At 46.8% G+C, this 922,746-nt stretch carries 791 protein-coding genes, 9 tRNA genes and 5 pseudogenes (2 of these 805 only partly in view); 343 read left to right on the top strand and 462 right to left on the bottom strand.

The genetic code is table 11. From position 1 onward, the window contains the following. On the bottom strand, positions 1 to 527 hold the 5' end (the start) of the coding sequence (locus D0C16_RS04385; RefSeq protein ID WP_151031180.1) for an RND family transporter. 1,834 nt of this gene lie to the left of the window's left edge; 527 of the gene's 2,361 nt are visible here — the first part of the coding sequence; its start codon is at positions 525 to 527; the stop codon falls past the left edge of the window. A gap of 287 nt (positions 528 to 814) precedes the next feature. Between D0C16_RS04385 and D0C16_RS04380 the strand changes: the two genes are divergently transcribed. From D0C16_RS04380 to D0C16_RS04350, 7 genes are all read left to right on the top strand, one after another. After that, complete coding sequence (locus D0C16_RS04380) at positions 815 to 1,489, top strand: metalloregulator ArsR/SmtB family transcription factor (RefSeq protein WP_151031179.1); 675 nt, start codon at positions 815 to 817, stop codon at positions 1,487 to 1,489. 93 nt (positions 1,490 to 1,582) lie between these two features. After that, positions 1,583 to 1,936, top strand: a complete 354-nt coding sequence (locus D0C16_RS04375; RefSeq protein ID WP_151031178.1) for a DsrE/DsrF/TusD sulfur relay family protein — start codon at positions 1,583 to 1,585, stop codon at positions 1,934 to 1,936. A gap of 203 nt (positions 1,937 to 2,139) precedes the next feature. Further along, entirely contained in the window at positions 2,140 to 2,958 is an 819-nt protein-coding gene (locus D0C16_RS04370) for a phosphonate ABC transporter ATP-binding protein (protein ID WP_151031177.1), read from the top strand. Continuing rightward, positions 2,945 to 5,047, top strand: coding sequence for an ABC transporter permease (locus D0C16_RS04365; protein ID WP_191968642.1), 2,103 nt, complete (start codon positions 2,945 to 2,947; stop codon positions 5,045 to 5,047). The genes D0C16_RS04370 and D0C16_RS04365 overlap by 14 nt, the downstream gene beginning before the upstream one ends. Before the next feature lie 47 nt (positions 5,048 to 5,094). After that, complete coding sequence (locus D0C16_RS04360) at positions 5,095 to 5,982, top strand: putative selenate ABC transporter substrate-binding protein (RefSeq protein WP_191968641.1); 888 nt, start codon at positions 5,095 to 5,097, stop codon at positions 5,980 to 5,982. 81 nt (positions 5,983 to 6,063) lie between these two features. Further along, positions 6,064 to 6,984 carry a transglutaminase-like domain-containing protein gene (locus tag D0C16_RS04355; protein ID WP_151031175.1) on the top strand — a complete coding sequence of 307 codons (921 nt, stop codon included), beginning with the start codon at positions 6,064 to 6,066 and terminating at the stop codon, positions 6,982 to 6,984. A 33-nt stretch (positions 6,985 to 7,017) separates the two neighbouring features. Beyond that, positions 7,018 to 8,172: an NAD(P)/FAD-dependent oxidoreductase gene (locus D0C16_RS04350; RefSeq protein ID WP_151031174.1), complete on the top strand. Its 1,155-nt coding sequence runs from the start codon at positions 7,018 to 7,020 to the stop codon at positions 8,170 to 8,172. Positions 8,173 to 8,297: 125 nt separating this feature from the next. Here D0C16_RS04350 and D0C16_RS04345 read toward each other — a convergent pair whose 3' ends face one another. The 5 genes from D0C16_RS04345 to dauA all read right to left on the bottom strand — a co-directional run bounded on the left by D0C16_RS04345 (position 8,298) and on the right by dauA (position 12,856). Next, complete coding sequence (locus tag D0C16_RS04345) at positions 8,298 to 8,963, bottom strand: phytanoyl-CoA dioxygenase family protein (RefSeq protein ID WP_255481993.1); 666 nt, start codon at positions 8,961 to 8,963, stop codon at positions 8,298 to 8,300. A 90-nt stretch (positions 8,964 to 9,053) separates the two neighbouring features. After that, a complete protein-coding gene (locus D0C16_RS04340; protein WP_151031172.1) occupies positions 9,054 to 10,058 on the bottom strand; it encodes an isocitrate dehydrogenase in 1,005 nt (334 codons plus the stop codon). 26 nt (positions 10,059 to 10,084) lie between these two features. Continuing rightward, entirely contained in the window at positions 10,085 to 10,828 is a 744-nt protein-coding gene (locus tag D0C16_RS04335; RefSeq protein WP_191968640.1) for a methyltransferase domain-containing protein, read from the bottom strand. A gap of 46 nt (positions 10,829 to 10,874) precedes the next feature. After that, positions 10,875 to 11,105: a hypothetical protein gene (locus D0C16_RS04330; protein WP_151031170.1), complete on the bottom strand. Its 231-nt coding sequence runs from the start codon at positions 11,103 to 11,105 to the stop codon at positions 10,875 to 10,877. Positions 11,106 to 11,119: 14 nt separating this feature from the next. Next, entirely contained in the window at positions 11,120 to 12,856 is a 1,737-nt protein-coding gene (dauA, locus tag D0C16_RS04325) for a C4-dicarboxylic acid transporter DauA (protein ID WP_151031169.1), read from the bottom strand. A gap of 248 nt (positions 12,857 to 13,104) precedes the next feature. Here dauA and D0C16_RS04320 point away from each other — a divergent pair, with 248 nt between their 5' ends. The 4 genes from D0C16_RS04320 to ccoG all read left to right on the top strand — a co-directional run bounded on the left by D0C16_RS04320 (position 13,105) and on the right by ccoG (position 15,759). Further along, entirely contained in the window at positions 13,105 to 13,293 is a 189-nt protein-coding gene (locus D0C16_RS04320; RefSeq protein ID WP_151031168.1) for a ribbon-helix-helix protein, CopG family, read from the top strand. Then, on the top strand, positions 13,290 to 13,913 hold the full coding sequence (locus D0C16_RS04315; RefSeq protein WP_151031167.1) for a trimeric intracellular cation channel family protein: 624 nt from the start codon (positions 13,290 to 13,292) through the stop codon (positions 13,911 to 13,913). Before D0C16_RS04320 ends, D0C16_RS04315 begins: the two co-directional genes overlap by 4 nt. A gap of 36 nt (positions 13,914 to 13,949) precedes the next feature. After that, positions 13,950 to 14,294, top strand: a complete 345-nt coding sequence (locus D0C16_RS04310) for a zinc ribbon domain-containing protein YjdM (RefSeq protein ID WP_151031166.1) — start codon at positions 13,950 to 13,952, stop codon at positions 14,292 to 14,294. A gap of 64 nt (positions 14,295 to 14,358) precedes the next feature. Continuing rightward, positions 14,359 to 15,759, top strand: coding sequence for a cytochrome c oxidase accessory protein CcoG (ccoG, locus tag D0C16_RS04305; protein WP_151031165.1), 1,401 nt, complete (start codon positions 14,359 to 14,361; stop codon positions 15,757 to 15,759). A gap of 203 nt (positions 15,760 to 15,962) precedes the next feature. Here ccoG and D0C16_RS04300 read toward each other — a convergent pair. Continuing rightward, positions 15,963 to 17,122, bottom strand: a protein-coding gene (locus D0C16_RS04300) for an IS3 family transposase (protein WP_225318661.1) whose coding sequence is annotated in 2 segments (ribosomal slippage) — positions 15,963 to 16,867 and positions 16,867 to 17,122 — 1,161 coding nt in all. Because the reading frame shifts where the segments join, the coding sequence is not laid out codon by codon here. Positions 17,123 to 17,187: 65 nt separating this feature from the next. Here D0C16_RS04300 and D0C16_RS04295 point away from each other — a divergent pair. From D0C16_RS04295 to D0C16_RS04280, 4 genes are all read left to right on the top strand, one after another. After that, complete coding sequence (locus D0C16_RS04295) at positions 17,188 to 20,871, top strand: response regulator (RefSeq protein ID WP_225319019.1); 3,684 nt, start codon at positions 17,188 to 17,190, stop codon at positions 20,869 to 20,871. Beyond that, positions 20,871 to 21,758 (top strand): protein-glutamate O-methyltransferase CheR, encoded by an 888-nt coding sequence (locus D0C16_RS04290; RefSeq protein WP_151031163.1) that lies wholly within the window; start codon positions 20,871 to 20,873, stop codon positions 21,756 to 21,758. Before D0C16_RS04295 ends, D0C16_RS04290 begins: the two co-directional genes overlap by 1 nt. A 7-nt stretch (positions 21,759 to 21,765) precedes the next feature. Then, on the top strand, positions 21,766 to 23,901 hold the full coding sequence (locus D0C16_RS04285; RefSeq protein WP_151031162.1) for a bifunctional diguanylate cyclase/phosphodiesterase: 2,136 nt from the start codon (positions 21,766 to 21,768) through the stop codon (positions 23,899 to 23,901). 682 nt (positions 23,902 to 24,583) lie between these two features. After that, the gene (locus D0C16_RS04280) at positions 24,584 to 25,534 is read left to right on the top strand and encodes an IS5 family transposase (protein WP_151031161.1); all 951 of its coding nucleotides are present in this window, start codon (positions 24,584 to 24,586) and stop codon (positions 25,532 to 25,534) included. Positions 25,535 to 25,746: 212 nt separating this feature from the next. Here D0C16_RS04280 and D0C16_RS04275 read toward each other — a convergent pair whose 3' ends face one another. Together D0C16_RS04275 and D0C16_RS04270 are read right to left on the bottom strand one after the other, a co-directional pair. Then, on the bottom strand, positions 25,747 to 26,340 hold the full coding sequence (locus tag D0C16_RS04275; RefSeq protein ID WP_151031160.1) for an NADPH-dependent F420 reductase: 594 nt from the start codon (positions 26,338 to 26,340) through the stop codon (positions 25,747 to 25,749). A gap of 71 nt (positions 26,341 to 26,411) precedes the next feature. After that, complete coding sequence (locus D0C16_RS04270; RefSeq protein WP_151031159.1) at positions 26,412 to 27,191, bottom strand: 3-oxoacyl-ACP reductase family protein; 780 nt, start codon at positions 27,189 to 27,191, stop codon at positions 26,412 to 26,414. Positions 27,192 to 27,373: 182 nt separating this feature from the next. On the opposite strand from D0C16_RS04270, the gene D0C16_RS04265 reads away from it, so the two are divergent. Then, positions 27,374 to 28,312: a LysR family transcriptional regulator gene (locus D0C16_RS04265; RefSeq protein ID WP_151031158.1), complete on the top strand. Its 939-nt coding sequence runs from the start codon at positions 27,374 to 27,376 to the stop codon at positions 28,310 to 28,312. On the opposite strand, the gene D0C16_RS04260 is transcribed toward D0C16_RS04265, so the two are convergent. Continuing rightward, complete coding sequence (locus D0C16_RS04260) at positions 28,302 to 28,514, bottom strand: universal stress protein (protein ID WP_151031157.1); 213 nt, start codon at positions 28,512 to 28,514, stop codon at positions 28,302 to 28,304. The two genes, D0C16_RS04265 and D0C16_RS04260, sit on opposite strands and share 11 nt — an antisense overlap. A gap of 300 nt (positions 28,515 to 28,814) precedes the next feature. Between D0C16_RS04260 and D0C16_RS04255 the strand changes: the two genes are divergently transcribed. The 3 genes from D0C16_RS04255 (at position 28,815) to D0C16_RS04245 (ending at position 31,375) form a co-directional block, all read left to right on the top strand. Next, entirely contained in the window at positions 28,815 to 29,825 is a 1,011-nt protein-coding gene (locus D0C16_RS04255; protein WP_151031156.1) for a DNA-binding protein, read from the top strand. Then, a complete protein-coding gene (locus tag D0C16_RS04250; protein WP_225318901.1) occupies positions 29,791 to 30,462 on the top strand; it encodes an HAD family hydrolase in 672 nt (223 codons plus the stop codon). Before D0C16_RS04255 ends, D0C16_RS04250 begins: the two co-directional genes overlap by 35 nt. Before the next feature lie 118 nt (positions 30,463 to 30,580). Continuing rightward, the gene (locus D0C16_RS04245; RefSeq protein WP_151031155.1) at positions 30,581 to 31,375 is read left to right on the top strand and encodes a hypothetical protein; all 795 of its coding nucleotides are present in this window, start codon (positions 30,581 to 30,583) and stop codon (positions 31,373 to 31,375) included. 171 nt (positions 31,376 to 31,546) lie between these two features. Here the strand turns inward: D0C16_RS04245 and D0C16_RS04240 are convergent, their stop codons facing one another. Next, on the bottom strand, positions 31,547 to 31,729 hold the full coding sequence (locus tag D0C16_RS04240; protein ID WP_151031154.1) for a hypothetical protein: 183 nt from the start codon (positions 31,727 to 31,729) through the stop codon (positions 31,547 to 31,549). A gap of 255 nt (positions 31,730 to 31,984) precedes the next feature. On the opposite strand from D0C16_RS04240, the gene D0C16_RS04235 reads away from it, so the two are divergent. The 5 genes from D0C16_RS04235 (at position 31,985) to D0C16_RS04215 (ending at position 38,355) form a co-directional block, all read left to right on the top strand. Beyond that, positions 31,985 to 34,456, top strand: a complete 2,472-nt coding sequence (locus D0C16_RS04235) for a glycoside hydrolase family 9 protein (protein WP_151031153.1) — start codon at positions 31,985 to 31,987, stop codon at positions 34,454 to 34,456. Positions 34,457 to 34,688: 232 nt separating this feature from the next. Further along, positions 34,689 to 35,258 (top strand): cache domain-containing protein, encoded by a 570-nt coding sequence (locus tag D0C16_RS04230; RefSeq protein ID WP_151031152.1) that lies wholly within the window; start codon positions 34,689 to 34,691, stop codon positions 35,256 to 35,258. 9 nt (positions 35,259 to 35,267) lie between these two features. Then, positions 35,268 to 36,914, top strand: coding sequence for a methyl-accepting chemotaxis protein (locus tag D0C16_RS04225; protein WP_151031151.1), 1,647 nt, complete (start codon positions 35,268 to 35,270; stop codon positions 36,912 to 36,914). Between the two features lie 63 nt (positions 36,915 to 36,977). Beyond that, positions 36,978 to 37,844 carry an HDOD domain-containing protein gene (locus D0C16_RS04220; RefSeq protein ID WP_225318900.1) on the top strand — a complete coding sequence of 289 codons (867 nt, stop codon included), beginning with the start codon at positions 36,978 to 36,980 and terminating at the stop codon, positions 37,842 to 37,844. 91 nt (positions 37,845 to 37,935) lie between these two features. Next, positions 37,936 to 38,355 (top strand): hypothetical protein, encoded by a 420-nt coding sequence (locus D0C16_RS04215; RefSeq protein WP_225318899.1) that lies wholly within the window; start codon positions 37,936 to 37,938, stop codon positions 38,353 to 38,355. 86 nt (positions 38,356 to 38,441) lie between these two features. On the opposite strand, the gene D0C16_RS04210 is transcribed toward D0C16_RS04215, so the two are convergent. The 3 genes from D0C16_RS04210 to D0C16_RS04200 form a co-directional block, all read right to left on the bottom strand. After that, positions 38,442 to 40,109, bottom strand: coding sequence for a bifunctional 2-polyprenyl-6-hydroxyphenol methylase/3-demethylubiquinol 3-O-methyltransferase UbiG (locus tag D0C16_RS04210; protein ID WP_151031150.1), 1,668 nt, complete (start codon positions 40,107 to 40,109; stop codon positions 38,442 to 38,444). Positions 40,110 to 40,184: 75 nt separating this feature from the next. Continuing rightward, positions 40,185 to 40,910, bottom strand: a complete 726-nt coding sequence (locus tag D0C16_RS04205; RefSeq protein ID WP_151031149.1) for a UDP-2,3-diacylglucosamine diphosphatase — start codon at positions 40,908 to 40,910, stop codon at positions 40,185 to 40,187. Between the two features lie 17 nt (positions 40,911 to 40,927). Then, positions 40,928 to 41,419, bottom strand: a complete 492-nt coding sequence (locus tag D0C16_RS04200; RefSeq protein ID WP_151031148.1) for a peptidylprolyl isomerase — start codon at positions 41,417 to 41,419, stop codon at positions 40,928 to 40,930. A gap of 128 nt (positions 41,420 to 41,547) precedes the next feature. On the opposite strand from D0C16_RS04200, the gene tmk reads away from it, so the two are divergent. Next, positions 41,548 to 42,171, top strand: a complete 624-nt coding sequence (gene tmk / locus D0C16_RS04195) for a dTMP kinase (RefSeq protein WP_151031147.1) — start codon at positions 41,548 to 41,550, stop codon at positions 42,169 to 42,171. A 20-nt stretch (positions 42,172 to 42,191) separates the two neighbouring features. Here tmk and D0C16_RS04190 read toward each other — a convergent pair whose 3' ends face one another. Continuing rightward, positions 42,192 to 42,830: a pseudouridine synthase gene (locus tag D0C16_RS04190; RefSeq protein ID WP_151034799.1), complete on the bottom strand. Its 639-nt coding sequence runs from the start codon at positions 42,828 to 42,830 to the stop codon at positions 42,192 to 42,194. A 98-nt stretch (positions 42,831 to 42,928) separates the two neighbouring features. Between D0C16_RS04190 and D0C16_RS04185 the strand changes: the two genes are divergently transcribed. From D0C16_RS04185 to D0C16_RS04165, 5 genes are all read left to right on the top strand, one after another. Beyond that, on the top strand, positions 42,929 to 43,975 hold the full coding sequence (locus tag D0C16_RS04185; RefSeq protein ID WP_151031146.1) for a DNA polymerase III subunit delta': 1,047 nt from the start codon (positions 42,929 to 42,931) through the stop codon (positions 43,973 to 43,975). Positions 43,976 to 44,067: 92 nt separating this feature from the next. Beyond that, positions 44,068 to 44,421, top strand: a complete 354-nt coding sequence (locus D0C16_RS04180; protein ID WP_151031145.1) for a PilZ domain-containing protein — start codon at positions 44,068 to 44,070, stop codon at positions 44,419 to 44,421. A 132-nt stretch (positions 44,422 to 44,553) separates the two neighbouring features. Further along, entirely contained in the window at positions 44,554 to 45,345 is a 792-nt protein-coding gene (locus D0C16_RS04175) for a TatD family hydrolase (RefSeq protein WP_151031144.1), read from the top strand. Between the two features lie 9 nt (positions 45,346 to 45,354). Next, positions 45,355 to 45,978: a dUTP diphosphatase gene (locus tag D0C16_RS04170; RefSeq protein WP_151031143.1), complete on the top strand. Its 624-nt coding sequence runs from the start codon at positions 45,355 to 45,357 to the stop codon at positions 45,976 to 45,978. 25 nt (positions 45,979 to 46,003) lie between these two features. Continuing rightward, positions 46,004 to 47,461, top strand: a complete 1,458-nt coding sequence (locus D0C16_RS04165; protein ID WP_151031142.1) for a P-loop NTPase fold protein — start codon at positions 46,004 to 46,006, stop codon at positions 47,459 to 47,461. On the opposite strand, the gene D0C16_RS04160 is transcribed toward D0C16_RS04165, so the two are convergent. After that, positions 47,447 to 47,785 carry a YkgJ family cysteine cluster protein gene (locus tag D0C16_RS04160; protein WP_151034798.1) on the bottom strand — a complete coding sequence of 113 codons (339 nt, stop codon included), beginning with the start codon at positions 47,783 to 47,785 and terminating at the stop codon, positions 47,447 to 47,449. The genes D0C16_RS04165 and D0C16_RS04160 overlap by 15 nt on opposite strands. A gap of 287 nt (positions 47,786 to 48,072) precedes the next feature. Between D0C16_RS04160 and D0C16_RS04155 the strand changes: the two genes are divergently transcribed. Continuing rightward, positions 48,073 to 49,056: a malate dehydrogenase gene (locus tag D0C16_RS04155; protein ID WP_151031141.1), complete on the top strand. Its 984-nt coding sequence runs from the start codon at positions 48,073 to 48,075 to the stop codon at positions 49,054 to 49,056. 77 nt (positions 49,057 to 49,133) lie between these two features. Here D0C16_RS04155 and D0C16_RS04150 read toward each other — a convergent pair whose 3' ends face one another. Continuing rightward, a complete protein-coding gene (locus tag D0C16_RS04150; protein WP_225318898.1) occupies positions 49,134 to 50,063 on the bottom strand; it encodes a D-hexose-6-phosphate mutarotase in 930 nt (309 codons plus the stop codon). 164 nt (positions 50,064 to 50,227) lie between these two features. On the opposite strand from D0C16_RS04150, the gene rapA reads away from it, so the two are divergent. The 3 genes from rapA (at position 50,228) to D0C16_RS04135 (ending at position 54,571) form a co-directional block, all read left to right on the top strand. Further along, a complete protein-coding gene (rapA, locus tag D0C16_RS04145; RefSeq protein ID WP_151031140.1) occupies positions 50,228 to 53,176 on the top strand; it encodes an RNA polymerase-associated protein RapA in 2,949 nt (982 codons plus the stop codon). 239 nt (positions 53,177 to 53,415) lie between these two features. Continuing rightward, positions 53,416 to 53,697 (top strand): hypothetical protein, encoded by a 282-nt coding sequence (locus D0C16_RS04140; protein WP_151031139.1) that lies wholly within the window; start codon positions 53,416 to 53,418, stop codon positions 53,695 to 53,697. Between the two features lie 91 nt (positions 53,698 to 53,788). After that, positions 53,789 to 54,571: a hypothetical protein gene (locus tag D0C16_RS04135; protein ID WP_151031138.1), complete on the top strand. Its 783-nt coding sequence runs from the start codon at positions 53,789 to 53,791 to the stop codon at positions 54,569 to 54,571. 251 nt (positions 54,572 to 54,822) lie between these two features. Here D0C16_RS04135 and D0C16_RS04130 read toward each other — a convergent pair whose 3' ends face one another. Together D0C16_RS04130 and D0C16_RS04125 are read right to left on the bottom strand one after the other, a co-directional pair. Beyond that, a complete protein-coding gene (locus D0C16_RS04130) occupies positions 54,823 to 56,688 on the bottom strand; it encodes a DEAD/DEAH box helicase (protein WP_151031137.1) in 1,866 nt (621 codons plus the stop codon). 476 nt (positions 56,689 to 57,164) lie between these two features. Beyond that, positions 57,165 to 57,626 carry a YaiI/YqxD family protein gene (locus D0C16_RS04125; RefSeq protein WP_151031136.1) on the bottom strand — a complete coding sequence of 154 codons (462 nt, stop codon included), beginning with the start codon at positions 57,624 to 57,626 and terminating at the stop codon, positions 57,165 to 57,167. A gap of 90 nt (positions 57,627 to 57,716) precedes the next feature. Here D0C16_RS04125 and D0C16_RS04120 point away from each other — a divergent pair, with 90 nt between their 5' ends. The 9 genes from D0C16_RS04120 to D0C16_RS04080 are packed head-to-tail and all read left to right on the top strand — an operon-like array spanning position 57,717 to position 68,111. Further along, the gene (locus tag D0C16_RS04120) at positions 57,717 to 58,559 is read left to right on the top strand and encodes a 4-alpha-glucanotransferase (protein ID WP_151031135.1); all 843 of its coding nucleotides are present in this window, start codon (positions 57,717 to 57,719) and stop codon (positions 58,557 to 58,559) included. Between the two features lie 47 nt (positions 58,560 to 58,606). Then, a complete protein-coding gene (locus D0C16_RS04115) occupies positions 58,607 to 59,026 on the top strand; it encodes an HIT family protein (protein ID WP_151031134.1) in 420 nt (139 codons plus the stop codon). Between the two features lie 9 nt (positions 59,027 to 59,035). Further along, entirely contained in the window at positions 59,036 to 59,749 is a 714-nt protein-coding gene (locus tag D0C16_RS04110; RefSeq protein WP_151031133.1) for a hypothetical protein, read from the top strand. A gap of 54 nt (positions 59,750 to 59,803) precedes the next feature. Then, positions 59,804 to 60,835, top strand: coding sequence for a hypothetical protein (locus tag D0C16_RS04105; protein WP_225318897.1), 1,032 nt, complete (start codon positions 59,804 to 59,806; stop codon positions 60,833 to 60,835). Continuing rightward, positions 60,823 to 62,334 carry an SPASM domain-containing protein gene (locus D0C16_RS04100; RefSeq protein WP_151031131.1) on the top strand — a complete coding sequence of 504 codons (1,512 nt, stop codon included), beginning with the start codon at positions 60,823 to 60,825 and terminating at the stop codon, positions 62,332 to 62,334. Before D0C16_RS04105 ends, D0C16_RS04100 begins: the two co-directional genes overlap by 13 nt. Continuing rightward, the gene (locus D0C16_RS04095; RefSeq protein WP_151031130.1) at positions 62,325 to 64,484 is read left to right on the top strand and encodes a glycosyltransferase; all 2,160 of its coding nucleotides are present in this window, start codon (positions 62,325 to 62,327) and stop codon (positions 64,482 to 64,484) included. The genes D0C16_RS04100 and D0C16_RS04095 overlap by 10 nt, the downstream gene beginning before the upstream one ends. Continuing rightward, the gene (locus D0C16_RS04090) at positions 64,481 to 65,248 is read left to right on the top strand and encodes a class I SAM-dependent methyltransferase (RefSeq protein WP_151031129.1); all 768 of its coding nucleotides are present in this window, start codon (positions 64,481 to 64,483) and stop codon (positions 65,246 to 65,248) included. The genes D0C16_RS04095 and D0C16_RS04090 overlap by 4 nt, the downstream gene beginning before the upstream one ends. Positions 65,249 to 65,281: 33 nt before the next feature. After that, positions 65,282 to 66,454: a non-hydrolyzing UDP-N-acetylglucosamine 2-epimerase gene (gene wecB, locus D0C16_RS04085; protein ID WP_151031128.1), complete on the top strand. Its 1,173-nt coding sequence runs from the start codon at positions 65,282 to 65,284 to the stop codon at positions 66,452 to 66,454. A gap of 43 nt (positions 66,455 to 66,497) precedes the next feature. Then, positions 66,498 to 68,111, top strand: a complete 1,614-nt coding sequence (locus tag D0C16_RS04080) for a sulfatase-like hydrolase/transferase (protein WP_151031127.1) — start codon at positions 66,498 to 66,500, stop codon at positions 68,109 to 68,111. A gap of 5 nt (positions 68,112 to 68,116) precedes the next feature. Here the strand turns inward: D0C16_RS04080 and D0C16_RS04075 are convergent, their stop codons facing one another. Continuing rightward, positions 68,117 to 68,923, bottom strand: a complete 807-nt coding sequence (locus tag D0C16_RS04075; RefSeq protein WP_151031126.1) for a class I SAM-dependent methyltransferase — start codon at positions 68,921 to 68,923, stop codon at positions 68,117 to 68,119. Continuing rightward, a complete protein-coding gene (locus D0C16_RS04070) occupies positions 68,920 to 70,005 on the bottom strand; it encodes a glycosyltransferase family 4 protein (protein ID WP_151031125.1) in 1,086 nt (361 codons plus the stop codon). The genes D0C16_RS04075 and D0C16_RS04070 overlap by 4 nt, the downstream gene beginning before the upstream one ends. 127 nt (positions 70,006 to 70,132) lie before the next feature. Between D0C16_RS04070 and D0C16_RS04065 the strand changes: the two genes are divergently transcribed. The 6 genes from D0C16_RS04065 to D0C16_RS04040 all read left to right on the top strand — a co-directional run bounded on the left by D0C16_RS04065 (position 70,133) and on the right by D0C16_RS04040 (position 77,321). Beyond that, positions 70,133 to 70,849 carry a dihydrofolate reductase family protein gene (locus tag D0C16_RS04065; protein WP_151031124.1) on the top strand — a complete coding sequence of 239 codons (717 nt, stop codon included), beginning with the start codon at positions 70,133 to 70,135 and terminating at the stop codon, positions 70,847 to 70,849. A gap of 6 nt (positions 70,850 to 70,855) precedes the next feature. Next, positions 70,856 to 71,872: a zinc-binding alcohol dehydrogenase gene (locus D0C16_RS04060; RefSeq protein ID WP_151031123.1), complete on the top strand. Its 1,017-nt coding sequence runs from the start codon at positions 70,856 to 70,858 to the stop codon at positions 71,870 to 71,872. 83 nt (positions 71,873 to 71,955) lie between these two features. After that, entirely contained in the window at positions 71,956 to 72,333 is a 378-nt protein-coding gene (locus tag D0C16_RS04055; protein WP_151031122.1) for a 6-carboxytetrahydropterin synthase, read from the top strand. A gap of 21 nt (positions 72,334 to 72,354) precedes the next feature. Beyond that, the gene (locus D0C16_RS04050) at positions 72,355 to 72,909 is read left to right on the top strand and encodes a metal-dependent hydrolase (RefSeq protein ID WP_151031121.1); all 555 of its coding nucleotides are present in this window, start codon (positions 72,355 to 72,357) and stop codon (positions 72,907 to 72,909) included. 177 nt (positions 72,910 to 73,086) lie between these two features. Then, positions 73,087 to 76,485, top strand: a complete 3,399-nt coding sequence (locus D0C16_RS04045; protein WP_191968639.1) for a VIT domain-containing protein — start codon at positions 73,087 to 73,089, stop codon at positions 76,483 to 76,485. Between the two features lie 2 nt (positions 76,486 to 76,487). Continuing rightward, positions 76,488 to 77,321, top strand: a complete 834-nt coding sequence (locus D0C16_RS04040; RefSeq protein WP_151031119.1) for a hypothetical protein — start codon at positions 76,488 to 76,490, stop codon at positions 77,319 to 77,321. Here D0C16_RS04040 and D0C16_RS04035 read toward each other — a convergent pair. From D0C16_RS04035 to D0C16_RS04025, 3 genes are read right to left on the bottom strand one after another with little or no spacing between them, the layout of a single operon-like run. Further along, positions 77,287 to 78,297 (bottom strand): lysylphosphatidylglycerol synthase transmembrane domain-containing protein, encoded by a 1,011-nt coding sequence (locus D0C16_RS04035; protein WP_151031118.1) that lies wholly within the window; start codon positions 78,295 to 78,297, stop codon positions 77,287 to 77,289. The two genes, D0C16_RS04040 and D0C16_RS04035, sit on opposite strands and share 35 nt — an antisense overlap. Continuing rightward, complete coding sequence (locus D0C16_RS04030; RefSeq protein ID WP_151031117.1) at positions 78,294 to 79,451, bottom strand: CDP-alcohol phosphatidyltransferase family protein; 1,158 nt, start codon at positions 79,449 to 79,451, stop codon at positions 78,294 to 78,296. The genes D0C16_RS04035 and D0C16_RS04030 overlap by 4 nt, the downstream gene beginning before the upstream one ends. Positions 79,452 to 79,497: 46 nt before the next feature. Then, entirely contained in the window at positions 79,498 to 80,067 is a 570-nt protein-coding gene (locus D0C16_RS04025; RefSeq protein WP_151031116.1) for a TMEM165/GDT1 family protein, read from the bottom strand. Between the two features lie 461 nt (positions 80,068 to 80,528). On the opposite strand from D0C16_RS04025, the gene D0C16_RS04020 reads away from it, so the two are divergent. The 3 genes from D0C16_RS04020 to D0C16_RS04010 are packed head-to-tail and all read left to right on the top strand — an operon-like array spanning position 80,529 to position 84,359. Further along, complete coding sequence (locus tag D0C16_RS04020; protein ID WP_151031115.1) at positions 80,529 to 81,821, top strand: PAS domain-containing sensor histidine kinase; 1,293 nt, start codon at positions 80,529 to 80,531, stop codon at positions 81,819 to 81,821. Between the two features lie 2 nt (positions 81,822 to 81,823). Further along, positions 81,824 to 83,368 carry a sigma-54 dependent transcriptional regulator gene (locus D0C16_RS04015; RefSeq protein WP_151031114.1) on the top strand — a complete coding sequence of 515 codons (1,545 nt, stop codon included), beginning with the start codon at positions 81,824 to 81,826 and terminating at the stop codon, positions 83,366 to 83,368. Continuing rightward, positions 83,352 to 84,359, top strand: coding sequence for a hypothetical protein (locus D0C16_RS04010; protein ID WP_151031113.1), 1,008 nt, complete (start codon positions 83,352 to 83,354; stop codon positions 84,357 to 84,359). The genes D0C16_RS04015 and D0C16_RS04010 overlap by 17 nt, the downstream gene beginning before the upstream one ends. Before the next feature lie 39 nt (positions 84,360 to 84,398). On the opposite strand, the gene D0C16_RS04005 is transcribed toward D0C16_RS04010, so the two are convergent. After that, positions 84,399 to 85,070 (bottom strand): hypothetical protein, encoded by a 672-nt coding sequence (locus D0C16_RS04005; RefSeq protein WP_151031112.1) that lies wholly within the window; start codon positions 85,068 to 85,070, stop codon positions 84,399 to 84,401. Positions 85,071 to 85,186: 116 nt separating this feature from the next. Between D0C16_RS04005 and D0C16_RS04000 the strand changes: the two genes are divergently transcribed. Together D0C16_RS04000 and D0C16_RS24610 are read left to right on the top strand one after the other, a co-directional pair. Continuing rightward, positions 85,187 to 85,738 (top strand): TetR/AcrR family transcriptional regulator, encoded by a 552-nt coding sequence (locus tag D0C16_RS04000; protein ID WP_191968638.1) that lies wholly within the window; start codon positions 85,187 to 85,189, stop codon positions 85,736 to 85,738. A 28-nt stretch (positions 85,739 to 85,766) separates the two neighbouring features. After that, positions 85,767 to 86,414, top strand: coding sequence for a hypothetical protein (locus D0C16_RS24610; RefSeq protein ID WP_151031110.1), 648 nt, complete (start codon positions 85,767 to 85,769; stop codon positions 86,412 to 86,414). An 88-nt stretch (positions 86,415 to 86,502) separates the two neighbouring features. Here D0C16_RS24610 and D0C16_RS03990 read toward each other — a convergent pair whose 3' ends face one another. Continuing rightward, entirely contained in the window at positions 86,503 to 86,703 is a 201-nt protein-coding gene (locus tag D0C16_RS03990; protein WP_151031109.1) for a PA3496 family putative envelope integrity protein, read from the bottom strand. Between the two features lie 252 nt (positions 86,704 to 86,955). Here D0C16_RS03990 and fliE point away from each other — a divergent pair, with 252 nt between their 5' ends. The 28 genes from fliE (at position 86,956) to motD (ending at position 115,770) form a co-directional block, all read left to right on the top strand. Continuing rightward, positions 86,956 to 87,330 carry a flagellar hook-basal body complex protein FliE gene (gene fliE, locus D0C16_RS03985; RefSeq protein WP_151031108.1) on the top strand — a complete coding sequence of 125 codons (375 nt, stop codon included), beginning with the start codon at positions 86,956 to 86,958 and terminating at the stop codon, positions 87,328 to 87,330. Between the two features lie 66 nt (positions 87,331 to 87,396). Next, on the top strand, positions 87,397 to 89,103 hold the full coding sequence (gene fliF, locus D0C16_RS03980) for a flagellar basal-body MS-ring/collar protein FliF (protein ID WP_151031107.1): 1,707 nt from the start codon (positions 87,397 to 87,399) through the stop codon (positions 89,101 to 89,103). After that, the gene (fliG, locus tag D0C16_RS03975; protein ID WP_151031106.1) at positions 89,096 to 90,136 is read left to right on the top strand and encodes a flagellar motor switch protein FliG; all 1,041 of its coding nucleotides are present in this window, start codon (positions 89,096 to 89,098) and stop codon (positions 90,134 to 90,136) included. Before fliF ends, fliG begins: the two co-directional genes overlap by 8 nt. A gap of 96 nt (positions 90,137 to 90,232) precedes the next feature. After that, positions 90,233 to 91,093: a flagellar assembly protein FliH gene (locus D0C16_RS03970; RefSeq protein WP_151031105.1), complete on the top strand. Its 861-nt coding sequence runs from the start codon at positions 90,233 to 90,235 to the stop codon at positions 91,091 to 91,093. A gap of 6 nt (positions 91,094 to 91,099) precedes the next feature. Beyond that, entirely contained in the window at positions 91,100 to 92,485 is a 1,386-nt protein-coding gene (gene fliI, locus D0C16_RS03965; protein ID WP_151031104.1) for a flagellar protein export ATPase FliI, read from the top strand. A gap of 75 nt (positions 92,486 to 92,560) precedes the next feature. Next, entirely contained in the window at positions 92,561 to 93,013 is a 453-nt protein-coding gene (gene fliJ / locus D0C16_RS03960; protein WP_151031103.1) for a flagellar export protein FliJ, read from the top strand. 130 nt (positions 93,014 to 93,143) lie between these two features. Further along, a complete protein-coding gene (locus tag D0C16_RS03955; RefSeq protein WP_151031102.1) occupies positions 93,144 to 93,449 on the top strand; it encodes an STAS domain-containing protein in 306 nt (101 codons plus the stop codon). Positions 93,450 to 93,529: 80 nt separating this feature from the next. Next, complete coding sequence (locus tag D0C16_RS03950; protein ID WP_151031101.1) at positions 93,530 to 95,239, top strand: SpoIIE family protein phosphatase; 1,710 nt, start codon at positions 93,530 to 93,532, stop codon at positions 95,237 to 95,239. A gap of 42 nt (positions 95,240 to 95,281) precedes the next feature. Continuing rightward, on the top strand, positions 95,282 to 95,611 hold the full coding sequence (locus D0C16_RS03945) for an Hpt domain-containing protein (protein ID WP_151031100.1): 330 nt from the start codon (positions 95,282 to 95,284) through the stop codon (positions 95,609 to 95,611). Between the two features lie 141 nt (positions 95,612 to 95,752). Next, complete coding sequence (locus D0C16_RS03940) at positions 95,753 to 97,288, top strand: flagellar hook-length control protein FliK (protein ID WP_151031099.1); 1,536 nt, start codon at positions 95,753 to 95,755, stop codon at positions 97,286 to 97,288. 183 nt (positions 97,289 to 97,471) lie between these two features. Continuing rightward, complete coding sequence (gene fliL / locus D0C16_RS03935; protein WP_151031098.1) at positions 97,472 to 98,041, top strand: flagellar basal body-associated protein FliL; 570 nt, start codon at positions 97,472 to 97,474, stop codon at positions 98,039 to 98,041. 10 nt (positions 98,042 to 98,051) lie between these two features. Then, positions 98,052 to 99,083, top strand: a complete 1,032-nt coding sequence (fliM, locus tag D0C16_RS03930; protein WP_151031097.1) for a flagellar motor switch protein FliM — start codon at positions 98,052 to 98,054, stop codon at positions 99,081 to 99,083. Then, positions 99,073 to 99,477 (top strand): flagellar motor switch protein FliN, encoded by a 405-nt coding sequence (gene fliN / locus D0C16_RS03925; RefSeq protein WP_151031096.1) that lies wholly within the window; start codon positions 99,073 to 99,075, stop codon positions 99,475 to 99,477. The genes fliM and fliN overlap by 11 nt, the downstream gene beginning before the upstream one ends. Positions 99,478 to 99,522: 45 nt before the next feature. Further along, positions 99,523 to 100,161, top strand: a complete 639-nt coding sequence (fliO, locus tag D0C16_RS03920) for a flagellar biosynthetic protein FliO (protein ID WP_191968637.1) — start codon at positions 99,523 to 99,525, stop codon at positions 100,159 to 100,161. Between the two features lie 29 nt (positions 100,162 to 100,190). Next, positions 100,191 to 101,066 carry a flagellar type III secretion system pore protein FliP gene (gene fliP, locus D0C16_RS03915; RefSeq protein ID WP_370458214.1) on the top strand — a complete coding sequence of 292 codons (876 nt, stop codon included), beginning with the start codon at positions 100,191 to 100,193 and terminating at the stop codon, positions 101,064 to 101,066. A gap of 13 nt (positions 101,067 to 101,079) precedes the next feature. Further along, the gene (gene fliQ / locus D0C16_RS03910; protein WP_151031094.1) at positions 101,080 to 101,349 is read left to right on the top strand and encodes a flagellar biosynthesis protein FliQ; all 270 of its coding nucleotides are present in this window, start codon (positions 101,080 to 101,082) and stop codon (positions 101,347 to 101,349) included. Positions 101,350 to 101,392: 43 nt separating this feature from the next. Beyond that, entirely contained in the window at positions 101,393 to 102,178 is a 786-nt protein-coding gene (fliR, locus tag D0C16_RS03905) for a flagellar biosynthetic protein FliR (RefSeq protein WP_151031093.1), read from the top strand. A gap of 12 nt (positions 102,179 to 102,190) precedes the next feature. Further along, on the top strand, positions 102,191 to 103,345 hold the full coding sequence (flhB, locus tag D0C16_RS03900) for a flagellar biosynthesis protein FlhB (protein WP_151031092.1): 1,155 nt from the start codon (positions 102,191 to 102,193) through the stop codon (positions 103,343 to 103,345). A gap of 114 nt (positions 103,346 to 103,459) precedes the next feature. Beyond that, positions 103,460 to 105,688, top strand: a complete 2,229-nt coding sequence (gene flhA, locus D0C16_RS03895; protein ID WP_151031091.1) for a flagellar biosynthesis protein FlhA — start codon at positions 103,460 to 103,462, stop codon at positions 105,686 to 105,688. Positions 105,689 to 105,719: 31 nt separating this feature from the next. Then, positions 105,720 to 107,336 carry a flagellar biosynthesis protein FlhF gene (gene flhF, locus D0C16_RS03890; protein WP_151031090.1) on the top strand — a complete coding sequence of 539 codons (1,617 nt, stop codon included), beginning with the start codon at positions 105,720 to 105,722 and terminating at the stop codon, positions 107,334 to 107,336. Between the two features lie 194 nt (positions 107,337 to 107,530). Then, complete coding sequence (locus D0C16_RS03885; RefSeq protein ID WP_151031089.1) at positions 107,531 to 108,355, top strand: MinD/ParA family protein; 825 nt, start codon at positions 107,531 to 107,533, stop codon at positions 108,353 to 108,355. Positions 108,356 to 108,469: 114 nt separating this feature from the next. Next, positions 108,470 to 109,189 carry an RNA polymerase sigma factor FliA gene (locus D0C16_RS03880; protein WP_191968713.1) on the top strand — a complete coding sequence of 240 codons (720 nt, stop codon included), beginning with the start codon at positions 108,470 to 108,472 and terminating at the stop codon, positions 109,187 to 109,189. Positions 109,190 to 109,385: 196 nt separating this feature from the next. Continuing rightward, on the top strand, positions 109,386 to 109,769 hold the full coding sequence (cheY, locus tag D0C16_RS03875; RefSeq protein ID WP_039914554.1) for a chemotaxis response regulator CheY: 384 nt from the start codon (positions 109,386 to 109,388) through the stop codon (positions 109,767 to 109,769). Between the two features lie 34 nt (positions 109,770 to 109,803). Continuing rightward, positions 109,804 to 110,607 carry a protein phosphatase CheZ gene (locus tag D0C16_RS03870; protein ID WP_151031087.1) on the top strand — a complete coding sequence of 268 codons (804 nt, stop codon included), beginning with the start codon at positions 109,804 to 109,806 and terminating at the stop codon, positions 110,605 to 110,607. Positions 110,608 to 110,632: 25 nt separating this feature from the next. Next, positions 110,633 to 112,900, top strand: coding sequence for a chemotaxis protein CheA (locus D0C16_RS03865; RefSeq protein WP_151031086.1), 2,268 nt, complete (start codon positions 110,633 to 110,635; stop codon positions 112,898 to 112,900). 81 nt (positions 112,901 to 112,981) lie between these two features. After that, on the top strand, positions 112,982 to 114,136 hold the full coding sequence (locus tag D0C16_RS03860) for a chemotaxis response regulator protein-glutamate methylesterase (RefSeq protein WP_151031085.1): 1,155 nt from the start codon (positions 112,982 to 112,984) through the stop codon (positions 114,134 to 114,136). Then, positions 114,136 to 114,882 (top strand): flagellar motor protein, encoded by a 747-nt coding sequence (locus tag D0C16_RS03855; RefSeq protein ID WP_151031084.1) that lies wholly within the window; start codon positions 114,136 to 114,138, stop codon positions 114,880 to 114,882. The genes D0C16_RS03860 and D0C16_RS03855 overlap by 1 nt, the downstream gene beginning before the upstream one ends. A 15-nt stretch (positions 114,883 to 114,897) precedes the next feature. Continuing rightward, positions 114,898 to 115,770, top strand: coding sequence for a flagellar motor protein MotD (motD, locus tag D0C16_RS03850; RefSeq protein ID WP_151031083.1), 873 nt, complete (start codon positions 114,898 to 114,900; stop codon positions 115,768 to 115,770). A gap of 12 nt (positions 115,771 to 115,782) precedes the next feature. On the opposite strand, the gene D0C16_RS03845 is transcribed toward motD, so the two are convergent. Beyond that, positions 115,783 to 116,751: an amino acid ABC transporter substrate-binding protein gene (locus tag D0C16_RS03845; RefSeq protein WP_151031082.1), complete on the bottom strand. Its 969-nt coding sequence runs from the start codon at positions 116,749 to 116,751 to the stop codon at positions 115,783 to 115,785. 258 nt (positions 116,752 to 117,009) lie between these two features. Here D0C16_RS03845 and D0C16_RS03840 point away from each other — a divergent pair, with 258 nt between their 5' ends. The 4 genes from D0C16_RS03840 (at position 117,010) to D0C16_RS03825 (ending at position 119,966) form a co-directional block, all read left to right on the top strand. Further along, complete coding sequence (locus D0C16_RS03840; RefSeq protein WP_151031081.1) at positions 117,010 to 117,846, top strand: ParA family protein; 837 nt, start codon at positions 117,010 to 117,012, stop codon at positions 117,844 to 117,846. Then, complete coding sequence (locus tag D0C16_RS03835) at positions 117,843 to 118,928, top strand: chemotaxis protein CheW (RefSeq protein WP_225318896.1); 1,086 nt, start codon at positions 117,843 to 117,845, stop codon at positions 118,926 to 118,928. The genes D0C16_RS03840 and D0C16_RS03835 overlap by 4 nt, the downstream gene beginning before the upstream one ends. Before the next feature lie 124 nt (positions 118,929 to 119,052). After that, positions 119,053 to 119,538, top strand: coding sequence for a chemotaxis protein CheW (locus tag D0C16_RS03830; protein ID WP_039913855.1), 486 nt, complete (start codon positions 119,053 to 119,055; stop codon positions 119,536 to 119,538). Between the two features lie 41 nt (positions 119,539 to 119,579). Next, positions 119,580 to 119,966, top strand: a complete 387-nt coding sequence (locus tag D0C16_RS03825; RefSeq protein ID WP_151031080.1) for a DUF2802 domain-containing protein — start codon at positions 119,580 to 119,582, stop codon at positions 119,964 to 119,966. Between the two features lie 69 nt (positions 119,967 to 120,035). Here the strand turns inward: D0C16_RS03825 and D0C16_RS03820 are convergent, their stop codons facing one another. Further along, entirely contained in the window at positions 120,036 to 120,764 is a 729-nt protein-coding gene (locus D0C16_RS03820; protein ID WP_151031079.1) for a phosphoadenylyl-sulfate reductase, read from the bottom strand. Positions 120,765 to 120,989: 225 nt separating this feature from the next. Between D0C16_RS03820 and thrH the strand changes: the two genes are divergently transcribed. Beyond that, positions 120,990 to 121,607, top strand: coding sequence for a bifunctional phosphoserine phosphatase/homoserine phosphotransferase ThrH (gene thrH / locus D0C16_RS03815; protein WP_151031078.1), 618 nt, complete (start codon positions 120,990 to 120,992; stop codon positions 121,605 to 121,607). A gap of 86 nt (positions 121,608 to 121,693) precedes the next feature. Here thrH and D0C16_RS03810 read toward each other — a convergent pair whose 3' ends face one another. The 6 genes from D0C16_RS03810 to D0C16_RS03785 are packed head-to-tail and all read right to left on the bottom strand — an operon-like array spanning position 121,694 to position 125,627. Continuing rightward, positions 121,694 to 122,467, bottom strand: a complete 774-nt coding sequence (locus tag D0C16_RS03810; RefSeq protein WP_151031077.1) for an RNA methyltransferase — start codon at positions 122,465 to 122,467, stop codon at positions 121,694 to 121,696. 9 nt (positions 122,468 to 122,476) lie between these two features. Then, positions 122,477 to 123,247 carry a pyridoxine 5'-phosphate synthase gene (locus D0C16_RS03805; protein WP_151031076.1) on the bottom strand — a complete coding sequence of 257 codons (771 nt, stop codon included), beginning with the start codon at positions 123,245 to 123,247 and terminating at the stop codon, positions 122,477 to 122,479. After that, positions 123,231 to 123,875: a peptidylprolyl isomerase gene (locus tag D0C16_RS03800; protein ID WP_151031075.1), complete on the bottom strand. Its 645-nt coding sequence runs from the start codon at positions 123,873 to 123,875 to the stop codon at positions 123,231 to 123,233. The genes D0C16_RS03805 and D0C16_RS03800 overlap by 17 nt, the downstream gene beginning before the upstream one ends. A 38-nt stretch (positions 123,876 to 123,913) precedes the next feature. Beyond that, the gene (locus tag D0C16_RS03795) at positions 123,914 to 124,588 is read right to left on the bottom strand and encodes a TIGR04211 family SH3 domain-containing protein (protein WP_225318895.1); all 675 of its coding nucleotides are present in this window, start codon (positions 124,586 to 124,588) and stop codon (positions 123,914 to 123,916) included. Between the two features lie 38 nt (positions 124,589 to 124,626). Continuing rightward, positions 124,627 to 124,926, bottom strand: a complete 300-nt coding sequence (locus tag D0C16_RS03790) for a YciI family protein (protein ID WP_151031074.1) — start codon at positions 124,924 to 124,926, stop codon at positions 124,627 to 124,629. 44 nt (positions 124,927 to 124,970) lie between these two features. Further along, positions 124,971 to 125,627 carry a VC0807 family protein gene (locus D0C16_RS03785; protein WP_370458213.1) on the bottom strand — a complete coding sequence of 219 codons (657 nt, stop codon included), beginning with the start codon at positions 125,625 to 125,627 and terminating at the stop codon, positions 124,971 to 124,973. A gap of 170 nt (positions 125,628 to 125,797) precedes the next feature. Here D0C16_RS03785 and D0C16_RS03780 point away from each other — a divergent pair, with 170 nt between their 5' ends. The 5 genes from D0C16_RS03780 (at position 125,798) to rluB (ending at position 130,309) form a co-directional block, all read left to right on the top strand. After that, entirely contained in the window at positions 125,798 to 126,631 is an 834-nt protein-coding gene (locus tag D0C16_RS03780) for a PHP domain-containing protein (protein ID WP_151031072.1), read from the top strand. A 23-nt stretch (positions 126,632 to 126,654) separates the two neighbouring features. Then, positions 126,655 to 127,281 (top strand): L-threonylcarbamoyladenylate synthase, encoded by a 627-nt coding sequence (locus tag D0C16_RS03775; protein WP_151031071.1) that lies wholly within the window; start codon positions 126,655 to 126,657, stop codon positions 127,279 to 127,281. A gap of 158 nt (positions 127,282 to 127,439) precedes the next feature. Next, a complete protein-coding gene (locus D0C16_RS03770) occupies positions 127,440 to 128,276 on the top strand; it encodes a ScpA family protein (RefSeq protein ID WP_225319018.1) in 837 nt (278 codons plus the stop codon). Beyond that, a complete protein-coding gene (scpB, locus tag D0C16_RS03765) occupies positions 128,273 to 129,184 on the top strand; it encodes an SMC-Scp complex subunit ScpB (protein WP_225318894.1) in 912 nt (303 codons plus the stop codon). Before D0C16_RS03770 ends, scpB begins: the two co-directional genes overlap by 4 nt. A gap of 15 nt (positions 129,185 to 129,199) precedes the next feature. After that, the gene (rluB, locus tag D0C16_RS03760; protein ID WP_225318893.1) at positions 129,200 to 130,309 is read left to right on the top strand and encodes a 23S rRNA pseudouridine(2605) synthase RluB; all 1,110 of its coding nucleotides are present in this window, start codon (positions 129,200 to 129,202) and stop codon (positions 130,307 to 130,309) included. A 53-nt stretch (positions 130,310 to 130,362) separates the two neighbouring features. Here rluB and D0C16_RS03755 read toward each other — a convergent pair whose 3' ends face one another. From D0C16_RS03755 to D0C16_RS03745, 3 genes are all read right to left on the bottom strand, one after another. Beyond that, a complete protein-coding gene (locus D0C16_RS03755) occupies positions 130,363 to 131,295 on the bottom strand; it encodes a GGDEF domain-containing protein (protein ID WP_225318892.1) in 933 nt (310 codons plus the stop codon). Between the two features lie 276 nt (positions 131,296 to 131,571). Beyond that, on the bottom strand, positions 131,572 to 132,969 hold the full coding sequence (locus D0C16_RS03750) for an ATP-binding protein (RefSeq protein WP_151034790.1): 1,398 nt from the start codon (positions 132,967 to 132,969) through the stop codon (positions 131,572 to 131,574). Then, the gene (locus D0C16_RS03745; protein WP_151031069.1) at positions 132,969 to 133,676 is read right to left on the bottom strand and encodes a response regulator transcription factor; all 708 of its coding nucleotides are present in this window, start codon (positions 133,674 to 133,676) and stop codon (positions 132,969 to 132,971) included. Before D0C16_RS03745 ends, D0C16_RS03750 begins: the two co-directional genes overlap by 1 nt. Positions 133,677 to 133,871: 195 nt before the next feature. Between D0C16_RS03745 and D0C16_RS03740 the strand changes: the two genes are divergently transcribed. Both D0C16_RS03740 and D0C16_RS03735 read left to right on the top strand, forming a co-directional pair. Beyond that, positions 133,872 to 134,369 (top strand): Spy/CpxP family protein refolding chaperone, encoded by a 498-nt coding sequence (locus D0C16_RS03740; protein ID WP_151031068.1) that lies wholly within the window; start codon positions 133,872 to 133,874, stop codon positions 134,367 to 134,369. Between the two features lie 178 nt (positions 134,370 to 134,547). Beyond that, positions 134,548 to 135,090 (top strand): flavodoxin, encoded by a 543-nt coding sequence (locus tag D0C16_RS03735; RefSeq protein ID WP_151031067.1) that lies wholly within the window; start codon positions 134,548 to 134,550, stop codon positions 135,088 to 135,090. Positions 135,091 to 135,167: 77 nt separating this feature from the next. Here the strand turns inward: D0C16_RS03735 and D0C16_RS03730 are convergent, their stop codons facing one another. Both D0C16_RS03730 and D0C16_RS03725 read right to left on the bottom strand, forming a co-directional pair. Next, positions 135,168 to 136,133, bottom strand: a complete 966-nt coding sequence (locus D0C16_RS03730) for a GGDEF domain-containing protein (protein ID WP_151031066.1) — start codon at positions 136,131 to 136,133, stop codon at positions 135,168 to 135,170. A gap of 25 nt (positions 136,134 to 136,158) precedes the next feature. Further along, the gene (locus D0C16_RS03725; protein ID WP_151031065.1) at positions 136,159 to 136,776 is read right to left on the bottom strand and encodes a histidine kinase; all 618 of its coding nucleotides are present in this window, start codon (positions 136,774 to 136,776) and stop codon (positions 136,159 to 136,161) included. 255 nt (positions 136,777 to 137,031) lie between these two features. On the opposite strand from D0C16_RS03725, the gene D0C16_RS03720 reads away from it, so the two are divergent. From D0C16_RS03720 to D0C16_RS03700, 5 genes are read left to right on the top strand one after another with little or no spacing between them, the layout of a single operon-like run. After that, positions 137,032 to 139,113, top strand: a complete 2,082-nt coding sequence (locus D0C16_RS03720; RefSeq protein ID WP_151031064.1) for a M3 family metallopeptidase — start codon at positions 137,032 to 137,034, stop codon at positions 139,111 to 139,113. A 29-nt stretch (positions 139,114 to 139,142) separates the two neighbouring features. After that, positions 139,143 to 140,753 carry a peptide ABC transporter substrate-binding protein gene (locus D0C16_RS03715; RefSeq protein ID WP_151031063.1) on the top strand — a complete coding sequence of 537 codons (1,611 nt, stop codon included), beginning with the start codon at positions 139,143 to 139,145 and terminating at the stop codon, positions 140,751 to 140,753. A gap of 5 nt (positions 140,754 to 140,758) precedes the next feature. Beyond that, positions 140,759 to 141,694: an ABC transporter permease gene (locus tag D0C16_RS03710; RefSeq protein WP_151031062.1), complete on the top strand. Its 936-nt coding sequence runs from the start codon at positions 140,759 to 140,761 to the stop codon at positions 141,692 to 141,694. Positions 141,695 to 141,697: 3 nt separating this feature from the next. Further along, positions 141,698 to 142,588, top strand: a complete 891-nt coding sequence (locus tag D0C16_RS03705; RefSeq protein WP_151031061.1) for an ABC transporter permease — start codon at positions 141,698 to 141,700, stop codon at positions 142,586 to 142,588. A 2-nt stretch (positions 142,589 to 142,590) separates the two neighbouring features. Beyond that, entirely contained in the window at positions 142,591 to 144,207 is a 1,617-nt protein-coding gene (locus tag D0C16_RS03700; protein WP_151031060.1) for an ABC transporter ATP-binding protein, read from the top strand. A gap of 65 nt (positions 144,208 to 144,272) precedes the next feature. Here the strand turns inward: D0C16_RS03700 and glgA are convergent, their stop codons facing one another. Then, entirely contained in the window at positions 144,273 to 145,721 is a 1,449-nt protein-coding gene (gene glgA, locus D0C16_RS03695; protein WP_151031059.1) for a glycogen synthase GlgA, read from the bottom strand. Between the two features lie 25 nt (positions 145,722 to 145,746). Continuing rightward, positions 145,747 to 147,954, bottom strand: coding sequence for a 1,4-alpha-glucan branching protein GlgB (gene glgB / locus D0C16_RS03690; protein ID WP_151031058.1), 2,208 nt, complete (start codon positions 147,952 to 147,954; stop codon positions 145,747 to 145,749). A 381-nt stretch (positions 147,955 to 148,335) separates the two neighbouring features. On the opposite strand from glgB, the gene glgC reads away from it, so the two are divergent. The 4 genes from glgC to D0C16_RS03670 all read left to right on the top strand — a co-directional run bounded on the left by glgC (position 148,336) and on the right by D0C16_RS03670 (position 153,331). Next, positions 148,336 to 149,601 carry a glucose-1-phosphate adenylyltransferase gene (gene glgC, locus D0C16_RS03685; protein ID WP_151031057.1) on the top strand — a complete coding sequence of 422 codons (1,266 nt, stop codon included), beginning with the start codon at positions 148,336 to 148,338 and terminating at the stop codon, positions 149,599 to 149,601. Then, positions 149,594 to 151,321 (top strand): glycoside hydrolase family 57 protein, encoded by a 1,728-nt coding sequence (locus D0C16_RS03680; protein WP_151031056.1) that lies wholly within the window; start codon positions 149,594 to 149,596, stop codon positions 151,319 to 151,321. Before glgC ends, D0C16_RS03680 begins: the two co-directional genes overlap by 8 nt. Positions 151,322 to 151,405: 84 nt before the next feature. After that, on the top strand, positions 151,406 to 152,920 hold the full coding sequence (gene malQ, locus D0C16_RS03675; protein WP_151031055.1) for a 4-alpha-glucanotransferase: 1,515 nt from the start codon (positions 151,406 to 151,408) through the stop codon (positions 152,918 to 152,920). A 48-nt stretch (positions 152,921 to 152,968) separates the two neighbouring features. Further along, a complete protein-coding gene (locus D0C16_RS03670) occupies positions 152,969 to 153,331 on the top strand; it encodes a hypothetical protein (RefSeq protein ID WP_151031054.1) in 363 nt (120 codons plus the stop codon). A 144-nt stretch (positions 153,332 to 153,475) separates the two neighbouring features. On the opposite strand, the gene D0C16_RS03665 is transcribed toward D0C16_RS03670, so the two are convergent. The 3 genes from D0C16_RS03665 to D0C16_RS03655 form a co-directional block, all read right to left on the bottom strand. Further along, positions 153,476 to 153,982: a hypothetical protein gene (locus tag D0C16_RS03665; RefSeq protein ID WP_151031052.1), complete on the bottom strand. Its 507-nt coding sequence runs from the start codon at positions 153,980 to 153,982 to the stop codon at positions 153,476 to 153,478. 90 nt (positions 153,983 to 154,072) lie between these two features. After that, positions 154,073 to 154,321 carry a hypothetical protein gene (locus D0C16_RS03660; protein ID WP_151031051.1) on the bottom strand — a complete coding sequence of 83 codons (249 nt, stop codon included), beginning with the start codon at positions 154,319 to 154,321 and terminating at the stop codon, positions 154,073 to 154,075. Between the two features lie 10 nt (positions 154,322 to 154,331). Beyond that, the gene (locus D0C16_RS03655) at positions 154,332 to 155,426 is read right to left on the bottom strand and encodes a phage/plasmid replication protein, II/X family (RefSeq protein WP_151031050.1); all 1,095 of its coding nucleotides are present in this window, start codon (positions 155,424 to 155,426) and stop codon (positions 154,332 to 154,334) included. Between the two features lie 96 nt (positions 155,427 to 155,522). Between D0C16_RS03655 and D0C16_RS03650 the strand changes: the two genes are divergently transcribed. Further along, complete coding sequence (locus tag D0C16_RS03650) at positions 155,523 to 155,864, top strand: helix-turn-helix domain-containing protein (RefSeq protein WP_151031049.1); 342 nt, start codon at positions 155,523 to 155,525, stop codon at positions 155,862 to 155,864. 265 nt (positions 155,865 to 156,129) lie between these two features. Here the strand turns inward: D0C16_RS03650 and D0C16_RS03645 are convergent, their stop codons facing one another. The 4 genes from D0C16_RS03645 to D0C16_RS03630 form a co-directional block, all read right to left on the bottom strand. Further along, positions 156,130 to 156,387: a hypothetical protein gene (locus D0C16_RS03645; RefSeq protein ID WP_151031053.1), complete on the bottom strand. Its 258-nt coding sequence runs from the start codon at positions 156,385 to 156,387 to the stop codon at positions 156,130 to 156,132. A gap of 376 nt (positions 156,388 to 156,763) precedes the next feature. Continuing rightward, complete coding sequence (locus D0C16_RS03640) at positions 156,764 to 157,270, bottom strand: hypothetical protein (RefSeq protein WP_151031052.1); 507 nt, start codon at positions 157,268 to 157,270, stop codon at positions 156,764 to 156,766. Positions 157,271 to 157,360: 90 nt separating this feature from the next. Then, a complete protein-coding gene (locus D0C16_RS03635; RefSeq protein WP_151031051.1) occupies positions 157,361 to 157,609 on the bottom strand; it encodes a hypothetical protein in 249 nt (82 codons plus the stop codon). A 10-nt stretch (positions 157,610 to 157,619) separates the two neighbouring features. Next, positions 157,620 to 158,714 carry a phage/plasmid replication protein, II/X family gene (locus D0C16_RS03630; protein WP_151031050.1) on the bottom strand — a complete coding sequence of 365 codons (1,095 nt, stop codon included), beginning with the start codon at positions 158,712 to 158,714 and terminating at the stop codon, positions 157,620 to 157,622. Positions 158,715 to 158,810: 96 nt separating this feature from the next. On the opposite strand from D0C16_RS03630, the gene D0C16_RS03625 reads away from it, so the two are divergent. After that, the gene (locus D0C16_RS03625) at positions 158,811 to 159,152 is read left to right on the top strand and encodes a helix-turn-helix domain-containing protein (protein ID WP_151031049.1); all 342 of its coding nucleotides are present in this window, start codon (positions 158,811 to 158,813) and stop codon (positions 159,150 to 159,152) included. Between the two features lie 265 nt (positions 159,153 to 159,417). Here the strand turns inward: D0C16_RS03625 and D0C16_RS03620 are convergent, their stop codons facing one another. From D0C16_RS03620 to D0C16_RS03605, 4 genes are all read right to left on the bottom strand, one after another. Beyond that, complete coding sequence (locus D0C16_RS03620) at positions 159,418 to 159,675, bottom strand: hypothetical protein (protein WP_151031053.1); 258 nt, start codon at positions 159,673 to 159,675, stop codon at positions 159,418 to 159,420. A gap of 376 nt (positions 159,676 to 160,051) precedes the next feature. Beyond that, the gene (locus D0C16_RS03615) at positions 160,052 to 160,558 is read right to left on the bottom strand and encodes a hypothetical protein (RefSeq protein WP_151031052.1); all 507 of its coding nucleotides are present in this window, start codon (positions 160,556 to 160,558) and stop codon (positions 160,052 to 160,054) included. 90 nt (positions 160,559 to 160,648) lie between these two features. Next, a complete protein-coding gene (locus D0C16_RS03610; RefSeq protein ID WP_151031051.1) occupies positions 160,649 to 160,897 on the bottom strand; it encodes a hypothetical protein in 249 nt (82 codons plus the stop codon). Positions 160,898 to 160,907: 10 nt separating this feature from the next. Continuing rightward, positions 160,908 to 162,002 (bottom strand): phage/plasmid replication protein, II/X family, encoded by a 1,095-nt coding sequence (locus D0C16_RS03605; protein WP_151031050.1) that lies wholly within the window; start codon positions 162,000 to 162,002, stop codon positions 160,908 to 160,910. A gap of 96 nt (positions 162,003 to 162,098) precedes the next feature. Here D0C16_RS03605 and D0C16_RS03600 point away from each other — a divergent pair, with 96 nt between their 5' ends. Then, positions 162,099 to 162,440, top strand: a complete 342-nt coding sequence (locus tag D0C16_RS03600) for a helix-turn-helix domain-containing protein (RefSeq protein WP_151031049.1) — start codon at positions 162,099 to 162,101, stop codon at positions 162,438 to 162,440. 265 nt (positions 162,441 to 162,705) lie between these two features. On the opposite strand, the gene D0C16_RS03595 is transcribed toward D0C16_RS03600, so the two are convergent. The 7 genes from D0C16_RS03595 to D0C16_RS03565 all read right to left on the bottom strand — a co-directional run bounded on the left by D0C16_RS03595 (position 162,706) and on the right by D0C16_RS03565 (position 168,444). After that, positions 162,706 to 162,963: a hypothetical protein gene (locus D0C16_RS03595; protein WP_151031048.1), complete on the bottom strand. Its 258-nt coding sequence runs from the start codon at positions 162,961 to 162,963 to the stop codon at positions 162,706 to 162,708. 372 nt (positions 162,964 to 163,335) lie between these two features. Beyond that, positions 163,336 to 164,493 carry a zonular occludens toxin domain-containing protein gene (locus D0C16_RS03590; protein WP_191968636.1) on the bottom strand — a complete coding sequence of 386 codons (1,158 nt, stop codon included), beginning with the start codon at positions 164,491 to 164,493 and terminating at the stop codon, positions 163,336 to 163,338. 1 nt (position 164,494) lies between these two features. Next, the gene (locus D0C16_RS03585; RefSeq protein ID WP_151031046.1) at positions 164,495 to 164,827 is read right to left on the bottom strand and encodes a DUF5455 family protein; all 333 of its coding nucleotides are present in this window, start codon (positions 164,825 to 164,827) and stop codon (positions 164,495 to 164,497) included. An 11-nt stretch (positions 164,828 to 164,838) separates the two neighbouring features. Further along, the gene (locus D0C16_RS23965) at positions 164,839 to 166,122 is read right to left on the bottom strand and encodes a hypothetical protein (RefSeq protein WP_191968635.1); all 1,284 of its coding nucleotides are present in this window, start codon (positions 166,120 to 166,122) and stop codon (positions 164,839 to 164,841) included. 122 nt (positions 166,123 to 166,244) lie between these two features. Continuing rightward, positions 166,245 to 166,487 carry a hypothetical protein gene (locus tag D0C16_RS03575; protein ID WP_151031045.1) on the bottom strand — a complete coding sequence of 81 codons (243 nt, stop codon included), beginning with the start codon at positions 166,485 to 166,487 and terminating at the stop codon, positions 166,245 to 166,247. 310 nt (positions 166,488 to 166,797) lie between these two features. After that, positions 166,798 to 167,091, bottom strand: a complete 294-nt coding sequence (locus D0C16_RS03570; protein ID WP_151031044.1) for a single-stranded DNA-binding protein — start codon at positions 167,089 to 167,091, stop codon at positions 166,798 to 166,800. Between the two features lie 171 nt (positions 167,092 to 167,262). Then, on the bottom strand, positions 167,263 to 168,444 hold the full coding sequence (locus D0C16_RS03565) for a phage/plasmid replication protein (RefSeq protein ID WP_151031043.1): 1,182 nt from the start codon (positions 168,442 to 168,444) through the stop codon (positions 167,263 to 167,265). Between the two features lie 23 nt (positions 168,445 to 168,467). Between D0C16_RS03565 and D0C16_RS03560 the strand changes: the two genes are divergently transcribed. Further along, positions 168,468 to 168,842, top strand: a complete 375-nt coding sequence (locus D0C16_RS03560; RefSeq protein ID WP_151031042.1) for a hypothetical protein — start codon at positions 168,468 to 168,470, stop codon at positions 168,840 to 168,842. Next, a complete protein-coding gene (locus D0C16_RS03555) occupies positions 168,839 to 169,102 on the top strand; it encodes a DUF1737 domain-containing protein (RefSeq protein WP_151031041.1) in 264 nt (87 codons plus the stop codon). Before D0C16_RS03560 ends, D0C16_RS03555 begins: the two co-directional genes overlap by 4 nt. Positions 169,103 to 169,704: 602 nt before the next feature. Here the strand turns inward: D0C16_RS03555 and D0C16_RS03550 are convergent. The 6 genes from D0C16_RS03550 to D0C16_RS03525 all read right to left on the bottom strand — a co-directional run bounded on the left by D0C16_RS03550 (position 169,705) and on the right by D0C16_RS03525 (position 174,813). Then, the gene (locus D0C16_RS03550; protein ID WP_191968636.1) at positions 169,705 to 170,862 is read right to left on the bottom strand and encodes a zonular occludens toxin domain-containing protein; all 1,158 of its coding nucleotides are present in this window, start codon (positions 170,860 to 170,862) and stop codon (positions 169,705 to 169,707) included. 1 nt (position 170,863) lies between these two features. After that, a complete protein-coding gene (locus tag D0C16_RS03545; RefSeq protein WP_151031046.1) occupies positions 170,864 to 171,196 on the bottom strand; it encodes a DUF5455 family protein in 333 nt (110 codons plus the stop codon). An 11-nt stretch (positions 171,197 to 171,207) separates the two neighbouring features. Next, a complete protein-coding gene (locus tag D0C16_RS23960; protein ID WP_191968635.1) occupies positions 171,208 to 172,491 on the bottom strand; it encodes a hypothetical protein in 1,284 nt (427 codons plus the stop codon). 122 nt (positions 172,492 to 172,613) lie between these two features. After that, complete coding sequence (locus D0C16_RS03535) at positions 172,614 to 172,856, bottom strand: hypothetical protein (protein ID WP_151031045.1); 243 nt, start codon at positions 172,854 to 172,856, stop codon at positions 172,614 to 172,616. A gap of 310 nt (positions 172,857 to 173,166) precedes the next feature. Continuing rightward, complete coding sequence (locus D0C16_RS03530) at positions 173,167 to 173,460, bottom strand: single-stranded DNA-binding protein (RefSeq protein WP_151031044.1); 294 nt, start codon at positions 173,458 to 173,460, stop codon at positions 173,167 to 173,169. 171 nt (positions 173,461 to 173,631) lie between these two features. Continuing rightward, entirely contained in the window at positions 173,632 to 174,813 is a 1,182-nt protein-coding gene (locus D0C16_RS03525; RefSeq protein ID WP_151031043.1) for a phage/plasmid replication protein, read from the bottom strand. Positions 174,814 to 174,836: 23 nt separating this feature from the next. Here D0C16_RS03525 and D0C16_RS03520 point away from each other — a divergent pair, with 23 nt between their 5' ends. The 6 genes from D0C16_RS03520 to D0C16_RS03495 all read left to right on the top strand — a co-directional run bounded on the left by D0C16_RS03520 (position 174,837) and on the right by D0C16_RS03495 (position 183,140). Next, complete coding sequence (locus D0C16_RS03520) at positions 174,837 to 175,211, top strand: hypothetical protein (RefSeq protein WP_151031042.1); 375 nt, start codon at positions 174,837 to 174,839, stop codon at positions 175,209 to 175,211. Beyond that, complete coding sequence (locus D0C16_RS03515) at positions 175,208 to 175,471, top strand: DUF1737 domain-containing protein (protein ID WP_151031041.1); 264 nt, start codon at positions 175,208 to 175,210, stop codon at positions 175,469 to 175,471. The genes D0C16_RS03520 and D0C16_RS03515 overlap by 4 nt, the downstream gene beginning before the upstream one ends. Before the next feature lie 678 nt (positions 175,472 to 176,149). After that, on the top strand, positions 176,150 to 179,248 hold the full coding sequence (locus tag D0C16_RS03510; protein ID WP_151031040.1) for a glycoside hydrolase family 15 protein: 3,099 nt from the start codon (positions 176,150 to 176,152) through the stop codon (positions 179,246 to 179,248). Positions 179,249 to 179,337: 89 nt separating this feature from the next. After that, positions 179,338 to 180,828: a TrkH family potassium uptake protein gene (locus D0C16_RS03505; protein WP_225318891.1), complete on the top strand. Its 1,491-nt coding sequence runs from the start codon at positions 179,338 to 179,340 to the stop codon at positions 180,826 to 180,828. Between the two features lies 1 nt (position 180,829). Then, complete coding sequence (locus D0C16_RS03500) at positions 180,830 to 182,380, top strand: ATP-binding protein (protein WP_151031039.1); 1,551 nt, start codon at positions 180,830 to 180,832, stop codon at positions 182,378 to 182,380. Between the two features lie 70 nt (positions 182,381 to 182,450). After that, entirely contained in the window at positions 182,451 to 183,140 is a 690-nt protein-coding gene (locus D0C16_RS03495; RefSeq protein ID WP_151031038.1) for a response regulator, read from the top strand. Positions 183,141 to 183,250: 110 nt separating this feature from the next. On the opposite strand, the gene D0C16_RS03490 is transcribed toward D0C16_RS03495, so the two are convergent. The 4 genes from D0C16_RS03490 to D0C16_RS03475 all read right to left on the bottom strand — a co-directional run bounded on the left by D0C16_RS03490 (position 183,251) and on the right by D0C16_RS03475 (position 186,806). Further along, a complete protein-coding gene (locus D0C16_RS03490; protein ID WP_191968634.1) occupies positions 183,251 to 184,255 on the bottom strand; it encodes a right-handed parallel beta-helix repeat-containing protein in 1,005 nt (334 codons plus the stop codon). Positions 184,256 to 184,456: 201 nt separating this feature from the next. Further along, positions 184,457 to 184,840, bottom strand: a complete 384-nt coding sequence (locus tag D0C16_RS03485) for a hypothetical protein (protein ID WP_151031036.1) — start codon at positions 184,838 to 184,840, stop codon at positions 184,457 to 184,459. A 25-nt stretch (positions 184,841 to 184,865) separates the two neighbouring features. Further along, on the bottom strand, positions 184,866 to 185,675 hold the full coding sequence (locus D0C16_RS03480; protein ID WP_151031035.1) for a peptidylprolyl isomerase: 810 nt from the start codon (positions 185,673 to 185,675) through the stop codon (positions 184,866 to 184,868). Between the two features lie 153 nt (positions 185,676 to 185,828). Then, entirely contained in the window at positions 185,829 to 186,806 is a 978-nt protein-coding gene (locus tag D0C16_RS03475) for an HPP family protein (protein WP_151031034.1), read from the bottom strand. 173 nt (positions 186,807 to 186,979) lie between these two features. Here D0C16_RS03475 and D0C16_RS03470 point away from each other — a divergent pair, with 173 nt between their 5' ends. The 9 genes from D0C16_RS03470 (at position 186,980) to D0C16_RS03430 (ending at position 199,026) form a co-directional block, all read left to right on the top strand. After that, on the top strand, positions 186,980 to 187,183 hold the full coding sequence (locus D0C16_RS03470) for a heavy-metal-associated domain-containing protein (RefSeq protein WP_151031033.1): 204 nt from the start codon (positions 186,980 to 186,982) through the stop codon (positions 187,181 to 187,183). A 6-nt stretch (positions 187,184 to 187,189) separates the two neighbouring features. After that, a complete protein-coding gene (locus D0C16_RS03465) occupies positions 187,190 to 189,445 on the top strand; it encodes a heavy metal translocating P-type ATPase (protein ID WP_151031032.1) in 2,256 nt (751 codons plus the stop codon). Beyond that, on the top strand, positions 189,446 to 189,913 hold the full coding sequence (cueR, locus tag D0C16_RS03460; RefSeq protein ID WP_151031031.1) for a Cu(I)-responsive transcriptional regulator: 468 nt from the start codon (positions 189,446 to 189,448) through the stop codon (positions 189,911 to 189,913). A gap of 9 nt (positions 189,914 to 189,922) precedes the next feature. After that, positions 189,923 to 190,315 carry a hypothetical protein gene (locus D0C16_RS03455; RefSeq protein WP_151031030.1) on the top strand — a complete coding sequence of 131 codons (393 nt, stop codon included), beginning with the start codon at positions 189,923 to 189,925 and terminating at the stop codon, positions 190,313 to 190,315. A 107-nt stretch (positions 190,316 to 190,422) separates the two neighbouring features. Beyond that, on the top strand, positions 190,423 to 191,928 hold the full coding sequence (locus D0C16_RS03450; RefSeq protein ID WP_151031029.1) for a TolC family protein: 1,506 nt from the start codon (positions 190,423 to 190,425) through the stop codon (positions 191,926 to 191,928). Beyond that, the gene (locus D0C16_RS03445; protein ID WP_225318890.1) at positions 191,921 to 193,273 is read left to right on the top strand and encodes a multicopper oxidase family protein; all 1,353 of its coding nucleotides are present in this window, start codon (positions 191,921 to 191,923) and stop codon (positions 193,271 to 193,273) included. The genes D0C16_RS03450 and D0C16_RS03445 overlap by 8 nt, the downstream gene beginning before the upstream one ends. Positions 193,274 to 193,465: 192 nt before the next feature. Further along, complete coding sequence (locus D0C16_RS03440) at positions 193,466 to 196,969, top strand: HEAT repeat domain-containing protein (RefSeq protein ID WP_151031028.1); 3,504 nt, start codon at positions 193,466 to 193,468, stop codon at positions 196,967 to 196,969. A gap of 377 nt (positions 196,970 to 197,346) precedes the next feature. Further along, positions 197,347 to 198,132, top strand: coding sequence for a pirin family protein (locus tag D0C16_RS03435; protein ID WP_151031027.1), 786 nt, complete (start codon positions 197,347 to 197,349; stop codon positions 198,130 to 198,132). A gap of 216 nt (positions 198,133 to 198,348) precedes the next feature. Beyond that, complete coding sequence (locus D0C16_RS03430) at positions 198,349 to 199,026, top strand: MaoC family dehydratase (protein ID WP_151031026.1); 678 nt, start codon at positions 198,349 to 198,351, stop codon at positions 199,024 to 199,026. Between the two features lie 104 nt (positions 199,027 to 199,130). Here the strand turns inward: D0C16_RS03430 and D0C16_RS03425 are convergent, their stop codons facing one another. The 12 genes from D0C16_RS03425 to D0C16_RS03370 all read right to left on the bottom strand — a co-directional run bounded on the left by D0C16_RS03425 (position 199,131) and on the right by D0C16_RS03370 (position 212,892). Continuing rightward, entirely contained in the window at positions 199,131 to 199,430 is a 300-nt protein-coding gene (locus D0C16_RS03425; protein WP_151031025.1) for a cytochrome c5 family protein, read from the bottom strand. A 92-nt stretch (positions 199,431 to 199,522) separates the two neighbouring features. Continuing rightward, positions 199,523 to 200,365, bottom strand: a complete 843-nt coding sequence (locus tag D0C16_RS03420; RefSeq protein WP_151031024.1) for a DUF1080 domain-containing protein — start codon at positions 200,363 to 200,365, stop codon at positions 199,523 to 199,525. A gap of 256 nt (positions 200,366 to 200,621) precedes the next feature. Then, positions 200,622 to 202,304: a carbohydrate-binding protein gene (locus D0C16_RS03415; RefSeq protein WP_151031023.1), complete on the bottom strand. Its 1,683-nt coding sequence runs from the start codon at positions 202,302 to 202,304 to the stop codon at positions 200,622 to 200,624. 844 nt (positions 202,305 to 203,148) lie between these two features. After that, positions 203,149 to 204,033, bottom strand: coding sequence for a hypothetical protein (locus tag D0C16_RS03410; protein WP_151031022.1), 885 nt, complete (start codon positions 204,031 to 204,033; stop codon positions 203,149 to 203,151). 71 nt (positions 204,034 to 204,104) lie between these two features. Then, positions 204,105 to 205,508 carry a hypothetical protein gene (locus D0C16_RS03405; RefSeq protein ID WP_151031021.1) on the bottom strand — a complete coding sequence of 468 codons (1,404 nt, stop codon included), beginning with the start codon at positions 205,506 to 205,508 and terminating at the stop codon, positions 204,105 to 204,107. 15 nt (positions 205,509 to 205,523) lie between these two features. Further along, the gene (locus D0C16_RS03400) at positions 205,524 to 206,087 is read right to left on the bottom strand and encodes a hypothetical protein (protein ID WP_151031020.1); all 564 of its coding nucleotides are present in this window, start codon (positions 206,085 to 206,087) and stop codon (positions 205,524 to 205,526) included. 25 nt (positions 206,088 to 206,112) lie between these two features. Beyond that, entirely contained in the window at positions 206,113 to 206,865 is a 753-nt protein-coding gene (locus tag D0C16_RS03395; RefSeq protein ID WP_151031019.1) for a ribonuclease H family protein, read from the bottom strand. Between the two features lie 67 nt (positions 206,866 to 206,932). Continuing rightward, positions 206,933 to 207,193: a hypothetical protein gene (locus D0C16_RS03390; protein ID WP_151031018.1), complete on the bottom strand. Its 261-nt coding sequence runs from the start codon at positions 207,191 to 207,193 to the stop codon at positions 206,933 to 206,935. Between the two features lie 70 nt (positions 207,194 to 207,263). Further along, positions 207,264 to 207,989, bottom strand: coding sequence for a hypothetical protein (locus D0C16_RS03385; protein ID WP_151031017.1), 726 nt, complete (start codon positions 207,987 to 207,989; stop codon positions 207,264 to 207,266). A gap of 4 nt (positions 207,990 to 207,993) precedes the next feature. Then, positions 207,994 to 209,397 carry a DUF3999 family protein gene (locus tag D0C16_RS03380; protein WP_151031016.1) on the bottom strand — a complete coding sequence of 468 codons (1,404 nt, stop codon included), beginning with the start codon at positions 209,395 to 209,397 and terminating at the stop codon, positions 207,994 to 207,996. Between the two features lie 18 nt (positions 209,398 to 209,415). Continuing rightward, complete coding sequence (locus D0C16_RS03375) at positions 209,416 to 212,202, bottom strand: DUF2339 domain-containing protein (protein WP_151031015.1); 2,787 nt, start codon at positions 212,200 to 212,202, stop codon at positions 209,416 to 209,418. Between the two features lie 60 nt (positions 212,203 to 212,262). Then, positions 212,263 to 212,892 carry a DUF4230 domain-containing protein gene (locus D0C16_RS03370; protein WP_151031014.1) on the bottom strand — a complete coding sequence of 210 codons (630 nt, stop codon included), beginning with the start codon at positions 212,890 to 212,892 and terminating at the stop codon, positions 212,263 to 212,265. Between the two features lie 158 nt (positions 212,893 to 213,050). On the opposite strand from D0C16_RS03370, the gene pabB reads away from it, so the two are divergent. From pabB to D0C16_RS03355, 3 genes are all read left to right on the top strand, one after another. After that, positions 213,051 to 214,499: an aminodeoxychorismate synthase component I gene (pabB, locus tag D0C16_RS03365; protein ID WP_151031013.1), complete on the top strand. Its 1,449-nt coding sequence runs from the start codon at positions 213,051 to 213,053 to the stop codon at positions 214,497 to 214,499. Positions 214,500 to 214,516: 17 nt separating this feature from the next. Further along, on the top strand, positions 214,517 to 215,269 hold the full coding sequence (locus D0C16_RS03360; protein WP_151031012.1) for a dienelactone hydrolase family protein: 753 nt from the start codon (positions 214,517 to 214,519) through the stop codon (positions 215,267 to 215,269). 92 nt (positions 215,270 to 215,361) lie between these two features. Beyond that, positions 215,362 to 217,416: a M13 family metallopeptidase gene (locus D0C16_RS03355; protein ID WP_151031011.1), complete on the top strand. Its 2,055-nt coding sequence runs from the start codon at positions 215,362 to 215,364 to the stop codon at positions 217,414 to 217,416. A gap of 61 nt (positions 217,417 to 217,477) precedes the next feature. Here D0C16_RS03355 and D0C16_RS03350 read toward each other — a convergent pair whose 3' ends face one another. The 9 genes from D0C16_RS03350 to topA form a co-directional block, all read right to left on the bottom strand. Continuing rightward, a complete protein-coding gene (locus D0C16_RS03350) occupies positions 217,478 to 219,343 on the bottom strand; it encodes a SurA N-terminal domain-containing protein (protein ID WP_151031010.1) in 1,866 nt (621 codons plus the stop codon). A gap of 197 nt (positions 219,344 to 219,540) precedes the next feature. Continuing rightward, positions 219,541 to 219,813, bottom strand: coding sequence for an HU family DNA-binding protein (locus tag D0C16_RS03345; protein ID WP_151031009.1), 273 nt, complete (start codon positions 219,811 to 219,813; stop codon positions 219,541 to 219,543). Between the two features lie 213 nt (positions 219,814 to 220,026). Continuing rightward, entirely contained in the window at positions 220,027 to 222,447 is a 2,421-nt protein-coding gene (gene lon / locus D0C16_RS03340; protein WP_151031008.1) for an endopeptidase La, read from the bottom strand. Positions 222,448 to 222,600: 153 nt separating this feature from the next. After that, entirely contained in the window at positions 222,601 to 223,899 is a 1,299-nt protein-coding gene (gene clpX, locus D0C16_RS03335; RefSeq protein ID WP_151031007.1) for an ATP-dependent Clp protease ATP-binding subunit ClpX, read from the bottom strand. Between the two features lie 128 nt (positions 223,900 to 224,027). Further along, a complete protein-coding gene (gene clpP, locus D0C16_RS03330) occupies positions 224,028 to 224,666 on the bottom strand; it encodes an ATP-dependent Clp endopeptidase proteolytic subunit ClpP (protein ID WP_151031006.1) in 639 nt (212 codons plus the stop codon). Positions 224,667 to 224,842: 176 nt separating this feature from the next. Next, positions 224,843 to 226,156 (bottom strand): trigger factor, encoded by a 1,314-nt coding sequence (gene tig / locus D0C16_RS03325; protein ID WP_151031005.1) that lies wholly within the window; start codon positions 226,154 to 226,156, stop codon positions 224,843 to 224,845. 65 nt (positions 226,157 to 226,221) lie between these two features. Then, a tRNA-Leu gene (locus D0C16_RS03320) sits at positions 226,222 to 226,306 on the bottom strand. A gap of 164 nt (positions 226,307 to 226,470) precedes the next feature. Further along, positions 226,471 to 226,995, bottom strand: a complete 525-nt coding sequence (locus D0C16_RS03315) for a DUF6586 family protein (RefSeq protein ID WP_151031004.1) — start codon at positions 226,993 to 226,995, stop codon at positions 226,471 to 226,473. A gap of 68 nt (positions 226,996 to 227,063) precedes the next feature. Then, positions 227,064 to 229,682 carry a type I DNA topoisomerase gene (gene topA / locus D0C16_RS03310; RefSeq protein ID WP_151031003.1) on the bottom strand — a complete coding sequence of 873 codons (2,619 nt, stop codon included), beginning with the start codon at positions 229,680 to 229,682 and terminating at the stop codon, positions 227,064 to 227,066. Positions 229,683 to 230,008: 326 nt separating this feature from the next. Between topA and D0C16_RS03305 the strand changes: the two genes are divergently transcribed. After that, entirely contained in the window at positions 230,009 to 230,722 is a 714-nt protein-coding gene (locus D0C16_RS03305) for a hypothetical protein (protein ID WP_151031002.1), read from the top strand. Here the strand turns inward: D0C16_RS03305 and D0C16_RS03300 are convergent. Further along, on the bottom strand, positions 230,709 to 231,200 hold the full coding sequence (locus tag D0C16_RS03300) for a hypothetical protein (protein ID WP_151031001.1): 492 nt from the start codon (positions 231,198 to 231,200) through the stop codon (positions 230,709 to 230,711). The genes D0C16_RS03305 and D0C16_RS03300 overlap by 14 nt on opposite strands. A 152-nt stretch (positions 231,201 to 231,352) precedes the next feature. On the opposite strand from D0C16_RS03300, the gene D0C16_RS03295 reads away from it, so the two are divergent. After that, a complete protein-coding gene (locus D0C16_RS03295; RefSeq protein WP_151031000.1) occupies positions 231,353 to 231,814 on the top strand; it encodes a universal stress protein in 462 nt (153 codons plus the stop codon). A 15-nt stretch (positions 231,815 to 231,829) separates the two neighbouring features. Here D0C16_RS03295 and D0C16_RS03290 read toward each other — a convergent pair whose 3' ends face one another. Continuing rightward, on the bottom strand, positions 231,830 to 233,737 hold the full coding sequence (locus D0C16_RS03290) for an ATP-binding cassette domain-containing protein (RefSeq protein ID WP_151030999.1): 1,908 nt from the start codon (positions 233,735 to 233,737) through the stop codon (positions 231,830 to 231,832). A gap of 161 nt (positions 233,738 to 233,898) precedes the next feature. On the opposite strand from D0C16_RS03290, the gene D0C16_RS03285 reads away from it, so the two are divergent. Then, a complete protein-coding gene (locus D0C16_RS03285; protein ID WP_191968633.1) occupies positions 233,899 to 235,896 on the top strand; it encodes a transglycosylase SLT domain-containing protein in 1,998 nt (665 codons plus the stop codon). Positions 235,897 to 235,943: 47 nt separating this feature from the next. On the opposite strand, the gene D0C16_RS03280 is transcribed toward D0C16_RS03285, so the two are convergent. Further along, positions 235,944 to 236,897: a chemotaxis protein CheV gene (locus D0C16_RS03280; RefSeq protein ID WP_151030998.1), complete on the bottom strand. Its 954-nt coding sequence runs from the start codon at positions 236,895 to 236,897 to the stop codon at positions 235,944 to 235,946. 865 nt (positions 236,898 to 237,762) lie between these two features. Here D0C16_RS03280 and D0C16_RS03275 point away from each other — a divergent pair. Continuing rightward, a complete protein-coding gene (locus D0C16_RS03275; RefSeq protein ID WP_151030997.1) occupies positions 237,763 to 238,995 on the top strand; it encodes an EAL and HDOD domain-containing protein in 1,233 nt (410 codons plus the stop codon). On the opposite strand, the gene D0C16_RS03270 is transcribed toward D0C16_RS03275, so the two are convergent. From D0C16_RS03270 to D0C16_RS03245, 6 genes are all read right to left on the bottom strand, one after another. Beyond that, the gene (locus tag D0C16_RS03270) at positions 238,988 to 239,242 is read right to left on the bottom strand and encodes a glutaredoxin family protein (protein ID WP_151030996.1); all 255 of its coding nucleotides are present in this window, start codon (positions 239,240 to 239,242) and stop codon (positions 238,988 to 238,990) included. The genes D0C16_RS03275 and D0C16_RS03270 overlap by 8 nt on opposite strands. 69 nt (positions 239,243 to 239,311) lie before the next feature. Beyond that, positions 239,312 to 240,613, bottom strand: a complete 1,302-nt coding sequence (locus D0C16_RS03265; RefSeq protein WP_151030995.1) for a DUF5610 domain-containing protein — start codon at positions 240,611 to 240,613, stop codon at positions 239,312 to 239,314. A 70-nt stretch (positions 240,614 to 240,683) separates the two neighbouring features. Then, entirely contained in the window at positions 240,684 to 241,568 is an 885-nt protein-coding gene (locus tag D0C16_RS03260; protein ID WP_151030994.1) for an FHA domain-containing protein, read from the bottom strand. Between the two features lie 109 nt (positions 241,569 to 241,677). Beyond that, the gene (locus D0C16_RS03255) at positions 241,678 to 242,400 is read right to left on the bottom strand and encodes a sensor histidine kinase KdpD (protein WP_225318889.1); all 723 of its coding nucleotides are present in this window, start codon (positions 242,398 to 242,400) and stop codon (positions 241,678 to 241,680) included. Between the two features lie 11 nt (positions 242,401 to 242,411). Beyond that, a complete protein-coding gene (locus tag D0C16_RS03250; protein WP_225318888.1) occupies positions 242,412 to 244,049 on the bottom strand; it encodes a response regulator in 1,638 nt (545 codons plus the stop codon). A 110-nt stretch (positions 244,050 to 244,159) separates the two neighbouring features. Continuing rightward, positions 244,160 to 245,923, bottom strand: a complete 1,764-nt coding sequence (locus D0C16_RS03245; protein WP_151030993.1) for a bifunctional diguanylate cyclase/phosphodiesterase — start codon at positions 245,921 to 245,923, stop codon at positions 244,160 to 244,162. A 156-nt stretch (positions 245,924 to 246,079) separates the two neighbouring features. Between D0C16_RS03245 and cmoA the strand changes: the two genes are divergently transcribed. Further along, on the top strand, positions 246,080 to 246,814 hold the full coding sequence (gene cmoA, locus D0C16_RS03240; protein ID WP_151030992.1) for a carboxy-S-adenosyl-L-methionine synthase CmoA: 735 nt from the start codon (positions 246,080 to 246,082) through the stop codon (positions 246,812 to 246,814). A gap of 35 nt (positions 246,815 to 246,849) precedes the next feature. Next, positions 246,850 to 247,818 carry a tRNA 5-methoxyuridine(34)/uridine 5-oxyacetic acid(34) synthase CmoB gene (cmoB, locus tag D0C16_RS03235; RefSeq protein ID WP_191968711.1) on the top strand — a complete coding sequence of 323 codons (969 nt, stop codon included), beginning with the start codon at positions 246,850 to 246,852 and terminating at the stop codon, positions 247,816 to 247,818. Between the two features lie 54 nt (positions 247,819 to 247,872). Here the strand turns inward: cmoB and D0C16_RS03230 are convergent, their stop codons facing one another. Next, positions 247,873 to 249,141: an ammonium transporter gene (locus tag D0C16_RS03230; RefSeq protein WP_151034784.1), complete on the bottom strand. Its 1,269-nt coding sequence runs from the start codon at positions 249,139 to 249,141 to the stop codon at positions 247,873 to 247,875. A 433-nt stretch (positions 249,142 to 249,574) separates the two neighbouring features. Here D0C16_RS03230 and D0C16_RS03225 point away from each other — a divergent pair, with 433 nt between their 5' ends. Continuing rightward, entirely contained in the window at positions 249,575 to 250,570 is a 996-nt protein-coding gene (locus D0C16_RS03225) for a glycosyltransferase family 4 protein (protein WP_151030990.1), read from the top strand. On the opposite strand, the gene D0C16_RS03220 is transcribed toward D0C16_RS03225, so the two are convergent. From D0C16_RS03220 to gyrA, 15 genes are all read right to left on the bottom strand, one after another. Next, complete coding sequence (locus D0C16_RS03220) at positions 250,567 to 252,462, bottom strand: nucleoside-diphosphate sugar epimerase/dehydratase (protein ID WP_151030989.1); 1,896 nt, start codon at positions 252,460 to 252,462, stop codon at positions 250,567 to 250,569. The genes D0C16_RS03225 and D0C16_RS03220 overlap by 4 nt on opposite strands. A gap of 70 nt (positions 252,463 to 252,532) precedes the next feature. Beyond that, positions 252,533 to 252,823, bottom strand: coding sequence for an integration host factor subunit beta (gene ihfB, locus D0C16_RS03215; protein ID WP_151030988.1), 291 nt, complete (start codon positions 252,821 to 252,823; stop codon positions 252,533 to 252,535). A gap of 147 nt (positions 252,824 to 252,970) precedes the next feature. After that, a complete protein-coding gene (rpsA, locus tag D0C16_RS03210) occupies positions 252,971 to 254,650 on the bottom strand; it encodes a 30S ribosomal protein S1 (protein WP_151034783.1) in 1,680 nt (559 codons plus the stop codon). Between the two features lie 272 nt (positions 254,651 to 254,922). Continuing rightward, positions 254,923 to 256,263, bottom strand: a complete 1,341-nt coding sequence (locus tag D0C16_RS03205) for a UDP-glucose/GDP-mannose dehydrogenase family protein (protein WP_151030987.1) — start codon at positions 256,261 to 256,263, stop codon at positions 254,923 to 254,925. A 32-nt stretch (positions 256,264 to 256,295) separates the two neighbouring features. Further along, positions 256,296 to 257,714 (bottom strand): mannose-1-phosphate guanylyltransferase/mannose-6-phosphate isomerase, encoded by a 1,419-nt coding sequence (locus D0C16_RS03200; protein WP_151030986.1) that lies wholly within the window; start codon positions 257,712 to 257,714, stop codon positions 256,296 to 256,298. Between the two features lie 50 nt (positions 257,715 to 257,764). Further along, a complete protein-coding gene (gene galU, locus D0C16_RS03195) occupies positions 257,765 to 258,658 on the bottom strand; it encodes a UTP--glucose-1-phosphate uridylyltransferase GalU (protein WP_151030985.1) in 894 nt (297 codons plus the stop codon). Positions 258,659 to 258,685: 27 nt separating this feature from the next. Then, on the bottom strand, positions 258,686 to 260,038 hold the full coding sequence (locus tag D0C16_RS03190) for a phosphomannomutase CpsG (RefSeq protein ID WP_151030984.1): 1,353 nt from the start codon (positions 260,036 to 260,038) through the stop codon (positions 258,686 to 258,688). Between the two features lie 148 nt (positions 260,039 to 260,186). Beyond that, positions 260,187 to 260,867: a (d)CMP kinase gene (cmk, locus tag D0C16_RS03185; protein WP_151030983.1), complete on the bottom strand. Its 681-nt coding sequence runs from the start codon at positions 260,865 to 260,867 to the stop codon at positions 260,187 to 260,189. A 23-nt stretch (positions 260,868 to 260,890) separates the two neighbouring features. Next, positions 260,891 to 261,592, bottom strand: a complete 702-nt coding sequence (gene pyrF, locus D0C16_RS03180) for an orotidine-5'-phosphate decarboxylase (protein ID WP_151030982.1) — start codon at positions 261,590 to 261,592, stop codon at positions 260,891 to 260,893. A 108-nt stretch (positions 261,593 to 261,700) separates the two neighbouring features. Further along, positions 261,701 to 262,015, bottom strand: coding sequence for a ComEA family DNA-binding protein (locus tag D0C16_RS24345; RefSeq protein WP_151030981.1), 315 nt, complete (start codon positions 262,013 to 262,015; stop codon positions 261,701 to 261,703). A gap of 222 nt (positions 262,016 to 262,237) precedes the next feature. After that, positions 262,238 to 263,656: a sulfate adenylyltransferase subunit CysN gene (gene cysN, locus D0C16_RS03170; protein ID WP_151030980.1), complete on the bottom strand. Its 1,419-nt coding sequence runs from the start codon at positions 263,654 to 263,656 to the stop codon at positions 262,238 to 262,240. 49 nt (positions 263,657 to 263,705) lie between these two features. Beyond that, entirely contained in the window at positions 263,706 to 264,614 is a 909-nt protein-coding gene (cysD, locus tag D0C16_RS03165) for a sulfate adenylyltransferase subunit CysD (RefSeq protein WP_151030979.1), read from the bottom strand. A gap of 146 nt (positions 264,615 to 264,760) precedes the next feature. Beyond that, complete coding sequence (locus D0C16_RS03160) at positions 264,761 to 265,675, bottom strand: prephenate dehydrogenase/arogenate dehydrogenase family protein (RefSeq protein WP_151030978.1); 915 nt, start codon at positions 265,673 to 265,675, stop codon at positions 264,761 to 264,763. A gap of 5 nt (positions 265,676 to 265,680) precedes the next feature. After that, a complete protein-coding gene (pheA, locus tag D0C16_RS03155) occupies positions 265,681 to 266,790 on the bottom strand; it encodes a prephenate dehydratase (RefSeq protein ID WP_151030977.1) in 1,110 nt (369 codons plus the stop codon). Positions 266,791 to 266,809: 19 nt separating this feature from the next. Continuing rightward, positions 266,810 to 269,449, bottom strand: coding sequence for a DNA gyrase subunit A (gene gyrA / locus D0C16_RS03150; protein WP_151030976.1), 2,640 nt, complete (start codon positions 269,447 to 269,449; stop codon positions 266,810 to 266,812). Positions 269,450 to 269,829: 380 nt separating this feature from the next. On the opposite strand from gyrA, the gene D0C16_RS03145 reads away from it, so the two are divergent. The 4 genes from D0C16_RS03145 to D0C16_RS03130 are packed head-to-tail and all read left to right on the top strand — an operon-like array spanning position 269,830 to position 273,312. Then, the gene (locus D0C16_RS03145) at positions 269,830 to 271,158 is read left to right on the top strand and encodes a TRZ/ATZ family hydrolase (RefSeq protein ID WP_151030975.1); all 1,329 of its coding nucleotides are present in this window, start codon (positions 269,830 to 269,832) and stop codon (positions 271,156 to 271,158) included. Positions 271,159 to 271,178: 20 nt separating this feature from the next. Then, a complete protein-coding gene (gene ubiG / locus D0C16_RS03140) occupies positions 271,179 to 271,883 on the top strand; it encodes a bifunctional 2-polyprenyl-6-hydroxyphenol methylase/3-demethylubiquinol 3-O-methyltransferase UbiG (RefSeq protein WP_151030974.1) in 705 nt (234 codons plus the stop codon). Next, positions 271,883 to 272,551, top strand: coding sequence for an HAD-IA family hydrolase (locus tag D0C16_RS03135; RefSeq protein ID WP_151030973.1), 669 nt, complete (start codon positions 271,883 to 271,885; stop codon positions 272,549 to 272,551). The genes ubiG and D0C16_RS03135 overlap by 1 nt, the downstream gene beginning before the upstream one ends. Before the next feature lie 14 nt (positions 272,552 to 272,565). Then, on the top strand, positions 272,566 to 273,312 hold the full coding sequence (locus D0C16_RS03130; RefSeq protein WP_225318887.1) for a YciK family oxidoreductase: 747 nt from the start codon (positions 272,566 to 272,568) through the stop codon (positions 273,310 to 273,312). 99 nt (positions 273,313 to 273,411) lie between these two features. On the opposite strand, the gene D0C16_RS03125 is transcribed toward D0C16_RS03130, so the two are convergent. The 4 genes from D0C16_RS03125 to D0C16_RS03110 form a co-directional block, all read right to left on the bottom strand. After that, on the bottom strand, positions 273,412 to 273,969 hold the full coding sequence (locus D0C16_RS03125) for a hypothetical protein (RefSeq protein WP_151030972.1): 558 nt from the start codon (positions 273,967 to 273,969) through the stop codon (positions 273,412 to 273,414). A 319-nt stretch (positions 273,970 to 274,288) separates the two neighbouring features. Next, on the bottom strand, positions 274,289 to 275,065 hold the full coding sequence (locus tag D0C16_RS03120) for a ferredoxin--NADP reductase (RefSeq protein WP_151030971.1): 777 nt from the start codon (positions 275,063 to 275,065) through the stop codon (positions 274,289 to 274,291). 22 nt (positions 275,066 to 275,087) lie between these two features. Then, positions 275,088 to 276,029, bottom strand: coding sequence for an electron transfer flavoprotein subunit alpha/FixB family protein (locus D0C16_RS03115; protein ID WP_151030970.1), 942 nt, complete (start codon positions 276,027 to 276,029; stop codon positions 275,088 to 275,090). Then, positions 276,026 to 276,775: an electron transfer flavoprotein subunit beta/FixA family protein gene (locus D0C16_RS03110; protein ID WP_151030969.1), complete on the bottom strand. Its 750-nt coding sequence runs from the start codon at positions 276,773 to 276,775 to the stop codon at positions 276,026 to 276,028. The genes D0C16_RS03115 and D0C16_RS03110 overlap by 4 nt, the downstream gene beginning before the upstream one ends. Positions 276,776 to 276,872: 97 nt before the next feature. Between D0C16_RS03110 and D0C16_RS03105 the strand changes: the two genes are divergently transcribed. Both D0C16_RS03105 and D0C16_RS03100 read left to right on the top strand, forming a co-directional pair. After that, positions 276,873 to 277,778 (top strand): LysR family transcriptional regulator, encoded by a 906-nt coding sequence (locus tag D0C16_RS03105; protein WP_151030968.1) that lies wholly within the window; start codon positions 276,873 to 276,875, stop codon positions 277,776 to 277,778. Next, positions 277,775 to 279,424: an electron transfer flavoprotein-ubiquinone oxidoreductase gene (locus D0C16_RS03100; RefSeq protein ID WP_151030967.1), complete on the top strand. Its 1,650-nt coding sequence runs from the start codon at positions 277,775 to 277,777 to the stop codon at positions 279,422 to 279,424. The genes D0C16_RS03105 and D0C16_RS03100 overlap by 4 nt, the downstream gene beginning before the upstream one ends. 1 nt (position 279,425) lies before the next feature. Here the strand turns inward: D0C16_RS03100 and msrA are convergent, their stop codons facing one another. The 8 genes from msrA to D0C16_RS03060 form a co-directional block, all read right to left on the bottom strand. Further along, positions 279,426 to 280,061 (bottom strand): peptide-methionine (S)-S-oxide reductase MsrA, encoded by a 636-nt coding sequence (msrA, locus tag D0C16_RS03095; RefSeq protein ID WP_151030966.1) that lies wholly within the window; start codon positions 280,059 to 280,061, stop codon positions 279,426 to 279,428. Between the two features lie 46 nt (positions 280,062 to 280,107). Next, positions 280,108 to 281,184 (bottom strand): protease SohB, encoded by a 1,077-nt coding sequence (gene sohB / locus D0C16_RS03090; RefSeq protein WP_151030965.1) that lies wholly within the window; start codon positions 281,182 to 281,184, stop codon positions 280,108 to 280,110. 43 nt (positions 281,185 to 281,227) lie between these two features. After that, entirely contained in the window at positions 281,228 to 281,881 is a 654-nt protein-coding gene (locus D0C16_RS03085; RefSeq protein ID WP_151030964.1) for a cation/multidrug efflux pump, read from the bottom strand. Between the two features lie 27 nt (positions 281,882 to 281,908). After that, positions 281,909 to 282,778 (bottom strand): NAD(+) diphosphatase, encoded by an 870-nt coding sequence (gene nudC / locus D0C16_RS03080; protein ID WP_151030963.1) that lies wholly within the window; start codon positions 282,776 to 282,778, stop codon positions 281,909 to 281,911. Positions 282,779 to 282,780: 2 nt separating this feature from the next. Further along, a complete protein-coding gene (locus D0C16_RS03075; RefSeq protein ID WP_151030962.1) occupies positions 282,781 to 284,487 on the bottom strand; it encodes a pilus assembly protein in 1,707 nt (568 codons plus the stop codon). Between the two features lie 164 nt (positions 284,488 to 284,651). Further along, positions 284,652 to 285,368 carry a DNA polymerase III subunit epsilon gene (dnaQ, locus tag D0C16_RS03070; protein ID WP_151030961.1) on the bottom strand — a complete coding sequence of 239 codons (717 nt, stop codon included), beginning with the start codon at positions 285,366 to 285,368 and terminating at the stop codon, positions 284,652 to 284,654. Between the two features lie 20 nt (positions 285,369 to 285,388). After that, entirely contained in the window at positions 285,389 to 285,826 is a 438-nt protein-coding gene (rnhA, locus tag D0C16_RS03065) for a ribonuclease HI (protein ID WP_151030960.1), read from the bottom strand. Further along, entirely contained in the window at positions 285,823 to 286,692 is an 870-nt protein-coding gene (locus D0C16_RS03060; RefSeq protein WP_151030959.1) for a methyltransferase domain-containing protein, read from the bottom strand. The genes rnhA and D0C16_RS03060 overlap by 4 nt, the downstream gene beginning before the upstream one ends. 105 nt (positions 286,693 to 286,797) lie before the next feature. On the opposite strand from D0C16_RS03060, the gene gloB reads away from it, so the two are divergent. The 3 genes from gloB (at position 286,798) to pgm (ending at position 291,361) form a co-directional block, all read left to right on the top strand. After that, complete coding sequence (gene gloB, locus D0C16_RS03055) at positions 286,798 to 287,577, top strand: hydroxyacylglutathione hydrolase (protein WP_151030958.1); 780 nt, start codon at positions 286,798 to 286,800, stop codon at positions 287,575 to 287,577. A 365-nt stretch (positions 287,578 to 287,942) separates the two neighbouring features. After that, the gene (locus tag D0C16_RS03050; RefSeq protein WP_151030957.1) at positions 287,943 to 289,496 is read left to right on the top strand and encodes a LysM peptidoglycan-binding domain-containing protein; all 1,554 of its coding nucleotides are present in this window, start codon (positions 287,943 to 287,945) and stop codon (positions 289,494 to 289,496) included. A gap of 224 nt (positions 289,497 to 289,720) precedes the next feature. Then, positions 289,721 to 291,361 carry a phosphoglucomutase (alpha-D-glucose-1,6-bisphosphate-dependent) gene (gene pgm / locus D0C16_RS03045; RefSeq protein ID WP_151030956.1) on the top strand — a complete coding sequence of 547 codons (1,641 nt, stop codon included), beginning with the start codon at positions 289,721 to 289,723 and terminating at the stop codon, positions 291,359 to 291,361. A gap of 50 nt (positions 291,362 to 291,411) precedes the next feature. Here the strand turns inward: pgm and D0C16_RS03040 are convergent, their stop codons facing one another. The 9 genes from D0C16_RS03040 to D0C16_RS03000 all read right to left on the bottom strand — a co-directional run bounded on the left by D0C16_RS03040 (position 291,412) and on the right by D0C16_RS03000 (position 299,258). Beyond that, a complete protein-coding gene (locus tag D0C16_RS03040; RefSeq protein ID WP_151030955.1) occupies positions 291,412 to 292,266 on the bottom strand; it encodes a pirin family protein in 855 nt (284 codons plus the stop codon). A gap of 28 nt (positions 292,267 to 292,294) precedes the next feature. After that, positions 292,295 to 292,690 carry an OsmC family protein gene (locus D0C16_RS03035; protein ID WP_151030954.1) on the bottom strand — a complete coding sequence of 132 codons (396 nt, stop codon included), beginning with the start codon at positions 292,688 to 292,690 and terminating at the stop codon, positions 292,295 to 292,297. A 60-nt stretch (positions 292,691 to 292,750) separates the two neighbouring features. Continuing rightward, positions 292,751 to 293,095 (bottom strand): glutaredoxin family protein, encoded by a 345-nt coding sequence (locus D0C16_RS03030; protein ID WP_225318886.1) that lies wholly within the window; start codon positions 293,093 to 293,095, stop codon positions 292,751 to 292,753. Positions 293,096 to 293,104: 9 nt separating this feature from the next. Next, the gene (locus D0C16_RS03025) at positions 293,105 to 293,584 is read right to left on the bottom strand and encodes a prepilin-type N-terminal cleavage/methylation domain-containing protein (RefSeq protein WP_151030952.1); all 480 of its coding nucleotides are present in this window, start codon (positions 293,582 to 293,584) and stop codon (positions 293,105 to 293,107) included. Between the two features lie 76 nt (positions 293,585 to 293,660). Beyond that, a complete protein-coding gene (locus D0C16_RS03020; RefSeq protein ID WP_151030951.1) occupies positions 293,661 to 293,915 on the bottom strand; it encodes a GNAT family N-acetyltransferase in 255 nt (84 codons plus the stop codon). A gap of 92 nt (positions 293,916 to 294,007) precedes the next feature. Continuing rightward, positions 294,008 to 295,411 carry a 30S ribosomal protein S12 methylthiotransferase RimO gene (gene rimO / locus D0C16_RS03015; protein ID WP_151030950.1) on the bottom strand — a complete coding sequence of 468 codons (1,404 nt, stop codon included), beginning with the start codon at positions 295,409 to 295,411 and terminating at the stop codon, positions 294,008 to 294,010. 115 nt (positions 295,412 to 295,526) lie between these two features. Then, positions 295,527 to 297,449 (bottom strand): methyl-accepting chemotaxis protein, encoded by a 1,923-nt coding sequence (locus D0C16_RS03010; protein ID WP_151030949.1) that lies wholly within the window; start codon positions 297,447 to 297,449, stop codon positions 295,527 to 295,529. Positions 297,450 to 297,597: 148 nt separating this feature from the next. After that, positions 297,598 to 298,776, bottom strand: a complete 1,179-nt coding sequence (locus D0C16_RS03005) for a MalY/PatB family protein (protein ID WP_151030948.1) — start codon at positions 298,774 to 298,776, stop codon at positions 297,598 to 297,600. 56 nt (positions 298,777 to 298,832) lie between these two features. Next, on the bottom strand, positions 298,833 to 299,258 hold the full coding sequence (locus D0C16_RS03000; protein WP_225319017.1) for a GFA family protein: 426 nt from the start codon (positions 299,256 to 299,258) through the stop codon (positions 298,833 to 298,835). A gap of 147 nt (positions 299,259 to 299,405) precedes the next feature. On the opposite strand from D0C16_RS03000, the gene D0C16_RS02995 reads away from it, so the two are divergent. Continuing rightward, positions 299,406 to 300,413, top strand: a complete 1,008-nt coding sequence (locus D0C16_RS02995) for a lipase family protein (protein ID WP_191968632.1) — start codon at positions 299,406 to 299,408, stop codon at positions 300,411 to 300,413. A gap of 27 nt (positions 300,414 to 300,440) precedes the next feature. Here D0C16_RS02995 and D0C16_RS02990 read toward each other — a convergent pair whose 3' ends face one another. From D0C16_RS02990 to D0C16_RS02945, 10 genes are all read right to left on the bottom strand, one after another. Then, positions 300,441 to 301,079: an FMN-binding negative transcriptional regulator gene (locus D0C16_RS02990; protein WP_151030945.1), complete on the bottom strand. Its 639-nt coding sequence runs from the start codon at positions 301,077 to 301,079 to the stop codon at positions 300,441 to 300,443. 32 nt (positions 301,080 to 301,111) lie between these two features. Then, positions 301,112 to 301,678: a GNAT family N-acetyltransferase gene (locus D0C16_RS02985; protein ID WP_151030944.1), complete on the bottom strand. Its 567-nt coding sequence runs from the start codon at positions 301,676 to 301,678 to the stop codon at positions 301,112 to 301,114. Positions 301,679 to 301,715: 37 nt separating this feature from the next. Beyond that, entirely contained in the window at positions 301,716 to 302,171 is a 456-nt protein-coding gene (locus D0C16_RS02980; RefSeq protein ID WP_151030943.1) for a GNAT family N-acetyltransferase, read from the bottom strand. A gap of 197 nt (positions 302,172 to 302,368) precedes the next feature. Then, positions 302,369 to 303,676 carry a PAS domain-containing methyl-accepting chemotaxis protein gene (locus tag D0C16_RS24665; protein ID WP_304487106.1) on the bottom strand — a complete coding sequence of 436 codons (1,308 nt, stop codon included), beginning with the start codon at positions 303,674 to 303,676 and terminating at the stop codon, positions 302,369 to 302,371. A 264-nt stretch (positions 303,677 to 303,940) separates the two neighbouring features. Further along, entirely contained in the window at positions 303,941 to 304,396 is a 456-nt protein-coding gene (locus tag D0C16_RS02970; RefSeq protein WP_151030942.1) for a hypothetical protein, read from the bottom strand. Between the two features lie 6 nt (positions 304,397 to 304,402). Then, complete coding sequence (locus D0C16_RS02965; RefSeq protein WP_151030941.1) at positions 304,403 to 304,690, bottom strand: putative quinol monooxygenase; 288 nt, start codon at positions 304,688 to 304,690, stop codon at positions 304,403 to 304,405. A 78-nt stretch (positions 304,691 to 304,768) separates the two neighbouring features. Further along, a complete protein-coding gene (locus tag D0C16_RS02960) occupies positions 304,769 to 305,053 on the bottom strand; it encodes a YciI family protein (protein ID WP_151030940.1) in 285 nt (94 codons plus the stop codon). A gap of 25 nt (positions 305,054 to 305,078) precedes the next feature. Beyond that, positions 305,079 to 305,654: a TetR/AcrR family transcriptional regulator gene (locus D0C16_RS02955; protein ID WP_151030939.1), complete on the bottom strand. Its 576-nt coding sequence runs from the start codon at positions 305,652 to 305,654 to the stop codon at positions 305,079 to 305,081. Positions 305,655 to 305,793: 139 nt separating this feature from the next. After that, entirely contained in the window at positions 305,794 to 307,992 is a 2,199-nt protein-coding gene (ovoA, locus tag D0C16_RS02950) for a 5-histidylcysteine sulfoxide synthase (RefSeq protein ID WP_225318885.1), read from the bottom strand. 128 nt (positions 307,993 to 308,120) lie between these two features. After that, positions 308,121 to 308,981 carry an ATP-binding protein gene (locus tag D0C16_RS02945; RefSeq protein ID WP_151030938.1) on the bottom strand — a complete coding sequence of 287 codons (861 nt, stop codon included), beginning with the start codon at positions 308,979 to 308,981 and terminating at the stop codon, positions 308,121 to 308,123. Between the two features lie 134 nt (positions 308,982 to 309,115). Between D0C16_RS02945 and D0C16_RS02940 the strand changes: the two genes are divergently transcribed. Next, positions 309,116 to 309,775, top strand: coding sequence for a response regulator (locus D0C16_RS02940; protein WP_151030937.1), 660 nt, complete (start codon positions 309,116 to 309,118; stop codon positions 309,773 to 309,775). 21 nt (positions 309,776 to 309,796) lie between these two features. On the opposite strand, the gene D0C16_RS02935 is transcribed toward D0C16_RS02940, so the two are convergent. From D0C16_RS02935 to D0C16_RS02860, 16 genes are all read right to left on the bottom strand, one after another. Further along, positions 309,797 to 310,531 carry a hypothetical protein gene (locus tag D0C16_RS02935; protein ID WP_151030936.1) on the bottom strand — a complete coding sequence of 245 codons (735 nt, stop codon included), beginning with the start codon at positions 310,529 to 310,531 and terminating at the stop codon, positions 309,797 to 309,799. Beyond that, entirely contained in the window at positions 310,518 to 311,471 is a 954-nt protein-coding gene (locus D0C16_RS02930; RefSeq protein ID WP_151030935.1) for a diguanylate cyclase, read from the bottom strand. The genes D0C16_RS02935 and D0C16_RS02930 overlap by 14 nt, the downstream gene beginning before the upstream one ends. After that, entirely contained in the window at positions 311,458 to 315,903 is a 4,446-nt protein-coding gene (locus D0C16_RS02925; RefSeq protein ID WP_151030934.1) for a CHASE domain-containing protein, read from the bottom strand. Before D0C16_RS02925 ends, D0C16_RS02930 begins: the two co-directional genes overlap by 14 nt. Further along, positions 315,900 to 318,374 (bottom strand): EAL domain-containing protein, encoded by a 2,475-nt coding sequence (locus D0C16_RS02920; protein ID WP_151030933.1) that lies wholly within the window; start codon positions 318,372 to 318,374, stop codon positions 315,900 to 315,902. The genes D0C16_RS02925 and D0C16_RS02920 overlap by 4 nt, the downstream gene beginning before the upstream one ends. 106 nt (positions 318,375 to 318,480) lie before the next feature. Continuing rightward, positions 318,481 to 322,128, bottom strand: a complete 3,648-nt coding sequence (locus D0C16_RS02915; RefSeq protein ID WP_151030932.1) for an ATP-binding protein — start codon at positions 322,126 to 322,128, stop codon at positions 318,481 to 318,483. A 24-nt stretch (positions 322,129 to 322,152) separates the two neighbouring features. Further along, positions 322,153 to 322,917 carry a DUF4194 domain-containing protein gene (locus D0C16_RS02910; protein WP_151030931.1) on the bottom strand — a complete coding sequence of 255 codons (765 nt, stop codon included), beginning with the start codon at positions 322,915 to 322,917 and terminating at the stop codon, positions 322,153 to 322,155. After that, entirely contained in the window at positions 322,914 to 324,416 is a 1,503-nt protein-coding gene (locus tag D0C16_RS02905; RefSeq protein WP_151030930.1) for a Wadjet anti-phage system protein JetA family protein, read from the bottom strand. Before D0C16_RS02905 ends, D0C16_RS02910 begins: the two co-directional genes overlap by 4 nt. A gap of 28 nt (positions 324,417 to 324,444) precedes the next feature. Further along, entirely contained in the window at positions 324,445 to 324,816 is a 372-nt protein-coding gene (locus D0C16_RS02900) for a DUF3012 domain-containing protein (protein ID WP_191968631.1), read from the bottom strand. A 47-nt stretch (positions 324,817 to 324,863) separates the two neighbouring features. After that, positions 324,864 to 325,847 (bottom strand): porphobilinogen synthase, encoded by a 984-nt coding sequence (gene hemB / locus D0C16_RS02895; RefSeq protein ID WP_151030928.1) that lies wholly within the window; start codon positions 325,845 to 325,847, stop codon positions 324,864 to 324,866. A gap of 73 nt (positions 325,848 to 325,920) precedes the next feature. Then, complete coding sequence (locus D0C16_RS02890) at positions 325,921 to 326,346, bottom strand: hypothetical protein (RefSeq protein ID WP_151030927.1); 426 nt, start codon at positions 326,344 to 326,346, stop codon at positions 325,921 to 325,923. Positions 326,347 to 326,361: 15 nt separating this feature from the next. Further along, positions 326,362 to 326,970, bottom strand: a complete 609-nt coding sequence (locus D0C16_RS02885) for a hypothetical protein (protein WP_151030926.1) — start codon at positions 326,968 to 326,970, stop codon at positions 326,362 to 326,364. Between the two features lie 2 nt (positions 326,971 to 326,972). Further along, positions 326,973 to 329,015, bottom strand: a complete 2,043-nt coding sequence (ligA, locus tag D0C16_RS02880) for an NAD-dependent DNA ligase LigA (protein WP_151030925.1) — start codon at positions 329,013 to 329,015, stop codon at positions 326,973 to 326,975. Positions 329,016 to 329,138: 123 nt separating this feature from the next. Beyond that, positions 329,139 to 330,326, bottom strand: coding sequence for a cell division protein ZipA (gene zipA, locus D0C16_RS02875; protein ID WP_225318884.1), 1,188 nt, complete (start codon positions 330,324 to 330,326; stop codon positions 329,139 to 329,141). 28 nt (positions 330,327 to 330,354) lie between these two features. Continuing rightward, positions 330,355 to 333,864, bottom strand: a complete 3,510-nt coding sequence (smc, locus tag D0C16_RS02870) for a chromosome segregation protein SMC (protein ID WP_151030924.1) — start codon at positions 333,862 to 333,864, stop codon at positions 330,355 to 330,357. A 283-nt stretch (positions 333,865 to 334,147) separates the two neighbouring features. Further along, complete coding sequence (ccmI, locus tag D0C16_RS02865; RefSeq protein WP_151030923.1) at positions 334,148 to 335,428, bottom strand: c-type cytochrome biogenesis protein CcmI; 1,281 nt, start codon at positions 335,426 to 335,428, stop codon at positions 334,148 to 334,150. Beyond that, on the bottom strand, positions 335,425 to 335,931 hold the full coding sequence (locus D0C16_RS02860) for a cytochrome c-type biogenesis protein (RefSeq protein ID WP_151030922.1): 507 nt from the start codon (positions 335,929 to 335,931) through the stop codon (positions 335,425 to 335,427). Before D0C16_RS02860 ends, ccmI begins: the two co-directional genes overlap by 4 nt. Before the next feature lie 227 nt (positions 335,932 to 336,158). Between D0C16_RS02860 and D0C16_RS02855 the strand changes: the two genes are divergently transcribed. Both D0C16_RS02855 and D0C16_RS02850 read left to right on the top strand, forming a co-directional pair. Next, positions 336,159 to 336,234, top strand: a tRNA-Val gene (locus D0C16_RS02855). Positions 336,235 to 336,272: 38 nt separating this feature from the next. Further along, positions 336,273 to 336,349, top strand: a tRNA-Asp gene (locus tag D0C16_RS02850). Between the two features lie 71 nt (positions 336,350 to 336,420). Here D0C16_RS02850 and D0C16_RS23955 read toward each other — a convergent pair. The 8 genes from D0C16_RS23955 to ccmA all read right to left on the bottom strand — a co-directional run bounded on the left by D0C16_RS23955 (position 336,421) and on the right by ccmA (position 342,117). Then, positions 336,421 to 336,564, bottom strand: a complete 144-nt coding sequence (locus D0C16_RS23955; RefSeq protein ID WP_191968630.1) for a hypothetical protein — start codon at positions 336,562 to 336,564, stop codon at positions 336,421 to 336,423. A gap of 109 nt (positions 336,565 to 336,673) precedes the next feature. Beyond that, a complete protein-coding gene (locus tag D0C16_RS02845; protein WP_151030921.1) occupies positions 336,674 to 337,219 on the bottom strand; it encodes a DsbE family thiol:disulfide interchange protein in 546 nt (181 codons plus the stop codon). After that, on the bottom strand, positions 337,212 to 339,200 hold the full coding sequence (locus tag D0C16_RS02840) for a heme lyase CcmF/NrfE family subunit (RefSeq protein ID WP_191968710.1): 1,989 nt from the start codon (positions 339,198 to 339,200) through the stop codon (positions 337,212 to 337,214). The genes D0C16_RS02845 and D0C16_RS02840 overlap by 8 nt, the downstream gene beginning before the upstream one ends. 10 nt (positions 339,201 to 339,210) lie before the next feature. Next, on the bottom strand, positions 339,211 to 339,675 hold the full coding sequence (gene ccmE, locus D0C16_RS02835; RefSeq protein WP_151030919.1) for a cytochrome c maturation protein CcmE: 465 nt from the start codon (positions 339,673 to 339,675) through the stop codon (positions 339,211 to 339,213). A 27-nt stretch (positions 339,676 to 339,702) separates the two neighbouring features. Beyond that, positions 339,703 to 339,906: a heme exporter protein CcmD gene (gene ccmD / locus D0C16_RS02830; RefSeq protein ID WP_151030918.1), complete on the bottom strand. Its 204-nt coding sequence runs from the start codon at positions 339,904 to 339,906 to the stop codon at positions 339,703 to 339,705. A 12-nt stretch (positions 339,907 to 339,918) separates the two neighbouring features. Beyond that, positions 339,919 to 340,662 carry a heme ABC transporter permease gene (locus tag D0C16_RS02825; RefSeq protein WP_151030917.1) on the bottom strand — a complete coding sequence of 248 codons (744 nt, stop codon included), beginning with the start codon at positions 340,660 to 340,662 and terminating at the stop codon, positions 339,919 to 339,921. Between the two features lie 41 nt (positions 340,663 to 340,703). After that, on the bottom strand, positions 340,704 to 341,402 hold the full coding sequence (ccmB, locus tag D0C16_RS02820; protein ID WP_151030916.1) for a heme exporter protein CcmB: 699 nt from the start codon (positions 341,400 to 341,402) through the stop codon (positions 340,704 to 340,706). Beyond that, positions 341,395 to 342,117, bottom strand: coding sequence for a cytochrome c biogenesis heme-transporting ATPase CcmA (ccmA, locus tag D0C16_RS02815; protein WP_151030915.1), 723 nt, complete (start codon positions 342,115 to 342,117; stop codon positions 341,395 to 341,397). Before ccmA ends, ccmB begins: the two co-directional genes overlap by 8 nt. A 243-nt stretch (positions 342,118 to 342,360) precedes the next feature. Between ccmA and D0C16_RS02810 the strand changes: the two genes are divergently transcribed. The 3 genes from D0C16_RS02810 to D0C16_RS02800 all read left to right on the top strand — a co-directional run bounded on the left by D0C16_RS02810 (position 342,361) and on the right by D0C16_RS02800 (position 345,450). Next, positions 342,361 to 344,223 carry a flagellar hook-length control protein FliK gene (locus D0C16_RS02810; RefSeq protein ID WP_151030914.1) on the top strand — a complete coding sequence of 621 codons (1,863 nt, stop codon included), beginning with the start codon at positions 342,361 to 342,363 and terminating at the stop codon, positions 344,221 to 344,223. 7 nt (positions 344,224 to 344,230) lie between these two features. Then, positions 344,231 to 344,536: an EscU/YscU/HrcU family type III secretion system export apparatus switch protein gene (locus tag D0C16_RS02805; protein WP_151030913.1), complete on the top strand. Its 306-nt coding sequence runs from the start codon at positions 344,231 to 344,233 to the stop codon at positions 344,534 to 344,536. A gap of 113 nt (positions 344,537 to 344,649) precedes the next feature. Continuing rightward, complete coding sequence (locus D0C16_RS02800; RefSeq protein WP_151030912.1) at positions 344,650 to 345,450, top strand: sulfurtransferase; 801 nt, start codon at positions 344,650 to 344,652, stop codon at positions 345,448 to 345,450. Positions 345,451 to 345,506: 56 nt separating this feature from the next. Here D0C16_RS02800 and D0C16_RS02795 read toward each other — a convergent pair whose 3' ends face one another. The 16 genes from D0C16_RS02795 to prmB all read right to left on the bottom strand — a co-directional run bounded on the left by D0C16_RS02795 (position 345,507) and on the right by prmB (position 361,222). After that, positions 345,507 to 346,235 (bottom strand): hypothetical protein, encoded by a 729-nt coding sequence (locus D0C16_RS02795; protein WP_225318883.1) that lies wholly within the window; start codon positions 346,233 to 346,235, stop codon positions 345,507 to 345,509. Further along, positions 346,210 to 346,737, bottom strand: a complete 528-nt coding sequence (locus tag D0C16_RS02790) for a DUF2878 domain-containing protein (protein WP_151030911.1) — start codon at positions 346,735 to 346,737, stop codon at positions 346,210 to 346,212. Before D0C16_RS02790 ends, D0C16_RS02795 begins: the two co-directional genes overlap by 26 nt. Then, entirely contained in the window at positions 346,737 to 348,002 is a 1,266-nt protein-coding gene (locus D0C16_RS02785) for a cyclopropane-fatty-acyl-phospholipid synthase family protein (RefSeq protein WP_151030910.1), read from the bottom strand. The genes D0C16_RS02790 and D0C16_RS02785 overlap by 1 nt, the downstream gene beginning before the upstream one ends. Continuing rightward, positions 347,965 to 348,777 carry a DUF1365 domain-containing protein gene (locus D0C16_RS02780; RefSeq protein WP_151030909.1) on the bottom strand — a complete coding sequence of 271 codons (813 nt, stop codon included), beginning with the start codon at positions 348,775 to 348,777 and terminating at the stop codon, positions 347,965 to 347,967. The genes D0C16_RS02785 and D0C16_RS02780 overlap by 38 nt, the downstream gene beginning before the upstream one ends. Before the next feature lie 44 nt (positions 348,778 to 348,821). Beyond that, a complete protein-coding gene (locus tag D0C16_RS02775) occupies positions 348,822 to 350,087 on the bottom strand; it encodes an NAD(P)/FAD-dependent oxidoreductase (protein ID WP_151030908.1) in 1,266 nt (421 codons plus the stop codon). Positions 350,088 to 350,102: 15 nt separating this feature from the next. After that, complete coding sequence (locus D0C16_RS02770) at positions 350,103 to 350,882, bottom strand: SDR family oxidoreductase (RefSeq protein WP_151030907.1); 780 nt, start codon at positions 350,880 to 350,882, stop codon at positions 350,103 to 350,105. Between the two features lie 28 nt (positions 350,883 to 350,910). Next, the gene (locus D0C16_RS02765; RefSeq protein WP_151030906.1) at positions 350,911 to 352,323 is read right to left on the bottom strand and encodes a deoxyribodipyrimidine photo-lyase; all 1,413 of its coding nucleotides are present in this window, start codon (positions 352,321 to 352,323) and stop codon (positions 350,911 to 350,913) included. After that, a complete protein-coding gene (locus D0C16_RS02760) occupies positions 352,320 to 352,775 on the bottom strand; it encodes a nuclear transport factor 2 family protein (RefSeq protein ID WP_151030905.1) in 456 nt (151 codons plus the stop codon). The genes D0C16_RS02765 and D0C16_RS02760 overlap by 4 nt, the downstream gene beginning before the upstream one ends. A gap of 9 nt (positions 352,776 to 352,784) precedes the next feature. Beyond that, the gene (locus tag D0C16_RS02755; protein ID WP_151030904.1) at positions 352,785 to 353,711 is read right to left on the bottom strand and encodes a MerR family transcriptional regulator; all 927 of its coding nucleotides are present in this window, start codon (positions 353,709 to 353,711) and stop codon (positions 352,785 to 352,787) included. Beyond that, entirely contained in the window at positions 353,711 to 354,667 is a 957-nt protein-coding gene (locus tag D0C16_RS02750) for a DUF523 and DUF1722 domain-containing protein (RefSeq protein WP_151030903.1), read from the bottom strand. Before D0C16_RS02750 ends, D0C16_RS02755 begins: the two co-directional genes overlap by 1 nt. A gap of 215 nt (positions 354,668 to 354,882) precedes the next feature. Further along, the gene (gene cysB, locus D0C16_RS02745; protein WP_151030902.1) at positions 354,883 to 355,857 is read right to left on the bottom strand and encodes an HTH-type transcriptional regulator CysB; all 975 of its coding nucleotides are present in this window, start codon (positions 355,855 to 355,857) and stop codon (positions 354,883 to 354,885) included. A gap of 291 nt (positions 355,858 to 356,148) precedes the next feature. Then, complete coding sequence (locus tag D0C16_RS02740; protein ID WP_151030901.1) at positions 356,149 to 357,054, bottom strand: 5'-nucleotidase; 906 nt, start codon at positions 357,052 to 357,054, stop codon at positions 356,149 to 356,151. 39 nt (positions 357,055 to 357,093) lie between these two features. Further along, a complete protein-coding gene (locus D0C16_RS02735) occupies positions 357,094 to 357,864 on the bottom strand; it encodes an amidohydrolase (RefSeq protein ID WP_151030900.1) in 771 nt (256 codons plus the stop codon). A gap of 1 nt (position 357,865) precedes the next feature. After that, on the bottom strand, positions 357,866 to 359,041 hold the full coding sequence (locus D0C16_RS02730) for an MFS transporter (protein ID WP_151030899.1): 1,176 nt from the start codon (positions 359,039 to 359,041) through the stop codon (positions 357,866 to 357,868). A 68-nt stretch (positions 359,042 to 359,109) separates the two neighbouring features. After that, positions 359,110 to 360,210, bottom strand: coding sequence for a chorismate synthase (gene aroC / locus D0C16_RS02725; RefSeq protein WP_151030898.1), 1,101 nt, complete (start codon positions 360,208 to 360,210; stop codon positions 359,110 to 359,112). 82 nt (positions 360,211 to 360,292) lie between these two features. Next, on the bottom strand, positions 360,293 to 361,222 hold the full coding sequence (gene prmB, locus D0C16_RS02720; protein WP_151030897.1) for a 50S ribosomal protein L3 N(5)-glutamine methyltransferase: 930 nt from the start codon (positions 361,220 to 361,222) through the stop codon (positions 360,293 to 360,295). A 154-nt stretch (positions 361,223 to 361,376) separates the two neighbouring features. Here prmB and folE point away from each other — a divergent pair, with 154 nt between their 5' ends. After that, the gene (gene folE, locus D0C16_RS02715) at positions 361,377 to 361,916 is read left to right on the top strand and encodes a GTP cyclohydrolase I FolE (RefSeq protein ID WP_151030896.1); all 540 of its coding nucleotides are present in this window, start codon (positions 361,377 to 361,379) and stop codon (positions 361,914 to 361,916) included. Between the two features lie 81 nt (positions 361,917 to 361,997). Here the strand turns inward: folE and D0C16_RS02710 are convergent, their stop codons facing one another. From D0C16_RS02710 to D0C16_RS02685, 6 genes are all read right to left on the bottom strand, one after another. Next, positions 361,998 to 362,801 carry a DUF4892 domain-containing protein gene (locus D0C16_RS02710; RefSeq protein WP_151030895.1) on the bottom strand — a complete coding sequence of 268 codons (804 nt, stop codon included), beginning with the start codon at positions 362,799 to 362,801 and terminating at the stop codon, positions 361,998 to 362,000. Positions 362,802 to 362,973: 172 nt separating this feature from the next. Then, the gene (locus tag D0C16_RS02705) at positions 362,974 to 363,864 is read right to left on the bottom strand and encodes an alpha/beta hydrolase (RefSeq protein WP_225318882.1); all 891 of its coding nucleotides are present in this window, start codon (positions 363,862 to 363,864) and stop codon (positions 362,974 to 362,976) included. Between the two features lie 47 nt (positions 363,865 to 363,911). Next, on the bottom strand, positions 363,912 to 364,373 hold the full coding sequence (gene sixA, locus D0C16_RS02700; protein WP_151030894.1) for a phosphohistidine phosphatase SixA: 462 nt from the start codon (positions 364,371 to 364,373) through the stop codon (positions 363,912 to 363,914). After that, a complete protein-coding gene (locus tag D0C16_RS02695) occupies positions 364,374 to 364,733 on the bottom strand; it encodes a DUF4389 domain-containing protein (RefSeq protein WP_151030893.1) in 360 nt (119 codons plus the stop codon). Between the two features lie 2 nt (positions 364,734 to 364,735). Further along, positions 364,736 to 365,752, bottom strand: a complete 1,017-nt coding sequence (locus tag D0C16_RS02690) for an NAD(P)H-dependent glycerol-3-phosphate dehydrogenase (protein WP_151030892.1) — start codon at positions 365,750 to 365,752, stop codon at positions 364,736 to 364,738. 508 nt (positions 365,753 to 366,260) lie between these two features. Then, a complete protein-coding gene (locus tag D0C16_RS02685; RefSeq protein ID WP_151030891.1) occupies positions 366,261 to 366,761 on the bottom strand; it encodes a flavin reductase family protein in 501 nt (166 codons plus the stop codon). A gap of 386 nt (positions 366,762 to 367,147) precedes the next feature. Here D0C16_RS02685 and D0C16_RS02680 point away from each other — a divergent pair. From D0C16_RS02680 to D0C16_RS02630, 11 genes are all read left to right on the top strand, one after another. Next, positions 367,148 to 367,224: transfer RNA gene (locus D0C16_RS02680), tRNA-Pro, on the top strand. Between the two features lie 41 nt (positions 367,225 to 367,265). Then, a tRNA-Arg gene (locus D0C16_RS02675) sits at positions 367,266 to 367,342 on the top strand. Positions 367,343 to 367,430: 88 nt separating this feature from the next. Continuing rightward, positions 367,431 to 367,506 (top strand) — tRNA-His (locus tag D0C16_RS02670). A 169-nt stretch (positions 367,507 to 367,675) separates the two neighbouring features. Further along, positions 367,676 to 368,521 (top strand): bifunctional methylenetetrahydrofolate dehydrogenase/methenyltetrahydrofolate cyclohydrolase FolD, encoded by an 846-nt coding sequence (gene folD / locus D0C16_RS02665; RefSeq protein WP_151030890.1) that lies wholly within the window; start codon positions 367,676 to 367,678, stop codon positions 368,519 to 368,521. A gap of 76 nt (positions 368,522 to 368,597) precedes the next feature. Beyond that, positions 368,598 to 368,894, top strand: a complete 297-nt coding sequence (locus D0C16_RS02660) for a hypothetical protein (protein ID WP_151030889.1) — start codon at positions 368,598 to 368,600, stop codon at positions 368,892 to 368,894. A 110-nt stretch (positions 368,895 to 369,004) separates the two neighbouring features. Next, positions 369,005 to 369,760, top strand: a complete 756-nt coding sequence (truC, locus tag D0C16_RS02655) for a tRNA pseudouridine(65) synthase TruC (protein WP_151030888.1) — start codon at positions 369,005 to 369,007, stop codon at positions 369,758 to 369,760. A 2-nt stretch (positions 369,761 to 369,762) separates the two neighbouring features. Next, a complete protein-coding gene (gene rsuA, locus D0C16_RS02650) occupies positions 369,763 to 370,458 on the top strand; it encodes a 16S rRNA pseudouridine(516) synthase RsuA (RefSeq protein ID WP_151030887.1) in 696 nt (231 codons plus the stop codon). Further along, positions 370,455 to 371,513 (top strand): methyltransferase, encoded by a 1,059-nt coding sequence (locus D0C16_RS02645; protein WP_151030886.1) that lies wholly within the window; start codon positions 370,455 to 370,457, stop codon positions 371,511 to 371,513. Before rsuA ends, D0C16_RS02645 begins: the two co-directional genes overlap by 4 nt. Positions 371,514 to 371,675: 162 nt before the next feature. After that, a tRNA-Asn gene (locus tag D0C16_RS02640) sits at positions 371,676 to 371,751 on the top strand. A 119-nt stretch (positions 371,752 to 371,870) separates the two neighbouring features. Further along, a complete protein-coding gene (locus tag D0C16_RS02635) occupies positions 371,871 to 372,152 on the top strand; it encodes a pyrimidine/purine nucleoside phosphorylase (protein WP_151030885.1) in 282 nt (93 codons plus the stop codon). Between the two features lie 150 nt (positions 372,153 to 372,302). Next, a tRNA-Asn gene (locus D0C16_RS02630) sits at positions 372,303 to 372,378 on the top strand. 89 nt (positions 372,379 to 372,467) lie between these two features. On the opposite strand, the gene D0C16_RS02625 is transcribed toward D0C16_RS02630, so the two are convergent. Then, the gene (locus tag D0C16_RS02625) at positions 372,468 to 373,997 is read right to left on the bottom strand and encodes an alpha/beta hydrolase (protein ID WP_151030884.1); all 1,530 of its coding nucleotides are present in this window, start codon (positions 373,995 to 373,997) and stop codon (positions 372,468 to 372,470) included. Next, positions 373,985 to 374,728 (bottom strand): TIGR01621 family pseudouridine synthase, encoded by a 744-nt coding sequence (locus D0C16_RS02620; protein WP_225318881.1) that lies wholly within the window; start codon positions 374,726 to 374,728, stop codon positions 373,985 to 373,987. The genes D0C16_RS02625 and D0C16_RS02620 overlap by 13 nt, the downstream gene beginning before the upstream one ends. A 327-nt stretch (positions 374,729 to 375,055) precedes the next feature. On the opposite strand from D0C16_RS02620, the gene D0C16_RS02615 reads away from it, so the two are divergent. The 7 genes from D0C16_RS02615 to rhlE all read left to right on the top strand — a co-directional run bounded on the left by D0C16_RS02615 (position 375,056) and on the right by rhlE (position 383,753). Beyond that, positions 375,056 to 375,679, top strand: a complete 624-nt coding sequence (locus D0C16_RS02615; protein ID WP_151030883.1) for a DapH/DapD/GlmU-related protein — start codon at positions 375,056 to 375,058, stop codon at positions 375,677 to 375,679. Positions 375,680 to 375,793: 114 nt separating this feature from the next. After that, positions 375,794 to 376,819, top strand: a complete 1,026-nt coding sequence (locus D0C16_RS02610) for an extracellular solute-binding protein (RefSeq protein WP_151030882.1) — start codon at positions 375,794 to 375,796, stop codon at positions 376,817 to 376,819. Further along, positions 376,816 to 378,561, top strand: a complete 1,746-nt coding sequence (locus tag D0C16_RS02605; protein ID WP_191968629.1) for a diguanylate cyclase domain-containing protein — start codon at positions 376,816 to 376,818, stop codon at positions 378,559 to 378,561. Before D0C16_RS02610 ends, D0C16_RS02605 begins: the two co-directional genes overlap by 4 nt. A gap of 11 nt (positions 378,562 to 378,572) precedes the next feature. Continuing rightward, positions 378,573 to 380,114 carry an FMN-binding glutamate synthase family protein gene (locus D0C16_RS02600; RefSeq protein WP_151030880.1) on the top strand — a complete coding sequence of 514 codons (1,542 nt, stop codon included), beginning with the start codon at positions 378,573 to 378,575 and terminating at the stop codon, positions 380,112 to 380,114. Between the two features lie 21 nt (positions 380,115 to 380,135). After that, positions 380,136 to 380,720: a DUF3806 domain-containing protein gene (locus D0C16_RS02595; protein WP_151030879.1), complete on the top strand. Its 585-nt coding sequence runs from the start codon at positions 380,136 to 380,138 to the stop codon at positions 380,718 to 380,720. A gap of 215 nt (positions 380,721 to 380,935) precedes the next feature. Next, the gene (locus tag D0C16_RS02590) at positions 380,936 to 382,168 is read left to right on the top strand and encodes a multidrug effflux MFS transporter (protein ID WP_151030878.1); all 1,233 of its coding nucleotides are present in this window, start codon (positions 380,936 to 380,938) and stop codon (positions 382,166 to 382,168) included. A 187-nt stretch (positions 382,169 to 382,355) separates the two neighbouring features. Next, positions 382,356 to 383,753 (top strand): ATP-dependent RNA helicase RhlE, encoded by a 1,398-nt coding sequence (rhlE, locus tag D0C16_RS02585; RefSeq protein WP_151030877.1) that lies wholly within the window; start codon positions 382,356 to 382,358, stop codon positions 383,751 to 383,753. A gap of 99 nt (positions 383,754 to 383,852) precedes the next feature. On the opposite strand, the gene D0C16_RS02580 is transcribed toward rhlE, so the two are convergent. The 4 genes from D0C16_RS02580 to fliS (D0C16_RS02565) all read right to left on the bottom strand — a co-directional run bounded on the left by D0C16_RS02580 (position 383,853) and on the right by fliS (D0C16_RS02565) (position 386,833). Next, complete coding sequence (locus tag D0C16_RS02580) at positions 383,853 to 385,316, bottom strand: sigma-54 dependent transcriptional regulator (RefSeq protein ID WP_151034775.1); 1,464 nt, start codon at positions 385,314 to 385,316, stop codon at positions 383,853 to 383,855. Between the two features lie 295 nt (positions 385,317 to 385,611). Next, positions 385,612 to 386,019: a flagellar export chaperone FliS gene (gene fliS, locus D0C16_RS02575; protein WP_151030876.1), complete on the bottom strand. Its 408-nt coding sequence runs from the start codon at positions 386,017 to 386,019 to the stop codon at positions 385,612 to 385,614. 137 nt (positions 386,020 to 386,156) lie between these two features. Then, positions 386,157 to 386,435, bottom strand: a complete 279-nt coding sequence (locus D0C16_RS02570) for a hypothetical protein (RefSeq protein ID WP_151030875.1) — start codon at positions 386,433 to 386,435, stop codon at positions 386,157 to 386,159. An 11-nt stretch (positions 386,436 to 386,446) separates the two neighbouring features. Next, positions 386,447 to 386,833 carry a flagellar export chaperone FliS gene (fliS, locus tag D0C16_RS02565; protein WP_151030874.1) on the bottom strand — a complete coding sequence of 129 codons (387 nt, stop codon included), beginning with the start codon at positions 386,831 to 386,833 and terminating at the stop codon, positions 386,447 to 386,449. 117 nt (positions 386,834 to 386,950) lie between these two features. On the opposite strand from fliS (D0C16_RS02565), the gene D0C16_RS02560 reads away from it, so the two are divergent. The 4 genes from D0C16_RS02560 (at position 386,951) to D0C16_RS02545 (ending at position 389,286) form a co-directional block, all read left to right on the top strand. Next, complete coding sequence (locus D0C16_RS02560) at positions 386,951 to 387,781, top strand: SDR family oxidoreductase (RefSeq protein ID WP_151030873.1); 831 nt, start codon at positions 386,951 to 386,953, stop codon at positions 387,779 to 387,781. A 59-nt stretch (positions 387,782 to 387,840) separates the two neighbouring features. Further along, entirely contained in the window at positions 387,841 to 388,197 is a 357-nt protein-coding gene (locus D0C16_RS02555) for a DUF2845 domain-containing protein (RefSeq protein ID WP_151030872.1), read from the top strand. A gap of 86 nt (positions 388,198 to 388,283) precedes the next feature. Further along, positions 388,284 to 388,886, top strand: coding sequence for a transcriptional repressor LexA (gene lexA / locus D0C16_RS02550; RefSeq protein WP_151030871.1), 603 nt, complete (start codon positions 388,284 to 388,286; stop codon positions 388,884 to 388,886). Next, positions 388,879 to 389,286, top strand: a complete 408-nt coding sequence (locus D0C16_RS02545; RefSeq protein WP_151030870.1) for a cell division inhibitor SulA — start codon at positions 388,879 to 388,881, stop codon at positions 389,284 to 389,286. Before lexA ends, D0C16_RS02545 begins: the two co-directional genes overlap by 8 nt. A gap of 50 nt (positions 389,287 to 389,336) precedes the next feature. On the opposite strand, the gene D0C16_RS02540 is transcribed toward D0C16_RS02545, so the two are convergent. The 6 genes from D0C16_RS02540 to D0C16_RS02515 form a co-directional block, all read right to left on the bottom strand. After that, complete coding sequence (locus D0C16_RS02540; protein ID WP_151030869.1) at positions 389,337 to 389,603, bottom strand: hypothetical protein; 267 nt, start codon at positions 389,601 to 389,603, stop codon at positions 389,337 to 389,339. Positions 389,604 to 389,762: 159 nt separating this feature from the next. Then, positions 389,763 to 390,941, bottom strand: coding sequence for an acetyl-CoA C-acyltransferase FadA (gene fadA, locus D0C16_RS02535; protein ID WP_151030868.1), 1,179 nt, complete (start codon positions 390,939 to 390,941; stop codon positions 389,763 to 389,765). 12 nt (positions 390,942 to 390,953) lie between these two features. After that, positions 390,954 to 393,104 carry a fatty acid oxidation complex subunit alpha FadB gene (fadB, locus tag D0C16_RS02530; protein WP_151034774.1) on the bottom strand — a complete coding sequence of 717 codons (2,151 nt, stop codon included), beginning with the start codon at positions 393,102 to 393,104 and terminating at the stop codon, positions 390,954 to 390,956. Between the two features lie 119 nt (positions 393,105 to 393,223). Further along, entirely contained in the window at positions 393,224 to 393,796 is a 573-nt protein-coding gene (locus D0C16_RS02525) for a helix-turn-helix domain-containing protein (protein WP_151030867.1), read from the bottom strand. Positions 393,797 to 393,862: 66 nt separating this feature from the next. Then, positions 393,863 to 394,225 carry an MmcQ/YjbR family DNA-binding protein gene (locus tag D0C16_RS02520; RefSeq protein WP_151030866.1) on the bottom strand — a complete coding sequence of 121 codons (363 nt, stop codon included), beginning with the start codon at positions 394,223 to 394,225 and terminating at the stop codon, positions 393,863 to 393,865. A gap of 543 nt (positions 394,226 to 394,768) precedes the next feature. After that, positions 394,769 to 396,466, bottom strand: a complete 1,698-nt coding sequence (locus D0C16_RS02515) for an NAD-dependent malic enzyme (protein ID WP_151030865.1) — start codon at positions 396,464 to 396,466, stop codon at positions 394,769 to 394,771. A 165-nt stretch (positions 396,467 to 396,631) separates the two neighbouring features. On the opposite strand from D0C16_RS02515, the gene D0C16_RS02510 reads away from it, so the two are divergent. The 6 genes from D0C16_RS02510 to D0C16_RS02485 all read left to right on the top strand — a co-directional run bounded on the left by D0C16_RS02510 (position 396,632) and on the right by D0C16_RS02485 (position 402,713). Continuing rightward, complete coding sequence (locus D0C16_RS02510; protein WP_151030864.1) at positions 396,632 to 396,976, top strand: HopJ type III effector protein; 345 nt, start codon at positions 396,632 to 396,634, stop codon at positions 396,974 to 396,976. Between the two features lie 15 nt (positions 396,977 to 396,991). Beyond that, positions 396,992 to 397,360: a secondary thiamine-phosphate synthase enzyme YjbQ gene (locus tag D0C16_RS02505; RefSeq protein WP_151030863.1), complete on the top strand. Its 369-nt coding sequence runs from the start codon at positions 396,992 to 396,994 to the stop codon at positions 397,358 to 397,360. Between the two features lie 73 nt (positions 397,361 to 397,433). Continuing rightward, positions 397,434 to 398,672 (top strand): site-specific integrase, encoded by a 1,239-nt coding sequence (locus D0C16_RS02500; protein WP_007640824.1) that lies wholly within the window; start codon positions 397,434 to 397,436, stop codon positions 398,670 to 398,672. A 15-nt stretch (positions 398,673 to 398,687) separates the two neighbouring features. Continuing rightward, on the top strand, positions 398,688 to 400,349 hold the full coding sequence (locus tag D0C16_RS02495) for a hypothetical protein (protein WP_007640822.1): 1,662 nt from the start codon (positions 398,688 to 398,690) through the stop codon (positions 400,347 to 400,349). After that, the gene (locus D0C16_RS02490) at positions 400,346 to 402,349 is read left to right on the top strand and encodes a hypothetical protein (protein ID WP_151030862.1); all 2,004 of its coding nucleotides are present in this window, start codon (positions 400,346 to 400,348) and stop codon (positions 402,347 to 402,349) included. The genes D0C16_RS02495 and D0C16_RS02490 overlap by 4 nt, the downstream gene beginning before the upstream one ends. Continuing rightward, positions 402,327 to 402,713: a hypothetical protein gene (locus D0C16_RS02485; RefSeq protein ID WP_050976986.1), complete on the top strand. Its 387-nt coding sequence runs from the start codon at positions 402,327 to 402,329 to the stop codon at positions 402,711 to 402,713. Before D0C16_RS02490 ends, D0C16_RS02485 begins: the two co-directional genes overlap by 23 nt. 121 nt (positions 402,714 to 402,834) lie before the next feature. Here D0C16_RS02485 and D0C16_RS02480 read toward each other — a convergent pair whose 3' ends face one another. The 4 genes from D0C16_RS02480 to D0C16_RS02465 form a co-directional block, all read right to left on the bottom strand. Then, positions 402,835 to 403,464 carry an HAD family hydrolase gene (locus D0C16_RS02480; protein ID WP_040391654.1) on the bottom strand — a complete coding sequence of 210 codons (630 nt, stop codon included), beginning with the start codon at positions 403,462 to 403,464 and terminating at the stop codon, positions 402,835 to 402,837. 111 nt (positions 403,465 to 403,575) lie between these two features. After that, complete coding sequence (gene tcmP / locus D0C16_RS02475; protein WP_151030861.1) at positions 403,576 to 404,736, bottom strand: three-Cys-motif partner protein TcmP; 1,161 nt, start codon at positions 404,734 to 404,736, stop codon at positions 403,576 to 403,578. Positions 404,737 to 404,755: 19 nt separating this feature from the next. Continuing rightward, positions 404,756 to 406,024, bottom strand: a complete 1,269-nt coding sequence (locus D0C16_RS02470; protein WP_007640813.1) for a three-Cys-motif partner protein TcmP — start codon at positions 406,022 to 406,024, stop codon at positions 404,756 to 404,758. 24 nt (positions 406,025 to 406,048) lie between these two features. Then, entirely contained in the window at positions 406,049 to 406,792 is a 744-nt protein-coding gene (locus D0C16_RS02465; protein WP_040391652.1) for a phage Gp37/Gp68 family protein, read from the bottom strand. A 430-nt stretch (positions 406,793 to 407,222) separates the two neighbouring features. On the opposite strand from D0C16_RS02465, the gene D0C16_RS02460 reads away from it, so the two are divergent. After that, complete coding sequence (locus D0C16_RS02460) at positions 407,223 to 407,489, top strand: YafY family protein (RefSeq protein ID WP_007640809.1); 267 nt, start codon at positions 407,223 to 407,225, stop codon at positions 407,487 to 407,489. 213 nt (positions 407,490 to 407,702) lie between these two features. Here D0C16_RS02460 and D0C16_RS02455 read toward each other — a convergent pair whose 3' ends face one another. After that, entirely contained in the window at positions 407,703 to 412,217 is a 4,515-nt protein-coding gene (locus tag D0C16_RS02455) for an Ig-like domain-containing protein (RefSeq protein WP_151030860.1), read from the bottom strand. Positions 412,218 to 412,725: 508 nt separating this feature from the next. On the opposite strand from D0C16_RS02455, the gene D0C16_RS02450 reads away from it, so the two are divergent. From D0C16_RS02450 to D0C16_RS02435, 4 genes are all read left to right on the top strand, one after another. Further along, on the top strand, positions 412,726 to 415,473 hold the full coding sequence (locus tag D0C16_RS02450) for a TonB-dependent receptor (protein ID WP_151030859.1): 2,748 nt from the start codon (positions 412,726 to 412,728) through the stop codon (positions 415,471 to 415,473). A gap of 114 nt (positions 415,474 to 415,587) precedes the next feature. Next, on the top strand, positions 415,588 to 417,141 hold the full coding sequence (locus tag D0C16_RS02445; RefSeq protein WP_151030858.1) for a tryptophan halogenase family protein: 1,554 nt from the start codon (positions 415,588 to 415,590) through the stop codon (positions 417,139 to 417,141). A 37-nt stretch (positions 417,142 to 417,178) separates the two neighbouring features. Further along, complete coding sequence (locus D0C16_RS02440; protein ID WP_151030857.1) at positions 417,179 to 417,940, top strand: SapC family protein; 762 nt, start codon at positions 417,179 to 417,181, stop codon at positions 417,938 to 417,940. Next, positions 417,927 to 418,973, top strand: a complete 1,047-nt coding sequence (locus tag D0C16_RS02435; protein ID WP_225318879.1) for an SMP-30/gluconolactonase/LRE family protein — start codon at positions 417,927 to 417,929, stop codon at positions 418,971 to 418,973. Before D0C16_RS02440 ends, D0C16_RS02435 begins: the two co-directional genes overlap by 14 nt. Here D0C16_RS02435 and D0C16_RS02430 read toward each other — a convergent pair. The 5 genes from D0C16_RS02430 to D0C16_RS02410 form a co-directional block, all read right to left on the bottom strand. Then, positions 418,965 to 419,600: a bifunctional 4-hydroxy-2-oxoglutarate aldolase/2-dehydro-3-deoxy-phosphogluconate aldolase gene (locus tag D0C16_RS02430; RefSeq protein WP_151030856.1), complete on the bottom strand. Its 636-nt coding sequence runs from the start codon at positions 419,598 to 419,600 to the stop codon at positions 418,965 to 418,967. The genes D0C16_RS02435 and D0C16_RS02430 overlap by 9 nt on opposite strands. 74 nt (positions 419,601 to 419,674) lie before the next feature. After that, on the bottom strand, positions 419,675 to 420,679 hold the full coding sequence (locus D0C16_RS02425) for a sugar kinase (protein ID WP_151030855.1): 1,005 nt from the start codon (positions 420,677 to 420,679) through the stop codon (positions 419,675 to 419,677). Between the two features lies 1 nt (position 420,680). Continuing rightward, the gene (locus tag D0C16_RS02420; protein WP_255481986.1) at positions 420,681 to 421,868 is read right to left on the bottom strand and encodes an MFS transporter; all 1,188 of its coding nucleotides are present in this window, start codon (positions 421,866 to 421,868) and stop codon (positions 420,681 to 420,683) included. Between the two features lie 80 nt (positions 421,869 to 421,948). After that, entirely contained in the window at positions 421,949 to 423,103 is a 1,155-nt protein-coding gene (locus tag D0C16_RS02415) for a mandelate racemase/muconate lactonizing enzyme family protein (RefSeq protein WP_151030853.1), read from the bottom strand. Between the two features lie 13 nt (positions 423,104 to 423,116). Continuing rightward, on the bottom strand, positions 423,117 to 423,785 hold the full coding sequence (locus D0C16_RS02410; protein ID WP_151030852.1) for a GntR family transcriptional regulator: 669 nt from the start codon (positions 423,783 to 423,785) through the stop codon (positions 423,117 to 423,119). A gap of 199 nt (positions 423,786 to 423,984) precedes the next feature. On the opposite strand from D0C16_RS02410, the gene D0C16_RS02405 reads away from it, so the two are divergent. Further along, on the top strand, positions 423,985 to 426,297 hold the full coding sequence (locus tag D0C16_RS02405; protein WP_151030851.1) for a beta-galactosidase: 2,313 nt from the start codon (positions 423,985 to 423,987) through the stop codon (positions 426,295 to 426,297). 222 nt (positions 426,298 to 426,519) lie between these two features. Here D0C16_RS02405 and D0C16_RS02400 read toward each other — a convergent pair whose 3' ends face one another. The 6 genes from D0C16_RS02400 to D0C16_RS02375 all read right to left on the bottom strand — a co-directional run bounded on the left by D0C16_RS02400 (position 426,520) and on the right by D0C16_RS02375 (position 433,515). Continuing rightward, entirely contained in the window at positions 426,520 to 427,128 is a 609-nt protein-coding gene (locus D0C16_RS02400) for a GntR family transcriptional regulator (RefSeq protein ID WP_151030850.1), read from the bottom strand. Positions 427,129 to 427,299: 171 nt separating this feature from the next. Beyond that, the gene (gene aldA, locus D0C16_RS02395; protein ID WP_151030849.1) at positions 427,300 to 428,745 is read right to left on the bottom strand and encodes an aldehyde dehydrogenase; all 1,446 of its coding nucleotides are present in this window, start codon (positions 428,743 to 428,745) and stop codon (positions 427,300 to 427,302) included. 5 nt (positions 428,746 to 428,750) lie between these two features. Then, positions 428,751 to 429,515, bottom strand: coding sequence for an SDR family oxidoreductase (locus tag D0C16_RS02390; RefSeq protein WP_049629444.1), 765 nt, complete (start codon positions 429,513 to 429,515; stop codon positions 428,751 to 428,753). Between the two features lie 8 nt (positions 429,516 to 429,523). Then, positions 429,524 to 430,543, bottom strand: coding sequence for a zinc-binding dehydrogenase (locus D0C16_RS02385; RefSeq protein ID WP_151030848.1), 1,020 nt, complete (start codon positions 430,541 to 430,543; stop codon positions 429,524 to 429,526). Positions 430,544 to 430,556: 13 nt separating this feature from the next. After that, positions 430,557 to 431,696 carry a mandelate racemase/muconate lactonizing enzyme family protein gene (locus D0C16_RS02380; RefSeq protein ID WP_049629442.1) on the bottom strand — a complete coding sequence of 380 codons (1,140 nt, stop codon included), beginning with the start codon at positions 431,694 to 431,696 and terminating at the stop codon, positions 430,557 to 430,559. A gap of 241 nt (positions 431,697 to 431,937) precedes the next feature. After that, entirely contained in the window at positions 431,938 to 433,515 is a 1,578-nt protein-coding gene (locus tag D0C16_RS02375; RefSeq protein ID WP_151030847.1) for an MFS transporter, read from the bottom strand. A gap of 293 nt (positions 433,516 to 433,808) precedes the next feature. On the opposite strand from D0C16_RS02375, the gene D0C16_RS02370 reads away from it, so the two are divergent. After that, on the top strand, positions 433,809 to 435,944 hold the full coding sequence (locus D0C16_RS02370; protein ID WP_151030846.1) for a cellulase family glycosylhydrolase: 2,136 nt from the start codon (positions 433,809 to 433,811) through the stop codon (positions 435,942 to 435,944). Positions 435,945 to 435,997: 53 nt separating this feature from the next. Here D0C16_RS02370 and D0C16_RS02365 read toward each other — a convergent pair whose 3' ends face one another. Further along, positions 435,998 to 436,840 (bottom strand): amino acid ABC transporter substrate-binding protein, encoded by an 843-nt coding sequence (locus tag D0C16_RS02365; RefSeq protein ID WP_151030845.1) that lies wholly within the window; start codon positions 436,838 to 436,840, stop codon positions 435,998 to 436,000. A gap of 286 nt (positions 436,841 to 437,126) precedes the next feature. On the opposite strand from D0C16_RS02365, the gene D0C16_RS02360 reads away from it, so the two are divergent. The 14 genes from D0C16_RS02360 to D0C16_RS02295 all read left to right on the top strand — a co-directional run bounded on the left by D0C16_RS02360 (position 437,127) and on the right by D0C16_RS02295 (position 460,193). Further along, the gene (locus D0C16_RS02360) at positions 437,127 to 438,065 is read left to right on the top strand and encodes a sugar kinase (protein WP_151030844.1); all 939 of its coding nucleotides are present in this window, start codon (positions 437,127 to 437,129) and stop codon (positions 438,063 to 438,065) included. A gap of 245 nt (positions 438,066 to 438,310) precedes the next feature. Next, the gene (locus tag D0C16_RS02355) at positions 438,311 to 439,741 is read left to right on the top strand and encodes a carbohydrate-binding domain-containing protein (RefSeq protein WP_151030843.1); all 1,431 of its coding nucleotides are present in this window, start codon (positions 438,311 to 438,313) and stop codon (positions 439,739 to 439,741) included. Between the two features lie 205 nt (positions 439,742 to 439,946). Continuing rightward, positions 439,947 to 441,116 carry a cytochrome P450 gene (locus tag D0C16_RS02350; protein ID WP_151030842.1) on the top strand — a complete coding sequence of 390 codons (1,170 nt, stop codon included), beginning with the start codon at positions 439,947 to 439,949 and terminating at the stop codon, positions 441,114 to 441,116. A gap of 51 nt (positions 441,117 to 441,167) precedes the next feature. After that, the gene (locus tag D0C16_RS02345) at positions 441,168 to 441,476 is read left to right on the top strand and encodes a 2Fe-2S iron-sulfur cluster-binding protein (protein WP_151030841.1); all 309 of its coding nucleotides are present in this window, start codon (positions 441,168 to 441,170) and stop codon (positions 441,474 to 441,476) included. 62 nt (positions 441,477 to 441,538) lie between these two features. After that, positions 441,539 to 442,798 (top strand): NAD(P)/FAD-dependent oxidoreductase, encoded by a 1,260-nt coding sequence (locus D0C16_RS02340; RefSeq protein ID WP_151030840.1) that lies wholly within the window; start codon positions 441,539 to 441,541, stop codon positions 442,796 to 442,798. Between the two features lie 332 nt (positions 442,799 to 443,130). Continuing rightward, entirely contained in the window at positions 443,131 to 446,430 is a 3,300-nt protein-coding gene (locus D0C16_RS02335) for a carbohydrate-binding protein (RefSeq protein ID WP_151030839.1), read from the top strand. Between the two features lie 424 nt (positions 446,431 to 446,854). Further along, positions 446,855 to 448,303 (top strand): carbohydrate-binding protein, encoded by a 1,449-nt coding sequence (locus tag D0C16_RS02330; RefSeq protein WP_255481985.1) that lies wholly within the window; start codon positions 446,855 to 446,857, stop codon positions 448,301 to 448,303. Between the two features lie 806 nt (positions 448,304 to 449,109). Further along, positions 449,110 to 450,375, top strand: coding sequence for a family 16 glycosylhydrolase (locus D0C16_RS02325; RefSeq protein ID WP_225318342.1), 1,266 nt, complete (start codon positions 449,110 to 449,112; stop codon positions 450,373 to 450,375). Between the two features lie 64 nt (positions 450,376 to 450,439). After that, entirely contained in the window at positions 450,440 to 452,116 is a 1,677-nt protein-coding gene (locus tag D0C16_RS02320) for a sodium:solute symporter family protein (protein WP_151030837.1), read from the top strand. After that, the gene (locus tag D0C16_RS02315; protein ID WP_151030836.1) at positions 452,116 to 453,294 is read left to right on the top strand and encodes a glycoside hydrolase; all 1,179 of its coding nucleotides are present in this window, start codon (positions 452,116 to 452,118) and stop codon (positions 453,292 to 453,294) included. The genes D0C16_RS02320 and D0C16_RS02315 overlap by 1 nt, the downstream gene beginning before the upstream one ends. Before the next feature lie 37 nt (positions 453,295 to 453,331). Next, positions 453,332 to 455,614: an FAD-dependent oxidoreductase gene (locus tag D0C16_RS02310; RefSeq protein WP_151030835.1), complete on the top strand. Its 2,283-nt coding sequence runs from the start codon at positions 453,332 to 453,334 to the stop codon at positions 455,612 to 455,614. 103 nt (positions 455,615 to 455,717) lie between these two features. Next, a complete protein-coding gene (locus D0C16_RS02305; protein ID WP_049629428.1) occupies positions 455,718 to 456,293 on the top strand; it encodes an RNA polymerase sigma factor in 576 nt (191 codons plus the stop codon). Then, positions 456,290 to 457,858, top strand: coding sequence for a LamG-like jellyroll fold domain-containing protein (locus D0C16_RS02300; RefSeq protein ID WP_151030834.1), 1,569 nt, complete (start codon positions 456,290 to 456,292; stop codon positions 457,856 to 457,858). The genes D0C16_RS02305 and D0C16_RS02300 overlap by 4 nt, the downstream gene beginning before the upstream one ends. A gap of 16 nt (positions 457,859 to 457,874) precedes the next feature. After that, positions 457,875 to 460,193, top strand: coding sequence for a beta-galactosidase (locus D0C16_RS02295; protein ID WP_151030833.1), 2,319 nt, complete (start codon positions 457,875 to 457,877; stop codon positions 460,191 to 460,193). 142 nt (positions 460,194 to 460,335) lie between these two features. On the opposite strand, the gene D0C16_RS24745 is transcribed toward D0C16_RS02295, so the two are convergent. From D0C16_RS24745 to D0C16_RS02260, 7 genes are all read right to left on the bottom strand, one after another. After that, positions 460,336 to 460,524, bottom strand: a complete 189-nt coding sequence (locus tag D0C16_RS24745) for an SIP domain-containing protein (protein ID WP_151030832.1) — start codon at positions 460,522 to 460,524, stop codon at positions 460,336 to 460,338. 9 nt (positions 460,525 to 460,533) lie between these two features. After that, entirely contained in the window at positions 460,534 to 460,794 is a 261-nt protein-coding gene (locus D0C16_RS02285) for a hypothetical protein (protein ID WP_151030831.1), read from the bottom strand. A gap of 192 nt (positions 460,795 to 460,986) precedes the next feature. Beyond that, a complete protein-coding gene (locus tag D0C16_RS02280; protein WP_151030830.1) occupies positions 460,987 to 462,780 on the bottom strand; it encodes a carbohydrate-binding protein in 1,794 nt (597 codons plus the stop codon). 78 nt (positions 462,781 to 462,858) lie between these two features. Beyond that, complete coding sequence (locus D0C16_RS02275) at positions 462,859 to 464,292, bottom strand: carbohydrate-binding protein (protein ID WP_151030829.1); 1,434 nt, start codon at positions 464,290 to 464,292, stop codon at positions 462,859 to 462,861. A gap of 260 nt (positions 464,293 to 464,552) precedes the next feature. Beyond that, entirely contained in the window at positions 464,553 to 466,913 is a 2,361-nt protein-coding gene (locus D0C16_RS02270; RefSeq protein WP_151030828.1) for an alkaline phosphatase D family protein, read from the bottom strand. 132 nt (positions 466,914 to 467,045) lie between these two features. Further along, positions 467,046 to 469,442, bottom strand: coding sequence for a beta-galactosidase (locus D0C16_RS02265; protein WP_225318878.1), 2,397 nt, complete (start codon positions 469,440 to 469,442; stop codon positions 467,046 to 467,048). Positions 469,443 to 469,753: 311 nt separating this feature from the next. Further along, positions 469,754 to 470,620 (bottom strand): AraC family transcriptional regulator, encoded by an 867-nt coding sequence (locus tag D0C16_RS02260; RefSeq protein WP_151030827.1) that lies wholly within the window; start codon positions 470,618 to 470,620, stop codon positions 469,754 to 469,756. Positions 470,621 to 470,797: 177 nt separating this feature from the next. Between D0C16_RS02260 and D0C16_RS02255 the strand changes: the two genes are divergently transcribed. Both D0C16_RS02255 and D0C16_RS02250 read left to right on the top strand, forming a co-directional pair. Then, a complete protein-coding gene (locus tag D0C16_RS02255; RefSeq protein ID WP_151030826.1) occupies positions 470,798 to 471,913 on the top strand; it encodes a Zn-dependent alcohol dehydrogenase in 1,116 nt (371 codons plus the stop codon). A 5-nt stretch (positions 471,914 to 471,918) separates the two neighbouring features. Further along, positions 471,919 to 472,719: an alpha/beta hydrolase family protein gene (locus D0C16_RS02250; RefSeq protein WP_151030825.1), complete on the top strand. Its 801-nt coding sequence runs from the start codon at positions 471,919 to 471,921 to the stop codon at positions 472,717 to 472,719. A 128-nt stretch (positions 472,720 to 472,847) separates the two neighbouring features. Here the strand turns inward: D0C16_RS02250 and D0C16_RS02245 are convergent, their stop codons facing one another. After that, complete coding sequence (locus D0C16_RS02245; protein WP_151030824.1) at positions 472,848 to 473,501, bottom strand: hypothetical protein; 654 nt, start codon at positions 473,499 to 473,501, stop codon at positions 472,848 to 472,850. Between the two features lie 239 nt (positions 473,502 to 473,740). On the opposite strand from D0C16_RS02245, the gene D0C16_RS02240 reads away from it, so the two are divergent. Beyond that, a complete protein-coding gene (locus D0C16_RS02240) occupies positions 473,741 to 475,261 on the top strand; it encodes a tryptophan halogenase family protein (RefSeq protein WP_151030823.1) in 1,521 nt (506 codons plus the stop codon). A 45-nt stretch (positions 475,262 to 475,306) separates the two neighbouring features. On the opposite strand, the gene D0C16_RS02235 is transcribed toward D0C16_RS02240, so the two are convergent. From D0C16_RS02235 to D0C16_RS02180, 12 genes are all read right to left on the bottom strand, one after another. After that, positions 475,307 to 476,902, bottom strand: a complete 1,596-nt coding sequence (locus tag D0C16_RS02235) for a tryptophan halogenase family protein (protein ID WP_225318877.1) — start codon at positions 476,900 to 476,902, stop codon at positions 475,307 to 475,309. Positions 476,903 to 477,087: 185 nt separating this feature from the next. Next, entirely contained in the window at positions 477,088 to 480,924 is a 3,837-nt protein-coding gene (locus D0C16_RS02230; RefSeq protein ID WP_151030822.1) for a TonB-dependent receptor domain-containing protein, read from the bottom strand. Between the two features lie 281 nt (positions 480,925 to 481,205). Next, complete coding sequence (gene galE / locus D0C16_RS02225; RefSeq protein WP_040391646.1) at positions 481,206 to 482,240, bottom strand: UDP-glucose 4-epimerase GalE; 1,035 nt, start codon at positions 482,238 to 482,240, stop codon at positions 481,206 to 481,208. Between the two features lie 31 nt (positions 482,241 to 482,271). Further along, positions 482,272 to 482,607 carry a hypothetical protein gene (locus tag D0C16_RS02220; protein ID WP_151030821.1) on the bottom strand — a complete coding sequence of 112 codons (336 nt, stop codon included), beginning with the start codon at positions 482,605 to 482,607 and terminating at the stop codon, positions 482,272 to 482,274. 17 nt (positions 482,608 to 482,624) lie between these two features. Further along, the gene (locus D0C16_RS02215; RefSeq protein WP_151030820.1) at positions 482,625 to 483,494 is read right to left on the bottom strand and encodes a transporter substrate-binding domain-containing protein; all 870 of its coding nucleotides are present in this window, start codon (positions 483,492 to 483,494) and stop codon (positions 482,625 to 482,627) included. 209 nt (positions 483,495 to 483,703) lie between these two features. Then, positions 483,704 to 484,798, bottom strand: a complete 1,095-nt coding sequence (locus D0C16_RS02210) for a family 43 glycosylhydrolase (RefSeq protein WP_151030819.1) — start codon at positions 484,796 to 484,798, stop codon at positions 483,704 to 483,706. An 89-nt stretch (positions 484,799 to 484,887) separates the two neighbouring features. Next, positions 484,888 to 485,808, bottom strand: a complete 921-nt coding sequence (locus D0C16_RS02205; RefSeq protein WP_225319015.1) for a 2-dehydro-3-deoxygalactonokinase — start codon at positions 485,806 to 485,808, stop codon at positions 484,888 to 484,890. 50 nt (positions 485,809 to 485,858) lie between these two features. Next, on the bottom strand, positions 485,859 to 487,016 hold the full coding sequence (gene galK, locus D0C16_RS02200; protein ID WP_225318876.1) for a galactokinase: 1,158 nt from the start codon (positions 487,014 to 487,016) through the stop codon (positions 485,859 to 485,861). Between the two features lie 13 nt (positions 487,017 to 487,029). Beyond that, entirely contained in the window at positions 487,030 to 488,082 is a 1,053-nt protein-coding gene (locus D0C16_RS02195; RefSeq protein WP_151030817.1) for a UDP-glucose--hexose-1-phosphate uridylyltransferase, read from the bottom strand. Positions 488,083 to 488,368: 286 nt separating this feature from the next. Further along, a complete protein-coding gene (locus tag D0C16_RS02190; RefSeq protein WP_151030816.1) occupies positions 488,369 to 489,235 on the bottom strand; it encodes an amino acid ABC transporter substrate-binding protein in 867 nt (288 codons plus the stop codon). A gap of 174 nt (positions 489,236 to 489,409) precedes the next feature. Further along, positions 489,410 to 490,489 (bottom strand): 6-bladed beta-propeller, encoded by a 1,080-nt coding sequence (locus D0C16_RS02185; RefSeq protein WP_151030815.1) that lies wholly within the window; start codon positions 490,487 to 490,489, stop codon positions 489,410 to 489,412. Positions 490,490 to 490,576: 87 nt separating this feature from the next. Beyond that, entirely contained in the window at positions 490,577 to 491,341 is a 765-nt protein-coding gene (locus D0C16_RS02180; RefSeq protein ID WP_151030814.1) for a phytanoyl-CoA dioxygenase family protein, read from the bottom strand. A gap of 279 nt (positions 491,342 to 491,620) precedes the next feature. On the opposite strand from D0C16_RS02180, the gene D0C16_RS02175 reads away from it, so the two are divergent. Together D0C16_RS02175 and D0C16_RS02170 are read left to right on the top strand one after the other, a co-directional pair. Beyond that, positions 491,621 to 492,391 (top strand): IclR family transcriptional regulator, encoded by a 771-nt coding sequence (locus D0C16_RS02175; RefSeq protein WP_151030813.1) that lies wholly within the window; start codon positions 491,621 to 491,623, stop codon positions 492,389 to 492,391. 150 nt (positions 492,392 to 492,541) lie between these two features. Beyond that, positions 492,542 to 495,667, top strand: a complete 3,126-nt coding sequence (locus tag D0C16_RS02170; protein ID WP_225318875.1) for an FG-GAP-like repeat-containing protein — start codon at positions 492,542 to 492,544, stop codon at positions 495,665 to 495,667. A 177-nt stretch (positions 495,668 to 495,844) separates the two neighbouring features. Here D0C16_RS02170 and D0C16_RS02165 read toward each other — a convergent pair whose 3' ends face one another. Both D0C16_RS02165 and D0C16_RS24605 read right to left on the bottom strand, forming a co-directional pair. Next, on the bottom strand, positions 495,845 to 503,443 hold the full coding sequence (locus tag D0C16_RS02165) for a putative Ig domain-containing protein (RefSeq protein ID WP_191968628.1): 7,599 nt from the start codon (positions 503,441 to 503,443) through the stop codon (positions 495,845 to 495,847). Between the two features lie 742 nt (positions 503,444 to 504,185). Further along, positions 504,186 to 504,347 (bottom strand): hypothetical protein, encoded by a 162-nt coding sequence (locus D0C16_RS24605; protein ID WP_232283047.1) that lies wholly within the window; start codon positions 504,345 to 504,347, stop codon positions 504,186 to 504,188. Positions 504,348 to 504,514: 167 nt separating this feature from the next. Between D0C16_RS24605 and D0C16_RS02155 the strand changes: the two genes are divergently transcribed. Together D0C16_RS02155 and D0C16_RS02150 are read left to right on the top strand one after the other, a co-directional pair. Continuing rightward, on the top strand, positions 504,515 to 505,057 hold the full coding sequence (locus D0C16_RS02155) for a hypothetical protein (RefSeq protein ID WP_040391639.1): 543 nt from the start codon (positions 504,515 to 504,517) through the stop codon (positions 505,055 to 505,057). Further along, positions 505,054 to 506,478: a DEAD/DEAH box helicase gene (locus D0C16_RS02150; RefSeq protein ID WP_040391637.1), complete on the top strand. Its 1,425-nt coding sequence runs from the start codon at positions 505,054 to 505,056 to the stop codon at positions 506,476 to 506,478. The genes D0C16_RS02155 and D0C16_RS02150 overlap by 4 nt, the downstream gene beginning before the upstream one ends. 748 nt (positions 506,479 to 507,226) lie before the next feature. Here the strand turns inward: D0C16_RS02150 and ffh are convergent. Then, a pseudogene (gene ffh, locus D0C16_RS02145) lies at positions 507,227 to 508,614 on the bottom strand (signal recognition particle protein). Between the two features lie 248 nt (positions 508,615 to 508,862). On the opposite strand from ffh, the gene D0C16_RS02140 reads away from it, so the two are divergent. Further along, positions 508,863 to 509,663, top strand: a complete 801-nt coding sequence (locus tag D0C16_RS02140; RefSeq protein WP_151030811.1) for an inner membrane protein YpjD — start codon at positions 508,863 to 508,865, stop codon at positions 509,661 to 509,663. A 259-nt stretch (positions 509,664 to 509,922) separates the two neighbouring features. On the opposite strand, the gene D0C16_RS02135 is transcribed toward D0C16_RS02140, so the two are convergent. The 13 genes from D0C16_RS02135 to D0C16_RS02075 form a co-directional block, all read right to left on the bottom strand. Next, positions 509,923 to 510,771, bottom strand: coding sequence for an HAD family hydrolase (locus tag D0C16_RS02135; protein WP_151030810.1), 849 nt, complete (start codon positions 510,769 to 510,771; stop codon positions 509,923 to 509,925). Then, on the bottom strand, positions 510,771 to 510,971 hold the full coding sequence (locus D0C16_RS02130) for a hypothetical protein (protein ID WP_151030809.1): 201 nt from the start codon (positions 510,969 to 510,971) through the stop codon (positions 510,771 to 510,773). Before D0C16_RS02130 ends, D0C16_RS02135 begins: the two co-directional genes overlap by 1 nt. 3 nt (positions 510,972 to 510,974) lie before the next feature. Continuing rightward, positions 510,975 to 512,372: a cysteine--tRNA ligase gene (gene cysS, locus D0C16_RS02125; RefSeq protein WP_151030808.1), complete on the bottom strand. Its 1,398-nt coding sequence runs from the start codon at positions 512,370 to 512,372 to the stop codon at positions 510,975 to 510,977. A 1-nt stretch (position 512,373) separates the two neighbouring features. After that, positions 512,374 to 514,086: a glutamine--tRNA ligase/YqeY domain fusion protein gene (locus D0C16_RS02120; RefSeq protein ID WP_151030807.1), complete on the bottom strand. Its 1,713-nt coding sequence runs from the start codon at positions 514,084 to 514,086 to the stop codon at positions 512,374 to 512,376. A 159-nt stretch (positions 514,087 to 514,245) separates the two neighbouring features. Then, on the bottom strand, positions 514,246 to 515,307 hold the full coding sequence (mltG, locus tag D0C16_RS02115; protein WP_151030806.1) for an endolytic transglycosylase MltG: 1,062 nt from the start codon (positions 515,305 to 515,307) through the stop codon (positions 514,246 to 514,248). Positions 515,308 to 515,332: 25 nt separating this feature from the next. Beyond that, positions 515,333 to 516,184 (bottom strand): aminodeoxychorismate lyase, encoded by an 852-nt coding sequence (gene pabC, locus D0C16_RS02110; protein ID WP_151030805.1) that lies wholly within the window; start codon positions 516,182 to 516,184, stop codon positions 515,333 to 515,335. 73 nt (positions 516,185 to 516,257) lie between these two features. After that, positions 516,258 to 517,496 carry a beta-ketoacyl-ACP synthase II gene (gene fabF / locus D0C16_RS02105; RefSeq protein ID WP_151030804.1) on the bottom strand — a complete coding sequence of 413 codons (1,239 nt, stop codon included), beginning with the start codon at positions 517,494 to 517,496 and terminating at the stop codon, positions 516,258 to 516,260. 184 nt (positions 517,497 to 517,680) lie between these two features. Next, positions 517,681 to 517,917, bottom strand: a complete 237-nt coding sequence (acpP, locus tag D0C16_RS02100; protein WP_012487300.1) for an acyl carrier protein — start codon at positions 517,915 to 517,917, stop codon at positions 517,681 to 517,683. 191 nt (positions 517,918 to 518,108) lie between these two features. Beyond that, on the bottom strand, positions 518,109 to 518,852 hold the full coding sequence (gene fabG / locus D0C16_RS02095) for a 3-oxoacyl-ACP reductase FabG (protein ID WP_151030803.1): 744 nt from the start codon (positions 518,850 to 518,852) through the stop codon (positions 518,109 to 518,111). A gap of 25 nt (positions 518,853 to 518,877) precedes the next feature. After that, positions 518,878 to 519,816, bottom strand: a complete 939-nt coding sequence (gene fabD, locus D0C16_RS02090; protein WP_151030802.1) for an ACP S-malonyltransferase — start codon at positions 519,814 to 519,816, stop codon at positions 518,878 to 518,880. 34 nt (positions 519,817 to 519,850) lie between these two features. Beyond that, a complete protein-coding gene (gene plsX / locus D0C16_RS02085; protein ID WP_151030801.1) occupies positions 519,851 to 520,861 on the bottom strand; it encodes a phosphate acyltransferase PlsX in 1,011 nt (336 codons plus the stop codon). A 23-nt stretch (positions 520,862 to 520,884) separates the two neighbouring features. Continuing rightward, positions 520,885 to 521,067 (bottom strand): 50S ribosomal protein L32, encoded by a 183-nt coding sequence (gene rpmF / locus D0C16_RS02080; RefSeq protein WP_151030800.1) that lies wholly within the window; start codon positions 521,065 to 521,067, stop codon positions 520,885 to 520,887. 40 nt (positions 521,068 to 521,107) lie between these two features. Then, a complete protein-coding gene (locus D0C16_RS02075; protein ID WP_151030799.1) occupies positions 521,108 to 521,641 on the bottom strand; it encodes a YceD family protein in 534 nt (177 codons plus the stop codon). A gap of 130 nt (positions 521,642 to 521,771) precedes the next feature. Here D0C16_RS02075 and D0C16_RS02070 point away from each other — a divergent pair, with 130 nt between their 5' ends. Continuing rightward, positions 521,772 to 522,362 (top strand): nucleoside triphosphate pyrophosphatase, encoded by a 591-nt coding sequence (locus D0C16_RS02070; protein WP_151030798.1) that lies wholly within the window; start codon positions 521,772 to 521,774, stop codon positions 522,360 to 522,362. Here the strand turns inward: D0C16_RS02070 and D0C16_RS02065 are convergent. Beyond that, on the bottom strand, positions 522,359 to 523,009 hold the full coding sequence (locus D0C16_RS02065; RefSeq protein ID WP_151030797.1) for an HAD-IIIA family hydrolase: 651 nt from the start codon (positions 523,007 to 523,009) through the stop codon (positions 522,359 to 522,361). The genes D0C16_RS02070 and D0C16_RS02065 overlap by 4 nt on opposite strands. Positions 523,010 to 523,023: 14 nt before the next feature. Next, positions 523,024 to 524,025 (bottom strand): 23S rRNA pseudouridine(955/2504/2580) synthase RluC, encoded by a 1,002-nt coding sequence (gene rluC, locus D0C16_RS02060; RefSeq protein WP_151030796.1) that lies wholly within the window; start codon positions 524,023 to 524,025, stop codon positions 523,024 to 523,026. A 799-nt stretch (positions 524,026 to 524,824) separates the two neighbouring features. On the opposite strand from rluC, the gene rne reads away from it, so the two are divergent. The 7 genes from rne (at position 524,825) to D0C16_RS02025 (ending at position 530,275) form a co-directional block, all read left to right on the top strand. Continuing rightward, positions 524,825 to 527,668, top strand: coding sequence for a ribonuclease E (rne, locus tag D0C16_RS02055; protein WP_151030795.1), 2,844 nt, complete (start codon positions 524,825 to 524,827; stop codon positions 527,666 to 527,668). A 162-nt stretch (positions 527,669 to 527,830) separates the two neighbouring features. Further along, positions 527,831 to 527,920: transfer RNA gene (locus D0C16_RS02050), tRNA-Ser, on the top strand. A 204-nt stretch (positions 527,921 to 528,124) separates the two neighbouring features. Further along, positions 528,125 to 528,808 carry a Bax inhibitor-1/YccA family protein gene (locus D0C16_RS02045; RefSeq protein WP_151030794.1) on the top strand — a complete coding sequence of 228 codons (684 nt, stop codon included), beginning with the start codon at positions 528,125 to 528,127 and terminating at the stop codon, positions 528,806 to 528,808. A gap of 62 nt (positions 528,809 to 528,870) precedes the next feature. Further along, the gene (tusD, locus tag D0C16_RS02040) at positions 528,871 to 529,263 is read left to right on the top strand and encodes a sulfurtransferase complex subunit TusD (protein WP_151030793.1); all 393 of its coding nucleotides are present in this window, start codon (positions 528,871 to 528,873) and stop codon (positions 529,261 to 529,263) included. Position 529,264: 1 nt separating this feature from the next. Then, complete coding sequence (gene tusC / locus D0C16_RS02035; protein WP_151030792.1) at positions 529,265 to 529,627, top strand: sulfurtransferase complex subunit TusC; 363 nt, start codon at positions 529,265 to 529,267, stop codon at positions 529,625 to 529,627. 4 nt (positions 529,628 to 529,631) lie between these two features. After that, a complete protein-coding gene (tusB, locus tag D0C16_RS02030) occupies positions 529,632 to 529,940 on the top strand; it encodes a sulfurtransferase complex subunit TusB (RefSeq protein WP_151030791.1) in 309 nt (102 codons plus the stop codon). A gap of 2 nt (positions 529,941 to 529,942) precedes the next feature. Continuing rightward, positions 529,943 to 530,275: a TusE/DsrC/DsvC family sulfur relay protein gene (locus D0C16_RS02025; RefSeq protein WP_151030790.1), complete on the top strand. Its 333-nt coding sequence runs from the start codon at positions 529,943 to 529,945 to the stop codon at positions 530,273 to 530,275. Between the two features lie 3 nt (positions 530,276 to 530,278). Here D0C16_RS02025 and D0C16_RS02020 read toward each other — a convergent pair whose 3' ends face one another. The 9 genes from D0C16_RS02020 to D0C16_RS01980 all read right to left on the bottom strand — a co-directional run bounded on the left by D0C16_RS02020 (position 530,279) and on the right by D0C16_RS01980 (position 538,497). Beyond that, positions 530,279 to 531,631, bottom strand: coding sequence for a sodium:alanine symporter family protein (locus D0C16_RS02020; RefSeq protein WP_151030789.1), 1,353 nt, complete (start codon positions 531,629 to 531,631; stop codon positions 530,279 to 530,281). 102 nt (positions 531,632 to 531,733) lie between these two features. Continuing rightward, positions 531,734 to 532,078 (bottom strand): preprotein translocase subunit YajC, encoded by a 345-nt coding sequence (gene yajC, locus D0C16_RS02015; protein WP_151030788.1) that lies wholly within the window; start codon positions 532,076 to 532,078, stop codon positions 531,734 to 531,736. Positions 532,079 to 532,184: 106 nt separating this feature from the next. Continuing rightward, positions 532,185 to 532,628 carry an AraC family transcriptional regulator gene (locus tag D0C16_RS02010; protein WP_151030787.1) on the bottom strand — a complete coding sequence of 148 codons (444 nt, stop codon included), beginning with the start codon at positions 532,626 to 532,628 and terminating at the stop codon, positions 532,185 to 532,187. Between the two features lie 214 nt (positions 532,629 to 532,842). Further along, a complete protein-coding gene (bcp, locus tag D0C16_RS02005) occupies positions 532,843 to 533,316 on the bottom strand; it encodes a thioredoxin-dependent thiol peroxidase (RefSeq protein WP_151030786.1) in 474 nt (157 codons plus the stop codon). 43 nt (positions 533,317 to 533,359) lie between these two features. Then, positions 533,360 to 534,058, bottom strand: coding sequence for a GGDEF domain-containing protein (locus D0C16_RS02000; RefSeq protein WP_151030785.1), 699 nt, complete (start codon positions 534,056 to 534,058; stop codon positions 533,360 to 533,362). A 115-nt stretch (positions 534,059 to 534,173) separates the two neighbouring features. Beyond that, positions 534,174 to 535,076, bottom strand: coding sequence for a carbon-nitrogen hydrolase (locus tag D0C16_RS01995; RefSeq protein WP_370458203.1), 903 nt, complete (start codon positions 535,074 to 535,076; stop codon positions 534,174 to 534,176). Further along, the gene (locus D0C16_RS01990) at positions 535,073 to 536,116 is read right to left on the bottom strand and encodes an agmatine deiminase family protein (protein ID WP_151030784.1); all 1,044 of its coding nucleotides are present in this window, start codon (positions 536,114 to 536,116) and stop codon (positions 535,073 to 535,075) included. Before D0C16_RS01990 ends, D0C16_RS01995 begins: the two co-directional genes overlap by 4 nt. 80 nt (positions 536,117 to 536,196) lie before the next feature. After that, entirely contained in the window at positions 536,197 to 536,766 is a 570-nt protein-coding gene (locus tag D0C16_RS01985; protein ID WP_151030783.1) for a hypothetical protein, read from the bottom strand. Positions 536,767 to 536,781: 15 nt separating this feature from the next. Beyond that, positions 536,782 to 538,497 carry a hypothetical protein gene (locus tag D0C16_RS01980; protein ID WP_151030782.1) on the bottom strand — a complete coding sequence of 572 codons (1,716 nt, stop codon included), beginning with the start codon at positions 538,495 to 538,497 and terminating at the stop codon, positions 536,782 to 536,784. A gap of 225 nt (positions 538,498 to 538,722) precedes the next feature. On the opposite strand from D0C16_RS01980, the gene D0C16_RS01975 reads away from it, so the two are divergent. Next, a complete protein-coding gene (locus D0C16_RS01975; protein WP_151030781.1) occupies positions 538,723 to 539,247 on the top strand; it encodes a molecular chaperone DnaJ in 525 nt (174 codons plus the stop codon). A gap of 9 nt (positions 539,248 to 539,256) precedes the next feature. On the opposite strand, the gene D0C16_RS01970 is transcribed toward D0C16_RS01975, so the two are convergent. Beyond that, complete coding sequence (locus tag D0C16_RS01970; protein WP_151030780.1) at positions 539,257 to 540,123, bottom strand: methyltransferase domain-containing protein; 867 nt, start codon at positions 540,121 to 540,123, stop codon at positions 539,257 to 539,259. 82 nt (positions 540,124 to 540,205) lie between these two features. On the opposite strand from D0C16_RS01970, the gene D0C16_RS01965 reads away from it, so the two are divergent. The 5 genes from D0C16_RS01965 (at position 540,206) to D0C16_RS01945 (ending at position 547,591) form a co-directional block, all read left to right on the top strand. Continuing rightward, the gene (locus D0C16_RS01965; protein WP_151030779.1) at positions 540,206 to 540,505 is read left to right on the top strand and encodes a GIY-YIG nuclease family protein; all 300 of its coding nucleotides are present in this window, start codon (positions 540,206 to 540,208) and stop codon (positions 540,503 to 540,505) included. Position 540,506: 1 nt separating this feature from the next. After that, positions 540,507 to 541,154: a tRNA-uridine aminocarboxypropyltransferase gene (locus D0C16_RS01960; protein ID WP_225318871.1), complete on the top strand. Its 648-nt coding sequence runs from the start codon at positions 540,507 to 540,509 to the stop codon at positions 541,152 to 541,154. Positions 541,155 to 541,166: 12 nt separating this feature from the next. Beyond that, positions 541,167 to 544,085 (top strand): insulinase family protein, encoded by a 2,919-nt coding sequence (locus tag D0C16_RS01955; protein WP_151030778.1) that lies wholly within the window; start codon positions 541,167 to 541,169, stop codon positions 544,083 to 544,085. A 142-nt stretch (positions 544,086 to 544,227) separates the two neighbouring features. After that, positions 544,228 to 545,094: a PP2C family serine/threonine-protein phosphatase gene (locus D0C16_RS01950; RefSeq protein WP_151030777.1), complete on the top strand. Its 867-nt coding sequence runs from the start codon at positions 544,228 to 544,230 to the stop codon at positions 545,092 to 545,094. Between the two features lie 79 nt (positions 545,095 to 545,173). Continuing rightward, positions 545,174 to 547,591, top strand: coding sequence for a bifunctional serine/threonine-protein kinase/formylglycine-generating enzyme family protein (locus D0C16_RS01945; RefSeq protein ID WP_255481984.1), 2,418 nt, complete (start codon positions 545,174 to 545,176; stop codon positions 547,589 to 547,591). Between the two features lie 52 nt (positions 547,592 to 547,643). Here D0C16_RS01945 and D0C16_RS01940 read toward each other — a convergent pair whose 3' ends face one another. Continuing rightward, entirely contained in the window at positions 547,644 to 548,993 is a 1,350-nt protein-coding gene (locus D0C16_RS01940) for an RsmB/NOP family class I SAM-dependent RNA methyltransferase (protein ID WP_151030775.1), read from the bottom strand. Positions 548,994 to 549,246: 253 nt separating this feature from the next. Between D0C16_RS01940 and D0C16_RS01935 the strand changes: the two genes are divergently transcribed. The 3 genes from D0C16_RS01935 to D0C16_RS01925 all read left to right on the top strand — a co-directional run bounded on the left by D0C16_RS01935 (position 549,247) and on the right by D0C16_RS01925 (position 553,265). Next, positions 549,247 to 550,668 carry a mannan-binding lectin gene (locus D0C16_RS01935; protein ID WP_151030774.1) on the top strand — a complete coding sequence of 474 codons (1,422 nt, stop codon included), beginning with the start codon at positions 549,247 to 549,249 and terminating at the stop codon, positions 550,666 to 550,668. Between the two features lie 40 nt (positions 550,669 to 550,708). Next, entirely contained in the window at positions 550,709 to 551,977 is a 1,269-nt protein-coding gene (locus D0C16_RS01930; protein WP_151030773.1) for a hypothetical protein, read from the top strand. A gap of 202 nt (positions 551,978 to 552,179) precedes the next feature. Next, positions 552,180 to 553,265: a Gfo/Idh/MocA family protein gene (locus D0C16_RS01925; RefSeq protein WP_225318870.1), complete on the top strand. Its 1,086-nt coding sequence runs from the start codon at positions 552,180 to 552,182 to the stop codon at positions 553,263 to 553,265. A gap of 64 nt (positions 553,266 to 553,329) precedes the next feature. Here the strand turns inward: D0C16_RS01925 and D0C16_RS01920 are convergent, their stop codons facing one another. The 5 genes from D0C16_RS01920 to D0C16_RS01900 form a co-directional block, all read right to left on the bottom strand. Further along, entirely contained in the window at positions 553,330 to 555,174 is a 1,845-nt protein-coding gene (locus D0C16_RS01920; RefSeq protein ID WP_151030771.1) for an FG-GAP-like repeat-containing protein, read from the bottom strand. Positions 555,175 to 555,365: 191 nt separating this feature from the next. Then, positions 555,366 to 556,058: an HTTM domain-containing protein gene (locus D0C16_RS01915; protein WP_151030770.1), complete on the bottom strand. Its 693-nt coding sequence runs from the start codon at positions 556,056 to 556,058 to the stop codon at positions 555,366 to 555,368. Further along, positions 556,055 to 556,528 carry a hypothetical protein gene (locus tag D0C16_RS01910; RefSeq protein WP_151030769.1) on the bottom strand — a complete coding sequence of 158 codons (474 nt, stop codon included), beginning with the start codon at positions 556,526 to 556,528 and terminating at the stop codon, positions 556,055 to 556,057. Before D0C16_RS01910 ends, D0C16_RS01915 begins: the two co-directional genes overlap by 4 nt. A gap of 39 nt (positions 556,529 to 556,567) precedes the next feature. Further along, positions 556,568 to 556,948: a hypothetical protein gene (locus D0C16_RS01905; protein WP_151030768.1), complete on the bottom strand. Its 381-nt coding sequence runs from the start codon at positions 556,946 to 556,948 to the stop codon at positions 556,568 to 556,570. 45 nt (positions 556,949 to 556,993) lie between these two features. Then, positions 556,994 to 557,863 carry a LytTR family DNA-binding domain-containing protein gene (locus D0C16_RS01900; RefSeq protein ID WP_151030767.1) on the bottom strand — a complete coding sequence of 290 codons (870 nt, stop codon included), beginning with the start codon at positions 557,861 to 557,863 and terminating at the stop codon, positions 556,994 to 556,996. A gap of 168 nt (positions 557,864 to 558,031) precedes the next feature. Here D0C16_RS01900 and D0C16_RS01895 point away from each other — a divergent pair, with 168 nt between their 5' ends. Beyond that, positions 558,032 to 559,270 carry an acyltransferase gene (locus D0C16_RS01895; protein WP_151030766.1) on the top strand — a complete coding sequence of 413 codons (1,239 nt, stop codon included), beginning with the start codon at positions 558,032 to 558,034 and terminating at the stop codon, positions 559,268 to 559,270. Between the two features lie 104 nt (positions 559,271 to 559,374). Here D0C16_RS01895 and uvrB read toward each other — a convergent pair whose 3' ends face one another. Next, positions 559,375 to 561,387, bottom strand: a complete 2,013-nt coding sequence (gene uvrB / locus D0C16_RS01890) for an excinuclease ABC subunit UvrB (protein ID WP_151030765.1) — start codon at positions 561,385 to 561,387, stop codon at positions 559,375 to 559,377. 268 nt (positions 561,388 to 561,655) lie between these two features. On the opposite strand from uvrB, the gene D0C16_RS01885 reads away from it, so the two are divergent. Further along, positions 561,656 to 563,032 carry an aspartate ammonia-lyase gene (locus D0C16_RS01885; protein ID WP_151030764.1) on the top strand — a complete coding sequence of 459 codons (1,377 nt, stop codon included), beginning with the start codon at positions 561,656 to 561,658 and terminating at the stop codon, positions 563,030 to 563,032. Positions 563,033 to 563,123: 91 nt separating this feature from the next. Here D0C16_RS01885 and D0C16_RS01880 read toward each other — a convergent pair whose 3' ends face one another. The 5 genes from D0C16_RS01880 to D0C16_RS01860 all read right to left on the bottom strand — a co-directional run bounded on the left by D0C16_RS01880 (position 563,124) and on the right by D0C16_RS01860 (position 571,226). Further along, positions 563,124 to 566,678, bottom strand: a complete 3,555-nt coding sequence (locus D0C16_RS01880) for a ThuA domain-containing protein (protein WP_151030763.1) — start codon at positions 566,676 to 566,678, stop codon at positions 563,124 to 563,126. 206 nt (positions 566,679 to 566,884) lie between these two features. Next, positions 566,885 to 569,074: a response regulator gene (locus tag D0C16_RS01875; protein WP_151030762.1), complete on the bottom strand. Its 2,190-nt coding sequence runs from the start codon at positions 569,072 to 569,074 to the stop codon at positions 566,885 to 566,887. Positions 569,075 to 569,141: 67 nt separating this feature from the next. Continuing rightward, positions 569,142 to 569,339, bottom strand: a complete 198-nt coding sequence (locus tag D0C16_RS01870) for a DUF2788 domain-containing protein (protein WP_151030761.1) — start codon at positions 569,337 to 569,339, stop codon at positions 569,142 to 569,144. A gap of 142 nt (positions 569,340 to 569,481) precedes the next feature. Next, complete coding sequence (locus tag D0C16_RS01865; RefSeq protein WP_151030760.1) at positions 569,482 to 570,480, bottom strand: electron transfer flavoprotein subunit alpha/FixB family protein; 999 nt, start codon at positions 570,478 to 570,480, stop codon at positions 569,482 to 569,484. Further along, positions 570,477 to 571,226 carry an electron transfer flavoprotein subunit beta/FixA family protein gene (locus D0C16_RS01860; protein WP_151030759.1) on the bottom strand — a complete coding sequence of 250 codons (750 nt, stop codon included), beginning with the start codon at positions 571,224 to 571,226 and terminating at the stop codon, positions 570,477 to 570,479. Before D0C16_RS01860 ends, D0C16_RS01865 begins: the two co-directional genes overlap by 4 nt. A gap of 233 nt (positions 571,227 to 571,459) precedes the next feature. Between D0C16_RS01860 and D0C16_RS01855 the strand changes: the two genes are divergently transcribed. The 6 genes from D0C16_RS01855 to D0C16_RS01830 all read left to right on the top strand — a co-directional run bounded on the left by D0C16_RS01855 (position 571,460) and on the right by D0C16_RS01830 (position 575,014). Continuing rightward, positions 571,460 to 572,179 carry a hypothetical protein gene (locus D0C16_RS01855; RefSeq protein ID WP_225318869.1) on the top strand — a complete coding sequence of 240 codons (720 nt, stop codon included), beginning with the start codon at positions 571,460 to 571,462 and terminating at the stop codon, positions 572,177 to 572,179. Positions 572,180 to 572,259: 80 nt separating this feature from the next. Continuing rightward, complete coding sequence (locus tag D0C16_RS01850) at positions 572,260 to 572,880, top strand: DoxX family protein (protein WP_151030758.1); 621 nt, start codon at positions 572,260 to 572,262, stop codon at positions 572,878 to 572,880. 55 nt (positions 572,881 to 572,935) lie between these two features. Next, on the top strand, positions 572,936 to 573,544 hold the full coding sequence (locus D0C16_RS01845) for an RNA polymerase sigma factor (protein ID WP_151030757.1): 609 nt from the start codon (positions 572,936 to 572,938) through the stop codon (positions 573,542 to 573,544). Beyond that, positions 573,538 to 573,789: a zf-HC2 domain-containing protein gene (locus D0C16_RS01840; protein ID WP_151030756.1), complete on the top strand. Its 252-nt coding sequence runs from the start codon at positions 573,538 to 573,540 to the stop codon at positions 573,787 to 573,789. Before D0C16_RS01845 ends, D0C16_RS01840 begins: the two co-directional genes overlap by 7 nt. A 2-nt stretch (positions 573,790 to 573,791) precedes the next feature. Next, complete coding sequence (locus D0C16_RS01835) at positions 573,792 to 574,553, top strand: TSUP family transporter (protein WP_151030755.1); 762 nt, start codon at positions 573,792 to 573,794, stop codon at positions 574,551 to 574,553. Positions 574,554 to 574,588: 35 nt separating this feature from the next. Beyond that, positions 574,589 to 575,014 (top strand): hypothetical protein, encoded by a 426-nt coding sequence (locus D0C16_RS01830; protein WP_151030754.1) that lies wholly within the window; start codon positions 574,589 to 574,591, stop codon positions 575,012 to 575,014. Here the strand turns inward: D0C16_RS01830 and D0C16_RS01825 are convergent. The 16 genes from D0C16_RS01825 to D0C16_RS24600 form a co-directional block, all read right to left on the bottom strand. Next, a complete protein-coding gene (locus tag D0C16_RS01825; protein WP_151030753.1) occupies positions 574,998 to 575,507 on the bottom strand; it encodes an RNA methyltransferase in 510 nt (169 codons plus the stop codon). The two genes, D0C16_RS01830 and D0C16_RS01825, sit on opposite strands and share 17 nt — an antisense overlap. A 41-nt stretch (positions 575,508 to 575,548) precedes the next feature. After that, positions 575,549 to 576,736 carry a carboxynorspermidine decarboxylase gene (gene nspC / locus D0C16_RS01820; RefSeq protein WP_151030752.1) on the bottom strand — a complete coding sequence of 396 codons (1,188 nt, stop codon included), beginning with the start codon at positions 576,734 to 576,736 and terminating at the stop codon, positions 575,549 to 575,551. A 2-nt stretch (positions 576,737 to 576,738) separates the two neighbouring features. Further along, positions 576,739 to 577,938, bottom strand: coding sequence for a saccharopine dehydrogenase family protein (locus D0C16_RS01815; protein ID WP_151030751.1), 1,200 nt, complete (start codon positions 577,936 to 577,938; stop codon positions 576,739 to 576,741). A 90-nt stretch (positions 577,939 to 578,028) separates the two neighbouring features. Continuing rightward, positions 578,029 to 579,948 (bottom strand): biosynthetic arginine decarboxylase, encoded by a 1,920-nt coding sequence (gene speA / locus D0C16_RS01810; RefSeq protein ID WP_151030750.1) that lies wholly within the window; start codon positions 579,946 to 579,948, stop codon positions 578,029 to 578,031. A gap of 189 nt (positions 579,949 to 580,137) precedes the next feature. Then, on the bottom strand, positions 580,138 to 581,772 hold the full coding sequence (locus D0C16_RS01805) for a pectate lyase (RefSeq protein WP_151030749.1): 1,635 nt from the start codon (positions 581,770 to 581,772) through the stop codon (positions 580,138 to 580,140). A 177-nt stretch (positions 581,773 to 581,949) separates the two neighbouring features. Next, the gene (locus tag D0C16_RS01800) at positions 581,950 to 582,573 is read right to left on the bottom strand and encodes a MarC family protein (protein ID WP_151030748.1); all 624 of its coding nucleotides are present in this window, start codon (positions 582,571 to 582,573) and stop codon (positions 581,950 to 581,952) included. A 121-nt stretch (positions 582,574 to 582,694) separates the two neighbouring features. Further along, entirely contained in the window at positions 582,695 to 583,567 is an 873-nt protein-coding gene (sucD, locus tag D0C16_RS01795) for a succinate--CoA ligase subunit alpha (RefSeq protein WP_151030747.1), read from the bottom strand. Between the two features lie 12 nt (positions 583,568 to 583,579). Beyond that, entirely contained in the window at positions 583,580 to 584,746 is a 1,167-nt protein-coding gene (gene sucC, locus D0C16_RS01790; protein ID WP_151030746.1) for an ADP-forming succinate--CoA ligase subunit beta, read from the bottom strand. Between the two features lie 122 nt (positions 584,747 to 584,868). Further along, positions 584,869 to 586,308, bottom strand: coding sequence for a dihydrolipoyl dehydrogenase (gene lpdA / locus D0C16_RS01785; protein WP_151030745.1), 1,440 nt, complete (start codon positions 586,306 to 586,308; stop codon positions 584,869 to 584,871). A 119-nt stretch (positions 586,309 to 586,427) separates the two neighbouring features. Then, the gene (gene odhB / locus D0C16_RS01780) at positions 586,428 to 587,636 is read right to left on the bottom strand and encodes a 2-oxoglutarate dehydrogenase complex dihydrolipoyllysine-residue succinyltransferase (protein ID WP_151030744.1); all 1,209 of its coding nucleotides are present in this window, start codon (positions 587,634 to 587,636) and stop codon (positions 586,428 to 586,430) included. Positions 587,637 to 587,696: 60 nt separating this feature from the next. Next, entirely contained in the window at positions 587,697 to 590,525 is a 2,829-nt protein-coding gene (locus D0C16_RS01775; protein WP_151030743.1) for a 2-oxoglutarate dehydrogenase E1 component, read from the bottom strand. Between the two features lie 201 nt (positions 590,526 to 590,726). Next, complete coding sequence (locus D0C16_RS01770; RefSeq protein ID WP_151030742.1) at positions 590,727 to 591,431, bottom strand: succinate dehydrogenase iron-sulfur subunit; 705 nt, start codon at positions 591,429 to 591,431, stop codon at positions 590,727 to 590,729. A 17-nt stretch (positions 591,432 to 591,448) separates the two neighbouring features. Further along, a complete protein-coding gene (gene sdhA / locus D0C16_RS01765; protein ID WP_151030741.1) occupies positions 591,449 to 593,221 on the bottom strand; it encodes a succinate dehydrogenase flavoprotein subunit in 1,773 nt (590 codons plus the stop codon). Next, positions 593,221 to 593,592 (bottom strand): succinate dehydrogenase, hydrophobic membrane anchor protein, encoded by a 372-nt coding sequence (gene sdhD / locus D0C16_RS01760; RefSeq protein WP_151030740.1) that lies wholly within the window; start codon positions 593,590 to 593,592, stop codon positions 593,221 to 593,223. The genes sdhA and sdhD overlap by 1 nt, the downstream gene beginning before the upstream one ends. Continuing rightward, on the bottom strand, positions 593,586 to 593,960 hold the full coding sequence (gene sdhC / locus D0C16_RS01755; RefSeq protein ID WP_151030739.1) for a succinate dehydrogenase, cytochrome b556 subunit: 375 nt from the start codon (positions 593,958 to 593,960) through the stop codon (positions 593,586 to 593,588). The genes sdhD and sdhC overlap by 7 nt, the downstream gene beginning before the upstream one ends. A gap of 332 nt (positions 593,961 to 594,292) precedes the next feature. Beyond that, complete coding sequence (locus tag D0C16_RS24600; RefSeq protein ID WP_255481981.1) at positions 594,293 to 594,421, bottom strand: hypothetical protein; 129 nt, start codon at positions 594,419 to 594,421, stop codon at positions 594,293 to 594,295. A gap of 178 nt (positions 594,422 to 594,599) precedes the next feature. Here D0C16_RS24600 and gltA point away from each other — a divergent pair, with 178 nt between their 5' ends. Next, entirely contained in the window at positions 594,600 to 595,880 is a 1,281-nt protein-coding gene (gltA, locus tag D0C16_RS01750; protein ID WP_151030738.1) for a citrate synthase, read from the top strand. A 282-nt stretch (positions 595,881 to 596,162) separates the two neighbouring features. Here gltA and lysS read toward each other — a convergent pair whose 3' ends face one another. Continuing rightward, positions 596,163 to 597,653, bottom strand: coding sequence for a lysine--tRNA ligase (lysS, locus tag D0C16_RS01745; RefSeq protein ID WP_151030737.1), 1,491 nt, complete (start codon positions 597,651 to 597,653; stop codon positions 596,163 to 596,165). A gap of 50 nt (positions 597,654 to 597,703) precedes the next feature. Then, positions 597,704 to 598,799 (bottom strand): peptide chain release factor 2 gene (gene prfB / locus D0C16_RS01740; protein WP_151030736.1). Its coding sequence is split into 2 segments (ribosomal slippage): positions 597,704 to 598,726 and positions 598,728 to 598,799, totalling 1,095 coding nucleotides; the frame shifts between segments, so codons are not numbered across the junction. Positions 598,800 to 599,064: 265 nt separating this feature from the next. Between prfB and D0C16_RS01735 the strand changes: the two genes are divergently transcribed. Beyond that, a complete protein-coding gene (locus tag D0C16_RS01735) occupies positions 599,065 to 600,444 on the top strand; it encodes a glycosyl hydrolase (RefSeq protein ID WP_151030735.1) in 1,380 nt (459 codons plus the stop codon). A gap of 70 nt (positions 600,445 to 600,514) precedes the next feature. Here the strand turns inward: D0C16_RS01735 and D0C16_RS01730 are convergent, their stop codons facing one another. The 5 genes from D0C16_RS01730 to D0C16_RS01710 form a co-directional block, all read right to left on the bottom strand. Then, positions 600,515 to 602,107 (bottom strand): sorbosone dehydrogenase family protein, encoded by a 1,593-nt coding sequence (locus D0C16_RS01730; protein ID WP_151030734.1) that lies wholly within the window; start codon positions 602,105 to 602,107, stop codon positions 600,515 to 600,517. A 91-nt stretch (positions 602,108 to 602,198) separates the two neighbouring features. Then, positions 602,199 to 603,047 carry an iron-sulfur cluster carrier protein ApbC gene (gene apbC, locus D0C16_RS01725; protein ID WP_151030733.1) on the bottom strand — a complete coding sequence of 283 codons (849 nt, stop codon included), beginning with the start codon at positions 603,045 to 603,047 and terminating at the stop codon, positions 602,199 to 602,201. A gap of 112 nt (positions 603,048 to 603,159) precedes the next feature. After that, complete coding sequence (locus tag D0C16_RS01720) at positions 603,160 to 606,240, bottom strand: efflux RND transporter permease subunit (RefSeq protein WP_151030732.1); 3,081 nt, start codon at positions 606,238 to 606,240, stop codon at positions 603,160 to 603,162. A 98-nt stretch (positions 606,241 to 606,338) separates the two neighbouring features. Further along, the gene (locus D0C16_RS01715; RefSeq protein ID WP_151030731.1) at positions 606,339 to 607,457 is read right to left on the bottom strand and encodes an efflux RND transporter periplasmic adaptor subunit; all 1,119 of its coding nucleotides are present in this window, start codon (positions 607,455 to 607,457) and stop codon (positions 606,339 to 606,341) included. A 376-nt stretch (positions 607,458 to 607,833) separates the two neighbouring features. Further along, positions 607,834 to 608,253, bottom strand: coding sequence for a hypothetical protein (locus D0C16_RS01710; protein ID WP_151030730.1), 420 nt, complete (start codon positions 608,251 to 608,253; stop codon positions 607,834 to 607,836). Positions 608,254 to 608,435: 182 nt separating this feature from the next. Between D0C16_RS01710 and D0C16_RS01705 the strand changes: the two genes are divergently transcribed. The 8 genes from D0C16_RS01705 (at position 608,436) to D0C16_RS01670 (ending at position 615,319) form a co-directional block, all read left to right on the top strand. Continuing rightward, the gene (locus tag D0C16_RS01705) at positions 608,436 to 608,873 is read left to right on the top strand and encodes an NUDIX hydrolase (RefSeq protein WP_151030729.1); all 438 of its coding nucleotides are present in this window, start codon (positions 608,436 to 608,438) and stop codon (positions 608,871 to 608,873) included. Between the two features lie 83 nt (positions 608,874 to 608,956). Then, positions 608,957 to 610,075 carry a tRNA 2-thiouridine(34) synthase MnmA gene (gene mnmA / locus D0C16_RS01700; RefSeq protein ID WP_151030728.1) on the top strand — a complete coding sequence of 373 codons (1,119 nt, stop codon included), beginning with the start codon at positions 608,957 to 608,959 and terminating at the stop codon, positions 610,073 to 610,075. A gap of 51 nt (positions 610,076 to 610,126) precedes the next feature. Beyond that, entirely contained in the window at positions 610,127 to 610,750 is a 624-nt protein-coding gene (gene hflD / locus D0C16_RS01695; protein WP_151030727.1) for a high frequency lysogenization protein HflD, read from the top strand. 41 nt (positions 610,751 to 610,791) lie between these two features. Further along, a complete protein-coding gene (gene purB / locus D0C16_RS01690) occupies positions 610,792 to 612,171 on the top strand; it encodes an adenylosuccinate lyase (RefSeq protein WP_151030726.1) in 1,380 nt (459 codons plus the stop codon). Positions 612,172 to 612,354: 183 nt separating this feature from the next. Beyond that, on the top strand, positions 612,355 to 613,509 hold the full coding sequence (locus D0C16_RS01685; protein WP_151030725.1) for a cupin domain-containing protein: 1,155 nt from the start codon (positions 612,355 to 612,357) through the stop codon (positions 613,507 to 613,509). A gap of 60 nt (positions 613,510 to 613,569) precedes the next feature. Then, a complete protein-coding gene (locus tag D0C16_RS01680) occupies positions 613,570 to 614,013 on the top strand; it encodes a GNAT family N-acetyltransferase (RefSeq protein WP_151030724.1) in 444 nt (147 codons plus the stop codon). A 3-nt stretch (positions 614,014 to 614,016) separates the two neighbouring features. Beyond that, complete coding sequence (locus tag D0C16_RS01675) at positions 614,017 to 614,517, top strand: hypothetical protein (protein ID WP_151030723.1); 501 nt, start codon at positions 614,017 to 614,019, stop codon at positions 614,515 to 614,517. 322 nt (positions 614,518 to 614,839) lie between these two features. After that, positions 614,840 to 615,319, top strand: a complete 480-nt coding sequence (locus D0C16_RS01670) for an HU family DNA-binding protein (protein ID WP_151030722.1) — start codon at positions 614,840 to 614,842, stop codon at positions 615,317 to 615,319. Positions 615,320 to 615,385: 66 nt separating this feature from the next. On the opposite strand, the gene D0C16_RS01665 is transcribed toward D0C16_RS01670, so the two are convergent. Next, positions 615,386 to 615,808, bottom strand: coding sequence for an HIT domain-containing protein (locus tag D0C16_RS01665; RefSeq protein WP_151030721.1), 423 nt, complete (start codon positions 615,806 to 615,808; stop codon positions 615,386 to 615,388). 148 nt (positions 615,809 to 615,956) lie between these two features. Here D0C16_RS01665 and D0C16_RS01660 point away from each other — a divergent pair, with 148 nt between their 5' ends. From D0C16_RS01660 to D0C16_RS01650, 3 genes are all read left to right on the top strand, one after another. Beyond that, positions 615,957 to 617,684 carry a proline--tRNA ligase gene (locus D0C16_RS01660; RefSeq protein WP_151030720.1) on the top strand — a complete coding sequence of 576 codons (1,728 nt, stop codon included), beginning with the start codon at positions 615,957 to 615,959 and terminating at the stop codon, positions 617,682 to 617,684. A 619-nt stretch (positions 617,685 to 618,303) separates the two neighbouring features. Beyond that, positions 618,304 to 619,686 (top strand): carbohydrate-binding protein, encoded by a 1,383-nt coding sequence (locus D0C16_RS24740; RefSeq protein ID WP_151030719.1) that lies wholly within the window; start codon positions 618,304 to 618,306, stop codon positions 619,684 to 619,686. Between the two features lie 70 nt (positions 619,687 to 619,756). Then, positions 619,757 to 620,536, top strand: coding sequence for a hypothetical protein (locus D0C16_RS01650; protein WP_151030718.1), 780 nt, complete (start codon positions 619,757 to 619,759; stop codon positions 620,534 to 620,536). A gap of 65 nt (positions 620,537 to 620,601) precedes the next feature. On the opposite strand, the gene D0C16_RS01645 is transcribed toward D0C16_RS01650, so the two are convergent. The 4 genes from D0C16_RS01645 to msrB all read right to left on the bottom strand — a co-directional run bounded on the left by D0C16_RS01645 (position 620,602) and on the right by msrB (position 626,354). Beyond that, complete coding sequence (locus D0C16_RS01645; protein ID WP_151030717.1) at positions 620,602 to 621,327, bottom strand: LamG domain-containing protein; 726 nt, start codon at positions 621,325 to 621,327, stop codon at positions 620,602 to 620,604. Between the two features lie 146 nt (positions 621,328 to 621,473). After that, positions 621,474 to 624,590, bottom strand: coding sequence for an efflux RND transporter permease subunit (locus tag D0C16_RS01640; protein ID WP_151030716.1), 3,117 nt, complete (start codon positions 624,588 to 624,590; stop codon positions 621,474 to 621,476). A gap of 11 nt (positions 624,591 to 624,601) precedes the next feature. Next, positions 624,602 to 625,708, bottom strand: coding sequence for an efflux RND transporter periplasmic adaptor subunit (locus D0C16_RS01635; RefSeq protein ID WP_151030715.1), 1,107 nt, complete (start codon positions 625,706 to 625,708; stop codon positions 624,602 to 624,604). A 250-nt stretch (positions 625,709 to 625,958) separates the two neighbouring features. Further along, entirely contained in the window at positions 625,959 to 626,354 is a 396-nt protein-coding gene (gene msrB, locus D0C16_RS01630; protein WP_151030714.1) for a peptide-methionine (R)-S-oxide reductase MsrB, read from the bottom strand. Positions 626,355 to 626,450: 96 nt separating this feature from the next. Between msrB and D0C16_RS01625 the strand changes: the two genes are divergently transcribed. Then, a complete protein-coding gene (locus D0C16_RS01625) occupies positions 626,451 to 627,665 on the top strand; it encodes a pyridoxal phosphate-dependent aminotransferase (RefSeq protein ID WP_151030713.1) in 1,215 nt (404 codons plus the stop codon). A gap of 71 nt (positions 627,666 to 627,736) precedes the next feature. Here D0C16_RS01625 and D0C16_RS01620 read toward each other — a convergent pair whose 3' ends face one another. The 3 genes from D0C16_RS01620 to D0C16_RS01610 are packed head-to-tail and all read right to left on the bottom strand — an operon-like array spanning position 627,737 to position 630,931. Continuing rightward, positions 627,737 to 628,663, bottom strand: a complete 927-nt coding sequence (locus D0C16_RS01620; protein WP_151030712.1) for a class I SAM-dependent methyltransferase — start codon at positions 628,661 to 628,663, stop codon at positions 627,737 to 627,739. Beyond that, a complete protein-coding gene (locus D0C16_RS01615; protein WP_151030711.1) occupies positions 628,660 to 629,799 on the bottom strand; it encodes an ATP-NAD kinase family protein in 1,140 nt (379 codons plus the stop codon). The genes D0C16_RS01620 and D0C16_RS01615 overlap by 4 nt, the downstream gene beginning before the upstream one ends. Further along, positions 629,792 to 630,931 carry a 4-phosphoerythronate dehydrogenase gene (locus D0C16_RS01610; protein ID WP_151030710.1) on the bottom strand — a complete coding sequence of 380 codons (1,140 nt, stop codon included), beginning with the start codon at positions 630,929 to 630,931 and terminating at the stop codon, positions 629,792 to 629,794. Before D0C16_RS01610 ends, D0C16_RS01615 begins: the two co-directional genes overlap by 8 nt. A gap of 219 nt (positions 630,932 to 631,150) precedes the next feature. Between D0C16_RS01610 and D0C16_RS01605 the strand changes: the two genes are divergently transcribed. After that, positions 631,151 to 631,855 carry a hypothetical protein gene (locus tag D0C16_RS01605; RefSeq protein WP_151030709.1) on the top strand — a complete coding sequence of 235 codons (705 nt, stop codon included), beginning with the start codon at positions 631,151 to 631,153 and terminating at the stop codon, positions 631,853 to 631,855. A 118-nt stretch (positions 631,856 to 631,973) separates the two neighbouring features. Then, entirely contained in the window at positions 631,974 to 633,452 is a 1,479-nt protein-coding gene (locus D0C16_RS01600) for an IS1182 family transposase (RefSeq protein WP_225319008.1), read from the top strand. Positions 633,453 to 633,547: 95 nt separating this feature from the next. Here D0C16_RS01600 and tusA read toward each other — a convergent pair whose 3' ends face one another. Then, positions 633,548 to 633,784 (bottom strand): sulfurtransferase TusA, encoded by a 237-nt coding sequence (gene tusA / locus D0C16_RS01595; protein WP_151030708.1) that lies wholly within the window; start codon positions 633,782 to 633,784, stop codon positions 633,548 to 633,550. Positions 633,785 to 633,921: 137 nt separating this feature from the next. Here tusA and D0C16_RS01590 point away from each other — a divergent pair, with 137 nt between their 5' ends. Further along, positions 633,922 to 634,296, top strand: coding sequence for a hypothetical protein (locus tag D0C16_RS01590; RefSeq protein ID WP_151030707.1), 375 nt, complete (start codon positions 633,922 to 633,924; stop codon positions 634,294 to 634,296). A gap of 27 nt (positions 634,297 to 634,323) precedes the next feature. On the opposite strand, the gene rlmM is transcribed toward D0C16_RS01590, so the two are convergent. Beyond that, on the bottom strand, positions 634,324 to 635,376 hold the full coding sequence (rlmM, locus tag D0C16_RS01585) for a 23S rRNA (cytidine(2498)-2'-O)-methyltransferase RlmM (RefSeq protein ID WP_151030706.1): 1,053 nt from the start codon (positions 635,374 to 635,376) through the stop codon (positions 634,324 to 634,326). 42 nt (positions 635,377 to 635,418) lie between these two features. Then, positions 635,419 to 635,649 carry a YheU family protein gene (locus tag D0C16_RS01580; RefSeq protein WP_151030705.1) on the bottom strand — a complete coding sequence of 77 codons (231 nt, stop codon included), beginning with the start codon at positions 635,647 to 635,649 and terminating at the stop codon, positions 635,419 to 635,421. A 139-nt stretch (positions 635,650 to 635,788) separates the two neighbouring features. Here D0C16_RS01580 and D0C16_RS01575 point away from each other — a divergent pair, with 139 nt between their 5' ends. Continuing rightward, complete coding sequence (locus D0C16_RS01575) at positions 635,789 to 636,322, top strand: glycine cleavage system protein R (RefSeq protein WP_151030704.1); 534 nt, start codon at positions 635,789 to 635,791, stop codon at positions 636,320 to 636,322. Positions 636,323 to 636,492: 170 nt separating this feature from the next. Here the strand turns inward: D0C16_RS01575 and D0C16_RS01570 are convergent, their stop codons facing one another. The 18 genes and pseudogenes from D0C16_RS01570 to pilM form a co-directional block, all read right to left on the bottom strand. Next, entirely contained in the window at positions 636,493 to 636,903 is a 411-nt protein-coding gene (locus D0C16_RS01570; RefSeq protein ID WP_151030703.1) for a DUF2721 domain-containing protein, read from the bottom strand. Between the two features lie 22 nt (positions 636,904 to 636,925). Next, entirely contained in the window at positions 636,926 to 640,003 is a 3,078-nt protein-coding gene (locus tag D0C16_RS01565; protein ID WP_151030702.1) for a DUF6701 domain-containing protein, read from the bottom strand. A 6-nt stretch (positions 640,004 to 640,009) separates the two neighbouring features. Continuing rightward, positions 640,010 to 640,510 (bottom strand): MSHA biogenesis protein MshP, encoded by a 501-nt coding sequence (locus D0C16_RS01560; RefSeq protein ID WP_151030701.1) that lies wholly within the window; start codon positions 640,508 to 640,510, stop codon positions 640,010 to 640,012. Beyond that, positions 640,500 to 641,300, bottom strand: a complete 801-nt coding sequence (locus tag D0C16_RS01555) for a type II secretion system protein (protein ID WP_151030700.1) — start codon at positions 641,298 to 641,300, stop codon at positions 640,500 to 640,502. The genes D0C16_RS01560 and D0C16_RS01555 overlap by 11 nt, the downstream gene beginning before the upstream one ends. Further along, positions 641,300 to 641,764 (bottom strand): MSHA biogenesis protein MshD, encoded by a 465-nt coding sequence (locus tag D0C16_RS01550; RefSeq protein ID WP_151030699.1) that lies wholly within the window; start codon positions 641,762 to 641,764, stop codon positions 641,300 to 641,302. The genes D0C16_RS01555 and D0C16_RS01550 overlap by 1 nt, the downstream gene beginning before the upstream one ends. Continuing rightward, complete coding sequence (locus D0C16_RS01545) at positions 641,748 to 642,119, bottom strand: hypothetical protein (RefSeq protein WP_255481980.1); 372 nt, start codon at positions 642,117 to 642,119, stop codon at positions 641,748 to 641,750. Before D0C16_RS01545 ends, D0C16_RS01550 begins: the two co-directional genes overlap by 17 nt. 3 nt (positions 642,120 to 642,122) lie before the next feature. Next, positions 642,123 to 642,179: pseudogene (locus D0C16_RS24735) on the bottom strand (prepilin-type N-terminal cleavage/methylation domain-containing protein); the annotation flags it as partial. 34 nt (positions 642,180 to 642,213) lie between these two features. Next, entirely contained in the window at positions 642,214 to 642,603 is a 390-nt protein-coding gene (locus D0C16_RS01540) for a type II secretion system protein (RefSeq protein WP_151030697.1), read from the bottom strand. A gap of 178 nt (positions 642,604 to 642,781) precedes the next feature. After that, positions 642,782 to 643,174: a hypothetical protein gene (locus D0C16_RS01535; RefSeq protein WP_151030696.1), complete on the bottom strand. Its 393-nt coding sequence runs from the start codon at positions 643,172 to 643,174 to the stop codon at positions 642,782 to 642,784. Positions 643,175 to 643,304: 130 nt separating this feature from the next. After that, positions 643,305 to 644,525, bottom strand: coding sequence for a type II secretion system F family protein (locus D0C16_RS01530; protein WP_151030695.1), 1,221 nt, complete (start codon positions 644,523 to 644,525; stop codon positions 643,305 to 643,307). Positions 644,526 to 644,547: 22 nt separating this feature from the next. After that, positions 644,548 to 646,266 (bottom strand): GspE/PulE family protein, encoded by a 1,719-nt coding sequence (locus D0C16_RS01525; RefSeq protein ID WP_151030694.1) that lies wholly within the window; start codon positions 646,264 to 646,266, stop codon positions 644,548 to 644,550. 22 nt (positions 646,267 to 646,288) lie between these two features. Next, the gene (locus tag D0C16_RS01520) at positions 646,289 to 647,620 is read right to left on the bottom strand and encodes a hypothetical protein (RefSeq protein WP_151030693.1); all 1,332 of its coding nucleotides are present in this window, start codon (positions 647,618 to 647,620) and stop codon (positions 646,289 to 646,291) included. Beyond that, a complete protein-coding gene (locus tag D0C16_RS01515; protein WP_151030692.1) occupies positions 647,617 to 648,537 on the bottom strand; it encodes an ExeA family protein in 921 nt (306 codons plus the stop codon). Before D0C16_RS01515 ends, D0C16_RS01520 begins: the two co-directional genes overlap by 4 nt. 32 nt (positions 648,538 to 648,569) lie before the next feature. Beyond that, the gene (gene mshL / locus D0C16_RS01510) at positions 648,570 to 650,354 is read right to left on the bottom strand and encodes a pilus (MSHA type) biogenesis protein MshL (protein WP_225319012.1); all 1,785 of its coding nucleotides are present in this window, start codon (positions 650,352 to 650,354) and stop codon (positions 648,570 to 648,572) included. A gap of 96 nt (positions 650,355 to 650,450) precedes the next feature. After that, a complete protein-coding gene (locus D0C16_RS01505) occupies positions 650,451 to 650,804 on the bottom strand; it encodes a hypothetical protein (protein ID WP_151030690.1) in 354 nt (117 codons plus the stop codon). Next, a complete protein-coding gene (locus D0C16_RS01500) occupies positions 650,797 to 651,480 on the bottom strand; it encodes an MSHA biogenesis protein MshJ (RefSeq protein WP_151030689.1) in 684 nt (227 codons plus the stop codon). The genes D0C16_RS01505 and D0C16_RS01500 overlap by 8 nt, the downstream gene beginning before the upstream one ends. After that, entirely contained in the window at positions 651,480 to 652,166 is a 687-nt protein-coding gene (locus D0C16_RS01495; protein ID WP_151030688.1) for an MSHA biogenesis protein MshI, read from the bottom strand. Before D0C16_RS01495 ends, D0C16_RS01500 begins: the two co-directional genes overlap by 1 nt. 1 nt (position 652,167) lies before the next feature. Then, a complete protein-coding gene (gene pilM / locus D0C16_RS01490) occupies positions 652,168 to 653,115 on the bottom strand; it encodes a type IV pilus biogenesis protein PilM (RefSeq protein WP_151030687.1) in 948 nt (315 codons plus the stop codon). A gap of 149 nt (positions 653,116 to 653,264) precedes the next feature. Here pilM and trmL point away from each other — a divergent pair, with 149 nt between their 5' ends. Genes trmL through D0C16_RS01465 form a run of 5 tightly spaced genes read left to right on the top strand, consistent with a single transcriptional unit; the run spans position 653,265 to position 657,330 of the window. After that, the gene (trmL, locus tag D0C16_RS01485) at positions 653,265 to 653,735 is read left to right on the top strand and encodes a tRNA (uridine(34)/cytosine(34)/5-carboxymethylaminomethyluridine(34)-2'-O)-methyltransferase TrmL (protein ID WP_151030686.1); all 471 of its coding nucleotides are present in this window, start codon (positions 653,265 to 653,267) and stop codon (positions 653,733 to 653,735) included. 46 nt (positions 653,736 to 653,781) lie between these two features. Then, a complete protein-coding gene (locus D0C16_RS01480; RefSeq protein ID WP_151030685.1) occupies positions 653,782 to 654,228 on the top strand; it encodes a flavodoxin domain-containing protein in 447 nt (148 codons plus the stop codon). A 17-nt stretch (positions 654,229 to 654,245) separates the two neighbouring features. Continuing rightward, on the top strand, positions 654,246 to 654,770 hold the full coding sequence (fldB, locus tag D0C16_RS01475; protein WP_151030684.1) for a flavodoxin FldB: 525 nt from the start codon (positions 654,246 to 654,248) through the stop codon (positions 654,768 to 654,770). Next, positions 654,767 to 656,833 (top strand): bifunctional tRNA (5-methylaminomethyl-2-thiouridine)(34)-methyltransferase MnmD/FAD-dependent 5-carboxymethylaminomethyl-2-thiouridine(34) oxidoreductase MnmC, encoded by a 2,067-nt coding sequence (mnmC, locus tag D0C16_RS01470; protein ID WP_225318868.1) that lies wholly within the window; start codon positions 654,767 to 654,769, stop codon positions 656,831 to 656,833. The genes fldB and mnmC overlap by 4 nt, the downstream gene beginning before the upstream one ends. A gap of 53 nt (positions 656,834 to 656,886) precedes the next feature. Next, positions 656,887 to 657,330 (top strand): late competence development ComFB family protein, encoded by a 444-nt coding sequence (locus tag D0C16_RS01465; RefSeq protein WP_151030682.1) that lies wholly within the window; start codon positions 656,887 to 656,889, stop codon positions 657,328 to 657,330. A 50-nt stretch (positions 657,331 to 657,380) separates the two neighbouring features. On the opposite strand, the gene D0C16_RS01460 is transcribed toward D0C16_RS01465, so the two are convergent. Beyond that, a complete protein-coding gene (locus tag D0C16_RS01460; protein ID WP_151030681.1) occupies positions 657,381 to 658,037 on the bottom strand; it encodes a DUF502 domain-containing protein in 657 nt (218 codons plus the stop codon). 36 nt (positions 658,038 to 658,073) lie between these two features. Between D0C16_RS01460 and D0C16_RS01455 the strand changes: the two genes are divergently transcribed. The 5 genes from D0C16_RS01455 (at position 658,074) to D0C16_RS01435 (ending at position 665,023) form a co-directional block, all read left to right on the top strand. Next, on the top strand, positions 658,074 to 658,907 hold the full coding sequence (locus D0C16_RS01455) for a glutaminyl-peptide cyclotransferase (protein WP_151030680.1): 834 nt from the start codon (positions 658,074 to 658,076) through the stop codon (positions 658,905 to 658,907). A gap of 233 nt (positions 658,908 to 659,140) precedes the next feature. Beyond that, entirely contained in the window at positions 659,141 to 660,610 is a 1,470-nt protein-coding gene (locus D0C16_RS01450; protein ID WP_151030679.1) for a DUF5666 domain-containing protein, read from the top strand. Between the two features lie 169 nt (positions 660,611 to 660,779). Next, positions 660,780 to 661,664, top strand: a complete 885-nt coding sequence (locus tag D0C16_RS01445; RefSeq protein ID WP_151030678.1) for a DUF6502 family protein — start codon at positions 660,780 to 660,782, stop codon at positions 661,662 to 661,664. Positions 661,665 to 661,666: 2 nt separating this feature from the next. Beyond that, a complete protein-coding gene (locus D0C16_RS01440; protein ID WP_151030677.1) occupies positions 661,667 to 663,142 on the top strand; it encodes a DUF5666 domain-containing protein in 1,476 nt (491 codons plus the stop codon). A gap of 213 nt (positions 663,143 to 663,355) precedes the next feature. After that, positions 663,356 to 665,023, top strand: a complete 1,668-nt coding sequence (locus D0C16_RS01435) for a hypothetical protein (protein ID WP_151030676.1) — start codon at positions 663,356 to 663,358, stop codon at positions 665,021 to 665,023. Between the two features lie 136 nt (positions 665,024 to 665,159). Here the strand turns inward: D0C16_RS01435 and D0C16_RS01430 are convergent, their stop codons facing one another. The 6 genes from D0C16_RS01430 to D0C16_RS01405 all read right to left on the bottom strand — a co-directional run bounded on the left by D0C16_RS01430 (position 665,160) and on the right by D0C16_RS01405 (position 674,672). Beyond that, complete coding sequence (locus D0C16_RS01430) at positions 665,160 to 666,950, bottom strand: cellulose binding domain-containing protein (RefSeq protein ID WP_151030675.1); 1,791 nt, start codon at positions 666,948 to 666,950, stop codon at positions 665,160 to 665,162. 74 nt (positions 666,951 to 667,024) lie between these two features. Next, positions 667,025 to 668,881, bottom strand: a complete 1,857-nt coding sequence (locus D0C16_RS01425) for a cellulose binding domain-containing protein (RefSeq protein ID WP_151030674.1) — start codon at positions 668,879 to 668,881, stop codon at positions 667,025 to 667,027. Positions 668,882 to 668,957: 76 nt separating this feature from the next. Then, complete coding sequence (locus tag D0C16_RS24320; RefSeq protein WP_151030673.1) at positions 668,958 to 670,526, bottom strand: cellulose binding domain-containing protein; 1,569 nt, start codon at positions 670,524 to 670,526, stop codon at positions 668,958 to 668,960. Between the two features lie 74 nt (positions 670,527 to 670,600). Beyond that, entirely contained in the window at positions 670,601 to 672,418 is a 1,818-nt protein-coding gene (locus tag D0C16_RS01415) for a cellulose binding domain-containing protein (protein ID WP_151030672.1), read from the bottom strand. Positions 672,419 to 672,923: 505 nt separating this feature from the next. Next, a complete protein-coding gene (locus D0C16_RS01410; RefSeq protein WP_151030671.1) occupies positions 672,924 to 673,748 on the bottom strand; it encodes an SDR family oxidoreductase in 825 nt (274 codons plus the stop codon). A gap of 144 nt (positions 673,749 to 673,892) precedes the next feature. Then, positions 673,893 to 674,672: an enoyl-CoA hydratase gene (locus tag D0C16_RS01405; RefSeq protein WP_151030670.1), complete on the bottom strand. Its 780-nt coding sequence runs from the start codon at positions 674,670 to 674,672 to the stop codon at positions 673,893 to 673,895. Positions 674,673 to 674,861: 189 nt separating this feature from the next. Here D0C16_RS01405 and argS point away from each other — a divergent pair, with 189 nt between their 5' ends. After that, positions 674,862 to 676,601 (top strand): arginine--tRNA ligase, encoded by a 1,740-nt coding sequence (gene argS / locus D0C16_RS01400; protein ID WP_151030669.1) that lies wholly within the window; start codon positions 674,862 to 674,864, stop codon positions 676,599 to 676,601. Positions 676,602 to 676,766: 165 nt separating this feature from the next. Here argS and D0C16_RS01395 read toward each other — a convergent pair whose 3' ends face one another. Genes D0C16_RS01395 through D0C16_RS01380 form a run of 4 tightly spaced genes read right to left on the bottom strand, consistent with a single transcriptional unit; the run spans position 676,767 to position 682,159 of the window. Continuing rightward, positions 676,767 to 677,030, bottom strand: coding sequence for a hypothetical protein (locus D0C16_RS01395; protein WP_151030668.1), 264 nt, complete (start codon positions 677,028 to 677,030; stop codon positions 676,767 to 676,769). 15 nt (positions 677,031 to 677,045) lie between these two features. Continuing rightward, positions 677,046 to 679,571, bottom strand: a complete 2,526-nt coding sequence (locus D0C16_RS01390) for a hypothetical protein (RefSeq protein WP_151030667.1) — start codon at positions 679,569 to 679,571, stop codon at positions 677,046 to 677,048. Continuing rightward, entirely contained in the window at positions 679,531 to 680,262 is a 732-nt protein-coding gene (locus tag D0C16_RS01385; RefSeq protein WP_191968627.1) for a DUF3142 domain-containing protein, read from the bottom strand. Before D0C16_RS01385 ends, D0C16_RS01390 begins: the two co-directional genes overlap by 41 nt. Positions 680,263 to 680,284: 22 nt before the next feature. Next, complete coding sequence (locus D0C16_RS01380) at positions 680,285 to 682,159, bottom strand: winged helix-turn-helix domain-containing protein (RefSeq protein ID WP_151030665.1); 1,875 nt, start codon at positions 682,157 to 682,159, stop codon at positions 680,285 to 680,287. A 210-nt stretch (positions 682,160 to 682,369) separates the two neighbouring features. On the opposite strand from D0C16_RS01380, the gene D0C16_RS01375 reads away from it, so the two are divergent. The 3 genes from D0C16_RS01375 to D0C16_RS01365 all read left to right on the top strand — a co-directional run bounded on the left by D0C16_RS01375 (position 682,370) and on the right by D0C16_RS01365 (position 687,279). After that, positions 682,370 to 684,340 carry a formylglycine-generating enzyme family protein gene (locus tag D0C16_RS01375; RefSeq protein ID WP_151030664.1) on the top strand — a complete coding sequence of 657 codons (1,971 nt, stop codon included), beginning with the start codon at positions 682,370 to 682,372 and terminating at the stop codon, positions 684,338 to 684,340. 375 nt (positions 684,341 to 684,715) lie between these two features. Then, positions 684,716 to 686,347 carry a M12 family metallopeptidase gene (locus D0C16_RS01370; protein WP_151030663.1) on the top strand — a complete coding sequence of 544 codons (1,632 nt, stop codon included), beginning with the start codon at positions 684,716 to 684,718 and terminating at the stop codon, positions 686,345 to 686,347. Between the two features lie 446 nt (positions 686,348 to 686,793). Continuing rightward, complete coding sequence (locus tag D0C16_RS01365; RefSeq protein WP_151030662.1) at positions 686,794 to 687,279, top strand: hypothetical protein; 486 nt, start codon at positions 686,794 to 686,796, stop codon at positions 687,277 to 687,279. 86 nt (positions 687,280 to 687,365) lie between these two features. On the opposite strand, the pseudogene D0C16_RS24730 reads toward D0C16_RS01365, so the two are convergent. The 5 genes and pseudogenes from D0C16_RS24730 to D0C16_RS23945 all read right to left on the bottom strand — a co-directional run. Beyond that, positions 687,366 to 688,907, bottom strand: a pseudogene (locus D0C16_RS24730) (malectin domain-containing carbohydrate-binding protein); the annotation flags it as partial. 258 nt (positions 688,908 to 689,165) lie between these two features. Then, positions 689,166 to 690,080: pseudogene (locus D0C16_RS24725) on the bottom strand (endo-1,4-beta-xylanase); the annotation flags it as partial. Between the two features lie 168 nt (positions 690,081 to 690,248). Next, positions 690,249 to 690,500: pseudogene (locus tag D0C16_RS24720) on the bottom strand (cellulose binding domain-containing protein); the annotation flags it as partial. 416 nt (positions 690,501 to 690,916) lie between these two features. Next, positions 690,917 to 692,080 (bottom strand): AraC family transcriptional regulator, encoded by a 1,164-nt coding sequence (locus tag D0C16_RS01350; RefSeq protein WP_151030661.1) that lies wholly within the window; start codon positions 692,078 to 692,080, stop codon positions 690,917 to 690,919. A gap of 112 nt (positions 692,081 to 692,192) precedes the next feature. After that, positions 692,193 to 692,363, bottom strand: a complete 171-nt coding sequence (locus D0C16_RS23945) for a hypothetical protein (protein ID WP_191968626.1) — start codon at positions 692,361 to 692,363, stop codon at positions 692,193 to 692,195. Here D0C16_RS23945 and lafA point away from each other — a divergent pair. Both lafA and D0C16_RS01340 read left to right on the top strand, forming a co-directional pair. Next, positions 692,362 to 693,249, top strand: coding sequence for a lateral flagellin LafA (gene lafA, locus D0C16_RS01345; protein WP_151030660.1), 888 nt, complete (start codon positions 692,362 to 692,364; stop codon positions 693,247 to 693,249). The two genes, D0C16_RS23945 and lafA, sit on opposite strands and share 2 nt — an antisense overlap. 326 nt (positions 693,250 to 693,575) lie before the next feature. After that, positions 693,576 to 694,469 (top strand): winged helix-turn-helix domain-containing protein, encoded by an 894-nt coding sequence (locus D0C16_RS01340; protein ID WP_225318866.1) that lies wholly within the window; start codon positions 693,576 to 693,578, stop codon positions 694,467 to 694,469. Positions 694,470 to 694,541: 72 nt separating this feature from the next. Here D0C16_RS01340 and D0C16_RS01335 read toward each other — a convergent pair whose 3' ends face one another. The 20 genes from D0C16_RS01335 to D0C16_RS01240 form a co-directional block, all read right to left on the bottom strand. After that, positions 694,542 to 695,453 (bottom strand): OmpA family protein, encoded by a 912-nt coding sequence (locus tag D0C16_RS01335; protein WP_151030659.1) that lies wholly within the window; start codon positions 695,451 to 695,453, stop codon positions 694,542 to 694,544. Between the two features lie 65 nt (positions 695,454 to 695,518). Beyond that, entirely contained in the window at positions 695,519 to 696,298 is a 780-nt protein-coding gene (locus tag D0C16_RS01330; protein ID WP_151030658.1) for a motility-associated protein, read from the bottom strand. 51 nt (positions 696,299 to 696,349) lie between these two features. Continuing rightward, complete coding sequence (locus D0C16_RS01325; RefSeq protein ID WP_225318865.1) at positions 696,350 to 697,138, bottom strand: FliA/WhiG family RNA polymerase sigma factor; 789 nt, start codon at positions 697,136 to 697,138, stop codon at positions 696,350 to 696,352. 11 nt (positions 697,139 to 697,149) lie between these two features. Continuing rightward, positions 697,150 to 697,632 carry a flagellar basal body-associated FliL family protein gene (locus tag D0C16_RS01320; RefSeq protein WP_225318864.1) on the bottom strand — a complete coding sequence of 161 codons (483 nt, stop codon included), beginning with the start codon at positions 697,630 to 697,632 and terminating at the stop codon, positions 697,150 to 697,152. A 193-nt stretch (positions 697,633 to 697,825) separates the two neighbouring features. Then, the gene (locus D0C16_RS01315) at positions 697,826 to 699,181 is read right to left on the bottom strand and encodes a flagellar hook-length control protein FliK (RefSeq protein ID WP_225318863.1); all 1,356 of its coding nucleotides are present in this window, start codon (positions 699,179 to 699,181) and stop codon (positions 697,826 to 697,828) included. After that, positions 699,181 to 699,507 (bottom strand): hypothetical protein, encoded by a 327-nt coding sequence (locus tag D0C16_RS01310; RefSeq protein ID WP_151030657.1) that lies wholly within the window; start codon positions 699,505 to 699,507, stop codon positions 699,181 to 699,183. The genes D0C16_RS01315 and D0C16_RS01310 overlap by 1 nt, the downstream gene beginning before the upstream one ends. After that, positions 699,491 to 699,892, bottom strand: coding sequence for a flagellar export chaperone FliS (gene fliS, locus D0C16_RS01305; RefSeq protein WP_151030656.1), 402 nt, complete (start codon positions 699,890 to 699,892; stop codon positions 699,491 to 699,493). Before fliS (D0C16_RS01305) ends, D0C16_RS01310 begins: the two co-directional genes overlap by 17 nt. A 53-nt stretch (positions 699,893 to 699,945) precedes the next feature. Continuing rightward, on the bottom strand, positions 699,946 to 701,271 hold the full coding sequence (gene fliD, locus D0C16_RS01300) for a flagellar filament capping protein FliD (RefSeq protein WP_151030655.1): 1,326 nt from the start codon (positions 701,269 to 701,271) through the stop codon (positions 699,946 to 699,948). 419 nt (positions 701,272 to 701,690) lie between these two features. Then, entirely contained in the window at positions 701,691 to 702,065 is a 375-nt protein-coding gene (locus D0C16_RS01295) for a PaaI family thioesterase (RefSeq protein ID WP_151030654.1), read from the bottom strand. Positions 702,066 to 702,203: 138 nt separating this feature from the next. Further along, a complete protein-coding gene (locus D0C16_RS01290) occupies positions 702,204 to 702,506 on the bottom strand; it encodes a hypothetical protein (RefSeq protein WP_191968625.1) in 303 nt (100 codons plus the stop codon). Between the two features lie 36 nt (positions 702,507 to 702,542). Then, positions 702,543 to 702,968 carry a bifunctional diaminohydroxyphosphoribosylaminopyrimidine deaminase/5-amino-6-(5-phosphoribosylamino)uracil reductase RibD gene (locus D0C16_RS01285; protein ID WP_151030653.1) on the bottom strand — a complete coding sequence of 142 codons (426 nt, stop codon included), beginning with the start codon at positions 702,966 to 702,968 and terminating at the stop codon, positions 702,543 to 702,545. An 11-nt stretch (positions 702,969 to 702,979) separates the two neighbouring features. After that, the gene (locus D0C16_RS01280; protein WP_151030652.1) at positions 702,980 to 703,267 is read right to left on the bottom strand and encodes a DUF1330 domain-containing protein; all 288 of its coding nucleotides are present in this window, start codon (positions 703,265 to 703,267) and stop codon (positions 702,980 to 702,982) included. A 21-nt stretch (positions 703,268 to 703,288) separates the two neighbouring features. Then, positions 703,289 to 703,795, bottom strand: a complete 507-nt coding sequence (locus D0C16_RS01275) for a hypothetical protein (RefSeq protein ID WP_151030651.1) — start codon at positions 703,793 to 703,795, stop codon at positions 703,289 to 703,291. Positions 703,796 to 703,995: 200 nt separating this feature from the next. Next, positions 703,996 to 705,294, bottom strand: coding sequence for an MSMEG_0569 family flavin-dependent oxidoreductase (locus D0C16_RS01270; protein WP_225318862.1), 1,299 nt, complete (start codon positions 705,292 to 705,294; stop codon positions 703,996 to 703,998). 53 nt (positions 705,295 to 705,347) lie between these two features. Next, the gene (locus tag D0C16_RS01265; RefSeq protein WP_151030650.1) at positions 705,348 to 705,635 is read right to left on the bottom strand and encodes an MSMEG_0570 family nitrogen starvation response protein; all 288 of its coding nucleotides are present in this window, start codon (positions 705,633 to 705,635) and stop codon (positions 705,348 to 705,350) included. After that, positions 705,622 to 706,674: a sll0787 family AIR synthase-like protein gene (locus D0C16_RS01260; protein ID WP_225318861.1), complete on the bottom strand. Its 1,053-nt coding sequence runs from the start codon at positions 706,672 to 706,674 to the stop codon at positions 705,622 to 705,624. Before D0C16_RS01260 ends, D0C16_RS01265 begins: the two co-directional genes overlap by 14 nt. Further along, positions 706,671 to 707,213: an MSMEG_0567/Sll0786 family nitrogen starvation N-acetyltransferase gene (locus tag D0C16_RS01255; RefSeq protein WP_151030649.1), complete on the bottom strand. Its 543-nt coding sequence runs from the start codon at positions 707,211 to 707,213 to the stop codon at positions 706,671 to 706,673. The genes D0C16_RS01260 and D0C16_RS01255 overlap by 4 nt, the downstream gene beginning before the upstream one ends. Continuing rightward, complete coding sequence (locus D0C16_RS01250) at positions 707,188 to 708,312, bottom strand: MSMEG_0568 family radical SAM protein (protein ID WP_151030648.1); 1,125 nt, start codon at positions 708,310 to 708,312, stop codon at positions 707,188 to 707,190. The genes D0C16_RS01255 and D0C16_RS01250 overlap by 26 nt, the downstream gene beginning before the upstream one ends. 77 nt (positions 708,313 to 708,389) lie before the next feature. Further along, positions 708,390 to 709,430 carry a Nit6803 family nitrilase gene (locus tag D0C16_RS01245; protein WP_151030647.1) on the bottom strand — a complete coding sequence of 347 codons (1,041 nt, stop codon included), beginning with the start codon at positions 709,428 to 709,430 and terminating at the stop codon, positions 708,390 to 708,392. An 81-nt stretch (positions 709,431 to 709,511) separates the two neighbouring features. Next, positions 709,512 to 709,994, bottom strand: a complete 483-nt coding sequence (locus D0C16_RS01240; protein ID WP_151030646.1) for an MSMEG_0572/Sll0783 family nitrogen starvation response protein — start codon at positions 709,992 to 709,994, stop codon at positions 709,512 to 709,514. Positions 709,995 to 710,279: 285 nt separating this feature from the next. Here D0C16_RS01240 and D0C16_RS01235 point away from each other — a divergent pair, with 285 nt between their 5' ends. Continuing rightward, complete coding sequence (locus tag D0C16_RS01235) at positions 710,280 to 712,184, top strand: sigma 54-interacting transcriptional regulator (RefSeq protein WP_151030645.1); 1,905 nt, start codon at positions 710,280 to 710,282, stop codon at positions 712,182 to 712,184. 71 nt (positions 712,185 to 712,255) lie between these two features. On the opposite strand, the gene D0C16_RS01230 is transcribed toward D0C16_RS01235, so the two are convergent. From D0C16_RS01230 to D0C16_RS01215, 4 genes are all read right to left on the bottom strand, one after another. Further along, positions 712,256 to 712,789 (bottom strand): DUF4124 domain-containing protein, encoded by a 534-nt coding sequence (locus tag D0C16_RS01230; protein WP_191968624.1) that lies wholly within the window; start codon positions 712,787 to 712,789, stop codon positions 712,256 to 712,258. A gap of 62 nt (positions 712,790 to 712,851) precedes the next feature. Beyond that, on the bottom strand, positions 712,852 to 713,448 hold the full coding sequence (locus D0C16_RS01225) for a YdeI family protein (RefSeq protein ID WP_225318860.1): 597 nt from the start codon (positions 713,446 to 713,448) through the stop codon (positions 712,852 to 712,854). 83 nt (positions 713,449 to 713,531) lie between these two features. Continuing rightward, positions 713,532 to 713,933 (bottom strand): hypothetical protein, encoded by a 402-nt coding sequence (locus D0C16_RS01220; RefSeq protein ID WP_151030643.1) that lies wholly within the window; start codon positions 713,931 to 713,933, stop codon positions 713,532 to 713,534. Positions 713,934 to 714,600: 667 nt separating this feature from the next. Further along, complete coding sequence (locus D0C16_RS01215) at positions 714,601 to 715,005, bottom strand: hypothetical protein (protein WP_151030642.1); 405 nt, start codon at positions 715,003 to 715,005, stop codon at positions 714,601 to 714,603. On the opposite strand from D0C16_RS01215, the gene D0C16_RS01210 reads away from it, so the two are divergent. Next, positions 715,004 to 716,026 (top strand): IS110 family transposase, encoded by a 1,023-nt coding sequence (locus tag D0C16_RS01210; RefSeq protein WP_151030641.1) that lies wholly within the window; start codon positions 715,004 to 715,006, stop codon positions 716,024 to 716,026. The two genes, D0C16_RS01215 and D0C16_RS01210, sit on opposite strands and share 2 nt — an antisense overlap. A 453-nt stretch (positions 716,027 to 716,479) precedes the next feature. Here D0C16_RS01210 and D0C16_RS01205 read toward each other — a convergent pair whose 3' ends face one another. The 10 genes from D0C16_RS01205 to D0C16_RS01165 form a co-directional block, all read right to left on the bottom strand. Next, a complete protein-coding gene (locus D0C16_RS01205; protein ID WP_151030640.1) occupies positions 716,480 to 717,064 on the bottom strand; it encodes a hypothetical protein in 585 nt (194 codons plus the stop codon). A gap of 177 nt (positions 717,065 to 717,241) precedes the next feature. Continuing rightward, complete coding sequence (locus D0C16_RS01200; RefSeq protein WP_151030639.1) at positions 717,242 to 718,828, bottom strand: IS1182 family transposase; 1,587 nt, start codon at positions 718,826 to 718,828, stop codon at positions 717,242 to 717,244. Positions 718,829 to 719,036: 208 nt separating this feature from the next. Continuing rightward, a complete protein-coding gene (locus D0C16_RS01195) occupies positions 719,037 to 719,879 on the bottom strand; it encodes an IS3 family transposase (protein WP_225319011.1) in 843 nt (280 codons plus the stop codon). Continuing rightward, positions 719,876 to 720,205 carry a transposase gene (locus D0C16_RS01190; RefSeq protein WP_225318859.1) on the bottom strand — a complete coding sequence of 110 codons (330 nt, stop codon included), beginning with the start codon at positions 720,203 to 720,205 and terminating at the stop codon, positions 719,876 to 719,878. Before D0C16_RS01190 ends, D0C16_RS01195 begins: the two co-directional genes overlap by 4 nt. 93 nt (positions 720,206 to 720,298) lie before the next feature. Next, the gene (locus D0C16_RS01185; protein ID WP_151030637.1) at positions 720,299 to 720,580 is read right to left on the bottom strand and encodes a hypothetical protein; all 282 of its coding nucleotides are present in this window, start codon (positions 720,578 to 720,580) and stop codon (positions 720,299 to 720,301) included. Between the two features lie 135 nt (positions 720,581 to 720,715). Then, the gene (locus D0C16_RS01180; protein WP_151030636.1) at positions 720,716 to 721,534 is read right to left on the bottom strand and encodes a hypothetical protein; all 819 of its coding nucleotides are present in this window, start codon (positions 721,532 to 721,534) and stop codon (positions 720,716 to 720,718) included. 178 nt (positions 721,535 to 721,712) lie between these two features. Further along, the gene (locus tag D0C16_RS01175; RefSeq protein ID WP_151030635.1) at positions 721,713 to 723,299 is read right to left on the bottom strand and encodes an IS1182 family transposase; all 1,587 of its coding nucleotides are present in this window, start codon (positions 723,297 to 723,299) and stop codon (positions 721,713 to 721,715) included. 730 nt (positions 723,300 to 724,029) lie between these two features. Beyond that, positions 724,030 to 724,446, bottom strand: a complete 417-nt coding sequence (locus tag D0C16_RS24310; RefSeq protein WP_225318858.1) for a hypothetical protein — start codon at positions 724,444 to 724,446, stop codon at positions 724,030 to 724,032. A gap of 132 nt (positions 724,447 to 724,578) precedes the next feature. After that, positions 724,579 to 725,001, bottom strand: a complete 423-nt coding sequence (locus D0C16_RS01170; RefSeq protein WP_151030634.1) for a hypothetical protein — start codon at positions 724,999 to 725,001, stop codon at positions 724,579 to 724,581. Between the two features lie 563 nt (positions 725,002 to 725,564). Beyond that, positions 725,565 to 726,128 (bottom strand): histidine phosphatase family protein, encoded by a 564-nt coding sequence (locus D0C16_RS01165; protein WP_151030633.1) that lies wholly within the window; start codon positions 726,126 to 726,128, stop codon positions 725,565 to 725,567. A gap of 141 nt (positions 726,129 to 726,269) precedes the next feature. Between D0C16_RS01165 and D0C16_RS01160 the strand changes: the two genes are divergently transcribed. After that, the gene (locus tag D0C16_RS01160) at positions 726,270 to 727,289 is read left to right on the top strand and encodes an IS110 family transposase (RefSeq protein WP_151030556.1); all 1,020 of its coding nucleotides are present in this window, start codon (positions 726,270 to 726,272) and stop codon (positions 727,287 to 727,289) included. Between the two features lie 405 nt (positions 727,290 to 727,694). Here the strand turns inward: D0C16_RS01160 and D0C16_RS01155 are convergent, their stop codons facing one another. Beyond that, a complete protein-coding gene (locus tag D0C16_RS01155) occupies positions 727,695 to 728,012 on the bottom strand; it encodes a hypothetical protein (protein ID WP_151030632.1) in 318 nt (105 codons plus the stop codon). A 533-nt stretch (positions 728,013 to 728,545) separates the two neighbouring features. On the opposite strand from D0C16_RS01155, the gene D0C16_RS01150 reads away from it, so the two are divergent. Both D0C16_RS01150 and D0C16_RS01145 read left to right on the top strand, forming a co-directional pair. Beyond that, complete coding sequence (locus tag D0C16_RS01150; RefSeq protein ID WP_151030631.1) at positions 728,546 to 729,154, top strand: hypothetical protein; 609 nt, start codon at positions 728,546 to 728,548, stop codon at positions 729,152 to 729,154. Positions 729,155 to 729,396: 242 nt separating this feature from the next. Next, positions 729,397 to 730,293, top strand: a complete 897-nt coding sequence (locus D0C16_RS01145) for a hypothetical protein (protein ID WP_151030630.1) — start codon at positions 729,397 to 729,399, stop codon at positions 730,291 to 730,293. Between the two features lie 84 nt (positions 730,294 to 730,377). Here D0C16_RS01145 and D0C16_RS01140 read toward each other — a convergent pair whose 3' ends face one another. After that, positions 730,378 to 731,427, bottom strand: a complete 1,050-nt coding sequence (locus D0C16_RS01140) for a pectate lyase (protein ID WP_151030629.1) — start codon at positions 731,425 to 731,427, stop codon at positions 730,378 to 730,380. Positions 731,428 to 731,790: 363 nt separating this feature from the next. Between D0C16_RS01140 and D0C16_RS01135 the strand changes: the two genes are divergently transcribed. After that, positions 731,791 to 733,962, top strand: coding sequence for a YCF48-related protein (locus D0C16_RS01135; protein WP_151030628.1), 2,172 nt, complete (start codon positions 731,791 to 731,793; stop codon positions 733,960 to 733,962). A 20-nt stretch (positions 733,963 to 733,982) separates the two neighbouring features. Further along, the gene (locus D0C16_RS01130) at positions 733,983 to 735,569 is read left to right on the top strand and encodes a GDSL-type esterase/lipase family protein (protein ID WP_151030627.1); all 1,587 of its coding nucleotides are present in this window, start codon (positions 733,983 to 733,985) and stop codon (positions 735,567 to 735,569) included. 146 nt (positions 735,570 to 735,715) lie between these two features. Here D0C16_RS01130 and D0C16_RS01125 read toward each other — a convergent pair whose 3' ends face one another. From D0C16_RS01125 to D0C16_RS01115, 3 genes are all read right to left on the bottom strand, one after another. Continuing rightward, positions 735,716 to 736,051, bottom strand: coding sequence for a YqcC family protein (locus tag D0C16_RS01125; protein ID WP_151030626.1), 336 nt, complete (start codon positions 736,049 to 736,051; stop codon positions 735,716 to 735,718). A 114-nt stretch (positions 736,052 to 736,165) separates the two neighbouring features. Beyond that, entirely contained in the window at positions 736,166 to 738,304 is a 2,139-nt protein-coding gene (dinG, locus tag D0C16_RS01120; RefSeq protein WP_151030625.1) for an ATP-dependent DNA helicase DinG, read from the bottom strand. Further along, entirely contained in the window at positions 738,298 to 739,449 is a 1,152-nt protein-coding gene (locus D0C16_RS01115; RefSeq protein WP_151030624.1) for a 1-acyl-sn-glycerol-3-phosphate acyltransferase, read from the bottom strand. Before D0C16_RS01115 ends, dinG begins: the two co-directional genes overlap by 7 nt. 120 nt (positions 739,450 to 739,569) lie before the next feature. Here D0C16_RS01115 and D0C16_RS01110 point away from each other — a divergent pair, with 120 nt between their 5' ends. From D0C16_RS01110 to D0C16_RS01090, 5 genes are all read left to right on the top strand, one after another. Beyond that, entirely contained in the window at positions 739,570 to 739,989 is a 420-nt protein-coding gene (locus D0C16_RS01110; RefSeq protein WP_151030623.1) for a YchJ family protein, read from the top strand. A gap of 208 nt (positions 739,990 to 740,197) precedes the next feature. Beyond that, positions 740,198 to 741,481 carry a diguanylate cyclase gene (locus tag D0C16_RS01105; RefSeq protein ID WP_151030622.1) on the top strand — a complete coding sequence of 428 codons (1,284 nt, stop codon included), beginning with the start codon at positions 740,198 to 740,200 and terminating at the stop codon, positions 741,479 to 741,481. Positions 741,482 to 741,607: 126 nt separating this feature from the next. Further along, a complete protein-coding gene (gene imuA / locus D0C16_RS01100) occupies positions 741,608 to 742,333 on the top strand; it encodes a translesion DNA synthesis-associated protein ImuA (RefSeq protein WP_151030621.1) in 726 nt (241 codons plus the stop codon). Beyond that, a complete protein-coding gene (locus D0C16_RS01095; protein WP_151030620.1) occupies positions 742,333 to 743,781 on the top strand; it encodes a hypothetical protein in 1,449 nt (482 codons plus the stop codon). Before imuA ends, D0C16_RS01095 begins: the two co-directional genes overlap by 1 nt. Before the next feature lie 2 nt (positions 743,782 to 743,783). Further along, positions 743,784 to 746,951, top strand: a complete 3,168-nt coding sequence (locus tag D0C16_RS01090) for an error-prone DNA polymerase (RefSeq protein ID WP_151034755.1) — start codon at positions 743,784 to 743,786, stop codon at positions 746,949 to 746,951. 158 nt (positions 746,952 to 747,109) lie between these two features. On the opposite strand, the gene D0C16_RS24715 is transcribed toward D0C16_RS01090, so the two are convergent. From D0C16_RS24715 to D0C16_RS01065, 6 genes are all read right to left on the bottom strand, one after another. Further along, complete coding sequence (locus tag D0C16_RS24715; protein WP_370458212.1) at positions 747,110 to 747,442, bottom strand: DUF4410 domain-containing protein; 333 nt, start codon at positions 747,440 to 747,442, stop codon at positions 747,110 to 747,112. Positions 747,443 to 747,496: 54 nt separating this feature from the next. After that, positions 747,497 to 748,656, bottom strand: a protein-coding gene (locus D0C16_RS01085; RefSeq protein ID WP_370458202.1) for an IS3 family transposase whose coding sequence is annotated in 2 segments (ribosomal slippage) — positions 747,497 to 748,404 and positions 748,404 to 748,656 — 1,161 coding nt in all. Because the reading frame shifts where the segments join, the coding sequence is not laid out codon by codon here. Between the two features lie 295 nt (positions 748,657 to 748,951). After that, positions 748,952 to 749,410, bottom strand: coding sequence for a DUF6714 family protein (locus D0C16_RS01080; RefSeq protein ID WP_151030618.1), 459 nt, complete (start codon positions 749,408 to 749,410; stop codon positions 748,952 to 748,954). Between the two features lie 131 nt (positions 749,411 to 749,541). After that, positions 749,542 to 749,880, bottom strand: a complete 339-nt coding sequence (locus D0C16_RS01075; protein WP_151030617.1) for a hypothetical protein — start codon at positions 749,878 to 749,880, stop codon at positions 749,542 to 749,544. Positions 749,881 to 750,067: 187 nt separating this feature from the next. Further along, a complete protein-coding gene (locus tag D0C16_RS01070; RefSeq protein ID WP_225319010.1) occupies positions 750,068 to 750,328 on the bottom strand; it encodes a transposase in 261 nt (86 codons plus the stop codon). A gap of 16 nt (positions 750,329 to 750,344) precedes the next feature. Continuing rightward, entirely contained in the window at positions 750,345 to 751,085 is a 741-nt protein-coding gene (locus D0C16_RS01065; RefSeq protein ID WP_151030616.1) for a hypothetical protein, read from the bottom strand. 253 nt (positions 751,086 to 751,338) lie between these two features. On the opposite strand from D0C16_RS01065, the gene D0C16_RS01060 reads away from it, so the two are divergent. The 4 genes from D0C16_RS01060 to D0C16_RS01045 all read left to right on the top strand — a co-directional run bounded on the left by D0C16_RS01060 (position 751,339) and on the right by D0C16_RS01045 (position 756,092). Continuing rightward, positions 751,339 to 753,837 carry a glycoside hydrolase N-terminal domain-containing protein gene (locus D0C16_RS01060; RefSeq protein ID WP_151030615.1) on the top strand — a complete coding sequence of 833 codons (2,499 nt, stop codon included), beginning with the start codon at positions 751,339 to 751,341 and terminating at the stop codon, positions 753,835 to 753,837. Between the two features lie 142 nt (positions 753,838 to 753,979). Then, positions 753,980 to 754,726 carry a phosphatase PAP2 family protein gene (locus D0C16_RS01055; protein ID WP_225318857.1) on the top strand — a complete coding sequence of 249 codons (747 nt, stop codon included), beginning with the start codon at positions 753,980 to 753,982 and terminating at the stop codon, positions 754,724 to 754,726. Then, positions 754,713 to 755,603 (top strand): lipid kinase, encoded by an 891-nt coding sequence (locus D0C16_RS01050; protein ID WP_225318856.1) that lies wholly within the window; start codon positions 754,713 to 754,715, stop codon positions 755,601 to 755,603. The genes D0C16_RS01055 and D0C16_RS01050 overlap by 14 nt, the downstream gene beginning before the upstream one ends. A 36-nt stretch (positions 755,604 to 755,639) precedes the next feature. Further along, positions 755,640 to 756,092 (top strand): DUF2383 domain-containing protein, encoded by a 453-nt coding sequence (locus D0C16_RS01045; protein WP_151030614.1) that lies wholly within the window; start codon positions 755,640 to 755,642, stop codon positions 756,090 to 756,092. Positions 756,093 to 756,111: 19 nt separating this feature from the next. On the opposite strand, the gene D0C16_RS01040 is transcribed toward D0C16_RS01045, so the two are convergent. The 7 genes from D0C16_RS01040 to D0C16_RS01000 all read right to left on the bottom strand — a co-directional run bounded on the left by D0C16_RS01040 (position 756,112) and on the right by D0C16_RS01000 (position 772,000). Continuing rightward, positions 756,112 to 756,930, bottom strand: a complete 819-nt coding sequence (locus tag D0C16_RS01040; protein WP_151030613.1) for a MipA/OmpV family protein — start codon at positions 756,928 to 756,930, stop codon at positions 756,112 to 756,114. A 300-nt stretch (positions 756,931 to 757,230) separates the two neighbouring features. Continuing rightward, positions 757,231 to 759,957 (bottom strand): cellulose-binding domain-containing protein, encoded by a 2,727-nt coding sequence (locus tag D0C16_RS01035; protein WP_151030612.1) that lies wholly within the window; start codon positions 759,955 to 759,957, stop codon positions 757,231 to 757,233. Between the two features lie 555 nt (positions 759,958 to 760,512). After that, entirely contained in the window at positions 760,513 to 761,508 is a 996-nt protein-coding gene (locus D0C16_RS01030; protein ID WP_151030611.1) for a DUF4380 domain-containing protein, read from the bottom strand. A gap of 260 nt (positions 761,509 to 761,768) precedes the next feature. Further along, positions 761,769 to 762,014 (bottom strand): TIGR02647 family protein, encoded by a 246-nt coding sequence (locus tag D0C16_RS01025; protein ID WP_151030610.1) that lies wholly within the window; start codon positions 762,012 to 762,014, stop codon positions 761,769 to 761,771. A 189-nt stretch (positions 762,015 to 762,203) separates the two neighbouring features. Next, entirely contained in the window at positions 762,204 to 765,161 is a 2,958-nt protein-coding gene (locus D0C16_RS01020; RefSeq protein ID WP_151030609.1) for a DUF6055 domain-containing protein, read from the bottom strand. Between the two features lie 345 nt (positions 765,162 to 765,506). Beyond that, on the bottom strand, positions 765,507 to 769,436 hold the full coding sequence (locus D0C16_RS24305) for an endo-1,4-beta-xylanase (protein ID WP_370458201.1): 3,930 nt from the start codon (positions 769,434 to 769,436) through the stop codon (positions 765,507 to 765,509). Positions 769,437 to 769,819: 383 nt separating this feature from the next. Further along, positions 769,820 to 772,000 (bottom strand): glycoside hydrolase family 6 protein, encoded by a 2,181-nt coding sequence (locus D0C16_RS01000; protein WP_151030608.1) that lies wholly within the window; start codon positions 771,998 to 772,000, stop codon positions 769,820 to 769,822. A 1,586-nt stretch (positions 772,001 to 773,586) separates the two neighbouring features. Here D0C16_RS01000 and D0C16_RS00995 point away from each other — a divergent pair. The 18 genes from D0C16_RS00995 to D0C16_RS00895 all read left to right on the top strand — a co-directional run bounded on the left by D0C16_RS00995 (position 773,587) and on the right by D0C16_RS00895 (position 810,836). Further along, complete coding sequence (locus tag D0C16_RS00995) at positions 773,587 to 773,886, top strand: hypothetical protein (RefSeq protein ID WP_151030607.1); 300 nt, start codon at positions 773,587 to 773,589, stop codon at positions 773,884 to 773,886. Positions 773,887 to 775,216: 1,330 nt separating this feature from the next. Then, a complete protein-coding gene (locus D0C16_RS00990; protein WP_151030606.1) occupies positions 775,217 to 775,825 on the top strand; it encodes a DUF2214 family protein in 609 nt (202 codons plus the stop codon). Positions 775,826 to 775,989: 164 nt separating this feature from the next. After that, positions 775,990 to 778,935 carry a cellulase family glycosylhydrolase gene (locus D0C16_RS24300; protein ID WP_225318854.1) on the top strand — a complete coding sequence of 982 codons (2,946 nt, stop codon included), beginning with the start codon at positions 775,990 to 775,992 and terminating at the stop codon, positions 778,933 to 778,935. A 27-nt stretch (positions 778,936 to 778,962) separates the two neighbouring features. Next, a complete protein-coding gene (locus tag D0C16_RS00975) occupies positions 778,963 to 782,469 on the top strand; it encodes a DUF1592 domain-containing protein (RefSeq protein WP_151030605.1) in 3,507 nt (1,168 codons plus the stop codon). 79 nt (positions 782,470 to 782,548) lie between these two features. Further along, complete coding sequence (locus tag D0C16_RS00970; protein WP_151030604.1) at positions 782,549 to 783,919, top strand: DUF1552 domain-containing protein; 1,371 nt, start codon at positions 782,549 to 782,551, stop codon at positions 783,917 to 783,919. A 145-nt stretch (positions 783,920 to 784,064) separates the two neighbouring features. Next, a complete protein-coding gene (locus D0C16_RS00965) occupies positions 784,065 to 785,453 on the top strand; it encodes a hypothetical protein (protein WP_151030603.1) in 1,389 nt (462 codons plus the stop codon). Between the two features lie 610 nt (positions 785,454 to 786,063). Beyond that, positions 786,064 to 786,672 (top strand): DUF2214 family protein, encoded by a 609-nt coding sequence (locus tag D0C16_RS00960; RefSeq protein WP_151030602.1) that lies wholly within the window; start codon positions 786,064 to 786,066, stop codon positions 786,670 to 786,672. Positions 786,673 to 786,836: 164 nt separating this feature from the next. After that, on the top strand, positions 786,837 to 789,782 hold the full coding sequence (locus D0C16_RS24295; RefSeq protein WP_225318854.1) for a cellulase family glycosylhydrolase: 2,946 nt from the start codon (positions 786,837 to 786,839) through the stop codon (positions 789,780 to 789,782). Between the two features lie 27 nt (positions 789,783 to 789,809). After that, on the top strand, positions 789,810 to 793,196 hold the full coding sequence (locus D0C16_RS00945; RefSeq protein ID WP_151030601.1) for a DUF1592 domain-containing protein: 3,387 nt from the start codon (positions 789,810 to 789,812) through the stop codon (positions 793,194 to 793,196). 46 nt (positions 793,197 to 793,242) lie between these two features. Further along, a complete protein-coding gene (locus D0C16_RS00940; protein WP_151030600.1) occupies positions 793,243 to 794,454 on the top strand; it encodes a DUF1552 domain-containing protein in 1,212 nt (403 codons plus the stop codon). A 256-nt stretch (positions 794,455 to 794,710) separates the two neighbouring features. Next, positions 794,711 to 795,256: a cytochrome b gene (locus tag D0C16_RS00935; RefSeq protein ID WP_151030599.1), complete on the top strand. Its 546-nt coding sequence runs from the start codon at positions 794,711 to 794,713 to the stop codon at positions 795,254 to 795,256. A gap of 495 nt (positions 795,257 to 795,751) precedes the next feature. Beyond that, entirely contained in the window at positions 795,752 to 796,360 is a 609-nt protein-coding gene (locus tag D0C16_RS00930) for a DUF2214 family protein (protein ID WP_151030598.1), read from the top strand. A 171-nt stretch (positions 796,361 to 796,531) separates the two neighbouring features. Further along, complete coding sequence (locus D0C16_RS24290) at positions 796,532 to 798,448, top strand: cellulose binding domain-containing protein (RefSeq protein ID WP_225318853.1); 1,917 nt, start codon at positions 796,532 to 796,534, stop codon at positions 798,446 to 798,448. 27 nt (positions 798,449 to 798,475) lie between these two features. Further along, a complete protein-coding gene (locus tag D0C16_RS00915; RefSeq protein WP_151030597.1) occupies positions 798,476 to 801,943 on the top strand; it encodes a DUF1592 domain-containing protein in 3,468 nt (1,155 codons plus the stop codon). Between the two features lie 112 nt (positions 801,944 to 802,055). After that, positions 802,056 to 803,366, top strand: coding sequence for a DUF1552 domain-containing protein (locus tag D0C16_RS00910; RefSeq protein ID WP_151030596.1), 1,311 nt, complete (start codon positions 802,056 to 802,058; stop codon positions 803,364 to 803,366). Positions 803,367 to 804,096: 730 nt separating this feature from the next. Continuing rightward, on the top strand, positions 804,097 to 805,971 hold the full coding sequence (locus D0C16_RS00905; RefSeq protein ID WP_151030595.1) for a cellulose binding domain-containing protein: 1,875 nt from the start codon (positions 804,097 to 804,099) through the stop codon (positions 805,969 to 805,971). A gap of 21 nt (positions 805,972 to 805,992) precedes the next feature. Further along, positions 805,993 to 809,493 (top strand): DUF1592 domain-containing protein, encoded by a 3,501-nt coding sequence (locus tag D0C16_RS00900; RefSeq protein WP_151030594.1) that lies wholly within the window; start codon positions 805,993 to 805,995, stop codon positions 809,491 to 809,493. 8 nt (positions 809,494 to 809,501) lie between these two features. Beyond that, the gene (locus tag D0C16_RS00895) at positions 809,502 to 810,836 is read left to right on the top strand and encodes a DUF1552 domain-containing protein (RefSeq protein WP_151030593.1); all 1,335 of its coding nucleotides are present in this window, start codon (positions 809,502 to 809,504) and stop codon (positions 810,834 to 810,836) included. Between the two features lie 112 nt (positions 810,837 to 810,948). On the opposite strand, the gene D0C16_RS00890 is transcribed toward D0C16_RS00895, so the two are convergent. From D0C16_RS00890 to D0C16_RS00880, 3 genes are all read right to left on the bottom strand, one after another. Next, entirely contained in the window at positions 810,949 to 812,217 is a 1,269-nt protein-coding gene (locus D0C16_RS00890) for a valine--pyruvate transaminase (protein WP_151030592.1), read from the bottom strand. Between the two features lie 69 nt (positions 812,218 to 812,286). Next, the gene (locus D0C16_RS00885; RefSeq protein WP_151030591.1) at positions 812,287 to 812,652 is read right to left on the bottom strand and encodes a response regulator; all 366 of its coding nucleotides are present in this window, start codon (positions 812,650 to 812,652) and stop codon (positions 812,287 to 812,289) included. A 97-nt stretch (positions 812,653 to 812,749) separates the two neighbouring features. Then, complete coding sequence (locus tag D0C16_RS00880) at positions 812,750 to 814,015, bottom strand: YihY family inner membrane protein (RefSeq protein WP_151030590.1); 1,266 nt, start codon at positions 814,013 to 814,015, stop codon at positions 812,750 to 812,752. A gap of 72 nt (positions 814,016 to 814,087) precedes the next feature. Here D0C16_RS00880 and arsC point away from each other — a divergent pair, with 72 nt between their 5' ends. The 4 genes from arsC (at position 814,088) to sppA (ending at position 817,591) form a co-directional block, all read left to right on the top strand. Next, a complete protein-coding gene (gene arsC / locus D0C16_RS00875; protein ID WP_151030589.1) occupies positions 814,088 to 814,432 on the top strand; it encodes an arsenate reductase (glutaredoxin) in 345 nt (114 codons plus the stop codon). Between the two features lie 14 nt (positions 814,433 to 814,446). Further along, a complete protein-coding gene (gene wrbA / locus D0C16_RS00870; RefSeq protein ID WP_151030588.1) occupies positions 814,447 to 815,043 on the top strand; it encodes an NAD(P)H:quinone oxidoreductase in 597 nt (198 codons plus the stop codon). Positions 815,044 to 815,107: 64 nt separating this feature from the next. Continuing rightward, positions 815,108 to 815,629, top strand: a complete 522-nt coding sequence (locus D0C16_RS00865; protein ID WP_151030587.1) for a DUF2069 domain-containing protein — start codon at positions 815,108 to 815,110, stop codon at positions 815,627 to 815,629. Between the two features lie 15 nt (positions 815,630 to 815,644). After that, complete coding sequence (gene sppA / locus D0C16_RS00860) at positions 815,645 to 817,591, top strand: signal peptide peptidase SppA (RefSeq protein ID WP_225318852.1); 1,947 nt, start codon at positions 815,645 to 815,647, stop codon at positions 817,589 to 817,591. Between the two features lie 68 nt (positions 817,592 to 817,659). Here sppA and D0C16_RS00855 read toward each other — a convergent pair whose 3' ends face one another. From D0C16_RS00855 to D0C16_RS00840, 4 genes are all read right to left on the bottom strand, one after another. Continuing rightward, positions 817,660 to 819,909 carry a PQQ-dependent sugar dehydrogenase gene (locus D0C16_RS00855; RefSeq protein ID WP_151030586.1) on the bottom strand — a complete coding sequence of 750 codons (2,250 nt, stop codon included), beginning with the start codon at positions 819,907 to 819,909 and terminating at the stop codon, positions 817,660 to 817,662. A gap of 185 nt (positions 819,910 to 820,094) precedes the next feature. Then, the gene (locus tag D0C16_RS00850) at positions 820,095 to 821,876 is read right to left on the bottom strand and encodes a glycoside hydrolase family 9 protein (protein WP_191968623.1); all 1,782 of its coding nucleotides are present in this window, start codon (positions 821,874 to 821,876) and stop codon (positions 820,095 to 820,097) included. 217 nt (positions 821,877 to 822,093) lie between these two features. Then, positions 822,094 to 822,807, bottom strand: coding sequence for a DnaA regulatory inactivator Hda (gene hda, locus D0C16_RS00845; RefSeq protein ID WP_151030584.1), 714 nt, complete (start codon positions 822,805 to 822,807; stop codon positions 822,094 to 822,096). Positions 822,808 to 822,825: 18 nt separating this feature from the next. Further along, positions 822,826 to 824,241: a DUF2066 domain-containing protein gene (locus D0C16_RS00840; RefSeq protein ID WP_191968622.1), complete on the bottom strand. Its 1,416-nt coding sequence runs from the start codon at positions 824,239 to 824,241 to the stop codon at positions 822,826 to 822,828. 205 nt (positions 824,242 to 824,446) lie between these two features. On the opposite strand from D0C16_RS00840, the gene purM reads away from it, so the two are divergent. The 4 genes from purM to D0C16_RS00820 all read left to right on the top strand — a co-directional run bounded on the left by purM (position 824,447) and on the right by D0C16_RS00820 (position 827,454). After that, positions 824,447 to 825,502 (top strand): phosphoribosylformylglycinamidine cyclo-ligase, encoded by a 1,056-nt coding sequence (gene purM, locus D0C16_RS00835; protein ID WP_151030582.1) that lies wholly within the window; start codon positions 824,447 to 824,449, stop codon positions 825,500 to 825,502. Between the two features lie 3 nt (positions 825,503 to 825,505). Further along, complete coding sequence (purN, locus tag D0C16_RS00830; protein WP_151030581.1) at positions 825,506 to 826,174, top strand: phosphoribosylglycinamide formyltransferase; 669 nt, start codon at positions 825,506 to 825,508, stop codon at positions 826,172 to 826,174. Between the two features lie 11 nt (positions 826,175 to 826,185). Next, positions 826,186 to 826,899 (top strand): DUF3108 domain-containing protein, encoded by a 714-nt coding sequence (locus tag D0C16_RS00825; RefSeq protein ID WP_151030580.1) that lies wholly within the window; start codon positions 826,186 to 826,188, stop codon positions 826,897 to 826,899. A gap of 69 nt (positions 826,900 to 826,968) precedes the next feature. Continuing rightward, positions 826,969 to 827,454 (top strand): peptidylprolyl isomerase, encoded by a 486-nt coding sequence (locus D0C16_RS00820; RefSeq protein WP_151030579.1) that lies wholly within the window; start codon positions 826,969 to 826,971, stop codon positions 827,452 to 827,454. A 104-nt stretch (positions 827,455 to 827,558) separates the two neighbouring features. Here D0C16_RS00820 and D0C16_RS00815 read toward each other — a convergent pair whose 3' ends face one another. The 4 genes from D0C16_RS00815 to D0C16_RS00800 all read right to left on the bottom strand — a co-directional run bounded on the left by D0C16_RS00815 (position 827,559) and on the right by D0C16_RS00800 (position 830,501). Beyond that, complete coding sequence (locus D0C16_RS00815) at positions 827,559 to 829,037, bottom strand: IS1182 family transposase (RefSeq protein WP_225319008.1); 1,479 nt, start codon at positions 829,035 to 829,037, stop codon at positions 827,559 to 827,561. Positions 829,038 to 829,190: 153 nt separating this feature from the next. Further along, positions 829,191 to 829,376 (bottom strand): hypothetical protein, encoded by a 186-nt coding sequence (locus D0C16_RS00810; RefSeq protein ID WP_039912055.1) that lies wholly within the window; start codon positions 829,374 to 829,376, stop codon positions 829,191 to 829,193. 29 nt (positions 829,377 to 829,405) lie between these two features. After that, entirely contained in the window at positions 829,406 to 829,975 is a 570-nt protein-coding gene (gene dcd, locus D0C16_RS00805) for a dCTP deaminase (RefSeq protein ID WP_039912207.1), read from the bottom strand. Positions 829,976 to 830,054: 79 nt separating this feature from the next. Then, positions 830,055 to 830,501: a MerR family transcriptional regulator gene (locus D0C16_RS00800; RefSeq protein WP_191968621.1), complete on the bottom strand. Its 447-nt coding sequence runs from the start codon at positions 830,499 to 830,501 to the stop codon at positions 830,055 to 830,057. Between the two features lie 299 nt (positions 830,502 to 830,800). Between D0C16_RS00800 and D0C16_RS00795 the strand changes: the two genes are divergently transcribed. The 6 genes from D0C16_RS00795 (at position 830,801) to D0C16_RS00770 (ending at position 837,932) form a co-directional block, all read left to right on the top strand. Beyond that, positions 830,801 to 831,049: a 4-diphosphocytidyl-2C-methyl-D-erythritol kinase gene (locus tag D0C16_RS00795; protein WP_151030577.1), complete on the top strand. Its 249-nt coding sequence runs from the start codon at positions 830,801 to 830,803 to the stop codon at positions 831,047 to 831,049. 104 nt (positions 831,050 to 831,153) lie between these two features. After that, positions 831,154 to 831,549: a GtrA family protein gene (locus D0C16_RS00790; RefSeq protein ID WP_151030576.1), complete on the top strand. Its 396-nt coding sequence runs from the start codon at positions 831,154 to 831,156 to the stop codon at positions 831,547 to 831,549. A gap of 2 nt (positions 831,550 to 831,551) precedes the next feature. Beyond that, positions 831,552 to 832,511 carry a glycosyltransferase family 2 protein gene (locus D0C16_RS00785; RefSeq protein ID WP_225318851.1) on the top strand — a complete coding sequence of 320 codons (960 nt, stop codon included), beginning with the start codon at positions 831,552 to 831,554 and terminating at the stop codon, positions 832,509 to 832,511. 45 nt (positions 832,512 to 832,556) lie between these two features. Beyond that, complete coding sequence (locus D0C16_RS00780) at positions 832,557 to 834,473, top strand: NPCBM/NEW2 domain-containing protein (RefSeq protein WP_191968620.1); 1,917 nt, start codon at positions 832,557 to 832,559, stop codon at positions 834,471 to 834,473. A 22-nt stretch (positions 834,474 to 834,495) separates the two neighbouring features. Then, complete coding sequence (locus D0C16_RS00775; RefSeq protein WP_151030573.1) at positions 834,496 to 836,328, top strand: hypothetical protein; 1,833 nt, start codon at positions 834,496 to 834,498, stop codon at positions 836,326 to 836,328. Between the two features lie 71 nt (positions 836,329 to 836,399). Beyond that, positions 836,400 to 837,932: a glycosyltransferase family 39 protein gene (locus tag D0C16_RS00770; protein ID WP_151030572.1), complete on the top strand. Its 1,533-nt coding sequence runs from the start codon at positions 836,400 to 836,402 to the stop codon at positions 837,930 to 837,932. Positions 837,933 to 837,952: 20 nt separating this feature from the next. Here D0C16_RS00770 and D0C16_RS00765 read toward each other — a convergent pair whose 3' ends face one another. The 3 genes from D0C16_RS00765 to D0C16_RS00755 are packed head-to-tail and all read right to left on the bottom strand — an operon-like array spanning position 837,953 to position 842,553. Then, positions 837,953 to 839,335, bottom strand: a complete 1,383-nt coding sequence (locus D0C16_RS00765; RefSeq protein ID WP_225318850.1) for an MATE family efflux transporter — start codon at positions 839,333 to 839,335, stop codon at positions 837,953 to 837,955. Next, on the bottom strand, positions 839,332 to 841,827 hold the full coding sequence (locus D0C16_RS00760) for an ABC transporter permease (RefSeq protein ID WP_151030571.1): 2,496 nt from the start codon (positions 841,825 to 841,827) through the stop codon (positions 839,332 to 839,334). Before D0C16_RS00760 ends, D0C16_RS00765 begins: the two co-directional genes overlap by 4 nt. 3 nt (positions 841,828 to 841,830) lie before the next feature. Next, on the bottom strand, positions 841,831 to 842,553 hold the full coding sequence (locus tag D0C16_RS00755) for an ABC transporter ATP-binding protein (RefSeq protein WP_304487104.1): 723 nt from the start codon (positions 842,551 to 842,553) through the stop codon (positions 841,831 to 841,833). A gap of 61 nt (positions 842,554 to 842,614) precedes the next feature. Between D0C16_RS00755 and D0C16_RS00750 the strand changes: the two genes are divergently transcribed. Further along, positions 842,615 to 843,235 (top strand): arylesterase, encoded by a 621-nt coding sequence (locus D0C16_RS00750; protein WP_151030570.1) that lies wholly within the window; start codon positions 842,615 to 842,617, stop codon positions 843,233 to 843,235. Between the two features lie 26 nt (positions 843,236 to 843,261). Here D0C16_RS00750 and recJ read toward each other — a convergent pair whose 3' ends face one another. From recJ to D0C16_RS00700, 10 genes are all read right to left on the bottom strand, one after another. After that, entirely contained in the window at positions 843,262 to 844,992 is a 1,731-nt protein-coding gene (recJ, locus tag D0C16_RS00745; RefSeq protein WP_151030569.1) for a single-stranded-DNA-specific exonuclease RecJ, read from the bottom strand. Between the two features lie 103 nt (positions 844,993 to 845,095). Further along, positions 845,096 to 846,493: a threonine synthase gene (gene thrC, locus D0C16_RS00740; protein WP_151030568.1), complete on the bottom strand. Its 1,398-nt coding sequence runs from the start codon at positions 846,491 to 846,493 to the stop codon at positions 845,096 to 845,098. Between the two features lie 39 nt (positions 846,494 to 846,532). Next, entirely contained in the window at positions 846,533 to 847,837 is a 1,305-nt protein-coding gene (locus D0C16_RS00735) for a homoserine dehydrogenase (protein ID WP_151030567.1), read from the bottom strand. Between the two features lie 150 nt (positions 847,838 to 847,987). After that, positions 847,988 to 848,779 carry a DsbC family protein gene (locus tag D0C16_RS00730; RefSeq protein ID WP_151030566.1) on the bottom strand — a complete coding sequence of 264 codons (792 nt, stop codon included), beginning with the start codon at positions 848,777 to 848,779 and terminating at the stop codon, positions 847,988 to 847,990. Between the two features lie 31 nt (positions 848,780 to 848,810). Beyond that, positions 848,811 to 849,752: a site-specific tyrosine recombinase XerD gene (gene xerD, locus D0C16_RS00725; RefSeq protein WP_151030565.1), complete on the bottom strand. Its 942-nt coding sequence runs from the start codon at positions 849,750 to 849,752 to the stop codon at positions 848,811 to 848,813. Positions 849,753 to 849,937: 185 nt separating this feature from the next. Next, positions 849,938 to 850,288, bottom strand: coding sequence for a 50S ribosomal protein L19 (gene rplS / locus D0C16_RS00720; protein WP_039912035.1), 351 nt, complete (start codon positions 850,286 to 850,288; stop codon positions 849,938 to 849,940). 9 nt (positions 850,289 to 850,297) lie between these two features. After that, a complete protein-coding gene (gene trmD / locus D0C16_RS00715) occupies positions 850,298 to 851,071 on the bottom strand; it encodes a tRNA (guanosine(37)-N1)-methyltransferase TrmD (protein WP_225318849.1) in 774 nt (257 codons plus the stop codon). Positions 851,072 to 851,107: 36 nt separating this feature from the next. After that, positions 851,108 to 851,644, bottom strand: a complete 537-nt coding sequence (gene rimM, locus D0C16_RS00710; RefSeq protein WP_191968619.1) for a ribosome maturation factor RimM — start codon at positions 851,642 to 851,644, stop codon at positions 851,108 to 851,110. Positions 851,645 to 851,672: 28 nt separating this feature from the next. Further along, entirely contained in the window at positions 851,673 to 851,921 is a 249-nt protein-coding gene (gene rpsP / locus D0C16_RS00705; protein ID WP_151030563.1) for a 30S ribosomal protein S16, read from the bottom strand. A gap of 244 nt (positions 851,922 to 852,165) precedes the next feature. Further along, the gene (locus tag D0C16_RS00700; RefSeq protein WP_151030562.1) at positions 852,166 to 854,070 is read right to left on the bottom strand and encodes a beta-ketoacyl synthase; all 1,905 of its coding nucleotides are present in this window, start codon (positions 854,068 to 854,070) and stop codon (positions 852,166 to 852,168) included. Positions 854,071 to 854,241: 171 nt separating this feature from the next. Here D0C16_RS00700 and D0C16_RS00695 point away from each other — a divergent pair, with 171 nt between their 5' ends. Further along, positions 854,242 to 855,198, top strand: a complete 957-nt coding sequence (locus D0C16_RS00695; RefSeq protein ID WP_370458200.1) for a GlxA family transcriptional regulator — start codon at positions 854,242 to 854,244, stop codon at positions 855,196 to 855,198. Positions 855,199 to 855,240: 42 nt separating this feature from the next. Here D0C16_RS00695 and D0C16_RS00690 read toward each other — a convergent pair whose 3' ends face one another. Both D0C16_RS00690 and D0C16_RS00685 read right to left on the bottom strand, forming a co-directional pair. Then, positions 855,241 to 855,711, bottom strand: a complete 471-nt coding sequence (locus tag D0C16_RS00690; protein WP_151030560.1) for an Hsp20 family protein — start codon at positions 855,709 to 855,711, stop codon at positions 855,241 to 855,243. A 140-nt stretch (positions 855,712 to 855,851) separates the two neighbouring features. Then, complete coding sequence (locus D0C16_RS00685; RefSeq protein ID WP_151030559.1) at positions 855,852 to 856,754, bottom strand: TIGR01777 family oxidoreductase; 903 nt, start codon at positions 856,752 to 856,754, stop codon at positions 855,852 to 855,854. Between the two features lie 285 nt (positions 856,755 to 857,039). On the opposite strand from D0C16_RS00685, the gene D0C16_RS00680 reads away from it, so the two are divergent. After that, positions 857,040 to 857,354: an HPF/RaiA family ribosome-associated protein gene (locus D0C16_RS00680; protein ID WP_151030558.1), complete on the top strand. Its 315-nt coding sequence runs from the start codon at positions 857,040 to 857,042 to the stop codon at positions 857,352 to 857,354. Positions 857,355 to 857,462: 108 nt separating this feature from the next. Here the strand turns inward: D0C16_RS00680 and D0C16_RS00675 are convergent, their stop codons facing one another. The 7 genes from D0C16_RS00675 to D0C16_RS00645 all read right to left on the bottom strand — a co-directional run bounded on the left by D0C16_RS00675 (position 857,463) and on the right by D0C16_RS00645 (position 864,672). Then, the gene (locus tag D0C16_RS00675; RefSeq protein WP_151030557.1) at positions 857,463 to 858,212 is read right to left on the bottom strand and encodes a SapC family protein; all 750 of its coding nucleotides are present in this window, start codon (positions 858,210 to 858,212) and stop codon (positions 857,463 to 857,465) included. Positions 858,213 to 858,742: 530 nt separating this feature from the next. Beyond that, the gene (locus tag D0C16_RS00670) at positions 858,743 to 859,762 is read right to left on the bottom strand and encodes an IS110 family transposase (RefSeq protein ID WP_151030556.1); all 1,020 of its coding nucleotides are present in this window, start codon (positions 859,760 to 859,762) and stop codon (positions 858,743 to 858,745) included. Between the two features lie 199 nt (positions 859,763 to 859,961). After that, positions 859,962 to 861,728 (bottom strand): family 2A encapsulin nanocompartment cargo protein cysteine desulfurase, encoded by a 1,767-nt coding sequence (locus D0C16_RS00665; RefSeq protein WP_191968618.1) that lies wholly within the window; start codon positions 861,726 to 861,728, stop codon positions 859,962 to 859,964. A 15-nt stretch (positions 861,729 to 861,743) separates the two neighbouring features. After that, positions 861,744 to 862,679, bottom strand: coding sequence for a family 2A encapsulin nanocompartment shell protein (locus D0C16_RS00660; protein ID WP_151030555.1), 936 nt, complete (start codon positions 862,677 to 862,679; stop codon positions 861,744 to 861,746). A gap of 266 nt (positions 862,680 to 862,945) precedes the next feature. After that, a complete protein-coding gene (locus D0C16_RS00655; protein WP_151030554.1) occupies positions 862,946 to 863,206 on the bottom strand; it encodes a helix-turn-helix domain-containing protein in 261 nt (86 codons plus the stop codon). Further along, a complete protein-coding gene (gene epsC, locus D0C16_RS00650) occupies positions 863,203 to 864,219 on the bottom strand; it encodes a serine O-acetyltransferase EpsC (protein WP_225318848.1) in 1,017 nt (338 codons plus the stop codon). The genes D0C16_RS00655 and epsC overlap by 4 nt, the downstream gene beginning before the upstream one ends. 21 nt (positions 864,220 to 864,240) lie before the next feature. Then, positions 864,241 to 864,672, bottom strand: coding sequence for a rhodanese-like domain-containing protein (locus D0C16_RS00645; protein WP_225318847.1), 432 nt, complete (start codon positions 864,670 to 864,672; stop codon positions 864,241 to 864,243). Between the two features lie 364 nt (positions 864,673 to 865,036). On the opposite strand from D0C16_RS00645, the gene D0C16_RS00640 reads away from it, so the two are divergent. Both D0C16_RS00640 and D0C16_RS00635 read left to right on the top strand, forming a co-directional pair. After that, the gene (locus D0C16_RS00640) at positions 865,037 to 865,927 is read left to right on the top strand and encodes a hypothetical protein (protein WP_151030552.1); all 891 of its coding nucleotides are present in this window, start codon (positions 865,037 to 865,039) and stop codon (positions 865,925 to 865,927) included. Between the two features lie 67 nt (positions 865,928 to 865,994). Next, positions 865,995 to 866,756, top strand: a complete 762-nt coding sequence (locus D0C16_RS00635; protein WP_255481972.1) for a class II glutamine amidotransferase — start codon at positions 865,995 to 865,997, stop codon at positions 866,754 to 866,756. A 47-nt stretch (positions 866,757 to 866,803) separates the two neighbouring features. Here D0C16_RS00635 and D0C16_RS00630 read toward each other — a convergent pair whose 3' ends face one another. From D0C16_RS00630 to D0C16_RS00615, 4 genes are all read right to left on the bottom strand, one after another. Continuing rightward, the gene (locus tag D0C16_RS00630; RefSeq protein WP_151030550.1) at positions 866,804 to 868,114 is read right to left on the bottom strand and encodes a cellulose binding domain-containing protein; all 1,311 of its coding nucleotides are present in this window, start codon (positions 868,112 to 868,114) and stop codon (positions 866,804 to 866,806) included. 18 nt (positions 868,115 to 868,132) lie between these two features. After that, positions 868,133 to 868,876, bottom strand: coding sequence for a hypothetical protein (locus D0C16_RS00625; RefSeq protein WP_151030549.1), 744 nt, complete (start codon positions 868,874 to 868,876; stop codon positions 868,133 to 868,135). Positions 868,877 to 869,159: 283 nt separating this feature from the next. Beyond that, positions 869,160 to 869,912, bottom strand: coding sequence for a cytochrome b/b6 domain-containing protein (locus D0C16_RS00620; protein WP_151030548.1), 753 nt, complete (start codon positions 869,910 to 869,912; stop codon positions 869,160 to 869,162). Positions 869,913 to 869,991: 79 nt separating this feature from the next. Beyond that, positions 869,992 to 870,498, bottom strand: coding sequence for a cytochrome c (locus D0C16_RS00615; protein WP_151030547.1), 507 nt, complete (start codon positions 870,496 to 870,498; stop codon positions 869,992 to 869,994). A 589-nt stretch (positions 870,499 to 871,087) separates the two neighbouring features. On the opposite strand from D0C16_RS00615, the gene D0C16_RS00610 reads away from it, so the two are divergent. The 4 genes from D0C16_RS00610 to D0C16_RS00595 all read left to right on the top strand — a co-directional run bounded on the left by D0C16_RS00610 (position 871,088) and on the right by D0C16_RS00595 (position 874,129). Next, on the top strand, positions 871,088 to 871,492 hold the full coding sequence (locus D0C16_RS00610) for a GFA family protein (RefSeq protein WP_151030546.1): 405 nt from the start codon (positions 871,088 to 871,090) through the stop codon (positions 871,490 to 871,492). Between the two features lie 84 nt (positions 871,493 to 871,576). Beyond that, positions 871,577 to 871,972, top strand: coding sequence for a nuclear transport factor 2 family protein (locus D0C16_RS00605; protein WP_151030545.1), 396 nt, complete (start codon positions 871,577 to 871,579; stop codon positions 871,970 to 871,972). Positions 871,973 to 872,023: 51 nt separating this feature from the next. Continuing rightward, positions 872,024 to 873,052 carry an STM3941 family protein gene (locus D0C16_RS00600; RefSeq protein WP_151030544.1) on the top strand — a complete coding sequence of 343 codons (1,029 nt, stop codon included), beginning with the start codon at positions 872,024 to 872,026 and terminating at the stop codon, positions 873,050 to 873,052. Between the two features lie 57 nt (positions 873,053 to 873,109). Further along, positions 873,110 to 874,129 carry an Ldh family oxidoreductase gene (locus tag D0C16_RS00595; protein ID WP_151030543.1) on the top strand — a complete coding sequence of 340 codons (1,020 nt, stop codon included), beginning with the start codon at positions 873,110 to 873,112 and terminating at the stop codon, positions 874,127 to 874,129. Positions 874,130 to 874,241: 112 nt separating this feature from the next. On the opposite strand, the gene D0C16_RS00590 is transcribed toward D0C16_RS00595, so the two are convergent. From D0C16_RS00590 to D0C16_RS00570, 5 genes are all read right to left on the bottom strand, one after another. Further along, a complete protein-coding gene (locus D0C16_RS00590) occupies positions 874,242 to 874,841 on the bottom strand; it encodes a peroxiredoxin (protein ID WP_151030542.1) in 600 nt (199 codons plus the stop codon). A 38-nt stretch (positions 874,842 to 874,879) separates the two neighbouring features. Next, positions 874,880 to 875,551, bottom strand: coding sequence for a cytochrome c (locus tag D0C16_RS00585; protein ID WP_225319007.1), 672 nt, complete (start codon positions 875,549 to 875,551; stop codon positions 874,880 to 874,882). Between the two features lie 59 nt (positions 875,552 to 875,610). Beyond that, positions 875,611 to 876,024, bottom strand: coding sequence for a hypothetical protein (locus D0C16_RS00580; RefSeq protein ID WP_151030540.1), 414 nt, complete (start codon positions 876,022 to 876,024; stop codon positions 875,611 to 875,613). Between the two features lie 302 nt (positions 876,025 to 876,326). Beyond that, the gene (locus tag D0C16_RS00575) at positions 876,327 to 877,781 is read right to left on the bottom strand and encodes a DUF1501 domain-containing protein (protein WP_151030539.1); all 1,455 of its coding nucleotides are present in this window, start codon (positions 877,779 to 877,781) and stop codon (positions 876,327 to 876,329) included. A gap of 66 nt (positions 877,782 to 877,847) precedes the next feature. Next, a complete protein-coding gene (locus tag D0C16_RS00570) occupies positions 877,848 to 880,241 on the bottom strand; it encodes a DUF1549 and DUF1553 domain-containing protein (RefSeq protein WP_151030538.1) in 2,394 nt (797 codons plus the stop codon). Between the two features lie 578 nt (positions 880,242 to 880,819). On the opposite strand from D0C16_RS00570, the gene D0C16_RS00565 reads away from it, so the two are divergent. After that, positions 880,820 to 883,687 (top strand): TonB-dependent receptor, encoded by a 2,868-nt coding sequence (locus D0C16_RS00565; protein WP_151030537.1) that lies wholly within the window; start codon positions 880,820 to 880,822, stop codon positions 883,685 to 883,687. Between the two features lie 244 nt (positions 883,688 to 883,931). Further along, complete coding sequence (locus D0C16_RS00560; protein WP_151030536.1) at positions 883,932 to 884,558, top strand: DUF3617 domain-containing protein; 627 nt, start codon at positions 883,932 to 883,934, stop codon at positions 884,556 to 884,558. 147 nt (positions 884,559 to 884,705) lie between these two features. Here the strand turns inward: D0C16_RS00560 and D0C16_RS00555 are convergent, their stop codons facing one another. The 7 genes from D0C16_RS00555 to D0C16_RS00525 form a co-directional block, all read right to left on the bottom strand. Beyond that, complete coding sequence (locus D0C16_RS00555) at positions 884,706 to 885,749, bottom strand: hypothetical protein (RefSeq protein ID WP_225318846.1); 1,044 nt, start codon at positions 885,747 to 885,749, stop codon at positions 884,706 to 884,708. Positions 885,750 to 885,872: 123 nt separating this feature from the next. Continuing rightward, positions 885,873 to 886,580: a tetratricopeptide repeat protein gene (locus tag D0C16_RS00550; protein WP_151030534.1), complete on the bottom strand. Its 708-nt coding sequence runs from the start codon at positions 886,578 to 886,580 to the stop codon at positions 885,873 to 885,875. A 56-nt stretch (positions 886,581 to 886,636) separates the two neighbouring features. Continuing rightward, positions 886,637 to 887,476, bottom strand: a complete 840-nt coding sequence (locus D0C16_RS00545) for a class D beta-lactamase (RefSeq protein ID WP_151030533.1) — start codon at positions 887,474 to 887,476, stop codon at positions 886,637 to 886,639. Between the two features lie 88 nt (positions 887,477 to 887,564). Next, the gene (locus tag D0C16_RS00540) at positions 887,565 to 887,849 is read right to left on the bottom strand and encodes a type II toxin-antitoxin system RelE/ParE family toxin (protein WP_151030532.1); all 285 of its coding nucleotides are present in this window, start codon (positions 887,847 to 887,849) and stop codon (positions 887,565 to 887,567) included. Next, positions 887,846 to 888,118, bottom strand: coding sequence for a CopG family ribbon-helix-helix protein (locus tag D0C16_RS00535; protein ID WP_151030531.1), 273 nt, complete (start codon positions 888,116 to 888,118; stop codon positions 887,846 to 887,848). The genes D0C16_RS00540 and D0C16_RS00535 overlap by 4 nt, the downstream gene beginning before the upstream one ends. 182 nt (positions 888,119 to 888,300) lie before the next feature. Next, positions 888,301 to 888,483: a hypothetical protein gene (locus D0C16_RS00530; protein WP_151030530.1), complete on the bottom strand. Its 183-nt coding sequence runs from the start codon at positions 888,481 to 888,483 to the stop codon at positions 888,301 to 888,303. Between the two features lie 30 nt (positions 888,484 to 888,513). Next, entirely contained in the window at positions 888,514 to 888,999 is a 486-nt protein-coding gene (locus tag D0C16_RS00525; RefSeq protein ID WP_151030529.1) for a GNAT family N-acetyltransferase, read from the bottom strand. A gap of 205 nt (positions 889,000 to 889,204) precedes the next feature. On the opposite strand from D0C16_RS00525, the gene D0C16_RS00520 reads away from it, so the two are divergent. Together D0C16_RS00520 and D0C16_RS00515 are read left to right on the top strand one after the other, a co-directional pair. After that, entirely contained in the window at positions 889,205 to 892,411 is a 3,207-nt protein-coding gene (locus D0C16_RS00520; protein ID WP_151030528.1) for an efflux RND transporter permease subunit, read from the top strand. Positions 892,412 to 892,555: 144 nt separating this feature from the next. Then, entirely contained in the window at positions 892,556 to 893,824 is a 1,269-nt protein-coding gene (locus D0C16_RS00515) for an efflux RND transporter periplasmic adaptor subunit (RefSeq protein WP_151030527.1), read from the top strand. 128 nt (positions 893,825 to 893,952) lie between these two features. Here the strand turns inward: D0C16_RS00515 and D0C16_RS00510 are convergent, their stop codons facing one another. The 4 genes from D0C16_RS00510 to D0C16_RS00495 all read right to left on the bottom strand — a co-directional run bounded on the left by D0C16_RS00510 (position 893,953) and on the right by D0C16_RS00495 (position 896,620). Continuing rightward, positions 893,953 to 894,432 (bottom strand): rhodanese-like domain-containing protein, encoded by a 480-nt coding sequence (locus tag D0C16_RS00510; protein WP_151030526.1) that lies wholly within the window; start codon positions 894,430 to 894,432, stop codon positions 893,953 to 893,955. 270 nt (positions 894,433 to 894,702) lie between these two features. Then, positions 894,703 to 895,392, bottom strand: coding sequence for a hypothetical protein (locus D0C16_RS00505; protein WP_151030525.1), 690 nt, complete (start codon positions 895,390 to 895,392; stop codon positions 894,703 to 894,705). Then, a complete protein-coding gene (locus tag D0C16_RS00500) occupies positions 895,389 to 896,297 on the bottom strand; it encodes an ABC transporter ATP-binding protein (RefSeq protein WP_151030524.1) in 909 nt (302 codons plus the stop codon). The genes D0C16_RS00505 and D0C16_RS00500 overlap by 4 nt, the downstream gene beginning before the upstream one ends. A gap of 14 nt (positions 896,298 to 896,311) precedes the next feature. Then, positions 896,312 to 896,620 (bottom strand): GntR family transcriptional regulator, encoded by a 309-nt coding sequence (locus D0C16_RS00495; protein WP_225318845.1) that lies wholly within the window; start codon positions 896,618 to 896,620, stop codon positions 896,312 to 896,314. A gap of 230 nt (positions 896,621 to 896,850) precedes the next feature. On the opposite strand from D0C16_RS00495, the gene D0C16_RS00490 reads away from it, so the two are divergent. Beyond that, positions 896,851 to 897,117: a DUF1778 domain-containing protein gene (locus D0C16_RS00490; RefSeq protein WP_151030522.1), complete on the top strand. Its 267-nt coding sequence runs from the start codon at positions 896,851 to 896,853 to the stop codon at positions 897,115 to 897,117. After that, the gene (locus tag D0C16_RS00485) at positions 897,105 to 897,602 is read left to right on the top strand and encodes a GNAT family N-acetyltransferase (protein ID WP_225318844.1); all 498 of its coding nucleotides are present in this window, start codon (positions 897,105 to 897,107) and stop codon (positions 897,600 to 897,602) included. Before D0C16_RS00490 ends, D0C16_RS00485 begins: the two co-directional genes overlap by 13 nt. A gap of 199 nt (positions 897,603 to 897,801) precedes the next feature. On the opposite strand, the gene D0C16_RS00480 is transcribed toward D0C16_RS00485, so the two are convergent. Further along, positions 897,802 to 898,695: a dienelactone hydrolase family protein gene (locus tag D0C16_RS00480; RefSeq protein ID WP_151030520.1), complete on the bottom strand. Its 894-nt coding sequence runs from the start codon at positions 898,693 to 898,695 to the stop codon at positions 897,802 to 897,804. 152 nt (positions 898,696 to 898,847) lie between these two features. Further along, positions 898,848 to 899,846: an SMP-30/gluconolactonase/LRE family protein gene (locus D0C16_RS00475; RefSeq protein WP_151030519.1), complete on the bottom strand. Its 999-nt coding sequence runs from the start codon at positions 899,844 to 899,846 to the stop codon at positions 898,848 to 898,850. 712 nt (positions 899,847 to 900,558) lie between these two features. On the opposite strand from D0C16_RS00475, the gene D0C16_RS00470 reads away from it, so the two are divergent. The 11 genes from D0C16_RS00470 (at position 900,559) to chrA (ending at position 912,770) form a co-directional block, all read left to right on the top strand. After that, a complete protein-coding gene (locus tag D0C16_RS00470; RefSeq protein ID WP_151030518.1) occupies positions 900,559 to 901,581 on the top strand; it encodes a sulfate ABC transporter substrate-binding protein in 1,023 nt (340 codons plus the stop codon). 405 nt (positions 901,582 to 901,986) lie between these two features. After that, positions 901,987 to 902,163 carry a YezD family protein gene (locus tag D0C16_RS00465; protein WP_151030517.1) on the top strand — a complete coding sequence of 59 codons (177 nt, stop codon included), beginning with the start codon at positions 901,987 to 901,989 and terminating at the stop codon, positions 902,161 to 902,163. Between the two features lie 116 nt (positions 902,164 to 902,279). Next, positions 902,280 to 903,563 carry a porin gene (locus tag D0C16_RS00460; protein WP_151030516.1) on the top strand — a complete coding sequence of 428 codons (1,284 nt, stop codon included), beginning with the start codon at positions 902,280 to 902,282 and terminating at the stop codon, positions 903,561 to 903,563. 288 nt (positions 903,564 to 903,851) lie between these two features. After that, positions 903,852 to 904,058 carry a YezD family protein gene (locus tag D0C16_RS00455; RefSeq protein ID WP_151030515.1) on the top strand — a complete coding sequence of 69 codons (207 nt, stop codon included), beginning with the start codon at positions 903,852 to 903,854 and terminating at the stop codon, positions 904,056 to 904,058. Between the two features lie 170 nt (positions 904,059 to 904,228). Then, entirely contained in the window at positions 904,229 to 905,479 is a 1,251-nt protein-coding gene (locus tag D0C16_RS00450) for a porin (RefSeq protein WP_151030514.1), read from the top strand. Between the two features lie 44 nt (positions 905,480 to 905,523). Continuing rightward, the gene (locus D0C16_RS00445; RefSeq protein WP_151030513.1) at positions 905,524 to 906,534 is read left to right on the top strand and encodes a sulfate ABC transporter substrate-binding protein; all 1,011 of its coding nucleotides are present in this window, start codon (positions 905,524 to 905,526) and stop codon (positions 906,532 to 906,534) included. Positions 906,535 to 906,761: 227 nt separating this feature from the next. Beyond that, positions 906,762 to 907,646 carry a sulfate ABC transporter permease subunit CysT gene (gene cysT, locus D0C16_RS00440; protein ID WP_151030512.1) on the top strand — a complete coding sequence of 295 codons (885 nt, stop codon included), beginning with the start codon at positions 906,762 to 906,764 and terminating at the stop codon, positions 907,644 to 907,646. Between the two features lie 2 nt (positions 907,647 to 907,648). Next, positions 907,649 to 908,545 carry a sulfate ABC transporter permease subunit CysW gene (cysW, locus tag D0C16_RS00435; protein ID WP_151030511.1) on the top strand — a complete coding sequence of 299 codons (897 nt, stop codon included), beginning with the start codon at positions 907,649 to 907,651 and terminating at the stop codon, positions 908,543 to 908,545. Positions 908,546 to 908,600: 55 nt separating this feature from the next. Next, positions 908,601 to 909,659 carry a sulfate/molybdate ABC transporter ATP-binding protein gene (locus D0C16_RS00430; RefSeq protein ID WP_151030510.1) on the top strand — a complete coding sequence of 353 codons (1,059 nt, stop codon included), beginning with the start codon at positions 908,601 to 908,603 and terminating at the stop codon, positions 909,657 to 909,659. Positions 909,660 to 909,951: 292 nt separating this feature from the next. Further along, on the top strand, positions 909,952 to 911,277 hold the full coding sequence (locus D0C16_RS24660) for a sigma-54-dependent Fis family transcriptional regulator (protein ID WP_304487103.1): 1,326 nt from the start codon (positions 909,952 to 909,954) through the stop codon (positions 911,275 to 911,277). Between the two features lie 125 nt (positions 911,278 to 911,402). Next, positions 911,403 to 912,770, top strand: coding sequence for a chromate efflux transporter (gene chrA, locus D0C16_RS00420; protein ID WP_151030509.1), 1,368 nt, complete (start codon positions 911,403 to 911,405; stop codon positions 912,768 to 912,770). A gap of 163 nt (positions 912,771 to 912,933) precedes the next feature. On the opposite strand, the gene D0C16_RS00415 is transcribed toward chrA, so the two are convergent. The 3 genes from D0C16_RS00415 to D0C16_RS00405 all read right to left on the bottom strand — a co-directional run bounded on the left by D0C16_RS00415 (position 912,934) and on the right by D0C16_RS00405 (position 914,961). Then, entirely contained in the window at positions 912,934 to 913,347 is a 414-nt protein-coding gene (locus tag D0C16_RS00415; RefSeq protein ID WP_151030508.1) for a biopolymer transporter ExbD, read from the bottom strand. Next, positions 913,347 to 914,096, bottom strand: a complete 750-nt coding sequence (locus tag D0C16_RS00410) for a MotA/TolQ/ExbB proton channel family protein (protein ID WP_151030507.1) — start codon at positions 914,094 to 914,096, stop codon at positions 913,347 to 913,349. The genes D0C16_RS00415 and D0C16_RS00410 overlap by 1 nt, the downstream gene beginning before the upstream one ends. A 79-nt stretch (positions 914,097 to 914,175) precedes the next feature. Next, the gene (locus D0C16_RS00405) at positions 914,176 to 914,961 is read right to left on the bottom strand and encodes an energy transducer TonB (RefSeq protein WP_151030506.1); all 786 of its coding nucleotides are present in this window, start codon (positions 914,959 to 914,961) and stop codon (positions 914,176 to 914,178) included. A gap of 566 nt (positions 914,962 to 915,527) precedes the next feature. On the opposite strand from D0C16_RS00405, the gene D0C16_RS00400 reads away from it, so the two are divergent. Next, complete coding sequence (locus D0C16_RS00400; protein WP_151030505.1) at positions 915,528 to 916,817, top strand: O-acetylhomoserine aminocarboxypropyltransferase/cysteine synthase family protein; 1,290 nt, start codon at positions 915,528 to 915,530, stop codon at positions 916,815 to 916,817. A 166-nt stretch (positions 916,818 to 916,983) separates the two neighbouring features. Here the strand turns inward: D0C16_RS00400 and D0C16_RS00395 are convergent, their stop codons facing one another. Continuing rightward, entirely contained in the window at positions 916,984 to 917,622 is a 639-nt protein-coding gene (locus D0C16_RS00395) for a peroxiredoxin (protein ID WP_151030504.1), read from the bottom strand. Positions 917,623 to 917,932: 310 nt separating this feature from the next. On the opposite strand from D0C16_RS00395, the gene D0C16_RS00390 reads away from it, so the two are divergent. Then, positions 917,933 to 918,898 (top strand): sulfite exporter TauE/SafE family protein, encoded by a 966-nt coding sequence (locus D0C16_RS00390; protein ID WP_151030503.1) that lies wholly within the window; start codon positions 917,933 to 917,935, stop codon positions 918,896 to 918,898. Positions 918,899 to 918,993: 95 nt separating this feature from the next. On the opposite strand, the gene D0C16_RS00385 is transcribed toward D0C16_RS00390, so the two are convergent. Next, a complete protein-coding gene (locus D0C16_RS00385) occupies positions 918,994 to 919,536 on the bottom strand; it encodes a hypothetical protein (RefSeq protein ID WP_151030502.1) in 543 nt (180 codons plus the stop codon). A gap of 491 nt (positions 919,537 to 920,027) precedes the next feature. On the opposite strand from D0C16_RS00385, the gene D0C16_RS00380 reads away from it, so the two are divergent. Continuing rightward, positions 920,028 to 922,208, top strand: a complete 2,181-nt coding sequence (locus tag D0C16_RS00380) for a bifunctional diguanylate cyclase/phosphodiesterase (RefSeq protein WP_151030501.1) — start codon at positions 920,028 to 920,030, stop codon at positions 922,206 to 922,208. Between the two features lie 73 nt (positions 922,209 to 922,281). On the opposite strand, the gene D0C16_RS00375 is transcribed toward D0C16_RS00380, so the two are convergent. Then, positions 922,282 to 922,746, bottom strand: the 3' end of a protein-coding gene (locus D0C16_RS00375; RefSeq protein WP_151030500.1) for a glycoside hydrolase family 97 protein. The gene runs 1,557 nt beyond the window's last position; only the last 465 of its 2,022 coding nucleotides appear in the window; the start codon falls outside the window, past its right edge — the gene reads right to left on this strand; its stop codon occupies positions 922,282 to 922,284.

Here is a 922,746-nt window from a genome sequence, read left to right as displayed (position 1 = left end):
TTGCCATTAGCGCCATCCTCCAGCGGTATATAGAGCGCGGCCATGGTCTCGTCACTGGAAATTATCCGGTCCGCAAATAACGGGTTACCAATCAGTTTGGCCCGGAACGCAGACAACTCTTCAGGGGTGTTGGGGGCCTCGGCCATTAGCGGGGCGATATCCAAGCCTTCACCGTCCGCACTGATATGGTCGATGGTGTTAAAGCTCACCAAATCACGCGCGGCGACTCCGTCAATCGAAAGGATTTGTTCGGTAACAACATGGATTTTCTTGAGGGTGTTGGTATTGATTACCCCTTTTTCGTTATGAATCGCCACCACGATTGTGTCTTCATACAACCGGAATGTCTGTTCAATCCCGTCATTCCAGACCCGCACGGGGGAGTCATGGGGCAACATGTTTTTCGGGTTGGTATCCAGTGTGATCCTGGGAAACTGGGTACAGAAGAGCGCAGTAATCAGTAAGGTAGCGACAAAAATCCACCGGGGATGGTGGGTCGCGAATTCCACTAGGGTGTGTTTACGCATATCGACAAGGAGTCCTTTAAGCCACGCCTGCTTATTCAATATTTGGCAAGAGTAGCGTCATTATTTGATATTCAATTATTTAATTGAATGCTTGACTAGAATATCCATCTCACATAGATTGTCAAGGAACGGGCTTCGGCGTCATAAAGTTAGTGATGGCTTTAGGCGCTTTTTTATGGGTAACAACGCTATTTTTGGGTGAATTTGTGCTTGAGCGGTAGATAGCTATTTGAGGATTGTCGCCTGGAACCTATAATTCAAGCGATCAATTGATAAATGGAAAATCTATGACTTCTTCTTGCCGGCAATTTAAAGATTCGCTGTATGAGCAACTGGCTCGTATTGGAAAAGCGTTGGCTAGCCCGATCCGCCTTGAGTTGCTGGATGTGTTAAGCCAGGGGCCGCGAACCGTTGAGTCAATCGCCAAAGAAATTAACCAGAGCATTGCGAATACGTCCCAGCATTTGCAGGTATTGCGCGCGGCGCGCGTAATCGATTCGGAACGCAATGGGGTAAATATCATTTACCGGCTTGCGGATCAGGAAGTCCTAGGGCTTTGCGGCATCCTTCGGCGAGTCGGAGAAACCCGGTTGCTGGAAGTTCGCGCGGTGACAGACGCATTTTTGCGTGATCGCGGTGTGCTGGAAAAAACAGATAAAAACACGTTGCTTGAGCGCGTAAAGCGCGGCGAAGTAACGGTATTGGATGTGCGTCCAACTGAAGAATTTATGGCGGGCCATATCCCTGGTGCTCTGTCGGTTCCACTGGAAGCGCTGGAGCAGAAAATTACTGAATTGCCGCCAGGCCGTGAAATTGTTGCTTACTGTCGTGGACCACTGTGTGTCATGTCGATAGAAGCCGTGAATTTGCTGAACCAAAAAGGTTATCAGGCTACACGCTGGGAAGAAGGTGTCGCTGATTGGGTGGCCAGAGGTTTTGCTATACAAACAGGTGCTGCTTAAAAGGAAAGTCGGTAAGCGATTGCGCTAAGCGATAGCAAAGTTCCTTTTGATCGGTACCTGCAATAACCACCAGGAAATCAAGAGGAAACTGAAGTGAGCAATATTCTATTTATATTGAATGACGGACCATACGGCACCGAGCGCAGCTACAACGGTTTACGTCTGGCAGGCTCCATTGCCAAACGTGGCACTGATGAAGTACGTGTATTTTTGATGGGTGACGCGGCTGTTTGCGCAAAAGGCGGCCAGAAAGTTCCCCAAGGTTATTACAACGTTGAGTTGATGCTGAACCCGATCATTCGCCGTGAAGGTCAAATCGGTGTGTGCGGTACCTGTATGGATGCACGCGGTATGACAGCCGAGGAATTGGCTGAAGGTACGCATCGCGGCACCCTGGAAGAACTGACTGATTGGACACTCTGGGCCGATAAAGTCATGGTGTTTTAAACCTTCTGAGAAAGTGATGCGCCGATAAGGCGTTTTTTAATAATAAATATTCAAGCAATCACTTAAATAATTGATTGCTTGAAATAAACCACTCTCTTGGACGCCGTACCTGGACAAATACGCAGCCATACGCTGTGGGCATGTTTAAGGAGAACCGTCTGTAGGAGCAGCAAATCCCCAATACGGGGGAAAGGAGTCTTCGTATGAAGCCACAATTTTCAAATGGCCCGCGCTCTGCGAGTCATCAAGCTCCCGTCCTCGAACTCAAGGCCGTTTCGCGTTATTGGGGTAAGCGGGCAGCGATTAACAATCTCAATCTGACGATTCGCCCCGGCGAAACCGTCGCTCTTATCGGCCCCAGCGGTGGTGGAAAATCCACATTGATCCGATTACTGGCCGGAGTGCTTAAACCGACGCACGGGCGTGTACTCGCCGATGGCAAAGACCTCGCAAAAATGTCTGCGGCAGAATTGCGTTTTCATCGTGCTTATTCACGCATCATTGAACAAACCCATTTACTCGTGCCGCAGCTGTCGGTCCATCAAAATGTGGTGGCCGGGAAATTGCCACTCTGGCCATGGCACAAAGTGATGGCCTCTGCACTATGGCCCGTAGAAAAACAGCCAGTCCATTCATTATTGGAATCGCTTTCCATTGGCGAGCACCAATGGCGATCCGCCAGCGATTTAAGCGGTGGCCAAATGCAGCGTGTCGCCATTGCGCGTGCATTGATTTCAGATCCCACGACTTTGTTGGCTGACGAACCCACTGCATCGCTCGATCCAGCCACGGCACGCGCAGTGACTGAAATTATTCTTAACCAGGCAAAAGAGCGCGGTGTCACCCTTGTTTTTTGTACCCACTGGCTCGACGCCATCATGCACCGCTGCGACCGCATCATTGGCCTGCGTGAAGGCACCCTCGTGCTGGATGCCAAGCCCGCAGAAGTAACGCCGGATGCATTGGATTTGCTGTATCAGGGAAGCGAAGAACGCAGCGAGGCAAACTATGAACGGGTTTGATCGCACACAGGAGTTGAAACGCTACCTGATTTGGTGCGCGGTTGCTCTCACATTTATTTTGGCGATGGAAGGCACACGGGTAAATCCGGGCGCACTGTTTGATCGCGACGGCATACATAACGCCGGTGAACTACTCAGTGGCTTATTGCATCCGAATTTATCAGCCGATTTTCTCCAACGTATTTTTTTGCTTTCGTTTGAAAGTTTATTTGTCGGGATTCTCGGTACCGTATTTGCGGTCGTCATCGGCATTAGCCTCGCCGTTTTTGCGATTCGCATCCCGGAACTACCTGACCCACCTGGTCGTCAGGGAAAACGCCAGTCGGTAGTGGTCGCAACTGCTCGATCACTCTCGCGCTTTACGCTCGGATTTTTTCGTTCAATTCCGGAAATTGTCTGGGCATATCTCTTTGTGCAAATTCTGGGGCTTGGCCCCGGCGCTGCCGTACTCGCGATTGGCTTAACCGTGGGTGGCTCCATCGGCAAACTCTACGCGGAATTGGCCGAAGCGGTTGATAGTCGCATAGTAGGCGGATTACGTTCAGCCGGTGTCGGACGCTGGGGCATATTAATGCACGGCATCTTGCCGCAGGTAAAACGCCAGTGGGTTGCCTACGCGTTATTCCGAATGGAGTGCAACATCCGCACAGGCACAATTCTCGGCGTAGTCGGTGCTGGCGGTTTGGGCAGTGAAATTGCGCTGAGCATTCGCTATCTCGAATTCGATAAATTAGCGACGACACTAATCGCTGTTTTGGTATTTGTTATTGCATTGGAATGGGTGAGCGCTTTCCTGCGTCGCCATCCCGTGAAATGGGCGATGCTGTTTGCTGTTGCCGGTGCAATCGCGAGCGTTGCCTACCTCGATATTCCCTGGGCGGATTTGCTTAGTGGAAGCTGGAATAATTTGCCCCGTGCAAACGCATTTGATTTAAGTGATGAGTTTTTAGAAAAGACTGCATCCCTGGTGTGGCAAACATTATTGATGGCCTGGATCGCTACCTTGCTTGCGGCTGTCTTTGCATTTTTCCTTGCGCCACTTTCCACCAAATCCCTGATAACGAAAAGCTATCTGGAGAACACCTATGGTAAACGCGGGGTGTCTTTATGGATGTCACGCGCGCTGCAAGGTAGTTCGCAATTCTTTTTGCAGGTCACCCGCGCAATGCCTGAGCTTACACTTGCGCTGGTATTTGTGGTTTGGGTGGGCCCCGGTGCACTCGCAGGGATACTGGCCATCGCCGTTCATAACATCGGCGTACTGGGACGACTCTACACTGATGTGTATGAGGAAGTAGAACCGGGTCCTGCGAAAGCCATGCAGGCCAGCGGAGCAAGCGGTTTATCAACCTGGCTTTATGCTGTTCTTCCGCAAGTGAACCCTCGCGTACTGGCATTTACCCTCTACCGTTTTGAAGTGAATGTGCGAGCAACGGCTACCGTGGGTTTTGTGGGTGCGGGCGGTATTGGCGATTCGCTTTATACCTCGATCAGTTTATTTCACATCAGCGATCTGATTGTGTTGCTTGTAGTTATGGTTGCTGTGGTAACCGGCGTCGATTATGTCGGTGATCGTTTGCGTAAACGCATTTTGAATGGTCCTTCCTGCGAGCCAAATTTATTGCAGAGATTATCACTTTTGTTTTCAGGATCAAGTACAGCCATCGCACCTTTTCCTTGCCAGCTTCCTATCGTAGAGAAGCCGCAATTGTGTTGTCGCTGCGGTGCCGCACCGGCATTCACCGTCATTAAACCCATATCCGTATCGTCCGACGGCTTGACGATTGCCATGGATAAAACCTTGCCCACCGGGTTGATGGTTCAACTGGTCGTCGTGTACCCCGATGGAAAATTGTCCACGGTCATCGGCGCGCGCGCATGTCCAAACGAAGCCCAAAACGCTGCCCCATATTGTGAAAAAAATTATCTGGGCTTTATCGAGCCGACTCCCGAATTCTTATCCGCAATGATTGAAATCGCACAACGCGAAAACATTCGATTCGTCGAGGATAACGAATGCAGTGCCCTGAAAAAAAATAATCAAGCGGATGCGTTAATGCCTACCCAGTTGCAGACCACCATTGCTTGAAAGGATTAACCCCAACTCACAAACCTGACCTTACAAAAGGAGCTTTTATGAAACCCTTCGTTTTATTGTGCAAACCCTGGCAGCGAATGATCGCTACATTGCTCGTCGGTGCCAGTTTATTTACGTCATCTATCGCTTACTCCGCCGATGATGTTATTCGCGTGACTGGTATCCCTGATGAAAACCCCACTGAGCTGGCTCGTAAAAACCAGCCCATGGTTGAATACTTGGAAAAAAAACTGGGTAAGAAAGTTACTTATGTTCCAGTGACAGACTACGGCGCGGCGGTATCAGCGCTGTCTGCTGGGAAAATTGATTTTGCCTGGTTAGGTGGTTTTACATTTGTACAAGCTCGCCACCTCGCGGGCGCTGAGCCACTGGCCATGCGCGACATTGATAGGAAATTCAAAAGTGTTTTCATTGCCAGCACTACATCAGGCATTGAAAAGCCAGAAGACTTCAAAGGCAAATCATTCGCCTTCGGTTCCAAGAGCTCCACGTCTGGCCATTTGATGCCACGTCACTTTTTATTATCTCAATTGACCATTAATCCAGAGAAAGACTTTGCCGGTTTACCGGTGTACAGCGGCGCCCACGACGCAACCGTAAAACTGGTTGAATCCGGAAAAGTTCAAGGTGGCGCACTCAATATCGAAGTTTGGGATCGCATGCTGGCCGAAGGAAAAGTGGACACCAAGAAAGTCAAATTGGTGTGGACTTCCCCCGAGTACGTGGATTATGTGTGGGCGGCCCGCAAAGGATTAGCACCTGAATTGGTAAGTAAATTCAAAGATGCATTTTTGAACCTTGATCCGAAAGACCCACAACAAAAAGCGGTACTGGATTTACAAGGCGCAAAAGTGTTTGTCGCAGCGAGCCAAGCTGATTTCGATTCGATTGAAAAAGTGGCTCGTGATACCGGGTTATTGAAGTAAACGTAACAACGCTTAACTGCTCACAATTCGAGGCGATGCCTAACACGCTCGCCTCGGAATTTATCGACGGAGAGAGAATCCATGAGTAAGAGTCGCCGATTCCGAACAACTTATGATGTCAAAGTGCCCGATTTTCCCAAATCGGCAAAAGCAATTAATTTATGGGTTCCTTTTCCCCGTGCAACGAGCGACCAGGACATTCATGCAATTGATGTCCAAACCAATATCGATTACCGCATTGAATACGAAGCTACCTACGGTAATGCCATATTGTGCGCAAACCTCGATACCGAAAAAATCGATAATATTGATTTGGTCGTTACGACCATAGCAACTCGCCGTGAACGTACAACGGACTTCAATCAATTTACCGAAATAACGCATTCCGGTTGGCAATTACATCATCAGCCACAATTGCAACCCAACAAACTGATTCAATTTACTGCCGATATTCTCGGAATTGCCCGCAACATTAAAGAGCAACATTCCAATGCCCTCGATATCGCCAAAGCGGCGTATGACCATGTATTGGAACATATGCAATACGATAAATCCGGTGATGGCTGGGGCAACGGTGATGCTGAATTTGCCTGCTCCATTGGCAAAGGCAATTGCACAGATTTCCACTCATTATTTCTTGCCATCCTTCGTGCCTGTGGCGTACCCGGTCAGTTTGAAATCGGTATGGCATTTCCCACAGGGATGACCCAGGGCGACATCACTGCATTTAAATGTGGCTATCACTGCTGGACCAGTTTTTATGTTCACGGCATAGGCTGGATTCCCGCTGATTGTTCTGAAGCGGCACAAAAAACGGATCTTCGTGATTATTATTTTGGCTCAATAGACGAAAACCGGTTCCTGTTGAGCTATGGCCGCGACCTGATATTGCCTGGCAGAACTATTGATGATCCGCTCAACTTTTTCACAGACCCAGTAATTGAAACCGACTCTGGTCGAGCGGTGTATTTCGAAAAGAAACTGAGCTTTACCGATATCTAATTGCCCATCCCTAACATTGAAAAAGGTAAGAAAATGGCTACTGGAAAAACGATCCTGATTCTCGGTGGTGGAATTGGCGGCATTGTAACGGCAACCGAGTTACGCAAAAAATTATCCAAAGAACATCGCGTGGTGGTAATTGATAGGCTGACCGATCATATTTTTCCGCCATCGCTGCTATGGATCGCTTCTGGCGATAGGAACGCCAAACAAATATCAAAACCGATTAATAGCCTGGCCAAAAAAGGTATCGAGGTTATTCACGGGAATATTGAAAAAATCGATCCAGAGAAAAAAGCGGTCCTCGTGGATGGCAAACAATATCACGGTGATTATTTAATTATTGCCACCGGTGCAGAGCTCGCTCCAGAAACCGTACCTGGTCTAACAGCAGCAGGACATAACCTCTACACATTGGAAGGTGCCCAAGCAATAAGGGATGCGGGTCTAAAACTTACCAGCGGAAAAGTGGTTGTGCTAGTTTGCTCCATGCCGTTCAAATGTCCAGCTGCACCTTACGAGGCAGCGATGCTGCTCGAATCTGATTTCCGCAAACGTGGATTATCATCAAAAGTGAGTGTTGAAGTTTACTCACCGGAACCTGGCCCTATGCCAGTAACTGGCCCCGAAGTATCGCAACAAGTACGTCAAATGGTAGAAAGCAAAGGTGTTAAGTATTTCCCTCAACATGCAGTGAAGGAAATCGCCCCGGAAGAGCGCGCCATTATTTTCAACAACGAAACGACGACTACTTTTGATCTTCTCGTTTATATTCCTCCACACCGAGCACCAACTGTGATTCGTGAAGCGGGCCTGCTGGGTGAGAGTCCATGGATTCCGGTTGATCGTCAAACATTGGCCACCAAATTTCCCAATGTATTTGCCATTGGCGATATCACCGGTATTCCTTTATCCAATGGCAAACCATTACCTAAAGCGGGTGTGTTAGCTCACGGTCAAGCGGAAGTCGTTGCGAATAACATTGCTTCCGAAATCAAAGGATCGGGAAACAGAACTGTCTTTGCAGGTTACGGCGAATGTTTCCTTGAAATTGGTGATGGCATGGCAGGAATGGGAAAAGGTAATTTCTACGCAGAACCTAACCCTGATATCAAATTAAAGCCGCCGGGAAGGATGCTGCACCTCGGAAAAATTCTGTTTGAAAAATATTGGTTGTTTAGGCTCTAACTCCATTGTTTGATAGACACTTTACCTTCGAGATGATGGGTTACCTTTGCTCGGAACTTTTTATAAAAATGGATAAATCATATAGGTTTTTTTGAATTAATAACAAATGAGCCCATTCTTAATCGTCATATCAAAATGTCCGGTTTTTTGGTTGATTGGCTTCTGGGAATGGGCGCATTACTTTCAGCGCGATAGGTAAATGCTAGAGAACATTTTGTTTCATCCGTATTGTTTTTTCCCGCAGCGTGAAAGAGATTACTGTGAAATAACAGCAGATCGCCCTGATTTAATTCAATCGCCGTAGCGTGTGCCAATAAGTCTTTATTTTTTGCAAAATCAGTACGCAAAAATTGCTTTTCATCAAGCTGAAATGGCTCAATTTCCCAGCGGTGGGAATTGGGTAAAACCCAAAGGCATCCGTTGTCCGCATGTTCGGGCGTTAACGCAAGCCACGCAGATACCAATTCAGGTTGAGCGAAATGCCAGTAACGACTATCTCGATGCCATCCTGTTCTACTGGAATGCTCTGGGTGCTTGGTCATAATACAGTTATGGTGCGATTGTGAAAGATAGACCGATGTCCCTAACAGCTGATGCATAATCTCACGTAGAGATTCATGAGTCGCCCATGATAAAAACCGCGGATCTCGTTCAGTCGCAGCCAATAGACGTCGAGGTGTTAATCCGCCTTTAGCGCTACGTGAAGCCGGCGCACCAGGATACCCGACATCTGCCTCATACTCGATTGGGAAATCGCTTTTGCTTAAGTGTTCCTCAACGAGGTTGAGCATTGACGAGCAAAAGCCAGTATGGGTGAATCCCGGCAATACCAGAAAACCCCATTTTTTAAAATTTGCGATTTGGTCATTGCTTAGCATAAATTACAACCGACTAATTACAGCGTGAGTGAAATCTGTGGTAGAACTTGTGCCACCCAGGTCAGGTGTTGTTCGATCTCCAATACGAATGGTTTCGCGTAGCGCGTGCGTTATGCGTTCAGCAGGTTCAGTTAATTGTAAATGGTTCAGCATTTGCACCGCTGCCAATATCATTGAACTTGGATTGGCAATGTTTTTTCCCGCAATATCCGGCGCGCCGCCATGTACAGCCTCGAAGATGGCGTAGTCTTTACCAATATTGGCACCGGGTGCCATACCCAATCCACCGACCAGATCTGCGCACAAATCAGAAATAATGTCGCCAAATAAATTGGTGGTAACAATCACGTCAAACTGATGAGGATTCATCACCAGTTGCATACAGGCGTTATCAACAATCATTTCATTGGTTTCAATGGTGGGATAATTTTTGGCGATCTCACGCGCAATTTTGAGAAACAAACCAGAAGTGGATTTAAGAATATTCGCTTTGTGTACAATGGTGACCTTTTTGCGATTGTCTCGCAGTGCCATTTCAAAGGCAAAAGTCACGATTTGTTCCGACGCGCGGCGCGTAATGATGCTGGTGGCTTCGGCAATTTCGCCGTCTTTTGATACAAATTGACCCACGCTTGAATAGAGTCCTTCCGTGTTTTCCCGTACGGTGATGATGTTGATGTTCTCATAGCGGGCTTTGGCGCCTACAAATGACACCACTGGGCGCACATTGGCGTAAAGCGCAAAAATCTGACGCAGACTTACATTGACTGAGGAGAACCCTTCACCAATCGGTGTGGTGAGCGGGCCTTTCAGCACAATTTTATTGCGTGTAATCGCATCAGTAGTTGAGTGTGGTAACAGTTGTCCAGATTTCTCTAATGCTACCATCCCCGCATCGACGTATTCATAGCAAAAATCGCAGCCAGCGCTGTTGAGTATTTGAATGGCGGCATCAACAATACTTGGACCTATGCCATCTCCTTTAATAACAGTAATAATTGTAGACATTGCGAAAACCTCTTGGATTGGCTTAATTATGCAGTCAAATGCTCAAGTCGATTGAATAAAGGCATAAATGTTTCATTTAATATTTCTTCCATATTTTTCAACTTCACCGGTGCGCGCTCGTAATCAACGCTTGGGGATTTACAGGCAAAAAGAATGTGGTTGCCGTATTCGCCTGAGCACACCATGAGGGTGCTAAAGTGATCAATAAGACACTCAAAAAACGGGGTATTCGGGTCTGGCAATAGATGGTAATTAATTACTAGCCAGCCATTTTTGCTTAGTGTTCGATAGCACTCCTGTATAAATTGTTTTTGTCCTTGAATTGGACTCATGTGGTAAGCGTCATACATGTCGGCGAAAATAATATCGGTGCTGGCATCCCTGCTGGCTTTCATTTGTAACTTGGCATCTTCGATCGATACCCATACGCGTTCGTCATCGGGAATATCAAAATACTCTCTGGCAATTTCATAGACTTTAGAGCGTAACTCCACCACATGAAAATCGCAGTGCGACAAATAGTGATGCAAACTGCGCAACAAACTGCCGCCCCCCAACCCTAGCAGTGTGGTATGGCTGGGCTCCATAAAACCCAGCACCAGCATCATGATGCGTGTGTATTCATGTACCAGTGCGTAGGGTTTCTCCACATAAAAGCCACTCTGTTCATAAATGGAATCAAAACTGAGCACGCGATAACGGGGGTAATCCACAACAAGAATATTGCCGTAGGTATCGCTAGTGCTATGAATAATTTTTCCGCCTGCCATTGCCGAACTGCCTGTTAATAAAAAGGAAAATTTATTTGCCATATCGCTAAAGAATGATATTGGCCTGTTTAATGCCGATAGAGCGCAGTAGCAGCAAGGCATGATTGGCATCTGTGGTCGTTATCACAACGTCAAATTCATTCATTAATAGAAAACTTTTTCCGTCATTTTCACGAATCCAAATAACCCATTCCGACAATTCGGCGGGGTTGCGCATCATTTCGATTCCAATAGTTTCGTTAGCTAGAATTTTTTCTTTTACTTCAGATATTTTCATGGGCAATCAAGGCTCTACAAAAAGCGAGTAACAGGGGGTTCTGGGTGAAGTGCATTGTCCAGTCGGGGGTACAAACGAAGGGTCCCTTCGACAGGCTTAATGTTGGCTTTAGTGAGGGTCTTCAAAGGTTGGAATTGGATGTCGGTCAATGTAAGTTGCGCGCCCACTTTCTCACAATGCGCAATAAGTTTGGTGAGTGCAGAGAGCCCACCCGCATCCAGCATAGTGACATCATCGAGATATAAAATGACGTTGCTGCCTCGCTCACAGTAGCGTGTCAGCTCTCCAAATATTTTATCGGCTGCGGCAAAAAACAAAGGGCCAGTAATCTTAAATACCCTGCAATTTTCAGGTAGATCTGTTGGCACATATTGCTTGTTGTGTGTAATTTCAACCACACGGGTCATCTCGGCCATCTCTTTCATAAACAAAATGGCAGCCAACACAATGCCTGCTGTAATGGCGATCACCATGTCGAATAAAATGGTTAATGAGAAACAGCACAGAAAAACCAGAATATCGCTGAGCTGGGAAGTTTTGAGCAGGTGCAAGCTTTTGGGGGCTTCGCTCATATTCCACGCCACCACCATCAAAAGTGCTGCCATGGCAGGCATTGGCAGATAACCTAGCAGTGACGCAAAACTAACCAAACCAAGCATGACTACCAGAGCGTGAACCATGCCTGCAACAGGTGATTGCGCCCCGGCTTTAAAATTGGCAGCTGATCGCGCAATCGCTGCCGTCGCGGTGATGCCACCAAAAAATGGGGCGATGAGATTGCCAATGCCCTGGCCGAGTAATTCGCTGTTGGCGCTGTGACGTTTACCAGTCATGCCATCCAGCACCACCGCACACAAGAGCGATTCAATTGCACCTAACATGGCAATCGCAAAGGCAGCAGGCAGCAAGTCACTCACCAAGCTCCAGCTAATGGCCAGCGTGTTGCCATTGGCGTCGGATTGTAGCCAGGGCCACTCAAAGCTCGGCAGGATGGGCGGAATGCCCTGCGCGGTGCTACCGTCAGCCGCGATGTAGCTGAAACGTGAGTAAATGGTGTCCACGCCCAGTCCTGCGTCATTCAATACAAGCGCTATCAGGCTTCCGATAATCACCGCCGGTAGGTGCGCAGGGACAGGGGTTTTCAGGCGCGGCCAGAGCAACATAATTATTAAGGTAAACAAGGCAACTATCACGCTTGGCCAATGGGTATGCCCGATGGATTGCGCGAGGAGACTGATTTTTTCAAGGTAATGCTCCGGCATAGCAGCAATGGGGAGGCCGAGGAAGTCTTTTATCTGAAGGGTGGCAATTACGACTCCAATCCCCCCGGTAAACCCCAATGTTACCGGCTCGGGAATGTATTCAATCAGCCTCCCCAAGCGAAAAATGGCCATTAATACCAGCATCACGCCAGCCATAAGGCTGGCAAGTAGTAAGCCACTTAAGCCGTATTTTTGGGTAATAGGATAGAGAATGACAACAAAGGCGGCGGTTGGGCCAGAGATGCTGAAGCGGGAGCCGCCGGTCAGTGCAATCACAAAACCGGCTATTGCTGCGGTATACAGACCGTATTGCGGTGGTACACCGCTGGCAATTGCGAGAGCCATCGCCAATGGAATAGCAATAATCCCTACCGTCAAACCGGCCATCAAATCTTTTCGAAGTCGTATACCTGTATAAGGCTCTGCAAAACAACTTTCCCGCAGGGCGTGCCCTATGCGAAGGGAAAATAAATGGGCTCTGTGTGACATAGACCTAGCCTCCGATTGTCCTGACCGAATCAGTATAACTCCTGTTATCATTTTATACTAATAGTATTATAATGTGGTTATAATTCTAGTTCTATGGTGTATCCTTAGCAGGGGTTAACAACATGCGAGTTATGGCACTCAGGGCTGCGCGATTGCGGCACAGAAGTCGAGGTCGGTCTTTGTTTTGCAAGCAGCACTTGCCCCGAAAATCACCCTTTACTAAAACCTTCGATGATGAGAGAGAGGATATGGAACAGAAAACAGCGCGCCTTACGGTGTTGATTGACCCCACCAAGAAGGATGCCTTCGAGCAGCTTTGTGCTACTCAAGATGTGACCCCCTCACAGGTAGTGCGTCAATTGATCCGTGAATACCTCGACAAGCACGGGATCACCTATGCCAATCAACCGCAAAACTCCAACGGCCACCATGAATGAGTGAGATTAATTGGCTCTATATGAGTGATTGCTTTGGGGTGCTGGTATTCGCTGTGAGCGGTGCGCTTGCTGCCGGGCGTCGTTCGATGGATATTTTTGGGGTGTTGGTTATCGCGTTTATCACTGCATTGGGTGGTGGCACTTTACGTGATCTGGTGCTGGGGATTCACCCGGTGAGCTGGATTGGTAACCCTGCGTATTTATTGCTCGTGACCATTGCGGTAGTGCTAACCCTGATGGGGCAACGTATCACGCACCGTTTTGACCAGCGCATTATGGTGGTTTCAGATGCTTTTGGTTTGGCGGTGTTTACGGTGATTGGTGTGCAAGTCGCCCTGCACCAAACGGTATCTGCACCTGTTGCGATCATGATGGGAGTTGTTACCGGTACGGCGGGCGGCGCCATACGCGACATCATTTGCAATGATATTCCTCTCATTTTGAAGCGTGAAATTTATGCAACCGCCAGTGCGCTGGGTGGAATTGTTTACTGCATCCTCGACACGCTGCAATTCGCCATAGTTGCAAACACACTCATCAGCATGTCCTGTGTTTTGGTACTGCGGCTCTGGGCCGTAAAAGCACAATGGGCATTGCCTTCTTTTGTACTTGAAAAATGAAACATTTTATTTTTAGTTCTCGCCGGAGATTTATTCATGACACAACTTCCTCCCTGCCCGAAGTGCAACTCGCTATACACCTATCAGGATCAAAGTCTCCTGATTTGCCCCGAGTGCGCCCACGAATGGTCACCACAAGCGCAAGCCAGCGACGACACCGAAATCGCCAAACAAGTTCGTGATGCTAACGGCAACCTGCTCGCCGATGGTGACTTCGTTACTGTCATCAAAGATTTAAAAATTAAAGGTTCCTCATCGGTGGTGAAAGTAGGAACCAAGGTAAAAATATTGCGTTTGGTTGATGGCGATCATGACATTGATTGCCGGATCGAGGGCATAGGCCCGATGATGCTGAAATCGGAGTTTGTGAAAAAAGCCTAATCCAATCAGCATATCAAATGGCTACCCCAAAACTTAATGCATATATCGAACAGCGGAAAATTCTTTGAAAGATCAATCTTCACCTGAACAGCCTTCAACGGAAAGTATTCGTTATGTGAATCTCTACGAGGCTGAAGAAAAAATTTATACTCGTCGCATTACCGGTTTTTATCAGCGGTTACGTCGCTATACCGGTATTCCATTGATGCTCGCATTTTTATTAACACCCTGGCTGGTGATTGATGATCGCCCTGCGATTTTATTTGATTTAGGCGCGCGGAAATTTCACATTCTGTGGGTAACCTTTTGGCCGCAGGATGCGATGTATCTCGCCTGGCTATTAGTGATATCGGCATTTTTATTGTTCACGGTGACTGTACTGGTCGGACGAGTATGGTGCGGATTTACCTGTCCGCAGACTGTTTGGACGCAGATGTTTATCTGGGCAGAGCATATATGCGAGGGTGATCGAAATAAACGCATTAAGCTTGATGCCCAACCATGGTCAGCTGAAAAACTTTGGCGCAAAAGTGCCAAGCAGATGTTGTGGATTGGCATATCGTTGGTAACGTCGTTGACGTTTGTTGGTTACTTTATGCCGATCCGCGAACTTACCACCGGTATCTTTGCTTTGAGCCTGGAGTTGACGCCGTTTTTCTGGGTCGCATTATTTGCGGGAATGACGTATTTGAATGCGGGATTTATGCGCGAACAGTTTTGCAAATACATTTGCCCCTATGCAAGATTTCAAGCGGTGATGTATGACAAAGACACATTGTCAGTTTCATATAATCCGATTCGAGGTGAAAAGCGTGGTGCGCGCAAGCTGAATGAGGAATACAAAGCAAATGGTTTGGGCGATTGTATTGATTGTTCTTGGTGCGTACAGGTATGCCCGGTCAATATTGATATTCGCAACGGATTGCAGGCTGAGTGTATCGATTGTGGTTTATGTGTTGATGCGTGCAATCAAGTAATGGATAAAATGGGGTATGCGCGCGGCCTGATTAGTTTTACCACTGAAGATGCCATACACAATGGCAGAACCAAGGTGTTGCGGCCGCGTTTAATTGGCTACGCTGTGATGCTGACGTTAATGGTTGGGCTATTTGTTTACTCAATCGCCACACGGATTCCGGTGGAAGTGGAAGCTCAGCGTGATCGCGGTGTGCGCATGTATCGTGAAGTGGATGACCAAATACAAAATGTCTACACCGTAAAAATCAGCAATAAAGATCGTAAAGCCCATGCATATGATCTTCGTGTAGAAGGTAACGGCCACTTTATTGTTTCGGGTTACAAAGCGTTCGATGTTAGCGAGGGTGAAATTTTAACTATGCCTATTCGGGTAAGCATCGACAAAAACGAGTTGAAATCGAAGAGAAACACCATCACATTCCATGTGCAAGCAAAGGATGATACACAGCTCACTGCTAAGCACGAATCAACATTTATTGGCCCTTGAGTTTGCAAAGCGGTATACGCCTTACCGTATCGTTAAAAAGTATTTACTGTACGGTATGGCGTGGCACCATTTCGATAACATACACTTCTTACCTCAAAGCGCTCAGGGCTGATAAAGCCAATAGTGCTGTGGCGGCGTTACAGATTGTAGCCTACGTCAATACATTCAAAAACTGATCCCTACCGCCAACTTCGGACAGTTAACTAACATACATTTTTTGCCTCAAAGCGCTCGGGGCTAACAAAGCCAATAGCGCTGTGACGGCGGTAGCGATTGTAATCCACTTCGATATATTCAAAAATAGACTCGCGCGTGTGCTTTCCATCTAGCAATGGCTCGCCGTGAACCAGCTCAACCTTAAGTGAATGAAAGAAGCTTTCCGCACACGCATTGTCCCAGCAATCACCCTTGCGACTCATACTCTGTATTAGCGAATATTTTTCCAGTAAATCCCTAAACGCATGCGATACATATTGGCTGCCACGGTCACTGTGAACAATAACGCTTTTTGGGAATTTTCGTCGCCACAACGCCATCATCAATGAATCACAAACCAATTGCGCATCAATATGTTTGCTCATCGACCAACCAACAACTTTTCGAGAATATAAATCAATCATCACGGCCAGATACAACCAACCTTCTGTAGTTTGAATATAAGTAATATCGGTCACCCATTTTTCATTAGGTTGTTGCGCAGAAAAATCTCTAGCCAACAGGTTGGGCGCAACAGGTAGTGTATGATTGCTGTCCGTAGTCACCTTGAACAGCTTGGCCGCTTTTGCAATTAACCCCTGCCGTTTCAGGCTTTTCCGAATGGTTTTTATGTCGAGCGGATTATCTTGCTCCGCCAAATCATAAAAAATCCGATCCGCGCCATACCGGCCTTTTCCAGCCTCAAATGCTGCCTTTACCAACGCATCAATCGCTTCTCTTTGCTGCATGCGCCAACTAACCATTTCACGATTATCAAGCCAGCTGTAATACCCACTTCGCGAAACCAACAGAACGCGCGCCATCATCGCGATTGAATATAGCGCGCTATTTGTCAGCATAAATTCGTAGCGTTTTATTTTTGATGCTTCGCGAAGTAGGTAGCCGCCTTTTTTAGGATTTCAAGCTCCTCTGCTTGCTCGGCGAGCTGACGCTTGAGGCGTGCATTTTCAGCGGCGAGGAGCGATTCTCTTTCAACATCAGTACGGCTATTGTTGAGTGCGCTACGCCAACTGTAAATTTGACTGGCATATATGCCCAGTTTTTCGGCGGCTTCCGCTACGCTCAATCGTTCGGCCAGTTTAATGGCCTCACTTTTGAACTCGGCTGTATACTTCTTATTCTCTTTTGGGGTTGGTTTCTTGCTCATGGATCACCTCTGGAGTAAGTTTACTCAGTTTCTAAGGTGTCCGATATTCGCGGAGGGGATCAGAAATTAAACACCTCGCTAATATTCGCCAGCGTATTAACGAAAATGCTTTACTTGAAAGTCGTGAAATCCAACAATTTTATGCTGACGTCATTGATAAAATTCATGCTAGTGTGGGGCGCCTGTTAAAACTTGCTCCCGGAAGTCAGCTATTTAAATTGGCGGATGCCCTTACCGCCCTGGCTGAACTCAAAGAAGTCCAAGGACGTCAACGAGGGCTTGTACTCGCTATTCTCAATCAGGGAAAAGCTTCCGAAAGCCAAATCAGGCAATTAGTGGTTCTTACTACCAAGTATGAATTCCTTAGCCAGAAATTTCTTAAGTTGGCGCCCCTTCAATTTCAAGAAGATTTTATACGCTTGGGATTCGACAATATAGGCGATGCTGAATCACAAACACTACGCTCCATTCTTGAAAGCGACGCTGACGCGCAAATTAAAGGAAATGCTGATCAATGGTTTACGGCAGTAACTCAGCGTGTCGATGGCATGCGAGAACTGGAAAAAAGTATCAATCAGGAATTAACCCAGTATGCAGAGAGCAGTCGGAAAAAAGCGTTCAATTCATTGTTAACTACCATCGCTATCGCATTGGCGACGATTGGCACAATTGTTAGTGTTGCCTTAATTGCCACAAAAAAAATGGCAGAAGGCTTTGTCAAATTGCGCGATTCTGCTGTGGAATTTACGGAGAGTGGTGAATTCAAAACGGTTGCTATTCACAGTGAGGATGAGCTTGGTGAAGTTGCCAGTGCGTTTAACCGTTTAATTAGCCAGTTGGGACAAATCAGCCAGGCGGCGGAAGCGGTGGCCAGTGGTGATTTTACCCAGCAGATGGAAATAAAAAGTGAGCGTGATCGACTCGCGCTGTCAATGAATCACATGGTTAGGACATTGCGTGAATCTGTGGATCGTATGCAGGCAGAAAATTGGCTCAAAACTGGTCAGAGTGATTTAGCTATCCAGATGAATGCTGATCAAGGTTTGCAAGATTTAGCGCAGAGGGCAATTACTTATCTTGCTGAATACCTTAAGGCACCGGTGGCGGCTGTTTATTTGGTGGTACAGGATGAAATTGCCGAACTCTATGCAAGTTATGCTTACACGTTCAGGAAGGACGCGCGTAATCGTTTTATGCCTGGAGAGTCCCTTATCGGGCAGGCGATGCGTGAACGTAAGCCGATAGTCATAGACCAGCTTCCTCCCGACTATATTAGTATCAGCTCCGGGCTTGGTAGCACAGCGCCGCAAAATCTGGTAGTTATCCCTTTAATTTATGCCAATAAAGTATTGGGCGTATTGGAGCTGGGTTGTTTGCATACCTTGAAAGAAGTGGAAATGGATTTGTTGCGCAAGGGCGGTGAAAGTTTGGCAACGGCGCTCCATGCTGCGCTCAGCCGCGAACGATTGGCTGAATTATTGGAAGAAACCCAGGCTCAGGCGGAAGAGCTGCAAGCCCAGCAAGAAGAACTGGAGCAGGCTAACTCTGAATTGGAAGAGCAAACCCAGCAATTAGAGGAAGCCCAGCAAGAGTTACAACTCCAAAAACAACAGCTTGTTGAAACCAATGAGGAGTTGCGCCAAAGTTCTGAAGAATTGGCGAACCGTAATTCTGATATACAGGCCCGCTCTACCGAATTGGAAAAAGCCAGGAAGGCGCTGGAAATCAAGGCAGAGGAGTTGACGACGGCGAGTAAATACAAATCAGAATTTTTGGCGAATATGTCGCACGAACTTCGCTCTCCCCTCAACAGCTTGTTATTGCTGGCGCAGACATTGAAAGAAAATGATGAAAAGAACCTTACTGATGGGCAGCTTGAAGCAATTAAAATTATTTATGGTTCTGGTCGAGATCTTCTTAACCTGATCAACGATATTCTTGATCTATCCAAGGTTGAAGCGGGTAAATTGGTGATCGAAAGTGAAGCTTGTGAACTTCCAGAAATTATTGGTCTCATTTATCAACAATTCACTCCATTGGCCCTAGAGAAAAAGCTAGACTTTTCAGTGAAAATTGATCCTCAAGCACCGAAAAAAATCCATACTGACCAGCAACGCTTACAACAAATCCTGCGCAACCTGCTGAGCAATGCCATCAAATTCACTGATGCCGGAAAGGTTACCCTTTCGGTAATACCTGATGGGGAGAAAGGCGTTTTATTCCAGGTGCAGGATACCGGAATAGGTATACCAAAAAAATTGCAACATGCCATATTTGAAGTGTTCCAACAGGGCGATGGCTCCATCCGTCGCAAATATTCAGGAACCGGTTTAGGGCTCACCATTTCCCGCGAGTTGGCACATTTGCTTGGCGGCGTTATAGAGCTTCAAAGTGAAGAAAATAAGGGATCGCTGTTTACATTGCGCTTGCCATTGGAGGCGGTTGTCCATGAACCAATTATGCCTCGCTCTTCAAATGATGTGGTTTTAACTGAAGCAATTCCACTGAATGACAATTACGAATTTCCAACACCTGATACGGAAGGAGATATCGTCGAGTTCATTCCTGATGATCGTCATCAACTACAAGGCGATAAAGACTTATTGTTAATTATCGAAGATGACCTAGTGTTTGCGCGTTGTATGATGGAACTTGCTCATGGTCGTCAATTTCAATGCCTGGTGGCTGGTGATGGACAATCGGGAATACAGATGGCGAAGCGTTTCAAGCCGGATGCAATCGTGTTGGATATGATGCTGCCTGACAGTAGCGGCGACCAGATAATGCAGCAACTAAAAGCCGACAACAATACCAATGAGATTCCTGTCCATATTATTTCTTCTCTGGATAAGGAGGACGTGGAGAAAGGCGATGCTATTGGGATATTAACCAAACCCATTAGCAAGGAGTCGATTGATAATGCCTTTAATCACATACTTCAACGCCTGCATGCAGATCAAAAGCGTTGTGTATTGGTTATTGAAGATGATCGAGATACTCGCAAGGCTATTGAATCCCTGCTTAAGAAACAGGATGTGGAAATACTCCATGCCGGTACTGGCCATGAAGGGTTGATATTGCTAGAACAGGAACCTGTGGGTTGTTTAATCCTGGATCTTCACCTGCCTGATATGGACAGCATGGACATATTAAAAAAAGTGGCAGGAGAAAATGTACTCGAACCATTGCCAGTTATTATCTATACGGGCGCGGACCTTAGCCATGAGGAGTATAAGCTGCTGCGGCAATACACCAATAACATCATTATTAAAGGCAGCTGGGCACAGGAACGGTTGCTCAACGATGTCACTCTCTTTCTGCACAGTGTAGGCCCTAAAACCCGCAGGTTGCCGGTTCCAAAAGATGACAATGTCCTCAAAGATAAAAAAATCCTGATCGTAGACGACGATATGCGTAATACCTTTGCCCTTGCCAATTTGTTGCGGCGCCATGGTGTTAAGGTCGTGATGGCAGACAACGGTAGTCTTGCGCTGGAAAAACTGAATGAATCCGGCGATATAAATATTGCCATCATGGACATCATGATGCCTGTTATGGACGGCTATGAAGCCATTCGCCGTATACGTGAGCGAACCGACTACAAAAACTTACCAATTATCGCGCTAACGGCGAAAGCAATGCCTGAAGATAGAGATAAATGCCTGCAAGTGGGGGCAAATGATTATTTAGCCAAACCGGTAGATTCTGAACGGTTGATATCAGCGCTACGGTTGTGGGCGAGCGCTTGATGAAAGTGAAGCCGAATTTTGAATTGGATAATGTTGATTTTAATGAGAATCCAACATTTGATCCGATCGCACAGATTGAAATGGATTTATTGTTAGACGCTGTGGCGAGACGCTATGGTTATGATTTCAGCCAGTACTCCAACAAAATGTTGTGTCGTCGCCTCAGCATGTTTCGCAACCATTACAAAGCAAAAAATCTTTCTGAGCTTATTCCAAGACTGCTATATGACCAAGAAGTAATGGGGCAGTTATTGCGGATTATCTCGGTGACGGTTACCGAATTTTTTCGAGACCCCAAATTTTTTCTTACTTTTAAACAGCAAGTAGTACCACTGTTACATACCTATGCATTTATTTCACTGTGGTGTGCTGGCTGTGCCAGTGGAGAAGAGGCTTACAGTTGGGCGATATTGCTTGATGAGGCCGGATTATTGGATCGGTCACGGATCTATGCCACCGATATCAATAGTAATGTCCTGCAAGAGGGGCGCACGGGAATTTATAGTGAAGAAATCTACCTCAAGGCTTGTAATAACTATCAGCTCATGGGAGGGACGCGGCGTTTTGATGATTATTGCCGGCGCAGTTATGGCGCTATCAAAATGGCTGACCGGTTACAGAAATGCATTACGTTTGCTCGGCATAACCTGGTGCATGATGGCGTGTTTGGGGAGATGGTCGTTGTGTCTTGCCGTAATGTGATGATTTATTTTGGCAGCTCCCTCAAGCAGCGCAGTGTAGATTTATTTCACAAGAGCCTTTGTAGCCAAGGTTTTCTTTGCCTTGGCGACAGCGAAACAATAGAAACAACAAATTTCAGCTCTGTGTTTCAACCCAAAGATAAATGCCATCGCATCTATCAAAAGATGCCTGAGCTGAAGGAGTGAATGAATTATGTCTCAGGAAGCCACGATGATCCCAAAAATTTTGGTGGTAGATGATCGCTCTGAAAACCTTATCGCGATGCGCCACATTCTCAGCAAAATTGATGGGGAAATAGTTTGCGCGGATAGTGGCAACGAAGCACTCAGACTCTTGTTGCATTATGATTTTGCAGTGGTGCTCATGGATGTCCAGATGCCAGACATGAATGGTTTTGAAACTGCAGAGTTGATCCGTGGTAATGAAGCAACCCGGGCATTACCAATAATTTTTGTTACTGCTATCAATAAAGAAAAACAATATGTGCAGCAAGGCTATGAGCTTGGGGCAGTTGATTATTTATTCAAACCTTTCGATCCGCAGATACTACGTTATAAAGTCAGTGTTTTCGCTGAGCTTTTCCGGCAACGATACAACTCTTCATCGCTAGCACAAAAGAACCAATTGATTCTTGATTCAGTCAACGAAGGCGTGCTTGGATTAAATGTGATGGGTGAGATTATTTTTGGCAACCCGTCTGCTGCAAGGCTGTTGCAAATAGATCGAAAATCCCTTGATGGACAGAACATTGGCCGTTTTATCAAAGGGTTTGAGGATAGGACTTGGGAGAGTACAGAAATCTATCGCCTCTGTGTTGCCGGGCGCAACTACTCTCATTGTGACCATCATTTCCTTTCGCACCAAGGGGAATCTTTTCCTGTTGAACTTACCGCGACAGCGATGACTGACGCCAAAGGAAAACAGGAAGGATTTGTCCTGGTATTTAATGATATAAGCGCACGTCTTAGGGCTGAACACCAATTAGCACAGTTGGCAGAATATGATCCCCTCACCGGGCTTGCCAATCGGCGGCTTTTCTATCGCTTACTTCCCAAAATATTGGCGAAAGCCAAACGCCTCGAACATGAAGTGGGGTTGTTGTTTATTGATATCGACCATTTCAAAGCCATCAATGATACCTTGGGGCACGTCATCGGTGATTTACTCTTAAGCCAGGTTGCTGCGCGATTAAAGGCCAGTGTACGCGACAGCGATACAGTTGTTCGCCTTAGTGGTGATGAATTTACTGCAATTATTGATGGGGAATTTGTACAAAAAAATATTGAAAAATTGGCGAGTAACATTATTGAAAAATTAGCTCAACCATATGAGCTTAACAACAACCTAATACATTGCACGGTTAGTGTTGGTATTGCTATTGCCCCACAAGTTGCGATGGATGCCAATGAGTTAATTAAGGCTGCAGATATAGCCATGTATAGCGCCAAAGCCCATGGGCGCAATAATTTTCAGTTTTATGATGAAACATTAAGTAAACAGGTTTCCTATCGTGCCCAAGTGGAAACCAGGTTCCAGCGAGCCTTGGAACAAGAAGAATTTCATTTGGTGTATCAACCAAAGATTAATATGGAGTCAGGAAAGGTAAAAGGCTTTGAGACCCTTATTCGCTGGAACTCCCCCTCTTTAGGCGTGGTATCTCCGGCGGTGTTCATTCCTATCGCAGAAGACTGCGGGCGGATAAATGAAATTGGTGATTGGGTTTTTAAAAATGCCAGCTTGCAATTGGAGGAATGGTCACGGCAGGGAATGATCGATAAGGATTTTCGCCTAGCCGTCAACTTTTCAACAAAACAACTTAATAACCCTGGGTTTTTATCGCAATTGGAAAAAGTCTTCAATGAGGCCAGGATTGATCCTATGCACCTCGAAATGGAAATCACCGAAACCACATTAATGTCAAATCCAAGTAGCATTGTGCCGTTGTTACGGATATTAAGCCAAATGGGGATAACCATTTCTGTTGATGATTTTGGTACGGGATACTCTTCACTAAATTATCTTAAAATTTTACCTATCCATGTATTAAAAATTGATCAATCTTTTATAAAAGATTTATTTCGCGATACCAATAGTGAAATTATCACCAGGTCTATTATTAATTTGGCGCATAATCTGGATCTTCGTGTGGTTGCAGAAGGTGTTGAAACGCAAGAGCAAAATGAATTTCTATTGCATCATGGCTGTGATTTTGGGCAAGGGTATTTATACGGTAAACCACAGCAGGCAAAAGATGCACAAGGGATTTTGCTTAACCAGAATCCGCACATTATTTTGTTGAACCCCTCGTTGAAAAAAAACAAAGGTTAAGCCAGATATTTTACTGACAAGGGGCAGGAAGATCCTACGATATCACACATAAACTAATGGTGCCGTATGGCGATTCACCATTTCGATATAATGCCTCTCAGGCCTCAATAGCAAATTGACTTTCGGCCAAGCCTTCTACTAGCTCAGACCTGAGCTGACAGTGATTCGTATTTTTCTAAATACCTGTCAGTTTAAATTTTAGCTAAATTCTTTTCAGCCCAAACCTTCTTTCAATCGAGCAGTGCTTTCATTAGTCCGATGATGCCGACAAAGACTTGTCGAAAAAAATGGGTGGAACATGGGACTCAACCGGCGACTCGACCAGTTGTCTGATATTTGCCGTTTCCTCAGAAAAATTGTCCAGAGGAGGTTTGTTATCGCTTACCGCATCAAATCATACGTGTCGTACTCGAATATTCCAGGTGAGTGCAACTTGCTTTACACCTATTAAGGGTGCCGGGAAGATCCCGCCACATGTTACATAAACCGCTTAAAACCCTCACATATGTGACGCCTAAATTCTCTTTTTTTGTCTTTTCCTGTAACAACCTTTAGTTAATCCTTCACTTCTGCGTCAATCTGTGTCCCAGACCCAGTCCAGGGAAAAATCAAATCTAAGGAACCTCTGAAAAATTCCCAAAATTTGGCAAAATAGCGCAACCCCAACCAGCCGGTGAATACCATGAGCCAAATAACCTTTGCCGAAGCAGAATACGCCATTAAAAAACGCACTATCCGCCGGGAAAAATTCCTCGCGCGGCTGGAAGAGCTAATTCCATGGCAGACACTAAAACAGCAATTGAGCAAAGGCTATCAGAAAACCGGCCCCGGCAGACCGCCATATCCACTTGAAACCATGCTGCGCATTCACATTATGCAGTTAGTGTATAACCTCAGCGATCCAGAAATGGAAGACTATCTTTATGAAGTTGAATCCATGCGCCGTTTTGCGCACTTGAGATTGTGCGAAAGCATTCCTGACGAGACAACCATTCTCAACTTTCGTCATTACATTGAAGCGCATAAATTTGGCAAAAAGATATTCGAGACGATTAACCAGCACCTTGCCGATAAAGGATTGAAGTTGCGTGAAGGCACCATCGTTGATGCCACGATTATTGCCGCGCCGACCTCCACCAAGAATGCCGATGGTGAGCGGGATCCGGACATGCATCAGGTTAAAAAGGGCAATGAATGGCATCATGGAATGAAAATGCACATTGGTGTTGATGATGGACTTGGTTTAATCCATAGCATTGCCACGACGGCGGCCAATGAACATGACATTACTCAGGTCGATAAATTGCTGCATGGTGAAGAGCAACGGGTTTGGGGTGATGCAGGATTCCAAGGTGTCGATAAGCGCGAAGAGCACAAGGCTCGGGAAGTAGACTGGTTTATTGCCATGCGCCCCGGCAAACGCGCGAAGCTGACCAAATCAGATCCGCTGGCGCAGGCAGAAAAACTCAAAGCCAGCGTGCGCGCAAAAGTGGAACACGCCTTTTTCTACATCAAGCGCGTATTTCACTACAGCAAAGTCCGCTATCGCGGGCTGGAGAAAAACACCAATCGTTTGTATGTGCTGGCGGGTTTAACCAACCTGTTACGCATGAAATCTTGTTTGCTGCCCTAGGCGTCGTCCGCCTGTCATTTGCAAAAATGGCAAATGACAGGCGGTAAAATGAAAAACGACGGGCAATTTTGCGAAAATTTTGAAGATTCTTTTGTGTTGGTGAGGATTTTTTAAAAAAAGATAATTTTTCAGAGGTTCCCTAATTGATTTCCTTATCAAAAAATGTTTGAGCATTGTAAAGTGGAGCTCCTACCCAGTAAGGCAATGAATCCTCATAACCTTATAAAGTGCTGTGCAGTCAACGCCCCTCCGGGAAATTGTGTTAAACGACCACCTTCTGCAAGACTACCTAAATCAATACCGGTAAATCCTAAACGATCAATTAATTTATTGACTACGGATTTTGCACTTGAATTATCGCCCGCAAAAAACAGTACACGTTTTCCTTCATTTGCATCCGGTTTGCTGGTTAATAAATGCGGCGGCAAATGGTTAAACGCCTTTACCAATTCAGCGCCTTTCACAAATCCGGCCACCACTTCGCTGGAGGTTTGGCCTTTTAAATCAAAAGGCACAAATGCGGGCGATTCAATCGGGTTGTTGGTATCTATCACAATTTTTCCGTTGAAATCCAAACCAGCAGTGGCAGCTGGAATTTTTGACCAGTTTACCGCGAGAAAAATAATATCGGCCGCTGCTGCCTGTTCAATGGTTCCGGCAGTAATTTTTCCGCCAAGTTTTTGCACCAGTGGTTGCAACGATTCAACACCGCGACTGTTGGCGATAGTGGCTTCAATACTATTGTTAGCCAACAACTCAGCGATAGCTGCACCAATATTTCCTGCTCCAATAATTCCGATACGCATGATCTACACCTCTTGAAAAATAATTTGATAAGTTGAGTTTTCTGCAATGTTGAGTGAAATTTATTGCGCGATTACGCCGAGTAACCACCGTCTACCGCAATATTGGCACCGGTGATATAGCTGGCACCGGGTGATGCAAGGTAGGCAACGGTATCGGCAATTTCATCGGTGCGGGCGTAGCGTTCCAGCGCAATGTAAGAGCGCGCGTATTGGGCGAACTCGCCATTAGCCGGGTTCATATCAGTATCTGTTGGGCCGGGTTGTACATTGTTGATGGTAATCCCGCGTGGACCTAAATCGCGTGCGAGGGCTTTGGTTAATCCGGCGATTGCCGCTTTGGTCAGTACATAGAGCGCACCGCCAGCGTAGGGAACATAATCGCTATTGATGCTGCCGATATTGATAATGCGACCACCTTGCTGCAAATGTTTGCTCGCCTCCTGAATCGCGACAAACACGCCTTTTACATTCACATCCACAATGCGATCAAAATCGGCGAGGGTGAAATCAGCGAGGTTTTTTACAATCGCTGTACCTGCGTTATTGACCAGAATATCCAAGCGGCCAAATTCAGCGATGGTTTGTGCAACGGCGTTTTGCACTTCAGCGCTATTACCCGCATCGGCTTTAATCGCGACCGCTTTACCACCTGCTTGCTGGATTTGTGTAACCACTTCCTGTGCTTTTTCGGGCGACGAGCTGTAAGTCAGCGCAACGACTGCACCATCGGCAGCGAGGCGCTTGGCAATTGCGGCACCTATGCTGCGTGATCCGCCAGTGACCAGCGCGACTTTGTTGGCCAAAGTTTGTTGGATGGTTTGGGTTTGTTGAGCGTTGATTGCGTTAGTCATGATATTCACCTTAAAAATTGAGTTGAAAACGTGGGTTTAATGGAAAGCCAGGGTTTAGTTGAAAGTGCTTACTGCTGAACACGGGGTCAGTATTGGCGTTTTTAAGTTCAACGAGTAGTGGTAGAGTGTTGTAATCAGTTTCAAGTAAATATTGAAAGTTAGTAGCGAAAGTAGGATGACCTATGGAAACCCTGTCCAATCTCGAATCCTTTGTGCGCAGTGCGGAATCCGGCAGTTTTTCAGCGGCGGCGCGACGTTTGGGGATGACCCCGGCGGCGGTGAGTCGCAATGTGGCGCAGTTGGAAACCAATCTGGGAGTAAGGCTGTTTCAGCGCTCGACGCGAAATTTGATCCTGACGGAAGCTGGCGAGCGCTTTTTGCAGAATGTGCGCGCCGGGTTGGATGGTATTCAGGGAGCGATTGCCGATATCACCACCAACGGCGGGCAACCGGCGGGAACTCTGCGTATTAGCCTTAGTCCAGGTTTTGGAATGGATTATGTGTTGCCCTTAATGGGCGAATTTTTACAGATGTATCCAGCGGTTACACCGGAATTACATTTTGAAAATCGGGCAGTGGATTTAATTGCAGAAGGTTTTGACGCTGCTATCGGCGGGGGATTTGAATTAACCCCCGGGTTAGTTGCACGCGAGTTGGCGCGTGCGCAGTTAGTTGCGGTGGCATCGCCTGCCTATATGAGTGGCAGGAAAAATCCAAAACACCCGCGAGATTTAGCCGGGCTGGATCACATTACCATGCGCTCCTCACAAACTGGCCGTGTGCGTCCGCGCAGTTTTCGCAACAGTAAAGGTGAGGATTTTTCACTGGAAATTAATCAGGCGAAAATGCTAACCAATGAACCGGATGCTATGACCCGCGCCGCATTGCTCGGATACGGTGTTGCGGTTATTGCCACGCCCCATGCTATCGAACATTTCCAATCGGGTGCCTTGGTACGTTTGGTTCCCGATTGGTATTGCGATTTGGGGCTAATCTCCCTGTATTTTTCGAACCAAAAATTATTGCCACCTAAAACACGTGCTTTTGTGGATTTTGTAGTAGGGAAATTTCGGGAGCAAAAGCTTGCAGAAAAGTTTTTGGTATCGAGTTTCAATCCATAAGCCAGATACAGGAATGAAAGGTTAACGCAACAGCAGCAACGATATCGTTGCTCGTGCCCAAAATGAGTGTTGTGCTTCCCACCAAAAACTGGCTAATCCGAGAATGGCAGTAGGCACCCATCGCCAGCAAATGTATATCCTGACTGGCGCAGCAATCGAGAATGCTGTCCTCTACATCACCCGGAGTAATACTGCTAACCACCTGATAACTCGCTGAATTGAGTTGTTTCTTTGCCCAGTAAGTGCTCGATTACCGCCTCGGTTTTATGGCTGATCATTAACAAGTGCAAAATAAGAAGCCCAATCCATTTCAATGTCTCCTGCCATCTAACACAAACTGTACTAATCCGGGACGATTTTGTTTGAAATCCAGTATTAACATTAGATAATTCATGATTATCTAATGTTATACACGTTCATTTATTGATCTTTAGTCCTGTTAAAATTAGTATATAATTACATAGTATGTACCACAGTACGAAATAAACAGGACAGACGAGCAATGGCAAATAGCGGTATCAATAAACACCAGGTCAAAAAGGCACGAGACGCGCTGGTTGCCAAGGGGCAGAATCCTTCCATTGATGCAGTTCGGATTGAGCTGGGCAATACCGGCTCCAAGGCCACCATCCACCGATATTTGAAGGAACTAGCAGATGAAAGCCCACTGAATTCCGGCAAAAAGCCTGCTATCAGCGAGGCATTGAGCTCACTGGTGGAGCAACTTGCTGCCCAGCTACACCATGAGGCCCAGGAGTTGATTACCGAGCGGGAAGCCAGTCAGCAAGTAACTACAGATAGCTTGAAAAGCCAGTTGGAATCCCAGCAAAAGGCGCTGGCGAGTGCGACAGATGAAAACCAACAGCTTAAAGCCCAGTTAGCCAAGTATGAGCAAACCCATAATGCTTTGACGACTGAGGCAGAGGCTCAAAAAATTTTGCTGGGACGACTGGAGCAGCAACTGGCAGACAACGGCTTATTGATAGTGGAGAAGGATAACCACATTCGCTCTCTGGAAGAAAAACACCAGCACGCCCGAGAAGCCCTGGATCATTACCGCCAGTCAGTCAAAGACCAGCGCGACCAGGATCAGCGGCGTCACGAACATCAGGTACAACAACTACAGGCGGAAATTCGCCAGCTCAATCAGACTTTATCGATCAAACAAACTGACTTGACCCACCTCAATACCGCCAATGCTGAGTTAACCGCCGAAGTACGCCAACTTCGCAAGGCTTTCAATGATGCAGGACAGCAGCTACAGACAGCAGAGTCGAAATTGTCGGCCATTAATGAGCAATTCCAAGCCGGAACCCTCCAAATTGTTGAACTCCGGACTGCGCGTGACCAGTTGCTTGGCGAAAAATCTGATCTTGGCGAACGACTTGGGTTAATGGAAAAATCCTTTAAAGCTATTGAGCTTGAGCTTGTGTCGGTCAAAACCGAGCTTGCTGTGAAAAACCAGTTGCTGGAATCACTTGGCCACTCTCTCCAAACCAAAGCCCATGGGTGATCGAATGAATCCTCGACCGGCATTAATTGTTTTTGATCTCTATGGAACACTGATTCAGTTTGGGATCATGCACCATCCTTTCCGAAAGATTCTACTTTGGGCCAGGGAACAGGGGCGCAGCCCACAACCAGATGATGCACGAAAACTGATGACAACAGACAAGGATTGCGGTGAGCTGCTGGCAACACTTGGGATTTTCCCGCCCGCTAATATGCTCGCGCAATTACATCAGGAAATTCAGGAGGAGTTAGCCAGCCTAACGCTCTTTGATGATGTGTTACCAACACTGGATGTATTGGCCAAGCAAGGAATTCCACTGGCCATTTGCTCCAATTTGGCCAAACCCTACGGAGTAGTTATTGACCAGCTATTACCTCAATTCAACCTCGCCCGACACCTCAGCTATGAAATTGGCGCAATAAAGCCGGACAGAAAAATTTACGAATCGATTGTAGCGAGTACCGGCTTAGAACCAAGGCAAATCCTTTTTATTGGCGATACATTACTGGCCGACTATGAAGGACCTACCCAATTCGGGTTTCAAGCTAAACACTTGGTCAGAAGCCAGCGGTCAGGGGGCAATAGCATTGCTTCATTAACAGAAATTTTGCGGTTGCTGACTCACCAAACTGCCTAATGATGACATGGGCTTTACGCGGTATCTCAAAGCATCCGAAAAAATTGCATTTGAGATACCGACAAATTCAACAGGCTGATTTACGTTAACCCTGAACCCATTAACGTCAGGAGCCACAATGACAACCACCACTAAAAATATGACCGAAGAGTGCGAAGCCATTCTTATTGCCAGCCGAAATTACAATATTGAAAATAGCATCTGGCCAACCGATGTCATTACTATCAATTATTTACTTACCCAAAGCGCAGCAATGAAGACCGTCTATGACGAACTCTCAGCGCTGTCAGCCCAACAAAGAGCACAATTCCTCGACCAATTGGTAGGTACTCTTTCATTCTGGTCACCAGAAAATGCAATTGAGATGCGCGCAGCGCGAGACCGGCTAATCGATGTGAATAAAAAAATCAGCACTCTAGCGAAAGATCTTGCCGACTTATTAGAAGAGCGATCCGCTATTGAAAACCAACACCCGTTTAATTCAAATACCCATTATCACATTGTAAATGTCATCAAAGAAGCTTCTCGTGATAACTATCACTTTCGGAGTTTTTTAGCTGAGCCGCTCCAGGCGCTGGCCGGTCAATTTGATCTTAAATATTGGCCGTATCTTCCAGCAGTGATCAAGGAAATAGGCGATGACGCCGATGCTGCCGAAATCTACGCAACAGACCCAAGAACAGAGGCGGCTACATCCTCAAATCGTTCATCAAAAGCAGATTTCGTTAGGGCAGTGCTGTCGATGATAGATGAGCTCAAGGACACGCCCGGCTTAAATTTCTCTCAGGACTTCAGCGTAAGCGACTCAGCGATGGCTGATATCGTTAATACTTGCCTAAAGCTGAGTGCAGAAGAGCTGGTTGATGGTGCCCACGTTAAAAATTTAAGACATAGGGAAAAGCGATCCCTGTAGACAGAACCTACTTGCAATTGAAGGTATTTAAGGGGGCAGGATTTGGCGGATCTCGCCAAATCCCTTAATGAGAATTATTCGCTATGGATAAAATCGGGGTTTTGTTTAAAGTTAACCAAATGTAAGCATTAATTTCAATTACCCGCGACGGGGGAAATTGGATAATTTGCATTACATATCTGCCAGTCGTTTAAATGTTGCCATATGCGTTTTGAGTGCAAGCTTTGTTTCTGACTTAATAATCTGCTGACCTTCTGCACTTGCAAGGTTCAGGCTTTTACTTGCTTTTATTTGGGGTCTTGCGATGGCTTGTGGAAGGCCATACTTGTTGTTTCGGGTAATCTTGTCGCGCATAAGCCAAACCTCATTCATTGTTAGTTAGATTATGTTTTACCTGCCTAGTTTGGTCAACTCATGAGCATTTTTAGGGCTTGATGCAGCTAAGTCCCGCCCCAGGTCATTCAGCGATGAGCTTTAGGTAACGGACTCGATTTCCATCCAGAGTAAATGCGGGTTATGTAGTGTAAACCTTGTGTACCAGTATGTTATGTTTACATAGACTATAAGTCTATTTGGTAGTGCTTAAACATAATAAACCTGGAGATACACATGGCATATCAACTCGGTCGCTGGCGCGGTTTGCTCGCTGCGCTTTCTATTTGTGTCGCTTTTCCGGCTCTGGCAAAAGACGATTTAACCCTTAACGATAAAGATTATTTCGAAAAACCCGGCCTGAATCTGCTGGTGTTTAGCAACTGGTATGACGGGCTGTTTAGCGACGCGAAAATCAGTGGTGTTGAGCTGATCCATCACGGTGAGCGCACCGCAACCAATGGCGATGTTCGCTTGAATGCCACGCCCGAGCAGTGGGATATGACGCCGTTGTTTAAAGAACGCAAAGTGAATCGGGCGGAGCAGTCTATCGAAGCCTTCTTGCACTATCCGGATCATCAATTTGAATTCTCCATCAAAGTTACCAAAAACGCCGCAGGCGCGCGCTTAACGGTTAACTTGCCCAAGCCTCTGCCCAAAGCCTTGGAAGGGAAAGCAGGGTTTAACCTGGAGTTCCTGCCGTCAGCCTATTTTCACAAAGCATTTTTAATGGATAGCACGCCGGGTAGTTTTCCGGTGTACCCCACCGGCTTGAAAGAAATTAACGATAAAGCGCAACCTGAAGCCTTGGCGTTAGGTCAGCATTTGGTGCTGGCGCCGGAGGATCAATTGCGCCGCGTCAGTATTACTTCTGCCGCTAGCCCGCTGGAACTTTATGACGGTCGCGGTAAGGCGCAAAACGGTTGGTTTATTGTGCGCAGTAAAATTCCAGCCAATAAAACCGGTGTGGTGATTGAATGGCAAATTGATGCCAGCACCGAAAAGAATTGGGTGCGTGAGCCGATGATTAGCTACTCGCAAGTGGGCTATCACCCCCAGCAGAAAAAAGTCGCGGTGGTCGAATTGGATGCGCGCTATAAAAAGTCACCCAAGGCCGCGCTGATTAAAATTAACGCCGATGGTTCACGTAAAGAAATCATCAGTGCTAAACCCAAATCCTGGGGCAAGTATTTGCGTTATGAATATCGCCAGTTTGACTTTAGTCAGGTGACAGAGCCAGGGCTTTACGCGATTCGTTTTGATAATCAAGAAACCAGCAGTTTCCGTATCGCCGCCGATGTCTATGCCAATGCATGGCAGCCTTCACTGGATATGTATATTCCGGTGCAAATGGATCACATGACAATCAACGAAGGCTATCGTGTATGGCACGGCGCCTCCCATTTGGATGACGCTTTGCAAGCGCCGGTGAATCACGAGCATTTTGATTTGTACGCGCAGGGGCCAACGACAGACACCCCCTACAAACCCGGTGAACATATTCCCGGTTTAAATATCGGCGGTTGGTATGACGCAGGCGATTACGATATTCGCACTCAAACCCAATACGATGTTGTAAATACTCTCGTTACTGTGTGGGAGACTTTTGGCATTAAGCGCGATACCACCAGTGTGGATTACGCACGTAAATACGTGGATTTGCATACGGCAGATGGCAAGCCGGATGTATTGCAACAAATCGAACACGGCACTCTGGCATTGATTGCACAGCATCGCGCGGTGGGCCATGCCATTCCCGGAATTGTTGAAGCCCATATTGATCAATATACCCACTTGGGGGATGGCATCACTAAAACCGATAATTTAATTTACGATCCCAAAAAATCCGAGTTGGAAAGTGATGGCTTTAAAAGTGGCAAGTTTGATGATCGCTGGGCATTTACCAGCAAATCTTCTTCGCTAAATTATGGCTCTGCTGCTGCACTTGCCGCTGCCAGTCGTGCACTAAAAGGATTTAACGATGCGCTCGCACAAGAGTGCCTGGCCACGGCAAAAAAAGTGTGGGCGGATGAGGCGGCAAAAGCCAAACCGGATAGCTTTAAGTACGGTAATACCACTGGCGGTAAATTAGAGCATGAGCAGCTTAAGGCGGCGACTGAGTTATTAATTACCACTGGCGAAGCCAAGTATGCCCAAGCGATTGAAAAATTATTGGCGCAAGTTGAGTTTGGTTTTGGCGCTTCCTGGTATGTGCGCGCCATTCCATTTATGCCGGCGGAATTTAAAAATTCACTCAAAGCCAAAGCACTGGAGTATCAAAAAGCATTGGCTGACATCGAAAGCAAAAACCCCTTTGGTGTTCCCATTACTGAAGCGGGTTGGGCAGGCAGTGGTTGGGTGATTCGCAATGCACTTAACAACTACTATGTGCACAAAGCGTTTCCGGATTTGGTGAGCCGCGAGTCAGTGTTACAGGGTTTGAACTTTTTGTACGGAACTCACCCGGACCACAATTTGTCGCTGGTTTCCAACGTGGGGACTCGTTCGAAAGAAGTGGCTTATGGAATGAATCGCGCGGATTTCTCATTTATTTCCGGTGGAGTAGTGCCGGGTATTTTGATTCTGAAACCGGACTTTCCGGAGAACCATGAAGACTGGCCGTTCTTCTGGGGGCAAAATGAGTATGTAGTGAACTTGCCTGCAAGTTATATATTGCTGGTGAACGCGGCTCAGGAATTACTGCAGTAAATTTAGCGGGTGGTGGTGCGCTAGTGCCTCCACCCAATATGACTTTGAAACCTACAGCAAGAAAAAACTATCTCGTCATCGTTGCGCATAAAACAAAACACTCCCCCTTGCTTGACTCCCTCTGTTTATCCTCTTTACTTAATTTCACCAGCTACTTTTTATCCAGCTATATTTTTTTCACCGCATCACTTTCGGTAAGTGACGCATTATTCATTACTGCAGAGGCATCCAAATGACAATAGTTAATAAGTTGCTAAAAACTAGTGTGGTTATTCTGAGTAGTTTCATTGCGAGTATTGCCCTGGCTGAAGTTCCGGCTGCGTTGAGCAAGCATTTGCCTGATTTGCAAAAGCTGGGCGAGAACCCTGTGCTGGTGGCCGCCGTTAAAGCGCAAAATGCCAAGGGGACCAGTTTGGACGACATTAAAAAACGGGATGCAGAATGGATGGCGAAAACTGGAGTCGATGATGGCATGAAAGCGCTAATGGAAAACGAACCCGCGAAAGAATTGGCAAAAATTGAAAGTTCCAAGCCCTATTATTTCGAGTTGTTTTTAATGGATAACCAAGGCGCTAACGTGGCCATGACCAATAAAACCTCGGACTACTGGCAGGGCGATGAAGATAAATTTAAATCGGCCTATAAGGATGGCGCGGGTGCGGTGTTTGTTGCTGAGCCTGAATTTGATGACAGTGCAAAGGCCTATTTGATTCAAGTCTCGGTACCTGTTGTCGATGGCGGAAAGGCCATAGGTGCACTCACCGTTGGTGTAAATCTGGATGAGCTTGAAACTGCACAATAGGGCTTGGTTGTGAATTGGTTTTATGGATTAAACATACGCACCAAATTGCTTATCCCCATTAGCCTCATTAGTTTTCTAGTGGTGTTAATGGGGGTAATCGCGATTGAACGCTTCCGTATGGTGGATAAAAACGTTAGCGAGTTGGGTGAAATCAATTTGCTCGCGGTTGGTTATTTGCTGGAGGCCGATACCGAACTGCATAAAGCGCTGGTGGAAGAGCGCAGTATGTTGTTCCTGAATGCGGGTACACCGGATTTTATTGCGTCCATCGCGCGGCACAAACAAAGCATTACCAATGCTCGCCAAAAGTTGGGCGATTTTTATGGCTTGGTGAATGGGCCTGCGGTTGACCCGGTTTATAAAGATTATGAAAAAGCGCGCGATAAATGGGAAGCGTTAACGCTTACAGTGGCGCGTGAGCGCGAAGCAAATACGCGTATAGGTCGTACCACGGCAATGGAAGTCAGTTTCAAAGATGCAAACCTGGCCTTTGCCGATATGCGCAATATTATTTACGCACTAAAAACTCAGGTTGAACAAAAAGCAGCGCAAGCAGTTGTCGATTCGCGCACGACAGTGCGCAATAGCCGCAGTTTGTTGGTGGCGATTATCGTGGTTACCTTGTTCATCAGTTTTGCGATCTGGCTTTTTACCCCGCGTTTGATGATTGATCCCATTCGTAAAATGATTGCCTTTGTGACGTCGCTCGCGGGTGAGGGCGGTGATCTTACCCATAAAATTCCTGTTGCCTATCACGATGAGTTGGGCGAGTTAAGTCAATCTATTAATTTATTTATTGATAGTTTGCGCAAGTTGTTGGTGCGGGTTATCGACGTGGGGCAGCTATTTAATTCGCAGGCACAGATGCTGACAAATCTCGCTAATACCAATAGCGAGCTATCGCACAAGCAGGGGAGCGAGGTCAGTTTGGTCGCGAATGCAATGAACCAGTTGTCTATTGCAATTCAAGAGGTGGCGGGTCTGGCAAACAGTGCAGCGGCAAAAACCAATCAAGTGCGAGTGTACAGCAGTGACGGGTTGCAAGTGGTTGGCAAAACAGTGGACTCCATTAATCACCTGGCCGAAGAAGTAAAGCGTTCGGCGAGCGTGATAGTAGAGTTGAATCAAAACAGCGGTAACATTGCCAGCGTAGTGAATGTCATTAAAGGTATTGCCGAGCAAATTAATTTGTTAGCTCTCAACGCGGCGATAGAAGCAGCGCGCGCTGGTGAGCAGGGCAGAGGGTTTGCAGTGGTGGCGGATTCTGTGCGGGAGTTGGCTTTTAAAACGGCGGAGTCCACCAAGGAAATTCAATCCATGATCACGGCGTTGCAGCAGAGCGCAACCCAAGCCGTAACGGCTATGGATAAGAGCCAGAAAATTGCCGAGGATTCGGTCGCACAGGCAGGCCTTGCGGGGGCGGCACTGGAGAAAATTGACAGTGCTGTGGTGGAGATGTCAGACCTGAATACGCAGATAGCGCAGGCTTCCCAGCAGCAATCCCGGGTCTCTGATGAGGTTACCAATAATGCTGACAATATTACCCGCTACACACAAGATGCTACCCAATTAACGGGTCAGGTAGATCATTCATCGCAGCAGCTTGCTGAGGTGGCAAAAACACTTCAGGACGAGTTACACAAATTCAAAGTGTAAAAAATTCGCAGTGTGGCTACTTTAAATCTTGGTCACTATGAAGTCTGATATGGGGTTCTTGATGTGGGCTTCACTCATGCGAATTATGCAGTCTACCGTGAAGTTATTGCTCAGCTGATGCAGGGCAATGAGCAGTTGCCTAGTTTACCAAGCATAACCTTAGAAATACGCCGAACTCTTGCGAGGCCGGATGTTTCGTTTATAACACTCAGTAAAATCCTCGCCAAAGATCCATCATTAAGCGCGATGTTGCTTAAGTATGCGTCGAGCCCCCATTTTTCACATCCTCCGTTACATTCGTTGCTCGATGTTGTTCGGGTGCTGGGGTTAGATCAGGTGGAGCGTATTACCATGGTTCACTCGGTCACCAGTTTGTTCACCATGCATTCTGCCTATCATAAACGGCTATTCGTGGATGCGTGGCACCGCGTGGTGCTTAAAGCGAGCGTAAGTAGTTTTCTTGCACGCCATATTCCGCTAGTGCCGGAAGATCAGGTGTTGCTGGTCAGCTTGCTTAGCGAAATAGGGACGCTTGGGGTTTTGTCTGCGTTTAAGGATCGAGAACATCCTCCACCGGAGGACATGTACGTATCCCTTTGCCGTGAATACTCCAAGTCCCTCGGCGTAATCATGATGAAAAAGTGGCAGGTAAATGAGGCCTTTATCCAAGTGATTCGCCGTATAGGAAACTGGCATGAAACCCTTGATGCTGAGCTGGATTTGGCAGATCTCGTAAATCTGGGTCTTTATCATGCTTTGGTGTTGCGCAAGGCCGGGCGCGACCTGCCGCCGTTAACGGATCTTGCTGCCTATCAAAAGCTTGATGCCCCCTTTAATTTGCTTGATCAACAGGGTTATTTGAGTCTGGTAACGCAGCACATCGCGGATATTCGTGCGTTGGCTATCGCTCTGTTTAAGGTGGAAGTGTAAGTGCCGCAAAAAAGTTGCTGGTGTAATGAATCCAAATCTGTTGAGATGTTGTCATAAACAGTACCATCGTAATTTATTCAAGGAGCCTGTTATGACATCTGTCGATGAAAAAGCCAAAGAAGATAGCCCTGTTTCTCAATCAACGTCCTCACCAAATTCAATCGATCGTTCAACGACTAAAAGCGGTGCAGGTAGTTGGGCGTTGGGCTTGGCAGTTGCCGTAATTGGCGGATTGCTGTTGGCAAAAAATCTGGGAGTCGATTTATTCTTTCTGGATTTTCATAACTGGTGGGCATTTTTTATTTTGCTGGCGGCGATCGGCCCCTTGCAGTTGGCCTACCGTTGCTATCAGCGTGAAGGTTTCGGTTCGGCAACCTTGAACGCCCTGGTGACAGCAGGGTCGATAATTTTTATTGCATTGATCTTTCTGCTGGATCTATCGTTTGGAACCTGGTGGCCGGTGTTTATTATTATCGGCGGTTTGTACATGATGACGAGCCGAAATCCGTAAAAAAATTAAATTCAACACCAACAAAAAGCCTCCGTATGGAGGCTTTTTTTTCGGGTGTTATTTGTCAGTTTTTTTCGTGATTATGTTTATCGTTTCTGTAACCACAGTTGATACATGCCAGAAAAAGTATCCGGGTTCCGCGATTCATACTCATGCCATTTGGTTAAATCCAGCAATGCGTCAGGGTAGCGCTGTGCAAATTGCGCAGCTGCTTGTGGCGGAACATCAAACCCGATTAGGGCTAGACCCAAACTCGGTAGCATTGATTCAATTTGTAGGAGTGTAAATCTGTGTTCTTGCACATGGAAAAGTAAATCCCTGCAGCCGCTCGTGCTATAAAAATCGTGGCTCTGAGCAAGTTGTGATAATGGATGCGCCGGTGGCAACGAGAAAATCTGCGTGCGAAATTGTTTTATGTTTTCGTTGCTGGATGCCAGGTTTTGTTGTTGGATCATGGTTCGTGCAGCCACAATGCGTGCGCGAGCCAGTTCGCTATAAAGGCTGATTCGCATGACCCCGCCGGGTTTAGTGACAGCACAAAGTGCTTGCCACCCGGCTTCCGGGTTTTCCATATGGTGTAACACACCGGTAGAATTCACCAGGTCAAATTGCTGATTCAATTTCTCTACTCCGAGAATGTCACCCTGAAAAAATTGGATATTCTCAAGTGCTAATTCTTGCGCGATGCGATAACCGTAAGCCAAGCTTGTCCGGCTTAAATCCAGCGCGGTGATCTGCAAACTGGGATCCATGCGCGCAAGGTCAATGGGTTCATATCCGGTGCCGCATCCAGCAACCAGTAGTTTGAGTTGTGGTGATTTGAATTGACTGGAGTCGATCCCTGGTAGCTCGCGAATAATATTTACCATGGTCTGCCGTGATGGAGCAGGAGGGGTACGCCAGCGGGGGTAAGGGTTTGTCTCATACTGTTGTTTAACGTCACGCGAAATACAATTTCCGGTCTCTGCGATTGCTGGAATGCGAGCAGCGAAACTTAGTTCTTGTCGCGGGTTATGCAGGGTGGTTTGAATTAGTTCCTCCACCAAGGGCGCATTTAGCGGTGCCAGCTGTACAGGCTTGTCTGCTTGCTGCAAGGGCGCATACATACTGGCAAGCAGCTGCTGTGTACTTCCCTTGGTGTATTTGATTTTTTCCAGCACCAATCTCTCTTGTTCGCCACTTTGCCATACATATTCATTCGCAAAGGCATGCAAACCAAAACCAGCGAGTAAATTTCCGGTACCGGCATCAACGTTGGCTTCGTTAAATAATTCAATTAATAGCCCCGCGCGAATCTGGATAAGCCACTGCTCGCATGCACTGTTAATATTGATGCAACGACTGAGAAATCGCAAAAAAAGCGTATCGGTTTTTAGCAAGTTAATTTGCGCAATTAATTGTTGCGCTGATAGAGCACCATCTACCTGATATTTATTCAACAAGTGTTGCGCGGTAACTTGTGCGAGTATCTGGTGATCCAATGCTTCCTGCTGCCAGCAAATGAGCAAATCTTTTTCCAACTCTGGGTGATATTGGTGCGGGTTTAATTGCCCCAGTAACTGGGCCATTATTTGGCACGCAGGCAGATAATCTGGTGCAAAACCCAACAAGTGACTTAACACCTGCATGGCTTTTCCATCGTCGTTAATGTGCAAAAAAATCTGCATCATTTCCATTAGGGCAGGAATGTCGCGTGGGCTTTGATCTATCTGCTGTTGTAGCTGTGCAAAGCGGGTATTTAGGTCAATTGCCATGGGAAATTGCCTGTAGTTAGTTGATTATTGTAGGTCGTATTTTTTAAGTTATTTTTTGTATAAATGGTTGTATCGTTATGCAATTGCCCAGCTAATGAGTTCACATCCATCAGCAGAGGCCTTAATGCACCAACCTTGGTTGTGCCAATCACCGAGTACAATACGCTCTGATATTTTTCCATTTATCGCCAAGGTGTGGCGCGCTGGTCTGTGGGTGTGGCCGTGAATCAATCGGGTGACATTAGCATTGGTCATTTGCACAACGACTTCATCGGGCGTTACATCCATAATATCTTCCGCTTTAAGGCTATTCATGCTCTGGCTTTTATCGCGCAATTGCTTTGCCAATGCGCGACGCGCCGCTAATGGTTGAGCAAGAATTTGTTGTTGCCACTGACTGGAACGCACCATACTGCGAAATTGCTGGTAATCCTTATCAGCGGTGCAGAGCGTATCGCCGTGGAGTAACAGCGTAGCTGTGCCGTATAAATCAATAACAGTTGATTCGGGAATCAGGCTCATACCAGCTTTAGCGGCGTAGCCTTCGCCCAATAAAAAATCGCGGTTGCCATGCTGGAAATATATAGCAACCCCTTGCTGGCGTAATGCGAGAAGTTCAGCGGAAACTAGTTGGGGTAATGTCGCATCGTCATCGTCACCAATCCAGGCATCAAAAAAATCGCCCAGGATATAAAGCGCTTCAGCTTGCGTCGCTTGTGTGTGCAGGAAATGAAAAAACGCCCGCGTAATTTGCGGGCGTGATTCGTGAAGATGTAAATCAGAAATAAATAAAATCGACATCTTGGTCTGGCAAGGTCTTAGGCGATAGTTGCAGTTTGGATAATCACTGCTTCTTTTGGTACGTCCTGGTGGAAACCTTTAGTGCCGGTTTTTACACCTTTGATTTTGTTGACTACATCCATACCCGCGGTAACTTTGCCGAATACGCAGTAGCCCCAGCCAGAAGAATTTTTGCTGGTGTGGTTCAGGAAAGAGTTATCTTTTACGTTAATAAAAAATTGTGCGGTCGCGCTGTGTGGATCGTTGGTACGTGCCATCGCCAGGGTTCCGGTCAGGTTTTGCAAACCGTTGTCCGCTTCGTTTTCAATGGTGTCGCGGGTCTTTTTCTGCTCAAAGTCTTCGGTAAAACCGCCGCCCTGAATCATAAAGCCGTCGATAACGCGATGGAAAATGGTGCCGTTATAGAAACCTTCTTCAACGTATTGTTTGAAGTTGGCGGCAGTTTTGGGCGCTTTTTCGAAATCCAGTTCGATAACTATATCGCCGTAGTTGGTGTGTAATGTGATCATGATAAGTCTCCCTAAGGGGTAACACGGGTGAATAATGCGAGTGTGCGGTCAAAAAGCCGGTATGATACGCGCTCCCCGATGGGGAAGGAATCGCAAACCCGATTAAATTTTTTGATGAAGAAAGGCATATGCAAAGAGGCAAGTTTCTCACCATTGAAGGCACTGAAGGTGTTGGAAAAAGCACTAATTTGGCGTTTGTGCGCGATTGGCTTGTGGCGCGTGGTTTGGAGGTGGTTGTTACCCGCGAACCGGGCGGCACGCCGCTGGCAGAAGAAGTACGTGGGCTTTTGCTGAGCAAGCGCGATGAATCTGTTGATGAAACTGCTGAATTGCTACTGGTGTTTGCGGCGCGTGCACAGCATCTGGCGCAGGTAATCAAACCGGCGCTCGCGCGCGGGGCCTGGGTCTTGAGTGACCGTTTTACCGATGCGACTTACGCCTATCAGGGCGGCGGTCGCGGGCTAAGCAAATCTGTGATCGAACAGCTTGAGCAGCTTGTTCAAGGGAATTTGCGTCCGGATCTCACCTTGATTCTGGATATTGATGTGGAATTGGGCCTGAATCGTGCTCGCCAGCGAGGTGAGCTGGACCGATTTGAGAGTGAAACTATCGGGTTTTTTGAACGGGTCAGGGCAGAGTATCGCCAGCGTGCGCAAGTGGCGCCCGAACGTTATGCCGTGGTTGATGCGGGTAAAACCTTGCCGGAAGTGCAGGCAGAAATTGATCGCGTGTTAGCCGCGTTGCTGACGTAGGAGTTGGCAAAAAATTCCGCTTAAAAATCTGCCTTGGCTTCAATGCGGATTTCGGTCCCGGTAATCGGGTGGTTTAGCCAAAGCTCCTGGGCATGCAAGAGCAGACGCGGTGCTTTGGCGAGCACAGGTTCAGGGGCGTAGAGTCCATCGCCCAGCATCGGGTGTCCAAGGCTAAGCATGTGGACTCGCAACTGATGGGTGCGACCGCTGACGGGCTCAAGCAATACCCGGGTGGTGTTCTGTTCAAGGTTACGCTCCATCACCTGATAGCGAGTATGAGCAGATTTGCCGTGCTCAAAGCAAACTTTCTGCAACGGCCGATTCGGCCAATCACAAATTAGCGGCAGTTTCACTTCACCTTCATCGTGCTCGACTATTCCTTCCACCACGGCCACATACCGCTTGTGGATTTCCCGCGCTTCAAATTTATGGGTGAGGTTTTTCAAGGTCAGGTAATTTAGGGGAAACATCACAATGCCGGATGTTCCCTGATCCAACCGATGGGCCACGCGTGCATTGGGGTTAAATTTTACCGCACGGTTATACAGGCAATCCTGTTTGTCCGGGCCTTTACCGGGTACGCATAGCAGGCCTGCAGGTTTGTTGGCGATGAGCAGATCCTCGTCGAGGTACAAAATATCGAGTGGTAAATCGGTCATCATCAAGCCTGAGGTGGAATTTAAACGGGCGCGGATTATCGCAAATTTGCTAAGCTTGCCCAAACTTTTGTTCAGTGTTCTCCTTGGTTGATTATTCAATGAGCGATTCATCTACCTCCTCTCTTGCCTGGCCCGTCCACCCTTATCCGTGGCAGTTAAGTGATTGGCAGCATCTGGTACAGCAGATTGCAGCAAAAAAGCTTCCTCATGCGCTCATGATTGCCGGCCCTAAAGGGATCGGCAAACGCCATCTGGCCGATGCACTGGCGCAGCTGCTGTTGTGTGTATCGCCCATTGAAGGAACCCCTTGCGGGAGGTGTCGTGGTTGCGAACTGAACAAATCCCAAACCCATCCCGACTTGCTTTGGCTTGAGCCGGAGGAGGCGGGTAAGGCAATCAAGGTCGATCAGGTGCGTGACCTCACTGAATCCCTTGGCAAAACCGCGCAGCAGGGCGGTTACAAGCTAGTGATTATCGAGCCGGCCGAAGCCATGAATGGTAATGCGGCCAACGCCTTGCTTAAGTCGTTGGAAGAACCTGCTGCCAATACCTTGTTGATTCTTGTCACTCATGCACCCAGTGCGGTCCTGCCGACAATCCGCAGTCGCTGTCAGATGCGCAAATTACCAATGCCGCGCACTGAGCAAGTGTTGCATTGGTTATCTCCCTTAGTGGTTGGCAGCAACATCACGCCGGATGCGCTGCTGGTTGCGGCACGGGGCGCTCCGCTAACGGCATTATCCCTCTTGCAGGGCGATGCGCTTGAGCAACGTGAGCAAACCCTGCAGCAATTTGTGCGCTTAACGCTGGGGCAAATTTCTGCGATTGAAGTGGCTGCTAATTGGCATGGTGGTGAAGTGATTGCTCTGGTGGAGTGGTTACTTGGTTTGTTGCATAGCGTGGCGCGGTGGCGGGCAGGGGCTAATGATCCCCAAATAGCGCTGACTCCGGTTGAGTGGCGCGAGCGAATAAGTAACCTGAATTTGCCCCTGTTACATCGCTATATTGAAAAAATTCTTGTATCCAAGCGCCAATTATTAAGTGGAGCAAACCCCAATAAGCAATTGTTATTAGAGGAATTATTGCTCGATTGGGGCGCTTTATTGCGCGCTAGCACGAATCGCGCAATGGCGTCTGGACACTAGTGAGCTAATCTATTAGTGTCTCAACCTTGGCCCCTATAACTATTGGTTGGTTATGAAGTTGGCCCGATAAAACCAAAAAAGCAGGATCTGTTATGCAACCGATTGGCGGTGGTGCCCGTAACGGCATACTTTCGTTAACGATTAAAGATAAAGCGGTGCTCTACGCGGCTTACATGCCTTTTGTCAAAAATGGCGGCATGTTTATTCCAACTAACAAGAGTTACAAGTTGGGCGATGAAGTGTTTATGTTGTTGAGCCTGATGGACGAGCCCGAGAAAATTCCAGTAGCGGGTAAGGTTGTCTGGGTAACGCCGAAAGGTGCGCAGGGTAACCGCGCTGCAGGAATCGGGGTGCAATTTAGCGATCAGGACAATACCGCCATCAACAAAATTGAAACCTATCTTGCGGGTATGCTCAACTCAGATAAGCCTACCCATACCATGTAGTTCCCCGTAACACCTGTGGCCATATCATGTAATGCGGGCAGCATGTAAAATCTGTCTCCCACCGAGTTTCCCCGAAGCCAGGTTATGCCTGGCTTCGTTGTTTTTAAAATGAGCTTTTTGAGCGAACTGTTTATGTTGATTGACTCCCACTGCCATTTGGATCGCATCAAGTTGGATCCCTACAACGGCGATTTGAGTGCGGCCATTGCGGCAGCCCATGAGCGCGGTATCCAACAAATGCTGTGTATTGGTATTAGCCTGGAAAATATCCAAACCGTGATTGATATTGCCCAGACGCATCCGCGCGTAGTGGCGTCCGTTGGCGTTCATCCCTGCGATGTGAAAGAAGGTACTGCGAGCGAAGCGCAGTTAATCAATTGGGCGGCGCAACCCAAAGTGGTTGCCCTGGGTGAGACTGGCCTGGACTATCACTACGAAACCGAAAGCAAGGAATTGCAACACGAAAGTTTTGCGTTGCATTTGCGTGTTGGAAAGCAAATCGGATTGCCTGTTGTGGTTCATACACGCGAAGCCAAAGCGGATACGCTCGCTTTGATTAAAGAGCACGGCAGCCTGGAAAGTAGCGGCGTATTGCATTGTTTTACGGAAGATTGGGAAATGGCCAAATCCGCACTGGATTTGAATTACTACATTTCCATTTCCGGCATAGTCACCTTTAAAAATGCCGAACAAATTCGCGATGTGGTGCGCAATATGCCCATTGATCGCCTGCTGGTAGAAACTGATTCTCCTTACCTTGCACCCATTCCCTACCGTGGTAAACCCAATGAGCCCAAATACGTACGTGAAGTTGCGCAGTTTGTGGCGGACGTGCGTGGAATTCCGCTGGAAGAACTAGCGGAAAAAACGACTGAAAACTTTTATCGCTTATTTAATAAAGCGAAACAATATTTACCTCAATAAGGCCAAGATATGTCTGCACAACATCAACAAATCAAAATCATGCTCGAATTGCAAGATGGAATGAACACCAAAGTGACGGCCAATTGGCAGGCGCAGGGTTATGAATGGTATCGCGCTATTTGGGTGGAATGCGCTGAGCTGATGGATCACTACGGATGGAAGTGGTGGAAAAAACAATCGCCAGACACTGAACAAGTTGCATTGGAATTAATTGATATTTGGCACTTCGGTTTAAGTATCCTGTTGCAATCCGGTAGCTCACAAGACGAGATCATTGCTCTGCTGCAAAAAGAGCTGGTAATCGCCACCGACGAAAAAGATTTTCGCCTCGACCTGGAAAAATTCGCCGGCGCAACCCTCGCCGATAAACAATTCCATATTGGTTTGTTTGCGCGTTTGATGGCTGGCGTAAATATGAGTTTTGAACAACTCTATCGCGGCTATGTTGGCAAAAACGTACTTAACTTCTTCCGCCAGGATCACGGCTACAAAGATGGCACCTACCGCAAACACTGGCACGATGGCCGCGAAGACAACGAGCATTTGGTAGACGCTGTGCAATCGCTGGATGCAAGCAGGGCTGAGTTTAAAGATGAGTTGTATCAGGCGTTGGTAAAGCGTTATTCAATGTAAGTGATAAGTGACAAGGAGTTTGGCCATGAATGAAGTCGATCAAGTTGAAAAAGATATTTGGGCTGGGGATTTACTGGATCGTAAGGATGAAGGTTTACATCTTCAGCGGTTTATCGAGAATACCTTTAAGCTTGAGAATGGTTCAAATTCTCCATCGTCATTTGTTTTGAATATTAATTCAGGTTGGGGGCAGGGAAAAACATGGTTTTTGACTAGATTGGCTGATCAGCTTAGACAAAACCATGCTGTAGTGTATTTTGACGCATGGAGGAATGATTTTACCAAAGATGCACTGCTTTCATTTGTGTCAATTATTTGTGACGAATTATCCAGAAAATTTTCAACTAGAAAACGTGTTAAGAGCAAAGTTGAGAAGGTGAAAACTGTATTTTCGGTCGTAACAAAGTCTGCTATCCCTATAGCTACTGCTGTTCTTGCAAAGCAATTATTGGGGCAGCAAGTGGATGATTTGGATCTGTCAGATGCTCAAAAGGAGGCGTTTACGGATGCCGCTGATCAGCTTGCGAATGTAGTTTCTCAGTCTGCTGTTGATGCATTTGTAACTCAAAAAAATGCTCTTGAAGAGTTTTCAAGCGCAATTTCATCATTGGTGGATGAAATTGGTAAATCCCAGGATTTATATCTACCTATATGCATTATGGTTGATGAGTTAGATCGTTGTCGACCAACTTATGCAATTGAGCTGTTGGAGTCGGTCAAGCATTTGTTCGCTATTCGTGGGATTTTTTTTATAGTTGCAACAGATACCAAACAGCTGTCGCACTCAATAAAAGCCGTATATGGGGAAGGGTTTGATTCCATTTCATATTTGAAGCGATTCTTTTATGCCGAATTTAATTTGTCTCGACCTGATGGGATGAAATTGGCCGAATCTTTATTTCAGGGGGCGGTTTTCGTATCTCGGCTCTATGTGAGTAATTCGATTAGGAAAAATTACGGCTTTGATGAAATATTTACATATTTTTGTGATTTTTTTGATTTAAATGTCAGGGATAGGGAGCAGATTTTTTCAATCCTTAAGACGTTTGTGTTCTCTTGTGAAAAGCCAGTGGACTTTATTTTCATAATGCTTCTTATTTGTTTCAAAAAGTGCAATTCAGAAAAATATGAAAGATGCAAGATCTTAAGGGATGTAAATCCGTTAGATGCGTATATTGGTAGCTTGTCTGGTGAAAGGAGATCGGCAGAGCTTAAGCTTGAATATCAGCGTATTGATGATTACGGTGGGCGTTACCCATTAGAGGATACTAAAACTAAATTATCAGATGTGATATTTTTTTACCTGAGATTGTTTAGTAATAAAGGTATTTCTGGTAGTCACACTGCGTTTCTTCGAGAATCCCATTACGTATACCAAAAAGAGATTAGAGAAAGGCTCTTGTCGATCTCGACTACTTATAACGATCTTGAATCCTATTTTTTATTAATGGATCAGGCGGGTAGAGTTTCAATTAACTCCTAATGTTTCGAGCCCATAAATCGCCTGCACCCTCGAGCAAGCCTCATTCTCATTCCCGTCCTCATTAAACATATCAAACTCCCGGCAAGTGCTTGAGCGGTTTTCGTAAATGGAGCAGCTCACGCGTTCGCCGCGAGTTCCGATTAAAGCAACACAATGAACCGGACTCTTTTCGGTGCCCTTCATGCAGGCGTGGTAGGGCGTGACTTGCAGGGTTAAGTTACCGGGAATGGTTCCGCCAGCGCTTTGGTATTCACTCCAATAGAAAGAAACGCGAAAGGCCGCGCAGCAGGCGCCACGGGTTAGGAATTGGGAATCGGATTCTATGGTCTTGCAACCTCTAAATTCTGTCTCAGGGTTGAAAATGAACGTATGGCTCGTATCAATTTTGACGGCTGATTCTGCGTAAAATCCGGGAAATTTCGAGATAGGTGCCTTTTGTCAGCTGTAAATAACCAGTTAATTTCGCGAATCCCTCTCATTTAGTCTCAATCTTAGGGTGAATTTTTTGGACAAATGCCTATAATGCCCACCCGTCTTAAGTAACAAACCCTGGCACACAATGCCGAACTTTCGTTTCCTTCCAATATCACCCGAATAAATGGAGTCTCATCGTGAAAGCACCCGTAAGAGTTACCGTCACCGGCGCCGCTGGCCAAATCAGCTACTCATTGTTGTTCCGCATTGCTGCTGGCGACATGTTGGGTAAAGATCAACCAGTAATCCTGCAATTGCTGGAAATAACCCCGGCCCTGAAAGCCCTTCAAGGTGTGGCGATGGAATTGGACGATTGTGCATTCCCATTGTTGGCAGGCATTGTTACTACTGATGATCCAGCTGTTGCCTTCAAAGATACCGACTACGCATTGTTGGTTGGTGCTCGTCCACGTGGCCCAGGCATGGAGCGTAAAGACCTGTTGGCCGCTAACGCTGCAATCTTCTCTGTGCAAGGCAAGGCCATTAATGACCACGCTTCACGCAACATTAAAGTATTGGTTGTTGGTAACCCAGCTAACACCAACGCATTGATCGCACAGCGCAATGCGCCGGACATCAACCCACGTCAGTTCACTGCAATGACCCGTTTGGATCACAACCGTGCACTGTCGCAACTGGCTACCAAAACTGGTACCAGCATCAACAACATTACTAAAGCACTGATCTGGGGTAACCACTCATCCACCCAGTACCCAGACCTGCACAACACTCTGGTTGATGGCAAGCCTGCACTGAGTCTGGTTGATCAAGCCTGGTACGAAGCGGATTACATCCCAACCGTACAACAACGCGGTGCTGCGATTATCGCTGCGCGCGGTGCTTCTTCTGCTGCTTCTGCTGCTAACGCTGCAATCAACCACATCCGCGATTGGGCTCTGGGCACTCCAGCCAACGATTGGGTAAGCATGGGTGTGTACAGCGACGGTTCTTACGGCATCGAGAAAGGCCTGATCTACTCATTCCCATGTGTTTGCAAAAACGGCGATTGGGAAATCGTTCAGGGCGTAGAGATCAATGAATTCTCTCGCACTCGCATGACTGCAACTGAGAAAGAGCTGCAAGAAGAGCGCGACGCAGTTAAAGAATTGCTGCCTGCTTAATTCGCAGTAATTGGTAAATAAAAAAGCCGCTGTTCGAAAGAGCAGCGGCTTTTTTATTTTTCACGTGGCGCAAGCGCTTATATTTGCTTGAACTCCATCCACGCCGATTGGCTGGTGCCCGCCGCTAAATACCACTGCTCACCGAGAACCGCTCCGCGTTCTACACAGATATAAAACTGCTCATTCCCTGTACCTATATCTGCAATTTTGCCGGCGGCTTCGGTGCCTGGGTTCCAGGTAACTACACTTGGGCAATTGTGATGGGTAATTTCGATAGAGGGCGAGCCTTGAATGCTCACAGGATTATTGATGGCTGGATAAACCCTATCAACCGGGCCGGGAAATACCAGGTCGCCGGATTGGTGTTTTTCAGCGTAGTTTTCAAAATTATCAAAATAATTTCGCCCGGATAATCCCTGTACCCGCACATCATTTAATGAGCTGATACGGTGATAGTTGTGCATTGCCCAGCTACACGCGAAATCCTCCGTGTCGGTATTGTTGATGGTCAATTCGATTTTGGCACTGGTGCCGAGGATCATGCGAATTTCAGCAGAGAAGTCGTAACCAAATAAATTGTTCGCATCACTTTGGAACAAAAAATCCAGTTCGACGCTGCCGTCGCTCTGCAAGTGGGCCTCGCTCAATTCCCAGAACTGGTTGCGCGCGAACCCGTGTTTGGGTTTGGTTGGGTCACCTTGGTTGACTCCAAACCAGGGAAGGCACAGCGGAACACCGCCGCGCAGGGCAGTACCGGGAGAGAAATCGCAATTGGGGCTGACCCAGAGCAGGGGGTCGCCCTGAACTGTTTTGAATTCAAGCAAATGAGCGCCCTGCAAGGAAATGACGGCGGAGCAGAGTGTGGTTTCCACAACCAACAAGGGTAGCCCGCTGCCAACTGAGTCGGGGTAAATTTCCTTGTTGTTGGTCAGGCTCAAAAAAGGCGACTTGGCAACCAACTGTTGCAACTGTTGAGTGCTCGCGGCATCGGGAATGTTTATATGCATAATAACTACCATCATTGTCATCTTGGCCCGGATTCTATAGAAATCCATGCAAGCAAACAGCCAAATTTTTTGGTTTTGTGGGCGCTAAAACAGTATCATGCGCGCCTTTTCGACAATTTTGATTTTTTCTTGGTTCGCCAAGTCAGCATTGGGCAGGTATTTGAGTGAGAAAGTCGCAATTAGCAGATGGGTTTGTGATTGGTCAGCGTTGGATCAGCGAGTCTGAAGCGGATTTGGGGTTGGGGATTGTTTTGGATGTGTCTAACCGCCGTTTGACCCTGAGTTTTCCTGCAGCCGGCGAGCGCCGCACCTATGCGATGGACAATGCGCCAGTCAGCCGCGTGAAGTATGAAGTGGGTGAGAAAGTTCGCCATCAGGATGGAACCAAAATGGTAATTACCGACGTCGTGGAGCAGGCCGGTTGCTTGTTGTACATAGGTGTTACTAAAGATGAGGAAGCCTTATCTATTCCTGAATTTGAATTGGACAGTTTTGTGCAATTTAGTACCCCGCGCGACCGTTTGTTCGCGGGTCAAATCGATAAGCACGATCACTTCACGTTACGTTACCAAACACTCCATTATCAAAACCAGCATCGCCAATCGCCCATGTTTGGTTTGGCCGGGCCTCGTGTGCAGTTGTTGCCCCATCAGTTGTATATCGCAAGCGAAGTTTCCCAACGCCATGCGCCGCGTGTATTGCTGGCGGATGAGGTAGGCCTGGGTAAAACAATCGAAGCAGGTTTGGTATTGCACCAGCAGTTGATGAGCGGGCGCGTGCAGCGTGCTTTGATTGTTGTTCCCGCCAGTTTGCAACACCAGTGGTTGGTGGAAATGTTGCGCCGTTTTAACCTCGCATTTACCTTGTTGGATGAGGCGCGCTGTAATGCGTTAGTGGGATTGGATAGTGTTGAAGAGTCCGTCGATTATGTTGATGACTTTGAAGATGATATCGAAAAATCCGCTGACACGAGTAATCCCTTTGAAACTGCACAATTAATTATTTGTTCGCTCGATTTCCTCACCAAAAATAATTATCGCTACGAGCAAGCCGTGCAGGCTGAGTGGGATTTGCTGTTAGTGGACGAAGCGCACCATTTGCAATGGTCAGAGAAAAAGCCGAGCAAAGCCTACAACTGCATCGAAGGGCTGGCGAAAAAATCCAAAGGTTTGTTGCTGTTAACCGCAACGCCCGAACAATTGGGTTTGGAGAGCCACTTTGCGCGTTTACGCTTGCTTGACCCCGATCGCTATTACGATTTGGAAAAATTTATTGCAGAGCAGAAAGCCTATCAGCCGCTCAATGAGTTGGTGCAGGAATTATTGAAGCAACAACAGGATGCGGCAGGTGCAATCCCGGCAAAGTTGTTGAAAGCATTGGCCGATTATTTACCGAAAGAGACGCTTAACGAACTGCAAGAAAAAGCAGAAAGCCAAAGCCTGGCTGTCGCATTGGATACTGCGGTAGATTACTTGCTGGATCGCCATGGCACCGGCCGTGTTCTGTTCCGCAATACACGCAATTCGGTAGCGGGTTTCCCCGAGCGGAAATTACATGCGCACCAGTTGGAGTTGGATGCTGAGGATACTCAAGCGTTGCAGGCATTGTCATTGGCAGCTCAAGTTTGTGCAGAGCAATATTGGCAGCAAAAAACCGATACCGATTGGTGGCTACAAGACCCACGTGTAACCTGGCTGGCAGAATGGCTGCGTCAGCATCGGCGTAAAAAAACCGTGGTTATTTGCGCAAATGCAGATTCCGCACAGTCGATCGAAGAATTTTTGCGTTTGCGGAAAGGTTTTACTACTGCGGTATTTCACGAAGGTTTAAGTTTAATTGAGCGTGACCGTGCAGCCGCGTATTTCGCTGAAGCCGACGATGGAGCTCAGGTTCTGATTTGTTCTGAAATTGGCAGTGAAGGGCGCAATTTCCAATTCGCCCAGGACTTGGTGTTGTTTGACTTGCCCACTAACCCGGATTTGTTGGAACAGCGTATTGGCCGTTTGGACCGTATTGGTCAAACCGCTACTGTAAATATCCATGTGCCTTATTACCAACATTCGGCGCAGGAAAAATTATTGAATTGGTATCATCAGGGCTTGAATGCCTTCGAAAAAACGTGCGCCATCGGCCAAGCGGTTTATGTGCAATTTGCGGAACAGCTTTTACCGGCGTTAGTGAGTCATGATGAGCCCGCGTTTGCTCAGCTTGTGCAAGAGACACGCGCGTTCGCTACTAATCTGGTTGAGCAACTACAACAAGGGCGTGATCGGTTGCTGGAGTTGAACTCTTGCAAACCTACGCAGGCGCAGGCGTTGGTTGATGTGCTGGCAGAAAACGACGTAAATGCGGCATTGCCGAATTACATGGAGCAAGTGTTCGATAGTTTTGGTATCGACTATGAAAAGCACAGCGAAAAAAGTTTGGTGCTGCACCCGAGTGATCACATGCGTGTTGCGGAGTTTCCAGGCTTACCGGAAAGTGGTTTAACTATCACCTATGATCGCCAGCAAGCGTTATCGCGTGAGGATATGCAATTCCTTTCCTGGGAGCATCCGCTGGTTATTGGTGCACAGGATTTGATATCGCTGAGTGAGTTCGGTAATACCGCGTTGTGTACCTTGAAGCTGCCACCGTTAAAACCGGGAACACTTTTGCTGGAGGCTTTGTTTGTGTTGCATTGCCCCGCACCCACCGAGTTGCAGTTGTTCCGTTATATGCCACAATCGTTATTGCGTGTATTGCTTGACGACAAAGGCAAAGATTTGTCGGGTGTGTTGGGTATTAACCAGTTCAGCAAGTTGCTGCAAAAAGTTCCGCGTAACAATGCGCAGGATCTGGTGCGTCACGCCCGCCCGACCTTAACCACTATGGTACAAAAAGCGGAAGAAATTACTGCAGCAAAACAGAGTGAATTAATTGCAGAAGCCCAGGCGAAAGTCAGCGAACAATTAAATGGCGAGCTGGCACGGATGAAAGCACTGAAGGAGGTGAACCCAAATGTGCGCCAGCAAGAGATTGATTATTTGCAGCAGCGCTTGTCTGCGAGCCAACACTTTTTGTCGCAAGCAAAAATTCGGTTAGATGCCTTGCGTGTGGTGATGACTATTTAATGGGATGCTTTGGACGCATCCAATTCGTAGGGGCGCAATTTATTTCGCCCAAAAAAAGATACGCAATTGGGTATGCAAAATAAAAACATGCAATAAATCAGGGCGTAATAAATTGCGCCCCTACGGAGAATTATCGTGATCGTAGGGGTTCAATTTATTGAACCCAATAAATTGAACTGTATGAATTGAATCTTATGGGGTAAACCCATAAAAATACCTTTCATCATTAGGGTAAAAATATGTACATATTCTCTGCCAATGGTCGCGCCAAAAGAGCCTTCGACGATATTAAAGAAGGGCAGATGGTTCCTTTTATCGTGTATATCAATTTTAAAGATTTGTTTGGTGCCGAGCACTTGTGCAAGCTCTATTTAATGCGCGCTGGGTTTATGGATATTGATATCGAAAACCGTAAATTGGTCCCGAGTAATTTAACGAGTGATCCTCGCGTAATTGCCGCCGATAAAGCCATGGCCGAGGCAATTAAGGACGGCTATATGATTCAGATGTTTGATGAGTAAAGGCCTTTTATTGTTGCCGCTGAACTTATAGCCAGTCTGTGAGTCTAGATTCAGTCGTTGTTGATTATCCGCTGAATCCGGGCTCACAAGTATGTTGGCTGATCCTCTCTCCTCCAGGGAAGATGATTTTTCCCATTTATATCGTCGCGTTACTAACGTACATCTGCAGGATCCAGATCCTGTTGCTAGCTCATCTTTTCGCTATGTCTTAATTGGTTGTGTAGTTTCTATTCTGTTGCATGCTCTGGTATTTGCATTTTTTTGGAAACAGAATGCGCAGTTGGTTCAGCAACCAGTGTCGCCCCCATTAACCATTCAGTTAACACTAAAAGCACAGGAAGTTATTCCTGCAGAACTACCATCCGCACCTCCCGTGTCGGTAAAGCCTGCGGAAAAGGAGCCGGAAGCGAAGGGGGCTGGTTCTGTGAATAACTCCACTCCGGTGGAACACCCTGAGCCGAATAAATCACAGCCGCCACAATCAGAGCCGGATAAATCGGAGACAAGATTAATCGTCGTTCAGCCTTTAACAATGGATGAGTTGCATGAACTTAGTCAGCAAAGAATTTCCGCGGCAGGCGAGTCGGCAACCGGTATTGCCGCGAATGTCTTTCATCCTGAATTACGCAAACGGTTGCACGAAGAAGCGAATAAGCCCAAGCGGCAACGCGCTGATGCCGGACCAAAAACTTACACAGATCCTTCGGGGGCGACTGTGGTGGATTTGGGAGGTGGAAAATGTTTGCGCTCTTCTGCTCCCAAAATAGGTGAGGCGATAAACTGGTATATGACGTCCTGCGGAGGAAAATCAGAATCCGAGCAAATAATGGAAAGGGTTAATCAGGCGGTAAATGGGAAATTAAAGTTTGAGTGAATAATAAGTAATTCGTATTTGGCAGATTGGTTTTTAACAAAGAAGGCCTAAAAATTAGGGTTCAATAAATTGAACCCCTACAGAAGAATTACCCGTAGGGGCGCAATTTATTGCGCCCTAATAAATGCGCCCTAATTTGTTGTATAAAATTCACACGCTAAAAAATCGCCCTGACATTTTCATGCAGGGCGACAAGGGAGTTTAAGTTGCCTGGTTATTGGCCTGACAACTTAACAAGAAAAGATTCTTGCTTAATCAAACTTCTTTGGGCGATAGCCGGATTTTTTACTGGCATTGTCGCGATCATTAAAGCGCGGTTTGTCGCGGTTGCCATCTCTGTAGCCACCTTCACGTGGGCCACCATCTCTTGGTCCAAAGTCACGCTTTGGTTTGCCGCGACCGGGGAAGTCATCACCGCCACGTGGGCCAGTATCCAAAGATATTTCCAGTGGACGATTGCGCACGCGCACTTTTTTCAGCTTGGCGAGAATGTCTTTTGACATGCCTGCTGGCAGATCAACGGTGGAGAACTCGTCATGCAATTTAATGTGACCGATAAAACGGCTTTCTATACCTGCTTCGTTTGCGATAGCGCCAACGATATCACCAGGGCGTGCCTCGTGGTTGCGGCCCACTTCAATGCGGTAGCGATCCATGTTTTCGTCGTTGCGCTCGCGGCGCGGACGATCTTCACGTGGGCCGCGGTCGCGACCACCATCTCTGCCACCGCGATCGTCACGGTCACGTCCGCCACGGTCATCACGGTCACGACGTTCGTTGCGCTCAGGTTTTATATCCGTAAATTTAACTTGCAGCGGACGCTCACGTTGCAACAGGAAGGCAAGGGCAGAAGCAATTTCTTCGGGTGATACGTCATTTGCATGACTGTATTCAGCCAGCAAATCGTTGAAGAACGACAAATCAGCTTGTTCTTTCAAGGTATCAGTAATTTGTTGGGTGAATTGATCAATACGGTGTTTAGTAACCGTTGCACCGCTGGGCAATTCCATCAACGTAATTGGTTTTTTAGTTGCCTTCTCGATGGTGTAAAGCAAACGCTTTTCACGGGGGGCAACAAAGAGAATTGCTTTACCGCTGCGGCCAGCACGACCGGTACGGCCAATACGATGTACGTAGGCTTCGCTGTCGTAAGGTATGTCGTAGTTAACAACGTGGCTAACACGCTCTACGTCGATACCGCGCGCGGCAACGTCGGTCGCGATAACGATGTCGAGCTTGCCAGTTTTTAAACGGTCAATCGCGCGTTCGCGCAATTGCTGGTTCATGTCGCCGTTCAATGCAGATGCAGAATAACCGCGCGCTTCCAATTTTTCCGCCAATTCAACGGTGGCAGTTTTGGTGCGCACGAAAATAATCATGCCGTCGAATGGCTCAACTTCCAGGATGCGAGTTAATGCGTCCAGTTTGTTGGTGCCGCTCACCATCCAATAAACTTGTTCAATATTGTCGCCGGTAGATTGGGTGCTGGCGATTTTAATTTCTTTCGCATCGCGCAAATAGTTGTCGCACACTTTGCGGATTTCGCGCGGCATGGTGGCGGAGAAAAGTGCAGTCTGACGAGTCGTTGGAGTGTGTTCGAGAATCCACTCAACATCGTCGATAAAGCCCATGCGCAGCATTTCGTCGGCTTCATCAAGTACCAGGCTTTTCAGATTGTTCAGGTTCAAGCTGCCGCGGCGCAGGTGATCCATAACGCGGCCTGGGGTTCCTACTACCACGTGTACGCCACGCTTCAATTGGCGCAACTGGCTGGTCATGTCCTGACCGCCATAAATTGGCAGAACGTGGAAGCCGGGGATGTGTGCGGCATATTTTTGAAAGGCTTCGGCAACTTGGATCGCGAGTTCGCGGGTAGGTGCCAACACCAGGATTTGTGGATCGGCTTGTTTTACATCCAGTTTGGAGAGCAATGGCAGCGCGAAGGCTGCAGTTTTACCGGTACCAGTTTGTGCCATACCCAGAATATCGCCGCCTTCCAGTAATACTGGAATTGCCGCCGCTTGAATTGGGGATGGAACTTCGTAACCCACGGCCTGAATGGCTTTCAATACGGGTTCGGACAGGGATAAATCGGTAAACAAAATAGGTTCAGACATGTAATAACCTGTGTAACTGATGACTAAAAAAATACCAAACCCCAGCCACTACCCGAGCCATTAACGACCAAGTAAGCAATTGTGGTTTTTATTAGTATTTTGACGATGGACTAAGTCCCGCGCGGTGAGGTTCAGGTTAGTGAGTCACCAGTGTGAATCACAAAAATAGGAAGAAACCTGATTAAAAGCACACACCCGCTGCAATCAGCGAGTCCGACTCGCGTAATAGATTGCGCACTTTGGGGCGGGCCGTATTGGTGCCGCTGACCTATCTGGTATAAACCAGTCATCAGCGATGAAACGCAGGGAAACCTTTATGCAGGGAAACTGTTGCGCAAAGGATTAACGGGCAGCCCTCAGACATCCTGTCTGTTCAGCATAGCCCATGATTCGATTTTCACTATCTTGGAGGGCTTACTGAAAGTGCGCGAAGTATAGGGTTTTGTGCGCCGTTAAGCCAGTTATATTTCGGATCGTCAGGAATTGTGGTCTTTATTGCGGGCGAACCAACGGTCCAAGGCATTGGCGAAGCTCTGGCGATCCTGTTGGCTGAACGGCGGTGGGCCGTCATTCAGTACGGCTCCGCTGGCGCGCATGGTCTCCATAAAATCACGCATATTCAGGCGGGCGCCTATGTTATCGCGCGTGTATTCCTGCCCGCGAGGGTTGATTACTGAGGCGCCTTTGGCGAGCGCATCGGCGGCGAGCGGGATGTCGGCGGTAATCACTAAATCACCGGGCTGGAGTGAATCGACAATGTGATTGTCCGCCACATCAAAGCCGCTGCTGACTTGCAGACTTTTAATAAAAGGAGATGCAGGGACGGCGATAAATTGGTTGGCCACCAACGTCAGCAGGGTTTGGCGTTGGTGCGCCGCGCGAAATAAAATTTCTTTGACGGCTTTGGGGCATGCATCACCATCAACCCAAATAGGCATAAGTCTCTCTATGGCAGTAGAATGGCCCACTTCAGTGGTGCTGGCCGGTTGGTGCCAGCGCGCAAATGGCATGGCTACAGGACGCGCATAATGGCAGAAAAACACATTTCCACAACCGCGCTGGCGCGTTTGCTCGGCAAAGAGAGCAAGGAATTGTTTATTTTACTGACCTCCGGTGGCTGGATTGTCAAAGTGGATAATCACTGGCAGCTTACCGAAAAAGGTCGTTTTGAGGGTGGGACCTACGTTAACCACCCCAAGTACGGCGAATATATTGCCTGGCCTGAATCAGTTCAACATCATCCATTATTAAAACTCCTGCCCGAAGCGCCTCTGAGTGCCACTAATCTGGCCCACAAGTGGGATATTCCAGCGCGCCTGGTTAATTTAGTACTGGCTGAAAAAGGGCTGATAAAAAAACATATCCGCGGATGGGTGCTAAGTGCAAAGGGAAAATCATTGGGTGGGCAGCAGCAGGAAGCTGAATCTGGAATTCCGTTTGTAACTTGGCCAGAGACGATCCTCGATGAGCCCGCGTTAATCGCCTCTTTATTACAAGTACAAGGCGATGCCGGGTTGGATGCGCAGCCGGCATTGGATGGTCACCGCGTAAATAATGCGGTACAACGGCGGATTAATAATTGGCTGTATTTAGCGCGTGTAGTTCATGCGCGCGACTACCTATTGATGTGGGAGTCAGACTCGGCAATAGCGGATTTCTATATCCCGGACGTCGAGTTATGCATTGAGTGTTGGGCAGACCAACTTGAGCATGAGCAAAATCGCGCAGCAGTGATCAGCGGTGAGTTGGAAAAGCAGCAACTCTATAAAAAACATAAAGTCGCGTATATCGAGTTTAACAACGAAACAATTCACCAAATCGACGAGATACTTGCGCGCGAATTATTGCGACGTGGGCTCGCGGTCTATTAATTTTTTATTCCAATTACATTGTCAGCAACGACATATAAGGAGTTTTTATGGCAAGCGTATTTACCCTCATTATGGAAGGTAAAATTCCCGGTAACTTTGTGTGGAAAGATGACAAAGCGGTTGCAATTTTAACTATTCAACCTATTCGCCAGGGGCACGTATTGGTAATTCCGCGTGAAGAAATTGATCAGTGGAGCGATTTACCCTTGGAGCTGGCGGCTCACTTGATGCAAGTAAGTCACAAAATTGCCAATGCTTTAAAGGTCGCTTACCCCGCAACTCGCGTAGGTTTAATGATTGCTGGTTTGGAAGTGCCGCATACGCACCTGCATGTCGTGCCTATGGACTCCATGAAAGATTTAAGTTTTGAGTATGCCAAAAACGCCGACGGCGATACGTTAAAACAAACAGCCGAAAAAATTCGCACCACCTTACAAGCGCAAGGTCATCAGGAAGCGCAGGTTTAAACGGATTCCATGAATCTGTTGCTTGCACCCGGCGCGAGCCTGTTTTGGACAAGTAGCGCCATTGCATTCGGCGCAATACTTGCTGCATTACTCACCGCGCCGTGGAAATTATTGCTGGCGGACTCACAGCGTCAACACGTGTTTTATGGGACGATCTTGTGCTTGGCGGTGATTTGGTTATTGCAGGTATCGGTGTGGAGTGCAATTGCCATTCATCCATTAATGATGATTGTAACAACCATGGTGTTTGGTTGGAGTTTTGCGCTGCTGATTGGTGCTGCTGCGCTAGTCGTGTTGGAGGTTTATCAAATACCGATTCACGCGGCCAAGCTGGAGTGGGATATGGCGCTAGCGCAATTTGATTTGCGCACTTTCCCGGTGGATTTTGTGTTGAGCGTGTTGGTTCCCGCCAGCTGGGCCTGGTTGGTGATTTGGTTGGTAAATCGCTGGAAATTTAAAAACCCCTTCACCTATTTTTGGGGGGTAGGCTTTTTTGGCGCAATGCTCAGCTGCTCATTAATTGGTGCCTGCTCCTGGTTGTTGTTTTATGTCACGAATAGCGAAATACAGCTTGAAGCGGTAAGCGAACATTTCTGGATATTTGTGTTGCTAACCTTTCCCGAAGGATTTCTAAATGGGATTCTTGCAACAGTAATGACCGTGCTCTATCCAGAATTGGTGAAAACCTATCGCGACGATTGGTATATAGGAAAAGAAAAATAAGGCAGGAATATGTTTTGCAATACGTTAAAAAATCTGGACGATTTAACCATTTCCTTGCAAGTCACAAAACTCGACGCCTGGCTGTCACTGCCAACTATCATTGATGCTGGTGCCGTGGCGGGTTCTGTAGATCAGTTCAATCGGCCGCTTTATTCGTATCCTGAAATTGCCGGTTATTACCTATCTTACATCGCGTATCTCTTACAGTCCGGCCGGCGTGAAACATCACTCACTGAAAATGCGTTGAAGATTATACGGCATCAGCAAGTGCTTTGGTCTGGGCCTGTAGCGCCGCCGACGCGCAACTATTCTCCCTACGCATTGGAAAGAACCGATTGGCGAAATGAAGGCATGTTCATTTTTGACTTGGCAATGCTGTGGCGTGGTATCACCGATGTTGCGGCAGTGATGGACGTAAATATTTGGGATGCCGCCGAGCTGCGTGGATATATTGGTGATTTTTTTTCTTCCACCGCACTCAGGCCTGTACACTGGTTTGATCGGCGGCCTGAAAATGCTCCTGACCGCTGGTCTACTCGATCCGGCCCTTACCAACTAAAAGTTCTGGCAGCCTTGCGCAGCGCCGCTAAATTTCAGCATGATCAACGTACTCTTGATCAGATAAATGTAGTTTTGCCGGCGATTGTGAATGAGTTTAACCAAGCCAGATTTCACGATCATAATCCGCACAGCATCGCTTATGCGTTAGAAGGGGCGTTATTACTTGGTCGTGATATTGGTATTGATTTTTCGTTAGCTAGGGAGTGGGTTTCGAATGTGGCACAGGCGATATTTTCCGCAGACACATTGAACATCGACTATCGCCGTAGTGATGCGATAGCACAATTGTTAAGGTTGAACTGTTGCGAACCCTATTTCGATCCTGAAATCGCCCATGGGCTTTGTGAATTGTTAGTCTCCACGATACAGCGTGAAGGCAGCATGAGCTTTACGTTACCACCTTGTGGTGCAAATAATAAAAATACCTGGCCGGTGTTGTTTGCTCGGCAGGCATTGGATTTTTATCGGCGAGTCGTCACAGATGGCCAGTCGATTGGGGTAGGAGAGTTTACATGTCTTTATTGAGGAGACTTGTCGGCAAAATTCTTCCGAAGCCTGAAAAAATAGCGGCAGTAACGGATGTTTCTCTGTTAAAAACTCACAGTCTTCCGCAGGAGTATTGGATCGAGCTAACCTCAAAATGCCCGTTCGATTGTGTGTTTTGTTCCCGGTCGGCGTTGAGGGGAAAAGGGGAGCATATGGACTTCTCCCTCTATCAAAGTGTGGTTTCGCAAATGCAGAGCCCCAGTGTGATACGACTGAATTATTCGGGTGAATCCATTCACTACCCTCAGCTGCGAGAAGCTATTGCAACAGCTAAGGCGACCGGTGCACGGGTTGAACTTGTCACTGTATTGAGTTCTGCGAAACCAAAAATGGTTGAAGCGTTAGTGCTGGAAGGTTTGGATAGACTTACAATTTCGATTCACGCGTTAAGCGAAGTTTTGTATCAAGATATTTATGGGCACTCTTCTGTTGGTAGTCTGCGCGAGAATATTGCGCTTTTGCACTCGTTAAAGCAAAAACATGGAAATGCTTTGCCTGTAATCGATTTCGCTTTTGTTGCAATGGAGAAAAACCTGGATCAACTCCCTTCAATCGTGGAACTTGCCGATGAGCTTGGCGTTCAACAAATTGATATTCACCCGGTCATTCGACGCGACAATATTCCTGCCCAGTTCGGTCAGGAATTAATTGCAGGAAATTTGACGATTAGTTTTCGCACGCGCCTCACCCATGTGTTGCAGCGGGTTAGTGAATGTTTTCCGGCGATCGATTTAAATCTGTCCAGCAAGGAATTGCAGGCGAGTTCATGTTTAGGTGAGTTACCAATAGCGTTCACGGGGCATTTGCCTCAGGGGGCAAAGATACATTCCTGTGAACAAAACCCATGGAACACGGTGCATATACTTGCGAATGGCGATGTAGTGGTTTGTGAAGTGCGTGACCAAATTGTGATGGGTAATCTGAAAACAACTGACCTATTTTCAATTTGGCACGGTACTGCCTATCGGGCGTTTCGTATAGATTATAGTAATGGGGTTGATGAAAAATGTCGTACTTGCATTTATAAGGTTGCGTATTTGCCACAGAGTAAATCGTTTGATGTTAAAACGTATTTACATCCCCAAGAGTGCCAGCAGCAACTGTTATTAGGATGGCATCCGGTCGAATTAAATCATGTTTGGTCTTCAAGCTTTTTATCCAGCGCAGTTGTGCTAAAGGCTGAGGATGCGTCGCGTTTGCTATTGTCCGGTATATTGCCGCCTGCGCCGGTAGGGGAGGTTAACAGGCTGCGTGTGAAGGTGGGAGTTGAAGAGGTTTCTGTAGCAAATGCAGGGCGGGAAAATTATCCCTTTCAGTTAAAAATTCCGTTAGGTGGCATAGGTGGCTTAGGTGGCTTAGGTGAAGAAATAATTGTCGTTGAATTTGAAACTACACATGTATTGTCTCCCACACAGCAAGGTAGCGGAAGAGATGCGCGACGATTGGGGTTTGCTTTGACGGAAATAATATGTCGATAAAAACGCGCATTTCGTATGGAATAAGTTATTTCGTCGGATTCACTTTTTATATGCTTTGTCGTTTCACGTCTCGACTGGGGCGCATTACACATGGCGATTCAATGCATTCGCCCGCGTTTAAATGCGAGGGCATTGGGGTATCGGTGATTATTCCTGAGCGAGATAACCCAGCCCTATTAAAAACCTGTGTGGACGCAGTCTTGAACGCGTTAGCCCAAACCGGAGAGCCGTTCCAGCTCATCGTGGTTGCTAATGGGACGCCGGCATCTCAGTATCTTGCTTTGAAAACAGAATATCCCGCCATAGAGTGGGAGCATGAGATTGCGCCTCTGGGTTTTTCCAGCGCTATCAGGCGGGGTTTGAAACGGGCCCGCTATGAATGGGTGTTCTTACTCAATAACGATATGCGAGTGGATCCGGATTGTTTGCAGGCGTTATTTAAATTTCGTTCACCTGATACATTCTCTATTGCCAGCCAAATATTCTTTGAAGACTCGCATCGTCGGCGCGAAGAGACCGGTTTAACCGGCATTCGAATCGAATATGATGACGTGCATTTATTTGATCGTGAACCTGTATCCTCCCAAGTGGTTGAACATTTCTATTCCGGTGGAGGCGCTTCTCTATTCAGGAAAAGCCTGCTGCAGCAATTTATTTGTTTTTCCCATAGTTACGATCCGTTCTATTGGGAGGACGTGGATTGGGGAGTGAGAGCAAATTTAGTGGGATATAAGAATTTGTTTGTTCCATCGGCCAAAGCTTGGCACTTGCATAGAGCAACGGTGGGGCGTTTTTATACTCCTGAACAAGTCCAGCATATTTTTTCACGTAATAAATGGATTTTCTACCTTAGATTTGGGTTGCAGGGCGTCCACTTTTTTTGGTTGGGCCGCCACTTGCGCGATACAGGCTGTACACGTGTATCAGTAATTAAGGATTTGGTTTGTGATACCTTCTCGGCTGGCATTGTGTCTTCGGATTTAAAGCGTACCCGCGTGGCCGAGTGTATTGATTATAGGTTTCCGATTTCCAACCCAAGTTTGCCGTGGTTATTATTGATTGTTCCTTTTGCGGTTTACCCCGCCGCGCATGGCGCTGCAGTACGTCAGCGAAATCTATACCGGCAAATTGCCCAATATTTTAATATCTGGTTAATTTCGGATGAGGCGAGCAGCTATACCGAAGCAATTTTACCGCCTGAAAATCCATTTTCCGTAATTAGCTTATTGAAGTCTCCTCGTATTGAAGCTGGGAACGGCCGTTTGGCGCGTATGAGTAGTCACGCGCGCGGTGAACTATATCAACTGACTAAAAATATAGTTGACCGTATCCAACCTGCGGTTATTCAAGTTGAGCATGAAGAATTATGTGAGTTGGTGAGGCTCCGCCAAGAGCAATCATTTTGGGCGATTACCTTGCACGATGTGAATTTGGGGGTAGGGCCAGACGCGCAGTGCGCCGACGAAAAATTGTTGCAGTCATTGCTGTCTTACGATGCGATTTTCACTTGCAGCCTAGAGGATTCGAGGCTACTCACAGTTCCAAATTACTGCATCGAAAATGGTGTAGACCCACAAAGATTCCACTATTCAGCAGAATCAGTTGGGCAGACGCTGATATTTGTCGGCGCATTTCGCTATTTGCCTAATCGTCAAGGTATTGAAACGTTTATCGATCACCTTTGGCAAAAATTACGTAAGCGCTATCCGCATATTAAGTTGCAAATATTGGCTGGTTTGGATGATTCCGAGGCTTTCATTGCAAACAATCCGCGCTTTCAATTGTCTGGAATTGAGTTTGTTAATAAAACCGATCGAGTGCAAGATTTTCTTCACGGCGCAACTCTAATGGTGAATCCGCTGACCGGTATACGCGGTTCCTGTCTTAAAACTATAGAGGCAATAGCCTGTGGACGAGTCTGTGTGTCTACACGTGACGCCGCGCGCGGGCTAGAGGAATATCAATTCTCCGGATTGAAAGTTGTTGAAAATTGGGAGGAGTTTTTTATGGCAATTTCTTTTTATTTGGATAACGATGTTGTACGCCGTAGGGAAGAGACTCCTGACGATGAAAAGTTACAGCGATTCTTTTGGAATGGTATTGGAGCTCAGCAGTGCGCTGTCTATGACACTAAGGTTAATGCCAGATGAATTCCTCGGTTTCTAAAAACTACGATTTAATCGCCTCAATTTTTGATCACGACATGGCGTTGAATATGCGCTATGACGATATAGGTTTTTATGTAGATCGCATAAACGGAAAGGTGTCTGTACTCGAAGTGGGGTGTGGTACGGGGAGAATCAGTATACCTGTTAGCAGGGTATGTGATCATCTGGTCGGGATTGATATCTCTCTTCCCATGTTGTTTGAGTTAAAGCGAAAGCTTGAAAGCGCTGCGGAAAAAACATCGAATATTCAATTGATAGCAATGAATGCATGTTCAATCGCATTGCAGAAAAAGTTCGATTACATTTTTTTTGGATTTTCCAGCATCAATTATCTAACACAACCCGCGCAGGTCGCGAACTTTTTGTTATCACTAAAGCCTTTATTGAAGGATGGCGGCTGTGTGCTTTTGGATGCGTTTGTTCCTAAAGTTGCCAATGGTTCTACCGATGCCTGGATGGAGGACTATATCCGCGTGATCCCCGGTGGAGGAAAGCTAAAGCGACTTAAATCCATAACGGCGGAAGGGGAGATAAGTTTTGTTCGGCGTCGTTACGAGCGGTATTCGGTAGATGGAAATCTTGAGCAGGTGATTAATACCGAAAGTCGTATACGCCCTTATTCACCTGAGGATTTGTGCAGGTTCTTGCAAGAAGCTGGTTTTGAGTTGCAAGGTACTTGGTGGAACTACGAAGTGCGTGCGCGGGAAGGCGCCGATTTTTTTTCCGTTGAGGCGAGATTGGAATAGTATGGAAAGGTTTCGTTTGGAAGGAAACAGGTAATGGTACTAAAAGTATTAATTGTCTTTGGCACCAGGCCAGAAGCAATAAAGTTAGCTCCAGTAATTCATGTTTTGCAGCAGGATGGAGCGATAAACCCGAGGGTTTGTGTGACGCGGCAGCATGGCGAAATGTTGGCGCAGGCGCTTGAGCTTTTTAAGATAGATGTTGATATTGAACTCAAATTTGACGTTGCTGGTTTATCAATTTCCCAATCGCTAGCAGGAATGTTATCTGAATTGCACTCGGTGCTTGTTCAAGAGCAACCTGATGTCGTGTTGGTTCAGGGCGATACAACCAGTTGTATGGCGGGGGCTCTGTCTGCCTTTTACAATCGCATACCGCTTGTTCATATTGAGGCGGGTTTACGTACTGGGAATTTACTTGCACCCTATCCGGAGGAGGGGCATAGGCAAATGGTTAGCAGAATTGCTGATCTTCATATGGTTCCCACTGTGGGGGCTCGCGATCATTTGTTACGCGAAAATATTAGCTCGGCCCGGATTCATGTTACCGGGAATACAGTCATCGACGCGTTACGCTTAGCGCACGATATGTTTCCAGAGGATGCGGACACCGCGTTTGCGCGAAAACTATACGAGCAGTTTGGCATTCCTATGGTTAGGCTCTTAAATCGCATGGTTGTAGTGACTTTACATAGGCGTGAGTCTATAGGCGCACCTTTTTTAGAATTGTGCGGAGTACTAGCGAGATGCGCAACACAACATCCGGATTGGTCATTTGTTTACCCGGTACACCTTAATCCGCTGATTAACCGGAGTGCCCATCAGATATTTGAAGGTATTTCAAATATTTATTTGTTGCCGCCACAGGATTACCTTACCTTTGTTTGGCTGCTGTCCAAGAGTAGTTTTGTTGTTACCGATTCAGGAGGGGTGCAAGAGGAGTCTGAAGCGCTAGGAAAACCTGCGCTAATTGTCCGAAACTGCACCGATCGGCCGGAGACCTTGAGGAATAAAAAAAGCCTGGTAACGACTACCAACGCGCAGGAGTTTGAAAAATTAATTAACCTTTTTCTCTTGGAGTATGGCAGTTCTCCGATCACTACAGTCGCTAATCAGGTGTGCGACGGCATTTTTGGAGACGGTTATTCAGCGCAGAAAATTGTTAATTTCCTCAAGTTGAAATACGGTTACTCATCCAGTGCTGGATAACTACGTCCGAACCTGTTAAAAATTAATCAAAAGCGTTTTCACAATGATTGATCCGATAAAAAAAAATAACAAATTAAAAAACATCCTGAGGTTAGTTCCTGTTGCGCTAATTTTTTGTGCACTGGTTATTCCCAATCGATTGTCTGATATCTATCCCGATAGTTTTGCGCGCCTGCCTTTGGAGTTGTTGTTGCTTGGGTTTGTGCTTTTGGTTCCTGGTTTGGCTGGCAAAGTGTTACGTTGGCTCGCCGCCAGTGTGCTGGCAGCAGGCGTGATTTTTAAAATTGCCGATATGGCAACCTTCAATGTGTTTGCTCGACCATTTAATCCCATATTTGATGCCTATTTGCTCGGGAATGGAATTCATCTTTTAAAAGGAGCGCTAGGCGAAGCTGCGGCGCTGGTTGTCGGCATAGGATTGGTTGTACTAGCACTGCTAATCATTGGTTTGGCATTTTTGTTGTTAAACGCTATTCGCCAAATCCAATTGGCTTACGGAAAAACCAGCGCAGTCGGATTGGTTGGGCTGTTAGTTGTATGGTGTGGCTTGCGCGCGGCGGATTCCCGGTATGCAATTGCTGGCTTTTACGATTTGTTGGCCATGCACACGAGTTCGACAATTGCCAGTGTCACGGATACGCGTGAGTTCCGCAAAGAACTCAACGAATTAAGTCCACGAGCGTCTGCTGTTAAAAATAATCCGCAACTATTTGCTGCACTAAAAGGCAAAGATGTACTGATTATTTTTATCGAATCATACGGTCGTACCTTGTTAGATAAACCCGAGTTTGCAAAAGATTTTCGACCCTTCCTACATCGGCAGGAGCAGCAGTTACGCGATGCAGGAATTGCAATGCGGAGCGCGTATTTAACCTCGCCAACATTTGGTGGTCTGAGTTGGTTTGCCCATGGCACAGCCATGTCGGGTTTATGGATTAATACCCAAACTCGTTACGACACCTTAGTGATGAGTGATTACCCATCGATTAATCGTTTATTTAATGCCGCTGGCTGGCGTACTGTGGCAGTAATGCCAGCTATCAGCATGGCTTGGCCAGAAGGCGAGTATTTCGGTTACGACCAGATTTATCACGCCTACAATTCAGGCTATGAAGGCAAGCCGTTTAACTGGATTACCATGCCGGATCAATTTTCCTTGGCTGCTTTTCGGCGCAATGAATTAGCAGTAGCCAAACGCAAGCCAGTTATGGCTGAGATTGCATTGATTTCTTCCCATGCGCCCTGGACGCCCGTACCGGAATTGGTGGATTGGAATCAAATCGGTGATGGTCAGATTTTTAATTCTCAGGCAACCAGCGGTGATTCGCCTGAAGAAGTTTGGAAAGACGCTGAGCGTGTGCGTATGCAATTTCGGTTGACGACTCAATATTCCATCAGTGCTGTAGTGGATTATTTGGTTCACTATGCCAATGACAATACGGTTGCGTTGGTATTTGGTGATCATCAACCCGCACCTTTGGTTACGGGTAGTACTGAAAACCGCGATGTGCCAGTGCATTTTTTTGCGCGCGATCCAAAAGTCATGGATGCAATAGCCAATTGGAATTGGGCGGAGGGCCTAACTCCAGCGGATTCCGGCCCGGTATGGCGAATGGATGAAATTAAGAATAAGTGGATTGAAACATTTTCCCGGTAGACATTTTATTCACCAGGTAAGGCTAGTAAATCCCAATGCCCAATCACACAACTTCCTGTTGCCGCATGTTGTAAGCGATAGGTTTTCCACTCTCGCAGCGCGTTAGAATCAATTCCATAATTTTCTGCCACAGCCTTAGCGATTCCTTCGATCAAGTTTTCAACTAACGATTGTTGCTCTCCGGATAATTGCCAGGGGCTGGGTGCAACCTGGATTTGATAACCTGCATTTTCTAATTTCATTTTTAAATAATCGGTTGCATTAGGGCCAAGCGCAGGGCCGAAACCTTTATCGCGCAGCTGATCCATATTGAACGCTTCTAGTACAGTTTCATCCAGTGGGTGTGCTGGTGACCATTGGGTTGTTCCATCGTAATTTAGCGCCGTATAAAAAACGGTTTTACGCGTATCGATACGTGCAATTAATGCATCACAAAAGTCTGTCGATGCCAAATCAAAAAGTGCGGAAGCGGTGACGATATTGGCACCGGTTAACGGTAATTCATTCACCACGGTTAAATCGGCTTGATAGTCTTCAATTAATAATTGTTTGCCATGGCGCTTTAAGGCTTCGTCTAATAATTTTCCATCCAGATCTACCAGTCGCCAAACAAAATTGCTTGCGCCGAGCTTTGTCAACGCGCGCACTGTAGAGCCGGTACCCGAACCCAGATCTACAAGAATGCGATCCGGTGAAATCGGGTCTTTTTTTTGTCCCAAGGAATCCAATGCAATTTGCACCAGGTTTTTATCCCGTGCGGTAAAGTCGGCGGGTTCACGTAAATCCAGCCATTCAATCGAAAAACTGCTCATAGATTCCTCAAGTGGTAAATAGTATCGGCGACAATTGCAGCGCAATCCTCCCATGTGGGTAGGGTAAGTGCGGCGCGCTCTGCGCCTAGTTGCAATTGCTGACGATAATTGTGATTTGTTAATAATTCATTGATCGCAACCGCCAGCGCATTTTCATCGGCCGGAGCAACCAGTGTTCCTGCATCGGGAGGCACCAGATCGGGAACAGCGCCGGCGCGCGCGGCAATTATCGGTAGCCCAAAAGATATTGCTTCAGCGAAAGCCATGCCGTAGCCTTCGAAATGAGATGGCAAAATAAATGCATCAGCGCTTTGGTATTCTTCTGTTAAATCATCGCGATTGCCCAGTAGGGCGATGCGATTTTCCAAACCGGTGGATTGAATTAACTGCGTGAGGTTTGTAGCCCATTCTGGGTCAAACGCAGCACTACCTATCCATCGCGCGCTCCATGACAAATGCTTTATTTGCGCGAGTGCTTTGATTAACACGTCATGGCCTTTGCGCTTGGTGAGCGTGGCAACAGTTAGAAGTTGTGGTGTTTGATTGTCGCTTCGTGCGAATTCCTGCCTATGAGTGCCTGGGCGTGCGAGGACGATTTTTTCGTCGGCGACGGAAAAATATTTTACAAGTAATTGTGCGGTTGCGGCGCTGGTTACGATGATCGCATGCGCCGCATTTAGCGCATAAGATTCGGAGGCTTGCAAAAGTTTTTTCTGTGCTTCACTAATGCCTGTTTCAAAGGCCAGTGGGTGATGACAGAGCGCTATAAGGGTTAAACGCTGCGAATGCTGTTGGGCAATAGTGTCCATTACCCCGAAAGCAAGCCCATCGATAATAACCAGGGCGCCATCCGGCAAGTTAGCAAATATCCGGGCTGTTTCAGCTAGCGCGGCAGTGCCGGGGGCAGGAAATTCCGCCGAAAGTGATAATAACTCCACAGGAATGCCGAGTTGTGACAACCCTTTGATCAATTCGCGGTCATAACCATAGCCGCCGGTGAGGTTGCTAAGATCACCGGGCACGGCAAAATAAACAGGGTTATCGGTTGTAGTGGAGTCAGTCATTGCCGGTGTAGTTCGCATTAAAATCGCGTGTTGTGTTGGGGCGGTTGAGTCGGGTGCTAATTCTGCCTTAAGATCGCCCCTACTGACACAATAAAGACCACAAATATAAGGCGTTGTAGTTCAAGCCTTCTTTTCAGTGACCTGCATGAATTTGAATAACACCATCGAAGACTGGCTCACCAGAACCCAGAGAAACCGCGCACCCGCTAACCGACCTTTCGTCACCCTCAGCTATGCCCAGAGTTTGGATGGCAGCATTGCGCTGCGATCCTGTGAGCCCTTAGCGTTGAGCGGTAGTGAATCGCTTCGTTTAACCCACCAGTTGCGCAGCCTTCATGATGGTATTTTGGTGGGGATAGGCACGGTTCTGGCGGATGATCCGCAGCTGAATGTCCGTCATTGGTCTGGCCTTAGCCCGCAGCCGATTGTATTGGATAGCCAATTACGTATGCCGAGCGATGCGCGTTTGCGCCAGTGCGCCGAAAAGCCCTGTTGGATTCTGACCACCCAATCCAATCAGTGGTCAGAGCAGGAAGGCGCCGAGATCTGCTCGTTGCAACCGGGGGCCGATGGGCGTGTATGTTTGCAAAACGCGCTCGCTTTGCTTTATGAAAAAGGCATTCGTCAGCTAATGGTGGAGGGCGGCGCGAACGTGATTACCGCCTTTATCAAGGCACAATTAGTGGATGTAGTGGTTATTACGCTAGTTCCCAAATTTGTAGGTGGTTATAAGGCAGTGGGCGATTTGGAAATCGGCTCGCGCGTCGAATTGCCAGTCATCCAACCCTTTAATACTGAGCGGTTGGGAGATGATGTAATTATGTGGGGTGAGCTTGCTTATCCAACTAATTTATCCAGGTAAAAAGCGATGAAAAGAAATGCGCAACAATTATGGTTTACCGGCCCGCAACAAGTAGCCGTTCGCGCGAATGAAATAGCCTTACCTGCCGCGGGCAGCGTCGTTGTCGAGGTGATTTGCTCTGCCATTAGTGCCGGTACGGAAATGTTGGTTTATCGCGGTCAATTGCCGACTGACATTGCGCTGGATGCAACCATCGACAGTTTGCAAAATCCAACCTATCCCCTGCAATACGGATACGCCTGCGTTGGGACTGTGGTACAACTGGGTGAAGGTGTGGATGAATCCTGGTTAGGGCAAGCGGTGTTCGCCTTTCAGCCCCATGCGAGCCATTTTGTTAGTGCTGTAGAAAATTTAATTCCAGTTCCCGACGATATTGCTGCTGAAGATGCTGTGTTTCTTGCGAATATGGAAACGGCAGTTAACTTATTGCAAGACGGAAAACCCATTATCGGTGAGCGTGTGCTGGTACTGGGGCAGGGTATAGTCGGATTATTATTATCGAGTTTATTGGTTCAAATGCCGCTGGAAGAACTGCTCGCTGCTGATACCTGGAAAAATCGACGCGAGATCGCAGAGCAATTGGGCGTAGCAACGTTTAACCCGCTGAGTGCAGAAGAGCGCCACCTTCAGCAACAACGCTTAAGTGCAGTGCAGGGCGCTGATTTAATTTATGAATTAACCGGTGTGCCGGACGTGCTAAATTTGGCAGTTGATTTCAGTGGATATCACAGTCGCATCGTTATCGGCAGCTGGTACGGCACTAAATCCGCACCAGTTTTCTTAGGCGGAGCCGCCCATCGCAATCGTTTGCAAATTACCACTAGCCAAGTAAGCAGCCTTAGTCCCGAACTAAGCGGGCGCTGGACAAAAGCGCGCCGCTTTGACGTAACCTGGAATATGATTCGCCGCTTACGCCCATCGAAGTTTGTATCCCACCGCGCAGCACTGGAGGAAGCCCCTGTCGTTTACCAGCAATTGGATCAACAACCCGGATCGCTGGTTCAAGCATTGTTTGTTTATTAATTTCCCAGACAATTATTTTTTTGATAACAGTTTTCTGCTAATTGTTCTATTAATCTATTTTTTTTGTGAGTCGAGACGATTTTATGTATAGCCTTGGTGTAAGACGGGATTTTATTGCAAATCATTATTTAGTGGGTGGCGATTGGGGTGCAGAAAACTTTCCCCATGCTCATCATTATATCGCTGAAGTTATTATCGAAAGTGCGCAGCTGGATAAACACGGTTATCTGGTAGATATTGTAGAAGTTGAAGCAGCATTAAATAGCACAATCACTTATTTTCGCGACTCACTGTTAAATGACAAACCTGAATTTGCCGGCTTGAATCCCAGTATTGAACATTTCAGTCGCATCATCAGCGAAAAATTACTCGCCGCCATTAACCCACCCGGAAGCGGATCTTTCACCGTAAAACTTTGGGAAAATGATTTTTGTTGGGCGGCGTATAGGAAGGATTTCTGAACCATTTACGGGGATTAGTTTATGGCTCCAGGTGCTCATCTATTAATAAGTTGGTTGGCAACTGTTGAAGTTTTTAAAGAGCGCAGGGAGCGCGCGTTGGTCACTCTTTGTGGTGTGGCACCAGATCTGGATGGTGCAGGGTTAGTGGTTGACCTGATCACCGGAACTACAAGCTATTATGTGAAATACCATCATTATCTTGGCCACTCTATTATTTCTGCAGTATTTTTGGCTACATTCGCAACCTGTTTTGCCAAATCTCAAAAAGCCCTTGTTTGGCTTGCTTCTTTATTAGTTGTGCATTTGCATATGCTCTGTGATCTTGTTGGTTCCAGGGGGCCTGATGGCTATCAGTGGCCGATATATTATTTCTATCCCTTAAATTCCAAAGGTGTAACTTGGTATGGCCAATGGGAATTGAATGCGTGGCAAAATCAGTTGATTATGCTGTTGCTTTTTGCGCTTTGTGCCTATTATCTAGTAACTAGAAAAATCACATTCCTTGAAGTGTTCAGTAAACACCTGGATAAGGCCGCAATTGGGTTGTATGAAACTTATCTGGTGAAGAAAAAATAGCAAAACATGCTGATTATTTTCGGAATATAATCAGGTGTGTTTTTAGGAGGAAAAATACGAGCTCACTCTGCTCTAAGGGGCATTGGTAGCAAAAGTAGATTGGTTGAATTTTTCGGTAAACTATTCTTTATGTGGTCGCGTTTAATTCTGATAGCTATGTTTTTGGATGGAGCCTATATGCCTGTTGTTAAGCTGATAGTGTTATTTTTCCTGCTTGGTTTATCGCAATATTCTTTATCTGCTCCGTCTGAGGTTCAGACTGTGCCTAATGGCCAATGGGCGTCTGTGAAAATCCTGGAAAATGGTAAGAGTCGATCCTCTGTAAAGGTTAAGCTGTTTTCCTATAAAAATGACATCCTGTTATTTGAGTTTACGGAAAAATCAAAAAAATGCTTCAGTGTAAATAACCTGAGCGATTATCTATCGGTAGAAATTACTAATCTTTGCCCTGATGAAGAAATTCCTATCGACAAGTTATCTTTAAATGGCACTCAATTAGAATTGGTTAGTGGCGATACGCACTATTTTTTCGTTAAAGAGAAGGTGCGCGCTATTTCCAGTAAGGCCTTGAGTAGTGTTTGGGAATGGGGTAATTCAGAAAGTGGTGGCGAAGCCTATGGGCTTAATATCTACCCGGATAACAATGTTCAGTTGACCTCCCATAACGAGGGCGAAAGCCATATGGCGCGCTTGATTATGGCGGATGACTACATGCCTTATATTGTTATGGAAGATACATTTATCCCTGTTTTTTATAGAGGCTCACACCTGGATGTTGTTATAGATGAAAAGCGCTCTTTTCAGCGAACCCATAAGAAATTGCCTTCACAATTTATGACGGATGAAAATGGGTTGCCGGTAGAGATAGAGCATTTTTCCGTAAGTGCAAAAATCAACGGTGACCTGGCAGAAACAACTATTGATATTCGTTTTAGAACCCTGGATTCCCGTGATACTGAAGTGGCTTTCAGTTTGCCATTACCTGCATCTGCCAGTGTAAGTGGGTATAGCCTGGATGTGAATGACCGTATGGTTCCCGCCGTTGTGGTACCCAAAGAGGAGGCGAGGGATGCGTTGGAAACACTGGAGTCGCGCGGCGTAGATCCGGCCATTGCCGAACTTACGCAAAACAATAAATTTCAAACAGAAATATATCCCGTCAGCAAGGAGAATCCGCGTCGTATACAAATTCAGTACCAGGAAACCTTACAAGCAGTTGATGGGACGTATCGCTATAGTATTCCGCTGGATATTCTAGGTAAGTTCAAACAGATTGCCCTCGATATTGAGCTGGAGGGTATTGATGCTATCAGTCATTCACCTTCCTCAGTTATTCGTACCAGGCAATTTAAAACCTATACAACCAGCAAAAATAAAAAGATCCTGCGTTTCAATGCGGACAATTTCTCTGCTGATTCAGAGTTGGCGTTTAATCTAAAACCTCAGAAAGTTTCTGCCTTGCAGGTGCAATCTGGCAGCGATGAAAACATCTATTTTCGTTTGCCACTGCATCTGAACGCAGCACCATTTACACCTGAAAGTATACTGGTCTTGTGGGATACCTCATTATCCATGAAGGCTTATCATGTGCAGTATTTGGTTTGGTTAATAGCCGTCCGGCGCGAATTTCCTGCGGCAAATATCCGCGTCCAACTTTTTTCAACCGATAATCAACAACCAGTGAATTTGACAACATCTGTCGATGCGGTTAAATCCTTCGCGTCGGGTATTGTTTATGACGGCGCATCTGATCTGAATAACATTAAGGGCCTTGTTGCAAGTAAGGAGGTAGCAAATGAGCAGGTAGCAAGTGCGCAGGATTCAACGCTGTTGCTCTTTTCTGACGCTACCCATTCGGTGGGGCTGCTCGATTTGCAAGGCGTTTCCGAACCTGTCTATGCAGTTTATCCTGATGCTCGTACCAGCAATATGCCGCTGCTGGAGACTCTCGCAGCGAAAGGTAATCTGACAAGGGTAAATAATCTTTCAGTTAATGAATTCTTCTCTGTGCTGGATGATGTGGATGTAAAATCCAAAAGTAACAATATTCTTGTGAAACGACGCTTCGATACAAAAAATCCAATAGAAATTTTGGGGGCTCTTAGTAAGGATGATTTGCCTTCTAGCCTTGTCGTTAATATTGATGGGGAAACGAAAGAGCTCCTTGTAACAGATGGCAATCTTTTGGAGGGAAAGTCGATCCAATATCAGTGGGCTACCAATAAAATTCAGCCGTTATTGATTAATCCTCAGCAGCATAAACAAGCCATTATTGATGCGGGAATGAAACATTCGATTGTTACACCCTACACAAGTCTTTTGGTGTTGGAAAACCTGGATGATTACGTTGAATTTGGCGTGAAGCCGCCGGCGCTATTTGATCCGGACAATGAATACGACGAGCTAAGGGCGGAACATGTTGCGCAAGAATCTAAAGCTAAAAGGAAAACTCGAGAGGAGTTATTGGTAGCATGGAAACAACGAGTGGCCTGGTATGAAGACCCGGTAGCGTTTAATCAGCAGTTTCTGAAAGAGAAGAAAGCGCGAGAATCGTCAGCGCTCGATGAGGTCATGGTTACAGGCGCAAGAGCGAGTGCATCAACAGGCGATAGTGTTGAAGAGGTTGTTGTACAGAACCTTGGTGATTTTGATGGTGGAATTAAGGTGGTGGCCTGGAATCCGGATACCCCCTATATGAAGGCTATAAGAGCTGCGCCAATCGAGAAGGCATACATAACCTATTTGCAGCAGCGCAATGAGTATGTTGCAAATATGTCATTTTATATGGATGTTGCTAAATATTTCTTTGACAATAAACAATCAGAAATTGCTTATAAAATACTGAGTAACATTAGCGAACTTATGCCAGAAAAAATGCTGGCTCAGCGGTTGGTAGCCTACACATTGATTGAATATCAGCAATGGGAGCCTGCACTTTTATACCTGAATTTTGTTAATGAGATAGTCCCGTATGAGGCGACGAGTAAACGCGACCTGGCTGTTTTGTTAGAGCGTATGGCGACTTCCGAGACACCCGGGTTAATTGCTCAATCTGCTAATTACTATTGGCAATCCATTCTACTGGATGACAGTTTTCAACATGACCTTGCCATTACGACTATTGGGGAATTGAATAATTTAATTCAGGTTTGGAACGTTGATCCCAACAGTATTTCTGGTTTTGATCAGCGTTTTATCAGCGCCATGGAGTTTGATTTGCGTGTGGTCATTTCCTGGACTAACGACCAGGCGGATATGGATTTACATCTGCATGAACCGGATAAAACAGAAGTTTACTATGGCAATCGCTATTCCAAATCCGGTGCGTGGCTGCCATTTGATAACACCAGCGGGTTTGGCCCGGAAGAATATCTGTTGAAATCGGCCGGTAAGGGAATTTATAAAGTCGCCGCGGATTTTTACTCAAATAGTTCTGTAGAAACCTTCGGGCCGGTTACGGTACACGTGGATATTTATCGCAATTACGGTAGAAAGAATCAGGTGCATAAAGCAACTACTGTGCGTCTGGACAACGAAAAGGATGCGTCGGACTTGGCCGAAATTACAGTGCATTAATTATGAACCTGAAAAAACTCAATATCCGCCGCTCGCTATTCGATATCTCTCTAAAGGTCGCAACCCTGTTAGGGATGGTGGTTATATTGGTTGTTGGCTGGCTTTGTATACATTACCTGCCGCTATTTTTAACAATCGGCGTAATTATTTATTTAGGGTTGGGTTTGCCACGCTGGATTGGTCGGAACGAAAGATTGGTGCGGGCTATACAGGCCAAAGAAAGTGAGTTTCAGAAATGGGGGTTTCATAGTCGTGATCGGGAAGGGCCCTGGTTAAACTATATTGATAAACCTCTGGTTAAGCGGGCGGCGATAGCCGAGGGTAAATATTTTTATAGCGAATGGCTGATTATTCACAACGGGCTTATTGTGGTGAACCCCGGTGCAACCAAAGCAGCGCCCGATAAAGAATTGCGAACCGTCGAATACGATTTTACTAAGACGCGAACCTATGCTTGGGATGGTTGTACACCCAAACGGTGGTTTTTCTGGTTTGCATTATTCGGAACACCAGATTGGGATGAGAAGTTAGAGGTAATTACGACAATTGACGCGGAGCAAAATTGTCTGGTGACAAAAAATCGTTTTTGGCAGCGGGCTCATCACGCCAGCCTTGTTCACGATGCGCTTTACCAATATCTGGATTCTATTCCTTTGAGTAAAAATGACGTGGATGAGTTGTTTTACCAAATGTTGATTGATTCCGGGTTTTATCCGGTGTGCGCACGAGTGTACCGTTTGTTTACGATGTGTGGAGGCGGAGATGTGAAATCTACGCCTGACCGCCAGCCAAAACCGAATTTTAGCTTGGTGAATGTGCCGGCGTTTTTGCTGTGATGTGTCGGCAGCCAGCCATACAGCCCAGTCCAAAAATTAATACGGCGGCGTCCCGCAAACGCATTAATGCAATGACCGTTAATGCGGATTCCATCGACAAGCTCAAATAACTAAATGCCCAGAAAATTGCTGCCTCAATGGTGCCAACGCCACCCGGCAGAGGTAATAGCATCGCCAAACGCATGGCGACAAATATTAATAAAAAGCCGGTAAGGTTGGTGTTCGCGTCTGACATCCACAGAATTAATTGCAACTCGATAAACAAACCGGCCCAGCCAAGAAGCGAAATCAGCAAGGCGCTCAGCAATATTTTTCGCTCAGTGTGTAAGCAGCAGCGCAAATCATCAGTGAGCAAATTCCACTGCGTTTTAACGGAATGCAAATAGCGATGTGTTTGCCATTGATGAGCTACTGTGTTTAGACGCTGGCTTAGCCACTGTGGTTGTTTTATCAAAATAAACCCGACTAGTGATAACAGGCCAATTACGTTAAGTAACGTGATTAGAATATGTTCCCAACTGGCCGTTGTATTAGCTGTCGATACGCTGAGTAGTATGACTCCGAGTATTAGTATCGAAAAGTTCACCCAGAGTTCAAAGAATCGATCCAATCCCAAGGATAGCAAGGCTTTGTGTAAGGCGATTTTTGAGCTCTGCCACAGCCAATATATTTGCAGCGGTTCGCCACCGAATTGTGGCCCAGGTGTAATAAAGCTAATACTTTGTCCCGCTTGTTTGATAAAGAGTAGGCGCCAGAAGTTGATTGGTGCTTTTACTGCCTTACTCAACATCCACCAGCGATAGTTACTGAGTAATAAGATGGCGATATTGGCAAGTACCCAAGGTGCATAATCATTCAGCTTTACACTGCTGAGGCGGGCACCAATTTCAGCAACTGGCAATTGGGCTAGCGTCCATCCAGCAAGCAATAGCGCTGTAATCCAAAGTAATGCAATGACCATTTTTGCTTTAATCATCGCGCACCGTCCTGGCGGTTTACCCAGTTATCATCACCGCGCCATAGGCAAAATTTCCCCGGGCCAAGTAGCAGCAGCCAGCTGGTGGCAAATAAAAATGTTGTTTGATAAAAGCTATTGGTTTCCGGATTTGCCGCTGATGGTAAAACATTTATGGATCCTTGGCTCAACAGGAAACCAGCACCGAGTAACAGCACTAACGCTGTGGTGCGCGCACCGGTGCCGCTGATAACGAGTAAAGCCAGAACCCCCACTAAAATAGTGATGAGAGGGTTTTGATGGAATGTGTGGTGCGCAATACCTAGGAGTAAGATGGCAACGATCAGACGCAGGCCTGGTTGTAAAAGTGTTTGGCTGATGTGATTGATGCGGGAAAAATATTTTATGGTTTGCGGTTTGGTGCCATCAATACGACCAGACACCACCAGCCAATCGATTAAAAAACCAATAAGAATCGGCAACATAAAAGCGATACCGAGTAGTTTAGTAATTTCTGATGAAAAGGCGGGTAGTAAAATGAATGCTACAAATCCCATTTGAAAACCGGCGAACGCGCGGCGCAGTTGGCTGGGCAATAATGGAAAAACAGGGAGTGAATTTTTTTGTCGCCAATAGAGACCAAAAATGAACAGATAATATGCCGCGCTAACCGCAAAAAAACTCCACGCTAATTTGCCCAGTTGAATTGCCAAAACTGGCGCAATCAACAAACCCAAGGCATCAAACACAGTATCCAATTCGCTGCCCAGTAAACTGGTTCTTTGGGTGCGACGCGCAACGAAACCGTCTATGCGATCCAGGGTCGCGGCTATACCGTATAAAATTCCGGGCATCCAAGCAGTTAACCCGGAGGGAACAGGCTGTATAAGAAAGCCGCCCGTGAGTGCAATCAATCCACCGCGCAAAATAGTCAGTTGATTGGCCCAGCCAAGGTCATTAAATAGTGGTGCATTTTGCTGTGGGCGATTTAATTCAAGGCGTCGCCACGTTTGCCAGTAACCAAATAGCCAAAGACTGCTACAAATAAAAAAATATTGCAGTGAATGGATTGTGTTTGTGGAGTAAACGCTGAAAAGGCAACTGACTCCTGCAATGATCAGTAATCCGGCGAAACCAATTATGCGCAACTCTCGATAAGTTTGTGTGCTTTGCATATATTGGTCTCGCTAAAATTATTATTGTTTGGATGTTATCGCTGTATTAGCTAGTAATCAGTGTCACAATTCCGAGCCCAATAAAAATAACACACGCCCCCTTGTGAGCGAGACCCAAGGGCAATTTATCCATTAACCATTTGCCCGCAAAAATTACCGGGACATTGGCAATTAGCATTCCGACTGTGGTTCCTGCAATCACCGCCATAGTCATCAACAGATCCGCAGAGTACTTTGTTGCCAGTATTACTGTCGCAATTTGGGTTTTATCGCCAATCTCGGCCAGGAAGAACAATACCAGTGTGGCCAGGAATGGCCCGTAGTTGGCAAATCGACCCATCTCATCATCTTCTTTATCGGGAATTAGCAACCAAAGACCAATTGCGATAAAGCTGCTACCGACAATCCAGGGAATCCAGTGTGATGGAATAACATCTGCCAATACCGCACCCAGCCATGCGGATAAACCGTGGTTGATCAAGGTGGCGATAAGAACTCCCGAGCTGATAATCCACGGGCGGCCGTAACGTGCGGCCAGGAATAAAGCGAGCAATTGGGTTTTGTCGCCGATTTCGGCGATGGAAACCGCGAGGGTTGAGCTGAGGAATGCTTCCATTGAAAAGTACCAGGGCGGGATGAATACACGAGATACAACGCTGTCCCGCCCGGGGCCAGAGTGGTATCTCAGGTCTCATCAATCCGACGTGTGCTGGTTCAGCACGACAGAGGACGCTTTTGCCATGTCGAATGAGCGACAAGTTTGTTGACAAAAGCGCTCGGCATTAACAGCGTAAGCGCGGATAAATGCCAGAGCAGATTACTCCCCCGAGAGGGTAGCGGCATTATAGGTAGTGGCATTAAAACCGACAAGTCCAAGTCTTGTATTTCTGATGCGTTCAGCCAAATCTTTGACTGCTGATGCAGAATTCTACAGCTATCTTATTGATAAATATATAAAAGTTAGATTGGCATTGCGTTTGCAATCACCTGAATAACCAAAGAGTAAATGCTGAGAATTCGATGGATTCTTGACGTTTGCCGGTAAAACTAAATCGGTTTCCACCATTCGGGGTTTTTATGACGCAAGCTGCACCCAGTTTGATTAAGGCGGCTCCTACCAACAGCCAGCATTTGAGTTTGCTGGTGCCGGAGCAGGCCAAAGTGGCGGGAAATCTCGCTACGAAATTGGCGCTTGCCGATAAAAGCCGAGCAAGTGAAAGCTTCAACCAGATGTCGGAACAACTGGCTGATTCCTATCATTTGCTGGAAAACAGGGTTGCCGAATTAAATCAGGAATTGAATCACCTGAGTGATCGCCGATTCGCAGAATTAGCGGAAAAAGAAAAACTCGCCAATCGCCTCGAAAGTCTACTGAATTTCCTGCCTGGCGGGGTTGTGGTGCTGGATTCCTCTGGCAAGGTGGCAGAATGCAACCCTGCAGCTTTGCAATTACTGGGTGAACCCTTGCAAGGGGAATTGTGGCGGGATGTGATCAAACGCAGTTTTGCGCCGCGCAACGATGACGGTCACGAAGTGTCGCTGAAAGATGGTCGCCGGGTGAGCATTCAAACCCGCAACCTGGGTGAAGACGGCCAAATTATCTTACTGACCGATCAAACCGAAACCCGTCGATTGCAAAGCGAGTTAAGTCGCCATGAACGATTGTCTGCACTCGGAAAAATGATGGGCGCTTTGGCTCACCAAATCCGCACACCACTTTCCTCTGCAATGCTCTATGCCGGACATTTGTGCAACGGAAAGTTGGATGATGAGCGCCGTCAGCAGTTTTCAGAAAAAATCCTTGGGCGGTTGAACAATATCGAACGTCAAATTCAGGACATGCTGTTTTATGTTAAAGGTGAATTGCCATTAAACGATGTTATTTCCGTTGCACAGTTGCAAGAGGAATTAGCGGAAGCGATGGAAGTTCCTTTAATGACCAGCGAGTCAACCTGCGAATGGGTGATCCGCACGCGCGAACAATATATCCAATGCAATCGCGCGGCATTAGTCGGTGCGTTATTAAATTTGGTAAATAACGCTATTCAAGCCGCAGAGCGAAACGCCAAATTGCGTATTGAATTTAATCTCTATCCAAACGCCCTGAATGATCCAAAGCTCGCGGCGGAAGCGCCGCAATTGTGGATTCGTGTATGTGATCAGGGCCCGGGAATTCCACCAGAAATGCTGAATAACGTGGGCGATTTATTTGTAACTTCCAAAGCCCAGGGGACAGGTTTGGGGTTAAGTGTGGTGAAAGCCGTTGCACGTGCACACCACGGAAAATTTTTATTGCAATCAACGTTGGGTAAGGGCACTTGTGCCAGCGTATTGCTGCCTTTCGCTAATTTTACAGGGGTAGGGGAATAATCATGGCTTTGGCATTGCAACAAGCAGAATTTGAACATGCAATCAAGGTGTTGGTTGTTGAGGACGATAACAACTTGCGAGAAGCCCTAACCGATACCTTACAGTTGGCCGAATATTCGGTGCTTCCCGTTGGCAGTGGCGAGGAGGCATTAAAGCAATTGGCACTCTATAACGATATCCGGATGATTGTTTCCGATGTAAATATGGGTGGCATGAGTGGCCACGATTTATTGCGTGCCGTGAAGCAAGATTATCCGCAAATTCCGATGATGTTAATTACCGCTTATGCAAGCATTAGTGAATCTGTTGATGCAATGAAGCAAGGTGCGGTTGATTATTTGGTAAAACCGTTTGCACCGCAAACTCTGGTCGAAACTGTGGCTCGGCACTTAGGGGTTGCGCAGATATCGGGTGATGAACCCGTGGCTATGGCCCCATCGAGCAAGCAACTGCTGCAGTTAGCGCAACGCGTTGCACAATCTGATTCCACTGTATTAATTGTGGGTGAATCGGGTACCGGTAAAGAAGTGCTCGCGCGTTATATTCACGATCATTCACCGCGCCGCAATCAACCGTTTATCGCAATTAACTGCGCTGCTATTCCAGAAAATATGTTGGAAGCCATGTTGTTTGGTCATGAAAAGGGTGCTTATACCGGCGCGCATACCAGTAGCCCGGGAAAATTTGAACAGGCGAATGGCGGCACCTTGTTGCTCGATGAAATTTCAGAAATGGATATTGGTCTGCAAGCAAAATTGCTGCGCGTTTTACAAGAGCGTGAAGTGGAGCGTTTAGGGGGCCGCAAAACCATTAAGTTGGATGTGCGCGTAATCGCTACATCAAACCGCGATATGCGCAGCGAAGTAGTCACCGGAAAATTTCGCGAGGACTTGTATTATCGCTTGAGTGTATTGCCGTTGCAGTGGGCACCATTGCGTGATCGCCTTGAGGATATTATTCCGCTGGCGGATAAGCTCTTGCAAAAACATGCTCATAAACAAAATCGTCGCGGTGTGAATTTGTCGCCCTCAGCGCAACAGCAGCTGCTGGCCTACCCATGGCCGGGCAATGTACGTGAACTGGATAATATTATGCAGCGCGCCCTGATTTTGCAGCCCGGTAAATCAATTCAGGCGGAGGATTTGGGTTTGGGGGCAAATGGTCCATATTCACAAAGCCCAATGCACTACAGCCAAAAACCGAATTTGTTGGAGGCGGCACAAGCCATTAATCCAAATGTTGATTTCGAATCTACGGGTGAGTCATCATTCGCTACACAGGCTTACGCCCGCGCCAGCCAATTTCCGGTGGGTGGAATTGCTGAAAATATTGCGCTGGTAAGCAACCAGCCTGTGCATCATTCTTCGTTGAACAACCCTGCACTGGGTAACGACCTGAAGCAGCGCGAATATGAAATTATTATGAACACCCTCCGCAACGAACGTGGTAGTCGCAAAAACACCGCAGAGCGGTTAGGAATTAGTGCGCGTACATTGCGTTATAAAATTGCGCGCTTGCGTGAAGAGGGGTATGAGATTACGGAGTGATAAAATTCTACGTTCTAACCTTATTTGTTGCATCCTGCTCGTTTGCACACTCGTCGGATGCGGAAGGCCAGCCGGTTATCCCGATGCTTGGGCCGCACCCGATAAAGGCTGGTTTTTTAATCGACTCAATGATTGCCCGGACCTGCGTGGCCACTACGATGGTGCAAATGAAAGTTTGATCGCTTCATTGATCGGTATGGATAGCATCCGCATGCGTGAACGTTTCGTTGATCAACACGTGGAAATTCGGCAACCGGATGATGGTGTATGGATAGAGTTCGAATTTTCCATCAATGAAACCGGTGTTGAACAACTCGCCGCGGGAAGCCCGGGGCGTACTGTCGACGGTGTATACCGTAAGATCCGTTACCAACGGAACCACGATTATTACTGCAGCGATGGATTTGTGGTGCGTGACGGCGTTGAGAAAAATCACGTGTACATTGGTAAAGATAGCGATAAAGGATTAATCGTCGGAGAGGAATCTTCAGTGGATAATTCAATTCGCTGGGGCGACAGCCCATCAATTGATTTACCTGACGGGCTACGCACACGCTGGTTCCGCTATCCTCATCGCGACCCGATTCACGACACATCTTTTCTTCAGCAAGGTTCTGTTCAAATTAGCCGCGCTGACTGGTTGAATCGCGATTCAGTACCAGTTTACATCTACAGCCTCGCCGTTTCTCCAGTCTGTATTCGCTTGCAATACCAATATAGCGCCAAACATTTTACCGAGAGTTTTGTTGCATCCCCCAGCGAGCGCTGCCCAGCTCCTTGGGGCGAGCTTCAAATCGGCGACAGTAAAATAGTGCAAATGGAATTTCCCGAATATTCCGACAGCATTGATAGCTACCACTTACAAATACGGCCCGCAAATCCATCGTTCGGCAGGGAGGCGAGTCTCGTCATTACCGACGCAAGACAATTACCCACCAAAAAAAATGCGCCGGTGTTGATGGTAAGTGGACTCGATATGCGGGTGCCCTAGTAATCAAAAAAGCCGGCGCTTTAGATTTTTCTACCACTCCTATCTGCGCGAGTTCCACAACAAACAGCACGCAAGTGCACAAAACCAGAGGCTAATAATCAATACAAATAGGCTCATTCCTTTCACATTCAAAACCCAGTTACCGGTAGCCACTACACACAAGCTGGTACCGCCCATTAATAGCCCTGCGAATCCTACCCAACGAAAGAATTTATTATCGCGAACCAAATTGCTGCTCCAGCAAATCACCGCACATAACCATGCGAAGGCCGCAGCATTCGCTAGCACCTGATTCGCCTCCATCAATAAGCGGGATTGAAATTTAAAAATTGCCACTTGCTCAGCGGTGTTGATCTCTGCTCCCAGCAGCATTGCAGGCGCGAGAAAACCGCTAATCAACGCTGCGCCAGTCATCGCTAATCCGCCTGCGGCAAATACACCGCTTCCGAGCCAAACGATGGGGGTATTTTTTGCGGCAGCATAGAGCGCAAATAACCAAACGTAGACGAGCACCACCAGGCTTAATAAGCCGTGCACATGCATAGTCAGGCCGGCAATTTGAGCCATTTGTTCAATTTGGGCTTCAGGTTGCGATGCGCTGATACGCGGGTGATGCGCCATGCCCGCGTTCGCCAGAATGGATAGGGCAATTAAGGTCCAGCTAATAAAACGGTAATAGGAATTTGTTCTTTGTTCGTTTTCGTTTAACACAATGTCTCCAGAGATAGTTATTTATATGGAGTTCCAGCCTAACAAGGGCGTATGGATACTTGGCGGACAATACGATTAGAATGTCCGTCATCTACAAAAAAACGTGGGTAAATCGTGTGACTGAGGAATTTGAAGGAGACAAACGGGCCGAGCGCACGCGGTTAGCGTTGCGTAATGCTTTTTTTGAATTGGTGTTATCGCAGCCTTATGGCAGGATAAAAATTGCAGACATCATCGCCAAGGCCGATGTGGGCCGCTCGACCTTTTATGAACATTATAAAAATAAAGGCGATCTGCTCTATGCAAGTTTGCGCTGGCCGATGACTGTCTTGGCTTCTGCCATGTTACCCCCGAGCAAAGTGTTGGATGTACAGGGGATACTGGAGCATTTTTGGCAGAATAGAAGTTTTGCACGCCCTATATTGACGGGCGCTGCACGTAAGCATGTCAATAGTTGCCTTAGCCAAATACTTATGGCGCAATTGCATAACATGTCTTCACCTTTACAAAATCGCTATGTACCTGTATCCGCTATTGCACAGGCGCTAGCCGCAACTCAACTCACTTTGTTGGCTGACTGGTTGACAGGCGTTTATGCCACGACACCCGATAAACTTGCGAAACAATTAATGCTTACCAGTAGGGCGATTGCCATTCCTTCTGTGTGAAAGCAGTCCTAATTGAGTAGGAGCCGTGATGTTTTATGTTATTGTTGGAATTGTTTTGTTGATATCGGCAACCGTTTTTTATCTGGGCGCAAAGGGCCATAGGCGCACTACTTACATAACCACCTATAAGTTTCCCCGCTACATACAAGAAAAGCTTGGGCAAAAATATCCGCACCTGAATCCCACTCAATTGTCGGTCGTTCAAAAGGGAATGCGGCAATATTTTTTAATGTGTCTTCAGGCCAATAAACGCATGGTGGCTATGCCATCCCAAGCTGTTGACGACTTTTGGCACGAATTTATTTTGAACACCAAAGCCTATCGCGAATTTTGTAGTGACGCCTTTGGGCGTTATTTGGATCATGTTCCGGCAGAAGCCATGAGAGATAAAACTCATGCGCAAGAAGGAATTAAACGGGCTTGGCGATTGGCGTGTGCGCTTGAATCCATCAACCCCCAACACCCAACACGACTACCTCTAATCTTTGTGTTGGATTCCCTGTTAACTATTCCCGGAGGTTTTCGCTATTCGTTGGACTGTGAAAAAAGAAATGATGACGGCGGAGATGGTGGCGGATTTTGCGCGAGCCACATTGGTTGCGGTGGTGGCTGCAGTGGTTCAAGCGGCGGCTGCGGTAGTGATGGTGGAAGTGGGTGTGGCGGTGGAGGTGACTGATTGTAGGAGCGCCACTCACTTTGCCCGATATAACGGCTAAAAGCTGGCCGCGGCGAGCAGCGCCCCTTTGTTAAATTTCACTGGGAATTTAATGCAAATAATCAAACTCATATTCGCAAGTTTCGCGCTGTAATTTTTTTGCTTCCCATTTTTCTTCCAACTTTCTACGACACTCCATGTTTCGGCGGATTTGCTGACGTTTGCTTTTTGAGATAACCACGTCGGCAATAAAACTGGCCATGGCGCTATCCAGTAACTCCTGTTCGTTCATTACGTCGACTTGGCTCACGGTAATCTCCTTGTTAAACGCTGATATCGATATTTCAGTTCGATCCTATGCGCAGCAAGTGACAAAAAAATGAATGCTCTGCGACAAATTGATTACCGTTTTTTGGTTGCGTTTTAGCCCAATTCAGGCAACAGCTTGCCGGGCGGCAAAGGTTGGCCTGCTTTGTGCAAAATCCCTTGCAATGATGAATTTCGTCGCACAAATGCCAAATTTTTGTCGGTACAGGTTGCGATTAAAAGGGGGGATAGGATCATGACTGATCGCGTAGACATTAGCCGCTTGCTGGGTGAAATGCGCAGTTTAAAGGCGCAAACCCAGGTGTTTCAGCGCCCGCAAGGCATAGCAGATGCGCCGGGTGGCTTACGCAGCCTGGGCGCGGTGCCGGTTGAAAACCCCACCAAGGTTCCCAGCTTCGGCGATTTAATGACGCAGGCAATTAACAAAGTTAACGACGTGCAAAAGAGCTCGAGTGACATGGCGGAAGCTTATGAGCGCGGTGTTGCTGGTGTGGATATTACGGATGTGATGATTGCCTCGCAGAAATCTTCGGTTGCTTTCCAGGCTACGGTACAGGTGCGTAACAAACTGATTGAAGCCTATCGCGACGTAATGAATATGCCTATTTAGCCATTAATTAATTCTGATTAAAAAAAACAGCTAACCGCTAAACAGTAATTCCAAGGTGTAATGATTATGGCTACTCCCGCCGCTGATGCTGACAACCTTCCCGCTGAAAAAAATAAAATCGGCGGTGACTTTTTGGAAGGGTTAAGTAGCCTGAATTTGCTACGCCAAGTTGGCTTGATGGTAACTCTGGCTGCGAGTGTCGCGATCGGTTTTGCGGTGGTGATGTGGATTCAGGGCGATGACTACCGCCCACTCTATGGTCGTATGGATAACCTGGATGCTGCGAACGTAGTGGATGTTCTCGAACAGAACCAGATTAAATTTAAAGTAGATCAAAACTCCGGCGCAATTCTCGTTGCCGCCGAAGACGTGCACATGGCGCGTTTGAAATTAGCTGAATTTGGCTTGCCTTCCAGCCCTACGCAGGGCTTTGAATTAATGGATAAAGAGCAGCCATTGGGTACCAGCCAGTTTGTGGAAGGCACTCGTTACCAGCGCAGTATTGAAGGCGAGCTTGCGCGTACCATCACCAGTATTACCAGTATTCGCAGCGCGCGCGTGCATTTAGCCATTCCTAAAAAGACTGTATTTGTGCGCGATGCAACCAACCCGACTGCGTCGGTGTTCGTTGAAGTATTTGCCGGCCGGTCAGTTGATCCGGCACAGGTTAAAGCCATTATGAATTTGGTCGCCTCTTCAGTGCCGGGCATGAAAATGGCTGACGTAACAGTGGTAGATCAGCACGGAAATTTGTTGTCGACGGGGGAAGACAGTGCGGATCTATTGTTAGCTGAAAAGCAACATAAATACTCCAAAGATGTGGAATCCAGTGTTATTAAACGTATTAACAGCATTCTTGAACCCGTAGTTGGCTCCGGAAAATTCCGCGCCGAAGTCAGTGCCGACATTGATTTCACGGCGGTGGAGCAAGCTGCGGAGACTTTCAATCCGGATTTACCTGCGATTCGTTCCGAACAAACCTTAAACGAAACCCGCCGTGCAGGCGATGTGGCTGCGGGTATTCCCGGTGCGCTCACCAACCAACCACCGGGCACAACTACCCAGGTTCCCGAACAAATCGACCCGGCTACTGGCCAACCTGCAGCTGCACAGCAACCAACGAATAACCGTGAGCAAGCCACACGTAACTACGAGTTGGATCGCACGGTTAGCTACACCAAACATCAGCAAGGTTCACTCAAACGTTTGACCGTAGCAGTGGTGGTGGACGATAAGATGGTTATGAATGCTGATGGCACCCAAACTTTAGTGCCCTGGACCGAAAACGAATTGGAGCGCTTGTCTATACTGGTGAGGGATGCGGTTGGGTTCAGTGCAGTTCGTGGTGATAGCGTCAATGTTTTGAACTCGGCCTTCGCCAATCGCGTAGAAGATCCAACCGCAGGCATGGAAATCCCCTGGTGGGAGCAATGGATTATTCCCAATATTAAATACATTGCCAGCGTTCTGGTGATACTACTGATTGTGTTTGGATTGCTGCGGCCCATGTTTAAAAGCCTTTCCAAGCAAGGCGGTAAGCTTGCTGAAGAGGAAGAAGCGCGGCAGTTGGCAGCATTGGAAGCTGCTGGCGGCATGGCTGGACTGGAAAATATGTCTGATGAGACTGTCACGCTTACCGGTGGTCATGCGCTCTTGTTGCCCGGGCCTGAACAGGGTTACGAAGAACAAATTAATGCTATTAAAGGTTTGATTGCCGATGACCCGGGCCGCGTTGCCCAGGTTGTTAAAAAGTGGATAAATCGCGATGACTGATGCAAATACTAATGATAAAGCGGTCGCTACAAAACCAGCGCTGAAAATGCGCTATGTAGATCAAGCGGCGATTTTATTAATGTCACTCGGTGAAGCCGACGCGGCTGAAATTCTCAAGCACATGGGGCCGAAAGAAGTACAGCGTATTGGTGCCGCCATGACGCAATTACAAAACGTGCAGCAATCGGAAGTGCAAGCGGTACTTGCCAACTTTTTGGATGAAGTACGCACCCTAACAGGCTTGGGTGTAGGTGCTGATAATTACATCCGCAAAATGTTGGTGACGGCGTTGGGCGAAGATAAAGCCAACAGCTTGATCGACCGTATTTTAATTGGCGGCAACACTACTGGTTTGGATACGCTGAAATGGATGGAGGCGCGTTCGGTCGCCGATATTATCCGCAACGAACACCCGCAAATTCAGGCAATTGTTATCGCTTATCTGGATGCGGATCAGTCTGCAGAAATCCTCGGTTATTTCCCCGAAAAAGTTCGCCTCGATATTATGATGCGTGTAGCATCACTCGATACGGTACAGCCTAGCGCATTGCAGGAACTGAACGATATTCTGGAAAAACAATTCTCCGGTAACGCTGCGTCACAAACCAAAACGATGGGCGGCTATAAAGTCGCGGCGGAAATTATGAACAATTTGGATGGTTCTATCGAGGCAGAGTTGATGGAGGGTATCAAAGAGATCGACGAAGACATGGGCAATCAGATCCAGGATCTTATGTTCGTGTTCGAAAACCTCAAGGAGGTGGACGATCGCGGAATCCAGGCACTGTTGCGCGAAGTATCTTCCGACGTATTGGTGGTTGCGCTCAAGGGAGCCGACGACGAACTCAAAGAAAAAATCTTCAAAAATATGTCCAAGCGCGCCGCCGAATTGTTGCGCGACGATTTGGAAACCAAGCCGCCTATGCGCCTGGCCGATGTGGAAGCAGCGCAAAAAGAAATTCTTATTACTGCACGCCGCATGGCCGATGCCGGCGAAATCATGTTGGGTGGTGGTGGCGATCAGATGGTTTAATGGATCGCCCATCGTTTTGCTCACTATTTGATGTAACTCGTTATCGTTAATCAGGCTAAATGCGATTGGGATAATTGTTGTCGGGATAACCTAAGTATGTCAGATTCCAATTTACCCAACCGTATTCCTGCGGAAGCGGTTGAACAAGCTACCGCTTGGGTATTGCCGCCAGTCAGTGATAACGGGCGGGTATTGTCCTCTGCCGAAAAAGAAGCGCGTGATCGGCGTGAGCGATTGCTGCGTCGCGAGCAAGAAAAAATTGAAGTGGTTGAAATCGCGGTGGAAGAGCAGCCGGTTCAAATGGGGATGACGGCGGAAGAAATGCAAGCGATTTTTGATGCTGCGGAAAAGGATGGTTTCGAACAAGGTCATAAAGAAGGCTATACCAAAGGTAATACCGAAGGTTACGAAGCCGGACGCCAGCAAGGCTTAATGGAAATGCGCGCGCAATTAGTGGCGGAGCAACAGCGCTTTCAAAAACTGGCAAGTGCTTTATTGAATCCCATCGATGAGCAGGATGATGATCTGGAACATTTGTTGTTGGATGTAATCTGCACGCTCACTCAAAGCGTCGTTCAACGCGAAGTGCAAACTGATTCATCGCAAATTCTCGAACTGGTGCGTAGTGCAGTCGATGCATTGCCCGTCGGCAGTAGAAATATTCGTGTGTGCTTAAATCCAGACGATTTGGCAGCGATAGAAACTTATGCAGCAGAACAACAATTGGAATGGAAATTTTTGGGTGATACTGAATTGTTACCCGGTGGTTGCCGAATAGAAACGCCCGAGAGTCGTGTGGATTTCTCTGTAGGTTCACGTTTAAAAACGGTGTTGGAACAATTTATCACTAAACAATTGGCGGCGACTGATGAAGAGGATTTCGATGAGGTGACAACACCGGCAGGGCAATCCGCACCTGCTGAACGAGCAACGCAATCTGAACCAGATGAAAACTAGGTTGATATGTCTGAACGTCAATCCATAGTCTCACGTATCCGCAGCTACGCGCCGCGCAAGCCCACCTATACCGAACCCCAGGCTGAAGGGCGTATTACCCGCGCGGTGGGTTTAACGCTTGAAGCTGTCGGGTTGAATGTTTCTGTCGGGCGCCAATGTGAAATTATTAATAGTGATAACCGGCGGATTGAAGCTGAAGTGGTCGGTTTTGCCGGTGATAAAGTCTTCCTGATGCCCATTAAGCAAGTCGAAGGTTTACAGCCAGGCGCGCGCGTGGTTCCAGTGTCCAGCCAAATGGGAATGCGTATCGGGCCGCAACTATTGGGTCGGGTAGTGAACGGCATTGGCCAACCACTGGATGGTAAGGGGCCGCTAATCGGCGACGAATTTTTGGACTTTCATCCGAGCGCAATTAACCCCCTTCAGCGGCATCCAATTAGCGAGCCGTTGGATGTTGGCGTACGAGCTATTAACGCCTTAATCACCGTAGGGCGCGGGCAGCGCCTCGGTCTGATGGCTGGGTCCGGCGTTGGTAAGAGTGTGCTAATGGGGATGATGACCCGCTTTACTACTGCCGATGTGGTAGTTGTTGGGTTGGTTGGTGAACGTGGGCGCGAAGTAAAAGAGTTTATCGATCATATCCTCGGCGAAGAAGGCCTGCGCCGAGCCGTTGTGGTCGCTTCCCCGGCGGACGATGCGCCTTTGATGCGTCTGCGTGCTTCGCAATTATCCAGCCGTATTGCGGAATACTATCGTGACCAAGGCTTGAACGTACTTCTGTTAATGGATTCATTGACCCGGTTTGCCCAGGCGCAACGTGAGATTGCGTTAGCGATTGGAGAACCTCCGGCAACCAAGGGTTATCCTCCGTCGGTATTCGCAAAAATTCCCCAATTGGTGGAACGCGCTGGTAATGCCGCTGAAGGTGAAGGTTCTATTACTGCTTTTTACACCGTATTAACTGAAGGCGATGACCTCCAGGATCCGATTGCCGACTCAGCTCGGGCGATTCTGGACGGCCATGTGGTACTCTCGCGTCGCCTGGCGGAGGAGGGGATTTACCCGGCGATAGATGTGGAAGCATCTATTAGTCGTGCGATGCAAAATATTGTCGATGACGAGCATCTCAAGATGATGCAGCGATTTAAGCAGCTGCTTGCCAAATTCCAGCAAAACCGCGACCTTATTGCGATCGGCGCTTACACGCCAGGAGCAGATCCGGATACCGATATGGCTATTGAACGCTTTCCGCACCTACGCGCGTTTATCCAACAGGGCATCAAACAGGGTGTTCATTTGCCTGAATCTATCGCTAATCTCAAAGCGTTACTGAAGCCGCCAGCTAATAGCAAGGCAAATAGCCCCTTAGCTGCACAACATCGTCAACGCTAATTTATTTTTAATGATAAAAACAAAAATAAGCTATTTTTAATATTTGGTAATAATCCGCCTAACTAAAGGTTGTGCATGGTTGAATCTCGCGCAAAACGCATGAAAGTAGTGTTGATGCTGGCAGAACGTCAGGAGGATGACGCTGCCGAAAAACTGCGCCATTTTCGCGATCAATTGGCCCAAGAAGAGCGCCAACTGCAAGAGCTGCGCGATTATGCTAAACAGTATCTGGACGCACAGGGTGGCTTGCGTCAGGGAATACTTGCGCACGAGCTGATAAACTACAGTAGCTTTATCCATCGTTTGAATGAAGCTTGCAGTGAGCAGGAATCCAAAGTGGTGCGCATGCAGGGCATGTTGGCCAACTTACAAAAACAATGGCAAATCAAGCACCAGAAGCGCAAATCGATTGAGGATTTGATCAAACGTTTACAGTACGACGATGATTTACTGCTGGAGAAACGTTTGCAGAAAGAGCTGGATGAACTAAGCTCGCTGCAGTTGCAACACCGGGCCGGGCTGGAGTAGCCTTCAAGTCCATAGAAAACTGAATAAGCCCTACTGCAAGCTCGGCGTTATAGGCTATCCTTAAGGGGTGCCAGCCGATGGGCCAACCCCAGAGCCGGGAATGATCTGAAGTTTTTTTACGAGGTAAGACATGGCGATCACGTCAACTGTATCCCCTGACGGCAATCAAGTCACAATTTATATCCAAGGCCGATTCGATTTTAGTTCCCACCAGGAATTCCGTAGCGCCTACGAAAAGCTCTCACACGCGCCCACGCACTATCGGGTTGATTTGCAGGGTACTTCTTATCTGGACAGTTCTGCGCTGGGTATGTTGTTACTACTGCGTGATTACGCCGGTGGTGAACAATCCAGCATTCAGATTGTTAATTGTGCACCTGATGTGAAAAAAATCCTGCTGATTTCCAATTTTGAACAATTGTTTGATATTCAATAGTGCTAAAAATATCTCCTGCAAAGGTTTGTTTCCACCTTCGTTAAAATGATTGTGTGTGAGTGATGTATGGAAGCGATCTTATGAATGATGTGCGTCGCTTAAAAATTCTGGTCGCTGACGATACAGATACTGACAGGCTAATTTTAGAAAGCATTGTACGCAAAGAGGGGCACACTGTTGTCTCTGCCTGCAACGGCCTCGAAGCCATTAAGGTATATTCTGCGGAACGTCCAGATATAGTCTTGCTGGATGCGTTAATGCCTGAGTTGGACGGTTTTGGCGCCGCACGCAAAATCAAGGAGCTGGCTGGCGATGAGCTGGTTCCTATCATTTTCCTCACTTCATTATCGGATACTGAATCACTGGTTCAATGTCTGGATGCCGGTGGCGATGATTTCCTATCCAAACCTTACAATAGAATCATCCTGCAAGCGAAAATAAAATCGTTCAATCGCATGCGCGAATTACATAGCACCATGCTGACCCAACGCGATCAAATCGTGCAATACAACAATCGTTTGTTGCAGGAGCAAATGGTTGCCAAGCATGTGTTTGATAATGTGGCGCATAGCGGATGTTTAAATGCAAATAACGTCCGTTACTTTTTATCCTCTCTTGCAGTATTTAACGGTGATGTACTGGTCGCTGCGATGCGCCCTTCAGGCAGCATGATGGTGTTGCTCGGTGATTTCACTGGTCATGGCCTGCCTGCGGCAATCGGTGCTATGCCCTTGGCTTCTACCTTTTATGGCATGGTACCCAAAGGGTTTTCCATGACCGATATCCTGCGCGAAATAAATGGAAAGTTGAAAAATATTTTGCCGGTAGGAATTTTTTGCTGTGCCGTCATGATGGATATTAATTTTCGAAAACGCAAAATTAAAATCTGGAATGGCGGGCTTCCGGATTGTTTTGTACATCGTCACGGAGATGGCAGTATTACTCCTATTAAGTCTACGCATTTGCCATTGGGGGTATTATCCAATCGTGCCTTTAAAGACAACTGCGAATATTTTGAACTGGAACGCCATGATCGTATTTTTGTATGGTCCGACGGGATACATGAGGCGCGCAATGCATCTGGTGAGATGTTTGGTGAAGAGCGCTTAAAGCGCGTCTTTTCGGGCAATCAAAACCACAATCGTCTGTTTGATGAAATTATTGAGAGTGTGCAGCAATTTGTTGGCAGTGGCGAAAAAGATGATGATTTATCGCTGCTGGAAATTCGCATGGATGAGCCTGAGCGGGTGAATGCTTTCGCAAAAGAGGCAAGCGAGCGCTACGGAAATGCAGATATCGAATGGGCTATGCGTTTCGAAGTAAAGCCCACCAGTTTCAAGGTATTTGATCCGCTTCCCATGCTGCTCAATGTACTCATGGAAGTTCCCAGTTTGCGCGCGTTTAGTAGCACCCTCTATACAATATTGGCGGAGCTTTATACCAATGCATTAGAGCATGGTGTGTTAAAGCTGAATTCAGAACTCAAGCAAACCCCAGATGGCTTTACTGATTATTATCGCTTGCGTGAAGAACGCATTAATCAAGTTGATAGTGGTTATGTGCGAATTAATATTTCGCATAAGACAAATGAAATAGGTGGTGTATTGAAGGTGCGGATCGAAGACAGTGGCGAAGGGTTTGATTATGCCAGTCGAGCACCCAATAATTTGACCGCGTTCGGTTATAGTGGACGCGGCATTGCTTTAGTTGAGAAGCTGTGTGGTGGGGTAAGGTATTCCGGGCGCGGTAATATCGCGGAAGTAGATTTTTCCTGGGAAAATGACGACTAGCTTGCTATCAAGGACAATATTAACTTGGTGAGATGTGAATAAATGGATCATCTGGATTACGAGACACTACATACACTAAAACAAGTCATGGAGGATGACTTTGGTTTGTTAATTGAAACCTTCAGGCAAGATTCAACTGAGCGTTTAAAAAAGCTCTATGAAGTTGTTCGGGGTACTGATGCAGATGCCATCCGTCGCTCTGCGCATAGCTTTAAAGGTAGTAGTAGTAATGTTGGCGCTAAGCAACTATCTGCTTTGTGCGCAGCGCTGGAAAAAAAGGCTCTTGCAGGAGACTTGCAGGGGCTTGATGGGGATGTTCAGGCAATAGAGCAGGAATACCTGCTAGTTCAATCGCTGTTAGATTCATTCTAGTCTTTCAAATTTAAATATCTTCGTTTGAATGTTTCTCTTCACCTTGGTGTGTTGGCACCTCCCTTGCAATATCTCTGCTGAAACTGGTTATTGAATGAGTGGGCGGCAAACACTTGCCGTTACTCCTGGCTGGAGCAGCACATGAATAATGGCAACCTTCTCAGTAGTTTGCTCGGAGCAACTAGCGCTAACTCTGCCGCTGGTAAAGTAGCGTCCGCAAAAAATCGTTCTGATGCGGGTGTAAACAGCAGTGAAAAATTTCGCGACGCGTTAGATCAAGCGCGGCCAGAAATTGCCGCCGCTAAACCTGCTGCCCGCAGGCCGTCAGCGGAAACCACAGCTAAAGTTGAACCCCACCCGAGGGTCGCTGATGCTCGTGCAGAGGGGTCAAAAGATACAAATGCTGGTGGTAGTCATAAGACGGAAAAGGCACCCATCGGCAAAAAAACAGCGGAATCTCAAGGAGCCGCAAAAACATCGCAATCTAACCTGGAGGACTCAGAGGTTAATGACGTGCGGCTAGAGGATATGGCTGTAGCTGATGGTAAATCTGAATCTCAGATTGCCGAGTCTGTTGACGAGAATGTGCTTGTGGCAGATCCTGCTTCTATCGTTGCGCTGCTATCACCTGAACTTTTACCCGGGGGAGACACTGAAAATATTGTAGAAATGCCCCAGGTAGGGAAGGTTGAAGGGGACACGAATAATGATGAGGATGGTGCATCCCTCGATGAAGCCATAGCTACCGCAATAGATCCGTTACTGGTTGACTCGCTAGCGATGCCGACTTCTGAGGCGGATGAAAATCTATCCTCTACACCGGTCATTACGCCCCCTGCACCTGAAACCGGGATGGACACAGACGGCGGTGAGTCGCAAGTCGCCAACCTTTTCACCGCAGTACCAGCCACAGCGGTGCGTTCGGATAGCAGCGTAGCAACGGCGGGTGTGCCGGGCGCCCCCACTGATCCGCTCGCGTCCTCGGTTAATCAGCTCGGTCAAGACTCTGTCGCGAATGATACGGCGGATCTCATCGCCAAGGACGCTCAAGCGGAAGTTGATGCATTCGATAATCCTGATTTTTTGGTTCTGAGTGGGAAGGCGACGTTCAGTAAATTGATGGAAACCGGTGCGTCCGCTGACAAAACAACGCCAGTGATCGATCCCACCAAACCCGCCTTAACTGCAACGAGTGTGGCGGAACCGCTAGTAAGGTTAAGCGAGGCGCAATCACCCTCGACGAGAAGTTTTGTAGTTCAAACCGGGTTGCCTGTCACGGTGGGTCAGCCACAATGGAGTCAGGCTGTCGGTGAGAAAGTGCTGTGGTTAGCGGCACAAAATGTCAGCTCCGCAGAAATAAGATTGGACCCACCAGACCTTGGCACCATGCATGTCAAAGTGACTGTGAACCAGGATCAAGCCAGTGTGTCTTTTACTAGTCCGCATCCGGTAGTACGTGAAGCGCTGGATCAACAACTAAACCGACTGCGCGAGATGTTTTCCGAGCAGGGATTAAATCTGGTTAACGTCGATGTCTCTGACAAATCCTTCGCTCAACAGCAAGAGAGTGAGAAGGGGAGGTCCGGTGGATCTGCAAATGATGCGGAAGATGATGAGCTGATGCCAATTGCGGCAAGTACAATTGTTTCCACACGCTTGGTTGATCACTACGCCTAGTTTTTTGTTGAAATTTCACATCAATGTGATGAGAAGCTGAGCAATCTGCTCAGCTTCTCTACATCTTTGTTTTTTATCGTTTTTCCCCTCGCAAACTGCACAGCCACTGCTAAGCTTCAAAGGCGATACTGGCACAGGTATTGCTCGAACCCATTTATATCCTGAAAGTGACGGAGTTTTGACATGGCTGCTGCTCCACAAAAAGCACCGAATGACGCTGGCGCTGAAGCTGGTGGTAAAAAGAAAAAAAAGCTAATGCTGATGATTGGTCTAGCTGTCGCGTTGGTAGCTGTATCTATCGGTGGAACTGTCGCGGCGCTAAAGATTTTGGCGCCGGCGCCAGCAGCAACAGAAGAAGCGGCGGCAGAGGAAACCGAAAAAGAATCAACGCTAGCCCCGGCCATTTATTTCGATATGGCTCCTAATTTCACGATTAACTTTAATGTAAACGGGCGCCAACGATATTTGCAGGCTGCTATGACGTTACTTTTCCGCGACCCCGCGCTGGAGGAGTTGTTGAAGTTACACATGCCCGCTATTCGCAATGGTTTGGTGATGCTGTTAAGCAGCAAAAACTTTGAGGAATTACAAACCCCGGAAGGGAAAGAAACCTTGAAAGAAGAAGCACTTGAAATAATTAATAAGCAATTGAAAAAAGAGCAACAAGCCCTCGCTGAGAAAAGCGAGGATGAAGAAAAACCAAAGATAACCCAGGTTGAGGAAGTACTCTTTACCAATTTTGTAATGCAATAAGGAATCCGCCGTGCAAGATCTACTCTCACAAGACGAAATTGACGCGCTCTTACATGGCGTTGATGACGGCGATATCGATACCGAATCGGACGTAGAGCCGGGGACGGTTAAGAATTATGACCTAACCAGTCAGGATCGCATTGTACGTGGGCGCATGCCTACGCTGGAGATGATTAACGAGCGTTTTGCGCGCTACACCCGTATTAGTATGTTTAACCTGTTGCGCAGAACCGCAGATGTTTCTGTAGGTGGGGTGCAAATTCAAAAGTTTGGTGAATATGTCCACACCTTGTATGTCCCCACCAGTTTAAACATGGTTAAGTTTCGCCCGCTACGCGGTACCGCGTTAATTATTTTGGATGCGCGCCTGGTATTTAAGCTGGTAGACAATTTTTTTGGCGGTGATGGTCGCCATGCGAAAATTGAAGGCCGCGAATTTACGCCCACAGAATTGCGGGTGGTCCAAATGGTGTTGAATCAGGCCTTCGTAGACCTGACTGAAGCATGGAAAGCGGTTTTCCCAATTAACTTTGAATATGTCCACTCAGAAGTAAATCCGTCCTTGGCAAATATTGTTAGCCCCAGTGAAGTGGTTGTGGTTAGCACTTTTCACATTGAGTTGGATGGCGGCGGTGGTGAAATGCATATCACCGTTCCCTATTCCATGATCGAACCTATTCGCGAAGTGCTTGATGCGGGTTTACAAAGTGATAGCGATGAGCACGATGAACGTTGGGAGAAGGCGTTGCGTGAAGATATTTTGTCCGCGAAAGTCGATCTGGAATGCGACATAGTGCGTCGTGAAATTACGCTGCGCGACATAGTAGATTTAAAAGTCGGTGATGTAATTCCCGTAGAGTTTCCTGATTACCATGTGCTTACCGCGAACGGGGTCCCTATGTTTCGTACCCAGCTTGGACAATCAAACGGTTTTTTGTCGCTAAAAGTAAAAGAATTTATTGATCGTCGTAGCGCTTACAATATCACAGGCACTAAAGGCGAAAATACAAACGCGGATAAGGGTGAGAAAGATGGCAGATGATGATGTCGATCAAGATGCGATGGCTGATGACTGGGCTGCTGCAATGGCTGAACAGGCTGACGCCGACGAGGCTATGACGCATGCCGTTAGCTTTGATGAATTAAAAAGTGAAACGTTAAAGCAAGCGCCAGGCAGTCCGGATCTGGATGTTATTTTGGATATCCCCGTGTCCATTTCGATGGAGGTAGGGCGCACGTCAATTACCATTCGCAATTTATTGCAGTTGAATCAAGGGTCGGTCATTGAGTTGGATCGGCTCGCTGGCGAGCCGTTGGATGTATTGGTAAACGGTACTTTGATTGCCCATGGCGAAGTGGTTGTTGTTAATGAAAAATTTGGTATTCGCATGACGGATGTGATCAGTCCTGCTGAGCGGATTAAAAAATTGCGTTAACAGTTGAAATAAAAAGCTGCGGTAAAAATGTCAGGAATGTTAACCATGGGCCCCGCCGTAAAAAAAATAATCCTTTCAGTCGCTAGCGCGTGGCTGTTGTCTTTCGCAGTCGGTGGCTTCGCGCAGGACGGAGCCTCAGCGAGCTCGCTTGTCAGTTCAACAACTCCGGTGCAGTCACAAACTGAATCTATAACAGCTAATACTGAACCTGTTAACTCAAATACCATTGGAAACGGTAATAGCATTAGCAGCACAAGCAAACCCGCCGGCACTTATTACCCCAATACCAACACAACAAATCCCCAGATAGGTAGCGGTGCCCATTTGGTCAACGTCACTTTGGGGTTGATGTTTATACTGGCGTTAATTTTCGGAATTTCCTGGTTTGTAAAACGTTTTGGGCAAGGGACTTTCTCGGGTAATACGCACATGCGCGTGCTCGCGACTTTGCCGCTGGGAACCCGCGAGCGAATTGTATTAATTGATGCGGCAGGCCAACAATTGTTGTTGGGTATTACCCCCACACACATTAATACCTTGCACGTATTTGAAACGCCGGTAATAGCGACTGCAGCTGAGGCGAATACGTCGGAATTCAGCCGTAAATTAATGGCGATATTGCAACGCAACGGAAATGAAAGTGACGACTCCACTAACAACAAAAACCCCGGAGCGCAAAAGTGAAGATGAATTTTTACCTGCTGCGCAGCCCGATGTACCTGTTATCGAAGAACCCCACAAACTTATTGCGCTTGGCGCTTTTATTGGCGCTGACGCTGGGCCTCAATCTATTAGTAGCGGAGCCTGTAATGGCGCAAACCAATTTGCCGCCAGTTACTGATTCAGCCAATTCGTTGCCCATGAGCCAAGCGTCTGGTTCTGCGGGCCAATTAGGGAGTTTGCCCGCGATTCCCGGGCTGCCTGCATTAACAGTGAAAACCAATCCGAATGGAACGCAAGAATACACTGTGACCTTGCAAATTCTTGCCATCATGACGGCTTTGACTTTTTTGCCGGCGATTTTAATGATGATGACATCGTTCACGCGCATCATCATTGTGTTTTCCATTTTGCGTCAGGCGCTGGGTCTACAGCAGTCCCCCTCTAACCAGATTTTGATTGGCCTTGCGCTTTTTTTAACACTATTCATTATGCAGCCGGTATTGAATAAAGTGAATCAAGACGCACTGCAACCCTACATTAATCAGCAAATCGGCGCGCAGGAAGCGCTGGCGAAGACGGCAGCACCTTTCCACAGCTTTATGTTGGCCCAGACGCGAGAATCGGACATCGCATTATTTGTTGGAATTGCCAAGCATCCGCCGATTGCAGTACCTGAAGAAACGCCATTTAATATCTTGGTTCCCGCGTTTATTATCAGTGAATTAAAAACGGCGTTTCAGATTGGTTTCATTATTTTCATTCCCTTTTTAGTAATCGATATCGTGGTATCCAGCGTGTTAATGGCCATGGGTATGATGATGTTGTCACCACTCATTATTTCCCTGCCGTTTAAAATTATGTTGTTTGTACTTGTAGATGGTTGGGCCATGATTGTAGGCACATTGGCTGCCAGCTACGGTATATGACGGAGGTATACCTATGACGCCCGAAGTCGTAATGGATTTGTTCGCCAATGCATTTTTTCTCACCATTTTGATGTTGTTAGTGATTATTGGCCCGGGTCTGATTGTGGGACTGATTGTCAGTATGTTTCAGGCTGCAACCCAAATTAACGAGCAAACCCTGAGTTTTTTGCCGCGTTTAATTGTTACTCTGATTACGTTGATGATTGCGGGTCCCTGGCTGCTCACCAAGTTCATGGATTTGTTTAATCGCCTTTATTCAAGCGTGCCGAGTTTGATCGGATAGCGCGGTTTAATTTAATCGGCAGATTGATTGGGCAAAAAAAGCGATGCAAGAACTCATCATTTCAGAAGAACAGCTAAGCCAATTTATCGGCACCTATATTTGGCCGATGCTGCGGATTAGTGCGTTTTATCTGGCGATTCCTATCATTGGCGCACGGACCGTGCCGGCGCGTTTGCGGATTATTCTTACACTGTTTACCACGTTGTTAATTGCGCCGGTACTGCCGGCATCGCCGGTAACCTCTATGTTATCCGCCCAGGGTTTTATGATGGTTATCCAGGAGGTTCTGATCGGCTTGGCGCTGGGCTTTTGTATGCAAGTGGTTTTACATGTGTTCCTGCTGGCCGGCCAGTTTATGGCGATGAAAATGGGTTTGGGTTTTGCAGCAATGAATGACCCATCGAGTGGTGTTAGCGTAACAATCCTTTCGCAATTTTATTTATTGTTATCCACATTATTATTTTTGAGCACCAATGGTCATTTGGTGGTTTTGCAGTTGATGATTGACAGTTTCACAACCTTCCCGATTGGCGGTGGCGGCATGAACAGCGCGCACTTTTCCACTATTGTTGATATGGGTTCATGGATGTTTAGCGCAGCGCTGCTTATTACGTTGCCGCTCTTTACCTCGTTGATGATTGTTAATATGTCGTTCGGGGTTATGAGTCGTTCTGCTCCGCAATTGAACGTATTCACTGTTGGTTTTCCGATTACCCTGATTTTTGGTTTCATCCTGATGTGGTTTACCCTCGCTAATTTTCTGCCGGTATATTTCGAGGTTATGGAAGAGGGAATAAGCACGCTGCGTACTTTGGCATTGAGCCCCTAGGGAGCAAAAACAATGGCTGAAGAAGACGACAGCGGGCAGGAAAAATCGGAAGAGGCCAGTGCGCGAAAGATTGAGAAAGCGCGTGAAGAAGGTCAGATTCCCCGATCGCGTGATCTAACCACTACCGCTGTATTACTTTTGGCCGTGATTGGTATTTATATCTTTGCCGATTTTATGGCTAACAAGTTAATTGGCATAACCCGCGCAAATTTTGTAATTAGCCGCGAAACTATTTTTGATACCAATGCCATGATCGGTCACTTGGTAGCGGCAATTTACGATGGATTATTTAGCATTGCTCCCTTGATGGCGATTTTATTAATCGCATCGATTGTTGGTCCCATCGCATTAGGTGGTTTTATTTTTAGTAGTAAGGCTATGGAGCCAAAACTCAGCCGGATGGATCCGATCGCGGGTATCAAACGGATGTTTTCCATGCATTCTTTGATTGAATTGGGTAAAGCGCTGGCCAAAGTATTATTACTGCTGTGGGCCACGATATTGATTTTGCAATTCTATGCGCAGGATATGTTTCGCTTATCGGATGAAACCGTTGCGAATGCCATTATTCACTCGCTGGAGATTTCAATTTTCGCCACTATCGCCTTATCCGTTACGACTATTTTAATAGCTGCTATTGATGTGCCCATCCAGATTTACCAATACAACAAAAAGTTGAAAATGTCGCGCCAGGATCAAAAAGACGAGGCCAAAGACACTGATGGTAAACCGGAAGTTAAGGGGCGAATTCGTCAATTGCAACGCGAAATGGCACAGCGCCGCATGATGGGTAATGTACCGCAAGCGGACGTGGTCATTACCAACCCGGAACATTTTTCTGTGGCCTTGCGCTATGACCCGGAAAAAATGGATGTGCCGATCATGTTGGCTAAGGGGGGCGATCATGTCGCCATGAAGATTCGCGAAATTGCGAACGCCCATAAAATCGAAATTATTCAATCACCCGTGTTGGCGCGTGCGATTTTTTATACCACGGACGTGGACGAGGAAATTCCGTCTGGCTTGTATCTCGCGGTTGCCCAGGTGCTGGCATACGTATTTCAATTGCGAAATTTCCGTAAAGGCAAAGGCGATAAGCCGATGTATCCACGCAATATCAATGTTCCGCGTGATATGCGCTATGACGCGAAAGGTAAGCTTGAGTAATGCCTTGGTTTCCAAGGTTGGTCATCTTTTGCGTGATTCACTTCAATCAAATCAAGTAGGTACACTTCTTGCGATAACACGGAAAAATGACTCAACCGTCAAGAATCCGTGATTATGGCGCTACCGACTTTCAATCAATTCAATAATGTAAATGGCAGGGCGGTCCTTGGTTCCATCAAAGGCGCCGGGCGTGGCAATTTGGGTATTCCCATTTTGTTAATGATGCTGCTGGCAATGATCATATTGCCTATTCCACCGTTACTGCTGGATGTGTTTTTTACCTTCAATATTGCGCTTTCCCTCGTTGTATTACTGGTCAGTATTTACTCCTTGCGCCCGCTGGATTTCGCGGCATTTCCAACCATTTTGCTGATTGCTACTTTGCTGCGTTTAGGGTTGAACGTGGCTTCTACACGCGTAGTTTTATTAGAGGGACATCAAGGTGGTGATGCGGCAGGTAAGGTGATCGAAGCTTTCGGTCACGTAGTGATCGGCGGCAATTTGGCGGTCGGTATTGTGGTGTTTATTATTTTAATGATCATCAACTTCGTCGTGGTTACCAAGGGTGCAGGCCGTATTTCAGAAGTAAGCGCACGTTTTACCCTGGACGCGATGCCCGGCAAGCAAATGGCAATTGATGCTGATTTGAACGCTGGGCTGATCGATCAGGATCAAGCGCGTACTCGTCGTCAGGAAGTGGCGTCCGAGGCGGATTTCTACGGCGCTATGGATGGTGCGAGCAAGTTTGTACGTGGTGACGCGGTTGCGGGCATCATGATTATGTTCATTAACATTTTCGGTGGCTTTGCCATTGGAATGCTGCAGCATGATTTAGAGTTTGCCGACGCGTTTGAGAAATATACCATCCTTACTATCGGTGATGGCCTGGTCGCACAAATTCCTGGTTTGCTGCTGTCGGTCGCATCGGCAATTCTGGTAACACGCGTTAATAGCGCGCAGGACATGGGTAAACAAGTGGTTTCGCAAATGTTTACCTCGCCGAAAGCGCTCGCCGTGGCCGCGATTATGTTGGTGATTATGGGATCGATTCCCGGTATGCCACATCTGGCATTTTTGGGATTGGGGCTAATTTGTGCGGGCCTGGCGTATTTCATCCACTGGCGTAAACACCAACCCGCCGCTGTTGAAGAGAATTCCTTTATCCCCGCTGGGCAGCGTTTGGCAGGCGAGTCTCCGTCAGGGCCTACTGCAGGTGGTACGGCAAGTATCGCACCGCAGCCACGTTCCGTTCCTGCCTTGCCGCCCGGTACACCGGAATCACCCGAGTTGGGTTGGGACGATGTTCAACCCGTTGATGTCATCGGGCTGGAAGTGGGGTATCGCCTGATTCCTATGGTGGATAAAAATCAGGGCGGCGAATTGTTAGGCCGTATTAAAGGCGTTCGTAAAAAGCTTTCTCAGGAAATGGGATTTTTGATTCCATCTGTACACATTCGCGACAATCTGGATTTAAACCCCACCGGTTATCGCGTCAGCTTGATGGGCGTATCCATGGCGGAGGCTGATGTTTATCCTGATCGTGAGTTGGCGATTAACCCGGGACAGGTTTTCGGTTCGCTCGAGGGTATTAAAACCAAAGATCCTGCGTTTGGATTGGAAGCCGTTTGGATTAGCCCAGGCCAACGCGAACAGGCACAAACTCTTGGATACACGGTTGTTGATCCCAGCACGGTAGTGGCTACCCATCTCAACCAAATTCTCCAGCATCACACTTTTGAATTACTCGGCCACGAAGACGTTCAAAAACTGCTGGATATGTTGGCTAAATCATCGCCCAAGTTGGTGGAAGAATTAGTGCCCAACACCATCAGTATCAACACTTTGTTAAAGGTTCTACAAAACTTGCTACGTGAGCGGGTGCCTGTACGGGATATTCGTTCCATCGCCGAAGCATTGGCGGGTACTACGGGTAGGAGTCAAGATCCCGCCGCATTAACGGCCTTGGCAAGAGTGGCGCTGTGCCGGCAAATCGTCCAAAACATCATTGGAAACGAGCGAAACCTGCCTGTTATCACGCTTGAACCCAGCTTGGAACAGTTGTTGCTAAATACCGTGCAACAGGCACAAAAAGCTGGCGCTGATGACAGCGCGTTTATTGAGCCTGGATTAGCGGATCGTTTACAGCAATCGCTGATTGCAGCCGCACAAAAGCAGGAGATGGCTGGAAAGCCATTGGTATTACTGGTCGCAGCGCCTTTGCGCCCTATGCTCTCTCGCTTTGTTCGCCATAGCGTTCCGGAAATGCGAGTCCTGGCCTATACCGAAGTGCCGGACAATAAACAAATCAGTATCGATGCCAGCGTTGGTGCTGATAAGAAATAACCCAGGTCGCCCTTAAGGGCAGGAGTTGAATATGCAAGTCAAACGTTTCGTAGCTGCAGATATGCGCCGTGCGTTGGAATTGGTCCGCCAGGAATTGGGGCCAGATGCAATTATTCTCTCTAGCAACCGCATCGCCGAAGGCGTGGAGTTGCTGACGACTATGGGATCGGATTTCGAACTCAAGCAATTGCAAGCGCGCCCATTTTCCGAGGCGACCTTTGCTCCCACAGAGCCCTTGTTAAGCGATGGTGAAATCTCTCCACGCGTGATTGGTAAACCTGCGCGCAAACAAACACCGGTTATTACCCCGGTTGCGGATCATCCTAACGCGGGAAAAACGGGCGCGCAGCTGGCAGACGATATTGAAAAAGCCCGTCAGCGGATGATGGCCGCACGCAAGGCAGAAGAGTCGGCGAAAGAATTTTTGGTCGGCAAAAATACTGTCGTTAATGCGGGTATCCCACGTAACGCGTCAACACCGGTAACTCGGCCAAAACCCGGTATGAGCGCAGCCGACCGATATCCCCTGGTTGATGATGCGCCTGTCGTGACCCGATCAACAGCTACTACATCATCTGCCCGAAGTTCGGCGCAGAGCGCGTCGGTACTGTCACAAGAATCACTTTCGTTTCGTGAGACGCTGGTGAAAGAATCCCGCATTAAAGAATCGCGTGGGAATGTTAAAGACGCCGCTGCGTTTGCAGCGGAATTTTCATCCGCTCATCAGGCTTCCGCGCACAATGATTCGGCGGACCAAAATGCTCAGCTTTCCGAGCTGCAAGCAGAAATTGCCGATATGCGTTTTTTGTTAGAACAGCAATTGGATCGCCTTACTGGCCAGCAATCCATTCCCACCGATTCGCCGGTATTGGCTAGCGTAAGTCGTCGTCTGGAACGCTTGGGGTTACCCAAAGAAGTTGTTGCCAGCGTTATTAAAGCCTGTACCAAAAGCAAAACTCTGAGTGATGCCTGGCCTGATGCACTGGCAAACCTCGCCCATCAATTGCCGATTAACGGTCGCGATATAGTGGAGCAGGGTGGTGTGTTCGCATTTGTTGGTCCAACCGGCGTGGGTAAAACCACTACCATCGGCAAGTTGGCAGCACGCTATGTATTGCAACACGGCGCTGACAAGGTTGCGTTGATCACCACCGACACTTATCGCATCGCTGCGCACGATCAACTGCGTTCGCTAGCGCGGATTTTGCGCGTGCCGGTGCGCGTAGTGGATGAAGCCAATCCGCTTGATAACGTATTGCGCAGTTTGCGCCATTGCTCTTTGGTGTTAATTGATACCGCCGGTTTTCGCCATGGCGATCCACATTTGAAAGCGCAATTAGCAGCCTTGGCAGCGCAACAACAGGTAAAAACCTATCTGGTGATGTCGTGCAACAGCCAGGCACAAATGCTGAAAGCGTCAATTCATGCCTACGGCGCTGCACGTTTACAGGGTTGCATCCTAACCAAGCTGGATGAAACGGCGAGCATGGGCGAAGCATTGGGCGTGGTTATGCAAAGCCGACTACCAATCGCCTACACCACCGATGGCCAGGACATCCCTAAAAATATCGACGTGGCTCGCGCGCATCAGCTCGTATCAAAAGCAGTCGCATTGCTCAAAGCTAACGCCGCTACGGCGGTTTCTTAATCGGCAACGAAGCATAAGCATATGATTTTGCGGGTGAAACTGAAATTAGTCGGATGAATTGCCAATCCCTAACTATACTCAGATCACCATTAGCGGCGCCCTCGCAGGTAGATTTACTTTTCGTCCGCGTGCGCCACAAAGCAAGTTTAAGTTACCAACAGGTTTGCGTAACAAAATAGGTTTGGAGTGAGTTGATGAGCCAAATGCGACCAGTACAAGTGATCGCGGTATCCGGCGGTAAAGGCGGAGTAGGCAAGAGCAATATTTCGGTGAATTTAAGCATTGCGCTGGCTGAATTACGTCGTCGAGTGGTGTTGCTGGATGCGGATCTCGGGTTGGCCAATGTGGATGTGCTGCTAGGTGTTCGCGCTACCCACACGCTCGCCGATGTACTTGCCGGTACCCACAGCTTAAGTGAAGTGCTGGTTAACGGGCCTGGCGGTATGAAAATTGTTCCAGCGTCTTCCGGTGTACAGCGTATGGCGGAATTAAGCACGGCGGAGCACGCTGGTTTGATTAACGCTTTTAATGAATTGTCCGATCAAGTCGACATATTGGTGATAGATACCGCGGCTGGTATTTCCGATACCGTGGTCAGTTTTGTACGTGCCGCCAACGAGGTGATTATTGTTGTCTGCGACGAGCCGTCATCCATTACCGACTCCTACGCGCTGATAAAATTGCTCAACAAGGAATACGGTATGTTCCGTTTCCGCGTCGTGGCGAATATGACGCGCACACCGCAAGAGGGGCTCAACATGTTTAACAAGTTGAACACCGTATGCGAAAAATTTTTGGACGTGAGCTTGCAGTTTGTTGGTCAAATTCCCTTTGATGAAAACGTACGTAAAGCCGTGCAAAAACAAAAAGCCTTGTTGGAATTTGCGCCTTCCTCGAAAGCCTCTATGGCAATACGCGCACTGGCTCAGGCCGTTGACAAATGGCCAGTGCCCAATGCACCGACAGGGCGGCTTGAATTTTTTGTTGAGCGTTTATTACAGGCTGCCAATGCGCGCTAACCTGTATCTGAAGAGCGAAAAACTGAGTGAGTTGTTGTGTAGTCATGGAATGGATCAGTCTGCATTCTGTAACTACAAAGAAGGTGTTCGATGGCCGCAGTCAATGGTTTAGCCATGTACGATAAAAAGACCTTGCTCGATGCGCAAATCAATATCGAAGACTACGCGCCTTTGGTTAAGCGCATTGCCTATCACATGATGATGCGGATGCCTGCCAGTGTGCAGGTGGATGATCTTATTCAGGCGGGCATGATTGGCCTGATCGAAGCTTCACAGAAATATGACATGTCACGCGGTGCGAGTTTTGAAACTTATGCCGGCATTCGTATTCGCGGTGCAATCGTGGATGAGATGCGTCGTGGTGATTGGGTCCCCCGTTCAGTGCATCGCAACGCCCGTCGGGTGTCCCAGGCTATTGCCGCTGTAGAAGCTCGTACTGGTCGCGACGCGACTGACGGGGAAGTGGCCGCGGAATTAGGCGTTTCTCTGGATGAATACTTCGTCATGTTGCAAGACTCCAGCAGCGCTCGTTTGTTCAGTTATGAAGAAACTTTTGGCGAGGAAGACAGCAACATAGATGCGTCGGAACATAGCAGCGCCTTTGTTAGCCCCTTGGAAGGTATGCAGCGCGACGGTTTGAAAAAAGCGTTGTTTGATGCCATTTGCCAATTGCCTGAGCGCGAACAAATGGTGTTGTCGCTCTACTATGATCAGGAGCTAAACCTGAAAGAAATTGGTTTGGTATTGGGCGTAAGCGAATCGCGCGTTAGCCAGATTCATAGTCAGGCTGCCGCGCGCTTGCGCACCAAGTTGAGTGATTGGCATACCGGTTAGCCGGTTAAATGCTGTACGCGTTGATTAATAAATGCAGGGTGGCTCGGCAGATAGGCTTGAATAATCTATACATGTCAGAATTTGAGCTATGATTTGCATTAAAAGTTGAAGATTTGAGTGCCTTAACTGGCCGATGCTTTAACTCCTACTAGACTATGAGTAAATGAAAATCCCGTTACGGGGAGTGGAGGTTACGTTGGATAAGAACATGAAAATCCTGATTGTTGATGATTTTTCGACGATGCGACGGATCATTAAAAACCTGTTACGCGACTTGGGGTTTTCCAATACCCACGAAGCCGATGACGGTGTTACAGCACTGCCCATGCTGAAAAGTGGCGATTTTCAATTTCTGGTAACCGACTGGAACATGCCGGGTATGACTGGCATCGATTTGTTAAAAGCCGTGCGTGCCGACGAAAAGTTGCGCACTTTACCAGTACTGATGGTGACGGCAGAGGCCAAGCGCGACCAAATCATTGAAGCGGCTCAGGCTGGTGTAAATGGTTATGTGGTTAAGCCATTTACTGCGCAAGCCCTTAAAGAAAAAATCGAGAAAATTTTTGATCGCGTAGGTTAATTGCTTCCGGATCAAATAATAAAAAGGCGTTGCCATGGCATCTGACATTCAAATTTCCGTCAATAGCGAATTCGTGGTTGAGTTGAAAGAGTGCGCAAAGTTGCTCACCGAAAAACTGCAAAGCAACCAGTTCGAAGACGCATCGGTATTGATCCAAACCATCACCCAATCTCGCGATCGTCATATCTTCCAATCGGTAGGGCGGTTAACACGGGGATTGCACGATGCAATTGTGAATTTTAATGTGGATGCTGACCTTACTAAAGAGCCGCCAAAGATCGAAAACTCTGATATTCACGATGCATCCAATCGCTTGAATTACGTCATTGATCTCACCCAAAAAGCTGCTGAAAAAACGATGGATATGGTGGATGAAGCGGCGCCAATTGCAATGAATCTGGGGCAGGAAGCAACCAGCTTACGCGATGAATGGGCACGCTTGAAACGCCGCGAAATGAGCCTGGATGAATTTCGTTTGTTGTATGACCGGATGGATAGCTTTTTAGCACAAATGGTTACGGGTACTGAACAACTCAGTAAAAATTTGCAAGACATTGTATTGGAGCAAGGCTTCCAGGATCTAACCGGGCAAGTATTAAAACGGGTTATCGGTTTAATCAATGAAGTGGAAAAAGATTTAGTGAGCCTGGTGCGCATAGCCGGGCAGGTAGAAGAAATTACCGGCCTCACTGAAGATCGCGAACAGGTCGCTCACGATATGGAAATTATGCATAAGCGTAAAACTGAGGCCGAAGGGCCGCAAATTAATAAAGAGCGGGCTGATGTGGTTGCCGGGCAGGATGAAGTTGACGATTTACTATCGAGCCTTGGCTTCTAATTGCTGAATACTTGAGGAATCTTGAATGAGTTTTGGTGATGACGAAGACATTCTCCAGGATTTCCTGGTAGAGGCGGGGGAAATCCTCGAACGCCTCAGCCAGCAATTAGTGGATTTGGAACAGCGCCCGGAAGATAAAGATTTATTAAACGCAATTTTCCGTGGCTTTCATACGGTAAAAGGCGGTGCAGGCTTTTTATCCTTAACTCCCATGGTGGAATGCTGTCACGTTACTGAAAACCTGTTTGATATTTTGCGCAATGGAAAACGCACGGTTACATCGGAATTAATGGATGTAGTGCTGCAAGCGCTGGATATGGTCAACCAGCAATTTGAATTGGTTTCCCAGCGCGAAGAATTGCCGCCGGTTGAGCCAGCGTTAATTCATGCACTTGAACGTTTGGTTTCCTGCGAGGATTTGCAAGAATCTTCTGCTGAATCGGCCGTAGCTGAAGCTGTGCCAGAAATTGACAATGCAGCGGTGGCCGCCGCCGGTGATATCACCGACGCCGAGTTTGAGCAATTACTTGATGCCATTGCTGGCAAACCAGTATCAACGCCAGTTGTCGCGCCTGCGGTTGCAGCAACACCCGCGACTAGTGCGAGTGATGATATTAGTGAAGACGAATTTGAAGCTCTTTTGGATCAGTTGCACGGTAAAGGCAAAGGCCCAGGCGATGTAGCACCAAAGCCGAGTGAAGCTCCACCAGCCGCTGTTAGCAAAGCTACTTCAGATGAAATTAGTGAGGATGAATTTGAAGCCTTGCTTGACCAGTTGCACGGTAAAGGTAAGGGGCCAGGAGTTCCTGGAGTTGCTGCGCCCGCTCCAGCACCAGTTGCAACGACAGCACCAGTTTCAGCCGGTGGAGGTGAATTAATAACTGACGATGAATTTGATGCATTACTTGATCAGCTACATGGCAAGGGCAAGGGGCCGGGTACCGGAAGTGCAGGTGCTGCGCCACCGGCTAAACCTGCCCCTAAACCGGCAGCAGAAGTAAAACCGGCTGCACCTGCTGCGCCCGTTAAAAAACCTGAGCCCGCAAAGGCAGCGCCTGCTGCATCCGCGCCACCACCTGCACCCGCCACCGATAAAGATGCGCCGCAAGTAGAAACTACGGTGCGTGTAGATACCCAGCGCCTCGACGACATCATGAACATGGTTGGGGAGTTGGTGTTGGTGCGCAATCGTTTGGTTCGGTTGGGGAATAGCTCTACTAATGAAGCGCTAGTAAAAGCAGTTGCAAATCTCGATGTAGTCACCGCCGATTTGCAAACGTCCGTAATGAAAACGCGGATGCAGCCGATCAAAAAAGTATTTGGTCGTTTTCCTCGGGTGGTGCGTGATTTGGCGCGCAGCCTGCGCAAAGAAATTAATTTGGAATTGGTTGGTGAAGAAACCGATTTGGATAAAAACTTGGTAGAAGCGTTGGCCGATCCATTAGTGCATTTGGTGCGCAATTCAGTTGACCACGGAATAGAATACCCGGAAATACGCGAAGCAAATGGTAAAGCGCGTATCGGACAGGTAGTGCTCGCTGCAGAGCAAGAGGGCGATCATATTTTGTTGTCCATCAGCGATGATGGCGCCGGTATGGACCCGGCAAAATTGCGTCGCATCGCTGTAGAAAAAGGCATGTTTGATGAAGATACTGCCAATCGTTTATCAGATACTGAAGCGTACAATTTAATTTTTGCACCAGGCTTCTCTACCAAGAAAGAAATTTCTGATGTATCTGGTCGCGGTGTGGGTATGGATGTGGTGAAAACCAAAATTACCCAACTCAACGGTACGGTAGAAATTAAATCCGAATTGGGTAAAGGCACTCGTTTTATCATCAAAGTGCCATTAACGCTTGCGATTATGCCCACATTGATGTTTATGTTGGGCCAACAAACATTTGCCTTCCCGCTTGTAAGTGTGAACGAAATTTTCCATATGGATTTAACCAAGAGTCATATTGTAGACGGGCAGGATTGCGTGGCAATTCGTGATCAGGCGATTCCACTTTTCTACATGAAAGACTGGCTGGTGAAAGGTGCCTACGGTCATCGGCCTGATGCAGCCCACGTAGTTATAGTTACGGTGGGCACTCGCCGTGTTGGTTTTGTGGTGGATCAATTAATCGGCCAGGAAGAAGTGGTAATTAAACCACTTGGAAAAATGTTGCAGGGCACACCAGGTATGGCCGGTGCAACCATTACCGGAGACGGTACCATCGCATTAATTTTGGATATCCCCAGCTTATTACGTCGCTACGCAAAAGGATCGACGAGTTGGGGCCACAACTAACTTGTTCAATAAAATGCCTGCTTCGCAGGCATTTTGATTGGCGTTTTTTTCCAAAGCAGTTGCAACTGCGGAGTATGTTGAATGCCTGTCCGGGTATTAGTCGTCGATGATTCCAATTTCTTTCAGCATCGCCTGAAAGACATTATTAATGAGCACCCGGATTTAAAAGTAATTGGTATTGCAAGTAATGGTCGTGAAGCGGTAGAGAAGGCGGCTGAATTGAAGCCTGATATCATCACTATGGATTTTGAAATGCCGGTGATGGATGGAGTAACGGCAATTAAGCACATAATGGCGAATCGCAAAGTACCAATTTTGATGTTTTCTTCGCTTACCTATGAGGGGGCGAAAATTACTCTTGATGCTTTGGCGGCGGGTGCATTGGATTTTATTCCCAAAGATTTTGCCGAAGTGTCCCGCAGCTCTGAAGTGTTGAAAAAAAAATTACATGAACGCTTGATTACGCTTGCCGGTGTAAGTGCTCGCATAGCGTCACCTACGCCAATCAATGAAGCTAAAAGCCCAGTGCCAGTTCCTTCACTACAGACATCGAGTGTTAGGGTATCATCACCGACCCCTGCAGCTCCTCCAACCCCGATAAGACCGGCGGTGTCAGCGCCGCACGACGATAGCAAGTCTACAGCGCCTGATAATTATCGTCTTAAAAACAAACCTAAAATTCTTGTTATTGGTGCATCTACCGGCGGGCCAGTCGCGCTCGCGGAGGTGCTCATTACCTTGCCTGCGAATTTCCCGTTGCCAATCGTGCTTGTCCAACACATGCCAGAAAACTTTACCAAAGCGTTCGCAGAGCGTTTAAACAAACAATGCAAAATTCAGGTTCGTGAAGCGGTGGACGGCGATCAGCTACAACCCGGACTCGCGTTGTTAGCCCCGGGCGGAAAGCAGTTAATGCTGGATAAACGCAACGGCGGTTCCGTACGCGTTTTGCCAGATGATGATCGCGTTACTTACAAGCCCTCGCTGGATATCACGTTTGGTTCGGCAGCAAATACCTATGCCGATAAGGTGTTAGGTGTTGTGCTTACGGGTATGGGCTCAGATGGTTGTAAAGGTGCCGGTATTTTAAAGCAAATGGGGTCATCACTTTGGTCTCAAGATGAGGCAAGTTGCGTAATTTATGGAATGCCTATGGCGGTTGCTCGCGCAGGTTTTACCGATAAAGTGCTCAGTCTGAAAGATATTGGGCCGCGACTGGTGCGAGAGGTTATGTAATGGATGTCCTGAGTATTATCGGTGTTATTGTTGCCTTTGCCGCGATTATTGGTGGCAACTTTATGGAAGGTGGCGGGTTGGGAACCTTGGCAAACGGTCCGGCGGCATTTATTGTTATAGGCGGGACTCTGGGTGCGGCCATGTTGCAAACATCCAAAAATAGTTTGCGCCGCGCACTAAAAATTATTCGTTGGGTTGTTAAGCCGCCCTATGTACCTTTCAAGCAAGGCGTCTCCACTATTTCCCGTTGGGCGGCAGCTGCACGTAAAGATGGTCTGTTGGGGTTGGAATCTATCTCTGAGCGAGAAAAAGATCCGTTTGCAAAAAAAGGCTTGCAATTGTTGGTGGATGGAAATGAGCCTGAAGTGATCCGCCGTATTCTGGAAACGGATTTAATTGTGGATGAACAAAGAGATTTTGACGCGATAAAGTTTTACGAATGTATGGGTGGTTACGCACCCACGATCGGTATTATCGGTGCGGTGATGGGCCTTATTCACGTAATGAATAATTTAGCTGACCCCGCTACATTAGGGCCGGGAATTGCAATCGCTTTTGTGGCAACAATTTATGGTGTTGCGTTGGCCAACCTGGTATTTATTCCGGTATCCAACAAGCTACGGATGTGCGTCAATGAAAACTCACAATACCGTGAGTTGATTATTGAAGGCATTATCGCCATTGCTGACGGCGAAAATCCACGCTCAATTGAAATGAAACTCAACGGTTATTTGCATCCGCACTGAGGTTAATCTGATTTTATGGTGCGTCGCAGACGAGAAGATATCCATATAAACCATGAGCGCTGGTTAGTGTCTTATGCGGATTTTATTACACTTTTGTTTGCTTTTTTTGTTGTGATGTATTCGATTTCCCAAGTAAATGACAGCAAGTATCGTGTGTTGTCAGATACCTTTATCGAGGCATTTAACCAGCCAACTGACTCACAAACGAATGCAGAGCCTTCAGAACAGTTAAATCCTTCCAATGATGTTATTACCCCAATTGATATGGGGAAAACGGCCCAGACGACACCTGAACAGCAAGAAGCACCCAGCGTCATTAGTAATGTCGGTGAGGTTGCCAATGCGATTAGTTCCGTGGCTACTGCGGTTGACCCATCAACCAAGAGCGACGAACTATCACAAATTTCAGATTTGGTAACTGAAAAATTTTCCCAACTGATTGATGATCAAATGGTTCAGGTTTCCAGCAACGAACTGTGGCTACAAATAGAGTTAAAGGACAGTATTTTATTTAGCTCCGGCAGTGCTGAAACCAGTGAGCAGGCGCAGAAAATTTTTGATGAAATTGCCGCAATCCTGAAGGGCTATTCCAACCCTGTGCAAGTGGAAGGTTTTACCGACAATATTCCTATTAACAGCGCTAAATACCCTACGAACTGGGAGTTGTCCTCCGCACGTGCTAGTGCAATCGTTAAATATTTGACAACTAAAGGCGTTGCTCCGGAGAGATTGTCTGCGGTTGGTTATGGTGAGTATCAACCGGTGGCCTCTAACGAAACGGATGTAGGAAGGGCGCAAAATCGCCGTGTCGCGATTATGGTAGCCAAGCGCAAAATGGATCGTCCAAAAGCAAATTTAAAGCCTTCGCCCGATAATATAGTTCGATAATTTAATATTTTCTCAATCGAAAGTGGTGAGTTGTAGTGTTGTACGGCGTTTCTCTTCTAATAATTTCTCCCCCCAGCGTAAATTATCAATGCTACTGAAAAGTTCGTTGAAGCTGCCATCAGCGAGCGCGATTTTTAAACCTTGTTCAATGCGCTCCATCAGCGCTTTGTTATCCTTCCGTACGTAAAAATACACAGGGTTTTCGTAGCGAAGAAAGAGTGATGACTCAAGAGCAATTCCCTGACTTGCGTAGGTTTCAACTTCGATTCGAACCTGATAGATACCCCGCGAGAAATAATCAAATCGATGAGATTTCAGCATTTTGAACAGATTGAAATAGCTCATACTGAGCACAAGCGGCAAACCGTTCTCTTCCATGACTTGGCGATCAGGCCAGTGCGAACCAATACCTCCTTTGAGTTTGCGCAAATCAGTAAGTGATTTTACGGCTGAAAATCTTTTCTGATCCTCGGTGCGAATTAGAAATACCCGGTAATCGCTCAGGTTTTTTAACAGGCGAATAGGGATCGGAGCAATGTTGTAGCGTAGGTTTTGGGAATGGGGCATCCAGGTTACATGTATTCGTCCCCGTTCAATTTCCCGCAATAAACGATTGGTTATTGGCATTACTGGTACAAAACTGAGTTTAAAGGGGCCGTGTGTCGGAACTGTTTTGGTAAGCGCCAGTTCTAATAAGTGACTGTAGTAGTAATCATCATGATCCTGTTTGAGATTTTCCTCACAGGCAATAACAACTCTAGTAATACCGTCGTTCTGCTGTTGCTTTTCTTTGGCATGGACGGTGACAGTAAAGATAAAGGCAACAAGGCCGATAACTAGAGAAAGGCTTGAGGCGGATAAAGGGTTTCTGGACATCGTTACCACATCAGAAATTGGTTGGCATCTGGAATTGCACTTGGCTCTTTTATAGTCTAGTTCCGAAAGGGAAATCTGATTATTCAGAAGTGTTAAGAACATCACCTTGAACGTTCCTGGTTGTTTAATGCGGACTTGAACTTGGCGGCAGCTGGGCGATACTAAATATCCCTCTGAACAAAATATGACCCGCGGGCGAAATTTACTTTGCAGTTTTGTGGCGGTTATGGGGTTTGAAGATGATAATCATGCCAAGCGTAACCAGTCGCGCTATTACTTGCCGGCATAGAGATTGCTAATACAAGGTATACAAGGGTTTTACGATTAATGTGTCTGGTATTTGACGCCAGAGAGGATCGATAAGTGCGGATCTTGGCCATTGCAAATCAAAAGGGTGGGGTGGGGAAAACCACAACAACTGTCGCCTTGGGCGGGCTTATCGCCAACTCTGGCCACAGGGTATTGTTGCTCGATATTGACCCTCACGGATCTTTATCTACCTGGTTCGGGATTGATCCGGACGCACAGGCGCTAAGTAGCTATACACTGTTTCAGGAGCGCAAAGAGCTCTCCTATCAGTCGGTGAAGCGGCTGGTGTTACCGACTCAATTCGCAAATATTGAAGTTATACCCGCGACCACGGCATTGGCGACTCTTGAGCGCCAGGCAATAGGTCAAGATGGTATGGGCTTAGTGTTAAGCCGGGCGTTGTCGCTACTAGCTGACGAATACGATTATGTGCTTATAGACACTCCACCATTGTTGGGAGTGCTCATGGTAAACGCCTTGGCTGCTTGCCAATATTTAGTGGTGCCCGTGCAAACTGAATTCCTGGCATTAAAAGGGCTTGAGCGTATGGTAAATACGTTGAACATGATGTCGCGCTCGCGTAAAAAAGCGCTGGATTACACGGTGGTACCGGTCATGTTTGATCGCCGCACCCAGGCATCTGTCACCAGTTTGCGCAGTATTCGGAATACTTACCCGGAGCAATCCTGGCCGGGGCATATACCGGTAGATACGCGTTTTCGCGATGCGAGTAAGGCAGGAATCCCGCCACATTTGTTTGATCCCGCCAGTCGGGGTGTTGAGGCGTATAGTTCGCTATGGCATTGGCTGGAAAAGAAATTCAAACTACTTGATTCAACGGGGCCGCTTACAAGTCCTGTAATCGTTAGCAAGGCAGGTGCATTGTCGTGAGCTCAAAGCAATCATCGGGTGATGATGTACCTAGTCCCGATGACATTCTCAATAATTATCTGGATGACTTACTCGGCGGAGAAGACCCGCTGGGAGTTGCGCTGGGTGCAATGGACATACAGATCACGCCGCTTGCCGCCAACGCTGGTTCCGCACGAGTAGTCCCGTTACCTACAAAAAAAACTTTCGAAAAATCGAGCGAGTTTGCTGATAGTAAAATCAAAGAACGTAAGCCAGTTAAATCTCACGTGCGTGCCGAATCACGTCCTGTGTTGCCTCCCATTGCATCACCAAAAGTCAAAGCGGAAATCGCAAAGGATGCAAATTCAATATTTGTTGAACCTGAGGCCATACAAAGTCAGGAGCAAAAATTAAAACTGGAAAAATTGCTGCAATCGGCACGAACGCAATTGCTTGTGGATGCTCCTGTAGGCGTCTCGGTTCAGCTTGAGGTGCACACCAAAACAGCATTTATGGAAGATCCCGAGGAGATTCAGGAATGGGATGTTGAAGTTGGAGTAGAAGTTGCCGATCCTGAATTTGAGCTTGCGGCCGCGGTGAAGGAAGAGTCTCCAGTGGGGCATTTCCAACTTGACGGATTGGAGTGGCTAACGAACGGCCGACCTCAATGGGCGCAATCTCGCTTTGATGTACTGCTGTTCCAAGTGTCTGGATTAACCTTGGCAGTACCACTAATTTCGTTAGGGCAAATTCAACCATTGACCGATGAGCTAACTCCCTTATTTGGCCAGGCAGATTGGTTTATGGGACTGCAACCAACTCCTGCAGGTAAAATTCGCACCGTCAATACCGCCAAGTTCGTTATGCCAGAGCGCTACGATGCTTCGTTTACTGAAACGGCCAAATATGTCGTGTCAATTAATGGGGTGCCTTGGGGGTTGGCCGTTGATTCCGTTAACCAGCCAATCACGTTGGAGCCGGAGGATGTGAAGTGGCGAGGTGATCGCAGCAAGCGACCTTGGCTTGCTGGTACAGTGAAAGAACATATGTGTGCCTTGTTGGATATTCCGCGAATTGGGCAGATGTTAATCGATGCAGATAAGAATTTCGTACCGGCGTAGTTTCACATCTGGTACTTCAATTTAGTGTTTCTGCAAAAGTGGCATAGGAAAAGTCCTCGTCTATAGTTATAACGACATGTATCGATTTGCCGCCCACGGCAGGCGGCTCCAGAGGAACCTGAAGATGGCAACTGATGTAGCAAAGAATAAAAGCACTGATGATCCAGTGTTGCAGTGGGTGACTTTTCGTCTCGATGGAGAGACCTACGGCATAAATGTAATGCAGGTTCAAGAGGTCCTGCGTTATTCGGAAATTGCCCCGGTGCCGGGCGCGCCATCCTATGTATTGGGTATCATTAATCTACGCGGTAATGTCGTAACTGTTATTGATACCCGTCATCGTTTTAACTTGTCCAGCGGCGAGATTACCGACAACACCCGGATCGTAATTATCGAAACTGATCGTCATGTGATTGGTATCCTCGTGGATAGCGTTGCGGAAGTGGTTTATTTGCGTCAGTCAGAAATTGAAATGGCTCCTAATGTCGGCAACGAAGAAAGTGCGAAATTTATCCAAGGCGTTTGCCACAAAAACAACGAGTTGCTGATTTTGATCGATTTGAATAAATTGTTGACCAGTGAAGAGTGGTCAGAGCTGGAAGATGTTTAATCCCGTGGGCCACTTATGGATATGAGTGCTGGAACAAATTCATGACTCTGTTGGAAATTGGTTTATTCATATGTTTGCTAGTTAGCGCGGCGGCTTTGGCAATCGCGCTTTTTACGTTTAAGCGTTTGCGCCTTCAGGCACTGGATACAGAAAAGTTAATTCAACGTTTAACACGCGAAGTGGCAGCATCCAGTAGTGGTTCAGTGGGTATGGGTCAGCGACTGCTGGCCATGGAAAAGCGTTTGCAAGTATCCGGCGATAAAAAGCCGGAAAAAATTGATTACTACAATGACGACGAGTTTCAGCCTTATTCCCAGGCTGCACAAATGTTTAAGATGGGAATGGATGCTGAAGAAGTCGCGCGCCGCTGTGGTTTATCGCGTGCTGAGGCATCGTTATTAGAGATGATGCAAAAGTCGACACGGTAGTACGCACCGTTGCATAAAATATTCTTGTTAGCGGTAAAATTAAGGGAGCTCATGCTCCCTTAATATTTTTTATTCACTATCGATATTTCCTGCGTGTAGTCCGCATTCCTTCTTGGTTGCTTCTTCCCACCACCAGCGTCCTTCGCGCTCATGCTGTCCCGGTGCTACCGGGCGCGTGCAAGGCTCGCACCCGATCGAAACAAATCCCCGTTCATGCAATTCGTTGTAAGGTACTTCACACAGGCGGATGTAATCCCACACCTCTTTGGATGACCAGTTTGCCAAAGGGTTGAACTTAGTGAGCGTTTCACCGGGGCGTGCAAAATTTTTGTCATCTTGAATAACCGGAATTTCCGCGCGGGTGGGGCTTTGATCTTTACGCTGGCCAGTGATCCACGCATCCAAGGTCAGCAGCTTTTTACGTAGTGGTTCAATTTTGCGTATACCGCAGCATTCCTTGTGGTCATCTTCATAGAAACTGAACAAACCTTTTTCCTGGACAAGTTTCCGTACTGCCTCACCATCGGCCGAAATTACATCAATTTTTATACCGTAGTGTTTACGCACTTTTTCAATAAATCGATAGGTTTCTGAATGTAAACGCCCGGTATCGAGACAAAATACGGGAATATCCGGGCGATAGTTGCGAGCCATTTCGATAAGCGCAACATCTTCAGCGCCACTGAATGAAATGGCGATATTGTCGAATTGCTTTATCGCATATTTAATAATTTTCTGTGGGCTATCCTGTTGGAATTGGGCATCGAGATCGACTACGTTAATCAGGTTTTCGGTCATGGCGGCTACTCACGGTAATATTATTGCCTCGCAGTAACGAGGCTCCTATATAGGGTGGTTAAGGATACCAGAGGAGCTGCAGCTTCCCAATAATCCTGATGACGGGGCGATCTGGCTACGGCTTTTGGGTGGACGTCCAGGTTTGCTTTAACCGGACAAAACAGGTAGATTGCCGCCATTCTTTTGACTCAAATAGCCCTATTTTTAACCGTTTTGGAGGTTGCTGTGGAAATTGCATGCCTGGATTTGGAAGGTGTACTGGTTCCGGAAATCTGGATCGAATTCGCGAAAGTTACTGGTATTGAAGAGCTTAAAGCAACTACGCGCGATATTCCTGATTACGATGTGTTGATGAAACAACGTATCCGTATTCTTGAAGAACATAAGTTGGGCTTGAAAGAGATTCAAGACGTAATCGCCACTCTCAAGCCATTGGAAGGTGCTGTAGAGTTTGTTGACTGGTTACGTGAGCGCTTTCAAGTAATTATCCTCTCTGATACTTTCTATGAATTCTCACAACCGCTTATGCGCCAGTTGGGTTTCCCGACGCTGATGTGCCATCGTTTAAATGTTGATGAACGTGGCATGGTGGTAGGCTACACTCTTCGCCAGAAGGATCCAAAACGTCAGTCAGTATTAGCGTTGAAAACCCTCTACTACCGCATTATCGCCGCGGGTGATTCCTACAACGACACCACTATGCTTGGCGAAGCAGATCAAGGCATATTGTTCCATGCACCGCAAAATGTGATCGAGCAATTCCCGCAATTCCCTGCTGTTCACACGTATGAAGACCTGAAAAAGGAATTCATCAAGGCGAGCAATCGCCAGTTAAGCTTGTAATAAGTTTCGCTTTTACCGGGCCTCTTTTTCGGAAGGGGCTCAATGTTATCGAGAGACTCAACAGTTTTAAGCTGAATCGTACATCGTTATCGAAATGCAATCAGTGCTGCGGTAACCGCAACATTTAGCGATTCAACTCCGTTGTTCATTGGGATGCAGACTTTCGCGTTGCTCAAGCTTTCAATTTCTACTGATACGCCTTCAGATTCATTTCCCAATACATAAATACAAGCACCGCCAGGCGCAAACTTTTTAAGCTCGACTTGTGCGTGAGATGAAAGTGTGCAAATGGTAGCGCCTTGTTGCTGAAAATCTTTTAGTGCTTCTTTTAAGTCTTTGCAGCGCAACAACGGTGCTCGGAATACAGTGCCAGCACTTGCTTTAATTACCAGTGGGTCAATTTGCGCGTTACCCTTCTGAGGCAATAAAATTCCATCGATATTTCCTGCGCACGCAGAGCGGATAATCATTCCCAGATTTTGCGGGTTTTGCACTCCATCCAGTGCAAGCAATGTGTAGTTTTTTTCGCGGTTGTTAGCGATAAACTCGTCATAGAGTTGATAGCCGCGTAGTTGCAAGTCTGCTGCAACGCCTTGATCTTGTGCCGCATTTTTAGATATTCGAGACAGCGCTTGTCGCTCATGGAAAAAAATTTCTGCGCCTTTGCTTTTGGCTAGTTTGATGATTTCATCAATAATGTCAGCTGATTTATTGCTTGTTGCCAGATGCAGACGGTAAATATACGTTGCTGGGTCTTGTAGTGCTTCAAGTACGGTCTTGCGTCCATAGACTGTCATCAACGAATCAAAGAAGCGTTTTTTTTCGAGATAAGCTGGGCTATCGTCGCGCGGTTTATTCATATTCGCGCCTTATTCAATACAGAGTTTTTTGTAAGCTTGCACGGCAGGTACTAATCCCATAGCGATTGCATCGACAGTTAATGCATGGCCGATGGATACTTCCAGCAATGAGGGGACTTGGCGAAAATGGCCAAGGTTATCCAGATTTAAATCATGCCCTGCGTTTAAACCAATACCTATAGCTTGCGCGTGAGCGGCGGCTCCATGGTACCTTGCAAACAGTTTTTTAAAGAAATCGCTTTGTGATTTAAAGTGCTCAGCAAAAGGGCCGGTATAAAGCTCAATACGATCTGCACCAATCTCTTTGGCGAGACTAATTTGCTCAATATCCGGATCCATAAACAGACTGACCCGCACACCAATATCGCGCAGTTGCTGGATCAACGGGCGTAGCTTTTCGCCGGCAATTTTTAAATCAAAGCCGTGATCTGAGGTTAGTTGGTCATTTGAATCTGGAACCAGCGTGCATTGGTGGGGACGAACGTCTTGTACTAGTTTTATGAATCCCGGGAAGTCGCCCATAGATTCGGCGTAAGGATTACCTTCAATATTAAATTCTATCGCTGGGTAACTCCTTACCAGTTCACTTAACTCATAAACATCATGTGGACGAATATGTCGCTGATCCGGACGGGGGTGAACAGTTAATCCATCTGCGCCGGCTTTTATACAGGTTTCACCATGGGCAACCACATTGGGAAAGTTGCCTGGACGGGAATTGCGCAGTAAAGCAATTTTGTTGAGATTGACACTGAGCGCAGTGCTATTGTTTTGTTTCATTCACGGGTACCACAGCATCTTTAAATAATGACGGCTTTTGTTTGGCAGGGTTGTCAACAACGACCGAACTGGTTCGCGTCGCGCTAAGGATGCGTACAGCATAGTTAGGTGCTTCTGGAAATGCTTTGTACATTCCCCGCGGCTCTTCGGCAATTTTTTCAATCACTTCCATTCCTGCGACAACTTTACCAAACACGGTATACCCAGGTTTGGTACCGTTTGCATTGAGCCCGTCATTATTTTTCAGGTTGATATAAAACTGTGCGGTAGCGCTATCAGGATCAGTTTGTCTCGCCATGGCGACGGTTTTATAGTCATTACCCAATCCATTACTGGATTCGTTTTTTATCGGTGCTTCAGTTTTCTTTTCGGCAAAATCAAAAGTCATGCCGCCGCCTTGTACCACAAAGCCCGGCACGACACGGTGAAAAATAGTGCCGTCATAGAACTTGTTGTCGACGTAAAACAAAAAGTTCTTTACGGTTGCCGGCGCTTCTTTGGGGGCGAGCTCAATGACAAATGTACCCAGGTCAGTTTTGATTGCGACTAATTGCTTATCCGCAGCGTTTAACCCGCCGCTTATTAAAACGCAAAAGACGCTAAAAACGAAAAAAATATATTTACGCATAATGGCTCGAAAAAATAGAAGAAATCAAGAATAGCGTCTCAGCGCCATTCGGATCTGCGTTTGCGGCGCCCTAATCCCTGCAGGATGAACGACAAAATAATTCCACCTAATACTAAGCCGCCGCCGTAAACCCAATGATTGAAACGATCTGTATTTCTGAGCTTTTCATTTTCCGCCTTAAGAACATCGGCGTGAGTTTGCAACAGCTGATTTTCTTTAAGCAGACTTTGGTGCTCCTCCTCCAAATTGAGGGCCGTGGTAGCTGCTTGGCGCATATCCTCTGTGTCAGTCAGTAATTGTTGGTGTTCTTGTTGCACTTTTGCCAATTGTTCCTTGAGCTGTGCATTTTCAGTTTGCAAGCCAACCAGATCGCGTGAGGAATTGGATAGCGCGGCGAGCTGCATGGCAGCAGTGGGCTTATCGGTAATATTTTGGCTACGAACCCAACCTTCAGTACCATCGGCGGTGACGACCAACGACCATAAATTATTGTCTGTGCCGGTTTCTTCGCGAATGAAATTCAACTTGGCACCACTGGCAATACCTTGTTGCAAAATGCTTGCTTGTGGGTTTTTATCGCTGCGTACAGGGATGTAGATAACATCAGACACATATCTGTCGACCGCGTAGACCGAGGTGCCAACAAGAGACAATACAACGGGCAACAACACAAGGCGCGACAGTTTGGCACCGGGCAGGAGAGTATTTTTCACAGTGATTTCCAATCCTTAAGCAGGTTTAAATTGGCGATTTAAGGCAATACTTTTTTGAAAGGTTTTACAACAACCTTGGCATAAATGCCTGCAGCGCAATATGGATCTTGATCGGCCCATAATTGCGCATCGTCCAGCGATGAGAATTCGGCAATTACCAAACTGCCGGTAAAGCCAGCGTCACCAGGGTTGTCATTATCAGTCGCAGGATGTGGGCCGGCTACGAACAAGCGACCCTGATCACTCAGTTGTTGCAATCTGGCCAAATGAGCGGGGCGGGTGACTTTGCGTTTTTCAAGGCTATTAGGGTTGTCTTCGCTAATGATGGCGTAAAGCATTAAGTTATCTCGGTGAGAATTTAGTTTTCGGTCAGGTTTGCGTGCTATTCAGCGTTGCCATCATTGATAACCTCTTCCAGCGTTAGCTGGGTCAACTGGCGAATGCTGCGAAATACATAAAACAAGGTGCCCATCATAATGATCATCATCGGCAGTGCAATCACAAAATAGCTCCAAAAGGTCATTTTGCCTAATTCCACATTAAATTCAGGTGTTCCACCGGGGCTGACTAAAATTAATTTGGCGAGCACGTAATTCAGAAAGGAAGATAAGAAGAAAGAGCCCGCGATAAGTAGCGATGCGTTGTTCAATGTTCGCTCAAATTGTTTTTGCGTGTTGAAGTGGTCGAGTGCAGCATTCACTTTGTCGATCTTTAGAACTTTATCGTTGTAGATAAATACTTTTACCAACGGATAGCGGGTTTTGATTGAAATGAGTGTGATAATTCCCAGTAATCCTGGAATTGCAGCTTCTTTTATTGCGAAGTATTCTGGCGGTAATTTCAGCAGACTAAGTCCGCCCGTTAACAAAACACTCACAACACCCAGTGCGGAAAAAATATTCAACTTTTTATTAACTGCAAAATCGCGAACACCGTAACCTATCGGGAAGGCGAGCGCGACGATTAATCCCCACGTGGGCCCCAAATATTCCTCCCCGCTCAATTTGGTTAGAATTAGTGTGGGGATCACAATGTTCATTAATAGGTTGGCGAGAAAGCTTTCTTTTTTCGGGGGTTGCTTGGAATTCGTCGCCTGTTGCTGATGGGTATCAGTTACTATGCCGTTATTCTCTTCAATGTGTTTATCGGCTTCAGTATTTCTTTCAGTCATGACCAATCCTGGTGATTTCGCTAAATCGTGGAGTTTGTGTGATTTTTGATCTGCATTGCCATAGCTCTTTTTCGGATGGTGTATTAACCCCTGAAGATCTGCTCGCTCGCGCCAAAGAGCGCGGTGTTTCGGTATTGGCAATCACGGATCACGATACCATAGCCGGTGTGGATATTGCACATAAAGCCGCTGTAACTCTTGGGCTTCAGTTAATCCCCGGCATTGAGTTTTCCAGTCAGTGGGGAAAAGGCGGCGTACATATTGTTGGTTTGGGCGTGGATATTAACTCCACCGAATTGCAAGCGGCCGTAGAGTTTCAGGAGCGGGCGAGGGCAGCCCGTTCGCTCGCGATTGGCGAACGATTGAGCAAGTTGGGATTTCCCGATGCCTTGGCCGGCGCTCAGAAAATTGCCGGTAATGGTACCCTGGGGCGGCCTCATTTTGCTCAATACCTTGTAGATATTGGGGCGGTGAAAAATATAAATGCCGCATTTAAGCGCTATTTGGGAACCGGCAAGTCAGCTGATGTTAAATATCAGTGGCCACTAATGGAACAGGTTATTAACTGGATTCACTCCGCTTGCGGTGTTGCCGTCTTAGCGCATCCCGCAAAATATGACCTAACGCGCATGAAAATGTGCGCTTTGATAGATTCTTTTGTGGCAGCCGGTGGCGATGCGGTAGAGGTAATTAGCGGCCAACAACCAACAGCGATGACATTGGATTTGGCAAAAATAGTGAACGCGCGTGGCTTGTATGCATCCTGCGGTTCAGATTTTCATGCCCCGGGACAAGCCTGGCAGGAATTGGGAAGTTTTGGCGTACTGCCAGATAACCTTAAACCTGTGTGGAATCTACTTGGGTTTAAATAGTTAATGGACATAGGTTGAACGTTATGGCCCAATTTTTTCAAATACATCCGGAAAATCCGCAACACCGTTTGATTGTTCAGGCGGTAGATATAATTCGCAAGGGTGGATTGGTGGTGTATCCCACAGATTCTGCCTATGCGCTTGGGTGCCATATTGGTGATAAAGATGCGCTTGAGCGCATTCGCAGCCTGCGTAAGCTGGATAAAAACCACAACTTTACTTTGATGTGCCGCGATCTTTCGGAGTTGGCAACCTACGCGCGAGTAGACAATCAGGTTTTTCGCTTGTTAAAAAACCACACACCCGGAGCCTATACTTTTATTTTGGAGGCTACTGCTGAGGTGCCCCGTCGGTTGCTGCACCCGAAGCGCAAAACCATTGGTCTAAGGGTGCCAGATAATGCTATCGCCCTTGCACTACTGGCAGAGTTGGGTGAGCCATTGATGACGAGCAGTTTGTTACTTCCCGGCGAAGAATATCCAATGACGGATCCCTATGACATCCGCGATAGTCTCGAGCATTTTGTAGATTTGGTGATCGACGGTGGTTACTGTGGCCTTGAACCTACTACTGTTGTGGATTTGACGGGTGATAACCCTGAGCTTGTTCGACAAGGCAAAGGTGATTTCTCACCTTTTGAAGCTAGCTAATTGATAGTAAATGATATTTAAACTCTGCAGGCCGCGCTGTCCGATACGGTGTTAAATGGCTATAATGCCGCACTTATTCTTTCCCATTCCTGGCTGTGTGAGTAAGTTGCGTGAGTGAAACCCCTGACATTGAAGTTGCTGCAGAGGCTGCCGTTGAAATTGCACCCTCAAATGCTATTGCAGAAACGCCAGAGGCTACCCAGGGGCGTCCGCAACAGGGGGAAATGCCATTTGCCGTTGTTCATGGAAAGGCGTACACCCAGTTACCGCAAGATTTATATATCCCACCCGATGCACTGGAGGTTTTTCTAGATGCATTTGAAGGGCCACTGGATTTACTGCTCTATCTGATTCGCCGCCAAAATATCGATATTCTGGATATTAACGTCTCGGAAATTACTTCTCAGTACATGGCTTATGTCGATTTAATGGAATCTCACCAGTTCGAGTTAGCCGCTGAATACCTTGTGATGGCTGCGATGTTGGCGGAGATCAAATCGCGGATGTTGTTGCCGCGCTCTGCAGAAGAACAAGAAGAGGAAGAAGATCCGCGTGCGTCGTTGATTCGTCGTTTGCAGGAGTACGAACGTTTCAAGCAAGCGGCAGAAGATCTGGATAAAGTCCCACGAGTAGGGCGCAATGTATTCCCCGTTAGCGCGCCGGGGCCAGATCGAAATCTTACCCGACCAGAGCCGGATGTTGAGCTACAAGAGTTGTTGTTGGCGCTCTCCGAGGTTTTAAGGCGCGCCGATATGTTCGAAAGCCACCATGTATCCAAGGAAAAGTTATCTACGCGTGAACGCATGGCCCAGGTACTGGATACGCTGGCACATCAGCATTTTGTACCCTTCGTGAGCTTGTTCAAAGTGGAGGAGGGGCGTCTTGGTGTCGTGGTGACTTTTTTAGCTGTGATGGAATTAATAAAAGAGTCGCTGGTAGAAATTGTTCAGAGCGAAGCCTTTGCTCCCATTCATGTAAAAGCAAGAACACAATGACAAACGAAACCCATATCGATGACGAGTCGGATTCTCTGGATGCTGTAGAAAATAGCAAGCAGCTGTTTGAGGAATCTGTAATTGAAGAAGAGTCTGCCACCGTTCCTGTCACCCAGATGCCGGTGGATGCAGAGTTGTTACGCAAGATTCTCGAGGGGGCAATTTTAGCTGCAGGGCAACCCATGACGGTTGCCAGGTTGCTCGAGCTGTTCGATGAAGCCGTAGCACCGAGTAAAGAGGAAATCGCAACGGCCTTGTCGGATATCCAAGCGACCTGCGGTGAACGCGGATTTGAGCTGAAAGAAGTTGCGTCGGGTTGGCGTTTTCAGGTGCGCGATGATCTTGCGCCTTGGGTAAATCGATTGTGGGAAGAAAAGCCGCAAAAATATTCGCGCGCACTGTTGGAGACCTTGTCCTTGATTGCGTATCGTCAGCCGATTACGCGTGGAGATATCGAGGAGATCCGTGGTGTGGCTGTTAGTTCGCACATTATGAAAACCCTTTTGGAGCGTGACTGGGTTAAAGTTGTCGGCCATAGGGATGTTCCTGGCCGTCCGTCGCTTTACGCTACGACGCGTCAGTTTTTGGATTATTTTAATTTGAAAAGCTTGGAGGAGTTACCCTCCTTGAGTGAGATCCGCGATCTGGATGAGTTAAATCCGGTGTTGGATCTGGGGGAGTCGGGGCTGGGGGAAAAGGACACTGATCCACCGATTCCAGATCAAGCCCCAATCTCCAACGAAACTCCGGCAGCGGAAACCAGTGCGCCGGTTAATGAAGCAGAACTTTATGAAGAGGGCTTTGTAGATGGAGAAGAAGCCTTTGTTGATATAGAAGATGCTTCGGAAGTGGCTAATACCGAACCGGTATCTACCAAAGAAAACCAAGAGGAAACTGGCAATCTTTAAGTTGCCCACTAATGTATGGTGAAGAAAATCGACCAGGATAAACCTGAAAAATCTACCAGGGCTGTGAAGCCAGTAGTTGCCCAAAAGGGTGCGGGCAAGCGCAATCTTGAAAAAACAGTCGGCGCAGAAAAAAGTACCCCGACAAAGCGCCCTGTTGCAAAGTCTAAAAAGCAAGTGGAGCCTGAATCCTCGGGGCGCAAAACTAACAACAAAAAAGTAGATGCTGCAGCTGAAAAAGTTGACGCACCTACCGATGAAAAATTGCAAAAAGTGTTGGCGCGCGCGGGTGTTGGATCGCGTCGTGAGATGGAGCGTTTGATTGAGGCGGGCCAAGTTAAAGTTAATGATCATATTGCTAAATTAGGCGATAGGGTTACCAACAAAGATAAAGTCTTTGTTAATGGTCAACGCATTGTTCTGCGTACGGAACTCACTCGCCGTCGCGTTATTTTGTATAACAAGCCAGAAGGCGAAATTTGTTCTCGTTCAGATCCGGAAGGTCGCCCAACGGTTTATGATCGATTGCCTTCATTAAGAGGTGAGCGTTGGATTTCAGTTGGCCGGCTGGATTTCAACACCAGTGGTTTACTGTTGTTTACCAATGATGGTGAGCTTGCAAACAAGTTGATGCACCCCTCATCCGTGATTGATCGCGAATACCTTGTGCGTATTCAGGGCGATGTAACAGATGAAATGAAGGAGCAATTGCTTGACGGAGTATTATTGGATGATGGTGTAGCTCGCTTCACCGATATTGTCGATGGTGCAGGCGAAGGTAAAAACCGTTGGTTTTATTGCGTGGTAATGGAAGGCCGCAACCGCGAAGTGCGTCGTCTGTGGGAATCCCAAGGTGTTAAAGTTAGTCGTTTGAAGCGTGTACGTTATGCCAATATTTTTATCCCTTCACATGTGCGCGTTGGTCAGTGGATCGATTTAACGGAGCGAGAAATTCAGGATTTGTGTATGACTGCCGGTTTTGACAGTTCTACCTATACACAAATTATGCAACCTACTCGTGACGAATTGGCCCAGCTTCAGCGGCACGATAAAAAGTTGCGCTCTGCATCGGCCGCCCCGCGCAGGCATAAAGCGCCGCCGCGAAAGCGACCGCCTATCGTTGAATAGTAAAAACCAAAAAACCGCGCTTTTAGCGCGGTTTTTTTGCCGGGAATGAAACGCTATCGCTCAACTACCAGGTCGTCACTACTAACAACGCAGTTTCTTCCGTTGCCCTTTGCTTGGTACAGCGCTGCGTCGGCGCGATCAAATAAATCATTGATATGCTCTTTTTTTCTGGGGTGGCGTGTAGCAATGCCGATACTCACGGTTGTGCCAATCAACTTTCCATTATGATTAATATGTGTCTGCTCAATATGCTGGCGAATACGCTCAGCAATAATTTTTGCCCCCTCGAGATTGGTTTTTCCCAACACTACTACAAACTCTTCGCCGCCGTAACGAAAGATAATGTCTGAGCCACGGCACACAGATTCAATACCCTTGGCAATCGCACACAACATTAAATCACCACGGTGATGGCCGTAATCATCGTTAATCCGTTTAAAAAAATCAGCATCAATCATCAGCAGGGATAAATCACTTTGGTGGCGCTCCGCCAGCTGTAGTTCGCGACGCAACGCCGTATCCAGGGCCGCACGGTTCCCCAGCATGGTTAACGGATCTAGCAATGCCAAGCGCATGGCGGATTGATAGCGCAGCGCATTTCGCAACGGATAAATTAATGAGCTGAGCAAAAACTCCAGAGTAATTAGCTCGTTTTCAGCAAAGCGTTTACTGCGGCTGAAAATAATTTCTCCTAAATAACCTTCGTCAGTGGTCAACCGGTAGTCACAGTGATGCATACACTCACGTCCAATTTTTACATCGGCGTATTGCGTAGCTGATTTGAATAAAACACCTGACACGCTAACCGCTGTTTGAATATGCTTGTAAAACGAATTAAGCACTTCCGCAGGGTCCAGGCTCATTTGTAACGCTTGAGACAGGCGAACACGAGTCGCTAACTCTTGTTCGGGGGTTAATGGTGTTAACGTGAGATTGCCTGCGCCGTTTGCCAGATTGGCACCGATCACCATAGTCATATCCCGCATAATCTTTACCTGCTCAGTTGAAATTATTCGCTAGTGATTGCCGCTATTGCGGAAATCGGCGTCAATGTCTGACTAGAAGCGAAATCTGTGCCATGGTTCACAAGATTGAATTAACCTAACAAATTCATTAGGTTATCGATTTTTACGGGAAGGGGGGATATCTGTGAGGCGCCAAATAAAACTCTCTCTTTGCCGAGAGTGCCGGCATGAAACTGCCGCTTGTCAAATGTTTGGCATTCCTTGTTTTACGAAAAGATCAGAGTATGTGTACGTAATTTAACTTTTGATTTGGGGGAGTATGATGCAAAGGCTTAAACCACCTACAGGGCGATTTTCAGCCCAGATCCGGCCTTGATGCAAGGATACGCTACGCTGGGCAATGGCCAAACCTAATCCGTACCCACCGCTCTCCCGAGCACGAGCTTCGTCAGTGCGATAGAAGGGCTGAAAAATACTTTCGAGTGCGTCATCGGGTACACCGGGGCCCTGATCCATAATATCGATGCGGTAGTATTCGCCATCACCCGTTTCATTGATCTGAACACAAATTTCCGCATTGGCGGGAGTATAGAGCAGAGCATTGCGTAAAGTGTTTTCAAACACGCCCACCAGCATATTGCCGTGAGTAGAAACCAGCGCTTCTTCCAGTGTGCATTTGAATTGAATTTGAATATTTTTTTCCTGTGCGTCCGTCTGGTAATTCTCAATGAGTATTTGCAATAAGCTCACCAGATCCAGCACATCATCCAGAACCCAGCTATCTTGGCCTTGCACCGGGAGAGTGAGAATGTCCGTAATAATATCATTTAGATAATCGGCGGCCTGCTTAATCCGATCTAATTCCTGATCAACAATACCATTGCTACGTTGCCGGGCGAGTGCGAGCGCAATTTGCAGGCGCGCCAGTGGTGTACGCAATTCGTGGGATACATCTTTAATCAATCGCTTTTGTTCTTGCATAGCCTTTTGCAAGCGTTCAGTCATATGGTCAAAGTCGCGTCCGAGTGCGGCAACTTCATCCTTACGTCCATAAAATTGATCGCTAATTCGCACGCTTAAGTCACCGCGCGCAATTTGTTGCGTAGCTTTTTGTAAGGTATTAATGCTGCGTGTGAAATGGCGGGCGAGAAAAAAACACGCGGAGCCACTGACCAGAATAGAAACCAGTAACAGTGGCCAAATATTGTCGATAAATAATTCCCAAATAATATCGCGATCCTGGCCTTCGTCACGTCCCGATGAAATGGTGATTAGCTTCACGCTGGTGCCATCATTCAAGGTGATATAGCGGCCAAACAATTTGCGATTGCGATCCTGGACTCGGTCAAAGGGATGTTTCGCGGTCAGTCGTGGAGCAAGAAACATAACGCCCGGAGGGAGAGGACGATCCAACAGGTCTCGATTTTCTCTGTCAATTACATAGACGTAGCGTGTAGACCAAGTGGGCATTGAGCGCAAATCTTGCACAAGTTGGCGAGCATTGCGGTTTACAGCATTGCCCACCATCTGGAATAGCAGCCGTTTAGCGGGGTCATCATCGCCGGAGTCATTGTCGTGTTGCAAATTCCCTTCCGGGGTCATGTCGAACCAGTGCACAACAATATTTGTACCGACAATAATGGCGGCGGTAATTAGCCAAAACGTAAAAAAAATCTTTAAATAAAGCCGTGTCATCAACTTGCTGATTCTTCGTCATTCATGGTCAGCATGTAGCCTGCGCCGCGCACATTAATGATTAAATCTTTAGATGAGCCTGCAGCAGTAATTTTTTTCCTGATATTACTTACATGCACATCAATACTGCGATCATAGGGCGTTAACTTTCGATTCAAAGCTTGCTCAGTCATGTCATCCTTGCTGATCACCTGACCAGCACGACGCACCAAAATTTCTAAGACGCTGAATTCAGTTCCGGTGAGAGGAACTTCTTGGTTATCCCAGGTAGTGGTGCGAGTACCCAGATGCAGCGATAGCTTACCGGAGGTCAGGCGTTCTATATTGACCGGACTGGATTCTTTTTGATTGGCGCGGCGCAGAATCGCACGGATACGTGCCACCAATTCACGCGGATCGCAAGGTTTGGATAAGTAATCGTCAGCGCCTATTTCCAGCCCAATAACGCGATCAACAGTGTCGCCTTTAGCGGTCAACATAATGACCGGTGTCTGGTTGTGTTGCCGCAAATTTTTTAATACATCAAAGCCGTTGCGTACCGGCAACATTACATCAAGCACTATGACCGAATAGCTGTGTTTGAGTGCGAGATCGAGTGCAGTTTGACCATCAAAGGCGGTATCAATCGCAAAGCCTTCGGTGTGCAAATATTCGCTAAGCAGTTGACTGAGTTCTTTATCGTCATCAATGAGGAGAACTTTGAGCATAGTAGTTTTTCTACCCCTTGTGGATTGAGGCGCTGAGTGTGCACCAGGCCCCGATGAGAGTCATGATTCTTTGGATTTCATTAACCAATCTTAACATTATAGCGCCCATAATGAATTCACAGGCTTTGAAACAGAAAGCCAGAAAAAAGAATCAGGCGCTGTGCCTGAATTTAATATGCCCAGAGGATTACAGGTATGAAGAACATCAAATTGTTGGCAGTAGGTAGCTTATTGTTAGGTTCAATGGCGTTGGCGGTTCCCGGTTTTGCGGGAGATAGAGGCGAACGCGGTGGTTGGAAACACCATGGCGGTTGGGATGAGGGGCATGGCGGAAAGCGTTTGGCCCACCTGCTGGATTTAACCGATGCGCAGAAAGAAACCCTGAAAGCCCAGCGCGATGCACAAGAAGACGCTCGTGATGCTTTGAAGGATAAAATTGGTGATGCGCGCGAAGCCCTGGCAACCGCAGTAGATGCCGGCGCTAATGACGCAGAACTGGCAACCTTGACCGAAACCCTTGGCAAGTTGCACGCGGAGCAGTTGTTGGCTGGTGCTAAAGCGCACAAGGCATTTATTGCGGTGCTTACCGACGCACAAAAGCAAAAGTTGGCGGACCTCAAGACCAAGCGTGAAGCTCGTAGAAATGCACGTGACAATGAGCCTCAAAGCTCCAGCAGTACCAATGGTGTCTGATCATTAATCGGAGGTTTTGCCGATGAACACCCCCGCTCAGGCGGGGGTATTCATTTTAGGTGTTTTACTCGCTCTAAATTTACTTGCTCCAAGGCTCCAATCTTGGGAAAATCCGCGCCGATTTTAACCATCCCGGTTCTTCGATCTATTTATTAATCCCCCTGATCCCGAGGTTATTGTGGCCCAGATTGGTCTGTTTTTTGGAAGTGACGAAGGAAATACTGAGCGCGTTGCTTACCGTATTCAAAAGCGTTTTGGCGAAAATGTGGTCGATGTGCGCGATATCGCGGATGTAACCCAACTGGATTTCGCCAATTACGACAAAATTATCCTGGGGATTCCCACTTGGGATTTCGGGCAGATCCAGTCGGATTGGGAAGAGTTTTGGGATGATATTGCTGCTGTAGACTTTTCCGGCAAGCAAGTGGCTTTGTTTGGTCTAGGGGATCAATTTGGCTACGGCGATTACTTTCTGGATGCCATGGGCATGCTGCACGATGTCATTATCCAAAGTGGCCCTGAAATAGTTGGCCAATGGTCCACTGAAGGATACGAGTTTGAAGCATCTAAAGCTGAAATTCCCGGTGCCGGAATGTTTGTTGGCTTGGCGCTGGATGAAGATCAGCAGGAGAACCTGACGGCAGGTAGATTGAACCGCTGGTGTACCCAAATTCATATTGAGTTTGGTCTGGATACGCCGTTAGAAACGCTGGATGATTGATTGTAGAAAATAACCGTTACAAATAAATGGGAGCCTCGCTTGAGGTTCCTCTTTTCTTTTACTCCCTGTTTTGCCCGCTAAAGTTCCATGGTGCAGCGGTTTCTTCCACCTTCTTTGGAACGATAGAGCGCGTGGTCTGCTTTTTCAATCCAATTGCGGTGATCATGTATTTGGTCATTCAGTTCAGCAACCCCAAGGCTTATCGTAAATTTCACTTCATGCCCATCAGCATACACAGTTAAGTGTTCGACAGTTTTGCGCAAGCGTTCCGCAAACACGCAGGCTCCATCACCGTTTGTATTGGTCAGGATAATTCCAAATTCTTCACCACCATAACGGCCGGCAATATCCAGATCGCGAACTTGTTCTTTAATTGCCCGGCTAACGCCGCGAATAGCTTCATCGCCTACGGTGTGTCCATATTTGTCGTTGATTTTCTTAAAGTGATCGATATCGAGCATAATCAAGCTGGATGGTTGCTCATAACGATCAAAGCGCTTGAATTCTTGAATCAAGCGTAACTCCCAATAGCCGCGATTAAACAAACCAGTCAAGTGATCAGTACGGCTTAGGTTTTGCAACTGCTTGTTCGCTTGCTGCTGGGCCAGTTTATTTACCGCAGTATCTGTTACGTCATAAATAATGAGACAGATGTGGTCAACCACTCCCTTGGTGTCGGCGAGGGGAATAATGGTACTGTTTTGATACATGTATTCCGCTGTGCCGGTAATAGGGCGGTAGTGCGGAAAGCGAAACAGGTAAGGGCGCTGCTCCCAGGTAGTAAAGGTGGCATTTTGCAATACGAAAACTGCCTGGGCTTTGTGGCGGAACCATTGTTCAGGAAGCTCCGGGAATACTTGAAACAAATTTCTCCCGAGTACATTTTCCGGTGCTTTGCCACTGTGGTTTTGCATAAAGCTATTCCACACCTCTATCTTGTAGTCCTGATTCATCACAACCAGTCCTACATCAATATTTTGCAAAACATCCATTTGCCAATGGACGTCTTTTAATATTTTATTGAGTTCTTCACTGAGTGCCATTATTTACATCAGCTGCCCAAAAAAGTTAATCAAGTAGATAATTGAGTTTTTCAATTAATCCATGAATTGAGTGTTCGGCTACCACTAACAATAGATCACAATTAATTTTGTGATTTTCTATCGCGTAATTAATTTCAACGACCAATGCTTGCTTCCACTTCATGTTGTTGTTTTGCAATAGATCGGTAATGTTGCAATGCTGCCCTAATAACATCGGCGGGCCAAAACTGAAGTGGGTGTCCAGTTGTTCTGCTAAACCACGCAGACATGCCCCATTGAGCACGTTGGCGGTGTCCATTAATAATTCATACTGCGCCTGCTCATCGGGGACCCGGTCGTATTTCAGCAATTTGGCCAAGTCTTCAAAGTCGGTGCCATGGAATATCAACATCGCTTCGCCAGCAATCCCGCCGCCAATAAAGCCTTGGCAAACGCCGTGGACTATATCGTCTTTGCCTTCCCGGTTGAGTGACTGAAGGGCCATGGCGATGTCGGTAGGATTTAGAACACTGACATGAGGGATGGAAAGTACAACAAAGACATTGAGCAGGCGGGCGAGGTGAGACCCCGCCTGTCCCATAGCGACATTGGTGATTTCTTGCAGGCAATCGCGCTGATCTTCAGTGAGCAAATAATCTCGCATAATTCAGATCTTGTTATGGACCTATCCAAGGGAGTTATTTGAAGCTTAGCAGCAATCTATGATTTTGTAGGGAAACCTATCGTGGAAAATACTGTGACTGACGGTTAACTCGATCCCAGGACGCTGAAGGCGCGCCTAAGCTCGCATAAGTCCTTATTGTTTAAGCATTTTTCCCCCTTTGTTTGCGCTGAGATCTGTACTACCATGCCCCCAGTCAGGATTTAATTTTGGTTAAAAACGTCAGTAGGGGGTGTTATGAAATGGGGCTGCATAAGTTACCCAAGCAGTGATTCGACCGGCCGACCTTTGTGGCGGCAAAGTCTTGCACTGTGCCTGGTCTTGAGCGGACTTGTGGGTGGATGTACTTCCGGTTCGTCCAATAGTTCGTCGACTCACGCCGTAGGCGCAGAAACCCAGTCGGTGACTTGGAGTACCCCCACCGACAAACTTGCCTATCAGTACCTTGAGAATTGTCGTAAGGATTATGTGAAAGCTCAGGGTTATATGGCAGAGTTTTCGCGCAGCGACAAAACATATACAACATCCAATTTATTGGCCGCCATCAACGAACTCGATGCCGTTTTGGATAAACAAATGAACCTCGCGGGCCTCTATGCGAATGTTCACCCGAATGCGGAAATGCGCTCGGCCGCAGAGCTATGCGAACAAAATATGGTGTCGTTAATTAGCGAAATCAGTCTTTCACGTCCCTTGTATAACCGCATATCAGCACTCAACATCGCAGGGTTAGACGCCGAGGATCGCCGTTTTGTTGAGCATATGTTGCGTGATTATCGCCGCTCTGGCGTTGATAAAGACGATATATCGCGCGCACGTATCAAGGCGTTAAATGAGGAAATTAATTTAATCGGCCAACAATTTGATAAAAACATTCGTGAAGGCGGCCGTCAATTGGTGCTCGATTCAGTCACAGAGTTGAAGGGCTTACCGCAAGACTATATTGATGCGCACAAACCCAATGAACAGGGAAAAGTTATTCTCACCACCGCGTATCCCGATTACTTCCCCTTTATGCAATTTGCAGAAAATGATGCGTTGCGTCAAAAGTTCTACGTAATTTTCAGGCAACAGGCTTATCCGGAAAACAAAACCGTTTTGGCGCAGCTTCTCGCCAAGCGCTACGAATTAGCTCAACTGTTGGGTTACAAAAACTTTTCGGAATACATCACTGAAGACAAAATGATTAAGACTCCTGCCAATGCCCAATCCTTTATTGATAAGGTATCCGCAATGGCGAATCCACGCGCAGCCGTGGAATATCAAGAGTTGCTAACTCGCCTGAAGAAAATTGACCCATCCGCTACATCAGTCGCTGATTGGCAAAAGCTGTATTTGGAACATTTGGTTAAAAAAGAAAAATACGAGGTTAATTCGCAAGAGGTTCGTCAGTACTTTACGTATGACAATGTCCAAAAAGGCATTTTCGACTTAACGGAAACTATGTTTGGAGTCACTATCCGTCCGTGGACAACATCAGTGTGGCATGACTCGGTGAGTGCTTATGAAGTATTGGACAAGGGTAAAGTTATTGGTCGGTTTTATTTGGATATGCATCCTCGCGATGGAAAATATCAGCATGCCGCGCAATTTTCTATCGTGAGCGGCCTGAGTGGAGTTCAGTTACCTGAGGCAGCACTGGTGTGCAATTTTCCCGCGGGTTTGATGGAACATTCTGATGTGGAAACATTCCTGCATGAATTTGGTCACCTAATGCATGATTTATTTGCAGGTGTAGATCAGCGTTGGGTATATTTTTCTGGCGTAAAAACGGAGTTGGACTTTGTTGAAGCTCCTTCACAAATGTTAGAGGAATGGGTGTGGGACGCGGAGACACTGGCGTCATTTGCTCGTAATGCAAAGGGTGAGGTAATTCCTCCCGGTCTGGTTAAAAAAATGGTCAAAGCGCGAGATTTTGGTAAGGCGATGTGGACCAAACATCAGCTCTTTTACGCGGCCTTATCTTTAGGGTTCTACAATCAGGATCCTTCCACCCTTGATCTGGATAAAAAAATGGCTGAAATACAGGGTAGCTATTCGCCGTTCGGTTATGTTGATGACACCTATTTTTATACAAGCTTTGGTCATTTGAATGGTTATTCTTCACTGTACTACACCTATATGTGGTCGTTGGTAATTGCTGCTGATATGCACAGCGAATTTGAAAAGTATGGGTTGCGCAACAGCAAGCTCGCGCAGCACTATCGCGATACCGTATTGGCTCCCGGGGGTAAAAAAGATGCGGCGGAATTGGTAGAAGATTTCCTGGGTAGACCTTATGGGTTTGATGCGTTTTCAAAAGATTTATCTGCACCATAAATTGACTTATTCCAATAGAGCTATTTTTTATGCATAAGATTCGGTGGATAACTTATTGTATTTTTGCGTTGGGTTTATTATCCGGCTGCGGTAAATCGCAAAAGCTCGTCGATATTGGCAACGAAAAGCAAATTTTATATGTGGCTAATGGGGATGAAATTTCAGATCTTGATCCGCAAACCACTACAGGTATGCCGGAGTGGCGTATCCAGCGTGCACTTTTCGAAGGCCTTGTCTCGCGTGACCCTCAAACGCTCGAAGTGGTACCTGGCGTCGCTGAGAGATGGGAAGTGTCCGACGATGGAAAAAAGTACAAATTCTATATTCGCGCGAATGCTAAATGGTCAAATGGAGATGATTTAACCGCGGACGATTTCGTACGATCCTGGAAGAGAAGCTTTCTTCCCGGATTGGGAAATCAATATGCCTCCTCGCTGTTTGTTATCAAAAATGCCGAAGCTTTTTATGAAGGGAAAATTGGTTTTGATGAAGTGGGGGTTAAAGCGGTGGAACCCAAAATATTGGATGTGGAATTAATTGCGCCGACTCCATATTTTTTGCAGTTACTTTCTCACCATAGTGCGTTCGTTTTGCACACACCCACAATTGAACGATTTGGCGCTTTGGATGAGCGGGGAACTAAATGGACTCGCCCAGAGAATTTTGTAGGAAATGGGCCGTTTGTTCCCTATGAATGGATTCCAACAAAACACATAGCACTTAAGCGTAACCCCTATTACTGGGATGCTGCCAATATAAAACTAAATGAAATACGTTTTTTTCCGATTCAAAAATCTACAGTAGAAGAACGTATGTTTCGCGCAGGGCAATTGCATATGACATATTATCTGCCGCGCGACAAACTCGAATACTATAAAACCAAGAATAGTGATGTGCTTCGCTCATTCCCCAACTTTGCAACGTACTTTTATCGGTTTAACACGACCATCAAGCCGCTCAACGATCTGCGTGTGCGCAAAGCCCTTGCTTACAGCATTAATCGTCAACAAATTGTTGAATATGTTACCAAGTTTGGGCAAAAGCCCGCCTATGCATTAACTCCTCCGGACCCAAACTCATATGTGCCAGAAGCGAAGATGCCCTATGATCCGGAACTAGCAAGAAACCTACTTGCAGAAGCTGGCTTTCCTGAAGGCAAGGGATTTCCAAAACTGACAATTGCATTTAATACAACCGATGAACATCGAAATATTGCGGTAGCGATCCAACAGATGTGGAAAAAAGAACTAGGAATAGACATTGGCTTGGAGAATATGGAGTGGAAAGTATTTCTGGATCGTGAACGCCAAATGGCATATGAAATCGATCGGGCATCATGGGTGGGTGACTATCTCGATCCCTTTACGTTTCTGGAAATGTTCACCACCGGTAATGGGAATAACAAAACCGGATTTTCAAATCAAGATTATGATGAGCTGATGCGCGCGTCTGCGCTTGAAACTAATGTGGAGCAACGGATGGCGTTATTTCAGCGCGCGGACAAAATTCTCGTTGAAGAAGTGCCCATTATGCCGCTCTACACTTACCACTGGAATCGTTTAGTGTCCACGTCTGTAAAAAATTGGCATGACAATACTATGGATTACTATTCATATAACCGCGTATATCTGGAGAAATAAATCGAATGTTAAAGTTTATTTTTCAGCGCGTATTACAAGCTATACCGGTGCTATTTATTGTTGCTCTGGTTACTTTTATTATGATTCGCTCAGCACCTGGTGGACCGTTTGATGAAGATAGAAATGTGCCGCCTGAAGTTATTAAGGCGTTAAATGACCGCTATCATCTTGGAGATCCATTATGGAAGCAGTTTTTTGATTATGTGAGCAATGTAATTCAGGGTGATCTGGGGCCATCGTTTAAATACCCAAGCCATACAGTAAATGACCTTATTGCCGCCGGACTTCCAGCAACGCTCGAGTTGTCTTTTTATGCGTTAATTTTTGCATTAATAACTGGACTAGCTGCTGGAGTTTTCGCTTCACTAAGATCAAATACCATGCAAGATTACCTCCCTATGTCTGCAGCAATGATTGGGATATGCATGCCTACATTTGTTTTAGGCCCAATTTTGTTGCTGGTGTTTGGTATTTGGTTAGGTTGGCTGCCCGTTGCAGGGTGGGGCCAGATTCCCGGTGACAAGGTACTACCTTCCATTACTCTTGGCTCTGTGTATGCTGCGTATATTGCCCGTATTAGCCGTGGTGGAATGCTAGACATTCTCTCTCAGGATTACATTCGCACAGCACACGCTAAAGGATTATCTACAACGCGTATTGTTTTCGTTCACGCATTGCGCGGCGGCATTATCCCGGTAATTTCATTTCTTGGTCCAGCGATCGCAGGTTTGTTGGCAGGGTCATTTGTTGTTGAATCTATTTTTCAAATTCCAGGATTGGGCCGATTTTATGTGACCGCGGCATTCAATCGCGATTACACAATGATACTGGGTTGTACCATTTTCTTTGCATTTTTAATCATTCTATGCAATTTGCTCGCCGACGTTTTACTAGTTTGGTTGAACCCAAAGCTGCGCCAAGAATTGGACTCAAGGGGATAAGTTATGGCTCAAGTTATTAATACTCCTGAGGTCGTAAATCTGGAGAAGGGGACGTCCCTAACACAAGATGCGCTAGCTCGGTTACGCAACAATAAAATGGCAATGTCAGGCTTATATTTTTTGATTGGTCTAATTATCATCGCCTTACTAACCCCATGGATCGCTCCTTATTCGTACGAAGAACAAAACCTTGAATTGGGTGCGTCTTCTCCATCTGCTCAGCATTGGTTGGGAACTGATATTCTTGGGCGTGATCAACTGACACGAATTATGTACGGCAGTCGTATTTCTTTAGCTGTCGGGTTTATAGCAACGGCGGTGGCGTTAACTATTGGCGTGTTGTGGGGAGCGATTGCGGGTTTTGTTGGTGGTAGAACTGACGCAGTGATGATGCGAATCGTAGATGCTCTCTACGCATTGCCTTTTACAATTTTTATTATTCTGCTCACCGTTGTATTTGGTAGTAGTTTGTTATTGCTCTTTCTCGCAATAGGTGCAGTTGAATGGCTCACCATGGCACGCATCGTTCGTGGTCAAGTTTTAGCGATAAAAAAACAGGAATACGTTGAAGCAGCTATTTCGATGGGTTTATCTCCTTGGAGAATAATTTTTCGTCACTTGATCCCAAATGTTCTTGGTCCAGTCATCGTTTACACCACATTAACAATCCCCAGTGTTATTTTACTTGAATCATTTTTGAGTTTTCTGGGGTTGGGAATACAGCCGCCGGCCAGTTCCTGGGGCTCACTGATTTCCAGTGGTGTGGAAGTGATGGAAGAGTTTCCCTGGCTGTTATTTTTCCCAGGGTTAGTCCTTACCTTTACATTGTTTTCCCTTAACTTTTTGGGTGATGGCTTGCGTGATGCGTTAGACCCACGAGCATCCAAGGATTAATTATGTCAAACGAAGCATTATTATCCGTAGAGAATCTGCGCGTAGTATTTAACACGCGCAATGGGCAAACCGTCGCCGTAGAAGACCTGAGTTTTTCCATCAATAAAGGTGAAGTACTCGGTATTGTTGGCGAGTCAGGCTCGGGGAAGTCGGTAGCCTGTTATAGCTTGTTAGGGCTGATTCCCATGCCTCCTGGCAAAATTGAATCCGGACGTGCGATGTTTCAAGGGAAAGATTTGTTGCGTTTGTCTGAAAATGATATGCGCCAGATTCGCGCAAATAAAATCGCGATGATTTTTCAAGACCCTATGACTTGCCTAAATCCATATTTGCGGATTGTTGATCAACTCACAGAGGTGTTGTTGGTACACAAAAGAATGAATAATAAAGACGCGCGCTTAAAAGCGATTGCAGCGTTGGAAGAAGTTGGAATTCATAACGCGGCCGAGCGTATAGATCAATACCCTCACCAATTTTCCGGTGGTATGCGCCAGCGAGTGATGATTGCTATGGCGCTGCTCGCCGAGCCGGAATTGCTCATTGCCGACGAGCCAACCACCGCGTTGGATGTTACTGTACAGGCCCAAATTTTGAGCCTTATTAAGGAGCTACAACAAAGCCGCCAATTGACTGTTATTTTTATTACCCATGACTTGGGCGTTGCTGCACAGATGGCAAATCATGTTTTAGTAATGGAAAAAGGCCGGTTAGTTGAACAGGGGGAGACGCAAAGTATATTCAAAAATCCCGTGCAGCCCTACACCCAAAAATTGTTGAGTGCCGTCTTAACTACCGCAAAACCTGCGACCAATCATGCTATTGACTATTCACAGCCACCGCTGTTGGAAGTGAAAAACTTGGAGGTCGGATTTAAACAATATTCGGGAGTGTGGTTCCAAAAAATTAAAAATATCGTCAAGGGTGTGGACGAGGTTTCTATCAATTTATATAAAGGCGAAATTTTAGGTTTGGTCGGCGAGTCTGGCTCCGGGAAATCAACCTTGGGGCGTAGTATAGTCCGTTTGGTTGATGCTCAAGGTGGCGAAGTTCTGTTCAATGGAAAAGATCTGACACATATCGCGAATGATGATTTAAAAATTGCCCGTCGCGATTTTCAAATGATATTCCAAGATCCTTATGCTTCGCTGAACCCAAGAATGACAGTGTTTGATACGCTCGCTGAACCGCTGCTCGTGCATGGATTAGCAAATAAAAATACGGTGCTGGAACAAGTAAACCAATTAATGGATGACGTTGGTTTGGACAGGCGTTTTTTACGTAAGTACCCACACGAATTTTCCGGCGGCCAACGGCAACGTATTGCCATCGCAAGAGCTATTGCACTAAAACCCAAATTAATTATCGCTGATGAACCCGTATCTGCATTGGATGTAACAATACGGGCGCAAATTTTGGCGTTACTGCTTCATTTAACGGAAAAGCACCAATTAACCATGTTGTTTATTTCACACGATATGTCAGTGGTTCGTTACTTATGCGATCGTGTGGTGGTAATGCAAAAAGGAAAATTAGTGGAGGAGGGGATTACAGAAGAACTATTCGGCGCCCCTAAGCACGCCTATACGCAACAGCTATTGGCAGCTATTCCTACGCTATAGGATTTTTTAAAAAAAATGAGCCATCCGGCTCATTTTTTATGCTCTGAATCGAACATGATCTGGAATCACTTTGTTTGTAGTTCTGTGTAGATATCGCAATAAGCTTTCGCGCTGGTTTGCCACGAAAAATCCTGACTCATGGCGTTGAGCTGTAATTTCTTCCAGACATCTGGCTGGTGATAGGCGAGGGTAGCACGTTCTAATGCGGCGAATAACTCATCACCTTCCGGTTGTTGGAACACAAAGCCGTTCGCGCCATTGGCAATTTCATCAAGAGAATGTTCAACTACCGTATCGCGCAAACCACCCACTGCATGTACAACGGGAAGAGTTCCGTAGCGCAGGCTGTACATCTGATTCAAACCGCAAGGCTCAAATATGGAAGGCATCAGAAAAATGTCGCTTCCCGCTTCAATTTGATGAGCCAGGGATTCATCGTATCCCAAATGAATTGCTACCTTGTGGGGATTCTGCTCAGCTATGTTCCGCAAAGTCTGTTCATAGTGAGGAAACCCGCTACCCAAAATCACTAATTGGTAATTGGAGGTTAACAGGCGGCTCATCTGGGAGAGAATCAAGTCCACTCCTTTTTGATCTACCAAACGGCCGATAAACCCTAACAATGGAATTTCGCTATTTACAGCCAAGCCCATTTTCTCTTGGAGCGCTTGTTTGTTTTTGCGTTTGTTGCCAAGTGTTCGGCGATTATAAGTTGCGACAAGATGCGCATCAGTACCTGGGTTCCATTCGTCATTATCGATACCGTTTAGTATTCCTGCCAGCGAGTCACTGCGATAGCGGAGTAATCCGTCCAGGCCATAACCAAATTCCGGCTTTTGAATTTCCCGCGCATAACTCGGGCTGACAGTGGTTACGTAATCCGCAAACGCAATGCCGCCTTTAATAAACGACATTTGCCCGTAAAATTCCAAACGCTCGTGATGCCAAAACGCCTGCGGTAGATTTAATTCCGCAAACGCTTGATGTGAAAACAGCCCGCGATAGGCGAGATTGTGAATCGTAAAAACCGTTGCGGGATGATCGGGGTGTAACGATAGCAGTGCGGGAATTAACCCCGTTTGCCAGTCATTGCAGTGGACGATATCCGGTTGCCAATCCAGGTTGGCTTGATTAAGAGCAATTAGTTCAGCCGCTTTGGAAAAAATATAAAAGCGTTTGTGATTATCGTACCAATCGTTGCCGTCGGGTCCGCAATATGGGTTACCCGCGCGTTCGGAAAACTCGGCAATATCCACTAACCATACAGCGACTTTTGTACCGGGCAATCGGGTTTGTTTGATGATTACGGCGTTGCCATCAATTTCCAGTTGTGCGATTTGTTTCAATCCTACACTGGCCGCTTTTTCCAAAACACCGGGATAAGCAGGCAGCAGGATTTTTATATCGCAGCCGAGCTTTAATAATGCGCGCGGCAAACTGCCGCTTACATCGGCGAGTCCGCCGGTTTTTATTAACGGATAAACTTCACTGGTTGCAAATAAAATCTTCTGCATAAGTGATCCTTCTTGAGCTAATTAATCAGGACAGTTTTAAAATTAATGCACCGAGTGGTGGCAAATTTATTTCCAGTGATTGCTGATGGTTCATCCAGGGCACTGGTTGGCTGTAGAGTGGGTTGTCATTCCCCATGTTGCTACCGCCATAGAACGAAGAATCTGAATTGAGCATTTCGCGATAGCTGCCTGCAACCGGAACACCAATTCGATAAGCCGTGCGCGGTACAGGCGTAAAATTCAATATGACTATGGAAAAATCTTGGTCACTTTTACGGATGTAGCTAACAATCGATTGGGTACTGTCATGACAGTCAACCCATTCAAAACCATCACCGCGGAAACTACGTTGGTAAAGTGAAGGCATGCTGGTGTAACAATGGTTTAAATCTTTTATCAAGGTTTGTATGCCTTGATGGCGATCGTAATCCAGCAGATGCCAATCCAGCGAACGGCCATGCGCCCACTCACTCCATTGCGCGAATTCACTGCCCATAAATAAAAGCTTGCTGCCTGGGTAGGTATAGAGATAGGTGTAGAGTAAACGCAGGTTGGCGAATTTTTGCCAATCATCACCCGGCATTTTATTGATCATGCTGCCTTTGCCATGAACAACTTCATCGTGTGAATAGGGCAGTTGGAAGTTTTCGCTGAAGGCGTACATCATGCCGAAGGTTAGCTGATTGTGGTGGTACTGACGGTGCACAGGATCCTTGCTGATGTAATCCAGTGTGTCGTGCATCCAGCCCATATTCCACTTCATGGAGAAGCCCAATCCGCCGACCCAGGTCGGGCGGGTTACTTGTGGCCATGCTGTTGACTCTTCGGCTATTACTAATGTTCCAGGATGCTGCCCGTGACAAACTTCGTTGAGTTGCTGTAGGAAGGCCATAGCTTCAAGGTTTTCATTGCCCCCGTGAATATTGGGAATCCACTCACCATGTTCGCGGGAATAATCCAAATGCAGCATGGAGGCCACTGCATCTACACGCAAACCATCAATATGATATTCCTTCAGCCAAAAGAGCGCGTTGGCTAACAAGAAGTTACGGACTTCGTTGCGACCATAGTTGTATATCAGTGTTCCCCAATCGCGGTGCTCTCCCAAACGCGGATCTTCGTGCTCATAAAGTGCAGAGCCATCAAAGCGGGCGAGGGCATGGGCGTCTTTGGGGAAATGGGCCGGCACCCAATCGAGAATAATGCCGATACCCTCTTGATGCAGGTAATCCACAAAATAGCGGAAGTCATCTGGCGTACCGAATCGGCTGGTCGGTGCGTAGTAGCCAGTCGTTTGATAGCCCCATGAATCATCCAGGGGGTGCTCACTAATTGGCAGGATTTCAACATGCGTGAATCCTAACGGCTTCACATAATCCACGAGTTGGTGAGCCAGCTCGCGATAATTCATAAACTCACCGGCCCAACCGCGACGCCAGGACCCGAGGTGGACCTCATATATCGACATAGGCGCATGTTGCCAATCCCAATGCGCGCGACGGTTAAGCCATTCGTCATCGTGCCATGAATATTCTGATTGGGCTTTAATGATTGAGCTGGTTTGCGGACGCAATTCAAATGCTTGCCCGTAGGGATCTGATTTCAGGAATACAGCACCAGTTGCGCGATTGCGGACCTCAAATTTATATAACGCACCAGGTTTGACTCCAGGGATAAATACTTCCCATAAGCCACTTCCACCCCTCACTCGCATAGGGTGCTGACGACCGTCCCAATCATTAAAGTCGCCTACGACACTTATGCGTTCGGCATTAGGTGCCCAGGTTGCAAACAATACCCCTTCTACACCGTCAACCGTACGTAGGTGCGCTCCCAAATGCTGATAGATGTTCCAATGTTGCCCTTCAGCAAAAAGGTGCATATCAATGTCGCCCAATAATGGTGCAAAACAGTAAGGATCAAATTCGGTATGCATCACGTTGTGACGGTCAAACCACTGGACTTGATAATGCTTCGGAAGCTTGGCCGCCAATCCGTACCATTCAAAAAAATCTGTGCCTTCTATACGGTTTAGTCCGTGGAGTTGTTGATCTATCAGCAGCGACGCGCTGCGGGCGCCCGGTAAATAAAGTCTGACAAGTGTGTCTGCGGAGGAGGACGCGGCGCTTAAAAGTGGGTGGCGACCTAGGACTTCAAAGGGATCATGATGGGTAGCGGTAACTATGCGTAACATCTCGTGAGATAAAGGTTTGTCCTGCTTTTGATTCAACATGCACTTGATTCCTAATGTAAAAAAGATGGCGCGTTATATTACTTAAAACATTATTTGCACAGTTTTGGGCTACATAAAAACGTCACATGCGTGGGATCTACTAGCTTAGCCATTATTGACGACTTTTGTTGCACCATTTTTTTGCAAAAATTTGATCTCAGTGAAAGACATTTGCAGGTTCGGTGCCAAACTTGTGGCTACACTTAGCTTTGCATTCAAAGCGGGCAACAAAACCGCAAAAAAATGCACCAACAATTTTTGGGGTCGGGTAGAGTTTGCAGCAAATCAATTTATTGGCACTGATATTGCTCTCACTCTTGTCAACGAGGTCACAAAAATTTCATCGTTGTTACACACAATAGCCATAAGGAATACGTTGTAATGAGTACACCTACATCAGGTCGTTTTGTTAGTCGTCTTACGCGAGAAACACTGGCGGTAATTTTGGCTGGTGGTCGAGGTTCCCGGTTACATCAACTTACCGATTGGCGTGCAAAACCTGCGGTACATTTTGGCGGTAAATTTCGCATCATCGATTTTCCTCTTTCAAATTGTGTTAACTCCGGCATTCGCCGCATTAGCGTGCTTACCCAATATAAATCTCACTCACTTGATCGCCATGTACAACGAGGCTGGGGCTTTCTTGGTGGTGAGCTTGGTGAATTTGTTGAGCTACTGCCGGCGCAGCAGCGCCTGAGCGAATCCTGGTACGTGGGTACTGCGGATGCCGTATTACAAAACATCGACATCATTCGTCGTCACAACCCGGAATATGTATTAATCCTTGCGGGTGACCACGTTTATAAAATGGACTACGGTACCATGATCGCAGCGCACGTTGAGCGCGGTGCAGATATCACCGTAGGTTGTATCGAAGTTCCCTTGGACATCGCACACGCTTTTGGCGTTATGGACATGGACAAGGATTATCGCATCGTTAAGTTTACTGAGAAGCCGCCAAAACCAGAGCCCATGCCAGGCAAACCCGATAAAGCACTCGCATCGATGGGAATCTATGTATTCAGTACAAAAGTATTATTCCGCGAGCTATTAAAAGATCGTGACAATCCAAATTCGTCGCACGATTTTGGTAAAGATATCATTCCGTCCATGATTAAAACCCATCGCGTAAGCGCGTTTCCTTTCCGCGACCCCGTCTCGGGCGGTGATGCCTATTGGCGCGATGTAGGAACTGTGGATTCATTGTGGGAAGCAAACCTTGAATTAACCGGCATCACACCTGAATTGGATTTGTACGACGCCGCTTGGCCTATCTGGACCTATCAGGAACAAGTTGCGCCAGCAAAGTTTGTGTTCAATGACGATGGACGTCGTGGTTACGCTGTAGATTCGTTGATTGCGGGCGGATGTATCATCTCTGGCTCTGCGGTAAAGCATTCCTTGCTGTTCCCGCGTGTTCGCGTTCACTCTTATTGTGAAATCGAAGACTCCGTTTTATTCCCCAGTGTTGAAGTAGGGCGTCGCTGCAAAATACGCAAAGCGCTCATTGATCGCCGCTGCAAAATTCCCGAGGGCACCGTCATTGGTTATGACTTGGAAGCCGATAAAAAACGTTTCCACGTCTCACCTAAAGGCGTTGTGCTGGTCACTCCCGACATGTTAGGACAGGATGATATCAATGGCTAACAATGGCAAAACGAAGGTCGTATTTCTTTGGCATATGCACCAGCCAGACTATCGCGACATTATGACGGGTGAATACTATTTTCCCTGGACTTATCTTCACGCCATTAAAGACTATGTCGACATGGCTGCGCATATAGAAGCGCAGCCGGCGGCAAAGGCGGTCGTTAATTTTGCTCCAATTCTGTTGGAACAACTTGATGATTATGCGCAGCAAATTGCTGCGCATCTCGCCAATGGTGAAAAAATTAAAGATGCTGTTTTGGCATCACTGGTTGAGCCGAGTTTACCATTGCCTGGAACAATGGCATTCGTTGACTTGGCGCAAAAGTATCTACGTGCTAATCGCGATCGGATGATTGATCGGTTTCCCGTTTATCGCGAACTTGCTTCGTTGGTGAGTAATTTTAAAGAGCAGCCGTTTTTAAGCCGCTATCTGAATGAACAATTCTTAATTGATCTGGGCGTGTGGTATCACCTGAGCTGGTTGGCAGAGATTCCGCGCCGCAGCGATGCCCGGATTCAACGCTTGCAAGATAAAGAGCGCGATTATACGGCCGCAGATAGACGCGAGCTGCTTACGATTATCGGCGAATTGGTAGGATCAGTTGGTCCACGCTACAAAGCCTTGGCTGATAAAGGGCAAATAGAATTATGTATGAGCCCCTATGCGCACCCAATCATTCCTTTGTTAATTGATTTGAATTCCGCGAAAGAGGCAATGCCTGGTGTTTCCTTGCCCAATTCAAGCTGTTATCCCGATGGTCGTAATCGTGCCAAATGGCATTTAAATGAAGGTATAAAAACTTTCGAAAGCTATTTTGGAAAACGCCCTCGCGGATGTTGGGCGTCGGAAGGCTCCTTAAGCGACGACACTTTAAAGTTATTGCATGAAGCCAAGTTCGATTGGGCCGCCACCGGCGATTCAGTGCTGCACAATAGTTTACGTGCGCAGGAAAATCAGGCGGTCTCTGTTGAATTGCAGCAAACCGGGCAGTCACTGCATCGCCCGTATGAATTTGCCAACGTAAAAATTAATACTTTTTTTCGCGATGATGGCTTATCAGACCTAATCGGCTTTAAGTATGCCACCTGGCACTCGGATGACGCCGTTGGCGACTTATTGAATCACATGGTGAATATTGCTAATGCCGCCAACGATACAAAAAACACGGTAATCTCCGTGATTATGGACGGTGAAAATGCTTGGGAATATTTTCCGGAAAATGCGTTTCACTTTTTGCACAATCTTTATGAACGTTTGATTGCTCATCCACAGCTTGAGCTTTCCACTTATAGCGAAATTTTAGATTCGCAAAAGCCAGAACCATTACGTATCCCTCATTTGGTTGCAGGGAGCTGGGTCTACGGCACCTTCTCAACCTGGATCGGTGACAAAGACAAAAATCGCGGTTGGGATATGTTGTGCGATGCTAAGCAGCAGGTTGATCAGGCGTTGCAGAAACGTAGCTTTTCGGCGGAGCAGCTCGCGCAAATTGAAAAACAATTGGCGTTATGTGAAGGGTCTGATTGGTTTTGGTGGTTTGGCGACTACAATCCTGCGCAAAGCGTTAGCGACTTTGAATATTTGTATCGCCGCCACTTAATGAATCTCTACTCCTTAATCGAAACACCAGCTCCAGGCTATTTGAATCAGGTAATCAGTGTCGGTGGTGGCGATCCGGCAACGGGAGGTGTCATGCGTCAGGGGCACGCCAACTAATAAAGCCTCCGATTCAATTACAGTGACGGTTTAAACTTTTTGTAGCGTTTTTTTAATAGCTATAGGTGTAAAAGGGAAGGGCGAATGGCAGACAAATCACCACTTTTTAAGCGTCGCACAGCAGGTGTTTTGCTGCACCCAACATCCTTGCCTTGCTCTGAGTCTTGCTGGGGCGGAGATGTTAAAAATAGATTCGGCACTCTTGGAAAAGACGCCTATTATTTTATAGACCTGATCCACAATGCTGGCCTGAATGTTTGGCAAATGTTGCCGACTGGGCCAACGCAAGCAGATATGTCACCCTATCAATCTATTTCAGCACACGCAGGGAATGCGGAGCTTATTAGCTTGGACTGGTTGGTCGAAAAGGGGTGGGTTAGGGCAGACGACGTGCTGCTCGATGGTGAAAGAAATATTGTTCTCGCACGACAAAAGTGCGCTTTATCCTTCTTCGAATTTTTGAGCTCTGAAGGTGGCGCTCAGACCCGGCAAGAGTTTCAGACTTTTTGTTCACAACAAAAATATTGGTTAGATGATTATTCTTTGTTTTGCGCCTTGCGAAAACACTACAAAGGCGCATCATGGGTTGATTGGCCAGCGGAATTGCGTAGCCGCAACCCTAAGGCTATTGCAAAGGTTAGCCGCGAATTAAAGTCCGACATTGATGTCGTTATTTTTGAACAATTTGCATTTTTCAGTCAGTGGGCTGCACTGAAAAATTATGCAAATCAAAAGGGCATCTATTTGTTTGGCGATATGCCTATTTTTGTAGGCCATGACAGTGCAGATGTATGGGCGGAGCAACATTACTTCCAATTGGATGAGAAAGGGAATCCACTAACAGTTGCGGGTGTGCCGCCGGATTATTTTTCCGAAACTGGCCAACATTGGGGAAACCCTCACTATGCGTGGCACGTGATGGAAGCTGATGGTTTCCAGTGGTGGTTGGCAAGGTTGCGCACTCAGCTGCAAATGTTTGACCTAATTCGCATCGATCACTTCCGCGGCTTTGAAGCATATTGGGAAATTCCCGGTGACAGTCATGACGCTCGATTGGGAAAGTGGGTAAAAGCTCCGGGAGAGGCATTCTTAAAGGCGTGTTTTGCGGCCTATCCCGGTCTGCCTTTGGTGGCAGAGAATCTTGGGGTCATTACTGAAGAAGTTGAAGCACTGCGCAACTTATTTGATTTACCTGGAATGTTGGTATTGCAGTTTGGGTTTGACGGAAACACTAGTAATCCTCACTTGCCCCATAACCATACGCGCAGCGACGTCATTTACACCGGGACGCATGATAATGATACAACGTTGGGATGGTGGGACACCCTAGGGGAAGCAAACCGCCAGCAAGTAAATGCCTATTGTTTTAATTCTGAAGACCCAATGCCCTGGTTACTAATTCAGGCGGCGTTGGCATCTGTAGGGCGCATGGCAATTATTCCCATGCAAGATTTTTTGGAGCTGGATGGAGGGCACAGGATGAATATGCCCGGTACAACGGATAAAAATTGGGTGTGGACATTTTCGTGGGATCAGGTTGAACCCACACTTGCTGATCGTATTCGGCAGTTATTGGCAAGCTATCATCGTCTTGGCTAGCGTCAGTCGAGGTAGCAACTTATCACTCAACTATACAAAGGAACCGCCATGGAACACAGATGCAGCGCGCGCTATAACGCCGACATTAAAATCCTCATCTATCGCTATGAAATACCGGTCGCCATAGGCCGCATTAAAAATGGCACGCGACATGGTCTTTTTATCGAGTCGGATTTGTCGGATGTGAAGCCGTTGCAACAATTAGGGATAGAGATTGTGGTGACTCGCAGCGCACAGAAATTGCAGCGTTATCGCTTTGATTCAATTGTTATCCACGCTACAGACCATGGCTTTGGTGTGGAATTGGATACCTTAAGTGAGGAAGCTGGCAACCAATTAACTGAAATGTTGCGCGCTTCGCCAGAAACTCCCCAAGAAAGTGAATTGTTTGATATGGTGGCTAACGCCTGATGATATCTCAGGTGCCACAAGCACGAGAACCTATATTTAGACCTGATCCGAGGCTGATGAATGGAATATGCAATTTAACATAATCTACATTATGCGAAATTGCATATCCGTTTTGGCGGTCTATCTAAGGCCGCCAACCATTCGTCAAACAACCGATAATGACGGCTTAGATGAATAAGGTTTTTCATCAAGGCTTGGCAACGGCTCAAGTAAAACATCAGGTTTACAGTTGATATCTATTCCATAAGCCAGCAAAATTTTTCGATGCTTAGCTAAAGTGGATTTAGCCAGAAAAAATCTTGAATCACCAAAAAACCATCGAAGCGCAGTATTAAAAATATAACGTGGTTCATTACTCTCAATGCGCCTCAATATTGATCGAGGATGATCATCAGGAAATACAGGCATAGGCACTTCAACATGAGTCTGGAAAGGACAAACGTGAAGGCGGTAGCGATCAGCATGCTGCCAAGATGCGTAAAACTCTCTTGCCTTTTCCGGATCATCAAACTCAATTGCGCTTTTATGGGAACATAGCCGCTTATTTTTAGAAAGATATACACCTTCATCTAAATGAAAATAAGGCCATGAATCGTACGTTGATGGATCATAAACGCCGACATAAAAACGCGATTTCAAAGCAAAAGGCATATCCAAAACTCCAATAAAAAAGCCATTACCTACAAGGTTTAACCTTGACGATAACGGCGAATATTACAGGAGAAAAAAATAAAAGCGAAATCAGCCGGCAGCAGAAAGCGAAGAAGAAAAAGACAAATCCTGAATAGGGTAAAAACTTTGATAATCATCAGAAACTGGATGAAGAAGTATATCTGGCGGTGCATCCTCATGAATCACAACAGCAGTAACCCTGGCTTCACCGATAACATGCAAAGATGAATGCAAAGGGTTCCGATGTTGAAAAAAATAAGTATTGGACATCATGGCAAGCGCACAAACATCAAGAGAGGTTTTATTAACAGTAGTCATATATGAAGCCTCAAGCTAAGTTAATTTGGTCCCAACTAGAGACCGGTTGATCGAGAAAAATTTGGCGACGACGAAGCGGAACCACATTAGATGGTTGTAAATCCGCATCCGCCAAACCAATTGATCTCAAATGCTTTAAATGGTCATACCAAGTCGCCTTTCTGTAATCTTGTTTAGTAATATGAAGACCACGTGAACGAATGTCGGTATAACAACGATAAGCGGCTCGCGCCCTACCTTCAGTTGGAATTTGCCCTTCATCGGAACCAACGTTATTAAGCAACCGCTCTAGAATATTGCACATATCAACCACCTCAATAGTGGATATAAATTTAGAAAAATAATCTGAATGATGAAAAAGTAAAAAATCAGGCGTGAAGTCATACCAATTCTTACCGGTGCTTTCGCGTATCCGGCGAATCAAACCCCTACACATGGAATACTCTAATCTCAACAAACGATCCGCTTTTGCTAACTCTTCATCACTAACACGAGCATTGTTTTTAGTAACTAACTCGCGAAGCTGCGGGCCTTTTAAATAAGCCTTTCCTTTATGCAAGGTAGATCCCCTACCCCAAATAACAGATGTGTCAAAAGTGCTAGTTTTTTGTCTTCCGCACTTCAACGGTTTTAAATAATCAACGGCTTGCTGTGCTTGAGCTAATGAGCCCATATCAAAATTTTGAGTAACATCGATACGAGAACATGACCACATTTTTAAATCGGAAGGAATAATCATAGAGTGATGCTTTGCAACAAAAAGAATCATTTGTTTTGCACACTCTTGAATATCTAAAGAACCAAAAACATTGTGCGCGGAAACTACGCGCGCTGGGCTTCCCTGAATTTGCAATCGTGAACCAAAATTTACAGTTACATTGTGATCATCAGAACGGATATGCTCACGTACTGCCGACTCCCATTGAATCTCACCTGTTAAGCCATTAATACGTTGCACACGATCAGCATTCTTTAAAACGCGATGCATTGATTTACGATCAAGCAAGCTGGCATCAAGCCAAAGTGTTAACCAATCAATCATCCCTACTTGTTGCATGTAAACCACCAAAAACAAATTTGCATAGTCAGGCCAAAGTGGATTCATATGATTACTTTATGTGTGCATATATAGTTATAGTAGACATAAATGTCAACTTAAATGATAAAGTTGGTCATACATAACCACCAAAAGGCATAAAAAATGCGCTTAAGCGAAAATTTAAAACGCATACGTGCGGAAAGGGGAATAAGCCAAGATGACTTGGCAGAGCGCTCAGGGGTAAGCAAGGGGCAAATATCAAAACTGGAAATTGGGATACAGAAAAACCCTGTTTTAGAAACAGTGGTGGCACTATCAAGCGCCCTAGGTGTATCCATGGAAGAATTGGTTTTTGGAACAGAGGGGCCAAATGGGATGAAGTACATGCTAAATGCAATAGAAACACTGCCAGAAGGAAAGCAAGCCACCATCAAAGAACTAATAGCTGCATTCATAGCTCAATCAACAGCAGACCGGCTAAGAGCTGCCGAAAAGCAAAAATAATGGGTTTTTCCGATGCATCGGACTTTGTAACGGTGTCACTAGGCACCGTTCGGGCTGGCGCCCGCCTTTCGTGCTCGTACCTGCGCGCGTCAGCGGGCGCCAAAGCCCATGGATTCGTTTAAACGGTGCCAACGCAAACCGAGGGGATAAATCCCCTCGGCCGAGATAACGCCTTCCGGTGGTCGCTAGAAGCTCCCTTGAAAGGCTAACTCGGTTCGTGTGCGAATTTGCTGGAGAGAAAACCGGCGCGGAAAGACCTAGAAGGTTAATCAGTGAAAAGGTCGGCTTGGCCCGCACGCTCAACGAGCATCGCGGCAGCATCACGAGCAGAATCAATAATCTGACGATAAACCGCAATAGAATCACGCATTTGAGCCACTTTCTGGTGCAAGCGGGCATTTTCCTGCAACAAATCAAGATATTGAGTAGCGGCATAATGGCACGCCTTGCTAGCTACAGCCATGTTGGTGCTTTGTTTAAGCGCATCGATCAAATCTTCATCTGCATCAAACTTAACAAGCATAGATAATCCCAATTTTGGTACCAATAAGTAAGCCAGGTTTGGCGCACCTGGTCGAATAATGGTACCAATTTGGTTTTAGAAAATAAACGGATTTTGGTACCAAAATCAATCCAGGAATTGCATCACCTGGCCGAATATTGGTACCAAATCAGAGAGATAGTTAAATGGGCATAAACGGTGCTAGGATTAAAACAAATACTAAACCAGACCAAGATCGAAAACGGGGACAGGCAATCTCGCATAATGCAGGTTATGTATAAATTCTCGCGGTGAGTGCTTCGCAATTTTCACCGCTTCGAATTGAACATAACCTCGCTCGCCTTATGCGAAATTGCATATCCGTTTTGGCGGTCTATCTAAGGCCGCCAACCATTCGTCAAACAACCGATAATGACGGCTTAGATGAATAAGGTTTTTCATCAAGGCTTGGCAACGGCTCAAGTAAAACATCAGGTTTACAGTTGATATCTATTCCATAAGCCAGCAAAATTTTTCGATGCTTAGCTAAAGTGGATTTAGCCAGAAAAAATCTTGAATCACCAAAAAACCATCGAAGCGCAGTATTAAAAATATAACGTGGTTCATTACTCTCAATGCGCCTCAATATTGATCGAGGATGATCATCAGGAAATACAGGCATAGGCACTTCAACATGAGTCTGGAAAGGACAAACGTGAAGGCGGTAGCGATCAGCATGCTGCCAAGATGCGTAAAACTCTCTTGCCTTTTCCGGATCATCAAACTCAATTGCGCTTTTATGGGAACATAGCCGCTTATTTTTAGAAAGATATACACCTTCATCTAAATGAAAATAAGGCCATGAATCGTACGTTGATGGATCATAAACGCCGACATAAAAACGCGATTTCAAAGCAAAAGGCATATCCAAAACTCCAATAAAAAAGCCATTACCTACAAGGTTTAACCTTGACGATAACGGCGAATATTACAGGAGAAAAAAATAAAAGCGAAATCAGCCGGCAGCAGAAAGCGAAGAAGAAAAAGACAAATCCTGAATAGGGTAAAAACTTTGATAATCATCAGAAACTGGATGAAGAAGTATATCTGGCGGTGCATCCTCATGAATCACAACAGCAGTAACCCTGGCTTCACCGATAACATGCAAAGATGAATGCAAAGGGTTCCGATGTTGAAAAAAATAAGTATTGGACATCATGGCAAGCGCACAAACATCAAGAGAGGTTTTATTAACAGTAGTCATATATGAAGCCTCAAGCTAAGTTAATTTGGTCCCAACTAGAGACCGGTTGATCGAGAAAAATTTGGCGACGACGAAGCGGAACCACATTAGATGGTTGTAAATCCGCATCCGCCAAACCAATTGATCTCAAATGCTTTAAATGGTCATACCAAGTCGCCTTTCTGTAATCTTGTTTAGTAATATGAAGACCACGTGAACGAATGTCGGTATAACAACGATAAGCGGCTCGCGCCCTACCTTCAGTTGGAATTTGCCCTTCATCGGAACCAACGTTATTAAGCAACCGCTCTAGAATATTGCACATATCAACCACCTCAATAGTGGATATAAATTTAGAAAAATAATCTGAATGATGAAAAAGTAAAAAATCAGGCGTGAAGTCATACCAATTCTTACCGGTGCTTTCGCGTATCCGGCGAATCAAACCCCTACACATGGAATACTCTAATCTCAACAAACGATCCGCTTTTGCTAACTCTTCATCACTAACACGAGCATTGTTTTTAGTAACTAACTCGCGAAGCTGCGGGCCTTTTAAATAAGCCTTTCCTTTATGCAAGGTAGATCCCCTACCCCAAATAACAGATGTGTCAAAAGTGCTAGTTTTTTGTCTTCCGCACTTCAACGGTTTTAAATAATCAACGGCTTGCTGTGCTTGAGCTAATGAGCCCATATCAAAATTTTGAGTAACATCGATACGAGAACATGACCACATTTTTAAATCGGAAGGAATAATCATAGAGTGATGCTTTGCAACAAAAAGAATCATTTGTTTTGCACACTCTTGAATATCTAAAGAACCAAAAACATTGTGCGCGGAAACTACGCGCGCTGGGCTTCCCTGAATTTGCAATCGTGAACCAAAATTTACAGTTACATTGTGATCATCAGAACGGATATGCTCACGTACTGCCGACTCCCATTGAATCTCACCTGTTAAGCCATTAATACGTTGCACACGATCAGCATTCTTTAAAACGCGATGCATTGATTTACGATCAAGCAAGCTGGCATCAAGCCAAAGTGTTAACCAATCAATCATCCCTACTTGTTGCATGTAAACCACCAAAAACAAATTTGCATAGTCAGGCCAAAGTGGATTCATATGATTACTTTATGTGTGCATATATAGTTATAGTAGACATAAATGTCAACTTAAATGATAAAGTTGGTCATACATAACCACCAAAAGGCATAAAAAATGCGCTTAAGCGAAAATTTAAAACGCATACGTGCGGAAAGGGGAATAAGCCAAGATGACTTGGCAGAGCGCTCAGGGGTAAGCAAGGGGCAAATATCAAAACTGGAAATTGGGATACAGAAAAACCCTGTTTTAGAAACAGTGGTGGCACTATCAAGCGCCCTAGGTGTATCCATGGAAGAATTGGTTTTTGGAACAGAGGGGCCAAATGGGATGAAGTACATGCTAAATGCAATAGAAACACTGCCAGAAGGAAAGCAAGCCACCATCAAAGAACTAATAGCTGCATTCATAGCTCAATCAACAGCAGACCGGCTAAGAGCTGCCGAAAAGCAAAAATAATGGGTTTTTCCGATGCATCGGACTTTGTAACGGTGTCACTAGGCACCGTTCGGGCTGGCGCCCGCCTTTCGTGCTCGTACCTGCGCGCGTCAGCGGGCGCCAAAGCCCATGGATTCGTTTAAACGGTGCCAACGCAAACCGAGGGGATAAATCCCCTCGGCCGAGATAACGCCTTCCGGTGGTCGCTAGAAGCTCCCTTGAAAGGCTAACTCGGTTCGTGTGCGAATTTGCTGGAGAGAAAACCGGCGCGGAAAGACCTAGAAGGTTAATCAGTGAAAAGGTCGGCTTGGCCCGCACGCTCAACGAGCATCGCGGCAGCATCACGAGCAGAATCAATAATCTGACGATAAACCGCAATAGAATCACGCATTTGAGCCACTTTCTGGTGCAAGCGGGCATTTTCCTGCAACAAATCAAGATATTGAGTAGCGGCATAATGGCACGCCTTGCTAGCTACAGCCATGTTGGTGCTTTGTTTAAGCGCATCGATCAAATCTTCATCTGCATCAAACTTAACAAGCATAGATAATCCCAATTTTGGTACCAATAAGTAAGCCAGGTTTGGCGCACCTGGTCGAATAATGGTACCAATTTGGTTTTAGAAAATAAACGGATTTTGGTACCAAAATCAATCCAGGAATTGCATCACCTGGCCGAATATTGGTACCAAATCAGAGAGATAGTTAAATGGGCATAAACGGTGCTAGGATTAAAACAAATACTAAACCAGACCAAGATCGAAAACGGGGACAGGCAATCTCGCATAATGCAGGTTATGTATAAATTCTCGCGGTGAGTGCTTCGCAATTTTCACCGCTTCGAATTGAACATAACCTCGCTCGCCTTATGCGAAATTGCATATCCGTTTTGGCGGTCTATCTAAGGCCGCCAACCATTCGTCAAACAACCGATAATGACGGCTTAGATGAATAAGGTTTTTCATCAAGGCTTGGCAACGGCTCAAGTAAAACATCAGGTTTACAGTTGATATCTATTCCATAAGCCAGCAAAATTTTTCGATGCTTAGCTAAAGTGGATTTAGCCAGAAAAAATCTTGAATCACCAAAAAACCATCGAAGCGCAGTATTAAAAATATAACGTGGTTCATTACTCTCAATGCGCCTCAATATTGATCGAGGATGATCATCAGGAAATACAGGCATAGGCACTTCAACATGAGTCTGGAAAGGACAAACGTGAAGGCGGTAGCGATCAGCATGCTGCCAAGATGCGTAAAACTCTCTTGCCTTTTCCGGATCATCAAACTCAATTGCGCTTTTATGGGAACATAGCCGCTTATTTTTAGAAAGATATACACCTTCATCTAAATGAAAATAAGGCCATGAATCGTACGTTGATGGATCATAAACGCCGACATAAAAACGCGATTTCAAAGCAAAAGGCATATCCAAAACTCCAATAAAAAAGCCATTACCTACAAGGTTTAACCTTGACGATAACGGCGAATATTACAGGAGAAAAAAATAAAAGCGAAATCAGCCGGCAGCAGAAAGCGAAGAAGAAAAAGACAAATCCTGAATAGGGTAAAAACTTTGATAATCATCAGAAACTGGATGAAGAAGTATATCTGGCGGTGCATCCTCATGAATCACAACAGCAGTAACCCTGGCTTCACCGATAACATGCAAAGATGAATGCAAAGGGTTCCGATGTTGAAAAAAATAAGTATTGGACATCATGGCAAGCGCACAAACATCAAGAGAGGTTTTATTAACAGTAGTCATATATGAAGCCTCAAGCTAAGTTAATTTGGTCCCAACTAGAGACCGGTTGATCGAGAAAAATTTGGCGACGACGAAGCGGAACCACATTAGATGGTTGTAAATCCGCATCCGCCAAACCAATTGATCTCAAATGCTTTAAATGGTCATACCAAGTCGCCTTTCTGTAATCTTGTTTAGTAATATGAAGACCACGTGAACGAATGTCGGTATAACAACGATAAGCGGCTCGCGCCCTACCTTCAGTTGGAATTTGCCCTTCATCGGAACCAACGTTATTAAGCAACCGCTCTAGAATATTGCACATATCAACCACCTCAATAGTGGATATAAATTTAGAAAAATAATCTGAATGATGAAAAAGTAAAAAATCAGGCGTGAAGTCATACCAATTCTTACCGGTGCTTTCGCGTATCCGGCGAATCAAACCCCTACACATGGAATACTCTAATCTCAACAAACGATCCGCTTTTGCTAACTCTTCATCACTAACACGAGCATTGTTTTTAGTAACTAACTCGCGAAGCTGCGGGCCTTTTAAATAAGCCTTTCCTTTATGCAAGGTAGATCCCCTACCCCAAATAACAGATGTGTCAAAAGTGCTAGTTTTTTGTCTTCCGCACTTCAACGGTTTTAAATAATCAACGGCTTGCTGTGCTTGAGCTAATGAGCCCATATCAAAATTTTGAGTAACATCGATACGAGAACATGACCACATTTTTAAATCGGAAGGAATAATCATAGAGTGATGCTTTGCAACAAAAAGAATCATTTGTTTTGCACACTCTTGAATATCTAAAGAACCAAAAACATTGTGCGCGGAAACTACGCGCGCTGGGCTTCCCTGAATTTGCAATCGTGAACCAAAATTTACAGTTACATTGTGATCATCAGAACGGATATGCTCACGTACTGCCGACTCCCATTGAATCTCACCTGTTAAGCCATTAATACGTTGCACACGATCAGCATTCTTTAAAACGCGATGCATTGATTTACGATCAAGCAAGCTGGCATCAAGCCAAAGTGTTAACCAATCAATCATCCCTACTTGTTGCATGTAAACCACCAAAAACAAATTTGCATAGTCAGGCCAAAGTGGATTCATATGATTACTTTATGTGTGCATATATAGTTATAGTAGACATAAATGTCAACTTAAATGATAAAGTTGGTCATACATAACCACCAAAAGGCATAAAAAATGCGCTTAAGCGAAAATTTAAAACGCATACGTGCGGAAAGGGGAATAAGCCAAGATGACTTGGCAGAGCGCTCAGGGGTAAGCAAGGGGCAAATATCAAAACTGGAAATTGGGATACAGAAAAACCCTGTTTTAGAAACAGTGGTGGCACTATCAAGCGCCCTAGGTGTATCCATGGAAGAATTGGTTTTTGGAACAGAGGGGCCAAATGGGATGAAGTACATGCTAAATGCAATAGAAACACTGCCAGAAGGAAAGCAAGCCACCATCAAAGAACTAATAGCTGCATTCATAGCTCAATCAACAGCAGACCGGCTAAGAGCTGCCGAAAAGCAAAAATAATGGGTTTTTCCGATGCATCGGACTTTGTAACGGTGTCACTAGGCACCGTTCGGGCTGGCGCCCGCCTTTCGTGCTCGTACCTGCGCGCGTCAGCGGGCGCCAAAGCCCATGGATTCGTTTAAACGGTGCCAACGCAAACCGAGGGGATAAATCCCCTCGGCCGAGATAACGCCTTCCGGTGGTCGCTAGAAGCTCCCTTGAAAGGCTAACTCGGTTCGTGTGCGAATTTGCTGGAGAGAAAACCGGCGCGGAAAGACCTAGAAGGTTAATCAGTGAAAAGGTCGGCTTGGCCCGCACGCTCAACGAGCATCGCGGCAGCATCACGAGCAGAATCAATAATCTGACGATAAACCGCAATAGAATCACGCATTTGAGCAACTTTCTGGTGCAAGCGAGCATTTTCCTGTAGCAAATCAAGATAGTGAGTAGCGGCATAGTGACACGCCTTGCTAGCTACAGCCATGTTGGTGCTTTGTTTAATCGCATCGATCAAATCTTCGTCTGCATCAAACTTAACAAGCATAGATAACCCCAGTTTTGGTACCAATAAGTAAACCAGGTTTGGCACACCTGGTCGAATAATGGTACCAATTTGGTTTTAAAAAATAAACGGATTTTGGTACCAAAATCAACCCAGGAATTGCATCACCTGGTGGAATATTGGTACCAAATCAAAGCGATAGTTAAATGGGCATAAACGGTGCTAGGATTAAAACAAATACTAAACCTGACCAAGATCGAAAACGGGGATACGCAATCTCGCATAACACAAGTTATGTATAAATTCTCGCCGTGAGCTACGCGATTATCACGGCTTCGAATTCCGCTTCGCGGCCTTCGGTAACATAACTTGAGCCGCCCATTATGCGAAATTGACGATTATCCTAGGGTCAGGTCAATTATCCCCGCCAACAGCACCAGAAACCGTTACAGAGCGATCGGCGACCATGGGCGCGCTAGGTTTCGGCAACGCATAAATCAATTCAGACTCAAACGTAAGCTTAACCACGCCACGCGAAAGCTTTACAACGTCAAAACCCAAACTCACCAGTTCAGCCTCAGTGATACCGATATAACTACCGCCGGGCAAATCGACCTGAAATAACAGCTGTCCGGACAAGTCGCCAACAACATAAATTTTGGAGCCATCAAACGGGTTTTTAGCCGGTGCCGGTGACGCTGGCAAAACTGGTGCCTGTGAGGACAAATTCACCTGGTTAACGGGTTGCGGCAAAACAGTCGGTTGGGAATGCAACAGCATGGCAAACGCACCCAGCAAAAGACCAGTTGCCAAGGAAACCGGACTAGCAAAACGTTTCCAGTAAATTCTCGTAATCCTCATGATATTGCTCCAATTCATCTCAACAGCATGGCGGCCGTAAAGGTGCCATGGGGTTAATAAACTATGGGTTGCGTGCGGGTAATTCTGGATAAAGCTTTGGCGAGTGTCATAGCAGCGAAAAAGATTGTTACCGCGATAAACCCAGACATCACTAACAAGACCATCGGCATAAGTAACTTTCGCTCGATGTATACGAGGCATGGTTAAATTAATTCCGGTGAGCGTTTTAACAAGGGGCGCAATAAACGGAACACGAATTTTATCCAGTCGCTTACAGGTAACCAGCAATTCACCGATTGCATCGCGGGCCTGTGAATCAAGCATCGAAATGTCCTGAATGATAATGTAAACATGCCAGCCCAATTTGCGCGCATGTAAAAACCAGTCGTTCACATCCTTACGGGTTTTATCCTGCCAATTGCGCGAATTAAACCAAGTACCGCATTCATCCAAAACCAAAATTCCAAATTTGTTTTCATCATAGTCCCTGCCCTCATATCCTTTGCCGATCGCATTTAAATCATCAATGTTTGGCTTGTCAGGTATGCGCATCAAATTGATATTTTTTGCATGTCGACCAAACATATTTTTTAAATTGATATCAAGATTGGTAGCAACGCGGCACCCTGCCCTAATGGCATCACCAATGCGACCCACAGTGACCAAGGTTTTACCATTACCAAGTTTGCCAGTGACAATATAAACAGACACGTTAGAGCCTCCATTGCAAAACTTTGACATTCCATTCATAGGCCCAACGGGCAATGCGCGCAGTGATCTGGATAGAAACGATAGTAATAAAATTATCAGGTACAACCATGGACGCGGCGGCAGAAAAGAACGGCGGCAGTGTGGCAGATATTGAATTAACCAAGGTCAAAATCAACGCATAAAAAGCAACCACAAAAGCAGCAAGAACAGTAAGGCATGAAGCAATAATTAAAATGCGCTTAGTAAGAATCTCAAAAACAACACCAACAGAGCGCGTAAAAATATCTGCTAGAAACGTGGCTAAAAAAGTAATAGCAATAACTATGTAATGCATAAATAACCCCACTATCGATCAACAGGTCTGATAGCTAACTGCCAAATATTCCAGACAGTGAGCACCGCCAAAAACCAACCAAATGCAGATTTGAAAAGCTCGAAATATTCGCAATCAAGCTCATAGGTTGAACCCATAATTTTTAACGGTGGCGGATTGCAAGAGCGTGAAACAGGCAAAAAAGCAACCAACGCAGATCGCAAAATAGAAGGCTGATCTTTAAAAGAAAGGCCGTCGCGCTGGAAGTTAGTCAAATCATCATCAACGGCCTTTTTAAATTTCTCCATTTCCTTATCTGTAGACTCAGAAAATTTATCGGCTAACTCTGAAATCTTGCCTTGAGATTCGGAAAGCTTACCGGAGCAATCCAAATAATTAGACATGGAAGGATTGCACTCAGAAGAGTTAGAGCCGGAAGAATTATTAACACCAGATTGCGTAATACAGGCTAAATAATCCTTAGACGTAGGATCACATTCACCTTTTGCAGATGTATTAGAGCCAGTCGAGCCACTACACCACCACTGGCCCGAAGCATCTTTATATTTATTTGGGCAATTGGAGTCAGCGGATACAGGAATCCAATTGCCGTATTGGGCATAAGGAGTCCACGAAGAATTTGAGCCAGAAGGTGACGAACTATTTTGCGCACCACTACCGGAGCCACCACCGCCGCCACCACCACCGCCACCACCACCGTCAGAATCACCACCAGTTGAAGACGGCGGCGACGATGCAGAAGCTGATGAAGGCGGAGAAGAATTAGCAGCAGACGCAGGAGGCGAGCTATTTGATTCAGAGCTTGCAGTGTCAGGAACACAATCACCATTAAAATCACCGGGAACAACACAAGATTGCGATGACGCAGCAGCGCTACTACTGCCATCACCGGAACCGGGGCAAACCATCTGGCCGGTTGAAGGATCATAAACTTTTGGTTGGCCGGATTCACACTCATCACCATCACCGGGATCACCGCCGGGAATGACACATTTGGAAACCCAATTGCCCTGTTCAAGAATGGTAGTCAACTCATAAGGGGGGGAGCAAGAACACGAGTTCCAACACTTATAAACTGAGCCGGTAGGGTTAACAGTTCCAGCACCGCAAGCGCGGTCATAGACAAATAAATTATGATTATTTACGCAAACAGAGGCACCGTTAGAAATTTTGGTAGGATTGCCGCCGCGCGTTCCGCAATCGTTAGCGCCGCCAGCATCACCAACACAACTCATTTGTTGCGCAAATGAAAAAGAAGAAAAAAACAAAAGAGAAAATAAAATCAAATACCGCATAAATTAGCCCATTAAAAAACCCGCAAATTCAGCGGGTGTGAAAGTGCGGGTTTTAGGGATTGCACAACAAAAAATAACAACTTCATAACCCCACAGGCTGCGCCTGTGCGGTTATTGCGTTGTTACACTTTGTTGGTGAAACGTTTAACAAGTTTGAAAATCAAACCAGCAACCAACGCGGCGGCAAATAATGGGCCGACCATTGCGGCAGAATCGGCAATAGCACCTGATATTTTTTCGCCAATACCGCTTGCCCACTCTGGCAACTCAGCATGAGCACCAGCAGCAGAAACCAACAAGGCGACAGCAACAGCAGCTTTAACACTTGCACCGCGTGAACGTAAAACACCAAAAATTGAGTTCATTAGATTTTCTCCATAAATTGCTTGATTACAGTAAAAACAAATGCAGTACCCCAACCGAGGCACCAACAGCCAAACAACCCGCCAATAAATAATGCAACATCTGATGCAGTCATTAGCGGGTACTCCCTGCTTGCCAGCCCTTCATTGCGGCAAAGCAATGAGAGGCAACAAACAAAAGATCAAAAATTTGTTGTAACAAATCGGCGTCCATATCAATTACCTTTGTGACGCTTTGAGACGTAATTTGCTGCTATAACACCGATGACAATAAGCACCGGGTAAATTGCAAAATAAATTACGTCTTGCATGATTAACCTGCTTTAACCGAAGGCTGTTGACGTTGCTCAGCAGGACGAGGAACCAACAACGGGCGAACTGAAATACCACCAAAGCGATCAGCAGAAAATGATTGCGGATGCAAATCGTAATTGCCGGGCTGATACGGTGGCTGGCCATTCTCCAAATTGATTTTTATCTGCACCGGATACGGCTGGCCGATATGCATATAAGCGGCCTGCTCGTTGATGGTGTAAGGCTTACCCTTTTGTGATGTACCGGAACGGGTTTGCACTTGCGTTGAAGCGATTTCGATAACTACTGACATAACAAAGCCTCTTTCTTACGTTGACGATATAAACGCTGTTTGTCAGCGTTTGACTGGTGGAGACGTGGACGACCAACAGGACGTTGGCCGGTAAAAATATCTGCTGTGCTTTTGTCGCGTTTGTCTTTCACTGCCCTACCCTCAAATAATTTCGTAACGCGCGTTACGAAATTAAGCAGCCAATTGCAAATGATTGGGACGGCGATACCAGTTAGGTATCAGCAACTGACCCACGTTAATTTGCGTAGCCGATTTAACGGTTACCAAACTGAACTTGGTTAAATCGCAAGGCAACGCGATATCAATACCGATCTGGCGCAAACGTGCGCGGTGGGTTTGAACCTGAGTCTTTGTAAGATCAAACTTGTGACCATGCATCCACTGAATGGCGTACAACGTAGTTGTATTAGCGGATCTAGTATTTTCACAAATACCATTTGAAATTAATTTTTCAGTGATAGATTCCAATGACATATGCTCCACCTGCAATTTATTGTGGATGTTTAAAAAATCGTCGTGAACGGATTGCAAAAATTTATGACCTTTAACAGCATTGAATAAGCCATAAAAACGTAAATGATTGCGACGAATAAAAGCGCTTTTTAATTTCTGTTCGAAGCGTGCGACACCGTGCTGATGACAGTACTCAATAACGTTTAACAGGTACTGATACTCGGGAGATTGGTCGCCAAATTTGCGCTTGATTTTTGGGAGTGTGTGTAACTCAAGTTCGTAAGCTTTGTTGTACACGGATGGATAAATTAACGTTCCGCCAGTGCCTTTCTTGGTTAACCAATCGCAGGTTTTACCGTTAGCGTGTAAGCGCGGAATTGAATTTTTATAAGGCAGTGTTGATATCGCTCTGATGAACGTATCGACAGCAACATCGTGGTTTTTAAATAAATCGGATTGCGGGCCGGTAATATCATGAACAACTGTACCGGTTGTTAAATTGCTGGTGATGTGAATCTCTTCGAATACAGCACCATCAGTGAAGGTATTAATACGACCACCCTCCCCCACCGAATGCCAAACCTTTGTGCATGGAGTAAATGGCGGTAAGCCGTATTGAATTAAAATTTTGTTGTAAACAGCGATGCATTGATCAAGTGACGTTAAACCAAAAAGATTTTCAATGCGGTTAATGCGTGAGGGGTTGCCAGAGACAGTAACGCGGTTGCCAGAAATACGGATGTTTATCGACGTGGAATAGCTGCCTTCATGCTGCAACGTATCCTGTTTAATGCCTAAATCCTCACCGGATGCAGTATCAACAGCGATGAAATGGCGGTCAGCCAGTATCGGAAGCTGAAAATCATGATCCTGATGCACTGTTAACCAGTCAAAAAACACCGCTAATCCTCATGCCTTGAAAAATGGCAGTAAATAGCCAATTGACCAGTAAATTATCAATTTACCGTGCAAGAGGTCAAGCAGTGATTTACCATTTTGGCATGAAAACACTAGTCCCTTATATTGAAAGCGTAAAAAGTCTTTTGAATTTAAAGACTTACCCAGAAACTATGGAATATCTGGGAATGCAAAAACAAGCTTGGACTAACATACAAAAAGGATCAGGTGTAGCAGAAAAAAATGCCATCCGGATAGCTCAGATACTAAACATCGATCCTATTGAAATACTTGCCGTGAGCATGGCATTAAAAGCGAAAAACAAGGAATCAAGGGACTTATGGCTAAAACTAGCAAAAAACCTTGAAAATCAAAGAATTAAAGAAAAAAACGACAAATGAAAAAAGTGGAATACAAGGTAATAGTTAGCGACAAAGGCTTTGAAGACTTTGAGCAAAAAGTAGCAGAGAAACTAAGCCAAGGGTGGAAGCCTGTTGGAGGGGTAGCATTCAATCACAGCTATCCCCATCAAGCCCTTGTAAGGGTTGTAGAAGCTACTTCAGAGTTACAAAAAGCCCCCGAAAAAACAATTGAAAATAACAGCACCCCAAGGCCTTTAACGGCAAATGAAGCAATGAAAAGGATTGATGATTTAACATAGTTACACCGGGAAACCGGGGCAAAGTACGGGTGTAACTGACACCCGTACCCCTTCGCGGCCTGATGAAATCCTAATCCTGGGAGAGAGGGTCGAATTCTCCTTATAAATCAAAAGCTTACGAAAACCATTTTCTTTTTTTGGTTTGTAAGTCATTGATTCCATTGAAAAACAAATCCGGAGAGAACCAGATAACGATTTCCCGACGTCGGGAAATGTGCAGACGCATACCCAATGCCCTAAAGGGCAAGGGCCGACATAACGCCTATGGGCGGTCGCTGGAAGCTCCCTTCACAGGCTAAGTCGGTTTGTGTGCAAATATGCTCAGGAAGGCCCCAACAGAGTGCAAAATTGTTTTAGGGTAATCAGGAGTGGTGGCGTCAGAGTTAGGGTAGTTAAAACGGCATGATCGCTGCTAGTATTAAGTAACACTAAAATGACCCGATCAAAAAAAGGCTGAAAAATTTCGCATAACAGGGCCTATGTATAAATTCTAGCCGTGGTTGCCTTCGGCAATTATCACGGCGTCGAATTCGGGCCTAGCGGCCCTGTAACATAAGCCCAACCGCCCATTATGCGAAATTGACGATTATCCTAGGGTCAGGTCAATTATCCCCGCCAACAGCACCAGAAACCGTTACAGAGCGATCGGCGACCATGGGCGCGCTAGGTTTCGGCAACGCATAAATCAATTCAGACTCAAACGTAAGCTTAACCACGCCACGCGAAAGCTTTACAACGTCAAAACCCAAACTCACCAGTTCAGCCTCAGTGATACCGATATAACTACCGCCGGGCAAATCGACCTGAAATAACAGCTGTCCGGACAAGTCGCCAACAACATAAATTTTGGAGCCATCAAACGGGTTTTTAGCCGGTGCCGGTGACGCTGGCAAAACTGGTGCCTGTGAGGACAAATTCACCTGGTTAACGGGTTGCGGCAAAACAGTCGGTTGGGAATGCAACAGCATGGCAAACGCACCCAGCAAAAGACCAGTTGCCAAGGAAACCGGACTAGCAAAACGTTTCCAGTAAATTCTCGTAATCCTCATGATATTGCTCCAATTCATCTCAACAGCATGGCGGCCGTAAAGGTGCCATGGGGTTAATAAACTATGGGTTGCGTGCGGGTAATTCTGGATAAAGCTTTGGCGAGTGTCATAGCAGCGAAAAAGATTGTTACCGCGATAAACCCAGACATCACTAACAAGACCATCGGCATAAGTAACTTTCGCTCGATGTATACGAGGCATGGTTAAATTAATTCCGGTGAGCGTTTTAACAAGGGGCGCAATAAACGGAACACGAATTTTATCCAGTCGCTTACAGGTAACCAGCAATTCACCGATTGCATCGCGGGCCTGTGAATCAAGCATCGAAATGTCCTGAATGATAATGTAAACATGCCAGCCCAATTTGCGCGCATGTAAAAACCAGTCGTTCACATCCTTACGGGTTTTATCCTGCCAATTGCGCGAATTAAACCAAGTACCGCATTCATCCAAAACCAAAATTCCAAATTTGTTTTCATCATAGTCCCTGCCCTCATATCCTTTGCCGATCGCATTTAAATCATCAATGTTTGGCTTGTCAGGTATGCGCATCAAATTGATATTTTTTGCATGTCGACCAAACATATTTTTTAAATTGATATCAAGATTGGTAGCAACGCGGCACCCTGCCCTAATGGCATCACCAATGCGACCCACAGTGACCAAGGTTTTACCATTACCAAGTTTGCCAGTGACAATATAAACAGACACGTTAGAGCCTCCATTGCAAAACTTTGACATTCCATTCATAGGCCCAACGGGCAATGCGCGCAGTGATCTGGATAGAAACGATAGTAATAAAATTATCAGGTACAACCATGGACGCGGCGGCAGAAAAGAACGGCGGCAGTGTGGCAGATATTGAATTAACCAAGGTCAAAATCAACGCATAAAAAGCAACCACAAAAGCAGCAAGAACAGTAAGGCATGAAGCAATAATTAAAATGCGCTTAGTAAGAATCTCAAAAACAACACCAACAGAGCGCGTAAAAATATCTGCTAGAAACGTGGCTAAAAAAGTAATAGCAATAACTATGTAATGCATAAATAACCCCACTATCGATCAACAGGTCTGATAGCTAACTGCCAAATATTCCAGACAGTGAGCACCGCCAAAAACCAACCAAATGCAGATTTGAAAAGCTCGAAATATTCGCAATCAAGCTCATAGGTTGAACCCATAATTTTTAACGGTGGCGGATTGCAAGAGCGTGAAACAGGCAAAAAAGCAACCAACGCAGATCGCAAAATAGAAGGCTGATCTTTAAAAGAAAGGCCGTCGCGCTGGAAGTTAGTCAAATCATCATCAACGGCCTTTTTAAATTTCTCCATTTCCTTATCTGTAGACTCAGAAAATTTATCGGCTAACTCTGAAATCTTGCCTTGAGATTCGGAAAGCTTACCGGAGCAATCCAAATAATTAGACATGGAAGGATTGCACTCAGAAGAGTTAGAGCCGGAAGAATTATTAACACCAGATTGCGTAATACAGGCTAAATAATCCTTAGACGTAGGATCACATTCACCTTTTGCAGATGTATTAGAGCCAGTCGAGCCACTACACCACCACTGGCCCGAAGCATCTTTATATTTATTTGGGCAATTGGAGTCAGCGGATACAGGAATCCAATTGCCGTATTGGGCATAAGGAGTCCACGAAGAATTTGAGCCAGAAGGTGACGAACTATTTTGCGCACCACTACCGGAGCCACCACCGCCGCCACCACCACCGCCACCACCACCGTCAGAATCACCACCAGTTGAAGACGGCGGCGACGATGCAGAAGCTGATGAAGGCGGAGAAGAATTAGCAGCAGACGCAGGAGGCGAGCTATTTGATTCAGAGCTTGCAGTGTCAGGAACACAATCACCATTAAAATCACCGGGAACAACACAAGATTGCGATGACGCAGCAGCGCTACTACTGCCATCACCGGAACCGGGGCAAACCATCTGGCCGGTTGAAGGATCATAAACTTTTGGTTGGCCGGATTCACACTCATCACCATCACCGGGATCACCGCCGGGAATGACACATTTGGAAACCCAATTGCCCTGTTCAAGAATGGTAGTCAACTCATAAGGGGGGGAGCAAGAACACGAGTTCCAACACTTATAAACTGAGCCGGTAGGGTTAACAGTTCCAGCACCGCAAGCGCGGTCATAGACAAATAAATTATGATTATTTACGCAAACAGAGGCACCGTTAGAAATTTTGGTAGGATTGCCGCCGCGCGTTCCGCAATCGTTAGCGCCGCCAGCATCACCAACACAACTCATTTGTTGCGCAAATGAAAAAGAAGAAAAAAACAAAAGAGAAAATAAAATCAAATACCGCATAAATTAGCCCATTAAAAAACCCGCAAATTCAGCGGGTGTGAAAGTGCGGGTTTTAGGGATTGCACAACAAAAAATAACAACTTCATAACCCCACAGGCTGCGCCTGTGCGGTTATTGCGTTGTTACACTTTGTTGGTGAAACGTTTAACAAGTTTGAAAATCAAACCAGCAACCAACGCGGCGGCAAATAATGGGCCGACCATTGCGGCAGAATCGGCAATAGCACCTGATATTTTTTCGCCAATACCGCTTGCCCACTCTGGCAACTCAGCATGAGCACCAGCAGCAGAAACCAACAAGGCGACAGCAACAGCAGCTTTAACACTTGCACCGCGTGAACGTAAAACACCAAAAATTGAGTTCATTAGATTTTCTCCATAAATTGCTTGATTACAGTAAAAACAAATGCAGTACCCCAACCGAGGCACCAACAGCCAAACAACCCGCCAATAAATAATGCAACATCTGATGCAGTCATTAGCGGGTACTCCCTGCTTGCCAGCCCTTCATTGCGGCAAAGCAATGAGAGGCAACAAACAAAAGATCAAAAATTTGTTGTAACAAATCGGCGTCCATATCAATTACCTTTGTGACGCTTTGAGACGTAATTTGCTGCTATAACACCGATGACAATAAGCACCGGGTAAATTGCAAAATAAATTACGTCTTGCATGATTAACCTGCTTTAACCGAAGGCTGTTGACGTTGCTCAGCAGGACGAGGAACCAACAACGGGCGAACTGAAATACCACCAAAGCGATCAGCAGAAAATGATTGCGGATGCAAATCGTAATTGCCGGGCTGATACGGTGGCTGGCCATTCTCCAAATTGATTTTTATCTGCACCGGATACGGCTGGCCGATATGCATATAAGCGGCCTGCTCGTTGATGGTGTAAGGCTTACCCTTTTGTGATGTACCGGAACGGGTTTGCACTTGCGTTGAAGCGATTTCGATAACTACTGACATAACAAAGCCTCTTTCTTACGTTGACGATATAAACGCTGTTTGTCAGCGTTTGACTGGTGGAGACGTGGACGACCAACAGGACGTTGGCCGGTAAAAATATCTGCTGTGCTTTTGTCGCGTTTGTCTTTCACTGCCCTACCCTCAAATAATTTCGTAACGCGCGTTACGAAATTAAGCAGCCAATTGCAAATGATTGGGACGGCGATACCAGTTAGGTATCAGCAACTGACCCACGTTAATTTGCGTAGCCGATTTAACGGTTACCAAACTGAACTTGGTTAAATCGCAAGGCAACGCGATATCAATACCGATCTGGCGCAAACGTGCGCGGTGGGTTTGAACCTGAGTCTTTGTAAGATCAAACTTGTGACCATGCATCCACTGAATGGCGTACAACGTAGTTGTATTAGCGGATCTAGTATTTTCACAAATACCATTTGAAATTAATTTTTCAGTGATAGATTCCAATGACATATGCTCCACCTGCAATTTATTGTGGATGTTTAAAAAATCGTCGTGAACGGATTGCAAAAATTTATGACCTTTAACAGCATTGAATAAGCCATAAAAACGTAAATGATTGCGACGAATAAAAGCGCTTTTTAATTTCTGTTCGAAGCGTGCGACACCGTGCTGATGACAGTACTCAATAACGTTTAACAGGTACTGATACTCGGGAGATTGGTCGCCAAATTTGCGCTTGATTTTTGGGAGTGTGTGTAACTCAAGTTCGTAAGCTTTGTTGTACACGGATGGATAAATTAACGTTCCGCCAGTGCCTTTCTTGGTTAACCAATCGCAGGTTTTACCGTTAGCGTGTAAGCGCGGAATTGAATTTTTATAAGGCAGTGTTGATATCGCTCTGATGAACGTATCGACAGCAACATCGTGGTTTTTAAATAAATCGGATTGCGGGCCGGTAATATCATGAACAACTGTACCGGTTGTTAAATTGCTGGTGATGTGAATCTCTTCGAATACAGCACCATCAGTGAAGGTATTAATACGACCACCCTCCCCCACCGAATGCCAAACCTTTGTGCATGGAGTAAATGGCGGTAAGCCGTATTGAATTAAAATTTTGTTGTAAACAGCGATGCATTGATCAAGTGACGTTAAACCAAAAAGATTTTCAATGCGGTTAATGCGTGAGGGGTTGCCAGAGACAGTAACGCGGTTGCCAGAAATACGGATGTTTATCGACGTGGAATAGCTGCCTTCATGCTGCAACGTATCCTGTTTAATGCCTAAATCCTCACCGGATGCAGTATCAACAGCGATGAAATGGCGGTCAGCCAGTATCGGAAGCTGAAAATCATGATCCTGATGCACTGTTAACCAGTCAAAAAACACCGCTAATCCTCATGCCTTGAAAAATGGCAGTAAATAGCCAATTGACCAGTAAATTATCAATTTACCGTGCAAGAGGTCAAGCAGTGATTTACCATTTTGGCATGAAAACACTAGTCCCTTATATTGAAAGCGTAAAAAGTCTTTTGAATTTAAAGACTTACCCAGAAACTATGGAATATCTGGGAATGCAAAAACAAGCTTGGACTAACATACAAAAAGGATCAGGTGTAGCAGAAAAAAATGCCATCCGGATAGCTCAGATACTAAACATCGATCCTATTGAAATACTTGCCGTGAGCATGGCATTAAAAGCGAAAAACAAGGAATCAAGGGACTTATGGCTAAAACTAGCAAAAAACCTTGAAAATCAAAGAATTAAAGAAAAAAACGACAAATGAAAAAAGTGGAATACAAGGTAATAGTTAGCGACAAAGGCTTTGAAGACTTTGAGCAAAAAGTAGCAGAGAAACTAAGCCAAGGGTGGAAGCCTGTTGGAGGGGTAGCATTCAATCACAGCTATCCCCATCAAGCCCTTGTAAGGGTTGTAGAAGCTACTTCAGAGTTACAAAAAGCCCCCGAAAAAACAATTGAAAATAACAGCACCCCAAGGCCTTTAACGGCAAATGAAGCAATGAAAAGGATTGATGATTTAACATAGTTACACCGGGAAACCGGGGCAAAGTACGGGTGTAACTGACACCCGTACCCCTTCGCGGCCTGATGAAATCCTAATCCTGGGAGAGAGGGTCGAATTCTCCTTATAAATCAAAAGCTTACGAAAACCATTTTCTTTTTTTGGTTTGTAAGTCATTGATTCCATTGAAAAACAAATCCGGAGAGAACCAGATAACGATTTCCCGACGTCGGGAAATGTGCAGACGCATACCCAATGCCCTAAAGGGCAAGGGCCGACATAACGCCTATGGGCGGTCGCTGGAAGCTCCCTTCACAGGCTAAGTCGGTTTGTGTGCAAATATGCTCAGGAAGGCCCCAACAGAGTGCAAAATTGTTTTAGGGTAATCAGGAGTGGTGGCGTCAGAGTTAGGGTAGTTAAAACGGCATGATCGCTGCTAGTATTAAGTAACACTAAAATGACCCGATCAAAAAAAGGCTGAAAAATTTCGCATAACAGGGCCTATGTATAAATTCTAGCCGTGGTTGCCTTCGGCAATTATCACGGCGTCGAATTCGGGCCTAGCGGCCCTGTAACATAAGCCCAACCGCCCATTATGCGAAATTGGGTATTGGATAAATATCTCTACAACACACCATCTTCAGCCCCTGTTTTTTGCTGTACCGATCGAAGGTCGCTAACTCTCTAGATAGCGAAGGCTCTATGAAGCATACACAACTGTTGGAGCGTTTATACGCGGAAGTTCAAACAGTAATTCTAAGTAAACAGCATCCGGTAACCGGATTGCTTCCTGCCAGTACCGCAATTAATAACCATGGTGACTACACCGATGCCTGGGTGCGGGATAACGTTTATTCGATTGTCTGCGTTTGGACTCTTGGGATGGCTTTCAGGCACCAGGGGGAACCTCACAAAAGCGATGAACTGGACCAGTCAACCATCAAGCTAATGCGCGGCTTGTTACAGTCCATGATGCGTCAGGCTCATAAGGTTGAAGCGTTTAAATTGTCGCTAGATAACGGCGACGCACTTCACGCCAAATACGATACGGCCACCGGATTACCTGTAGTTGCCGATGATGCTTGGGGTCATTTGCAAATCGACGCTACTTCCGTATTTCTACTAATGCTGGCACAGATGAGCGCATCAGGATTGCGCATTGTGTGTACGCACGATGAAGTCGATTTTGTCCAGAATCTGGTTTACTACATCGCCAGTGCCTATCGCACGCCGGATTATGGAATCTGGGAGCGTGGCAATAAGGTTAACAACGGCAAGACAGAAATCAATGCCAGTTCAGTCGGTATGGCAAAAGCGGCACTACAAGCTCTAGACGGGTTTAACCTGTTTGGGAAGCATGGCGATAAAAGGGCGGTGATCCATGTTATTGCCGACGCCATCTCATTAGCGAGAACCACCCTCGCCTCACTCCTACCCCGCGAATCGCTATCCAAAGAAACAGACAGTGCACTCTTGAGTATCATCGGGTTTCCGGCCTTTGCCGTCGGCAAAGAAACGCTAGCCACTCAAACTCGCGACTCGGTGTTGACCAAGCTGGGGGGAAACTACGGGTGTAAACGCTTTTTGTGGGACGGCCATCAAACCGTTTTGGAAGAAAGCTCACGCATCTATTATGAACACGATGAGCTGGGTAATTTTGCTCACGTTGAATCGGAATGGCCACTATTTTTCACTTACCTTTATATAACGGCGTTATTTGATGGAAGTGAAGCAACGGCTAAGCACTATCGCAAAAAGCTCGAATCCTTAATGGTTTATGTAGATGGCATAGGGTTATTGCCGGAACTCTACTATTTGCCGCTGGAAAATATTGAAGCGGAAAAGAAAAGCCCGCGTTCGCAGACCCGTGTTCCCAACGAAAATATTCCGTTGGTTTGGGCACAAAGTTTATATCTTACGGGTTTAATGCTGGATGAAGGTTTGGTGAGTAGCGATGACCTCGATCCATTAAAAATGCGCAGGCGCTCTACCCGTTTTATCAAATCCAGTATCGCACTCGTTGTGCTCGCTGAAAATGAGACTGTTAAACAGCATTTGGCCAAATACGGCGTTATTGCTGAAACTATTCAAGATTTAAAACCCATGGGAGTATTGTCAGCTTCCAGCCTGATGGAAGCCTATGCCCATATTGGTGAAAATAAATCACTTGGTCTCAGCGGGCGTCCGCGGCGTCGGGTGCAAAGTTTAGCAACCTCACAAACCTATGAAATCAATAATAAAATTTATTTGAGTTTATCCTGGCTCCAAAGTGAGCGTGAAGATTATCGTCGCTACGATGCACAATGGGTCATAGAAAGTTTGATTCAGGAGATTCAGTTTATTTATAAAAACTGGATTAGTTCGGAAGTTGCGGTATTTACGCTATTAATTGATCATCGTCTTTATAAAGTTCCGAATGCGGAGCTTTTATTTGAGGTATTACGTGATTATCAATTACGCAATAAAGAAGAGTATGTAGGTTACGCATCCGCTAATCTTGCTTATCGAGCATCACGCGTAAATAGCTTAACTATCCCGAATTTTCATGTAACTTCAATGAGCAATCAGATGCAAGCGGCCAGTGTACATGATGACGCTTTGCAATCTGCTCAATTGGAGCCTGAAGCGGCGTTGTTATTGGAAAAATTCTACACCGAAAGCGATATTATAACCTATCGAAAATTTTCAATGTACATCAAAAAGCACAAGCTGACCGATAACATTGGAATTAATGGTGCAATAATTACCATTAAAGATTTAATTAGAGATGTGTATTATCGCTCGCAAAAAGTAAATTATTGGTTGTTGGCGCGTTTTTGCTTTTCACAACTAAATTACACCTTAACTGATTTGGGTGATAGCTTGACTCTACTTGCTGCGCGAAATTTAAGCATTACGGTAGGTGACAATAATTTCACCGAAATTAAGGTTGATCAGTCTTTCTCGAATGCATCTTACTTCGAAAGTGTGCGCCAATTATTTCCGGATTTATTAGAACGCACCTTGGTTCAAGAGTTAATTTCTGCCATAGGATCATTGATTCGTTCAGAACCAAAGCTTTTTGACGGGTTGCATTCTGTTCAGTTGCGTAACTTCATGTTGCTGTGTGGTATGGATAAAGGCGACGCGGAAGACGTATCCATGATTGAATGGTTAGGATTGCAATCCCCGGCCAAACTGTACAAAAAAATTCGCACCATTTTAACCTCGCGCAAAAAAGTATTTGCCCAAGGGATCAATCACGTTACGCCGTACAAAATCCACCATAACGAAAATGCGGATGATGAAAATCCTGTACTCTCAGATGCAATGGAGACTGACTGGTTGGAGTGGCGTACGGCGCGCGGTTTGATTACGCATTTTGATGAAAACTTTCTCAAGGATATTTGGCATAGTCTGATGTTTGCTGAGTATCTTGTGTTTAGCAATGCGAATGGGCAGCGTTTCACGCTCGATTGCAAAACAACCCGCCGTTCCATGACTCCTGGAGAGGAGAGCTTCGCTCATCATATAGATCAATTGACACACCAATTACATCCCGCCTACTACAAAAGTGCCATGGTTGAGGCGCTCTATGCCTATACTCAATTCTGTATTAATAATCCGCAAATGCGCTTTCAGCAGCCATTGGTTTTTCGCGAGGTGTTGGAGCGGGCCGCGGAGCGCTATGTTAATGAGCGCAAAACACAGCTGATGAGCTTGGGAATGGAGACCGATCTTACGGTATTTATGCAGCAGTCGCCCCATATAGTGAATCTGTATGTCACTCTGATCTATGCCGAGACCACTCAGCCCTACTAAGGCGTCGCCGGTGAGATCTATCCCTCACCGGCAAGTTTTACAAAATATATATCCATTCCCCATAGGCTCCCAGTCGACCAGCGTTTAGAATGCGGGCAATTTTCTGCCATATCGATAAGTCAAATACTATGAAATTACTGGGGCCTACGCTGCTGATTCTGGGCGCAATCCTGAATATTCTTGCATTGTTTATGCTAATACCGCTGGCACTGTCGATTGCTTACGATAGTGACAACCAGCTCGCCTTTTTCTCTTCCGCCACTATAACCAGTATAGCGGGAATCGTTTTTTTACTAATCGGTCGGAAACATCACTTCGATTTTATGCAACCAAGGCAGGTATTTTTGATTACCACCTGCGCGTGGACCGGAGTGTCGCTGTTCAGTGCCCTACCTTTCCTATTTATATCTAAACCGCTAGGCGTTGCTGATGCGGTGTTTGAAGCGGTATCGGGTATTACCACTACAGGTTCCTCAGTAATGGCAGGTTTGGATGCAATGCCCAAAGACATTCTTTTGTGGCGGTCATTACTTAATTGGATCGGTGGTGTTGGGATTATCGGAATGGCAATTGCGGTGCTTCCATTTCTGCGTGTGGGTGGTATGCGCCTGTTTAAAACGGAATCGTCTGATTGGTCTGATAAAGCGATGCCAAGGGCGCAAAGCCTGATGGCAATGATTATTTATTCCTACATCGCGTTGTCCATTGTCTGTTGCCTTGCTTTTTGGCTGGCCGGAATGGATTTGTTTAACGCGATAAACCACGCAATGGCTTCGGTCTCTACCGGGGGATTTTCCACCTCAGACAATTCATTTGCTCAATTTGACAGTCTGCTTATTCACTGGATTGCGATTGTCTTCATGCTTGCGGGCGCCTTTCCATTTGTCTTGTTTGTTCGACTACTGGTAAATAAAAAATTCCTATTTTTCCGTGACACACAAGTGCGTGGTTTATTGCTCCTGGTTGCCCTCACAACCGCGGTACTCGCGTTGCAACTAATACTTTCCGAGCAAATGGGGCCGTTGCGCGCCGTTACTATGGCTTGTTTTAACCTGGTTTCAGTGATCACAACTACCGGCTTCGCATCAGGTGACTATCAACTGTGGGGCCCATTGGCACTGATTGTATTTTTCTTCGTCACATTTGTGGGAGGATGCTCAGGTTCAACAACCGGTGGTATTAAAGTATTCCGTTTGCAGATTTTTGCGGGTCTTGTGAAGGAACAAATCATTACCGCTGTGCACCCTCGCGCTGTTATCAGTCGGCGCTATAACAACCGTTTGATCAGTTCCGAGATTATTGCTTCGTCAATTTCATATATGTTTTTAATGACTGCTTGTTTGGTGATAATTGCCTTTATATTGGCATTAACAGGTTTGGATTTATTGACCAGTTTTACCGGTGCAGCAACCGCGCTCATGAACGTTGGGCCTGGCCTGGGGCCAGTCATAGGTCCAGCGGGTAATTTTTCAAGCTTAAGCGATACCGCCAAATGGGCCTTGTCTGCCGGCATGCTGTTGGGACGTCTGGAGTTTCTAACGATTATCGTTCTTTTTTCTCCTGCGTTCTGGCGCGCATGACATGAAGATCGAACAGGTTTTACGCAAGTTCGCCTACCCCATCGGAATTCTATTTCCCTGGCTGTTAACGCCAATTGCATTTTTGATTACTGATTACCTACCCAAAACCAATGTGCCGCTTTTGTATATCGTAATGGTGGTTTTTATCGCCATTAACGTGACGGTTGAGTTGGCAATTATTAATGCGCTTTCCAGCTTTTTTGCCTTCAGTTTCTTTTTTGCTGAGCCTTATGGTTCGATCATGATCCATCAGGATGAAGATCTGCTGACTATTTTGTTATTTTTACTAACCTCAGTCATTGTTGGCTATATGGCAACCAAGCATAAACAAAACGTACAAAAAATCCGTGTACGCGAGTTTATGACTGATATTGAGCTCGAATTGCTGGAAAAATTACCCAAAGCCCTGGATACGGATGATGTAATTAACGCGATGCGCGATGCGCTTGAGCCATGGAAGGAGAATTGCGTACTGATTACGCGGGATGTTAACTGGGCGACCCATCCAATGATTCGGCGCATGACCCATTTGCGAAAAACCTACCTGGAAGAATTATTGGAACTGCGGATCACCCCGGAAATTAGTTTGCAAATTCCTGAATTGGAACAAGAACACGATGTATTTTTTCTGCACAACTCGCAACAAGTTATTGGTCTGCTAAAAATATCCATTGAAAATATCCAATACCTTCCAAAAGACATTTTTCTGTTGTTGTTACACCAGGTGAATATTTCACTCGAGCGTACACGCCTTTCCGCAGATTTGGAAAAAGAAAAAATTGCCAAAGAAAATGAGCTACTACGCTCCGCCCTGCTCTCTTCGGTATCTCACGATTTTCGCACGCCCTTAACGACAATGATTGGGGCTACATCAACTGTTATTGAATTTGGTGAACATCTGGATAAACAGCAAACTCGTGAATTGCTAGACACAGTATTGGAGGAAGCTCAGCGCTTAAACCGCTACACCCAAAACTTACTCGATATGACACGTTTAGGATTCGGGCAGCTGCAATTAGAGCGAGATTGGGTCGGTGTTGAAGAAATCATTAGCGTGGTTAAAAAAAGACTAAAACCGCTACTAATTCATAACGATGTGCGCGCGGATATTAACCCCCATTTGCCGTCACTCTATATTCAAGCCGCTCTTATTGAACAAGCGCTATTTAATATCATTGATAATGCGATCAAATTTTCTCCATCCGGTGCTTATATTGAAGTCACCTGCGTAAAAGAAAATGATGCAATTATTATCAGCGTCTGCGACCAGGGGCCAGGTGTACCGGAAGGCGAGCGGGAAAAGGTTTTTGAACGTTTCCATACCGCCGAGAAAGGTGATCGTCGTCGTTCTGGTAGCGGATTGGGGCTGACCATTTGCCGCGGTATGATTATGGCGCATGGGGGAAGTGTCAGTATTCATCCTAACCCCAAGCGTACCGCAGACCGAATTAACCCGGGTTGCTGTGTCCGTGTTGAAATTCCCATTGAGGCGAACCTTGGGGCAAGCGATAAAAACCCTGATAGCCCAAGCTCCCATTCAGCTGCCGAATAAAATTTAACAGTGATGTGACACGCTGTGAATAAGGTGCCGCTTATACTCTTGGCAAAGTTACGGAGTTACCATGAGCAAAATACTGATAATTGATGACGAACCTCAAATTCGCCGGTTCCTGCAAATCGGCCTGACTGCGCAAGGCTATTCAATCATGGAGGCAGATGCTGGCCGTCAGGGGCTGGTATTGGCGGCGGAGGAAAATCCGGATTTAGTCATCCTGGATATGGGATTGCCCGATCTGGATGGGCAGGTTGTTTTGAAAAAACTGCGTGATTTTTATCATCAGCCAATTATTGTACTGTCGGTCCGTAATCGCGAATCTGAAATAGTCCAAGCGCTGGATACCGGTGCTAATGACTACGTGGTTAAACCTTTTGGTATTCAGGAATTGCTGGCTCGTATTCGCGGTTTGATCAAGGCCTTTGGCCCCAGCGTGCAAAGCGTTGATAAATACCAGGATGAGCGGGTCATCATTGATCTGCAAGAACGTAAATTAACGGTAGATGGTGAAGCGGCAAAACTCTCCCGTAAAGAGTTTGAGTTGCTCAAGCGTTTAATTAACAACGCTGGCCGATTGGTAACCCAGCAGCAATTATTGCGTGAAATTTGGGGTGGAACCCATGTTGAGGATACGCACTATTTGCGAATTTTTATTGCGCGCTTACGCACAAAGTTGGGGGATGATCCGTCCAATCCTCGTTATATAGAAACTGAGCCTGGCGTGGGTTATCGCTTCCTACCTACCGTAGAAAATTAAACTGTTTTTGATTTACCGGCGAAAAAAAGCTCGCGATCAATTAGATCGCGAGCTACCTCAAAATACATCCTGGTACACACACATTTTAAAGCTGAAGTTCGGTTGTAGGTTTAACGACAAATAGCGCCCACATTTTCCACCAGGCCAGACGCCGCCTCGCTGATGCAACCATGTTTATTGTTTATAAACTGGGCGCCTACCATCATGTTATTCACGCAAGATGCGTCATTCGCTAAAACACCCATTCCCCCTGAGCGCGAAATCACTACCCCGGTGAAGGTGTTCCCTGTTGCCGCCGTGTTGGGATCTGTGTTGACTTGCGCAAGAAAAATACCGTGCTGCACGCTATCGCGAATATGCAAATTGGTGAATGAATTATCGAGTGAATCGCGCATGAAAATACCTACGGTTTTATTGTCGGCGATGGTCACATCATAAAATTTGTTATTGTTAAATTTAATGTCGGTGGAAATACCAGCCGCCTTGTTTCCGTATAAATGGATTCCGGAAAAGGTGCTGTCTTCAGTCTCATAACCGGCGAGACCATCGAATTCATTGTCATAGGACGTGTAGTCACGAATCGTTAAACGTCTGCACCCTAATTCAGTAACCAAGCCACCCGACATAGCCCCGAATACGGTGACAGATTGCACTACACAATCCACGCACCGACGAATACTAATCCCATTATTGCGTAACGGAAATTGATCGCTGCAAGGCCCACCCATGCACTCCATGGTTTGGTTTGCCCGGTTACCATCAATCATTAAATCGATAACACGGATATGGCGAGTATCGCGACCAGGAATACTGTCAGTAAGTCCCATAACGATTACGGGTGAATTGGTATGATCGGCCAGTTTTAATAGAGTACCGGGGCCAGTGCCGCGCAACGTAACGTTGTTGCGATCCAGAATAATGGGTTTGCTGCAGGTAAAGGTACCTGCGGGCAAGGTGACCTCTCCACCATCCGCTGGTAATTGATTGATGGATTTTTGAATGGCATCACAGGTCTTGTCTTTGACCTGCTGAGCAGCAAAAACTACCGACGGCATACCACTTAACACGAATGCAAGCAGCGTCCAGACTACGTATGCGCTATGAAGTTTTTTCATAGTCAGCCCTCTCTCGAACGCGGGAGATGTAACTCCCCTTACTTTCATCCTAGTTCGAAAAATAGTTGGAACAATGAAAAATGTGCCTTTAGCCTAAAAAAATCTAATCGCGCGTAAGGCGCTAATTGCTGGCGATAAATGTTGAGTATTTGAGAAACAAAAAAGGGACCAGAGGTCCCTTTTTGTAGCAACTCAGCGTTTCTATTCCGCCGATTTGACTGGCAACCCCTGAGGCATTAACGGATTGCAGTTTTTGATGGTTACCCGGCCCTCGAGCAAACTGCCTTTAGAGTATTCACTGAAAATACAGCTGTTGGTAGCGGGGTCGTAATTTTCTACCCAAAGGTTGTCGTCTTTCCACGTTGCCTGCAGGTGAACTTGTCCTTTGGGAACTTCAATAGACATTACACCGCCATAGTTTTTTACGAAGTGTTGCTCGTAATGAAAGGTGTACATCAACCAACCGATAATAAAAATGGTCAAGCCACCAATTAAGCCCGCCTTCCATTTGAGGTAGCGCCCAACGCCCCAAAAAACAAACAATGCAACGCTGATTACGGCAATCCAATACAAGTAGGTAATCACAACACTTCCCTCTTAACAGTTGAAATTACTTCCTATTCAACAGTCTTTTGCGACCCAAGGCAAGCAGGCCCAAACCGATAAGGCTAATCAAGCCAAGGCTACCACTGCCGCCATCATCATCTTTTTCGGTAATCAGCGTGTTCTTGGTTGGGTTCAGGTTTGCGGCGGTATCAGGGTCAGCATTAAGAACCACAATATTCTGGATCAACATGAAGTTGCTTCCGGTCACTTCTTTGTTTGCTGTCGCATCGGCCGCCGTGTAATTACGCAGCGGGATTTCAGTAAATGAGCTACCCATATTGAAACGACTCAACGCGGCAATCGCATCGACAATCGCCATACCATTACCGGTTACCTGGCCAAACACGGTAAAGCCACCGTTTTGCTTATCCAGATTGGAAGAGTTATTACTGAGGTTAATAAACCATTGGTTGGTAGCACTGTTAGCGTCAGAACCTAATTTCGCCATAGCAATTGTGCCGCGCAGGTTGGAATACACTGGCTCATTTTCGACCTTGGCGTTTTGCGTGATTGCAACCAAGGGCAATTTACCTTGATAGCTAAAACCACCACCCTGCACTACAAAGCTTGGTACTGAACGATGAATGATGGTGTTTACGTATGCATTTGCCTTTACATAAGCAAGGAAGTTAGCCACTGATTTTGGGGTGGTTTTGTCAAACAGGTTCACTTCAAAGTCACCCAACACAGTTTGAAATTGAACTGTAGTGGCAGAGGCAAACTGACTCAGCAAAAGACTGCCAGTGAGACTAACGGCAGTTGCGGTATGTTTTAGCCATTTGGAAGACTGTGCGAACCCGGTAGAAAAACTCATGAACGAAAACCTCGGTTTGATAAATAGTGAAGTTGTTGCTGATCCCAATTTCTTGGAATCTCCTTTTTGCGGTACTGCATATTAGCCCGACTCGCGCTCGCCAAACATCTGAAATTTGTTGGATTTTGTAATACTTAGGTGATTTTGTTGAGGTTAGTCCTCATCAGTTAGCTTTTTCCAATGGCCGTTTGCCTGAGGTTTAACCTCGTAGCGTGCCCAGCGCTGGAATTCGGAGCGCAAACAAATGCCCGTTGCGTATCCGCCATCCCCAGCTACAACTTTGTAAATAACTTGGTCTTTACTGGCGATGGCATTATCTGCGGCGTCTACGACCTGCCTGACACTCCACAAGTTCCCCAGCTTGCCATTGCTATAGAAATGCCCGGCGATAATTTGCTCAGGGTGGGTAATATTTTTTTCAGCATGCTGTTTGGCCAGTTCCAGCAACTGTGTAAGGTTTTCGCTGGTAATGTCCACGTAGGAATTGAGCTGTTCCATCGCAGCGGAGAAGTCCTCTTGGGTCAGTTCAAACTGACGTTCAGAGGCTACTGCAGGTTTACTGATTTTGCGCCGCACCAGATGGGCCGGATAGCGGCGCCACGAAAAGAAGGCGTTAAAAACAATTGCCATCACCATGATGCTGACAACATTAATTAGAATGGGGAACACTAGATACCAATATTCAAGCCGATATATTTCTGCCCCCCCGATGACGGCTGCTAGGGCGGTTGCACCACCTGGTGGGTGCATACAACGCGAATAATGCATAACGCCTACTGCCAGCCCGACCGCCAGTGCAGCAGTCCAGGTTTGATCCGGAAATAATTGATGGCAACTGACCCCGACGAAGGCCGATAACATATGCCCACCGATTACCGCCCAGGGTTGTGACAATGCGCCTTGAGGAACCGCAAACAACAATACCGCCGTCGCGCCCATGGACGTCACCATAATCAGGGTTCCGGCGGTGTGCATAAAACCGTCAGGAAAACTCCAGCGCGTCCCCCAATAGACGGCGAGTATTCCGAGGCATGCACCCAGTGCAGAAATAAATTTCTCGCCGTGATTGGTGGTATTGCGCTCTATACCAAAGAGCAACCTGAGTTCATGTAGCGCGTGCTTCACTCGCATAAATGTTTTCGCCTCGACCAAACCTGATGCACTATAAGAGTGCGAGATACTAGTGACTTCATCCGTTTACTGCAATTCAAAATCCCGTCAATTTTTTGCTTGACCTTGCCACGGTGGTAAACCTTAACCTGACTCCATCTTGATCAAACAAAACAACTCACGAGGTAGTCATAATGTACGCATTCACAGTTAAAACCATGACCTGTGGCGGCTGCGCGAACGCGATTACCCGCGCTATCTACGCAGCTGATCAGTTGGCGCTAGTTCGTGTTCAGCTCGACTCAAAACGCGTGGAGGTAGATACCAATTTTAGTCAAACCGAGTTACTGAAAGTGTTTGATGAAGCTGGCTATCCAGCGGAACCCGTTACGGAGTAACCAGCCATGAAGAACACCCCTCAGGATCTGGAATTGGCAATTGAAGGTATGACTTGCGCTTCCTGCGTTGCTCACGTTGAACGAGCCCTATCCAAGGTGGATGGTGTTGAATCGGTCAGTGTGAACTTGGCTACCGAACGTGCGCATCTAAGTGTTTCGCGCGAAGTGCTGCTCGAATCCTTAGTCCAAAAAGTCGAACAGGCGGGCTATTCCGCACATCTTGCACCATCCACGGGAGCGTCGAGTGAGGATGAAAAGCGCGAGCAAGAACGGCTTGCTCTGGCCTCACACTTTAAATGGAGTTTGTTTGCGACTTTGCCGGTATTCGTTTTGGAAATGGGTTCGCATATGGTGCCGGCATTCCACCATTGGCTAATGGCCAATCTGGGTATTTGGAATTGGATTATTCAAGCTGTACTAACCACGATCGTGATGTTTGGACCAGGACGGGTGTTTTATCAAAAGGGCCTGCCTGCCCTTGCACGTATGGCGCCCGACATGAATTCCCTTGTTGCCTTGGGCAGTGTAGCCGCTTGGGGCTACTCATTAGTAGCCACCTTCGCTCCCGCGTTATTGCCCGAGGGCACCGTGAATGTTTACTACGAAGCTGCTGCTGTCATAGTGACATTGATTTTACTGGGACGTTTGCTAGAGGCTAATGCGCGTGGCCGCACGAGCGAAGCCATTGCCCAACTCGTCAAGCTCCAACCGACCACAGCGACTCGATTAGTTGGTGGGCTGCCCGAAACGATTGAAATTGCTCAAGTCCGACTCGGCGATCTACTTCTGGTTCGCCCTGGCGAGCGTATTCCGTTGGATGGTGAGATTATTGATGGCAGCTCCTTCGTAGACGAGTCAATGATGACTGGCGAATCCATCCCGGTCAGCAAAACCATTGGGCAGGAAATTATTGGTGGGACGCTAAATGCCAATGGAGCGCTCACGTACAAAGTTACCAAAATTGGGAAAGACACTCTGCTTGCTCGTATTATTGATTTAGTGGAGACAGCTCAGGGCGCAAAATTACCGATCCAGGCGTTGGTTGATCAGATTACGCGTTGGTTTGTGCCGATGGTGATGTTAGTGGCGCTTCTAACCTTCATTGTTTGGTTGACATTGGGTCCTGAACCGGCGCTAAGTTTTGCATTAGTTAACGCTGTTGCTGTGTTAATCATCGCCTGTCCGTGCGCAATGGGATTGGCGACTCCCACATCAATTATGGTAGGCACCGGTCGTGCCGCCGCAATCGGTTTGCTATTTCGCCGTGGAAGTGCACTGCAAGGATTGGCCGAAGTGCAAACCATCGCCTTCGATAAAACCGGAACCCTCACCGAAGGCAAGCCAAGACTAACCAACTTTGAGGTCGCATCGGGTTTCGATAAAGATCATGTTCTCGTGTTAGCCGCTACTGCAGAACAACATTCAGAGCACCCAATCGCCCATGCATTAATAGAAGCGGCGAATGCTGCTCGGTTACCCCTGGGTTCGCTAGATTCCTTCGAGGCAATTCCTGGCTATGGCTTGCGAGCTCAAATTGCCGGGCAAATTGTCCATATCGGAGCGGATAGATTATTTACCAAACTTGGAATTGACCTGGCTGTGTTCAGCCACATGGCAGCGCATTTAGCGAGTGAAGGAAAGACGCCGATTTATCTTGCGGTAGATAATAAAATTGCTGCGGTAATGGCATTGGCCGACAGCATCAAGCCGGGTACACCGGCTGCATTAAAGTCCCTGCATCACTTGGGGTTTAAGATTGCCATGATCACCGGTGATAACCAGCGCACCGCTAATACCATTGCAAAAAATTTGGGAATTGATGTGGTCGTAGCAGAAGTTCTGCCAGAGCAAAAGGTGGCTGCACTCAAGCAACTGCGCGCGGAGCACGGTGCTATCGCTTATGTCGGTGATGGAATTAACGATGCACCTGCTTTGGCAGAAGCAGACTTGGGTTTAGCGATTGGTACTGGCTCTGACATCGCGATCGAAAGCGCAGACCTGATTTTAGTGAGTGGCGATCTACAAGGTGTTCCTAAAAGTATTGCACTGGCACGCGCCACTATGTGCAATATCAAACAGAATTTATTCTGGGCCTTTGCCTATAATGTTGCGTTGATTCCTCTGGCAGCTGGACTAGCATGGCCCATGTTTGGCATTTTGTTGTCGCCCATGTTAGCGGCCGGTGCCATGGCATTGTCCAGTGTTTTTGTGGTGACCAACGCGTTACGGTTGCGTCACTGGCAAGCTAAAACGGAGGCATAAATGAACAATCGCGCTCACAAACCCGCCCTGGAATTGGCGGACGCTCACGCCAAAGGATTCCATAGTATTGGTGAAGCAGCCAGGCTAACCGGCCTTAGCGCAAAAATGATTCGCCATTATGAAACGCTGGGACTGATCACACCAACAGATCGCACTTACGCAAACTATCGCGTGTACCAAACTCGCGATATTCACCTATTAAGTTTTATAAAAAGCGCGCGCGATTTGGGTTTTTCAATGAAACAGATAGCAATCCTGGCGAGTCTTTGGCAAGATTCTGAACGCTCTAGTGCTGAGGTAAAAAAACTTGCGCTGGAACATATCCAGGAAATGGATGAGCGAATACGTTCGCTTCAGCAAATGCGAAAAGCATTACATGATTTAGCGGGACGTTGTCATGGTGACGACCGCCCGGATTGCCCGATACTCGATGCAATGGCCTGCCATCATTCACATAATTCAAATTAGCTGTAGATTATGGTTACGCGCAAACCACTTTATTATTTTGTGATTGCCCTCTGCCTTTGGTTGCCGCTACAGGCAATTGCAGGGCAATGGGTGCACTGCGCGCAATTGCAATCCAGCATGATGGATAAAAATCCGTCATTGATCTCACACAGTACGGATGCCCCCTGCCATCAAGTTGATCAGAAAAAATTGCACTCAATGGATGATAACGCTCATTCCGGAAAAGATATAAAATCCTGCAAGCATTGCCAGTTTATGTGTCACTGGCACTGTGTTTTATTAGTAAATAATCTACTCGACCAGAATATTGAATTAACACCGCATTACACTGCATTTACGCTCCCCTCCCCTATGCAACCGCTATTGGCCTTGCCACAAAAACCACCGCAAACGCGCGCCTGATTCTTATCATTGTTTTCGATCTCTATTATTTTTCACTCGAATATTAGTGAGATCTATTTATTAATGCGTTGTTTGAGCTGAAAACACGCACAAAACAGGTCTTTATTATGAGCAACTTCCCAAACCGGGGGCGCCTGCTTTCCCTGCTTGCCGCAACTTTGCTGCTGAGCGCCTGCGCTACCCAACCCCCGCAATCTTCCATGAAAGCGGTGACGCAACCACTGGAAGAACAATATCCAGAGTTGGATTTCCCAAGTACTACTTCAGGAGTTAAGTCGCAGGAGTTTGATTCACCGCTGAGCTTGCAACAAACATTACAAATACTCTTATCTCGCTCGCCTCAAGTGCGTATGCAGTTGGCGGAGCTGGGCATCGCTGATGCACAAACTTTGCAAGCGGAGCTGATTGAAAACCCACACCTGAGTATCGGTGCTTTAAGACCACAGGACGGTGGACGCTGGCAGTTGGATACATCGCTTAGTCAACCTTTACTCGCACTCTTTACACGCCCGTTACGCCGTCAACTGGCCCAGGAAAATTTGCTGGAAACGCAATTGCAACTGCAGGGTGAATTGCAGCAATTAATTACAGAAACCAGTGCACTCTACTTCGCGTCAGTCGCTGCACTACAGCATTGCTACATTCAGGAGAAAATGCTTCAGGCCACAACGGCCAGGCAACAATTGGCACTGAGCGTATATCGCGCCGGCAATATGTCGGAGAACAATTTCCTCGCTTATGACAATGAATTGCGCCGTGCCCGGCAGCAATTGGAAAAGCGTCAGACGGCAGCCTTTGAGAAACGCCTGCAATTGCTGAATTTTATTGGTTTGCCATCAACCCAGGGCATTGATCTGCCGCTTGAGCTACCCTTGTTCCCCGATGAAACATTTTCACACCAGGATTTGCTATCGAGTGCGAGCGAAAATCGTGCGGATATTAAAGTTGCCCAACAGCAAAAAGCGATTGTAGACAAGCGACAACAGTTAATTCGCCAACAAAATGGTTGGCGTGATATCAGTATTGGTGTCTCCGGCGAGCGCGAATTTGATGGAGCGAAAAATATTGGACCCGAGTTGGAAATTGCCTTGCCCTTGTTTAATCGCGGGCAGGGAAAACTAGCTGCGCTAAGGGCACAAAAAGCCAAATTAGATGCGCGCCTACAACAATTAACGCTCAATGCCGATAGCGACATTGCGCAATCGCTCAACACCATGGATTCCGCGCGTGCTCAGCTAAAGCTATTGCAGCCGAGCTTGGCTGTGGCAGAAAAGCGCGTGGAGCTATCCAATCGCGAAGTCAATTTTATGCTGACCAGTCCGTTTGAATTGCTGAATATTAAACGCCAGCAAATTCAATTCGCGCATGAATTCACCGACGTTTTAAAAGAGTACTGGCAGGCACGCGCGGACTTGGAGCTCGCAATCGGTCACAGGCTTCCGTTACCCGCCGCGATTAATAATGATCATTCACAGACGGATCATTCACAGATGGATCATTCACAGATGGATCATTCACAGATGGATCATTCACAGATGGGGCATAGCGAGCACTCTTCGCAAGAAAGCTCTAACCAAGATCACAGCCAGCACCAGGAGCATCATCATGATTAATCGTCGCAATCTTTTGCTTGGCAGTGCTGTGGGTTTGGTTGCAGCGAGCTTGCCGGTACGGGCACAACACAACCACAGCATGCATGACATGCCAATGAACTCCGGTGATCACTCCGCGCATAACCCAGTGCAGCGACCCATCAAAACCACCAAAAACATTCCGGCGGTGAGTACGAAAAAGCCGGAACTTAATACCCAAAATTATCGTCCGGTAATTACACCCAATGGCCGCACACTCGGCTACCGCATGAATGAGGGTGTTAAAGAATTTCATTTAATCGCTGAAGAAATTGAGCATGAATTTGCACCGGGTACAAAAATAAAGGCCTGGGGTTACAACGGCAGCACGCCAGGCCCAACGATCGAAGTCGTTGAAGGCGATCGCGTGCGTATATACCTGACCAATAAACTACCTGAACACACCAGTATGCATTGGCATGGCATTTTATTGCCTTGGGGAATGGATGGCGTTACCGGGCTAACGCAACCGCCGATAAAACCTGGCGAAACGTTTGTCTATGAATTTACCTTGCAGCAACACGGCACCCACATGTACCACCCTCATGCCGATGAAATGGTGCAGATGGCCATGGGTATGATGGGCATGTTTATTATTCATCCCAAAGAACCGGTAACCCCGACGATTGATCGCGACTACGCCGTGCTCTTGCACAACTGGGCCGTGCATCCGGGCACTTATCGACCTGACCCTAATGTCATGACCGAATTTGATTTGTGGACGATGAACAGCAAGGTATTCCCGGCGATTGAATCGCTCGTTGCGCAAACGGGCGAGCGCGTGCGCGTGCGAATAGGCAATTTATCTATGTGGAATCACCCCATGCATATGCACGGCGTGCAATTTGAAGTTACTGGTTCAGATGGCGGGCGCTGGCCGCAAAACCAATGGCGCAAAGAAGTGACTGAAATCGTGGGCGTAGGCCAAACGCGCGATCTGGAATTTGTTGCGGTTCCCGGCGATTGGGCGTTCCATTGCCACATGAGCCACCACACCATGAATGCTATGGGGCACGACGTACCCAACATGCTTGGTGTTAAGCAGCCAGAAGCCCAGATTAATAAAGTATTGCCGGGCTATATGGCGATGGGCGAAAGCGGGATGGCCGAGCACCAGGAGCATACTGATATGGGCCATATGCCCGGCCCGGAAAATACCCTGCCGATGATGATGGGCGAAGGCAACTACGGCAAACTGGAAATGGGCGGCATGTTTTCCTTGATTCGGGTCCGCGACCAATTGGGAGTTGCCGCCGATCTATACGAAGCGCCCCCCGAAACACAAGCCAGAAAAGTGAATCAAGTACCGGATGGTATTCCAGTGTAGTAAAAGATGGACAGGGAATGTCCATTTCTAGACCCGCAGACATCGAACAAGCAGCCAACCGCTGACCTGCAAGTGTTAATTAGTGTTCAGCAGCGTCAATTCAGGCGCTGCCGCAACGCGACTCACCTATAATCCGTACCGACTATAAGCGCCGTGCGCGCCACCAATAATCATAAATGTTGTGAGTAGACCATGACTTTACGCCCTAGCCTTGCCCCTATTTCGCCCGCATCGGTTAATCGCCTGTTTGTTGTAACTCCTTTGGTCGCCGCATTTATGTTGCTTGGCGCCTGCGGAGAAAAACCAACACCGCCTACAGACCAGGCTACTGTCGCAAGTAGCAGCTCAAGTGCCAGTAGCATTGCCATTGAAACTACCCGTATTGCGCCGGATGAAGCCAACGCAGATGCGAAATCCATCGAACAACAAGTGCCCATTACTACCAGTGAAGGTTTGAAAACGGAATTGTGGGCATCGGAAAAATTATTGGGCGATACGGTTGCTATTCATGTAGATGATAAAGGCCGCGTGTGGGCTGGTATTACTCAGCGCAGCAATAATTCGGAATTTGATATTCGCAGCGTTCCCGAGTGGGAAGATGCAACCATGACCTTTTCAACCTATGAAGATAGGCGGAAATTTTTGCGCAGTGAATTAGCGCCAGAAAAAAGTGCGCAGAATGAAAAAATTCCCGATCGTAACAAAGATGGCAGTCACGACTGGCGCGATCTTGCGGTTATGACAGAAAAAGTGATTCGCCTTGAAGACACTCAGGGTTCCGGCAAAGCGGATTTTGCGCAAACCGTCGTTAATGATTTCCACACCGAAGTCACGGATGTGATCGGTGGTTTGTTTTACAACGATTTACTCGATGAATTATTTATCAATATCGCCCCCGATGTCTGGCGGGTGAAGGATACCAATGGCGATGGCTATATGGATAGCCACACTTCACTTACCAATGGTTTTGGTGTGCATGTGGGATTCAGCGGGCACGGTCTGTCCGGCGCAATCATGGGGCCGGATGGCATGCTTTACTCGAGCATGGGCGATATAGGTACCAGCATTACCGATCAATATGGCACAAAGCTTCATTACCCCAATCAGGGTGTAATTGTTCGCAGCGAAGTCGACGGCAGCAACCTTGAAGTGTTCGCGGCGGGGCTGCGCAATATTTACGAACTCTCGTTCGATAAATACGGCAACCTTATCAGCGTAGATAACGATGGCGATCATATTGGCGAATATGAGCGCGTAGTCCATTTGATTGATGGCTCTGACACCGGCTGGCGAATTAACTGGCAATTGGGTAAATACAAGGACGCGAAAAATAACAGTTACAAAATTTGGATGGATGAAGATTATTACAAGCCGCGTTTTAAAAATCAGGCTGCGCATATATTGCCACCCGTTGCGCCCTACCACGCTGGTCCAACCGGCATGACCTATTACCCTGGTACAGGGTTAACCGATGAATGGAAAGATCATTTTTTCGTTGTGGAATTTGTTGGTTCAGCTACACGTGCGGGTATTAATGCATTTACATTAAAGCCCAAAGGTGCATCGTTTGAATTGGCAAGCGATAAAAATATGATGCGTGGGGTACTCGCCACCGGTTTGGATTTCGGCCCCGATGGTGCACTTTATTTTAGTGATTGGATTGAAGGCTGGGGTTTAAAACAAAAAGGCCGCGTTTGGAAAATGGATTCAGCGGCGGGCATGACACCTGAACGTGAACAAATCAAAACATTGCTTGGTAGCAATTTCCGCGAGTTTACAACGGAGCAATTAGTTGAGCATTTAAATAACGCGGATATGCGTGTGCGCCAGAAAGCACAATTTGTACTGGCGGAACAGCATCAGGTAAAAGCCTTGCAGGAAGTGGCAGTGACGTCGCCTCATCAACTCGCGCGCATTCATGCCATCTGGGGCCTTGGTCAGCTGTTGCGCCAAAATCCCGCAGGTAACGCCATTATTATCAATCTACTCCAAGACAGTGATCCAGAGATTCGCGCGCAAGCGGCCAAAGTTTTGGGAGATGCCAAAATGAAAACGGCGAGCGAGCCGTTAATCGCATTGCTGGCAGATAAAAATCCACGCGTACAACTCTATGCGGCGCAGGCGCTGGGACGCATGGCAGAAAAAAATGCCTTACAACCACTCATCGACATGCTGGTTACCAATAATGATGACGATGTTTACTTGCGTCAGGCGGGCGCCATTGCATTGGCCCGTATTGGTGATGCGGATGCGCTGGGAAAGCTATCGACCCATTCATCCGAAGCTGTGCGCGTTGCAGCAGTCGTAGCGCTTAAACGAATGCATAGCCCGGTGGTTGCGGAATTTCTGAATGATTCCAGTGAGTATGTCGTGACCAACGCTGCGCGAGCAATTAATGATGATGAATTAATTACCGACGCCCTGCCCGCTCTGGCGGCACTTGTGGAAAAGCCCCGGTTCACTAGCGAAGCCTTGTTGCGCCGCGCCATTAATGCGAACGTTTACGCAGAGGACAGCGATGAAAATGCAGAGCGATTAATTCGTTTTGCAACGAACCCATCGATCCCAGGCCAACTTCGCGCTGAAGCGATTGCTGCGGTAACCGTCTGGGACTCAGGTTCAGTCTATGACCGTGTAAGCGGTTTCTATCGCGGCCCGATTAATCATCCTCGCGCAGAGGCAGAGGACGCATTTGCCAATACCATTGAAACCTTACTGAGCGATAAGTCCAGTGAGGTACGCCAAGCGGCGACCAACGCGCAAAGTGAATTCAACCTCCAATCCGGTGCGGCTCCACTGGTAAAAATGTTACAACAAGATACTGATCCAAACGTACGCATCAGCGCGCTACATGCGTTAAAAAAGAACGGTCATGCTGACATAGGCTCGCTGGTATTCGGTGCATTGAAAGATAAAGAGCAAAACGTGCGCATGGCGGCTTTGGCGATGGTGCCCGAGTTGCAAATGCCCGTCGCACAGGTGGTTGAAATGCATCAACTACTTATCGCCAACGGCACACCGGGCGAACAACAAGCTGCACTACTTTCACTGGCCAATGTAAAAGCGCCGGAAGCCGAAGCTGTGTTTCGAACGCAGATGCAGCAGTTAATCGAGGGAAAAATCGCGCCTGAAGTTCAGCTTGAATTAATTACCGCGGCAGAGCAAATTGGCTCACCGGAATTAAAACAACTGCTGGCCGATTACGATGCGAAAAAAGATAAAAACAACCCGTTGGAAGTTTATCGCGAAGCGATTTATGGCGGTGATGCACAAAAAGGTATGGCGCTGTTCCGCTATAGCAACTCAACCCAATGTGTACGCTGCCATATGGTTGGCCATCGCGGAAATAAAGTGGGGCCAGATCTGACAACAATCGCCACACGTATTGTCCCGGAGCAAATGGTAGAAGCATTGGTCGCGCCTGCCGCACGAATCGCTCCGGGGTTTGGCCGGGTAACCGTGGTAATGAAAAATGGCAAACGTGTCGAGGGCTCATTCGATGCTGAAACCAAAGCGGATGTACGCATAACCAGCGATAACAAACCGCAAACCATTTTGCGTAGTGATATAGAGAAACTGGAGTTTGGTGGAATCTCCCCCATGCCACCAATGGGACTGGGGTTAACCAAAGCTGAAATACGTGATCTGGTGGCTTACCTCTCTACCCTGAAAGAAGAAGTTCATGAGGGACACTAGCCAACGCTTGGATGTAACACCTGATCACCCGGGCTAAAAGGAGAACAAATGTAAAAAGACCTCTGAACGAGGTCTTTTTACATTTGCAGGTCCCTTCATTGTTTTATCAATTACAACGATGAGTTCGCCAATTTCTATGGCTTAGCAACATACTGTGAATTGATTCCCCTGCTCCTCTGCCTCATAGGCAGTGCAATAAAACCTCCCTTCTCTGAAAAAAACTTCAATTTTAATTAAAAAAAGTTCAACTATTTACCAAATGTTAGAGTTTTTGGCGTAAGGATTAAGCGCCTTGAGCGCTTTTTGGCAATATCCAACCAACAATAAACGAATTACTAACGCCCATTCCTTTATCGCAAACAATAGCCGGGAGCCCCATGAAAATCGCAAAGGACGAGTTATCAATAAACACTGACAAAACCGACAATATACAAGTCGAAAGCAACGTGTTTTTCCGAAAGCATTCGCTCGAGGTGTTGAAGCCATTTGTGTCACTCGAAATACTTTCTGCTCACGACCTGCATAACGCAGGTACTATTAGCTCCGGCACCGCTGTGATTACCTACGTTTTAGCAGGCGAAGCGCTGTTCAGCGATTCAACCGGCAATAGCGACACCCTGAAACAGGAAGACTGGAGTTGGGTAATCAGCGGCAACGGTATTCGCAATTCGATAGAACCCCTGACTCCGAATTTTAAATGCATCCAAGTGGGTATCGCGCTATCGCCCGCGCTGGAAAATTCTTCACCGCAATCGCGTTATGTGCGCATAGGTACTGCACCCTTCCATAAGCAGGTTCGAATACTTATTGGGTGGTATGAGCAAGATAGGAGTCAATTTGCGTTTCCCGCTGGAGCAAATTATTTGGCGGTACACCTAAAGTCAGGAGATTCATGGAGCTACGATTTACCGCTTAACCATAAATTTAGCTGGGCTTTTGTAGTATCAGGGCAGGTAAAAACAAATTCTCGAAAGCATAATCCTGGTGAGCTAATTTACACCGCGCGAGGCGATGACAAGCTATCCGTCCGTGCATTAGCAGATTCAGTGCTCGTGGTAGGTTCTGCTATAGAATTTGGTTACGATTTGGTGTTTCACGAAAGTTCAGTCCACACATCGCCCGAATCTTTACGCAATGCGCTGGCTGCTTATACCCGCACATAAAATAAACCCTATTGGGCTCGAGTTTACGCAATCCAGGTGGAGGTGGTACGGATAAGCGCTTTTGGCATAAGGCGCGTGGGTGGCAATTATACAGGCAGACCGAAATTTGCGGCGTTTATCGATTGCTGGTTGCAATAGTCGTGTGGGGAGCGTAAAAAGATTCGCAGTTTAGCGACTGCCAGTTTCTAATACCTTTCCAGCCACACGGGAGCGTTTATGAGTGTTGTGGAATACCTCAAAGATAAGGAGCGCTTGTTGCGTCAACAGTTAAAGAACGTGGAGTTCAAATCCCGCTTCGAGCCGCAATTGCGCGAGTTGTCAGAAAAACTCAGTCAAACCATCAACAATACCCTGAATACCCCGTGGATTGGCAGGTTTTCATTGCTTCTGGAACGGGAGCGCCAAACCCCACAGTCTATCCCGCCGGCCATTACGCCGGAGGCGCAAGCGTTTTATGAGAAATGGGATGCGTTTATTGGCCAGGAAACCCATCTTGGAGAGTGGCTGTTAATCGATCAGGATCGAATCAACCAGTTTGCGTGTGTCACCGAGGACGACCAGTGGATTCATACGGACGTAACCCGCGCTGCGGAAGAGTCGCCCTTTGGTACTACGATCGCCCATGGTTTCTTAACGCTTGCATTACTCCCAAAACTCACCGAATCCTCAAAAACCCCCTACCCTGAAGCGAGAATGTTGGTTAATTACGGCCTAAATAAAGTTCGCTTTCCTTACCCGGTAAAGGCGGGATCAGAAGTGCGCGCGCGGACCTTACTAAAAGACGTGATTCCATCCAAACGATGCGTAGACCTGGTTAGTGAAATCAGTGTGGAAATTAACGGCAGCAAAAGATTGGCATGTGTTGCAGAAACGCTGTTGCGCGTGTACCTGTAATTGGAATAAAAATCCGCCGATTAAGCGTTTCAGAAATCTCCACATAAAAATAAACCCGACGCTTAGTCGGGTTTATTTTTAACAACTGCCGCAAGGCATCATTTTTACTTCGACATTTTCTCAACCAACTTCAAAAACTCTTCGTCTGTGCAATCGGCACAAGTGCCTTTGGGCGGCATAGCGTTGAAGCCTTCTTTAATGTGTTTAAGCAATACCTCATTTCCTTTTTCGAGACGTGGTGCCCAAGCGGCTACATCACCGGTTTTTGGCGCCCCCATCAAACCGCCATCATGGCAAAGTTTGCAGGATTTTTGGTATTTAGCATCGATTGCAGCGTCATCGGCAACTGTCACGCCGGATGCAAAAACTAGGGCTAAAAGTGCAGCAGAACTTAATTTTAACATGGATCAAATTTCCTCATTGCTAGACACGGTTTCCCCCGGCTTATAAGGTCGGGGGACAATTTATTTTCGCTCAATGAGCGATTTTTTTTAGTTTAAAACTGGCAAACCTTTGAATTATTTTTTACAAAATAGCTTTTGTAATTTTTGGCCTTTTTATCCATACATCCTTCAAGATTTAACAAGCGTACTTTGCGAAAATCTGTTGGGTGACTTTCTGCCTGTAGCGCAATATAGCCGCTGCCATTGGGTGTGCGATCATCCCATTGCAACCCGGTGTACTCCAGGACTTTTTTCCCATTAATAAAATGTTCGGCTTTTTCACTACCATGCACCACCAATTCCGCCGTTACCCATTGATCGCCGTGGTAAGTATCGCTGGTTGAATTGATGATATGGTCCTCGGTAAATTTTCCATTAAACACGACATGGGTACCCGGAGTGCAGAGGTTGCCGGTAGTACGCGGGTCTTTACCATTACCACCCAGTAACTGGTATTCCATACTACCGGGAAAATCCTGCTCTACGGTCATGGTTTTGGGGTCTTGCGTGTGATACATAATGCCATTATTACGATACGCCCAGGCCGGCCCACCGTTCACCTGTTCCCCCACAAAGCGGTATTCCACCAGGATTTTATAGTGGGAAAACGGCCCACCGTTATAAAAAATATGACCGAATCGCTTATCAAACTCTGTGTATTGATCATAACGCGCCTCCATAATTCCATTTTCAACCCGGAACGTATTAAAAGGGTTTTCTCCCAGCGGGTAACCACGCACCTTGGGCGACCAATTACTTAAATCCTTACCATTAAACAGCTCGATCCACTCTTCCGTATCCGGATTATTAGCGGCCTCAGCGGCAACTAGATTGGATGTCATCATGCTGGCCAAGAGGCCAGACGCAAGGCTGAAAGCAAGTAGTTTTCTTTTCATGGTTAGGTTGTCCGTGGTTATTAGCATTTTGCGCAAGCCTAGCCGAATTATCAGATAAATGTCAGCCCTGTTTACAAATCCAAACCCAATAATCCCTTGCTATTGAGAACCATTAACGCAAAAAAAAGATCCCGACCTTTAAAAAGGCCGGGACCAATTACACTGTCTGGAAAATGGTAGGTGTCGACTTACTCTGATGGTAAGGAGAAGTTTGAATGGATACAGACTTAAACTGTGACCTTACAACACCATGGCTTTATAAAAACTTCACCTCGCAAAAAATGGGATAGTGATCTGACGGTGGCGTAGTGCCTTCGCGGTAAGTAATCAGGTTGCAGCCAGACAGAGTAAATTTACTGGCAAAAATATAATCCAATTGCACGTTAGGCGTTGGATTCCAACCATTAAAGGTATTGCCGGTAAATAGGCTGATGAGTTGTGTTTGGTTCATCAGCGTGTTGATCGGGCCACTACCCGGTGCCGCATTTAAATCGCCGAGCAATATAGTTGGCAATGCCCAATTTTGATTCAAGCTAGCAATTCGGTCGCGGATAATATTTGCGGAACCCTGCTGCGAATTTCCATCTACGCCCCAGTGATTATTAAAGAATATAAACTCGCGGCTATCCGCTTTCCTGCGCAGTTTTATCCACTCACTGGTGCGTCTGCCCCAAACATCGGCGACTAATTCGATATAGCCACTTTGCAATTCTTCAAACGCATCGTTGCGATAAATAATTTGGCGCAGCGGCGATGAAGACCAGCTACTCCCCAAGCTGCCACGAATGTAATCGTGCTGCTCGCTCGTGGCTTCCTGGAATCCGATCACCAGCGGTAATTGGGTTTTAATGGCGGTCACCAGTTCGGCTTTGCGGTTATCCCAAAAGCGTTCGCCCACATCACCAGCGGGTGTAGTGCGCACGTTATAAGTCATTACTTTTAGGGTTCCCGCGCTGCTGGAACTACTGCTTGAACTGCTGCTGGAATTATCGTTAGGGCCGAGGTATTCAAAATCCACGTAATTCAAATTGAAGTTGCCGGTTTCAAAATAGGCTTCCAATTCATGCGCGCCCGAATCGAGCGATGCTTCAATACTTACGTTCTGCCAGGTTTGCCAATTGCCAGTGTTGGGGACGTTGATGCGGGTACCAAGGTCCCGGCCATCGAGCTTTAATTTGAAAAAGGTACCGCTATTGGGCGATGCAACGCGCGCAGTAATTTTGTAACGGCCCTTGGTGCTGACGTTCACGCTGTAACGCAGATATTCACCCGTGTCGATCCAGCCAACGTTATAGCCACCACCGGAATCGTTGCTGAGTTCGATATCCACATTATCGCTACGCAACTGGCCGCCGGTATTGCCCGCTGTGGTATCCAGAAAACTGCTGTAGCGCTCCGCTTCCACGCGCCCCGGAATAGCCTGGCCGCAATCGGTTTGCTGACAAGAGACCACATCGACCCAATTCAAATTCCAACCGCCAGTTGTGGCGTAAACGCCAAGGTTATATGTACCTGCATTCAGCTTTACCACTTTGGAGAAGGTTTTCCAGCTTTGCCAACCGCCGGTGCCAGTAATGGCCCAGGGCCCGAGGGGAATGGAACCACCATTTAAATCCAGTGACAGGGTGCCACCAGTTTCACTGGCCACGCGCGCACTAATTAAATAATCGCCCGTGCTTGGAACTACCAGATTGCTAAAACTGAGCCATTCCGTCGGTTCAATCCAGCCCACATTAAACCCGCCACCGGTATCGCTGGTGGCCTGGATATCCACATCACCGATGCGATAAACGTTGCCGATATTGCCCGCAGTGGTGTCAAACGCAGCGGTGAAATCTTCCGTTTGGTAACGCGCTGCTGAGCAAAAGGTTGGAAATGCCAGCCCGCTTACTAATACTAGGGGCAGTATAAGTTGAGCGTATTTGAAGTAAGGTCGCACGTGCGTTCTCCTATTATTAGTATGGTGAAGCAGCGCTGCTGAAAAGCAGCGTGCAATGAGGGAAGAACGAGCCTAACGTCGGTACAGAATGATTTGCTAGCCAGTTTGCGCCACACGGCAAAGTGGCTGGTTGCACAAATTGTTTCACGGGCCAAAAAAGGTGGCACAACGGACCTAAGAAATTGATTTTGTTGGTATTTAATCGTGACTGGGTTTTTATTAACGCAGCTACTCGTGAAGGCGCCCAGGCATCCAGTAGGCGCAGCCCTTGAGTAATTACTATCGAGTGTAAAGATTACATTTGCCTGCCACGTTCTTGGCGCTGTCGATAGCGAGTTGGTCTTTAGGATGGGCGACAGTGTTCGAACCAGGAGGGGCCGTAACAGGACAGGAAGTTGTTGATCCGCTTGTGCGACATATCCTACAAAAAACTCCGAAAATCCCCAGTGTCTTAAACGTCATTCGTTGGCTACATTTTAACCATAACGGTTGTTGTGCAGGGATGCGGGCCAAGAGAGAGGTCGTTAGAAGGAGTTTTAGCAAAGGGAATTTTTGTTATTCGTTTTATTCCACTACGAACCATCCACTACCAAGCATGGATTGAACTTGAGAGGTATCCCCAATGGGAACAGAACTGAATGATATCGAACGTATCCGTACGGCCCGTATTCTTTGTATTCAACACCGCTTCGCAGAGGCACTTGAAATAGCCCGTAAAGTTGAAGACCCAAAGACCCGCGAAACGCTATTGTTTATTTGTAAGTCGTTCGAAACATCGCAGATACGAGTACGCGCTGCCTAGTCTTATGAATCAGCCATTGCTTCAATGGCTGATTCACCTGCTCTAAATACTCCACACGCTTGCATATAGCTCATCGTAAGAGTTCGCTTTGACTATCTCACAACCCACACTGCGTAAAAAAACCTGTTGCCCCTGGGATATTTCAGTGCCCGCGTAAACATACCAGGCATTGCGTTTACGTTTGGGAAAATGTTTGAAATATTTAGCGCGCTCTATCAGCAGCCAGCGCAAAAATACTTCTGATGAATTCAACCCCAAACCAATAAAAAGTAAGTCGCGGTGAAATATGCAATCCAACCAGGTATTACTACCATTCCAATTGTCGCGATGGCGATCCACAAATAAACGTTTATCCCCTTTATGAATTAACGCCCTCGCCCGCTCCACCGAACCCATATAATGGCTCAATCCCAAACGAATACTGCGCGAGTAGCGCATTAAGCCGTTAACGTGCCAGATCGCAAATTCCGCATCGGGATTAGCGATTGGTTGATGCGCAAAATAAGTTTGCCAAGGATAGAAATCGGTGAAGCGCGGACCATCCAAATGGTGCATCGATAATTTGGTTGAATCGGAAAGACTTTCATCAAAATTGGTGGTTAATATCGGGCAAGAAAAATGAGTGGCCCAATCCACTACCATTTGATGGTGCGCCAGCGCTTTCCATCCCGCCAGTAAGCTACAAAATTCCTTTTGCAAATTCACGCTTGCATCGGTACGGCTCAAATCCAGCGCATCATAAAACTCCGTTAACGAAATACCTTGCGGAACTATGGTTGAATCTACGTGGGTGTGCTTTTCCCATAACTCCAGCAACATTTTATCCCAGGAGTTAACTTTGCTAGCACTGTTATAGCGATTAATGCCATTACCGATGACAAGCGCTAAATGCTGTTGGTTTTCAGCTAATATTTTTTGAAGTGTCATGATCAGCCTTTTCCCGTTTCCTTTTTTGTGTGGGGGGGTTATGGCTATCCCTGGCAAATATCGACTGCAGATTAGTGTGCGCAATCGATCCATTCAAAATTGCCTGCTGAGTTTTGCTGCAGGCGGCGTTTAGTGTTTTCGCTACAATCATTTGCGAGCAAGATTTGTTCGCGTGGAATATTTAATCGCCACACCAAGCCTGGCACACCAATAGCGGCGAATTGATGCGGGTTATTAATACTAACGACCAGTGGTAATTCAATGTGCTGTTCGCTTAACCACTGCAGTTGATTTTCTGCCCAGATTGCACGGCTAATAACAGCCGGATACTCCGCGCTTCGTGTGCCTTGCACGGCGATGGTGGATGCAAGGCCCATCAATATCAAACCCATTGCTAAATGATTCGTTGCCGATAGCGCGCGCGCAACCAAAAGTAGTGGAATAACAATAGCAACTGCCGCGTAGTACTCATAAGCTTGATCAGCTAATACAAAATAAGGTCCATAGGCCAACACCATAAACGCCGCTAACGCCAACCACTGATGCCATTTTATTTCCCGCGCTAGTTTCAGGTAGCTCGCGGCATAAAGAATCGCCATAGGAATAAAACAAGCTAGTGCCCATGTCACTCCCTTAAGCGGGCTATCAGTCACAATCAACCTGAGTGCTTCGCGCGGAACGTTAAAAATCCACGCAATAAAACTGAGTGAATTCACCATCAGGTTTTTACCCAAGGTAATACCGTAGGCAGAGTCGCGGTGCGGGGTGAATTGTTTATAGAAATAAAGCCATATCAGGCAAATTAGCACACAAAGAACCCACACCAATTTATCGGTGCGGGTATAACGTTGTTTGTCGCGCAAGAATATGGCGAGCGCAACTACCAACGCCGGAATTAAAATCGCTGCCTCTTTGCTAAACAAAGCGAGCAATTGCAACAAAGGCAAACTGACAAGCGCGAGCAAACGCACGCCTCCCGTTAAACGCGGCAATGAAATCCACACGGATAAAGTAATGCACAAAAAGAACACCAGTGCGGGGCTATTCATCGCCGCCACCCAATGCAATGGCAAATAGCTCGCCACATGCACCGCGTGCATCGCAGCTGTTAGCAGACCAATTAATTTAGCCTGCGGCCACTCCATCGACCGCGCGAATAAGTACGCAAAGAGCGCAACAGCGCCAGCAGAAAGTAAACACAAGAACCAGGAATACAGGTGCGCATACAACAGATTTCCGGCCAACATCTGTTCCACAAACCGCCAGCCAGTATCCATACTTAACGGCCGCCAAAAACCGGTAGCTGATTCCGAAAAAAATGGCTGCCACCAGGAATCACCAGCCACCTGTGCTTCGCGGGCTTGGGTCAGGAAATAATAGTCATCCCCCCAGAAGGGAATAAAAAGCGATGGCAGCCAGAGTGCCAATGTAAAAAGGAGAAACAGCGATACGACAACACGATGAGAACTAAACAAGAATAAACCTTACTTCTACCGATAGGATTGATAACGTTGCACACGGGCTTGCAACATATCAACTAATTGATTAATGGTTAAACTCAAATCGACATCTGTTTTTAAGGCCTGAAAGCGCGCCAATTGTTCATTCACATCAAAACCGCCCACGCGGTTAAAGTGCTCGGCAAACAGTGGAGACAGCGCTGTGACCCATACCAATTGCTTTTTTGCCCAATCAAGCCGCTGAAACAAATCCAATACGCCCAAGCTTCCCGCTTTATACTTTTCAATCAGTGATAGTTCGTCTTTCGCTACATCAATAGCGATGTTCACCTTTCCTATATCGATGTGAAAATCCCGATATTTAAAGAACAACACAACACCAAGGGTGCCGAGCAACAGAGAAACACCCATCGCCCAATAGCTTGGCAAAAATTGGTTCGGCAAATTCAGGAATACCGGAACCAGAAAAACTGAGGACTCAAAATACGGCCAGGTATGCAACAACGGAGCACCACACGTACCGCAATCATAGGTACGCTGTGTATTTTTAATAAGGTTTTTTGAGCCGCATTTGGGGCAACAGTTTTTAGCCATTAGAAATTCCTATTTAGCCTCGCAGTTAACCCGCGCGGGTTGCCAAAATTGCGGTGACGTCCAATGGCTCGCGATAAAGCGAAAAATCGGTTTCGCGGGATTCTATAGCAAGAATGGACATGCGGTCAGCGAGTTCGTTGCCTTGCACACCAACATGCCCATTGACATGCAGAACTTGCACTTTGTCTTTCAGGGTTTGGTGCAAGAAATAGATTTCCTTAATTAATTCGAGGTTTTTAATCTCCCCGCTTTTCTTTTTCCAACCCGCTTTTTCCCAACCGATGGCCCATTGCACGACACATTGGATGGCATATTGCGAGTCAGAAAAAACCGCTGCGGTTTTGCCTTTGGCAATTTCATCTTTTGCCAATAACAAACCTTGGTGTAATGCATTCAATTCGGCGGTGTTGTTAGTACCCATGGGGTTGTACAAACCATACCAAAGCTCAACCAATTTCCCATCGCGATAAACCGCCAACCCGGAACCCGCTTCACCGGGGTTTGGCTCACAACCGCCATCGGTAAATATTTTTACATCTACCGGTAATGCATTTACTTCCGCTGCATTATAAGTTTTGATTTTCGCACCGCTCGACGCTGCAGGTCCCGTTCCAGCAGTAGGCTTTGCACCACCAAAAGCCGCTTCGGCTTCTTCACGCGTTAAAAACGATTTATAACGTGCCCCGACAAAACCATCGACGTGTTTTTTACACGTAGGCCAATCCGTAAAAATCCCAGTCTCTCGCCCTGCCCATACCACATAAAATTTTGAAGCCATTACATACTCTTTCTAATTTGTAAACGTAGGGCGTGCTTCGCGAAGCAAACCGCCGTTATGGTAAAATTTAAGACTCAAACTCTTCCTGAAAATTTTTGATCGCCTCGTCCAAGGTGGGCCACAATCCAGAACGCTCATCGGGTGACTGCTCTAAAAACAACTCAGTCTGTTGTTGATCAAAGTTCTTCATTTTTCGCTCATTCAGCCTAAAAAAATCAGCACTTTGTACACAATAACCGCCATCGGGAAGTAAGCGAAAACATCTGTAACAAACAGATTCAGAATCATCCAAGCGATGCCATACATTTATCTGCTCAAATAGTTTCATGCTTTCCTCTATGGGGATAAATCCTCTTACTGCTAGTATCTGTCAATTATTCAGTGATCAATCTGTATATCTAATAAAGCGCTTTAGCCAAGTTTCTTCCAAAATAATAATTCTTTGATCGAGTTATTGAGTTTAAATTAAAATCAGTCATCTGTGCTTTCGTGAGATTTTCATAGTTTATCTCACAGGAATAACAAATATGAGGAGTTATTGGAATAATTAGGTATTTGCTTGGCACATCTGGCACAGTGAATTCCACTTTACGACTTCGACACACATACCATCTTAAACTGGGATTTCGATCAAAAAACATATCTATTGTGCCTTTGATGACCATGCCTCGCTGAAAGCGCATAGGCAGCGTTTGATCTTCATTGACGTAAAAACCATGATTCAATTCAATTTCATTCTTCTCAAAATCCGATAGCCCCACACCTTGAACGTCAATAATTTTTACATTTGGAGCCAAAAGAAAATCTTTTTCTGTTATTACAGATCGCGAGCGCCATAGCACATAAAAGTTTGTTACCAATTGATTGGCTTCAGGTGGTAATAAATAATCTTTAGTCTGTATTACATAATCAGTTAAATTTTGAAATTTATTCTCAATGGATAGTCCAAATCCTTGCTCGGCTGATTGATCCCAAATGCGCCTTACCGTAAACAACTGATCCTTACTTGTTGTTCTAATGACTTTTGACTGGCGAAAAAGGTTAACCTCCACTGCTCCATTCGAGTCATAGAACCGTGCAATAGACTTTGCGGGAAAAACATGTTGCTTTTTAACTATCTCCACTGATCTACTCTCTTGCAGTTTTCATCTGCCCCATCAACCTAACCACAACACCAATCAAAACTCCAACCGCTAAAATCAAAATCCCCCAGAATACGATGGTTTTCCAGCTGATCTGCATTCCGTAACGGGCGAATTGGTTTAGGTCGGGGTTGAGTGGTTTAACCGTTGCTGATTGCCAAGTGATTTCTTTGCCGGCGATTAATTGCGAAAAAATTTGTGCACTGGTGTTTTGGTTTTGGAGTTTGCTGTCGGTTTCTACGGCGATTTTAAAGGGCGCGGCGGCATTGGCGATAAATTGCAGCAGTTCTGGTTGGCGCTGGAGCACCAGAATGGGTTTGGCACTGGTGCGGACCAGTTCATGAAGTTCAATTCGCCAATAACTGTGGGTATTGTTGTAGATGCTGATTTCATCGCTGTGTTGCCAGTCACTTCCCACCTGGGTGTTAAACCAAATCCCTTGATGCACCAATTGCCAGGGCTGTTTTTCGGTTGCGCGAGAATATACGCGTAAGCTGTCCCCGTAAGTGAGTTCACCCAGTTTCAGATCCAACTGTGCAACTGGCGCTATATCGTCGCGCTGGAACTCCCAGGCGGCCACCGGCATGGATGGTGCAGCCGTGCCAGCGCGTAATGCCGATTCCTGATCTTCCACGAGTTGACCGGTTATTTCCCAGCGATCATGTGGAACCGCTGTCGCGACTTTATCCGTATTTTCAACATTTACCTGCGTAAGTTGTAATTGCTCGCCACCACGAGTGAATTTCAGTTTTAAATAGGCGTATTGTTTTTCAGCAAGACTAATCGCAATTTTATTGCGCGTAAGCTGTTGGCCATCTTTATGGAGTTGCACCAAGGTGGTGTTAGCGATCGGGACCCAAGTAGACATATCATTCGTGCCGCTAACCTGCACTTCTAAATATTGGTGCGCTTCACTTTGTGGCCATGAAACTACCAAAGTGTCTGCTCGGTTTTTTAAATCACTCAAATCCACCACAAAAAAATCGGTTGGTGCGGCCTGGTTTTGCAATTCTTCTTTATCGTTTTTGACCACGCTTACCGAGATTTCATTATCGTCCAAACGAATAGAGGCGCTGCTCAATGCCAACAGCATTTCCGGCGCAGTACCTACGGCCACCGGGAAAAAACGCACGGGCGTTTGTTGTGACTGTTCACTGACCTGAGTGCTCGGCACACTGATTCGATAAGGCAATTTGTTGCCCTGGGCATCGGTCACGACTAAATCATTGAGCTGGGAGTCACCACTGTAGCGATAGATGTCATGCGTAAGTGTCGCTTGCACATAACTTCCCGTCGCTTGCTCAATCTGATACACCGGAATTACGTCTCCATGGCAGATTAAGCTAATCAGGCAACTGGTGAATAAAACTGCTTTTTTTACGAAATACATTCGAGCTTAACTCCACAATTAAACGGTTTCTTTCGGGGATGATTTCACCTTGGCGGGTATCGGCGATAAATAACCGATCAACAACATCAATCCGCCTACGACCATGAAAGAGATAATGCGTGCAAGTGTGCCTGTGCCGGTTAAATCTTTGGTGAAAAGTTTTAATAACACCAATCCCAACAGCCCAGCCCCAATGATCCATAGTTCGCGGACCTGCGTGCGGCGAGAAATATTCATTACCACCAGTGCACAAATTGCCCACAGAATTGAGAGTGACATTTGCACGACTACCGAGTCCCACAAAATATCTGCCGCATAGGTTACATCCGCATATTGATGCAGTGCGCGTAGTAATACAGTATTTAGCCAGATGAAACCCAACACGCCGAGCGAACCATAACGAAATTCTTTTGGCGCATTTGCCAAACCCATAAAGCCGCGCTTGATGGCATAGGTACAAATAATTAATACCGCGACCTGAGCGAGATCCAATGGGTTCAGGATTGGTAAATAAAATTGATCGGTAATTCCTGAGTAAGTTGAGGCAAACAAGAACCAACCAATTAATAACAATAACAGCGGAGCGGGAATCAGGTTTTTATAATCTGCAGAGTGTTGCGCAAAGGGCCAAATGGGTTTGTTGGTAACATAAAGCAAGGCCACCAAAGGAATAACCAAACAAGCAAACCATAACACCGCTGCGCTGGTACCCAACCAATTAAAATGGTTTTGCCAATGCAGCGCTTCCCAATAGCCCAATGAAAATAAAAACCAGGCGCCCAGTACATGGTAAAGACTTTGCAATCCTGATACGCCCTGCTTGCTGAGCGACCACAGGAAGCGATATTGCACGGCGACGAATAATGCGAGTGCCAATAAATTCCAGCCCTGCGACGGATAGGCCGTGTAGCCCATAAACAAACTTTCACCAAAATCACGCAGAGCCCAAAGCGCAGTGAGCGGCAGTAACCAATAACCTACCTGCCCCATAAGTTGCCACTGAACTTTAACGCCAAACCACAGGAATGCAGCAACTGACAATGAATAAAATCCGATCAAGCTAGCGAAGTAATTTTCACCGGACATATGGTGGGTAATTTCCATATAGCCCGCGGCAAACCACCATATCCAACCGATAACCCGCGCAATTGTTGAAAGGGTGCGTTCGAACTTGTACGCGTACTCCTGGTAGCGGTTGATCAAATATGCAATGCACAGTGCTGACGCCGACAAAATCACCATGCCTATAAAATCACCGGAAACAATGGGCGTAGTACCCGTATCTGGTCCATTAATAAAAAGCGAGAAGGCGCCGGCGAGATGCAGCAGATAACCTGCGATCCGTGGCAGCAAGCGCGATTGGCGTAACCCCACCCAAATCAGCCCTGTTGCTTCCAGTGCCCAGGTTGCGGAGGTCCATTGCGCATCGAGCGCGAGTGGAATACTTAAGGTGGCAAAACAAACGGCGAGCGCGATAAACGACTCAATCAATACGCGATGGGTTTGCTGGTATTTGCCCCATAAAAATTTAGCCAAGCCAACGTAAGTTGTGGCGAGAACAAGGGCGCTAATCGCCAACCCGTATTCAGTGTGCTTAAGCAGCGCGGTTTGCAAACCAAAACCAACAATCGGCAAACCAAAAACCAGGCTGCCATCGACCAGACCTTTTAAATTCGGTGGCTGCTTGAGAGAAAATAAAATCGATACCACCAAATACAGCGCAAAAAATGCCAACAAAAATGGCTGGGTAGATGCGTATAAATGGGGTTGATATTTCAGCAACCCCCATACAGACGTAATTACGAAGGTAAATACAAAACCAACCCAGTTAAGCATGCGCCAGGTTTTAAACCAGGCAATAGCGAGAATGCCGATATTGAGCAACAAATAATAACTAAACAGGCCAACGTGATTGCCTGATCCATCGGACGTTAAAATCGGGGCGAGAAAGCCGCCAGCCGTGGCGATCAACGCCAGGACTTGCGCGTTTTGTAAAACAGCAAGCGCCGCACCGAGCAATACAATAATAAACATAATGCCGAAGGCAGCACCGGTCGGCATTAAGCTGTACATTTTCGCTGCTGCAAAAACGGTAAGGTAAAGCGCGGCAATGCCGCCACCTTGCAATACCAAGCCGAAACCACCTGCTCTACTACGCGTTTTCCAACCAACAGCAATAAGCCCTATCGCAATTGCTGCAACTGCAGACATGCGCACTTCAATAGGCAACAATCCCTGGTTAGACGCGTACTTCACTAAAAAACTTAACCCAAAAAACATCACCACCATACCGATGCGCACAATAGGATTGCCTTCGGTGAAAAAGCGCTGCACATAGTGAAATGCTTTTTCAACCGCGTTGGGGGTTCGAGGGGGATATACGCGCGGCTGCTGATGCACAGGTTTGCTGGTTGGTATGGTATCCACAGGCTTATCCATTTCGGGAGGCGCAGCCGCAGCATCGTTATGAATACCACTTACCACATCGGTCGTCGACACCTCGGGCGGCAGATCGATTCCGTGGCTCTTGAGCCGCTCCGCGAGTGGAACGCGCGCTTCTTCAGCCTTGGTTTCAGGCGGAGCAGCAACCGGCACCGGCTGATTGGATTGGATTTTTGTAGATAAAGGTTGATCCTGCTTTTTCAGAAGGTCGACAACATTTTCCAGGCGCTGAATTTTGTTACTTAGTTGAAAAATTTTGGTAATGAGGAAACCCAATACGCCGCCAATTACCCAGCCATTGCCGTAAAAAATAGCCTCACCTAATGCCATGCCCACCAGAGTGAAAATTATCAGAAGCACCATGGGAATTCCTTGTTGATCGTGTTGACTTTGTTGTTATTTAATTTCTATTGTTCTGACGGTTTAGTGCTTGGGTTCCTCAGTAATTCCTTGGACAGTTTTCAGAGGCTCGAGCACTCGCTCCTGCTCAAGCTGCCAACCCGCTGACGCGCAGAGCTGTTGCATCATTAACTCGATTTGCTGCTGGGCAATTTTGGGTAAATCACTTTCGCGCGCTTTTTCCTGCATCAATTTTTTCGCCTCCACCAGAATTGCGGTGTAGTCTTCGTTATCGAATTTATTGAGTAGCCCTTGGTTAATATCGTAAAACTTATAATCAGTATCAATCGACAGAATTTCCGCCTCGGCAAACTGTTGTACTACCAACGTACGGTTATGATGGTCACGATGAAAATGCATTTTTGCAAAATCGAACCCAACGGATACCTTCGCCTTAGCCACTACTAACGCCTTGCTATTCGTTTTAAATATCCCGAGGAAATCCTTCTTTGTGTTGTGATCATAAATTTCAGTGAAGTAGCCTTCTGCGACTACCACCTTAAATACTTTTTCAATTCGCTCCAACAGAATGTGGGACTCAGTGGTCACATCCTGCACGGGGGGCTTAAGCTTTTTCAGGTAATACCAGCTGAACCCTTGCCAGGCTGCAACACCGCCAATCAACATGGCTAGAATAAAAAAAATCACATCCATTATTAGTTCCTTTCATGCAGGGTCAGAAAATACAGCGGCAACAGCGAGCCAGGCAAAAAATGCAGCTTAAACGGGCTTGTCGCTAAAGTCTATTTAGCGCTGCTAGCCCACAATGCGCTAAAATGCACAGCTCATAAGGCTGTTGGTTTTGTATTTCCATGCCCGAAGCACCCCGTTTGATTTCTCTGCCCTACCTCCGTGACTCTGCCCTCTGGTTTATGCAGGTGCGCCACTTGCCGCGCGCCGTTTGGCTGGATTCCGGCCACCCGGGCAGTCACTATGGTCGCTACGATATTATCAGCGCCGCCCCACAATGCTGGCTGGAAACTCAGGGCGAGTACACCTACATCCATTGCAATGATGGCGACCAAAAGCAGTCCCCCGAGGACCCTTTTGCACTGATCAAGCAATATTTGCCCACCTGTAGTCAGCAACAGACCAAGACTGAGCCACTGCCATTTATTGGCGGTGCCCTGGGATATTTTGGCTATGACCTGGGACGTCGCCTGGAAAAAATCCCCGCTTACGCAGAGGCAGATATCGGCCTTGCGGATATGCAAGTCGGGATTTATCCCTGGGCTCTGGTGCAGGACCACGGCAATAAACAGAGCTGGCTGGTAATAAATGAACACCTCAGCCATGCGCTTCCCGGGGCTTATAACTTTTTGGAAATCGAACAACTTCTCGCTAAAACCCCAGATCCTGACGTGTTCCACGACTTGAAGTCATTTCTGAATCACTCTGAGAAGCCCTTTAAAATCAGTAAGTTCAATAACAATCTTAAAGTAAATGAATACCACTCGGCGCTCGCCAGAATCCATGACTATATTCTGGCGGGCGACTGCTATCAGGTAAATTTTGCGCAGAGATTTGAAGCAGAATTCCAGGGTGACCCTTGGTTTGCCTACCTTGCCCTGCGTGCAATTTTGCCCTCTCCCTTTTCCGGATTTATCCAACTGACGGAACAAGCACTGCTCAGTTTGTCACCGGAACGCTTTATTGAGGTCAGAGGATCTGCTGTCGAAACCAAACCAATTAAAGGAACAATCAAGCGCGGTAAGACAGCAGACGAGGATCAAGCGAACGCAAAATGGCTGCAAACCAGCGAAAAAAATCGCGCGGAAAACGTGATGATTGTCGATTTGCTGCGCAACGACCTGAGCAAACATTGCGTCAGTGTAAGTGTTCCGGCACTGTTTGAATTGCAGTCCTTTGCCAATGTCCACCATCTGGTCAGCACGATTACCGGTCAATTAGCCCCAAGCACCTGCGCTATTGACGTATTGCGCGATGCGTTTCCCGGGGGCAGCATTACTGGTGCCCCTAAAATTCGCGCGATGGAGATTATCGAGGAGCTAGAACCGACGCGTCGCTCGGTTTACTGCGGAAGCCTTGGCTACATAAGTGTCGATGGACAATTGGATACCAGCATTGCGATACGCACCCTGGTGTGTGATCACCAGAAAGTTTATTGCTGGGGCGGCGGCGGTATAGTTGCCGACTCGGAAACCGAGCAGGAATATCGAGAGTCTATTGGAAAAGTTAAAATTCTGATGGATACATTGGAACAATATTTTGGTCAGCCAGATCTAACCCCACACGTATAAACACTGCGGAGAGAAAAATGTTAATTCAAAATCATCAAGTAGATTTGGAAACGCCAACGGGAACCATGCGGTGTTATGTCTACCACCCCAAAGACAGCGCCGAAACCGCTGGTAAAAAATTCCCCGCCATTATTCTCTACTCCGAAATTTTCCAACAAACCTCACCTATTCGCCGCAGTGCACAAATTATGGCCGGGCACGGTTTCGTAGTGATAGTGCCTGAAGTATTCCATGAGCTAAACCCGATAGGAACAGTGCTCGGCTATGATGACGCAGGCCGGGATAAAGGGAATGCCGACAAGGTTGCTAAATATCTGGAAGCGCACGACTCAGACACACAAACCATGGTGGATTATTTGCACAGGTTGGATTATTGCTCGGGAAAGATTGGTGCCATGGGTTTCTGTTTGGGTGGCGGTTTGGCCTACCGGGCAGCTATTCACCCTGAAATTTCTGCTACCAGCTGTTTTTATGCAACAGACATTCATTCAGGACTTACACCATCCCAAACCGGCAATGAAAGCCTCACCCGCACCGGTGAAATTAAAGGTGAATTGCAAATGATTTGGGGCAAACAAGACCCGCACATTCCCGCTGAGGGCCGGGCGCGCGTTTACCAAAACCTGGTCGAGAAGAAAGTGAATTTCACTTGGCATGAATTTAATGGCGTACACGCCTTTATGCGCGACGAAGGTGACCGATACGACGCGGAATTGCAGTTGCTTGGCTATCAAATGGCAATTGGTATGTTCAGACGTGTCCTGTACTAATTTTTATCGTAAGAATTTTTCATACGCAGCACCGCTATAGCATAGCGACTTCGGGCAATCTTTCATCAACAAAATGTTATCGGGAAATTTGCATGAAAAAATTTACCTATATCGCAAGTGGAATTGCATTGTCGTTGACGCTTGCGTCCTGTTCCAAAAGCGATTATTCAGACCAGAATATACCCCACACCAAAGGGGCGTTAGCATCTGGTATTGAATTGGCTAACATGGACAACACCGTCAAACCACAGCAGGATTTTTTCCGCTACGCCAATGGAACCTGGGTCAACAACACGCAAATTCCCGGTGACAAGGCTCGCTGGGGAAGCTTTGATGAACTGCGGGAGAGCGCAGAAAAGCAAGTTTTGGCATTAATGCAAGAGCTTGCGAGGACGCCATTTCCAAAAAACTCAGACGAACAAAAAATTGCAGACTTCTATAAATCTTTTCTTGATGAAAAAACCGTTGAATCATTGGGCATAAAGCCATTGTATGTCGACCTGAAACGTATTGAACAAATACACACCCAAGCGGATCTGACCAAACTTTGGGCTGAATGGCAGCAATTTGGTGTTGGTGTACCCTTTGAACTTTATATCGATCAGGATGATAAAAATTCCGAGCAATATATTACAGCCGCCTATCAGTCAGGACTGGGATTACCTGACCGCGATTACTATTTGAAAACCGATGAGAAGTCGCTTGAATTGCTCGGCAAGTATCAAACTTATATCGCCCAATTATGGAAACTGGCAGGTTTGAGTAACCCCGAAAACGCGGCCGCCAATATCGTTGCACTAGAGAAGAAAATCGCTGCACTACAATGGTCACGTGTACAGAATCGCGATCGTAACGCACTTTACAATAAACTGAATGTAGCCGAATTAAATAAGCTGACCCCTGGATTTGACTGGCAATTATTTTTGAAATCGGCAAATTTGGAAAACATCCAGGAAATAGTAATCAATCAACCCACCTACATCACCGCACTGGCTAAATTAAAAAATGAAACACCATTAGCGCACTGGAAAGAATATTTAACATTCCATCTCATTAATAATGATGCACCTAATCTGAGTAAAGCGTTTGTTGATGCGAATTTCGATTTTTATGGAAAAACACTTAGCGGACTGCAAGAACAGCGCACTCGCGAAAAAAGAGCAGCGCTACTTGCGGATGAAAATCTTGGGTTTTTAGTCGGCAAAAAATATGTAGAAGCGTATTTTAAAGCTGAAGCCAAAGCGCGCATGGATCAAATGATCGAAAATCTACGCACAGCCTACTCGCAATCTATTAATGAACTGACATGGATGAGCCCTGAAACCAAGAAACAAGCACAACAAAAGCTTGCGAAATTTAACACCAAAATTGGTTTTCCAGAAAAATGGCGAGATTATCAATGCGTTCAAATTGAGGCCAATGATTTGATTGGCAATCTGCGTCGAAATGATGCTTGTGAATATCAGCGTGCAATCGGTCGCTTAGGCAAGCCAGTAGATCGAACCGAATGGAACATGACACCTCAAACCGTGAATGCATACTACAACTCCAGCATGAACGAAATTGTATTTCCTGCTGCCATTTTGCAGCCTCCATTTTTTAATGTTAATGCCGATGATGCTGTTAACTACGGAGCTATTGGAGCTGTAATTGGCCACGAATTTACGCATGGATTTGATGACCAGGGGCGCCACTCAGATGGTGATGGAAACTTGCGTGATTGGTGGACTGAAGAAGATGCGAAGCAATTTAAAGCTCGCGCCCAATTAATGGTTGAGCAATACAACGCCTTCAATCCGATAGATGATCTTCATCTGCAAGGTGCTTTAGGTCTAGGTGAAAACATTGCAGATTTGGGAGGCGTAACCCTCTCCTATCGAGCCTATAAAAGTGGGCACACGAAATTTGCCCATGTTATTGATGGTTTTACACCCGAACAGCGCTTCTTTCTGGGTTGGGCACAAGTGTGGAGAATTAAATACCGCGATGAAGCTCTGCGCCAACAAGTTATCACTGGCCCACATTCGCCGGGCATGTATCGTGTCTTAGGTCCTTTATCGAATATGCCAGAGTTCTATCAAGCATTCGATGTTAAACCTGACGACGGAATGTATCGAAACCAAGAGGTTCGTATAAAAATTTGGTAAAAGGAGCTGAAATAAAAAAGCCAGGTTTAAAACCTGGCTTTTTTATTTGGATAAAATTCAATTACTCAATTTCTGCCGCATCTTTCAAGAATTTTTGATAGCTGGCGAAATCATTGCGCCCATAGATAGTTCCCAATTGCGAGACAATTGCGTTTTTTTGCTCAGGCGTTACCTTTTCAAAATTACCTGGGGTAACAGCTTCCAGAGCAACAATCGCGATATCCCCAGCTGCAGTCATAACACTACCATAGCTGGACGCCCCTACTTGCGGCTTGCTCATAGTGAATGCGTAACGAAGCACCTCGCCATCAACATCGGCACTACTTCTGGTTGCGGCTTTTATTTGCTTCAACTCAACCGCGTTAGCTTTACTCAAGTCTTCAAACTTTGCACCAGACTTTAAATCGGCAATCAGTTTTGCTGCCTGCTCATTCAACAATGCGCGGGCTTTTTGATCCTTAAGGGTGTTTGAGATTTGCTCGCGCACATCTGCTAACGGCTTAACCTGACTGGGTTTATGATCAGTCTTTTTCAAAACAACAACGGTACTTGCGTCGATTTCGATAGTGTCGCTGGCATTACCATCTTGCAACACCTCTGGAGAAAATGCCGCCGCGACCACCTTCGCATTCGCCATTAAATCCTTGCCTTTGTTGCGCTCAAACAGCCCGGAGTTTTGAACTTTCAGGCCTAAAGCTTGAGCCACCTCCGCCAAGTTCTCCGCGTTATAGGATTCTTCACGTAGTTTTTCCAGTTGCGCGACAAATTCAGTTTCCGCCGCTGCACGCTTTAGTTGTTCTTCGATACTGGCTTTTTGTTCTTCAAATTTAGGAGCCTCAGAACCTTTTTCTGCCAACAACTTAATAAAATGGGTTCCAGCATCAGTTTTCACCGCCGCAGAAACTTGCCCCACCTTGAGGGACGCAAGCGCTGCTTCAAATTCCCCCGGGAATGCATCACCCTTGGTAAAACCCAGGTCTCCGCCCTGCTCTTTACTACCCAAATCATCAGAAAACTCTTTTGCAAGTTTGGCGAAATCTTCTCCCGCAGCCAGCTTTTCTGAAACTGTTTTTATTTTTGCTGAGTCATTATTTTCAATCAAGATATGCGCCGCCTGACGCTCAGGTGCAGCTACAAACGAGGTAAGGTTTTGCTCATACTGTTTGTGAAGTTGTTCTTCCGTTACTGCAACGCCTTTCATTAAATCACTCACACTCAAACTAATATAATCCACTGCGATTTGCTCTTCACTCGTGAAGTTTTTTTGGTTCGCATCGTAGTAGGTTTGAATTTCTGTATCTTCGATGACTACGGACTCACGAATCTTGGTTGAAGGCAAAACAGCATAGGCAAGATCACGTGATTGAAAGCTCAGCGCTACCACATCACTGAGTTGCGCAGGGGTTGCAAATGCTGTTGAGCTCACACCTGCTTGCAACTGATTAATAACCAATTCTTCAGTGAGAAGCTTGCTATAAGTGCCATGGGTATAACCCATATTACGCAAAGCCTGTTGGTAGCGGTTATTGTCGAAAACACCTGCCTCAGTCTTAAACTGTTGGGAGCTTGCTATTTGCTCATGCAGATAAGCGGCACCGATGGTCATGCCTGCACCTTCAGCAGTCTGCGATAAGACTTTACGCTGAACCAAATTCTCAATCACGGGCTTGCGCAAATACTCATCGCTCAAGAACTCTGCGGGAATTTGATCGCCATAAGTACTGAGCATTTGTTGCTTCTGTACATTGATCGCACGAGCAACATCCATTTCAGTAACCGTTTCACCGTTCACTTTTGCAGCTTGATTGGCGGTTGAATCCCAATTAAACAACGCTTCAACACCGGTCAGGGCAAAAATGATCACCAAAAACCCGATTAGAATGAAAGAGATCACGCCTCTGGAATTGTCTCTGAGGTGTTGTAGCATTTTAAACTCCTAGCAGGGAAGCAAACATTTTGCGCGGCTGTGTGTCTACGCAAATGAAAATTTACTATTTATTTATTGGATTTTAGTTTGAGCATTAGCGCGAAAGCCATGCAATTTATCGCAAACAACCTTAAGAAAAAGGCGCACCGAAATGCGCCTTTATACTTACATCCAACTAAAAATACATTGGATGGATATTAATTAACAGCGTCTTTTAACGCTTTGCCTGGCTTAAAGCCAGGAACTTTTGCCGCAGCAATTTTGATTTCTGCGCCGGTTTGCGGGTTACGGCCGGTACGGGCAGCTCTCTCTTTCACTGCGAAGGTACCAAAGCCCACCAAAACTACAGAGTCGCCATTCTTAAGAGCACCGGTAATGCTGTCGACTACAGCATCCAAGGCACGGCCAGCAGCCGCTTTAGGAATATCCGCCGATGCGGCAATGGCTTCAATTAGCTCAGTTTTGTTCACACTTAACCCCTTTTGATTATTTGTTTCTGAAAATACAGCACTAATTAATGTCGCGAATAATTTAATTGGCTGCACAGCAAATGAATTGCGATTTATACCAACAGAGCCAAGGGGGGTCAAGGAAAGCTTACAGCTTTACACAAAACCCCAAACGATCTGATCACAAAACAATCAAAGGGGTGAAATTAACACCCCCCGCTGAATTTGTTTAAATCAGTGTGTGTTGAGGCGATTATCTGACTCAGGCGCTTTTTGGGCCGCCTTTTCCAGGGCCCGGTATTCCTCGTCGCTCAGTGGCTTCGGATGATACTGCAAGGCTATATCCAAAACCTCATCAATCCATTTAACCGGTTTAATTACCAAATCGTCTTTAATATTCACGGGAATCTCTTTCAAATCCCGCTCATTATCAGCCGGAATGATAACAGTTCGAATTCCACCTCGATGTGCGGCGAGTAGCTTTTCTTTAAGTCCACCAATACGCAGGACTTCACCACGCAACGTGATCTCTCCAGTCATGGCCACATCTGCTTTCACAGGAATGCCTGTTAACACCGAAACAAGCGCGGTACACATAGCAATACCAGCACTCGGCCCATCTTTCGGTGTAGCCCCTTCCGGCACATGAATATGGACATCTACCCTCTCATGATGATCGGGCGCTATTCCTAAAGCCTGACCTCTTGAGCGTACAACGGTAAGCGCGGCCTGAATAGATTCCTGCATCACATCACCGAGGGATCCGGTTTTGATAATTCGCCCTTTACCAGTTATCGCGGAGGATTCGATAGTCAACAACTCCCCCCCAACCTGGGTCCAAGCCAACCCTGTTACCTGGCCTATTTGGTCTTTACTTTCAGCTTTACCGAAATCAAACTTTCTTACGCCGAGCAAATCCTCTAGTAATTCTCCAGTAACAACATCAGCCTTACTTATTTTACGTTTTACGTGGCGAGTTACTACTTTGCGGCATATTTTTGCAATCTCTCGCTCCAATCCGCGCACACCGGCTTCACGAGTGTAATAACGAATCACATCACGGATGGCTTCATCGGTAACTTCAATTTCCGTTTCTTTAAGTCCATTAGCTCGCATTTGTTTTGGAATTAAATAACGCAATGCGATATTTAATTTTTCATCTTCGGTATACCCCGGAATGCGAATGACTTCCATACGATCTAGCAGTGGCCCGGGAATATTCATTGAATTTGATGTACACACAAACATCACATCCGACAAATCGTAATCAACCTCAAGGTAATGATCGTTGAAATGGCTGTTTTGCTCGGGATCCAGCACCTCGAGTAGAGCTGACGCTGGATCACCCCGATTATCCATTCCCATCTTGTCAATTTCATCGAGCAAAAAGAGCGGGTTTTTAACCCCAACTTTTGCCATCTTTTGAATAAGCTTGCCAGGAAGCGACCCTATATATGTACGGCGATGGCCGCGAATTTCAGCCTCATCGCGAACTCCGCCCAACGCCATGCGCACAAACTCCCTGTTTGTTGCGCGAGCAATAGACTCACCTAAGGACGTCTTGCCAACCCCGGGAGGCCCAACCAGACACAATATTGGGCCTTTGATTTTTTTAACACGCTGCTGTACAGCGAGATATTCGAGAATTCTTTCTTTGACTTCCTCAAGACCAAAATGATCTTTATTTAAAACTTCCTCTGCCCGCGCCAAATCATTGCGAACTTTACTACGCTTACTCCACGGTACTTTAATCATCCAGTCGATATATGCGCGCAGCACAGAAGCTTCTGCAGACATCGGAGACATCATCTTTAATTTATTCAATTCAGTGCGAGCTTTTTCTTCGGCATCCTTTGGCATAGATGCAGAAACGATTTTTTTCTCCAGCTCATCAGCCTCGCTAACCTCTTCACCAAGTTCACCGAGTTCTTTTTGAATCGCTTTAATCTGTTCGTTGAGATAATACTCACGCTGGCTCTTTTCCATTTGCTTTTTGACGCGTCCGCGGATTTTTTTCTCTACATGAAACAAATCAACTTCAGCATCCATCAAATCAAGCAAGAGCTCTATCCTGGAGTGGATATCCGCCATTTCCAATATGGATTGTTTTTTGGGGAGGTCCAGTGACATGTGAGCCGCGATCGTATCGGCAAGACGGCCTGGTTCGTCAATACCAGACAAAGAGGTGATAACCTCGACAGGAACCTTTTTACTGAGATTTACGTACTGCTCAAATTGGCCAATTGCGGACGCAACCAGTGCTCGAGCTTCAGCGCCCTCGATGCTCGCGCTAATAATTACTTCGGCGTTAGCCTTAAAGTAGCTACCTACATCTTCGATTAGTGATATTTTTGCGCGCTCGCGTCCCTCTATCAAAACCTTAACTGTTCCATCGGGAAGCTTCAGAAGCTGAAGAATTGCAGCGATTGTGCCAATCTCATACAGATCATTCCCTTGAGGATCATCCTGTTGAGGATTTTTCTGCGCGACCAAAAGTACTTGTTTGTCCGCAGCCATAGCCCGCTCTAGAGCCTCTATTGACTTGCCGCGACCTACAAAAAGCGGGGTTACCATATGCGGATAAACAACAACATCCCGCAGAGGTAATAATGGGATATCACTAATATGGGTTTCGAGTGGGGTTTCAGCGACCATTGGATCCTCTCTTTTCAAAAGACAGCTCAGACTGTCATGAAATAAGATTGGGGGCTGATCGACGTAATTACAAGTTTACACCCCACAGAAAAACAAAAAGAGCGCAAATTTGCGCTCTTTTTAATCGGCCGGAACAGAAATTAACCTTTAAAACTATTCGTCTGCAACAGCTTTAGGTTGCTTTTCTGTATTCTCATAAACCAGTAATGGCTCAGACTCACCTTTTATAACTGATTCATCAACGACAACCTTAACTACATGCTCTTCAGCAGGAATTTTGTACATTGTGTCAAGCAGTACTGATTCCATAATAGATCTCAATCCACGAGCACCAGTTTTACGCTCTAAGGCGCGCTCAGCAACTGCATCAAGTGCGTCCGTCCTGAAGTCAATTTGAACACCCTCCATTTCAAATAGGCGCGCATACTGCTTGGTGAGCGCATTGCGAGGCTCGGTTAAAATCTGGATCAACGCAGCCTTATCCAGCTCATCCAATGTAGCTATCACTGGCAATCGGCCTACAAACTCAGGTATAAGCCCATATCGAACCAAATCTTCAGGCTCAAGATCGTGCAGGGTCTCACCGAAGTTACGCTTCTCATCCTTACTCTTAACTTCTGCACTGAAACCAATACCGCCTTTTTCGGATCTATCGCGAATAACCTTGTCCAATCCAGCAAAAGCGCCACCACAAATAAACAATATGTTGGACGTGTCTACCTGAAGAAACTCTTGTTGCGGATGTTTACGCCCGCCTTGAGGAGGAACTGATGCAACTGTACCTTCAATCAATTTCAGTAGCGCTTGCTGTACACCTTCCCCGGAAACGTCACGAGTTATAGAGGGATTGTCAGATTTACGAGAAATTTTATCAATTTCATCGATATAGACTATGCCTTGCTGCGCCTTTTCAACGTCATAGTCACATTTTTGCAACAACTTCTGAATGATGTTTTCCACATCTTCACCGACATACCCTGCTTCGGTAAGCGTGGTGGCATCAGCAATAGTAAAGGGTACGTCAAGCAGTCGAGCTAATGTTTCTGCCAGTAAAGTTTTTCCGCTACCAGTGGGACCAACCAAAAGGATGTTGCTCTTGCCCAACTCTACTACTTCTTTATCTTTCCCACTTTTTTCACCAAAACGCAGGCGCTTGTAGTGGTTATATACCGCAACTGCCAGAACTTTTTTGGCGCGCTTTTGACCAATAACATACTGATCCAAAATGGCGGAGATTTCATGAGGCTTTGGCAGCTTATCTTGGCTACCCTCCGCAGCATTTTCCTGGATTTCTTCGCGAATTATGTCATTACATAAATCAACGCATTCGTCGCATATAAATACGGACGGCCCTGCAATTAGCTTGCGAACCTCGTGCTGGCTTTTGCCACAAAAGGAGCAATACAGTAGCTTTCCGCTCTTATCACCTGAGTCACTAGTGTGATCGGTCATTGGGCCCACTCCATCAAAATTTCAATACTATTGTCAGGCTTAAGCAATAAATTTCAAGCTGAGAGCCACGGTTTGGCGCCGTTTTCTTTACTTGCTTAAGCGAATTTTCACATACCTGACAACTCAAACTATTTATTCGGCTGTATGCGTTTTTCAATCACCGCATCAACCAATCCGTATTCTTTTGCCTGAATCGCGGACATAAAATTATCACGCTCCGTATCCACCTCAATTTTTTCTATTGGTTGGCCGGAATGAAATGCCATCAGCTCATTTAACCGTGCACGAATTTTTAATATTTCCTGGGCTTGGATGTGAATATCTGAAGCCTGCCCCTGAGCACCGCCGCTAGGCTGATGAATCATAACTCGAGAATTTGGAAGACAAAAACGCTTACCTTTAGCACCCGCGTTCAACAAAAATGCCCCCATGCTACAAGCCTGACCGATACACATCGTGCTCACATCTGGCTTGATGAACTGCATAGTATCGTAGATGGACATCCCCGCAGTTACCGAGCCACCAGGAGAGTTGATGTAAAGATGGATATCTTTGTCTGGATTCTCCGCTTCAAGGAACAACAACTGGGCCACTACCAGATTGGCCATGTAGTCCTCAACAGGACCAACCAGAAATATAACGCGCTCCTTTAACAGGCGAGAATATATATCAAACGAGCGTTCGCCTCTTGCTGTTTGCTCAATAACAATTGGAACCAGACCGCTATTGATATGAGATAAGTGGGATTTCATTTGTTCGTATGACATCGTGCGTTTTGTCCTTAAGCGGGCTTAGTAGCTTCGCCAAATTTGAGAACTTGAGATTTTTAACACTACAGAGCTTAACCCGTGATGGGATTATATGCCAGTCAAAAGAGGGATTTTGGGAGGTATTCAGAAAGAGAGAAGCCGCAAAACGAGCGCTTTGCGGCTTTTTTAAACGATTAGCGCTGAGCGTTAGCTTTGATGATTTCGTCGTAGTTGGTTTCTACGTCAGCGACCTTGGCTTGAGCAAGGATATGATCTACAACTTGATCTTCGAGCACAGCAGACTCAACGCCTGCCAACAGCTCTTGATTGTTGCTGTAATACTCAACAACCTCTTTGGGCTCTTGGTAAGTAGAGGCTATCTCCTCGATCATCGCTCGAACACGCTTGGCGTCGGGCTTGAGTTTATTGCTCTTAACAATTTCACCAACTATCAGTCCCAAGGTTACACGGCGATTAGCCTCCTCTTGGAACATAGTGTCAGGCAATAGCGCCTTCACATCAAAGTTTTGCTGTTGACCACCAAAACGCTGCAACATTTGATTGCGCAGCACTTGAATCTCATTAGCTACCAGTGCCTTTGGTACATCTGTTGTATGGGTAGCAATCAATGCATCCATTACCTGGACCTTAACCTTGGCCTTAAGTGCATTTGCCAATTCGCGATCCATATTAGCTTTTACTTCTTTGCGGAACTGCTTTTCACCGCCCTTCTCTACGCCAAATTTTTGGAAAAATTCTTTCTTAAGCTCTGGCAGCTGCGCCTCAGATACAGCATTAACGGTGATGGAAAACTCTGCTGCTGCACCCTTTAATTCATCCGCCTGATAATCGGCTGGAAAGGTGACCGCTACAGTTCTTTGCTCACCAGCTTTCATCCCTACAATCCCTTCTTCAAAGCCCGGAATCATAGACTTGGAACCTAATACCAATTTGTGGTTATCGGCTTTCCCGCCAGCAAACTCAACACCATCTTTGGTGCCAACAAAGTTGATGTCAACTTGATCGCCATCTGCAGCAGCGCGCTCCACTACGGACCAAGTCGCCTGATGCTTACGCAACACCTCAACCATGTTGTCTACATCAGACTCGGTAACCTCTGCTTTATAGCGGGTAACTTCATAAGTAGTCAGATCGCTTAAAGCAACACTTGGGTAAACTTCAAAAGTAGCAACATATTCCAAATCCTTTCCTTCTACCAATTGCTTTGGTTGAATGGAAGGTTGGCCGGCTGGCTTAACATTCTCTTTTTGAACCGCAGCATAGAAAGAACGGCTGATCACGTCACCAACAACTTCTTGACGAATACCTGCGCCAAAACGCTGCTTTACAACTGCGAGTGGCACCTTACCTTTACGGAAACCTTTAATGCTGACATTGCGTGCAGCTTGCTTTAAACGATTTTCAACTTCGTTCTCTACTTGTTCCGCAGGTACGCCTACAGTCAGGCGGCGTTCCAATCCAGATGTTGTTTCAAGTGAAACCTGCATATGTGCCTCGTGCAATAACTAATGTTTGGCAATCGATCGGGTATTTTATTAAAAACCCGGAAATATGGTGCGGACGGAGAGACTCGAACTCTCACACCTCACGGCGCCAGAACCTAAACCTGGTGTGTCTACCAATTTCACCACGTCCGCATTGGGTCGCCTTTTCCGTTTTGGAAAAAGGCACTGACTAAATCTTATTGCGCTTTAACTATTTGATTTTTAATGTTTTTTATAAAAATCATCGGGTCGGTCGCGCGAAGGGTGCTGATTGTGCCACAGTCATTATGCAGCTTCAACTTTTTATGTAACGTTTGTTAATACTCAGCGCCAGTTTCGCGATGCCGTAAGATAAGCGCCTTAAATTCATTCAGCCATTCAGCCAATATTTTTAGATCTAGTTCAGCATTCACTTCGATAGTGTCCTGAGAAACATCAACAAGCTCAATCATCCCCTCCTGCACAAACGCCTTCTTCTCAACGGCTTTAGGTGGGGAGATGAAAATCAACTTGTATTGATTCAATAGCTGATTCAACCAACTTCCTTTTTCAGCGCAAATAGACTGTAACTCTAAAACTTCTGATGGTTGCTTACCCAGCTGATTAAGTCCATTCACCAAGGAATCCATCGAGTCGATAAGCTCAGGCATCTTGATACCATTTAGTTCCGCCAACTCACGCTGATAGAAATGAAAAGCTGTATATAAATGGAGCAATATCGATTCCTGAATAGCTCTACAGCGCAAGCTTCCTACCGAGATTAGCTCGGAGTCAGCGGCCAGCAACAGCAGGGTAGAAGCAAAACCGAGCTTTTGGTTAACCAAGGATAAGTGTGTACGCATGAGCAAATTACGCAAACGGGAGGAAAGGGTTGGTCGACGGTTAGACAGGTACCCGTCGACCTTACAGGTTATTTTTGTACCAACCACTTACCGGAGTTATAGAAAGCCTTCCAGCCAGTTGCCTTGCCGTTCACTTCAGTCTGAACGTACTGCTCTTTAGTCTTGCGACTAAAACGAATAATGGCCTTGTTGCCCTCTGGATCTTTAGCTGGTGCGGATAATAAAAAGTGATATTTTGGATCGATCCGATCTTTGTAAGGCAACAGCTCCTCCACGAGCGGCGCACGCGTCTCCCTATTTTTAGGGAATTGACTGGCAGCCAGAAATAGACCGGCCGCTCCATCGCGCAAAACGTAGTGATCATCAACTTTTTCGCAGCGCAACTCCGGCATCGCAATCGGCTCCACCTTTGGCGGCGCAGCCTCTCCACTCTTAAGTAGCTTGCGAGTGTTTTTACACTCACTATTGGTGCAGCCAAAGTACTTACCGAAACGCCCCGTTTTAAGCTGCATTTCGCTGTTACACTTGTCGCACTCAATAGTTGGGCCTTCATACCCCTTCAGCCTGTAACTTCCCTGCTCCACTTCGTAACCAGAACAATCTGGATTGTTACCACATATATGTAATTTACGGCTCTCATCTAGCAAATATGAATCCATCGCAGAATTACAGAGCTTGCAACGATGCTTGGATCTCAGTTGGCGAGATTCAGCTTCTTCGTCCGCTTCAGCGTCAATGACCTCATCACCAGAAACAAGATTCATTGTATTTTTGCAGCGTTCTTTGGGCGGCAGCGCATAACCGGAGCAACCCAAAAACACACCCGTGCTACCGGTTCTAATCTGCATATGGCGACCACACAGATTGCAGGAGATGTCTGTATCAGTTGGATCGTTCGCGCGCATCCCCTTGGATGCACTAGAAGCGGACTCCAACTTTTTACTAAATCCAGCGTAAAATTCGTCGAGCAGATCGCGCCAGTTTTTTCCGCCTTGCGCAACCGTGTCCAACGCCTCTTCCATAGTTGCGGTGAAACTGTAATCCATTAAATCATCAAAACTTTCGACCAAACGCTCGGTAACAATATCGCCCATCTTTTCGGCATAGAAGCGACGATTATCTTGGCGGACATATCCGCGCTCCTGAATTGTAGAAATAATCGCTGCATATGTAGACGGACGACCTATTGCACGTTTCTCCAGCTCTTTTACCAAGCTGGCCTCAGTGTAGCGCGCAGCAGGCTTGGTAAAATGCTGCTGCGGATTCAATTTAATCAAGGGTAATACTTGCCCCACTTTCATCTCAGGCAAAACAACATCTTCATCTTTTTTTGCGACCTGCGGTAACACCTTGGTGAAACCATCAAAGCGAATTACTCGACCGCGAGTGCGCAACTCATATTCACCTGCATGCACTACAACGCTCGTGCTCGTGTACTCCGCTGGCGTCATTTGACAAGCGACAAATTGTTGCCAGATGAGACCGTAAAGACGCTCCGCATCACGCTCCATACCACTTAGTTGATTAGGTAATACATCAACATTAGATGGTCGAATCGCTTCGTGAGCCTCTTGCGCCCCCTCCTTACTGGAATAGGCAACCGGTGACTCTGGCAGGTAAGATTTGCCGTAATGAGTAAGAATATATTCACGACAGCTCTCGACCGCCTCTTTACTGAGGTTCGTGGAGTCAGTACGCATATAGGTGATGTAGCCAGCTTCATACAGACGCTGAGCCATCATCATGGTTTTTTTGACGCCAAAACCAAGTCGCGTACTCGCAGCTTGCTGAAGGGTCGAGGTTATAAACGGTGCGGAAGGTTTCGATTGGGTCGGCTTATCTTCCCGACTGGCAACCTTGTAACTAGCGCCCTTCAGTGCAGCGACAGCAGTCATGGTTTGTGCTTCATTGATGGGTTTAAAGGCTTCGTCACCCTTCTTTTTAACCTCAAATGCAACCGGATCCTTATCCGCTTTTAAATCCGCAAACAATGTCCAGTACTCTTCAGGTATAAAAGCACGGATTTCTCGCTCCCGTTCCACCACCAAGCGCACGGCAACTGACTGCACGCGCCCGGCAGATAATCCGCGAGCGACTTTCTCCCAAAGCAAAGGCGAAACCATATAGCCTACGACGCGATCCAAAAACCGGCGGGCTTGTTGCGCATCTACGCGATTTTGGTCAATCGGGCCAGGCGTTTTGAACGCATTTTGAATGGCCGATTTAGTAATTTCATTAAATACCACACGACGATAGCGGGACTCATCCCCACCAATGGCCTCGCGTAAGTGCCAAGCGATAGCCTCCCCTTCTCTGTCCAAGTCGGTTGCGAGATAGACTGTGTCAGCCTTTTCTGCGAGCTTGCGCAACTCTTCTACTACTTTTTCCTTGCCGGGCAAAATCTCATACTGGGCTTCCCAATTATTTTCCGGATCAATCCCCATACGATTAATAAGCTGGCTTTTGCTTTTTTGCGCTTGATAAAGCGCTTTATCTTCAGCTGACATCTTCCTGGTTGCCGCCGCTTGTTTAGCGCGCTCTTTTGCATCAACAGGTTTTGCTCCGCCACTGGTGGGTAGATCGCGGATATGACCAATACTGGACTTAACGACAAAGTCGTTACCCAGGTATTTGTTAATGGTTTTTGCCTTGGCAGGCGACTCAACGATAACTAAGGATTTACCCATGATGGTCAAAAATATCTCGAGATAAAGGAAGGCTGTGCAATGATGAAAAATATGCCAAACTAATACTGCAGAGCGTTCAAAAAAAGATAAACTAGCATTCAAAGGTGCGCATATATAAGACCTGATCCTCGAGGGGTCAAGCGATAATTTCCTCCAAGACTTATAGTCTAGCAAGACAAGTCATGCAAAATTGATCGCAAAACAGGACTTGAATCAACGTTAACTTATGTATGTAATGCACTGATTTTAAATAACTTTAATGAAATCATGAGTTTTTAACAAAAGCGTTAACCTCTATCGCTATCCACCAACCAGAAAAGCCACGCATGACCCTGATTGTTATTCTCGTTTTTTTGATGTTGATAACACTTATTGCCGTAAGTGTAATTAACCGTATGCAGGCGCAGCAGCGAGAAAGACGCCTGCAGCAACGTCGATTACGTGTACAGGCTGATGAGCTCGGCGAGGTTGTGACCTGCCTTGAGCAGACAATTCCCAATCGGGTAATCACCAAACACATAAATGACATGATTGTTGAGCTGCAACAGCACATGCTGGCACTGGAAGACAAAAACCGGGAACACCTCGAGGCGGCAATTCGCAAGACAGAGCTCCACTCCGAAGAAATGCTAAACCCGCAAACGCGCCAACCAATAAGTTACCAGCGCGATAGCGACGCGCAAATCGCTAAAACTCAGCTGCATTTGAATGAGGCTATGCATTTGATTACCCAGCTGGCCGCACGAGGTGTAATTAATGAAATAGAACTCGAAACGTATTTAGCAGAATTGCGCTGGGCATATTTGATGGTGTCGGTAATGTCCTATATCGGCCAGGGAGATAAATCCATGGCAATTAGCGATCGATTTTCCGCTCAGGCGTTTTATCGTAAGGCTCAGCAGTTGCTAATGGAGTCGATGCATCAGGATCCACGCCGATTGAAAATGATCAAAGAATTGAGCGAGATGGTAGACGGTGACCGGGTTAGCTTGAGCCGCGAACTACAGACACCTGCATCTGCGGCGCTTAAACTACACTAGCCTGCAACTCTTTTAACAACTTAATCAGTACATTGAGTAATTCTGCATCTTCCTTTTCATTCCAAAGCAGGCAGGTTCCCGCCTCCCCCTGACTTATCAAGGTTACCGATTCAGGCAAGTTAGCTAAATATTCGCGTAATAGATGACTGGCTTTCGCGCTCGGGCGATATTCCCCGTTCCAATCCCAATCGCGATAAAAGTTTCCTTCATGCTCATATCCCGTGCGCATTAGTGTCCAGGTCGACATAGCTTGCATCTTTGTTGTGGGGGCAAGGTAGTATGCCGGGGTGGGTTCTGGATCCTCCATATCTGTCTTTAGCTTTGGGGCTTTGCGCAGCCCAAAACGCACACCTTGTTGTGCTGCTTGGGCCCGTAAATTTTCTTTACGCCGTTGACCTGGTTTTGGCCTGAGCATAGAGATGGGCCCCATAATCATCCCCACGGCCAACAATATAAAAACAACAAGCCAAACACTCATAAAAAAGCCCCAAAAAAATCATTAATGCTTAAACAAATTTGGATTAATCCCGAATTGAGCTACCTTTTGATTAAGGATTATTTTGTTCACAGCTTGTCGTATTAGTAAATTTATCTTCGTTCTCAACACGGATTCACAGCGAGGTGAAAATCATGAATGAGGCCATCAGTTATCGCCACATTATTGTCGGTGTCGATTTATCCGAGGATTGCCCGAAAGTGATCGCGCGCGCGGCAGGAATTGCCAGTGTCTGCAACGCCAAATTGACTCTTGCCCATGTCCTTGAACCCATTGCTTTTGCCTATGGCGGAGATATGCCGGTAGACCTTAGCGGTGTGCAGGAACAGCAAGTTCAAAAAGCCAGCGCGGAATTGACCCAACTTGCAAAATCCGCTGACTACCCAATTCAGCAACAGCATGTTTTGGTTGGGCAGCCAGCAGCGGAACTTCACTATCTCGCCGAGCAGGAGGAGGCAGATTTGATTGTGGTTGGCAGTCATGGACGTAAAGGGTTTGCGCTTTTACTTGGCTCAACGCCAAATAGCGTTTTGCATGGCGCTACTTGTGACGTCTTGGCCGTTCTCGTCAAAAAGCAAACCGACCTCCCTGAATAATCTTACGGCCATGATTTATTCTTGCTGCATATCCTCCAATTCGGCCCAGCGCTCGAAGCAATCATCGAGTTGCTGTTGCACGCGGGCCAGATCCTGCAGTTTTTTCTCTACAACAGCGGCAGACTGCGAGTAGAAATCTCCTGCATTTGCCTCCACCTGTAATGATTCAAGCTGTTGCTCCAAGGCTTCGATTTTTTGTGGCAACTCATCAAACTCTTTCTGAAATTTGTAACTGAGCTTCTTGGATTTTACGGGTGATTTAGCAGGTGCTGTAGCAACCTGTTGTACTTGCACAGGCTCTGCAACAACAGGAAGTTCATCGGCCTGAGTCCACTTGCCCCCTTGGCGAAGCCAGTCGTCGTAACCACCGACATATTCGATCACATTACCGCGCCCCTCAAAGGCGATTACACTGGAGACAATATTATTTAAGAAGGCGCGATCATGGCTCACTAACAAAATTGTACCGGGATAATCAGTCAAAATCTCTTCCAGTAATTCCAGGGTTTCCACGTCCAGATCATTGGTCGGTTCATCTAACACCAATAGGTTTGCCGCCTTGCTAAACAATTTTGCAAGCAAAACCCGATTCCGCTCACCGCCGGACAACGCGCGCAGTGGTGTACGTGCACGCTCACCACTAAAGAGAAAGTCACTCAGGTAGGAAAATATATGCTTGGATTTTCCGTCGATATCGATAAATTCGCGCCCTTCCGCGATGTTATCAACCGCATTTTTATCCAAATCGAGTTGATCGCGAAGTTGGTCAAAGTAGGCTACTTGCAGATTGGTACCGAGTTTTACCTTACCGGACTGTGGCTCCAACTCCCCCAGAATTAATTTCAGTAAGGTGCTTTTTCCAGCCCCGTTTGCACCCACCAAACCAATACGATCACCACGCATAATGCGCGCAGAAAATTGTTTGATGATTTGCTTTTCACCCCATGCAAAAACGACATCCGTTAATTCCGCCACTAACTTACCGGAATCTCCGCTACTTGCCAGAGTGAAGTTTGCTTTACCCATTACCTCCCGACGCTGGGAACGCTCCTCTCGCAGCGCTTTCAGCGCTCGTACACGTCCTTCGTTGCGGGTACGACGCGCCTTAATCCCTTGGCGAATCCAAACTTCTTCCTGCGCGAGTTTTTTATCGAACAACTCGTTGTGACGCGCTTCATCCGCAAGCGCCTGCTCACGATAAACCAAGAAACTCGCATAATCGCCCTGCCAATAGCGAATATGGCCGCGGTCAAGCTCGACGATATGCGTTGCCAATGCTTGGAGTAAAGAACGGTCGTGAGTGATAAAAATGAGCGCGCCATTGAAGATGAGAAGCTGTTTCTCCAGCCATTCAATCGCAGCAATATCCAGGTGATTAGTTGGTTCATCCAGCAAGAGCACGTCCGGCTCAAGTACCAGCGCGCGTGCTAACGCAACGCGTCGGCGCCAGCCGCCAGAAAGTTCACGCATATAGCGCTCGGCGGGTAATTCAAGACGCGAAATAATTGACTCTACTTTTTGTTGTAACGCCCAGCCATCGCGCGCCTCAATCTGCTGCTGTAACTGACTCATGCGCGCTAATTGTTGATCTGAAATATCGGCACTGTGGGATAGCTGGCGATACTCGGCCAGCAACTGCCCAACCCCATCGCTTCCGGCCGCCACGGCATCAAACACCAGCCGATCATCCGCTTCCGGTAAATCCTGCTCCAAACGTGCGATGCGAATCCCGTTTTGGCGTATGACCTCGCCCTTGTCCAGATCGACGTCACCCGCAATCACTTTTAATAAGCTGGATTTACCCGCGCCGTTGCGCCCAATCAAACATACACGCTGACCTTTTTCGATACTCAGGTCGACCTCGTCCAACAGGATTTGCAACCCGTAGCCAAGGTAAGCTTTTTCAATTTTAATCAAAGACATAGAAAGAATAATTCAGGTAGTTTTACAACGAAAATGATACTGGCAGAAGCCCAACTTGACTGGTATTCTCAGTTAATCACCGGGCGCAAAAAAGTGCCGCATCATATCCCACCAGCCAGGCATAACCAACCCGCCGGGTTTTATAATAATTTGAGGTTCCCATGAGGTTTTCGAAAATACTTTGGCCCGTCACAATCAGCGCCAGCGTATTCGTCGGCAGTATGACCCTGATCGCCGAAGCAGCAACCAACCCTCCTCCAAAGGCTACCGCCAAAGCAGCACCTGCCAAGGTCGACCAACGTCAATTGGAAAGGCAAAAATATGCCCAAGCCCAAAAGGCGCTAAACGCAAAAAACATGGGTGAATATAAGCAGCTGGTGAAACAATTACAGAATTACCCACTGTTGCCGTATTTGGAATATCAGGAATTAAGTAATCGACTGATTGCATTACCTCAAAACGATGTGGAAAGTTTTTTTACGCGGTACCCAGACTCGTTTCTTTCTGAGCGACTCACCCATCGTTGGTTACGCACCCTGGCGCAGCGTGAGCGTTGGAATGATTATCTAAAGTTTTACGACAAGCGCCTGACAGACCCTGAGTTAGCCTGTTTGCAGGTTCGTGCGCGTTATGAAACAGGTGATAAAACTGCTCTGAATGAAGTTGCGCCACTCTGGAACATTGATAAGACCCAATCAAAAGCTTGCGACCCGCTTTTCTCGGCCTGGAAGAAGGCCGGCCTTATGACGTCCGAGTTAATTTGGGAGCGCCATCAAAAAGCGTTGAAAGCTGGCAACAAAAGCATGACAAGTTACTTGAGCAATTTACTCCCCGCAAACAGTCGCCCGACTGCATTGTTGATGCAACAAGTCGACGCCAACCCTCGATTGCTGAAACAAACTGGTAAATTTTCCAAGCAATCAGTAGAAATGAAATCCGTCATCCTGCATGGCTTGGAAAAGCTGGCGCTCACCAATGCGAAAGAAGCGCTGACGCTTTGGCATCAATACGACGCCCAACAGCTGTTTAGTGATGAAGACAGAGTTAACATCAAGTACCACATTGCCTTGCGTTTGCTTTATCAAGACCACGAAGTCGACGCTGAAAAATTAGTTGCATCTACTCCAAACCTCACGAGAACTGATTTACTTGAGTGGTTACTGCGTGAATCATTGCGCAAGCAAGATTGGGAGCGTATTAACGAATGGCTTGCGCGCCTGCCTGAAGATGCACGAAAATCCGAGCGCTGGCGCTATTGGCAAGCCAGAACCATGGAGCAGTTGGATATTAAGGAAATGAATGGCGAAACACCTATGGCCATTTATCAAAGCGTCGCACCGGCACGCAGTTTCTACGGTTTTCTCGCTGCCGATAAGACGGGCGTTACCTATCACCTACTGGATCGACCATTAACGGTTACCGAAGAACAATTCCGTGCAGTGGAAAACTCCCAGGGTATGCTGCGAGCGCGAGAGTTTTTTATGCGTGGCGAACTGGCTGCAGCTAGCCGAGAGTATTTTCACAGTGCACGTCGAATGCCCATGGAGCAGATGATTATTGCGGGTCGTCTGGCAGAAAAATGGGGTTGGTATCGCCATGGTATTCAATTAATGGCAGAGGCCCAATCCTGGGATGAGCTTCAAGTGCGCTTCCCTATTGTCTACAAAGATCATGTGAATAAAGCAGCCAAACAAACATCGGTAAACCCACTGTTTATTTTTGCAGTGACACGCCAGGAAAGTGCGTTCATGCACGACGCAAAATCACCAGCAGGGGCCGTGGGTTTAATGCAGTTACTCCCCACAACAGCGAAACATACCGCGCAGAAGAGCGGCTTGAGTTTTTCACCAAATGATTTAATTACCCCGGAAAAAAATATTGCCTTGGGTAGCCGTTATCTAAATCACTTGCTCGATGTTTTCGATGGTAACCGTATCCTGGCTGCTGCAGCCTACAATGCCGGCCCTTCGCGCGTGAAAAAATGGTTAAACAAAGAAAAGAATTCCCAGTTGCCTTACGATGTTTGGATTGAGACGATTCCTTACAAGGAGACGCGCGGTTACGTACAAAATGTGCTGTCTTTTTCGGTGATCTACGCTTATCGGCTTGGACAAGAAACCAATTTTGTTACGCCGGCGGAAGCCAATAGGCAGTTATAGTGCCCTATAACTTATGGACACAAAAATGCCGGCGCTCGCCGGCATTTTTATAAGGTTTTTTGACTACCGGTTAGAAACTGACGTAATCGCTTTTGAACGACTGTAGCCAGTTCATCCGGTTGAAACTTGGAAAGGAAGTCATTACACCCTACTTTCTCCACCATCGCCTTATTAAAACTACCGCTCAGTGAAGTGTGTAATACAACGTACAAATCGCGTAAATCCGGGTCTTTGCGTACCTCTGCTGTCAGGCGATAGCCATCCATTTCCGGCATTTCCGCATCCGTAATTAGCATCAGGATTTCATCGGTTACCTTGCGCCCGGCGGCAACCCACTGCCGCAAATGGGTTAACGCTTGTAATCCGTCCTGGGTAGATAAAACATCGATCCCGAGATTCCCAAGCGTTTCTCTAACCTGCTTGACCGCGGTTGGCGAATCCTCAGCCAACAATACTTTTAATTTGCGCCGCCGCGCTTCCGCGACCAAATCTGAATCCAACACCTCGTCAGATACCTGCGTGTTGTATGGGATTATGTCGGCCAATACACGTTCTACGTCGAGAATTTCTACCAGCTGATCATCAATGCGGGTGATTGCGGTTAAAAAATGGCTACGCCCCGTACCTTTAGGGGGGGGCAAGATTAGCTCCCAATTCAAATTCACAATTCGATCTACCGAGCCGATTAAAAATGCCTGCACCGAACGGTTATATTCGGCCACAATCAAATTTGCATTTTCAGTTTCTTTTAGTGGGCTCATTCCGATAGCCGCGCGCAAGTCGATCACGGGCACAGCCTGGTTTCGAAGGTGAGCAACTCCACAAATATGAGGGTGGCTATGAGGAACGTGGCGCAATTTGGGCATCTTTACCACTTCTTGCACTTTAAACACATTAATCGCAAATAACTGCCGTCCTCCCAAACGGAACATAAGCAGCTCAAGGCGATTTTCCCCCACCAGGCGGGTACGTTGATCAATAGAATCCAGCAACTTGGACATAGTTACACCACTATTGCAGGCCCTTTAGCCAAGACATTGAATAGACAAGAAAAAGTATAGGCAATAAGTATTAACCCTGCTGAATTTAAGTCATTCTCGCTCAGTATCGAGGATGCACAAGGTATTTTTCTGATAGGAATATTCAGCGCTGGACGTAAAAAAACTCTTGTGAGGTACCGGGATTTAGATTAGAGTCGAGCTCCATTTTTATCCAACTTGTTTACTTTTTATGATGACTTTTTGTTTCGCACGCAAACATCACGCATGGCGACCAGCATTGGCTGCGCGATTTGTATTGCTTTGGCGGACAAGTAGGTAAAAAGAATTTATTTATTTTTACATTCAGGGCCGCAGCGAAAACTGCGGCCTTTTCGTTTTATTGGTACCCATTTTTTGCTGCACGGCCCTTAACGTTAATTGCTAAGGAGCCTGTCGTGCCAGTCATACTTATTTGCTGTTATCTAATAAATCGGGGAATAAACTCGTTTCTCGAATCGGGCAGTCTGATCTTTTCTTTATTGATTATATTACCTTCATTAATGATGGGCCTGCCGCTCCTTGCATTTTGGTGCTTGAATAATCGCTGTACCCCGGCGACTGCGCAATTGGCGCAGCAATTTTTACGGGCCTCCGCCGGCCCGGAGGAACTGCTAGTCCGGGAACTGTCTAATATGAGAGGTCCGATAAATAGAGACCAAATCGAACCAACGAGCAGCAACCACTCACGTCGGTAAGACTGCGATTAAAAGTGGTAAGCCCAGCGTTAGGGGCTACACTTTCAATCATTGATCAGCTAACACCAATAGTTAGATTTTAATGGTGCTGCCGTTCCGCTGTAACTACAACTAAAAACTGACTTTGCCTTATGACCGACGCTATACCTTTATTGGCACGCCAGCCCATTTTTAACGGCAACATGCAGGTGGTTGCCTATGAGTTGTTATGCCGCAATAGCGAGCTGACTCAAATTGGTTCACGTGACGGTGACGCTGCCAGCTCTCAGGTCCTGCTCAATGCATTTACCGAATTATCAATTGAACAAGTGGTCGGCAAGCACAAAGCCTTTGTTAACTTTACTCGCACGCTGATTGACGCTCCCCCACCCTTCAATCGACAGAAGCTGGTGATCGAGGTACTTGAAGGGCAAAAAGTGGACGCCGCTATGCTGCATTCACTTATGCAATTGCGTGATCAGGGGTATACCATTGCACTGGACGACTTCGAACTTACCAAAGAAACCGAAAGCCTGGTCGCATACGCCGATATTATTAAATTGGACGTGCTCCATTTGCCGCCTGAAAAGCTCAAGCAGCACATCACCTACCTAAAACCGTTTGGAATTACATTGATTGCGGAAAAGGTAGAAACCTATGAAATGTTTGAGCACTGTAAAGCGCTGGGCTTTGATTTATTTCAAGGATATTTTCTGGCTAAGCCCAAGGTAATTACTGGCAAAAAGGTTTCAGAAAACAAACAATCAGTATTACAACTCTTGTCCGCTCTCCATGACCCTAATGTTCCAATTGAAAAAATTGAACGCATGATTGCCAGGGACACGTTATTAAGTTTCAAATTGTTGCGTTTGGTCAATTCCGCGGCTTTTGGGCTGTCACGCTCGGTGGATTCCTTACGCCAAGCAATCATGCTGCTGGGTTTAAACAAGCTCCGAAACTGGGTGAATTTGCTGGCGCTGTCAAATCTTAGTGGAAAGCCCCATGAACTTAGTATCGCAGCATTAACACGTGCGCGCATGTGTGAATTAATTGCTACGGAAATTAATCGTCACAGCCGTCCGGATTCGTTTTTTACGGTTGGCTTGCTATCTACATTGGATGCCTTTTTAGATACTCCCTTGGAAGAGCTTCTGTCCAGCCTTTCACTCAGTGATGCAATTAACAAGGCAATGCTCGATCATTCCGGGCCGGAAGGTATGGTACTGCAATTGGTACAATCTCATGAGCAAGGAGAGTGGGAAAAAATTGATTGGGACTCTTTGGGAAAACTCGGGTTGACTTCTGAACGACTGGCAGAAATCTACATTGAGTCGTTGCGTTGGGTAGCAGAAACAATGAATACCTTAAGTATAAACGCTAATTAGCCCCCGTGTATTTTTGCAAAAAAGATGAGGCCTGCACCGTATCAAATGGCCATCCTAGCTCCGCTTCTTCGTTAGCAAATTTTAGGACTGGAATCCTGACTCCATATTGTTCAATTAATTCATCGGATTCGGCAATGTCCACCTCTTCCATACACAAAGGCAAATGACTCACCAAGGGAGCAAGAATATCCCAGGCCAGATCACAAAGGTGACAGCCCGGGGTTGAGTAAAGGTAAACTGTTTTCATAAAAACTTGATGCCAATAACCGCAGCTCAATGGAATGAGGCCAGTGTACCAAGTTCATTGCAAGTCCGCTTACTTCAAATCAAGTGCGAGCAACTGATCCATAAAATCGCGGAAACGTTTGCCCTGCTGTTCTTCCACTTCTCCTTCGCCGGTGACATTTTCTGCAATTTCACCGACGAGTAATTTGGGCTCATCGAAAATAGACGCGCGGTCCAAACTATCCAGCAAGTCTCTAATAAAATTACCCAGCGGCAATAAACGATCAGTCAATAAGTTGGACTTACTATCGTCACCAGTAGCGGCGGGACCAACACGTTGGTAGGCTTGGGTAACTTGCTGGATTTCCGCTTGCGCCAGATTCAATGCGAAACTGCCGATTTGGTCTTGGTCATAACCCAAGTTCATCGCCTGCTCAAACGCAGTATCAAGGTTTCCATCAAAAAATTGCCCCGCCAAATCACTAACACGGCCCAGTAAATCATTAATTGCCCCCAGCTCCTCCTCACTCAAATCACCCTCAACGCTTAACGAAAATGATTCGCTTGAGCTGTAGCTGGCATTAAGAGCACTCACAGATTTAGTGCCTCGCTCACTTCGTCCTGCTTCAACCGCCAAGCCTTCACTGGAACTGGCTTTAATAGTTACTTTGTCGCCGTCTTTTGTGGTTAACTCGAAACTGAATTCGCGCGCCCGACCGTATTCATACGCCCCGTACCCCACGTAACTGGATTTCGCCGCGGGTAAAAAGTCGGGCACATCCAACGCAGTTGCCGGTTTGGCTTTTGCTCCAGATTTTAATTGATCAAGAGAAGCAGATTCACTGGGTGATTTTGCGGTATCTGTTTTGGCGGAATCTGCAGATTCAATGAATTTTTTGCGTAATTCATCTACGCCTTCCAACACCAAATCGTAGGTTTTACCGATGTCGGCTTTTATCTCGGGAGAGAGAAGGCTTAGCGCTTCCAGTTTTTCACTCGCTTCAGCAAAACCTTTTTTGAACCCGGAAAGCCCCGCCTCCAAACGCGCCTGCAATTCTTCTTGGCTAGCGCCATCAGCTACATCCATCTGCAAGCGACGCTCGATAAAACCGAGGATATTACCAGCCACCTTTTCTGCGGTTAACGGCTCAAAAGTTTCATATTCGGCCTTGGCAACCTGCCCGCGGGAACTGATTTTTTCGTAGGCTGCCGTAAGTGTTTTATTCACAAGCTGTAATGCCGCCTGGCGTTTGTCTTGAATAGAAGCCACTTCTCCCACCGGGTCCACCATCGGTGAACTCTTACCCTGGCCAGAGCTGTGAGTACTACCAGGTTGATTCAACAAATTATTGATAGATGAATTGGCGGGGTTGTTAAGAGAAGAGATATTCATAAAGTCACCTGTGAGCAACACGAGTCTGTGGCTCACAGGCTATCGGCTGATTCCCGTAAAGCTTAAAGACTTATTTTCGTGTTAAGACCAAAGCCGTTATAACTACAACAGCCAATACACCGATGAAGATTAGCCCAAACTTGCCTTTTCCACCCGCTTCGGTACCGGGTTGAGGGGTCGCATTTGATGGCGAGCGGCTAATAGAAGATGCGCGAGTCGCTGTAGGGCTTTTAGCTGGAGTCGGGCTAGGACGCTTCGCCTCTAACGATTCCGGCTTCGCCGGTGTCGCTTTGCGAACTGCCGTTTTAGCTAAATCGTCTGATGGCCCCATCACCCCGAAACTCAACGCATCAAAACGAAGCTCATCACCGCGTTTTACCCGGGCTTCAGCGACTCGTTTGCCATTCAGATAAGTGCCATTGGCCGAATCCAGATCCTTAACAAACAACATACCATCGATGATTTGCAATTGCGCATGGCGGCGAGAAAGATGCGCTGCTGAAAGACTGATGTCGCACTCACTCGCGCGCCCAATCACATTGATTTCTTTTAACGGAAAAACACGGTTAGCCAAGGCGGCATGGTTAGCTTTTAGCGACCAACCTGTCGCTTTGGGCGCTCGCAGTTGAGTAACATTGCCTGATTCTTCAGCAATCGCCCGGGCTTCTTTTTTAGGATCTATAACGATTAACTCAACGCTACCTAGAGTGATTTGATCATCCGGTTTTAGCTCGCACGCACCGTTCACCGGCTGGCCGTTAACCGAAACGGGTTGGGTAGGCACTAAATTCCGCAGGGTGAGATGCTCATTATCAACCAACACCTCGAGATGGATATCGCTCGCTAAGGGATCATCAATAACCAGCGCGTTGGTCGCTGACCGACCAATTGTAATCTTTGGCTCAACCAACCATACCGCGTTGTATTTATTATCTTTAAAGCGGATTTTAAGCATAAACTTTAACCTTGGCGCCAATTCAAAAACGGGTTTGAATAATGCAATAGCTATGCAGCGATTTCAACTCTTCCACTTCGCTGGCAAAATAAATGATTACCCGCTTGCACTAGGGCAAATAAAGCTTTAAAACGCCGCCCCCTAATGGACCATTGTTGGCAATGGTCATATAACCCTGCCCTTTTCGTGATTTATGTAACTCCAGAACTTTGCGCGCAAACAACAAACCAAGACGGGTATTGCCGGAACTAAAGGATACTGCGGTTTGTGGGAGTGGCCCGAGCAACATAGCTTCTGGGTACCCCTGACCATCATCCGCTACAGCAATACATAAAAAACCATTGTCCTCTGCTGCACTAACCAATAATCTGCTACGACAGTAGCGGGCGCAATTTACAAGAAGATTATTTAACACGCCGCCTATTAATTCATTATCAAAATACCAACTAAGATCCGGGTCGCACTCAATTTGAATTTGAATATTACGTGAACGAAGCAGCGTATCATTACGTGCAATTTGTTCTTCAATAATATCGACTACATGATGCTCATCAATGACCACCACCAGGGTTCTTTCATCCATTCGATAGAGCGACAGCAATTGAACCAACTCGCCATTGATACGCGCTGCCTCATATTCCAACGTGGAGAAAAATTTAGCCTGTTCCTCATCTTTCGGGGGTGAGCTTTCCACCATCGCAGCTACTGTATTGAGCAACATCCCCAAGGAGTTTTTCATGTCGTGCACACTGGACGCCAACACAAAAGAAAAATCGATGGGCATCTGATCATGATCAGGTGAAGGCGTTTTGTTCTCAGAACTTGAGTCCACTGTAAACCTCGCTATTTTTTCTCATTGGCGCGAACCAATCCGTTATAAACATCATTCAATTGCTTATAGCGCTGATACTGGGGATGTGATTGGGAAATAATACTCGTCGTTTTGGTGAAGGTTTGTTGAATTTTTTCGCTGATTGCACTATTGAAGTTGCCTTTAAGTTTATCGATCATAGCTTGTACATAGTTCAAACGAAGACCTATGTGATTTGGCAACTTTTGCAGCGCGGTTTTAAACGCATCAGCCGCAGCGGTAAAATCTTTGGCGTTGTACAGGGAAATGCCTTTCTTATTAATTTCGGCAACCATTAATTTATTTTTCTCACTGCGAGGCTCATCCAGTAACACGTCGAGTTTCTGCAATTTATCTTCACTTCCCGCATAGCGGTGCAATAAATCACCTAACTGTTGTTGCGCTTCTTCTGTTTTTCCAAGCATGCGTAACGCCCTAACCATCTCGATTTGCACATCCAAGGCGGAGTCATCTTTGGTGTTTCCCAAAGCTGATTGCGCTGAGCTCAGTGCCTCTTGTGCACGACGTTGATCTCCATTACATACCTGTAACTGGCTTTCCAGCAATAATGACTCGACTTTGCGCAAATTGGACTTGCCAAAGTTATCCTCCAGATTAATAACGCAAGAAATGGCTTCACGGACAAGTGGCTTAGCCAATTCTTTATCAATTGAATATAAATCTATGGTTGATTGCGCGAATAGCGAATGAACACTCGCCCTGTCAAAACAGGAATGCTCACCCAATTTAACAGCGCGCCTCAAGGCATTCGTCGCGGTAACCAGATCATTGTTTTGTTGCGCAATGTTTCCCAAGCTCTGCTGACGAACGATGGATAGAGGGGAGAGCTCAGTTGCCTTTTGTAAAATATTTTGCAACCCATCAAAATCATTCTGAAGCTTGTACACCTCTGCCTGCAAATCATAGGCTTTCATGCACAAGGGATTTGATTGCAATAAATTTTCCACCCACTGCTGCGCCCCTAACAAATCATTCTGGGCAAGCTTGGTTTTCACCATACCAATTTGGGCCCACTCCAACTCTCGGGCTTCCAACACATTGCGATAAATTTCTTCTGCGGCACTAACATTTTGATTGTCGAGGTACAACTGGGCAAGAATTTTTTGACAGGCATTAGTGTAGCGGCTGCCGGCTGCGATACGGTCTTTACAGGCAGCAATCGCCCCTTGAGTATCTCCCGATTTCTGTGCGGTTTGAATAGTTTTTAACTCAACGCGCTGCTCCATTAATCGTCCCAAGCGTTGATCCAGTGCTTTTGGAGTAATTGGTTTCGCCAAATATGCATCCGGCTCGTAATCATAAGCCGCCATAATGATACTTTTGCTATTTTCGGCAGATACGAGGATGAACAAACTATCCGAGCAGGGATTATCTGTTGTGCGCAATTCTTCCAGTACTTGCTGGCCACTCTTGCCCTTACCCAGATTGTTGTCGCATAAAATCAAATCATACGCGCGAGCTTTGCAGAAACGCAGAGCCTCTTCTCCGGAAGCTGCCGAGTCAACATTGCCGACCCCCAAATCCATCAGCATTTTGTAGAGTGTGCCGCGAAAATTCTCAAAATCATCAATAATGAGCGCGTGCATTTTGTAATAGCCGAGATCAGCCATTAGTCCGCCTCCTTAGGGGAAATCAGACTAAGAATAGCCCAGTATTGGCGGGTCGCTAGCTATTTAGAAATAAGAATCCCTCTAATTTGGTGGGTATTAATACCTAACCCCTAGGGTTTTCTCCGGCGGGAATAAAACAATTGGTTACCACCCAGAACCTTAGCGCTATGCTTTGCATCGGCCAGCAATTGCGATACCTGATGATGGGTTTTGCAGACACTAATATCGGGGCTGACGCAACCTATGGCCAAAGTCAATGGGCCAAATTTCTGACGCTGCCCTTGGCGGTCCAGACTCCAATAATCCAGCTGCTGGCCGGGAAGCAAATCAGCACTGGCGGCGATAAATTCACGCAAAATTGCTTCACAGCGCAATCGCCAGTCCTCGCTACGAAAAACGACGATAAAATCATCGCCACCAACATGTCCGATAAAATCGCCCTTTCCATCTATCGCATCGCACAGAATGCGGCTCAGCAACAAAATAGCTTCATCCCCTGCCCCGTAACCGAATGCGTCATTAAAGGGCTTGAAGTGATTAATATCACAGTAAGCCACTACAAACTCTTGCTGCTGTATCAACAGATGATCTACCCATTCGTACAGCGGCACATTGCCAGGCAATTGAGTTAAAGGGTTACTGTGACGCGCGAGGCGCAATTTTTCTTCCGTAATAGAACGCAATAAATTACGAACCTTACCAACGCCGAGATAACGCCCCTGATTGCAAATAACAAAATCCACGCTGAGATTTTGCTGGGGATCTTCGCTGATGAGCTGGCCAACCGCTTTTAAATCGGTGTTTACATCAACAATAATTGAGCGAGGGCTGATAAATTCCCTCACTGTTTTTTGGGCATGCAACTCATGAGCAAATCTATGGGAAAAAATATTTAATAGTTCCGCACGACTCACCATGCCTAACGCTTTATCTCCATCAACCACCGGAACACAGCTAAGGCGCACATCGGCCCGAAACATTTTGACCAAGCTCTCTGCCGAAGATTGCGGAGATACATGGACGGAATCTACAACTATCTCACCCGCTGTCCGAACAAAGTTGTCCTGATATCGACGCAACGATGAAACGGATAGTGACATAAGCCGTGCTGATAATTCTGCAGCGGGCACCGCTGCCGGGCGTGCGATAAAATAACCTTGGGCATATTCAACTCCCATGGCAACCAGCGTGGAAAATTCTGCTTCAGTTTCAATGCCTTCAGCAATTGCCTTATGGCCAATACGATGGGCAATATCAAGCATGGCACGAACGAATTCGCGCTTGACCGGATCTTTATCTATACCGGAAATAAAATGACGATCTATTTTTACATAGTCAGGACGCAGCTCACTCCATACCCGTAAACCCGCATAACCTGCCCCCAGGTCATCAAGGGCCACAGCAAAGCCTTGCCTTTGAAAGTGATCAGATGCGGCCCTCAGTAGATCCAGCTCATCTAACGGTTGGCTTTCCGTCAGTTCAAAGACCACGCGCTCCGCACTCAAACCAACCCTCTGTAAAATTTCACGCGTCACACCATCGCGATATTGGCTATCGGTAAACGCAATGGGGCTCATATTGAGAAATAGTTTGCCAGGCAAATTTAACGCAGCAAATTGCTCGCAGGACACTTCACGACACGCAAACTCAAGACTAGCTAACAAGCGCGATTCGCGCGCGACTTGAAACAGTTTATCCGGAAACTCTAGCGAGCTATCATCCGGTCCACGGATCAATGCCTCGTAACCAATAATGCGCGGATTCTCCAACGCCATAATGGGCTGGAATACCGGCTTTAGTAATTTGAAATCAATCAGTCGACGTAATTCCTTTTGCAGCGTGATTTGGGTAAACACAGTGCTCTGCAAAGACATAAAGGCAACAACTTGTTAATAAACGGAACAACTGCGAATAATCCGGCGGAAAGATGACAGTTTTATGAATTCAGGAATTTGTTGTCATTGCCGGCGAGAGGTACAATGCAAACCTCTTAATATCCTATTCATTTATGTCACAAAACAGACAAAAGCATGCAAAAACACCAACCAGATACCATCTACGCCAATCCTCTGGCAGAAGTCAACCGCTTCGCCTTCGATGAACGAGTGGTCGATGTATTTCCGGATATGATCAAACGCTCAGTTCCGGGTTATGCCACCATCATTAATATGATTGGCAATCTGGCCGAGCGCTATGTGCAAGCCAACAGTAATTGCTATGATCTCGGCTGCTCCCTAGGTGCCGCGACTCTGGCAATGCGGCACCGTATTCAGGCCGCTGATTGCAAGATTATCGGGGTCGATAATTCCGCAGCGATGATTTCTCGCTGCCAACAGGTAATTGCGGCTGATAGTGGCGAGATCCCCGTCGAGCTTCTCGAGGCGCCAATTCAAAATATCAGCATCGAAAATGGCTCTATGGTAGTGCTTAACTTTACGTTGCAATTTATCACTACTGAAGAGCGCCTTAAGGTTTTAGAAAATATTTGCTCCGGCTTGAACTCCGGCGGAGTGTTAATTCTTTCCGAAAAAGTCGTGTTTGACGATGATCCGCACCAGCAGCTCATGACTGAACTCCACCACAACTTCAAACGAGCCAATGGTTACAGTGATCTGGAAATTGCGCAAAAACGCACAGCGATTGAAGATTACTTAATTCCCGAAACACTAGACACTCATCGTCAGCGCTTACGTGCAGCGGGATTCAGCAGTGTCGATGTCTGGTTCCAATGTTTTAATTTCGCTTCGCTGATTGCGATAAAATAACCCGTTTTTTTAAAGGTTTTTACTCTGTGAATCGCATTAACTACGACTTGCTCCTAAACGCATTAAAGAAAACACCGCTAGCTGAATGGGCGGAAAAACTCCCGGAGCAAATAGCGAAAGGCCTGTGTGAGAAACGCTACGGCGATTTAGCAGGCTGGATACAGTCCCTGGAAAAATTACCTGAAGTTACACAAAGCTTTATTGAATTAGAGCACGAAGTACGTATTGGTCAGACTGCGGATTGCACTGACGAAGAGCGTGGACATATTAAATCCGTACTGCAGGAATTAATTCCCTGGCGCAAGGGCCCCTACTTTATTCACGATATCCATATAGATACCGAATGGCGCTCAGACTGGAAATGGGATCGAGTGTTGCCACACCTGGCACCGTTGAAAGACCGCTTGATTTTGGATGTAGGCTGCGGCAATGGCTATCACTGCTGGCGCATGCTGGGTGCAGGCGCACAACGCGTCATTGGAATAGATCCATCCCCCCGTTTTATCGTGCAATTTTTTATGATTAAACATTTTGCTGGAGCAAATTATCCTATTGATGTATTACCGCTCGGCATAGAGGATCTGCCAGATAAGTTACTCGCATTCGATACCGTTTTTTCTATGGGTGTTTTTTATCATCGGCGCTCCCCCATGGATCATCTGTTGGAATTAAAAAATGCACTGCGTCCCGGAGGACAATTGGTGTTGGAAACGCTGGTAATTGAGGGCGAACTAGGCGAAGTATTGGTGCCCGAAGGTCGCTACGGCATGATGAACAATGTCTGGTTTTTACCAAGCTGCGAAACCATGTTGTCCTGGTTACGCAAAATGGGATTTAGCAATCCCCGCGTCGTCGATGTATGTGCTACCACCGTCGAAGAACAACGTGCAACTGAATGGATGCGCTTTCATTCACTGCCTGAATTCTTACATCCCGATGACTCTGCATTCACTGCGGAAGGTCACCCCGCCCCAATACGTGCGGTGTTCGTTGCAGAGGCATAAAAAACAAGGGGCACTCAATGGCGCCCCTTGTTGCTCAGGTATATCACCTATTTCTTAGAGCTTGTATCCATCCTCTTCGTGCAAGCTCAAATCCAATCCAATTGTTTCTTCTTCTTTGCTAACACGGAGCCCCGCAGTCAAGACGCCCGTTAACTTAAGCAATATATAGGTAACAACGGCGGTATAGACGAACGTCACTACCACACCAAGTAATTGCACACCCAACTGCTGCCCCATTGAATTAATTCCAGCTGCAAAACCTTGTCCACTGAACGCACCCAATTCTGTCGAAGCAAAAATACCAGCGAGTATCGTACCCAGCACCCCACCAATACCATGCACAGGGAACACATCAAGGGAATCGTCGATTTTCCAAACTCGCTTCACCAAGTGCGTCATAATAAAACAAACAACACCCGCCGCCAGACCAATGATTAACGCCCCGCCAGGACCAACATAACCAGAAGCAGGCGTAATAGTACCCAGGCCGGCAACCATACCGGTCACAATGCCCAATACACTCGGCTTACGGAAACGTACCCATTCGATCGTCATCCACGCCAAAGCACCTGCTGCAGCTGAAATATGAGTGACTAACATAGCCATCGCCGCATTGCCGTTAGCAGCCAGCGCGCTACCTGCGTTGAAACCAAACCAGCCAACCCACAACATACCAGCACCGGTTACAGTCATCGTCATATTATGTGGGGGCATAGCGGTGGTAGGAAAACCGTTACGCTTTCCAATAACTACTGCCGCGACTAAAGCCGCAACCCCCGCCGTAATGTGAACAACCGTACCACCGGCAAAATCCAGCAACCCCATGGCAAATAGCCAGCCAGATCCAGCCCATACCCAATGACACACCGGAATATAAACTGCGAACAACCATAAACCAGAGAAAAGCAACATGGATGAAAATTTCATTCGCTCCGCGAAGGCGCCAACAATTAACGCAGGAGTAATAATTGCAAAAGTCATTTGGTACATAGCATGAAGGCTGAGTGGTATATCGCCGGCCAATGCATCTTCAGTAATGTTGGCCATAAACACCATACTGAAATCACCAATCCAGGAGTTGCCGGTACCAAATGCCAGGCTATACCCAGCAATCAACCAAAGCAGCGATGCGAGGCAGGCGATCGCAAAACATTGCATGAGTACCGATAATATATTTTTCACACGCACCAGGCCGCCGTAAAACAGCGCCAAACCGGGCAATGTCATAAATAGAACGAGTGCAGTAGACGTCAGTATCCACGCCGTATTCGCACCATTTAACGCAGGTTCTTGAGCCCACAGTTGCGGGCTCGTAAGTGCCATAGCGGCACCAACCGTGGCATAAATAAAACTTCTCTTCTTCATAAGTACCCCATAGTGGTTATTATGTTTACATAAACTTCAATTCAAGGAATAAATGCTTCATTTTGAGACAGTTCCTTTACATTGCGGACTATATTCAGGGCAAAAACCCTAATCATCACAAAAATTCGCACTAATTATGGGCGAAAAAATAGCAATGGACGGCCTAGAATAAAAATGAACCCGGTCTAGGCAATTTTCAATCCACATTACAATAACATCGAAATATCAATGAGATAGCCCAACCCCAATTCTTCTAATTAGCGAATTTTGCACCACACACAAACACAAACAACCCAGTGCGCACCATTAGTGACCACAAGATAAAAGCAACGGGTTTAAATATATAACGTAGAATGGCTTCTTCGTCGGCGCTTGGCATCATCAATACACTATGAATCTATGGACAACACTCGCCGCATTCACAGCGGCTTTTTCATTTATTCTGACAAAAATGGTAATTATTTGGCTGGGAAATCGATTAGTGGATACGCCTAGCGATCGAAGCTCGCATAATAAACCTACGCCCCGCGGGGGAGGATTAGCTATAGCGATGTCTTGTGCAATTACGTATTCCTTTTTATGGATCTATGCACCAGAGCAGGCTCCTGATTTTTTGCTTATTGCGCTCCCTATAGCAATGGCAATTTTGGGGTTAATAGATGATTTCATTAACCTAAAAATTCAACTCCGCTTAATCGTTCAGCTCGTTTTTGCAACAATAGGAATACAACATTATCTGCTAGAAACAAGTTGGTCATTGCTCAATATTACTTTGGTTAGCGTACCGCTAATATTGGCACTTGTCTGGTCCACAAATCTATACAACTTTATGGATGGCATTAATGGAATAGCAGCACTGCAAGCAATCAGCACTTGCGTGGCGATGGGAAGTATACTTCTCTACTGCAACGTAGATACGGAAGCAGCTACTTTATTGTTAATTGTTGGGTTTTCTTGCACCGGATTTCTGTATTGGAATTTTCCAACAGCGAAAATTTTTATGGGTGATACAGGAAGCCTGTTTTTAGGATTTTGCTTTGGTTTACTGGCCATAAAAACCAGCTTTGATTCGTTAAAAATTGCTGTGGCCTGGTTAATTGTCATGGCACTTTTTATTTGCGATGCAAGTTATACGCTCTTCATTCGCTTCATAAGTGGTCAAAAATTCTACCTACCTCATCGTACTCACAGTTACCAAAAGCTCGCGGTACAACTTGGCTCGCACGGAAAAGCCTCACTATCGGCATTAGCAATGAATATGCTATGGCTTTACCCAATTGCTTTTTTAACGGTTTCAACTGCTATCCACCCAATGCTGGCACTAATCCTTGCCTACAGCCCACTAATTATCGTTTCTATGAAATTTAAAGCAGGGATAACAAGTTAACTAACGCGGCTTAGTGCTGCTCGAGGGGGATCCTGTTCCTCCGTCAACGCCCAATTGTATTCAAGCGGCATTTCACGCAGCATATGCTTAATTTTATTCGGCTCATCCATTTCACACGCAATGTTTAATTTATTCAAAAAAATCTCCATTTCCCCCCAGGAGACTGAGCGCTCCAATGCCTTGAAAATGCGAGGGTGATCCGTTGCGAAAACATTATCGCCAATCAAAAGCTCTTCGTATAATTTTTCACCGGGGCGCAATCCGCTGTAGCGAATCTCAATATCACCCTCAGGATTAGCAGCATCGCGAACAGATAACCCCGAAAGGTGAATCATGCGTAAAGCCAAATCAACTATTTTTACTGGCTCGCCCATATCCAATACGAAAACATCACCACCCTTACCCATAGCTCCCGCCTGAATGACAAGCTGGGAAGCTTCTTTAATCGTCATAAAGTAACGAATTATTTCAGGGTGTGTAACAGTAACTGGCCCACCATCTTTAATTTGCTTACGAAACAAAGGTACAACTGATCCAGAAGACCCTAGGACGTTGCCAAAACGCACCATCACAAACCGGGTAAGCTCTTGACGCTGAGCAACGCTTTGTAAAATAAGCTCCGCCAAACGCTTCGATGCGCCCATTATATTTGTTGGACGCACAGCTTTATCCGTGGAGATCAACACAAACAAACCAACACCAGCGGCAACCGCAGCTTCAGCACAACACAAAGTTCCGATAACATTGTTTTTAATCCCTTCAACAATATTTGATTCAACCAAGGGAACATGCTTGTAGGCCGCAGCATGATAAATAGAATTGACGCGATGATTCTTGAAAACGGATTTTAAAAATGCACTATTTTGAACCGATCCTAACAATGGAACTATGGATACTAACGGCAGATTGCGAGCAGCCAGCTCCTGCTCCAAGACATACAAACTATATTCATTATGATCCAGGAGAATCAATGCCTTAGGTTTGCATTCGATAATTTGCCGACAAAGCTCACTGCCTATCGATCCCCCAGCACCGGTAACCATAACCACTTTATCTGTGATTGACTCAGCCATTAGATCCGACAAAGGCTGAACAGAGTCACGACCGAGCAAATCCTCGACATCAACATCACGTACATTTTCTATATGTGCCCGTCCAGACAGAATATCCCCCATGTCAGGAATAGTTTGCACATTAATTTGAAGCTTCTCCAGCTGCTTAATAATTTCGAGCCGAAGACTATGGGGGGTCCGCCCGAGAGCAAGCAAAACCTTAACCGCGGAAGTGGCCGTAATTAGCCTGGGCAATTCAGCAGGAGAATGGATTTTAATATTTGCGAGAAGTGTTCCGTGTAACGATGAGTTGTCATCAACAAATGCAACTACTCTGTAACCGGTATCCCGAAGTGCGAGCATTAACTGGTGGCCGGTTCTCCCTGCCCCATAAATAATAACGGGAACCATATCACCAGGAGGCAAAGCTCCCATTTTTAAAATCACATGACGAACTAAGAGTCTCGGCCCACCGATTAATATCAACATCAAACCAATGTATATAAACGGAACCGAACGGGGAATTTTGGAGTAAGTAAGAAAGCCGGAAACAGCAAGGGTTACACCCGATAAAAGCACACAGATAATTATTGTAACTATTGCCGGCTGAGTCATATATCGCAAAATGGCGCGATACATTCCAGATTTTATAAAGATTACCAAAGTGGTAAGCAACGTAATTAATAACGCAGTGAGCTCCTTACTAGTTATTAGCAGGTCAAAAGTCCCAAAACGAATACAGTTGGAAAAGTAAACGCCTAATACTATAGCGAAGGAGTCATAACAAAGGGATATTACCCGCTTAGTTGCACGCGAAGCCTCAAGCAACTTAATCAACATAGGTGGGCCTCGAAACAACAAATCGCAATCATCCCGATGGCGACTAAAGCAGAAGGAAATAAAGCAGTTGTTACTTATTGATGCTCTCGTTTACCCGATCGCGCATTTCTTTTCCGGGCTTGAAGTGAGGCACATACTTGCCCTCAAGAATAACCGCCTCACCTGTTTTGGGGTTCCGGCCTGTGCGAGGAGCACGATAATGAAGAGAAAAACTGCCGAATCCGCGAATTTCTATACGCTCTCCGGACGCCAAAATATCAGACATATAATCCAATAACAGTTTGACTGACACCTCTACGTCTTTAATGGTTAATTGATTTTGCTTTTCGGTAATGTACTCAATTAATTCTGATTTGGTCATAACCCGCTGCTCATTCAATGATAAAGATTAAACAACACAATTTTTCAGAAATATACAAGCCACGAACAACAAATATAGCCCAACCAACTAGAGATTAACCAGTAAAAATAGCTGCGGCTAGCCTTGCTAGCCGCAGCATATCAAAGATTACTCTTTGTTTTGCATCTGTGCTTTGATCAGATCACCCAAAGTTGCAGGAGCAGCCTGGTCTGACTGCTTGCTGGAAAGCTCTTTCATCGCAGCCTTCTCATCTTCTACATCTTTAGATTTCACTGACAGGTTGATGCTACGATTTTTGCGATCTACAGCAATAATCTTAGCTTCAACTTCGTCGCCAACTTTCAGTAAGTTACGAGCATCTTCTACCTTCTCACGGCTCAGCTCTGACGCTTTCAATACAGCTTCAACATCATCAGCCAAGGTGATTACAGCAGCTTTAGCTTCAACTTCTTTCACGATACCCTTAACAACAGCACCCTTGTCATTTACTGAAACGTATTCAGAGAATGGATCGGCTTCCAGTTGTTTGATACCCAAAGAAATACGTTCACGCTCTGGATCGATGGCCAATACCACAGTTTCCAGCTCATCGCCTTTCTTGTATTTGCGAACAGCTTCTTCGCCTGCTTCATGCCAGCTGATGTCTGACAAATGAACCAGACCATCAATGCCACCATCCAGGCCAATGAAGATACCGAAGTCAGTAATAGACTTGATTTTACCGCTGATCTTGTCACCTTTTGCACAGGTGCGAGCAAACGCATCCCATGGGTTCTCTTGGCATTGTTTCAGGCCAAGGGAGATACGACGACGCTCTTCATCAATATCCAGAACCATAACTTCAATTTCATCACCCAACTGAACAACTTTTGAAGGGTGGATGTTTTTGTTGGTCCAATCCATTTCAGAAACGTGGATCAGACCTTCAACACCTTCTTCCAACTCAGCGAAACAACCGTAATCAGTCAGGTTGGTTACCTTGGCTTTAACACGAGCACCCTCTGGGTAGCGCTTGGTGATAGCAACCCATGGATCTTCACCCAATTGCTTCAGACCCAGAGATACACGGTTACGCTCACGATCAAATTTCAGAACTTTAACGTCGATTTCATCACCAACGTTTACGATTTCACCTGGATGCTTGATACGCTTCCAAGCCATATCGGTAATGTGCAACAGACCATCTACACCACCCAGATCAACAAACGCACCGTAGTCGGTAAGGTTCTTAACAATACCTTTAACCGCTTGACCTTCTTGCAGGGTAGCCAACAACTCATCGCGCTCAACAGAGTTGGCTTGTTCCAACACCGCACGGCGAGAAACAACTACGTTGTTACGCTTTTGATCCAGCTTGATAACTTTGAATTCCAGCTCTTTGCCTTCGAGGTGGGTAGTTTCGCGAACAGGGCGAACATCAACCAAAGAACCAGGAAGGAAGGCACGGATACCAGCAACGTCAACGGTGAAACCACCTTTAACCTTGCCATTAATAACACCTTTGATAACTTCTTCAGCAACATGAGCAGCTTCAAGGATTTTCCAGGCTTCAGCGCGCTTGGCTTTCTCACGAGACAGCTTGGTTTCACCGAAACCATCTTCTACGCTCTCCAAGGCCACCTGAACTTCGTCACCGATCTGGAGGTTTAACTCACCCAGTTCGTTACGGAATTGTTCTGCGGGGATAACACCTTCAGATTTCAAACCAGCGTGAACGGTTACCCAATCTTTATCGATATCGATAACTACGCCAGTTACAATAGTACCTGGAACCATGTCAACGGTTTTCAGGCTCTCTTCAAATAATTCAGCAAAACTTTCGTTCATACTCATGGTATTACCTATAAATTAAAAGTAGATTCACCACAAAGGTGCCTACTTTATCCGCATGGTCTGTCAAGCGGGTCAATTAATAAGAAGGGAAAAGCTTCCTCAGACTGGGGGTAACAGCTTTTACCGCTGCCAATAATCACGCTTACCAACATCAGTCAGAAAGGGCGCAGAAATCAGCAGGTGCAGGATGCTAGCAGAAGGATCGTTATTTTTCAACAGCTTAGAAGAAAAGGTGCCGACCTTAAGGCCGACACCTAGATGCAGATTTAGCGCTTTGCAACACTGAGACCGCGCCCAACAGCGTAATACTTAATTCCCAACCCAGCCATTCGCTCTGGCTCATAGAGATTTCTACCATCAAACACAACCGGCTCTTTTAACGCTGATTTGACTAGCTCGAAGTTAGGTGCCCTGAAGTTTTTCCACTCAGTACAGATAATTAAAGCATCGGCGCGCTCAAGCGCCGCCTCTTTGGTACCGACAAGCTTCAGGTCATCACGTAACCCATATATATGTTGGGTTTCATCCATTGCAACCGGATCATAGGCTTGCACCTTGGCCCCTTGCGCCCAAAGTGCTTCCATCAGGTTACGACTGGGTGCCTCGCGCATATCGTCAGTATTTGGCTTGAATGACAAGCCCCATACCGCAAAAACCTTACCGCGCAGGTCACCACCGAAATGGCCGCTTACATACTCGAATAACTTACCCTTTTGAGCTGCGTTTACTTCATCCACAGCCTCCATGAGACCAGCGGTGTAACCGACACTCTTCGCAATATTAATAAGAGCTTTAACATCCTTTGGAAAACAGGAACCACCGTACCCACAGCCTGGGTAAATAAAGTGATAACCAATGCGAGGATCAGCACCAATGCCATTGCGAACTTTTTCAATATCTGCACCAAGGCGCTCAGCCAAGTTAGCCATTTCATTAATAAAACTAATCTTGGTTGCCAACATGGCGTTCGCCGCGTATTTGGTCAGCTCGGCCGAACGAATATCCATGAAAACCATTCGATCATGATTTCTGTTGAATGGAGCATAAAGTTCACGCATCAGCGTCTCCGCGCGCGTACTTTTACTTCCCACGACAATGCGATCGGGTTTCATAAAGTCATTAACTGCCGCCCCTTCCTTTAAAAATTCAGGATTAGAAACAACATCAAAATCAATTTGAGATCCACGTTTTTGCAGCTGCTCAGCAAGGGTAACCTCAACGATTTCTGCAGTACCCACAGGCACCGTCGACTTATTGACAACAACTTTGTAAGAATTAATTCGCTCTCCAATCGTCTTGGCAACTGCTACAACATATTGTAAATCCGCAGAGCCATCCTCTCCGGAGGGTGTACCCACAGCAATAAACTGTATTTCACCATGGTTAACCGCCTGATCCATGTCGGTTGTAAAATTCAACAAGCCATTTTGTACTGCCTGCTTGACGACAGGCTCAAGACCGGGCTCGTAAATCGGAATTATACCTTGCTTAAGGTTATCTACTTTTCGTTGATCGATATCAACACATAGAACCTCGTGACCAACATCAGCCAAACACGCGCCTGTAACCAGACCAACGTATCCGGTACCAAATACTGTTACTTTCATCAATTACTCCCTAGCAAAATTAATAAAACCTTTTAGGATCGCCCATAGCTATCTTCGTAACGGATAACATCATCTTCTTTAAGGTAAGGGCCAGACTGCACTTCAATTATCTCTAGGGGTATTTTACCCGGGTTACTCAGCCTGTGTTTTGTGCCCACAGGAATATATGTGGATTCATTTTCAGAGAGCAGCATATTTTGATCGCCCTTTTGAACCAGAGCTGTTCCCTTTACCACAATCCAGTGCTCTGCACGATGGTGATGAACCTGCAAGGATAAGCTACCCCCGGGCTTTACTCTAATCCGATTGACCTGATAGCGATCCCCCGTGTCAATCGCATCATAACAACCCCATGGGCGATATATTTCACGATGCTGCAGGTGCTCCGAGCGCTTTTGTTTTTCAATCTGCGCAATGATTGCCTTTACTTGCTGGGCTTGCGACTGATCCGCCACCAACACTGCATCCGGAGTGTTGACAATCATTAAATTGTTAACTCCCAGAGTTGCCACTAACTTATCTTGAGAAAACACCAATGTGTTTGAAGACCCTATATCGATACCATCTCCGATAATGCTATTCCCAGCAGAATCTTTATCAGAAAGATCCCAAAATGATTTCCAGTCTCCAACATCACTCCAGCCTGCGCTAAAGGGTACACAAACTACGTTGCTGCTTTTCTCCATCAGCGCGTAATCAATTGAAATGTTGGGTGCTTGTGAAAATGAATCTTTATCAACACGAATAAAATCGAGATCTTGCACTGACCACACCTTGGCCTGCTCAGCAGCGATCACTACCTCAGCACTTTGCTCCTGCAACTCCTTTAAAAAAACTTCAGTCTGAAAAACAAACATCCCGCTATTCCAATAATAACAACCCTCAGCTAAATATCTCTCAGCCGTGGGCAAGTCGGGCTTTTCCACAAACCGAGTCACCGGGTAAAAGGTTGCGTCTGCCTGCTTAGAATCGTGATGGGTTTTAATGTATCCATACCCAGTTTCCGGTCTGGTTGGATTAACGCCGAAAGTTGCCAAATGCCCTGCTAACGCAGCAACGATTGCATCATTCAGTGCAGAGTGAAAAGCACTAACGTCTTTAATCATATGATCGGCAGACAACACCAATAAAATTGGGTTGTCTGCGAGTGAGCGCGCATGAAGCGCAGCCAGCGCTAACGCGGGCGCTGTATTACGCGCAACCGGCTCTAGAATAATAGAGGCCTTTGGCTGGCCAATCTCGTGCAGTTGCTCCGCCACCATAAATCTATGCTCCTCGTTACACACCACAATTGGCGGAGCAAGATTAGGAACACCGTCAAGCCGGGCGATAGTCTGCTGGAGCATTGTTTTATCACCAAACAATTTTAGTAGTTGTTTGGGGTAATGCTGGCGAGACATCGGCCATAAACGGGTTCCAGAGCCACCTGCAAGAACGACGGGAATAATCATTTAGCACTCCTTATTCTATAGCTACATCAAACCATATTGAGTGGAATGAATTAATTCGAAAAACGTTTCTGCAAAAATGACTTGAAATTATTTCCAACATCACTATGCCGCTCACCATAAATAACATTAGCCATCAAATAGCCCAATTTAGTGCCGCAATCGTGGCTACGACCAACCAACTGGTAAGCCTCAACAGTCTCCAATCCCAATAAAGCGTCTAGAGCATCCGTTAATTGAATCTCACCACCGGCACCGGGCTGAGTCTTTGCTAGTAAATCCCATACGGTCTTGGAAAGAACGTAGCGCCCCACAATTGCCATGTTTGAAGGGGCTTCATCAACAGGAGGCTTTTCGACCATCGCCTTGATAGCAGCTGTTTTTCCCGATGGAATTTCAACACCGGAACAATCAACAACACCATACTTATCAACTTGGTCATTAGGGACCTGCTCAACAAGAATCTGACTATTGCCCGTCTCCTGAAATCGGCGAGTCATGCCGGCTAGATTATCCTGCTTCAGATTAGACTCCGCGTTGTCAACCAGTACGTCAGGCAACAGCACAGCAAAAGGTTCATCTCCAACTACAGGTTTCGCACACAAGATCGCATGCCCCAATCCCTTCGCCTCAGCCTGACGCACTGAAATTACGGTTAATCCAGGTGGGGTAATAGAACGAACTTCTGCAAGTAAAGAACGTTTTAAGCGAGCTTCTAATTGAGCCTCTAATTCAAAGCTGGTATCAAAGTGGTTTTCGATTGCATTCTTACTCGCATGAGTGACCAAAACAATCTCTTTAATACCGGCTGCTGCTGCTTCCTCGATAACATATTGAATTAATGGTTTATCAACCACCGGAAGCATTTCTTTGGGAATAGCCTTGGTTGCGGGAAGCATACGAGTTCCCAAACCTGCTACTGGAATCACCGCTTTCTTAACTTGCATAGTTGTCGCCCTTCGGGTATTTGTTTGTTAGCTATTAAGTAAATTAAGGACTTCTGCTGTTTTCTGTTCTACCAGTTTTTTATCACCCCTGCTCTCTACATTCAGGCGCACAACTGGCTCGGTATTAGACATCCTTAGGTTAAATCTCCATTCATCAAACTCCAAGCTAATTCCATCAGTTTTATCTATTAACCGGGCATCGGACTCATAATGAGCAAGCACTTTTTCAATTGCCAATTTTGCATCTGCCACATGACTATTAATTTCACCCGGTGAAGGGAACTTCGCAATCCGATCGGCTAGCATTGAAGACAATGTTTCCTGCTTGCGGGATAAGAGTTCGCACACTAGCAACCAGGGAATCATACCGCTATCGCAATAGAAGAAATCGCGAAAGTAATGGTGCGCACTCATTTCACCACCATAAACAGCATCCTCCGCGCGCATACGCTCCTTGATAAACGCATGACCTGTTTTTGATTGAATAGCTTGCCCACCATTTACAGTGGCAATATCGAGCGTGTTCCAGGTTAAACGTGGATCATGAATAATTTTTGCGCCGGGGTTTTTCAATAAAAACGCCTCCGCCAATAACCCTACTATGTAGTACCCTTCAGTGAATTCCCCCGTCTCATCGAACAAAAAGCAGCGATCAAAATCTCCATCCCACGCAATACCCATATCAGCAGCATGCTCAAGTACTGCCTCTGATGTAGAGGCACGATTTTCAAACAATAAAGGATTGGGGATCCCATTAGGAAATGTGCCATCAGGCTCATGATTAATTTTGATAAACGTGAAAGGCAAATATTTTTCAATTGCATCGATGACGTGCCCAGCAGCGCCATTGCCAGCATTTACAACAAGTCGCAAAGGTTTTAATGCAGACACATCAACATACGACAAGAGATGCTGAACATAAGCATCCAAGATGCTTACTTCAGAGAGAGAACCACGAGCAGAAAAATCTGCAACGGCAAACTGATTGGCTTCAGCGAGCCTTTTTATATCGTTTAAACCGGTATCTCCGCTAATCGGCTTTGACCCGGCTCTTACTAACTTCATGCCGTTGTAATCAATCGGGTTATGGCTGGCGGTAATTTCAATACCGCCATCAGTTTTCAGATGACTGGTGGCGAAATAAATTTCTTCGGTTCCTGCCATACCAATATCAATTACATCGACACCTTCATCGCGCAAACCGTTACTTAAAGCGGTTTTTAGTGCTTTACTGGTAAGCCGAACATCTCCCCCTACAACCACATTTTTTGGTTTAATGTATTGGGCATATGCACGACCGATTCTGTACACAATGTCTTCGTTGAGTTCTTCACCCAACTTTCCACGAATATCATAGGCTTTAAAACAAGTTAAGGTCATATATGAATCCCATCTGAAAAATAACTATATCCAAGCCCGCTGTTGTGATTTAGTTATTCACTATCTACAAAAAATTCCAGCCCTGGCTAACCAGCCTTGTGCAAACTAAAGAAGTTGTTTTACTGTTTGTTGACAAGATCTACGACCATCAAACAGCCTGCTTGATTAGCGACAGCATCCTAGCAAAAACCTGCTCTATACTCATATCCGTGCTGTCAATAATTGTGGCGTCTACCGCAGGTTTAAGTGGCGATACCGCACGTTTTGAATCACGCTCATCGCGCTCACGGATATCTGCAATCAAATTAGCTTTGTCTACAGCTTCGCCTTTGCGCTGCAACTGCTTAAAGCGACGCTCTGCGCGAGCCTCAGCACTCGCAGTCAAGAAGATTTTTACAGACGCATCAGGGAAAACCTCAGTTCCCATATCTCGTCCGTCTGCCACTAAGCCTGGAGTGGTTGCGAACACACGCTGTCGTTCGAGTAACGCAGAACGCACCGTGGGATGCGCAGCAATCTGAGAAGCACCCATGCTAACCACTTCTTGACGAATTGCATCAGTTACATCCTCACCATCAAGAATGATGCTCGTGGCATTCTCAGAAACTAGAAACTTAACGTTCAAAGCCAAAGCCACCGGTGCAACCAGTTGCTCGTCGGCTAAATTGACCCCCCTTTTCATGCTGGCTAGCGCTACTAACCGATATAAAGCGCCACTATCAAGCAAGTTATAACCCAATTGGCGAGCTAACATTTGACTGAGAGTTCCTTTGCCTGATCCACTCGGCCCATCAATTGTAATTACGGTAGGAAATCGCTGATTGGTCATATTCCACTCCTCAGAAGTGTTCATCATGCAAGCGACTGAATAATCGTTTTACAAGTTAAAATGGGATCTGGGGACTGAGTAATCGGGCGACCGATAACCAAATAGCTACTACCCGCAGCAATGGCCGCAGCGGGAGTTAGCGTGCGGCGTTGATCATCCGCGGGAGAAGATTCAAGACGTATACCGGGCGTAACCAGACAGAAATCGCGACCAAACTGATTGCGCATCATTTGAGCCTCCTGAGCAGAACACACAATTCCATCCAGCCCACAGTTATGCGTTAATCGTGCCAATCTCATTACCTGCTCTTCAGGTGTGCGATCTATACCTACACCTTGCAAATCAACCGCCTCCATACTGGTCAAAACCGTTACGGCGATCAACAAAGGTTTATACTTTCCGCTTTGCTCCAATGCGTTTCTTGCAGCATTTAGCATACGCTCACCACCAGAAGCGTGCACATTAACCATCCACACGCCCAAATCTGCGGCAGCTTTTACAGCTTTACTTGTAGTATTTGGAATGTCATGGAACTTCAAATCGAGAAATACAGAAAAACCGAGCGACATCAGTTGCTCTACAATTTTAGGGCCACATGCGGTAAACAACTCTTTGCCCACCTTCAGCCGGCAATCAGAGGGGGAGAGCCGCTTTGCCATCGCCAAGCATTGATCTGCATTGTCAAAATCCATAGCTACAACGATTCTAGGACCCATAGAGGACATTTTTTAACCTCGCAAAAATAAAAAAGCCCGGATCAAATCCGGGCCACTATTAAAGCAAATATTGCCGCAAAATTCATTCTCTAACACCGTGCGACACGGACAATCCACTTAGATACTGATGTTTTCGCGATTTGCCTCTAGTGTCGCCTCACCAATACCTTTAACCTCCAGTAAATCATCTACGGTCTTGAAGCCGCCATTCTCAGTGCGCCAGGCAATAATCGCCTCGGCTTTCTTTTCACCAACACCTTTCAGCTTGGTCAATTCCTGGGCATCAGCGGTGTTAATGTTTACAACGTTCTTGGGAACAACAACTTCAGCTTTCGCCGGTTTTGCAACGGACACACCCTCAACTGCAAGCGCTGTAGATACACCACCCAACATCAACACCACCAAAGAAACAACAGTCAACAATGCCTTCATGGCTAAACTCCTTGTTCAGAAATGTTTTAAGAGATACTTTTGCGCAAACCCACTAGGGTCAAGCACCAGCACAAGATAGGCAGAATAGAAATTTGCAAACAGCAGAGATCAACCATTTGTGCTGTACGAAATCTCTTACATTTCCTATTAAAAAAATGTGAAATAAAAAGGCCCTGACTTCTCAGCCAGGGCCTTTTTATTTCACAGCAAGTAATTAAATTATTACTTCAACAGGCTTTTTAAATCAGTGGCACCCCAATGCGGGAAATGTTTGCGAATCAGTGCATTCAACTCTAATTCAAACTCACTGAAATTAGTTTGCACTACAGATTTTGAAGCCAATTGATCAATAACCATGCCCGCACCAACTGTCAGGTTGGTTAAACGATCAATGACAATAAATGCACCCGTTGCACGATTATGTTTGTAAGCATCCGCAACAACTGGCTGGGTTAATAATAAATCCACAATCGCAATATCATTCAACTGCAGTTGATTAACACTGGTCTCCTCTTGCGTATTTACATCGATGCGGCAACTAATCGCTTCAACCTCACCTGTTACCATTTTGCTGGCGAATTTGAACCAATATTCAGCACCGGGCGTCAACGCTTTTTCAGTCATCCATACTAAATGCGCGTGCAAGTGGTTTGACTGAGGAACATTGTCCTTCGCCAAAACCAGCATATCACCGCGACTAACATCTACTTCATCAGTCAATGTCAACGTAACAGCCTGCCCACCAAACGCCTCCTCCAGATTTCCGTCGAAGGTTACAATCGATTTAACGTGACTGGTTTTACCTGAGGGCAACACGCGAACCTGATCGCCGACCTTTACGACACCAGAAGCCACATTGCCACAAAAACCACGGAAATCGAGATTTGGGCGGTTTACGTATTGAACCGGAAAGCGGAAATCCGCAAAGTTTTTATCGCCAGCGATTGGAGCAGTTTCAAGAATTTCCATCAGCGTTTGTCCTTTATACCAAGGCGCACGCTCTGAGCGATTTACCACATTATCGCCGTCCAACGCTGAAATAGGCACGAAAATTACATCTTTCATACCCAGCTTGCTGGAAAATAGTTGATAGTCTGATTTGATTTTTTCGAAGGCTGCCTCATCAAAGTTGAGCAAATCCATTTTGTTAACAGCAACAACGATATGCTTAATGCCCAACAGTGAAGCGATGTAACTGTGACGACGGGTTTGAGTAACCACACCATAACGTGCATCTATCAAAATAATCGCAAGATCGCAAGTAGATGCACCTGTTGCCATGTTGCGTGTGTACTGCTCATGACCTGGGGTATCGGCAATAATAAATTTACGTTTGGAGGTGGAGAAATATCTGTAGGCAACATCGATAGTGATGCCCTGCTCGCGCTCCGCTTGCAAACCATCCACCAACAACGCCAAATCAATTTTTTCACCGGTAGTGCCATGCTTCACGCTATCGGATTTAATCGCTTCCAACTGATCTTCGTAAATCATTTTGGAATCGTGCAACAAGCGACCTATCAGGGTGCTCTTGCCATCATCTACACTACCGCAGGTTAAAAAACGCAACAGCTCTTTTTGCTCATGCTGCGCAAGATAAGCATTAATGTCTTGCGCAATTAATTCTGACTGATGACTCATAAAATTCTCTATTCATTCGCAATGCGTATAAAAACAGGGGCACAGAAAATCAGAAATAACCTTCCTGCTTTTTCTTTTCCATGGAGCCAGAGCTGTCGTGATCGATAACCCTGCCCTGACGCTCTGATGTAGTGGTCAATAGCATTTCCTGAATGATTTCAGGCAGCGTAGTTGCCTCTGACTCCACCGCACCAGTCAACGGATAACAACCCAAGGTACGGAAACGAACCATTTTTTCTTCCACTTTTTCATCCGGGGCAATCGGCATACGATCATCATCAACCATAATCATTACACCGTCGCGCTCCACTACTGGGCGCTTGGCAGCAAAATACAGAGGAACAATGGGGATATTTTCCAAATGGATGTACTGCCATATATCCAGCTCAGTCCAGTTGGACAGAGGGAATACACGAATGCTTTCACCTTTGTCCACTTTGCCGTTATAAATGTTCCACAGCTCTGGACGTTGGTTTTTCGGATCCCAACGATGGTTTTTATCGCGGAAAGAATAGACACGCTCTTTTGCACGCGACTTTTCCTCATCGCGACGAGCACCACCAAAAGCTGCATCAAAACCGTATTTGTTAAGCGCCTGTTTTAACGACTGCGTCTTCATGATATCGGTGTGCTTGGCGCTTCCGTGAGTGAACGGACCAACGCCCATGTCAACCCCTTCCTGATTGATATGTACAATCAAATCCCAGCCGAGATCTTTCACACGTTGGTCGCGAAACTCAATCATTTCGCGAAACTTCCATGTGGTATCCACATGCATCAATGGAAAGGGCGGCTTACCGGGAAAGAATGCTTTCATGGTGAGGTGCATCATCACCGCAGAATCTTTACCAATAGAATAAAGCATTACCGGATTATCAAATTCAGCCGCAACTTCACGGATGATATGGATACTTTCAGCTTCAAGTTGCTTGAGGTGAGTCAAGTTGTAGTTTGACATTCAATAAATACCAATATGAAAACAGCGTTGGACTTACAAAAGTGTTTAAAAATCAGCAGCGATTATATAGGTCCACAACGCAAGGTTTAATGACTAATTCTTTCTAAGTTTATTCCTGAAAGTTTGGGCACCTTCATAACGCCACGCTAATCCTCTTTGGGCACGGCCTGGCGCTTAGCAAGCATCAGAGTGAACTCATCTCTAGCTTCCTTTGCACGACTAAAGACATCCAACAAATAATCGCTGTCACCCTGCTCAATTCCTTTGCGCAACCGGGATAAATTATCAATAAACAGGTCCATAGACTTCAAAATGGCAGACTTGTTGGCTTTCATAATGTCGTGCCACATCACGGGATCGCTAGATGCTATACGGGTAAAATCACGGAAACCACCGGCGGCATAGCGAAAAATATTGGGGTTATTAATATCTTGCGCCAAGGTATCTACAAGCGAATAAGCAATCACATGTGGCAAGTGACTCGTAGCTCCGAGCACTTCATCGTGCTCCTCTACCGACATTGACAACACTTCAGCACCCACCACCTGCCACATGCGACTAACAAGATCCAAATGTGCGGTACTTGTCGTCTCTAATGGAGTCAAAATTATGCGATGACGTTCGTACAAATTCGGGTTTGCGGCAGTGACACCACTCTTCTCTGATCCTGCAATAGGATGCCCTAATACCAGCTGCGGAGGAACCGATCCGAACACGCCTTCAGCAGCAACGCGAACACTGCCCTTGACGCTCGCCCCATCGGTAATTGTCACTTCGCTAGAAACGCACTGTTTAATTTCTTCAAAAACTGAGGTTACCGAAAGGGTGGGAACAGCAATAAAAATAACATCGCCCGCCGTTAGCTCATGAGCGATTTCCTGCACAGATGTGTAGGCGCGATCAACAACCCCGAAATCTACGGCTTCTTTACAAGTTTCTGCCTTCCGGGCGATACCAATAACTTCGGCACAGCCACCGCGCTGCTTCAAACCGGTTGCAAGACTGCCACCAATCAAACCAATTCCGACAACAACGAATTTATTAATTAACGGCGAAGTCATAACAGTTACAACACCGCTTTAGGATAAGAGCCCAGCAGCTTCAAATCTGCACAGCGCGATGCTACTTCTTTCATCACATCACTAATCAGCGGATCATCTACGTGCCCAACAAAATCAATAAAGAAAACATAAGTCCATACACCTGTGCGTGACGGACGAGTTTCTACCCGAGTCAAATCAATATTGTGGCGATGAAACGGTTCAAGCAGATTATGGAGGGCGCCAGGCTCATTACGCATGGCGACAACAATAGAGGTCTTATCAACACCGCTCTGCGGAACCGCTTGTTGACCAATAATTAAAAAGCGCGTGGAATTATCTGGCTGATCTTCAATTTTTTCGGCAATCATTTTCAGGCCGTATAACTCTGCTGCCATAGAGCCCGCAATCGCCGCCGCATTCCATTCACCTTTTAAACGCTTGGCTGCTTCAGCGTTGCTGCTTACTGCAATACGTTCAGCTTTTGGATAGTGTGCATCAAGCCATTTGCGACACTGCGCCAGTGATTGGGAGTGAGAATAAATGCGGCTAATGCTATTTACATTAGTGACATCAGACACCATCAAGTTGTGATGAATACGCAATTCCACTTCACCACAAATTTTGAGGTTTGAACCCATAAAATTATCGAGCGTGTGATTAACCACACCTTCTGTAGAATTCTCTACAGGAACCACCCCATAATTCACCGCACCCGCTTCCACTTCGCGAAATACTTCATCGATCGCCGCAAGTGGCGTTACCACAGCAGAATGACCAAAATGCTTTAACGATGCTTGCTGAGTAAAGGTACCCTCTGGACCAAGGTAAGCAACCTTGATTGGATTTTCCAAGGCCAAACAAGCAGACATAATTTCACGAAACAAGCGGGCCATTTCTTCATTACTTAATGGCCCGTTGTTGCGCTCCATCGCCTTGCGCAACACCTGAGCTTCTCGTTCCGGACGATAAAACAGAATGCTTGTATCTTCTGGTAAATTTGCTTTTTTAACTTCTGCAACTTCTTGTGCGCAGGTTGCTCGCGCAGAAATCAAACGACCAATTTTTTCATCGATCGCATCGATTTTATTGCGCAGCTCCAGTAACTTTGCCGCTTCAGTTTGTTCGGATGACATGAACAATCGCCTCGCCTGATTACTCGTCTACAGAATCATCGCCTGCAGAATCCTCTGCGGCTATATCATCTGGCAACTCTTCGTTTTCACCACCTTCAGCGTTGGCCAGTTCGCGCTTGGCATTTTCATCCGCACTTTCTTCGATACGCTCGAGACCTTGCATGCGCTCGCCGTCTTTCAGCTTAATCAAGCGCACCCCCTGGGTGTTACGACTGAGAACAGACACTTCATCTACTCGAGTGCGAACCATGGTCCCTTGATCAGAAATCAGCATAATTTCTTCGCCGTCAAACACTTGCACCGCGCCAACCAACTGACCGTTTCGCTCGGTAGTTTGCATACCGATAACACCTTGTGAGCCGCGACCTTTGGCCGGAAATTCACCCACTTCCGTGCGCTTACCATAACCATTTTCACTTACAGTCAACACCTGACCGCCAGCTAACGGAATTACCATACTTACAACACGCTGACCCTCTGCCAAGCGAATACCGCGTACGCCACGTGAGGTGCGACCCATTGCGCGCACTTGTGCTTCACGGAAACGCGCAGCTTTACCCGAACTGGAGAAAAGAATTACGTCAGATGCACCATTGGTGATTGCAGTGCCCACCAATGTATCGCCCTCATCCAATTCGATCGCACGCAAACCAACACTGCGCGGACGAGAGAATTGAGTCAGCGCAGTTTTCTTGACAGTACCGTTTGCGGTCGCCATGAAAATAAAATGATCATCGTCGTATGATTTCACAGGAAGAATCGACGTGATGTGCTCGCCCTCTTCCAGCGGCAACAAATTCACCACGGGGCGACCACGTGCCTGACGACCCGCGACGGGAATCATATATACCTTCAACCAATAGACTTTACCGGCGTTAGTGAATAACAACACAGTATCGTGGGTGCTAGCGATCAATAGATGCTGAACATAGTCTTCATCTTTCACTGCGGTAGCAGATTTACCCATGCCGCCGCGACGCTGCGCCTGATAATCCGCCAGCGGTTGACTCTTCGCATAACCACCATGGGAAATTGTCACCACGCGATCTTCTTCGTTGATCAAATCTTCCGTGGTCAAATCCAACGTAGAAGCGATAATCTCAGTGCGACGCGCATCGCCGTAATCGGCAATCACTTGCGTTAATTCTTCGCGGATTACTTCCATCAAACGCACAGCATTACCAAGAATCTCCAGGAACTCAGCGATTTGCGCCAACTTCTCTTCGTACTCAGCAAGAATTTTGTCGTGCTCCATTCCGGTAAGGCGATGCAAGCGCAAATCCAAAATTGCTTGAGCTTGTTCCGCCGACAAATAATATTTGCCATCGCGAATACCAAATTCAGGACCTAAATCTTCAGGGCGACAAGCATCTTTACCAGCGCGCTCCACAAACGGCGTCATGGCACTCGCATCCCAACCGCGCGAAATCAAACCTTCTTTTGCTTCGGCAGGTGATGCGGAGCGTTTGATCAAATCAATCACTTCATCAATGCTGGAAATAGCAACTGCCCAACCTTCCAGAATATGCCCACGCTCGCGCGCTTTGCGGAGCAAATACACCGTACGACGAGTAACCACTTCGCGACGATGCTTGATAAAAGCTTCCAGCAATTCTTTTAAGTTCAGAATTTTTGGTTGACCATCATCTAACGCAACAATGTTTACACCGAACGTGGTTTGTAATTGTGTTTGAGCGAACAAATTATTCAGCAACACATCGCCGGATTCAGTTTTCTTAACTTCGATAACAATGCGCATACCGTCCTTATCAGACTCGTCGCGCAATTCGCTAATGCCTTCGATTTTCTTTTCTTTAACCAGCTCAGCAATGCGCTCAATTAATTTGGCTTTGTTAACCTGATATGGAATTTCAGTAACGATAATGGTTTCGCGTCCCGACTTGTCATCGCGCTCGATGTCAGCTTTTGCACGCATCACCACACGGCCACGACCGGTACGATAAGCCTCAACAATACCAGCGCGGCCATTGATAATGGCGCCGGTGGGGAAATCCGGACCAGGAATAAATTCCATTAACTCATCAATAGTGACATCCGGATTATCAACAACTGCCAAACAGCCCTGCACCACTTCCTTTAGGTTGTGCGGCGGGATGTTGGTAGCCATGCCTACCGCGATACCTGAAGAGCCGTTGATTAACAGGTTGGGGATACGAGTTGGCAATACTGCCGGAATTTGCTCGGTGCCATCATAGTTGGGCACAAAATCGACGGTCTCTTTATCCAAATCAGCCAGCAAATCATGGGCGATTTTGGCCATACGAATTTCGGTGTAACGCATCGCTGCCGCATTATCACCGTCAATCGAACCGAAATTACCCTGACCATCCACCAACATATAGCGCAGCGAGAAAGGCTGGGCCATACGGACGATAGTGTCGTACACTGCAGAATCACCGTGCGGATGGTATTTACCAATTACGTCACCCACCACACGGGCAGATTTCTTGTAAGGCTTATTCCAGTCGTTGTTCAGTTCGCTCATCGCAAACAACACGCGACGGTGTACAGGTTTCAATCCGTCACGCACATCTGGTAGCGCGCGACCAACAATAACGCTCATGGCGTAATCGAGGTAGGATTGCTTAAGTTCGTCTTCAATACTGACCGGTGATATTTCTTTGGCGAATTCGACCATGGGAATACAGCTTTCCTTTTTTATTAAGGCTTCGGCTAGTTTTAATTCGGTTATTTAAATTGGCGGTGCGACTCGCCATTGTTTCGCTAAGCGCTTTAACAAGGCGTAAATCGATTTAGAAGCAAAAACAGCTACCCCGGTAGCGGGTTGGCTAAAAATGCGTCTAAGGCACAATTCAGGGGCGCGATGGTACCACAAAATCCATGGGTTATGCAGATCAGGAATCAAATCTCTACCAACAGTATCAGGATCAGGAAATCCAGTAATTTGAAGACCTTATATTTAAAAAACCCCACTCACAGAATGGCGAAATCAGGCGTGGCCGAACCCGACCATTCCAGTATACTGGCAAGCCCTGCTTTCCAAACTGACAGCTAATTATGTCTACTAATCCACTTGGCATCGACCTACTCATCAAAGCGCGCTGGATAATACCGGTAGTTCCCGAAAATCGCATTCTGGAGAACTGCGCCTTAGCTATTCACGCAGGAAAGATCCTGGCCATTATTCCTTCCGAGGGCGCGGAGCAGCGCTATAGTGCTCGCGAAGTTATCAACCTTGGCAGCCACGCGGTTCTACCGGGACTTGTGAACGCTCACGGCCACGCCGCGATGAGCTTGCTGCGCGGCTATGCCGACGACCAGCCACTGCACGCCTGGCTGAACGATCACATTTGGCCCGCTGAAGGCAGGTGGGTAAGCGAGGAGTTTGTGCGCGACGGTACCGATTTAGCCATCGCTGAGATGATTAAAACGGGAACCACTTGTTTCGCAGATATGTATTTTTATCCCGAGCAGGCCGCACAGGCTTGCCTCGATGCGCGCATCCGCTGCCAATTGGCCTTCCCTATTCTGGATTTCCCCACCGCCTGGGGACTGGGCCCGGACGAATACATGAACAAAGGCTTAAGCTTGCACGATACCTTCCGCAGCAACCAGCTGATTAATGTTGCGTTTGGCCCTCATGCACCTTACACGGTATCGAATGCGCCGCTGCAGAAGATCGCAATGCTGGCCCACGAAATGGATATGCCAATCCACATTCACCTGCATGAAACTGCCCAGGAAGTGAGCGACTCAATCAAGCAATATGGTTGTAGGCCCACTCAGCGCCTGATGGATTTAGGCCTGCTTTCACCACTGACGCAAACCGTGCACATGACCCAAATCGATGACAGCGACATTAGTTTGCTGCAAGCCAGCGGCGCCCACGTTGTTCACTGCCCTGAATCCAATTTAAAGCTGGCTAGCGGCTTCTGCCCGGTAGATCGTTTATTAAAAGCAGGAATCAATGTCGCCATAGGTACCGATGGCGCAGCGAGCAATAATGACCTGGATTTATTCAGCGAAGTAAAAACCGCCGCCCTACTCGCCAAAGCCGTAGCTGGCGATGCTACTGCACTGAGCGCTCACGCGGCGTTGCGCATGGCAACCCTGAACGGCGCAAAGGCGCTTGGGCTGGATGAACAGATTGGCAGTTTGGAAATTGGTAAGTCCGCCGACATCACCGCAATTGACCTGGGTGAACTCGCCATGCAACCGGTTTACAACCCGGCATCGCAACTTGTGTACACTCACTCCGGACAAGCCGTTACCCACGTTTGGGTGGAAGGGAAATGCTTACTTAAAAATCGCGAATTACAAACGCTCAATGAGCGCGAAATTCTAGGCAAAGCCAACTGGTGGCGAAAGCAAATCGCCACTCATTAATTTAAAAAGAGATAACTATCATGGCCAATGTCGATACCGCAGAAATCGCAAAATTCGAAGCTCTCGCCAGCCGCTGGTGGGATAAAAACAGTGAATTCAAACCGCTGCACGATATTAATCCACTGCGCGCCAATTTTATTGACCAACGCTCCCCAGTTGCGAAAAAAAAATTGATAGATGTGGGCTGTGGTGGAGGCATTCTTGCCGAGTCACTCGCGCTACGCGGTGCCGAGGTTACCGGCATTGATATGGGCGAAGCACCTTTATCCGTTGCACGCCTGCATGCATTGGAAACCGGTGTTAGCTTGAACTACGAGCAAATCACTGCAGAAGATAAAGCAGCGCAAATGCCAGGCGAATTCGATGTTGTTACCTGCATGGAAATGCTGGAACATGTGCCGGACCCTTCATCCGTAGTAGCAGCCTGTGCGCACATGGTAAAAGATGGTGGCGATGTGTATTTCTCCACCATTAACCGCAACCCGAAATCCTACGCATTTGCGATTCTGGGTGCAGAATACATTTTGAAACTTTTACCCAAAGGTACACACGAATACAGCAAATTTATTCGTCCATCCGAGTTAGCACAATGGTTGCGCGCCGCTGGATTGGAACTGCAAGAAATCACTGGCATGACCTACAATCCGCTCACCAAACATTACAAGCTCGATGCCAGCGACGTTAGTGTTAACTATTTGATTCACGCTAAAAAGGTTACGCAATAATGGCAAAGCCAATACGTGCCGTAATGTTTGACCTGGACGGTACCCTGCTGGATACAGCACCGGATTTCGTCGTTGTCGTCAATCAATTACTGTCCGAAGAAAACAAACCCGCATTAGCGGAAGACACCATTCGCACCGGCGTATCTAATGGCTCCAAAGCCTTAATCAAACTGGCGTTCGGCTTAGAAGAACGCCACGAACAATTTGAACGCTTGCGTCAGCGTTTACTGGAATTGTATTTAGCCCATGTCGCGGTATACACCAAACCGTTTCCCGGTATTTCTGCGTTGCTGGACAAACTTGCTGACAACAATATTGCCTGGGGCATAGCAACCAACAAACCAGCAACCTACACATTGCCATTAATGGCGGCGCTAAACATTCAACCTCCACCGGTCAGCGTAATTTGCCCTGACCACGTTTCGCGCAGCAAGCCAGATCCGGAATCGCTTTTTTTAGCAGGTAAGCAATTGAATTGCTTACCTGAAGAAATCATTTATATCGGCGACCACAAGCGCGATATTGACTGCGGGAAAGGTGCGGGAAGCATCACTATTGCAGCGGCCTATGGCTACGTTGATGAAGGCGATGACCCCGCCAATTGGAATGCAGACTACTGCGTAAATCACGCCAATGAAATCTGGCCTATTGTTGAAAAATATTTGTGATGGGAAAAAATACTATGCAAATCCCACAAGATTATGCAATTCACCCCAACTCTCTCGCGGATAAAATTATTTTGGTTACCGGTGCCGGCGATGGCATTGGCAAAATCGCGGCTAAAACGTTTGCCGCTTGCGGCGCAACGGTAATCTTGTCAGGCCGCACCATGAGCAAGTTGGAGCAGGTTTACGACGAAATTGAAGCAGAAGGCTATCCGCAACCAGCCATCTATCCGATCAACTTTGAAAGCGCGGTAGAAAAAGATTACGACGATATGTGCAACGCGCTTGAAGACACCTTTGGGCACCTTGATGGCATTTTATTTAATGCAGCCGACCTGGGTGAGCGCACGCCGATATCCAATTATTCGGTTAGCGCCTGGCAGCGTTGCATGCAGGTTAACGTGAATGCTCCATTTATGCTAACTCAAGCGGTTCTACCTCTGCTGGAGCGCGCAAAAGATGCCAGCATTCTTTTCACCAGTTCCAGTGTTGCCTTTAAAGGCCGCGCATTTTGGGGCGCTTATGCTGCTTCAAAAGCTGCAGCAGAAAATTTTATGCAAACCTTGCACGACGAACTGGAAGGCGCAACCCGGATTCGCGCCAACAGCATTAACCCGGGCGCCACTCGGACTGCAATGCGTGCGGCCGCTTATCCGGCAGAAGATCCTGCAACAGTGAAAGCTCCTGAAAGTTTGATGCCTGCTTATGTTTACTTACTGAGCGATGATTCAATCGGCGTAAGTGGACAATCCTTACAGTATTAATAAAGCATCAGCAGAAAAATCTAATAAAAATGTTAGCAATCAAGAGGGAGATCGTTCGATCTCCCTCAGCCAGATCAGAGCAAATATCCGCACGAATTTTTAGCGCGCATCGTTATCCGCACATATCTGCGTACGTAAATAACGCTGAAAATGTTCCGGGCTCTGCACTCGTTCAAAACTAAGAAATAATTTTTGATGAAACGCCTGCAGGTAGGCCACCGTTGCGTTTAGACACAAAACAAAACTTTCCAGTTCTGCCAAATGAATAATCTCCAACGCCAATTCAGCGTCACTACTGACTACCTGCACACTTAAACGACGAACCATCCCTGCATCTGCTTCCAGCTCCGGTATCCAATAAGAGCGAACCCATTCATTGCGTTGACGCTCGCAGTAAGCGCAACGATCAATGAATTCCTGCAAGGTAATTGATAGTTTTCCCAGTTCATCATCGGCGTGCAACTCTCGCAACAAAGACTCCATAGTCGCCACCCTGGTAGCAAACGACATGGAATTCATCAATATTCGAACCTGCGTCGGGGAAATCTCCATGCAACAATAAATGATTGCCTCTAGAGCCTGTTCGAGCGCTTTAAATGAAACGACAATTTGACCTAACGCTTCATATAAACGGGTTTTATTGGTTTGACGGCTCATAGACATCCCGGAAACTGACTAACACCCGGGCGTTTCGACAGAAAGCGACGCCAGAGCAATTTTCACCTTGGCATCTAAACACACGCACGACAACTAATGAAATAACATGATATTACGGCACCCTCCGATGCGCTGAAATCGACTAACCCCTCTGGGTAAAAAAAGTATCAGGAAATCAGGGAGTACTCGATTTTCTCCTATACATGCGCATGGCTTTAAGTATCAAAATAGTTGTTCGTGTGTCGTTTCGATAAAACCGAAAGAAAAATAGTTTCAAAATCACAGACCGCTGAACACATTCCTAAAAATAATAAAGCGATTATTTTTCAACAAACGCGCGTTCAATAACATAGTCACCCGCAATACCAATGCGCGGTGATACCACCAAGCCTGCGTTATCCAGGATTGCACAGGTATCATCAAGCATACCTGGGCTACCACAGAGCATGGCTCTATCTGTTTCCGGATTTAATGGTGGAAGGCCAATATCCTTCAGCAACTTTCCACTCGCCAGCAAATCCGTTAAACGCCCCTGACAGGTAAACTCTTCACGGGTAACCGTTGGATAATAAATCAGCTTGTTATGTATCTCCTCCCCGAGGAATTCGTGGTTTGGCAGATCCCGGGTAATGAACTCACGGTAGGCCAAATCATTTACCTTGCGCACACCGTGGACCAGAATCACCTTGTCGAATTTCTCATAGGTTTCCGGGTCTTGAATCAAGCTAATAAATGGAGCCAACCCGGTGCCTGTCGAGAATAGAAACAGGTTACGCCCTGGCTTCAAATCTGCCAGCAACAGGGTTCCCGTTGGTTTTTTGCCCACCAAAATAGGGTCCCCTACTTTGATATGCTGTAATAACGAGGTAAGCGGACCATTCGGCACCTTGATACTAAAAAATTCCAGGTGCTCATCATAGTTAGGACTGGCGATACTGTATGCACGCAGCAATGGCTTTTCATTTTGCTCTAAACCAATCATTACAAATTGGCCATTTTCAAAGCGAAAGGATTCATCACGTGTCGTGGTAAAACTAAACAGGCTATCGTTCCAATGGGTAACGGACAGTACTTTTTGGGTATTAAAAGCGCTCATAAGGTTTCCCTGATCAAATAAATTATTGCTGCAGTGCGTGCTGCAATTCTGGCAAGGCAGTAAATAAATCGGCAATTACGCCATAATCGGCATATTTAAAAATGGGGGCGTCCGGGTCATTGTTAATGGCAACAATAACCTTGCTGTCCTTAATGCCCGCAATATGTTGCATAGCACCGGAAATCCCCACAGCGATGTAAAGGTCTGGCGCGATCACTGTACCCGTCTGCCCCACTTGCAAATCATTCGGTGCAAATCCCGCATCTACACAGGCACGAGTTGCACCTATGGCGGCATCCAAGCGTTCGGCAACGGGATTTAATAAGCTATCGAAATTTTCACCCAGACTACGACCACCGGCAATCACGACACGTGCGGACGACAAATCCGGGCGTTCCGATACATTAATATCTTCACTTAACCACTGACTAATATTGCGCGATTGAGGAACAGCAACAGTGAGAATTTCAGCCACCCCACCATTACTAACGGGGCGAAAAGCCGTAGCCCGGACACTAATTATTTGTTGCGCCTGCGGGTTTTGAATATGCGTAAAAATATTTCCGGCGTATTCAGGGCGCACATAAACTGGCGCAACACCGGGTTCCAACTGGATGTCAATGACATCGGTAATGGGTGCTGCGTCCAATCGCGCAGCAACGCCGGGAATAACACTTTTCCCTAATACACTGTGGGCACTCACAATCACTTTATATTCGCGTGCAATGCTAACAATTAAATCTTGCACATCTTCCACTAGCGGAAATTGCAGATGATCCGCCTGGGCAACTAACACTCGTCCTACTCCTGACAATTGCGCCGCACCACGCGCGATTTGCTCCACTTGATTGCCATACACCAGTAGATCGATTGGTTGTTGCCATAGAGCAGCGGCAGCAACGGCTTGTGCAGTCGATATTTTTAATTGCTTGCCGTCATGTTCGGCCAATACCAGAATACTCATTGCAGTACCTCCGCTTTACGTAATTCTTTCACCAACTCTTGTACATTTGCCAACTGCAAAGCACCCCGTTTTTGGGGAGGCTCTGCCGCTTTTAGTTGGATAAAGCGCGGCGAAAGATCAACTCCCAATTCATCCGCGCTAAGTGTTTCTATGGCTTTTTTCTTGGCCATCATCAAACTGGGCAGCTTGATAAAACGAGGCTCATTTAACCGCAAGTCGGCGGTTACTACGGCCGGTAGTTGCAAACGAATGGTTTGGGTTCCCTTTTCAATTTCACGTTTTACTTTCACATACCCACCACTTAATTCGATTGCTGATGCAAAAGTCCCCAGCCCTACTCCCAACAATGCTGCAAGCATTTGTCCGGTTTGGCCATAGTCCTCACCCACTGCTTGTTTACCCAGAAATATCAATGCTGGCTGCTCACGTTCAACAATGGCTTTTAATAATTTTGCAACGCCCAATGGCTGCAAAGGCGCATCAGTTTCAATTAACAGCGCGCGATCTACCCCCATCGCATAGGCATGACGCAGGCTGTCTTTTGCCGCTGGGTTTCCAATTGCGACAGCTATAATTTCACTCACTTGACCACGTTCTTTTAGCCGCAAAGCTTCCTCAATGGAAATTTCATCAAAGGGGTTCATTGTCCTCCGCGCTTGGGATAGATCTACCTGCCCGGTAGCGGAATCAACAAAGGGTTTCAGGTTGTGATCCACCGTATGCTTCACTGCAATTAGAACTTTCATGGCTCAAGCCTCAAAAATGAACTTGTGGATCATTCTATTTAGCGCTAGCATATTTGTTAAATTGATAATTTATATTTTATATATTTGAAATACAGATATGAGATACACACTACGCCAATTAGAAATATTTGTTGCGATAGCGCGTACGGGCAGCGTTTCCAAGGCTGCCGAGCAGGTTGCCCTATCGCAATCTGCTGCCAGTACTGCCCTCGCAGAGCTGGAGCGGCAGTTTGATTGCCAGCTGTTTGATCGCCACGGCAAGCTGCTGATCCTTAATGCCTTGGGCAAAAGCCTTTTGCCGGCAGCAAGTAGCCTGTTAACCCAGGCCGAGGAAATAGAACAGCTGCTTGAAGGTAAAGCCGCCTTGGGCAATCTGAAACTGGGGGCGACCCTGACGATCGGCAACTATCTAGCGATATTGATTGTCAGCGAGTTTATGCAACACCACACAGAGTGCCATATCGACCTGCAAGTCAAGAACACCCAAAGCATCCTGCAGCAAATTGCCGGTTATGAATTGGATTTGGGATTGATTGAAGGCAGTTGCCATCACCCTGAGCTCATTGCAGAGCCGTGGATGGACGATGATCTTGCGGTGTTCTGCGCACCTGAGCATGAGTTGGCACACAAGCAAAACATCGTGATAGAGGACTTGGTTAATGCGACCTGGATTCTGCGCGAACAGGGTTCAGGCACACGAGAAACTTTCGATCACGCAATGCGTCACTATGCTTCGGCGTTGAAGGTGCGTTTGGAACTGGAACATACAGAAGCAATCAAGCGCGCTGTCGAATCAGGATTGGGGATTGGGTGCATATCTCGCCTTGCGTTGCGCGATGCATTTCGGCGCGGCAGTTTGATAGAAATAAAAACTCCCATGCTGGATTTACGCAGGCAGTTTTTATTGGTTTGGCATAAAAACCGCTACCAAACTCCCGCTATCACCAGCTTTTTAGATTATTGCCGCTCGTTGACGACTACCAAAGAAGCGAGGCATGTATGACGCAACGCGATCAAATGGAATATGACGTAGTTATTGTTGGCGGCGGACCAGCCGGCCTCTCTGCGGCCATTCGGTTAAAACAATTAGCAGCGCAACAACAACGCGACATTAGTGTGTGCCTGCTGGAAAAAGGCGCAGAAGTTGGCGCACATATTTTTTCCGGCGCCGTGATAGATCCCATAGCATTAAGCGAATTAATTCCCGAGTGGCAATCAAAAAATGCACCTGTTTCGAATAAAGTCACTCAGGATCATTTTTGTTGGCTCACTGAAACCGGCAACTACACAATTCCGGAAAAATTATTACCACCACTGATGAATAATCACGGCAATTTTATTGTGAGCTTGGGACAAGTTTGTCGTTGGTTGGCAAGTGAAGCGGAACATCTTGGCGTTGATCAATTTCCTGGTTTTAATGCAGTTGATATTATTTATGCCGATGATGGCCGCGTAAAAGGTGTTATTACTGGCGATATGGGAATAGCGCGTGACGGGACACCGAAAAGCGCATTTTCGCCGGGCATCGAGTTAATTGCTAAATACACGCTTATCGCCGAAGGAACACGTGGATCATTAACCAAAAAGTTGGAACAACAATTTAACCTGCGCACCAATGCAGAACCGCAAAAATATGGGCTTGGTTTTAAAGAAATTTGGCAGATTGAGCCACAGCAGCATCAACTCGGAAAAATTATGCACACCCTGGGTTGGCCACTGGATAAAGACACGGGTGGCGGCGGATTTATTTACCATCTTGAAGGGAATAAATTAGCGGTAGGCTTGGTGGTTCATCTGAATTACCAAAACCCCTACTTAAATCCCTTTGAAGAGTTTCAGCGCTTTAAAACGCACCCAATGATTAAACCACTACTGGAAAATGGGCAACGCCTTGCCTACGGTGCGCGCGCTATAAACGAAGGGGGACTTCAATCGCTACCAGAATTAGTCTTTCCCGGTGGCGCGCTGATCGGTTGCTCGGCCGGATTTGTTAACGTGCCGCGAATTAAGGGTTCGCATAACGCCATGAAGTCCGGAATGCTAGCCGCTGAATCTATTCTTGAAGCGCTGGGTAACGATGAGCCTGCGATACTGAATTCATATCCGGAAAAAATTCGGCAATCCTGGCTGTGGAAAGACCTTTACGCTGCACGCAATGTGAAACCGGCAATGTCAAAATGGGGTTCATTGGGCGGCCTGATTTATTCCAGCGTAGACTTATGGTTTCATTCGTTGGGAATTAATCTACCTTGGACCTTGAAACACGGGAAAGCCGATCATGAAAGCTTAATACCGTTGAAACAAGCCAAACCAATTCATTACCTACCACCGGATCGAAGAATCACGTTTGATCGCTTATCTTCCATCTATTTATCAAAAATTAGCCATGAGGAAAATCAACCAGTACACCTGCATTTAAATGATGCGAACATCCCCATTGAACATAATTTACAAATCTATGGAGCGCCAGAGCAACGTTATTGCCCAGCTGGGGTGTATGAAATAATCAAAAAGGACAATGGAGATGCCCTGCAAATTAATGCAGCCAACTGCATTCACTGCAAGGCCTGTGACATTAAAGACCCACTACAAAATATTACCTGGACACCACCAGAAGCTGGTAGTGGGCCCTATTACGAAGCAATGTAGTTTATTCGCCGAGGCAAACCCCGGTACCGCCCAAGCCGCAATAACCACCGGGGTTTTTGTGCAGGTATTGCTGGTGATAGGTTTCAGCGTAGTAAAATTCTGTTGCAGACGTTATTTCAGTGGTTATTTCACCATGATTATTTCCACTGAGCGCAGCCTGATAAATGCCGCGCGTTTCTTCGGCTATAACGCGTTGCTCTTCAGTAAATACATACACACCTGAACGATACTGGGTACCGCGATCATTCCCTTGACGCATTCCCTGGGTTGGATTGTGCGACTCCCAAAATACTTTTAATAATTGCTTCAAACTGGTTTCGTTGGGATTAAACACAACCAACACTACTTCATTGTGCCCGGTTAAACCGCTACACACCTCTTCATACGTTGGATTCGGTGTGTAACCCGCAGAATAACCTACCGCGGTGGTATACACCCCGGGCTGCTGCCAAAATTTTCGCTCAGCACCCCAGAAGCAACCGAGACCAAAAAGGATTTTTTCATAGCCCTCTGGAAAGGGGGGCTTTATAGCTACACTTTTAACAGCGTGTTTATTTTCGACCAGCATCGCTGTTGCGCGTCCTGGCAGGGCGTTATCTCGCGTAGGCATCTGTAACTTCGCCATTGAAAAAATCATTAAACTTTCCTCCAAAGAAAAACGGTGCCATTCGGCACCGTTTTAGTTAAAACCAGCGACTAATATTCAGCCGTTCCCACCATGTCATTAACAGGCGATCCACCGCACCTTGAGCAGCTATGCCCAATTTTTCTGGCAGAGATTTTTTAAAGCTGTACTCCACTTCGTAAACATCTGCGTTATCGATTTGGGAGAATAAATACTCATCACTTGTTTGTAATTCATCCACCAGATTCACCGACTTTGCACGTAAGCCAAACCAGACTTCACCTGTGGCAACTTTAGCTATATCAACTTGCGGACGATGCTCCCCCACAAACTCTTTAAAGAGTACATGGGTATCTTCCAGCTCTTCCACAAACTTGCTTCGGCCTTTCTCTGTGTTTTCACCAAACATAGTGACAGTGCGCTTGTATTCGCCCGCAGTAAACATTTCATAGTCAATGTCATTCTTCTTGAGTAACTTATGAAAATTGGGCAGCTGGGCAACGACACCGATAGAACCGAGAATGGCAAACGGCGCGGCTACAATCTTATTGGCGACACAGGCCATCATGTAACCACCACTGGCTGCCACTTTATCCACACAAACGGTAAGCGGAATATTCTTTCCGGTAATGCGAGCTAGCTGACTGGAGGCAAGCCCGTAACTGTGCACCATTCCACCGCCGCTTTCTACTTTTACGACAACTTCATCGGTGGGTTTAGCCAATGTGAGTACAGTCGTAATTTCCTCACGCAAACACTCCACTTCGGAAGCTTTGATATCACCATGAAAATCCAATACAAAAATACGTTTGCGTTCAGATGGATTGGCCGCTTCGTCCGTTTTATTTTTTTCGGCCTCCTTTGCCGCCTTTTTCTTCTGTGATTTCTCTTCTTTCAGTCGCTTTTTTTCAGCCTTTTCAAACTCTTTGTACTCATCATCATCAAGCATTGCATCGCGCAGTGAGTCACGCAGGTGCTCAAATTTCTCATTGAGCTTAGTGACTTCAATGTGACCTTTATCCGATTTCTTATTACGCCCCCCGACGGATACTGCAAGACTGATAATGACAAAAATGGCAACCACAAACGTAATCGTCTTCGCCAGAAACAAACCGTATTCAGTTAAAAATTCCAATGAAATAACTCCATACAACGTCTAAAAATTAAAGTAATAACGATTATTCAAATTCGGCAACCGCTTCACGGGCGGCAGCGTTAATTGGTCGTGCAAGCAACCCGGTGTTGGAAAGTGTTATCTCAAAGAGCGCGCCATCCTTCATGGGTAGGTAAGTCGCGGAACCATAAACCGCATCTATTACAGGCACCCAATCCGGGTGAGTATTGAGGATTCTCCAGATATCCAATCCATACAAACTATTATGCACTGTGTAAGCGGTGCGCGCCGCCATGGTTTCTTTTTCAATGTCGTAGTAACGCCCACTCAATCGCTCCAATCGAAAGGCGGGCTTAATTCCGAATGTCGCCAAATAGCCTTCCCACTTCACAATACGCGCATCCAATTGCCACTGATCACCACGCAGCTCAACACGCTGCTCTTTGCCTTCCTTATCTGCCAACACGGCAAAAAAGTGTTGATCTTCAATGCGGTCAAAATTAATGGTGGCGACAACTTGTTCCTGCAAGACTTGTTTGTAGCTGTAAACGTCAAACGCGGTCAACCCGATCAACGCGGCTAAAGCCAATAATGCAAGGCCAAATAGCCCGCGACAAAACCCGACAAACCATGAATTCTGCCACAGCATCCGCGCCGCCTTATAGGCGATATAAGTAGCGATCAAACTGATAAACAGGGCAACCAAGGTAAAAATCATATGTGTCCTACCTGTTTGGGAAACTTGTTATTGTTTATGGTTAATGGCGCGTCGCAATCCAACATAATGCGCTATCAACTGCCCGGCTACAGTAGCGGTTGCAGGCACCTGAGGCAACTCATCGTAGCGGAACCATTTCGCATCGATAATTTCAGCTGGATCTATCGCAATATGCCCAGTTTCATATTCGGCAAAAAAGCCGAGCATTAGTTGCCCGGGAAATGGCCAGGGCTGACTACGGAAATATTTAAGCTCACCCACCATCACACCAACCTCTTCCATAACCTCACGCCGAATACAGTCCTCTACCCCTTCCCCCGCTTCGACAAAACCCGCCAGGGTTGTGTACATAACTCTCGATGCGCGGTGATGATGGGCGAGTAAAATTTCATCACCCCGCGTTACCAATACGATCATACAGGGGGAGATACGCGGGTAAAAGCGCGTTGAGCAACCTTGGCACACGCGCGCGAAATCGAGCGAGTCCTGCACAGTCGCCTGACCACAACGACCGCAGTAACGATGGTCATAATACCAACGCGCAATTTGCAGTGCGCGTCCAGCCAGTTGAAACGCCTCTGGCGATAACAATTCCAACTGCGAACGAAGCCCTAACCATTGATACCCCGCGGGAGCGTCTTGAACGCCTACCACACGTACCCACAGGTCTTCATCATTAAGTTGGCCAAGAAAGTGCTCGCTGGCAACTGAAAGTGGCAATGTATTAGCATCACTATCAGCACAGACGAGAACTACACCTGCGCTATCGCATAACAATTGCTCACAGGTGTGGTTGGTATTTAACACCGAAATAATAAAACGCCGGCTGCGGGAAGCAGTCGGCGTTAGGGCGGAAGCATTGAACTCGAAAGACGCTAAATCAAAACCTACGGACATGATCAAACTTTGTAGCCCAGCGCTTGCAAACTTTCTTCAGCGATTTGCAACACACTGGTGTCCGCATTTTTATCCAGTTTTATCGCATCCAGATAATATTCCAGGCTAATTACCGCATCTGCAAAGGTTTCGAGTAAATGCTGAACGGCAGGATGCTGGTCATTGGCAAGTAAATCTTCGTCCACAAAGCGCATACAACCAGCAAGCACTTTTGCTGCACGAGGCAAGCCTAACAAAAACATTCCCCCGCGCACTGAGTCCAGAGTGCCGACGATATTGCGGATGTGGCCTTTATCGTAGTTGGATTCAGCGAACGCGCTTAACGCACGCTTTACCAATACCAAACCCGCTTCAGCTTCGTCGATAACAATTTTTTCGGCTTCTGCAATTTGATTGTTAGCCATAGCGGCATCGCGTGAAAGCGCATTAATCTGCGCTACTTTTTCGTCCGAAAGGTTGGCATTGCTTAAACCCGCGATAGTACTTTCCACATACAATAAGGTATCCGCAACCACCAATAACTCATCCGGAGATATCGTTGTGCCATTGACCTGCCAATCAGTAATTTTAGCGATCTCCTGCTTCAAACTATTACTTGGCGAAATCAATCCAACAATGGCGAGAATATCGGCAACCTTTTTCAACGTATCCAATAACTCGGGCGATTCTGTTAGCAACTCTGCACCACTTTGCGCAGCGCGTTCCAGGATATTCTTGGTGCTGTGCAACTCATCAGTTAACACTGCAACCATTGAGCTGATGGTGTTCGCACTCGGGCCATTGAGGAACTCCATCTCACGTGCCAGTTCAGCTTCGGTATAGGGCAACCTGCCAATCCCAAATGCTGCCAATACTGCTCGCGCTCCTTCACTATCCGAATTGGAAAGCGCCAGCAAATATAAAAGTTCTTTTTGCAAAGCAGGATCGACTTCGCGCTCCAATACCGCACTGCCTTCAAATTGAAAGCACTTTATTTCGCGCTCAATGGCACTGAAGAGCATCTTGCGGCCCTTGCCCAATTGCATATTTTTTTCAGCTAACGCGGCCAGCGTACTACCAGCCAGCCACCAGAAGTTACCCAACGCCGTGCCAGCGGACGCGGTCTCCAACCGCTGCAGTGCGCGAGTCATCATTCCCAATGACGCCTTAACCTGAACACCTTTTAATACGTTCAGCAATGCTGTCTGGTACATATGGCGCAAGCGACGCACCAGCGCTGTCAAATCCTCTGGTAGCGCCTGTTGGTTAACCGATAGACGCGGAGCTGGCTTGACGGTAGTCAACCCGTAGAAATAACTTTCCGGCAACGGAGCTGCTTTGCGCGCGAGGCGTAGCTCATTGATGTGCGGAATAAGTAACATGGCCATACTGCGGGCAGTTTGTGTGCAATATTCAAGATAGCGTGGCAGTATGAAAAAGCTGGCAGTTAACAGCTCCAACTTAGCGTCGGTTTTCTCATCTTCACCCAGAGTAATATCAGTAATATGTGTGGCCAGCTCATCGGCCAGCAAATCCACACCCCTTAGCTGAATTAAACTCAAAATACCGCGAATCTGTTTGATACCATCGATACAGTTCTGTAGTAGCTCGCCGTTGTTGCGATCCTGCGCAAACTGTTCAAGGCGGATCGCGGATTGCTCGATAGTCGCAACCAGTTCGTCATGAACCATTTTCAGCGAGGCAAGATTCAAGGTTTCTGTTGTACTCACAATTACATCCTGGCGTTTTGTCTTTAAAGGGATAGTTAAACTGCTACAAAGTTAAACAAGTACACTGACTCTATACCAACTTTGGCGTTATTTCACCGCGGCACCTTAAATAACAGGCACTTTGCTAAACAAATCTCATTTGTACATTTTTCAGCTCGCTCACCTTATTCACGCAACCACACGCAGTTATTGCCGCTAGCTTTGGCAATCGCGGCGAGCTTTTGCTCGTGCGCTGCCAGCTCGTCGGCATCTGCCATGACAATTGGTAAGGGTTTGCGTTCGGGCGCAACCCGACGAATTTCCTCCGCCTGATCGCCTCCGTCATCATTCTTGGATTGATTTCCACCAAGTGATAACGCGGTTTGACCACCAGTCATCAAGAGATAAACATCAGCCAGAATTTCAGCATCGAGCAAAGCCCCGTGAAGCTCCCGCTGGGAGTTATCTACCCCATAGCGTTTACAGAGGGCATCCAGGTTATTTTTTTGCCCGGGATGCTTGGAGCGTGCCATCAACAAGGTATCTATGACATGACAGCGTTCAGCCAGACTGCCGAAGCCCGGTCGCAGCATGTTGAGTTCATAGTTAAGAAAGCCAATATCGAACGCCGCGTTGTGAATAATTAACTCAGCATCCCCTACAAACTGCAGGAACTCATCGGCGATACGGGCAAAAACCGGCTTATCTTCCAGCATGGCATTGCTGATACCGTGCACCGCCTGTGCTCCCGCATCAATCTCGCGTTCAGGCTTGATATATTGGTGGTAATGGCGACCGGTTAAACGGCGATTAACCAATTCCACGCAGCCTATTTCAATAATTCTGTGGCCCTGTGAGGTTTCCAAACCGGTGGTTTCGGTATCCAAAACGATTTGACGCATCTAACTCAACCTCATCAATATTAGCGACGTAATTCTTCGATGCCACGATTGGCAAGGCTATCGGCTATTTCATTTTCGCGATGCCCACTATGACCTTTTACCCAGCGCCAACTCACTTGATGACGCTGGTTCTGCGCATCAAGCTGCTGCCACAAATCCGCATTTTTTACCGGCTCCTTCGCCGCCGTGCGCCAGCCATTTCGCTTCCAGTTGGACAACCATTCGGTAATTCCTTTGCGTACATACTGCGAATCGGTGGTAATGGTAACGTCACAGACTTCGCGCAACGCGCTCAAACCTTGTATTGCAGCCATCAACTCCATGCGATTATTCGTAGTTTCAGGCTCACCACCGTAGAGTGATTTCTCTACATTGCCGTAACGCAACAGAGTTCCCCAACCGCCAGGCCCAGGATTTCCCTTGCACGCACCATCGGTAAATATTTCAACCTTTTTCAAACTTTTCCACCCACCAACAGGTGATTACGTAACGGCACGCGACTACTAGCAGTGGGCCCGATAATTCGTGTGACTGCCAACCCCGGTACCGGACGATATTTTTTCCAGTCCGGCTTCAATGGCGTCAGCGCTATATGATCCTTGCGGGCGACAATCATATAGAAGCCTCCCCAGGGCAAGCGCAGCCTTTTACCCCAGCGCTCCACCCATTGCAAATGATTAATTGCATTTTCCTGCGGGAGCGGAGGCCTGAAAAACCCTTTATAGATGGCAATTGGTTCCATATCGACCAGAGCCAACCAATCCAGTAATCGACCAAGACGCAAATACTGAAGGCGCCAACGGGGAGCAGTGGTGAACAACCGAGCAATGCGGGCACAAAACCCCCATAGGCTCCAGGGGTTGAACCCCACAATGATCAAGTGACCGCGCGGAATAAGTACGCGGGTAGTTTCACGCAACAAATGATGAGGGCTTTGACTGAAATCAAGGGCATGATGTAACAGCACCGCATCGATGGTTTCAGCGGGCAGGGGCAAATGATTGAAATCCACTAGCGCACTTAGGCGTGGGTTATGTTCGACATTCGGATGCAACAGAAATCGGTGGGAAATAAGGCTTTCAGTCGTTAGGTCAATTCGCCCGTTAATTCCTAACTGCAATAAATGGTAACCAAAGACGCATTGCAAACCATCGTTTATAGCCTCCTGCTCCTCCGCCAGTAAGGATTGCCCCAGCGGGGTTTCAAACCAGGTAGTCAAATCCTCTATCGAGTCGCGCAGCGGCAATACCCCAAAGCGCCGCTTCCACATCGCAGAAAAACGGATCATCAATCGATGCGGGGCTTTGATAATTTTGCGATGCATTTATTATCCTCATCAGCGAAGTGAGTCGCCTGAACAAATTTACCGCCATTAAATCTACAACGAGCGATAAAATAATCCTCCGATGAAAACCAGAGAGACCATCCGGTGCTAAAGATTACCCCTATTCCCGCGTTTGAAAGCAACTATTTTTGGGTTATCAACCCCGATCCTTTGCAGGCGCGTGTAATAGTAGTTGACCCAGGGGCTGCACAACCGGTTATCGATTTCCTTCACCAGCAACAACTAACGCTCGCCGCAATTCTGATTACGCATCGCCATCATGATCATATCGATGGAGTTGATGCACTCCTCAAGGACTGGCCGGTGGATGTTTACGGCCCGACATCAACCGCTATCCCACAGATAACAAAACATCTTAATGACAAGCATTCACTGGAGTTGTTAGGGCTCCACATTCGGGTGATTGCAGTCCCGGGCCATACCTGGGAACACATTGCCTATTATTTACCAGAGCATAAATCGCTTTTTTGTGGTGATACCCTCTTCGCCGGAGGCTGTGGCCGACGTTTCGATGATACCGACGGGATTATGTGGGGGTCTTTGCAAAAGCTCGCCAACCTACCCGACGATACTCAGATCTACTGCGCCCATGAATACACCCTTGCGAACCTCAAATTTGCTGCTGAGGTTGAACCGGAAAACAAAGAACTCATCGGACGTCTGACCCAGGTAAGGCAGCTCAGATCCCAGAATAAAATAACCCTCCCAACGACGATCGGGCTGGAAAAACGAACAAATCCCTTTTTTCGCTGTCATGAGATTGGCATCAAAAACTTTGTTTTTGGCAACTCAGGCTCATTACCAGAATCCGCCGCCGGGATTTTTGATGCTTTGCGACACATCAAGGACCGCTGGCCAGGCTAGTTTCGAATGATGTAATAACCCATTTGATTACGGCCAAAATCACCTCTCAACCCGTGTGTGACAGGCTGCGCTTATTCCATATTAAGCATTGACCCGCCAAAGGCCAGCACCTAGAATCAGAAATCCACAGCCCCACGGATGGCAGAAGGTAATCACTAAATAGCCGTTGTTTGACAGAATAATAGGACATAAATCCTAAGTTCCGAGCAATACTCCCCCGCAGTACTTGCTGCGGTCTGGCCGTAACCAACCGACTTTTGCCGGCTAACACGCTAATCAAAAAGTCATTGAAATGCGTTGTTTAGCCGTTGTGGCACCCCGTTTTTTTCGTGCCGCAATAAAAAGTACACTGATGAAGTGACCCTATGAACACTAAAAATCGTTCTCATCTGCTGGCCTTGGGCCTCAGCTCGTTGTGCATTCTTTCTCTGGCTGGTTGCAGCACGCTCAAAAAACCAGCTGACACTGCCGCTGAACTCCCGCAGGTTGTACCTGCAGCGCCGTCCGATGAATCCCAGCTAGGCGCCAAGCTACGTGAGCACACTGGCGATTACGGCAACCTTTGGAGTGATATTATCGACGGTTACGGGTTACCAAAAGTCGGTGATGAAAAAGTTGCGAAACACCTGCGCTGGTACTCCAATAATCAGAAATATCTGGACCGCGTTACCGAGCAAAGTAAACCTTATTTACATTATGTTGCTAACGAGCTGCGAGAAAACGGCCTCCCACTTGAACTTGCACTCTTGCCCATCGTAGAAAGTGCGTATGACCCTTTCGCGACCTCCCCCAGTAAAGCACTCGGTATTTGGCAGTTTGTCCCCCAAACTGGCCGTAACTTCGGCTTGAAACAAAACCAATGGTATGACGGACGCCGTGACCTGGTCGCTTCTACCGACGCTGCAGTTAGGTACTTAAAACGTTTGAATACGATGTTTAATGGCGATTGGTTGCTAACCATTGCCGCCTACAATGCTGGTGAAGGCACAGTGCGCCGCGCAATTGAGCGCAATCGCAAGCAAGGTAAGGGTACCGATTTCTGGTCCCTACCTTTATCCCAGCAAACACAATCTTACGTACCGCAATTGCTGGCATTGTCTAAAGTAGTTGCCAATCCCGACAAATACGATCTCGAACTTAACGAAATTCCTAACAACCCCTATTTCACTACTGTCAACGTCAGTTCTCCCATTGATTTGGCTCAAGCGGCACGCATGGCTGACATTGACCCCAAAGAGCTGCGCAACCTGAATGCGGGTTACAGCAAATGGATTACCGATCCAACCGGCCCACACCAGTTGCTTATCCCCATCGCCGATGCGGCTGAATTTACCCTCACGCTGGACAAGCTGCCGAAAGTTGCCCCGGTTCAAGTCGCAGGTGATTACAAAGTAAAATCTGGCGATACGCTCGGTGTCATCGCCAAACGTTTCGGCACGAGCGTTGCGGCAATTCAATCCGCTAACAATTTAAAAACCGCGCAGTTGCGCGTTGGCCAGAGTTTGAGCATTCCCGGTCAGTCCCCCTTGAATTCGCCCTACGCCATTCAAGCTGAGCAGGAGATAGCCCAGCGCAACCAAAAAAACACCGGTACCTACTACACCATACAATCAGGTGACAGTTTCTGGACCATCGCTAAGAAGCACGGCACTAGCGTAAACAACCTACTGAAGTGGAATGAGCTGGCCAGCAACGCCAAACTGAAGCCCGGTCAAAAACTGTTGGTAGTCAATAAGTCCTCATCCCAGCCGCAAGACAACAAGATCACCTATCAAATCAAATCCGGCGATACCCTGCACAAAATTGCCGATAAATTCGATGTATCCAAAAAAGACATCCTGACATGGAACAAAGTGAAAGATGAAAGCTACATTCATCCCGGGCAGGAATTAACGATCTATTTGAGCGCAAAAAATTAAGTCTGATTGACGTAAAGCAAAACAGGTAATTAATGAAAAAGGCCAGCAACTCGCTGGCCTTTTTATTTTCGCAGCTTCTGACAAAGCGATTAACAGACGCGCGTTATAAGTCTAAAATTCGCTCCAGTAACTGAATAACAGCGGCTTGATCAGCGTCATACCCGCGTCAATACGAACAAACCATAATCAACTTTTGCCTGACACAAGACAACCAAGGAGTTTCTATGCCTACGAGCCCACTGGCTGGTCAACTTTTACCGCTGGAGATGTTGGTCGATCTACCTAAATTGATCGATGCCTACTACGCCAACAAACCAGATGCCAGCATTCCGGAACAGCGCGTCACCTTTGGTACCTCTGGCCACCGCGGCTCCTCGTTTAATACCAGTTTTAATGAGAACCATGTGTTGGCTATCAGCCAGGCTATTTGCGACTATCGAGTCAAGGCCGGTATTAACGGCCCCCTGTATCTGGGGATTGATACCCACGCGCTTTCCGAACCTGCGCAGATCAGTGCTGTAGAGGTGCTGGCTGCCAACGGGGTTGAAATCATGCTAGCTAAGGGCGGCGAGTACACCCCTACTCCAGCCATTTCCCACGCCATCCTAACTTACAACCGCGGCCGCACTTCAGGCCTTGCGGATGGCATAGTCATTACTCCATCGCACAACCCACCCGACAATGGGGGCTTTAAATATAATCCGCCTAACGGTGGGCCCGCCGATAGCGACATCACCAATTGGATGCAGGCACGTGCAAACGAACTGCTGGAAAATAATCTGCGCGATGTTAAGCGGATGAATTATCAGCAAGCCATTAAAAGTGCGACGACTCACTACATCGATTACATCAATCATTACGTGAGTGATTTAATCAACGTAATTGACATGGATGCCATTCGCGGAGCGAATGTCCGAATGGGTGCCGACCCCCTCGGCGGTGCCGGTATTAATTACTGGGCCGCGATTGCAGATCGCTACCAATTAAATTTGAAAGTGTTGAACACCGCCGTTGATAAAACCTTTTCTTTCATGACGGCCGATTGGGATGGAAAAATTCGCATGGACCCATCTTCTGCCTACACCATGCAAGGGATGGTAGAGCGCCGCAATCTATTTGATGTTGCTTTCGCCTGTGATGCCGACCACGACCGTCACGGCATAGTTGCCCCTAGCTGTGGATTGCTGCCACCGAACCACTATCTCGCGGTCGCAATCGACTATTTGTTTCAAAATCGTCCTCAATGGAAGGCCGAAACGGCGATTGGAAAAACCGTAGTTAGCAGCGCAATGATCGACAAGGTTGCAAAAAAATTAGGCCGCCGGCTGCATGAAGTGCCCGTTGGTTTTAAATGGTTTGCACCGGGATTGTTCGATGGCTCCCTTGGCTTCGGCGGCGAAGAAAGCGCCGGCGCTTCTTTCCTGCGCATTGATGGCAGTGTTTGGGCCACTGATAAAGACGGTATCATTCCTTCGCTTCTTTCTGCTGAAATTAAAGCCAAAACCGGTCGCGATCCTGGCGAATGCTACCAATTATTAGCAGACGAATTCGGCCATGCCGCTGAAGCGCGAGTGGAAGCCCCAGCGAATACCTCACAGAAAAAAGCACTTTCAAAATTATCCCCCGAACAAATTACTTCAACTCAATTGGCGGGCGATAAAATTGAAACCATCCTCACTCATGCGCCAGGCAACAACGCTGCCATCGGTGGAATTAAAGTGATCAGCCAAAGCGGCTGGTTCGCAGCACGCCCTTCAGGTACAGAAGAAATTTATAAAATTTATGCGGAAAGTTTTAAAGGCAAAGAGCATTTGCAAGAACTGATTGCAGAAGCTCAGGCCATTGTTGATAAAGCGATTTCTTAGTGACAACGTCCTTTTTCCATCGACAAAAAAGCCGCTGATTAGCGGCTTTTTTACGCTTTTGGCAATGGAATCCAATCAGTCTCACCTGGCACCATGGTAAATCCACCATTAGTCCAACGCTCCCCGGCAGCGCGAACTTTTTCGCGAGATGACGCAACAAAATTCCATAAAATAAATCGCTCACCGGCCAAGGGTTCCCCACCCAGCAGCATTATCTGCGCACCTGAATCGGTTGTGACACTGGAGTTTTCGTCAAGTACAGCAAGGTGATATTCCGGCACTGCGTCACCATTTACACTCACATTGCCCCATACAACATAAATAGCAAGTTCCTGTTGCGGAAAATCGGGTGAGTACACAGCGCCAGCAGCGAGGGAAATATCCAAATAAGTTGTGACGCTCGCCGTTTTTACCGGCGACGCAACCCCGAAAGCCTTACCGATAAGTACCTGTACACTCATATCAGGCAAATTAACCGAAGGAATGTTTTCAGCACCGTAATGTACAAAAGATGGATCACAGTCTTCAATTTCTGTGGGTAATGCCAGCCAGGTTTGTATGCCTTCTACTGGCGTATTATTCGCGCGAATATCGCTTGGCAAACGCTCTGAGTGGACAATGCCATTCCCAGCCGTCATTAAATTAATAGCGCCCGGCTCGATGCGCTGTACTACGCCTAAACTGTCGCGATGCAACATAGCACCTGAAAATAAATAGGTCACCGTAGCCAAACCAATATGCGGATGCTGGCGAACATCGCCTTCTGCAGTTCCTGCAGCAAAGTGGGCGGGCCCCATATGATCAACAAAAATAAACGGACCTACCCGTTGTTGTAAACGTGAAGGCAATAAACGCTTTACAGTAAAGCCAATATCCTGCGTTCGCGGCGGAATTAAAACACTCACGGAGCTCTCCCTTTTAATGAGGATTCAATCAGACGGTAGTTGTTGTGATATTAAAACTACCATGAGACAGGAGTTTATGAATCGGACACTTCTCCACAATACCAGCAAGCTGTTGTTTCTGCTCTTCACTTAAGGAACCAACAAATTCTATTTTCATCGCCAGATTATATTCACCAGCCTTTTCTTTTGAATCGTCGCGCTCTATATCAATATTAATGGAGTCAAGCGGCATACCTCTACGCTTGGCAAACATTGTGAGTGTAATTGCCGTGCATGCAGCGAGAGAGGAATCCAGCAACCCGTGCGGGTCAGGAGCGGAATCTTCACCGCCCACATCAGCTTTAACATCCGCCAGAATTTCATGACCATCTATACGAATACGCTGGCGATAGATTCCGGTATCATTTTTTTGCAGCTGAATCATTACATCATCCCCGTTAGTTTGTTGCTGTAAACTTATACCAATAAATTGGCTGCAGTTAATTTATTGAATGCGCAATGCCGCTTTCAGAGCTTCGGGGTCATACCCGCGTAACACCTGGCCGTGGATCATCACCAATGGAATACCGCTGCCATGTAACTGGTCATATTGCGCGCGCCCTTCGGCTGACTTTTCAATATCGTACTCAACATAGGCGATGTTGTTTTGTTTGAAAAACTCGCGCGTTTTTTTACAGTAACCACACCAGTCGGTGGCATAAAGCACGACACCTTCGGGATGCTGCGCGGAAAAATCCGGCGGCGGACTTAGCTCGTCGCGAATCACATTCCATTTGAAAATAACCAAGGCTGCCAGCAGAATTACAACTATTTTTCCAAAGCTAATCAACACAACACCTTAAATTCGGCAATTCAACGGTAAACTTTTAACTTCAATATCGGTTCGGTTTTCACCGACAGCTTCCATTCCTGCCGGTGCAGCGGCCTTACCACAAATCCAGGAAATTGGGCTTTGCGGCGATCCTATTACAACGATCGGTCGAACACTGAGGGTTTTATTCTTAATTTCCGGATGCGCCTTATTGCCAAAATGAATGTGAAATGCACCGTTGATTAAATCAATTCGATCGACATAATTCCCCAGTAATTTATCGGCGGGTGGAATGCCTGCCTCCTGATTATCTTTCAAAAAGGCCTGGGCACTCTGGTGATAAAAAACTACCAACTTTTGGTAATCATCAATCAACGCCATTGATTCGGTCACTTGTTTTCTTGCAATGGCCGGATCGGGAGATGGAAGTGCCATCAACGCCAATATTGCAATAATCGCGACAACGACCAGCATTTCAATCAGGGTAAACCCACGCTTGAGTAACATACACGTAAATCCTTCAATACATTCAACGAAGCAACATTTAATTACGAACGGAACTTCAGGCTTCCGTGCATTCCTTTTAGCGCAAAAATTTTGCTACATACCAGCAGCTGGCATGAACCTGAAAGCCCTGTTCGCGCGCCCAGGTTAGCCCTGTACGCACTAATTTTTCTGCAAGCCCCTGGCCGCGAAATTCCGGTGGTACGTAGGTACTATAGAAATCTATTTCTCGTGCATCACCCACTGAATGCAGGCGATAGGCCAATACCGCTTCATTACCCCCATGGCGGATTACAAATTTTTGGTCGTTTTCTCGATGTTGAACGTCAACCATAACCAGCTCCAAAAATTGATAGGCGAACTATAGCCCATAAAAAAATCCCCTGTCACTTGCGTGTACAGGGGATTTTTCGATCCGGGTGAATATTAAACCTTGGTTCCCCATAGGTCGTATTCATCTGAATGCTCAATTAATACATTCACCAAATCGCCCGGCTGTACATTTTCTTCTCCATTAAGATATACACAACCATCAATCTCTGGCGCATCAGCAAAACAGCGCCCAATTGCACCTTCTTCATCCACTTCATCGATCAGCACTTGCAATGTCTGACCTACTTTTAACTTCAGCCGTTCCGTAGAAATTCGTTGTTGCAATTGCATAAAACGATCATAGCGTTCTTGCTTGATATCATCCGGCACCGGGTCAGGCAGATCGTTGGCTTTTGCACCATCTACCGGTGAGTACTGGAAGCAACCCACGCGGTCCAATTGCGCTTCTTCAAGGAAGTTCAGCAACTCCTGAAAATCCTCTTCAGTTTCCCCAGGGAAACCAACAATAAAAGTCGAGCGAATCGTCAGGCTGGGTACTTGCTCGCGCCAGCTCTTAATCCGCTCCAGAGTTTTCTCCACCTGCCCAGGGCGACGCATTTTGCGCAGTATGGTTGGGCTGGCATGCTGGAACGGAATATCCAGGTATGGCAGCACCTTGCCCTGCGCCATCAGCGGAATAATGTTATCTACGTGCGGATAGGGGTATACGTAATGCAGGCGAACCCATACGCCCAACTCACCCAGCGCCGCTGCGAGTTGGTACATATCGGTCTTCATCGGGCGACCATCCCAGAAATCGGTGCGGTGTTTAATATCTACACCGTAGGCTGAAGTGTCTTGCGAAATCACGAGCAATTCTTTTACACCAGCCTTAACCAGCCGCTCGGCTTCACCCATTACCTGGCCGATCGGCCGGCTTACCAGCTTGCCGCGCATATCGGGGATGATGCAAAAACTGCAGGAGTGATTGCAGCCTTCAGAGATTTTCAAGTAGGCGTAATGACGTGGCGTCAGCTTGATACCCTGAGGCGGAACCAAATCGGTAAAGGGATTGTGTTGTGGCTTGGGCGGCAAGTGCTCATGCACCTGCGATAGAACCTCTTCGTAAGCGTGGGCTCCGGTTATTCCCAACACATTTGGGTGTACCTGAATGATTTCATCCTTCTTGGCACCCAAACAACCCGTCACCAGTACTTTGCCGTTTTCGGACAGAGCCTCGCCAATCGCACCCAAGGATTCTTGTACAGCGCTATCGATAAAGCCACAGGTGTTAACAATCACCATATCGGCATCATTATAAGTAGGCACAATGTTGTAGCCTTCCATCCGTAGCTGGGTGAGGATGCGCTCGGAATCCACCAGATTCTTGGGGCAACCCAACGATACAAAACCTATGGTATTCCCTTTGTTGCCGCCTGCTTGGACCTGACTGGCCAGGGTTTTGGCCGGGGTATCCAGGGTTGTGGTTTGGGTTGGATCAAAGGTATTTACGCTCATAGTGTCTCGCGAAATGGGGAGGTACTGAAAAAAGGCCGCTATTGTAGGCGTTTAGGTACAGATTTGCATGCACAAGATGGATTAATCCGTGCACCTCCCCTTTTTTTGCGGTCACTTAGGTTTTATACGTTGCCAATTGACGTTGTATTTCGCCCGTAATTTGGCTTAGTCGCTCCGACGCTCGTAGCGTTTCCTGAACCCTTCGATGACTTTGGTCGCTATTGCTATTGATACGCGTAATATTTGCATTGATGTCCTCGGCGACCTTGCTTTGCTCGTTGACCGAGGTTGAGATTTCTTCGTTTAACCCACTTAAGTCCGACACTGCTGACAAGACTTGCTGAATAGATCGACCGGATTCATCTGCTCCGTTAACATTTGCATGAACCTGATCTTCCGCCATTCGCATTTTGTCGAAGGCAATTACTGAATTCTCTCTAAAGCGTTTAACCATTTTGTCCACTTCCTCGGTGGACGCTTGAGTGCGGCTCGCGAGTGAACGGACTTCATCGGCCACCACGGCAAAACCTCTGCCCTGCTCTCCCGCACGAGCAGCCTCAATCGCCGCATTAAGAGCCAACAAATTAGTTTGCTCGGCAATCGAACGAATCACGCCCAATACAGCGCCAATCTCATTACTCGCACCTGCCAACGCATCAATACCTTGTGCAGCTTGTTCAATATTGCCTGCAAGCAATTGCGTGGAGTCGATAGTTTGGCGCAAATTCCGATAGCCTGTTTCAGCATCTTTTTTAGCGCTTGTCGCTGCTTGGGCGACATTATGCGCGTGCACCGCAACCTGCTGGGCGGTGGTACTCATTTCATAAATTGCGCTGGCAATACTGCTGATATCGTGACTTTGGTTGGTGGCCGCTCTCGACGATTCGCTGGCAATATCTTTCAACTCAGACGCTGCACCAAAGAGTTGCTCTGTAGATTTCGCGACAGAATTGATTGTGTTTTGGAGCTTGTCCAACAAACCATCGAATCCGTTGGAGAGTTCGGCTAACTCGTCCTCCCCGGTAGAGTTGAAGCGCAAGGTCAAATCACCTTCCCCGCTGACAATATTCCGCACGCGATTGATTGTTTGATACAAAGGTTTAACGATCACCCATTGCAGCAAACCATACACAATAGCCAGTATTACCAAGCTCGCGATTGCGAGCATAACTGACGTGAATAACAAGGCTTGATTAACCAGCGCGCCTATTTCTGCATTCGAGTAAGCCGTAACGATTTCGTACCCCCAAGGATCAAAACGGTCGCGCGTCAAATGCCACGCAGGGTCCTCCGAATTTATAATTCGATCAACTTCGGCAGAATCAATATTATTTGAGTGAACGCGGGTTACACCCAGATTATCGCGAATCGCGACGAAACCTTGCGCCAAGACACGGCTCTCTTGTATTGCTGTGAATAACTCTTGCAAATCCGCTTTGTAACCGACATACCACACGCCAATAGTATTGCCACTCGCATCTTGAATTGGCTCATAACCCGTTAAATAGGGATTACCCAGAATATCCACCAATCCGTAAAACGGCCTGTCTTGTTGGATTTGCTTGATAGCTGCCCCTTGAGGAGCAAGCACCGTACCTGTTGCCCTTCCGGTAGGTGTCATCACGTTTGTTGCTATGCGAACGAAATCCTCACCGTCTTTTGAAAAGATGGTTGCTGTACCACCCATCATCGAGGTCAACTTATCCACCAATACGACATCATTGGCGATAGGCGAGTCACCTAAATATAAATTAGGCACCTCGCGATTATTCACCCTTACCCGCTCGCCTTGGCGAGGCTGACCTATATTACCGCCAAGTTGCCGCAGCGCAGCCATGCTACTTTTCACGCGCTCGGCCATTATCGAATCAATAACGCCTAGCAAACGTAACGAGTCACGACTAATACGTTCGCTTTCTCCGATGGCACGCGATGCAATATGGTCACGCTCGATAAAATAAATACTCAGCGCCGAGACAAAAATTCCAGACACCAGAATTGCCACAAGAGCAACGGTGAACTTTTTAGAAATGGACATGAAGGAGGCTCCGCAAACCTTGGCGGTTCAGGTATAACTCTATGATGATGATTAACAACTACCCAAATAAATATAACGGGAGATGCGAGATTTACGAGCGCCAACCCCTGAGTAGTATTACGCTATATATGAAGATATATCAGCTGAGTTATTCATAACCTATTCTGTGGAGACCTTGCCTTAACTGCGTCAGCGCCGCATGAATATTCGCTCGTGGGGTGCCGATATTCATCCGCATAAAACCACTACCACCTTCGCCAAATACAGCGCCCGGACTTAAACCCAACTTGCATTCCTGAATAAAAAAATCGCGCAAGGCTGAATCACTCAACCCCAGTTGCCGGCAATCCAACCATAATAGATAGGTAGCCTCAGGCTTCACCATACGAATCTGTGGAATATGCTGCGCGATAAAATCAGCAGCAAAATCGCGCGAACTTTGCAAATAACCCATAAGCGCATCCAACCACTCATCACCACCGCGATAGGCCGCTTCATAAGCCGCAATACTAAAGGGGTTACTATTGCCAACATGCAGTTTTTCAAATTCCCGCTTCATTGCCTCACGTTGAGTCTTATCGGGAATCACCAATGCAGACAAACCCAAACCGGGAATGTTAAAAGTCTTATTGGGTGCAATGGTGGTCACAATTTTATCGCCCGGCTGCGCCAAACGCCCAAGCATAGTGTGCGTGTTGCCGGGGTAAATTAAATCGCAATGAATATCGTCAGAAAGAATTGTTAAATCATAACGCCGTGCAATTTCCAACACCCGATTCAATTCGGCAACAGACCAAACTCGCCCTACCGGATTGTGTGGAGTACATAACATTAACAAACGTGCGCCTTGCTGCGCGCAATGTTCCAAATGCTCAAAATCTATTTCATAGCGCCCATTCGACTCACGCAAGGCGTTATTCAATAATTTACGGCGATTAGTGGTTACTGCCGAGAAGAATGGAAAATACACCGGTGATTGCACAATTACCCCTTCGCCTTCGTGCGCGAATGCCTGCACCGCTGCAAACAGCGAGGGAACCACACCGGGTGCCATCAAAATCCATTCCTGCTCAATATGCCATTGATGCCGACGCGCAAACCAATCAATGGTAGCTTGATACAGGCTTTCCGGATAAAGCGAATAACCGAACACCGGGTGATTCAATCGCTCCTGCAATGTCTGGGTAATGCATTCGGGCACGGCGAAATCCATATCCGCCACCCACAGCGGCGCCACATCTGTGGTACCAAAATACTGCTGGCGACCGTCAAACTTTACAGAGTTGGTTTGTTCCCGCCGAATGGTCGTATCAAAATTAAAAGTCATAGTTACATCTACTGAAAAATAATCGAAAAACGAAAAGGTAATTACCTAACTAAACACTATTGATTAGTTTCACGGACAGCCTCTTCACTCCCTGGCCAGGCGTCGTACTGAGGCGCTAAATCAGCAATCTCATACCAACTCGCTTTTGAACCCACAAAAATATGTGCTTGCACTTCCACGTGCTCAATCCCCTCAATACCACCGAGTGGAACACCTAGAATATCGGGCTTATTGTCATAAGTACTGATAAGGGGAGAACCACAGGTTTTACAAAAAAATTTAGTGACATAATCAGACGATTTATAGCTGGATAAATTCGCCTCACCTTTAATCCAAGTGAATTGATTTTTATTAATTGAAGCACGCGTTCTAAATGCAGCCCCATGCCAACGGCGACACTTTGAACAATGGCAGTTGTAAACCGGCCCTAAGGCACCATCGATCGTGTACTCAACCGCTTCACACAAACATTTTCCAATCATCACACCCACAGCCCCTACCCTATTTGATTGCTGCAAAAATGCAATTTAAAACGAAACCTTGTTATAGCACGTAATAGTTGCATGGGAAATATCCCCTATACTAAGCAGGAAATTTCACCGCAAACAACCTGTGTTAAGGAGAAAACAATGAGCAGCGATAACAACAGCGCAAACAATTCCAGCCCGCATCTGGATACCACCTTTGCCAACTTGTTAATGGCAGCCTCTGCGGAAGCCTATACCGACTTCGCCAATACCAACAACCCGACTTATCAAGTGCCAGACCTAACGGTTGACAACATAACTTTTAAATTTGTACAACGATTTACCGGTTTTGATGATGTAGCCTGGGGCAGCGGAAAGGAAGAACGCTATGCACTGCTGTATCAAGCAGCCAACCAAGCTAACACGTATATCGTGGCATTTCGTGGAACTTCATCAGTGTGGGATGCCATCATTGATCTCGAATCAGCGACCACCACCCCATTCAAACCTTATAAGAATTCAGCCACTTTCCCTGGCAACGTTCATGTAGGCGAAGGTTTTAATGATGTCTACGCCACCAAAAGCAATCAAATGAATGCATCATTGCAAACGCAAATATTTACCGCATTGCAAGATTTGCCCGATACCCCAACTGAAATATTTATTACGGGTCACAGCCTGGGCGGCGCATTGGCCAGCTTATTTACGTTGGATTTAGCCGTCAGTTATCCCGACATAGGCATTACCAGCATCACCTTTGCCAGCCCAAAAGTTGGCGCGCATGTTTGGCAAAGCACTTACAATCAGGCCTACAAGCTCCTGACAAAAACAATTCGCGTATGTAATAGCTATGACTGGGTTCCGCGTCTCCCGCCGATTGATTTTTACGCGATCGGACAAGAGTTCACGGCAAGCTTTACGGTGGCAAAACCGCATTTTGAAGTTCAGGATGTAGTGCTCGCACGGCATGCGTTGACTAACTACACCTGGGTGATCAGTCGTGCCGTAAACGCAACGCCGCAAGTTTGGACTGGCACATTTGTGGATCAAGAAAAACTTTCCTGGGATATGGTTAGCGTCAACCCCGACACCCATAACGAATTGGATATTGATCAAGAATTAGCGCACTTTTTCCCCAGAAACAAAAATGACAAAGCAGCTTCCGCTTAATGCAATCCGAGATGCTTGAGCGAATGCTCAAGCATCTGTATGAGCGGCGACCAAATCGACCATAGTTGCAACTTCCCGTTTTCCGGACTCCTTTAAACCATCGATTATTCCAACCTTGTCTACTTCTGGTCGATCTTTGCTGACCTTCCATTTACCCACAATTTTTTTCAATGGAATTTCTATCCCGACAATTCCTTTTAACAAGCGCTCGATAAAGTCCTCCGGGGCATCAGTCACCAACCATGGCTGCGCTCGACCCTGCTCATGAGTGCTAGTTAATTCCTCCACATGTGCCAATAGCCACGCGCGATCCTGAATAAAACGCGGCTTGCCACTCGCTTGCACCATTACATAATTCCAGGTTGGTACCGCTTTACCGTGCTCAGCTTTACTAGGATACCAAGCCGGAGAAATATAGGCCTGTGGCCCCTGAAAAATAACCAATGCGGAAATATCGCTCTCGGGCAACTCCCACAATGGATTTGCGCGGGAAATATGCGCAACCAACGTACCGAACTCCCCACGACCGGCATCCAGATAAAACGGAATAGCATTCGCAACCAACTCGCCCTGCCCCATTACCACCAATGTTCCCAAGGGATAATCCTTAATCAGCTGATGTAATACATCGAGGCGTTTTTCCTCATGAAGTTTTGGGGTATACATAAATATCCAATTCCTGTTGTAATAAAAAATTGCTAATTTTTTACGCGACGCGACATCAAGGTTTCAGACACAGATTTGCCATCGATCCGGTACATATCGCCAATCTGACCATAGGTAATAAAACCCAGTTTTCTATAAAGGCTAATCGCGGGAAGGTTATCAGACATAACCTGCAAATCCAGATATTCGAACTGTGTATTTGCTTGCATCCAATCGAGCAGGAAGTTAAGCAACCGCTCACCGATACCGGCTCGGCGATGCAGCACATCAACCCCCATTCCCAGAAGCGCGCGATGGCTAGCGTATTTATTGGGGTGTGGTCGAATATCGATATGCCCGACAATTTTCTGCCCGGGAATGTCTTGCCCCGGAAATTGTTCCCCACTCAATGCCAGCATTAAAATTCGCCAACCTTCTTCAGAAACGGTTTTGTTAACGCCGCTTAAAAATTTATTTTTGAGCGCGTCACTAACCTTGGACTCTTCGCGTGATAAAGGCTGGAATATAGGTTTTTCATTTACACCGTTATCCTGCAAATGAACATCAAGATACTGAAAAAATGACTTCAGATCCGATTCTTGCGCTATGCGAATTTCCACAAATTACCTCGAACGTTAATTTTATTATTCCTGCAAACTAATGCTTCGGGCGTTTGTTGTATGCATAGAAAACTTCATCGCGCTGCCAGCCCAGGGATTCATACAGCGACCGCGCGGGTAAATTGGTTTTGGCGGTGGTTAGGTCCATGCGCGCTTTTCCATCGGCGAGCGCACGAACTTCGGCAGCCAGCAACAACTGGCGGCCTACGCCAAGCTTTCTCGCATCAGGCAGCACAAACAAATCATATAACGAGTAAATGGGTGTGGCTTCGACCGAGCAAAAGGTTGGGTATAGCTGGCAAAACCCTACCAATCCTAAATCATCACTCTCTGCAATTAGAATGGTCGACTCACTATTTTTAAAACGACTGGAAAGGAACTGAAAGGCAAGTTCATAATCCGGCTCTTGCTCATAGAATTGACGGTAGAGATCAAACAACTCTGCCAGATTCCGCAAATCACTAAACGCGGCCTCACGTATAACAATATTCATGCTTAATGCAACTCCTTGTCGGTGTAATTTAACCTGAATGAACTCAGCTGTAAGACTTGCCAAGAATGACACGACAATTGGGGATCATCGCCGAGCCAACAGGCTCGGTGATGATAGACCAAAACGGGGGTAATCCCTATAGGATTGTTAGGCAGGACATGCAATAAATATTGGGGAGAAACAAGCGAGTATCCAAATCAGGGCCGCATGGTTTCAACCATTTCCACAAATTGATTAACACCGTTGCGTACATCAGCTAATCCAGCAGCCACTTCGCTAATACTATCTTCTCCGTGCAGGGCAATGCCCGTGATCGTATTTAGCTTGGCATCTATTTCGCTAATCAACGTCGTGTTGTTTTGCACAACCTTGGATATTTCAGAGGTCGCTTGAGAAGTATCGGCAGCGAGTTTGCGCACCTCATCTGCCACTACGGAAAAACCACGCCCGGAATCACCGGCCCTTGCTGCTTCTATGGCTGCATTTAACGCCAACAAATTGGTCTGATCTGCGATGGAGCGAATAGTCGTCACTATTTCATTAATACTCTTGGATTGAATACTCAGCTGACCACCAATAATCGACGCTTCTTTTACTTGCCCTGCAATGTGGTGAGAGGTTTCGATTGCATCATTGAGGACACCCACCGCATTCGACGTAATCTGGGAAGTCTGTTCTGAAGTCGCTGCCGCCAAGTCTATCGCTCTCATTGCGGTGTCAACGCGCTCGGTAATATCCGACGCAAATTTAATGACTTTTACCACCTTGCCATTCAGATCAAAAATAGGATTGTAGGTTGCCTCCAGCCAAATAATTTCTCCCGCAGAACCTTTGCGCTTGAACTTACCAGCGAAGTGCTGCCCTTTGCTCAGTCTTTGCCAAAAATCCGGGTTGTCTCGATAAAATTCCACATCGCAAAAAATCCGGTGATGTTTACCAACCATAGCGTTTAGGGAATAGCCCATTGTTTTTTGAAAATTTTCATTTGCCGTTATGATGTCGCCCTCGGGCGTGAACTCAATCACCGCCAGGGACTTATCTAACGCCTGAAGTACGGCAGATGTTGCCTTGAGCGCCAGTTGCGATTCAGTAACATAGGACGCGATTTTGATAATTTGTACAACCCTGCCACTAGCATCCTTAACCGGAAAGTAGTTTGCCGATAGAAATACGGTTTCGCCGCTTTTTTTGACCCGCTCAAAAGTCCCTGAAAATGCTTTTCCTTGAGCAAGATCGCGCCAGAAATTTTCATACTCTCGGGTGTTAACAATCGCGCTGCTGCAAAATACCCGGTGGTGCTTACCAATGACCTCTGTACGCGAATAGCCAACGGTCGCCAAAAACAAATCGTTAACTTCCTTTATGTTTCCATAAGGATCAAAACTGATATAGGCCGTGTTGTCCTTTATGGCTGCCATATCCTGATGCAAAGCCTCTAGTTCCATTTTCGCCATTCTAGCGTTTTCTTTATCATCAGCCGCTTTCTTTAAAAAAAACAGATTCACGATGCTCTCCTATTCCTACACCCAATTTTCCCGGGATTACCCCTCGCATTTAACTAAAAAGTGTAGGCCGACAAATCCGGTTAATCTAGCGAAACCCAGATGAGAAAATAGAACCTGGGGGCCCGACGAAGGCTTTTAGAATTAGATAAAATAAAAACGGAATTCGTAGGACCAAATAGGTGGATTAGGCTGCTAATGCGTATCAAAATAACGGCACGCACGCGGTTATCCGAACAACCAGGTTAACCAAAATGAAAGTGGCTATCAGTCCTGAGCACTGTGACGTGTTGGCTTCTCGATAAAATCCAACGCTTTTGATAACAGCGCGGCGCAAGCACCAATAACTACCGAGGTGGTCAGCACATCCAATAAAGAGTGGTATTGTTGATAAAGCATTAACGCTAAATACCCAACAAACGAAACCGCCAGCAGCGACCACCGTGCAGGAAACACCCTCGCCAACCCCAGCACCATTGCTAGTGATACCGCGGCATGGGTACTGTAATCCAACCCAAACGATGGCCAAAGGCGCACTGTATTATCAATAAACATTAAACCGTAGGCAGTTACCAATAAGCCGATTACATAAAAAAGGGAAATTAAGGAAGCGCGATAATTGGGCCAAAGCAGATAAACATCCCTTCCAAGCCCAGCCAAAAATAAAACAAATAGCAAAGGAATGTAGGAATCGGCAATTGCATCCAGCTGGTCATAACTCATAACGCATCAATTCACGCTAGTGTAATAACTACCCGACGGTGGTTTGGCAAAGAACTCAAACGCCGCCTTTAACTGCTCAGGCGGAATCGCACCTGCCGCCCGTTGATGAGACTCCACATCCACCCACTGCTCAACAATTGCAATATTTGCCGAGTTATCCAGACTAAGCAACAACTGACACCCGAGGCAGCCGGAACAATTTTCGATGGTCGCAATAACCGACTGCAAAAATTCACACAGCGCCTGCTCAGCGCCGGGTTTTGCCTCGAAATGGTTGATGCGAGTGATAGGCATAGGTTTTCCTTAAATTGTTAGATAAATTTTCCAGTATGGTAAATCCAATCGAAGCCAAAGGATGTCAGTAAGAGCTGTCTATTGAAGAAAGGCAAGACGTTCATCTAATTGATTGGGCGTAACCTGAATTATTTCCGCCGAAACAATTTTCTGCTCAACAAAAGGATCTTTTGCTATCCGAATTTCCAGCTCATCAGCCGATAAACCATGAGCAATAATGCAACCACCGGGAATGGGTTGTTTACTGCCGACAAGCAAAAATACGTTGTCATCCATTCCCTGTTGGATCCAGCGTTTATGGCCCGCCATAAACTCACTGGCCAAGTGTTTATTTTCCGCAAAGCTGAGTAATACGATAAACATAGAAAATCCTTCCGTATGAAAAAACTTAACGAACGTCGGAAACCACCCGCTCTAACCAAGTTTCCAGACCTTTTACTTCGCGCCGCACAAAATCTAGATCGTGAAAATTGCTGGCCATCAATGCAATACCTTGGCTTGCAGCCAATACATGCATAGCGAATTCATCGGCCTTTTTTACCAACCCGAGCTCAACAAACTGTGATGCCAGCCATGTACGAAATAAACCAAATAACTCCAATGCGTTAGCGTGTAAGCCATGTCCCAATTTGGCAAGTTCAGAACATAAACTTCCCACCGGACAGCCATACTGCTGGATTTTGGCCTGATTCATAATAAGAATCTGAATAAATAAACGAATCCGCGCCTCTGGTGTTGGCGCTTGCTGCCCCCAAGTCTCCAGCAGCTTTTGGGTGCCCTCCCTGCGCCGCTCAATAACCGCACTCAAAATTTCGTCTTTACTTTTAAAATGATGATAAAAATTCCCGCGCGAAATCCCTACCGCCTCAGCAATATGCGCAAACGACGTAAACTCAAAACCCTGCTGATAAAACAGCTCATCGGCTTTGCTGATAATTAGATTGCGAGTGGATAGATCAGGCATAGAAATAAAAATAGGACAGTTGACCTAATCAATATAGGTCACCTGTCCTATTTTCGTCAAGCGGCGTTTTTGTAGCTTGGTGGTGAGGAACGAACCCAAACTAACCCTACATTAGCAGCAACCTAACGGAACAACGGATTTATTGAATCCGCTCCCAAACCGTAACCTCAGAAAGCGTATGCTGAAACTTGCGTTTAGTTTCACGGATTACAAACGGGACTTCTTCCGGGCCTTTAATTAACCGGAAATGTTTACCGAGGTGCGCTTTTAACCCGTCGAGTGTGGTAAAGCTTTCTCCATCTTTTTTAAAGCCGCCTACCCAATCTTCACGTGGTGTGTGTTCTGCCAGCCAGGTGTATGGCGATGTGAGCATGAGTATGCCGCCGATATTCAGGCGTTCATGAATAGCACTCAGAAATTTCGCGGGATTGTAAAGGCGATCTATCAAGTTGGCAGCGAGAATAAAATCGTAACCGGTGAAAATGGTTTTTAGGTTGCAGGCGTCCCCTTGGGAGAATTCCACATTGTCCTTGGTTTCCGCCAGACCTAATTCGGCAAGTGAGCGGGATTTATAAGAAACCAGTTCGCCTTCATCGGCAAGGGTGTAACGTAAGGTTTCACCGCTGGCCAACTGAACACCCACATTTATAAAACGTGCAGAAAAATCCACGCCAGTAACATGGTTAAAATATTTTGCTAATTCAAAGGTGGCGCGACCGGTGGCGCAACCCAAATCCAGTGCTTTGCGTTTGGGTTTATCCACTAATGCGGTCACTGCCAAATCTACCAAGGCTTTGGAAAAGTTGGGTACACCAAAATATTCGTCACCGTAGTGAAATTCAGCGTATTCGGACACTAATTTATCGGTTTCGTAATGGGAACTGGGCACAGGCTTTATCTCTCCGGAAACAACATAACGGAAACCCGCATGTTGGAAAAAATGGCGGCGGAATGCATAGCGCGATGAGCGCAAACTTTCATTACCGCAAGAAATCCACGAGCCACCTTTAATTAAATTATGGCGCTCGTCGAATGTGGGTGTAGTGAAATCATCGTAAATCGCGTGAACTTCAAAACCGTCGAACGGATAGATAGGTGTTTCTGTCCATTGCCACACGTTACCTACCACATCATAAAACTCACCATGGGCAAAATAATTTACCGGGCATGACGATGCACCATGATCTAGCTGCACATTGGCGTTGGCAATATTTTCGGTTACTTGGGTTAGTCCTGCAGTGTCATATAGGCGATACCACTCATCTTCCGTGGGTAAACGCACCGCCATACCTGTTTCGGATTTTTTCCAATTACAAAACGCTTTGGCCTCGTGATAATTTACTTCCACCGGCCAATCCCAAGGCATGGGCACCTCTTCGGTCATCAAACGTAGATACCAACCGTTGGTTTTCTTCACCCAAAAGGTGGGATGCTGCGCGCGCGTAAAACCCAACCAGCCTTTGCCCTCTTCTTCCCAATTGTGAGTATTGCGATAACCACCCGCTTCCACAAATTGCAAAAATTCCTGGTTACTCACTAAAAATTTTGCCGCTTCAAATTCGGGAATATCTGCTTCATGTATTCCGTATTCGTTGTCCCAGCCGTAAAACTGATCGCTTTTTTCTTTTACCAAACGCACCTGCCCTGCACTCACCTTAACCAGTTCATTTTGCGGCGGCATGCCAGTAACGCGATTGGGCTGCCAATTCGGCGAGCTTTTTACGAATTCCAATTTGTGCTGACGAATTAACACCGATGAAGTTTCAAGGTGGATACGCTCATGCTCAATCCCCATGATGATCGCCCACCAGGGATTATTCCAATCAACCGGTAATTGCAGCGGCGCATTGTCAATTAAATTCAGCACCAGTGAGCGCACTTGATCGCGATAACTTTTTACTTCCGTGGGTGTTGGCCATTGGTAGTGGGCATCGTTGAGATCATCCCAACTCATTTCATCCACACCCACCGCAAACATAGATTCAAAACGATGATTCAAACGCTCGCTAATCATGCGGGTGAGCAATAATTTGTTAACGAAAAATGTAGCGGTGTGACCGTAATAAAAAATGAGCGGATGACGCAACCTGATCGACTTGGTGTAAAACGCCTGGTCATTGGCCAAGCATTCAAACAAGGATTCGTACGTGTTGAAGGTATCCAGGAAATACTCACGCAGCACACGCCGCATCCCGGCTTCATCGTTATCACGTAAATTGGGCGTTCTGGTAAACAAGGTTGTGCGAGACAACAATGGACTCGTTGGCGCTGCCTCCACCGCAACGGAGTGGGATTCATCAACCGATTTGCGCAAAACGGATTGTCCTGAATGCATCATTAAAACTCCTGATGTGTCCTATATGTTAGGTGACATGGGGGGTATAAGTGCCCCGCAAACGACAAGGTTTAAGTGTAAAAGAGATGCAGCAACAGCCAAAAAGTTACAGAACATAACCTTAAAAACGATTAATTCTGGTGGCGACCTACGTAGTCTTTAGCAAATTGCCAAGCGACCCGGCCACTGCGTGCACCGCGTGTTCTATGCCACAGGAGTGCGGCATCCCGGGCATTATCCCCCCAGGCTCCGCCAAGTTCTGTCACCCAGTGATGCGCCGCCGCTAAATAATCATCCTGACTGAAGGGATAAAAGCTCAACCAAAGCCCAAAACGCTCTGATAATGAAACCTTCTCCTCAATACTGTCGTTAGGGCGCACCTCGCCATCCTCGTAACTAACAACATCCAGATTATCACGCATCTTTTGCGGCAACAGATGGCGCCGATTACTCGTTGCATAGAACAACATATTCGCAGTGGGCGCAGAAATAGATCCATCCAACACCGATTTCAGGGCTTTATAGCTGATCTCACCTTCTTCAAACGATAAATCGTCGCAAAAGATGATGAATTTTTCCGGACGCTCACCAACCAGATCCACAATATCGGCCAGATGCAACAAATCCGTTTTATCCACTTCGATGATTTTTAAACCCTCGTTGGCAAATGCTGTCCAGGCAGCTTTTACCAGGGTGGATTTACCCGTACCCCGCGCGCCGGTTAGCAGTACGTTATTCGCCTGTCGCCCGGTCACAAACTGACGCGTATTGCGAACTATTGAGTCTTTTTGCGTTTCGATATTTTTCAACGCATCCAAATCCACATAATGCGGATGCTTAACAGCCTGCAAGAAACCCGCTCCGCTGGCCCCTACTCGCCAGCGAAATGCGGTGGCCGACCAATCAACCGCCGCCCTCGCCGGAGGTAATAGCGTTTCTACGCGAGTAACTAGCTGTTCGAGCCGGGTTATAAACTGATCAAAATCTGCCACACAAAAGCCCTTCTGTTATTAAAGCCCTTCGGTTATTAAAGAATGACGCTCACCCTGATAAAAGGTTACTAGCCATAAAACGAGACTGGTCTATATTGAAAGAAGTTTCATTTACGCACAAGTTAAGGCCGATTATGTTTACCAAATTGGAATTACAGGTTATCGGACAAACACTCACACAAAAACGTGACTGGATAACCAAAAACATTGCAAATGCCGAAGGCAGCGCAAAAACACAAATGGAACAAACCCTGCAAACCATAGAATCCGCTTTACAAAAAATTACGGCGCAATTGCGCCCGGCTAGTGCTGAAAAAGCACCCGTTAATCACTACATCTCCGAAAAATCTGTTTCTCCGCTTCGTCAGGCCGCGATTCATCGCCGATTGGAACTCGCACCCGGGCAAATAAGAGCCTTGATCGTGGATGATGACCAGCTAATCTGCGAACTCGTTAGCGCCTATCTCCATTCGGTTGGAATATTCCTGGTCGATTTTGCCAATGACGGAATGAAAGGTGTCAGCTTGATGTATGACGCCAACCCACCCTACGACCTGGTGTTGTGTGATTGGAATATGCCAGAGAAATCCGGCATTGAAGTACATAACGCCATGCGTGCCGCCGAACGTTACCTGGGCACTGTGTTCATGTTGGTGACTGCCGTCACCGAAGCCAAATTAATTCGCGCAGCGATTGAAGACGGTGTAGACGATTACGTGGTTAAACCCATCGAACAGGAAAAACTGGTTAAAAAAATTGCGCGGTTCTTTCCCTTGGTCACTAACCGACAGTAAGCAACCCCGGGAATAGGATTGCTACCATTTCATTAAATACTCCACTCCAACCGCCACATTATTTACATCCTGGCGATTGTATTGATTCACTCTGTACTCTGCGATCGCAAAAAAATTTTCAAACACTTCATAACCCAACTGGGTTTCCCAAACTACCGGACTTGCAGGATAAGAATCCGGCAAATCCTGATTAAACGTATGATCGATAAACCCGGCCAAGTAAAGCCGATCACTTACATAAGGAAAAGTCATGCGAAAGGAATGCTCGATTTGCCAAACGTGTCCGGGCTCTGAATCCCATTGGTAAAGGTGAAAATTCATCGACCAACTAAGATGTACCGCGGCAAAATATTCTTTCAACCATTCCGTATCCGCCATTCGCCAACGAAAACCCAAACGATGACGGTCATTATCTTGCCCGGTACGAAAATTAAATTGCGCGGTTAAATCCAGCGGTGACTGGTCGGCAATTTGCCAGCGGATATTTTGCTCAGTGTAGTAGCCAGTTGTGTCTTGCAATTCGTCCGTTGCTGGCTGATTAATGAAATTGGTTAAACTGAAATAGGAAAATCTGTTTTCCAAGTTGGCGGCGATATTAATCGTTGCCACCGAGTCTGCCTCTACATCAGATAAGTAAGGGTAAACATTAAGATCAACAAAGCCCCCCTTGGTATTTTGCGTCACTGCGTTTGCCTGCATTACACCCAGGCCACTCACCAAAATCACGCCGAAGCGGGCAAGACTATTCAGAGACATGGCTGGAGTCCATTGCTATACAATGAAAACGGTTGCGACCTGATTTTTTGGCAACGTATAAGGCTTCATCGGCGATTGCGATTAATTTTTCCGGTGAACTATTTGGCAAGGGAACTACTGTAGCGACTCCTGCACTCACGGTAACCAGGCCAGTCACATTTTTTTCGTGTTTTAATGCAGAAAGTTGCAGCATCGCGAAAAAATTGGTCGCTACCTGCTGTGCACCTTCATTCCAGGTTCTGGGGAGAACCGCAATAAATTCTTCACCGCCATACCGTGCTACTAAATCATAAGGGCGTTGAACGCTGTTAGCCATGCATTGCGCCACTTCGCGCAAACAAGCATCACCGGCCACATGGCCGTAGGTATCGTTGTAGAGTTTGAAATTATCGATATCGCATATCACTACACTGATTGGCTGATTATCACGCGCACATTGCAACCAGGCAGTTAGCAACTCCTGCTCATAGCGACGCCGATTCGCCAAGCCGGTTAACCCATCGATTAATGCAACCTGACGTAACAAATCCGATTGCCGTTTTAATTTCAATTGGGTGTTAACGCGTGCACGCGTGATGACAGGATTTATGGGTTTATGGATAAAATCTACCGCACCCAATTCCAGCCCCTTAACTTCATCTTCTTCGTTTGAATTTCCGGTAATAAAAATGACCGGAATATCACTCAGCGCAGGATCGGCCTTTAGCGCGGCACAAACTTGGTAACCATCCATACCGGGCATGACAATATCCAGTAGCACCAAATCCGGCATTAGCGATTTGCATTTTTCTAATGCCTGTTGGCCACTGGTTGCCATGAACACATCAAACTCCTGGCTAAATAGTTCGTGAATCAACCGAATATTTATCGGCTGATCGTCTACCACCAATAAGCGCGGTTTTGCGTGAGGTAATTTGCCCCACTCATTAGGCTGCGGCATGGATAATTTTTTCCACCAAGGTTTCCAGGGTAATTATGGCAGCTCCAAAATTGAGCTCCGATGCTTGTTCGTTTAGCAACTGTGCCAAGGGGTCACCACCCAGTGCAGCGGCTACCTGGTGACACAAATCAACTGCATTCATGTTGTCCTCACGCAAATAACCTTGTAACTGCGCCGTGAGCAACAAGAGCTGTTCGCGACTCAAGGTCGGTGTACTTGGGGTTGATGGCAGTTGAAAGTCGAGCTCGTTGTATGCAGCAAGACTAGTATGAATTAGCGTGTAAACCGCACGAATTTCCTCGTCGGACGGCAAATCTCCTGAACGCAACTGTTGTTCTAGCCTTCCTGCCAGTTTTGACAAACGTATTGCACCCAAGGTACCGCCAACACCTTTTAAAGAGTGGGTAGCTACGATTGCTGCAACGGAATCCTGTTGACCAACCGAACTCACTAACTTATCGAATAAGCTTTTTGTTTCCGACTCAAAACGGCTACACATGCGTAACGCGAGTTCCGCATTATTGCCAAAGCGGGAAAGAATCGACTCCAGCGGTTCAATTAAGGGGTAGGTGTCCAGGGGGGCGGTATCGATTGTGCCGACCGGTACGCTATCAACCGACGCAACGTAATTTCCTTCGCCGCACAATTTCAGAATCAGCGGAACCAGCTTATTCATATCAAACGGTTTGCCGATATGTTCATCCATTCCGGCCTGCAGGCAGGCTTCCCTGTCATTCGCACTCGCATTGGCCGTCATTGCTAAAATAGGTAAGCGCGCAAAGCGCCCATCGCTGCGAATTCGGCGAGTGGCTTCAAAGCCGTCAATGTCGGGCATTTGTAAATCCATTAATACGATGTCGAAGTGTTCGCCGGATTTAATGACTTTTTCGACCCCGATTAAACCGCCCTCGGCCTCTACGACGCGCGCGCCAACAATTGTTAACAGCTCACGCGCTACCTGACGATTCAGCTCGTTGTCTTCCACCACCAAAATATTAAAGCCATCCAGGTCATGATTAAGAATTTTAGAATCAGCCGCTGTAGGTACTGTTTGTGGTGTACCTAATTTTGCAATCACTTCACTAACTTGCTTGGTAGTTACCGGTTTTACCAATAGTTCGTTAAACGGCCGGCGTTCCAACTTCGCGGTCTGCATAAGCAATTCGCGTTCAAATGCAGTGACCATAATAATAAGTGGTTTAGCTTCATGATTTTCGCTCGCCCGAATCAACCGGCTGGCCTCCAGACCATTCATTTCCGGCATATTCCAATCCATGAGGATAACGTCGTACGGGCGCCCTTCCGCATCGGCCTGCGCGACTTTCTCTAGTGCCTCAGTACCCGAGCTGGCGGTAACTACTTCGCAGCCGGCATCCTGCATACCAATACCCAGCACATCTTTCATTAGCGGATTGTCATCAACGATTAACACCCGCAATTGGGTAAGCGATGCCTCAGGGATGGTTTGTGAAGCTATGGAGTGAGCACCAATGAGTAAATCAAGCGCGAAGGAAAATGTAGTTCCAAGGCCAGGTTGACTGTGAAGATGTAGATCCGCACCCATTAATTCCAACAGGCGTTTGGAAATTACCAACCCTAATCCCGACCCACCAAATCGGCGTGAGGTAGAAGCCTCCGCTTGAACAAAGCCTTCGAATATCCGTTGGTGCTGCTCGGGGGCAATGCCGATTCCGGTATCCTCAATCTCTACCATGATTTTCACATGGGTTTCGCTAATGGCCTGTTGACGCAACCTTACGGCTACATGGCCCTGGTGTGTAAACTTCAACGCATTGCCCGCAAGATTAATTAAAATTTGCTGTAAGCGAAGTTTGTCTGCCACCACTGAACGCGGCAATTTAGGATCAATATCAAATACAATTTCTACCGGTTTTTCGCCGTGATTGCCCGCCAGCACTACAGCCAATTCACGCAACATAACTTCCAGTTCAAATTCAATCGGGTCCAACACCAATTTATTCGCTGCGATTTTAGAAAAATCGAGGATGTCATTTAAGATCCCAAGTAATGAACGAGCAGCCGTGTCTGCTTTACCGATGTAATCCTGTTGCTGAATATTTAAATTGGTTTGCTTAACCAGGGTCAGCATCCCCAAGACGGCATTCATGGGCGTGCGTATTTCGTGACTCATATTCGCGAGGAATTGCGATTTGGCTTCGCTCGCCGCTTCCGACATTTCTTTCGCGTGGCGCAACTCGGCTTCTAATAACGTTTGATCGGTAATATCCAAATTTATACCGGTTACGCGTTTAGCATTTCCGAATCTATCGCGCTCAATTTGTGCGCCGGCTAGAATGTAATGCACTTCCTGATCGGGTGTAATAATGCGAAACACCGGATCAAATGCACCAACACCCGCTACTGCATCTTGTAGCTTTTGCTCAGCGTTGGCGACGTCATCCGGATGCAGCCGCTCCCGCCAGTGTTTATATTCCAAGCCATGATTCTTTAAATACAAGGGCTGCTGATACATGGAATACATGCGGTCATTCCAATGCAATTGGTTAGTTGCAACATCCCAAGTCCACACGCCCAACTTGGCTACATCTGCCGCAATAGAAAGCTGATCACGGGCAGCCGACAAATCTGCCTCAATTGATTTACGCGTGGTGATGTCGGTGCGCAATGCAATGATACGTTCAACCTTGCCATTCGCATCCAGAATCGGCGCGATTACGCTGTCAAACCACCGAAATTCACCGCCACTGGTACGATTGCAGACTTCGGCATGCCAGGGTTTACCGCCCATCACTTGCTGCCACATGTCAACCCAAAACTGGCGCTCATGGACCTTGGAATTAATAATGCGATGGTTGCTACCCACCAATTGTTCACGAGTAAAGCCGCTCGCCGCGCAAAAGTTATCATTGACTTCAAGAATTTTTCCCGCCGAATCGGTAACGGAAAATAAATACTGGGCGTTAATTGTTCCCAGTATCGCGGTATTTTCGCGCAAAGCTTTGGATAACTCGGCGGTACGTTCTTGCACTCGCGTTTCCAGAGTAACGTTTAACTCCAGCATTTTCCGTTCAGCCGCCTTAATGTCGGAAATATCTCTTAAGGTTTTGGAAACGGCAACTACCGCACCGCGCACGTTGAAAACAGGCGATACATTAATTAACGCATCAAAAACTTCGCCATTTTTTTTCTGCCGTTTGCTCACCATATTCTGCACAGGAAGCCCATTTTTTGCGTAATTCAGAATGGTAATCTCTTCTGCCTTAAGCCCTTCCGGAATAAGTAAATCCACTACCCGTTTGCCGAGTATTTCTTCAGCACTGAATCCAAACATTGTTGCGGCGCCAAGGTTCCAGGCTGTAACAACACCCTGCAAATCCATTCCTACTATTGCGTCATTCGTACTCGCAACTATCGCCGCTAGGTTTGCCTGATGTTTTACCAGTTCACTTTTGTTACGCAACACGACTGCCGTAACAAAAATTAGCAACGCGAGAATAAAACTGATGATTACACCTACGCCAAATACCCCCCAAGGGTTGGTTTGACGCAATGAACTGATGTACAGGGTTCGTGGTTCTAACTCAACCTGCCAATCTCGCCCAAACACCGTAAACACTTTGGAGCCAATAACAGCCTGTTCAGCGTTAAACCCTTCACTCTGGTGAAACACAACTTTTTTTTCAAAATCACCTACGTCAGTCAGGCGAAGGTTAAAAAACTCGCGATTAACGCCGAGCGTGCTAATAACGTCCTCGGTAACCAGCGGGGCACAGGCCCAACCAATCGCCGCTTGCCAGCGCTCGGTACTTACCACTGGTGTACTCCAGGTTTTATAAACTGGCAATAACATAAGAAATGATTGAAGCGGCTGCCCCGTGACTTGTACCAAAGTAATAGGCGCAGTTATTTGCACTTCACCACTATTAACTGCTTTTTGCGCAGCGGTGCGGCGATTAACTTCAGACGCGATATCGAGCCCGATCGCTTGTTCGTTATTCAACATTGGCTCGATGTATTCAATAACGTAACGTTCGTCAAGGTGGGGGCTAAGTTGGCGAATGGCAAAATTGGGCTTTCCGTCGAGTCGCGCATGAGCGAGGAACCCTGGCTCCTGCTCTGATAATACCCGCCGAATAAAACCAAACCCGCGCGCACCAGGGAACTCTTTGGTTAAATCACGTGAGTCGGCGTAGTGGCGAAATAACTCACGATCAAGCGAATCCCCACTACTCAATATAAATGCGCGGGCACCACGTAACCCATACTGGTAGGAATACATGCGCATTGAAATTTTATCGACAAGCTTTTCTACTTCCTCGTCAACATGGTCACGCACTTCTTGTTGGTTATTGAGGGTGTAAATCCGCGCGGCGCCCAATGACAAGCTCAATCCGAGTAGCAGAAAAAGCAAGCCGGCAATGACTGGTTTATTATATTTTGTGTACTTCATAATCGCTCTTTAATTAGCGGCAGAGTCTTGTTTCCACGTAGACATTCCGTCACTTCCGCAACGGGCAAAGGTCTCGCATAGTAAAACCCTTGCATAATGTCACAGCCCATTGCCATCAATTTGTTGGCGTGCTCCAACGTTTCTACGCCTTCCGCCACAACACGCAATGCCAAATCATTAGCCAATTGAATAATTGTTTTAATAATAGATTGGTCTATCGGGTCTTCCAGCATGTTGCGCACAAAACTTTGGTCGATCTTTAATACGTCGAGCGGGTAGTTTTTAATGTAAGAAAGGCTGGAATAACCAGTACCAAAATCGTCGAGCGCGATTTTTATGCCCATGGTTTTTAGCTCGCGCATTAAATACGAAGCCTTGTCCACATCGCGCGCAAAGACGGATTCGGTAATCTCTACCTCAATTTGCTGTGGGTCGACTTGCGTGGTGGCTAGCAACTCACCCACCAGATTGATAAAACCGGGATCTTCCACTTGAATTGCAGACACGTTGATTGCCATCCGAATGGGCTTGCCCATGGCAGCCCACACCGCCGCTTGCTCACACGCCTTTTGAAAAATTATTTTCCCCAAGGGAATAATCAAACCGGTCTCTTCAGCCAAAGGGATAAATACTTGGGGCCCAAGAAGCTCGCCATTCGCTTGTCGCCATCTGACCAGTGCCTCGGCACCCACAATGGCGCCCGTACTGGCTTGGATTTTTGGTTGAAACAATAAAACGAAGGGGTCGCCCAAGTCAGACGCCAGGTCATGCTCGAGCATGCGCCGCAAGGACTGCTTTGCCTCAATATCGGCGCTGTAAAAATGGAATCGATTACCGCCGGCTTGTTTCGCGGAATACATAGCGGCGTCGGCGTGGCGGTAAAGTTGCTCCACATCATCAGCATCATCCGGGAACACGCTCACGCCTGCACTTGCGGTAAATACGAATTCCCTATCCCCCACCAACCACTTGCGCTGGAACGAGGCCAACAACCGCTGTGTCAGGGTTCCAACCTGTTCGGAGGTCTCAAACTTGGGGACCAACACCACAAATTCATCGCCCCCTTGGCGGCAAAGCGTATCACCGCCCCGCAGTTCTTTTTGTAGCTGATTGGCGACCTGTTTTATGAGCGTATCGCCAATACTGTGACCATAGGCGTCGTTGATTTCTTTAAATTTATCGATATCCAAAAGAATCATCGCAACGCGCTGATTTTCCCGACGCGCCAATTGAAAGGATTGGTGTGCGCGATCCTGTAACAACATTCTGTTGGGGAGATTAGTTAAAGGGTCATGATGCGCAAGATGTGTCATTTTCAACGCCATGGCACGGGCTTCACTCACATCATGGAAAACAATAATTGCCCCGGTAAGCTCACCCTGCTGATCCAAAATCGGCGCTGCAGAATCTTCTACTTCTATGGATTGCCCGGCGCTCTGCAAGCGCGAGTTCAAAGCCATTCCGACTACGCGCTTATCTTCCAGCGCAATCCGCACCGGGTTTTGCAAGCGACTTCCCGTCATACCATCGTGCAGCTTCATGACATTTTCAATCGGCCGTCCAATGCCATCTTTGGCCATACAATCGGTGAGGTCCTCCGCAATGGGGTTCATAAAGGTGACGAAGCCATTACTATCCGTCGCGATGACGGCATCGCCAATGGAATTCAACATAATGCGGATGCGCTCTTTTTCTTCGGCCAAAGACTGTTCCGCGCGTTTACGTTCGGTGATATCTGTCAGTAGCATCAAATAACCGAGTTCACCCGCGCTACCAAGGCGCCTTACCAGCGAAACCTGGGCACAGAGTGGACGGCGTTGGGTAACAAAGCTGATATCGAAGGGAGGAATATCACCAAGGGAGTAGGCGCTTAGTTGGTGTTGGATAAGTTTAGCGACCGATTGCCCTACGACACTCACTAGTGGTTGGCCACGCATAGAATCAGGCGCCAATCCGAACCATTGGCCGTTCACATCGTTACTAAAGCAATTAACCAATCCCTCATTCCAATATGAGACAAACACCGGCAAGGAAGAGACCAGCAAGTTTAAATCGCGCGTGATTTCGCCCAATGCGATACGTTGCTGCTGGAGTAATAATTGGGTTTTTGCCCTCGCCCGCGCAATTTCAGGAACTATGGGCTTGGGAATAAAATCAACGGCACCCAGTTGCAGCGCACGCAACTCATAGGCTGGCTCTGCATGGCTGGTAATAAATATGATCGGTGTTTCCTGAAGCTGAGCGTCCGCTTTTAACAAGCGGCAAACGTCGTAACCATCCAGGTTAGGCATCTCAACATCGAGCAGAATCAGGGTTGGGTGATGGGTGTAGGCAGCCTGGAGCGCGGATCGTCCATCAGTCGCAAACACGCACTTGCCAAGGCCCTTTACCGCCTCATTGATCAGGTGAATATTGCTCGGTATATCATCCGCAATCAGGATGACGGGTTCGGTAGGTCCACTGGCGAACATCGACGCAATCCCAGGCTAGATTTACAACATCTATACAGCCTAGCATTGCGCCGCTTGTTTTCCAGTTAGCGCCGGGCGCTGACGGCCCGGTTATTTAGCGTTGGCATTACTCTACTTCGGCCATAAAATCCAACGCAGCTTGCTGGCGAATAGCTTTGCGGTGGTTGGCCATCAGTTTGATGATTTTTTCCTGGTCGCACACTTGTCTATCCAACATTACACGGGTTTTAAGTTCACCCATTGGTTCAGCGGTTGGGCATTTACTGAATACAAACTGGTTCGAAATTAAATCCATAAAGGGGCCGGATTTACTGCTCGGCATAATAAATAACAGCTGCAAGCCGAGGCTTTCCGTTAAGTAGTTAATCACCTCGCGCGAGCGGTGTTCGTCCATTTTAGAGAAAGCCTCATCCACCAATACCATGCGCAAATGGCTGTTGCCTTCATTAAAGCGGAATGCCGACGTAATTGCAGCGCTGCGAATAATATACGCCGGCGTTTCCAGCTGACCTCCAGAGCCGGTACCGTACTGACTCAGCGCAATCGGTGCTTTGCCTTCCGGCTCTTTGTAAATTTCATAGCGGCGATAGTTGCGATAATCGGCAATGCGGCTTAATTCACGCAATGCTTTTTGTTCATCTTCATCCAGCAACATGGTCATCAAGCGCTCGCGCACTTTTTGATGTTTATCATCCAACTTCATAGTAAAGAGCGTTTCATTTTCGTCGCCGCCGGCAGTTGGGCTATCCATTACCGCTTTGAAGAACTGCCAATACTCTTTGAATTCCGGAACCCAATCCCAATCAAAACGGAAACGTTCGCGATCAGCACCAAAGCGGTGATGCTCCAATTCCTTGTTTAAATCCTCAAGGATTTTCTTGCCATCATTAATTGCCTGGAAGATGGAGTGGCAGAGGTTACTCACAAATGCGTTATTGAAACTCTCCCGCAGGGATTCAATTTCTTTGTGACGCTGCGCGAGGATATGGTTTTTATCACGATTATAAAGCGCATCAAACTGGCGACGAATCTCACAAATTGCACGGAAGTTTTGGCTACCCAGATCATCGTTGTAATCCACATCGAATAAAATGGAATCGCTGCTGGAACAGAATTGGTTGTGCATCATGGCGGCTTGCTGTAAGCGATGCAGAATAGTTTTTAATTCTGCGCTCACGCCCGCAAGCTGGGTATCAAAATATTGGGCGCTAAATTGCGTGAGCGATTCATCCGCCCCCTGCAAGCGCGCGTCCGCATCGAATTCAGGCCAGAGTGCTGTAATGGCTTGTACATTGGTTTCACAGTTATCTGCAATCGCCAGATTTTTATCTTGCTCGGTATCCAGCTTATGGCACTGGTTATCCGCCAGTTTTAATTCCGCACGGCAATCCACCTGGGTATTATTTAATTTTGCATACTGCGTGTTTTGCGCTTGCAACCGCTGGTTCAGGTCAGCGAGTTCTGCTTCCAGTGCTTTGGTATCACTTAAATCCAATTGCTGCAGCTTGGCTTCAATTGCCTGAATACGCGTTTGCGCATTGAGCATCGCCTGCAGGGATTCGGCATAGGCGAGCGGTTTTAATTTATCAATGGCCAGTAACAATTCCTGCACTTCTTCTGCTTGTTGGCCAGATGCCTGCCATTCTGCTACCAAATCATGGAATTCATTCCGTTTCGCATCCAGTGCACGTTCACGCGCGCCCTGACCAAACACCAATTCCGATTCAGGCATATCACAACGGAACATGGCATAGTTACCAGAACCCATCGCATCTTTAGTAATACCACGGCGTGTGTTTTTTAATTCCTTTGCATTTTCCACGCGCTGAACATTGCCATAACTTGCTTTGATGTAAGCCTCGGCAGTGGCGTGGGCAAAGCTCATAATTTGGATAATAGAGTTGGACGCCGTTTCATTCAGCTTCTCCAAATCCTTTCCTGCTTTATCACCTTGAATAACCCGGGCGCGATTGCCCTGCCCGCTCATGTTACGCACTATAGAGATAGCATCCGCCTCGTACTCAGGCTCTACAATAATGCCAAACCGTGCAGCGCCTATATAACCTTCAATGGCTGCTTGCCATTCGCGATCCCGTACTTCCACATAATCACAGAGCACACGTGCGTCCGCCTTCGGGCATTGGCTATTAATCGCGTCCAACGCAGCGCGCACAAATGCCGGGTAACTGACCTGTTTGGTTTCCAGCGTTTGAATTTCGCGCCGCTTATTATCAATACTTTTTTGCAGGCGCTCCGCCTGGCCTTTGCGTTTATCGCGCTCTTGTGCCAATTGATCACGCAGATGCACGCGCCCCGCCGCTGCTTCAAACAGGCTTGCATAAAAAGCGTTGTGATTTTTTTGCAGATCCAAACTCGCCGCTAGCTGCCCATCCAATGGATGCGCTTGAATCCAGTCGCGATTGAGCAACTGATGAATGTCCTGCACTGGGGAATCAGTACAAATAGCTTTGATTAAATTGCCAAGACTAGCTTCTTTGAATGCAGGCAAATCCACACTGATCGAAGTTTGTTTGAGCGCTTGCTGCAACTGCTGTGCCGCTTCCATATTAGTTTGCAATTGCTGGTGTTGCTTGCGCAGCTCCGGCACTTGCGCCTGCATTAATTTTTCCTGAGTTTGTTTTTCTTGTTCTAATTGATCTTTGTCGCGCAGTGCCGGAACACCCAGCCGACGCGCGGTCGCCGCAAGAATCAATTGGTTAATTTCTTCACGCTGAGCCTCACAGGCCGCCAGAGCCTGTTGATTGCTGGCTGATGTTTCACGCAACAACTGCTGTTTGTGCTTGGCTTCCAGATAATGTTGCTGTGAGTCCGAATAGCGACGGCGAGCAACTGAATAAAGCAGCACTTGCTGCTCCAACCAGTTGCTAATAAATTTGTCCGCTTGCTCCCGGCCATGGGCCATACGCTCAATACCCTGGCGCAACTGACGAGCATCCGCCTCCATGGTATGAATTCGTTTAAGCATGGTGGAAACGCTGCGAATAGCCTCTCCCAAATCGCGGTACTCAAGAATTTCGTTAGCGACAAATTCATCGATTCCTTTGATCGGTTTGTAGGCCATAAAGCGCGAAAACGCGCGTGCGGCGTTCATCGCCTCGCGTTCAGACACGGCATCCACCTTGCCGCGCAAAATTCCGTAAAAACGGCACAAGTAAGATTTTTTCTTATCGTACTTCTCTACATTTTCCTGACCATATTGACGGCGCAGGCTGGCGTAAAGTTTGTCCAGAGGCACTATGTACTTATGAGTTTTCTCTTCCTTTAATAAATCTGCCAGGGTCAACTCAACATGCGGCAAAATAAAAAACTGGCTGTCGTCCAAGCGAGCAACTTTTTGCAAGCTGGCGCCCTGGCCTGTCGTTTCTAAAAACGCGCGCATTCCGATCAATGCCGTGAAGGGCTCTCCATGCTCACCCTGAGTAGGGTAAAACACCGCGCCCAAATATCCATCGCAGCCTTGCGGACGCGAATAGGCACCATCGTCACACCCCAGCACATAGGAACCGAGGGTACGAACTAATTTTCCGCCGCGCCCACGCTGGCTGGATTCATCCTGCCCCGGGTTAAAGTGAAACAGATTATCGTGCGCCGCCGTCATAATAGTTTGAATCGCGTCCGCTGCCGTTGTTTTGCCCGAACCGTTGCCACCGGAAAATAAATTAATCGGCCCGAATTCAAATTCAGCATTGGGCACGTTGCCCCAATTGACGTAAATAAAACGTTTTAAGTACATAGTAGTGTTTCAGCGAATCTAGAATTAATTTTCGGCATCGGTCGCAAACAGCGAACGATTCAAATGCGGGCTTGCTTTTTTGCGTTCGACTTTAGCGTCGTCATCGTCAGCAGTTTGTTCTTGCTCTTCATCCACTAACAACAAGTTTTCAGCCAAATGGTTGCGGATTTGCGCCAACCATTCGTTATTAACCAAATTGATAATGAGCGGACGAATTTTGATCCAACTCTCGCCCGAATCGATATCCGCTTCCGCCATAAAGTGTACTAATCGCAATTGACGCAGGCGTTTAAAGGCCGCGCGGCGTTCACCGATATTTTCCGGCAAACTGCGACGCAACAAACTCTTCATCGCCATAGCGATGGCTTCGAGGGATAAGGTCGCGCATCCTTGCTCATCAATACCACCTTCGCGTAAGGCTTTGTCATATTCCGCTCGCAACACCAGAATCAAAGCAACTTCGTGCTGATTCAAACGATTGCGTAGCCCCGCATTAAATGACTCATCGCTTTCATCGTCCATCCCCGGCAATCGAGCACCTGGAGGCAATACACGGACAAATCGAAAATTACTATCGTGCTGGAAACGCAAACCAATCAAGCTGAGAAAATCGTTGACCAACGCCTCGATGCGCACAAAGCGATCATAGAGCTCCGCTTCCACCTGACTATCATCGCGGCATAACACACCGTAATCGAGTAAGCGCTGAATCAATTCTCGCCAGTTATCGAGCGATAAATTATGTTTGTCCAACTGCTCTTGTAGAGCGGCCGTTAATACTTCACTCATGAAGCTTCACCTTCATCTATCAGGCTGATGACAAACTCATCGCGCTGTCTAAAATATTGATCGTTACGCACACGTGGAGATTCATGTAACCATTCATCCTGCTGATGCACCACGAACTTGTACCGGGACGTCAGGTTGGCAGCCGCACCCACTTCGACGGCATGGGAAAGCCCCAACAGCTCCTGCATATTTTCGGCTTTCAAATCACGGCTGCTTACACTGCCCGTCTCTACCAGCGCTTTATGGACGAAGTCGCGAATATTGCTCGATTGCAAAATAAATGCTTTGTCCAACGCCTGCTGAATAAACAGATTCTTCTGCGCTTCTGCATCCAGGGCTTTATCCTCATCCACCTGCGAGCGAATGATTTGAATAGTTCGCGGAGCGCGCAACTGAATCTGGGCGGGGTCGATATAAGCCATTTGCAAACTCGCCAAACTATCACCCTGTGAGAGAAACACCTGGTCTTGTTCTTCTGAGGTCAACTCGGCGAGCGAGCGATACACGTCCATCACATCATCTTGCCCGCGACTATTGATGTAACTCAGTTGACGAATAATGATGTCAGCGCGTTGTGTAAATGTATTCAACGCACGCCGCAGTGCCGGCAACATAATTTCACAAGCATTCTTTAAGCGGGAATCGATGGTTTCCAACAGCGTTTCTAACAGCGACACGCCCGGAATAACTCGCTGCGGCAATGCCTTGCGTAAACGAATCTCCATTACCGCGCGCCAATCTTTCGCGGCCGTTTCTTCGTCACCCTGCCCGAATTTACGTTTGCGGCGAATTTTTGTGATGAGATCCGAAATCTGGTCGCGGTATTTTTCTACACTGTCAGCCGACAAGCGCACTTCGAGATCCGGCTTGAATACTGTTTCCATAAAATCGAAAAATTCGTCACTGGCCTGCTGAATTAGCTGACGCGACTCCACCTCGCGTACCAATTGGCGTTTACGCTCTTCCAATTCGGCAATAACATCGGTGAAATCACTAATAATACGTTCGGAATATTCGTAGGCATCCAGTAAATCATTAATTTCAGCTTGTTCATAAAACGCTTGCAAGCTGTTACGTGTGTTGCGGGTGTTGCGATTGCGGGTGCGAAATTGATTGGAATGGTTGTCGGCAAACGGCTGCGTAAACAATCGTCCCATCCGACTAAAACCATAGCTACTTTGCAAGGTAGTTTCATCTACTTGCTTTTCCAACCAACCGCTTTCAATCAGCCTGGTGATAATAAAACCGGCAAGATCACGCTGCGTTTTAAACCGCCCTTCGCTATCATCGACGTCGCCCGTGTCGGCATCCAAAATTGGTGCTCGAGCTATGGCTTCTTTGAAGATATCGATGAGCTGTTCGCGATTCATTGAGTGACCATAATCGCGCAAGTCGGTATAAAGACGCTGGTACAAAAGGCGCAGGCACTCGGCGACCAGCTCGCGGTATTTACCGGTGAGCGGATTGAAAAAGTGCTGGCGGGAATCGCTAAAAAACATCAGGACACATCACAACCAAAAGACTGCGTTAAATGCAGTTTTTGGCAAAAGTTTGTTGCTCTTCGGTTGTCCACTCTTTAGAGGGCTTAACCATCATTACTTCGCACCAGTCATCGGTGCCGGCTTCCGGATTCTTATCTTTCATAGCAGCCACCTTGGCTACCGAATCCTCCGGAACAACATCTGTAATCGGAACTTCCGGGTGAGCTACAGTTTGCATCAACTGCGCCTGAGCGTCGTTGGCGATTTTACTCAGGGATTGAACCTGCGCTTGCTCTTTTGCTTGTTGAGCCATTTGTTGCTTGGAGTACATCAGCAATGCTACGCCGAATAAAATCACCAAAAAACTGACAACAAACAACGCCGCCAACAATTTATTCTCACGAAAAAAATTCAACATACACATTCCACGCAGAAAACACCGGATAAGCGAATAGTTACTGAGAACTATGCAGGTAACCAGTCTGCAAGCTTTTCGGCATAGTAGGTAATAATTAAGTCTGCACCCGCACGCTTGAATGCAGTCATGGTTTCCAACACTATCGCTTTTTCGTCGATCACACCTGCCGCTGCACCCGCTTTAATCATCGCGTACTCACCACTCACGTGATAAACCGCCAAAGGTCGCGCAGAATTAGCGCGAATGTGTGCAAGCACATCCAGATAGGCGATGCCCGGCTTCACCATTAGAATATCGGCACCTTCTGCATCGTCCTGTAACGATTCTGCCAAGGCTTCGCGAGCATTAGCGGGGTCCATTTGGTAGGTGTTACGCGTGCCTTTAAAACTACTATCAACGGCGTCTCTAAATGGACCGTAAAACGCAGACGCAAATTTCGTTGAGTAAGACATCACCGGAATATAGGTAAAACCCGCAGTATCCAGTGCTTCGCGAATAGCACTGATCATCCCGTCCATCATGCCGGATGGAGCAATCATATCTACGCCAGCTTGAGCAGCCAGTACTACCTGCTTTTGCAAATTGGCCAGGGTTTTATCGTTATCTACATCTTGATCGTGCACCACACCGCAATGACCGTGTGTAGTGTACTCACAGAAACAATTATCGCTAATGACCAGCATTTCTGGTTGCGCTTGTTTTGCGGTACGGATCATGCGTGCTAGCAAACCATCCTCACACCAGGTATCGGAACCATCGTGATCCTTATGGGTAGAAACACCAAATAAAATCACGGCGCGAACACCTTTACTCCAGGCGCGTTGAACAATTTCAGCAAGCTGCGCTTCAGGGTAGCGGTAAACATCAGGCATAGACTTGATGGGCACTGGCTCAGTAATTCCTTCCTCCACAAAAATAGGAAGGATAAAATCGCTCATACGCACGTGAGTTTCACGCACCAGTTCACGCAATGCAGCGGTTTTCCGCAATCGGCGAAATCGAAAATCCGGTGTTGTTAATGGAATTTGCATAGCCTTGTGCCTATTAAATTTTGTGCCTATTAAATTTCGCGCAAATAAAACTGAATTAGAGCGCAAGTAAAAATTAAATACTGAGCGAGCCTTCATGACTCCACTCGCAGCGTACGCGCATATCACCCGAGCCTGGCTTGTGATAGCCACTTTCAGCTTCCCAGGTAAAGGTGTGCGTACCCGACAATTCTGTTTCCAAATGCACTGTGGCAGAAACCCAATACATTTTGCTGAGCAGTGATTCAAACTGTGCAATCCATTGATCCCACTCGTATTCCACTGCCTTGTAGGAAGCCCCGAAGTGCATCACTTCGGTTTGATAATTGTAAAACGCCGATTCCACACTCGGAATGGCAAACATTTCCTGACTTAAGAACGGCCACTCATCGGCGCGCGGCAATGACAACATTGCATCGCGATTCACCCGAATCCGTTCCGACTCGCCGCTTACCGGCGCTAAATCCTTGATACAACCATAAACAATAGATTCTTGATCCATAGCTGTTTCTCTAATTTAAAAAGGCCACCACCAACTGCCCTTAAAGCGCTCTTCGCAACTTTGCAATTGGTTCGCGTATTGTTGCGCGCGGCTATCAACTTTGTGGGCAGTATTCATCAACCAATTTTTCTGCCGATAAGTCCCGCGATTATAGCCACCATGACCTTCGTGATAGGCGAGGTAAAGACTGTAACCATCATTCAAACCAATACGACTGCGCTTTTGGCTCTGTTTGTTATACCAACCGATAAAATCTATCGCATCACCAAAATTATCGCGCCGTGCAAAACTGTTTCCACCCTGATCCTGGTACTCATTCCATACCGCGTTTTTGGCTTGCGGATAACCAAAAGCATCGCTCTTACGTGGCCCCGGAAAAATCCACAAAATTTTTGTGCGCGGTGTACGTGCATTGTGTTTGAACATGGATTCCTGGTACATCATCGACATCATGATGGGAACCGGTGAACCCCAGCGCCTTTCTGCTTTTTTGGCATCTTTATACCAAGAGGATTTCTCATCGAAAATATCGCACAGGTTGTTGGGGTTTGATGGCGGTAACGTGGAACAACCCACCATTCCCAACAAACCCGTCACCAGCAATAATTTAATCAATGAACTCATTGTTACACTGCCCTTCCATGTTCACGCAAGAGTTCAAGCAGCGCCGCTTCATCCATAACTTTCAGACCCAGCTCTTCCGCTTTTGCCAGCTTGGAGCCTGCACCGGGTCCAGCGACGACGTAATCCGTTTTTGCTGAAACGCTGCCAGCAACTTTTGCGCCCAACGCGAGTAGATGAGCTTTTGCGTCATCGCGCGATAAAGCCTCGAGCGTTCCGGTTAGTACATAGGTCAAACCATTTAGCGGAAGCGCTTCCGGGCTTGCTACTTCAATATTGTCCCAATAAATTCCCGCTGCGCGTAATTTGTCCACCGCCTCGCGATTGGATTCTTGTGAAAAAAATTCAGCAACAAAATGCGCGACCACCGGCCCGACATCGGGTACCTTTTGCAGGCTTTCTTCATCGGCAGCAGCCAGCGCCTCAAAGCTGCCAAAATAATTGGCAAAATTGCGCGCAGTCGCTTCGCCAACCTCACGAATACCCAGGGCAAAGATAAATTTTGCTAAGGTGGTTTTTTTGGTGTTTTCCAACGCGAGCAAAATATTATCGGCCGACTTTTCACCCATGCGATCAAGCCCTGCCAGCTGTTCGCGTGATAGGCTGTAAATATCAGCAAGAGTATTTACCAGCCCCAAATCCACTAACTGCTCAACAAGCTTATCGCCCAAGCCCTCCACATTCATGGCTTTACGTGCAGCAAAATGCTTAATGGCTTCTTTGCGCTGAGCGGCACAAACCAAACCGCCCGAACAACGCGCCACAGCTTCGTCTGCAACAGTTTCAACAGGAGAATTACAAACCGGACAAAACTCGGGGAAAACAATTTCACGTGCATCTACCGGGCGCTTGGCTTCAATCACTTGCACTATCTGTGGAATAACATCCCCGGCGCGGCGAACAATAACGGTATCGCCAACTTTTAAACCAAGACGTTGAATCTCGTCGCGATTGTGCAAGGTCGCGTTAGAAACGGTAACACCACCAACAAATACGGGTTGCAAACGCGCTACCGGGGTGACTGCACCGGTTCTCCCCACTTGAAATTCGACTTCTAATAAAGTGGTGGATTCTTCTTGTGCTGGAAATTTATAGGCAATGGCCCAGCGCGGCGCGCGCGAAATAAATCCAAGCTGATCCTGAAGACTGCGCGAATTTACTTTAAAAACAATTCCATCAATGTCATAGGCTAGCGAATCGCGCTTTTCACCGATACGACGATAATATTCCATTGCCTGCTGAATACTGGCCGCCACAGCTGTTTCACGATTGGTTAAAAACCCCCAGGTTTTTAGTGCGGAAAGTATCCCAGCATGCGTATCCGGCAAACTGCCGCCATCCACCCAACCCACAGAGTAGGCACACATTTCCAGAGGACGGCTCGCGGTAACTTTTGAATCCAGCTGGCGCAAGGCACCCGCGGCCGCATTACGCGGGTTTACGAATAGCTTTTCACCGGCGGCACGTGCTTTATCATTAAGCGCATTGAAACCTGCCTTGGGCATATAAATTTCGCCGCGCACTTCCAACAGAGTGGGATAACCTTCTCCCTGCAAGCGAAGAGGAATGGAATTAATGGTGCGCACATTTTGCGTAATATCTTCACCATTAGTTCCATCACCACGCGTAGCTCCACGCACCAGAACTCCATCGCGATACAACAGGCTCACTGCAATACCATCCAGCTTCAATTCACAGGCATATTCGATATCACCGGAGATTTTTAAACGATCCAGAATCCTTTGGTTAAATGCCAGTAACTCTTCATCACTAAAGGCGTTATCCAGAGATAACATCGGCATTTCATGCACAACGGTTTGAAACGCAGTTAGAGGAGCAGAGCCCACGCGTTGGGTTGGGGAATCAGGTGTAATTGATTCAGGGTATTGCGCTTCCAGTTCCTGCAAGCGACGCATCAAGCGGTCATATTCCGCATCCGTAATTTCAGGATTATCGAGCGCGTAGTAACGATAGCTGTGATAACCAATCTGCTTGCGCAGCTCATCGATTTCAGGAGGAAGATTATCGAATAACGAAAGGGTAGACATGAATTAATTACCTGATGATTCGGCTTGGGGCGATGCGCGATTCATGCCTTAGCTTGCGGTGTTGTTCTAATTACGACTTTTAAAAAACTTACTTGCACCTCCGTGTGCGATAAAAATAAATTCTTAATTGCGTGGAGGACGGCGGAATAAACGCATACGCTCAAAATCACGAATGCGTTGACGACAGTGCTCCAACGTCTGGCGAGTCATTGCACTGCGTTGCTCGTCTTTCATTTCACCGTTTAAACCTTCGGCAATTGCGTGAGCAGTATCCACCATCAATTCAAACGACTGCATGGAATCTGCATCAATTGGCAGGGTCATAAACAAACTCACGCCTGGAGTCTCAAAATCATCCATAGCATCCAGATCAAACGTGCCGGGCTTTACCATATTCGCCATACTAAACAACAAAGCGCCATCACCTTTCGCATCGCTGTGACGATGAAAAATATCCATGCTGCCGTAACGCATTCCGCAACGCAAAATAATGTCGAGCAAATCCGCGCCTTTAAGCATTTCCCCCTTGTGAGCCATTACGTTAATAATTAAAACTTCTTCTGGCTCTGTCGGTTGCTTAGCGGCGATATTTTGTTGCGATGATTGTGCACTATGATCATCTTCATCATCCTGCTCATCATATTCATCATCGTCTTCGTCTTGCTCTTCGTCGTAACCGCGCTCATCATCGGCTTCGGCGTAAACGTCGGATTCTTCTTGCAACTCTTCATCGGGATAATCGTCTGATGCCTCATAGCGACTATCAGATTCATAATCTTCACGTTCGTAGGCATCGTCATCTCGATAATCCTGCTCGCTCTCGTCGTAGCGCTCATCCAAATCATCACGCAATGCTGAAAAGCTTGGTTCAATACGTTCATGCTGGGCCAGCGGCTGCCCTTTGGCATCCTCTACCGACTCCATAAGCATGGGTACCGACTCGCCCAAATTCAAACTGGTTTGTTGCGGCTCGCGGGCCGCACGGCGCTCCACCGCCGGAGCCTCACCCTGCTGACGCGTGCGTTTCTCAATAAACGATTTCGCCTGGGCTTTTTTCTCAATGCTCGGCACAGGAATGCTGGGGTCGCGCTGCCCAATTACCCGTGCACCACCATTCGGCAATTCACTGGTATAACTGGGAGCCTCTTCTAACGCCTCTTCATCATGGTCATCATGATGCTTCAAGCTTTTTTTCAATGAGCGCGACACTTTAATATTGCCGTAGCGTTCATTGCGCTTACGTCTGATTCCGTCAATAAGAATAACCAGAATCAAAAGAGTACCTATGATGATGGCCCAATCTTTAATCATAAGGTGATCCGTAAATAATTATTCAACGTTAAACTGCAGCTAATTCTGCAGCTTCATCCACATCTACCGTTACCAACCGGGAAACACCCGGCTCATGCATGGTAACGCCTAATAACTGGTGCGCCATTTCCATCGCGTTTTTATTGTGGGTGATATAAATAAATTGCACGTGCTCGGACATCTCTTCCACCATGCGCGCGTAACGGCCCACGTTGGCATCATCGAGCGGAGCATCCACCTCATCGAGCATACAGAAAGGTGCAGGGTTTAAACGGAAAATCGAAAATACCAATGCAATTGCGGTCAGCGCTTTTTCGCCACCGGACAACAAGTGAATCGTACTGTTACGTTTGCCCGGTGGGCGCGCCATGATAGTAATGCCGGTATCCAGCAGCTCGTCGCCTGTTAACTCAAGGTAAGCATGGCCGCCACCAAAGACTTTGGGGAACAGCTCTTGCAAACTTTTATTAACTTGATCAAAGGTTTCTTTAAAACGCGTGCGAGTTTCACGGTCAATACGCTTGATGGCATTTTCCAAGGTTTCTAATGCTTCAAGTAAATCCGCATTTTGCGCATCGAGATAATTCTTGCGCTCGGATTCAGTTTTGTATTCATCAATCGCAGCAAGGTTGATTGGACCGAGGCGAGCAACACGCCCGGCAATCGCATCCAGTTCTTCTTCAAGCGGTTTCACCTCTGTCGCTTCTGGCATTTCTGCCAGAATAGCTTCCAGATTTAATTCTTCTTCCTGCAACTGTTCAACAATAGTCGCGCGTTGTACTTCAAACATTTGCGCAGCGAGGCGCTCTTGTTCCAAGTGCGCACGCACTGCTTGCACTTCCTGCTCAGCGCGGCTGCGCGCTTGCTCGGAGTTGCGCAACTCGTGTTCAACAGTTTCCAACGCACGACGCGCCTCTGTTAATGAAGCTTCTACGGATAAACGCTTGGCGAGGCTCGCCTCTAGCTCAAGCTTATATTCTTCAACGGGGTCGCGATTATCAGCAATGCTGGCCAACAAATTTTCGCGACGCTCATGTAACCGCGCGGTTTGCTCCTGCAATCGACCGATACCCAAACGAATGGAATCCAACTGCGTTTTTACCGATTGGAAACGCATTGCCAATTCATGAGCCTTGTCTTTATCGTGACGCGCGCGCTGACGGGCAGAATCAAGACCTGTGCGAATGTCATCGCGCTGTTGCAACAGAGTTTCGCGCAGCTCGGTATCCTGCTCCATCATCTCGATAGCTTCGCTCAGGATCATTCGCGCCTCAGAGAGATGTTCCGCTTCCTGTTCCATTTGTTCGCGCGCCTCGCGGATTTCGTTTTCAGCGCGCTCGCGACGCATCGTGATTTGCTCTACACGAACCTGTTTTGCACTCAGCTGTGAACGCAACTCGCCGTATTTACGGTTTTGCTCATCCACTTCACGACGCAAAATTTCGCGATCTTGCTCAAGACGTTTAACAGTAGCTCGCCCTTCTTCCAATTGCAGGGCTAATAATTCGACTTGCTCTTCTGCATCAGCTATTTGTGCATTAAGCTCTTCCAGCTCCTGGCGACGCGCAATTACACCTGAGCTCGCATCTGTATCGCGCGTCACCCGAACCCAGTGCGGGCTCAACCAGATACCATCGCGAGTTATAACTGATTCATTCGCATGCAATTGTTTGCGCAGCGCCAAGGCTTCATTTAAGTCTTCGACGATATAAATCCCAGCAAGCACACCGCTAACATCCCAGGCTGCACTAACCTTTTCACTCAGCAATTTCGCTTTAGAGAAAGAAGTTGCCGCGGTTTTTGCCGCCGTATCAAACAGCACCAACTCACCTTGGGTAAGATCACCCAAGAGTTCTGCTACCGAATCCAGATTTTCCGCGCAAACCGCTTGCAAGCTGGACCCCAAAACGGTTTCCAGTGCTTTATCCCATCCATCATTCACACTAACGGATTCAGCGAGGCGAGTATTGCTACTCAAACCTTGTTGATTTAACCATTGGGTAACTGCTTTATTTTTTTCGCCCAATGCTGCTTGCTGTAAGGCCTCCAAGGAGGCGTGACGACCACGCATGGTTTGCAGTTTGCTCTTCACCTGATCTAGCTCATTCACCAAACGATTATTGTCGTTGCGAGTAGTATCAAGTTGCTCAGATTGCACATCTAATTGCGCGCGTTTTTCTTCGGCAACCAAATCCATTTCTGCCAATTGCTCATTCAATTGATTAATGGATTCGTCTTCAGAACCTTCTTGCAGATTATTTTTTTCTTCGCGCAATTTTTCGATGCGTTGCAATAAACGCTGCTGTACTTGCTCAAGATGCTGAATGCGTGATTGTTGCACTTCTGCGCGCTGACGCGGCTCGGAAGCGCGCTGGTTAAAACTATCCCATTCATTTTGCCACCGCTGCATAGATTCTTCGGCATCAATGAGCGATTCACTGGAAGTTTCTTCGGCCGCTTTGATCAAATCCAGTTCTGGCTCCAACTCCAGCAACTCAGCTTCCCAAGTTTCCGCTTTTTGCGTATCTATTGCTAAATTTTCTTCAGCCTCTTTGCTGTCGCGCGCGGTTTGATCAAGATCCACCTGCAATTGACGCGCACGCTCGTTCGCGTGCTGGATGCTTTGTTCAAGGCGCGCTATTTCTGCGCCTATCGCATAATAACGACCTTGTACTTCATTAAACTTATCGCCCAACTCAGTGTACTGGGTACGATATTTTTCGATTTGGGTATCTTTGTTAACCTGATCGGTAACGAACGATTCCATACGCAATTCAAGGTCGCGAATACCGGCTTGCTTGGCTTTCGCCTGCACATCTAATTGCTGGTATTTCAATGCCTGCAACTGCGCCTTTAATAAACGCTCTTCTTTTTTGTATTCCGCGTATTTTTCTGCTGCTTGCGCCTGACGCTGCAAGCGCGACAATTGGCGTTCCAATTCATCGCGAATATCGGTTAAACGCTCCAGGTTTTCCTGGGTTCGACGCATACGGCTTTCGGTATCTTTACGGCGCTCTTTGTATTTGGAAATTCCCGCTGCTTCTTCGATATAAACGCGCAACTCTTCTGGCTTGGCTTCGATCAATTTGGAGATCATGCCCTGCTCGATAATCGCGTAACTACGCGGACCAAGGCCAGTACCCAAAAAGATGTCGGTAATATCGCGACGGCGACACTTGGTGCCATTCAGGTAATAGCTGTTATCACCATCACGCGACACTTTGCGTTTGATACTGATTTCAGTGAATGCGGCATATTCGCCAGTGAGGGTGGCATCCGAGTTATCAAATACCAATTCGATTGATGCCTGACCGACGGGCTTGCGACCGCTGGAACCGTTAAAAATAACGTCAGTCATGTTTTCGCCACGCAGGTTTTTGGCGGAGGACTCACCCATTACCCAGCGCACTGCGTCGATGATGTTGGATTTTCCGCAACCATTGGGACCTACAACAGCGCACAAATTGCTGGGAAAGTTGACCGTCGTCGGATCAACGAAAGATTTAAATCCAGCCAGCTTGATGCACTTTAACCGCATAGTTCCACATCACCATTATTTGTATCTAACCAGGTTTTTAGTACCTAAAGCGCCCCCACTTTAAGCAACCCCTGTTCACTTTTTAGTCGCCGGCACCAATATCGCCTAGCCACTTGATTTTATTAATGTTTTTTAGACTAGCAAAAAAAATCCCGCCCCGTAAAAAACATTTAAGGGCGGGATTCTACACATTTACGCCACGCTTTACACCCGCCGTGAAACACAAAGCCAAACGGGCCCACAAAGCGTATGTTTTTCACTCAACTCATTAAGTGCCGACGCTCTACTTCACTTGGCGGTCAATAGTGATATCGACCACTGGCGCACTAGCTGTTAGATCCACAGGACCGAGACTCCCCTCCCAATCTCCTGTTTTTGCTGCAGCAGTACCATCGCTGGATACGCGAGCCACCAACTCAATTTTATCAAATGCTGCCAGGCTCATCGCCGGCGTCATGGCCATAGATTCATTCAACAGCACAACCCGGGGAAGTTCGGATACTTTTACTCGATCTATAGCCAAGGGCATTTTTGCGCCTTGATAGGCACGCGCATAAACAAACACCACTTGATCCTGACCTACCTCCACGCCATCAGCCAATTTAACCATCACACCAATTTGACGCCCCTTACGCGATGCCTCCAACTGCTCCAGAGTCCCGCCGTCATTAAAGAACAGCGTGGCCGCATGCTCGATACCCGATGCCAACGACTGCCCCGCGGGCGACTCAGCTCCTACCAGCTTCACTACCCGCTCCCAATGCTTGATTGCATTGATGTAATCCTTTTTACTGAATGCATCAATACCCGCCATTCCTAGCGCCATAGTGTTGTCTGGCTCAGCCTTTAATACCTTGGCTACGAGATCGTTAATAGCAGGGTTAGTTTTGCGACCATCGCGCAGAAACATTGCTTGAGCCAGCTCCGCCATTACCATTGGCGATTCTTTATCGCGCTCCAGCACTTGCTGATAAGCACCGACGGCCTTATCGAACTCATTCAACTCCATGTAGTTGCGTGCAAGAAAAAACCAATACTGCAGATGATCCGGAACATCAGCCAGACGAGCCTCGATCAAGCGATTGACTTCACGTGTACGGACCGGATCAGGATTACGCCCTGCTTTGATATCCTCTGCATCCAACTGCTGCTTCAGTTCTTGCGCCTGCCGCACTTCTACGTCTGCGCTGCTACCCAAGTGCTGGTACAGCAACCACGCACCTGCCACCACTGCAACGGCGACGACGAACAATGTTTTAAGGCCAAACTTTCCAGCCGCCGATGGCAATGAAGCTCGCACGCTCGCCTCGTCTTCCAGCAATGTCCGCTCTTGCTCCAGCTTTAATTGATCATATTGGACCTGGTCAATTCGCCCATCGGCTAACTGTGTATCCAGCTCCCCAATATGCTCCCGAAACAAGCGAATGTTTTCGTCGAGACGGGCATTAACTTCAGTGACAAGTGCGGCTGCTGTTACTGCTTTACGCTGCCACAACAAGGGCCAGAAAACAAAACCTAGCGCAATAACACACAGGAGCGACGCCCCTAACCATAAGGACATCATTTAGATTTCTCCTTTTTATCTTTATCTTTAGAGTCAGCATTCAATAGAGCGTCCAGACGCGCGCGCTCTTGCTGAGACAACCCGGTTTCCGCCTCTCGCGCCAAGCGGCGACGCTTGCGCACAAGCAACCATAGAAACAACGCACCAAACACCAGTAGTAAAACCGGTGCTGCCCATAGGAGTACTGTTGCTGGACTAAGGCGCGGGCGATACAAAATAAACTCTCCGTAGCGCTCCACCATAAAATCAACAATTTGCTGATCCGACTTACCTTCTTCAATCATTAAATAAAGCTCGTTGCGCAAATCCAACGCGATTGGAGAATCCGAACCGGATAAATTTTGGTTTTGGCATTTTGGGCAACGCATTTCATCGATAAAGCTTTGGTAGCGCTGACGATCAATTTCATTTTTAAATTCATGCACTTCAATAGCCGCAGAACTCAGGTGTGAAGCCAACAACAGGCCCGACACAACAATTACTTTTATTAGAATCTTGTACATGACTTATTCCAGATACCTAAAAAATTCCCGACGAGTATAACAACTCCGAGTCATCGCAGGAATGCTTGCTTGCGAGCCCAAAAACTAATCACAAGTGTTTGTTTTCCATCCATTTTTTGAATATTTTTCAAAAAAATGACGAAACCATTAAAAAAAGGTTGACCGATAGTTTTACATGATTAGAATACGCGCCACCAACAAGGTGATCGTTGAAAAGCGAAAATCTTGGGCGGTTAGCTCAGTTGGTAGAGCAATGCCCTTACAAGGCATGGGTCACAAGTTCGAGTCTTGTACCGCCCACCACTCTTACTCATAAGGTGATTGTGGTTTTTGACTGCCGCGGACCGGTAGTTCAGTTGGTTAGAATGCCGGCCTGTCACGCCGGAGGTCGCGGGTTCGAGCCCCGTCCGGTCCGCCACTATTAGAAATGAAAAAAGCCCCGCATTAGGGGCTTTTTTTATGCCTGCTGTTTTCCAGCTCCACGCAAACCTACATTTTTTTGGTCGCTTCTTCTGGGTGAGAAGCAATATCAGCCTTTATATGTTTGTAAGCATAAACACCAACATACGAAATCATCGCACAAGTTAGCGCAACAATTATCAACCCCAGCACCACTACGAAATCCAAATACATATTTACCTCCGCATTTACCTACAATAATTTCAGTGTACGCGGAGACAAAAAAAGGGATTTGATATGCATCAAATCCCCCACTTGAATAGCTAAGCCTGGCTAGTGAGCGCTACTTAAGACTTTCGTAGATTGGCTTGATAGTTTCATTCCAATTTTTTTCGTTCACGATACCAATATGTTTATAGCGAATAACGCCCTGCTTATCGATCACATAAGTTTCTGGATATCCAAATACACCAAGGTTTAATGCCAAGCGACCATCGTCATCCAACACAGAAAACACATAAGGATTATGCAACTCAGCTAGCCACCGCTGCGCATCCTCAGCATTGTCCTTATAATTAACACCATAGATAGGTACTCCTTGCGATTTGAGAATATTGAGGTATGGATGCTCTTGTTTACAAGGGAGACACCAAGTAGCCCAGACATTTAACAATCCCGCCTTGCCCCGCACCATTTCCTGGTTCGCTTTTGATAAGCCAGCCGGGTTTTCCTCCGCAGGCACCACGGCAAGTTCAAAATTGGGAACAGGCTTATCCAGCAACGCAGAAGGCATCTCACTCGGGTCCAGCGAGAGCCCCCGCCAAAACAGCACCACCAAAACTGCAAAAATTACCAGCGGAATAAATAACAATAACCGTTGCTTATTCATTGATTAACGTTCCTTTAGGCACTTCTGTCGATGCCTGTTGGTCTACCTTAATTACTTTACGATAGCGTTTATCGGCTACAGCTAGCACAGCGCCAAACGCCATCATCAATGCTCCCAACCAAATCCAGCGGACAAATGGTTTTAAATGCACACGCATTGCCCAGGCTGTTTCCGTTAACGGCTCACCCATAGCAACGTACAGATCACGGAACAAGCTTACATCCAAAGCAACTTCGGTCATGGTGCTGCCAGTGGCAATATAGCGACGTTTTTGCGGTTTCATTTCGCGCAGAAATTTTCCGCCTTGCATGACTTTAATCAGCGCCTGCTCGGCTTGATAGTTGGGGCCTTCGATATGTTCCAGCTTTTCCAGCACAAATTCGTAATCAATTACCTCAACGTGCTGCCCTACTTCCATTCGAATATCGCGCTGTTCGGTGTAGATACTGGTGAGACCAACGCCGACGGTAGTTACTGCGATGCCCGCGTGAGCAATTACCATAGCGTAATAACTCAAGCTAAGTTTTTTCAGGCCAGAAAAAATCGTCTCTGCATTGCGCAAGCGATACAGAAGATCAGCAAACAGCGCAACAAAAATCCAACTCGCGATAAACACTGTCAACGCCGCCAGAATTTCATACTTATCGCGGTAAAAAAATGGAAATGCTAACCCAATCGCCAGGCTAATTACCCAGGGTTTCCATAAGACCTGCAAAAATTGTTTACCCGAAGTGCGTTTCCAGTTCGATATCGGGCCTAACGCCATCAACAGACACAACAATCCCATCAACGGCAGGAAAAACAAATTAAAGTAAGGAGGGCCTACGGATATTTTTCCAAGATTCAGGGCATCGGCAATTAACGGATACAAAGTGCCCAACAACACCATGATCATAATAATGGTGAGCAAAATATTATTACCCAGCAATAATGTCTCGCGGGAAAACCAGTCGAAACCGGTCGAACCTTTCACTACTGGCGCACGCAACGCATAGAGCGTTAATGATGCGCCCACCACAACCAGTAAAAAACCCAACACAAAAACACCGCGCTCAGGATCATTGGCGAATGCGTGAACCGAGGTTAATACCCCGGAGCGCACCAGAAATGTCCCCAACAAACTCAACGAAAACGTAAAGATCGCCAACAGAATTGTCCAGCTTTTAAAAAGGCTGCGCTTTTCAGTCACTGCCAAGGAGTGAATTAGCGCTGTGCCAATTAACCAAGGCAAGAAGGACGCATTTTCTACCGGATCCCAAAACCACCAGCCACCCCAACCCAACTCGTAGTACGCCCACCAGCTGCCCAACGCAATACCCACTGACAAAAAACCCCAAGCCATTGTTGCCCAGGGACGAGACCAACGAGCCCATGCACTATCCAAACGGCCGGTTAACAAGGCTGCAATTGCAAATGCAAAGCTCACACTAAAGCCCACATAACCCATGTAAAGCACGGGCGGGTGGATAATTAAACCAATATCTTGCAACAACGGATTCAAATCGCCACCGTCTTGCGGTGGAATCGGTAATATGCGGTCAAAGGGATTGGAAGTTAATAAAATGAACAGCAAGAAACCAACGGCTACAAATCCCAGAATAGATAACACTCGCGCTTGCATATCCAGAGGCAACGACTTGCTAAAAATAGCTACCGCAAATGTCCAACCAGACAACATTAAAATCCATAGCAACAGTGAACCTTCGTGCCCCCCCCAAACGGCACTAATTTTGTAATACACCGGCAACAGTGAATTGGAGTTGGACGCAACATATTTCACCGAAAAGTCATCATGAATAAATGAATAAACCAAACAGCAAAAAGAAAAGGCGACAAAAATAAAGAAACCGGTCGCCAATGAGCGGGCAGATTGCATTAACAGTGTACTGCCGAGATAAGTACCGCTAAGCGGAAGGACAAACAGAGCAGCACTCAAGCACAAGGAGAGAATTAATGAGAACTGGCCAAGCTCAGGAGCCAGTTGAATCAGATCAAGCGCCATACTTCAATCCCTCACAGGTTTTTTGATGCTCGCCCTTATCCTTCATGGCGTCAGCAACTTCAGGCGGCGTGTAGTTTTCATCATGTTTGGCGAGCACCTCGCTGGCATTTATTTCACCAGATTCCGTCACTACACCATTAATTACAGCGGCCTCACCCTCAGCGAATAAATCAGGCAAAATCCCGTTGAAATTTACTTTTACATCAGCCATGCCATCCGTAATCAGAAAGTGGATTTCCAATGACGTGTCGGAGCGTTGAACACTGCCGGGCTTAACACAACCGCCAGCACGAATGCGTGTATTGTGCGGAACATCGCCCGCCGCAATTTTACTGGGTGGATAAAACAAATTGATATTTTCGCGCAGGGCATAGGCCATAAGACCCACCGCAATACTGGAAAACACCACAATAAAAACAACAATCATTAAACGCTGCTTACGAACCGGATGCATGGTTTGGGTCTCTATAAAATTAAATAATTAATCAACACCCTGTCCATCGGGATTAACCTGGGCTAATTTCTGCAACTTTTGTTGCTGTTTGATAAATGCCTTTTTTTGCAGCACCGGGCTAAACAATAAAAAAATCAACGCCGCAAAGGTAATACCATAGGCCGCCCACACAAATGGGCCGTGGCCATTCATAGCAATAAAATCAGCAAAGGTTTCAAATTGAAATTTCATCGTTATGCCCTTTTACTTGTTATTCGCAATCAGATCGTTAACCCATTGAGTGCGGTTCTCGCGTCGCAAAATTTCCACGCGGGTATACAACAGCAGCACCAGGGCATAGAAGCAGTAAAAGCCAATCACCATGATTAATAATGGGTAGAGCATGGAAGGGTCAATGGTGGATTTGCTGGTGAACTTGATAGTGGCTGGTTGATGCAGCGTATTCCACCAATCAACCGACTTATAAATGATCGGGATGTTTACCATGCCCACCAAAGCCAATACCGCGCTGGATTTATCGGCAGTGTCGCGGTGCTGATAAGCCTGCTGGAGCGCAATCATGCCCAAGTAGAGGAAAAACAAAATTAACATAGAGGTGATGCGCGCATCCCATTCCCACCATGTACCCCAGGTTGGTTTACCCCAGATAGATCCAGTTACCAAAGAAATAAACGTAAGAATTGCACCAATAGGAGCGGCCGACTTCATTACCATAAACGGCAATTTCATTTTCCAGATAAGGCCAACTGCGCCAGAAATCGCCATGATGTAATACCCAGCCAGAGCAAGAAACGCAGCGGGAACATGAATATAAATGATGCGATAGCTGTTGCCTTGCTTGTAATCCGCCGGAGCAAAAGCCAACCCCCACACGGCAGCGGTAACAATAAGCGCAATACTGATTACAGTAAGCCAGGGAAGCCAGGGGCTTGTTTTTTCATAGAACCAGCGGGGAGAACCTAAACGGTGAAACCACTGCCATGCCATAGTTGCCTACCTTCAAATGTGTCGTTTGTCGTTATTATGAGTTATCCATTACTACTGATTTTAAGCGCACCCAGTGCTGCAATTGGTGCAAGCACTATAGCGAGGGCGAGGAACGCACCGAGAACTGCCAGCTGCATGCCAATTGCTCCACCCTGAATAGCGCTTTGCACCGCGCTGGCACCGAAAATTAACACCGGGATATACAGCGGCATCACGATCAGTGAGAGCAATAGCCCGCCCTTGCGCAAGGATACCGTAAGTGCAGCACCTACGGCGCCGATTAAACTCATAGACGCCGTTCCCAGTGCAAGAGAAGTCAGCAACGGCAGGAAGCCATCGCCCGGCAAATGCAACATCAACCCAAGAACGGGCGCCATCAAGGTTACTGGCAGGCCAGATACCAACCAATGCACGAGAATTTTGGCCATCACCGTAAAATAGAGCGATTGCGGGCTGATCAGCATTTGCTCCAGTGAACCATCTTCATAATCACTGCGAAACAAACCATCCAGAGACAAAAGCGTGGCCAACAGCGCCATCACCCATACTATGCCCGGCGCCAGCAACACCAACACTGATTTTTCCGGACTGACACCTAACGGAATCAGGGTCACCGCGATTAAGAAAAACACTAACGGATTGGTCAGCTCTGCCTTGTGGCGCGCAGCGACCAATAGATCGCGACGAATGCTAGCCAGGAAACCGCTCAACACTGAGGTAGTAGCAGATTGATCAGCCATGCCCCACCCCTGCTCCGACCGGTGCGCCACTCTGACCATTTAATTCTGTTTTGGTTTGATGTGCAGCTGAATTTTTTGCAGATCCCGGGCGATAGTCTTGTAAATTCACCAGACGCAACTGCGGCAGAGTTAAATCCTGGTGGGAAGTGAGTATCACCACCCCACCCTGCGCTGACTGCCGGGCAATCAAGGCTTCCAACTGGCTAACACCTAACTTATCAATAGCGGTAAAAGGCTCATCAAGAATCCAGACGCGTGCTTCCGTCAAATGCAACCGAGCCAAAGCCACACGACGCAATTGCCCCGCAGAAAGCTGGTAGCAAGGTGTGTCCTCATAACCATATAAGCCGACTGCAGCCAAGGCTTCATCGATACTGATTCGCGCTCCTGTCTGGGCGAGGTACCAGGCGAGGTTTTCAGAAGGAGTGAGGGATTTCTTGATACCAGGTAAGTGGCCAAGATAAAGTCGGTCACGGGAAAAATCCCAGCCGGCCTCAGGCAAGGCTTGGCCAGCGTAAAGGATCTGGCCCTGATAATCTCCGCTAATTCCCGCCAATGCACGTAGTAATGTCGTTTTACCGGCACCATTGGGGCCGCCAATCTGCACTACATCTCCGGTACCAAGTTGCAAATTCAAACCTGAAAATAACAACCGCTCGTCCCGTTCGCAGCCGAGATTACGCAATTCAAGCAAGGGAATATTGGGGGAACTCATAGTTATTATGGGCCTAGGAATACCGAACAACTTCAGGCCTGCAAACCTGAATACAGAAATAATTCCGGCAGCCGCTATACTCTTTACCGGATTGGAGCCAGAGATTACCGGGTTTGCCAAGGGACCGATTGCACGGCTGCACTATATGAGCGCGATTATAACGACGAAATTGCCGGCAACGCATCCCCATTTACGATTTTCATCACACTACCACGATTTAAATGAGCTTTGAGAGCGCGACTTATGGACTTGGGTTCCATCAATGAAAAGCTTCTGCACACTATCCAGCGAGCACAAATTGAACAAGTTACCCTGATTAGTAAAACTCTGGGGCTAAAGATCGGCAGCCAATTTCTGGCGCAAGTACAAAAAATCAACCAAGCTACGCCGGCCCAGCGCGAAGAGATTATTAAAACAATCGATGCAACCTTGGCCCAACTCAACAAAAACTCTTCAGCACCTGCAACCCAAGCTTTAATCAACCAATTAACTGAACAAAAAAAACTCCTGCAAGAACCAGCCATAAAACTTGCCAGCTTAAATGTGACCCCGCAATTGATGACGGGAACTGCAACATCAACAGCGATGAGCAGCAACCCGACATTACAGAATTTACTCACTTACACCAACCTTCCACTGCAAACTGGCCAAACCCTGTTGCTACAAATTGCTGAAGGTTCGCGCCTGCAACTATTGCAACCATTGAGTCAGACACAGGTAGAAACACTGATTCGCGTATTACAAACTCAAGGAATTAACATATCGCCCCCTGCAAACACGGGGAACACCAACAACCCATCCAATTCCACCAACCTGGGTTTACCGCTTACAAAAGACCTGATTGCACAAATTGCGAAACTGAACTTAAGTTCGTTACTGAGCGAAAACACCACAACTGAACAAAAATCCTCAATCAACGAACAAGCTCGCACTGCCATTAGCAACAGCTTACGCACACTCTTACCACGGAAAGATTCCGGACAGGATTTGGTAAGCACCTTGCCAAAAATTGCCCAATTTATTCAGCAACTACCCATTGCGCAACGGAAAGAGTGGCTCCCCAACCAAATACAAGATGCGCTAAAAACACTTGCCAACCATATTCGCCTCAGTGAACAGCTACAGAATCCAAAACTGCTGGCGATGGCGCTAACCAACAATGGACAAGGATTTGAAAATAAACTGGCACAACTATTATCAACCGCGACAACTCAATCACAAGCCTCAACAACTGCGACAACCGGCGTGACAAACACCAATACAACTGCGGTCAACACAGCTTCCAAAAGCACCCCGACCGCTGCCAATAAGCTGCTAAATCCAACCAATTCACTGTTAACTACAAGCAAATCAATACCTCTATTGAGCAACACCAATAGCAGCAATAACAGCACGTTGAATATTGATAAAATAATTGCCCAAGACTTAAAAGGCAGCTTGTTGTCTTTATTACATCAACTGGATACAGAAATTAGTAGCGCAGGTGCATCACCACTAAACCCAACAGACACAACCAAAAATAATCTGCTCAATGCCTTGCCGCAACTCCTTGGGTTGTTAATGAGCAAACAGCAAGGCGAACTCAACCAAAAACAGCTCCGCACGCAACTGATATTATTGATGCATCAATACACACTTGGCAGCATTGCCAAAATTCAGTTGCAGCAAATACACACGGTTAACCAACAACTCAGTCAACCAGACGTCGCCCAGCCCAATCAGTCATGGCAATTTGAACTGCCGGTGCGCCACGGGCAAGATGTTCATCCATTACAGATCCATATTGAACAGCAATGGATTGAAGAGCAGCAGGAATCAGAATCGCCCGCTTCCACCCGGGTTCGGCAATGGAATGTGATGCTCAATTTTGATTTGCCGATAGTGGGGAAATTTTATGCACAACTAGGATTGCTCGGCGATAATCTCAGCGCTAAATTTTGGGCAGAGCAAGAAAACACACTGGCAGAAGCCAAAACAAAAATGGATGAACTCAAGCAACACCTGGAGCAACAAGGTATCAAGGTTACACATATGCAATGCGTTCCCGGCTTACCTCCAAAGCCCAAAATGATGCTGGGTTATTCCCTGGTAGATATAAAAACCTGAGGCCACGATGACCAACCAGTTTTCCTCCAATCAATTGCAAAAAGCCGTTGCACTTTATTACGACGGCAAGAATGCGCCTCATGTCAGTGCGAAAGGTACGGGCCAAGTGGCGGAGCAAATCATAGCCATAGCGCGCGAACATGATGTTCCCTTATGCGATAACCCCGGACTGGTTGATCTACTGGTTACGTTGGAACTGGGTGATGAAATTCCTGAAAACCTCTACATTGCCGTTGCCTACATCATTGCTTTCGCTTACCAACTGGAAGGGAAAGCACCGGAAAATAATAACGCTAATGCAAGCTTCCGGTAATCCACTCACAGAAAACCACAAAAAATACACGATACGTTCAGTTTTCACCCTTCACAGACCAGGCTATTAGTGCGATTATGGCGTCACTATTTTGACGACCCTCCTATATAACAATGTCTCATTTTATTTCTGTTGCAGAACTGCAAAACCAACTGGGCAAAGTGGTGGTTTTTGATTGCCGCTTTAATCTGGGCAATAAATCCCAAGGCTATGAACAATACCGTAGCGGCCATATTCCCGGCGCCTATTATCTGGATTTGGAAAAAGATTTATCCTCGCCAGTAGCACAACATGGCGGCCGCCACCCATTGCCCGATACCGAAGTCTTCGCAAAAAAAATGCGTGATTGTGGTGTTCATCAACATACGCAAATCGTGGTATATGATGATTCACGTATGGCTTACGCCGCACGTGCCTGGTGGTTATTACGGTACTTGGGCCATACTCATATCCTTATTTTAGATGGCGGTTTCAGCGCATGGAACAACGCAGGAAATCAATTGGACAGACGCGAACCCGGGATAAAAAATGGAAATTTCAAAGCTAGTATCCGCGCCGACCAGATACTCAGTCGTGACGATATATTGAAAGACGACGGGAAATTACTATTAATTGATTCGCGCGAAGCCAAACGCTATCGCGGTGAAGAGGAACCTATAGATCCCGTGGCTGGCCATATTCCTGGTGCAATAAATTATTTCTGGCAAGAAGCCACCAACGAGCAGGGTTTTATTAAACCCGTCAATGAACAACAAGCACGCTGGAAAGAATTGCCGAACGATAAAAGCCTTCTAGTGTATTGCGGCTCCGGCGTCACCGCCTGTGTAAATTTGTTATCGCTGGAATTAAGCGGATTAGATGCGAAACTTTACCCTGGAAGTTGGAGCGATTGGTGCTCCTATGAGCAAGCATGATTTAGATTTGTCCGACACAATATAAAAACGGGCACTTGCGTGCCCGTTTTTATTTATCAGTTCAAATATTCATATTCAATCCGCACATCTACCGGCGCGCCCTGATCATCATCCAGATTTGAGCGCCCATGGAACCGCATCAAATACTTCCCTTTTGGGTCATACGCAAGGTTGATTGGATCGGCAAACAAGGACAAGAATTTTTTTGCCGGAGAGATGCGAAAGTAAATCCAATCACGGCCATAATCTTTGTCATAGATGGGTGACTCTGCGGGCTTGATCTGCCGAACCTCCAATTGCACGCTACTCAAACGATTGGGCAACGCAAAATCGAATTTAAGGCGCTTTCCCGCTACCAATTTATCCCAATTTAATTGGATGTACGAATCAAACCCTGCATCAATCACCATATTGGCATTGTCCATAATGCTTTTTTGATTTTGCGAACCGTCTATACCATGAGTTAAGACCAGCCGCGCACCTTCAAACTGAGCAGAGACAACCTCATTATCGCGAGAGTCTTGAAAATTAAAGCTCGGTTGGAACGGCTCGCCTTGGTAAACAAGGGTTTTCGTTGCGAACGTTTTTCCCTCGGGGGAAACGTAATCAACTCGAGCAGATTTATTTTCATCTAGCGCCGTGTATAACTCGCGATACAACAACTGATTGTTTTCCAAACTATAGGCACTGCCCGCAACAACGTAATTGTCTTGTGCAGCTGCAATTCCGGGCAGCATTAGCAATGTAAAAATTACTGGATTAAATCGAATGAAATTCATAAACATAACGCTCAACCCTCAAACAAAGCAGACGATGCAACGGCAATATCAATAGCCATAAGCCGACTATTATAGGAACAACTTCGACCAAGGAGCTAGACCATTGTGCAGATGAAAGCTGTACGCCAGCTAAATACGTCAACGGACCTGCGATACCGCCCACCAGGGATGCCAGTAACCAGCGCTTATAAAGCCACAGCATAGAGTGATTGAGGGTTATAGCAAACAAAACCCACAGGCAGTTTAACCATAATGGAGGGAATGCGGATGATTCAGTAAATTCAACCAGTCCTAGTTGCATAAGGCTTACATCGTGGACAATACCTAAAATCACTGCAACGACTACCGAGATCGCATCACGGATGCGGATCGGACTGAAATAAAAATGCATTATCAATAATGAGCAGGTAAACAAAGCGGCTGAAAAACTTCCCAGTAATACACAAACAAACCAGCCAATTTGAAACAGGGCAGCATTGGCCAGGATAAAAACCAATGCTCGCTGCATTATTGAAAGTACCCGCTACGGTAACCCGATTTAGCAAACACTATTTGAGCGGTACCTATGCTGCGCTCGATAAACCCCCCTTCGCAGTAGCACAGGTAGAACTCCCACATGCGAATAAAGCGCTCATCAAACCCTTGTGCCCTTACCTGCTCCAAGCTCCCATTAAATGCTTCTCTCCAATGCTTGAGCGTTTGTGCATAATGCTCACCAATATCTTCAATCTGGAGAATATTCATAGTAGTGTTTCGTTTGACGGAATCAGCAATCACCGCAATAGACGGCAAGCAACCCCCCGGGAAAATATAGCGCTGGATAAAATCTACCGTCTGCCTCGCCTGCTCATAACGCTGGTCGGCTATTGTGATTGCCTGTATAAGCATCAAACCATTCGGCGCAAGTAACCTGGAACAAATCGAAAAGTATTGGTCGTAATGTTCATGACCAACCGCCTCTATCATTTCGATAGAAACCAGTTTGGAAAACTGGCCCTGCAAATCGCGATAATCATCAAACAGAACAGTAATTTTATCTTCAAGGCCAAGCGCATTAATTTGTGCTGTTGCAAAATCACGCTGTTCTTTGGAGATTGTTGTGGTAGTTACTTTGCAGCCATAATGAGTTGCTGCATGAATTGCCAAACCACCCCAGCCAGTACCTATTTCCAGCAAATGGTCCTGCTCATTCAATTGCAGTTTTTCGCACACTCGCTGCAATTTAAACTCTGCGGCCTCAGCCAAAGATGCATCAGGACGAGGGTATATAGCAGCGGAATACATCATGCTCTTATCAAGAAACAGCTTAAAAAATTCGTTCCCCAGATCATAGTGGGCAGAGATATTGTTGCGAGAACCCTCGCGAGTATTGCGATTGAACCAGTGGAATAGTTTCAAAACCCATTTACCCAGGCGCGACTGCTGCGAATCCATTGCATCCAACGCATCCAGATTACGAACGAATAGCCGCATCACTGCTGTGAGATTAGGCGTAGACCAATAACCGCTCATATAGGCTTCCCCTGATCCGATAGAACCAGAAAAGGCTACTTCACAGTAAAGCTGAGCGTCGTGTACATAGATATCTGCGATCAAATCCGTCTTTTCTGGCGATTGACCAAACTGATACAACTCACCCTGCTCGTGAATACGTAAACAACCCCATTGCAAGCGGGAAAATAATTTCATCAACAAGCGCCGTGCCATTACCTGGCTACGACTCAGCGACGAGGCTCTATGGCTGGGTAGGAGTGCGATGCTGGAAGTCTTCACGGTTTTCCCCCGTTGTTTTTAAATCAATGTGGTCGTAAACAGGCGCCCGTTTAACTAATAGTTTCAGAGCCTGCCAATAAATAGCGAAAGGAACTTTTATCGCAGCCCAAGGCTGCGACCAGAGAATTTTGCGAAGCGCGCTAGCGGACCATTCGTAGCGCTTTAAACTGAGAGTAGCATCCATATGCAAAGAGTCGTTTCCTTGACCGGGATTTGCCGTATGATTTTCCATATGCACGAGAATATTTTCCGCAGGACTGGTACTCACCCATCGATACTCCATCGCAAGAGGGTTAAATGGCGAGACATGAAAAGTTTTAGCGAAAGTGCAATCCGTTTTGCCTGTCTGACTGTTGCACTGCACGACGTAAACGTGTCGTTCATTCCAGGGGGTATTATTGACTTGCGCCAAAATTAATTCAGGATGCGTTTGACCACGATTGAACAGGTAATAAAACGTTACCGGATTAAAACAAACCCCCAGAATGCGCAGATTCGTCAGCATGCGCACCGCTCCATCTGGACAATATCCGGCCAACTCCCGGGCTTTTCCCCGTACTTCATCAACTAACGGAAGCTCCGGATTTCCCAAATAATCACTACGACGAAAACTCCCAAAATTCATTGATTCCAGTGACCAGCCTGTCACTTTGTCAAATAGATGGGGCAGCTCATCCAGATCTATGTAAAACAGCGTCGATGAATAACTAAATTCATGACGCTTGGGAATGAAGCGACGGTGCTTTAGGATGCCTTTATAAATCGCACTGTGCATAACTCACCGCAGAAAAATTTATTTACGATTAACAGATTTCACGATTACCAGATTTCACCCAAGGCCGCTGCAACGCGAATTGCCGAGACCACACCATCTTCATGAAAACCATTGCGCCAATATGCCCCACAAAAATGGGTGTGGCGATGACCACTTATTTCACCCCAGCGCGACTGGGCAGTTAAGGAACCCAACGTAAACATTGGGTGACTATAGTTATAAGTTCCATAAACCTTGGTTGGATCGATAACTGAACCTGCATTCACTGATACGCAGAATACTTCAGCGGAGATCAATCGCTGCAGAATATTCATGTTGTAAGTCAACACCGCCTCATTGGTGTTTTGTGCGGGGAGTAAATAATTCCAGCTCGCCCACGCAGTACCAGCACGCGGTAACACGCTAGCATCAGAATGCAAAACCACCTGATTTGGTGCATAAGGAATAGCGCCGAGAATGTCCGATTCTGCCGCGCTTGCGTCCGTTAGCAGCTGTAGCGCCTGATCACTATGGCAGGCGAAGATCACTTCATCAAAGTCCTGCTCGCCAAACTGTTTTGAGACAATTCGTACGCCGGCATCCAGGCGCTCGACTCGTGTGATTGGGCAATTGGTAAAAATAGTATCTTTAAAAGATTCAGTTAACGGACCAAGGTATTTATTTGACCCACCAACAATGGTGTACCACTGAGGCTGTTGGGTCACAGTTAATAAACCGTGGTTGTAAAAAAAACGAATAAAAAACACTAACGGCATCGCCGCCGCCGTTTCCAACGATGACGACCAAATAGCGGAAACCATTGGCAAAATATAGAAATCTCTAAACCGCTGTGAATAACCCTGGGCAGAAAGAAATTCGCCTAAAGTTTGCCCTTCTGGCAATGCATTTTGCTCGTAGCGAGCAATACAATCTTTATTAAAACGCACAATGTCTAATAACATCCGCCAATGTTCAACGCTAAAAACATTTTTGCGCTGCGCAAATAAACCATTAACAGATGTTCCGGCGTACTCAAATGCCGTACGCCGACAGGAAACACTAAAGCCCATTTCTGTTGGTTGGTAGGCAACACCCAATGTACTCAGCAAGCGCATGAAGTTTGGATAGGTACGATCATTGAAAACAATAAATCCGGTGTCGATATCATAATTGCCCTGTGCAGTGCACACCCGCTTGGTTGCGGTGTGGCCGCCGATTTCGTTGGCCGCCTCAAAGACGCTGACCTGATTGCGCTTGGCGAGCAAATACGCACAGACCAATCCACTAATACCCGACCCAACAATAGCAATTTTTTTCCCTGCAGCGGACATAGATACAACCTGTTTTTAGGAATTTCGGGAAATTTTTTTTAGTAAACTAATTTGCACCACCAGCGGCAACCAAGCCACAAATTTCATGAGCACAACCAACGGCCAGGGGAACTGCACCACCCACTTGCGAGCCTGTATACCTAGTTTGATTTTTTTCGCCGCAACCTCAGCTGTTATCAACCAAGGCATAGCAAAATCATTGCGCTCAGTTAACGGCGTTTTTACAAACCCCGGGCGCACAATAGTGATGTCAATATCCTGATTGCTCAAATCTACGCGCAGGGAATTCAATAAATATTCCAAAGCAACTTTTGAGGAGCCATAGGCCTGCGACCGAGGCATAGGTAACAAACTTGCCATACTGGAAACACCCACCAACTGCGGAGACCGCATCATTGCTGCTGCATTGCGTAAAAGCGGCATGCAAAACAGGAGGCTGTGTACACAGCCCCACCAATTAATATTCATTACTTTGAAAAATGGCTCGCGTGTTAAATTTTCAACATCCACATATTCGCAGGTGCCTGCATTTAAAATGACCAGATCCAGGTAATCTGTCGCGGCTGAAAGCAATGCCCCCACTCGCAAAGAATCCTGCTCACTAGAAAGGTCCGCAGGCAACGCTGTGCAATGGTCGGGAAATTCTTCAACCAAGCTGGACAACGCATCCACAGAACGCGCAATCAAAAATACATCGCTGCCTTGCTGTAAATACAAGCGCGCAAGCTCATAGCCAATGCCGCTGGAAGCACCGGTAACAAGAACCCTCGATGGCACATTTGAATAGCGGCTCAATGGATTGTCTCCTGCGGATCAATTACTGCTAAACACTCGGGAGTTGCGCAAATAAAGCAATCGTCGATTTTCTGCTCGCCGACAAATCCACTATTGGGGCGGGATAATTGGCCATCGCCGGTGGATTATGAATTTGCCGATTCGATAAATACGCAATTTCTGGAATCCATTTACGAATAAAATCGCCATTTGGATCAAAGCGTTCGGATTGACTAACAGGGTTAAAAATACGGAAGTAAGGCGCAGCATCTGTTCCGGTCGATGCGCTCCACTGCCAGCCACCGTTGTTAGCGGCGAAATCACCATCGACCAACTGCGACATAAAATAGTCTTCGCCCATACGCCAATCGATTTGGCCATTTTTGGTGAGGAACATCGCCACTACCATCCGCAAACGATTGTGCATCCAGCCGGTGGCATTTAGCTGACGCATAGCGGCATCCACAATCGGAATGCCGGTTCTGCCCTCACACCAGGCGTTGAAAAAAGCTTTGTCATAACTCCAAGGGAAAGCCTCGGTGTGGGCTTGCATTGCCTTGCGTTTACAAACTTGCGGATAATCGACTACGACATGCTGGTAAAACTCTCGCCAGATCAATTCACTGATCCAACAATTTGCACCGGCATTTCCCCCCTCCCATTCCCCCTGGGTAAACGCCAACACGGCAGCAATCGCTTGCCGCGGAGATAATGAACCAACAGACAAATACGGTGAGAGTGATGAAGTTCCGTCAATAGCGGGAAAGTCGCGCTGTTCCTGGTAACGGGTAATGGATTTTTCAATAAATAAATCCAAACGGCGACAGGCTTCCTCTTCACCGGCTGGCCATAACGCGGCAAGATCGCGCAACTCATGGGAAACAAACAGTTGGTCAATCTCTTCAGGTGATGCGTTACACACAGTTAATGCAGGCTGTACTGCCGGCAATCCATGAGGCTTCATGCTGATGGGCATGACGGTTTGCAGCCATTTCTTTTTGAATGCGGTAAACACTTTATATGGCTCGCCCTGCCCGTTACGGATCATCCCGGGCGGCACGACGCAGCGATCATGGCAGCGTTTTACGAGAACACCCTGCTCCCTAAGCAATTGATTAACGGATAAGTCGCGGTTGATTTCATTGATTGGATATTCCGCGTTAAAAAACAATTGGGATGCATTAACAACCTGAGCGAGCTTAAGAAGAGCCGGAGCAATCTCCGCTGATTTTTGTACGCAAATAACCTTTAAAGGGATATTTAATGTTTGCAACGCTTGCTGGAGCAAATGCAAATGTCGCCGAATAAAATCCAGACGTGTGGGGGCAATAGTATGCAGACGCACATAAGCTTCACAATGGACATAAACAGCAACCACTCCCTCACGTGTCTCCGCCGCTTTAAACAAAGCGGGATTGTCGTAAACGCGCAAATCGTGCCGAAACCAAACAAGCGCTGTCATTTGGCACCAATCCGTTTTTTTACTTGCCGTATCGCAAACCCCATTACCGGCAAGTGCTCGTACAACATGGAACCCGCGTCGTAATAGTCACGGTGGTAATACACTTTATCGTTAAACAAAATATGGGTATTACCCGTTAGTTCAAGCAGCCTTCCCCCGGCGAGTTGTTTATGACGGTAATGCATGGTCCAAAATAAGATCGCTTCGCCGCGATCCAACATTTCCATGGAGTGATGAAATTCAAAACGACACTCCAGTAAATCTCCCATCATACCGCTGTAGTAATCTGTCAAATTCTGTAAACCATTTAACGCGTGTAATGGATCGCGAAATTGAATATCCTCGCTGTACACATTAGCGAGGTTAGCCAGCATTTTTTTATCAAAGCGCAGATAAAGATTGCGTATCTTTTGTGGAATAGTGTGAACGAGAGGTGGAGCACTATGGGTCATGATGATGACTTATCCCTTTACCAATAAATTAATTGCAGTGTGAACCAGCTCCAAAGTGGCACAGGGGTAAACGTCACTATCCTCCCTCAAACCCAGCGCGGGATACACAGTCGCCAGCCCCCCTGCCAAGACTACCGGTATGGCATTTTTATCTCGCCATGCCTTCAAGTGTAGCTGTAGCTCGCCGGTATTGACGTTTGGCGAGCTAATTAGCACAACTATTTTTGCTTGTAATACTTCCGCGCAGAGGCGAGCTTCATTCAATTCCAGGGCACCAAGATATTCCGCATGATATTGATGGACTAATAAACTGTAACTTAGTGCCAAAGGTAATAAATCATTCCCATCTTGAGATAATGAGACGAGTAAAATTTTGCTCTGGCCCAAGGGCTGGCGCTGCCTATAAATAGCGGCATACAAATATTCTTGTAACACACTTGCAAAGAAACTTCGCTTGGCGACCATGCCGAATTCATTCGCTTGCAAGCTATTTATTAACGGAACCAGCAAATAATCAGCAACCATTTCCGCCGGATAAAGCGCATAGGTATCCGCCAAAATATGCACCAAACGCCCGCGATGAAACGCGTTAATCTGCATGTGGATTTGATCAATCAAACTAAGCCAGATGGAATCGATTTCCGCCACCGAGTGCTCTTGGGGTTGACCCGTTAGCAACGCTTTAATCTTGCTAATAGCTACGCCCCGCCCTAGCCAGACTTGAATCTCTTTAACACGGCTAATATCAGCCAAACTGTATAACCTGTGTCCCTTGGCCGTACGTTGCGGAATCAGCAAACCATAGCGTCTTTCCCATGCGCGTAGAGTGACTGTATTGATTCCCGTTGCGCGCGAAATTTCACGAATCGGAACCAAACCTTCTTCGGATTGATCACTTGCCACGGATTCAATAACAGCGGTGTCAGTATTCATCATTAGTTTTCAACAATATGGTTTCGCAAACCCAATTGCTCCGGATGAGGCTCCCAAAACGTTTGAGATTTCAAATAGGGATTGTCTAACTTCTGCAGATGATGTTTCAGCAGAGTTAAGGGGACAACTAACGGAACTCTCCCCGCTTTGTAGGAATCTATTAACTGGGATAATTCCTGCTTATCCTGCGTGGTTAATATTTCCTTCAGATAACCACGCAAATGCATCATGGCGTTGGTGTTTCCCTTACGAGTCGCGTGATGTTTAAGCGCGTCCATAAACAACTGAAAAAACTCATCACAACTGGATTGAATGTCTCGTAATGAAAGATTGGCCAGGAACCTGCCTATCGCAAAATAACTAGGCACGTGGTGAGCCATCACTTGATATTTGTACCGCGAGTAAAAGTCGATCAGCTTTTTGGCCGTTGGAGCAGGCAGGATACGGGTTTTGAAATCATGGTAGGCAAAGACACGGGTTAAAAAATTGTCTCGCAACCCGGCATCATTCAAGCGTCCAGCTTCCTCAACCGGTAACAAGGGCATTAACTCCATAAAACGCTTCGCGTAGGCGCCACGACCGTCGCGATCAATTGAGTAGCCGTTAGGAAGGTAGCGTTTAACACCAAAGACACCACAGCTCGGAGAGTTTTGAATAAAAACATAACCGCAGATATCAGGCATTTGTTGGACGGCAGCTTCAGCTTGGGCAACCAAAGCGTCGGTCACATCCTGATCGGGATTTTCAATTCCGAGTACCCGCGTGTCCCCACCATTAATTACGAGCCGTATAGGCTTTCGAGGAATCCCCAAGCCTATAGCCACTTCAGGACATACCGGGCGAAAATCGACCACCTCCGCCAGATCCTCTACCAAAAAGCGATTACGTTTATGACCACCGTCATAGCGCACTTTTTCACCAAGCAGACACTGACTAACACCGATCGGAATCTTGCGCATAGAAAAACCTATACAAATTAGAATCTTTGTATAGGTATAAACTCAAAACCTATACATTGCAATATTTTTGTATAAGTTTTAAAAGTTTCGAGATTTACTTAATTCTGGTAAATATGATTAGGATCACTTTAAGCAAGCTTTTTAACCTATTGATTAAAATGAAAAAGCCGGGCGATTTGCCCGGCTTTTTCAAAACAACATTACCTTTGGAAAGGTTAGCGCGTAGGTATTTCAATATCCTCAAACAGATCATCCAGCTCAGCCCGCGAATGGCGACTAAACGCCTCATTGATAATGTCTTTGGTTAGATGCGGTGCAAACTTTTCAATAAAGTCGTACATAAAGCCGCGCAAGAAGGTGCCACGACGGAAACCTATCTTGGTAACGCTGGATTCGAACAAGTGACTCGCATCCAAAGCCACCAAATCAGAATCAGCAGTATCGCTATAGGCCATACTGGCAATGATACCTACACCCAACCCGAGGCGAACGTAGGTTTTTATAACGTCAGCATCTGCTGCAGTAAACACAACCTTCGGAGCCAAGCCACGATTGATAAACGCCTCATCCAGTTTCGAGCGGCCAGTAAACCCGAATACGTAAGTCACAATTGGATACTTGGCAACTTCTTCCAAAGTCAGGTTAGCAACTTGCGCCAGTGGATGGTTTTTAGGCACTACGATGCTACGATTCCAACGGTAACAAGGCATCATGATTAAATCACTAAACAGCTCCATGGCTTCCGTTGCGATGGCAAAATCTACCGTACCATCCGCTGCCATTTCAGAGATTTGCATCGGTGTTCCCTGATGCATATGCAGGGAAACCTCCGGATACTGCTTAATAAACGAGCCTATCACGGGCGGCAATGCATACCGCGCCTGGGTATGAGTGGTTGCCAATGTCAAAGTACCCTTACGTTCATTACTGAACTCTTGGGCCACTTGTTTAATACTTTCTACTTTGCGCAGGATTTCACCCGCCGTTTTCAGAATGGCTTCACCCGCCGGCGTAATGCGGGTCAGGTGCTTACCGCTGCGGGAAAAGATCTCCACACCCAACTCATCCTCAAGCAAACGAATCTGCTTACTGATGCCCGGTTGCGACGTATAAAGACTTTGTGCGGTTGCAGAAACATTGAGGTCATGATGCGCGACCTCCCAGATATAACGCAGTTGTTGCAGCTTCATAAGCCCTCCGAATGGCTCACTCACTGGGGCAGTTGCCAGGGGCAAGCACCGGTAACAAAAACCCCAAGCATACTTGGAGTTATAAAAATCAGGTTAGATTATTCATAATGAGAATAGAACAAAACAGGAGCTTATGCCTAGCAATTATTAATTGTGCTACAGGCTGCTCTTGTTACAACTTTAGACTATATCCCGGAAATTCAAAGTTTTTGACGAAGGAATATGACGAAAATAGTGAAAAACACCCTAAAAGGACCCCTGGTTGAGTATATAAGTCATTACTCCGGGAGATCAGGATGGTTGATGATTCGCGATACCATGGGGCACATGTCCCGTGGGCACATGCTCAGCGGCGGACTCGCAATGCATCTTTTGATCATCAAAAAATACATCCGCCCCATAAGCTTTAAGAAACGTTCCCTTGGACAAACCACCGAGAAACAAGGATTCATCAATCCGAATATTCCAAGCGCGCAATGTGCGGATAACTCGCTCATGTGCGGGCGCAGACCGCGCCGTCACCAACGCAGTGCGAATCGGGCAACTTTCACCAAACTCAGCCTGCAAACCGTGCAACGCCGATAAAAACTGTTTGAACGGCCCACCACTCAATGGCTCTTTGGCGGACGCCTTTTCACTTTCCGTAAATGCCGATAAACCCTGAGTTTTAAAGACACGCTCAGCCTCATCAGAAAAAAGCACGGCATCTCCATCAAATGCAAAACGCAATTCATCTTCATTTTCAATCTGACTATTCGATGCAATCAAGGTCGCTGCTGCCATGCCGTGATCCAATGCCTGCTTTACATCATCTGCCTCGGTTGAGAGAAATAGATGGCAGCCAAACGCCGACGCATAACGATACGGCGATGTGCCGCCGCAGAATGCAGCGCGGCTGATTTTTAATCCGTAATGCTCAATGGAATTAAAAACGCGCAACCCAGTATCAGCGCTATTGCGTGAAAGTAAAATGACTTCCACTCGCGGTTCACCGCCCAAGCGCTCATTCAAGCGCAAGAGCTTTTTCACCATCGGAAAAGCATCGCCGGGCTCAAGAATTTCATCCTCATGATCTATCTGGTACTGCGCGTAAGCCGCTAAACCATCTTTGACATACACCTGATGACTGGCATCCAGATTGAATAACGCACGCGAAGAAATCGCTATAACTAATTTATCACCAAAACCTTTAGGCATTTTCAACAGTTCTCCGGATGATGCAGTTACTGTTGCTGATCAAGGCAGCAATTCAAATTTGTCCATATCGAGATTAGCAGGAAATTTTTCCCGGTACTCGTGCAAACGATCTGCATAAAGCTCGGTAGAAATTATTTCCGGTTCTTGACTCGCCGCGATTAACTCACCGGCAGGACCGTAGACAGAAGAGTCGCCCACATAGTGCTGCCCTGCCTCATCCATACCAACACGATTAACACCAATAACATAACTCAGGTTTTCGATGGCGCGCGCTTGCAACAGGCGATTCCAATGTAATGCCCGCGCGCTAGGCCAATTGGCGACATAAATAGCAAGATCATAATCATTGCGATTGCGACTCCATACAGGAAAGCGCAGGTCATAACAAATCAGCGGCAGAATTCGCCATCCCTTAAGGTCAACCAGAATGCGATCCGTCCCCATCGCATAACGTGTGTGCTCCCCCGCCATACGAAATAAATGGCGCTTATCGTATTCTGCATAAATGCCATCAGGGCGCATCCATACGAGGCGATTAAAATAGGTATCACCTTGTTTCACTACCAAACTGCCAGTCACAACTGCGTTATGTTTTGCAGCTTGTGTTTGCATCCATTGATAAGCACGCCCATCCACAGCCTCTGCATAATTGCGCGCACTGGAACAAAAACCCGTGGTGAATACTTCAGGCAGTACAATTAAGTCAGTGGCAGAGATTTTATCCAAAACATTGTTGTAATGATCCAAATTCGATTGCGGATCATTAGGAACAATGACTTGCTGGACCAGCGAAACTCTAAGGTTTTCCATATTAACCAGCCTCGTTTACAACGACGGGATGCAACCAGCGATAACAGAACGCAAAAGCCAGCAACGCGGCAACTGAGGATAATAAGAATGTTAAAGGCGCACTATAGTCCCATAACAGGCCGCCAATCAATGCGCCGGCAGCGCCGCCGGCACCAAAACTAAAGGAACTGTACAGCGCCTGCCCCTGCCCCTGATGACCTCCTTTGAAATAATTTCTCACCAACTCAATGGAAACCGAGTGTGCAACCCCAAAACTACTGGCATGTAGCAGCTGAGCAAACAACAAAACCATTAATGAACTAGCGCAAAAGCCTATTAAAACCCAACGGAAACCGGTCAATAATAAAGCGAATAGGAATAACTTACGCAAACTATAATTTCGCAAGATTTGCGGCATAACGATAAAAATCACTACCTCTGCCAGTACACCCAAAGCCCATAGCAACCCGGTGGAAATGCTGCTATAGCCGTGATTTTCCACCAAATACAAGGTGTAAAATGTGTAATACGGACCGTGACTTAACTGCAACAAAAAACTGGACACCAAAAAACATAACATAACCGGCTGGGTAACAATAGATAAAAATCCGCTCGTGCTTTCGATATTTTTATTGCCACTCTTATCTTGCAAACTTAAGCTGGAAAGCCAGATAAGAATTAAAAAGCTCAAGATAAATAGCGGCAAAAATTTTATTGGCAATACATCAAACACCAACCCCAAACCGATTACCGCCGCCATAAAACCCAAAGATCCCCACAGTCGGATCTGACTGTATTTATGGTAATTCCCGGCAAGATAACCCAGAGTAATGACTTCAAACTGCGGCAACACTGCGTGCCAAAAAAAGGTATAGCAACTCACCACCAACACCAGCCACCAATAGCGTTGATCAAGCAGCACACCAGCAAAAACAATGGCAGCAAGAAAGCTACCGTAACGAATAATTTTCAACCGCTCTCGGGTGCGATCGGCAAGCCAACCCCAAAAATTGGGCGCAAGGATTCGAGTAGCCAAAATAATCGCACTGATGATTCCCACGCCCTGGGATGAATAGCCAAGAGATTTTAGATAAACACCCCAATAGGGAATTAAGGTTCCAACGACGGCAAAATAAAAAAAGTAAAATCCGGAAAGACGCCAATAGGGAACAGGAACTTGCGCGGCAGGCAGGGACATAAAAAGGAACGCTGGAAAGGAGAAGGAATACAGTCTGACGATAGCCTTATCATCAGACTGGTAAAACGTTATTTCACGCTGGCAGGAATCACCGGCACAGAATGTTTAACCGCGCCGTTTTGCCCGCGATGACGCAACAGGTGATCCATCAACACCAATGCCAGCATAGCTTCAGCGATAGGTGTTGCACGGATTCCAACACAGGGGTCGTGACGACCTTTGGTAATGACTTCGACAGGATTACCATGTACATCCACACTGCGTCCAGGAATATGCAGACTTGACGTCGGTTTTAACGCGATATTGGCGATAATATCCTGACCAGAAGAAATGCCACCCAAAATCCCGCCTGCATTATTGGACAAAAATCCTTCCGGCGTCATTTCATCGCGATGCTTACTACCACGTTGCTCAACAACGGCAAACCCTTCACCAATCTCCACGCCTTTTACCGCATTAATACTCATCAACGCGTGCGCAATTTCAGCGTCGAGTCGATCAAATATCGGCTCCCCTAACCCCGGTGGCACATTGGTAGCAACCACGGTAATTTTCGCACCAATTGAATCACCTTCTTTATTAAGCGCTTTCATAAACTCTTCCATCTCAGGCACTTTGCTCGCATCGGGACAGAAGAAAGGGTTTTGATCAACCTGATCCCAATCCACGGTGTCAATTTTGATTGGCCCCAGCTGCGATAAATAGCCGCGCACTTCGATCCCGTGAAAATCCTTCAGATATTTTTTTGCAATAGAACCTGCCGCAACACGCATCGCTGTCTCACGTGCCGATGAACGGCCACCACCACGATAATCACGCACCCCGTATTTTTGCATGTAGGTGTAATCCGCATGAGCCGGACGGAATTGATCTTTAATATTGGAATAATCCTTGGAGCGCTGATCGGTATTCTCAATCACCATTCCAATTGGAGTTCCAGTGGTTTTTCCTTCAAACACACCCGATAAAATCTTTACCAAATCCTCTTCGCGACGCTGCGTGGTAAAGCGCGAAGTACCCGGCTTACGGCGATCCAGATCAATCTGGATATCGGCCTCGGTTAATTCCAACCCTGGTGGGCAACCATCCACAATAGCACCCAGTGCCAGACCATGGCTTTCGCCAAAAGTAGTAACCGTAAATAATTTTCCGTAGGTATTTCCAGACATAAGAATCCAACACCAGACAAGTCAATAAAGTGGACAAAAAGTGTAAGCAAATTATACGTGAGTTAGTTTGCCTACGCACAGGTTAGATAACACCCAGCTCCCGCGCCCTGCGTAAATCTGCCGCGTTCAACACAAAAACACCGTGTCCGCCTCGCACAAACTCAACCCAGGCAAAAGGTATTTCCGGGTAAGCGTCTTCCAACGCTGGCCAGGAGTTTCCAACTTCAACCACCAGCAGGCCGCTTTCCGTTAGATGATCCAAAGCCTCAACCAATAACCGGCGCGTGAAATCCAACCCATCCTCACCGGATGCCAAACCCAGCTCAGGTTCTGCATGATACTCAAGCGGCAAGCTGGCCATATCCTCAGCATCCACATACGGTGGGTTTGATACGATTAGATCAAACCTTTGTCCGTGCAGGTTCTCAAACAAATCCGACTGGAGCGCGAACACGCGCTCGCTGATACCGTGTCGCTGGATATTTTCCTCGGCAACCGCCAAGGCTTCAAATGAGATATCACTCAACTGAACCTCTGCATCAGGGAACGCAAACGCGCAGGCGATACCAATACATCCACTCCCCGTACAAAGATCAAGAATCTGCAATGGCTCAGCACTTAACCAAGGAGCAAACCGTTGTTCAATTAATTCAGCGATGGGCGAACGCGGCACCAACACCCGTTCATCTACCACGAACGGCAAGCTAGCAAACCAGGCCTGACCAGTGATGTAAGCGGCGGGAATTCGCTCTTCAATCCGGCGCCGAATATTTGCGACTACACGCTCTCGCTCCATTCGAGTCAATCGTGCATCCAACCATTCATCTGCCAGGGGCGGGTCAATATGAACGGCGTGTAACACCAGCTGCTCAGATTCATCCCAAGGATTATCAGTTCCGTGCCCATAAAAAAGCCCGGCAGCAATAAACTCGCTGGCCCCCCAACGAAAAAAGTCACGCAAGGTCTGCAGTTCTGCCACAGCACCGGCGAAATCTGGTGAAGAATTGCTCATGATGGTATCCACCGCCATAAAAAGGTCGCTATTCTACCCAATTACTCAAGGATTCAGGATTTAAGTTTTCGTGATAAGCAACTAACGCGGTAAACTGTACGCAAGTAACCGCTGGCGGAGCGCCAGGCTAGACCATTTATAGAGAAGAAAGCCCATGAGAGACCATTTTGCGAGCATTATTGCCAGTATCGGTGAAGACCTTAACCGGCCCGGCTTGCTCGACACACCAGACCGCGCCGCAAAGGCGTTCCAGTTTTTAACCCGCGGCTATAACCAAACCCTGGACGAAGTTGTAAACGGCGCGCTGTTTCCTTCCGATTCGGAAGAGATGATTATGGTAAAGGATATCGAGCTTTACTCACTCTGCGAACATCACCTGCTGCCATTTATCGGGAAAGCACACGTCGCTTACATTCCAACCGGCAAAGTGCTGGGTCTTTCAAAAATCGCCCGCATTGTGGATATGTTCGCACGCCGCCTTCAAATCCAGGAACAGCTAACTGTACAAATTGCGGAAAGCGTGCAGGAAATTACCGGCGCATCAGGGGTTGGGGTCATCATTGAAGCCAAGCACATGTGTATGATGATGCGCGGTGTTGAAAAACAAAATTCCTCAATGAAAACCTCCGCCATGCTCGGCAGCTTTCGCACCAATCAAGCGACGCGCAATGAGTTTTTGTCGTTATTGAGATAAAAGCTAAAAAGGCAACCAGTAATAAGCTGCTTAACGTCAGAAGCGGTTTATTATTGGCGCTGCCGCTGCAAGATAACGCGTCTAATTTTGCAATACCACTTCCACTCGCGCTTCTCTGTCTCCACGCCCAGCCGGTGCCAAACCGCCTATGCCGTACGTACTCACTCTTTTCGCTGCAACACCGTTTTCCACCAGTGCAGCTTTAAGCTGTTCAGCATAAGCTAGCGATTCTTTTTGTTGCTGCGCAGTTGCAACCGCCGAGTAATCATGACCAACCAATGCAATGTTCCAATTCGCCTTTTGCGCGAGCACGTCAATTAAAGTTTGTAAATGCGCGGTCCTAATTTGAATTCGAGTATTGCCCTGAGTATCTTGGGCCACCAAATCTGGGAACACATAGTAACCGCTCGTCACTATGGTCTTAATTATTGACTCGGGACTAGAGGCTATTCCCAACTCAATAATTTTATCGATATGCAACACATCGACCTGTAGGTAAACGCGCTTATTACCTCGCTGCACCGCATATAGAGACACATAGTATGGCTTACTGTCCGCTGTGGTAATTTCGTAAGCACCATAAAACTGAAACTGGTCTAACCCATAAAGCTGTAAAATTTTAAAATGATTGTTTGCCCAGGAGTTACTGGTACCGCAATCGCGGCTCTTGCAGTGAAACAATTCGCGAAAATTAAAGTTTTGCAGTTGATCCAAATAAAAATCAAAACCGTTTTCAGCACTATGCCCCTCGGGTAACTCCAGAGTGTACCTGTCCAAAGCTCCACTTAAACGCTGCTGCCGATCCAATCGCCATGAACCAGACACTTTTTTATGGCTACCCAAGGCAAGAATATATTCATCGGCTTGCCCATGTGTTTCAAACATTGTGTGCGCGTTGTGGTAAGGCTGTAACTGCAACTGCTCTGCAAACAAGAAACTTGAATTGCACAGCAAAAAAACGATAACCCCCCCCGCCCTGTCAATGCGCCTAGACGTTTTTTATTCATGCGTTTTCACTAGCCTTTAATTCATATAATTGCATGACAAATTGAACCCACTATTTCTTCCAGACGTCAGATGCGATGAACTCTGCAAAAAACTCATTTAGCTTTTGCGCTACCACAACCACCTGCTGCTCCATATGCAGATGATGTCCGCCTTCCAGCAGCTCGTAATTTATATGGGGAAATTTGGCCACTTGCTGCAAATAATTAGTGTACAACTTGGGCAACCCCTCAGTAGCCAATAGAAGCTTTACTGGAGCGCTAATATTATTTACAAATGCAGACAATTGCTCACGGGACAAGCGCAGAATTGAAGGCGCCAATAAACGAGGATCTGTACTCCAGGAAAAGCCGCCGCCTTGTGCGACTACACCCCGCTCGGTAAGAGCTCTGGCTGCCTCGTACCCAAGCGGAAACATTCCCCGCTCACGAGCTTTAATCGCAACATTTATATCAGGGTAAATTGACGGTGATTTTTGCAGCTGACTGCGCAATCCACCGATTGCCTTGGCCAATTGTACCGGAGCATCTTCTGGCAATCCCGGCTCTGGCAATAACCCTTCCACCAGGCCCAAACATAATACTCGTTCCGGAAATGCACCCGCTGTTAGCGTACTAATTATCGCCCCCCGCGAATGGCCCAAAAACGCGAAGCGCTCCCAACCCAACTGATCCGCAATCGCCAACAGATCATTAATATCATCCCAAGGAGTGTAGGCCATTTGACCGGGACGATGCTCGCTGCGCCCGTGACCAGCCAAATCAACTGCAACAATATGAAGATTATTTAGCTGTGGCGCCAACGCAAAAAAACTGGCGGAATTATCCAGCCAGCCATGCAAAGCCAACACAGGTAATTGACCTGAAGCCCCCCATTCCTGAGCAGAAAAAAGCATTCCATTCACTTCAAACTGCAGCTCACGAGGACTTTGTGATAACGACATAAATAGTAAGCTCGTGAATGAAACCCAAGGTTAACTGAAAGTGGAATTTATGCGTGATCCAACCACAACAATTCCCCCATACCAGAAGCAATCAAGGAGATGTTAATTGCAGCAAACGAGCTAGTACCCATTGAATAGTAGCCGGTGGGTTTACCACACAATCGATTAACCAGCTCACCCACAAAAGGTTGGTGACTCACCAGAAGTATAGACAAGTCAGGTTGATTAATAGACTGCAGCCAATCCATTGCCACAACCGGATTCGCCTCAGGAATAATAAGCTCCGAGCTCCCAATTGTTAGCGCAGGAAAATGGGCCGCCACAATACGGGCTGTCTGCTGGGCGCGAACCAATGGGCTCGCCCAGATCTGATTCACTATTTGTAATTCAGCCAAACGTCCGCTAACCACCCGTGCAGTCTCGGCGCGCCCCTTGTCAGTTAATTCGCGGGCTTCATCTGTGGTCTGCTGCGGCTCAGCCTGACCATGACGCAAAATAAACAGATTCATTTATTCCGCCGCTTTTTCGGTAGAATTGTTCGCAGGTAATTCCGTTGCTTGAGCAGCTACTACATTTTCCGCACCTTCCGGATTACCTACAGGCCAGTCGGCAAATGGAAAAGGTTTTTCTTCGCTGCTATAACATAGAAATTTAAGTACATCGTAAATATACGTCGACAAGGAATGACCGAAACGGCGCAAATGCTGATTGTTCTCTCCTGTTATTAGCGAAAACAAAAACTGCATAGCAACCAATACCCACATCACCAGACTTGCCAACTGCAATACAGCAGCGTACAGCAACATAAACACCAAACGAAGCCAGTGTTTGCTAGAAAGTAAATTTGATTTTAACTGTTGGTTATCCATAATTATTTCCCCAAAAATTCAACGTCATTGGCTTGCTCACCGACCATCAATCCGTGTGCGACTTCAGTAATTGCTTTATTTTGAAACAATACTGCGTACAACCCACTTACCAACGGCATATACACCTGCAGATCATCTGCTTTTTGTTTAACTTGGCGCAAGGTATTCACACCTTCAGCAACTTGCCCCAGGGACGCAACAATTTCATCTAATTGTTTTCCTTGCCCCAAGGCATAACCAACACGATAGTTACGGCTTAGGTCGGACGTGCAAGTCAGAATCAAATCGCCTACCCCCGCCAACCCCAGAAACGTCATTGGGTTAGCGCCCATGGTTTGCGCAAATCGACCCATCTCGGCGAGACTGCGCGTTAATAACATTGCCTGAGTATTATGACCAGCCCCTAGTGCAGCCGCCATGCCGCAAATAATAGCGTAGATATTTTTCAACGCGCCGCCCAACTCCACGCCGTAACGATCATGATTTGCGTAGACACGGAAAGTAGGAGATTTCAACGTATGCTGAACGCAATCAATAACACCCTCATCCTCGCTAGCGATTACGGTTCCTGTTTGTTGCTTTTGTACTATCTCCTTCGCAAAATTCGGCCCGCTAAGCACTCCTATAGGCTGATGTGGAAGCTCCTGCTCCAGAATTTGGCTCATTAAGGTGAACCCTTCTGGCTCAATCCCTTTTGCAGTGCTCACTACGATAGCTTCCGCCCCCAGTAACGGCTTAATTTGACGGGTTACGCTGCGAAAGGAATGACTGGGAATAGAGACAAATACCAAATCTGCCCCCTGGATTGCCAGCTCCAGGTCCGCAGTGATAATCAACTCTTCATTTAAGAGATAACCGGGCAAATAGCGGGCGTTTTGTCGCTTGGATTGACACTCTTCCGCTTGCTCAGCTGAGCGCATCCAGAGATAAGTTTGATGGTTGTTACAGGAGATAATATTGGCAATTGCCGTACCAAAACTACCACCACCCAGCACTGCAACCTTCAATCGTCTACTCATAATTTTATCCAGTAATTAAACAAGGAAACTTACGCAAAGAATCGTCACCTGTTACGTAAAAAAAAGATACGAAACACTCAATCTGTAACTTTTTTGCACAAAAAAATTCATCAAAACTTTGTCCACATTTTCTGTGGATAACTTAGTGGATAGATTTTGGGAAACCGCCCCAAAGCCCCATAAAATCTACCCCACCTACAACTTGATCAAATTTTAACCACAAAAATAATTTCCTTATAAATCAGCTTGTTACATAAAAAAACCAGCTTAAAAGCTCATTTTTTCACGGTTTTGATCAAGCATTAAACGGAGATGTCGCACCAGCACAGGAGATGTGCATAAAGAGTTAGTGGTCGTTAACCTTAAAGCGCCGATAGACACGAAATATTCATATTGCAAGGTTATTTCACACAAAAAGTTTGCTTCATTTTGATTCGTAAAATCACTTACGAGCCCGAATTAAAAACTTTACTGGCAACACTCTTGTATACCAACTACCGGTAAGAATTTATTGGCGCGAAAAGACACCATAACTGCCATCGGCGTACAACAAAGGATCAACCTCGGCCCCATTTATTATCACCCGGTGGATGACGCCAATTACGATTTTATGCGTCCCATAAGTCATGACTTGGTCAGTTTGGCAAACAAACACCGCTTGTGAGCCCCCCAAAACTGGTAAACCAGAGTCATCCTCCTCCCAACTTCCGACGTCAAAACGATCTCGTGTCGGCTCGCGCCCAGCGCATATGTTGGAAACCTCTTGTTGGTTGCTGGAAAGTACATTGATCGCAAACTGACTTCCCTTGGTTGCAAGATGTGCCTGCTGGGAGACCAATTGATTAATGCAAACCAGAAGCGACGCGGGAGAATCGGAAACTGACGTAACAGACGATACCGTCATTGCAAAACGTTGATCGTTATCCAATCGGGTCGACAGTACACAGACCCCAGACGCCAAACGCCGCATTCCCAACTTCATTGATACCGCTAAATTATTGTTTTGCATAAAGACTCCAATACAGGTAAGTGCTTATTCTGACTAGCTAACCCGGGTCATACAAGCCTGCAACTCTGCGCAATACTGTATTAACCGACCAAGAGTGAGAGTCGCACGAACTATAGGAAGTAAAGCAATAGGCAAAACTCAATGGCGCCAGGTAATAACTGCTATCGTGCCTACCGACTAAAAAGCTCCGAACAGAGACCCGCGATTAAGCCACAAGAATCGCAATTCCCTCCGCTTGGATATAACTTTGCATAGACATTGTGCAAGCTGATTAGAAATTAACTAAGTGAGCTAAATATTTTATTTTGTTGCACTTTTTTCGTTGACGAGTCTAAATCGCATCGCTATTATGCGCACCACTTGAAACGCACTAAGTTTTAAGTCGTCGGAGTGTAGCGCAGCCCGGTAGCGCGTCTGTTTTGGGAGCAGAATGTCGGGGGTTCGAATCCCTCCACTCCGACCATCTTTTTTTATCGAACCTGCCAAGGTTTTAAACTCCAGCATGCGCCCGTAGCTCAGCTGGATAGAGCACCCGCCTTCTAAGCGGGTGGTCGCAGGTTCGAATCCTGCCGGGCGCGCCATACTGGGTAGTTTATGCAACCCACTTTTCACTAAATGGTTTAAAGGTAGAGAGTAATCTCGGTGTGGTTTGTTTTTTTTTCCGCTACGGTGGCTGTAGCTCAGTTGGTAGAGCCCTGGATTGTGATTCCAGTGGTCGTGGGTTCGATCCCCATCAGCCACCCCATATCCCCATCTCTTTTCTTTACACCTAATTAATTCCTTCTGTAACGATCTCTTTTTCCCTAGCGCAAGCAACAACTAAATTTTCTTGGCGCCGCATAGTTGCTGTGGGAAAATAACGACCATTTCAATTCCAACCTTTCTCAATTCAATTGCACAGGTAATTAGCGCTCATGTCCGCACTCGTATTGGATGGCAAAGCCCTTGCCGAAAAAACCGAACAAGAACTCTCTGCTCGCATTGCCGCACTAAAAGCACGCAGCAATGGTCAGACTCCAATTCTGGCCACCATTTTGGTAGGCGATGACCCAGCATCAGCAACCTATGTAAAAATGAAAGGTAATGCTTGCACTCGCATTGGCATGGAATCGTTAAAAGTCGAAATGCCCTCTTCGACCACCACAGAGCAATTGCTGGCCAAAATTCAGGAATTGAATAGCAATCCCAATGTTCACGGTATTTTGCTGCAACACCCTGTACCTCACCAAATTGATGAGCGTGCTTGCTTTGATGCGATCAGCGCAGAAAAAGATGTCGATGGCGTTACCTGTTTGGGTTTTGGCCGTATGAGTATGGGCGAAGAGGCTTACGGCTGCGCAACCCCTAAGGGCATTATGCGTCTGCTGGAAGCTTACGGTGTTGAGTTATCAGGCAAACACGCGGTGGTAGTAGGTCGCAGCCCTATTTTGGGCAAACCAATGGCTCTTATGCTGTTAAATGCCAATGCAACGGTCACCATCTGTCATTCGCGCACACAAAACCTGCCCGATCTAATTAAACAGGCAGATATTCTGGTTGGCGCTGTTGGCAAACCGGAATTTATTAAAGCCGACTGGATTAAAGACGGTGCAGTTGTGGTTGATGCAGGCTATCACCCCGGTGGAGTTGGAGATATTGAATTAAAGCCATTGGTAGATCGCGTTGCAGCCTACACTCCAGTTCCTGGCGGTGTCGGCCCAATGACAATCAATACACTGATTTACCAAACCGTAGATTCGGGCGAGAAGAAAATCGGCTAAGGTATAAATCAACAATTCGTTCGATTTTAGTTCCAATCTTGTATTTTTAAAACTTGCGTTTTTAAGGAGCAAAGAGATGCGTTATGCAGTTATGTTAATAGGAAGTTTTGCAATCTGTAGCAGCGCATTTTCGGCTGAACCGGTGAAATACATTTGCACTCTGGATAAAGCCGAGCGAATTATCGAAGTGAGTTATAGCGGTGAAAAAGCTGCTCCTTGCGCCGTGAATTACACGAAGGATGGAACCACTCAAAAATTATGGAGCTATGAAATGACAGAGGGACAGTGCGAAGCAAAAGCCGCAGAATTTGCCGAAAAGCAGAAGGGCTGGGGCTGGAATTGCACACAAGAGAAATCACCCCCGCAAAAATAAGCAGCGGCGATTTATTTGTAGCCTTAGCAACAGAAGCAAAAAAGCAGGCGCCAGCCTGCTTTTTTGCTTTCAAACGATTGCCCGATTTGATCAAGCTCTCAAACTATTAAATGACTGAATTATTACCTATTATTTACTGCGATGAACACTTGGTCGCCATCAATAAGCCTAGCGGTTTGCTGGTTCATCGCAGTGAGATTGATCGTCATGAAACTCGCTTTGCTATGCAGCTGGTTCGCGACCAATTGGGGCAACAGGTTTTTCCTGTGCATCGGTTGGATAAACCCACTGCAGGCGTTCTGATATTTGCGCTTTCTGCACACATTGCAAAAAAAATGGGTGATATTTTCTCCCAGCACTCTTTAGAAAAAACCTATATTGCTCTGGTGCGAGGCCATACCCCTGCATCTATCGTCGTTGACCACCCGTTAATCGAAGAGCTGGATAAATACACCGACAAAAAAGCTCGCAGCGATAAACCGGCACAAACAGCAGTCACCGTGTTCAAAACCCTCGCCACCATAGAACTGCCATTTAGTGTTGATAAATACCCGAGCACTCGCTACTCATTGGTGGAGTGCAAACCAAGAACGGGTCGCAAACACCAAATACGCAGGCACTTGAAACACATTAGTCACCCGATTATTGGCGATGCAAAGCACGGTAAAGGAATACACAATCGCTTTTTTCAAAATCAATTTAATTGTTCCGGTTTAATGCTGGCAGCTACAGAATTACAATTTAATCATCCCGTGACCCAAGCTCCTTTAAAATTTGTGGCTCCACTGGAGGCAAAATTTTCTCGCGTGCTGCATGACTTTGCTTGGCACAACGCAGTGCCCTCCTCCTGGCTGGAAACCGTTTAAACATGCGTCTTGATAAATTTTTAAGCCAATACACCAACTATTCGCGCTCGCAGGTTCAGCAATTGGTAAAAGCTCATCGTGTAACTATTAACGGAGAGCCAGTAAAAAAAGCAGACCATAAGCTGGCAAGCGACGACCAGGTAATGCTGGATAACCAACGGATTGAGGCATTTAGCTCACGTTATATTATGCTCCACAAACCTTTAGGATACGTATGCGCAAACAGCGACGGAGAACACCCAGTGGTATTGGATCTTTTGGATATACCGCGCAAACAGGATTTGCAGATTGCCGGACGACTTGATATTGATACCACCGGCCTGGTGTTACTGACCGATGATGGACAGTGGAATCACCGCATTACCGCCCCCAAACAAGAGTGCACTAAAATTTATCTGGTTTCCACGGCAGATCCGATTAATGAAGCAGCAATTCAATTGTTTGCGCACGGCGTACAGCTGCACGGTGAAAAAAATCTCACCCTCCCGGCGCAGCTGGAAATTCTAGACAGCCACACGGCACGTCTGCAAATTCATGAAGGCAAATATCATCAAGTAAAACGCATGTTTGCTGCGATGGGCAATCGCGTAGTGCAGTTACATCGCGAACACATAGGGTCAATTCAATTAGATCCAATGCTTGCACCGGGAGAATATCGCGCATTGACAGCAGCAGAAATACAGGAAGCCACACAATGAGTGATCAGGCATTGGATTGGATGGTAGGCACACTGCAAATAGCCATTGCAGAAGGGAAATTCTATGTATGGTGCACCGATGAAAATGCACTCAACGGTTTACCACAACTTTCACCATCCAACTTACAATTAATCACCAATCGCTGGGATATTGCCGAACAAGCCAAAGCGCGCAATCTGCAGACCCAATTTTCTGACTTTGATTTTTCACAGCACGATGACTGTAGTCTGGATGGGTTCTTTTATCGAATATCCAAAGAAAAGCCCTTGGTGCATCACTTGTTAAACAACGCATGGCGCTGCTTGAAACCCGGTGGCGAACTTTGGTTATCCGGCTTCAAAAACGACGGCACTAAAACCTATATTGAAAAAATTGCCCAGCTCCTGGGATGCGAAAAAAACATAAAAAAAAATGGACAGGTTTATACCGCACGGTTGACTAAACATTCACCGTTTAATGTGCAATTACAATTAGATAGTAGCGATTATGTAAATACGCGACCTATCGCAGCGGATTCTGGTTTAACGCTGGTCAGTAAACCGGGGTTATTTGGCTGGAATAAAATCGACGCTGGTAGTGCCCTGCTAATTGCCCAATTGGAGCAAGTATTGAGCAACCAGCCGGCGCCACAAACGGCAGTGGATCTGGGCTGCGGCTATGGCTACCTGACTGTTGCCGCCCAACAAATTCCCTCGGCCGCCGCCAAAAACTGGCTTTTAACCGATAACAACGCCGCCGCTTTGCAAATCGCAGCCGCAAACCTGCAACTCAATAGAATTAGTGGCCAGGTAATCGGTGCCGATGCCGGTTTTGGGCTACCCGTAAAAGCCGATCTACTGCTTTGTAACCCCCCTTTCCATCAGGGCTTCAGTGTGGATGGCGACCTGACAGACAAATTTCTCGCAAACGCCAGCCGTCTGCTCGCGCTCGGCGGTATAGCCCTATTTGTGGTCAACCAGTTTATCCCCCTGGAACGCAAGGCTGCACCCCTGTTTAAGCACGTAAAAACGCTGATCGACAATGGTAGTTTCAAAGTGATAAGCCTGTCCCATTAGGGTATTTGCCCTGCCGTTTGCCCAGCAAAAATACAGGCTGTGGAATTAATAGACAGCTTTGAATTCATTGGCATTTTTTTCGGGAGAAAGGTGTAAAAAACGGTTGACCAACCAAAACCGCCTCTATATTATGCGCACCACTTCCGCAGAGGAAGTTACCGTTCCGCCTTAGCTCAGTCGGTAGAGCAAATGACTGTTAATCATTGGGTCGCTGGTTCGAGTCCAGCAGGCGGAGCCAGAATTAAATGAGAAAGGCCGCATACTATGCGGCCTTTTTTATGCGCGATACATTTGCAACCGTCGAGATTGATGTCCCCTACCGGTTACTTAACGAACGTCCTTTTAATGGAGCCTCCTATGTTTAAAGTGAATGAATACTTCGGTGGTGCAGTTAAATCCATCGCTTTCCAAACCGAAACCCTGCCTGCTACCGTTGGCGTTATGGCTAAAGGTGATTACGAGTTCGGCACCAGCCAAAAAGAATACATGACTGTAGTTACTGGCAGCCTGACCGTAGTATTACCTGGCACCGACAAGGCACAAACCTTTGCCGCTGGCGAAACATTTATTGTTGAAGCCAATCAACGCTTCAAAGTAACCGCCGATGTAGAAACTTCTTATCTGTGCAAATACGAATAATATTTTCTGCTGGATAAGGGTTAGTCAAAAAGGGCGCGAAAGCGCCTTTTTTATTTTTCTTATTCCATTTTTTAGTATAAGACTGGCAAAAGCGTTGACCTAAACAAAGTGCATCGCTATTATGCGCGCCTTCTCTTATGAGATAGCCATTCCGCCTTAGCTCAGTCGGTAGAGCAAATGACTGTTAATCATTGGGTCGCTGGTTCGAGTCCAGCAGGCGGAGCCAGAATAAAAACTCGTAGATTTTGCGAGTAAAAAAAGCCGCACTTTTATTAAAAAAGTGCGGCTTTTTTATTGCATTCACTATTTTAAAAGTCACTCGTCAATAGCACGAGCCAATGACGAACATGCCGTAAAAGTGCTTTCGGGGTGATCAAAAAATTGCCCCAAATTTTCCAATAAACACACATCACTACCCAATACCGAGTGCGCCAGATTTTCATTAATCCGCAATTGAGTTTCAGGCCAGCGCTGATGAATTTCCCTGGCCCATTTAACCGGTGTAATGGGATCTTTTGCGCCTGCCAATATCAAGGTCGGCATCTGCGGCTGAGCCAATTGTAGCGGTATAGTACTGCGCAACTCGTGGCATAACTGAAACCGCCATTGATCCCGGGTGTAATCTTGCAACAATGGATAGTGCGCAACCGCTGCCACATAATCCATTTCAGATAATACCGGGTTATCCGCACAATCAACTGCAGTAAAAGTTAGGCTATTAAAATCAGCACTAACGCTATTGTTTAAATAAGGTTCTGCCAAGGGTTTTAGCAAATCGTTACGCCCTTGATGAACACCGACAATCGCATCCAAAATTTTGGACCAGTCCGCAGGATCATAAATTCCGGCAAATACAATCGACAAAAAACGATGATCATTGACCAGCCAATACATAGGTGTTTCACCGTTCCAATGCCTGACGGTTAATGAAACAGGGGTTTCACGCAGACGTTGCAGAGCAGATACAAATAAGTCCTGCAGATTATTCTTACTGAGCCCAATTTTTTTTGCGCAGGATTGCTGCTCCGCACAGCCGCTAAAAAACCGCTGCATTGCGTCGTCCAGTACTTGTGGCCACGTTTGAACACCGCCAAAGCCGGCAGGATAAATCGAATCCAGTACCATTGCCCTTAAACGCACGCGTTGTGGTGCGAGCTGCTCCTGACGAGCCACTTCCAGAGCAAGGCGCGTTCCGTAAGAGACTCCGACAATATTCCACTCGCGATATTCCAATCGCGCCATTAATGCGCGTAAATCCTGCGCAGACAGCGCGGTACTGAAATAACGATAATCCAGGTTGCTGTTACTTTTTACCGCGGTATTAAAACACTGAGCAGTAATCGCATAAGATTGCGCCAACTCATCACTGAGTGGTTTATTTTCACGCATCAATTTTTGATTTTCGCGATTGTAATCCGCACAAACGAGCGCCGGCTTGCTACTCCCCGTACCACGCGTATCCACTAAAATCAAATCGCGCTTTGTATTCGCCAGACGCATCCAACTTAACCAACGTTTTATTCCTTCGCTATGTAAGCCCGCGCTAGCGCCCGGTCCGCCTTGCAAATAAACAATCGGATCAGGTTTTGCTGTTGAATCTTCAGCATGCAAAATAACAACCGGCAATACGAATTGCCCTTGGGCTTTTGGTGTATGTAATTCACCGCAACTAATAGAAGCTTGCCAATCGGCGTCAAACCAACAACTGACTTTCACAAACCGATAATTTTCGTTGCCGATTGCGCTGGGTCCTTGGTGTTGCGCTGTATCCGAATTAAGGAAATACGCAAGTGTAGATGCGACGATGAGTGTTGCGGCAATACCCAAACCAATCATCGCGCGCATAACGAATGCCCCTTGAGTTGCGGCCAGTGTAAAGCCCAGGGTTCACGCCATTCACTAAGCGCTTCCGTAAAAATATCACCCACAAAATATTCACCTTCGCGCGGCAACACAGTAAAACGGTAATCTTGATTATCGAGGGAAAAGGCAAGACAAAACGCATGCAGGTAAGTACGATCAGCCGGAGACTCACCACCATAAAGTTCATCGCCGAATATGGGTGCGCCCAGGCTTTTTAACGCAACTCGCAATTGATGGGTTTTTCCCGTATGCGGCTTAAGGACGAACAAACGTTTGCCCTCCCCTACGCCTTTGCTGAAAAACTGCGTTACTGCAGGATTTTTAGTATCAGTTAAAAGCTTCCAGGCCCCGCGTCTGGCTTGAGCCATATCCCCTTTAATAAGCCCCTGCTTTTTGGTGGGCTTTTTGCCGCTGATCGCCAAGTAATATTTTTCAACTTCACGTCGAGCAAAAGCCTGGGTTAACGCGAGATTGGTCGCCGCATCTTTCGCCATCACTAACAACCCAGAGGTGACTTTGTCTAGCCGATGAACGGGATACAACTCAACAAAACCTTCGCGCTGCTTGATTGTTTCGAACACACCAGGTTGGCCGGATTCACTGTGAAAACTGGTATCAGGTTTTTTGTAGATCACGACAAAATTCGGATGGTTTTCAATAATGTCGTACATAACGGCGGGCCATAAAATAACTGGTGCAAGAATATCAGTCATAGATTTTTTCGGCCATAAAAAGCCGATAGATGTGACGCAAAAGACTAATCCACCCCCTAGCGGCAAAAATCGCCATAGCTATAATCAAAACAGGTGTCCGCCTCGGTTGCCGTTATGACGGGTTCACCCTAAGAGCACTTATTTCGGCGCTCCATGTTTCGATTTGTGCCCAGCTGACTGTTATGCAGGAAGCGCTAGCGGCCAAGCGAACAAACCAATCACCTGCAACCGGCGGTCACCTTTTTTATTCCTACCCCGCTGAAATTTCTTCCCCCAGTGTTTTTCAATCATCGTTATAATTTGCGTGCACACATTCAGTACGCGACTATGACAAAAGAACCTGAAAAAAATACCGACTTTTACCGCACTCAACACAAATTGCGCCTGAGCTATATGCCTTGGTTATATGCTCGCCTAAAACCCGCTCACCGTAGTTGGGCACAAGCCTGGCAGGACGACTGGCAAGCTTACTTGTGTGAGATGGAAACCGTAACCATCGGCCGGAATTGCTTTATTGCGCCTGAAGCGAAGCTATTTGCCGAACCAGGTCGTCCTATTGTGATTGGCGATAATTCCTGGATTGCGGCAGATGCGGTTCTCCATGGTCCTATCGCGTTGGGTAGTAATGTTTCCATTAACCATCACGTGACCCTGGACGGTGGCAGTCAAGGCATAGTGATTGGCGATAATTCGCGTCTGGCGGCTTACGCCTATGCCTACGCCTTCAATCACGGCATGGATAATGGTCGCACCATTAAAGACCAACCGGTAACGTCCAAAGGTATCCATATTGGTGAAGATGTTTGGGTTGGCGCCCATGCGGGGATAGTCGATGGTGTTCATATTAGCGATGGGGCCGTGGTGGGCATGGGCAGTGTGGTGACCAAATCGGTTCCAGCATTCACCAAAGTTGCCGGTAATCCAGCGCAGAAAATTGGCGCGCGAGGCTAACGTCAGACAGCGAGATAACCAGGTTTACCGAAACACTCGCAGATTAATGAGAATTAACACAAGCCTGCGCATAACTTAACTAGAATTAAGCCATCGCGCACGTTGGAATCCGCAATGAAGTTAACCATGTATTGCATTTTTTTGGGATTGTTGGTTCTTGCCCTTCCCGGCCAGGCAAAACAACAACTCAAGATTCTCACCTGGGAAGGTTATGCCGATACTGATCTGGTTGCAGAATTCGAGCAACAAACCAAGAGTAAGGTAGAGGTTACGCTGGTTTATTCCGACGATGAGCTCTGGAATCACCTTAGCCAATCCCCTCAGAACGACTACGACCTGATTGCGGTAAACACCGCTGAACTCCAGCGCTATAAAGAAAAAGGGTACCTACGCCCAATTGATATTGAGTCTATCCCAAATATCCACCAACAAGATGCGCGCTTTCAAAACCGCCGGCAGATTCCAGGCTTGGTCACTCAGGGCAATACCTATGCGATTCCTTATACCTACTCCGAAATGGGGCTGATTTATAACCGCCAGTTAGTCCACCAACCACCGGAAACCATCAATGCACTCTGGGATAAAGCCTACGCAGGGAAAGTGCTTGCTTTTAATACCAGCAATCACAGCTTCACCCTGGCGGCACTCAGCCTGGGCATGAGCAAACCGTTCCAGCAAACGGATGAAGAATTAATGGTTTCTGCGCAGCGACTCGTAGAATTGCGGCGCAATCTGTTGACTGTTTACTCATCGCCACAAGAGGCGGTGAAATTATTTAAAACCCAGGAAATAGCCTTGATTTACGCCAACTATGGTAGCCAGCAAGTAAAGGCATTAGCGGATATAGGAGCAGACGTTGGTTACACCTTACCCAAAAATGGCACACTCGCATGGCTGGATTGTTGGGCGATCAGCAAGAATGCTGGCCCCTTGGCGGAGCAGTGGATTAATTTTTTCTTGGGAGAAAAGGCCAGCCAGCGGCTGACTAATATCCACGGTTTGGCTAACACCCGAGGAGCCTCGTTGTTGCACCACAATACCGAGCTTATCTGGCTGGAACCGGTTGAAAGTGGCGAGACTCGCAATCGGTTATGGGAGCAAATTATTTCTGGCGATGTAATGGAAAGGTTTGCGCCATGAATTCACGGCTAGTAATCAAATTAACGATCTGGATCGCATTGCTCAGTCTGTTAAGCGCCGGCATAAACGTATACGTCACCTATAGCCAGGGCCGCGCACTGTTGCTGCAATCCTCTCAGGATAAATTAGCCACTGCCACACGCGTGCTAGCAAATCGCTACGCTTTTTTTATTGAAGATATTGGTAAGGATCTATTATTCATCGCACATCTTCCCGCGGTCAGTGAAATTGCGAATCACCCCAATCCCGCTGATGCACTGACTCAACGCGCTCGGCTCTCATCGGCATTGTCTGAATTACTTAACTCGCACAAAGAATATAATCAGGTACGCTTTATCGGGGCAGCCAACCACGGATTGGAGCTGGTGCGTATCGATAAAACGGAAAATTCGATCAGTGTCGTTGATGGCTTGGCACTGCAAGAAAAGGCTCACTTCTCTTACATTTACAACACCTTAAAACTAAAGCCCGGCGAGATTTTTATTTCCGCCCCTAAACTCAATAAAGAGCGTGGGTTGTTGGATGGATACGGTAAACCAAGCATTATTTTAGCCACCCCGATATATACGAATACCAACACTATCGTTGGAGCCATGGTTATTAACGTTGATATGGAAACCATGTTCAGCCTGATTGAAACCGATGTACCCGATAACATTGATGTAATCGCTACCAACTCATTGGGCGATTACCTGCTCCACCCGAACGCGGAGAAAACTTTTGGTTTTGACAAAGGGACACGCTTTACAATCCAACAGGACTTACCTGTTGCTCAACGCATTTTTGCCGGTGAGCTCACCCAGTTAGTAGCGGAAATGCAGGACCTTCGCGCTCCGGAAAAACAAGCGGTAATCTCGTTAAGTAAATTACCCTTTGAGTGGGCAGCGGATGAAAATTATATTGTGCTGGGGCTGGTCAGCAACCTGGATACCGTACTGCAAGAGAGCCGCCAACTAGGAATTACCGCACTTAAAAGCGCACTGGTATTTGGCTTGCTATTTGTACTTTTATCGCTCTTCCTAGCCTGGAAAATATCCACTCCACTACGCCAGATGGCAACAATATTTGCCCGTTTTAAACAAGGCGACCCCGTACCTGAAATACACCTGCAACGCAATGATGAGCTAGGATTACTTGCCCGCAATTTTTCGCTGATGGCGAAAAAACTTAACGCGCAATTAATGGAATTAAATAGCCAGCGTCAGTACCTTCACAAAGTTGCCCACCACGACCCGCTCACCAACCTGCCCAATCGCATTTTGTTGGAGGATCGAATTGAACAAGCACTGATCAGTGCGCGGCGCGATAAAATGGAAGTTGCTATTATGCTCATGGATTTGGACGGCTTTAAGCCCGTGAACGACAAGTTTGGTCACGATACTGGTGATCTGTTATTGCAAGAATGCGCCACGCGTATGCTCGGTTGCGTGCGTGAAACTGACACAGTTGCCCGTTATGGTGGGGACGAGTTCATGATTATTATTTCTGCACGCGATTTACAAATGCGTGGCATGAGTACACGCCACATCAGCCGGCAAGTCGCTGATAAAATTCGCAACTCATTGAATCAGGTATTTTTTATCAACGACAATCAAATCCATGTTTCCTGCAGCATTGGCATCGCCCTATACCCGCAAGACGGTGATGACAAGCTAAGCCTGATTAAACACGCTGACTCCGCCATGTACACCGCAAAGTCTCTCGGTAAAAATTGCGTTAAACATTACAGTGACATTGAATAGGATTACTCCACATGACTGATTCCCACTGGGCACTCACCCTGCTCACCTGGCTGGAAGTTATTTTTATTGCCGTAATTGGTTTACTGCTGCTCGCCGTAATCCTTATGTACATCGTCGACGTTACTCAAAGTACTCACACTATCCGTAAAAACTACCCGGTATTAGGGCGTTTCCGCTATTTCTTTGAACATTTGGGGGAGTTTTTTCGGCAGTATTTTTTTGCGCAAGATCGCGAGGAGATGCCATTTAACAGAGCGGACCGCTCTTGGGTTTATCGTGCCGCAAAAGATATTGATAACAACGTCGGCTTTGGTTCAACACTGGACATTTCCAAACCCGGCACCTTGCTGTTTTTAAACTCAGCCTTTCCCATCCAGGAAAAAGATGCACTCATGCCATCACCCGTGACACTGGGTCCATTTTGCGCTTCGCCCTACACCACCCATTCGATTTTTAATGTCTCCGGCATGAGCTACGGTGCCATATCCAAACCGGCAATTCTCGCGTTATCACGTGGAGCGGCTAAAGCGGGCTGCTGGCTCAACACTGGCGAAGGTGGATTATCACCTTATCACCTTGAAGGCGGTTGCGATCTGGTATTTCAAATTGGAACCGCAAAATATGGCGTGCGCGATTTGCACGGCAACTTAAGCGATGAACGCCTGCGCGAGTTAGCCGGCAAAACGCAAATTAAAATGTTTGAAATTAAACTGAGCCAGGGCGCCAAACCAGGCAAAGGCGGCATACTTCCCGCTGAAAAAGTTTCGGCAGAAGTTGCCATGATTCGCGGGATTTCCGAGGGGCAAGCGTCCATTAGCCCGAACGGACACACGGACATCAGTTCCGTAGCCGACTTGCTCGATATGATTAACCACATTCGTACCACCACCGGGAAACCGGTCGGTTTCAAAGCGGTTCTCGGAGAAAAGCAGTGGCTTGTCGAATTGATTAGGGAAATTCGCGTGCGTGGCCTGGAAGCTGCGCCGGATTTTATTACATTGGACAGCAGTGATGGCGGCAGCGGCGCCGCGCCACAACCCCTGATGGATCACGTTGGCCTACCCATCAAGGAAAGCCTGCCCTGGCTTGCCGCTTTATTGCAGGAAGCCGGTCTCAAAGAGCGCATTAAAGTTATCGTTGCCGGCAAATTAATTACACCGCATATGGTTGCCTGGGCACTTGCATCAGGCGCTGATTTTGTGAATAGTGCACGCGGATTTATGTTTGCGCTGGGATGCATCCAAGCGTTGCAATGCCACAAGAACACCTGCCCTACCGGTATCACCACCCACAATGCTAAATTGCAAAAAGGGCTTGACCCAACCGATAAGGCTGAACGTGTCGCCGCCTACCAACGCAATATCACCAAAAGCGTAGCCATGATTGCCCACTCTTGCGGCTTAGCTGAGCCGCGTCAGTTACGCGCGGAACACATAAACATCGTTGGTGCTGATGGTTTTTCCATACCACTGGACCAACTTGGCCCCTACATGCCCAAAGCGCCAACACAAACACCATTAATCGCAAGCGATGCGCTCGCGGATAAACATTAAGCCGTTGCAGAGATATTTCCGATGAAAAAATTATGTAGCCAGTGGGCGATTTTCGCTCTCACCATGTTTGTTAATGCCAATGGCGTTCTCGCGCAAACGCCGATGAATGTCGTGAACAAACAAGCTCCCACTATAGAAACGAAAAAAGAAATCCAGATAAAGGAGTTGGGCTGGATGGACAAAAACCGCATGGACCAGGAAACCACCAAGATCAATGAGCTTACCCAAACCAAGCTCGGCACACCGTTGCGTCGCGACTTGAGTGATTTAAGTACGCTACAGCGTATTGTCGACAAAGAACTGGTAGCAACGGATAACTTCGAGCTTCAGCAAGCCATGGGTGTGGTATTAGGCAATGTTATGCTGGCAGATTTTCCCAATACACTTGAATGGAAAATTTATGAAGACGAGTTGGGCCGCAGCCGCGCCCTGTGTGCCCGAAAAACTAACGACTGCTTGTTTCCAGTAACCATGCTCTCGCGGCGTATGGAAGTTGGTACAAAGCCTAACGTGCGAAAAATTTATGACGACGCTCTTCTGCGTATGGAAAAACATTTGCCTAAACTGCCCTATGATGGCGGGATTATGTATCGCCTACCACGCTAACCAACATTTACCGAAATATTGGCTACATAATTTCTCCAATCCTGTCGATTTTCCGCGAAGGATTACGACTAACTCCCAGGTAATGCTTCGCCCCTGCAATCGCAAACGTTTTACCTATTGGCTATTTACATTTTCTGACAGCCCCTGCCGGCGAAAGGCGATAAGCTTTGCACCCGGCATTCATCTATCGGCACTCACCAAACGGAACATCACGCATGACTGATTATTCAACCCACCCAGTTGCCTCGCGCATCTCTTCCGGCGAGTTCACCCTACTGGTTGCACTGATGATGTCGATTGTCGCCATCTCGATTGATGCCTTGTTGCCTGCATTGGGTTTTATCGGCCAGGAAATCAACCTAAGTCACCCCAACCAAATCCAATACGTGATCAGTGCGTTATTTTTAGGTATGGCACTAGGGCAATTAGTGTGCGGGCCTTTATCGGATGCAACCGGTCGCAAAAAAGTTCTTTACGGTGGTATCGCATTATTTTTCTGTGGCAGTGCAATTTGTTTTTTCGCCACCTCCATTGAAGGACTGCTAATTGGCCGTTTTGTACAAGGCTTGGGGGTTGCCGGACCCTATGTGTCTGCCATTTCAATTGTGCGCGATAAATATGCTGGCAATGAAATGGCCCGCATTATGTCGTTGGTCATGATGATTTTCATAATGGTACCCGCCTTAGCACCAAGCCTTGGTCAGGCGGTGTTACTCATCAGTTCCTGGCGCTATATTTTTGTACTCTACATCGTTTACGCGTTAATTATTGGAGTATGGATATTCTGGCGATTGGAAGAAACACTACCCAAAGAATTTCGTATTCCGTTTACTCGCACCGGGTTTATCGATGGATTCAAAGAAGTTATCAGCAATTACTCTACTATGTGTTACACCCTGTGCATGGGATTATTTTTCGGTAGTTTTATGGGCTATCTGAACTCATCGCAACAAATTTTCCAGGAGTTGTTTAACACCGGAAAACTATTCACTGTGTATTTTGGTGTATTGGCGCTGCTATTTGGAGTTGCATCCATGGTGAATGCACGCTTCGTACAAAAATGGGGAATGGAATATTTATGCAGACAAGCAACATTGGGAATTATTTTTAGCTCCGCTATTTTTCTGGCTCTGCAGTTAATCACTACACCCAATTTATGGCTGTTTTTAGCTTACGCCGCGGTATTATTTTTCTGCTTTGGTCTGGTTTTCGGTAATGTGAATGCCATGGCGATGGAACCTATGGGCCACGTTGCAGGCATAGCTTCCGCCGTAATTGGAGCCAGCTCATCCATAATCTCCATGATAATAGGAACCGCGATTGGCCAAATGTATGACAACACGCTGGTTCCTATGACGTGCGGTTTCTTGATCCTTGCGAGTCTTTGCCTGGTTATCCTTAACCTCGCGAAACAACGCAAACTCGCCGAGGTAGAAACGACCAGTTGACCCTCACAATTCACCTTACCGCCTAATAAACCGAAAAGTCGCTGGCTTATTGCACAGCAACTGCGTACCATGCGCGCCGACACCCTTAAGGTCAGTGTCACCCTCCATTTGCAAACCCAGGGTTTGCCATATCTCCGCTCGCCAGACCTTGCCCGCCACGCGGGAGGCCGAGCCACAGGAAAAACTTATGTCTTTTGAAAGTCTCGGTCTTCGGGCCGATATTTTGCGTGCTATTGCCGAAGCCGGCTATAGCAATCCAACCCCTATCCAAGCGCAAGCTATTCCCGCCGTTCTAAAAGGTGGCGATATTCTGGCTGGCGCACAAACAGGTACCGGTAAAACTGCCGGCTTTACTTTGCCCTTACTCGAAAAACTAAGCCGGGTAACCGCAGACAAACTGGTTAAAGGCCGGCGCCCGGTTCGCGCCTTGATCCTTACCCCTACGCGCGAACTGGCGGCTCAGGTACACGATAGTGTGCGTACTTATGGCAAATACCTTTCATTGCGCTCGACAGTGGTTTTTGGTGGCGTCAGTATCAATCCACAAATGATGAACTTACGCGGCGGCACCGACATTCTCGTAGCCACTCCCGGTCGATTGCTGGATCTCGTCAATCAAAATGCAGTCTCACTACGTGAAGTAGAAGTATTAGTGCTGGACGAGGCTGACCGCATGCTAGACATGGGCTTTATCCACGACATCAAAAAAGTGTTGGCACTTTTACCAAAGCAGCGGCAAAACCTGCTTTTCTCGGCCACCTTTTCCGATGAAATTAAAGCACTGGCTGATAAATTACTAAACCAACCCAGCCTGATCGAAGTTGCGCGTCGCAACACTGCGTCTGAGCGGGTCACCCAACGGGTACACCCCGTGGATCGCAATCGCAAACGCGAGTTGCTTTCACATCTCATCAAGCAAGGTGATTGGCAACAAGTATTAATTTTTACTCGTACCAAACACGGCGCAAATAAATTAACTGAACAATTGCTGGACGACGGTATCCGCGCAGCGGCAATTCACGGCAATAAAAGTCAGGGCGCCCGCACTAAAGCACTCGAAGATTTTAAACGAGGTGAAATTCGTGCGCTGGTTGCTACCGATATCGCCGCACGCGGTATCGACATCGATCAGCTGCCACACGTTGTGAACTATGAATTACCCAACGTACCGGAAGATTACGTCCACCGGATTGGTCGCACCGGACGCGCTGATGCGGAAGGAATTGCCATCTCATTAGTATGTATCGATGAAGATAAATTTTTACGCGATATTGAGAAATTAATTAAACGCGATATCGATAAGCAAGTAGTTCCGGGCTTTGAGCCAGACCCTAACGCAAAAGCAGAGCCTATTGTACTGGGTCGCCGTATGACAATTGGTGCGGGCACAGCAAAACCCGGAAAAAGCCGCGCAGGAAAACCAGGTGCTGCCAAACTTGCGCTGGGACAAAAGCCCAAGAATGGCAATGGAAAAAAGCCATCCGGCAACAACCAACAACAACGCACCAGCAAACCAGCCAGCGCATCTACACATCGCAAAGGCCCGCCCAAACCAGCGCAACAGCGCGCGCAGGGTAATAGCTAACCACCAAAATAAAAAAATCCCTTGCAGATTTACTGCAGGGGATTTTTTCAGTTCAACACCTAGTCAACTCTTGGATTACCGCTCGTATTTTCGTAGGTTTTATCGCTGCATATCGTATTTACGCATTTTTTCAACCAATGTTGTTCTTCGCACGCACAACTTATCCGCCGCTCGCGCTACCACACCACCGCAATCATTTAACGCTTGCTGGATTAAACTCATCTCCAGGTTGGTAATGTATTCACGTAAATCTATGCCTTGCTCAGGCAATAATGGAGTGTCATTCATACTGACGTAGCTGGTGCTAGCACCCGCTGGCACGGTTCCATTGACTTTTAAAGACGTATGGACAAAGTCTTCATCGGTAACGTCCACATGGCGGTATTTCGCAGGCAAATCCTGTACGCCGATAACACCAAAAGGATGCATAATCGCCATCCGCTCAACAAGATTTGCCAGCTCGCGTACGTTGCCGCTCCATTCGTGTTGGCAGAGCGACATAATTGCTGCCGAATTAAAACGAATAGAACCACGCTGCTCACTTTCCATGCGCGACACCAACTCATTCATAAGCAACGGAATATCTTCCGCACGTTCTTTTAGTGAAGGCAATTCAATTGGAAAAACATTCAAGCGATAAAATAAATCTTCTCGGAAGGTATTATCCGAAATCATTTGCTCCAGATTACGATGAGTCGCTGCAATAATACGCACATCAACCGGCTGGGTTCTGTTGCTGCCAACACGCTCAAAACAGCGCTCTTGCAGTACGCGCAAAATCTTTACCTGCATGTTTAATGGCATATCGCCGATTTCATCCAGGAATAATGTACCGCCTTCAGCCAACTCAAAACGGCCTGCGCGCGAATTAATCGCACCGGTAAACGCCCCTTTTTCGTGGCCAAATAATTCGCTTTCCAACAACTCTGCCGGGATAGCACCACAGTTAACGGGGACGAAAGGCTTATCGCGCCGCGGAGAATTGTAATGCAAATTGCGCGCTACAACTTCTTTACCAGTTCCGGATTCTCCGGTAATCAATACCGAAACATCTTTATCAGCGACTTGCGCCATCATCTCGCGCACATTCTGAATTTCACGGCTGGTACCCACCAAGCTGCGAAATAAATGCACGGGCCGACGCTGGGGCTGACGTTTGCTGCTGGATTGCGCTTCACAGTACAGCTGGGCTCTGTGTAACGTATCAACCAGTTTGTTGTAGGTGGGGGGCACCGACATGGTGGCTATCGCCATAAAACGATAAATATCTTCCAAACCATCGGCGGTATTCTGGTTTTCTTCGCCCACCAAGACTACAGCGAGCTCATCGTTCCAGGATCGAATTTCTTTCAAAAGCTGCGCCAGAGTTTGATTGCTATCGCGATAGTCACCAATAAAAACAGCCACATAATCTTCACCGCCATTTTCTTCAGCAACGGCGGCTTGCCAGGCATTACTGGGAGCGACCAGCGTGGTTTCGCTAAGAAAATCCAACAGGATTTTTAGATCGTGCCTACGTGACGGATTATCGTCAATAACGAGAACTTTATTGTTGCGCCACATACCCCAAGACCTTTTCATTTCGTGCCTAAACCACTGAAAAAAGGCCAGAAAACCATAATCAGTGCGGCGAGATGAGTTATCGGAGTAAGTAATAGACGAGGCCGAGAATCAAGTCAAATTTATGGCGGAAAGTTTTTGGCGTTTTGACAATAATCAAACAGTAAGTCCATTTATTCGCCAAAAATATGCCTTCAAGAACTTAGATTTTTCCAGACAAATACACTTTAAGAATCGATTGGAAATTATACGAATTATTTTTATAGCTCATTCGATTTCTAACAACTGAAACCTTAATTTATGCGGATGAACCCGAAACCTGAGGCGCTATTTCGTCCCAACCTGATTTAACGGTTTTTAACAGTTGAATCACCTCATTCACTTTTTCTACATCATTTTGCGCGGAGGCTTCCAGCAATTTGAAGTTTATATATTCGTATAGCTGATCCAAACGCTCGGAAATTTCTCCGGCGTTCATATCCAGCGATGCGCGCAAACCGCCGACGATGCTAATCGCCTTGCCAATCAACTCCCCTTTTACAGCAAGATCATTGCGCTCAATCGCCCCCTGTGCTGCCGCCAAACGGCTCAATGCACCTTCAAACAGTAATTGAATAAGGCGGTGGGGAGATGCGTTGCTAACCTCTGATTCAATACCCAGTTGGCGATATTGCTTCAGCGCTTCTTGCGGATTGTAATTAGACACGGACTGACCCCTGCTAGCAGTAATGTTCTTTAAGGCTAGCAGGGGCAACGGACTTTTGCGAGTTTTGCTATAAGAAACAGGTTTTAAAAACCGAATTAACGAACTAGCTTTAACACTTCTTTAACAATTAACGGTCGTCAGGTCGCGTGCAGCAGGGTCACCTCCTGGTGACATTGAGCAATTAACCCAGCATAAACCCCCTTTAATTCACTTAACGCGCGCACCAGGGTGCTTTTGTTCTCTCGGTTTGCGCTGATAACACGATCAATTAACAGAACACAAATTCGATCCAATTGACGAACCTTTTCCCAATCCTCTTGCTGCAACGCTTTATTCAAATCTTGCTGCAATGACCGCATCACTAAAATGCCTGACTCGCCACAGTAATCCGGGTAAGGGACCAGATGAATGCTCATATCCGACCTCACTACACCTGATTGGCGATGGCGTCCCAGGCGGATTTTATTTCCCCCAGTAAACGACCGCATTCATCAAGATAATCTGGGTTGTTTTCATAATTAGCCTGCGTCAAACGGCGAATAATATAGTCATACAGGTTATCGAGGTTATTTGCCAAATCGCCGCCCTCTTTATCGTTCAGGCTCCCCTGTAATCCCCCGACTATTGCTACTGCCTTACCAATCATCTCGCCTTTACGGGCCAGTTGATTTTGAGCCATCGCGCCTTTGGCCTGAGCAATTCGCTCAAGCGCCCCCTCAAAAAGCATTTGAATGAGGCGATGCGGTGACGCAGACTCAACACCGGAATGTACTTTGACACTGGCATAGTTTTGCACGGCAGAATAGGAATTCATAAATCACCATTTATGTTTTACGGAAGGCGTTGTCGTGATCAGCGTGCAATAAAAATCGGCGCACCCTTAAACTAGCGGCACAAACCCCAAAACCTTTAATGCGGATTAGTTTGGAAAATGCAGAAATCTATTCTTGTTACCGGGGCATCCTCCGGCATAGGTTATTATGTTGCTCATCAACTTCACCAAGACGGCTATCTGGTTATTGCATCTTGCCGCCAAGCTAAGGACGTTTTGCGCCTGCAAGCAGAGGGGCTAAATTCAGTGCAGATTGATCTGGCTGACTCGGCGTCAATCGAGTCGGGATTTCATGCGGCGATGCAGATAACAAACGGGAAACTCTATGCACTTTTTAATAACGGAGCCTATGGCCAACCCGGCGCCGTTGAAGACTTATCACGCGCAGCCTTGCACCAACAATTTGAAACCAACGTATTTGGCTGGTTAGAACTAACCAATTTGGCGCTGCCTATTATGATCAAACAAGGCTTTGGACGAATCGTACAAAACTCATCTGTATTGGGCCTTGCGGCGATGCCCCTGCGTGGCGCCTACAATGCCAGTAAATATGCGATTGAGGGTTTGAGTGATACTTTGCGACTTGAATTAAACAAAACCGGCGTTTACGTAAGCCTGATTGAACCAGGCCCAATCCATAGCAGCTTTCGAAAAAACGCGCTCGCTATGTTAGTTAAAAATATTGATATCAATTCAAGTCGACACCGAGAAAGCTATCAAACGGCAATTACCAGATTAGGTAGTGAGACCTCCAACACCCCATTTACACTTGCACCTGATGCAGTCTACAAACGACTTATTCATGCGCTGGAAAGCACGCATCCCAAAGCACGTTATTACGTTACCTTTCCCACTTACCTGGTTGGCTATTTAAAGCGCCTCCTCCCCACAACACTAATGGACAAACTTTTATGTAAGCTAGGCGGTTAGTTCACTCTCAATTCAGCATACGCGACTAAAGTTATAGAGAAACAAACAAGGATTTCATTATGACTAGATCAACCTCGCTATTTGTTTTTTTAGTTGCCGCATTTCTCTCCACTACATGTCACGCTGAGTCGTTGCGCTGTGGTGGCCAACTTGCTCACATCGGTGAAACTAAAGCAGACATTTTGGAAAAATGCGGAGACCCGGCAATGACCGACTCCTACTGCGAACCAATTGCTGTCAATCAGGCCCAAGGGGTGCAAAACGGCAACAATAACGTTCAAAACAATATTGCAATTAGCAGCTGTGAGAATGTAGATATATGGACCTACAACCCTGGGAGCGGAAAATTCATGACCCATCTCTATTTTAGTCGAGGCCAACTTCAAAACATTCGCTATGGAAAGCGGGTCAAATAAGCATCACTTTGAAAAGCTATTGCACAACCTGAATTACTGTATATAATCACAATAACTGTACAAATAAACAGATTCAGGAGTGTTTCATGTCAGACTTAACACCGCGTCAGGAAGAAGTATTAAACCTTATCCGCAAATATGCCGACGAAACCGGCTACCCACCTACGCGCGCTGAAATTGCTCGTATTTTGGGGTTTAAGTCTGCGAATGCTGCTGAAGAACACATAAAAGCACTGGCCCGAAAAGGGGCCATCGAAATTATCCCTGGTGCTTCGCGCGGTATACGCCTACCAGAGACTCATAATGGTATACCCATCGTCGGCCGAGTTGCTGCGGGCAACCCAATACTCGCCCAAGAGCACATAGAAGACTACTGCAATATTCCTTATGACTTCTTTTCTCCCAGCGCTGATTACTTGTTACGGGTGCATGGCATGAGTATGAAAGATGCTGGCATACTCGATGGGGATTTACTTGCCGTACATAGAACAGATCAAGTGAGAAACGGCCAAATTGTAGTGGCCCGTATCGGTGAAGAAGTTACCGTCAAGCGCTTCAAACGTAACGGAAACAAAGCTCAAGTAGAGCTTTGGCCTGAAAATCCGGACTTTGAAGTAATTCATGTTGATATGCGTGATCAGGAGTTTTCTATTGAAGGCCTAAGTGTAGGAGTAATTCGTCGTGACTAATCTCGCTCGCAGCAACTCTACCAGCAGCAACCGCAAACAACCGCTTGGTGGTGTTACGGAATTAATTTTGACTAGCGACGCCCCCGAGCAACTGTCGCTGTTAATGCCGATGATTGCTTTCCTTAGCAACAGTTCACAAGATCGTTGGATCACCTGGATTGCACCGCATAATATCAGCCGCGAGCTTTTGGAATCTTATGGCGTGAATACACGCTATATTCGCGTTATTCACTGTCACGATCAATTAAGTCTGCTATGGGTTACTTGGGAGGCACTGGCTGCTGGTAATAGCCATACGGTTATTTCAAGCCCGGGCAAATTAACAGACAAAGAATTGAACCAGCTTGAACAGGCAGCTGCACAAGGACAATGCCAAGGGTTATTACTGCGGGTACGTTAAACAACGTCAGGAAGAAAAGGTAAGCTCACAACCTAGGATGTGAACCAAATTTAATGCAGCATTAATTTTTCAGCCTCACTTTGAGTCTCAGTCAAATCTTCCAGCATGGCCTCAGCTTGTTGGTCAGCGATATCCCCCGCAGCATCCATTCCAGCCTCAATCATAGCTTTGGCGACATTAAATTTCTCTTCCCCAAGGAAGGCTAATGACTCGGAAGAAAAACGAATAGTTACCAATGGCTCAGAGTTTTCGTCGTCAGCTCGCGCCAGCGCCACATCTCCGTTTATTAACTCTATGATTTCGTAAAACGATGACATATCAACCCCTATTTAATTGGGCCGGCATTCTAGCATCCAATCCAGCCAAAACCTACGTACACCTATTATCAATAAGCATGCAATCACCGGAAATCTCTCTCACAAAGAAAACAGCCGATCATAAGATCGGCTGCTTCGCGTAACTCTAGCGCAGTAAGCTTAGTTAACTCGCTCAAGCACTGTGGTAATACCCTGCCCCAAACCAATGCACATGGTAGAAACACCAAAATTCAAATCGCGATCCTGCATAACTGTTAACAACGAACCGGTAATTCTTGTTCCAGAACAGCCGAAAGGGTGGCCAAGCGCAATTGCTCCACCATGCAAATTCACTTTATCATTCATCACATCCAACAATTTTAAGTCTTTCAATACCGGCAAAGCTTGGGCAGCAAAGGCCTCATTGAGCTCAAATGCATCAATATCATCTATCGTCAGGTTAGCCGCCTTGAGTGCTTTTTCGGTCGATGGTACCGGCCCGTACCCCATAATTGACGGATCAACGCCCGCCAACCCCAATGAAACCACTTTAGCAATAGGTTTAAGCCCGAGTGATTTCGCTCGCTCCGCAGACATAACCAACATTACAGAAGCACCATCACTTAGCTGCGAAGAAGTGCCCGCAGTCACCTGTCCATTTTTCGGATCAAACACCGGCGGCAATTTTGCCAGCGCTTCAACCGTAGTTTCCGGCCGAATAGTTTCATCCTGATCAACTGATATCAAAAAACCGTCGCCGTTATGTCCATCGACTGGAATAATTTCGCGTTTAAACTTTCCCGTCTCTCGGGCTTTTGCAGCAAGCTGATGCGAACGCGCACCAAATTCATCCATCTGTTGACGATTAATGCCGTGCAAAAGTGCGAGATATTCCGCGGTCATTCCCATATTGCCTGCCGCTTTAGCAACTGACAGGCCCAATAACGGATTGATACTCACTGATTCATACATGGGGAGGTGGCCCATATGCTCTACCCCACCAATCAAATAAACATCACCCTGTCCCGCGCGAATATTTACCGTAGCCGTATGCAATGCAGACATTGATGATCCACACAAACGGTTAATAGTTTGTGCTGGAATAGTATGTGGCAATCCCGCTAACAGAAGAATGTTACGTGCGATATTAAATGCTTGCTCTTCACGCTGCATGACGCAACCCCAAAGCAAATCATCGATAGTATTTGGATCCAATTGTGGATTACGTGCCAACAAACCTTTAATGATTGCAGCGGAAATATCATCCGCGCGCATGTGACGGAAGCAGCCATTTTTGGAGCGCCCCATCGCGCTACGAGCGTAATCGACAATAACAACGTCGCGTGGTTGTAAGCTCATTACTCTGACTCCTTAACCGTAAAATTTCTGATTGTTTGCCGCTTTGGCTTTCAAGCTATCGGGCGCAGAATACAATGCCCCGAGGCCACTGAACTTATTTGCCAAATCACAAAATTCCTTAGCGCCAATGGAGTCAATCCAACGGAATACACCACCACGGAAAGGAGGGAAGCCTGTTCCATAAACCAACGCCATATCCGCTTCTGCCGCAGTGTCTACTATACCTTCATCAAGGCAACGGGTTAATTCAGTAGCCATTGGGATCATCATACGGGCAATAATATCCTCATCCCTTAACTCCGCAGCTCCGGTAATTGTTGGTTTAAGTAGTTCTACTACTTCAGGAGCAAGAACTTTTGCAGGTTTACCTTTTTTATCCAATTCGTAATTATAAAAGCCCTTTTCGTTTTTCTGCCCCAAGCGACCCGCTGCAAAGAGCACATCTGTACACGATGTAAAATCGCGCTTCATTCGATCCGGGAAGCCATCGGCCATTACTTTCTCAGCATGAACCGCAGTATCAATACCTACAACATCCAGCAAATAAGCGGGCCCCATGGGCCAACCCCAGGTTTCCATTAACTTGTCGATTCGTTGAAAATCAGCGCCATCGCGAAGCAACATCGCAAAACCTGCCAAATAGGGAAAAAGAACACGGTTCACCAAAAATCCCGGGCAATCTTTCACAACGATCGGTTTCTTACCCATGGCGTTTGCATAGGCCACTGTGCGCGCAACAGCATTATCAGAGGTTTTTACGCCGCGAATAACTTCAACCAATGGCATCATATGAACGGGGTTGAAAAAGTGCATACCGCAAAAATTTTCCGGACGAGACAAGGCCTCAGCCAATAATGAAATAGAGATGGTCGATGTGTTGGACGCTATAATAGTATCAGCACTCACTTTGGTCTCTGCTTCAGCGAGCACCGATTTCTTTACTTTCGGATTTTCGACGACAGCCTCAACCACAATATCAATCTGATCAAACCCTTCATAACTTAACGCAGGTTCGATTCGATTTAATACATCACCCATTTCGGCGGGCGATAATTTTTTACGTTCGACACGTTTACTCAATAATTTATTCGCTTCAGACAAACCCAGATCTATACCTTTTTGGGCAATATCTTTCATTTTTATGGGCACGCCTTTCAGCGCGGATTGATAGGCTATACCACCACCCATAATTCCTGCACCGAGCACTGCCGCACGAGCGATTTTTTTATCGGCTTTTTTCTCCCAGCCCTTTGCTTTTTTGCCAAGCATTTGTTCGTTAACAAAAATTCCAACGAGCGCTTGGGCCACAGGTGTTTGAGCCATTTTGGCAAAATTTTCTGCCTCTGCTTGCAATGCGTCATCGCGCCCTTTATCAGCAGCTTTTTGCATCGCTTTAATGGCACTAACGGGCGCAGGATAGTTACGACCAGCTTGCGCGCCAACAAACGCTTTAGAGGTCTCAAAGGCCATCATCGACTCGATAAAGTTCAATTTAAGCGGACCTTTTTTCTGGGCGCGACGAGCCACATAATCAAACTTGCCAGAAATGCATTGTTTCAAACAATGCAACGCTGCCTCATTTAACTTTTCCAGTTCGACTACAGCATCAACAACCCGCGCCGTTAATGCGGCAGCGGCGTCGTTTTCCTTACCTGCAGCAATCCACTCAACCGCAGTATCCAAGCCTGCAACACGAGGCAAACGCACAGTTCCACCCCAACCAGGAATTATCCCTAGCTTGGTTTCAGGCAGCCCAATCTTCGCGGCGGGGCTCGCAATTCGATAATCGCAAGCAAGACAGAACTCCAATCCACCACCCAATGCAAAACCATTGATGGCAACTACTGTTGGAAATGGCAGATCTTCTAGCCGACAAAAATTTCGATTATTAGTCGCTAGGTGACTGGTAATATTTTCCGGGCCCGACGAAAACACCGCGCCAAACTCCATAATATCCGCCCCAACAATAAATACATCCTTGGCGCTCTTCACCAATAAACCTTTGATATCTTTTGCTCGCTCAAGCAAGTCGAGTACTTGCTCCAGCTCCGATACAGCAAGCAAATTAAATTTATTCACTGACTCGCCTTGCAGGTCAAAAGTCAGCTCTGCAATACCGTCAGGCAGCAGAGAAACTTTGAGGGCTTTTCCTTGGAACATAATCGAATCTCTCATTAGTATAAGGAGTGAAAATCTAGATTTGAGTTTAGCAGGCTGAGGCTGACTTGCCTTACTGTAGAGCAAGCCAACGGGCAATAATGCACAAAAAAATAGAATGAGGCTTATTTATGAGCAAAAAGAGAGCAAATAAATAGCCTGAGTGGCGCTTTACCTTGATTGGTAAAGCAATGTAACTGGCCAGCCGGGATATAAAAGGAATCCCCTTCATCCAGCAACTCTTGAGTAGCGATTGATTTTAACTGAGCGCGCCCTTCAACCACCAAACCACAGGCATCCTGCGTCAGCAACTTCAGGCCATTTGTTTCACCCTGAAGGACAACAACAAAATGGCTTACCAACTGGTCTCCTGCGCACTCCATTACGGTAGGCGATAACAAGGATGAGGATTTATTGACACGAACGGAGGAGGTTGGGATAAAACCAAAGAAATCGGACAAACCAATCGGAACTACAGCAAGAATTCTCTCGAGCGACTGGATACTGGGGCTCACTTGCCCCAACTCGATCATTGAAATACTGCTATTGGTAACTCCGGCCCGTTTAGCCAATTCTCGCTGAGATATACCAAACATCTCGCGAATAAGTTTTAAGCGTGTTGCAACGCTTGTTGTTTGAGCGAGGGAAGAATCTCTCATATCCTTTAGTAGATCTTGGTTGACTCCGTCAGCAGCCATTACCACCACCTCACTCGAGCTTCTATGCTTGAGCGCGCCGGCATATCAGTCCGGCGCAGACGGAAGTTACTTTTTAGAGGCAAGTAACTGCTCACGCTCAGCAGTTGGCAAGTTATCAACAATAAGTTGATATGAATGATCGATCATTCGCTGGATCTGCTCTGTCGGAACGGAACCATCAAGAATAATAGTGTTCCAGTGCTTTTTATTCATCTGGAATCCGGGACGTACAGCCGGATACTGCTCACGCAGCTGCAACGCCAGATCGGGATCACACTTCAAACTTACGCGCGGCACACCGCCTTCTGCGGTTAAAGTCGCAAACATTTTATGGCAAACTTTGTAAACCGCCATATCTGGCCCAGAGGGAAACATCTCTTTGGCTTGGTGCTTGTTTAAAAGGTATTTCTGTGCAGAAAGAAAATCCATGTTTTAGTCCTTTATCGAACAACTCAGGTCGATTAAAAAGCTATAAAAAGGGTTAGGGTTAATGCAATAGCACTGGTTAAAGGATTGCCCAAGTTGCAAAATCATCAATACCACATGACTTGCACTTTGAAACTGCCCTTGTACTGGCACCGGTTACACTCCTGACGTATCCGCATAGGTCGTTAATTTAAACGCCACGCCTTATGACCTAAAGCTATTAAAGAAATACCACTTACACACTAATCGGCTTTAGATCTCGGGCCCGCTCCCTCTATTACCCCCTATTCTGCATCACCTGCAACAGAAACGATAGAGAGAATGGCGTCAAATTCAACTAATTTTGATTCAGTGTTGATTTTATGGTCAAACCGACCAGTTGTCACTCTATTCCACAAAAGTCTTTGGTATTGTAACGACGTCATCACACCAAAACCGACGTGGAACCCAAATCTGTTACTCTCGCTTTGAAGACTAGCATATAGGCTGCAAGACGGTAAATTGCACAAACTTTTTGCACCCAGGTATTAATACTTACTTGTTTAGTTAGAAAGATGTACGGCGATACTCTCTGTATTCCGGCTCCCAAAAATTTTTCTCGATTTTTTGATCGATTAAATCTACCGGAATAGGTAACGCAACCCCATCCGCTATTGCCTGAAGTACAACCGCCCTTGCAATCAATTTGCTCACATCGCGGATTTTCTCTAGGGGCGGTAGCAAGGCCCCTTGCCCTGTTTGTGCTACCGGAGAGGCATCAGCCAAGGCTTTACTCGCCGCCATCATCATAGCGTCAGTAATTCTGGATGCCTTCGCAGTAATAACCCCCAACCCAACACCAGGAAAAATATAACTGTTGTTACATTGAGCGATATCAACTTCATGATCACCCATATCTACTGGTGGAAACGGGCTGCCTGTAGCAACCATCGCCTTGCCCGATGTCCAACGCAATAAATCTACCGGCTGTGCTTCAGCTTGAGAGGTGGGGTTCGACAAGGGCAAAATCAATGGATACTCGCATTCGGCTTGCATTGCCTCGACCACCGATTTGGTAAACAACCCAGCCTGCCCTGAAACACCAATCAACACACTCGGCTGAACGTTAATCACAATATCCAATAAATTAATCGGACCATCATCTTTTGTGTGGGTTAGACTCCAATTACTTACAATTTCATCAGGGGTACAAAACGGAATTTGAAATTCAAACAAACCTGAAGAACTCTCCTGCAACAATCCATCTTTGCTCAATAGGAAAATCCGCCGACGTGCTTCTTGCTCACTGGTACCTTCGGCAATCATTTGTTTAACAATCTGATCTGCAATACCACAGCCCGCGGAACCCGCACCAGCAAAGACGATGCGCTGATCACTTAACCGTTCCCCTTTTGCCAAACATGCTGACATGAGCGTCCCTACCGCTACAGCGGCAGTGCCCTGAATATCATCATTAAAACAACACAGTTGATCGCGGTAACGCTTTAATAAAGGTGTTGCATGGTCCTGAGCAAAATCTTCAAATTGCAACAATACATTTGGCCAACGAACTTTTACCGCCTGAATGAACTCATCCACAAATGCATAATAATCATCACCGGTAATACGTGGGTGCCGCCACCCCATATACATCGGGTCATCTAACAACGCCGCATTATTCGTCCCTACGTCGAGAGTCACTGGCAACGTATATGCCGGGCTGATGCCACCACACGCGGTGTAAAGAGCCAGCTTACCGATGGGAATCCCCATTCCACCGATACCTTGATCTCCGAGCCCCAAAATACGTTCACCATCCGTAACAACGATCACTTTTACATTTTGTTTGGTCGCATTTTGCAGCATATCTTCAATGCGATCGCGGTCCGGATACGAAATGAACAATCCGCGCTTACGGCGATAAATTTTGGAAAATTGCTGGCACGCCAAACCAACCGTAGGGGTATAAATCAACGGCATAATTTCCGTTAGGTGATCTGTCACCAACCTAAAATATGCAGTTTCATTGGTATCTTGAATGTTACGCAGGTATATATGTTTATCTATTGGCGTTTGGAAGGAGCACAATTGATGGTAAACACGTGCCTCCTGCTCTTCGATTGTCTCAATCTTGTAAGGCAACAAACCCTCGAGATTAAACTGTTGCCGCTCGCGCTGAGTAAATGCACTGCCTTTGTTCAACAAAGGGGCTTCCAACAATGCCGGTCCCGCAAACGGAATATATATTGGGCGTTTTTTCGTCATAACAACCACTCAATCAAGGCTGGGTGGTAATAACCATAGCGCAATTACGCTAACACAACCATAAGATATTGCACTGCAGTTATTTTTTTTGTTAAGAGCGGGCTAAAATGCCATTTCAGTTTACAAATTAGTTTTTACGCCATTTCCAGAATTTACGAGATCACTATGAGCATCGAAGAATTTATTGCCAAATTAAACAAATCACCAAACAATATCGACTTTAAAGAAACTATCGCTGTTATTGACGCGAACTATAACTTTACCCCAACTGAATTTGAGAATGGCGAGTTGAAAAATGAAGCTGGACAAAATTCCGGCTCCTGCAAGCTCTTTTCGTTTGCACAAATTCAAGGTTTTAACAACGAGCAAACCTTACAGTGCTTTGGTGACTACTACCGAATAGACGTCTTGCAACATCCCGCGGCCACAGACCACCAAAATATTCGTAATTTTATTAAATTCGGATGGCAGGGTATTCGCTTTACCGGCGTGGCGCTATCGCCAAAATAAGTTAGGTAGCATCTCATGTGGATACAAAAAGAAATTCAGTTACCGCCTTATCGTCGCGGATTTCATTTGATAACCAATGAAATCCTTGGAGCAATTCCAGAAATAAAAAAAATGGATATAGGTTTATTGAATATCTTGATCAAGCATACATCCGCTTCGCTCACCATTAATGAAAATGCGGACCCCACAGTCCGTAAAGATTTCGAAAGCTTTTTTAATCGCCTAGCTCCAGAGGATCAACCCTACTATTTACACAATGACGAAGGCAGTGATGATTTACCAGCTCATCTAAAAAGCAGCTTGTTGGGCGCAAGCTTGAATATCCCTGTTACACGGGGGCGATTAAATTTGGGGATATGGCAAGGTGTCTATTTTACACATTAGTTGCCATATTGACATTACTACACATAAGTTTGATTATCACCTGACAATACCTCAATCTGTCGGGTCACCCACTTTGGCACACCTCGAATCCTACGCAGCTCTACCTTACATCCGCATCGACGGAGACTGGGCTCCGCGCGAATCCAGTAAACCTAAGACCAAGTACACCATTTTCTGGTCTGATGGCTCGCTGTGGATGGAGGCTCATCGTTACTTGGCAGAAAAGCGAGTAAAGTCTCCAACGATTCGTAGCAATGCTTACGATTTAAAGGCCTATGCAGATTGGTTGGAGGAAAACAATCTTCACTGGCTCCACTTTCCCATTAAACGCGAGGATCGCTGCTTGGAACGATTCCGCGGGCATCTTATAAATACCTCAACTAAGACAAGCTCATTAGCTTCGCGACGAATAAATGCAGTCGTCAACTTCTACAAATGGGTCAAGGCGAGAGGATTAATAGATAAACAGCTTGAGATGTGGGCTGACCAGCAGATTGCAGCTACATATTTCGACCAGACAGGCTTCAATCGCACGTTAAGTGTGTGGACAACCGACCTAAGAATTCCACACCGAAAGGCAAACATCACTAGTGTCGAAGACGGCTTAATGCCACTCTCTACCGAAGATAGGGATACCCTGTTGAGGTATTTGAAGCAAAATTCCAGTGAACAAAACATAATTTTACACGCCATGTTTACTCTGGGGTTCTTCACAGGAGCGCGCATCGGATCAATAAGGACACTTCGGATTGAAAATCTTAAAAGCGCTATAGTAGATCCGACTTCCATCTCAATCGGTGAGCACCCAGATAGTTTCATACTACTAATTGCTGCCGGACCGGGCACAGGGATCGATACAAAATTCGATGTCCGAGGTTACCTCCGCTTTCTGAAACCAGTACACGAATTCATACTTGAGTATGCTGAAACAAATGTCACTAGGCTTAAACGTCAAGCCAAAGCATCAAAGGCAAACAAGTCTTTGGTGTTTCTGACAAAAGATGGAAATCCCTACAGCGAAGCAAGCATCAACACAGCTCTTTCCGATTTAAGAAAGGCTTTAGTTCGAGACAACTTGACGCAGTTTCATGACCTTAAATTTCACCAATCCAGGGCAACCTGTGGAACCGAGCTTGCGCGTTTATATATGAGCGTAAGTGACGCAAATGCAATTGAGCATGTTAGAGATTGGTTGATGCATAAAAATGCAAGCACAACTTGGAAATACGTAAAGTTTTTAAAAACATCCAAAACAGCAAGAAAGGTGAACAAAGAGTTTACCAATCAGTTCTTAGGCCCAAACTTTTTTTAGTGGAGTGAAACGAACTTGAAGAAGCCGGAGCATCTAAAAATCAAAGAAATTGAAGGTGCATGGACCGACCTCAGTCGCTGGCTCATTAAAGGAGGAGCAGCGACAGAATCCCGATGGTTTTATCGCGATGCAACAGCTGAAGCTTGGCATGGCATTATTAAAGATCGCTTACCGTTCGTAGAAGCAATTAAGGATCTTTTAAACCTCGAAATTACGCGGGGCACATCACACGCATCAATCTACACCTACTATCACATTATCAATAAATTTATAAAATGGATCGATGTAAATGATATTCAGCTATCGGTGGAAGATAAGGCGTTAGAAACAGTGTTCCTGGCATACGATGAGTACAACTATTCTCAGGCATACGTCAAAAAGGATATCAAAGGTATAACGGCCTATAAAAACGTTCTCGATTTGAGCCAATATATATCCGACATATTGGAAAGACCCCCTCACCTGCTACTGAAATATCAATCTAAGACGATCAAATCCTATAAGGCTCCTCGTAAGACACTTATCAGTCGTGCGGCAGAGAAGCAGAGCTTAGGGGACGCAAGAATACTTGGACATTACTGCGTCGATATTTCTAACGCCATTACTGTTGAGTCGATTCATGGCCAACTACCAATAGCCCTAGACATACTGAAACCTGATGGTTCAAGACATTCAATTAGAATGCCATCTGGACTAACGGGACTGCTCAACCATCAAAACAACGTCATATCGCGAAAGGCTGTAACGCTTTGTAAACCAACCACAACGATAGATATGTTCAGAGGGAGCTTGATAAGAATTCGGCTGCTTGCTGAGATTGTGATCTTCGTATATCAAACTGGCATGAGTATGTCACAGGCTACCCAGATTGAACGAAAAGGATTTACCTATAAGCTACAGGGAAACAATGATTGGCTTGTGACATGCTACAAGGGGAGAAAAAAGGGGCCCGTCAAATTTACGATTTATAAAGAGTATCGAGAGCGATTTAAGAATTTAATAAAGTTTGTCGATTTTTTTTATCCTGAAGATTCTAAACTTTTCCCTGTCCTCTATAAGAGCACCAATAATGGCAGCGTGAACTACGGAGTGCTCAAGGCACAAGCAAAACAGGATGGGATCCCATGGATTCCACCGAGGGTGACTCGCAATACTCGTGCAAACTTTTTAGATCGCATGAGTGGTGACCCAAATCTGAGTGCTGAGATGAGCCAGCACACACGAGAAGTATTTAAGCAGGCGTATGAAAGGCCGTCACAGCAACGCGCTATGACTGCACTGACGAAATTTTGGAATAAAAAACCAGTTAGTTTGATAAACAGCGGTTGTAACGCGCAACCTGAATCCACACACGACAGACCATCAGGAGTAATTAACCCCAACTGCATCAATGAATCTGGTTGCCTGTGGTGCAAAAGCCATCGCGACATCGATTCCGAGGATTATGTGTGGTCGCTTACAACTTTTAGATACCTAAAAATTATTGAAGCTGCTCAACCAGTAAAACGTGCGATACCTGCAGACCTGGTTATTAAGCGACTGTCGGAAAAGCTGGACGCCTTCAGAGAACGCAATACGCGATCACAACAATGGGTAATTGAGTCTCTTATTCGCATTGAAGAAGGTGTCTATCACCCAACATGGAAAAACATCATTCAATTCTGGGAGTCCAGATGAACGCCTCAACTCTTCGATTTTGCGACACCCATATATCATTAATAGCTTCAGAGCTTTGCAACTACCAGCCAATAACTTACCCGCCACCAGATGATTTTTATGTTTCTGTTGACTCTGACGGCAAACCACTTTCCAAATATTGTGATGAACGGTGGGATTTTCATGCCTATAGCCGTTCTTCCTTTAATTTCAATATTCAGAAGCTTACCCCAAAAAACAAGGATCTTCTCAAGCAGGTTACATTTCTATATCTGTACCACATGCCTTTGTTTCCAGGAACGGTAAAATCAATTCAATCAACATTCAAATTGTTGAGTAAGCTTTGCAAATTTGCAGACTTACACAACATCACCATTAATCAAATTTACCGATTTCCGCGCTTGGCAAGCGATCTTATAGATTTTCTTTCACCACCACAGCACAGAAGAGTGCTTGGGATTCTTAATGCCTTATTGAGAGCGGAAAATGTTTTGGGTTGGAAAATTGCTGATGTTGCATTCATCGAAAAATTAGTTCAACTCCAAATCTCTCATATACCAGTCCAAAACGCTTATATACCCCCACGTATTTGGATGTCGCTCATTCGATCAACCGAACTCGTGATGGACGCATTTGAAATGAAGCAAGCCGCTTTTGCAAAGGCTTGGACATGGGTGCATGACGCGTATCGACACAACATTGAAAATGGTCACTCTCAAAAGAGCCCATTCGTAAATGCAGGGCGGGACACTAGCGTCAAGGGTCAAATGAAACCATCACGAGCCAAAAGACGGATTTATCGAGGAGGAGCAACAGTATTTTTTGAAGACTATGGAATAGCTGATCTCTTAAACCGATGGGTAGGCTATATACCTACTCAGAAATACGAATTACAAGCGCTCTCTGTCTATGCAAACCTCGTAAGGGATTGTGCATTCACGTTTATATTGGCACACAGTATACAGAGGCTCGGTGAAGGGCTTTCCATGCGTTCGGATTGTTTTATCGAGGACGATGACCCAACTCTCGGTAAGGTAGCGTTGCTGGCGGGTGAAACAACAAAAACTGATCCTGATAGTGATGCGCGCTGGGTCGTACCAACTTCAGTCGAACGCGCGGTCAAAATTCTTAATTTCTTCTCACGCTTGCGGTTAGACACTACGTTCAAAGTCGTCCCTCAAGATGTTCAAATAAATCCATATCTAATGACAGGCAAGATAGAACATTGGGGTTCGGGCACGAGCTCTATCAAAGTATACCAATGGGACTTAGGTAAGTTCGTAGAACTCAATCCGTTAGCATTCCCTGAAAAGGAATTTATAATTACTAAAGACGACTACAACATCGCATACCAGCTTACACCGACGCTAACGGAGAAATTATGGTTCAAGGTCGATGGCAGCTGGTCGTTTAACGCCCATCAACTAAGACGGACCTTGGCCGTAAATCTGTTTGCCTCAAACGTACCAGATGAAATTATACAGTGGATGATGAAACATAAAACCGTTTATCAAAGTTATTACTATGGACGTAATTACACGCGCCTTATAACGAATGCCAACGCTAGTGATGCAGTTACTGTCGAGGCCAATAGGTCAGCAGTACGGGAGTTAATTGAGATAGCTGAAAACAGTATTGGTGACAGCGTTCACGCCACAGGAAAAAATCTAATCGCAGTGAACACGCTCAAACTTATTGAAGATCGCGATTACAAAAAGCTGGAGGAACTCGCAAAGAGCGGCGAAGCATCTTGCCGACGCACCCTACTTGGTTTTTGCATGACTCAATCTTGTGAGTACGGCGGGGTTGAATCGGCAGTGCATTGCGCCGGAGTGGATGGAAAAGGTCCATGCAAAGATGCGGTGTTTTCCAAGCGAAATGAAAAGGGACTTAAAGCGTTATACGACGCCAACGCCATTGAGTTAACAAATCTTATAAAGAACACCCCTCGGCACTCAAAACTCAAAGCCGAGAACGAAGCTATTGAGGTCTACTTTCATGCCACGTCCCAAAAGTGTTGAAGCAGAAATGCGTGCCGCATTTGAGCGACTTAAGCTCGATGAACCAAAAAACCTACCTAAAGGCACCCGCGTGTCATTAACCAACGTGGCGAAAGAGGCTGGCATGCTGCCAGTAAGTCTACGAATGGATCGATACCCAGATTTACATAGAGAGATTACTGCGTACTCGGAGATTCATTCGACCTCTACCGAAAAGGGCAAACCCAAGAAATCAAGACAATCGGATTCAAAACGCATACAGCGACTTCAGAGTCAGAACGAAAAGCTTTTGAATATCGTAAATACACTAATCACCCTTAACGAAGAACTGGTACTAGAGAACGAGATGTTGAAAGAAGGCAAAGTAACTCGCTATACGCCATAATTTCGGGCTGAAATATTCAATTGATGAGCTTGGCATGATTTAAAACGTGCCCATCTATCAGGCTTCTACTGGCAATTTAATAATGAGGATCTGAGAAACCGCTCGAATACCGTGTCATCAGTTAACTATCTAGCGCCAGCAACTGCAAAACTTCTGTTAATAAGGCAATGCTATTCATCCCTGAAGATTGGCCTCTGACCAGATGTTTAGCACGGAAACCAAATTTAGTAGGTCCCTCGTAGTCGGCCAGTGATGTATCACCAATGAAGAGGATTTGCTCTGGTATTAATCCAGTATCCGTTAGAATCGACTCGTACATTTCTATGTCAGGTTTTATTGCACCAATTTCATAGCTGAGGTGCCGGGTGAAGTTAAATTGCGGCAATAGCTGGTCAATCACCGCGCCGTAGGGTTTTGCCAAATTAGAGCAAATGGCCAGAGGAACTCCTCGGCTGGTCAAGAAATCTAGGGTTGGTAGCACATCATCAAAGAGAGTCAGGCCGGCTAACTCTTCCTGAATTTCTTGATGTAATTGTGTGAGCATATTGGCAGGAGGAAAAATCCCAAGTGTTGCCAGCAACTCACCGCAATCCTTGTCTACCGTCATCAATTTTCGTGCGTCATCTGGTTTTGGGCTGCGCCCCTGCTCCCTAGCCCAAAGTAGAATCTTTCGGAAAGGATGATGCTTAATCCCAAACTGAACCAATGTCCCATAGAGATCAAATACAATTAATGCTGGGAAAGTATTCACTGTGAATCCTGCCGTTGATTTTTAGAGCGAACTCCATTTTGAGGCGAAGTAACTCTGTCTCATATGATCCACAGCAAACAAATTTAGTTATGCTTGGTTATGGAAAATCGTTTACTCGTCTGATAGTTGCCATCGTTCGCTCTTTTGCGGCCAGTCAGGCTGTATGAATTTTTTTCTGCGCTTACTAACATCAGCATCGACGTTTAATACCGCCTTACTATTAAGCAACTCCTTCATTGCCTGCTGAAAGTCAGTTGGATAAAGGTCACTCTCTTCCAAAAATCTAGCGAAACGTTCGTTATCAATTAATAAGGGGGTGCGTGTTAGTTTTGTTAGCAAAAATACTTTTGCGGAAAGGCGATTGTCAGTTACAGGAATACACTGTGTTACGTCATCCTCAGCCGCAAATAAGTCAGTAATAGGAGCAGCGTCAAACTGTTTTAGCAGCAAAGTTTCGTTATGCGTTATACGCTGCACAGAGATCATTTTCTCCGCCGCTTCCTTAAAGACAATGATACCTTTCGGATGTCGCGTCAGGTAAACAAGAAAGTAAAGTAATTTATTGGTGCCGGGTCGACTGATGGGAATATACGTAGACCTACCGAGATAAATCGAGTTTATATTCTTTTGATACTGGGAAAGAAATGCCCGCTGGCGATCAAAAACTGTTTCACAGCCATTATAATTAGGTTTTGTACCCAACAGTTCAATCATGTCCGGATCATGTTTTTCGATTCCAGTAGCTCTGTTGGCAAAGTCGTACATTAGGTTGATAAGAAATTCTGTTTTGGGTCGCTCTAATAACAACCTCATTGTCGTTGCACCAATAATATTTTTCCAGCCTTTAGGGTCAACAAAAAAGAAGGTGAAATGATCTTGTGTCCATTCGACTATATGGGGTATTAGTTTGGTGTAATCACCATGCATACAAGCAACTGTAATAGCAGGATCTCGATGTTTATCTAAAAATGCCTGCAGACGTGAAAATGCCTCATTGTCTTTTTCTATATAAAGCGCTCTGAATTTAACATCTCTTTTGAACGTTTTTTTGAAAATGGCTACACTTTTCCTCATTTGCGCGATGGATATACCAATAGATGTATCTGTTAACGCTTCATTTTCGTCTGACCAAGGACCAGCAAAACAATCCACATAGTTAATAACAATTTCAGACTGGCCAATAATCATGAAAAGACGCTCAAGATACGTTTTCAATATGGTGTGCTTTAAAAAGGCTTGGGGTCTACCAATATATTCCTGGGGCAAAAGCACTAATTATCTCCTTATGTAATTAAAAAAACAGTTGTTTTTGATTGTATCTGAGAATATCAGAAGGCCCAATCTGGTTAGCACTTCGGCGAGTTCCCCCATCTTTTGTCACAATCATTAATTCTTTATTGTCTATAGAAGACTGAAGTGCAGCTTTGATTTCTATTGTTGAGGCGGGCGTCAGGCTGCCGATATTGTCGGTCAGCTGTGAAAATGGCATTTGTATATTGCAATTGTCCAATAGACGGGGAATGGATTCTGACAGGCACTCAATACAGCGCTCTTTTGCTTTTGATCCAAAATCGAATACTTCTCCAAAATCAAGCGTGATTTGGCCTGCTGTTTGAGTAGCTTGGTAGCCCAGTGTAAATATACCTTCACCCAAATGATGCTCAAACCCTGCACTGGTATTAGAATGTTTCCAATGAAGGCCCATCATGACATCCCGAGCAATAAATTTTTGCGATAAATGCACCAACCAATAGCACCATCCTTTTTTAGGCTTTATAAAAAACAAAGTCATGTGGTTTGCGCCAGATCCTTTTAGAATGGCATTTGCCAACTGCTCTTGAATAGCGTGTTGCCACATACCTGCCTCCTTAAAAAGCGCCAGCCGATTCCAGTCGATATATTGTGAAAGATTGATATTTTCGAGTGCTTTTTTATTAGTCGAATTCTCTGCCAGAAAACTTTGCAGAGTGTCGAAATTAAAGGTCAAAATAACCTCGCTGGCGGTACTAGAAAAAATATTTCTAATAATGCTGAACGGAACATCTTTATAGGCATATTGATCAAGAATAAAAATAGCACGCATACCCTTATTGCGCTGTTGAATTCGCTTGATCACATCAGTAGCTACTTGATCAAATTTTTTGTTATACAGATGTATTTTTGAACCAAGTAAATGCGCAAATTCCGACAAATGTAGTTCTTGCCGCAGGAAGTCGAGATGGGGAGCATCTTTTTCAATGAAATGATACTCAGCATCAATAGAACGAGGCTTCCGTCTACCGATATTGAGTAGTGCTTCCGCCTCTTGGATTGATTTCAAGATCAGAAAAGGAGAACCATCGGTTGTCTCTTCGCGATTGAATGCGCGGTATTTTCCTCCACCAGCAAAGCCATCTACAACGGTGAGTGGCAATCGCTCAATCGTAGCATTTGCCATATACACTTCAACATAGCGCTTTAAATAATCGGCTATGATGAGATGTTTAGTTTCGCTATGTTCGTCAAGTTGCGGAAGTTCTGATCCAATTTCCCAATCATATTTTTTATTTTTATGGCTCACACGGAGTTTCCTTTTCCTATTATTTTAAATGGCAACGACTGGAATCATATCCCACACTTGGCCTTGTAATTGTCGGCCATTTGCACTTTTATTACGCTTGACGCCATCTTGCCCCCAGGAGCCCCACTGTTTGAAGAAGAAATCAATTTCATTGCGCTGACATTGATCTCGCAATTTTAGTACCCAAGATTCTTCCATCGGCCTGGCTTTAACGCCCGATTCACCGCCAACAATAACCCAGTGGATACCCTTGAGAGAAAAGCGCCCCAAATCCTCTAATAACGGCTCAATAGACAGAAACCGGGTTTTGGCTTTGATGGCTTGCAAATAGCCGATCCGAGGAATTCCGTACTTTTTATCCTCGACAGAAACACCCAGCCAAGCATTATCAGGTACCTGTCTAGTCTGGAAATAATCATTCATTCTTTCCGCGCGTTTGGTCAGAATTTGATAGGCATGCTGTGGTGTCGCACGGATAGTGTCAAATATGCGATCAATAAAATCATAAGGCACCGCCTCATGAAATAAATCGCTCATGGAGTTTACAAAATAGATGGTCGGCTTCCTGCGATGTAGAGGCTGATCCAATCGTTCATACATCAGCGTAATGGTGTCAAAGCCAAGTTCGTAACCCGGAGCTCCCATTGCCTTCAATCGCTTTGCCATTACCTCCGCGTAGCAATATTTACATCCGGGAGAAATCTTAGTGCAGCCCGTAACCGGATTCCATGTTTGTTCGGTCCATTCAATTTTACTGTTTGTAGCCATAATAGATCTCCGTGAATCACGTCAGTGTAATTGCCCGCAGCCGGATCATCAATTGGCGTGTAATGGGATATTATTCAGGCTGCGAAAGCTGACTTAAAGCATCAAAAGTTGTATTACCGTTAATTCGGTTCTAATACTCACTAGCAGGGTGACAATAGAAGCGCCAAATCGCAGACATCAAGCCCCACTCGAACCATGCATCAAACCACTTCTGCATCGCCTACGCCTCTCTTTAGTACTTCAGGCAGCTTTTAAATCCCGCGTGTATCTGATGCCCTTAATGCTTATCATTATATGAAATGCTACGACGACCTGAACCACCGAAAGAGAACCAATCACCGCTGGGATCATTTACGGAAAGAGACCATCTCGACCACAATATTGGCCAGGCACCATCAATAGATGGTGCACTTTTCAAAAAGAGCTTTCGTTGCGTAAAGCTAATCGTCTATTTCAGCTGGTGAATTTAATTCGTCGCCAGCAACCCGTCTCTGCAGCCAAACTCGCCGAACAGCTACAGGTGTCTGTGCGCTCGATATACCGTTATATCAACGACCTTTCGGTTACAGGAGTTCCTGTCTATGCGGAGCCGGGTCTTGGGTACCGTCTACAACCGGGCTTAGAGCTACCGCCATTGCATCTATCGCCTGAAGAATTAGATGCGTTACAACTCGCGGTGAGCTTTTATCGCGCGTAACCAGGCGAGAGATGGCAGGCGCGGCGCGCAGTCTTTCCGCCATAATTCTCGCCAGTCTGCCCGACGAGCGCCGCTACAACAGTTGTGCAGGCACCAAAATAGAATCATTTGATAAATGAATGCGCTTACTAAAATCGTAAGAATCTCTGCACCATAAAAAAGGCCCACACTAATTACAGTGTGAGCCAAACGAGCGAGGGGATTTTTAAACGATTAATTTACTGGGATAAACTCAATGCGATCTGCATTCCACTCCCAGGTTGAACTGGTAGAACCGGCAGAAATGATCCGCACTGTGTGAGCACCCTGACTGAGCTGAACACTGCTGCTTACTTCCAGCAAAGCAAACACATCCCAATTGTTATTGTTGGGCACGGTCTTTTTCGCTACCGACACACCATCCACCAACACTTCTATAGCACCGCCAGTTTGAGTGGTGCCGAGATAAGCATTGATACGATAGTTAGCGGTTGCAGTCACATTGATGCTGTAGTCCGCCCAGTCACCGGTTTGGTTGTAGTTAATAGCGCCTACACCCGCCGCGGTGGTGTACTTTTGGAAGCCTTGATAGCTGCCGCCAGTCGTAGCATAAGACTCCGCCTGCATTACCACCGGTGTTGCCACTGCCGCCGAACTTGAAGCGCGCGATGAAGAGGAAGGAGCAGCGACCGCCACTTGAGTGAACTCAATACGATCCGCATTCCACTCCCATGTCGATGCGGTAGTACCGGCCGAGATAATGCGCACGCTGTGTGCACCTGCAGTTAATTGCACACCAGTCGCTACTGCCAACTTGGCAAACACATCCCAATTGTTGTTATTGGCAACGGTCTTTTTCGCTACAGATACACCGTCAATCAACACCTCTATAGCACCACCGTCTTGTGTGGTGCCGAGGAAGGCATCAATACTATAGGTACCCGCACTGGTGACATTCAGGGTGTAATCGGCCCAATCGCCACGTTGGTTGTAGTTGATAGCCCCTACTCCAGCTGCCGTTGAGTATTTTTGGAAGCCTTGGTAAGTACCACCCGTCGCGGTATATGCCTCAGCTTGCAACACCAACTTCGAACCACCTGTTGCAACACTGGATGCCACACTGGATGCAACTGACGAGCTTGAGGATACAGGTATGGATGAGCGCGATGATGAACTCAATGAGACGGAAGAAGACAGTGGTGTCGATGAACGCGATGAAGATGACAACGGCATTGATGAAGGTGAAGAAGATGCCGGTGTCGATGAAGCAATTGACGATGCCCCACCAGTCGTCGCTTTCAAAATACGATAACCAATCTTATCCAGATTCCACTGATAGGCACCGCCAGCACCCACACTGAGCAAGCGCAGCGTATGGGTACCTGCAGAGTTAATCTGCAGACCATTGGTTACTACCGTCGTCACGTGCTGATCCCAATTGCCATTGTTAGGCAAGGAGGAGCGGCCATTGGAAACACCATCCACCAGGAACTCCACACCCGCGCCATCTAAAGGTGTACCGGTTGCCAATACCAATTGGTAAATACCCGCCTGCGCAAAGTTAATATCGAACTCCACCCAGTCACCGGTTTGGTTGTCATTGATATTGCCGGCACCAGTGGTGCTTTTCACAAAACCGCCATAGGCTCCGCCGGTGCGATTAAAAGCTTCGGCTTCGACGTAGGTCAGTGTGGTATTGGAGGCAACAACTTCCACTCGGGTTTTACCGCTAAAGCCACCGTCGTTACTGCGCCCGGTAATCTCTGCCACACCCAACCCAACACCTTTCACCAATCCGGTACTGCTCACGGTTGCAACTGCAGTATTACTGGAGGTCCAAGTGACCGACTTATCACTGGCGTCTGCCGGAGTGAAACTGGTTTGGATTTGCAGGCTATCATTTTGTGGGATCAAGGTGCTCGCGGGCGATATGGCCATCCCGGTCAACAACTTGGCTTTCACCTGAATGTTTGCCGTGCCCACTATGTTGTTCGCGACCGTTTTTGCGGTAATGGTGACATTGCCTGCCTTAAGGCCAGTGACTACCCCTTGGGCATCCACAGTTGCAATGGTCGGATTAGAGCTGCTCCAGGTCACTTTACGGTTAGGTGCATGAATTGGCGTAACTGCCGCACTTAGCTGTTTGCTCGCGCCTATATACAGAGGGTTAGGCAAACCCACGACAGAAACAGCGGCAGGCACCAACTGGCTGACAGATACCGAAGCCGTAGCAGTTAACGCACCGTCCACTGTTTTTGCGGTGATAGTGGCAGAACCTGGCTTGTTACCGGTCACCAAACCATTTTGATCAACACTGGCCACACTGGGGTTAGATGAAACCCAAGTGACGTTTTGGTTGGAGGCATTGGCTGGGCTAACACTTGGTTGAAGCGCTACCGATTGAGTCACCAACAAATTGCTGACGCTGGTTTGGCTCAGGCTCAAGCCAGTAACGGCCGTGCATGGGCTGCAAGCAGCGGGAATGCTACGGGTAACTTGAGTATCCATATCCCACACTTGCAGGCTCACCGCCGCAACTTCACCCTGGGCAATCGTCGTTAACTGAATGTTGTTATTGCCGCTTGCGCTTAGATAACTTACATCAAACGGAATCTCCAAGGTTGCCATGGAGCGCCCGTTTCTTCTCGACTCATCGCCGCGCCAATCGGTTTTCACCGGTACTGTATTGCCGTTAATTTTGAGCGATACGCGGCTGTCGGACGAGCCAGTCGCTATGCCGGTATTCATAAAGAAGGCGCCGGTCACACGCAGTTGCGCTTCACCTTTAGCCGGTTTGGGCACACCGTTCACCTGCGCACTCACATTTGCGGCTGCAACGCGATACGGGGCATTGGCGGTCAGTGGTTCAGCCGGGTATTTCTGCTCTTTGCTGTTGAGTGTGGGGTTTGGGTTATTGGTGTACTCAATATCCAAAATCACCGTTGCATCTGCGCCAATTGTGATGTTTTTAGGCAGGCTGGTCAGAGTGGCATCGGCCAGAATTGGCTTACCCACACCGTTGGCTGGATTGTTATCATCATCAATGGCCTCGTCTAAATATAAGTGGCGCATTTTGATGCTCTTGATCGCATTGCCGCTGATGCCCGCAAAGTTCATGTCTACGGTGGTCGGCTTTGCTTCCAAACTGTTTAAAATGACATACATGTGTTTGCCCTTAACATAGGCATCCACTTGAATATCGCGGTCACTGGCATAGGTATCTACACGGGTGCCATCAACGTCACGCCACAATTCATACCATTTAATGGAAGGGTTAAAGTTCCAGGTACAGTTGGTATAAGCCGTAGGTGTTTCGGTACAAGTTGAGTAGTCACGATCCAACAGACTTTGGCCGTAAGGATGGGTTTTGTCCTCATCGCCCCACTCACCCTTAACCACGATGAACGGCATAGACAAGGTGACGTAATCAGGGCGCTCCATAAATTGCATCATCATTTGCGAGAAGGGCTTTAATACTTCCCAGCGCATGCGCTGACGATCCAATTTAGTAATGTCGGTGCCGGTAATATTGCCGTATTCCGACATCACCACTTCTTTGCGTTGACCGAGCATTTTCATGTCGTACCATTCGAGCAAATCCAAAACCCCTTCAGATTGGAAACCCGTACGCAAAGCGCCGGTGCGAGTAGATGCTCCGTCCCAAGAAGCCCAGTCATACAAATGGACTGAATAGAAATCCATATTTTTACCGGCGGCATCCATAAAGCCTTTCCAGATTACATCCCATTGATACCAATCCGAACTTGGGCTTGGGCCATTGAGCGACATCGTGGGCGATTTATTAAAGCTGTTTACACGGATAGCATTTTTGATCGCCTCACTACCCGCATCCGAGCCATAAAACATATTCAATAATGCATCGCCACGATTGCGCGGCGAACCTGTTGCAGTTGCATCGCCTTTTTCCAAATCGTGCAGACCCCAGGTCATGCCGCCGATTTTTGGAGCCTTGTTACCCAGCTTGCTACGTACAGTATTGGCAACCACGTTGTGAAATTCGAACAGTTCTTCCCAAGTAGATACATGACCTTCATGACTGGGAACGTTCATCAACATATCGGGTTCGTTGACTACCTCCCAATATTTGGGCATAGGAATAGCCGTAGGATCATTCTCGTATTGCACAAAAAATTTATTTAAAAATTCCGCATACCATTCTGCTGCATCTTGTGCGGTGCGTGGTCGCCACGGAGTTTCACTGGTCAAGCCACCACCAAACCAGGAATACGAACTCCAGTTAGGGTAAGCGGGTCTGGGTTGTGACCCCATAATCAATGAAGAAGTGCGCCCAAAATATTCCTGCGCATCGGCGTATTTGGTATCCAAATTTTCTTTGTATTGCGCCGAGAGAGCACTCAACTGTGCCAGATTAGGCTTGTTGGCATAACCAAAAGGAAATGGGCTGGGGGTATCGGTAGAGCGCGCCTTATCACCACCGGTTTGGCTGAAATAGTACATCGACAAACCATTATCGCGACCAAAGGTCACACCTAAATCCATCAGGTAATCGAGCTTTTCTTTTTCACCCAAGAAATCATTTTCCATTGGGCTGGCATGAATGGTAATGCGCCGCTCGCGTCCAAAATCAGAAACGCCATTGACCGAGTGTTTGATATTCGCGTTGATATCAACCTTAACGTTCTGCGCCAATGCTAAAGACGCCATGCTACTTAAAACCCCAGTAGTAATAGCGGCAACAGCAAGGCGGAGTTTATGTTGTTTAAACATAATTGCCTCTTTGATGAAATGATAATTATCGTTATTGGAAAAAACACTAACAGCTGAAGAACATATTATTGTTATTAATGATTGGCCAAGACGATTCTGATTTACGCGAATCCCAAGCCCCTGCTGGTGAAGCTGTGCCAGTAGCAGAAATAGAATCTTACACCGATATTTTTTGCATTAACACAACCTTGTTAACATTTCACAGTTAATCTTTAACTTTTTTACGCTCCCGCCTCCCGCCCATGCGCAGCTGATACCCACTCTCCTCACTGTCACAGCCCATGCCCCATCACTTCGACCAACAACCACACATTTTGTTAACAATTAATGTTTGACATTAAAAAGAAGTGGGCAGATGATACCTGCGCAAGGCAAGGCGCGGAAACCAAACGTTTCAATCTTTAGCAAACCGCCCTTACTTTCGAATCAACCATAAGGCCTGTTTTGATTCGAACAAAGGCAAAACAAGCCGATATAGAAAAATGAAAGACCATTAGGAGAGTGTTGTATGGCGATGATTATTCAAGACCGCTTCAAACTAAAAGTACTTTCAGCAGCAGTGATTGCTGCATCCAGCATCAATATTTATGCGCAAGATTCCGGCGCTGTGGAAGAAGTTGTAGTGACCGGGATTAGAAGCTCACTCACCGGCGCAATGGAAACCAAGCGGCAAGCAAGCGGCGTAGTAGATGCCATCAGTGCCGAAGACATAGGTAAATTTCCCGACACCAACCTCGCTGAATCTTTACAACGCATTACCGGTGTATCCATCGACCGGAGCAACAATGAGGGTAACCAAGTGACCGTTCGGGGCTTCGGCCCCAGTTTTAATCTGGTGACTTTAAATGGCCGTCAAATGCCCAACTCATCCGCGTTGGATGGCACACCCATTTCTCGCAGTTTTAATTTCCGTGAAATAGCCGCAGAAAGTGTTTCCGGCGTAGAGGTTTATAAAACCGGCAAAGCAAACGTGGCCTCAGGCGGACTGGGCGCAACCATTAACTTGAAAACCGCCAAGCCGTTTGATTTTAATGAATTGGTTGCTCACGCGAGCGTGAAAGGTGTAATCGAGCCCACTGTTGAAACAGGCGATGAAGTAACACCGGAAATTTCCGGCATGATTAGCAACACTTTTGCCGATGGAAAATTTGGCGTACTCGCATCTTATTCCTACGCCGAACGCAACTTCCATGTCGATCGTATCGGCACACAAAATGGTTGGAGCCGCGGCTATCCCGGCCAACAAAATCCTGACACCAGCGCTATTGATACTGATCGCAACCCCACTAAAGCGACATGGCGCATCCCCACTGTCGATTTGGAAAATGCCAACTACGAGCGCACCCGCCAAAACGGTCAATTGGTATTGCAATTTGCCCCAACCGACAACCTGACCGCGACTGTTGATTACACCATGTCACGCCTTGAAGAAGACGGCGCGATGAATCGCATGAGCTTTTGGTTTGATGATGTACAAACCGGTAAAGCCGATGCCAATGGCACCATCATTAACCCGGCGCGCAGCAACGATGAGTTGAACTTTTGGGCCTGGGAATACGGTTTTAATACTGAAAATGATTCATTCGGTGTAAATGTAGAGTGGGACGTTAATGATCAATTGTCTTTCACTCTGGATGCACATGACTCAACCTCTCATGCGAACCCAGGAGCACAACCTGCCGAGCGCATTGCCAATACCAAAAACCCGTTTGGTGCAGTGGATATCGCAGCGGATTTCTCTGGCAAATTGCCCAGCGTTTCCTATGACGATTCAGACTTACCCGGCGGCGCCTACAACAAAGCCAATATTGTCGGCGACCTGTATCAAGAGCGCGGTCATGAACTGGAAAATAATATTCAACAAGTTCAATTGCACGGCGTTTGGCAAAATGCCGATGCAGGTGCACTTACGGCGATTAATTTTGGTGTAGCACAAACCAAAAACACCGTAGATGTAAAAGATATTTACAGCGCGAACTTTGCATTAAGCGGCATGGACCTGACCAATCTGGATCTCAGTTTTGAAACAGGCGATATAGGTTTTGAATATGTACCTGTATTTAGCGCCAATGAATTTATTGATTTGGTGTACGCGCAAAATCTTAATAATCCAATGAACTATGGCACCAATGGTATTGAAGAAGAGACTAACGCGCTTTATCTGTCATTTGATTTTGATGCGGAATTTAACCAAATGCCGGTTAAAGCCAATGTTGGCCTGCGCTACGAAGAAACCGATGTTAGCTCCTACACCATCACTAAACCAGTGATAGGTTTTAATTGGGTATCGCCACTGGAGATGTCGAAGATATACGCTGATACCGAACAGTCGGACACACTCAAAGGAAATTACGATAATTTTTTACCTAACTTCGATTTAAGTTTAAATTTAACCGATGACCTGGTAACGCGTTTCTCGTACAGCAAAACCATTGCGCGCAGCAATATTGATGCAATGTATCCCGGCACAGATTTAGTCACGCACTTATCAACCGGCCCATTCAAAGCAAATCAAGGCAACCCGGGTTTATTACCGTTCGAATCCGAAAACCTCGACCTGTCACTTGAGTGGTACTACGGCGAAGGCAGTTATGTATCCGGTGGTTACTTCCGCAAGAAAGTGGATAACTTTATTGCTGTAGGCCAAGAAGACCGCATCATCAACAGCCCCAATGGCCCACTGACTAACCCCAGCGCCAATCCGCGCCCTGGTTGCCCAGGTGGCTCAGTAGCCAACCCAACATCAGCCTGTACTTCACAACCTGGTGATCAAGCTATTGTCTGGGAAGTTTCCACACCACAAAACCTGAACGACTCTTTGGTTGATGGTTGGGAATTTAATGTACAGCATATGTTCGGCGACTCAGGCTTCGGCACCATTGTTAACTACACCATGGTAGATAGCGATGACAGTTACGACGTCTACAGTTTGGACAATGATTTGGCGCTACAAGGCTTGAGCGATTCAGCCAACTTTGTCGGCTTCTACGAAAATAATGGTTTCCAAATTCGTATTGCCTATAACTGGCGCGACAAGTTCCTCCTGTCATCCGGCAATGAACCCGTCTTTACTGCGGCCTATGATCAAATTGATATCAACGCAAGTTATGAAATCAATGAGAATCTATCCGTATTTATCGAAGGCTTGAACGTAACCGATGAAGCAACCCATCGTTACGGCCGTTGGACTAATCAAATTAAAGATTACGAGCAATACGGTTCTCGTTACAACGTAGGTGTACGTGCGAAATTCTAATTGTCAGTGTTTAACACCCAATTATGATTGAGTACAAAAAAGGTCGCCTACTATTGGCGACCTTTTTTTTAAAACGAAACAGATTAAATGGATAATAAAAACGGCGGTGCAAATATGACAAAAGCAATAAAATCCATTGTCATTGTTGGCGGTGGTGCAGCCGGTTGGATTACCGCAGGCACGCTCGCAGCCAAAATACGCAGCCAGCATAGCGAAGGCATACAAATTAGCCTCGTAGAATCACCCAAAACACCCATCATTGGCGTCGGTGAAGGAACCTGGCCCACCATGCGTAACACCTTAAAAAAAATGGGCGTGCGTGAAACAGATTTTCTGCGTGAATGTAATGTGTCCTTTAAACAGGGAGCAAAATTTGTGCATTGGTGCACTGGCCAAAAAGACGATTTTTATTATCACCCTTTAGTTTTACCGCAAGGCTTTTCCGAGATTAATCTTGCGCCCCACTGGTTAGCTAATCCACACAACCAATCTTTCTCCAACGCCGTCTGCGTACAAGAAACCCTTTGTGAAGCGGGCTTAGCGCCGAAATTAATTACCACACCGGAATATGCCGCTGTTGCAAACTATGCCTACCATTTGGATGCCGGTGCATTTGCCGAATTTTTAAAAAAGCATTGCACTACCAACCTTGGTGTCACCCATTTATTAGCCGATGTTATTCATGTTAATGCCGCCGACAATGGCGATATCACCTCAATTGCTACCGATACACAGGGCGATATTGCAGGCGATTTATTTATAGACTGCAGTGGATTTAATTCGCTGTTGCTTGGCAAACACTACAAAGTGCCGTTTATATCCTGTAAAGATGTACTTTTTATCGACACAGCCTTGGCAGTCCACCTGCCCTATGAAAATGACAACAGCCCTATCGCCTCGCACACCATTTCTACCGCGCAGGATTCCGGATGGATTTGGGATATTGGCCTGCCAAGCAGACACGGTATAGGCCACGTATTTTCCAGCGCGCACACCAGCACAGAGCAAGCCGAAGAAAAACTGCACCAATACCTCAGACAACACTCCTCCAACACCGAGCAAATTTCTGTGCGAAAAATTCCTATAACACCAGGGCACAGAGCAAAGTTTTGGGAAAAAAATTGTGTCGCTGTAGGGTTATCCGCAGGGTTTCTTGAACCGCTGGAGGCATCGGCATTGGTATTGATTGAAATATCAGCCGCGATGATTGCCGACCAACTACCAGCAACACGCCCCGCGATGGACATCATCGCAAAACGATTTAATGAAACTTTTTTATATCGCTGGCAACGCATTATTGATTTTTTGAAATTGCATTACACCCTTAGCAAACGCGACGACAGTGATTTTTGGAGAGACAATCGACGCTTAAGTAGCATTCCAGAAAGCTTGCAAGAGTTAATGACTTTGTGGCGCTACCAACCGCCTTGGCATATGGATTTTGATCGCGCGGCTGAGGTATTCCCCGCTGCCAGCTATCAATATTTACTGTACGGAATGGGCTACACAACAGAAGCCAGCACTCTAGGTATGTCGCAACACAATCAACAATTAGCGCAAGTGTTATTCAACAAAAATGCAACGTTGGCGCAACAACTCAAAAGCCAACTTCCCAGCAACAGAGAACTTATTAACAAAATTAAAGAATATGGATTACAGCCCGTTTAATTTGGACTTTATTATCCAATTACGATAGCGAGAACATATGAGCACTTCTATTGAAATACTGAATCACCAAATACACACGCAACTGAAAGTGATTACTGAGCATGGTGCAGAATACGGTGAAAATATTAATAACGTTCCGGTATTGATCCATGAGCTAAAAAAATTAGCCCATGAATACCCGATATGTTTTATGAAAGACCCAGACACAGGTCAGTTTAATCTATATGCCCTATTAGGTTTTGCGCCTGAAGAGAATCTTTATTTAGATCAACACCAATGGAACGCCAATTATATTCCGCTCCATATCCAACGTCAGCCATTTATTGTTGGGCGTCGCCATGCTACTGAGAATACCCAAGCACCCAACACAGAACACGACAGTGGTTTTATTAGCATCAACACTCAGAGCAAACGTATTAGCCACACACAAGGAGAGTCGCTTTTTAATAGCGACGGAACACCCACCGCTTATTTAAATTCCATCAATGAATTACTGAGTCAATTAACACCCAGTGAAACCATGACAAAAGTATTTATTGCACAGCTATTAAACCATCAGTTGCTGGAATCGGCGCGCATTAACATCGCGCTTAATGACGGGTCAAGTTTTAGTTACGAAGGTATCTATACCATCAACACCGATAGATTGAATAGTTTAAGTGAAGTGGAAATAAACCGGTTACAAGAGCAACATTTTTTGGCTCCCATAAAATTTATTATCCAATCCTTACAGCAATTACAACGTCTAATTGATTTTAAAAACAATCGCCTGCAAGGATCAACACATGAAACAGCTTAATGTAATTGCAATACTTTTCTTTATGACCTGCACTATTGCTGCTTGCACGACAAACAAATGGGATAAAAGTGAAGGCCACTTAGCGCCAGAACTCAACCAAGCGATAGGATCCATTGAGATTATTGATCCTCGTGCTTTGCAGCTGATCGACCCAACGAAAAAAATCTTTATTCGTGCCGATGGATTTCGCTGGACTGAAGGGCCGTTATGGGTTGATGAATTGCAAGCATTGCTATTCTCAGATATTCCCAACAACCGCATTATGCAATATCAACCCGGCATAGGAACTCGCCTTTATTTAGAGCCCGCTGGTGCAACTGCACTCTTTCCCGATGATGATAACGGTGGTTCCAATGGATTATTACTCAATAACAACAATGAATTGATTTTGTTGCAGCAAGGCGACCGACGCATTGCACTTATGATCGCCCCGTTAAACCGCCCTGCGCCACAATACAAAAATGTTGCCAGCGAGTTCAAAGGAAAAAGACTCAACAGCCCTAACGATGCCGTGCTCAGTCGCAGCGGAAATTTATACTTTACTGACCCTCCCTACGGCTTGGCAGGTGGCATGACTGACAAGCGTAGAGCCATTGCATTTCAAGGTATTTATAAAGTAACACCCTCAGGGGAAAGCGTACTGCTGGATGATCAAGTAAAGTCCCCTAACGGTATAGGCCTCTCAATAGATCAGAAAACGCTATACATCGGCGTGTCAGATCCAGAACATCCCCATTGGTTGGCCTATGACCTTGATGAGCAAGGAAACACATCGAATAAACGTGTTTTTTATGATGCGACCAAATTTAAAAATAACATCGAACACCAAGGTGTACCTGATGGAATGGCGACACATTCATCCGGCGTTTTATTTGCGACAGGCCCCGGTGGTGTGTGGATCTTTTCTCCGGCGGGTGAAGTGCTCGCTAAAATTTACACTGAAAAACTCACCGCCAATTGCACACTTTCCAGCGATGAAAAAACTTTGTTTATTACCGCCCACGACACCTTAATGAGCCTGTCATTAAAATAATGTTGCAACTTTTTCTATTAGTATTTTTAACCGCTCAACCAAGCGCTGCGCTTCTTCTGGTGTACGCACCGGCGCAGCCAAACTCCCACCCACACCGATTCCTTTAGCACCTGAATTCGCCCAGCGTTCGACATTGAGTTCATTAATACCACCGACCGGAAAAAAAATTGTGTTGTTAAATGGTCCAAAAGCCAGAGATTTTAAATAATCAGGGCCCATTGGCTCAGCCGGGAATAATTTTACAATATCAGCTTGCGCCTCAATTGCAGCCACAATTTCCGTTGGTGTGAATGCTCCCATCACAACTGGAACTTCTTGCTCATGAGCAACCTTTACAACCGCGGAACTGGTATTCGGCGTCACTAAAAATTGGGCGCCTGCCGCCATCGCTTGCTGCGCAAGCGACACATTGGTAATAGTACCCGCCCCTACCAAAACCTCAGGAAACTCGCCACGAATAAGACTAATCGCCGCACAAAAGTTGGGCGTATTGGCAGTCACCTCTAATACCTTTATTCCCGCAGCCGCCAAACATTGCACAATGGGAATAATATCTTCTGAGTGTTTTACTCGTAAAATGACAATTAGCTTTTCGGCAAGTAACTTGTTGACTCGTTCAAACTTCATCGATGTATTCCACTATTAATCCAGCAGCCTTAAACTTTGGCTGCATCTATTACTTGCGCTCAACAAAACACGAATTAACGCACCACATAACCAGCAGTATTACCCCGCGCCACCTCATTAATTTCTGTCTCGCTCATCCAAGCCTGATCGCCATAACAATTGTGCGCCAGCGCAAAGGCGGCATTGGCAAAATCAATAGTTTGTTGCGCTGACCAGGCTTGCTGATAGCCGTATAAAACTCCTGCGGCGAATGCATCCCCTGTACCTAATCGATCAAGGATATCTACCCGCAACTCGGTACTCTTAAACGAGTCGGCATTTTTCCTTAACAGTGAAGTGAGCGAATTAACTGAAGCGCTGTGATGAATACGGCTAGTAACGGCGGCATCTACATTAAATTCATCACCTAAAAATTCAGCCACAGCCTGAGCTTCTGCAAGTGCATCAGAATTAAAAAAATGATATCCAAATACATCACTGATAACACCTGCATTGGCAAATACCAAATCGCAATACTGCATAATTTGTTTAAAATAGTGCTTGGCAAATGCCGGTTCTGGCCAAAGACTGCGTCTGAAATTGAGATCAAAACTTACCCTGACCCCCATGCCATGTGCAATTTTTGCAGCTTTGATTGTCTCCAGTGCACATTGCTCTGAAAGTGCTGGCGTTATGCCACTCAAATGCAATCGCTGTTTACCCTGTAATATTTCATTCCAATTAAATTCATTTTCAACGATAGTTGAAATAGCGGAATATTTGCGATCATAAATCACTCGCGTTGGACGAAGCGAAGCACCCAATTCGATAAAATAGGTCCCCATGCGCTCTCCACCGAACAAGACATTATTCGTAGCTATACCGCAGCGATGGAGACTGGCAATAGCCTGTTCCGCAATTAGGTTGTCTGGCAATTTCGTAATGAAATCCGTCGCCACACCTAACCGCGCCAAGGCGGCCGCAACATTCGCCTCAGCCCCTGCAAAATCTACCGACAATTGCTGTGCCACCATGAGCCGCTGCTGTGGTTGCGCTGGGGTTAAACGCAACATAAGCTCACCAAAAAATGTAATGCTCAATTTATTTCTCCAGATTATCGGCTGATATGGGAACAATTTTTCCCACCAAAAAAACATAGGAAAATAAGCCTGCCAATGCCAAACCGGTAATCAATAATAGCGCAGGCTTAAAGTCACCATCTTGTACCAAATAACCAATTGCAATCGGCACCATAACGGCTGAAAGTCCACCAATAAAATTGAAGCATCCACCGACTAACCCCACCATTTTTTGCGGGGCAAGCAGTGACACAAAAACCCAGGCGATAGAGGTTAATCCATTACCAAAAAAAGCGATTGACAGGAAAAAAGTTGCCCAGGCAATACTATCGACATAATTTGCACCAATAACACCGGCAGATAATATAAAGCCAAGAATAATAGGCGCCTTTCTTGAAACCTCAGTAGAAACACCACGCCGCACCAAATAGTCTGACAAAAACCCAGCAAACAGAACGCCGCAAAAAGCAAATAAAAACGGAATAGACGCATAAATTCCAGTTTTTAAATCACTCAAGCCACGATATTCGGCTAAATAGGTAGGAAACCAGGTTAGAAAAAAAATTAAGGTTCCACCCAAACAGAACTGACCAATATAAATCCCCCAAAGTTTACGATTGGAGAAAGCTAATTTGATATTGCCCCAAGGAATTTCGATGGGTTCTTTTTTTGTTGTAGCCGGTGATGGTATGACTGCAGCGGGAGACTGAATTATTTTGTCACGATAAAAGTAGCGCCATACCAGTGCCCAAACAATTCCGATTAAGCCTGAAACAATAAATAACCCACGCCAGCCAAATAAATCTTGAATGAACGCTAATACAGGCATTAAAAATGCCAGCCCAATAAATTGACCTGAGGTATAAACAGCAATAGCGCCAGCACGCTCTTGCTCTGCGAACCATTGCGTCACAATTTTGTTATTGGCGGGATAGGATGGCGACTCAAATAAACCAATCGCCATACGGCACCCCACCAAAGTGGCAAAACTACTTACAACACCTTGAACTAAAGTCGCTAATGACCAGGCAACCAAAATAATGGGATATAAAATTCGAATGCGCAGTGCATCAACCAATAATCCACCAGGAATTTGCATAATTGAATAAGTCCAACCAAATGCCGAGAAAATAACTCCCATTTGCACCTTAGTTAATTCAAGATCTTGCGCAATAGCATTGGCAGCAACCGATATATTGGTTCTGTCCATGTAATTTATAACTACTGTTAAAAACAGCAGAATCAAAATTCCACTTTTACTTGCAGGTGCATTTTTTTGCATTATTTTATTCACCAATTGGTATAGGAGCCGTCCGGCTTTATAAGTCGCGGCGGCTCCCAATATTTGAAGGGAAGATTTTTGATCAACTGCTCATTTACATCTACACCCAACCCAGGATCGGCGGGAATACTGAAGCCATTAGCTTCCACTAATGGGCGATGAGTAAAAATTCGATCGAATTCAGACATGTCACCGTCGTAAGGCGACAATTCCAAACTCGCGAGATTGGAAATAGCGGCACAATAATGAATGGAGGCAGCCGTACAAATAGGGCTAAGTGGATTGTGTGGCATCATGTCCACATATTTTGCTTCACATAACGCGGTAATTTTCATCGCCTCAGTAAAACCACCCGCATTACAAATATCTACGCGAGCAAACTGGGTTAACAGCGGCTCCAAATAGCGAGAAAAATCCCACTTGCTGGTGAATTCTTCACCAATAGCAAAGGGTACATCTACCATAGTGCGCAACGCTTGATAGGCCGCAGGGGATTCATCGCGAATAGGTTCTTCAATAAAATCCAAAGTGCCGGCTGGCATCCGCTGACAAAAAGAAGCCGCTTCGGCCACGCTCAAACGGTGGTGATAATCCACCCCTAACATTATTTCACTCCCCAAAGCTTCGCGTGCCTGCGTGAGCCAATGAGATGATTTAGCAATCGATTTACGCACGTCAAATACAGTCGGCCTATGACTTACACCATGCTCACCGGTAGTCGCCCGAATGGTTTGCCAACCATCACTTTGTAATTGCAGTAGATGGTCAACAAAAGCGGGGCCAAAATCCAAGGTAGAAGTAACAAACAGCGGAATGCTGTTGCGCTGCTTGCCACCCAGCAACTGATATACAGGCACCTTCAAATATTTTCCGCAGGCATCGTGCAGAGCAATATCCAGGGCAGAAATTGCAGCAGCCAATACTCGCCCACCTTCAAAATAATGGCTCCGATACAACTCTTGCCACAGTGCACCTATATCTAATGCCGAGCGACCAATCAGAAATTGTTTAAAATGTTCAATAGCGCCTATTACCGCTTTTTCACGCCCTGATAAGCCTGACTCGCCCCAGCCATAGATACCCTCATCGGTCTCCACTTTAACCAAACAGACGTTGCGAAACCCCAGCCAAAAAGCATAGGTTTTAATATCCACTATATTCATTCTTTGCTCTGTATTAACGAATTAATTTTGACCAGTAATCTTCACTGGAAGATAAATGCAACGCTAATGCCTGCACTGATTGCGCCCCCTTGCCCGCACGCAGTGCGTCAATTATCTGCTGGTGCTCACCAATTGAATGCTCAATACGCGTACGACTGACCGCTAAATTTCCATGCATCGCAAGCAGCATTAGTCGTTTTGTTTTCCAAATCTTTAGTGCACTTTTGTTGTAGTGATGGCGATACATTTCCCAATGAAACAAATTGTCTAAATGCAAAAATCCCACCCGGTCATTAGCCGTTAAACCACGCATTTGCTGCAATAATTGATCTAGCTGTGCCACATTTTCATCGCTGTAATGATCCACAAACCAAGCCATAAAATACGGTTCAAGCAATTGCAGAATCTCAAATAGATCACGCATGCTGGTGTATTCAAAACTTGCCACACGCGCACCACTATTTTTTTGCGAGGTCACAAACCCTTCACCTTCTAGCTGCTTAAGGGCTTCGCGCACAGGGTTTACGCCGGTTCCATAGCGCTCGGCCAATTGAGCCGTAACCAAGCGATTACCACTTACAAAAGTTCCCAGGGCAATATCTGCCAATATTTGCTCTACCAGCCCCTGCTCCCGCCCCAGGAGCACCGAAAAAGCCAATTCCGTATCTACCAACGCCATCATTGCGCCCCATATTGCATACAATTAACATAATATTGTATACAATCTTAAATAATCAAGAGTTCTTTAGGTTGTCCGATAAATTAGCGCAACTTACAAAACCTTACATTGTAAATTGTTGACATCATTACCATTAACTAAGAAGAATCCAACTCTCTGAAAGATCACGCGAGCCACTACCAACCCAAAAGAGGAGATAAAAATGAAAAAAAATCAACTACATTTAATCAAGCAGATACTTGCTGGCACTCTGGCGGGGTTGTCACTCAGCTGCGCCGCCAATCAAGATTCCCCAATTGGCAGCGTTGAAAACTTTGATAGTTTTTCGCTGAATAAAGCTGTGGAAAATAACGTCAAGGCAAGCTTGATAGAGGGGCAAGAGAAAAAATATGGCAAGGCATTAAAACTGGTATTCGAGCCGCGCGAGGAATCCACAATTGAGCTACCTACTCCCGCGCAAGGTTATTGGAATTGGGAATACGCAGGTGATTTAAATCTGGCACTGGATGTTACCAATCCAGGCAGTCAATCGTTTCAATTTTGGCTGACATTAATGGATGCAAAAGGCCGCAAACAAGAGCGCAGCGCAGTGATTGATGCAGGTCAATCAGCTCGTTTTTATGCCCCTTTAACCGGGCGTGTTGCCAATGCACAGACCGGTATGCGCGAAACCCCACCAGCATGGCAAACCAGCGAAGAAAAGTTAGCCTGGCGCTCAGGCGATCGCGATTTTGATTTCACTCAAGTCACTAAAATTATTTTCAAAGCTTACGCCCAATTTGAAACTAACACCCTAATTGTGGACAACCTTGAGCTGCGTGTTAATCCCGCCCAAGATCCGGAATATCTGGTGGGGATAGTCGATAAATTTGGCCAAGCCGCCAAAAAAAATTACCCCACTAAAATTCATTCAGAAAAACAATTAAAAGCAGCGGCAGACGCCGAGTTAGCCAGTTTGGCCAATGCCAAACAACCGGAAGACAGATCGCGTTTTGGTGGCTGGAGCAAAGGCCCTAAATTGGAAGGCACAGGCTATTTCCGCACTGCAAAAGTGGATGGCCGCTGGTGGATGGTAGACCCGGAAGGCTATTTGTTTTTTTCCAGCGCTATCGCCAATGTGCGTATGGCCAATTTGGAAACCATCACCGGTTATGATTTCAACGATGCCAGCGTGCGCAAAATAGATCCTGAAGAATTAACCCCGGAAGACTCGCGCGATATTATTCCAGTCGGCAAAAAATCGTTAAATTCCCGCTTTCTTGCATCGCCCTTGCGCCGCGAAATGTTTGAATGGCTGCCCCCCTACGATCACGAGCTTGGCGAACACTATGGTTACCGGCGCACAGTGCACCAAGGAGTATTGGAACAGGGTGAAGTCTACAGTTTTTACAAAGCCAATCTGGAGCGCCGCTACGGCCAAAGCTCACCCAATTCCTACATAAAAACCTGGCGCGATGTCACTTTGGATCGCATGGTGGATTGGGGCTTCACCTCATTTGGTAATTGGATTGACCCCATGTTTTACGACAACCAACGCATGCCATTTTTTGCCAACGGTTGGATTATCGGCGACTTTAAAGTGATCTATTCCGGGCAAGATTATTGGTCACCACTACCCGATGTTTATGATCCTGAATTTAAACGTCGCGCACATTTGACCATCAAACAAATCGGTCGCGAAGTAAAAAACACTCCCTGGTGTGTTGGTGTATTTGTTGATAATGAAAAAGGCTGGGGATCAATGAAAAATGACCGCGCTCACTTCGGCGCTGTCTATTACGCACTCAGCAGAACTGCCGATGAAAGCCCAGCTAAAAAACAGTTCACCCAATTACTCACTAAAAAATACGGCGATATAGCGACGCTTAACCAAGCCTGGGGAACAAAGATTGATTCATGGTCCAGCTTTGCAACTGGCATCACTATGGACAAGTTGAATGATGCTTCTCGCGCAGATTTTTCTATGCTCTACGCCGACTATGCAGAAACGTATTTCCGTATTGTCAGCAGCGAAATTAAAGACGCCCTGCCCAACCATATGTACATGGGCGTAAGAATCGCCGCCGAATGGGGCATGCCGGTTGAAGTGGTCACCGCCGCAAAAAAATACAGCGATGTATTGAGCTTTAATAATTATCGCGAAGGCATGCACCCGGATACTTGGGCATTTCTGAAAGACTTGGATTTCCCCACCATCATCGGCGAATACCACATAGGCTCAACGTCGGATACAGATTTCTATCACCCCGGTTTAGTTATTGCCGCCGACCAAACCGACCGCGCAAAAATGTATGAAAACTACATGAATAGCGTAATCGATAACCCTTATATGGTGGGCGCGCATTGGTTTCAATATGTGGATGACCCAGTTACCGGCCGCGCCTACGATGGTGAAAACTACAACGTAGGCTGGGTAAGTAATACCGACATCCCCTATCAACCCATGGTAGATGCAGCCAAGCGAGTGAATAAATCGCTCTATCAGCGCCGCAGTAAAATTCCTCCCATCCAATAATTACTGGAAATCCTTACGGTAATAAAAACGCCAGACCCACGACTGACTCAATAATCGAACTTGAGCAAGTTGTGAGTCTGGCGTTTTATGACCAGCGGTCATCGGCAATATTCAACTAAACGCTTAAACAAACCAAAAAAAACCTGAGCTCAAATTGCCACCTGTTATCAGGTAAGAGGCAATTTAAGCTCAGGTAGTTTTTAATTTATTAGCTAGTTTAACTTAGCGAATATTTGCTTTGAGCGCAGCCGTGGCTTCGCGAATATTGTCTTTACGCAGTGCATCACTTATCGCTCTATGCTCATTAACGCAATCCACTGGCTTGGTGATACGTTTGTAGTTCATGCGCATACGCAAAATGATGGGCTGCCACAGGTTAACCAACTCTTCGCCACCGGCCTTCATCACCAAATAGCGATGGAAGTCCATGTCGGCCTTTGTCACTTCGGTGTAATCTTCGTCATCAAATGCATTTTGGAGACGATCCAAAATCGCATCTATTTCGGCAAAATCAGCCTCTTGCAGTTTACCTTTCAACGTTTTAACTGCATGAAGTTCAATCTTGGTGCGGATATCGATCATCAACTCTTGTAGCTCTGGAGACAGAACGCTGTTCACCGAAACGCCGCAATTGTTTTTGGCTACCAACAAGCCTTCTTTAGTGAGTTGCAGCAATACATCGCGAACCGGGCCACGCGAGACGCCAAAGCGCTCAGCCAAAGCCACTTCATTTAATTTGGCATTGGGCGGCATATCGCCCGCAATAATGTCTGATCTGATTTGATCAGCAATTTGATCCCGAACGGGAATGATTTTTTTTGATTCTTTCATGTTCTGGATGACCTTTCGCAAATAGCCTTATTGGATAGTGATATAAGGCTAAGCTATTTGCAGACATTAGACAATAATCTCTGCAAATAACAATGGGTAGATGTGACTATTTGTTTCCAAAAAGCACACCCACCCATTGAGCCCGGCCAGTATAAAACGGCAGATTAACGACTAGTATTTCTCACTTAAATAAACTGTTTTCTTTTCCAAATATTGTTCCAAACCATACTTGCCATCTTCGCCGCCAGCGCCGCTCATCTTCCAACCATTATGGAAACCTTGATGCTGCTCGCCAATACCGCGATTGACATAAACCTCACCCACTTCCATCTCTGCGATAGAGCGATGAATATAGTTAAGGCTTTGAGTAAATAAATAGGCTGAAAGACCATATTCACTGTCGTTGGTATAAGCAATGGCTTCATCGATACTGCTAATTTTCACGATTGGTAATATGGGACCAAAGGTCTCTTCGTGAACCAAAATATTATCTTGTTTCACGTTGACCAGTACCGTAGGTTCATACCAATTGCCCTGCTCAAAACCGGGCACTACCGCAGGCTTACCACCACAGGCCAGTTCCGCCCCTTGCGCCAAACCTTTTTTCACCAACCCATCGATTTGCTCAATTTCGCGGCGATTAACTTTAGGCCCCATTTGTGTTGCAGGATTCATTGGATCACCCAGCACCAAGGATTTCACCTTGGGTACAAACTTGGCAACAAACGCGTCGTATACTTTTTCATGTACATACAGACGCTCGGCACAGGTACAGACTTGTCCGCAGTTGGCAAATCGCGCCCAGAGCGCCTCTTCAGCGGCCAATTCCAGATCCGCATCTTCCATCACAATAAAGGGAGCTTTTCCGCCCAACTCCAACATGACAGGGGTTAAATGCTGTGCACTGGCTTTGTAAATGATTTGTCCGGCCCGGGTACTACCGGTCATGGTAATTAACCGAGTAATAGGGCTTTCGCATAAATGCTGGCCCACTACCGAACCAGAACCATTGACGATATTTAACACGCCCGCAGGAATACCTACATCATTGGCAATACGGCCCAATTCCAGAGTGGTTAAGGGGGTTTCCTGAGTCGGTTTAATAACAATAGTATTGCCTGTTATTAATGCAGGGCCAATTTTGCGACCAGCCAATGCCAAGGGGAAATTCCAGGCAGTGATCGCCACCACAACACCGCGCGGCACTTTGTGGATATAAATTTTTTCATTGGGTTTATCGGAAGGCAAAATATCGCCTTCGATAGTGAGCGCATTGTCGCAGGCGTATTCAATAAACGTGGCCGTTGCAGTTACTTCACCGCGCGCCACATCGAGCAACTTGCCCTGCTCTTGCACCAACATGGTGGCAAGCAATTCAGTTTCATTGCGAATAGCCTGAGCGAATTTACGCAGCAATGTTGCACGCGCACGCGCCGTAAGGGCAGCCCAAGGCTTTTGTGCTGCCTGTGCTGCTTCTAATGCATCTTGTGCATCTTCTTTACATCCTTCCGGGATGCGGCCAATTTCCGCCCCTGTACTTGGACTGTAAACAACAATATGCCCAGCAGCTTTTGATGGCACATATTGGCCATTAATAAAATTGAGATCATTTTTCATGGTGCTTATCTCCCCATCCAGCCGCCGTCAACCAACACGGTGCTGCCGTTCATATAGTTAGAGGCACTTGATGCCAAAAAGACAACCGGGCCTTTAAAGTCTTCCGGCGTGCCCCAGCGGCCTTGCGGAATACGACTAAGAATAGACGCAGAACGATCTTTGTCATTGCGCAAAGCTTCAGTGTTATCGGTAGAGATATAACCGGGCGCAATGGCATTCACATTAATACCCTGTGATGCCCACTCATTCGACAGCGCCATCACCAACTGACCTAAAGCACCTTTACTCGCGGCATAGCCAGGCACAGTCACGCCACCTTGATAAGTTAACAATGACGCAGTGAAAATAATTTTCCCGCTTTTGCGCGCAAGCATGGTTTTGCCAATTTCACGGCTCAAAATAAATTGTGAATTCAGGTTCACATTGATCACCTGATCCCAATACTCATCGCTGTGTTCAGCGGCAGGGGCGCGCAAAATTGTACCGGCATTATTGACCAGAATATCAATCACCGGATGCTCTGCTTTTACTTTTTCGATAAACGCATAAAGACTGTCGCGATTACCAAAATCACATTGATAAGCGCTGAATTTTTTCCCGGTAGCCGTTACCGCTTTTTCAATCTCTGAGCCTTGCAACTCCAGCGATGCAGATACACCAATAATATCTGCCCCTGCCTCTGCCAGAGCCACAGCCATTGCTTTACCAATGCCGCGCTTGCAACCAGTAACCAACGCGACCTTACCGTTTAAGCTAAATTGTTCCAACATAACCGTGATTACTCCGCGCAAGACACAAGGGCTTTCATACCAGCAGGATTATTATCCATGCTCGCAAAAGCGCTGCCAATGTTGTTCAGGCTAGATACCGAACTAATGAATGGTTCAAGCTTTACTTTACCGGATGCAACCAACTCAATGGCCATATCAAAGTCAGTCGCTTCATAAACGCGCGCGCCCACTAATTCAAGTTCTTTCCAGAAGAATTGGAACAGATCCACTTCAGGCTTTTGCGAGTGAATCGCCACCATACAAATACGGCCGCGCACTGAGGCAATCTTGGTCATAGCTTCTATCGCCGCTTTCACGCCAGACACTTCAAACACAACATCTGCGCCTTTACCATTAGTCCACTCTTTAACCGCTGCATCCAAATCTTGCTCAAGTGGATTAACGGTTTTAATACCATTTTTCTGGGCAAATTCATTGCGCACCTGATTCACTTCCGAAATCATGACCTCAGCGCCAACACTTTTTGCCACCAGTGCAACCAACTGACCAATGGGGCCACCACCAATAACAACTGCTTTTTCACCAGCCGTTAAACGTGCGCGGGAAATATCATGCACTGCTACAGAAAGTGGCTCAATCAACGCACCTTGTTTTAAGTCGATATTCTCAGGCAGTTTGTGCAAAGTGCGCGCTTTTACAGTCCATGAATTTTGGAAAGCGCCTGGGCTATCGATACCCATAAATTTTAATTTGTGGCACACATGGCTGTGACCTGCAGTACAAGCAGGACACTCGCCACAATAATCGAGTGGACGCACAACAACGCGATCACCAATGGCAAAACCTTTTACATTTGCCCCCATCTCAACAATGGTGCCCGACATTTCATGGCCAATAATTTGCGGCGGTGCAACGCGCTGATCCATAACACCGTGATAAATGTGCATATCCGTTCCACAGATACCAACAAACCCTACTTGCAAACGCACTTCATCCGCAGCAGGAGCAATCATTTGACCTTCAACAACCTGAAAGCCTTTATTACCAACATATTGAGCAGCTAACATAATTTCGATCCCCTCAGGATTGTTTGATTAAATGTGGACGTAATAATTTTTCATCGAATGTCACACCGGTTCCCGGCTCATCTGATGCGACAGCCAAACCACTCTCGATAACGATTGGGCGAGTGGTATAGGCATCAATAGGGAAGGAGTGAACTTCGAGGTAACCTGCGTGCGGCTGACTAGCAACGAGAGAAACATGCAACTCATGCATGCCGTGACTACATACAGGGAGGTTATGGGCATAGGCCAATTCAGCAACTTTCAACCAGCCAGTAATACCACCAATATTGGAAGCATCGGGCTGCAAAAAACCTAATTTTGCCTGTGCAATTGCGTAGGTAAATTCATGAACAGTATGAAGGTTTTCACCCATCGCCAATGAAATATTAATGCTGTCCGCAATACGTGCATAACCGGCATAATCATCGGGAATGGTTGGCTCTTCAAACCAGGTGATATCGTATTGCTCTATCGCCCGGCCAAAACGGATAGCTTTTTCAACGGTCATTGAATAATTGGCATCAACCATAAAGGTGGTGTGTTTACCAATTAACTCGCGCACTGCAGCAACGCGAGCAACATCTTCTTTGTAGTTATCTTTACCGACTTTAATTTTTACCGCGTTAAAACCGCGATTCAAATAACTATCAATATTCTTCAATAGTTTCTGTTCGGTGAAATTCAAATCAATACCGCCCGCATAACAGCGGGTTTTATTACTAGCGGCACCCGCCAATTTCCACAACGGCAAATTCAGACGCTTGCAACGAATATCCCACAGGGCGATATCGACCGCAGAAATAGCAAAACTAACCAAACCACCACGCCCCACATAGTGCAGGTGCCAGCCTAAATCTTCCCAAATTGCATGAATATCCGATGCATTGCGGCCAATCAGTATTGGTTTGAGTTCATCATCCAAAAGTGAATAAATAGCTCGCCCCCCCTTACCTCCGGTATAGGTGTAACCAACACCTTCAGTGCCATCCTGGCAATAGATACGACACACCAACAATTCAAAACAGGTGTGGTCGCCGTGTTTTGCATCGGATAACACCTCGGCCAATGGCACTTGGTAGTATTCAACTTTGACGGCTTTGATATGTGTTGCTGAGAGTTCGTTGTGACTCACGCAAGAAATTGTATTTAGCATAGACCTATCCCGATGCATTTGTTTATTGTTAACAATCTACACTCAGGATAGACACTTGTAAAGGAGAAAAGTCTGATAATTTCAAAAGTGGGATACGGAAATGCAATAACGATAAAAAAGCACTAAAGCGCGAGGTAATACTTACCAATACGGCCAGATGGCGGCACTTTTTGCCTACATCTGGCGAGCGCTAAGAGACTAAACAGAAGAGATAAAACAGCGGCGATCAATAACCAGGGTTTTATTTGACGGCGACAAGTTGACTCTCGATTTCCTCCAAACTTTTCCCTTTGGTTTCCGGCACCATTTTTAGAACAAAAATAGCACCCAACACGCAAAGGCAGGTATAGATCAAAAATGTGACCGCAACACCCTGAACCTCTATCTGCCACGGGAACAATGTAGGCACCAATACGCCACCAAAGAGTGTACAGACCAGCGCACAAGCAGGAATAGCAACACCCCTGATGCGCGTAGGAAATATTTCGGAAAACAAAATCCACATGACTGGGCCTAAGGAAAAGTTAAATGCCGCCACAAAACTAATTAATCCAATAAACACCAACACGCCCTGCATATGCGCAGCAGTATTGAGCAAATCAACCTGCAGTGAACCCAGCGCTGCCGATCCCAAATGAGTCACCAATGCCCGTTTAAATTCCAGATCACTGGCGTACTCAACCCCAAGCATAGGGGCCAATAGTGACGTATCAATCCGATCAGCGAAGGCTGCGACAGATTCTGCGCTCAACATATAAGTCGCTCCCGCAAAACAATAAGTCACCACACCCATGCTCACAGCAGCCCAGACCGAACCCCAGAGCAAAATAGGACGGCGCCCCATGCGATCAATCATCACCAGCGCCAGGAAGGTAAAAAATAACCCTATAGCACCAACCCAAACGGTTTGCTGAAAGGCGCTTGCATCGCCACCGCCTACCTGCGAAAAAATAAATGGCATATAACCTAAAACAGCATTCATACCGCATAAAGATTGCAGCATGGCCGCACCAGCACCAATAAAAAGCGCGATACGCAACCTGGATTTAAACAACAAACCCAACTGCTCACTTACACTCAGCGAATGCTCAGCACCTTTTAAGTTGTCACAAATCTGATTAAATTGCTGGGCAACCATGTCAGCAGGTGCAATTTTGGCAATTACCGCTTCCGCTTTATGCTTCTTACCATTCATCACCAGCCAACGCGGGCTCTCCGGAATAAAAAAGAGCAATAAAAACCAGACCAACGCAGGCAAAATTTCTAACCCTAACATCCAACGCCAACTGGTTAACTCGGTTAAACCAATCCAATTTGCCCAAGCGGGCTGCGAACTAATTACGGTCACTATGTAGAAATTTAATAGCTGCGCGATAAAAATCCCCACCACAATATTCATTTGATTCAGTCCCACCAACTTGCCACGCAAGTCTGGCGGGGCAATCTCACCAATGTACATTGATGCCAGCGTGAGCGACGCAAAAGCTAAACCGCCCAAAAAGCGCGCAGCAAAAAGCGTCTCAAAACTAACGGCAAATGCCGACCCCAACGCGGAAATTAAATACAACGCAGCAATGACTAATAAGGTGTTTTTCCGCCCAAAGCGCTCACAAAAATAACCCGCGCATAGCAACGCAACAATTGACCCCAACCCCGTAGCACCACCGACAATGGCACCCACTTGAAAGGCCGTTAAACTAAATTCAGCAATAATGTATTTAATGGTGCCGGAGATCAGGGCTATATCCAGGCCAAATACAAATCCACCCAGAGCCACAATAAAGGAAAAGAAAAATGCGTTTCTATTTGCTCTCTGCATATCTAATTACCACTCAATAGTTATTATTTGAACTGATCGCCCAGCCCATCAATACCGACAAAACCAAGCCTATTGCAAGGCTATCGCCACCTTTCAATAGAACAACTGCAATTACTCTGGCGCATCCAGGGCAGATCTGCAGAACACACACCACTTAAATAGAAACCCTGATTCAAGTGTAACACGCGCCATTTTTGTTAACAATTAAATATATACATATTGGAAATCTACTGCTAACCTTCGCGTTGCAGCCAATCAGTTGGCCAAATAAACATAACCATTGCAGGTGTGATATGAAACTCACTCAACTAATTAGCATCGCAACCTATACCCTTATTTTGGGCGGCTGTGGCGGTGGCGGTGGCGGAACATCAACTCCCCCAGCATCAAGCAAAGCCAGTGTCAGCCCCACACAATCGTCCACCGCCGTTAGCAGTCTAGTCGCAAGTAGCAGCACTAGCCTGTCGAGCACACCGAACAGCTCAGTCGCTTCAACTGACAGCAGACCGAAAATCAGTTTCAATAGAGACATCAAACATATTGTTGGCGGTATCGACAGCTTTGACCGACGCAAATTCATCACCATTCACTCGTCCAATACCGAAGCCGATTGGTTTGGTTCAAACGCCCAAAGTTTGGGAGCCCCCAACGCCTCACCTGACCTGATTACCGAAGTCATGGACGGCTATGACGTGTATTTCGGCCGCGATACCGGAGGCATTACCTGGCAACTTGGTGAACTCAATCAAGACCCCGCTCGCCCGGGTTTTGTCAGCGAGAGTCACGCACAAACCAAAGGTGGCGACGCACGCTGGGTGTATAGCAACAATGCCAACAGCACCAAAATTCGTCAGTTTGAAAACCGGCTAACGGATATGATTATAGGGGCACAGCAACACCCCTTCTGGCCAGATGGCAAAACTACCCGCAAAGGCTGGGCACTCTCACAGACCGATACCCCAAGTGAACCTTTTGGAACTGCCACTGGCCACTACATGGGGCAGTATCTCGCGAAATACTTTAATAAAGGCGCAGGCGATTTATATGGTCAACCTAAGCCGCTCTATGTTGAGGTTATGAATGAACCTCTTTACGACCTGGTGGATGCTAGTGCATCACCAGTGCCAGTAGAAAAAGTATTCCAGTTTCACAACACAGTGGCGGCAGAAATTCGAAAGACCAATAGCGATGTTTTAATTGGCGGCTACACAGTGGCCTTTCCCGATTACGATAAAAATGACTTTCAACAATGGCTAAACCGCGACAAAGTTTTTATTGATCTGGCCGGTGCCAATATGGACTTTTACTCAATCCATCTCTATGACTTTCCGGCGCACAATAATCGCGAGAAATATCGTCGCGGCAGCAACGTCGAGGCAACCCTCGATCTGCTCGAGCAATATGACACGATTAAATTTGGCAAGATCAAGCCCTTAGTGATATCGGAATATGGCGCCAGCATTCACTCCATGTTTTCTGATCCCTGGACCCCACAGCGCGACGGATTACGCCTGATTGCATTTAACGGTCTATTGATGAGTTTTCTTGAACGCCCCAACAATATTGCTAAAACGATTCCGTTTCTGCCGATAAAAGCCGAGTGGGGCCGCGTTAATGGCATACCCTACAATGACCGCCTTATGCGTCAACGCAAAGAGGCACCCGGCGAAACTGGTGACGAATGGGTTTTCACTGACATGATCAAGTTTTATCAATTGTGGTCAGACGTAAAAGGAACACGTATTGATATTACCTCTAGCGATCCCGATCTGGTCGTCAATGCTTATGCCGACAATAAGCGGGTGTATCTCATCATTAACAATTTGGAATTTAACGCGCAAGAATTCACACTGAATGATTATTCATTAAATAATCCTGCCTTTGCCAATGCGACGATTAAACACTTACATCTGGATAGCCAAAACGCGCCGGTCTTAAGCGAAACGGTTAGCGACAAGTTTCCAGATTCGTTAAGCATTGGAGGTAGTGGCACCATGATCATTACCATGAACTATGAAAGTGCAGTAGTAATCGATCAAACTAAAGTTGAACAGAAAACATATGCAACAAATTATTTGCAGGCAATTAAAACCAATAGTCCCCTTAACTTTGCGATAAACGGCATCACTCCAGCAGCATTTGGAGAGGCTACGTTACGCTTGGGCATAGGTAGGGATCACGGAAAATCCTTGCAGCCTAAAGTGACCATTAATGGCACCGAAGTAACTGTACCAAAAGATTATCGCGGCTATGATCAATACCACCAAGGCAAAGGGCGGGAAAACTTTTTTGGTGTAATTGAAATCCCTGTGCCCTATTCAATCCTCAAAGCTAACAATCAGATTGAGGTGACCTTTGCGGATGATGGCGGCCACATAAGCTCAGCGGCATTAAGAGCATTTCACTACAGCCGAAACTTTACCCACTAAACATTCTTTGTCGTGCCGTTTGCCATACTCACCCGAGTATGGCTTTTTTATTTTTACTGATTATTTTTTACGGAAACATCAATTGTCTTGGCAATTTCTGGCAGTGGTGCAAAGTAGTGTTCGTAGGCAGAATTTAACTTTGCATTTAACGGATTGTTGAGCAAAAACATTCTTCGCTTACTCAGTTGTATAAACTTCAAGCTGGTTAGGAACTTTTTATCCCAAAGCGCCTGCAAACTTTTATCCTTATATGCAGCCAGCAACCCCTGTTCAATTCTGGCTTTTAATATCTTATTCTGCACGCTAACGAAAAAAAATCGTGGCAACTTATAATAAAAATAGAAACTGTCATCAATAGTCAGATGCAAACCTGAATTGTTATGCAGATACTCATTCATAATCTGGCTAGCCCCCAAACAAAATAAATCCGCCCGGCCAGAGGCAACCATACGAAATGAGCTTTTGTAAGCAGGCACCTCTAGTGTTTTAAATCCGTTGGCATGCAAAATTTTTGTATCAGTCCAATTAATACCCTGCAAAATACGGTACTGCTTGAGCTCATCAGAAGCCTTCGCTGCTGCTACTGCTTGGGCCACACCCGGATTGACAAAACATACCCTATAACTCAAAACTCCTAAATCGATGGGAAACTCTATGTAAGCAATAGCAGATCGTTCGACTCCATCATAACTATCTTCAATAACCAAGTTAGGGTATTCATTACTTGCAATCGCTTGTTTGGCTCTAAGCCTATTAAACCCCTTAGGCAAAGGCTGAAGCTCATAGTCACCATAGCGAGCGCGAGTTTTTTCAAGAGCCAAGGTCAGTAGCTCAATCGTATAGTTTTCGTATTGATCTATAGGGGTGCTGGGGACACGATAATTGACAACCTGCATGCCAAAGCAGCCGCAAGAGACCCCCACTCCCGAAAAGAATAGAATTCCGATTATATGGCGCAGATGTAAGCACACAATCCCTCTCCCGCTGAATTCGCTGTTAACCTGCAATGTCATCTTATACACAAGAGTAGATCATTGTTCATAAAACGGGTAAGCATCGTCTGGACACTGCAATTCTTTCCAACATGCGCCACCTAAACTTTGTCAACATTTTACATAAAGCCGGTACATCTATAGAATAGAAAGCAGCCCCTTAACAGTGCCCGAAATAAGCGAATATGCGATGAAACGAATTGTGATTATTGGCGAAAGTATGCTCGAACTAAGCCCCGCTAGCCCGGGCTTATGGCAACAATCATTTGCCGGAGATGTACACAGTTTGGCGGTATATTTAAAACGCTGCGCACCCGAAGCGATACAAGTGTCGTTTATGAGCGCGGTCGGTGTGGATGCCGCCAGCGCTGAACTAATCTCTAGTTTGCAGCAAGAAGATATAGATACCTCGTTGATCTATAAGCACCTGAGTAAAACCTTGGGGCTCTATATGATCAACAATACCCCCAGTGGCGAGCGCAGCTTTCAATATTGGCGCAATGACTCAGCAGCAAAACAAGTCATGCATTTGCATCATGCGCAATTTTCCGCTGCGACTTTCACAGCTCCCGATCAAGTGTTTTTTTCCGGCATTTCTTTGGCCATATTAGAAAAAGACAGCCGCGACCTCTTTTGGGATTTTATCCATCGATTAAAACAACAGGGCACACAAGTTATTTTTGACCCCAACTATCGCGCAAAACTATGGTCTTCCGTCGAGAATTGTAAAGCCCAATACGAACTCGCTTTTCATGCAAGCAATTTGGTTTTACCGAGCTTGGAGGATTTCACCAATCTTTATCAGCTAGACTCCGCAATCGCGGTTAGCAAATTTTTAAGTGCTTATGATATTGATGAAATTATTATTAAAGATGGCCCTGCTCCTATTATTTATCAGTCAAACCAAGAACAATTGGAAGTCGCTATTGAGCCCGTCACTCAGATTATAGATACAACTGCAGCAGGTGATTCTTTTAATGGCAGCTATCTAGCGGCTCGCGCACGCGGGCTAAACCCCGAAAATGCCATTCGTTTTGCGGCAAAAATATCTGCACTGGTAATTCAACACAAAGGAGCCATTCTTAATCGCGACCTCTTCATGCGCCACCTCATCAAATCAGCTCATTAAAATCGCCTTTTACCGCTACTTTTTCACCTCACACTCAAGCAAACAAGCTCCAGTTCCGCTGGAGCTTTTACTAAGCAGATCACAAATAAATAATTATAGATCCGCATAATTTTTTCATTCTAATCCTTGCGAACAGCAACACAAAATAATTCTACCATCAGCATAAACTCAATCTGTTAGCGGATTCTGCTACACCTATTCAAACACACCCATCTACCGTCAGCTTTAGCTAAAAGGAGATAAACATGAATAAAATAAAATTTTGTTTTTCTATTTCTGCATTATTGTTTTCAAGCACATTATTGGCACAGGATCAGTGCAACACTACAAGCGAGTGTAAAAACACCTACGGCAGCTCTGCGACAGATTGTGCCAACAGCAAATCCAGCCTTAGTATTTGCATGTGCGGCACACTGCGCTGCGACCGTTTTGGCCAACCCACTATCAGCTACATCAATGTCCCAGCCAAAATTCAGGCAGAAGATTATTTAACCGCATTTGATACAACATCAGGCAATCAAGGAGGACAAGGACAAACAGGTAATGTTGATATTCAAGCGACAACTGACACTGGTGGTGGCCTCAATGTCGGCTGGATTAATAGCGGAGAATGGCTGGAATACCCCATCAATATCACTACTGCAGGCGAATACCAACTTCAACTCCGCATTGCATCGCCCAACACTTCCGGCACACTCAGTATTGATATTGATGGCGCTCTGTTGGGTAGCACACTGACCATTCCAAACACAGGCGGATGGCAAAGCTGGCAAACAATCAGTTCGGCTAAAAAAAGCCTCGCTGAAGGCAAAAAAATACTGCGTTTAAATATGCTCACAGGGGGGTTCAACCTAAATTGGATCGACATTAAAAAAGTAGAACCAGACACCAACAATCCACCAGTGGATAATGTCATTCTCGGAAAATTCAATACAACCAAGGATTTATTGCTCGCCCACTTCGATCAAAAACCTGATCTAGATGATGTGCACGCAGTTGCTGCCCTAGCCACCATGTTGCGCGATTCACGCTTTAATAATGTGAAATACCATGCAGTAGCTGGAACTATCGGCACTCAAGGTGGCCGCTATATAGATGCACCACAACTTTTTAACTTAGCGTTTGGAAGCAATTGGTCTAACGCTTCTACCAATTGGAATGCTGCCGTTAATAACGTCACGCAAAAAGCCTTGGCAACATTGAATGCCGGCGGCGATATTTGGGTACAAGAAGCGGGCCAATCGGATTTTACCGCCGATGTACTCAAAGCCATTCAGCAGACTAACCCCGGCATTAATTTGAAAACGCGCTTTCATGTTGTTCAACACAGCAACTGGAACGAAGATAAAACAACACCCGCCGATTTAACCTATGTGAAAAATACCGCGCAATACAACAAAATTGCTGATGGTAATTCGACGGGTAACGGCACACCGGGATTTAACACCAAAGATGGTAGTGATTGGCAGAGAGCAAAAGCCGATCCAGATGTAGGGAATATTTGGAATGAAGCGCAACGAGTTGCGGATGCAAACAACAGTATCAGCGGATACGAAAACCCCTCAATTAAAGCCGGTGGTTTAGATTTTTCCGACTGCGTTGAAAATGCCTGGATATTTGGATTTGTAACACTCAATAATTCCAAAACATTTTTTGATGAGTTCCTAAAAAAGTAACCTCTCAAATAAATCAATGGCACTTTCAGACAGGCCTTGAAAGTGCCTTTTTTATTGCCCGCCGAGTATAACAACTTCGCTTTTATTCACTTATCCAATCAATGGCATGTCAAATTTGTGATATTTTTTCACCTTATCTGTGTATTAGCCACAAGGTCTCCGCTCTATCATAAAAGCCATCAATGATCGCTTGGAGACGCCCATTATGAGCAAGTGCCCGTTTAATCACACTGGTATTCCCGACCCTTTTGAGCAAGCTCGCACTGAGCAAGGTGTTGGTTTTGTGGATGATCAAAATGATCCGGTGATGATGGTGCTGCGCCATAAAGATTTACGCAAATGCGCGCACGACTGGAAAACCTTTAGCTCTGCCGCCACTCCCGGCAGAATTGTGGTGCCGTCCGAAGTCAATATTCGCGATATTCGCCAAGTTCCTTTTGAAGTAGACCCGCCCCTTCACGGCGATTACCGTGCTTTTTTAGAGCCTTGGTTTAAACGCCCTCTTGCGGAAAATTATCGCCAAGCGTTGCGCCAACAAATTTCGACATTGGTGCAAGAATCTCTACAACAGGATTTCATTGAAGCCATTTACGATTTTGCGCTTCCGCTACAATCTCGCGCCTTAACCCTACTGCTCAATATTCCCTATGCAGAAGCGGATGTCTTTATCAGCTGGGGAACCCACGTATTTCGCAGTGAAGATAATCCATTAGATGGCAGCAAAGCTCAGGTACTTTATAACTACATTGATAAAAAAATCGCCGAGGCAGAAAAATCACCCAGCGACGATATTTTTTCGGTGTTATTAGCCACTGAAGTGCAAGGCAGAAAATTAACTCACGATGAAATTAAAGGCATCATTGTGCTCACCTTTGCTGGCGGCCGCGACACAGTAATCAATATGGTCACTAATACTCTTGCTTATTTGGGTGAAAACCCCGAATCCCTGACGCGTTTACGCAAAGAACCTGAAATTCATAACCGTGCGATTGAAGAACTCATACGTTATTTCTCTCCCCTCACCCATATGGGAAGAGTTGCGACTAAAGATAGTGAAGTTTGTGGCCATGCAGTCAAAAACGACACCCGAATTTCACTCTGCTGGGCCTCCGCCAACCGCGATGCAACCGTTTTTGAAAACCCTAACGAGGTAATGCTGGATCGAAAATTAAATCCGCACGTCGGTTTTGGTTTTAGTCATCACAATTGCCTTGGTGCAACTCACGCGCGGGTAATCATGCAAATTCTGTTGGATGAGCTGTGCCAACAAGTCGATAAAATAACCCTGGGTGATGCACAGGAAAATATTGAAAACTGGGGTGAATTTCAGCGCAAGGTGGGTTACCACAAGTTGCAGCTGCAATTATCAAAATAATCTCTTACTCGAACAATTCTTGAATATAACATTTTTACACGAGAAACCAAAATGGCCAAAATTACCTTTATTACTCCCGGTAAAGACAGCATCACTTTAGAGGCAACTTCAGGCAATGCAATGGAACTGGCGGTTAACAACGGCATTCCAGGTATTGGCGGCGACTGTGGTGGCGTTTGCTCCTGTGCAACTTGCCATGTTTATGTTCCAGCAGAGCATGCCAGTAAATTAACCGCTGCCAGTGACATTGAGAAAGACATGCTGGAGCTGGACGACAATGTAAATGAGTTCAGTCGTTTGTGTTGCCAAATTGAAATCACCCCTCAGGTAGATGGCTTGGTACTCGAAGTTGTTGGCTAAACAATCCAAACCAATCAACAACATTCAAACAACAATAAACAATTATTTGTGGGTTAAAGGCTATGACTAAGCATCCGCTTACAACAGCAACTTGTATTATCGTCGGCGCCAGTCACGCCGGTGTTAACGCCGCCTTTGCACTGCGCAAAGAGGGCTGGGCAGGAAAAATTGTACTTATCGATAGTGACCCAAGGCTGCCCTATCACCGCCCGCCACTATCAAAAACTTATATCACCAGCAATGATCCAATCGAAAAACTGGCGCTCAAGCCAGAAGCCAGTTACACACAAGATGACATCGAATTATTGCTGGGAGTTACAGTCACCCAGCTGGATGCTAAGGCAAAAAAAATCTCTACCTATAGTGGTGATGAACTCTATTACGACAAATTAATTCTAGCGACCGGCGCAAGCCCTATAGTGCCGGCGATCAGTGGCTTAACTGATGCGCACAATCTTTTTTTTATGCGCAATCTGGAAGACAGCCTTGGCATCAAAGCGGCTCTTCACAGCAGCTCAAACAAACGTGTTGTGATTATTGGCGGTGGTTATATTGGCTTGGAAACGGCGGCCTCGCTGAAAAAATTGAGCGCATCTGTGGTGGTACTAGAGCGTGAAAATCGCATTCTCGCCCGTGTCACCGCCCCTGAAATGTCGGCCTTTTTTTTACAACTGCATGAAGCTCATGGTGTAAAAATTGTTACCGAGAAAAATGTCAGTGCCATCACCACCGATGCTGGCGTTAATAAAGTGCATACCAGCGACGGTGCAGAATATCTAGCTGATATTATTATTGTGGGGGTCGGGGTGCGGATCAATAAAATCCTCGCAGAACAAGCTGGTTTAACCATTGAAAACGGCATTTGTGTCAACGCACAGGCGTGCACCAGCAACGAAAACATCTATGCCATTGGCGATTGCAGCTATCACTTTAATCCACACTATCAACGTCACATACGTTTGGAATCGGTACAAAATGCTGTCGATCAAGCCAAAATTGCGGCGCTGGATATTTGTGGTAAAGCGCAAGATTATAATGCCCTACCCTGGTTCTGGTCGGATCAGTACGATGTAAAATTACAAATGGTAGGGCTCTCCAGTGGTTATGATCAAATCATAATTCGGCGCGAAAACACCACTGAACAGAAATTTTCCACTTGGTATTTTGCAGGGGATGAATTGCTGGCGGTAGATGCAATTAACAATGCCAAAGCATATGTTCTCGGAACCAAATTGATTAAAACAAATAGCAAAATTAACAAAACCAACCTTGCTAATTCTCAGTACGAATTAACACAAGAAAATTTACTAACAACAGGTTAGGTATTATTGATGAGCGCGCATACATGCGGTACTGAAACGTCTGCGCATTGAGTTTATCGGCGCGAGTGAAAGTGGCCAATGGGAAATTGATTACATCCATATTCGATAACTACCTGCCGCCCCAACCCCCTCAAAAGCAATAAAATGTTACCTGAGTAGCATTTTATTGCCTAAAAATACCAATTACTTGCCCTACCCCCTGCATGTGGCTTACAGTGTCAGCCCCTGTCAATTGTCAACATTTAATTGTTGGTTATTTGCCTCGTGCGGTTTTAACCTCAATGAAGCATTTGGCAGCCGGCGTTAATAATTAATAATACCTGGAGCCAACTGTGAAAAAACTATCTCGCCCCCTATTCTGTGTGGCGCGATCACTCGTTGTGATTGCCGCAAGTACAGCCATATTACCCACCGCGTATGCAGCAAAATCTACTGCGTGGGAAGGTAACTTCCACGATTACCGCGTTGAAAGTGTCAATTATTGGGACCAAGAAAACCCAGCAGCCAAAGCCGATGACTTTAGTGGCGGTGATCCTTGGTCTTATAAATTCAAGTGCGATGGTTCCCCTTGGAATCTCAACACCTATTGGGATAAAGACGGCCACTCAGTCACCGAAGCCTATGAATACCCTTATATGCGTATTCGCTCACCTTGGTCTGCTACAGAAGCCATAGTGCGCGATAACACTCCCGCCGCACAAAGCTTCCCGCTGTCTGATTTGAGCAACAAAGCGGGTTGGCGTTTTGTTCCAACCGCAAGTGATGAATTTAATCAAGCCACGTTAGATGTACTTAAAAGCCCAAGTGACAGCACCGGTAAATGGGTGACTAATAACCACACATGGGGCGGGCGTGAGCCAGCGCCTTTTTTGCCAAAAAATGTGCGCCAGGAAAGCGGCCTACTAAAACTCAGCCTTAAACAAAAAGTAGAGTCGCAAATTTATGGTTTTTTGAACGCTAACTTTATGAATGGTTGGAGCGCAGCCACCGCCATGAACGCTACACCTGTGCGTTATGGTTATTTTGAGGTGCGCTCTAAAGTAGGGGTCGGTTCTAGTGCTTTTTGGTTGTATTCAAAATCAATGGAAGATGTGCGCTACATCAAAGGCGAGCGAGTATTTACCAAAGCCTTGGTAGACCATAATCTTGAAATCGATGTATACGAACAAGCGGGGCGCCGTCCTGAATGGGCCCCTTATTACAATATGAATACTTGGGTATTTGAATACCAAGGTGACGATCACCGTATTTTCAGTAAAAAAGCTTCTGGTCAAAGTTGCGGTCGTGAAGGCTGGCAAGGTGGCGATGATCTGCTGCCCCATGCAGCTGGGCTACAAAACGGCGGCCACTGGAAAGCCGACATAGATTTTGCTGCCGACTTCCACGTATATGGACTCTATTGGGGTCCAGATGAACTTCGCTGGTATGTAGATGGTAAATTAATTCGTTCGATGAAAAACCGTTATCACCATACTCCGCTGTATATTTTGCTCGACACCGAAACCATGCCCGATTGGTTTGGCTTGCCCACTCCAGCTGAACTACAACATGACCACGAAATTGATTATGTGCGTGTATGGACAACCGACGCCCTCGAAAATCACAACGGTAAAGGCTGGCGTGCAATTCAAGCAGACGGTAACGCACGCTACAGCATGCGCGTTGCAGCTCGCGATGGAGATGGTCATCAAAACGGCAAAGGTGCCAATCAACCATTAGAATATTTACAACAACATAGCAAACCCTTTGGCACGGTCGAAAGTTATATTGGCAGCGCAACATCTGGTACCCAAAACCCGGTAAAAGCCACTGCAGTGAATTTTAAAACAACGGATTTGTTAGTGCTTTCTGAGCGCCGTCTTAGCCCTTATCGCGCAGCAGCTGACAATATTCGTTACTACTACGCGCATTACGGCCACGTGATTGATGCCATCATCACGCCAAGTAATGCCACCAACAAAAATATTAAATGGGTTTCTGACAACCCCGCAATCGCAACAGTGACTGCTTCCGGCGTGATAGTTCCTGCACAAACTTATGATGCTGAAACCGGTAGCCTTACCCATATCGCATCAGGTGAAGTTACATTAACCGGCACTCATGCAGATTTACCGGGTAACGTTTTCACGCTGCGCGTTAAATTGGTTGAAGTGGGCAGTGAAAATAGCATCACGCTTGCGAACTTTAGCACCACCGGGCGCAATGCGACCGTTGCTGAAGGCTATGCAGCGAGTGCTGTGGGTTGGGGTACAAAAGGTTTTCCATCAGCCATCACCGACAATACTCGCGGTGAGTTTGGTAGTTATCAAATCGATTTTGGTAGCGGCGGTAAATTTAGTTTTATGCTCAGTGCTGGCACGCCTATTCAAACTGGCACCGGAGTAAAAGTATTTATTGATGACGAAGAAGTGCTGTCTGAAAATTTAAATAATATTTCAGGCGATTGGGATGCACACTTTGAAAATTGGTTTCCAACTACCTTTACAGTAAGCCCAGGCAAACATTGGGTGAAAATTATGAGTGCGGGCGCATCGGAATGGCAGTGGTTTGGTCACAGCGCGCAATTTTTACAATTATTGGACGGCACAAATTCTCCTTCCAGTTCAGCGGCAAGTGCATCAACAATGTCATCGCGCTCATCCGTGGCACAGTCTTCCGTTGCAGCATCGTCAGTACCTACGTCATCGGCAGCTCCGTCCTCAGTAGCTAAGTCATCCATTGCGCCATCCTCAGCCGTTAATTCGTCAGTTGCATCAAGCATTGGTGGCATAGGCGCTAAAGTGATTGTGCAAGCAGAAAACTTCATTGCAACGGGCGGCACTTATCAAGGCTTCCAAAAATACACCACTGCAAATGGTATTGGGGCAATCAATTATAACCAACGTGGTGATTGGGCTGATTACAGTTTCACTATCGGCAGTGCCGGCACTTACACAATTAATGCTTTCTTAGGTACCACACTAGCGGATAGTGCAATTGAGCTTTTCATCGACAATGTTTCGGTCGGTAAAAAGACAGTACTCAATAACAATAATTGGGATGCGTTTGTGCCATTAACCCTAAACACCGGTGTGCAGTTGAGTGCAGGCACTCATACGCTGCGCGTTGTGTCGGCAGGCACTACTGCCTCAACGTGGGAGTGGAATGCAGATCGCATTGAATTTACTCAAATAGCGGCAACATCTTCATCACGCTCATCAGCCGCGTCTAGCTCATCTGCTACTCCAACTCCGATAGTGGTTCAAGCCGAGTCTTACACCACTACCGGCGGCGCCTATCAAGGCCTACAAAAGTACACCACCGCAACGGGCGTAGCTGCAGTTAACTACAACCAACGCGGTGACTGGGCTGACTACACCATCAATGTCACCGCAACCGGCAACTATCGTATCAATGCTTATTTGGGTACCACTCAAGTTGGTGGTGCGATAGAGATATTAGTTGATGGCATTTCGGTCGCGAAAAAGACAGTACCGAATAATAACAATTGGGATGTGTTTGCCGCCTTAGAAGTCAGCAACAGTGTTCGCCTCACGCAGGGTATGCACAACGTGCGTATTATTTCTGCAGGCGCCACGGCTTCAACTTGGGAATGGAATGCAGACCGCATTGAGTTTGTGCCAGTAAATTAAATGTAGATAAAAATTAAATTGAGGTATTTTCCCGCCTCTTGATTGAAGCGGGAATTTTTATACCTTTTAAAAGAGCAGGATAATATCCCGCAATGTTTAAATGCAGTTAATAGATAATAAAGAGGAAAACATTAAAATGAAAAAATTAACACAAAGAAAGTTGTTTTATATACTGACACTAACATTGTTCAGTACCAGCATTTTTGCTCAACCAACGCCTCCTGCGGGAAAAATGTGGCAGAAACAAAGTAATCTTTCGGATGATTTTAATAGTGGCTTTGACACGAGCAAATGGCAGAAGCCTTTATGGAATTATGGCGAACCCGTTAATATGGTGGCTGAAAACTCTGGTGTTTCAAACGGAAACTTATGGATCAAGGGAACGCTTGGCACTGGTGCAAGGTGGTTTAATGGTTCTCGGGTAATGTCTAATGCACAAATTAAATATCCTTACTACACAGAGGCTAGAATTAAAAGCGCGAACATTTCTGCGTACAGCACCTTTTGGTTGAATAACGGGGACATTAACAATCGCGATGAAATAGACATCATCGAAAACAATCCTAACCCTTCGTGTAACTGTCAGCCTAATTTTCCATGGCAAATGAACTCTCAGTATTTTCATGTTGTAAATGGCGATACCCAAAGAGCCCATGGCAACTTTGATAACCGAAACCTGCCGGATGGCGCGCCAGGAAAAGGGGTTAGATGGAACGAGGCTTATTTTACGTTCGGTGTATGGCAAAAAGATGCCCGAAATATTCAATTTTATTTAAATGGTTATCCTGCAGGTAGCGTTGTTTCTGCACGGGATTTCACCAGAGATATGAATATTATTTGGGATTTATGGACTGCCGATTTTTCTTGGCTGGGTGGCCTTGCTGTTCAAAGCCAACTCAACGATGTTTCAATGAATACCATGTACGTTGATTGGATTAATACTTACAAGTTGGTCGATGGTGTTGCAAGTAGTTCATCCAGCTCTAGTGCACAATCAAGCTCTAGTGCCAACAGCAGTGTTGCCAGTGGCGCTACACAAACCATCGATTTCGCGAATTATTTTGATACCGGTAAAGCAACCAGTGCGGTAGCGGGCGATACCATTATCGGTTTCAATAAATCCGGCGGCGGCAATATTAATTACAATTCTGTTGGTGATTGGGGCGATTATTTAGTCACACTGCCAACAGACGGCCAATATAAAATTGAAATTGTTACCGCATCACCTATGACCAGCGGCATTGGTGCAAAACTGAGCATTGATGGTATTGCGGTGGGTACAATTACCCTGGGCACAACCGGCGACTGGGAAACATACACTACAACCACACTTGTCAATAATCTGTCTATTGGCGCAGGCACCCATACTCTGCGTATTGAAAGCACAGGCACCAGCGCATGGCAATGGAATGGTGATGTAATTCGAGTGACCAAAGTAGGCAGTGATCCTATAGGTTCACCGGTTACTCCCACACCCGTAAGCATGACCTTACAAGCCGAAAATTTTGCCGCAACAGGCGGTGTATACGATGGTTTTAAAATCTACACGGTTAATGGCGTGAGCGCGGTTAATTACAATCAACGTGGCGATTGGGCGAATTACACCGTGAATGTAGCTGCCGATGGTAACTACAGTTTTAATGCTTACGTAAGTTCACCTATGACTGGCGCCGCACTGGAAGTGACCGTAGATGGCGTAAAAGTATTAACCCAAGCTGTGCCGAATAACGGCAGTTGGGATAACTTTCAAAAAATAAGTTCAAGTAACAAAATCGCACTCACCAAAGGCACGCATACCATTCGTGTGGCCAGTGCGGGTACTACCGCATCTACATGGGAATGGAACGCGGATAAATTTGAATTAGTACCCTAGTAAATTTCACACACGTAGAAATTACCCATTATTTTATTGGAAAATAACTGACCCGCTCCAACAGGATAGAGATTTATTTTGTAGGCGCGGGCTTTTTTTAGAGTTTCTTTAAACGCTTCAACTCCTACCACCTAAGTGCTTCATCAACGATGAACCCTTATTTATCTCTGTGTGTTATTTTTAAGTCATTAAAATTTTTATGTCTCCATAAAAACCAGAACTCTCCATATCCAATGTTTATTCCCTTATCTGCAAACGGCTAAGTTTATCGCCTGCCTCAGAAAACATGCTGATGAAGACTCACCAATGAAAAATAAATTAGCACCACCAAGATCAACTGTACCGACAATATCGATAACAAAACAAAAAGAATGGTATCTATGGGAATATCAATCATAAGTGCTACAACTTTCGTAAAAATAAGAAACGCATGGTAGAGCATCTACACAGGCCAAGATATTAACGTGACCTTTTGAACCCTGCGGCGCAATGAGACTTACCCAACAATAAAATACATATGGATATATGCATAAATATCTTACTCTCTAGCTAAACCTTACCTCTTATCTAAGTCTACTCCATACAGGATCAGGGGAGCTCCCGCATAAAATATAAATTTTTCATAAAATTATGTGTCAACTGAGCAGAGCCAACACACTAAGGTAAGTATTCGCTATTCGAAATAGTGCATTTGTGAAGATTTATGCCATGAACCTGCGTTCAGCGCCGCCATGATAAGTCTAACAATAGGGTTTCAGCTCAATTAATTCAGTTACTATATTTTTATATTAATGCGAGGTTAACCGGTGGTTAAAAAAAGTTTTTTTACTATAAATATGCTGGTAGTTGTATTGGCATCATCAACAGTACTCGCCCAAGAAAGTCAGTTAGACCTTAAAAAGTGGAAGCTTGAATGGAGCGACGAATTTAATTATAAAAACTCGGATTTGGAGAATAATTGGATCAGTCAGAATGGTGCAACTGAAAATGAGTGGGTGTTGAGTAGCCGCTGGCGTGAAAACGCAGTGGTGAAAAATGGCGTACTTGAATTACTGAGTAAAAAAGAGACTCGTGCAGAATCGCAGCCCTGGACCACGGGAAACATTTGGAGCAAACGAACTTTCCATTATGGGTATTTTGAGGCGCGTTATAAATATGCCGGTGCCTACGGTACGAATAATTCATTTTGGTTATGGCCGAAACAAGGGGTTGCGGCAGGACAAAAGGCTTGTGAAATCGACATTAATGAAGGCCATTATCCCAATATCATTAATACCAATGTGCACAATTGGACCGATACTTATACTCTGCCCAATGGTCAGGTAAGCCATGATGACAATCAATTGCACCACACCTTAGATGGCGAGCCGGGACACAACATTGTGCTAAAGGCCCCGATCAAAACAACCAAAATTCGTCTGCGTAGCACTAGCCCAGAATCAATACACATTCATGAATTTCAAGTATTCCCCCCTGCGACCAAATATCCCAATGTAATGAGCCCATTGGACTCAACAAGTGTTACAAATTATGCGCTTGCCAAAGATACCAATCTCAAAACCAGTGGTGTATTCGATAAGCTCCCCTCAAAAGAAAGCTTTGCAATTGATAATCGTCTAGATACACGTTGGGTGTCTGGCAAGCATGGTCTCAAATGGTTGGAGCTGAGTTGGGACACCCCTAAGGAAATTGGAGCGATCCAATTCACCAATGGTTGGCTGCAAGAAAGCGGTCCGTCACTAGGAAAATATCGCAATTTAATTACCGACTATACGCTTGAATATTTTGACGGAAAAAAATGGAAGCTTATCAGCCAGTATGATGCCGCCGATGTTGCTGACTACTCTAGTGATTGGCACACCTACGGCATGGCGTGGGACCAAGATTATTTCCATTTTTATATGGATGGAAAATTGTATTACAGCATGCGCAATGATGTTTGCTTCAGTGAGCAGACAATATTATTTAGCTTGGCTATTTTAAAAGCTGAAATAGCCGGGCCCGTTACCGACGCCATCAATGGTACCAGTATGAAAATTGATTATGTGCGCTATTACACACGTAAAAAATAATGTACTTATGCGATCTCTCTGCCGAAGGAGATCCTAGTGGGGATGAATCAGTGAGAATAATAAAATGGGTGTAATTGATTTAAGTGTCATTGCCATATTTACGTTTATTGTAGTGTCTTGTGGCCTTAGTTTTTCCGGTGCAGGGAAAAGCCTCAGTGGTTTTTTCTCCGCCGGTGGCGCGCTGCCCTGGTGGATGAGTGGCTTATCGCTATTCATGAGTTTTTTTTCCGCCGGCACCTTTGTTGTTTGGGGTTCTATCGCTTATAGCTACGGATGGGTAGCTATCACCATTCAATGGACTATGTGTATAGCTGGGCTTTTAATTGGATTTTTTATCGCGGGAAAATGGCAGGCGACTCAGGTCTTAACAGCAGCCGAATTTATTAAAATTCGGCTTGGTTTAAGAGTGCAAAAAGTATATACGGTAACATTTTTAATTATTAGCACATTCTCTACCGGAACATTTTTATACCCTGTCGCTAAAATTGTACAAGTATCTACAGGCATTCCGATCACTGAAACCATTATTATTTTAGGGCTAATTATTCTCGCTTATACTGCAGTGGGTGGTTTGTGGGCCGTCATTGTGACCGACATTTTACAATTTGTAGTGCTGACGGCGGCGGTATTAATTGTAGTACCCTTAGCGCTTGATCGTATTGGCGGATTAAATGAATTTATTCAACAGGCGCCAGAGGATTTTTTTGCACCTGTTGCGGGCGAATTTACTTGGTCATTCATCTTTGCATTTGGATTATTTAATTTATTTTTTATTGCTGGGAACTGGGCCTACATTCAACGTTTCACCTGTGTATCCACACCTAAAGACGCAAAAAAAGTAGCATGGTTATTTGCCGCACTCTACTTGGTTAGCCCCTTAATTTGGATGATCGCGCCTATGGCTTATCGTTTGATAAATCCTAATTTATCCCTCAGTGAAGCCGAGGGAGCTTACTTATTGATGTGCCAAGAAGTTTTACCGGCAGGCATGTTAGGGTTAATTGTTGCAGGTATGGTTTTCGCAACCTCAAGCTCAATCAATACTGCACTCAATATTACTGCAGGCGTAATCACCAATGATGTGTACCGTATTCTTAGACCCAAATCATCAGAAAGTCATTTAGTATTTGTGGGCCGACTAGCCACTGTTTTATTAGGGTTTGGCACTATTACAGTTGCACTACTGGTGCCCTTTTTAGGCGGTGTGGTAAATGTAGTTATGACCATGGCAGCACTAACGGGAGGCGCATTATTTTTGCCTCCGGTATGGTTGTTATTTTCTCGTTTTCAAACTGGCGCGAGCATTTTGGCAACCACATTCATAAGCTTATCTGTCAATATCTTTTTTAAATTTATATCCCCCACTCTGTTCAATATCACCTTAAATCGCACCGAAGAAATGTTATTAGGCGTGCTCCTGCCTGCGCTCCTACTAGCTATATTTGAATGGCGGCTTAGAGTGCGTGGCTACGAAGCGCCTGGCCATAAAAAGATAGGCGAGTTTTCAGCTGAAAAAAATCATGAAAAAAACTCCTCTAACTTAGAAACAAAAAACACAACTGAAAATAACCGCGGTATTCGGGTGATTGCTATTGGAATTTCCGCCGTTGGTTTAACGATGTTTATTTTAGGTGTAACAGCTGAAACTGGCACCCTTATTATTACCACCATGGGCTTAGCTATTACTGCAATTGCTCTGATACTTTTAGGTAAAGATAAATTGTTTTCAAGGAGCAATTAATGAGCGACCAAGATTCTGGCGGATTTCCATGGGACATTCCTCAACAGCGCCCTAAGCGTGAGTTAAGTGCCGCAATGAGTAGACTCTATGATAATTACCAAAGCCCTCGCCCAGAGGACAATGATCTATTCAGCAGTTTTAAATATACGCGAATAGAAGGTTTTGATTACCAAGGTGATACAGGGAGAGTTTCTCGTCGAGACCCCTCTAAAATCATTAAACACAATGAAATTTTTTATGTTTGGTATACCAAACGTAACACCATCGCAGCACCCCAAGGGCCGCTTAAATGTAGCGATGAAATTCCATCAACAGATTGGGATTTAGCAGAAATATGGTACGCGACAAGCAAAGATGGCTTTAGTTGGCAAGAACAAGGAGTGGCAATCAAACGCCCAGAAAAACCCGGACTTGGCTGGCGTTCCGTGAGCACTCCTGACATTCTAATTTGGAAGGGTAGATTCTATCTTTATTATCAGGCGTTCATGGAAGCAAGTGGACTTAAGGGTGATCACTGCCCGGTAACCATGTCGATGTCTGATTCACCCAATGGCCCCTGGCAAGCCTGCGGCAATGTGGTGGTACCTAATGGTGCACCCGGTGAGTGGGATCAATACTCCATTCATGATCCTTATTTACTTATCTATAACAATAAAATTCATCTTTATTACAAAGCCGCCTTTGGTGATAGGCCTGAATATTTAGTGGCTAATGGTTTGGCTATCGCAGAATCACCATTGGGGCCCTTTAAAAAACATGCCTTAAACCCCGTATTAAATTCAGGGCATGAAACATGTTTTTTCCCCTTTAAAAAAGGCATTGCTGCCTTAGTTACGCGCAATGGCAATGAAAACAATACGATTCAATATGCAGAAGATGGCGTGAACTTTAGCTTAGCGGCTGTCAGCTCCTTAATGCCGATTGCAGCAGGCCCCTATGTGCCAGATGCGTTTGATGACTCCGGTAATGGGCAAGGCATCCGCTGGGGGCTAGCGCATTTTTGCGACAAAGAAAAACCTGATAAAAAATTCAGTTTTCTCGGCAGATTTGATTGTAATTTAATACCTGGCAGTAATAACACTGACATGAAGGAAACAGATCTGGTGCATAAACCTGAGGTATATTTCTATCAGTGCCTAAGCCCCGATCAAATAAAAGCTAGAAAATCCAATCCATAATTTAAATTTTAAAACATAGAATTTTCAGAGTACCTTCATGATTACTACACCCTTTAGTTCAACATCACGTTTAAACAAAGAAATAGTTATTAATACCGACTTAGTGATTGCAGGTGGTGGTTTAGCGGGAGTTTGTGCAGCTATAACTGCAGCGCGCGCGGGCAGCCGTGTAGTATTAGTACAAGATCGTCCTGTGCTCGGTGGCAATGCCTCTTCCGAAGTTAGACTCTGGGCCCTCGGTGCCACCTCTCACATGGGCAATAATAATCGCTGGTCGCGTGAGGGAGGTGTAATTGATGAGATCATGCTTGACAACTTAAAACAAAATCAACTGGGTAATGCGCTAATTTTTGATAGTATTTTGTTAAATAAAGTTGCCGCTGAAGCTAATATCACTCTGTTGTTAAACACTGCAGTATTTCAAGTAAATAAAACCTTAGCTACACAAATAGACAGCGTTTTAGCCTTTTGTAGCCAAAACTCTACTCAATACCATATTAATGCCCCGTTATTTTGTGACGCAAGCGGTGATGGCATACTGGCTTTTAATGCTGGTGCAAGTTTTCGTATGGGTGCAGAGTCTTGCGAGGAGTTTGGCGAACTCATGGCGCCTAAAAATGAAAGTACCGACTTACTCGGTCATTCGTTATTTTTTTACAGTAAAAAATTAGACCGCCCAGTGGTATTCACCAAACCTGACTTTGCTTATAGCCACGAAGAAATTGCCGCTATTCCTCGCTGCAAAAATATTAATGGCAATGATTCCGGTTGTAAGTTTTGGTGGTTAGAATTTGGCGGCGTGCTTGATACGATCTACCAAAGTGAAGATATAAAGTGGGAGCTTTGGAAAATTGTTTATGGCATTTGGGATTACATAAAAAATAGCGGAAAATTTGAAGATGTAGAAAACTTAACCTTAGAATGGGTGGGCACTATTCCGGGCAAGCGCGAAAGTAGGCGTTTCGAAGGGCATTACATGCTGAAGCAACAGGATATTGTGACGCAACACATTTTCGACGATGCAGTTTCTTACGGTGGCTGGGCGATTGATTTACATCCAGCCGAAGGCATCTATAGCGATAAGCCTGCATGCTCGCAATTTCACTCTAAAGGGGTTTATCAAATTCCCTATCGTTGTTTTGTGAGTCGTGATATTGATAATCTATTTTTAGCGGGGCGCATTATCAGTGCAAGCCATATGGCTTTTGGATCAACTCGCGTAATGATTACCTGTGCCCATGGTGGTCAGGCGGTTGGCGAGGCTGCTGCATTTTGCCGTGAATTAAATTGCAAACCTGCTGCACTACTTGCGCCTAAACACATGCAAGAACTTCAGCAACGCTTGAATCTTAATGGGCAGTCAATCCCCCTGATCCCCATAACACCCTCCCTTTTAATGCAAAATGCCAAGATTAAAGCCAGCTCCACTTTCGAATTAAATAATTTACCTGCTAATGGTGACTTCAAAACATTAGACCAAAGTTTGGCGCAATTACTCCCATTGAACGCAGGCCCGGTGCCAAAGATAAATATCGATGTCCGCGCACAAATGGAAAGCATTTTGATATGCGAGTTACGTATAAGCAGCAAAATCGGAAACTACACACCCGATATTTTAGTGGAACGAATTGAGCTTTCACTTGCACCAGGCGAACAAAATATCAACATACAATTTATGGCTGAATTAAGTCAGCAACAATATGGGTTTTTATGTTTTATGCGCAATGACACCGCAAGTCTGGCGTTAACCGATCAACGTATAACTGGACTATGCACACTGCTTAATAAAATTCACAAGGCAGTTTCAAACACTGGACGCCAAGACCCGCCCAAAAATAGTGGTTTAGACTCATTTGAATTTTGGACGCCTGAGCGTCGCCCCAATGGACATAATCTTGCCTTACACCTATCGCCCGCACTCAAACCTTATTCGGCAGAGCATTTACGCGGTGGTTTTATTCGCCCTTATCTCGGCACAAATGCCTGGGTTGCTAAACTTGAAGATAAAAACCCTAATATCGAATTATCTTGGTCAGATAACGTTAAAATAACTGGGCTAAAACTATTTTTCGATACTGATGCTGATCACGCCTTAGAAACTGTACTGATGGAGCATCCAGAAACTCAAATGCCTTGTTGTGTACAGACCATCCGCGTATTAAATGCATATGGCGAAGAGCTATATGCCTGCGCGGGAAATTATCAAAGCATAAAGATCATTCATTTTAACCCTCCACTGCTGTCCAATTGTTTAAATATCGAATTGTCTCATACTGAAGCTGGCGCTCCCGCCAGTCTATTTGCAATTGAAATTCTGTAAAGATTTAGCGTTTACAAGAGAATGCCCCTAATTAAATCTGTAATAGGTTTTTTAAAACTCATTCTTTTTTCGAAAATTTCATGAGTCAGCCAAGAGTAGCTTTATGGAAAATAAAGTAGCCGACAAAGATGTATGCACCCATGTAAAGGCGGCTCAAGCGGGTGATCGGTCTGCTTTCAGTAAACTAGTGCAGCTAAATCAACGTTATTTGCGCGCTTTTATAGCCAGCCGCACTGAATACACTCAAGATGTAGATGACCTCGCACAAGAGGCATTTATATTGGCCTATGAGAATTTAAAAAAAATAAATGACCCTGCCGCTTTTCGTTCATGGATTTCTGGTATTGCTTTAAATCTTATCCGCAATCATCGCCGAAAGCATCTGCGTTCCACACCTCATGAACCCGACATTATTCAAGAGTTACTAGACACACAACAATTAAGCGGGAGCATAAGCACGGAAGATGCAATTGATTTTACCGGGCTTTCAGGATGTTTTTTGAAGCTTGAGCCTGATCAACAGGCGATATTACGCGATCATTACGTTGAGGGTTTTAGTGTGAAACAACTCTGTGAAAAATTTACCGTAAAACATTCAACAATGACCATGCGGCTATATCGCTGCCGTGAATGGCTGCGCGATTGCATTATTAAACAGCAGCAAGGAGAAAGCGAATGAGAAATCATGATGAACAATTAATAGCGGACTATATCGCAGGCGAAAAAGTTGAGTCGCAATTAGCAGAGGCCATTGCTAAAAATCCAGATCTATTAAATAAGCTGGCTAGTCAACGCGTCATGCACAGGCAATTGAGTCACTTATTAAATGAAAACTCAACAGATGACTTTGTGCAAAAACTAGAACAGAAACTTAATAGTCGTTATGGCGATAATAGCCAATCTGCCATACGCGACCAAACTGTAAAGATATTCAATATCAAGCGACACTGGTATGCACTAGCTGCAGCCATTAGCTTTCTTTCTTTTCTGTTTTTACTAAAGATTTTTTCCCCGGAAATTACCGAGGTAGGTGCGGTATATCGAGTTGTTTCCGCCATTTCTTCAGGCAAACCATTGACTGAAGGGCAGAAAATATCATCAGGCCCTTTTTCCTTAAGCCAAGGTTATGCCGAAATCACGCTGAAAAATGGTGTTCGTCTTTTATTAGAAGCACCAATGAGTGTAGATATACTATCGGATGAGCACCTATTGTTAAGGCGCGGAAAACTAGTCGCCAATGTACCGCCAGCCGCCACCGGTTTCAAAGTTGACACGCCCAGTTCGAGCATTATTGATTTAGGTACAGAGTTTGGCGTTAGTGTTGAAGATGATGGAAAAAGTCAGGTGCACGTACTTACCGGTGAAGTAAAAGTAAGAGCCAGTACCGATCAACCCTACCAATTATTAGTTAAAGATCAAGCTCGCGCGTTTGATTTACAACAACAAGTTATTAACATTCAAAATAACCCCAATCGTTTTATGCGCAGTCTCCCTGGCCGATCAATAGCACAACCCAATTACCTGCACTGGTCTTTTGATGATTTATCACAACAAGAATTTTCCTGTATCGGCACGGGAATAGACGGCAAATGCTACAACGCAAAAGTAAATTCACTAAACAAGAAACTTGCAGGCATATCAACCGTACCAGGTAAATTTGGAAATGCCGTTAATTTTGATGGTGAAAACAGCTGGCTGGCCACTGCATATAAAGGGATCGGCGGGCACAAACCTCGAACTGTGGCTTTTTGGTTGAAAGCACCTAAAGATTTTTCTTTATCACAAGGGTTTGGAATATTGAATTGGGGCTTGAGCGATGTGCAATCCGCATGGCAAATTTCATTGAATCCATTAGCTGTTAGTGGCCCCCTTGGTCGCATCCGTATAGGAACGAATCAAGGTGAAATAGTGGGAACTACCGACTTACGCGATGACAATTGGCATCACTTAGCAATTGTTTTATTTGGTGGCAAAGACGCAAATCTTAGTACACATGTCCTTATTTATGTAGATGGCAACTTAGAATACAGCGATCACAAATCTATAGCTAAAGTCTTTACCGACCTTAATCACCCAAATTCAAAACCATTAACTATGGGTCGTAATATTGCGTTTGATGATCAAAACACCAATCAAAATAATCGTTTTTTCCGCGGGCAATTAGATGAACTATACATCTTTGACTCGGCTCTTGATGAACCACAGATTAAAAACCTAATGAAAAAAAATACTGTTGGCCATTAGCACCAGGAACCTACCAATGAAAAACTCACAACATCTTAATCAAATTATATTGTGCATAATTAGTCTATTTTTAATAGCATCCTGCGCTGAACCAAAACACAAAAAAGGCAAGAATGATAAAATTAACCTGCTTGAAGTTAAAGAACGAATTCTGCTTGATTTTGAAAACGAGAGCGACATAAAAGCAATTGAGCTACAAAACGCCAGATCGAAACTCATTGTTAATGAGGGAAATCACGGGTTAGAAATCAATTTTGACTCACTCAACAATCATGATTCATCGGTTTACATCAACCCGTCAAACACATGGAATTTTAATGATTATGAATCAGCAGCTCTCGTGTTAGATATTGAAAATTCAACAAAAAGTTCAACCCACATCTACATATATACTTACGATAAAAGCGGAGCATTTCAACTAAGTAATGTCGCCGTACCAGCTGAATCAAATAACAGTTACTTAATTGAACTTAAAGTACCATCTTTTCTTCTTAATACCGGAATTCGCAACGACCCACCCAGTTGGCCCCATAACTATATTTCAACTATTTGGCGAGGCGGCACAAAAACACTCGACACTAGTGCAATCACATCTATTCGTCTGCTTATTTCAGGCGTATTGGAAAATAAACAATTAATCATTGATAACCTCCGCGTAGTTAAACCTAATAATTTTGACCCAGAATACCTCACTGGTTTAGTTGATGAGTATGGCCAAAATGCAAAACAAGACTTCGCTGGGAAGGTTTACAGCGCCGATCAATTACGTAGTTTTTCACAACAAGAGCAAGAAAATTTAACTGACCAACAATTCCCATCCCGTTCAACATTTAATGGCTGGATAAATGGCCCCAAGTTAAAAAGTACCGGTTACTTTCGGGCGGAGAAATATCAGGGTAAATGGTCTCTCGTTGATCCAGAAGGCTATCTATTTTTCTCGAATGGTATTGCCAATATTCGCATGGCGAACACCTCAACCATTACCGGTTATGATTTTGATGCTGCCCTAATCAAACAACGAGATGCTGGCGATTACACCCCCGAAGATTCGATAGGTTTAAACACTGCCCCGAAACAAGCTTGGCCATCGCGTCATATAAGCTCCCAATTGAGGGCTGATATGTTTACTTGGCTGCCCAGCTACAGTGAAGCTGCAGGCGCCAATTATGGATATCGCCGCAGCGTACATTCTGGCAGCTTAAAAAAAGGCGAAACCTTTAGTTTCTATAGAGCTAATTTAGCCCGTAAATACGCCACGCAAAATGAAGAAGCACTAATGCAAGACTGGCGCGACACCACCATCAAACGTATGCATAATTGGGGCTTTACATCCTTTGGTAATTGGGTGGACGCTAGCTTCTATCAAATGAATAGACTTCCTTATTTTGCTAATGGTTGGATTATTGGTGACTTCAAAACAGTTAATTCAGGCAACGACTATTGGGGTGCCATGCCCGATCCATTTGACCCAGTATTTACACAGCGCACCAACAAGGCCATTAAAAAAATAGCCGATGAAGTAAAAGACAACCCATGGTGTGTAGGTGTATTTATTGATAATGAAAAAAGTTGGGGGAGTATGGGTAGCCCTTCGCTCCAGTATGGAATTGTTATCAATGGATTAAAAAAGAATGCTAATGACAGTCCCTTAAAACAGGAATTTATCAATCACCTGAAAAATAAGTATCAGAATATAGAAAACTTAAATAGCGCATGGGATTTAAAACATACTTCTTGGGCACAGCTGTCTCAGCCGGTAGAGCTGACATCTTATAATGCACAAATGCTGGGCGACTTCTCTGAATTGCTTTATCTTTATGCTGATGCCTACTTCAGTCGAGTAGATAAAGCACTAACAAAATATATGCCGAATCATCTGTATATGGGCCCACGCTTTGCGCATTGGGCTATGACACCTGAAGTACTAAAAGCCGCCGCAAAATATGTAGATGTGATGAGCTACAACTATTATAGGGAAGGTATTGATCAACCTTATTGGGATTTTTTAGCTGAGTTAGACAAACCCAGCATTATTGGTGAATTCCATAATGGCGCCATTGACTCTGGCCTCTTAAACCCTGGGTTAATACATGCAGAATCTCAATTTGATCGCGGTGAAAAATATAAAAGCTATCTCAATAGTGTGATTGAAAACCCCTATTTTGTGGGGGCACACTGGTTTCAGTATATTGACTCGCCATTAACTGGGCGGGCTTATGACGGTGAGAATTATAATGTGGGTTTTGTAAGTGTTGCCGACATCCCCTACACACCCTTAGTAAAGGCGGCGCAAGAAGTCAATAAAAGCCTTTACATTAAGCGTTTTGGAAAATAATAAAAGAAAAACTATTTTTTTAACAATAATCGCGATCGCGAGTGTCAAACCTATTGTCGAGCTGAGGCTGTATTTATTTTCCCCGGAAATTAATGCAGCCTCAGCATCTTCATTTTGATAGTTGATATGAGAGATTCTGTATTTATGCCTTCCAGTATCCAGATGCGTAAGTTTGGATTTTACTATAACCTGGCTGACTCTTTACATATAGCTTTATCGCTTGCATCTGGGCTGATTCAGCAGCAATAAATATAGCAGGCTCACCCGCTTTCCATTCGATTTTCTTAAGGTTTTCCAGCAACAGATTACGTTTTTGATAAGGGCCAATCACCCACCTTAGTTATTTGGCTTTTTTTAATTGCTCCAACTTTTCTTGTCGCAGAGCTTCATCAGCCTCACGCAATTGCTGTTCTTTTAACAGTCTATTTTTTACATACTCATCATCAACCTGGGTTCCACATTGCAAGTAGCTAATATCACTGGTGTTACTGCAGTATTTATCTGCTTCAAATTGAGCCACACCGGAGACAATCTCCCGCCCTGTGCAAGCAGAAAGCATTAAGATAACGCAAGGTAATATGAAGATATTTTTAATATTCATTTATGAAATCCTTAAGTTTTATCTTAATTAGATTTACCACTACAAGCTAATTGCAGGGATTCATCCAATTCCAAAAATCCTGTTTAACCAAAAAAAAGATCCAACAATTGAGATATAAACATATCGCGATTGCTGGATCTTTTTATCATTGATTATTTAATAGATATTTAAAACTACGCGCGCAAAATATTATTAGGGTATCAATTCAAACTTGTCTGCATTCCACTCCCAGGTCGATGAGGTGGTGCCAGCACTAGTGACGCGAATAGTATGCGCGCCTTTGGTTAGGGCAATTTTGCTGGCAGAGCTGACTTTTTGGAAACTATCCCAACTGCCATTATTGGGCACGGCTTGAGTTAATACTTTTACTCCATCAACACTGACTTCCAGCGCAGCCCCCGACATGGGTGAACTGACATAAGCGTTGAAGGTGTAGCTGCCGTCGGCCGCTACATTAACGGCGTAATCCGCCCAGTCGCCACGCTGATTGTAATTAATCGCACTTACTCCATTTACGCTATAGGTCTTAAAGCCATCGTAAACACCGCCCGTTGCTGAAAAACTTTCCGCTTGTATGATCATGGCCACCGGTGCTGGCGTAGTCGGCGAACCGACAGGTGCGCTGCCTACTTTGGTCACGCGAATTTCATCACCATTCCATTGCCATGCACTAGTACCGGTACTTTCAATGCGAACCGTATGGGTGCCTGCACCAATCGACAAATTATTTGCCAGCGTGGAGGCACTATATAACTCCCAACCACCGGTTGCAGCCAAGCTAGTGGTGCTGACATAAATACCATCAACGCTGAGCTTTGCACCTATACCGCTAGTCATTGGCGATGCAGTGGTAACTTCAATTTTGTATTGCCCATCACTCGGCAAAGTAACCAAATAGTCAGCCCAATCACCGGCAGTATTATAATTAATATTGCCGCTACCGGACTTATTAAAACCAACATAGGTATCACCCGCTACACTTGCTGTTGATTTACCTGTATCAAAATAATTTGCAAAATCAATAACCGTAGTCGCACTACTGCTACTTGAGTTGCTCAGGCTACTACTTGAAGAACTTACACTATTACTGGAGCTAGTCGCGCTGCTGGTAACCGGCTTGTATACGCGAATCCAATCCACAAACATTATGCTCTTACTAGTATCAGCCAACTCTGCTGCTGTTGGTCGTACATCGCGCCAATCTTGATGCTCCACATCAATAATAATGTGCAGCGGTTTATTGATGCCTGTGCCATTGGTAAAGTTATATGGATCAATCATCGCAGGACCGGAAACTGTACGAACTTTTACGCCATCAATGTAGTAGTCCAAATTCCAAGGGTCTTTCCAGTGCACTCCGTAAACATGCATAGCGCCACGCCAAGTGCCACCCGCCGGATTTACAACCCATGATCCCTCATCTTTTGGCTGATAGTCTTGAAACGGACTGCGAATAAATACATGGTGGCTCACATGCATACGCTGATCAAACCACTCTTGCCCTGCACGATCGCTACCATAGGATTCCATGGCATCAATTTCTTGCGTTGAATCAGCACTTAGCATCCACACCGCATTTGCCAGAGTGTTGCCGGTATGTTTTACCCGCGCCTCTAAATACAACGGATAAGTAAACGTTTCCTTGGACGAAATAATGCCGGTATAGATTTTGTTGGTGCCCGCCTTTGCACTTGATTGCAAGGCCAAAGAACCTCCCGAAGTATAGGAATGACCAGCGTTAAATTCACTATCGCCTGGGCCAGTCCAACTATTAATAAAAGAGGGATTCCAGCGTGTATTAAATTCCGCCGGTTTAACGGTGGGGCTAGCAGTGTAATTAAACTCGTCTGATATTGACTGCAACTGCCACGTTTTACCTGTTCCAGCTGCTGCAGGAATAGGAACTGAATCCCAATCGGCAGCGAATGATGCCAAAGGAGCCGACAGCAACAAAGCTGCAGCAATACATGAAGTGATTTTTTTCATTGCAAAAACTCCAAAAGTTATTTTTATATTAACGAAACCGTAAAAAATACAATCATTATTTAACAAGCTAGCTAAAGGTTAGAGTGAGCCAACTCGAGTAATTCGAATTTGATCGCCATTCCATTGCCAGCTGCTGCTACCAGTGCTTTCAATGCGCACAGTGTGGGTACCAGCACCAATGGAGATACTATTAGCCAGCGCAAATGCGCTATACACCTCCCACCCACCGGTAGAACCCACACTGATGGTTCCCACATAAATTCCATCAATAATGAGTTTTGCACCAAGGCCGCTGGTCATAGGCGATGCGGTAATAATTTCAAATTTATATTTACCGTCGTTAGGCAGCGTCACTAAATAATCACCCCAATCACCGACCGTGTTGTAATTAATATTGCCGCCACCGGACTTATTAAAACCAATATAGTTATCGCCAGAAACACTCGCCGTAACCTTACCTGTATCAAAATAATTGGCGAAATCGATCAGCTGAACTGTATTGCTTGAAGCACTGCTAGCAGCGCTACCATTACTAGACGATGAACTGGTTGTTGCGGTTACAGGCTTATAAACACGAATCCAATCCACTTTAAAGGTGTGATTACTTGCATTAGTAATTTCAGCATCCGTAGGTTGGCGCCCTTGCGCTGCATTCCAATTTTGATCTTCCATATTGATAATGATATCCATCTCTTTAGTAATGCCTTTACCACCCGTGATATTCCACGGATCTATACCATCAATGCCGTTGACGGTATTCAGTTTGTCCATCACTTTAACTAACTGGCCATTTACATAATATTCAAGGCGGGTTGGACTAACCCAATTCACACCTATACGAACCCAATTATCAGCCCAATAAGTTACCCCTGCCCCTGCGTACCAAGTGCTGGCATCGCGCGGTTGGTAATCGGTAAATGGATTGCGAATAAATAAGTGATGGCTTAAATGCAAGCGTTGCGCGAACCAATCATTGCGCGCCGCTTTGCCACCATAAGCCTCAAGAATATCAATTTCTTCTGTGTCGTCAGGGCTGAGCATCCAAACATCAGATGCCATTACCGCATTGGCAATTTTTACCCGCGCTTCAATAAATACCGGATATTTCACTCTAGTCGTTGAGGTGATGCAGCCAGCACGCGTAGCAGGAGAAGTGAATTGCTCATTAACCCCATCGAGATTTAAATCCACATCGTAGGTTTTGGTTTCACCCGCAACACGTGTTGCTTTTATTTGCAATTGCCCGCCAGACACTGAGGTGTTTTCGCGCATCCAACGAGTAGGCCCCGGCCCTTCCCAAGTGTTGTGATAAAAATTAGTCCACTTACCACCGAAGGTTGCAGCAGCTGCTGTAGCAGAAAAGTTGTAATTAAATTCATCCGACTGAGACTGTAGCTGCCAAACTTTCCCAGCACCTGCACTAGCGGGCACAGGATATGCATCCCAATCAGCAGCCAACGAAGCTACTGAGGTCAACATTAATGCAATACAGCATGAAATATGCTTTTTCATAACAAGGCTCCACGTGATTATTTTTATACTGGACGGAAAACGTTTTTTGATATGGCTTTAATTGAACTAGGTTAATTATTATTTTTATAAGTCAGGCGACATCTATGTCTAATCAATACAATCCAAATATATGTTAATTGTTAACATTATTCAATAGACAGGAAAATAACCTTTTCGTCTAAACGAAAAAAGCCGCGGTATAAGGCCGCGGCTTTGGGAATGGAAAAACATGTGGAAGATCAGCTATAGCAATTAAACAATTAGCTCAAACTATTCACCCCGATATTTTCGTCTTGATGAATAGTCACCGGCCAACCTAAGAATTGATTATTCGGACTGTTATCTGCCACATCTATTAAAAATTTAAAGGCTTGAGTGGTATAAGTTTTTGCAACCGTATCAAACACAATAAAACCAAAACCACTGCCCTTTTCATGAGCTTGAATATAGCGATTATTGGACTTGCCCACCTCGGGATTACCAACCGCATATACATAAATTTTATTACCGAAACTATCCAAATATTCACCGGTTTGTGAGTGCCCATGGGCAGGGCGATGTGCAAAAGGAATTTTTATATCGTCAGGGCGCCACCATCTCGGCCAGCCCGCAGCAATTGCCGGTGTGCAAAATGCCCAGTTACTATCGCGCTGTGCGTGAACACCATATTGCGACAATGTTCCTAAATGCGTATCGCCACAAATGTGCAATGCTTTTGAGGTGCGCATGATTTCAATTGCGCGATTGCGTGCACTGGCAGGCCAACCACTGGAGTCAAAATCATATTTTAAATATTTGGTGGGCAACGGCTGATGCGTTGAGATGCCAGCAAAAACGGTTTGACTCAACACGGCTTTTAATGAATGTCCACGCCAATCATTCGCCCATTGCGCTAAAAACTCTTCTTGCCTTGTACCTAAAAGCTGTAAATCAGAACGATCAAAATCAGGGTTAACAAAGGTTGGAGCTTCACCGTTACCGGTCACGCCTACAACAATATTCAATCGATCAGGACCGCTCTTCCACTGGCGATCCGCCAGAATAATAAAACCAACATCGCCATACACTAAATCGGTGTAATACACATTCATGCCGCGCAGTGAAGGGGTTGGATCATGGGGGTCTGGAAGATGTGCCGTATTAGTTTTATGTACGGTATTCACTACACGTATCGGAAGCGCATAACCGCCCCACATATCCACGTTGCCATCAATAATAGGGGCATCAGATGAAACCATTGCGCCAGCTTCGCCCCATAAATTGCCCTGCATAATATCGTGATCATCGGGCAAACAAAGAGTGGGCGCATTGCGCATTACATCGCGAAACGCCCAACCGAATTGATAAAACTTGCGCAGATAATTTAACAGCGCTGGCTCAGCAGGCGTGCGAATTAAACCAAAACCACCGTGGTTCTCATAAAGTTGGTCACCCGAAAAAAATACCAAATCCGGGTTTAACTTGGCAACATTTGTCGCAACAGGGGCATAGGGAAAAGCATAATCATTTTGGCAAGTCAGTGCTGCCATGCGCAAATTTCTACCCACTGGATTGGCTTTAATAGTACCGGAAAAATAATCCGACACCTGACTACCATCCCGACGCTGCTCGCGATAAACCACACGATACGCAGTAACTTCTTTTTCATTCCAGTGCGAAATACGGAATGTAGCCACCCAAGCATCTGAATCTAACGGCGCCTTGGCTATAGTTTTCCAACTGCCAGACTTCTGCACCTGCAATTCAACTTCATGGCTATCTTGCGCCCCCATAGGGCCAGTCAAGGCGCTCAACTTCAATACAAAACCTTCATCGCTGCGGCTATCACTTAGGCTGTACATAGTCCATAAAATGGGACCAAATTTTTGTTCGGGTAGATTGCTAAATGCATTGCCTTGCAGTGTCCATTTTGAAAACCGATAGGTGGTCCCTTTTGGGTTCGCCGCGATTTCCGAAGAAATTGCAAAGTTACTGACCACAGCGACATTACCCATGATGTGATCGGTTGCAACCAAATCATCTATTTGGCCAATTAGTTTGCCTGTGTCGACCAACCTTGCTTCAAGGGTCAATGCATATACACCAATACGCGGCTCACCAGAGAGCTTCAATTCAACTTCAGCATCACCCAAGGATTGCAGTAATTCGACGCGCTTAGCGCCCAATGCAAGTTGATTGTGGATAATTCCGGCATCAAAGCCTTTTTGCACAAAACAGTTACTGCGATACTCTTTAATATCGCTATTCACACCAATGCGAATACCGGCACCGCCATCTTGCTCGCCGACAGTCAATTTTTTTATGCGCACCGCAATAGAGAAAATACCTGATACATTTGCTAATTGATGTGTTAACGAATGTATGCTGCGATTTCCGCCGGTACTCAAACACTCAGCCCCACCATTAACAATACGCCAATCCTCCATTGGGTTAGCCCAATAGTCGCCGCCGATCCATACCCGATCATGGCTATTGCTCCAGGTATCAGCTACCGATGAATCAAGCAGCTGTTGTGTTACTGGCTTATCATTGCTCGTGTTTACAGAACAGCCAATAGCACTAGTTGCCAGACCTGCAACTGCCAGCTTTAATGCATCGCGACGTGAAAAAAAATCATTCATAAAACATCCGGTATTTATCAAATATGGGAATTGGAAATCTGCATTGCATGTAGTGATTACATATTTCATCGTTAAAAAAAGAGCCAGCCATTACTGACTAGCTCCTTCGTTCTGAAACGATCATAAACACTATTATTTTTTCGCGCGGCGAGTATACATTTCACCGTGCAGCTCTTTGGCGGCTTTCACCATAGGTGCATAGGGTGTATCAGTCACCGACACAAAACCTACATTGTAGTTTTCACCATCATAGGAGCGGCCAGTTACCGGTGAATCCATATACTGGAACCAATGTGCACCAATAAAATAAGGATTATCGACAACCGTTTCCATGTACTCTTTATACATTTTTGCACGATCTTCCTGATTGGCCGCATGCACCAAGCCTGGGTGGAACAAACCTGACTCCGTTGTGCCTACATGGAATTCACCGATTATGCTGGGTTTATCCAGCTCCGCTAAAAACGTCCATTTATTTTTGGTTAAACCTTCTTTATAGAAGTTATAGCTAACAACATCGGCGTATTTTGCCGCTGCTTTAACTACATCTTTTGGCATTCCCCAATCTGCAAAACGCACACCCAAGTACAGGTGATTAGGCATATATTGTGTTAAGGCGCCCTCAACAATTTTGAAATACTCTTCAGCATACTGGGTAAATAACAGACTGAAATCTTGCAATTGAACATCGTTGTTAATGCCAGTTTTTACACCTTTTTGAAATGCATCCCAGGATTCAACTGAGGTTCCCCATGCGGTATTTAATGCTGCTATATCCACATACTTTTCTTTCATCAACTGCGTAAATTTATTTTTCGTTGGCGAGTCTGCGCCATCGCGAGTCAGTGTATTTAACACTATGCCATATTCAGACTCTTTGCTTTCTGAGCGCCCCCAGCTTTTTTCGTTATCAATAAATACGCCGACACACCAAGGGCTATTTTTAGTTTCTTCAGCAATAGCCTTGGCCGTGGCAAGTGCGCGCTCTTTAAATACCGGATCAAATGGATCAGGCAAACCGCCCCAAAAATCATTGCCACTGGAAACTGTTTTGAAGTTGCCAATAATCCAGCCATTGGCAAAATAAGGAATGCGTTGATTGCTGTAGAATTTTGGATCAGTCCAGTTTCCTAGCGAGGTGAAACCCCAATTCAACATGCGATCCACAGTAACTTTTTCCCATTGGCGCAAATAGGAATCAGGTTCTGTTTCACCGTATTTACGCTCAAGATTGGCACTATAGAAACTAAAGGCTTCGCCTTTTAGCAGTGGGCCTGAGTGGGCATCACGATTGTAATCATAGTGATTACCCAAAGGGTCAGTGTGCTTGGGCAACCACTCAAACATGTCGGCGCGAGTTTTAGAAACCAAATGACGGGTTTTTTGCGCCTCTTCTGAAATAAGGATTTTTCCTTTCGAGTCTTCGGGAGTCAAATCATCGGCACTGCGCTGCTCAATAGTTGAAGCATCGTAATCATAGCCAGTCATAGTGTATGCATTGGCTAAACGTATGATATCCAATCCTGTCGCAAAATAAAGATACCCTTCTGGATCAACCAACCACCATTTTCCATCAACTTTTTTAGGATAAAAATAGCCTGTTGCAGGTTGTTTCGGACCATTTTTCCAACCGCCAAATGTAGATCTATCGGCTAGTGGCGCACCGTTATTTAGCTCTTTCAACTCGCTCTGGGTTGCTGCTTGCAACTCTGTCTCAGAATGAATCTTACCGGCAAAATCCACTTTGGCTGGCTGGCCAAATTTATCGACCAGATTGACCAGGAAATCTTTATTCATTGCAGGGCTTTTAATAACCCGAATATTGTCGAGGGTGATTTCTTTATCGTGCAAAGCATATTGAACACTTAAGGATATGCGCTTAATAGCGGACAAATCCAAATTCATAACGCCCCACATCCAGATGAACTGCACATCATCGCCAGACCAGGTCGGCGGGTTGCCGCGCAATCCTGAGGCTGCATTCAACTCCACTTTGGAATCCGGATTTGCACTGACCATATCGTGGCCACTTAACTTGGAATAATAAACGCGGGACTTGCCTACCGGCACACTGACGCTGCGAGTAAAGCTATTACCTTTTGCATCAGACACATCTAAAAATAGCTGTACGGAATGCTCACCGTCATTGGCAATATCAAAGGCAAGACTAGCATCGCCAATATCACTCCAATTCCATGTATCTGACTTTGGCTGGATAACTAAGGAGGTGTATTCATGATCAACAGAGTTGAACTTTACTTTTAATGCTTGCGATGCGGAGGTATCACTCGCTGAGGATTTAACCAAACTTCCCTGAGCGTTAAAAAAACTAATTTCTGCCGGTAACTGATCGCCTTCAAAATCAAACAACACCTTATCCGCAGGCATTGATTTAACTTCGGATACAGCAGCGCCCTTATCTGCCGCCTCTTCCTGACAGGCGATTAAGAACAGCGCAGCCACACTAAGCACGCTGGTTTTCAGAAACAAAGTAATGGGCCGATCAAGCTTATAACTCGAACACATCATGAATCACCTATTTTTAATTTATATATTGAAGTGTTATCAACAACCGCGATTTCTTAAAAAAACCTTATGAAACAGCCAATTTCCTAAGTCTGCAGTCATTATTTTGTCAACAATAAACAATATACACCATGCCGGCATTTTATCAACCTTGGCGATGAGCTCTTAACAAATCAAGACATGGCTGCATTCCGAATGTCAAATAAATGACATTCCTGGCTTTATTCGTGCCATTTCTAACAGATGCATTTTGCTACATTAAATCGGCTCAATGCGCGGATCTATTGCAACACACCAATAATGACCCACCAGATCTAGAGCTCGGTAACCCGCTGTAGCATGGTGGTTTTGAATTTCTTTGGAGTTACACCAAATAGTTTTTTGAATTGGGAAATGAAATGAGAGGGGCTGGAAAAATTGAGCTCGTAACTGATCTCAGTAATGGAAAACTGGCTTTGACTTAACATTCGTGCAGCGCTGTAAAGCCGGTGTTTAACATTGTAGTCAGAATAATTGCAGCGAAATACGGATTTAAACAAGCGTGAAAAATACGCCGGAGAGATACAACACAACTCCGCGGCCTGATCCAGGGAAAGCTCAACACTTTTATGGTGGCGAAATAAATTAATTACCGGCTCCAGCTTCATGTAACCGGAAGATTTTAACAGCGTGTCATAGTGCGGAGGTTTTAACGGAGTTGCGCGATCTGCCACCCAGGTTAACAGCGCGAGCAACAATGCCTGGCTGCGATTGCTGGAAGGTGATTCACGATAGGAATCCAGCAGCCATTGTGACAGGGTTTGAATGGCACTTGCATCCTCAGGTTTCAGGCGTAAGTGCATTCCATATTTAAAGAAATTCTCTGCCTGCTCTAGTCCAGGGGACAGCAAAAGGGTAGGTAAAAACTGGATGATGTACCAGGATTTATTGCGCGATGACAGCTCAAAATCATGGGTTTCCAATGCGGGAGTGAAGACGAGATCCTGATCGCACAAAGCTGACTTGCCTTGGCTGTAAAAAAAAGTTCCCTCAATAGAATCAAAGACGATAAGTTCGTGAACTTCATGAAAATGCATAAAACAGGAATAAGGAGAGTCCTCCGAATACACCACATGATGAATTTCAAAATCATAACCATGCTGTATGCAAAACGGCTCGCAATATACGTTGTTTTTGCCCATGCTCATTTTCCAGTAGTCAATATTCTTGGAATAAAGTTGATTATATTTTTAATGCGATAGCAATATTTTTTAGCTATGGCCGATCATCAACAATGAAAATCAAACTAATTCTAGTCTATATATTTCGTTTTTAACCCATTCACACCTACTTCACGAACTTTACTGGAGCTAACTTTTATGATTCATTCAAAAGCCATATTGTCTGATGGCAAAGGAAACTTCCATTTAACCACAATTGCCATTGGTACTCCGGCACAAGACGAGGTGCTGATTAAATTAAAAGCATCGGGCATTTGCCACACCGACTGGGACTCCATCAATACCTGGAACAAACCTTTTATTGTTGGCCATGAAGGTGCTGGCATAGTTATGGCCGTTGGTTCAGCAGTAACCAAAGTGAAAGCTGGTGATAGAGTTATCTTAAACTGGGCAATTCCCTGTGGTCACTGTTTTCAATGCCGCGAAGGCAATACTCATATCTGCGAAATAAATTCACCGGTGTGCGGGCAAGGTCTTTGTGGGCATGCACACCCAGATGCTGCAAGCCATCAGGGCGCGCCGATTGAACGCTCTTTTCATCTCGGCACTATGTCTGAACATACTATTGTTAAAGCATCTGCAGTAGTCAAAATTCACTGCGACATCCCTTACGCCACCGCATCAATTATTGGTTGCGGTGTTATGACGGGCTGGGGCTCTGTAGTCAATGCCGCCAACGTCAAGCTGGGCTCATCCGTCTGTGTAATTGGTTGTGGTGGCGTCGGCTTAAATGTTATTCAAGCGGCAAAATTGTCAGGCGCCAATAAAATTATCGCCATTGATATCAATAGCGAGCGCTTGGATCAAGCTAAAAAATTCGGTGCGACCCACGGTGTCATAGCGACACGAGATGATAAGGATTTTAACGAAGTAGCCACGCAAGTACGTGCGATCAACGGCGGGCGCGGTACAGACTATGCTTTTGAGTGCACCGCTGTTCCCGCGCTTGGCTCAGCACCACTCAAACTTATTCGTAGTGCCGGAACGGCGGTGCAAGTCAGTGGCATTGAGCAGCGCATTGATTTTGACTGTGAATTATTTGAATGGGACAAAATCTATATCAATCCACTTTATGGCATGTGCAATCCCGACCGGGATTTTCCACGCATTTTGGATTTATATAGCGCGGGTCAATTAAAATTGGATGAGTTGGTCACTAAAACCTATCGCATTGAAGATGTAGCGCAGGGTTTTGATGATTTAATTAATGGCCGTATCGCCAAAGGTGTTGTTGTCTTTGATGACGAGGAATAATTCAAATGGCTGTTATTAGAATTGAACAATCCAACCCGGAATATCTAGCTGAACATTTTCAATTACTCACCGTTCAGAGTTCACACTTAAACCGACGCTGCGATATCAGCGTCTTTAACGCTCATCCCGATGGCAAAGACTTGCCGATTGTCATTTTATTGCACGGTGTTTACGGCAATCACTGGGTATGGTCGGGTTTGGGCGGTGCACACAAGGCCTATAGCGATGAATACGCCAAAGGTGGCCTCAGCCAAATGATATTGGTGATGCCTTCCGACGGCGGTTTTTATGGCGGCTCAGCTTATTTACCGCTGGCAAACGGTGAAAATTATGAAAAATGGATTGTGGAAGATGTGATTACTGCGGTTATAAAGTGCAACCCGTCCGCCTCACCTGCTTCCAATGTATATATTGCTGGGCTATCTATGGGCGGTTATGGCGCACTGCGTCTAGGGGCCAAATACCCTACAATTTTTAAAGGTATATCGGCGCACTCATCAATAACAGATATTCGAGAAATGGCGCTTTTCGTAAATGATGAATTAAGCATTTATGATTGTGAAAATCCCCAAGAATCAGAATTACTTTATTGGATTAAACGCCACAAGAATTCATTGCCGCCCATCCGATTTGATTGCGGTATAGATGATCAACTATATCAAGGAAATTTAAACTTCAATAAAAATATTCAAGGCATAGGTAATATTGCTGAACTTGAAACGCTACCCGGTAAACATGAGTGGGACTATTGGCACAACAATATCAAGCGATCATTTATATTCTTTAATAAGTTACAAAGCCATTAAACTTTTTATTGCTGCCTTTTTCTGAAAATACGACCCTAAACATTTAATTTAGGGTCGGAAAAACAACCTACAAATATTAAAAAAAGTTGTGTCCACAGATATTATTTAAAATCAATATAAGACCAAGATTACTGGCACCATAATTTTGCTGTGTATGGAGTAGATCCATTACTGTATGACATATTTAAATCAGTCATAACAGTTCCGCTCCCGGCAAGAAAACCGACATAACCAAATGCATGCTCTTGTTTTAAGTATCGGGTATAACCTTTAGAAACACACCAAGAGTTGAGCAAAATTGTGTCTCCACTAAACAACCGACCTGTCACATACTGCCCTGTGTAAGCACCGGATTTCACATAACCGGATCCCACAGGATTCTCAAAAGGACCATAAGTAACCACTGCAGTAGGTTGAGCAGAATAGTCACACCAGACCTGAGTTATGATGGGCATTCCGGCCTGATATGTAGATACAACAGCATTTGTGTGCGATGCACCGCCAATAGCCACAAATACAGCACCACTATTCGACCCATAGGAAACAGTTGTTCTAGTGGCTATCTCATAGCCCTTGGACACACAATATGAGTCGATAACGGCTTTTGTATCCATTACAAAAATTGGAACATTCGAAATATACATACCACTCACTGCACCTAAGCCACTCTTTACCGTTCCAGATGCTTGAGGGTTATTGAAAGGGCCAAAATCAGCAAAACTTGAGCCCGAAAGCAATAACAAAATTGAAGAAAATAAAAACACTAATTTTTTATGTAACATTTATCTATCCTTTAAATGATTAATATAGACAACACATACTCTAGGCACATTCACCATATTTCAAACAGTTCCTGAATTAAAGAAAATGCGACACCAATATATGTATAATGTTAACATTTATCAATAAAATAAATAGCTGTTTTTTCCTCCGATATATCCTAACGCCAATATAATGGGCAAATAACGACTATAGTGCTGACCATACTGCACCACCCAAATTTATCAACAGGCAATTATAAATGCTCAAATCTCATTCCAAAAAAATCATTGTTCTGGGCGGAGGAACCGCTGGTTGGGTGACGGGCGCTATTTTATCTAAAAAATGGGAAACACATGGTTATCAGATTGTAGTAGTTGATACAGCAGAAATTCCAACCATAGGCGTTGGGGAAGCAAGTATTCCCACCATTTACGATCTCTTAAATTATATAGAAATAAGCGACCAGGATCTGGTTAAGCACTGCCAAGCAACATTTAAGTATGGCATTCAATTTGAAAACTGGTCCCGTCCCGGCGAACGCTATATGCATGGTTTTGGCAACATGGGGCACAACCTAGGACAGGCTGAGTTTTTTAAAATTTGGTTAAGCACGGCACGCTATTTTAAAAATCCTGACCTCACACCTTATATTCCTTCCGCTGTTGCGGCTTATTCAGATAAGTTTTCTCGCGGTTCAAAAGCGCCCGAAAACACAAACGGCCTCTTCTACCCTTTAAGCAACCTACTTTACGCACTTCATTTTGATGCATCTCTTCTGGCTCGATTACTTCGAGAAAAAGCGTTGCACAATGGCGCAATCCACATTTCCAAGCACATAGTAAAAGTCGAAACAGATGAAAACGGTATAACCGCACTTATTGCGGAGGATGGCGAAACACTCAGCGCCGATTTATATGTAGACTGCTCGGGAATGCATGGCGTCCTAAATAAACAAGCATTAAAAGCAAACTTTGATAACTGGCAAGCATACTTGCCTTGTGATACTGCAATTGCAGCACAAACAACATTGAATAAAGCGCCTCGTTTGTACACTCGCTCAATTGCCCACGCAGCCGGATGGCGCTGGGAAATCCAGCTTCAGAACCGCACCGGTAATGGCATTGTCTATTGCTCAAAAAATATGGATTACGATACGGCGAAACAACACTTATTAGAGGGTATTGAGGGCGATCTATTAACTACCCCACGCAAAATAGAATTTATTACCGGGCGACTGTCATCCCCGTGGACACTTAATAGTGTAGCCATAGGCCTATCAGCAGGATTTTTAGAGCCATTGGAATCCACCAGCATTCATTTAATTTGCGCTTATGCGAGAAAGTTGCGCGACAGTATCGACAATAATGAATTAAATGCGGTAGGGAGAGAGAAATTTAATCGTGCGTGGTGCTCGGAGACTGAAGGAGTGCGCGATTTTTTAATGGTGCATTACCTTTGTAATCAACGCGATGAGGACTCGTTCTGGAAAGAGCGAAAATCAGGGCCTCGCCCAGCATCACTTGATAAGTTACTCAATGAGTTTTCTAAAACTGGTTGGATCTCACCACCGGAAGCGTCTATTTTTGGCACCGATAGCTGGCTGGAAGTATTAATAGGTCAAAAATTTTTCCTCAATTACGAAAAATTTTCTATGCCGGCCGACATAGCCCCCCACTATATTCAATTTTTGCAGAATGTATCCTACGCCATTAAAAATGAGGTGAATAAAATTCCTGATTCGCACCAAAGCATATTGGGGACTCTGCGCGCAGAAATATAACTCGTCCTACATTCGCGCCTCATTTACACCAAACAGCGAATAGGCCTAGGATGAAACAGCGAAGTTAAGACCAAGCAAACGCGCAAGAGCCTGCTCTTTACTCGCTTTATTGCGACCTTCTACAGAAAATGGACTCGCACCAGTGCGCAGAATATTTAAGGCTTCTGCTTGCGGCATATGATTTAACGCGCACCGCTCAAAAAAATCGACAATTGAATCCAACGGTACTTTAGCCAAATCATCCGGGCTGGCTTGCACCAGTTGATGCTCGGGAGGAAATATTCCCATACCACTCAACAAGTACACCCAGGAATTCACTTTATAATGGCGATTAAGCCCCGTGCTTTGCAGCGCCTCACTAATATCCGCACCACTCAACCAAGTTTGTAACACCAGTTTAAGGCGATTCGATGCCGCCGCAGAATTTTGGCGGCAGGCGCGCCAGTAAGGTGTATCCTCACGGTCGGACGTTAAATAATGTGTATGTATATAGTCCTTCACATTATCAAACGCTTCTGCGATTTCTGAATTCAGTTGCTCTGCGTATTGATTGGTATATACACCCGCTTTATACAATTTAACAAACCTAACAAGCGTTAATTGCACCAACGCCAATGCCGTTGCTTCTAATGGCTCTAAAAATCCTTGCGACAAACCAACTGCCAGGGAATTTCTATTCCACATAGTTTTGGCTCGCCCAACCCGCATTTTTAAATGACGCGCTTCGCCTTCGCCATTATTCATATTCAGATGCGCGCGCAACTCTTCCTCTGCCTCAGCTTCGCTACAAAAAGCTGAACTATACACATAGCCATTTCCCACACGATTTTGCAGAGGAATTTTCCAAGCCCAACCATTATTTAATGCAGTAGCTACAGTTTGCGTTGAAATAACCTTCTCCACTGGAGAGGCTAAGGTCACGGCACGATCGTTAAATAAAACATCACTATAGGGAATAAAAGGAGTGCCGAGTGTTTTGCCGGTAATAAGCGAAGCAAAGCCCGTGCAATCGACAAAAAAATCGCCCTCAAGTATTGCCCCACCCTCGAACGCCAAGTGTGCAATATCACCTTCTGCATTTAATGCAATGTTTTCGACATGCGCACTTTTCCATACCACTCCCCGCTCAATGGCTTTTTCTTTTAAGAAAGAACCTAACATAGCTGCATTAAAATGATAGCCATATTGAACTTCAAATGGAAAAGCGTATGGGGTAATCGGGCACAGAGAATTCGCAGCCAAGTAGCTTGCATAACTAAACAAATTAGGATGCGCATGCACACGTTTACCTGCACGTCGCAATTCGGAATTAAATATAAGCGCTTTAATATGGTCGCGATCAAAATGAGAAAAAAATGGATGAAAATATTCTTCAAACCCATTTCTTGTTGACCAACCCCTAAATGATATACCCGATTTATAGGTTGCCTGACAAACTGACATCCATTCGCTTTCACTGATGCCTAAAGCATCCATAAACGCTTTTAATGCCGGCGTAGAGCCTTCACCTACACCGATAATTCCGGTAGCCGCAGATTCAACAAGCGTAATCGTACAATCCTGAAACGCATGTTGGAATAACATTGCCGTCATCCAACCCGCCGTTCCACCGCCCACTATGACAAATCGTTTCGATGACAAAACACTACACCTGTTAAATATTTAATTGCGTGATTTTGCGCAATGCGCCCGAATATTGATAATAGTCTCACTAGGCAACATTTTCAGTTAAAAATATTTATCCAAAAAAAAGCGCCTTGAGGTAAACCCAAAGCGCTTCATTTTTATCAGACTAACAAATCAAGATTTGTCAGCCCTTCCATCACTTAGAACTCCGCACGAATACCTACACGGAATGTTCTGCCAACAGTGTATTCATCAAGAGTACGGTTGGTAGGTGCATTGCCGTTAATAGCCGAGCCCTCATTAAAGGTAATTGGATTACCATTGGCATCAGGCAATACCAAGGTACGACTAGTGAAGTAAGTGCGCACAGTTTCGTTAGTCAAGTTGGCTACGTCAAATTGCAGGCTGATCGAGTCAGTTAATGCATAGCTGCTGGACAGATCCAATGTTTGACGACCTTCTCTCCAACGCGAACCACCGGCAAAGGCTGTTTGCTCTAACACATCACTCGCACCAGACCAAGCAAGGCGAATTTGGTGACCATCTTGCGCCCAATAGACTGTCGCGTTGTAGGATTCTTTTGGCGCGCCAGGAATTACTTCACGAGACTTATCAAAGGTACCTTCTTGATAGGTAAAGTTCATAGAGGTGCCCAAACCGGACCAGATACCCGGTAAGAAGTCAAAGTTTTGAACGTAGTTCAATTCAATACCTTCTACCGATGCCTTTGCCGCGTTTACGTTCTGAGTCACTGTGTACTGGTTACATAGATAATCGGGGTTGTTTCCATAAATTAATTCAGGAGTACCCGATAATGCTGCTTCACCTTGCAAACGACGAGGCATACAGGTATTCACATCAGCTGCTGACAACAGCAAAGGAATATCCTGACCATCAACACTAAATACTCCGTTACTGTAGCTAGTACCATCTGGGTTAGCCGCTGTCTTACGCAGATCTCCAATATATGACAAATAATCTTTCACCTCGATCATGTTTTTAATATCTTTGGTAAAGATATTTGCCGAAACCATGCCCGAGTCATTGAAGTACCATTCAACTGAAAAATCCAAATTGGTGGATTCAAGCGGATCAATTTTCGCGGTAAACAATTGCACGGTGGAGCTCGGGCGCAAAGCTATGCCTGAACCAAAAATATCCCCTTCATTGGTGCGCGCACCTGCACGTAAATCATCAATTGGTGGGCGAGCCATGGTTTTAGACGCAGCAAAACGAGTAATCAAATCTTCTCTCGCGGCAAAACTCACGTTCAAACTTGGCAGAATAATGTCGTAGGTATGATTATCAATTGCTGCAACAGAGTTGCGGCTGCGATCGTTCGATACGATATTGCCTGACTCAGTCAATTGGCGAACACCATTGGCATCAAACGGATAGGTCAGATCAGTAGAGATATCGGCGTATCGCACCAAATTTCGCTCAAAGAACGAGCTTGGAATAACGCCAGGTTCTAGGATTGGATCGTAGCAAAGACCACTATTAGTAGCGGCAATTGGAGTATCATCACTATAGTCAAACGGCGTGCCATTAGTATTGAAGCCAGTGCCATCAACACGCGCCCAGCGATTACGCTCAAAGAATTGCGTCAGACTGTAGTTAGTACCCAACGTAGTATCTGTACTACCATTCTGCGGATTCCAGAAAATGGAATTTGTGCCGTAATCCAATGGACTTGGTGTTTCAGCCAATGAAGGGCACTGGACACCACCTGCCCCAACTTCACGCATTCTCATCAACTGAATTGGGTCTATAACCCTGCCGCCATTTGAACTGGTAGTGCCAAATACGGTACCTGCGAAACCGTTGGTTTCCACCTCAGTGCGAACATGGCGGAAGCCAACATCACCCTGAATGCGTTCATCCATGAATTCAAAATTTGCCTTAATATACGCTGACACATTGTCAAACTCAGCGCCACGGGTTTGAGTATTATCCAAAGTAAAGGCGCGCTCGCCTTGAGATACAGCATTAATCGCAGCAATTGGATCGAAGCGCAGCCAGCCATCAGTGATGTTATCTTTAGCGTAACCCAAGCCACTTAAGAAGCCGTTTGCATCCACTTTGCCATCCGCAAAATTGGTTACCTGAATCAAATTGATGTTACTGGCGTCAATTGACAGAGTTTCACCGGTAAACGGACTAATGCTCTGCACACGCTCATCACTCGGGCGCGGTGTACCGGATTGGTTATTAACAAATTTTTCGCGATGAGTAACCTTCGCGCCAAACTCTACAGTTGTAATTCCGTAAGAGTCCAGATCAAAATCAAAATCAACAAACGCCGTTTCTTGTTTATCACTCACCTCAGTGATAGTTGCCTGAATATAACTTAGTGTGTGGTTTTCAAGAACGTCAGGGTCAAAACCTGAGGTGCCTATGTTATCCCACAAATCATTTAAGCTAGGATCCAGATCAACATTGTTTCCCAAAGAGGCCGGCGCAGTGTAACCACCATTTAAGCGGCAGTTACCGCTGGAACAATCGTAGCCCGCAGGATTAAGCAAGTTTGCAGGTACATGGTGCAAGTTCCAAGGACCCACTACACGGCTGGTGTTCGCCGTCAAATACACATTATTTTTTGGTGTTTGGATTGATTCATTTACAGATGCGCCCGCAACCATACGGAAACGATCCGAGAAATCATGATTAAGCTCTAACGCGTAGAGTGAGTTTTCAGTTTCGTAATTATTTACCGAAGCCTCAATAGAACCAATGCTTTCGCGATTCAGCAGGGTAGTCCAAGTACGTGTTTTAGGATCCAACACATGCCACTGCTGCTGAGGATCTGTCCACTGCATTTGATCATTGTCAGTTGGCGCTCCCCCCTCGGTCCCACCGTATTCCACTGGGTTGTTATCGTAAAAACTCGTACGGCCCCAAAACTCAGAACCCAACCCCAACCCTTGCTGTGAAGCACCGTCAATAAAGTTACTCATACGAGAGGTGTTTACAAATACACCGTCCATACGGTTACTAACATCTGCCTGACTGTAATTTGCAGAAAAGGTGAGATCGGTTGTATCGCTGGCTTGCCATTGAAGCGACAAGTCAACACCTTGACGCTTGTAATCATTTTCAAATAATTGATACCCCATCTGATTGGGCGCCAAGCCCTGAACTATTGAGCGGTTATGCTCAGCACCACCATGAGTCCAAAATAGAGGATTCGCGTATGGATCTACCGCCTGAGCACCTGCAAATGTAGGAGCACGCCCTGCAGCCGCAGCTGATGCGGCATCGATAGCCATCGCAGTTGAGTTAGCATAGGCTTGCCCTGTGCGTCCATCTGTATAAGCATTTGAACCAAAAGTACTGTAATCCTGCGCATGATATTGATCGCGACGAAGTTTATTTTCTTCATCATTCACTGTAACAAGAACACCAATTGAGTCATCGGCGAATTTCTGCGAAAAAGTACCTACAAATTTATGATCAAACTCCTCGGATTGATCATCCATACGGCCCTGCAGGGAAACGGTACGAACATCTTCCTTAATATCCAACGGTTTGCGAGTGGTCAAATTCACCAAGCCGCCAAGCGAACCCTCTTCATCATCTGCTGATGGCGTTTTGATAACTTCAATTTTTGAAAGGATGTCGGCTGAATAGGAAGACAAATCAACACCCTGAGAAAAGCCGGTAGACCCCAACGCTGTACCATTCATAGTAACGACGGTCTGATCCGCGTTTGCACCGCGAATAGAAACAGTCTTACCCTCACCATCAGAGGTATTCATACTAACGCCTGAAACGCGGTTCAATGCTTCCGCGATATTTTGGTCGGTTGATTTACCAATATCTTCAGCGTTGATGGTATCGACAATTTTGCGTGCCTCACGCTTGTCATCCACAGATCTTTTGATAGACCCGCGAATACCAGTAACCACAACTTCTTCCACATCTTGATCTTGCTGTGCAGAAACTGCTTCTTGTTGCGCATAGACAACACCGCTGTTAACCGCACAGATTGCCGCTGACAGCGCCGTAATTCTAAGGCGGTGAGTAATGTTTGACATCGTAAAGCCCCCATGTAAGGTATTTATTTTTTTATTTTATGCCGCCCACTTCCATGGATCGAGCACAAAAGCTAAGTTTTAACGCCAATTACAATACTACTCAGCTATTTATCATTGTCAATAATCAATTGTAGATTGTTAGCAATTTACACTTTAAGCTTAAGGAGTGTGAAAAAAGGTAACCATAGCGCATGCGCCACTATAGCGATAAAGACAAAAAGCAGACAAAAAAAGGGAGGCACAGGCCTCCCAAAGAACACAACAGCAAGCACAGAAAAACCTTATTCAGCAAAACCATTTGGATTGCGCGACTGCCAGCGCCAAGTATCTGCCATCATTCGCTCTACACTGTATTCAGCAGCCCAACCTAAACGCTCCTTAGCCAGAGAGACGTCAGCATAACAACTGGCGATATCACCGGGGCGGCGTGCGCTGATCACATAGGGTATAGATTTGCCGCACGCCAGCTCAAATGCTTTCAACATCTCCAATACGGAATAGCCAGTGCCAGTACCCAGATTATAGGTTGAACAACCTCGCGACTGCTGCGTCAAACCATTGAGTGCTGCCACATGACCTCGCGCCAAATCCACGACATGTATGTAATCGCGCACGCCAGTGCCATCAGGGGTCGCATAATCATTGCCATAAACGGTAAGCGCCTCACGCTTGCCCACTGCGACCTGGGCGATATAGGGGATCAAGTTATTAGGTATCCCCTTGGGGTCCTCACCGATTAAACCTGACTCGTGAGCACCCGCAGGATTAAAGTAACGCAGGATTGAAAAGTTCCACTGATTGTCTGGCGCCTTGGCCATATCACGCAGAATATCTTCTACGATCAACTTGCTGCGACCATAGGGATTGGTGGCTGACAGAGGAAATGATTCGTCAATGGGTACAGATACGGGATCGCCATAAACGGTCGCCGAAGAACTAAATACAAAATTAAAAACTGAGTGCTCCTCCATGACCTCTAGCAAAGACAAAGTACCCGACACATTATTCCGGTAATACTTGATAGGTATTTGGGTAGACTCTCCCACCGCTTTCAAGCCCGCAAAATGCATTACACAACCTATCGCATAATCAGAAAAAACTTGATGTAACGCGGCTTTATCATTGATATCCAACTGAAAAAAATCCGGTTTAACACCGGTAATTTTTTCAACTCTGGCCAGCGACTCTAATTTTCCATTTGATAGATTATCTACCACTACCGGAAAGTAACCATTGTTGATTAATTCGATGCAAACATGACTACCTATGTAACCTGCACCTCCGGTTACCAAAACCTTCCTAAGATACGATTTCATTACTTTCTCTCGATCACCGCTCAATTAAACCCTAGTTAACACAGACAATTTCAAACACATTGCCATCAGCGTCCGTATAAAATAAATTACCGCTAATAGATTCAACCTGAAACAATTCCCTTTCTTTAATCAAACTATCTACCACAGTAAAAACATCTTTTTCTGGCATGTGCAATTTAATGCGTTTTTTAGCTTCAGCATTTACTCCCTGCATGCCAACCAATCTTAGTGAGGTCCCGGCTAAATTTATAAAGAAACTACTACTCCCAAATGGATCCTTTAATTCCATCACATTAGCAGCAAACAATCTCTGATAACGCTTGGCGGACTCAACAGGGTTTTTCACATTGACAGACTGCCACCGCATGACCAACTCCAGCAAAATTATAGCAACTCAGGATTTATGACAAACCGTTCATAATCTTTACGCAGCGAACTAATCACAGGGTTTTCAAAACGGAATATTTTTCGCTTATTCAACGCAGAAAACCTCACTGCTTCGCCGTAGTATTCATCCCACAGTTTTCTAACGGCACCAGACTCATAGGCAATTTGAAGGCCTTTATCAATACGATCAGCCAAGACTTTATTTTTTTTATTCAAGAAAAAGAATTTTGGTAGCGGATAATAAATACATACATTTTGGTCGTAGTTTAAATATTTGACATCCTGATTCTTTTTCCATTCCCGCCCCAGCTCGTTCGCGCCGATCAAAAATATATCACCCCGATCATTAGCTGCCATATAGAACAAACCTTTGATATTGCCGCCCTCAACAACTTTAAATCCAATTTTTTTGAGTATTTCGCTATCTAACCAACCACGCCCCTGGATGATAGTCAGTTGCTTCAAATCATCCAAAGTTTCAATTTTTTCTAACTTACGCTTGGAGTCGGGCGACACAAAACCAACTCGATAGCCGGTGACGCCCAAATCCACAGGAAACTCCACGCCATGTAATTTTTCAAGGATGTCATTGGACGCCGAATCTTTATAAACAAAATTTTCGAATTGATTATCCTCAGCAAATACCCGCAAACGTGAGTAAGTGGGCACATCACCTTTAGGCAAATCTCTAATTTCGTAGTCGCCGTATTCCGCCTTGGTAGCATCCAGTGCCAGGCGTAACAGGTGGTACTCGTAGATTTCCTCTTTTGGCGCTATCTCCCCCGAACCAAAGGTGATAACGGTGGGAGCCGCTGCAAACACATTTAGCGCAAATATGGCAATACTTAAAATTATTATACGCAGCATACATCACCCGTTAATTGTTAACAATTAACACAATACTAGCGCCAATGGAGGTAGATTGCAATGCCATAAGCGAGAAGTTTTTGCGGCAAATTAAGAACGTTTACGCGAATTTATAGGAAGATAAAGGGACGGAGGGAATAAGCGCAGAAACAAAAAGCGCTGCGAAACAAGCTATCGCAGCGCTTACGAAAATATCAGGGGGGAGATTATCAGGATGCTACATTCTGAAAGGTGCCAGGATCCAATATCTGCCGACGGGTTTTAAAACGGCAAATATAATTCCAGTTCCATGAAGAATCATACTTGTGACACAGCCCCCACGCCAATCCAGCCATAGGGTCTTGAATGTCCGCAGCGGGGTCGCGATATAAACCCAACGCCTCTGGTGCACCTTTAATATGCGCCATGATGTCAAAGTTAATACCATCCGGTGACCATTGGCAGGTATTTTTTTCTGGCCCATCGGTAGTCAACAAACTGGCAATTCCACCATTCACATGCCACACAACAACCTCATGCCCACTGTTGGTGATCGGATTAAATTCCGATTTCACATAAGGCCCTTCAATTTTATCGGCAATGGCAACCCCGTGTTTTATTTCACGTCCACCAAAGTTCATACGCTCCCCCATAATTTCACCTTTGTAATAAAGATAAAATTTATTTTGATAAAACATCAAACATGGGTCATGCACTTTGTGACTGTCAAAATCGCCGCGGATTTTGCAATTAAAACGATTGTCTTCGTCGCCATCCCAAACACCATTATCGGCCGGCGTTAAAATGGGAGCGGGACTTTTAACCCAGGGCCCATAAGGCGAATCTGCACTGGCAAGTGCAATACATTCTTTAGTGCGATTTAAATAAGGCGCCTTGACAGTTTGATAAACCAAATAATAGCGGCCTTCATGGGCAAGAACCTCGGGTGTAAATACCGCGCGATCATCATAGGAACCAGGCGCGCCTGCTACGATAGCCGCGCCCTGCTCTTTCCAATCCCAACCATCGCTGGAGGTTGCATGCCACACTTCAGTTTTATCCCAGGGGAATACCTTATCTTCCGGATTAGCACTGCCAAAACCAACAGTTTCACCTTCACCCTTGGTATACCAAACATGGTAGAGACCATCGACAAAAATAACCGCAGAGGGGTCGCGTCGAATCACACCTTCTTGATAGGCAAAATCGCCGCCCAGGGGTTTTACATCAAATTCAAATACCCAGTCGGCATTTTTTTGATCGTAACCGCGCTCAATTGCACGAAGACTGGCTTTGCTTAATTTTTTTTCTGGAAGATCACCCATATCTCACTCACTTTTTAACATGATGACTTGAACTATTTTTATCAGAAACAGCGTTTATTCGGTATACGGTTTAGTAGATACGATTTTTGTCAGGCGCGGCGCTCCAGCGAGTGATTCACTAAAAATCGATTAGCCAATAACCTTGCCCCTTTTGCTGCCATCAATGCTCCTTGATGTTTAATCGATTTCCCTTGGTAAATTTGTATCGCTGTGGCGTAACTATTCACTAAAAGATCTGCACCAATCAGATGTATATTTTTTTTCTTTCCGTACAGTTTCATTGCTGCTTTTACTTCGGCACCTATCAATACACCCGATAGGTACGCAGCACTCACATTTTTTTCATGTAGCCCTGCTAACACTCTGGAGCGGGCGCTGAACATTAAATTCAATAAAAAAGTATCTCTCGTATTGACCTTAACGCCCTGAAGAAACGCGGTTTCATCATGAATTTGTGTGCCGCTCACCAACAAACTCTGTGCACATAAACTGCCAAAAAGCTCACCGGAGAATGCGGTGTAAAAATCAACAATCTCTCCTCGTTTAACTAGCACCCATTTAGAGTGGGTTCCGGGCAAACACAGGAGTGCCTCTTTTAATTCCGCTCTACTTGCCTGCTGCATCCAACCCAGAATTTGGGTTTCTTCACCGCGCATGACGTCAGGCAAACCTTCGCGCACATGAGTTTTAATTCCTGGCACGATAAAAGCATTAACGTCGCTCACTTGAATATTAATTAAATGCTCGACCAATTGATAAGGATTCACCGGGCATTCAATATAAGGCGTTTCATACAATCCAATATTGGAACCCACTGCACCGCTCATCACAACCGGTGCACTCGCATACTGCGCAGGCAATTGTGTAATCGCATCAATTAAACATTGTTCAAGCTCGGCGCGCGATGATTGGTTAATGCCAATTGGCCGGGTAATGCTATACACAATATCGCCTACAGCATTCACTACCTGTAGCCGAAAATTGGTACCACCCCAATCAATGGCAATCATCTCACCCAAGATATAGCCCTCAACAGGTACAAAGAGTCACGAGGAGAATATTAACTTTCCAAGGCCACTAAACTAGCGCCCTGCTCTGGTGTACAGATAAAAGGCGTGGCAATTAAACCCGTTTTTAATTGGTAATCAGCCAGAATGGGCTCAACTATGGACAGTTTTTGTTGTGGCACTAAAGCTACGATGCAACCGCCAAAACCGCCGCCGGTCATACGCACACCGCCATCACTGCCCAATTCTTTATCCAGCGCTGCCACCAGATAATCAATTTCAGGGGTGGTGATCTCAAACAAATCGCGCATTGACACATGGCTCTCCGCCATCAACTGACTTAACAGTGCGACATTATTGGTTTCCAAGGCCTCAGCTGCTTTCAGGGTTCGCTCATTCTCTTCAATTACATGTTGCGCGCGTTTGCGCACCAGGTCAGGTAATTGATGCGCAGCACTAAAAAACTGGTCTTTAGTTACATCACGCAAAACGGGTTGATTAAAAAATTTTGCTGCTACCGCACATTGCTCACGACGTAAATTATATTCGCTGTCAACCAAACCTCTTTTTACGCCCGAGTTGATAATAACAATCGACAATTGTGACGGCATAAGGATTGGTTTAGTTTCCAGACTGCGGCAGTCGATGAGTAATGCATGACCTTGTTTTCCGCCAGCCGATACCAGTTGATCCATAATGCCGCAGGCACAGCCTACATAATTGTTTTCGGCTGCCTGGCCAATCAGCGCCAATTCAGTGGCTGGAACTTGAATGTCGGCAACCGTTAATAACGCCTGCGCCAAAGCAACTTCCAAAGATGCTGAAGAGCTTAAACCAGCGCCCTGTGGGACATTGCCCGACACTACTAAATTACAACCCTTGAGCTGATAGCCGCGATCTACCAGTGTGCGCACCACCGCGCGGACATAATTACTCCACATCTGAGTGGGGTGAGCTTCATAGAGAGAGTTCAACGCAAACTCATCGGTCTGCCCGACGTAATCCAGCGCAATCACTTTAATTAAATTATCTTGCCGCACAGAAGTGGCAACCAGCGTGAAAAAATCAATCGCTGCTGGCAATACAAAACCATCATTATAGTCTGTGTGCTCGCCGATCAAATTCACCCGCCCCGGCGCTTTGGAAACAAAATCCGGCAATTGATCAAAATGCTCGGTAAAACACTGGGCAACATTTTCCAACATAGTCATAACCAATTACCTTTCAATCTGTAGATGCCGCATTTTTATAGTGAATAGCGGATTGATCGCGCAAATACTGCGCCGCTTGTTCAGGAGTAATATCGCGCTGAACTTCACCCAGCATTTCGTAACCCACCATGAATTTTTTGATAGATGCCGAGCGCAATAACGGTGGATAAAAATGGGCGTGCAACTGCCAATGGCTATGGTCTTCTGCGGTAAAAGGTGCGCAATGCCACCCCATGCTGTAGGGAAAGGAAGTCTTAAATAGGTTGTCATAACGAATCGTTAATTGAATCAAAATATCGGCCAGTAATTCTCGCTCCGATGAAGACAGACTCAACATATCGGGCACATGGCGCAGAGGTAAGAGCAACGTTTCAAATGGCCAGCTAGCCCAATAAGGCACGACCACCAACCAATCCTGATTTTGCACCACAATACGTTCTTTAAAGGCCAACTCTTGCTGCGCATAATCCAACAGCATGGGGCGTTGATGCTTATGTTGATAAGACAACTGCTTTTCATCTTCCCGTTGCGGCAACGTCGGCACAGAACCTGTTGCCCAGACTTGTCCATGGGGATGAGGGTTAGAGCAGCCGTTGATAGCACCTTTATTTTCAAAAATCTGCACCCAAGAATGATTCTCACCCAGTTCGCGATACAAATCGCACCAGGTATCGATAAGCTCTGTCACTGCCGCCTGGGACATTTCTGGCAGGGTTTTATTGTGACTTTCGGAATAACAAATCACACGGCTGGTGCCGCGCTCACTCTCGGCACAAAACAAATCGCTACTGCTTTGATAATCCCTATCTTCCGGCTCCAGTGCCGCGAAGTCATTGGTAAACACATAAGCACCAACATAATTGTCATTCACCGCGCCATTGATGCGGGTATTGCCCGGGCATAAATAACAAGCTGGGTCATAGGCAGGTTTATCATCCGCCGCCAGCTCTTCAATTTGCCCCTGCCATGGGCGCTTGGCCCTGTGAGGTGAGACCAATACCCAGTCACCCGTTAACGGATTAAACCGACGGTGCGGGTGATCACTCAACACAAACACTGGTTTCATATATCTATCCAACTTATGCCAATTATCCGACTGAAGGACCACCATGCAGATGCACCACAAGCCGCCAATATTGCCTATTGTTAACAATTTACACCATTGAAATAAAATATGCACCTACAATAAGCCGATAAATCACACTTTCTTACCTGCCACACTTCACGCACACCTAAAGCTCACCAATACAGGTTGAATCGCAAGCAGCAAGCATGAAAAAAAATAATGCCAAGTAAACACACCCAATCCATGGCGATAAAGAAGCCTATTAATAGCAGAGAGGTGTATTCACTTACATAAGTGATGGCAGGGGGAACCAATATTTGGGATTGGTAGGCAGGAGATTCGTATCAATTAAAGGATTGTAAATATAGATAACCTTGCGCGTAGAAAGATTGACGCGCTCAACTACAGCCTGAATCATGCGGGATTGATAAAACAAACGATCATAGCTGCCGTCATTGATCGCACGCTCCATACCGGATGAAATCAAATCGTAAAGCACTTTATTTTCTGTCGACACATAAAAAAACATTGCAGATGGATAAACTAATAGCAGATTTTTTTCCACCTCAAGCTGAAGCTCGGCGCGATGTTCAAGATCCAGCCAAGGTTCATGCACCGCCAAGGGCATATAATCAAAACGATGACTGGCCAACATCGACCATAGGTTCCGCCCTTGCGCTGCCGTGACAACTGGAATTCCAGCCGTTTGCAGTATTTTTGTATCGCCCCAAAAATAGCCCTGCCCCGCCGTTAACTTACGTAAATCTTCAAGTGTTTTTATGGAATTAAATCGATTCTGATCACCTTTGCGAATTACAAAAATTCGATACCCCAGCAATCCTTTAAAAATAGGGACTTTTATTGGCTTCAGATTTTTCTCCAATGGATTAGAGGCCGACGACCATTTTAGACTTAAGCTTCCCTCTTCAACCCGGCGGGTTTTTCTCGCATCAGTAATAACTTGCTCCAACTGAGTCAAGCAAACATTGACGTCTGTTTTTGACAAAGACAACACTAAGAGATCATAGATAAGCTTATCTTTTTCCGACTCAATAAGTGGAATCGTTGCTGTTACAGAACAACCATGACAGATATAACTATTCAATAATATGAAACAAATAAAAGCATAGTTTATTATTGTATTTTTACGCATCGGCAACAATTGACCTTTGTGATAGTGAAATCACCTATAACAACTGATTACACCCATTGACTCTTTATCCTTATAGAATATACCTGAAAATATAATTGTCGAACGTCTAAATTTTTCATTGAACGCTCGCAACAAATTCAAAATGGAATAACACTTTAGAATGAGCGGTTAGCCTTAAACCCGCTCTAATTTAAACGGATAGGTTCGATTTGCTCGCCACTGACCTACATACAAGTTTTCATCCTCATCCACGCAGAGTGCGTGACAGTGGTTGAATACATCCCAGGTGCTGCGCATAGGTTGCAAAACACCATTGATATATTCCGGTTGAGTTCCGCCAAGATTAGCGACGACACGATTATCGCGATCGAACACACTAATAAAACCTGAATCGTCGGCATTTTTTCCATCGATGTGCGACCAACATACCGGGGCAAAAAAATGATCGGCGCTAAACACCGGCCCACCTATGTAAGCTCCGGCTACATCGATTGCTCCGCGATAATCGCCATTGAGTTCAAATAATTTTAATGCTCGCTCTGCCCGTGAGCTCACCATCAAATGCGGATCTTGCGGATTGCGTAAATCCACTTCTATGCCGTGGGTGTTTTTTAAATTGTGTGCAGGGTTGGCGTTATCGCCGCCGCCCCAGTGACGAATGTAACGCCCGCTGGCGTCGTACTGCAGTAGATAATCCGAGCCGTAACCATCGGTAATATAGAGGTCGCCATTGGGCGCCACCGCTATGTCGGTCGGGCGAAAAGGTTGATCCGGGCGATAGACCCCAATGGTTTGCGGATGGCCAATGGTATAAATCAAACGCCCGTCCAAGGTGAGCTTGGCGATGAAGCCACTTTGCGCAATGACTTTATTGTAGGGTGATGTCCAATCATCGGTAGATTTGCCATCCCAATTGCGATTCAGCACCCAGCCGCTATCCACCAAATAAATAACATCTTCACCGTTTTCATTAACGATGCGCAGCGCATGCGCTCCCGGAAATTGCGTACCCCAGGCATCGAGCAATTTGCCATCCTTGTTATACACAATTACGTTATTGCGCGGATGATCGGTCACCATCACTATGCGCCCCTGTGAATCTATAGCCAAGCCATGACAATTTTCTACCGGCGTTTTTTGCGCATCAAGCAAACCCCAGTGACTGTTAACGCGATATTGAAAATCACCCTGCCCTACAATCAGACCATGTGGATCAATATTGGATTTGGGCAAGGGAATATTTTGCTTAATCATTGGCGGGCAAGCTCCAAATAAAACAATAAAAAAGCTCTGCCGAACACTACTCCGGCAGAGCAATAACCAACAACACGACTGAAAAAATTATGCGGCTTTCCAATTCAGAATGGCGTCATCATCAACGGGGTACAAAGGATAATAAATCGCTTCGTTTTCCTGGAACGCCTGATTGGTGATAGCGTTGTAGGCACAAATCAAGGACCAGCGCGGTTCGGATGAGCGATTCTCATTGGATTTGTGCAGCAAATTGCAATGGAAAAACAAGGTATCACCCGGCTCCAATTCAACATTGATCAGCTCGTGATATTTCATTGCTTCGTTCACAAACAGCATATCAGCACCTTTTTGATCACCGGTTTTGCTGTGATCCAAACGCCCTAAATGGTGCGACCCTTTCAACACTTGCAAACAACCGTTCTCTACCGTTGCACGGTTAATCGCCACCATACAGCTGAGTGATTTTGGATACAGCATAAGGTTATCGCGATGCCAGTAACCAAAATCCTGATGCCATTCCCAGGCACCGCCCACAAAGGGTTCTTTCATCATAATTTTGGTACTGGTGTGATATATCGGCTCGCCAATTAAGGTTTCTGCCGTATCTACCAAACGACGACCACGGGAAAACATGCTGTAAAAATCATCGCCCGTTTGTTGCCACAAGCACACCTTGCTCACCTTTCCGGTGCCATCTTTTTTCTGCCAGGCGCGCTCATTTAATGAATCGTCATTAAAGGCGGCATCCTGTAAGCGTTTGATTTCTTCTGGCGTGTAATAGCCACGCACAATCACATAGCCATCGCGGTGGTAGGCATCAATCTGTTCTTGAGTCAGTTTTCTTGCGTTCATTATCTGGTCTCCAAGGGTTATGTCTGCATGCTCGCATTGTTAACAATCATCATTCAGCAAAAAATAAAAGGCAAGCATTTTATTTATATATAAATATTTTATTTCTATAAAAATAAACAAGCCTATACTCAAAACCGGTAATTTCTGTTTATTTGACGGCGGATAGGGTATTTTTGTGAATGAACTAATTTGCGGGTGCGCCAGTTGATGGCCAAGAATGCATGGCTTGCTTCACCCTGAAAAATCGAGCTAAAAACCAGACAATAGGACCGAACGACTTTGACTACTGCCACCAATAAATACGCGGTTCCCGCACTGGATAAAGGGCTGGATATATTGGAATACCTGGTGACTCAGGAGCTGCCCAAATCTCAAACTGAGATCGCCCAAGGTTTGGGGCGCAACCCCAATGATATTTATCGGGTGCTGATCGGCTTGGAGGCGCGGGGTTATTTGGTGAGAGATGAGCTATCGGGGCGCTATCGGCTGTCGCTCAAGCTGTACAACCTATCGCGCAGTATTTCGCCTATCGATCAAATGCGCCAATGCGCGCTGCCCTATATGGAAGATCTGGCGGTCAACATTGGCCAATCCTGCTATTTGGCGATGCTCTACCAAAGCCAGACCATGATTATTGTGCACGCGCGCGGCCACAGCCCTATCTCGCTCAATATGAGCGAAGGCTCCCTATTCCCCACCATGACAACCACGGCAGGCAAGGTGTTGCTTGCCAATAGTAACCCAGCCGTGCGCGATATGATTTTGGAGCGCGACGCCGACTACGCCAAACTCAGTAAAAATAAACGCACTGCCCTGCTCAACGAATTGGAAGCGATAAAACAAGATGGCTACCTCGCGGCACAAAGCCCTTTTATCGAAGGCGCCACCGATTTTGCCGCGCTCATTGGTAGACCAGAGGGTAAAGTAATTGCGGCACTGGCTATTTCGCCGCTCAAGTCACACTGGAGCACCGCCATAGCACAAGAAGAACTGCACACACGAGTAGTGACCACTGCAAATAAAATTGCTCAACAGTTGGGGGATTTGTAACTCGCACCCTCCCGCCATCAGTTTTTGTCAACATTTAACTATCACCAATCAAGACACTAGGTTAAAGTTTAGGCTCGGCCGCACCAAGTAGCACAATAATGTGCTGCTTGATGCGGTCATACCTATAGTTATAACTTTATGGTGAGTTAGATGATGATAAAAAAAGTACCCTATTCCTGCCTTCAATACCTATCGTTTCTTTGCACGGTTTTGCTCCTAAGCGCAATCAACAGTCAGGCCGCCCCCCTTGCCAGCGATATTGATCTCGACCCTGCAGCACCGAAAATAATTCAATATCAGGCTCAAGGCAGTTTGATAAAAAAAATGGTATTAGACGTCGATAACCCAAAAAATTATGCCAACTTTAGTCTTTACGCCAACGATGAATTACTGCTCGACAATATCGATATTCCGCACTCTGGTCAGCAGCAATTAACCGCGCTCATCAAGCTTCCTGCGCCGGGGAAACTTAAGCTCAGCCTTAGAGCCAACAATGCAATACTCAACATTCATCGTCTTGAATTTATAGACCTCCCCGATCAGCATCCACCTCAATTCGAAGACATCTCCGTTAGCGCAGGCATAGATAAAGTCAGCTCAATTAAATACGGGGGCCCCACAATCGCCGACATAGATAACGACGGCGATTACGATTTTATTGTGAATAATCACAATGAAGAGAGCAGCAAACTTTATTGGAATAATGGCGACGGCACTGTAACCAAACACAGTCAAAATCTGGCGCGCTGGTTTATGCACGATCTGCACGGCACCGCTGCTGGCGATTACGATAATGATGGCGATCTGGATTTGGTTGTCACCCAAGGTGGCGGCAATGGCACAGATCCTTCCAAAGCCAATTTCTATACCAATGACAATGGCACGATGATACTCACCACAGGTGATGTGGGTATCAACAAAGGAGGCCGCGGCCGTGCCGCGCAATGGTCAGATATGGATTTGGATGGCGATTTGGATTTAATGCTCATTAACGAATCCAGCCTTACCCATGAAAAGCCGCAACATTTTTTTTACGAAAATAAAGGTGATGGAACCTTTACGCAACGCACAATCGCAGGTTTGCAAGATCAGGAACCATCGCGCTCTTTGATAACGGATTTAAACCACGACAACATTGATGATGTAATTTTATTTGGCCCACTTTCTGTCTGGCTGGGCAATGGCGATTTCACTTTCACCGATATTACCGCGCAATTCCCCACCGATGTCATTGCCTTACACAACATAATGGCAGTCGCCGATTTGGATATCGACAATGATGGCGATCAGGATCTTTACCTCGCACGCGGCAAAGAAGTTGAACACGGCAAAGGCGAAGCACCCGCAGTTGATCACGACCCCATCACACAGGAGTTTTCGATCAAACCGCGCGGATTTAAAGGTGTGGATAAATTCGAATTCACCGCCGCAGGAAAAATCAAATTGCACAATTTTTATTTTCTCGCACAAGGTGAATTCAGAGGAAAAGATTATCCTTTTTTTCTTGGCAGAAAAAAAACATCGAAAGTGATTTCTGCTGGGCAGGAGCTGGAAATAGACCCAAGCGAAGCGCAAGGCTGGCCGGATAGTATTGCGGAAAATGGTGTTTATTTTGGTTACTTGGGCAAAGGCCGCTGGAAAGCCGCATTAGTTCGCAATGGGGATATTTTTTGGAACTTTAAATTTAGTCTCGCTGGCGTCACTAGCGCCACTACCGAATTTATTCCAGAGAATCGCAACATGAATGACATTCTATTGCGCAATGACGGTGGAAAATTCACTGACGTATCACGCGAATGGCAGATTCAACCCGGCGGCAATACATTGGGTGTCACCACGGGTGATTTTAATAACGACAGTCATCAGGATTTATTCCTTTATCGCTGGGGGAATATTGGTGCGCGCATTTCTGATTACATATTATTAAACGATGGCAAAGGTCATTTCTACACCCTGACACAACACGGCGCCAATGATGTTGGCGGCCCCGGCAATGGTGATATGGGCCAAGCCTTTGATTTTGATTTGGATGGCGGCCTAGATCTATTAAATGGCAGTGAAGGTGGTGAGTGGTATCTTTATCGCAACAAAAAAAATGAAACCGGACATTACGCATTAGTACGAGTGGGTTATTCACCTAAAGCTCATGTGGATGCCATAGGCGCTGAGGTTAAAATCACCACCGCGCAAGGTGTTTATCGCAAACGGGTAGGTTCAGCGGGAGGAATTTTTTCCCAAAGCCTGTTAAACATTGTGCATTTTGGTTTAGGAAGTGCACAAACAATTGAGCGCATTAGTATTAGATGGCGCAATGGTGAAACACAACATTTCACCAACAAACCTGCCAATCAATTATTTGATACCGACAAAGCAGATGTAGAAAGTCTGCAGCTTGAACCGGCACAAACAAATCTTCGCCAAGGTACAAAATTAAATCTCTCCAGTCACTTAACTCCAGCGAATGCGGACACCCGGCTGCAATGGTCATCCAGCGATAAAAATATTATCGCTGTAGATCAGCAAGGCCAAATCACTGCGCTGGGCAACATTGGCCAAAGCGCGACAATAACAGCCACCAGCCCCACCAATGGAGTAAATGCGCAGAGCAACATCACCATTGAGCCTTGGTTTGCCGTGCAAGCAAAATCGCTAACTCTCGAACCATCACCGACAAAATTATTGGTGGGTGAAAGCCTTACACTCACTGCAACTTTATTTCCAGCTCATGCCGACAACTCGGAACTCATCTGGAGCACTAGCAATATAAAAGTCGTGCGGGTAGATACAGCGGGAACAATCACCGCACTACAACCCGGCACTGCAACTATCAAAGTAGCTTCCGCAAAAAAACCTACTGTGAAAGACACCATAAAACTGGACGTGGCGCCGACCATCGCACCCTTTATAAAATTTACGAACGAGAAAAAATTGCGCGATAAGGTATGGACTCAAAACGATAAAATTACTTTAACCGTCGAATACCACGCCGGATCAGGTAATAGAGTTATTGCGTCAGATGAAGGGGGAATTCGCTTTTGGCTGCGCCATTTTCAATCCAAATGGGTCCCAGTGAAAGACAGAGTCCTAATAGATGCAAGCGCCTTAAAAACTGAATCAGGAAAATCCACCATGACCTTTTCGTTTGAAGATCTAATCCCTAGTGCCGAGCTACCCACAGGCCAGTTTTACCAACTGCGTGCTTCATTTATATCCAGTAATGGCAAAATGTATGACGCCACTATTGATGATATAAAGATTGTTCCCTCTGTCCACTAAACACTTTCAATTTTTATTTATGTCCAAGGACGGATTTACTCACAAAAGATTCAAATTAAACGTTTGAAAACTATTTGGTCTTTTGACAGTTCATCGAATTTATAAAGACACTCTCTCAATTCAATTTTTCAATATTAATGAACCAATAATAAACATTATTTTCATCAATGAAATATCTCACTCTTTTTTGTTAACCTGATCAAAAAGATAACCCACTTCGTGAGCTTCCCTGTCTTCCTTAATTTTATCTTTACGCTGCTGCTCCAATTCTTTTTTCTTTTTGTTTACTTCTTCCAGAATAGGCAGCGGATCAAGCCCGCGCCAGAGCGGCAGCATAGACATCATGGTTAACAATAGACTGCTCGCGCGCAAAGACCACACCAGCAAACCGGTAGTGACAGAAAAAGTCAGACCAGCCACCACGGTCCTGCGATCCTGCTCTTCTACCATGGCCTCATCCATTTGGGCGCGCAAACGGCGCACTTCATTATCAAAATCTGCCTCTTCCCAAGGGGCAAAACCGGCGTCTGGCGCAATCAAGCCTGCCAGATTAGGTGAGGCGGTTAAGGTGGTAAGCGGAACATTGCCATCGCTATTGACCTCCTCAGCACGTTCATAATCGCGGCTGGACTTATCGTTAATCACCGTGTCAGTGTGGTTGCTATCGCCGGTTTCCACGATAATTCGTTGGGCGTCCAAGCCATCGGGAAGCAGTGGCTCAAGGCTGTTATTGCCACCCTGATTTGGCAATTCACCGGGAATCTCTGGCAGATCTGTATCTGCACCATCAGGGGCTTTTGGCCCATCTGTGGTAGGCGGTGTTGTTGGAGGTGTGGTAGGCGGCGTTGTTGGAGGGGTTGGCGGCTCTACCGGCGGCACAGTAACGGGTGGCTTTTCCAACGCAGCTACAGTGACTTTAAACGAGGTTTCTACCCAAGCACCATCATTGTCTTGCGCGCGCAGAGTAATGGTTGACTCGCCACCGATTTGAGAGGCAAACGAGAGCGTCATAAGGCCAGTAGCCGGGTCGATTTGAATACTGGGAACCGCGCTATTATTGCTGTTTTGCATCAGTGTCCAGCTGAGCGTGGTGCCATTTTCCACATCGCTAAATACAGTGCGCAGATTCATTTGCTGGGGTGCAGCACCGGCCTTAACGCTGATATCCGCCATACCGCTTGACACAGGCACATCGTTTACCGAGGCGATATTGATGCGTACCAATGCATCAACCCAAGCGCCCTGCTCATCTTGTGCACGCACCACCACATCGCTGCTGCCAAATTGATTGGCGCCATAGTTCAACTGCAATTTACCGGAGGCAAGATCAATACTCGCATTGCTCACCAAGGCCGGGTTGCTATTGCTAACGACAGAAAACACCAGATTGCGGGTGGCAGTTTCCTCATCGCTAAACAAGGCCCATAAATCAACCTGGTCGCCAGCCGCATCTTCAATATTATTGATAACGACATTGCCAGTGGTTTCAGGTACATCATTGACCTCTTCCACGGTCAACTCAAATTGAGCTGTCGCAGCGGCCATGCCATCACTCGCGATAATTTGGATACTTAGGTTTCCAACGTCCGCCTGGCTAGGTGTGCCACTAAAACTCAGCGTCGCGGCATCAAATACCAACCAGCTTGGCAAGGGCGCGCCGCCAGCTAATTGCGCGCTATAGACTAAGGTGGTGCCCACATCGGCATCAGTAAACATGCTCGCGGGGAAAGTTACACTGAACGGCACATCTTCCAGCGCGGTTTGGTTGGCCGGAGGATTGGCCAGCACCGGTGCGTCATTAACGTTGTTCACGACAATAACAAAGCTATCGCTAATAGAGCCGCCATTTGCATCACTCGCCGTCACCAATACATTGATGCTGCCGATATCGCCCGCCGTCGGAGTACCGCTAAAACTGCGCGTCGCGGCATCAAAACTTAACCAGGCTGGCAAAGACCCACCGCCTACCAATTGGACGGAATAACTTAACGGATCACCCTCCGGGTCAACAAAGGTCGACACGGGAAAACTGAAATCAAAGCGTTGATTCTCAGCAGCTACTTGATCGGCAATAGCCGACTGCACAAACGGCGGGGCATTGACCGGCAAACCAGTAACAGTGAGCACAAAAACATCGCTCACTGAACCGCCCTGTCCATCATTCGCAGTGACTTCAATATTGATACTGCCCACATCACCAAGCGCAGGTGTACCGCTAAAAGTACGGGTGGCAGGATTAAAACTCAACCAAGTGGGCAAGGGTGCGCCGCCAGCAAGTTGCGCGCTGTAAGTCAGTGTGTCGCCAACATCGGGATCAGCAAATACATTGGCGCCAAAGGTGAAGTTGAAAGCGGTATTTTCAGTTGCACTCTGGTCTGCAATTGGGAAAGCAACCGTAGGCGCATCGTTAGTGTTGGCGACGACAATATCGAATGTGTCAGTCACTGTTCCGCCATTGCCATCATTGACGATTACATCAATTGATACAGTTCCGACAAAAGCATTCGTTGGCGTGCCACTGAAGGTGCGCGTTGCTGCATCAAAACTTAACCACGCGGGCAATGCCCCGCCACCGGCAAGTTGCGCGCTGTAGCTGAGCGTATCGCCAACGTCAGAATCTGCAAATGTATTAGCGGCAAACTGAAAATTAAACGCGGCATCTTCAGTCGCATTTTGATTGGGGATCGGATTGGCAACTGTAGGTGCATCGTTGGTATTGGCGACAACAATATCAAAGGTCTCAGTTACAGTGCCGCCATTGCCATCATTGGCAATTACATCGATTGATACAGTACCGACAAAGGCATTAGTCGGTGTACCGCTAAAGGTGCGTGTGGCCACATCAAAACTTAACCATGCAGGCAGCGCTCCTCCACCGGCGAGTTGCGCGCTATAACTGAGCGTATCGCCAACATCTGGATCGGCAAATGTATTGGCGGCAAATTGAAAATTAAAGGCTGCACCTTCCGTGGCATTTTGATTGGGAATCGCATTGGCAACCGTGGGCGCATCGTTAGTATTGGCGACAACAATATCAAAGGTGTCAGTTACTGTGCCGCCGTTGCCATCATTGGCGATTACATCGATTGATACAGTGCCGACAAAGGCATTAGTCGGTGTACCGCTAAACGTGCGCGTTGCTGCGTCAAAACTTAACCACGTGGGTAAGGCACCTCCACCGGCGAGTTGTGCGCTGTAGCTGAGCGTATCGCCCACATCGACATCGTTGAAGGTATTGGCCGCAAACTGAAAATTAAACGCGGCATCTTCCGTCGCATTTTGATTAGGGATCGGATTGGCAACCGTAGGCGCATCGTTGGTATTGGCAACAACAATATCAAAGGTGTCAGTTACAGTGCCGCCATTGCCATCATTGGCGATTACATCAATTGATACAGTGCCGACAAAAGCATTCGTTGGTGTACCGCTAAAGGTGCGCGTTGCCGCATCAAAACTTAACCACGCGGCCAATGCCCCGCCACCGGCAAGTTGTGCGCTGTAACTGAGCGTATCACCTACATCGACATCGTTAAAGGTATTGGCGGCAAACTGAAAACTAAACGCGGCATCTTCCGTCGCATTTTGATTGGGAATGGCATTGGCAACTGTGGGGGCATCGTTGGTGTTGGCGACAACTATATCGAAAGTGTCAGTGACCGATCCGCCATTACCATCAATCGCAATGACACCAATTGATACAGTGCCGACAAAGGCATTCGTTGGTGTGCCACTGAAGGTGCGCGTTGCTGCATCAAAACTTAACCACGCGGGTAAGGCACCTCCACCGGCGAGTTGTGCGCTGTAGCTGAGCGTATCGCCCACATCGACATCGTTGAAGGTATTGGCCGCAAACTGAAAATTAAATGCGGCATCTTCCGTCGCATTTTGATTAGGGATCGGATTGGCAACCGTAGGCGCATCGTTAGTGTTGGCAACAACAATATCGAAGGTGTCGGTCACCGTACCGCCATTGCCATCATTGGCGATTACATCGATTGATACAGTGCCGACAAATTCGTTAGTCGGAGTGCCGCTAAACGTGCGTGTGGCTGCATCAAAGCTTAACCATGCAGGCAATGCTCCACCACCGGCTAGTTGTGCGCTGTAGGTGAGCGTATCGCCAACATCGACATCACTAAACGTATTGGCAGCGAAAGTAAAATTAAATGCGGCATCTTCAGTCGCGTTTTGATTGGGAATTGAATTGGCAATGGTAGGTGCATCGTTAGTGTTTGCAATCACCAAATCAAAGGTATCTGTTGCCGGTGTTCCGCCTTTTGCATCATCTGCAGTTACTTTAATCGAGATAGTGCCCACATCTGCATTGACGGGAGTACCCGAAAATGTGCGGGTTGCGGCATTAAAACTTAACCATGCTGGCAGCGCGCTTCCATCGGCCATAGTTGCGCTGTAAGTCAATGGATCGCCATCTGCATCACTAAACGTATTCGGGGCAAACTGAAAATTAAACGCGGCATCTTCCGCTGCGTTTTGATTGGGAATTGGATTGGCGATCTGAGGATTATTGTTTACGCCACTGGATACCTGAAACGCCAAATCACGATCCGGATCGGGTGTGCCCGTGCTGGAGTGAAATGAACCATTGGGGTAAACATTCGTATTGTGAATGCCCACGCTTACTAGGCCATCATTGCTGGTGGTTTCAACCCTTATAAAATAAATTTGATTGTCGTTTAGCGCGACGCCAAAAAAATTAAATGCTTCCCAGCTTAACGTAGTATTCAAGCCGGCAGATGACTTAGTGTCACTGGCAATCACCGTACCATTATAAGTCGATGATATTAATGAGACGGTAATAGTTTGCATACTGGCGGAGGGATCCTTCCTGACTTGCAAAATAATTGAATCGATTGTGTAAGTTGCGCCTACGCTGTCATGTGCAAACGATTGAAAAAGAGGCACGCCCGCAGAAATTGACTGAGTGTTTGTCGCAGCACCAGAAGATTCGTAATTAACATTGGTGGCACCAACGTTGTGAACCTGCAAATCAAAAAAATCCGACACAGTGGTGGTGCCGTCATTTGCAATTACCTCGATGGTGACATTACCAACATCGCCATTGGAGGGTATACCACTGAATGTACGGGTTGCCGCATCGAAGGTAAGCCACGCCGGTAATGGCGCCCCACCGGGAATTTGCGCGCTGTAGGTTAACGTGCCCCCTACATCTTGGTCATTAAACGTATTGATTGGAAAAGTGTAGTTATACAGCGAATTTTCGGTCGCGTTCTGATTCGGTATTTGATTTACCACCGTCGGCGCATCATTGGTGTTCGCGATGAGGATATCAAAATTGTCAGAAACCGTTGCCCCTGCACCATCATTCGCGGTGACTCTTACCGAGAGAGTGCCTACATCGTCATTGACCGGTGTACCCGAAAATGTGCGCGTAGCCGAATCAAAACTCAACCACCCAGGCAATGGGCTGCCATCAACTAACGTTGCGGTATAGGTAAAACTTGTACCCAGATCGCCATCGCCAAATGTATTCGAGGGAAAAGTGTAACTGAACGCTGCGTCTTCAGTGGCGTTCTGATTGGGAATCGGAATATTGACAAAGGGCAAGTCATTAATATTGACGATAGTTAGATCAAAGGTGTCATTTACGGCTCCACCAAAGCCATCGTTAGCCGTAACTCTAATACTGATGGTGCCAATATCGCCGTCATCAGGGACGCCACTAAACGTACGCGTACCCGCATTGAAATTGAGCCACGCAGGAAGTGGATTTCCATCCGATAAAGTAGCGGTATAGGTCAGCGTATTGCCATCAACATCGTTAAAGGTATTGGCTGGAAATGTATAACTGTAAAGTGACTCTTCATTGGTTGATTGATCGGGAATTGCATTGGCAACGATAGGTGCGTCATTAACTGAAGTTACGTTGATGGCTACTGTGTCTGTATCTGTTTTATCAATGTCTCCAGTACGACCTGCACCTTTATCATTGGTCGCTATGGTGAAAACATCGGCACCAAAAAAATTACTGGCTGGGGTGTAGTTAAGCGTAGCGGCAAGTGTTGCATTAATTTGCGCCATAGTGCCGGTTAATACCACGGTGGCGGTACCACTACCTGAAATAGCGGCTGAGCCACCACTAACAGATAAAACACCGTGACTAACACTTAAGGTTACTTCCACATCCCAAAGATTGTAGTCGTCGATATCGCTAATACTAACACCCGAAATAGCAACAGTCGTGTCTTCTACTGTAGTAATCGGCCCCGCCGGAACTGTATTAACGGGATTGTCATTCACGTAGCTCACGTCAATTTGAAGGTTATTAGCACTTTGGTCGGTATCCACACCACCGCCCGCAGTACCGCCATCATCTCTAACCTGAAACGTCAATACCGCATAATTCGTAGCATTTTCATCGGCTGCAGGGGTAAAAATTAACTTTCCCGCATTGATATCAGCAATAGTAACAAATTGATTTACGCTTACAGAGCCACTTCCCGTAACCGAGAATGTGCCACCACCACTTATAGCAGTAATTTTTACACCAGCAAAACTATTGCCGTCAGGATCACTAAAACCAAAATTAGCCGCTGTTAAAACTTTAGGCGTATCCTCCTGTGTATCGATTACGTTATTTGTCCCAACTGGAGCCTGATTAACGGCCCCTGAAATTGTAAAACTCATGGTATTGGGGGTCATGTCGAGAGTATTGCTCGCACCATTATCTTGCACTTGAAAGGTATAGCTCGAAGCGCCAGCCGCTACAGCGGCTGCATCCGGCGTATATTTCAAAAAACCAAAATCGATATCGCTTTTTGTAACCGTTTGACCAGCTGTAATCGCAATGCCGCTAAGGGTTAAGGTGCCATCAGCAGGCAATGTAGTAACTTTTACTCCCGCCATAACATCCCAAGGGCTATCAACGGTTTCATGAAAACCAAAGGAAGCAGCATAGATGGTGTAGGCACTTCCTGCAGAGATAGGAATAGATATATCGGTACCAGTAGGAGGGTTGGAACCAGCCAACAACCCCTGCCACTCAAGATATGACTTGGCAGAAAAAAGTTCGGGGGCATCTATCTGCCCATACTTAATCTCCAATACCCAATCCCCACCTTCACGACTATTACCGGTAAGGTCATTGCTTGCCGCTACATCAGCGCCGGTCAAATCACTTAATTGGCGCAATAAGTTGATACCACTTTGGTTTGCCGCCAAATCACAGCCATACAAGAGAATATCGGCCTCATCGCTCAACGCCATGTTCCAAGCCACAAATTGCTGGGCGTACTGGTCAATATTATTTTCATTAAGTACTTGATTTCCGAGCATTAGATTACCGGTCACACCATGAGAAATCACATGAATGACTGAAATGCTGCTAGCACTAGCAAGATAATTGCTGATTTGAGCAATGCCGTCTTGGGTGGTATCGAGATAGACGATGGCGGTGGAGTCGGCATATGTACGGTTGCGGATATCTTCAACCAAAATTTGGTAACCATCGACCCCTGTATCAACAAATACCAGCGTAGTAGCGGAAGATTGAGTGTTGGGTGCAATATCGGCCTGAGGATCTGTATCAGGAACGGATTGAAGCCCAGAATCCTGGCTTTCCATCATCGGCGGGGTATCTGGCATATAGATACTAACCAGATCGACCTGCTGTGCCGCCTGCGCTAAAGACAGCCAATCAGAATTGCCATCATCGAAGACAGCAATATCTGCGGTGGCAGAGAACAATAATCTTGGCTCCAGAGCTTCAATTAAAGGGCGACGCGGTGACCTTGACATAGATATCGAACCTATTTTAGGACTAACACCTGAGGACAAGAATATGCGTGTTGACCACATGCTGGCATTGTTAACATTTTACACCAAGATAGGATGAGTGTCGCAAAAAAGTCCCAAGATGCCCGACAACAAACTTGTTTTGAGCGCGTGCAGATGAGCGCCCTTAGACTAATTGCCCGGAAATTGGGTAGCGCAACCCTGAAAACACAACTCAGAAATGGATTAGCCGCAGTAACAATTCCCTGCGCTTATGTACAGGATTTACCGACTAATTTTTAAATTGGACATGCTCACAAGAGGCAGTTAAGGATCTTTTTATAAACATATAACAGTACAGCTCTTGCGCCTCTATTGAGCTGAGTCAACTTCGGATTGGGGTTTTCAACGTTAATTATTTCTAATTGTTAATGCCTCTGGCTACACACCTCAACAAAGACCGCTCTATCTGTCGATGAAAATCGATTGGCGGTAATATCTATGTCAGTTTCATCAAGCCTCAACCAAACATGTCGATGTGATTTTTTATAGCGATTTTCGCCGATGACTATTTCCAGAGATGATAAACCAATTTTTTCAATCAGGAATTTTGCTAATAGATTCGAGGAAAACTCGCAGCAATTAATTGGAAAAAGATCAAATGAATCTAATTGAAATCCAACTACTTTTGCTTTCAGGATTGCTTTTCGAAACAGGAAAGCAGATGACTGTAAATCATTTGTCGTAGAGATGGACGAGGCTAATTTTATTGCGATGTATCAATCTCGTCTTTGAGAGAGTTAATGACGATCTCCAAACCGTCATGGGGATCAACACCCAGTACCTGGCAGTACCTTACAAATTCAAGCACTTCAATTTTCCGTCGATCCTGCTCCATCTTGCCTAGCACAGAATGGTGCCGTCTCATGGCGAGTGAGGCCTCACGGAGTGTCAAACCACTGGCCTCCCGCTGTTTTTTTAGCCAGAACCGTAACTTTTCGTAGTGAGGTGAGTAAGGAGATGATTTCATTGTCTCGATGATAGAGACAGGATAGAATGGCGCGAAATTCGAGACATGAGGCGTCAATTTCTATCATGAAATCTCTCACAGTTAAGTCCGGGCTACTCTCGGCATTCTCATTACTGGTAAACCGAGAATTCACCGTACACGATCTCACAAAAGCTTATTTGAACAATTCGGCATGCCTTCATAGTTCCAAAAAAGCCGCTCGACAGTTTGTTTATCGCAACATGCTCCGCCTTATCGATAATGGGGAATTGACTAAGGTCGTTGTCGATAGCGGCTGGCCCTTATATCGACTAACACCCCTGTTTAAAACGCAGGAGTGCGCAACCACAATAGTGACTACAGCACCATCGGCGGCTCCGGTAAGAGCTACAGTTACAAACGATATTCCTCGCCAGAGCCTGCAAGAGCGGCTAAATCGGCACAAATTGGAAATGTTGTCCGCAATGGGCGAGACCGAGGAATATGATGCAATTTGCAGCGAGATTCCCGAGCTGCAAGATGATATACAACCTCTGTACAACCAATCCCGTGACAAGTGCTCCAAATTGCTCGGGCGAGTGAAAGCCCTTGAAAGCCTGTTGGCGAGGCAAACAGGTTTGGCGCAATGAAGTTACGACGCTGGCAATTCCGATGTGTTGAACAGGCTCTGTCGAAATTCAAGAATGAAGATAATCACTTCCTGTGTCTCGCGACCCCCGGCGCAGGCAAGACCGTCATGGCGGCAACGTTGGCGCACCGGCTTTTACAGCAGGGCATGGTCGATTTGGTATTGTGTTTTTCGCCCTCAATCATTGTGTCGTCCGATTTTCAACAAGCGCTGGAAGTTCATACCGGCTTTCGGATGGATGGTCGCCTCGGATCAAGGGGACAGTCTTTAACATATCAATCGATGTTGAGTTTGGGAGATGCATTTTGGGCATTGTTTCAAACCCATCACGTGCTAGTAATTTTTGATGAGATACATCACTGCGCAGGTGATAATTTTGAAAACGCCAATGCGTGGGGGCAAACCATTATTCAGCATATTCAGGGGCGCGCGGCATATACCATTGCCTTGACCGGCACACCTTGGCGCTCTGACCGAATCCCCATCGCTTTATCCAGTTACTGTCAGCACAACAAAATCCGCTGTGATTTTATTTATGGAATGGCGCAGGCTATTCAGGAAAAGGTGTGTCGGGCTCCCAGCATCACGTTGGTGGACAATGATCGCATAGTCGTAAAACGGGGTGATACAACAGAGAAATATTCATCTTTCGCTGAGTTACTCAAACTATCAGATTGCTCATACCAACAACTGATTGGTATCGATGCACTGATTGTGTATCTACTAAAACAATCCTCAAAAAAGTTAATGCAAATTCGCAAGCAGCACGAGAATGCGGGCGGCCTTATCGTCGCCGCATCAGTAAATCATGCTTATAAGATTGCGACACTACTGGAACGTCACTTAGGCCAGCGAGCCTGTGTTGCTACTTACATGGATGAAGATGCCCACGGTACTATAAATTCTTTTAGAAACAGCACCCAGCCTTGGATTATTTCCGTAGGGATGGTGAGTGAAGGCACTAACATTCCACGACTGCGCGTGTGCTGCCACCTGACACGAGTCAAAACAGAATTGCATCTTCGGCAAGTATTGGGACGTGTTTTACGTATGGGCGATGTTCCCGGTGAAAGTTATTTGTATTTACCGGCCGAACCCAATTTAGGGGAATACGCGAATCGTGTGGCAGAAGAAATACCGGAATCTGCAACTATTCGACGCGAAACAATGCCAAATAGTGACGATGAAAAGCCATTAGCGATCAAACTACAAGAACCGCAACAATTTGAAGACATAACAGAAATTACTTTTGAAAATATGCCTGTAGGCGAGTTGCAAACCAATATAGATGATCTACCACCTATCCACATTTCAATGTTGGCAAAATCCTATGATACCACCATCAACGTATTTGGTCGGTTTCGTAAAGAATTGCTGCAATTGCATCAGCTTTATACGCAAGAATCTAGCAGCCCCTTTTGATTAGAGTAGAATGGAAAAAACACAATTATCCTTTCTAACCACATTTTTTATAGTGGTATAGCAAAGCATCGTTTAGCGTTGATAAAACATGACAATCCCCCACCATAAGATCATTAGATTAATACTGTCAAGGGAGACAACAGACGAAAAATTTACCAATACTGGATGCACGGAAGTTCAACGAGGGGGGATCTTTTCCTGCAAAGGTAGGTTTAATAGCTGCAGTGATAAAGAAATTTGAACCCTCTATGTCACTAGCTTTTGATTGTAAATACTGGCAGGCTTTTAGAATGGTAAGCGGAGTTTGAACCAGAAGTCTCGCTGGAATACTTCACTCTGAAAGTAATACTTTATAATATGGTTCAATGTTATCGGCTCCTATTGTCCACACGATTTTGGTTTTCAAGTAAAAGCGTTAAAACCTGACATGTGATATAGCAAAAAAATAGGCCTAATTATGAGAATCTACATGACAAAACGTTTCACAAAAATAACCTTACTATTCAATGAATTACATTTGCCATGTGTTTTGTCACTTAGGTGTATCGCTTGTGTGAACACCGTAACCATGGCGGTAGCCGTACTTTAGTCCTAACCCTGCAAGGGCAAACTAATTAACGCCTAACGCTCCCCCCTTAATTCTGCGCACTTAGGGGCCTTCACGCGCTAACTGCGCGCCATTAATAACCACATAGCTAACACCATAATACCGAGACATAAAAAAACCCGCGCTCGCGGGTTTTTTAACTCACTTTTTAAAGCCGGGTGGCAAAGCCCCCCTGGAGGCATACCACCAGGCATCATCCCTCCCAATCCACGCATCATTTTTTGCATGCCGCCGCCTTTCATTTTGCCCATCATTTTGGCCATTTGCTTGTACTGTTTTAATAAGCGATTCAAATCCTGAATCTGCGTACCCGAACCCATTGTAATACGACGTTTGCGCGAACCACTTAAATCATCCGGATTGCGGCGCTCTTCAGGCGTCATTGAGTTAATGATGGCTTCCATTTGTTTGAACTGCTTGTTCACATTAGCCGATTGCGCCATCTGCGCCACATTACCCAAGCCAGGCAACTTATCCAACATGGAGGTTAAACCGCCCATGTTTTGCATTTGCTGCAATTGATCGCGCAAATCTTCAAGGTCAAACTTTTGTCCCTTGGTAACTTTCTTGATTAACTTTTCAGCTTTTTCTTTATCTACGTTGCGCTCTACCTGCTCAATCAAAGAGAGCACATCACCCATACCTAATATACGCGAGGCAATACGATCGGGATGGAAAGGCTCAAGAGCATCAACCTTCTCGCCCATACCCAAAAATTTAATAGGTTTACCGGTAATGTGACGAACAGACAAGGCAGCACCGCCGCGCGCATCGCCATCCGCTTTGGTAAGAATCACACCCGTTAATGGCAATGCATCGTTAAAGGCCTTAGCAGTATTAACCGCATCCTGACCAATCATCGCATCAATTACAAACAGGGTTTCAATTGGATTGATGGCAGCATGCAATTCTTTGATCTCTGTCATCAATTCTTCATCGACATGCAAACGGCCCGCAGTATCGACAATCAACACATCGAAAAATTGCTTTTTCGCATGGTCAATGGCGCTTCGTGCAATGTTCAAGGGCTTTTGATCGCTCGACGAAGGGAAAAACTCTACCCCTACTTCACCAGCCAAAGTTTGCAATTGTTGAATTGCTGCAGGACGATAAACATCCGCACTGACAACCAATACTTTTTTCTTTTCGCGCTCTTTCAGGAACCGGGCAAGTTTTGCCACTGAGGTTGTTTTACCCGCTCCTTGTAACCCCGCCATCAAGACAATGGCGGGCGGTTGTTGCGCCAGGTTTAAAGACTCATTGGCCTGCCCCATGGTTGCAACCAACTCCGCCTCAACAATTTTGATGAATTGTTGCCCAGGGTTTAATGCCTTACTAATTTGTTGACCCAAGGCACGGCTACGCACCTGATCGATAAACGCCTTAACCACCGGCAGTGCCACATCCGCTTCCAACAATGCTTTACGCACATCACGCAACGCATCTTTGATGTTGTCTTCACTCAGGCGCGCCTTACCAGTAATGGAACGCAGGGTATGGGATAAACGGTCTGTTAGATTCTCAAACATGATCTGTCTCAAACATCGGTTAAAAAGTCGATCACCTCGCCTGAACGCCTGCGCCCATTGGTGATCCCAGATAAAGTGGTCGCGATTATACCCCCAAAGCGGTCAAAAAAGATGTACCACAAGGCATTATCCACGGGGGACTTAATAAGGCCATTTCTCATTTAATCTTCTCTTTAGGAAGACCTTATGACACACTTGTGACCTTGGTTTCGCCGTTAAAAAACCACTCAAGGATTCTGTTTACCAGCATGATGACACTAAGCGCCAACCTCATTGCCCTGCTTCTCTACACCGCTGCAGCCATTTACTTTGGGCGGCAATTCGGGCGGCATAAATCATTGCAATCTCCCCAATTGCGCGCTGTAGCTATGCTGGCACTCGTTGCCCATGGTGTGGGAATCTACGGATTGAGCCTAAAGGATGGCCAATTACTCTTTAGCCTATTCTCTATTTCGTCGCTGATTTTTTGGGTTGTTAATGCGTTGGTTCTGGTCAGCAGCCTAAAAAAAGAACTACATAACCTGTTTCTTTTATTGTTCCCGTTATCTGCCGTATCTGTTTTGGGAGCAATCCTTGGCAATAACCCCGAATGGCAGCACCCGCTGGAATACACCATCGCGGTTCACGTTATTTTATCGCTGCTGGCTTACAGCCTGCTGACTATCGCCAGCTTACAAGCATTGCTTCTCGCCTACCAAAATCGCGCGCTGAAAAATAAAAGCCTGCTCGCCAACAGCAAATTGCTGCCACCATTGCAAACAATGGAGTCTCTACTATTTGAGTTTTTGTGGGTGGGCGAGATATTGCTGAGCCTGGCTATTGTGTCTGGCTTTTATTTTCTGGAAGACATGTTCGCGCAGCATTTGGTACACAAAACCGTTTTCGCGCTCATTGCCTGGTTTATTTACGCACTTTTATTATGGGGCAGAGGTCATATGGGATGGCGAGGTACAAAAGCGATCCGCTGGGCACTCGCAGGATTCGTGTGTTTAATGCTTGCGTATTTTGGCAGCAAACTAGTACTGGAAATTGTGTTAAATCGCGTTTAATAGCTCAATCCAGAGGCTTGTCCCGATCAAGATTTTGCTGTGGGCTTTTGTTGCGGCGCTTAGCCTTGTTTAACAACCACGCCAAGGACGCCGCTGCGCCAATTAAACCAGTTAAGAAAACCAGCAGCACCAAAAGATAGCTACCCATTTCCTTCCAGCTTAACCCCCAACCATATACAGCCAACATCAAAAAACAAAAACCCGCCAATAAATTAATACCAAGGCCACGGTGCCGTAATAGTCTGCGCAGAATCATAAATTAATTGCCAAATAATTGATGGATTGCAAAAGCAACACCCGCCTCATCGGCAGTTTTAGTTACCCAATTGGCGCAAGCCTGTACATTGCCATTCGCATTCCCCATAGCAATACCAATGCCGGCCATGCGCAGAAAATCCATATCTGACTCTGCATCACCAAATGCAATAACTTGATGAGCCTCCAACTGATGATGCTCCAGCAAAGCCTGGAAAGCACTTTCTTTTGTTGCCCTACCTGAGACCACACTGGCGAACTGCCATTGCGGGTGTGCCGAGAGATAAGCACGCGCAAAAATTTCCTGCGGAAACGCCCCCTCCAACGCAGATAACAGATCACCCTGCTCACCACGATTCACACCCAGCAATAGCTTTGATACAGGTTGCGCCTTAATGATTGATATTAAGTCTGCACAAGTCGGCTCTACACGCAAGTGCACGGCATGAACCTCAGTGATGGGCACAATATCCGCCACAAAAAAAGCATCCGCCGTATAAACCTCGACATACATATTCAACTCACGAGCGGCGTTAACGACAGCCAAGGCAGAATCGCGAGTTAATGCCGTTTCACTCAAGGTTTGCTGATTGAGTGGATCATACAAATGAGCGCCGGTATAAAACATTCCGGTATCACGAATACCTAACTCATCAATTAAATACTTTGCTGCAAAATAAGGGCGCCCGGATGCTATTGCGGTTTTAATACCTTGCTGCTTAAGCAAACTCATTGCGGCATACAAATCGGACTTTATCTGCCCCTGCGAATCCAGCAAGGTACCGTCTATATCAAAAAAAGCCAGGCGTATATTTGCCGCTGCTTCACGAAGATGAGATGGGATATGCATCATTAACTAACCAATAGCTTCACAACAAGGTACGCAACCACAAACCCTGTCAAGGCAACCACCTTGACAGTCACACTTTTTTGAATGGGCGAGAGAAACTGAAAACGGGAATGTTTTGACACCAACAACTGCGTCAACACATAGATCAACATAAACCCACCAGCCCAATGTAGCGCGTACTCGCTAAATAATTGCTCTTTCATAAATTACTCGCGGCGCCACTGTGTACCGCCATCTTTTGCATCTTCAATCTGAATTTTATTTGCCGTTAAGTGTTTTCGAATTTCATCTGCACGCGCATAGTTTTTATCTTTTTTAGCCTGGATACGCTCAGCTATTAACTGCTCAACCTCTTCGGCAGAAATCTGATCACTACTCCCCGCCTGTAAAAACACAGTCGGCTGCTCTTGCAGAACACCAAGAATATTTCCCAGCGCTTTTAATTCCCCCGCCAAACGCACTGCCAAAACCGAGTCGGTTGTGCTGGCGTTATTTAAATCGCGAACCAAATCGTACATTCCCGCCAAAGCAACACGGGTATTGAAATCATCGTTCATGGCATCAACAAACGCTTTGAAATAAGCGCTTTCCGCCAATTCAGTTAGAGGTGTTGGCGCCACATCAGCATAGTCGCGCAAGGCACCATAAAAACGATCCAAACCAGTACGCGCCTCAATCAAATTATCTTCAGCGTAATTGATCGGACTGCGATAATGGCTACTGATTAATAAAAAACGAACCACTTCAGGGTGATACTTTTCCAACACATCGCGAATAGTGAAAAAATTGCCGAGCGATTTCGACATTTTTTCACCATCAACACGTACAGCCCCCGCATGCATCCAATAATTGACGTACTTGCAACTATTGGCCGCTTCACTCTGCGCAATTTCATTCTCATGATGCGGGAATGGTAAATCCGGGCCACCACCATGGATGTCAAAAGTTTCGCCGCAGCAATGCTTACTCATGGCGGAGCATTCAATATGCCAACCGGGACGACCATTACCCCAAGGGGATTTCCATGCAGGCTCTCCTGCTTTCGCCCCCTTCCATAAAACGAAATCGCGCGGATCCTCTTTGATTTCATCCACTTCAATGCGAGCGCCAACCAATAATTCATCGACATTTTTATTGGTAAGCTTTCCGTAATCAGCAAAGCGCGCTACGCGATAGTAAACATCGCCATTGCTGGCCGCATAGGCATACCCCTTATCGATCAGCGCTTTATTCATATCAACAATCTGATCAATGTACGCCGTTGCGCGCGGCTCAATATCCGGACGGGCAATGCCCAACCGGGTTTCATCCTCGTGCATATAATCAATAAAACGTTTTGTTAACGCCGTGTACTCCTCACCATTTTCATTGGCGCGCTTGATGATTTTATCGTCAATATCGGTGATATTGCGTACATAGGTAACATCCCAACCCTGACTGCGCAAAAATTTGGTAATCACATCAAACGCCACCAGCACACGCGCATGACCAATATGGCAATAGTCGTAAACCGTGATACCACAAACATACATAGAGATTTTGTTGGGCTTTAGCGGTTTGAAAATTTCTTTCTGACGCGTGAGCGTATTGTATATCTGCAGCATATTATTCCTGCTCTTCTTTACCGAAGCTGTCTTTCAAACTAATCGTGCGATTGAATACCGGTTTATCTGCGGTGCTGTATTTACTGTCTAAACAGAAATAGCCTTGGCGCTCAAACTGGAAGCTATTTCCTACCATTGCCTTGCTCAAGCTCACCTCAGCCTTGCAACCCTGTAAAATTTCCAGATTGTTAGGATTCATTGCATCAAGGAAGTTTTTACCACCGGCATCAGGCGCCTCATCATTGAACAAACGATCATACAAGCGCACTTCGCAATCCAGATTTTGCACTGCAGAAACCCAATGGATAACACCTTTAGGTTTTACGCCATCTTCTGGATCCTTACCCAAGGTGCCCTCAATAATGCGCGCGCGAATTTCAATAACATCTCCAGCCGAATCCTTAATGGCTTCGTCCGCTTCAATGACATAAGCGCCGCGCAAACGTACACGCTTGCCCAACACTAAACGCTTGTATTTTTTATTGGCTTCTTCACGAAAATCCTCTTGCTCAATAAAAACCGTTTGCGTAAATGGGACAGTACGATTACCAAGATCATCGCGATTTGGATGATTATGGACAGTAAGCGTTTCCACCTTGTCTGCAGGATAATTTGTGAGCGTTACTTTTAACGGACGCAATACGCACATTGCACGTGGCGCATTTTTGTCTAAATCATCGCGCACACAAAATTCCAGCATACCCACATCAACCACGCCATCTGACCGGGTTACACCAATACGTTCACAGAAGTTGCGCAGCGATGCAGGAGTAAAACCGCGGCGACGCATACCGGAAATAGTCGGCATTCGCGGGTCATTCCAACCATCTACAAAACCCTCGTCAACAAGCTGTTTCAATTTACGCTTGCTAGTGACGGCATAATTAATATTCAAGCGAGCAAATTCATACTGCCGCGGCACCGCAGGTACTGGCAAATGTTGGATAAACCAATCATACAATGGCTTATGATCTTCAAATTCCAGCGTACAAATTGAATGCGTAATCCCCTCAATCGCATCACTTTGACCGTGGGCAAAGTCGTAAGAGGGATAAATACACCATTTGTCGCCCGTTTGATGATGATGGGCTTTTTTGATGCGATAGATAATCGGATCACGCAAATTGATATTGGGCGATGACATATCAATTTTTGCACGCAACGAGCAAGATCCTTCCTCAAATTCACCTGCGCGCATTTTTTCAAACAACGCAAGGTTTTCCTCAACCGAACGATCTCGATAGGGACTGTTTTTTCCGGTCTCAACCAAAGTCCCTCGATACTCGCGCATTTGTTCCGCACTTAAATCACAGACAAATGCCAAACCGCTTTTGATCAGGTGAATAGCCCAAGCGTGTAACTGATCAAAATAATCCGAGGTATATTTAACGTTTCCGGCCCATTCAAATCCAAGCCACTTTACGTCCTCCATAATGGAATTGACGAATTCCTCATTTTCTTTTTCTGGATTGGTATCGTCAAAACGCAGATTGCACGCACCGCCAAACTCTTCGGCCATACCAAAATTCAAGCAGATAGATTTTGCGTGGCCAATATGTAAATAGCCGTTTGGCTCTGGTGGAAACCGGGTGACAATGTTGGTGTGCAAGCCCTGGTCCAAATCCTTGCGAATAATTTGCTGGATAAAATGCAAGGGTTTAGCTTTTACTTCAGTGGTGTCGTTGTTTGCAATCGGAGAATGATTGTCGCTCATGGGATAACAAATCCATAGGGTAATTCGTGACTTGAAGCAGCCTCACCAGAATAGGGAAAGGTCGCGAAACGTGGGGTTATTCTACTGATTCGACAGGTTTTTTCATACCTCGGCGATAACACCGATCAAGGATGAAACATGGAAAAGATCAAAAAACACTCAATCCTTGACTGATGGGGGTGGCGCAGCACGATAATCACTGCGGCGGTTCAACTGATAACGACGAACTGCTTGGTTGTGGGCATCCAAAGTGGCAGAAAACTCACTCGTACCATCTCCCTTTGCCACAAAATACAATGCATTTCCTGCTGCAGGATTCAGTGCTGCCTTGACTGAGGCAGCGCTTGGCAATGCAATTGGCGTGGGCGGCAACCCCTCAATCGTATAAGTGTTGTAAGGGGTTGCCTCTTCGAGGTTTTTGCGACTAATGCGCCCTCGATACTGATCCCCCATACCATAAATAACGGTAGGATCAGTCTGTAATTTCATCCCCTGTTGTAAACGCCGAACAAATACACCCGCAATTTGATCCCGCTCGCTGTGATGCCCAGTTTCGCGCTCAATAATCGACGCCATAATCAGAGCCTCATAGGCGCTTTTATAGGGCAAATTTGCTGCACGCTTTTCCCATTCCGCATTTAACAGACTTTTCATTTTACGAAAGGACTTTTGTAGAATTTCAACATCGCTGGTATTGCGGCTAAAACTATAAGTATCCGGGAAAAACCAACCTTCAGGATGAGTGATAGCTAACCCCAGGAGCGCAAGTTGCTCCTTGTTTGTTTTGCCAGTCAACTCATGCCTTATTGAAGGGTTTTTATCCAAGGCTGCTAACGCCTGCTTGAACGTCCACCCCTCTACAAAGGTAACCTGATACAAAACCACCTCACCTTTTTTTAATTTTTCCAACAAAGATTGAGGCGTAGAACCAGGAGCAAAAAAATACTCTCCAGCATGCACCTTATTGACGTTGGTAACGCGCGCATACAAGCGTAACAAGCGCGGGTAATCCAAAATACCCTGAGCGCCAAAATCATTCGCCAAATGGCTTAGCGATTGCCCTTGCTTCAATTCATAGCGATACCCTTGGGTATCAATATTTAACGGGGTTGTTAACCAATTCTGCAAATACAACCAACCTGCAGCGGCACTGATAAGCCCGGCCAAATAAATTGCGGCAGCAATAATCAGCAATTTCAGGGAAGGAGAAATTTTCTTCATAACTTCAATAACTACATACGATAGATTAGGTGTTTCGTAGCCAGGCTAATAATTTTTCCTGCAATTGACGAGTCACGGTGTGACGCAATAAAAGCTCCATACCAGCAATGCTGTTGACGGGCCAAATACCAAAAACGCTATTGGATAAAAAAATTTCATCCGCTGCACGCAAATCACTCAGTTTCAGCCGAGTAACTTTTACCGACAAATTCAACTGTGCAGCAAAAATATCAATAATTGCGCGCCGCATAACCCCCGCAACACCTGCTGCATCTAAGTCGGGGGTAATTAATTCGCCACCTTTTACCAAAAAAAAGTTACTGACCGTTGCCTCTGTAACATTTCCATCCGTATCCAGCAACAAACCTTCTGCAAACTCATCATGCCACTCGGCACGCGCCATAATATGCTCCAACCGATTTAGGTGTTTAATGCCCGCCAGAGCGGAATTTTTACCCAAACGCAAATCACAAACACGCACATCAACACCACCACGAAAAAAATCAGATTGCAGCGGCTCTCCGGCAAAAACACCGATGCAGTAGGTGGGATTTATTATGTCGGGTAAGCGGTATCCACGCCCCCCCACTCCTCTCGTTAACTGCACCTTTACAACGGCGTCCGCTATTTGATTCATCCGTAACAACGCCAATAGCGAATCGAGATATTCGTTTAACCTTACTTCGTCCAGAGCAATGCGCAAACGTTGTGCTGAAGCCAATAATCTCTCGCGATGAAAATCCCACAATGGAATTCGACCTGCAAAATACCGACAGGTTTCAAATAACCCATCACCATAGGCGAACCCACGATCCAATGGCGATACAAACGAATTGTGCACACCGTTAATAGTGACTATGGGTAACTGCAAGGACATAACAACCCCTTTTATACAAAAACGCCGGACTGTCTCCAGTCCGGCGTTGGCTAAGCTAGAAACGCAGTACAGCTTAAACCTTGCGGAAAATCAACGATCCGTTTGTACCACCAAAACCAAAAGAGTTCGACAACACCGCTTCAATCTTGCGCTCTTGCGCAGTGTTCGGAACCAGATTGATATCACAACCCTCTTCCGGGTTCTCCAAGTTGATCGTCGGCGGAGCCACCTGATCCCGAATTGCCAACACACTGAAAATCGCCTCAACGGCACCGGCAGCACCTAACAAATGACCAATCATCGATTTGGTAGAGCTGACAGCAACTTGCCCAACTGCACTTCCCATCACCGATTTTACTGCTTGGCACTCAGCCTTATCTCCTGCCTGCGTGGATGTTCCGTGGGCATTAATATAATTAATTAATTCCAGTGGAATGGCGGCATCCAAAATTGCGTTACGCATAGAAGCCGCTGCGCCTGAGCCATCCTCTGGCGGCGACGTCATGTGATAAGCATCGCCACTCATTCCAAAACCAATCAGCTCGGCATAGATTTTTGCACCACGCTTTTTGGCATGCTCATATTCTTCCAGTACTAAAACGCCGGCTCCATCGCCCAATACAAAACCATCACGGTCCTTATCCCAAGGACGACTGGCAGCCTGGGGGTTATCATTGCGCGTAGAAAGCGCGCGCGCGGCAGCAAACCCACCCAACCCTAGGGGCGTGGTAGCCATTTCAGCACCACCTGCAACCATGACATCCGCATCACCATATTGGATCATACGGGCAGCAAATCCAATGCTGTGCGTTCCTGTTGTGCAAGCGGTAGTAATCGCAACATTCGGACCGCGCAAGCCGTACATGATCGACAAATTGCCAGAGATCATATTGATAATGGCGCTGGGAACGAAAAATGGGGAAATGCGGCGCGGACCTTTATGCTCAAGCGTTGACGAACCGTCTTCGATTGTCCCAATACCACCAATGCCAGATCCTATAGAAACTCCAATACGACCTGCATTAGCATCGGTAACTTCCAGGCCTGAATCACGAATTGCCTGAATGCCCGCAATCATTCCGTATTGGATAAATGGATCCATCTTGCGCGCTTCTTTGCTAGGGAAATAGTCATCCACCACTAAATTTTTTACTGAGGCGCTGAACTGCGTGGTGAACGCCGACGCATCAAAATGGGAAATAGTAGCTACGCCACTCTTGCCATTCACAATACCCTGCCAGGTTTCAGCAACTGTATTACCCAGTGAACTGATCATACCCAGACCAGTGACAACAACTCTTTTACGCGACACCTGTGAGACTCTCCGCGATGGACAATCAAACCGTTAAGGACAGCCGATTAGTCATGATGATTAGAATTAACTCAAAAGCGCTTTTTGCTCAGATTATTGACAGCACTAAAACTGATAAAAAGAAAAAGCCGTACTATTTTGCAATAATACGGCCTTCTTAAACTGAAATCAGCGATTATGCAGATTACGCCAGGTTGGCATTGATGTAATCGATAGCCAATTGAACAGTAGTGATTTTCTCAGCTTCTTCATCTGGAATTTCAGTTTCGAATTCTTCTTCGAGAGCCATTACCAACTCTACGGTATCCAAAGAATCAGCGCCCAGATCTTCGACGAAAGAAGCTTCGTTTTTCACTTCTTCTTCTTTCACACCCAGTTGCTCAGCAACGATCTTTTTTACGCGTTCTTCAATGCTACTCATGATGTTATGTAACTCCTAGTGGTTATAGTTCGAAACACTTGGGCAATAAAACCAAAACTGGTTTGACCATGTGATCCGGCCAAAATCGACGCGCATTTTACATCGATTTTCAGGTTGTTGTAATGCCAAACGGCAAAATTCTTTGTATTTTGACAAATACTCTTTTAAAAACAGATAGTTACAATAGTTAGTTACGACATATACATGCCGCCGTTGACATGAATTGTCTCTCCACTGATGTAAGATCCAGCATCGCTGGCCAGAAAAACAACAACCGACGCAATTTCTTCGGGAGCCCCAAGACGCCCGAGAGGAATACGAGACATGAGTTGTTGTTTTTGCTCTTCCGGCAACACCTTGGTCATATCTGTATCAATAAAACCTGGAGCCACTGTATTCACGGTAATATTGCGCGACCCCACTTCAGCAGCTAGCGAGCGTGCAAAACCAGAAACACCCGCTTTAGTTGCGGCATAGTTTGATTGCCCGGGATTACCCATCGCACCAACAACCGAACTAATATTGATAATTCGCCCCCAACGGGCTTTCATCATTCCGCGCAACACGCCTTTGCTTAAACGGTAAATTGCACTGAGATTGGTATTGATAACATCAAACCACTCCTCATCACTCATGCGCATCAAGAGATTGTCTTTGGTAATACCCGCATTATTAACCAGAATTGCCGGTGCACCAAATTCGTCACCAACTTCTTTTAATAAGTTTGCCACTGAATCAGCATCAGTTACGTTTAGCACCTTGCCCACGCCACGAATACCCAACTCTGTGAAGCGGGCAGAAATTTTTTCTGCGCCAGACTGACTGGTTGCCGTACCAATTACAGTTGCGCCAGCCTTGCCGAGCTGCTCAGCAATTGCTGCACCAATACCACGGCTCGCACCAGTAACCAAGGCGACTTTATCATTTAAGCTCATAGTAATTTAATCCTGTATTTAGAAATTAAACTTCAGATAAAACAACAAGCAGTTCATCCGGTTTCTCAACAGAAACTGCAACCAGTTCAGCATTAATACGTTTATTTAAACCAGACAACACCTTTCCTGGACCGCACTCCAATGTTTTGGTAACTCCTTTTTTAACCATGGTGTTCACACACTCTACCCAACGCACCGGACTGTAAATTTGCTCAATCATTAGTGCCTTGATTTTTTCAGGGTTTGTCTCAATGTCGGCCGTTACATTGTGTACCACAGGAACATTAGGCGTAGAAAAAATAGTTGCCGTAATTTGCTCAGCCAAACGTTCTGCCGCTGGGCGCATTAGCTCTGTATGGAAAGGTGCGCTTACAGGCAGAGGTAAAGCGCGTTTTGCTCCGGCTTCTTTACACAATACACCAGCACGTTCTACAGCGGCCGCGGTACCGGCAATCACGACCTGACCTGGTGAATTAAAATTAACTGCAGAAACAACATCACCGTGCTCCGCTTTTTTACAAGCCTCGACAATTAACGCATCATCAAGCCCAATAATTGCCGCCATCGCACCTTGGCCTGCAGGGACAGCCTCCTGCATAAACTTTCCACGCTGCTGCACCAGCTTTACCGCATCTTTAAATGCAATAACACCAGCACATACCAATGCCGACCACTCCCCAAGACTATGCCCCGCCATAAGCGCAGGCATAGCGCCATTTTTTTCTTTCCACACACGAAACACCGCAACGCTTGCGGTTAACAGCAGCGGCTGAGTCCGCTCCGTCAAATTAATTTCCTCTTGAGTACCATTTTGTACTAATGCCCAAAGGTCGTAACCCAAAACGTCAGATGCCTCGAGAAAAGTCTGCTGCACAACAGGATATTCAGCAGCCAACTCAGCCAACATGCCAATTTTTTGTGAACCTTGACCTGGGAAAACAAATGCAAGATTAGAATTAATCATAGGAATTTAAACTTCTTTTTAAATTGGATGAAAATTAATTATCAGCGCCCAATTGCCGCGCAATTTTCTCTGGAACCCGCAACAACACCTGCTCGCGAGCGACAACAAGCGCCTGCATAAACGCTCTAGCGTCTGCACTTCCATGACTTTTTATGAGCGTCTTACGTAGCCCAAGAAAACTGGCGCCATTGTACAATGAAGGGTTTAGCTCGTTACTCAGTTGGGTGAGCATAGGTGCCGCGATAAGCGATAAAATTTTATTAAAAAAATTTCGCCTCAACGTCGTAGAGATTTTTTTAGCTACGAACCGCGCCAACCCTTCACTAGCCTTTAACGCAATATTTCCATGAAAGCCATCACACACAATCACATGATCATTTCCCGTAAAAATCTCACTGGACTCCACAAATCCAACGTAATTAATCCGCGAATCATTGCGTAAAAGCTCTTGGGCTTGCCGCAAAACCTCAGTGCCTTTTTGTGCCTCGCTACCGATATTAAGCAAAGCAACGCGTGGAGCAACAACACCCGAAACCTCTGCCAATACAGCACCCATGAGCGCGAACTGCTGCAAATGCAATGGGGAGCAATTGATATTTGCCCCTAAGTCGAGCAAATAAGTAACCCCATTTGTTACTGGCATTGATTTACAGATCGCAGGACGGTCAATTTCTGGAAAGGTTTTAATCAGATATCTGGCCATAGCCAGAAGCGCCCCGGTATTTCCAGCACTTACACAAGCATCAACCTCATCAGCGCGCAAACACTCCAGCGCAACCCACATGGAAGAACTCTTCTTTTGACGCAATGCGCTAAGGGGGGCATCATCCATCGACACAACATCTGCCGCGTGTAAAACACGCGCTGACTTGCGCAATAATGACGAGGATTTTTCAAGTAGCGACTGCAACTTGGATCGATCACCAACAAACATCAGATCGACATCGGGATGGATAGCAACAAAGTTTTCTGCTGCTGAAATAGCAACGCGGGGACCTAAGTCCCCGCTCATAGCATCAACTGCTATTCGAATTCTTGCCGACAAGGTAATGTCTCTGGAGCAATAAATTACTCTTCACTACCTTTATCAATCACTTTACGGCCACGGTAAAAACCGTCAGCAGTTACATGGTGACGAATGTGCTTCTCGCCGCTAGTTGCATCAACTGACAAGGTTGGACCTGTCAGAGCATCGTGCGAACGACGCATATCACGCTTTGAACGGGATTTTTTGTTTTGTTGAACTGCCATGGTTAGCTCCTATTTACTGACTCACTGGAACCGAGGCGCCTCAGGATTTCGGCGAGCTCTTAAGTTGTTCCAATACTTGAAATGGGTTTTTCTCTTTTTTTACCTCGACCGGCTTACCACTGGAATAAAGTTTGCCATCAAGGCAAGGCTCTTCGTGATAAGCAACTGCAGGCAAACTCAACAGCAGCTCTTCTTCGACCATATCGTAAAGATCTGCCGCACCCTCACCGGCAATCCATGGATCAAAGTGCTGTGGCAACGCCTTGGCAGCCTCCTCATCCCATACAATTGCTAGTGAGATATCACTTTCAACAGCTACTGAAACTGGCTCAAGACAACGCTGACAGATTAGAGACAACTCTGCCGCAGCCTGACCAATGACAGCTCGCTTTCCCTCTTCACTAACCTTAAATTCAAGCTTTACTTGAACATTGCCTGCTGAAGACTCAGTAGCCTCAACTACACGAGGCAACTCAGCAACAGGTATAAACCCTTCCAAAGTAACACCTTGTTGGGCGAACTTTCGAGGATCTCCCTGCTTTGGCAGAGGCTTTTGAAAAGGGGGCTTAAACATAAGCGCGCAATCATAGGGATAACGCCTGATCATGTCAAAGAAAAACTGGTGAAATAGCGCTATTTAGTGGTTTAAACATAGAATAGCTACATCATTTTGCGATTTACGCAACTTTCACGAGAAAAAACCAATGCAGAAACACAATATTTTGCTAGCTTCCAGCTCGATCTATCGCAGGGAACTTTTGAAAAAGCTCGGACTAAAATTTAGCTGGGCCACACCCGCAATCGACGAGTCACCCAACCCCGAAGAATCCCCAAAAAATCTGGTGTTACGCCTTGCAGAACAAAAAGCCAAAGCATTATCGACCGACCACCCCAACCACCTGATTATCGGATCGGACCAGATCGCAGTCTTGAATAATCAAATTATAGGAAAACCCCATACCCACGCCGCCGCCGCCAACCAACTCCGAGCGTTTAGCGATAGAGAAATCACCTTTCTCACCAGCATATGCCTCTACAACAGCCACACACACAAAACCCAACTAGAAGTGGATAGCTACACAGTAAAGTTTCGCCAACTAACCGCCAGACAAATTGAAAACTATCTACAAAAGGAACAACCCTATGACTGTGCAGGAAGCTTCAAATCAGAAGGGTTGGGCATTTGCCTATTTGAGAAACTGGAAGGCAAAGATCCCAACACATTGATAGGCCTACCCTTAATTGAACTTACGAAAATGCTAATGAATGAAGGGGTAGACCCCCTGAACGATTAACCGGCAACCAGACCATTCCAAGCCAACAAACCATCAAACCGATCCAGACAAAGAGCAGGCTCGTAACCATGCAAGCGCTCTATGCTATGCGCACCATAACTTACCGCAATCCTCGGCATTCCAATTCTTTTTGCCATCTCCATATCGAACTCAGTGTCACCGATCATTACCGCATCACTCGCTGAAACATCGAACTCCTTCAACAATTCTTCCAACATGAGTGGATTTGGCTTGGAGGCAGTCTCATCGGCACAGCGTGTGGCATGAAAGAAATTGCTTAATCCGAGCACCCCAAAAATTCGATCTAACCCTTTGCGACTCTTACCCGTAGCAACGGCCAGTATGTGCCCCTGCGCTTTGAGAGACCCCAGAGTCTCTTTTACCCCTGGAAAAAAATCGGAGGGCCGAGCCTCATCCAACATTAAAAAACGCGCCGCATAAGCATCGCGCAACTTTGATCTATCCTCAACGCGAACATCCGGATACAACTGATGAATCGCCTCAGGCAACCCTAATCCGATAATGTCATGAATAAGATGATCAGCGAGCGGCTCCCAACCCAAGTCACCTGCAGCCATCTGCATTGCTCGAGTGATTTTGGCCTTTGAATCACTTAAAGTGCCATCCCAATCAAATATCAGCAGCACTACTAACCCCGCACTCAGTTCATTTCAGTCAATTTGGACAAAGGCTCAACCAAATCCAACAACAAAGGCGCCTCAACACGAGTCACCTTATCAGCATCAGGCAAATAAAAAGACAGGGAAGAGGCGTGCAAAAACAAGCGGCGCAACCCCAGTACCCTCAAGGATTCGTTAACTTCATCACTACCATATTTTTCGTCCCCCGCAAGACAATGCCCCGCATATTGCGCATGGACGCGAATTTGATGGGTCCGCCCAGTAATAGGCCGCGCCTCAATCAAGGTAAACCCCTCATAACGCTTTAGCACACTGAACTCAGTCAAACTTGGTTTACCATCCGGATGAACCTTGACCACACGCTCCCCACCAGCAACTTCAAACTTCATCAACGGAGCGTTAACCTGGAGACAGCGCTTTGACCAACTACCGAGAACTAATGCCTGATAGACCTTTTCAACACCACCGGCTCCGGCAGACTTCTCACGCAGAGCAGCTTGCAGATGACGCAAGTAACTGCGCTTCTTGGCAATCATGATACAACCAGAAGTATCCCTATCCAGACGATGCACCAACTCAAGATGGCGCGCCTCGGGGCGCATCTGCCGTAAGGTTTCGATTAACCCCAGCGTAACACCACTACCACCATGAACAGCCAATCCCGGCGGCTTATTAATGACCAGCAACCCCTCATCCTCAAACAGGATTGAACTACCAAGCATTGCCATCATCTGATGACTAGCCTTTGCCTCGGTCCCAGACTCCGCAGTACGAATTGGAGGAACTCGCACTACATCCCCCGCCATGAGCTTATACTCAGGTTTAATTCTGCCTTTATTAACCCGCACTTCCCCTTTGCGAATCACGTTATAAACCTTGGACCTGGGAACACCTTTCAAGCGAGCAATCAGAAAGTTATCCAACCGCTGCCCAGCCAAATCCGAATCAATAGTAATGAAGCTAACACCTGCACCAGCGCCGCTACCATTAAGGTCTTCAAGTAAAACATCATTTTTTTTCATAGCCGCTATAATACCCCAATGCCACCAATAACCCTACCCGCAAACCCACACCCGTCACCTGCCACTTAGCTAAACCACTGATTTAATTGCTGCATTCTGGGATTACTGCTATAGTCCATGAGCTGATACAGGCTGGTTTCCGGATCGCGCAAATGATAGGCGCATCACTAGGAAATACCGCTGCCAGCAAGGGCTTAGCGATTGTGTCTCCGCAATTTGACATCAATAACAAACCCTTGAAAGCACTGACAACGGTAGACGGTGATCGATAAACACCAACTACCCTAACAATTGCGTCAACCTTGGTTGCACTCATTGTTAATACGATATTTGTTTTGCTGAACTCATTAGAAAATCTATTTGTAAAAAATCGGATACTGGCAAAGCGCCAAGAAAACTATCCAAAATACAGGTTGCATACTTATAGCAAGCACGATTTATACATACCTATGCAGCTATGAGCGCCGATGATGAGCACCCTACAAATTGCTCAATTACTATCTGGCAACTTGATCGCAGATCGATCAAAAAAAACAACCCAATTGGCAAACTACTAAGTTAGTATGCCCCCTACAAATAGAAGCCGGATTAACCGGCAAATCAACGAGCTAAAGGGAACGCTTATTGGTGTTAGCGCTGTGTAGCGCCCTACTAACACCATAAAGGAGCAAACCCTCCAACCGCTGATGTGAGCCTTCTGTCATTAGGTAGCACATCAGTCTATACGGTTGCGCAAAACATTCCTGGATTAACCATGATTGTCGCCTTGGCTAGCGCCTCACAGACAATTAGGTAACACATGAAAAGAATGCTCATCAATGCAACTCAACCTGAAGAGTTGCGCGTAGCACTGGTCGACGGCCAATGGCTGTATGATCTGGACATAGAAAATCGCAACCGCGAACAAAAAAAATCCAATATTTACAAAGGAAAAATCACTCGCGTTGAACCCAGCCTTGAGGCCGCGTTTGTTGAATATGAAGGCGGCAGCCGACACGGTTTTCTTCCACTTAAAGAAATTTCCCGCGAATATTTCACCAAAAACTCCGGCGACTCTGATGGCCGCATCAAAATAAAAGATGCGATCAAAGAAGGCACTGAAGTAATTGTTCAGATCGATAAAGAAGAGCGCGGCAACAAGGGAGCAGCTCTCACCACTTTCATCAGTCTGGCTGGTCGCTATTTGGTACTCATGCCAAACAACCCACGGGCGGGCGGCATATCCCGTCGAATTGAGGGTGAAGACAGAGCCGAACTCAAAGACGCACTGGGTGAAGTTGAAGTTCCCGCAGGCATGGGTGTAATCATCCGCACCGCCGGTGTAGGAAGAAGCTCGGAAGAACTTCAATGGGACCTAAACTACCTCTTGCAGCTCTGGGACTCAATTTCCAATGCGGCAAAAACCGCGTCAGCCCCCGCATTCTTATTCCAAGAGAGCAACGTTATTATTCGCGCAATTCGCGACTACCTACGACAAGATGTCGGTGAAGTTATCGTTGATAATAAAGAAGCTTATGACCTGGCCACTGGCTTTATTCAACAAGTGATGCCCAATTACCGCAGCAAGGTAAAGCTTTATCAAGATGACATCCCACTTTTCAATCGCTACCAAATAGAATCGCAGATTGAGACCGCTTTCCAACGCGAAGTTAAACTGCCTTCCGGCGGCTCAATTGTCATTGACGCCACTGAAGCACTGGTGGCAATTGACATCAACTCCTCACGCGCCACCAAGGGCGGAGACATTGAAGAAACCGCGCTGCAAACAAACCTGGAAGCCGCTGATGAAATTGCTCGCCAATTGCGCTTGCGCGATATGGGCGGGCTGATTGTTATCGACTTTATCGATATGCAACCCGTACGCAACCAACGCGAGGTGGAAAACCGCGTGCGGGATGCATTGATGATGGATCGTGCACGCGTTCAAATCGGGCGAATCTCTCGCTTTGGACTGATGGAAATGTCACGCCAGCGCCTCAGACCATCACTTGGTGAAACTCATTCCAAAATCTGCCCACGCTGCGACGGTGTAGGCACGATTCGCAGCACGCGCTCCTTGGCACTGTCCATCTTAAGATTGGTAGAGGACGAAGCACAAAAAGAACGCAGCGCTGAAATACGCGCGATCTGCCCCGTATCAGTTGCGACCTATTTGTTAAACGAAAAACGCAAAACTATCTCCAGCATTGAGTCACGCAATAATACTCGCGTCGTCATCGTTCCCAGCGCAGAACTCATGACTCCACATTTTGAAGTTCAACGCTTGCGCGATGACGATGAAGGCACTTTGGAAACCAGCTACAAAATTGTTGCTCATACCGATGAGACCAAGGAAGAAGAGGAAGACTTCAACGCAAAACCTTTTGTTGCACCCAAACCCTTGGTGCAACCCGCGAGCCCAAGCCAGCCCGCCCCGGAACCCACCAAAAAAGCAGGCCCCTTGTCACGCCTGATGTCACACCTGATTGATTCAATCACAAGCATTTTCGGTGGCGAAAAAAGCGAAGACAGCAAAAACAAGCGCGAACACAGACGAGACAGTCGTCGCAACTCTGGACGCAACAATCGCCGCGACAACCGTAATCGCCGCGACAAAGAGCGCAAAGAAGATCGCGAGATCATTGACAACCTGGATCATCGCAGCGCCAACGACAACAAGCCGCCACGCGATCAGGACAAACGCAGCGAACACACAAAAGACGTTGAAAAGCGTGAGCAACATGAGCGTAAGCCACGCAATAATCGCGAGCAACAGCCGCGCGATAACCAAGCCAATAACGACGAAGAATCTCGCAACAATCGCAATCGCAATAGTCGCGGCAGCGATAGAGAGAATAATCGTCGCCAACCCGCTCCACTCAAAGAAGAGTTGCACGAAGAGAACGTCGTTACCACTAACGATAATCAGGATGATGGCGATGAGTTGCGCCCATCCAAGCGCCCGGCAGGTCGTCGCACCCGCTCACAACAGCGCCGCCGTAATCGTCGCGAGGAAGGGGAAAATCAAACGCAAGAAAATCAAGAAGAATTGTCTTCAGCTCAGCCTCAGGAAACTGCACCAGCAGTACTGAGCGAGTCGGCACAACTTGCCCAGCAAATTTCCGCCGCAATTGCTGAACACGCGCAACAGCAAGCCACTAAGCCTGCACCGCTATTTGATGCTGCTCAACCGGCCAATGAAGCAACTACCGCAGACGTAGCATTCAATCAAGCCACTACCAGCAATAGCTCAACGAATATTGAACAAGTAGCTGCCGGAGTGGAAACACCAAAAATTGATGTAATTCCAACCCTACAACCTACCGACTTACCTTCTTCTTCAGAACAAAAACAAACTGGAGAAGAACTCAAGTCAGAAGTAATTGCCACCATCATGCCGCAGGAAGTGACCGTTGAAACCACCGAACGCAAAACCATCACCGAGGTAGATATTACTTCTGCTCCAACGCGAGCTGGCAACGACCCGCGCAACGCACCAAAACCTATAGGAAATATCAGTATTATTACCGAGACTATTGAGAGTCAGGCATCACGAGCGCTGGATACGAGTTTGCCACCCAGCGTTGACCACAACCCCCGCCCTATTTCCAGACCATCAAATGATCCACGCCAGAACAAACGCAACAGCGGCGATCAACAATAAATAAACTTTAATTAAAAGCTCAAGACAAAAAGCCGAATTGACATCAATTCGGCTTTTTTATATTCAACAAAAGTATCCATTTTATTCTATTGTGGTATTTAGCTATTAATTTTTAGTTTTCTCTTGCCCAAACTAAAAAGCCATGTATAATTTGCCGCACTTGGAAGGGTGGCAGAGTGGTTTAATGCACCGGTCTTGAAAACCGGCGTAGGTGAAAGCCTACCCAGGGTTCAAATCCCTGCCCTTCCGCCATACATAAAAAGCGCTTGAGAAATCAAGCGCTTTTTTTATTGCCGATGAAAAGCTAGCCAAGTATTTTTATTGCCGCAGTGAACTCTCCGCAATTTTTTTCGACTAAGACAAGAAGGATTAACGCTAAATTTACCTTGGCTTTACCAACCCCGCTTTGTATCATCACTGAAAGTTTTATTACCTTGGCAATTGACGGAGATGAATATGCAAGAAGTTTACAGCTCTCAATCCACTCAAGCTCTGAGTCAAAACGAAGCTAGTAAAGTATTGCGCAATACTTACTTTCTGCTCGGGCTCACTCTCGCATTTAGTACCTTATGCGCTGGCGGCGCCATGGCTGTAGGCATTGGTCATCTTGCCGGCCTAATAATGAGCCTGGTCGCTATGGCGTTAATTTGGTTTGTCCTGCCAAGAACGGCCAACTCAACAACTGGCTTGGCAGTAGTCTTTGCATTTACTGGCCTAATTGGTGCCGGCCTCGGCCCGGTTCTAAACAAGTATTTAGCGATGGCGAATGGTGGCACCATTATTTTGCAAGCCTTAGGAGGTACCGCCGTTATTTTTGTTGGTTTATCCGGATATGTGCTTACATCACGTAAGAACTTTAACTTCCTTGGTGGATTTGTAGCTGTCGGCATGATGCTGATGCTTGCGGTAATGCTGTTTTTGTTAGGTGCATCATTCTTTGGCTATCAATTCTCAGGCCTACACTTGGCATTCTCAGCCGGCATTGTGCTACTTATGTCTGCACTGATTCTGTATCAAACGAGTGAAATTATTCATGGTGGAGAAACCAATTATATTTTGGCAACCACTAGTCTTTACTTATCAATCGTTAATCTATTTACCAGCTTATTGCAGTTGCTGGGTGCATCAAGCGATGATTAAGACCATAACTTGAATACCAAGGCTCCTTTATGGGGCCTTATTTTTTTACAGCGATTAACTTTATGATCTTCTCAATTTGCGTTCACTCAGCACCTTATTCATCACAATCCAGCCATAGCGCATACCAATTTGCCAAGACATTACTAGCTCAAGGCCATCAACTTTATCGGGTATTTTTTTATCAAGATGGCGTACACAACGCAACAAAGCTCGCCGCACCGCCACAAGACGAAATAGACCTGTACAGCGCATGGCAAAAGCTTGCACAAGAACATCAAGTTGATTTGGTAGTATGTATTGCAGCAGCACTGAAGCGCGGACTAGTAAATCAGGAAGAAGCAAACCGCTACCAAAAAGAAAGCAATAACCTGGCAGATGGTTTTTCCCTGAGTGGCCTTGGTCAGCTAGTGGATGCAGCCGTTAACTCTGACCGATTAATTACCTTTGGCCACTAAAATGCGGAAAAAAATTTTACTCGTTAGCCGACATGCCCCATATGGAAGCTCCCTAGCGCGAGAGGCAATAGATGCAGCTCTGGCTGCCGCAATTTACGATCAAGATTTAAGCATTTTATTTATGGACGACGGCATATTCCAGTTACTGAAAAATCAAAATGCACAAGAAATACAACAAAAAGACATTGGCTCCGTACTCTCAGCGCTAACTTATTACGATATAGAAAAGATCTATCTTCACAAGGAATCGCTAGCACAGCGGCAAATTGCTCTGAATGAGTTAATAATTGAAGATTTGTATGAACTAAACAACACAGAAGTAGCTTCACTACTCAACCAACAAGACCAGATCCTGAGCTTTTAACGATATGAGCACTTTACATATCATTAATAAATCATCCTTCACCCACAATACACTTGGATCCTGTTTGGCTGTCTGCTCGAATCAGGATTCATTGTTGCTGATAGAGGATGGCGTTTTTGGTGCTTTACAAAGCGCACCCGATGCGAAAGCACTGCAATCTCTTAACGCAAAAAATATAGCCGTTTATGCCTTGTCTGCCGACGTAAATGCGCGCGCCCTAACTCAGAAAATTGAGCCGGGAATTCAACTGATTACTTATGAGGAGTTTGTACAGCTAACCGTTAAACATAAATGCATCCAAAGCTGGTACTAGCTATGCCAATTGAAGTTGACGGAGAATTCATAGAAGTGGATCAGGATGGTTATCTGAAAAACCTACAGGAATGGACTCCTCAGATTGCATCCGCAATTGCGCTGCAGGAAAATATTCAGTTAACTGAAGATCACTGGGAAATTATTTACCTGCTGCAAGCTTTTTATGGAGACTTTCAAATCTCCCCGGCAATGCGCGCATTAGTGAAATATACGGAAAAAAAACTGGGGCAAGACAAAGGAAAAAGCATCTATTTAATGAGCCTATTCCCCCCAAGCCCAGCTAAAATCGCTAGCAAAATAGCAGGGCTACCGCGCCCCGCCAATTGCCTATAAGATTTAATGCTGCGAGAGGTTATTAAAATAATTTTTTGTGAGCGCAACAACAACAGGGCTGAGCAACAATAATGAAATCAGATTTGGAATAGCCATTAAAGCATTTAACGTATCTGCCAGCAGCCATACAAAATCCAACTGGAACACCGCCCCGCCAAAAACCGCCAAGACCCACACCAAACGAAATGGCAACACTGTTTTACGCCCAGCCAAATATATCCAGCACTTTTCTCCGTAGTAGCCCCACCCCAAAATGGTCGTAAAGGTAAAAATAAGCAATGCTATAGCCAAGGCATAAGCGCCAACACCAGGCAACGCCGTTTCAAAGGCAGCACTGGATAAACTGGCACCTTTTATGCCGCTATTCCACACACCAGAGCAAATAATTGTTAAGCCCGTCAGGCTACAGATAATAATGGTATCAATAAAAGTACCAATCATACCTATTAACCCTGACCTTACCGGGCTATTGGTAGTACCCGCCGCCTGCGCAATACCCGCAGTCCCCAAGCCAGCCTCGTTGGAGAAAATCCCACGAGCCACACCAAATTGAATTGCCATTAGCACTGCCGCCCCGGCAAACCCTCCGGTTGCAGCAGCCGGCGTAAACGCATGTTTAAAAATTAATGCGAAGGCCGCTGGAATTCGGTCTACGTAAATCGCAAGCACCACCACCGACATCAATACATAACCAATGCACATAAACGGCACTAGCGACGCAGATACTTTGGCAATACGCCTAATCCCACCCAGTACGACTACAGCAACAATACCCATAGTTACCAAACCGGTAACCCAGCGCTCGATATGAAAAGTAGATTCCAACACCTCAGCCATGCTATTGGCCTGGACCATATTGCCGATTCCAAAACCAGCAAGACCACCAAAAAGGGCAAAGGCAAAACCCAGCCACGCCCAGGTTTTTCCCAAACCATTTTTTATGGCATACATGGGGCCGCCGATATACTCACCTTTTTCATCCCGTTCACGATAATGCACAGCTAGCACAATCTCTGAATACTTGGTTGCCATTCCCACTAATGCCGTACACCACATCCAAAATAAAGCACCAGGCCCACCAATGAAAATCGCCGTCGCAACCCCAGCAATATTTCCAGTACCTACAGTGGCGGAAAGACAGGTCATTAAGGCCTGAAACGGACTAACATCGCCAGTAGTCTCTTCACCCTTCTCCCTCCCCCGACACATCAATTTAAACCCGAGGAAAAGCTTGAACAGTGGCATAGCGCGCAGCCTTAGCATCAGGAAAAGCCCAGTCCCCAATATGAGAATAAGCATGGGCGGGCCCCAAACCACACCATTAAGCCAAGAAACTGCTTGTTGAACTAATTCCATAGAAACCCCAAATTTTTATAGGTTATAAAGGATCATAAACGTGCAATTACTAAACAACGGACAATAAAAAAGGGGCCTAAGCCCCTTTCTTACGCTGCCAGGTTACGCAGCATCAATCGATTTAATAGTGCCTTTTGGCAACACGGCATGCACAGCCACTTTCTGAAATTTGAGCTCTACACTGTTACCCGTCTCCAGAACAACGTAGTTTTCATCAACTTTGATAATTTTTCCCAGCATCCCGCTTGTCATGATCACTTCGTCACCTTTAGCCAACGCGGTAACAAGATTTTGATGCTCTTTTTGACGCTTACGCTGAGGACGAATAATAAGCAGATACATAAATAGGAACATACCACCAAACATTAACAGGGTAATCATTGGATTACCTTGTGATGCCGGTGCGGCCTGAGTCTGGGCCATAGCAGATGCAATAAAGAAACTCATGAAACTCACCTCAAAAAATAAAGAGCGCTCACTCTACCCGTTTTATAACAAGCAGGCAATTAGCACTCTTTACTTATAAAGGCAGCGAAATTTGATTGCAGATTTATCAGGCATAATCCCTGAAAAGCTTTCTGAAGACACTGGGAGATAAACTCGTCCAGCGCTTAAAGGCATTGGTAAAACTGGTACGATCAGAGAAATCTAACGCTTTGGAAACGGTATCTACGCTCATATGCTCGTCAATTAAGTATTTAATCGCGTAGTGGAAGCGAAGTACATCACGTAGCTGAGCAAAGTTTGCACTCTGCTGTTGTAAACGGCGCTGAAGAGTTCGTTTAGAGAGTTTTAGATCTTCGGCAATTCGGTCGATAGAAAGGTCATCGCGACCAACCCTTTGTTTTAAGGCATCGATCACGCGCGCAGAAACCCCCTCATACTTTGGTATTTCAGCCATTGCCAAATACTCCGGGTATGACCTAATCTCCGATCCTTCGAATGGGTTTTCTGAAAAATGTTCACTGTTACGGTAAATGCGCTGTAATTGGATCATCCAGGCTTCTCCTTTGCCAAGCAAGGGCGTTGTTGAAACAAACAGGAGTGTATTCCCTGAATACGATTGACTGCTAACCCGCATCCTTGGTTTAAGCAAACTACACTCATCTATTGTGGATTATAGACTAAGTTTATTTTAAGCAAAGAGCAGCGAGTATAATTTGCGAGCAAAACGTGATTTTATTATCACACATTATTATATAAATGACTCTTTAAATGCCATTACGTATAACCGTCAGCACATCCTGATCATGTGTCTTTGTATTCACCTTGTCCATGATGTATACAAGCCGGCCCTCTTTGTTAATTAAAAAGCTGGTGCGCAAAATCCCCATAAATTCCCGCCCCATGAATTTTTTTAATCCCCACACTCCATACTTGTCCGCAACCGCGTGATCCTCATCAGCCAACAAGTTGAAATTAAGTGAATATTTATCTGAAAATTTCTGCAATTTTTGCACTGAATCTGGGCTGAGCCCCAACACAACCGTATCCAAGGAAGCGAACTCCGCCGCAGCGTCGCGTATACCGCAGGCCTGGACAGTACAGCCGGGGGTGGATGCTTTGGGGTAAAAATACAAGACAACGTTGGTTTTTCCTCTAAAGTCTTTTAGGGAAACATTTTCACCAGCAAAATTTTTTAAGGTAAACACAGGGGCAAGATTACCAATCTTTGGAAACGCCATAAATCAATTAACTCCCAATTACTTTTCAACAGTGTAAAAACAGCTACACAGATTCATCATTGTCGCTGCCGAATAGCCCAAAAAGCGCATCTTTTTCGTCCGGGGTAACGGTGGTTTGGACAGGTGCTATATCCACTATTGGAGATCTAACACAGTTGCGTCCATCGCGCTTGGCTTGATAGAGCAATGCATCAACACGCTCAATAAACCCATCGGGAGTATCGCTGTGATTCGCCCTGAATTCGTCCACACCGAAACTTGCCGTGACAGAAAGAGATTGCTCACCATGTACCAGTGGCGAATTTTGAATCGCTTCACGCACACGTTCCGCCACATTTTTTGCCTGACGTAAATCGGTATTTGGCAGCAGCACCACAAATTCTTCCCCGCCGAACCGACAGGCATAATCCAATTTTCGAATTGTCAGTGAAATGAGATTAGCGACCAGCATTAACACCTGGTTTCCTAACTCATGCCCCCAAGTATCATTAAATTTTTTAAAATGATCTATATCCAACACAATCAACGACAGGGCTTGAAAGGAACGGCGTGACCGTTCCATTTCTAGCGGCAAGGTATCTGAGAAAAATCGAAAATTATACAGCCCGGTAAGTGCATCTGTTCGCACCTGCTCTTTGAGTAAACCAACCTCTTCACGCAGTTGCTTCAGTTCATGCGTATAAATGCAAGGAGAATCTCCTGAAGGGCAACAAATTTCATTGGCGGGTAGCGATGAATCCATAAAATCAGGGCATTTAATAAATAGAAAGTGCAGCTAAGTCTAGACGAACGCACGCGTTCTCACCACCAGGACTGGGAAAATACCGAGTGCGCCATTTACCCATTAGAAACCAAATTTAATCGCGATAAATTTTTAGTAAATCTCCGTAATGATCAATACGGCGGTCGCGCAAATAAGGCCACATACGCCTCACCGTTTCGCTACGAGCCAAGTTTACTTCGAGCACACTGGTCGCTTCACTATCGGTAGACGCAGACCATAAAAACTCCCCCTGTGGGCCTGCCACAAAACTACTTCCCCAAAATTCCAATCCTGCACCGCCTGCTGGATCGGGTTCATGCCCGACACGATTTACACTCACGACTGGTATTCCATTCGCAATCGCGTGCGCACGCTGAACAGTTATCCAAGCCTCTCGCTGGCGCACTTTCTCATCCTGTGCCTCTTCAGGAGACCAACCAATAGCCGTGGGATAAATTAACAATTCGGCTCCAGCCATCGCCATTAGGCGCGCAGCTTCGGGAAACCATTGATCCCAACACACGAGAATTCCTAATTTCCCCACTGATGTTTGTATCGGATGAAACCCCAAATCACCGGGTGTGAAATAAAATTTTTCGTAGTAACCCGGATCATCCGGAATATGCATTTTTCGATACTTACCAGCAATGCTGCCGTCACGCTCAAGAACTACAGCAGTATTGTGATGTAATCCAACACCGCGCTTTTCAAAAAGCGAGGCTACAATTACAACATTTAATTCACGTGCCAAATCTCCCAATAATTGGGTACTAGGACCAGGAATAGTTTCAGCCAGATCAAAGTTTCCGCTCAATTCTTGTTGGCAAAAATAGGGGCCGCGATGCAACTCCTGCAGCACAACCAACTCAGCACCCTGGGCGGCAGCAACACGAATCTGCGCTAAAGATTTTGCAAAATTAGCAGTGAGATCTGCGCTGCAGGATTGCTGCACAATGCCGACCTTCAGAATTTTTGTTGATGTTTTATTTTGCATCATTCCAACCCCAACACACCTTCGGGAATTTGCATAGTAATGCAATGCAAGCTTCCACCTTGCTCAATGAGGGATAAACAGGGAATTCCCATAATTTCGTAACCAGGGAAAGCCTGAGCGATAACTTCCAGCGCTTCTTCATCCATTGGAAGATCATAAATAGGTACGAGCACCACCTCATTTACTACTAAAAAATTTGCATAGGTTGATGGCAACCGCAAATCAGAATCACGACCTAAGACTGCGCCCGCCCAAGGCAGAGCCAACAGCCGGTAAGGCTGACCATCCGCATTGGTAAATGTTTTTAACTGCGCCTCCATTTTCTTCAAATCTGCATAATGCTCATCCTGATCATCATCACACGCGGTATAGACAATGGTATTGTTGGGGCACAAGCGCGCCAAAGTATCTATATGACCATCGGTGTCATCGCCTGCCATATAGCCATGATCTAACCAGTTAATTTTGCGTACACCAAACGCCAACTTTAAACGCGACTCAATTTCTTCCTTTGTTAAATTCGGATTGCGATTTTTATTTAACAAGCACGACGACGTTGTCAGCAGCGTTCCCTGCCCGTCCGTGTCCACGGAGCCACCTTCCAACACCCAATCTTGTTCGTCGCGCGATGCCAATGGAAACGCATTTTGTTCAAATAATTGTCGCGTAATTTGATCGTCCAATTCATGCGCAAATTTATTGCCCCAGCCGTTGAATTTAAAATCCAGCAACTTAAAACCGTCAGGGGTTTCTACAGTTAACGGGCCGTGATCCCTTGCCCATGTGTCGTTACTCTTGCATGAGTATAGATAAATGTATTCCATAGGTGCACCCATGGCTTCCAAACGCTCCCGAATGCTGTCCATTTCAGCTTCAGGCGCCGCAATAATGACGTCAGCGTAATCGCTGATCACCGTTGCGAGCGCCTCATAAAGTTCGGTGACTTCATCAAGAATCCAGTTCCATGCAGTATTTTTGTGGGGCCAGGTTAACAGAACAGCATCTTGTGGTTCCCATTCAGCAGGAAGGCGCTGGTTTGACATAAAACACCTCATTTAAAAATAAAAATGGCCAGTTTGTGGCTGGCCAGTATAAACAAGCTGATCGGCTCAATACAGAACAGCTACTCAGCTACAGATTTCTGTGTCTCCTGCGCGGGCAACTCGATTACCCGAGTTTCGCCTTCGGGAGCCGCCGGAGCAAGCGTGGGTTTATTCGAACCCGCGGTTGACGCACCAACCTGCACAATAGCGGTAATTACTCTATTTTCACGCTCATCGCCACTCAAAATACTCACCTGTAAATTAATATAGTAACGACCTCTTGCGGCGATCGACACCTGCAAAGGCAACTTGTAAGCACCATCCTCAGTCAACGCGAATTCATAGTTCAGTTGTGATGAGCGCAAATCAACGCCCTCACCGGCAGTAATATCTACTTGCATCATTCCGCTTGGCTTTGCTGTTGTTAACTGCAAATCCAGATTAATTACTCCAGGCGCATCAACGTAATAGGGTTGCTGGTTTTCCAGACTAACCGGCGCACCTGGTTTACCTGTATGCGCCACTGCCCTTTTCTCTTTTGCGGTTGAAACATCTACTTCCGCAATACCAGCAGGATGTTCAGAAGTAACTCGATTACACCCGATTAGTAACGTGAAAAACAGTAAGGTAAAAACCGTTGATTTATTCATTCAATCACACCTGTATTAATTCACTGGCTGCGCACGCACATCAAAGCAAGCGGTAATTTCAGAAGGCTCATCCACATCGGCCACTCGCGCATCAATCACTTCCAACACATAGGTTCCAACAGCCATAAACCGCGAAAGCGATTCCTGATCTACTGCCGCTCCCTCCGCTAAATCGATAAGACTACCGCGGCGATGGAGATACAAGTCCGGGTCGGAATTGCCAGAATCAGCGCCGACCTCCACCGCCGAAAATTGATAATTTCCTGCCGACGTAACATTAATCAGGAAATACTGTGCTGTTCCCAGTTTATTGTAAGCACCAAAGCGGTTGGTACTGCAGATATTAACCGGAGTGTTGGATAGGGGCAGGTTTTTATAGATGGGTAAATTACCGACATATCCGCCCGAATTACTTTCCCCTGTTCCGTACTCATCCGCGACAGAAATGTTTTGTTCCGCCAATAAATTGTTGAAAAAACTCGCCTGCCCCGCCAGAGCAGCACGAAGCTGCTCAGCAAAAACATAAACAGAAATAAACGCCTTGGAGTCTGCATAATTACTGGCAGTAATCACCTTAAAAATATCGGCGAAGTCACGTGCAGTTTTGCCGCTATTGCCAGTGTAAAAATTGTAAATGATGGATTGTACCGAAGCCTCTGAGTACCACCCGCGCACGCTATTATTTTTTTGGCTAACGTCACTAAAAAATCCATCAGCCTGCGATTGGCCACTGGAATCACGATAGTTGGCATCATCCAACATCATCGCCGAAAACGCGTTGGCAAAACCCTCAGACATGGCAACACGCATATCGAGTTTATCATCATGGGCGTGATCGCCGCCTATGCTGTCCGAGCGCGCAAAGCTGGCTTCCACGTAGTGCCCCCATTCGTGCAAAATAACATGGCGATCGTATTCGTCCGTATCATTATTTTCATCACCAAGAATATAAATCGAATCACCATCAAAAAAGCTGGTACCAATTTCACCTAAGGTTTTGTCCCCATCTGCACCTTTATTTTTGCTACTCCAGCGCAACTCGAGCGGTGGATAATCCATCACATTGCCTGCCGCTTGAATTCGTTCTATGCCTACATAAATTGAATCCAATAACGCAAAAGGTGCTGCAACCCGAGGTGCGGCATAACCAGCACCACTCCAGCCAGATGCCGCGTGCAGATTGCGTACAGAATTTGCTTCACTCGCCGCAGTCAGGCTACCCACCATCGAGTACAAATTATTATTATTGGTGTTATCAGTTACCTTGAAATTCCAATCGGGCGATTGAGTTCGCAGCAGCTGCGCTTTTACCCTTACTTTTACCAATTTATTGCGCGCGATGCTAAATGAATACTTTCCATCAGCATCCGTCAAACTGGTAGCCAGAATTTGATCGGCTTCATCCAAAAGCTCCACCAATAAACCACGCCCTGGCCGCGCGACCGTGCCGGCATAATTCAAACCATTCAAGGTATGAGGTACATAGTCGTAAGTCACTTTACCGCTAATCGCCACATTGGCCGACATGGATGATATTGAGGACGCGCTTGAAATACTGCTGCTCGATATCGACGAACTAACTGATGACTGGGGAGGGTTGCTGGTAAAGGGTTTGGAGTCAGATGATCCTCCGCCCCCACCACAACCGGATAATAACGCAAAACTTGCCAGCACGAGTGCACTTCGCCAATACAGAGAGATGGTAACGCCGGCAGAAAATGAAAAACGCATAAGCATAACCCGAATGTTGTAGTGTCTACCTAAGTGACTATTTGCAAGCATAGTCAAATTATCGCGAAATAACACCGACAGCTGTCTCGCTGCTGAACTTGCCTTAGGCTGCCAATAAGTTGATTTTTCTGTAAAAAGCCCAAAATCAACGCTATCGATATCGCAATTCAGCTGCCTATAATACCCAAAACCAACACCCCCTCGAACAACTCGACTGGAGGCTTCGTGCTCAAGATCCTGCTCTTCGCCGTTATAGTGACCTGCATCATTATTTTTGGTGGCCGCTATAAAAAAATGAACCCTGAGCAAAAACGCAAAGCCTTGTGGCGCATTGGGGTGGGAGCGTTTCTGGGCATACTGATTTTACTGGTGATTACCGGACGCATGCATTGGGTAGGCGCTGCGCTGGGGGCATTAATTCCTTTTCTTCGCAATGCCTATGGCCTGGTTTCCCAGCTTTTACCATTTTGGTTGCAGCGCAAAAAAGCAGAGCAAGAGCAAGAACAAGCGCAGCAACAGCCACAACAGCCGCCTCCACCAACATCAACCAACCAAATGAGCTTATCGGAGGCACTGGAAATTCTTGGTTTAAACGGTAATACCGACAAAGGAGAAGTCACACAAGCGATGGTTCAAGACGCCCATCGCCGCCTGATCCAAAAACTTCACCCGGATCGCGGCGGCAATGATTATCTTGCAGCGAAAATTAATCAGGCCCGGGATTATTTACTCAGTATCCTCAAACAATAAGAACATCCATCAGGCCTCTGCAGGTGTTTTTTGTTGCAATAACAAATGGATATAGCGCCCGAGCGAGCGATAAGGTTCTTGCTGCGAAAATTCCAATTCCAATTGCAACAAACTTTGTTGGTCGCGCGCGCGATGCTCTTCATTGAAAATATAATCGTGAAACACCCGAATACCGCTATGACACAACACTTTCAGGGGTAATTGCTCCACCCAGGCTAGTACCTGTTCCGGATTCTGCGGATTAATGGGTGTGAGGCTGCCGCGCGATCCACCATAATCCTGATTGATAATTTTTTTGAAATTGGTGCGTAATAAATTTTTATAAATCAAGGAATGGAGATTATAAAAAGTGAGCGATAGATAACCCCCTGGTACCAGATAATTCAACAAGCACGGCAATAGCTCCTGCGGCTCCTGCAACCACTCCATTACCGCGTGGCAAATCACCAAATCAAACTGATACGCTTCACCAAGATGTTGAGGTAATTCCTGCACAGAGCAATGAATCAGTTGCACTCGATTCTTCAATCCTAGTGCGTTAATTTGCTCCTCTGCTAACTTAAGCATTTCGGCGGAAATATCGCAGATCACCACCTCATGCCCCGCTTGTGCCCACTGCAGTGAAAACTGCCCCTGACCACCACCAGCATCCAGAATTCGCCAGGGTTTTGCGGTTTTTTCGGCGGAAGGCGCCGTGGTTAACTGGACATTCGATAACGCGACATTCGTTAACGGGACATTGGGCAAATGTGTCCGGCAATCCCGCTCAAGGACCGCGAGACGAATATCGCCTTTTAATCCTCCATATATATTTTTTTTAAACCGTTGGGCGAGATCATCAAAATTGCGATCTTGCTGTGCTGATTCTTTTGCCATTCTGAGCCCGGGAAAATAAAATTACCTACCTAACTCTGCCACCTTCATATTTATGACAGCTGCCAATAACTGGTTTGTTTATATGATCCTCACCAGCGATCACCAAGTTTACACTGGAATTACCACCGATATGGCACGGCGTTGGCGCGAGCACGCAACCGGTAAGGCCGGTGCACGATATTTTCGCGGGCGTACACCTGTGCGACTTTGTTTCCTGGAAGCGCAGCCCTCACGTTCCAGCGCCAGTCGGCGCGAAGCCGCAATTAAAGCCCTTAGCGCATCGGCAAAACGCACGTTAATTTCACAACATACTGAACCCACCCAGGATTTAATTGTTCAGCTTGAATTACAGCAACTGGGGACGGGGACTGGCGCCAAATAACATGATGGGAAGCGATTTAACTAAACGGATCCCCTGCGCACGTTGCCATCGACCAGGGTGCACCTGTATCTGCGGCCTGATTCGCCCAATTGCCAATCAGGTGGAATTATTAATTTTGCAAGATCCTCAGGAAGCCACACATGCCAAGAACACCGCCGGGCTCTTGCACTTGAGCTTAATTAATAGCCATGTAATGCCCAGCAATGCCAATACCCCGCTCGATTCAGGGACGCTTAAAGAAGCACTGTATTCTGGTGGGAAATGCCCACTTCTTCTTTACCCACCCATACCAGAAGCAAAATCCCTGGGGTTGTTGGAGCCTGCCACGCCACCCGCAGCGCTTCCACCGGAACAGCTTCGGCTGGTTGTTTTAGACGCAACCTGGCGCAAAAGCCGCAAATTGATTTACCTGCATCCATTACTACAATCTTTGCCACGTGTTGCCTTGGAAAACCCGCCGCCATCCCTCTACCTGATTCGCAAGGCAGATAGTGAAAATCAGCTTTCCACACTGGAAGCAAGTTGTTACGCTCTACAACGCCTTGAGCAGGATCGCGTTGATTATTCGCCACTTCTGGATGCAATGCGTGAATTTGTAGCCCGACAATGCGCATTTCGTCCTGCCCCCAACTGTGTAAAAAATGACTGAAGAGATAGTTTCATGACCCATCCCGCCTTTGAATTGCTGCGTAGCCAAACCATTGATGCTTTAAAAATCCGCGTAGAAGAATATCGTCATAAAGTTACCGGAGCGCAGCATATCCACTTGGCAGCGGATAACGACGAAAATGTATTTCTGGTTGCCTTGCGTACCGTGCCCCATGACTCAACGGGGGTAGCACATATCCTCGAACACACCGCGCTCTGCGGCAGTAAAAAATATCCCGTGCGCGATCCGTTTTTTATGATGGTGCGCCGCTCGCTCAACACCTTTATGAACGCCTTCACCAGCTCTGACTGGACTGCTTACCCGTTTGCCAGCCAAAACCGCAAGGATTTTAACAACCTGCTGGACGTGTATCTGGACGCGGTATTTTTTTCGCGTCTGGACGAATTGGATTTCGCACAAGAAGGTCATCGTGTTGAATTTTCGGAGCCGGAAAACCCGGAGTCGGATCTGGTCTTTAAAGGTGTAGTATTTAATGAAATGAAAGGGGCGATGAGTTCAGTACCATCGCAACTCTGGCATACCCTCTGTAAGTACCTCTACCCTACGTCGACCTACCACTACAACAGCGGTGGCGAACCGGAAGATATTCCGGACTTAACCTATCAACAGTTACAGGATTTTTATCGCACCCACTATCACCCAAGCAACGCTATTTTTATGACCTATGGTGATATTCCTGCAGCAACGCATCAGGAAAAATTTGAGCAACAGGCACTCAGTCATTTTGAAAAGCTGGATGAAGTAATTGCAGTAGGCGATGAAAAACGCTACCACGCACCGGTTAATGTCGAAGAGGCCTACCCTGTTGACGAAAATGATGCAGATGACCTTGAGCATAAGAATCATGTAGTCATTTCCTGGTTGCTGGGTAAAACCACCAACCTGGATGAATCGCTGGAAGCACAGCTAGTATCCAATATTTTATTGGATAATTCAGCATCACCTTTGCAGCAAGCCTTGGAAACCACCGAGCTAGGTCAGGCACCGTCGCCATTGTGTGGGCTGGACGATTCATCGCGCGAAATGGCCTTTGTCTGCGGGCTGGAAGGTTGCAAGCTGGATGATGTCAACAACGTAGAAGCCTTGATTCTGAATACCTTGCAACAGGTCGCTGACCAAGGCGTGCCGCAAGAGCAAATTGCGGCCTCGTTACATCAGCTGGAATTGTCGCAACGCGAAGTCGGTGGCGATGGCTACCCTTACGGTTTGCAATTAATTTTAACCGGACTAACTTCTGCCACTCACCGCGGTGATCCTATCGCCCTGCTGGATGTGGATGCAGCACTGGAAAATTTACGCCGTAAAACCCAGGATCCACAATTTATTCAACATGCAGTGCGCAAATGGCTGCTGGAAAACCCTCACCGTGTGCGACTGACCTTACGCCCGGACTTGCAAATGGGCGAGCGCATCAAAGCTGCGGAAAAAAATCGCCTGGCTCAATTGCAAGCGCAATTAACAGCTGAAGAAAAACAGCAAATTATTGAGCGCACCAAAGCGTTGCAAGCGCGCCAACTGCAGCAAGATGACGAAAGTATTTTACCCAAGGTCGGCCTGGAGGACATTCCTGCAAACCTGCATTACACACCCGGCAGCCACGAAAGTTTCCACAACTATCCATTGCGTCGCTACGCAGCGGGCACCAACGGCTTGGTATACCAGCAAATTACCAGCAAGCTGCCAGCACTCACGAATGAACAATTGAAAGTATTGCCGTTCTATTGCATTTGTTTAACCGAGTTGGGTAACGGAAAAAGCGATTATCTCGCTACCCAGCGCAAGCAAGCCGAAACCGTCGGCTCCATTAGCGCGTTCAGTAGTATTCGCGGTGCGGGTGATGATGTGCAAAATATTGATGCATACATCACGCTGTCTGCAAAAGCCTTAAACCGTAACAGTGCCGCCATGATTGCCTTGATGCAAGACACCTTGTTGCAAGCGCGTTTTGATGAGCTGGATCGCATTCGCGAATTAATTGCGCAAAATCGCGCGCGCCGTGAGCAAAGTATTACCGGCCACGGCCACAGCCTGGCAATGACTGCCGCCTGTGCGGGCATGAGCCCTGCCGCAAAAGTTGCGCATCAGCTTAGTGGGCTTGAAGGTATTGCTGCACTAAAAGCACTGGACTCTGCACTGGACAATGAGCAATCCCTGCAAGAGTTTGCACAGACGCTAGCTGCAATCCATCAACTCATTCTGCAAGCACCGAAACAATTTTTAATCGTCGGCGAGCAAGAACATTTGGATAGCTACCGAGAGGACTTGCAACAACGCTGGAATGCGAGCACAGCCAGTGATCAGTTTGAGGCATTTACGTTAAATAAAGTGAGTGAACAAATTCGCGAAGCCTGGATCACCAACACACAAGTTAATTTCTGCGCGAAGGCTTACCCGACAGTACCAAGCGAACATCCGGATGCCGCAGCCCTCACCGTGCTCGGCGGTTTTTTACGCAACGGCTATTTACATCGTGCAGTGCGCGAACAAGGCGGCGCCTATGGGGGTGGCGCAAGTCAGGACAGTAACACCGCCTCATTCCGTTTTTATTCCTACCGCGACCCGCGCTTGACCGAAACATTGACCGACTTCGATCAGTCACTGGTGTGGTTACAGGAGTCCGAGCATTCTGCACAATCTGTTGAGGAAGCCATTCTCGGGGTTATCGGCAGTATCGACAAACCAGGCTCCCCGGCGGGCGAAGCAAAATCCACCTATCAAGCTGAACTCTTTGGACGCACACGCGAAAAACGCGAATTATTCCGCAACCGGGTATTACAAGTAACCGCTGCTGAACTGCAACGCGTCGCGCGCACCTACTTGGTTGCAGAGCGGGCCAGTATTGCGCTGGTGACTCACGCCGGCCAAAAAGCTGCACTTGAAACACTCGGACTGCAACTGAAAAGTTGTTAATACTTATTAAGGCTCACGGATGAGCCTGAAGCCGTTCACCTATGCAAGGTTTTGTGCCAAGCCGCGTAGTTTTCCTGCCTAAAGTCATCTAGTATTCATCCACATGGAATTGCGAGAATAACAACACCTAACCAAACCAACGATGACCAATAACCCACTGGAATACAGCGCAGCGTCCCACCCGGGTCTGGTGCGCGACAACAATGAAGATTGCTTTCTCAGCCAGCCAGAGCACGGGTTATGGCTGGTCGCCGACGGTATGGGCGGCCATGAGGCCGGTGAAGTTGCCAGCGCAATTGTGCGCGATACCATTGAACGCGATACCAACAACAATCCCAAACTGCTTTTAGTGGATGCAATCCAGCACGCCCACACCAGCATCCTCGCTTCTGCGGCCAAAGGTATAGGTGCACCAGGCATGGGCTCAACCGTAGTCGCCCTGCGCAGCGATGCTGTTAAATACCAGATTGCCTGGGTGGGAGATAGCCGCGCCTATCTGTGGACACCCACACGCGAAGGCGGCCGACTGGAACAATTAAGCGTTGATCACTCCTACGTACAAATGCTGGTGGATACCGGTGTAATTCGTGCAGAGGATGCAGAGTTCCATCCAGAAAAAAATATCATTACCCAGTGTTTGGGAATGCAGGAATTACCTCAGGTCAAGGTAGATTTTATTGATGGCCAGTGGCAAAAAGACCAATGGATTTTATTGTGCAGCGATGGACTGACCGATGAAGTCAGCGATAAAACAATCGCTCAGATATTATGCGAATCCAACGACTGCCTGGCCGCCGTCGATCAGTTGCTACACGCCGCGCTCACCGGCGGTGGGCGCGATAATATCACCCTGCAAATAATTGAATCCCCCTTACGTCATAACACCTTGCGCAAGGGCCTCTGGCAATGGGTCCCCTATTTAACCGGAAAAGTAAAAATCGATGCATTTATTTTTGGCAGCGCACTGCTATCACTGTTTGGTTTATTAATTTACGTCGTGAGCAGTTGAATATCCGCTCATTGGGTAATTTGTTTGAATAGAATTTTAGAATTAGATTGATATGGCGCTACAAATTCCCGGATATCGGGTGATACGTAAAATTAATCAGGGTGGCATGTCCACCGTGTACCTCGCGATACAAATCAGCGTGGGGCGTGTGGTTGCACTTAAAGTAATGAATCCGCAGCTCAATAGCGACCCGGCATTCAGCGAACGATTTCAACGCGAAGCAACTATCGTAGGGCAACTGTCTCACCCGAATATTGTGGCCATTTACGATATCGGCCGCCACGAAGATTTGAATTACATCGCCATGGACTATTTGCCGAATGGCTCGGTGCACGATCGAATGAGCACAGGTCTGAGTGGCGAAGAAGTCATCCGTATTACGCGTGAAATTGCCGGCGCACTCGATCATGCGCACGAAAAAGGCTACATCCATCGCGATATTAAACCGGAGAATATTTTATTCCGTTCCGATAATTCCGCCGTGCTCACCGATTTTGGCGTTGCGCGTGGCTTGGCGAACAATTCGCGCATGACGCACGTGGGCACTGTGGTGGGCACACCTCATTACATGAGTCCTGAACAAACCAAAGGCACTACAGTTGATGGCCGCTCGGACCTCTATAGCCTCGGTATCGTCTTTTATGAAATGCTGACCGGCACTTTGCCCTATCAGGGCGACGAAGCCGTCACTATCGCGCTTAAACATATCAGTGCACCAATTCCCAAGTTGCCAATGCAATATTTGGCTTACCAAAAAATCCTGGAAAAGCTATTGGCAAAGGACCCGGAACAGCGTTTTCAACGCGGACGCGATTTGATTGCCGCACTGGACGAATTGGAAAAAAACCAACGCTCTACTGTGACCACTACCGCCGCACATCCAGCAGACCTCACCGTGGTGAACCTCGCCAAAGCACTTGTGTCTGCCACAGTCAATGCGGTGCGCTGGCGCTGGAATAGAGTTCGCGCATTGCGCTGGAGTCCAAGTCGTGGTTTTTATTCACGTCCGGCCACCAAAATTACGGAGATCTTTTTTAACGAACAGCATGCACCAACGCAGATTAGCCGTGAAGAACATATCACTGAATTTAACTCGTCTTATCACAGCAACAATCGCCCCATTACATTTGTCGTAGTACTCCTGTTATTTCTGCCCCTCCTCTGGTGCGGCATGAGCATTTTTTACGCGAAGGGGAAAGCCCCGACCGAGCGCCTCTCATCTATTGGCAAATTAATGCTGGCTACAGCAGATTGGTTTATCGAACTTCCCGCAAATAAGCCGGTTAATAATCCAATCAGCAATCAAACAAACAGCAGCACGTCTGCTTTTGACAGCAGTACACCCGCGAATGGGTCAGCAGAAACCCAAGTGATAAATGCTACGAGCTCATCGCCTGCTGAGTCAGACAACGCCATCGCACTAGCACCTATAGATCAAGCACCTATAAATCAAGCACCTATAGATCAAGCATCTATAGATCAGCAAGCCTATGCAGCCAATCAGAGCGATGAAGCAGCTAGCAGCGCACCAGTGCAAACTTTTGCACTGAAAGTCATCAGCAACCCCGCCAACGCGCGGGTGCGCATTTTAAATATTCCCGACCGTTATCAACCGGATATTCAACTGCCGCCCGGCCGTTACCAGCTGGAGATTAGTCAGGCAGGCTATCAAACACAAAAACAATGGGTGGAAATTGTCGATGCTGATTTGCAACCGGAAATTATTCTGAGTGAATCTATAGAGCCGGGTGAGGAAATCAGCAGTCAATTGGTGGCATCCATTAAAAGCCAGGGGCCGGAGATGATCAGCATACCCACCGGCAATTTTTTTATGGGCAACAAAGATGATCCGCTTACCATGCCCGTACACAAAGTAATGATCACCAAGCCTTTTGCGATCAGCAAATACGAAATTACATTTGATGATTACGATATTTTTGCGCAAGCAACTCAACGCCCACAACCCAGCGACAATCGCTGGGGACGCGGTAATCGTCCGGTGATTAACGTCAACTTCGAGGATGCACGCGCTTATACACAGTGGCTCAGCAAAACCACCGGCAAAAAATATCGCCTGCCGACAGAAGCAGAATGGGAATATGTTGCACGCGCGGAAACCAACACCTTATTTTGGTGGGGCAATGACGTGCGTGAAGCCGCAGGTCGCGCTAATTGTCGACGCGGTTGCAACAGCAAGTTCTCTGGCTTGTTCGGTGCTAAAACAGCACCGGCCGGCACTTACCCCGCGAATGGTTTTGGAGTTTACGACACCGCCGGTAACGTGTCTGAATGGGTAGAAGATTGTTTTGCTGATAATTACAACCTGCACCCCAAGAATGGCCAGGCGATGCTCATAAAGAATTGCGATTCACACGTGGTCCGCGGGGGATCAGCGAAAGATAACGTCGAACGTCTCGCGAGCCATATTCGCGATTATCACCGCAGTGAAATTTTTGACAATCATCTCGGATTCCGAGTGGTGATGGAATTGCAATAATTGCAACTCATCACCTTCGTTTTTGAATTTGCATGAGCCGTGCGCACATCGTTCAGGAGTGCGCGTGTTTTAATATCGACACAAACATAGTATCCGCATCCAGTTCCGGCGCCCCTACAACGCGCTGGGATTGCAACTCAAAATGCGGATGCTGTTGCAAAAACCAATCGACCTGTGCTTCATTTTCACTCACTTGCCAACTGCAAGTGGCATACACCAAATGACCGCCTTTGCGCACCGCAGGTGCCGCATTACGTAAAATTTTTTGCTGTAACTGAATCAATTCACGCGTGTCATCTTCATCAAAACGCCAGCGCGCATCCGGATTGCGCCGCCAGGTTCCAGCTGAGGTGCAAGGAGCGTCAATCAACACCCAATCAAATCCCTGCTGCTGGGCAATTTCTTTGGGCAAACGTAAAGGGGCGGCCCCATCCCAGGTAAAAGTTCGCACATTAAAACGCCCTGCGCGCTTGGCTCTGCGCTTTAACTCCTCCAATTTATAGTCATGCAAATCAGTAGCAATAACGGCCCCTTTATTGTTCATCTGCGCCGCGATCGCAAGGGTTTTTCCACCGGCACCAGCGCAGGCATCCCAGACTTTCTGGCCCGGCTTTACGTCAACGGCGTGCGCAATAAATTGACTGGCTAAATCTTGAATTTCAATATCGCCATTTTTGAATTCAAGCGTGGTATTTACGCCCTTACCACCCTGCAGAAAAATATTGCTCAATGCATCCAGATTGGCATCTACTCCCTGTGCAGATAGACTCGCCTGAATTTCAGCCGGTGATTGATTGGATTGTACGCGCAGCCACAACGGCGGAGTCGCTGTCTGCGACGCTAAAAAAGAATCCAGCTGCGTATCAGCCCAGGCGCTGGCTATTGCTCGTTGCGCAACCAGGGATTGCCATTGAGGTCGCAGCCCAAGCCATAAATATTTTTCTCCCGCTTGCGCAAAATATTCATCTTCCAACAAACGCTGGAAGAATCTATTACGATTTTTATAATCACTCAGTTGCCCGACATTTTGTTTATGCCCATCACCAGTAACACGCAGCTGAATCCAATACCAAAATGCCGCCAATGGCATTTGCTGTATATCCCTGACTTGCCATTGCACGTCCCATTGCAGCCAATCAACAACGCCCACATTAGCATCGGCAAAGTGCTGATAGATATATTCCAGCGCGCAGGCTAACTGCTGGAAACGTACAGCATTATTCATTGCCTCGGTAAAGCCCGCCTGCTCTGCAAGCGATATTTGACCGAGATCGCGTAGATTATGTTTTAACCATTTATCCAACGGCATGGTGCCCGCGACTTGCGTCCAATGGCGCCACAGGCGAATCAAACGAGAATCTTGATAGGTAGATACATCGGAAAAATTAAGCGGATTTTGCATGACGACACAACAATTAAGAATGAGTGAAATAACACGAAGTGACCCATTTTAGCAGTCTGCTATCAGATTACCTAATAGGCAATGTAATATCCGGTAATTGACTTTCAAAAACCGTATTAACTTTATATATCAATGAGTTAAGCGAAAATTTTATTTTCGTTCGCTTGCAATATCCATCGCCTCTTCTAGGGTTGAGCACAGGAGTTATGCATTCATGGAATAATTTTTTAAATAATCTCCCAAGGAGTATCCCATGCGGATCAGGCCTTTTATAAAAGCCCTTTGTGCCATTGGTATTTTCTCAGCCTCCTCAATTGCCTTCAGTGCCGATAGTTTTTCCTGCGCTGCCAATAAGTCCTGGATTACCTCACCCAACGCACCTGCTGAAGTTCCCGACGGTAAAGCAGCCGATTTTTGTCAATTTTATCAATTTTCCTGGCAATGGTTTTTGCAATTAGTATCGCCTGTGAAAGGACAAGCGATTCGCCAATTTCAGGTACAAAAAAATTATCCAGTACTCGAAGCAAGTGGGCAAAACTCTTGTGACCAACAGATAAACGGCCCTGTTTTATTTGCGGCGTTAAACAAAATTAAAAATGGATTCGATATGCCTGAACGTACCGGCCAAGCGGGAACGGGCGGTGAGGCGATTTTCGACCAAGCAAAAAATATTGTTTTTTACGAAGTAAGGTTCGATCGCAATTTGTGTAACGCGGGAAAAATACAAGCCAAGCCAAACTTTCCCGGCGGCACAACGGAAATAAAAATTGCCTGGAAAGTACTTACCAGTGCCGATGACGCTAGTCGCTACTTTATTATGAAGGCCAACATCGACGGCGTACCCGGCGATGAAACACTGGGTTTAATTGGCTTCCATCTTGCGATGGCGACTGATCTTCACCCGGAAATGGTGTGGTCTTCATTTGAACATATTGATAATTCTGCTGAGTGTAATAATGGCAGTGAGAATGACCAACGCTGGTCATTTACCAGTAAAGCCTGCATCGACAAACCAGATACCTGTACATTTAATATTGCAGTAGAGCCCTCACCAGGAAAAATTACCGGCAATCCCACCGAAATTTGTACAAGCCATCCGGGCGGCATGGAACCGGGAGATCCACACTTTGATAAAAATAGCGTCGCGTTAAATGATTTGAATATTCAAATCAATGCGTTCTTAAGCGAACTAAAACAAAATGATCCCATGTCAGTGTGGAAAAACTACAAAAATATTGGCGCACTTTGGGTGTCGGATACCAGCAAAGGATCTTTGTTGAGCGGAACATCTGACCCCTACTCAAACCAACGCGGCTCCATGCGCTTAGCGAATACCGTCATGGAAACTACGTTTCAAGATGGGTTTGTAAACAATGGCGTAAATCAAGGCCCCTATAGTTCAAACTGCTTCGGCTGCCATGAGTACACAGTAGACCCGGTTTATCGCAATACCGGGCCACACAATAACTTTGATGTGAGCCATATTTTTATTAACGACATTCTCGCAGGTCAGTGTAAAAACCCAACGGATGTAAATGCAGGCCCGATTGGTAGTGATGCGGACGCGCAGAGTATTTGCGCAACAACTTGCGAAAACAAAGGTGGCTGGAATGGCAACTGGAAAACCACTACTCCCGGCACCCAATCAGTATGCGCATGCTGCGATGCTAAATAGCAATCACGCACAATAATCCCTGCTTGAAGGACCCGATTTTATGAAACGATATTTGCAACCCTGTTATCTGGCGCTAGCGATGCTCGGTATGAGTAGCCTACCCAGCCTTGCGGAAAATGATCATTACTGCCGCGCACCGGCATCAACGAAAGATCATGCAGCGCCAATGAACTATCCCGATCAATTTGCCTGGCAGCTATTTTTAGAGGTGAACCAAAAAGCCAAAAAAGAATACGCTACGCTGAACGGAAAAAAAGTAGAGCTAAATAACGCCGTGTGGGAGACATGGATAGATGACTCGGAAAATTTTCCGCAGCACCCCAACCCAGCCAACCCGCCGGTATGGCCAACAAAAGCCGATGGGCACAATTTGGCATATACCTCATTTAGCCACCAAACCTACAGCAACGACAAAACCAGTAGCGAGCCAGATTGTAATCCTGATGACTTAAAAAATGGTGGAACCTGTGAAGTTGTCTATCGCAACAAAGCAACCTTTGAGTACATTAAAAATAACAACCTCTGGTATCAGGAAGGCATCGCGGATTACGTAAAAACCGGCAAGGAGATTGTATTTCCTATCGACAGTATTGAGGTTAAGGGCAATTGGAAATTGATTAAGGAAAATGAGAAAAAAGATTACCACTGGAATTACACCACCAAGGGGCAGCTAATTGGTTTGGTTGCTATGCACATCAGCTCCAAAGCAATTCCCAATTGGCTTTGGGCAACGTTTGAACACGTGGACAATCCCGGCCGTTGTGATTTATTAGGCTGCTATGATTGCTACGGTGTAACCAATCCCGTCACTCAACCGAACGCCAAAACCTTTGGGTCTGTTTATCCAGAGGAACCGCTCTCCTCCGCTCTGCTCAAGCAATATGACAAGAGTGGTTTTAACGGTACCTGGTTAAAGGAGTGGAAAAATTACCGACTCAAAGGCAGCATGATTAATTTTACCGACTCATACGGCAACGCCAGTTTACTGGGCAACTCCGTGACAGAGAGCGGCTTCGTTGCCACCTCTTCCTGCATGGGGTGCCATTCCCGTGCAGCAGTTACCAGTGCAGGGCAAAAGGCGTTTCCATTCTTTGGTGAACTACCGTCCACGGCGGCAATAGGTAATATTCCTGCTGAATATGGTTTGCAATTCCTCACTGCCAATGGAGCACCCAATCCAGCAGATTTTTACCATCGCGCAGGAAATTTAAACAACAACAATCCCTACGGCACCTTGCAATTTCTGCAAACCGATTTTGTGTGGGCTATTCCGATGCGTGCTAAATCGATCAATCAAACCACTCCCTAAGTATTATCCGCAAAAGTAGTTAGCGATAAATAAACGGCGCAGAGAACCCTCTGCGCCGCTTTTATTTTTATCAGAGTGTAATAATTTTGCTGGAGTTAGGTAAACCGGGGTTTCCAGACGTAATGTTTTGTTTAGCGATTTGCCAATCGCCGCCGAGGGGATTAAAACTAAATCATGACTGATGTTTGTGTGGGGTTTTAACGTGAAGCATGCCGCCCTTTCCCGTCGACAACTTATCAAAGGCCTTGGGTTAATTGGCCTTGCCGCTAGTGCACGCGCCAGCTCAGCGAGCAGCAGCGCCAAACGTCTGGGGGTAGCCTTGGTTGGGCTGGGTTACTACAGCCGTGATGTACTTGCACCCGCCCTGCAACTTACGAACCACTGCCAACTCACCGGTATAGTGACCGGTTCACCAGAAAAAATTCCCTATTGGCAAAAAACCTACGGCATTCTTGATTACAACATCTACAACTACCAAAACATGCATGAGATAGCCAACAACCCGGCGATCGATGTAATTTATGTAGTCACACCAACGGGTACGCACAAGCAATTTACGGAAATTGCGGCAAACGCGGGCAAACATGTCTGGTGCGAAAAGCCCATGGCGATGAGTGCACGTGAATGCCAGGCAATGATTGATGTCTGCAAAAAAAATAAAGTGCAGCTCACTATTGGATATCGCATGCAGCATGAAACCAATACACGAAAAATCATTCAATTCGCTCGCGATAAACCTTACGGAAAAATCAACGACATTATTGCAGAAGCAGGCTACAACAATACCAGCGACACACATGGTTGGCGCGCTAACGCAAAACTGGGTGGCGGCGCCATGTACGACATGGGCGTGTACCCGCTAAACGCCGCGCGCTATACCTCTGGCGAAGAACCTATCGCGGTAAGTGCGGCCATGACATCGACACGCGAACTGTATAAACACGTCGATGAAACTACAGAATTTGAATTGGAATTCGCCAGCGGTGCACGCGCTAAATGCGCAACCAGCTACGCGCGCAATATGAACTCACTGCGCGCCAATTGTGAAAAAGGCTGGTATGAGTTGAAGCCGTTTCAGTCATATTCAGGCGTGCGCGGTCGAACCAGCAGCGGCCTGGAATTGCCCGCCTCCCCCCTCAACCAACAAGCCGTACAAATGGATAACGATGCACTATCCATTTTGCACAACTCACCCATTCTGGTTCCCGGTGAAGAAGGCATGAAAGATATTGTCATTCTTGAAGCAATATTTAAAGCGGCGAAACTGGGAAAACGAATTGTCATTTAATGGTTAAAAAAAACATTGGGCGCCGGATTGCACCCAATGTTTTATACAGATTTAATCAGGATGATTAGGGAGCGATGCCGACTTTCACACCGTTAGCGCTACGCCCCGCAACATCAGCTCTGCCGTCGCCATTGATATCGCCATATTGAAGCGAGCTATTGTATTTAACATCAGACCAACCATATTGGTCATTAAATTCAGCACTCCACAAACGCGCCTGAGTAAAGCTTGTACCGTTCGATAGCGCAGCCCACACACCTTCATGCCCACGACCAATTACGTCAGCCATTCCATCGCCGTTTAAATCAGCGAAATGTATCGATTTATAATATTGCGGCTGTGTCCAATCATAACTACTAAAATCAGTCGTCCACCAACTGGCATTAACCCCGTTAAACTCCGCGCCTGCCACTTTAGTATTGAGGGCGACCATAATTCCCCACTTCCCGTGACCCACGACATCTGCCCAACCATCACCATTTACGTCAGCGAATTGAACCGTCGTCGCCCTATCGGCAACGCCCCAGTTCCAGTTATCATCTGCGTGGTCAAAGAAATTTTGTGTAAAAGCCAGTTTTTTCTTTTGGAAACCTGTACCCGTGCTGTAAGCGATCCAGATTCCTTGCGAAGAACGTGCACAAATATCCGCTTTGCCATCTTTATTAATATCCACCAATTTAATTGTTGAATACCAACGCTCATCGTTCCCCCAACTACCGCCACTATCTGCATCAGCAAAATCAGCGATACCATTATTGTACGAGGACAATTGATAGCTCATATTGACAACGTTATTGAAGCCATTGCCATTATTAATGGCGACCATAATGCCATTGGGACCTTTTCCGACAATGTCAATTCTTCCATCGCCATTAACATCACCGTATTGAATAGACGCGCTGTATTTGGTGTTATTCCAACCGGTAGCATCTGTAAAGTTGCCGCTGTATAGCACCTGCTTTTGTGCAAAGCCGAATTGAGTTCCAGGGAAACCATACGCGACATAAATACCGTTGGACTTTCGCATTAACGCATCCATTTTCCCGTCTTTATTAATATCCGCCAAACGGAAGGTGTTGTAATAACTTGCGTTAGTACCAACGCCATCAACATCAGAGTAATCGCCATTGTAGGCCGTGAACAAATCCAGAGGAGAAAACTCTAATACAGGCCCGGCAAAAACGAATCCTTGTTGTTTCAAAAGCGGGACAAGGTGCTGAACTGCTTGCAACGTATAATTGGTACCTTCGGAGAACTCATTGGCGTCATGCATTTGGATAATTCCGCCATGATTATTTTTTTGCACAGTAATTAAATTGACCAAATCATTCATGGCTTGCTGAGGACTAACCCCATTTGCCGCGTAGGCCCAATCGACCGAATCGTAATTGGTTTCGATATCGCGATATTGACGTGTAATCCCAGGCATGGAGTTGTAATTAGCTATACCTGGGACATTGTGCGGAGCACGAATAAAATACCAACGATTACGCACATAGGGATCAATGTAATTTTGCAAATTATTGATACCACTTAATACATCCGTGTTGTTCTGTAACCCATCGTAAAAATGCGCAAAGGTATGATTGGCCACTCGCTGACGATTATTGGCAAGCGCGGTGAGCGCTGCTGGGTAATGGGTTACACCAACATTGCGTCCATCTTTATGCCCAATAACAAAAAACGTACCAGATATTTTTTGTGAATTAAGATACTGATACAACTGCTCAGAATAAGCATCGGGACCATCATCAAACGTTAGGGAAACAACTTTGTCGGGGAAATTATAAACATTCTCACTTCCATCAACCCAAAATGGCGCTATTTGAGCCACAGCAGTAGATGAAATAAACAATGGAAGTGCGCAGCCACCTGCTGCCGCCATCATGTTGAAAAATACTTTTTTCATGGTTTTTCCTTAGTAAAAATGCCATTTAAATAGTTTTGAAGAATATTTAGATCTACTTACACACGTAGATATTCAAAATTTCTTCAATGACAAAATTACAGGAAACCAACCATTATTTGTTATGTTTTACATGACAACATCTAGAGATGTGAACTGTAGCCCGACTAAAACTAGCGTTTACAGAAGACCCCTTACCAAGTCATTTCACTAAACCTACCCTGCAACCAAATTACGGACGGATAGGCCGCCAACCAACTCCATACAAAGCGATTCAAGCCAAATAAAACTGCATTTGCCAAGTGAAATACACCAGCAAACACCAATGCAATTGTCAGTGTTATGGAGTGCAAAAGAGTTAGCGGAAACAACAACTCACCAAGGATCACCGCCCTGGATACATTCAATAGTAGCTGCGGCCTGTTCGCCAAAGAACGCAGAGACTCACTCACCGGATAAGCCGTCAGTGCAAATACTTCACGCAACGCTTTACCGGATCGCCACTCCGCATTTTCAATTTTCACCAAACCCGACTGAAAATAAGAGAGTGTCAATTGCAGCGCTAAATAACCCAAGGCGATTTCCTGCCACATAGGTGATGGCGCGAGATTCGCAAGCCACAAACACAAGAGCACCAGAATACTCATTGTATCGCTGCCGCCGTTATAAGGGCCCTGGAAACGCTTGATCAATAAAATCGAACTAGCAAGCAGTGCGGTTTCCACCCAAACAGGATAAATACCCAGCATCAATAGAATCGCCAGTGGCGCACGAAGAAGGGCTAACTTTTTCTCCAACCCGTAACTACGCAAAAGCTCCAGACTTTGCTGCAACAATGCAAATCCAAGCAATATTTCGGCAAAGCGCACTGCCATCTCCAGAGTCATGCGTTAACCTCTGCATTTACCAGCGCGTAAGTAGGCGACTGCAAAAACAGCTCATCCTTCACCTGCCCCATTTTATTTGCATCTGTATCTTCGCTGTAAATCGCACGAATACGAAATTGCATAAAGCGGGCATTTTCCGGGGCAGGAATCTCACCCTGCTCTATCGCTATCAATAAACGTTTTGAAATTTCGGTGAGATAAAATGAATCTCCACCTTCAAATAATCGCTCTGCACAGCTATTGATATACAGCCGCTCATTCCACTTGGGGCTATGAAAAAGCCGTGTGAGGTGTTGACCAATAGTGATTTGCAGAGGAATAGGTCGAAAGGGAATCCAAATTTCAGGTGACTCCCCCTCGTTTTTAAAAAAAGCCAGATCAATTCTTGGAGAGGGACCAATGCTGCTGAAAAAGCGCCAGGAGGGAAAAACAATTGGCAGCACTAGCTTGATTAGCGGAAAAATTTTCATTCATTCCCTCCGGCCTTGGCAAATAAACAACCAAAAAAATTATTGCCAGCTTCCACCACTCTGACTACAACTTGCACGTGCTCCCGCCAAGGTTCCCGCATCCGTTGAGTAGTGGTAGGAATCCAAGGGTTGCTTCGCCATGTTTTCGCAGATTCCTTGCGCTGGAGTCGGGCAAGAATCCAGATAGGTTAACTTTGCCGGTTGCCCACCCATAGGAACGTACATTTTACTCATTGAAGTACAAGCCTCTTTAAACTTGGCCGCCGCTAAACCTTTATTTTGCAGGCAGTCATTAATTTCCAGGCTGACACCCATCATACTGACCGACCCCTCCAACAAACACGCCTCCTCGTTTGCCGCAGCAAAATTTGTACAGAGAGAACCAACAATAACGAAAACCCCAGCTACTACTTTTAACATTTTTTTTCCTTGAGTAAAGAACAATAATTAAGCAACACCTAAATTTTATAAACTTAACTGACTTTTAAAATTATCCCTATAGCGTCGCGATAACACCAGCGTCTTGCCACCATAAAGTGTTATTTCATGGTCACCGGAATCCATAGCCTGCACCTGCTGCACCCGGTGCAAATTCACAATACTGGAACGATGGATGCGCACAAAATCGGCAGGTAATAGCTTCTCCAGCCTATCCATAGTAGTGCGCATGGGGTAAACACTATCACGCACATGTAAATTGGCGTAATTACCTGAAGCTTCAACCCATTCTATATCGGCCGTTTTAATTAGAAATTCACGCCCCAGTTTTTTTATTAGTAGGATCTCTGGGCTTTTTTCAGACCCTGCTGACTCTTTTTCCTCTTCTTCCGTGAGGTAAGTCGCTTCGCCCTGCAGGCGTCGATAAATCAAACGAAAGCCAAATATCACTAACAATAATGTTAAATAGGATTGAGCGTCTTTGCGGTACTCGTACAACAACTCAGTTGCCATATTGCCGAAATAATAATCAGCACCCATCACCCAATAACACAAATGGCGCAGGCCTACCATGCCGCCCACATGTAATAACGAAAAGGGAATGGTCAGCAACACATGAAAGCCTATGCAGGTTTTCAGGGATAGATTTGCCAGCCATCGATCATGAATATAAACCCCCACCGGTATTAACAATAAAATCATGAATGCGCTGGACAGCTCCCAGGATAAGGGTTGCCAGAATGCAATGTCGTGCCCATCGCGTTTTATTTCCATTAACTTGGTCGTAGCAAGTACCAGCACATTAAACCCGGACCAGCCTAATAACAGCCCCCAACCCCATAGGCGGGGATGCGCGAGAAAATGTTGCTGGTAAATATCAGGGGGTTGTTTGCTCATGATTTTCTCTATCGTTGCTTTGGTGTTTACGCCCGGAGTATGTCACGCAATCTCGTCACAGCCGGCTGCCGCTTATCACAGAATGATGTAAATCAATCACTTAACGAATCATTGCAACAAGGACATCACCTAGGATAGCGGTTCAACACGTATTGCAGGAAGTAAAAAATGCCGCAGGAAAAATTGCCCGAAGATCCTTTATCCATTAACACTAAAACGCGATTGCCTGAATTAGATGGCCTAAGGGTAACCGTTTTTGGATTATTAATTTTGTACCACACCGGTATGCTCTATGTGGCGGATTGGGGCTTTCACTACAAAAGCCAATACCAAAGTGAAGCCCTGGCGAACCTGATGCTCTGGTCCAATCAATGGCGCATGTCGTTATTATTTTTAATTAGCGGCGCAGCCCTGGCGCTCTTTTTACCCCAGCATGCGAATTGGAAATCACTAGGCAAACGCCTTAGCCAATTATTGCTGCCGCTCTTGTTCGGAATGCTGGTGGTGGTTGTCCCACAGGTTTATATCGAAGCAAAATCCAAACACATTATTGAAGGATTGGATTACTGGCAGTTTTGGTATGCTTATCTGGATCAAAAAAGCGCCGAATTTGAAGGCCACAAAACTATCGGCACAATGCACTTCACTTGGAACCATTTGTGGTACTTGCCCTACCTTTTCGTTTACACCCTGACAGTGGCGACAGTTTATCCATTACTGCACAGCCGATTGATGCAATCTGTATGGCGCTGGTTCTCCGCTCGTTTGCTGCTGACGCACCTAGTATTTCTCCCGATTGCCGGTTTTTATATCAATGGCTCACTTCTCTATGCAGAACACCCGGTTACCCATAACTTAATCGACGATTGGTTTAACCACGGCCGTTCGTTCTTAAGTTTTGCATTGGGGTTTGCGGTGGTACAAATTCCCCACCTATGGCGCAGCGTGAAAAACATCCGCTGGCATCTGTTAATCGCCGGATCTATTAGCTACAGCTACACACTTTTCGAATTTCACGGTGGGACATTGGGTGACGGCGTCATCGCCCAATCGATGAACGGGATTTTATGGTCCGCAAATAGCTGGCTATGGATGCTCTGCGTTATCGCCTGGGGCCAGCATTGGCTTACTCGTAGTAATCCATTCATCCGCTATTTAAATTCAGGCGTGTTTTGTTTTTATATCCTGCACCAAACGCTTATCATCGTGTTCGCGTATTGGTTAACACCCTTTAACCTGGGAGGTTTTTTGGAACCCTTTGTCGTGATTTTATTAGTAGTGCTAAGCTGTTGGGGATTGTTTGAATTGATTACACCCATTCCGGGGCTGCGGGTGTTGTTTGGAATAAATGGCGGCCCCCATATCAAACAACATTTGCAGGCACCATTAACAACAAGGGCGCAATAAATTGCGCCCCTACGTAGGGGTTCAATTTATTGAACCCTGTTTAAATCCGCGCTATGTGTCCATGCTGTTGAACCCTTTTCATTGAGCCCCGATGGAAATAGCAATCACATTGCCTGCTTCTTCAACTTATCAATTTCATCGCGCAGTTTTGCCGCCACTTCAAATTCCAAATCTTTTGCGGCCTGGAACATTTGTTTTTCAAGCAGCTCGATGGTTTTCCAAATATCTTTGGGGTTAACTTCCACTTTGTATTTGGCTTGTTTTTCGGCGATGGCCATGGCTTTGTTGCGCGCGCTACGGCCACCGGCACCAGGAACGACAGAGCCTTCCAGGATGTCGGTGATATTTTTGTTGATGCCTTTTGGAACAATGCCGTGTTTGGTGTTGTGGTCGATTTGTTTTTGGCGGCGGCGATCGGTTTCATCAATAGCACGCTGCATGGAGCCAGTAATTCTATCGGCGTAGAGAATCGCTTTACCATTCACGTTACGCGCAGCGCGGCCAATGGTTTGGATCAGCGAGCGATCTGAACGCAGGAAGCCCTCTTTATCGGCATCCAGAATAGCCACCAGCGATACTTCCGGCATATCCAAACCTTCACGCAGCAGGTTAATACCGACGAGCACATCGAATTGACCGAGACGTAAATCGCGAATAATTTCTACGCGCTCTACTGTGTCGATATCCGAGTGCAAATAGCGCACTCTCACACCGTGTTCACTGAGGTATTCAGTGAGGTCTTCCGCCATACGTTTGGTCAGTGTGGTAATTAATACACGTTCGTTTTGCTCCACACGCAAACGAATTTCAGACAGCACATCATCCACTTGTGTGGTAGCCGGGCGAATTTCAATAATTGGATCGATTAATCCCGTTGGGCGAACTACCTGTTCTACTACCTGCCCCTGATTTTCAGCTTCATATTTACCCGGCGTTGCGGACACCATAATCATTTGTGGCGCAATGCGTTCCCATTCATCAAACCGCATGGGGCGATTATCCAATGCCGATGGCAAACGGAAACCATATTCAACCAAGGTTTCCTTACGCGATCTATCGCCTTTGTACATGGCGCCAATTTGTGGAATGGTCACGTGACTTTCGTCGATTACTAACAAAGCATCTTGCGGCAAATAATCAAACAAGGTCGGAGGCGGCTCGCCAGATTCGCGGCCGGATAAAAAGCGGGAATAGTTTTCGATGCCGTTGCAATAACCTAATTCCTGCATCATTTCCAAATCGTAACGAGTGCGCTGCTCCAAACGCTGAGCTTCTACTAATTTATTATTTTCGCGCAAGTATTCCAAACGCGTGCGCAACTCTTCCTTGATGTTTTCGATCGCCTCCAACACCGTTTCGCGCGGCGTTACATAGTGAGATTTTGGATAAATTGTATAACGCGCTACTTTGTGCAGCACTTCGCCGGTGAGTGGATCGAAAATGGAAATTTGTTCTACTTCATCGTCAAACAATTCCACGCGCACCGCTTCCATATCAGAATCAGCGGGATAAATATCAATCACTTCACCACGCACACGATAAGTGGCGCGTGCAAAATCCATATCGTTGCGGGTGTATTGCAACTCCGCGAGGCGGCGCAAAATTTGGCGCTGGTCAATTTTATCGCCGCGCACTATATGCAACAGCATTTTCATATAGGACTCGGGATCACCCAAACCGTAAATAGCGGAAACTGTCGCCACTACAATGGCATCCTTGCGCTCCATCAAAGATTTTGTAGCCGAGAGGCGCATTTGCTCAATGTGTTCATTTACCGAAGAATCTTTTTCGATAAAAGTATCTGACGAGGGCACATAGGCTTCAGGCTGGTAGTAATCGTAATAGGAAACAAAATATTCCACAGAGTTATTGGGGAAAAATTCTTTAAATTCACCGTAAAGCTGCGCAGCCAGCGTCTTGTTGTGGGCCATGATTAATGTGGGCCGCTGCATGCGCGCAATCACATTAGCGATGGTAAAAGTTTTACCCGAACCGGTGACCCCCAACAGGGTTTGGTGGGCCAGGCCCGCATCCAAACCTTGTACCAAGCCTTCAATAGCTGTGGGCTGATCCCCGGCGGGCGCGAATTCACTGTTTACAACGAATTGTTTACTCATAGCGACTCAAACGTGAATTGAAAAATGGGATTGTAGCGAAAATTAATGCACAAGGTCTCAGAAGCTTTGTAGTGTTGTTTCCAAGACTGTCGGAAACAGGGACGTCGACGACAAGCCCCCATGGATGGGTTCACGGCGTGTCTTGGAAACAACACTGCAAAGCTTCCTGCTCCCAATGATGCCAATATCTCTTTAAAGAACTAGACTTGGCATCAACCAGACTAATACCCGGCACTGACAGCCGATGTCAGCAGCCCAAGGAGGTTTTATGAGCGAGTTTCGTATCGAACACGACAGCATGGGTGATGTACAGGTGCCCAAAACCGCACTCTACGGCGCTCAAACCCAGCGTGCATTGGACAACTTCGCGATTAGTACCCTGACCCTGCCCCCGCGTTTTATCCATGCCGTTGTCCATATAAAGAAGGCGGCCGCCCTGACCAATCGCCAGTTGGGCCTGCTGGATGAAGATATCTCCTGGGCTATATGTGCCGCCTGTGACAGCTTGCTGGCGGGTCATTACATCGACCAATTCCCGATAGATGTATTCCAAACCGGTTCTGGCACCAGTACCAATATGAACGTGAATGAAGTCATTGCCCATATCGCCAGCGACCTGGCGGGACAAAAGGTACATGCCAATGATCACGTCAATATGAGCCAAAGCAGCAATGACACAATCCCCAGTGCAATCCACATCAGCGCTGCACTCGCATTAAAACAACAGCTCTACCCTGCTATGGAAGAATTGCACACCAGCCTATTGGGCAAATCGGAAGCCCTGATGGATGTGGTGAAAACTGGTCGCACCCATTTAATGGATGCCATGCCGATTACGCTGGGTCAGGAAATCAGCGGCTGGGCCAGCCAAATTGAAAGTAACTACGTGCGCTTACAAATGGCATTACCACAATTATTGCGCCTTGCCCAGGGCGGTACAGCTGTCGGCACGGGCATTAATGCCCACCCAGAATTTGCTACCAGATTTGCAGCAAATTTATCAGAAGCAACGCATCTGGAATTTTTACCAGCCGATAATTTTTTTGCGCACATGAGCGCGCAAGACACTGCTGTCGCGATCTCCGGCCAATTAAAAACACTCGCCGTAAGCCTGATGAAAATTGCCAATGATCTGCGCTGGATGAACTCCGGCCCACTCGCAGGATTGGGTGAAATTCAACTCCAGGCTCTGCAACCCGGCTCATCTATTATGCCCGGCAAAGTAAACCCGGTAATTCCAGAGGCGGTGTGCATGGCAGCAGCCCAAGTGATGGGTAATGATGTAAGCATTGGTATTGCTGGGCAATCAGGCAACTTCCAACTAAATGTGATGTTGCCATTAATTGCGTACAACTTATTGCAATCAATTGAACTGCTCAGCAATTCCTGCAATGAATTAGCCGATAAAACCATCGCGCCATTTCAGGTTAACCGCGATAACCTCAACAAAGCGCTAGCGCAAAATCCCATTTTAGTAACAGCATTAAATCCGCTCATCGGTTATGAAAAAGCAGCTGCTATTGCGAAGAAAGCCTACCAAGAAGGCCGTGCGATTATTGATGTCGCGGAGGAAGAAACCAAACTGGGGCGAGCGGAACTGGAAGCCTTGTTGAACCCGGAAAAATTAACGCGCGGGGGATTGTAAGCCACGCAACTATCGATTAAGCAGATTGGATTCTGCACCACCTAAGGTAATCGCCTAATCCAATCTGCCACCAAAAGATCGTCTTCCCGCCTTAGTTGCGGGAAAACTCCACATCCATCAACCGCAGCTCTGCAGTTGTTGTTCCTTCCGGCTTAACGCGAATATATAACTTCGCATAATCATTAACTGGTTTATTCAACAGCACAGTTACGCGCGAATAATCCCAAATTTTATCCGGGGTTACAGTGAGCGCACCCAACAGTTCACCATCGGGATTATCCTGATAAATTTCTATATTCCAGGCACTCGCCTCACGCAAAAAGTAAGCACCGATCATTAGTTTATTAATACCCGTTAAATCATAATCGCCGAAGGTAAAACCAGCCCAGCCATCCCCAGCTTTGAGATTAATAACATCTTGCTCTTTGTACTTGTCAATGCTCACCAATTTACCTAACGATGCAGAACTAATGACACTGGCAAAATCAAGCCGGGCCGGTACTAAGCCAAACTCTTTCTGGATTTGAATCGCCGGTACACCATTGGTTGCATTATCGGTAAAAGTCACTGCAAACTTGTAGGATTCGCCTGTTGCCTTATAGGGGCCGCTCGCTACCCCCAAAGTTTTGCCGTGCGCTTTTAATTCCACACTGCCCGTCAGTGGCAAGGATTTTGGCGCATTGTCTTCAGTTAACGACAACACATAGGTCGCCAAGGCCGTGCGATCTGCTTCGCTCAAACCAGAGAATGCCGGCATATTCATTTCGCCCCAAACGCCCGCGCCACCGTTGCCAATTTTGTTCACCAGGTATTTCAGTGCTTTCCCATCCTTTTGGTATTTTTTCGCTACATCGCGAAACGCAGGACCTACCACTTTTTCTTCGATTTTATGACATCCGAAACAGTTGTTCGCATCAACCAGTGCTTTCCCTTGATCGATTAAACTGACACTTTGATGGCCCTGTGACTTTTCCGAGAGAGCTGACTGATAGCCGAATTGCACAAACGGATTGTTGTTAGTAATCGCGGATATTAAACCATCTTCTTTATCGATAATGGCGAACTCGTAGGCAAAGTTTTTCGTATCCGGCCAGTAAAAACTCTTATTCATTTCAGATAAGAGTGTTACTGACGGTGGTTCATTACCAATCACAAGGGATTCTTGTACCGACGCTTTTGCGCCTTGTGTGTCTGAAACAGTAAGCGTTAATTGATATTCACCGGGCATATCAATTTCAACACTTACTTCCGGTGCATCACCCAAATACTGTTCAATGCAGCTTGCAGCAATACATTTCAGTTTCCATTCAAATTGAATTTTATCGCCGTCCAAATCCACTGACTGCTTTGCCGACGCCGCAATTTTTGTTGGGATACCCGCGCGTGTTTTATCCACGTGAACTTGCGCAACCGGAGGGCGATTACCGGCACCGACATATTCGATACGCGATAAACGGGCATCCGGGTTGCCGGTAAACCAGGACATGCCGTATTCCAATACATACAGGGTTCCATCCGGCGCAAAGCGCGCATCGATCGGCAAGGCATAACTGATTTGCGGGGCAAAAGGTTCTATTTTTAGAATGCGCCCCTGCTCATCAAAACTCACCGCCTTCACCCAGGTGCGCATAAAATCCACAATAAATAATTTATTGTTGTAATAGGACGGATACCGATTTATCGATTCCGGATACTCGTTATTGCGGTAAACATCGGCAACTATTGCGGTGCGCCCACCGGTTCCCATTTCCGGGAAATCATCTGAGATGCCATAAGGGTACGCAATAAATGCCGGCTGTGCCGGCGGTAACTCTTTTGCTCCAGTGTTATTCGGTGAAACATTTAGTGGCGCAGAGGGATCTACGAAATCACCCGATTTTTTACTGACGTAATCAAAAAAGTTATACGCATGATTCTTACCAATTACCAAGGGCCAGCCAAAATTTCCGGCCGCGGTTACGCGATTAATCTCGTCATAACCCTGTGAACCTTTTTGATCAGAATCCTTGCTTGCATCCGGCCCTACATCGCCATAAAACAAATGCCCGGTCTGTTTATCAAACGTAAGGCTGTAAGGATTACGTGCACCCATGACATAAATTTCCGGCCGCCCAATGCTGGCATCCGTAAATAAATTGCCCAAAGGAATCTCATAGCCGGAATCTGCTTTTGGCTTTATTCGCAACACTTTGCCACGCAAATCCATGGTGTTACCCGCACTGCGCAAGGCATCATTTTTTTTCATATCTGCACGAAAATCGACGGGTGCATAACCATCCTGGTCATGGGGATTGGTGTTATCGCCGGTTGAAAAAAACAATTCGCCATTACTGCCAAATTGCAAATCACCGCCTGTGTGGCAGCAATTATTATCAATCGAATACTCCAGCAACACCTGTTCAGTTTTCACATCCACTTGCTGACCATTCCATTTAAACCGCGCGAGCCGTTGGCGCAGATGCTTTTTGCCGTCCACTTCACTAGCGACGGTAAAAGCGGCATATATCCATTGGTTACTGGCGAAATCCGGATCGACAGCCACACCCACCAAACCCAACTCCATAAATTTGTCGTACCCGACCGGCAATGTACCCGCCTCGCTTAACTGGCCGGTTTTGTAATCCACCCGCTGAAAACGCCCTGGACGCAAGGCAATTAATGCATCGCCATTGGGAAAAAAAGCAAGCTTGACAGGCTCATCCAATTTATCCACCAAGGTTTTTTTTATGAAGCGATTATCTTCCGGGCGCGATTTGGTGTAATCCAAACGGGGCTGAAATCCATTGCGATGATTTAAACCCACCACATAAGTCAGTCCGCCGGTTAACTGCTGTAAAAAGTTCGGATTGGAAAAGGTTTCGTTGGTATGCCCTAACGCGGTATAAAACGCGCGACCACCATCGTAGTCGTGATACCAGGAAATAGGATGATCATGATTGTGCTCACCACCCTGATAAGTAGACTCATCCACTTTGGCTAGCACATGGATAAATTCATAAATATCGCGAAAGTTGTACCACTCATCTGCCAGCGAAAAAGTGTCAGGAAGTGCCGCGGTTGCGGGATGATTTTTATCAACTACCTGAACAGTTGCCGTTTGTACATTGCTGGGATCATTGGGATGGTTTTTAAATACGGCCCCCACCAGGTTACGATACCAAAACCAATCTCCCTGCCATTCGGTATCCGTTGCTGCGTGAATACCAACAAAGCCCCCGCCCGCCTGAATAAAGCGCTCCATCGCTAATTGTTGGGCATCATCCAGCACGTCCCCAGTGGTACTTAAAAAGATAATCGCATTAAATTGACGCAGGCTTTCATCGCTAAATTGCGCGGCATCTTCCGTTGCCACCAGCGTAAATTGATGTTGCTGTGCTAATTGTTCCAGCGCCGCCAAACCGGCCGGAATGGAATCATGACGAAAACCCGCCGTCTTACTAAACACCAGGACTCGCGCACCACTCAGAGTAACCTGACTCGCCAAGGCGGACGATGGAACTGATTCTGACTCCAGATTTTGTGGTGCAGGCTTATCGCACCCCATCAACCCGACGAGAAGAAACACAGATAACCCTTGCAGCATTTTTTTGGTAGTAATCCAGCGCCGATCACAAATAGTCTGAATGCCGGGAATAGACAGGTACATAGATGAACCCTTATTGTTGTAGAGTGGTTTTATAAACTGAGTTTAGCTAAAAAAGTGACTCGCTAACGAAATACAGCCTACTCCCTGAAATAAAAATGCCGCTGATGTTATCAGCGGCATTAGATCTTATCAGTGGTGTAAAAATTGTACGCCCGGGTTTACCCAGCTAAACGCTTCTTTTCGTTTTACTCATTTGGCGGCCTGACTCATGCTTTTTCCAACCAGCGTTGCAACCGCGCTTCCAGATCATCATAGCGTATCGGTTTTGCGATATAGTCATCCATCCCCGCGGCTAAATATTCATCTTGGCAAGCTTCAATTTGCGCGGCAGTTACGGCAACAATAGGCAGATGGCGCAAGCTGTGAGTTGTACGCTCATAATCACGAATTTTTTGCGTCGCGCGCAAACTGTCTTCTTCCTTCATGTCGTAATCCATTAACACGAGATCAAAGCGTTCCTTTTCAACAATTTCCACGGCTTCCAAACCATTGTGCGCGACCTGTACATAACAGCCGAGCTTTTTCAGCATAGCGCTAATAACCATCTGGTCAACGCGGTGATCTTCCACCAGCAATACTCTGGGCACTACTGCGAGAAGCGTAGCATCGCGCTCATAGGGTTTGCGCTCCTCATCCATATTCACGTTTAGCAACTTTTGGATGGCCACATCGTGCAGGCGTTTGCGCATAATCGGTTTTTCAATCACACAGACTTGCGGATAGCTGCGCAAATGCAAGCGCATTTCCGGACTGTCGCTTTGCAAAATACTCATCGCGATAATTTGCTTAACCGTGGCAATTTCCGGGTGAGCGACAATTTCGCGCGATAAGGCCAACCCGTTCATGTTATTGAGTTTGGTAAAAATCAACACCAAATCGAATGGCGTGTCCGCTTTCGCCTGCTCGGTTAGCCGAGCAATTGCCTGCTCCTGCCCCGCCACAACAACAGCGCTCATCCCCCAGGCATTTATCTCATCCGCCAACGCATTGGAGTTGCTTTCTGGCGGGTCTACCAGCAGTGCGCGCTTGCCACGCAGCTTTTGTTCTGAACCAAAGCGACGCTCTTCATGGGAAACGATTTGCAAAGCAACGTTAATAAAAATGCGGTTGCCGCGATTTTTATTTTCGCGCAGGTGGATACTCCCCCCCATACATTCCGCCAACCCTTTACATATGGCCAAGCCAATTCCGACATGGTTACTTTCGTGTGCATCGGGATCGTTTTCACCGGCAACATTTTTCTCGCTATCACTAATAATGACTTGCAACTCACCAAAGTCATCCTGCTCCTGGTGAACGCGAGCCTCAATAAACACATGCTCGATTCGACTGGCCTTGAGGGTGTGATTCAGCAAAGTTGCGAGAATCTGATTCAAGCGCGCCACGTCGCCTTTTACGCGCAACGGCATATTGGGATCAAACATGTAATACAGCTCTACCCCCTGCTGATGCGCATCGAGCGTAAAATCCTGCACAAATTTTTCCAACACACGGCGCAGATCAAATTCCACTTCATCCAGCACCAGCGTTTTGGTGGTAATTTTGGAGAAGTCGACCACGTTGTTAACCAGATCTATCTGTCGCCCCGCAGCCTTATTCGCGGTGGAAAGGAGCTCGCGGTGATGCTCGGAGAGCTGGCTATCGTCGATTAATGACAGAGTACTCATCACATCACTGATAGACGAACGAATTTCTTGCCCGAGGTTTACTAAAAACTCATTTTTCAATTCAATTTGTGCTTGCGAGCTGCGCTTTTCATTTTCCAAACCCTGTGCGCGCTCACGCAGTGCATAGTGAGCCTCCAGACGCTCCCAATACGCTAACGAAGTCACCTTGCCCTGATGTGACAACATGACATAGAACATCAACATAATTGCGCCGTACAACAAGCCGTCGGCGTTAGCTAAAAATAAAGCGGTAATCGCTGCAGGTATTTGCCCGATCGCGAGGTAGAGCGTTAAGAAATGGCGATAGGGTGCAAAAACGTTGGCCACGCTGGAATAAAACACGACTGAGTAGAGCCACATCACGAGGGTTTCATCGCGCATTCCTTGCACCCAGGTCAGGGTTACCAGAATGACGCTCCACCAGGCAGCGCCCAAGCACGACGCGAAAAAATATTGATTGCGCCAACGCGCCGGCGCACGTGCATATAGTGCATCAAAGCGAAACAGATAATAACTGCGCACCAAGGTCACCAGCAGCAAGCCGGTTACCAGAACTATGGCGGTGTTGTGTTCCTTTTGCTCAAAATCACCAAAGGCAAGGCACAGCACAAAAACCAGAAAATTGAGGATTAGCCCACGGCGGCTGTATTTGGCAACTCGCGCATCCGTTTCACGCATAATGGCGCGGTCTTTCTGAACCTTGCTGGAGGGAACAAAAAAATGAAACATAACTTTCCTAATCAAAAAGTTTGTCTAAAAAGCGGGTGGAATTGTCGCTGACTAAATCCGTCAGGTTTTACCCCAACAAGTGAACAGCGATTTCCTTAATCACAAACACCATAATCGCAAACCCCAAAACACCGAAGAGCACGAAGGTGCCGAACTTACCAGCATTCGATTTTTTGGCCAGATCCCACACAATAAAAAACATAAAAATCACTAAACCGCCGCCGCAAACATACATCGCGAGGGTTTCAAACTGCTCCAGATTCATGGTCGCTATCGCCTGAGTAAAATGGGGCGCCATTGTAGCGAAAATTTGCAATAAATAGGTGATTTCGAGTGTAGTCAGAATTCAGGTAATCTGTCGCACAGCGATAAAAAAGCCGCTCCCTGAGCGGCTTTTAACGAGGTTTTTACAGTCGCTCAATCAATTCGGGGAGGACATCAAACAAATCCCCCACCAAACCATAGTCCGCCACCTGAAAAATAGGGGCATCCGGGTCATTATTAATCGCCACAACGACGCGCGATTCGCTCATGCCCGCGAGATGCTGGACTGCACCGGAGATACCTACGGCAATATACAGCTCGGGCGCTACAACCTTTCCGGTTTGCCCCACTTGCATGTCGTTGGCAACAAAGCCCGCATCAACGGCCGCCCGCGAGGCGCCTACCGCAGCACCCAGTTTATCGGCCAGCCGATAGACAAGACCAAAGTTATCCTTGGATTGCAGCCCCCTGCCCCCTGAAACAACTACCCGTGCCGATGCCAGCTCCGGCCGCTCCAGCACCGCTTTTTCTTCACTAATTACCCGACTAAGATGCTGCGTCGCCGGACCCGCAATACTGACCAATTGCGCCGTGGAAGTGGTAATTGAAGCAGTTGCGATCGATGAAGTTACAATCGAGGAGCCGGTTGCCGCCGCAGGAAATGCACTGGTGCGAATGGTGAGAAGCTTTTTAGTTTGTTCAGTGGTAACGCTGGCGATGGCACTACCTGCATATACGGGGCGCTTAAACCGGGTTGCAGAATCGAACGCGATAACATCACTGATGGGCTGGGTATCCAACAAAGCTGCCAAACGCGGCAAGAGGTTTTTTCCAAATGACGAGGAAGCAATCAAGATATAGTCGTAGGCATCCGCCAGCTTGGCTAACCAGGGAGCCAGCGTTTCTGCGAGGCTATCCGGCATCGCCTCCGGATACAGCACCTGCTTAACCTGAGCCACAAGCAGCGCCGCTTGCTGTTGCGCGATAGAGGAATCGCAAAGTACCAGATCGCATTCAAGCGTGAGATGCTGACGCAAGGCAGTCACAGCACCAAGTACCTGTAGATTGGCCACACCCAGCCCACTGTCTGCCGGCTCAAGAATTACCAATACTTTTCTGATTGCTAAGGCGTCGCTGCTCATAATACCTGTGCCTCCTTGCGCAGTTTTTCCAATAACTCATCCACCGTCGCCAGTTGCTTACCTAATGGACGCGGCTTGGGAGCAACCAGAGATTCCGTAGCAACCCGCAGCTCCGCTACGCCCCCAAGCTCTTCCACGCTAATCACCGCTAATGGTTTTTGGCGTGCCTTAATAATGTTCGGCATGGTTGGGTAACGCGGCTGATTAAGGCGTAGATCAGCGGTAATAACTGCCGGTAACCGCAGTGCCAGCGTTTGTAAGCCGCCATCGAGCTCTCGCGTGACCTCTACTTCGTCACCAACCACCCGCACTTTTGAGGCAAAGGTTCCCTGAGGATAACCGCACAAGGCCGCGAGCATTTGGCCGGTCTGGTTGTTATCGCCATCAATGGATTGCTTGCCCAGCAGGATCAAACCCGGTTGCTCGCGCTCGACAATTGGCTTAAGTAATTTGGCAATCGCCAGAGGCTCCAACGGATTATCCGTCAGGATATGAATGGCCCTATCACCACCCAGAGCCAGAGCAGCACGCAACTGCTCCTGCACATTGACAGGCCCGATACTCACGACAACAACATCGGAGGCGACACCTTGTTCTTTCAGGCGTATTGCCTCTTCCAACGCAATTTCGCAGAAGGGATTTATCGACATTTTGGCGGTGGCGATATCCATACCACTGCCATCTGGAAGGGGGCGCACGCGGACATTCGGGTCCACAGCGCGCTTGATAGCTACTAATATTTTCAAGACGCATTCCTTGTGATAGCGGGAAATTCCACGCTATTCATTTCAATAAAGTCTGACGGGTAAAACTAACAGGGTAGCAATCAACTTTACTACCCGGCAGGTGATTATAGCCAGTCGCAAGCAATTTCGTCTAAAGTCCCATGCATTGCTGGACGCACAAGTCCACATCCATCACAATTTGCACTTTTTTTTCAGCGGGTCAAATTAGCCCGGTTAACCTGTGGATATTTGTTATGCGTATTACCAAAATTGCAACTATTGCCTTTATATGTCTATTCCTCTCGGCCTGTGTATCCTCCTTGCTAATCGGTAATAAATTGCAAAGTAAACTGATGTGGTCGTTCTTAAAGCCACTAGTGGGTTTTGATCCAAACGAAGTTAATCTTTTTGAAACCCCTATGATTAAAGATCGTATGACTGCACTACTGGGGGACAAATACGAACCCACGATGAAGCTCCTGCGCACCGCTCAGGAAATCCAGCAGGAAGGCGCGCTCTTCTACGTTGCATCCCGCTACGCGCCGAAAGAAGTGCAAGCCATAACCGATAAAGCCGGGATGGTATGGAATGCGGACACCAACCAAATGGCAGTAATGTTAATCAAAGACGGCACACCGCAAATTTTTTCCGAGCAAATTGAAAACGCCAAAGAAAAAATTACCCCGGTATTACCCAAAGAATTGCAAACCGCTTATGACAAAGCCCAAGCCGCCAAGCAAGCGCTGGAGGAAAAACAAAAAGCATTGAAGAACGTGCAAAAAATTATTGAGAACCCACTTGAAGCAACCGGGGAAGCGGTGAAAAAGAAAGTTGATTCCAGTCTTCAGCAGAAGAAAGATGAGGTACAACAGGCTGTAGAAAACAAAGTCAACGAAACCTTGCCGGTTCCAACCCAGGAGGAACTGGATTTGGATGAAGCTCTTAAAAAAGAAGCTGAAAGTCTCAAACAATAATTAGCAATCCCCTGTAACAATTCCACTTCCCAAACATCTACAGGTTTATCCAATTTACTGAAGGAACCTGTAGGTGTCATATGACCGACTCACTCATCTCTCAAGCGTATCAACAACTCTCCAAAGGTAGCACCACCCTCGCAAGCCTGCTGCTACGCTTTTACCTCGCCCCCATTTTTTGGATGGCCGGCATCAATAAGCTCAATTCGTTTGACGATACTGTCGATTGGTTTGGCAACAGCGACTGGGGACTTGGGCTTCCCTTTCCGTGGCTGTTGGCATTCCTGGCCACCGCAACCGAGTTAGCCGGTGCTATCTTGTTAACCGTAGGTTTATTTACCCGCCTGATTTCCATTCCACTGATTGTGACAATGTTGGTTGCTATTACCAGTGTGCACTGGGAAAACGGCTGGCAGGCAATTGCCGATGCCCATGCGCCATTTGCCAACGAACAGGTGATGGCCGCCCCCGAAAAGCTCGCGCGAGCGCGTGACATTTTACAAGAACATGGCAATTACGAATGGTTAACTGCAAGCGGTAAATTTGTGATTTTGAATAACGGTATTGAGTTTGCTGCGACCTATTTAATTATGTTACTGGCGCTAATCGGGTTGGGAGCAGGCAAATACCACAGCCTGGACTATTGGCTCACCCAATACTGGCAGCGCAAAAAAAGCGTTCCACTAACTTATCCTGCTTAATGAGTAGTGCTAAGCTGGCAGCCTGTTTTTTACTTGACTCAGGCTGCGTAATCCCATGGATGAAAACCTGCTTATTACACAACTCATTGCCGGTGACGATAAGGCATTTCGCTATTTGATTGGCCAGTACCAGGCGCTGATGCTGAGTATTGCGCGCGCGATTGTAGGCGACGTATTTGCCGATGAAATCGTGCAGGAATCATGGGTAGCGGTATATAGAAATATTGCCGGTTTTGAGCGGCGCGCATCACTCAAAACCTGGCTGTTAACTATTGTAAGTAATCAAGCCAAAGCGCGCTTACGCAAAGAATCGCGCATGGTCTCGTTAGAACAACTGGATGGTGAAACACCGGGCAGTTATCTGGACACCGCCAATTTTAAAAGCGATGGTCATTGGCAAAACCCAATTTCGCAATGGAACAATGAATCACCAGAGGCGCTACTCGAAGAAAAACAATTGCAGCACTGCATCGCAAAAACATTGAACCTGCTTCCACCCACACAGAAAGCGGCGTTTATTTTGCGCGACATGGAGCAACAATCCTTTGACGATATTTGCAATCTTCTCAATGTCAGCGCCGCTAACGTGCGAGTGCTGGTACATCGCGCACGCTTGACCTTGATGCAAGTGATCGACCGCTATCAGGAGACTGGCTCATGTTAAGTTGCAAACAAGTTGCCACTCTGGCCAGCCAATATCTGGATAAAGATACTCATACTCCGTTAACCTGGAAAATTCGCGTGCACCTGATGATGTGCGCCAATTGCAGGCGTTTTGTCCGGCATTTAAAGATCACCCAGGCAGTAGCGCAAAAATCCCAACTTACAGAACCGGCAACCGATACCGAAAAAATCTGGCAAGAGCTGCAGCAGAAAATAAAACAAGAATCGCAGCAGGATAAACGCTAACAATGGAATTTGCGCTGGAGACCCTGGTGTTTTTGTTTTTCGCTGCAGCGATTGCCGGATTTATGGATACGCTTGCTGGCGGCGGCGGATTAATCACCATCCCGGCCTTGGTCGTATCCGGCGTACCACCACTGGCTGCATTGGGCACCAATAAATTGCAAAGTTCCTTTGGCTCCGGCACCGCCAGTTTTTTATTATTCAAACGCAAAAAAATCCACTGGGAAAATTTAAAACCGCTGATGTTGATGGCGTTTATCGGGGCTGTTATCGGCAGCCTACTGGTGCAATTTATTAACACCAAGGTGCTCGGTTTTGTTATCCCACTGGTGTTAATTATTATTGCGGCCTATTTTATTAGCGCGCCTTATTTCAAACTGGAAACCGAAACACCACGCATTTCCGAAAGCTCCTACAAAAACGTGGTTATTCCCGGTATCGGTATTTATGACGGCATGTTCGGCCCAGGAACAGGTTCTTTTTTGGCGGTAGCAGGCGTTAGTTTACGCGCACTGGAATTGATTAAAGCGACAGCAACAGCCAAACCATTAAACTTCGCTACCAACATTGCCTCACTTTTGGTTTTTATCGCAGCGGGGCAAGTGATTTGGCTGGCAGGAATTGCCATGATTCTTGGTCAAATACTGGGAGCATGGCTGGGCTCACACTATCTATTCAAGGTAAACCCGAAAATACTGCGGATACTGATTGTTACAATCTGTTTAATCATGCTGGGGCAATATTGGTATAGGGAATTTATCGCCTAAGAATTTGAAACAATCACCTAGCGGGAGCCGGCCCTATGAATTTCAAAAATCACTCCCAATACATCCTGTTGACGATGCTGATTACCTGCTTATCCGCGTGTGTGGTAGTTCCCAAACAAACGGCGAGCTACGATCCAAAATGTAAGGTCGCCGTACAGAAATTCTCGCTTGCTACGGAAGATATAAGCTCAGACAGAAACTGGAGTTGCGACAATAACTATTGCGCATGGGATATTTCTGCAGAGCTTGCAGGAATGGCATTCACTACAGTCTCCAGCACGTTGGTATCAGGCTCGATTGCATTGGCTGGCAATACGGCCTATTGGTTAGAAAGTAATGGGGAGTGCCCTAACGAAATAGGGCCGAATGCTGCACAAACACCCCGGCAAACACTCACACCAAAATCCCCGGAAAATACCGAGTTTGTTATTGAAGAGGAAATAGTTAGCGCGAAATTGTGATGTTATTATTCACATCGCGATTATCTGCAATCGGGCGCTGCGCAATGACCTCCCTACCCGATTTGCTCATGCGATCATAAAGCACCACATGAACCGTTGCTGCCAAATTCATACAACCTATGGTAGGGATATAAACCACATGATCGCACGCATCCAGAATTTCTTTTTTTAACGAACCATCTTCCGGACCGAAAATATAATAGGCATTTTCCGGATGTACAAAGTCCATTAACGGCACAGCACCTTCAATCAATTCAATAGCAACTAGTTTGGCACCAGCGACAGGTGCGTCAGGTAAGTTTTCCGCATACGTTAAGGGAATTTTACTTTGTGCATTTTTGGTGTCAGTCGCAAACTTTCGCGCACGCTCAAAACGCGTACCGGAATAGAAGACTGCATCCACTTCAAAGCAGCCAGCCGCCCGCATCACCATACCCACATTAGTCGGACTTTTGGGGTTCACTAAACCGATAAAAGAATGAGCTTTTTGCATGGAGGATATTCGTCACGAACCAGAAAAATTATTGTTCAATATCAGGAGAGGCGGTGCTTAAAATCACTGTAACCAAATTCGCGAATCACGTCCAATTGATTGGTGCGCGAGTCCCAAAGAGCAATTGCCGGCAAATTAATACCGTTAAAGGTCGTTGTTTTAACCATGGTGTAATGTGCCATATCATCAAACATCAAGCGCTGACCTACTTGCAGAGGTTGCGCGAAAGAGTAATCGCCAATCACATCTCCTGCCAGACAAGTCATACCACCCAGGCGATAAGTATGTGGCAATTCATTAGGCATGCCAGCCCCCACAATATCGGCGCGATACGGCATTTCCAATACATCGGGCATATGACAGGTTGCCGATGTATCCAGAATCGCTTGCGCCATGGTGTTCCAGGTGATATCTAACACTTCTGCCACCAACACGCCGCTACGAATGGCTACCGCCTCACCTGGCTCCAGATAAACTTGCAGATCATAATTCGCCTGGAAGTTTTTGAGCATATCGATCAAATCATCAACTTGGTAATCCTCACGTGAAATATGGTGCCCACCCCCGAAATTGATCCAGCCAATCTGTTTGAAATATTTTCCAAACTTTTTTATTACGATGTTCAGAGTACGATCTAATGGCGGCAGATCTTGCTGACACAGAGTATGAAAATGTAAGCCGGAGATGCCATCAAGAATATCCGGGGTTTGCTCCACCGCTTTTTCAAATTCAGCAATTGGCACGCCCATGCGCGAACAAGGCGCGCAAGGGTCATAAAGCGCAACCTCGCCTTCGGAATGCTCCGGGTTAATGCGAATACCAAATTGTAATTCAGGACGTTTTTGCTGCGCCTTTAACGCCAATGGTTTAAAGCGTGACCACTGTGAAAAGGAATTAAACAATACATGATCTGCGACCTGTAAAATCTCAAGCAAATCCGCTTCCTTATAAGCCGCGGAATAGCAGTGAACTTCACCACCAAATTCTTCCTTCCCCAAACGCGCCTCATGCAAGCCGCTGGCGCAGGTTCCGGAAAGGTATTCGCGCACTAAGGGCGCCAAGCTCCAACACGAAAACGCCTTTAATGCACCCAATACTTTTGCGCCACTCTCGCGTTGAACACGATTAAGGATTTTTAAATTATCCTCCACCGCTGCTTTATCAATGACAAAACAAGGTGATGGCACTCGAGCGGGGTCAAACTGAGTAAAATATTCGCGTTTTTGCATAATCAGTTTTTCATAACGTTTGGATCGATTTCTACCACCTGCCAAGGCAAACCGTACTTATTAAGATCATCCATAAATGGATCCGGGTCATGCTGTTCCATATTCCAGACGCCTGGCTTTTTCCATTTTCCTTCCAGGATCATTTTCGCACCGATCATTGCCGGCACACCGGTCGTATAGGAAATTGCTTGGGACTTCACTTCCCGATAACACGCCTGATGATCACATACATTATAAACGAACAGTGTTTTTTGCTTTCCGTCTTTAATACCTTGCACCAAACAACCGATACACGTTTTACCTTTAGTTAAGGGGCCAAGGCTCGCTGGATCCGGCAATAGGGCTTTTAAAAATTGCAGCGGCACGATTTCTCGCCCTTCAAACATGATGGGTTCAATACCCGTCATGCCGACATTACCTAATACTTCCAGATGTTTTAAATAATTGTCAGAAAAGGTCATCCAAAAACGCGCGCGCTTAATTTCCGGGAAATGTTTAACCAGCGATTCCAATTCTTCGTGGTACATCATATAAATTTTTTTGGGGCCGATTGCAGCCGGAAACTCAAATAACTGATTTACCGATAAGGGCGGCGTTTCTACCCACTCACCATGTTCCCAATAACGTCCATTCGCAGTCACTTCGCGAATATTAATTTCCGGATTGAAGTTAGTCGCAAAAGGCAAGCCGTGATCGCCCGCATTACAATCGATAATATCTAAATAATGGATTTCATCAAAATAATGTTTTTTCAAATAGGCGGTATAAACGTTAGTGACGCCCGGATCAAAACCGGAACCCAACAACGCAGTGATGCCTGCTTTGTTAAACTTATCTTGATAAGCCCACTGCCAGGAATATTCAAATTTAGCAGTATCCAATGGCTCATAATTTGCCGTGTCCAGATAATTCACACCGGTTTCAAGACAGGCATCCATGATTGTTAAATCCTGATAAGGCAAGGCAACGTTAATGACCAAATCCGGCTTTTCATCGTTAATCAAGGCAACAAGCTCGGAAACGTTATCTGCATCTACGCGCGCGGTTTTAATAGGGCGATCTAACTGGGCTGCAATCGCGTGACACTTTGACTCTGTGCGACTGGCCAACACGATTTCAGTAAATACGTCCGGCAACTGAGCGCACTTATGCACCACTACTCCACTAACACCACCCGCACCAATGATTAACACTTTAGCCATGCATCTACTCCACCAACAACGCCAGGATTTTAAAAAATAGGAAACGAGGAGCCATAAAAAATGGCCCCCGTTAAATTTAAAAAGGTGATTTTACTTTTCGAAATAGGTGTAACCGCGCAACCCTTCCGAATAAGCAGCCAGCATTTGCTGGCGATCTGCGACATTGATAATACCGTCGCGCACCGCCTGCTCCGCCGTTTGACGAAACTGTTGATACAAACTATTGGGCTCGTATTCCACGTAACTCAGCACATCAGCAATACTATCGCCATGAATTTCGTGAACGAAATCGATACTCGCGTCTGCATTAATTCGCACGCTTGCTACGTTGGTATCACCGAAGAGATTGTGCAAATCCCCCAGGGTTTCTTGATAAGCACCCACCAGAAAAACCCCCAGGTAATATTCCTCCCCCGCCTTTATTGGATGCAACGCAATCGTTGACGACTCACCTTCAGGGCTGGCAAATTTTTGCAGTTTTCCGTCACAGTCACAGGTGAGATCCGCAATAATCGCATGGCGACTTGGCTCTTCATTCAGGCGATGGATCGGCATTACCGGAAACACCTGGCCAATCGCCCAGGAATCTGGCAGCGATTGAAACACACTGAAATTGCCGTAATAAATATCCGCCAACAATTGCGGCAAGCTTTCCAGCTCCGCAGGAATACGCTTCATCTGTGGCAAGAGCGATGCAATTTTTTGCAGTGCTGCAAGATAGATATTTTCCGCCAATACACGATGGCGCAAACTGATATCACCCGAGTGAAAGAAGTCGCGAATTTTATCGCGATAGTACATTACGTCGTTATATGACTCTTGCAGATTCGATAGGTGAATGCTTGCAAGCGAGAGCCACAAATTATGAATCATCTCATGACAACCCTGCGGTAAATCTGCGGGCAAGGCCGTAGGCTCAAAATTGGTGACATCGAGAATATTGAATAACAGAATTGAGGTGTGCGCGACTGTGGCACGACCGGATTCAGTAACAATAACCGGGTGGGGAATGCGATGTTTATCCAGGCTTTCCTGAATCGCCTCTACTACATCAATACAATATTCTTGCACTGAGTAATTGCGACTATGTCCATTGGTACTGCAGGTTCCGTCGTAATCAATCGCCAGACCGCCACCTAAATCCAGATACCCCAGCGGTGCGCCCTCGCCTACCAATTCAATATAATAACGGCAGGCTTCCAAAACCCCAGAGCGAATACTGCGAATATTGGGAATTTGCGAACCCAAATGAAAATGCAGCAATTGAAAGCAATGCAATAAATTCGCATCGCGCAATGTGTCAATAACTGTTACTAATTCATTGGTATTTAAACCAAACAAACTGCGATCACCGCTGTCTGCGCTCCAGTGCCCTTCCACTTTGGTGGAAAGTTTTAACCGCACCCCAATGAGCGGTTCAATATTCAAGGCACGGCTACGCTCAATGACGGATTGCAGTTCGCTCAATGTTTCCAATACAAAAAAACATTTAAAGCCCAATTTGCGCGCTTGCAATCCCAGCGAAATAAATTCCGCGTCCTTGTAGCCGTTGCAAATAATCAGGCTTTCGCGATTGGTGAGCATCGCGAGGGCAACCATTAACTCCGCTTTGCTGCCTGCCTCCAGCCCATGGTTATAACGCTCGCCAAAACGGGCGATTTCCGCCACCACATGACGCTGCTGATTTACTTTGATAGGGAATGCGCCGCGATATTGGCCGCGATAGCCGCTGGACTCAATCGCCTGGGCAAAGGAATCATTCAGGATGCTAATCCGCTTATCGACCAAATTTTCCAAGCGCAGCAACACCGGCATTTGCAAACCGCGCTGTTGCATTCCATCAACGATCTCCATCAGCGAGACGGTCGCATCACCTTCGGTCGTAGGTGCGCGCACCACGACTTCACCGGCAGGAGAAATTCCGAAATATCCGCTACTCCACTCTTCAATGCCATAAAGTTCAGCGGCCCGGCGGGTATTCCATTCAATATTTTTTTCTGTGGTATTCAAGGCTCATCAACTCCTGTTCAGGTGGGTTGCCCCCGTTGATGCGCCGCCAGCAACGCGGCGACACAAAAGTAAAAATGGCGCGCAATTGTCCACATTTTTTATGAAAAATAAAGGCATAGGTCCACTCCATACCTCTTTGCGAGGGCAAATTTTAGCCCATCGAGCCCGGCTTGCTAACCCACCGGGTTGTTAAGGAAGGTTATTAGTGTCCAGATAACGAATCAGTACGCCCATATTGCGAATGTAGGCACCGGTGGAAATTCCCATCACCGGCGTTTTAACAGGATATGGGGAGGTATCCCATTTGTCCCCCACCATAGTATTCGCGTAGCGCTTATCGCCTCGCCCAGCCTTGCCGGCAGGTGGCAGCCCCACATAAGGATTGGTGGTGTAGTAAAGCGGAGTTGGCCAGTAGCCTTCTGGATTTAGTTCATTAACTAATTTATGCACCTGAGCCGGCAGGGAATTATTGCGAGTATTTTCATGTTCCGCTTGCGCGCGAAAATTCAAATCGGAAAAACTCACTTTGCCGAGCGTGAAATACTTTGGCAACGCCATTCGCACCGACTCACGCAAAGGAGAATAGCGATTCACATCTGCCGCTGGAATTGTCAACACCTCTTGATAGGCTTTACGTAATTCGCCAACCGGAATTGTCGCGGCGGATTTGTAATGTGCCAACATATTGCCCGACACATGATCCACATAATATTCCCCGCTAGCAATATTGGAACCACGCCTGTGCGTGAATAGCGCCTTACCTGTGCCCAGCTCTACAAAGCCTGGATGAGTTCGACCCTCAAGTGCTTTAGTGTCGGAAAGTGTTAGCGACTCAAGCCAATCCAGCGCTTCAGGAATGCGCGCCAGAAATTTTGTTTCTCCTGTTAAACGATAAAATTTAATCAGTTGCGAAATATTTTCTGCGGTAGTCGGTGTATGCAAGCTGCGTGGCTCATAAGAGCGCGCGCCAGCGGGTTGTAACTCAGTGGTGTATTGCAAGGCCCACCCGGGTTGCGGCTGTCCAAGTTGAGTAACAATGAATGCATTCATCGCGCGAATGATTGGCTCACGTACACGTGATTCACCCAGGGTTTGATAACACATCAACAGGAAATCTATATTTTCTGCGGCCACATCATCATTAAAGGTGATAAATGATGAATAATCGGGGTGATCAGGATAAGGATGATCGTACATCAACGGGAAACGCTGCGGCCAACCGCCGATGGGATACTGACTATTCAAAACAAAATCTATGGCTTTATAAAGTGGCCCGCGATACTGCTCATCGCGCTTTTCCAAATAGATGCGCAATAAAAATTTTGCTGCCTCTGCGGTGCCCATATCATCGAAAGTAGCGTTGCCGTAATAGTGTTGAAACTCCTCCAATCGCCAGGCATTTTTGCCAATGGTTGCATACCAGTCCTTTAAAGATGCTTCGCCCGCATAATCCGCCACATAATTCCATCCACCATTGGTCTGTTGCGCAAAGGTAATTGCCGCAGCAACCTGTTGAGCACCCCGATAATAAAATTCATCACCTGTTGCATGATAGGCATCCAACATTAAATGCCCTACACTCGATGTTCCAGGTGGTTGCATCCACACCATGGTGCGGCGCGCTTCCAGCTCTCCCCATTGGCGAGAAAAATCTGGCAAATAGGACCACACAAATCCACCGCGATAGCTGGCCTTTTGCAGCATAAATTGGCTAGCAGATTTCATAGCGAGAAGTGTTTGTTCGCGACTCACGTTTTCAGTGTGACCACGATTGCTCGCAATCAGGATTATTAAAAAAAGAATAGCGCGATTGATGAGAGGCATAGTCGGTCTCTTTTACCTTTCCCAATAAAAATCAGGAAATTATTATTAATTGCGTAATTACGCTTAATGAAAAGGACTAACCAAACCAGTGCCGAATAAAATATTTATTAATTTATCAATTCATAATAGATGCGTTTGAAAGCAATGGCACCAACTTAACATTTTTTAGCGCTGCAACTATCCGCCGACAATTTGGGGAAACATCCCCTTTATTCCGCCAGCAATAAACTCCACCGCAATGGCAGTAAGCAACAAGCCCATCACCCGGGTGGACATCACAATACTGCGTTTGCTTAAATGCTGACGAAACCAGGGCAGGAATTTAAAACACAACCACAGCGAACAGCTCACCAATAAAATACAGCCAGTAATCGCCACATAATGCAGAATTGAATTGGATTGGTGCGCATACACAATCACCGCACTCATAGCACCCGGCCCCGCGAGTAGCGGCATAGTTAAGGGAACCAGGGCAATAGTTTCATCTTGCGCGGCCTCTATATCAGCCGGGGTATGCCCACGGGACTTCAACATCGTCAGCCCCATCAACAACAAGATGATTCCGCCAGCGCAGCGAAATGCATCAATGCTGATACCGAAGGCCCAGAGAATCCACTCCCCAATTAACAAGGCAACCATTAATGCGGTAAATACAGAGATTACCGTAAGACGAGAAGTTTTAACCTGCTGCTCGTGACTCTGATGCACCGTTAATGCGATAAATACCGGGATGGCCCCCAGTGGATCGACGATGGCTAAAAGACCGATGAGGAATTTGGTGTATTCAGTGATTTCGAGCATAACGTTTCTTCACCCATCTAATTAGGATCGAATCTGGTTATGCTTAAGTCTAGGCGGAATTTTAAAAAATAAAAAAGGCGATCCGAAGATCGCCTTTTTCGCAGAAACCTGTTGGTAAAAATTACCAGCCAGTGATTTCTTTCAGTGCTTTACCGATATCGGCCAAGCTCTTAACAGTTTTCACGCCAGCATCTTCCAGTGCAGCAAATTTCTCGTCAGCAGTACCTTTACCGCCAGAAATAATCGCACCAGCGTGACCCATGCGCTTACCAGCAGGTGCAGTTACACCAGCGATGTAAGACACAACAGGTTTGGTTACGTTTGCTTTGATGTAAGCAGCCGCTTCTTCTTCCGCAGAACCACCGATCTCACCGATCATTACGATCGCTTCGGTTTGTGGGTCAGCTTGGAACAACTTCAGGATGTCGATGAAGTTAGAGCCTGGGATTGGGTCACCACCAATACCTACGCAAGTAGATTGACCGAAACCGTAGTCAGTAGTTTGCTTAACTGCTTCGTAAGTCAACGTACCTGAACGAGAAACGATACCTACTTTACCTGGCTTGTGGATGTGGCCTGGCATGATGCCGATTTTGCACTCGCCCGGAGTGATAACACCTGGGCAGTTAGGGCCAATCAAACGCACGCCCAACTCGTCACACTTCACTTTTGCGTCAAGCATATCGAGGGTTGGGATACCTTCAGTAATACAAACGATCAGCTTGATGCCGCCGTTAGCTGCTTCAAGAATAGAATCTTTACAGAAAGGAGCCGGAACGTAGATTACCGATGCATCAGCACCAGTAGCAGCAACCGCTTCAGCAACAGTGTTGAACACTGGCAGGCCGAGGTGAGTCTGACCACCCTTACCTGGAGTTACACCACCAACCATTTTGGTGCCGTAAGCAATCGCTTGTTCAGAGTGGAAAGTACCTTGCGCACCGGTGAAACCCTGGCAAATTACTTTGGTGTCTTTGTTAATTAAAACGCTCATGTTCTTCGCCCCTTATTGATTCGCAGCAGCTGCAACAACTTTCTTGGCGGCGCCAGTCAAGTCGGTATCGGCAATGATGTTCAGGCCGCTTTCGCCCAGCACTTTAGCGCCCAGCTCAGCATTGTTACCTTGCAGACGAACAACAACAGGTACTTTTACACCTACTTCTTTAACTGCACCGATTACGCCTTCTGCGATCATGTCGCAACGTACGATACCGCCGAAGATGTTGATGAATACGGCTTTTACTGCGTCATCAGACAGAATGATTTTGAACGCTTCAACTACGCGCTCTTTAGTTGCACCACCACCTACGTCGAGGAAGTTGGCAGGTTGACCGCCGTGCAGTTTAACGATGTCCATGGTGCCCATCGCCAAACCAGCGCCGTTAACCATACAACCGATGTCACCACCCAGAGCAACGTAGTTCAGTTCCCAAGCAGCAGCATGAGCTTCACGCGCATCTTCTTGTGATGGATCTTGCATTGCTTTTAATTCTGGATGACGGTACAGAGCGTTGCCGTCGATTACCAACTTAGCATCCAGGCAGTGCAAGTCACCTGCTGGAGTGATAACCAATGGGTTAACTTCCAACAGAGCTAAATCTTTCTCTTTAAACAATTGCGCAAGACCTAAGAAAATCTTCACGAATTGGTTAATTTGTTTGCCTTCCAAACCGAGTTTGAAAGCCAAGTCACGACCCTGGAATGGCTGTGCACCAACCAGCGGATCAACAGCAACTTTCAGAATTTTTTCTGGAGTGTCGTGTGCAACTTTTTCAATTTCCACACCACCTTCGGTAGATGCCATGAACACGATACGACGTGAAGAGCGATCTACTACTGCACCCAAATATAATTCTTTGGCGATGTCAGTACAGGTTTCAACCAGGATACGACTAACTGGCTGACCTTTTTCGTCTGTTTGGTAGGTCACCAGATTCTTGCCCAACCACTTTTCAGCGAAGGCTTTGATTTCGTCTTTGCTTTTAACCAGTTTTACGCCGCCCGCTTTACCGCGACCACCAGCGTGAACCTGAGCTTTAACGACGAACATATCGCCGCCGATTTGATCAGCAGCAGCAACAGCTTCTTCAACAGTTGCAGCAGCAATGCCTTTAGAAACAGGCAAACCATATTGGGCAAACAGTTGCTTACCCTGATACTCGTGCAAATTCATGGTGTAGTTCCATTTGACGATGGTTGGATTAGCGTTTTAGTACACAGTCCAACTTGGGTTATCGATGGAGGCAAACCTTATGAGCTTGCCCCCGCCTAAAAAACGAGGACTCTATGGTTCTCTTAACGCTTCTTCTTATTGGCAATGTGGATGGCATGGCCATGCACTGCCAGGGCTGCTTCGTGGATTGCTTCAGACAGGGTTGGGTGACCAAACACCATCATACCCAGATCTTCCGCACTCGAACCGAATTCCATTGCAATCGCCACTTGTTGAACCAGATCCGCAGCGCTTGGGCCAACAATATGGGCACCAAGAATACGATCAGTTACGGCGTGAGCAATAATTTTTACCAAACCGTGGCTTTCGTTAGCTGCCATTGCACGACCACTGGCCGCGAATGGGAAAGTACCCACATTGTAAGGCTCGCCAGACGCTTTTACTTGCTCTTCGGTTTTGCCAACAGCGGCAACTTCCGGGTGAGTGTAAATAACGCTTGGAATAATATCGTAATTGATTTGTGATTTCTGACCAGCGATGCGCTCAGCAACCATTACGCCTTCTTCAGAACCTTTGTGCGCTAGCATCGGGCCACGCACCACGTCACCAATTGCCCAAACACCTGGCGCATTGGTTTCACATTGTTCATTTACAAAGATGAAACCGCGCTCATCCAGATTCACACCTGAATCGGCAGCCAACAGATTTTCAGTGTAAGGACGACGACCTACACACACGATTAATTTGTCGAAAGTTTCTTGTTGCTCTTTACCATCTTTGTCCTGATATGTAACAACGACTTCTTTACCATCTACTTTTGAGCCAGTAACGCGTGAACTAGTGCGAATATCCAAGCCTTGCTTGCCCAGGATTTTTTGCGCTTCTTTCGCGATTTGTTGATCCATCATGCCAAGGAAAGAATCCATGGCTTCCAGCACAACCACTTTAGAGCCCAAACGGTTCCATACAGAACCCAATTCCAGACCGATTACACCGCCACCAATTACACCCAAACGCGCCGGTACAGATTGGAACTCCAAAGCGCCAGTTGAATTCACGATTACGTCATTATCAACAGGAGCAACAGGGATATTAATCGGGTAAGAACCTGAAGCCAGAATGACATGATTTGCTTCAAGCACAGTGACTTTACCTTCGTGGTCAGTCACTTCAACTTTTTTGCCCGCCAACAATTTACCGGTACCAAATACGCTGGTAACACCGTTAGCTTTAAACAAACCAGCAATACCGCCAGTCAGATTTTTGATGATTTGGTTTTTACGCGCAATCATCGAAGGAACATTGATTTCAACACCTGATGTAGTAATACCGTGCACTGCGAAATCATCTTTTGCTTCGTGGTATTTGTAAGAACTGTCGAGCAGCGCTTTGGAAGGGATACAGCCTACGTTCAAGCAGGTACCGCCATTAACACCCTTGCCTTCTTCATTGCGCCACTTTTCGATACACGCAGTTTTCAGGCCGAGCTGTGCTGCGCGAATCGCGGCAACGTATCCCGCCGGGCCGGAACCTATAACGACCACATCAAATTTTTCAGACATAACAATGTTCCTAAATTATTAACAGTCGGCTACAACCTTGTGAGCAGTAACCCTTTACATGAAAAACGCTCTTAGTTTGCCAAGAGCGTTTCAAAACAGCAGATTAAAGTTCTAACACCTTATATTTCTAAAAGGATGCGTGCTGGATCTTCGAGCAGATCTTTAATAGTTACGAGGAATTGCACAGCCTCTTTACCGTCTAACAAACGGTGATCGTATGACAGCGCCAGATACATCATTGGCAGAATTTCCACTTTGCCATTAACTGCCATTGGACGCTCTTGAATTTTGTGCATACCCAAAATTGCAGATTGAGGAAGGTTCAGGATTGGAGTGGAGAGCAATGAACCAAACACACCGCCGTTGGTGATAGTAAAAGTACCACCGGACATTTCCTCAATGCCCAACTTGCCATCGCGCGCGCGCAGACCGAAATCACGAATGGTGTTTTCGATAGTTGCCAGGCTCATATTTTCTGCGTTACGCAATACAGGAACTACCAGACCTTTGTCGGTAGAAACCGCAACACCAATGTCCTGATAACCGTGGTAAACAACATCGTTATTGTCGATAGAGGCATTCACAACCGGGAAACGACGCAGCGCTTCAGCAGCCGCTTTTACAAAGAAACTCATAAAGCCCAAACGCGAACCATTATGCGCTTTTTCAAATTGATCTTTGTATTTTGCGCGCAGTGCCATTACTGGAGCCATGTTCACTTCGTTAAAGGTAGTGAGCATTGCAGTAGTATTAGATGCTTCAAGCAAACGCTCGGCAATACGCTTACGCAGACGAGTCATTGGCACACGTTTTTCAACGCGGTCACCAACTGCTTCAATTGCTGCCGCAGGCGATCCTGCAACGGGAGCGGCAGCGGCCGGAGTTGATTTGATGTGGTTGGCAACATCTTCTTTCAATACACGACCGTCTTTGCCAGAACCAGCAACAGACGCCGTGTTTACATTATTTTCTTCCGCCAACTTGCGCGCCGCAGGATTTACAGCAGCGGTCTTCGCTACTTCAGCCGCTGGAGCGGCAGCAGCAGGTGCACTAGCGGCCGCTGGAGCACCTGCCACAGCACCTGCCACAGCACCTTCAACAAATTTCGCAATTACTTCATTGCTCAGGATAGTTTCACCTTCGCCTTTCAGAATTTCGGAGATGCTACCGTCAGCCGGTGCAACAACCTCCAATACAACTTTGTCAGTTTCAATATCAACAATCAGTTCATCGCGCTTGACAGCTTCGCCAGGTTTTTTATGCCAGGTTGCTACCGTGCCATCTGCAACGGATTCAGGGAATGTAGGGGCTTTGATTTCGATACTCATGCTATTCCATCTCTCTGTAGCGCTAGGATTATTTGATCAACTCAATCAGTTAAAAAGCTCTCACACAGTGAGAGCTTTGTTTACAAAACGTTTTTCTTCTTCGATATGCGCAGACATATAACCGCCTGCTGGTGCAGCTGAAGGCTCACGCCCCACGTAATCAAGGTGCAGAGCCTTACCGTATACATCAGCAACTACATGACGCATATGATGCTGACTGCTGTACCAAGCACCTTGGTTCATCGGTTCTTCCTGGCACCAGAATATATCTTTGATATTTTTGAAAGGTGCCAAGGCAGCCTTCAATTCTGCCTCAGGGAATGGATACAGCTGCTCCAAACGAATTAATGCAACGTTATCCAGATTGCGCGCGGTACGCTCTTTTAACAAAGTGTAATAGACCTTGCCGCTACACAATATAACGCGTTGAACTTTTGCCGGATCAACATTTACATCGGTGATTACATTTTGGAAGCTGCCATTTGCTAACTCTTCCAATGTTGATGTTGCCAATTCATGGCGCAATAACGATTTCGGGCTCATCACAATCAACGGGCGACGCATTGGGCGAATTGCCTGACGACGCAACATGTGGAAAACCTGGGCGGGTGTTGAAGGCACACACACCTGAATATTGTGTTCGGCACACAACTGCATAAAACGCTCCAAGCGTGCAGATGAATGCTCAGGTCCTTGCCCCTCGTAACCATGCGGCAACAACATAGTCAAACCGCACAGACGTCCCCACTTGTGTTCGCCGGAAGTGATGAATTGATCGATAACCACTTGAGCACCATTGGCGAAATCACCAAATTGCGCTTCCCAAATCACCAGACCTTTTGGCGCTGTAGTTGCGTAGCCATATTCAAAAGCCAACACAGCTTCTTCCGACAGGTAGGAATCGTAGAGATCAAAATCTACCGCAGCATTAACGCTCTTTAACGGGGTTGCAGAACTGCCATCCTTTTGGCTGTGGACGACTGCGTGGCGGTGCGAGAAAGTACCGCGTCCAACATCTTGGCCGGTCATACGGACAGAATACCCTTGCTCAAGCAAGGTGGCATAAGCCAGGGTTTCAGCCATTCCCCAATTCAGTGGTAATGCGCCCCCTGCCATTTTGCGGCGATCTTCGTACACTTTCTCAACTTGTTTCTGCACCACTATACCTTCAGGAATAGTGAGCATTTTACTCGCAACAGCTTGCAATGATTTTAAATCCATCCCAGTGTCAGCGGGAGTCAACCAATCGTGGCCAATGTAAGGAGTCCAATCTACAAACAAACTACGATCAGGCTCACTTACCAAACCGCTGGCAACATGGTCACCACGATCCAGAGCGGCGCGATAATTAGTCGTTAAATCGTCTGCCGCCGCTTGAGTTAACAGATTTTCCGCAACGAGTTTATCCGCGTAAAGCGTACGAGTAGTTTTTAGGGCACGGATAACTTGATACATCAGCGGCTGAGTTGCGGACGGCTCATCCGTTTCGTTGTGACCACGGCGACGATAACAAACCAAATCGATCACCACGTCTTTTTTGAACTCGTAACGATAATCCATCGCCAACTGCGCAATGAACAATACTGCTTCCGGATCATCACCATTTACGTGAAAAATCGGGCACTCAATCATTTTGGCAACGTCAGTGCAGTATTCTGTCGAACGCGCGTCTTCACGCTTGTTGGTCGTAAATCCAACCTGGTTATTGATGACGATGTGCAAAGTACCACCAGTACCGTAAGCACGGGTTTGAGACATTTGGAATGTCTCCATCACCACACCCTGGCCTGCGAATGCAGCATCACCGTGTACGTTAATAGGCACAACTTTTGCGCCGGTTGCATCTTTACGTCGATCCTGACGGGCGCGAACAGAACCTTCCACAACGGGAGAAACAATTTCCAAATGCGATGGGTTAAACGCCATCGCCATATGCAATTCACCACCGGGAGTCATCACATTGGATGAAAAACCCGAGTGGTACTTAACGTCACCTGAAGTGTTCAGCGAGCGCTTGCCGTCAAACTCCGCAAACAACTCTGCCGGGTTTTTACCGAACACATTGATTAGTGTATTCAGGCGTCCACGGTGAGCCATGCCTAATACAATTTCTTTCGCGCCGTAGGTACCAGCTCGCTTTACGAGCGCATCGACCAGTGGAATGAAGCTCTCGCCGCCCTCCAAACCGAAACGCTTGGTACCCGGATATTTGCTATCAAGGTGACGTTCAAGACCTTCAGCGGCAGTCAAACGCTCTAATAATGCCAAACGTTGCTCTTTCGTGAATTCCGGATTTGAACGAACACTCTCGAGACGCTGCTGCAACCATTGCTTTTCAGCTAACGGAGTGATGTGCATGATTTCCGCACCGATATGACCACAATAGGTCTTCTCTAATGCTTCGATAATTTCACGCAGAGTCGCTTGTTCTTTGCCAATAAACAAACTGCCAGTGCTAAACACTGTATCCAAGTCTGCATTGGTTAAACCGTGGAATTGCAAATCAAGATCTGCAACGGGTTCACGCACCATCAACCCCAGCGGATCGAGCTGTGCTTTTTGATGACCGCGAAAACGGTAAGAGCTAATTAGTTGCAGAACTTTAATTTGCTTTTGTTCGTGCTCTGCGCTAACCGAACCGCCAGCAACAGTCACGGTGCGAACTCTGGATTTACCCAGTTGCTCAAACTGAGAGCGAATGACCGAATGGGGAGTATCTTGCGTCAGTACGCCGTTTACGCGCGGCAACTGATCGAAGTAATTACGCCATTCTTCAGGAACGGCATTAGGATTGTGTAAATACGTGTCGTAGAGCTCTTCGACATAAGCAGCGTTCCCACCGGAAATATGAGACGTACTCCAAAATTGCTCCATAATGCTGTCTTGCATTCCACCCACCTTAATCTTTGGGGATCTATCCCCTGCTATCAACTAGCGGTTAGCTACCAAACGCTTTCAACTTGTGATTAAAAGCGCCGCTTTTAAGTCGCTATCACCCAAGGCGACAGCGGACAGTTTTTGATTAAACGAGCGAAAATCGCTCATCAAATCATCAAATTTTGCCGGCTTCAGATACGCAAAAGCGCCACCTTAGGTAGCGCTCTGTAATAACATATTGCGAATATGGCCGATTGCTCGTGTTGGGTTTAACCCTTTGGGGCAAACCGCTACGCAGTTTTGGATACCGTGACAGCGGAATACACTGAATGGATCATCCAAATTGGCAAGTCGTTTCTGGGTCGCTAAATCGCGGCTGTCAGCCAGGAAACGATAAGCCTGCAACAAACCAGCTGGCCCGATGAATTTATCCGGGTTCCACCAGAAAGATGGACAACTGGTTGAACAACAGGCGCAGAGTATACACTCATAAAGACCATCGAGCTTCTCGCGATCCGCAGGAGATTGCAGACGTTCGATTGCTGGCGCCGGGGTATCGTTTTGCAGGTAAGGCTCAATCTTTTTGTATTGATCGTAGAACTGGGTCATATCAACCACCAGATCACGAATCACTGGTAAGCCCGGCAGTGGACGCAAAATGAGAGTGTTATTTTTCACACACTCGGAAATTGGCTTGATGCACGCCAACCCATTTTTCCCGTTAATGTTCATACCATCAGATCCGCACACGCCCTCACGGCAAGAGCGACGATAAGCAAGACTTTCATCCTGAGCCTTCAACAGCTCGAGAACGTCCAGCACCATCAAGTCTTTACCCTGAGTATCAATCTCATAGGTCTTCATGTATGGAGCATTATCGACATCAGGGTTGTAGCGATAAACTTGTACTTTCAACATGATTTCAGCTCCGGATATTAGTAAGTGCGTTTCTTGGGTTGGAAGGCTTCCATAGTGCGCGGCTTGAAATTCACCGCACGTTTACCAACACGCTTTTCGCCGGGGAAATACATGGAGTGACACAACCAATTAGTGTCATCACGATCTTCGTAATCTTCACGTGCGTGGGCACCACGCGATTCTTTGCGCTCTTCCGCTGCGATCGCAGTTGCTTCGGCAACTTCTAGCAAATTTTGCAACTCCAGCGCCTCAATACGAGCAGTATTGAATGCGTTGCTTTTATCAGTAATTGCAACGTTTTCAATGCGCTTGCGCAGCTCAGCCAATTGCTGGATACCCTTCTGCATAAACTCGCCCTTGCGGAATACACCGAAGTAGTTTTGCATAATGGTTTGCAGCTCTTTACGTAGAACAGACGCACTCTCACCACTGGAAGAGTTGTTAATTTTGTTCAGACGCGCCATAGCCTTGTCGATGTCAGCTTGGGTTGCATCGCGATGCTCAATGCCTTCACGCAACGCTTTTTCAATGTACAAACCTGCAGCACGACCAAACACTACTAGGTCAAGCAGTGAGTTACCACCCAAACGGTTGGCACCGTGTACCGATACACAAGCCACCTCACCGCAAGCAAACAGACCATCAATTACAACGTCACTACCATTTGCATCAACGGTAAGCGCCTGGCCATTCACGTTGGTAGGAATACCGCCCATCATGTAATGGCAGGTTGGAACCACAGGAATTGGAGCGTAAACAGGGTCAACATGCGCGAAGGTGCGGGACAATTCACAGATGCCCGGCAGTTTGCTCTCGAGAACCTCTTCACCGAGGTGATCCAGCTTGAGCAATACGTGATCTTTGTTAGGACCAACACCACGACCCGCAATAATTTCCTGAATCATGGAGCGAGCTACTACATCGCGACCAGCAAGGTCTTTCGCGTTGGGAGCATAGCGTTCCATGAAGCGTTCGCCATCGGCGTTGATCAGGTAACCACCTTCACCGCGACAGCCTTCAGTTACCAGTACACCAGCACCAGCAATACCAGTCGGGTGGAACTGCCACATTTCAATATCTTGCACCGGGAAGCCTGCACGCAGAGCCATACCAACACCATCACCGGTGTTGATGTGCGCGTTTGTAGTGGAAGCGTAGATACGTCCTGCACCACCAGTAGCCAATACAGTTGCCTTGGCTTTTACATAAACGGTTTCGCCATCTTCAATATTGATCGCGATAACACCAACCACAGCACCATCGGCATTCTTAACCAGATCAACCGCAAACCACTCATTCAGGAATACAGTTTTGTTTTTCAGGTTGCCTTGATACAGGGTGTGAAGCAGCGCATGGCCAGTGCGGTCCGCAGCAGCGCAAGTACGCGCAGCCTGACCACCTTCACCGAAGTTTTTAGATTGACCACCGAATGGACGCTGATAGATACGACCTTCATCAGTACGAGAGAAAGGCAAACCCATATGTTCTAGTTCGAACACAGCCTCTGGACCAACGGAACACATATACTCAATCGCATCCTGGTCACCGATATAATCTGAACCTTTTACGGTGTCATACATGTGCCAACGCCAATCATCATTCGGGTCAGCACTGGCAATCGCACAAGTAATACCGCCCTGGGCGGATACGGTGTGCGAGCGAGTCGGAAATACTTTGGTAATTACGGCAGTTTTGTAACCGGATTGGGCCAACTGTAACGCTGCGCGCATACCGGCGCCGCCGCCGCCAATCACAATACCGTCAAAAGAAATCGTGCGCATATTAGACATTAGTTAATTCCCCAAATCACTTGAACACCCCAGACGAGATAGGTAACAGCAACTGCACCCAAAACGATCTGCGCAAATATGCGTAAGAAGGTGGCTTTTGCACCCAACAGGCGAACCGTTAAATAATCCGTGAGCACCGCCCACAAACCGATCCACGCATGGGAAATAAAGGAAAGCAAAGTTACGAGGGTAAATACACGCATCCACAATTGACTATAAAGTGACTGCCATTGTTCGTATGTCAATTCAGGATTCAATACAAGATAAGCTACGATAAAAATGGTGTAAGCCGCCATTACAGCCCCACCGACGCGTTGAATCAGCCAATCGTAAAGGCCGCTGCGTCCGAAACTGGTTACTGAAGTTACCATACCCAAACTCCCGCCAAAACGATCAACACAATGGCCACTACCAGCGCAAGCTTGGCACCAGTTTGACCACCCTTTAATGATTCGCCAACGCCGAAATCCATGATCAAATGGCGAATGCCCATTACCATGTGATAAGCCAAACCAGCCAGAACAACCCAGAGGATAATTTGGCAAACCGGACTCGCGGCAAGATCGCGAATACTGTTGAAGCCTTCTTGCGAATCCAGACTGGCATCAAGCATCCACAACAGGACAGCTACACCAGCAAAAAGGAAAACACCGGAAACACGATGAAGGATGGAAACGTAAGCAGTGATGGGAAGTTTTATTGTTGCTATATCAAGATTGACAGGTCTTTTCTTGTTCACGGTCTATCTCACCTGGATGCCCATCGCGGGCAGGTTTAAGAATAAGCGCTTCATTTTTTATCACCCAAAAGTGACCTCAAATGAAACACGCCCTGCAAGTCGCGCCGCATTATAGAGATTGACCTCTCGAAACACAAACAAAAACCGGCAAGCAAATCCTCTTGGTGAAAACAGTGAAAACACCTTCAGATATTTAACGGGGTTTTTACACAAATTACTGATTTATATAAAATATTTTCATGAAAATGCACTTCGCGAGGGCATTTTTTTCTTGCTCGCCCCACCCCAGTGCAAAGAAATAATCACGACTATTGGCATCTCCTATTTCCAGATTAATGCGCCACCGCATTTTCAAAAAAAGATAAAAGAATTTGCCCCAGAGATGTGCCAAAAACTTTCGCCTTAACAAACAAGTCATCTATAATGCCGCTCGCTAACGGCAGCGTCAGCGAACCACGCACAGCTGACTAGTCCATAAAAAGTAGCCGGCCCATAACGCCACTTGTAGAAAGTAGATACGTACCTGGCTTTATTTACCCAGCCAATTACAGCAGACTACCTACAGTTTATATTCGATGAGCAGAGCGAAACATGCTTCTCTCAAGCCTTAAGTCCAATCAGTAAGCACAGGAGTCAGTAATGACTGACAAGAAAGCACATCTCAAGATTGATGGCATTGATACGACGATTGAATTACCTATTTATTCAAGCACTATCGGCCCTGATGTTATCGACGTTACCAGTATTACCAAGAATGGCTTTTTCACGTTTGACCCGGGCTTCATGTCCACCGCCTCATGCGAATCCAAAATTACATTTATTGATGGCGATGAAGGTGTGTTACTCCACCGCGGTTACCCGATCGAACAACTGGCTGTCTCCTCTGATTACATCGAAACCTGCTACCTCCTTCTGAATGGCGAATTGCCAACCCCGGCGCAAAAAGACGAATTCACTGCCGAAGTTAAAAAGCACTCTGTTGTAGACCCTTCTGTTGCCAGCATCATCAAAAGTTTCAAGCGCGACTCCCACCCAATGGCGATCCTGTGTAGCGCCGTTGCTGCATTAGCTGCGGTATACAACGATGAAATCGACATTACCGATGCCGATAGCCGCAAGCTCACTGCATATCGTTTGATTGGCCAAATATCCACACTCTCGTCGATGGTGTACAAACACCGTAAAGGCGAAGAATTTGTAGCTACTGACAGCAATCTGGATTACGCCGAAAACTTCCTGAACATGACCTTCGGCACCGCAGGCAAACCCTCAAGCGTAAGCAAAACCATTGCCAAAGCAATGGACAGAATCTTTATTCTGCACGCAGATCATGAACAAAACGCATCAACATCAACTGTGCGCCTGTCTGGCTCATCTGGCACCAATCCTTTCGCTGCAATCGCAGCAGGTATTTCAACACTCTGGGGCCCAGCTCACGGCGGCGCCAACGAAGCTGTTTTGGAAATGCTGGAAGAAATCGGCACTGTTGAAAACATTGAAGCATGTGTTGCACGCGCTAAAGATAAAACCTCTGGTTTCCGCCTGATGGGTTTCGGTCATCGCGTATACAAAAACTTTGACCCACGCGCGAAAGTAATGAAGCAAACCTGCGACGAAGTATTGTCTGAACTTGGCTTGGAAAACGAGCCACTGCTCGCAATTGCTAAACGCCTCGAACAAATTGCACTGGAAGATCCTTACTTTATATCCAAGAAGCTTTACCCGAACGTTGACTTCTACTCGGGCATCATCATGAAAGCTATTGGCATTCCAACCGAAATGTTTACTGTGATTTTCGCCCTGGGTCGCGCAGTAGGTTGGTACTCGCACTGGAACGAAATGGTGAGCGGTCCCTACAAAATTGGTCGCCCGCGTCAGCAATATACTGGCAGCCCAAAACGCGACTACCCTGCAAAGTAATCTTTTAAAACAATTACTCGCAGAAAAAAGGCCGCAATTGTGTGGCCTTTTTTATTTTGACAATTTTTTTGCAACTAGCACTCAGGTTATCGCGAGCAGGAACGCAACTACCCGCCACACAGAATTGATCGAGCAGCATTTTAACAGCGATTAGCAGGGAAGATTAAACCAACCCAAAAAACGCCCCCAACCTTTAGAGCGAAAAAAAGCGAATACCTTTCGAATATTCGCTTTTTTTGATCCTGCAATAGCAGACTGTACTCAGGCCACCATTGAATACTATTATTCTGGACGCATGTGCGGGAATAACAATACATCGCGAATGGACGGCGCATTGGCAAACAACATAATTAAGCGATCAATACCAATCCCCTCCCCCGCTGTTGGTGGCAAGCCGTATTCCAATGCACGCACAAAGTCAGCATCGTAATACATAGCTTCATCGTCACCCGCATCTTTCGCTTTTACTTGCTCAAGGAAACGCTCAGCTTGATCTTCTGCGTCGTTTAACTCAGAGAAGCCGTTTGCCAACTCACGACCGCCGATAAAGAACTCAAAGCGATCAGTCACTGCCGGGTTGCTATCACTGCGGCGCGCCAGTGGTGACACTTCAGTTGGGTATTCGGTTATAAACGTTGGTTGATCGAGTTTGTGCTCTACAGTCTCTTCGAAAATTTCTGTTTGCAACTTACCTAACGGTGTACCTGGTTTTACTTTCAACCCAAGGGATTCTGCAATTTTGGTAGCGCCCTCAAGGGTGCTCAATTGTTCAGCAGTTACACCGGGATTGTATTGCAACACCGAATCAAATACGGACAAACGCACAAATGGCTTACCAAAGTCGTATTCGCTATTTTGATATTTCAACGTGGTGCCGCCAGTCACCTCGATACAGAGTTTACGCAACAGATCTTCAGTTAAATCCATCAGGTCTTTGTAGTCAGCGTAAGCCTGATAAAACTCCATCATGGTGAATTCAGGATTGTGACGAGTAGATACACCTTCGTTGCGGAAGTTGCGGTTAATTTCAAACACACGCTCAAAACCACCAACGACCAAACGTTTCAAATACAGCTCTGGAGCGATACGCAAAAACATCTCCATATCCAGAGCATTGTGATGAGTGACAAATGGACGCGCTGAAGCCCCACCGGGAATCACATGCAGCATCGGCGTTTCCACTTCCATAAAACCGCGACCACTCATGTAGTTTCGGATAAAGCTGATGCACTTGGAACGCAAACGAAAGGTATCGCGCACCTCAGGGTTTACCATCAAATCCACATAGCGTTGACGATAGCGAATTTCCTGATCAGCCAAACCGTGGTACTTATCTGGTAACGGACGTAAAGATTTAGTGAGCAACTGGAAATCGTCCAGGTTTACGTACAAATCACCTTTACCGGATTTGTGCAGTGCACCTCTAACACCGACGATATCACCCATGTCCCACACGCCCCACTTGTCTTTAATGACTTCCTGGGCCGCCTTATCAGCGTACAACTGGATAGAACCTTCACCATCTTGCAACACCATGAACGGGCCGCGCTTGGCCATTACACGACCTGCAACACTAACAACGTGATTCAGCGACTCCAATTCCTCTTTGGTCTTTTCACCAAACTGCGCTTGCAAATCCACACTCTTGTCATTGCGACGGAAATCATTGGGGAATGCATTACCCTTCTCGCGAATGGCAGCCAGTTTTTGGCGGCGCTCAGCGATGAGTTTATTTTCGTCCTGCGCTTGTACTGTTTGGTTGTCGTTACTCATAGTCGTCACTGATGTCATTAGGAAAATGGATTAAAAATCAGTTGGCCAAATTACAGGCCAGCCTTCAAACTCTCTACAATAAATTGATCCAGGTCGCCGTCCAAAACTGCCTGAGTATTAGACGTTTGCACACCGGTACGTAAATCCTTAATACGCGAATCATCCAAAACATAGGAACGAATTTGACTACCCCAGCCTATGTCTGACTTGTTATCTTCCATCGCCTGCTTTTCCGCATTGCGCTTTTGCATCTCCTGTTCGTACATTTTTGCCCGCAGCATTTTGTAGGCTTTATCGCGGTTAGCATGCTGCGAACGCTCGTTTTGGCATTGCACAACAATATTGGTGGGAATGTGGGTAATACGAACAGCAGAGTCAGTTTTGTTAATATGCTGACCACCGGCACCACTCGCGCGATAAGTATCAATACGCAAATCGGCCGGATTAATTTCAATTTCAATGTTGTCATCAATTTCAGGCGATACAAACACCGAACAGAAAGACGTGTGACGACGATTGCCAGAATCGAAAGGCGATTTTCGCACTAAACGATGCACACCCGTTTCAGTGCGCAACCAACCAAATGCGTACTCGCCTTCAAAATAGATAGTGGCACTCTTGATACCAGCCACATCGCCCGCTGACACTTCTTCGAGGGTAACTTTAAAACCTTTAGCTTCACCCCAACGCAAATACATACGCAAAACAATTTCAGCCCAATCCTGCGCTTCAGTGCCACCAGAACCGGATTGAATATCCAAATAAGCATTATTCGGGTCAGTCTCACCCGAGAACATACGGCGGAATTCCAATACCCCCAACTGCTTATCAAGGCGCTCTAACTCAGCCTGAACATCAGTAACCATGGACTCATCATCTTCTTCCACAGCCATATCCAGCAATTCGCGCGAGTCACGCACTCCATTGTCCAGATCATCGATCGTTTTAACTACCATCTCCAGCGAGGAGCGTTCACGCCCCAGTGCCTGGGCACGTTCGGGGTTATCCCAAACAGAGGGCTCACCAAGATCCAGCTCAACTTCAGCCAAGCGTTCTTTTTTTAGGTCGTAGTCAAAGATACCCCCTAAGCACATCGGTGCGCTCAGTCAGGTCTTTTAATGCATTTAGTAAGGGGTTAATTTCCATGATGGCATGCAATCTGATTGGGTTTTAGCCTGAAACAGGCAGGAAAATCGAGGCGCGCATTCTACATGAGATGCACTCTCAGGCCAAATCGGCCACGCTGATGAATATAACTATCAACAACGGCGAGCAATAACCCTAAGATTATTTTTGCGACACACTTCCTTGAAAACGGTTACATCTATATACTCACGCAGTAACCGGTTACACGAATCGATAACGATGCCGGTATCCCATTAGTAATAACCATAAAAAGCGTGGAGCCCCCATGATCTACTCGAAATTTCTGGCAATCCCTCTTGCCATTGGTATTAGTTTGACCTTTACAGCGTGTGGCGGTGGCGGAGGTGGCGGAGGAGATAACAACTCAACGCCGGCGGCAGTAAGCAGCAAAGTAACTTCTAGTAGCAGCTCCATAGTTTCCAGCAGCTCATCCAGTACCGCTATGTCGGTTAGCAGCTCAAGCGCAGCAGTCGCTCAAAACTGTCAAGTTGATGGGAAATCATGGCCAGTGTGTAACCAAAATCAGTCTGGTTGGGCGTTTGAAAATGGCAGCTATTGTATTGCGACCAGTTTTTGCCCGGCCAACCGCACCAATCTGCCTACAATTGCTGGCCGAGACACCCCCGTTGATGCTAGTGCGACAACCAAAACACGCGCAGTTTATACCTACCTGCGCAGCATCCAGGGTAAATACACCCTTACGGGACAGCAAGACCTAACCTGGAAAGATGCGATAGATATGGCAGACCGTGTCTACAAAGATACCGGTAAATACCCTGCCCTGATGGGTTATGACTTTATGAATTACGGCATGACGGCAAGTTGGGCTGAGGGCGTTAAGCAAACTGATGAAGCCATCGCATATGCCAATAAAGGCGGCTTGGTAACCTTTTCTTGGCACTGGCGCGACCCATCCAAATTAAATACGAGTGACGTCAATAATGCGCAGTTTTACACCAAGGACACCGCGTTTCAAATTCCGGTGAAGGATGGAGCGCTTGATTCCACTAGCGCTGCCTACACACACATTAATAACGGTATAGATTTAATTGCCGCAGAATTGAAAAAGCTAAATGACGCAGGCGTGACAGTTTTGTGGCGGCCATTGCATGAAGCGTCAGGCAATAATGGCGACGGTTGGTTCTGGTGGGGCCGCACCCGTACGGACGGAGTACCACAATCCTTTGCTCAAATTTTATTGTGGCGCCATGTTTATGATCGCCTTGTGAATTACCACGGCCTCCATAATTTATTGTGGGTATGGAACGGGCAAAACGCTGCCTGGTTTCCTGGCGATGATGTGGTCGATGTAATGAGCCATGATATTTATGACGGCAATGACAACAAAACCTACAAATCGCAACTGAGCACTTACACTCAAGCCCGCAAATATTCGGCTGAGGCCAAATTAATTGCGCTGAGTGAAAACAGTTATATTCCCGACCCGGATAAAATCGCAACAGACGGCGCTTGGTGGTTATGGTTTATGACCTGGAATGATGGCAATTTTAATGAGGTCACGCTGGAATCCACAACTCACAAAGACAATTTTTGGAGCGGTGAGTATTACAATACCAGCGCGCACAAATCCAAGGTATACAATCACGCGAATATGATTACATTGGATGAGCTACCCAAGTTTTAACCCTGCAAATTTACCCAAAAAAAGCCCTCAATGAGAGGGCTTTTTATTGAAATGCACATTGAATTATTTTTCACATCGCATCAAGCCATTTCTGCAGTATAGATTTTTCATAAGGCGTTAACTGTCCATCCGCCGGCATGGGACGAACTTTATCGATGAACAGACGCTGCTCCATCAGCGTATTTCCTTCTTCATCTGGCTGCAACCAGCGCGTGAGATTTAATAATTGTTCTGGCTGATTGTGCAATTCACTATGGCAATGCGCGCAACGTTTGTTTAGCAATGCAGTTACGACATTCGGAGGCAATAGCGATTTGGCAGACACATCTCTTGTTGCGCCACTCGCTAGCGGTTGTGGAGCATAGGATTTTCCTACGGATAAGCGCAAAATAGCGGCGTTGCGATCATCGACAACAAATACACTACCGTCTATTGCCTGGGCTAGTCCTACCGGAGCACCCTCAGGCCTCATCCCAGTTACAGCGTGCCATTGCGATATAATTTCTTCGTGCTGGGCGAACAAAGTGCGCCCATTACTTTCATCGTCCACGCCTGTCTTCGGCATCATTTGGTGTTTAGTATACGCCCCTTTGGGTTGTTCCGGTGCTCGCCAAAAATAAGCGTGATTCTGTAATTTAGGCCGCCCTTCCCCATCGACAACATAAGCAACCAATCGATTCCCCACCACCCGGTATCCATGCCAACTCATCAATAACTTATTCGCTAACTGCGGCAATCTATCGTGCTGATAATAAAGCATATCCAACGGCGCCACGTGCGGAGGCAACAATGTCCAGGGAGCATGGTAATTTTTCTCACGACAAACCCTACCATCCAACCCGATATTCTTGTTGTAACACAATGGCCAACCGTAAAAACCATCACCTTCAATAATATTTATTTCCTCATAAGGCTCATTTGCATCAGGAAAATCAATACTATTTTCAGCCTGCAAAACAGTGCCTGAACTATGCACTGCCAACGCCATGGAATTGCGCAAACCGCGTGCAATTACTTCATACGCTGGCGAGAAACTATCGTTCTCCTTGTTATAGCGATATCGGCGAATAGCGCCTTCGATTCCAGATTTGCAATCTTCCAAGGACACATGTTTTTCACAGCGATCCGAGGAGCTGCCAATATTGACTAGCAAGTTTCCCTGCGCATCAAAAATAAAGCTTTTAAGCGGATGCAAATATTCCGCATAGTAAGGCAAATCATTAATGACAATTTGAATGTTAGACAAGGTTCCATTTTTCCACTCAAACCGTTGAATGCGATCTGCTTCAGCAATATAAATTTTATTCTGCGGTCCTAGTAAAATTTTATGAGGAAGATTTAGTTGCGAAAGCAAAACACGCCCGGGTTTATTTGGGTCCTTATAATCCAACAGCAATAGTTTCCCACGCCTGGGCACCCAACCGCCCATATCGAGAACTAATAATTTATTGTCTGTCGTTTGCAATAGACTGCGAGGCATCCTTAATAGCGGCTGCTGATCACGCTGCACAACCAGCCCCAAACAAGTTCCACCAATACTTACTATTGGCAGCTGCGCAAAGCCATCGCAGTCTGTAGGGAGCGTTTGGTAAGAAGCAGCCATAGAAACGGGACACGCTAACCACAAACCAATAACAATCAATAATCCATTCAAGCTACGCATAAAAATCCTGTAACCGGGCAATAAAAAACCCGATTCGTTGACCGCATCGGGCTATTTAATAACAACAATTTATTAGCAGCGACCAATCCGATTAATCATCGCTAAACTCAATATCGGGAAAGCCATTCGCTTCCGCATTGTGCGCTTCTACTTTCCCGATTAACTTGCGCGCTATTGAACGATAACGTTGGCTGACTGCAGAATCAGGATTTGCCGCCACGGAAGGTTTGCCCGCATCCGCATCAACACGAATAGACAACTCCAGAGGCAAAGAACCAAGCAATTCCGTGTGATAATCTCGCGCCATTCGCTCGCCGCCGCCCTCACCAAATATATGTTCTTCATGGCCGCAGTTGGTGCAAATATGGATCGCCATATTCTCTACTACACCCAACACAGGCACATTAACTTTGCGGAACATCTCCACTGCTTTCTTTGCATCCAGCAATGCAATGTCCTGCGGGGTTGTCACAATCACTGCACCGGTGAGCGGCACTTTCTGAGCAAGGGTAATTTGAATGTCGCCAGTACCAGGGGGCATATCAATTATTAAATAATCCAAATTATCCCAGCGTGTCTGCATTAATAATTGCTGCAAAGCGCCGGTGGCCATAGGGCCGCGCCACAGCATAGGGGTTTCTTCAGTTACCAAATAGCCCATGGAGATCGACTGGATACCGTAAGCAACCAAAGGCAACATTTGTTGTTGTCCTGCCTCGCCCACTATTTGCGGGCGCTTTTGACCAACACCCAGCATTTGCGGTTGACTCGGGCCATAAATATCGGCATCAAGGATACCCACCCGATGCCCTTCTGCTGCAAGCGCTAACGCAAGGTTTACTGAAGTAGTGGACTTACCCACACCTCCTTTACCTGAGGCTACTGCAATAATGTGTTTAACACCGGGAATTTGTTGATTAGCAATTGTAGTGGCGGCCATAACCTAACCTCGATACTTAAAACGCTATACAAAACACGCAGAAGAGCGCAATTCGGGCGCACCCTAACAAAAAAGGGTGCCAAATGGCACCCTTTTTTGTAGCAACGAAGAACTAATTGGTTTCCGCCAAATGCTCCAGATTTTCGCGATCGTGTTGATGGTCTTTAGCCAGCAGCATGTACACAGACGGGAGTACGAACAACGTAAAGAAGGTACCGATGGTCATTCCAAGTACCAGAACTATACCGATTGAATTGCGCGCCTCAGCGCCCGCACCCGCCGCAAAAATCAACGGTGTATGACCCGCGATTGTTGCAACACTGGTCATCATTACTGGACGCAAACGCAACGAAGAAGCTTCGCGAATCGCTTGTAACTTCGCCATCCCCTCTTCTTGCAGCTTATTAGCAAACTCCACTACCAGAATTCCATTGCGCGCAATCAGGCCCATCAAGGTAACTAAACCAACCTGCGAATAAATATTGAGCGTACTGGTAAAGCCATCGGTGAAGAATGGAATCGGCGCGGGCATTTTCCAGAAGGTAAATAAGAGCGCACCAAACATGGCCAAAGGTACAGACCCAGCCAGAATAACCAGTGGATCGCGGAAACTGTTGTACTGCGCAGCTAACACCAGGAAAATCATAACAATCGCCATAATAAAGGCCGGAAGGAAGGTGTTGCCCTCACGCTTTAACTGACGTGACTCGCCGGTATAATCAATGGTGTAACTATTAGGCAGAATGTTGCGCGCTTCAGTCTCAATAAAACTTAACGCTTCCGCCAGCGTCACGCCAGGTACACCACTGATTTTCACCGCATTGAGTTGCTGCATACGGTTGATACTGCGTGGTTCGGTAGAGTGCGTAAGACTGGCGACCTGATCCAGGCGAATCAAATTCCCATCAGGTCCAGTTACATAAAGGCTGGCCAAATCTTCTGGCGTCAGGCGCGACTCACGTTTAACCTGAGGAATCACCTTGTAACTTTGTCCGGACATGTTGAAGCGATTTACCCAGCCACCGCCGAGCAAAGTCCCCACATCATTGGTCACGGTTTGCAAATCAAGCCCTAAGTCGGCGACTTTTTCGCGGTCGATACTTAGCTTGTAATCTGGCTGATCCACTTTCACATCCAAAGTTTGGAAATAGAACTTGCCGGACTTCGCCATCGCCTCCTCCAGCTTTTGAGCGTACCCGTAAATATCTTTGATATCCGCAGTCGACGCGATAACAAACTCTACCGGGAACTGGCCACCTCCGGGCAAGGCTGGTGGAGTAATGGGTAGAATTTTTACACCGGCAATTTCACTTAGCTTTTGTTGTACTTCCGGCATCATCTGGAATACATCGCGATCACGCTCCTCCCAAGGCTTGGTAACCATGCCGGAGAACCCGCCGGTAGGCATGGTCAGCTGAAAGGTAAAGTCCGTCTCAGGAACACTCATAAAGACTTCGTTCACTTGCTTACCATAATGAGCGGACTGATCTATAGTCGAGTTCGCTTGAGCCTCAACAATGCCGAAGATAACACCCTGATCTTCCACCGGTGCCAATTCTTTGGGCGACATGTTGTAAAGCGGAATACACATAGCCGCAATACCGACCCAGAATATGTAAACACCAAAACGATTTTGCAGAGAGGTATCCAGCTTGCGCATATACCAGATACGAAACTTTTCAAACGGTTTTTCGAGCGGGGCGTTAAGCCCCGTATGGGATTTCAACATACGTGCACCCAACATCGGGGACAGCGTAATCGCCACGATCGCGGAAATAGTTACAGCGCCCGCAAGTGTTATCGAAAATTCACGAAATAGAGAACCAACCAGACCACCTTGCAAACCTATAGGTACGTACACCGAGGCCAAGGTTACCGTCATCGCCAAAATCGGGCCGGCCAGCTCTCTCGCAGAAATAATAGCGGCCTGATAAGGCTTCATTCCGTCCTGAATGTGACGCTCGATGTTTTCCACCATCACAATCGCATCATCCACCACCAAACCTACACACAACACGATGGATAACAGGGTTAACAAGTTCAACGAGAACCCACACACTTGCATAATAAACAGCGCACCGACTAGTGACAGCGGAATAGCGAGCACAGGGATAATCACCGAGCGGCTCCACCCCAGGAACAGGAAGATAACCACCACGATAATGAACAAAGTTTCCGTGAGAGTTTTGATCACCTCATGAATAGCGGCATCAATATACTTGGTGGAATCGTAAGCGATAGTTCCATCCAACCCCGAAGGAAGATCTGCTTTAATCAATTCCATCTCTTTGGTGACCGCTTTCATTACATCCAGTGCGTTGGCGTTCGGTGCAACCCAAACGCCCATAAACACCGCTGTATCACCTGAGTAGTTAACCACCGTGTCATAGTTTTCTGCCCCCAAAACTACGTCAGCAATATCACTTAAACGAATAATTCCGTCGGCAGAATTGCGAATTACTAATTGCTTAAACTCATCAACACTTTTTAAATCAGTATCAGCACGCAGGTTAACTTGCGTATAGGTACCACGCGTCTGGCCCACCGCTGCCTGTACGTTATTTGCCTGCAACGCCGCGCGCACCTGCACGGGAGTTACATTCAGCGCAGCCATGCGATCCGGCTTTAACCAAATGCGCATTGCAAAAGTACGCGCACCCAACACTTCAGCTTTTTGCACGCCATTCACTGCAATTAAGCGCGGCTGAATAGACCGAGTTAAGAAATCGGTAATCTGGTTTTGCTCAAGAATTTCCGAACTAAAACTCAAATAGGCGGCAGCAAACTGTGAATCAGCCGACTCGATACGAATAGCAGGCACTTCAGCTTCGGGAGGTAGTTCATTACGCACCTGATTCACCTTAGCGGAAATTTCCGTCATGGCTTTCAGAGGATCGTAATTAAGGCGCAAGTGCGCAGTCACTGTGGATGAGCTCATCCCACTTTGCGACTCGATATAATCAATACCGCCGGCAGATGCTATAGCGCGCTCAATCGGAGCAGTTACAAATCCGCGCACTAACTCAGCGTTAGCGCCGACATAAACAGTATTGATAATAATGACTGACATATCGCTGCGCGGGTATTGCCGCACTGTCAGGTTAGTGCCGGCCTGAATCCCAAGTATCAGGATTAACAAACTCACTACTATGGCGAGCACCGGGCGCTTAATAAAAATATCGGTAAATTTCATACGGAAGTCTCAGCATAAGACTGGGCGGCCATCTAGGCCAGACCTAACCCACCGGGCAAATAACCCGGCAACCAATTTGTTCGAGAGTCCAGTCGTATTTAGCTATCACTGGGAGTTGGATCTTGCTTGAATTCAGGGGTCGGCAAACTGCTAACCACCACTGATTGTCCGTTACGCAAGCGGAATGCACCCGCGCTTACAACAACGTCACCAGGCTTTAAACCATCCAGAATTTCAATGAAATCACCCCGTGACTTACCTAGGCGTACGAATTGCTGACGCGCAGTCAGCTTGCCACCTTCGGCTTTATCAACCACAAATACGGTATCTCCATAGGTAGCAAAAATGACCGATGTCGCCGGCACCGCCAGCACATCTTGCGGTTCAGACAGGGTAACGGTAGTTTCCACCGCCATGCCGGGAATTAGCAGATTCTTTTCGTTACCCATATTGGATTGGACAATCGCATTGCGCGTTGTGGTGTTAATCTCTGCACCGATGGCGGTAATTTGCCCTTGCAGGTTTGCATCAGAGCCATCACCCACATTGACTTGCACTGGCAAACCGCGGGTCATTTGAACCAACCAAAATTGTGGGACAGGAAAGTTCACGCGCACACTATTAATAGCCTGAAGTGACACAATTTCTGTACCTACCTGCATGTCCTCGCCCAAATCCACTTTACGAATTCCCAGGCGACCATCAAAAGGCGCACGGACCAATTTTTTCTGCAGCGTGGTTTTCAGATCGTTAACGTCACCCTGCGCCGATTCCATTTGCTGTACCGCAGCATCAAGCTCGCTTTGTGACACAGTGTTACGCTTGCGCAGCTCTACCAGACGATCGTAATTGGATTTGGCCAAGCGCAATCTAGCTTCTGCAGCACTCAGCTGAGCCTCTTCATTTCCCGACTCTTGCACCAGAATCACAGTTCCCTTTTTGACCTGCTCACCCGATTTGAAATCGATCTTTTTTACCTTACCGGCGACTTCCGCCGAAATGACAATACCTTCCGATGCCTCAACAGTTCCCATGGCCGTATAGGTATTGGGCCACTGTTGCATTTCAGCGGTAAAAGTACTGATTGTTTCCGCTGGGACCTGCGGGGCACCACCGCTCATCAGGGTTGCAATTTGACTTGCCTTGACACCGGCAACAATCGCCAGTACGCCCAACAGACTGAATAACGCAATCAATGATGATTTCAGTTTGCTCATATACAAAGACCATAAAATAAGAGGAGAAGACGCAAAGGTATAAACAGCTACCAGGAATAGGACACACGGCGGGATAATCAAGACGCCTGAAACAAAGTATCCCAACCAAAGTTTCGGCTATGCAGGCTGCGAAATTGTTGCACAAGCACCAATAAAACCCAAATCGACAAATGTCACAAAATGTAACCTTTTTAGTTTAGATTTGTAATTACCGCAACAACAGACCGCACGGTCGGTTGGCAAATCATATTCCCTTTTTAGCGACTCTTCCAAACAATTATTGGACTAATGGGCAATTCATGACATTCATCACCGGCACAGAGGGGCATTATCAGCCCCCGCTGGTCAACATATGTCAGTAGCCACCGCTGATGACCTAGCAATACGCCAGTTCACTAATTCCGAGACAAGCCAAATCTTCAACAATCTCAACCTTGTACTCGTCCCCCGTGATTCGACCAAGTAACTGGCAACAATTGGAACATTGAGAACGATCAATAATAAACGAGTCCCCTTCAATGATGACAAGGTTACTCCGTTCATGCATGGCTAACCGAGCCGCCGAAAACCATTGCCCTGTAGATTGAATATGAATGCGGATAATGCTGTGTTGATACTTGTAGAGAGAATCTATTTTAGGAATAAATTGGCGGTAAGTGGATCCAGTAGTAAACGCGGGTGAAGCACGAAACCGGCTACCGATAAAACCCACATTTACCAATTGTCGCTCTATAAGCTGCGTCTTGTTGAAACCGACAAATATTTCAGGATAAAAAACCAATGCGGCTCTGCTCATATACATCCTTGTAATTGTTTGCAAATAAATTGTTTTGAGCCTAGCAAAGCAATTACTTTAGGGTCAACGCTTAAATCTAAACTTAGAGGACAAAAATAAGTGTTTGCATTTTCAGATTAGAGGATTACAAAGCACAACATCATTCAGTAAGATTTCACGAATTTTTTTTAGTGAGATCATTTATGACTTGGGCGCCCCATGTAACTGTTGCCACCATCATTGAACGCGATAACCGCTATTTAATGGTGTATGAAGAATCCGATGGAAAAAAAGTTTACAACCAACCTGCTGGGCATCTTGACCCTAATGAAACACTGCTCGATGCCGCGATTCGAGAAACATTGGAAGAAACCGGTTGGGCAATTCAATTAACCGGTGTGGTTGGTGTGAATCTTTATACTGCCCCCAGCAACGGAATTACTTATTTCCGCACTACATTTATTGGCGAGGCGATTAGCCACGACGCCAAGCGCCCGCTGGATACTGGCATTATTGAGGCTGTCTGGTTGAGCTACGAAGAGCTGCTGGAACGCAAAGAGCAGCTGCGCAGCCCAATGACCCTTCAAATTATTGAGGATTACCGGGCAGGACGCCGTTTCCCCTTGAGTGTTGTCGGCTAACGCTTATCCACCTTTAAGGTGGCAGTGACTGGCGCGGGCAGGTAAAATGCCCGCCTCATTTTCTGAACTGCTGCTATTTCCTTATGACTCAAGCTTCCAATCCCGTAGTTTCAGCCGGTGCACGCGTTATCGTGGGCATGTCCGGCGGTGTGGACTCCTCCGTATCAGCACTTTTGCTCAAACAACAGGGATATCAGGTCGAAGGCCTGTTTATGAAGAATTGGGATGAGGATGACGGCACTGAATACTGTACCGCCAAGGCCGACCTGGCCGATGCGCAGATGGTTTGTGACCGCATTGGCATCAAGCTGCATACCGCCAATTTCGCTGCAGAATATTGGGATAACGTCTTTGAACACTTCTTGGAAGAGTACAAAGCTGGCCGCACCCCGAACCCCGACATCCTCTGCAACCGCGAAATCAAATTTAAAGTGTTTATGGAGTATGCGCGTATGCTCGGCGGTGAGCTCATCGCCACCGGCCATTACGTGCGCCGCTCTGATATCAATGGACGCGCGCACCTGTTAAAAGGCCTCGACCCTAACAAAGACCAGAGCTATTTCCTCCATGCCGTGGGCGAAAACGAATTTGCCCACTCGCTCTTTCCAGTAGGCGAACTGGAAAAGCCGGAGGTGCGCCGCATCGCCGAAGAACACGGCTTAATCACCCACAACAAGAAGGATAGCACCGGCATCTGCTTTATCGGAGAGCGCCGCTTCAAGGATTTCCTGCAGCAATATTTACCCGCTCAACCAGGTGAGATTCAAACTGCCGGAGGCAAGGTCATTGGCGAACATATGGGTCTGATGTACCACACCATCGGTCAACGTCAGGGGCTGGGGATTGGAGGAGTTAAAGGCGCTAATGAAGAACCCTGGTTTGTGGCGCAAAAGGATCTCACACGCAACGTTCTGGTGGTTGTTCAAGGCACAGATCACCCTCTTTTATATACCAATCATCTAATTGCCCAGCAGGCCCATTGGATTAATGGTGCTCCGCCCTCACATGAAGTGCGATGCACCGCGAAAACCCGCTATCGCCAACCCGATCAGGATTGCACTGTACAGATTCTGGCCGACGGCACTCTGGATGTTCTCTTTGACCAACCGCAGCGGGCGGTAACCCCGGGACAATCAGTGGTGTTTTACCAGGATGATATTTGTCTGGGTGGCGCCGTCATCGAATCGACTGACAACCGCTAATCCGGTTGATCCATTTTCGTTCAAACCTGTTTTCAGCATGAGAGATAGCGCGTGAGTAAAAATTGGCAAGACATAACCCTCGCCCTCGCCGGCATATTTCAAGGCACTGCATTAGTGGAGCAAGTCGCCAAAACCGGTTACCTGCCGCCCGAGGCCTTTAAGTGCAATATCGAATCCATACTGGACCTTAATCCCTCCAGCACCTTGGCAGTCTACGGAGGCCAGATAGAAAACTTGCGTACCGGCCTTGAGGTAATGCGGGAACTGCTGCAGCCCAATTCTCAAAAACACCGCGAAGCCTTGCGTTACGGCTTGGGTGTGTTGCATTTACAAAAAAAACTGGCTGGGCGCCGCGATATGCTGGGCGTTATCGCCAGCCGCATTGATCAAGTGAATCAACAAGCGCAGCACTTTTCCTCGACGCACGATAATGTCATCGCCAATTTAGGCACCCTGTATAGCGAAACTATTAGTACATTCCGTTTTCGCATTCAGGTGAATGGTGACTACAATTACCTGCAACAACAACGCATCGCCAACCAGATTCGCGCCCTTTTACTATCCTCGATTCGCTCTGCCATGTTATGGCGCCAGGTCGGTGGCAACCGCTGGCAATTACTCTTTAATCGCAAGGACATCGCCCGGCAGGTAGATGATTTACTGCGTCGCATTTAATGCTTTGATTTTTAACTTTCATTTTTTTGTTGAGAAACACAATGGACAATTCTTTCAATACTCTTTCGGCACTGAATGCGGTCTCTCCGGTAGATGGCCGTTACGGCAACAAAACGATTGCTCTGCGCAGCATTTTCAGCGAATTCGGTTTGATTCGCTTCCGCGTGGAAGTGGAAGTACGCTGGTTGCAACAACTCAGCCGCCACACCGGTATTCCTGAAGTACCCGCATTTAGCGCCGCTACCAATGCGTTGCTCGACTCAATCGTAACCGGCTTCAACGAAGCAGACGCGCAAGCGGTTAAGGATATTGAACGCACGACTAATCACGACGTAAAAGCCGTGGAATATTTTTTGAAAAATAAATTCAAAGGCAACGCCGAACTGGAAGCGGTACTGGAGTTTGTACACTTTGCTTGTACCTCGGAAGATATTAACAACCTGTCGCATGCATTGATGTTGCGCGAAGGTCGCAAAGTTTTTATTAAAGATGCTGAAGCAATTATCGATGGGATTGTAAAACTCGCGCATGATTACGCCGCTGACTCCATGCTGTCGCGCACCCACGGCCAAACTGCATCACCCACTACTGTCGGCAAAGAAATGGCCAACGTAGCAGCACGCCTGCGCCGCCAATTAAAAGCCGTCAAAGAAGTAGAGTTGCTGGGCAAAATTAATGGCGCCGTAGGTAACTACAACGCACACTTGTCGGCCTACCCGCAAGTGGACTGGCAAACCAATGCCAAAGATTTTGTAGAGAGCCTGGGCCTGACATGGAATGCCTACACCACCCAAATCGAACCCCACGATTACATTGCTGAATTGTTTGACGCAATTGCGCGTTTCAACACCATCGTCATCGACTTTGACCGCGATGTGTGGGGTTATATTTCCCTGGGTTATTTCAAGCAAAGAACCATTGCTGGCGAGGTAGGTTCATCTACCATGCCGCACAAAGTTAACCCTATCGATTTTGAAAACTCCGAAGGTAACCTGGGCATTGCCAACGCAATTTTCACCCATCTTGCACAAAAGTTGCCGATTTCCCGCTGGCAGCGCGACCTGACCGACTCCACTGTATTGCGTAATATGGGCGTTGGTTTTGGCTACAGCTTGATTGCCTATGCATCCACGTTGAAAGGCATGAGCAAACTGGAAATCAACCGCGCACGTCTCGCTGAAGACCTGGATAATTCCTGGGAAGTATTGGCTGAGCCAATCCAAACCATTATGCGCCGCTACAACGTGCCAGAACCTTACGAAAAATTAAAAGCGCTTACACGTGGCCAGGCAATCACTCGTGAAGTATTAGCGGCCTTTGTGGAAACCCTGGATATTCCCGAGCACGCCAAACAAACCATGCGCGACCTCACCCCCGCCAATTACATTGGTAACGCAATCGATCAGGCAAAAGCGATCTAATCCAAACTAAATTTAAGGGCTCCTCGGAGCCCTTAAATTTAGTGATTTATATTGAATGCATGGGTTGGTGGTGAGCTTGCGAACCCCAATGTATTTATTCAACCATTATCGTAATTTTTAATATGGTTAAGTTGGGGTTCGCAAGCTCACCCCAACCTACGCCAACCTTGTAGGTATGTCCAAATGACAACTCCACTCACCCATCTTGGCGATATGCCGATTGAAGAATTTCTGCGCGACTATTGGCAAAAAAAACCACTATTAATCCGCAATGCATTTCCCGATTTCGAATCCCCCCTTGCACCAGATGAGCTTGCCGGCCTGGCACTGGAAGAAGAAGTGGAATCGCGCATCGTGTTGGAAAATGGCGCTACGCCATGGGAATTGCGCAATGGTCCTTTTGATGAAAAAACCTTTGAAAAATTGCCGCCAACCCACTGGACTTTACTGGTTCAAGCCGTGGACCAATGGGTCCCCGAAGTAAACCAATTACTGGACTATTTTCGCTTTATTCCCAACTGGCGACTGGATGACCTGATGATCAGCTACGCACCCGATAAAGGCGGTGTAGGTCCACACTTTGATTACTACGATGTGTTTTTACTCCAAGGCTTGGGTAAGCGCCATTGGAAAATCGGACAGATGTGCGATAGCAATTCACCGCGTGTTGAAGGGACTCGCCTGAAAATCCTCAGTGAATTCCACACCACCGATGAGTGGGTGCTGGAGCCCGGCGATATGCTTTATATTCCGCCGGGTATTGCTCATTGGGGCACCGCGCAGGGCGATGACTGCATGACCTATTCCATCGGGTTCCGCGCTCCTAGCCATGCCGATATCATTTCCGAGATTGGTCAGGAGATTGCCTTATCGGTAGAAGACGATTTGCGCTACACAGATCCGGATTTAACCTTGCAGGAAAACCCCGGTGAAATTAGCGCAAAAGCCATCGAACAAGTGCGAGGTATTGTGCTGCAACATCTCACACCGGAAAAAATTGCGTTCTGGTTCGGCAAATTTATGACCGAACGCAAGTACCTGGAACAAACGCAAGAAGAGCCACTGGATATAGATGCTGATGAGTGGCAATCTGCATTGGCAGATGGTGAGTTGCTCTGGCGCCATCCTTCAGCACGCCTTGCCTTCCATAGCGATGAAAAAGGCACAATGCTATTCGCGGATGGAGAAGCGATTTGCTGCTCGCGCGAACTGGCAGAGCTGGTCTGCAAAGAGGTTGAAATTAGCTGGCGAGAATTAAAAGCGCTGGTACAGGATCCGGTTGACCGGGCAGCTATTACTCAATTGATCAATCTGGAAACTTTATTGGTCGACGAATAGTTAGTGGAAAATCAAAAAGGGCAGAAATCGGTACTGCCCTTTTTACTTTTGGGAAGCAAAATGTATTCAATCACAACCACTGATTGGCAAGCTCATTCACACGAACTTGCAGGCATTCGCACTCAGGTCTTTATTGAGGAACAACAAGTTCCCGTAGCGGATGAATGGGATAACCTGGATGAGACCGCCATCCATTTCCTAGTGCTCCAGCATAATCAGCCAATAGGTTGTGCCCGATTACTAATCGATGAACACAAAGGACTTCAACATTTTCATATTGGTCGTGTCGCGGTATTAAAACCTTATCGAACCCAAGGTATAGGTCAAGCGCTGATGGAATTTGTTGTAGGCTTCTGCAACGCTCAAGCAAACCACCCTATTTATCTACACGCACAAACTGATCGCAAGGGGTTTTACGAGCGCTTGGGTTTTATCGCGCAAGGCGATGTATTTCTGGATGCAGGCATTCCTCATATCACCATGTATTGGCAAATAGCGGAGTAATTCATGGCAGAACAAAGCGGGGTTAGCGTAGACCTTTGGTTGTTGAGCGGGATAGAAGATTTTCGTCATTACACCCTGAAGCTGGTACAACAAAACCGCCGCACCTTGGCGATACTAACACGCGATCTTGATGAATTGATCTTTGGCACCGATGAGTTCACTGAAGCTCTATCAGCATTTTCTCGCTCCAGTCGTCACACCCAAATTCAAATATTAATAAAAGACACCAAGCCTGCCATTGAATCCAACCATCAGTTAATTCGTCTTGCTCAGCGGCTCTCATCAAAAATTCAAGTACGCAAAATGACCGTAGAGCCTAACAATAAAGAAATGGCCTTCGTCTTGGGTGATACCGATAAACTGCTTTATAAAAACGATGAAAGTGTTTATCGCGGCTTTTATAACTCGAGTGCCGCGCGTGAACTAAAGCCATTGCGCGAAGAATTCAATTATCTTTGGCAATACGCAGAACCAGAGCCGGAATTCCAGTTACTCCTCATCTAACACCTTGCCCTTGCGTAAAAAGTGTTGCCAAAGGTCACAGGCTTAAAAAAAAGCTATTTTTCAGCGTAAAAAGCGCCTTTCTTGGTTGCCGATTCGATTTTTATCCTATATATATAGCGTCAATCCGTATTTAACGCTGTTTAAGCCTGTAAATATAGGGGTTTTAGAATGCGGATCAGCTAAAGAGCGACTATGCTTTGCTGGTTACGCGGATGCTGCTTATTTCTTTATCAAAAGCATCCAGATGCGATAATTGTTTTACACGAGAGTCTTTGTTTAAAAGATAACCTTAATCAACATTCAGAAACACAAGGAATCCATTATGGCTGCCAAAAAACCTGCTGCTCCAAAAGCCGCTGCTAAAAAAGCTCCTGCTGCAAAAGCAGCTCCTAAAGCTGCCGCCAAAAAAGTTGCTGCACCTAAAGCGGCTGCCGCTAAACCCGCCGCCAAGAAAGCTCCCGCTGTAAAAGCGGCTCCAGCCATTGTTAAACCAATTGCTGAGCGTCAAAACAAAACCCAGATGTTGCAACAAATCTCTGATGCAACCGAACTGAGCAAAAAGCAGGTTCAAGCAGTATTGGACGAACTGACCAATGTAATCGAAGGCCACATCAAGAAGAAAGGTGTAGGCGAGTTCGTTCTGCCGGGCCTGTTGAAAATTACTACCGTGAAAAAGCCTGCGACTAAAGCACGCAAGGGTATCAACCCATTCACTGGCGAAGAAGTTATGTTCAAAGCCAAACCAGCTAGCACCTCTGTAAAAGTGCGTCCGCTGAAAAAGCTGAAAGAATTTGCAGTTTAATTAGCAAATCCTCTTCATTAAAAACCCCGCAGTTGCGGGGTTTTTTATTGCCGAACGAACGATGAATTAGAGTACCCGAAAGCCTTCACCGACCAACGCGTTTTGTAGGCGCTTAACTCGCTCGGCAAATTCCTCTGGCGCATATTCTTTTGCTGGCAGCTTGCCCCAGATTGGTTGCGGCCACGCCGGATCATCAGTAAACCGTGCGATATGATGTACATGTAGTTGGCGCACCACATTGCCAAGCGCGGCCACATTCATTTTGTCAGCGTCAAACAAACTGGTCATTACTTCCGATAAACGACATGACTCCCGGATCAATTGCAGCTGTTCCTCCTCGCTCAAGTGATGGATTTCATAAATGTCTTCGCACTTGGGCACGAGAATACACCAGGGATAATTCGCATCCCGGCTAAGTAACAATAGCGATAGATCAAATTCACCAATAACGGCTGAATCCTGAGCGAGACGTGGATGGAGTTCAAACATGATTGTTATCCTTTTAGTTGACACAAACTTGACTACTAAGACACGCAAGCCCCGCTGAAATTCACTTTCGGGGCGCTATACCAATAGCCTTAACCGCCGTAGAATAGGCGCCTTTAAATCCCATTATAGCCTTCAAGAAGTTATCACTATGCGCTCCAGTCGATTTTTAATTGCCACCCTAAAGGAAACGCCCGCCGATGCGGAAGTTATCAGCCACAAATTAATGCTGCGGGCAGGCATGATCCGCAAAATGGCTTCCGGTTTATACAACTGGCTACCGCTGGGGTTGCGGGTGCTGCGTAAAGTAGAAAACATTGTCCGTGAAGAGATGGATAAATCGGGCGCACAGGAAGTACTTATGCCCGTAGTGCAACCTGCAGAATTATGGGAAGAATCTGGCCGCTGGCAGCAATATGGCCCCGAGCTGCTGCGCATGAGTGATCGACACGAGCGCCCTTTTTGCCTTGGCCCAACTCACGAAGAAGTCATTACTGATCTGATTCGCAATGAAGTCAAAAGCTACAAACAATTGCCTGCGAACTTTTATCAGATCCAAACCAAATTCCGCGATGAAATTCGTCCGCGTTTCGGCGTAATGCGCTCGCGCGAATTTATTATGAAAGATGCTTATTCTTTCCACACCAGCCATGAATCCCTGCAGCAGACCTACGACGTCATGCACGCAACCTATTGCAGCATTTTCACCCGCTTGGGTTTGCAGTTCCGCCCGGTTTTAGCCGATACCGGTTCAATTGGCGGTGCATTCTCCCACGAATTCCACGTGCTGGCCGACAGTGGCGAAGACGATATCGCATTTAGTAACGGTAGCGATTACGCCGCTAATATTGAAAAGGCGGAAGCCCTTCCCCCGTCAACACCACGCCCTACCGCACAACATTTGCTGCAAGAAGTTGCAACGCCCGGTAAACACTCGATCGAGGAAGTGGCGAGCTTCCTGAAAGTGAACCCGGAACAAACTGTAAAAACCTTGATTGTGCTGGGTGAAGTGCGTGAAGACAAAACCCAACCACTGGTCGCTTTGGTATTGCGTGGCGATCACGAGTTAAATGAAATCAAGGCAGAAAAACTCACTGGTGTAGCATCGCCGCTTACGCTTGCACCTGAGGCACGCATCAAAGCCGAACTGGGTGTCAGCGTGGGCTCAATCGGTCCAGTGGGTCTGACCATTGCAGTTATCGTTGACCACGCTGCTGCCCACTTAGCTGACTTCGTCTGTGGGGCCAATAAAGATGGCTTCCATTTAACCGGTGTAAACTGGGGCCGCGATGCGCAAGCGCCTTTAGTTGCCGATATCCGCAACGTAGTAACTGGTGATCCAAGCCCTTGCGGGAAGGGCACACTCGATATCAAACGCGGTATTGAAGTGGGTCACATCTTCCAACTCGGTACCAAGTATTCCGAAGCCATGAAAGCCCGCGTTTTGGATGAAAACGGTAAGGAACAAACCATGATTATGGGTTGTTATGGTATCGGGGTTACGCGCGTGGTTGCGTCAGCCATTGAACAAAACTTCGATGACAACGGCATTATTTGGCCGGATTCTATTGCACCTTTCCATATCGCCATTGTTCCAATTAATATTGGAAAATCTGCTGCTGTCGCCAACAAGAGCGAAGAGCTTTATGCGACGCTGACTAAAGCCGGTTTTGATGTGCTGTTTATGGACGATGAAAAAGCGCGCTTGGGCGGCATGCTGGCCGACACGGATCTGATGGGAATTCCACACCGTATTGTTGTAGGCGATCGCGGTTTGGAAGCTGGCACTATCGAATACAAAGGCCGTCGCGATGCAGAAAAACAAGAAGTTGCTGTCACCGAGATAGTTTCCTTCCTGAGCGAGCGTATCAAACGCTAATTATCTAAAAGGCAATTGCAGCTAACACTGCGATTGCCTTTCCTCATATTATTTGCCGTCTGTTGTTACACATCACATTTTCTTTTCTCCGCTACTCTCAAGCACCTCGAACAAACGACGCTTAAGTTGTCGTTGACACGCCTCGCTATAAAAACAACCAATCATTAAAAAGAGCACAATTAATTTACCAGCGTTCGACTTTTATTTACCGTTCAAACACGGTGACCTTAATTCAAGTGCAAGTTCGATTTTCGCCACCATCAAGCGAAAATCCCTGCGTGCGAAGCGCCAAAAGTCCCAGTTTACAAACTGGCAACTGCACTAACTCATCTAATTCCTCACCAAAAAATTCCCACTTTTATTTTTAACTGGCACCTTTTCAAGGCTGTGATGCAGGTTACAAAGCTCCGTTTTCATTCGATGCTAACGTTTGCTCGTTGTCTGGCGAGCCATTTTTCATGGCGGTACAAATTACTTTGCTAACAACCGGCACTTCCACTGCCAGCAGGATTATTTATTCGGTCTGGAACCGTGGACTGTGTCAACTCAACACGGCTCCGCACAGGATCAATGCCTCAACCTAACTATGCCTCAGTACATAAAAATGAGAGGAATACCAATGAAACCGCGCATCACCAACGCATTAAAAAAACTACTGCTATTGGGGTTTAGCAGTTTGACAATGGCAAGCAGCGTTAATGCAGCAACGGTTGACCTGCTGGTGCTCTACGACACCTACACCAAAAATTATTTTGGCGGTGACCCACAAACAGCGATGAACAGCTGGGTTAACCAGATGAACGCCGCGTACACCGATAGTCAGATTGATGTGCAATTGCGCTTGGTGGGTGTACGCCCGATGGAACAAACGGGCGCCGATATGGGCACAGTGCTGGGTAATTTGCGCGTGAATAGCGCTGCGATCGCGCTGCGCGATCAGCTTGGCGCAGATTTCGTATCGCAACTTCATGAAAAGGGCGCGTGCGGTGTAGGTTATGTTGCCGTCGATAAAAACTGGACCTGGAACGTTACCGCGCCCGGCTGCGGCCCGATGGTGATGGCGCACGAATTAGGTCACAACATGGGACTAAATCACTCGCGCAAACAAGGTGATCAATCCGGCGCGCGCTTTCGTTATGGAGTCGGATACGGAGTCGATAACGTGTTTGTCGATATCATGGCTTATGAGGGCGTATTCAACACCACACGCGTGAGTCGTTTTTCCAATCCCAATTTAACTTGTCGTGGATTACCTTGTGGCATTCCAGTTGGTCAGGCCAACGAAGCCTATGGCGCACTCGCTATTCACAATGTACGTGATGAAATTGCCGCATTTCGCCCGACAGCCGGCGCATCTGGCCCAGTACAAGTTGCACAAGATTGCAATTATGGTGGCTATAACGTTGGCTTACCAGCAGGCAGCTATACTCTAGCGCAACTGCAAGCGCGCGGAATTGTAAATGACGATATTTCTTCGCTCCGTGTGCAATCCGGTTACAGCATTACGCTCTATCAACACGATAACTTTACCGGCAATGCGATCACCAAAACCGCTGATGATTCCTGCTTGGTAGATGAAGGCTTTAATGATTCAGCCAGCTCCATAGTAATCAACACAACCGGTTTTAATACTCTCATTCAGGCAGAAAATTATTTTGCTAATAGCGGAGTACAAACTGAAGCAACTACCGATACCGGCGGTGGGCAAAATGTTGGCTGGATAGATACCAACGACTGGATGGCCTACAGCAACATCACCATTCCAACATCAGGTACTTACACCATTGAATATCGTGTTGCCAGCCCTGGTGGTGGGCGCCTGTCAGTAGATCTTAATGGTGGTGCAGTTGTATTGGGAGAGCTGGCAATTCCGGCAACCGGGGGCTGGCAAAACTGGAGCACCATAAGCCACACAGTTACCATCAATGCGGGTACTTACAATTTTGGTGTATTTGCCAAGGCTGGTGGTTGGAACATCAACTGGATTCGTATTAAGCGTTAAATCCATTTTATTGGGACAAACAAAATTTTTTGTGCGTCCCAATAATTAATCTGCAATTTATGAGGCGCTTATGCAAAACCAACGCATATTCTGGTTAACAACTCTGGCAATTACTGGCTTGGGGTTTGGCACCATCTATTGGTATAACCAAACCCCGGTCGACGCCACATCCAATCCGGTAACCAACAAAACCACAAGAATCTCTACTACACATCTGGATAATAAAAACAACAAGGATGCCGCAATGCCAACTAGCAACATCCCAGCGAATACTGCCAAGTCACCAGCCGAAACAATTGACTCTGAATTACAAACGCGTATCGATGCAATAAAAAAGCGCCGCCCCAACCTGCAATACACACCGGAGCAAATTGCCGCAGCATCCGCTCGGAGCACCTCTTGGAGCCCCAGCGAAGAACCACCAGCTAATCTGCCATTGCTGCCGGACGAATTAACCGATGGCCGTCAATTTATTCAACTGGACACGTTAAAAATGGAGACCCTGATGCCGGGCGATGCGATTAACGTGCGCGTTGCAGAAAATGCCCGTGACTACCAGGTAGTCATTGATAAAGTAGAAAAGCACGATTACAACAGCATTAGCTGGTATGGCCATATCCAAGGAGATGATGGACAAAAATATTCCGTGAGCTTTACCCGCGGAGAAACTTTAACGGTAGGCGGACTGGATACACCTGATGGCCACTATGTGTTGCAAGCGCACGGCAATAATGGCTGGATTGCTTCCAGCCAATTGTTATTTAAAGTCGACCCTCACGTGAGCGATGCTATTCACCCGGCCGATGTAGATCCAAGTTATGCGCAAACTCCAGACAACCATTCACACTAATAACGCACATCAGTAACCCAATTAAAACTCGCGCGGCGCACACCCGGCGAGTTTTATCATCGCGTTCATTTGGGAAGAGATAAAAATTCATCGGACTCTAATACCCGGTGACTAATGCGCACCTGCGCGACCTCCCCTTTAAACCAATGCACCTGGTTCATTCGCGCACCAATGGAGGTTTGCGCGTGCGCTGCAATCGGCAAATAATCCACCTGCCCGGTTAATTCCTTATTGCCATTAACATAAGAGACAAATTCACGATTTTTGTAAGTGATTGCCGCATGAGCCCATTTACCAATCGGATGAACCATGGTGGAATCAATCAAGGTAAACTGAGATTGCTCGGATTTAATATAAGCATCCAGATACCACTGGTTTTTATCATTTAAGCGCAACTCAATAGTCACACGACGATTGGGATTATCCGGGGCTTCGATATGAAAAAAGCGCGGCTCGATATTTGCGGGAAATGCAGCAGCGGGATTAAAAATAATTTCGATAGTAAATTCAGCCGCGTCTTTTAGTGGGTTTTTATCTACCAGTAATCTGTCGCCGTCACCGTCAAAACTAACCACACTCCCCTGCGACGAACTGACCACTTTTGGGTTCCCCAGTACTATCACCGGAGAATCACCAATTTTTTCCAAAGAATTTACCAACCAAACTTCCGTTCCATTCGTTGGATCTAGCGAGGACGATAATGCGGTTTGAGAGGGAGCAGCAGTGCACGCTACAAACAATAAACTATTTAAAATTAACAGCGAATTGGACAATAACAGGCATTTTTTCATAAACATTCACCACTGCTTAACAGCAGTGCCCTATTTTCATTCGTATGGTTGATAGGTTTTGATAATAGTAAACGAATACTTAAAATTGCCGCGCGAATAATTATTATAGAAACGCAGCCGATAATTGTATCGGCTGCGGAATACACTTAATCCTCGTCGCCAGAATATTTAGCTTGTTGTTGCAACAAATTGCGTTCCACGTCACCCGGTGATCCGGTTTTTCGTGCTAACAAACTATAGGCAACCGGTACCAGGAACAACGTCAGCACCGTTGCCACCAGCACCCCGGAAATAACAACGATGCCAATAACAAAACGCGTTTCCGCTCCTGCACCAGAAGAAATTACCAGTGGAATCGCCCCGGCAACAGCAGTAAGGCTGGTCATTAAGATCGGACGCAACCGCGCTGACGCGGCTTCCAACAATGCTTCGGTAAATTCCACCCCGCGATCGCGCAACTGGTTAGCAAACTCCACAATCAAAATACCGTTCTTTGCCGCCAACCCGATTAACATGAGCAAGCCAATTTGCGAATACAAATTAAAACTGCTACCCGATAAATACAAACCCAGCATTCCACCCAAAATAGCGAGCGGTACAGTCAGCATAATCACAAAGGGGTGAATATAACTTTCAAATTGTGCGGCAAGTACCAGGAACGTGATGAGAATTCCGAGCACAAAAATAAACGCCACAGAACCGCCCGAAGATTGAAAATCGCGCGACAGGCCTTTGTAATCCACGATTGCAGTAGCGGGTAAATGTTCACGCACCAATCCATTCAGATAAACCAATGCATCACCCAAAGCCAGATTATCGGCGAGATTGGCCTCAATGGTTAATGAACGCATTCGGTTATAACGATTCAATCGACTCGCATCAGCAACTTCTTTCAGAGTCACCAAATTCGATAGGGGTATGAGTTCACCAGACCGCTCCGAGCGCACATACATATTTTGCAGACTGGTGGTAGTGCGCTGCTCATGGCGCTCACCTTGCAGAATTACGTCGTATTCTTCGCCATCATCAATGTAAGTGGTTGCGCGGCGCGAACCCAGCATAGCTTCCAGGGTGCGACCAATATTATTAACGCTCACACCCAAATCCGCCGCGCGATTGATATCTATCACGACTTCCACTTGCGGTTTGGTTTCTTTGTAATCCCAATCGATACCGGTCAAGCCAGGGTTATTTTGTTCAATTTTTTCCAACAAAATATCGCGCCATTTCGCTAATTCTTCGTAGGTACCACCACCCAACACAAATTGCACAGGCTTCTGCGCCTGGGAACCGAACCCCTGGCGCATAACAGGCGCCGCAGTAACACCGGGTAAGTCAGCAAGCTTCTGCCGAATTTCATCCATCACCACAAAGGCATCACGGCGCAGACTCCAATCATTCATCACCGCGATAATCATCCCACTATTAAAACTTTCAGTCACACCAAAGGCGCGCGGAGCACGAACCATCAAACGCGTAATTTCTCCGGAATCCACATATTTCATCATGCGATCTTCAATTTCGGTCATGTACTCTTCCATATAGGAATAGCTGGCGCCTTCAGGGCCATTGACCATCACAAAGAATGTTCCGCGATCTTCTCGGGGCGCATATTCAGAGGGAATCTGTTGAGCCAGAAAAAACGCACCCAATAGTAAAATGGCAAAACCAGCAACGATGGCTTTTGCATGACGCAAACAAGTACGAATCACCGCCATATAGCGAACACGCAAAGCCATCATCCATCGATTAACATTTTCAACAAATTTATTTTTTTGCTCGTGGTGAGTTAATACCTTGGATGCAAGCATCGGCGATAAGGTCAACGCAATCAGCGCCGAAAATCCCACTGCTGCTGCCATGGTAATGGCGAATTCAGAAAACAGTCGGCCCATATCCCCTTTTAAAAATACGATGGGAACAAAAATCGCAATCAGCACCAAGGTGGTTGCAATAACAGCAAACCCCACTTCGCGCGACCCATCGTAGGCTGCCAACAGCGGCTTTTTACCTTTCTCCTCAATATGGCGCACAATATTTTCTAACACCACAATCGCATCATCCACCACCAAACCAATAGCCAAAACCAACGCGAGCAAGGTCAGCATATTGACCGAAAAATCCATCGCTGCCAGTACGGTGAAGGTGGCAATGATGGAAACTGGCACTGCCACCGCAGGAACCAGCATGGCGCGAATACTGCCGAGAAATAAATAGATAACCAGGATTACCAGTACTATGGCAATCGCGAGGGTTATATAGACTTCGTGGATAGCGCGCTCCACAAAAATGGAACTGTCATAACTATCTTCAAGGCTCATCCCTTTAGGGAGAATCTCATTGATTTTATCGCGCTCGGTTTTCACACCGCGCGCAACATCAATAGTATTCGCCGTCGATTGTTTAACGATCCCTATACCCACCTGGGTCACGCCATTACCGCGAAATAAATTGCGATCCTCTTCGGTGCCCTTCTCCACTTTGGCGATATCGCCCAAGCGAATTAAGTGGCCGTCATCGCCACGGTGAACCACTAGCTGACTGAATTGTTCTACCGAGCGATAGGAGCGCGCCATGCGCACGGTAAATTGCCGCTCAAGCGATTCAATACTTCCTGCCGGCAATTCAATGTTTTCTGCACGCAAGGCGGATTCAACATCATTCACGGTAAGATTGCGCGCCGCCAATTCACGCCTATCAAGCCATATGCGCATCGCATACCGTTGCTCGCCTCCAATCCGCACACGAGCTACGCCATCAATAACGGAAAATCGGTCCACCAGATAACGCTGAGCATAGTCCGTGAGCTCAGGCATGGTCATGTTTTCGCCTTCGAAGTTAAACCAGAGAATTACGTCTTCATCCGAACTCACTTTTTGCACTTCCGGAGGATCTGCCTCATCCGGCAAATTCCCCAATGCGCGCGCGACACGGTCACGAATATCGTTTGCAGCCGAATCCATATTGTGGCCAGTATCGAATTGCACCACGATATTTGATACACCGTTTTCACTTGATGATTCGATATAGCGAATTCCCTCTACACCTGAGATGCGATCTTCAATCACTTTGGTAATACGGGTTTCCACAATGTTCGCCGCAGCGCCGGGATAATTGGTGCGAATAGAAACAACGGGCGGATCAATATTCGGGTATTCACGCAACGTCAAGCGATCAAAGGCTACCAACCCAAACGCAATTAATAACAGCGAAATAACCGATGCAAAAACCGGCCTTTTGATGGATACATCCGAGAGCAACATAGAAATTACCCTCAGTGAGTTTGTGCGTTAATCAAATCAGAAAGATGCGGCGCTTCCCCCACCTGCTCAGCAACTGGCTTTTCTTCTGCCATTACCTTAACAACTTGTCCGGGGCGGATTTTTTGCAACCCATGGGTGACCAGTTTATCGCCGGCTTCTACCCCTTTAATGACCTCAACTGCGCCAGCGAGGCGTTCGCCAATTTGAATTTGGCGACGTTCCACAGTGGTTTTGCCGTCAGTATTTTTTATTGCAAACACAAAGTTATTACTGCCTAGAGGTACCAGTGCCGATTCAGAAATTACGAGCGCATCGCGCGCGCCGGCTTTTAGGTCCACCAGCATGAGCATACCCTGTTTCAGCTCGTGATTCTTATTGTCGAGTATCGCTCTCACTTTGATTGAGCGAGTCACTTCATCGATACGGTTATCTATGCTGAGAACCTTGCCGTGAAATTCCCGTCCGTCCAGGTCGCGGCTTTTTGCCACTATGGGTAAATCCAGCGCGAGACTGCGCAAATAGATAGCAGGCACAGTGAAATCCAACTTCATCACTGAATCATCATTGAGCGTTGTGATTTGATCTCCGGGTGATACCAACGCCCCAACACTCGTTTCTCGCAGCCCAACGACTCCGGAAAAAGGCGCTAATAAAATTAAATCTTTCAAACGGGATTCAGTCGCGTTGTAACGTGCACGCGCAGCCTCATATTCGCGAATACGCTGATCGAGCAATGATTGGGCAGCTGCACCGCGCTTAGCCAATTCGCGCACGCGATCCAATTGCTTTTTAGCTTCGTCGGCATTAAAGCGCGCCTCTTCAAGCAATGCCGATTCCTCACGGCTGGTCATTTCAACCAGCACTTGCCCTTTGGTTACACGCTGTCCATCGTCAAAATTAATACGGGTAATTTTTTTGGTTTCGTTGGAGGTAAGCGAAATAGATTCGTTGGCTCTCAAGGTGCCGAGCGCCTCTATATTGGTAGTTAAATTTTTAGTGCTGGCAGGCTGCACAATCACTTCCACTGCTTTGTCTGCCGGTGGCTGCGCAATAACACTAATACTTAATAAGGCACTGGTTAAAATACCGCTTTTTATAAAGCGCGGTAGTAAAGTCATAAGGTTCTCCCTTGGGCTGCACATGGTTGTGCTTTTTTTGTAACCATGCCGGTCATTGAGCAAGTTTAGAATATAGGTTTATGTGCGGATATTTACGTAAGGATAAGGTTTCATCGAAGGGGAACTAAAAATTTAACACTTGTTTACAAAATCCAACGGATCAGTGCAATTGTGCAAACACGTTAAAAACGCGAAAGGGATTTAACAAAGCACTGTCGAGCCGTTTATCGTTGGCTCGACAGCCGCCTGGTTATTTTTTATCGAACTTGATTGATGCGGAGTTGATGCAATAACGCAAACCGGTAGGCTCAGGGCCATCGGTAAACACGTGCCCCAAGTGGCATTCGCAATTGCGACAGAGCACCTCGGTACGGAACATACCATGGCTGGTATCCAGCAACTCACGAATAGCCACCTTGTTTACCGGAGCGTAAAAGCTGGGCCAACCACAGCCAGCATCGAACTTGGTATCTGCATCAAACAGTAGCTCTCCGCAGCAGCGACAACGGTAATCGCCCGTATTGAACTCCTGCCAATATTCGCCCGAAAAGGGCCTTTCTGTGCCTTTTTCACGGCAAATCCGGTACTGCTCAGGCGTTAGTATTTCGCGCCAGTGGTTATCACTAAATTTTTCGTTGGCAGCCATAAGGATTTCCTTGACAGATCAACTAGTTAAGGTCGATTATTCGAGTGTTTTTCAACCGCAATCACGCGTTACCGCAATCAAGGCATCTTACTGCAAATGAACCCGATTAAGAAATCCGACAAACTCAACGGAGTTTGCTATGACATTCGCGGCCCGGTACTCGAGCATGCTAACCGCCTCGAAGAGGAAGGCCATCGTATTCTGAAGCTGAACATCGGCAACCCTGCCCCGTTCGGTTTTTCGGCGCCGGATGAAATCATCCAGGACGTCATCCATAACCTCGCCAATGCCGAGGGCTATACCGCATCCAAGGGTTTGTTTGCCGCGCGTAAAGCGATCATGCACGAATGCCAGCGTCTGGAAATCCCCGGCGTTGAAATTGAAGATATCATCCTCGGCAACGGTGCCAGTGAACTGATTGTGATGGCCATGCAGGCCCTGCTGAACAATGGGGATGAGATCCTGGTTCCCGCCCCTGATTACCCACTCTGGACTGCGGCAGTAAACCTTGCGGGTGGTAAGGCTCGCCATTACCTGTGTGATGAGCAAGCCGACTGGTTCCCGGATCTGGCTGATATTGAAAGCAAGATTACCGATAAAACCCGTGGCATTGTGGTGATTAACCCCAACAACCCAACCGGTGCGGTATATAGCCGTGAACTGTTGGAATCTATTGTTGAACTTGCCCGCCGCCATAACCTGATTATTTTTGCCGACGAGATATACAGCAAAATCCTGTACGACGATGCAGAATTTATCCCCATGGGTAAATTGGCACAGGACGTACTCTGCGTCAGTTTTAACGGTTTGTCCAAAGCCTATCGCTTGGCAGGTTTTCGTTCCGGCTGGATGGTCATCAGCGGGGCCAAGCATCGCGCGCGCAGCTACATTGAAGGCCTGGAAATGTTGTCGTCCATGCGCCTCTGTGCAAACGTACCCGCAATGTATGCAGTACAAACCGCACTGGGCGGCTATCAAAGTATTAACGAACTAATTATTCCCGGCGGTCGCTTGCGTGACCAGCGTGATACGGCACTGAAAGCCATTGCAGAAATTCCCGGTCTTTCCTGCGTAAAACCCAAAGGCGCTTTGTACCTGTTTCCAAAACTCGATTTAAGCATGTACAAAATTAAGGATGACCAGCAAATGATTCTGGATTTCCTGTTGCAGGAAAAAGTGTTGCTGGTACAAGGTACTGCGTTTAACTGGCCGAACCGCGACCACTTCCGCATTGTGTTTTTACCGAGAGAAGATGATCTAACCAAAGCCATTCAACGCTTTGGGAGTTTCCTGTCACGCTATTCGCAGTAAGCCACAGAAATTTCATTTTTGTGTTTCCGCAGAAAATAAAAAAACCAGCTTCGCGCTGGTTTTTTTATGCTTCAAGCCTGTGACGGCACTTTATAGATTAATAACTTTAACTGCTGTTCTGGATCTACATCCGGAAAATCTTTATGCGACTGCAAGCGCTCAATAAATTCTGCTTCAGGGCAGTTTTCAGCCACCACCTGCCGTAAGAAACCCTCACTTAATTCCGGAGCATTTAAGCAAGCCAATACCAAACCACCTTCTGGCATAAGTTCAGGCAAACGACGAATTACTTTGGCGTAGTCTTTTTCTGCAATAAAACTACCTTTTTGATAAGAAGGTGGATCTATGATTACCAGATCATACGGACCGCGCTTTTTTATGCGGCCCCATGACTTTAAAATATTTTCCGCTAGAAACTCACTACGGGTTTTATCCAAGCCATTGAGCTGGTGATTACTACGCCCCAAATTTAGCGCGGCACTGCTCATATCTACATTAACAACAACCGCCGCGCCGGCAGCGACCGCCACGACGGAGAAGGCGCAGCTGTAAGCAAATAAATTCAACACTCGCTTACCGTGGGCATGCTGCTGAAGCCATGCTCTACCCGGCTCCATATCCAGAAAAAAGCCGCTGTTTTGCTGTTGGGCCAAATGCAAAGAAAATTGCAAATTCCCGCAGAGAGCAACGCAATGCTCAGGCAAACTCCCCCACAGCAATTCACTCGGCGCTCCTGCTTGGTGACGAGACTGAACAAGAAAAGCGGTTTTATTTTCATCAAATAGCATTCTTGATTTGGAAACCAAATCAGATAACCACCCCTCTTGGGGCTCAGCAAACAAGGTCAGCAGAATGACAGGTTGGAAAAAGTCGATCGTGACAAACTCCAAACCGGGAAAAGTCCGCCCTCGCCCGTGAAAAACGCGATAGCTATCGATTCTTTCCTGTAGACGAATTTTTTCAGCAAGCTGTTCAAATCGCTCAATAATGACTTTCATGTGTTATCGCCCGCCGAGTAACCAACCGGATACATAATCGCTTCGTTAAAACCGGTAATCACTCGTGTATAACCACTAAAGGATTGATCCAATTGCGGGTCGTTAGTATCCACCAGCAATGGACGACCATTAAGTGCAAGAATTTTTCCGCGCGCAGCGATAATAACAATATTGTCTTTCCCTACTCGCCGCAAAACCTCTGGTGTAAATTGTTGGTTGCCACGCCCAAGAATATGGCCCTGACCTCCAATCGCCGTAATAATCATTTTAACCGGGCCAGAAAATTGCTTGAGTTGCAGGAGAATTTGCGCCGCAGTCACATCGATAGCGATCAATTCATCATTCAACAATATATCTACACCTAATAAACTACCCTCCAATCCCAACTCCTGCAAAAACAAGTGTGTCGTTGAGCCAGGGCCGACGAGGTACAAAGTATCCGGTTTTAATTGCTGAATCATTTCCTGCGCAACATCTAGTTGTGCCAGCTCATCGCGTTCAGTACCCGCATTTTTTACTTGCTGAAGAAATTGCGAATCCTCTGGTACCAACAAAGTGCCATAAAAACGTGCGCGCACCTGGCCGTTGCGAAAGGCATCTTCATCAATATCTTTTACATCGCGCTCGGCAATATTCACTAGCTGCCCAGTCAACAGCTGTTTAACAATTTCACCTGCCGCTTCCGGCGAAATTGCATAAACGCCGGAATGCATTTTCACGCCGGAGGGAACACCAAGTACTGGCTGACGGGTGCCAACCACATCGGCAATCAAACGCGCGGTACCGTCACCACCGGCAAATAAAATTAAATCAACAGCTTGATTCATTAATTCAGTGGCGGCAGCGCAAGTGTCAGCTGCTTCACTGGGAGATTGTTGTGCAGCACCGACGATATGCACGGTAAAACCGAGATCGCGAACAATAGTCTCGCCCATATCCTTCGCAAAACAAAAAATTTCAATTTGATTGCGAAATATCAGTAAGGATTGCAAGGCACGCGCCATACGTTGCGGGGCACGCATTTCTGCACCGCGCATCAACGCTTCAGTACGGATTGCCTCGCCGTCAGAACCTTTTAGCCCAACACTTCCACCTAATCCCGCATAGGGATTAATAATTAAACCCAATTTAAACACAGCGGAAACCCAATACTTGCAGCCATTGCTTATCGGAATCGCTTACGGATTCAAAATGCACCTGGTAATTATGAAATTCACGGCGTTTCGGATAGTGTTTCCGCAAATGATCAAAACCTTCGCCAAAATTAATTTCACCTGCGAGCGCCTTGCGCGCAGTATCACGTAGACGAGCATCATCAGCCACTATGTCGTATACCTGTTGGATTAACGACTGGGCAATTTCGAATACCGATTTGGTTTCATCATCTACCCGCAGTTGATTATTTGCCAAGGGAGCAACCAATTCTGCGAGCGAGGCTTGGGGCTGGGTACCAATATGCTTACACAATGCCTGGTAAACAATTTCAGTTCCATTAAGTTTGCCATCGTAGCTATAACCGGCAATATGCGGGCTTCCCAATAACACCTTGTCGAGTAGCTCCAATGAAATGTCCGGTTCAGGCTCCCATACATCCAGCACTACCCGCAGATCCGTACGCGCACTCAATACCTCTAGCAACGCTTGGTTATCAATCACCGCGCCGCGTCCGGCATTAATTAATACCGCCCCCGGCTTTAGTTGATTCAGCTCGGTATGGCTGAGCAAATGAAAACTGGGATGCAATCCATCCATAACCAACGGGGTATGCATGCTAATGACATCACAGGACAACACGTCCTCCAGTGACGTTAAATCCGGATTTTGCGCAGCGGTAAGATTGGGATCGTAGCAACGAACATTCACCCCCTGAGCCTTCAAACGCTGATAGAGCAGCCCACCTACATTGCCGCAACCGATAATACCGAACTTCACCGGAAGCCAGTTAATATCCAAATGAGCCAAGGCCGCGTACACATACTCAACCACCGAGTTAGCATTACATCCTGGAGCACTGGACCAGCCAATGTTATTGGAATCCAGATAAGCCTGCTCAAGATGATCAACCCCGATAGTACAGGTTCCGACAAACTTAACCTTACTACCCGCAAGCAGAGCCTCATTCACCCGGGTGACTGAACGAACAATCAGGGCATCAGCATCACGAATGTCCGCCGGGGTCATATTGCGCCCCGGAAGGCGGGTAACCTCGCCAAGGCGACTGAAAAACTCATTCACTAGCGGGATGTTTTCATCCGCAACTATCTTCATAAAAGCTCGCTTATTGCCAGAAAAGGCGTGTATATGTTCTGTTTGCTGCAAAAGTAGACGCCAAATAAATCCACGGAATAAAAAAAACAACCATAGCAGTTGTGCTTTGGTGAATTAGCATATACTTTATATAGTGATGGTGACGTTAAAACCATCGTTTGGAACCCGTTGTCAGGGTTTACCCGCAGCGGGATCTACCTCAATTTAGGGGGTGGTATTATGAAGACCTCGCACACTGGCCACAACATGGATAATGTGGTTGATCTCTTCACCAGGAAGACTTATTCAGCTATTCATGATGAGCGCTTTATCCGCCTTGCTCCAGAATTGGACGGGCTAGAGATGCTCTACTCTAACGATACCAGCTCCGAAAAACTCTACAGCCTGAAAATCCTTTGCTGGGGCCTGCGTGCCAATGGCGAAGTAGTGGGTTTAGTTCCCTGGTTAAATGACATAGTCCCCTGCCCAGACCTGTGTGATCCACTGAATGGTCACTGGGAAGGCTATTATGATCCGGGTATTGATGAGCTGTTTTTCGAAGCTCCGATGCACAAAGTCATAGAGCTTGAAACAGCAGCGGAATACTACGAAGTACAGTGCGACAGTGGCGATGACGTTATCCAGGAGCTGCCGGATACCATAGGTACCCACGCTGTTCTGGCGGTACCCGATAGCAAGCGCTTGTCATTGGTAGAAGTAGTAAGTTGGTGCCTGCATTATGACGGCAGTGTGTACGCCATGATCAGCGACCCAGCCAAGGTAGTTAGTACTCCGGTACTACCCGGCGATGACTCCTTGTATGAAGCTCAAGCCAGCGAACAATTCCGCTACTTCTTCCAACACCAGATCGCCAACAAAATTAAAGCAGAAGACCCGGAAGCGCTTGCTGCCATCTCCTTGCTTGTCGATGGCATCCAGACTTAATGCAACATGCCCCAAAAAAATAACGCCGCATTAGCGGCGTTACAGACCGCTGACAAACCCCTAGCCAAAAGCTGGGGGTTTGCGTTTAATGGCAGCACACTTTCTTGTGATGACTGCCATGCTCAAAGAACCTGCGCCGCGCCAACACACACTGGAAATGGTGATCCTTGAGGATCTCGTTCCGGCTGACCATCTACTGCGCAAAATCGACAAGTACATCAACTTCGAATTTATCCGCGACCAAGTCCGCCATTTATATTGCGATAACAACGGCCGCCCTGCAGTTGATCCGGTGTTGTTATTTAAAATGCTGTTTATTGGTTATTTGTTTGGTGTGCGCAGCGAGCGGCAGTTAGTGCGCGAGGTGCAAGTGAATGTGGCATATCGTTGGTTTTTGGGGTTGAGTCTCACGGATAAAATCATTGATGCCTCCACCTTTAGCCAGCAACGTCGGCGCCGGTTTTTAGCGACTGATATTGAGCAACAAATTTTTGATGAGATTGTTCGCCAAGCAATTGGCCACGGCTTGGTGGGCGGCGATGTGCTTTACACCGACAGCACCCACATGAAAGCCAATGCCAATAAAAAGAAGTTTGAAATTCACACCGTCACGCAAACGCCGACGGATTATTTAACCGCGTTGGAAGTGGCGATTGATGAAGACCGAATTGCCAACGGCAAAGCCCCACTAAAAGAAAAAGCGGGCGATACCGAGCCAAAAACCCGCGACATTAAAGTCAGCACCACTGATCCCGATAGTGGTTATTTAACACGCGAAGGCAAGCCCCAAGGATTTTATTATCTCGACCATCGCACCGTGGATGGTAAATACAACATCATCACGGACACCCACGTCACACCGAGCAACGTGCATGACAGCAAACCTTATTTGGCACGCCTGGATCGCCAATTAACGGCCTTCAATATTTATCCGTACACGGTGGGATTGGATGCAGGCTACAAAACTGCAGGCATCTGCAAAGGTTTGGAAGATCGCAATATTGAGGGCGTTATTGGCTATCGCCGCCCCAACAAAGCGGAAGGCTTATTTGCCAGGCGCAAATTTGTGTTTGATGCCGATCAGAATCATTACACCTGTCCGGCGGGTCAGTTGATTTCATATAACACCACCAACCGATTGGGCTATCGCGAATACCGCTCCGATTCAGAGCAATGCAAACGCTGTCCGTTTTTGGATCAATGCACGCGCAGTCGCAACCACACCAAAGTCATCACACGCCATGTGTGGCAAGACAGTGTGGAGCGCACTGATGCGCGACGACTCACCGAGCAAGGCAAACGGATTTATCAACGCAGAAAGGAAACGGTGGAGCGCAGCTTTGCCGACGCGAAACAATTGCACGGTCATAGATATGCACGTTATCGCGGCTTGCGTCGCGTGAGTGGCCAGTGTTTGTTGGCGGCTGCGTGCCAGAATATGAAGAAGATAGCGCTGTTGCTGGCGCGTTTTTATAATCCATTGGTGGTGTTAGGCCTTGTTCAAGCGCTGTGGATACTTATATCGCGTTTTATCGAGAAAAATGAACGGATTGGAAATCAATCGCCAGAAATGCGGTTGATGCACAGCGCGAGCTAAAAAAATAAAACCCCACTTTTTTAGGGTGGGGTTTGTCAACGATCTGTAACGCCGCATTAGCGGCGTTATTTTTTTGTCAAGCAACAAAGATCTGATTATTTATTTTTGCGAATGTAATACAGATACTGCGATTCGTTTTTCTTCTGCTCAACCAATTCATGCCCGAGAAACAAACAGAATTTTGGAATATCGCGCTGTGTTGACGGATCGGTTGCAATCACTTCAATAAGATTGCCAATCGCCACTTCTTTGACAGCCTTATGCAACATCATTACCGGTTCCGGGCAAAGCAAACCAGAGGTATCCAAAGTTTTATCAATTTGTTCATTCATAGTTTTAAATCGTCTATAAAAAATTCAGCAAATAGCTAAGCGGTAGCTATGATTAACACATAGGAAAATAAAATCAGGAGAAACTTTTCACTACCGAGGAACATTGTTCGATGTCTCGGAAAACGATAAACGATTATATGCCTTCTGATTTTTTTAGTCGCCAGTCACTGGAGCTAACCTTCCGCTTATTACGCACCAACCACCCGCTATTGGCACACGCCGTAAAGCAAACGTTAGATTTCACCACAGCCGTTTCTTACGAAGATTTGCAGTCCGCATACACCGGCGAAATGCTGCGCAATAACGAAGTGCTAGCGGCATTAAAAGCACACACTATTGGCAAGATTGTTTCCGTACTCACGGACATAGGTGAGGAAGCATTGCGCAAACATGACCTCCCTCCAAGCCACATGACCCTGTTGCGTTCACTCATTGAGGACTGGGTACAACTCACTGAGTGGGTATTGCAACACACTGCAACGGATATGCAAGATAAAACGGCCTACCAATAGACTTGCAAATACTAAATAATCACTCCATTAAAAAACTCGCAAGTGCCCGGTTACTTCTTCGCGATCGTGATACAACTGCTTAAATTGAATATCCACGCGAAACCCCGCCTTTTCGAGTTCAGAAACTATTCGCTCTTCACATTTTTTTACTTCCATATAGCGTTGCTTCATCGGCAGTTTTAAATTAAAAACCGCTTCACGACAATATTTTTTAGTGAACCACTTAATAATCATACTCGTAACGCGCGCGGGCTTATCAACAATATCGCACACCAACCAATCTACCGGCTTTTTGGGTTCATACAAAAAACCATCACTTAGCATGTGCGTTACCTGCCCGGTTTCCATTAGATTTTTATCCATTGGGCCATTATCAACTGCCTCAACAAACATCCCCCGCCGTACCAACTGCCAAGTCCAACCACCTGGAGCAGCACCAAGATCCACAGCACGCATACCAGCGCCCAAACGCTCATCCCAATCTTCCGCCGCAATAAAGTGATGCCACGCCTCTTCCAGTTTTAAGGTTGCACGACTGGGCGCCTCTTTGGGCAAACGCAAGCGGGTAATACCCATCGGCCAAGGCGATGAATTATTTACCGGACTTACACCAAGATAAGCTTGAGTTCCCGAAATAAACACCAGATGCATGCGCATGTTGCTTTTCGCAGAGAACAAGGATGCCGCACGCATTGCTTTTTCAAACGGTGCGGTGAATTTTTTGCACAAGCCTGAAAGTTCTTTGCCCTCATTAGTATCGACAGTCTCGATCACTAACTCGCGCACCTCACCAAATCCCTGCGCCCCGGCAAGCAATGGCGTTACACGATCCGCTACTGGCAAATCACTGATCATTTCAGCACAAGCAAACCACTGGCGAGCAAAAATAAATTTCCGAAAACGCAGCATTTTAATAAGCTGACTGGCTCCATCGGGCTCGTGAGTGACGAATAAAATATAGGCACTACTCTCTTTGGTCTTACTGTAGCCGTAAATACCCAACTCACCCGCAAGATCAGTGATTTCTGCGGCACACTCTTTTTCAAACCCGGGACGACAATGTAAAAATAAATGATTCACAATTTTCTCTTTATTGATTGGAACGAACACTCATGCAAGCCACTATTCTTGCCCGAGTAACTCCGCATCGCGACGCGGCAAAATGCTGACCGATTCAGTGGCAGTATCAAATACCACCACGACTTCACGTCGTTTAAGCAACTGCCTGATTTGTTCAACTTTTACACTGAGCGGTATTTCTTCCTCACCGTAATCGGTGCCCTCGCGGGTAATGAATTCCTCAATCAATCCTTGCAATGCGTCGCTCGATAATTGCTCATAGGGAATAATCATCTAAAGCTACCAATTTTCATTGCATTCAACTCTGATTTAACCCCGATTCGATTTCTGACTTGTTCAGGTAACACAAGCGGAGTAATCTTGGTTTAAACCTACCGATTCTGTATCAACAATTTAACAATAAGGATGCAACGTGAACACGCAACTCGTATTAACTGTCCTTTGTGATGACCGTCCCGGCGTAGTAGAACAACTTGCGCAAACCATCAGCCAACACCAGGGGAATTGGCTGGAAAGCCGCATGGCGCAATTAGCGGGCAAATTTGCCGGCATTCTGCAAGTTGCTGTCGCCAAAGAGCATCAGGATCAGCTGCGCGCCGCTTTGAATGAGCTGGGTAGCAAAGGCTTCAAAATTGTTGTCGATAATGCGATTACCACCTCCAAGCCAGACAGCCGCGAATTCAGCTTTAGCGTTGTCGGTAATGATCGCCCGGGCATTGTACGCGAAATCGCCCAGGCGTTCGCTGCGCGCCATATAAACATGGGTGAATTGGAAACGGCCTGCTCAAGCATGCCTTGGTCCGGCGAGCCGCTATTCGAAGCGACCGGGGTGATTGAAGTCCCAAAAACTGTGGATATGAATGAACTTTATGACTATCTTGACAAAATTGCCGACGAACTAGCGGTTGATATTCGACTGGAATCCTCAACCGAGCGCAATAGCTAACCCCCTGCTTCAACATTCCCTTGCGTCAACTATTAAGGGCCACAATCGTGGCCCTTAGTATTTACAGCGTATCGATAATCCATACCCACGAGATACACAGCGATAAAGCAATTCGCTAAAACCTGGATAGCTACAAAGTATATGGATGTAAAATAGATAAATAAATGCCGCTAGTGCTTGCGGCGCTCCAATTCAGCATCAAACTTTTCTAACTCAATATTGATCGCTTTGGTTGAGATATTCACTTCATAAAAAGAAAACAATAAAGAGACCACCAGCAGAATTAAACTCACAGCAAATAGGTACATCCCCGCCACCTGAAAGGCTAATAGCAGCGAAAACATCGACAGCGTACAGAACACAAATGACAAAACACCGAACGCCTGCATAAACCGAATTACCGTCATACGTATGCGCAGGTTTTCGATTTGACGAATTACCAAATCACGGCTGGGCGCATTTTCCAAATTACTTAGCTGACGAATCACGTTGGCGAGTGTTACAAAGCGATTGGTGTACGCAAGCATCAACAACGAAATTGCAGGGAACAATAAACTGGGCGTGGTAATGGTCATTTCCATAAATACATCATCCGGTATATGACTACTGAAATAGTTCGCGCCAATAGATTACGCGGTCGTGTCCGCGGTAGCTGCCAAACTGATAGTTGGCGCGCAGATTACAATCAGGACTACGACTTGGGTTTGTATTCGGAAGCGCGCAATTTACATCTGAAGGCACACCACTTTGGCCATCCCAATCAAACCGCAACCAGGGATACGAAGCCAAATTAACCGTAACGGTAAACGATCCGGTCGCACTACCAGTTGGAGTAGAAAACGAATGATTGGCACTCCCCGTAGCAAAACCGATATTAGCTGCAGTGACGGAAGTGTTTTGTGCGGCAGTAACACCATACTGACCCGTTGTTGTTCCACCCGTTAATGCAACGGTTAAATTTGTCGGCGTCGCGATACTTCCTGATGGATAAGAAATTGCACTACGCAAAATTGTTGTGCAACTATCAACATTATTTCTGATAAAAACATTTCCCGACCAAAACTCAGTCAAAAAATTAACGGGTAAGGTTGCCGTTTCAGGCCCAAAAGCGTCATCCAGTCGCACTCGCCCGTAACGCATAACCAAGGGGGCACCCAGCGTTATCGCTGTACACGCGGCCCCGGCACACGCACCCGTGGTATTAGGATTCATATTCAAGGCCTGTAATTGCCGTGAATCCAAGGTGTCCGTTACGCGTAGCCCTAATTGCAAACTTTCGAAGGGGCCGTCAGGTGCTGTTGAATTTTGCCGAGCAAAATTTGTAGTGCCCGTTGCAGTAATTTGCCGCACCCCGTTAACCCAGGAGGTAGCCGGTGCAGTTACGCGCGCCCCGAGATTCACACAGTTATCTGCATTTTCAGCAACCCATTCAACATTCGCATAACCGGTTCCAGACGCAGTGCCAGAACCTGTTGAACAGCCTGCCGTTGAACTGGCCGCACTAGAGCTACTCACGCTGGAACTTGAACTGGACTCATGATAATTGGTGGTGACAGTTTCATTGGTACTGCGCGCTTCCACCCGATATTGAGTGGTGAAGCTTTGCCCCATGTAACTAAAGTTAAATCCTGTACCGACACAAGCCGAGGCTATCGTAGCATTGACCAAAGTAAAATGATCCGGATAAAAGCGCCCTGCCACAACGTTTCCATCACTGTAATTGGCAATATTGCCGGCCGATAAATAATCGGAATCGGTCAGGGCCGGCGTAATACGAATGCTACCAACCTGATTCCACTGAATATCAGGATTTACAAAAGTACCTGCGGGCGTTGTTGCAGAAAAACTACCGGTATTGGTTAAGGTTGTTAAGGTTCCGCCCGTCGGATGAACTAGCGTGGACGCAGTGAGTGTAATGGCATTTTTTTCCGAAGTCGTTTCGTTGCCAAAGTTTGGCGTTGGCGAGCCACTAAAATTGCGCGACTGTATGAGCACTTTAAATTTTTCATTGGCGGCAACAAATCCCGCTCCAGTAGTTGTCGTTCCCGGTGTAGCCACATTGGCCAGTGTAGTAATACCACTCACTGCCAGCGTATGAGGTTTAACCACAAACTGATTGCTGTTTCCTGTCAACGTAATAGCAGGATTATTTCCCGAGGCAGATAAACTTACCCGACCATGTAAGCGTATAGCGCCCACATCGGAATAATTAGATGAAATATTTGACGCGACGCCGGACCCATCAAATGTTAGGGAAACTGCTTGATAGGCCACTACCGAGTTATTCGGATTGGAAGAAATATCTACAGCTACACTACCATTACTAATGGTTAACTTCTCCCCGACAACGCAGCTCACTGGATTTCTACATTCATAAGCTAGATCAACATTCCGTGTACCCGTGATTTGGGCCACACAAGCGCCTGTACTATTGTCGGTACGAATTGCGCGAAGAGTAAAAGCACCACTTACACCCGCTGTTTGTGTAGAAATTGTAGAAAAAAGCAAAGCAGAATTAACAAAGCTGATACTCGGGTCATAGGATGCACTTTCAGTACGCGTACCATCAGTCACGTTAATGTTTAGCGTTGCCGCAGATGTTTGTTGTAAATACTTTGTTGTAGCGCTCGCACTGCCTGTAAATGTAAAAGTATTCCCCCCAACCCAAACGCCTGTTGCCGGCGAAGTACTTAAGGTAATAGTTGTGCCATTAGCAGGATTAACCGTATTACCCAAACTGTTATATGCCGTGATCGTAATAGCCGCCGGTTCACAGGTTATTGCCGGGCTAGTGAGGGAAATACGATAGTGATCCACGACAGTAGTAGCACTATTACACGCGCTCGCCGGCGTAGAATTGGGTACGCAAGTGCCATAAACAGCACCGCCGTTAGTAATATTCACGGTCGAATAATTCGGCGCAGTCAGGTTTCCATACACAGTCGAATTGTTTACATTGATCGGGCCACTATTACTGCTGATCGTAATTGAGTTGGAACCGGAGCCCAGTACACTACCACTTTGAATAGTCACCGAACTCGCGCCACTAATGCTGCCACTGGTCATAGTCACGCCGGAAAATGTAGCGGTATTATTTGCAGTCATTACAAAAGCACCGGCAATCGTCCCACCGGTAATACTCATACCTGATTGCGCTTGCGCACCACCACTTAAATTAGTGCCATTGGTAGTAATCGTATTGCTACTGCTGGTTATTTTTCCGGTAACCGCACCGCCAGTGAGGTTAATATTTCCTCCTGTCGTTACGGTTCCAGTAATCGAGGTATTAATCAGCGTGATATCACTACTGTTAGCAGTAATGTTCCCGTATATGGTATTCGTATTACCCGATTGGATAGCGCCGTAGTTAGCGACAAGATTGATACGATTGGTGCTACTGCCAATTGTGTTATTGGTAAGTACAAAACCATTATCGGCAGAAATCGTAATTGTTGTATTGGACGTTAATATATCGCCGCTAGCAAGCGTTACTCGCCCGTTCCCATTACAGGTATAAGTAGTTCCAGAAACGCTCCAACTGGTATTACACGGAGGATAAGAGCCGCTTGTTAAATTATAGGTCGCCGCCTGCAACCCCAAACAACAGGACAATAAAAATACACCAACAACAATGGTAATGAATAATCGATAACGCTTTAAATAATTTATCCGCGTAACCATTTATTCCTACTCCCGAAAGGAACCGACTTGTACTGTACGACTCGCCCGAAATTGTTGGGAACCGCAAACTCCGACACTCGTTAACGTATAAAAGCTCACTGTAACACCTACTGCGGCTGTCGTTGCATAGTTTGCTGCGGAACCGGAATTACAAGCAGTGTTATCGCGATAACGGCAAACGCAATTCACCGTTGCGGTACATATTTGCAACCCACTGACGCCGGGGAAATTATGATTAATGGCCATACTTGCGCAGGCTGCATCGGTTGCTTGTCGCGTCGTCGTATTTAAAAATAACGCTTGCATGCCGCGCTGCGCGCCGCTTTCAGCAGCGTATATAGACTGGATGTTGGTAAATTCCTGGACGCTGGACGTTTGTGTTTGCGTAGCCGTGCGCGAAATAGTCACCGCCAGCGCGGCCATTACCACCAAAATAAACAGCGCTAACGGCAATAAAAAACCGCGCTGGTGAGCAGATGATTTTATTAAATAAATATCAGGGGACATTGCGAATAAAAACCCCCTGCGTGTAAGTGAGTGTTTCACCGCTACTGGAAATACCTAATGCAATATCAACGCGAGTATTACGATTTTCACTACCCGCAGCGAGACTAAAAGGAGTGGTACTAGTGACTCCTCGTGCAAGAATATCGAACGCACCCGTAGGTGGTGTATCCGTTACCGTGAGATTGCCATAAAAACGCAGCTCTGAATTCACCACACAAAACGCCAATGGATTATCCAGCAAATAATAACGCTTCCCCATAGAGTTACGCGCCCACTGCCTTGCCGTTCCAATTTGCAATGCATTAGTCGCGTAACCATTGTAGGTTTCGCGCGCGGCAGCTACAGCAGCATAAATTTCTGTTGGCTGGTTTGCGCCTATCACCAAATGACGCGCTGTACCAAAATCCACCGTGACCAACGAAGCAGGAATGCTTGCCGTTGGCGCAACACCGTTAGTTCCATCGGCCACAGGGTTAAAGTAATTTCCCCCCGCAACAATCGGCATAAATTCAATGCAACTGCCGCCATTCAAAACGCGCACCGAATTAGGTAACGCCATTCGCAGTTGGCGGGTCATGCGTTCCAATGCTTGCCGCGCTGTATTGGCCAGCAATGCGCGCGACTGGGTACGCTGATATCCCTCCGTCGTTTGCACAACGAAGCCGGTGCCTATGGTGGCAAGAATGGCTAAAATTACAATAACCGCAACCATTTCAATCAGCGTAAAGCCGCTGTGCTGCCACGGCCTTTTCTGTTGCTTCCCCTGCTTAATAAAATGAGAATTTATCATCAGAAATTTGCTCGCTCGGCGGCTAGCAATATAGTTTCACCCGTTGGCGTGGTTACGCTGACCTCTACCAATTTGATATTAGCGTTGGTGGTTACCCTAACGCTACGCGCATAACCGGTGTAAGGAACATCGCTCCATCCCTGATAATCATCTACATCGTTTCTGTTCGAATCCGGATTATTATTACAAGCTACCGATCCAGCTTGCACCGAAGAGCATGCAGGAATTCCACCCGTTGGTGTCTGCTCATCGTATTTAAGCGCGAGAATTTCATCAAGTAAGGATTGCGCCGCTTCGACAGCGCGAATGCGAATGAGTGGATCAACGTTATGCATCATCGCCTGACGATCGGCACTGATAAGTGGAATCATCGCCACGCTGACGATGACAATAAAAATAACCATTTCAATCAGGCTCACACCTAACTGCCATTTTTTTAGCGTTCTTTTAGTTGGCAAAGGCATAACCACTCGCCTCCACCCGAATACTTGCGGATACTCCACCACTCCCACTCAGGGTGATTGTTCCGGCAGTAGTTCTGCCTAATTTATCGTAACTAAACGTTGCCGAAGATGCCGTTATCCCGGACGGTAACGCCAAGGGGTAATAACTCCCGCCTAAATTAATAGCGGCACCATCTTCAGTGACTGACACAGAATTAGTGGTGAGCACTACGCGGATATTATTACCCGTACTGCGCATCATGGCTTGTTGCTGCGCAAAAAATAAAGCCGCGATGACATCATCGCGGCTTGATTGAATATTGGCAGTATGTACGCCTCCCAAGCGGGAAAAAAGTACAACTGAAAGGACTCCCACTAATACAACGACCGAAACAAGCTCAATTAATGTGAACCCTCTGGGCTGCCTGATCAACATATAAAACTAGCCATTGGACAAAGTACACCTGCAATTATGGCGCACCTACGCCTTGGAAATTGGCAGTTTTTGTTGATGACGTTTGCGTTACGACGCAAGTAGCGGTAACACCAAGCGTTGCAATTGCCTGTGAAGCAACTGTGTATCCGGCGGGCATTCCTCCAACTAATATAGTGCCAACCTGGTTGCAGTCAGTAATAGCAACATGGGCAGTACCCGAAGTAATACCAGCCGACCGGGCAACTGCTGCTGCATAATTCATAGCCATGGCACTACCCAAACTACCTGCAACTCCATTTAACGCTGCATCTTCAGCGGCATCAGATAAATCAATAAAACGCGGCAGTGCGGTTGCAGCGAGAATTCCCAAAATCACAATAACTGCAATTAATTCGATTAAGGTAAAACCAGATTGTTGTTTCATACTAAAGCTCCGGGCAGAAAAAATTTAAATTAACCAAAACATCGCTCCCGGAATTCGGGAAGCCAATAATCACTTCCATGACAACCGGCAACAGGCTGTTAAGCGTTCACACAGTTATTCGAAATATAGCCAATTGCTTTGGAAATTCCAGTTACTAAGCAAATTAATATTTAAACGACTAATTACTAATAACCGAAAATAGCAACTGGCCTGTTAATGGAAAATAATCAAAATAAGCACCTTCACCAACCGATAAGTAACGGCAAGCCTCCGCTCGGGCAAATGCGCGGAGTTCATAAGTGCTTTCACTAAATTCTGCGGGGGTGATAGGCGCCGGGTTTAATAGCAACAACTGCCAGAGCTGATAACAATCAACATCCTTAGGGCGAAAAGTTTCTCCGACTACCGGAGAAACAGATGCCGGCCAACCTTGAGGAGATGCATAAAGCCATTTACCATTAATTAATAACCCTTTATTCGCATCATTAGGGTTCTTCAAAACTTTAGATATTAAAAACTCGCTGCGAAAATTTGCTGCTGCCGTCAAAAAATGATGCGATATAATTTCCAATCGCAAAATACGCGTTTTTTTTGCAGTTTGGGAATAACGATCCAAAGCTACCAGCGCGATTATGGCAATAATGGTTGCCACAATAAAATATTCAAATCGCCGCCGGCTGTCGCTCTGGCTCAATGGGGCCTCACTTTTGGATGTTGTACATGTCCCACATGGGCAAGAAAATACCCAACGCCAATACGACGACAAATGCCGCCATGATCACGATCATAATGGGCTCAATTCGGTCACTGAGCTGCTTAACGTCGTACTCCACCTCACTTTCATAAAACAGTGCGACTTCAGCAAGCAGTGCATCCACCTGCCCACTCTCCTCCCCAACGGAAATCATTTGCAATACCAGCGGAGTAAACATGCCACTCACCAGATGGGTTTGGTAAAGCCCTTCCCCGCGCTCGATACCCGCGCGAATTGCGCGAATTTTATCGCCCAGGTAAGGATTGTCGATGGCGCGTGCGCTTAGCTCCAAGGCGGTATTAATCGGCAGGCCAGCATTAAGCATTAATCCAAACGAACGCGAATAGCGCGCCAAGGAGGCTCGCTCAATAATGTCGCCAATGATAATAACCCGCAGCTTTTTTCGCCCCCATACGCGGCTACCTTCGGGAGTATTGACGTAGTGATAAACCCAACCTACCAAACCCGCGACTGCAGCAAATAGATACATCCAGTAATTAACAAAAAAATCGGAAATGCCGATCAGAATTCGTGTTGGCAGAGGTAATTGCGCACCGAACTTTTCAAACATTCCAGCAAATGCCGGAATTACCTTGATATTGATAACGGTGATCGCAATTGAGATAGCAACCAACACAAAGGTTGGGTAACGCAATGCAGTTTTAATACTCTTGATCGTATTCAAATCACGCTCCATGTATTCACTGAGCTGTTTGAATACCAAGTCCAGCCGGCCAGAGTTTTCCCCCACATTCACCAGACTAACAAATAAATTATTAAAAATTTTCGGATGGGCACGCATCGCCACGGATAATTCCACACCCGCTTCCAGACGTTCCACAATATCGTTAAGCGCCTGTTGAAACGTATAATTACACAAGGACGCTGATAAGCCGCGCAAACCTTTCACCAACGGAATCCCCGCGCGCGAAATAGTGTGCATTTGCCGGCAAAACATAATCAGCTCAACGGCTTCTACTTTGCCACTGTTAGTCGCTCTGGCGAACCGCTCAGAAAAGCTCAGTTTTTCAATAAATGCTTTGACTTCTACGGGGGTAATTCCCCGGCCCAACAACTGGCTTGCTGCCGCGTCGGGGCTGGAAGCATCCAATTGCCCGGAAATTAATCGCCCTTCAGCGTTACGCCCTTTGAATTCGAAAATTGCCATGAATTTTCATCACCAACTCTAATTAAAGTTCATCAATTTGCGCAGAGATTGCCATCACCTCATCCAGGGTGGTAATTCCATCAATGGCATACGCCAAAGCCGCCTCACTGAGAGTCACAAAGCTCGACGTTTCATAAGCGACTTTGGTGAACCCGTTGATATCGTTCATACGCAACGCCTCTGCCATCGGCTGATTCAGTTCGAGCATTTCAAACACCCCGACACGACCGCGATACCCGGTATTGTGGCAATGCGGGCAACCGGTTCCCTGCTTAAAAGTAACGTTCGCGAAACTGCGCCCCTTGCCCACGGTAGCTAGCAACTGTTGTTCATTGGGATTGGGCGTGTAGGGCTGAACACAACTAGTACAAATTTTTCTAACCAAACGCTGCGCGATAATTGCCTTCAAAGCTGTCGCAACTAGATAGCCATCGACACCAATATCCATTAAACGTAGTGCCGATGTAACCGCATCATTAGTGTGGAGGGTCGACAACACCATGTGGCCAGTCATCGAGGCGCGCAGCGCAATTTCAGCAGATTCCGCATCGCGAATCTCACCCACCAATAGAATATCGGGGTCCTGCCGCAAGGTTGCACGCAATACACTGGCGAAGTTCAAACCAATTTTTTCATGCAACTGCACCTGGCTGATACGCGGCAAGCGATACTCAACCGGATCCTCTACGGTAATAATTTTCTTCTCCGGTTTATTCAACTCGGATAAAGCGCCGTAGAGCGTTGTGGTTTTACCGCTACCCGTTGGACCGGTTACCAATACCAAACCGTGAGGGCGGGTAATGGCTTTGCGAAACCGATCAATTAAATGGGGCGGCATCCCCACGGCATCCAATGGCCTCACACCATCAGTTTGATCCAGCAAACGCATTACCACCGATTCGCCGAATTGCACCGGCATCGTAGAAATACGCACATCGATATTGTGATGTTTCACTTTCAAGTTGAAGCGACCATCCTGTGGCAAGCGCTTTTCCGAAATATCCAGACCGGACATTAGCTTCAAACGTACAACCAAGGCAGAGGCGATACGTTTTTCATTCATCACCTGCTCAAGTAAAACACCATCGATGCGATTGCGAATACGCAATACTTTTTCATCGGGTTCAATATGAATATCAGAGGATTTGGTATTGATTGCCTCTTCAAATATTTTTTGCAGCAATTTCACTACCGGTGCTTCAGTATCCGTTGCATCCACTGCAAAGTCCGCCAAATCCACCGCGGACTCTTGCAACTCTTCATCCAGCTCACCGGCCAGGGTCGCAATTTCGCTGGCACGGGTGTAGGCAATATCCAAAATGTCCAGTAATTCAGATTCGCGCACCACCGCCGGCTTTAAATTCTTTTGTAAGATGCGCTGCAATTCATCCAGACAGAAAATGTCCGTTGGGTCAGCCATACCTAACAACAGACCGTCAAAATCTTCACGCAATAACATCACACGATAGCGGCGCGCACTGGTTTCAGGTAATTTTTGTACCAGATCGCGATCAAACCGAAACTGCTTTAATTCCACAAACGGAATATTTAATTGCGCCGACAACAAATTGAGCAATGCGTTTTCTTCGACATAACCCAACTCGACGAGCGTTGCCCCCAGCTTTCGCCCTGTCAGCTTTTGTTCTTGCAACGCATGCTGCAACTGGGTTTCGGTGATCATTTGTTTTTCAACCAACAAATCACCAATACGAATACGCTTTTGTGAAAATGTGTTCATCATAAAAGGCTCTGTAAAATTCCTGCTATTGCAAAGCAAGCAAACGCTGCTGGATATAAGCGCGAACTTCGGGTTGTAAATCCGCATACTCTGCCACGCGCAAATAGGCTTGCCTGGCGGTTTGTCGCTGGCTCAATGAATCCTGCGCGAGCGCGAAACCCAACCAATAAGATGGTTTCTCCCCAAAGCTGCCGAGCATACGGCGATAAGCATTTGCCGCTTCAGCGTATTTTCCGGCACGTTGATATAACCACGCTAACAGCGCACGATAAGCCTCTCGCTCTTCTGCCTCGGCTGCCTGCGCCTCCAGCAATTCAATTGCACGATCTTCGCGCTGTTGAATAATTGCGACTTTTGCAGAATAGAATTGCTTATCAAGTTGATTTAAATAATCCGCGTGTGACAGTAGCGCCTCAATCGCGGCAACATTTTCCTGCTCCACAAAAATATCGAGCAATACCCGCGTAGACTCCTGAGACACTTGTGTTTTGGCGATAAAGGCTTGCAGCGCAATAATGGCATCACTGAATTGTCCTTGCGCCACCAGTTGTCGCGCTTGCTCTGCCTGCCGTTGATCCTGGGATTCTGCATTGCGGGTTACCGACAAATGCAAATTTGCGGGTTGTGGATTCGCGTCAGTTTCAGCTAAAGAAACTTTTTCTACAGTATTAAGTTTTTGCACGTTTAGCTGATCAACATTTTGCGAAGGCAAAAAAGGATCACGAATACTTACGGAGTTCACCGGTTCTGCAATAACGGCGGTCGCTTGCAGTGACGAAGCTTCTGCAGCAACAGGTTCAGCTTCATCAAGTACAACCTTAGCCCTGTCATTTGCGGCGTGTTGGGATTCTTCCATCGCACTGGATAGTTTGGTGATTGCCGTTTCCAAAGAAGCCAAACGGTCATTTAATGTTGCGCTGGAATTTATTGCGTCAGCGCTCGGAGAAGCGGTGTCTGCGGTAGTCCGAGTCTGATCAACCACAGAATAGGAACCATCGGGCTGGCCAGATTCAACAAGCGCGGGATTCACCGAAGCGGCGTCCTGTGCATCAACCGCGCGTGGCAACTTTGCTGAAGTCTCTACTAACGGTGCAGCAGAATCAGCAGGAACGCCCTCAAGCGCTCGTTCGGCGCCCTCCTCGCTTACTGCCGACTTCCAGACCCACAACAACAGCAATACACAAAAAAATGTCGCAACACTGGGCCAAACTTTTCCAGGTTCAGGTTTGATCACGCTTGATTGATTCAGCAATTCACGCTGTTCACTGTCTTGTAACTCCAACGTGGATACCGACGCGTGCTCCACACTTTTCTGGGTGTGGGATAAATCGCGCAGCATGTCATTTAATAGGCTCATGACATGCTCCCCAGCAGACTGGGGGCCAACACAATCACCGCCGCTGCGCCAGCTGCCAAGGTCGGCCATAACCAATAATCGCGCCGCGCAAGCCACCGCCCAAATGAACGACTTTCGGCGGTATCCATAATGGCGCGCACCATATGTTTGCGGCTCACGCGGTCCGCGCCCTGCCCATACGCAGCCAACAGCGCTTTATGAGCAATCACGTTAATTAAACGCGGAACTCCGCCAGACGCTTTGTATAACAGCCCCACCGAGGAAGAGGAGAACAGTGCAGCGCCGCGGTAACCGGCCGAACTTAAGCGATAGGCCAGATAATCCACCAAACTGGCTTTGGGGATTGTTTGTAAATACTCAGCAAAAACTATGCGCTGCTTTAATTGACGTAAATCAGGCCGATCCAACAAGTCATCCAATTCAGGCTGACCAAAGAGTACTACCTGTAGCAGTTTGCTTTTTTCAGTTTCCAGGTTGGTAAGCAATCGCAAGGCTTCTATAGTTTCGCGCGGCATTGCTTGGGCTTCATCCACCACCAATACCACCTGCCGCTTTTTTTGCGCCAATTCCACCAAGCGCAAATTAATATCTTTTAATAATTGATAAGAAGGAATTTCAGGTGAATAGGCAATACCAATTTCTTCGGCTAGAAACCATTTAAGTTCGTCAGGTGTTAAATAAGGATTGGGGATATAAGCTGTGATGAAATTTTCGCCCAGACTCGCTAATAGTTTACGGCTCAGCAGGGTTTTACCTGTACCGACTTCACCGACAATTTTTATAAAGCCTTCACTATGCCGCAGGGCCAGTAAAAGTGTGCTCAGTACTTCGCGATGGCTTTGGCTATTGAAGTAAAATTGCGTATCCGGCGTTAGCGAAAACGGATGCTCCTTTAATCCGAAGTGTTGACGGTACATGGGAAACCTCGCCTGCAAACATTCGCGGTTTGCTATTTATTCCTGTAGGTCTCGCCCAAACGTTGCATATTGCCTTGCACCTCATTGAGTTGCGCATCCCAGGTGCTTTCACCCACAACGATAGGGCGCAACAAAATTACCAACTCGGTTTTGGCTTTAGCTTTATGTTTGGTACGAAACAAAGCATTAACACCGGGAATATCGCCTAACAGCGGCCGCTTACCATCGGTAACGTTAGAGGACTCAGTCATTAAACCGCCCAAAACAATTACCTGACCGTTTGCTGCTTTCACGATGCTGTCTGATTCACGCACACCGCGCAGCGCCAACGGCAGCGCGAATTCTTCATCGCCAACAGTGAATACTTTTTGTTGATCAGTAACTTCACTAACCACGGGATGAATGTGCAGGATAACTTCGCCGCGCTCGGAAATTTGCGGAGTAACATCCAGTGAAATCCCACTGAAGAATGACGACAATTCGATATTTGGAGTAGAGGTAGTTGTTGCAGCATTACTGGTTTGGTTGCTGGAAATACCGGTAACAAAGTATTCATCTGAACCTACGCGAATAACCGCTTTTTGATTATTTACAGTAGACACTCGCGGGCTGGAAAGAACTTGCACTGTACCCTGCGTTTCCAATAGGGACAGCAACTTAGTAATATCTGTTACTTGAATTAACCCGGCAACAGTGCCACCAATTGACTCTCGCGAAGGAATAGACAGATTTTGCAAATTTCCTTCCGCATCCACATACAATCTATTAACGTTAACGGGCCGAAACTCATTTACTTCCGTGCCAGACCCATCAGTGTTAATGGCGAAATTGTCTTGAAGATTTTTGGACGCAGCAATTTGTCCGCTAATTGCGCCCCAATTCACACCTGCCTCAAACCCCTCGCTCAAACGAACTTCCAGAATTTTCGCTTCCAAAATCACTTGCCGTTTAACACTCAATTCGGAGCGTTCCAGAAAATCGCGCACCGCGCTTAATTCATTGGGCATTGCTTTTACTACTACCATGCCTGCTTGCGGGGTAATCATTACCGAACGGCTTTCGCTTTCGCCGCCAATGATGGAAACGATGGTTTTCTCAAGTGAACTCCAAAAATCCGTACGATTGAGCGTTTGCACACGCGAGCCAGGCGCCAATGCTGAACCACTGCGCGCATTACCCGTATTATTCTTACCTTGGGCGCTTTCAATCATACTTAAGAGGTTAGCCATCTCGCCGCCACTGGAAGCGTTGTTGCCACCACCCGTATTTGAGTTGGAATTGGAGTTATTGTTGTTACCTGACGATTGCCCTTGACCAATCACTACACTGGTGTCGGAAACGCCTACGCGTTGCACGTCGAGATAATTAATCTGGAAAACTTCAGTACGCAACGCATTGGCATAGACCGTGTAAATATTACGATCGCGCTTGTATTCGTAACCATAAATATCGCGGGTAACCCGCAATACCTCATCAACCGTCACGTTTTTCAGATCCAGCGTAACACTGCCACTAACATCGGGATGCACCACCAGGTTTATACCCGTACCATTAACCAATCCAAGAAAAAATGCCTGTGCGGGAACGTCACGAACAGAGACATCGAAGCGATCGTAACTACCTTTGATATTGCCACCGGCAGCGATGGCGTTGTTATCGAGCAGGGTCTTGCTCACTTCCGCCGGGACTGAAGGCGGGTGATCTTTTTGCGCGCGCTGCTGCTCAACGACCTTATCCATTGCTTCCTCGCCGATCAGCCTTTTGTGGGAGTCGCTGGAGGTGCAACCGAACAATACGGCTGCTAGCGTCAACAACATCACGCTGTGCGCTGTGCAAAACCCTGATTTTCTCGCAGGTTTTTTTTGTTTAACTCTTATGAGCATTGTCACTGCCTCAATTAAATCCTGCATCGATTAATGTCTTATCCTGGGCGATAGATTTATTGCCCAAACTTTATCACCTTGCCGCAATAACACTTTTTGCGGCTGTATACTTTGAATGCTAATCCCATTAACGCCCGGAACTTTTTGACCTTCTCGCAAACTGACACCATTGATGATGGCTAATTTACGTTGATTGCTGATAAGTACTGAATTTAGCTCCAACACTTGCTCAACCTCTTCCGCTACATATGCAACTGAATGTCCAAGCGGTGTTGTTGGATCACGCACCTCATTGGTATCCGCCTCGTTTTGGGCCGATAAGTTCGCGCTAAAAAAAGCTACACCAATACAAATCAGCATCGGGCTTAGGTAACGTTTATACACCTAACAAGCCCTCCTCTGAACTCAGTGTAAATACGCGAATATCAATAGTAGCGTCGGGATAGTTAGTGACTTGATAATCGAGAGACTCCCAATAAAATCGCCAAGGTAAGGCCTCTATTTCACGCATCAATTCGAGCAATTGCTGATAACTGCCTGAAACACGAATTAACATGCCGTGCTTGTAAACTCCCGTACCTCCCTCTTCCACGTTGGTAGTTCCGTTAGCGCCAGGAACCACCTTCGCCGCGAGCCGTAGTTCAGTGGCTGGCAAAGTCCGAACTTGCTGCACAGCTATCGCGGATGTTTTTTGCAAAACATCTTCCAAAGCCTTAGGCAATTGTGCGGCGCTAATCAGCCCCTGCGATAGTCCAGACAAGCGTGACTCGACATCGACTATCTGTTGATTTAGTTGTGCGATTTCATTTTTGCGTGCGATGGCGGGATCGCTTGCCATTGCCAGAGTTAACTCTGTGATGCGTCCTTCCAGGGTTTTTTGCTCGCTGGCAATCTGCTGTTCTTGCGATACGAGCTTTTTGCGCTCAGCGTCAAAACGATTTTGCAACAGAAAACTCCAAAGCAAAAAAACCACGGCCAGTAAGGTAACGAAAATTAGACCGCGCTCGCGAATTACTCGAGCATCGATTTTTTCCATTAATTGCTGCGCAACATTCGCCATTAGTTCTGCCCCGCGACTGACGCTGACTTATCTTTCGCTGCGGCATTCAGTTCCATCAGCATCTGTACTGCGGTTTTGGACTCCTCCTGCTTTTTCCCCTCCAATTGTTTTGCCAGAGAGAAATCAAACACACCAAGCTCATCTTGTTGTGGCTCTGCATTCAATACGCCAAATGCAGATTGAGAAAAAACTGATTCCGAACGCAAACGTTGAACATACAATGGAATTTGATCAACTGCGCTAGCTTTACCCGCAAATTCCACATAGTTGCCACCCGCCAACAGCGAAAATGCTTGCAGGCTCAATGTATCTAACGATTGGCGCCCCAACGCCTGCAAATGTGTAGAAAATCCCGTGTTATTGCCGAGGTTTTTGTTAGCAATAACTTGATAGATTTGCTCGCGCCGGCTTAATTCCTGAGCCAACTGCAATGATTGAGCATCGAGCTCCGCGAGATTGCTCGTGGGTCTTTGTTGCTCGAGTTGTGCAAGCTGGATTTTTATTTGTTCAAGTTGTAATTGCCGCTGGGCAATTTCAGCGGTGCGCGCGCGATTACCCTGCGCAGAAAAATAGCTGGTGGCAATTAATAACACCACAAATACCCCCACGCCCCAAAGCATATGAACGCTACGTAAAGGTTCGCGGTTGGGTTGAAATTCGGGCAGGTATAAGTTGATCTGCTGCATGTTAGGTCACCGTATCCTGACGCAGTGCAGCACCTATCGCATGCAGACACAATGACAAACTGTGTTCAGGTATCCCCTCGGCCAATTGCAAACCAATTTCAAGATTGAGCAAATTGATGCTAACCGCAACAGAACGGCGAATATCTTCGGTGATTTTATCGGCGGTAACATTTTCGCCACAGAGGTACACGTGACTCGGCGGAACCTGACGCATTTGCCGCTCAAAATAATCCAGCGAGCGCTGCAGCTCCAGAACCAGCGCGTCTCCTGGTAAATCATCCAACAAACCTGCATTGTACGAGAGCGAAAATTGCCGCGATAAATAAAGGTTACCGTCGCGGATAATTTGCAAACTACCACCGCCCTGCTGCAATTTCACAATTGCAACACCGCGCTTGGTATCGCAACAGGTTTCAGCGAGGTTGCGCAAAACCAATTCAGGAATATCAATATTTTTTAATTCAAGGCCACCGGCGCGCGCCAAGCCGACCTGAGCTTCAACCTGTCTACGCTGGGCGATCACCGCATAGGCCATACGGTTGCCACCGCGGGCACTGTCCTCGGGTAAAAAGAACGCGTCAATAATTGCTTCTGCGATCGGAAATTGCACCAGATCTTTCACACGCCAACGCAATGCTTCGGCGAGCTCTTCTTGCGGAACCTTGGGCGCTTCACCGAGAATTAATTGATAATTTCCGGAGCCCATCACCAGATTGCAGGGCACGCCCAGGAGGCCCAGCTTTGTGAGGCGTGCGCGCAATAAGTCTGCAGGCGCTATGCCTTGCTCAACAGGGAGAAAATCGCAGTGCGCTAATAAGGGTTGCTGCGTGGCCAAACGCTGAATATGGGCGAAAGCAACTCCTTCAGCGGTAAAATCCACCCCGATTATCTGGTTCTGACGTTTTGAACCGCGCAAAACCCTGGTTATTTTTTCCGCAATAGCATTCAAAAGTTGGCTCTCGTGTCCAATTGCTGAGGTAATTTGTGTAGCTCGCCGGCAAAAAATTGTGCAAGTGATTTAATAACTCTTGCTTATAATTGGCGTCGGAAACATAACGTTTACCAAAGAACATAGACCATAAAAGGTGAAAACGCCAAATGCTGAACATAGTTCTTTTCGAGCCGGAAATTCCGCCCAATACCGGTAATATAATTCGGCTGGCCGCCAACACCGGTTGCCAGTTGCATTTGATCGAGCCACTGGGCTTCAAGCTGGATGAAAAAAGCGTAACGCGCGCCGGAATGGATTATGCAGAAACACAGGATGTGCGCATCCACCCCAATTGGGAGACATTTTTAGCAACGCAGCAACCTGCTCGAATTTTCGCCTTAAGCACAAAAGGCACTCGCGCTCACAGTGCTCCGCAATTCCTGTCGGGTGATTATCTTTTATTCGGCCCTGAATCGCGGGGACTTCCCGCGAGCATTCGCGAATCCCTGCCGGCTGATCAGGTTTTGCGCATTCCCATGGTGGAAAATAGTAGAAGCATGAACTTATCCAACGCGGTGGCGGTGATGGTTTATGAAGCATGGCGCCAATTAGGGTATGCTGGCGCACTTTCTATTTAACACCGCCTGCTGACCAATTGGCCGGCACAGCCTAAGAGACGTAAGCATGAGCAAAATCCAGATTTTCATCGGCAGCGTTTACGGCGGTGCCGAGCAAGTGGGCGAGTTGGTTGGCGATGAATTGCGCGCGCTCGGCCACGATGTATCCTTGAACACCTATCCCCGCGCAGAAGACCTAGCGTACGATGCCAGCGAGATCATCCTGCTTTGCCACTCCAACACTGGCTCCGGTGAATTACCCGATAACATCCAGCCACTGTATTTGCACCTGACGCGCGACTTCCCACGTATCGCAGGACGCCGCTATGGCGTGATTAATCTGGCGGATAGCAGTTACACCACCTTTAATGAAGCGGGCAAAGCGTTGGATACCGCCTTTGAGGACCTGGGCGCAATTCGCGTTGGCGAGCCGCTGATATTAGATGCCTGTAGCGGAGATGATCCGGCAACCCTCGCTCGCAATTGGATAAAAACCTGGGCAAGCCTGATTTAACAACCTAAGTATTTGCTATGAGTGAAACCAACATCATCGGCCTGTTCTATGGCAGCTCCACCTGTTATACCGAAATGGCGGGCGAGAAAATTCGCAAATGTCTCGGTGAAGAACGTGTGGATTTTTTTAATATCGCTGAAACACCGATCATCCAAACCCAGTTTTACGATTATCTGATTTTCGGCATCCCCACCTGGGACTACGGCGAATTGCAGGAGGACTGGGAAGAGATTTGGGACGATCTGGATTCATTGGAACTCGCCGGGAAAAAAATTGCGATTTATGGTTTGGGCGACCAGGTGGGTTACCCCGAATGGTTCCTGGACGCCATGGGCTATTTGCACAGCAAATTAGTTCATCGCGGCGCGACACCTTGCGGTTACTGGCCGCGTTCCGGTTATGAATTTGAAGGTTCCAAAGCCCTGACACCCGATGGCAATTATTTTGTTGGCTTGGCATTGGATGAAGAAAACGAATTTCAATTAAGCGATACACGCATTCAGGAATGGTGTGCGCAAGTCTTGGAAGAATTCGGTCTGTGAGTGATCAGCAACCGAGCGCCCAACTAAATCCCGATCATATCCGCTACGCTCAACTGGAATGGGATGCGGATGGGCAACCTTTATCCAGCGCATTTGGGGACGTTTATTTTTCCCGTGCCAATGGCTTGGAAGAAACACGCCACGTTTTTTTGCGCCACAACCAACTTGCTGAACGCTGGCAACAATTAAAGCACTCTGAAAAATTTGTAATAGCCGAAACGGGCTTTGGTTCCGGTTTGAATTTTTTGGCTGCATGGGCGTTGTGGTTAGATACGGCTCCGGCCGGTGCGCAGCTGCACTTTGTGACCGTGGAAAAATTTCCATTGAGCAAAAGTGATTTGCACCGCGCGTTAGCGCTTTGGCCTGAGCTAAAGAACCTATCACAACAACTTGTCGATGCTTACCCCTGCATTGTAGGCGAAGGATTTCACCGGCTATCCTTCATGGATGGACGCATCAAGCTCACCTTGATTATTAATGATGCCGCGCGCGGATTTGCACAATTACTCGCAACTACCGATCCGCTTTACGCACAATATTCCACTAAAGTTGACGCTTGGTTTTTGGATGGATTTGCTCCGTCAAAAAACCCGCAGATGTGGAGTGAAGATTTATTCTCTCGCATTCATCAATTAAGCAAGGCAGGCACCACAGCGGCAACATTCAGTGCGGCATCGATCGTAAAAAAAGGGTTAAAATTCGCTGGCTTCAGGTTACAGAAAGTCGCCGGCTTTGGTCGCAAACGTGACATGCTCACCGCTGTATTTCCTGATAGCTGCAACGATAATTTTTATCCACAACCCTTTTATAAAAGCTTCTCCGAGTTCCCTTTACCCTGGGTAATTAATAGCACCCCGGTAAACCCACGTGAAAAACATGCAATCATTATCGGCGCTGGACTTGCCGGTTGCACTAGTGCCCGCGCATTGGCCGAGCGCGGCTGGCGAATTACCTTGCTTGAACGCAGCAATAATATTGCCGCAGAAGCGTCGGGCAACCCGCAAGGTGTGCTCTATGCAAAACTCTCGCACAAGCAAGAAGCTCAAGCAGAGTTCAATTTAACCAGCTTGCAATTTGCACAATCGTTTTACGCCACGCGCTGGCCAGTTATTGGCGATCAAACCGGCGTATTGCAACTCGCGCATGACGATGCTGAAAAACTACTACATACACAACTGCGTGAAAAATTTTCCACTGCAACGGAACTCGTGCAATTTGTGACGGCAAAACAAGCAAGCGATCTTGCCGGAATACCCTTGAGCCAGGACGGACTTTATTTCCCTGATGCGGGCTGGATTAGCCCCGTGCAACTTTGCGAACAACTGATTGATCACCCGCTTATCCAGTTAATCTGTGCATGCGAGGTGCAAAATATTCAGCACGACAATGGTATGTGGTGCGTTAATAGCAACACCGAATTACATGCGCCTATCGTAATTATCGCCACGGCACGTGACACACAGGCGTTCGCACAGACGCAGCATTTGCCAATTAAATCTATTCGCGGACAAATCAGTTATCTACCTGCTACCGCGTCGAGTGAACCAATTAAAACCGTTATCTGCAGCGAAGGTTACATAGCCCCGGCGCGCGCGGGGTTTCACTGCACCGGCGCAACCTTTAATTTGAAAGAGGAATCCAGAGAACTACGCACGCAAGACCACCAGACTAATCTGGAGAATTTGCGCGCGCCCTTGCCGGAGTTAATGGATGACTGGAAAAATCTGGATGTGAGTGCACTGGATGGCAGGGTCGCCTTCCGCTGCACCTTGCCCGATTATTTACCGGCGGTTGGCCCGGTAGCTGATGAAACCGCCACCCTGCACAGTTTTGCCCCCTTGCGTAAAAATGCACGGGCATCGGTGCAAGAAACAGGAAAGTACTTACCCGGGCTGTACATCAATATCGGCCACGGCTCACGCGGGCTTGCATATACCCCCCTGTGCGCAGAAATACTCGCGGCCCACATCAACCAGGAGCCGCAACCGCTTGCGAGCGAGCTGGTAAATGCGTTGAACCCGGCCCGCTTCTTAATTAGAGATTTGATCAAGAATAAGCGTTAGTAGCGTCTATACTCCTTAGCATCCCACTAAAATAGCCAAAGAGAGGCAGTTCCATGCTGACTAACCGCACCTATGTTCTGGAAGATGAAGTGGATTTTCTGCATAACTATTATGAGCGACTGGTAGTTCAGGAGGTCTTTGACCAAAGCGAGCGGGTACAACAGGGGGACAGGGATTTTCTAGCCGATGTTGCCTGCGTTGCCTTAAACCGTTTGCCGCCGCGCTACATCCGGCATGACGTGGACATGACTTTCTTTATGTCGCCGCAGGACATGGTAGAAATCGAACGCAAAGTCACCCAAGCGGTAACTGATGCATTGAACTACGTGGAAAGCCGCGAGCGCGGTGAAAACCCACGCTTGCCGCCCGTTGAAGTTGCTCTGATTTCCACCCGCGCCGACAAACCTGCCAAAGCAGAAAAAGTAGAGAAAGCAGAAAAAGGTGAACCGGCCAAGGCGGAAAAATCACCCGCCAAAAAGGCGAAGAAAAAAGACTAATCCGCCGTAAAAAACGTTAAATACACCCAACAAAAAAGAAAAAAGGCCGCTTAACGGCCTTTTTCATTTTTGGAATTTTCAAGCTGCGCATCGCCATCCGGAATTTCAGAGATGACCTGCGAGCCACTGCCGCAGGCGATCACCGTCCGCATCGCCTCTTCCACACTGACATGGGGCAACATGTCTACACACTCTGCTGAGAGATGATAAACAAATCCCGAGGTAGGAATGGGTGCAGTCGGTGCATACACAGTGAAATCGCCATTAGCATGTTTCGCCGTGACTATCGCGGTAACCGACACGCCCGCCGCACGCCCCATAATGTAAGCCCGGCACACATCACCTTTTAATAACGAGGTATTGCCCTCCCCGCCCAGCAATTGGGATACCACTTCACGAATGGTTTTGTAGCCAGGAGCAAGTCGAGTCAACCAGGCATCTATCTGATCATGCACCCACTCACCCACACTGGTCTTAATAAACAAACCGATCAGGAAGCATCCTGATAGCAACAGCAACACACCCAACGCATCGGCAACGTAATTAGTAAAAGTAGTTTGCGCAACAAGCCACAAACTGAGCGGTTGGATTAACGCGTGCACCAAACCCAACAACCAATCTACTAGCCAGGCGAAAATTACAATCGGCAAAATGACCAACAAACCACCAATTAAGGTGATACTGACAAACGACCGCAAACGCTTCATGATGTGCGCCTTTCAAATAAGAACTTTGCAAATCCTATGATTGCCACAAAATCCCTCTACAGCACACTATTGTGCACCAGCCAGCGGCTGATTACGAACCTCTTGGTTGTAGGCAGCCTGATTACCAACCTCTGGGCCAGCAACGCATTTGCCGCAGACGAATTAAGCTACGAAGTAATTGCTGAACGCACGCATAAACCAGTGCTATTTACCCAGGGCTTCCTGGTTGACGGCAAACAGTTTTATGAAACCAGCGGCCTTTACAATCAATCGCTGCTGGTTACCTACCCCATTACAGAACCAGATAGCACCTGGGCCAAAATCTCTGCCCCCTTCACCAAAAAGCAAACCATCCCTAGCCAATATTTCGCCGAGGGTTTGGCACTGCTGGACAACAAGCTCTACGTGCTGACTTGGATGGAAAAAACGTTATTGGTGTATGACAAAGCCACACTGAATTACGAAAAAAGTATGAGCTACAACGGCGAAGGCTGGGGCCTAACCACAGACGGTAAAGCACTGATTCGCAGCGATGGCAGTTCGCGAATTTACTATCATCAGCCAACGGATTTCAGCATTACCAAAACCCTGACGGTAACCGATGGCGAGCAGGAAATATCCCAACTCAATGAGCTGGAATATGTGAATGGCGTATTGTGGGCCAACATCTGGCACGACGACCGGATTCTGAAAATTGATCCAAACACCGGAAAAGTATTGGCCCAGCTCAACCTTGCCGCCCTCAGAGCACAGGTCAAACTGGATAACAGTGAGCAAGTCCTCAACGGGATTGCGTGGGATCCAACCCGTAAAGCCTTCTGGATAACCGGTAAACAGTGGCCCAAGATGTTCCTGATTAAAATCCACTAAGTTATTCGTCAGATCCGCTCGTCACATCACTTGTCACACAAAGCCCCGGCCACGCGCCGGGGCTTTTTTATTTGTGACCCATGACTTTCAAAACCTTGACTTAACGCACAACAAATTCCATATTTGGTAAATAAAATACCAAATATGGAAGATTAACAACTTCCTACTCCACCTGAAGGGTTTGAGAGGCCCCGACAGGATTTTGAGAAGGCAATAAGCAAGAGGTAAGAATCATGAACTATTTACGACTTTCCCCAGTACTACTCACCTTGCTGTTGGCAGCCTGTGGTGGTGGTGGCGGTGGCAGTGGTACAAGTAGCAACAACTCCAGTACACCCGGCAATGCCACAGCACAGGCAGAGCTCACCCAAGGTATGGTGACCGGCTTTGGCAGCGTAATAGTCAACGGTGTTCACTACGATGTGAAAGGTGCTTCCATCGAGATAGACGGAGAGAGCCTGGTTGAGTCTGATCTCAAAATTGGCCAGATCGTTCGTATCAGCGGCAAGGTAAATAGCGATGGCATTCACGGCACCGCCACTAAGCTGGAAGGCGAATCGCAACTGGTTGGCCCGATCACGAGCATCGATTTAACCGCCGGCACGCTAATCGCGCTTGGGCAGACCATCATGATTACCGCTGACACTTTTTTTGATGACGATGTCACCGTGGATCAACTGAAAGTCGGCGACATTATTAAAGTCAGTAGTTACACCGATGCCGACGGCAAGCTCATCGCTACCCGCATTGACGTCAAGTCGTCACTGGCAAACAACAAATACCAACTGACGGGTGACATTGAAAATCTGAATACCACAGCGATGACTTTCACCATCAACGGCACTTTGGTGGACTACAGCAAGGCAACTCTCTCTGCACTCCGTGGAGCGACGCTCGAAAATGGGCTGAAAATACGCGTAATTGGTAGTTTTTCTGCCGATGTCTTTGTCGCCGTTGGCAACCTGCATCCAAGCCACCTGGGTTTCAAACATGATGATGACCACGAAAAAGGTGATCTCGTAACCCTTAGCGGCCCAGTTACCGAGTTGATCAGTGGAACCAGCTTTACTATCGAAGAAACGGTGATTTTGATTACCACAAGTACCCGTTTTGAGGGTGGCGACAGCGATGACCTGTTAGAAGGTACCCAAGTAAAGGTCTACGGCGAGCTGGATGCGAACCAGAATCTGGTCGCCAAAAAAATCAAACTCAATTACAAAGCCAAAATCAGCCAGAAAGGGTTAGTGGATGCAATCAACCTGACCACTAAAACCTTCACCGTGAACGGAATGGTATTCGAGGTTACTGAAGACACCAGCTTCAACGATCGCAGCCGCTCCAAAGTGCGCTTTTTCGATCTGGAAGATCTTGCAACTGGCAATACGCTCCATGTGCGCGGCTACAAAGTTGCGGCCACAGCGACCACGGCAGAACGCAACATCGCCACTCGTGTTGAGCGTCACAACCCACACGCCTTTGGCGACAAAGACTGGAAACTGGAAGTCGAAGGTGTAGTTGAAGCGGTTGGCGACGGCAGCATTACTGTTGCAGGCCAAGTGATTCAAGTAAATGCCCTTACCCGTTTCGAAGGTTTTGCCTCGCTGGAAGAATTTTTCGCGGTGGCATTAGGCAAAGAAGTTGAAGTAAAAGGCCTTACTCAAAACGGACTGGCCATCGCCCTGAAAATTGAACTGGAGGACTAATTAGCTCCAGATAAACGACTAAGCATTTCCCTCGCATACCAACCCCAAGGGGTATGCGGGGGCTTTTTATTTTGATTAGCGTTTTGTGAGGGTTTTTTCTGGTACATTTCGCGGCACCCTTATAAAGGCCATCTGTAGCAGTAGTCATACGTAGTACGGTTACCAATTTATGAGCACTCCAAAAGACACAGCCTTAGCTGCATGTCGGCAACTGATGGAGCCGATCATCGGTATTTTGCTGCGTAATGGTGTTACTCATAAAGACCTGGTCGCGATCTGCAAACAAATCTATGTCCAGGTCGCTTCGGATGAATTCGGCTTGCGTGGTCGCCAAACCAATCTTTCCCGCGTGGCTATACTTACAGGCATCGACCGCAAAGAAGTCTCCCGCATTAAAGAATCGCTCAACAATCCACGCGAAGGCGAACACAACCAACAACATCAGGATCGCCTCACCCGTCTACTTTCCGCATGGCACCATGACCCGGATTTTTGTGCGCCAGGGAACCATCCCCTGCCCTTGGGCATCGAAGGTGAACAGCAGAGCTTTGCCCTGCTGGTGCGTCGTTACGGCGGCGACTTTCCTGCCAGCGCCTTACTAAAAGAATTAAAACGGGTTGGCGTAGTGGAAGACGTTGCTGACGGTAAAGTCATTGCAACCAAACGCTATTTTGTTCCCACTCAATCTGACCCCGGCGCGCTCTTACGTGCGGGTAGCGTCATCAGCGATCTGGGCAACACATTGCACCACAATTTATACAAAGCCAACAAACAGCAACCGTTACAATTTGAACGGCGCGCGAGTAACACCCAAATGTCGCCCGATACCCTTGCGGCATTTCGCGAATATGTTGAGCAAGAAGGTCAGGCATTTTTGGAAAAAATTGATGCATGGCTTAGTGAACACGAACAAAACGATTCACCCGGCTCACCAACCAACGAATTTATGCGGATGGGTGTCGGCACTTATTTATTTAGTCATCTGATCGAGCCTGAGACCCCGGAGACCATTCCAGTGGACGCCAATCAGCCCGAGCCAGATAAAGGAGCTTAACAATGACCCATTTTCTAACACGGCTGATCGCATCGCTCTGTGTATTACTACTCGCGAGTTGCGGTGGCTCCGGTGGCAGCGATGTGTCCGGTATAGATGGTAGCGGCGCGCCCGTGGCGACTGGCACTCAAGGCACTATCGATGGCTTCGGCAGTGTGATTGTGAATGGTGTGCGCTACAACTCGGACAAGGCGCAAATTCTCATCAATGGTGATATGGCCATGGAAGAAAATCTGCAAGTCGGCTATCAAGTCAGACTCATCGGCAGCATCGCCAAAGACGGTAGCGCCAGCGCCGACAAAATTGAATTTACACCGAATCTTATTGGAACAATCACTACCAAGACTGGCAACACGCTCGTTGTAATGAATCAGGAAATTAAGATCAGCAACGACACCATTTTTGATGTGAAAATCGTTCCGCGCGGATTGCAAGGGTTAGCGCCGGGTGCGCGGATTTTAGTCAGCGGATCACTGGCATCTGACGGCAGTATTAGCGCAACGCGTATTGAACTTGCTGATAATTCATCGCAGCAGCTGCAAGGGTTTGTACGCGATGTAAACACCATGAACATGACCTTCCAACTCAACCAACAACAAATTAGTTACGCGGGCGCAAATCTGAATTTGGGGAACCAGAATTTGCGCAATGGCTTGCTTGTCAGCGTTCGCGGAATTCAGGATACCAACCAATTATTCCTGGCCACCCAAGTCAATCGCGTTGCCACAGAATTTTCCACCAACATAAAGTCTGTATCGATTGAGGGATATATCACACGCTTTGTTTCAGCAATGGATTTTGAAGTTGCTGGAATGCAGGTAACCACGAATGCACAAACCCGTTACGACAATGGTGAAGCCAAAAACCTGGCGCCGGGTATCAAGGTTGAAGTGGACGGCAAAGTGACAAGCGACGGAAAGTTATTAGCCGAGGAGTTAGAGTTTGAACACAAAGTCAATAACAAAATTGCCGGCAAAATTACCAATATTACTGTCAACAACAGCGCCGGATTTGGCATAGTCACCGGAACCTTGGAAGTGGACGGAACCAGCATTCGCACTACCATCGCTACGCGCTATGAAGACAAAGGCAGTAGCCGGGTTAAACGTTTCAATTTATCCAGCCTGCAAGTGGGTGATGCGGTCGAAGTTACCGGCTACTCCAATGAGACCGGCTTTATCGCTACCAAAATTGAACGCGAAGATAACGATGACAATGAGCCCGAAGAGCGCGAACTGGAAGGTATTATCACCAGTATTAGCGCTGATTCTTTTACCCTGTTCGGGCGCAAAATCGTGACTGATGAAAACACCGAGTATCGCGATGCGGAAGGAAAATCCATAAACCCAGCCAGCTTTTTTGCCATCGCATTTGGCAAACGCGTTGAAGTGAAAGGCGTTGCACTTGGCAATGAATTTCTAGCAATCCGAATTTCCATCGACGAAGATGACAAAGGCAAAGATCAATTCAAGCTATAACTCTACTCTTGGCTCGCTGCGTCTGTGTAGCGAGCTATCTACCCTAAAAGCGTAAATTCTCGAGTTTTCCCATCCGCCACTAACACTTAATTTTGCGTTAAGTTTTCCCGTGCATAATCAAACATACCTGAACAATTTCTAAGGCATGCTCCGGCGCTATCTTCCGGGTTGGCTATAATCTCCGTATAAATGCGCGCGAATAACAGGGTTATTATGTCTACAGAGCGAATCGGGGCGTTAGTTCCACTCACCCTTTCAGTGGTGATAGCCAGTGTTATCAACACTAACGTCTACGGCAGTGATGTACCTCCATCTTCGGCAAGCAAGCCGTCAATGCCGGAAATTGAAGAAATAGAAATTAACACTCACCCGATCTTTGATGAATCCAATCCAGACGAGAACAACTGGGTGTTTCGTTTGGTGAATCGTCTACATATCAACACCAGAACAAGCACCATAAAAAAGGAACTGACCTTCAAAGAAGGTGAGGTGCCGGATCAACATTTACTCGACGAAAGTGCACGGCGCTTGCGCAGTAAACGGTTTATTGGCGACGCGCATGTCAAGCTGGTCGAACAAAATGGCGAACAGTCTACCCCTCCAAAAGTACAGGTAGATGTGAAAGAAGTCTGGACACTGGTGCCCAAGCTGACCTATTCACGCTCCGGCGGCAATACCCATTATGGCTATGGTTTACATGACTCAAATTTTTTGGGTTTGGGTAAAACGGTGAAGGTAGAGCACAAGTCCACTGAAGAACGTACCAGTGATGAAATTGTGTATCGCGACCCCAATGTCGGCAACCAAAATCAATTATCCCTTGGTTACTCGGATAACAGCGACGGTAAAGCACAATTGTTCAGTTTCTCCAAGCCATTCGCATCTATTCGCACCCCCTGGAGCAGTGGAATAACCATTCAGGACTTTGATCGAGAAGACACCTTGTTTAACGCTGGAGATGAAGCGGCACGTTTTATACACAACAGTAATGCTTATTCTGTTTTTTATGGTTTTCGTTTTCCCCAATCAACCGACCAGCGCACCCATCGGCTGTTGTTTGGCTATGACGACAACTACGATGAGTTTTTTAACTTACCGACAATCACCGGCCCTGAACCATTCGTGCTGCCTTACGACCGGGATTACCAAACACTCTGGGCAGAATATCAATACACGAACAACCACTTCATAGAAGCCAACAACATCCAACAAATTAATCGCGTAGAAGATATTAACCTCGGCGCGGAGCTACGAATTCGCCTTGGAACCGTCAATGCCAACGCATCCGCTTTAGACCAAACAACCTTGGTGCAAGTGGATTACTCACGCGCCTATTCTTTATCCGCCAAGCAATTATTGATAGGTGAATTTACCAGCTCCGGATTTTATGGTTCAGGTGCAACCACACAATCCGTTAATCAACTTAGCCTGAGCTACCACTGGCAAAATTTTGAACGTGGGCAATTTTATGCGCATGTGCAAGAGGCTTACGGTAAAAATCTTTTTATCGATACACCCCTGGAGCTTGGAGGTGATACAGGTTTGCGTGGCTACCCTGCCCGCTTTCAAGCCGGCGACAAGTTGCGCCTATTCACCGTCGAACAACGTTTTTTTGGCCAGAAAGAGTGGCTTTCGCTGTTTCATATGGGCGCCGCCGTTTTCTATGACGAGGGGCGCGTATGGGGCAACTCTGCGGTCACCCAAACCTTTCAACAAACGTTGCGCAGTGTCGGCGTAGGGCTGCGCATCTCTGGAACCCGTACCGGTGGTAAAGACGATAACGTTCACAACGTCACTCATATTGATATTGCCTACCCGCTCGATGGCGGCCCTGAAATCGACAAATATCAATTCTCCGTACAAATCAAAAGCAGCTTTTAATATTCACTTTAAACACCTGTAAATTTTGCGATAGCTCGAACAAAAAAAGCCCCGCGAGTGCGGGGCAATTTTTCTTGATCCAGTATTTGGTTTTTACCTTAAAAATCTTTACCGGTTATTTAATATTAACGCGGGATTACTGGCACACAGCACCCGTTACCGCAGGAACCGCAGCCGCAGCGGACGATTTACTCCCCTGGAACCCAAACTCTACGGTTTGCCCTGGTTGGATCGTAGAATTCCAGTTTAGATTTTTTGCCGAATACGGATTAGATCCACTCAAGGTAGCATTCCACAGATTAGTCACTTTTGAGCCATCGGCGTATTGCCAATTCACGTCCCAACCATTAATCGCCGTGTTGCTGGTGTTTTTAATGCGGATACTTGCGGTAAACCCATTGCTCCACTGACTATTAATAACGTAGCTACATTGTGCTTTGGTCGCTCCAGCGCTGGATGAACTGCGTGAAGATACCGAGCTGCTCGACGGCCGCGAACTGACACTGGAACGCGAGCTAAACGAACTGCTGCTTGAACTGAATGAACGACTACTCGAACTGCGCATCGATGAGGATGAACTTGGCGGTGGCGGGCAAGCGCTCGGGAAATTGAGGCTCATATCCTTAGTCGCCGTACTTCTTCCACCGCGACCATCCTCCACATCTAATATAAATTGATAAACAACGTTTGAACGAATAGGAAAATTCAAATCCCTTCCAGTGAAATTTTGATAAGAATAAAGTGAAGAGTCATACACTTGCCACGAATAAGTCAGTGGATCATTGTTTGGATCCTTACTATCGGCGCCGCTCATTTCCGCAAATGCCGAACCACACGCAGGATTTACAACACGACCCGTAATGACCGCGTAAGGCGGTAGATTTTCACTGGACACGCTGGAAGAGCTACGCGATGAAGCGCTGCCTGCTGAAAAATGCGATGCACGTTTGGCCGTTGCCTTAATGCCATTCTCGCCGTCGATCAAGCGAGTTCCCCAGGGAGTAATCTTATTTGGGTCAAACGCGGTAAACATATTCAAATCTGTAAATTTAGTGGTGTAACCACTCCAGGTCCACCCCAAATAACCAACACCCAAGTCCTGAGTCGTCGCCATGATGGAATCTACAGCAACCGTATTATTCACATAGGGGTTTCTGGTCTCATTAGTTCTATCGCGACGAACCGGGCCAAACTCACTCACAACAATCGGTAAGCCACGATCAAGGTAAGACTTCAGATAGGAACGAATAGTCGCGGGATCGCTATAAGCTTCATACATATGCACGGAAAAAATAACATTGTTCAAACTATCTTTGGAACGTATGTACTCGGCATTATCGCGCAGTTCGTTACTCCAGTCCTGCCCCCAATTCGAACCACTAATCATTAATTGATTCGTAACGCCTTGTAGCCGTAAAAGCACAACGATAAACTCGTAAAACTGCATTATAAGATTTCCACCATTCCCGCTAGGGCCACTGGCAATATCGACGATGACGTAATCTTTATAGGCATCAAGAACCGGCTTGCGGCTTAACCATGCGTACAAGATATCTGACTGATTCGAGGGTCCAAAATTATCTCCATAACCGTAAATACTGGTATCCGTAAGTACGCAAACTAATCTATTTTGCTTACACTGCTCTACATACCGCGTCAAACGATCATTACCCATACCCTGCACAGGAATGCGCACTGCGTTTGCGCCCGAAAAGGCGATATCGCTCATCACAAACGGTAACGATGCGTCATCAGGCAATATTCCCAAATTCACACCGCGATACACAAAGGGTGTGCCATTAGGATCAATAATCTGACTCCCTTGCACCGTCCAATCACAATATGCTGATTGGGTAACGGCCAAAACCGCCAAACCCAGACCGATTTTTTTGAATTGCTTAATCGAATTTTTTAATAACGAACTCATAATTCATTTTTCCTTGTGGTTAATTCTCAACTAACGTAAAAAAGCCCCACAACGTGAGGCCAAATTTATTTTATTTACTCACAGACCGCGCCGGTAATTGCAGGAATACTTGCTGCGGCAGCGGATTTAGTACCTTGAAATCCAAACTCAACGGTTTGCCCCGGTTGAATAGTTGAATTCCAACTCAGGTTTTTTGCGTTGTAAGGATTAGCTCCACTCAATGTGGCGTTCCACAAATTAGTAACCTTGGAACCATCTGCGTATTGCCAATTCACATTCCAACCGCTAATCACAGTGCTGGTGGTATTTTTTATGCGAATAGCTGCGGTAAAGCCATTATTCCATTGACTGTTAATTATGTAGCTGCACTTGCCAACCGCCGCAGTGCTCGATGAACTCCTCGATGAACTCCTCGATGAATTCAATGAGCTAAGCGATGAACTAGAGGTTTGCACTGAGCTGGAAGATCTAATAGAGCTTGAGGAATTGCTAGTCGATTTGGAATGGCTCGATGCGGAAGAAGATGGCTGCGGACAAACGTTAGAGTAAGAATGTTTCATCACCGTAGTCGCTACGCTGACACCACCCTTTCCATCGCTCACTTCCAGATTTACCCTGTATTCAACCAATGGCCAAAACATTGAAAACCGAATTTCCGAGTTAGTAGAGGTATAGTTCTCGGGGCCGCTCACAGTCCACTTGTAACTCAGCGCATCACCATCAGAATCCGTCGAACGCAATGCGGAGGCCTTACCATAAACCACTCCACAGCGAACGTACTCCATCGCAACGTTATCGATAACTGCGACAGGAAAGTTATTTGAAGCAACAGAGCTGCTGCTAGCGCTACTGGTAGTACCATTAAAAATGCTGGCTGGCTTAGCAGTTGCTTTAATGCCGTTCACATCGTTAAATAATAAATTACCCCAATTGGTCAGAGCATTTGCATTCCAATTAGCAACCAAATCCAATGCAGAATTTTCATTACCACTCCAGCTCCATCCAAAATAGCCAGCTCCATATTGCTGCGCATATTGCATAACTGAGGCAGCCGGCAATTGCGGTGCATTTAGTTGCACAGGAATAGTCGTATTGAACGGGTGGTAATAAGGCGCTGGGCCGAATCCACCAACAACCAGTGGAACACCAATTTCCGCAAAACTGGCTATGTAATCACGTACTTTTTCCGGATATTGATAATCATCAAAAAAATCCACAGAAAAAATCACACGATTTTTTAATGTACTGTCCTGACTGATACCCTGTGCAACATAATGCATTGCCTTGGTGGTATCCTGCGACCAATCGCTTCCGTCTAGCATTATCATAAAATTCGGCGGTAACGAACTTAGTATCCCATGGGTATAGCTCTGGGCTGTGTCTCTGTAAAATTGTTCTGTGCCATGACCAAAATGTTGGTTACCAAAACCGATAATAATATGGTTCGTCACGCCAGGTGCCGACAAAGCCATTCTCATATCGCTTGAATCCCATAAAGAAGCCGTGTTGGAGGGACTAGCGACGCCATCTACCACACCGAAACCAGCAACATCATTCGGTTCCAGTACACACACCAATTTATTTTCTGCACAGGTTTTGATAATTCCAATTAATTCGGTTACCGCCGTACGCGGATAAGTAAAGGGAACCGTCCAATTTAATGGAAATTCAATTTGTGCAGAATTCGCACCCAGTGCGGCAATATCCTTCAGTGCCTGTATTGTTTTATCCGGTGCACGGCCGTGATCAATAGTCACACCACGAAAAATAAATGGATTACCATTAGGATCCATTAACTTTCCGTTTTGCACCGTCCACCCGGTTAAGGCTACCGGCGACAATGCAAAAGCAGATGTAGCCGATGCCCCCAAGACAAGTGCCCCTATGGCTTTTACAAGTAATAATTTACGGTGAGAAAATAATCTTTTCATGGAATTTCCTTTTTTAAAAAAACCGGCAGCACACAATGGTTTACCATTGTGTGCACGTCCGAAAAATGATTAATGATTACTGGCAAATACTTCCTAATACTACAGGCACGCTCGCTGTAGCAGCGGATTTGGTACCTTGGAAACCAAACTCGGCAGTTTGTCCAGGTTGAATGGTAGAATTCCAACTCAGATTTTTTGCAGTGTATGGATTGCTACCACTCAAAGTCGCATTCCATAAATTGGTGACTTTTGAACCGTCGCTGTATTGCCAATTCACATCCCACCCATTAATAGCGGTTGTAGACGTGTTTTTAATACGAATAGATGCGGTGAAACCGTTGTTCCACTGACTATTTATCACATAGGAACAAACCGCTTTCGTGACAGCCAAACTAGACGATGACTTTGAACTGGCGGTAGAAACGCTAGACTTAATTGACGAGCTGGATCTACTAGTAGACATTAACGAACTCGAAGAACTCGACGGTTGGGCTCGCTCCGAACTCATGTAGGAGGAACTAACTACACTTATACTAGACGCACTGGAGCTAGAAAAGTTTATCGAACTACTCGTGATACTACTTGCACTACTGTTATAAATACTCGCGGGTTTTGCAGTGGCCTTAATACCACTCGTGCCATCAAACAGCAATTTTCCCCAGGGGGTTAAATTTGTTGGATTGTAATTCACCGCCATATCCAAAGCCGAATTTTCATTACCACTCCAACTCCAACCAAAGTATCCCACACCATACTGCTCCGCATACTGCATTACCAAGTCTTCAGGCAAATCATAGACCACAGCAGGACGTGGGCTAGTGTTATAGGGATGATAATATGCGGTAGGCGCAAAACCGCCGATTACCAAAGGCGCTTTAAGTTCGGAAAAACTCGAAATGTAATTGCGCACCGATTCCCCAGTCGTGTAGGAATCAAACATATCTACGGAGTAAATAATATTCGCATAATCGCCACCTCGCTGGAGGTTTCTGGCAGCTAATTGCAACATTGCCTTATCGCTATCCTGACCCCATTTATTTCCATCGATCATTATCATGAAGCCGTAAGGCAAGTTTGCTCTAAATTCTGAGAGATAGGTTTCCATCCGTACAACATAGTCGAAATCCGAATAAACATTTCCTAGAATCTGGTTACTAAGCCCAAGAATAATATGACCTTGAGCACCATTCAGCACTTCGCGCAAGTCATTCCAGCTCCAGTAATAGGCCATAATGCTTGGGCTTACCGAATTCAATGTCTCCGAATAACCACTCCCGTCATTGGGCTCCAGGACGCAAACCAATTTATTATCTTTACAGGTCTGAATGATGTCTCGTAATTCAGCAACAACGGGACGGGGAAAACTCCCCTGAATTGCGAATTCAATTTGTGCAGAGTTAGCGCCTTTTGCGGCAATATCCTTCAACGCTTGCACGGTTTTTTGAGGAGCCAAGGTGTGATTGATGGTTACCCCCCTAAACACAAACGGATTTCCATTCGGATCAATTAATTTTCCGTCCTGCACTTTCCAAAAAGTGAGGGCAAGTGGCGAAAGGGAAAATGCAGGTGCTGCGAGAAGCCCTACACTTAAAATGGCAATAGCTTTTCCAATCTTTGATTTATGAGCGCTGAATAATTTTTTCATGGCATTTCCTTTTGATTAGTTAACAAATGCACAGAGCTGTTAAAGCCCTGTGCTTTGCAAAAATTAATTTTGATTTACTGACAGATACTGCCAGTTACAACAGGAGTGCTAGCGACTGCAGCCGACTTGGTACCTTGGAAACCAAATTCAACTGTTTGGCCAGGCTGGATTGTAGAATTCCAACTCAGATTTTTTGCAGTGTATGGATTGCTACCACTCAAAGTCGCATTCCATAAATTGGTGACTTTTGAACCGTCGCTATATTGCCAATTCACATCCCACCCGTTGATCGCGGTACTAGTGGTATTTTTAATGCGAATGGCCGCAGTGAAGCCATTATTCCACTGGCTGTTAATTACATAGCTGCATTGCGCCTTTGTCGTTTGAGGAACGGAAGAACTAGAGGATGTTCTGATTGAGCTGCTGCTGGAACTACGCACAGAACTGCTAGAAGTACTTGGGCGACTCGCATCAGGTATTGAGCTGGAACTTCTAATTGAACTAGAACTGCTGCTTGAACTACTTGGACAATCTACGTAAAACGGTTGAACTGTTTTCGTTAATTGTGCAGATGCACCTTTTGAATCAGTTACCGTCAACGTCAACTGGTAGTACATTCTATTTTGGCTTGGGAAACTGGCAGTACAGGCTGATGCGGATGTAGATGCACCACCGCTAATTTGCCAGGAACAAGAGAATGCATCACCTTCCGGGTCAATAGTTGCGTCCGCATTTGCGTTGATGATTCCAACCGCTTCCCGCCCATTACAGAACGTAGTGGGATAGTTGCTTACACTAAAGCCGGGTACCGGCGGAAGATTTGCCGAACTGAAACTACTACTCGAACTGCTAGTACTACTAAATATGCTGGCAGGTTTTGCAGTAGCTTTTATTCCATTGACTCCGTTAAGTGCTAAATCACCCCAAGTAGTTAGCTGCGCAGGGTTCCAATTACTCACTAAATCAAGCGCAGAATTTTTATTACCACTCCAACTCCATGCAAAATAACCAACGCCTGCTTCCTGCGCATATTGCATAACGGACGCGGCTGGGAGTTGTGGCACCACTAGCGGCATAGAGCCATTGTAGTTCGGATGATAATAAGCGGTTGGTGCAAACCCACCGATGACTAACGGAGCACCAATCGCCTTGAAGCGCGCAATGTATTCACGAACCGTTTCAGGGTTCGAGTATTTATCAAACATATCAATGGAAAAAATAACGTTTTGTAGCGCGTTTCCAGGAGCGCGAGTTTCCTCCGCGAGAGAAACCATCGCCTTATCAACATCCTGGCCCCACAAATTGCCATCCACCATTACAGTGAAGCCGGGCAAGGACGAACGCAGGTTGCTTAAATAGGTATACATACGGGACTTATATTCGGCAGCCGGCGCGCTATTGCCAAGCGCTTGATTGCCCAAACCGATAATAATGTAATCCTGCTGACCGGCAACGACTGGCAAAAAATCATCCCAAGACCATGAACCAGCATAAATATCGGGAGATTGCGAACCAGTACCTTCCGGATACCCACTAATATCATTGGATTCCAATACGCAAATCAACTTGTTTGCTTTACAAGCCGCTACGATTTGTTTCAACTGGGCTGCAACTTCACGCGGGAAGCCATTATAAAATGCGATGGGAAATTCGATTTGTACCGCATTGGCTCCAGTAGCCGCGACATCTTTTATCGCTTGCACGGTTTTTTCGGGAGCCAAGGTATGGTCAATAGTTACTCCGCGAAACACAAATGGCTGACCGTTACGATCAATTAATTGGCTGCCCTGAACAGTCCAATTGGCCAACACCGCTTGCGAGCTCGAAAGTGCTAAAGCGGCAATCCCAAGGGTTCTTAAAAGTGAAGCAGATTTATTATCAAAATATCCCATCTTATTTTCCTTTATCTAGTGCCGCCTCAAAACTGTAAAAAGCGGCACGTCTTGTCGTTATTAATGAGTAGCGCGCGCTTTTTTACATGAAAAAATCACTTGCTAATCGCTTATCTCTCACCATCGACAGGGGTATTGATTGAATGCAAACATTATTTTTATATTTCTATTTCACGCAAAAAAAGACAGTTCCACCAGGCTCTTATCAAGCTATTTTTTATAAAATGCAGTCAAAAGAAAAATTATGTCAATACAATGACTAACTTCAAAAACAGAAAAGATGAAATAAAAACAGGGTTTCGAATGACTTTATTGTTAATGCCGAGATAACGAATCTCATTTACAGGAAGATTATATTTTTATTGTTGTTTACAACAGCTTGCACGGGTACAACTGAATACGCAATCCGGTTGCCAAATAAAAAACCCGTAGAATTGCGAAACAGTTTGCAATTTCTACGGGTTAGCGAGAAAAAATTTTGCTTATGAAAATTTGCTTTTAATACCTATTTTGCCTTTGGCGTGGATTTTAACATTTCCGCTAAACCGGCCCCTACAACCGCTGCCCCGCCCTGCGCCCAACCCCCGTCCACCGGAATCACCGCGCCACTGATGTAACTCGCAAAATCCGACGCCAAAAATAAGCAAGCATTGGCAATATCATCTGTAGATCCCAAGCGTTGAAGTGGTACAGATTTGGTAACCGCTGTGCGAAGTGCCTCACTGGGTGAAAGACGCCGCATGCCTTCGGTATTATCGATAGGGCCGGGAATAATCGAATTAATGCGCACACCTTCTGCGCCCCACTCCAAACACAACGTCCGGGTAATCATATCCACGCCCGCTTTAGCGGCACACACATGGCTCTGCCCTGCCATTGGGATTTCAGCTTGCGGCGCGGAAATATTGATAATCGATGCACCCGGCTTTTTCAGGTGAGGGTATACAGCCTGCATAACGTGAAATGTACCCAACAAGTCAATTTCAATTACTGAACGAAAACCATTGGGGGACATACCCATCGCCAGCGCCGGAAAATTTCCCGCCGCACCGGATATGACCACATCCAGTTTTCCCCAATCGGCGGCGATTTTATCGATACCAGCTTTGATCGCGTCCACTTCGCGCACATCAGCAGAAAAACCCGTGGCATTTGCGGCGCCGTAATTTTTCAGCGATTGCACCGTATCATCAACTTTTTCCTGCGAGCGACTGACTACTGCTACTCGCGCACCAGCCTTGGCAAACGTTTCTGCAATACCGCGATTTATGCCACTGGTACCGCCGACCACTAAAATGTTTTTATTGTTAAAATCGAATGTAAAAGTCATGGATATATCCCGGATTAATTTAATGAGTTCAATTATTGGGTTCAATAAATTGAACCCCTACATACAATCAAAACCCCATCGTAGGGGCACAATTTATTGCGCCCTGATTTATTGCGCCCTATCTTTAAAAACCGAACCGCTCTATTAAAACCTGGAAAAATCCGGCGCGCGTTTTTCAAAAAACGCTGTTACCGATTCTTTGCACTCTTCTGATGCCAAGCCTTCGGCAAAGCCCGCATATTCGGCCTGCAAGGATTGCTCGACAGCACTTTTAGTCGCCGCGCGCAGCAATGCTTTGGAGCGGCGAACCGCTGCCGGTGGTTGATGTGCAAGGCGCTGGATTTTTCCATGCGCGTAATTGTTTAGTTCACTTGCAACAACCGCTTTGGTTGCCAAACCCATAGTCGCCGCTTCAGCTCCCGAAAATGGCTCACCCAATAAAAATAACTCTGCTGCTTTTTGTTGGCCCACGACACGGGGAACCAAAAAGCTACTCGCGTATTCAGGGCACAACCCGAGGTTTACAAAAGGTAATTGCAAGCGCGCATCCTCCGCGACATACACCAGATCGCAATGCAGTAACATAGTTGTGCCAATTCCCACCGCGTGGCCACGTACAACGGCCACCACCGGTTTTGCACAATGGCGCAGGGCGTTAATAAAGCGCACTACCGGGTGCTTATCGTGGATTTCCGGCTCATTCATAAAATCCATCAAGTCATTGCCGCTGGTGAAAAACTCCTCCGTGCCGGTGAGCACAATCACCCTAACGTTCGCTTCGACATCCGCCGCGAGAATTAAGTCTGCCAATGCAGAGTACATGGCCAGGGACAAGGCGTTTTTACGTTCGGGGCGATTGAGGCTGAGCGTGAGAATGCGCTCCTGCAACTGTGTCACTACCTGTGGAATCGGGCTATCGATCATCTTCTTATCCTTATGCACGTTGATGGTTGAAAGTTGAACTTGGGGACGAAGGCTAAAAACCGTGGTTTGAGTATAGCCATAACCCATGGCATCCCCCACCCCGCGCAGGTACAATTCCCACCCTTATTTGATTGCCCCTATTTGACCGGCCCCTTGGCCACTTTTTCAGCAAACGGCGACCCCGAATTTATGAATATCCGCGAATTACTAAACCAGAAAGTGCTTGCCGCCATGGCCGCGTGCGGCGTACCTGCCGACCTACCCGCTTTGATTGCTCCGGGCAAAAAAGCCGGTTTTGGCAATTACCAGGCCAACTGTGCCATGGGTGCCGCGAAAATTATGGGTACTAACCCCCGCGAACTCGCCACCCGAATCGTGGCAGCGCTGGATCTGGACGGCATCGCCGAAAAATTGGAAATCGCGGGCCCCGGCTTTATTAATATCGACCTCAAACCTGAATGGTTAGGTGAGCAAATTGCCAACGCCCAAACCGACGTGCGCCTGCAAGTCAGTACGACTGATCAAGCGCAAACCGTGGTAATCGACTACTCCGGCCCCAACCTTGCCAAAGAAATGCACGTGGGTCATTTGCGCTCCACCATCATTGGCGACTCCCTGGCACGCCTGCTGGAATTCCTCGGCCATAATGTTATTCGTCAAAACCACGTTGGCGACTGGGGCACCCAGTTCGGTATGTTGATTGCCGAACTCGAAGAGCAACTAGGTACCCATGGCGATGCCGGGATGCAACTGAAAGACCTCGAAGTCTTTTATCAGCAAGCCAAAAAACATTTTGATGATGATGAAGCCTTCGCCAACAAAGCGCGTGATTACGTTGTGCGCCTGCAAGGTGGCGATGAAAAAATGTTGAAGCTGTGGCAACAATTTAAGGAAGTATCGCTACATCACTCCACCGAGATCTACGAAAAACTCAATGTAACACTGCGCGATGAAAACGTGCGCGGCGAAAGTTTTTACAACGATGATCTCGCACCGCTGGTAAAAGAGTTACAAGATAAAAAACTTGCAGTAGAAGATAAGGGCGCGCAGGTAGTATTTCTGGAAGAGCTTGCCGATAAAGAGGGCAACCCGTCTCCAGTTATTATCCAGAAACAAGGCGGCGGCTTTTTGTATGCCACCACCGATTTGGCGGCCCTCCGCTACCGGGTAAATACGTTGAAAGCCAATCGCATTATGTATTTCATCGATGCGCGTCAATCACTGCATATGCAGCAAGTATTTACCATTTCGCGTAAAGCCGGTTTTGTTGATAACAGCGTAAGCCTGGAACACCTCGCCTTCGGCACCATGATGGGCAGCGATGGCAAACCGTTTAAAACCCGCACCGGAGGCACCGTAAAACTCGCCGAGTTATTAGTGGAAGCCGTTGAGCGCGCAGGCACAGTGGTGAGCGAAAAAAATCCGGAATTGTCTGCAACCGATATTGCCGAGATTTCGCGCAAGGTTGGCATAGGTGCAGTCAAATACGCCGACCTGTGTAAAACCCGCACTAATGATTACGTATTCAGCTGGGAATCCATGCTCAGCTTTGAAGGTAATACTGCACCCTATTTGCAATATGCATTTACGCGCGTGCAAAGTATTTTCCGCAAAGCAGGTGTTGCCCCTGAATCATTGAAAAATGAAATTATTATCGGCACCGAGCAAGAAAAGACACTTGCGATTAAATTACTGCAATTCAGCGAGGTATTGGATCAAGTCGCGCGTGAAGCACTACCGCATTTACTCTGCACGTACCTATATGAAATCGCTAGCCTCTATATGACATTCTATGAAGCCTGCCCGATTTTGAAAGATGGTATAACGCCAGAAATTCGCGACAGCCGCTTGCGCCTGTGTCATTTGGTAGCGAGAACCATCGAGCAAGGGCTGGATTTATTAGGTATCGAAGTGATGGAGCGGATGTAGTCCGACTCCCTTGAAAAAAAGGCCACGCAACTGCGTGGCTTTTTTGTTTTCAAACTACAAGAATTTCGCGTGTTTAATTTGTATGCACATTCAAATCAATTAAGAAATGCCCAAGCAAACAACTCACACACGTCCGTATGTAGGATCTGTTTACTGAGTAAATTATTACGCATCACTAGCTATCCTCTCACACCAAACTCTTTGACCAGGATGATGTTGATCAATGGTTTCTAATGCGCACTCGACTTGATACCTATCATCTGGCGCTACGGTATAAGTAAAATTAGTAAGCTCTACACCCAACGTTCGAATCGCATCAATTTCCCGATCAATCAAAACACCAGCGCCAATCCATACAGGATATTGAGCACTCATGATCAACGACTTCATTTCTTCATAGCCGTTACGAGTTACCACAAAAATCACCATATCATCCTTCTCTCACTAATAGTGATACGGGGTTTTCTCAGCCCAGTTACTGTTAGCATATTTCCGATGCAACAATTTAAAAGCGGCCTCACTAGTCATTCCCTCCTTACCGTACCCCCAAGTGCAGCTGTAACCCTCAATACCAACCTTGCCGCACATAGTGAGGAAATGGAGTGTTTTTGCTTCGTTTTCGTCCTTACCAGACTTAAACAAGGACATTGCCTTGTTGAAATAGCTAAAAGGCGTTTCTTTATCTTGTGCAGTTAATGTTTGTGCACAAGATTCCGGAAGATCTTCCCGCTGCAATGCCAAGGGCAAATTATGCAGCGGCGCCACATGAACTTTCATGAAATAACCTACATTCATATAAGCCGCACCCAGCTTTTGTTTGGCAACGATGTTTTTTACCGCCGTTCGAATTGCCACATACTCCTGAATCAATTCATCGGTGTGCGATGACATCAACGCCTGCAAGGATTCAAAATCTCCGTTATATAGATAACGCTTGGCGATATCCGCAAACAGTAGGTGCTTGTTATCCAAACTGATTAATGGATTACCCAATGATTTTTTTTGCAGCTCAATATCGCACAGCGATGCCAGGTAATTTTGTTTAATCAATCCGTTTTCCATAACATTATTCAGGAATAATCCCTCAACACCTTGTTTGGCAGCCACAATTCGCGCGATTTCGTAGTCCGCATGACGATGCAGATTATAGTGGTATTGGTATTTAATAGTGTCGCGCCAACGCACAATGGCCACCTGCCAATCACCTTTTGCTTCCAGCGCACGCAACAGCAGCAAGTGTTCGGCTTCATTCAATTCCACTTTCGTAGAGAGTTCGTCAACAACACGCGCATACTTCTGCTCCTTATATGCGTCAACCAAGGCTATAAATTGAGTTAAGCGTTTTACAGGAGCGGACGCTGACGCTAGAGTATTACTATCCGACAGTTCCTTTGCCAATAGAAAGCGGATGGGGGCAAGGGAATCAATGGTTGCGTCAAACGAAGCAAATCGCCAATATTCAACCAGGGTATTTTCTAATAATTCAGTATCACTTTTTTGCCACACCGCTTTTTTCAAAACAGGCGACACAACACCATCGCTGTATACACGCAACAGAGCATTGTAATTAACGTTATCACCAACCAGCCAATAGCCCCGACGCATCAACCCTTGAGCCGAAGCAACATATTTGCTATCGGGGTAATCCTGGGTGAATTGGTTCAGCCGCTCAATAGCTACTGAAGCCCGAACTTTAGCCTCTTCTTGCTGCTCGGGCGACTCATAAAACTCCAGGTACTCCTCCGCTGGTTGAGCATCAATTAAACTAATACGGGCACTCATATAGGCAGCCAGATCACGCAACTGGCTATTCGACCCTTTGGCTATTTCGTTAAATAGTAATTCGGATTCTTTATTCTTATTGAGATAAAAATTTGCAGCGGCTTGCAAATAAAGATCAAACTCGGAGCCGCTATTTTCCGAAAATTTTTCTGCACTTGCAGTTAGCGCCTCGGCAGAAGCACAACTCTCATACAACTCAAACCTTGCGCTCATTAACCGAACCACTTCAGCCTTATCAAGCGACGAAGCGCCAAGCCGGGAAGCAAACGCTTGAATTGAATCAACATTATTACTTTGACAACGCCCCCAGTAATAATCCTTATCCATCAAGGGAAGGTAAATATCAGCTTGAGCTTTAGCACTTTCAGCATTTTCGCCCGGGGTTCCACCTAAAACAGATAGCAGCTGACTCGTTAGACTATGCTGCTGAACATTGAGATTTTGCACAGGGATATCTGCCAAGTATTTTTTGGCATCATCCAATTCACCATAGTTAAAACTACCCCACACCAAATAGATCTGGGCAACATAACGCAAAGGTTCCTTTTCACTCATTTTTATCAGTTTTGCCTTAAGTTCATGCCAACGATCAAGCTCATAAGCAAAACCCGCTGGAGTCAGCCCTTCCTTTTTGCAAAACCGTAGCGACCAATAAACACTACTATGAGAGGATAAAAATTGTTGGTAGGTCGGCGAACCCAGTCCGTCCGGCGCTTTATTATCTGCAACAGATATATCCTTAATAGGAACCGCGCTATTTATCACCAAATCATAAATACTGCTGTAGCGCTCGTAATTACAACCACCATTCTGATTTATAGTAGCGGATGACTCAGTTGCAAAGGCAACCGTTATCTTTCTTCCGGATTGGCTTAGCGCATTACCGATAGCGGCGAGAAAATCGGCGTCTTTTTGCTTTTGAATAGTGCGATTATCAACTTCATCAGACTTGCTGATTGACGATTCAATAAACTGCTCAAAAATATAAAAACTGTCTTTACCTTTTGGAGCGGCGGGATCAAAGGGAAGCGTAGAAAGCATATCTGTTTCCAGTGCATCGTACTCAGGCCCGCAAGCTAATGCGGGAAAGCCCACAAGCAGCGTACCAATCATTACCGCTAAACAATTTTTCCTTACAGTTCCGATATTAACGGTTAAGGAAAATTGTGGTTCCTTGATAATATTCATTTAGCGAAAACTCCAATGTTTGAAAAGGCTTAGCCATTGTTATTCCAAGTTTATAAGGGTGTTTGTAATTACCAATATGATGCAAGTAATTAGCGATATTCGGTAGCGGAAAAAAATTGTTGTACAACTGAAAATGTATGTAACTTACATTGCGGGACACATCAGCCAGCGCAGCAGGGTTATCCGTTAACCAAGTCACCAGCCCTGTGACACTCAGCATGACCGCATCCCCTTGACCATTATTATTAAGGGTAGCAGCAAGCTGCTTTAAAAAGCTGGAATAATCTGCCAAGTGCGCGGAAGCACAATCATAATCCAGCTGAATCTCTTTAATTTCAACGCCTTTTAACTTCCATTCACTCAGCAAATACCTGAGATGAAACACCAATCGTTCAACATCTTCTATTCTATACAGGCGCACCAGCAGAATAAGGGAATGTTGCTTAAAGCGGGCGGACGGGGAAACACCTCGCTTTACAAAATCCCGCGAGCTCCCCTCCAATAGATAATCCCCTTGATACAGGTATAACTGATCCCCTGCAGACACAAAACGCAAATCACTTTCTTTCCACAACCAATAGGATTTTACGGTTGCCGCCTCCTTACTGTTAAAAAAATAGATACCGGCCACCATAAATAGCAAACAAAAAGCTGGCATTCCCTTTTTTAACATGACCCTGATTATCGACATGAACCAAACCTTTCCCATAGAGTTAACGTGGTATCGCGATCGAAAACCTGTCCAACGCTTCGCGATTTACTCGTAGCCAATAAGAGTAGTTGCTGGCTTCTTTAGCAAGAAACTGTTTATAAATTGCCATTTTTTCGGGCTGGTTAGTTGCCTTATAAACCCCCAACAGGGCGAGCGCCGAATCCAGTGCGATGTATTTCTGCCCACTTAAATTGGCCAATTTAAAAGCCAATAATGCATGCGTTTCTGCTTGAGGCCAATCCTGACGGGCGGCGTGAATATTGGACACTATCAATTCTTCGGATGCGCCCAACTTGCCAACATTTGTATATAAACCCAGGGCTTCGTCCCAGCGCGACTGTTTAATGAATAGCTGCGTTAAATGCTCCCGTGCGCGATCTCTCTCCCACCACTTTTGATCGACGGGCAATATGGCTAGCACTTTACGATAGTATTTTTCTGCCGCGGGATCAGTTTCCGCATACATACCGGAGTAAAAATAAATCAGCCCATAATGCTCGCGCGCTTGAAGGATTTGATCGAGTATCGATTCCGCACGCTCTAAATATTTTTGACGATCGTCTTTATTACCGAATTTATTGGCTACAACAGAGAGGTATGCGCTTATACTCATCTCCAGTAGTGGGTCATTTGCTTGTTGTGCAAACCCCATGGCAAGAATCAACGCTTGTTTAAATCCGTCGTAGTCATGCTGCTCGAACGCCAAATAACTATAGGTTTGCTGCACTAACGCCAGGTTGCGGTAATCTTGCTGTACGGTAAATATTTCTAATGCCTTGCGCAAAGCAGCTGCGGCTTCGGCAAACAGTGATTGCGCCATATAGGCACTAGCCGCTATTACATAAGCTTCACCTTCACACGTTTTGTCATTGTGTAATTTGGCTTTAGCACCCAGTGCATCGGCTAATAAGATGGCATTGCTGTGGTTGCCAGTGCGCGACTCGCTATTTGCCAATGCGGCGAGCACCACTAGATCATCCGGTTCCTGTTGGTACAGAATCTTCAAACGCGCATTGATTAGATTGGAATCCGCCGGATCTATCTCTAAAACTCCCGAATTTACAATCAAGGCCAGGTGTTTATCGAGCGCCTCCAATAACAGGGGAAGATTGTTAGCGCTGTGGCTGGCAGACCAACCTCCCTGCTTACTCTTTAATAGATAGCGAATGGAAACCTGCTGATCATGCATTCCGACTATTGCGGCCATTACGACACTGCCATTCGTTTGCTGCAGGAGCCGACCCAGGTATTTTTGAGGCGCATGAAAAAAATCCCGGTAATCCTTAACATCCTTTACGGCAACCGCTGAAATGCTGTCGGTTTGATTGAGCGAATCCCACACAGGTTGTACCAGTTCAGCATGAATGGATTGGCTGTGCTGATTGGCAGGTTCAATTAAGAGTGGCAATAAGGCAACGCGGGTTCGCACCAATTGTTCCTGTGGGCGCATAAGCAGAACAGCAATCACGCACACGATCGCTACTGCCGGAATAGCCAACAACCAGAGACGCCGTCCATTTCCAAAGGTGGCTTTTGAAGGCCCTTCATTAGAAGCAATCGGCTGCGCAGGTGCAGCATCTATAAAAGGTTTCACCTCAAGCTGCCATTGATAACCTTTTTTAGGAAAGGTCTTTATGGCTTCATCGCCCAATAACGCACGCAGCACGCTAATGTTTTGGAATACGGCCTGCTCGGAAACGACCTTGCCGTTCCAGACCTGCGCCAGAATATCGTCTTTACTAAAGACACGCTGCGGCTCACTGAGAAAGAGTGCAAGCAGCCTCGCTTCATTGTATCGACAGCCAATCACCTCATTCTTTTTATAAAGTGTGAGTTGTTCAGTGTCGAACATAAAATCATTAAACAGATATTTCATCAGTACCGCTATTTCCTCGTTACGGGGAGCGAATCGTTATTGTGTGGTTATAGATCGATTGATTTGACCAAAAAACACCCACCCATAGCCGTACAAATTTCTCAACGTTTTCTCATCGAGAAAAAATAGAAAAAAAATAAGACTTCGCAGAACGCATTTCATAGAGTCCGGCAGTAGCAAAACATCACAAACCCAGCAAAGGATTTAACTATGCGTCACCTTGTTACCGGCCTCTTAGCACTTTGTTGTGCAACCCTTTACGCCGCCGATAAAGCCAGCCCCCCGGTGTTAGAACCGCTTATGGTTCCCATTCCTGCCGGGGAGTTTTTAATGGGGAGCAGCGAGACCCCTGCCGAACAGCCAATTCACAAAGTAAAAATAAAACCCTTCCGCCTGGCGCAATATCCGGTAACCATAAAAGAGTTTTTGCAGTTTACCGAGGCGACCAATTATCAGGCAACCGGCAAGTGCCTGTATAAAATGGAGGATGGAAAACTACATGAACTGGATGCGCAGTCACCTGCGGGAGTGGCGCGCATCGCGGGTGAATACGCCCCAATTAGTTGTGTAAGCTGGACCGAAGTGCAGGACTATATCAGTTGGCTTAACCAGCAGACTGGCAAACACTATCGCTTACCCAGTGAAGCTGAGTGGGAATACGCCGCCCGCGCCGGCAGCAATATGCGCTTCCATTTTGGCGATGATGAAAAAAAGCTCTGCGACTACGGCAATGGTTACGACCAGACCATTTACTTCGCGTTCAGTCGTGATTTCCACTCAAGGGAACAACCCCTGGCCTGCGACGATGGAGAAACCTTCGCAAACACCATCGGCCTTTATAAGCCCAATGCTTACGGACTCTACGACATGCAAGGTACCGTACGCCAATGGATTGCCGATTGTTATCACCCCGACTACCAGAAGGCGTCTGCAACCGCTAAACCACGGCACAGCGACAGCTGCCAGCAATTTGCGCGTGGCGGCTCCTGGATGACCGATGCCAGTTCTTTACGCACTGCGTATCGCCCACTGGCACAGGATGTTAGCGGCACTAAGGACACGCGCTTTTCTGATCGCGGCTTTCGCCTGGCATTGGATGAGGCAGGTAATCACCTTGCGCCGACCAGCGAACAACAGAAAGATTTTTTGACGGGCTTAACCAGCGCACAAAAAGTCGCACAGGAACGCAGATCACTAATGCGCAAGGAACATCAAAATTTATTGGACGCCTATAAAACCCTGCGCACAACACCATTAGTTACGCCACCCATGGTGACCATAACCGGCGGTGATTTTTTAATGGGCAGCGAGTTTGCAGACAATGAAAAACCGATTCATAAGGTCAGCGTGAAAAGTTTTAGGATTTCAAAATACGAAGTCACCATCAAGCAGTTCAAACAATTTGCTGCTGCAACCCAGTATATAACCGGCAATACTTGCTGGAAATTTGTGAACCAAAATGGCGGACGTTTTAATAACGGTTTTGAACCAGCGCCAGGTAATTGGTTAACCACCGACTATGCGCCAAGCGATTTTCATCCGGTAATGTGCGTGAGCTGGGATGATGCCAATGCCTACCTCGCCTGGTTGTCACAACAAACCGGGCGAAAATTCCGTTTACCCACCGAAGCAGAATGGGAATATGCGGCCCGTGCCGGCACCACTACTCGCTATTTTTTCGGTGAAGATGACAAGAAGCTGTGTGAATACGCCAACACCTTTGATAAGAGCGGAATGCGTGCATTTGCCCGCGATAAAAACTATCAACAGAAAGAAAAAACTTGCGATGACTATGCGGAGTACACCAGCATTGTCGGCATGTACAAGCCGAATAGCTTCGGACTTTATGATGTGACTGGTAACGTAAGCGAATGGGTGCAAGATTGTGATCACAACAACTATAACGGTGCTCCCACCGATGGCAGCGCCTGGCTTGCAGATGAATGCAACATGCGCGTGCGCCGGGGAAATACCTACGGTCCACACAATGAATCACAAGTAACCATGCGCGGCCACGGCGGGCAAACCAACCGCTCGGCCCTGGGTGAAGGTTTTCGTATAGTTGAAGAAATTGATCCAGCGCTGGCAGTTAATGAAAGGGATGATAAAAATAATCCGTTTGAAATCGAATTAGCGAAGGCGCAACAAGCGGAGCGCACCAAACGAAAAACAGAAAAATGAAATAAGATCGGATTTTTTCACAGCAATTAGTCTGTAGTGCCTTTGAGGCTATTAGTGAAGGGCAGGATTGCATAAACAATCCTGCGCCTGCCATGTTTATCCAAGGGCGTTTTTTTGAGACGCGACTCACATTAGAAAAAAAATATAAAAGGAACGATTGCCGGAATAATTTACAAAAAAATTCACTATGTTTCACATCAATCATTTTAGACGTTTTCCTGATGACAACACTAAATGTCTGGCGACATTTTTGTCGAAAATTCAAACATAAAATCTCACTGCACCAGAATATTCCAGGCAAGCATTCTTCAGTATTTAAGCTTTACTCTGTTTGCCCGATTGCGGGTAAACATTTAAATACAAAGGAGATGCTATATGTTAATTAAACGCTTAATACTTTCTGCCAGTTTATGTGCGCTCTTGCCGCTGGGAACATACGCCACAGAAACGGTGAAAAAAAATTATGTCGGCCCCACTGGAACCGCCATTTTTAATGGAAAAACCATCACCTATGAAAACATCAATGGCCTTGCTATTTTTGAAGGTGACATAGTGCTGGGAACTGTCGCTAAATTACAAGCTGCTGCTGCGCAGAACGATGGCGCTGTGGATTCGGTGGTTGTGACAGGGACTAACGTGCGCTGGCCAAATCGAATTGTTCCTTACGAAATAGGTACTGGTTTTAGCGCAACTATGGTCACACGCATTAATGATGCAATACGTCATTGGGAAACCAATACCAGCATCAATTTGGTGTTAAGAACTGCTGCGAATGCAGCGCAATACCCCGACTATGTGCGCTTTCAATCCGGCACAGGTTGCTCTTCCTGGGTTGGCCGAGTCGGAGGCATGCAAGCGATTACGTTGGAATCCGGTTGTGTTTTGGGTTCTGTTATCCATGAAATTGGCCACGCCGTTGCCTTGTGGCATGAGCAGAGTCGCGAAGATCGCAATTCCTGGGTAAAAATAAATACCGCTAACATACAAGCAGGCAAGGAGCATAATTTTAATCAGCAAATTACCGATGGCGATGATCATGGCCCTTATGATTACGGCTCCATCATGCACTATGGTCGCACGGCGTTTTCTATCGATGGTATTTTGCCAACCATAGAGCCGATAAATCCTTCCACCGCTACCATTGGCCAACGCACTGCGTTAAGTAGTCGCGATATAGACACAGTGGAAAATATTTATGGAAAATCCCAAAATATTTTAATCAGCTCGGGTAAATGTCTGGATATTCATAGCGCCGACGCTATCAATAAAGTCAACGGCGGCCGCATTCAAACATGGGACTGTTTGAATGGCACCAACCAACAATGGATTTTGACTGCCGATGGTTACCTCGTAAACCAAAATGGACTGTGTCTGGATGTGCACACTCCTGACTACAACGCCAAAATCAACGGGGGAAAAGTTCAGCAATGGGCTTGTAATGGCGCGATCAATCAGCGCTGGAGCATCAACCAAAATGGTCAGTTAAAAAGCGCTAATGGCCAGTGCCTCGATGTACACTCCCCCGATCTAAACAACAACGGTGCCAAGGTACAAATGTGGGTGTGCAATAGCACTGTACAACAAACCTGGAGCGTGCAAAGCCAAAATCAACGCATACAAAATTATTGGAAACGCGCTGAACATTTAAATATCGAATATGGTGCAATAAGTTCCAGTGCAATCCAAACCTATTGGCTAAGCGCGATCTGGCAATTTCAGGTTACCGGGGACGGCTATGTGCGCATTCGCAACCTGTGGAAACCGAATGAGTACTTAAATATTGAAACCGGGGTTATTCGTTCCAGCACCATCCAACCCTATTGGACCAGCGCCCACTGGAAACTGGTTGAATATCGCGATGGCACCAACCCTGAAACCATCGACGGCCAAACCTTCCGCATTCAAAACCGCTGGAAACCGGACCAATACCTGCACATTGAAAATGGTGTTATCCAATCTGGAACCATTTTACCTCAGTGGCATAGTGCGCTCTGGATAATTAATTAAACACAATCCGTTTAAAATAAGGCCCACTGGTTGGGCCTTTTTTTTCAGGCGGATCAGTGAAACCAAACAAGCCATTTATTTTTAGCTGATTTACCCGACAAATTTTTATGCGACAAAAAGTGTGATCAATTGCAAATCTTTTTACACCGATTGTGATTTGAAACATTATTTTTAAAAATCTTGGTAGAGTCTCCGAAAATATAAAAACACGCGATTCCTGACCCCACTCCAGCTACCCATGCCCCTCGACAGTTTCAGGTGTTGCCGCCATCTTTAGCGGCGCTACCGAACAGCATTTGCTCGTCATATCACCAATACATTATGCGGGCAAATATCCGTGGGGATACGCGGAAATCAACTTCACCGATGAACAAAATCAGATATTTTCATCTGATCACCAGGGATTGTTCTACGGGAATATCGTTAAAAAACATCAGGAAATTTTTATGAAATTAGTTAAGGTAGTAACCGGATTATTAATGGCAGCGAGCGTATTTTTTTCGGTAGCAAGCCAGGCACAAACAACAACCCCCGTATCTTGCACCTGGCAGTATGTGAGCAATGACAATGGCTATCCCTGGCAGAATGTTGTTTACGGATGCTTTGATGCAAGCAATACGCAAGTAGCCGCAAAGTATGTAACTTATGAATACGGTTATCCACGCTCATGCCAGGTACAACCCGCTTCCGGTTATAGCTGGTCAGGCTCTTGCGAGCAACCAGTGATCAGCAAAATCAACGCCTCTCCAGCCGCCTGTGGCCAAAAAGTTGTGCAGGCTTGCGCATCACAAATGAACAATCCAAACCTGGCAAACTATATGAATACCACCTGTCAACCTTGCGGCGGCATTGGCAATCGCACTCTCGATCAAAACAATGCGTCCTGCTCCAGCCAAGGCGGTTTAGTCACCGTTTATTGCAAGAGTTTGTAATTAGCAAGTTGATAGCTAGAAATAAAAAAGTCCGGCAGCCGCCGGACTTTTTGGGGGTTTTAACTCACCTTCCGTGGCAGCAGTTTTTAATTCAATGTCGGCGTAGTCCAATCCACCCAATCGCTGAAATTTGCAGTTGCATTGGAACGCGCGTTCAGGCCGCCGGTGGTTGCTGATTCCTTTTTGAGGAAGCGGCGGATGTTGGCTTGTAGTGGCGCTTTGAATTCAGGGCGAATTGCGCAGTGGTTGCCATCAGCGATATTGGATAAATACGTAATGGAACTGGTTGCACCCAACGCTTTGTAAATTTCTGCACCCGCTAAGGCCGCAGCGTGCGCCGATTTTGGCCCCAGGTTGGCGATGTGCGGGTTGTCCATAATGTACAGACCGCGCGGTGCAACCAGGCCAATGATTTGGTGCGTGTCTACCGGCAGTCGTTTGGTGTCAGCGGTGTAGTTGCTGAACGCATCACCTAACCAATAGGTTTCACCATAGGCACTGCTTGGGCTTTGCGCACCTTCACCGGGGATGCCGCGCCAGATAGGTACGCCACCGCTGCCGGATTCAATCGGCATGGTTAAGGCGATACGTTGATCCAGCGCGCCAATCGCAAAGGCACCCTTCCCGAAACGTGAACAACCTGTGACCCCGATGGCATCTGCTTTCAGCACAGTGCCAGATTGCTCCAACACGTCGATGATACGGCTTACACCCCAACCCCAAGCGGCCAACAAGCCAGTCGTGCTTCTGTTGCCGTAAATGGTATAGAAGGCACCGGTTTTATTGGTACGGCTGCCAGACTCTGCGCCAACCGCATAAGGATCGTATGTGATTACTGCCACACCTTCCGCTTTGATGGTAGCTGTGTCAGCACCAAAGCCGCCCAGCACAACTACCGCAGGCACTGGGCCGCTTACGTTAGTTGGCATTTCCACCTTGGCAGAGAAGCTGGCGGTTTTACCCTGATGGGACACATTCACAGTAATTTGCGTGTTGCTCACAGTACCTGTGACTGAATCAGGCTTGCCCGGTTTGGTGCCGTAAATTGAGGCTTCGATTTGCTTCAGGGTTTCCTGACGCTGGCAGCGCCAATCGGATTTGCTGCTGATGCGGGTGCCGTTGTATTTCTTGAACGGATCAGGAAGTTTGGCATTGCTGGCCGCCGCTGGTGCAGTGCCCAGCACACAATCCGCGCCTTCATTTTCTTTGCTGGCAGTGCCCGGAGTTACCGGTGGAGTCTCCACCAATTTACCGCCGTTGGACGAGTAGATAGCGAAGCCCGCGATAGTGCCGTTATCCACCAAAGTCGCCAAATCAATATTCAATTTGCCGTCGGTGACTTGCACGTTGTTCACTGTGTAGCTGTAAGCCGCGTCAGCGCCGATCAGTGAATACAAATCCACTTGCGACAATTCCTGCTTGCCTTCTACTGACAAGTTAAATGAACGTTTGCCCACGGTAGTGTGGTAGATCTCCGCAAAATGCAGCTCCACAGAATAAGTGGCATTGGTCACAGGAACCTCATAACCGAAAGTACCGTAACGCTCGGTTTGGAACAGCGCTGGCTCTGCCACGTTGCTGATGTTATCGGTAGTGCTGTTAGCAGTGCCGCCCGTGCTGAAACGATCCGCCTGATACTGAACACCGTTGTAAGCCACTTGTGCGCCGCCCGCATTAATCGCCACCACCAGTTGTGACTGGTTGGAGATAATCGAACTGGAACTGGATGAGCGTACTGAGCTTGACGCCAAGCTGCTTGAGCTGGACGGTACAATCACCACTGATGATGAACTGGCCAGCACTGCAGAAGAACTGGATCGGGATGATGCAGGTACTGAACTCGGCGCAGAGCTACGTACGGAACTACTGGTTGGCATTTGGCTGGCCAAATAATTCATCAACCAGGTCATCGCCGGGCGAGGCGTGCCATTGTCCTGAATCAAGCCAGTGCCATCGCGCCAGGTTTTACCCACCACATAACCCCACAGGGTAATACCTTTTACCGAAGGATGGTTATAGAAGAGCGGGAACTGTTGCTGCATCACTTGCAGCTGCTCCTGATCGTTGGTTTTTTCGATGTCATATTCAGAGATATAAATCGGTAACCCCAGAGCCGCAATTTGATTCAACTTGCTGGTGGTTTCTGACAATGGGCGATCGGCCAAACCATGGGCCTGCATGCCCAAGGCATCCACTACGCCGGCATTAATCGCCGGAGTCGCCATGGCAATAAACTCATTGGTATTCCAGCTCAACACGTTGTAGTCATTAAGGATCAAGGTCGCATTGGGGCAGTATTTTCTCGCCAACTGGAAGGATTTGATAATCCAGTCATTGCCGAAGGCATTTTGGGCGAAAGTAGCCGGCGCGTGCCCCGGGGTCGCTTCGTTAACCACATCGATTAACGCTGTGTCCGGGTAGCGGGTGCAGTAATCGCGAATCCACTCTTCTATTTCCGCCGCTTGTTCCGCAGCACTCAGGTTGGTAATCCAACTCGGGAATTGGCTGCCCCACACAAAGGTATGCGCTTTCACCGGAATATTGTGCTGGCGCGCATAGGCGTAAACACGGTCAACTGGAGCCCAGTTATATACATCGCGCGTTGCTTCCACTGAACCCCACTTGCCTTCGTTTTCCGGCGTGATTTGGTTCCAGTAGTTAATAAAGTCGGAACGCACAGCACCCGAGGTGGTGATGTTGCCGACGAACTTACGGGTAGTTGGCGCCACTGACGAACGGCTGCTTGAACTTACCGGAGCTGAACTGGGTGTGACAGAGCTTGGCGCTACCGAGCTACGTGGCGCAGAGCTAGGTGCAATTGAACTAGGAGCTACTGAACTGCTAACGCTTGAAACCGGCGCAGAGCTCGGCGGAGTTGAAGATCTGACCGAAGACACAGGTGCAGCACCGCAGAGACTGCCGTTGATGGTGGGACGCTCAGCCGCACTGGCGCCTTTGGTGCCTTGGAATCCGAAGGTCACCGATTGACCCGGGGCTATGCCGCCGTTCCAGGAAACATTGGTGGCCGTGTAAGGATTTGCACCGGACAGATTCACGTTCCAGGAGCTGGTAATGCGATTGGTGGGGTAACTCCAATTCACACTCCAGTTGTTAACTTGGGCACCGCTATCATTTTTGATAGTGATATTGGCCACAAAACCATTGTTCCATTCGCTTTCCACCGTGTAAGTACAGGCCGCTGATGCGCCTTGCGCCGCCATGGCCATAAGGGTACCAGCGGTAATCAGACCGCGAGTTCGTTTTAGCGCCTGGGCGATGGGCCCTGGAAAAGTTTTTAGGTAATACATTAGCTATATCTCCGAATGGGAAACTATGGAGTGGCAGAAATTATTTCAGCCAAGGTTGTTGGCTTACCGCTGGAAAACACCTGTGAGTGTTTTAGCAACATAAAAATTATTTTTATTAATAAAACCTGTCCGCTTTCGCGGACCTGAGTGGAGAGACTCGGAAGATATAGAAATTGGAACGGAAAATTTTACAGTTTCCGCACAATCACTAGCAGGGTGCAAAAAATGACATTAATAGTGCGGAAAATATAATTGAAGTTTTACCAATGCGGGACGTTGCAATTCTTCGGCAATTTTATTTTTATATACGAATTCTATTGCAGCTAGTTTCATTCATCGACAGATTTTTCTTGGTAGAGCGTTTTAAAGGTTTTTGGGGTGCAGCCATACTCCTGCTTAAACAATTTATTGAAATATGGCACGTTGTTATAGCCCACCGCATAGGCGATTTCAGAGACGTTTGCACTGGAATTTTGGGTTAACAAGCGCGCCGCTTCCGTCAGGCGTAACTTATTGAGATATGCAACAAAGGTCAGCCCCAGCTCTTCCTTTAAAAGGTCATTCATTTTATTACGATTAATATTAAGCGCTGAACTGGCAGTTTCCAGACTTAAATCGTGGTTGGTATATTCATTCGCCATAAAGCGCAGGAGTGCGTCCTTTTCCTTGTCTTTTTGCGGCTCGATCAATAACTTCTTGTAAGCCATCAACGGTTGGTCATCCTTTACTCGTGCGCGTATATCCAATGTCAGTGCAGCGGTGTAGCGACGCAGTTGCCATACCAAAAACAAAACCCAAACACATACCGCCAACGCACTGGCGCCATAAATATAGCGCGGCTCAAAACCTTGCAATTGGATTTCGGTTATTTTTACGTTAGAGAGTGTGTTACTCGGGCTTTGCAACGAGTTAGCCCAAGCTAACCCCATCGTTTTATCCAACGCATAACCTTTTTCACTGTATTCAAACCCGTACTTGCTCAACCACCACTGGGGAGTTTCGAGATCGTCAAGTTCTATCGCAACTCTGGACCAGCTTTGGGTACAGGAAAATGCCGTTGAAGATACGCGCCGTGTTACTAAATTTTTTAAATCCGTCGCCTTGTCATCAAAACTAAACAAGACAAACAGCAGTACGTTTTTAGGGTCACACATTACCCTGAAGGTGACTGTGTGATAGCGAGTCAGATCCAACTGCAAACTGGATTGAACGGCATCGATAAAGGCCATCGAATAATGGATATAGGTAAAGCGCGGTTCGGGGTCCAGAAAAAAATCGTATTCAATGTTGCCGACTTCATTTTTAAGCAGTAATTGAGTTTTACCTTTGGGCTGTTCCGGTTCCAGTGCTGTTTTCCAGGTAACGCCCTGATCACGCGCCGGAAATAACGACATCTCCAACTGGGATTTTTTATAGCCGACATAAACCAGGAAGGCCGTAAAGATCGCCACCACAAAAGATCCAACGGCAAGATTGCGGTAAAACTTGATCATTGATGAAAAAACCAGGGTGGACGTTCTGAATTCTTTATTGTGATGAAGCATCTTGTTTACTTGTATACATATGACGTGATTTATTGTCAATTGAAACCCGTGCGGATCACAGTTAAGCCCCTCGCCCATCCCCTGCATTGGCCATTAGATGAAAACTTTTTAAATCCCATTTAAGTCCTGAGCCAAATCCGTCGCCTTTAAGTTTCAGCAGGCAAACAAAGCCAGCTTCAAACCCGGTTTTAACTGAACATTCATTGTTTACATAACGCAGGAATACTCTCATGGCTCTGTCAATCCATACCAACTACTCTTCACTGGTTACCCAAACTAACCTGACCAAAACCAACAGCGCGCTGTCTACCAACCAACAACGTTTAGGCACTGGCTTCCGCGTAAATACCGCAGCAGATGACGCCGCAGGCTTGCAAATCGCGGTGCGTTTGAACTCACAATCTCGCGGTATGGAAGTGGCAATTCGCAACACTGGCGACTCTATCTCCCTGTTGCAAACCGCAGAAGGCGCATTCAACGAAATGACCGACATTCTGCAACGTATGAAAGACCTGGCAACTCAAGGTGCGAACGGTACTAACAGCGCCGACGACCTGGACTCATTGCAATCTGAATACGATCAACTGGGTGAAGAACTCGCTAACATCATGGACAACACCAGCTTTGCCGGTGAAGCGCTGTTCAGCAAAGACAACAGCACCGGTAAATTCGCCGCTGCCGTAGATTTCCAAATCGGTGCTACCTCTGCTGAAACCATGACCCTGGACCTGACCGCTGCCGGTACTGATGCTATCCAAACCCTGACTGACGCATTGGATGGTATGTCTACCGTATACACCGCAGGTTCTGCCGCCACCGCTGGTACCGAAATCACTGGCGCTGCCAATGCAACTATCGACCTGGTAAAAGACGCGCTGGATGCGGTAGGCACCCTGCGTTCACAATTCGGTGCAACCATCAACCGTTTGAACCACACCGCGAACAACCTGGCCAACATGAAAGACAACACTGACATGTCTAAAGGCCGCATCATGGACGCTGACTTCGCGCTGGAAAGTGCACAAATGAGCAAAAATTCCATGCTGATGCAATCCGGCATCTCCATGTTGAAGCAAGCAGGTCAAATGCCAGGCATGGTGATGTCACTGCTCGGTTAATCCGACTAGAGCCGCCCTGCCAGCCCACTTTTCGGGGATTCTTCCGGAGCTTGTCTGGCAGGGCACAGGGATGGCAACAGACACTAGAAAACGCCTCAATAAACTTGGGGCGTTTTTGTTTTTGGAATACCAATCAACGATAAAGCACTTTTTGATGTATAAAAAGCCCCTCTTATCTCATTATTATCAAAAATTAACACGCCAGCTTGAGTAGAAACCCCCTAATTCGATGGCTTACGGCAGAAACGCAGCTATTATTGCCAACAGCAATTTGTTGGCGCCATCGATTTGGCACACAAACTAACTTCCTCTAACCGGCGATAACCATGGGTATGATGCAAATCGATAATGCAGCAAATGCACAAGCGGAACCTCGCGCCGCCAAATCGATGGAAAATCTCACCTGCCTGACCATTCGTACCGGCAAAGCAGATTGTGTTGCCCGCTTTTACCCATCGCTCTACCAGCTCACGCTGCTTAAAAACGGCACAGAAGAAAAAGTAGACTTGGGTTTTTCCGGAAGTCGTTTGTTGGAGCGCCTGGTACGCAACCCCGGAGAAGTGGTAGATAGAGACGAATTAATGAACCATGCCTGGTCTGGCCGCGTTGTTGGTCAGGGCAGTTTGAACCAGCAGATTTATACGCTGCGCCAGATTCTGGCCGATGAAAGCGAACGGGAAATTATCCAAACATTGCCGCGCCGCGGGTACTTGATCAACCCCAGCTTTGTCGATATATCTCTGGAGGCAACTCCTGTTATTGAGCCCGCTCTTGCAGCAACCATTGGCGCAACTGTGCCCACAAGGGTTGAAACTTCAACAATTTCACGGCAACCGGCAGTAAGCGAACCAGCAGCCACCAAAAACCGGCGCGTACCGCTTCTTGCAGGTATTTCAGCACTGCTGGTGTTGGGCACTGCAATTGCCTACCACCAACTCACAGCGCCCAAGCAACCCAATGTGACACCGAATACATTGCTCAGAATTACCTATGCCCCGCACCATCCCGACCAGCTGGCAAGCCTGATCCCTTACGGAAAAACCATCGAGCAGCACCTCAGCGCCAAAGTCAAAGCACCACTGCACCTGGTCGTCGGATTAGACGAATCCGAAGTGGATCTGGTCTGCCTGCGCGCGGACGGCAGTGCCCGTACATTACACATTCCCGAGAGCCGTTTCGCGCAACTTAGCGATCAGGATTTAGCTTCCTGCCTACCCTAAACGCAAAAAAAAAAGCCCCCTGTAAAGGAGGCAAAGCATTGAACCATTTCTTTCACGCGCCAGAACAAATCGCTACAGGGTTTGCGGTGGCTCTATCGTGGGAATAACCAACTCGGCTTTTTCGCTGGAATAATCCACCCGCGCTTGCTGCTCACCGAAAATTTCGCGATACAAACCTTCCGCCTTGGCGGTTAACATTAGAATTTCGATGCGGCGATTTGCGCCGTCTTCCGGTGCATCCGGCCGCAGCGGCATTACATCCGCCTGTGCAGCCACTTGCAGTACTGAGCCAGGCGCCAAACCGGAATCCACCATCACATTGCGCGCGCGCAGCGCGCGATCACCGGAGAGGTTCCAGTTGTTGTAGCCCTTAACGGTTTTGTAAGGCACGGAGTCGGTATGGCCGCTGATAATTAATTTATTGCCAACTTTTGCCAGCACACCCGCAAGGCGCTCTAACAGCGTCGCAAAATGCGGATTTAATTGCACACTGCCGCGTTCAAACATAAAACGTTGTTGATCATCTTTAATTAAAATACGCAGCCCCTGAGGCACCACTTGAACTTCCACATTGGCCTGCGCATCCAGTTCCAATGCCATCGCTTGCATTAAATCCGCCAACTCTTTTAATTCAGCGGGGCTACTGTATTTAACTGGTTCAACCTTGCCGGTTTCTTTTGTTGGTTCATGCGATTCCACTTTATTCGGTTGGGTTGGAGCCGCAGGCATTTCCAAAGGCGTTTTGCTATTGCCATCGAATACACCGGCACCACCATCCACCAACGGATTGGTAATTTGTTCGGCGGCTGCCGTCTGCTTGGGATTCTGTGGCGTAATTACCCAGAGCACCATAAACAATGCCATCATCGCCATGGTGAAATCAGCGAAGGCAACCTTCCAGGCGCCGCTGTGGCTTTCTTCGTGCCCACCCTTTTTGCGGCGCTTCACGATTACCTCAAAATCTTTTTCGTTGCGTCTTCTCATGGCACTCTTACTTTGCTAAAAATTTTACGTCAATTGCGTGCAAACTTTTTCAATGCGAAACATAATTACGCCGCATCGCGCTGGTCTTCGTATTGGTTGACCCAGGTTTCCAGCTGGCGGAACGCCGGTTTCACATCCTGCTCGATCAATTTGCGGCCAGCATCCACCGCAAGCAATGTCGGTTTGCCAGCAACGTGCGCGACCAAAGTTGTGCGCACACATTCCAATGCTGACAATTCGGTTTTTACCCGCTGGCTCATGGCATTACTCAGCGGTTCCATTACGCAGTAGCACACAAAAATTCCGAGGAAAGTTCCCACCAAAGCCGCGGCAACATGCGCGCCAATTTCGGCCACTGAACCGTCAATATTACCCATGGTGATAACAATACCCATAATTGCGGCGAGAATACCGAAGCCCGGCATAGACTCACCGATTTTGTGTAGCGAGCGCGAGGGTTGCATTAACGCGTGCTCCATAGCTTCCAATTCCTGCTCCAAAAAACCTTCCAATTCATGCGCACTGATTTTCCCCATCGCCATCAAGCGGAAATTGTCGGCGATAAACGCCATCAGGTTTGGTTCTTGTAGAATTAACGGATAGCGCGTGAACAAATCACTTTGGTCCGGATCTTCGATATGCGCATCGAGCGCTTTAAGGCCGCCGACATCCACCATTTCCAACAGCACTTCTTTAGGGTTGCCCACCACCAGGCTACCCAAACCGGCGCCCAAAATAATCAGGATTTCGGCAGGCTGCCACAGCATGGCGAGTTCACCGTGTGCGAGGCTATAACCACCCAACACACAGCCTACGATAATGATTGCACCTAATAATTTCTGCACGATAAATTCTCTTTAATTGTCCCGTTGTTTTTTAAGACCTTCGCCACACATCTATTTGGCTTCTTGCATAAAGCGGCTGGCTTTTTGAATTGCCTGCTTACTTAACTGGCACACACGCGCATCCGTTAAATCCAACACCAGGGCGATCTCTTTTAAACTCAACTCTTGTTGGTAATACAGCATCAGCACCAAACGCTCACGTTCATTCAAACTGGATAGCGCCTGAGCTAATAAACGCTCGGTAATTTCACGCTCCTCCAAACCCGATCCACCATCGGAAAATGTTTCCGGACCGTTTAACAATAGTTCATCCAGGCTTTCAATCGCTTCACAGGCATCTGCTTGTAAAAATTCCTGGTAATCTTTATCACTCAAGCCGGTATACTTCATCACTTCGGAGTCTTGTGGCACGCGGCCTAAACGACGACTCAGCTCACGAATTGCATCGCGAATTTTGTGCGTTTGCTGGCGCACCTGACGCGGGCGCCAATCTTGCCGGCGCAGCTCATCCAGGATTGCGCCGCGAATACGCAGCTTGGCAAACGCCGCAAAGTTTTCATCGGGCTGACCATATCGACGCAGGCTCTCCAATAATCCCATCAAGCCAATTTGCTCCATGTCATCGCGATCCATCACCTGATTGGCTTGCAGCGATAACTGGCGAACAATACGTTTTACCAGCGGCAAATATTGAATCAACAATTGCTGCTCTTGTGCCGGCGCAAGCGTGCAAGCCGCCGTTCCTGGAGCCAGGTTGGATGCGTAGCCGTAATCGCTTACGCCAGCGTTATCCACAACAGAGTTATTCATGGCAGTGCTATTCATTACCGAGGCATTCATAGCCGCAATCCTTATTGCACAACCAGTTTACTAACCAGCACATGCGCAAAGGGCTGGACAATTTGACGACTGGCAAAATCTGCCTGCACGACTTTTTCCAAACTGGATTGGAGCTCTGCAATCGGCATAGCGCGCAGCGTATTAAAATTCATCAACGACAAATGGGCGACTACGGAATTGCGTACCACAGGATCAATTTGTTTGAGTTTTTTGTTGTCCGTATCCTGCTCCGCTTGCAGTACCAGATCCAGCACGAAATAGTGTTCACGGCCCTCGCCTTGCAAACTGACAATCACTTTTTCAATTGGGAAAAAAGTGTACTCTTCAGCTTCACCCGATGTGGCCACTGACGATGAATTTTCCACGCTGCCATCAGCGGCAACAGGCACACTGGAAACTTGCGGGCGCGACAGCACCTGAAAGCTGATATAGGCCGAACCTGCCGCCACCAATGTGTTCACAACCAGCAAAGCTAAAATGATCCGTTGCATCATGATTGAGTGTTTCCCCTTACAGAATGACTCCAGCAAATACCGGAGCGAAAAAATAGAATTTACAAACCTTTCTCTACAAACCTTTCTCTACAAACCTTTCTCTACGAATCTTTTTCTACAAACCGTTTCTACAAACCCTTTTCGAAAAGCCTTCTTTAAAGATCGATTTTTTAAAAACCAATGTTTTACAAAATTAGACAGTTACCAGAATATCGCCGGGACGTTTGGTTTGCTCATCATTGCCGGCAAACGCTTGTTCATTTGCAAGAATAAGTTCGTCATTCACAAAGCGTTGGCGTTCGCGCGATTGCTGCTGGCCGGATTGCCCTTCCGCTGACGTTTGGATATTGACGTGGGTAAATTGCGGGCCAGATAATTCCTGACGCAGGCGATCACTGGTGTGCTGGATCAAGCGCGCCACATCCGCATGGCTAGCCGTAATTTGCACCTGCAGGCGGCCAGATTCGTGGCTGAGGTAAATTTCCAAACTGCCCAGTTCAGGTGGGTCCAGGCGAATGGTTGCGTTTTGTATTTTTTGCTGAATCTGCACCTGCACGTTATCGCGCAGCGCATGTAACAACTGTTCGCCCCATTTGGCTTCTGGTGCGTACAAACTTAATTGCGATTGCACACTGCGCTGTGCACTCTCAGAGCCATGTGTTGTTAAAGCTACCGGAGTAACGCCCGATGAAATGGCGTCACCCGTATTTGATTCGCTCATTGCTGCTACTGTCTGTTGCACTGCATTTTGCGCTGCGTTTATCGCTGATAAATTTATCGCTGCCGTACTATTCACTGTGCTATTCGCTGTACTATTCAATGCACTACTAGCTGCATTACTTACATCAGCTGTACGCAGATCGCCAGCAGACATACTATTAACGGTGGATTGATGGGAAGCTGCTTTAGCAGCAGCATCGAAAAACTTATCAGTTACGGGCGATTGATTCGTGCTATCCGCTTGAACCTGTTGCTGGATTATTGCCGAACCAAAAGTATTATTGGCAAGATTTACATGGGCAAATTTTTCCAGCGCAACCATTGAAATAGATTGCGATGCTTGCGCAGAAGCGGCTGTTTTAATTAACGCCTGATTTACCCCATTAACGTCTGCCACCACGGGTGTCACAATGGAAACAGGAGTAGCAAGGGTTGCAGCACTATCAGAGTCGCGCGCCTGCAATTGCAACTGCTGTTGATCCAGCATTGCCTGCAACCAGGCTTCGGCATTGGGCTGTTGCTGCTGTTCATCTGATTGATTAAAACCAGATTGATCAGAGGTTGGTGCGGCAACAACCTGCTCACCAGGGTTTTCCGTTGCCGTCAACTCAGCAGCAATGAGTTCGGCAGCAGATTCTGCACTGACCAAAGCATCACTTAATTGCCCGGGAAATAATTCCACTTGCTGTTCCGCGGCAACATTTTTTTTCTGCAAATCGTTAACACCAACATAAGTAGCAGAGCTGCTTGCTGCCGCAGGCGCAGCTGATTTTTCTTCGGTATTTGCACGCGTGGTGTTAGTGCTGGTTTGAAGCGCTGTTGACAACATTATTTTTCACCTTGCAATAAACCCGTGCGCAAATAAGCCGAGCGCGCTTCGGCATAGTCCACATGCGCCAACAATAATTGCCGCAGTTTTTCACAGGCTTCAGCATAAGCCGGCAACACACGGGCATAGAGTTGTTGCAGCTGTTGTTTGGCCGCTTGCAATTCCGGACTGAGTGTTTCCGCGGCCGATAATTCTTGCAAGCATTCGCGAATACGTTGGTCTATGCCACCCACACTGTCCCAATCCTGAGCCTTAAGCGCAGCCGCCATTTGTTCGCCCAGGGTGATCAGCTTCAGCTGCTGGTAACGATCAGGCGCGCTTGGCATTGACACCGTCCCACCCCTCGCGCACCACACTGAGCAATTGCACCACTTCATCCAAACCTTCAAGCGATAAACTCACACTGACATCGGACAGGCGATAAATGCAGTAGTCGTACAAACGTGATAACCCCTGCACTACTTCGCCGCCGTTGTCATAATCCAGCGCGCTGTTAAGGCCATTAATAATGTTCATGCATTTTTCCAATGAACGGCCCTTTTCCTGAAAGCGCTTTGCTTCAATATGACCGCGCGCGCGCGCCAATTCATCGAGCAAGCCATCAAACAGTACCAGCACCAATTCATAGGGTGATGCAGTAGCCGCTTTAGCTTCCAAATCAATGGAGCGATAGCTGTCATAACTTTCGTGGGCGAGATAAAGATCATTCATTAGATCCATTCCTGTTTTTAAATGAGAACTTGTGCGTGAACGCTATTCACTCGTTAAAACATTCCGAAGGTTTGTTCCATTGCCGACATGGTTTGCATCATGTTGGTGTACTGCTTTAAATAGCGGGTGTAATAGTTGTCGTATTGCTTCTGAATACCATCAAATTGATCATCCACGCGGCGCAACATAGTGTTCAGAGTTTCCTTGCGAGCCTTCATTAAATTGTTTGGACCCGTGGTATACACCGCGACATTTTTGTCGATGGTGTCGAGCAGTGCGTCCTTCGCGTTAAATAATTTATCCAGGCCTTCCGGGTTTGCGGCAATAGCTTTTTCAAAACGCGCCGTGTCAATCGTCAGCTTGCCGAAGCGATCAGCCACTATGCCCATTTCCATCAAAGTCACGCCGCCAAATTCGGTGCGCAATACTTTGTTCAACATACCTTCAATCGAGCGAATGCTGGAATCGCCAGCCAGCACACCACGCGATGCATTTTCACCACCACTCGCGGTCAAACTATCGAAGGTACTAAACAGACTGTTAATGGCATTTACAAAGCCCTGCACCTTGTCTTTGGTCGCTTTGTCATCGCGCCCCACTGTGACGGACAAGGGTGTTTCACCTACCGCGTGGGCTTTGGTAAAACTCATACTCACGCCATCAATAATGTTGTCGAATGTGTTGCTCGAATTGGTTAACAGCATTCCGGTTGCGCCGCCCAAACGCACCTTCGCATCTTTCGCCGCGCTCAGTTCGCGCGGCGCACCCACAGCGGTATCGAACGCACCGGCGGCAACACCGCTGGTAGATAAACTAATCGCATTACTTGCTCCGGTTTTTTCACTCGCGAGCACCAGCGACACATTGCCGTTGCTGCGCACCAGGGTGGCGTTAACACCGGTGTTGTCAGTTGCGGCGTTAATTGCTGCCGCTAATTCCGCCAGCGAATTACCTGCGGTGCCATCGGTGTCGATACTGCTTAAATCAATCGTGAAGCTGCCTGCGCCCTGGCCAATCACCAAATCGCCGCTGGTGGGAATATCTGCGTCCGTTAAACCTTCCAGTGCCACCTGATGAGCACCGGCCAGCTGCTCTACAAAAAATTGATAGTTGCCAGCGACCGCCGTTGTGCCTACTTTCGCGGTTGCAAAACCTTCACTGCTAAACGTAGCGGTATTGGTCAACACACTTTTATCCACGCCTTTCAGCCCTTTTACCGAGGTACTAAAGGTTTTTAGCGCGGTTTCCAGCGAACCCATCGCCGTCAATTGCGCCTTGTAGTTGGACTGGTTGCGATTCGCCTTGGTCAACGACGCCTGTACCTCGTAACTGGCCAGTTGGGTCGCCATCTGCTTGACGTAATCAGAATCTATAGCCATTGCAATTCTCCTCCCGAGGGGTTTAGCAACATGAATGCCAATCAGTAACTTGTTGTTTTAAAAGAATTTATCAATAAAACAGGGTGAAAAGGAACTTCCGCATAGACCAGCGGAAATGCCCTGCGGAGCCCCAGGGGGAAAAGCCCTTTCCGCATAGCCCATTCCCATAAGTGCGCGAGCCGATAAAAAATCGACCCAACCTCAGGGTAAAAAGGCGACGGGAATGGGGGCTTTTTTAAACCGGATAGAAAATTTGAGGGTGAAACAGAAAAAGCGGAAAAGCTGAAGGAGACTAAATTTGAAGGAGACTAAATTTGAAGGAGACTAAATTTGAAGGAGTCTAAATCTGAAGGAGTCTAAATCTGAAGGAGTCTAAATCTGAAGGAGACTAGCAAGAGAGTTGCGCCGGCCAAAGCCGGCTAAACAGACAACACATGACTGGTAGTCACGTCGGCAATTAATTTACCGGAGGCTTCAGTCACCGTAGTTTTAACCACTTTTACCGTGCGACCATTTTTCACGTAACTGGATTTTGCGATAAATATTCCGGTAGTGCTATTGCCCAACAAATTGGCGTTCAGGTTGATCGCCAGCGGAAAACCTTTCATGCCTTCGGCAAGCTCCAAATCACCAAGCACTAGAATAGAAGCTGTAACATCCGCAAACCACAAAGTAGCTCCCGCATTCACAACACCAAACGGATTCAATATACCCGGCTGCACCGGCATTTCGGCGATCACCTCTTCAGGCGACTTCTGTGTAATTGTAAATTTAATATGACCTTGTATTTCCATACTTACCACTTTTACTCAGGGACGAAAAAGCCCACCGCTAAACCAATCAAAATCGGTAATAAGATGAGCAGCATCATAAGAAGTGCTTCATTTTTAAAGAGTTTGTTAATGTTCATATCAGCATTAATCTAGACTAGGCTAAATCCCCTCCATTATCACAATATCCAACTCCGTCGGCTCAATCTTAATATTTTTCTTTCTATTTAATTTTTCCAGCATTTCTTTGGGTGCTTTTTTAGGGTAGTGGTACCAATTTTTATGGGGCGATAATTTCCAGCAGCTCAAGCACTGCGTATGTTCAAATTTTTCATAGCACTTTGGACATATGCCTCCAGTAGCAAATGTGTCCCAAACGTTCCCACACACATCAAGACAACGCCATAGGGGCAAACCCGGAGGAATCCACTTACATTCGGGGCAATAAATCTCCGCTTTTTGCATGAAAAATGCTCCCTCAAAATTGTTGTTAAATAAAAGTCAGGATTTCCCTAAATAGGGAATTAAAAACTCCGCAACAGCCGCTCCACACAGCCCAACCTGAACATCGATACCCGCTTGCTGCAGCATTTGAATACCCTTACCGCTATTTCTCGGGTCGGGATCTAATATCGCCACCACAACATTTTTAATACCAGAATTTGCCAGCATAGCAGCACAGGAGGGCGTTCTGCCTACGAATGAACAAGGCTCCAGAGTTACGTAGGCCGTTACATCATCCAGGTTGCCCTTAAAAGCGTTAAACGCTTCAACTTCGGCGTGGTTACCGCCAATTGCCTGGGTAAAACCTTCAGCAACAATAGCACCATTCTTAACCAGCACGCAGCCAACTGGAGGATTTGGGATGCAATGGGGAAGTGCATTTTTAGAAACTGCTAATGCACGCAGCATAAACTCTTGTTTCACGTGTTAGTCTCCTAAACACCTTCCACTATCACAACATCTAATTCCGCCCCGCCGATTCGGTAGGTTTTTGCATCCTGGTATTCTGCTGAATCCCAGCACGCCAATGCAGATTCATAGGAGGGAAATTCGATAATGGTATTGCGTGAACGGGTACTCCCCTCAACCACTTCATATTTACCTCCACGCGCCAGAAATTTTCCACCAAACTTTTCAACTGCCGCCGGAGTTCTGCTGGCGTATTCCTTGAACTTTTCCATATCGGTAACATCTGCACGTACAATCCAATAGCCCTTGCTCATAATACATTCCCGGTTTTTAATTTATTGAACCAACTTTAATTTTCTACTATTTTCCAAAATAGATAATGCTTCTTTAAATTGTTCCGAAGAGTTTCCACCAACGATACAGGCAATCCAAACCTCGGGCTGATACTGCCAGTAATATACACGTCTGATTGAAATACACCCATCAAATCGCTGTTCAAAATGCATATATTCCGCATCATTTCCTGCGACACAGTGCTTCCCATAACTACGGATGACTTCGTCTTCATTGCGTTGAAATTCAGAATCTATATCATAGCCTCCCTCGCGATAGAGCATTACAAACTCCACACAACCACTAAGAAGCGGAAGGCCTTTTTCATAACGAGGCAGTGCGGTAAATAGGGTTTTATGGGGGCTTTTAGCTGACGGTAGATCATCATATGACGATTGATGAGCGTCAGGATTAACAGGTGGACTTTTTCTATTCTTCCAATACCTGAAACTCCAATTATCAGGAAACTCGACTTTAATGCCGATGATTGGGTTTATGTATTGGGGCATGGTTATACCTTTTCTATATCAGACAGCCACTACCTTGACATAGATTGAACATCCTGTACGTTAAGGTGGCAGGCACCTCATATTAAGAGATTTAACATAAGGAAGAAATGCCGCAACACAATTTTTGTGCTGCGGCTGTTTATGAGAGGAAAACTATGACGCAGAGAATAGAAGTGAGAGTTAACGCATGCAGGAATTAATCAGATTGCACCAACCAAATTGTGGGTCACTGTCACCATGACTTCACTCAAATATTCCGCATCGCGCCCTACTTGATAGAAACGTCCGGAACCCCAGGTATGCATCCAGTTAAGGCCAATAAAATACAGTCCGTCCACGTCAGTCACGCCGCGATTTTGTTTCGGATGACCGTTGTCTTCAAACACCGGCAAGTTAATCCACTCAAATCGCATATTGAAACCAGTGGACCACACAACCGAATTAATACCTGAAGATTCAATTTCCAACTCGGTAACCAGTTCAGGCAAGTAGCTGCTACGAATGTTGTCATCCGCGGGGGCATTGATGTTGTTTCTTTGGATGTAATCCTCAATACCCTTTACGATTCGCTCAGCAACCTGGTCTGCGTAATCCAGGTTTTGTTTCAGGTCATCGTTAAAAAATAATCGTTTGCCATCAGTATCTTTTAATACACCGTATAATTTCATTCCCTGCTCGGCAAAAATACGCAGATTTAAATCGCGCCCACCATCACGGCCGGTTACGTAATGATTAGTAGAATGCACTGCATTTTTTCCATCCGGATGGGTTTCCAATGTGGTATTGTAGTAGCCCATATCATCCAGCCAATTCACCACATCGCGTCCGCGATAACGGCGATTTACACGCGGCGCGGGGCCAACACATAAATGCACTTTGCGTCCGGCGAGATGTAAATCTTCTGCGATTTGGCAACCGGATTGCCCAGTACCAACCACCATCACATCTCCTGAGGGGAGCTGATCCGGATTTTTATAAAAACTGGAATGCACATGGGCGATATGTGCCGGCATTTTTTTTGCCATCGCCGGTACACGCGGTTCGTGATAACTGCCGCAGGCGATGACCACTTGGTCAGCTGTGTAAATGGCATCCACAGTAACCAACGTAAACAGCTCACCGTTTTTGGTAAGAGATATTACCGGGCTATTAAAAATAATAGTCGGGCTAAAAAAGGCGCGATAGCCTTCCAGATATGCCACGATTTCATCCTTCACCATAAACCCATCTGGATCGTCTCCCTGGTAAGGATATCCCGGCAATTGGCATTGCCAGTTGGGAGTTACCAGGCAAAAGGTATCCCAACGCTGGTTGCGCCAGTTATCGGCGATTTGACTGGATTTTTCCAGAATAATATTGTCGATACCCTGCTGGGACAAACAGTAACTCATAGAAAGCCCGGCCTGACCCGCACCAATCACAATTGCGCTGTGATGTTGCCGACTTTTTGTCGCTGCCGATTTTCCGCTAGTAGATGATGGAGTTGCAGCCATGTTCATAATATTTCCCGTAAAGTAATTAACCAATGTAGGTATGGATATTGGACACTGCGTTAGCCGAGCTGCGTAACACGAACCTCACCCACAATTTCTTGTTCGCGCAAGAACTGTAGTTTGCGATTAATTTTTTCCAGCTCCGCACTGGCAGCGGTACAGTAATAACCAAATTTTTTATACACACGTTCTGATGCGGCGTTTAGTGCCGAGTGTATTCGCTGATCAAATTCAGCCTGACTGTATTTACCACCCGCCACCAAATGCTCATGCACAATGGTAGATGGAGAGTAGTAAGTAGCCTGGTCGCCATCGGGCCAAATGACTTTAAAATTAACGGATGGCATGGCCACCTCCCATTGCGGTGAGCGGTTGTTTTTTGATATCCCAAAACTCGGCAGTTGCCCCCAGATGATCGAGTTGAATTTTCCCATCGCCGGTAAAGCTTCCAATCGGCGCACAACTTAAATGGGAGTATTGAAAATAATGTAATAATGACGAAACCTTTTCGGGTTCTACGGCGAGTAAAAAGCCAAAACTTTGGAAAGCGCGCAGCCAGCGAAACAAATCACCTTCTGGCCGCGGGATCGCACTTAAATCCACAACAGCACCACAACCCGTCAACTCCAGCATCATGATCAGCGTACCGAGCAATCCACCATTGCTAATATCCTTTGCAGCAACGGCCAATTCCGCCTCTGCTAATTCCGCCGGTGAATTCCACTGTGCGCGAATTTGTTCCTGTGTCTTTCCCTGCACGCAGCCCCAATAGGGTAAATCGCCATGCCAGCTGCCGGTTAAGTCCGTTAACATAAATAACCGCTGACCGGCCTTAATGTGGTGACAAGACAATAATTTTTTTGCATAGCCAGTAATTGCAACCGCAAGGTTTGCGGAAAAGCCGGACTGAATACTACTGTGACCGCCTGCAAATGAAATCCCGAATACATCGCACGCGCGCTTCATATGTTTTAATAAGATCGCACTCGCGTCTTCATCGTTATGCCAGTAAGCATTTACTATGGCGGTTGGCCTGCCGCCCATCGCCGCTATATCGCTAATATTCACCATCACCGATGACCAACCCGCCGCGCGCGGATCAGTTCTTACAAACTCCGGCAACATGCCTTCCATGGCCAACAACTGAAATCCATCGCCAATTTTGAACGCCGCGCAATCATCGCCCGGCATCGCATAGCGCTGTTCAAGTGTTAAACCTGATTGGTCATCACAAAATTCTGCCGCTAATTTAATAGCAGCTTTTGCCTGAATCTCCGGCAGCATGCGCAGCTCATCGCACAGCAACTCCAATTCGCTTTGTTGGTGATGCATCCGGCTGCTACAGGCCGCTTTTTTAATTTCACTACTTATTGCAAGGCTATTCATGATATGTGCCGCCCCATAAACGGATAATGTTCTAACTCCGCCTGCATGCGCACATGGGGGCGCCCTGCAACTTCTACTACGCCCAACGTCTGCCAATGAACCGAACGAAAATAGGTTTCATTTTGCGGTTGCACATTGGCGAGAAAACGCGTGCAGCCCAAATCTTTCGCGCGCGATACCGCCTCATTAATTAATGCCTTGCCAATCGACTGATGACCGCGATAGGCACGCGCAACACACAAACGGCCACCAAACCAGAGATTGTGGATTTCATCATCGACCTGATAAATGCGCACGGCACCGACCACATCATCGGCAATCGCGCAATTAGCAGCGAGCGCAACAATTGCGATTGCCCGAAAATCTTGCCCATCCTGCTCATTGTCTTGCAGAATTTGTTGCTCCTGCGCAAACACTGATTTGCGCAAGGCAAAATAGCGCTGCTTTTCCCAGGAACTTTCGGCCAACTTGACTTGAATGTGGTGTGAGCGGAAATCGGTAAATTGTTGGTCATCAAATGCATACTGCAGCCGGGCCATGAGCCACCTCCTGTTCGTAACTTTTGAGTGATGAGCAGGCACCACATTTTGCGCAACCTGCTTTCAGTGAATCCGACTGAATCCCCGCGCGCACTAACGCAGGACCGAGTTGTTTAAATATACGGTCAAGCATATCTGCGCCGGGCATAGGGTGATGCTCGAGCGGCGTTCCAGCGACAGGCACAAAAGGAACCACAAAGGGATACACACCAAGCTCAATTAATTGCTTACTCATCGCTACAATTTCGTCTTCGGTGTCCCCCAGGCCCGCGAGGATATAAGTGCTTACATTGCCGCGCCCAAAAACAGCCACTGCGGCTTTAAATGCAGACATGTAACGACTGAGAGGAACACTCGCTTTACCGGGCATAATATTTTTCCGCACCCGGTCACTAACAGCTTCCAGATGCATACCGAGTGCATCCACGCCAGCATCTTTCAAACGCTGAAACCACACATCATCATCCGGCGGTTCGCATTGTGCTTGAATGGGAATATCAACCAGTGAACGCACAGCGCGCGCGGAATCCACCAACACAGCAGCACCGCGATCCAATGTTCTGGGTGTGCCGGTCGTCATAATCATTTGGGTTACGCCATCCAACTCAACTGCCGCACGTGCAACCTCTGCTAACTGTTGCGGCGTTTTGTGGGCGATGGTTTTTCCATTTTTTAACGATTCTTCAATCGCACAAAATTGACAAGAAGTATCGCGGTTACGGTAGCGTACACATTCTTGCAACACCGTTGTCGCCAACACATCCTTGCTGTGCAGTGTTGCAATTTTCCAATAGGGAATTCCATCCTCCGTTGTTAAATCGTAGAATTTTGGCCGCCCCGGCATAGCTGCTTTTGCAATCAATTTTTCGTTTTCAAAAATCAACACCTGCTCGTGGTTTGCATCGGCCTTAGCGCTAAATGGCGAATGCTGTATTTGCTCGTTAAACACCGGAATCATGCTGGTCTGGCTGACAAAGTTGAATGCTTTGTGATCCGTCGGACCAGCACCACCCGTCCGCGTCAAGCCAAGGCTGCCTTCATCCACCCAACGCAGCCCCTGGGTTTGGATTTTCGTTAACTGCTGACTGCTCAATGCCATGATCAGAAATCCCCCGATTACGAATAAACAGCGGCTGATAACCAACTGCCAATTACTTGCACTAATAATTCATTACATTAAAAGTTGCTTGCACTAAATGCATTTGCAGTAGAAAGGCACGTAGCAAGCGTTACGCCTGCAGCAACATCTTGCTGCTCATTTTTCTCTGTGGAAGTAACAGCTTGCGTTAGCGGACGCGTATGGCTTGCCGGATTTTTATTGACAAGCAAACTGAGCAATTCAGGGCGACTATAGTGCCCCACGGAATCCATCATGCGTTTACGTTTATTGATGAGATTAAAATCCAGTTCGGCGATGCAAGCGCCCTCGCCGGAATCACTACGTAACGGAGTCCCGAGTAATTTTCCTTCCGGAGACACAATTGCTGTAAAACAACCACCGCTAATTGCCGCGATAGGCCCACCGGTATCTTTTACGATTTGAGCTTGCTGTTCCGGCGTTAACCACCCGGTTGCATTTACTACAAAGCAACCGGATTCCAACGCATGGTGACGAATAGTAGCTTCAATTTGCTCGGCAAAAATTTCGCCGACCAACGAACCGGGAAACATACTTACATGAATTTGTTCGCGATCTGCCATTAACGCGTAGCGCGCGAGGGGATTGTAATGTTCCCAGCACGCGAGCGAACCAACACGGCCCACTGCTGTATCCACCGCGCACAAACCGGAACCGTCACCCTGCCCCCACACCATCCGCTCATGGAATGTCGGCGTAATTTTTCGGCGGTGCTGAACGAGCTGACCATCCGCATCAAATAATAATTGCGCGTTATAGATAGAGCCGCCGTCACGTTCATTAACACCCACCGAAACAACCATCTTCGCCGCTTTTGCGGCAGCGGCAATTTGTTGGGTATAGATGGATGGGACCTCTACGGATTCCTGCATCAATAATAGATGTTGTGAACCCATCGCACAGGGCGCCTGGATAAACGAAAAATACGGGTAGTAAGGCACCAGGGTTTCCGCGAACACGGCAAGCTCCACCCCTTGTTTGCCCAAATCTGCAATCCAATCGCAAATTTTATTTACAGTTCCGGCGCAAGAGTAAAGCACCGGGCTGCACTGAACGGCAGCAGCCACGACTTTGTTCATAGGAAACCCTGATTTGAGTTAAAAAATTAATGTCGAAAAAGGTTGGTCGATAAAAAAATTAGAAAAATTGTGTAATAAAAATCACGTCGTCCAGGTGTGGACAACAAATGCATTTTCACGGCGCATCAACAGTTGCAGATCCATTACGTCGAGTGGATTAATCGGGCGAATACCTTCTATCAATGCTTTTTCGGTTTGACCGTAAAGTGCCTGCAATGCAAATCGGCAGGCATATACCTCACCACCTTCCGCCATAAACGCTTTCAGTTGCGCGTTGTAAGCGAGGTGGCCGGGAAACGCTTCCGCGCCCAGAGTCGGGAAACCGCGCTGAACACCCAACAAAACACCTGGGCCGTAAAGCAATATTTTGGTCTCAAACCCTTTGCGTAAAATGCGCTTGGCTTGTAACAAGTTCACCAGACCAATCGAACCTTCAAAGGCCACGGTGTGAAAGGTCAAGAGCGCTTTTGCGCCGGGTTCAGCTTGTACATCCTCAAACACTTTTTCTTCGTAATCGACCAGAAAGTCACCGGTTTGGTAATGGGGGATATCCACGGCTGGCATAGCGGTTTCCTCGTAATTTGGGTTAGGTTGAGCGACTTTATTCAAGCCGTACTACCCCTATTGCGACATCCGTACCAGTTGCAGGTGAAGCGATATCAGGATTAGCAATTATTTTAAATATCTATTAAAAACAGAGCGTTAGCGCCACCCTGAACAGGCTCCGTACACCCAGCCCCATTAATAATCAGGAAATTTTCACTACGCAATTGCATCGAAATACGCAAGTGCGTAGCATTAGTCTACTCACTTGCGTAGAGCAACTTACACGACACCGGACAATCCGCCATGCTAGATACAGACTCATCCGAAGAATGGGGCCGCCTTGCCTACTGGATGCGCAATGCCGCATTCGAGCAGTGCCCGGAGCCGTTAATGCTGCTTGATCCGCAGGAGAACAAATACATCGACTGCAATATCGCCGCCACTCAGATGCTGGGGTTTGATCGGCAGGAAATCTTGAAGATGCCCATCTCTTATATCCACGGGCGCGAACTGGGGCAATTGATTGTGTTTACCCAGGAAGCAATGCAACGCGGTCACGCCAAAAGCAAACGCATTTCCTGCCGGTTAAAAAATGATATGCATATCCCGGTGGAGTTATCTGCATCGCGCACCGTGATTAAAGGCCGCGAGTATTTAGTGGTATCGATTAAAGATATCGACCTTGAAGAACGCCAGCGCGATAAAGCCGAAGCCGACCGACTCGCACGCAACGGCATCCTCGAATGGAAACATTTGCGCTCTATTTTCCAGCAAGGTGAACGCGATAATTTATTAATGCTTACATCCGTAGGCGATGGGATTTATTGTGTAGACACCAACGGGCTATGCACCTTTATCAACCCCGCCGCCAAACGACTATTGGGTCGCACCGATGGCGATGTACTTGGGCAAAACATTCATTACGTGCATCACCACACCCACGATGATGGAACCCACTACCCTGTTGAAGAATGCCCGATTTACGCGGCAATTCGGGATGGCGTAGTGCACGAAGGCATTCAGGAAGTATTCTGGAAACACGACGGAACGCCCTTCCCGGTTGAATTTACCAGCACACCAATAATTTCCGATGGCAGCATTATTGGTGCGGTAGTCGTATTTCGCGATATCAGCCAACGCATAGAAACCGAAAAAAAATTGCGCGAAGCGTTAACAGAAGTTAGCGAACTAAAAGCGCGCCTTGAAGATGAAAACGCCTACTTACAGCAGGAAATTTTAAGTGAACAGCGCTATCACGGCATTATCGGCGAAAGCACAGCGATAAAACGTATTCACCAACAAATCGAGCTAGTCGCGCAAACGGAAGCTGCAGTGCTGATCACCGGCGAATCCGGCACCGGCAAAGAATTGATCGCACGCGCCATCCACGACGCCAGCAGCCGCAAAGACAAACCCATGATTCGCGTTAATTGCGCCGCAATTCCTCACGAATTATTTGAAAGTGAATTCTTTGGCCATATTCGCGGAGCATTCACCGGCGCGGTGCGCGACCGCATTGGCCGCTTTGAATTGGCCAATGGCGGCACTCTATTTTTGGATGAAGTAGGCGAAATTCCAATAGAGTTACAAAGTAAATTACTGCGAGTACTGCAAGAAGGACAACTCGAACGCGTCGGGGAAGAAAAAACCCGCAATGTCGATGTACGCATAATTGCGGCAACTAATCGGGATTTGAAAAAAGAAGCCGAAGCCCATCGCTTCCGTGAGGACTTATACTTCCGTCTAAATGTATTTCCCATCCATTCACCACCCCTGCGCGAGCGCGGCACAGATATCAATTTGCTGGCAACCCATTTCCTTGAACAAGCCAGTCAAAAATTTGGTAAAAAGGACTGCAAGCTGCGCCAGAGCGACTTAAAACCACTCCAAAGCTATAATTGGCCCGGCAATATTCGCGAGCTGCAAAATGTTATGGAACGTGCCGCCATCACCTCACAGCAAGGTCGAGTGACTATAGATTTACCACTAAGCACCAGCACACAGGAAGCTATCATCAAAGCAGAAACTGTGACAGGGGAAAATATCATTCCCGATGATGAAATGCAGGATCGAGTAAAGCGCAACATGCTTGCTGCACTTGAGCAATGCGACTGGAAATTATTTGGAGATGATGGCGCCGCCGCGCTATTGAAAATAAAACCCACAACACTGGCTTCGCGCATTAAACGGCTGGGATTGAAACAATAGAGCCCGTTATTAAGAACTTAAGGATTCGCAATTTAGGCATGACTGTTAATCACCCAAAAATACTGCAGTACCTAGTCAAAATTGTATTTCTGCCCACAGCCCGCCACATGGTTTTTATCGCTGGACATACATTGGTAAAAAGAGCGCTTAGTGGATAAGGCTGTTTTACAGTCATCTAGTGACAATTCAGCCTGGGCCTTTTTAAACGCACCGGTGGCTAACTCATATTGCTCCTGAGTAATGTAACCGCCCTCCAGGTTTTTCTTCCCCTGAGCCAACATAGTTTCGATTTGCCAATTGATATTACCCATCGCCATTTCGCAATTGAGCGGGGCCCCATCTTCGTGAACCTCCAATAGCGCCTTCTGCATACCTTGCATCATTTCCTTTACTTCGGGCGGAATTTCTTTAGTGGGCGCTGCTTGGGAGTTTATCGCGCCTTTATAGTTTTTAACTTCCACTTTGGCCTCCTTGTCCTTAGGCGGCGTCGAGCTAAAATGCACCTTGCCATCCTTGTCAGTCCATTTATAAACCTCACCGGCAAAACCCGGAACGCTGACTAGCATCAACAATATAAGAAATGTTCGATAAATATTAGCAAACATTTTCACGCCCCTCGATTCACCCTGCATTTTATAGCCTAAGCAGTTGAATGATTAACCCAGCATTAGTCATTCAACCCTAGCCCGTCAAAAATCATGGGAATGCATTTTTCAACTCTGGACTCCCGGGTTTTGGATTGCTTGGCAGAGGAAAAGTGTAGCAGGTATCCACGTTGCCGGCCCGGTGTAAGCGCTTCAAATGCGTCTTTTAAACCAGGTGTTTTATCCAGCTTTTGCTGGAATTCCTCCGGAACTAAAAATTCTTCCGTCTTTTTAAACTCTACACTCAAGCCTGCCTTTTCGACGTCAATAGCTGCCCGAATATAGGCTTTTATCGTAGCTTTCATTTTTTTGATTTGCGCAGCACTGGTAAAACGAATTTGCCGTGCAGCCTGCACATTTTCGGTTTGCTGAACCAAAATATTTTGGGGATCACCAACCAACGCGCCTTTAAAAAAAAGGATCGCACAATACTCCTTGAAACCGTGAATCAACACCACATTGGCATTATCCAATGTGTAACACGGCTGCCCCCATTTCAGGTCTTCGTTTAAATCGCAGCTTAGTGCAATTTCACGCAGCAGCGCAAATTCCTCTTGCCAGCTTTTGGCTTTCGTCATAAATGCATCGACCTTGGGACTGGTTTTATTATCTTTCCTCAAGGACACCTCCTTCTTTTGTTTAAATTAAAACCCGCAACAGTTGACCGAAAAGCGTAGGTACTGTTTTTTGCCACAGCCAGTTGTTATTGCTTTCTATTCAATGAGGAGCCAATAAAAATGATTGTAGCCATGGTTGCTGTATTTCCGAAAAGTGATGATACATAAGTAATTACAAATGTTAGAGGATCAAAGTTAATGATGCTATTTAAATGAATTTTAAGCATTGTAGATGTGAGTGCAGTTATAAGACCTGCTCCCATTAAATATATCCATAATTTATGATTTCTATAAACAATATATTCAATAACCGGCACGTCAATTTTGCCGCGAAATTTGTAGCCTATATACAACAATGGAGCTACCAGTATGAGAACGGCAAAAATCTTTAGCAAATCATTATCCATTGTTAAATACGGAAGTAAAAAAGCAAGCAAGATAGCTAAAGCACTTAATACCGCCCCATGAATAACACCTCTTAGAAACATACATTTACCATAACTTTGCTCACCGTCTGATTACTTGATTGCTAGCACTACATTGATTGTTGATTCCCACCTTGCGGTTTTTGGTTCAATCAATACCTTCTCTTTATTTAAATCAATAGGCGTCGCCCCTTCGCTCCATTGTCATTACAACAACTTCATCACTACTACGAAAGATTCCGCCAATGTGCGCTGCATTGATACTCTCGCCTTACGGGGTCACCGCTTTCGGCTTCTCTCTTATCATCAGCACGACAGCTTCCCGAGTTCATCACAAAAGCCTGATAAACGGTCACGCCTTCTTTACGCCGGTTGCCATCGAGTCAGTAAGCAGTTTTCTTCTCGATTTCTCTCAGTAGTTGTAAGGGCCACTGATTTTGACAACGGGTTAGACTTCACGACGCCTCATCAAAGGTTCACTTGCGTTCGTCTCCGTTTATCACACCTGCCGAATTTTATTCCGACTTTTCTTCAACACTCACGACAATGACTCTTTATCAATGCCGCTTGAAGTGGTTTGCTTTCACTTACTGCAAAGCGAATGCGGTGGCCTGCCACCATCTCTTGCGAAGTTACGTAAAAGTGTGGACGCTACGCGACCCCACCAATTTACTCTCGGCACACATTACAAACTGTCCAGCGGACGAAGTGCGCGTGTTGGAGCACTTTGTTATGTGCCTTCTACTGTGTTGACTATATGAACAATTAAAATGTGGCCGCCTACCAAATAGCTAGCGCACCAAGTATTTTTCAACCCGTTTACAGCAACAGGCTGTTTGTCTGGCTCATGGACTTGAGCAATTAAATTGGACCAATCTTTTTTTGAAACGTCAGTAAAAACACTAAAATCAAAAGTCTCTGCCCAACTCAAAATAGCCGCACTTAAACTCCCTGCCTGATGCTGAGATATAAAAGTTCCACCATCAAAATCAACTAGGAACGTGAATAATTCCTTCACTTTAAGATGAACTCCCATTTCACATAACGAATGATATGAACTCCCCCTCTTAACACGCAGCCCTGTGCCGGCGTAAATTATCGGTGATGTCACAACCACCAGAGGAGCGATTTCCATGAATCTTACAGCACTCGGTATTGATTTGGCGAAAACTTCTTTTAGCTTGGTCGGCATGGATCAGCACGGCAAGGTCGTATTACGCAAAACGCTCAGTCGAGCCAAACTGCTGCCGTTTATTGCACAGTGCCCGACCTGCTTGATTGGTATGGAAGCCTGTAGTGGCGCACACTATTGGGCGCGGGAATTTACCAAACTGGGTCACAAGGTTGGCATTATCGCCAGCAAATTTATCGCCCCCTTTCGCAAAGGCGGCAAGAATGACAACAACGACGCCGAAGCCATTTGTGAAGCCGTTGGTCGTGCGAACATTTGGTTTATCCCGATCAAAACCGCCGAGCAACAAGCACAACTTTGTGTACATCGGGTTCGCCAGGGCTTGGTTTCCGAGCGCACAGCACTGATTAATCAATTGCGCGGATTGTTGAGCGAGTTTGGCATCGTCATGCCCAAGGGGCGCTATCCCGCACAACGGGAAATTCCACTTATTTTGGAAGATGCCAACAACGGTTTACCCATGCTCGCACGGCAAATGATTAGTAATCTGTGGGATCGCATCAAAATCGCCAACGAACAAGTCCTGTTTTATGACCGCGAACTTCACAAGCAAGCGCATCATCATCCGGTTGCAAAACGGTTGCTCACCATCCCGGGCGTAGGCGAGCAAGTTGCATCCGCCGTTGTTGCAAGCGTACCAGATCCATCGTTGTTTAAAGATTCCCGCCAGTTTGCAGCATGGTTCGGATTGGTTCCCAGGCAACACACAACCGGTGGAAATGTACGGTTAGGCCGCATTACCAAACAAGGAGATCGCTACCTGCGAATGTGTTTGGTGCACGACGCACGTTCGGTGCTTGCCAACCTGAAAGACAAGCAAGATAAAATCAGTTGCTGGGCGCGCGAATTAATTGCACGGCGAGGCTATCTGCGTGCGGTAGTCGCAATGGCAGCAAGAAACGCACGACTTATTTGGACGCTGATGGTTAAGCAGGAAGATTACAAAGTCATAGCGGCCAATTAAAACAACCGCAAAGAAAATCAAAAACTATCGAGAGTGATTAGAAATGAAAAAGCGACAGCAAAAGCGGTAATCAGTAAAGGTTAAAACGAGTTAAGTGCTATTCATCACCGAAGAGTGAATAGCAACCCACCGAGTCCTGCGACGGTAGCAGATGACAATCAGGTCAGACCGGGGGAGCCAAAGCCTGTTTATCGTGGTGATCATCAAGATCGTCTAACGAATGAGGCAGCTCCCAGCGAATACTCATCTTGGTTCAGGCAATTTTATTGCCACAAGTAAACCGAATGTAGAGATGCAGTCTATATCTGAACGTCAAAAGTAGCCTTAGCTTGACACTTGGGGGAGTTCACGTTGCGTTCACCTGCGAATTGTAAGTAGCGCGTTGCGATAAACTTAGCGCAGCGATATTGCATAAGCGCTACTTACAATTCGTCTGGTGCAATGCTTTGTTAACTATTTTGGTTTGAAATAGGAATTTAGGCGATTCGAATTTAGGGGAAACATTTTTTCATACGATTCTATATAGTTTGAAAAAAACCATTTGCATTCTTCTTTTTTTACCTTTTCAGTGGAACTGTTATTACTTAAGCAAACTTCCATTTCTTTCGGTGGATACTCATTTTTAGAGGCATGAATATATATTTTGTTCACGGATGGATTATTAAAACAGCTATAACCGAAGATAACGTTTTCAATCATGAGTTTTTCATTTCTATATAGGCTTAGGAGGATGTCAGGTGTGGCCCCACACATGCCGCTATAGGGTTCTTCTTGAGTTGCTACAATTCTATATTCGCCTCCAGCAAATTTGCATTTAATGTCAAGCTTATGAGGGCTATAGAATCCGCTTTCTTCAAAAATCTGGTATACGTTTTTAACTGGCACATCGATGGCAGTATTATGAACAAACTGGTGCGATATATCTAAGAATCCAGCTTCAGGAATGCATGCAATACGTAGAAATTGATAATCATAATCGGCGTATGTATTATTTGAAATAACCATAGCAAGTAAAAATATTGAAAAAAGCTTCTTCATTGTTTCACCCTAGTTAACGAAGCCGTAGAAAAACCCAATAACCACTGAATTTACTTACAGCTAATTGATTAATAATTAATTAGCCAACTTTGCCTAACTGTTCTTGGATTTTCAATTGCTCTTATTCATTAATTGCGTTGCGCTTTGAAAAAGCGAGTTGTTTGCCTATATTCGTTCTTATTTTCGCTTCGCGTTGGTCAAATCACCATAATTCGCGAGCTTTTCTATATTGTGGATCATACAAAACAACTGCCATTGCCCCTGAACTTTGGCTTTGCCACGTAGACTGAATCGCTTTAGCCCTTTGTTTGTGCCGATATTAGCGAACACAGGCTCAACCGTGGACATGCGATGACTATAAACCATTTTGCCAAATTCGCTATCGACCCGAGACTTCATCCATTCGGTATATTTGTTTTTGGTTTCCTTATCAATAATAAAGGACACCTGCCGCCCATGCCCGGTTCGATCATTGGCTGAATCCGGGTTTTGCATGCACTGTTCCTTTAGCGGGCATACCCGACACTTACTGAGCCTTCCCTCAAAATACAACTTTTGATGTTTGCCATAACGATCCGTCCCTTCACGCTTTAACCACATGGTTTCCCCTGCTGGGCAAATGCAGGTTTTTGTCGATGCATCAAAGTGGAATTCACTAGCCGGAATGACTTCTTTATAACGGGTTTTGATTTTCTTGATGGGCTGGCGCTTGCCATATTTCGCTTTCTGCTCAGCAAATTTGGGATCGCGGCTGCGAAAATTATTATCTGGAATATAGGCATTAATTTTATGGGTGTAGAGGTATTCCATATTGGCCTCATTAGCAAAGCCGGTGTCCGCTGTAACCAGTGTCTGCTTGCGATAGATATTGTGCGCAATTTTCAGTTTTTGGTACCGCACCTTAATACTTTCAATAACAGGCTGTAAGGTGTGGTGTTCCTGGCCCGCGCCAAAAGCTTGCGCATCAATAATGATCTGGTGCTTTTTATCAACTGCTGCAATACCGTTGTAACCCTGGATGGTACCTTTGCTGGTCGTCATCTTGGCTGATTCATTATCGGTAATATTGCTTTTTACTTCAGTCGGCCGTTTCGCCTGCCCCATCCGTGGGGCTGCTGTCTTTAGGAATTTATCAATCTTATCGTGCGCTTTACTTAAGGTTTCGATTGTCTGGGCGGTGCGCCTTTGCTTTTCTGCATCGGCAGATTCGGTTTTATCGATACGGCGGTGCTCCCGCATATGGTGCCGAATCAACTTTTTTAATTTGGCGCGTTTCTGCTGCAATTCTTTAAATGTTCCCGACCATTCCTTGGAGGCGTTAGAGGACATTTTGCAACCATCAATCGCAAACAGCTCATTGCCCAATAATCCTTGCTCATGACACACCAACAGAATTTGTTCGAACAGCGCTTCAATCGCTTGCGGATGACTACTGATAAAACTGGCGATAGTAGTGAAATGAGGAACGGTATCGCAAGAAAGCGCTTTAAAAATAATATTGTTCGTACAACACCACTCAATTTCGCGGCTAGACGTAATACCTTTGGAGTAAGCGAATAACACAACACTGAGTAAAATGGCAGGGTTATACGCAGGCCTACCGCCATCTTTATTGTTGTAAGCGTAATCAAAGATAGAAAGATCGAGCTTTTCATGAATCAAATAATGAATAGCGTGCTCGAAGGTGCCGGGTTGCAACTGGTCGCGAAAATTAATCACCACCATCGCATTTTGATCATGATTGTAAGGAATAAACTTTGGCATAAGCGCACTCCTGAGGGGATGCGCCATTTTAACGAAAAACAATCGATTTTTGGGGTTTTTCTACAGCTTCAACGCCGTGCTCAACGGCAGTTTGTAAGTCGTGGTTTTGTGGATTACTTTTGCGCAGCAAAACCACAAAGCCGCGACTTACAAACTGTCCAGCGCACGAAGTGCGGGAACCTAACCCGCATTTGCACACACCTATTTGTTAGCAACTCATTCTAGCCTCAAATTCATGAGGTGATAAATACCCAATTGATGAATGAGAGCGATCATAATTGTAGTAGCGCATATACTCCGCAACAATTCCGCGCAGTTGCTCTACTGTTTCAAGCACTGATCGCTTAATACGTTCAGTTTTAAATTGCTGAAAGAATGACTCCATAAACGCATTGTCATTCATCGTCTTCGCTCTATTCATGCTTTGCAAAATACCGCACTGCTCAAGCCGCTTCCGGTAATCGCCAGCCATGTATTCCACGCCCCTATCCGAGTGAAAAATTAACTCCGGATGATAACCGCGATTTCTCACGGCGCGCTGCAAGGCAGACAAAGCCAATTGTGCATCGCGCTTATCACTCAACGACCAGGATATGATTCGCCGGCTAAAGCGATCCATAATGACACAGAGGTACTGCCAGCTTCCATCGCGCATTTTCAGGTAAGTTACATCCCCCACCCATAGCTGGTTAGGGCGAGAGACCTCTACTCCAACAATTCTGCACGGCACGCGATTAATATAACTATACAGGCCTGGGCGAGACCTATAGATACGTGCTTTGATGGCCTTTAAACCGCGCTCTCGCATTAATCGAGCAACCCGCTTCTGACCTACTCGTATGCCCGCTTTGCGCAGCTCCTGCATGATTTTAGGACTACCATAGCAGCCATCATGCCGATTGAAGATCTTCACAATTGACTCCAACAATTCGCCATCTTCAATCCGACGATTAGAAATTCCGCGTCGTCGCCACGCGTTATAGCCATCCCTCGTTACGCTGTATACACGACATATGAGTGCAATAGAGTGAAGATCCCGGTTTCTATCTATGAACTCGAAGACTTCCCCTTTGGTTGCAAAGAGAACTGGATGGCTTTTTTTAAAAGGGAATGCTCCTCCTTCAGGAGGTTGTGCTCACGCTCAAGCTTGCGCAGGCGCTTTAGTTCTGACTTGAGCTCAGGATCTATATTGATATCTTTCTTCTTTGCCATGATTTGGCCTCGTCGCATTTCCATACGCCAACGATATAGCATGACCTCATGGATATCGAGCGCCTCGGCGACATGAGTGGCCTTTATGCCTGGGATTTCGCTTAAAGCGACGGCAGTAGCCTTAAAGTTATCGTCGTAAAAATTGTAGTGCTTTCTTCTGGCCATAATTACCTCCACATTGATTAGATGGAGGTGTGTTCAAAAGCGGGTTAGGTTCCCTGCGATGCTGCAACGATTTGTTATGTTGTACTTTAGTGTTTAATTTTTTTGAATTTCAATGGGAGATAGTTCCGCGATGAGAACCTTCATACCCTCTTCTTTAAATTCAACAATTAAAGTATGGCTTTCTTCATTCTTATGAATTTCTTCAACTTTGCCAACACCAAACTTAGAATGGCTTATTGTGGAGCCAATATAAACAGTACCCAAACCGTTAATATCCGCAGAACCTTGTTCATTTAGTATAAATTTCATAAACCCAAAGTACAAAAACACAACAATAAGAAAGATACCTAAGACACCAGCAAACACTTTAGTCATTTAGATTATCCGGAGAACACAACGCCCGTATAAGCTGTGGTATTTGTGTTCTGGAATTTTGCCATAAAATGAGCGAAATAGAATGGCAAAATGCCAGAACACAAATACCATCAGCTTGATGCGATTGTTAATAATTTAGTAGGGCGCTTCATTAGCTTGAAATTTATAGTTATTAAAGTCATGGATTAGATGCTCGTTTAAATTGCCACATTCAGAAGTTAAATCTATGTACTTAAGCTGTCCAGATTTTGTGAAGTATATATTGCCGTTTATGGCGTCACCGCACTCCCATTCGTCTGTATAGAAAACAACTTTTTCATTATAAATTATTGTGTGCTCTTCCCACTCGGTCTTTTTAGCTGGGTATTTACTCACTAGACCTTTATAAAGCACTTTTCCTTCGGAGAGTATTTTGGAAAAAACAATTGTAGTATGGCGTTTTTCATGTTCTATACGTTTTTCATATTTCCAACCAAGACGAAGTAGCCTTTCAATATACACACCTTTAACACCGTACATACAATGTTCATCTTCCTTCGAAAGGCACGTCACTTCACTACTTTTGAATAGAAAACGTGAAGGGTTAAAAAATATTTCATTTAGGACATATTCTGTTTCAGAAACAAAGAGACCGCCACCACCCATTTCTGGAACTTCAGTATATAATTCTATGGCCTTAATATAAGGCGCTTTAGAAACCGCCGCCCAAATTCCTCCAGTCTCAGACTCCCATTTGCAGTTCATTGCAGCATATAAAAAATATTTTCCGTCTGGTGAAAGACTAGATCTATGTTCATAAATACGTCCGTAGAACCACTGGCCCAGCTTAATTTCATTCGATGCAACGTTCCAACCAAATGTAGCAACATGCCTTGTGGGACCTCGTCGCAAAATCACCGCAGAAGCCAAATTTTCAGCAAATATTATATGGAGTCTCGGGGCAATAATTCTCAAGTGCATTCCTTACATTAACGAAGCCGTAGAAAAACCCAATAACCACTGAATTTACTTACAGCTAATTGATTAATAATTAATTAGCCAACTTTGCCTAACTGTTCTTGGATTTTCAATTGCTCTTATTCATTAATTGCGTTGCGCTTTGAAAAAGCGAGTTGTTTGCCTATATTCGTTCTTATTTTCGCTTCGCGTTGGTCAAATCACCATAATTCGCGAGCTTTTCTATATTGTGGATCATACAAAACAACTGCCATTGCCCCTGAACTTTGGCTTTGCCACGTAGACTGAAGCGCTTTAGCCCTTTGTTTGTGCCGATATTAGCGAACACAGGCTCAACCGTGGACATGCGATGACTATAAACCATTTTGCCAAATTCGCTATCGACCCGAGACTTCATCCATTCGGTATATTTGTTTTTGGTTTCCTTATCAATAATAAAGGACACCTGCCGCCCATGCCCGGTTCGATCATTGGCTGAATCCGGGTTTTGCATGCACTGTTCCTTTAGCGGGCATACCCGGCACTTGCTGAGCCTTCCTTCAAAATACAACTTTTGATGTTTGCCATAACGATCCGCCCCTTCGCGCTTTAACCACATGGTTTCCCCTGCTGGGCAAATGCAGGTTTTTGTCGATGCATCAAAGTGGAATTCACTAGCCGGAATGACTTCTTTATAACGGGTTTTTATTTTCTTGATGGGCTTGCGCTTGCCATATTTCGCTTTCTGCTCAGCAAATTTTGGGTCGCGACTGCGAAAATTATTATCTGGAATATAAGCATTAATTTTATGGGTGTAGAGGTATTCCATATTGGCCTCATTAGCAAAGCCAGTGTCCGCTGTAACCAGTGTCTGCTTGCGATAGATATTGTGCGCAAATTTCAGTTTTTGGTAACGCACCTTAATACTTTCAATAACAGGCTGTAAGGTGTGGTGCTCCTGGCCTGCGCCAAAGGCTTGGGCATCAATAATGATCTGGTGCTTTTTATCAACTGCTGCAATACCGTTGTAACCCTGGACGGTACCTTTGCTGGTCGTCATCTTGGCTGATTCATTATCGGTAATATTGCTTTTTACTTCAGTCGGCCGTTTCGCCTGCCCCATCCGTGGGGCTGCTGTCTTTAGGAATTTATCAATCTTATCGTGCGCTTTACTTAAGGTTTCGATTGTCTGGGCGGTGCGCCTTTGCTTTTCTGCATCGGCAGATTCGGTTTTATCGATACGGCGGTGCTCCCGCATATGGTGCCGAATCAACTTTTTTAATTTGGCGCGTTTCTGCTGCAATTCTTTAAATGTTCCCGACCATTCCTTGGAGGCGTTAGAGGACATTTTGCAACCATCAATCGCAAACAGCTCATTGCCCAATAATCCTTGCTCATGACAAACCAACAGAATTTGTTCGAACAGCGCTTCAATCGCTTGCGGATGACTACTGATAAAACTGGCGATAGTAGTGAAATGAGGAACGGTATCGCAAGAAAGCGCTTTAAAAATAATATTGTTCGTACAGCACCACTCAATTTCGCGGCTGGACGTAATACCTTTGGAGTAAGCGAACAACACAACACTGAGTAAAATGGCAGGGTTATACGCAGGCCTACCGCCATCTTTGTTGTTGTAAGCGTAATCAAAGATAGAAAGATCGAGCTTTTCATGAATCAAGTAATGAATAGCGTGCTCGAAGGTGCCGGGTTGCAACTGGTCGCGAAAATTAATCACCACCATCGCATTTTGATCATGATTGTAAGGAATAAACTTTGGCATAAGCGCACTCCTGAGGGGATGCGCCATTTTAACGAAAAACAATCGATTTTTGGGGTTTTTCTACAGCTTCAACGCCAAGTTCAGCGGCAGTTTGTAAGTTGTGTGTTGTGGAATACTTTTGCGAAGCAAAACCACATAAGCGCAACTTACAAACTGTCCAGCCACGAAGTGGCGTGCTGCAACGCCTTGTTAGAAATATTTTCAAATTTAATATATTAATAAATGTTAGCTAACTTTATTATATGATACTGATAAATAGAAACTAGCATAACTATTCTTTGAGCTTATAGTGCTGATGTGTATGAATTAAATAGAGCCATACAATGGCCAATACAAATATTAGTGTATAAACAGAGTAACCTAGAATGCTTTTAGCATTAAAGCCAAAAAATCCGGCAAGAGAAATGAAACAAACTCCAAACATAACCATTATTTCAAAAATTGTTTCTAGCTTAAACCTTACTAGCTCCAGTTCTGAGCTGCAGGTGTTACAAAAATATTTCGGTTCCCGTTGATTTAATATTCCACTTCGAACATTTGAAGTCTCGATTCTTGGCCCACGCCAAGAAATCCTGGCTTTACAGTAAGGACAATAGTCGCTCATACTTTCCCTTTCTAACGCCGCTATAAACGGTGGTTTTTAAGTTGCACTTTTTCCATAAAATGGAGCGAAGCGGAATGGAAAAAGTGCAACTTAAAAACCATCCGTTTGATTGTTTTGTTAGCCACCCTAATTAAACGCTAAGCGCCATAGGATAATTGAAACGATAACAACAGCAAGGAATATACTTGCTACTATTTTTACATCTTCTTTTGTTATTGGATTTCCGAACTTCTCTATTAAGTTAAATTCTGACTCCCCATATTTAGGTGAGCAGAAGCGGGTAAGAAGAATAAATAGACCTGAAAATAGTAGCACTGCAATTAACTTTCCGATGCCTTGACCAAAGCTTGATTCAAGGAAATTAGTTATTTTAGTTCCGAAGAATATTGCCAAAAAAAACACGATAAAAATAACCCAAGGTTGCCCCTTGCTAGTTAATATACGCTTCTCTAGGTGCCGTGCCCCGCAATTCTTGCAGTCAATATATTCGCGAATTCTATACTTGCTAAGAGAAATTTCAGTATGGCAATTTTTACATTTCATAAGATTGGCTAACGCCGCGTACAACGGCAGTTTGTAAGTCGTGGTTTTGTGGATTACTTTTGCGCAGCAAAACCACAAAACTGCGACTTACAAACTGTCCAGCGCACAAAGTGCGCGGGTTGATACGCTTTGTTATGGCTGCCTTTGTTTTTGAAAACCTCGAAGCCATTTATTTATTTCTAAAAACCCAAAACCAAGAATATATAGCAAAAAAAGCCACGGCAAAGGAATAGTGTTATTTGTTAATGAGAATGCTGGATAAATAGGGCAATAATATACTGTAACAGTGTTATCAGAATTTAAGCCAATATTCCCATAGCCTTTATAGGTTTTTTCTTTAACTGTGTAATGATATGAAGCGAAATTAAAAACCGTGTTTGAGCCTTTAAAATTTGAAACTCCAAATTTACTCACCCCATTGTAGCCGTTCTGGCTTAGTGAAAAATTTGATTTTTCAACTATAACTGCGGGTGCAGACGGCCAAAAAATTGCATATAAACTCAACACGAGCCACGTCGATGCAACTGTTAAAATTAGCTTTCCCAGAAATCTCATTCTCACTTTCCATAACGCTGAGTTAAAGGGCAGTTTGTAAGTTGCGCATAGCGATAAACTTCGCGCGGCGATTCGCTAAATGCGCAACTTACAAACTGTCCAGCGCACGAAGTGCGCGACTTTGAACGATTTGTTACACAAACGGGCTCATTGATTAAACCGCACCTGCAAAGCCTGTCGAACCAACAGGTGACCACAAAATACGATGCCCTTCCCGCTTGCGAAACGCTTAATTCTACTGCGTTATTCGGAGGGATAAACTAGCCCGAAAATAACGCGAAGCTGTTATTTTTTAGTGCCTATAAATGGCAGGCCGCTCAAATTGACCACAATATTGACGGCGACGGAGCAGTGTTGTTTAAAAACTACATTCTTGCAACAAACCACCAACTACCGAAACTTCAGACCACACAAACTGAAAAGACTAAAAATATACATGTGTAACGCCGAGTTCAGCGGCGGTTTTTAAGTTGATTTTTTGTGATACAGTGAGCGCAGCGAGCCACAAAAAAGCGACTTAAAAGCCGTCCAAGGAGCGAAGCGACTGGTGCTGCAACGACTTGTTATGCTTCACACTCTAAAACACCAAACTCCCAGTAATTTGAACCGACTTTCTTTGTAATTTTCCAGCCTTTCGCTACAAGGTATTTTGCAATGAAGCGGTTCAGCATGCCATGCCCTATAAATAAGACGCTACCATTTTCTTTTGCATAACTCTCAAGCAATAAAGCTGCATGTGCTGCCCTTAACTTTGCTTCTTTAAACGACTCACTGTTTTTAGAATAACCCAAAAACCAAAGGATACGAAATATTACCGCCCAATATTCTGGCTTTAGTTTAATATTAGTAATTTTGCCCCACGGCATTTCCATTTCTCGCAAATGATATTCAATTGAAGAAATTTCATTTACGCCAAGAACACTTGCTGAATTTAATGAACGCTTCAAGCTACTGCATATTACAACACTGCTGCTTTTAGCAATTTCAAGTGATTTTAATTCAGGCGTTAAATTTTTACAAAGTTCAGCAGAATTATAAGCTTCAATCCAATTTTTAAACTCTTCAGAGGTAACTGAATTTTGAGCAGGAAGCGAAGGCTTTCCATGCCTCATTAAAATTACGCGCATTTCTTAATTCCTAGAACAGCATAACGCCGCGTACAACGGCAGTTTGTAAGTTAATGGCATGGACCCCTCCCTCCCTAAACGGCATCAATGTGCCAGACTGTAATTGGTCAACAACAGTCGAACCAGGAGAGAGGAGTCACCATGAACATTACACGAATGGGCATTGATTTGGCAAAGAATGTTTTCCAATTACACGGTGTAAACGAGCACGAAAAAGTTGCTGTTCGCAAGCAACTAAAACGCGCCGAACTGCTCGAGTACTTCGCCAACAAGCCACCTATGCTAATCGGCATAGAGGCCTGCGGTGGAGCCCACTATTGGGCCCGTATGCTAAGCAAACTCGGCCATACCGTTAAAGCAATGGCCCCACAACATGTCAAAGCGTATGTAAAATCCCAAAAAAATGACAAGCGCGATGCCGAGGCGATTTGTGAAGCAGTATCGCGCCCAACAATGCGATTCGTTGCAATCAAGTCAGAAGAGCAACAAGACATGCAGGCTATTCATCGCATACGGGATAGACTCGTCAAATCTCGCACCGCACTTGCCAACGAAGTGCGCGGATTACTCGCCGAATACGGGATCGTTATCGCCCATTCCGGTGTGCCGGCCACGCGTCGCGGCTTACTACAGGCACTGGAGGATGCCGACAATGGATTAACCGCAAAAATGCGCGAAATACTCTTCGATTTGCATGAAGAGCTCGATGCAATCGACAATCGAATTCAAGGCTACGTACATAAAATCAATCAGCATTGCAGCCAGGATGAGCGAGTTCAGCGCATCATGGAGATAGAGGGCCTCGGCCCGATTAGCGCTTCTGCCATCGTCACCGCAGTCGGAGATGCCAAGCAATTTACCTGCGGCCGCGATATGGCAGCCTGGATAGGTTTGGTACCCAAGCAATACTCCAGCGGCGGCAAAGAAAAGCTAGGAGGCATCAGTAAACACGGTGACAAGTATTTGCGAACCTTATTAATTCACGGCGCCCGCTCAGCAATGCGGTGTAGCGATACTAAAACAGACAAGCGAAGCCGCTGGATCAATGCACTCATTGCTCGACGCAACAAAAATATTGCCACTGTCGCCATGGCCAATAAAAACGCACGCATCATCTGGTCAATACTGACGCGCGGCGAACGTTACCAACCCGCCGCATAAAAATACAAACCAACAAATCAAACCGTTAAAAAGTAGTTCGCGTTAACAACAAAGCAAAGATGCAAAAGCACCACCATCTTACGATTGCGTAACAAACGTTGCTGATGGAAACAGGTAAAACCGACGCACTGAAACGCCTAAAACCACAAGGGCTCACTGCTGAATAGCAAAGCCGATAAGTTGTTCGGCACAGTGCGAGCGAATCGCCATCATGGCTAGAGCAAGAAAATGCTCATTAATAAGCCGAATATATGGTTGCAGTCTTATCCTGAAAAATCAGAAACGGGTGTTGGCAAACGGGAGGAGTCCATATATGTAGTTTTGTGGATTACTTTTGCGCAGCAAAACCACAAAACTGCGACTTACAAACTGTCCAGCCACGCAGTGGCGTGTTGCTACGCTTTGTTATAAATTTTTTAAAAACACATATATAATTAGAGATAACATATAGGGCGAAGCAACGCCGAATAAAAATATTCCGAACCATTTATAATTACGAACTTCCTGATGAAACGCAGCCAAGTTATAGCGCTGCCAAAACTGTGGTCTTTTCAGTTTTCTTAAGGCAAACACTTGAATTCCAAATGCGATAAACGCACATAACCCGAAGACACCGAGTTTAGTTGGTCCGCTTACAGTGGTAAAAAGTATTACCCAGAGCATGAACATTGAAATCAAGCCAATCAAAATACCAAGTAAAAAAATCTGCCGACGCTCTGGCAATCTGGCACCCCTTTATAACATTTGTATACCGCGCATGCGCGTTATCTCTCCTAACTCGATCTCTTAGCACTTTTATATAACCCATTGAAAGCGATCAAATTTGGTGGCTACGTGGGAGATTTTATTGGGGGTATAACACGCGTGCGCATTATTCTTCCAAGGCGCGCGCGTTTTCCTGCCCGCCTTGGTATCTAAAGTGTTGAATATAGTGGCCTTTTGTAGGAATGGGAAGCGGATATTGCGCAGCGTAAAGGGCGAAAACGCGCACGGGTCTTGGGGGGATTTTAATACACTGTATATCCAAACAAAAAAAACAGTAGGCTCACAAAAGTAGGCTTTGAAAGAAAAAACTTTGAGATGATGGGATCAAAACTCGCTTTCAGGAACGATGCGTCAATTTATTCAGACTGTGATGGCCGCCGCAGGCAACCTATCCGCATAAGCAGACACTTAAGCCGCTGAACCGTCACCAATAGGTTGAAGCGCCCTCAGGCGCCGCTTGTTACATCTACCCGCCTAACAAGGAGCCCCCGATGTTTACGCACGTTAAATCCCGGTTTGCCTGCCCTTTGCTAATGCTGCTTGCCATAACACCTCTTCCAGCCAAAGCGGTGTTCATTGATTTCGATGACCTTAATCCAGTCTTTGATGAGAGGTGGCCCTGCTGGTGCGACAACCCGCTGAGCGATGAGTATCTCGATAAGGGTTTGCTGATTAACGATGCCTGGGTAGTTGGCGCTGGCGGTGAAAATATGATGCTAACCAGCAACTGGGCTTCGCTGGAGTTTGTAGGCGCCCTTCCCGTATTTGTCAGCATGAATCTGACATCCCATTATGGCGATGCCATTTTTCTCAACATTTATGGTGAATCCGGATTTTTATTTTCACTCCTCACTTCAGGCTGGCAAGGTGTCGAGGAACTTTCTACCCCAGTGATTCCCAATGAGTTGATTTCCTTGACGACGACAGAGGGAATCAAGTACATCACCATTCAAGGATTTTATGGTATGCGCATTGGAGCCTCTATTGATAACATCAAATTCACTTATGCATCGACCCCAGAGCCTTCACCACTGCTGCTCGCCATTGCGGGATTAGCGCTAATCCTATGGCGACGAAGGATTATTTCCGCAACAAAATAAAGGACTCTAGGCCGCCATCCGCGGCCAATGTTTATTTGCCACGATCAATGTTCGTTACCAGTATAACTGCAGCCAAACCTCCACCAGATCACACCAACCGATTAAAGGCTTGAAGGCCCGCGTAAAATGTAATCTAATCCAACCCCAGATTTAATACCTATAAACACAGCGACAGCATTCAGGCAATTCCGGTCAAATTTACCTACAACCACAATAACTATTCCGTAATCACGAAGGTAAAGATGAAACTTATCTGCATCCTACTCAGCATCGCCCTACTGGTATTGGCCGGACATTACACAGTCCTCTATTTGGATAATCAAACCCTTAGCCAGCAGCTGACCAAACAGCAGGCAGATTTCGATACCCGCTTGCAACAGGAGCGCGCTAGCTATCAAAAGAAAATTGATAGCCTGCAGGACTTCATTGCCTTTGGGCAAAACAATAAAGCCCCAACCATCAGCAATTCTGCTCAACCAGCCAGCACGCCTGCACAAACAACTAACTTGAGTATTATGCAGCAGGAAAACCTGAAACGCACACTGGAGAAAAAATATAGCCTGCTCATGTCCCGCCTGGGTTTATCCGGATTGGCCCAAAGTGAACTACAAAGCCTGCTGGAACAACGCGAGCAAATCCTTAATGCGAGCAGCATTGGTTATTATTCATCGCAAAAAGAAATTGAAGAAGCCGTAAACCGGCAGCAGCAAGGGCTGGGAGATATTGATCGGCAAATTGCGCAACTACTCAGCTCACCGGAAGATCGCAAAACCTATGATCTGTTAAAAGATTCTGCTTATGAGCAGTATCAAATGAATAACTTTTTTGATGAAGCCCAAGGCTCGTCGCCTATCCCCACAGAAAAACGTGAAGCGCTGCTAATCAGCAAATTGGAACAAAAGCAGGAATTTATGCGTTACATGGAAGCAAGTGGGTCCAGCATCCAAAATGCTTCTACTGAAGAGAAACCATTCTTAATTGAAAAAGCCCATGAGGCACTGCACGATTATAAGGATAACTTCCTCAATAACGCGCGCGCCAATTTAACGCCGGATCAATACGATGCCTTGCGCGAGCGCGAACAAAAGCAATTTGATGAAATGTGGGAAAGCTTGAAAGCGGGATGGGGAGCGCAATAATCAATTAGTTGAAACCCTCCCTGTTTCCAGAGAGGGGCTACTGATTTTTGCGAGCCGATTATAAATTCATAATTATTCTAAAAATCAGAAAGCCGTTACATCAGACTTGCTGACATCACAGTACGCGGTGTTCCAGTACTCGCCATACTTGGAAGATTCACTTCCTTTTTGTACGCCCTGGAATTCCTCACACACTTTGGGTGAACCCGATTTGTAACCTTTGATCTTCAGGTTGCGAATCGTCGCTTTATCACCGAAGTTGCGGTTAACGCCTGCGATGCTGCCGATGGTTCCATCGATAGTTACATTGTTAATCACAACGTAACGTGGACCGCCATTGCTGGAGCAATTTCCACATGACCGCCACAATTTTCCATTCACACCTTTTGCAGTAAACCCATTGGTAATTTCATAGGTACTGTTTTTTGAGTTGTGTTGGAAAATCTTATCAGGCTTGGAGCCTGGGGAATTACTGGTGTTGTTGTAGGCAGAGCCTCCAGAAATAGTGAACTTGGTTCCGCTACTTACCAGAGATGCCGCATCTTCACAAATATCTTCCCAAACTACGTTTTCTGCACGACAAGCACCGCTCGTACAGTGAATCCCGTCTGCACCGCCACTACCGGCAATGCGCACATTTTTAATGGTCGCATTTTTCAGGGTAATAACTGGTGGTTGTCCTTCCGCGTCGCCGGGGCAAGTCAGACCGATTGTCTTGCCACCACAATCGACGGTTTTGTTCTCAATAACCGCACCCGCTTTACATTCACCGCTAGTCGTTGTTGAACCGGAACTGGAAGCAACAGACGATTTTGATGAACTTGTAGCTGCAACACTGCTTTTGCTTGAGCTGGTCGATGACACTCCGGTACCGCTAGAGGGAATCGAACACTCTTTTACAGATTTTGCAGGGTTTGGATCAGAACCAAAAGTAGCTACGCTACAACTGAACGAACCATTTAACACCTTGTATACAAACTTGTCGTCCGCACCAAAGGCAACGTTAGTAGCCTTGGAAACAGTACAAGTTTCCCCAATTTTGCAAATGGTTGTGTAGCCACTCGGGCGGTTGGCTGCCATCACGCTGGCTGAAACACCAATTAACGCCGCCGTTATCATTATTTTATTAAACATGGAACAAACTCCTTCATAGAGCCGCGAGTAGTAGTTCGCGAAAAACTGATGAGGAGCAGATTTTGCAAATCGCACTTCTGTAAGCAGTTTTAACAGTAACTGCTTATATACTCAAAATTACTTACAAGCGAAGAGCACAAACTGCTGTTTATGCCCGCAAAAATCCTAGCGCACTTACTATAGCAGCTTAATTTTATCTGTACATATGATTTATCCGCTTGTATTATCTTGCTCACAAAATATATAAAACTTCCCGGCACTGGCGTTCGTCACAATTACCCCAAACTATTCATTTTACTGTTGCTTCGGTAGCGGTAGGATTTCCTTTTCCTGAATAAATGCAGCGACAATTAATAGCAAATTATGAATACAATTAGCGCCTATTACGTTAATAAAAATAATTGGATATCTGTTGTATTACTTTTAGCGCTCAGCTGCATTATTAGCTGCCAAAAAAATGAACCACCGGTTATAACACCTCAAAAATCCTCCGCTGGAATCCAACATTTAACGGTACTCAATCCAGGATTTTTTACCCATAAAACGACAAAAGATAGAACTTTTATTGCTGGAGGCGATGGCAAAATAATTATGAAGGATGCGGCGGATCATGTGTGGCGCGCCGCTACTACCCCTAGCTTTAACGATAAAATTACCGCGATTGCTGCTGATGATACAGGGAACATACTCATCGCTGTTGGCGACCACGGTTTAATTGCCCACTCTGAGGACTCCGGGCTGAATTGGCAGCAACTCCACTCACCCACCACTAAAAATCTGACCGCACTAACCTTTGAAAGCAGACACCAACGCTGGGTTGCCGGCGGTGAACAAGGCCTATTGCTTTATAGCGATTTGGCGGGCGAAAACTGGCAACAGGCACCCTTGAACAGTGCTTCCACCATCAGCAAAATTATTGAAACATCCACACAGTTAATTGCTATTGGCGAAAACGGACTGATTGCAAGCTCTAGCGATAGCGGCCACGCGTGGGCAATTGCTCCTGCTGTCTCACCCGCTACGCTAACCGATATTGTGGCAGTCAATAGCCGGGTATTTATCAGCACTGCCGACGGAAATGTGATTCGCGGTAACCAGGACCATAACAAAAGTGAAGACAACAACTGGGCACTAATCACCACTGGTTTCTCCAGCTACTTGAGCCGAATTTTTTTTCATCCCCAACAAAAAATATTACTTAGCCTCAGCAGTGATGGCGATATTTTTTTATCGGATGACGGTGGCGACCTCTGGGCCCCCGTGTCGCAGCACAATAAATACCTAAACAATATTGCGCAAAGCAATGACGGAAATATTTTAGTCGCCGTTGGCGATAACGGCCAACTATTAAGCTCCGATAATGCCGGGCGCACATGGGTAAGTAATACCTCCCCCATTAACACCAATATCGAAGGTGTGATTGCGGACGGGGACAATGGGTTTATCGCCTATGGCGAATACGGTCTGTTAATGCAGCGCAAAAATATGCACAGCGAATGGGAAGTTATTAATTATCCGGTGAGCGAATTTGTACACCAACTTTTTTTCGATACGCCTGATAACTGGATTATTGTTGGGGCCAAAGGTTCTATTCTAGCCAGTGAGACCCAGGGTAAATCCTGGCAGCCGGTTAACACTCCTGCACAGAACAGTGATTATTTTTTATCGTTCCTGGCAGATAGAAAATCCGGCAACCAAATTACCGCTGGCCCGCCAGGAACAATTCTGGTGAAAAAACAAAACACCAAGGAATGGCAAGTACGTTTGGCACTAAGCGATGCCAATCAAGGTTATTTTCATCGCCTGGCGGGCAATAATAACGGCACCCTTGTTGCGATTGCAGGCCCGGGAATCACCCACTACTCCACAGACGGCGGTGATAATTGGCACCCCGCCAGCATCGATAACAGCAAGCAATTGTTCAATGTAATTTTTGACCAGCACCATCAGCAATTTGTTGCCGTTGGGCAACAAGGAAGTATTCAACTGTCGCAGAATGGAAAGGACTGGACAGCAGTATCCACGCGTATTGTGCAATCACTGCAAACTGTTTTTTCCACCGAACACGGCCTTTGGGCGGCGGGCGATAAAGGCGTGTTAATTCAATCCACGGATGGGGGAAAAACATGGCAGGATGAAGCTCTAGCATTACGGGATAACGATGGGCAGGTAGGCAACACACAAGCAACCATACTATCCCTGTTTGAAACACAGCGCGGCAGCATCATTGCCAGTGGAGCGCCAGGTTTTATCGCCCGCTTAAACAAAGATCAACACACCTCCTGGCAAGTTATTGCATCACCCACACAATCCAGCCTGCGCACTCCCGTACAAGATGAAACTACGGGCATTATTTATCTATCAGGAAAATCCGGGGAAATCATCTACTCGCGCGACGATGGCGAAAACTGGGCATTAATGCCACCAGTCACCCAGGGTTCGTTGAAAAATTTATACATCGACAACAATAATAAAATGCTTATCGGCGTTGGCGAAAGGTTAATACGAATCCCCTTATTAACCCGGAATGATTGATTATTCTGCGTAGGACTATTATGAAAAAAAATACAATCAACCAGATCTTGTCGTCGGCAGCACTCGCCTTAAGCCTGAGTGCTTGCCAATCCTTTAACAACACCACGTTGGTAAGTGGCCTTGTTTACGAGCGCACTCCACTTGCAAATGCCCAAGTCTTTCTGTGCGATGCCAGCGGCAAAGTATTTATCACCGAAACCAATGCACTGGGTATTTACAGCATTAAAGTGCACGGGCTTAGCTACCCCATATTAGTTTCCGCAGTTGCTCAGGGAAAATCCGAAGACTGCGCGAAAAATTCACGCCTGCGCCCTATTTGTTTGGCTGGACTGGTGAACCAACCGCCCACCGATAAAAACGTGATTGCCAATATCAACCCACTCACTGATCGTATCGTATCTGACATTGCGGTGAGCAAAGGCTTTATTGGCCCGCAACAATGGGTTAATTCGGCTTCCGTTGGTGCAGTAGATCCTAGTGTGTACAATCACGCATTGACCTCAATGCGTGCAGGATTTTCTACCGCACTCACGTCCGCGGGAATTACCAATGCCCGCGAATTTGATCCCGCCACCTTTTCCATGACGGACGCCAATCCGGTGACAGAAATTTTTTCCCTGTTACATCACAACCGCAATTATGAAAATAATACCGGCGAAACTGGCCATACATCGCTAACGGATTTTAGCTTTCGCCCCATTGTAGGCCTAGCCCCTTCAGGTGCTTATGAAGCCTTTGATTTGGAACGTGCACGCGCAGAATACCTGCGCGTAAAAAATGCCAAAACACGTATTTTTATTGTGGGTGATTCAACGTCTGCAGTGTATGAGCAACTGCGTTACCCGCGCATGGGCTGGGGCCAGGCACTCGCCGCACAATTCAAACCTGATAGCGGAATTCAGGTGATTGTTGGGTCGCGTGCAGGCCGCAGCTCGCGCGACTTTTACAATGGCCGCTGGTATGCACAAATGGATTATTTAATTCAGGCCGGTGATTATGTATTTATTAACCACGGCCACAATGACCAAAATTGCGACAGCAGCAAACCCCTACGCGGCCCAGCCGATGTAAAAAACCTGTGCACGTATCCCAATAATGCGGCAGGCAATCCGCAATTTCCCAACAACCAGCCAGAGTTATCTTTTCAGCATTCATTGGAGAGATACATAAAAATTGCACGTGAACGCGGCGCGCATCCAGTGATGTTTACCCCTACAGCGCGCATTAAAAACGCAAACGGTGAACAAACCACACCCGTCGTCCACTCGCATTTAACTCGCCAAAATGCAACCAATGGCTATTTATTTACCGGCGATTACACAGACACCATTAAAAACACCGCAAAACTTCACCATTTACCACTGATAGATTTGGAAGCGGCCAGCATGCGTTTTGCCAATAAAGCAGGCGAACCTGGCTGGCGCAATTACTGGTTGGTGGTAGACCCTGTCATTAATCCCTTCTATGCCAATAATGCCGCAGGCAGTACGCAAGTGCCGGATGGAACCCATTTTCAAAAAAATGGCGCTGAAGCAATGGCAAAAATGGTTGCGAATGAGATTAGAAAAAATCCGGAATTGGTAGAACTACAACAGCAATTGAAATAATACCATCAGTTGGGCGCAATAAATTGCGCCCCTACGGGGTAGATTCGTAGAATTTCAATTTATTAAATCCAGAAAAACGAAGAGCAGATATATTTCGTAGGGGTTCAATTTATTGAACCCAAAACAGGGCGCAATAAATTGCGCCCCTACGAAGAAACCTGGATGGTTAATAGCCCATCTATTTTTTGCAGATGGGCTATTAACGATGATGAATGCAGATTCAAGCCAGAAAAATATTGTTCTGCCATAGGTGCGATGGCGGAATTGGACGGCAGTGGTAATTGTTCATCCAATAAAAAATACATACGCGGTAGAAATATAAATTGCAGCCATTGCGGGAAGGTCATGGTATCCACCGCGAAGGGTTGCACACTCATGAACGCCTCTTCCGCAATCATTTCAAATTCCCATAAACGCAAATTGCGCAATTCCTTTTCGATATCCATTAAGGTTTCGGCAATGGCGATGTGAGGGTTATTCATGGGTTTTACCGGGCAATGTTGGGCATCGCTGCGCTCAGCACCAACCTACAGGGTGCTTTGTAGGTTGGGGTGAGGAACGAACCCCAACATGGGATTCGAAAAATACACGATAAATTATTTATGCACAATCTGTGTAAACGGTGGCAATGAATTCAGAATCGCCTTGCCATAACGTTTGGTGAGAATGCGACGATCCAACAGACTGATGCGCCCGGTATCGGTTTCCGTGCGCAGTAAACGCCCGCAGGCTTGAATCAGTTTCAGCGATGCGTCGGGCACGGTGATTTCCATAAACGCATTACCACCACGCGCCTCTACCCATTCTGAAAGCGCCGCCTCAATCGGATCATCCGGCACGGCGAACGGCAGCTTGGCGATAATCACGTGGGTGCAATATTTACCGGGCAAATCCACACCTTCAGCAAAACTTGCCAACCCAAAGAGCACACTACCCTCGCCATCATCGATGCGTTTTTTGTGTTGGACTAACATTTCCTGCTTGGAGTTATCACCCTGTAGCAAAATAATATCGCGCAAATTTTGCGGCATTTCATCGAACACATCGAGCATTTGTTTGCGCGACGAGAACAATACCAGCGAACCTTCAGCGGGATCAATCAAGTTTGGCAGATCATCAATAATAGCCAAGGTATGCACATCAGCATTGGTAGCCTCAACAGTTCGCGCAGGAATTTCGAGAGTTGCCTGTTGGAAATTAAACGGGCTGGGCACCACTTGGTAATTGGAATCTGAAGGTGTACCTGCACGCATTTGGAAGCGGTAAAAATTTCCCAGCGCCGTGAGTGTGGCCGAGGTGATAATTGCACCGCAGGCTTTTTCCCACAAACTGAACTCCAATGTTTTAGCGGCGAGTATTGGGCTGGAGCAGACCTCCAAATCCATATTACCGCTGGCATCTATCGGCGTTAACCAACGCGCCTTGGGCACACTGCTCACGGAATCCGGCGTGGCAAAACTTGCCCACAAATCGCGGTTGGCTTCGGCGCGCGCTTGCCATGCGCCAAGAATGGGATAGTGATTTTCCAAATCCACTTTCGGCACCGGGCAATGCATATCTTCCATCGCCTGACTGACTTCATCGAGCATTTTTTTCAACAAATCTGTCAGGCGATCAAAACCTTTATACAACTCGACGCAAGGTATTAATAAATCTTGCGGCACCACGCCACCATCAAAACGGTAATGGGATTGGCGATCATCAAACGCAATGGATTGCGCGAGCGATTCAAACACCGGATACAACTGATCCAGGCGCTGTTTGCAATCAATTAAGGCGGCAGGCAGTTGTTCACCAAAGCGATCCACATTACCCGCACCACTGATTACCCCAAGCATAGCGCCGAGCGCTTTATTGCATTGATCCAACCATTTACTGGTGGCGAGCATGCGACTGTGGTGCGCAAAATGATTTAACGCTTTTTGCGGGAGGTGATGGCCTTCGTCGAAGACATAAATGGTGTCGGCGGGTGCAGGCAAAATTGCACCACCACCCAACGCCAGATCCGCCAATACCAGATCGTGATTGGTGACAATACAATCCACTGAATGCATGGAATCGCGCGCTTTAAAAAAGCTACACGCCGACACATTGGAACAGCGACGCCCGGTGCATTGCCGATGGTCAGTAGTAATGATCTGCCATTCATTTTGTTCCAGCGCTTGCGGCCAGGTGTCGCGCTCGCCATTCCATCTATTAGATGCCAGTGCATCCATCATGGATTCATAAAGTTTAAAGCCCTGGGCAGATACACTGGGATATTCATCTTCGTAAAGCGCGCGCGTAGGATTCAAACCACTTTGGTATTCCGCAATTAAATTATCCAACTTACTCAGACACAAGTAGCGGCCGCGCCCTTTAGCAAGAGTAAAGGTAAATGACAGGCCACTGTTGCGATGCAATTCGGGCAAATCTTTATTGACGATTTGCTCTTGCAATGCAACCGTTGCCGTAGAGACAACCAGTTTTTTGCCCAGCGCTTTGGCCATAACAATGGCCGGCAATAAATAGGCAATGGTTTTTCCCGTGCCTGTGCCTGCCTCTACCACGCAAATATGCTTGCCGGCATTCTCGTCGGGAATACGATGATTTTCGTCATCCAGTGAAATTTTGCCGAGTGTTTTTGCAATCTCGGCAATCATCAATTTTTGACCGTAGCGGGACTTAAGGCCCTTGCTTTCCAGAAATTGGCTATAGGCGCCCTGAATTTGCTTTTTCAGCGCATCCGTTAGCATTCGGCCAATTTACTCACAACGGGATTAGCATAAATGCCCAGCGCAATTTCACGCTGACCAGAGGGAATTGCATTCATGCGCACTTCAAACTCGGTGCGCTCAGCAATCAGTTTTTTCGGATCATAAGGGGTATTGTTCGCGCCATAGCTCACAACCGGCACCTTGCCATGCAGCATTTCATAGGCAATGCAGTTAGTCGCGTGCAACACATAATTACCCAGAATTTGGTGATCCAGCGCAGCGACCAACTCATCGGTATCCTGATAATCGCCGTCCAGCACATCGCCAAACGCCAAATGGATATTACCTTTATTACCGGCGATCCCCATGGCGATGCTGCGCACATCTTCGTGCTCTTCTTTTTGATAGCTGCCTTCCGTGCGATGCAAATAAAGTTCGCGCGCCTTCGCGACATCGCATGGATCAAGTTCGTAAGAAATAGATACGGGAACTATGCGCAATTTTTTGGCATATTCCGCGATCTCTTCCGTTTTGGGTTTGTTGAGCATAATCATGCCCAATACTGCTGAATTAGTTTTGTCATTGCCATCTTTAGCACGACCTTCGCGCTGCGCAATCCAGATATTGGCATTTTCATTCACAATGGAATGATGAATGTACGCCGACAAATGTTTTGCCGCTTTTAATTTTTCACGCGGCGCTTTGGCTGAGCGATTGACGATAAAACTTTTATTCAATCGCATCAGGTCTGATACAAACGGTTTGGTAAGCAGGTTATCGCCAATGGCAATACGCAAGGTATTGCAACCATTGTGGAACAGAACCCAATTAACAAAGGCCGGATCCATAGCAATGTCGCGATGGTTGCTGATAAATAGATAGGCGCTGTGCTTATCGAGTTTCTCCAAACCGGAAAAGGTGAGCTCTTTCACCCGGGTGGACATCATCCCCGACAGGTATTTTTCCACTACTGCCTGGAACCCTTGAACATCCTGAATCCCGGAGAGCTGCTGATTCAATTTGCGGCGTACCAGCGGTTTTAATAGCCAACCTAACACGGCATGCAACTTGGGGAATTTCAGGCGCGTTACTGCATCAGTCAATTCGGGATCCGCAAGTATACGATCCAGGGTTGGGCGCACCTCATCATCACGATAAGGGCGGATATCATCAAATTCGCTCATAGTGGAAACTTTACTCGAAGACTATGCAGTTAGTGCAGGAAAGCTGGCACCAGGCGCCCAACTCAGCGAGAATTGGCCCGGCCAAAAACAGGCGCACAAAATACCGAAAAGGGCCAGAAAATGCCATCGAAAACACCTGCCGTTAATCCCCAATCGCCCTGCCCCTGCGGCAGCCAAAAACTGCTGGCTAACTGCTGCCTGCCCCATATACAGGGCCAAACCTGGCCAGAAACTGCCGAGCAGCTGATGCGTTCACGCTACTCTGCCCATGTGCTATTGGCCATTGATTACCTGTGGGACACCTGGAGCCCCGAGCAACGCCTGCGCTCCAGCAAGGCCGATATCCTGCAGTGGGCGCAAAGCTGCGACTGGCTGGGCTTGCAGATCCTCTCTACCAGCAAAGGACTCGCAGCAGATCAGGACGGCACCGTTGAGTTTATCGCCCTGTTCCGCCAGGCCGGACAATTACAGCAACACCACGAACACTCGGTATTTCGCAAATCACTGGGCAAATGGCTCTATGTGGATCACCAGGATTAACTCGCACTTTCACTGTGAACCAGGCAGCGATGTGCATAAATATCCAGCAAAGTGCAGATATTCCGTTCGACAGTGCCATGCTGTCCACGTAGAATTATGTTTATTTTGACGCCAAACCCAGGTCTGGCCGACGAAAACTATAATACTGGCTACACTCAGATGAACTTTTTGAGCATGAGCATCCTCTTGTGAGTCCCTACCCGGCCTTATGAAAATCCTTCTGGTTGAAGACAGCGCAACACTTCGCTACGCCATGCGTAACTACATTATTGATGCGGGCCATGAGCCTTTAGTTGCCCGCAGTGGTGAAGAAGCCCTGCAACTGCTGGAAAACACCCCGGTCGATATGATCATCATGGATGTGGAAATGCCCGGACTAAACGGTTTTGAAACCACTCGCCTGATTCGCGAATGGCTGGCCGGCCACTGGATTCCCATCATCTTTGTGACCGGGCTAAATGAGGACGAAAATTACCGCGAAGGTATTGAAGCGGGTGGCGATGATTACCTGATCAAGCCGGTCAGCTTTATGATCATCAAAGCCAAGATTCGCGCGATGGAGCGAATCGCTGAAATGCGCGATCAATTGAGCCGCCTGAATTCCGAATTGGAAGCCCTCAGCCAGCTCGATAGCCTCACCCATATTTATAACCGTCGCACCTTCAATGAATTAGCCCAACAGCAATGGGCATTGGTAAAACGCCATCAACAACCCATCAGCGCATTGATGATCGATGTGGATCATTTCAAGTTATTTAATGATCACTATGGCCACCCGGCGGGCGATTCCTGTTTGAAAAAAGTCACTCAGGCGATTAAAAGCTGCCTGCACCGCACCACCGACATTCTGGGCCGCTATGGTGGTGAAGAGTTCGTCGTGCTGCTGCCAGAGACCGATGCCAAGGGTGCCATGTGTGTAGCCCAATCTATTGGCGAAGCCATTAGTGCATTACAGCTGCGCCACGATGTCTCCCCTACCGATTCCCATGTCACCGCGAGTATTGGCGGCGCTACCTGCTTACGCACCACAGGCCACGACCTGGAAGAATTAATTAAAAATGCCGACCGCGCGTTATATAAAGCTAAACGTGCGGGTCGCAACCGCAGCTGGGTAGATGAAGTAGCCACTCACAAAACCCTGCTACTGGCGGATAGCAATCTGGAATTGATTCGCCATTTCACACATCACTTGCAAACACACTTCAATTTATTAACGGCCGAAACCCAAACGGAATGCCTGGAGCTGGCGGTTGATTTGCACCCGGATCTAATTTTACTCGGCACCAATATTGCCAGTTCCCCGGCAGGTGCCGACCTGTGCAAAATCCTGGCGCGAACACCTAAAACGGCCGGTATTAATCTGGTACTGGTGAGCGAACAACAGAATGAGCGCACGCTGGAATTAGGCAACACCCTGGGTATCAAACACGCGTTTGATAAATCCCTCAACGGCCCGGCCCTGCTCAATAAAATTGTTGAATTTATTCACTAGATCTCATCACTGTTCAAACTTAACTCACTTATAACCAAACATTGTTAAGGTGGGTGCAGCATCCGCTTGACTATACAGCGCCCTCGAGCGCTATACTGTATTTAAATACAGTATAGCTGACTTGCCATGACCCAATCACTACCAACTGATCTTGAACAATTGCTGCTACGTGGCGACATTTGGCGCGGAACAAAAGCCCAGGTCCAAACCAGCAATGGGCAAGATACCGGCCATCTATTACTGAACAATTTTCTGGTGCATCAAGGTTGGCCGCGCGCGTGCTTAATCGAAATAAACCAGCGGGAATTCGGCCAGGGTGAATGGCTATTACTAACCCCCAGCTTGCGCAATTCAGCGCAAGGATTACAGATATTAATTAACCCGCCTGCATTGCCATTTGCACAGGGATTGTTACAAGCGGGCCTGGATCTGGACCGTTTATTAATTATTAATGCTCCCGCGAAAAATGATTTTCTGGCTGCCTTTGTAGAAATTGCTCGCGCTAAAGCCTGTAGCCATTTATTAGCCTGGCAACCACAACAAGCGTTGAATTACACCGAGGTGCGCAAATGTGTGTTGGCCAGTAGTGAAGGCTCTGGTATTTACTGGTTACTGCGCCCGGCACGTGCTAATGCCCAGCATTCGCCTGTACATTTGCGTTTGCACACGCGCATGGAGGCCAACACCCTAACAGTCACCGTCACCAAACAAAAAGGTGGTGATCAATCACTACTTAATAAACCTATCGCATTACCCTTGCCACACGAATGGCTGGGCTATCAACCCCATGCCAATTTGGATACAACACCGGTAAAAAGCACTAACAAAGTTACGCAGCTGCGGAGCCGCTAATGGGTAGCAACAGCGTGTTATCGCCACCGGCGCTGCGCTTGTGGCTGGCAATTCAGCTATCAAATGATACAGATAATTGCCAAGCGGCAAAATTACACGGCAGCAAAACTATTGAAAATAAATTAATCCAGCTGTGTGAGTTGTTGTATCAATTCACGCCGCATGTACAACTATTTATTTCAGAATTTACCCATGCCCATGGCGTACAACTGGAGATTTCCCGCTCGTTAACACTGTTCGGTGGCTTAACGTCGTTGCTCGATGCCATTAAGCTGCAACTGCACAGTGAGGATGCCTATCGAAATTATCGCTACGCTGTAGCGCATACCGCACAAGCCGCCTGGTTACTCTGCGGCAGTGCAACCCAGCCAGATACTTTTATCCAGTCATTGGATCAACAACTTAAACAATACGCACCCGCACAATTGCGCTCGGTTTTTCACGCGCAATTACAACCATTGCCACTCACTTGCCTGGAAGAGTTTCCCCGCATAGTGATTGCGCTACAGCAAACCGGTTTTGTGTCACTGGGCGATATCATGCAGCAACTCAACACCAGTGGACTGCGCAGCCTTACCAAACGTTTTGGTCATGCGTTCAGCCAATACCTGGGCGACATGTTGGATATCAGCCATGACATGCAGCAACCGGGATTATTTTCTGCCCCCGTGCCTATGTTTCACCCGGAGCTGCCCTTTATTGAGCGGATAGAAATGGAGTTTCCTGTTGCGCAATTGGATTTGTTGCAACCACCACTTTCCTTATTGCTGCAAAAACTCAGCGATCATTTACAGCGCCGCCAACAGCAATGCCAAATGATTGAATGGCAGCTCATCAGCATTTACCACGAGCGCGAATTAATCCGCGTATATTGCGACACCCCGCAACAACAGGGGCATTTACTGTTGGAATTAAGTTTGATTCAACTAGAGCAATATGAGTTTCGTTTTGCCGTAGACCAATTGGAATTGCACTGCCCTTTTTCCTCACCGCTGCAAACACAAAACTATCAACTGGATTTTTCCCAACAATCGCACAATTATAAAACCACACAGGATTTCACCCTAACGACGGCCAAATTAAAAGCGCGCTTGGGCGAGAGTGCCATTTATAAAATAAGTTACCGGGATGATCATTTACCCGAACGCAGTAACCATGTAATCAGCTATCAAAAAGCGGCCTGGCAAGTGTTGCCCGACATGCAGCAACAAGCATTGCGCCCCAAATGGCTATTGGCTGCACCACAAATTGTCGATCAAACACCGGCAGGCTTACACTGGCGCGGCTTACTGCAACTACTCGCCGGCCCCGAACGCATTCACACCCATTGGTGGGACACACCCAGTGCACGCGATTATTTTATGGCACAGCGACAAGACGGATTGCGGTTATGGATATTTAAAGACTTGCATCAACAGCGCTGGTTTGTACAGGGAGTGTTTTGTTAATGATGAATTATACCCAGCTGTACACCACCACTAACTTTACTTTTTTAACCGGCGCCTCTCATCCGCCAGAAATGGTCATGCGCGCTGCGGAATTAGGTTACAACGCCATTGCTATTACCGATGAATGTTCGTTAGCTGGCACAGTAAAAGCATTTGCCATGGCGCAAGACTGTGGCATTGAGTTAATTATCGGTAGCCGCTTTTTGTTATCCAATGGTATTCAGCTCATTGCCATCGCACCAACACGTACCGCCTATGCTGAACTCTCCGGTTTTATTACCCTCGCCCGGCGGCGTGCCGACAAAGGAAACTATGAAGCACACCTTGAAGATTTGCGTTTTCGTTTACAACACTGTCTGATCATCTGGTTATGCGATCCCATCAACCCTGAAAATGAAAGCCAGATTTATTTGCATGCCGACTATTTAACACGTGCTTTTAAAGACCGGTTATGGCTTGGCATCAACCATCAATTACACAGTGGCGAGCAACAACACTTTGCAAACTGGCAGCACCTGGGTAAAACCCGGGGCATCACCCTGGTTGCTGCAGGAAACGCTTTAATGCACAGCAACAAACGTAAAATGCTGTTAGACGCCCTCACCGCTATTCGACTAAACACACCGATACAAGAACTGGGCACACAGACCTGCGCAAATAGTGAAGCCTATTTAAAAACACTGGGGCAACTGGAAAAACTTTATCCCCCGGTGTTATTACAAGAGACGGAGAAAATCCGTGAGCGGTGTACATTTTCAATGGAAGAGTTGCAATATCAATATCCACAAGAATTAGTACCCGCCGGATTTTCCCCCACACAATATTTGCGCCATTTGGTACAGCAAGGCGAACAACAGCGCTACCCCCAAGGTACTCCCGGTGATATCACTGCGCTTATCCAGAAAGAGCTAAAACTGATTGCGGAAATGCGCTACGAATTTTATTTTTTAACTGTGCATGACATAGTGAAGTACGCGCGCGCGAAAAATATCTTATGCCAGGGGCGCGGCTCGGCGGCCAATTCAGTGGTGTGTTATTGCCTGGGAATCACCGAAATTTCTCCACAGCAAATCCACGTATTGTTTGAGCGGTTCATCTCCAAAGAACGCAATGAGCCACCCGATATCGATGTGGATTTTGAACATGAGCGACGCGAAGAAGTCATTCAATATATTTATCAAAAATATGGCCGGGAGCGCGCAGCATTGGCAGCGACGGTTATTTGCTATCGCCGCCGCAGCCTGGTGCGTGATTTAGGCAAAGCACTGGGGTTTGAACCAGCAATCACCACGCAGTTGGCTTCCTCAGCTGCCTGGTGGGATAAACACACGGAGTGGGAGCAACGTTTAACTCAGGCACATGAACAATTACAGGCAGAAAATCCATTAATTGCACCGCCTTCGCGCCAAATGCTGCAGTTATTTTTGCAACTGGCGAATGAGTTATTGGGTTTTCCTCGTCACTTATCCCAACATGTCGGCGGCTTTGTGATAGCGCAGGATCGCATCAGTGATCTGGTACCCGTTGAAAACGCCAGCATGCCTGACCGCACTATTATCCAGTGGGATAAGGAAGATCTGGAAACCATGCGCTTATTAAAAGTGGATGTGCTGGCATTGGGTATGCTGACCGCACTGCGCAAAACCTTACAAATTATTCACAGTTATCACCCACAGATAACAGCAATTCAAGATATTCCGCCGGAGGACCCTGCCACCTATAAAATGTTGCGCATGGCGGATAGCGTTGGTGTGTTTCAAGTAGAGTCGCGCGCACAAATGTCGATGCTACCGCGCCTGCGGCCCACTACTTTTTATGATCTGGTTATTCAAATTGCCATCATACGCCCAGGCCCTATTCAAGGCGGAATGGTGCATCCCTTTTTACAACGGCGAAAAAATCCCACGGCAGTTACCTATGAGCATGACGATTTAATTCCCGTGTTAGAACGCACCTTGGGAGTTCCTATTTTTCAGGAGCAAGCCATTAAACTGGCCATGGTCGCCGCCGGTTTTAGTGGTGGCAAAGCTGATGAGTTGCGCCGCGCCATGGCTAGCTGGGGGAAAAACAGCACCCTCGCCAATTTTGAACAGGATTTTATTGAAGGCATGTTAGCTCGCCATTACTCTTTGGATTTTGCCCAGAAACTATTTGACCAAATAAAAGGGTTTGGTGGTTACGGTTTTCCTGAATCCCACTCGGCCAGTTTCGCGTTGCTGTGCTATGCATCCTCCTGGTGTAAACGCCATCATCCTGCTGCATTTTATTGCGCATTACTGAATAGCCAACCTATGGGGTTTTACTCTCCATCGCAATTGCTACAGGATGCAAAACGTCACGGAGTCATAGTGCTCCCCGTTGATATCAATTGCAGTATTTACGATACTCAACTGGAAAAAATAACGGCTAATCACTTGTCATCTGAACATTTTCCCAACCCACAACCTTTACTGGCTATCCGCTTGGGGTTCAGCCAGGTCCGCTCGCTTGATACCCATGCAGCACAAACCATCGAACGCTGGCGAGGCAACAAACCATTTACTTCACTGGAAAATATTTCACGTCGCACTGCACTCACAGCAACAGATTTAGGTCACCTTGCCGCTGCCGATGCCTTTGCTCAACTCACTGGCAATCGCCACGAAGCGCGCTGGCAAGCAGCCGCCATAAAACCACATGTCGCACTGCTGCAATCCAGTGAAACCCAGCAAGACTTATTGAGCATGCCAGCACCCACACTGGAAAAAGACATGGTGGATGATTACGCCAGTATCGGTTTAAGTTTACGCGCGCACCCTATGGCACTGTTGCGCAGCCAGGCACCATTTAATCGCTGCAAAACCCAACGCGAATTGGCAAGTATTGGCCACGGCCGTTTTGTACGTGTAGCCGGGTTAGTCACCGGACGCCAAAGGCCTGGTACAGCCAAAGGAACTATTTTTGTAACACTGGAGGATGAAACGGGGAACATTAATGTGGTTGTATGGCAAAAAACCCAAGCTCACTTTCGCGAACCTTTGTTAAATGCACAATTACTAGTAGTAAAAGGCGTACTGGAAATTAACGCCACCGACAGTGAAACACCGGTCATTCATTTGGTTGCAGGCCATTTACAGGATTACACACACTGCTTAAAAAAATTAAGTGTTAGCTCGCGGGATTTTCATTAATCGGCAGCAAAGGAATTGAAATTTCACCAACCAACTCATCAACCCAATGGACATTGGTTTGAACAGCTAACAGCCCCCTTTTGACCAGTTTCGTTAAATTGCTCCTCGGTAGATACATTGCATAAACACCACTTACAATTCGTATGGTACATGTGCTATTACTTTTTGGACAGATAGGCAACCACACCATCGGTATACTTCTTAATAACCTGACTAGCCACTCCCCACGCCGCACATTCTTTAATCGAAACTTGAGATCTGCCCAGCTCCTCGCGTGTGACCTTGTCAGTAACAACCACCGTGCTAACAATATTGTCGCATCCGGCCATTATCCCTACGGTAAGGCGAGCTGCGTCATCTCTCATTCTGAACGAATGGATTTCAACAGTAACTGAGTGCTGCGAATTCTGTTCACCGGAAGCAAGCAATCCGTTTGCGGCAAGACCATTTTTAATTTGTGACTCAAGAAGCTGGTATTGTTCATCAGGTATTGAGACATCGGAACTCTTCTGAACTGATCCCTACCGCCAACTTCGGACAGTTAACTAACATACATTTTTTGCCTCAAAGCGCTCGGGGCTAACAAAGCCAATAGCGCTGTGACGGCGGTAGCGATTGTAATCCACTTCGATATATTCAAAAATAGATTCGCGCGTGTGCTTTCCATCTAGCAACGGCTCGCCGTGAACCAGCTCAACCTTAAGTGAATGAAAGAAGCTTTCCGCACACGCATTGTCCCAGCAATCGCCCTTGCGACTCATACTCTGTATTAGCGAATATTTTTCCAGTAAATCCCTAAACGCATGCGATACATATTGGCTGCCACGGTCACTGTGAACAATAACGCTTTTTGGGAATTTTCGTCGCCACAACGCCATCATCAATGAATCACAAACCAATTGCGCATCAATATGTTTGCTCATCGACCAACCAACAACTTTTCGAGAATATAAATCAATCATCACGGCCAGATACAACCAACCTTCTGTAGTTTGAATATAAGTAATATCGGTCACCCATTTTTCATTAGGTTGTTGCGCAGAAAAATCTCTAGCCAACAGGTTGGGCGCAACAGGCAGTGTATGATTGCTGTCCGTAGTCACCTTGAACAGCTTGGCCGCTTTTGCAATTAACCCCTGCCGTTTCAGGCTTTTCCGAATGGTTTTTATGTCGAGCGGATTATCTTGCTCCGCCAAATCATAAAAAATCCGATCCGCGCCATACCGGCCTTTTCCAGCCTCAAATGCTGCCTTTACCAACGCATCAATCGCTTCTCTTTGCTGCATGCGCCAACTAACCATTTCACGATTATCAAGCCAGCTGTAATACCCACTTCGCGAAACCAACAGAACGCGCACCATCATCGCGATTGAATATAGCGCGCTATTTGTCAGCATAAATTCGTAGCGTTTTATTTTTGATGCTTCGCGAAGTAGGTAGCCGCCTTTTTTAGGATTTCGAGCTCCTCTGCTTGCTCGGCGAGCTGACGCTTGAGGCGTGCATTTTCAGCGGCGAGGAGCGATTCTCTTTCAACATCAGTACGGCTATTGTTGAGTGCGCTACGCCAACTGTAAATTTGACTGGCATATATGCCCAGTTTTTCGGCGGCTTCCGCTACGCTCAATCGTTCGGCCAGTTTAATGGCCTCACTTTTGAACTCGGCTGTATACTTCTTATTCTCTTTTGGGGTTGAATTCTTGCTCATGGATCACCTCTGGAGTAAGTTTACTCAGTTTCTAAGGTGTCCGATATTCGCGGAGGGGATCAGAACAGATATAGAAAGCTGGCTCTCTTTAGATGGCGTATACGCTTTTGAAACAGTCGATTTGGTACTTGCGCAACCAACAACCAGGCCTGCAATTGCAATTATTGATAAAATGTTTTTCATTATATTTCTCGATTTAGATTTATATGGATCGTTAGACATAACGCGGTAAACGACAAAATTTTAGTCGTAGCTTTGCGGAATTTTTTGCGGAAAAAAATTGCAAAGCCGATTATTAGCTTTTACGCCAGAACTCATTTAAAGCTCTTTTGATGTGGTGACTATCATACCTAAAATCTTCTTGCCAAACACACCACTCCAAATATTTAGCGACCGCCTCCCTCTGCAGAGCATTAAACGCCTTAAATAACTCAGGACTATTAATAACGCCCTGTGATAAGTGATAAATTGGGGCAGTGTTAGTTAAGCCTTCTATCTCACCTACAATAAACGCAGGAACATGAAACCTCATTCCTTCTGCATCCATAAACGATAAGCTACTATCACACCTAAAAAGATCATTACCACTTATTTTACGCCAGTTCGTTTTTTCATCCTTTTTTCTTGCCCTACTTTGCTCACTCTTTGACTCGTAGTCGTCAATAGCCTGAGCTTCCCACAAGCCGACCCCATCTCCAAGCTCAACATCTTGAAAGGCAAGAATTATTTCTTCTTTAATATATTCGATGCTCATATTTCCTAGACTAGCGCTGTGCTCAACTGCAGACTGTAAGTAGAGTATTTACGATAAACCTCATGAAGAGATTCATTAAATGCGCGACTTACGAACTATCAGATCGAGGCGACCTTGTTTGACTTGCGCACTCAAAGCACTTTGATTGCACAACATTCAAAGCGAAGCTCACCATTAGAACCAAAATTTAAGTGCACTGAGAGCTGGCTTTCCATGTCAAAATTGAAGCCAGCTGAAACGATTAAAAGCGGGCCGCCAACTTTTGCGCCACTGACGCCTGGCACATTAGGGTCTTTTTGCCATTGGAGATTAATTATTAAATTACTTACCCAGGAACACATAAGGCCAGATATATTTTCACTCGCGTGACTTAAAAATAGCTCAAGATCTTTTCCATCATTACACCATGCAAAACCATAAAAATTAGCATCATTCCAGTCTAGAGTTTTATCAAAATATTTCAGCATCATATATTCTCTCTACTAGACAACGTCTAACGAAGCCGTAGAAAAACCCAACAACCACTGAATTTTCCTACAGCTAATTGATTAATAATTAATTAGCCAACTTTGCCTAACTGTTCTTGGATTTTCAATTGCTCATATTCATTAATTGCGTTGTGCTTTGAAAAAGCGAGTTGTTTGCCTATATTCGTTCTTATTTTCGCTTCGCGTTGGTCAAATCACCATAATTCGCCAGCTTTTCTATATTGTGGATCATACAAAACAACTGCCACTGCCCCTGGACTTTGGCTTTGCCACGTAGACTGAAGCGCTTTAGCCCTTTGTTTGTGCCGATATTAGCGAACACAGGCTCAACCGTGGACATGCGATGACTATAAACCATTTTGCCAAATTCGCTATCTGCCCCCGCAACAATCCATTCTGTATATTTTCTTTTCGTTCTCTTATCAAGAATAAAGAATATGTGTCGCTCAATTTATTTTTAAATGAGTTAGACCTTCCAAGGGTATTTGATAGACAGAATTACTTACTTTATAGCTATTTTGTATTTCCAAGTATTTCCCGCTTTCTAAAAGCGTTTTGATTCCGGATTGTAAAATAGCAATACTGGTTTTCACTTTAGTGGATGGATCTTTGCCAAAATACACCAGATCGACAGGAAACGAATAACCGGGCTCCATGGTAAATTGCACATCCGGATTGGTCAGTTTTATTTGATCACAACTAATATCCGTACAGATCAAACTACTGACTTTATCTTCGTAGAGCAGTTTCATCCCATCACTGGGCTTTTCATATTTTATCGGGATGAGCCCATTCTTTTTCGCAAATGCAACTTCGTCGCCACTAAAAGCACCCATTTTGCTGGCCTTTGGACGCCCTTGAATAGAAATGATGTAAGTGTTTACATCATAAAACTCTTCAAAACCTATTTCCTGGGCATATTCAGTTTGATACCGCCGCGAAGCCAACATGATTCCGTTCATGGCTTTTGCTTTTTTAACGGAATTAGCTAGCGTATCGAATTCAAAATTTACGCGCACGTTTTGGCTCTCATAGGCGGCTGAGATTAGATCTATAAACAAGCCTGAAGGCCCCTCATCGGTGTAGGGTGGATAGATAAAAGTGTAGATAGTTACTTCTTTCATCGACGGCTGATGCACACATCCCGTTAGAGCTGCGACCAATAACAATGCCTGAATTATTTTCACGGAACGACTCCCCTGTTTTAACCCTATGAACTCGACGACCCCGTCATTGCACATGATGATAAACGCTCAACGAACCCAGCACCATTAGAAATACTGACACCAGACACCATCTGTGCAGACCAGTAAGTCTAGCAAATGCCCTTTACATTTTTAAACCCAAACAAAACCGCCGCAGCTTACAAATCACCGATAAACTAGGCACCTGCCATTCCACAAATATACATAATTAAAATCGCCTCGGGGAGAATGAAACATGCAAACCATTACGCGCCTTTTAAAAGGTAGCACCTTATTTGCGTTTATTCTTTTTAGCGCTTCGAGCTTGGCGCAGCAACAAGAACTCAAGCTTTGGTATGAACAACCCGCCAACCATTGGGAAGAAGCCCTGCCCTTGGGTAATGGGCGTTTGGGGGCCATGGTGCACGGTGGGGTTGCGCAGGAAAACTTGCAGCTGAATGAGGATACTTTTTGGGCCGGCGGGCCACACAATAATTTGAACCTGACAGCGCGCGAGTCACTGCCGAAAATTCGCGAGTTGATTAGCGCTGGCAAATACACCGAAGCTTCTGACCTCGCGGAGAAGACCATTACCAGCCAGGGCTCCAATGGTATGCCCTATCAGACGGCGGGCAATTTACTGATTGATTTCCCGTCTCACAAAAATGCTACTCACTATTATCGCGAACTGGATATTAGCAACGCGGTGGCGCGCACCCACTATAAAGTGGGCGATATAACCTATACACGCGAAATTTTCAGCTCCTTTGTCGATCAGGTAATTGTTATTCGGTTAAGTGCCGATAAACCCAAGACATTAGGTTTTAGCCTCGCATTAACTCACCCCGATAAATTTACTGTTAAGGCCGATGCAAGTAACGCGAGCCTATTAATGCAAGGCCGCTCACGCGACCACGAAGGTATCAAGGGCCTAGTGCAACTCGCCAGTTTGGTAAAGTTGGCCGCGCATGATGGAACCCTGAAAGCAAACGGCAGCAAACTGGAAATAGCCAATGCATCCAGCGCGGTCATTTTGGTATCCATGGCAACCAACTTCGTCAATTACCATGACATTAGCGCGAATGCACTCGCACGCAGCGAAACCGCAATGGACAAAGCCACAAAACTATTCACCGCAAACGATACTGCCTATGCCGATCGGCTGGCGGCGCACAGCATTTTTTATAAAAAGTATTTTGCGCGCGCATCACTGGATCTGGGCAGCAATGAATTTGCACAGGAGCCAACCGATATACGTATTCGCGAATTTGCCAAACGCTATGACCCACAACTTATTAATTTATATTTTCAGTTTGGCCGTTACTTACTGATTTCATCATCGCAACCCGGCACCCAGCCAGCAAACCTGCAAGGTATATGGAATTATCGCCAAGACCCGGCCTGGGATAGCAAATACACGATCAACATCAATGCGGAAATGAATTACTGGCCCGCGCAAGTGACGGGACTGGGCGAATTGGAAGAACCGTTTATTCAATTAATCCGCGAGCTGGCACAAACTGGCCAACAAAGCGCCCGCGATATGTACGATGCACGCGGCTGGATGGCACACCACAATACCGATATTTGGCGCGTGAGCGGCGGGATTGATATGTCTTGGGGGGCCTGGCCCACCAGCAACGCTTGGCTAGTGCAACACCTGTGGCAAAAATATTTATACACCGGCGATAAAGAATTCTTGCGCAACGTGTTCCCGATAATGAAAGGTGCGTGCGAATTTTTTGAGGATTTTTTAATTAAGGATGAACGCACAGGCTGGTTAATCGTATCTCCTTCTATGTCACCGGAAAATGAACCCTCTGCAACGGGTAAAAAAATTGCGGCGGGCGTAACAATGGATAACCAACTCCTGTTTGATTTGCTTACTCATTCCATCGCGGCCGCAAAAATATTGGATGAAGACTCACAAATCAGTAACCGCTGGAAAAAAATTACCGACCAATTGCCGCCCATGCAAATTGGCCAATATCACCAATTGCAAGAATGGCTGGAGGATTGGGATAACCCCCAGGACAAACATCGCCATATATCCCATTTGTATGGCCTGCACCCCAGCAACCAGATTTCGCCGCTGCGCACACCGGAATTATTTAATGCGGCGCGCGTAACGCTCGAACAGCGCGGCGACCCGTCCACTGGCTGGTCCATGAATTGGAAAATTAATTTCTGGGCGCGCATGCTCGATGGCGACCGTGCCTTAAAATTAATTCGCGAACAAATAAAGCCGGCATCCCTTAATACCAACACTATTTCTCAGGAGGGCGGCACCTACCCCAATATGTTTGATGCGCATCCGCCGTTCCAGATTGATGGCAATTTTGGTTTTACTGCTGGTTTAGTGGAGATGCTCGCGCAAAGTCATGATGGTGCTCTACATCTGTTACCAGCCCTACCACAAGATTGGCCCAGCGGTGAAGTAAAAGGGCTGATAATGCGCGGTGGCTTTGTGGTGGATATGCGTTGGGAAAAAGGGGCGATTAGTGAATTAAAAATCCAGTCACGCCTGGGCGGTAATTTGCGTATACGCAGCTACGCACCGTTACCCAAGGCCATGGGTTTCAGTGTAAACAAAGCGAGAGGGGAAAATAAAAATCCATTTTATTCGCTACCCGCTATTAAAAAACCGTTAATTCACACCGCCAAAAAACTACCCAAAGTATCGCTGGATAATACTTATTTGGTGGATGTAAAAACTGAAGCAGGGAAAACCTATCAATGGGTCAATAAGCTTTAATTGTGAATCCAGGAGCTTTAATTTTAAGTTGATCACAAAACTAATCCACCCATTGAACTAGTGGCTCGCAATTTGCGTCTTACTTACAGACATACCCAGTACTGGACAGCGACAGAGCACGGAATTTTAAGGAGCACTTGCGATGCAGGATAAAACAGCCATGCAGGAAACTGCCTCCGCATCAACCAATAGGTTGATGCTGGCTATCCACTGGTTATGGCAACGGGAGTTACCGGTTCTACTCGCTATTTTTGCCACTTTTGTATCGCTGTTTTTATTTGTCTTACTCACACAATTGGCGCTGCAAGAACAACCCCACGAGTTGGATCGCTATTTACTGCTTTTAATGCGCAACCCTCATGACTTGAGCGACCCACTTGGCCCACCATGGCTGGAGGAAGTCGGGCGAGATATTACCGCACTGGGTGGCAATGCCGTGCTGATTTTGTTGACGCTAGCGGTACTGATATTTTTACTCATGAGCGATAAATCGTATTTGGCATTAGTGGTACTAGTTGCCACCTTGGGCGCATTGGGGGCAAGCAGCTTATTAAAAAAATCCATTGATCGCGATCGCCCTGACTTGGTTCCCCATCGCACAGTGATTTATACCGCCAGCTTCCCCAGCGGGCACTCCATGCTATCCGCCAGCACCTACCTCACCCTGGGCGCGTTATTGGCAGCAACGCAACGGCGTAAGCGAATTAAAATTTTTATTTTATTATTTTGCACATTTATCACCTTGTTGGTGGGCATTAGCCGCGTATATTTGGGCGTACATTGGCCTAGCGATGTAGTGGCCGGTTGGACTGCAGGTGCCGCCTGGGCATTAATCTGTTGGTTGCTTGCACGCGGTTTACAGAGGGCGAATAACCGTGACCACGCCTAAAAAAGCGCTAATGTTGATCAATCCCCACAGTCGCATCGGCAAGGATTCGGACATCGCCGAAGGTGTTGCATTGTTGCGCGAGGCAGGCACGGAGGTGCTCATCCATTACCTAGATGATTCCACAACGGCCGAAGAATTGATTGAAAACAACCACAAGGATATTCAATTAGTGATTATTGGCGGTGGCGATGGCACGATTAACTCAGCGCTACCCGCGCTCTATCGCCACAAATTGCGCTTTGCCATATTACCCATGGGTACCGCCAATGATTTAGCCCGCTCACTGGAAATCTCGCCCGACATTGATGATGCCTTTCGGATTATTTATGAAAATAATTATCGGAAAATAAACCTGGGAATTGTCAACGGCCGCTATTTTTTTAACGTTGCCCACATCGGGCTAGGCGTGGAAGTGACTAAGGAACTAACACCCGACTTAAAAAAGAAATGGGGCGTATTTAGTTATTTAAAAGCTATTTTTTCAGCCTTTCACAACCAAAAAAAGTTTTTTGTATCGATAAAATCAAACGGTAACAATTATAGGTTGCGCTCCATACAACTCGCGGTAGGCAGTGGCCGCTATTACGGCGGCGGCAATATAATTGCCGAAGAATCTGAAATTGATGATGGACTACTGCATTTGTATAGCCTTTATCCCCAAGGTTTTTGGCAAATGCTCGCCAGCGCCCCACTATTGCGCTTTGGTAAACACAAACAAATTCGCAGAACCTTTACGCTTGCGAGCCAGGACATGGAAATTGTTACAGCGCCCACCCTTGAAATTCACGCCGATGGCGAACATATCAGCCACACGCCCGCACTTTTTACGGTGATTCCTCAAGCATTGGAAGTTGTATGCGCGGCACCCCCGCACTAATAATGTGGTATGACAAATTATCGGAGGGAACAAAATATGTTTCGTTTGTTATCTGATCTTGAAGTATCGCTTAACGAATTACTGGTAGCCTGCCGCGAATCCGTGGATCACTTTCGCGATGGAACCCAAATTGTGGCCAGCGAGAGAATTGCACAGGAATTAACGCACATTGGTGATGCACGCGAAACATTTATTCCAGCATTGGAGCAGCGAATTCGGGAACTAGGTGACTTACCCACAATGCCAGACCCGGACAAAGAAGATAGCGAGATGTTGCTGCATCGCATTGGCGCCGCCGTTACTGATAATTACACTTACGCAGTATTACAACAGCGTATGGATGCCGAGAAAAACATATTGGCCCTGATCGCAAAAGCCCGCACGCACGACGAAAACAATACCAGCGAGGAACTGTTAAATAATCTGCACGCCCATGCGGGTAATACCATTGAAAAGCTATCTGCATTCGCTGAACTATCACCGCTTTAAATTGCCGTGCGAGCGGGAGCTACTCAGTCCAATTCCAGGTTTTAAATAACCAACCTACCCCAAAGGAAAAACTCCAGTAATCGCCGGTTTCAACCAGTGGGCTATCGTAAAATACAGCATCGCGCAAATTGTCGTAACGCAGGCTTACACCATAAACCAGGCTTCCCTGTTTGGAAGAAACACCCACTTCTGTGAAGGTGCCGCTAAACCCAGCGTCAGCAGAATACTCTGACCGTGCGGCAGTAACATATTGCGGCGCAACATTGTAGTAGTGCTGATGGTATCGATCCGAACCATAGAGTGCGCCTACATCCAGAGAGACGCGCCAACGATCCAACACACGCGGTTGAATCCAGGTCAGCATGGGGTTGGCAACGTAACCGATATATTCACTATCACTGCCGAAGGCAAACGCAGGCCGCACCGGCAAACGCAAAATCAACCCGCGATTAAAACCGTGCCCGGTTAAATCAATATTCACCGACGGCCCCAATTGGAATTCAGATTCCAACTCCGGCATACCTTCGCGCAAGCGATTGTCTTCTGCACCATCGTTTAAGGCTAAATCGGCGCTGATATTGAATTCAATTCGCTCGGCGAGGGAAAACTCGGCGCGCGTGCCATCGCGATCGGATTTTAAAATTCTACCCCGGTATTCCACCACAGGAATAGGCAACACTTTAGTGTGGGTTTCTTCCGAACCTCGATAATGCGGCAAGTGCTGTCCACCTAGCCCCATCCCAAATTCCAGTTCATGTCGAAACTCTTCGGCAAACAGGTGCGCCGAAAAAGCACCAATGAATAACCCAGTACTGCTCAAAAGTATGCTACGCAACATGCTCGCTAAAATTCCTGTGTCCACAAAGGTCGATCCGTTAAATTGGAGCACACGGTAAAGACAAACTGATGAAAACTCAAGGTGACGAATGTATCGAATCCTTACCCTTGCGAATCACCGCAAAAGAAGCGGCGCAATTGATACCCTGCAGCAGATGAGCGGAGCAGTAGATGGGCGCAATGACTGGGCGCAATAAATTCGTAGGGGTTCAATTTATTGAACCCTAAAATTATTGAGCTCATAAAAAAGCCCGGTCAATGACCGGGCTGAAGACACACAAAGAACCACAAGTAGAAATTGTTAATTACACGCTGCGCCAGTAACCGCAGGAATTGACGCGTTTAGATTAGAAGGCTTGGTACCCTGGAATCCGAATTCAACGGTTTGACCTGGCTGAATAGTGCCGTTGTAACCAACGTTCACCGCATTGTATGGATTGGAACCCGTGATGGTTGCATTCCAACCACCAGTTACTGCGCTGCCATCGCTATAACTCCAGTTCACACTCCAACCATTGATTGCGGTAGTGCGATTATTTTTAATACGAATCGCCGCGGTAAAACCGGTACCCCATTGGTTGCTAACGACATAAGTACAATTCGCTGCTGTCGCACTGCTGCTGGCCACAGAACTTGCAACCGAGCTGGATGAGCGACTGGAAGAAACGATTGAACTGGAAGACGAACGACTGGAACTGATTGCACTGCTGGTTTGCGCAACAGAGCTGGACGAGCGACTTGAACTGGTTAGTGCAACTGAACTTGATGAACGACTGGAACTGGTAACTGCTATCGAGCTGGATGAACGGCTGGAACTGGTAGCGATAAGACTGCTCGCCACACTGGAGGACGTCACTACTCCTGACGGTTTACCATAGGCAACGCCGCGACCAGCAGTACTCATGTACACCAGACCGTAAGTATTCATATCGCCAATAACAAACTGGCCATTTGCCGGGCCACCAAACTCCTGATCATCATTATTAATGCGTACCCAACTAGTGCCCGCATTGGTAGAGCGATAAACGCCGCGCACGCCATTCACTGTGCCCCACATGTACACCGTTGGATAGGTCGCACCACTGGCTGCTTTGCCAAACCCAACAGCACCGGCATAGCTAATTCCACTGATAGTAGTGAAAGATGAACCCGAGTTAGTAGAGCGAGCCAAGCCACCACCATAGAGCGGCACCCAAATATCCCCTTCAATTCCCGGTGCAACACGAATCACACTGGATCCGTTAGCGGCTAGCGAACCTGCAGCAGCAAAGGAAACACCGCCGTTGGCACTCACCATCATGGTGCCATTGTTGTAAGCGTAGAATTTGTTGCTGTTAACCGAATCCGCCACCGGGCGCGCATTGGTTACACTCAAACCGGTTACCGCAGTCCAGCTTGAACCCAGGTTGGTCGAACGATAAGTCGTCGCAGAATCTTGCGGGCTATGCAGCAATACACCGCCGTTGGCCGAGAGTGCGAGCTGGCCATTCTTGCCATTCATAGTCGCGGCTTTAGTCCAGGTCACCCCGGTATCGACGGAGGTGTAAATCGCCGGCGTATCGTTACCTCCAGCGCGCGCCACAATGTTGGTCGCCTGGGATGCAACTGCCAAACCGGTGGTGCTGCCCATGCGTGGATTATGAATCGGTGCGTATTGGGCTGGGTCGGTATGGCGGAAGCCATCATAGTCACCAATCACCGTGAAGAGCGGGCCATTCGCGACGCTAACGATATTCAGCGGTACAGTTTCCTCCAGCCCCTTCACGTTAAACGCCCAGGTGGTGGTAGTGGCATTGATATTTGAAGTTCTGAAAATACCATTGCCCGACGTAACCCAGGCTGCATTGGTATCAAAGGGATCAAACTCGATCGAACCAGCCCAATGGATCGCATGACCATTAATCCAGGTAATACCCTGAGCATCGCGTGCAAAACCACGCTGAATCACATCGGTCCAGCTACTGCCGCCGTTGGTAGAAATAAAGATTCGATCACCCCAGGCATCGCCCTGTTGCATATAGGTATTCACGGTAGTGGCCAACAAACGCTGCGGATTGCTGGGGTCAACACTGATTCCGCCAAAGGCCCGGGTGTAGCCACTGGGGGTTACGTTAGTCCAGACACCGCTACTGACGTTGTACTTCCAGATCTGGCCGGCATCCATGGGTTCGGGCTGCGCCCAGTGTCCGTGAGGGCCAGCGCCATTGGCGTAGGTGATGTAGAGATTGCCATCGCCCGCGTAGGCCGCGCGTTGCGGAATATAGGCAGTGGGTGCACCGGAGATAGCTGTGAAAGTCGCGCCGCCATCGTTACTGCGATAGAGGTTTGCACCCACCGAGCCAAAGCGGGAAACACCGACAATCAAACGTTGTGCAGTGCCGCCAGAGACACTGAGCGGGTCAGGCGCCACAAAGCTGATGCCGTTTTCATTGGGTGTGGTGGTGACATTCAGGCCGGACAAGCGCGCCCAGCTGGAACCGGAATCAGAACTCTTGAACAAGCCATTAAAACGGGTACCCACGTAAAGGACGTTGCTGGAACCCGGATCGACTTGCAAACGTTCGCCGTTCTGGCGCCCCATGCCATTACCGTGGGCTTTGAACTGGTTGCTCACGTTAATCAGCGTGAAGGTTTTACCGTAATCCGTAGAGCGCAAAATGGCGCTGTTACCGTTATTGAAATAGCTAATACCCGCAAACAGGTAGACTTTGGCTGCATCTTTTGGATCTACTGCAATCGACTCGACGCCGAGTAAACCAGTTTGATCTTCAGACACCCAATCCAGCATCGATACCCAACGACTGTTGGCTTTATCCCAACGATAAGCGCCACCCACATCGGTGCGGGCGTAGACAACGCCCTGCTCAGTTTTGCTGGGAATTACCGCCGAGACAAAACCTCCGCCGCCAATGGCGAGGCTGTCCCAGTTGTAGGCTTCAGAGGTTTGAGCGATGGTGTTAAGTGAAACCAAGGGGCTGAAACTAGCGACAGCCAAGAGCGTGCCCAAGGCAATTTTTTTGAGTTGCATAGTGATCTCTCGTCGAGTGACTTCTCGTTATTAGCGTTATTTAGGAGCTTATTATTTGTACTGAAATGAGCTTTGGTCGTGCGTGTAGCTAGATTTGTACGGTTACCAGCAGGCCTACCCTCTCCCTTCACTGGCTGGCACCACCAGTAACCGCACAAATTCGGATGACAGTTGCACAACGGGCAACCGCCTGAAGGAGATACTCTTCCTTCGGAATCGTTTAAAACGTTCGATGCTTTGTTAAAACCAAGAGCTTGGGGGATAAGCCCGATATAACCGTATACTTGCCAATTATTTTTATTAGAAGCAAAAATTTTATGGTTTAAATATGTTAATTAATACTAATAGATTAAGAATCAATAACCAAACATTATTTGGTTATTGTCAGTTAGGCTCAAACGTACTTTTGGATATATGCGCCAGTCGATGATCGCGCTTGCTGAAAATCAGGATTAAGCCACCACCACCCTCTTTCACCACGAGGGGGATGGAAGCCATTAGAAGCATTAACTGATGAACAAGAGGGGTTGCGTAGGTTTAATTTGGAAAAACGAGTTACAACTTACCGGCAATGTTTAGCTGATGCAAAAACTCGATATGCGCCGCGCGAGTATTCGCTCCAGTGTAGGGTAATAAGGTCCAGATCTCTGCTGCCCCCATGCTAGCCCCGGGTGCCAAAGTCTTGTAAGGCGCGTGCACTTCCAACTCCAGGAGTCCCGCGTCGGGCTCGCTGTGCAGAAATTCCTGATACAACTCTATCTGCCCCTGCTCCGGGTGAATGGCGCTTTTTGGTTGCAAGGCAAATTGGATAATCAACAATTGATCCGCGCGAAATGCCGCCATCCAACCCTGTGATGGCTGGATAAACACCTTGCCCTTGCGCCCCTGCTTTTGTGCCGAGTTAGCATTTTCCAACGCAAAAATGCCATCGCTAAAATTATGAGTTAAACCATCGTATGTAGTATCTGAAAAATGTTCGACACGCACATCTTTCATATTTGCAACAGGAACATATACCTGAGATGTGTAAGGCACGCGAGAGTTAAACCAAATATCCCACGCAACGTTGGAATCGCGAATGTTCGTTGCTTCTACGTCCAGTTTTATTTGATTGGGGTTACCGCTCACCAGGCTGTAAGCCTTTTTAATTGCAACGCCAGATATAGGGCTGTTAGGGCTTTGCAACACTACTTGCTGTGCATTTTTTTCCTGCGTTGTATTTTTCGCCAGAATCAAATAGGGATCCGGAGGCCAAACGGCTTTTGCGGCACGACGCGTATCATTCAACAATTGCTGCTGCCACCAATGACTCTGCGGACCTACCCAGATTTCATGCCCTAAATAACCAATATTATTCGCAGTTGGTGAAACATCCGGATTAGGTTCGGTGACAACAGCATCCCCCACTTTTAAAAAATTGGGCTTGTTAACCAGACGTGCGGACAATAAACGACCGCCGATATCCGGCGTAATTTCTACTGCCAGGGTATCGTTAGCGAGACGAAGAGTTTCTACTTCGGCCTGTGCCGAGAGCGCGAGAGGAACAAACATAAGAAAAAAATTCCTTATCAGGAAAATAAATGTTTTAGGCATGCTTGATCTCTCACAATTTTTTATTGGCTAGCATTCTTGTTAAAAACCGCGCTTGTTGATGAACTCAATTGCAGCTTCGCTAGCGTGTATTTTTTTGACTAACACCGCTTGGTTATTTAATGCGGCTGATTGTTGTGCGTAGCTGTAGCGGCGCGAATGCTCTCATTGTCATTCGTAAATGTCACTAGTTAATTAATCGCTAACCGGAGATCACTGGCTTAGAGCAAAGGCTTGGAATTCAAAATATGCAGCAGTTTTTGCAAATGCTCACAACACTCACTGCCCAGCGGCGTCGGGTAACCGCCGTCCACGTGGGTAATGAGTTGTTTTTCGTAGAGCCGGCGCGTGGCCGCAATCAACTCAGGAGCTGCATTGGAGTGAACTTTTAAACCAGTCTGGTGATTGGCAGAATCAAACATCTGCAGAATTTGTAGCTCGGCAGCTACCTCAGTACTGATGGGCATAAATTGCCTCCGTTATTATTGACTGACAGTGATTACCACAGGTTTATTGTTGATGGTCTTAATAGTACCCGGTTAACAATCTTATCTCGGGCAGTTAACGAATAGCACAGCGCAGGATTATCGCCAGTGTTTTACCCGGCAAAAAACAAAAAACTCCCGGTTTTTCAGGCCGGGAGTTTTTTACTTATATCAAGGACGCCAGATATAAGGCGGGGCCACTGTAATATCTGTGGCCGATGTCACACCACTCCAATCATCGGCAACAAAGCCGTAGAAAGTGTTGGCCGATTTTCCGCTGGATACAAACTCCAGATCCCCCATCAGGGTTGCAGTCCCTGAGGCAGACTGGTTATTGCCAAACCATCCCAATGGATAAAAAGTACCCAGCACTTTTGCAGATCCGCTCACATTGAAATTGCTCGCGCCGTGATGCGGATGGCTAGCCACACCAATCAAGCTCAGTGCACCAACAGTGCCGCCCGAGACTGTGCCATTTATCACCGTTGCCTGGTTATCAATACGCGCACTGCCCGTCACGCTGCCACCCAGGATTTTTGCATAGGGACCAACATAGACAGTGGATGGAGTTCCGCTCGGCGCACAACCGCCGCCATTACTGTGGCGAACAGTTCCACTCGGGCAGGCATCACGCGCACCATTTTTAAAGCCTTGCGGCCAGGCGCCCTGCACTTCCACCATATAGGGGTAGCGATAAATTGACGGATAAGCTTTGCCATCGCCGGGATTATCCCAGGTAATTTTTTGGTAAGCAGTCGGTGTTGCCGTCACTACCAGGAATACATTTTCACCCGGTGTTAAACACAATGAGATTTCACCATCAGTACCGCGTTGCAATTCGGTGTAGCGCGATTGCGTCATACTGCTGTTGGTAGATACCAGCCCCCAACGCCAACCGGAATTTGCGCCGTTTTGCACAACACCGCGGAATTTTATCGTAATCGTTGTTGCACCGGTCTCCGGGAATAATTGCACAACGTTGTAACCCCAACGCTGCGGTGCCCAATAATATGGCGATACAAAACGGCGGTTCTGCGCAAAATTGGTATCCAGTGATTCAAGCTGTGTTAAACGCAAACGACGCGCAGTGTAACTGCCGGCATCTGCATTTAAATTGCCATAATTCTGGCGATACACGGCGCCCTGATCTGCACCATCCGGATCTTTATAATCCCAGGTCACGTTGTGCATTGCCCACTCACCAAAGCGATCATTTAATTGTTCGATGTTCCAGTTTTGGCTGAGCATTAATTTTTGCCAGGGGTCGCGCTGACCTGCGGGCGCGTTGTAAGCCCACATATTATTTACCGCACTGTGACAGTATTTATCTTTTACGAATTCAAAGAATTGCCAGTTACAGTAGCGATCGCGGGTATTGCCGTAATACAAGTGCGGCATGTTGGGCAGCATTTCCGAACAGTGCACATTGGTGTTGAATAATTGATGTGGCATCCAGTTAGCGTGAGATTCATAAATCCAGCAGCCTGCGCCGCCACAATCACCGAAACCTTGCGTAGTAGATTGCACACCATGCATAAATTCATGCGCTAAACCCCAGGGGTCATTTGCAGCGCCCGGTCCAATCCACATGCCCATGTAATTAATTCCATTGCGCGACCAGCCGCCACCCCAGAGCGGGAATTCATTATCAAAATGCACCGCCGCTTTGTATTTGGTTGATGACGTGCAATAAGGCTGCGGGAAATAAATCGGCGCACCAAAATACGAATCCCAAATACCTTCCAATGTGGTCAATGCGGCTTGCGCATTTGCAGTGGTGATATTGGTTCCGTCTTTCCAATAAACCGCAAAGTGCTCTGATTCCAAACGCAAAGGCGCGCCGTTTTCACCACCATCTTTTGGTGCAACCCAATTGCCCGCTACGCAATTATTTACCGGTGGTGTAGAACAACTTGAACCTGCCCAAACGTTATCGGCCTTGGGCGTAACGCACGCTTGAGGCGCAACACTGGAACTGGAAGAACTGCGCACAGAACTGTTCAGCACTGAAGAAGATACAACCGAAGAAGCAACTGATGAGCGAGAACTCGATACCACAGAGCTAATGGTTGACGAGCGACTACTCGAGGTTAACACGCTGCTCGCAATAGAAATTTTGCTGGAGGACTGACTGGAAAGCGCCCCGGTTTGATTCACACCCAATACCCGCCATTCCAAAATACCGGTGGATTGCTGCGTGTTGAGCATACGTACACGCACGCGATTAGTGGTTACATTCGGCACTACCAGTGTATTAAAACGATTAATCACCAAAGGCAAATTGCCAATCGCCACCCAGTTGGAGCCGTTAAAATATTCCAGCACCGCATCGGTTGGTGTGAGCACACCGCCGGCATCATCAAACCAATATATTTCTGTTGAAGAAATAGTCACTGGATTAGCCCATTGGTATTCCACCCACTGGTAGGAGTTAGGGTTATTCCAGTTGCCGTAGGCTCCTTTGGATTTATCGTTAGAGCTTGCTGGCTGCGAATTATCATTCACTGCCGCCAATGTTTCCCAGGATGAAACATAAGAAGTCGACGCAGTTGCTGCGAGCGCAAGGTTGATTGCATTAACTGCACTGGACATACTGCTCGCCACTACTGAGCTGCTTTTACTCGTCGCGACTGTACTGCTGGCAGCGATGCTTGATAGAGCTGTACTGGAAATTGCAATGCTAGAAGGCGCTACGCTTGACGGTGCCACTGAACTGGCTGCAACTGAACTATTTACCACCACGCCACTACAAATACTGCCAGTCACCTGCGGTTTTTCTGCAACACCACCATTCTTATTAACTTGAAAGCCAAAATTTGCCGACTGCCCCGGCTGGATTGTACCGTTCCAGGAAATATTAGTGGCTGTATAAGGATTTGCACCAGTCAGGTTTGCGTTCCAACTGCTACTAATGCGATTGGTGGTGTATTGCCAATTCACTGACCAACCATTGATGGCCGTATTGCTGGTATTAGTAATTGTGATGCTGCCTGTTAAACCAGTGTTCCACTCATTAGCGACCGAGTAGATACAACTGGCGGTTTGTGCCATCGCCTGTTGAGTTGCAACAGAAGCAAAAACACTCAAGCAGAAAGCCATCCTGAAACGATTGAGTTTCGGAAGTTTCATAGAGTTTCTCCGGGGAGCTGGATTAGGATGTTTGTAGTGACCGGATACGATATTTTTTATTATTGAAAACAAATGGAGCAAAAAAATTCAAATTTAAAACAATCGAACTGTTATTTTTATTAGGAAACAAACGTTAACCTATAAATATTTTTACCGTTGCGCAAGAATCTCACTTTTCAATAAAAAAAACCGCATTCTTACGCACAAAATATTTAATTTTTAAAAAGATTCGCGTGTTGATAGCATCACGCAGAGGCCGGGCTCACGCAGATTTTTAGAACTCATCAATAAAAAACTCCCGGTTTTTAGGCCGGGAGTTTTTTTATTCAACACCTCGGTGTCGAATTATTGCAAAGGCGGATAAGCGTTGTTAATCAACACTTGGAAACCTTCTTTGAACCAACGACCAGCTACTGGCGCGTTCGCCATCGCACCCGTAGTGGTGCCAGCCGCATTGGTATAAGTCGGATCACACATACGGTCAAAGCCTTTTGCTGGATCTAATGGATCGAACGATAATTCTTTCGATGCCGCACCATCAGACTCGCCTGGTGGTTTAACCCACACATATGCATCTATACCCACTGCTGGCGCCGCTTGAGGACGTTCGCCTACACCGCCGGGTTGGTTACACCAGTTGCCGCGATGAGCACGACGGTCAATACGCGATTGATCAACAAAGGTATCCAACACGGTGCTGGTTGACTGCGCCGTTGGACGATTAGCACCGCCCCAACCATTGCGTGAGGTGTCTACCAACATACCGATTGAAGATGGGAAACCAGCGGCAATCATTGCTGTGCGCCATGCTTGTACGAAGGCAACTTCACTGAACTGGGGGTTCCACTCATAGAACTTGGCTTGACGGGTTTGAGTGCCGCCACCGCTGCCCGGGAATGCGCTGTTAGCCAGTGAATCCAGGAAGGGTTCGTATAAGGGAGTGTAGCCAGAGGTATTGGAAACAAAACCGGCGATCGAGTTAACACCACCAGTTGCACCTTTGATGGCGTCAGCAATCAGGGTAACCGCCTTGCCGAAGTTGTCGGTCCAACCCAACCAGCCTGAGTGGCCTATATCTACGTAGGAGTAAACGTTGGTCAACGGGTACAACTTGCTCAAGGTGTAACGGGTGTTAGCAATGTAACCGTAGGTTGTGTCAGCTGCTTCCTGACAGGCTGGCGTGCTCAGATTGGTAACCAGGTTTGGCAGCGAATCCGGTTCGATGATTGCGATAATACGCAGGCTTGCATATTTCGCATCAGAGAAGATTGAAACAAGTTTGTCGACGTATTCAGTGCGATAGCGAGTCGAACCTTCAACGCCTTGCTTCAATTCACCGTTAGACGCCAGCGCTTTACAGTCACGGTTTGGCAAGTCATAAACCACTACCTGAATAACGTTTGCGTTTTGCGCAAGCGCTGCATCGAGGTGATCGCGCAGCCCCCAGCTGCCATCGGTTGGCTCTATTGCGCCTATGCGGTCCATCCACACAGCGGTGTTGTAACCAGACACTTTTGAACCACCGGTTTCAGCTTGTGCTTTTGCCGACCAGATTGGATCAACGTACCAGCGCGCGTCAACAAATGGGTTATCCAAACGCACGCCAGGGGTTACAGCAACACTTGAGCGCGAGCTCGAGCTAATCACCGCACTGTTTGAACTGCGCGAGCTGGAGGTCATCGCCAGGCTGCTTGAGGTCGCAGGCATGCTCGCGCATGATGGGTTAAATCCGGTAGAACAGGTTGAGTTGAAACTGTTTGAACTCGGTGGAGACGACCTTGAAGAACTGGTTGCACTGGTACTACTTGGACGCGAGCTAGAGGTTGCCGCACTCGAACTGGCGCGCGGTACTGTCGCCAGAGCTTCTGCAACGCCTTGGTACGCAGGTTTTTTCTGCAAGCTGTCGTTAAACATCAGCGGCCAATCCGGCAAATTTTGATTGGTATAGAACCAACTGTCCGGATCTGCAATCCCCCAAACCACAACACCACCACGACGTGCGGGTGGAACTATATCCAAGTAAGCCTGAATGATTTCTTTGTAGCGCGCTTTTTGACGATCAAGGCCCGTACATGAAATTGCACAGTCACTGCGATTCTTAAAATCGTTATTAGTGTTGCCATCGTATGGGTTGTTAATACGCACATCCAATTCAGAAATTTTGATTTTGAGCGTTGGACTCAGATCAACAATTTTCTGCAATGATGCACGAATGTTGGCAATCGACGGATAGTCATTCATCACGTGCATTTGGAAACCAACACCATCAATAGGTGCGCCATTAGTTAACAAGCGTTGGACCAAATTTACTAATGCAGTGGTTTTGGTTCCGTTTTCTTCGGTATTGAAATCGTTGTAATACAACTCCGCCGTTGGGTCCGCAGCGCGCGCGCGACGGAAGGCTTCATCGATATATGACGGGCCAGCATATTGACGATAGAAGACCGATTGACGATAGCCGTTCGCTGAGCCGCGACCGTCGTCATCCGCTGCATCAAACAATGCTTCGTTTACCACGTCCCAGCTTTTTACCTTGCCCGCAAAATGCGCGGCAACGGTATCAATGTGACGTGCGAAGTCAGTACGGAAGTTGGCATTGGTATCAGTAGCCCAGGTTGGCAGCTGATAGCTCGGGTGCCAAACCAACGCATGACCATGCAAAGATTTGCCATTGCTTGCAGCCCAATTTGCCAGACGATCTGCGTTGGTGAATGAGAAATTGCCACCGGAATACATGTAGCTCATTTTCATAATATTTTCAGCAACGATTTGGCTGAATTCTTCACGCACAATATTTTGACGCGCAGTATTGGTGAAGATATCTGCAGCACCACTTCCCGCGGCAACTGCAACACCAATCGGGAAATTAACCAGACTGGAAAGTCCGCTGCCAACAGGCACTGGTGGTGGCTCACTTACATCGCCTGCCACAGAGAAATTGTCAACGAAGAAGCTAACATTAACTGATCCATCAACCGATTCAACGATAAAGGATTCAAATGGCGTCGCTCCACTTGGCGTATAGGTACCGCGCAGTAAAGTCCAACCATTCGCACTGACTTGTGCACTGGCAATTTCAGTGTATTCGTTGTAAGTCGCGGTATCCGTATCATCAACCAATTTACCAGTGAGTTTGATGGTTTCCGGCAATTCTCCCGGAGCCAACTTAACCCAAGCGGCAACTTCATAGGAGTTACCTGCGGTTAAAGCTTTTACGCTAAATGTTGCACCATTCCAATAGGCCGTTCTGCCGCTGACAAACAAACTTGCGTTGCCTGCATAACGATCCGCCGTACTTTGAACGATAGTCGCCGCGCCGCGGGTACCCCAATTTGTGGTACCACTTTCTACATCGCCATTGACTGCAATATTATTTGCGATCGATGAACTCACCGAGCTGGAAGTACCCAAGCTGCTTGATGTCACCACCGAAGAGCTGGACGCAACTGCAGAGGACGCCACAGAGGAGCTTGAAACAACTACAGAAGACGCCACAGAAGAACTGGATGAACTCGCCACTGAAGAAGGCGCAGAAGAGGAAGACGGAGCTAACGAAGAAGAACTAACAGACGACAGCATCGCTGAAGAACTTGAACGGCTGCTGCTTGACGGAAGAATCTGCGAGCTACTGCCGCTAACAATTCCCCAAGGCGCAGGCTGTGATGCGCAAGTAGTCCGTGAAATACAACTTTTGTTGTTTTCATAGCCCCAACCATTTTGGGTGTTCACACACAGAGGATAAATAGTTCCGTACCAATTACATTGCTGCCCGCTAATCGCACTGGATACCGTTGAACTCCTTACACTACTGCTAACTGCAATGCTGGATGAACTTCTCACACTACTTACTGCGACTGAACTCGGTGCTGAACTTGGTGCAGAGGACCTCGCACCACCGCAAATATTGCCGGTAATGGTCGGGCGTTCAGCGCTGCCACCACGCTTGTCCACCTGAAACCCGAATTGCACGCTTTGACCTGGCGGAATACTGCCATTCCAACTCAAGTTGCTAGCCGTGTAAGGATTGTTACCAGAAACGTTCGCATTCCAGGATCCTGACAGTCGATTGGTGGCATATTGCCATCCCACTGTCCAGCCATTAATTGCGGTGGTGCTGGTGTTGGTAATTGTAATAGCGGCGGTGGCGCCGGTACTCCATTCATTGCTAATGCTGTAACTACAATTCGCTGATTGCGCGAGTGATTGCTGTGCCCAAATACCGCTACAAGCAACCACTGCAACTCCCAGCGTTTTTCTAAAAAACGCAGACTGCATGGTCATAGTCTCCTGATAGTTAATGAAAAATTTTTTATTTGTTATGGATGACTCATGTCCTTGAATCAAATGAGCTCCTGTGTGCTGACCTAGATAAAAAAGCATTTTTATTTCAAAAATTTTTTTGTAGGAATCACTTGTAAGAAAAATATTTCCTATAAAAAAATTTCGACCACTAATTTCAAGATCCCATAAAACAAAAATCCGGCCATCACAAGGTGAAGGCCGGAAAAGTCACAGTTGTTTCAGGGGTAACACGCGAAATCAGATAAAAAGTGTGAGCGTGAAAAGTTTTTCTATCTGACTTCATTTCACAAAGTAGTCGTCCGTGACCAAGGCATCTCTCCAAATGCCTGTCCTGGGCTCACTCTCACTCGACGCGTTTATTGCAATGCTGGATAAGCGTTGTTCACCAGTACAGTGAAGCCTTCTTTGAACCAGCGACCTGCTACAGGAGCATTTGCCAACGCACCGGTTGCCACAGTGCTATTGCCTGCGCTATAGGTGTAAGTTGGGTCACACATACGGTCAAAGCCTTTAGCTGGATCTTGTGGATCGAAAGACAATTCCAAAGACGCAGCGCCATCTGACTCACCTGGTGGTTTCACCCACACATAAGCATCGATACCTGGTGCTGGGGTCGCTTGTGGGCGCTCACCGATACCACCTTTCTGGTTGCACCAGTTACCGCGATGGGTACGCTTATCAACACGAGATTGGTCTACGAAGGTATCCAATACAGTGCTGGTTGAAGCAGCAGTTGGACGGTTCGGACCACCCCAACCATTACGTGAGGTATCTACCAACATACCGATTGTTGCAGGGAAGCCAGCAGCAATCATGCGAGTACGCCATGCTTGAACGAAGGCCACTTCGCTGAAGTAAGGGTTCCATTCAAAGAAAGTTGCCTGACGGGTTTGAGTACCGCCACCGCTACCTGGGAACGCGCTGTTAGCCAGTGAATCCAGGAATGGTTCGTACAGTGGGGTATAACCTGCAGTGTTAGATACAAAACCAGCCACTGAGTTAACGCCACCGGTAGCACCTTTGATTGCATCGCCAATCAAAGTCACTGCTTTACCGAAGTTGTCATCCCAACCCAACCAGCCTGAGTGACCGATATCTACGTAGGAGTAAACGTTGGTCAACGGATACAACTTGCTCAGCGTATAACGAGTGTTGGCAATGTAACCGTAGGTTGGATCAGTTGCCGCCTGGCAATCAGGATCGTTCAGGTTAGTTACCAGGTTTGGTAATGAATCTGGTTCAATGATCGCAATGATGCGCAGGCTTGCATATTTAGGATCCGAGAAAATTGACACGATCTTGTCAACGTACTCAGTGCGATAGCGAGTTGAACCTTCAACACCTTGCTTCAACTCGCCATTAGACGCGAGCGCTTTACAATCGCGGTTGGGCAGGTCGTAAACAACAACTTGAATTACGTTAGCGTTTTGCGCGAGCGCAGCATTCAGGTGATCACGCAATCCGTAAGAACCATCAGTTGGCTCAATAGCTCCGATACGGTCCATCCACACAGCAGTGTTGTAACCAGAAACTTTTGAACCGCCAGTTTCAGCTTGCGCTTTGGCTGACCAAATTGGATCTACGTACCAGTTAGCACCAACAAATGGGTTATCCAAACGAGGACCAACAGGAACACTTGAGCTTGAACGTGATGTCGTGGCCACGCTGCTTGAGCTACGCGATGTTGAGGTTGCAACAACGCTGCTGGAGGTCGCCGGAACACTTGAGCTGCTCGGACGAGATGAACTGGTGTAACAAGATGGATTATTGCCTTCCGAGCAAGACACGCTGCTTGAGCTACGAGAGGTAGACGTTGAAATCACGCTCGAACTACTCGGACGCGAGCTGGAAGTTGCTGGCGTGCTGGAACTACTTGGGCGGGAGCTTGAAGTAGCAGGTACGCTTGAACTACGAGGAACAGAACTGGTTGTTCCAACTACACCATAGGGTGCTGGTTGTGCAGCACAGGTTGTGCGAGACACACAGCTCTTGCCATTTTCATAGCCCCAACCGCTTTGGGTAGTAGCACATAGAGGTTGCAAGGAGCCGTACCAATTACACTGCTCACCTGACACTATTGGAGTGCTGCTACTTGAACGTGAGGTGCTGGTCACAGCAATGCTTGAAGGTGCAGAGGAACTGGTAGTTACTGGTGGAGTACCAGAGCAGATACTGCCAGTCAGAGTTGGCATTTCGGCAGAACCGCCGCGCTTATCAACTTGAAAGCCAAATGTCGCACTGCCACCGGGTTGCAGGGTGCCGTTCCAGCTCACGTTGGATGCAGTGTAAGGGTTGCTGCCGCTAACCTGTGCATTCCATGAGCCGGTCAGGCGATTGGTAGTATATTGCCAACCCACGGACCACCCGTTTACCGCTGAGCTACCGCTGTTAGTAACAATAATTTCTCCGGTCAGACCGGTAGACCACTCATTGCTAATTTTGTAAGTACAAGCAGCATTAGCACTTTGGCCAGCTGCCGACAAACCAAGACCCAGCGCAATCGCCAGACCTAAGGTTTTTCTTGTTGGAGTCATCATTGAAGTTCTCCTGGATTCCAGTGAGTAGAGCTGTAAGCTCTCGTTATTATTCGGCGCCTTCTACTACAGGCGCTTATGTTCCTTACTTCCTGCAAGGCACCACAAAACGGCTGTGGTTGTTCATTCCATCGGGGCTGAAAGATAAAGGCTTGTTAGCGCTACCTTAATCTTTTAACAATTTCTCGCGGTTATTATTGTTAGTATCGTTTGAATCTTTATTTGAAATGAAGGTGTTGAAACAACACCAACCGACCTATGAAGTGACCATTACCGCTCATTGAAAACGAACGGTAAAAACACCATAAATCGTCAAAACTGCATATATTTCTAGTGAGGAATGCTGAAGGGAAACACAAAAACATTAACGTTATTATCCTACTATTCAGCAATTCCATTCTGCGAAAAATATCTCACTGCACACTTGTACACATGAAGAAAACTTACAGCTTGGCAGCGCTATCATTTAAGCGCCACGCTATGCCTCAAGGCATTTACAACAAATTTTTAACTTCTTCAGGCTAATGAAACAAACAGACAGGGTTAATAGAGACATCATTGGCAGGACAGCGCTTGGAACACTTGAATCTTTTTATACTTATTAGCTTTTACTGATGATTTTTTAATATATAAAAACAACAGGTCGAGATGCAAAACAGCGCTGTCAATTCAATTCGCCAAAAGTATTGCAAATATTCGGAATTGGCAACCCCTTATATTAAAATTGTCTGATTTTTCCACAAACACTGAATTTATGTGATAAATATCACTCACCCGCAAATGAAATTTCCGTTATATTTGAAAATTAAAGTCCGATTCGCTTTAGTTGCACTCCTTAGACTTCGCAGGAACAACCACTCAATATCAAAGACGCAGACTTTTGTTGTGCACCACATCGACCAAACAAAAAAATATTAGCTTTAAAGAAAAATTATTTTTAAAAGAAGTCGTCTTACCTTTGCCCCCATCATTTATTTAAAACCTAAAAAATCCTTGTTTTGGGGCATTTTTAACGCTTTTAGCCCTCCCAAAAACAACCTTCCGAATAACAAAAATCAAAAAAACCTTCGATTTTATTTTTAGAAATTTGAAAATTTTTTGAATTGTTAAATTACTTAAAGTCGTTCTAAATAGCGAAAAATTACCTTAAATCTACGCTGATTTCTTAGCCTAGCTATTGCCAGCCCTTTAGGTGGTGCATTAATCGCCACCGTCTACCTTGCTGCCCGCACTGAAACCTATAACTGGAACAGTGTTCGTATGGATGACGGAGGTTTTGTGCCCCGCACCCTATTTAACCAGAAAGAGCCAAATTTGATTTATGGACGTACAGCCATAGGCAGTGCCTATCGTTGGGACAAAACCAATAAGAAATGAACTCCGTTGCTCGATTGGGTTGGCTGGGATAACTGGAGCTGGAACGGCGCCCCCAGAATATCGACCAATTCAGTTGACACTAACCGACTCTATGCCGCCACTGGCATGCATACCAATAACTAGCCCCCAAACAACGGCGCCATTCCAGTGGTTCAGACCTTTATTTCGGTTATAACAGTTTGACGATCTATCGAAAAAAACCGAAAACCCTGATGGTTGTCCCACAGGCTTTCTGGTGGCCAGACGCCATTTTCTTCTGCATCACTGATGGAGGCGCAACCTGGACTCGTATTTGGGATTGGGCTGGTTACCGGAGTAAAACCCAACGCTATACTTTGGACATATCTGAGGTGCCTTGGCTTAATTTCGGCGTTACATGTTCAAATAACCCGGCAGCACCTACCGGCAAACTGGGGCGGATGAACGAACCCGTTGAAATTGCCTCCACATACAACTCCAACCACCTCATGTATGGCATTGGTGCCACTATGTTTAAGGTAGTGAGAATCTAACCGCGCAGGGCACCGGAGGTACAACGCTTTCCACGTTAGCAGGGAGTAACTGATGACAAGGCAGCTACAGGCGCAATGTCTGGTGGCAACGCCGCCTCATCCGCCGATGGACGCAACATTGTTTGGGCGCTGGGTGATACAACAGCAGCTTTTGTGTCAACGGCGCTTGGAAGCACATGGATTGTAATTTCTTGTTTGCGTGCAGGTTCAATTGTAGAAGTAGATCGCTCCGACAAGGACCCGACCTTCAAGGTATCTCCTGCTGCGAACCTCCCCCTCAGCTCGCCGTTTCAAAGCCCCTTTTGTTATTTGGTTAGCGGGTGGTCGCGATGCAACAGCCTGTGCACACAAAGCGGTTGAGGTTATGAGAACAATAAGAGCTGCATTTAACGTTCGACTTATAACAGCCAGCCCATGTCATTAAGTGTAGTCGCGACATCTAAATCACCCAGCTCGACTGCAAGTAGCTCGGGCAGAAGCCCCTCAAGCTTTACCACGACTAACAGCCCTGTACCAAGCAGCAGCTCCATATCAAACAGATATTGGGTAGTTTCTAGCGTTGGGAGCTCGATCTCGAATTAGGGCAAGTTACTGTGTGCAAGAAGGTAACCAGCGACTGCAACTCAGGTAATTGCGCGGGGGTGCCCGTCACCAATAACGGAGCGCCGGCGGTAGTTTGGCAAACAGGTATAGTTATTGCCGGCACTATTAGCAACGCTAGGGAGGCTTCTGTCATACAAATGAGCAGCAAAACAAGCTGAAACGCCTTGAATGGAACGCGACTTGAGGTCTTGGTAAATCCATTACAGATATTGGTTTCTGCGCTAATAAATAACCCTCTGGAATATTTAACTCCGACAGGTCAACTGCCATGGTTAAAACCATTTTTTTACCTGTAAATTTAAACAAGCCTAGATCAGCATCCATTTCACGTATTTTTTGAAATATACCCATTTTTTTACTTGTATACTTGTGCATCTTTATTTGATCGCGCTACCAATCTGCGTTAACTTTGGTTCCAATAAATATAAGTGTGAATTCAACCGGCAATTCGTTTACTGAATGTTCAAACCTTAATTCAAAAAAACAATGTTTTTCATTGCTGGCAAAAAAGTAATTACCAAAGAAAAAAGCGACTTTTCCAGTAGAAAACACACTAATTAGCTTCACCATCAAGTTACAAATAATTGTTGCAAACATTGGCGTCATGATTCTGTTTCGATAATCCAAGGGAGGATATATCGAATATGTCACGATTTAAAAATGTTAGCGCAATCATTTATCGGTAAATATACTTTGATTAAAGAAAACAACAAAGGCGCGGACAACTATGTTTAAAACCCTGATTGTGTATGCCCATCTCCTGGCCGCTTGCGTGGCTGTTGGCATCCTGTTGATGCAAGACTTGGCCTTGGCCAAAACCAAAGGCGGCGCCCTCTCTTCCGGTGCCGTAAAAGACCTCACCAAGTCCGCCGAAATTATGTTTATCTCCCTGGTTTTGCTGTGGATCTCCGGCCTCGCCCTGGTATTGCTCGGCTATCTCGAAAACCCCCAGCAGTACCTGATGAACGAAAAACTCTGGGCCAAATTCACCGTAGTGTCAGTGCTCACCCTGAACGGTATCGCCCTGCACTACTACAGCTTTCCACGTGTCACCTCACGCCGCGGGCTGCTCGGTCTCCCCACCTTTGAACAAATCCTGGTGGTACTCACCGGTGCATTGTCTACCACGTCCTGGTTATTTGCCTGCTACCTCGGCATCGCCAGACCCTGGAACTACACCGTGGACTTCAGCTTTGTCATGTTTATTTACTCCGGCTTGTTGGTCACCGCCTTTATCGTTGCCGGTGAAGTTCTGCGCGCCATGCGCAAAGCTGAACCCGAACAACCCCTGATCGCTGAACAGATCCATCTGAACGCCTCCCGCAAGTTTGATTAGTCACCGAGCCGGCATCACAGCCTGATCGGCGGCGATGACAGCGCTGTTTCTGTCATCGCCTGGTTTTATCGCTTTGTTTTACCCCTTGTTTTAACCGTTTTAACAAGAACGATGTTGATGACCGTTGCCGGTGCAAGCCGGCATTTACCTCCGAGGAAGACACTATGAGTAGCTTTAAAGCCTCTGCGATCAACCCTCGTATAGCGGGTGCGCTAACGCGCTCTCTCTATGCGGCCGGGTTCTCCCTGGCTGTATCCACTCTTTCCACTCAGGCCTATGCTGGTTGCCAGTATGTGGTCAATAACCAGTGGAATAATGGATTTGATGCCAAGATAAAAATAACTAACGATGGGACAAGCGCAATCAATGGCTGGAACATTAGCTGGAAATACAATGGCGACAACCGTGTAACGTCCAGCTACAACGCCACCCTGAGCGGAACCAACCCTTACACCGCAACCAACCTGAGCTGGAATGGCAACATTGCCGCCGGTCAAAGCGTTGAATTCGGTTTCCAGGGTTCCAAAGGCTCAGCGGCTGCTGAAGTACCGGTGATCACCGGCGCAGTGTGCGGTGGAACCACTACCACTTCCTCTGCAGCACCATCCTCTACTGCAGTAGTGTCAAGCTCTCGTTCATCTACAGCATCGTCCAACGGAACGGCTCAAGGCGTTGCACCACTGGTTGTTCAAGGCAACAAAGTAACCGCCAACGGCCAACCCGCCAATCTGTCAGGCATGAGCCTGTTCTGGAGTAACACCGGTTGGGGTGGCGAGAAGTACTACAACGCGCAAGTTGTGTCCTGGTTGAAGTCCGACTGGAAAGCCAACCTGATTCGCGTTGCTATGGGTGTTGAAGATACTGGCGGTTACCTGACCGACTCTTCCAACAAAACCCGCGCCACTACCGTGGTTGATGCGGCTATTGCCAACAACATGTATGTGATCATCGATTGGCACACCCATCACGCGGAAGACAACAAAGCAGCAGCAATCGCTTTCTTCAAAGAAATGGCTACCAAGTACGGTAACTACAACAACGTGATTTATGAGGTATACAACGAGCCGTTGAATATCTCCTGGAGCGGTGTTCTCAAGCCTTACGCTACTGATGTCATCAAGGAAATCCGTGCAATTGACCCGGACAACCTGATTATCGTGGGCACACCTAACTGGTCTCAAGACGTTGATGTAGCGGCTAACGATCCAATCACCGCCTACAGCAACATCGCTTACACCTTGCACTTCTATGCTGGTACTCACAAACAATCCCTGCGCGACAAAGCGCAAACCGCACTTAACCGCGGTATTGCACTGTTTGTGACCGAGTGGGGTTCAGTGAATGCTGACGGTGCCGGTGCTGTAGACACAACCGAAACCAACACCTGGTTGAGCTTCCTGAAAACCAACGGTATCAGCAATGCCAACTGGGCATTGAATGACAAAGCCGAAGGTTCTTCTGCGCTCGTGCCTAATGCCAGCGCCAATGGTGGCTGGACCAGCGCTCAGCTGACTGCGTCCGGTACCCTGGTACGCAATGCGATGATTGCCAACAACGGTGGCACTGTTACCAGCTCTACCCCGTCAACCTCTTCACGCAGCTCTACACCAGCAACCAGCTCATCAGTACCTGCGACTAGTTCCAGCAAGTCCAGCAGCTCTGTCGCTGTCGTGTTCTCCAGTAGCAGCACCGCGACCACCTCCTCTGTGAACAACGGTGGCGGCGTACTCTTCTCCGATACCTTCGAGAGCGGCACTGCAAACACCCAACCTGCCGGTTGGCAGAACTTCATCGGCTGGGTGCCTAACAACAGCAACACCGCCTCAGGTTCACAATACGCCCTGGTTGATACCACCAAAGCTTACACCGGTACCAAGTCTGTTCACTTCAAAGGTGGCGCAGCACCGGCGCAACTGGTTCGCGCTCTGCCAGCTGGCACCCAACGTCTCTATACCCGTGCTTACGTGAATATGAGCGTGCCAATGGGTAATGTGGCCGGCGACAACCACGAACACATCTTCGGTATCAAGAAAACCTTCGATGCCAACGATGAAATCCGTGTAGGTCAAATCAAAGGCGTGTTAGGTACCAACCACATCCCAAGCGATAACATCGCGCCCAAGCAAAGCCAATGGTGGAGCGGCCCGCAAATGGCAGCCAATACCTGGTACTGCGTGGAAGTGGATTACCTGGCTGACCAAGCCTATGACACCCTGAAAATGCGTGTGAATGGCACTGAAGTACACTCAATCACTTCAGCATCTGATTGGAACAACGGCGCTCTGGCCGCTGACTGGATGAGCGACAAGTTCAACTACGTCATGTTCGGTTTCCACAGCTTCAGCAGCCGTACCGCTGACGTATGGATGGACGATATCGTAGTGTCTACCCAGCCAATCGGTTGTGGTACCACTCCACCACCAGCCAGCAGCAGCTCTGTAGCATCCGTAGCGCCAAGCTCTTCCAGCAAGTCCAGCAGCTCGGTAGCACCAAGCTCTTCCAGCGTGGCTATGACCAGCAGTTCAGTACCTTCTTCTTCGGTAGCACCAAGCTCCAGCAGCCGTTCCAGCTCTTCTGCTGCAACCACTGCCGCCTGGACCCTGAACACTACCGATTCTTACCTGAACTTCGTCACCACCAAAAACACCCACAACGTGGAAGTGCATAACTTCACCAGTATCAGTGGCGATATCAGTGCAGCTGGCGTAGCCACCCTGACCATCGACCTGAACACAGTGAACACCGGTGTAGCACTGCGCGATCAACGCATGAAAGATATGTTGTTTGAAACAGCGACCTACCCAACCGCGACTGTCACCGTGACTGTTCCAGCCACCTTGATCAGCGGTCTGGCCGTTGGCCAATCAGCGGCGACCGATATCACTGCCAGCCTCAACCTGCACGGTGTGAGCGGAACCATCACCACCAAGGTCTCCGTCCAAAAACTGTCCAACTCACGCATCCTTGTGCAAACCCTGGCACCGGTGCTGACCAAAGCAGAAACCTACAACATGACTGCCGGTGTGGAAGCGCTGCGTGCAGCGGTGGCTATCGCCTCCATCAGTGCCGCGGTTCCTGTGGACTTTGCGCTCGTCTTTGACGCCCGTTAATTGGATGAAGCTTAGAGAGAACCTATCATGAAAAAATTATTGAAACTGTCGATGCTCTCCACCAGCGTGGCGCTTGGCATCATGGCTTCCGGCGGTGCTACCGCCCAGGGAGCTTGTAGTGTGGATTTTGCCAGTGTGAATAACTGGGGATCTGGCGCTCAGTACAAAGTGACCTTGACCAACACCGGTGCCGCCAAGACCTCCTGGGAATTGTGCTGGACCTATGCTGGTAATGATGTGATTAACAACCTCTGGGACGGTGTATACACCCAGAGCGGTAAAAACGTGTGCGTGAAGAATGCGCCGTACAACCCGAACCTGGCGGCCAATGGCACTGCCTCTTTCGGTTTCCTGGTGAATAACCCGGGGGCAGCGCCTACCTCATTCACATTGAACGGTGCAGCTTGTGGCGGTTCTGCCAGCAGTACTCCAAGCACCAGCAGTGCCAGCTCTGTTGCCACCAGCCGCAGCTCTACTCCTGCCACCAGCAGCAGTAGCTCAGCGAACAACGGTGTAGCAGCCCGCTGGTTGTTGGACGGCACCAACTCCACCTTCCACTTTGTGACCGTGAAGAAAAACGCCACTACCGGCGCCGAAACACCGGAAAACTTCACCTTCACCCAGTTGCAAGGCACAGTATCTCCGTCTGGACAAGCAACACTGACTATCCCACTGAGCAGCATCAGCACCGGTATCGCACTGCGCGATACCCGTATGCAGGACTACATTTTTGAGTCTGCCTACCTGCCTAACCTGCACTTCACTACCCAGCTTGACCTGGCAGCGATTGAAGCTATGTCTGCTGGTAGCACTGCCATTCAATCAGTGACCGGTAACCTGACGCTGCACGGCATCGTCAAGTCAGTTGTGTTTGATGCGCTGGTTGTGAAAAACAGCAGCGGCAGCGTGTCTTTCTCACCGAAAAAACCAATCGTCATCAACTCTACCGATTTCGATATCAATTACGGTGTTGAATACCTGCGCAATCTCATGAGCCTGGGTACCATCGGCGAGAAAGTACCTGTGTACTTCAAGATGTTCCTGAGCAACAGCAACCCGAGCAATACCCCAGCGATCAGCCTGGCGACTGCACCATCTGCACCGCTGAGCGTAACCGGTACAGCGGTAACTACAGGCGCAAGTCTGAACTGGGCTGATGCCAGCGCGACTGAAACGGGTTTCCTGGTTCGTCGTAAAGGGGCTGATGGTCGTTGGTACACTGCTTCCAAGCTCAATGCTAACAGTGTGAGCTATTTGGACGCTCTGACTGCTTCCGGCAGCTATGACTACAAGCTCATCGCTTTCACTGACAGCGTTCCGGCAGCGGCCACGACTGCGGTTACCGTTACCTTCACCGGTGGCGCATCGGCTTCGTCTGTGAGCAGCACTGGAACTACTACCTCTGCCAGCTCTTCCAGCACCGGCACTACCACTTCGGTAAGCTCTCGCAGCTCTAGTAGTGTAGCTTTTGTTGGTGATGCCACTACCGGTAAAAATCTGTTTGGTACTGTCGGCTGTCAAGGCTGCCACAAAGACAGTGATGGCGACGGACGCTTTACCGACGGCATAGTTACCTTTGACGTGAACGCATGGAAACACCCAGCAAACTTCCCGGCCGGCAATTACACCGGAACCAGCGTGAGCGAGCTGGCTCGTTTCATCAATCAACAAATGCTGGGCTCTTACGCTACTTGTACCGCTGCAAACTGCGGTGAGCACTTAGCTGCTTACCTGTGGTCACTCAGAGGTAAAAACCAAAACAATGGTGTAGCCTGTGATACTTCGTCGGCGGTGAAATACGGTATGCGTTCGGTCAAATTGTTGACCTCTTTCGAATACCACAACTCACTGCAAGCGTTGTTTAGCAAGACGCTGCCTGCAAACTATGCATCGAAAGACCTGGCCAACCCGGACAAAATGATTGCTAGCTTGCCAAACCACACCACTGAACCAGTAACTGAAGCGCGCATACTGTCTTATCAGAAGAACGCATCAGACATAGCTACTTGGGCAATTAACAACAGTGCATTGCCGTTCACTTGTAGCGATACCACGTCAACTACATGTGCTACCAGCTTTATTGACAATTTCGCATACTTGGCTTTCCGTCGTCCTTTGACTAACGACGAAAAAACCGAGTACACCGCTATTGTTCGTAACGGATCTACCGGCCTGCGCTGGGCAATTCAAACAGTGTTAATGTCTCCTCAATTCCTGTATCGCACTGAGCTGGGTTTGCCAGTTAGCCAAGCGCGTTCACAATCTTGGGGTACTAGCACTATTTTCCAACAAGCTGACTCTACTGCTTACGCGTTGGATCCATATGAATTTGCTTCTGCGTTGGCGTATATGTACACAGGTAGCGGCCCAGACAAAACGTTGCTAACTGCTGCAGCGAACGGTCAGTTGGAAAACGCAACCAACCTCGGTCAACAAATTGATCGCCTGCTCGACTCAGACTTGGGTAAAGCACAAATGGGTCGTTTTGCTGGACTCTGGTTCCGCACTGATGACGTAGCTAACGTAACTCGCACCGCAGGCAGCAATTTCACTCAAGCAGTGAAAGACTCCATGGCGCAAGAAATCCGTGAAGTTTACAAATACGCGTTCTACAACAATCTGCCATTCACCGATATTTATACCGGCGACTACACCATGCTAAACAGTACTTTGTCGTCTTACTACGGGGTTTCAGGTGGCGGCACTAGCACCACCGATTGGCGTATGGTTAACACTGCCAACTCCAAACGCGGTGGTGTGTTGTCGTCCGGCGCCTTCATGACCCTGTACGCTCACGCTGGCCGTACATCACCCATCAAGCGCGCAGTACACGTACGCCAAGACATGCTCTGTCAAAATATTCCACTGCCTACCTCATTTGAGGATAAAACTGGATTGCGCGACAAAGCAGCAGCTGACGCACAGAAAGCGCTGGAAGCTGGCAACCTGACTACCACCCAGTTCTACGACATGCAAACTGCGGTAGAAGGTACACCTTGCTATCAATGCCATAACGCTATCATCAACCCATTGTTCGGTATTGATGATTTCGACAACGTTGGTATGCCTCGCTCAGTAGTGAATGGCAAAGTGGTACAAAAAGCTATGGACCTGAACGGTAACGAAGCACGCACCAACAACGTTGAAATCAACATGGTTAACAACGGTGGTCGCCTCTTCGGTGCGAATGGAGTTGGTACAGTTGGCTTCGCTGAAGTAAATAACGAGAAGGATACTGGTTCACCTGGCTTACCATTTAACGGCTCTAAAGATTTGGGTCGCATCATGGTTGCCAACAACCTGCCAGGCGTGAACGCTTGTTTGATCCAAAAATCATTCCGCTTCGCAACCGGTTATTCACTGAGCCGCGAATTCCAGGACGATACCGCTGAGAAAGCGTTGACTACTCAGCAACAATCGCAATTGGCTTGTATCAATGACTCCCTCAAAACCAAGTTGAGCGGAAGCAATGGCAACCCACGCGCAATGTTGAAAGAGCTCGGTATGTCTAACGTGATTCGTTTCCGTCGCTAAGACTGAACGGGTGGGGGCAACCCCCACCCTTCAACTGGAAAGCCAACAGAAAAAAATTCTAAATCCAAGAGGTTTGGTTATGAAAAAGATTGATAGTAGATTCCGCCACTTGCCCGAAGACGATGCGCTTGAGGCAATGGAACACTTCAAGAAACTTGAAGCGGGACCAGAAGCACTGAAAACCTATTTGAAAAATGACGAAAAGCACGACAAGCGTTATCGCGATCAATTTATCCAACAAGATCGTCGTAGCTTTATGGATTTAATTGCTAAATCTGGTATTTCTGCCGGACTATTGCGCGGCTCCGCTCTGCTGGGTGGTATTCTCGCCAACCGTCACGCAATGGCGCAAACCAACGTCAACAAGCGCGTAGTTTTTTGTTATCTGAATAGCGGCGCCGCTTCTGGCACTTGGATGCCAAGTAGCGCCACACAAATGAACCAAATTACTCGCCCCTACGGTCCAGATGGTTACAACGTTTCCGGCATTTGTCATTTCCGCCAAATCGACGTGATTACATCCGGCCACGCTACTGCGATGAACTCATTAGGTGTAACTGATTACAATTCACCGACCATGGATAAACGCATTGCTGCCGTATTAGGAACTAGCACGCCCCGCTCATCAATCTACTTGGGAGCAAAAGCGACCACCAACGGTACGTTGTGCAGCAACATTGGTCCTTGTACTGATAACCCAACTCAAGCATTGTCCAATATATTTAGCGGAACTTCTGGCGGCGGAGGTGGAACTACTCCAGACACAACTTATGCACTCTCTTACGATGCACAATTGCGAGCGCTGGAACAAATCAAAACCAAACTCAGTTCAGACGAATATGCTCGTTATCAAGAGCACATCGACTCATTGAAAAAAATCAAAACCAATACAGCGGCCGCAAACAGCAGTAGTGGTTCTACCACAACCACTAACTGTGGCACTGGTATTACTCCTAGCGTTGCCAATATGCAAGCGACTGGCAAATCCCAAGCTGACATCGTTGTTGCTGCGTTAGCGTGCGGCATTACCAAAGTAGCGACCCTGCAATTAGGTAACCACCAAGGTGACTGGTTGGGTCACAATACCTCCTGGACTCAGGATGCTCACCAGGCTTGTCACGGTGCACCAAGCAACGCCGCGTTTGTCGAAATGTGGCGTTACCTCAACGATGTTCCGGCATACCTGATCGACAAGTTACGTAAAACAGCAGGGCCAGATGGCCAACCGCTGATTAACTCAACCGTTGTTGTACAAGTAACCTGTATGGGTAATGGTATGGATCACAGCTCCGGCAATGGTCCATTTATTGTTGCAACCCAGATGCCCGGTTTCGTCAGCGGCTATTCTGCTCGCCAGGGCGGTAACGTCTACGATCTGAACGGCGCAATTCCAAAAGGAATGGGGTTGACCGGTATTACATTAGGCAGCAGCACATTGGGTTTAGTGTAATTAGTTTAAAAAAGCCTTGTTCTAAAGCGCCTTCTATCGGCTTACGATAGAAGGCGCTTTTGTTTTCAGGGAGACTATTTTGTTTTGCCTGCCAGTCATTTAGGATGCGATATTCGCAAACATTAAAACAAATCGGTTTTTATTTATGCCCTCAAAAATTGCAATTCCTGCTCAGCTTATCAATCAATTTTGCTGCCCAAAATGTTTTGCAACTTCTGAAGAGAGTTTTGTTTTTGAAAATTTAAAATGCAATCGTTGTGAAACTGATTTTTTCAATTTGGGGAACGTACCTTGCTTTTTTCCTGCAGGATTTCATCAGAAAACAATCTGGCAACATCAAATCGCAACGCTACTAGGCAACGCAGAACAAGGACTAAATAACATCAGGGAATCACTTGCTCGTTATGACTTGAGTGAGACAACACGCAAACGACTTGCCGACATCTATAAAGCCAACTTAATCAACCGTGACAGCATTAAATTACTGTTTGAAAAAAAATCAGTCATTGCTGAATACAATGAACAACTGAGCAGCATGAACCCGGGCGACTTGGGCGAGTATTTCGATTTAATTTTCAGAGATTGGGCTTGGGATTCGGTCTCATTGCCAAGTGAAGAAAATCACAACGCTTTTTTGCGAATTAAGTCATTACTCGACAAATTACCTCAAACACCAAAAAATATTCTCGTTCTTGGAGCAGGTGCAGGAAGGTTAAGTTGGGATCTCCACAACCATTTAAAACCAGAGTTCACATTAGCAGTTGACAGCAATCCGCTACTCCTCGCCGCAGCTGATGAATTAATTAAACAACAACAAGCGCTTCAATTTGGAGAATTTAAGCTTTTCCCGCAAGCATCATTTCCAACAACGTTAACACAATCAATTACGCCACCCGATAATGCTACATCGAATGCGCACAACTGGTTTCTTTTGGGCGCTAATGTATGGAACTTGCCACTTTCAAAAAGCAACTTTGATTTAATCCTCACACCCTGGCTTATTGACGTAAATGGCGGTGACGTCCGGGATCTAATTGGCATCATCTATAATTTATTAACACCAAAAGGGAGCTGGCTAAATACTGGGCCACTATTGTTTACACGTCACCTCCCTCTCCAACTTAAATATTCTCACGAGGAAATCAAAGAGTTTATTACGTTAGCAAACATGGAAGTTGCCGCAGAGCGCATTGACCAAGCTCAATATTTGATATCTCCTATGGAAGCACGTCTAAGAGAAGAGCAGGTGTGGAGCTTTGCCGCCACCAGAACTAAAAGCAATAATTCAGAACCACCGCCAGGAGTTCTTGCTTCATGGTTGATCATGCATCACCTACCCATTCCTATAATGGATTTTCGTTTGACTCAACCACACCCTCTTGTTGAAGCTATTGTTGCGCTGATTGACGGTGAAAAATCGATCAATAACATCAGCAACATCCTTGTTAATCAATTACCGCCGGGCACGGCCGTAATTGATGTCATCGTTTCGATTCTCGGACAATTGCTCCTTGAGCGGGAACTTTCAACCTAAACATACAGCCACAACAACTAAGCCTAAGTACCATTATGTATGTATACGCGACAGCCTTAAGGTCACTGGACGTCCCCTTGCAACTTGCCTGTTACCATAAATAAACAAATTGCCACCTATTAAATTTCAACCAATCACACTTAAAAACCGACTTTATCAATGATAAAAGACCCTCAATAAAGTCGCTGTTAGTACAGATAATTATATCCAGCCAGTAAAAACCCCCTTGTATATTAAAAAATGTGAATTGATCGCGCTGTCAACTTACGATACTGTGGAACAATAAACATAAGATATTGTTTTAAGTCTCAACACCGAAGTTTTAGCTATAAACAACAAGCGCCAAACGGATAATTAAGGCGCCAAAATTATAAAGGCCGTGATAGAACGAGGGAAACAAGTGCGCTTAACCAGCAGGTTCAGCACTTTTCTGATTCGCCATCCAGTTGTAATTAAATTTTTGCGCAAGCAGAGGAATCATCACTTTAGGACTTAAAAATTCGTTGTAATTTTTTCGACCTGATCGTATCTGATGATTTTGTTAGCGCAATCATATGTAGCAAAAACCAATAACAACTTGACCACTACAACAACAAAGGCGCGGACAACTATGTTTAAAACCCTGATTGTGTATGCCCATCTCCTGGCCGCTTGCGTGGCTGTTGGCATCCTGTTGATGCAAGACCTGGCCTTGGCCAAAACCAAAGGCGGCGCCCTCTCTTCCAGTGCCGTAAAAGACCTCACCAAGTCCGCCGAAATCATGTTTATCTCCCTGGTTTTGCTGTGGATCTCCGGCCTCGCCCTGGTATTGCTCGGCTATCTCGAAAACCCCCAGCAGTACCTGATGAACGAAAAACTCTGGGCCAAATTCACCGTAGTGTCAGTGCTCACCCTGAACGGTATCGCCCTGCACTACTACAGCTTTCCACGTGTCACCTCACGCCGCGGGCTGCTCGGTCTCCCCACCTTTGAACAAATCCTGGTGGTACTCACCGGTGCATTGTCTACCACGTCCTGGTTATTTGCCTGCTACCTCGGCATCGCCAGACCCTGGAACTACACCGTGGACTTCAGCTTTGTCATGTTTATTTACTCCGGCTTGTTGGTCACCGCCTTTATCGTTGCCGGTGAAGTTCTGCGCGCCATGCGCAAAGCTGAACCCGAACAACCCCTGATCGCTGAACAGATCCATCTGAACGCCTCCCGCAAGTTTGATTAGTCACCGAGCCGGCATCACAGCCTGATCGGCGGCGATGACAGCGCTGTTTCTGTCATCGCCTGGTTTTATCGCTTTGTTTTACCCCTTGTTTTAACCGTTTTAACAAGAACGATGTTGATGACCGTTGCCGGTGCAAGCCGGCATTTACCTCCGAGGAAGACACTATGAGTAGCTTTAAAGCCTCTGCGATCAACCCTCGTATAGCGGGTGCGCTAACGCGCTCTCTCTATGCGGCCGGGTTCTCCCTGGCTGTATCCACTCTTTCCACTCAGGCCTATGCTGGTTGCCAGTATGTGGTCAATAACCAGTGGAATAATGGATTTGATGCCAAGATAAAAATAACTAACGATGGGACAAGCGCAATCAATGGCTGGAACATTAGCTGGAAATACAATGGCGACAACCGTGTAACGTCCAGCTACAACGCCACCCTGAGCGGAACCAACCCTTACACCGCAACCAACCTGAGCTGGAATGGCAACATTGCCGCCGGTCAAAGCGTTGAATTCGGTTTCCAGGGTTCCAAAGGCTCAGCGGCTGCTGAAGTACCGGTGATCACCGGCGCAGTGTGCGGTGGAACCACTACCACTTCCTCTGCAGCACCATCCTCTACTGCAGTAGTGTCAAGCTCTCGTTCATCTACAGCATCGTCCAACGGAACGGCTCAAGGCGTTGCACCACTGGTTGTTCAAGGCAACAAAGTAACCGCCAACGGCCAACCCGCCAATCTGTCAGGCATGAGCCTGTTCTGGAGTAACACCGGTTGGGGTGGCGAGAAGTACTACAACGCGCAAGTTGTGTCCTGGTTGAAGTCCGACTGGAAAGCCAACCTGATTCGCGTTGCTATGGGTGTTGAAGATACTGGCGGTTACCTGACCGACTCTTCCAACAAAACCCGCGCCACTACCGTGGTTGATGCGGCTATTGCCAACAACATGTATGTGATCATCGATTGGCACACCCATCACGCGGAAGACAACAAAGCAGCAGCAATCGCTTTCTTCAAAGAAATGGCTACCAAGTACGGTAACTACAACAACGTGATTTATGAGGTATACAACGAGCCGTTGAATATCTCCTGGAGCGGTGTTCTCAAGCCTTACGCTACTGATGTCATCAAGGAAATCCGTGCAATTGACCCGGACAACCTGATTATCGTGGGCACACCTAACTGGTCTCAAGACGTTGATGTAGCGGCTAACGATCCAATCACCGCCTACAGCAACATCGCTTACACCTTGCACTTCTATGCTGGTACTCACAAACAATCCCTGCGCGACAAAGCGCAAACCGCACTTAACCGCGGTATTGCACTGTTTGTGACCGAGTGGGGTTCAGTGAATGCTGACGGTGCCGGTGCTGTAGACACAACCGAAACCAACACCTGGTTGAGCTTCCTGAAAACCAACGGTATCAGCAATGCCAACTGGGCATTGAATGACAAAGCCGAAGGTTCTTCTGCGCTCGTGCCTAATGCCAGCGCCAATGGTGGCTGGACCAGCGCTCAGCTGACTGCGTCCGGTACCCTGGTACGCAATGCGATGATTGCCAACAACGGTGGCACTGTTACCAGCTCTACCCCGTCAACCTCTTCACGCAGCTCTACACCAGCAACCAGCTCATCAGTACCTGCGACTAGTTCCAGCAAGTCCAGCAGCTCTGTCGCTGTCGTGTTCTCCAGTAGCAGCACCGCGACCACCTCCTCTGTGAACAACGGTGGCGGCGTACTCTTCTCCGATACCTTCGAAAGCGGCACTGCAAACACCCAACCTGCCGGTTGGCAGAACTTCATCGGCTGGGTGCCTAACAACAGCAACACCGCCTCAGGTTCACAATACGCTCTGGTTGATACCACCAAAGCTTACACCGGTACCAAGTCTGTTCACTTCAAAGGTGGCGCAGCACCGGCGCAACTGGTTCGCGCTCTGCCAGCTGGCACCCAACGTCTCTATACCCGTGCTTACGTGAATATGAGCGTGCCAATGGGTAATGTGGCCGGCGACAACCACGAACACATCTTCGGTATCAAGAAAACCTTCGATGCCAACGATGAAATCCGTGTAGGCCAAATCAAAGGTGTGTTAGGTACCAACCACATCCCAAGCGATAACATCGCACCCAAGCAAAGCCAATGGTGGAGCGGCCCGCAAATGGCAGCCAATACCTGGTACTGCGTGGAAGTGGATTACCTGGCTGACCAAGCCTATGACACCCTGAAAATGCGTGTGAATGGCACTGAAGTACACTCAATCACTTCAGCATCTGATTGGAACAACGGCGCTCTGGCCGCTGACTGGATGAGCGACAAGTTCAACTACGTCATGTTCGGTTTCCACAGCTTCAGCAGCCGTACCGCTGACGTATGGATGGACGATATCGTAGTGTCTACCCAGCCAATCGGTTGTGGTACCACTCCACCACCAGCCAGCAGCAGCTCTGTAGCATCCGTAGCGCCAAGCTCTTCCAGCAAGTCCAGCAGCTCGGTAGCACCAAGCTCTTCCAGCGTGGCTATGACCAGCAGTTCAGTACCTTCTTCTTCGGTAGCACCAAGCTCCAGCAGCCGTTCCAGCTCTTCTGCTGCAACCACTGCCGCCTGGACCCTGAACACTACCGATTCTTACCTGAACTTCGTCACCACCAAAAACACCCACAACGTGGAAGTGCATAACTTCACCAGTATCAGTGGCGATATCAGTGCAGCTGGCGTAGCCACCCTGACCATCGACCTGAACACAGTGAACACCGGTGTAGCACTGCGCGATCAACGTATGAAAGATATGTTGTTTGAAACAGCGACCTACCCAACCGCGACTGTCACCGTGACTGTTCCAGCCACCTTGATCAGCGGTCTGGCCGTTGGCCAATCAGCGGCGACCGATATCACTGCCAGCCTCAACCTGCACGGTGTGAGCGGAACCATCACCACCAAGGTCTCCGTCCAAAAACTGTCCAACTCACGCATCCTTGTGCAAACCCTGGCACCGGTGCTGACCAAAGCAGAAACCTACAACATGACTGCCGGTGTGGAAGCGCTGCGTGCAGCGGTGGCTATCGCCTCCATCAGTGCCGCGGTTCCTGTGGACTTTGCGCTCGTCTTTGACGCCCGTTAATTGGATGAAGCTTAGAGAGAACCTATCATGAAAAAATTATTGAAACTGTCGATGCTCTCCACCAGCGTGGCGCTTGGCATCATGGCTTCCGGCGGTGCTACCGCCCAGGGAGCTTGTAGTGTGGATTTTGCCAGTGTGAATAACTGGGGATCTGGCGCTCAGTACAAAGTGACCTTGACCAACACCGGTGCCGCCAAGACCTCCTGGGAATTGTGCTGGACCTATGCGGGTAATGATGTAATTAACAACCTCTGGGACGGTGTATACACCCAGAGCGGTAAAAACGTGTGCGTGAAGAATGCGCCGTACAACCCGAACCTGGCGGCCAATGGCACTGCCTCTTTCGGTTTCCTGGTGAATAACCCGGGGGCAGCGCCTACCTCATTCACATTGAACGGTGCAGCTTGTGGCGGTTCTGCCAGCAGTACTCCAAGCACCAGCAGTGCCAGCTCTGTTGCCACCAGCCGCAGCTCTACTCCTGCCACCAGCAGCAGTAGCTCAGCGAACAACGGTGTAGCAGCCCGCTGGTTGTTGGACGGCACCAACTCCACCTTCCACTTTGTGACCGTGAAGAAAAACGCCACTACCGGCGCCGAAACACCGGAAAACTTCACCTTCACCCAGTTGCAAGGCACAGTATCTCCGTCTGGACAAGCAACACTGACTATCCCACTGAGCAGCATCAGCACCGGTATCGCACTGCGCGATACCCGTATGCAGGACTACATTTTTGAGTCTGCCTACCTGCCTAACCTGCACTTCACTACCCAGCTTGACCTGGCAGCGATTGAAGCTATGTCTGCTGGTAGCACTGCCATTCAATCAGTGACCGGTAACCTGACGCTGCACGGCATCGTCAAGTCAGTTGTGTTTGATGCGCTGGTTGTGAAAAACAGCAGCGGCAGCGTGTCTTTCTCACCGAAAAAACCAATCGTCATCAACTCTACCGATTTCGATATCAATTACGGTGTTGAATACCTGCGCAATCTCATGAGCCTGGGTACCATCGGCGAGAAAGTACCTGTGTACTTCAAGATGTTCCTGAGCAACAGCAACCCGAGCAATACCCCAGCGATCAGCCTGGCGACTGCACCATCTGCACCGCTGAGCGTAACCGGTACAGCGGTAACTACAGGCGCAAGTCTGAACTGGGCTGATGCCAGCGCGACTGAAACGGGTTTCCTGGTTCGTCGTAAAGGGGCTGATGGTCGTTGGTACACTGCTTCCAAGCTCAATGCTAACAGTGTGAGCTATTTGGACGCTCTGACTGCTTCCGGCAGCTATGACTACAAGCTCATCGCTTTCACTGACAGCGTTCCGGCAGCGGCCACGACTGCGGTTACCGTTACCTTCACCGGTGGCGCATCGGCTTCGTCTGTGAGCAGCACTGGAACTACTACCTCTGCCAGCTCTTCCAGCACCGGCACTACCACTTCGGGCAGCTCTAGCAGTTCAGGCACCCTGGTAGGAAATGCCGCGAATGGCGCAACACTTTGGACACAACGTGGTTGCGTGGGCTGTCACGGTATTGACGGCGCGAAAAACGCGAACGGAACTGCTGTAGCAGTTGCGCTTAATCCAAACCGCACTTTGTATCGCCATAGAAACGATACTCAGGACCGTACCCTCAGAGAGTTCATCGCCAAGTGGATGCCGCCAGGTGAAGAAGGTAGCTGTACTGGTCAGTGCGCCGCCGACTTGGAAGCACATATCCTGACCATGCGTAAACCTAGCGACGGCGTACCAGATGTGCCAGTAAGCAACTTCAGCTGTCCATCCAATGCCCAAAGCTATGGTCAACGTACGCTACGTTTGCTCACCAAAATGGAGTACCAACGCTCCGTGAAAGATCTGGTGGCTTACCAAGCAGACGTTACCGCAACTCTGCCGGATGACTTCACCTCAGGCGTCTTTGTTAACAACAACACCCTGTTCGTCGATAAGGCGCGCTACACCAGTTACCTGGCCAATGCCGAGCGCATTGCAGCTGACGTAGCAACTCGCTGGAATGCAGTCCTCGGTTGTACTCCATCTACTAGTTGTGCCAGCACACTGGTTAACACCCTGGGTCCAAAAGTGTTCCGTCGTCCACTGACTACGGAAGAGCAAACTGCTTATCTGGGCGTTGCCAATGGCACCACCGGTAGCCGTGCAGTCGCTGATGGTATGCAAGTCGCATTGACCGCTATGCTGTCATCTCCACAGTTCCTGTATCGCTCTGAATTGGGCACCTTGTCCAGCACCGGCGTTTACAAACTTGACGGTTATGAAATGGCTACTTACTTGAGCTACACCTTGACCGGTACAACACCTAACGCGACTCTGATGACTGCAGCCGCCAATGGCTCTCTCAACACCGCCGCTGGAGTACGTACACAAGCCGCTGCGCTCTTGTCTTCTCCAAACGCCAAAGTATTGCTGAGTGATTTGGTAAACCGTTGGGTAGGTACTGACAAAGTTGAAACTCTGACCAAAACTGCTATCAGCAACTTTGCAACACTGGGTGCTGACATGAAAAATGAGCTGGGTAAAAACTTCTCAGCGGCCATGCTTGATAGCACCGCCACCTTTGCCGCGATTTACAACCCAAGCTATACCCACGTGAACTCTCGTTTGGCCACTCACTACGGCATTCCATTTAGCGGCACTCAAGACGCCGATGGATTCGTGAAAGTAACTACAGCAGATCGCGGCGGTATCTTGTTGTCCGGTGCCTTCATGTCACGCTACGCCAGCACTACCGATTCAAACATGATCACTCGTGCGGTAGCAATTCGCAGAAAACTGATGTGTCAGGATATTCCTGAGCCACCATCAGGTGTAAGCCTGGACCGCGAAGCCTTGTTCGCACAAGACAAAGCGTTCTACGAAGCACCAACTACTACCCAACACATGATTTTCGACCGCATTACTGCAGGCACCACCTGCTCTAACTGCCATGCTGAAATCATCAACCCATTGGGCGGCGGCTTGGAAAACTTCGATACCGCTGGTCGCGTGCGCACTACCGATCTCAAAGGCAACGCCATTGTGGCAAAAGGCACCTTCTATTCGCCCTATCCACAACTGCAATTCCTGAACGATCCGGATCGCGTACTCTACAAACCAGAGATTCAATTCGACGGAGCCAAAGATTTTGCGCGTACCATAGTTGAGCACCCACAAGTATCCGGCTTGGCCCAAACTTGTATGGCGACTCAATTCTTGAGCTACAGCTCAGGTATTAACTCAATCTTCCTGATCGACTCCGATAGAAACGTTGGCACCAAGCGCATTAGCTTAGACGAAGAAAAGGCGTATCGTTGCGACATCAGCGACCTAACTAACGTACTTTCAACCAGAGGCCCACGCGCAATGCTTGAAGAACTTCCAGCATTGGAAACCGTGATGTTCCGGAAGGAGTGGGCGCGCTAAGGCGCGCTCCTCTTCCCTGCCTTGATAACGAATTGGAGTCATAAAAATGAGATATAAAGATTGCTTCGATAAAGAACGTAGAGATTTTCTTCGTGTGGTAAAACACGCAGGTATTTCTGCTGGTGTTCTGCAGGCATCCAGCCTTATCGGCGGTGTAATGATGGCGCGCGTGGCTGAAGCACAAAGCGGCACACCCACCAAAAGCTGCTTGGTATTTTCTGCTGGCGGATGTACACCTAACCTGTGGTTTCCGGCTAACGGCGGCAGTACCCTTCCCATCCAATCAGCGCCAATGCAAAGTCACTACAGTAAAATGGTGATGATCAAAAATGGATCGCTGAGCGGTGCAGGCCACGGAATCATGTTCCACCGTTTCGATAACGCATCGTTTGGCAAAGACAGCTTTGACATCAACATGGGGCGCACCATTGGTGCTAACTACCCAGTGAAGTGCCTGAACGTCTCCAACGTACCTATTTCAAACCTGAGCCGTGATACCTCCAGGGAAATTCCAGCTACTTCGAGCCCACAAGCAGCATTGGATATATTGTTTAGCGGTGGCACCACCACTACCAGTGGCGTTGCACCACGCAAGTCAATTGTGGATTTACACTACCCAACAATTAACAGCTTGAAAACCAAACTGGGCGCCCACGAGAAAGAGAAGCTGGACAGTCACTTGACGGCGATTCAAGAAATTGAAGCCGCTATTGGGACTGGATCCACCGGCGGTAGCGGTAGCAGTGGCTCCTGCCCCAAACCAGCCAACACTGCTGTTACCGGTTTTGACGCGGTAGGCAAGTTGCAGTGCGATATCGTTGCTTTAGCGCTGAGTTGTAACCTGACTGCGTCGGCATCTATCGCTTTTGGAGACGATGCGCATAACTTCATTTTCGACAAACTGGGTGGCCGCGCGTCACACTCCAGCCACCACTGGAACGCGACGCTCTATAACGAAGATGTAAATTACATGTCGAGCCTGAATGCTTATCTGCTAGACAAGCTGACTGCTGCCGGCCTGATGAGCTCCACTATTTACACCCAAATTTCCGATATGGGTAACGTAGATACTCACGGTAACTCAGATGTCCCAATGATTGTTGCAGGTGCAGGAATTAGCGGTGGGCGTGTAATGGATATCGGCGGCAAAACGCAAGTTGAAATCTATCAAACAATAGGTCTCAAATTACGTGCTGATCAAAGCCCTAATGGCGCTGCATACCGTAACTGGGGTGTCTCTACCATTTCTGGCTTGTAATAGAATTGGTAAACCGCCTGATTTACAGAGTTGGATCCATCTGACTCTGTGCCAGGATGCTAAACCTGATTGTTTATTAAGAGTATCTTTAATAAATAATCAGGTTTTTTTATGGCGCTAAGTAAATATCTTTTCAGTTATCTTAATTTGCGTTCTGCGCTGACAAATTATTCAACGTTATTCATGTAATATTGCCGCGTTAAAAAATTTGCATCCCAACAACTAAAAAAATAACGTGTATCGAGAGGCGTAAAAAATGATAAGAGACACATCTAACGGTTTCGGCATAATTAGTATTCTATTTCATTGGCTTGGTGCCATTTTAACTTTGACGCTATTCGGAGTCGGTTTTTACTTGACCAGCTATGGTTACTACTCCCCCAACGCGTTAAAAATTGCCCATTTTCATTATGCGCTCGGCATTCTGCTATCTAGCCTAATTGTTGTGCGTATTTTATGGCGCCTCTCCAGTAAATCCCCGGCGTCATTAACATCAAGCCTTGTGGCACGGATTTCGATTGCAGCTAGCAAGCTGCTTTTGTACGTACTACTACTAGCAATTGTCGTGAGCGGCTATTTCATTTGCACATCTGAGGGACAATCGATTGACGTATTTGGAATGTTTCAAGTTCCATCCGTTTTACTATTGGAGATAGAGCAACTAAATATCGCAGGACTTAGCCATAAATATCTTTCCTGGATACTTATTGGTGTAGTAGTTGTGCACGCACTCGCAGCCTTGACCCATCATTTTTTTCTGAAGGACCGGACGCTGGTTCGCATGTTCAAACCCACCAAATAGTCCATTTTGTCAGTTTCCCAACAATTCCTTATCACCAGATAAAAACCGGTTTATTTGTGAAAATAAACCGGTTTTTTTGTGACATGCATCTCTCTTCGTATAAGTAATATTAATTTTATTTAATTTTGTGAATTGATCGCGCTGTCAATTTGCTGTAGTGTGGAATCATAAATATAAAAATAGTTTCATATCCAAAAAAGAAACACCTAAGTTATAAGCAACAAGCGCCAAATGGACAATTAAGGCGCCAAAATTATAAAGGCCGTGATAGAACGAGGGAAACAAGTGCACTTAACCAGCAGGTTCAGCACTTTTCTGATTCGCCATCCAGTTGTAATTAAATTTTTGCGCAAGCAGAGGAATCATCACTTTAGGACTTAAAAATTCGTTGTAATTTTTTCGACCTGATCGTATCTGATGATTTTGTTAGCGCAATCATATGTAGCAAAAACCAATAACAACTTGACCACTACAACAACAAAGGCGCGGACAACTATGTTTAAAACCCTGATTGTGTATGCCCATCTCCTGGCCGCTTGCGTGGCTGTTGGCATCCTGTTGATGCAAGACCTGGCCTTGGCCAAAACCAAAGGCGGCGCCCTCTCTTCCAGTGCCGTAAAAGACCTCACCAAGTCCGCCGAAATCATGTTTATCTCCCTGGTTTTGCTGTGGATCTCCGGCCTCGCCCTGGTATTGCTCGGCTATCTCGAAAACCCCCAGCAGTACCTGATGAACGAAAAACTCTGGGCCAAATTCACCGTAGTGTCAGTGCTCACCCTGAACGGTATCGCCCTGCACTACTACAGCTTTCCACGTGTCACCTCACGCCGCGGGCTGCTCGGTCTCCCCACCTTTGAACAAATCCTGGTGGTACTCACCGGTGCATTGTCTACCACGTCCTGGTTATTTGCCTGCTACCTCGGCATCGCCAGACCCTGGAACTACACCGTGGACTTCAGCTTTGTCATGTTTATTTACTCCGGCTTGTTGGTCACCGCCTTTATCGTTGCCGGTGAAGTTCTGCGCGCCATGCGCAAAGCTGAACCCGAACAGCCCCTGATCGCTGAACAGATCCATCTGAACGCCTCCCAAAAGTTTGATTAGCAGTAACACCTGGTGTGTTGACATCAGGACTCCGTTGTTTTGACAGCGCTGTTTTGTCTTAACAACAACCCGTAGAACACTGTTCTACGGCTTGTTTTAACCGTTTTAACAATAACGATTGTTGATGACCGTTGCCGGTGCAAGCCGGTATTTACCTCCGAGGAAGACACTATGAGTAGCTTTAAAGCCTCTGCGATCAACCCTCGTATAGCGGGTGCGCTAACGCGCTCTCTCTATGCGGCCGGGTTCTCCCTGGCTGTATCCACTCTTTCCACTCAGGCCTATGCTGGTTGCCAGTATGTGGTCAATAACCAGTGGAATAATGGATTTGATGCCAAGATAAAAATAACTAACGATGGGACAAGCGCAATCAATGGCTGGAACATTAGCTGGAAATACAATGGCGACAACCGTGTAACATCCAGCTACAACGCCACCCTGAGCGGAACCAACCCTTACACCGCAACCAACCTGAGCTGGAATGGCAACATTGCCGCCGGTCAAAGCGTTGAATTCGGTTTCCAGGGCTCCAAAGGCTCAGCGGCTGCTGAAGTACCGGTGATCACCGGCGCAGTGTGCGGTGGAACCACTACCACTTCTGCTGCGGCCTCCTCGAAAGCGGCCTCTTCAACGGCAGTAACGCCATCATCGGTAGCTGCGAGCAGCACCGCGACCACCTCCTCTGTGAACAACGGTGGCGGCGTACTCTTCTCCGATACCTTCGAGAGCGGCACTGCAAACACCCAACCTGCCGGTTGGCAGAACTTCATCGGCTGGGTGCCTAACAACAGCAACACCGCCTCAGGTTCACAATACGCCCTGGTTGATACCACCAAAGCTTACACCGGTACCAAGTCTGTTCACTTCAAAGGTGGCGCAGCACCGGCGCAACTGGTTCGCGCTCTGCCAGCTGGCACCCAACGTCTCTATACCCGTGCTTACGTGAATATGAGCGTGCCAATGGGTAATGTGGCCGGCGACAACCACGAACACATCTTCGGTATCAAGAAAACCTTCGATGCCAACGATGAAATCCGTGTAGGTCAAATCAAAGGCGTGTTAGGTACCAACCACATCCCAAGCGATAACATCGCGCCCAAGCAAAGCCAATGGTGGAGCGGCCCGCAAATGGCAGCCAATACCTGGTACTGCGTGGAAGTGGATTACCTGGCTGACCAAGCCTATGACACCCTGAAAATGCGTGTGAATGGCACTGAAGTACACTCAATCACTTCAGCATCTGATTGGAACAACGGCGCTCTGGCCGCTGACTGGATGAGCGACAAGTTCAACTACGTCATGTTCGGTTTCCACAGCTTCAGCAGCCGTACCGCTGACGTATGGATGGACGATATCGTAGTGTCTACCCAGCCAATCGGTTGTGGTACCACTCCACCACCAGCCAGCAGCAGCTCTGTAGCATCCGTAGCGCCAAGCTCTTCCAGCAAGTCCAGCAGCTCGGTAGCACCAAGCTCTTCCAGCGTGGCTATGACCAGCAGTTCAGTACCTTCTTCTTCGGTAGCACCAAGCTCCAGCAGCCGTTCCAGCTCTTCTGCTGCAACCACTGCCGCCTGGACCCTGAACACTACCGATTCTTACCTGAACTTCGTCACCACCAAAAACACCCACAACGTGGAAGTGCATAACTTCACCAGTATCAGTGGCGATATCAGTGCAGCTGGCGTAGCCACCCTGACCATCGACCTGAACACAGTGAACACCGGTGTAGCACTGCGCGATCAACGCATGAAAGATATGTTGTTTGAAACAGCGACCTACCCAACCGCGACTGTCACCGTGACTGTTCCAGCCACCTTGATCAGCGGTCTGGCCGTTGGCCAATCAGCGGCGACCGATATCACTGCCAGCCTCAACCTGCACGGTGTGAGCGGAACCATCACCACCAAGGTCTCCGTCCAAAAACTGTCCAACTCACGCATCCTTGTGCAAACCCTGGCACCGGTGCTGACCAAAGCAGAAACCTACAACATGACTGCCGGTGTGGAAGCGCTGCGTGCAGCGGTGGCTATCGCCTCCATCAGTGCCGCGGTTCCTGTGGACTTTGCGCTCGTCTTTGACGCCCGTTAATTGGATGAAGCTTAGAGAGAACCTATCATGAAAAAATTATTGAAACTGTCGATGCTCTCCACCAGCGTGGCGCTTGGCATCATGGCTTCCGGCGGTGCTACCGCCCAGGGAGCTTGTAGTGTGGATTTTGCCAGTGTGAATAACTGGGGATCTGGCGCTCAGTACAAAGTGACCTTGACCAACACCGGTGCCGCCAAGACCTCCTGGGAATTGTGCTGGACCTATGCTGGTAATGATGTGATTAACAACCTCTGGGACGGTGTATACACCCAGAGCGGTAAAAACGTGTGCGTGAAGAATGCGCCGTACAACCCGAACCTGGCGGCCAATGGCACTGCCTCTTTCGGTTTCCTGGTGAATAACCCGGGGGCAGCGCCTACCTCATTCACATTGAACGGTGCAGCTTGTGGCGGTTCTGCCAGCAGTACTCCAAGCACCAGCAGTGCCAGCTCTGTTCCATCGAGCGCAAGCAGCAGCTCAGTAAATAATGCCCAGGCTGCACGTTGGTTGTTGGATACGACCAACTCTACCTTCCACTTTGTGTCCGTGAAGAAAAGCACTGCGGGCGTGGAAACGCCGGAGAATTTTACCTTTAGCACCCTCCAAGGTACGGTTTCGGCGAGCGGTCAAGCAACTCTGACTATCCCGCTGTCTAGCATTAACACTGCCAACGCTACCCGCGATCCACGCATGCAAAATCTGCTGTTTGAATCTGCCTACCTGCCAAGCATGCACTTTACTACCCAGCTGGACTTGGCTGCGATCGAAGCTATGGGTGTAGGTACCACGGCAATACAATCCGTAACCGGCAACCTCACCCTGCATGGTATTGCCAAATCCGTAGTGTTTGATGCACTGGTTGTAAAAAACAGCAGCGGCAGCGTGTCTTTCTCGCCTAAAAAGCCAATCGTAATCAATTCAGCGGATTTTGATCTGAATGCGGGTATCGAATCCCTGCGCTCTATCGCCGGCTTGAGTACTATCGGCGAGAAAGTACCTGTGTACTTCAAGATGTTCCTGAGCAACAGCAACCCAAGCAACACTCCTGCTATCACGCTGGCGACCGCACCTACTGCACCCGTTAGCTTGACCGGTACCGTAAACGCCACTGGTGCCGCAAGTCTGAACTGGGCTGACACCAGCGCAACCGAAACCGGTTTCCTGTTACGTCGTAAAGGCGCTGACGGTCGTTGGGTAACTGCAGCAAACACCGCGGCGAATAGCGTTAGCTACCTGGACAGCCTGACCACTGCCGGCAGCTATGACTACAAAGTCATCAGCTACACCGATAGTATTCCTGCCGCGGCTACAGCTCCGTTGACACTGGTATATAGCGTTAACACCACCAGCTCTGGTAGTTCGACCTCCGCCACATCAAGCGTTGCCAGCAGTGCCGCATTTACCGGTGTTGCAGCGACTGGTGCCACTATTTTCACCGGCTCTGGTGGTTGTAATGGCTGCCACAAAGACAACAACGGCGATGGTCTCTTCGGTGACGGCGCGATTACTTTCAACGTGAACGCCTTCACCTACCAAACCATGAGCAAGTACGCAGGCAAAGGTTATACCGGTACTTCGGCGCTGGATTTGTCGGTCTTTATTAAAGACAACATGCTTGGTCACTGCACTAACAATGCTTGTCAGGACGTTGCGGCATACCTCTGGTCCCTGCGCGGCCAAACCATTGCCAGCAGCAGTTCTTCTGTCGCCAGCTCAGTCTCTTCCAGCTCAGTTAGCAGTATCTGCGTAGGTGACTCGTGTGCACCAACTTACGCCGATCGCTCTCTGCGCATCCTGAGCAAGAACGAATACATCAACAGCGTTCTTGATCTGACCGGTGTGGATCTGAAAACCACCCTGGATGCGGCAACTCTGGCGTCTATCCCGGCGGACATTTTGGTGAATGGTTTCACTAACAATACCCGTGCAACTATCACCGAAAACAGTGCTCGCGCTTATGAAGCTCTGGCCACCAAAATCGCCACTGCCTCTGCGGCGAAAAGCTTCGCAGGTGTAGCAACCTGTTCAGGTACTGTTGCCGCTTGCGGCGATACCTTTGTGGCTGACTTCGCTAAACGTGCTTTCCGTCGTCCATTGACCACCGAAGAGAAGACCAACTATGCAACCTTCTTCTCCTCTAGCCTCGGCGTAACCACTACCAGTGATGCGTTGAAGCTGGCTCTGCGTGCGGTACTGACTTCTCCTCAATTCCTGTACCGCAGTGAAATGGGTGTGAAAGTCGCTGATCTTCGCGCCGGCACTGTAGATACCACTGCCAACATCACTATCAACGATGTTCCAGCAGCTGACCGCACATCTCTGCCCGACACTGCTTATGTACTGACTCCGTACGAGATGGCTTCATTCCTGGCCTTCACCTACACCGGCAGTACACCAGATGCTACCTTGCTGGCCGCAGCTGATAGCAAGTCGCTGTGGACCAAAGCGCAAATTGAAGCGCAAATTACCCGTTTGCTGGGAACTACCAAAGCTCGCAGTCACTTCGGTAATTTCGCCGTGCAATGGCTGGATGCAGAAGGTCTGCAATACGATGCGCGCGATCCTGCTCGCTATCCGACTTACACCACCGATGTGCAAAAAGCCATGCTGGAAGAAGCACGCGCAATCTATAACGACGTAATTCTGGACGGCGCCGCATTCAGCAATCTGTACACCAGCTCTTACACTTTCGCTAACTCTGCTCTGGCAAGCTTCTATGGCTTGAGCACCAGCGGACTGGGAACCAGCGTAAGCAAAGTGACTACAACCAATCGCGGTGGTTTGATTGCCTCGGGTGCATTTATGGCACGCAACGCTCACTTCGCCAAAACGGCGCCAATCCTTCGTGCGGTTCGTACCCGTCGCTCATTCCTGTGTCACGACGTACCTAACCCACCTACCGGTGTAGCGCTGGACCAACTGCGTGCTGACCAAGCCGCTGCGTTTGAAGCGTTGAAAACCAGCCAGGGTGGATTCGCAACCGCTCGCCAGGAATATCACTTCCTGACCAGTGTAAGCCCATGTACCAACTGTCACTTGAAGATGATCAACCCACTGGGCTTCGGCTTCGAAGACTTCAGTCCGATTGGCTTGCCACGCACTCGCGATGACAACAATCTGTCGGTTGCCTTCCAGGACGACGACGGCACCCTTTACGGTGTAAACAGTGTGGATGACGGCAAGTCACTCACCTTCGCCGGCACCAAAGACCTGGGCGCTAAACTGGTTGCTTCAACAGATGGCTTCGCACAACTGCGCGCGTGTTTCATTGAAAACAACTACCGCATGGCATTCGGTACCGGTGTGAACTACTTTGATCGCAATCTGACTGGCAGCGACGACAAGCCAATTCCATTGCCTGCTGCGCAACAGCAAGCAAACTCTGTAGAAGTTGCCGCGCTGATCCAGCAAATGGCTGCTAACAGCAATAGCCCGAAAGTCATGTTGCAAAACTTGGGTAGCTTGAAGTCAGTACGTTACCGTAAAGACTTCTAATTACCGGCAAACCTAAAAAAATCCGGGTGGGGCCAGCCCCACCCTTTAAAAAATTTTCTTCCCAATCAATCGTCAGCGGATTCGCTGGCAAGGGATAAAAAGGGTTTTAACTATGAATGACTTCAAAAAAATGGCTGATGAACATCGCCGCAATTTTTTAAAGTTTGTTGCCAAAACCGGTATTTCCATACCAGCGCTCCAGGCATCAACCTTGGCCATGGGCGTGTTATCCAGTCGCTTCGCGGAAGCGCAAACGGCAACTAACAAAGTTAAGCGCGTTATTTTTGTGTACATCCCGGGCGGTACTCCAGGCCACGCCACCGCAACCTTCACGCCAACCGGTTCGGCCGGCTCACTGGTGATGAAAGCTTGCTCACAACCAATGGATACCCACAAAAACAACTGCATTTTCATTAGCAATGCTGCAATCGTTTCTGGCACTACTCCAGCGGGCGGTCACGGTCTAACCTTCCGCGTACTGGGCGCCTTCAACGGCAACGGGACTACCGTGGACAACGTATTGGCGCAATCGACCATTGGTGCTGCATCGCGCTTCGGTTCATTGCGTTTAGGCGTTATTTCCAACGGCGCTGATGGTGCTACCCTGGACTGCTCGATTTCTTCCGTAAATACCTGGACTCAATCCACTTACGTTAGTAACCCACGCACCGTGTTCAACAGTCTGTTTACCGGCGGCGCCAGCACTGGCTCAACTGCCCAGCAACAACAGATGAAAATTTACGATGTAAACCTGGCGGCGCTGAACAAGATTCGCAACCAGCTTTCGGTAGAAGAACAATTGCGCGTGGATCAAAACATTGCAGCAATTCAGAAACTTAAAAACGATCTGACCAACTCCACCACTACCACAACCGGTGCGTGTACCAATCCGGCGTGGGACAACTACGGCGCAACCGACGCTGATCCAATGCTGGGTGCTCACTTCACCCAACTGTTTGACCAGCAGGCACGCAACGCTGCTCTGGCTTTGGCTTGTAACCTGACCAAAGTGGTGAGCATTCAAATGGGTACAGATGGCGGAAACTTCGCGGCGACTGGCTTCACCGACACTTACCACGGTTCAATCCACGTGGGTCAGGATGCGCCTTTTATCGCGCAACGCGCTTACCTGCAAGGTCGTGTCGCCAGCTTGATCAACATCCTGAAAACTACCCCGGATGAGACCGGAGCACCACTGTTCAATTCAACCTTGATTGTTCAATTGAGCGATATGGGTAACGGACAAGTTCACCTGGGCGAGGATGCACCTTTGATGTTAGCGAGTGGCAGCAGTTCGTTCCGCGGCGGACGCGTGGTGGCGGGTAGTATGCACACCCAACTGTTGGACAACGCTGCAGAAGCGATTGGTTTGACTGGTTACACCCCTTACTCAGGCGGATCTGTATCCACTGTGTGGGCATAACCACCGGGTAAAACGTTATCAACACATTATTGCAGCGCCTTCGGGCGCTGTTTTTTTTAACACATTGTTGATCACCAGGTTTTTCACAGATGAGCCGAAATCGGCATGGATGATAAATTCAGCAGCAACAATTGATAATTTTTGTTAACCGATTTAACGACATTTCCTCTCTTATTCCCCCCCTTTTTCCACTCTAACCCGCACCAAACAAGACTTTCAGATCATTTCTCCTCAGGTTTTCAATTGTTAATAAACCTTAATAGTTCCCAACCATCCCTCCGTTAAAAAATTGCTCAATATCTGACTGTGCACTAGATTTGGCATCGACCCAAATAAGATTGCGCAATCATTTAAAAACTTAGCCATCGCTGAACAACATAAACACTGAAGGCAAACCTATTTCTTGATGTCAATTTATTAGATTTTAGCGCCAATTAGCACCATTTTAAAAACAATAACAAGATTTTATGATGTAGGAAAAAGCTCCTCACAAAGTGCAAAATCCAACTCAAAAAATAGAAATTAAAAGCCGTAAAAGATATTCAAAAAAATAATTTGTTAACGCAATCACACTTATAAACGAAAAAACATAACGATAAAAATGCCCCCACCCTTGAAGACGACCTTGGCTTTTGGCGCTCATGTGCCGTTTCGGGATTAGGGAAAGTCGCTGTAACCGTGTTTGTTAAGACCCTAAAGCATTTCAACACAACCCAGGAGGAAGAAACCTATGAGCCACTTTGCAGCCATAGTGAAACCACCTCGCCCATTGGGACGGTTTTGCCGTCCACTTTGGGCGGCTGGTGTTTCACTCGCTATTACCGCACTCACACCCCAGGCATTCGCTGCCTGCCAGTATGTCGTGAACGATCAATGGGGAGGAGGGTTTACCGCCACCATTAAAGTCACCAACTCTGGTACGGCCCCCGTCTCTGGCTGGAATATCAACTGGCGCTACAACGGCGCGGACCGAATTACCAGTAGCTGGAACGTGACCATGTCTGGCAGCAATCCCTATACCGCCAGTAACGTCGGCTGGAATGGCAACCTGCAACCCAACCAAACGGTAGAGTTCGGCGTGCAAGGCAGTAAAGGGAGTGCGCCGGCAGAATTAGCGGTAATCAGTGGCGCGATTTGCGATGGTTCCGCATCCTCATCACCCACATCTTCCGCACCAGCATCCTCTCGTTCCAGCACCGTAACGAGTAGCTCGAACAGTTCCGCTCCTACGGTGATGGGATGCGGCAACAACACACTCTTTTGCCTGGACTTTGAAAACACTGCCCCAGGGACAATTCCCTCTGGCTTTACTCAAGAAGGTAATGGCATTGCGGTAGTTCAGGGGCAAGAAGCTCGCAGCGGAAATCGCTCGGTGAAGTTCACCAGCACCAACGCGAGTAACTACGGCTATTTCAAAAAGAACAGCGTCTCCGGTACTCACTGGGGTCGGCTCTATTACAAGATGAAAACGCCAGTACCAAATATCAACACCTGGCTCCACGGGACATTCGTGACTTCACGTGGCAACAACGCCGAATTTCGTTTTGTGGACACGGTGCAGGAAGCCAGTGGAAAGCATCAATACATCTACAACGTAGAACCAGGCGATGTGTCCCTGCAGGGCGCTTACGCCTATAACTTCGATAGCAGCTGGGTGTGCACCGAGTGGTACGTAAACCATCAAACCCAAACCTATCGCTTTTTCCGCAATGGCGAAGAACTCTTCTTCACCAACGGCGGCAGAACGACTGGCGCCACCAACCTCCCCGGCTTTGCCGCGGTTCCGGCCAGCCTCGACTGGTTGGGCTTCGGTTTCAGAAGTTACCAACAAAGTGGCGGCATTGAAGGTTGGATTGATGACGTAGCTGTGGGTGGCGACCGTATTGGCTGTAACACCCCTCAGCCGAGTTCCAGCAGCGCTCCATCGAGCAGTGCGCCGTCCAGTAGTCTGGTTAGCTCTTCCTCTACCAGTAGAGGTGTATCGAGTAGCAGCTTGCCCTCCACTTCGGCAAGCTCCATGCCCAGCAGTTCATCAGCAACATCCACCAGCAGTGCGGCCAGCGCGTCATCCCTGCCACAAGCCAGTACTTGGAGCCTGAACCCGAGCGCGTCTTATCTCAACTTCGTGACAACCAAAAATACCCACGTGATTGAAGCGCACAGTTTTGGCGAAATCTCCGGAGCTATCAGCGATGGTGGCATAGCCACATTAACCATCAACCTGAGCAGTGTTAACACTGGTATTGCCCTGCGCGATCAACGCATGCGCGATCTGTTATTCGAAGTAGTTAGTTTCCCCAATGCAACCGTCACTCTCGCGGTGCCTAACGGCTTGCTCACCAATCTCGCGGTCGGTAGCACAAGCGAAATTGATGTAACTGCCACCTTGAATTTGCATGGCGTCGACCAACCGCTTGCCACTCGCGTCTCCGTGCAAAAACTGACGAACAATCGCGTGCTGGTACAGAACCTCACACCAGTGTTGGTAAGTGCTGCGGACTACGATCTCAGCAACGGAGTGGAAGCACTGCGCGCCGCCGTGGCTATTGCCTCGATCAGCAAGGCAGTTCCAGTGGATTTCACTCTCGTCTTTGACGCCCGTTAATTGGCCAGGAGAGCAACGACTATGAAACGATTCTTATCCAAATCGCTGTTTCCCGCCGGCTTGGTAGCACTGGGCTTATTTGCGTCCAGTGCTCCAACAGCCCAGGCGAATTGCAGCGTCAATTACAAGATTACTAACAGCTGGGGTAATGGCGGCCAGGCCGATGTCACCCTCACCAATCTCGGCAGCGCGAAAACCAGTTGGGAACTTTGCTGGACATTTAACGGCAATGAAGCCATCAATAATTTGTGGAACGGAACGCGCACCCAAAACGGAAAAAGTGTTTGTGTCAAAAGCGCCAGTTACAACGGCAATTTAGCCACGAATGGCAGCGCCAATTTCGGTTTTACCCACAACAATGCTCCGGGCGCTATCCCCACCAACTTCACCTTGAATGACGCAGTCTGCGGCGGTAGCACTAGCAGTCAGCCGATGACCAGCAGTAGCCGCAGCAGTGCCAGCAGCCAACCGACAACCTCCAGCTCAAGCAGCGTACCGCCTGGATCGAGCCGCAGCAGTATCAGTAGCCAGAGCAGCGCGAGTAGTAGCAGCGCTCCGGCAGTTACTGCGCGCTGGTTGATCAACGAAACCAAGTCTTTGCTGAACTTTGTCTCGGTAAAAAATACGGATGTCGCCGAGGCATTCACCTTCACGCAATTGCAAGGCACCGTCGCTGCGAATGGACAAGCAACCTTAACGATTCCGCTAGGAAGCATTTCTACCGGCATCGATTTGCGCAACACCCGCATGAAGCAGATGTTATTTGAAACAGACATACTGCCAAGTATGCACTTCACCACCACCTTGGATCTGGCTGCAATCGACGCTATGCCAGTAGGCGGTATCAGCAATCAAGTGCTCACCGGAAACCTGGTGCTGCACGGGATATCCAAAGCAATTTCCTTTGATGCCTTAATGATCAAACATGCAGCGAACAGCGTCAGCGTGTCGCCACGCAAACCCATTTTGATCAACAGTACCGACTATGATCTGAATGCCGGTATCGAGGCGTTGCGGATGGCGGTGGGTGCATCATCGATTGGAGAGCGTGTGCCTGTGTATTTCAAAATGTTCCTCACAAGGGATAACCCGGGCAACCTGCCAGCCATTCGTCTGGCTCAGGCACCTTCGGCCCCCATTAGCCTGATGGGAACTATGAACAATACAACTGCCTCCGCCAGCCTGACCTGGACTGACACCAGCGCTACGGAAAGTGGATTCCTGATTCGCCGCAACGACATCAATAACCGCTGGGTAACGGTGGGCAAGGTGTCGGCCAATATCGCCTATTTCACCAATGGAGTGGAAAATGCCGCAGGCGCAGCGGACTTTAAGAGCGTGACCTATAAGGTAATCGGTTATACAGACAGCATTCCGTCCGAGGCATCTAACTCCTTAGGCCTTACCTATACCTATCAGTTCGGAAGCACATCCTCATCGTCGTCGGTTAGCTCCAGAAGTGCGTCTTCTTCGTCAGCTCCGATGCTGATGGGTGATGCAGCACGGGGCAAAACACTGTGGGAAAGCCCGGCAGTTGGCTGCTTGTTCTGTCACGCAGTCAATGCTGATGGCACTGCAGGTAGCAGCCTAAGCAAAATTGACCCGCGCAACCTGCGCTTTACCACGTCGGCCAATATCGTTAAGTACATCGAAGACAATATGCCGAAAAGCGACCCCGCTGCTTGCGTAGGTCAATGTGCCGCTGACACTGCTGCCTACTTCTTGTCTCTGAAACCTGCGATGAGCTCGTCTTCCAGTAGCAGAAGCGCTTCGTCAGTCAGCTCCAGCGTTATCAGTAATCTGACCGGGGAACAACTCTACACCCAGAAAGGCTGTGCCAACTGTCACGGCGCGCGCGGGGACAACCCAATGCGCCCTATTGTGGTCGACCGCTGGACCCGTAACTCGCTGATCACAAAAATCGACTCCAGCATGCCGCTCAACGATCCAAGCAGTTGCGTAGGCGATTGTGCAACCAAAATCGCCGACTACATTCTCACCTGGAAACCGCCTGTCGTTTGTACCACCGGGGAAGACATACTGCCGCGTCGCTTGCGTCTGCTGACCAATCGCGAATATGCCAATACGATTAACGATCTACTGGGCGTCACCACCGGAGCAACAGTCGCGGCCACCTTGGAGCCTGACACCAAAGTAAAAGGCTTTGATAACGTCAACGCCAAGAAAATCAACAGTAGTGGCATGGACACCTATTGGAATGCAGCAAAGAACCTCGCAACCAATGTCAGTCTCACCAGTTTGATGAGCTGTAGCACGTCAACACCGCGCGACCAGTGTGCATCAACATTTGTACCTGCCTTCGGTAAACGTGCATTCCGTCGCCCACTCACCAGTGCAGAGCAAACCTCCTACAACAACTTGTTCCGTCTGGGTGCTAGCAATGACGCGGGTGCGCGCTTGGTCATTCAAGCAATGCTCGCCTCGCCCAACTTCCTGTATCGCTCGGAAATTGGATCAACATTCAGCGGCACCGGCAGTTTGACCCAATACGAAACAGCATCTCTTCTGGCATACACTTTCACCGGCTCCATGCCCGATGCCACCTTGTTCACCGAGGCTGACAACAATCGCCTAAACACACCAGCACAGTTGCGCACCCAAGCGGAACGCCTCCTGGGAACCGCTAAAGCAAGCACGCAATTCGCCTACTTTGGACAGCAATGGTTGCATGTAGATGATCTAGCGGCTCTGCAGCGCGACAAAACGTTGTACCCGCAGTTCACTACTGCAATTGGCGCGGCCATGAAAACCGAGCTGGATAGTTTCCTGACCGAAATATTCCTCAAACCCGGTTACAAAATTGCGGATGTGTTTAACCCTGGCTTCAGCTTCCTTAACGGCCCATTGGCTAGCTACTACGGCATTGCCGGTGTCAGTGGCGACCAATTCCAAAAGGTAGCGACTAACGCGCAACGTGGCGGTGTACTGCACTTGGGTGCGATTACCGCCACACTCGCAACCCAGAAAGAGTCTCATCCGATCCACCGCGGTTTGCTGGTTCGCCGCAACCTGCTCTGCCAGGAATTTGCACCGCCGCCGCCCAACGTAGGCGAAGTGGAACCGCTTGATCCAAACAAGCCGACACGCCAACGCTTCGCAGCCCATACCAGCAATACCAATTGCCAGTCTTGTCACCAGTACATCGACAATATCGGCTTCGGGTTTGAAAACTATGACGCTGTGGGCCGTTTCCGCACCCTGGAAGGCAACAACATCCCTGTGGATGCCAGCGGCAGCATTTCCGGCTTGGCAGTAATGACCGAAACGGACAGCTACAACTTCACCGATTTGCGTGGCCTCTCAACAGTATTGGCCAGCTCCGGTGCCCAGGCAGCATCCAAGTGTGTGACTCAACAGTACCAACGTTTTGCGACCGGCGTTTCCGACCCCAATCAGTGTTCGGTTGATGCGAGCTACTCGCGCTGGCAGGGCAAGTCCACTGACCTGCGCGATATGATGCTCGAAACCGTTACCTCACCTAGCTACCTGAATCGCAAATAGGAGTCATCATGAAAAGACGTTCATTAATCAAAGCCATAGCGGCTGGGTCTGTGACGGCGATGACCCCGCTGGCGACCATGCTCGCCCGCTCAGCCATGGCCGCAGAAGTTCAACGCACGCGCACACTGTTTATCTACCACCCCAATGGTTGCGTACCCGATGTATTTTTCCCTCGCGCCGGGTCGCTAGCCGGTGCTAGTTTCCCGGCCATGACCGCGCCGCTTCAACCCGTGGCCCAGCATCTACTGTTCCTGGACGGTATTGGTTACGAGGGAACCGCCAACACCCACGAAGGAGGTGCGCTTAAATGCCTGACAGGCGTAGCCACCTCAGCGTCGGGCGCCTCATCCATTGAGGTGCAAATGGGCAAAGAAGATTGGGCCAACCGCGCGACGTCGGGCGTTTCACGCCCATCCCTGCAAATGGGCGTTGGCACCAAATGGGGTAGCGATACCTCAAAACGCGTCAGTTACGACAACGGCACCAGCTTGCATCCGGTAGATGACCCCCGAATCCTCTACCCACAGCTATTTGGTGCGGCAGCGGCTGGCGTAGACCCCAACCAAATCCAGGTACTGGCAAGAGCGCGTGAAGATTTAACGCGCTTGAGTACCGCACTCGGTAGCATCGAGCGGGATCGTTTGGAGCAACACGTAGCGGCGTTGGATGTGCTTGAGCAAAAACTGAATGCGGCCTCAATGTCCGGCTGTCTGGACGTTGGAACCAGCATTAAACCGCGCGTGGATGCCGTCATCGGCGGCGAGGAACAAGCTCTCTGGGCGACCCAGGTACTGGCCAACATCTCGGCGATTCAACAGGACATAACCGTTGCGACCCTGTCGTGTGGTATTACCCGCAGTATCGCCTTTATGTACGGAGTTCCGGTATCGCCAATAGTGGTACCGGGTACCAGTACTGGCGACCATGACTTGTCGCATCAAGACGCTGCCGCCCACACCACCAGTAAAGTTTGGTGGATGGGGCAAATCCGGCAGTTTATCCAAAAGCTTGCCGCAACACCGGATGTCAACGGCAGCTTGCTAGATAACACCATCATCTGCACCGTCTCTGACCTTGGACACGGCAACTACCACAACCATCACCGTATTCCGATGCTGTTGGCAGGTGGAAAAAATGCTGGCCTGATCACCGGGCGCTCCGTAGATCTGCGCCCACTGGGGGAACCAGGTAAACGCTGGGGCGACCAGGTGGCGACCCAAGGCGGGGTAAATCACAGCAACGTATTAATGACCATCGCCGAAAAAGCGGGATATACCAGTGTAAGAATGCCAACCGCAAACGGGCGAATTGGCAACGTCTGGATTAACGGAAACGGGCTGTAAACTCAGGAACTTGGAACGCAACACGGATGCGATCTTTACCCGGAAAGCCAGTTGGCTTTCCGGGTTTTTTCTTTTGAGGGGATTACTTAAGTACAACAAAAAAGATTGGCTATTACACGCGATAAATTAAACTTAACTCATCGGCAATAATTTTCGCACCCTGCTCCACGACTTTAGGATCCTGGCAATAGGTCACGCGAATACATTCGTGTTTGTGCTGCCAGTCCTCTTCCAGCCCCGGAAAAAAGTGATGGCCAGACACCACCAATACCCCACGCGCTTTTAGCCGTTGATAAAGTTCCTCACTCGATATTGGTAAATCCTTACACCAAAGCCACAAAAAAATAGCACCTTCCGGTTTGTGAATTAAACAGGGCAAATCGCCGAGGTGATGTTTAAACGTTGCTACCGCATGCTCCATACGCGCGCGATAAAACGGCGCTACGACTTCGCGACTCAGTTGCAAAATTTTTCCGTCCGCCAATAAATGTTTAGCGAGTGCCGGGCCAAAATTACCCGTCGCCAAACTGAGAATGGTGTTGGCTTTGGCAAACGCATTAATCATTTCCGGGCTGGCTATCACAATGCCGGTGCGCGCACCGGGCAACCCCAATTTAGAAAGACTCAAAACCAGAATCGTATTGTCATTCCAGTGCGGCGTGGCATTGGCGAATAAAATATTTGGAAATGGGGTCCCATAAGCACCGTCCACGATAAACGGAACACGATGCGCTCGCGCCAGCTCATCCAATTTTAATAATTCATCATCGCTAATGACATTGCCAGTGGGATTAGTGGGGCGAGAGACGCAGAGAGCGCCGGTATTTTCGGTAATTTTTAATTGCGCAAAATCCACATGGTATTTAAAAAAGCCGTTGGGCAATAATTCAATACTCGGGCGAGTCGCAGTAAAAAAATCTGCATCGATGCCCAAATCGCTGTAACCCAAATATTCCGGCGTTAAGGGCAATTGAATTTGTTTCTTGCTACCGTCAGGGTATGCACCCGCCAGCAAATTAAACAACACAAAAAATGCCGATTGGCTACCGTTGGATAAAGCAATATTCGCACGCGAGATCGGCCAGCCGTATTCACTCTGCAATAACTCTGCAATCGCATCCAATAATTCTGCATCACCTTGCGGCGGCTGGTACACACCTAGTAGTTGATGCGCATCTTTTTCGTTATTCAGAGTTTCGCGCAGGGCCGCTTCAAATGCCTGCTCCATAGCGGGAATACGCGCTGGGTTGCCACCCCCCATAAAAATCATATTTGGGTTAACGCGCAGAGCATCGCCCAAGTCATCCATCAGGGTGACTATGCCAGCGTCGGTACACAGCTTTTGGCCAAAACGGGACAGTGAAAGGGAGGAAGAGATCATGAATAAACGCCAGCTCAGTGATTAACAAACTGGCGGCAATCTAACGGCAGAACACGCAAAACACCAGAATCAAATGATGCCAAATCGCTTGAGGGTATCTGCCAACTTATCGGGATTGACCGGCTTCTGGATAAAATCCAGCGCGCCCAACTGGGTAACGCGGGCATGGGCGGTCGGTTGAATATCACCAGAGATTACGATAATCATCGCGTCCAGCCCTTCATTTTTCACCGCTTCCAAAACCTGATAACCATCCATTTCTGGCATGGTCAGGTCCAGAAACACCATCTCACCCTTACCGTCGCGAATTGCTTGAATACCCTCTGCGCCGTTGGTGGCAAAAGTAATATCTACCTCCAGCCCTTCCGGTAAAGAACGCGCGACTTGCTTCCGCGCCATCATAGAGTCATCACAAATCAACAGAGGAATTGCCATAGTTAAAACAGGTCTTCTTAAAGTGTAAGGGGCAAAATCAGGTTGTTATCGAGAGTATAGACAGGGTTTTTTCTGTGCAGAAATATTTTTATCTCTCTTATTTTTGCAGATCTTTGTTGCCGTCAGATGTACAGAAAAGTGACTCCACCGATCTACCCAAGTGCTCCTGCGTAAACCTGTCCACTGCCCCCAATTGCTCCAACGCCTCTCTGCCCCAAGGCAAATCCGCAAGGGATTCGTGCTCGCGCGGCAGTTGGCGCGGTACATCCAGTATCTCCGCCAGGTCGACCAAACGCAGGTTTTTCAGGTCATGGCAGAGCAAATAGTCACCCTGATAGTTGGTAGTCAACACGTGGTGCTTGACCAGCGCCTCACTGATTCGCAACCACTTTTCCGCCGACAACCCTTGGCGCAGGAGGGCTCGCTCAGGAACTGCGTTACCCTCGCGCGACGCCTGATAGCAGCGCCAGAGGATCATCAAACTCGCGAGCAGATCAGGGTAATTACGGTCGCGTAGGCCTATCTGGTGGGCATTGATCGTATGCACAAATACAGCGCCACCCAGAATAACCGTCCAAATCAGGTTCACCCAAAGCAAAAACAGTGGTACGGCTGCAAACGCGCCATAAACCAATGTGAACGAAGAATGGCTGACGATCCAGCCAAACGCTGCTTTTAAACCCTGGAACCCCAGGGTCGTAAAAAAGCCACCCACCAGCGCATGCCTCACCGGCACTTTGCAATTGGGCACGGCGACAAATAGCAGGGTAAACGCCGCCCAGGTCAATAACCATGGCGCTAGCTGTAACACGGTTTCTACAACCCCCAAGCTGTCATAAGTGCCAACCAACAAGCGGAAGGACGCAAGATAGGTACTCATCGCCAGGGCGACACCAAGCAATAGTGGCCCTAAACTCAGGATCGCCCAATAGAGTAAAAAGTTAGCCACGCCGCGCCGGCCGCGCGCCACACCCCAAATGCTATTAAAGTTCTGCTCAATGTTTTTGAGCATCAAATAGGCCGATACCAACAAAAAAGCCAGACCAAATGCCGTAAGCTGACGCGCCTGGCTAGAGAAATCCTGCAAGTATTTACCCAGATCCTGTTCGCTATTAGGCAGAAAGTGATCAAACAATAAGGATTGAAGTTGATCACCCAGATTCTGGAATGCGGGGATGATGGAAAACATGGAGTAAGTCACCGTCATCATCGGGACAGTCGCAAAGAGTGTCATATAGGTGAGCGACGCAGCGCTCTTTTGACAGGATTTCACCTGATATTGGCGAACCATTAAACACAGAAACCCTAGCAGCCAGCGATAATGTTTCCTCACACTGTTCCAAAATGTATTCAACCAGGGCATATCAACAAATCCTTAAACCTAAACGGGAACCCAGCCGCTATAATCGGCGACATTCCCCTACGGACGCTAAAAATGATCACACTCTATCACAACCCGCGCTGTTCAAAATCGCGCGACGCCTTGAGCTTGCTGCGCGCCAAGGGTGTAGAACCAGAGGTAATTCTCTACCTGGAAACACCACCCAGCGCCAAAACGCTCAAGGCATTACTGGCAAAACTGGGCATGAGTGCGCGCGATTTATTACGTAAAGGCGAAGATGCCTACAAAGAATTAAATCTGGCCGATGAGAAGCTCAGCGAAGCCGCGCTGATTAAGGCGATGGTAGAAAATCCAAAATTAATTGAGCGCCCCATTGGCGTTCAGGGCGACAAAGCCGCCATTGGCCGTCCGCCGGAAAATATTTTGACCATACTGTAAACGGAGGTAATTTCATGTCTGCCTATGTATTGGTGCTGTATTACAGCCGTAATGGCTCCACCCTGGAAATGGCGAAACAAATTGCGCGCGGTGTTGAGCAGGTTAGTGGTATTGAAGCGCGTTTGCGGACTGTACCTGCGGTTTCCCCAACGACGGAAGCCAGCGAACCGGCAATTCCTGCCAGCGGCGCGGTTTATTGCACTACCGAAGATTTAAAACATTGTGCCGGTTTAGTCCTCGGCAGCCCTACCCGCTTTGGCAATATGGCCGCACCCATGAAATATTTTCTCGATGGCACCAGCAGCCATTGGTTAAATGGCGATTTAATTAATAAACCGGCGGCAGTATTTACATCAACTTCTACCTTGCACGGCGGGCAAGAATCAACGTTGCTTTCAATGATGTTGCCGCTTCTCCATCAAGGTATGGTGATTACCGGCATTCCCTACAGCGAACCCGGCTTAAACAGCACCCGCACGGGCGGTAGCCCTTACGGGGCATCGCATTTTGCTCACGGTGATACGCCAACCAAACTCAGTGACGATGAAATTGATTTATGCCAGGCATTGGGCAAGCGCGTCGCAACACTTGCCCTCAAACTGCAACTTTGAAACTGATTCAGCACAGGAACCGTCGGGCTGTAAACCATAAAGCCAGCAACCATAAGGCAAATTCATGACTCAACCGGAACAAACACCAGAAACCGAAACTGGAAAACGTAAAAAAGAAATTATTATTACCGATGCGGATGCACTGGTATTGGAAAAGAAATTGCGCACCGGAAAATTAATCACGCTGCTCAGCTTTGGGGGATTATTAATTATTTTTACCCTGCTCAACATCACCAGCGAAAAACGCAATTTGGTGTTTTGGTTATTTCAAATGTTTCCATTACTGATTTTTATTCCGCTGCTGCGTAAACCAACCCACCGCACTTACAGCTGGTTGTGTTTTGTATCACTCATGTATTTTGTTGGAATTATCCCGCTTCTCATGAGTAGCTGGACGTTCGCTTATTGGCTAATCACGTTGTTAACCTGCGCCTTGTTTATTGGCGCCATGATGACCAGCCGCTGGCTGCAATACTGGAACTATTATTTATTCACCAAACAATCTATCAATCAACATGCAGGCACCGATCAATCCAATCCCAACCCATCCACTCACACGTCTGCCGCAGAAAGCAGCCACCGTTAATTCAAGGAATCTATCGTGTCAGTCAATTACTACGAACCACCTGAATTGTCAAAGCCAGCACCACAACCCGCTGCCGCAGCACCCACCTCCCCGGCAAAAGCAGCTCCGATAAAACCAAAGGAACCGATCGGCTTCTGGCGCTTTATGGGTTATTTGGGTGGCGCGTTAACCTGGGTGAGAAATACCCTCGCCAATCTACTGTTCATCATCATTATTTTAATTTTGCTCGCGGCCATCGGCGCTAATGCCCCACACCCACTCCCCGAAAATTTTGCGTTACGCATTGCGCCAACCGGAGTATTGGTTGATCAACGCAGCTATATCGACCCCACCAGCTTGTTGCTCTCCGATGAAAATCCCGACGAAAACGAAACCGTTGTCAGCGAGCTGGTAGAAGCTATTAACAAAGGCGCGAATGACAAGCGCGTGACTCACCTGGTATTAGAACCCGGCAAATTGCTTGGCGGTGGTCTCAGTAAGATGAATGAAATTGGCCAGGCGCTGGAAAATTTCAAACAATCAGGCAAAAAAATCCTCTCCGTAAGCGACAACTACTCGCAAGAACAGTATTACCTCGCCAGTTTTGCCGACGAAATTTATCTGCACGATATGGGTGTAGTGGAAATCACCGGTTACGGCCGCTACATGAATTACTACAAAACCGCATTGGATAAACTCGGCGTTACTATTCACGCGTTTCGTTCCGGCAAATACAAAGATTACCTGGAACCCTATTTGCGCGATGACATGTCCGCCGAGTCACGCGAACACAACGAACAATGGATTAGTGAACTATGGGCCACCTACACTAACAACGTAGAACAGCGTCGCCAGTTACCGCCCGGTAGCATCAACGATTACGTGAACAATCTGGATGCACACATGGCACTTACTGAAGGCGATAGTGCCAAGCTGGCAATTGAAAAAGCTCTGGTCGATAAAATTCAATCGCGTCAGGACACCGATCAAATGCTGATTGATACGGTTGGAAAAAGCAGCGAAGGCAATTGGTATAACGGCGTGGGTGTTAAATCATACCTCGCCGATATTCGCAAACACCCAACGGTGGAAAAAAATAAAGTCGCCGTTATCACCGCCGTGGGCTCCATTGTGGATGGGCATCAACCCGATGGTTCGATTGGCAGCGACAGCATGGTGGAGTTGCTACAGCAAGTAAAAGATGACAGTGACGTAAAAGCGCTGGTCATTCGTGTAGACTCAGGCGGCGGCAGTGCCTTTGCATCGGAAGTGATCCGCACTGAAATTATTAAATTGCGCGCGAAAAAAATCCCCATTTATATTTCCATGGGCAGCGTGGCTGCGTCTGGCGGTTACTGGATCTCCACTGCGGGCGATAAAATCTGGGCACAACCCACCACCATTACCGGTTCAATCGGCGTATTCGGCGCATTTCCTACCCTGGAAAATTCACTCAAAAAAATCGGCATTAATACCGATGGTGTAGGAACCACGGAATTGGCCGGCAGCATGCGCCTGGATCGCCCACTCTCAGAAAAAGCCGGCAAAATTGTGCAGCAAAGTGTGGATAGTATTTACCAGCGCTTTATTACGCTGGTTGCCGATACTCGCAAACAAGAAAAAAGTGCAATTCACGAGATTGCACAAGGCCATGTTTGGACCGGAACCAAAGCGAAAGAAATTGGTTTGGTCGATGAACTGGGGACCCTGAAGGATGTAATCGCAGCGATTGCCCAAGATGCAAAACTCGACACTTACAAAGTGGAATTTGTAAAACGCCCACTGTCTCCCAAAGAGGAGTTCCTACGCTCACTCACCGAAGGACAAGCCAGTGCACTCGCACCTAAAGCGCTACTGGAAAAATTTGCGTCACTCAGCGTGTTGAACGACCTGGCACCCACACTAAAACCGCTACAGGAAATTCAAAGCCTGAATGACCCGCGCGGTATTTATGTGAAATGTTTTGAGTGTGTAGCGCCTTGATTTTCTGCACCGCTACGACAGTGCTAATAAACCTGTCGTAGCTTGATCGATTGGTACTCACGCTATCATTACTCACATCCCGTTAAACCAGAAATCCAATCACTCACCACCTGCACCGCCGCCTCGTCAACCAAATGCGTACCCAGTGTTGGCATTTGGTTGCCGTTGCGCACTTTCATCCGCGCCAGCAATACTGATCGCGCAGGCTCACCGGGTGCAATCAGCCGCGCATTCGCAATACCCAGGTCTTCTACCATGGGGCGAGCATCGCAGGCATTCATTGCAGTTAATGTCGAAGAAAAACGAAGATCCAAATTTACCGAAGATACGCCCGCTGGGCGATGACACCCACTGCAGTTGCTGTGCAAATAGGAACGTGCACGCTGTGCAAGTGTTGCACTCGGGTGATCTAGCGGAAATAATTTTTGCGCTTTTTGGGTAGTAGTCATTGCTGAAGAGAACAATTGGATATGAGCGAGGGTATCCAATTGATTTGCACTAATGCCGGAATAATTCATGCTCGCATTTAGCTGCAGGGTTTCCAAGCCCAGTGAAAAATTGGCGGCTTGGGTGTGACACACCAGACACTGCGCAGGGCTGGGATATTGCCACAAAATAGTGTCGATGGTTTTTTCTTTGCCATCTGCTAACAGCGTTGCGTCTGTTTGATCATCGCGCCATTCATAGCTGAAACCCTGCCACCCCAATTGGCCGCGCGCAAACAAGCGTGTCTCAATATATTTATCGCCAAGCTTGAAATGTTTCAACAATACACTTCCCACCGGAAATAAAAAATCGCCGTCACTCGCCAAATCAATTTTGGTATTATCCGGCAGCGCCAGATAGCGCTCTTTGGTGGCTGAGTCGGACCAGAGTTGGGTTTCTACGTTGTAGGGAATCATTGCAGTTGATGGCAAACGTGGATTAGCTGCATCGACACAGCCTGTGGCCGACAAACGTTGCGCCATAGTTCCTGGAATTAAACTGCCTCCGGTTGCTTGCAATTTTACAATCTGCGAGCCGGCACCGCGCTGCCCAATCGCATAGAGTTCGCCTTGATTGTCCTGCGCAAAGGACACTATATCCACCGGCACATCACCATGGCTCGCCACATTGACATTTTCACCAGTGCGCGTAATGGACTGCATGGTGTTGATGCAAAAATCGGTATAGAAATATTTTCCATATGCCGCTGGATATTGGCTGCCACGATACACGAAACCACCAATGATCGAACACACACCCGTGTTGTGGCTAATCGATAACACCGGCCGAATTTTATTGGTGGTAGAGCAATTAGGTCTGCCGCTGTAGCACGTATCGCCTTCCATATCACCCCAACCGTAATTACCACCGCGCGTAATTACATTAACTTCTTCCCAAGCGCCCTGCCCGACATCACCCGCCCATAGTTCACCAGTTTCCTTATCAAAACTAAATCGCCAGGGATTGCGTAAACCATACGCCCAAATTTCTGGTGACCCGCCACCACTGGCAAATGGATTATCTCCCGGTATGCCATAATTTTTCTCGGCGCTCGATGAATCAACATCTATACGTAGAATTTTCCCCAGCAAATTATTTTTATTTTGGCCATTTTGTTGCGGATCGCCGCCACTACCGCCGTCACCGGCGCTGATATACAAAAATCCATCTTTACCAAACGCGAGTTGACCTCCATTGTGATTGGAAAATGGCTGATCAAAACGCAATAAAATGAATTCGCTATTTTTATCAATATCCCCATTGGCTAAAAATCGATAACGCGCCACACGTGATTCCAACCCATTACTTTGGTTACGTCCCATATAATAAAAATACACATAGCGATTGCTGGCAAACTGCGGATGAAATGCAATCCCCAAAAGACCTGTTTCACTATCGTTAAAGTCAACACGATCCTCAATATCCAACACAGTTGTTAACGTGTTTGCAGATGACTGATTAGGAAAACGCACCACAATGCCGGACTGGCGCAGCGCATACCAAACACTATTGTCATCGGGCGATTGAATTAGATTGGTGGCTTGCACGATATTTGGTAGCGATGGAAATATCGCGGACCAACTAATAGTGGTGGAACCAGAAACAATCGGCACTGGTGCCATACAGGTTTTGTTTCCAGGTCGATTAGCCAGACCGGAAACCACATTGCTTTGGGATGAGCTCGCCGCAGAATTATTCGATGTAGGTGATGAAACAACGATTGAAGAGGCAATCGATGAGGAAGATGGCTTATTACCACCACCCCCACCGCCGCAGCACAACAACATCAAACTACTGGCAATTAAAATTATTATTTTTACACAGATTTGCATGTTCCACTCCTCGTCCAAAAACAACCGTTACGCGATTTTTAATGCAACTGTTACGAGATTTTACGAATGACCATCATGCGCCGCCCGACACGGCAAAAACACCCTAAACATCACAGAAATAAAAACGCCAGCACGTTGCTGGCGATTGTAGGATTAACGGCTTAAAGGAACTTAAAACGGCATTTTTACTTTGGCGTTAACGCTTGCACCGCAGCAGTTACATACACAAGGGGCGCATTCCAGTTAATAGCAATTTCATTACTCGCGTAGCTGCAGTAATTATCCAGATAGGATTTCGCGGCCAGGTTAGATGGATATGTAGCATTGCATCCGGATTTATCCTGCTGCCCGGGCTGTGGGCCACCCGCAATAAAACCCGGAATTGGTTCTGCAATTTCATCGGCCTCTGAAGGGCGATGATGTGGATGCAAAGTCGACCTTTCGCCGAAACCCGTGACAAATGAAGTGTCTGTTGCATTGCGCCCGAGTACATAATCCAGTTGCGATTGCGCAACATCCAGATACTCGCGCTTGCCGGTCAAGCGATAGGCCTGTACCAACATCAGCGCCTGATTCAAAGCACCGGAATTACTACCCCACACAAAATTTCCTTTTTGCATACTGGTTTTATACGGCGATACCGACCATGCCGTGTGCAAGCTTGCCGCAAGTGACTCAATGCGCTTGGCAATCAACGCCTGATCCGCAACGGTCGTTAAATGGTCGCGATGGTGCGCCAGAGAAACCCAGGCAAGACCGCGAACATCGCCCCATGACGGTACGGTAATCTGGGTTTCACTTGGTTTAAACGCGCTATAGAAAACATCGTTTTTAGTTGTGACATACAACTCGGACGCTGCCCAAGCAAATTCATCTGCGAGATTTTTATCGCCATATTCACCGGTTTTCACATCGCTCGGCTGTTGGTAGGTAATTGCAGGGTTTGCATTTGCCCATGCCCAGGCCGACTCAGCCGCCGCCAACATTTTCGCTGACATTCCCGGCAGTTGATTTTCATACTGCGCAAATACACGGCTGGCAGTCGCCATTACGGCGGCAAAATCCAATGCGGCTGCTGTTGTCTTTTGCACCACATAGCGCTCACTGGTTGCCTGGTGCGGCATCACTGTGCCATCAAAATTTTTATTGGTGAGTTTGTGATAAACACCGCCATCATTGGGATCCTGCATGCTCAGCATCCATTCCAGATTCCACAGAGCTTCATCGAGCAAATCCGGCAGTGAATTACCACTCTCGGGAATCACCAAATTCTGCGCATCAAATAATTCCGGAAAGTGCTCGTAGGCGGCAAGCAAGCTGTAAGTGGCAATCCCTGAGTTAACGATGTATTTGTTGTAATCACCCGCGTCATACCAACCTTTGGGACTGGTAATCACAAATCCCGCCGGGCGCGCGTCGCTCGCGGCAGACGGATGAATTAATACCTGAGTATCCGGGTGCCCAAGTGGGCGCGCAAATTTTCCGGCGTGTTCCGACAGTAATTCCGCGCTGGCGCGATTGAAATAAAACGCCTTGATGCTCGCAGCGAGCAATGGCTCATAAGCATCGGCAGCGATGGTAAATACGTGTGAATCCGCGAGACCTTCAATGTGGATTTGATAATCGCCCGGCGCTTTTACACTCGAAAAATCCGCAAGCTTTACGCGTTCACCTGAGGCATCCCACACTACCCCCATTCCTAAGCGCCCACTAAATACTTCAGTTGTTGTGCCCGCTTTAACCACTTTAAAGCCGGTCTCAGAGACATCGGGTACTACCGCAAGCTTCATAGATTCCGGTAAAAAACCCACTTGATTCAATTTAATTAACCCTGCGACGCCCGCGCTAGTTGTCGCACTGACAGCACTACCAGAGCTGCCGTTACCGCCGCTGCCGCAGGCCACTAAAAAGCCGGAAAAACAAATGAGCGCAACAACGCTGGTCAAACGATTGAGGGAAAATAGCATAGGGATCTCCATTACTGACTAATCAATACCCGTCAGATTGATAACACGATTGTTATGTTTATCGCAGCGGTGCGATGAAAAACGCGGCGTAATCTAAAGTGCAAACAGCGTTGGAGCGCTCCGATTTACGCAAAAAACCTGAAGTGGTGACCACGACAGAAACCAACTGTCGCGGACATCCGAATGGGAATGATTGTGGGTGCGAAACCCGGCGGGATCAAATGGCTAATACTTTCTTTACAAAAGGAATGGTTAGCTTGCGCTGCTCGGCGAGTGACGCATGATCGAGCCGCTGCAACTGCCAGAAAAGTTCGTTGGTATCGCGCGGCAAGCGCTGGATGATGTATTGCGCCACGTCGTCGCTCAACTCCAGGCCGCGAGCGCGAGCGCGCAATTGCAAGGCCTGCTGCTTTTCTTCATCACTCAGGCTGTGCACTTGATAAGTAACGCCCCATTGCAAACGCGAGCGCAAATCTTCCAGTGAAATCGCCAACTCGCGCGGACTGTGCTCCGCCGCCACTAACAGACGCTTTCCCTGCTCACGCAAACGATTGTACAAATTAAAAATCGCCAGCTCCCAGTCCGGGCGCCCAGCAACAGTGGGCAGGCAATCGAGGCAAACTAAATCCAGCGCTTCAAGACCAACAAACAACTCATCCGGGGCGTAGCCCACCAGATCACGCAACGGCAGGTATTGCGCCGACAGACCCGATTCCTGCGCTTGATGACAAGCCGCTTGTAACAAATGGGTCAACCCGCAACCCGGCGCGCCCCATAAATAAATAAATGCTTCGCCGCTTGCATCCAATTGCGCGCGTAAACCCTGCACCACCATGGCATTGTGAGTTGCTGCAGGCGCATAAAAATTTTTAAAGGTGGCGTCATCATTTAAGTTGACGCTAAGGGATAACTGCTGTGGCAAGTCAATCATAACTACTTCTGCCAAACTCTATTTTTGCCAAACGTAAATTAACGGATCATCCAAGGTACCGGCATGAGCCGGCACAAACGGAGCAGCGGGCGTTGCTTCTATCGCCGCCACTCCATCAAGTTGCGCATTAGCAGCCTGTTCATTCGCGAGCGCCTGATCCAACTCTGCCATAGCGTCAGCATCAATAGCGGAATCACTTTGAACAACAGAACTGGCTGGATCGCCTGCCGCGACGACTTGCACACCAGCAGTAGATAGGCTATCAGATTGTAAAGGGGCCAAGCGGCGACCCAGCGCGAGTGTACTCATCAATAATTTGATATCTCCCTCGGTGGTTAAACGCACTAACAGACCATCCGCATTCACCGAGACAACTTCCATGCGTTGTACCATCGCCAGGTCATCCAGATAACGTTGCGCCTGCTTGAACGCGCCAAAACTGGTGATATTACCCACACGCAACACAATAGTTTGCGGCCCCTGATTGGTGGGGATGATCGCGTATTGGTTCGCAAAGTAATCCGCTGCACGATCAATGGCCGATGCAAACAGTCCCGCAACTTCCGGAGTTTCATCCGTAAAGGTTTGGGGATAATCGCCATGAAGCAATTGCCAATCACCCAGCCAGGGCCCGAGCACGGGCGGCGGCACCATGGTCCCATCTGCTATTGCCGAAGCTTCACTCGAACTCGCACCGACAGACAATGACGGCTCACTACTTGTTGCCAGTCCAGTAGAGGTTGCCGCACCTTGATCTTTCGCCACTGGTACCGGAATAGGTCCCAGGCTTGTTGGAGCGTAACGCCCCACAAGAATTGCATCCGCTTTATAGCGCAACGAAGCGGCTTTGATTTTTTCTCCATCAACCGCCCAGAGATCTTCGGCGGTTAAGGACAAACTGTCTTCCAGATCCAACTTGGGAAATGCCAACGGCAAACCACGATAAGCAGCCTGCCGATTCATCGCCTGCAAATCAACGACCTGCGGAACCTGATGCAAGCCTGTTGCATCCTTATACACCAACCAAACGAGCAACTTGGGGCGGGTGGCGGGCCACAGGGGCAATTGGGCTTCACGCAATAATTGTTCTATTGCCTGAGGCTCGTAGTTCAGTTGCAACGCCAGCGCAGGTAGGGATTTGCCGTCTTCAGTTATTTTTTCCGCCGTGGATTTATAAGTAAAACCAAACAGATAGTTCTGTGCCTTGGGCAGTGCCTGCTGGATTATCGGGTGCTCCACCGCGTTGCGTTGACCGCTAACCCGCACCATCAACTCACCAAAACTGGCCCGTGCCGCCGTATTGCGCTCGGATTCTCCCTGATTCTTTACCAGCACATCGGCACGATAGACATCCACTTTTTGCCCGGCGTTTACCCAAGGTGCCAGCGGTAGAATCAATAACAATAAACAACGAACTGCCAGAGAATGCGTCAAAGCTAACCCCTGATTTGCCTGATTTGAACGGATTTGGCGGCATTGTAACAGGCTTGCTGCAACAGGCGGCAAACTCCTTTAAAGGCATAATCACAATTTCAGCACAGACTATTTTGGGCAAGCATCCCCATGCAACGGCATAAGCTGTTAGAATGGCGGCCTTTTTTAAAACCACTCCAACTGTCAGAGCTGTGAGCCCTTTCTTATGAGCCAAAACCAAACCTCCACTCCATCCTTAAGTTACAAAGATGCAGGCGTTGATATAGACGCGGGCGATGCCTTGGTTGAACGCATCAAAAGCGTCGCCAAGCGCACCCGTCGCCCCGAGGTAATGGCCGGCCTGGGTGGATTTGCTGCCCTGTGCGAAATACCTGAAGGCTATCGCCAACCGGTGCTGGTTTCCGGTACTGACGGTGTAGGCACCAAGTTGCGCCTCGCAATGAATCTGCAAAAGCATGACACCATTGGTATAGATCTGGTTGCCATGTGCGTGAACGACTTGGTAGTCACCGGCGCAGAGCCACTGTTCTTCCTCGACTACTACGCCACCGGCAAACTCAACGTTGATGTAGCCGCTGCCGTAGTTGCTGGCATTGGCGATGGCTGTGAACTGTCCGGCTGCTCACTGGTAGGCGGTGAAACCGCCGAAATGCCCGGCATGTACGAAGGCGAAGACTACGATCTGGCCGGTTTCTGCGTAGGCGTAGTGGAAAAATCTGAAATCATTGATGGCAGCAAGGTAAAGGAAGGCGACACCTTGATCGCCCTCACCTCTAGCGGCCCTCACTCCAATGGCTACTCATTGATTCGAAAAATTATCGAAGTTAGCAATGCCGACCTGAACCAGGATTGCGGTGGCAAGCCTTTGGCTAGCGCCCTGATGGAACCAACCCGAATTTACGTGAAATCAGTGTTGAAGCTGATCAAGGAATCCAGCGTTAACGCTATGGCCCACATCACAGGTGGTGGTCTGACCGAAAACATCCCACGCGTTCTGCCGGAAGGCTGCAAAGCAGTTATTGATACCAAGAGCTGGGCTTTCCCACCGGTATTCCAGTGGCTGCAAAAAGGCGGCAACGTGGACATCCGCGAAATGTATCGCACATTTAACTGCGGTGTAGGCATGGTAATCGCCGTTCCTGCCGGTGAGAAAGATGCAGCGCTCAATATCCTGCGGACTGCCGGCGAAAGCGCATTTGTTATTGGCCATATCGCCAAAGCCGTTGGCGACGAACACCGCGTTGAATTGCAAGGCCTTTAATCCATGTCTGATGCTGTAAAACCCATGCGAGTCGTTGTACTTATTTCTGGCAGCGGCAGCAATTTGCAAGCGTTGATTGATGGCGTTGTGAGCGGCGATTTACCCATAGAAATTGCCGCCGTGATTAGTAATCGCCCCGATGTAATGGGGCTTACGCGCGCCAGCAATGCTGGCATTCCTACGCTAGTACTTGACCATAAGAACTACCCTACACGTGAAGCCTTCGACGTTGAGCTGATGCAAACCATCGATGCTTACACACCCGGACTAGTAGTACTCGCTGGATTTATGCGCATACTGACACCAGCATTTACCGAGCACTATCTTGGACGCATGCTGAATATTCACCCGTCACTTTTGCCCAAGTTTCAAGGCCTGCACACCCATCAACGCGCAATTGAAGCAGGCGAAAGTCACCACGGCGTGAGCGTACATTTTGTAACAGCAGAGCTGGATGGCGGACCTGTAGCCATACAAGCGCGAGTACCCGTACTCACAAGTGACGATGCAACCCTCTTAGCAAAACGCGTGCAGCGCCAGGAACACATAATCTATCCGCTGGCCGTAAAATGGTTTGCCGAAGGCAAATTAAAAATGACTCAGGGAAAAGCCGAACTGGACGGTGAACTTTTAGCGGAATGTGGCTATCAAATTGATGCCCCGGATGCCTAACGGTAACGATCATGCCCAGCCTGCGCCCAATCCTGCTACTCTGCTTGTTGCTTGCATCCACTACTACTCTGGCCGCAGAGCGACCCAAAATCTTTGACAATCAATACAAGGCAAAACTGTACGGATTTAATATTACGGTCACCAATCGCCTAACCAAAACCACCGACAACCAGTACGACTTACTGTTCAAATTTGACTCGATGATTGGCACCATTACCGAAACCAGCCAAATGCAGTGGGATCAGGCCAAGCAAACTATTAAACCTCTCCACTACGTTTATAAGCGTCGCGGATTGGGGAAGGATCGCGATGCGGATTTGACCTTTGACTGGAACAAAAAAACCGTTATTAACAAAGTTCAGCAAACCAACTGGCAGATGGACATTGCCCAACGTGTGCAAGATAAACTGAGCTACCAAATTCAATTGCAGCAGGACTTAATCAACGGCCAGAAAAATTTCAGCTATCAGATCGCTGATGGCGGTCACCTGAAGGAATACAAATTTATTACCCTGGGCGAAGAAGTATTGGAAACTCCATTGGGTAAAGTAAACACTGTCAAAGTAAAACGCAGCCGCGAGAATGACAAGCGCGTTACTTACGCATGGTTAGCGAAAGATTGGAATTATTTGCTAGTGCGCTTGCAGCAGGAAGAAAAAGGCAGCAAATACACCATTTACATTCACAAGGCATCTGTCGATGGCAAACCCATCGAAAAATTTTAGCACCCTATTCACCCAAACCATCTTATTCAAGATCATATTCGCTTAGTTAATTTACCCAAAAGGCTCTTTATGAAAATTGCAGAAAATAGCGTTGCCAGCTTTCACTACACCCTCACTGACGGCACTGGCAAAGTGCTGGATTCTTCTGAAGGGCAAGATCCACTGTCTTACCTGCACGGTGCAGGTAACATTATCCCCGGCCTGGAAGAAGCACTGGAAGGCAAAGTAGTTGGCGACAAACTGAATGTTGCCGTTAAAGCAGCACAAGCATACGGATTGCGTGACGACGGCTTGGTACAAGAACTGCCATCAACCATGTTCTCTGGTATTGAGCAAATTGAAGTCGGCATGGAGTTTCACGCCGAAACCGAACACGGCCTGCAAGTAGTAACCGTAACCAAAGTGGAAGGCGATCAAGTAACTATTGATGGCAACCACCCACTGGCCGGTGTTGACCTGAACTTTGATGTAGAAATTACCGAAGTGCGTGCCGCTACCGAAGAAGAACTGAACCACGGCCACGCCCACGGCGCTGGCGGTCATCATCACCATTAATTGCAACTGCTTTTCTCCGAAAGCAGCGCGCAATAAAAAAAGGCTCCAATGGAGCCTTCAGATCGTTGACAAACCCCACCCTAAAAAAGTGGGGTTTTATTTTTTTAGCTCGCGCTGTGCATCAACCGCATTTCTGGCGATTGATTTCCAATCCGTTCATTTTTCTCGATAAAACGCGATATAAGTATCCACAGCGCTTGAACAAGGCCTAACACCACCAATGGATTATAAAAACGCGCCAGCAACAGCGCTATCTTCTTCATATTCTGGCACGCAGCCGCCAACAAACACTGGCCACTCACGCGACGCAAGCCGCGATAACGTGCATATCTATGACCGTGCAATTGTTTCGCGTCGGCAAAGCTGCGCTCCACCGTTTCCTTTCTGCGTTGATAAATCCGTTTGCCTTGCTCGGTGAGTCGTCGCGCATCAGTGCGCTCCACACTGTCTTGCCACACATGGCGTGTGATGACTTTGGTGTGGTTGCGACTGCGCGTGCATTGATCCAAAAACGGACAGCGTTTGCATTGCTCTGAATCGGAGCGGTATTCGCGATAGCCCAATCGGTTGGTGGTGTTATATGAAATCAACTGACCCGCCGGACAGGTGTAATGATTCTGATCGGCATCAAACACAAATTTGCGCCTGGCAAATAAGCCTTCCGCTTTGTTGGGGCGGCGATAGCCAATAACGCCCTCAATATTGCGATCTTCCAAACCTTTGCAGATGCCTGCAGTTTTGTAGCCTGCATCCAATCCCACCGTGTACGGATAAATATTGAAGGCCGTTAATTGGCGATCCAGGCGTGCCAAATAAGGTTTGCTGTCATGCACGTTGCTCGGTGTGACGTGGGTGTCCGTGATGATGTTGTATTTACCATCCACGGTGCGATGGTCGAGATAATAAAATCCTTGGGGCTTGCCTTCGCGTGTTAAATAACCACTATCGGGATCAGTGGTGCTGACTTTAATGTCGCGGGTTTTTGGCTCGGTATCGCCCGCTTTTTCTTTTAGTGGGGCTTTGCCGTTGGCAATTCGGTCTTCATCAATCGCCACTTCCAACGCGGTTAAATAATCCGTCGGCGTTTGCGTGACGGTGTGAATTTCAAACTTCTTTTTATTGGCATTGGCTTTCATGTGGGTGCTGTCGGTGTAAAGCACATCGCCGCCCACCAAGCCGTGGCCAATTGCTTGGCGAACAATCTCATCAAAAATTTGTTGCTCAATATCAGTCGCTAAAAACCGGCGCCGACGTTGCTGGCTAAAGGTGGAGGCATCAATGATTTTATCCGTGAGACTCAACCCCAAAAACCAACGATATGCCACATTCACTTGCACCTCGCGCACTAACTGCCGCTCGCTGCGCACACCAAACAAATAACCAATAAACAGCATTTTAAATAACAACACCGGATCAACTGCAGGGCGGCCGTTGTTATCGCAATATAAATGGCGGACTTGGTCGCGGATAAATTCGAAGTTGATGTACTTGTCGATTTTGCGCAGTAGATGGTCAGCCGGAACGAGATCCTCAAGGATCACCATTTCCAGTGTGTGTTGGCGCGGCGCAGGTTCTTTGAGCATGGCAGTCATCACAAGAAAGTGTGCTGCCATTAAACGCAAACCCCCAGCTTTTGGCTAGGGGTTTGTCAGCGGTCTGAAGGCTCCAATGGAGCCTTTTTTATTACTTAGTTTTTTATTTTCTTGCACTTTAATTGTCGAGCCCCGGATATTGCGTCATTTCAATTCCACTTTTTGCTCACCGCAACGACTGCATTTATAAATCGTCACCAGTTTTCCCTGCTTAACATCAAACTGCTTTTCTTTTACCACTTCCCATTTGTGAAAACCGCTGCGACACAAACTTTTACCCTTATGCTTTTCAAAAGGGCTAGGTTTTTTAAACGGAATTACATCGCCCACAGCAAAATCCAATTAATGAAGAGAAAAGATTAGGTGCGCGGAAGAGTCACGCCGCGCTGCCCCTGGTACTTACCCCCACGATCCCTATAAGAGGTCTCACAGGTTTCATCAGATTCAAAAAACAACATCTGCGCTACGCCTTCGTTAGCATAAATTTTTGCCGGAAGCGGAGTCGTATTCGAAAACTCGAGCGTCACATGCCCTTCCCATTCAGGCTCAAGCGGAGTCACGTTTACGATAATCCCACAGCGTGCATAGGTAGACTTACCTAAACACACCGTCAAAATGTTGCGCGGGATACGAAAGTACTCAACCGTTCTAGCCAACGCAAATGAGTTGGGTGGAATTATGCAAACATCACTTTTGATATCAACGAAACTTTTTTCATCAAAATTTTTAGGGTCTACCACCGTGGAATGTACATTGGTAAAAATTTTGAATTCATCTGCACAACGAACATCATAACCATAGCTGGATGTTCCATAGGAAACTATGCGCTGTCCTGCAGCATCATAACGAATTTGGCCCGGCTCAAATGGCTCAATCATGCCATGCTCTTCCGCCATGCGGCGCATCCACTTATCAGACTTGATGCTCATCAGGTTCTCCCAGGCAAATAATGAAACGGCGCGCATCATAGCCTTTTTCAGGGTAGAAAAACACCGGCGCCAGTGAGGATCAGCCGCCTCCCACCAAGGTAAATGCCATTGCGGGCGGCGTAGCTGCTGTCGAACTATCGGAGCCAGAAAGCCGATCGATGATTGCCCAATCGCTCGAGTCATCACCCGCACACTCAGCAGCCATCTTTGCCAGTGATTCTCGCATTACCAGCAAGGTTTCAACCTGCTGATCCAGCTGTTGCATTTTCTCCAACACTAAGGATTTAACCTGCGTGCAGCGCCGGGCTGGGTTTACGTACAAAGCCAACAACTCCCGACACACACTCAATTCAAAACCCGCCGCCGTGGCTCGCCGCAAAAAGGACAGGCACTCGATATCCCACCGGGAGTAAATCCGGTAACTGTTATTTGCATCTCGCGCTGGCACCACCAAGCCCAAGTCCTCGTAATAACGAATGGCCTTTGTCGATAACCCAACCACTTGTGCTACCCGGCTAATGTTCATAACCAACTCCATCTTCAAGTCCAAGTAAACATTACCCTTGTGGAATGCTTTATTCAAATTTCGATCAAATCCCATAACCTAACGTATCGGCCTGGCTTATTTTTGCTACCAATTTACACATAAATACAAATTTATGTGCCACAAACAAAGAAAAACCCATTACAATAAGTGAACCAGAGCACAGTTAAAAAAATATTTTCTTTTTTAAAATCATTAAGTTAGTGATGATTCTTGACAAAGAGACTTAATAATCCACAATGATTGCATGGTTAGTCACCAATATTCACACAGGACATGCAATGCAATATCTCGACATTAACCATCCCGAATGGCAAAAAATGTGGGACGAACTTGCCAGCTACCCATTAAACGATGGTGATCCCCTATGTGTTCATGAAGGCCAATGTTGGGAATACATGGGTTCAACCCTGGACCATCACCACTTGCGCCATGCTTGCCACCCGGTGAGCAATAAACCCGAATACATGTACATAGAGCGCTCAGGCGCTGCGCTGGGCCTGATTAGCCTGCTTTCGCCACTTCTGTAGAGCCTCGCCCCAAAAAAAGCAATCCACATACACATATAAACAAAATGTGTTAATGTGCAGCGCTTTTTATCATTTTACTTCTGTTAGAATTCACCAAAATAACAATGAAACGTTTCGTCCTGTTTTTAGGTATTGGCGGGTTTTGTACCCTGCTCCAGTTCTTATTATTAATTGTCTTTGTTGAGAGCCAATTGATGTTAGAGGTCTATGCCTCTGCCGTCGGATACGCGCTTTCATCAATCGTTAATTACTGGGCGAATTACCACTATACGTTCAGAAGTACCAGCAACCATAAAGATACCTTTCCAAAGTTTATGGTTGCGGTAGCCATCGGCTTATCAACCAACACCGCGTTGTTTGCGGCATTTTTGTTTATATTTGAAAATTATCTCGCCTTACCTTGGGTGGAGCCCTATTTGGTTGCCCAAGTACTGGCAACGGGAATTACTGTCGTAATCAATTTTCTTGTGCACAAAATATGGATTTACAGGAACCATTAAAAATGACAACAAAAATACCTTCGCTTGCCATCGTTATTCCCTGTTACAACGAAGAGGAAATGTTGCCCAAAACCTTGGCAACGATGCTGGCTTTACGAGAATCGATGATTGCCAAAGGGAAAATTAATCAGGAGTCAAAGGTATATCTGGTTGATGACGGCAGCAAAGACAAAACCTGGAAAATCCTCAATGAAGAGGCTGCAAACAACTCCGCACTGGTCGCTATTAAATTGTCGCGCAATAAAGGCCATCAAAACGCCCTCTATGCAGGCCTATGTACAACCACTGAAGATATTACCGTTAGCATTGATGCCGACTTACAGGACGACCCAAAAAATATTGAAGCCATGGTCGACGAATATCTGAAAGGCCATGATGTCGTTTACGGTGTGCGCTCAGCGCGTCATACCGATACATTTTTCAAACGCTTCACCGCGGAAGGCTACTACCATCTGATGAAAAAAATGGGCGTTGATTTAGTATTCAATCACGCTGATTTCCGTTTGTTGTCACGCCGCGCATTAGATTCATTAAAGGAGTACGGCGAAGCAAATTTGTTCTTGCGCGGATTGGTTCGTGAGGTCGGGTACCCCGCCTCAGTCGTGGAATACGAACGTCAAGCGCGCGAGGCTGGCGAAAGTAAATATCCATTAAAGAAAATGCTGTCATTTGCCTGGAAAGGTATCACCGCATTTTCAACTGCACCGCTGCGCATGATTACCATAATGGGGCTCGTTTCTGGCCTTGCTTCACTCAGTTTAATTCTTTGGGTCTTGGCAGTGCGTCTGTTTACTGATAATGCAGCGCCAGGCTGGGCATCGGTGCTATTACCACTGCTATTTATCGGTAGTGTGCAACTACTTTGCCTGGGCATTATTGGAGAATACCTTTCCAAAATTTACGAAGAAGTTAAGAAGCGCCCCAAATTTCACATTAGCGATATCGTCAATAAAAAAGATTGATGCTCTACTGGCCCTGCGGGGCCAGCAATACTCGAGATGGCGACAATGAATAACGACAACATACCGCCGCCGACCACGGCAGAACCCGCGTCTAATATTGCTACTAATCCGTCTGCAGACATCCCGGTACACACCACCGGGTTTGTTCCTCTTACACCACTGACCAATAGTTATTACACTGCAAAACAATTCCTAACCTGGTTTCAGTTTTATTTATGTGCAGCAATTTTTGCAAACCTCGGGCTGCTCTTCTGGGATGGAAATGGCGGTGATATAGGGTTTTGGGAAGACTGGGTAAAGCAACTGGCCAATCGCGGTTACAAAGATTTCAACGGCAACTACCCACCCCTCTATATACATTGGCTCTACCTCGTCGGCAAGCTATACACCTATCTGCAATTGCCGGTAGAAAATAATTTGTTTTTGAAGTTTGTTTCTCTGATCCCGATATTTTTATCGCACTTTTTACTTATTACGATAGTTCATCGCTTACTCAAAAAGCATTCAGCAGCAATCAACCATTACCATATAGCTATGCTATTAACTGCGTTGAATCCTGCGTTGTTTATGAATGGCCCCATATGGGGGCAGGTCGATGTTCTTCCGGTCATACCAGTTTTGCTCGCCATCCTTGCAAGTACCAGCAATCGATATCGCGCACTTACCTTCCCAATCTATACGGTTGCTCTATTAACCAAATTCCAGATGATCGCATTTGCCCCCGTAATGGGAGTTATCTTTTTCCGTCACTATAAAATACACATGATAGGCGGTGCGTTATCGATTCTGACCATCGCACTTTTATTTTTACCATCTATAGTTGTTGGCAGCTTCGGCCAATCTTTCAAACTGGCTTACGTTGATGTGTTACACCAGTACGGTGCAACCACCATGGGTGCTGCCAACATCTGGATTTTACTCACCGGCAACGCAGCGCCCGATACCATTATTTTATTTGGTATAGAACCAGACTCCCCCTTGGCAACCCTATTCAAAGCAAAAAACTTTGGCATGATCGGATTCTTCCTTGTCTGCCTGGCCGTATTTTTACAAGGCATGGGCAAACTGGTGGATCGAGAACTACCGGAAACCAATCCTCATAACGCAGCGCAGCTTTTCTTTTATGGAATGGTATGTACCATGGCATTTTTTGCCTTGCTGCCTGCTATGCATGAGCGCTATTTGCTGCCTGCCGTTATCGTTTCACTGGTTTACTATGCATTAAATCCAAATAAAGTTATTTATCCATTACTGTTTACGTTTGTTTCTGCATTTAACGTAGCCATGTGCCTGGGAATTAGAACATCGCATGTGTGGCCAGCAATTTCCTGGATAATGATGGGCGCATTTACCTATGCAGTGATCGAATTATTGCTTGGCAAATACTGGAGCAATTTCACCAAAAAAATATTCTTCTGGTTTTTTGGAATCAACTATGTTGCGTTACTAGTGTTGGTTGTCAGCTTCTATCTTATAGGTCAACGTCTTTACGAAGAAAGCAAACCGATTGAGCCAGCACTACAGCCCCATCAGATGTTTTTAACAGAGCTACCGGTCACGCTTACAAAGCAAGATTATGGCCAATTAAATATCGATAAGAGCGTTAACGGCAGCGTACTGCGCGCGAATGAACATCGGTATGCTAAAGGTTTGGGAACCCATGCTAATTCAGTGATTGAATATCAACTTCCCCCGCAAACTAAAATGCTCAGCGTTTCTGTTGCCTTGGATGATGAAGTAGAGTCTGCAAGTGTCAAATTTAGTGTTTGGGGCGATGAGCAGCTCCTGTGGGAATCACGCAATCACTATGGTGGAGAAGCGCCGGAACACGCAGAAATCAATCTGGAGTCGGTAAGCCGCCTACGTTTGCAAGTTGACGGCATTAACGATATAGGCGGCGATCACGCAGACTGGTTAAATCCTGTGATTACCCTGAAAGAACCAACGCCTGCCGCACCCTAAGTAACAAAATATTGAGCCTGTTATGAAGACCACCTACCGTTATTTGTTGACAACATTGCTCAGCCTGGGAGCTTTAGTCGCCCTGATGTGGATTTCCACATGGCAAGCCATCAGCTTGAAGACCATTGAAGTTGCCTATAACGGTAGCGAGTATCAACCCATTACTCTACCCTACTCGCAGGATCACATCGGCGCGTACTCAGTACGAGTAACGATTGATGGAATCAAGACCAATAAACACAGCTTTCGCATTTATCCGGATGATGAAATTCATGCGCTGTTGGTCAACGGCAAGCCAGTCTCGCTGGACCATTTGTCCGTTGATGATCGCCGCAATTACGGCGCCGGATTTAATATTGAAATTGATCAATTTACTCCTGACCAGCTGAATATTATCGAAGCGCAATTGAGCAACGCCAGCAATCCGGCCGGGTTTCGTATTGAATCAACCAAACGGCTAAGTAACGGCAAATTATTGGCCGTGTATGCAGTATTGCTAGTGCTCGTATTAGTGTTAAAGCAACATTTGAAAATTAATAGAAGCCAGGTGCTAGTACTAATAATCAGCTTGGCAATCTCAGTGTTATATCTATCAAAAACTGATGAGCGCACCCGGACTTTTGATGTATTTGAGGGCGGCGGCCATAGGGACTACATCGAATATTTAATTGAACACAAAAAATTGCCCATTCCAGGGGATGGCTGGGAATACCATCAACCACCACTTTATTACCTAAGTGCAGCGCTAGCCAAACAGGCAGCGCCGATAGACAGCAAAACCTCCGGAGAGCTTTGGGGGCAATTGTTTGCGTTGTTTTTGTGGACACTTTTTTTAGTTGGCAGCCTGGCCACAATTAAAGTTTCGTTTCGCAAACACCCATTGGTTATCTTGATGGCGAGCACCGCTTTGTGCTTGTGGCCTGCGGGAATTATCCACAGTATTCGTATTGGCAATGATCTGGGCGTATATGCGTGCTATGCGCTCGCGTTTTATTACACGATTAAATGGTGGAAAAACCGCGACTCGGCGACATTGTTTTGGGCCAGCCTTTGGATGGCCGGGTCACTGTTAAGTAAATCCAATGGATTAGCCGTTGCTGGTGCACTCGGCGTACTCATGCTATTTCATGTTTACGGCCTCGTCCGAAAACCTGCATTACTCAAACAGCACAAAACCAAACTATTGCGTGACATCGCTATTGCAGGTGGATTGTTTTGCAGCGCAATCTTGTTGAACTTCGCCGACAATATTAAACATTATCTGGATGGCACCTCCAAAGACTGGTTACTGTCCAATGTCAGCGAAATGATTAACCCCGGCCTAAAAGTGGGCAACGCGCCAAAGAATTATTTGATACTGGATTCCGCAACCTTCTTGCAAGAACCGTTTATCAGCACTTGGGAAGATAAATATGGTCGTCAGTATTTCTGGAACTTTGTATTACGCTCATCCCTTTCCAGTGAATATTCATTTAATGGCGAAGGTATGAAAATTTGGGGAATCACTAACGGAATCTTGCTAATGGCAATGCTTGCAGGAACGTTAATATTCTATTTGCAACGACAACCGCAAACCAACACCGCAACGTTAAAACGTGTTCTCTACCGCAATGCCCCTTGGATAATGGCATTGGTGTTCCCATTTATATTGTTGCTCGCCTACCGCATCAAAGTTCCGCTTTCATGCAACACAGATTTTCGTTATATCTACCCTGTACTTTTACCCATTCTTTACTTTGTATTTCAAGCATGGAGTAGTTCGTCACGTTTAATGCTCGCCAGATCTATGACGCTAGCAGCGCCCGTGATAGGACTTAGTAGTCTCATGTGGATTTATTTACTCCTTCAACAGTAATTCAACGATTAAGTTAGTGAAAAGAAGGAGTTACGCCCAAGAGAACGTTGGTTTGCATAAGGAGATAAGCTATGCGCAATTTCACATCATCGCTAGTCACAAGCTTCTACTATTTGTTCGGCCTGATTTTTTCATGGGTATTTTTAAGCATTGTCTTAAATAATCAGGCTTACCAATTTAAAACCCTTCATATCGTGCTTTACGCGATCGGATGGTTAGTTGCGACCGGCTATGTTTACAAGGCAATTAATCATACGGAACACTTTTTGCGCGCACATGAGCGCAAAGTTGCCGGTTTGTGGATACTGGTAATTTTTTCACTGCAATTATATTGCGGTTATCTGTTGGCAGTCGCCACCGGCTGGGATACAGAAGCGGTGTTTCGTGGGGCTATTTCGCTGAAAGAACAAGGCAACCTGGGCGGTTACTCTGATTACTTCCACATATTTCCACATAATTTGGGAGCCACGAGCGCATTAAAAGTGGTTTTTTCAGTTTGCTCTGCGCTAGGACTCCACGACTATCACTGGATAGCCACTGTTTACAACGTTGTGTCCATTAACTTGGGCATAACATTCGTTTACTTAATCTGTAGAGAAATAAAAAGTGTCAAGGCCGCTTTTTTATCCTTATGGTTGAGCAGCTGTTGTATTCCGTTGTATTTTTATACCCCTATTTTTTATTCGGACACACTGTCACTGCCCTTTGTGATGATGAGTTATTACATCTATCTGTTAATTCTGAAGAGCGACACGCTCAAACAACAAATCATTCGCGCCTGTTTTTTTGCTGTCGCTTGTGCACTGGGTACTTTGATTAAATTCACGGTAATTATTGTAGCGGTTGCGGTATTGCTAGACCTTCTTATCCGTGGAAAATTAAAAAGATACTGGCCAGCCATCGCTGTCTCAACCTTACTTTTATACGCCTGTTTATCCTGCTTTAAATACTATTTCCATAACCACTTACTGGATAAAACCCTGTCAGAACAGAAGCAGGTTCCCTACACTCACTGGGTAATGATGGGGCTTAGCGGCAGTGGTGCTTACAACGGCAGTGATTACGAATACACCTATACGTTTTCAACCTTTGAAGCACGAACTCAAGCCAACTTGCATCGTATTAGTGAACGACTAAAAGAATACGGAGCCTGGGGATACCTGGAGTTTCTTCATCGCAAACAACAGCTAAATTTCGGCAGCGGAATTTATGGCGTGAATGAAATGATTGATGACAATCCGATTAGACCTAACGCTTTACATCAGGTCGCCATAGAGGGAGGCAAGCACTTTGAAACGTTCAAGCATTTGGCGCACGGTTACCACGTATTTCTTTTCTTAATTATCATTCTTAGCGCAGTCTACGACGCTGCAGCAAAGACAGGTAGCGCGATGAATAAATTGGTAGCCAGACTGGCGATAACGGGCATATTTATTTTTCTCGCTCTCTGGGAAGCAAACTCACGTTATATTTTAAATTTTATTCCTATGTTTATCGCCTGCGCTGCGCTGGGTTTTCCAGAGCTTTATCGAGTGGCAGAAATCATTAAAAGATCTCTGCGGGAACATATCCAGGAATCTCGCACCGCTGCAACGACCAATTAAATTGGCAGACGCAAGCCTACCTATTCAGATAGGCTTGCTGCTCTCGCCTCACGCGCTGCAATACCCGTGTACTTCCATTTACCCTGCTTCCACCGCCACCCTTTGATTAATGCGCGCACCAGTTCATCTGATATAGCCGCGATTAACAATCCATATAGTCCAAGCCCGCCGGGAATCGCCAAAACATAAGCCAAGGGTACTGAGAACAGCCAAATAACTCCAATACTAGAAACTGACGTAAAGGTGGCATCGCCTGTACAACGCAGAGCCGAACCAACGGTAATATTTACGGTCCGCCACGGCTCTGCCAAAAAGCTAAGCACGAATGCCCAGAGGCCTATGGCAATCACTTCAGGATCACTACTGAATATTTTTAAAATGGGTTGATTGAACAACACCCAACACAACGCCAAGACGCTGGTTCCAATCAGCGAAATTTTTAAACTTTGCATGAGCTGTTGGTTAACCAAATCAAACTCGGCGCGCCCTACCCGCTGGGCAATAATCGCTTCAGTTGCCATGCCAATGGCGATGGAAACCATCAAGCAAAATAAAAACGTGTTGTAGGCATAAACTTTAACCTTGAGCGCCAAATCACCCACTTCAGCGGCAATCCAGTTAAGGGCAATCATGTATGCCTGGAAAGACATGGGTTCAAGAATTGACGGCGCGGCAATCATAATAACAGGCGCAATTAATACTCCAAACTGCTTTAGACCTTCCTGTAATGGAATGTGAATACGCAATTTGAAATGCACCACTACCATCACGAATAGCAAACTGATTGCCGCTGCGATAATACTGGCGACTGCTACACCGACAACACCCGTAGGCGGTATCGACATAAACCCGTAGACAGCAATGTAGTTACCAATCAAGTTCGCGGTAAATAAGATAATGTTACTGTAGGTGTTCCATTTGGGTTCACCGTAAATATTGAGAATAGTTTGGTAAATAACCCGGCATCCCCACAACGCGACCATCCAACCTATGATTGATAAATAAGTGCGCGCATGGTGCTCAACCTCGCTACTCAGTGACATGGATGATGCAACCAAGGGCCCACCATAATTCACACTTAAGGCGGCAACAACCGCCAGCATTAATACAAAAATCATATAGGCCGCGATAGTCGCATTGCCGCGCGCATAATCATTTGCGCCTATGCGCTGACTCGCGATACTCGCACCGGCAAATGCGCTCACCACCAAAAATGCGTTGGCGACAAATACTAATGGAGTAATGGCACCAACGGCCGCGGCGGCACTATCGGAAATGCGGCTCAGAAAATACATATCAACCAATGGAATGGTATAGGTCACCGCCTGGTCCACAAACATAGGGCCGGACATACCCCATATGCCTTTTTCCAGTACGGTGCTTTGTGGCGGCTTGCGATTCAAGTTGCCTCCCGCAAAACAATTGCCGGAGGAGTGGTGACCACTCTGCGACAACCCAGGTAACCTAATCCCGTCACCAATAGTGCACCGCTCAAGGGCGAAACTAACCAAAATAAATAATGCGGTTGTATCGGTGTTTTCAACACAAAAGTCTGCAGGCTAATTAATAGAATTTCCGTTCCCAAAATAGCAATTAACCCCGCCAGAAAACCCAGAATCGCAAATTCTGTACAGATACTTCCTATAATTAGTTGACGTGGACTGCCCAACGCACGTAATAACCCGGCTTGTTGCTTGCGAACAGCGATACTCCCCATCACCGCAGCAAACAACACCAAGCAGCCGCCGATCAACGTGAGCCATAACACCAGCAAAACACCATCGCTTACCTGGTTCACAATGGAGCGAATTTGCTCAATGATTCGATCCAACTCCATTAACAAAATGGTGGGATGATCATGTAACAGGGTATTGATAAAGGATTTTTTGTCCGCCGGTAAATAAATACTGGTGATATAGGTGGGCGAATAAGTATCTAGCGAACCAGGTTCAAAAATAAAAAAGAAATTAGGGCGCATACTGCGCCAATCCAGACTACGGAAGCTAGCCACCTGCGCGTGCATTTCCAATCCACCAAATGAAAACTGCAATTCATCGCCTAACTTCAGGCCAATCTCCTTAGCGGCGTTAATTTCTACGGACACCCCCGGCAACTCAGTTTCTTTACGCTGCCATTGATCCCACCATTGTCCCTCCAGAATTTTATTATCAGCTGCTAATTTTTCCGCCCAGGTAACATTCAACTCCCGGCGCAAGGCGTTGCTAGTGGAACGTTGTTCTTCAGTAGTTTCCACACCGTTAATGTGCGTTAAGCGCGCGCGCATCATTGGGTAAATAGGTTCAGGGCGAACCTTTGCTTCCTGCAATAGTGACTGAACTTGCGGCAGTTCATCCGGTGGGATATTTACCAAAAAGTGATTGGGAGCGTCATCCGGCACTTGCACTCTCCATTCTTCAATTAATGAAGTCCGTACAATTGTCAGGGTAAACAGCAGCATAATTGCAACGGCAAATACCAGTATCTGGATTAAGCTTTGACCGCGATTACGCTGCAAATTGGCAAAAGCCAAACGCCAAAAACCACCGAGATTGACGACCCATTTTTTGCTTAGCGCCAATAAACCGTAAGCAACAACCATGGTCGCCACAACCACCACCAGCAACGCACCGCTGATACTCAGTGCAAGCTCAAGGTCGCGGCTAAATAAAATAACCAAGGTCAACACCGCAAACAACGCCAGCACCGCTTGCATCCATACGTGTGTTGCATTTACCGCTAGTTCGCGACGCAGAATTTTTAACGGTGGTACTGCTGGCAAATGCCAGAGCGCTGGTAATGCAAAAAATACCAAACACATTAGACCGCTAAAAAAACTCAAAGTGTATGGGTAAATGCCCGCTGCCCCAAGACGGATTTGATAGGCCTCTTGTAAGCTAACGGCAATGATTTGCTGTAAAAAATTGCCGAGAACTAACCCCAACAGCGAAGCAATGGCACCTAGCACAAATAATTGCGAAAAATACAAACTGCGAATTCGTGTTGCACTGGCGCCCAGAGTTTTCATTAACGCCACTTGATCAGTATGACGACCAGAGAACTGCCGCGCCGCTATGGCTATTGCAACACCGGATAACAACACCGCGATTACCGCTGACAGCAGTAAAAACTGTTTGCTGGTCTTCAGCGTCTGTCCGACGCGCTCTTGCGCTGAATTAATATCAATCAGCCGCTGGTGCTTTGTTAATTGCGGTTTTAGTTGATCGATAAATTGTTTTAACGCTCGCACATCATCGCTGGCGAGCAACCATTGGTAATCTACCCGACTGCCTGGTTGCACCACTTGGGTTTTCGGCAAATCGACGATATTCATAATCAGGCGCGCACCGGTCATGCTAAACGGGCTGGCGCTGTCTGGCTCGCGAATCAATACATTCGTAACCGTCAATTCAAATTCACCCACCGCGACCTTATCGCCCAGTTGAATTTTTAATAATGGTAGCAAGCGGGAATCCACCCAAGCTTCACCCGAACCTGGAATCCCTTTGGCGATTTCAATATCGCTGGCATTAATTGCAAATGGAACGCGACTGATTTCAAATTTACCACGCAAGGGATAGCCCGCATCCACGGCTTTCACAGAAGCCAGATGCATTTCATCACCGGCAAATACCATAGAAGAAAAGAGAACCGATTGCGTCTGACGAATGTCTGCCACTTCCGCTGCTTTAGTCCAATCGCCATTATGAGACTGGGACCCACGCACGATGTAATCAGCACCCAACACACTATTACTTTCGCTAACAAGCGTAGTTTCAAGACGATCAGTAAAAATCGCGATGCCACTTAATACCGCAACGGCTAATATTAACGAAAACCCCAGCAGCTTTAGTTCACCACTACGCCAATTGCGTTTGAGTAATTGAATCGCCAGCATGCACTACTCCCTACGCGATACTATCGCGCCCGCTGCAATTTCAATACGCCGTTGACACAATTGCGCCAGACGCTCTTCGTGAGTAATTAAGATCAGCGTTGTTCCCTGCGCACGATTTAATTCAAACAACAATTCAATGATCCGTGCACCGGTTGCTGAATCCAGATTACCCGTCGGTTCATCAGCAAATAAAATGCGCGGTTCACTGGCAAATGCACGCGCAATCGCCACACGCTGTTGTTCACCACCCGATAGTTGTTGCGGATAGTGATGTACTCGCGCATCCAAACCAACACGGTGCAAAAACTCCCGCGCCTTTAACTGGGCCGATTTATCACAGCGAAGCTCCAGCGGTAACATCACATTTTCCAACGCTGTAAGGCCAGGCAATAATTGAAATGATTGAAAAATAAATCCAACATTCTGCGCGCGCACTGCTGCACGCCCTTCTTCATCCAATTGCGACAAATTGGTTCCATTTAAAATAACTTCACCGCTGGATGGAACATCCAGTCCGGCAAGAATCCCAAGCAAGGTAGATTTACCGGAACCGGAAGCACCGGTAATTGCCAAAGACTCACCGGCGTTAACTGACAATGAAATCGGCTGCAGGATCAACAACTCACCTTCTTGTGTAGAAACATGTTTTGTCACGCCCCTGGCTTCAACCATAGTGGTTAACGAAACGGCATTTTCGCGAGATGCTTGACTGGAAAGCACAGACATAATTGATTAACCTGTAACACATTGAGTAAGCCCATTCTATTGGCTGAGGAAGCTGTTAACCATGCAAAAAATGCACATTTACCTGTTTTTACTCCTGACTTTTGTCACTAATATTGCGTTGGCGCAATCATCTACCACCAAGCTATTGGTGATGGGTGACAGCCTGAGCGCGGGCTACGGCATTGATATCCAGCAAGGTTGGGTTAGCTTACTTGAAAAGGAATTAAACAAAACTCACAAGGTACAAATTATTAATGCCAGTGTCAGTGGCGAAACCAGTTCCGGTGGAAAAACTCGCTTACCTGCACTACTCGCAGAACACAAACCCGATGTGGTTATTTTGGAATTGGGCGGCAATGATGGTTTGAGGGGGCAACCGTTAAAATTATTAGAAAATCATTTGCAGACCATGATTGATGCCAGCAAAACATCCGGTGCAAAAGTAATACTGGCAGGCATGCAAATCCCACCGAATTATGGCCCACGTTACAGCACACAATTCAAAGCGCTTTATGCAACATTAGCGGAAAAAAATCAGGCAGGCTTAATTCCTTTTTTATTGGAAGGGATTGGCGGAAAAGCTGAATTAATGCAGCGCGATGGCATTCATCCCACTGCTGAGGCACAGCCCATTATTGTGGAAAATGTATTACCAACAATTAACAAAATAATAACACAATAAAATCCAATCAATGCGCGAACCGCTGCTTAAAGCGGCTCTAAATAATCAACCAATAATTGCAAATTGGTGTTGCCACGAAATTCATTGATATCAAGCTTATACGCTAGGCGTACACGCTGTATCTGTGGATTCGGCCAAATACTGGTATCGACATTAAACGCGATAGCATCAACAAGTTGCTGCCCTTGTGCATCCACTGCCAGCGTCATTTTCAGATGCTTTTCGCCAACTTTGCGCTGCTGCAATAGATAAAACTCTCCATCAAATACTGGCTCAGGGAAATGTTGCCCCCAGGGGCCTGCATCGCGTAATTGCGCAGCTACAGGCAGAGATAAATCCTGCGCAGCCAGTTCGCCGTCACTCATTACTACCGCTTGCAAATCTGCCTCAGTTAATTGGCGGCGTACTTCATCATCAAAAGCCTGCGCAAATGCCGCAAAATTAGCACGCGCCAAACTCATTCCTGCCGCCATAGCATGGCCACCAAACTTTTGCAGTAATTGCGGATGGCGTGCTGCTACTGCATCCAGTGCATCGCGAATATGCAAACCGGGAACCGAACGTGCTGAACCTTTTATCTCACCATCACCAACATCAGCAAATACAATCGTCGGGCGATGGTATTTATCTTTAATACGCGAAGCGAGAATCCCAATCACTCCCTGATGCCAGGTTTCATCAAATAGGCACACACCCCATGGCAGGTCATTGGCATCAGCCTGCAAGGTCTTTTGCAGCATACTCATAGCCTCCTGCTGCATGCCGGTTTCTATGGCTTTGCGATCGCGATTTAACTCATCCATTTGCGCGGCCATTTCACGCGCAAGATTTTCGCTTTCACACAATAAACACTGAATACCGAGCGACATATCATCTAATCGCCCGGCCGCATTCAAGCGCGGGCCTAACGCAAAACCAAAGTCACTCGCCACCAATTTGTGTGCTTGTTTTCCGGCAACTTCCAGCATGGCTTTAATACCCGGACGGCAGCGACCCGCGCGAATTCGCTCTAACCCTTGCGCCACCAGGATGCGATTGTTGTGATCCAGCGGTACCACATCGGCTACGGTTCCCAGCGCAACCAAATCGAGAAAGCTCGCCATGTTGGGTTCGGCAATATCGTTTTCCTCAAACCAACCGATTTGACGCAGCTCCGCACGCAACGCATTCATCACGTAAAAAATAACACCCACACCGGCAAGACTTTTACTTGGAAACTCACAGCTTGGTTGATTGGGGTTAACTATCGCATCGGCATCGGGCAATTCCGCACCCGGCAAATGGTGATCGGTAACTATGACCGCGATACCCAACTCACGCGCGGCATTCACACCCTCAATGCTGGAAATTCCATTATCTACCGTAATAATAATATCCGGCTGCATAGCAGCGGCTACCGCCACAATTTCCGGTGTCAATCCGTAACCATATTCAAAGCGATTAGGAACCAGAAAATCCACATTAGCCAAACCCATAGCCTTCAAAGCCAATACCGCCAATGCGCTACTAGTTGCTCCATCTGCATCAAAATCACCAACAATCACGATTTTCGCTTGTGCCACCACAGCGTCAGCCAACAAACCCACCGCCTCTGGCAAACCTTTAAAGTTTGGTTTTAGCAAATGCGCCAATTGGTATTGCAATTCGCGCCCATGGCGCACACCGCGCGCCGAATAAATTCTCTGCAACAGCGGATGTAAAGGCTGGTCAAACTGTGCGAGCGGCACACTTTCACGGCGACGTATGGTTTTTTGCATAGTTATTTCACAAAATTAAAAAACGGACAGAGCAAGGTAAATCAGCGACCATAAAAAAAGCCGCACAGGAATTTCCAGTGCGGCTTTTTAAGCTTACCAACTATTACTTGCGCACATTAGCAGCAACAAATTGTTGCACCTTTGCCAAATCTTGCGGCAATACGGTATAGCGCTCTTCACGCTCAAACAAATCTTTCATGTGGTGCGGTAATGCCGGATCATCGCCCTGCCCTGCTTTACGCACGGCTTCCGGGAATTTAGCCGGATGCGCAGTTGCCAAAATTACCATGGGAATATCCTGGCGGCGACGGGTTTTACGCGCAGCATCCACACCGATTGCAGTGTGAGGATCCAACAGGTATTCGGTGCGATCAAACACTTCACGAATCACATCGATAGTCACCTCATCACTAACGCCATGACTGGTAAACAATTCACGCGCACGCACCAGAGCAGATTCTTTCACGGTCATGCTGCCGGATTTAAAGTCTTCCATCAGCTGACGAATTGCACTGCCATCACGATCATACAAATCAAACAACATGCGCTCGAAGTTGCTGGACACCATTATGTCCATACTTGGCGATAATGTATGTTGCAACTGATGTTTGCTGTGATCATTACTGCTAATGCAACGATGCAGAATATCGTTGCTGTTAGTTGCAATAACCAATTGATCTACAGGCAAGCCCATTTTCTTAGCAAGGTAACCTGCGAAAATATCACCAAAGTTTCCAGTGGGAACTGAGAAAGCAATAGGACGATGTGGCGCACCCAATGCCAAACCGGCATAAAAGTAATAAACGATTTGCGCCATGATGCGCGCCCAGTTAATCGAGTTCACTGCAACCAGTTGACGACCTTCCGGCAGGAAGGATTGATCCCCAAAGCTGGCTTTCACCATGTTCTGGCAATCATCGAAGTTACCTTCAAGCGCAATATTGAAAACGTTTGGCGCCAGCACAGTGGTCATTTGACGGCGCTGCACATTGGACACGCGATTGTTCGGGTGCATGATGAAAATATCGATATTGTCGCAACGACGACAACCTTCAATGGCTGCCGAACCGGTATCACCGGAAGTTGCGCCCATCACCACCACTTTTTGGTTGCGTTTTTTCAGCAGATGATCAAGCAAATGCCCGAGAAATTGCAGTGCGAAATCTTTAAACGCCAGCGTTGGGCCCTGGAACAATTCAAGAATCCATTCGTTGTGTGCGGTTTGCACCAAAGGTGCTATGGCATCGTGACGGAATGTCGCGTATGCATCAGCGATAATTTTTTTAAAATCTTCATCACTAACAGCACCGGCGACAAAGGGTTTCATCACATTAAATGCGAGTTCTTGGTAGGACAAACCCGCCCATGATGCAATTTCTTCTTTCGAAAATGTTGGCAAGGTTTCAGGTACGTACAACCCGCCATCCGGAGCCAGACCGGTAAGTACCACTTCTTCAAAACTAAGTGCGGGCGCCTGGCCGCGAGTACTGATGTATTTCACAATAAATAACCTTTAAAAAGTTTTGCTTCCGGGTTGCGATTATTTCAACGCTTCAACACGAATACGCTGTACGGAACCGCTAATAGAATCCAGTGCTTCAATGCTGCGAATAGCGGCAGCCAATTTTTTGTCCTGCACTTTGTTGGTCAGCAAAATCAGCGGCACTGTAGAGTCGCCTTCTTTAGCTTCCTTTTGGATCATGGCCTCAATACTAATACCGGAATCGCTCAAAATGGTTGCTATTTTAGAAAGCACGCCCGGCTTATCTTGCGCAGACATACGTAGATAGTTAGCGGTTTCCACCTCTTCAATTGCGAGAATTGGTTGCTCGGAAACAAAATCTGCGCCAAAGCCTAAATAAGGCACGCGATGTTCAGGTGATGCGGTCAACGTACGCGCAACGTCAACAATATCGCCCACAATGGATGAGCCTGTAGGCTCAGCACCGGCACCCGCTCCGTAGTAGAGAGTTGCACCGACTGCATCGCCTTTTACCAAAACCGCGTTCATCACACCGTCAACATTGGCAATCAAACGCTTCTCAGGAATCAAGGTTGGGTGAACGCGCAATTCAATGCCTTTGTCAGTGCGACGGGCAATTCCCAGATTCTTAATGCGATAACCCAGCTCTTCAGCGTAGGTCACATCTTCTGTAGCAATTTTGGTAATGCCTTCCGTGAAAACCTTGTTTATCTCTAACGGAATACCAAATGCCAAGGACGCAAGAATCACCAGTTTATGGGCGGCATCGATACCTTCCACATCAAAAGTGGGGTCTGCTTCGGCATAACCTAAAGCTTGAGCCTCTGCCAACACATCATCGAAAGAGCGTCCCTTATCACGCATCTCGGTGAGGATAAAGTTGCCAGTGCCGTTAATAATCCCAGCTAGCCACTCGATGTTGTTAGCTGCCAAGCCTTCGCGAATTGCTTTAATAATAGGGATTCCGCCAGCAACCGCAGCCTCAAACGCCACGGTTACTCCCTTGGCTTTGGCCGCCGCAAAAATTTCATTGCCATAATGAGCAATCAATGCCTTGTTGGCAGTGACTACATGTTTGCCATTTTCAATGGCTTTTAGCACTAGATCTTTAGCGATGGTTGTACCGCCGATAACTTCTACCAGCACATCAACGTCGGGATTGTTGGCAACCTCGAAAATATCGCGAGTAACATTGAATTTTGATGTATCAACATTGGGGTTATCGCGACGAGCACCAATTTGAACAATTGAAATATTGCAACCGGCACGGGCATCAATATGCGCTTTGTTGCGCGTGAGAATATTTACTGTACCGCTGCCCACGGTTCCCAGACCGCAGATGCCTATTCTTACCGGGTTCAAGGTGAGTTCCTCGTCAAATTTAAGGGAGATTTACGCCAATACTAAAAAAGACGGCCACCATACTCATGGTGGCCGTCAGTGTCAATTCCATCGCCAATGGCCACCAAAACATAGGTCGCCACAGGTCGATTTTTGGCAATAATCGCTCGGTTAAATACCCAATGTACGAGCGAGATCTTCTGGAGGCAAATAGCCCGGCATCAACTTGCCATCAGGCAAGAACAGCGCCGGCGTACCATTTACACCCAGCTGACCACCTAACTGGAACTGCTGTGCAACCGGGTTATCACAGGTTGCACCGGGAATAGATTCATCAACTTTCAATTTGGTTAACGCGGATTGCTTATCTTTAGCACACCATGCAGAAATCAGCTTGTCAGCTGACGGACTGGGGATACCAGCGCGCGGATAAGCCAGATAGCGAATCTCGATACCAAGATCGTTGTAACCTGGTTTTTGCTGCCCACCCTCCTCGTAAGCATGCATTTGACTGTGCAACTTCCGACAGTAGCCGCAATCCACATCGGTAAATACATACACAACCGCTTTGGCCTTACCTTTTGGCTTAAAGTTAATGCTGGATTTGCCATCTAGCGACGCCAACGCTTTCTTACGCTCTTCCACTACGAACGGATCTTCCAACTTGGAAAAACCCGTTGAATCAATGCCGAAAACCTCACCCGCAATAAACTTGTCACCCTCCGGCGTTACATACAAGATCGGCCCGCCAGGAACTTGAACCTGATATAAGCCTTTGATCATAGAAGGACGCGGCTGCCCGAAATTAATATCCGGACGCGCCTTATGTAGATTTTCTAATATGGTTTCTTCTACCGACTTACGCTTGAGAAGCTCACCTTGAGCCAAAGCCATAGGCGCCATGGCTGAAATAGACAGCCCAGCAAGCGCAACCAATCCTAAGTGTTTCAATGTTTTTATCATAATAATGTCTCGTAAAAGTCAATAAACGTCGTTAACCGCGCGGATGATGCTGCGCATGCTGCTGCTTCATCCTCAATTTCGCCACATGGGTATAAATCTGGGTCGTTGATAAATCGCTATGCCCGAGTAGCAACTGTACCACACGCAAATCTGCTCCGTGATTCAATAAATGTGTCGCAAACGCATGGCGTAAAGTATGGGGGGACAACTCAGCCTGAATACCTGCAACCTCGGCCCAATACTTAATACGATACCAAAACGTCTGACGAGTCATCGGCTGCGCCCTTGTACTGGGAAATACTATCTCATCCGGGATATTATTCAGCAACACAGGTCGCGCTTCGCGCAAATACCGCTCCAACCAACGTGCCGCTTCTTCACCCATGGGTACCAATCGCTCCTTGCTACCCTTACCAAGAATACGCACAACATTCTGGCGAAGATTGATTTGCGATACCGTCAGCCCCACCAGCTCGCTAACGCGTAGACCGCAGGCATAAAGGACCTCCAGCATAGTGCGGTCGCGCAATCCGAGCGGACTTTCTACATCAGGCGCGGCAAGTAGTGCTTCGACATCAGATTCCGTTAAAGATTTCGGCAACGGTTTGCCTAATTTCGGATTTTCTATAAGCGCGACTGGATTCTCCTTCAACACCCCCTCCCGCAATAGATACCGATAAAAACCCCGCAAACACGACAGAAATCGCGCAGAGGTTCTACTGGATAGCTTTTGCTGGAAGCGAAAATCGAGGAACTGCTGGATTGCTACAGAATCCGCAACATCCAACCTACTGCCCCTCTGGTTTAACCAGATTGCAAACTGCGACAAATCGCGGCGATAAGATTCTTGCGTAAGATTACTTAAGCCTTTCTCCATCCAACTACTATCGAGAAATGCACTAACAAGGTCCAAATCGGCAGCGCTGGGAATATTGACTTGATCAGCACTATGCTTCGGCAAAACCTCATCCATACATCCATCACCTCACACAGATATCGAAACTCGCAATTCGGGGCTAACTTAACACCCGCCAACACCAAAATGAAATCAAAATAACAATAAAAAACCTACAAAAAATCTATAAATAGCCCGACAAACAAAAAAGCCGAAACAGTTTCCTGTTTCGGCTTTTTTCAATCGATAAAATCGATTTAATCTTACACCAGCTTCTCTTTAATACGAGCAGCCTTACCAGTAAGGTCGCGCAGATAGTAAAGTTTAGCTTGACGCACATCACCGCGACGCTTCAGCACGACGCTGTCAATCAATGGGCTGTGAGTTTGGAAAGTACGCTCAACGCCCACACCGTGAGAAATCTTACGTACAGTGAACGCAGAGTTCAAACCACGGTTACGAATGGCAATTACAACACCTTCGTAAGCCTGAACACGCTCGCGATCACCTTCTTTTACTTTTACGTTTACAACAACAGTATCACCAGGAGAAAACTCAGGCAGGTTTGACTTGAGCTGTTCTTTTTCCAGTGCATCGATAATCGGGTTACTCATGATAATCTCCTAAGAGTCTATAGCTTCACAGCTAGAGTTTGTCGTATCAAGGTCTCGACGATACTCCGTCAACAGCTTCTGCTGTTCCTTGGTTAAGTTTATTGCTTGCAATAAATCTGGCCTTCTCAGCCATGTTCGCCCCAGCGATTGCTTTAATCGCCAGCGCCGAATCAACTCGTGATTACCAGAAAGCAAAACCTCTGGCACACGCATTCCTTCAAAATCTTCGGGACGAGTATAGTGCGGACAATCCAGCAACCCATCCGCAAATGAATCTTGCTCTGCTGACAGTGCATGCCCCAAGGCACCGGGCACCAAGCGAATAACTGCATCAATCAACACCATCGCCGGCAACTCGCCGCCACTCAACACATAATCACCAACGGACCACTCTTCGTCGATAACAGTTTGCAGCAAACGCTCATCAATGCCTTCGTAGCGCCCCGCAACCAACACCATATTGCGATAGCTTGCCAGCTCGGCAACACCGGTTTGATCCAGCGTTCTCCCCTGAGGAGACAAGTAGATGACTTTTGCATCATCACCCGCCCAACTTTTAGCTGCCGCAATGGCGTCGCGCAGTGGCTGAACCATCATCACCATTCCGGGGCCGCCACCATAGGGGCGCTCATCCACAGTAGAATGACGATCATGCGCAAAATCCCTCGGAGTTAAAATTTTCAACTCCACCAGACCTTGCTTGATTGCACGACCGGAAACCCCGAAATCGGCAATCGCATTGAACATATCCGGGAAAATGGAAACAACCGCAATTTTAAGCAATTGACGATTACTCCTCGCCCTTCAGCAATACCTTAATTAAAACTCGGGATCCCAATCAACGAGTATTTCACCTGCATCCAGGTCAATGCCCACTACAAATTGTTCAGGCACATATGGAACCAAGCGCTCGCGCTGATCGATACTCTCCGCATCGCCAACAACGACCAAAACATCATTGGCACCGGTCTCAAATAACTTTGAAACTGTACCCAACCGCTGGCGATGGCCGCCAAACTGTGTAAACACGACCAAGCCCTCAAGCTGGCTCCAGTAGTATTCACCATCATCCAATTCAGGCAGCATTTCGCGTTCTACCGCAATATCAGCAGCCGTATATTGGACAGCAAAATCCCGATCATCCACGCCGACGATATGCGCAACAAACGCATCACCGTGCGGACGAGCCTCATCGATTTCGATTTGCTTTACACCATGCTTGGTTTTCAGAAACCACGGATGATAATCAAACAAATTTTCTTGCGGCTCAGTGTAGGAATGAACCTTGACCCAGCCTTTAATTCCATAAACTGCGGTAATCCGCCCGACATTGACCAGATTGGATTGGCTAGACATCAGGCGTTAACCACAACAAAAACAGCAATTAAGCTGCTTTTTTACTTTCACTAACCAGTTGTTCAACGCGCTCAGACAACTGTGCACCTTGACCAACCCAGTGAGCCAAACGATCCGCATCAATACGCAGACGCTCTTCCTGGCCACGAGCAACAGGGTTAAAGAAACCAATACGCTCAAGGAAGCGACCATTACGGGCGCTGCGGCTGTTGGTTACGGTCAGATGATAAAATGGACGCTTTTTAGAGCCACCACGAGACAGACGAATAGTTACCATTGAGGTCTTCTTCCTGTATTTACTTATGGGGAAAGCCGCAGCTTTCCAGTTAAAATTCGACTTTAAGGTTAAAAAATCGTTAGTCGCACAATTAGCTGTGCGAAAGGCGCGGCATTTTAAGGGAAAGATTCAACTTTGTATAGGCAAATCATTATCTTGATTAGAAGGCCCACCCACTTTTACTATGGGGCAAGCCTTTTTAGCACCACCAGATGTTGTGTAGACCAACAAATTCGGCCTCACCCTAATCACACATATCCGCAAAACGGTTAACGAAGGTTAGGTCCACAGCCTGTACAAAGCCCGGCAACTGCAAAGACTCCAAATCTAATTTGATTTGCGACTCATCAATCAAACCCTCACCAAAATGGTAGATAGTGGCGAAGTCACCTTGCAATGCTGCCTGATCATAGGCTTGGGCCGCCGTACGCACCTGCTCGCGCCTGTCGTGGTAACGCGCCATGAGCTTTTCACCATAACGACGTTTAAGCATACGCTCTACCACATGCGGCGCAAATATGCTGGCCGTAGCATTATTACCACCAAACCCTTTGGAATTGAGAAACGCGACATCCAGAGGCTGGGAGACCACCACATCCCTGGTAGATATTTGTAATCGATCCGCGAACACATCGTCCGCCACTTTATCGATAGTCTTGATCCCGGGAATAATACCGTATTTAAAAACCCCCAAACTCGCAATTAGTTGCTCACCACTGGCAGCAGACAAAGAGTGCCCAACATAGGCCTTAACAGCAGAAACCGGCCAGGCATCAATACCAAAAACCTGCGCCACCTGATCAAAAATCTGTGATTCTGTAACCCTGTTTTGCGGCGTACTCGAACCATGCGCCTGAATGAACGACCGCTTTTTAACAGACTCTTCACCTAAAATTGCACGAGCCGATGCCACTGCCTTGGCCATGGTGACATAGTTACCGGGACCAGGTGCCGAGATAGACTTCTTAAATCCATCGGCATTAATAAACACATCACCCACAGCCCCGTGAATATCTGCTCCCAACTCAATCGCCAGCGCATCATCCATCAACACCACATACTGACTGGCTTCCGCCATAGTAAAGCCGGCATTTTCACCAAAAGGGCGGCTAGTACGACGAGGATCCGCCTCATCCGTGCCATCCAATTTTTTCAATTTATCTTCACTGGCCAATGCTCCCATGGTGGCATAACCATCAATGATTTCTGCCACTATCGGGGCCTCTGCACAGCCCACCACAGCAACGCGACATTTACCGGACGCAATATCCTCGGCAGCCGCCTGTAAATTATAAAGAAACGACGCACACGCTCCGGTAATTGCGCCGGTCTGCCCAACACTACCCAGGATGTAAGCATTTACGAAATCCGCCGGCATGGTATTTAAACCCAGTGGGCACTGCTTGGCACTGACACGCCCCCCCTTCAAACGCGATTGCAACAAACCACCAAAACCATTTTCATCCATTTGGCTCATTACATTGCTAGCGTATACAGCAACCTGATCCGGCTGCACTACCGCCATTATCTCCTGCCATTTCAACCCCATTGACTGGATTGCGTCAGACGCACCGATGACGGCTAACTGCAACGCGCGTGGATGATAATGGGAGTTGTACAGCGAGCCGGGATTGAACCCACGGGGCAACTGGCCTGCTGACTTCACGGGGATATCACGATAACTATCGAACTTAACCTCAAGAGATGCCGCGGTAACACGCACCTTATCGCCATCCAGATCTTCAATTACCCACTCGGGAGGCGGAGGCTCAGGCAGATCGCGTTTACGCAATTCAAACACTAATGTAGATTCACCACTCCCTAACGCGGCAGATTTTTGCCAATGAGCGGCATCAACATCAAAAAACGTCTTATCGATACGGCGAATTAACGTTCCATCCAGAACCTGCTCGCCATAACGCGCGGCAATATCAGCAAGACCAAGCACTTGATCAGCGGAATCCCTGTAAGCCCCATCAACGTGCGAGACCAGGCCCATCATTACAGCCAAACCAGCGAGAGTCTCCTGGCGGGACTCTTCTGGCAAACTTTCAATCACCAGTCGGCGATAAGCATGGTGCCCGGAACTGCGGCCAGCCGCGTTAAATCCACCAAACCCAACAATAACCGGTAGACGCGCAACAGACATAGGTAACTCCATTATCAAAACATTCAGATGAATGCAGTGTATGAGCATGCCAGCGCCCTGTCCCTGTCATTTTGGTCATTTTTAGTGTTAAATTGGCCATCCGCATAGCTAAAGTAGAAAGTGATGCCGACAAACCCATCGATTAGAATTCTCTTTATCTTGTGCGAACGAATGCTGACCACAAGCAGCACCCTGCCAATGGAAATGCTGCTTGCTGCGGAAAGCGCGATGCGCACCATGCAGCCTGCCGACCTACATCGCGCACTGGAAATTAAAACGCTGGGTCTAACTACCGACGCGGTAGCAACACGTACCGGTATTCGCTGGCAGCCCGATTTATCCCTAAGTGACAACCCGACTGCCGATCTGATCTACATCCCCGGCCTATGGCGCAACCCCCGCCCGATTGTGAAACAGCATACTGCCCTCCTGGAGTGGCTACACCAGCAATATCAAAACGGTGCAATTATCAGTGCGGTTGGTACGGGCTGCTGCTTTTTGGCCGAAGCAGGCTTACTCGACGGCAAAGCAGCTACCACTCATTGGCATTACTTCGATCAATTCCAAAAAGATTACCCCCAGATACAACTCAAGCGGCAGTATTTCATTACTCAGGCTGGCAACCTTTATTGCGCAGCGAGCGTCAACTCACTCGCTGACCTGACGGTACATTTTATCCAGCGCTTTTTTGGCAAAACCATCGCAAGCCATGTAGAGCGACACTTTTCCCACGAGATACGCAAAGCGTATGAGAGCAGCGGTTTTTTCGAAGCAGCTGAAAATCCGCATCCAGATGAGCAAATAACCCAAATTCAAATTTGGCTGCAGGATAATTATCATCGGGAAATTTTATTTCCACTGATTGCGGAACGTTTTGGCATGAGCGTACGCACACTTAATCGCCGTTTTAAAAATGCACTAGGGCAAACACCGTTGGAATACTTGCAAGAAATACGTATTAACACTGCAAAAGATTTATTGAAAACCAGCAACCTGTCTATTAGCGAAATCGCCGATAAAATTGGTTATGAAGACACAGGATATTTCACTCGCCTTTTTAAAAAGTATCTAGCCATTACCCCAAATGAATACCGCAACACTGTTCGAGCAAAACTATTTCGAACCTAAAAAAATCCCCGCCGCAGCGGGGATTTTTCTCACAACACTAAATTATGCCGCATTGCTTGCAGCAGGCACCACGGTCAGCTTTTCCGGAGTTTGCACGCCAATAGGAATGGTGCGCGGCTTCAGAGCTTCAGGAATAATGCGCTGCAAATCTATGTGCAATAAGCCATTTTCATAATTAGCCGATTGCACCTGAACATGATCAGCCAATTGGAATCGCCGCTCAAAGCTGCGCGCAGCTATTCCCTGATGCAGGTACGTACGCTGCTGGGTCTCAGCAGTTTTATTTGCCGAGACAGTTAGATTATTCTGATTTACCTCGATGGTTAATTCAGATTGATCAAAACCGGCCACAGCCATAGTAATTCGGTATTTGTCTTCGCCCGTTAACTCAATATTGTAAGGGGGATAAGCAGGTTGATTCTGTTCTGCGCGCGAAAGGTTGTCCAATAAATTGGCCATACGATCAAAACCAATTGCAGAACGATACAATGGAGAAAAATCAAAGGTACGCATAAAAATATCCTCTAGTGAGCAATATCATCAATATGACCCATCGGTTGATCGGGTCGATTAAGTAGTGCGATCCTCTACCGAGCCATCGCACCACTTAAATAAGGCTCATCAAGTACATTTCAAGCGCCCAGGTAAAATTTTTATTTTTTAAGCATTTCCTCCAGCGCACCAGCCAATTGTGGATAACGAAACTCAAACCCGCTTGCCAGTGCACGGGTTGGCAATACTCGCTGACTCGAGAGCAACAATGTCTTTGCCATCTCACCAAGCATAAGCATCAATACAAATGCAGGCACTCTTATTAACGCCGGGCGACGCACTGCGCCTGCGAGCGTGACCGAAAAGTCACGATTAGTGATCGATTGTGAAGAAACTGCATTTATCGGCCCCACAATTGCCGGCCGCTCGATTAAAAATAAAATCAATCGAACCATATCATGTAGATGAATCCAGGACATGAACTGGCCACCACTCCCCATGGGACCACCAAGCCCAAACTTGAAAGCAGGCAACATTTGCTTTAGCGCACCACCTTCGGGCCCCAACACAATCCCAGTACGCAACAAACACAAACTAGAGCCTACTGCTTCAAATTGCTTGGCAGCCAGCTCCCAATCGCGGCACAGCTCTGCCGCAAAATCACCGCCCGATGCTTCTCGTTCGTCGATCAATCTATCGCCACAATTACCGTAATAGCCTATCGCACTACCACTGATAACCCGAGCTGGGTAGTCGCCCCGCCCCGCAAAAAACGCAAACAGCTTATTGGTGAACTCTACCCTGCTTTCCCTGAATAACTGTTTCGATGCGGAAGACCAACGCCGCCCAGCCAAAGGTTCACCCGCAAGATTCACCAAAACATCCGGTACACTTCCGTTTAATGCCCCCAGATTGTCGATAAGACTTACACCTGCAGGTAAATTTCTTTCTGCCTTACCAGGATCACGAGTCAAAACACACACCTGATAGCCCCGCTCAATCAACAATCCAACCAGGGCTCGCCCAATAAATCCGGTACCCCCCGTAATCAGTATCGATTTCATAATCCACCCGGCTTAATCACCAATCATTTTTTACTACCTAATTAAGCAAATATCGCTCCTGATATATCAGAATCACCAAAACCATACATATTGATGAATTTGGCACGGCTTTATAAACGCTAATACCAATAAATAATAATAAGAGACCTAAATGTTATTAAGAAATTATCACGAAAAACTTGATATTTACGTTGGGATGATCAATATAGGAAGGGAGGGTCAAGAATGTTCGCGAAACTGATTCGGAACCTCAGCCCTCTAACATAAACGTTAAGGAGCTTTACGATGAAACCTGCTGTCGACGTTGTATATCGTGATTTGGATTCTTCTGCTGCACTAAACGACATCATTACCAAGAAGCTGGAAAAGCTCAATCGCTACACCGACCAAATAGTTCATAGCCGCGTGGTACTCGACATCCCCCACAACCACAAACACAAAGGTAAACAATTCAGAGCCTCCATTGAGCTGGATATCAAAGGCCATCCAGTTGCTATTACTCAGGACGATGAATCAATCCATGTTGCAGTGCGCGATGCATTTTCCAGTGCTGAACGCAAAGTTAAACAATTGGCAGCCCGCCAGCGAAATACTCGCTAATACCTGAAGGCAAAACGCCTGATAAATTTCATTTGCCCAAAATGAAAAAGCCGGGATTGATAATCCCGGCCACAGTGATGTTCACTTCACTTTAAACACTTAAAGCCATTATTTGCTAGCTTCCAAACGCTCGGATTTTTTGTTAATCAAATCATTTAAGTTCGATAATGATTGGATATGGCTGTATATCAATTCCAATCCATCTTTCTTAAACAAATCCAAGGCATCCGCATCACTCAATGCCTTGAGCTTTTCGCGCTTAACCACATAAAAGCCCATCAAATTCATATTAGAATCTTCGCGACCTTTAAACGTGATATTGGCTTGCATTGGCTCGAGCAAATTTAATTCGTGCAGACGTCTGGTGAACACCTTGGTCATTTCCGCTCGGTACTGATAGTCCTTCAGGAATTCAACAACCTCCTTGAGATGAGATGATTGATCACCATTTTCCTCAAACAGGCGGCGTCCCTTACTACCGTCTTTAATGATGGTGGTACTAGCTTCATCAATACATAACGCCAAAGTATCTGCAGATTTATCGCCCCCCAACACAAAGGGATAGCGACGAATAAACGCGGGGATATAGCGAGTTATAAATTGATTTTGGTCATTGAGCATCAGGTTTTCACCCTCTTTCAATCCCATAATCGCTAAAGGGATATATTCCCCTTCGTTGGCAGTCGCAGAAAACACAATAGGAAACTCTGCAGAAGCAAATGGAATCTCGGTAGCTAATACAGGCGCGGAAATCAGATGGGAAACAAATGAATAGTTATCCACTTGCACCGCCCAGTTGCGATGAACCTCAGATGACAGTGGTTGAATATTGTCGTAAATCATTAATTGCTTGGCCACGAGGATACCTCTGTTTATTGTCTTGGCTGGGAAAATACCGCTTCAAAGATTAAAGCAGGCACGCATGGTAGCATTTTCAAATACTCATGCCACTAGAATTCAAGGCAAGATTCACCCACCCCAGGCAGAATAAAAAGCGCACACAAAGATCAAATATCGGGCAATCATAGAGAGCTATTTAACCACGAGGAAAATTTATTTTAATATCAATCAACATATATGGACTCCTCCCGTTTGCCAACACCCGTTTCTGATTTTTCAGGATAAGACTGCAACCATATATTCGGCTTATTAATGAGCATTTTCTTGCTCTAGCCATGATGGCGATTCGCTCGCACTGTGCCGAACAACTTATCGGCTTTGCTATTCAGCAGTGAGCCCTTGTGGTTTTAGGCGTTTCAGTGCGTCGGTTTTACCTGTTTCCATCAGCAACGTTTGTTACGCAATCGTAAGATGGTGGTGCTTTTGCATCTTTGCTTTGTTGTTAACGCGAACTACTTTTTAACGGTTTGATTTGTTGGTTTGTATTTTTATGCGGCGGGTTGGTAACGTTCGCCGCGCGTCAGTATTGACCAGATGATGCGTGCGTTTTTATTGGCCATGGCGACAGTGGCAATATTTTTGTTGCGTCGAGCAATGAGTGCATTGATCCAGCGGCTTCGCTTGTCTGTTTTAGTATCGCTACACCGCATTGCTGAGCGGGCGCCGTGAATTAATAAGGTTCGCAAATACTTGTCACCGTGTTTACTGATGCCTCCTAGCTTTTCTTTGCCGCCGCTGGAGTATTGCTTGGGTACCAAACCTATCCAGGCTGCCATATCGCGGCCGCAGGTAAATTGCTTGGCATCTCCGACTGCGGTGACGATGGCAGAAGCGCTAATCGGGCCGAGGCCCTCTATCTCCATGATGCGCTGAACTCGCTCATCCTGGCTGCAATGCTGATTGATTTTATGTACGTAGCCTTGAATTCGATTGTCGATTGCATCGAGCTCTTCATGCAAATCGAAGAGTATTTCGCGCATTTTTGCGGTTAATCCATTGTCGGCATCCTCCAGTGCCTGTAGTAAGCCGCGACGCGTGGCCGGCACACCGGAATGGGCGATAACGATCCCGTATTCGGCGAGTAATCCGCGCACTTCGTTGGCAAGTGCGGTGCGAGATTTGACGAGTCTATCCCGTATGCGATGAATAGCCTGCATGTCTTGTTGCTCTTCTGACTTGATTGCAACGAATCGCATTGTTGGGCGCGATACTGCTTCACAAATCGCCTCGGCATCGCGCTTGTCATTTTTTTGGGATTTTACATACGCTTTGACATGTTGTGGGGCCATTGCTTTAACGGTATGGCCGAGTTTGCTTAGCATACGGGCCCAATAGTGGGCTCCACCGCAGGCCTCTATGCCGATTAGCATAGGTGGCTTGTTGGCGAAGTACTCGAGCAGTTCGGCGCGTTTTAGTTGCTTGCGAACAGCAACTTTTTCGTGCTCGTTTACACCGTGTAATTGGAAAACATTCTTTGCCAAATCAATGCCCATTCGTGTAATGTTCATGGTGACTCCTCTCTCCTGGTTCGACTGTTGTTGACCAATTACAGTCTGGCACATTGATGCCGTTTAGGGAGGGAGGGGTCCATGCCATTAACTTAAAAGAGCAATTTCATTAAAGCCACTAGCCCAGAACAACTGCTTACCCAAAAAAAGCCCTGACTCAGAATCCAGCCAAGGCTATCACGTTAACCTTCTAATAAATCTAACTACGTCGAACCTGTGCCAAACGGCTGACTACCGAAATAAACAGGTCAATCTCTTCACAGGTGTTGTAAAACGCAAAGCTCGGGCGCACCGTTGTTTCGACTCCGAAGCGGCGCAAAATCGGCTGGGCGCAGTGGTGACCGGAACGAACGGCGATACCTTCGCGATTCAACTCAATGCCCACCTCTTCTGTTTTATAGCCCGCCAGGGTAAACGACAGCACACTCGCCTTATTTGCCGCTGCACCTATGATGCGTACACCGGGAATGGATTGCAGTCGATGGGTGGCGTACTCCAAAAGATCGTGTTCATAACGGGCAATACGCTCGATACCCACACGCTCTACATAATCCAGCGCCGCCCCCAAGCCAACGGCATCAGCGATATTGCCCGTGCCCGCTTCAAAGCGGTTGGGGGCGCCCTGGAATACCACACGATCAAAAGTCACATCGGCAATCATATTGCCGCCGCCCTGCCAGGGCTCCATTTTTTGCAGATGCTCCGCCTTACCGTAAACCACACCTATGCCGGTTGGACCAAAAATCTTGTGCCCGGAAAACACAAAGAAGTCCGCATCCAGCGCCTGCACATTTACCCGCATATGTGATACTGACTGGGCACCATCAACAATCACCGGCACACCAAAACTGTGGGCGATATCAATTATTTCCTTGATGGGCGTAACCGTACCCAGGGCATTGGAAACTTGCGTCACCGAAATAATTTTGGTGCGGTTGTTAATAAGCTTGCGATATTCATCCAACAGGATTTGGCCAGTGTCATCCACCGGAATCACGCGAATTTTTGCACCCACGCGCTGCGCCAATAAATACCAGGGCACAATATTCGCGTGATGCTCGAGTTGCGACACAATAATTTCATCGCCCTCGCCTACCCGCTGCTTGCCAAAAGTATTGGCGAGCAAGTTAATGCCTTCGGTGGCACCGCGCACAAAAATAATATCGTCCGCCGAACGTGCACCGATAAATTTTGCCACCTTATTGCGCGCACCTTCGTAAGCATCGGTAGCGCGCGCGGCCAATTCATGGGCAGCGCGATGAATGTTGGAATTTTCGTGTTCGTAAAAATAACTGACGCGATCAATCACTGCTTTGGGCTTTTGCGTTGTCGCCGCATTATCAAACCACACCAGCGGCTTGCCGTTAACGCGCTCCCCCAGAATGGGGAAATCGCGACGGATTGCATTGACATCAAAGCCTTGTAACTCCGCTGCAAACACGTTGGTTTTTGGTGTATTGCCAAATACCGGTTGCGCACCGGAATCAAGAAAATAAAAACGTGAATCTGGCGCAGGGGTTGCTGCGGATGCAGGCGCATCAAAACGGGTAAAGCTGAATTCAGCCGCCAGCAATTGCTGCACATCTTTTTCGCCCGGCAAACCAAATGCCTGGGGAGAAACCTGGGTAGCCAGTTGATCGATTTGAATGTTAACCAAGGGATACTGATTAGCATTTTCTGCAAAATAATAGGTCGGTGCCGCCGCAGCCTGACGCTCTAACGCAGGACTGGTCACCGGTGGTGGTGCAGCTGTTACACCCGCCTGCGGCCGTGCGCCCGGATTAACCGCAGCAAGTGCTGCAGGTGTCGCTTGCAAACCGGAAATACCTGCAAAGAAGGGCGCGGCATTTGGCAATCCCTGAAATATTTCATTTGCCAAAGCCGCAAGGTTTTCCAGATTAGGTAAACCATCTGCCAGTGGAAGCCCTTGTGATGATGCGGGCGATGATCCTTGATAGTCACTCATAAGCAATTCTCAGAATTATTGTTTATACGTATCTGGATACTCGTGATACTTGCCCACATCCACATCTTCCAATACCGCTACCGCATCTTCAGTCAGAATCGCCAACGAGCAGTAAAGTGAAATCAAATAAGAAGCGATAGCATTGCGACCAATGCCCATAAAGCGCACAGATAAACCCGGGCTTTGTTGACCGGCTAAACCAGGTTGGTACAAACCAATAACGCCCTGGCGCTTGTCGCCAACACGAATCAATAAAATTTTGGTTTTTCCGTCTTCATCAATCGGTAATTTGTCCGAAGGAATTAACGGCACACCGCGCCAGGTAATAAATTGCGAACCAAACAGGCTCACGGTTGGTGGTGGCACACCGCGACGGGTACATTCGCGACCAAAAGCAGCAATCGCTAATGGGTGTGCGAGGAAAAAGCCCGGCTCTTTCCAGACTTTTACCAGCAGCTCATCCATATCATCCGGTGTTGGTGCACCTGTGAGCGTAGAAAGCTTTTGGGTTTCATCCACATTGGCCAACAAACCATATTCGGGGTTGTTGATCAATTCGCTTTCCTGACGCTCTTTAATAGTTTCAATGGTCAGGCGCAATTGTTCTTTGATTTGATCGTGCGGGCTGTTGTATAAATCTGATACGCGGGTGTGCACGTCCACCACACTGGTGACCGCATTTAAAAAATATTCGCACGGTTTATCTTCGTAGTCCACAAAGGTTGGTTTAATTTCAGATTCATCGCGCTGCGAGCAAGTCACGGTAACGCGAGTCGGATTTTTCACGCGGTTCAAACGGAAAATGCCAGCTTCTACCGGAACCCACTGCAGAAAGTGAACCAACCAGCGGGGTGTAATGGTTGATAACTGCGGCGTAGTTTTGGTCGCGTTGGCAAGCTGACGCGCTGCGTTATCACCAAGCGCTAACTGGACTTCATTTTCGGTAGACATGCCGAACTCCTTTAAATAAGAAATCAAAAAATAAAATCATGGAAATTTCACAATAAATAAAACTGAAAAAAATCAGTTAAAAACAATAAAATTCATTAGAAGAAATTGTACTAAGCCAAGATCGCATTGATCTAAAAATCGAACAACCTGCTATAGCCATCAGCAAAGAAATAAAAAAAGCGTAACCCCGTCCCGGCAATACAATTACCAGTAATAGCTTTTAAAAAAATTAAAAATATGAATAGAGTGCTAAGCGCGGATGTTGATTAATCAACACTTGCCAGCTCAGAAGTTTGCGCTTCGTTATTCAGTAGTAGTTCGCTGCGCGCGATTAAATCTGATGCGGAAAGATTGAATGCGGTTGCAATTTTGGTGATGGTGGCCAGCGAAGGAATAGCGACACCACGTTCCACTTCCCCCAGATAAGTGCGGTTTAAATCCGCACGCTCTGCCAGTGCTTCTTGCGATAAACGCCGGGTATCGCGCAATTGCTTTACCACCCGGCCAAAATACACATTAATACTCATACATCGGCCTCCTGTGGCACTTGTTGACGGGAACTGGCTTGGGTAATACTGGAACCGGGCGGCACACTGCGCGTTAACCACACATTGCCACCAATGATCGATCCCTTACCGATAGTGATGCGCCCCAAGACTGTGGCGCCGGCATAAATAACAACTTCATCTTCTACAATCGGGTGACGCGGCAGGCCCTTCTGCAAATGGCCTTTGTCGTCGGTGGGGAAAGTTTTTGCACCCAGGGTGACTGCTTGATAAATCCGCACCCGCTCACCAATCACCGCAGTTTCACCAATCACGACACCTGTGCCATGATCAATAAAAAAGCCGCGCCCTATTTCTGCACCCGGGTGAATATCAATTCCAGTTAACGAATGCGCCAACTCCGCCACAATTCGCGCAAGCAAAGGCACGCCCAACTGATAAAGCGTATGGGCCAAACGATGATGAATAATGGCAAGCACACCGGGATAACACAGCAGGACTTCATCCACGCTGCGCGCTGCCGGATCACCCTGAAACGCCGCCTGAATATCTACATCCAGGGTGCGGCGCAACTCCGGCAAGGCAGCAGCAAACAAACGAACAATCTGATTGGCTTGAAGTTTTAACGCGCTTTCATCGGCCTGTGTACTTAGAGCATGTGTATTTTGCTGGCGAGCAAAATAAATCAGCACCAACTGCACCTGGCGTAACAGCTCATTCAACGCTGCATCCAGAGTGTGGCCTACATAGTAATCTTCCGTTTCTTCACGCAATTCCTGTGGCCCCAAACGCATAGGGAATAACGCACCACAAAGCTCACGAATAATTTGTTGCAGTGCATCGCGCGAGGGCAATTCACGCAAGCCAGGTTCACGCGAACGGCCACGCTGCGCACGCCAATCAGTGCGCGCATTGCGCAGCTCCTGCACGATTTTATCCAGCTCCCATGCTGTGTTGCTGCTTACTCCTCCCAGTTGTGAATTCAACTGGCAAATAGATGTGTTCAACAATTCCGGTGGGTGATTAGCACTCATACAACTCAATCCTGCACCTATTTAATCCTGGACCCAAGGCAATCCACGCTGACGCCAACCGCTAACAGCACCGCGCTGCTGGCGTTCATCCAAATCGCCTTCAAAGCCTTCGCGCACATTAAACACCCGGATAAAACCCGCGCTGGTCGCCGTAGTGGCCGCCGCTGCCGAGCGCTTGCCACTGCGGCACAAAAATAGAATCACGGCATCTTTCGGCAATTTATTTTCCAGCTCGCGGAGAAAGCGCGGGTTCTTGATTAATGCCGGGCCTGTCTGCCAGGCAATGTGTAATGTATTGGGCACATGGCCAACAAATTTGCGTTCTTCCGCTGTACGCACATCAATCAAATGCGCTTGCCCACCAATAAATAATTTCCAGGCATCTTCCGGCAACACACCACCTGCGTAAGTTAAACCGGCAGCCTGCGCTTCTTGCCGGGCAATGGCCAACAACTCGGGCAGTTCTTGCCCGGTGGTTTTTTCTGCGGCAACTGCTGAGTTATCAATAGCAGTAGTTAACTAAATCACTGTCATGGCTCCCCCTCCACAAAGTGTTTAATTTCAAACACCTTATTTCTAGATATTTAATCTGCATATTTCGTTCAACATCGAGCGTTAACAGCTTGCTGGTTGTACCTGATGTGGAGGCCAATATAGTGACGGCTATAGCCGATGGGAAAGAATATATCTCTATATCCTTATAATCAGTTTTGCGTAGGGATCACCGTTATAAGCTAGGAATATTTAATTCTTTCATAAACTTTTTTCTACTCTTTATGATGCGAGCCCGGATATATTTTATTGCAAGGCCGACGCTATGCCCTTAACCGAATTGATGAATTATTTTAACGATCAACTACAAACCCAAGCGCGTTTGCGCGAATTACCCAAGACCGGATTTTTTAAAGCAGACAACCAATACTGGGCGCGTTTTGGCAATTTAATTCTGGGCAGCCAGTTCGCAGAAATATTATCCGCAAACGATGATCAATTAATTGGTCACTATGCTGATTTATTTGTGCGCTCCAGTACCGGCAACCTATTAAATATCGACAACATAGTGAATGCACTGGAAGACAAGGAACAAATCATCCATCTGGATCGACTGGTAAGAACCCTGCACTCGCTTAACTATTTGCAGCAACACGATGGATTTAAAGGTCTGCTGGCACTGCGCGTGCAATCACGCCACATCCTTAGCGTAGCCAATGAACACGGAAAAACGTTTGAGAAAATTTTAAGTGATTGCGGCCTGGGGCCGGAGCGAGTGGTATTGCACACAAAATTGGTTGATGTGGATAGCCTGGCCCATTTCCAACAGGCACTCAGCAATTATCGCGAGCGCCAATATCGTATTGGTATCAGCCTGCAGGATGCACGCGATTGGGAAATGCTACGTTTGCTGGAATTGCAACCCGATTATATTTTTTCCAACCCGGTACTGGTACAGCAATTAGTGGATAACCCGAATAATCCGCTAGGGTCCACCCGTATCCTCGTGGCAGCTTCTGGCGAATTAAGCCAATACCAACTTGCGCAGCTGTCCAGCACTCGCTTTGAAGGCTATGTGCAACTTCAACCTACCCAATCAGCAACCAGTTACACACAATTGCACGCAGAACATTCTCAATTACCTGCGAAAAAACAACCCGAATTTGCACAACCGCATGAAATTAAACTCGATGATGAACCACGTTTGGCCGGTTAAAAAATAGCGATCCCGGGGCTATTCAATAGAGGAAGTTAGATTTATCGCCATGTGCCAGTTATTAGGAATGAGTTGTAAGCAGCCCACCAGTATTGGTTTTTCCTTTGAAGGATTTCGCGCACGCGGCGGCCTAACGGATGAACACAAAGACGGCTGGGGTATCGCATTTTATCGCGACCAACAGGCACAGGTTTTTCTGGATGAAGCACCCGCGGCAGAGTCACGCCTGGCGGAAGCCATTTACAACACCAACCTGCGCTCCAAAACCATTATTGCGCATATTCGCAAGGCGACAGTGGGGGACGTAAAGCTCAGCAATTGCCACCCGTTTAGACGCAACCTTTGGGGTAGCGATTGGCTGTTTTGCCACAACGGCGATTTAAAGGGATTTAATCCAAGACTGGATGGCGATTTTATCCCTGAAGGCGATACCGATAGTGAGTTAGCATTTTGCTATTTGCTGCAACAGCTAAACCACCATTTACCTCAGGGCATAAGCAATGCCTCAGCGCTGTTTCAATGGTTAAACCAATTCAGCAAAACCGTCGCGGCTTTTGGTACTTTTAATATTATGCTGTCCAATGGCGAATGGTTATACACCTACTGCTCAACCAACCTCGCCTATGTTGAGCGCAAGTTTCCGTTTAGCAGGGTCACCTTGATTGATCGCGAACTATCGTTGGATCTAGGCGAGCACAATAACCAGCACGATCAAATGATTGTTATTGCCACCAAGCCGCTAACGCTCAATGAAAACTGGACAGTATTTCAACCGGGAGAAGCGCGCTTGTTTAAAGATGGAGAATTATATTTGGAACAAAACGGTTAAAAGAGATCGCTGCAGCCTTATTAATTAATGCTGCAGCGAAAAGGGTCCTATCGACAAATGGTGCCCATGATCCGCGGAGATTCTCCTTCACTATTACGTGGCTTGATACCGTACAGCGTAATTCGCGCTTGCTGACCAGGATTGATGCGCGCCTCGTTCGCACGATTTACCGCAACATAAGGATTACGCCCCGAAACATTCGCGCCGTTCGCATACGTCAAGTAAGTCCCGTCGGTGTACTGCCAATTCACTGACCACCCGTCAATGACTTGTGTGCTGGTATTCGTAATCTCAATTGACGCACTAAAACTACGTCCACCCTGGCTAATAATGCGATAGCTGCACTGAGCCAAACCCGCACCCGATGCAATGCTGGATGAACTTCTTACCTGACTACTCACCTGGCTGCTCACCGCACGGCTCGACGTACTCATTATGGATGACCTGGCACTTGTACTCGTTACCAGCATACTGGAGGCCGCACGACTTGAACTAATTACAGGCCCTTGAGACGAGCGACTGCTCGAACTCAACGTTTGTGGTGTTGAACTTGCGCGACTGGATGACATTTTGCTGGACGATATGCTTGATGAACTAATCGTTGATGAGCTAACACTTGATGAACCAACAACTGCCGAACGAAATGCGGAGAGTTCATTTTTAACATTATTCAATGCCTGGGCAGCATGCGCTTCGTCGAGCTGTCCAATCGCTACACCACACGGAGCCCCCAAACAACTCACGTCGGGATTAGAGAACTTTGCCACACGGCCACTCGCCTTATTCACGAACAGCCATGAGTAAGTCATTACTGTTCCAAATAAACCATCGACACCATGACCCAGCGCGTAAGAATAGCGCGCACCACCAGTATCACCTTGCTTACGGGAGTGATTCAAACCCATGTTGTGACCAAGCTCATGCGCCATTACCAACGGGCCGCAATCTGGACCAACAACATTCCAGGCCCACCCTGCACTAACAGCCATGTAGCCAATACCGCACTCACCCGTTTGATGCAATTGTGTTACAAAATCGGCGCCGTATTGGTTGCGTAAGCTAACTGCTGTCGCATCCTCTCGCAGGCTGGTTAGTACTGCAGACATATCAGCGCCCGCCTGCTCATGAGCAACAGCACCCACTAAACGTAGCTGTAAATCTACGTTGCTGTCTTTATAAACATTGTTGATTTGCGCCACCCAGTTTTGCATCGCAGTTTCAACTTGCTGATTGAAATAATTCGCGCTGTGAGAATCATAAAGTACTAATAAATCTACACTGGCAGCCTGCGCTTGTGGCAATGCCAACAACGGCAGGCCGAGCCATAGAAAAAACGATTTAAAGTGGTTAAGTCGCATAGAATTTACCCTGCGTAATTATTCGTCTGTTGGTAAAAGAACATCAGTAGTGTGGGGATCTTGCTTAAAAAGGGTTTCACTTGAGGCAATCCAACCCTGAGTGTCATTTGCCTGTAACACCACATGCCCTTGGGGTGTATCGATACCGGCCAGACTCAACCCAGGCCCTTGGGTAATAGTGACGCGCAAGGGCTCTGCGCTACCAAGAATATGACCGTGGAGAGTGAAACCTCCGTTAGCCAGAGGCTCACGCGAGTCCACTTGCATTTGCAGTTGCATGCCCAACTGTTCAAGCGGCAAATCCAGTTCATCACCCGGGAGTAAAATTTGTAGGCGCTCGGGATTTAATTCGATAAAAGCGCGACCGTCGTTGCGTTGAGCATTCGTGATTGGCAAACCATCCGGAATAGCCGCAGATGCTTCCCACGCCGTCGTTTGGGCCAGCTGATCAAGGACATCGCCAGGAGAAAACTCGCGATAGGGATAGAGTTCACGTAGGGCGTGCAATCGCGCATCTAACGTCGGATAATTGGAATTATTCGAGAGTGCGCGATATCGGTCATGAAAAGGATCCGCGCTCACCGGAGCCGATGGGAGAAGCTTATCTGATGCTGTCTTTTGCTCGGGCACCAAACTGCGTTCGAGCGTACCGCTCGCCACTGGCATGTCTGGAACCCGGGTTTTCTCCGGGGTTTCTACTCCCACAAAAAAATAGCCCAGCGCTAATATCACCAAAAGCGCGCTAATCAGGAATGCTTTCATTGTTCACCCCAAAACCCTATGCACTATTCAGGCGAGCCCTCTTGGAATCACCGCAGCGACATCGTTTATTATTTCGGGGCCGATTCTAGGGCGACAACAACCACCAAAAGGCAATCCAATTCACAGAGTTATTTAAGGGAGAGAGAAAATAATCGAATTGCAATGCAGTGCATGGCAACGATGAAGACTAGTTCGCGAATGAAATGTAAAAAATTACAACAACAAAACCTAAGTTCAAGCTTGTCGTTCTTACAACACAATGCAGCGCAACCAAGTGCGTCGTTTAATATCCTAAATCCAATACCGCCTCAGGCGCCGCGACAATCACCCAAGCAAGCAAGCCAGACACAAACACCACTAAAAACAATGCCAGCCAGATTTTGGAAGACTCAATTGAACGCGCGCCTTCCAATCCGCGACGCGGCTTTTTGCCGGTCACCATGGCTTTGATCAGATTCTCACGTTTTACCAATACATAAAACAAAACCGCAGCAACATGAACTCCGACAGCAGCAAGAATCCAGTAAAACAATTCTTTATGGATGCCCGTCAGCTTCAAACTCAACTCATTATCAATGTAACCATACAAAGGGCCAACATTAAAAATTTCATCGTTGGCGAATAAGCCGGTTACCGCCTGCACCAACATGACGGTTAACAACAACAGTACCATAAGCGCACCGAGCGGATTATGGCCCGGGTAAGATTTGGCTTTGTTAGCGGCGAGATGTTTGGCATAGCGCAGACTTTCAAGGGGATGACGAACAAAATTGACGAACTGCGCGTGGTGCGTCCCAAAAATTCCCCAGAGGATTCGAAACCCCACGAGGATCACCACGAAATAACCTGACCATAAATGCCAGGTAAAATAACTCACTCCCGCCCAGTTACTCAAATAGGCAACAATAAACGAAGCAACCAATAACCAGTGAAACACACGCGTAGGCAAATCCCAGACATGCAAATGGGCTTTCCCGGAATCAACCGGCGTTTCAATCTCAAGACTTTGGGTGGGTTCAGCAAATGGATCGGACATAGTAGGAGCTGCACGCTAAGCGGGATTTAATGAATATCTAAGCTGGCACAAGGGCCAGCATAGATTGGACAACAGTGGGCTATTTTTCCTTGTACTTGTCGTGGCAACCTTTACATCCCCCAGCAACTGCTTTAGCCGCCTCCTTAAACGCATCAGACGCAGTAGATTCCGTCGCTGCAACTTGAGCCAGGTTTTTTGAATTGGCTACAAACTCTTTCAACAACTTGTCAAAGTCTTCTTTTTTAGAGAAGGCGTCGGCTTTGGTTTTGGTTTGTGGTGTACCCAGATTGGACTCCGCCGGGAAAGTACCGTCCAACAATTCACTTAAAAAAGCAACGCGTTGTGCACGCTTTACGATTTCAGCCTGATTGTAAGCAGCCTTACCCTGCAGAACTTCACCAATCGGCTTGAAGTTATTGGCGATCAACAAAAATGTCGCTTTGCGTACAGAAATCGCTTGCTTGGCCGCATCCGACGCGGCTGCTTTCGCAGGTTCATCTGCCGCGAACACACTGGCACTACCCGCAACGAGGCAAGCAGCACCCAGAATTTTTAACGATGTTACAACGCTGGCTACACGAGTCATTAACAGTTTTCTCCTAAGATCTATGTCTGTTGGTTATTCATCAGCTAACCGGTACGGCTATTTCAATTTGCACACTTGTTGCGTTAATTCATCACATGAGTAAACCAACTACCCATGTTGCAGGGAACACTGCAACTCGCGTGCCGATTAAAATTCTTATTTTAATTGTATCGAAATACGCAACTATTAAAGATACTCACACATACGGGAAACATGTATGTGGAGGATTGCCCCCTTACCTGTGAACCCCACGGCCGATATCAGGACCGAACGAACACTAAAAGATGTGCTCAAGAAGCCCCTGGAAAGGCATATGAAGCATTCATTTTTAGCATTTTTTAGCGTGAATAAACAGAAAAATCTGTATTCACATAAAATATCCACAATTGTAAAGAACACTAATTGTATGCAGAAACCAACCCATCCCAGGTACAAGAATAACCGCTATCTATCACACAACAAGATCTGCCTCTTGCTGACTAAATATGCGCCCTAGCCCCCCATCCAAAAAGCTCCACAGTGAAATTGAGTGAAAATTACTACAGGGGAATATATAGTTATGAGCCTTGTTCTATAAGGAAGAATCTATATGAACGGCAGCTGTCTTTGTGGTGGTGTTAAATTTAGCTTCGCTAAATTCGATGGTGGAATTGCAAACTGCCATTGTTCAATGTGTAGAAAATTTAGCGGAGCTGCATATGGAACCTTCGGCACGGTGCGCACTGAAGACCTGAATTGGGAATCAGGTTTTGACCTTATCAAAATTTTCAATTCGTCTGAGAAGGCCCATAGAGGGTTTTGCTCAACTTGCGGTTCAAGCATCTTTTATCGGCTATCGACACCCGATGCCCCGTTTGAAATTGCATTTGGCCTATTAGAATCAGAACCTGTTGAATCACCAACCGCCAATATATATTGTGCAAACCGGCCTAAATGGCCTCGCAACATCGATGAACTCCCCAATTTTGAGGAAGCGAGAGTGATGAAGAAGTAGGATTTTCACTACTAACCGATTGTGTAATGCCCCACTAGATGCGAGCCATCCAGGCAACAGACTTAATTTCAAAAGGATAATTTTATGAAGAAGCTATTTTTCATTTTGCTAGCTGTAGTTTCCATCCACGTCCAGGCTGCGGATCACCCCAAGGCGCCACTGGATGTAGTTAATGCCAGAATGGCGGCTTACAACAACCATGACTTAACCAGCTTTCTTAACACCTACTCTGACAGCATCCAAATATTCACCTATCCGAACATACCATTAGGCAAGCCCGGCAAAGAGCACCTCGCTTTTATTTTTGAGCCGATGTTTAAAGAAAAAAGCGTGAGCGTGAAGATACACAGCCAAATTACCCAAGGTAAGTACGTAATAAACCATGAAACCGTGACTTATGAAAAAAAAGAACAAAAGTATGTATCCATCTATGAAGTTGAAAACGGCCTAATTAAAAGTGTTCAGTTTTTAAGAGAATAAATCCGTTGCCCAAAGGTCTGACTTTGAAGGCTGTGTTCTAAGGAGTTGGTGATGTTATCTGAAACTGAAATCGAAAAAAGATTCCCAGTTTGGGATGCGCTATCCGATCTCTTCCTGGATACCGAGCTAGACGAATCATCCCATAAACATATTGCCAGAGTTATTTTGGAGTCTGGTTTTACCCCTGAAGAAATTCACCAGATCTTATGGCATGAGGTGTTTCCCAGCGTTGGCGACAACCTGCGAAGTGTTGCTGGTGAATGGGCAGGGTTCAACCCCGAATGGCTCAAATCCAGAATTTTGTTCGTTATATCGCAAGACGCACCGCCAATGTCACCTGGAGGCATAATTTCAGTTAAATCGTTGATTGAGATTACCCAACAAGAATGGTTAAAGGTTTGTGGTCACTTGCCAACCGATTATTATGAAAAATTATTGGATGAAAGCAAGATATTCCCAGCCACCATATTAAACACACCCAGAGGTAGCCGAGTGACGACTGACGTAACAGTTATTAATGCCAGCAGAAAAACATCAACTACTATTATTATTTTTTCAATGATATTTGTGGGGCTGGGTATCTGGCTTTTATCGCAGGATAGTCAAACAATTGAATTACCCAATTTCGGTTTCACTTTACTACATATAGCAGGTGGAATCAGCGTATTGTTTTTCGGTTTATGCGCAATTTCTGGATTTTGGCGATTATTATCAAAAAAGCAGGCACTTGAGCTAAATGGCAATGGGATAACGATATTTACCGCCGGCCCATCTGTCCTAATTCCTTGGAGAGAGATAGAGGGATTTTCTGTATTCCGATTAAATAATCAAAGTTTTTTAGTGATCAATTTATACAACCCGGAATCACATATTACTACGGGAGGAAAATTTCGCCAAAGGCTTGCCCAGGCTAGCTATGATATTTGCGGCAGCCCATTCTCAATATCAGCCAACTCGACAAACTTAAACATCCTTGAACTATCTGATCTTTGCGAAAAATATCTTTCCCGTTATGGATCAAAACCAAACGCTACCCTCAATTTTCACCTATCAGTAGATAAAATTGAAAAATCCAAATAATTTTATTCAGTCAATATAAATTGAATCTATTCTTTAAAGCCTTGGCAGGATTTATTAATGAGCGATACAACTACCGTTCCCTACGACCTATTGGTAAAAAAAATAGCTGATCGTTTAATACTTGCCGGTATCGCGCCAGAACAGGCGCAGATTGAAGCAGAGATTATGAGCGAAGCGGATTTGCTTGGAGTACCCTCACACGGTGTACGCATGTTGCCGCCGCTGCTTAAAGCACTTTCCGAAGGGCGTGTGACGATTAATCCGCAATTTAATTATGTTCGCCAGTTTGGCGCTATTGCGGTATTGGATTGTAACAATGGGCCGGGGCGCTATGCCTCTGCCAAAGCTATGCAACAGGCGATGGATTTGGCAACAGAATTTGGTGTGGGTGTTTGCCTTGCGAAAAACACTACGCACTGGGGGCGCGCCCATGCTTATGCCAGCCGCGCGGCGCAAGCGGGCTTTATCGGCATGTGTACCACCAATGCAATTCCCACCATGGCCATTGGCGGAGCCAATAAAGCGGTGATTGGTAACAACCCTCTCGCGATTGGTATTCCTGGTATTAATCCGCAAGAGCCGGCCGTGCTGGATATGGCAATGAGCCAGGCGGCGGTGGGTAAAGTGGGCACCTGGTTGCGTGAAGGGAAAAGTTTACCCGGCAATTGGGGAATCGATGCACAGGGCAACCCCACCAATGATGCCAAAGCGATTTTAGGCGGTGCAGTGTTGCCCATGGGCGAACACAAAGGAGCTGGTTTGGCAGTGATGTTTGAATTGTTGACCGCCGCCTTGGCCGGTGCCGCATTTACCCAGCAAATTCGCAGCAACGACGCCAGTGGCCTGGACCCGCTCGCAAGCAAAATATTTATTGCGCTTAACCCGGAAGCATTTCTTGAACCTGGCGAATTACAACAACACGCCGCTTCGTTTATTGCCTATTTAAAAACAGATGCTACACCCTTCACCTACCCCGGAGAACGCGGCTGGCAAACGCGCGACAGACAATTAATTACCGGCGTAGAAATACATCCGGAAATTGCGCAGCAATTAAATAGTGTTGATGTCTTTTTTTAAAAGATGTCGAAACGCGCCTTCGGCTTTTCCAACCTACATTGCAATCTAAACGTAGGTTGGAAGAGCGCAGCAACTTCCGACTAGATTGTTAACAAATAATTTCTGAACACTTTCACTGCGCTGCCAATTTCTCTACCGCCGCCAGTGCTTGCTTGACGTTATCAGTCGGTGATACACCGCTGATAGTAGAAGAAATTTTTCCATCTTCAGTAATGATAAAGGTAGTGCGCTCTGAAAAACCGTGGTCGATGGCTTTGCCGCGACTATCCACTTTGCCTGGCGCTGAATCGCGTACATTTAATTCAAAGGATTTAGCCACCTTGCCTTCCGGGTCAGATGCAACAGCCACCTTGCCCGCGCAATACTCCGGGTCTGATGAGAATTCATTCAGGCGTTCGATACTGTCCAGCGAAACACCAATCACCGTTGCGCCAGCCTTGGCAAACTTATCACTGCTTACCGAGAAGCTGTGCGCCTGCAGATTGCAGCCATTGGTATAGGCTGAAGGATAAAAGTAAACTACCACCGGGCCGGATTTTAATTTTTCCTTAAGCGAAAAATTAAATACCTTACCGGCCAAAGACGCCCGCAGGGAAAACTCCGGCGCGTTCTGGCCAGTTTCCAATGCCGCCAGAACTGGCAGCGCCAGCAATCCGCCAGCAATACTCACCACAAAGGTGGTTAAATACGATTTTCCGACTGCAAATTTCATAGTGAATTCCCTAATTAAGTTAAAGAGAGTTTTGCCCATTATTTTAATGCCGAAATAAAATCGCTTAAGGCAGTAATTTCCGCATCCGATAATTTTTCAGTGACTTTATTCATCAGCCCGTCCGCGCTATTGGTCCTTGCTCCTGCACGCCAATCGCGCAGCTGTTGATCCAGATAATGCCAATCTTGCCCACCCAACACAGGAATTAATGCCAGGTCCAGGTCCGGATAGCCTGCAACTGCTTTAGCCGCGCCTTTACCATCGCTACCATGGCAGCTTGCACAAGCCTGTATACCGCGCTTTGCATCGCCTTCCAGAAACAATTGCTGGCCCTGTAGATTAGTCGAACCACTGCCGCTCATGCTCGGCTGGCTCGCGTACCAAGCCAAAATATCGACCACATCGGCATCATCCAGGTTCCCTGCCATCATCGCCATAAAATCGTTGTGCCGCTCGCCGCTGCGAAAATCCTGAAATTGCTTTAGCAAATAATCCGGGCTCTGCCCTGCCAACTTGGGAATTTTGGCCGATTCATTAGGTGCATGAATATTGCCATCAATACCATGGCACTCCGCACAGCGTTCATCCTCAGCTTTTACTTTCCCTCCTGCGGCATCGCCGGGGAAATCCGCTGCCTGAGCCACAGCGCCTAACAGATAACTACACAATGCGCCTGCAACTATCAGGCGCCAGGGTTTACTATTCACCATCACTCGCTACTACCTTGATCCTGCCAATTTATCTGGACTACCCACACAACCTCGAGGTATTAATCTTCTTTATAAAAGTTGTGGCAGGTTTTGCAGGTGCGCGCCAGGTCGGTCGCGGTATTGGCCGCGCTGTCAAAATCCTCTTGTTTGAGAAAGGTAATAATCTCATCCGAAAATTTAATGCTTTTGGTAGTCAAATCCACCGCTTCCACCGCGTCCTTACCGGCTGCTGTTTCCTTTTTATAGTGCTCAGCCACCACCGTAAATAATTCATTCAGCGTTTGCGCATCGGCAATGGCAGACTCGGCATTTTCCAATGAAATATTGGATGAAAGATTGTCATTGGTGCTTTCAATGGATTGCATTAAATCCATATCCATTTCCGCCTCTTCCGCGAAAGGCGCAGCCGCCAAAAACAGGGTAACACCAAACAGCAATACAAGAAAACGCACAGCCACCGCAAGATTACGCATAAATTCCCGCAATTAAGATATCAGAAAAAGGAAAGCAAAAAATAACAAGAAGAATTACAAATTGGAAATATCAAATCTTTTCAAAAAAATAAAAACTGGAATATACAAACTCACACTAACAACACAAAAATAAAGTTAAAAATCATCAGATAAAAATCGAGGCAGCAGTGCTGCCTCACAAATCACCCTGATAATTCAACTTAATATTGAACACTGGCAATTCCACTCCTAAAAACCACACACCTGAAAAAGTGGCTAAAAGGCCCATAAAACATTTCCGAAAAAGATTGTGCAATGGTTGATTAGGCCAAAATATCTTTAATCACTTTACCGAAAACTACCGTTGGGCGCTCGGAGCGACCATTGTTAATAAAGGTAGTTTTCAAGTGATTCAGGCCTAACAAATGCAACACAGTGGCATGCAGGTCGTAGGTATCTACTGCAGTGTCCTTGTCGGCAACCTGCACACCCAGTTCATCGGTAGCACCGTAGGTAAAGCCAGCCTTCAAGCCGCCGCCCGCCATCCATTGGGTGTAGCCCCATGGGTTGTGATCTCGGCCAGTGCCGCTCTCACCCCATGGGGTGCGCGCAAATTCAGAAGTCCAAACTACCAGGGTAGTGTCCAGCAAGCCCTGCGATTTCAAATCTTCCAGTAAACCAGCGATAGGTTTATCCACCATTTTCGCCATCAAACCGTGGTTTTTATCCAGATCATCGTGCGCATCCCAACTGGTAATTTCAGTTTCACCATCCGGTGCACCGCTCACGACCTGAATAAAACGCACACCACGTTCCACCAAACGGCGCGCGCGCAAAAGTGTGGTGCCGTAGCTTGCACTCACAGGGTCATCAATACCGTAAAGTTTTTTGGTTGCATCACTTTCCTTGCTCAAATCCACTGCTTCAGGAGCAGCCACTTGCATACGATCGGCTAATTCATAGGAACGTAAACGGGCTTTCAATTCGCTATCCAGTGGACGATCGCTCGCACCGATTTGATTGAGCTTATTCAAGAGATCAAGCGAATTGCGCTGTTGCAAAGCAGAGCGCAACTCCGGGCGATCCAAATAATAAATTGGAGATGCGCCAGGGCGGAATGCAGTCCCTTGGAAAACCGCTGGTAAAAAGCCTGATTGCCAGTTCACTGAACCTGCACGCGGTTCCGATGCGCCGTTATACAAAACTACGTAAGGCGGCAAATCCGGATTTGCAGTACCCAATGCATAGGAAATCCACGCACCCAGCGATGGACGGCCCGGGTTTAAATCACCCGTATTCAATTTCAAAATTGAAATATCGTGAGTAGCGCCAATAGTCACACTGGATTTTATAAACGTGAGCTTGTCTGCTTGAGTGGCGAGGTTTGGCAGCAAGTCAGAAAACCAGGCTCCACTTTCGCCGTATTGTTTCCAACTTCTGTTGTTAGAAACAAACAGTTCATTGACGCCGCCTTGGGTACTGGTTTTGATCCCTTTCAAGAAGGAATCCGGTACCCCCTTGCCTGCATTTTTTACCAGCTCGGGTTTGTAATCGTACAAATCAAGGGTACTGGGTGCACCGTTCTGGTGTAACCAAATTACCGATTTAATTTTCGCTGGAAAGTGCGGCGCTTTGGGAGCCAATGGATCTGCCGGGTTTACCAAATCTGCTGCTACTGCAGCATTAACATTCAAACCGGGAATAGCACCTGCCAGAGCCGCACCACCTACTCCCAGGCCAGTGTTCTTTAAAAAATCGCGACGTGATTTATTGTCCATTGCGTAGATCTCACTAGTAAATTGTTAGAAATAATTTATGAAATAGTCGGTTCAGGATTTTGCGCATCAGAAGCGATACGCAAAATCATTGGAGTTAGCCACGGCGTGCACCAGGTCCACAAAGGCAGCCGCTTTGAATGGGTCCAGATTTTTAGTGTCTTTCAAGCCAGTGGGTACCGCCACTTCAAATTTGTCAGTCCAGGTTTTGGACTCAACCAGTTTTTGCTGCTCTTTCAAGAAACCTTTGAGTGCTGACTTTTCTTTGCTGGTCGGTTTGCGTGAGAACAAAATTTCATACAGCTTATCGATTTGTGCACTCTCACTCGCACCGGCTTCAGAAATTACGCGCCCTGCCAGCGCTTGCGACCAACCGAATACCACGTCACTGTTAAACAGCGTCAGCGCTTGCAATGGCGTGGTGGTTACGTCGCGTTTGTGATGCGGTTTGGATGGGTCGGCCGGATCAAATGACGCCGTCAATGGATAAGGCAAGCTACGACGCACAAAGGTGTAAATACTGCGACGTTTGTGATCGTTAGGATCTTTCGCTTCTTCCCAAAGCGCACCACCCTGCCCGTTGGCCAACACATTGCCCGCCACCAAGCTCGCTGGCACTTTCGGGAACACTGCCGGGCCACCAATTGTTTCATCCAGTTCGCCGGATGCGTAAAGCAATGAATCGCGCAGCTCTTCTGCTTCCAAACGCTTGCGAGGATAAGTCGCCAGCAGTTTATTGGCTGGATCTACTTTCAATGCATCCGCACGCTCATCAGATGATTGGCGGTACACAGCAGACAACACAATTTCGCGTTGTAATTTTTTAACATCCCAACCACTTTGCACGAAATTGGATGCAAGGTAATCCAGCAATTCCGGATGCGTTGGTTTTTCACCAGCACGACCAAAATCTTCCACAATACCGGCGATACCTTTATTAAATAGCTGCGCCCACACACGATTGACATACACTCGTGACGTCAATGGATTTTGCGGATCAGCAATCCAGTTAGCCAATGCAGTGCGGCGACCGGTTGAATTGGCAGTCGGCGTAATTTTCAAGTCGTAATTCGCGGCCCAAAGTGCTGGCAAACCGGGTTCAACTGCTTCCAGTGGGCGCTCATGGATACCGTTGAAACGCACATGGGTCGGTGGAGCTTCAGCCCCTAAATCCGTTAACGCGGTGTAAGTTTTTGAACCACGACGTGGACGCAGGTTATCGAATTTTTTCAATTCCTCCGTCAAGCGCTCGTACTCATTCCACAATTCCACATTGGCAGCGACGTATTGCGGGTGATCTTTATTCGCCGTGGTTTCACGCAAATACGCAGCGATATCGCGCTCAGACGCTACTGCGTTCAAACGTGCATTCACCCAGGTATCCAATGGTGTCCATTGATCTTTTGCTTTAAAGATTGCGTCGCGGCTATCGGTTAAGTAACGCTCGTTGTGATATTTGCGACCGGCAACGCGCACCTTATCGAGAATCGCTTTTTGTTGATCAGTGATGGGTTTAATCGCCGCTTGATACACCGCTTGCGCCGTCACAAATTCAATGTCCCATTGGGTTTCAGTACCCTTCGCCAACTCGACACGCTCATTGTTAAAGGTGTTGGCAAAAAATGCCTGCAACTGGAAATATTCCTTTTGACTGATCTTGTCGATTTTATGGTTGTGGCATCTTGCGCAGCCGATAGTCGATGCGAGGAAAGTTTCGCCCACCAGGTCAGTCATATCCGTTGCAATTTGATAATGACGTTGCACCAGGTCGCGTGAGTTAAAGTTGTCCGGGTAACCGGCCAGCAAACCAGTCGCGATTTTTGCTTCCTGGCTGTCGGGCCACAATTCATCACCCGCGATTTGTTCGCGGATAAACGTGTCGAAAGGTTTGTTGTCATTAAACGCTTTGATCACGTAATCGCGATAGCGCCAGTTGTTCGGGCGAGTCTGGTCATTCTGGAACCCCGCGCTGTCGGCATAGCGAGCCAGGTCCAACCACCGGCGCGCCTGGCGCTCACCAAAATGCGGTGAAGTCAGCAGGCGATCTACCAGTTTTTCATAGGCATCAGGGGATTTATCTTTTTCAAACGCAGCTACTTCCGCCGGTGTTGGCAACAAACCAATTAAATCCAGGGTTACACGGCGAATGTAGGTTGCGCGATCCGCTTCTTCAGCAGGCTCGAGCCCATACTCATTCAGGCGCGCCAAAATAAAATTATCAATCGGTGAACGAGCCCATTTGCTATTACCTGCATCAGGAACGGCCACATAAGTTTTAACTGGCTCATACGCCCAGTCTCTGGAGGCAGTACTGGTAATGGGTTTTACTTTTTCTGCTTTGGCTGTAGCAGGCGTTTTAGCGGCAGCATCGGCTTTAGCATCGGCGGCGTAGGTCTGTCCCAGGCCAAATACGGTTGCCGATAAACCCAGCGCTATGACCAGGTGTAATTTCTTTTTGTTCATTCACTCGCTCCTACCCATATATTTCAAAAGACAACCATTTCAAAAAGCAGTTATTTCAAAAGACAGCTATTTCAAATATGCATGGCGATTACAGAATCATTGATTTGCAACAGCTTGTTGAATCACACCAGAGCAATTGCAACTAGCGCGCCAGATTTGTAAAGAACGGGTAAATTTATTTGCAGCTACCATTTATGTTTTTGATTGGAAAGGAAAAATATTTTTATTATCGAAGCTGCATAAGCTTATAAGCAGCAACAAAAAACCTTTTAGCCTGATGGGATAAAAACAATTGCATCACTCACTGCTATGCAGCCAACAGCCATCACTGCTGATTCGCCACTACTAAAAAAACATTTCTGCTGCTGATTAATTTTGAACACAGTGCAGCGAGTGAATAAATACTGAAATCAACTAGACAACAATAATTTTCTTAAAAAAATATCAATTGCCAAACCCTTGTATTACAAGGGTTTTAGTTTTTTGTGCAGAACGCAAATTCGTTTTTAAAAAGTTCACTGGCATATTAATTGCCAAACCACTCCTGACACACGCATTTACCGATCAGGAGTTATTGAATGTCATCGACTACGAAAAAATCTGCGCAAGAAAAAAATGCTATTTTTGCAACAACCAAAAAACCATTTCCGGTAAAACCTTTGGCACTTTTTGTCGCATCTGTTGCCCTCTCATCAACAGCTGTTGCGCAATCAGCAAATACTGGCGGCACTACTGCTGCACAAAATCCAACTATCGAAACCCAAGCTGTTGCAAACAGCACAGCAGGATCAACCAGCACCGCAACGGCAACAACCAGCGCGGCTAAAAGCGCGCCGCTAAAATTGGGTGTAGTCACTGTACACAGCCGGAACCGGATTGAAAAACTGCAGGATGTTCCCCTTTCGGTTTCAGTTGTACAGGGCAAGGAACTGGAGCGATTGAATGCTACAGACATCAACTCGCTCACCCAGCGCCTTGCTAACATCTCCTGGAACCAGGGCAACCAGCGCACCAGCAGCCTGGCCATTCGCGGTATTGGTAAACAGGGCCAAACCGAAGCACAAGACCCAGCGGTAGGTTTAATTGTGGATGGGGTTAACTATGCGTATAACGCCTTATCATCCAGCTTTGACTTCACCGACATTGAAACCGTGGAAGTCGCGCGCGGCCCACAAGGCACCCTGTTGGGTAAGAACAGCAGTATCGGTGCAATTAACGTCACCACCAAACGTCCATCCTTTGATTCAGATTTTTCCTACGCTTTAACCCTGGGAGAATGGGACACAGCGCAAGGTCGCTTTGCCGGTGGCGGCGCCGTGGTTGATGATTTGCTCGCCTGGCGCGGCACACTCAGCGTTAGCAAAGGCCAGGGTGATATTAAAAATGCTTACAACAGCGATGAAAGTATTTCCAACAAAGAGCGCGTGTCTGGCCGTGTACAATTTTTATTAACGCCCACGGAAGATTTCACCGCACGCCTCGCGGTGGATGTGCAACCGCGCTCGGGTGAGCGCACCAATGGCCGCACTATTTACACACCAACACCGGAAAAATATTCCGATGGCAGCGCAAACCCGAATAACTCGGATGCGAGCAAACGTTTGATTCGCCGCTGGTTTACCCAAAGCCCCAATTACAATTATGAAGATTCCTATCTCTGGGGAGGTGGCGAAAACGAATACAACACCGATGGTCGTCGCCCGTTAATTACCGGCAGCAATGGCGCAACGGTTGATTTAAATTGGAAGCTGGATAGCCACACCATTACCTCCATTACCGCCTACAAGGATTACCACTTCAACGCAGTAAACGATGAAGGTACGCCCTTCGATATCCAGCGCAATTCCGGTGGCTTTTTGAACGATTACAAACAAGTCAGCCAGGAACTGCGTTTGAGTTCGCAGCAAGGCGGCTTCGTTGATTATCAAACCGGCTTCTTTTATCTGGATGTGAACAACGTTGCTGAATACCAACGCGTGTGGGGGAATGACGCCGGTGCATGGTTTGCCAGCGCCTCGCAATACGCAACACTCGATAAAGATTCTGCTGGTCGCTACTTGTTAATTAATTCGCTGTCAGGTTTGGATATGGCCTGGAACAGCCCCGCGGGTTTCCAGGATATTAACAACGAAAGTACTGCACTCTTTGCACAGGCCAACTGGAATTTCACTGAAAAATTTGTGTTAACCACGGGTTTGCGTTTTACCCGCGAAGAGCGTGAAAACCGCACTGCAACCTACATTAAAGATCACGGCTTTGGTGCTGAATTAAATCCAGCGAATGCGGGCGAAGTGAACCTGGGTGGCTTCCACTCAGTGAATAGTGCCACCAAAATTAGCGATACACTCACCATTCCCGCAGGTACATTGGGCCGCATAGTGACCAATGCCGATGGTACTAAATCATTAGTGACTGATAACACCAACACACAACTCACACTGGCTGACCAACTCGCCGCCGAATATTTTGGTAAGGCAGCAGGCGCCGCACCGGGCGATGCCTACAACAGTCTGACCGCCGCGCAGAAAGCACAAGTCGGTGCAGCCAAGGCATTGCGTCAATCGCAAATCGGGGTGGTGTTTGATGAAATTGATGTAGAGCCTTACGAAAAAACCTTGCCATCATTTGTTATCAGCCCCACTTACAAGTTCCATGAAAACCTGACCGGTTATTTCTCCTGGCAACACGGTGAGAAAGCGGGTATCGCGCAAGCAACCAACGGTATTTCCAACCTGGTGAAAGAAGAAAAAATCGATGCTTTTGAATTGGGCGTGAAATCTTTATTGCTGGACAACACCCTGGTATTTAACCTGGCACTGTTTGATATGAAGATTAACGATTATCAACAAACCAGTCGCGTTTACGACGAATACACCACCACCCTGAATCGCCAGGCGGACCCAACGGCTAACGATGTTTACACCAATGCCACCGCGAATATTCCGGAAGTACGCGCGCGCGGTATTGAAATTGATAGCGTCTATTCAGGTATCCCCAACACCTCCATCCGTTTTGCCGGTGCGATTACCGATGCGGAATACGTGGAGTTCACCAACTCACCGCAACCATCTGAAAATGGTTATACCGGTGCACCGCAATATCAGGATGTTAGCGGAGAGACGCTACCCGGCGCATCAAAATATTCGTTCAATTTAGGCGTGGACTACCGTTTGCCGGTGTGGGATGGCAAAGAATTCCACACCAGTTTAAATGCGCAATACGCGAGCAAATTCAACTCGGATAACTCACTGTCATCCTACGGTTGGATTGAAGGCCGCACCATTGTGGATTTTGGTATTGGCCTGGGCAACGGCAACCAAACCTTCGATGTAAACCTGGTAGTAAAAAACCTGTTTGATGATGACACCCCATTAACCCGCACCTGGAACAACTACACCCCGGCACATCCACGCTGGATAGGTGTGACCTTTAGTGGGCGGTTTTAATTAATTAGTAGGCAGTTTTAATAGATCAGTTTACATTGCTCACAGGGATGTGACTTGCCAAAGGAATTATCAGTTCAATCTGGGCGAAAGCTAACGGATGGCATGTGAAGCGCACTTCAGGTCACCTGTGAAATAGATCAACCAATTCGCATAGTCGCGAATCTGTTCATAATCAATTAATATTCGAGCCTCTAGGCTGCAACAGTGACATCCAAAATCGCTCCATCGCCCAAGGAACTTTACCATGATGAAAACTACACGCGTAATCTCATTAATGGCCCTTCTTGTAGCCGTATCCTCTACCCCACTCCAGGCGGCCGACACACTCAAAGTCGATATGAAAGCAGGTCTCTGGGAACACCGCATTAAATTGATTGGCGGCAACAATGACCTTGCGGCGCAAACCGAGCAAATGCAAAAAGCCATGGAAGAAGTGAAAAAACAAATGGCCAGCCTGCCACCCGAGCAGCGCAAAATGATGGAAGAGATGATGACCCAACAGGGTATGAAATTTTCCGATCAAGGCGTAAGCATGCAAAATAATAAAGTTCAAATTTCAAAAGAGGGAACTATTGTTAAGCAATGCGTGACTCCAGCTCAGATTGACAAGGGCTATATTCCCGAGACAGGCGACGAGTGCAAACCTACCATTACCCAAGTCAGCAAAACCAAATTCAAAACCACCTATACCTGCACTGGAGCACAACAAGCGACTGGTGAGGGTGATATTGAATTCACCTCCCCCACGGCATACAAAGGAAAATCCTATTTTGTTACCAAAACAGACGGAAGATCCCAGCGGTACGACACTGAACAAACTGGTTCATGGTTATCAAGTGATTGTGGTGATATAAAACCAGAAGAGTATTGATAGGCTATTTTAAATTCCCTTGCTAAGGCAAGCAGCTAAGGGCTCAGGATGCAGAGCTAGAAATTGAACGTGAAAATATTAATTGTAATTTATACACTTTGACCATTTATTCAATGATCAAAAAAACAGGGGTTTATCTCGCCATTTTTATTGCTGCGATTTACTAGCAAACAAACAAGGCAGAAGATCTTCCTGAAAATAGGGTTTTTGATCCACCCAAAACATATACTGCACACGCAAAAAATCCTGCGCAAACCCATGTAGCATTGGAACCAGATTGGGACGCTGGTTTTTAACTTCAGCGGTGTTGGTCTCGCCTATATAGTTACCATCTTGCACTGCAATACCCAGCGGCGCGGTAAACATGCCTTCATGCATCAACGCCAATGCATGATTTAACTGGCCTTTTTTGCGCACCATTAAATCCGGCGCCCCCAACCCAACCCCGATTTTTTCACCGTGTTGATAAATGGATTTCAAATAACCCTTGTCTTCCCAAGGCAACCATTCGCCCGGCATAAAGTTAGCGTACTGCATGGTGACTGATGTCGGGAAAGCCACTTTCAATGCGCTCATATTGTTTTTCAGGGATTCAGCATATCGCGCAGGCGTAAAGGTTGGATCGTATTTTTGTTCAACGCCTATAGCTGTTTCCTGCAAATTTACTCCAGCTACCTTGCCATCAAACTCTTTGCCTAATGCATTCAGGAAGAGCGCGAAACGCGCACGCACTGCGCTATTCCAGCGCTTGGCCACCCAGCCTTCCGGTTTTCCCTCATCAGTGTATTGATAAACAATACCGCCATCATATTCCTTGCTTTCCAGATAGGCCGGTGTCGCCTTGTAGCGAATATCAAAGGTGGTGTCTTGCAGTTGGATAAAGAGTTTTTTGCCTTTGCTTTTCAGGTATTCGTAATCTTGCCGAATAATCGCAAAATCGTAATTACCTTTTGTTGGTTCCAGCTCGCGCCAGGAATACATAATTTGCGCACCCACCAACCTCGGATTAGTTAACAGAGCATGATTCTGGATGGCGTCGCGATCACGGGAAAAATATACAAAATGCTGAATACCGTCCTCCACCAGCGGGCAAGTCGCTGCCAGATATTTTTTATAGGTATCGGCATAGCGCTCGTCAGGCCTTGCCCATTCGGCAGACGCACTCGAAACCAGAGATAAAGCGAGCAGCACTTGAACGAGCCTTTTTCTTAGCATAATGGTTCGGTTTTCAATTTTAAAAAAATGTGATTTTAATGGCGGGACGCTCCAACCCAATTTCAATAACCCGGGCGCCGCCTAACACCAGAAAATACCTCAATGGGACTTTCCTTTACGTAACTCCTTGATGTACTCAATTTCATTTAACGCCCCTTTATCGTTGGAATCATAAGCAAGCGCCTCACGGAATTTTTTCTCCGCGTCATCTAGCCTACCCAATTCAATTAGATTAAAGCCCGAACCCCGCTTGGCGCGGCAAAGTTCAGCCAACTTAATTTGCGCTGGCGAATAGGTTTCTGCTGCTGACTCCGCTTCCGTGAAATGCGCTAGCGCGTTATTCCAATCGCGCTTGACTTGATAGATGTGCCCAAGCTCTGAAAGATACATAGCATTATGGGGAGCCATAGCGACGGCTTTCTTTAGATTTGATTCAGCCTCGTCAATATTCCCAAAATCCAGAGAAGCATAACCTTTTAAATAAAAAGCGTCTGAGCAAGAGGTATCGAATACTTCCGCAGGTTTATTTGCCGCAGCCGCCATAGCCATGTAAGTTAAACTTTCAACCGGAGTTCTTGCTGTATAAACCTGTGTTTCACCTGCCGTTAATGTTTGGCACTGTTTAATAGCCGCATCAAACTCTTCAACGGCACGATTTAATTTGCCAGCCTTCAGATAGGCATACCCCTGATCTACAAGCGCTTGGGTATGATTGACCGGTTGTTCTGCACTCGGTGATTTGGTTGGCGCGGACGCACAGCCAGACAAAATCATTACCACAGACAAACAACAGACGACTTTTTTCATAGTAGCTTCCTTATTAACACCCGCATAAATAGGAGGATCTTCAAAAACAACAGAAATCACTTGGCCCAGAACCCGAGGTCAACTAACAATTGCAAGGACAAGTCCTTACGGTAGTTTTTAATCTCGGAAAAGCTGTCGGCCCGCATATAAATAGCAAAAGCTGTCACCGGTGTTCCGTTTTTTTCTTTTATATATCCCACGAACCATCCCTCAAAGGCTCCATCAAAGTTATTCGGGTCCAATGGACCAGCACCTGTTTTGGCATAGAGCGATAGATTATCGTTGCTTTCCTGTAACGCAATACGTTCATATACCGATAGGTTTGCCGGCTTAATATTGCAGCGGTTTTGCAACAGGCACAACATAAAATTAACCTGTTCTGCCGGCGATATTTGTAGTTCACTGTTCAGCCAAAAGCGATTACTACCCGGCGTGAAAGTTTGATTGCCGTAACTAAATTTCGCTAGCCATTTTCTGTAATCATCAGGCGTTATGCGCGGAACCAATGCCTGGTAATACCAAAATGCCGAGTGCTTAAATGCCGTCGCCATAGTTTGTGATTGTTTCCAGGTATCTGGCCAGAACGACTGCGCCGGATATTTGGCCTGATCCCACTCAATCAATTCATCAGCAGACTTCACTGTACCCGTTTCCAGGGCGATCAAAGTGTGAGGAATTTTAAACGTGGAGTAAGGCCCATGACGCTCATCAACCTCTTTTTCATTAATCACCCAGCAATCGCGGCTATTAAAATCAACAGCAATAAACGCGATATTGCGCGTACCGAATTCTTTGGTATAAGCATCTGTATTTATTGGTTTAGTGGTTTTGCAGGTTTCGGCGAAGGCAGTAAATGGGGCGAGTAGCAACAAAGCAGTTAAAAGCGATTTTTTCATAAAAAGCTATCCTGTTAATTATTGGTTTTTCCGTTTTCGGCAAAGAAGGCAAATTCACATTGATGGGAAAAATAGACTATTAAGGTTTTTAGCGATCTTCGTAGTGATGCCATATACGCAAAACAATTACCGCTTCCGAAGAACACACATAGCGAACTATGTATTTTCCAAAACTAAAATCGCGAATAATTTTATTATTAAGCGGCTGAGGTGGTTCCAATATGCGCCCTATTTCAGGGAAGCTCCGCAACTGATCAATACGCTGAATCAATTCAGCGGCAATACGCCTAGCGGCTGGAGGATTGAACTTCTCAATAAACTCCCGTAATTGGGTAAGATCTTCAATTGCATCAGATGAGTAAATTAACTTCACTTACCCACCTCGGGCGGCGGCAATTCCTTTTCCGTACCCCAGGTTTCCAACCAGGCATGTACCTTATCTCCATCAACCACCTTACCCAAGGCCACTGATTCCATCGCCTTCAGAGTCTCATCCCAGCGTTGCTGGCTTAACGCCTGGCGCTCAACATATTCTTTAACAGCTTGATTTATAAGCCAATTTTTACTTCTTTGAGTGGTTTCAGCAACGGCCTGTAATCCTTCTTCAACGTCTGACTGGAGACGGATAGTTGTGATACCCATGATGTACCCCCGGGGGAAATTACAATGTAATACAACGTAATCATACAGGCAGAATTGCCTAAATTTCCAGCGGTTTACACTTCACCAAAAAGCAATTTCTGCACAACGCCCTGGAAGGTCTAAAACTCGCCATTTGACACTATCGATGTCAGCTCAACCAAAGCATTAGTTTCAATTTTCCATCACTGAAAAATATGAAGTAATCCGAGTACAGTTTCTTTTTCAATTGGTAGTTTTAACTCAAGGTAAAGTTGTACGCCCCTGCCAACAACATTGGAATACTGCGGAAGCTTGTATAACAACTCAAAAAAGCTCTCTTCATCTTCTTGCGAGGAAAACCATGGACCTTCAAAAACTATTTCCATTTTTTCTATTCCATTCATATTATTTTTTGTTCAAAGTAAATTTTTCTCAAAATCCAACCTGAAATAATGCTTCTCATAAGCCTGTCCTTGCATATCATAGTAGATGGCGGAAACTGGATATGGACGTTCTTGCAGAGGGATATAAGAAAGTTTTTTTGCTAAAAAAATCATTTCCGAACTATCAACCGGATCAATACTGACATAGAGCTTTGAGTAACCATAATTTTTGGCAACAAGCTCCCCTTCCTGAATGAGTGCCGTGGCCACACCTTTCCTTCTATGTTTCTCACCCACAAACAAATCGCTTAATTTTGGCAAATGCGACTTTTTCTTTCCATTTTTTGTTACCTCTAAATATACAAGGCCAAATCCCACTATTTTATCGGCTATCTCTGCGACTAAAAAATAGGCGCACTTGCCATCACACTCATCCAGATATGCTCTAAACAACTGCTCATTGTTTCTTAGATCGCACAACTGCTGAATATCTTCCTTTTTTGCTTGCCATATTTTCATTTATTAATCCAGATTGCGCGCCAAAAATCACTATTGATTTATCAACCTCTCCACACACCAACTGATGATTTTTCAGCAGAAAAATAAAAGCCAACCTTACCCAAGCCCTGTCAATACCGCAACCTATAAATGGCGCAGTTATTGCTGACAAGGCAGGAATACAAGGTTCCCCCTCGCAATTGCTTCTAACGAAACAGATTTCATTATGTGGATAGTTAACATCGCCCTCCGCCGGCCCCATACGTTTATTGTGGCGGCGATTCTGATTTTATTGGCCATGCCGTTTATTTTGGTACGTATGCCTACCGATATTTTTCCGCAAATTAATATCCCGGTGGTGGCAGAGTTGTGGGAATACCGAGGCTTAACCGCGAAGGAAATGTCCGAACGGGTGACTTCGCAGGCGGAGCGTGAGCTTGGGCAGGCGGTGGATAATATTGAGCACACTGAATCTTTTTCCGCTGCCGGCCTTGGCATAGTGAAAGTATTTTTCCAACCGGGAACGGATATAAATACCGCCCTCACCCAAACCACCATGAGCGCTAACGGCGCTGCACGTGGTATGCCGCAGGGAACCCAGGCCGGACGGGTGCGCGCATGGTCGGCTTCGGAATTACCGGTGGTACAGTTAAGTATTTCCAGCGATACGCTTTCCGATGTAGAGATTGGTGATGCAGCAGGCAATGTACTGCGCCCGATTGTCTCCACGAAAAAGGGCTTGTCACTCACCTTCCCTTACGGCTCGCGCTCACGCCAGGTATCGGTAGATATTAATGCGGCAGCGCTGCTCGCCAATAACCTTACGCCAGCAGAAATTGTCGCCGCCATGGGTGCGCAGAATTTAATTTTACCCACGGGCACCATGAAAGTGGGTGATAGTGAATTTGATATCAAACTCAACGGGGCTATCGCCACCATTGACGAAATCGGGTCGATCCCGATTCGTAGTGAACGCGGTCGCACAATCCTATTGCGCGATCTAGCCAATGTGCGCGATGGCTTTTTACCAGCCACTACTATCGCCCGGCAAAATGGTTCGCGCAGCGTGCTTAACTCGGTGCTGGCATTTGGTGGTGTATCTACCATTGAAGCGGTGGACCATATTAAAAATTCCGTACCGGAAATGCTCGCCAAAATGCCGGAAGGCATAGATATCAAACTTATGTTTGATCAATCTATTTTTGTGAAGGCCGCCATCAGCAATGTGGTGCATGAAGGTTTGATTGCAGCGCTGCTCACTGCCAGTTTGATTTTGCTATTTTTAGGCAACTGGCGCAGCACCTTGATTATTGCGGTATCAATTCCGCTTTCCATTATGGTATCGCTGATTTGCCTGCATTTAATTGGCCAGACCATTAACCTGATGACGCTGGGCGGCCTAGCCCTCGCCGTGGGAATCCTGGTAGATGATGCCACCGTAGAAATTGAAAACGTCGAACGACAAATGGCATTGGGCAAACCGCCACTGCAAGCAATTCTGGATGGCGCCCAGGAAATTGCTGTGCCCGCATTTGTTTCCACCCTGTGTATTTGTATTGTCTTTGTACCTATGTTTTTCCTGGATGGCATTGCGAGCTATTTGTTTGTGCCACTTGGGCAAGCAGTTGTTTTTGCGATGATAGCGTCCTACATTATTTCGCGCACCCTGATACCCACTTTGGTGATGTATATGATGGCCGGGCACAAGCCATCTACCAGCCACAGCAGTTTCAATTCCCAATTACCGAACACCAAACCAAATAATTATTTCGAACGTATCCATTACCGTTTTAATCATGGCTTTGAAGTTTTCCGTCAACATTTCGCAACACTTATGGCGGGCCTGCTGCAGAAACGAAAACGTTTTATGACCGTATTTTTTGGTTTTTGCCTATTGCCCACTGGCCTTTATCCAATATTGGGGCAGGATTTATTTCCGGTGGTGGACAGCGGTCAATTGCGCTTGCATGTGCGCGCACCATCCGGCACGCGCCTGGAGCAAATGCCAGCGCTGATTGATGAGATCCACCAGGAAATTCGCGCAACTATTCCGGCTGAACAAATGGGTGATGTCCTCGATATTATCGGTGGACCTTACAGCACAATTAATACGCTGAATGGCAACTCGGGTACTGCTGAATCAGCAGATTCAGAAATTATGTTCAGCTTTAAGCAAGGGGAGTTGAATAGCAACGCCATTATGAAACAGCTGCGTCTGAGTTTGCCCAAGCGCTTCCCCCATGTGGAATTCTTTTTCCAGCCCGCTGATCAGATTAGCCAGACATTAAACTTTGGAATTCCAGCCCCGATTGATGTGCAGTTTATCGGCGGCCGCCCCAATGAAATACTGCCTATTGCGGCGGCATTTAATAATGAGCTGCGCAAAATTCCCGGCATAGTGGATGCCCATGTTTACCAGCGTTGGAGCAAACCCACCCTGTCACTGGAAATGAATCGCACCCAATTGCAACAACTGGGTTTAAGTGCGCGCAATGTGGCAGAAAATATGATGATCTCGCTCAGCGGCAGCATGCAAACCACGCCCACCTACTGGCTCAATGAAGCCAACGGCAACACCTACAACATAGGTGCAAAAACCATTGAAATGGAAATGGATTCAATCGATGAATTGCTCAGCATTCCCATCGGCAAAGGTAGCGATGGCAAACAACAATTGCTGGGCAATGTAGTGACTTACAAACGCAGCTCGCAAGTCTCGGCGGTAAATCGTTACAACAATTTCAACATGATTAATATCCATGCGAACTTTCAGGAGCGCGACCTGGGTGCAATCAGTCGCGATATAGATGTATTGGTAGAAAAAACCAAAGCCAGTTTACCGCGCGGCGTAGAAATTAAAGTGCGCGGCCAAATTGAAACTCTGAATGAAGCTTTCACCGGATTAAGCGCTGGAATTTTGATTGCGGTTGCCCTGGTGTATTTTTTGATAGTGGTGAATTTCCAAAGCTGGCTCGATCCTTTAATTATTATTAGTGCCCTGCCCGCTGCCCTGGCTGGTATCGCCTGGATTTTATTTTTAACCGGTACCACCCTGAGTGTTCCCGCCTTAACCGGCACCATTATGACTATGGGTGTTGCTACCGCGAATAGTATCTTGCTCGTGTCATTTGCGCGCACACGTTTGCAGGAGGGTGTACCGCCACTCGGTGCGGCGCTTGAGGCAGCCACTACACGTTTGCGCCCGGTATTAATGACCGCCTGCGCCATGATTGTGGGCATGCTGCCCATGGCGCTCGGTTTGGGCCAAGGCGGCGAACAAAATGCACCGCTCGGTCGCGCGGTAATTGGCGGATTGCTCTTTGCAACCATTTCCACATTGGTATTTGTGCCAGTGGTATTTGCGAGCTTGCACCAATGGCTAAGCAAACGCGCAGAGAAAACACAAGGATTTTCCCAACTAACGCCACATTAATGAAAACAGCATCAATTAACACAATACCAATGACACAACATTAGTTAACTCAACCATGATTTCAGCGAAACAATGGATTTTGCAACTATTCATGTTTAGTAAAACATTATGCAAACATTTTTAAAATTTTATTGGATATCTGCAATGAATGATTATCACCCTTTACCCAGGGATGAATCCCAATCGGCATTTTCTACCGATGACACAACACGAGACACAAGTGGTCATTCGCCAGAACATTTAACAGCACAGTTGCCATCTGCAACGTCAAACCGTTCATTAATTACGGTGCAGCGTGTTGCCTTCGCACTGGTGGGATTACTGTTAGTCAGCGGTGCCACGCGCGCACTGGTTAACCAGCGCGATGCTAAGGCCTTGCAGGATTACACAGCCGCAACCCTGGAACGCCGGGTGCTCACCACCAAAGCCAAACCCGGTTCACTACAACAAAATTTACGCTTGCCCACCAGTTTGCGCGGCAATACCGAAGCCGTTATTTACGCGCGCACCAACGGTTACGTTTCCAACTGGCACAAGGGCATTGGCGATTATGTAAAACGCGGTGAATTACTCGCAACCCTGGATACGCCCGAGCAAGAACAACAACTTGCACAGGCGCGCGCACAGCGCGAACAAATTGCCGCGCAACTGGAACTCGCCGAAAAAACCCTTGCACGCTGGGATAGCCTTGCGCAACGCGAAAATGCCATTTCACCGCAAGACCTGGATGAAAAACGCAGCCTGGTGCGACAAACGCGCGCCGATTTAACCGCAGCAGATGCCAATGTAAAACGCCTGGATAACCTGGAAAATTTTCGCCATATTCGCGTGCCCTTCGATGGAATTATCACTCGTCGCAGTGTGGAAGTAGGCGATTATGTGGCCCAAGGTAGCAAGGAATTATTTGCCATTACCCAAACAGATCCGTTGCGGGCCAGCATCTGGATTCCACAATCCTACGCCGATAATTTAGCGATTAACGCCGAGGTGGAATTAAACCTGCGTGAACAACAAGTGCCGCTGGAAGCTCGCATTGAACGCATCGCCGGCGGCATTGACCCCAGCACCCGTTCGCGCCAGGTGGATTTATTGCTGCCCAATTCTAGTGGCACTTTACTGCCTGGAGCCTATGCCGAAGTAAATATTCGAGTAACCAGCAGCGTAGAAACCCTAATTGTTCCTGCGGCCACCTTAATTATTCGCGACCAATACCAGCGCATTGCCGTAGTGGACGCAGAAAATAAAATCAGTTTTCGCAATGTAAAACTGGGGCGCGATTTAGGGCGTGACGTGGAAGTATTGGAAGGAATTAGCACAGGGGACACACTGGTAGTCAGCCCACCTGATCAATTAGTGGAAGCGGAAACAGTAAAAATTCAGGAATGGAAGCCCGCTGTACCCGTTAGCCGCTAGTAATCCTTTTCAATTTACCGTTCACAAAGAAGGACATTTGAATCTACCCCCCGTTAATAACAGGAGGTAGAATTAAAAATTCCTACCCTTAGCTGAGTTTGCTAAACAGCGAAGAAATCGCTCCGGGATTAATTGTTAGGAAAGAAATTCGTCAATTCTCGCTGCGCCGGCGGCGTAACTTTACGCAACCAGCCGCCTTCCTCTTCATAATCTTGCACACCAGCAGCGCCGGCAACGTTAAAACCTTTTTCAGCTAGCAAATCTGCGCCACGTAATGCACGCCCCGCATGATTAGAAACGGTGACAATAGTACGGTCTTTAGGAATAAACGCGAGACTCTTTTCCAGATCGGCCAATTGAATGCTGAGGTAAACAGGAAATCCGCCAATGTTGGTCAGCTCATCAGGGCGACGTAGATCAATAAACAATAATTGCTCGGGAGAGGCCAATAATTTATCAATTTGCACACGGGTTAATTTGGCACTTTTTGCCTGGTATTTTGCAGCTGGCTGCGCTGGTTGTTCCGCTGCCTGTACAACACCGAGGGGAACTACAACAAAGGGAACAACAAGAACCGCAAGAGCCACTAATTTAACAATCACTTTCATTCTAAATTCCTTCACAAAGGGGAAGCCTTTTACAAGGCACCCCAGAAACATTCTGGGATAACACCACTAGAGCAAGCGCCATACCAGAGAAGGAATTTCTATTGGATTTCGTACTATCTTTTGGTGATTTTATCTAGTGTTCTGATTTTTATAGATTATTTAAAATAACCAACATCGCTTATCGGACACTTGTGTCGAATAAGCGATGTGTTTGTTTAAATTCAAACAAATGGGATGGCGAAATAACAGCAACTAATGCTGAATTCGAAATCAACTGAAATCACGTTTTTTCTGCTGAAGATGGAAAGTCAGGAAAATCATGAAAACCGCAACAACAATTTGCGCAATCACAATACTGACCGCCGTTGTATTCCACACAGGGCTTGGCTCATACACATGGCGGTTAATAGGTTCATACAACGCGATGAACCAAAGGTAAGCCACTGTGCCCAACTCGGCAACAGTGAGTGAGATAACGGTAAAGTTTAAGGACTGGAATACCAGGCTGACGCAGAGAATACAGGTATAGGCAACAAATACACCCAGAAATAAGATACAAATAAATGGAATAGCCCCCAGTGGTAGTAACCCCAAACCAAATACCAGGTAAAAGGCCGTTACACATACCGCCAACCAAAACCCGCTGAATACTGGCAAATTGGCCAACAATTTTGCCCAGGTAAATTCTTTTACACTCACCGGCAAGCTCATAATAAACAGCTGAGTATTTTTTTCCTTCTCCATTACATTGGTTCTCATCAGCATCACTATTCCGCAGGTAGCGGCGGGTGCCAGCAAGAGCGTGAAGGCAATATTCATCAGGATTACGTTGGACACTTTGCCAAACAGCAAAAACACCACAACAATAGATAGCAAACTTACCAGCGCATAAAACAGGATTGTTTTGCGCAGAATCAGCAAATCTTTCTTTACCAATTGTGGAATAATTGAGCTCGTCATATCACTGATTCCTTATTGATGGTTTTTGCGCTGTTAACATTGCCCAGGAATATTTCTTCCAGCGTTAATCGCTCAACCGCATCCACTTGTATACCGGCACTCACGAATTCTCCGGGAATGGATTCGGCATAATTATTCACTGTGACACTACACAAACGACCACTCTGCTGCACCTCTTTGATATTGGGTAAATCGGGCAGAGGGCTGTTATGCATATTGGTCAGGCGCAAGCGGCGCCAGCCGTCCATAAAATCTTCTTTATTGCGCGATTCAATGACGCGACCACCGTAAATAAAGGTGATGTAATCAGAAATCTGCTCTATATCCAGGGTGTTGTGCGAGGAGAATAAAATCGAATGGGTTTCATCGGCGAGCGCATTCATCATTTCATCGAGCACTTCTTTTCTAATCGCCGGATCAAGCCCGGTGGTGGGTTCATCCAGCACCAGTAATTTTGGCCGGCGCGCCAGGGCTAATAACAGCGTAGATTTAATCCGCTGCCCGTGCGACATGCCTTTTATTTTTTGATCTTTATTGAGCTCAAAACGACGCAGCAAGGTTTGTGCGTAGGCCTCATCCCAGGAATCAAAAATCGATCTCACAAACTCCATATGAAATTGAATGGTTTCACTTTCATAAAGACGCATATCTTCAGCGACAAAACCTATTTGGCGCTTAACGGCAACCAGCTCGGCGGGCATAGAATGGCCCAGAACCTTGATAGAGCCGCGATCCGGCGTGACCAGCCCCATCACCATGCGCAGAATAGTGGATTTACCTGCGCCATTCGGCCCGACTAACCCCATCACACTGCCCTGCTCAAACGCGAGATCAACATTTTGTAAATTAAAATGCGAATACTGTTTGCTAAGGCCGCTGCACTCTATTGCCAATGGCAGGCTCATCACATTACTCCGTATCAGGTATATTTTTTTATCATCTGTACCAGCTCGTCGTCTGTAATCGCTAAAGACTTCGCCAGTTTTACCGCCTGTTTCAAATGCTGGATTAATTCTTCACGTTGCAAGGAATGTAAATCCAATACATCGCTCACCCAACTTCCTTTGCCTTGCTGGGTGGTAATCACCCCTTCCCGCTCCAACTCCAGATAAGCGCGCTTGACCGTAATAATGCTGACCTTGATCTCGGTCGCCAACTCGCGAATCGAGGGCAGCGGAGTTTGAGGCGGCCAATCCCCCACAGCAATGCGCTGTGTAATCTGCTCCATGATCTGTTCATACATGGGGCGCTTGTCGGTCTGGGAAAATACAAATCCACACTTCATATACACAGTATACACAGTTGAATTTAAGGAGCAAGACCGAGAGATAACTGCCAATTCAGTGCCCCCTCTTACCTTTTTGTCTTTGGACAAACCTATAGCCCGCAAATCCGATTGCGCCTAGCCATTAGGAGTCCTAGAATGTATATTCATTAGATACACATGGAGATCAGGCAATGTCTAGAACAGCACCAATCAATATGCGTGTTGAACCCAGTCAACACGCCTTATTAACCAAAGCCGCAGCACTGCTAAACAAAGACAGAAGTGCATTTATTTTGGATGTCGCTTGCAGGGAAGCGGAGAATGTCCTCCTCGACCAACGCTTGCTGCAATTTAACGATAAAGATTTTAAAGATTTTGAAGCGGCGTTAACGGCCCCGATTCCAGAAAATGCAAAGTTGAAAGCGCTGCTGAATGAGGAATCGCCTTGGGAAAAATAACAGCACCTGGCCTACTCGCCTCCACACATGAATTAGGAAATTTTAATAGCGGAAATAGCACACTGGATGAGTGGCTTATTCGCAGGGCTTTAAAGAATCAGGAAAGCGGTGCAAGCAGAACATTCGTTATTTGTGAAGATGGCTCAAGGGTTATCGGCTACTACGCACTTGCCACAGGAAGTATCGAAAGAATTTCAGCAGCGGGAAGTTTTTCTCGCGGAATGCCAGATCCTATTCCCGTTATCATTCTCGGACGTCTTGCGGTTGACATAAAATTTCAAGGGAAACGCCTTGGAGCCGCCCTGCTAAAAGATGCAATGTTAAGGACACTCGCTATTGCTAGTAATGTAGGGGTGAGAGGGTTACTAGTACATGCAATATCAGAGCAAGCGAAGCAATTTTATTTACAATATGGATTCCAGAAATCCCCGACTGATCCTATGACTTTGCTTCTTTCACTTAAAAATATAAGCCAACATTTGTAATCGCTCCAAGCCCCCTTTTTCCGAAGAGGGGAATTAAATCCCTCCCAGTCTCCCTTTGTAAAAGGGTGGCACTTGTGAAAAGAAAGGAGCTTGTGAAACGAGAGAAATTGGCTCCCCCTCTTTGGAAAAGAGGGGGCTGGGGGAGATTAAAAGCTAGGTATTTAATTGCGCAGATTTGTGATTAATTAACGACGATAAATTAAGTTCGCAAATGCTTGTTAAAGAATTCAATCGTCCTGCTCCACGCCAGTTTTGCGGCTTTTTCATCAAAGCGCGGCGTGGTGTCGTTATTGAAACCGTGTTGACTACCTTCGTAAATAAATGCCTGGTGATTTATTTTCGCGGCCTTGAGTGCAGTTTCATAGGCAGGCCAACCGGCATTAATGCGATCATCAACACCCGCGTAATGAATTAACAAAGGTGCCTTAATTTTCGCTACATCTGCTGCTTCCGGTTGACGACCATAGAAAGGTACTGCTGCAGCCAGATCCGGCAAACGTGTTGCCAGGAAATTGGCAATACCACCACCGTAACAGAAGCCCACTACCCCAACCTTGCCATTAGCATCCGGCAATTTTTTTAGATAGCTCGCGGCATTCACAAAATCTTCCTGGGTTTTGGTTTGATCCAGTTTCTGGAATAACTCGCGCGCCTTGTCTTCATCACCAGGATAACCGCCCAGGGTAAATAACGCGTCTGGCGCAAAGGCAATAAAATTATCCAGCGCAATACGGCGAGTAATATCTTCGATGTGCGGATTCAACCCGCGGTTTTCATGCACCACCAATACCGTGGGCAATTTCCCCGCTGCTTTCGCCGGTTTGACCAGATAGCCGCGAATCTTGCCGTTGCCATTGGGTGAATCAATTTCCACATAACTGGCAGAGATACGCGCATCATCGGGCTTTACTTGTTGCGCCGCTGCAAATTGCGGACTCAATGCAGCCAATAAACCCGTTGCAGTCACACCAGCGAGCGCTGCATATTTAGCAGCGCCCACCAGGAAATCGCGCCGCGACGCCTGCCCGTGAACATATTGATCAAACAGTTTTAATACTTCCGGATGAAAATCATCCGCCGTTTTGCGAGTCATACAAACTCCCTGAATATAATTTAAAAACGTATAGGGCGCAGAACTGGCAAGGCAAATTTTTTCGCAAGACGAAAGGACCGCCCCTCGGGTTTACCTTAGTAAATGAGCATTTGAAGTCAAATTTAACGATGCCAGAGCAAGCAAGCTAGTTTTTATTTAACGCGTCCGGCGAAACCGGGGGTTAGTACATCCACCTTATACGCCGCTCCGCGACCAACGATGTAAAGGGTTTTCTTATCTTTACCAGCAAAGGCCAGGTTTTGTGGTTTATGCGGCACAGGAATTCCACCCAGGAATTTACCTTTTTCATCGAATACATCCACACCTGTATTGGAGGTGACATACAAACGTCCTTCCGCATCAATTGCCAAACCATCGGCACCGCTGGATAAAGCACCCTGCTCGTTCTTTTGCAAACCGTTAGGAATCTTTGCAAAATCCTTGCGATCTTTTAAAGAACCATCGGCATTAATCGCAAAGGACAATACATATTCGCCACCGGTATTGGCCACGTACAAGGTTTTTTCATCGCGGCTCAATTGAATACCATTGGGGCGCTGAATTTCATTAATACCTACAACCCGCTGGGTTTTTCCCTCCGGGTTAACGTAATAGACACCGGTTTTTGGGTCCGCTTTTACGTCGGGGCCGGGGCCGCTATCGGTAAAATAAATGCCGCCATTTTTTGCCAATACCAAATCATTGGTACGTTGGAAGTTTTGACCTTGATAATCTTTAACCAACACTTTTTCACGGCCTTTTGGATAAACAACACCAACCTGATTGTTATTCACCTGTACAGTAATCAAATCGCCATTAGGTGCAAACGCCAATCCGTTAGAGCCATTGGAATTTTCCAAAAAGGTAGAAATCGAATTGTCCGGTGCAATACGGGTGATGCGATTCGCCCGCGTTTCAGTAAAAAGGAAGCTGCCATCTGGCGCAGCAATTGGACCTTCGGTGCCTTCAAATCCCTCTTTAATAAATTGCACCACTGTGCCTTCTTTCACCACACCGGGAATTGCAGGTGCTTTCACATCGGCAGCGAATGCACTGACAGAAATGAACACCGGCGCCACCAGCGCTGCAGCAAGTAATTGTTTTTTGGCTTTACCTGGGAGATTGGAAAATTGCGCATTTACGTGTGTCATAAACCGGATTCCTCAAAAGTAATCGATGGCGAAAAAGATGATCGGTTAAAAATTCTAAAAATATAGAGCCGAAAAAAGACCGGCTCCGGTGTTGTGAGCCTTTGCCGGTCAAGATTAGCGTTAGGCGTCGCTACCAAACCTGTACCCGCAAAAACAACATAGCGGTAACAAGTACAACCGACCTTCACGGGCTACGGCGATAGGGTTCGCCTTGCCGGTCATTAATCGGCAAGGAGATATGGCAAGGTTCGCGCCAGAAATGAAAGGCAATCTTACTTTTTGTGTGAAATTTTTAATGCGTTGATTTACTACGGATTTTTTTAAATAAAAATATCCGCCTGATGCGATTGGCTAGCGAAAGTGCGGAAATTAAAACAGCCATCTATGTTCAAGTGTCTTCATTGCAACAGCTCCGTCTGGAAAACAAGCATCTACATTCACATTGCCCTACTTACCCGGTGCAGATGAAAACATCAAATTATCAGGTGGAATTTCTTCAACCATTTATCTATAGCTTGCTGAAACGCCGACTACGACGGCTTATGCCTTTTAATTTTCCGCTTAAACCCCGCCATTCTTTTCGCGATGTATTTTTTATTTATGTCTGGCACAGATCTGGCTTTAAGACATTTACACAGGATCTTTACGCAGGGATAGCACTATCGCTAATCATTAGTTACGTCATTAATCTGCTTATTGTTAAGGAATCTTTATGAAATTGTTTAGTAAAAAGAAAGTCTTTTCCGCTGCAAACTTATTTGCAGCAACCTTATTATTTAGCTCAGTCAGCTTCGCTAAAGAAATTACGCTATTAAATGTTTCCTACGATCCAACCCGCGAACTTTATCGCGAGTTCAACACCGCTTTTGCCAAGCACTGGAAAGAAAAAACCGGTGATGATGTAAAAGTTGAACAATCCCATGGGGGCTCCGGCAGCCAGGCGCGCGCGGTACTCGATGGATTAAAAGCCGACGTAGTTACCTTAGCCCTGGCTGGTGATATCAGCCCACTCGCTAAAAATGGCAAGCTACTGCCCGATAACTGGGCTTCACTCCTACCAAACAACAGCGCACCCTACACCTCTACCATTGTGTTTTTGGTTCGCAAAGGCAACCCAAAAAAAATTGAAGACTGGAATGACCTGGTGAAATCCGGTGTAGAAGTAATTACCCCCAACCCGAAAACCTCGGGCGGTGCACGCTGGAATTATTTAGCCGCCTGGGCATACGCTAAAAAGAAAGAAGGTTCTGACACTTCAGCACAAGAGTTTGTGAAAAAACTCTATAAGAATGTGCCAGTACTGGATTCCGGTGCACGCGGTTCAACCACCACATTTGTACAGCGTGGCATTGGCGACGTACTTCTCGCCTGGGAAAACGAAGCACATCTGGCCATCCAGGAAGCGGGCAGCGACGAAATTGAAATTGTCTATCCTTCTATTTCCATCCTCGCTGAACCACCGGTTGCTGTAGTTAGCAAAAACTCGGCGGCTAAAGGCACCACGGAAGTAGCCGATGCTTACCTGCACTACCTCTACACCAAAGAAGGCCAGGAGATTGCAGCAAAAAACTTCTATCGCCCACGCGACCCACAGGTAGCCAAAACCTACGCGAAAAACTTCCCAGCGATTGATTTCACTACGATTGCTGATTTCGGCGGCTGGGATAAGGCCCAACCACAACACTTTGGTGACGGGGGTATCTTCGACAAGATTTACGAAGTTCCCAAATCGTAAGGGAAAAGTCATAAGGGCCAAGTCATAATGAACCAGTCGCAAGATCAAAATCAGAGACAGGTGTTTGAACCATAAACACCTGAATGATGATTGGATTGAATAAATCCTGGCAAAAAAACAGATTATTTAGTGCGAGAAAACCATTTACTTTCTCGTGCAAAAAATAATCACCCACAACACTCGCCCCGCGCGAGTGTTGTTTTTTGAGCAGTTTGTTTTCGCATTTGCTGATTTTTAAGCAGGCCGATGTTGGCTAATAAACTATTCGTCTAGCAACGAAAAACTTCGTTATAAGCTAATAAAAAATCAGTATTTTTCGTTTATAAACATCCTCCCTATGATTGCGCCGACTTCGGGAATTTATGTGCCCGAATAACGCACCGACAAATTTCCTGCGAGGTTTTTATGGGAACCCATCGTCCAGAAATCGCCAACAGTATTGAAGATGTATTGGCCGAGATAAAACGTCAGCTGGCACATATTCGCTACGGTTCTGTGGAGATCCAAATCCACAACGGGCAAGTCGTGCAGTTGGAAAGCCGCGAGAAAAAGCGCTGGGATAAAGGCGTCAACGCCCGTTAAATCCATGGCTTTTTTTAACCATAGATTTTGTTAGCTATTTAATTTTTTATTAAATATAACTTACTAAAAACACTGACCGGACCACCGGATGTGACACCCAAATTTTGGAGATTAGCATGTTATTAGTTACCCAGTGGTCACACAATAAAACCACATTGATTACTTCAGTTTTCGCACGCAATGCATTGTTCACTGCAGTAGGCTTGGCAATTTCTGTTAACGCCTCCGCGGGCTTCCCTGCTATTTATGGCAAGGTTCAAGTAACCGCTGGCCAATACGATTTCGAAAAAATTGCCTTTGCCCCCACCGCCGCTGGCGCCACGACTTTCCGCCAAGTTGGCGCTACTGATGTGACCGATGAACTGGATAGCTTCACCGTAGAAAGCATTGGCTCACGCCTGGGTGTGCAAGGTGATTTTGATGCAGCCGCCGGCCTGAATGTGTTTTACCGGATTGAATACGGTGTGGATTACGACAACGGCACCAACAGCAATGGCCGCGAGCTGGTACAGCGCAATATCTTCGGCGGCCTGCGCGGCAACTGGGGTGCGTTACTCGCCGGTAAAAACGATACCCCGCTGCGCTCACTCGCGGGTCGCAACGGCACCATCGTTAAAAATTCTTACGTCCCTGCGGTGCAAAAAACTGATATCGACCGTTTCAATGAAGCGCCTTTGGCCGATATAGGCACCTACTTGGTCGGTGAAAACCGCGTCGATAACGTTATCCAATACACCTCGCCCATCCTGCTTGGCGGCCTGGAAATTAACCTTGCCGCAGTACAGGCAGAAGAAACGGGTGTAGAGCAATCTGCAACCAATCAACAGGATGACAACGGCTTTGCCTCTGGCCAATCAGTCTCTATCGGTTACGGCAAAAGCAGCTGGTTTGTGGGCGCCGCTTATGAAAGCAATGTTGCCACGAGCGATACAGCGCGTTTGGTAGGTGAAGTGGTTCTCGGCCCCGTCAAATTGGGCGCGATCTACCAAACTGCTGAAGCTCATGACGATGTTGACAGCCTGGGTGGTTTCACCAGTTTCGTAAACGCCACCACAACAACACTGGGTGCGCAAAATGGTATTAACCCACTGGCCGAATGGGATGGCGCCGCGGGTACAGTCTACAAAGAGCAAGATGGCTACGTGATAAATGGTGTTTGGAAAATCGCAGGCCCCTGGTCTGCCAAATTCCAATACGCCAACAGCACCTCTACCCCACTCAACACCACCTATGACGATGTAGACCTGGATGCATTAGCGCTGGGCCTTGATTACGCCCTGAATGATGCCACCCGTATTTTTGGTTACTACGCCGATGTGGAAGCCCAAGGCGATGCAGCCATCAGCACCAAAGCCACTACCGACAGCATTTTCGCATTGGGTGTGGACTTTCGTTTTTAATAAATAGCCGCTTTTAATTGAGGGGCGTTTTTAATAAATAGGCGCTTTTAAGAGAAAGGCGTTTTTAAGAGCCGCGCTTTTTAAAAAAGGCGTTTTTATTTTTGATCCACGACCTACACAAGGAAGTGTAGTGAAAAACCGTTGATGCCTATAGCCGTCAAGCTGACGTTATAAGCTAATAAAAAATCAGTATTTTTAGTTTTAACAGCATCTGAATATGATGGCGACGTCATCCAGGAGTTCCTGGGAAAAGTCGCAAGAGTAGAATATTTTCTAACGAGGTATGCAATGGGAACTCACCGCACAGAGTCGGCAGTCGTCCCGGAAAACACGACAAAGCAAGATGCAATTGTCGAAGAAGTTCTGGCAGAAATTAAACAACAACTGGCACTTATTCAATTCGGCTCATTGGAAATTCAAGTTCACAATGGCCAGGTAGTACAGATAGAACGCCGCGAGAAAAAGCGCTGGGAAAGAGGTGTAAACACCAACTAATCAGCGCGAATAAATTACCGCAACAGCTACCACGGTAGTAAAAAACGTTGCAAAAAAGATCAATCAGTAATCAACATCAAGACGCACTGTACTTAGCATTTTTAAAATACACCCAAATAAATCCACTGACCGGACCACCGGAGGTGATATGTGAACTACCGGAGATTAGCATGTCATTTCGTAACGCGTGGTCGGTTGTGCGATCACAAGCAACAGAATCAGTTATCAAGCGCAACGCCCTGGCGATTGCTGTAGGCGCTGCACTTTCTACCAACGCATTTGCCGGCTTTCCAACGCTCTACGGCAAAATTCATTTAACTGCCAATCAATATGATTTGGAAAAAATTGATTTCGCACCTACCGCAGCAGGTGCAACCACTTATCGCCACGTTGGCGCAACCAACGTAACCACCGAGCTGGATACTTTTGCATTGGAAAGCACAGGTTCACGTCTGGGTATTCAAGGCGATTTTGATGCGACTGCGAGCGTGCAAGTGTTCTACCGTTTGGAATACGGTATCGATGTGGACAACGGCACCAACAGCAATGGCCGCGAATTAAGCCAGCGTAATATTTTCGGCGGTTTACGCGGAACCTGGGGTTCAATCCTGTTCGGTAAAAACGATACCCCGTTAAAAACTCTGCAAACCAACACTGTGTTGCGCTCCGATCTGGATCGTTTTAACGATTCGCCACTGGGCGATATTGGTACCTATATTGTTGGTGAAAATCGTCCGGATAACGTTATCCAATACACCTCACCGATTTGGTTTGGCGGATTGGAATTAAACGTTGCTGCTATTCAAGCTGAAGAAACCGGAGTACCTGTAAGTGCTACCAACCAGCAAAACGACAATGGTTTTGCTTCCGGCCAATCAGTTTCTGTGACTTATGGTAAAGCCAAATGGTTTGTCGGCATCGGCGCTGACTCCAACGTAGCTACCACTGATGCAGTGCGCGCAGTGGGCGAAATTACTCTGGGCGCAGTAAAACTCGGCGCAATTTATCAAACGGTGGAAGCACATGACGATGTGGATTCACTCGGTGGATTTTCCAGTTTCGTCGGCACCAATGGCACCACTAACGGTGCACAAAATGGTTTGAACCCACTCTCTGAATGGGACGGCGCTTCAGGCAATGCCTTTAAAGAACAAGACGGATACATCCTCAATGCCCAGTGGAAAATTGCTGGCCCCTGGTTGGCGAAAATCCAATATGCCAATTCAACGACTACACCAACCAACACTGCATATAAAGATGCAGAACTGGAAGGCGTGATTGTTGGTGTGGATTACAACTTCAACCCCAACACCCGTGTATTCGCCACAGTCGCGAGTGTAGAAGTTGAAGGCGATGAAAAAATCAGCACCAAGGCAACCACAGACACCGCCTCGGCATTAGGTTTTGATTTCCGCTTCTAACAATCAGCGCAAGTCTTTAAAAAATTTTCAGAGAGAACGAGATTATGAAATTTTCTGCACACACATTTGGTAAATCAGTATTTGCTGTGATTGCCGCCAGTTTGTTGGCTGGTAGCGCACTGGCAAAAGACATCAACTTATTAAACGTTTCCTACGACCCAACGCGCGAACTCTATCGCGAATTTAACGCGGCTTTCGCCAAGCACTGGAAAGAAAAAACCGGTGACGATGTACACGTGGACCAATCCCACGGTGGTTCAGGTGCTCAATCGCGCGCGGTGATCGATGGCCTGAAAGCGGACGTAGTGACCCTGGCACTCGCCGGTGACATTGATCCCATCGCCAGCATCGGTAATTTATTGCCGAAAGATTGGGTGAGCAAATTGCCGCAAAACAGCGCACCTTATACATCGACCATTGTATTCCTGGTACGCAAAGGCAATCCCAAAAATATTAAAGTCTGGGACGATCTGACCAAAAAAGGTGTAGAGGTAATTACCCCTAACCCGAAAACATCTGGCGGTGCACGCTGGAACTATTTGGCAGCCTGGGCTTTTGCGGAAAAGAAACAAGGTAAGGACCAAGCCGGTGCAAAAGAATTTGTGCGCTCGCTGTTTAAAAACGTTCCTGTTTTGGATACCGGTGCGCGCGGCTCAACCACTACCTTTGTACAACGCGGTATTGGCGATGTGCTGATCACTTGGGAAAACGAAGCGTTTCTCGCGGTAAATGAATTAGGGGCCGATGAAGTGGAAATCGTTGTACCCAGCATTTCCATTCTGGCAGAACCGTCAGTGGCGGTAGTGGATGAAAACACCAAAGCGAACGGTACTGCGGAAGTAGCGAAAGCTTACTTGCAATACCTCTACACCAAAGAAGGCCAAAATATCGCGGCAAAAAATTACTATCGCCCACGCGACCCACAAGTTGCTGAAGCTTTCGCCAAGGTTTTCCCAAAACTGGATTTGGTAACCATCAATGATTTCGGTGGCTGGTCAAAAGCACAACCGGAACATTTCGGTGACGGCGGAATTTTCGATCAGATTTATCAGTAATTTTAATCCGCTTCTGCCGCCCCTTTTTGCAAATGGGTGAAGAGAAAATCCCTCCCCGACCCTCCCTTTTTTAAGGGAGGGAGTTTTACTACCCTTCGCACATTGCCAAGGAGAATAGCTTTTCCTTTGAAGCGGGGCGCGTAGCCAAAGGGAAATTAGGGGATTGAAAAATCAGGTTTCCTGAACCCCCAATTAAAAAAAGGGGTACTTACATTAGAGAGTTGTACATGAGTGAACTTACCTCTACGGCGCTGGCAACAGCGTCGCCTTTTTCCAGCCCTAAAAAGCGCTGGGTGAAAAAATCGGTTCTGCCAGGTTTTGGTTTATCACTTGGACTCGCCGCACTTTACGCCAGTCTGATTGTATTTATTCCGCTCGCAGGTCTCGTACTCAAATCGTTGGAATTAAGCTGGGCAGAATTGTGGGCCGTCATTAGCAATGCACGTTCAATCGCCAGTTATAAACTCACGTTCGGTGCTGCGCTCACAGCCGCCGGCATTAATTTATTTTTTGGTTTGATCGTCGCCTGGGTATTGGTACGTTACGATTTTTTTGGCAAGCGTGTTGTTGATGCACTGGTGGATTTACCTTTCGCATTACCTACCGCCGTTGCCGGTATTGCACTCACTGCGCTTTACACTACCAAAGGCTGGGTTGGCCAATGGTTTTGGTTAGCGGATATTAAAATTGCTTACACCTGGCTGGGTGTCACAGTAGCATTAACTTTTATTGGTTTGCCCTTTGTCGTACGCACAGTGCAGCCGGTACTTGCCGACCTTGAAGCAGAAGTCGAAGAAGCCGCAGCAAGCCTGGGTGCATCACGCTTGCAAACCTTTAGCCGCGTACTACTGCCAGCATTAATTCCCTCACTACTCACTGGTTTTGCACTGTCATTTGCGCGCGCCGTTGGTGAATACGGTTCAGTGGTTTTTATCAGCGGCAACATGCCCTACAAAACAGAAATCACTCCGCTGTTAATCATGACTAAATTGGAACAATTTGATTACGCAGGCGCTGCCGCTTTAGGTACGGTGATGCTGGTGTTTTCATTTGTGTTGTTATTGCTTATTAATTTGCTCCAGCATTGGAGCCACAAACGAACAGGAGGCTGAACATGGCTGGTGCAATTTCTTCCCTTGGTAGCCGCAAAACCGGTACTGCGCACGCCGCAACCAGTGAAGCGCCCTGGGTACGCGTTGTTCTAATTAGTATCGCATTAACGTTTTTAGCACTGTTTTTATTTTTACCACTGGTGGTTGTTTTTAAAGAGGCTTTTGCGAAAGGTATTGATGTGTATCTGGCATCGGTGAGTGAGCCAGCTGCTGCCCATGCGATAAAACTCACGCTCATCGCTGCAGCAATTGCGGTGCCTTGTAATGTGATATTCGGTTTAGCCGCCGCGTGGGCGATCGCCAAATTTGATTTCCGTGGCAAACAATTTGTGATCACCCTGATTGATTTGCCCTTTGCCGTTTCGCCAGTTATTGCCGGTTTGATTTATATGTTGCTGTTTGGTCGCCAGGGATTTTTCGGTCCCTGGCTGGGCGAACACGATATTCAAATTATGTTTGCCGTACCCGGCATTGTACTTGCCACCGTATTTATTACCTTTCCGTTTGTTGCGCGTGAATTAATTCCGCTGATGCAAGAGCAAGGTAAAGAACAGGAAGAAGCAGCCATCACCCTGGGTGCCAGCGGTTGGAAAATGTTTTGGCGAGTGACCCTACCCTCGGTGAAGTGGGCGCTGCGCTACGGCATGATTTTATGTAACGCTCGCGCGATGGGTGAGTTTGGTGCAGTGAGTGTGGTATCGGGAAAAATTCGTGAGCAAACCAACACCATGCCCTTACATATTGAAATTTTGTACAACGAATATCAGTTTGCCGCTGCCTTTGCCGTGGCCTCACTGCTGGCACTGCTGGCACTGGTAACCCTGGTATTAAAAAGCTTGCTCGAATGGAAAGCAGCGCGTGAACATGAGCTGGCCGTGCGTGCGGCAAGTGCTCAATAACCCGAAACCCGATTTTGCTTTATTTGCGCGAACTCTTAATTAACGAGAAAACTCTATGAGCATTCAAGTCCGCAACTTACACAAAAATTTTGGCAGTTTTGCTGCACTGAATAACGTATCGCTCGATTTCCCCACCGGCGAACTGGTCGCCCTGCTCGGCCCATCAGGCTGTGGCAAAACCACCTTGCTGCGCATCATTGCCGGCCTTGAAAACCCGGATGCTGGCAGCGTACTTTTCCACGGTGAAGACGCCACCAATGTGCATGTACGCGAGCGTAACGTCGGTTTCGTATTCCAGCATTACGCTCTCTTCCGCCATATGACGGTATTCGATAATGTTGCTTTTGGTTTAACAGTCCGCCCAAAAGAAACCAGACCTAGCAACGAGTTTATTAAAAAACGCGTGCACGAATTGTTAGAGCTGGTGCAACTGGATTGGTTGGCCGATCGCTACCCGCATCAATTGTCCGGTGGTCAACGCCAGCGTATTGCATTAGCGCGTGCACTGGCCGTTGAGCCAAAAGTATTGTTGCTCGATGAACCTTTCGGAGCACTGGATGCAAAAGTGCGCAAGGATTTACGCCGCTGGTTGCGCCGCCTGCACGATGAATTACACATCACTTCAATTTTTGTAACCCACGACCAGGAAGAAGCGATGGAAGTGGCCGACAAGATTGTGGTGCTCAACAAAGGTCAGATCGAACAGATAGGAACACCGGATGATATCTACAATAATCCGGCCAGCCCCTTTGTGTACGATTTTATTGGTCAGGTGAATTTATTCCACAGCCGCGTCGATAACGGCTGGGCTCATATTGGCGATTACAAACTGCCAGCCCCTGAGCACAGCAGTATTAATGATCAGGCCGCTATTGCTTACGTGCGCCCGCACGACATTGAATTGAGCGAGCAACCCAGCGATGGCGCTATAGCTGCGCAAGTGGCTCACGTTAGTACGGCCGGTGCGGTATTGCGCATTGAGTTACAACACCAGCTCAATAGCGACGTATTGCACGTGGAATTGCCGCGCGCACAAGAACGTTCATTAAACCTGAGCATTGGCGCCAGGGTTTTTGCACGCCCAACCAACAGCAAAGTGTTTCTGCAAAAATAGTTTTCCCCTGCGTTAACCTGGAGGCGATAATGAAAGCTATCGCCTTTTTATTATTTTTCCGTTGGTAATTTTGTTATAAGTTTATAGATTTAAATTCCTTCTTAACTGCACAATTTACCGAATAGAATGCTTACACAATTTTACTTGTTAATGACTATTAAAAATCATTAGTAACTGGTCAAAGAAAGCTGAAATATTATCAAACACTCATTGCGGCTAATAATAGAAAAACGCCGTTAATAACAACACACGTCGTACATTTTTTGTAAGCTAATTTTTTTGAGGACTTATCGTGAGCCAGGATTTTAAACAACCGGTTCTTTTATCCCTGGAAGGTGGTAATGCACAACCCTTATCGGTGCGGGCAAAAGCCTTGGTCTTTTCCGACCCCATTTCCGCCACTCTGCTCGAATATATCGAGCGCATTGCTCCTAGTGAAGCGCCAGTATTAATTGGCGGGGAAACAGGTACGGGCAAGGAATTGGTCGCGCGCCACATTCATTTACTCAGTGGTCGTAAAGGGCCGTTCCTCGCCGTTAACTGCGGCGCGATTAGCGATCAGTTAGCCGAGAGTGAATTATTTGGCCATGAAGCTGGCGCGTTTACCGGCGCCGTGGGTAAACGCGAAGGCTGGTTTGAAGCTGCTAATGAAGGCACTTTATTTCTGGACGAAATCGGCGACCTACCATTGCCACTGCAAGTAAAATTGCTACGCGTATTGCAGGAAAAAGAAGTGGTGCGTATCGGCTCACGCAAATCCATTCCGGTGAATGTGCGTTTAGTAGTAGCAACCAACGTCGATTTGGATTACGCCGTTTCCGCCGGGCATTTCCGGCGCGATTTGCTCTACCGCATTAATATCGCACACGTAAAATTACCACCGCTGCGCGAGCGCCCGGGCGATATCATGCCGCTAGCTGAGCATTTCCTGAAAACCTATGCCACCAAAATGGGCCATCGCCTGCCGCAATTTTCCAGCGCGGCGATTGAATTGCTGCTGCATTATTCCTGGCCGGGAAATATTCGCGAACTGGAAAACGTGGTGCACTTTGCATTGCTGGTTGCCAGTGGTGAAAAAATTGAACCGTCACATTTAAAAGTGACCGGTGGCTGGAATACCGGCAATAATTTTCAACAGGTTCCGCAGCCGGTACACGCATCGCAATTTGTGCAACCCTTTGCCCAGCAATCGCCGCAAATGACACACAACACCGGCAGTTACAACTCCGGAAACAACACTGCCAATGCAAACGCGACAGGAGCCAATAGATTCGGCGCTAACGGTTTTGGCAATCCCCCTACCAATGCCCAGGGTGGTAGCGATGGCGATGACCCTATGACTGCAATCACCAAACAACTGCGTCGTTTATTTAACGAGCAAGGCAATGGCAATCACTTTGACAGCCTGGAAAGGCTGATTGTGCATGAAGCCTTTGCTCACGTGCGTTCAAATCAGGTTCACGCGTCGGCGTTACTCGGAATTTCACGCAATGTTATGCGCACTCTGTTAAAACGCCATGGATTGTTAGTGGAATCGGGTTACGCTAAGGGCAGTGACGCTTCATTAACAGATGATGAACCCGTACTATCTACATTGGACGCCAGTCTCGCGAGTTGAACAACCCTCTGCCCACTATAGGATGTGACAATCCCATTAGAAAATTATTGTTAGTTCCACTCATGAATTGCAGCAGCTATTAACGAATGGCATAGTGCGCCTTATTTTTACCAATAAGGCGCACTATGTCAGCATCTCAAGACTCGCAACAAATCCCTCCCACTACTGCCCTTCCCCCTCCGGCAGTCAGTTTTGTGCAAGCGTTTTTATTTTGGTTAAAACTCGGCTTTATTAGCTTTGGCGGTCCTGCCGGGCAAATCGCCATCATGCATCAGGAATTGGTAGAGCGTCGGCGCTGGATCAGTGAAAAACGTTTTTTGCACGCGCTGAATTACTGCATGCTGTTACCCGGACCAGAAGCGCAGCAATTAGCGACTTATATTGGTTGGTTAATGCATAAAACCTGGGGCGGCATAGTGGCGGGGGTATTATTTGTATTGCCCTCGCTCTTTATTTTAATTGGCCTCTCCTGGGTTTATATCGCCTACGGCGATGTGAGTTGGGTGGCCGGATTATTTTACGGCATCAAGCCCGCTGTTACCGCGATAGTGATGCAAGCCGCACACAGAATTGGCTCACGCGCATTAAAAAATAACTGGATGTGGGCCATAGCCGCCGCCGCATTTGTTGCCATCTTTGCCTTGCATGTGCCCTTCCCTTACATCGTTATTGCCGCCGCATTGATTGGTTATTTTGGAGGAAAAACTAAACCGGATTATTTCAAAGCCGGTGGCGGGCACGGCAAGGCCGATAAAAATTTTGGTGCAGCCTTGATTGATGACCACACACCCACACCAACACACGCCCTGTTTAGCTGGTCGCGTTTATTGGTAATTACTCTATGTGGAATATTGTTGTGGGCGGTGCCGCTCGCACTGCTCTGGAGCTACTTTGGCTGGCAACATACACTCACCCAAATGGCCTGGTTTTTTACTACGGCGGCACTGCTTACTTTTGGTGGTGCTTATGCCGTACTGCCCTATGTTTATCAGGGTGCGGTTGGCCACTACAACTGGTTAACTCCCACACAAATGATCGATGGCCTCGCATTGGGTGAAACGACTCCCGGGCCGCTGATTATGGTGGTAGCGTTTGTTGGTTTTGTCGGCGGTTATGTAAAAGCCGTGTTCGGGCCGGACATGTTATTTGTCGCTGGCGCCATTGCTGCCAGCATAGTCACCTGGTTTACTTTTTTGCCGTCGTTTATTTTTATTTTTGCCGGCGCTCCGTTTATTGAAACTACCCATAACGATATAAAATTTACCGCTCCGCTCACCGCCATTACCGCTGCCGTGGTAGGGGTAATTTTAAATCTCGCTTTATTTTTCGGTTACCATGTACTCTGGCCCACCGGATTTAGTGGATCATTTGATTGGTTATCCGCAGCAATTGCACTGACCGCTGGTGTTGCGCTATTTCGCTATAAAGCGGGAGTAATCAAAGTGATTGGGGTATGCGCGTTGGTGGGGTTGCTGAAAAGTTTATTGATCTAAAAAACTTGTAATGATCATGAAAATACTTTCTATAACATTTCAATAACGCTCCTATAACATCGCTATTTAAAAAGCCCGGGTTGTTAATTCCAACCCGGGTTTTTTTGCGAGGACTTTTGTAGAGCCTTTTTTTAATAGACGCCGTAAAAAATGCCTCTGCCGATTAACCACCAGTCTCGGTAACAACTGACAAGCGATCTATTCCTGCTTTTTCAATCAGCACCATTACCTTGGCAACAGTACCGTAATTAACCGCCTCATCGGCATTCAGGTTCAAACGCAGCTCAGGGTCGGCGGCCTTACGGCTTTCCAATTCCTGCTGGATAATTTCCAGCGAGTATTCATCCTTATCAAGATAAATTTTTCCCTCTGCATTAATACTCAGCACGATTGGTTTTTTCGGTTCCTGAATTTGCACCGTGGTTTCGGTATCGGGTAAATTTACATTAATCGCGTTGGTCATCAGTGGAGCGGTAATAATAAATACCACCAGCAGTACCAGCATTACATCCACCATGGGGGTAATGTTGATCTCGCTTAATACTTCATCGCTGTCACTACCAGTAGAAATCGCCATTACGCAAATACCTCTTTACCGTTGTCGGGTTTATTTAATTCCGATTTGCCTTCACGCACTACCGGTTGCACCTGTGCGGCTTTAACAACGGGCGCCGATGCTTTAATACGGAAACCAGATTTTTGCACCAGGCTGATAAAATCAGTTGCGAAATCATCCAGATCGGCAGCGATTAATTTCACGCGGCGCAAGAAAAAGTTGTAGGCCAGTACCGAAGGCACAGCCACAGCAATACCAATACCGGTTGCAATCAGTGCTTCACCGATGGGGCCAGCAACCACTTCAATACTGGCGGATTTGGTGGCCGTAATTTGCGTGAGCGCCTGGATAATGCCAAACACGGTACCGAACAGCCCCACAAAGGGCGCGGTGTTGCCAATGGATGCCAAAATCGCTAAACCATTTTCCAGTGAGCGTCGCTCCTTCTGGATTTGCTGGCGCAAATGACGTTCCAGTAAATCCTGACGATCCCAGCTGTGTTCCAAATCCGTTGCTGCACTTGCATCGGCATTGCGCAGGGTTTGGAAACCAGCCGCCGCAACACGTGCTGTAGCGCCTACGTATTTTTCAAAAGACGCTGCTGCATGTAAATCTGCTGCTGACCAAAAGGTTTTGGTGAAGCGGCGATTCTGGCGCGACAGGGTAAAGTGTTGAACGCCTTTAATGACAATCAAGGTCCAAGTAATAATTGAAAACGCGATCAGCGCCCACAAAGTCCACTCAACGATATGCTGGTACAGCTCAGACATAATATTTCTTCCTAATCAATTTCGAATTAACACAAATAAATAAAAAAATTTTTACAACATTTTTTGCGAAAGCGACGCGTTATGAATTCGATAATTTGAAATCAATCGGCACTTCTACCCAGGAATCCACTGGCGTTTCGCCCTGCTTGGCCGGTACAAATGACCAGCGCCTTACCGTATCTATCGCCGCCTTATCCAACACGTTGCGTCCGCTGGAAGTTTTCACTTCCACCGATGAAGGCTTGCCATTACCTAACACATGCACATTTAAAATAACTGTACCTTCCCAACCGCGCTCTACTGCCAACTCTGGATACTCCGGCGCCGGGTTGCGCAAGTAACCTGGATTTGCCGTTGCTGGCGTCACTGGCGGTGCAACTGGTTGCGGCGGCGGAGGCGGTGGTGTTTCTACCACTTGTTGGACCGGTACAGGCTTGGGTTTTTCTACCGGTTTCGGCTTAGGATTTTCCGGCGGTTGTGGCTTTTCCACTTTTGGCGGCGGCGGCGGTGGCACCTCTTCCGGCGGAATGACCGATGGTGGTGGCTGCTCTACCGGTGGGCGATACAGTTCCATGGTCATAGGCGGAATTTCCGCTTTGGTAATTGGCACTTCGGGTTTGAAATAAAAGTAGGCAAACACCGCAAAGTGCAAACCAATAATAAATGCCAATGCAACAACGCCTAATGCGCCGCGATATTTTGGATAGACCAATTCAATTTGTTTATCCAGGCTGTATTCGCGCGGAACTAATTTGACGATATCAGCCGATTTGCGTGGCTTGGCGACAGGTTGCGTGTGGCGTAGTTGATGGCGCGCATGGCGACGATCATAACTGTAGGGTTCTGAGTATGCATGGGCACTCATATATATCTCCCGCCCTGGGTTGGGCTCACTGGAATCGCTTGTGGCGATTACAAAAAACAACAATTTGCAAATGCTTATCCAACATTGTGTGCAGGCATAATCATTCACCGCTGCGAGGGGTTTTGCAGCAAGCGTGCCAAAGAAATACTATTTTTAGCGTTGGTATTTAAACCCTTGAAAACAGTCAGCTTATTGTGCGGGCGATGCGATATGTCACAACTTCAACGCCCAACAAGGCACATGGCATGAATAGCGATTGTTGAATTGTCAGCAGAAAATTTGCTGGGTATTAATCAGTTTATTTTCACAAATGACACTAAACTCTGTTTAAATAAACGCAGCCAACAAAATTCAAACTTGCTAAATGGAGCGTTTAAACGTTCGCATAAGCTTATGAATTATTTGGCTTTCAGAATTGTAAAGCGAGTCGCTAGAATCAGCGTGCGTGCGATTTTTCCACCAAGGTTTGCCGTGGCAATTCCAGCAATAACCACTACACGCGTCACAAGTTTCACAACAAAACTTCTTTAACAACCTCTATACACACTCGAAAAACGGAGCCTTTCATGTCTGAACATTGGAAATTTGAAACTCAATCGGTACATGCCGGTTACACGCCGGACCCAACCACAAAATCGGTTGCAGTACCTATTTATCAAACTGTGGCCTATGCATTTGATAGCGCGCAACATGGCGCGGATTTATTTGATTTAAAAGTTGCCGGGAATATTTATACGCGCATCATGAACCCCACCAATGATGTTCTGGAAAAGCGCGTTGCGGCATTGGAGGGAGGAATTGCTGCGTTGGCGTTAGCATCCGGCCAGGCAGCAGTTACCTATGCGATACAAACCATCGCGGAAGCGGGAGACAATATTGTTTCCTCCTCCGCGCTTTACGGTGGCACTTACAATTTATTTGCGCACACCTTGCCGCAATATGGCATCACCACACGCTTTGCGGATCATCTAAATCCGGATTCTTTTGAGCCGTTAATTGATGAACGCACCAAGGCAATTTTTGTGGAATCGCTGGGCAATCCACAAGGCAACGTCACTGATATTGCACGTGTCGCAGAAATTGCCCATCGGCACGGCGTGCCATTGATTGTCGATAACACTGTTGCCACACCGTATTTATTGCGCCCGATTGAGCACGGTGCAGACATAGTTGTGCACTCACTGACAAAATATTTAGGTGGGCATGGCACCAGTGTGGGCGGCGCTATCGTGGATTCAGGAAAATTTCCCTGGGCAAGCTACAAACAAAAATTCAAACGATTGAATGAACCCGATGTAAGTTACCACGGTGTGGTGTACACCGAAGCACTTGGCGCCGCTGCCTATATTGGCCGCGCCCGCGTAGTCCCCTTGCGTAACACCGGCGCCGCGCTTTCACCGTTTAATGCATTTCTGATTTTGCAGGGCATAGAAACTCTCGCCCTACGCCTGGAACGCATTAACGACAACACGTTGAAAATTGCCGAATACCTGGAGAAACATCCCAAAGTAAATTGGGTAAATTACGCGGGTTTACCCAACAACCGCTATCACGAACTTGCGCGCAAATATCTCAAAGGCAAAGCCTCGGGTTTATTAACCTTTGGATTAAAAGCCGATGATGGCCGCGAGGCGGGTGCGCGTTTTCTGGATGCACTGCAACTGTTTACCCGGCTGGTCAATATTGGCGATGCTAAATCTTTGGCTACTCACCCGGCCTCCACGACTCACCGCCAATTATCACCAGAAGAATTGGCGAAATCCGGTGTGGGATTGGATACCGTGCGATTGTCAGTGGGTATAGAGCATATTGATGATTTGCTCGCGGATTTGGAGCAGGCATTGAGTAATGTGTAAGTTTGTCATTCCCGCACTAAACAAGCCTCGTAAATACCGTGCTTGGTTAGCCGGAGCCGGTTCATTGGCGCTGGGGGTTCTATAAAAATAAGGGCGCATCCGGCGCCCTTATTTTTTAACGTTCACTTTTTTACTGTGCATGACCCGAGTGATTTAGTGCGGCGAGTTATCCCCGTGGATCGGGCGTCAACCGCAGATAGGGCTTAACTACTTTGTAGCCTTTAGGGAAACGACGGGCAATTTCTTCCGCATCTTGCAATGCGGGAACTATCACCACATCGTCGCCAGACTTCCAGTTACCTGGCGTTGCCACCTTGTGGTGTTCGGTTAATTGCAGCGAATCGATCACGCGCAGGATTTCATCGAAATTACGACCAGTACTGGCAGGATACGTGATAATCAAACGGATTTTTTTCGCCGGATCGATAATAAATAAGGAGCGCACCGTTAGGGTAGCATTAGCGTTGGGATGAATCATGTCGTAAAGGCTGGATACTTTGCGATCCGCATCGGCGAGGATTGGAAAATTCACCTGAGTCAGTTGCGTTTCGTTTATGTCACTAATCCACTTGTTGTGCGAGTCCACCGGATCAACACTCAACGCGATAGCTTTCACATTGCGCTTGGCAAATTCGTCTTTCAACTTGGCAGTCAAACCCAATTCGGTGGTGCACACCGGGGTAAAATCCGCCGGGTGGGAAAACAACACACCCCAGCCATCCCCCAACCATTGATGAAAACTAATCGTACCCTGCGTGGATTCCTGAATAAAATCGGGTGCTTCATCACCTAGACGTAAACTCATTCTCGCCTCCTTCGGCTGTTTTTTAATTGCGTTTATTTGACGAAATATTTTTTCAAAAGAACGTCTTCAAACGTTTTTCAGTCAGTCACTAGCCTGAGTTGCGAAAATATAGATCACGCTTCAGCAATCGAAAAAGATTATTTTGGACTTTGCTTAGAACTGAATACAGTTATACCGAAAGTTATAAGCACATAAAAACTTAGTATTTCCCAGCACAAATCCACCGCTATAGCATGCCCTCCAAGCTTACAAAGCGCTGAATAAACACCTCGACAGAACGGCAATACCTACCAGAAAACTGGACTGAATAATGAAAATTCGCGACCTCGATTTATCTGATAACCCCATTAACCAGGAGCATGAAGCCCTGGGCCTACCACCGGTAGAGCAAATCCCCCTTCACCCAGTGATCCGCACTGCCGTGTGGTTCGCCATATTGACCCTGGTTGGATTAGTAGCACTGGGCGCGGCCCAACTATTTGGCAGTAGCTGGGAAGATGGCATCGCTGCTATCAAAACCACGCTGGATGATTCCATGTTCTGGAACGCCCTGCTGGTCGGCTTGCTCGCCCAAATCGTCGACGGCGCCCTCGGCATGGCCTATGGCCTAACCTCCACCAGCTTTTTGTTAGCGACAGGTGCATCCCCCGCCCTGGCTAGTGCCTCGGTACATATGGCGGAGGTTTTTACTACCGGTGTTTCGGGGATCTCCCACGCTAAATTCGGCAACGTGGATAAGAAATTATTTTTGCGTCTGCTGATTCCCGGCATTATCGGCGGCTTGCTCGGCGCCCTGCTGGTAACCCAAATCGATGGCAAAACCCTGAAACCATTTATTACCGTTTATTTATTGCTGATGGGTATCTATGTACTGAGCAAGGCGTTTCGCAAACATATCGCCACCCGTAACAGCGAACCCAAACACGTGGCCAAATTGGCATTGCTTGGTGGCTTTGTGGATACCTCAGGCGGTGGCGGTTGGGGTCCGGTAGTTACTACCACTCTGGTTGGTACTGGCCACGACCCTCGCACCACCATTGGTTCGGTTAACTTTGCCGAGTTTTTCCTGACACTGACCAGCGCCGCATCGTTGTTTATCCTGGTCGATGAAACCATTTGGCATGTGGTGGCGGGCTTGATTATTGGCGGATTATTCGCCGCACCGTTCGCCGCTTATGCGTGCAAAAAGTTCTCTACGAGAACCTTGTTGATTTTGGTGGGATTATTGATTAGTGGGATTTCGGTGTTTAATTTGTATAAAGCATTGATCGGTTGATCAAAAAATTTCATTCATCAACGTTATAAACAGGCAGCAATAGGCTGCCTGTTTTTTTAAACACTCGCAAAAAATAAAAGTACACATTAATTAACTTAGCGAGATTGGCCTTTCAGTTTTGCCACAAACGCTTTATTAAACCCTTTTAATACAAAAATCGGTTCACGGAAATCTTTCACCGACAACTGCGTATCTTTCATTGCGGTGGCAAACAGAGCCAACAATGGCGAGCCCAAAATAACAATCATCTGCAACATAAAAAACTGCTTCCCTATTAAAATGCGCACCACAATTCCAACAACAAACAGGACCCAGGAAATTTTAGCGATATTTCCCCACAAGGTTGCTTTTTTTGTACAGGGCGCACATCGACTATAACTGATACTCAGTTGTTTCCTGAATACAAAGTAAGCAATGATCAGCGCTATTGGGCTCAGCAGTATCCAAAAAAACGTCAACGGATTCAGGTAAGTTAATTTTTCCTCTGTTTGCCCAAGTTTATCGACCGCACCGCACCCAATACAGCATGCTGGCAAACGTGCTGGATTTTGGGTTTTGATAAAATCACCATCCCATACCACCGCATTTTTATTCAGCAAATCACTAGCGGGACTGGCGTAAACAGATTTCGTTTCCATATTATTCTCTTTAGTTATCGATAATTGAGGCTGCTAATTTCACCGAAAGGTCCCACAGGTTCAAGAGGATGCCAGAAAAAATCTGGTGCAATTCGTGATATCGACAACCTCCCTGGAAGACTCCGAGCTCCTAAATACCTTGTTTGCTGCTTCCCCCCATAGACCGAATTAACTCAAACACAGCCTGACGTCTGAACTCACCCGGATTGTTCTAGCAACTACCCATTTCTACCCTGAGCAGCGTCTGCGTACATCTATGCCTGGCACGCTAATGCCTGCATCCATACAACCGGCATCTGAAACACTGATGCCCGCGCGTTAGAAGTATTTAATCGGCACCCCTGCAACAACAGTTGATACAGATCTATAGAAGATAAATCTGTCTAAAAATTGGCACATTTTATTTCGCATTGGTGTTACCCGCATTTTTTGCTTTCCTATACTCATAGTTAGCTGCAGCAAACCAGAAAACCCAACTCGAGGATGCGTTGATGAAATGCCCTGCCATATTCCCTAATGAGGCTGAACGTCTACGCGCACTCGCCAACTATGGGCTGAATGAAGAACAGAGCCTGCAGAGCCTGGATCCTGTAGTCCACATAGCGGCGCGGATGTTTAACATGCCAGTCTCGGCGGTAAATATGATTGGCAGCGACCAGGTTTTTTTTGCAGCCAGCGTCGGCGTAGGAAAAGTGGATATGCGCCGCGATGTTTCATTTTGCGCACATGCAATTAATCAGCAAGAAGTGATGGTTGTTCCCGATGCGCGCCTGGATGAACGCTTTCACGATAACCCCTTAGTCCTTGGCAACGCCATTCGCTTTTATGCCGGTGTCCCCCTGCACTCCCCGGAAGGACTCGCGCTGGGTGCACTCTGTATTATCGACGATAAACCACACCACAATTTTTCTGCCGATGATTGCCAGCGCTTGACCGAACTCGCCAAGATGGTGAGTGATCGGTTGGAGTTACAGCGTATAAAATTTAATAGCGAAAAAGCACGTCCGGATTTCGAACACTATGCGGCCAGCTCATCCACACCGGTTATTTGGTTCGATGAGAAACGCCGCATTCTTGAATGGAATGAAATAGCGATTAGCACACTGGGTTACGAACGCTACGATAAAAATGTGTTGCTGTTTGATAAATTAATTGCACCGTCCGATCGCTCCGCGTTCAACCAACTCATCAACCAGGCAATTAGTGCAGGCTCATTGGCGGGCTTGCAAATTCCCGCCGAAATTAACGGAATCAATCAGGATGCCCAGGAAATCCATTTTGGTTTTTCATTATTTTGTTGGAAACAGGCAGGCCAAATTAAGTTTGAAGCCATACTAAAAAATTTACGGGACGATAAATGGCAACAAACATTGCTGCAACATCAAGCCAATTGCGATTCTTTGACCGGCCTTGCCAATCGCGCACGCTTTTATCACGCTGTTGAAGATACCTTGTTTGAATCCGCTACAGCAACGGTATTTATTTTCGATCTCGACGGATTTAAAGACATTAACAATACCCTTGGCCAAAGGGTTGGCGATGACATTTTGCGCGAAGTCGCACGGCGGTTAATGGCGCACACCAATACCAGTTTTACCTTGAGCCGTTTGGGTAGCGATGAATTCGCACTTCTAGCGCCCGGACTCACTGACACTCAACGTGCAACGCGCATGGCCGTTGATATGCTTAACCAAATTGCCCAGCCCTTAAACGTTCATGGCCAATTGCTACGCATTACTGCAAGCTGCGGCCTTGCGTTTGCACCGGCACAGGCGCAAGAAGCCATGGAATTAGTGGGCGATGCAGACCTGGCCTTGTTTAAAGCCAAGAGCGGGGGGCGCGGCCAACTCTTTTTATTTACACCCGAATTACGTGCCGAAGCCTTGGCCAGACGCCGCTATGGATTGGAATTACATCGCGCCGTTGATGAAGGCGAATTTATGCTGTTTTATCAACCACAAATCCAATTGGATACCGGAGTCGTTAGCGGCGCAGAAGCGCTACTGCGCTGGAATCACCCCAAACGCGGCATTCTCCCACCCGCCGCCTTTTTACCCGCACTAGAGACTGGCCCCCTAGCCGCAACAGTGGGCTCCTGGATTATCAACGAGGCCTGCGGCCAAGCCGCCTATTGGCGGCGACTGGGGGCCACTCAGTTCCGCATGGGCATTAATTTATTTGGTGCGCAATTTCGCTCCGGAGATTTGGTCGATGAAATTATGGAGGCCTTGGATAGACATGGCTTACCACCTGCCGCCCTGGAATTGGAGGTGACTGAAAATATTGTGCTGAAAAATGATAAAGTCATTTTCTCCGATTTGCAGCGTTTAAAAGATTATGGTTTAGGTATTGCATTCGATGACTTTGGTACTGGCTACGCGTCCCTCAGCTTGTTAAAAAATTATCCCGTAACGCGTATTAAAATCGATCAGTCTTTTGTGCAAGGAATGGTGACGTCAAAGCGCGATGCAGCAGTAGTGGGTGCAATTCTGGGCATGGCACAGGGTTTTAATCTGGAGACTATTGCTGAGGGAATCGAAACCGATGCCACTCACACATCATTGATGAACGAAAAATGCAACGAAGGACAAGGCTATTTATACGGCAAACCAATGCCGGCGCTGCAGTTTGAACAATATCTGGGGTTGGGTTATTCGCAGGCAATTGCCTGAGAAAAATCGAAAGCGATAGCGCAGGAATGTCCGGCGGGGCTCGCGCTGCCCACCCCGCCGAATCCAACGACTGTTATTTCTTTTTCAACATTACCACTGCACCACCAGCCGATGCCAACTGTAAATTGATAGTTTGTTTTGCTGTAGTGGTCATTTCACTTTTTGTTAAAGTGGAAACTGATTTTCCATCCTGCCAAATAGTCGCTTGATAAAAACCCTTGCCTAAAAAATCCAACGGAATCGTTAACGCACGCATCGATTCATTTGTCATTGCACCCAAATACCAGTCATTGCCGTTGCGTCGAGCGGAAACAATAAACTCCCCAATATCGCCCTGCAGAATTCGCGTTTCATCCCAGGTTGAGGGAACATCTTTAACAAATTCCAGGCCATCTTCCCACTCGCTTTGTGGTTGCGGCCATTTGCCCTGGGTTTTGCTATAAGTAATGGGCGAGTCCGCCAACATTTGCAGCGCACTGTCATAAACAACAAACATCGCCAGCGCCTGACCGCGCGTGGTTTTTACAAAGGGCAAGGT

Origin of the sequence: Cellvibrio sp. KY-GH-1 (genome assembly GCF_008806975.1) — a bacterium.
In the GTDB taxonomy this organism is placed as follows: domain Bacteria; phylum Pseudomonadota; class Gammaproteobacteria; order Pseudomonadales; family Cellvibrionaceae; genus Cellvibrio.
Note: the sequence above shows the minus strand (reverse complement) of the source record. Positions and strands in the feature narration are given on the sequence as shown.

What these genes read in the sequence shown, in the direction of transcription:
- D0C16_RS04380 (WP_151031179.1), top strand. Translation starts at nt 815, where the DNA reads ATGACTTCTTCTTGCCGGCAATTTAAAGATTCGCTGTATGAGCAACTG.
- D0C16_RS04370 (WP_151031177.1), top strand. Translation starts at nt 2,140, where the DNA reads ATGAAGCCACAATTTTCAAATGGCCCGCGCTCTGCGAGTCATCAAGCT.
- D0C16_RS04365 (WP_191968642.1), top strand. Translation starts at nt 2,945, where the DNA reads ATGAACGGGTTTGATCGCACACAGGAGTTGAAACGCTACCTGATTTGG.
- D0C16_RS04360 (WP_191968641.1), top strand. Translation starts at nt 5,095, where the DNA reads ATGAAACCCTTCGTTTTATTGTGCAAACCCTGGCAGCGAATGATCGCT.
- D0C16_RS04355 (WP_151031175.1), top strand. Translation starts at nt 6,064, where the DNA reads ATGAGTAAGAGTCGCCGATTCCGAACAACTTATGATGTCAAAGTGCCC.
- D0C16_RS04350 (WP_151031174.1), top strand. Translation starts at nt 7,018, where the DNA reads ATGGCTACTGGAAAAACGATCCTGATTCTCGGTGGTGGAATTGGCGGC.
- D0C16_RS04345 (WP_255481993.1), bottom strand. Translation starts at nt 8,963, where the DNA reads ATGCTCAACCTCGTTGAGGAACACTTAAGCAAAAGCGATTTCCCAATC.
- D0C16_RS04340 (WP_151031172.1), bottom strand. Translation starts at nt 10,058, where the DNA reads ATGTCTACAATTATTACTGTTATTAAAGGAGATGGCATAGGTCCAAGT.
- D0C16_RS04335 (WP_191968640.1), bottom strand. Translation starts at nt 10,828, where the DNA reads ATGGCAGGCGGAAAAATTATTCATAGCACTAGCGATACCTACGGCAAT.
- D0C16_RS04330 (WP_151031170.1), bottom strand. Translation starts at nt 11,105, where the DNA reads ATGAAAATATCTGAAGTAAAAGAAAAAATTCTAGCTAACGAAACTATT.
- dauA (WP_151031169.1), bottom strand. Translation starts at nt 12,856, where the DNA reads ATGTCACACAGAGCCCATTTATTTTCCCTTCGCATAGGGCACGCCCTG.
- D0C16_RS04320 (WP_151031168.1), top strand. Translation starts at nt 13,105, where the DNA reads ATGGAACAGAAAACAGCGCGCCTTACGGTGTTGATTGACCCCACCAAG.
- D0C16_RS04315 (WP_151031167.1), top strand. Translation starts at nt 13,290, where the DNA reads ATGAGTGAGATTAATTGGCTCTATATGAGTGATTGCTTTGGGGTGCTG.
- D0C16_RS04310 (WP_151031166.1), top strand. Translation starts at nt 13,950, where the DNA reads ATGACACAACTTCCTCCCTGCCCGAAGTGCAACTCGCTATACACCTAT.
- D0C16_RS04290 (WP_151031163.1), top strand. Translation starts at nt 20,871, where the DNA reads ATGAAAGTGAAGCCGAATTTTGAATTGGATAATGTTGATTTTAATGAG.
- D0C16_RS04285 (WP_151031162.1), top strand. Translation starts at nt 21,766, where the DNA reads ATGTCTCAGGAAGCCACGATGATCCCAAAAATTTTGGTGGTAGATGAT.
- D0C16_RS04280 (WP_151031161.1), top strand. Translation starts at nt 24,584, where the DNA reads ATGAGCCAAATAACCTTTGCCGAAGCAGAATACGCCATTAAAAAACGC.
- D0C16_RS04275 (WP_151031160.1), bottom strand. Translation starts at nt 26,340, where the DNA reads ATGCGTATCGGAATTATTGGAGCAGGAAATATTGGTGCAGCTATCGCT.
- D0C16_RS04270 (WP_151031159.1), bottom strand. Translation starts at nt 27,191, where the DNA reads ATGACTAACGCAATCAACGCTCAACAAACCCAAACCATCCAACAAACT.
- D0C16_RS04265 (WP_151031158.1), top strand. Translation starts at nt 27,374, where the DNA reads ATGGAAACCCTGTCCAATCTCGAATCCTTTGTGCGCAGTGCGGAATCC.
- D0C16_RS04255 (WP_151031156.1), top strand. Translation starts at nt 28,815, where the DNA reads ATGGCAAATAGCGGTATCAATAAACACCAGGTCAAAAAGGCACGAGAC.
- D0C16_RS04245 (WP_151031155.1), top strand. Translation starts at nt 30,581, where the DNA reads ATGACAACCACCACTAAAAATATGACCGAAGAGTGCGAAGCCATTCTT.
- D0C16_RS04240 (WP_151031154.1), bottom strand. Translation starts at nt 31,729, where the DNA reads ATGCGCGACAAGATTACCCGAAACAACAAGTATGGCCTTCCACAAGCC.
- D0C16_RS04235 (WP_151031153.1), top strand. Translation starts at nt 31,985, where the DNA reads ATGGCATATCAACTCGGTCGCTGGCGCGGTTTGCTCGCTGCGCTTTCT.
- D0C16_RS04230 (WP_151031152.1), top strand. Translation starts at nt 34,689, where the DNA reads ATGACAATAGTTAATAAGTTGCTAAAAACTAGTGTGGTTATTCTGAGT.
- D0C16_RS04215 (WP_225318899.1), top strand. Translation starts at nt 37,936, where the DNA reads ATGACATCTGTCGATGAAAAAGCCAAAGAAGATAGCCCTGTTTCTCAA.
- D0C16_RS04210 (WP_151031150.1), bottom strand. Translation starts at nt 40,109, where the DNA reads ATGGCAATTGACCTAAATACCCGCTTTGCACAGCTACAACAGCAGATA.
- D0C16_RS04205 (WP_151031149.1), bottom strand. Translation starts at nt 40,910, where the DNA reads ATGTCGATTTTATTTATTTCTGATTTACATCTTCACGAATCACGCCCG.
- D0C16_RS04200 (WP_151031148.1), bottom strand. Translation starts at nt 41,419, where the DNA reads ATGATCACATTACACACCAACTACGGCGATATAGTTATCGAACTGGAT.
- tmk (WP_151031147.1), top strand. Translation starts at nt 41,548, where the DNA reads ATGCAAAGAGGCAAGTTTCTCACCATTGAAGGCACTGAAGGTGTTGGA.
- D0C16_RS04190 (WP_151034799.1), bottom strand. Translation starts at nt 42,830, where the DNA reads ATGACCGATTTACCACTCGATATTTTGTACCTCGACGAGGATCTGCTC.
- D0C16_RS04185 (WP_151031146.1), top strand. Translation starts at nt 42,929, where the DNA reads ATGAGCGATTCATCTACCTCCTCTCTTGCCTGGCCCGTCCACCCTTAT.
- D0C16_RS04180 (WP_151031145.1), top strand. Translation starts at nt 44,068, where the DNA reads ATGCAACCGATTGGCGGTGGTGCCCGTAACGGCATACTTTCGTTAACG.
- D0C16_RS04175 (WP_151031144.1), top strand. Translation starts at nt 44,554, where the DNA reads ATGTTGATTGACTCCCACTGCCATTTGGATCGCATCAAGTTGGATCCC.
- D0C16_RS04170 (WP_151031143.1), top strand. Translation starts at nt 45,355, where the DNA reads ATGTCTGCACAACATCAACAAATCAAAATCATGCTCGAATTGCAAGAT.
- D0C16_RS04165 (WP_151031142.1), top strand. Translation starts at nt 46,004, where the DNA reads ATGAATGAAGTCGATCAAGTTGAAAAAGATATTTGGGCTGGGGATTTA.
- D0C16_RS04150 (WP_225318898.1), bottom strand. Translation starts at nt 50,063, where the DNA reads ATGCATATAAACATTCCCGATGCCGCGAGCACTCAACAGTTGCAACAG.
- D0C16_RS04140 (WP_151031139.1), top strand. Translation starts at nt 53,416, where the DNA reads ATGTACATATTCTCTGCCAATGGTCGCGCCAAAAGAGCCTTCGACGAT.
- D0C16_RS04135 (WP_151031138.1), top strand. Translation starts at nt 53,789, where the DNA reads ATGTTGGCTGATCCTCTCTCCTCCAGGGAAGATGATTTTTCCCATTTA.
- D0C16_RS04130 (WP_151031137.1), bottom strand. Translation starts at nt 56,688, where the DNA reads ATGTCTGAACCTATTTTGTTTACCGATTTATCCCTGTCCGAACCCGTA.
- D0C16_RS04125 (WP_151031136.1), bottom strand. Translation starts at nt 57,626, where the DNA reads ATGCCTATTTGGGTTGATGGTGATGCATGCCCCAAAGCCGTCAAAGAA.
- D0C16_RS04120 (WP_151031135.1), top strand. Translation starts at nt 57,717, where the DNA reads ATGGCAGAAAAACACATTTCCACAACCGCGCTGGCGCGTTTGCTCGGC.
- D0C16_RS04115 (WP_151031134.1), top strand. Translation starts at nt 58,607, where the DNA reads ATGGCAAGCGTATTTACCCTCATTATGGAAGGTAAAATTCCCGGTAAC.
- D0C16_RS04110 (WP_151031133.1), top strand. Translation starts at nt 59,036, where the DNA reads ATGAATCTGTTGCTTGCACCCGGCGCGAGCCTGTTTTGGACAAGTAGC.
- D0C16_RS04100 (WP_151031131.1), top strand. Translation starts at nt 60,823, where the DNA reads ATGTCTTTATTGAGGAGACTTGTCGGCAAAATTCTTCCGAAGCCTGAA.
- D0C16_RS04095 (WP_151031130.1), top strand. Translation starts at nt 62,325, where the DNA reads ATGTCGATAAAAACGCGCATTTCGTATGGAATAAGTTATTTCGTCGGA.
- D0C16_RS04090 (WP_151031129.1), top strand. Translation starts at nt 64,481, where the DNA reads ATGAATTCCTCGGTTTCTAAAAACTACGATTTAATCGCCTCAATTTTT.
- wecB (WP_151031128.1), top strand. Translation starts at nt 65,282, where the DNA reads ATGGTACTAAAAGTATTAATTGTCTTTGGCACCAGGCCAGAAGCAATA.
- D0C16_RS04080 (WP_151031127.1), top strand. Translation starts at nt 66,498, where the DNA reads ATGATTGATCCGATAAAAAAAAATAACAAATTAAAAAACATCCTGAGG.
- D0C16_RS04075 (WP_151031126.1), bottom strand. Translation starts at nt 68,923, where the DNA reads ATGAGCAGTTTTTCGATTGAATGGCTGGATTTACGTGAACCCGCCGAC.
- D0C16_RS04070 (WP_151031125.1), bottom strand. Translation starts at nt 70,005, where the DNA reads ATGCGAACTACACCGGCAATGACTGACTCCACTACAACCGATAACCCT.
- D0C16_RS04065 (WP_151031124.1), top strand. Translation starts at nt 70,133, where the DNA reads ATGAATTTGAATAACACCATCGAAGACTGGCTCACCAGAACCCAGAGA.
- D0C16_RS04060 (WP_151031123.1), top strand. Translation starts at nt 70,856, where the DNA reads ATGAAAAGAAATGCGCAACAATTATGGTTTACCGGCCCGCAACAAGTA.
- D0C16_RS04055 (WP_151031122.1), top strand. Translation starts at nt 71,956, where the DNA reads ATGTATAGCCTTGGTGTAAGACGGGATTTTATTGCAAATCATTATTTA.
- D0C16_RS04050 (WP_151031121.1), top strand. Translation starts at nt 72,355, where the DNA reads ATGGCTCCAGGTGCTCATCTATTAATAAGTTGGTTGGCAACTGTTGAA.
- D0C16_RS04045 (WP_191968639.1), top strand. Translation starts at nt 73,087, where the DNA reads ATGCCTGTTGTTAAGCTGATAGTGTTATTTTTCCTGCTTGGTTTATCG.
- D0C16_RS04040 (WP_151031119.1), top strand. Translation starts at nt 76,488, where the DNA reads ATGAACCTGAAAAAACTCAATATCCGCCGCTCGCTATTCGATATCTCT.
- D0C16_RS04035 (WP_151031118.1), bottom strand. Translation starts at nt 78,297, where the DNA reads ATGATTAAAGCAAAAATGGTCATTGCATTACTTTGGATTACAGCGCTA.
- D0C16_RS04030 (WP_151031117.1), bottom strand. Translation starts at nt 79,451, where the DNA reads ATGCAAAGCACACAAACTTATCGAGAGTTGCGCATAATTGGTTTCGCC.
- D0C16_RS04025 (WP_151031116.1), bottom strand. Translation starts at nt 80,067, where the DNA reads ATGGAAGCATTCCTCAGCTCAACCCTCGCGGTTTCCATCGCCGAAATC.
- D0C16_RS04020 (WP_151031115.1), top strand. Translation starts at nt 80,529, where the DNA reads ATGACGCAAGCTGCACCCAGTTTGATTAAGGCGGCTCCTACCAACAGC.
- D0C16_RS04015 (WP_151031114.1), top strand. Translation starts at nt 81,824, where the DNA reads ATGGCTTTGGCATTGCAACAAGCAGAATTTGAACATGCAATCAAGGTG.
- D0C16_RS04010 (WP_151031113.1), top strand. Translation starts at nt 83,352, where the DNA reads ATGAGATTACGGAGTGATAAAATTCTACGTTCTAACCTTATTTGTTGC.
- D0C16_RS24610 (WP_151031110.1), top strand. Translation starts at nt 85,767, where the DNA reads ATGTTTTATGTTATTGTTGGAATTGTTTTGTTGATATCGGCAACCGTT.
- fliE (WP_151031108.1), top strand. Translation starts at nt 86,956, where the DNA reads ATGACTGATCGCGTAGACATTAGCCGCTTGCTGGGTGAAATGCGCAGT.
- fliF (WP_151031107.1), top strand. Translation starts at nt 87,397, where the DNA reads ATGGCTACTCCCGCCGCTGATGCTGACAACCTTCCCGCTGAAAAAAAT.
- fliG (WP_151031106.1), top strand. Translation starts at nt 89,096, where the DNA reads ATGACTGATGCAAATACTAATGATAAAGCGGTCGCTACAAAACCAGCG.
- D0C16_RS03970 (WP_151031105.1), top strand. Translation starts at nt 90,233, where the DNA reads ATGTCAGATTCCAATTTACCCAACCGTATTCCTGCGGAAGCGGTTGAA.
- fliI (WP_151031104.1), top strand. Translation starts at nt 91,100, where the DNA reads ATGTCTGAACGTCAATCCATAGTCTCACGTATCCGCAGCTACGCGCCG.
- fliJ (WP_151031103.1), top strand. Translation starts at nt 92,561, where the DNA reads ATGGTTGAATCTCGCGCAAAACGCATGAAAGTAGTGTTGATGCTGGCA.
- D0C16_RS03955 (WP_151031102.1), top strand. Translation starts at nt 93,144, where the DNA reads ATGGCGATCACGTCAACTGTATCCCCTGACGGCAATCAAGTCACAATT.
- D0C16_RS03950 (WP_151031101.1), top strand. Translation starts at nt 93,530, where the DNA reads ATGAATGATGTGCGTCGCTTAAAAATTCTGGTCGCTGACGATACAGAT.
- D0C16_RS03945 (WP_151031100.1), top strand. Translation starts at nt 95,282, where the DNA reads ATGGATCATCTGGATTACGAGACACTACATACACTAAAACAAGTCATG.
- D0C16_RS03940 (WP_151031099.1), top strand. Translation starts at nt 95,753, where the DNA reads ATGAATAATGGCAACCTTCTCAGTAGTTTGCTCGGAGCAACTAGCGCT.
- fliL (WP_151031098.1), top strand. Translation starts at nt 97,472, where the DNA reads ATGGCTGCTGCTCCACAAAAAGCACCGAATGACGCTGGCGCTGAAGCT.
- fliN (WP_151031096.1), top strand. Translation starts at nt 99,073, where the DNA reads ATGGCAGATGATGATGTCGATCAAGATGCGATGGCTGATGACTGGGCT.
- fliO (WP_191968637.1), top strand. Translation starts at nt 99,523, where the DNA reads ATGGGCCCCGCCGTAAAAAAAATAATCCTTTCAGTCGCTAGCGCGTGG.
- fliP (WP_370458214.1), top strand. Translation starts at nt 100,191, where the DNA reads ATGTACCTGTTATCGAAGAACCCCACAAACTTATTGCGCTTGGCGCTT.
- fliQ (WP_151031094.1), top strand. Translation starts at nt 101,080, where the DNA reads ATGACGCCCGAAGTCGTAATGGATTTGTTCGCCAATGCATTTTTTCTC.
- fliR (WP_151031093.1), top strand. Translation starts at nt 101,393, where the DNA reads ATGCAAGAACTCATCATTTCAGAAGAACAGCTAAGCCAATTTATCGGC.
- flhB (WP_151031092.1), top strand. Translation starts at nt 102,191, where the DNA reads ATGGCTGAAGAAGACGACAGCGGGCAGGAAAAATCGGAAGAGGCCAGT.
- flhA (WP_151031091.1), top strand. Translation starts at nt 103,460, where the DNA reads ATGGCGCTACCGACTTTCAATCAATTCAATAATGTAAATGGCAGGGCG.
- flhF (WP_151031090.1), top strand. Translation starts at nt 105,720, where the DNA reads ATGCAAGTCAAACGTTTCGTAGCTGCAGATATGCGCCGTGCGTTGGAA.
- D0C16_RS03885 (WP_151031089.1), top strand. Translation starts at nt 107,531, where the DNA reads ATGAGCCAAATGCGACCAGTACAAGTGATCGCGGTATCCGGCGGTAAA.
- D0C16_RS03880 (WP_191968713.1), top strand. Translation starts at nt 108,470, where the DNA reads ATGTACGATAAAAAGACCTTGCTCGATGCGCAAATCAATATCGAAGAC.
- D0C16_RS03870 (WP_151031087.1), top strand. Translation starts at nt 109,804, where the DNA reads ATGGCATCTGACATTCAAATTTCCGTCAATAGCGAATTCGTGGTTGAG.
- D0C16_RS03865 (WP_151031086.1), top strand. Translation starts at nt 110,633, where the DNA reads ATGAGTTTTGGTGATGACGAAGACATTCTCCAGGATTTCCTGGTAGAG.
- D0C16_RS03860 (WP_151031085.1), top strand. Translation starts at nt 112,982, where the DNA reads ATGCCTGTCCGGGTATTAGTCGTCGATGATTCCAATTTCTTTCAGCAT.
- D0C16_RS03855 (WP_151031084.1), top strand. Translation starts at nt 114,136, where the DNA reads ATGGATGTCCTGAGTATTATCGGTGTTATTGTTGCCTTTGCCGCGATT.
- motD (WP_151031083.1), top strand. Translation starts at nt 114,898, where the DNA reads ATGGTGCGTCGCAGACGAGAAGATATCCATATAAACCATGAGCGCTGG.
- D0C16_RS03830 (WP_039913855.1), top strand. Translation starts at nt 119,053, where the DNA reads ATGGCAACTGATGTAGCAAAGAATAAAAGCACTGATGATCCAGTGTTG.
- D0C16_RS03825 (WP_151031080.1), top strand. Translation starts at nt 119,580, where the DNA reads ATGACTCTGTTGGAAATTGGTTTATTCATATGTTTGCTAGTTAGCGCG.
- D0C16_RS03820 (WP_151031079.1), bottom strand. Translation starts at nt 120,764, where the DNA reads ATGACCGAAAACCTGATTAACGTAGTCGATCTCGATGCCCAATTCCAA.
- D0C16_RS03810 (WP_151031077.1), bottom strand. Translation starts at nt 122,467, where the DNA reads ATGAATAAACCGCGCGACGATAGCCCAGCTTATCTCGAAAAAAAACGC.
- D0C16_RS03805 (WP_151031076.1), bottom strand. Translation starts at nt 123,247, where the DNA reads ATGAAACAAAACAATAGCACTGCGCTCAGTGTCAATCTCAACAAAATT.
- D0C16_RS03800 (WP_151031075.1), bottom strand. Translation starts at nt 123,875, where the DNA reads ATGCGTAAATATATTTTTTTCGTTTTTAGCGTCTTTTGCGTTTTAATA.
- D0C16_RS03790 (WP_151031074.1), bottom strand. Translation starts at nt 124,926, where the DNA reads ATGCTTTACGCCATCATTAGCGAAGACAACCCTAATAGCCTTGAAAAA.
- D0C16_RS03785 (WP_370458213.1), bottom strand. Translation starts at nt 125,627, where the DNA reads ATGAACATTGTGATCCCCACACTAATTCTAACCAAATTGAGCGGGGAG.
- D0C16_RS03775 (WP_151031071.1), top strand. Translation starts at nt 126,655, where the DNA reads ATGGCCCAATTTTTTCAAATACATCCGGAAAATCCGCAACACCGTTTG.
- scpB (WP_225318894.1), top strand. Translation starts at nt 128,273, where the DNA reads ATGACAAACGAAACCCATATCGATGACGAGTCGGATTCTCTGGATGCT.
- rluB (WP_225318893.1), top strand. Translation starts at nt 129,200, where the DNA reads ATGGTGAAGAAAATCGACCAGGATAAACCTGAAAAATCTACCAGGGCT.
- D0C16_RS03755 (WP_225318892.1), bottom strand. Translation starts at nt 131,295, where the DNA reads ATGCGGGATATGACTATGGTGATCGGTGCCAATCTGGCAAACGGCGCA.
- D0C16_RS03750 (WP_151034790.1), bottom strand. Translation starts at nt 132,969, where the DNA reads ATGACACGGCTTTATTTAAAGATTTTTTTTACGTTTTGGCTAATTACC.
- D0C16_RS03745 (WP_151031069.1), bottom strand. Translation starts at nt 133,676, where the DNA reads ATGCTCAAAGTTCTCCTCATTGATGACGATAAAGAACTCAGTCAACTG.
- D0C16_RS03740 (WP_151031068.1), top strand. Translation starts at nt 133,872, where the DNA reads ATGAAGAACATCAAATTGTTGGCAGTAGGTAGCTTATTGTTAGGTTCA.
- D0C16_RS03730 (WP_151031066.1), bottom strand. Translation starts at nt 136,133, where the DNA reads ATGGCACTCAGTGAAGAACTCAATAAAATATTAAAAGACGTCCATTGG.
- D0C16_RS03725 (WP_151031065.1), bottom strand. Translation starts at nt 136,776, where the DNA reads ATGCGAGATTATTTGCTCACTGAAGATCAGCGCGATTGCCTGCAAGAA.
- D0C16_RS03720 (WP_151031064.1), top strand. Translation starts at nt 137,032, where the DNA reads ATGAAATGGGGCTGCATAAGTTACCCAAGCAGTGATTCGACCGGCCGA.
- D0C16_RS03715 (WP_151031063.1), top strand. Translation starts at nt 139,143, where the DNA reads ATGCATAAGATTCGGTGGATAACTTATTGTATTTTTGCGTTGGGTTTA.
- D0C16_RS03710 (WP_151031062.1), top strand. Translation starts at nt 140,759, where the DNA reads ATGTTAAAGTTTATTTTTCAGCGCGTATTACAAGCTATACCGGTGCTA.
- D0C16_RS03705 (WP_151031061.1), top strand. Translation starts at nt 141,698, where the DNA reads ATGGCTCAAGTTATTAATACTCCTGAGGTCGTAAATCTGGAGAAGGGG.
- D0C16_RS03700 (WP_151031060.1), top strand. Translation starts at nt 142,591, where the DNA reads ATGTCAAACGAAGCATTATTATCCGTAGAGAATCTGCGCGTAGTATTT.
- glgA (WP_151031059.1), bottom strand. Translation starts at nt 145,721, where the DNA reads ATGCAGAAGATTTTATTTGCAACCAGTGAAGTTTATCCGTTAATAAAA.
- glgB (WP_151031058.1), bottom strand. Translation starts at nt 147,954, where the DNA reads ATGTTGAATCAAAAGCAGGACAAACCTTTATCTCACGAGATGTTACGC.
- glgC (WP_151031057.1), top strand. Translation starts at nt 148,336, where the DNA reads ATGAGTACACCTACATCAGGTCGTTTTGTTAGTCGTCTTACGCGAGAA.
- D0C16_RS03680 (WP_151031056.1), top strand. Translation starts at nt 149,594, where the DNA reads ATGGCTAACAATGGCAAAACGAAGGTCGTATTTCTTTGGCATATGCAC.
- malQ (WP_151031055.1), top strand. Translation starts at nt 151,406, where the DNA reads ATGGCAGACAAATCACCACTTTTTAAGCGTCGCACAGCAGGTGTTTTG.
- D0C16_RS03670 (WP_151031054.1), top strand. Translation starts at nt 152,969, where the DNA reads ATGGAACACAGATGCAGCGCGCGCTATAACGCCGACATTAAAATCCTC.
- D0C16_RS03665 (WP_151031052.1), bottom strand. Translation starts at nt 153,982, where the DNA reads ATGCCTTTTGCTTTGAAATCGCGTTTTTATGTCGGCGTTTATGATCCA.
- D0C16_RS03660 (WP_151031051.1), bottom strand. Translation starts at nt 154,321, where the DNA reads ATGACTACTGTTAATAAAACCTCTCTTGATGTTTGTGCGCTTGCCATG.
- D0C16_RS03655 (WP_151031050.1), bottom strand. Translation starts at nt 155,426, where the DNA reads ATGAATCCACTTTGGCCTGACTATGCAAATTTGTTTTTGGTGGTTTAC.
- D0C16_RS03650 (WP_151031049.1), top strand. Translation starts at nt 155,523, where the DNA reads ATGCGCTTAAGCGAAAATTTAAAACGCATACGTGCGGAAAGGGGAATA.
- D0C16_RS03645 (WP_151031053.1), bottom strand. Translation starts at nt 156,387, where the DNA reads ATGCTTGTTAAGTTTGATGCAGATGAAGATTTGATCGATGCGCTTAAA.
- D0C16_RS03640 (WP_151031052.1), bottom strand. Translation starts at nt 157,270, where the DNA reads ATGCCTTTTGCTTTGAAATCGCGTTTTTATGTCGGCGTTTATGATCCA.
- D0C16_RS03635 (WP_151031051.1), bottom strand. Translation starts at nt 157,609, where the DNA reads ATGACTACTGTTAATAAAACCTCTCTTGATGTTTGTGCGCTTGCCATG.
- D0C16_RS03630 (WP_151031050.1), bottom strand. Translation starts at nt 158,714, where the DNA reads ATGAATCCACTTTGGCCTGACTATGCAAATTTGTTTTTGGTGGTTTAC.
- D0C16_RS03625 (WP_151031049.1), top strand. Translation starts at nt 158,811, where the DNA reads ATGCGCTTAAGCGAAAATTTAAAACGCATACGTGCGGAAAGGGGAATA.
- D0C16_RS03620 (WP_151031053.1), bottom strand. Translation starts at nt 159,675, where the DNA reads ATGCTTGTTAAGTTTGATGCAGATGAAGATTTGATCGATGCGCTTAAA.
- D0C16_RS03615 (WP_151031052.1), bottom strand. Translation starts at nt 160,558, where the DNA reads ATGCCTTTTGCTTTGAAATCGCGTTTTTATGTCGGCGTTTATGATCCA.
- D0C16_RS03610 (WP_151031051.1), bottom strand. Translation starts at nt 160,897, where the DNA reads ATGACTACTGTTAATAAAACCTCTCTTGATGTTTGTGCGCTTGCCATG.
- D0C16_RS03605 (WP_151031050.1), bottom strand. Translation starts at nt 162,002, where the DNA reads ATGAATCCACTTTGGCCTGACTATGCAAATTTGTTTTTGGTGGTTTAC.
- D0C16_RS03600 (WP_151031049.1), top strand. Translation starts at nt 162,099, where the DNA reads ATGCGCTTAAGCGAAAATTTAAAACGCATACGTGCGGAAAGGGGAATA.
- D0C16_RS03595 (WP_151031048.1), bottom strand. Translation starts at nt 162,963, where the DNA reads ATGCTTGTTAAGTTTGATGCAGACGAAGATTTGATCGATGCGATTAAA.
- D0C16_RS03585 (WP_151031046.1), bottom strand. Translation starts at nt 164,827, where the DNA reads ATGCATTACATAGTTATTGCTATTACTTTTTTAGCCACGTTTCTAGCA.
- D0C16_RS23965 (WP_191968635.1), bottom strand. Translation starts at nt 166,122, where the DNA reads ATGCGGTATTTGATTTTATTTTCTCTTTTGTTTTTTTCTTCTTTTTCA.
- D0C16_RS03575 (WP_151031045.1), bottom strand. Translation starts at nt 166,487, where the DNA reads ATGAACTCAATTTTTGGTGTTTTACGTTCACGCGGTGCAAGTGTTAAA.
- D0C16_RS03570 (WP_151031044.1), bottom strand. Translation starts at nt 167,091, where the DNA reads ATGTCAGTAGTTATCGAAATCGCTTCAACGCAAGTGCAAACCCGTTCC.
- D0C16_RS03560 (WP_151031042.1), top strand. Translation starts at nt 168,468, where the DNA reads ATGGCAGTAAATAGCCAATTGACCAGTAAATTATCAATTTACCGTGCA.
- D0C16_RS03555 (WP_151031041.1), top strand. Translation starts at nt 168,839, where the DNA reads ATGAAAAAAGTGGAATACAAGGTAATAGTTAGCGACAAAGGCTTTGAA.
- D0C16_RS03545 (WP_151031046.1), bottom strand. Translation starts at nt 171,196, where the DNA reads ATGCATTACATAGTTATTGCTATTACTTTTTTAGCCACGTTTCTAGCA.
- D0C16_RS23960 (WP_191968635.1), bottom strand. Translation starts at nt 172,491, where the DNA reads ATGCGGTATTTGATTTTATTTTCTCTTTTGTTTTTTTCTTCTTTTTCA.
- D0C16_RS03535 (WP_151031045.1), bottom strand. Translation starts at nt 172,856, where the DNA reads ATGAACTCAATTTTTGGTGTTTTACGTTCACGCGGTGCAAGTGTTAAA.
- D0C16_RS03530 (WP_151031044.1), bottom strand. Translation starts at nt 173,460, where the DNA reads ATGTCAGTAGTTATCGAAATCGCTTCAACGCAAGTGCAAACCCGTTCC.
- D0C16_RS03520 (WP_151031042.1), top strand. Translation starts at nt 174,837, where the DNA reads ATGGCAGTAAATAGCCAATTGACCAGTAAATTATCAATTTACCGTGCA.
- D0C16_RS03515 (WP_151031041.1), top strand. Translation starts at nt 175,208, where the DNA reads ATGAAAAAAGTGGAATACAAGGTAATAGTTAGCGACAAAGGCTTTGAA.
- D0C16_RS03510 (WP_151031040.1), top strand. Translation starts at nt 176,150, where the DNA reads ATGAAGCATACACAACTGTTGGAGCGTTTATACGCGGAAGTTCAAACA.
- D0C16_RS03505 (WP_225318891.1), top strand. Translation starts at nt 179,338, where the DNA reads ATGCGGGCAATTTTCTGCCATATCGATAAGTCAAATACTATGAAATTA.
- D0C16_RS03500 (WP_151031039.1), top strand. Translation starts at nt 180,830, where the DNA reads ATGAAGATCGAACAGGTTTTACGCAAGTTCGCCTACCCCATCGGAATT.
- D0C16_RS03495 (WP_151031038.1), top strand. Translation starts at nt 182,451, where the DNA reads ATGAGCAAAATACTGATAATTGATGACGAACCTCAAATTCGCCGGTTC.
- D0C16_RS03490 (WP_191968634.1), bottom strand. Translation starts at nt 184,255, where the DNA reads ATGAAAAAACTTCATAGCGCATACGTAGTCTGGACGCTGCTTGCATTC.
- D0C16_RS03480 (WP_151031035.1), bottom strand. Translation starts at nt 185,675, where the DNA reads ATGAGTTTTTCTACCGGGTTCGCACAGTCTTCCAAATGGCTAAAACAT.
- D0C16_RS03475 (WP_151031034.1), bottom strand. Translation starts at nt 186,806, where the DNA reads ATGCGAGTGAAGCACGCGCTACATGAACTCAGGTTGCTCTTTGGTATA.
- D0C16_RS03470 (WP_151031033.1), top strand. Translation starts at nt 186,980, where the DNA reads ATGTACGCATTCACAGTTAAAACCATGACCTGTGGCGGCTGCGCGAAC.
- D0C16_RS03465 (WP_151031032.1), top strand. Translation starts at nt 187,190, where the DNA reads ATGAAGAACACCCCTCAGGATCTGGAATTGGCAATTGAAGGTATGACT.
- cueR (WP_151031031.1), top strand. Translation starts at nt 189,446, where the DNA reads ATGAACAATCGCGCTCACAAACCCGCCCTGGAATTGGCGGACGCTCAC.
- D0C16_RS03455 (WP_151031030.1), top strand. Translation starts at nt 189,923, where the DNA reads ATGGTTACGCGCAAACCACTTTATTATTTTGTGATTGCCCTCTGCCTT.
- D0C16_RS03450 (WP_151031029.1), top strand. Translation starts at nt 190,423, where the DNA reads ATGAGCAACTTCCCAAACCGGGGGCGCCTGCTTTCCCTGCTTGCCGCA.
- D0C16_RS03445 (WP_225318890.1), top strand. Translation starts at nt 191,921, where the DNA reads ATGATTAATCGTCGCAATCTTTTGCTTGGCAGTGCTGTGGGTTTGGTT.
- D0C16_RS03440 (WP_151031028.1), top strand. Translation starts at nt 193,466, where the DNA reads ATGACTTTACGCCCTAGCCTTGCCCCTATTTCGCCCGCATCGGTTAAT.
- D0C16_RS03435 (WP_151031027.1), top strand. Translation starts at nt 197,347, where the DNA reads ATGAAAATCGCAAAGGACGAGTTATCAATAAACACTGACAAAACCGAC.
- D0C16_RS03430 (WP_151031026.1), top strand. Translation starts at nt 198,349, where the DNA reads ATGAGTGTTGTGGAATACCTCAAAGATAAGGAGCGCTTGTTGCGTCAA.
- D0C16_RS03425 (WP_151031025.1), bottom strand. Translation starts at nt 199,430, where the DNA reads ATGTTAAAATTAAGTTCTGCTGCACTTTTAGCCCTAGTTTTTGCATCC.
- D0C16_RS03420 (WP_151031024.1), bottom strand. Translation starts at nt 200,365, where the DNA reads ATGAAAAGAAAACTACTTGCTTTCAGCCTTGCGTCTGGCCTCTTGGCC.
- D0C16_RS03410 (WP_151031022.1), bottom strand. Translation starts at nt 204,033, where the DNA reads ATGACACTTCAAAAAATATTAGCTGAAAACCAACAGCATTTAGCGCTT.
- D0C16_RS03400 (WP_151031020.1), bottom strand. Translation starts at nt 206,087, where the DNA reads ATGGCTAAAAACTGTTGCCCCAAATGCGGCTCAAAAAACCTTATTAAA.
- D0C16_RS03395 (WP_151031019.1), bottom strand. Translation starts at nt 206,865, where the DNA reads ATGGCTTCAAAATTTTATGTGGTATGGGCAGGGCGAGAGACTGGGATT.
- D0C16_RS03390 (WP_151031018.1), bottom strand. Translation starts at nt 207,193, where the DNA reads ATGAAACTATTTGAGCAGATAAATGTATGGCATCGCTTGGATGATTCT.
- D0C16_RS03380 (WP_151031016.1), bottom strand. Translation starts at nt 209,397, where the DNA reads ATGTATTTCGTAAAAAAAGCAGTTTTATTCACCAGTTGCCTGATTAGC.
- D0C16_RS03375 (WP_151031015.1), bottom strand. Translation starts at nt 212,202, where the DNA reads ATGGTGCTTCTGATAATTTTCACTCTGGTGGGCATGGCATTAGGTGAG.
- D0C16_RS03370 (WP_151031014.1), bottom strand. Translation starts at nt 212,892, where the DNA reads ATGGATGTGATTTTTTTTATTCTAGCCATGTTGATTGGCGGTGTTGCA.
- pabB (WP_151031013.1), top strand. Translation starts at nt 213,051, where the DNA reads ATGCCCGAAGCACCCCGTTTGATTTCTCTGCCCTACCTCCGTGACTCT.
- D0C16_RS03360 (WP_151031012.1), top strand. Translation starts at nt 214,517, where the DNA reads ATGTTAATTCAAAATCATCAAGTAGATTTGGAAACGCCAACGGGAACC.
- D0C16_RS03355 (WP_151031011.1), top strand. Translation starts at nt 215,362, where the DNA reads ATGAAAAAATTTACCTATATCGCAAGTGGAATTGCATTGTCGTTGACG.
- D0C16_RS03350 (WP_151031010.1), bottom strand. Translation starts at nt 219,343, where the DNA reads ATGCTACAACACCTCAGAGACAATTCCAGAGGCGTGATCTCTTTCATT.
- lon (WP_151031008.1), bottom strand. Translation starts at nt 222,447, where the DNA reads ATGGTCGCTGAAACCCCACTCGAAACCCATATTAGTGATATCCCATTA.
- clpX (WP_151031007.1), bottom strand. Translation starts at nt 223,899, where the DNA reads ATGACCGATCACACTAGTGACTCAGGTGATAAGAGCGGAAAGCTACTG.
- clpP (WP_151031006.1), bottom strand. Translation starts at nt 224,666, where the DNA reads ATGTCATACGAACAAATGAAATCCCACTTATCTCATATCAATAGCGGT.
- tig (WP_151031005.1), bottom strand. Translation starts at nt 226,156, where the DNA reads ATGCAGGTTTCACTTGAAACAACATCTGGATTGGAACGCCGCCTGACT.
- D0C16_RS03315 (WP_151031004.1), bottom strand. Translation starts at nt 226,995, where the DNA reads ATGCGTACACACTTATCCTTGGTTAACCAAAAGCTCGGTTTTGCTTCT.
- topA (WP_151031003.1), bottom strand. Translation starts at nt 229,682, where the DNA reads ATGGGTAAATCCTTAGTTATCGTTGAGTCGCCTGCCAAGGCAAAAACC.
- D0C16_RS03305 (WP_151031002.1), top strand. Translation starts at nt 230,009, where the DNA reads ATGACCCTGATTGTTATTCTCGTTTTTTTGATGTTGATAACACTTATT.
- D0C16_RS03300 (WP_151031001.1), bottom strand. Translation starts at nt 231,200, where the DNA reads ATGAGTGTTTGGCTTGTTGTTTTTATATTGTTGGCCGTGGGGATGATT.
- D0C16_RS03295 (WP_151031000.1), top strand. Translation starts at nt 231,353, where the DNA reads ATGAATGAGGCCATCAGTTATCGCCACATTATTGTCGGTGTCGATTTA.
- D0C16_RS03290 (WP_151030999.1), bottom strand. Translation starts at nt 233,737, where the DNA reads ATGTCTTTGATTAAAATTGAAAAAGCTTACCTTGGCTACGGGTTGCAA.
- D0C16_RS03285 (WP_191968633.1), top strand. Translation starts at nt 233,899, where the DNA reads ATGAGGTTTTCGAAAATACTTTGGCCCGTCACAATCAGCGCCAGCGTA.
- D0C16_RS03280 (WP_151030998.1), bottom strand. Translation starts at nt 236,897, where the DNA reads ATGTCCAAGTTGCTGGATTCTATTGATCAACGTACCCGCCTGGTGGGG.
- D0C16_RS03275 (WP_151030997.1), top strand. Translation starts at nt 237,763, where the DNA reads ATGACCGACGCTATACCTTTATTGGCACGCCAGCCCATTTTTAACGGC.
- D0C16_RS03270 (WP_151030996.1), bottom strand. Translation starts at nt 239,242, where the DNA reads ATGAAAACAGTTTACCTTTACTCAACCCCGGGCTGTCACCTTTGTGAT.
- D0C16_RS03265 (WP_151030995.1), bottom strand. Translation starts at nt 240,613, where the DNA reads ATGAATATCTCTTCTCTTAACAACCCCGCCAATTCATCTATCAATAAT.
- D0C16_RS03260 (WP_151030994.1), bottom strand. Translation starts at nt 241,568, where the DNA reads ATGCTTAAAATCCGCTTTAAAGATAATAAATACAACGCGGTATGGTTG.
- D0C16_RS03250 (WP_225318888.1), bottom strand. Translation starts at nt 244,049, where the DNA reads ATGGCTGATCTCGGCTATTACAAAATGCACGCGCTCATTATTGATGAT.
- D0C16_RS03245 (WP_151030993.1), bottom strand. Translation starts at nt 245,923, where the DNA reads ATGTCTTTGCAGAGCACTGTGTTTACCCAAATCACGCTGCAAAAGGAA.
- cmoA (WP_151030992.1), top strand. Translation starts at nt 246,080, where the DNA reads ATGCAAAAACACCAACCAGATACCATCTACGCCAATCCTCTGGCAGAA.
- D0C16_RS03230 (WP_151034784.1), bottom strand. Translation starts at nt 249,141, where the DNA reads ATGGCACTTACGAGCCCGCAACTGTGGGCTCAAGAACCTGCGTTAAAT.
- D0C16_RS03225 (WP_151030990.1), top strand. Translation starts at nt 249,575, where the DNA reads ATGAATCTATGGACAACACTCGCCGCATTCACAGCGGCTTTTTCATTT.
- D0C16_RS03220 (WP_151030989.1), bottom strand. Translation starts at nt 252,462, where the DNA reads ATGTTGATTAAGTTGCTTGAGGCTTCGCGTGCAACTAAGCGGGTAATA.
- ihfB (WP_151030988.1), bottom strand. Translation starts at nt 252,823, where the DNA reads ATGACCAAATCAGAATTAATTGAGTACATTACCGAAAAGCAAAATCAA.
- rpsA (WP_151034783.1), bottom strand. Translation starts at nt 254,650, where the DNA reads ATGAACGAAAGTTTTGCTGAATTATTTGAAGAGAGCCTGAAAACCGTT.
- D0C16_RS03205 (WP_151030987.1), bottom strand. Translation starts at nt 256,263, where the DNA reads ATGAAAGTAACAGTATTTGGTACCGGATACGTTGGTCTGGTTACAGGC.
- D0C16_RS03200 (WP_151030986.1), bottom strand. Translation starts at nt 257,714, where the DNA reads ATGATTATTCCCGTCGTTCTTGCAGGTGGCTCTGGAACCCGTTTATGG.
- galU (WP_151030985.1), bottom strand. Translation starts at nt 258,658, where the DNA reads ATGCAAGTTAAGAAAGCGGTGATTCCAGTAGCAGGTTTGGGAACTCGT.
- D0C16_RS03190 (WP_151030984.1), bottom strand. Translation starts at nt 260,038, where the DNA reads ATGACCTTAACTTGTTTTAAAGCCTATGATATTCGTGGAAAGTTGGGT.
- cmk (WP_151030983.1), bottom strand. Translation starts at nt 260,867, where the DNA reads ATGACCAATCAGCGATTTCCTACCGTAATTACAATTGATGGGCCGAGT.
- pyrF (WP_151030982.1), bottom strand. Translation starts at nt 261,592, where the DNA reads ATGTCCTCTATGGGTCCTAGAATCGTTGTAGCTATGGATTTTGACAAT.
- D0C16_RS24345 (WP_151030981.1), bottom strand. Translation starts at nt 262,015, where the DNA reads ATGAAGGCATTGTTGACTGTTGTTTCTTTGGTGGTGTTGATGTTGGGT.
- cysN (WP_151030980.1), bottom strand. Translation starts at nt 263,656, where the DNA reads ATGAGTCATCAGTCAGAATTAATTGCGCAAGACATTAATGCTTATCTT.
- cysD (WP_151030979.1), bottom strand. Translation starts at nt 264,614, where the DNA reads ATGTCAAACTACAACTTGACTCACCTCAAGCAACTTGAAGCTGAAAGT.
- D0C16_RS03160 (WP_151030978.1), bottom strand. Translation starts at nt 265,675, where the DNA reads ATGACTTCGCCGTTAATTAATAAATTCGTTGTTGTCGGAATTGGTTTG.
- pheA (WP_151030977.1), bottom strand. Translation starts at nt 266,790, where the DNA reads ATGTCATCCGAACAAACTGAAGCGGCAAAGTTACTGGAGCTGCGCAAT.
- gyrA (WP_151030976.1), bottom strand. Translation starts at nt 269,449, where the DNA reads ATGGTCGAATTCGCCAAAGAAATATCACCGGTCAGTATTGAAGACGAA.
- D0C16_RS03145 (WP_151030975.1), top strand. Translation starts at nt 269,830, where the DNA reads ATGTCTACTAATCCACTTGGCATCGACCTACTCATCAAAGCGCGCTGG.
- ubiG (WP_151030974.1), top strand. Translation starts at nt 271,179, where the DNA reads ATGGCCAATGTCGATACCGCAGAAATCGCAAAATTCGAAGCTCTCGCC.
- D0C16_RS03135 (WP_151030973.1), top strand. Translation starts at nt 271,883, where the DNA reads ATGGCAAAGCCAATACGTGCCGTAATGTTTGACCTGGACGGTACCCTG.
- D0C16_RS03130 (WP_225318887.1), top strand. Translation starts at nt 272,566, where the DNA reads ATGCAAATCCCACAAGATTATGCAATTCACCCCAACTCTCTCGCGGAT.
- D0C16_RS03125 (WP_151030972.1), bottom strand. Translation starts at nt 273,969, where the DNA reads ATGAGCCGTCAAACCAATAAAACCCGTTTATATGAAGCGTTAGGTCAA.
- D0C16_RS03120 (WP_151030971.1), bottom strand. Translation starts at nt 275,065, where the DNA reads ATGAGCGCTTTTAATACCCAAAAAGTACTGTCCGTTACCCATTGGAAC.
- D0C16_RS03115 (WP_151030970.1), bottom strand. Translation starts at nt 276,029, where the DNA reads ATGAGTATTCTGGTATTGGCCGAACATGACGGCAAGCAATTAAAAATA.
- D0C16_RS03110 (WP_151030969.1), bottom strand. Translation starts at nt 276,775, where the DNA reads ATGAAAGTTCTAATTGCAGTGAAGCATACGGTGGATCACAACCTGAAA.
- D0C16_RS03105 (WP_151030968.1), top strand. Translation starts at nt 276,873, where the DNA reads ATGAGATACACACTACGCCAATTAGAAATATTTGTTGCGATAGCGCGT.
- D0C16_RS03100 (WP_151030967.1), top strand. Translation starts at nt 277,775, where the DNA reads ATGACGCAACGCGATCAAATGGAATATGACGTAGTTATTGTTGGCGGC.
- msrA (WP_151030966.1), bottom strand. Translation starts at nt 280,061, where the DNA reads ATGATTTTTTCAATGGCGAAGTTACAGATGCCTACGCGAGATAACGCC.
- D0C16_RS03085 (WP_151030964.1), bottom strand. Translation starts at nt 281,881, where the DNA reads ATGATTTTTACCTTGGTTGCCCTGTTTATCAGTTTGATCGCTACTTAT.
- nudC (WP_151030963.1), bottom strand. Translation starts at nt 282,778, where the DNA reads ATGTCCGTAGGTTTTGATTTAGCGTCTTTCGAGTTCAATGCTTCCGCC.
- dnaQ (WP_151030961.1), bottom strand. Translation starts at nt 285,368, where the DNA reads ATGCGTCAAATCGTTTTGGATACCGAAACCACCGGTTTGGAAACCTCA.
- D0C16_RS03060 (WP_151030959.1), bottom strand. Translation starts at nt 286,692, where the DNA reads ATGCATCGCAAAATTATCAAAGCCCCGCATCGATTGATGATCCGTTTT.
- D0C16_RS03050 (WP_151030957.1), top strand. Translation starts at nt 287,943, where the DNA reads ATGAACACTAAAAATCGTTCTCATCTGCTGGCCTTGGGCCTCAGCTCG.
- pgm (WP_151030956.1), top strand. Translation starts at nt 289,721, where the DNA reads ATGCCTACGAGCCCACTGGCTGGTCAACTTTTACCGCTGGAGATGTTG.
- D0C16_RS03035 (WP_151030954.1), bottom strand. Translation starts at nt 292,690, where the DNA reads ATGATTCAGCTGCAAAAAAATGATACCGGAATCTATCGCCAGCGTATT.
- D0C16_RS03025 (WP_151030952.1), bottom strand. Translation starts at nt 293,584, where the DNA reads ATGTTACTCAAGCGTGGGTTTACCCTGATTGAAATGCTGGTCGTTGTC.
- D0C16_RS03020 (WP_151030951.1), bottom strand. Translation starts at nt 293,915, where the DNA reads ATGGTTGACGTTCAACATCGAGAAAACGACCAAAAATTTGTAATCCGC.
- rimO (WP_151030950.1), bottom strand. Translation starts at nt 295,411, where the DNA reads ATGAGCGTAAATACCTTTGATCCAACCCAAACCACAACCCTGGATACC.
- D0C16_RS03010 (WP_151030949.1), bottom strand. Translation starts at nt 297,449, where the DNA reads ATGTCCATTTCTAAAAAGTTCACCGTTGCTCTTGTGGCAATTCTGGTG.
- D0C16_RS03005 (WP_151030948.1), bottom strand. Translation starts at nt 298,776, where the DNA reads ATGACTTTTAATTTTGATACGACCATTCGGCGGGAACAAACCAACTCT.
- D0C16_RS03000 (WP_225319017.1), bottom strand. Translation starts at nt 299,258, where the DNA reads ATGATTGGAAAATGTTTGTGTGAAGCGGTTGAGTACACGATCGATGGT.
- D0C16_RS02995 (WP_191968632.1), top strand. Translation starts at nt 299,406, where the DNA reads ATGAGCAGCGATAACAACAGCGCAAACAATTCCAGCCCGCATCTGGAT.
- D0C16_RS02990 (WP_151030945.1), bottom strand. Translation starts at nt 301,079, where the DNA reads ATGTATACCCCAAAACTTCATGAGGAAAAACGCCTCGATGTATTACAT.
- D0C16_RS02980 (WP_151030943.1), bottom strand. Translation starts at nt 302,171, where the DNA reads ATGAATATTGTTATACGTGAGGCCGCGTTTAGTGATTTGCGGAATCTG.
- D0C16_RS02970 (WP_151030942.1), bottom strand. Translation starts at nt 304,396, where the DNA reads ATGAGTTATGACCAGCTGGATGCAATTGCCGATTCCTACATTCCTTTG.
- D0C16_RS02965 (WP_151030941.1), bottom strand. Translation starts at nt 304,690, where the DNA reads ATGCCTATCACTCGCATCAACCATTTCGAGGCAAAACCCGGCGCTGAG.
- D0C16_RS02960 (WP_151030940.1), bottom strand. Translation starts at nt 305,053, where the DNA reads ATGTTTATCGTATTACTCAGCTTTGCGGAAAATAAACACTTGGCCAGT.
- D0C16_RS02955 (WP_151030939.1), bottom strand. Translation starts at nt 305,654, where the DNA reads ATGCCTGATCTATCCACTCGCAATCTAATTATCAGCAAAGCCGATGAG.
- ovoA (WP_225318885.1), bottom strand. Translation starts at nt 307,992, where the DNA reads ATGATGCATTCAGGACAATCCGTTTTGCGCAAATCGGTTGATGAATCC.
- D0C16_RS02940 (WP_151030937.1), top strand. Translation starts at nt 309,116, where the DNA reads ATGTTTACCAAATTGGAATTACAGGTTATCGGACAAACACTCACACAA.
- D0C16_RS02935 (WP_151030936.1), bottom strand. Translation starts at nt 310,531, where the DNA reads ATGTCTCTGAATAGTCTTGCCCGCTTCGGCGTGATTTTGGTGAGTGGC.
- D0C16_RS02930 (WP_151030935.1), bottom strand. Translation starts at nt 311,471, where the DNA reads ATGCCGCAGCCTAATGAGTGGGGCAAATTACCTCACGCAAAACCGCGC.
- D0C16_RS02925 (WP_151030934.1), bottom strand. Translation starts at nt 315,903, where the DNA reads ATGAAGTACACAAAATATAATAAACCAGTCATTGCCGGCTTGCTTTTT.
- D0C16_RS02920 (WP_151030933.1), bottom strand. Translation starts at nt 318,374, where the DNA reads ATGTTCGCCAGTGGACCTACCGAACCCGTCATCCTGATTGCGGATGAT.
- D0C16_RS02915 (WP_151030932.1), bottom strand. Translation starts at nt 322,128, where the DNA reads ATGTACTTAAAACGTTTTATTTACGTCAATTGGGGCAACGTGCCCAAT.
- D0C16_RS02910 (WP_151030931.1), bottom strand. Translation starts at nt 322,917, where the DNA reads ATGAGTGAAGTATTAACGGCCGCTCTACAAGAGCAGTTGGACAAACAT.
- D0C16_RS02905 (WP_151030930.1), bottom strand. Translation starts at nt 324,416, where the DNA reads ATGTTTTTTAGCGATTCCCGCCAGCACTTTTTCAATCCGCTCACCGGT.
- D0C16_RS02900 (WP_191968631.1), bottom strand. Translation starts at nt 324,816, where the DNA reads ATGTTGAATTTTTTTCGTGAGAATAAATTGTTGGCGGCGTTGTTTGTT.
- hemB (WP_151030928.1), bottom strand. Translation starts at nt 325,847, where the DNA reads ATGCAAATTCCATTAACAACACCGGATTTTCGATTTCGCCGATTGCGG.
- D0C16_RS02890 (WP_151030927.1), bottom strand. Translation starts at nt 326,346, where the DNA reads ATGGATCAAGAATCTATTGTTTATGGTTGTATCAAGGATTTAGCGCCG.
- D0C16_RS02885 (WP_151030926.1), bottom strand. Translation starts at nt 326,970, where the DNA reads ATGAGTTCATTGATTAAATTATTGCTGGTGACGGGTTTGTTGGGAATG.
- ligA (WP_151030925.1), bottom strand. Translation starts at nt 329,015, where the DNA reads ATGTCTACCCTTTCGTTATTCGATAATCTTCCTCCTGAAATCGATGAG.
- zipA (WP_225318884.1), bottom strand. Translation starts at nt 330,326, where the DNA reads ATGATTAAAGATTGGGCCATCATCATAGGTACTCTTTTGATTCTGGTT.
- smc (WP_151030924.1), bottom strand. Translation starts at nt 333,864, where the DNA reads ATGCGGTTAAAGTGCATCAAGCTGGCTGGATTTAAATCTTTCGTTGAT.
- ccmI (WP_151030923.1), bottom strand. Translation starts at nt 335,428, where the DNA reads ATGATGTCCTTATGGTTAGGGGCGTCGCTCCTGTGTGTTATTGCGCTA.
- D0C16_RS02860 (WP_151030922.1), bottom strand. Translation starts at nt 335,931, where the DNA reads ATGTACAAGATTCTAATAAAAGTAATTGTTGTGTCGGGCCTGTTGTTG.
- D0C16_RS23955 (WP_191968630.1), bottom strand. Translation starts at nt 336,564, where the DNA reads ATGTATTTGGATTTCGTAGTGGTGCTGGGGTTGATAATTGTTGCGCTA.
- D0C16_RS02845 (WP_151030921.1), bottom strand. Translation starts at nt 337,219, where the DNA reads ATGAATAAGCAACGGTTATTGTTATTTATTCCGCTGGTAATTTTTGCA.
- ccmE (WP_151030919.1), bottom strand. Translation starts at nt 339,675, where the DNA reads ATGCATCCGGTTCGTAAGCAGCGTTTAATGATTGTTGTTTTTATTGTG.
- ccmD (WP_151030918.1), bottom strand. Translation starts at nt 339,906, where the DNA reads ATGAAATTTCAATTTGAAACCTTTGCTGATTTTATTGCTATGAATGGC.
- D0C16_RS02825 (WP_151030917.1), bottom strand. Translation starts at nt 340,662, where the DNA reads ATGGCATGGCAGTGGTTTCACCGTTTAGGTTCTCCCCGCTGGTTCTAT.
- ccmB (WP_151030916.1), bottom strand. Translation starts at nt 341,402, where the DNA reads ATGGCTGATCAATCTGCTACTACCTCAGTGTTGAGCGGTTTCCTGGCT.
- ccmA (WP_151030915.1), bottom strand. Translation starts at nt 342,117, where the DNA reads ATGAGTTCCCCCAATATTCCCTTGCTTGAATTGCGTAATCTCGGCTGC.
- D0C16_RS02810 (WP_151030914.1), top strand. Translation starts at nt 342,361, where the DNA reads ATGGACTTGGGTTCCATCAATGAAAAGCTTCTGCACACTATCCAGCGA.
- D0C16_RS02805 (WP_151030913.1), top strand. Translation starts at nt 344,231, where the DNA reads ATGACCAACCAGTTTTCCTCCAATCAATTGCAAAAAGCCGTTGCACTT.
- D0C16_RS02800 (WP_151030912.1), top strand. Translation starts at nt 344,650, where the DNA reads ATGTCTCATTTTATTTCTGTTGCAGAACTGCAAAACCAACTGGGCAAA.
- D0C16_RS02795 (WP_225318883.1), bottom strand. Translation starts at nt 346,235, where the DNA reads ATGTTTATGAATTTCATTCGATTTAATCCAGTAATTTTTACATTGCTA.
- D0C16_RS02790 (WP_151030911.1), bottom strand. Translation starts at nt 346,737, where the DNA reads ATGCAGCGAGCATTGGTTTTTATCCTGGCCAATGCTGCCCTGTTTCAA.
- D0C16_RS02780 (WP_151030909.1), bottom strand. Translation starts at nt 348,777, where the DNA reads ATGCACAGTGCGATTTATAAAGGCATCCTAAAGCACCGTCGCTTCATT.
- D0C16_RS02775 (WP_151030908.1), bottom strand. Translation starts at nt 350,087, where the DNA reads ATGTCCGCTGCAGGGAAAAAAATTGCTATTGTTGGGTCGGGTATTAGT.
- D0C16_RS02765 (WP_151030906.1), bottom strand. Translation starts at nt 352,323, where the DNA reads ATGACAGCGCTTGTTTGGTTTCGGCACGATTTGCGCGTTTACGACAAT.
- D0C16_RS02760 (WP_151030905.1), bottom strand. Translation starts at nt 352,775, where the DNA reads ATGACCCATAGTGCTCCACCTCTCGTTCACACTATTCCACAAAAGATA.
- D0C16_RS02755 (WP_151030904.1), bottom strand. Translation starts at nt 353,711, where the DNA reads ATGATGAATACTGACACCGCTGTTATTGAATCCGTGGCAAGTGATCAA.
- D0C16_RS02750 (WP_151030903.1), bottom strand. Translation starts at nt 354,667, where the DNA reads ATGCGCAAGATTCCGATCGGTGTTAGTCAGTGTCTGCTTGGTGAAAAA.
- cysB (WP_151030902.1), bottom strand. Translation starts at nt 355,857, where the DNA reads ATGAAGCTGCAACAACTGCGTTATATCTGGGAGGTCGCGCATCATGAC.
- D0C16_RS02740 (WP_151030901.1), bottom strand. Translation starts at nt 357,054, where the DNA reads ATGCCTAAAGGTTTTGGTGATAAATTAGTTATAGCGATTTCTTCGCGT.
- D0C16_RS02735 (WP_151030900.1), bottom strand. Translation starts at nt 357,864, where the DNA reads ATGGAAAACCTTAGAGTTTCGCTGGTCCAGCAAGTCATTGTTCCTAAT.
- D0C16_RS02730 (WP_151030899.1), bottom strand. Translation starts at nt 359,041, where the DNA reads ATGTCCCTGCCTGCCGCGCAAGTTCCTGTTCCCTATTGGCGTCTTTCC.
- aroC (WP_151030898.1), bottom strand. Translation starts at nt 360,210, where the DNA reads ATGTCTGGAAATACCTACGGAAAATTATTTACGGTTACTACTTTTGGC.
- prmB (WP_151030897.1), bottom strand. Translation starts at nt 361,222, where the DNA reads ATGAGCAATTCTTCACCAGATTTCGCCGGTGCTGTGGCAGAACTGCAG.
- folE (WP_151030896.1), top strand. Translation starts at nt 361,377, where the DNA reads ATGAGAGACCATTTTGCGAGCATTATTGCCAGTATCGGTGAAGACCTT.
- D0C16_RS02710 (WP_151030895.1), bottom strand. Translation starts at nt 362,801, where the DNA reads ATGTTTGAAACACATGGGCAAGCCGATGAATATATTCTTGCCTTGGGT.
- D0C16_RS02705 (WP_225318882.1), bottom strand. Translation starts at nt 363,864, where the DNA reads ATGTCGTTATCACAAAGTCCTCGTGAGCTGCAGTTTGAAGTGAATGGA.
- sixA (WP_151030894.1), bottom strand. Translation starts at nt 364,373, where the DNA reads ATGAATCTGTTTATTTTGCGTCATGGTCAGGCTGAGCCGCAGCAGACC.
- D0C16_RS02695 (WP_151030893.1), bottom strand. Translation starts at nt 364,733, where the DNA reads ATGGATAACCAACAGTTAAAATCAAATTTACTTTCTAGCAAACACTGG.
- D0C16_RS02690 (WP_151030892.1), bottom strand. Translation starts at nt 365,752, where the DNA reads ATGAGTAGACGATTGAAGGTTGCAGTGCTGGGTGGTGGTAGTTTTGGT.
- D0C16_RS02685 (WP_151030891.1), bottom strand. Translation starts at nt 366,761, where the DNA reads ATGCAAAACAATAATTTAGCGGTATCAATGAAGTTGGGAATGCGGCGT.
- folD (WP_151030890.1), top strand. Translation starts at nt 367,676, where the DNA reads ATGTCCGCACTCGTATTGGATGGCAAAGCCCTTGCCGAAAAAACCGAA.
- D0C16_RS02660 (WP_151030889.1), top strand. Translation starts at nt 368,598, where the DNA reads ATGCGTTATGCAGTTATGTTAATAGGAAGTTTTGCAATCTGTAGCAGC.
- truC (WP_151030888.1), top strand. Translation starts at nt 369,005, where the DNA reads ATGACTGAATTATTACCTATTATTTACTGCGATGAACACTTGGTCGCC.
- rsuA (WP_151030887.1), top strand. Translation starts at nt 369,763, where the DNA reads ATGCGTCTTGATAAATTTTTAAGCCAATACACCAACTATTCGCGCTCG.
- D0C16_RS02645 (WP_151030886.1), top strand. Translation starts at nt 370,455, where the DNA reads ATGAGTGATCAGGCATTGGATTGGATGGTAGGCACACTGCAAATAGCC.
- D0C16_RS02635 (WP_151030885.1), top strand. Translation starts at nt 371,871, where the DNA reads ATGTTTAAAGTGAATGAATACTTCGGTGGTGCAGTTAAATCCATCGCT.
- D0C16_RS02625 (WP_151030884.1), bottom strand. Translation starts at nt 373,997, where the DNA reads ATGCGCGCGATGATTGGTTTGGGTATTGCCGCAACACTCATCGTCGCA.
- D0C16_RS02620 (WP_225318881.1), bottom strand. Translation starts at nt 374,728, where the DNA reads ATGACTGATATTCTTGCACCAGTTATTTTATGGCCCGCCGTTATGTAC.
- D0C16_RS02615 (WP_151030883.1), top strand. Translation starts at nt 375,056, where the DNA reads ATGACAAAAGAACCTGAAAAAAATACCGACTTTTACCGCACTCAACAC.
- D0C16_RS02610 (WP_151030882.1), top strand. Translation starts at nt 375,794, where the DNA reads ATGAAGTTAACCATGTATTGCATTTTTTTGGGATTGTTGGTTCTTGCC.
- D0C16_RS02605 (WP_191968629.1), top strand. Translation starts at nt 376,816, where the DNA reads ATGAATTCACGGCTAGTAATCAAATTAACGATCTGGATCGCATTGCTC.
- D0C16_RS02600 (WP_151030880.1), top strand. Translation starts at nt 378,573, where the DNA reads ATGACTGATTCCCACTGGGCACTCACCCTGCTCACCTGGCTGGAAGTT.
- D0C16_RS02595 (WP_151030879.1), top strand. Translation starts at nt 380,136, where the DNA reads ATGAAAAAATTATGTAGCCAGTGGGCGATTTTCGCTCTCACCATGTTT.
- D0C16_RS02590 (WP_151030878.1), top strand. Translation starts at nt 380,936, where the DNA reads ATGACTGATTATTCAACCCACCCAGTTGCCTCGCGCATCTCTTCCGGC.
- rhlE (WP_151030877.1), top strand. Translation starts at nt 382,356, where the DNA reads ATGTCTTTTGAAAGTCTCGGTCTTCGGGCCGATATTTTGCGTGCTATT.
- D0C16_RS02580 (WP_151034775.1), bottom strand. Translation starts at nt 385,316, where the DNA reads ATGTGGCGCAACAATAAAGTTCTCGTTATTGACGATAATCCGTCACGT.
- D0C16_RS02570 (WP_151030875.1), bottom strand. Translation starts at nt 386,435, where the DNA reads ATGAGCATTCATCTGGTCCCTTACCCGGATTACTGTGGCGAGTCAGGC.
- fliS (WP_151030874.1), bottom strand. Translation starts at nt 386,833, where the DNA reads ATGAATTCCTATTCTGCCGTGCAAAACTATGCCAGTGTCAAAGTACAT.
- D0C16_RS02560 (WP_151030873.1), top strand. Translation starts at nt 386,951, where the DNA reads ATGCAGAAATCTATTCTTGTTACCGGGGCATCCTCCGGCATAGGTTAT.
- D0C16_RS02555 (WP_151030872.1), top strand. Translation starts at nt 387,841, where the DNA reads ATGACTAGATCAACCTCGCTATTTGTTTTTTTAGTTGCCGCATTTCTC.
- lexA (WP_151030871.1), top strand. Translation starts at nt 388,284, where the DNA reads ATGTCAGACTTAACACCGCGTCAGGAAGAAGTATTAAACCTTATCCGC.
- D0C16_RS02540 (WP_151030869.1), bottom strand. Translation starts at nt 389,603, where the DNA reads ATGTCATCGTTTTACGAAATCATAGAGTTAATAAACGGAGATGTGGCG.
- fadA (WP_151030868.1), bottom strand. Translation starts at nt 390,941, where the DNA reads ATGAGCTTACAACCACGCGACGTTGTTATTGTCGATTACGCTCGTAGC.
- D0C16_RS02525 (WP_151030867.1), bottom strand. Translation starts at nt 393,796, where the DNA reads ATGGCTGCTGACGGAGTCAACCAAGATCTACTAAAGGATATGAGAGAT.
- D0C16_RS02520 (WP_151030866.1), bottom strand. Translation starts at nt 394,225, where the DNA reads ATGGATTTTCTTTCTGCACAGAAATACCTTTTAAACAAGCACCAAGCC.
- D0C16_RS02515 (WP_151030865.1), bottom strand. Translation starts at nt 396,466, where the DNA reads ATGACGAAAAAACGCCCAATATATATTCCGTTTGCGGGACCGGCATTG.
- D0C16_RS02510 (WP_151030864.1), top strand. Translation starts at nt 396,632, where the DNA reads ATGAGCATCGAAGAATTTATTGCCAAATTAAACAAATCACCAAACAAT.
- D0C16_RS02505 (WP_151030863.1), top strand. Translation starts at nt 396,992, where the DNA reads ATGTGGATACAAAAAGAAATTCAGTTACCGCCTTATCGTCGCGGATTT.
- D0C16_RS02490 (WP_151030862.1), top strand. Translation starts at nt 400,346, where the DNA reads ATGAACGCCTCAACTCTTCGATTTTGCGACACCCATATATCATTAATA.
- D0C16_RS02485 (WP_050976986.1), top strand. Translation starts at nt 402,327, where the DNA reads ATGCCACGTCCCAAAAGTGTTGAAGCAGAAATGCGTGCCGCATTTGAG.
- D0C16_RS02465 (WP_040391652.1), bottom strand. Translation starts at nt 406,792, where the DNA reads ATGGCTACAAACAGTAAAATTGAATGGACCGAACAAACATGGAATCCG.
- D0C16_RS02455 (WP_151030860.1), bottom strand. Translation starts at nt 412,217, where the DNA reads ATGTTTAAACAACATAAACTCCGCCTTGCTGTTGCCGCTATTACTACT.
- D0C16_RS02450 (WP_151030859.1), top strand. Translation starts at nt 412,726, where the DNA reads ATGGCGATGATTATTCAAGACCGCTTCAAACTAAAAGTACTTTCAGCA.
- D0C16_RS02445 (WP_151030858.1), top strand. Translation starts at nt 415,588, where the DNA reads ATGACAAAAGCAATAAAATCCATTGTCATTGTTGGCGGTGGTGCAGCC.
- D0C16_RS02440 (WP_151030857.1), top strand. Translation starts at nt 417,179, where the DNA reads ATGAGCACTTCTATTGAAATACTGAATCACCAAATACACACGCAACTG.
- D0C16_RS02435 (WP_225318879.1), top strand. Translation starts at nt 417,927, where the DNA reads ATGAAACAGCTTAATGTAATTGCAATACTTTTCTTTATGACCTGCACT.
- D0C16_RS02430 (WP_151030856.1), bottom strand. Translation starts at nt 419,600, where the DNA reads ATGAAGTTTGAACGAGTCAACAAGTTACTTGCCGAAAAGCTAATTGTC.
- D0C16_RS02420 (WP_255481986.1), bottom strand. Translation starts at nt 421,868, where the DNA reads ATGGACAGAACCAATATATCGGTTGCTGCCAATGCTATTGCGCAAGAT.
- D0C16_RS02415 (WP_151030853.1), bottom strand. Translation starts at nt 423,103, where the DNA reads ATGAATATAGTGGATATTAAAACCTATGCTTTTTGGCTGGGGTTTCGC.
- D0C16_RS02410 (WP_151030852.1), bottom strand. Translation starts at nt 423,785, where the DNA reads ATGATGGCGTTGGTAGATACGGAATTGGCTTTTTCGGTGCTCCTGGGG.
- D0C16_RS02405 (WP_151030851.1), top strand. Translation starts at nt 423,985, where the DNA reads ATGAAAAAAAATCAACTACATTTAATCAAGCAGATACTTGCTGGCACT.
- D0C16_RS02400 (WP_151030850.1), bottom strand. Translation starts at nt 427,128, where the DNA reads ATGAAAGAATCAAAAAAAATCATTCCCGTTCGGGATCAAATTGCTGAT.
- aldA (WP_151030849.1), bottom strand. Translation starts at nt 428,745, where the DNA reads ATGAAAAATGATCTCAATTTTATTAATGGCCAATATGTGCCATCAAAA.
- D0C16_RS02390 (WP_049629444.1), bottom strand. Translation starts at nt 429,515, where the DNA reads ATGTTGGAACAATTTAGCTTAAACGGTAAGGTCGCGTTGGTTACTGGT.
- D0C16_RS02385 (WP_151030848.1), bottom strand. Translation starts at nt 430,543, where the DNA reads ATGTTAGCTGCTCAATATGTTGGTAATAAAGGCTTTCAGGTTGTTGAA.
- D0C16_RS02380 (WP_049629442.1), bottom strand. Translation starts at nt 431,696, where the DNA reads ATGCTAAATACAATTTCTTGCGTGAGTCACAACGAACTCTCAGCAACA.
- D0C16_RS02375 (WP_151030847.1), bottom strand. Translation starts at nt 433,515, where the DNA reads ATGCAGAGAGCAAATAGAAACGCATTTTTCTTTTCCTTTATTGTGGCT.
- D0C16_RS02370 (WP_151030846.1), top strand. Translation starts at nt 433,809, where the DNA reads ATGAAACTCACTCAACTAATTAGCATCGCAACCTATACCCTTATTTTG.
- D0C16_RS02365 (WP_151030845.1), bottom strand. Translation starts at nt 436,840, where the DNA reads ATGCAGGTTGTCAATTATCGTGTCCCCAGCACCCCTATAGATCAATAC.
- D0C16_RS02360 (WP_151030844.1), top strand. Translation starts at nt 437,127, where the DNA reads ATGAAACGAATTGTGATTATTGGCGAAAGTATGCTCGAACTAAGCCCC.
- D0C16_RS02355 (WP_151030843.1), top strand. Translation starts at nt 438,311, where the DNA reads ATGAATAAAATAAAATTTTGTTTTTCTATTTCTGCATTATTGTTTTCA.
- D0C16_RS02350 (WP_151030842.1), top strand. Translation starts at nt 439,947, where the DNA reads ATGAGCAAGTGCCCGTTTAATCACACTGGTATTCCCGACCCTTTTGAG.
- D0C16_RS02345 (WP_151030841.1), top strand. Translation starts at nt 441,168, where the DNA reads ATGGCCAAAATTACCTTTATTACTCCCGGTAAAGACAGCATCACTTTA.
- D0C16_RS02340 (WP_151030840.1), top strand. Translation starts at nt 441,539, where the DNA reads ATGACTAAGCATCCGCTTACAACAGCAACTTGTATTATCGTCGGCGCC.
- D0C16_RS02330 (WP_255481985.1), top strand. Translation starts at nt 446,855, where the DNA reads ATGTCTAATGCACAAATTAAATATCCTTACTACACAGAGGCTAGAATT.
- D0C16_RS02320 (WP_151030837.1), top strand. Translation starts at nt 450,440, where the DNA reads ATGGGTGTAATTGATTTAAGTGTCATTGCCATATTTACGTTTATTGTA.
- D0C16_RS02315 (WP_151030836.1), top strand. Translation starts at nt 452,116, where the DNA reads ATGAGCGACCAAGATTCTGGCGGATTTCCATGGGACATTCCTCAACAG.
- D0C16_RS02310 (WP_151030835.1), top strand. Translation starts at nt 453,332, where the DNA reads ATGATTACTACACCCTTTAGTTCAACATCACGTTTAAACAAAGAAATA.
- D0C16_RS02305 (WP_049629428.1), top strand. Translation starts at nt 455,718, where the DNA reads ATGGAAAATAAAGTAGCCGACAAAGATGTATGCACCCATGTAAAGGCG.
- D0C16_RS02300 (WP_151030834.1), top strand. Translation starts at nt 456,290, where the DNA reads ATGAGAAATCATGATGAACAATTAATAGCGGACTATATCGCAGGCGAA.
- D0C16_RS02295 (WP_151030833.1), top strand. Translation starts at nt 457,875, where the DNA reads ATGAAAAACTCACAACATCTTAATCAAATTATATTGTGCATAATTAGT.
- D0C16_RS02285 (WP_151030831.1), bottom strand. Translation starts at nt 460,794, where the DNA reads ATGAATATTAAAAATATCTTCATATTACCTTGCGTTATCTTAATGCTT.
- D0C16_RS02280 (WP_151030830.1), bottom strand. Translation starts at nt 462,780, where the DNA reads ATGAAAAAAATCACTTCATGTATTGCTGCAGCTTTGTTGCTGTCGGCT.
- D0C16_RS02275 (WP_151030829.1), bottom strand. Translation starts at nt 464,292, where the DNA reads ATGAAAAAGCATATTTCATGCTGTATTGCATTAATGTTGACCTCAGTA.
- D0C16_RS02270 (WP_151030828.1), bottom strand. Translation starts at nt 466,913, where the DNA reads ATGAATGATTTTTTTTCACGTCGCGATGCATTAAAGCTGGCAGTTGCA.
- D0C16_RS02265 (WP_225318878.1), bottom strand. Translation starts at nt 469,442, where the DNA reads ATGATGTGTTCGAGTTATAAGCTTGATCGGCCCATTACTTTGTTTCTG.
- D0C16_RS02260 (WP_151030827.1), bottom strand. Translation starts at nt 470,620, where the DNA reads ATGGGCAAAAACAACGTATATTGCGAGCCGTTTTGCATACAGCATGGT.
- D0C16_RS02255 (WP_151030826.1), top strand. Translation starts at nt 470,798, where the DNA reads ATGATTCATTCAAAAGCCATATTGTCTGATGGCAAAGGAAACTTCCAT.
- D0C16_RS02250 (WP_151030825.1), top strand. Translation starts at nt 471,919, where the DNA reads ATGGCTGTTATTAGAATTGAACAATCCAACCCGGAATATCTAGCTGAA.
- D0C16_RS02245 (WP_151030824.1), bottom strand. Translation starts at nt 473,501, where the DNA reads ATGTTACATAAAAAATTAGTGTTTTTATTTTCTTCAATTTTGTTATTG.
- D0C16_RS02240 (WP_151030823.1), top strand. Translation starts at nt 473,741, where the DNA reads ATGCTCAAATCTCATTCCAAAAAAATCATTGTTCTGGGCGGAGGAACC.
- D0C16_RS02230 (WP_151030822.1), bottom strand. Translation starts at nt 480,924, where the DNA reads ATGTCAAACATTACTCACCGCCTTAGAATTACGGCGCTGTCAGCGGCA.
- galE (WP_040391646.1), bottom strand. Translation starts at nt 482,240, where the DNA reads ATGAAATCGTATCTTAGGAAGGTTTTGGTAACCGGAGGTGCAGGTTAC.
- D0C16_RS02220 (WP_151030821.1), bottom strand. Translation starts at nt 482,607, where the DNA reads ATGCGGTGGCAGTCTGTCAATGTGAAAAACCCTGTTGAGTCCGCCAAG.
- D0C16_RS02215 (WP_151030820.1), bottom strand. Translation starts at nt 483,494, where the DNA reads ATGCTGCGTATAATAATTTTAAGTATTGCCATATTTGCGCTAAATGTG.
- D0C16_RS02210 (WP_151030819.1), bottom strand. Translation starts at nt 484,798, where the DNA reads ATGGGTGATCTTCCAGAAAAAAAATTAAGCAAAGCCAGTCTTCGTGCA.
- D0C16_RS02205 (WP_225319015.1), bottom strand. Translation starts at nt 485,808, where the DNA reads ATGATTGCCATTGATTGGGGTGGTACCAATTTTCGGCTACAGGTAGTG.
- galK (WP_225318876.1), bottom strand. Translation starts at nt 487,016, where the DNA reads ATGACTATGTTGGAAAATGTTGCCCAGTGTTTTACCGAGCATTTTGAT.
- D0C16_RS02195 (WP_151030817.1), bottom strand. Translation starts at nt 488,082, where the DNA reads ATGAAACCAGTGTTTGTGTTGAGTGATCACCCGCACCGTCGGTTTAAT.
- D0C16_RS02190 (WP_151030816.1), bottom strand. Translation starts at nt 489,235, where the DNA reads ATGCGTAAAAATACAATAATAAACTATGCTTTTATTTGTTTCATATTA.
- D0C16_RS02185 (WP_151030815.1), bottom strand. Translation starts at nt 490,489, where the DNA reads ATGATTAAGCAAAATATTCCCTTGCCCAAATCCAATATTGATCCACAT.
- D0C16_RS02180 (WP_151030814.1), bottom strand. Translation starts at nt 491,341, where the DNA reads ATGAACGCAAGAAAACTGACTCAAGAACAGATTGATGCCTACCACCGC.
- D0C16_RS02170 (WP_225318875.1), top strand. Translation starts at nt 492,542, where the DNA reads ATGATGATAAAAAAAGTACCCTATTCCTGCCTTCAATACCTATCGTTT.
- D0C16_RS02165 (WP_191968628.1), bottom strand. Translation starts at nt 503,443, where the DNA reads ATGTCAAGGTCACCGCGTCGCCCTTTAATTGAAGCTCTGGAGCCAAGA.
- D0C16_RS24605 (WP_232283047.1), bottom strand. Translation starts at nt 504,347, where the DNA reads ATGAGACGGCACCATTCTGTGCTAGGCAAGATGGAGCAGGATCGACGG.
- D0C16_RS02155 (WP_040391639.1), top strand. Translation starts at nt 504,515, where the DNA reads ATGAAATCTCTCACAGTTAAGTCCGGGCTACTCTCGGCATTCTCATTA.
- D0C16_RS02150 (WP_040391637.1), top strand. Translation starts at nt 505,054, where the DNA reads ATGAAGTTACGACGCTGGCAATTCCGATGTGTTGAACAGGCTCTGTCG.
- D0C16_RS02140 (WP_151030811.1), top strand. Translation starts at nt 508,863, where the DNA reads ATGATGACACTAAGCGCCAACCTCATTGCCCTGCTTCTCTACACCGCT.
- D0C16_RS02135 (WP_151030810.1), bottom strand. Translation starts at nt 510,771, where the DNA reads ATGATGCATATCCCATCTCATCTTCGTGAAGCAGCGGCAAATATACGC.
- D0C16_RS02130 (WP_151030809.1), bottom strand. Translation starts at nt 510,971, where the DNA reads ATGAAAGAGCAATTATTTAGCGAGTACGCGCTACATTGGGCTGGTGGG.
- cysS (WP_151030808.1), bottom strand. Translation starts at nt 512,372, where the DNA reads ATGCTGCAGATATACAATACGCTCACGCGTCAGAAAGAAATTTTCAAA.
- D0C16_RS02120 (WP_151030807.1), bottom strand. Translation starts at nt 514,086, where the DNA reads ATGAGCGACAATCATTCTCCGATTGCAAACAACGACACCACTGAAGTA.
- mltG (WP_151030806.1), bottom strand. Translation starts at nt 515,307, where the DNA reads ATGAAGAAAATTTCTCCTTCCCTGAAATTGCTGATTATTGCTGCCGCA.
- pabC (WP_151030805.1), bottom strand. Translation starts at nt 516,184, where the DNA reads ATGTCCTTGCAGTTACCCATAGTCACTATTAACGGTGTGCACAATTCG.
- acpP (WP_012487300.1), bottom strand. Translation starts at nt 517,917, where the DNA reads ATGAGTAGCATTGAAGAACGCGTAAAAAAGATCGTTGCTGAGCAACTG.
- fabG (WP_151030803.1), bottom strand. Translation starts at nt 518,852, where the DNA reads ATGAGCTTAAATGATAAAGTCGCCTTGGTTACTGGTGCGAGCCGTGGT.
- fabD (WP_151030802.1), bottom strand. Translation starts at nt 519,816, where the DNA reads ATGATTAATTCTAATCTTGCATTTGTTTTCCCAGGTCAAGGTTCACAA.
- rpmF (WP_151030800.1), bottom strand. Translation starts at nt 521,067, where the DNA reads ATGGCAGTTCAACAAAACAAAAAATCCCGTTCAAAGCGTGATATGCGT.
- D0C16_RS02075 (WP_151030799.1), bottom strand. Translation starts at nt 521,641, where the DNA reads ATGTTTAAGCCCCCTTTTCAAAAGCCTCTGCCAAAGCAGGGAGATCCT.
- D0C16_RS02070 (WP_151030798.1), top strand. Translation starts at nt 521,772, where the DNA reads ATGCAGAAACACAATATTTTGCTAGCTTCCAGCTCGATCTATCGCAGG.
- rluC (WP_151030796.1), bottom strand. Translation starts at nt 524,025, where the DNA reads ATGAAAAAAAATGATGTTTTACTTGAAGACCTTAATGGTAGCGGCGCT.
- rne (WP_151030795.1), top strand. Translation starts at nt 524,825, where the DNA reads ATGAAAAGAATGCTCATCAATGCAACTCAACCTGAAGAGTTGCGCGTA.
- D0C16_RS02045 (WP_151030794.1), top strand. Translation starts at nt 528,125, where the DNA reads ATGCAAGAAGTTTACAGCTCTCAATCCACTCAAGCTCTGAGTCAAAAC.
- tusD (WP_151030793.1), top strand. Translation starts at nt 528,871, where the DNA reads ATGATCTTCTCAATTTGCGTTCACTCAGCACCTTATTCATCACAATCC.
- tusC (WP_151030792.1), top strand. Translation starts at nt 529,265, where the DNA reads ATGCGGAAAAAAATTTTACTCGTTAGCCGACATGCCCCATATGGAAGC.
- tusB (WP_151030791.1), top strand. Translation starts at nt 529,632, where the DNA reads ATGAGCACTTTACATATCATTAATAAATCATCCTTCACCCACAATACA.
- D0C16_RS02025 (WP_151030790.1), top strand. Translation starts at nt 529,943, where the DNA reads ATGCCAATTGAAGTTGACGGAGAATTCATAGAAGTGGATCAGGATGGT.
- D0C16_RS02020 (WP_151030789.1), bottom strand. Translation starts at nt 531,631, where the DNA reads ATGGAATTAGTTCAACAAGCAGTTTCTTGGCTTAATGGTGTGGTTTGG.
- yajC (WP_151030788.1), bottom strand. Translation starts at nt 532,078, where the DNA reads ATGAGTTTCTTTATTGCATCTGCTATGGCCCAGACTCAGGCCGCACCG.
- D0C16_RS02010 (WP_151030787.1), bottom strand. Translation starts at nt 532,628, where the DNA reads ATGATCCAATTACAGCGCATTTACCGTAACAGTGAACATTTTTCAGAA.
- bcp (WP_151030786.1), bottom strand. Translation starts at nt 533,316, where the DNA reads ATGGCGTTTCCAAAGATTGGTAATCTTGCCCCTGTGTTTACCTTAAAA.
- D0C16_RS02000 (WP_151030785.1), bottom strand. Translation starts at nt 534,058, where the DNA reads ATGGATTCATCGCTACCCGCCAATGAAATTTGTTGCCCTTCAGGAGAT.
- D0C16_RS01995 (WP_370458203.1), bottom strand. Translation starts at nt 535,076, where the DNA reads ATGATGCAAAATAAAACATCAACAAAAATTCTGAAGGTCGGCATTGTG.
- D0C16_RS01990 (WP_151030784.1), bottom strand. Translation starts at nt 536,116, where the DNA reads ATGTCAAACCAGCGCCTTCCTGCTGAATGGGAACCACAAGATGCTGTT.
- D0C16_RS01985 (WP_151030783.1), bottom strand. Translation starts at nt 536,766, where the DNA reads ATGAATAAATCAACGGTTTTTACCTTACTGTTTTTCACGTTACTAATC.
- D0C16_RS01980 (WP_151030782.1), bottom strand. Translation starts at nt 538,497, where the DNA reads ATGCGTTTTTCATTTTCTGCCGGCGTTACCATCTCTCTGTATTGGCGA.
- D0C16_RS01970 (WP_151030780.1), bottom strand. Translation starts at nt 540,123, where the DNA reads ATGGCAAAAGAATCAGCACAGCAAGATCGCAATTTTGATGATCTCGCC.
- D0C16_RS01965 (WP_151030779.1), top strand. Translation starts at nt 540,206, where the DNA reads ATGATCCTCACCAGCGATCACCAAGTTTACACTGGAATTACCACCGAT.
- D0C16_RS01960 (WP_225318871.1), top strand. Translation starts at nt 540,507, where the DNA reads ATGATGGGAAGCGATTTAACTAAACGGATCCCCTGCGCACGTTGCCAT.
- D0C16_RS01955 (WP_151030778.1), top strand. Translation starts at nt 541,167, where the DNA reads ATGACCCATCCCGCCTTTGAATTGCTGCGTAGCCAAACCATTGATGCT.
- D0C16_RS01950 (WP_151030777.1), top strand. Translation starts at nt 544,228, where the DNA reads ATGACCAATAACCCACTGGAATACAGCGCAGCGTCCCACCCGGGTCTG.
- D0C16_RS01940 (WP_151030775.1), bottom strand. Translation starts at nt 548,993, where the DNA reads ATGCAAAATCCGCTTAATTTTTCCGATGTATCTACCTATCAAGATTCT.
- D0C16_RS01935 (WP_151030774.1), top strand. Translation starts at nt 549,247, where the DNA reads ATGCGGATCAGGCCTTTTATAAAAGCCCTTTGTGCCATTGGTATTTTC.
- D0C16_RS01930 (WP_151030773.1), top strand. Translation starts at nt 550,709, where the DNA reads ATGAAACGATATTTGCAACCCTGTTATCTGGCGCTAGCGATGCTCGGT.
- D0C16_RS01920 (WP_151030771.1), bottom strand. Translation starts at nt 555,174, where the DNA reads ATGAAAAAAGTATTTTTCAACATGATGGCGGCAGCAGGTGGCTGCGCA.
- D0C16_RS01915 (WP_151030770.1), bottom strand. Translation starts at nt 556,058, where the DNA reads ATGACTCTGGAGATGGCAGTGCGCTTTGCCGAAATATTGCTTGGATTT.
- D0C16_RS01910 (WP_151030769.1), bottom strand. Translation starts at nt 556,528, where the DNA reads ATGAAAATTTTTCCGCTAATCAAGCTAGTGCTGCCAATTGTTTTTCCC.
- D0C16_RS01905 (WP_151030768.1), bottom strand. Translation starts at nt 556,948, where the DNA reads ATGTTAAAAGTAGTAGCTGGGGTTTTCGTTATTGTTGGTTCTCTCTGT.
- D0C16_RS01900 (WP_151030767.1), bottom strand. Translation starts at nt 557,863, where the DNA reads ATGAGCAAACAACCCCCTGATATTTACCAGCAACATTTTCTCGCGCAT.
- D0C16_RS01895 (WP_151030766.1), top strand. Translation starts at nt 558,032, where the DNA reads ATGCCGCAGGAAAAATTGCCCGAAGATCCTTTATCCATTAACACTAAA.
- uvrB (WP_151030765.1), bottom strand. Translation starts at nt 561,387, where the DNA reads ATGAGTAAACAATTCGTTGTAAACAGTGAATTCGCGCCCGCCGGGGAT.
- D0C16_RS01885 (WP_151030764.1), top strand. Translation starts at nt 561,656, where the DNA reads ATGAGCGAGTTTCGTATCGAACACGACAGCATGGGTGATGTACAGGTG.
- D0C16_RS01880 (WP_151030763.1), bottom strand. Translation starts at nt 566,678, where the DNA reads ATGTACCTGTCTATTCCCGGCATTCAGACTATTTGTGATCGGCGCTGG.
- D0C16_RS01875 (WP_151030762.1), bottom strand. Translation starts at nt 569,074, where the DNA reads ATGTTTCATTTTTTTGTTCCCTCCAGCAAGGTTCAGAAAGACCGCGCC.
- D0C16_RS01870 (WP_151030761.1), bottom strand. Translation starts at nt 569,339, where the DNA reads ATGAATCTGGAGCAGTTTGAAACCCTCGCGATGTATGTTTGCGGCGGC.
- D0C16_RS01865 (WP_151030760.1), bottom strand. Translation starts at nt 570,480, where the DNA reads ATGAGCAGCGACGCCTTAGCAATCAGAAAAGTATTGGTAATTCTTGAG.
- D0C16_RS01855 (WP_225318869.1), top strand. Translation starts at nt 571,460, where the DNA reads ATGCGTATTACCAAAATTGCAACTATTGCCTTTATATGTCTATTCCTC.
- D0C16_RS01850 (WP_151030758.1), top strand. Translation starts at nt 572,260, where the DNA reads ATGACCGACTCACTCATCTCTCAAGCGTATCAACAACTCTCCAAAGGT.
- D0C16_RS01845 (WP_151030757.1), top strand. Translation starts at nt 572,936, where the DNA reads ATGGATGAAAACCTGCTTATTACACAACTCATTGCCGGTGACGATAAG.
- D0C16_RS01840 (WP_151030756.1), top strand. Translation starts at nt 573,538, where the DNA reads ATGTTAAGTTGCAAACAAGTTGCCACTCTGGCCAGCCAATATCTGGAT.
- D0C16_RS01835 (WP_151030755.1), top strand. Translation starts at nt 573,792, where the DNA reads ATGGAATTTGCGCTGGAGACCCTGGTGTTTTTGTTTTTCGCTGCAGCG.
- D0C16_RS01830 (WP_151030754.1), top strand. Translation starts at nt 574,589, where the DNA reads ATGAATTTCAAAAATCACTCCCAATACATCCTGTTGACGATGCTGATT.
- D0C16_RS01825 (WP_151030753.1), bottom strand. Translation starts at nt 575,507, where the DNA reads ATGCAAAAAGCTCATTCTTTTATCGGTTTAGTGAACCCCAAAAGTCCG.
- nspC (WP_151030752.1), bottom strand. Translation starts at nt 576,736, where the DNA reads ATGCAAAAACGCGAATATTTTACTCAGTTTGACCCCGCTCGAGTGCCA.
- D0C16_RS01815 (WP_151030751.1), bottom strand. Translation starts at nt 577,938, where the DNA reads ATGGCTAAAGTGTTAATCATTGGTGCGGGTGGTGTTAGTGGAGTAGTG.
- D0C16_RS01805 (WP_151030749.1), bottom strand. Translation starts at nt 581,772, where the DNA reads ATGCCTCTCATCAATCGCGCTATTCTTTTTTTAATAATCCTGATTGCG.
- D0C16_RS01800 (WP_151030748.1), bottom strand. Translation starts at nt 582,573, where the DNA reads ATGCTCGAAATCACTGAATACACCAAATTCCTCATCGGTCTTTTAGCC.
- sucD (WP_151030747.1), bottom strand. Translation starts at nt 583,567, where the DNA reads ATGAGCGTTTTAATTAACAAAGACACCAAAGTAATTTGCCAGGGTTTC.
- sucC (WP_151030746.1), bottom strand. Translation starts at nt 584,746, where the DNA reads ATGAATTTGCACGAGTATCAGGGTAAGCAACTGTTTGCCCAATATGGT.
- lpdA (WP_151030745.1), bottom strand. Translation starts at nt 586,308, where the DNA reads ATGTCTGAAAAATTTGATGTGGTCGTTATAGGTTCCGGCCCGGCGGGA.
- odhB (WP_151030744.1), bottom strand. Translation starts at nt 587,636, where the DNA reads ATGAGTATCGAAATCAAAGCCCCTACATTCCCTGAATCCGTTGCAGAT.
- D0C16_RS01775 (WP_151030743.1), bottom strand. Translation starts at nt 590,525, where the DNA reads ATGCAAGACAGCATTATGGAGCAATTTTGGAGTACGTCTCATATTTCC.
- D0C16_RS01770 (WP_151030742.1), bottom strand. Translation starts at nt 591,431, where the DNA reads ATGTTGAAAGTACAAGTTTATCGCTACAACCCTGATGTCGATAATGCT.
- sdhA (WP_151030741.1), bottom strand. Translation starts at nt 593,221, where the DNA reads ATGTCTAATATGCGCACGATTTCTTTTGACGGTATTGTGATTGGCGGC.
- sdhD (WP_151030740.1), bottom strand. Translation starts at nt 593,592, where the DNA reads ATGGTAACTTCAGTAACCAGTTTCGGACGCAGCGGCCTTTACGATTGG.
- gltA (WP_151030738.1), top strand. Translation starts at nt 594,600, where the DNA reads ATGACTGACAAGAAAGCACATCTCAAGATTGATGGCATTGATACGACG.
- lysS (WP_151030737.1), bottom strand. Translation starts at nt 597,653, where the DNA reads ATGAGTAACGACAACCAAACAGTACAAGCGCAGGACGAAAATAAACTC.
- D0C16_RS01735 (WP_151030735.1), top strand. Translation starts at nt 599,065, where the DNA reads ATGATCTACTCGAAATTTCTGGCAATCCCTCTTGCCATTGGTATTAGT.
- D0C16_RS01730 (WP_151030734.1), bottom strand. Translation starts at nt 602,107, where the DNA reads ATGCGTAGCTTGAATGGATTATTGATTGTTATTGGTTTGTGGTTAGCG.
- apbC (WP_151030733.1), bottom strand. Translation starts at nt 603,047, where the DNA reads ATGGCCGCCACTACAATTGCTAATCAACAAATTCCCGGTGTTAAACAC.
- D0C16_RS01720 (WP_151030732.1), bottom strand. Translation starts at nt 606,240, where the DNA reads ATGAAATTTACCGATATTTTTATTAAGCGCCCGGTGCTCGCCATAGTA.
- D0C16_RS01715 (WP_151030731.1), bottom strand. Translation starts at nt 607,457, where the DNA reads ATGAGCAAACTGAAATCATCATTGATTGCGTTATTCAGTCTGTTGGGC.
- D0C16_RS01710 (WP_151030730.1), bottom strand. Translation starts at nt 608,253, where the DNA reads ATGAGCAGAGCCGCATTGGTTTTTTATCCTGAAATATTTGTCGGTTTC.
- D0C16_RS01705 (WP_151030729.1), top strand. Translation starts at nt 608,436, where the DNA reads ATGACTTGGGCGCCCCATGTAACTGTTGCCACCATCATTGAACGCGAT.
- mnmA (WP_151030728.1), top strand. Translation starts at nt 608,957, where the DNA reads ATGACTCAAGCTTCCAATCCCGTAGTTTCAGCCGGTGCACGCGTTATC.
- purB (WP_151030726.1), top strand. Translation starts at nt 610,792, where the DNA reads ATGGACAATTCTTTCAATACTCTTTCGGCACTGAATGCGGTCTCTCCG.
- D0C16_RS01685 (WP_151030725.1), top strand. Translation starts at nt 612,355, where the DNA reads ATGACAACTCCACTCACCCATCTTGGCGATATGCCGATTGAAGAATTT.
- D0C16_RS01680 (WP_151030724.1), top strand. Translation starts at nt 613,570, where the DNA reads ATGTATTCAATCACAACCACTGATTGGCAAGCTCATTCACACGAACTT.
- D0C16_RS01675 (WP_151030723.1), top strand. Translation starts at nt 614,017, where the DNA reads ATGGCAGAACAAAGCGGGGTTAGCGTAGACCTTTGGTTGTTGAGCGGG.
- D0C16_RS01670 (WP_151030722.1), top strand. Translation starts at nt 614,840, where the DNA reads ATGGCTGCCAAAAAACCTGCTGCTCCAAAAGCCGCTGCTAAAAAAGCT.
- D0C16_RS01665 (WP_151030721.1), bottom strand. Translation starts at nt 615,808, where the DNA reads ATGTTTGAACTCCATCCACGTCTCGCTCAGGATTCAGCCGTTATTGGT.
- D0C16_RS01660 (WP_151030720.1), top strand. Translation starts at nt 615,957, where the DNA reads ATGCGCTCCAGTCGATTTTTAATTGCCACCCTAAAGGAAACGCCCGCC.
- D0C16_RS24740 (WP_151030719.1), top strand. Translation starts at nt 618,304, where the DNA reads ATGAAACCGCGCATCACCAACGCATTAAAAAAACTACTGCTATTGGGG.
- D0C16_RS01650 (WP_151030718.1), top strand. Translation starts at nt 619,757, where the DNA reads ATGCAAAACCAACGCATATTCTGGTTAACAACTCTGGCAATTACTGGC.
- D0C16_RS01645 (WP_151030717.1), bottom strand. Translation starts at nt 621,327, where the DNA reads ATGAAAAAATGCCTGTTATTGTCCAATTCGCTGTTAATTTTAAATAGT.
- D0C16_RS01640 (WP_151030716.1), bottom strand. Translation starts at nt 624,590, where the DNA reads ATGTTGCTCTCGGATGTATCCATCAAAAGGCCGGTTTTTGCATCGGTT.
- D0C16_RS01635 (WP_151030715.1), bottom strand. Translation starts at nt 625,708, where the DNA reads ATGACTTTACTACCGCGCTTTATAAAAAGCGGTATTTTAACCAGTGCC.
- msrB (WP_151030714.1), bottom strand. Translation starts at nt 626,354, where the DNA reads ATGGCTGCCAACGAAAAATTTAGTGATAACCACTGGCGCGAAATACTA.
- D0C16_RS01625 (WP_151030713.1), top strand. Translation starts at nt 626,451, where the DNA reads ATGAACCCGATTAAGAAATCCGACAAACTCAACGGAGTTTGCTATGAC.
- D0C16_RS01620 (WP_151030712.1), bottom strand. Translation starts at nt 628,663, where the DNA reads ATGAAAGTCATTATTGAGCGATTTGAACAGCTTGCTGAAAAAATTCGT.
- D0C16_RS01610 (WP_151030710.1), bottom strand. Translation starts at nt 630,931, where the DNA reads ATGAAGATAGTTGCGGATGAAAACATCCCGCTAGTGAATGAGTTTTTC.
- D0C16_RS01605 (WP_151030709.1), top strand. Translation starts at nt 631,151, where the DNA reads ATGAAGACCTCGCACACTGGCCACAACATGGATAATGTGGTTGATCTC.
- D0C16_RS01600 (WP_225319008.1), top strand. Translation starts at nt 631,974, where the DNA reads ATGCTCAAAGAACCTGCGCCGCGCCAACACACACTGGAAATGGTGATC.
- tusA (WP_151030708.1), bottom strand. Translation starts at nt 633,784, where the DNA reads ATGAATGAACAAATTGATAAAACTTTGGATACCTCTGGTTTGCTTTGC.
- D0C16_RS01590 (WP_151030707.1), top strand. Translation starts at nt 633,922, where the DNA reads ATGCCTTCTGATTTTTTTAGTCGCCAGTCACTGGAGCTAACCTTCCGC.
- D0C16_RS01580 (WP_151030705.1), bottom strand. Translation starts at nt 635,649, where the DNA reads ATGATTATTCCCTATGAGCAATTATCGAGCGACGCATTGCAAGGATTG.
- D0C16_RS01570 (WP_151030703.1), bottom strand. Translation starts at nt 636,903, where the DNA reads ATGGAAATGACCATTACCACGCCCAGTTTATTGTTCCCTGCAATTTCG.
- D0C16_RS01565 (WP_151030702.1), bottom strand. Translation starts at nt 640,003, where the DNA reads ATGGTTACGCGGATAAATTATTTAAAGCGTTATCGATTATTCATTACC.
- D0C16_RS01560 (WP_151030701.1), bottom strand. Translation starts at nt 640,510, where the DNA reads ATGTCCCCTGATATTTATTTAATAAAATCATCTGCTCACCAGCGCGGT.
- D0C16_RS01555 (WP_151030700.1), bottom strand. Translation starts at nt 641,300, where the DNA reads ATGATAAATTCTCATTTTATTAAGCAGGGGAAGCAACAGAAAAGGCCG.
- D0C16_RS01550 (WP_151030699.1), bottom strand. Translation starts at nt 641,764, where the DNA reads ATGCCTTTGCCAACTAAAAGAACGCTAAAAAAATGGCAGTTAGGTGTG.
- D0C16_RS01540 (WP_151030697.1), bottom strand. Translation starts at nt 642,603, where the DNA reads ATGAAACAACAATCTGGTTTTACCTTAATCGAATTAATTGCAGTTATT.
- D0C16_RS01530 (WP_151030695.1), bottom strand. Translation starts at nt 644,525, where the DNA reads ATGGCAATTTTCGAATTCAAAGGGCGTAACGCTGAAGGGCGATTAATT.
- D0C16_RS01525 (WP_151030694.1), bottom strand. Translation starts at nt 646,266, where the DNA reads ATGATGAACACATTTTCACAAAAGCGTATTCGTATTGGTGATTTGTTG.
- D0C16_RS01520 (WP_151030693.1), bottom strand. Translation starts at nt 647,620, where the DNA reads ATGAGCCTATTAAATGACATGCTGCGCGATTTATCCCACACCCAGAAA.
- D0C16_RS01515 (WP_151030692.1), bottom strand. Translation starts at nt 648,537, where the DNA reads ATGTACCGTCAACACTTCGGATTAAAGGAGCATCCGTTTTCGCTAACG.
- mshL (WP_225319012.1), bottom strand. Translation starts at nt 650,354, where the DNA reads ATGTTGTTGACGCTAGCAGCCGTATTGTTCGGTTGCACCTCCAGCGAC.
- D0C16_RS01500 (WP_151030689.1), bottom strand. Translation starts at nt 651,480, where the DNA reads ATGGCGAATGTTGCGCAGCAATTAATGGAAAAAATCGATGCTCGAGTA.
- D0C16_RS01495 (WP_151030688.1), bottom strand. Translation starts at nt 652,166, where the DNA reads ATGCAGCAGATCAACTTATACCTGCCCGAATTTCAACCCAACCGCGAA.
- trmL (WP_151030686.1), top strand. Translation starts at nt 653,265, where the DNA reads ATGCTGAACATAGTTCTTTTCGAGCCGGAAATTCCGCCCAATACCGGT.
- D0C16_RS01480 (WP_151030685.1), top strand. Translation starts at nt 653,782, where the DNA reads ATGAGCAAAATCCAGATTTTCATCGGCAGCGTTTACGGCGGTGCCGAG.
- fldB (WP_151030684.1), top strand. Translation starts at nt 654,246, where the DNA reads ATGAGTGAAACCAACATCATCGGCCTGTTCTATGGCAGCTCCACCTGT.
- D0C16_RS01465 (WP_151030682.1), top strand. Translation starts at nt 656,887, where the DNA reads ATGCTGACTAACCGCACCTATGTTCTGGAAGATGAAGTGGATTTTCTG.
- D0C16_RS01460 (WP_151030681.1), bottom strand. Translation starts at nt 658,037, where the DNA reads ATGAAGCGTTTGCGGTCGTTTGTCAGTATCACCTTAATTGGTGGTTTG.
- D0C16_RS01455 (WP_151030680.1), top strand. Translation starts at nt 658,074, where the DNA reads ATGATTGCCACAAAATCCCTCTACAGCACACTATTGTGCACCAGCCAG.
- D0C16_RS01450 (WP_151030679.1), top strand. Translation starts at nt 659,141, where the DNA reads ATGAACTATTTACGACTTTCCCCAGTACTACTCACCTTGCTGTTGGCA.
- D0C16_RS01445 (WP_151030678.1), top strand. Translation starts at nt 660,780, where the DNA reads ATGAGCACTCCAAAAGACACAGCCTTAGCTGCATGTCGGCAACTGATG.
- D0C16_RS01440 (WP_151030677.1), top strand. Translation starts at nt 661,667, where the DNA reads ATGACCCATTTTCTAACACGGCTGATCGCATCGCTCTGTGTATTACTA.
- D0C16_RS01435 (WP_151030676.1), top strand. Translation starts at nt 663,356, where the DNA reads ATGTCTACAGAGCGAATCGGGGCGTTAGTTCCACTCACCCTTTCAGTG.
- D0C16_RS01430 (WP_151030675.1), bottom strand. Translation starts at nt 666,950, where the DNA reads ATGAGTTCGTTATTAAAAAATTCGATTAAGCAATTCAAAAAAATCGGT.
- D0C16_RS01425 (WP_151030674.1), bottom strand. Translation starts at nt 668,881, where the DNA reads ATGAAAAGATTATTTTCTCACCGTAAATTATTACTTGTAAAAGCCATA.
- D0C16_RS24320 (WP_151030673.1), bottom strand. Translation starts at nt 670,526, where the DNA reads ATGAAAAAATTATTCAGCGCTCATAAATCAAAGATTGGAAAAGCTATT.
- D0C16_RS01415 (WP_151030672.1), bottom strand. Translation starts at nt 672,418, where the DNA reads ATGGGATATTTTGATAATAAATCTGCTTCACTTTTAAGAACCCTTGGG.
- D0C16_RS01410 (WP_151030671.1), bottom strand. Translation starts at nt 673,748, where the DNA reads ATGACTTTTACATTCGATTTTAACAATAAAAACATTTTAGTGGTCGGC.
- D0C16_RS01405 (WP_151030670.1), bottom strand. Translation starts at nt 674,672, where the DNA reads ATGATCGATAGCCCGATTCCACAGGTAGTGACACAGTTGCAGGAGCGC.
- argS (WP_151030669.1), top strand. Translation starts at nt 674,862, where the DNA reads ATGAATATCCGCGAATTACTAAACCAGAAAGTGCTTGCCGCCATGGCC.
- D0C16_RS01395 (WP_151030668.1), bottom strand. Translation starts at nt 677,030, where the DNA reads ATGGTGATTTTTGTGGTAACTCGTAACGGCTATGAAGAAATGAAGTCG.
- D0C16_RS01390 (WP_151030667.1), bottom strand. Translation starts at nt 679,571, where the DNA reads ATGAATATTATCAAGGAACCACAATTTTCCTTAACCGTTAATATCGGA.
- D0C16_RS01385 (WP_191968627.1), bottom strand. Translation starts at nt 680,262, where the DNA reads ATGTCGATAATCAGGGTCATGTTAAAAAAGGGAATGCCAGCTTTTTGT.
- D0C16_RS01380 (WP_151030665.1), bottom strand. Translation starts at nt 682,159, where the DNA reads ATGAAATATCTGTTTAATGATTTTATGTTCGACACTGAACAACTCACA.
- D0C16_RS01375 (WP_151030664.1), top strand. Translation starts at nt 682,370, where the DNA reads ATGCGTCACCTTGTTACCGGCCTCTTAGCACTTTGTTGTGCAACCCTT.
- D0C16_RS01370 (WP_151030663.1), top strand. Translation starts at nt 684,716, where the DNA reads ATGTTAATTAAACGCTTAATACTTTCTGCCAGTTTATGTGCGCTCTTG.
- D0C16_RS01365 (WP_151030662.1), top strand. Translation starts at nt 686,794, where the DNA reads ATGAAATTAGTTAAGGTAGTAACCGGATTATTAATGGCAGCGAGCGTA.
- D0C16_RS01350 (WP_151030661.1), bottom strand. Translation starts at nt 692,080, where the DNA reads ATGATCAAGTTTTACCGCAATCTTGCCGTTGGATCTTTTGTGGTGGCG.
- lafA (WP_151030660.1), top strand. Translation starts at nt 692,362, where the DNA reads ATGGCTCTGTCAATCCATACCAACTACTCTTCACTGGTTACCCAAACT.
- D0C16_RS23945 (WP_191968626.1), bottom strand. Translation starts at nt 692,363, where the DNA reads ATGAGAGTATTCCTGCGTTATGTAAACAATGAATGTTCAGTTAAAACC.
- D0C16_RS01340 (WP_225318866.1), top strand. Translation starts at nt 693,576, where the DNA reads ATGGGTATGATGCAAATCGATAATGCAGCAAATGCACAAGCGGAACCT.
- D0C16_RS01335 (WP_151030659.1), bottom strand. Translation starts at nt 695,453, where the DNA reads ATGAGAAGACGCAACGAAAAAGATTTTGAGGTAATCGTGAAGCGCCGC.
- D0C16_RS01325 (WP_225318865.1), bottom strand. Translation starts at nt 697,138, where the DNA reads ATGAATGCCTCGGTAATGAATAGCACTGCCATGAATAACTCTGTTGTG.
- D0C16_RS01320 (WP_225318864.1), bottom strand. Translation starts at nt 697,632, where the DNA reads ATGATGCAACGGATCATTTTAGCTTTGCTGGTTGTGAACACATTGGTG.
- D0C16_RS01315 (WP_225318863.1), bottom strand. Translation starts at nt 699,181, where the DNA reads ATGTTGTCAACAGCGCTTCAAACCAGCACTAACACCACGCGTGCAAAT.
- D0C16_RS01310 (WP_151030657.1), bottom strand. Translation starts at nt 699,507, where the DNA reads ATGCCAAGCGCGCCTGATCGTTACCAGCAGCTGAAGCTGATCACCCTG.
- fliS (WP_151030656.1), bottom strand. Translation starts at nt 699,892, where the DNA reads ATGAATGATCTTTATCTCGCCCACGAAAGTTATGACAGCTATCGCTCC.
- fliD (WP_151030655.1), bottom strand. Translation starts at nt 701,271, where the DNA reads ATGGCTATAGATTCTGATTACGTCAAGCAGATGGCGACCCAACTGGCC.
- D0C16_RS01295 (WP_151030654.1), bottom strand. Translation starts at nt 702,065, where the DNA reads ATGGAAATACAAGGTCATATTAAATTTACAATTACACAGAAGTCGCCT.
- D0C16_RS01290 (WP_191968625.1), bottom strand. Translation starts at nt 702,506, where the DNA reads ATGCAAAAAGCGGAGATTTATTGCCCCGAATGTAAGTGGATTCCTCCG.
- D0C16_RS01280 (WP_151030652.1), bottom strand. Translation starts at nt 703,267, where the DNA reads ATGAGCAAGGGCTATTGGATTGTACGTGCAGATGTTACCGATATGGAA.
- D0C16_RS01275 (WP_151030651.1), bottom strand. Translation starts at nt 703,795, where the DNA reads ATGCCCCAATACATAAACCCAATCATCGGCATTAAAGTCGAGTTTCCT.
- D0C16_RS01270 (WP_225318862.1), bottom strand. Translation starts at nt 705,294, where the DNA reads ATGAACATGGCTGCAACTCCATCATCTACTAGCGGAAAATCGGCAGCG.
- D0C16_RS01265 (WP_151030650.1), bottom strand. Translation starts at nt 705,635, where the DNA reads ATGCCATCCGTTAATTTTAAAGTCATTTGGCCCGATGGCGACCAGGCT.
- D0C16_RS01260 (WP_225318861.1), bottom strand. Translation starts at nt 706,674, where the DNA reads ATGAATAGCCTTGCAATAAGTAGTGAAATTAAAAAAGCGGCCTGTAGC.
- D0C16_RS01255 (WP_151030649.1), bottom strand. Translation starts at nt 707,213, where the DNA reads ATGGCCCGGCTGCAGTATGCATTTGATGACCAACAATTTACCGATTTC.
- D0C16_RS01250 (WP_151030648.1), bottom strand. Translation starts at nt 708,312, where the DNA reads ATGGCATTGAGCAGTCAGCAGTTAACGAAAATCCAAACCCAGGGGCTG.
- D0C16_RS01245 (WP_151030647.1), bottom strand. Translation starts at nt 709,430, where the DNA reads ATGAACAAAGTCGTGGCTGCTGCCGTTCAGTGCAGCCCGGTGCTTTAC.
- D0C16_RS01240 (WP_151030646.1), bottom strand. Translation starts at nt 709,994, where the DNA reads ATGCCAGCCGTGGATATCCCCCATTACCAAACCGGTGACTTTCTGGTC.
- D0C16_RS01235 (WP_151030645.1), top strand. Translation starts at nt 710,280, where the DNA reads ATGCTAGATACAGACTCATCCGAAGAATGGGGCCGCCTTGCCTACTGG.
- D0C16_RS01230 (WP_191968624.1), bottom strand. Translation starts at nt 712,789, where the DNA reads ATGTTTGCTAATATTTATCGAACATTTCTTATATTGTTGATGCTAGTC.
- D0C16_RS01220 (WP_151030643.1), bottom strand. Translation starts at nt 713,933, where the DNA reads ATGTTTCTAAGAGGTGTTATTCATGGGGCGGTATTAAGTGCTTTAGCT.
- D0C16_RS01210 (WP_151030641.1), top strand. Translation starts at nt 715,004, where the DNA reads ATGAATCTTACAGCACTCGGTATTGATTTGGCGAAAACTTCTTTTAGC.
- D0C16_RS01215 (WP_151030642.1), bottom strand. Translation starts at nt 715,005, where the DNA reads ATGGAAATCGCTCCTCTGGTGGTTGTGACATCACCGATAATTTACGCC.
- D0C16_RS01205 (WP_151030640.1), bottom strand. Translation starts at nt 717,064, where the DNA reads ATGAAGAAGCTTTTTTCAATATTTTTACTTGCTATGGTTATTTCAAAT.
- D0C16_RS01200 (WP_151030639.1), bottom strand. Translation starts at nt 718,828, where the DNA reads ATGCCAAAGTTTATTCCTTACAATCATGATCAAAATGCGATGGTGGTG.
- D0C16_RS01190 (WP_225318859.1), bottom strand. Translation starts at nt 720,205, where the DNA reads ATGGCCAGAAGAAAGCACTACAATTTTTACGACGATAACTTTAAGGCT.
- D0C16_RS01185 (WP_151030637.1), bottom strand. Translation starts at nt 720,580, where the DNA reads ATGACTAAAGTGTTTGCTGGTGTCTTAGGTATCTTTCTTATTGTTGTG.
- D0C16_RS01175 (WP_151030635.1), bottom strand. Translation starts at nt 723,299, where the DNA reads ATGCCAAAGTTTATTCCTTACAATCATGATCAAAATGCGATGGTGGTG.
- D0C16_RS24310 (WP_225318858.1), bottom strand. Translation starts at nt 724,446, where the DNA reads ATGAAATGTAAAAATTGCCATACTGAAATTTCTCTTAGCAAGTATAGA.
- D0C16_RS01170 (WP_151030634.1), bottom strand. Translation starts at nt 725,001, where the DNA reads ATGAGATTTCTGGGAAAGCTAATTTTAACAGTTGCATCGACGTGGCTC.
- D0C16_RS01165 (WP_151030633.1), bottom strand. Translation starts at nt 726,128, where the DNA reads ATGCGCGTAATTTTAATGAGGCATGGAAAGCCTTCGCTTCCTGCTCAA.
- D0C16_RS01160 (WP_151030556.1), top strand. Translation starts at nt 726,270, where the DNA reads ATGAACATTACACGAATGGGCATTGATTTGGCAAAGAATGTTTTCCAA.
- D0C16_RS01150 (WP_151030631.1), top strand. Translation starts at nt 728,546, where the DNA reads ATGTTTACGCACGTTAAATCCCGGTTTGCCTGCCCTTTGCTAATGCTG.
- D0C16_RS01145 (WP_151030630.1), top strand. Translation starts at nt 729,397, where the DNA reads ATGAAACTTATCTGCATCCTACTCAGCATCGCCCTACTGGTATTGGCC.
- D0C16_RS01140 (WP_151030629.1), bottom strand. Translation starts at nt 731,427, where the DNA reads ATGTTTAATAAAATAATGATAACGGCGGCGTTAATTGGTGTTTCAGCC.
- D0C16_RS01135 (WP_151030628.1), top strand. Translation starts at nt 731,791, where the DNA reads ATGAATACAATTAGCGCCTATTACGTTAATAAAAATAATTGGATATCT.
- D0C16_RS01130 (WP_151030627.1), top strand. Translation starts at nt 733,983, where the DNA reads ATGAAAAAAAATACAATCAACCAGATCTTGTCGTCGGCAGCACTCGCC.
- D0C16_RS01125 (WP_151030626.1), bottom strand. Translation starts at nt 736,051, where the DNA reads ATGAATAACCCTCACATCGCCATTGCCGAAACCTTAATGGATATCGAA.
- dinG (WP_151030625.1), bottom strand. Translation starts at nt 738,304, where the DNA reads ATGCTAACGGATGCGCTGAAAAAGCAAATTCAGGGCGCCTATAGCCAA.
- D0C16_RS01115 (WP_151030624.1), bottom strand. Translation starts at nt 739,449, where the DNA reads ATGAGCGAATTTGATGATATCCGCCCTTATCGTGATGATGAGGTGCGC.
- D0C16_RS01110 (WP_151030623.1), top strand. Translation starts at nt 739,570, where the DNA reads ATGCCATCGAAAACACCTGCCGTTAATCCCCAATCGCCCTGCCCCTGC.
- D0C16_RS01105 (WP_151030622.1), top strand. Translation starts at nt 740,198, where the DNA reads ATGAAAATCCTTCTGGTTGAAGACAGCGCAACACTTCGCTACGCCATG.
- imuA (WP_151030621.1), top strand. Translation starts at nt 741,608, where the DNA reads ATGACCCAATCACTACCAACTGATCTTGAACAATTGCTGCTACGTGGC.
- D0C16_RS01095 (WP_151030620.1), top strand. Translation starts at nt 742,333, where the DNA reads ATGGGTAGCAACAGCGTGTTATCGCCACCGGCGCTGCGCTTGTGGCTG.
- D0C16_RS01090 (WP_151034755.1), top strand. Translation starts at nt 743,784, where the DNA reads ATGAATTATACCCAGCTGTACACCACCACTAACTTTACTTTTTTAACC.
- D0C16_RS01080 (WP_151030618.1), bottom strand. Translation starts at nt 749,410, where the DNA reads ATGAGCATCGAATATATTAAAGAAGAAATAATTCTTGCCTTTCAAGAT.
- D0C16_RS01075 (WP_151030617.1), bottom strand. Translation starts at nt 749,880, where the DNA reads ATGATGCTGAAATATTTTGATAAAACTCTAGACTGGAATGATGCTAAT.
- D0C16_RS01060 (WP_151030615.1), top strand. Translation starts at nt 751,339, where the DNA reads ATGCAAACCATTACGCGCCTTTTAAAAGGTAGCACCTTATTTGCGTTT.
- D0C16_RS01055 (WP_225318857.1), top strand. Translation starts at nt 753,980, where the DNA reads ATGCAGGATAAAACAGCCATGCAGGAAACTGCCTCCGCATCAACCAAT.
- D0C16_RS01045 (WP_151030614.1), top strand. Translation starts at nt 755,640, where the DNA reads ATGTTTCGTTTGTTATCTGATCTTGAAGTATCGCTTAACGAATTACTG.
- D0C16_RS01040 (WP_151030613.1), bottom strand. Translation starts at nt 756,930, where the DNA reads ATGTTGCGTAGCATACTTTTGAGCAGTACTGGGTTATTCATTGGTGCT.
- D0C16_RS01035 (WP_151030612.1), bottom strand. Translation starts at nt 759,957, where the DNA reads ATGCAACTCAAAAAAATTGCCTTGGGCACGCTCTTGGCTGTCGCTAGT.
- D0C16_RS01030 (WP_151030611.1), bottom strand. Translation starts at nt 761,508, where the DNA reads ATGTTTGTTCCTCTCGCGCTCTCGGCACAGGCCGAAGTAGAAACTCTT.
- D0C16_RS01025 (WP_151030610.1), bottom strand. Translation starts at nt 762,014, where the DNA reads ATGCCCATCAGTACTGAGGTAGCTGCCGAGCTACAAATTCTGCAGATG.
- D0C16_RS01020 (WP_151030609.1), bottom strand. Translation starts at nt 765,161, where the DNA reads ATGAAACTTCCGAAACTCAATCGTTTCAGGATGGCTTTCTGCTTGAGT.
- D0C16_RS24305 (WP_370458201.1), bottom strand. Translation starts at nt 769,436, where the DNA reads ATGCAGTCTGCGTTTTTTAGAAAAACGCTGGGAGTTGCAGTGGTTGCT.
- D0C16_RS01000 (WP_151030608.1), bottom strand. Translation starts at nt 772,000, where the DNA reads ATGATGACTCCAACAAGAAAAACCTTAGGTCTGGCGATTGCGCTGGGT.
- D0C16_RS00995 (WP_151030607.1), top strand. Translation starts at nt 773,587, where the DNA reads ATGGTTGTCCCACAGGCTTTCTGGTGGCCAGACGCCATTTTCTTCTGC.
- D0C16_RS00990 (WP_151030606.1), top strand. Translation starts at nt 775,217, where the DNA reads ATGTTTAAAACCCTGATTGTGTATGCCCATCTCCTGGCCGCTTGCGTG.
- D0C16_RS24300 (WP_225318854.1), top strand. Translation starts at nt 775,990, where the DNA reads ATGAGTAGCTTTAAAGCCTCTGCGATCAACCCTCGTATAGCGGGTGCG.
- D0C16_RS00975 (WP_151030605.1), top strand. Translation starts at nt 778,963, where the DNA reads ATGAAAAAATTATTGAAACTGTCGATGCTCTCCACCAGCGTGGCGCTT.
- D0C16_RS00970 (WP_151030604.1), top strand. Translation starts at nt 782,549, where the DNA reads ATGAAAAAGATTGATAGTAGATTCCGCCACTTGCCCGAAGACGATGCG.
- D0C16_RS00965 (WP_151030603.1), top strand. Translation starts at nt 784,065, where the DNA reads ATGCCCTCAAAAATTGCAATTCCTGCTCAGCTTATCAATCAATTTTGC.
- D0C16_RS00960 (WP_151030602.1), top strand. Translation starts at nt 786,064, where the DNA reads ATGTTTAAAACCCTGATTGTGTATGCCCATCTCCTGGCCGCTTGCGTG.
- D0C16_RS24295 (WP_225318854.1), top strand. Translation starts at nt 786,837, where the DNA reads ATGAGTAGCTTTAAAGCCTCTGCGATCAACCCTCGTATAGCGGGTGCG.
- D0C16_RS00945 (WP_151030601.1), top strand. Translation starts at nt 789,810, where the DNA reads ATGAAAAAATTATTGAAACTGTCGATGCTCTCCACCAGCGTGGCGCTT.
- D0C16_RS00940 (WP_151030600.1), top strand. Translation starts at nt 793,243, where the DNA reads ATGAGATATAAAGATTGCTTCGATAAAGAACGTAGAGATTTTCTTCGT.
- D0C16_RS00935 (WP_151030599.1), top strand. Translation starts at nt 794,711, where the DNA reads ATGATAAGAGACACATCTAACGGTTTCGGCATAATTAGTATTCTATTT.
- D0C16_RS00930 (WP_151030598.1), top strand. Translation starts at nt 795,752, where the DNA reads ATGTTTAAAACCCTGATTGTGTATGCCCATCTCCTGGCCGCTTGCGTG.
- D0C16_RS24290 (WP_225318853.1), top strand. Translation starts at nt 796,532, where the DNA reads ATGAGTAGCTTTAAAGCCTCTGCGATCAACCCTCGTATAGCGGGTGCG.
- D0C16_RS00915 (WP_151030597.1), top strand. Translation starts at nt 798,476, where the DNA reads ATGAAAAAATTATTGAAACTGTCGATGCTCTCCACCAGCGTGGCGCTT.
- D0C16_RS00910 (WP_151030596.1), top strand. Translation starts at nt 802,056, where the DNA reads ATGAATGACTTCAAAAAAATGGCTGATGAACATCGCCGCAATTTTTTA.
- D0C16_RS00905 (WP_151030595.1), top strand. Translation starts at nt 804,097, where the DNA reads ATGAGCCACTTTGCAGCCATAGTGAAACCACCTCGCCCATTGGGACGG.
- D0C16_RS00900 (WP_151030594.1), top strand. Translation starts at nt 805,993, where the DNA reads ATGAAACGATTCTTATCCAAATCGCTGTTTCCCGCCGGCTTGGTAGCA.
- D0C16_RS00895 (WP_151030593.1), top strand. Translation starts at nt 809,502, where the DNA reads ATGAAAAGACGTTCATTAATCAAAGCCATAGCGGCTGGGTCTGTGACG.
- D0C16_RS00890 (WP_151030592.1), bottom strand. Translation starts at nt 812,217, where the DNA reads ATGATCTCTTCCTCCCTTTCACTGTCCCGTTTTGGCCAAAAGCTGTGT.
- D0C16_RS00885 (WP_151030591.1), bottom strand. Translation starts at nt 812,652, where the DNA reads ATGGCAATTCCTCTGTTGATTTGTGATGACTCTATGATGGCGCGGAAG.
- D0C16_RS00880 (WP_151030590.1), bottom strand. Translation starts at nt 814,015, where the DNA reads ATGCCCTGGTTGAATACATTTTGGAACAGTGTGAGGAAACATTATCGC.
- arsC (WP_151030589.1), top strand. Translation starts at nt 814,088, where the DNA reads ATGATCACACTCTATCACAACCCGCGCTGTTCAAAATCGCGCGACGCC.
- wrbA (WP_151030588.1), top strand. Translation starts at nt 814,447, where the DNA reads ATGTCTGCCTATGTATTGGTGCTGTATTACAGCCGTAATGGCTCCACC.
- D0C16_RS00865 (WP_151030587.1), top strand. Translation starts at nt 815,108, where the DNA reads ATGACTCAACCGGAACAAACACCAGAAACCGAAACTGGAAAACGTAAA.
- D0C16_RS00855 (WP_151030586.1), bottom strand. Translation starts at nt 819,909, where the DNA reads ATGCAAATCTGTGTAAAAATAATAATTTTAATTGCCAGTAGTTTGATG.
- D0C16_RS00850 (WP_191968623.1), bottom strand. Translation starts at nt 821,876, where the DNA reads ATGCTATTTTCCCTCAATCGTTTGACCAGCGTTGTTGCGCTCATTTGT.
- hda (WP_151030584.1), bottom strand. Translation starts at nt 822,807, where the DNA reads ATGATTGACTTGCCACAGCAGTTATCCCTTAGCGTCAACTTAAATGAT.
- purM (WP_151030582.1), top strand. Translation starts at nt 824,447, where the DNA reads ATGAGCCAAAACCAAACCTCCACTCCATCCTTAAGTTACAAAGATGCA.
- purN (WP_151030581.1), top strand. Translation starts at nt 825,506, where the DNA reads ATGTCTGATGCTGTAAAACCCATGCGAGTCGTTGTACTTATTTCTGGC.
- D0C16_RS00825 (WP_151030580.1), top strand. Translation starts at nt 826,186, where the DNA reads ATGCCCAGCCTGCGCCCAATCCTGCTACTCTGCTTGTTGCTTGCATCC.
- D0C16_RS00820 (WP_151030579.1), top strand. Translation starts at nt 826,969, where the DNA reads ATGAAAATTGCAGAAAATAGCGTTGCCAGCTTTCACTACACCCTCACT.
- D0C16_RS00815 (WP_225319008.1), bottom strand. Translation starts at nt 829,037, where the DNA reads ATGCTCAAAGAACCTGCGCCGCGCCAACACACACTGGAAATGGTGATC.
- dcd (WP_039912207.1), bottom strand. Translation starts at nt 829,975, where the DNA reads ATGAGCATCAAGTCTGATAAGTGGATGCGCCGCATGGCGGAAGAGCAT.
- D0C16_RS00800 (WP_191968621.1), bottom strand. Translation starts at nt 830,501, where the DNA reads ATGAACATTAGCCGGGTAGCACAAGTGGTTGGGTTATCGACAAAGGCC.
- D0C16_RS00795 (WP_151030577.1), top strand. Translation starts at nt 830,801, where the DNA reads ATGCAATATCTCGACATTAACCATCCCGAATGGCAAAAAATGTGGGAC.
- D0C16_RS00790 (WP_151030576.1), top strand. Translation starts at nt 831,154, where the DNA reads ATGAAACGTTTCGTCCTGTTTTTAGGTATTGGCGGGTTTTGTACCCTG.
- D0C16_RS00785 (WP_225318851.1), top strand. Translation starts at nt 831,552, where the DNA reads ATGACAACAAAAATACCTTCGCTTGCCATCGTTATTCCCTGTTACAAC.
- D0C16_RS00780 (WP_191968620.1), top strand. Translation starts at nt 832,557, where the DNA reads ATGAATAACGACAACATACCGCCGCCGACCACGGCAGAACCCGCGTCT.
- D0C16_RS00775 (WP_151030573.1), top strand. Translation starts at nt 834,496, where the DNA reads ATGAAGACCACCTACCGTTATTTGTTGACAACATTGCTCAGCCTGGGA.
- D0C16_RS00770 (WP_151030572.1), top strand. Translation starts at nt 836,400, where the DNA reads ATGCGCAATTTCACATCATCGCTAGTCACAAGCTTCTACTATTTGTTC.
- D0C16_RS00760 (WP_151030571.1), bottom strand. Translation starts at nt 841,827, where the DNA reads ATGCTGGCGATTCAATTACTCAAACGCAATTGGCGTAGTGGTGAACTA.
- D0C16_RS00755 (WP_304487104.1), bottom strand. Translation starts at nt 842,553, where the DNA reads ATGTCTGTGCTTTCCAGTCAAGCATCTCGCGAAAATGCCGTTTCGTTA.
- D0C16_RS00750 (WP_151030570.1), top strand. Translation starts at nt 842,615, where the DNA reads ATGCAAAAAATGCACATTTACCTGTTTTTACTCCTGACTTTTGTCACT.
- recJ (WP_151030569.1), bottom strand. Translation starts at nt 844,992, where the DNA reads ATGCAAAAAACCATACGTCGCCGTGAAAGTGTGCCGCTCGCACAGTTT.
- D0C16_RS00730 (WP_151030566.1), bottom strand. Translation starts at nt 848,779, where the DNA reads ATGATAAAAACATTGAAACACTTAGGATTGGTTGCGCTTGCTGGGCTG.
- xerD (WP_151030565.1), bottom strand. Translation starts at nt 849,752, where the DNA reads ATGGATGAGGTTTTGCCGAAGCATAGTGCTGATCAAGTCAATATTCCC.
- rplS (WP_039912035.1), bottom strand. Translation starts at nt 850,288, where the DNA reads ATGAGTAACCCGATTATCGATGCACTGGAAAAAGAACAGCTCAAGTCA.
- rimM (WP_191968619.1), bottom strand. Translation starts at nt 851,644, where the DNA reads ATGTCTAGCCAATCCAATCTGGTCAATGTCGGGCGGATTACCGCAGTT.
- rpsP (WP_151030563.1), bottom strand. Translation starts at nt 851,921, where the DNA reads ATGGTAACTATTCGTCTGTCTCGTGGTGGCTCTAAAAAGCGTCCATTT.
- D0C16_RS00700 (WP_151030562.1), bottom strand. Translation starts at nt 854,070, where the DNA reads ATGTCTGTTGCGCGTCTACCGGTTATTGTTGGGTTTGGTGGATTTAAC.
- D0C16_RS00695 (WP_370458200.1), top strand. Translation starts at nt 854,242, where the DNA reads ATGCTGACCACAAGCAGCACCCTGCCAATGGAAATGCTGCTTGCTGCG.
- D0C16_RS00690 (WP_151030560.1), bottom strand. Translation starts at nt 855,711, where the DNA reads ATGCGTACCTTTGATTTTTCTCCATTGTATCGTTCTGCAATTGGTTTT.
- D0C16_RS00685 (WP_151030559.1), bottom strand. Translation starts at nt 856,754, where the DNA reads ATGAAATCGATACTGATTACGGGGGGTACCGGATTTATTGGGCGAGCC.
- D0C16_RS00680 (WP_151030558.1), top strand. Translation starts at nt 857,040, where the DNA reads ATGAAACCTGCTGTCGACGTTGTATATCGTGATTTGGATTCTTCTGCT.
- D0C16_RS00670 (WP_151030556.1), bottom strand. Translation starts at nt 859,762, where the DNA reads ATGAACATTACACGAATGGGCATTGATTTGGCAAAGAATGTTTTCCAA.
- D0C16_RS00665 (WP_191968618.1), bottom strand. Translation starts at nt 861,728, where the DNA reads ATGAGTGACTATCAAGGATCATCGCCCGCATCATCACAAGGGCTTCCA.
- D0C16_RS00660 (WP_151030555.1), bottom strand. Translation starts at nt 862,679, where the DNA reads ATGTCTACCGAAAATGAAGTCCAGTTAGCGCTTGGTGATAACGCAGCG.
- D0C16_RS00655 (WP_151030554.1), bottom strand. Translation starts at nt 863,206, where the DNA reads ATGAGTATTAATGTGTATTTTGGCCGGGTGGTAAAGCAATTGCGCGAT.
- epsC (WP_225318848.1), bottom strand. Translation starts at nt 864,219, where the DNA reads ATGAGTGCTAATCACCCACCGGAATTGTTGAACACATCTATTTGCCAG.
- D0C16_RS00640 (WP_151030552.1), top strand. Translation starts at nt 865,037, where the DNA reads ATGCCCTTAACCGAATTGATGAATTATTTTAACGATCAACTACAAACC.
- D0C16_RS00635 (WP_255481972.1), top strand. Translation starts at nt 865,995, where the DNA reads ATGAGTTGTAAGCAGCCCACCAGTATTGGTTTTTCCTTTGAAGGATTT.
- D0C16_RS00630 (WP_151030550.1), bottom strand. Translation starts at nt 868,114, where the DNA reads ATGCGACTTAACCACTTTAAATCGTTTTTTCTATGGCTCGGCCTGCCG.
- D0C16_RS00625 (WP_151030549.1), bottom strand. Translation starts at nt 868,876, where the DNA reads ATGAAAGCATTCCTGATTAGCGCGCTTTTGGTGATATTAGCGCTGGGC.
- D0C16_RS00620 (WP_151030548.1), bottom strand. Translation starts at nt 869,912, where the DNA reads ATGTCCGATCCATTTGCTGAACCCACCCAAAGTCTTGAGATTGAAACG.
- D0C16_RS00615 (WP_151030547.1), bottom strand. Translation starts at nt 870,498, where the DNA reads ATGACTCGTGTAGCCAGCGTTGTAACATCGTTAAAAATTCTGGGTGCT.
- D0C16_RS00610 (WP_151030546.1), top strand. Translation starts at nt 871,088, where the DNA reads ATGAACGGCAGCTGTCTTTGTGGTGGTGTTAAATTTAGCTTCGCTAAA.
- D0C16_RS00605 (WP_151030545.1), top strand. Translation starts at nt 871,577, where the DNA reads ATGAAGAAGCTATTTTTCATTTTGCTAGCTGTAGTTTCCATCCACGTC.
- D0C16_RS00600 (WP_151030544.1), top strand. Translation starts at nt 872,024, where the DNA reads ATGTTATCTGAAACTGAAATCGAAAAAAGATTCCCAGTTTGGGATGCG.
- D0C16_RS00595 (WP_151030543.1), top strand. Translation starts at nt 873,110, where the DNA reads ATGAGCGATACAACTACCGTTCCCTACGACCTATTGGTAAAAAAAATA.
- D0C16_RS00590 (WP_151030542.1), bottom strand. Translation starts at nt 874,841, where the DNA reads ATGAAATTTGCAGTCGGAAAATCGTATTTAACCACCTTTGTGGTGAGT.
- D0C16_RS00585 (WP_225319007.1), bottom strand. Translation starts at nt 875,551, where the DNA reads ATGGTGAATAGTAAACCCTGGCGCCTGATAGTTGCAGGCGCATTGTGT.
- D0C16_RS00580 (WP_151030540.1), bottom strand. Translation starts at nt 876,024, where the DNA reads ATGCGTAATCTTGCGGTGGCTGTGCGTTTTCTTGTATTGCTGTTTGGT.
- D0C16_RS00575 (WP_151030539.1), bottom strand. Translation starts at nt 877,781, where the DNA reads ATGGACAATAAATCACGTCGCGATTTTTTAAAGAACACTGGCCTGGGA.
- D0C16_RS00570 (WP_151030538.1), bottom strand. Translation starts at nt 880,241, where the DNA reads ATGAACAAAAAGAAATTACACCTGGTCATAGCGCTGGGTTTATCGGCA.
- D0C16_RS00565 (WP_151030537.1), top strand. Translation starts at nt 880,820, where the DNA reads ATGTCATCGACTACGAAAAAATCTGCGCAAGAAAAAAATGCTATTTTT.
- D0C16_RS00560 (WP_151030536.1), top strand. Translation starts at nt 883,932, where the DNA reads ATGATGAAAACTACACGCGTAATCTCATTAATGGCCCTTCTTGTAGCC.
- D0C16_RS00550 (WP_151030534.1), bottom strand. Translation starts at nt 886,580, where the DNA reads ATGAAAAAAGTCGTCTGTTGTTTGTCTGTGGTAATGATTTTGTCTGGC.
- D0C16_RS00545 (WP_151030533.1), bottom strand. Translation starts at nt 887,476, where the DNA reads ATGAAAAAATCGCTTTTAACTGCTTTGTTGCTACTCGCCCCATTTACT.
- D0C16_RS00535 (WP_151030531.1), bottom strand. Translation starts at nt 888,118, where the DNA reads ATGGGTATCACAACTATCCGTCTCCAGTCAGACGTTGAAGAAGGATTA.
- D0C16_RS00530 (WP_151030530.1), bottom strand. Translation starts at nt 888,483, where the DNA reads ATGGAAATAGTTTTTGAAGGTCCATGGTTTTCCTCGCAAGAAGATGAA.
- D0C16_RS00525 (WP_151030529.1), bottom strand. Translation starts at nt 888,999, where the DNA reads ATGAAAATATGGCAAGCAAAAAAGGAAGATATTCAGCAGTTGTGCGAT.
- D0C16_RS00520 (WP_151030528.1), top strand. Translation starts at nt 889,205, where the DNA reads ATGTGGATAGTTAACATCGCCCTCCGCCGGCCCCATACGTTTATTGTG.
- D0C16_RS00515 (WP_151030527.1), top strand. Translation starts at nt 892,556, where the DNA reads ATGAATGATTATCACCCTTTACCCAGGGATGAATCCCAATCGGCATTT.
- D0C16_RS00510 (WP_151030526.1), bottom strand. Translation starts at nt 894,432, where the DNA reads ATGAAAGTGATTGTTAAATTAGTGGCTCTTGCGGTTCTTGTTGTTCCC.
- D0C16_RS00505 (WP_151030525.1), bottom strand. Translation starts at nt 895,392, where the DNA reads ATGACGAGCTCAATTATTCCACAATTGGTAAAGAAAGATTTGCTGATT.
- D0C16_RS00500 (WP_151030524.1), bottom strand. Translation starts at nt 896,297, where the DNA reads ATGAGCCTGCCATTGGCAATAGAGTGCAGCGGCCTTAGCAAACAGTAT.
- D0C16_RS00495 (WP_225318845.1), bottom strand. Translation starts at nt 896,620, where the DNA reads ATGGAGCAGATTACACAGCGCATTGCTGTGGGGGATTGGCCGCCTCAA.
- D0C16_RS00490 (WP_151030522.1), top strand. Translation starts at nt 896,851, where the DNA reads ATGTCTAGAACAGCACCAATCAATATGCGTGTTGAACCCAGTCAACAC.
- D0C16_RS00480 (WP_151030520.1), bottom strand. Translation starts at nt 898,695, where the DNA reads ATGACTCGCAAAACGGCGGATGATTTTCATCCGGAAGTATTAAAACTG.
- D0C16_RS00475 (WP_151030519.1), bottom strand. Translation starts at nt 899,846, where the DNA reads ATGACACACGTAAATGCGCAATTTTCCAATCTCCCAGGTAAAGCCAAA.
- D0C16_RS00470 (WP_151030518.1), top strand. Translation starts at nt 900,559, where the DNA reads ATGAAATTGTTTAGTAAAAAGAAAGTCTTTTCCGCTGCAAACTTATTT.
- D0C16_RS00465 (WP_151030517.1), top strand. Translation starts at nt 901,987, where the DNA reads ATGGGAACCCATCGTCCAGAAATCGCCAACAGTATTGAAGATGTATTG.
- D0C16_RS00460 (WP_151030516.1), top strand. Translation starts at nt 902,280, where the DNA reads ATGTTATTAGTTACCCAGTGGTCACACAATAAAACCACATTGATTACT.
- D0C16_RS00455 (WP_151030515.1), top strand. Translation starts at nt 903,852, where the DNA reads ATGGGAACTCACCGCACAGAGTCGGCAGTCGTCCCGGAAAACACGACA.
- D0C16_RS00450 (WP_151030514.1), top strand. Translation starts at nt 904,229, where the DNA reads ATGTCATTTCGTAACGCGTGGTCGGTTGTGCGATCACAAGCAACAGAA.
- D0C16_RS00445 (WP_151030513.1), top strand. Translation starts at nt 905,524, where the DNA reads ATGAAATTTTCTGCACACACATTTGGTAAATCAGTATTTGCTGTGATT.
- cysT (WP_151030512.1), top strand. Translation starts at nt 906,762, where the DNA reads ATGAGTGAACTTACCTCTACGGCGCTGGCAACAGCGTCGCCTTTTTCC.
- cysW (WP_151030511.1), top strand. Translation starts at nt 907,649, where the DNA reads ATGGCTGGTGCAATTTCTTCCCTTGGTAGCCGCAAAACCGGTACTGCG.
- D0C16_RS00430 (WP_151030510.1), top strand. Translation starts at nt 908,601, where the DNA reads ATGAGCATTCAAGTCCGCAACTTACACAAAAATTTTGGCAGTTTTGCT.
- chrA (WP_151030509.1), top strand. Translation starts at nt 911,403, where the DNA reads ATGTCAGCATCTCAAGACTCGCAACAAATCCCTCCCACTACTGCCCTT.
- D0C16_RS00415 (WP_151030508.1), bottom strand. Translation starts at nt 913,347, where the DNA reads ATGGCGATTTCTACTGGTAGTGACAGCGATGAAGTATTAAGCGAGATC.
- D0C16_RS00410 (WP_151030507.1), bottom strand. Translation starts at nt 914,096, where the DNA reads ATGTCTGAGCTGTACCAGCATATCGTTGAGTGGACTTTGTGGGCGCTG.
- D0C16_RS00405 (WP_151030506.1), bottom strand. Translation starts at nt 914,961, where the DNA reads ATGAGTGCCCATGCATACTCAGAACCCTACAGTTATGATCGTCGCCAT.
- D0C16_RS00400 (WP_151030505.1), top strand. Translation starts at nt 915,528, where the DNA reads ATGTCTGAACATTGGAAATTTGAAACTCAATCGGTACATGCCGGTTAC.
- D0C16_RS00395 (WP_151030504.1), bottom strand. Translation starts at nt 917,622, where the DNA reads ATGAGTTTACGTCTAGGTGATGAAGCACCCGATTTTATTCAGGAATCC.
- D0C16_RS00390 (WP_151030503.1), top strand. Translation starts at nt 917,933, where the DNA reads ATGAAAATTCGCGACCTCGATTTATCTGATAACCCCATTAACCAGGAG.
- D0C16_RS00385 (WP_151030502.1), bottom strand. Translation starts at nt 919,536, where the DNA reads ATGGAAACGAAATCTGTTTACGCCAGTCCCGCTAGTGATTTGCTGAAT.
- D0C16_RS00380 (WP_151030501.1), top strand. Translation starts at nt 920,028, where the DNA reads ATGAAATGCCCTGCCATATTCCCTAATGAGGCTGAACGTCTACGCGCA.